Origin of the sequence: Mucilaginibacter sp. CSA2-8R, from assembly GCF_038806765.1 — a bacterium.
GTDB lineage: Bacteria > Bacteroidota > Bacteroidia > Sphingobacteriales > Sphingobacteriaceae > Mucilaginibacter.
Genome location: NZ_CP152389.1, coordinates 2,073,023 through 2,995,768 on the forward strand (window position 1 = coordinate 2,073,023; position 922,746 = coordinate 2,995,768).

761 protein-coding genes, 9 tRNA genes, 1 other RNA gene and 2 pseudogenes (1 of these 773 running past the window's edge) are annotated in these 922,746 nt (G+C 43.5%); 381 read left to right on the plus strand and 392 right to left on the minus strand.

The window, feature by feature from the left end; genetic code table 11:
- The 6 genes from AAGR14_RS08765 to AAGR14_RS08790 form a co-directional block, all read left to right on the plus strand.
- Positions 1 to 731, plus strand: the 3' portion of a protein-coding gene (locus tag AAGR14_RS08765; RefSeq protein WP_342648688.1) for a gluconate:H+ symporter. It extends 586 nt beyond the left edge of the window; the window shows 731 of its 1,317 coding nt (coding positions 587-1,317); the start codon falls outside the window, past its left edge; its stop codon occupies positions 729 to 731.
- 139 nt (positions 732 to 870) lie between these two features.
- Positions 871 to 4,056 (plus strand): SusC/RagA family TonB-linked outer membrane protein, encoded by a 3,186-nt coding sequence (locus AAGR14_RS08770; protein WP_342648211.1) that lies wholly within the window; start codon positions 871 to 873, stop codon positions 4,054 to 4,056.
- A 9-nt stretch (positions 4,057 to 4,065) separates the two neighbouring features.
- Complete coding sequence (locus tag AAGR14_RS08775; protein WP_342648212.1) at positions 4,066 to 5,583, plus strand: SusD/RagB family nutrient-binding outer membrane lipoprotein; 1,518 nt, start codon at positions 4,066 to 4,068, stop codon at positions 5,581 to 5,583.
- Positions 5,584 to 5,752: 169 nt separating this feature from the next.
- Entirely contained in the window at positions 5,753 to 6,676 is a 924-nt protein-coding gene (locus tag AAGR14_RS08780) for an alpha/beta hydrolase (RefSeq protein ID WP_342648213.1), read from the plus strand.
- An 89-nt stretch (positions 6,677 to 6,765) separates the two neighbouring features.
- Positions 6,766 to 7,884, plus strand: coding sequence for an alpha/beta hydrolase-fold protein (locus AAGR14_RS08785; protein WP_342648214.1), 1,119 nt, complete (start codon positions 6,766 to 6,768; stop codon positions 7,882 to 7,884).
- A 40-nt stretch (positions 7,885 to 7,924) separates the two neighbouring features.
- A complete protein-coding gene (locus AAGR14_RS08790; protein WP_342648215.1) occupies positions 7,925 to 9,106 on the plus strand; it encodes an alpha/beta hydrolase-fold protein in 1,182 nt (393 codons plus the stop codon).
- Between the two features lie 6 nt (positions 9,107 to 9,112).
- On the opposite strand, the gene AAGR14_RS08795 is transcribed toward AAGR14_RS08790, so the two are convergent.
- From AAGR14_RS08795 to AAGR14_RS08805, 3 genes are all read right to left on the minus strand, one after another.
- Positions 9,113 to 10,834, minus strand: a complete 1,722-nt coding sequence (locus AAGR14_RS08795) for a glycoside hydrolase family 15 protein (protein ID WP_342648216.1) — start codon at positions 10,832 to 10,834, stop codon at positions 9,113 to 9,115.
- Positions 10,835 to 10,907: 73 nt separating this feature from the next.
- A complete protein-coding gene (locus tag AAGR14_RS08800; protein WP_342648217.1) occupies positions 10,908 to 11,807 on the minus strand; it encodes an SDR family oxidoreductase in 900 nt (299 codons plus the stop codon).
- A 296-nt stretch (positions 11,808 to 12,103) separates the two neighbouring features.
- A complete protein-coding gene (locus tag AAGR14_RS08805) occupies positions 12,104 to 13,600 on the minus strand; it encodes a HAMP domain-containing protein (protein WP_342648218.1) in 1,497 nt (498 codons plus the stop codon).
- 610 nt (positions 13,601 to 14,210) lie between these two features.
- Between AAGR14_RS08805 and AAGR14_RS08810 the strand changes: the two genes are divergently transcribed.
- The gene (locus tag AAGR14_RS08810) at positions 14,211 to 14,750 is read left to right on the plus strand and encodes a GNAT family N-acetyltransferase (protein ID WP_342648219.1); all 540 of its coding nucleotides are present in this window, start codon (positions 14,211 to 14,213) and stop codon (positions 14,748 to 14,750) included.
- A 76-nt stretch (positions 14,751 to 14,826) separates the two neighbouring features.
- On the opposite strand, the gene AAGR14_RS08815 is transcribed toward AAGR14_RS08810, so the two are convergent.
- The 3 genes from AAGR14_RS08815 to AAGR14_RS08825 form a co-directional block, all read right to left on the minus strand.
- A complete protein-coding gene (locus AAGR14_RS08815; protein WP_342648220.1) occupies positions 14,827 to 15,195 on the minus strand; it encodes a response regulator in 369 nt (122 codons plus the stop codon).
- A complete protein-coding gene (locus tag AAGR14_RS08820) occupies positions 15,195 to 16,745 on the minus strand; it encodes an ATP-binding protein (RefSeq protein WP_342648221.1) in 1,551 nt (516 codons plus the stop codon). The genes AAGR14_RS08815 and AAGR14_RS08820 overlap by 1 nt, the downstream gene beginning before the upstream one ends.
- 139 nt (positions 16,746 to 16,884) lie before the next feature.
- Positions 16,885 to 17,568, minus strand: coding sequence for a YetF domain-containing protein (locus tag AAGR14_RS08825; RefSeq protein ID WP_342648222.1), 684 nt, complete (start codon positions 17,566 to 17,568; stop codon positions 16,885 to 16,887).
- A 450-nt stretch (positions 17,569 to 18,018) separates the two neighbouring features.
- Here AAGR14_RS08825 and AAGR14_RS08830 point away from each other — a divergent pair, with 450 nt between their 5' ends.
- Positions 18,019 to 18,441 (plus strand): hypothetical protein, encoded by a 423-nt coding sequence (locus tag AAGR14_RS08830; RefSeq protein WP_342648223.1) that lies wholly within the window; start codon positions 18,019 to 18,021, stop codon positions 18,439 to 18,441.
- A 226-nt stretch (positions 18,442 to 18,667) separates the two neighbouring features.
- Here AAGR14_RS08830 and AAGR14_RS08835 read toward each other — a convergent pair whose 3' ends face one another.
- Complete coding sequence (locus AAGR14_RS08835; RefSeq protein WP_342648224.1) at positions 18,668 to 19,393, minus strand: GDSL-type esterase/lipase family protein; 726 nt, start codon at positions 19,391 to 19,393, stop codon at positions 18,668 to 18,670.
- 282 nt (positions 19,394 to 19,675) lie between these two features.
- Here AAGR14_RS08835 and ssrA point away from each other — a divergent pair.
- The 3 genes from ssrA to AAGR14_RS08850 all read left to right on the plus strand — a co-directional run bounded on the left by ssrA (position 19,676) and on the right by AAGR14_RS08850 (position 22,153).
- Positions 19,676 to 20,043, plus strand: a transfer-messenger RNA (tmRNA) gene (ssrA, locus tag AAGR14_RS08840).
- A gap of 246 nt (positions 20,044 to 20,289) precedes the next feature.
- Positions 20,290 to 21,507: a site-specific integrase gene (locus AAGR14_RS08845; RefSeq protein ID WP_342648225.1), complete on the plus strand. Its 1,218-nt coding sequence runs from the start codon at positions 20,290 to 20,292 to the stop codon at positions 21,505 to 21,507.
- Between the two features lie 124 nt (positions 21,508 to 21,631).
- Entirely contained in the window at positions 21,632 to 22,153 is a 522-nt protein-coding gene (locus AAGR14_RS08850) for an ORF6N domain-containing protein (RefSeq protein WP_342648226.1), read from the plus strand.
- A gap of 367 nt (positions 22,154 to 22,520) precedes the next feature.
- Here the strand turns inward: AAGR14_RS08850 and AAGR14_RS08855 are convergent, their stop codons facing one another.
- The 3 genes from AAGR14_RS08855 to AAGR14_RS08865 form a co-directional block, all read right to left on the minus strand.
- Positions 22,521 to 23,459, minus strand: a complete 939-nt coding sequence (locus AAGR14_RS08855; RefSeq protein WP_342648227.1) for a hypothetical protein — start codon at positions 23,457 to 23,459, stop codon at positions 22,521 to 22,523.
- On the minus strand, positions 23,452 to 25,242 hold the full coding sequence (locus tag AAGR14_RS08860; RefSeq protein WP_342648228.1) for an AAA family ATPase: 1,791 nt from the start codon (positions 25,240 to 25,242) through the stop codon (positions 23,452 to 23,454). Before AAGR14_RS08860 ends, AAGR14_RS08855 begins: the two co-directional genes overlap by 8 nt.
- Positions 25,243 to 25,755: 513 nt before the next feature.
- Complete coding sequence (locus tag AAGR14_RS08865; RefSeq protein WP_342648229.1) at positions 25,756 to 27,237, minus strand: HEPN domain-containing protein; 1,482 nt, start codon at positions 27,235 to 27,237, stop codon at positions 25,756 to 25,758.
- A 179-nt stretch (positions 27,238 to 27,416) separates the two neighbouring features.
- On the opposite strand from AAGR14_RS08865, the gene AAGR14_RS08870 reads away from it, so the two are divergent.
- A complete protein-coding gene (locus AAGR14_RS08870; protein ID WP_342648230.1) occupies positions 27,417 to 27,839 on the plus strand; it encodes a helix-turn-helix transcriptional regulator in 423 nt (140 codons plus the stop codon).
- Between the two features lie 36 nt (positions 27,840 to 27,875).
- Here the strand turns inward: AAGR14_RS08870 and AAGR14_RS08875 are convergent, their stop codons facing one another.
- The 8 genes from AAGR14_RS08875 to AAGR14_RS08910 form a co-directional block, all read right to left on the minus strand.
- Positions 27,876 to 29,030 carry a TlpA disulfide reductase family protein gene (locus AAGR14_RS08875; RefSeq protein WP_342648231.1) on the minus strand — a complete coding sequence of 385 codons (1,155 nt, stop codon included), beginning with the start codon at positions 29,028 to 29,030 and terminating at the stop codon, positions 27,876 to 27,878.
- 403 nt (positions 29,031 to 29,433) lie between these two features.
- Positions 29,434 to 30,036, minus strand: coding sequence for a hypothetical protein (locus AAGR14_RS08880; protein ID WP_342648232.1), 603 nt, complete (start codon positions 30,034 to 30,036; stop codon positions 29,434 to 29,436).
- A gap of 37 nt (positions 30,037 to 30,073) precedes the next feature.
- Complete coding sequence (locus AAGR14_RS08885; protein WP_342648233.1) at positions 30,074 to 31,051, minus strand: relaxase/mobilization nuclease domain-containing protein; 978 nt, start codon at positions 31,049 to 31,051, stop codon at positions 30,074 to 30,076.
- Complete coding sequence (locus tag AAGR14_RS08890; protein WP_342648234.1) at positions 31,041 to 31,418, minus strand: hypothetical protein; 378 nt, start codon at positions 31,416 to 31,418, stop codon at positions 31,041 to 31,043. The genes AAGR14_RS08885 and AAGR14_RS08890 overlap by 11 nt, the downstream gene beginning before the upstream one ends.
- 189 nt (positions 31,419 to 31,607) lie before the next feature.
- Positions 31,608 to 31,916, minus strand: coding sequence for a hypothetical protein (locus tag AAGR14_RS08895; protein ID WP_342648235.1), 309 nt, complete (start codon positions 31,914 to 31,916; stop codon positions 31,608 to 31,610).
- Positions 31,913 to 32,176, minus strand: a complete 264-nt coding sequence (locus AAGR14_RS08900) for a helix-turn-helix domain-containing protein (RefSeq protein ID WP_342648689.1) — start codon at positions 32,174 to 32,176, stop codon at positions 31,913 to 31,915. The genes AAGR14_RS08895 and AAGR14_RS08900 overlap by 4 nt, the downstream gene beginning before the upstream one ends.
- Positions 32,176 to 32,463 (minus strand): helix-turn-helix domain-containing protein, encoded by a 288-nt coding sequence (locus AAGR14_RS08905; protein ID WP_342648236.1) that lies wholly within the window; start codon positions 32,461 to 32,463, stop codon positions 32,176 to 32,178. The genes AAGR14_RS08900 and AAGR14_RS08905 overlap by 1 nt, the downstream gene beginning before the upstream one ends.
- A 159-nt stretch (positions 32,464 to 32,622) precedes the next feature.
- Entirely contained in the window at positions 32,623 to 33,387 is a 765-nt protein-coding gene (locus tag AAGR14_RS08910; RefSeq protein ID WP_342648237.1) for a hypothetical protein, read from the minus strand.
- 268 nt (positions 33,388 to 33,655) lie between these two features.
- Between AAGR14_RS08910 and AAGR14_RS08915 the strand changes: the two genes are divergently transcribed.
- From AAGR14_RS08915 to AAGR14_RS08940, 6 genes are all read left to right on the plus strand, one after another.
- The gene (locus AAGR14_RS08915; protein WP_342648238.1) at positions 33,656 to 36,946 is read left to right on the plus strand and encodes a hypothetical protein; all 3,291 of its coding nucleotides are present in this window, start codon (positions 33,656 to 33,658) and stop codon (positions 36,944 to 36,946) included.
- Positions 36,947 to 37,353: 407 nt separating this feature from the next.
- On the plus strand, positions 37,354 to 39,243 hold the full coding sequence (locus tag AAGR14_RS08920; RefSeq protein WP_342648239.1) for a hypothetical protein: 1,890 nt from the start codon (positions 37,354 to 37,356) through the stop codon (positions 39,241 to 39,243).
- 79 nt (positions 39,244 to 39,322) lie between these two features.
- Complete coding sequence (locus AAGR14_RS08925) at positions 39,323 to 41,176, plus strand: Z1 domain-containing protein (RefSeq protein ID WP_342648240.1); 1,854 nt, start codon at positions 39,323 to 39,325, stop codon at positions 41,174 to 41,176.
- Positions 41,177 to 41,260: 84 nt separating this feature from the next.
- Positions 41,261 to 42,541, plus strand: a complete 1,281-nt coding sequence (locus AAGR14_RS08930; RefSeq protein WP_342648241.1) for a DNA methyltransferase — start codon at positions 41,261 to 41,263, stop codon at positions 42,539 to 42,541.
- Positions 42,532 to 44,985, plus strand: a complete 2,454-nt coding sequence (locus tag AAGR14_RS08935) for an ATP-binding protein (protein ID WP_342648242.1) — start codon at positions 42,532 to 42,534, stop codon at positions 44,983 to 44,985. Before AAGR14_RS08930 ends, AAGR14_RS08935 begins: the two co-directional genes overlap by 10 nt.
- Positions 44,986 to 44,996: 11 nt before the next feature.
- Positions 44,997 to 45,659: a hypothetical protein gene (locus AAGR14_RS08940; RefSeq protein WP_342648243.1), complete on the plus strand. Its 663-nt coding sequence runs from the start codon at positions 44,997 to 44,999 to the stop codon at positions 45,657 to 45,659.
- 14 nt (positions 45,660 to 45,673) lie between these two features.
- Here the strand turns inward: AAGR14_RS08940 and AAGR14_RS08945 are convergent, their stop codons facing one another.
- Positions 45,674 to 46,450, minus strand: a complete 777-nt coding sequence (locus AAGR14_RS08945; protein ID WP_342648244.1) for a HEPN domain-containing protein — start codon at positions 46,448 to 46,450, stop codon at positions 45,674 to 45,676.
- 671 nt (positions 46,451 to 47,121) lie between these two features.
- Positions 47,122 to 48,330 carry a multidrug effflux MFS transporter gene (locus AAGR14_RS08950; RefSeq protein WP_342648245.1) on the minus strand — a complete coding sequence of 403 codons (1,209 nt, stop codon included), beginning with the start codon at positions 48,328 to 48,330 and terminating at the stop codon, positions 47,122 to 47,124.
- A 265-nt stretch (positions 48,331 to 48,595) separates the two neighbouring features.
- Between AAGR14_RS08950 and AAGR14_RS08955 the strand changes: the two genes are divergently transcribed.
- On the plus strand, positions 48,596 to 49,054 hold the full coding sequence (locus AAGR14_RS08955) for a hypothetical protein (RefSeq protein WP_342648246.1): 459 nt from the start codon (positions 48,596 to 48,598) through the stop codon (positions 49,052 to 49,054).
- 29 nt (positions 49,055 to 49,083) lie between these two features.
- On the opposite strand, the gene AAGR14_RS08960 is transcribed toward AAGR14_RS08955, so the two are convergent.
- Positions 49,084 to 49,956 carry a polysaccharide deacetylase family protein gene (locus AAGR14_RS08960; RefSeq protein ID WP_342648247.1) on the minus strand — a complete coding sequence of 291 codons (873 nt, stop codon included), beginning with the start codon at positions 49,954 to 49,956 and terminating at the stop codon, positions 49,084 to 49,086.
- 114 nt (positions 49,957 to 50,070) lie between these two features.
- Positions 50,071 to 50,763: a Crp/Fnr family transcriptional regulator gene (locus tag AAGR14_RS08965; protein WP_342648248.1), complete on the minus strand. Its 693-nt coding sequence runs from the start codon at positions 50,761 to 50,763 to the stop codon at positions 50,071 to 50,073.
- Between the two features lie 435 nt (positions 50,764 to 51,198).
- Between AAGR14_RS08965 and AAGR14_RS08970 the strand changes: the two genes are divergently transcribed.
- Together AAGR14_RS08970 and AAGR14_RS08975 are read left to right on the plus strand one after the other, a co-directional pair.
- Positions 51,199 to 52,737, plus strand: a complete 1,539-nt coding sequence (locus tag AAGR14_RS08970; protein WP_342648249.1) for an alginate export family protein — start codon at positions 51,199 to 51,201, stop codon at positions 52,735 to 52,737.
- A gap of 122 nt (positions 52,738 to 52,859) precedes the next feature.
- Entirely contained in the window at positions 52,860 to 53,462 is a 603-nt protein-coding gene (locus AAGR14_RS08975) for a DUF4202 domain-containing protein (protein WP_342648250.1), read from the plus strand.
- A gap of 126 nt (positions 53,463 to 53,588) precedes the next feature.
- Here the strand turns inward: AAGR14_RS08975 and AAGR14_RS08980 are convergent, their stop codons facing one another.
- The 10 genes from AAGR14_RS08980 to AAGR14_RS09025 all read right to left on the minus strand — a co-directional run bounded on the left by AAGR14_RS08980 (position 53,589) and on the right by AAGR14_RS09025 (position 66,392).
- Positions 53,589 to 56,828, minus strand: coding sequence for a carboxypeptidase regulatory-like domain-containing protein (locus tag AAGR14_RS08980; protein ID WP_342648251.1), 3,240 nt, complete (start codon positions 56,826 to 56,828; stop codon positions 53,589 to 53,591).
- Positions 56,829 to 57,292: 464 nt separating this feature from the next.
- Positions 57,293 to 58,108 (minus strand): DUF475 domain-containing protein, encoded by an 816-nt coding sequence (locus tag AAGR14_RS08985; protein ID WP_342648252.1) that lies wholly within the window; start codon positions 58,106 to 58,108, stop codon positions 57,293 to 57,295.
- A 70-nt stretch (positions 58,109 to 58,178) separates the two neighbouring features.
- Positions 58,179 to 59,144: a hypothetical protein gene (locus AAGR14_RS08990; protein WP_342648253.1), complete on the minus strand. Its 966-nt coding sequence runs from the start codon at positions 59,142 to 59,144 to the stop codon at positions 58,179 to 58,181.
- Between the two features lie 9 nt (positions 59,145 to 59,153).
- Entirely contained in the window at positions 59,154 to 60,263 is a 1,110-nt protein-coding gene (locus AAGR14_RS08995) for a toxic anion resistance protein (RefSeq protein ID WP_342648254.1), read from the minus strand.
- A gap of 41 nt (positions 60,264 to 60,304) precedes the next feature.
- On the minus strand, positions 60,305 to 60,919 hold the full coding sequence (locus AAGR14_RS09000; RefSeq protein ID WP_342648255.1) for a TerD family protein: 615 nt from the start codon (positions 60,917 to 60,919) through the stop codon (positions 60,305 to 60,307).
- 13 nt (positions 60,920 to 60,932) lie between these two features.
- The gene (locus tag AAGR14_RS09005; protein WP_342648256.1) at positions 60,933 to 61,487 is read right to left on the minus strand and encodes a TerD family protein; all 555 of its coding nucleotides are present in this window, start codon (positions 61,485 to 61,487) and stop codon (positions 60,933 to 60,935) included.
- Positions 61,477 to 62,325: a phosphoribosyltransferase family protein gene (locus tag AAGR14_RS09010; RefSeq protein WP_342648257.1), complete on the minus strand. Its 849-nt coding sequence runs from the start codon at positions 62,323 to 62,325 to the stop codon at positions 61,477 to 61,479. Before AAGR14_RS09010 ends, AAGR14_RS09005 begins: the two co-directional genes overlap by 11 nt.
- Positions 62,297 to 63,010 carry an HAD family hydrolase gene (locus AAGR14_RS09015; RefSeq protein ID WP_342648258.1) on the minus strand — a complete coding sequence of 238 codons (714 nt, stop codon included), beginning with the start codon at positions 63,008 to 63,010 and terminating at the stop codon, positions 62,297 to 62,299. Before AAGR14_RS09015 ends, AAGR14_RS09010 begins: the two co-directional genes overlap by 29 nt.
- A 269-nt stretch (positions 63,011 to 63,279) precedes the next feature.
- Positions 63,280 to 64,716 carry a L,D-transpeptidase family protein gene (locus tag AAGR14_RS09020; protein ID WP_342648259.1) on the minus strand — a complete coding sequence of 479 codons (1,437 nt, stop codon included), beginning with the start codon at positions 64,714 to 64,716 and terminating at the stop codon, positions 63,280 to 63,282.
- Positions 64,717 to 64,916: 200 nt separating this feature from the next.
- Positions 64,917 to 66,392, minus strand: coding sequence for a PQQ-dependent sugar dehydrogenase (locus tag AAGR14_RS09025; protein ID WP_342648260.1), 1,476 nt, complete (start codon positions 66,390 to 66,392; stop codon positions 64,917 to 64,919).
- Between the two features lie 152 nt (positions 66,393 to 66,544).
- On the opposite strand from AAGR14_RS09025, the gene AAGR14_RS09030 reads away from it, so the two are divergent.
- Positions 66,545 to 67,063: a DinB family protein gene (locus AAGR14_RS09030; RefSeq protein ID WP_342648261.1), complete on the plus strand. Its 519-nt coding sequence runs from the start codon at positions 66,545 to 66,547 to the stop codon at positions 67,061 to 67,063.
- Here the strand turns inward: AAGR14_RS09030 and AAGR14_RS09035 are convergent.
- The 8 genes from AAGR14_RS09035 to AAGR14_RS09070 all read right to left on the minus strand — a co-directional run bounded on the left by AAGR14_RS09035 (position 67,060) and on the right by AAGR14_RS09070 (position 75,090).
- Positions 67,060 to 67,692 (minus strand): HAD family hydrolase, encoded by a 633-nt coding sequence (locus AAGR14_RS09035; protein WP_342648262.1) that lies wholly within the window; start codon positions 67,690 to 67,692, stop codon positions 67,060 to 67,062. The two genes, AAGR14_RS09030 and AAGR14_RS09035, sit on opposite strands and share 4 nt — an antisense overlap.
- A gap of 119 nt (positions 67,693 to 67,811) precedes the next feature.
- On the minus strand, positions 67,812 to 69,029 hold the full coding sequence (locus tag AAGR14_RS09040) for an MFS transporter (protein WP_342648263.1): 1,218 nt from the start codon (positions 69,027 to 69,029) through the stop codon (positions 67,812 to 67,814).
- Between the two features lie 112 nt (positions 69,030 to 69,141).
- Positions 69,142 to 70,449 (minus strand): UDP-N-acetylglucosamine 1-carboxyvinyltransferase, encoded by a 1,308-nt coding sequence (gene murA / locus AAGR14_RS09045; protein WP_342648264.1) that lies wholly within the window; start codon positions 70,447 to 70,449, stop codon positions 69,142 to 69,144.
- A 183-nt stretch (positions 70,450 to 70,632) separates the two neighbouring features.
- On the minus strand, positions 70,633 to 71,376 hold the full coding sequence (locus tag AAGR14_RS09050; protein WP_342648265.1) for a DUF4290 domain-containing protein: 744 nt from the start codon (positions 71,374 to 71,376) through the stop codon (positions 70,633 to 70,635).
- Between the two features lie 190 nt (positions 71,377 to 71,566).
- A complete protein-coding gene (locus AAGR14_RS09055) occupies positions 71,567 to 72,913 on the minus strand; it encodes a deoxyguanosinetriphosphate triphosphohydrolase (protein ID WP_342648690.1) in 1,347 nt (448 codons plus the stop codon).
- A 133-nt stretch (positions 72,914 to 73,046) separates the two neighbouring features.
- Positions 73,047 to 74,417 carry a dipeptidase gene (locus AAGR14_RS09060; protein ID WP_342648266.1) on the minus strand — a complete coding sequence of 457 codons (1,371 nt, stop codon included), beginning with the start codon at positions 74,415 to 74,417 and terminating at the stop codon, positions 73,047 to 73,049.
- Between the two features lie 274 nt (positions 74,418 to 74,691).
- Positions 74,692 to 74,898, minus strand: a complete 207-nt coding sequence (locus AAGR14_RS09065; protein WP_342648267.1) for a hypothetical protein — start codon at positions 74,896 to 74,898, stop codon at positions 74,692 to 74,694.
- Positions 74,899 to 74,919: 21 nt separating this feature from the next.
- Entirely contained in the window at positions 74,920 to 75,090 is a 171-nt protein-coding gene (locus tag AAGR14_RS09070; RefSeq protein ID WP_342648268.1) for a hypothetical protein, read from the minus strand.
- Between the two features lie 168 nt (positions 75,091 to 75,258).
- Between AAGR14_RS09070 and AAGR14_RS09075 the strand changes: the two genes are divergently transcribed.
- Positions 75,259 to 76,701: a tetratricopeptide repeat protein gene (locus AAGR14_RS09075; RefSeq protein ID WP_342648269.1), complete on the plus strand. Its 1,443-nt coding sequence runs from the start codon at positions 75,259 to 75,261 to the stop codon at positions 76,699 to 76,701.
- A 26-nt stretch (positions 76,702 to 76,727) separates the two neighbouring features.
- On the opposite strand, the gene AAGR14_RS09080 is transcribed toward AAGR14_RS09075, so the two are convergent.
- The 4 genes from AAGR14_RS09080 to AAGR14_RS09095 form a co-directional block, all read right to left on the minus strand.
- Positions 76,728 to 77,027 carry a hypothetical protein gene (locus tag AAGR14_RS09080; RefSeq protein WP_342648270.1) on the minus strand — a complete coding sequence of 100 codons (300 nt, stop codon included), beginning with the start codon at positions 77,025 to 77,027 and terminating at the stop codon, positions 76,728 to 76,730.
- 210 nt (positions 77,028 to 77,237) lie between these two features.
- Positions 77,238 to 77,612 carry a helix-turn-helix transcriptional regulator gene (locus AAGR14_RS09085; RefSeq protein ID WP_342648271.1) on the minus strand — a complete coding sequence of 125 codons (375 nt, stop codon included), beginning with the start codon at positions 77,610 to 77,612 and terminating at the stop codon, positions 77,238 to 77,240.
- A 288-nt stretch (positions 77,613 to 77,900) separates the two neighbouring features.
- Positions 77,901 to 80,174 (minus strand): UvrD-helicase domain-containing protein, encoded by a 2,274-nt coding sequence (locus AAGR14_RS09090; protein WP_342648691.1) that lies wholly within the window; start codon positions 80,172 to 80,174, stop codon positions 77,901 to 77,903.
- 129 nt (positions 80,175 to 80,303) lie between these two features.
- On the minus strand, positions 80,304 to 81,059 hold the full coding sequence (locus tag AAGR14_RS09095) for an AAA family ATPase (protein ID WP_342648272.1): 756 nt from the start codon (positions 81,057 to 81,059) through the stop codon (positions 80,304 to 80,306).
- Positions 81,060 to 81,195: 136 nt separating this feature from the next.
- On the opposite strand from AAGR14_RS09095, the gene AAGR14_RS09100 reads away from it, so the two are divergent.
- The 3 genes from AAGR14_RS09100 (at position 81,196) to AAGR14_RS09110 (ending at position 84,762) form a co-directional block, all read left to right on the plus strand.
- Positions 81,196 to 82,104 carry an SDR family oxidoreductase gene (locus AAGR14_RS09100; protein ID WP_342648273.1) on the plus strand — a complete coding sequence of 303 codons (909 nt, stop codon included), beginning with the start codon at positions 81,196 to 81,198 and terminating at the stop codon, positions 82,102 to 82,104.
- Positions 82,105 to 82,226: 122 nt separating this feature from the next.
- On the plus strand, positions 82,227 to 84,236 hold the full coding sequence (locus AAGR14_RS09105) for a thioredoxin domain-containing protein (protein ID WP_342648274.1): 2,010 nt from the start codon (positions 82,227 to 82,229) through the stop codon (positions 84,234 to 84,236).
- Between the two features lie 25 nt (positions 84,237 to 84,261).
- Complete coding sequence (locus AAGR14_RS09110) at positions 84,262 to 84,762, plus strand: peptidylprolyl isomerase (protein WP_342648275.1); 501 nt, start codon at positions 84,262 to 84,264, stop codon at positions 84,760 to 84,762.
- A 52-nt stretch (positions 84,763 to 84,814) separates the two neighbouring features.
- On the opposite strand, the gene AAGR14_RS09115 is transcribed toward AAGR14_RS09110, so the two are convergent.
- Positions 84,815 to 85,510 carry a hypothetical protein gene (locus tag AAGR14_RS09115; protein ID WP_342648276.1) on the minus strand — a complete coding sequence of 232 codons (696 nt, stop codon included), beginning with the start codon at positions 85,508 to 85,510 and terminating at the stop codon, positions 84,815 to 84,817.
- A gap of 324 nt (positions 85,511 to 85,834) precedes the next feature.
- Here AAGR14_RS09115 and AAGR14_RS09120 point away from each other — a divergent pair, with 324 nt between their 5' ends.
- The gene (locus tag AAGR14_RS09120; protein ID WP_342648277.1) at positions 85,835 to 86,668 is read left to right on the plus strand and encodes a hypothetical protein; all 834 of its coding nucleotides are present in this window, start codon (positions 85,835 to 85,837) and stop codon (positions 86,666 to 86,668) included.
- A 31-nt stretch (positions 86,669 to 86,699) separates the two neighbouring features.
- On the plus strand, positions 86,700 to 89,513 hold the full coding sequence (locus AAGR14_RS09125; protein ID WP_342648278.1) for a TonB-dependent receptor: 2,814 nt from the start codon (positions 86,700 to 86,702) through the stop codon (positions 89,511 to 89,513).
- A 78-nt stretch (positions 89,514 to 89,591) separates the two neighbouring features.
- On the opposite strand, the gene AAGR14_RS09130 is transcribed toward AAGR14_RS09125, so the two are convergent.
- Positions 89,592 to 89,810 (minus strand): hypothetical protein, encoded by a 219-nt coding sequence (locus tag AAGR14_RS09130; RefSeq protein ID WP_342648279.1) that lies wholly within the window; start codon positions 89,808 to 89,810, stop codon positions 89,592 to 89,594.
- A gap of 110 nt (positions 89,811 to 89,920) precedes the next feature.
- Here AAGR14_RS09130 and AAGR14_RS09135 point away from each other — a divergent pair, with 110 nt between their 5' ends.
- Positions 89,921 to 90,985, plus strand: coding sequence for a fatty acid desaturase (locus AAGR14_RS09135; protein WP_342648280.1), 1,065 nt, complete (start codon positions 89,921 to 89,923; stop codon positions 90,983 to 90,985).
- 80 nt (positions 90,986 to 91,065) lie between these two features.
- Here the strand turns inward: AAGR14_RS09135 and treY are convergent, their stop codons facing one another.
- From treY to glgX, 3 genes are read right to left on the minus strand one after another with little or no spacing between them, the layout of a single operon-like run.
- Positions 91,066 to 95,301, minus strand: coding sequence for a malto-oligosyltrehalose synthase (gene treY, locus AAGR14_RS09140; protein ID WP_342648281.1), 4,236 nt, complete (start codon positions 95,299 to 95,301; stop codon positions 91,066 to 91,068).
- A complete protein-coding gene (gene treZ / locus AAGR14_RS09145; protein ID WP_342648282.1) occupies positions 95,294 to 97,123 on the minus strand; it encodes a malto-oligosyltrehalose trehalohydrolase in 1,830 nt (609 codons plus the stop codon). Before treZ ends, treY begins: the two co-directional genes overlap by 8 nt.
- Positions 97,107 to 99,251, minus strand: a complete 2,145-nt coding sequence (gene glgX, locus AAGR14_RS09150; protein WP_342648283.1) for a glycogen debranching protein GlgX — start codon at positions 99,249 to 99,251, stop codon at positions 97,107 to 97,109. The genes treZ and glgX overlap by 17 nt, the downstream gene beginning before the upstream one ends.
- Positions 99,252 to 99,586: 335 nt before the next feature.
- Here glgX and AAGR14_RS09155 point away from each other — a divergent pair, with 335 nt between their 5' ends.
- The 3 genes from AAGR14_RS09155 (at position 99,587) to AAGR14_RS09165 (ending at position 104,259) form a co-directional block, all read left to right on the plus strand.
- The gene (locus AAGR14_RS09155) at positions 99,587 to 101,092 is read left to right on the plus strand and encodes an FGGY family carbohydrate kinase (protein ID WP_342648284.1); all 1,506 of its coding nucleotides are present in this window, start codon (positions 99,587 to 99,589) and stop codon (positions 101,090 to 101,092) included.
- Positions 101,093 to 101,206: 114 nt separating this feature from the next.
- Entirely contained in the window at positions 101,207 to 102,535 is a 1,329-nt protein-coding gene (gene xylA, locus AAGR14_RS09160) for a xylose isomerase (RefSeq protein WP_342648285.1), read from the plus strand.
- A 53-nt stretch (positions 102,536 to 102,588) separates the two neighbouring features.
- The gene (locus tag AAGR14_RS09165; RefSeq protein WP_342648286.1) at positions 102,589 to 104,259 is read left to right on the plus strand and encodes a sodium/solute symporter; all 1,671 of its coding nucleotides are present in this window, start codon (positions 102,589 to 102,591) and stop codon (positions 104,257 to 104,259) included.
- Positions 104,260 to 104,345: 86 nt separating this feature from the next.
- Here the strand turns inward: AAGR14_RS09165 and uxuA (AAGR14_RS09170) are convergent, their stop codons facing one another.
- The 5 genes from uxuA (AAGR14_RS09170) to AAGR14_RS09190 all read right to left on the minus strand — a co-directional run bounded on the left by uxuA (AAGR14_RS09170) (position 104,346) and on the right by AAGR14_RS09190 (position 116,988).
- Complete coding sequence (gene uxuA / locus AAGR14_RS09170; RefSeq protein WP_342648287.1) at positions 104,346 to 105,533, minus strand: mannonate dehydratase; 1,188 nt, start codon at positions 105,531 to 105,533, stop codon at positions 104,346 to 104,348.
- A gap of 164 nt (positions 105,534 to 105,697) precedes the next feature.
- The gene (locus AAGR14_RS09175; RefSeq protein WP_342648288.1) at positions 105,698 to 107,188 is read right to left on the minus strand and encodes a RagB/SusD family nutrient uptake outer membrane protein; all 1,491 of its coding nucleotides are present in this window, start codon (positions 107,186 to 107,188) and stop codon (positions 105,698 to 105,700) included.
- A 25-nt stretch (positions 107,189 to 107,213) separates the two neighbouring features.
- The gene (locus AAGR14_RS09180) at positions 107,214 to 110,177 is read right to left on the minus strand and encodes a TonB-dependent receptor (RefSeq protein ID WP_342648289.1); all 2,964 of its coding nucleotides are present in this window, start codon (positions 110,175 to 110,177) and stop codon (positions 107,214 to 107,216) included.
- Positions 110,178 to 110,407: 230 nt separating this feature from the next.
- On the minus strand, positions 110,408 to 113,140 hold the full coding sequence (locus tag AAGR14_RS09185) for an outer membrane beta-barrel protein (RefSeq protein ID WP_342648290.1): 2,733 nt from the start codon (positions 113,138 to 113,140) through the stop codon (positions 110,408 to 110,410).
- A gap of 128 nt (positions 113,141 to 113,268) precedes the next feature.
- Positions 113,269 to 116,988 carry an ATP-binding protein gene (locus AAGR14_RS09190; protein WP_342648291.1) on the minus strand — a complete coding sequence of 1,240 codons (3,720 nt, stop codon included), beginning with the start codon at positions 116,986 to 116,988 and terminating at the stop codon, positions 113,269 to 113,271.
- Positions 116,989 to 117,260: 272 nt separating this feature from the next.
- Between AAGR14_RS09190 and AAGR14_RS09195 the strand changes: the two genes are divergently transcribed.
- Positions 117,261 to 117,599 carry a YMGG-like glycine zipper-containing protein gene (locus AAGR14_RS09195; RefSeq protein ID WP_342648292.1) on the plus strand — a complete coding sequence of 113 codons (339 nt, stop codon included), beginning with the start codon at positions 117,261 to 117,263 and terminating at the stop codon, positions 117,597 to 117,599.
- A gap of 81 nt (positions 117,600 to 117,680) precedes the next feature.
- On the opposite strand, the gene AAGR14_RS09200 is transcribed toward AAGR14_RS09195, so the two are convergent.
- From AAGR14_RS09200 to AAGR14_RS09210, 3 genes are read right to left on the minus strand one after another with little or no spacing between them, the layout of a single operon-like run.
- Complete coding sequence (locus AAGR14_RS09200) at positions 117,681 to 120,782, minus strand: GH92 family glycosyl hydrolase (protein ID WP_342648293.1); 3,102 nt, start codon at positions 120,780 to 120,782, stop codon at positions 117,681 to 117,683.
- A 36-nt stretch (positions 120,783 to 120,818) separates the two neighbouring features.
- Entirely contained in the window at positions 120,819 to 121,598 is a 780-nt protein-coding gene (locus tag AAGR14_RS09205) for an amidohydrolase (protein ID WP_342648294.1), read from the minus strand.
- A gap of 54 nt (positions 121,599 to 121,652) precedes the next feature.
- On the minus strand, positions 121,653 to 122,795 hold the full coding sequence (locus tag AAGR14_RS09210; RefSeq protein ID WP_342648295.1) for a methionine aminotransferase: 1,143 nt from the start codon (positions 122,793 to 122,795) through the stop codon (positions 121,653 to 121,655).
- 58 nt (positions 122,796 to 122,853) lie between these two features.
- Here AAGR14_RS09210 and AAGR14_RS09215 point away from each other — a divergent pair, with 58 nt between their 5' ends.
- The 4 genes from AAGR14_RS09215 to AAGR14_RS09230 are packed head-to-tail and all read left to right on the plus strand — an operon-like array spanning position 122,854 to position 125,801.
- On the plus strand, positions 122,854 to 123,858 hold the full coding sequence (locus AAGR14_RS09215) for an ABC transporter substrate-binding protein (RefSeq protein WP_342648296.1): 1,005 nt from the start codon (positions 122,854 to 122,856) through the stop codon (positions 123,856 to 123,858).
- Complete coding sequence (locus AAGR14_RS09220; protein WP_342648297.1) at positions 123,858 to 124,730, plus strand: ABC transporter permease; 873 nt, start codon at positions 123,858 to 123,860, stop codon at positions 124,728 to 124,730. Before AAGR14_RS09215 ends, AAGR14_RS09220 begins: the two co-directional genes overlap by 1 nt.
- The gene (locus AAGR14_RS09225; RefSeq protein ID WP_342648298.1) at positions 124,723 to 125,472 is read left to right on the plus strand and encodes an ATP-binding cassette domain-containing protein; all 750 of its coding nucleotides are present in this window, start codon (positions 124,723 to 124,725) and stop codon (positions 125,470 to 125,472) included. The genes AAGR14_RS09220 and AAGR14_RS09225 overlap by 8 nt, the downstream gene beginning before the upstream one ends.
- Positions 125,473 to 125,507: 35 nt before the next feature.
- The gene (locus AAGR14_RS09230) at positions 125,508 to 125,801 is read left to right on the plus strand and encodes a hypothetical protein (RefSeq protein ID WP_342648299.1); all 294 of its coding nucleotides are present in this window, start codon (positions 125,508 to 125,510) and stop codon (positions 125,799 to 125,801) included.
- Between the two features lie 47 nt (positions 125,802 to 125,848).
- On the opposite strand, the gene AAGR14_RS09235 is transcribed toward AAGR14_RS09230, so the two are convergent.
- Complete coding sequence (locus tag AAGR14_RS09235; protein ID WP_342648300.1) at positions 125,849 to 125,992, minus strand: hypothetical protein; 144 nt, start codon at positions 125,990 to 125,992, stop codon at positions 125,849 to 125,851.
- Positions 125,993 to 126,055: 63 nt separating this feature from the next.
- Here AAGR14_RS09235 and AAGR14_RS09240 point away from each other — a divergent pair, with 63 nt between their 5' ends.
- The 4 genes from AAGR14_RS09240 to AAGR14_RS09255 all read left to right on the plus strand — a co-directional run bounded on the left by AAGR14_RS09240 (position 126,056) and on the right by AAGR14_RS09255 (position 129,913).
- The gene (locus tag AAGR14_RS09240) at positions 126,056 to 126,574 is read left to right on the plus strand and encodes a hypothetical protein (RefSeq protein WP_342648301.1); all 519 of its coding nucleotides are present in this window, start codon (positions 126,056 to 126,058) and stop codon (positions 126,572 to 126,574) included.
- A gap of 112 nt (positions 126,575 to 126,686) precedes the next feature.
- The gene (locus AAGR14_RS09245; RefSeq protein WP_342648302.1) at positions 126,687 to 128,201 is read left to right on the plus strand and encodes a choice-of-anchor I family protein; all 1,515 of its coding nucleotides are present in this window, start codon (positions 126,687 to 126,689) and stop codon (positions 128,199 to 128,201) included.
- A 248-nt stretch (positions 128,202 to 128,449) separates the two neighbouring features.
- Positions 128,450 to 128,680: a hypothetical protein gene (locus tag AAGR14_RS09250; protein WP_342648303.1), complete on the plus strand. Its 231-nt coding sequence runs from the start codon at positions 128,450 to 128,452 to the stop codon at positions 128,678 to 128,680.
- Between the two features lie 90 nt (positions 128,681 to 128,770).
- Positions 128,771 to 129,913, plus strand: coding sequence for a hypothetical protein (locus AAGR14_RS09255; RefSeq protein ID WP_342648304.1), 1,143 nt, complete (start codon positions 128,771 to 128,773; stop codon positions 129,911 to 129,913).
- A 44-nt stretch (positions 129,914 to 129,957) separates the two neighbouring features.
- Here AAGR14_RS09255 and AAGR14_RS09260 read toward each other — a convergent pair whose 3' ends face one another.
- From AAGR14_RS09260 to AAGR14_RS09330, 15 genes are all read right to left on the minus strand, one after another.
- Positions 129,958 to 130,947, minus strand: coding sequence for a DUF4407 domain-containing protein (locus AAGR14_RS09260; RefSeq protein WP_342648305.1), 990 nt, complete (start codon positions 130,945 to 130,947; stop codon positions 129,958 to 129,960).
- A 2-nt stretch (positions 130,948 to 130,949) separates the two neighbouring features.
- Positions 130,950 to 131,519 carry a hypothetical protein gene (locus AAGR14_RS09265; RefSeq protein ID WP_342648306.1) on the minus strand — a complete coding sequence of 190 codons (570 nt, stop codon included), beginning with the start codon at positions 131,517 to 131,519 and terminating at the stop codon, positions 130,950 to 130,952.
- Positions 131,520 to 131,804 (minus strand): hypothetical protein, encoded by a 285-nt coding sequence (locus AAGR14_RS09270; RefSeq protein ID WP_342648307.1) that lies wholly within the window; start codon positions 131,802 to 131,804, stop codon positions 131,520 to 131,522.
- Between the two features lie 247 nt (positions 131,805 to 132,051).
- Positions 132,052 to 133,776, minus strand: coding sequence for a lysine--tRNA ligase (gene lysS, locus AAGR14_RS09275; RefSeq protein WP_342648308.1), 1,725 nt, complete (start codon positions 133,774 to 133,776; stop codon positions 132,052 to 132,054).
- A gap of 165 nt (positions 133,777 to 133,941) precedes the next feature.
- Positions 133,942 to 134,769 carry a sterol desaturase family protein gene (locus tag AAGR14_RS09280; protein WP_342648309.1) on the minus strand — a complete coding sequence of 276 codons (828 nt, stop codon included), beginning with the start codon at positions 134,767 to 134,769 and terminating at the stop codon, positions 133,942 to 133,944.
- 71 nt (positions 134,770 to 134,840) lie between these two features.
- Entirely contained in the window at positions 134,841 to 135,434 is a 594-nt protein-coding gene (locus AAGR14_RS09285; protein WP_342648310.1) for a Crp/Fnr family transcriptional regulator, read from the minus strand.
- Between the two features lie 3 nt (positions 135,435 to 135,437).
- Entirely contained in the window at positions 135,438 to 135,800 is a 363-nt protein-coding gene (locus AAGR14_RS09290; RefSeq protein ID WP_342648311.1) for a hypothetical protein, read from the minus strand.
- A 9-nt stretch (positions 135,801 to 135,809) separates the two neighbouring features.
- A complete protein-coding gene (locus AAGR14_RS09295; RefSeq protein WP_342648312.1) occupies positions 135,810 to 137,723 on the minus strand; it encodes a long-chain fatty acid--CoA ligase in 1,914 nt (637 codons plus the stop codon).
- 185 nt (positions 137,724 to 137,908) lie between these two features.
- Positions 137,909 to 138,157 carry a hypothetical protein gene (locus AAGR14_RS09300; RefSeq protein WP_342648313.1) on the minus strand — a complete coding sequence of 83 codons (249 nt, stop codon included), beginning with the start codon at positions 138,155 to 138,157 and terminating at the stop codon, positions 137,909 to 137,911.
- 950 nt (positions 138,158 to 139,107) lie between these two features.
- Positions 139,108 to 139,434: an iron-sulfur cluster assembly accessory protein gene (locus tag AAGR14_RS09305; RefSeq protein ID WP_342648314.1), complete on the minus strand. Its 327-nt coding sequence runs from the start codon at positions 139,432 to 139,434 to the stop codon at positions 139,108 to 139,110.
- Between the two features lie 125 nt (positions 139,435 to 139,559).
- Positions 139,560 to 139,973 (minus strand): Fe-S cluster assembly scaffold IscU, encoded by a 414-nt coding sequence (gene iscU, locus AAGR14_RS09310; RefSeq protein ID WP_342648315.1) that lies wholly within the window; start codon positions 139,971 to 139,973, stop codon positions 139,560 to 139,562.
- Positions 139,974 to 140,152: 179 nt separating this feature from the next.
- Positions 140,153 to 141,364: an IscS subfamily cysteine desulfurase gene (locus tag AAGR14_RS09315; protein ID WP_342648316.1), complete on the minus strand. Its 1,212-nt coding sequence runs from the start codon at positions 141,362 to 141,364 to the stop codon at positions 140,153 to 140,155.
- Positions 141,365 to 141,614: 250 nt separating this feature from the next.
- The gene (locus AAGR14_RS09320; RefSeq protein WP_342648317.1) at positions 141,615 to 141,989 is read right to left on the minus strand and encodes a hypothetical protein; all 375 of its coding nucleotides are present in this window, start codon (positions 141,987 to 141,989) and stop codon (positions 141,615 to 141,617) included.
- Between the two features lie 249 nt (positions 141,990 to 142,238).
- Entirely contained in the window at positions 142,239 to 144,566 is a 2,328-nt protein-coding gene (locus AAGR14_RS09325) for an ATP-binding protein (protein WP_342648318.1), read from the minus strand.
- Positions 144,567 to 144,677: 111 nt separating this feature from the next.
- Complete coding sequence (locus tag AAGR14_RS09330; RefSeq protein WP_342648319.1) at positions 144,678 to 145,328, minus strand: hypothetical protein; 651 nt, start codon at positions 145,326 to 145,328, stop codon at positions 144,678 to 144,680.
- Between the two features lie 280 nt (positions 145,329 to 145,608).
- On the opposite strand from AAGR14_RS09330, the gene AAGR14_RS09335 reads away from it, so the two are divergent.
- The 6 genes from AAGR14_RS09335 to AAGR14_RS09360 all read left to right on the plus strand — a co-directional run bounded on the left by AAGR14_RS09335 (position 145,609) and on the right by AAGR14_RS09360 (position 152,645).
- On the plus strand, positions 145,609 to 145,857 hold the full coding sequence (locus AAGR14_RS09335; protein ID WP_342648320.1) for a type B 50S ribosomal protein L31: 249 nt from the start codon (positions 145,609 to 145,611) through the stop codon (positions 145,855 to 145,857).
- 65 nt (positions 145,858 to 145,922) lie between these two features.
- A complete protein-coding gene (locus AAGR14_RS09340) occupies positions 145,923 to 147,104 on the plus strand; it encodes a putative sugar nucleotidyl transferase (protein WP_342648321.1) in 1,182 nt (393 codons plus the stop codon).
- 11 nt (positions 147,105 to 147,115) lie between these two features.
- Complete coding sequence (tpiA, locus tag AAGR14_RS09345; protein WP_342648322.1) at positions 147,116 to 147,880, plus strand: triose-phosphate isomerase; 765 nt, start codon at positions 147,116 to 147,118, stop codon at positions 147,878 to 147,880.
- A gap of 78 nt (positions 147,881 to 147,958) precedes the next feature.
- Positions 147,959 to 148,798 carry a 50S ribosomal protein L11 methyltransferase gene (gene prmA, locus AAGR14_RS09350; protein ID WP_342648323.1) on the plus strand — a complete coding sequence of 280 codons (840 nt, stop codon included), beginning with the start codon at positions 147,959 to 147,961 and terminating at the stop codon, positions 148,796 to 148,798.
- Between the two features lie 199 nt (positions 148,799 to 148,997).
- Positions 148,998 to 151,475 (plus strand): TonB-dependent receptor, encoded by a 2,478-nt coding sequence (locus AAGR14_RS09355; protein ID WP_342648324.1) that lies wholly within the window; start codon positions 148,998 to 149,000, stop codon positions 151,473 to 151,475.
- Between the two features lie 12 nt (positions 151,476 to 151,487).
- Complete coding sequence (locus AAGR14_RS09360) at positions 151,488 to 152,645, plus strand: PepSY-associated TM helix domain-containing protein (RefSeq protein WP_342648325.1); 1,158 nt, start codon at positions 151,488 to 151,490, stop codon at positions 152,643 to 152,645.
- Between the two features lie 138 nt (positions 152,646 to 152,783).
- On the opposite strand, the gene AAGR14_RS09365 is transcribed toward AAGR14_RS09360, so the two are convergent.
- Entirely contained in the window at positions 152,784 to 154,043 is a 1,260-nt protein-coding gene (locus tag AAGR14_RS09365) for a nucleoside permease (RefSeq protein WP_342648326.1), read from the minus strand.
- A gap of 193 nt (positions 154,044 to 154,236) precedes the next feature.
- The gene (locus AAGR14_RS09370) at positions 154,237 to 154,836 is read right to left on the minus strand and encodes a bifunctional nuclease family protein (RefSeq protein ID WP_342648327.1); all 600 of its coding nucleotides are present in this window, start codon (positions 154,834 to 154,836) and stop codon (positions 154,237 to 154,239) included.
- A gap of 283 nt (positions 154,837 to 155,119) precedes the next feature.
- Here AAGR14_RS09370 and AAGR14_RS09375 point away from each other — a divergent pair, with 283 nt between their 5' ends.
- Together AAGR14_RS09375 and chrA are read left to right on the plus strand one after the other, a co-directional pair.
- Positions 155,120 to 155,461: a tetratricopeptide repeat protein gene (locus tag AAGR14_RS09375; RefSeq protein ID WP_342648328.1), complete on the plus strand. Its 342-nt coding sequence runs from the start codon at positions 155,120 to 155,122 to the stop codon at positions 155,459 to 155,461.
- 67 nt (positions 155,462 to 155,528) lie between these two features.
- Positions 155,529 to 156,728, plus strand: a complete 1,200-nt coding sequence (chrA, locus tag AAGR14_RS09380) for a chromate efflux transporter (protein ID WP_342648329.1) — start codon at positions 155,529 to 155,531, stop codon at positions 156,726 to 156,728.
- A gap of 4 nt (positions 156,729 to 156,732) precedes the next feature.
- Here the strand turns inward: chrA and dnaB are convergent, their stop codons facing one another.
- Entirely contained in the window at positions 156,733 to 158,286 is a 1,554-nt protein-coding gene (gene dnaB, locus AAGR14_RS09385; RefSeq protein WP_342648330.1) for a replicative DNA helicase, read from the minus strand.
- 227 nt (positions 158,287 to 158,513) lie between these two features.
- Between dnaB and rlmB the strand changes: the two genes are divergently transcribed.
- Positions 158,514 to 159,275: a 23S rRNA (guanosine(2251)-2'-O)-methyltransferase RlmB gene (gene rlmB, locus AAGR14_RS09390; protein ID WP_342648331.1), complete on the plus strand. Its 762-nt coding sequence runs from the start codon at positions 158,514 to 158,516 to the stop codon at positions 159,273 to 159,275.
- A 73-nt stretch (positions 159,276 to 159,348) separates the two neighbouring features.
- Here the strand turns inward: rlmB and AAGR14_RS09395 are convergent, their stop codons facing one another.
- Positions 159,349 to 160,434: a mannose-1-phosphate guanylyltransferase gene (locus AAGR14_RS09395; RefSeq protein ID WP_342648332.1), complete on the minus strand. Its 1,086-nt coding sequence runs from the start codon at positions 160,432 to 160,434 to the stop codon at positions 159,349 to 159,351.
- Between the two features lie 247 nt (positions 160,435 to 160,681).
- Between AAGR14_RS09395 and recQ the strand changes: the two genes are divergently transcribed.
- Together recQ and AAGR14_RS09405 are read left to right on the plus strand one after the other, a co-directional pair.
- Positions 160,682 to 162,874, plus strand: a complete 2,193-nt coding sequence (gene recQ / locus AAGR14_RS09400; protein WP_342648692.1) for a DNA helicase RecQ — start codon at positions 160,682 to 160,684, stop codon at positions 162,872 to 162,874.
- Positions 162,875 to 162,973: 99 nt separating this feature from the next.
- Positions 162,974 to 165,412, plus strand: a complete 2,439-nt coding sequence (locus tag AAGR14_RS09405; RefSeq protein WP_342648333.1) for a hypothetical protein — start codon at positions 162,974 to 162,976, stop codon at positions 165,410 to 165,412.
- A 6-nt stretch (positions 165,413 to 165,418) separates the two neighbouring features.
- Here the strand turns inward: AAGR14_RS09405 and AAGR14_RS09410 are convergent, their stop codons facing one another.
- The gene (locus AAGR14_RS09410; RefSeq protein ID WP_342648334.1) at positions 165,419 to 167,317 is read right to left on the minus strand and encodes an OmpA family protein; all 1,899 of its coding nucleotides are present in this window, start codon (positions 167,315 to 167,317) and stop codon (positions 165,419 to 165,421) included.
- Between the two features lie 32 nt (positions 167,318 to 167,349).
- Positions 167,350 to 167,973 (minus strand): 7-carboxy-7-deazaguanine synthase QueE, encoded by a 624-nt coding sequence (locus AAGR14_RS09415; RefSeq protein WP_342648335.1) that lies wholly within the window; start codon positions 167,971 to 167,973, stop codon positions 167,350 to 167,352.
- Positions 167,974 to 168,071: 98 nt separating this feature from the next.
- On the opposite strand from AAGR14_RS09415, the gene AAGR14_RS09420 reads away from it, so the two are divergent.
- Both AAGR14_RS09420 and AAGR14_RS09425 read left to right on the plus strand, forming a co-directional pair.
- Positions 168,072 to 168,827, plus strand: a complete 756-nt coding sequence (locus tag AAGR14_RS09420) for a hypothetical protein (protein ID WP_342648336.1) — start codon at positions 168,072 to 168,074, stop codon at positions 168,825 to 168,827.
- Positions 168,828 to 168,829: 2 nt separating this feature from the next.
- Positions 168,830 to 169,168 (plus strand): Rieske (2Fe-2S) protein, encoded by a 339-nt coding sequence (locus tag AAGR14_RS09425; protein WP_342648337.1) that lies wholly within the window; start codon positions 168,830 to 168,832, stop codon positions 169,166 to 169,168.
- Positions 169,169 to 169,218: 50 nt separating this feature from the next.
- On the opposite strand, the gene AAGR14_RS09430 is transcribed toward AAGR14_RS09425, so the two are convergent.
- Both AAGR14_RS09430 and lepA read right to left on the minus strand, forming a co-directional pair.
- Positions 169,219 to 170,115 carry a tetrahydrofolate dehydrogenase/cyclohydrolase catalytic domain-containing protein gene (locus AAGR14_RS09430; protein ID WP_342648338.1) on the minus strand — a complete coding sequence of 299 codons (897 nt, stop codon included), beginning with the start codon at positions 170,113 to 170,115 and terminating at the stop codon, positions 169,219 to 169,221.
- A gap of 107 nt (positions 170,116 to 170,222) precedes the next feature.
- Positions 170,223 to 172,010 carry a translation elongation factor 4 gene (lepA, locus tag AAGR14_RS09435; RefSeq protein ID WP_342648339.1) on the minus strand — a complete coding sequence of 596 codons (1,788 nt, stop codon included), beginning with the start codon at positions 172,008 to 172,010 and terminating at the stop codon, positions 170,223 to 170,225.
- A 92-nt stretch (positions 172,011 to 172,102) separates the two neighbouring features.
- On the opposite strand from lepA, the gene AAGR14_RS09440 reads away from it, so the two are divergent.
- On the plus strand, positions 172,103 to 173,251 hold the full coding sequence (locus AAGR14_RS09440; RefSeq protein ID WP_342648340.1) for a hypothetical protein: 1,149 nt from the start codon (positions 172,103 to 172,105) through the stop codon (positions 173,249 to 173,251).
- Entirely contained in the window at positions 173,245 to 174,138 is an 894-nt protein-coding gene (locus AAGR14_RS09445; RefSeq protein ID WP_342648341.1) for a fructosamine kinase family protein, read from the plus strand. Before AAGR14_RS09440 ends, AAGR14_RS09445 begins: the two co-directional genes overlap by 7 nt.
- Positions 174,139 to 174,193: 55 nt before the next feature.
- On the opposite strand, the gene AAGR14_RS09450 is transcribed toward AAGR14_RS09445, so the two are convergent.
- A complete protein-coding gene (locus AAGR14_RS09450) occupies positions 174,194 to 174,640 on the minus strand; it encodes a cytochrome c (protein ID WP_342648342.1) in 447 nt (148 codons plus the stop codon).
- Positions 174,640 to 175,929: a PQQ-dependent sugar dehydrogenase gene (locus AAGR14_RS09455; RefSeq protein ID WP_342648343.1), complete on the minus strand. Its 1,290-nt coding sequence runs from the start codon at positions 175,927 to 175,929 to the stop codon at positions 174,640 to 174,642. Before AAGR14_RS09455 ends, AAGR14_RS09450 begins: the two co-directional genes overlap by 1 nt.
- A 196-nt stretch (positions 175,930 to 176,125) precedes the next feature.
- On the opposite strand from AAGR14_RS09455, the gene AAGR14_RS09460 reads away from it, so the two are divergent.
- Positions 176,126 to 177,094 (plus strand): hypothetical protein, encoded by a 969-nt coding sequence (locus tag AAGR14_RS09460; RefSeq protein WP_342648344.1) that lies wholly within the window; start codon positions 176,126 to 176,128, stop codon positions 177,092 to 177,094.
- A 122-nt stretch (positions 177,095 to 177,216) separates the two neighbouring features.
- Here AAGR14_RS09460 and AAGR14_RS09465 read toward each other — a convergent pair whose 3' ends face one another.
- Both AAGR14_RS09465 and AAGR14_RS09470 read right to left on the minus strand, forming a co-directional pair.
- Positions 177,217 to 177,462: a hypothetical protein gene (locus AAGR14_RS09465; protein WP_342648345.1), complete on the minus strand. Its 246-nt coding sequence runs from the start codon at positions 177,460 to 177,462 to the stop codon at positions 177,217 to 177,219.
- Between the two features lie 6 nt (positions 177,463 to 177,468).
- Entirely contained in the window at positions 177,469 to 178,170 is a 702-nt protein-coding gene (locus tag AAGR14_RS09470; protein WP_342648346.1) for a DUF3291 domain-containing protein, read from the minus strand.
- A gap of 80 nt (positions 178,171 to 178,250) precedes the next feature.
- On the opposite strand from AAGR14_RS09470, the gene AAGR14_RS09475 reads away from it, so the two are divergent.
- From AAGR14_RS09475 to AAGR14_RS09500, 6 genes are all read left to right on the plus strand, one after another.
- Positions 178,251 to 178,727 carry a GAF domain-containing protein gene (locus AAGR14_RS09475; protein WP_342648347.1) on the plus strand — a complete coding sequence of 159 codons (477 nt, stop codon included), beginning with the start codon at positions 178,251 to 178,253 and terminating at the stop codon, positions 178,725 to 178,727.
- Positions 178,728 to 179,387, plus strand: coding sequence for an alpha/beta hydrolase (locus AAGR14_RS09480; protein WP_342648348.1), 660 nt, complete (start codon positions 178,728 to 178,730; stop codon positions 179,385 to 179,387).
- Positions 179,374 to 179,976, plus strand: coding sequence for a DNA-3-methyladenine glycosylase (locus AAGR14_RS09485; protein ID WP_342648349.1), 603 nt, complete (start codon positions 179,374 to 179,376; stop codon positions 179,974 to 179,976). The genes AAGR14_RS09480 and AAGR14_RS09485 overlap by 14 nt, the downstream gene beginning before the upstream one ends.
- A 60-nt stretch (positions 179,977 to 180,036) precedes the next feature.
- Positions 180,037 to 180,543 carry a pyridoxamine 5'-phosphate oxidase family protein gene (locus AAGR14_RS09490; protein WP_342648350.1) on the plus strand — a complete coding sequence of 169 codons (507 nt, stop codon included), beginning with the start codon at positions 180,037 to 180,039 and terminating at the stop codon, positions 180,541 to 180,543.
- A 62-nt stretch (positions 180,544 to 180,605) separates the two neighbouring features.
- Entirely contained in the window at positions 180,606 to 181,895 is a 1,290-nt protein-coding gene (kynU, locus tag AAGR14_RS09495; protein WP_342648351.1) for a kynureninase, read from the plus strand.
- 129 nt (positions 181,896 to 182,024) lie between these two features.
- Positions 182,025 to 182,927, plus strand: coding sequence for a histone deacetylase (locus tag AAGR14_RS09500; RefSeq protein WP_342648352.1), 903 nt, complete (start codon positions 182,025 to 182,027; stop codon positions 182,925 to 182,927).
- Here AAGR14_RS09500 and AAGR14_RS09505 read toward each other — a convergent pair.
- Together AAGR14_RS09505 and AAGR14_RS09510 are read right to left on the minus strand one after the other, a co-directional pair.
- Positions 182,916 to 184,298, minus strand: a complete 1,383-nt coding sequence (locus tag AAGR14_RS09505; RefSeq protein WP_342648353.1) for an MATE family efflux transporter — start codon at positions 184,296 to 184,298, stop codon at positions 182,916 to 182,918. The genes AAGR14_RS09500 and AAGR14_RS09505 overlap by 12 nt on opposite strands.
- 49 nt (positions 184,299 to 184,347) lie before the next feature.
- The gene (locus AAGR14_RS09510) at positions 184,348 to 184,971 is read right to left on the minus strand and encodes an ATP-binding protein (RefSeq protein WP_342648354.1); all 624 of its coding nucleotides are present in this window, start codon (positions 184,969 to 184,971) and stop codon (positions 184,348 to 184,350) included.
- Positions 184,972 to 185,602: 631 nt separating this feature from the next.
- On the opposite strand from AAGR14_RS09510, the gene AAGR14_RS09515 reads away from it, so the two are divergent.
- Positions 185,603 to 185,809: a hypothetical protein gene (locus tag AAGR14_RS09515; protein WP_342648355.1), complete on the plus strand. Its 207-nt coding sequence runs from the start codon at positions 185,603 to 185,605 to the stop codon at positions 185,807 to 185,809.
- 39 nt (positions 185,810 to 185,848) lie between these two features.
- Here AAGR14_RS09515 and AAGR14_RS09520 read toward each other — a convergent pair whose 3' ends face one another.
- Genes AAGR14_RS09520 through AAGR14_RS09530 form a run of 3 tightly spaced genes read right to left on the minus strand, consistent with a single transcriptional unit; the run spans position 185,849 to position 187,712 of the window.
- Positions 185,849 to 186,796 (minus strand): glycosyltransferase family 2 protein, encoded by a 948-nt coding sequence (locus tag AAGR14_RS09520; protein WP_342648356.1) that lies wholly within the window; start codon positions 186,794 to 186,796, stop codon positions 185,849 to 185,851.
- A 59-nt stretch (positions 186,797 to 186,855) separates the two neighbouring features.
- Entirely contained in the window at positions 186,856 to 187,212 is a 357-nt protein-coding gene (locus tag AAGR14_RS09525) for a DUF4174 domain-containing protein (RefSeq protein ID WP_342648357.1), read from the minus strand.
- 38 nt (positions 187,213 to 187,250) lie between these two features.
- Positions 187,251 to 187,712 (minus strand): DUF4268 domain-containing protein, encoded by a 462-nt coding sequence (locus AAGR14_RS09530; RefSeq protein WP_342648358.1) that lies wholly within the window; start codon positions 187,710 to 187,712, stop codon positions 187,251 to 187,253.
- Between the two features lie 69 nt (positions 187,713 to 187,781).
- Here AAGR14_RS09530 and AAGR14_RS09535 point away from each other — a divergent pair, with 69 nt between their 5' ends.
- The gene (locus AAGR14_RS09535) at positions 187,782 to 188,771 is read left to right on the plus strand and encodes an SMP-30/gluconolactonase/LRE family protein (RefSeq protein ID WP_342648359.1); all 990 of its coding nucleotides are present in this window, start codon (positions 187,782 to 187,784) and stop codon (positions 188,769 to 188,771) included.
- Positions 188,772 to 188,806: 35 nt separating this feature from the next.
- Here the strand turns inward: AAGR14_RS09535 and AAGR14_RS09540 are convergent, their stop codons facing one another.
- Together AAGR14_RS09540 and AAGR14_RS09545 are read right to left on the minus strand one after the other, a co-directional pair.
- On the minus strand, positions 188,807 to 191,242 hold the full coding sequence (locus tag AAGR14_RS09540; protein WP_342648360.1) for a prolyl oligopeptidase family serine peptidase: 2,436 nt from the start codon (positions 191,240 to 191,242) through the stop codon (positions 188,807 to 188,809).
- Between the two features lie 125 nt (positions 191,243 to 191,367).
- Positions 191,368 to 192,054, minus strand: a complete 687-nt coding sequence (locus AAGR14_RS09545; RefSeq protein ID WP_342648361.1) for a class I SAM-dependent methyltransferase — start codon at positions 192,052 to 192,054, stop codon at positions 191,368 to 191,370.
- 93 nt (positions 192,055 to 192,147) lie between these two features.
- On the opposite strand from AAGR14_RS09545, the gene AAGR14_RS09550 reads away from it, so the two are divergent.
- Positions 192,148 to 192,870 (plus strand): DUF92 domain-containing protein, encoded by a 723-nt coding sequence (locus AAGR14_RS09550; RefSeq protein WP_342648362.1) that lies wholly within the window; start codon positions 192,148 to 192,150, stop codon positions 192,868 to 192,870.
- A 68-nt stretch (positions 192,871 to 192,938) separates the two neighbouring features.
- On the opposite strand, the gene AAGR14_RS09555 is transcribed toward AAGR14_RS09550, so the two are convergent.
- Together AAGR14_RS09555 and AAGR14_RS09560 are read right to left on the minus strand one after the other, a co-directional pair.
- Entirely contained in the window at positions 192,939 to 193,949 is a 1,011-nt protein-coding gene (locus AAGR14_RS09555; RefSeq protein WP_342648363.1) for an SDR family oxidoreductase, read from the minus strand.
- A 184-nt stretch (positions 193,950 to 194,133) separates the two neighbouring features.
- On the minus strand, positions 194,134 to 195,783 hold the full coding sequence (locus AAGR14_RS09560) for a polysaccharide lyase (RefSeq protein WP_342648693.1): 1,650 nt from the start codon (positions 195,781 to 195,783) through the stop codon (positions 194,134 to 194,136).
- Between the two features lie 643 nt (positions 195,784 to 196,426).
- Here AAGR14_RS09560 and AAGR14_RS09565 point away from each other — a divergent pair.
- The 33 genes from AAGR14_RS09565 to AAGR14_RS09725 all read left to right on the plus strand — a co-directional run bounded on the left by AAGR14_RS09565 (position 196,427) and on the right by AAGR14_RS09725 (position 262,591).
- On the plus strand, positions 196,427 to 197,269 hold the full coding sequence (locus tag AAGR14_RS09565) for an amidohydrolase family protein (protein ID WP_342648364.1): 843 nt from the start codon (positions 196,427 to 196,429) through the stop codon (positions 197,267 to 197,269).
- Positions 197,270 to 197,335: 66 nt separating this feature from the next.
- Complete coding sequence (locus AAGR14_RS09570; protein WP_342648365.1) at positions 197,336 to 198,892, plus strand: glycosyl hydrolase family 65 protein; 1,557 nt, start codon at positions 197,336 to 197,338, stop codon at positions 198,890 to 198,892.
- Between the two features lie 197 nt (positions 198,893 to 199,089).
- Positions 199,090 to 201,855 (plus strand): hypothetical protein, encoded by a 2,766-nt coding sequence (locus AAGR14_RS09575; RefSeq protein ID WP_342648366.1) that lies wholly within the window; start codon positions 199,090 to 199,092, stop codon positions 201,853 to 201,855.
- A 6-nt stretch (positions 201,856 to 201,861) separates the two neighbouring features.
- Complete coding sequence (locus AAGR14_RS09580) at positions 201,862 to 204,717, plus strand: glycoside hydrolase N-terminal domain-containing protein (RefSeq protein ID WP_342648367.1); 2,856 nt, start codon at positions 201,862 to 201,864, stop codon at positions 204,715 to 204,717.
- A 9-nt stretch (positions 204,718 to 204,726) separates the two neighbouring features.
- Positions 204,727 to 208,281: a malectin domain-containing carbohydrate-binding protein gene (locus AAGR14_RS09585; protein WP_342648368.1), complete on the plus strand. Its 3,555-nt coding sequence runs from the start codon at positions 204,727 to 204,729 to the stop codon at positions 208,279 to 208,281.
- A gap of 19 nt (positions 208,282 to 208,300) precedes the next feature.
- Positions 208,301 to 211,045 (plus strand): family 78 glycoside hydrolase catalytic domain, encoded by a 2,745-nt coding sequence (locus AAGR14_RS09590; protein WP_342648369.1) that lies wholly within the window; start codon positions 208,301 to 208,303, stop codon positions 211,043 to 211,045.
- A 62-nt stretch (positions 211,046 to 211,107) separates the two neighbouring features.
- Positions 211,108 to 212,244: a glycosylase gene (locus AAGR14_RS09595; RefSeq protein WP_342648370.1), complete on the plus strand. Its 1,137-nt coding sequence runs from the start codon at positions 211,108 to 211,110 to the stop codon at positions 212,242 to 212,244.
- A gap of 63 nt (positions 212,245 to 212,307) precedes the next feature.
- A complete protein-coding gene (gene galB / locus AAGR14_RS09600; RefSeq protein WP_342648371.1) occupies positions 212,308 to 214,716 on the plus strand; it encodes a beta-galactosidase GalB in 2,409 nt (802 codons plus the stop codon).
- 141 nt (positions 214,717 to 214,857) lie between these two features.
- Complete coding sequence (locus AAGR14_RS09605) at positions 214,858 to 216,441, plus strand: sodium:solute symporter (RefSeq protein ID WP_342648372.1); 1,584 nt, start codon at positions 214,858 to 214,860, stop codon at positions 216,439 to 216,441.
- Between the two features lie 23 nt (positions 216,442 to 216,464).
- The gene (locus AAGR14_RS09610; protein WP_342648373.1) at positions 216,465 to 217,409 is read left to right on the plus strand and encodes a dihydrodipicolinate synthase family protein; all 945 of its coding nucleotides are present in this window, start codon (positions 216,465 to 216,467) and stop codon (positions 217,407 to 217,409) included.
- A gap of 474 nt (positions 217,410 to 217,883) precedes the next feature.
- The gene (locus AAGR14_RS09615) at positions 217,884 to 219,503 is read left to right on the plus strand and encodes a fucose isomerase (RefSeq protein WP_342648374.1); all 1,620 of its coding nucleotides are present in this window, start codon (positions 217,884 to 217,886) and stop codon (positions 219,501 to 219,503) included.
- 28 nt (positions 219,504 to 219,531) lie between these two features.
- Complete coding sequence (locus AAGR14_RS09620) at positions 219,532 to 220,221, plus strand: DUF3826 domain-containing protein (protein ID WP_342648375.1); 690 nt, start codon at positions 219,532 to 219,534, stop codon at positions 220,219 to 220,221.
- 139 nt (positions 220,222 to 220,360) lie between these two features.
- Positions 220,361 to 223,681 (plus strand): SusC/RagA family TonB-linked outer membrane protein, encoded by a 3,321-nt coding sequence (locus tag AAGR14_RS09625; RefSeq protein WP_342648376.1) that lies wholly within the window; start codon positions 220,361 to 220,363, stop codon positions 223,679 to 223,681.
- A 13-nt stretch (positions 223,682 to 223,694) separates the two neighbouring features.
- Entirely contained in the window at positions 223,695 to 225,527 is a 1,833-nt protein-coding gene (locus AAGR14_RS09630; RefSeq protein ID WP_342648377.1) for a RagB/SusD family nutrient uptake outer membrane protein, read from the plus strand.
- Positions 225,528 to 225,902: 375 nt separating this feature from the next.
- Positions 225,903 to 227,567, plus strand: coding sequence for a polysaccharide lyase (locus AAGR14_RS09635; RefSeq protein ID WP_342648378.1), 1,665 nt, complete (start codon positions 225,903 to 225,905; stop codon positions 227,565 to 227,567).
- Between the two features lie 53 nt (positions 227,568 to 227,620).
- Entirely contained in the window at positions 227,621 to 230,731 is a 3,111-nt protein-coding gene (locus AAGR14_RS09640; RefSeq protein WP_342648379.1) for a DUF6298 domain-containing protein, read from the plus strand.
- Positions 230,732 to 230,738: 7 nt separating this feature from the next.
- Complete coding sequence (locus AAGR14_RS09645) at positions 230,739 to 232,139, plus strand: glycoside hydrolase family 140 protein (protein ID WP_342648380.1); 1,401 nt, start codon at positions 230,739 to 230,741, stop codon at positions 232,137 to 232,139.
- Positions 232,140 to 232,141: 2 nt separating this feature from the next.
- Positions 232,142 to 233,080 (plus strand): glycoside hydrolase family 43 protein, encoded by a 939-nt coding sequence (locus AAGR14_RS09650; protein ID WP_342648381.1) that lies wholly within the window; start codon positions 232,142 to 232,144, stop codon positions 233,078 to 233,080.
- Between the two features lie 21 nt (positions 233,081 to 233,101).
- Positions 233,102 to 234,955, plus strand: coding sequence for a six-hairpin glycosidase (locus AAGR14_RS09655; RefSeq protein WP_342648382.1), 1,854 nt, complete (start codon positions 233,102 to 233,104; stop codon positions 234,953 to 234,955).
- Positions 234,955 to 236,394, plus strand: a complete 1,440-nt coding sequence (locus AAGR14_RS09660; protein ID WP_342648383.1) for a sialate O-acetylesterase — start codon at positions 234,955 to 234,957, stop codon at positions 236,392 to 236,394. The genes AAGR14_RS09655 and AAGR14_RS09660 overlap by 1 nt, the downstream gene beginning before the upstream one ends.
- 4 nt (positions 236,395 to 236,398) lie before the next feature.
- Positions 236,399 to 239,194 carry a glycoside hydrolase family 2 TIM barrel-domain containing protein gene (locus AAGR14_RS09665; RefSeq protein WP_342648384.1) on the plus strand — a complete coding sequence of 932 codons (2,796 nt, stop codon included), beginning with the start codon at positions 236,399 to 236,401 and terminating at the stop codon, positions 239,192 to 239,194.
- Complete coding sequence (locus AAGR14_RS09670) at positions 239,194 to 241,950, plus strand: family 78 glycoside hydrolase catalytic domain (RefSeq protein ID WP_342648385.1); 2,757 nt, start codon at positions 239,194 to 239,196, stop codon at positions 241,948 to 241,950. The genes AAGR14_RS09665 and AAGR14_RS09670 overlap by 1 nt, the downstream gene beginning before the upstream one ends.
- A gap of 32 nt (positions 241,951 to 241,982) precedes the next feature.
- Positions 241,983 to 242,714 (plus strand): DUF3826 domain-containing protein, encoded by a 732-nt coding sequence (locus AAGR14_RS09675; RefSeq protein ID WP_342648386.1) that lies wholly within the window; start codon positions 241,983 to 241,985, stop codon positions 242,712 to 242,714.
- A gap of 16 nt (positions 242,715 to 242,730) precedes the next feature.
- Positions 242,731 to 243,870: a sialidase family protein gene (locus AAGR14_RS09680; RefSeq protein ID WP_342648387.1), complete on the plus strand. Its 1,140-nt coding sequence runs from the start codon at positions 242,731 to 242,733 to the stop codon at positions 243,868 to 243,870.
- Between the two features lies 1 nt (position 243,871).
- Positions 243,872 to 245,302 (plus strand): acetylxylan esterase, encoded by a 1,431-nt coding sequence (locus tag AAGR14_RS09685; protein ID WP_342648388.1) that lies wholly within the window; start codon positions 243,872 to 243,874, stop codon positions 245,300 to 245,302.
- 39 nt (positions 245,303 to 245,341) lie between these two features.
- Entirely contained in the window at positions 245,342 to 246,256 is a 915-nt protein-coding gene (locus AAGR14_RS09690) for a sugar phosphate isomerase/epimerase family protein (protein ID WP_342648389.1), read from the plus strand.
- A 48-nt stretch (positions 246,257 to 246,304) separates the two neighbouring features.
- The gene (locus AAGR14_RS09695) at positions 246,305 to 248,866 is read left to right on the plus strand and encodes an L-rhamnose mutarotase (protein WP_342648390.1); all 2,562 of its coding nucleotides are present in this window, start codon (positions 246,305 to 246,307) and stop codon (positions 248,864 to 248,866) included.
- Positions 248,867 to 248,902: 36 nt separating this feature from the next.
- Positions 248,903 to 250,006, plus strand: a complete 1,104-nt coding sequence (locus AAGR14_RS09700) for a Gfo/Idh/MocA family oxidoreductase (RefSeq protein ID WP_342648391.1) — start codon at positions 248,903 to 248,905, stop codon at positions 250,004 to 250,006.
- A complete protein-coding gene (locus tag AAGR14_RS09705; protein WP_342648392.1) occupies positions 249,999 to 251,591 on the plus strand; it encodes a sodium/solute symporter in 1,593 nt (530 codons plus the stop codon). Before AAGR14_RS09700 ends, AAGR14_RS09705 begins: the two co-directional genes overlap by 8 nt.
- A gap of 4 nt (positions 251,592 to 251,595) precedes the next feature.
- Positions 251,596 to 253,803 (plus strand): alpha-L-rhamnosidase C-terminal domain-containing protein, encoded by a 2,208-nt coding sequence (locus AAGR14_RS09710; RefSeq protein WP_342648393.1) that lies wholly within the window; start codon positions 251,596 to 251,598, stop codon positions 253,801 to 253,803.
- Between the two features lie 6 nt (positions 253,804 to 253,809).
- Complete coding sequence (locus AAGR14_RS09715) at positions 253,810 to 257,157, plus strand: glycoside hydrolase family 2 TIM barrel-domain containing protein (RefSeq protein ID WP_342648394.1); 3,348 nt, start codon at positions 253,810 to 253,812, stop codon at positions 257,155 to 257,157.
- Positions 257,144 to 260,536: a glycosyl hydrolase gene (locus AAGR14_RS09720; RefSeq protein ID WP_342648395.1), complete on the plus strand. Its 3,393-nt coding sequence runs from the start codon at positions 257,144 to 257,146 to the stop codon at positions 260,534 to 260,536. Before AAGR14_RS09715 ends, AAGR14_RS09720 begins: the two co-directional genes overlap by 14 nt.
- A 15-nt stretch (positions 260,537 to 260,551) precedes the next feature.
- Positions 260,552 to 262,591 (plus strand): glycoside hydrolase family 127 protein, encoded by a 2,040-nt coding sequence (locus AAGR14_RS09725; protein ID WP_342648396.1) that lies wholly within the window; start codon positions 260,552 to 260,554, stop codon positions 262,589 to 262,591.
- 78 nt (positions 262,592 to 262,669) lie between these two features.
- Here AAGR14_RS09725 and AAGR14_RS09730 read toward each other — a convergent pair whose 3' ends face one another.
- The 3 genes from AAGR14_RS09730 to AAGR14_RS09740 are packed head-to-tail and all read right to left on the minus strand — an operon-like array spanning position 262,670 to position 267,336.
- Positions 262,670 to 264,991: a DUF5703 domain-containing protein gene (locus AAGR14_RS09730; protein ID WP_342648397.1), complete on the minus strand. Its 2,322-nt coding sequence runs from the start codon at positions 264,989 to 264,991 to the stop codon at positions 262,670 to 262,672.
- Positions 264,991 to 266,415 carry a sialate O-acetylesterase gene (locus AAGR14_RS09735; RefSeq protein WP_342648398.1) on the minus strand — a complete coding sequence of 475 codons (1,425 nt, stop codon included), beginning with the start codon at positions 266,413 to 266,415 and terminating at the stop codon, positions 264,991 to 264,993. The genes AAGR14_RS09730 and AAGR14_RS09735 overlap by 1 nt, the downstream gene beginning before the upstream one ends.
- Before the next feature lie 48 nt (positions 266,416 to 266,463).
- On the minus strand, positions 266,464 to 267,336 hold the full coding sequence (locus AAGR14_RS09740; RefSeq protein WP_342648399.1) for an AraC family transcriptional regulator: 873 nt from the start codon (positions 267,334 to 267,336) through the stop codon (positions 266,464 to 266,466).
- A 286-nt stretch (positions 267,337 to 267,622) separates the two neighbouring features.
- Here AAGR14_RS09740 and AAGR14_RS09745 point away from each other — a divergent pair, with 286 nt between their 5' ends.
- From AAGR14_RS09745 to AAGR14_RS09765, 5 genes are read left to right on the plus strand one after another with little or no spacing between them, the layout of a single operon-like run.
- Positions 267,623 to 268,768 carry an iron-containing alcohol dehydrogenase gene (locus AAGR14_RS09745; protein WP_342648400.1) on the plus strand — a complete coding sequence of 382 codons (1,146 nt, stop codon included), beginning with the start codon at positions 267,623 to 267,625 and terminating at the stop codon, positions 268,766 to 268,768.
- 42 nt (positions 268,769 to 268,810) lie between these two features.
- Positions 268,811 to 269,749 (plus strand): dihydrodipicolinate synthase family protein, encoded by a 939-nt coding sequence (locus AAGR14_RS09750; RefSeq protein WP_342648401.1) that lies wholly within the window; start codon positions 268,811 to 268,813, stop codon positions 269,747 to 269,749.
- The gene (gene pdxA / locus AAGR14_RS09755) at positions 269,742 to 270,779 is read left to right on the plus strand and encodes a 4-hydroxythreonine-4-phosphate dehydrogenase PdxA (RefSeq protein ID WP_342648402.1); all 1,038 of its coding nucleotides are present in this window, start codon (positions 269,742 to 269,744) and stop codon (positions 270,777 to 270,779) included. Before AAGR14_RS09750 ends, pdxA begins: the two co-directional genes overlap by 8 nt.
- 5 nt (positions 270,780 to 270,784) lie before the next feature.
- Positions 270,785 to 271,936, plus strand: coding sequence for a four-carbon acid sugar kinase family protein (locus tag AAGR14_RS09760; protein ID WP_342648403.1), 1,152 nt, complete (start codon positions 270,785 to 270,787; stop codon positions 271,934 to 271,936).
- 28 nt (positions 271,937 to 271,964) lie between these two features.
- A complete protein-coding gene (locus tag AAGR14_RS09765) occupies positions 271,965 to 273,548 on the plus strand; it encodes a sodium:solute symporter (RefSeq protein ID WP_342648404.1) in 1,584 nt (527 codons plus the stop codon).
- Between the two features lie 67 nt (positions 273,549 to 273,615).
- On the opposite strand, the gene AAGR14_RS09770 is transcribed toward AAGR14_RS09765, so the two are convergent.
- The 8 genes from AAGR14_RS09770 to AAGR14_RS09805 form a co-directional block, all read right to left on the minus strand.
- Entirely contained in the window at positions 273,616 to 274,680 is a 1,065-nt protein-coding gene (locus AAGR14_RS09770; protein ID WP_342648405.1) for an endonuclease/exonuclease/phosphatase family protein, read from the minus strand.
- A gap of 111 nt (positions 274,681 to 274,791) precedes the next feature.
- Complete coding sequence (locus AAGR14_RS09775; protein ID WP_342648406.1) at positions 274,792 to 275,787, minus strand: polysaccharide deacetylase family protein; 996 nt, start codon at positions 275,785 to 275,787, stop codon at positions 274,792 to 274,794.
- 13 nt (positions 275,788 to 275,800) lie between these two features.
- Positions 275,801 to 277,405, minus strand: coding sequence for a glycosyltransferase (locus AAGR14_RS09780; protein WP_342648407.1), 1,605 nt, complete (start codon positions 277,403 to 277,405; stop codon positions 275,801 to 275,803).
- A gap of 85 nt (positions 277,406 to 277,490) precedes the next feature.
- On the minus strand, positions 277,491 to 278,522 hold the full coding sequence (locus tag AAGR14_RS09785; protein WP_342648408.1) for a glycosyltransferase: 1,032 nt from the start codon (positions 278,520 to 278,522) through the stop codon (positions 277,491 to 277,493).
- Between the two features lie 10 nt (positions 278,523 to 278,532).
- Positions 278,533 to 279,795 (minus strand): ABC transporter ATP-binding protein, encoded by a 1,263-nt coding sequence (locus AAGR14_RS09790; protein WP_342648409.1) that lies wholly within the window; start codon positions 279,793 to 279,795, stop codon positions 278,533 to 278,535.
- Positions 279,796 to 279,801: 6 nt separating this feature from the next.
- Positions 279,802 to 280,647 carry an ABC transporter permease gene (locus tag AAGR14_RS09795; RefSeq protein ID WP_342648410.1) on the minus strand — a complete coding sequence of 282 codons (846 nt, stop codon included), beginning with the start codon at positions 280,645 to 280,647 and terminating at the stop codon, positions 279,802 to 279,804.
- A gap of 769 nt (positions 280,648 to 281,416) precedes the next feature.
- Positions 281,417 to 281,503: transfer RNA gene (locus AAGR14_RS09800), tRNA-Ser, on the minus strand.
- 305 nt (positions 281,504 to 281,808) lie between these two features.
- Entirely contained in the window at positions 281,809 to 282,147 is a 339-nt protein-coding gene (locus AAGR14_RS09805; protein WP_342648411.1) for a single-stranded DNA-binding protein, read from the minus strand.
- Positions 282,148 to 282,541: 394 nt separating this feature from the next.
- On the opposite strand from AAGR14_RS09805, the gene xseA reads away from it, so the two are divergent.
- The 9 genes from xseA (at position 282,542) to AAGR14_RS09850 (ending at position 301,275) form a co-directional block, all read left to right on the plus strand.
- A complete protein-coding gene (xseA, locus tag AAGR14_RS09810) occupies positions 282,542 to 283,969 on the plus strand; it encodes an exodeoxyribonuclease VII large subunit (protein WP_342648412.1) in 1,428 nt (475 codons plus the stop codon).
- Complete coding sequence (xseB, locus tag AAGR14_RS09815; RefSeq protein ID WP_342648413.1) at positions 283,956 to 284,165, plus strand: exodeoxyribonuclease VII small subunit; 210 nt, start codon at positions 283,956 to 283,958, stop codon at positions 284,163 to 284,165. Before xseA ends, xseB begins: the two co-directional genes overlap by 14 nt.
- 215 nt (positions 284,166 to 284,380) lie before the next feature.
- Entirely contained in the window at positions 284,381 to 290,926 is a 6,546-nt protein-coding gene (locus AAGR14_RS09820) for an amino acid adenylation domain-containing protein (RefSeq protein ID WP_342648414.1), read from the plus strand.
- A gap of 7 nt (positions 290,927 to 290,933) precedes the next feature.
- Entirely contained in the window at positions 290,934 to 294,896 is a 3,963-nt protein-coding gene (locus AAGR14_RS09825) for an amino acid adenylation domain-containing protein (protein ID WP_342648415.1), read from the plus strand.
- A 3-nt stretch (positions 294,897 to 294,899) separates the two neighbouring features.
- The gene (locus AAGR14_RS09830; protein ID WP_342648416.1) at positions 294,900 to 295,640 is read left to right on the plus strand and encodes a 4'-phosphopantetheinyl transferase superfamily protein; all 741 of its coding nucleotides are present in this window, start codon (positions 294,900 to 294,902) and stop codon (positions 295,638 to 295,640) included.
- A 361-nt stretch (positions 295,641 to 296,001) separates the two neighbouring features.
- Positions 296,002 to 297,009 carry a DUF4184 family protein gene (locus AAGR14_RS09835; protein ID WP_342648417.1) on the plus strand — a complete coding sequence of 336 codons (1,008 nt, stop codon included), beginning with the start codon at positions 296,002 to 296,004 and terminating at the stop codon, positions 297,007 to 297,009.
- A gap of 73 nt (positions 297,010 to 297,082) precedes the next feature.
- Positions 297,083 to 298,204 (plus strand): tetraacyldisaccharide 4'-kinase, encoded by a 1,122-nt coding sequence (lpxK, locus tag AAGR14_RS09840; protein ID WP_342648418.1) that lies wholly within the window; start codon positions 297,083 to 297,085, stop codon positions 298,202 to 298,204.
- Positions 298,167 to 298,985 (plus strand): purine-nucleoside phosphorylase, encoded by an 819-nt coding sequence (locus AAGR14_RS09845; RefSeq protein ID WP_342648419.1) that lies wholly within the window; start codon positions 298,167 to 298,169, stop codon positions 298,983 to 298,985. Before lpxK ends, AAGR14_RS09845 begins: the two co-directional genes overlap by 38 nt.
- A gap of 220 nt (positions 298,986 to 299,205) precedes the next feature.
- Positions 299,206 to 301,275 carry a putative porin gene (locus tag AAGR14_RS09850; RefSeq protein WP_342648420.1) on the plus strand — a complete coding sequence of 690 codons (2,070 nt, stop codon included), beginning with the start codon at positions 299,206 to 299,208 and terminating at the stop codon, positions 301,273 to 301,275.
- Between the two features lie 165 nt (positions 301,276 to 301,440).
- Here the strand turns inward: AAGR14_RS09850 and AAGR14_RS09855 are convergent, their stop codons facing one another.
- Both AAGR14_RS09855 and AAGR14_RS09860 read right to left on the minus strand, forming a co-directional pair.
- Entirely contained in the window at positions 301,441 to 302,868 is a 1,428-nt protein-coding gene (locus tag AAGR14_RS09855) for an alpha/beta fold hydrolase (RefSeq protein ID WP_342648421.1), read from the minus strand.
- 15 nt (positions 302,869 to 302,883) lie between these two features.
- Complete coding sequence (locus AAGR14_RS09860) at positions 302,884 to 304,065, minus strand: asparagine synthetase B (protein WP_342648694.1); 1,182 nt, start codon at positions 304,063 to 304,065, stop codon at positions 302,884 to 302,886.
- Between the two features lie 239 nt (positions 304,066 to 304,304).
- Between AAGR14_RS09860 and AAGR14_RS09865 the strand changes: the two genes are divergently transcribed.
- A complete protein-coding gene (locus tag AAGR14_RS09865) occupies positions 304,305 to 304,742 on the plus strand; it encodes a peptidylprolyl isomerase (protein ID WP_342648422.1) in 438 nt (145 codons plus the stop codon).
- 83 nt (positions 304,743 to 304,825) lie between these two features.
- Positions 304,826 to 305,239: a DUF5606 domain-containing protein gene (locus tag AAGR14_RS09870; RefSeq protein ID WP_342648423.1), complete on the plus strand. Its 414-nt coding sequence runs from the start codon at positions 304,826 to 304,828 to the stop codon at positions 305,237 to 305,239.
- A gap of 157 nt (positions 305,240 to 305,396) precedes the next feature.
- Here the strand turns inward: AAGR14_RS09870 and AAGR14_RS09875 are convergent, their stop codons facing one another.
- Positions 305,397 to 306,350 carry a cation diffusion facilitator family transporter gene (locus AAGR14_RS09875; protein ID WP_342648424.1) on the minus strand — a complete coding sequence of 318 codons (954 nt, stop codon included), beginning with the start codon at positions 306,348 to 306,350 and terminating at the stop codon, positions 305,397 to 305,399.
- Between the two features lie 98 nt (positions 306,351 to 306,448).
- Complete coding sequence (gene rlmH, locus AAGR14_RS09880) at positions 306,449 to 306,922, minus strand: 23S rRNA (pseudouridine(1915)-N(3))-methyltransferase RlmH (protein WP_342648425.1); 474 nt, start codon at positions 306,920 to 306,922, stop codon at positions 306,449 to 306,451.
- 63 nt (positions 306,923 to 306,985) lie between these two features.
- Here rlmH and AAGR14_RS09885 point away from each other — a divergent pair, with 63 nt between their 5' ends.
- Positions 306,986 to 308,806, plus strand: coding sequence for a DNA mismatch repair protein MutS (locus AAGR14_RS09885; protein ID WP_342648426.1), 1,821 nt, complete (start codon positions 306,986 to 306,988; stop codon positions 308,804 to 308,806).
- A 126-nt stretch (positions 308,807 to 308,932) separates the two neighbouring features.
- On the opposite strand, the gene AAGR14_RS09890 is transcribed toward AAGR14_RS09885, so the two are convergent.
- A complete protein-coding gene (locus AAGR14_RS09890; RefSeq protein WP_342648427.1) occupies positions 308,933 to 311,482 on the minus strand; it encodes a TonB-dependent receptor in 2,550 nt (849 codons plus the stop codon).
- Between the two features lie 340 nt (positions 311,483 to 311,822).
- Positions 311,823 to 314,747, minus strand: a complete 2,925-nt coding sequence (locus tag AAGR14_RS09895) for a class I tRNA ligase family protein (protein ID WP_342648428.1) — start codon at positions 314,745 to 314,747, stop codon at positions 311,823 to 311,825.
- 557 nt (positions 314,748 to 315,304) lie between these two features.
- Here AAGR14_RS09895 and dctA point away from each other — a divergent pair.
- The gene (gene dctA, locus AAGR14_RS09900; protein ID WP_342648429.1) at positions 315,305 to 316,573 is read left to right on the plus strand and encodes a C4-dicarboxylate transporter DctA; all 1,269 of its coding nucleotides are present in this window, start codon (positions 315,305 to 315,307) and stop codon (positions 316,571 to 316,573) included.
- A gap of 103 nt (positions 316,574 to 316,676) precedes the next feature.
- Here the strand turns inward: dctA and AAGR14_RS09905 are convergent, their stop codons facing one another.
- Entirely contained in the window at positions 316,677 to 319,814 is a 3,138-nt protein-coding gene (locus tag AAGR14_RS09905) for a PAS domain-containing protein (RefSeq protein WP_342648430.1), read from the minus strand.
- Between the two features lie 141 nt (positions 319,815 to 319,955).
- On the opposite strand from AAGR14_RS09905, the gene AAGR14_RS09910 reads away from it, so the two are divergent.
- Positions 319,956 to 320,312: a response regulator gene (locus tag AAGR14_RS09910; RefSeq protein WP_342648431.1), complete on the plus strand. Its 357-nt coding sequence runs from the start codon at positions 319,956 to 319,958 to the stop codon at positions 320,310 to 320,312.
- Between the two features lie 59 nt (positions 320,313 to 320,371).
- Here AAGR14_RS09910 and AAGR14_RS09915 read toward each other — a convergent pair whose 3' ends face one another.
- Positions 320,372 to 322,720, minus strand: a complete 2,349-nt coding sequence (locus AAGR14_RS09915) for a PAS domain-containing sensor histidine kinase (RefSeq protein WP_342648432.1) — start codon at positions 322,718 to 322,720, stop codon at positions 320,372 to 320,374.
- A gap of 212 nt (positions 322,721 to 322,932) precedes the next feature.
- Between AAGR14_RS09915 and AAGR14_RS09920 the strand changes: the two genes are divergently transcribed.
- Entirely contained in the window at positions 322,933 to 324,024 is a 1,092-nt protein-coding gene (locus AAGR14_RS09920) for an acyltransferase (protein WP_342648433.1), read from the plus strand.
- Between the two features lie 262 nt (positions 324,025 to 324,286).
- Here the strand turns inward: AAGR14_RS09920 and AAGR14_RS09925 are convergent, their stop codons facing one another.
- Both AAGR14_RS09925 and AAGR14_RS09930 read right to left on the minus strand, forming a co-directional pair.
- Complete coding sequence (locus AAGR14_RS09925) at positions 324,287 to 325,144, minus strand: alpha/beta hydrolase-fold protein (protein WP_342648434.1); 858 nt, start codon at positions 325,142 to 325,144, stop codon at positions 324,287 to 324,289.
- Positions 325,145 to 325,228: 84 nt separating this feature from the next.
- Entirely contained in the window at positions 325,229 to 327,259 is a 2,031-nt protein-coding gene (locus AAGR14_RS09930; protein ID WP_342648435.1) for an ATP-binding protein, read from the minus strand.
- Positions 327,260 to 327,509: 250 nt separating this feature from the next.
- On the opposite strand from AAGR14_RS09930, the gene AAGR14_RS09935 reads away from it, so the two are divergent.
- The 3 genes from AAGR14_RS09935 (at position 327,510) to AAGR14_RS09945 (ending at position 329,246) form a co-directional block, all read left to right on the plus strand.
- On the plus strand, positions 327,510 to 327,911 hold the full coding sequence (locus tag AAGR14_RS09935; protein WP_342648436.1) for a VOC family protein: 402 nt from the start codon (positions 327,510 to 327,512) through the stop codon (positions 327,909 to 327,911).
- Positions 327,912 to 327,981: 70 nt separating this feature from the next.
- Entirely contained in the window at positions 327,982 to 328,530 is a 549-nt protein-coding gene (locus AAGR14_RS09940) for an AAA family ATPase (RefSeq protein ID WP_342648437.1), read from the plus strand.
- A 65-nt stretch (positions 328,531 to 328,595) separates the two neighbouring features.
- On the plus strand, positions 328,596 to 329,246 hold the full coding sequence (locus tag AAGR14_RS09945) for a DUF429 domain-containing protein (RefSeq protein ID WP_342648438.1): 651 nt from the start codon (positions 328,596 to 328,598) through the stop codon (positions 329,244 to 329,246).
- 7 nt (positions 329,247 to 329,253) lie between these two features.
- Here AAGR14_RS09945 and AAGR14_RS09950 read toward each other — a convergent pair whose 3' ends face one another.
- Positions 329,254 to 330,195 (minus strand): hypothetical protein, encoded by a 942-nt coding sequence (locus tag AAGR14_RS09950; protein ID WP_342648439.1) that lies wholly within the window; start codon positions 330,193 to 330,195, stop codon positions 329,254 to 329,256.
- Positions 330,196 to 330,452: 257 nt separating this feature from the next.
- Between AAGR14_RS09950 and AAGR14_RS09955 the strand changes: the two genes are divergently transcribed.
- Both AAGR14_RS09955 and AAGR14_RS09960 read left to right on the plus strand, forming a co-directional pair.
- Entirely contained in the window at positions 330,453 to 331,010 is a 558-nt protein-coding gene (locus AAGR14_RS09955; protein WP_342648440.1) for a histidine phosphatase family protein, read from the plus strand.
- Positions 331,011 to 331,911: 901 nt separating this feature from the next.
- On the plus strand, positions 331,912 to 333,168 hold the full coding sequence (locus tag AAGR14_RS09960) for an NAD(P)/FAD-dependent oxidoreductase (protein WP_342648441.1): 1,257 nt from the start codon (positions 331,912 to 331,914) through the stop codon (positions 333,166 to 333,168).
- Between the two features lie 163 nt (positions 333,169 to 333,331).
- Here the strand turns inward: AAGR14_RS09960 and arsB are convergent, their stop codons facing one another.
- From arsB to AAGR14_RS09980, 4 genes are read right to left on the minus strand one after another with little or no spacing between them, the layout of a single operon-like run.
- The gene (arsB, locus tag AAGR14_RS09965) at positions 333,332 to 334,414 is read right to left on the minus strand and encodes an ACR3 family arsenite efflux transporter (RefSeq protein WP_342648442.1); all 1,083 of its coding nucleotides are present in this window, start codon (positions 334,412 to 334,414) and stop codon (positions 333,332 to 333,334) included.
- Positions 334,415 to 334,417: 3 nt separating this feature from the next.
- On the minus strand, positions 334,418 to 334,837 hold the full coding sequence (locus AAGR14_RS09970) for an arsenate reductase ArsC (protein WP_342648443.1): 420 nt from the start codon (positions 334,835 to 334,837) through the stop codon (positions 334,418 to 334,420).
- A 12-nt stretch (positions 334,838 to 334,849) separates the two neighbouring features.
- On the minus strand, positions 334,850 to 335,401 hold the full coding sequence (locus AAGR14_RS09975) for a DUF6428 family protein (protein ID WP_342648444.1): 552 nt from the start codon (positions 335,399 to 335,401) through the stop codon (positions 334,850 to 334,852).
- 55 nt (positions 335,402 to 335,456) lie between these two features.
- A complete protein-coding gene (locus tag AAGR14_RS09980) occupies positions 335,457 to 335,786 on the minus strand; it encodes a metalloregulator ArsR/SmtB family transcription factor (RefSeq protein WP_342648445.1) in 330 nt (109 codons plus the stop codon).
- A 188-nt stretch (positions 335,787 to 335,974) separates the two neighbouring features.
- Between AAGR14_RS09980 and AAGR14_RS09985 the strand changes: the two genes are divergently transcribed.
- Positions 335,975 to 336,577, plus strand: coding sequence for an HD domain-containing protein (locus tag AAGR14_RS09985; protein WP_342648446.1), 603 nt, complete (start codon positions 335,975 to 335,977; stop codon positions 336,575 to 336,577).
- A gap of 25 nt (positions 336,578 to 336,602) precedes the next feature.
- Here the strand turns inward: AAGR14_RS09985 and AAGR14_RS09990 are convergent, their stop codons facing one another.
- The 4 genes and pseudogenes from AAGR14_RS09990 to AAGR14_RS10005 form a co-directional block, all read right to left on the minus strand.
- Complete coding sequence (locus AAGR14_RS09990; protein WP_342648447.1) at positions 336,603 to 337,016, minus strand: hypothetical protein; 414 nt, start codon at positions 337,014 to 337,016, stop codon at positions 336,603 to 336,605.
- A gap of 450 nt (positions 337,017 to 337,466) precedes the next feature.
- Positions 337,467 to 337,676, minus strand: coding sequence for a prolyl oligopeptidase family serine peptidase (locus AAGR14_RS09995; protein WP_342648448.1), 210 nt, complete (start codon positions 337,674 to 337,676; stop codon positions 337,467 to 337,469).
- Positions 337,673 to 338,323, minus strand: coding sequence for a prolyl oligopeptidase family serine peptidase (locus tag AAGR14_RS10000; RefSeq protein WP_342648449.1), 651 nt, complete (start codon positions 338,321 to 338,323; stop codon positions 337,673 to 337,675). The genes AAGR14_RS09995 and AAGR14_RS10000 overlap by 4 nt, the downstream gene beginning before the upstream one ends.
- Positions 338,310 to 339,725: pseudogene (locus AAGR14_RS10005) on the minus strand (hypothetical protein). The gene AAGR14_RS10000 and the pseudogene AAGR14_RS10005 overlap by 14 nt, the downstream one beginning before the upstream one ends.
- Before the next feature lie 114 nt (positions 339,726 to 339,839).
- Between AAGR14_RS10005 and AAGR14_RS10010 the strand changes: the two are divergent.
- Positions 339,840 to 342,263: an ABC transporter permease gene (locus AAGR14_RS10010; protein WP_342648450.1), complete on the plus strand. Its 2,424-nt coding sequence runs from the start codon at positions 339,840 to 339,842 to the stop codon at positions 342,261 to 342,263.
- A 95-nt stretch (positions 342,264 to 342,358) separates the two neighbouring features.
- Positions 342,359 to 342,796 (plus strand): HIT family protein, encoded by a 438-nt coding sequence (locus AAGR14_RS10015; RefSeq protein WP_342648451.1) that lies wholly within the window; start codon positions 342,359 to 342,361, stop codon positions 342,794 to 342,796.
- A 505-nt stretch (positions 342,797 to 343,301) separates the two neighbouring features.
- Here the strand turns inward: AAGR14_RS10015 and AAGR14_RS10020 are convergent.
- Together AAGR14_RS10020 and AAGR14_RS10025 are read right to left on the minus strand one after the other, a co-directional pair.
- Positions 343,302 to 344,645 carry a HAMP domain-containing sensor histidine kinase gene (locus AAGR14_RS10020; protein WP_342648452.1) on the minus strand — a complete coding sequence of 448 codons (1,344 nt, stop codon included), beginning with the start codon at positions 344,643 to 344,645 and terminating at the stop codon, positions 343,302 to 343,304.
- Positions 344,635 to 345,993 (minus strand): sigma-54 dependent transcriptional regulator, encoded by a 1,359-nt coding sequence (locus tag AAGR14_RS10025; RefSeq protein WP_342648453.1) that lies wholly within the window; start codon positions 345,991 to 345,993, stop codon positions 344,635 to 344,637. Before AAGR14_RS10025 ends, AAGR14_RS10020 begins: the two co-directional genes overlap by 11 nt.
- 306 nt (positions 345,994 to 346,299) lie before the next feature.
- On the opposite strand from AAGR14_RS10025, the gene AAGR14_RS10030 reads away from it, so the two are divergent.
- The 11 genes from AAGR14_RS10030 to AAGR14_RS10080 all read left to right on the plus strand — a co-directional run bounded on the left by AAGR14_RS10030 (position 346,300) and on the right by AAGR14_RS10080 (position 363,257).
- Positions 346,300 to 347,550: an efflux RND transporter periplasmic adaptor subunit gene (locus AAGR14_RS10030; RefSeq protein WP_342648454.1), complete on the plus strand. Its 1,251-nt coding sequence runs from the start codon at positions 346,300 to 346,302 to the stop codon at positions 347,548 to 347,550.
- 160 nt (positions 347,551 to 347,710) lie between these two features.
- Complete coding sequence (locus AAGR14_RS10035) at positions 347,711 to 348,388, plus strand: ABC transporter ATP-binding protein (protein WP_342648455.1); 678 nt, start codon at positions 347,711 to 347,713, stop codon at positions 348,386 to 348,388.
- 53 nt (positions 348,389 to 348,441) lie between these two features.
- Entirely contained in the window at positions 348,442 to 348,996 is a 555-nt protein-coding gene (locus tag AAGR14_RS10040) for a hypothetical protein (protein ID WP_342648456.1), read from the plus strand.
- A 12-nt stretch (positions 348,997 to 349,008) separates the two neighbouring features.
- Positions 349,009 to 351,381 (plus strand): ABC transporter permease, encoded by a 2,373-nt coding sequence (locus AAGR14_RS10045; RefSeq protein ID WP_342648457.1) that lies wholly within the window; start codon positions 349,009 to 349,011, stop codon positions 351,379 to 351,381.
- A gap of 19 nt (positions 351,382 to 351,400) precedes the next feature.
- Complete coding sequence (locus AAGR14_RS10050) at positions 351,401 to 353,824, plus strand: ABC transporter permease (RefSeq protein WP_342648458.1); 2,424 nt, start codon at positions 351,401 to 351,403, stop codon at positions 353,822 to 353,824.
- 84 nt (positions 353,825 to 353,908) lie between these two features.
- Positions 353,909 to 356,275: an ABC transporter permease gene (locus tag AAGR14_RS10055; protein WP_342648459.1), complete on the plus strand. Its 2,367-nt coding sequence runs from the start codon at positions 353,909 to 353,911 to the stop codon at positions 356,273 to 356,275.
- Between the two features lie 71 nt (positions 356,276 to 356,346).
- Entirely contained in the window at positions 356,347 to 358,770 is a 2,424-nt protein-coding gene (locus AAGR14_RS10060; RefSeq protein ID WP_342648460.1) for an ABC transporter permease, read from the plus strand.
- A 378-nt stretch (positions 358,771 to 359,148) separates the two neighbouring features.
- Entirely contained in the window at positions 359,149 to 359,826 is a 678-nt protein-coding gene (locus AAGR14_RS10065; RefSeq protein WP_342648461.1) for an ABC transporter ATP-binding protein, read from the plus strand.
- 4 nt (positions 359,827 to 359,830) lie between these two features.
- On the plus strand, positions 359,831 to 361,258 hold the full coding sequence (locus AAGR14_RS10070; RefSeq protein ID WP_342648462.1) for a TolC family protein: 1,428 nt from the start codon (positions 359,831 to 359,833) through the stop codon (positions 361,256 to 361,258).
- Positions 361,259 to 361,332: 74 nt separating this feature from the next.
- The gene (locus AAGR14_RS10075) at positions 361,333 to 361,938 is read left to right on the plus strand and encodes a porin family protein (RefSeq protein WP_342648463.1); all 606 of its coding nucleotides are present in this window, start codon (positions 361,333 to 361,335) and stop codon (positions 361,936 to 361,938) included.
- Between the two features lie 155 nt (positions 361,939 to 362,093).
- Positions 362,094 to 363,257: a zinc-dependent alcohol dehydrogenase gene (locus AAGR14_RS10080; RefSeq protein WP_342648464.1), complete on the plus strand. Its 1,164-nt coding sequence runs from the start codon at positions 362,094 to 362,096 to the stop codon at positions 363,255 to 363,257.
- 174 nt (positions 363,258 to 363,431) lie between these two features.
- Here AAGR14_RS10080 and AAGR14_RS10085 read toward each other — a convergent pair whose 3' ends face one another.
- On the minus strand, positions 363,432 to 364,991 hold the full coding sequence (locus tag AAGR14_RS10085) for a M20/M25/M40 family metallo-hydrolase (RefSeq protein WP_342648465.1): 1,560 nt from the start codon (positions 364,989 to 364,991) through the stop codon (positions 363,432 to 363,434).
- Between the two features lie 115 nt (positions 364,992 to 365,106).
- Between AAGR14_RS10085 and pelA the strand changes: the two genes are divergently transcribed.
- A complete protein-coding gene (gene pelA, locus AAGR14_RS10090; RefSeq protein WP_342648466.1) occupies positions 365,107 to 366,264 on the plus strand; it encodes a pectate lyase in 1,158 nt (385 codons plus the stop codon).
- On the opposite strand, the gene AAGR14_RS10095 is transcribed toward pelA, so the two are convergent.
- Positions 366,261 to 367,598, minus strand: coding sequence for a DEAD/DEAH box helicase (locus AAGR14_RS10095; RefSeq protein WP_342648467.1), 1,338 nt, complete (start codon positions 367,596 to 367,598; stop codon positions 366,261 to 366,263). The two genes, pelA and AAGR14_RS10095, sit on opposite strands and share 4 nt — an antisense overlap.
- A 125-nt stretch (positions 367,599 to 367,723) precedes the next feature.
- Complete coding sequence (locus AAGR14_RS10100; RefSeq protein ID WP_342648468.1) at positions 367,724 to 368,092, minus strand: response regulator; 369 nt, start codon at positions 368,090 to 368,092, stop codon at positions 367,724 to 367,726.
- A 109-nt stretch (positions 368,093 to 368,201) separates the two neighbouring features.
- On the opposite strand from AAGR14_RS10100, the gene AAGR14_RS10105 reads away from it, so the two are divergent.
- Complete coding sequence (locus tag AAGR14_RS10105) at positions 368,202 to 369,068, plus strand: YitT family protein (RefSeq protein ID WP_342648469.1); 867 nt, start codon at positions 368,202 to 368,204, stop codon at positions 369,066 to 369,068.
- A gap of 650 nt (positions 369,069 to 369,718) precedes the next feature.
- Here AAGR14_RS10105 and AAGR14_RS10110 read toward each other — a convergent pair.
- From AAGR14_RS10110 to AAGR14_RS10145, 8 genes are all read right to left on the minus strand, one after another.
- Positions 369,719 to 369,973: a hypothetical protein gene (locus AAGR14_RS10110; protein ID WP_342648470.1), complete on the minus strand. Its 255-nt coding sequence runs from the start codon at positions 369,971 to 369,973 to the stop codon at positions 369,719 to 369,721.
- 509 nt (positions 369,974 to 370,482) lie between these two features.
- Positions 370,483 to 370,812 (minus strand): single-stranded DNA-binding protein, encoded by a 330-nt coding sequence (locus AAGR14_RS10115; RefSeq protein WP_342648471.1) that lies wholly within the window; start codon positions 370,810 to 370,812, stop codon positions 370,483 to 370,485.
- A gap of 81 nt (positions 370,813 to 370,893) precedes the next feature.
- Positions 370,894 to 371,274 carry a response regulator gene (locus AAGR14_RS10120; protein ID WP_342648472.1) on the minus strand — a complete coding sequence of 127 codons (381 nt, stop codon included), beginning with the start codon at positions 371,272 to 371,274 and terminating at the stop codon, positions 370,894 to 370,896.
- A 229-nt stretch (positions 371,275 to 371,503) separates the two neighbouring features.
- Entirely contained in the window at positions 371,504 to 372,166 is a 663-nt protein-coding gene (locus AAGR14_RS10125; protein ID WP_342648473.1) for a response regulator transcription factor, read from the minus strand.
- 44 nt (positions 372,167 to 372,210) lie between these two features.
- Positions 372,211 to 373,122 carry a DUF72 domain-containing protein gene (locus tag AAGR14_RS10130; protein WP_342648474.1) on the minus strand — a complete coding sequence of 304 codons (912 nt, stop codon included), beginning with the start codon at positions 373,120 to 373,122 and terminating at the stop codon, positions 372,211 to 372,213.
- Between the two features lie 7 nt (positions 373,123 to 373,129).
- On the minus strand, positions 373,130 to 374,194 hold the full coding sequence (locus AAGR14_RS10135; RefSeq protein WP_342648475.1) for a M20 family metallo-hydrolase: 1,065 nt from the start codon (positions 374,192 to 374,194) through the stop codon (positions 373,130 to 373,132).
- A 155-nt stretch (positions 374,195 to 374,349) separates the two neighbouring features.
- A complete protein-coding gene (locus tag AAGR14_RS10140) occupies positions 374,350 to 374,868 on the minus strand; it encodes a GNAT family N-acetyltransferase (protein WP_342648476.1) in 519 nt (172 codons plus the stop codon).
- Between the two features lie 127 nt (positions 374,869 to 374,995).
- A complete protein-coding gene (locus tag AAGR14_RS10145) occupies positions 374,996 to 375,370 on the minus strand; it encodes a helix-turn-helix domain-containing protein (RefSeq protein WP_342648477.1) in 375 nt (124 codons plus the stop codon).
- Positions 375,371 to 375,574: 204 nt separating this feature from the next.
- On the opposite strand from AAGR14_RS10145, the gene AAGR14_RS10150 reads away from it, so the two are divergent.
- The 5 genes from AAGR14_RS10150 to AAGR14_RS10170 all read left to right on the plus strand — a co-directional run bounded on the left by AAGR14_RS10150 (position 375,575) and on the right by AAGR14_RS10170 (position 380,478).
- Positions 375,575 to 376,177: an NAD(P)H-dependent oxidoreductase gene (locus AAGR14_RS10150; RefSeq protein WP_342648478.1), complete on the plus strand. Its 603-nt coding sequence runs from the start codon at positions 375,575 to 375,577 to the stop codon at positions 376,175 to 376,177.
- Between the two features lie 307 nt (positions 376,178 to 376,484).
- Positions 376,485 to 377,351, plus strand: a complete 867-nt coding sequence (locus AAGR14_RS10155) for an SDR family oxidoreductase (protein WP_342648479.1) — start codon at positions 376,485 to 376,487, stop codon at positions 377,349 to 377,351.
- A gap of 19 nt (positions 377,352 to 377,370) precedes the next feature.
- Positions 377,371 to 378,291 carry a helix-turn-helix transcriptional regulator gene (locus tag AAGR14_RS10160; protein WP_342648480.1) on the plus strand — a complete coding sequence of 307 codons (921 nt, stop codon included), beginning with the start codon at positions 377,371 to 377,373 and terminating at the stop codon, positions 378,289 to 378,291.
- 288 nt (positions 378,292 to 378,579) lie between these two features.
- Complete coding sequence (locus tag AAGR14_RS10165) at positions 378,580 to 379,554, plus strand: NADP-dependent oxidoreductase (RefSeq protein WP_342648481.1); 975 nt, start codon at positions 378,580 to 378,582, stop codon at positions 379,552 to 379,554.
- Between the two features lie 6 nt (positions 379,555 to 379,560).
- The gene (locus AAGR14_RS10170; RefSeq protein ID WP_342648482.1) at positions 379,561 to 380,478 is read left to right on the plus strand and encodes a helix-turn-helix transcriptional regulator; all 918 of its coding nucleotides are present in this window, start codon (positions 379,561 to 379,563) and stop codon (positions 380,476 to 380,478) included.
- 61 nt (positions 380,479 to 380,539) lie between these two features.
- Here the strand turns inward: AAGR14_RS10170 and AAGR14_RS10175 are convergent, their stop codons facing one another.
- From AAGR14_RS10175 to AAGR14_RS10185, 3 genes are all read right to left on the minus strand, one after another.
- Positions 380,540 to 380,860: a lysozyme inhibitor LprI family protein gene (locus AAGR14_RS10175; protein ID WP_342648483.1), complete on the minus strand. Its 321-nt coding sequence runs from the start codon at positions 380,858 to 380,860 to the stop codon at positions 380,540 to 380,542.
- Positions 380,861 to 381,131: 271 nt separating this feature from the next.
- Positions 381,132 to 381,770, minus strand: a complete 639-nt coding sequence (locus tag AAGR14_RS10180; RefSeq protein WP_342648484.1) for a DUF2185 domain-containing protein — start codon at positions 381,768 to 381,770, stop codon at positions 381,132 to 381,134.
- A 109-nt stretch (positions 381,771 to 381,879) separates the two neighbouring features.
- Positions 381,880 to 385,848 (minus strand): Pls/PosA family non-ribosomal peptide synthetase, encoded by a 3,969-nt coding sequence (locus AAGR14_RS10185; protein ID WP_342648485.1) that lies wholly within the window; start codon positions 385,846 to 385,848, stop codon positions 381,880 to 381,882.
- Positions 385,849 to 386,218: 370 nt separating this feature from the next.
- On the opposite strand from AAGR14_RS10185, the gene AAGR14_RS10190 reads away from it, so the two are divergent.
- From AAGR14_RS10190 to AAGR14_RS10210, 5 genes are all read left to right on the plus strand, one after another.
- Positions 386,219 to 388,639, plus strand: a complete 2,421-nt coding sequence (locus AAGR14_RS10190; RefSeq protein WP_342648486.1) for a TonB-dependent receptor — start codon at positions 386,219 to 386,221, stop codon at positions 388,637 to 388,639.
- Positions 388,640 to 388,667: 28 nt separating this feature from the next.
- Entirely contained in the window at positions 388,668 to 389,345 is a 678-nt protein-coding gene (locus AAGR14_RS10195) for a response regulator transcription factor (RefSeq protein WP_342648487.1), read from the plus strand.
- Positions 389,346 to 389,351: 6 nt separating this feature from the next.
- Positions 389,352 to 390,716 carry a HAMP domain-containing sensor histidine kinase gene (locus AAGR14_RS10200; RefSeq protein WP_342648488.1) on the plus strand — a complete coding sequence of 455 codons (1,365 nt, stop codon included), beginning with the start codon at positions 389,352 to 389,354 and terminating at the stop codon, positions 390,714 to 390,716.
- A 120-nt stretch (positions 390,717 to 390,836) separates the two neighbouring features.
- A complete protein-coding gene (locus AAGR14_RS10205) occupies positions 390,837 to 391,160 on the plus strand; it encodes a multidrug efflux SMR transporter (RefSeq protein ID WP_342648489.1) in 324 nt (107 codons plus the stop codon).
- A gap of 23 nt (positions 391,161 to 391,183) precedes the next feature.
- Positions 391,184 to 392,344: an SDR family oxidoreductase gene (locus AAGR14_RS10210; protein WP_342648490.1), complete on the plus strand. Its 1,161-nt coding sequence runs from the start codon at positions 391,184 to 391,186 to the stop codon at positions 392,342 to 392,344.
- Positions 392,345 to 392,742: 398 nt separating this feature from the next.
- On the opposite strand, the gene AAGR14_RS10215 is transcribed toward AAGR14_RS10210, so the two are convergent.
- From AAGR14_RS10215 to AAGR14_RS10235, 5 genes are all read right to left on the minus strand, one after another.
- On the minus strand, positions 392,743 to 393,663 hold the full coding sequence (locus AAGR14_RS10215; protein WP_342648491.1) for a helix-turn-helix transcriptional regulator: 921 nt from the start codon (positions 393,661 to 393,663) through the stop codon (positions 392,743 to 392,745).
- 34 nt (positions 393,664 to 393,697) lie between these two features.
- Positions 393,698 to 394,438: an SDR family oxidoreductase gene (locus AAGR14_RS10220; protein WP_342648492.1), complete on the minus strand. Its 741-nt coding sequence runs from the start codon at positions 394,436 to 394,438 to the stop codon at positions 393,698 to 393,700.
- A 179-nt stretch (positions 394,439 to 394,617) separates the two neighbouring features.
- Positions 394,618 to 396,288 (minus strand): PNGase F N-terminal domain-containing protein, encoded by a 1,671-nt coding sequence (locus tag AAGR14_RS10225; RefSeq protein WP_342648493.1) that lies wholly within the window; start codon positions 396,286 to 396,288, stop codon positions 394,618 to 394,620.
- Positions 396,289 to 396,342: 54 nt separating this feature from the next.
- Positions 396,343 to 397,047: a hypothetical protein gene (locus AAGR14_RS10230; protein ID WP_342648494.1), complete on the minus strand. Its 705-nt coding sequence runs from the start codon at positions 397,045 to 397,047 to the stop codon at positions 396,343 to 396,345.
- Positions 397,048 to 397,095: 48 nt separating this feature from the next.
- The gene (locus tag AAGR14_RS10235; protein WP_342648495.1) at positions 397,096 to 397,455 is read right to left on the minus strand and encodes a DUF2200 domain-containing protein; all 360 of its coding nucleotides are present in this window, start codon (positions 397,453 to 397,455) and stop codon (positions 397,096 to 397,098) included.
- Positions 397,456 to 397,626: 171 nt separating this feature from the next.
- On the opposite strand from AAGR14_RS10235, the gene AAGR14_RS10240 reads away from it, so the two are divergent.
- Positions 397,627 to 398,163, plus strand: coding sequence for a GNAT family N-acetyltransferase (locus AAGR14_RS10240; protein ID WP_342648496.1), 537 nt, complete (start codon positions 397,627 to 397,629; stop codon positions 398,161 to 398,163).
- A 109-nt stretch (positions 398,164 to 398,272) separates the two neighbouring features.
- Here AAGR14_RS10240 and AAGR14_RS10245 read toward each other — a convergent pair whose 3' ends face one another.
- Positions 398,273 to 398,971, minus strand: a complete 699-nt coding sequence (locus AAGR14_RS10245) for an NAD(P)H-dependent oxidoreductase (RefSeq protein ID WP_342648497.1) — start codon at positions 398,969 to 398,971, stop codon at positions 398,273 to 398,275.
- Positions 398,972 to 399,086: 115 nt separating this feature from the next.
- Between AAGR14_RS10245 and AAGR14_RS10250 the strand changes: the two genes are divergently transcribed.
- Together AAGR14_RS10250 and AAGR14_RS10255 are read left to right on the plus strand one after the other, a co-directional pair.
- The gene (locus AAGR14_RS10250) at positions 399,087 to 399,455 is read left to right on the plus strand and encodes a helix-turn-helix domain-containing protein (protein ID WP_342648498.1); all 369 of its coding nucleotides are present in this window, start codon (positions 399,087 to 399,089) and stop codon (positions 399,453 to 399,455) included.
- Between the two features lie 79 nt (positions 399,456 to 399,534).
- Positions 399,535 to 400,719, plus strand: a complete 1,185-nt coding sequence (locus AAGR14_RS10255) for a serine hydrolase (RefSeq protein ID WP_342648499.1) — start codon at positions 399,535 to 399,537, stop codon at positions 400,717 to 400,719.
- 243 nt (positions 400,720 to 400,962) lie between these two features.
- Here the strand turns inward: AAGR14_RS10255 and AAGR14_RS10260 are convergent, their stop codons facing one another.
- The 7 genes from AAGR14_RS10260 to AAGR14_RS10290 form a co-directional block, all read right to left on the minus strand.
- Entirely contained in the window at positions 400,963 to 402,651 is a 1,689-nt protein-coding gene (locus tag AAGR14_RS10260) for a pseudouridine synthase (RefSeq protein WP_342648500.1), read from the minus strand.
- Between the two features lie 53 nt (positions 402,652 to 402,704).
- Positions 402,705 to 403,127, minus strand: a complete 423-nt coding sequence (locus AAGR14_RS10265) for a hypothetical protein (RefSeq protein ID WP_342648501.1) — start codon at positions 403,125 to 403,127, stop codon at positions 402,705 to 402,707.
- Positions 403,128 to 403,388: 261 nt separating this feature from the next.
- On the minus strand, positions 403,389 to 405,350 hold the full coding sequence (locus AAGR14_RS10270) for an ATP-binding protein (protein ID WP_342648502.1): 1,962 nt from the start codon (positions 405,348 to 405,350) through the stop codon (positions 403,389 to 403,391).
- A gap of 843 nt (positions 405,351 to 406,193) precedes the next feature.
- Entirely contained in the window at positions 406,194 to 409,346 is a 3,153-nt protein-coding gene (locus AAGR14_RS10275) for a CusA/CzcA family heavy metal efflux RND transporter (protein ID WP_342648503.1), read from the minus strand.
- A 25-nt stretch (positions 409,347 to 409,371) separates the two neighbouring features.
- Positions 409,372 to 410,472, minus strand: coding sequence for an efflux RND transporter periplasmic adaptor subunit (locus AAGR14_RS10280; protein WP_342648504.1), 1,101 nt, complete (start codon positions 410,470 to 410,472; stop codon positions 409,372 to 409,374).
- A 25-nt stretch (positions 410,473 to 410,497) separates the two neighbouring features.
- Positions 410,498 to 411,775 carry a TolC family protein gene (locus AAGR14_RS10285; RefSeq protein WP_342648505.1) on the minus strand — a complete coding sequence of 426 codons (1,278 nt, stop codon included), beginning with the start codon at positions 411,773 to 411,775 and terminating at the stop codon, positions 410,498 to 410,500.
- Positions 411,776 to 411,879: 104 nt separating this feature from the next.
- Positions 411,880 to 412,593: a response regulator transcription factor gene (locus tag AAGR14_RS10290; protein WP_342648506.1), complete on the minus strand. Its 714-nt coding sequence runs from the start codon at positions 412,591 to 412,593 to the stop codon at positions 411,880 to 411,882.
- Between the two features lie 373 nt (positions 412,594 to 412,966).
- Between AAGR14_RS10290 and AAGR14_RS10295 the strand changes: the two genes are divergently transcribed.
- Positions 412,967 to 414,220 carry a sodium:proton antiporter gene (locus AAGR14_RS10295; RefSeq protein WP_342648507.1) on the plus strand — a complete coding sequence of 418 codons (1,254 nt, stop codon included), beginning with the start codon at positions 412,967 to 412,969 and terminating at the stop codon, positions 414,218 to 414,220.
- Between the two features lie 127 nt (positions 414,221 to 414,347).
- On the opposite strand, the gene AAGR14_RS10300 is transcribed toward AAGR14_RS10295, so the two are convergent.
- Together AAGR14_RS10300 and AAGR14_RS10305 are read right to left on the minus strand one after the other, a co-directional pair.
- Positions 414,348 to 415,211 carry a hypothetical protein gene (locus AAGR14_RS10300; RefSeq protein WP_342648508.1) on the minus strand — a complete coding sequence of 288 codons (864 nt, stop codon included), beginning with the start codon at positions 415,209 to 415,211 and terminating at the stop codon, positions 414,348 to 414,350.
- A 194-nt stretch (positions 415,212 to 415,405) separates the two neighbouring features.
- The gene (locus tag AAGR14_RS10305; RefSeq protein ID WP_342648509.1) at positions 415,406 to 417,814 is read right to left on the minus strand and encodes an ABC transporter permease; all 2,409 of its coding nucleotides are present in this window, start codon (positions 417,812 to 417,814) and stop codon (positions 415,406 to 415,408) included.
- Between the two features lie 209 nt (positions 417,815 to 418,023).
- Here AAGR14_RS10305 and AAGR14_RS10310 point away from each other — a divergent pair, with 209 nt between their 5' ends.
- Positions 418,024 to 418,767 carry a DUF434 domain-containing protein gene (locus tag AAGR14_RS10310; protein WP_342648510.1) on the plus strand — a complete coding sequence of 248 codons (744 nt, stop codon included), beginning with the start codon at positions 418,024 to 418,026 and terminating at the stop codon, positions 418,765 to 418,767.
- Positions 418,768 to 418,843: 76 nt separating this feature from the next.
- Complete coding sequence (locus tag AAGR14_RS10315; RefSeq protein WP_342648511.1) at positions 418,844 to 419,746, plus strand: alpha/beta hydrolase; 903 nt, start codon at positions 418,844 to 418,846, stop codon at positions 419,744 to 419,746.
- A gap of 3 nt (positions 419,747 to 419,749) precedes the next feature.
- Here AAGR14_RS10315 and AAGR14_RS10320 read toward each other — a convergent pair whose 3' ends face one another.
- The 3 genes from AAGR14_RS10320 to AAGR14_RS10330 all read right to left on the minus strand — a co-directional run bounded on the left by AAGR14_RS10320 (position 419,750) and on the right by AAGR14_RS10330 (position 425,638).
- A complete protein-coding gene (locus tag AAGR14_RS10320; protein ID WP_342648512.1) occupies positions 419,750 to 421,195 on the minus strand; it encodes an SDR family oxidoreductase in 1,446 nt (481 codons plus the stop codon).
- A 498-nt stretch (positions 421,196 to 421,693) separates the two neighbouring features.
- Positions 421,694 to 424,060, minus strand: coding sequence for an ABC transporter permease (locus AAGR14_RS10325; protein ID WP_342648513.1), 2,367 nt, complete (start codon positions 424,058 to 424,060; stop codon positions 421,694 to 421,696).
- 219 nt (positions 424,061 to 424,279) lie between these two features.
- Positions 424,280 to 425,638, minus strand: coding sequence for a rhomboid family intramembrane serine protease (locus AAGR14_RS10330; RefSeq protein ID WP_342648514.1), 1,359 nt, complete (start codon positions 425,636 to 425,638; stop codon positions 424,280 to 424,282).
- 633 nt (positions 425,639 to 426,271) lie between these two features.
- On the opposite strand from AAGR14_RS10330, the gene AAGR14_RS10335 reads away from it, so the two are divergent.
- On the plus strand, positions 426,272 to 427,219 hold the full coding sequence (locus AAGR14_RS10335; protein WP_342648515.1) for an NADP-dependent oxidoreductase: 948 nt from the start codon (positions 426,272 to 426,274) through the stop codon (positions 427,217 to 427,219).
- A 106-nt stretch (positions 427,220 to 427,325) separates the two neighbouring features.
- Here the strand turns inward: AAGR14_RS10335 and AAGR14_RS10340 are convergent, their stop codons facing one another.
- The 3 genes from AAGR14_RS10340 to AAGR14_RS10350 form a co-directional block, all read right to left on the minus strand.
- On the minus strand, positions 427,326 to 428,570 hold the full coding sequence (locus AAGR14_RS10340) for a hypothetical protein (RefSeq protein ID WP_342648516.1): 1,245 nt from the start codon (positions 428,568 to 428,570) through the stop codon (positions 427,326 to 427,328).
- Positions 428,571 to 428,647: 77 nt separating this feature from the next.
- A complete protein-coding gene (locus tag AAGR14_RS10345) occupies positions 428,648 to 428,914 on the minus strand; it encodes a hypothetical protein (RefSeq protein WP_342648517.1) in 267 nt (88 codons plus the stop codon).
- A 338-nt stretch (positions 428,915 to 429,252) separates the two neighbouring features.
- Positions 429,253 to 429,579 carry a hypothetical protein gene (locus AAGR14_RS10350; RefSeq protein ID WP_342648518.1) on the minus strand — a complete coding sequence of 109 codons (327 nt, stop codon included), beginning with the start codon at positions 429,577 to 429,579 and terminating at the stop codon, positions 429,253 to 429,255.
- 188 nt (positions 429,580 to 429,767) lie between these two features.
- On the opposite strand from AAGR14_RS10350, the gene AAGR14_RS10355 reads away from it, so the two are divergent.
- A complete protein-coding gene (locus AAGR14_RS10355) occupies positions 429,768 to 430,127 on the plus strand; it encodes a DUF2809 domain-containing protein (protein WP_342648519.1) in 360 nt (119 codons plus the stop codon).
- 42 nt (positions 430,128 to 430,169) lie between these two features.
- Here AAGR14_RS10355 and AAGR14_RS10360 read toward each other — a convergent pair whose 3' ends face one another.
- Both AAGR14_RS10360 and AAGR14_RS10365 read right to left on the minus strand, forming a co-directional pair.
- Positions 430,170 to 431,576 carry a TlpA disulfide reductase family protein gene (locus AAGR14_RS10360; RefSeq protein WP_342648520.1) on the minus strand — a complete coding sequence of 469 codons (1,407 nt, stop codon included), beginning with the start codon at positions 431,574 to 431,576 and terminating at the stop codon, positions 430,170 to 430,172.
- 103 nt (positions 431,577 to 431,679) lie between these two features.
- The gene (locus AAGR14_RS10365) at positions 431,680 to 432,360 is read right to left on the minus strand and encodes a peptidylprolyl isomerase (protein ID WP_342648521.1); all 681 of its coding nucleotides are present in this window, start codon (positions 432,358 to 432,360) and stop codon (positions 431,680 to 431,682) included.
- A 209-nt stretch (positions 432,361 to 432,569) separates the two neighbouring features.
- Here AAGR14_RS10365 and AAGR14_RS10370 point away from each other — a divergent pair, with 209 nt between their 5' ends.
- Positions 432,570 to 434,153: a Na+/H+ antiporter gene (locus AAGR14_RS10370; protein WP_342648522.1), complete on the plus strand. Its 1,584-nt coding sequence runs from the start codon at positions 432,570 to 432,572 to the stop codon at positions 434,151 to 434,153.
- Positions 434,154 to 434,238: 85 nt separating this feature from the next.
- On the plus strand, positions 434,239 to 435,165 hold the full coding sequence (locus AAGR14_RS10375; protein WP_342648523.1) for a glycosyltransferase: 927 nt from the start codon (positions 434,239 to 434,241) through the stop codon (positions 435,163 to 435,165).
- Positions 435,166 to 435,174: 9 nt separating this feature from the next.
- On the opposite strand, the gene AAGR14_RS10380 is transcribed toward AAGR14_RS10375, so the two are convergent.
- Positions 435,175 to 436,401: a hypothetical protein gene (locus AAGR14_RS10380; protein ID WP_342648524.1), complete on the minus strand. Its 1,227-nt coding sequence runs from the start codon at positions 436,399 to 436,401 to the stop codon at positions 435,175 to 435,177.
- A 708-nt stretch (positions 436,402 to 437,109) separates the two neighbouring features.
- On the opposite strand from AAGR14_RS10380, the gene AAGR14_RS10385 reads away from it, so the two are divergent.
- Both AAGR14_RS10385 and AAGR14_RS10390 read left to right on the plus strand, forming a co-directional pair.
- Positions 437,110 to 437,586 carry a hypothetical protein gene (locus AAGR14_RS10385; RefSeq protein ID WP_342648525.1) on the plus strand — a complete coding sequence of 159 codons (477 nt, stop codon included), beginning with the start codon at positions 437,110 to 437,112 and terminating at the stop codon, positions 437,584 to 437,586.
- A 102-nt stretch (positions 437,587 to 437,688) separates the two neighbouring features.
- On the plus strand, positions 437,689 to 438,378 hold the full coding sequence (locus tag AAGR14_RS10390) for a GNAT family N-acetyltransferase (RefSeq protein WP_342648526.1): 690 nt from the start codon (positions 437,689 to 437,691) through the stop codon (positions 438,376 to 438,378).
- A gap of 38 nt (positions 438,379 to 438,416) precedes the next feature.
- On the opposite strand, the gene AAGR14_RS10395 is transcribed toward AAGR14_RS10390, so the two are convergent.
- A complete protein-coding gene (locus AAGR14_RS10395; RefSeq protein ID WP_342648527.1) occupies positions 438,417 to 438,998 on the minus strand; it encodes a TetR/AcrR family transcriptional regulator in 582 nt (193 codons plus the stop codon).
- An 85-nt stretch (positions 438,999 to 439,083) separates the two neighbouring features.
- Positions 439,084 to 439,833: a glucose 1-dehydrogenase gene (locus tag AAGR14_RS10400; RefSeq protein WP_342648528.1), complete on the minus strand. Its 750-nt coding sequence runs from the start codon at positions 439,831 to 439,833 to the stop codon at positions 439,084 to 439,086.
- 286 nt (positions 439,834 to 440,119) lie between these two features.
- Here AAGR14_RS10400 and msrA (AAGR14_RS10405) point away from each other — a divergent pair, with 286 nt between their 5' ends.
- A complete protein-coding gene (gene msrA, locus AAGR14_RS10405) occupies positions 440,120 to 440,611 on the plus strand; it encodes a peptide-methionine (S)-S-oxide reductase MsrA (RefSeq protein ID WP_342648529.1) in 492 nt (163 codons plus the stop codon).
- A gap of 93 nt (positions 440,612 to 440,704) precedes the next feature.
- Here the strand turns inward: msrA (AAGR14_RS10405) and AAGR14_RS10410 are convergent, their stop codons facing one another.
- The 4 genes from AAGR14_RS10410 to AAGR14_RS10425 all read right to left on the minus strand — a co-directional run bounded on the left by AAGR14_RS10410 (position 440,705) and on the right by AAGR14_RS10425 (position 443,668).
- Positions 440,705 to 441,121, minus strand: a complete 417-nt coding sequence (locus AAGR14_RS10410) for a DUF2147 domain-containing protein (RefSeq protein WP_342648530.1) — start codon at positions 441,119 to 441,121, stop codon at positions 440,705 to 440,707.
- Positions 441,122 to 441,360: 239 nt separating this feature from the next.
- Entirely contained in the window at positions 441,361 to 441,600 is a 240-nt protein-coding gene (locus AAGR14_RS10415; protein ID WP_342648531.1) for a hypothetical protein, read from the minus strand.
- A 138-nt stretch (positions 441,601 to 441,738) separates the two neighbouring features.
- Positions 441,739 to 442,332, minus strand: coding sequence for a TlpA disulfide reductase family protein (locus AAGR14_RS10420; protein ID WP_342648532.1), 594 nt, complete (start codon positions 442,330 to 442,332; stop codon positions 441,739 to 441,741).
- A gap of 73 nt (positions 442,333 to 442,405) precedes the next feature.
- Entirely contained in the window at positions 442,406 to 443,668 is a 1,263-nt protein-coding gene (locus tag AAGR14_RS10425) for a glycosyl hydrolase family 28 protein (RefSeq protein WP_342648533.1), read from the minus strand.
- A 516-nt stretch (positions 443,669 to 444,184) separates the two neighbouring features.
- On the opposite strand from AAGR14_RS10425, the gene AAGR14_RS10430 reads away from it, so the two are divergent.
- Positions 444,185 to 445,435 carry an MFS transporter gene (locus tag AAGR14_RS10430; RefSeq protein WP_342648534.1) on the plus strand — a complete coding sequence of 417 codons (1,251 nt, stop codon included), beginning with the start codon at positions 444,185 to 444,187 and terminating at the stop codon, positions 445,433 to 445,435.
- A 51-nt stretch (positions 445,436 to 445,486) separates the two neighbouring features.
- Here AAGR14_RS10430 and AAGR14_RS10435 read toward each other — a convergent pair whose 3' ends face one another.
- Complete coding sequence (locus AAGR14_RS10435; RefSeq protein ID WP_342648535.1) at positions 445,487 to 446,587, minus strand: MBL fold metallo-hydrolase; 1,101 nt, start codon at positions 446,585 to 446,587, stop codon at positions 445,487 to 445,489.
- A gap of 182 nt (positions 446,588 to 446,769) precedes the next feature.
- On the opposite strand from AAGR14_RS10435, the gene AAGR14_RS10440 reads away from it, so the two are divergent.
- The 12 genes from AAGR14_RS10440 (at position 446,770) to AAGR14_RS10495 (ending at position 460,489) form a co-directional block, all read left to right on the plus strand.
- A complete protein-coding gene (locus AAGR14_RS10440; protein ID WP_342648536.1) occupies positions 446,770 to 447,381 on the plus strand; it encodes a flavin reductase in 612 nt (203 codons plus the stop codon).
- Positions 447,382 to 447,451: 70 nt separating this feature from the next.
- A complete protein-coding gene (locus tag AAGR14_RS10445; protein WP_342648537.1) occupies positions 447,452 to 448,366 on the plus strand; it encodes a hypothetical protein in 915 nt (304 codons plus the stop codon).
- Between the two features lie 253 nt (positions 448,367 to 448,619).
- Complete coding sequence (locus AAGR14_RS10450) at positions 448,620 to 449,003, plus strand: hypothetical protein (RefSeq protein ID WP_342648538.1); 384 nt, start codon at positions 448,620 to 448,622, stop codon at positions 449,001 to 449,003.
- Between the two features lie 107 nt (positions 449,004 to 449,110).
- The gene (locus AAGR14_RS10455) at positions 449,111 to 449,506 is read left to right on the plus strand and encodes a hypothetical protein (protein ID WP_342648539.1); all 396 of its coding nucleotides are present in this window, start codon (positions 449,111 to 449,113) and stop codon (positions 449,504 to 449,506) included.
- A gap of 78 nt (positions 449,507 to 449,584) precedes the next feature.
- Positions 449,585 to 450,286 (plus strand): hypothetical protein, encoded by a 702-nt coding sequence (locus AAGR14_RS10460; RefSeq protein ID WP_342648540.1) that lies wholly within the window; start codon positions 449,585 to 449,587, stop codon positions 450,284 to 450,286.
- 686 nt (positions 450,287 to 450,972) lie between these two features.
- Positions 450,973 to 453,441 carry an MG2 domain-containing protein gene (locus tag AAGR14_RS10465; RefSeq protein ID WP_342648541.1) on the plus strand — a complete coding sequence of 823 codons (2,469 nt, stop codon included), beginning with the start codon at positions 450,973 to 450,975 and terminating at the stop codon, positions 453,439 to 453,441.
- Between the two features lie 154 nt (positions 453,442 to 453,595).
- A complete protein-coding gene (locus AAGR14_RS10470) occupies positions 453,596 to 453,988 on the plus strand; it encodes a hypothetical protein (protein WP_342648542.1) in 393 nt (130 codons plus the stop codon).
- A gap of 161 nt (positions 453,989 to 454,149) precedes the next feature.
- Entirely contained in the window at positions 454,150 to 454,482 is a 333-nt protein-coding gene (locus tag AAGR14_RS10475) for a hypothetical protein (protein ID WP_342648543.1), read from the plus strand.
- Between the two features lie 112 nt (positions 454,483 to 454,594).
- Entirely contained in the window at positions 454,595 to 455,143 is a 549-nt protein-coding gene (locus AAGR14_RS10480; RefSeq protein ID WP_342648544.1) for a hypothetical protein, read from the plus strand.
- 26 nt (positions 455,144 to 455,169) lie between these two features.
- Positions 455,170 to 455,634, plus strand: a complete 465-nt coding sequence (locus tag AAGR14_RS10485; RefSeq protein WP_342648545.1) for a hypothetical protein — start codon at positions 455,170 to 455,172, stop codon at positions 455,632 to 455,634.
- Positions 455,635 to 456,195: 561 nt separating this feature from the next.
- A complete protein-coding gene (uxuA, locus tag AAGR14_RS10490; RefSeq protein ID WP_342648546.1) occupies positions 456,196 to 457,389 on the plus strand; it encodes a mannonate dehydratase in 1,194 nt (397 codons plus the stop codon).
- A 475-nt stretch (positions 457,390 to 457,864) separates the two neighbouring features.
- Positions 457,865 to 460,489 (plus strand): PAS domain-containing protein, encoded by a 2,625-nt coding sequence (locus AAGR14_RS10495; RefSeq protein WP_342648547.1) that lies wholly within the window; start codon positions 457,865 to 457,867, stop codon positions 460,487 to 460,489.
- A gap of 187 nt (positions 460,490 to 460,676) precedes the next feature.
- Here AAGR14_RS10495 and AAGR14_RS10500 read toward each other — a convergent pair whose 3' ends face one another.
- Positions 460,677 to 461,234: a hypothetical protein gene (locus AAGR14_RS10500; RefSeq protein WP_342648548.1), complete on the minus strand. Its 558-nt coding sequence runs from the start codon at positions 461,232 to 461,234 to the stop codon at positions 460,677 to 460,679.
- Positions 461,235 to 461,373: 139 nt separating this feature from the next.
- Here AAGR14_RS10500 and AAGR14_RS10505 point away from each other — a divergent pair, with 139 nt between their 5' ends.
- Together AAGR14_RS10505 and AAGR14_RS10510 are read left to right on the plus strand one after the other, a co-directional pair.
- The gene (locus AAGR14_RS10505) at positions 461,374 to 462,669 is read left to right on the plus strand and encodes an MFS transporter (RefSeq protein ID WP_342648549.1); all 1,296 of its coding nucleotides are present in this window, start codon (positions 461,374 to 461,376) and stop codon (positions 462,667 to 462,669) included.
- 60 nt (positions 462,670 to 462,729) lie between these two features.
- A complete protein-coding gene (locus AAGR14_RS10510; RefSeq protein WP_342648550.1) occupies positions 462,730 to 462,984 on the plus strand; it encodes a hypothetical protein in 255 nt (84 codons plus the stop codon).
- Between the two features lie 175 nt (positions 462,985 to 463,159).
- Here AAGR14_RS10510 and pruA read toward each other — a convergent pair whose 3' ends face one another.
- The 18 genes from pruA to AAGR14_RS10600 form a co-directional block, all read right to left on the minus strand.
- Positions 463,160 to 464,794, minus strand: a complete 1,635-nt coding sequence (gene pruA, locus AAGR14_RS10515) for an L-glutamate gamma-semialdehyde dehydrogenase (RefSeq protein ID WP_342648551.1) — start codon at positions 464,792 to 464,794, stop codon at positions 463,160 to 463,162.
- Between the two features lie 615 nt (positions 464,795 to 465,409).
- On the minus strand, positions 465,410 to 466,672 hold the full coding sequence (locus AAGR14_RS10520; RefSeq protein WP_342648552.1) for a HAMP domain-containing sensor histidine kinase: 1,263 nt from the start codon (positions 466,670 to 466,672) through the stop codon (positions 465,410 to 465,412).
- On the minus strand, positions 466,672 to 467,346 hold the full coding sequence (locus tag AAGR14_RS10525; protein ID WP_342648553.1) for a response regulator transcription factor: 675 nt from the start codon (positions 467,344 to 467,346) through the stop codon (positions 466,672 to 466,674). The genes AAGR14_RS10520 and AAGR14_RS10525 overlap by 1 nt, the downstream gene beginning before the upstream one ends.
- A 285-nt stretch (positions 467,347 to 467,631) precedes the next feature.
- Positions 467,632 to 468,060, minus strand: a complete 429-nt coding sequence (locus AAGR14_RS10530) for a trehalase family glycosidase (RefSeq protein WP_342648554.1) — start codon at positions 468,058 to 468,060, stop codon at positions 467,632 to 467,634.
- A gap of 114 nt (positions 468,061 to 468,174) precedes the next feature.
- Positions 468,175 to 468,714, minus strand: a complete 540-nt coding sequence (locus AAGR14_RS10535; RefSeq protein ID WP_342648555.1) for a hypothetical protein — start codon at positions 468,712 to 468,714, stop codon at positions 468,175 to 468,177.
- Positions 468,715 to 469,469: 755 nt separating this feature from the next.
- The gene (locus AAGR14_RS10540; protein WP_342648556.1) at positions 469,470 to 470,408 is read right to left on the minus strand and encodes a hypothetical protein; all 939 of its coding nucleotides are present in this window, start codon (positions 470,406 to 470,408) and stop codon (positions 469,470 to 469,472) included.
- Positions 470,395 to 472,206, minus strand: a complete 1,812-nt coding sequence (locus AAGR14_RS10545; protein WP_342648557.1) for a hypothetical protein — start codon at positions 472,204 to 472,206, stop codon at positions 470,395 to 470,397. The genes AAGR14_RS10540 and AAGR14_RS10545 overlap by 14 nt, the downstream gene beginning before the upstream one ends.
- Entirely contained in the window at positions 472,187 to 473,260 is a 1,074-nt protein-coding gene (locus tag AAGR14_RS10550) for a hypothetical protein (RefSeq protein WP_342648558.1), read from the minus strand. Before AAGR14_RS10550 ends, AAGR14_RS10545 begins: the two co-directional genes overlap by 20 nt.
- The gene (locus AAGR14_RS10555) at positions 473,257 to 474,306 is read right to left on the minus strand and encodes a DNA cytosine methyltransferase (protein ID WP_342648559.1); all 1,050 of its coding nucleotides are present in this window, start codon (positions 474,304 to 474,306) and stop codon (positions 473,257 to 473,259) included. Before AAGR14_RS10555 ends, AAGR14_RS10550 begins: the two co-directional genes overlap by 4 nt.
- Positions 474,303 to 475,121, minus strand: a complete 819-nt coding sequence (locus tag AAGR14_RS10560; protein ID WP_342648560.1) for a thymidylate synthase — start codon at positions 475,119 to 475,121, stop codon at positions 474,303 to 474,305. The genes AAGR14_RS10555 and AAGR14_RS10560 overlap by 4 nt, the downstream gene beginning before the upstream one ends.
- A 656-nt stretch (positions 475,122 to 475,777) precedes the next feature.
- A complete protein-coding gene (locus AAGR14_RS10565; protein ID WP_342648561.1) occupies positions 475,778 to 476,176 on the minus strand; it encodes a helix-turn-helix transcriptional regulator in 399 nt (132 codons plus the stop codon).
- A gap of 93 nt (positions 476,177 to 476,269) precedes the next feature.
- Positions 476,270 to 477,484: a site-specific integrase gene (locus tag AAGR14_RS10570; RefSeq protein ID WP_342648562.1), complete on the minus strand. Its 1,215-nt coding sequence runs from the start codon at positions 477,482 to 477,484 to the stop codon at positions 476,270 to 476,272.
- Positions 477,485 to 477,734: 250 nt separating this feature from the next.
- Positions 477,735 to 477,819 (minus strand) — tRNA-Ser (locus tag AAGR14_RS10575).
- A 115-nt stretch (positions 477,820 to 477,934) separates the two neighbouring features.
- Positions 477,935 to 478,912 carry a YihY/virulence factor BrkB family protein gene (locus AAGR14_RS10580; protein WP_342648563.1) on the minus strand — a complete coding sequence of 326 codons (978 nt, stop codon included), beginning with the start codon at positions 478,910 to 478,912 and terminating at the stop codon, positions 477,935 to 477,937.
- Positions 478,913 to 478,921: 9 nt separating this feature from the next.
- Positions 478,922 to 479,329: a thioesterase family protein gene (locus AAGR14_RS10585; RefSeq protein WP_342648564.1), complete on the minus strand. Its 408-nt coding sequence runs from the start codon at positions 479,327 to 479,329 to the stop codon at positions 478,922 to 478,924.
- 1 nt (position 479,330) lies between these two features.
- Positions 479,331 to 480,386 carry an endolytic transglycosylase MltG gene (mltG, locus tag AAGR14_RS10590; protein WP_342648565.1) on the minus strand — a complete coding sequence of 352 codons (1,056 nt, stop codon included), beginning with the start codon at positions 480,384 to 480,386 and terminating at the stop codon, positions 479,331 to 479,333.
- A gap of 34 nt (positions 480,387 to 480,420) precedes the next feature.
- Complete coding sequence (locus AAGR14_RS10595; RefSeq protein ID WP_342648566.1) at positions 480,421 to 480,759, minus strand: rhodanese-like domain-containing protein; 339 nt, start codon at positions 480,757 to 480,759, stop codon at positions 480,421 to 480,423.
- A complete protein-coding gene (locus AAGR14_RS10600) occupies positions 480,716 to 481,531 on the minus strand; it encodes a PASTA domain-containing protein (protein WP_342648567.1) in 816 nt (271 codons plus the stop codon). The genes AAGR14_RS10595 and AAGR14_RS10600 overlap by 44 nt, the downstream gene beginning before the upstream one ends.
- Positions 481,532 to 481,898: 367 nt before the next feature.
- Between AAGR14_RS10600 and alaS the strand changes: the two genes are divergently transcribed.
- Together alaS and AAGR14_RS10610 are read left to right on the plus strand one after the other, a co-directional pair.
- Positions 481,899 to 484,538: an alanine--tRNA ligase gene (gene alaS / locus AAGR14_RS10605; RefSeq protein WP_342648568.1), complete on the plus strand. Its 2,640-nt coding sequence runs from the start codon at positions 481,899 to 481,901 to the stop codon at positions 484,536 to 484,538.
- A 114-nt stretch (positions 484,539 to 484,652) separates the two neighbouring features.
- Complete coding sequence (locus AAGR14_RS10610; protein ID WP_342648569.1) at positions 484,653 to 484,904, plus strand: hypothetical protein; 252 nt, start codon at positions 484,653 to 484,655, stop codon at positions 484,902 to 484,904.
- Positions 484,905 to 484,973: 69 nt separating this feature from the next.
- Here the strand turns inward: AAGR14_RS10610 and AAGR14_RS10615 are convergent, their stop codons facing one another.
- Positions 484,974 to 487,358, minus strand: a complete 2,385-nt coding sequence (locus AAGR14_RS10615; RefSeq protein WP_342648570.1) for a glycoside hydrolase family 95 protein — start codon at positions 487,356 to 487,358, stop codon at positions 484,974 to 484,976.
- Between the two features lie 321 nt (positions 487,359 to 487,679).
- Between AAGR14_RS10615 and AAGR14_RS10620 the strand changes: the two genes are divergently transcribed.
- From AAGR14_RS10620 to AAGR14_RS10635, 4 genes and pseudogenes are all read left to right on the plus strand, one after another.
- Positions 487,680 to 487,868 carry a hypothetical protein gene (locus AAGR14_RS10620; protein ID WP_342648571.1) on the plus strand — a complete coding sequence of 63 codons (189 nt, stop codon included), beginning with the start codon at positions 487,680 to 487,682 and terminating at the stop codon, positions 487,866 to 487,868.
- 388 nt (positions 487,869 to 488,256) lie between these two features.
- Positions 488,257 to 488,679, plus strand: a pseudogene (locus AAGR14_RS10625) (DUF4256 domain-containing protein); the annotation flags it as partial.
- Positions 488,680 to 488,914: 235 nt separating this feature from the next.
- On the plus strand, positions 488,915 to 489,058 hold the full coding sequence (locus tag AAGR14_RS10630; protein WP_342648572.1) for a hypothetical protein: 144 nt from the start codon (positions 488,915 to 488,917) through the stop codon (positions 489,056 to 489,058).
- 167 nt (positions 489,059 to 489,225) lie between these two features.
- On the plus strand, positions 489,226 to 489,696 hold the full coding sequence (locus AAGR14_RS10635; protein WP_342648573.1) for an ankyrin repeat domain-containing protein: 471 nt from the start codon (positions 489,226 to 489,228) through the stop codon (positions 489,694 to 489,696).
- A 72-nt stretch (positions 489,697 to 489,768) separates the two neighbouring features.
- On the opposite strand, the gene AAGR14_RS10640 is transcribed toward AAGR14_RS10635, so the two are convergent.
- The gene (locus AAGR14_RS10640; protein WP_342648574.1) at positions 489,769 to 491,946 is read right to left on the minus strand and encodes a catalase; all 2,178 of its coding nucleotides are present in this window, start codon (positions 491,944 to 491,946) and stop codon (positions 489,769 to 489,771) included.
- Between the two features lie 202 nt (positions 491,947 to 492,148).
- Between AAGR14_RS10640 and AAGR14_RS10645 the strand changes: the two genes are divergently transcribed.
- A complete protein-coding gene (locus tag AAGR14_RS10645) occupies positions 492,149 to 493,039 on the plus strand; it encodes a hypothetical protein (protein WP_342648575.1) in 891 nt (296 codons plus the stop codon).
- Positions 493,040 to 493,065: 26 nt separating this feature from the next.
- Here AAGR14_RS10645 and AAGR14_RS10650 read toward each other — a convergent pair whose 3' ends face one another.
- Complete coding sequence (locus tag AAGR14_RS10650) at positions 493,066 to 493,545, minus strand: hypothetical protein (RefSeq protein WP_342648576.1); 480 nt, start codon at positions 493,543 to 493,545, stop codon at positions 493,066 to 493,068.
- A 12-nt stretch (positions 493,546 to 493,557) separates the two neighbouring features.
- Positions 493,558 to 494,535 (minus strand): helix-turn-helix domain-containing protein, encoded by a 978-nt coding sequence (locus tag AAGR14_RS10655; RefSeq protein ID WP_342648577.1) that lies wholly within the window; start codon positions 494,533 to 494,535, stop codon positions 493,558 to 493,560.
- Between the two features lie 209 nt (positions 494,536 to 494,744).
- Between AAGR14_RS10655 and AAGR14_RS10660 the strand changes: the two genes are divergently transcribed.
- The 3 genes from AAGR14_RS10660 to AAGR14_RS10670 all read left to right on the plus strand — a co-directional run bounded on the left by AAGR14_RS10660 (position 494,745) and on the right by AAGR14_RS10670 (position 496,198).
- A complete protein-coding gene (locus AAGR14_RS10660) occupies positions 494,745 to 495,140 on the plus strand; it encodes a DoxX family protein (protein WP_342648578.1) in 396 nt (131 codons plus the stop codon).
- Positions 495,141 to 495,289: 149 nt separating this feature from the next.
- Positions 495,290 to 495,658 carry a glyoxalase gene (locus tag AAGR14_RS10665; protein WP_342648579.1) on the plus strand — a complete coding sequence of 123 codons (369 nt, stop codon included), beginning with the start codon at positions 495,290 to 495,292 and terminating at the stop codon, positions 495,656 to 495,658.
- Positions 495,659 to 495,769: 111 nt separating this feature from the next.
- Positions 495,770 to 496,198 (plus strand): VOC family protein, encoded by a 429-nt coding sequence (locus AAGR14_RS10670; RefSeq protein ID WP_342648580.1) that lies wholly within the window; start codon positions 495,770 to 495,772, stop codon positions 496,196 to 496,198.
- 76 nt (positions 496,199 to 496,274) lie between these two features.
- On the opposite strand, the gene AAGR14_RS10675 is transcribed toward AAGR14_RS10670, so the two are convergent.
- The 4 genes from AAGR14_RS10675 to AAGR14_RS10690 form a co-directional block, all read right to left on the minus strand.
- Positions 496,275 to 497,198, minus strand: a complete 924-nt coding sequence (locus tag AAGR14_RS10675) for a beta-1,6-N-acetylglucosaminyltransferase (RefSeq protein WP_342648581.1) — start codon at positions 497,196 to 497,198, stop codon at positions 496,275 to 496,277.
- Positions 497,199 to 497,637: 439 nt separating this feature from the next.
- The gene (locus AAGR14_RS10680) at positions 497,638 to 498,141 is read right to left on the minus strand and encodes an endonuclease V (protein ID WP_342648582.1); all 504 of its coding nucleotides are present in this window, start codon (positions 498,139 to 498,141) and stop codon (positions 497,638 to 497,640) included.
- Positions 498,125 to 498,913 (minus strand): hypothetical protein, encoded by a 789-nt coding sequence (locus AAGR14_RS10685; protein WP_342648583.1) that lies wholly within the window; start codon positions 498,911 to 498,913, stop codon positions 498,125 to 498,127. The genes AAGR14_RS10680 and AAGR14_RS10685 overlap by 17 nt, the downstream gene beginning before the upstream one ends.
- Positions 498,914 to 499,051: 138 nt before the next feature.
- Complete coding sequence (locus tag AAGR14_RS10690) at positions 499,052 to 499,555, minus strand: hypothetical protein (RefSeq protein WP_342648584.1); 504 nt, start codon at positions 499,553 to 499,555, stop codon at positions 499,052 to 499,054.
- Between the two features lie 382 nt (positions 499,556 to 499,937).
- Here AAGR14_RS10690 and AAGR14_RS10695 point away from each other — a divergent pair, with 382 nt between their 5' ends.
- Positions 499,938 to 501,053 (plus strand): GAF domain-containing protein, encoded by a 1,116-nt coding sequence (locus tag AAGR14_RS10695; protein ID WP_342648585.1) that lies wholly within the window; start codon positions 499,938 to 499,940, stop codon positions 501,051 to 501,053.
- Between the two features lie 50 nt (positions 501,054 to 501,103).
- Here the strand turns inward: AAGR14_RS10695 and AAGR14_RS10700 are convergent, their stop codons facing one another.
- From AAGR14_RS10700 to AAGR14_RS10735, 8 genes are all read right to left on the minus strand, one after another.
- Positions 501,104 to 501,886 (minus strand): hypothetical protein, encoded by a 783-nt coding sequence (locus AAGR14_RS10700; protein WP_342648586.1) that lies wholly within the window; start codon positions 501,884 to 501,886, stop codon positions 501,104 to 501,106.
- A gap of 36 nt (positions 501,887 to 501,922) precedes the next feature.
- A complete protein-coding gene (locus AAGR14_RS10705) occupies positions 501,923 to 502,621 on the minus strand; it encodes a hypothetical protein (protein ID WP_342648587.1) in 699 nt (232 codons plus the stop codon).
- A gap of 4 nt (positions 502,622 to 502,625) precedes the next feature.
- The gene (locus tag AAGR14_RS10710) at positions 502,626 to 509,006 is read right to left on the minus strand and encodes a putative Ig domain-containing protein (RefSeq protein ID WP_342648588.1); all 6,381 of its coding nucleotides are present in this window, start codon (positions 509,004 to 509,006) and stop codon (positions 502,626 to 502,628) included.
- 135 nt (positions 509,007 to 509,141) lie between these two features.
- Complete coding sequence (locus AAGR14_RS10715) at positions 509,142 to 510,560, minus strand: glycoside hydrolase family 28 protein (RefSeq protein WP_342648589.1); 1,419 nt, start codon at positions 510,558 to 510,560, stop codon at positions 509,142 to 509,144.
- Positions 510,561 to 510,720: 160 nt separating this feature from the next.
- On the minus strand, positions 510,721 to 513,027 hold the full coding sequence (locus tag AAGR14_RS10720) for a response regulator (RefSeq protein ID WP_342648590.1): 2,307 nt from the start codon (positions 513,025 to 513,027) through the stop codon (positions 510,721 to 510,723).
- A gap of 22 nt (positions 513,028 to 513,049) precedes the next feature.
- Positions 513,050 to 513,604: a redoxin domain-containing protein gene (locus tag AAGR14_RS10725; protein ID WP_342648591.1), complete on the minus strand. Its 555-nt coding sequence runs from the start codon at positions 513,602 to 513,604 to the stop codon at positions 513,050 to 513,052.
- Positions 513,605 to 513,977: 373 nt separating this feature from the next.
- Positions 513,978 to 516,065, minus strand: a complete 2,088-nt coding sequence (locus tag AAGR14_RS10730) for an FUSC family membrane protein (RefSeq protein WP_342648592.1) — start codon at positions 516,063 to 516,065, stop codon at positions 513,978 to 513,980.
- A 336-nt stretch (positions 516,066 to 516,401) separates the two neighbouring features.
- A complete protein-coding gene (locus tag AAGR14_RS10735; RefSeq protein ID WP_342648593.1) occupies positions 516,402 to 517,574 on the minus strand; it encodes a hypothetical protein in 1,173 nt (390 codons plus the stop codon).
- 315 nt (positions 517,575 to 517,889) lie between these two features.
- On the opposite strand from AAGR14_RS10735, the gene AAGR14_RS10740 reads away from it, so the two are divergent.
- Genes AAGR14_RS10740 through AAGR14_RS10750 form a run of 3 tightly spaced genes read left to right on the plus strand, consistent with a single transcriptional unit; the run spans position 517,890 to position 519,787 of the window.
- A complete protein-coding gene (locus AAGR14_RS10740; RefSeq protein WP_342648594.1) occupies positions 517,890 to 518,543 on the plus strand; it encodes a FadR/GntR family transcriptional regulator in 654 nt (217 codons plus the stop codon).
- A gap of 4 nt (positions 518,544 to 518,547) precedes the next feature.
- Positions 518,548 to 519,381, plus strand: a complete 834-nt coding sequence (locus tag AAGR14_RS10745) for a sulfite exporter TauE/SafE family protein (protein ID WP_342648595.1) — start codon at positions 518,548 to 518,550, stop codon at positions 519,379 to 519,381.
- Between the two features lie 7 nt (positions 519,382 to 519,388).
- Positions 519,389 to 519,787 carry a DUF1634 domain-containing protein gene (locus AAGR14_RS10750; protein WP_342648596.1) on the plus strand — a complete coding sequence of 133 codons (399 nt, stop codon included), beginning with the start codon at positions 519,389 to 519,391 and terminating at the stop codon, positions 519,785 to 519,787.
- Positions 519,788 to 519,938: 151 nt separating this feature from the next.
- Here AAGR14_RS10750 and AAGR14_RS10755 read toward each other — a convergent pair whose 3' ends face one another.
- Positions 519,939 to 520,259: a DUF805 domain-containing protein gene (locus AAGR14_RS10755; RefSeq protein WP_342648597.1), complete on the minus strand. Its 321-nt coding sequence runs from the start codon at positions 520,257 to 520,259 to the stop codon at positions 519,939 to 519,941.
- Between the two features lie 309 nt (positions 520,260 to 520,568).
- On the opposite strand from AAGR14_RS10755, the gene AAGR14_RS10760 reads away from it, so the two are divergent.
- Entirely contained in the window at positions 520,569 to 520,712 is a 144-nt protein-coding gene (locus AAGR14_RS10760) for a hypothetical protein (protein ID WP_342648598.1), read from the plus strand.
- 116 nt (positions 520,713 to 520,828) lie between these two features.
- On the opposite strand, the gene AAGR14_RS10765 is transcribed toward AAGR14_RS10760, so the two are convergent.
- Both AAGR14_RS10765 and AAGR14_RS10770 read right to left on the minus strand, forming a co-directional pair.
- Entirely contained in the window at positions 520,829 to 522,247 is a 1,419-nt protein-coding gene (locus AAGR14_RS10765; RefSeq protein ID WP_342648599.1) for a nicotinate phosphoribosyltransferase, read from the minus strand.
- 5 nt (positions 522,248 to 522,252) lie between these two features.
- A complete protein-coding gene (locus AAGR14_RS10770; protein WP_342648600.1) occupies positions 522,253 to 522,492 on the minus strand; it encodes a hypothetical protein in 240 nt (79 codons plus the stop codon).
- 166 nt (positions 522,493 to 522,658) lie between these two features.
- Between AAGR14_RS10770 and AAGR14_RS10775 the strand changes: the two genes are divergently transcribed.
- Entirely contained in the window at positions 522,659 to 522,955 is a 297-nt protein-coding gene (locus AAGR14_RS10775) for a hypothetical protein (RefSeq protein WP_342648601.1), read from the plus strand.
- 13 nt (positions 522,956 to 522,968) lie between these two features.
- Here AAGR14_RS10775 and AAGR14_RS10780 read toward each other — a convergent pair whose 3' ends face one another.
- A complete protein-coding gene (locus AAGR14_RS10780; protein ID WP_342648602.1) occupies positions 522,969 to 523,301 on the minus strand; it encodes a hypothetical protein in 333 nt (110 codons plus the stop codon).
- Between the two features lie 108 nt (positions 523,302 to 523,409).
- Between AAGR14_RS10780 and AAGR14_RS10785 the strand changes: the two genes are divergently transcribed.
- Together AAGR14_RS10785 and AAGR14_RS10790 are read left to right on the plus strand one after the other, a co-directional pair.
- Positions 523,410 to 524,117 carry a hypothetical protein gene (locus tag AAGR14_RS10785; protein ID WP_342648603.1) on the plus strand — a complete coding sequence of 236 codons (708 nt, stop codon included), beginning with the start codon at positions 523,410 to 523,412 and terminating at the stop codon, positions 524,115 to 524,117.
- A gap of 5 nt (positions 524,118 to 524,122) precedes the next feature.
- Positions 524,123 to 524,458 (plus strand): hypothetical protein, encoded by a 336-nt coding sequence (locus tag AAGR14_RS10790; protein ID WP_342648604.1) that lies wholly within the window; start codon positions 524,123 to 524,125, stop codon positions 524,456 to 524,458.
- 64 nt (positions 524,459 to 524,522) lie between these two features.
- Here AAGR14_RS10790 and AAGR14_RS10795 read toward each other — a convergent pair whose 3' ends face one another.
- Complete coding sequence (locus AAGR14_RS10795) at positions 524,523 to 525,182, minus strand: DUF6624 domain-containing protein (protein ID WP_342648605.1); 660 nt, start codon at positions 525,180 to 525,182, stop codon at positions 524,523 to 524,525.
- A gap of 158 nt (positions 525,183 to 525,340) precedes the next feature.
- Between AAGR14_RS10795 and AAGR14_RS10800 the strand changes: the two genes are divergently transcribed.
- A complete protein-coding gene (locus tag AAGR14_RS10800) occupies positions 525,341 to 527,620 on the plus strand; it encodes a GH92 family glycosyl hydrolase (protein ID WP_342648606.1) in 2,280 nt (759 codons plus the stop codon).
- 60 nt (positions 527,621 to 527,680) lie between these two features.
- Here AAGR14_RS10800 and AAGR14_RS10805 read toward each other — a convergent pair whose 3' ends face one another.
- Positions 527,681 to 528,499 (minus strand): metallophosphoesterase, encoded by an 819-nt coding sequence (locus tag AAGR14_RS10805; RefSeq protein ID WP_342648607.1) that lies wholly within the window; start codon positions 528,497 to 528,499, stop codon positions 527,681 to 527,683.
- A gap of 254 nt (positions 528,500 to 528,753) precedes the next feature.
- Positions 528,754 to 529,884 (minus strand): clostripain-related cysteine peptidase, encoded by a 1,131-nt coding sequence (locus AAGR14_RS10810; RefSeq protein WP_342648608.1) that lies wholly within the window; start codon positions 529,882 to 529,884, stop codon positions 528,754 to 528,756.
- Positions 529,885 to 530,358: 474 nt separating this feature from the next.
- Here AAGR14_RS10810 and AAGR14_RS10815 point away from each other — a divergent pair, with 474 nt between their 5' ends.
- The 4 genes from AAGR14_RS10815 to AAGR14_RS10830 all read left to right on the plus strand — a co-directional run bounded on the left by AAGR14_RS10815 (position 530,359) and on the right by AAGR14_RS10830 (position 536,799).
- Positions 530,359 to 532,005 (plus strand): fimbrillin family protein, encoded by a 1,647-nt coding sequence (locus tag AAGR14_RS10815; RefSeq protein WP_342648609.1) that lies wholly within the window; start codon positions 530,359 to 530,361, stop codon positions 532,003 to 532,005.
- A 33-nt stretch (positions 532,006 to 532,038) separates the two neighbouring features.
- A complete protein-coding gene (locus AAGR14_RS10820) occupies positions 532,039 to 533,466 on the plus strand; it encodes a fimbrillin family protein (RefSeq protein ID WP_342648610.1) in 1,428 nt (475 codons plus the stop codon).
- 221 nt (positions 533,467 to 533,687) lie between these two features.
- Positions 533,688 to 534,197, plus strand: coding sequence for a nuclease A inhibitor family protein (locus AAGR14_RS10825; RefSeq protein ID WP_342648611.1), 510 nt, complete (start codon positions 533,688 to 533,690; stop codon positions 534,195 to 534,197).
- Positions 534,198 to 534,795: 598 nt separating this feature from the next.
- Positions 534,796 to 536,799 carry an ATP-binding protein gene (locus tag AAGR14_RS10830; RefSeq protein WP_342648612.1) on the plus strand — a complete coding sequence of 668 codons (2,004 nt, stop codon included), beginning with the start codon at positions 534,796 to 534,798 and terminating at the stop codon, positions 536,797 to 536,799.
- A gap of 116 nt (positions 536,800 to 536,915) precedes the next feature.
- Here the strand turns inward: AAGR14_RS10830 and AAGR14_RS10835 are convergent, their stop codons facing one another.
- A complete protein-coding gene (locus tag AAGR14_RS10835) occupies positions 536,916 to 537,371 on the minus strand; it encodes a cold shock domain-containing protein (RefSeq protein WP_342648613.1) in 456 nt (151 codons plus the stop codon).
- Positions 537,372 to 537,974: 603 nt separating this feature from the next.
- Between AAGR14_RS10835 and AAGR14_RS10840 the strand changes: the two genes are divergently transcribed.
- From AAGR14_RS10840 to AAGR14_RS10855, 4 genes are all read left to right on the plus strand, one after another.
- Entirely contained in the window at positions 537,975 to 538,832 is an 858-nt protein-coding gene (locus AAGR14_RS10840) for an SPFH domain-containing protein (protein ID WP_342648614.1), read from the plus strand.
- Between the two features lie 3 nt (positions 538,833 to 538,835).
- Positions 538,836 to 539,348, plus strand: a complete 513-nt coding sequence (locus AAGR14_RS10845; RefSeq protein ID WP_342648615.1) for a hypothetical protein — start codon at positions 538,836 to 538,838, stop codon at positions 539,346 to 539,348.
- Positions 539,349 to 539,351: 3 nt separating this feature from the next.
- Entirely contained in the window at positions 539,352 to 539,522 is a 171-nt protein-coding gene (locus AAGR14_RS10850) for an Arc family DNA-binding protein (RefSeq protein ID WP_342648616.1), read from the plus strand.
- Between the two features lie 117 nt (positions 539,523 to 539,639).
- On the plus strand, positions 539,640 to 541,217 hold the full coding sequence (locus tag AAGR14_RS10855) for a M1 family metallopeptidase (RefSeq protein WP_342648617.1): 1,578 nt from the start codon (positions 539,640 to 539,642) through the stop codon (positions 541,215 to 541,217).
- Between the two features lie 105 nt (positions 541,218 to 541,322).
- Here AAGR14_RS10855 and AAGR14_RS10860 read toward each other — a convergent pair whose 3' ends face one another.
- Both AAGR14_RS10860 and AAGR14_RS10865 read right to left on the minus strand, forming a co-directional pair.
- Positions 541,323 to 542,009, minus strand: a complete 687-nt coding sequence (locus AAGR14_RS10860) for a response regulator transcription factor (protein WP_342648618.1) — start codon at positions 542,007 to 542,009, stop codon at positions 541,323 to 541,325.
- The gene (locus AAGR14_RS10865) at positions 542,006 to 543,472 is read right to left on the minus strand and encodes a HAMP domain-containing sensor histidine kinase (RefSeq protein ID WP_342648619.1); all 1,467 of its coding nucleotides are present in this window, start codon (positions 543,470 to 543,472) and stop codon (positions 542,006 to 542,008) included. Before AAGR14_RS10865 ends, AAGR14_RS10860 begins: the two co-directional genes overlap by 4 nt.
- A gap of 121 nt (positions 543,473 to 543,593) precedes the next feature.
- Between AAGR14_RS10865 and AAGR14_RS10870 the strand changes: the two genes are divergently transcribed.
- Entirely contained in the window at positions 543,594 to 544,700 is a 1,107-nt protein-coding gene (locus tag AAGR14_RS10870; protein ID WP_342648620.1) for a redoxin domain-containing protein, read from the plus strand.
- Positions 544,701 to 544,851: 151 nt separating this feature from the next.
- Here the strand turns inward: AAGR14_RS10870 and AAGR14_RS10875 are convergent, their stop codons facing one another.
- A complete protein-coding gene (locus AAGR14_RS10875) occupies positions 544,852 to 545,553 on the minus strand; it encodes a hypothetical protein (protein ID WP_342648621.1) in 702 nt (233 codons plus the stop codon).
- A gap of 273 nt (positions 545,554 to 545,826) precedes the next feature.
- Positions 545,827 to 546,642 carry a hypothetical protein gene (locus tag AAGR14_RS10880; RefSeq protein ID WP_342648622.1) on the minus strand — a complete coding sequence of 272 codons (816 nt, stop codon included), beginning with the start codon at positions 546,640 to 546,642 and terminating at the stop codon, positions 545,827 to 545,829.
- Positions 546,643 to 546,942: 300 nt separating this feature from the next.
- Here AAGR14_RS10880 and AAGR14_RS10885 point away from each other — a divergent pair, with 300 nt between their 5' ends.
- Complete coding sequence (locus AAGR14_RS10885) at positions 546,943 to 549,939, plus strand: glycoside hydrolase family 3 N-terminal domain-containing protein (protein WP_342648623.1); 2,997 nt, start codon at positions 546,943 to 546,945, stop codon at positions 549,937 to 549,939.
- Between the two features lie 161 nt (positions 549,940 to 550,100).
- On the opposite strand, the gene AAGR14_RS10890 is transcribed toward AAGR14_RS10885, so the two are convergent.
- Positions 550,101 to 552,650, minus strand: coding sequence for a zinc-dependent metalloprotease (locus AAGR14_RS10890; RefSeq protein ID WP_342648624.1), 2,550 nt, complete (start codon positions 552,648 to 552,650; stop codon positions 550,101 to 550,103).
- A 146-nt stretch (positions 552,651 to 552,796) separates the two neighbouring features.
- Between AAGR14_RS10890 and AAGR14_RS10895 the strand changes: the two genes are divergently transcribed.
- Positions 552,797 to 554,086 (plus strand): DUF2851 family protein, encoded by a 1,290-nt coding sequence (locus AAGR14_RS10895; protein ID WP_342648625.1) that lies wholly within the window; start codon positions 552,797 to 552,799, stop codon positions 554,084 to 554,086.
- A gap of 1 nt (position 554,087) precedes the next feature.
- On the plus strand, positions 554,088 to 554,309 hold the full coding sequence (locus AAGR14_RS10900) for a PspC family transcriptional regulator (RefSeq protein WP_342648626.1): 222 nt from the start codon (positions 554,088 to 554,090) through the stop codon (positions 554,307 to 554,309).
- 2 nt (positions 554,310 to 554,311) lie between these two features.
- Here the strand turns inward: AAGR14_RS10900 and AAGR14_RS10905 are convergent, their stop codons facing one another.
- The 7 genes from AAGR14_RS10905 to AAGR14_RS10935 form a co-directional block, all read right to left on the minus strand.
- Positions 554,312 to 554,683 (minus strand): response regulator, encoded by a 372-nt coding sequence (locus AAGR14_RS10905; RefSeq protein WP_342648627.1) that lies wholly within the window; start codon positions 554,681 to 554,683, stop codon positions 554,312 to 554,314.
- A gap of 165 nt (positions 554,684 to 554,848) precedes the next feature.
- Positions 554,849 to 555,214: a response regulator gene (locus AAGR14_RS10910; RefSeq protein WP_342648628.1), complete on the minus strand. Its 366-nt coding sequence runs from the start codon at positions 555,212 to 555,214 to the stop codon at positions 554,849 to 554,851.
- A 157-nt stretch (positions 555,215 to 555,371) separates the two neighbouring features.
- Positions 555,372 to 556,073, minus strand: coding sequence for a DUF1345 domain-containing protein (locus tag AAGR14_RS10915; protein WP_342648629.1), 702 nt, complete (start codon positions 556,071 to 556,073; stop codon positions 555,372 to 555,374).
- Positions 556,074 to 556,100: 27 nt separating this feature from the next.
- Positions 556,101 to 556,304 carry a YwbE family protein gene (locus tag AAGR14_RS10920; protein WP_342648630.1) on the minus strand — a complete coding sequence of 68 codons (204 nt, stop codon included), beginning with the start codon at positions 556,302 to 556,304 and terminating at the stop codon, positions 556,101 to 556,103.
- A 15-nt stretch (positions 556,305 to 556,319) separates the two neighbouring features.
- Positions 556,320 to 557,654, minus strand: coding sequence for an argininosuccinate lyase (gene argH, locus AAGR14_RS10925; RefSeq protein ID WP_342648631.1), 1,335 nt, complete (start codon positions 557,652 to 557,654; stop codon positions 556,320 to 556,322).
- A gap of 61 nt (positions 557,655 to 557,715) precedes the next feature.
- Positions 557,716 to 559,014: an MFS transporter gene (locus AAGR14_RS10930; RefSeq protein ID WP_342648632.1), complete on the minus strand. Its 1,299-nt coding sequence runs from the start codon at positions 559,012 to 559,014 to the stop codon at positions 557,716 to 557,718.
- A gap of 77 nt (positions 559,015 to 559,091) precedes the next feature.
- Positions 559,092 to 559,793, minus strand: a complete 702-nt coding sequence (locus tag AAGR14_RS10935) for a DUF2490 domain-containing protein (RefSeq protein WP_342648633.1) — start codon at positions 559,791 to 559,793, stop codon at positions 559,092 to 559,094.
- A 69-nt stretch (positions 559,794 to 559,862) separates the two neighbouring features.
- On the opposite strand from AAGR14_RS10935, the gene AAGR14_RS10940 reads away from it, so the two are divergent.
- The 6 genes from AAGR14_RS10940 to AAGR14_RS10965 all read left to right on the plus strand — a co-directional run bounded on the left by AAGR14_RS10940 (position 559,863) and on the right by AAGR14_RS10965 (position 566,506).
- Positions 559,863 to 560,720 carry an NAD(P)-dependent oxidoreductase gene (locus tag AAGR14_RS10940; protein WP_342648634.1) on the plus strand — a complete coding sequence of 286 codons (858 nt, stop codon included), beginning with the start codon at positions 559,863 to 559,865 and terminating at the stop codon, positions 560,718 to 560,720.
- An 81-nt stretch (positions 560,721 to 560,801) separates the two neighbouring features.
- On the plus strand, positions 560,802 to 561,065 hold the full coding sequence (locus tag AAGR14_RS10945; protein ID WP_342648635.1) for an autorepressor SdpR family transcription factor: 264 nt from the start codon (positions 560,802 to 560,804) through the stop codon (positions 561,063 to 561,065).
- A 4-nt stretch (positions 561,066 to 561,069) separates the two neighbouring features.
- Positions 561,070 to 561,738, plus strand: a complete 669-nt coding sequence (locus AAGR14_RS10950; protein WP_342648636.1) for an SdpI family protein — start codon at positions 561,070 to 561,072, stop codon at positions 561,736 to 561,738.
- A gap of 124 nt (positions 561,739 to 561,862) precedes the next feature.
- Positions 561,863 to 564,364 (plus strand): DPP IV N-terminal domain-containing protein, encoded by a 2,502-nt coding sequence (locus tag AAGR14_RS10955; RefSeq protein WP_342648637.1) that lies wholly within the window; start codon positions 561,863 to 561,865, stop codon positions 564,362 to 564,364.
- Positions 564,365 to 564,647: 283 nt separating this feature from the next.
- Complete coding sequence (locus AAGR14_RS10960; protein ID WP_342648638.1) at positions 564,648 to 565,724, plus strand: SGNH/GDSL hydrolase family protein; 1,077 nt, start codon at positions 564,648 to 564,650, stop codon at positions 565,722 to 565,724.
- Positions 565,725 to 565,774: 50 nt separating this feature from the next.
- Positions 565,775 to 566,506 (plus strand): hypothetical protein, encoded by a 732-nt coding sequence (locus AAGR14_RS10965; protein ID WP_342648639.1) that lies wholly within the window; start codon positions 565,775 to 565,777, stop codon positions 566,504 to 566,506.
- 89 nt (positions 566,507 to 566,595) lie between these two features.
- On the opposite strand, the gene AAGR14_RS10970 is transcribed toward AAGR14_RS10965, so the two are convergent.
- On the minus strand, positions 566,596 to 567,150 hold the full coding sequence (locus AAGR14_RS10970) for a hypothetical protein (protein WP_342648640.1): 555 nt from the start codon (positions 567,148 to 567,150) through the stop codon (positions 566,596 to 566,598).
- Positions 567,137 to 568,657: a 2,3-bisphosphoglycerate-independent phosphoglycerate mutase gene (gpmI, locus tag AAGR14_RS10975; RefSeq protein WP_342648641.1), complete on the minus strand. Its 1,521-nt coding sequence runs from the start codon at positions 568,655 to 568,657 to the stop codon at positions 567,137 to 567,139. Before gpmI ends, AAGR14_RS10970 begins: the two co-directional genes overlap by 14 nt.
- A 156-nt stretch (positions 568,658 to 568,813) precedes the next feature.
- Between gpmI and nadC the strand changes: the two genes are divergently transcribed.
- The 4 genes from nadC (at position 568,814) to AAGR14_RS10995 (ending at position 571,986) form a co-directional block, all read left to right on the plus strand.
- Positions 568,814 to 569,662: a carboxylating nicotinate-nucleotide diphosphorylase gene (gene nadC / locus AAGR14_RS10980; protein ID WP_342648642.1), complete on the plus strand. Its 849-nt coding sequence runs from the start codon at positions 568,814 to 568,816 to the stop codon at positions 569,660 to 569,662.
- A gap of 42 nt (positions 569,663 to 569,704) precedes the next feature.
- On the plus strand, positions 569,705 to 570,352 hold the full coding sequence (gene plsY / locus AAGR14_RS10985) for a glycerol-3-phosphate 1-O-acyltransferase PlsY (protein WP_342648643.1): 648 nt from the start codon (positions 569,705 to 569,707) through the stop codon (positions 570,350 to 570,352).
- A gap of 10 nt (positions 570,353 to 570,362) precedes the next feature.
- Positions 570,363 to 571,163, plus strand: a complete 801-nt coding sequence (locus AAGR14_RS10990; protein ID WP_342648644.1) for a M48 family metallopeptidase — start codon at positions 570,363 to 570,365, stop codon at positions 571,161 to 571,163.
- Positions 571,164 to 571,233: 70 nt separating this feature from the next.
- The gene (locus AAGR14_RS10995; RefSeq protein ID WP_342648645.1) at positions 571,234 to 571,986 is read left to right on the plus strand and encodes a DUF2071 domain-containing protein; all 753 of its coding nucleotides are present in this window, start codon (positions 571,234 to 571,236) and stop codon (positions 571,984 to 571,986) included.
- 75 nt (positions 571,987 to 572,061) lie between these two features.
- Here the strand turns inward: AAGR14_RS10995 and AAGR14_RS11000 are convergent, their stop codons facing one another.
- Positions 572,062 to 572,847, minus strand: a complete 786-nt coding sequence (locus AAGR14_RS11000; RefSeq protein ID WP_342648646.1) for a DUF3050 domain-containing protein — start codon at positions 572,845 to 572,847, stop codon at positions 572,062 to 572,064.
- A 172-nt stretch (positions 572,848 to 573,019) separates the two neighbouring features.
- The gene (locus AAGR14_RS11005) at positions 573,020 to 574,900 is read right to left on the minus strand and encodes an SPFH domain-containing protein (protein WP_342648647.1); all 1,881 of its coding nucleotides are present in this window, start codon (positions 574,898 to 574,900) and stop codon (positions 573,020 to 573,022) included.
- A 236-nt stretch (positions 574,901 to 575,136) separates the two neighbouring features.
- Between AAGR14_RS11005 and AAGR14_RS11010 the strand changes: the two genes are divergently transcribed.
- Both AAGR14_RS11010 and AAGR14_RS11015 read left to right on the plus strand, forming a co-directional pair.
- Positions 575,137 to 575,601: a hypothetical protein gene (locus AAGR14_RS11010; RefSeq protein ID WP_342648648.1), complete on the plus strand. Its 465-nt coding sequence runs from the start codon at positions 575,137 to 575,139 to the stop codon at positions 575,599 to 575,601.
- Positions 575,591 to 576,100, plus strand: a complete 510-nt coding sequence (locus tag AAGR14_RS11015; protein WP_342648649.1) for a hypothetical protein — start codon at positions 575,591 to 575,593, stop codon at positions 576,098 to 576,100. The genes AAGR14_RS11010 and AAGR14_RS11015 overlap by 11 nt, the downstream gene beginning before the upstream one ends.
- 59 nt (positions 576,101 to 576,159) lie before the next feature.
- Here the strand turns inward: AAGR14_RS11015 and AAGR14_RS11020 are convergent, their stop codons facing one another.
- Positions 576,160 to 576,954 carry a TIGR00266 family protein gene (locus tag AAGR14_RS11020; RefSeq protein WP_342648650.1) on the minus strand — a complete coding sequence of 265 codons (795 nt, stop codon included), beginning with the start codon at positions 576,952 to 576,954 and terminating at the stop codon, positions 576,160 to 576,162.
- A 304-nt stretch (positions 576,955 to 577,258) separates the two neighbouring features.
- On the opposite strand from AAGR14_RS11020, the gene AAGR14_RS11025 reads away from it, so the two are divergent.
- A complete protein-coding gene (locus AAGR14_RS11025) occupies positions 577,259 to 578,509 on the plus strand; it encodes a DUF2130 domain-containing protein (protein ID WP_342648651.1) in 1,251 nt (416 codons plus the stop codon).
- A gap of 78 nt (positions 578,510 to 578,587) precedes the next feature.
- On the plus strand, positions 578,588 to 579,319 hold the full coding sequence (locus AAGR14_RS11030) for a DUF481 domain-containing protein (protein WP_342648652.1): 732 nt from the start codon (positions 578,588 to 578,590) through the stop codon (positions 579,317 to 579,319).
- Positions 579,320 to 579,421: 102 nt separating this feature from the next.
- Here the strand turns inward: AAGR14_RS11030 and AAGR14_RS11035 are convergent, their stop codons facing one another.
- Positions 579,422 to 579,913, minus strand: a complete 492-nt coding sequence (locus tag AAGR14_RS11035) for a VOC family protein (RefSeq protein ID WP_342648653.1) — start codon at positions 579,911 to 579,913, stop codon at positions 579,422 to 579,424.
- Positions 579,914 to 579,969: 56 nt separating this feature from the next.
- Between AAGR14_RS11035 and yihA the strand changes: the two genes are divergently transcribed.
- From yihA to AAGR14_RS11060, 5 genes are all read left to right on the plus strand, one after another.
- Positions 579,970 to 580,575, plus strand: a complete 606-nt coding sequence (gene yihA / locus AAGR14_RS11040; protein WP_342648654.1) for a ribosome biogenesis GTP-binding protein YihA/YsxC — start codon at positions 579,970 to 579,972, stop codon at positions 580,573 to 580,575.
- 16 nt (positions 580,576 to 580,591) lie between these two features.
- Positions 580,592 to 581,446 carry a UbiA-like polyprenyltransferase gene (locus AAGR14_RS11045; RefSeq protein WP_342648655.1) on the plus strand — a complete coding sequence of 285 codons (855 nt, stop codon included), beginning with the start codon at positions 580,592 to 580,594 and terminating at the stop codon, positions 581,444 to 581,446.
- Positions 581,447 to 581,515: 69 nt separating this feature from the next.
- A complete protein-coding gene (locus tag AAGR14_RS11050) occupies positions 581,516 to 583,216 on the plus strand; it encodes a M3 family oligoendopeptidase (RefSeq protein ID WP_342648656.1) in 1,701 nt (566 codons plus the stop codon).
- 96 nt (positions 583,217 to 583,312) lie between these two features.
- On the plus strand, positions 583,313 to 584,707 hold the full coding sequence (locus AAGR14_RS11055; RefSeq protein WP_342648657.1) for a DNA/RNA non-specific endonuclease: 1,395 nt from the start codon (positions 583,313 to 583,315) through the stop codon (positions 584,705 to 584,707).
- 85 nt (positions 584,708 to 584,792) lie between these two features.
- The gene (locus AAGR14_RS11060) at positions 584,793 to 585,257 is read left to right on the plus strand and encodes a DUF2147 domain-containing protein (RefSeq protein ID WP_342648658.1); all 465 of its coding nucleotides are present in this window, start codon (positions 584,793 to 584,795) and stop codon (positions 585,255 to 585,257) included.
- Between the two features lie 8 nt (positions 585,258 to 585,265).
- Here the strand turns inward: AAGR14_RS11060 and trxA are convergent, their stop codons facing one another.
- The gene (trxA, locus tag AAGR14_RS11065) at positions 585,266 to 585,562 is read right to left on the minus strand and encodes a thioredoxin (RefSeq protein ID WP_342648659.1); all 297 of its coding nucleotides are present in this window, start codon (positions 585,560 to 585,562) and stop codon (positions 585,266 to 585,268) included.
- Between the two features lie 197 nt (positions 585,563 to 585,759).
- Between trxA and AAGR14_RS11070 the strand changes: the two genes are divergently transcribed.
- The 4 genes from AAGR14_RS11070 (at position 585,760) to AAGR14_RS11085 (ending at position 587,972) form a co-directional block, all read left to right on the plus strand.
- Positions 585,760 to 586,110 (plus strand): cupin domain-containing protein, encoded by a 351-nt coding sequence (locus AAGR14_RS11070; RefSeq protein WP_342648660.1) that lies wholly within the window; start codon positions 585,760 to 585,762, stop codon positions 586,108 to 586,110.
- A 114-nt stretch (positions 586,111 to 586,224) separates the two neighbouring features.
- A complete protein-coding gene (locus AAGR14_RS11075; RefSeq protein ID WP_342648661.1) occupies positions 586,225 to 586,464 on the plus strand; it encodes a hypothetical protein in 240 nt (79 codons plus the stop codon).
- A gap of 75 nt (positions 586,465 to 586,539) precedes the next feature.
- Positions 586,540 to 587,340 (plus strand): SDR family oxidoreductase, encoded by an 801-nt coding sequence (locus tag AAGR14_RS11080; protein WP_342648662.1) that lies wholly within the window; start codon positions 586,540 to 586,542, stop codon positions 587,338 to 587,340.
- A gap of 125 nt (positions 587,341 to 587,465) precedes the next feature.
- A complete protein-coding gene (locus AAGR14_RS11085) occupies positions 587,466 to 587,972 on the plus strand; it encodes a GNAT family N-acetyltransferase (protein WP_342648663.1) in 507 nt (168 codons plus the stop codon).
- Between the two features lie 84 nt (positions 587,973 to 588,056).
- Here AAGR14_RS11085 and AAGR14_RS11090 read toward each other — a convergent pair whose 3' ends face one another.
- From AAGR14_RS11090 to argB, 5 genes are all read right to left on the minus strand, one after another.
- Complete coding sequence (locus tag AAGR14_RS11090; protein ID WP_342648664.1) at positions 588,057 to 588,368, minus strand: hypothetical protein; 312 nt, start codon at positions 588,366 to 588,368, stop codon at positions 588,057 to 588,059.
- A gap of 9 nt (positions 588,369 to 588,377) precedes the next feature.
- A complete protein-coding gene (locus AAGR14_RS11095) occupies positions 588,378 to 589,097 on the minus strand; it encodes a pirin family protein (RefSeq protein ID WP_342648665.1) in 720 nt (239 codons plus the stop codon).
- Between the two features lie 135 nt (positions 589,098 to 589,232).
- Positions 589,233 to 590,606: an aspartate kinase gene (locus tag AAGR14_RS11100; RefSeq protein WP_342648666.1), complete on the minus strand. Its 1,374-nt coding sequence runs from the start codon at positions 590,604 to 590,606 to the stop codon at positions 589,233 to 589,235.
- A gap of 70 nt (positions 590,607 to 590,676) precedes the next feature.
- Positions 590,677 to 591,489 (minus strand): pyrroline-5-carboxylate reductase, encoded by an 813-nt coding sequence (gene proC, locus AAGR14_RS11105; RefSeq protein WP_342648667.1) that lies wholly within the window; start codon positions 591,487 to 591,489, stop codon positions 590,677 to 590,679.
- Positions 591,490 to 591,492: 3 nt separating this feature from the next.
- Positions 591,493 to 592,284 carry an acetylglutamate kinase gene (gene argB / locus AAGR14_RS11110; protein ID WP_342648668.1) on the minus strand — a complete coding sequence of 264 codons (792 nt, stop codon included), beginning with the start codon at positions 592,282 to 592,284 and terminating at the stop codon, positions 591,493 to 591,495.
- Positions 592,285 to 592,489: 205 nt separating this feature from the next.
- Between argB and AAGR14_RS11115 the strand changes: the two genes are divergently transcribed.
- Together AAGR14_RS11115 and AAGR14_RS11120 are read left to right on the plus strand one after the other, a co-directional pair.
- Positions 592,490 to 593,800: an NAD(P)/FAD-dependent oxidoreductase gene (locus tag AAGR14_RS11115; RefSeq protein ID WP_342648669.1), complete on the plus strand. Its 1,311-nt coding sequence runs from the start codon at positions 592,490 to 592,492 to the stop codon at positions 593,798 to 593,800.
- A 104-nt stretch (positions 593,801 to 593,904) separates the two neighbouring features.
- Positions 593,905 to 594,144: a hypothetical protein gene (locus AAGR14_RS11120; protein WP_342648670.1), complete on the plus strand. Its 240-nt coding sequence runs from the start codon at positions 593,905 to 593,907 to the stop codon at positions 594,142 to 594,144.
- A gap of 217 nt (positions 594,145 to 594,361) precedes the next feature.
- On the opposite strand, the gene AAGR14_RS11125 is transcribed toward AAGR14_RS11120, so the two are convergent.
- From AAGR14_RS11125 to AAGR14_RS11155, 7 genes are read right to left on the minus strand one after another with little or no spacing between them, the layout of a single operon-like run.
- Positions 594,362 to 594,982, minus strand: a complete 621-nt coding sequence (locus AAGR14_RS11125) for an FMN-binding negative transcriptional regulator (protein ID WP_342648671.1) — start codon at positions 594,980 to 594,982, stop codon at positions 594,362 to 594,364.
- 12 nt (positions 594,983 to 594,994) lie between these two features.
- Positions 594,995 to 595,948 (minus strand): N-acetylornithine carbamoyltransferase, encoded by a 954-nt coding sequence (locus tag AAGR14_RS11130; RefSeq protein ID WP_342648672.1) that lies wholly within the window; start codon positions 595,946 to 595,948, stop codon positions 594,995 to 594,997.
- Positions 595,949 to 595,988: 40 nt separating this feature from the next.
- A complete protein-coding gene (locus tag AAGR14_RS11135) occupies positions 595,989 to 597,131 on the minus strand; it encodes an aminotransferase class III-fold pyridoxal phosphate-dependent enzyme (protein ID WP_342648673.1) in 1,143 nt (380 codons plus the stop codon).
- 33 nt (positions 597,132 to 597,164) lie between these two features.
- Entirely contained in the window at positions 597,165 to 598,166 is a 1,002-nt protein-coding gene (gene argC / locus AAGR14_RS11140) for an N-acetyl-gamma-glutamyl-phosphate reductase (protein ID WP_342648695.1), read from the minus strand.
- Between the two features lie 4 nt (positions 598,167 to 598,170).
- Positions 598,171 to 598,659: a GNAT family N-acetyltransferase gene (locus AAGR14_RS11145; RefSeq protein WP_342648674.1), complete on the minus strand. Its 489-nt coding sequence runs from the start codon at positions 598,657 to 598,659 to the stop codon at positions 598,171 to 598,173.
- 42 nt (positions 598,660 to 598,701) lie between these two features.
- A complete protein-coding gene (gene argG, locus AAGR14_RS11150) occupies positions 598,702 to 599,892 on the minus strand; it encodes an argininosuccinate synthase (RefSeq protein ID WP_342648675.1) in 1,191 nt (396 codons plus the stop codon).
- Positions 599,893 to 599,929: 37 nt separating this feature from the next.
- The gene (locus AAGR14_RS11155) at positions 599,930 to 600,577 is read right to left on the minus strand and encodes a GNAT family N-acetyltransferase (RefSeq protein ID WP_342644290.1); all 648 of its coding nucleotides are present in this window, start codon (positions 600,575 to 600,577) and stop codon (positions 599,930 to 599,932) included.
- Positions 600,578 to 601,101: 524 nt separating this feature from the next.
- Here AAGR14_RS11155 and AAGR14_RS11160 point away from each other — a divergent pair.
- Positions 601,102 to 601,605 carry a 2'-5' RNA ligase family protein gene (locus tag AAGR14_RS11160; RefSeq protein ID WP_342644291.1) on the plus strand — a complete coding sequence of 168 codons (504 nt, stop codon included), beginning with the start codon at positions 601,102 to 601,104 and terminating at the stop codon, positions 601,603 to 601,605.
- 79 nt (positions 601,606 to 601,684) lie between these two features.
- On the opposite strand, the gene AAGR14_RS11165 is transcribed toward AAGR14_RS11160, so the two are convergent.
- Positions 601,685 to 602,641, minus strand: coding sequence for an aldo/keto reductase (locus tag AAGR14_RS11165; RefSeq protein WP_342644292.1), 957 nt, complete (start codon positions 602,639 to 602,641; stop codon positions 601,685 to 601,687).
- Between the two features lie 13 nt (positions 602,642 to 602,654).
- On the minus strand, positions 602,655 to 602,906 hold the full coding sequence (locus AAGR14_RS11170; RefSeq protein WP_342644293.1) for a hypothetical protein: 252 nt from the start codon (positions 602,904 to 602,906) through the stop codon (positions 602,655 to 602,657).
- 142 nt (positions 602,907 to 603,048) lie between these two features.
- Here AAGR14_RS11170 and AAGR14_RS11175 point away from each other — a divergent pair, with 142 nt between their 5' ends.
- Genes AAGR14_RS11175 through msrA (AAGR14_RS11185) form a run of 3 tightly spaced genes read left to right on the plus strand, consistent with a single transcriptional unit; the run spans position 603,049 to position 604,929 of the window.
- Positions 603,049 to 603,984, plus strand: coding sequence for an MBL fold metallo-hydrolase (locus AAGR14_RS11175; RefSeq protein WP_342644294.1), 936 nt, complete (start codon positions 603,049 to 603,051; stop codon positions 603,982 to 603,984).
- A 26-nt stretch (positions 603,985 to 604,010) separates the two neighbouring features.
- On the plus strand, positions 604,011 to 604,250 hold the full coding sequence (locus AAGR14_RS11180) for a DUF3820 family protein (protein ID WP_342644295.1): 240 nt from the start codon (positions 604,011 to 604,013) through the stop codon (positions 604,248 to 604,250).
- A 22-nt stretch (positions 604,251 to 604,272) separates the two neighbouring features.
- Positions 604,273 to 604,929: a peptide-methionine (S)-S-oxide reductase MsrA gene (msrA, locus tag AAGR14_RS11185; RefSeq protein WP_342644296.1), complete on the plus strand. Its 657-nt coding sequence runs from the start codon at positions 604,273 to 604,275 to the stop codon at positions 604,927 to 604,929.
- On the opposite strand, the gene corA is transcribed toward msrA (AAGR14_RS11185), so the two are convergent.
- The gene (gene corA / locus AAGR14_RS11190; RefSeq protein WP_342644297.1) at positions 604,930 to 606,060 is read right to left on the minus strand and encodes a magnesium/cobalt transporter CorA; all 1,131 of its coding nucleotides are present in this window, start codon (positions 606,058 to 606,060) and stop codon (positions 604,930 to 604,932) included.
- Positions 606,061 to 606,669 (minus strand): WbqC family protein, encoded by a 609-nt coding sequence (locus tag AAGR14_RS11195; protein ID WP_342644298.1) that lies wholly within the window; start codon positions 606,667 to 606,669, stop codon positions 606,061 to 606,063.
- Between the two features lie 42 nt (positions 606,670 to 606,711).
- Between AAGR14_RS11195 and AAGR14_RS11200 the strand changes: the two genes are divergently transcribed.
- On the plus strand, positions 606,712 to 607,596 hold the full coding sequence (locus AAGR14_RS11200) for a lysophospholipid acyltransferase family protein (protein WP_342644299.1): 885 nt from the start codon (positions 606,712 to 606,714) through the stop codon (positions 607,594 to 607,596).
- A complete protein-coding gene (locus AAGR14_RS11205; protein WP_342644300.1) occupies positions 607,593 to 608,657 on the plus strand; it encodes a glycosyltransferase family 2 protein in 1,065 nt (354 codons plus the stop codon). Before AAGR14_RS11200 ends, AAGR14_RS11205 begins: the two co-directional genes overlap by 4 nt.
- Here AAGR14_RS11205 and AAGR14_RS11210 read toward each other — a convergent pair.
- Positions 608,626 to 611,103 carry a mechanosensitive ion channel domain-containing protein gene (locus AAGR14_RS11210; RefSeq protein WP_342644301.1) on the minus strand — a complete coding sequence of 826 codons (2,478 nt, stop codon included), beginning with the start codon at positions 611,101 to 611,103 and terminating at the stop codon, positions 608,626 to 608,628. The genes AAGR14_RS11205 and AAGR14_RS11210 overlap by 32 nt on opposite strands.
- A 73-nt stretch (positions 611,104 to 611,176) precedes the next feature.
- Positions 611,177 to 611,596 (minus strand): type II 3-dehydroquinate dehydratase, encoded by a 420-nt coding sequence (gene aroQ / locus AAGR14_RS11215; protein ID WP_342644302.1) that lies wholly within the window; start codon positions 611,594 to 611,596, stop codon positions 611,177 to 611,179.
- A 42-nt stretch (positions 611,597 to 611,638) separates the two neighbouring features.
- Between aroQ and xerD the strand changes: the two genes are divergently transcribed.
- Positions 611,639 to 612,538 carry a site-specific tyrosine recombinase XerD gene (gene xerD, locus AAGR14_RS11220; RefSeq protein WP_342644303.1) on the plus strand — a complete coding sequence of 300 codons (900 nt, stop codon included), beginning with the start codon at positions 611,639 to 611,641 and terminating at the stop codon, positions 612,536 to 612,538.
- A gap of 4 nt (positions 612,539 to 612,542) precedes the next feature.
- On the opposite strand, the gene prmC is transcribed toward xerD, so the two are convergent.
- On the minus strand, positions 612,543 to 613,409 hold the full coding sequence (gene prmC / locus AAGR14_RS11225) for a peptide chain release factor N(5)-glutamine methyltransferase (protein WP_342644304.1): 867 nt from the start codon (positions 613,407 to 613,409) through the stop codon (positions 612,543 to 612,545).
- 33 nt (positions 613,410 to 613,442) lie between these two features.
- Between prmC and ribD the strand changes: the two genes are divergently transcribed.
- The 6 genes from ribD (at position 613,443) to bioB (ending at position 618,831) form a co-directional block, all read left to right on the plus strand.
- Positions 613,443 to 614,492, plus strand: coding sequence for a bifunctional diaminohydroxyphosphoribosylaminopyrimidine deaminase/5-amino-6-(5-phosphoribosylamino)uracil reductase RibD (gene ribD, locus AAGR14_RS11230; RefSeq protein WP_342644305.1), 1,050 nt, complete (start codon positions 613,443 to 613,445; stop codon positions 614,490 to 614,492).
- A 63-nt stretch (positions 614,493 to 614,555) separates the two neighbouring features.
- Complete coding sequence (locus tag AAGR14_RS11235) at positions 614,556 to 615,359, plus strand: EamA/RhaT family transporter (protein ID WP_342644306.1); 804 nt, start codon at positions 614,556 to 614,558, stop codon at positions 615,357 to 615,359.
- 6 nt (positions 615,360 to 615,365) lie between these two features.
- Complete coding sequence (locus tag AAGR14_RS11240) at positions 615,366 to 615,980, plus strand: YigZ family protein (protein ID WP_342644307.1); 615 nt, start codon at positions 615,366 to 615,368, stop codon at positions 615,978 to 615,980.
- Between the two features lie 90 nt (positions 615,981 to 616,070).
- Positions 616,071 to 616,349, plus strand: a complete 279-nt coding sequence (locus tag AAGR14_RS11245; RefSeq protein ID WP_342644308.1) for a hypothetical protein — start codon at positions 616,071 to 616,073, stop codon at positions 616,347 to 616,349.
- Positions 616,350 to 616,445: 96 nt separating this feature from the next.
- Complete coding sequence (gene mgtE, locus AAGR14_RS11250) at positions 616,446 to 617,795, plus strand: magnesium transporter (RefSeq protein WP_342644309.1); 1,350 nt, start codon at positions 616,446 to 616,448, stop codon at positions 617,793 to 617,795.
- A 28-nt stretch (positions 617,796 to 617,823) separates the two neighbouring features.
- Entirely contained in the window at positions 617,824 to 618,831 is a 1,008-nt protein-coding gene (bioB, locus tag AAGR14_RS11255) for a biotin synthase BioB (RefSeq protein ID WP_342644310.1), read from the plus strand.
- A gap of 77 nt (positions 618,832 to 618,908) precedes the next feature.
- Here the strand turns inward: bioB and AAGR14_RS11260 are convergent, their stop codons facing one another.
- Entirely contained in the window at positions 618,909 to 619,322 is a 414-nt protein-coding gene (locus AAGR14_RS11260) for an organic hydroperoxide resistance protein (protein WP_342644311.1), read from the minus strand.
- Positions 619,323 to 619,418: 96 nt separating this feature from the next.
- Here AAGR14_RS11260 and AAGR14_RS11265 point away from each other — a divergent pair, with 96 nt between their 5' ends.
- The 3 genes from AAGR14_RS11265 to AAGR14_RS11275 all read left to right on the plus strand — a co-directional run bounded on the left by AAGR14_RS11265 (position 619,419) and on the right by AAGR14_RS11275 (position 623,350).
- Positions 619,419 to 620,675, plus strand: a complete 1,257-nt coding sequence (locus AAGR14_RS11265) for a putative DNA modification/repair radical SAM protein (protein WP_342644312.1) — start codon at positions 619,419 to 619,421, stop codon at positions 620,673 to 620,675.
- A 2-nt stretch (positions 620,676 to 620,677) separates the two neighbouring features.
- Positions 620,678 to 621,433, plus strand: coding sequence for a TIGR03915 family putative DNA repair protein (locus tag AAGR14_RS11270; protein ID WP_342644313.1), 756 nt, complete (start codon positions 620,678 to 620,680; stop codon positions 621,431 to 621,433).
- A 564-nt stretch (positions 621,434 to 621,997) separates the two neighbouring features.
- The gene (locus AAGR14_RS11275; RefSeq protein ID WP_342644314.1) at positions 621,998 to 623,350 is read left to right on the plus strand and encodes a PhoH family protein; all 1,353 of its coding nucleotides are present in this window, start codon (positions 621,998 to 622,000) and stop codon (positions 623,348 to 623,350) included.
- Here AAGR14_RS11275 and AAGR14_RS11280 read toward each other — a convergent pair.
- Complete coding sequence (locus AAGR14_RS11280) at positions 623,345 to 625,534, minus strand: FUSC family membrane protein (protein ID WP_342644315.1); 2,190 nt, start codon at positions 625,532 to 625,534, stop codon at positions 623,345 to 623,347. The two genes, AAGR14_RS11275 and AAGR14_RS11280, sit on opposite strands and share 6 nt — an antisense overlap.
- A gap of 160 nt (positions 625,535 to 625,694) precedes the next feature.
- On the opposite strand from AAGR14_RS11280, the gene AAGR14_RS11285 reads away from it, so the two are divergent.
- Together AAGR14_RS11285 and AAGR14_RS11290 are read left to right on the plus strand one after the other, a co-directional pair.
- A complete protein-coding gene (locus tag AAGR14_RS11285) occupies positions 625,695 to 628,295 on the plus strand; it encodes a phosphoenolpyruvate carboxylase (RefSeq protein ID WP_342644316.1) in 2,601 nt (866 codons plus the stop codon).
- Between the two features lie 108 nt (positions 628,296 to 628,403).
- On the plus strand, positions 628,404 to 628,937 hold the full coding sequence (locus AAGR14_RS11290; RefSeq protein ID WP_342644317.1) for a DUF4142 domain-containing protein: 534 nt from the start codon (positions 628,404 to 628,406) through the stop codon (positions 628,935 to 628,937).
- A 189-nt stretch (positions 628,938 to 629,126) separates the two neighbouring features.
- On the opposite strand, the gene AAGR14_RS11295 is transcribed toward AAGR14_RS11290, so the two are convergent.
- The 15 genes from AAGR14_RS11295 to AAGR14_RS11365 all read right to left on the minus strand — a co-directional run bounded on the left by AAGR14_RS11295 (position 629,127) and on the right by AAGR14_RS11365 (position 645,793).
- Complete coding sequence (locus AAGR14_RS11295; protein WP_342644318.1) at positions 629,127 to 629,693, minus strand: hypothetical protein; 567 nt, start codon at positions 629,691 to 629,693, stop codon at positions 629,127 to 629,129.
- A 258-nt stretch (positions 629,694 to 629,951) separates the two neighbouring features.
- Complete coding sequence (locus AAGR14_RS11300) at positions 629,952 to 631,205, minus strand: hypothetical protein (RefSeq protein ID WP_342644319.1); 1,254 nt, start codon at positions 631,203 to 631,205, stop codon at positions 629,952 to 629,954.
- A gap of 8 nt (positions 631,206 to 631,213) precedes the next feature.
- The gene (locus tag AAGR14_RS11305; protein ID WP_342644320.1) at positions 631,214 to 632,338 is read right to left on the minus strand and encodes a tetratricopeptide repeat protein; all 1,125 of its coding nucleotides are present in this window, start codon (positions 632,336 to 632,338) and stop codon (positions 631,214 to 631,216) included.
- A gap of 2 nt (positions 632,339 to 632,340) precedes the next feature.
- Complete coding sequence (gene gyrA / locus AAGR14_RS11310; protein ID WP_342644321.1) at positions 632,341 to 634,914, minus strand: DNA gyrase subunit A; 2,574 nt, start codon at positions 634,912 to 634,914, stop codon at positions 632,341 to 632,343.
- Between the two features lie 169 nt (positions 634,915 to 635,083).
- Positions 635,084 to 635,485 (minus strand): hypothetical protein, encoded by a 402-nt coding sequence (locus tag AAGR14_RS11315; protein WP_342644322.1) that lies wholly within the window; start codon positions 635,483 to 635,485, stop codon positions 635,084 to 635,086.
- 34 nt (positions 635,486 to 635,519) lie between these two features.
- Complete coding sequence (hemF, locus tag AAGR14_RS11320) at positions 635,520 to 636,431, minus strand: oxygen-dependent coproporphyrinogen oxidase (protein WP_342644323.1); 912 nt, start codon at positions 636,429 to 636,431, stop codon at positions 635,520 to 635,522.
- 25 nt (positions 636,432 to 636,456) lie between these two features.
- The gene (locus AAGR14_RS11325) at positions 636,457 to 637,758 is read right to left on the minus strand and encodes an MFS transporter (protein ID WP_342644324.1); all 1,302 of its coding nucleotides are present in this window, start codon (positions 637,756 to 637,758) and stop codon (positions 636,457 to 636,459) included.
- Positions 637,759 to 637,858: 100 nt separating this feature from the next.
- Positions 637,859 to 638,056 carry a cold-shock protein gene (locus AAGR14_RS11330; RefSeq protein ID WP_342644325.1) on the minus strand — a complete coding sequence of 66 codons (198 nt, stop codon included), beginning with the start codon at positions 638,054 to 638,056 and terminating at the stop codon, positions 637,859 to 637,861.
- A gap of 218 nt (positions 638,057 to 638,274) precedes the next feature.
- Positions 638,275 to 640,461: a bifunctional alpha,alpha-trehalose-phosphate synthase (UDP-forming)/trehalose-phosphatase gene (locus tag AAGR14_RS11335; protein ID WP_342644326.1), complete on the minus strand. Its 2,187-nt coding sequence runs from the start codon at positions 640,459 to 640,461 to the stop codon at positions 638,275 to 638,277.
- 133 nt (positions 640,462 to 640,594) lie between these two features.
- The gene (locus AAGR14_RS11340; RefSeq protein WP_342644327.1) at positions 640,595 to 641,098 is read right to left on the minus strand and encodes a hypothetical protein; all 504 of its coding nucleotides are present in this window, start codon (positions 641,096 to 641,098) and stop codon (positions 640,595 to 640,597) included.
- A gap of 233 nt (positions 641,099 to 641,331) precedes the next feature.
- A complete protein-coding gene (locus AAGR14_RS11345) occupies positions 641,332 to 642,078 on the minus strand; it encodes a menaquinone biosynthesis protein (protein ID WP_342644328.1) in 747 nt (248 codons plus the stop codon).
- A 9-nt stretch (positions 642,079 to 642,087) separates the two neighbouring features.
- Positions 642,088 to 642,708, minus strand: coding sequence for a histidine phosphatase family protein (locus tag AAGR14_RS11350; RefSeq protein WP_342644329.1), 621 nt, complete (start codon positions 642,706 to 642,708; stop codon positions 642,088 to 642,090).
- A gap of 3 nt (positions 642,709 to 642,711) precedes the next feature.
- Positions 642,712 to 643,905: an aminofutalosine synthase MqnE gene (gene mqnE, locus AAGR14_RS11355; RefSeq protein WP_342644330.1), complete on the minus strand. Its 1,194-nt coding sequence runs from the start codon at positions 643,903 to 643,905 to the stop codon at positions 642,712 to 642,714.
- 202 nt (positions 643,906 to 644,107) lie between these two features.
- Positions 644,108 to 645,211 carry a S1C family serine protease gene (locus AAGR14_RS11360; RefSeq protein WP_342644331.1) on the minus strand — a complete coding sequence of 368 codons (1,104 nt, stop codon included), beginning with the start codon at positions 645,209 to 645,211 and terminating at the stop codon, positions 644,108 to 644,110.
- Positions 645,212 to 645,223: 12 nt separating this feature from the next.
- A complete protein-coding gene (locus AAGR14_RS11365) occupies positions 645,224 to 645,793 on the minus strand; it encodes a sigma-70 family RNA polymerase sigma factor (protein ID WP_342644332.1) in 570 nt (189 codons plus the stop codon).
- A gap of 121 nt (positions 645,794 to 645,914) precedes the next feature.
- Between AAGR14_RS11365 and AAGR14_RS11370 the strand changes: the two genes are divergently transcribed.
- From AAGR14_RS11370 to AAGR14_RS11380, 3 genes are all read left to right on the plus strand, one after another.
- Positions 645,915 to 646,103, plus strand: coding sequence for a hypothetical protein (locus AAGR14_RS11370; RefSeq protein ID WP_342644333.1), 189 nt, complete (start codon positions 645,915 to 645,917; stop codon positions 646,101 to 646,103).
- Between the two features lie 21 nt (positions 646,104 to 646,124).
- Complete coding sequence (locus tag AAGR14_RS11375) at positions 646,125 to 646,409, plus strand: hypothetical protein (protein WP_342644334.1); 285 nt, start codon at positions 646,125 to 646,127, stop codon at positions 646,407 to 646,409.
- A 119-nt stretch (positions 646,410 to 646,528) separates the two neighbouring features.
- Positions 646,529 to 646,741: a hypothetical protein gene (locus AAGR14_RS11380; RefSeq protein ID WP_342644335.1), complete on the plus strand. Its 213-nt coding sequence runs from the start codon at positions 646,529 to 646,531 to the stop codon at positions 646,739 to 646,741.
- Positions 646,742 to 646,801: 60 nt separating this feature from the next.
- Here AAGR14_RS11380 and AAGR14_RS11385 read toward each other — a convergent pair whose 3' ends face one another.
- The 5 genes from AAGR14_RS11385 to AAGR14_RS11405 all read right to left on the minus strand — a co-directional run bounded on the left by AAGR14_RS11385 (position 646,802) and on the right by AAGR14_RS11405 (position 649,805).
- A complete protein-coding gene (locus tag AAGR14_RS11385; protein ID WP_342644336.1) occupies positions 646,802 to 647,116 on the minus strand; it encodes a hypothetical protein in 315 nt (104 codons plus the stop codon).
- 136 nt (positions 647,117 to 647,252) lie between these two features.
- The gene (locus tag AAGR14_RS11390; RefSeq protein ID WP_342644337.1) at positions 647,253 to 647,717 is read right to left on the minus strand and encodes a PA2169 family four-helix-bundle protein; all 465 of its coding nucleotides are present in this window, start codon (positions 647,715 to 647,717) and stop codon (positions 647,253 to 647,255) included.
- A 41-nt stretch (positions 647,718 to 647,758) separates the two neighbouring features.
- Positions 647,759 to 647,938 (minus strand): hypothetical protein, encoded by a 180-nt coding sequence (locus tag AAGR14_RS11395; protein ID WP_342644338.1) that lies wholly within the window; start codon positions 647,936 to 647,938, stop codon positions 647,759 to 647,761.
- A gap of 83 nt (positions 647,939 to 648,021) precedes the next feature.
- Entirely contained in the window at positions 648,022 to 649,212 is a 1,191-nt protein-coding gene (locus AAGR14_RS11400) for an alpha/beta hydrolase (protein WP_342644339.1), read from the minus strand.
- 95 nt (positions 649,213 to 649,307) lie between these two features.
- Positions 649,308 to 649,805: a hypothetical protein gene (locus tag AAGR14_RS11405; protein ID WP_342644340.1), complete on the minus strand. Its 498-nt coding sequence runs from the start codon at positions 649,803 to 649,805 to the stop codon at positions 649,308 to 649,310.
- Between the two features lie 90 nt (positions 649,806 to 649,895).
- Between AAGR14_RS11405 and AAGR14_RS11410 the strand changes: the two genes are divergently transcribed.
- Positions 649,896 to 651,356: an ATP-binding cassette domain-containing protein gene (locus AAGR14_RS11410; RefSeq protein WP_342644341.1), complete on the plus strand. Its 1,461-nt coding sequence runs from the start codon at positions 649,896 to 649,898 to the stop codon at positions 651,354 to 651,356.
- An 80-nt stretch (positions 651,357 to 651,436) separates the two neighbouring features.
- Positions 651,437 to 652,561 carry a cyclic dehypoxanthinyl futalosine synthase gene (gene mqnC / locus AAGR14_RS11415; RefSeq protein WP_342644342.1) on the plus strand — a complete coding sequence of 375 codons (1,125 nt, stop codon included), beginning with the start codon at positions 651,437 to 651,439 and terminating at the stop codon, positions 652,559 to 652,561.
- A gap of 163 nt (positions 652,562 to 652,724) precedes the next feature.
- On the opposite strand, the gene AAGR14_RS11420 is transcribed toward mqnC, so the two are convergent.
- The 3 genes from AAGR14_RS11420 to AAGR14_RS11430 form a co-directional block, all read right to left on the minus strand.
- Entirely contained in the window at positions 652,725 to 653,066 is a 342-nt protein-coding gene (locus tag AAGR14_RS11420; protein ID WP_342644343.1) for a DUF3276 family protein, read from the minus strand.
- Between the two features lie 205 nt (positions 653,067 to 653,271).
- Positions 653,272 to 655,635 carry an endonuclease MutS2 gene (locus AAGR14_RS11425; protein WP_342644344.1) on the minus strand — a complete coding sequence of 788 codons (2,364 nt, stop codon included), beginning with the start codon at positions 655,633 to 655,635 and terminating at the stop codon, positions 653,272 to 653,274.
- Positions 655,616 to 656,170, minus strand: coding sequence for a DUF4296 domain-containing protein (locus AAGR14_RS11430; protein WP_342644345.1), 555 nt, complete (start codon positions 656,168 to 656,170; stop codon positions 655,616 to 655,618). Before AAGR14_RS11430 ends, AAGR14_RS11425 begins: the two co-directional genes overlap by 20 nt.
- 22 nt (positions 656,171 to 656,192) lie before the next feature.
- Between AAGR14_RS11430 and AAGR14_RS11435 the strand changes: the two genes are divergently transcribed.
- From AAGR14_RS11435 to AAGR14_RS11450, 4 genes are read left to right on the plus strand one after another with little or no spacing between them, the layout of a single operon-like run.
- On the plus strand, positions 656,193 to 656,882 hold the full coding sequence (locus AAGR14_RS11435; RefSeq protein WP_342644346.1) for a YggS family pyridoxal phosphate-dependent enzyme: 690 nt from the start codon (positions 656,193 to 656,195) through the stop codon (positions 656,880 to 656,882).
- A gap of 3 nt (positions 656,883 to 656,885) precedes the next feature.
- Positions 656,886 to 657,359, plus strand: a complete 474-nt coding sequence (locus AAGR14_RS11440; RefSeq protein ID WP_342644347.1) for a GNAT family N-acetyltransferase — start codon at positions 656,886 to 656,888, stop codon at positions 657,357 to 657,359.
- Positions 657,356 to 658,156 carry a DUF3298 domain-containing protein gene (locus tag AAGR14_RS11445; protein ID WP_342644348.1) on the plus strand — a complete coding sequence of 267 codons (801 nt, stop codon included), beginning with the start codon at positions 657,356 to 657,358 and terminating at the stop codon, positions 658,154 to 658,156. The genes AAGR14_RS11440 and AAGR14_RS11445 overlap by 4 nt, the downstream gene beginning before the upstream one ends.
- A gap of 4 nt (positions 658,157 to 658,160) precedes the next feature.
- A complete protein-coding gene (locus AAGR14_RS11450; RefSeq protein ID WP_342644349.1) occupies positions 658,161 to 659,420 on the plus strand; it encodes an aspartate kinase in 1,260 nt (419 codons plus the stop codon).
- Between the two features lie 6 nt (positions 659,421 to 659,426).
- Here the strand turns inward: AAGR14_RS11450 and AAGR14_RS11455 are convergent, their stop codons facing one another.
- Entirely contained in the window at positions 659,427 to 661,481 is a 2,055-nt protein-coding gene (locus AAGR14_RS11455; RefSeq protein WP_342644350.1) for a tetratricopeptide repeat-containing sensor histidine kinase, read from the minus strand.
- A 312-nt stretch (positions 661,482 to 661,793) separates the two neighbouring features.
- Between AAGR14_RS11455 and AAGR14_RS11460 the strand changes: the two genes are divergently transcribed.
- From AAGR14_RS11460 to glgB, 6 genes are all read left to right on the plus strand, one after another.
- Positions 661,794 to 663,149 carry a glutamine synthetase family protein gene (locus tag AAGR14_RS11460; protein ID WP_342644351.1) on the plus strand — a complete coding sequence of 452 codons (1,356 nt, stop codon included), beginning with the start codon at positions 661,794 to 661,796 and terminating at the stop codon, positions 663,147 to 663,149.
- Positions 663,150 to 663,171: 22 nt separating this feature from the next.
- On the plus strand, positions 663,172 to 664,221 hold the full coding sequence (locus AAGR14_RS11465; protein ID WP_342644352.1) for a hypothetical protein: 1,050 nt from the start codon (positions 663,172 to 663,174) through the stop codon (positions 664,219 to 664,221).
- 22 nt (positions 664,222 to 664,243) lie between these two features.
- Complete coding sequence (locus tag AAGR14_RS11470; RefSeq protein ID WP_342644353.1) at positions 664,244 to 665,098, plus strand: TIGR01459 family HAD-type hydrolase; 855 nt, start codon at positions 664,244 to 664,246, stop codon at positions 665,096 to 665,098.
- A 174-nt stretch (positions 665,099 to 665,272) separates the two neighbouring features.
- Complete coding sequence (locus tag AAGR14_RS11475; RefSeq protein ID WP_342644354.1) at positions 665,273 to 667,228, plus strand: alpha-1,4-glucan--maltose-1-phosphate maltosyltransferase; 1,956 nt, start codon at positions 665,273 to 665,275, stop codon at positions 667,226 to 667,228.
- Positions 667,229 to 667,230: 2 nt separating this feature from the next.
- On the plus strand, positions 667,231 to 670,572 hold the full coding sequence (gene treS / locus AAGR14_RS11480; protein WP_342644355.1) for a maltose alpha-D-glucosyltransferase: 3,342 nt from the start codon (positions 667,231 to 667,233) through the stop codon (positions 670,570 to 670,572).
- 7 nt (positions 670,573 to 670,579) lie between these two features.
- The gene (gene glgB / locus AAGR14_RS11485; protein WP_342644356.1) at positions 670,580 to 672,529 is read left to right on the plus strand and encodes a 1,4-alpha-glucan branching protein GlgB; all 1,950 of its coding nucleotides are present in this window, start codon (positions 670,580 to 670,582) and stop codon (positions 672,527 to 672,529) included.
- Positions 672,530 to 672,602: 73 nt separating this feature from the next.
- On the opposite strand, the gene AAGR14_RS11490 is transcribed toward glgB, so the two are convergent.
- The gene (locus AAGR14_RS11490) at positions 672,603 to 673,238 is read right to left on the minus strand and encodes a C40 family peptidase (RefSeq protein WP_342644357.1); all 636 of its coding nucleotides are present in this window, start codon (positions 673,236 to 673,238) and stop codon (positions 672,603 to 672,605) included.
- Positions 673,239 to 673,390: 152 nt separating this feature from the next.
- On the opposite strand from AAGR14_RS11490, the gene AAGR14_RS11495 reads away from it, so the two are divergent.
- The 14 genes from AAGR14_RS11495 to AAGR14_RS11560 all read left to right on the plus strand — a co-directional run bounded on the left by AAGR14_RS11495 (position 673,391) and on the right by AAGR14_RS11560 (position 692,586).
- A complete protein-coding gene (locus AAGR14_RS11495; protein ID WP_342644358.1) occupies positions 673,391 to 674,380 on the plus strand; it encodes an SDR family oxidoreductase in 990 nt (329 codons plus the stop codon).
- Between the two features lie 268 nt (positions 674,381 to 674,648).
- Positions 674,649 to 675,275, plus strand: coding sequence for a sigma-70 family RNA polymerase sigma factor (locus AAGR14_RS11500; protein WP_342644359.1), 627 nt, complete (start codon positions 674,649 to 674,651; stop codon positions 675,273 to 675,275).
- Position 675,276: 1 nt separating this feature from the next.
- Positions 675,277 to 676,506, plus strand: a complete 1,230-nt coding sequence (locus AAGR14_RS11505) for a hypothetical protein (RefSeq protein ID WP_342644360.1) — start codon at positions 675,277 to 675,279, stop codon at positions 676,504 to 676,506.
- 4 nt (positions 676,507 to 676,510) lie between these two features.
- Entirely contained in the window at positions 676,511 to 677,065 is a 555-nt protein-coding gene (locus AAGR14_RS11510) for a YceI family protein (RefSeq protein ID WP_342644361.1), read from the plus strand.
- Between the two features lie 2 nt (positions 677,066 to 677,067).
- Complete coding sequence (locus AAGR14_RS11515; protein WP_342644362.1) at positions 677,068 to 678,021, plus strand: DUF5777 family beta-barrel protein; 954 nt, start codon at positions 677,068 to 677,070, stop codon at positions 678,019 to 678,021.
- A 17-nt stretch (positions 678,022 to 678,038) separates the two neighbouring features.
- Positions 678,039 to 678,485 carry a Rieske 2Fe-2S domain-containing protein gene (locus AAGR14_RS11520; protein WP_342644363.1) on the plus strand — a complete coding sequence of 149 codons (447 nt, stop codon included), beginning with the start codon at positions 678,039 to 678,041 and terminating at the stop codon, positions 678,483 to 678,485.
- A 180-nt stretch (positions 678,486 to 678,665) separates the two neighbouring features.
- On the plus strand, positions 678,666 to 679,478 hold the full coding sequence (locus tag AAGR14_RS11525) for a serine acetyltransferase (RefSeq protein WP_342644364.1): 813 nt from the start codon (positions 678,666 to 678,668) through the stop codon (positions 679,476 to 679,478).
- Positions 679,479 to 679,491: 13 nt separating this feature from the next.
- Positions 679,492 to 680,364, plus strand: a complete 873-nt coding sequence (gene cysM, locus AAGR14_RS11530; protein WP_342644365.1) for a cysteine synthase CysM — start codon at positions 679,492 to 679,494, stop codon at positions 680,362 to 680,364.
- 492 nt (positions 680,365 to 680,856) lie between these two features.
- On the plus strand, positions 680,857 to 682,710 hold the full coding sequence (locus tag AAGR14_RS11535) for a glycoside hydrolase family 13 protein (protein ID WP_342644366.1): 1,854 nt from the start codon (positions 680,857 to 680,859) through the stop codon (positions 682,708 to 682,710).
- A gap of 152 nt (positions 682,711 to 682,862) precedes the next feature.
- Positions 682,863 to 685,865, plus strand: coding sequence for a SusC/RagA family TonB-linked outer membrane protein (locus tag AAGR14_RS11540; protein WP_342644367.1), 3,003 nt, complete (start codon positions 682,863 to 682,865; stop codon positions 685,863 to 685,865).
- A gap of 25 nt (positions 685,866 to 685,890) precedes the next feature.
- Positions 685,891 to 687,483 (plus strand): RagB/SusD family nutrient uptake outer membrane protein, encoded by a 1,593-nt coding sequence (locus AAGR14_RS11545; RefSeq protein ID WP_342644368.1) that lies wholly within the window; start codon positions 685,891 to 685,893, stop codon positions 687,481 to 687,483.
- 53 nt (positions 687,484 to 687,536) lie between these two features.
- A complete protein-coding gene (locus tag AAGR14_RS11550) occupies positions 687,537 to 688,283 on the plus strand; it encodes a SusE domain-containing protein (protein WP_342644369.1) in 747 nt (248 codons plus the stop codon).
- 107 nt (positions 688,284 to 688,390) lie between these two features.
- Positions 688,391 to 690,856: a TIM-barrel domain-containing protein gene (locus tag AAGR14_RS11555; RefSeq protein ID WP_342644370.1), complete on the plus strand. Its 2,466-nt coding sequence runs from the start codon at positions 688,391 to 688,393 to the stop codon at positions 690,854 to 690,856.
- Between the two features lie 116 nt (positions 690,857 to 690,972).
- Positions 690,973 to 692,586 carry a DUF6377 domain-containing protein gene (locus tag AAGR14_RS11560; RefSeq protein ID WP_342644371.1) on the plus strand — a complete coding sequence of 538 codons (1,614 nt, stop codon included), beginning with the start codon at positions 690,973 to 690,975 and terminating at the stop codon, positions 692,584 to 692,586.
- 18 nt (positions 692,587 to 692,604) lie between these two features.
- On the opposite strand, the gene AAGR14_RS11565 is transcribed toward AAGR14_RS11560, so the two are convergent.
- Genes AAGR14_RS11565 through AAGR14_RS11575 form a run of 3 tightly spaced genes read right to left on the minus strand, consistent with a single transcriptional unit; the run spans position 692,605 to position 696,833 of the window.
- A complete protein-coding gene (locus AAGR14_RS11565) occupies positions 692,605 to 694,464 on the minus strand; it encodes an NPCBM/NEW2 domain-containing protein (protein WP_342644372.1) in 1,860 nt (619 codons plus the stop codon).
- Between the two features lie 19 nt (positions 694,465 to 694,483).
- Positions 694,484 to 695,473, minus strand: a complete 990-nt coding sequence (locus AAGR14_RS11570) for a glycoside hydrolase family 43 protein (RefSeq protein ID WP_342644373.1) — start codon at positions 695,471 to 695,473, stop codon at positions 694,484 to 694,486.
- A gap of 7 nt (positions 695,474 to 695,480) precedes the next feature.
- On the minus strand, positions 695,481 to 696,833 hold the full coding sequence (locus AAGR14_RS11575) for a glycoside hydrolase family 43 protein (RefSeq protein ID WP_342644374.1): 1,353 nt from the start codon (positions 696,831 to 696,833) through the stop codon (positions 695,481 to 695,483).
- A gap of 513 nt (positions 696,834 to 697,346) precedes the next feature.
- Here AAGR14_RS11575 and AAGR14_RS11580 point away from each other — a divergent pair.
- From AAGR14_RS11580 to AAGR14_RS11595, 4 genes are all read left to right on the plus strand, one after another.
- Entirely contained in the window at positions 697,347 to 699,731 is a 2,385-nt protein-coding gene (locus AAGR14_RS11580) for an ABC transporter permease (RefSeq protein WP_342644375.1), read from the plus strand.
- Between the two features lie 303 nt (positions 699,732 to 700,034).
- Entirely contained in the window at positions 700,035 to 700,625 is a 591-nt protein-coding gene (locus AAGR14_RS11585; protein ID WP_342644376.1) for a hypothetical protein, read from the plus strand.
- A 42-nt stretch (positions 700,626 to 700,667) separates the two neighbouring features.
- Positions 700,668 to 701,921 carry a hypothetical protein gene (locus tag AAGR14_RS11590; RefSeq protein ID WP_342644377.1) on the plus strand — a complete coding sequence of 418 codons (1,254 nt, stop codon included), beginning with the start codon at positions 700,668 to 700,670 and terminating at the stop codon, positions 701,919 to 701,921.
- Between the two features lie 5 nt (positions 701,922 to 701,926).
- Complete coding sequence (locus AAGR14_RS11595; protein WP_342644378.1) at positions 701,927 to 703,363, plus strand: hypothetical protein; 1,437 nt, start codon at positions 701,927 to 701,929, stop codon at positions 703,361 to 703,363.
- A 218-nt stretch (positions 703,364 to 703,581) separates the two neighbouring features.
- Here the strand turns inward: AAGR14_RS11595 and AAGR14_RS11600 are convergent, their stop codons facing one another.
- Positions 703,582 to 704,448 (minus strand): DUF808 domain-containing protein, encoded by an 867-nt coding sequence (locus tag AAGR14_RS11600; protein WP_342644379.1) that lies wholly within the window; start codon positions 704,446 to 704,448, stop codon positions 703,582 to 703,584.
- Between the two features lie 263 nt (positions 704,449 to 704,711).
- Positions 704,712 to 707,078 carry an ABC transporter permease gene (locus AAGR14_RS11605; protein ID WP_342644380.1) on the minus strand — a complete coding sequence of 789 codons (2,367 nt, stop codon included), beginning with the start codon at positions 707,076 to 707,078 and terminating at the stop codon, positions 704,712 to 704,714.
- 531 nt (positions 707,079 to 707,609) lie between these two features.
- On the opposite strand from AAGR14_RS11605, the gene ssb reads away from it, so the two are divergent.
- Positions 707,610 to 707,999 carry a single-stranded DNA-binding protein gene (gene ssb / locus AAGR14_RS11610; protein ID WP_342644381.1) on the plus strand — a complete coding sequence of 130 codons (390 nt, stop codon included), beginning with the start codon at positions 707,610 to 707,612 and terminating at the stop codon, positions 707,997 to 707,999.
- A gap of 88 nt (positions 708,000 to 708,087) precedes the next feature.
- Here ssb and AAGR14_RS11615 read toward each other — a convergent pair whose 3' ends face one another.
- From AAGR14_RS11615 to AAGR14_RS11625, 3 genes are all read right to left on the minus strand, one after another.
- On the minus strand, positions 708,088 to 708,414 hold the full coding sequence (locus tag AAGR14_RS11615) for a hypothetical protein (protein WP_342644382.1): 327 nt from the start codon (positions 708,412 to 708,414) through the stop codon (positions 708,088 to 708,090).
- 128 nt (positions 708,415 to 708,542) lie between these two features.
- A complete protein-coding gene (locus AAGR14_RS11620) occupies positions 708,543 to 709,451 on the minus strand; it encodes an SDR family oxidoreductase (protein ID WP_342644383.1) in 909 nt (302 codons plus the stop codon).
- A gap of 127 nt (positions 709,452 to 709,578) precedes the next feature.
- Positions 709,579 to 710,136, minus strand: a complete 558-nt coding sequence (locus AAGR14_RS11625; RefSeq protein ID WP_342644384.1) for a Crp/Fnr family transcriptional regulator — start codon at positions 710,134 to 710,136, stop codon at positions 709,579 to 709,581.
- A gap of 197 nt (positions 710,137 to 710,333) precedes the next feature.
- On the opposite strand from AAGR14_RS11625, the gene AAGR14_RS11630 reads away from it, so the two are divergent.
- From AAGR14_RS11630 to AAGR14_RS11640, 3 genes are all read left to right on the plus strand, one after another.
- Complete coding sequence (locus AAGR14_RS11630; RefSeq protein WP_342644385.1) at positions 710,334 to 710,528, plus strand: cold shock domain-containing protein; 195 nt, start codon at positions 710,334 to 710,336, stop codon at positions 710,526 to 710,528.
- An 81-nt stretch (positions 710,529 to 710,609) separates the two neighbouring features.
- Complete coding sequence (locus tag AAGR14_RS11635; protein WP_342644386.1) at positions 710,610 to 710,744, plus strand: hypothetical protein; 135 nt, start codon at positions 710,610 to 710,612, stop codon at positions 710,742 to 710,744.
- Positions 710,744 to 711,061, plus strand: a complete 318-nt coding sequence (locus AAGR14_RS11640; protein ID WP_342644387.1) for a hypothetical protein — start codon at positions 710,744 to 710,746, stop codon at positions 711,059 to 711,061. Before AAGR14_RS11635 ends, AAGR14_RS11640 begins: the two co-directional genes overlap by 1 nt.
- 27 nt (positions 711,062 to 711,088) lie before the next feature.
- Here the strand turns inward: AAGR14_RS11640 and AAGR14_RS11645 are convergent, their stop codons facing one another.
- Positions 711,089 to 712,642 (minus strand): glycosyltransferase family 39 protein, encoded by a 1,554-nt coding sequence (locus tag AAGR14_RS11645; RefSeq protein WP_342644388.1) that lies wholly within the window; start codon positions 712,640 to 712,642, stop codon positions 711,089 to 711,091.
- Positions 712,643 to 712,815: 173 nt separating this feature from the next.
- Positions 712,816 to 713,670: an N-acyl homoserine lactonase family protein gene (locus AAGR14_RS11650; RefSeq protein WP_342644389.1), complete on the minus strand. Its 855-nt coding sequence runs from the start codon at positions 713,668 to 713,670 to the stop codon at positions 712,816 to 712,818.
- Positions 713,671 to 713,843: 173 nt separating this feature from the next.
- Here AAGR14_RS11650 and AAGR14_RS11655 point away from each other — a divergent pair, with 173 nt between their 5' ends.
- Positions 713,844 to 714,047 carry a hypothetical protein gene (locus AAGR14_RS11655; protein ID WP_342644390.1) on the plus strand — a complete coding sequence of 68 codons (204 nt, stop codon included), beginning with the start codon at positions 713,844 to 713,846 and terminating at the stop codon, positions 714,045 to 714,047.
- Between the two features lie 78 nt (positions 714,048 to 714,125).
- Here the strand turns inward: AAGR14_RS11655 and AAGR14_RS11660 are convergent, their stop codons facing one another.
- A complete protein-coding gene (locus AAGR14_RS11660; protein WP_342644391.1) occupies positions 714,126 to 716,516 on the minus strand; it encodes an ABC transporter permease in 2,391 nt (796 codons plus the stop codon).
- Between the two features lie 647 nt (positions 716,517 to 717,163).
- Here AAGR14_RS11660 and AAGR14_RS11665 point away from each other — a divergent pair.
- Positions 717,164 to 718,120 carry a hypothetical protein gene (locus AAGR14_RS11665; RefSeq protein ID WP_342644392.1) on the plus strand — a complete coding sequence of 319 codons (957 nt, stop codon included), beginning with the start codon at positions 717,164 to 717,166 and terminating at the stop codon, positions 718,118 to 718,120.
- Between the two features lie 79 nt (positions 718,121 to 718,199).
- Here the strand turns inward: AAGR14_RS11665 and AAGR14_RS11670 are convergent.
- Positions 718,200 to 718,271 (minus strand) — tRNA-Arg (locus AAGR14_RS11670).
- A 116-nt stretch (positions 718,272 to 718,387) separates the two neighbouring features.
- Positions 718,388 to 719,485 (minus strand): redox-regulated ATPase YchF, encoded by a 1,098-nt coding sequence (gene ychF / locus AAGR14_RS11675; protein WP_342644393.1) that lies wholly within the window; start codon positions 719,483 to 719,485, stop codon positions 718,388 to 718,390.
- A 224-nt stretch (positions 719,486 to 719,709) separates the two neighbouring features.
- On the opposite strand from ychF, the gene mgtE (AAGR14_RS11680) reads away from it, so the two are divergent.
- Positions 719,710 to 721,071, plus strand: coding sequence for a magnesium transporter (gene mgtE / locus AAGR14_RS11680; RefSeq protein ID WP_342644394.1), 1,362 nt, complete (start codon positions 719,710 to 719,712; stop codon positions 721,069 to 721,071).
- A gap of 175 nt (positions 721,072 to 721,246) precedes the next feature.
- Here mgtE (AAGR14_RS11680) and AAGR14_RS11685 read toward each other — a convergent pair whose 3' ends face one another.
- The gene (locus tag AAGR14_RS11685) at positions 721,247 to 723,226 is read right to left on the minus strand and encodes an ATP-binding protein (RefSeq protein WP_342644395.1); all 1,980 of its coding nucleotides are present in this window, start codon (positions 723,224 to 723,226) and stop codon (positions 721,247 to 721,249) included.
- Between the two features lie 164 nt (positions 723,227 to 723,390).
- Here AAGR14_RS11685 and AAGR14_RS11690 point away from each other — a divergent pair, with 164 nt between their 5' ends.
- The 4 genes from AAGR14_RS11690 to rimM all read left to right on the plus strand — a co-directional run bounded on the left by AAGR14_RS11690 (position 723,391) and on the right by rimM (position 726,909).
- Positions 723,391 to 724,350, plus strand: a complete 960-nt coding sequence (locus AAGR14_RS11690) for a DUF5694 domain-containing protein (RefSeq protein WP_342644396.1) — start codon at positions 723,391 to 723,393, stop codon at positions 724,348 to 724,350.
- A gap of 34 nt (positions 724,351 to 724,384) precedes the next feature.
- Complete coding sequence (locus AAGR14_RS11695) at positions 724,385 to 725,683, plus strand: DUF1016 N-terminal domain-containing protein (protein ID WP_342644397.1); 1,299 nt, start codon at positions 724,385 to 724,387, stop codon at positions 725,681 to 725,683.
- 106 nt (positions 725,684 to 725,789) lie between these two features.
- Positions 725,790 to 726,311 carry a 30S ribosomal protein S16 gene (locus AAGR14_RS11700; RefSeq protein ID WP_342644398.1) on the plus strand — a complete coding sequence of 174 codons (522 nt, stop codon included), beginning with the start codon at positions 725,790 to 725,792 and terminating at the stop codon, positions 726,309 to 726,311.
- Between the two features lie 70 nt (positions 726,312 to 726,381).
- Positions 726,382 to 726,909 carry a ribosome maturation factor RimM gene (rimM, locus tag AAGR14_RS11705; protein WP_342644399.1) on the plus strand — a complete coding sequence of 176 codons (528 nt, stop codon included), beginning with the start codon at positions 726,382 to 726,384 and terminating at the stop codon, positions 726,907 to 726,909.
- 117 nt (positions 726,910 to 727,026) lie between these two features.
- On the opposite strand, the gene AAGR14_RS11710 is transcribed toward rimM, so the two are convergent.
- Positions 727,027 to 727,440, minus strand: coding sequence for a VOC family protein (locus tag AAGR14_RS11710; RefSeq protein WP_342644400.1), 414 nt, complete (start codon positions 727,438 to 727,440; stop codon positions 727,027 to 727,029).
- A 290-nt stretch (positions 727,441 to 727,730) separates the two neighbouring features.
- Complete coding sequence (locus tag AAGR14_RS11715) at positions 727,731 to 728,081, minus strand: helix-turn-helix domain-containing protein (protein ID WP_342644401.1); 351 nt, start codon at positions 728,079 to 728,081, stop codon at positions 727,731 to 727,733.
- A gap of 103 nt (positions 728,082 to 728,184) precedes the next feature.
- Between AAGR14_RS11715 and AAGR14_RS11720 the strand changes: the two genes are divergently transcribed.
- Complete coding sequence (locus tag AAGR14_RS11720) at positions 728,185 to 728,928, plus strand: SDR family oxidoreductase (protein ID WP_342644402.1); 744 nt, start codon at positions 728,185 to 728,187, stop codon at positions 728,926 to 728,928.
- Positions 728,929 to 729,007: 79 nt separating this feature from the next.
- Here AAGR14_RS11720 and AAGR14_RS11725 read toward each other — a convergent pair whose 3' ends face one another.
- Positions 729,008 to 730,210: a HAMP domain-containing sensor histidine kinase gene (locus AAGR14_RS11725; protein WP_342644403.1), complete on the minus strand. Its 1,203-nt coding sequence runs from the start codon at positions 730,208 to 730,210 to the stop codon at positions 729,008 to 729,010.
- A gap of 362 nt (positions 730,211 to 730,572) precedes the next feature.
- On the opposite strand from AAGR14_RS11725, the gene AAGR14_RS11730 reads away from it, so the two are divergent.
- Together AAGR14_RS11730 and AAGR14_RS11735 are read left to right on the plus strand one after the other, a co-directional pair.
- Entirely contained in the window at positions 730,573 to 731,001 is a 429-nt protein-coding gene (locus AAGR14_RS11730) for a VOC family protein (protein ID WP_342644404.1), read from the plus strand.
- A gap of 189 nt (positions 731,002 to 731,190) precedes the next feature.
- Positions 731,191 to 733,713 carry an adenylate/guanylate cyclase domain-containing protein gene (locus tag AAGR14_RS11735; protein ID WP_342644405.1) on the plus strand — a complete coding sequence of 841 codons (2,523 nt, stop codon included), beginning with the start codon at positions 731,191 to 731,193 and terminating at the stop codon, positions 733,711 to 733,713.
- A gap of 69 nt (positions 733,714 to 733,782) precedes the next feature.
- Here the strand turns inward: AAGR14_RS11735 and AAGR14_RS11740 are convergent.
- Positions 733,783 to 733,855 (minus strand) — tRNA-Met (locus AAGR14_RS11740).
- A 293-nt stretch (positions 733,856 to 734,148) separates the two neighbouring features.
- On the opposite strand from AAGR14_RS11740, the gene AAGR14_RS11745 reads away from it, so the two are divergent.
- Positions 734,149 to 735,264 carry an acyltransferase gene (locus AAGR14_RS11745; RefSeq protein WP_342644406.1) on the plus strand — a complete coding sequence of 372 codons (1,116 nt, stop codon included), beginning with the start codon at positions 734,149 to 734,151 and terminating at the stop codon, positions 735,262 to 735,264.
- A 57-nt stretch (positions 735,265 to 735,321) separates the two neighbouring features.
- Here the strand turns inward: AAGR14_RS11745 and AAGR14_RS11750 are convergent, their stop codons facing one another.
- Both AAGR14_RS11750 and AAGR14_RS11755 read right to left on the minus strand, forming a co-directional pair.
- A complete protein-coding gene (locus AAGR14_RS11750; protein ID WP_342644407.1) occupies positions 735,322 to 738,366 on the minus strand; it encodes a VIT domain-containing protein in 3,045 nt (1,014 codons plus the stop codon).
- Between the two features lie 148 nt (positions 738,367 to 738,514).
- On the minus strand, positions 738,515 to 739,546 hold the full coding sequence (locus tag AAGR14_RS11755) for a hypothetical protein (RefSeq protein WP_342644408.1): 1,032 nt from the start codon (positions 739,544 to 739,546) through the stop codon (positions 738,515 to 738,517).
- Between the two features lie 255 nt (positions 739,547 to 739,801).
- Between AAGR14_RS11755 and AAGR14_RS11760 the strand changes: the two genes are divergently transcribed.
- The 3 genes from AAGR14_RS11760 to AAGR14_RS11770 are packed head-to-tail and all read left to right on the plus strand — an operon-like array spanning position 739,802 to position 741,503.
- A complete protein-coding gene (locus AAGR14_RS11760; RefSeq protein WP_342644409.1) occupies positions 739,802 to 740,602 on the plus strand; it encodes a HipA family kinase in 801 nt (266 codons plus the stop codon).
- Positions 740,580 to 740,963, plus strand: coding sequence for a DUF3037 domain-containing protein (locus tag AAGR14_RS11765; protein ID WP_342644410.1), 384 nt, complete (start codon positions 740,580 to 740,582; stop codon positions 740,961 to 740,963). Before AAGR14_RS11760 ends, AAGR14_RS11765 begins: the two co-directional genes overlap by 23 nt.
- 12 nt (positions 740,964 to 740,975) lie before the next feature.
- Complete coding sequence (locus tag AAGR14_RS11770; RefSeq protein ID WP_342644411.1) at positions 740,976 to 741,503, plus strand: MOSC domain-containing protein; 528 nt, start codon at positions 740,976 to 740,978, stop codon at positions 741,501 to 741,503.
- Positions 741,504 to 741,636: 133 nt separating this feature from the next.
- On the opposite strand, the gene AAGR14_RS11775 is transcribed toward AAGR14_RS11770, so the two are convergent.
- The 4 genes from AAGR14_RS11775 to AAGR14_RS11790 all read right to left on the minus strand — a co-directional run bounded on the left by AAGR14_RS11775 (position 741,637) and on the right by AAGR14_RS11790 (position 748,932).
- Entirely contained in the window at positions 741,637 to 743,610 is a 1,974-nt protein-coding gene (locus tag AAGR14_RS11775; RefSeq protein WP_342644412.1) for a RagB/SusD family nutrient uptake outer membrane protein, read from the minus strand.
- Between the two features lie 18 nt (positions 743,611 to 743,628).
- Positions 743,629 to 747,069: a TonB-dependent receptor gene (locus AAGR14_RS11780; protein ID WP_342644413.1), complete on the minus strand. Its 3,441-nt coding sequence runs from the start codon at positions 747,067 to 747,069 to the stop codon at positions 743,629 to 743,631.
- Positions 747,070 to 747,214: 145 nt separating this feature from the next.
- Positions 747,215 to 748,207 (minus strand): FecR domain-containing protein, encoded by a 993-nt coding sequence (locus AAGR14_RS11785; protein ID WP_342644414.1) that lies wholly within the window; start codon positions 748,205 to 748,207, stop codon positions 747,215 to 747,217.
- Positions 748,208 to 748,350: 143 nt separating this feature from the next.
- Positions 748,351 to 748,932: an RNA polymerase sigma-70 factor gene (locus tag AAGR14_RS11790; protein ID WP_342644415.1), complete on the minus strand. Its 582-nt coding sequence runs from the start codon at positions 748,930 to 748,932 to the stop codon at positions 748,351 to 748,353.
- Between the two features lie 428 nt (positions 748,933 to 749,360).
- Between AAGR14_RS11790 and AAGR14_RS11795 the strand changes: the two genes are divergently transcribed.
- Together AAGR14_RS11795 and AAGR14_RS11800 are read left to right on the plus strand one after the other, a co-directional pair.
- Entirely contained in the window at positions 749,361 to 749,639 is a 279-nt protein-coding gene (locus tag AAGR14_RS11795; protein ID WP_342644416.1) for a DUF3072 domain-containing protein, read from the plus strand.
- A 67-nt stretch (positions 749,640 to 749,706) separates the two neighbouring features.
- Complete coding sequence (locus tag AAGR14_RS11800; protein WP_342644417.1) at positions 749,707 to 750,690, plus strand: glycosyltransferase family 9 protein; 984 nt, start codon at positions 749,707 to 749,709, stop codon at positions 750,688 to 750,690.
- 45 nt (positions 750,691 to 750,735) lie between these two features.
- Here the strand turns inward: AAGR14_RS11800 and AAGR14_RS11805 are convergent, their stop codons facing one another.
- On the minus strand, positions 750,736 to 751,107 hold the full coding sequence (locus AAGR14_RS11805; RefSeq protein ID WP_342644418.1) for a response regulator: 372 nt from the start codon (positions 751,105 to 751,107) through the stop codon (positions 750,736 to 750,738).
- A 154-nt stretch (positions 751,108 to 751,261) separates the two neighbouring features.
- Between AAGR14_RS11805 and AAGR14_RS11810 the strand changes: the two genes are divergently transcribed.
- From AAGR14_RS11810 to AAGR14_RS11845, 8 genes are all read left to right on the plus strand, one after another.
- Positions 751,262 to 751,843 (plus strand): Crp/Fnr family transcriptional regulator, encoded by a 582-nt coding sequence (locus tag AAGR14_RS11810; protein ID WP_342644419.1) that lies wholly within the window; start codon positions 751,262 to 751,264, stop codon positions 751,841 to 751,843.
- Between the two features lie 221 nt (positions 751,844 to 752,064).
- Positions 752,065 to 753,459 (plus strand): arginine decarboxylase, encoded by a 1,395-nt coding sequence (locus AAGR14_RS11815; RefSeq protein WP_342644420.1) that lies wholly within the window; start codon positions 752,065 to 752,067, stop codon positions 753,457 to 753,459.
- Between the two features lie 189 nt (positions 753,460 to 753,648).
- A complete protein-coding gene (locus AAGR14_RS11820) occupies positions 753,649 to 753,957 on the plus strand; it encodes a chromate resistance protein ChrB domain-containing protein (protein WP_342648696.1) in 309 nt (102 codons plus the stop codon).
- Entirely contained in the window at positions 753,957 to 754,136 is a 180-nt protein-coding gene (locus AAGR14_RS11825) for a hypothetical protein (protein WP_342644421.1), read from the plus strand. Before AAGR14_RS11820 ends, AAGR14_RS11825 begins: the two co-directional genes overlap by 1 nt.
- Positions 754,137 to 754,225: 89 nt before the next feature.
- Positions 754,226 to 754,780, plus strand: a complete 555-nt coding sequence (locus tag AAGR14_RS11830; protein ID WP_342644422.1) for a YeeE/YedE thiosulfate transporter family protein — start codon at positions 754,226 to 754,228, stop codon at positions 754,778 to 754,780.
- A gap of 4 nt (positions 754,781 to 754,784) precedes the next feature.
- On the plus strand, positions 754,785 to 755,198 hold the full coding sequence (locus AAGR14_RS11835) for a DUF6691 family protein (protein ID WP_342644423.1): 414 nt from the start codon (positions 754,785 to 754,787) through the stop codon (positions 755,196 to 755,198).
- Between the two features lie 235 nt (positions 755,199 to 755,433).
- Positions 755,434 to 756,270, plus strand: a complete 837-nt coding sequence (locus AAGR14_RS11840) for a phosphatase PAP2 family protein (protein WP_342644424.1) — start codon at positions 755,434 to 755,436, stop codon at positions 756,268 to 756,270.
- Positions 756,271 to 756,369: 99 nt separating this feature from the next.
- Positions 756,370 to 756,822, plus strand: a complete 453-nt coding sequence (locus tag AAGR14_RS11845; protein WP_342644425.1) for a DUF305 domain-containing protein — start codon at positions 756,370 to 756,372, stop codon at positions 756,820 to 756,822.
- Between the two features lie 45 nt (positions 756,823 to 756,867).
- Here AAGR14_RS11845 and AAGR14_RS11850 read toward each other — a convergent pair whose 3' ends face one another.
- Positions 756,868 to 757,266 carry a DUF983 domain-containing protein gene (locus tag AAGR14_RS11850; RefSeq protein WP_342644426.1) on the minus strand — a complete coding sequence of 133 codons (399 nt, stop codon included), beginning with the start codon at positions 757,264 to 757,266 and terminating at the stop codon, positions 756,868 to 756,870.
- A gap of 155 nt (positions 757,267 to 757,421) precedes the next feature.
- Here AAGR14_RS11850 and AAGR14_RS11855 point away from each other — a divergent pair, with 155 nt between their 5' ends.
- Entirely contained in the window at positions 757,422 to 757,715 is a 294-nt protein-coding gene (locus tag AAGR14_RS11855; protein WP_342644427.1) for a hypothetical protein, read from the plus strand.
- Between the two features lie 19 nt (positions 757,716 to 757,734).
- On the opposite strand, the gene AAGR14_RS11860 is transcribed toward AAGR14_RS11855, so the two are convergent.
- The gene (locus tag AAGR14_RS11860; protein ID WP_342644428.1) at positions 757,735 to 758,751 is read right to left on the minus strand and encodes a two-component regulator propeller domain-containing protein; all 1,017 of its coding nucleotides are present in this window, start codon (positions 758,749 to 758,751) and stop codon (positions 757,735 to 757,737) included.
- 137 nt (positions 758,752 to 758,888) lie between these two features.
- On the opposite strand from AAGR14_RS11860, the gene AAGR14_RS11865 reads away from it, so the two are divergent.
- Positions 758,889 to 759,776: a winged helix-turn-helix domain-containing protein gene (locus tag AAGR14_RS11865; protein ID WP_342644429.1), complete on the plus strand. Its 888-nt coding sequence runs from the start codon at positions 758,889 to 758,891 to the stop codon at positions 759,774 to 759,776.
- Positions 759,777 to 759,935: 159 nt separating this feature from the next.
- Here the strand turns inward: AAGR14_RS11865 and AAGR14_RS11870 are convergent, their stop codons facing one another.
- The 4 genes from AAGR14_RS11870 to AAGR14_RS11885 all read right to left on the minus strand — a co-directional run bounded on the left by AAGR14_RS11870 (position 759,936) and on the right by AAGR14_RS11885 (position 764,422).
- Positions 759,936 to 762,563, minus strand: a complete 2,628-nt coding sequence (locus AAGR14_RS11870; RefSeq protein WP_342644430.1) for a PAS domain-containing protein — start codon at positions 762,561 to 762,563, stop codon at positions 759,936 to 759,938.
- Between the two features lie 231 nt (positions 762,564 to 762,794).
- Positions 762,795 to 763,367: a sugar O-acetyltransferase gene (locus tag AAGR14_RS11875; protein ID WP_342644431.1), complete on the minus strand. Its 573-nt coding sequence runs from the start codon at positions 763,365 to 763,367 to the stop codon at positions 762,795 to 762,797.
- Positions 763,368 to 763,401: 34 nt separating this feature from the next.
- Positions 763,402 to 763,695, minus strand: a complete 294-nt coding sequence (gatC, locus tag AAGR14_RS11880; protein ID WP_342644432.1) for an Asp-tRNA(Asn)/Glu-tRNA(Gln) amidotransferase subunit GatC — start codon at positions 763,693 to 763,695, stop codon at positions 763,402 to 763,404.
- On the minus strand, positions 763,685 to 764,422 hold the full coding sequence (locus AAGR14_RS11885) for a lysophospholipid acyltransferase family protein (RefSeq protein WP_342644433.1): 738 nt from the start codon (positions 764,420 to 764,422) through the stop codon (positions 763,685 to 763,687). The genes gatC and AAGR14_RS11885 overlap by 11 nt, the downstream gene beginning before the upstream one ends.
- Before the next feature lie 40 nt (positions 764,423 to 764,462).
- Here AAGR14_RS11885 and trpS point away from each other — a divergent pair, with 40 nt between their 5' ends.
- Complete coding sequence (trpS, locus tag AAGR14_RS11890) at positions 764,463 to 765,458, plus strand: tryptophan--tRNA ligase (RefSeq protein WP_342644434.1); 996 nt, start codon at positions 764,463 to 764,465, stop codon at positions 765,456 to 765,458.
- A gap of 107 nt (positions 765,459 to 765,565) precedes the next feature.
- Positions 765,566 to 766,180 (plus strand): deoxynucleoside kinase, encoded by a 615-nt coding sequence (locus AAGR14_RS11895; protein WP_342644435.1) that lies wholly within the window; start codon positions 765,566 to 765,568, stop codon positions 766,178 to 766,180.
- Between the two features lie 45 nt (positions 766,181 to 766,225).
- Here the strand turns inward: AAGR14_RS11895 and AAGR14_RS11900 are convergent, their stop codons facing one another.
- Positions 766,226 to 766,789, minus strand: a complete 564-nt coding sequence (locus tag AAGR14_RS11900; RefSeq protein ID WP_342644436.1) for a YqgE/AlgH family protein — start codon at positions 766,787 to 766,789, stop codon at positions 766,226 to 766,228.
- Positions 766,790 to 766,887: 98 nt separating this feature from the next.
- On the opposite strand from AAGR14_RS11900, the gene pdxH reads away from it, so the two are divergent.
- From pdxH to AAGR14_RS11915, 3 genes are read left to right on the plus strand one after another with little or no spacing between them, the layout of a single operon-like run.
- The gene (pdxH, locus tag AAGR14_RS11905) at positions 766,888 to 767,535 is read left to right on the plus strand and encodes a pyridoxamine 5'-phosphate oxidase (protein WP_342644437.1); all 648 of its coding nucleotides are present in this window, start codon (positions 766,888 to 766,890) and stop codon (positions 767,533 to 767,535) included.
- A complete protein-coding gene (locus tag AAGR14_RS11910) occupies positions 767,532 to 768,029 on the plus strand; it encodes an NADH-quinone oxidoreductase subunit C (RefSeq protein ID WP_342644438.1) in 498 nt (165 codons plus the stop codon). Before pdxH ends, AAGR14_RS11910 begins: the two co-directional genes overlap by 4 nt.
- Positions 768,030 to 768,085: 56 nt before the next feature.
- On the plus strand, positions 768,086 to 769,270 hold the full coding sequence (locus tag AAGR14_RS11915) for an NADH-quinone oxidoreductase subunit D (RefSeq protein ID WP_342644439.1): 1,185 nt from the start codon (positions 768,086 to 768,088) through the stop codon (positions 769,268 to 769,270).
- Between the two features lie 211 nt (positions 769,271 to 769,481).
- Here the strand turns inward: AAGR14_RS11915 and AAGR14_RS11920 are convergent, their stop codons facing one another.
- Positions 769,482 to 770,096, minus strand: a complete 615-nt coding sequence (locus AAGR14_RS11920) for a tetratricopeptide repeat protein (protein ID WP_342644440.1) — start codon at positions 770,094 to 770,096, stop codon at positions 769,482 to 769,484.
- Between the two features lie 378 nt (positions 770,097 to 770,474).
- Between AAGR14_RS11920 and lon the strand changes: the two genes are divergently transcribed.
- The 3 genes from lon to AAGR14_RS11935 all read left to right on the plus strand — a co-directional run bounded on the left by lon (position 770,475) and on the right by AAGR14_RS11935 (position 774,548).
- A complete protein-coding gene (gene lon / locus AAGR14_RS11925) occupies positions 770,475 to 772,958 on the plus strand; it encodes an endopeptidase La (protein ID WP_342644441.1) in 2,484 nt (827 codons plus the stop codon).
- Between the two features lie 47 nt (positions 772,959 to 773,005).
- The gene (locus AAGR14_RS11930) at positions 773,006 to 773,515 is read left to right on the plus strand and encodes a hypothetical protein (RefSeq protein WP_342644442.1); all 510 of its coding nucleotides are present in this window, start codon (positions 773,006 to 773,008) and stop codon (positions 773,513 to 773,515) included.
- Positions 773,516 to 773,588: 73 nt separating this feature from the next.
- Positions 773,589 to 774,548, plus strand: a complete 960-nt coding sequence (locus AAGR14_RS11935) for a lipid A deacylase LpxR family protein (RefSeq protein WP_342644443.1) — start codon at positions 773,589 to 773,591, stop codon at positions 774,546 to 774,548.
- A gap of 16 nt (positions 774,549 to 774,564) precedes the next feature.
- On the opposite strand, the gene arfB is transcribed toward AAGR14_RS11935, so the two are convergent.
- Positions 774,565 to 774,969 (minus strand): alternative ribosome rescue aminoacyl-tRNA hydrolase ArfB, encoded by a 405-nt coding sequence (gene arfB / locus AAGR14_RS11940; RefSeq protein WP_342644444.1) that lies wholly within the window; start codon positions 774,967 to 774,969, stop codon positions 774,565 to 774,567.
- A 66-nt stretch (positions 774,970 to 775,035) separates the two neighbouring features.
- Here arfB and cmk point away from each other — a divergent pair, with 66 nt between their 5' ends.
- The gene (cmk, locus tag AAGR14_RS11945) at positions 775,036 to 775,713 is read left to right on the plus strand and encodes a (d)CMP kinase (RefSeq protein ID WP_342644445.1); all 678 of its coding nucleotides are present in this window, start codon (positions 775,036 to 775,038) and stop codon (positions 775,711 to 775,713) included.
- Here the strand turns inward: cmk and AAGR14_RS11950 are convergent.
- Both AAGR14_RS11950 and AAGR14_RS11955 read right to left on the minus strand, forming a co-directional pair.
- Entirely contained in the window at positions 775,703 to 776,179 is a 477-nt protein-coding gene (locus AAGR14_RS11950) for a dCMP deaminase family protein (protein ID WP_342644446.1), read from the minus strand. The genes cmk and AAGR14_RS11950 overlap by 11 nt on opposite strands.
- Positions 776,180 to 776,187: 8 nt before the next feature.
- Positions 776,188 to 777,795: an MFS transporter gene (locus AAGR14_RS11955; protein ID WP_342644447.1), complete on the minus strand. Its 1,608-nt coding sequence runs from the start codon at positions 777,793 to 777,795 to the stop codon at positions 776,188 to 776,190.
- Between the two features lie 152 nt (positions 777,796 to 777,947).
- Here AAGR14_RS11955 and AAGR14_RS11960 point away from each other — a divergent pair, with 152 nt between their 5' ends.
- Both AAGR14_RS11960 and AAGR14_RS11965 read left to right on the plus strand, forming a co-directional pair.
- Positions 777,948 to 778,604, plus strand: a complete 657-nt coding sequence (locus AAGR14_RS11960; protein WP_342644448.1) for a LysE family transporter — start codon at positions 777,948 to 777,950, stop codon at positions 778,602 to 778,604.
- 69 nt (positions 778,605 to 778,673) lie between these two features.
- A complete protein-coding gene (locus AAGR14_RS11965; RefSeq protein WP_342644449.1) occupies positions 778,674 to 779,198 on the plus strand; it encodes a hypothetical protein in 525 nt (174 codons plus the stop codon).
- A 75-nt stretch (positions 779,199 to 779,273) separates the two neighbouring features.
- On the opposite strand, the gene AAGR14_RS11970 is transcribed toward AAGR14_RS11965, so the two are convergent.
- The 9 genes from AAGR14_RS11970 to AAGR14_RS12010 form a co-directional block, all read right to left on the minus strand.
- Positions 779,274 to 781,181, minus strand: coding sequence for an amidophosphoribosyltransferase (locus tag AAGR14_RS11970; RefSeq protein WP_342644450.1), 1,908 nt, complete (start codon positions 781,179 to 781,181; stop codon positions 779,274 to 779,276).
- 283 nt (positions 781,182 to 781,464) lie between these two features.
- Positions 781,465 to 782,961: an NADH-quinone oxidoreductase subunit N gene (locus tag AAGR14_RS11975; RefSeq protein ID WP_342644451.1), complete on the minus strand. Its 1,497-nt coding sequence runs from the start codon at positions 782,959 to 782,961 to the stop codon at positions 781,465 to 781,467.
- A gap of 3 nt (positions 782,962 to 782,964) precedes the next feature.
- On the minus strand, positions 782,965 to 784,563 hold the full coding sequence (locus AAGR14_RS11980) for an NADH-quinone oxidoreductase subunit M (RefSeq protein ID WP_342644452.1): 1,599 nt from the start codon (positions 784,561 to 784,563) through the stop codon (positions 782,965 to 782,967).
- 5 nt (positions 784,564 to 784,568) lie between these two features.
- Positions 784,569 to 786,629: an NADH-quinone oxidoreductase subunit L gene (locus tag AAGR14_RS11985; RefSeq protein WP_342644453.1), complete on the minus strand. Its 2,061-nt coding sequence runs from the start codon at positions 786,627 to 786,629 to the stop codon at positions 784,569 to 784,571.
- Position 786,630: 1 nt separating this feature from the next.
- Positions 786,631 to 786,936 (minus strand): NADH-quinone oxidoreductase subunit NuoK, encoded by a 306-nt coding sequence (gene nuoK / locus AAGR14_RS11990; protein WP_342644454.1) that lies wholly within the window; start codon positions 786,934 to 786,936, stop codon positions 786,631 to 786,633.
- A complete protein-coding gene (locus tag AAGR14_RS11995) occupies positions 786,933 to 787,481 on the minus strand; it encodes an NADH-quinone oxidoreductase subunit J (RefSeq protein ID WP_342644455.1) in 549 nt (182 codons plus the stop codon). The genes nuoK and AAGR14_RS11995 overlap by 4 nt, the downstream gene beginning before the upstream one ends.
- The gene (locus AAGR14_RS12000) at positions 787,478 to 788,023 is read right to left on the minus strand and encodes a 4Fe-4S binding protein (protein ID WP_342644456.1); all 546 of its coding nucleotides are present in this window, start codon (positions 788,021 to 788,023) and stop codon (positions 787,478 to 787,480) included. Before AAGR14_RS12000 ends, AAGR14_RS11995 begins: the two co-directional genes overlap by 4 nt.
- Positions 788,024 to 788,153: 130 nt before the next feature.
- Positions 788,154 to 789,224, minus strand: coding sequence for an NADH-quinone oxidoreductase subunit NuoH (nuoH, locus tag AAGR14_RS12005; protein WP_342648697.1), 1,071 nt, complete (start codon positions 789,222 to 789,224; stop codon positions 788,154 to 788,156).
- 231 nt (positions 789,225 to 789,455) lie between these two features.
- Entirely contained in the window at positions 789,456 to 790,496 is a 1,041-nt protein-coding gene (locus AAGR14_RS12010) for an exonuclease domain-containing protein (protein ID WP_342644457.1), read from the minus strand.
- Between the two features lie 110 nt (positions 790,497 to 790,606).
- Here AAGR14_RS12010 and AAGR14_RS12015 point away from each other — a divergent pair, with 110 nt between their 5' ends.
- Positions 790,607 to 792,586, plus strand: a complete 1,980-nt coding sequence (locus tag AAGR14_RS12015) for a DUF3857 domain-containing protein (RefSeq protein ID WP_342644458.1) — start codon at positions 790,607 to 790,609, stop codon at positions 792,584 to 792,586.
- Positions 792,583 to 794,490, plus strand: coding sequence for a DUF3857 domain-containing protein (locus tag AAGR14_RS12020; protein ID WP_342644459.1), 1,908 nt, complete (start codon positions 792,583 to 792,585; stop codon positions 794,488 to 794,490). Before AAGR14_RS12015 ends, AAGR14_RS12020 begins: the two co-directional genes overlap by 4 nt.
- Here AAGR14_RS12020 and AAGR14_RS12025 read toward each other — a convergent pair.
- The 3 genes from AAGR14_RS12025 to AAGR14_RS12035 all read right to left on the minus strand — a co-directional run bounded on the left by AAGR14_RS12025 (position 794,487) and on the right by AAGR14_RS12035 (position 796,021).
- A complete protein-coding gene (locus AAGR14_RS12025) occupies positions 794,487 to 794,609 on the minus strand; it encodes a hypothetical protein (RefSeq protein WP_342644460.1) in 123 nt (40 codons plus the stop codon). The genes AAGR14_RS12020 and AAGR14_RS12025 overlap by 4 nt on opposite strands.
- 115 nt (positions 794,610 to 794,724) lie before the next feature.
- On the minus strand, positions 794,725 to 795,108 hold the full coding sequence (locus tag AAGR14_RS12030; RefSeq protein ID WP_342644461.1) for a methionine-R-sulfoxide reductase: 384 nt from the start codon (positions 795,106 to 795,108) through the stop codon (positions 794,725 to 794,727).
- Between the two features lie 151 nt (positions 795,109 to 795,259).
- Entirely contained in the window at positions 795,260 to 796,021 is a 762-nt protein-coding gene (locus tag AAGR14_RS12035) for an SDR family oxidoreductase (protein WP_342644462.1), read from the minus strand.
- Positions 796,022 to 796,177: 156 nt separating this feature from the next.
- Here AAGR14_RS12035 and AAGR14_RS12040 point away from each other — a divergent pair, with 156 nt between their 5' ends.
- Positions 796,178 to 797,101, plus strand: a complete 924-nt coding sequence (locus AAGR14_RS12040; protein WP_342644463.1) for a helix-turn-helix domain-containing protein — start codon at positions 796,178 to 796,180, stop codon at positions 797,099 to 797,101.
- Positions 797,102 to 797,107: 6 nt separating this feature from the next.
- On the opposite strand, the gene AAGR14_RS12045 is transcribed toward AAGR14_RS12040, so the two are convergent.
- The 5 genes from AAGR14_RS12045 to AAGR14_RS12065 all read right to left on the minus strand — a co-directional run bounded on the left by AAGR14_RS12045 (position 797,108) and on the right by AAGR14_RS12065 (position 801,164).
- On the minus strand, positions 797,108 to 797,878 hold the full coding sequence (locus AAGR14_RS12045; RefSeq protein ID WP_342644464.1) for a metallophosphoesterase: 771 nt from the start codon (positions 797,876 to 797,878) through the stop codon (positions 797,108 to 797,110).
- A gap of 120 nt (positions 797,879 to 797,998) precedes the next feature.
- On the minus strand, positions 797,999 to 798,970 hold the full coding sequence (locus tag AAGR14_RS12050) for a putative sulfate exporter family transporter (RefSeq protein ID WP_342644465.1): 972 nt from the start codon (positions 798,968 to 798,970) through the stop codon (positions 797,999 to 798,001).
- A gap of 111 nt (positions 798,971 to 799,081) precedes the next feature.
- Positions 799,082 to 799,741, minus strand: coding sequence for an MBL fold metallo-hydrolase (locus AAGR14_RS12055; RefSeq protein ID WP_342644466.1), 660 nt, complete (start codon positions 799,739 to 799,741; stop codon positions 799,082 to 799,084).
- Between the two features lie 90 nt (positions 799,742 to 799,831).
- Positions 799,832 to 800,725 (minus strand): LysR family transcriptional regulator, encoded by an 894-nt coding sequence (locus AAGR14_RS12060; RefSeq protein WP_342644467.1) that lies wholly within the window; start codon positions 800,723 to 800,725, stop codon positions 799,832 to 799,834.
- A 43-nt stretch (positions 800,726 to 800,768) separates the two neighbouring features.
- Positions 800,769 to 801,164, minus strand: coding sequence for a DUF202 domain-containing protein (locus AAGR14_RS12065; protein WP_342644468.1), 396 nt, complete (start codon positions 801,162 to 801,164; stop codon positions 800,769 to 800,771).
- A 137-nt stretch (positions 801,165 to 801,301) separates the two neighbouring features.
- On the opposite strand from AAGR14_RS12065, the gene AAGR14_RS12070 reads away from it, so the two are divergent.
- Entirely contained in the window at positions 801,302 to 801,520 is a 219-nt protein-coding gene (locus AAGR14_RS12070; RefSeq protein ID WP_342644469.1) for a hypothetical protein, read from the plus strand.
- Here the strand turns inward: AAGR14_RS12070 and AAGR14_RS12075 are convergent.
- From AAGR14_RS12075 to AAGR14_RS12085, 3 genes are all read right to left on the minus strand, one after another.
- Positions 801,517 to 803,952 carry an ABC transporter permease gene (locus tag AAGR14_RS12075; protein WP_342644470.1) on the minus strand — a complete coding sequence of 812 codons (2,436 nt, stop codon included), beginning with the start codon at positions 803,950 to 803,952 and terminating at the stop codon, positions 801,517 to 801,519. The two genes, AAGR14_RS12070 and AAGR14_RS12075, sit on opposite strands and share 4 nt — an antisense overlap.
- A 197-nt stretch (positions 803,953 to 804,149) precedes the next feature.
- A complete protein-coding gene (locus AAGR14_RS12080) occupies positions 804,150 to 806,030 on the minus strand; it encodes a mechanosensitive ion channel family protein (protein ID WP_342644471.1) in 1,881 nt (626 codons plus the stop codon).
- Between the two features lie 73 nt (positions 806,031 to 806,103).
- Positions 806,104 to 807,540: an alpha-L-fucosidase gene (locus AAGR14_RS12085; protein WP_342644472.1), complete on the minus strand. Its 1,437-nt coding sequence runs from the start codon at positions 807,538 to 807,540 to the stop codon at positions 806,104 to 806,106.
- A 215-nt stretch (positions 807,541 to 807,755) separates the two neighbouring features.
- On the opposite strand from AAGR14_RS12085, the gene AAGR14_RS12090 reads away from it, so the two are divergent.
- The gene (locus AAGR14_RS12090; protein ID WP_342644473.1) at positions 807,756 to 808,178 is read left to right on the plus strand and encodes a hypothetical protein; all 423 of its coding nucleotides are present in this window, start codon (positions 807,756 to 807,758) and stop codon (positions 808,176 to 808,178) included.
- A gap of 150 nt (positions 808,179 to 808,328) precedes the next feature.
- Positions 808,329 to 809,510: a metallophosphoesterase gene (locus AAGR14_RS12095; RefSeq protein WP_342644474.1), complete on the plus strand. Its 1,182-nt coding sequence runs from the start codon at positions 808,329 to 808,331 to the stop codon at positions 809,508 to 809,510.
- Between the two features lie 220 nt (positions 809,511 to 809,730).
- On the opposite strand, the gene AAGR14_RS12100 is transcribed toward AAGR14_RS12095, so the two are convergent.
- From AAGR14_RS12100 to AAGR14_RS12120, 5 genes are all read right to left on the minus strand, one after another.
- Positions 809,731 to 810,003, minus strand: a complete 273-nt coding sequence (locus AAGR14_RS12100) for a hypothetical protein (protein WP_342644475.1) — start codon at positions 810,001 to 810,003, stop codon at positions 809,731 to 809,733.
- A gap of 251 nt (positions 810,004 to 810,254) precedes the next feature.
- Positions 810,255 to 810,329 (minus strand) — tRNA-Val (locus AAGR14_RS12105).
- Between the two features lie 286 nt (positions 810,330 to 810,615).
- On the minus strand, positions 810,616 to 811,812 hold the full coding sequence (locus AAGR14_RS12110; protein ID WP_342644476.1) for a prolyl oligopeptidase family serine peptidase: 1,197 nt from the start codon (positions 811,810 to 811,812) through the stop codon (positions 810,616 to 810,618).
- A gap of 300 nt (positions 811,813 to 812,112) precedes the next feature.
- The gene (locus AAGR14_RS12115; RefSeq protein ID WP_342644477.1) at positions 812,113 to 812,904 is read right to left on the minus strand and encodes an SDR family oxidoreductase; all 792 of its coding nucleotides are present in this window, start codon (positions 812,902 to 812,904) and stop codon (positions 812,113 to 812,115) included.
- A 122-nt stretch (positions 812,905 to 813,026) separates the two neighbouring features.
- A complete protein-coding gene (locus AAGR14_RS12120; RefSeq protein WP_342644478.1) occupies positions 813,027 to 813,860 on the minus strand; it encodes a helix-turn-helix domain-containing protein in 834 nt (277 codons plus the stop codon).
- A 170-nt stretch (positions 813,861 to 814,030) separates the two neighbouring features.
- Between AAGR14_RS12120 and AAGR14_RS12125 the strand changes: the two genes are divergently transcribed.
- From AAGR14_RS12125 to AAGR14_RS12150, 6 genes are all read left to right on the plus strand, one after another.
- Complete coding sequence (locus tag AAGR14_RS12125; RefSeq protein ID WP_342644479.1) at positions 814,031 to 814,387, plus strand: isomerase; 357 nt, start codon at positions 814,031 to 814,033, stop codon at positions 814,385 to 814,387.
- Positions 814,388 to 814,405: 18 nt separating this feature from the next.
- A complete protein-coding gene (locus tag AAGR14_RS12130) occupies positions 814,406 to 814,753 on the plus strand; it encodes a hypothetical protein (protein WP_342644480.1) in 348 nt (115 codons plus the stop codon).
- 15 nt (positions 814,754 to 814,768) lie between these two features.
- Positions 814,769 to 815,344 (plus strand): Crp/Fnr family transcriptional regulator, encoded by a 576-nt coding sequence (locus AAGR14_RS12135; protein ID WP_342644481.1) that lies wholly within the window; start codon positions 814,769 to 814,771, stop codon positions 815,342 to 815,344.
- Positions 815,345 to 815,424: 80 nt separating this feature from the next.
- Complete coding sequence (locus tag AAGR14_RS12140; RefSeq protein ID WP_342644482.1) at positions 815,425 to 816,561, plus strand: acyl-CoA dehydrogenase family protein; 1,137 nt, start codon at positions 815,425 to 815,427, stop codon at positions 816,559 to 816,561.
- The gene (locus AAGR14_RS12145; protein WP_342644483.1) at positions 816,548 to 817,294 is read left to right on the plus strand and encodes a PIG-L deacetylase family protein; all 747 of its coding nucleotides are present in this window, start codon (positions 816,548 to 816,550) and stop codon (positions 817,292 to 817,294) included. Before AAGR14_RS12140 ends, AAGR14_RS12145 begins: the two co-directional genes overlap by 14 nt.
- Positions 817,291 to 817,905, plus strand: a complete 615-nt coding sequence (locus tag AAGR14_RS12150) for an SAM-dependent methyltransferase (RefSeq protein WP_342644484.1) — start codon at positions 817,291 to 817,293, stop codon at positions 817,903 to 817,905. Before AAGR14_RS12145 ends, AAGR14_RS12150 begins: the two co-directional genes overlap by 4 nt.
- Here AAGR14_RS12150 and AAGR14_RS12155 read toward each other — a convergent pair.
- A complete protein-coding gene (locus AAGR14_RS12155; protein WP_342644485.1) occupies positions 817,823 to 819,034 on the minus strand; it encodes a glycosyltransferase family A protein in 1,212 nt (403 codons plus the stop codon). The two genes, AAGR14_RS12150 and AAGR14_RS12155, sit on opposite strands and share 83 nt — an antisense overlap.
- A 194-nt stretch (positions 819,035 to 819,228) precedes the next feature.
- Positions 819,229 to 819,798 (minus strand): hypothetical protein, encoded by a 570-nt coding sequence (locus AAGR14_RS12160; RefSeq protein ID WP_342644486.1) that lies wholly within the window; start codon positions 819,796 to 819,798, stop codon positions 819,229 to 819,231.
- A gap of 178 nt (positions 819,799 to 819,976) precedes the next feature.
- On the opposite strand from AAGR14_RS12160, the gene mnmH reads away from it, so the two are divergent.
- The 3 genes from mnmH to AAGR14_RS12175 are packed head-to-tail and all read left to right on the plus strand — an operon-like array spanning position 819,977 to position 822,578.
- Positions 819,977 to 821,020 (plus strand): tRNA 2-selenouridine(34) synthase MnmH, encoded by a 1,044-nt coding sequence (gene mnmH / locus AAGR14_RS12165; RefSeq protein WP_342644487.1) that lies wholly within the window; start codon positions 819,977 to 819,979, stop codon positions 821,018 to 821,020.
- A gap of 5 nt (positions 821,021 to 821,025) precedes the next feature.
- On the plus strand, positions 821,026 to 822,066 hold the full coding sequence (gene selD / locus AAGR14_RS12170; protein WP_342644488.1) for a selenide, water dikinase SelD: 1,041 nt from the start codon (positions 821,026 to 821,028) through the stop codon (positions 822,064 to 822,066).
- Positions 822,067 to 822,098: 32 nt separating this feature from the next.
- Positions 822,099 to 822,578, plus strand: a complete 480-nt coding sequence (locus AAGR14_RS12175) for a rhodanese-like domain-containing protein (protein ID WP_342644489.1) — start codon at positions 822,099 to 822,101, stop codon at positions 822,576 to 822,578.
- Positions 822,579 to 822,594: 16 nt separating this feature from the next.
- Here AAGR14_RS12175 and AAGR14_RS12180 read toward each other — a convergent pair whose 3' ends face one another.
- From AAGR14_RS12180 to AAGR14_RS12195, 4 genes are all read right to left on the minus strand, one after another.
- Entirely contained in the window at positions 822,595 to 823,482 is an 888-nt protein-coding gene (locus tag AAGR14_RS12180) for a bestrophin family ion channel (protein ID WP_342644490.1), read from the minus strand.
- Between the two features lie 159 nt (positions 823,483 to 823,641).
- A complete protein-coding gene (locus AAGR14_RS12185; RefSeq protein WP_342644491.1) occupies positions 823,642 to 823,785 on the minus strand; it encodes a hypothetical protein in 144 nt (47 codons plus the stop codon).
- 284 nt (positions 823,786 to 824,069) lie between these two features.
- Complete coding sequence (locus AAGR14_RS12190; protein ID WP_342644492.1) at positions 824,070 to 824,738, minus strand: porin family protein; 669 nt, start codon at positions 824,736 to 824,738, stop codon at positions 824,070 to 824,072.
- 136 nt (positions 824,739 to 824,874) lie between these two features.
- Positions 824,875 to 825,450: a chemotaxis protein CheB gene (locus AAGR14_RS12195; RefSeq protein ID WP_342644493.1), complete on the minus strand. Its 576-nt coding sequence runs from the start codon at positions 825,448 to 825,450 to the stop codon at positions 824,875 to 824,877.
- Between the two features lie 373 nt (positions 825,451 to 825,823).
- Between AAGR14_RS12195 and AAGR14_RS12200 the strand changes: the two genes are divergently transcribed.
- The 5 genes from AAGR14_RS12200 (at position 825,824) to AAGR14_RS12220 (ending at position 832,379) form a co-directional block, all read left to right on the plus strand.
- Positions 825,824 to 828,058: a PAS domain S-box protein gene (locus AAGR14_RS12200; RefSeq protein ID WP_342644494.1), complete on the plus strand. Its 2,235-nt coding sequence runs from the start codon at positions 825,824 to 825,826 to the stop codon at positions 828,056 to 828,058.
- 218 nt (positions 828,059 to 828,276) lie between these two features.
- Complete coding sequence (locus tag AAGR14_RS12205; protein ID WP_342644495.1) at positions 828,277 to 829,128, plus strand: polysaccharide deacetylase; 852 nt, start codon at positions 828,277 to 828,279, stop codon at positions 829,126 to 829,128.
- A 123-nt stretch (positions 829,129 to 829,251) separates the two neighbouring features.
- Positions 829,252 to 829,593: an MgtC/SapB family protein gene (locus AAGR14_RS12210; protein ID WP_342644496.1), complete on the plus strand. Its 342-nt coding sequence runs from the start codon at positions 829,252 to 829,254 to the stop codon at positions 829,591 to 829,593.
- A 499-nt stretch (positions 829,594 to 830,092) separates the two neighbouring features.
- The gene (locus AAGR14_RS12215; RefSeq protein ID WP_342644497.1) at positions 830,093 to 830,539 is read left to right on the plus strand and encodes a DoxX family protein; all 447 of its coding nucleotides are present in this window, start codon (positions 830,093 to 830,095) and stop codon (positions 830,537 to 830,539) included.
- Positions 830,540 to 830,738: 199 nt separating this feature from the next.
- The gene (locus AAGR14_RS12220; protein ID WP_342644498.1) at positions 830,739 to 832,379 is read left to right on the plus strand and encodes an ATP-binding protein; all 1,641 of its coding nucleotides are present in this window, start codon (positions 830,739 to 830,741) and stop codon (positions 832,377 to 832,379) included.
- Between the two features lie 40 nt (positions 832,380 to 832,419).
- Here the strand turns inward: AAGR14_RS12220 and AAGR14_RS12225 are convergent, their stop codons facing one another.
- Positions 832,420 to 833,904, minus strand: coding sequence for a PAS domain-containing sensor histidine kinase (locus AAGR14_RS12225; protein WP_342644499.1), 1,485 nt, complete (start codon positions 833,902 to 833,904; stop codon positions 832,420 to 832,422).
- 513 nt (positions 833,905 to 834,417) lie between these two features.
- Between AAGR14_RS12225 and AAGR14_RS12230 the strand changes: the two genes are divergently transcribed.
- The 4 genes from AAGR14_RS12230 (at position 834,418) to AAGR14_RS12245 (ending at position 837,196) form a co-directional block, all read left to right on the plus strand.
- Positions 834,418 to 835,068 carry a response regulator transcription factor gene (locus AAGR14_RS12230; protein WP_342644500.1) on the plus strand — a complete coding sequence of 217 codons (651 nt, stop codon included), beginning with the start codon at positions 834,418 to 834,420 and terminating at the stop codon, positions 835,066 to 835,068.
- Positions 835,069 to 835,269: 201 nt separating this feature from the next.
- Positions 835,270 to 835,980 carry a hypothetical protein gene (locus tag AAGR14_RS12235; protein ID WP_342644501.1) on the plus strand — a complete coding sequence of 237 codons (711 nt, stop codon included), beginning with the start codon at positions 835,270 to 835,272 and terminating at the stop codon, positions 835,978 to 835,980.
- Between the two features lie 100 nt (positions 835,981 to 836,080).
- Positions 836,081 to 836,575, plus strand: a complete 495-nt coding sequence (locus AAGR14_RS12240) for a hypothetical protein (protein WP_342644502.1) — start codon at positions 836,081 to 836,083, stop codon at positions 836,573 to 836,575.
- A gap of 207 nt (positions 836,576 to 836,782) precedes the next feature.
- Positions 836,783 to 837,196, plus strand: coding sequence for a helix-turn-helix transcriptional regulator (locus tag AAGR14_RS12245; RefSeq protein ID WP_342644503.1), 414 nt, complete (start codon positions 836,783 to 836,785; stop codon positions 837,194 to 837,196).
- A gap of 41 nt (positions 837,197 to 837,237) precedes the next feature.
- Here AAGR14_RS12245 and AAGR14_RS12250 read toward each other — a convergent pair whose 3' ends face one another.
- The 3 genes from AAGR14_RS12250 to AAGR14_RS12260 all read right to left on the minus strand — a co-directional run bounded on the left by AAGR14_RS12250 (position 837,238) and on the right by AAGR14_RS12260 (position 840,164).
- The gene (locus tag AAGR14_RS12250) at positions 837,238 to 837,438 is read right to left on the minus strand and encodes a hypothetical protein (RefSeq protein WP_342644504.1); all 201 of its coding nucleotides are present in this window, start codon (positions 837,436 to 837,438) and stop codon (positions 837,238 to 837,240) included.
- 15 nt (positions 837,439 to 837,453) lie between these two features.
- A complete protein-coding gene (locus tag AAGR14_RS12255) occupies positions 837,454 to 838,011 on the minus strand; it encodes a hypothetical protein (RefSeq protein WP_342644505.1) in 558 nt (185 codons plus the stop codon).
- A gap of 86 nt (positions 838,012 to 838,097) precedes the next feature.
- The gene (locus AAGR14_RS12260; protein WP_342644506.1) at positions 838,098 to 840,164 is read right to left on the minus strand and encodes an ATP-binding protein; all 2,067 of its coding nucleotides are present in this window, start codon (positions 840,162 to 840,164) and stop codon (positions 838,098 to 838,100) included.
- A gap of 385 nt (positions 840,165 to 840,549) precedes the next feature.
- Here AAGR14_RS12260 and AAGR14_RS12265 point away from each other — a divergent pair, with 385 nt between their 5' ends.
- The gene (locus AAGR14_RS12265) at positions 840,550 to 842,091 is read left to right on the plus strand and encodes a PAS domain-containing protein (RefSeq protein ID WP_342644507.1); all 1,542 of its coding nucleotides are present in this window, start codon (positions 840,550 to 840,552) and stop codon (positions 842,089 to 842,091) included.
- Between the two features lie 147 nt (positions 842,092 to 842,238).
- A complete protein-coding gene (locus AAGR14_RS12270; RefSeq protein WP_342644508.1) occupies positions 842,239 to 843,807 on the plus strand; it encodes a hypothetical protein in 1,569 nt (522 codons plus the stop codon).
- 30 nt (positions 843,808 to 843,837) lie between these two features.
- Here the strand turns inward: AAGR14_RS12270 and AAGR14_RS12275 are convergent, their stop codons facing one another.
- A complete protein-coding gene (locus tag AAGR14_RS12275; RefSeq protein WP_342644509.1) occupies positions 843,838 to 844,365 on the minus strand; it encodes a DUF892 family protein in 528 nt (175 codons plus the stop codon).
- Between the two features lie 11 nt (positions 844,366 to 844,376).
- Positions 844,377 to 844,742: a response regulator gene (locus tag AAGR14_RS12280; protein ID WP_342644510.1), complete on the minus strand. Its 366-nt coding sequence runs from the start codon at positions 844,740 to 844,742 to the stop codon at positions 844,377 to 844,379.
- Positions 844,743 to 845,139: 397 nt separating this feature from the next.
- Here AAGR14_RS12280 and AAGR14_RS12285 point away from each other — a divergent pair, with 397 nt between their 5' ends.
- The gene (locus AAGR14_RS12285; RefSeq protein WP_342644511.1) at positions 845,140 to 845,904 is read left to right on the plus strand and encodes an SDR family oxidoreductase; all 765 of its coding nucleotides are present in this window, start codon (positions 845,140 to 845,142) and stop codon (positions 845,902 to 845,904) included.
- A 171-nt stretch (positions 845,905 to 846,075) separates the two neighbouring features.
- On the opposite strand, the gene AAGR14_RS12290 is transcribed toward AAGR14_RS12285, so the two are convergent.
- The 5 genes from AAGR14_RS12290 to AAGR14_RS12310 form a co-directional block, all read right to left on the minus strand.
- Positions 846,076 to 846,777 (minus strand): GDSL-type esterase/lipase family protein, encoded by a 702-nt coding sequence (locus AAGR14_RS12290; RefSeq protein WP_342644512.1) that lies wholly within the window; start codon positions 846,775 to 846,777, stop codon positions 846,076 to 846,078.
- A gap of 201 nt (positions 846,778 to 846,978) precedes the next feature.
- Positions 846,979 to 847,179: a hypothetical protein gene (locus tag AAGR14_RS12295; protein WP_342644513.1), complete on the minus strand. Its 201-nt coding sequence runs from the start codon at positions 847,177 to 847,179 to the stop codon at positions 846,979 to 846,981.
- Entirely contained in the window at positions 847,122 to 847,826 is a 705-nt protein-coding gene (locus AAGR14_RS12300; RefSeq protein WP_342644514.1) for a hypothetical protein, read from the minus strand. Before AAGR14_RS12300 ends, AAGR14_RS12295 begins: the two co-directional genes overlap by 58 nt.
- 89 nt (positions 847,827 to 847,915) lie before the next feature.
- Positions 847,916 to 849,139, minus strand: a complete 1,224-nt coding sequence (locus AAGR14_RS12305; protein WP_342644515.1) for a terminase large subunit — start codon at positions 849,137 to 849,139, stop codon at positions 847,916 to 847,918.
- A complete protein-coding gene (locus tag AAGR14_RS12310) occupies positions 849,132 to 849,650 on the minus strand; it encodes a terminase small subunit (protein ID WP_342644516.1) in 519 nt (172 codons plus the stop codon). Before AAGR14_RS12310 ends, AAGR14_RS12305 begins: the two co-directional genes overlap by 8 nt.
- A 258-nt stretch (positions 849,651 to 849,908) precedes the next feature.
- Here AAGR14_RS12310 and AAGR14_RS12315 point away from each other — a divergent pair, with 258 nt between their 5' ends.
- Complete coding sequence (locus AAGR14_RS12315) at positions 849,909 to 850,427, plus strand: hypothetical protein (protein WP_342644517.1); 519 nt, start codon at positions 849,909 to 849,911, stop codon at positions 850,425 to 850,427.
- Positions 850,428 to 850,668: 241 nt separating this feature from the next.
- Here the strand turns inward: AAGR14_RS12315 and AAGR14_RS12320 are convergent, their stop codons facing one another.
- Positions 850,669 to 850,878, minus strand: a complete 210-nt coding sequence (locus tag AAGR14_RS12320; protein ID WP_342644518.1) for a hypothetical protein — start codon at positions 850,876 to 850,878, stop codon at positions 850,669 to 850,671.
- Between the two features lie 432 nt (positions 850,879 to 851,310).
- Here AAGR14_RS12320 and AAGR14_RS12325 point away from each other — a divergent pair, with 432 nt between their 5' ends.
- Complete coding sequence (locus AAGR14_RS12325; RefSeq protein WP_342644519.1) at positions 851,311 to 851,466, plus strand: hypothetical protein; 156 nt, start codon at positions 851,311 to 851,313, stop codon at positions 851,464 to 851,466.
- Between the two features lie 143 nt (positions 851,467 to 851,609).
- On the opposite strand, the gene AAGR14_RS12330 is transcribed toward AAGR14_RS12325, so the two are convergent.
- From AAGR14_RS12330 to AAGR14_RS12340, 3 genes are all read right to left on the minus strand, one after another.
- On the minus strand, positions 851,610 to 853,205 hold the full coding sequence (locus tag AAGR14_RS12330) for an ABC-F family ATP-binding cassette domain-containing protein (RefSeq protein ID WP_342644520.1): 1,596 nt from the start codon (positions 853,203 to 853,205) through the stop codon (positions 851,610 to 851,612).
- A 536-nt stretch (positions 853,206 to 853,741) separates the two neighbouring features.
- Positions 853,742 to 854,764 (minus strand): WYL domain-containing protein, encoded by a 1,023-nt coding sequence (locus AAGR14_RS12335; RefSeq protein WP_342644521.1) that lies wholly within the window; start codon positions 854,762 to 854,764, stop codon positions 853,742 to 853,744.
- 86 nt (positions 854,765 to 854,850) lie between these two features.
- Positions 854,851 to 855,204, minus strand: a complete 354-nt coding sequence (locus tag AAGR14_RS12340) for a hypothetical protein (RefSeq protein ID WP_342644522.1) — start codon at positions 855,202 to 855,204, stop codon at positions 854,851 to 854,853.
- A 140-nt stretch (positions 855,205 to 855,344) separates the two neighbouring features.
- Here AAGR14_RS12340 and AAGR14_RS12345 point away from each other — a divergent pair, with 140 nt between their 5' ends.
- Together AAGR14_RS12345 and AAGR14_RS12350 are read left to right on the plus strand one after the other, a co-directional pair.
- Positions 855,345 to 856,799: an RtcB family protein gene (locus AAGR14_RS12345; RefSeq protein WP_342644523.1), complete on the plus strand. Its 1,455-nt coding sequence runs from the start codon at positions 855,345 to 855,347 to the stop codon at positions 856,797 to 856,799.
- Positions 856,800 to 856,910: 111 nt separating this feature from the next.
- Positions 856,911 to 857,486 (plus strand): sce7726 family protein, encoded by a 576-nt coding sequence (locus AAGR14_RS12350; protein ID WP_342644524.1) that lies wholly within the window; start codon positions 856,911 to 856,913, stop codon positions 857,484 to 857,486.
- On the opposite strand, the gene AAGR14_RS12355 is transcribed toward AAGR14_RS12350, so the two are convergent.
- Positions 857,466 to 858,533, minus strand: a complete 1,068-nt coding sequence (locus AAGR14_RS12355; protein WP_342644525.1) for a beta family protein — start codon at positions 858,531 to 858,533, stop codon at positions 857,466 to 857,468. The genes AAGR14_RS12350 and AAGR14_RS12355 overlap by 21 nt on opposite strands.
- Before the next feature lie 574 nt (positions 858,534 to 859,107).
- Between AAGR14_RS12355 and AAGR14_RS12360 the strand changes: the two genes are divergently transcribed.
- Positions 859,108 to 860,700: a protein kinase gene (locus AAGR14_RS12360; RefSeq protein WP_342644526.1), complete on the plus strand. Its 1,593-nt coding sequence runs from the start codon at positions 859,108 to 859,110 to the stop codon at positions 860,698 to 860,700.
- Between the two features lie 670 nt (positions 860,701 to 861,370).
- On the opposite strand, the gene AAGR14_RS12365 is transcribed toward AAGR14_RS12360, so the two are convergent.
- Positions 861,371 to 862,993 (minus strand): hypothetical protein, encoded by a 1,623-nt coding sequence (locus AAGR14_RS12365; protein ID WP_342644527.1) that lies wholly within the window; start codon positions 862,991 to 862,993, stop codon positions 861,371 to 861,373.
- A 141-nt stretch (positions 862,994 to 863,134) separates the two neighbouring features.
- Positions 863,135 to 863,806 carry an epimerase gene (locus tag AAGR14_RS12370; RefSeq protein WP_342644528.1) on the minus strand — a complete coding sequence of 224 codons (672 nt, stop codon included), beginning with the start codon at positions 863,804 to 863,806 and terminating at the stop codon, positions 863,135 to 863,137.
- A 138-nt stretch (positions 863,807 to 863,944) separates the two neighbouring features.
- Here AAGR14_RS12370 and AAGR14_RS12375 point away from each other — a divergent pair, with 138 nt between their 5' ends.
- The 3 genes from AAGR14_RS12375 (at position 863,945) to AAGR14_RS12385 (ending at position 868,363) form a co-directional block, all read left to right on the plus strand.
- Positions 863,945 to 864,502 carry a nuclear transport factor 2 family protein gene (locus AAGR14_RS12375; protein WP_342644529.1) on the plus strand — a complete coding sequence of 186 codons (558 nt, stop codon included), beginning with the start codon at positions 863,945 to 863,947 and terminating at the stop codon, positions 864,500 to 864,502.
- 243 nt (positions 864,503 to 864,745) lie between these two features.
- A complete protein-coding gene (gene rlmF, locus AAGR14_RS12380) occupies positions 864,746 to 865,651 on the plus strand; it encodes a 23S rRNA (adenine(1618)-N(6))-methyltransferase RlmF (protein WP_342644530.1) in 906 nt (301 codons plus the stop codon).
- 738 nt (positions 865,652 to 866,389) lie between these two features.
- A complete protein-coding gene (locus AAGR14_RS12385; RefSeq protein ID WP_342644531.1) occupies positions 866,390 to 868,363 on the plus strand; it encodes a KUP/HAK/KT family potassium transporter in 1,974 nt (657 codons plus the stop codon).
- A 193-nt stretch (positions 868,364 to 868,556) separates the two neighbouring features.
- On the opposite strand, the gene AAGR14_RS12390 is transcribed toward AAGR14_RS12385, so the two are convergent.
- The 4 genes from AAGR14_RS12390 to AAGR14_RS12405 form a co-directional block, all read right to left on the minus strand.
- A complete protein-coding gene (locus AAGR14_RS12390) occupies positions 868,557 to 870,509 on the minus strand; it encodes a glycoside hydrolase family 97 protein (protein ID WP_342644532.1) in 1,953 nt (650 codons plus the stop codon).
- A gap of 263 nt (positions 870,510 to 870,772) precedes the next feature.
- Positions 870,773 to 872,854, minus strand: coding sequence for a glycoside hydrolase 43 family protein (locus AAGR14_RS12395; RefSeq protein ID WP_342644533.1), 2,082 nt, complete (start codon positions 872,852 to 872,854; stop codon positions 870,773 to 870,775).
- Positions 872,855 to 872,916: 62 nt separating this feature from the next.
- Positions 872,917 to 874,515, minus strand: coding sequence for a glycoside hydrolase 43 family protein (locus AAGR14_RS12400; protein ID WP_342644534.1), 1,599 nt, complete (start codon positions 874,513 to 874,515; stop codon positions 872,917 to 872,919).
- 1,086 nt (positions 874,516 to 875,601) lie between these two features.
- Positions 875,602 to 877,239, minus strand: a complete 1,638-nt coding sequence (locus AAGR14_RS12405) for an alpha-L-fucosidase (RefSeq protein ID WP_342644535.1) — start codon at positions 877,237 to 877,239, stop codon at positions 875,602 to 875,604.
- 400 nt (positions 877,240 to 877,639) lie between these two features.
- Between AAGR14_RS12405 and AAGR14_RS12410 the strand changes: the two genes are divergently transcribed.
- Complete coding sequence (locus AAGR14_RS12410) at positions 877,640 to 877,891, plus strand: YtxH domain-containing protein (RefSeq protein ID WP_342644536.1); 252 nt, start codon at positions 877,640 to 877,642, stop codon at positions 877,889 to 877,891.
- 92 nt (positions 877,892 to 877,983) lie between these two features.
- On the opposite strand, the gene AAGR14_RS12415 is transcribed toward AAGR14_RS12410, so the two are convergent.
- The 6 genes from AAGR14_RS12415 to AAGR14_RS12440 all read right to left on the minus strand — a co-directional run bounded on the left by AAGR14_RS12415 (position 877,984) and on the right by AAGR14_RS12440 (position 880,972).
- Positions 877,984 to 878,430, minus strand: coding sequence for a KTSC domain-containing protein (locus AAGR14_RS12415; protein WP_342644537.1), 447 nt, complete (start codon positions 878,428 to 878,430; stop codon positions 877,984 to 877,986).
- Positions 878,431 to 878,673: 243 nt separating this feature from the next.
- Positions 878,674 to 878,744 (minus strand) — tRNA-Gln (locus AAGR14_RS12420).
- Between the two features lie 8 nt (positions 878,745 to 878,752).
- Positions 878,753 to 878,829 (minus strand) — tRNA-OTHER (locus AAGR14_RS12425).
- 7 nt (positions 878,830 to 878,836) lie between these two features.
- Positions 878,837 to 878,910: transfer RNA gene (locus tag AAGR14_RS12430), tRNA-Ile, on the minus strand.
- Positions 878,911 to 878,923: 13 nt separating this feature from the next.
- A tRNA-Pro gene (locus AAGR14_RS12435) sits at positions 878,924 to 878,997 on the minus strand.
- Between the two features lie 214 nt (positions 878,998 to 879,211).
- Positions 879,212 to 880,972, minus strand: a complete 1,761-nt coding sequence (locus AAGR14_RS12440) for an alpha-L-fucosidase (protein WP_342644538.1) — start codon at positions 880,970 to 880,972, stop codon at positions 879,212 to 879,214.
- 299 nt (positions 880,973 to 881,271) lie between these two features.
- On the opposite strand from AAGR14_RS12440, the gene AAGR14_RS12445 reads away from it, so the two are divergent.
- From AAGR14_RS12445 to AAGR14_RS12460, 4 genes are all read left to right on the plus strand, one after another.
- Positions 881,272 to 882,864: a TROVE domain-containing protein gene (locus AAGR14_RS12445; protein ID WP_342648698.1), complete on the plus strand. Its 1,593-nt coding sequence runs from the start codon at positions 881,272 to 881,274 to the stop codon at positions 882,862 to 882,864.
- A 696-nt stretch (positions 882,865 to 883,560) separates the two neighbouring features.
- Positions 883,561 to 883,683, plus strand: a complete 123-nt coding sequence (locus tag AAGR14_RS12450) for a hypothetical protein (RefSeq protein WP_342644539.1) — start codon at positions 883,561 to 883,563, stop codon at positions 883,681 to 883,683.
- Between the two features lie 180 nt (positions 883,684 to 883,863).
- On the plus strand, positions 883,864 to 884,106 hold the full coding sequence (locus AAGR14_RS12455) for a hypothetical protein (protein WP_342644540.1): 243 nt from the start codon (positions 883,864 to 883,866) through the stop codon (positions 884,104 to 884,106).
- A gap of 300 nt (positions 884,107 to 884,406) precedes the next feature.
- Positions 884,407 to 884,955: a DUF5025 domain-containing protein gene (locus AAGR14_RS12460; RefSeq protein ID WP_342644541.1), complete on the plus strand. Its 549-nt coding sequence runs from the start codon at positions 884,407 to 884,409 to the stop codon at positions 884,953 to 884,955.
- 105 nt (positions 884,956 to 885,060) lie between these two features.
- Here AAGR14_RS12460 and AAGR14_RS12465 read toward each other — a convergent pair whose 3' ends face one another.
- From AAGR14_RS12465 to AAGR14_RS12475, 3 genes are all read right to left on the minus strand, one after another.
- Complete coding sequence (locus AAGR14_RS12465) at positions 885,061 to 885,219, minus strand: lmo0937 family membrane protein (RefSeq protein WP_342644542.1); 159 nt, start codon at positions 885,217 to 885,219, stop codon at positions 885,061 to 885,063.
- A 146-nt stretch (positions 885,220 to 885,365) separates the two neighbouring features.
- A complete protein-coding gene (locus AAGR14_RS12470) occupies positions 885,366 to 886,076 on the minus strand; it encodes an SDR family oxidoreductase (protein WP_342644543.1) in 711 nt (236 codons plus the stop codon).
- Positions 886,077 to 886,239: 163 nt separating this feature from the next.
- On the minus strand, positions 886,240 to 886,818 hold the full coding sequence (locus AAGR14_RS12475; protein WP_342644544.1) for an HPP family protein: 579 nt from the start codon (positions 886,816 to 886,818) through the stop codon (positions 886,240 to 886,242).
- 275 nt (positions 886,819 to 887,093) lie between these two features.
- On the opposite strand from AAGR14_RS12475, the gene AAGR14_RS12480 reads away from it, so the two are divergent.
- On the plus strand, positions 887,094 to 888,314 hold the full coding sequence (locus AAGR14_RS12480; protein ID WP_342644545.1) for a sialidase family protein: 1,221 nt from the start codon (positions 887,094 to 887,096) through the stop codon (positions 888,312 to 888,314).
- 110 nt (positions 888,315 to 888,424) lie between these two features.
- Here the strand turns inward: AAGR14_RS12480 and AAGR14_RS12485 are convergent, their stop codons facing one another.
- Together AAGR14_RS12485 and AAGR14_RS12490 are read right to left on the minus strand one after the other, a co-directional pair.
- The gene (locus tag AAGR14_RS12485; protein ID WP_342644546.1) at positions 888,425 to 889,099 is read right to left on the minus strand and encodes a hypothetical protein; all 675 of its coding nucleotides are present in this window, start codon (positions 889,097 to 889,099) and stop codon (positions 888,425 to 888,427) included.
- A 1-nt stretch (position 889,100) separates the two neighbouring features.
- Positions 889,101 to 889,583 (minus strand): sigma-70 family RNA polymerase sigma factor, encoded by a 483-nt coding sequence (locus AAGR14_RS12490; protein WP_342644547.1) that lies wholly within the window; start codon positions 889,581 to 889,583, stop codon positions 889,101 to 889,103.
- A gap of 256 nt (positions 889,584 to 889,839) precedes the next feature.
- Here AAGR14_RS12490 and AAGR14_RS12495 point away from each other — a divergent pair, with 256 nt between their 5' ends.
- From AAGR14_RS12495 to AAGR14_RS12510, 4 genes are all read left to right on the plus strand, one after another.
- A complete protein-coding gene (locus tag AAGR14_RS12495; RefSeq protein WP_342644548.1) occupies positions 889,840 to 891,378 on the plus strand; it encodes an aldolase catalytic domain-containing protein in 1,539 nt (512 codons plus the stop codon).
- Positions 891,375 to 892,112, plus strand: coding sequence for a 3-deoxy-manno-octulosonate cytidylyltransferase (locus AAGR14_RS12500; protein ID WP_342644549.1), 738 nt, complete (start codon positions 891,375 to 891,377; stop codon positions 892,110 to 892,112). Before AAGR14_RS12495 ends, AAGR14_RS12500 begins: the two co-directional genes overlap by 4 nt.
- A 532-nt stretch (positions 892,113 to 892,644) precedes the next feature.
- Positions 892,645 to 893,226: a Crp/Fnr family transcriptional regulator gene (locus AAGR14_RS12505; RefSeq protein ID WP_342644550.1), complete on the plus strand. Its 582-nt coding sequence runs from the start codon at positions 892,645 to 892,647 to the stop codon at positions 893,224 to 893,226.
- 100 nt (positions 893,227 to 893,326) lie between these two features.
- On the plus strand, positions 893,327 to 894,088 hold the full coding sequence (locus AAGR14_RS12510; RefSeq protein WP_342644551.1) for a hypothetical protein: 762 nt from the start codon (positions 893,327 to 893,329) through the stop codon (positions 894,086 to 894,088).
- A 42-nt stretch (positions 894,089 to 894,130) separates the two neighbouring features.
- Here the strand turns inward: AAGR14_RS12510 and AAGR14_RS12515 are convergent, their stop codons facing one another.
- Positions 894,131 to 894,625, minus strand: coding sequence for a hypothetical protein (locus tag AAGR14_RS12515; RefSeq protein WP_342644552.1), 495 nt, complete (start codon positions 894,623 to 894,625; stop codon positions 894,131 to 894,133).
- 241 nt (positions 894,626 to 894,866) lie between these two features.
- On the minus strand, positions 894,867 to 895,277 hold the full coding sequence (locus AAGR14_RS12520; protein ID WP_342644553.1) for a hypothetical protein: 411 nt from the start codon (positions 895,275 to 895,277) through the stop codon (positions 894,867 to 894,869).
- 500 nt (positions 895,278 to 895,777) lie between these two features.
- Between AAGR14_RS12520 and AAGR14_RS12525 the strand changes: the two genes are divergently transcribed.
- The 3 genes from AAGR14_RS12525 (at position 895,778) to AAGR14_RS12535 (ending at position 900,045) form a co-directional block, all read left to right on the plus strand.
- Positions 895,778 to 896,548: a Ku protein gene (locus tag AAGR14_RS12525; protein ID WP_342644554.1), complete on the plus strand. Its 771-nt coding sequence runs from the start codon at positions 895,778 to 895,780 to the stop codon at positions 896,546 to 896,548.
- Between the two features lie 3 nt (positions 896,549 to 896,551).
- A complete protein-coding gene (gene ligD / locus AAGR14_RS12530; RefSeq protein ID WP_342644555.1) occupies positions 896,552 to 899,074 on the plus strand; it encodes a DNA ligase D in 2,523 nt (840 codons plus the stop codon).
- A gap of 158 nt (positions 899,075 to 899,232) precedes the next feature.
- Entirely contained in the window at positions 899,233 to 900,045 is an 813-nt protein-coding gene (locus tag AAGR14_RS12535) for a hypothetical protein (RefSeq protein ID WP_342644556.1), read from the plus strand.
- Between the two features lie 200 nt (positions 900,046 to 900,245).
- Here the strand turns inward: AAGR14_RS12535 and AAGR14_RS12540 are convergent, their stop codons facing one another.
- The 5 genes from AAGR14_RS12540 to AAGR14_RS12560 form a co-directional block, all read right to left on the minus strand.
- Positions 900,246 to 902,414 (minus strand): TonB-dependent receptor, encoded by a 2,169-nt coding sequence (locus AAGR14_RS12540; RefSeq protein ID WP_342644557.1) that lies wholly within the window; start codon positions 902,412 to 902,414, stop codon positions 900,246 to 900,248.
- A 131-nt stretch (positions 902,415 to 902,545) separates the two neighbouring features.
- Positions 902,546 to 903,205 carry a GDSL-type esterase/lipase family protein gene (locus tag AAGR14_RS12545; RefSeq protein ID WP_342644558.1) on the minus strand — a complete coding sequence of 220 codons (660 nt, stop codon included), beginning with the start codon at positions 903,203 to 903,205 and terminating at the stop codon, positions 902,546 to 902,548.
- Positions 903,206 to 903,312: 107 nt separating this feature from the next.
- Complete coding sequence (locus AAGR14_RS12550) at positions 903,313 to 906,171, minus strand: glycosyl hydrolase (protein WP_342644559.1); 2,859 nt, start codon at positions 906,169 to 906,171, stop codon at positions 903,313 to 903,315.
- Positions 906,172 to 906,239: 68 nt separating this feature from the next.
- Positions 906,240 to 907,496: a glycoside hydrolase family 28 protein gene (locus AAGR14_RS12555; RefSeq protein ID WP_342644560.1), complete on the minus strand. Its 1,257-nt coding sequence runs from the start codon at positions 907,494 to 907,496 to the stop codon at positions 906,240 to 906,242.
- A gap of 160 nt (positions 907,497 to 907,656) precedes the next feature.
- Positions 907,657 to 908,802: an amine oxidase gene (locus AAGR14_RS12560; RefSeq protein WP_342644561.1), complete on the minus strand. Its 1,146-nt coding sequence runs from the start codon at positions 908,800 to 908,802 to the stop codon at positions 907,657 to 907,659.
- Positions 908,803 to 909,160: 358 nt separating this feature from the next.
- Here AAGR14_RS12560 and AAGR14_RS12565 point away from each other — a divergent pair, with 358 nt between their 5' ends.
- The 6 genes from AAGR14_RS12565 (at position 909,161) to AAGR14_RS12590 (ending at position 917,057) form a co-directional block, all read left to right on the plus strand.
- Positions 909,161 to 910,189: a histidine kinase gene (locus AAGR14_RS12565; RefSeq protein WP_342644562.1), complete on the plus strand. Its 1,029-nt coding sequence runs from the start codon at positions 909,161 to 909,163 to the stop codon at positions 910,187 to 910,189.
- On the plus strand, positions 910,170 to 910,928 hold the full coding sequence (locus tag AAGR14_RS12570; RefSeq protein WP_342644563.1) for a LytTR family DNA-binding domain-containing protein: 759 nt from the start codon (positions 910,170 to 910,172) through the stop codon (positions 910,926 to 910,928). The genes AAGR14_RS12565 and AAGR14_RS12570 overlap by 20 nt, the downstream gene beginning before the upstream one ends.
- A gap of 162 nt (positions 910,929 to 911,090) precedes the next feature.
- The gene (locus tag AAGR14_RS12575) at positions 911,091 to 912,422 is read left to right on the plus strand and encodes a TolC family protein (RefSeq protein WP_342644564.1); all 1,332 of its coding nucleotides are present in this window, start codon (positions 911,091 to 911,093) and stop codon (positions 912,420 to 912,422) included.
- Between the two features lie 8 nt (positions 912,423 to 912,430).
- Positions 912,431 to 913,489: an efflux RND transporter periplasmic adaptor subunit gene (locus AAGR14_RS12580; RefSeq protein WP_342644565.1), complete on the plus strand. Its 1,059-nt coding sequence runs from the start codon at positions 912,431 to 912,433 to the stop codon at positions 913,487 to 913,489.
- Positions 913,490 to 913,498: 9 nt separating this feature from the next.
- Positions 913,499 to 916,615, plus strand: coding sequence for an efflux RND transporter permease subunit (locus AAGR14_RS12585; RefSeq protein WP_342644566.1), 3,117 nt, complete (start codon positions 913,499 to 913,501; stop codon positions 916,613 to 916,615).
- A gap of 34 nt (positions 916,616 to 916,649) precedes the next feature.
- Positions 916,650 to 917,057, plus strand: a complete 408-nt coding sequence (locus AAGR14_RS12590; RefSeq protein WP_342644567.1) for a GNAT family N-acetyltransferase — start codon at positions 916,650 to 916,652, stop codon at positions 917,055 to 917,057.
- A 224-nt stretch (positions 917,058 to 917,281) separates the two neighbouring features.
- On the opposite strand, the gene AAGR14_RS12595 is transcribed toward AAGR14_RS12590, so the two are convergent.
- From AAGR14_RS12595 to AAGR14_RS12620, 6 genes are all read right to left on the minus strand, one after another.
- Positions 917,282 to 917,452, minus strand: a complete 171-nt coding sequence (locus AAGR14_RS12595) for a hypothetical protein (protein ID WP_342644568.1) — start codon at positions 917,450 to 917,452, stop codon at positions 917,282 to 917,284.
- Positions 917,452 to 917,646: a hypothetical protein gene (locus AAGR14_RS12600; RefSeq protein WP_342644569.1), complete on the minus strand. Its 195-nt coding sequence runs from the start codon at positions 917,644 to 917,646 to the stop codon at positions 917,452 to 917,454. Before AAGR14_RS12600 ends, AAGR14_RS12595 begins: the two co-directional genes overlap by 1 nt.
- 219 nt (positions 917,647 to 917,865) lie before the next feature.
- Positions 917,866 to 918,771, minus strand: a complete 906-nt coding sequence (locus AAGR14_RS12605) for a helix-turn-helix domain-containing protein (RefSeq protein WP_342644570.1) — start codon at positions 918,769 to 918,771, stop codon at positions 917,866 to 917,868.
- A gap of 118 nt (positions 918,772 to 918,889) precedes the next feature.
- Positions 918,890 to 919,654, minus strand: a complete 765-nt coding sequence (locus tag AAGR14_RS12610; RefSeq protein WP_342644571.1) for an SDR family oxidoreductase — start codon at positions 919,652 to 919,654, stop codon at positions 918,890 to 918,892.
- 768 nt (positions 919,655 to 920,422) lie between these two features.
- Positions 920,423 to 920,680, minus strand: coding sequence for a hypothetical protein (locus tag AAGR14_RS12615; protein ID WP_342644572.1), 258 nt, complete (start codon positions 920,678 to 920,680; stop codon positions 920,423 to 920,425).
- Positions 920,681 to 920,877: 197 nt separating this feature from the next.
- Complete coding sequence (locus tag AAGR14_RS12620) at positions 920,878 to 921,966, minus strand: SGNH/GDSL hydrolase family protein (RefSeq protein ID WP_342644573.1); 1,089 nt, start codon at positions 921,964 to 921,966, stop codon at positions 920,878 to 920,880.
- A gap of 205 nt (positions 921,967 to 922,171) precedes the next feature.
- On the opposite strand from AAGR14_RS12620, the gene AAGR14_RS12625 reads away from it, so the two are divergent.
- Complete coding sequence (locus AAGR14_RS12625; protein WP_342644574.1) at positions 922,172 to 922,732, plus strand: lipocalin family protein; 561 nt, start codon at positions 922,172 to 922,174, stop codon at positions 922,730 to 922,732.
- Positions 922,733 to 922,746: the final 14 nt, after the last annotated feature.

Sequence of the window (922,746 nt, forward strand, 5' to 3'; positions counted from 1 at the left end):
GTTTCCGCAATTTTGTAAGGCACTCAGGTTTAGTATCAGCCCCTGCCGAAAAGGTGGGCCAGCACCAATTACCTGGTATGCTTAACAGCGTCGTTTCATCAATTTTACCTGTAATGTTAATTGCCGTTGCCAGCGTAATTGCGCTATTTGCAGCCCCTAAAAGCGCATTGGTCAATACCTTTCATTTTATAGGCGACCCAACGGTGGCCATGCTTATTACCTTGATGGTTACTACAGTAACATTAGGCACGGCTCATGGCAAACCGGTTAGGGAGGTAATGGCCTGCTATACCGGCGCTATTAAAGATGTAGCTATGATTTTGCTCATCATCGGTAGTGCAGGGGCCCTTAAACAAATATTTGTCGACAGCAAATTCAGCGACCAGCTCAGCACTATGTTAGGGAGCTACGCTATCAATCCGCTATTACTGGCCTGGGCAGTTACAGCTTTATTGCGGGTGTGTCTGGGCTCTGCCACGGTAGCCGGCCTTACTGCTGCTGGTATACTGTACCCACTGGCTGTGCATTCGGGTGCAAATCCTAACCTGCTAGTGTTGTCTATCGGAGCCGGCAGCCTTTTTGGTTCGCATGTAAACGACTCAGCTTTCTGGCTTTACAAAGAATACTTTCAGTTGAGCCTAAAAGAAACCTTTAAATCATGGACAGCCATGGAAACTATGGTTTCGGTACTCGGTTTGGCCGGCGTGCTCATCCTTAATATGATTATGTAAACGATAAAATTAATAATATGAATTTATACCCCAAAACTTAACGTAACCCCCGTTTTCTATCACAACAAATCTCCACTCGTTAACCGGTAGCGCCAATCTAACCGGTAAGCAATGATTTAACTTAACTGAAGCTTTTATTATGAAGAAGAATTACTTAAACTGCGTTTTAATGCGGAGTTACATGCCGTACCTGGTGCTAAGCTTTTGCTCGCTATCAGTGTCGGCCACGGCTTACGCTAATGTAAAAAAAACCGATGCTCCGGTCAGTTCCTTGTCGTTAAAAATGGTTGATGCCGACTTTGCCGTGTCAGGCCGGGTAACCGACGAAAAAGGAGAACCGTTGGCGGGCGTTTCTATTAAAGAGCAAGGTACCACTAAAGGTACCGTAACCGATGTGGGTGGTAACTACACCATACGGGTTACCGACAGAAGTGCTGTTTTAACATTTGATTATATTGGATTTAACTCCAAAACGGTTGCTGTATCTGGCAATAACGTTGTTAATGTAACACTGGCAGCTAAAAACAATGCCCTAACCGACGTAGTCGTTACTGCGCTGGGTATTAAGCGCGAAGCCAAAAAGGTGGGCTACGCAGCCGAAACTGTTAAGGTGGCCGAAATTACTACCAACCGCACTACCAATTTTGCGAATGCCCTAGAAGGTAAGGTGGCCGGTTTGGATATATCGCCACCAGCCAGCGGCCCTGGCGGTAGCACAAAAGTCCGTTTGCGCGGGCAATCGTCATTTCAGGGTGATAACTCACCGCTGATTGTGCTTAACGGCTTGCCTTTATCGCAAGAAGCCAGTGGTGCCAACAGCTACACCCAGATTGTAGATTTGGGCGACAATCTGCAACAGATTAACCCGGACGATATTGAGTCGATGACTGTGCTTAAAGGTGCTACCGCAGCTGCCTTGTATGGTGCCCGCGCCAGCAACGGTGCTATAATCATCACTACCAAAACCGGCAGTAAAAACGCTGGTATCGGTATTGAATTTACCTCAAACTTTACGCAAAACCAAGCTCTCGATTTTACTGATTTCCAGTATGAGTATGGTCAGGGCGAAAACAACGTAAGGCCAAAAACACAAGGCGAGGCACAAAGCTCGGGCGGCTGGAGTTTTGGTGAGAAGTTTGACAATGCGCCCACCTTTCAGTTTGATGGTGTTCAGCGTCCGTATGCTCCGGAAAAAAACCGGGTGCGTAAATTTTTCAGGCTGGCTAATTCTTGGACCAATACACTGGCTATGTCAGGCGGTAATGAAAAGGGAAGCTTCAGGTTTGCTTACTCTAATCAGGATGCGCAGGGCATAGTACCTAATAATGATTATCACAAAAAGATATTTAACCTGGGTTTAAACTACAGCTTTACACCTAAGCTAACTGCGCAAGTTTACATCAATTACGACCACGAACAAAATAATAATGCGCCGGTGGTGGGCATTCAGGGCGGTTCTATACCTACTTACATCTATCGCTTTTCCAATTCAATCAATTTAGATGTTTTGCGAGATGGTGCAGTGGATGCCAGCGGCAATGAAACGCCTACCTCGCGTTTCAACACATTAACCAACCCTTACTGGTTAATGGGCCGACAGTTTAACAAGCAAACCAAGGATCATTTATTGGGTACAGCGACAATCCGTTACCAGTTTTTTGATTGGCTTTACGCGCAGGGCCGTGTAAATATGGACTATCTGGTAACACCTTTTGAGCGTAATGATCCAACCGGTTCGCGGTTCTTATCGCCTGCACCTGCCGGGCAGTATGCCGGTTTGTATACCGTTAACAACACTACCAGCCGCCAGCTAAACATGGACTTTTTGGTAGGCGGTGCGCATAAATGGGGCGATTTTAGTTTAGATGCCAGCTTTGGCGGTAATACATTCCCGTCATATTATCAAAACTTTACCGAAACGGCCACCAACTTTTACGTACGTGATTTATATACCATTGGTAACGGCGTTACCACTACCTCATCGTATAATGTAGCCCGTTCTAAGATCAACTCTTTGTACGGCTCGGCAGAGTTGGGTTACAAATCTTACCTGTTTTTAAACTTAACCGGCAGAAACGATTGGTTTTCGGTGTTAAGCCCCGAAAGTAACCATTACTTTTACCCATCGGTAAGCGGTAGCTTTGTATTCTCAGAGTTTTTAAAATCAAAGCCAACCTGGCTTAATTTTGGTAAAATCAGGGCATCTTATGCCTATGTAGGCAGCGCAAATGGTATTGGAGCCTACAGCAATTCACTTACGTTCGGCATTCAGCAAAATTTATTCAATGGTTTACCTTTAGGATTAATCAACAATGCCGGTACGCCCAACCTCAACTTAAAACCTTACTCGGTACAAGAGAAAGAGGTAGGCTTGGAGTTGCATTTGCTCGATAACCGCGTTAACCTTGACGTGGCCGCCTATAACAAAAAAACCACTAACCAGATATTAAACATCGCTATCTCAAACGCCTCAGGTTATACCAGTACAACAGTAAATCTTGGAAGCCTGCAAAATCAGGGCTTAGAGTTTAACCTGGAGGTGGTACCTGTTAAGGAAAGAAACTTTGTATGGCGCTCATCTTTTAACACGGCGCTTAACCGTTCTAAGGTATTAGCATTGGCTAACGGTCAGCAACAATTACAGGTAGGTGCCGGCGAATTCTTTGGCGCCATAATACATCAGGTGGGGCTCCCGCTTAATCAAATTCAGGGGGCTACTTTTCGCCGCGATGCTAATGGCAACATTATTTTGTCGGGCGGTAAACCGCTGGCCAGCACGCTGCCGGTTTTATTTGGAAGCGCACTGCCCAAAGCAACCGGTGGCTGGATAAACAACTTTAACTATAAAAAACTAACCCTGATGGTGCATATTGATTACAAGGCAGGTGGCAAAATGTTATCGAGCTCCAACCTCAACTTTTTACGCCAGGGTTTGTCTAAAGCATCATTACCAGGCCGTGAAGGCGGCGTAATTTTTCCGGGTGTAAACCAGGACGGTACACCGAATACCACTGCTGTAAATGCTGAGGATTTTTACGCCAACTACCGTTCGCAAAACATTCTTGATCCTTTTATTTACAACAGTAGCTTTGTTAAGCTCAGAAACCTCTCATTAGGTTATGATTTTTCGAGCTTTATTAATAAAAAATATATCAAGGCACTGGTGCTGTCGGCCGTATGCCACAACGTGCTGATCATTAAAAAGTACGTAGATAACATTGATCCAGAAGCCATGTCTTACAGCGGTGACGCCCTGACCGGTTACGAGCAGGCCTCGTTGCCTACCGTGCGCACCTATGGATTTAACCTTAACGTGAAATTTTAACAGCCAGTTATGAAGAAGTTTACCATACTTTCGATAACCTCTATGTGTATCGCGCTTATGATGAGTTGCGATAAGGGGTTTCGCGAACTCAACATCAACCCCAACAATCCAACATCGCTCGACGCTTCGTTTCTGTTTACCAATGCGGAGTATTCTAACTATAACTCTTTGTTTGAGTTTGAACCTACCGTTGTACAACAGTTTGTGAATCCGTTTGGCGGTATAACCTCAGCATTCAACTTTAACGTGCTGAATCAAACATTTACTTCAGCCCGCTGGAACAATACTTATAACGGATCTGTAAAACTGATAGCACAGGTAATAAGCCAGACCAAAGATGAGCCTGCAAGGTCTAACTTATACAACGAAGCGCGGATATGGCGTGCTTACCAGTTTATGACTTTAGTGGATACCTATGGCGATGTGCCTTACAGCGAAGCCGGACAGGCTTACCTGACAGGAGTTACTACGCCTAAGTACGATAAACAGCAGGATATTTATAGCGATATTGTAAAAGAACTTACCCAAGCTTCAGCAGCACTCGATCCGTCTAAAGACATCGTTACGGCTGATCTTTTTTATGCCGGTAACGTTGCGCAATGGAAAAAGTTAGGTTACTCGCTATTGCTTCGTGCCGGTATGCGTTATTCTAAAGCTGACCCGGCCAAAGCGCAAACCATTGTGACTGCCGCAGTAGCAGGAGGGGTGATGCAGTCAAACAGCGACAACTGCGTAATTAAGTACTCGCAGCAATATCCCAATGTGGTAAGTACAGGCGTTTCCGTGTTGACCAATACCTATTACCTGGCCGAGCCTTTTGTTACACAGTTAAAATCGACCAAAGACCCGCGCCTCAAATATTTTTCTGCTAAATATGCCGATCCTGGAAAGGCGCCAAGTTTAGTTGGCGACACAACAACAGCAAATCAATTTGGTCTGCCCGTAGGTTACGATTCGGGCACTTTGCCTACAGCGCCTGGTTATCGGGGTTCAGTTGGTGCCGGATTTAATTACTCGCAGGTAAATTATGCAGTAATAGCTAAAGTAACCACACCGCAGTTTATAGTAACGTACGCCCAAACGCAGCTTTTACTGGCCGAGGCTGCCTACCGCGGGTGGATTAGTGGTACCCCGGCCTCAACTTATTACAATGCCGGTGTAAGAGCGGCCTTAGATCAGGTGGTAGCCTATGATGCCAGCGCAGTGATTCCGGCAAACACGCAAACTGTTTATTTAAATACGCCGGGCGTAGCTTATAACGATGCCAACGCGTTGCAACTCATCAACACGCAATATTGGATAAACTCGTTTATGAACGGACCTGAAGCGTGGGCCAATTTCAGGAGGTCGGGCTTCCCGGCGCTTGCGCCCAATCGCTATTCTGGCAGGCAAATTAAAGGAGACTTTGTGCGCAGGTTTAGTTATCCGCAATCAGAAGCGTCGGTTAATGCTGATAATTACCGCGCAGCAGTAGCCAGCATTGGCGGCAGCGATGATTTGGATACTCGCGTTTTTTGGGATAAATAAGCCCGGTTGAACAAAAGTGTAAGCTTATTGCATGTCAGTATCATCATTCCAAAACGCTGCTATGTAGCTTTGAGCAATCAGGCAATATTTAATAAATAATGCCTGCCTGTAAAATCGCCTTTATTTAAAGGCGATTTTACATTGATTTAAATTAAAAACTTAAAAACCTATGATTGGCATAACAATAAAAAAAGGGTTGTTGGTGGGTATCGCTGCTTCGTTAGGCTTTATGCTTAGCATCGGTTATGCACAAACCAATAGCCCTACAGCTAAGGCTACCTCGCGCGTAATTGAAGATGGAGGATCGGGAAAATATAAAGCAGTTATGCTGCAAGAGGCCTCGTTACCTACGCATACGGTTTTCCGGCCGGCAGATTTAAAATCATTTGGCGGCACTAATAAGCTGCCTATTATAGCCTGGGGTAATGGTGCTTGCGCCAACTCTCCGTGGGAGCACGTTAATTTTTTATCGGAGGTGGCTTCGCACGGCTTTTTGGTGGTGGCCATTGGCCCTATGCCGCAAGAGGGTGAGCATGGTGGTGGCAGGTCCACATCATCACAGATGAAAGACGCTATTGACTGGGCTATTGCGCAAAACAACGATAAGAGCAGCCCTTTGTATAAAAAGGTTGATGTTAGTAAAGTGGCAGTAAGCGGTATGTCTTGCGGTGGCTTACAAACCCTTGAAAACGCAACCGATCCACGGGTAACCACCACCGTGGTTTGCAACAGCGGTATATTTATCAATCCCGGTACAGGTATGCCTGGTATGCCTGCATTAACTAAGGACCAACTGGCTAAGCTGCATACACCTACCCTTTATTTGTTGGGTGGCGAAAAGGATATTGCTTATAAAAACGGGATGGATGATTACCGGAATATTAATCATGTCCCGGTTTTTGTGGCCAATATGGATGTGGGCCACGGCGGAACGTACGGCAAGCCGCACGGTGGCGAATTTGCCAGGGTAGCATCGGCCTGGTACGAGTGGCAGCTCAGGGGCGACAAACAAGCCGGGCAGTTATTTACCGGTAACCCACCGGGCCTGGCAAAAGATACGCAATGGACGGTGGAAAAAAAGAATATGAAATAAGACTGTGATAATAATTTTAATCCGTTAGCCGGAACGTTCGGCTCTGTATTTTTACCAATAACCTATTATAAACTTAAATACCTGATAAGATGTATAGTAAATTATTTTCTGTAACCCTGGCTGCTGCATTATGTGGCAGTTTAGGCCAGCTAAAGGCGCAAACCAATGTTGCCGACGACTTTAAACCTTCGATGCTTAACCAGCCAGGACAGGAGTATCCGCAGGTCAATTCTCAGGGTTATGCCCGTTTTCGCATCAAGGCACCCCAGGCTGATAGTGTTAAAGTGAGTTTGGGTTTGGGTGGTCGCGGTGGCACCAAACTGAGTAAAGGGAGCGACGGTTATTTTACCGGCACTACGGAAGGGCCAATGGATGAAGGTTTTCACTATTATCATTTAACCGTTGACGGCGGTACGTTTAATGATCCAGGAACACTAAACTACTATGGCTCTACCCGTTGGGAAAGCGGCATCGAGATACCAGCCCGTGATCAGGATTTTTACTCGCTTAAAAATGTTCCTCACGGCAACGTTCAGCAAATCTTATATCCGTCGGCCAGCACCGGTACATCGCGGCGTGCTTATGTATATACCCCGCCAGGTTACGAAAAAGAAAAATCTAAAAAGTACCCCGTACTTTATTTACAGCATGGCTGGGGCGAGGACGAAACGGCCTGGAGTAACCAGGGCCGTGCTAACCTGATTATGGATAATTTGATTGCCGAAGGTAAAACAAAACCATTCATCATTGTAATGACCTACGGTATGACCAACGAAGTTAAATTCGGCGGTCTGCGAAACTTCAAGGTAGATAACTTTCAGACCGTGTTAACTGATGAACTGATTCCTTATGTAGATGTAAATTTCCGTACCATGGCCGACAGGGCTCACCGTGCTATGGGAGGCTTATCTATGGGAGGAATGGAAACACATGCTATTACGCTGGCCAAACCCGATACGTTTGGGTACTATGCTTTGTTGAGTGGTGGCCTGTACACACCCGAAGAAACAGCCGGCAAAGCCAAACCTATGTTGATATTTATGAGCTGCGGTAGCCGCGAACGGCCGGACGGTGTTAAAACTGCTGCTGCTAACCTAAAAAGCGCAGGTTACAACGCCGTATCATATGTGTCTGAAAACACAGGACACGAGTTTCAAACCTGGCGCCGTAGCCTGCACGAACTTGCACCTATGCTATTTACGAAGTAATTATTCCACGTAATTAAGCCAATCTTTAAACCTATCATCCATGAAAGTTAACCATAATGCCGTTTTACTATTTGCTGCAGCCCTGTGCCTAAACGGAATATGCCATGCACAAACCAATACCGAAAGTTCCGCGTCGAATTTTAAGCCTGCTAGTACTAATCAGCAGGGGAAAATGTACCCGCAGGTAAATAGTGACCGAAAAGTGAAAGCAGGCGTCATGGCGCCGCAGGCCAGTAAAGTTCAGTTGGATTTAGGCGGTAAACGGTATGATTTGGTTAAAGATGACAAAGGTATGTGGACTGGCGAGTCGGAGCCGCAGGACGAAGGATTTCATTACTATCAAATACAGATTGACGGTGCTGCTGTACCTGATTCAAACAGTAAATATTTCTATGGTGCCGGCCGATGGGGCAGTGGCATTGAGATACCCGCGCACGATCAGGATTTTTATGGCTTAAAAAATGTACCACACGGGTTGGTAAGCGAAAATATTTATTTTTCGAAATTAACCCAGGCATGGCGGCGTTGTTTTGTTTACACGCCGCCATCTTATACGGCTAATGCCGGTACTCGCTACCCGGTACTTTACCTGCAGCACGGCAGTGGCGAAGATGAAACCGGCTGGATAGCACAAGGCCATGCAAACCTGATTCTGGATAATTTAATCAGCGATAAAAAAGCCGCCGAAATGATTATAGTGATGGATAACGGTTACGCCTTTAAGCCAAACGCCAGCACAGCCATTGTAAACAACCAACCACCGGCACCTGTTTTTGAAGAGGTGATGATACAGGAAATCATCCCCATGATTGATGCCAAGTTCAGGACGCGGGCCAATCGCGACAACCGGGCTATTGCAGGCCTGTCTATGGGGGCTAACCAAACCATGCGCATCATCATGAATCATCTCGACACCTTTTCGGCCATCGGCGGCTTTAGCGGTACGCCTAATTATCCCAATGGTGATAAGCTTGACCCTGCGGTATTTTTGGATGGAAAGTTTAAAAACGGAGCCGACGTTAACCGTAAGCTCAAAGTTTTGTGGTTGAGCCTGGGTACTAAAGAACCAAAACCGTTTCCGGCATCAGTAGGTGCATTTAAGCAGATGCTTGATAAGCAGAAGATAAAATATGTATATGCCGAGTCTGCCGAAACAGGGCACGAGTGGCAAAGCTGGCGCCGGGCTCTGCATGGTTATCTGCCGCTGTTGTTTAAAAACTAAACGCTTTTAAGAAGCCTTATTATGCATAGCTTGTTGTAATCCGTTTACGGCACAAATAAATGAAGAGTGTACAAAAGTTTGAGGGAAATTACCCAGCATCTTATAACTTCTAAGATCCATTTCTTCACTAAAATAGCCAAGATCATTGGCGCAGCCCTGCATGGCGTGCAGTATGGCTTCTGATTTAGACAGATTACCCGCCAAGGCATAATAATGTGCCATCCAGCAACTGGCTGCTAAAAATACACCTTCTTGGCTCGAGTCAAATTCTAATAAATGCCTGCGGTATAAATGCCCTTCGGCATACCGTTGCTCAATAGCTGCAATGGTTTTAACCATGGTAGGGTTGCTGGCCTCCACAAAGCCAAAAGGTACAAACAATGCGCAGGCAATATCCACATCTTCTGAGCCTGCGTAAACAGCATAAGCACCATCAGTGGTAAGGCAATTTTGTGCAATAAAATTACGAATAAGGCCAGCGTTGTACAGCCAGCGTTCTGCCCTTTCGGCATTGGGCTGGTAAGGCGCCATTACCTCCAACGCACGTGCAGCTAATGCTTTACTCGAGGTGTAATGTTGCACCTGTTCTTCTTCCCAAATACCGTTGTCTTTTCTTTCCCAGTTTTTACAGATATAATCGGCAAGGGTTTCTACAATGTCCCATTCTTCCTTATTGTTTAGTTTACTATAAATAGCACCGCAAGCTAACAATATGCTCGACTCCGCATCTAACTGAAACTGACTTGCGGCATTATTCCCAACCAATAACGGTTGGCTATTGCAGTATCCCTTGAGTGGAAGATCTTGTGCCTCGGTCCTGACGGATTGATTAATGCCGTAGAAACAGGATGCATGAGTTTGCTTGTTTTTTTGCATGGCACCAGCAATAAAAGATAGAAAGTTTTGCTCAACCTTGCCATCGGTTTTCAGGCCTACCAATGATGATGTTACCAGGGCGGCATCGCGCATCCAAACATACCGGTAGTCGTAGTTGCGCTTGCCGCCAATAACTTCGGGCAAACCTAGGGTAGGGGCGGCTATTATGCCGCCGGTAGGTTCGTATACTAATTGCTGTAAGGCCCGCAGCGAGTTGCAAACTTCTTTTTCAAACAAACCTTTATAGTCTATATGCTTTTCAATTTCTTGCCACGCCATTAAAGTAGTTTGTAGTGCATCATCCATCCCGCCTTCGTTAAACTGCTCACTGTCAATAAGTGCAGCCCAGCCTTTTTCGCCATCCGGAACTGTATATGAAATTATATCATTATCAACCTGCAAAGCGTGTGAGCAATGCAGCCATTGATTTGTGCCGATAAGTTCTATACAGTAGCCATCGCGTTGCAAAAGCTGAATAGCATTTAAGCCATAATTAGCCCGAACGCGAACTTTAGCTGTAATTACTGCTGGAGCGGTATCAGTTTTTCGGCAGATGCCATTTAATTGTGTACCAATCGGCATAAAGTCGGTTACCGTAAACGGTGTGCCGTTTACGTCAAAATGAGTATGCAGTACGCTGCTGCGCCCTGAAAATCCTCTACTTACGAAACGCTTACAATCAAACTGTAAGTCCCAAAAACCGCCTTGGTCTTCATCAATTAATGACGAAAATATAGCCGGGTGATCAAATGCTTCGGGGCAATACCATGATAAGGTAGCATCTTTATCGAGCAGGGCACAGGTTTGGCGATCGCTGATTACACCCAGCGACGAAATATCAGGTTGTTTCATAGCAGCAGAATAATATATATCCTAACAGGCATAACCTGTTAGGATGAGTATTGGCAATTACGGTAAGATGTGTTTATGGATGGCCGTTTCCGCCTGCCGCACCATACACCTGTCCGGTTGCGTAACTGGCATCAGAGTCTGCCAATTGTACATAGATCGAAGCCAGTTCTGCAGGTTGTCCGGGTCGACCTAACGGCGTTACCGAACCAAATTTTTCAATGGCATCCTGTGGTTGCCCACCGCTTACCTGTAACGGTGTCCATACCGGACCTGGAGCAACACCGTTTACTCTTATACCTTTAGAGCCTAACTGCTTAGCCAACGATTTTACGTAAGCCACGTTGGCGGCTTTGGTTTGCGCATAATCAAAAAGGTTTTCAGATGGGTCGTAAGCTTGTACAGAGCTGGTAGCAATAATCGCCGCCCCTTCTGGCAAGTGTGGCAACGCGGCTTTAGTAATCCAGAACGGTGCGTAAATGTTAGTTTTAATGGTGGCGTCAAAGCCCTCTTCGGTAATATCCAAAATGGAATCAACAGCTTGCTGACGACCGGCATTGCTTACCAAAATATCCAGACCGCCCAGCTTTTCTACCGCTTCTTTAACCAGCGTTTGGCAAAACGATGAGTTGGTAATGTCGCCTGGTATGGCGTAGCCTTTTTGCCCGGCAGCCTCAATCAAGGTAATTACCTCATCGGCATCGGCCTGCTCCTCTGGTAGGTAATTGATGGCCACATCGGCACCCTCACGTGCATAAGCGATTGCCACCGCACGGCCAATGCCCGAATCGCCGCCGGTAATCAGTGCCTTACGGCCCTGCAAACGACCTGACCCTTTGTAGCTTTGCTCACCATGATCGGGCAGAGGTTTCATCTTTGATACCAAGCCTGGTGCTTGCTGAGGCTGTCTTTCGAATGGTGGGGCGGGATACTTACCTGCCGGATTTTCCAGTTTTTTTTTCGTTGTCTCTGACATGTTTTTTCTAATAGATGTAATAATAAAAGCAAGTGCATGTACTTGTCAGGCTTCGCCTAATACTAAGCAAATACAATAGTTGGTGCAACATCTAAAGTTTAATATTTGTTCCCAGAAAAGTTTTATTGTTGCCTTTTATTACAGAGAATTTAAGGAGAATTATCGGGTAGGAGGTAGTTATTCTATATTGATTGCTATTGTAACACTCTAGTGTTTGAGGTCTGACTGAGCTTTGCAGTTCTAATTGTTAAAGAGGTGTTTGATTATAGAGTGGTCGCACCCCAATTAAGATATATTTAAATTTTTATAGCGGATTTTCCTGATTTTACACCTTCAGATAACTCATCTTCATGGATCATGTCTGTAATATTCCGGATGTTGTTATCTAACTCTAATGTAGCTGCTTTTAACATGGTTAAGCCTTCCTGGTCTACAATCCATTCATCGGCTTCAAAAACATTCATCAAACCTAAAATTGAGGCCACCGGGCGGCGGATGCTATGCGATTGAATAAAAGCAATTTCTTTGAGTAAGGCGTTATGACTGCGTATTTCAGATTCTTGCTGCACCCGTTCGGTAATGTCTACAGCATGATAAGAAACACCAATCACTTCTCCATCGGTATTGTAAGCCCCGGCAAACGTAAGCGACCACCAATAAGATTCGCCACTAACATAAGTGATAGGTATTTCTACCTGCACTATCTGGCCATCCATAGCTGTATGGCAGTTTTGGACGAAATGTTCCCGCCGGTTAGCCTGCACCCATTCTTCTACAGGCATACCCTGCCTTACCTCATGATGGTAATGCTTACGGGCAAACTCTACCGATGCTTTATTGTAATAAAGCATGCGTAAATCTTTATCTAGAAGTACATGGCAAGCCAGCGTGCTGTCAAAAAACGAGCGAAGTTTAGTTTCGGAGGTTTTAAATTGCTCAATGGTGTTTTGCAGGTGGTCGGCCATGGTGTTAAAGGTAGCGGCCAGTTGTCCTATCTCGTCAGCGCTTTTCATGACAACTCTTTCGTCCAACTTACCGCCGGCAAGCCGTTGCGCCACCGTTATGATAGAGCCCAGGCCTTTTCGGATATTTTTGCTGATGGAAAGGGCGATGATGATACCCGTGATTTCGACCGTTAAAGCAACAGCCATCAAGGTACGTAGAACCATTTGCTCTAACCAGCGCGAGCCTTCGCCTAAAGTAACCGAAAATCCGTCTTCAGCTGGTGCTATCTCGGCACTGATGTTTTTAATTTGCTTTATGTAGTCCTTCGTTTCATTATCGTTGAAGGCTCCGCTTTTAAAAGCCAGGTGCAACTGCCGACTTACAGGAATCAGTTTTTGCAAAGAGGTTTCTGCTTTTCGCCAATAGTTAATAGTTCGGCTTATGTAGGGGTTGTGACCAAAACGAAGCAGCAACTTAATCATGCCGTCAATATCATCCGGGTGGTTATGCCCTTGCAGCAGGCCGGCCTTAGCAGCTTCAATATCCGGCACGGGCTTTTCTAGTGCAATCCGCGCCTGCCTGTCTCCCATAGGTACACTGAGATTTCTTAAGAAACTTTTGTAGTATTCATCATCACCCGAATAAGCATACAATCGCAATTGCATACTGGCATCGCGTTGAGCCTTAGACCATAAAGCCTCTCCATTTACATAAGCCCTTATGGAAGATAGCGTGCTTAAAGCAAACCCGAGTACACAAATCTCTATCAAAATCAACACTGCCATGATGCCTATAGTAAAATACAGCTTCTTGGATATAGATGTATTTTTGAGTAAAGGGATTGGCATTAATATTCTTTGTTTATGTTAATAAAATCCGTTAATGCAAAAAATTTGTTTAACACTTTTAATGTCGCTATAGTACAAATACTTACTGCATTTAATCAATTCGTAATTTGCGCAACAATAAGGGAACAAAAATAAAATTTAAAAAAAATTGATAACGCGCTACTTAAAAAATGCATTCAATTGTGAAAAGGGGTAATACTTGTAAGTGCCGGTATTAAGGAGTGTCGGCTAATTTAGAGCATTTATGTTAGCTTACGAAGAGTAGATTTGTTTATTTGACAACGTGAAGTTTTGGTTGTGTAAGATTTTTATGACGGCAAAAAAAAGCTGAATTTAATTCAGTCTGTATAATCGTAGCATTCTTTTTTATCAACTCAAATGACCTGTAAGTGAAGTGGAAGTTATTGAGTTTATAAAAAAGATCTTATTAATTAAAGTCGTTTCAAAAATTAAGATAGCAGCCTCGCAGCAAGTATTTCTACTACAAATTTGTGCTTTAATTAATAAGATGAATTTTCCGTTGTGTAGTAAACAAATGTAGGCAAAGTAGTGTTTCTTTTTTGCGACGGCGAGGTAACCGTTTACTGGAAAACTTCCTGCACTATAGTTAATGCTGCCTATTTACTTAGAAAATGATTTAATAACGCTGCAGCCCGTTAACGCGGCTGATTTAAGTGCGTCATCAGCGTTGGCAGATGATGTACATGCTTTGCTATCAGATCCGCTTACTGTTAAATACTTACCCGAAAAAAGGCTGACAACTAAAAGTCACGCAGAAGGGTGGTTGTTTGGTTCCTTAATTAATTTGCATTGCGGCCGTACTATTACTCACCTTATTCGTTTAAAGCGCAGCAATAAATTAATAGGTGTATTAGATATCATCCCATCACAAGTAGCAGCCGAACATTACCGTTTAAACCATTACCCTGTGTTTGTTGAATTTTACCTGTCGCCAAAAGCCCAGGGAAGGTTAATGATGTCATCTATATTACCACAGGTTATTGCTGCTTTGCAGGCTAACGGTACCAAAGAGCTGGCCGCGGTTGTGAACCGTAAAAATATAGCTGCATCCAAGGTGCTTATCAAATCGGGTTTTGTACGGATGCAGCAGTTCGATATTGAAAAAGATTTATATGCTCTGTCGGCATAAATGTATTCGGTGTTAACAGCTGTGTAATGAATAGGAAACCAAACATATTAGTATATCAAAAATAAGTATATTTAAACTAGTAATTGAGTAAACGCTCAGCAGCACTAGTTAACTCGTCAATATCAAAGGGTTTGGGCAGGTAGCTGGTGGCTCCTGCAGCTTCTGCAATCTCTCTGCCATCGCGACTGGCCGATATAATAATAATCGGCATATTTCTAATTGAACTTTCGGTCGCTCTCACTCGTTTAACAATCAGGTCTCCGGTTAAAATAGGCATCCAGATATCAATGATAAGTAAGTCGGGCCTTTCTGCCTGCAGGCGGTCAAAGAGTTTAACGCTGTCCGTTTCAGTTGATATTTTTGCACCGGTGAAACCCAGTATCAGTTCAAGCATTTCAACGATGCTAACATCATCGTCGCATACCATAATTTTCTTCCCCTCCATTAATAATCCCCTTCGCTTTTTAACGGCAGGGTAAAGCTAAATGTTGAGCCCTTTCCTTCTTCGGTATCTACCCATAAGTCGCCACCATGGTGCTTAACAATCTGCTCGCAAACATACAGACCTATGCCCATACCCGGAAAATGCTTCTGGATGTTGCTGGCGCGGTAAAAACGCTCAAAAATCTTTTTCTTATCATTCAGGCTTATCCCCAGTCCGTGATCGGTAACTGATACCTTTATAAACGTACTAACTTGCGATAAAAATATCTCTACCGACTCAGCATCCGGAGAATATTTTATAGCATTAGAAATAAGGTTGCTGACCACCTGCCGCAACTGTAATTCGTCGCCGTTATAAGGCTGTTTTATATTACCTGATATAATGATTTTATGGCTTAAAGTAGCTGTTTGGAGATTTTCGGCTACATCTTTAACCATGGCATTTAAATTAAATAATTCACGGTGTATGTCAGCCCGGCCGGCCTGCAACCTTGATACGTCCAGCAACTCTGAAATAAGCTTGTTTAAACGCAGTAATTCGCTACCTGCTTTGGTAACCACACTTTTAAATTGCGGTGTAGATTCGGGGTGCATCATACGCTCCATTACCTGCACGTAGGCTTTTACAGTAGTAAGCGGTGTTTTTAATTCATGGCTTGCTACTGATAAAAAATCATCTTTACGCTGTTCGATAGCTCGCCGCTCAGTAATATCTTCAATAGCCAGTAAAATACGGTCTTTGTATTGGCCTTCCAACTCTACCCTAAAAGCGTTAACCAGCATCAGCTTTTTACCAATATGCGGAAAATTATGCTCTACCTCAAAATCCAGAACAGGGTTATTGGTAGGTAAAATGTCTTCCAGCATTTCTTTTAAACGCGGGATATTCCATTGCCCGTTACCCAACTTGTACAATTCCTGATCGATGGTTTCAACCCGGCTCACTTTAAATGTGCGTAAAAAATGCTCATTTACCGTTTGCACTTTAAGGTCCGGTTCTATAACAATTAAGCTTTCGCGCACGGTTTGCACAATACTATCTAAGTATTCTTGAGACAACTTTAGCTCTTTGGTGCGTTCGTTTACCTTGCGCTCAATCATGTCGCGCTCGTGGCGCAATTCTTCTTCCGCTTTTTTACGGCGGCTTACATTATGCTGTACACCAATGAAGTGGGTAACTTCACCACTTGCATTTTTTATAGGTGACACAAAAAGCTCGTTCCAAAACAACTCACCCGACTTCGTATAATTGCGGATCTCAATGTTTACGTGTTCACCTTTAGCAATAGCTTCCTTAAGTTGAAAACGTTCTGGTTGTTCGCGGTCGTCGCCCTGCAAAAAGCGGCAGTTATGGCCAATTATTTCTTCAAAACGGTATCCGGTAATGTCCTGAAAAGACTTATTACAGTAGATGATAGGGTTATCTGGGAGGGCATTGTCAGTAACAATAATACCTGATACACTCGAGTCTAGCGCCGCTTTCAGTAGAACAAGCGTGTTATTACTGGTACCACCGTCGGGCAGTCCGTTAAAGTTATTGGGTATGTTCATAAGTAGCTGAAAAAACACCGTACACACTGATGGTACAAAAGCATACCAACAAGCGCTTGGAAATGACAAATTATACTTTATTTGTTTTCCGATGACAGTTTTATTTTCAAATTCTATGTTGAATTGATGACTAAACCGATTATGTGATTCTGAGTGTATTTATTGCTTGAACCCACTCATTATGGCCGCAACGGTCACATTTGGCTGGGCCGTTTAGATGTTGAATTTTTCCGCAATAGGTGCAGGCATAGTTGCTTTTTTTTGTTACCAGATCAGATTTTTCCTTATACGGTTTCGGCAAAACCGGCAAGCCAGGTTTTACTTGGTCATCTTCATAATAAAAAAAGCTTACCTGACCGTTAGTTTCGAGTAGTGCAGTTTTTACCTGCCCTAAATGTTCAATACTTTGAGCCCTCATTTCGGCAAAAAACTCATCCTTGGCAAAAGTATTGTCACTTTCTTCGTTCAGGGTAAATTCGCCATCCTCAATTATATACATAGGTTCGCCTTCCAGTAAACTTTCAATTTTTTCGTTTCTGGCAGCAAAGTAAGTTATGGCCCTATAAACAATTAATATTACTACAAACACTAATAGAGATGGAAGGATGGCGGTGTCTTTGTTAAACATAGGATCGCCAGCGGCCGAACCTAGGGCAATGATTATAGCTACCTCAAACAAACTAAGTTGCCTGACCCCTTTTTTACCCGACAGGCGCAAAAAAACGAGTACAAATATGAACATGATGAGTGTTCGGAGAACAATTTCGATGAAATAACCCCAATCGAGATCGTTCATCAGTATAGTATGCCAGTCAAAATTCATGGAGTGTGTTTGTCGCGGAAAAGACTGTTATATAACCCGCTGAGCATCATTAGGTTTGCATCCTATGCACATTGAATTACGATCCTTGGCAATAGTTTAAAAATTTTCATAGTTGTTCAAAACATTGATAGACACTTGTGGTTGATAAGCAATGCACCGCCAATTCGCTAAATCACAGAAGGTTATGCTCAGCTTTCAAGAGACTTCTACCTTTTATTATTTTGAATTAACAAAGGGTAAAGCTATCATTTTTAAATACTTGAGAAAATTATATATAAATAGTCTTGTTTGCATTAAAGCGCCGCATTTCACAGTAAGTTTCATAGTATGCGGGTCCATAGGTGAGCCAGTTTAGTAAATATTTCGCTATTTATAAACGTCTGAGATCTTGAACATAATTGTACCATTTAACATAATTATCTATTAAAAGCGACAGTATTTTGCACATTTATGAAGCCTTATTTTTTTTTAGCCTTATCACTATTTGTTAAGTTAACCACGTTTGCTCAATGCGAACAGCTACGACCCGGACAGCATGCCTTCACGTTACAATGGATTGATTTGGATAAGCACGGTCCTGGCTCGGTAACTATACAGGCGCTCGGCAACAATAAATACAGTATAGAAGGCGAGCAGCGTGATAAAGAGAAAAAAGACTACGTTACTATTAAAGGTACTATCATGGCCGATAAAGAAACACTTTACTTTGACGGTAAGATAGTTTCGAAAGTGGGGTTTGTTAACAACGGCAAGCCTTGCGAAGTAACTGGCCCTGCCGTGTTTAAAGCCATTGGCAAGCGACGCTACTGGCGCTTGCAACGCATGTCTAACTGTGACGGAATATCATCTGACTATATTGATATCTATTTTTAGAAAATACTTGGCTTTTTTATTTTAGAGAAACTATAATTAACAAGGGATAGGATAACGGGCAATGGAACATAAACCATTGAGATTAAACAAGTGAATTAGTTTATAGCCTTTTGTTTACGTTAGTTTGTATCGCTGGGGCGGGGGGGGGTATGAGTAAATAGCCTGTTACTTAAAAGTCTAAAATTGGTGATCATGTATCTTAAAATATTAATGATAATAACTCAAATTACCTGATTGCTTTTGAAATAGCCTTGGCCCAAAACTGACCCAAGGCGGCATCTCCTTTTTGATTGGGATGGAGATAAAACGTTCCGCTGGGGCCGTTTTCTGCTCTAAAATCAGTCGGGTAGTTTTTCTCAAAATAATCATAAGCTTTGTTGTCGCCTTTGTAAATACGTCGAACGCCGGCTTTATGAAGAATTTTTACCAGTTTGTCAACTTCCATCCAGTAAAGGCGTATACGCTGTTGTCCTTCTTGCAGGTATGTTGCCCCCCGGTTATGCGTATTGCTGCTGTACCAAATGGGGTAGTGGTAAACAATTTTGCATTGCGGGTAACGTGTAAGCAAGGTATCGGTTATGGTTTTTAAATTTGAATAGTATGCTTCGGGTGACACCGGCGAACCATTAGGCCCCTTGATGGCACTGTCATTGGTGCCCAGCATAATGGATATTACTAAGTCCGAAGTTTGGTCGAGCGCTAAACTATCACCAAGGCTACGTACTTTATTGAAACCCTTATGCGTATCAGGCAAAAAATCAACTGTAGTGTAGCCACTTACACCGGCATTATAAACGTTGACGCCAGTCCACTTATTTTGCTGACGCAGGTAGTTGCCCGTGTAAATTGGGGGCGACAGGTCTTTGCTTGTAGTGCCATGTGTAATGCTGTCGCCGATGAAAATTATGTTCAGCTTTTTAGCAGGTTGTTTAAACGCCAATATTGTAGCCATTAACGACAATAGAGCTATACAAATGATGAATTTGGTATTCTTGAAAAAATAATACTGCAAGCGGAAAAGATTTGGCTTCATAATAAGTGGGACAAAACCGTGAAGTTAAGGACGGTAAAGTATCACTATTTTAAATGATTATCAACTAAGTAACAAAACGGATGAAGGTGCGCTGTGCTAAACTTATCTGCCGAAAGCTGATTGCTTGTGCCTTTGGCGCAGATTTTGTACCTTTGGCATTACGTTTCTGCACGGCTGTGGCTGGCAGATACCCAATAAGATGGGGTCGACCGGAATTGACAGGATGGAGATAAGTAAGTAAGCACGCAGCGCGTTGGGTGAATTAGCGCTTTAATCTGAACGCTCAAAACTACAAATGGCGAAAATAACTACGCCTTAGCTGCCTAATTTAGAATTAGCATAGCTTTTGTCCCGCCGGTTTTCCGTTTCATCGGATCGGCATCAGGGGCATCGACAGATGAAACTGGCCTGCTTAGGGTGTGATAAGCGGGTGAGATAAAGCACCTACGGAAGATGGTACAGGTGAGCTACTGACCTTCCTCTTCCAGACAATTTAACAGAGCTAAGCATGTAGAAAGCTTACCTTATACCATGTTTGGACGAGGGTTCGAATCCCTCCGGCTCCACTAAGTAGGTATCAAAAACCACTAAAACCCTTCAAACGCTATGTTTGAGGGGTTTTTTGTTTCATTTTGGGTTGATTTGCTCACCGTTGAATGGTCATTTTGGTGACTTTTCTGGTGAGCAGGTCACTTTACACTAAGCTGCTCACCAGAAAGCTAAAAACTAATTGATTATCAACATGTTCAGCGATTGAACATCTTGTTTAAACTATGCTGCGAAGTTATTTTTGTTTAACTTTTAACAGCTTTTTTATGACGAAAAATGTCGCTATTCTCTTTTATCTGAAAAAGAGAGCAAATGCCAAAGAGCAGAAAGTTCCGGTTTACATGAGGATAACTGTGGACGGAAAACGGGTAGAAATTGCAACCGGTGCAAGAATCGAGCCCAAGCTATGGGATCCAACTGAAGGACGAGCGAAAGGAAGAACGTCCGACATTGAAGAAATTAACTCAAATCTCAGCAGACTCGAGATGAAGATTAACGACACGGCTCGTTATCTTAAGGACTACGACGAGGAGATTACGGCTGAGAAAATCAAAAACCGATATCAAGGTAAAGTTGAAAAACCAATGATGTTAGTGGAGGTTTTTCAAGAGCATAACCGAAAAGTGATGGCCTTGGTTAACCGAGAGTTTGCCCCCGCAACTGCAACTCGGTATGAAACTACCTTAAAACATACCATTGACTTTATGCAATGGAAGTACAATAAGAAAGATATCCGGGTTAAACAGATAGATCACCATTTTATTACCGAATTTGAGTTTTACCTCCGGTCTGTAAGGAAGTGCAATAATAACTCGGCGTTTAAGTATATTAAGAACTTCGGAAAGATTGTGCGTATCTGCCTTGCCAACGGGTGGATAACAATCAACCCATTCTTAAATTACAAGATCCGGATCAAAAAAGTTGACCGACCTTTTCTTTCCAAAGAAGAGCTTGACTTGATGGCCTCTAAAAAATTTGTGGGTACCAGGCTGGATCAGGTGAGAGACATTTTTTTGTTCAGTTGCTATACCGGCTTGGCATATGTGGACGTACAAAAGTTAAAACGCTCTGAAATTGTTCGCGGCTTTGATGGAGAGCAATGGATCTTTACAAGCCGTCAAAAAACTGACACCCCGTCGCGCATTCCTTTATTACCTTACGCACTATCCGTCATCGAGAAATATCGGGATCATCCCCAATGCGAAATTGAGGACCGGCTTTTGCCGATACTGAGCAATCAGAAAATGAATGCCTACTTAAAGGAAATAGCGGACCTGTGCGGTATAGACAAAGACCTGACTTTCCATATAGCACGGCACACATTTGCTACCACCGTCACCCTATTAAACGGTGTGCCTATTGAAAGCGTATCTAAAATGCTTGGACATACCAACATTAAAACCACTCAGCACTACGCACGGATTTTAGATCTCAAAGTTGGTGAAGATATGGGAGCACTACGAAAGAAGCTGCAAACCAGCTAGCTCGATAAAACAACACGACATTTGATGTTTCATTTTGTAACATCAAGTTACTTTCAGCTTGGCAGCACAGATAAATATCAAAAATGCTGGAGCTAAAAATTAAAATCATTTTAAAACATTAAAAATGGAAGAACTTAGCACGCGCGATCAGGAGATTGCTGAAAAAATATTTCTTATCAGAGGAATTAAAGTGATGTTGGACAAAGATTTGGCCCAAATGTATGGAACTATGCCAAAACGTTTAAGACAACAGGTTAAACGAAATCTTGATCGTTTTCCACAGCATTTCATGTTTCAACTTTCTGATAAAGAAGTAGACTCTATGGTATCGCAAAATGCGATACCTTCACGCCAGTCATTAGGCGGATCTTTGCCTTACGCTTTTAGTGAACACGGCATTCTAATGCTTGCAAACGTCATTAAGAGTCAGCAGGCAATAGCGATGAGTATTAAAATAATTGAGGTGTTTGTCAAATTCCGAGAAATGCTTATCTCTCAAAAAGATTTGCTGCTTAAATTCGAACAACTCGAAAAATTAGTCGTTCAACACGATGAAGATATTACGGCAATATTTCAGGCCTTGAAACAATTGATACAGCAAAAGAATGAGCCTCGAGAGCCGATAGGCTTTAAATTCAAAAAATAAGGTATCACAAAATTTGATACCCAAGGGGTCACAATTTGTGACCCCTTTACATTTATGACCAAGTTAGCGTTACCTATTCTGAAAGCAATACTTCAACTAATCAAGCACATCCTTCTTATTTTATTTTCCAACTAAATATTTAATCATTTATCGCCGACTACCGAAAGGCTAAACAGGACGGCGACGTGGGAAGCAACAGATGATGACGCTAGTAAATAATTTTAGCTGATCATAACTTTGTTGCAGTTTAGCTTACAACTGTAAAATTCAGATAAACTTAAATCATGTAGGTAGGTCTTATTCTTAGAGCCGGTTTTTCTCACAACGCCGGCTTACAGTTAGTTGCGTCCATTGAGGAGCTTTATTTTTAAATACTCAACAACGTTTTTATTTCCTGGCTTGCATACTGCCGGACAAGATCACGGGTAAGCTTTGAATACGGAGACCGCTTATGTGCCTCTATCTCATAATCGACACCAAATACATCCCAATAGTTTACATCTGTTACACCTGGCACAAGTTTTAGCGCACTGTCGACTGCAGCTTTGGAACGTTGATCCATAGTACGCATCACCCAATGCGCCTTACCGCGATAGGTCTGGTAGGTGGGTGCCAGCGCAAATAAGCTGATATTCCCCTCATATCTCTTGTCAATGGTCGGATTGTCGAAGACAATCTTGAATGGCTTTATTTTCTTTCCCGTCAAGTCGTCCAGGTTGCGAAAATTGCTTAGCGTAAGCATACAGTCGTCACCGAAACCTAGTAAATAGGGATGCGTATGCGTCACCGTACTGGTCGGCTTATTTGACTTGATGGTATTGCAAGCCGTACAAGCGGGTATCAGGTTATAAAAAGACAAGCTTAATCCGGGATATAGGTCTGATGCAAAGAAATGGTCAATCGGTGGCCGTGAGATCTTCTTTTCCAAGTACACCGGTGCGATCTGGTGAATATTGCAGTACAGACATGTCGGTTGCTTCAATGAACGAACAAGCGTATAAGCATTATACCTGACCCTTTCCTTTCGAAAAAATTCTGTCTCGTTAAAAGCCTTTTCCAGCGCGGTCCAAACCTTCACGGGTAGATGAAGTTTTTCAAGATCGCTCACTATTTTTTCATGAAGCGGCACAAGGTCGTTCGGCTTAGCAGCTAAGATCTCTAGTATTTCACCATCGGTCTTGAAATGGTCCTTTAGACATAGGTTTTCCGGCTGATCCAATCTGGTCCTGATCAATGGAAGTAGCTTGTCACAATGCCGTTTCAAATAAACCTTCATCAGATGAGGTGGAGCGATCAGTTTAATCATTTCGCTTACCTGTTAAAGATTTATAAAGTAGATTTCTTACAAGAGGGTCATCAATACGGTCGATCGCCTCTTCAATTCTTTTGCCTTGGTCATTGGCTCCGACCAGATCATCCCGGTTATTTATCATCTGAATAACGCGTTCCACATATGCCCGGGCAAGTTCTCCGACTAAAGCCGATTCGATGAAAAAGTCATCTGCCAACAGCGCGCTTACGTTTTGAACGAACGTACCAATTGATGGCATTTTTACCCGTCTGTCATTTTCTAATTTAAAGAGATGCACATGCTCTCTGGGGAAGTCCGACAAGACAAGCGGAGAATGGGTTGTTAAGATCAATTGCATTCGGTGCCCGCCACTTAACTCATTGAAGAAATCACACAAGTACCGGACATATTTGATTTGCCAACTGGGATGGAAACCCATCTCACCCTCATCTATCAGAATGACCAATGAGCGTTCATCCGTTTTGACTTTGCCGATTACATCATAGAACCGCGAAAACAGATCAAGAAACATCTTCTCCCCACTACTGAAATTCTGCCACTCAAAATTTACCAATTTATAAAGGGGCTCCGTTAAAAGGCGAGCATTTGTCGAATTCTGCACACGATCGATCAGTGTTGTTAAACGACCAACAAAGGGTGCATCCGTGGAGACGCCAAGAAACAACGCATTGTTAGTGTCCCTAAAATGGATCCTCGTGCCTTTATCAAAGATCATTTCGTCTACGAGATCGATCAATTCCCGAAATAGACTTTCTACGAACACATCCTCTTGCTCAAAGAATTCCACTAAAAGATCGCGCAGCAGAGCAGGCTCATTACCGTTATATGCCAATAGCTTTGTTTCTAGCTCTTTTGGAAAGCGGTGGTTTAGGATGTTTTGAGATTTGTTCGCATTTATCGCTAAAAAATAGGCGGTCAACAGATTTCGCAGGAACATCAATTGCGCCATCAATTCACGAGGCATTTTATTTTCGGGATATTCACGAAAATGTGTGGCGCAAAAAGCTTGTAGTTGATCAAACAAGCTGTTATCGCCAACCGAAATGTCATTTTTATCCGGAGATAGACGTTTAAAGGCGATATATACATGCTGAGGCAATTTGAACGGTAGTTGGAACCTATCCCGGGCAGCGTTCACAAAAGTCAACTGCCGACGGCTGTTCTTTAATTTGTGGTAGACCAGTGAGGTCTGGATCTCCATGATCTGGTCATTATTTTCCAGATCATCCATGATAACCGCAGTTTGTGAAATATCAAAAACTGTTGGATCGTCCTTGTCTGTTGGGAGTTCTAGGAGATTGAAGTCAAGGAATGGAGAATAATAAATGATGCGGCGCGCCAGGTTTGGAGGATTGTATTGATAATATATTTTATAATCTCGCATCTCCTCGCTGAGAATGGGCTCAATCGGTTCATCGTTGTCCATGTATGAAAAGATGTTGATTTCCTTCTCAGCTGTTTGGTAAACCAGCAAAGCATAGAATGAAAGTTCATCATCCTCATCTTCCGACTCGGCTAATAGATAGGCTAAACGTCGCAATAAGGTGGACTTGCCTACACCGTTACTACCTGCGATCACATTGATGTCATCTACAAAATCTCCCAGCAGAGATTGATAAAGGTCATCTTTGACCGCCATCGCAATTTTTTCGCCATCAAAACGCATTTCGAACTTATGACTTAGGTTTAGGTCGAACGGCTCATAGCCATCTAATCCTTCTATATAAATATATAGCAGTCGGTTCATGTATGGACGTGACTTCGGTTTAATTTTCATAATAATTCCCGCTAAAGATAAATAATCAACAGGTATTAAATCGCTTTATTGAGCCCGGCACTTTTCTGATATCTTCCGGGTTGAACCGGAAGATATCTATTAAAATACTATTTCTCAGAAAGAGGAAAAAAAAGGACTTGGAGTTCGTAACGGCCTGACCGTGCCAACGCATACTGTTCTGCGCTACGTTGCGTCCACCCTACGGGACTTATAGTTCTTCAGTTCTTCCCCTCGGTGCCCTAGGTCTTTTTGTTGGCAAATAGCACTGCTAAGGTCAAAGTACAACGGTGAGGCTTAGGGCGTTTAATTTAATATGGGCATGGGAAAGGTATCCAAAGATCATAACCATTAAATTCTGAATAGTGAAAAGCGCAACGAGTTTGCAAAAAGCAATAGTCAGTTTCAAAAGCTAGATAACATTGCCGCTTTTTTATTGGAGCATGCTTAATCATCGATGTGAATGAATATTGGCAGTAAGCAGGGCGGCTTGAGAAACTAAGTCGTCCGCCGCTATTATTTGCCGGTGCTTAATGGAGCGGATTTTTCCTTTAAAAATTCTTGATACACTTGCTCGATCTTATCCAATAGCAAGCCCACCTTTTCCTTCAACAGCTTTACAGATTCTTCATCCGCTTTAAACTCACTCTTATATCTTGCTTCGGCATAACCAGATTGCAATAGTGTAAATATCCTTACTCCTTTCGGCGTATTAAGTTTAAGCACATCTTTAATTTCATTAGTAAACAGTAAGGTCATTTTGATTTTTCTTGCAAGGCTATGCCCATTCGTACGGTAGCCAAGAACCGCCGTTATAATGCCAATAAGACTGCTCTCGGCTGCCTGATGTAAACAAAAGAGGGCTAGATTGTAATTTGCATCCTCGATGTATCTTATGGCGCCTTTAATAAAGTTTTTACCCTGTATGCCCCATCTGTTCCAATCACGCTGTGCTCGTTCTAACCATACGCTGTTGTCTATCGCATGTACGCCTGTTAGTTCCACATCGGGTGCTCTGTAAATATTAACGCTTTTGTAAAGAGTATTATGCCAGAAACGTCTGTCCTTCATTAATGCCCCTTTGGCGCTGGATAGCTTGTGAACGATGGCAAAAACCGATGCTAAGTATCGGCAATTATCTTCTATTTTATTGGCAATCTCGTGTTCTGGTGTTTTCTCATTGTCATCAATTAATACCAGCAGATAATAAGTAAAGGGATCTGAATGTGTACCGACCAGGTATATCATGAATACTGAAGGCACACGCTCAACAATTAAGTTTTTTACTGCTTCAATACCAAGCTTTTCAGCTTTGGTCAATTGAGGGTTCAGGTCTTTTAAGGGTGATAGCTCACCTGCAATGGCTGTCGGTGCTGGCTCTTTCTCAACTTTGCTGTTACACCATGATTTGTGTGTGATCGTATCATCCGTTTCACGCTGATGAATAAGCCAGGCTGCCGAATAAAGCTTACGGATATTATCATACACCTCGATGATCTCACCTGCCATTAGGGTTTCGTCAGCAGCACTGTTACATAATGAGGCGTGCAGCCATTCTTTCAAATAATCACGATACTCCTGTGGGCTGAGCTTCTTAAAGCACTTTTTTATTGCTTTGTAGGGGTTGGCAAGCTCCTTTGCAGTAAGGTTATTCGGGAAATAGATCCATTCCTTCTTTTCCTCATCTATCTGCTTTTCGGTAACATCCTCCAGTTTTCGCCACCTGTCACTATTTTTAAGCAATAACAAGTGCATGGCTTCAATCAACTGCACGGTTTGATCATAGATGAATAACACATGGCCGGGGCCGTGCCGGTCTTTGTAGAACTTGTCATTTAATACATAATACCGCCATTCCTTTAAATCCTGACGATGGTCGTTCGGCCAGCCGGAACTGAAGAAATCGGTGATGACTTTTAAGGGATTTACGATCTCGCTGAATCGCAAATGTTTGGGATACTGCTCCCATGGTGCAATGGTGCCTAGATATATACTCATGGTCTTTTTGCCGCATTGTTGCTAACAAGACAAATGACCGCATGCGCACATTTCTAACCTATTCTGTAGCTTTCTAACGAAGTGTGGCAGCAGGATAATTTATGCTTGTGCAGGCTCTATGAAACAGCTTACTTGAAACTTTAAATTTTCATACATTTGCCTAACCAACCGTTTTTGTCATGAGTACAGCTACCGATACACCAAAAAATATTCACCAGGGCCGCAATGTGAAACGTTTTCGCGAGATGCTGGGATTGAAACAGGAAGCGCTTGCTTTAGCGATGGGCGATGACTGGAGCCAAAAACGAGTTTCGTTGTTAGAAGCAAAAGAAATTATCGAGGAAGATATTCTCGCTCAGGTAGCCGCTATACTTAAAGTACCTGTTGAAGCTATCAAAAATTTTGACGAGGAGACAGCTATTCATAACATACAAAACAACTATGATAATGCAGTTATCCACGGTGGTCCTACTGTTAATTATAACTGCACATTCAACCCTATAGATAAACTCATCGAATTATTTGAAGAAAATAAAAGGCTGTATGAGCAATTGTTAGCCAGCGAACGCGAAAAGGTTGAACTTTTAAAAAGCAAAAGTTAGTTTTTATATCCGTGTAATTTGGATTGAGAAATCAAATCAGTTGCCTTTCAGTTCGTTAATGGCCAATGTCAGTTCATTTTCCAGTGTATCGCTGTAACCGTGAAATGCCCTTACAACAAGTCCGTTTTTATCAATCAAATAAAAATTAGGCGTACCGACGGTTTTAAAGCTTTTTTTGAGCTTAATGTTTCCTTTATAAATTGGAACGTTAATGTTGTTGGCATCTACGTAATCCCTGATCTGCTTTGTCGTTTCGTCGGAATAAATACTAAGAATTGTAACTTCAGATGCTTTGTGCTTTTCAGCCAGTCTGTTTAACATGGGTATAGCAAGAGGATTAGCGCCGCAAGTTGTGGAGCCGAATTCTATCAGTAATGTTTTGTTTTTGAATTCTTCAGGTGAAACCTTTTTACCGGTCAGATTGGCTACCTGGATCAAAGGAGCGACGCTTCCATTTTCAAGCATTTGCTTATTCTCCACGTCAAAACCAACCTTATCAAATTTAAATGTAGTAGCGTTAGGGACTTGGCCGATTTTGAAATTTGCGAAACGCCGTTCATTGAAGACATTGACCCTGCCAAGGCTGTAACCACCCTTGCTGGCACTACCTGCACCCAGCTCTTTGGTATAAACAGGCAACAGTGTTTTTTCATCAAGGTAGAAGTAAAGATGAGTAAAATCGTGGTTGTTGTTCACAACTGTATCGTACCTTTTAACGAAGAAACTATAGCAAATTCTACGATCAATGACAGTATCAGGTCGTTGCTGAACCAAGGATGGTATTCTGTCAATCACATACTTAAGTTCTTCCAGATAATCGGTTAGGGAGCCTATGACTGTTTTGGGATGTACTTGGAACGAGTAAACACTATCTCTAAAATCGAGAGTGTAAAGTGTGTCGTGAATGAATACATCGCGAAAAACTGGATGGCCAAAACGATCAGAATTGGTCGTGTTTTGAGCTACGATCTTTCGCTGAGCACTTCTGGTTAAGGTTTCACTGATTCGGGTAACAGAGGTATCGTTATCACTAAATATGTTTTTCTTTACAGTAGTAGCAGTATAGCTGATGAAGCGAGGCTTTTCTCCAACTTCGACAGCTCGTTTCAAAGTTGATGCAGGATTTTGCTGAGCCTTCGCAAATGGGTAGAATATGAATAGCCCGATAATCATTAACATAAAGCTTCTCATACCGCAATTTATGGAAATTTGTATTCTCAATTAAAGGATAGCGAAAATGTTACCTAAGAAATTAGTTCATCTCTATTTGTTAATGAATTCCCTTAGGATAGGATACAAACATTGGTGGTCATTGCATCGCTTAAACAGCCGGAGCTAAAAGCAGGGAAACTGTCAAGGGCAACGGCGATTAGCCGTTGTTTATACACCCTTGACTGTTTTCCTGCGTAGCTATCTTTGTGATGGCGGTGCTGTGACTTTTTTTCCTTATACGTGCGCAGGGCTGGCAGGCGTGTATGAGGTACGAATACTTGCCTGCGTGGGTGGGCAAGGCTAATTGCGGAATGAAACCGGCGCAAAGCGCGTGGTGCAATGCAGCAACCTGCCGCAGCCACATCGGGACAATCATACTCCTCTACTTACCTGATTTAACCTTCTCCAACCTCTGTTTAGCCGCTTTTTGCTGCTGCTCCACCTGCTTTGCCTCGGCTTCTGCTGCGATAATAGCCTGCTGTTTCACCATAGCCTTTTCTGCATGATGTATAAAGGCGTTTGGATCTTCAGCCAACTTTCCATCAATAGTTTTCGATACTTCGGGATACAATGCCCTAACTAACCAAAAGTTATAAGCTTCACTGTTTAGCCGGTTATTCTGATGATTAAAGTAAAGCGCTGTTCCTACAGAACCGGCACTAAAAACGAAGGCAATCACGACACAGATAATCAAGCTCTTTGACCAAGCACCGAAATGGTGCGTATTCCTGACGGTAATCACCTTAGGCATATTGGCAACTACCTTTGTCAACTCATCTATGTTGGCCTGTATCTTACTTTCGTCGTAACGCTTGTTAGCAGTCTCAACACGAGCAGCAATGCTTTCCAACACATTACGATACTGCTCCATGAACGCTTTCAGAAAGTCCGCCATACCGATTTCAAGTACGTCAATCCGCCCTATTAAGCCTTGAAACAGCTCCTCCATCATTGTTACTTTTTCTTCTATTTCTTCCTTTTGCATGTCAATCAATTTTAAGTTAATTGTCTATACCCTTCGTTTACAGCCGTGGTCCTTGTGCCTGCTGCTGCCCCTTACGTTTCCTTCGCCTTCTGCGTGCTTCCTCTGCTTCGCCTGTAGGATCAGGCCCAGCTGGTATAAACTCAGGTGTCAATAGGATATCTAAAAGGCTTTTACCACCACCATAATAGTGCTGATGTTCATGTTGTCCTTCGTGCCGTATAGCGTCTCTTAACTGACTGGCCAGTGATGGTTCGTCACTCTGTTTTGTCGCCTGGTACATCTGTACTTTCCTATTCTGGTTTAAAGCAGCATTGATCCTGGCATAACTCAGGCTGCGGTCAATAGCCGAGCCTTTCATTTTCAGTTCCCCTTTTTCAAAAGAGATACCCTGTACTTCACCAGTGCCGCTCCGATATTTGTAAGTGATGGCAACACCTTGCTTTGCTAGCTTTGCTTCTAAATCTTTCCAGTTAGTGGCTATCTTCATGGCAGTCTTAATCGCATCATACAACTCGTATCTGACCTTCTCTTTGCCACGTAGCGCCTGCCGGTTCACCTGTTCCTTACCTTGGCCCAAATGGTAGCCGTATTTCAAGGTGATCTCCTTGCAGGCTTTCACGTTCTTGGCAAAGTTGTTCTTATCGCTGATCGTCCTGCCGTTATTATCCACCCGGTTATAGATGAGGTGCAGGTGTGGGTGTGCTTTATCCGTGTGACGGACTACAACAAACTGTGTGTTGCGGATGCCTACCTTTTCCATGTACTCCTTTGACCGTTCCACCATGATAGCATCGCTGAGCTTAGCTAGGTCTTCCTTGCTCCAACTCAAAATGAGGTGCCCGACTGCTTTACCTAACTCCGGACGCATCTTGCGTTGCAGGTTAAAGTCCTGAATAAGCTGGATGGCATTCTGCATTCGTACGCCTTCAGCATGTAATATCTTCGCTTCCTGCCGCTCGACCACATAACGGACACAGCCGCCAAAGCTCCTGCCGGTGATTGGCTTACCCATCATGTTTATTGAGTTTGGTTAACAGCTCTTCTATCTGCCTGATTACTGCTTGTCCCTTTATGGCCATCGATAGCAACCCATTGGTATGTGCCAGGTGCACATACTGATTAAAATTGTTGGCCAGTCCCGACAGCATCCGGAACCAGGCGGTTTCTTCGGTAGTAAAGCGCGGAAAAACCTTCGCGCTTTTGGCTGCCCTGCGAAACCATTCGCTCGGCTTAATGCCTGCTTTCTTAGCCCGTTCTTCGATGAGCAGCCGTTCGGTTGACGTCAATCGGACCATCAATATACTGCTCCGGCTGATCGCTTTTTTAGGTCTGCCCGGCGTTCGTTTTTTTTGCAAATTGCTCTTTTCTGTTAGTGGTGTCATCAGCTAATTCCTTTCTGAATCTTCTTTAAATACCGACCAACGGGAGCGAGTTCCGGATCATCCCTTCAGGGTGTATCCGGGTTTTTGTATAGCAACAACATTAACTCGCTCCTTACAGGCCGTATAGTTTTCCTCCGCTATATCCATATAGCTGCATGTAATAAATCTCCTTTTACTTATTTCAATTCATCAACCGTTTTTCGGTAGCCAGACGAGGCTGCCAAGCCTCGGATGATAAGAGGGTTGATAACGGATGTAACCAAGTTCATCCAGCTCTTTGATGCACTTGTGGTAAGTAGCAATGGAAGCAATCCGGCTGTAAGCCATCAGCGTTTTACGGGTGATGGTAAATGGGATTTGAAAGCCGCTCCGTTGCCAGCAAACAAACAAACCGGTAAACAAGCTGACGTGGGTTGCCAGCATCCGGCTGTCCGTACCCATGCGTTTGATCCAGCTACTGTAGCGACTAAAGTTGCTTTTAACATCTGCAGTTATCATAATGCGCCTCCTTCCAATAGCTTGTTGATATCGGCTAGTTTGTAATAGAGCATACCGCCAATCTTGGTAAAATGCAGTGTGCCGTTTAACCGTAGGTTTTGCAAAGTGCCCGCCGAGATGTTGAGCAGCTTACGCACTTCTACACTTTTCAGCCATTGCTTGCTTTGACCTTGTGGCGCGCCGATCAGTCTGTTGATCTCTGTGAGCATCTCGTTCTTAAATTGCTTCAAGTCTTCACTTGTGATTAATTCCACATTCATCATTTTTCCTCCTTGATCTGATTCGTAATGTTTTGGTGCATGATATTTAGCACCTGGCTCTTTTTAAAATAGACGCGTTTGTGCAGACGAAGAAAAGGCAAGCCTTTTTTCATCCAGTCGGTGAGTGTGACTAGTGACACTCCTAACTCGGTGGCCAATTCCTGCTTGGAAAGGAGCCTTTCGTTGTCGGGCGGCGGATTACGTCCTTTGTTAAAATGTTCCTGTAGTTCTGCCCTGACTGCATCCCGGATGCAGCGGCTCAGAGCTTCGTCGTTAATGATAGTCATGCCACAAATGAAAAAAATAACGGCACGCGGCGATGACCACGCAGGTTCGCGTGGTTAAATTGAGTGGGTTTACGAAAGGAAAAAATGCCTTAACGGCATATGAAATGACAACTATAGCTGTTTAGCATAAGTTATGCAAAGCATAGGAACAAAAGCCTATCAAATACTCCGCTTCTTCGCAGGTACGATATTAAATAGCTGCATATCTGCTGGGATGGGAGAATATTTTTTTCCCGGTTTTTTCCGGTTTGCAGGAAAATACCGGCGGATGGTGTCGTGATTAATTTCCTCGCCACCTTCCCGGAAGTGCTTAGCAATCATTTTGGTCCACACGATCTCGGTTTGAGAAAAGACCAACTCTTTGCCTTCTTCCGGTAAAATCAAATCACGCATCTTCTGACACAGGTCCAGGAAGGTTAAAACGTAACCATCAGCAATATCAATGAATTCCTTTGTCTCCAGTTTTCGCGCTTCCTTAAGTTCTTCTTTTAAGGCCGCAATTTCCTGTGACTGCCGCTGAATCTGCTCATATTGCTCAGCGATTATCTCTGGCAAGGTCTTCTCCGTATGCCATCGATCAATAGAGCGGAGATATTTCTTAAAGCTAGTAAGTATAGCGATTAATTCTACGTCCCGCGCATGGCTGGTGTGGAACGGGTCTTTCTGTTCTATGAACGCTATGCGCCTTTGAACAATCTGCCAAACCAAGGTGAAAAACTCTTGCTCACCGTCCGGCTCCTTAGAAAGGAAGTATTCTAAATGATGCCTGTAATACAAAGGGTATTCCGTTTCGGATAAATCCAGAAGCTTGCGAATAAAGAGATTGTCCTCATAACCTCGTTTTAATCCGGTCAAAATACCGATATCATATTTGTGCGGATGGAAATCGAAGGGTTGGCGGGCTTTAAAATATCTGTTAGGCATAGGCAAAGAGATTTATAACATGTTTACGCAATACGGCAAATTTTAGTTAAAGGGTATCCTTTAATTAAGTTTAAACATAATTAAAGCTTAAGTCAATTTACACAAGAGTAAATTATTCCCTACGGTAAGATTAACTTTTTCCCTAAAATCCTATGTATCTGAGTACGGTTAATAAACGACCAATTCGGATTGACAACAACATGACTACTAAATATTATTATAGTATGAGTACATTATTTATTATAATCGCACTACAAACCTTATCAGTATGGCATATTCGGAAAAAGCAAAAAGTAGTATTGGGAAAAACAATCTCAAACTAACCGCTGACAAAGTGATCCAAATATTGGATCAAGTTCGCGACGAAGGTAAAAAGTCCAGGCGGCGATGGATTTGGGAATTAATGCAAAATGCGAAGGATATTCCTAATCATTATAAGCGTGTCTCTATCGAGATTGAATTAACAGCATCTGAATTAAAATTTAAGCATAACGGCGATCCGTTTAGGATTGACAACCTTACTGGTCTCATTCAGCAGGTTAGCTCCAAGCCATCGGACAGCAGCGACGAAGAAACGACCGGAAAATTTGGTACTGGCTTTATTTCAACCCATTTGCTATCAGATGTCATTACCGTTCAAGGTGTTGTACAGGAACCAGGGGAAATACCGAAAAAGATAGAACTGATACTTGATAGATCCGGTGAAACATCTGAAGCTCTAATGCCAGCTATAGACGAGGCTTTAGCGCTTGTGGATAAGATCGATGATAACGAACTCTTTACTGCAATACCTGATTACCATCAGAACCGTTCAGAACAGGACATGGACAATGTGTTCATTTATACCCTAGAAAATGAAAGTGCCAAACAGGCTGCTATCACTGGCGTAGATGATTTGAACGTTACACTACCGCTAACCCTTGCATTTATTCCCAAGATAAAAAATGTTAAGGTTGTTGACCGGATAAAAAATAAGGTAGTTAAATATACTTGCGAAGCAGTACCTTTTTCCGATTCTACTGATCACATTACGATCACTATTGAGCAGGAAGGAGAACCAATATCCGCTAATTATTTCGTAATTTACAATGCGGGCGATTTATCGCTGGCAGCTGAGGTAAACAATTTCTCTTTAAACCAACTTGTAGAGCGCCAACCGTCCTTGCCGTTCCTGTATCGTGATTTTCCATTGATTGGCACAGAGAATTTCTCTTTCCCGTTCACATTAAATGGAAAGACCATGAACCCGACCGAAAGGCGTGATGGGATCTTGCTAAACCAAGAAAATGAAAAAAGTAAAAAGCCTGCTCATAACAGGAAAATTATTGAGACCGCGCTTAATACTGCAAAAAATTTTGTGAATGACCTTATAGCTCGAAATGCAGCAAATCTGTACACCGTTGCATTAAGCAGGATTCCTGGCTATGAATTCGATGAACAAGCAAGAGTATGGTACCAAGAAATTCAAAAAGATTACCGCAGTTTTTTGCTCGATGCTAAGATCATAGATACGCCGAAAGGACCTGCCCATTTAAAAGCTGTCCGTTTTCCAAGACTTGGTCAAATAAATGATGACAATCTTAAGTTCTGGGACGTCTGCGTCGCCTATCTAGGTTATGATCATCTTCCAATTAAAGCTTCTCTGCTAACCAGCCTTGTACACATTGGCACTATCGAAGAAAAGGCTTCATGGGGAACCGAGCTTTATTTTGACCTGCGGGATTTACTAACTGGTATCGCTGAAGCGGGTGACATTAAATCGCTCATATTACATTCTTTGGAGGATCAGCCCCCCGTCAATATTTTTGAATGGCTTAGTAACTTATATGCGTTCATCATTGAACAGAAACAAACAGACCTTTTCAAAGATTTTGCTGTTATTCCCAATGAGAATGGAGCGTTCAAGTTGCTGGACGAATTGTTCGAGGAAGATACGACCAAGCCGATACCAGACGAATTTATTGATATCCTAAAAGACCTTGACCCTCATAAGGACTGGCGGAGTGACCTGATCAACCGGAAGATCAATTTAAAGGTGCTAAATCACAAAAAGCTCGATATTGCTAATATTACAGAAGCAATCAATGAGATCCTAAATGAGAGTGGAAGAAAAGGCAACATTGTCTATAACAAGTTCCTTGACAGGTCTGATGCCCTGCAACAACTCATTTCCATATTAAAGGTAGATGGAACTGATTCATCCCAGTTGTCTTTTAGACATAATATCTTCAACGCAGCAAAATCGCTTTACCGCTTACCGGATGAATTCAAGCCTGTCGCTAATTCAGCAAAGTTTGATTACAGGCCAGCCTTTAAACTGTTAATCGAACTGATGAACAGAACAATCACCGATGCTGTTTCCATACAAGGCTTGGCCCACTTGATGGAAACCAATCACACAGGGGCGCTGAACTGGCTGGGTAGCTATTTGATATTACTTGATAACAGTACAGAGTATAGCTATTTTCTAAAAGAAGGTAATATCGTCCCGAATAGAAAATATGTGCTGTGTGCATATGAAGACATCTGTAATTTTGGGACAGAGGAACAGCGTCTTGACGATGACCTCGTCGGTATACTTGAAAAGTTTAATTCCAAAAAAGCTTGGGCGTCCCAATTGTTAGCCGACGAGATTAAAATAAAGTTACCTAATTCCAGAAAGTTTGATGAATTGGCAACTGAACTATTAATTGAAGTGGACCAAATTCGTATCAGTGATTCCTACGAGAATTATCGAGAACAACTGCTCTTGCTGATTGACTGGTGTTCTACTCAAAAAGAGCTCGCTTTGCGCTACTTGTCGGGCTTTAAGGAACTATCTACCCGCATATTCTTTATTCTAACAATAGAGAACAGCAGTATTGGTGGTGACATCATTAAAATGCTCAGGAATAAGGAACATCTTGAGGTACTGGCACAAATTTCAGAATCTTCTATAAATATCAACAGTTTAAAAGAGCTAATTCAAATTGGAAATGAATTGGGCAGTATTGAAGCGATCCTAAGGCATGCAAGGGAACTTCAATATGAGCAGCAGGATTATGAATATAAGAAACAAATTGGTTCAGAGATCGAACAGGTGTTCAAAGATGCGCTCGCAACTGAAAGCATCAACGCAGAAGTCATATTTAAGGGCAAGGGAGCTTACGATTTTGAGATCAGGAATAGAATTAACGCAAAATCTTTCTTCATAGAACTTAAATCCCAGGCTAACGGCTCTTCTGACCCTGTAAAACTAGCGTTGAGTCAAGCCCGACTAGCAATATATAACCCCGAGTCATTTGCCTTATGCCTCTTGGAGCGACCCATTAAAAGTGTTGAAACTAATGTTACTTACATCAAGGAAAATCTTGTCTATAGACATGCCATTCAAACTTTATTACAACCTGCCTTAGACGATAATGTTAAATTCGAAGAGATTATCTCACGAAAAACGCCCGTGAGACTTCATATCGCCCTTCGTGATCAGGTTTCGGTTTCCATAGAGAATTCAACCATAAATGAAAGTTCGGAATCTTTTTTAGACCTAATCAATCGAATTAAGACCCAGTTACTATAGTCACAATGGATTTCCCTACGAGATAAGCGGCGCAAAAGCTATGCATATGAAATTGGAAGAAATTGCGCTAGTTTAAGAGCAATTCCACTCTAGACAACTTATAAAATAGAGTAGTGATAGAAATTTAAAAGACACTATTATACTAAGCGACTTACAGGATATATGAAGTCGTTTGAGGCAGTAATGCTGTCACTAAAATATCGTTGAATACAGAATACTTTATAATGATCGTGATAATTTGGAATTAAAAAGCAATTAGAACTCTTTTTTCTAGATTCAAATCTTGTCTCACCCCATCGCTGAATCTATCCAAGTTTTTAATATGCTTCTCTACGTTATCCCGCTACTTTTACCTTAAAAACAGCTATATGAGTAGAGACCGTGTTGTATTTTTCAGCAAACGTGATATGATGAAAGTTCCTATGCTGGAGAAGGCTGAAAGATACCTGGAAGGTATTTCGGATTTTGGCTCGATGAATCTTAATTCGCTGCTAGAATATCACCATATACACCAATATTTTGAGAACGGCTTATTTCTTGAAAGATGGACAGAGGTTCAAAAAAGCTCTTACAGGAAAATCATAAAAACAGCGTTTATCACATTACGCAAATATCTATATGATTTACGCGATAAGGATTTCATAGGTGTTATAGACGAATTGGAATTTGATAATCGTAGTAACTTTTGGGAAGTATTTCGATATTTTGAGGTTTATAAAAAAATTGAGCGTAAGACATTTGAGAAAATTTTAGATGCTCACCCACATCACGTAAGGTACATCCTTCCGCTAAAGCAGATTGTGGCACATTTCAACACGGAGCTCCGTGCGTTTTTGCTAACCTATGAGGAAAGTGCAGAATTACTGCTTACCCATTACGAACAGAAACATGATGAACCAAGTGAATATTATTTCCCGACAGATCTTAATGACACGGATAAACAGGATATCATAGCTGCTTATCTCGATTCTCCGTCACCAAACTTGAACTATGTTGACTTGGCGCTTCACTCGAAACATCTGAAACTGCCGCCACGATTATTATTAAAAGCAAAGCAAACGTCAGAACGCGTCAAGGATGAACTCCTAACCGAAGAGAACTCTATTAAGATATCAGGCCGCGCGGCATTAAATATGGATCAGTCGGAAGCTGTCATCTTCGAAGGTGAAGGGGAAGAATTGACAACGGTATATGGCGGCGCTTTTTTCGATTCTATTGAGAATGACCTCAAACTTTTCAGTGTCTTTAGCCCTGTTTTTTTATATACTAACCAGGAAGGGCTTATTAATTTAGTAAGTAAACATACGGAACTTAACATCCTTGAAAAGATCGGCATGCAGTCGAAAAATGAGTATCTGTATGGCATGTACTTCGCCAAAAAGGACATGGATGCTTTGAATCAGTTGATGATTTTTGATCTATACCTGCATAAAAAAGGCCGTTCCATTGAAAATCTCCTTCACCTGGTTATTCATGGTCTTTTCAATAGTTATTTCAAAATCCCAGGACTAACATTCTCCATGCCCGATGCGGGTCTCAAACCAGTTGACAAGATTAGGTTGTTAGCGCCCGAGATGGAATATTTGCTTAAACAGTATAAAAACTTTGTGTCAAACGGGGAGATCAGTCATGAACTGCTTCAGATGGACTCTTCGCAGGTATATTTCAGCGATATCCCCAGCCTGCTAGAAAGAAAATATATTTATTCCGATCATGGGTCGATCAGGACGATCCAATATCACTTTTTTGACCAGGACAGTGTTCTGGCAGACCGTAAAGACTCGAATGGCCGCAGGACCCTAATGAAAGCTTTTGAGGCTGGAAAGGTCTACAGGTCGGATTTTGAGGACTATCAGCAACAATTCATCGATCAGGCAGTGGAAGCTGGCGATCTCCTGATCAATGACGACGGGGAGGTCCTAATGGCCGATCCCATCCGTGTCATTGTTGCCGGAAAACTAAGAGAGAACGGTTTCATCAGTTACTGGCACTATCATAAACCTTTCCGGGACGAAATAGACAGGTTGATCGCGGAAGGCCTGTTGAGAACATCTGACAAATTATTGACCAGCGAAGAGGTGAACTACTTTAATTTTTACCTGAACAAAAGGGAGTATACGAACGGCAAAGATCTCAGGAACAAATACCTGCACGGGTCGAACATTCGCGATGAACATCAACAACGGGCAGATTATCATTATTTCCTTAGAACGTTCATCTTGATCTTACTAAAGTTAAGAGATGATGTCACGCTTTATAAGCATCATTACGGGTCTTCATTAAATAGAAAATCATAAATTGTTACAAATTATATTATATCACAATATCTATTTTATATTTAGCTAAATTTATTTTAATAACCTATTGACTTTATCCATGCAAACTGATTTATTCGATCTTTCCAAGATTAAGGAAACATCAATTAGCCTTAACCGTACCAGGTATGAACGGCGACTCGAAATATTAAAACATCTCGGACAGGATACAGGCAGAATTTCTTCGGTCGTTGATGGTGCCATTAATAATGTCAAAAATAACCGTCGATCATTTGTGATTTACGGCGAACCGCAAAGCGGTAAGACGGAACTAATGATCGCATTAACCGCGAGACTACTTGATGAGGGCTATAAGATTATTATTGCCCTAATGAACGATAGTGTGCAGCTTCTCGGTCAAAATTTAGAACGTTTTCAGCGTTCTGGTTTATCTCCTGCGCCAAAAAAATTCAGCGAGATACTGGCACCCGAGATAAACCTGGGGAATCGTGAATGGGTCATTTTTTGTAAAAAAAATGCGAAGGATCTGCAAAAGTTAATTACCAAATTGAAAGGACAAAAAAATATTGTCGTATTAGATGACGAAGCGGATTTTGCAACGCCGAATTCCAAGATCAATCGTCAACAAAGGAGTACGATTAACGACTTAACGGGTGAGCTTCTTAGCAATCATGGTATCTACATTGGGGTAACGGCTACGCCGGCCAGATTGGATCTCAACAATACGCACAATAATGAAAACGATGATTGGTTGGACTTCCCCATACACGCCAAATACACGGGTCAGGACGTTTTCTTTCCGGTTAATATTTCCAGTTTGCCATACCGCCTTACATTTACGCCTGCGAATCAGGAGATGAGCGAATCTATCCAAAAAGCGTTATTCAGCTTTATGGTAAATGTAGGCTACCTTAATATCAATAATTCCGAAGAGAATTATTCGCTTCTCATCCATACTAGTGGCAAAACGTCCGATCACTCCATTGGGTACCGGCAATTGGTCGGAATTTTTGAGGCAATTAAAGAAGATACAAATTCCAATCATGCCAAATATTTAAAGGCCATATGGGAACTCGCGAAAACAAGATATCCTGGACATGAAGACCAGGTGACAGCGTATATCGTCGGGAATAGTGAGCGGCATAACCTGGTCGTAATGAATAGCGATAAAGACGTGAACGCAGCCGACAATAGAACTGGCACCTCACCGACTTCCCCTTTTACCGTTATCATAGGTGGAAATATAGTATCCAGGGGTGTGACCTTTGATAATCTGCTGTCTATGTTATTTGCTCGCGACGTTGTAAGCAAACTGCAGCAGGATACTTATATCCAACGTGCACGAATGTTCGGCGCTCGTGGTAGATATTTAGAGTATTTTGAATTAATGATACCTGAAGCTTTATTTCTCGATTGGCAGAAGTGTTTTATCTTTCACAGGTTGTCATTAGAATCACGAAAATTAGTTAATGAGTCACCTGTTTGGCTGGATGATAACCGTGTAACCGCAGTAGCGGCCAATAGCATAGACAAAGCTAGGGTAATCGTGGATAAAGGTGAAATGAGTTTTGCGCTTTTTGATTACCCCAACACGGAGCTCGAAAGCATAATTTCCGGCGGTGGTACTGCAATTCATAAGATAAAGCAAATTTCAGATCTCCTTGGCACAGAGTGTTTGCCCACTTATTTGATTAATTATATTGAAAGTTTCAGACCGGAGGGTGACGATTCTATTGTAGTCCATAAAACATCTACGATTTCCGGCTACAGAGACAGTGCCGAAGTAGATAGAGCCACTATCACTCGTACACGCGGATTCATGGGTAACGACCAATTAGAGGTCGAAAAGTATCCTGATGCAATCCATCATATTAAGGTATTTGAGAATGGCATGGGACAAGGAAGGGTATTCTATAAATATCAAGGTCGAATCCGATTTTTAAAAACCAATTAAATTTACTTCATTTACTAATTAATTTAGCATCGGCATGGTCTGTTCAAATTAACTATATTTGTATGCGATTCCTATTTACTTATAATGCAAAGCGATATTCTCTCTATAATAAACGATAAATTCAATGTACCTGTCAATAATGATTGGTCATTTGCGGGATCGCGATCTATTGATAACCTTACTCATGGTTATCACCGTTACCCGGCGAAGTTCATACCCCAGATTGTAAAAAAACTCATAGAAACTTATACAGTCCCCACCGATAAAATCGCGGATGTGTTCGCCGGTTGCGGTACCACTCTGGTGGAATCTAAAGTTCATGGCCGTAATTCTGTAGGCGTTGATATAAATCCGGTCGCTCAACTGATAACCCAAGCCAAAATACATGCGCTCGAACCTCACTTATTAGCCGAAAGAATTGCGAATTTTAAAGCGGAGATGGCAGGCTATGATTCGGAAACCGTATATGCTGCTGCACATCACGCAAGAATAGATTATTGGTTCAGAGAAAAAGAAAAAAATGAGATCGCCTTTCTTTATAGTGTGATAAACAATATCGAAGAAGCAGACTTTAAAAACTTTTTCTTATGCGCACTTTCTAACATTTTAAAAAATTGTTCTCGTTGGTTACAGCGTGGAACAAAGCCGCAAATAGATCCAAATAAGGTTATTGCTGATCCGTTTAAAGCGATGGAATTGCAATTGCGGAAGATGTTTAAAAAGAACAATGATTTTTATACACAACTGCAAAAGGATAATAATCTAACAGTTCAGTGCGATATCAAACTTGCGGACGCTCGAAAAACGAAAATCAGGGCCAATTCGATTGGGGCTATAATAACATCGCCGCCGTACGTCACTTCGTATGAATATGCTGATATTCACCAGCTGACTGCTTACTGGTATGAATATATTACTGATATAAGCACGTTTAGAAAGAATTTTATTGGGACTTTTTATTCTAACAACAGGGATCTGGTTACCAAAAGTACAATTGCACAGAATATCGTTACCGAGTTAAATAAGATCGATACCAGGTTGGCAGGCGAAGTCGCTAACTATTTCAATAACATGTATGAGGTAGCGGCGGAAATGAAGCGTATTCTAAAACCATCAGGGGTTACCTGCCTGGTCGTTGGTAATACCACGATGAAAGATGTCAGAATCAAATCTGCAGAAGCTTTCGCGGAAATGCTGATATTATTGAATTTCGAGATCGTAGAGATTATCAAACGTGAAATACCTCATAAAATCAATCCAACGATTCGAGATAAAAATTCAGGTAAATTTACTAAGCTAACCAGCGATAATAAAAAACTGATTTATCCCGAAGAATTAATCATTATAGCACGTAAATGTCAATAGAAACTTCAGGCACTAAAATCGACGAGATACCTGTAGAGATAAGCTATAGGATTATCGAGTTGTTTTCTGCCGGACTATATTCAAGCCCTAATAAGGCATTTGAAGAACTCGTAAGTAATTCATACGATGCTGGTGCCTCAAAAGTGTCGGTACAAGTCCCGATTGACAAAACCCTGCCAGAATCCGTGCTGTGGGTGTGCGATAATGGCGAATCCATGGGAAAGGATGGTCTTAAGCAGTTTTGGAAAATCGGCTCATCAACCAAAAGGGCAATAGAGAAAACGGACCGGCTTGTCATTGGCAAATTCGGTATTGGTAAACTAGCTACTTATATTTTAACAAATAAGCTTACCCTGATATGTAAAGCAAAAGATGGTAATTACTATGCAGTTACCATGAATTATACCAATATCAACGATAGCTCCGAACGAACTGGAATAAAATTGGACGAAAGGCAGTTAACACTTGATCAGGTCAAGGTTGCTTTAAATCCATACGTTGGGGGCGCGAACGAGAAGTTGCTTTCGTTTAAACTTTGGGGGACTGATGCCGAACCAACCTGGACGATGGCAATCATGTCAGAGTTGAAACCTAAAGCCCACCAAATTCAGGAGGGACGTTTAAAATGGATATTAAGTACCGCGTTACCTTTAAACCCTGCGTTTAAACTATCTTACAACGGAGTTGAAATTACCCCGAGCAAAGAAAAAATCGCTATTAAAAAAACTTTCATTTTTGGCGTGGATGATGAGGTCGCTAAAAGAAATAAATATACGGTAGGCACATACAGGGGGCAACCGTCGGTAAATATGAATACTATTCATAATGTTACCGGACAAATAGATCTTTACCAGGAATCATTGCTTGCCAGCAAATCGGACAATATATCGAGAAGCCACGGTGTGTTTCTTATGGTTAGAGGCAGGTTAATTAATATTGACGATGCTTTGTTGCCAGGCATGTCACCACTTTTTCATGGTCTGTTTAATCGGATTCGTATAACGGTACATGCGGATGAGTTAGATAGTTATATCACTTCTACCAGAGAGGCTGTTAAAGAGTCGGAACAGCTTAGTGAAATTAAAGCCTATATCAACAGCAAATTCAATGAAGTTAGGGCGTTTTATACGAGCGTAATAGAAGAAGAAGAGCGAAAGAATAGGGCATCTTACAAAATCGCCGCTGCATCTTCTGGACTATCCAGAAGGCCTATCCTAGTGGCGGCGAAACGTTTTTTTGACGGGGAAATATCGGATCTGCTTTTAACGGAATTTCCTAAAGGCTTATCAAGCGAGGAAACCATGTCATTCATTTCACGTTTAGAAGACGATCTTGTCAGCGAAAAGGGCATGATCCATAGTGTGGAATGGGTTGCCCTAAATCCTGATGACCCTATTGCTAAATTAGAACTTGAAACGGGCATCGCTAAAATCAATTTACTTCATCCGTTTTTTGCAAATTTCATGGATGAAGTAAAATCTACCTTACCTTTCCAGTTGATTGCCCTTACAGAGATACTTACTGAATGCTTTTTAATTGAAAACGGTATTAAGCAGGACGAAGTGTATTCTATTATGCGTCGCCGTGATGATATACTCAGAGAATTGACGTTTAGCGACAAGCCGAACGCACCGTTTGTGGCGGCTCTGCTGCAAAACTCATTGGGAGACTCTACCGGTTTAGAAGACTCTGTAAAACAAGCATTTGTTTCGCTTGGATTCGAAACTTCTAAAATTGGCGGCCCAGGCAAGCCTGATGGTAAGGCGAATGCGTACCTTGGCCCGGTTGGTTCAGCAGAGAATTATTCCGTCACATATGATGCAAAAAGCACGGCTAAGGATAAAATTAAAGCAACAACAGCACATATCTCAGGTGTCGATAGACATAGAGACGACTATAATGCAGACTATGCTGCGGTAGTAGCAATAGATTTTGAAGGAGCCGACGATCCAAATTCAGCAGTTAATAAAGAGGCAAAAAAACATAAGATAAACTTGATCAGGGCTAAAGATTTAAGTGCGTTGATCATATTATCCAGTCCTAAGTTGGTAGGTCTAAAAGAACTTAGGGATTTCTTTAATAATTGCCATACCGTAGTTGAAACAACAGCTTGGATTAAACAAATTAGAGATAGAGAAGTCAATCGTGGCCCTATCAAAGAACTTTTGCAAACTGCCTACGATATCATTAGGAATGACAAAGAACCTGCAAACTTAAATGCGCTGAGATATGCTAATACGGAATTGAAAAAACATTCTGTTGAAGATTTGAGGACTTTGTCGCAAAGCTTGGAGCGGCTTGTGCCCGGCTTCCTGAATATCAACAATGATGTTTTAAGTTTGCAAGCGCCGCCCGATAAAATTCTTCAAGCAATTAATCAAACTTTTGCAACTAATATGCCGCCGGAGTTTTTGGATGTTTATCTGAAAGCATTTTCTATTTAGGAGTTACGCATATGGGCGGCATAGCAAAGGGCAGAGAACTGTTTACTGAATCGCTGACATCGGCAGATTCATTTTTCGATGAAATCATGACGATCTTGATTACATCGTTCGGTTTTGTGGTTTCGGCTCAGCTTATGAAGTCTAAATACTCACCCGTCCTTGAATATCCCGAAGAAGAATATGCAAAAGTAGATTTTCCATTCGCAGCAATTGGCGAACAAAAAATATACAGTTTTAAAATGTTTGAGATTTTGGGGAAAGTTGCGAACGCGGTCCCATTAGATTCAATTAGCTACACTGCTTACGAGAAGACATTAGATAATATTTCAAACGTTCCGAACGCGACAATTTTAGAAAATCGCGATACCTTTTATTTTATTCGGAAAGTAATGGCTGGATGTTATTTAAGCTATTACGAAAAAATAAAGGACATGGTAGTTGGCCGATACGGTTCAGATCCACTTCATTGGCCGCCACCACTTCAATTCGCTAGAGTTGTAAGAAATGCTTTTGCTCATCATAGCATAATAACGATTAAAAATCCAAACGTGCCGCCGGTAACTTGGAGGCACTTGACCTATGGCCCGCAAGACAATGGTAAAAATATATTCACAGATTTATTTGTAGTTGAATTAATAGACCTGTTCAAAGATGTAGAACCAATGCTGAGATAGGCTGCTTAAAGAAGCTAAATTCCGTCGGGCAAACCTTGATTAAACCGGATATTTTGAAAAGCATTCGCTAATAATTGCATCAACGATTTAAGGTGGTTAAAATTTATAAACATTTCTTCCATCGACGAATTACCACCATACCTTAATGTCGTGCCATAAGGATCAAAATCATGAAAAGTCATGATTATGTTAGCTAACCAATCTGGCAATTCTGCGTTAAATTCCTCTTTTAAATATATTTTAAGCTTTTCCAGCAGCGTCAATAAATTATGTGTCTGTTTATGTTTACCGATAATAGCCTTTATGTATAATTCGACAGAGTGACGATAGTTAAATATTGCAGGAGCATATAGCTCTCGGGATTCGTCATTTTTCAATGAAAGCTCAATTAGTCTGTCTCCGGCCAATTTATACGATTTAGCTAATAGAAACGTCTCACCAAATTCGGATATACCAACGAACAGAACTCCATGCCGCCAGCTTTCATCAATATCTTCTGGCAAGTTTATAATAAATGGTGTATTCAGAAGAATGAATTCGTCAATAAAAGTATCATCGTGATGGCAATTTGAATTTAATCCATGCTTGATGTTTTCAAAATCTGGTTGTTCTTCCCAATACTGAATAATATGTCCAAAAACACGGATGTCTTCTAAACTGAATTGACGGTAGATGCCTTTAGCGGGATTTGCACCTTTGCTCAAATATTCAGAAAAATGATAACACCATTTTTTTACTGTATTAATCTCAATCTGAAAGAGCCTAGCTACTTCAGCAATAGTATATTTCAAATCATATTTAAGCATATAAATCTTCAATAAGTCATACTTCGATTAACCTCTGATTTATTCACTACGAGTATTGAATAATTATTAATTAGTTAAACGTCCAGTTGACATGAAAATACAAATATGTCTTTATCATAAATTGAAACGAAGTCTGAAAACTATTAGTGTATTATTTGAGTAATGATAAGCCTAGACCCAATCGCAGCGCTTGGTCCTAGTCTACTTATTTCAGCACTTTAGATATCATCATCTGTTATTATTATGGCTCTTTACCCCCTTTACTTAGCTTGAATTTTAGCATCTGTTCCACTTTGATTAACATTTATGAGCATCCTTCTACATAGTAAATAAATTCAAGTTGCACTTCATGATAATAATGCTTAACTTTATTTCAATACACTAAGTAGCATAATTTAAGGGTCAATTAGTGGCCATTTGGTGAGCGCCCGGTGAGCAGGGTGATTAACCGACAAATAGATATCGAAAGAGAGCCTGTAACGCAATTTTCAACGTTCCCTCCGGCTCCACAAAAAAGCAAATTAAAAAGGACGACTAATGATAAATTAGTCGTCTTTTTAAATCTTAATGGTTATGAATTGACTTGCTTTAAATTAACTGTATACCATTTTGCACACCCTGCTTACACTGGCAAAAAATGGATACGATTAGATATTTTATCTAACAGTAGTAATCTGCTCTTTATTCTTCCCTTTCACAATTATCACTATCGCCGCCAACACTGAGGCTACTGTCATACTCAACGGCATAGGCAGCACCGACCCGGCCGGAAATGAACTGGCCACACCTGAAACTAATGCTCCTAAACCCATTTGAACGGCGCCCATCAGGGCTGATGCGCTGCCCGCATTTTTACTGAACGGTTCGAGCGACAGGGCAGAGGCATTGGGGTTGATGAAGCCCAGCCCAATCAGAAACAGCGCCAGAAAAATGAGTGTGTTTATCAAATTAAGCATTCCTAACAGCGCAAATATTAAAAATGCTATACTACTAAACATGCATAATAACATGGCATAGTTGATGATTTTATAACTCGAATACCACCGCAGAATGTAAGAGTTTACTTGGCTCGACCCGATAAAGGCAACCGACAATCCGGCAAAGATCCAGCCGTACCCGGTTTCGCTCACGCCGTATAGCTCCATAAAAATTATAGGCGAGGAGGCTACGTATACAAACAGTCCCGAAAAGATGAGCGCAGATACCAGTGCGTAAGTCACAAACTGCGGCTCTCTGATTACAGCGAGGTAGCCTTTTAGTATTGGAGCCGGTTTAAGCGAATAACCCGGCTCGGGTACGAATACTTCCGGAATCAGGAAGTATGATAACAGCAGTATGCAGAGGGCCATTATGGCCAAAAATATAAATACAGTTTGCCAGCCTGCTACGGCAATCAAGTAACCGCCAATGGTGGGTGCCAGCATGGGCGACAAGGCAATGACCAGCATAATGGAAGCAAATGCTTTAGCGCGTTTGTTAGGCTCAAATAAATCCCGCACCAAGGCAACTGAGGCAACCGCTGCAGCACAACTGCCTACGGCCTGTAAAAAGCGGAAGGCGATCAGGTGGTTAATGTCGGCCGACAAGTAACAGCCTGCACAAGCGGCCAGGTACAGCAATACCCCAAAGTATAACGGCTTTTTGCGGCCGTATTTATCCAGCAAGGGGCCATACAATAACTGCCCGGCAGATATGCCAATAAAGTAGCTCGATAAAGTAAGCGATACCGCTGAGGCCGAAGTTTTTAAGTCTGCCGCAATAACTTTGAAACCAGGCAGATACATATCGATTGAAAAAGGCCCCAAAGCCGCTAACAAACCAAGTACGTAGATAATATATTTTGAGTTTTTGTTTTTTGTGAGCATAAGCAGTGTGTTGTACCAAAGCGCGCAAAGGTACGGCTTGTTACATCACCTGAAAATCATTAAAAAGTATAAAAGTGGTGACGCATGGCATCAGGCGATAAAATTAGGCTGCGCTTTCGGCACTGTCTGGTGTTTTAGCTAAACGCTGTGCCTTTTATAAAAGCTAACTCTTTTATATCTTTATTAAGATTATCAATGTGCACACAATAATCTTAAAATGAATTTTCTAACTTCTATACAGTTTACAAAACCGTTAAGCGTGATAATGACGCCTGACAATGAACAGCAGATTTTAGAGTTTATCTATCAAAAAATATTGGAGAGGGATGCCGATAATATCGTTATTAAAGGTCATCAAGTAAAGTATAAAGGTTCTACATCAAGTTGGAGACAGGCTATCTTTAACGGAGTTGATAATGGCGAATTTAAATTGGTTTGCAGGAATAAAGGATGGCTTCTAAGCTATAAAGTTTATACAAAAACTATTTTTTATGTGGCTCTTACTCTTTCGGTTGGTGCAGGTGTAGTTCTTGGATTAGGAGAGGGAGAATGGTGGGTCGGACTTTTAGTTTTTTCGTTTGCTTACGGATTTAATCGAGCTATTAATTGGGTGCGTCATGATATCTTAGTCGAAGACGTAGCTTGGGGAATCGATACGGTATTTTGTGTTGGCCAGCGTAAAATCAAAAAAGAAGATTCCGAGAAACTCAAAAGCTGGTTTTAACCAATAAATCTTAGAGTATGAAATGCCCTCTACTTAAAACTCTTCTTGATTGCATGGTTTAAATTACCGGCCGACCAGTAGCCACTGCCAATGATGCGGCGGATAGTGTACAAAGGATTTTGCGGGTCTCGCTTTTCAGCGAGCTGAAAGGCGGCTTTAAAATGATGTTTTTGGAATTCCGGCAAAATTGCGGTGCTCCATAAGCCATAGGGGTAAGCAAAGTATTCCACTTTTTTGCCAGTCAGATTTTCGAGAGTTTTAGTCGGGTTATCTACTTGTACTGTCCAGTCTAATTTGGGGTCAGGATTGTGCTGGTACTTCACTACCATTTTATGATCATAGGTATGGCTGCCGATGATGTTACCCTCGTCTGCCAGCGTTTTAACCTGCCTCTTGCTCATGTAGCGACGGAGACCGAACGATACCGTCATGATAAAATACAGCGCCTTAAAATTATACTTTTTAAGTTCCGGGTAAGCTACCGTATACTGGTGTAGGTCGGTATCATCAAAGGTAATCAAGATGGGTTTCGGTGGTAGGGCCGTACCTTGGGTTAGGTAGGCATATAACTGGTCGGGCAAAATGCTGTGATAGCCGCTATCGGCCAGCATTTTAACGTGCGATTTGAAACGGCCAACAGAGCATATGTTGTCTTTCGCGCGTTTGGAGTCGCGGGCAGTCCACTCACGTATTTGGTGATAGCAAAGTATAGGTATTTCTTTGCGGGCCATCATAGTGGCCACATCATTTGTCTTTTTAGTGCCGCCATTCGCGGTTGTTGTCTCTACCGTCGAGGTTTCTGTACCTGCCGCTTTTTGCTGGTTTTGAGTAGCCTGTTGGCAGGCTATACTACTTATTATTAGCAATAAGCTTAACAAAAAGTGACCCTGTACTTTTTTCACGGCTGGCGGGCATCAAAGGATGATCAAAAACAGCACAAAGGTAAACTGCCCGGGCGGTACCAAAAAGCGAAGAAACAATTTTAATAAAATTTTAAGTCATGTTAAAAACTATAATTATAGCTCTGCCTGCGACAAAACAGTCAGTATTTCATGATTTGTAATGGCGATGCTTTTACCATTCAGACTTATGGCATGCTCGGCTACCAGCTCGTTAATTACTCTAAAAACAGTTTCGTAAGTGGCGCCGGCATACGAGGCTAAATCTTGCCGGCTTAGGTTAATGTTAATTAAGCCACTCTCGGTAATACCAAATTGCTGATATAATTTAAGCAGGGCATCGGCAACGCGGCCCTTAACAGGCATGTGAGTTAAATCGCGCATGCGGCGCTCAGATACGCGCAATTCGTTAGCAAAAAAGTTAACCAATTGGTAAGTAAGTTCGGTATTTACCCGGAGCGTACTTTCAAAAAACTTTAGATCAACGTAGCAAACCACCGAGTCTTCGAGTGCAGCGGCCGAAATTGGGTAACGCAGATCATCACCCATACCGCGGTGACCTAATAGCGCGCCGTCCCTGGCAAACCGGATAATTAATTCTTTATCCGCGTCCCATTGTTTATATACTTTAACATTACCGGTGTAAACAAAATAAATTCCAGTTACAGCATCGCCCTCATTAAATATTATCTCACCCTTTTTTACCTTGATATTTACCTTATTAGCACTTATAGCCGGACGCCAGTCGTTAAGGCAGTGCTGGCACATGAAACAAGTGTTAACATCGCACAAGGGTTTGTTTTTCTTCATTTTTCTTACTTAAGAACTAACTTTTTGAGATTTTAGCAGAGCCATTGGCCTCAATCCGTCATTAAATTTTAAATAAACAAGAATTTAGGTTGATTTTTGGGCGAAACTATGATGAATTTGTGAATTAAATGTATTGGTAATTCAAATATTACATCTAATAGTTTACTTTCTATCGATTTATAAGTGTAAACATAAGGTATGTGATAGTTTTTTCTGTTTTTGTATGATAGTCGGATTAGATGACCACGATGTGAAATGATTAGAAAAGTTGGTTTATTATATGATGAATAATATATTTACTCTTGAGTTGCTGCTAAGGCTCTATTCAGGATGCAAGATTTAGTTAACGCTATAACCGAGCTTAACACTTTGTCCAGATCAATAGTCTGAGTATGTAGTTTACTATCCATCCCCTAATAATTTAAACTTGTTTCTGTGCATAAAACTGTAGCTAAAAAATGGGGCTTTATTTTTATAAGCCTGGGCGTAACTGCCATTTGTAATTGCGCCAACGCGCAAATCACCTTTAGTGGTCAATTACGGCCCCGAATGGAGTTTCGAAATGGCTTTGGTACCTTAAAGCCGCTTAATACTAAACCATCGGCCTTTGTTTCGCAGCGCACGCGGTTAATGTTTAATTACCGATCGAGCCGACTGGTTTTTCAAACCACCCTACAGGATGTAAGAGTTTGGGGACAAGATGCTTCCACCATCACCGTAAATGATGGTAACCGCCTGGGCGTGCACGAAGCCTGGGGTGAATTGATCTTATCCAACCGTAAAGACACATCATTTAAAAACAATGTGCTTGATTACCTCTCACTTAAAGTAGGCCGCCAGGAAATTTCTTATGACGATGAACGCCTGCTGGGTAACCTCGATTGGCTGCAACAGGGGCGCCGGCACGATGCATTAGTGCTAAAAAGCATGCAAAAAGGCTGGCAGGTTGATATTGGTGCCGCCTTTAATCAAAACACCGACGCTGTAAATTATAACGGAACTTTTTATACGCCGGCCAACACCCCGGCTACCGTAAAAGACAGTAAGGGTAATTTGGTAAATACACCTTCGGGCATGATACCGCTGGTTAACGGCAGTGGCGTAAGCGCCAAAAATGGTAGCCTGGCTTTACTCAACCCGGCCGGGTCAAACCTGCTTAATCAAAACTATAAGGCATTGCAGTATTTATATGCAGGCAAAAAGATTAATAAAACTAAGATTTCAGCTTTATTCTTAACCGATCAGTTCAGCAAATACGCCTTAGATTCGGTTCGTAATACGGCAGGTACCGATGTGGGGTATGTTTACGGCTACCGTTATAATCAGCCAGGTGTAAATATCCGTTATACTACCGGCTTAAATATTAATCCGGTGCTGGGCAGCAAAAACCAATGGGCTTTTACCGGAGCTTATTACTACCAGGGCGGGCATGACAAAGATGGCTTAAAGCTCGATGCTTATATGGTTAATCTGGCGGCAAGTTATATTCCGGGCAAAATGAGCTATACAGCCGGGTGGGATTATCTATCGGGCAATAATGCATTTTCTGCTTCGGCCACCAGTCACCGGTTTGATCCGCTGTATGGTTCGCCGCATAAGTTTTGGGGTTACATGGATTACTTTTACGCCGTTAGCGGGTCGCCAACGGGCGGTTTAAACAACCCTTACGTAAAGCTTAAATACACGTCGGTTAACAAGCGCTTTAGTACCGAGTTAGCGGGACATTATTTTGGATTGGCCGGTACCCAAAAAGATGTTAACGGCAATGCCATTGATAAATACTTGGGTACTGAGGTCGATCTCACCACCGGATACAAAGTAAATAAGTTTACACAAGCTGTCTTAGGTTTATCGTACATGGCTGCTTCATCCAGTATGGAATACGCTAAAAACATTGCGCCGGGCACATCCAAGCTGCATCCCACCTGGGCATATCTGCAGTTAAATATTACGCCCGAATTTTTAAATAAATAGAATTTGGATTAAATAGTAGTAGTTTTTTAAACTAACATTTATACAGTGGTTGAGCCGCTTGTAGATATATGCTATAAGTACAAACATTTGGGCTGACAAGTAAAAGATGCTACTTTGCAATCATGAGTAAGTTAGAACAAGCTTTTCAGCTTTTTGACGATTACAACCGGCAGGATCCGCGCAACATTGCCTGGGATGGTGAAACGCATCCGCAGGAATACTTTTATGCACTTAAACTGTATGAATGGGTGTTGAAGCTCGACCGTACTGCCAGCGAAGAATTACTGCTGGCGTCCCGGAGCCAGCACATTGGCCGATGGGAAATACCGCGCGAAAGCTACCCGGATGGTCGTGAACCGTACTTAAAATGGCGAAAAGATTTAGCGCTACATCATGCCGAGGTTACTGCCCGTTTATTGAAACAGGCCGGTTATGATGATGAAATGGTTGAGCGGGTAAGCCAAATCATTTTAAAAAAACGCATTAAGGTAGATGCTGATGTGCAGACCATGGAAAATGCCTTGTGCCTGGTGTTTCTGGAATTTCAGTTTGAGGATTTTAGAAAAAAGTATACCGACGAGCCCGAAAAGATGGTGAATATATTACGCAAATCCTTAATAAAAATGGATGCGCACGGGCATAACTTTGCATTGCGGCTGTCGTACTCAGATGATGGCTTAAGCCTGATATCCCAGGCGCTGCAGGCTCTTAAACAGGACGGTTAGCAACTGAGTGTAAGTTCATTATCCATAAAAATTATACTTCATAAAAAAAGCCGGGACGATTACCGCAAAGGTTCTCGTGTCCCGGCTTTTTGTTGTGTAACGTTTGGTTACCGTTGCGGCTCCTGATTAGAAACTGTAACGTAAACCAAACTGCATTTGCCAGCGTGAAGCAAAGAAGTCTTTAGAGTAGCTGGTTACGTCGCCCTGGTTAAAGGTATAAATAGGGTTGGTGGTAGCAGTACCTGCAGTAGCCAGTTTTAAACCTACGCTCGAAGTTGAGTTGAAGGTGTTTGGCGAGAAGTATTGGATACCCCAGTTTTTATTTAATAAGTTAGTCAGGTTAATGATGTCGTAAGTAAAGGTGATGGTATGCGCTTTTTTTCCTTCACGAATGATGTTGAAGTCCTGAGAGAAACGGAAGTCGGCCTGGTAGTTCCAAGGGGTTCGGGCGCCGTTACGCTCGGTGAAGTTACCACGGCGGCTGCTCAAATATTTGTCGCTGCTGATGTAGGCATCAAACGCAGCAGCTTGTGATGCGCCTGCAGCAGTGTTAGCAAAGAAGTCTTTGGTTTCGCCAACTTTAGGGATGTAAACCAAACTTACGGTTTGTGCAGTACCATCTATGGTAGAGTTAACAAAGCCTAATGAGTAAGGCGTACCCGATTGTGCGTTAAAGAATAACGAGAAGTTAGTCAGGTAACGGTGAGCACCATTCCAGTCGATACGGTAGTTAGCAGTACCTACAAAACGGCTGCGTATATCAAAGTTTGAGTAAGCTAAACCCGGGTTGTTAGGGTTAAGCGCTTGGTTTAATTGCCAGTTAGACTCCATTGAGTTACGGATACCGTTGGTGATGTCTTTAGACTGACCGTAAGTATACGCTGCCGATAAATCTAAACCGATAGGGAAGGTTTTTCCAACCTGGCCGGTGATGCTGTAACGGTAACCCTGGCTGGTGTTGGTTAACAGGTATGCGTTAGAGTACAGCGGGTTGATAGCCTGTGTGCCGTTAACCGGACGGTAGATAGGCTGTTGTTTATTAACGTCGTAAGGATAGTAGATGGCGTTATCAACTAAGTTTATGTGCTTAAACTGTAAGTCATGAATAACTTTGGTGTAGATACCTTCTACAGTAAAGCGCCATTGGTTATCGGTTTTAAAATCAAACGCTAAGCTGCTTCTCCAGGCTTGCGGCATTTTAAAGTTGTTGTCAATTAAGTCAACCTGGGTTCTGCCGCTGGCGTCGTTAACATTTACACCTTGTTTTTGTACAAACCCGGCTTCGCCGTTGCCAGATAAGGCATCGCGGATAGGATCGCTTCCCGTAACAAAAGCGCGTGCCGAACTGCGGTTATCGTAAGCACCATAAGTTACACCGTTGTTATAATAAGCGTAACCCAGCCATGCAAAAGGTATACGTCCGGTAAATACACCCGTACCACCACGTACTACAAAAGTCTGGTCGCCGTTAACATCGTAATTGAAACCTAAACGAGGTGAAATCTGAACGTTACCTAAAAACTTGTTGGTGATGTTTCTTGGCTGCGTATAGGTATAAGTGCTGCCGTATAACGGGTCAACAGGTGCACCGGTAGTTTTAACGCTCAAAGGCTGTTTGTTTGGCATATCGGCCAGGTCAAAACGTAAGCCCGGAGTTAATTTAAAGTTGTCGCCAATGTGAATCTCATCCTGGCCATACAAGCTAAACATATTCACTTTAAACTGAGCCGGTGGATTATCCATAATGTAATCGCGGCTGTTATTAGTGTAGTTGTAGTTGGTACGTACGCGATTAGGGTTGTTAGCTAAAAAGTCGGCTACACTGCTGTAAGCCACACGGCCGTTCCATGAGTTAACAAAGCCGTAAGTAATGTTGTAAAACTCGTTGTGTGTACCAAAGGTGAACGTGTGGTCGCCTTTTACCATGGTAAAGTTGTCGGTAAACTCAAAGGTTTTTTGCTTCATATTAAAGATGCTGGCCTCGCGGTCAGTACCGGCAAAGATAGTACCTCCGTTTGATGCAATCTCAATTTGCGGAACTGCAGGGTTAGAAAGCGGCTGACGATAATCATGTACGCTTGAGTAACCAACAATTAAGCTGTTAGATAAGCCACCGCCTATACGGCTTTTTAACTCAGCAACGGTAGAGTTTTGGTTGTTGATTTGTTTAAAGTCGATACCACCGAAACGGAAGTTCTGCTGGTCGCGCTCAAGGTTGGTAGCTTGCGAAGTAATGGTGTTGTTACGGATAGACAACTGGTTTTTATCGTTGATGTTCCAGTCTAAACGGTTGAAGAATTTGTTGGAACGTGAGTAGATATTATAGTTGTCAAAACTGCCGGCATCCAAACCATAAGCAGTACGCATGTAATCGCTGATTTGCTGCGCCTGGGTACGGTTGATGATAGGCATGTCGGCTGAACCTGCGGCCAAAATAACCGGATCCTGGCGACGGGTAATCTCTTCGTTAGTAAAGAAGAATAATTTGTCTTTGATGATAGGGAAACCTAAACGGAAACCTGTTTGATACTCGTGGAAAGATGATGGCAGTTTTGAATTATCACCTGCTTTGTTACGGCCGGTGATGCTGGCGTTACGGCCAAAACCATAAACCGAGCCTGTTACGGTGTTTGTACCGCTGCGAGTTACCGCGTTAATGCTACCACCTAAAAAGTTACCAATTTTAACGTCATATGGAGCCAGGTAAACCTGAATATCCTGGATAGCGTCGATAGATACGGGGTTGGTACGGGTACTGCTGCCCGGCTGACCTGAGGTACCGCCCTGGCCTCCTAGTGATGGGCTAAAGCCAATGGCATCGTTATTAATAGCACCGTCGAGCGTTACGTTGTTGTAACGGAAGTTGGTACCCAAAAATGAGTTGTTGCTGCTTTGAGGGGTAGTACGGGTAAAATCCTGTAAACTGCGGCTGATAGACGGTAAGGTCTTTAATTGTGCTGCGCTTACGCGGGTGCTCGAGCCGGTTTTAGTAGTGCCCTGGCTGCCTTTAACAACTACGGCCTTTAGCTCGGTCGACTCATCGGCCAACCTGAAGTTGAAATTAGAACTGCCTAAGCTTAAGTTGATGCCTGTTTGTTCTTGTTTTTTTGAACCTACGTAAGTAGCGGTGATAGTATAAGGACCACCTGGATTTACGTTAGGGATGGTATAGCGCCCTTCGGCGTTGGTTTGTGCGGCATAGCGGGTGCCGGTACTGGTGTTTACTGCTGTAACGGTTACTCCGGGCAAATTGACGTTTTTGCCGTCGGTAACCCTACCCGTTATAACGGAACTTGTTACCTGTGCAAAGCTGGCATCGATACTTGCCAGCAGTGCAACGAATAAGAAAAGTAAAAGCTTCTTCATGTGAATAAAATTTTATACAAAATTGGATTCGACATGTTAAACCTGTGTTAAGCGAAAATTATCATATTAACACTTCATTAACGGTGAGTTGAAGTTGGGTTGTTTTCTGGTTAATATGGCTTAAAAGTTAATGTTATTTAATGCATAAGAAAAAATACCAATTCTAAATAGATATTAATGCGCTTTAAGCAGTTGTTTTATTAGGCTAATTTTAACGGGGAGAAGTTAATACTACTAAATTGACACTCACTTTGTATCTATTTTGCAAATAGTGATGCTTTGGGTTTAACATGCTATAATATATTAAAACAGAAAGTGCAGCTCTTGTTATAAAGGCTGCACTTTGCATTTAGGTGGCGTTAAATTTAAATATGCTTAATGTTAATTTAACATTGTTGCTATAAAAAGTGATGTTGAGTTAAACGGATTAATCTGTAAAACACAAAAGTTAAAAAGTATTAAGATTATTGGTCTTTCAAAACGTTTTCTGCTGTTTCGGCAACATCCGCGTCTCCGTCATGGCGTTTCGGGAAGTTAAAAAGGAGGGATGTTAGCACCGGAATAACAAAAATACCTACGGTAAACAAAGACACAAAAAGGTCGGTTTTTTCGCCATCAATAATTTCGGCTAATGGTGTGTGCGGGAAAAAATGGGTATATACCGAAGCTGCCAGTTTTATACCCAATACGCCAATCACAATAAAGGCAATCGTCTCCAAAAAAGTAAACTTCTCCATTAGCTTCACAAAACCCTGCGCTACAAAACGCATGGCCAGGATGCCGATGAATACGCCCGTGTAAATCAGAAATACATGGTCGGTAAAGGCAACAGCTGCAAACACATTATCTATGGAAAATGCTAAGTCCATTATTTCGACTAATGCTACAGTAGCCCAAAAATTGCCTATAAGGCCAACAGTCGACTTGTAGATCCAGCTTTCATCTTTATTAACTGATTCTTCTTCGGAGTCTCCGCCTGCAGTTTTGCCTTTAAAATAGTTAAAAGCAAGGTAAAGCAGGTATAAACCTCCGAGTGGTTTTAACCACCAAACCTTTACCAGCCATGAGGCCAAAAACAAACAGATACCCCGAAAAACGTACGCGCCGATGATACCGTAACGTAGCGCTTTATTGCGTTGTTCTTTAGGCAGGTCGATTACCATGGTGGCCAGCACGGCTGCGTTATCAACCGAAAGCAAGCTTTCGATAACAATAAGGTTTAAAATAATCAGCAGGCCTGCCTGTATGTCGTCGCCCAGTAATTTGTGAATAAAGTCCATTGTAGAGTTTTGTAAATGATTTAAAGTTTAAGTGTGTGTACGTGTATGAGACCTGCCGACGCTTTTCTTGTTACATCATATCGGTATTCAGCATCGTTTTTAAAATGTTGGCCTGTGCATCAAAGTTACTGATGTTTTGCAGGAAACCGATATCTGTTATCTTTTTATAATGCTCTGCCAGCAACTGTTTTACCTCGGGTGGGATAAGCGTTTTTACCAGCGCCGCGCGGCTTTGCAACTGGTCGTTTTTGTTTTTGAGTTCGTACACCAATGAGTTATCTGCGGCAGGAGCATGGCTCGCTGCATTAATCATTTTCATTTCTTCCGCATCACACAGCAAAAACAAATTGCGCGATGGGTAATATAGAAAGTAAGTAGCAGCTTCAGTAAACTTATACACTTCAATAATCAGGCTGCCTGCCTTTAGCCCGCAAAAAAACTCAGTTTTAAAGTCGTACTTGCAAAGCTGGCCCATCAATTTGCGCTGTATAACGGCGTGGGCCGTATCATAAACTTCGGCAGGGGTGTAGCTGGTAAGCCGGGCTAAAACATCCTCGGTAATGTCATGATAAAACGAGGGCGAAAACCTGGCGCTGAACGCGTTGATGTTTTTTGAGTACGGGTACTCGTTACTGTAACCGCTCAATAACTCATACAATCGCCTTAACGAGGTGTTTATCTTGAGCGCCTGCCGCTGTTTTTGCAAATCAAAATCTGCCTGGGTGAGCTTGTCGGCCTCCAGCCGGGCAATTACATCGCGGTTAAGGTCAATTTCGTTGAATAAAAGGGTTACGTTTTTCTCGTTGGTCTTTTTAATCTTTTTGAGCAAATCAATGAGTGTATCGGTAAACTGAACGTGAAACAGTTCCAGCTTGTTAATATCAAGCTCCATGTTTTGCTCAAAAAGCTGGTGTATCACCTGGCTGCGCAGGTAAATATTGTAAATAATATCGTCCGAAAAAAAAGCCGCCATAATTTGCAGCTTGCTTAATATCCGTACCGATTCGCTTAAAACGCTTGCCCTTCTCTCATCCATCAATATTTATCAGCCCCGGTTAGTTACGTTCTTTTTTAACTCTGTTTCCAGGTTTTCCAGTTCAGTATTTAAGGTTTTGCGGTTTTGTGCACCTTGCTCGTGTATTTGTTTTACCTCGTTCAGGGTTTCAATCAGCGATTGTGTAGTGCGTTTCAGCGTATCAATAGATACTACAGTTTTCTCGTTTTCGCGGGCAACATCAATGCTGTTTTGCTTTAATAACTCAGCATTCTTTTGCAAAATGGTGTTGGTGGTGTCCGAGATCTTTTTCTGCATCTCCACATTTTGCTTTTGCCTGTGCAGTGCCACCGCAATAGTTAGCTGGTTTTTCCAAACCGGAATGGTGGTTGACACAATCGACTGGGCCTTTTCGGCAATCGAAGTATTGTTATTTTGCACCACCCTTATTTGCGCCAGCGATTGCAGCATAATAAACCTAACTACTTTTAAATCGGCCAGGCGCTTGTCCAGGCGGTTTACAAAATCGCGCATATCGGCAATCTCATAATCCTGGTAGGCGTTAGGATTGGCATCCATGGCAGCCAGCTGTTCGCTCAATTGCTGATGTTTAACCTGACCGGCAATAATCAGCTCTTCCATTTGTTTGATGTAGGTAACATTACTATCAAACATGGTTTGCAGCGAGGCATTATCTTTAATGGAATTGATACGGCCGGCTTTTACCTTGTTTACAATTTTATCTATGTTATTAACAACCGTATCATACTTCTGGAAAAGCTTCTGCACGTCAAATACCATTTTCTTTAAAAACGGAATCCCCGATAAAAACTTGCTGAAACCGCTTTGGTTCAACTCATCAATGTCGATGTAATTTAACTCTGTAAGCAGTTCATTCACCAGTGTACCTACCTCGCCCGAATTATAGGTACGCACCGAAGCCAGAAACTGGTTGCTGTACTTCTCCATCGAGTTTTGTACATTAGCACCATAGTTCAGTATCGAGTTTACATCGGCAGGGTTAAGCGATTGGTTAACGGCTTCATATTTTTTGACATCCTCGGTAGTAACTTGGCTCAGGTTTACGTTGCCGTCTTTGTCTATCTTGGCGCCGTTAGTATTCAGTTCGGGTACTGCCGGCAGCGAAGTATTATTATCCATGATATAAATTTAGTAAATACCCCTGTGCAGGGGTATTTATATTACAAATATTTTTGCATTACGGTGTTAACGGTTTCCTGCAGTTTTTTGTCCTGCGTTGGCTCACCAATGGCATTAAACTTCCACTCGCCGTTGCGTTTGTAAAATACCCCCATCACCATAGATACGTGGCCGGCAAAATGTGCGCCGTTCGCAATATCATACTTGGCAAAAACCTCGTTCACACGGTTAGGTGTGCCTTCATATATTCTGATTGACGCAAAGGGTATTTTAGCAAAATCCTGCCCCCGGAAACTGTTTAAAACAAAGGCAGCGTATTGTGTGCTGTCGCTTAGTTGCGAGAAATCAAGCGTGATCACTTCATTGTCGATGCCGTCGTTGCCGTTCATGTCGCCTACCAAATCATCTCCGCTGTGCTTTACAGCACCATTTTTTGATTTCAGGTTACCAAAGTAAACTACCTCTTCGGGTTGTTTAGCTGCGTTAAAAAGGGCACAGCTGGCATCAAGGTCAACCGCTTCTTTGGTGGTGCTTAAACCGAACAATCCCTTTTTTTCGATGGCGCCCCAGTTAATGCCTACACAAATATTTTGAAGCTTGCTGCCGTTAGTTTTTTCTAGGCTGATGCGTTGCCCTTTTTCCAGATTAATTGCCATTTTTAATTTAGGTTTAGTTGTATTTGTTTAAATAATCTTGCAGGCCGCCTTTCATGCCCGCGCCGATAGCTTCAAATTTCCACTCGCTATTACGTTTGTAAATACGGCCAAATTCAACGGCTGTCTCAATCGAAAAATCTTCTTCTAGTTCATATTTTAACAAGTCAGCACCGCTGCCGGCATCAAATATGCGCATAAACGAATTACGTACCTGGCCAAAATTTTGACGGCGGTTTTCAGCATCATGAATGGTTACTACCACACAAATTTCAGTAGCCCGTGGGTCTATCTTCGATAAATCAATATGAATTTGCTCGTCGTCGCCATCGCCGGCACCGGTAAGGTTATCACCGGCATGCTCTACGGCCTGGTCGGGCGATTTCAGGTTGTTGTAAAATATAAAGTGCTCATCAGATAAAATCTTTTTGTTTTCGCCCAGGATAAATACGGAAGCATCCAGGTCAAAGCTGCCGCCGGTTGATGTGCTGTTGGTATCCCAGCCTAAGCCAATTACAAATTTGGGTGCGTTGATAGCTTCGCGCTGGCCTTTTTGCAAATTAATTGCCATGTTGTACAAGTTTTGGTTGGTTGATAAATATGTAACTTTTAAGATGATTCAGGTTTTGGCTATACGCTTCTATAATGTGGTAGCCGTTTCCCAAAGCCATATCGTAAAGATGGTTATTAAATTCGTTTGTTTGATAGCAAATAAACAGGCTGAAATCGTGATGGTCGCTGTTTAAAATATATTTTACAATGCGGGTATTGATGCAAAAATTTCCGCTGTTGATAATCTGCTCCAGGTCGAAAATAGACTTTACTTCGTGATAGTTCAGATCGTTTTCGATGTTGGGGTGGATGGTGTTGTTCACTAATTCGGCAAAATATAGCATGTGAACGTCGTTGGTCAAATTAAAAGTATTGATCATGTTGGTAATCATGCGCTCGTGGCTGCCGGTTATTTTAATGTCGTCCAAAAACAGCAATACTTTACCCTGCAAAAATGCGGCATCAATATGAAACGAGTCATTGCTGATGAGTTTTAAACGCTGCTCGGCATCCAGCGCACCATAATCTTCTTTATAAGTTACGGTTCGGTGCACCTTGGCTTCTTGTAATACCGGCCATTCATTGTCGGCCAGCCACCGGTTAAGTTGCGCCACAAAATAATTTTTCATGGCAAAGGTAGCCGTAGGTATGTAGGAGTAAGGGCTGCTGATTACTACTAATTGTGCCGCCTTGGGCATAGCAGCAATCACTTCGTTGATGAAGCCTTTAGCCAGTGCCCTGCCAAATTTTGCGGATACAGCGTTATCGCCAAATTTGAAACGACTGTAATCTGTCGCGCTAAAACCAAAGCTGTTACTGCTATTAATTTTATGAAGGGAATATGTGTGATGGTTCATGATTGTTTAAGGTTAGGATAGATACTTGGTTACTGTTAATAAGTGTGGCGTTTATGCCGGCATAAAGGGCTCCTTCGATGTCCGCCCTAGGATTGTCGCCCACGTGCGTGATGTTCTGCAATTGTACATGAGCAAGTTGTCTTGCCTGGATTATCATCAATTCAAAAAAAGCTGGGTTAGGTTTCGACATACCGGCTTCGTCCGAGTAAAGCTGGAAATCAAAGTAGGGGGCAAGGGCTAATTGCTGTAATACTTTGCGCAAGGTAACGCCTTTAATAAAACCGGTATTGCTTAAAATGTTGGTGGTTGCCCCCCTGCTTTTTAATATGGCCAGCAGATTAATAGTATCCGGGTCGTAAACCTGAGGCATATAATCAAACACTAACGCTTCCATGTGAGTGTAAAGATGTTCGATGTCTATATCGTGAAGGTTAATCTGGTTATTGTTTATAAGGCTGATCACCATCAGGTACATCTCGTCGGCATCAATATTTTTGCCGGTACGCTCGTTAATGGCATTACACATTAAGTCTACCATTCTGAACTTTTGTTCCACATCTTCGAGCGATATATGCTGAAAGTTAAAATGCTGATGAAAGTATTTACTCCGATGCTTTTTAAACAACGGGTTAGATTTAATCAATGTTAACCAAAGGTCGAACGAGTAATGCTGGTGGCCGGTCATTGGGTTTAGGGGCGGATAATGGCTTTATGACGGAGTTAAAGTATAAACTATAATTGTGATAGGCAATAAAAATTAACGTCAAAATTGTAAATTCTGTGCTACCAGCAAGTTTATCAAAAACGGCTTCGTTTTAAAAAGACTGGCTATCAGCATATTCATCAATAGGTTTGTCTTGTTTAGACGGCAGGGGGAGCGATATGTTACAGTCGAAAAAACAAAAGCCCTTAGCTTTTGGCTAAAGGCTTTTGCGGCTATCAAAATGACGCTGTTTAGGCAGTCAGGTATTTATTAAGGTGTGCAAACAACACAATATCCAAACCGTAAACGTCCGGGCGAAATTGCAGGGTACCTGTATTGTCCATCCAGCAGGTAGCATAGGTTAGATACACAGGCATCTTTTTAGGCAAACTCAAATCTGTAGCTTTAGGATCTTCGCTGCTTTCCATTTCAGACTTAATAGTCTGAAATTTGTTGCCATCGCCAAAAAGGGCATGGGCTAAATCTAACGGACGTTCGACCCGTACACAACCATGGCTAACAGCACGCATTGATTGGTTAAACGCTTGTTTAGCCGGCGTATCGTGCAGGTAAACCGAGCTGCTGTTTTTAAACAAAAACTTAATTTTGCCCAAAGCATTGCCTTCTCCAGAGCGCTGTTTAAATGCGTAGTCATCTTTGTTGGCCGATGCCCAATCTATGGTTTCAGGATCATCCACAACTTTACCGCCTTTATATACATCAATATTATTGTTAGCTAAGTAATATGGGTCACTTGCTGCTTTCACCATGATTTCTTTACTTGCTATACTTTGCGGAATGTTCCAGATAGGGTTAACTTGTACTGAATAAATCATGCTATTAAGCTGCGGTGTTTCGCGCGAAAAAGGGCGATCTACTTTATCCCTTTCGTCGTACTCTATCAGGTTATCTGTACGGTCAATGTTACGGCCTTCGCCAACGCAAACTTTCATGTTCATCACCGATTTGCCATTCTCCATAACATCTAAACGGTAATCTGGAATATTAACAATTACATATTTAGCATCTGCAGGTTTATTTTTCCAGCGCAGGCGCTCCAAGTTTACCTTCAAAATACGGTCAGTCTCTTCGGGTGTTTTACCTGCTACCTGCGCATGGCTCATTAAAGCTTTTTGCATTGCAATATATTCTGGGCTTTTTGGCTGAACGCTATCTAAGAATTTTTTCATATCAGCGATAGCGAAAACCTTATTCATAGAGTTGCTATCTGGGCGTAACGTATTGGTGTAATAGCGGGCGTAAATTTTACGCGGACTAATTACGCCGTACTGTAAGGCATTGGTGTAGTCAATAAGCGAGTTGGCCAGCATTACTTCCAGCTCGGCCATGTTTTGGTAAGCTTCTTCAGTAGTTTTGATGGCATCTTTGCTATAAAACTTGTTTACCAGATTATTTACCTCGTCAGCTCTGAACATCTTGGGGTCAAGACCATGTTCGCCTGACTTTTTTAAATAGCTGGCTAGTGTTTTTAAGTCTTCGCCTTTCATGTGGTCTAAAACTAAAACCGGGTCATACTCGTTTTTTTCATAAAAGCTTGTAATTAGTGCCGGGTTACGCAGTTTGCTTTTTCTCTCGGCCAAAACTTTTTGAAACACCGGTGTAAAGCCTTCGGGAGTTACCTTATTAAATGCTTTATTTTTGTTTACACTGTAAATGGTTTGAGCCATGTCAGAACGCTTTTTGTGACAGCTCTGGAGCATCAGTATAAAAAAGGCGCTAAACGCTAACACAAGCGCAGGCCATTTCACTATTCGGTTAAGTGGAGTAGATGTTATCATAGGTATATTCAAAGTAGTGTGTAAAACATAAGCAATCACTGTACCATAACCACAAGTACTATAGCAGTTGGTACTTTACATTCGACTAATTATTCTTGCTTACGTTTAATGGCTTTATCTGTAATGGTAGATGGCGCCGGTTGTTTGGAATGTTGCTTGTCCTGACCAATGTAACGAAACTCAATGATACAACCTCTGTAGCTCACTTTATGCGGGTCTTGCGCTGATGGGCCTGATGATATGGCATTGCTATCTACTGCAAGGTAAATAGATTTTCCGTCTGGCGAAATTGCAGCATCCCTATACCTTACATCCCCTTTAAAATAGTTTATGGTATCGCCGGTTACCTGTGTACCTGTATTGTTCAGCTTTAAGCGGACGAGCTTACTGCCCTTTAAAGTGGGCAGCAAGAGTGAGTTTTTCCAACCTGGTATTGCATCAGCGGTGTAAACTGCAATACTACTTGGTGCCTCCGATGGCCACTCGGCGCCCTTTCGGCTGTTCTGTTTAATGTTGTTGAACAGGCCGGTTAAAAATGTATGGCTGTTGGGATATAGTGTTTTAATAGGGTTGCGGTAAAGTGCCAGGCCTATCATGGCTGCATTTTCTTTTTCATTAACTATTAATGGATAGGTGGTATGCCATTGGCCTGGTAATAATTGGTTTTCAGATACACTCGCGGCCAAACCATCGTAGTTGCCATCCGCATAACCTATTACCAGCGGATGACCATAGTTTTTACCTTTTTCAATAATATTTATTTCATCATCAGAGTAAGGGCCATGCTCGGACGAATAGATATAGCCCTTGCCGTTTACAACGGCATAAGCCAAACCTTGGGCATTGCGGTGGCCGTAGCTCCATACCGCGTTTTGGCGGCTTGAATTAAATGGGTTATCGTTCGGTATCCAGCGGTCATACTGCCCGGTGTCTGCATCGGCCTCTAAATTGAAGCGTAACAATTTTCCTTCATAGTAACGTGTGTCTTGCGCGTGATTTGGGCGACCGCCATTGTTGAACTGTCCGGCGCCTAAATCACCAACCGAATAGTATAAATAGTTTTGGCTTCCGGTTTGCGCAATAAGTAAACGACCGCCGTTGTGATCGTTACTGCCAGGTATACTATCACACAAAATCTCGGGGTTGGTAAGTTTTTGCTTTGAAGTGTTATAGCGGTACTTAACTAAACGGGTTATGAAATAACAACCGCCGCTGTTAACGGCGCAGCCGTCGCCGTCGGCATCTGCACCTTTAAACCGATAGATATAAGCTAAGTACACAAAAGGTTTGCCGGTTAAAAATTGCGGATGAAGGGTCATACCCATCAGGCCACCTTGTGGCCAGGGCTTGCCACCACTTGCTTTGTTTATCCGGTCGTACCGCGGAAAGTTGCGTTCGTTGTTTAAATCGAGCAGAATTTGCTTCTTACCATTGGCCGGGTTGATGCGACTCACCCGGTAGCCACGAGCCTCAGTTATCCATAAGTTATTATCTGGCCCGAAAATAACTGTCCACGGATCGCTCAATTTGTCGGCTACGATGCGGGCCGAAAATTTTTCGTGCATGGGGCCGCTGACGCTTTGCGCGTGAACGGTGGAAAACCCACTTATTAAAAATATTAAGAGCAAAAAGGAGTATCGCATAAATACACTACAAGCCAAATGCGTGGATGTTGTGACGCATTCTATAAGTTAGCTTATTTGTTACCTTTGCTCATATGGCAAACCTTTTACCCGAAGTATGGCTACGCGGCCCATTGCCTGAGGTGCCTGCCTTACTGCAACCCGTGGCACATGCATTGCTACAGGCTCGCGAAGAAATTAATGCTTTAATGGCTGATTTTGACGAAGAAATGCTTTGGACAAAGCCGGCTGAATTGGCTTCTGCAGGTTTTCATTTACAGCACTTAACCGGCGTATTAGATCGCCTGTTTACTTATGCCAGAGGGAAAATGCTTACGCCCGAACAGTTAAACGCACTGCATCAAGAGGGTAAGCCTCTGTCTGAAAGTGGTCAGGTACAAATACTGCTCAACAACTTTAACCGTCAGGTAGACTTGGCACTCGAACAATTGACAGCGGAAAATTCGGAAATTCTTACCGAAGTTAGAGGTGTGGGCCGTGCGCAAACACCTTCTACAGTGATAGGCTTGTATACCCATGCTGCCGAACATACCATGAGGCATGTAGGGCAACTATTGGTTACTGTAAAAATTTTACAGTCCGGGTTATATTAATATCGCCCGATAATTTTAGTGAGTTCCGAAAAATCATGAATGTGGTGGTCGGCTTGATTGTCGTTAAATTCGTTCTTTTTATCGTACAGTACAGTTGGTATACCTAAGGCTTTACCGGCTTCAATCTCGGATTCCGGGTCGTCGCCAATTACCAGTACCTCTTTGGGCTGGTAATGATACTTTTTCAAAATTTCTTCAAAAATTTCTTTCTTGGTATCCTCCGTTTTTTCCGGGTCGTTGATGCTGATATCTTTGAAATCACTTTCTAAATTTAACATGCGTACTTTGCTCTGCTGCATTTTGGTAAAACCCATGGTAACTAAAAATTTATCATGCGACAGGCTTCTCACTTCATCGTAGTCACCAAACGGCTCAATAGGCTTATCATAAGTGCTTTCGCGCAGTATATCAGCACCTTTTTTTGTTAACTCTTCGCTAAAGCCAAACTGGTCAGCAATTTTTTGCCATGCTTTTTTTGCCATCAGCTTTTTAATTTCGGGCAGTTTGTCTACGCCAAACTCATCTTTATGTTCGTCCAGCAGTTTATGCAAAGGCTCAAACAGCTCTGGGGTAATAGACGCTGTCGGGAAAATCGTATTGTCTAAATCAAGTATCAATGCTTTAATCATGTTAAACTAACAATAGCACTCCAATACAGTTTAAACTAACTTTATAAAACGGTAACTAAGGTGAGTAATAATTAAACAAGCTTATCACCTTTTATGGTACTAAGCAGAGAGCGGTGCACTTACCCTAATTCGATTTTAAAGTTTAAACTATACAAAACGAAATAGCCTGTTGCCGAAAACAAACAAATGCCTCCCAGTACCCACCACAGCAAGGCATATCCGTTATAAGCAATTAACTGGCTACCCAAAGTAGGAGCTAATATCTGCGCAGCAGACCAGGCCATGCTGTAAATACCAGCGTATTGTCCTGTATTCTCGCTATTACTGCGTGACAGCCAGAAGGTATTCATGAAAGGCATGCTAAGTATCTCACCCATTGTCACAAAAAATACAATGAGGTATGCTGTAGCTATACCCGCTGGCAGGAGGTTGGTTAGCGTAAAGCCGATACCTGTAACTAATACACCTGCAGCAATAAACATCAGCGGGTGCCTGCGCCCGTCCATTTTATGTACAAGCACCATTTCAATAACAATGATCAATAAGCCGTTTAATGACATCAGCCAGCCTATAAACGTCTCGCTGAAATGCCATTGCGTTTTGTAGAACACCGGCTGCATGGTAAAAAGCTGGAAAAAGCAAACAGCAAACAGTACGTTAAGCAGCGAAAACCAAAGGTAAATGCCATCTTTAAAGGCTGATGCTGCAGGCACTTTACTTTTTACTTTTTGCGCCAGCGATTTCACGGCCTCGGCCCTGGGCATCAACCTAAGTAATAATAAAGCCGAGAATAGGTTGGTAAAGCCATCAACCCAAAACAACAAATGGTAGTTGATAGAAGCCAGAAAGCCGCCTGCAGCACCGCCGCAAGCCCAGCCTAGGTTTACAGCCAAGCGGTTGAGCGAGTAGGAGCGGGTGCGATTGTCGGCGTTGCTATAATGCGCTACAGCGGTTGAGTTTGCTGGTCTAAAGGCGTCGTTACAGGCGCTTAAAGCAAATGAGACAGCGCATATCCACCAAAAATTTTCCTGAAAGCCTAATATTAGAAATAGTACACCACCGCTTAACAAAGCGCCGAGTTGTACATCATAAAACCCATATTTGTCGGTAATACGCCCACCCATGAAAGCGCCCACCAACGAACCTACACCAAACATCGACATAATAACACCTGCCTGCGCAATGCTGAAGTGCAGCTTTTGTGTGCAATAAATAGTCATGAATGGGATAACCATGGTGCCGCTTCTGTTAACCAATAGCACCAATGAAAGATACCAGCTATGCCTGGATAAGCCGCTGTAAGCATTTTTATATAGATGAATAATAGAAGCTAACATGAAAATTACCGTTTTAAATTTGAACCAATAATTGACCCGGCATTGCATAAACAAAAAACCACTGCCTTGGTGTAAAAGCAGTGGTTTTATTATCGACAATCTACCTGTGTAATCAGATACGGGTAATGTCGGCCCCTAATGCTTTCAATCTTTCGTCGATATGCTGATAGCCACGCTCAATCTGCTCAATATTGTAAATAGTAGACTCGCCTTGAGCTGATAGTGCGGCAATTAATAAAGAGACGCCTGCACGAATATCAGGCGATGTCATGGAGATACCACGCAATTGCATCTGTTTATCTAAACCAATCACCGTAGCGCGGTGCGGGTCGCACAAGATGATTTGGGCACCCATATCTAACAACTTATCTACAAAGAACAAGCGGCTTTCAAACATTTTTTGATGAATAAGCACCGAGCCCTTAGCTTGTGTGGCAACCACCAGCACAATGCTTAGCAGGTCAGGGGTAAAGCCCGGCCACGGCGCATCAGCAATGGTCATAATCGAACCGTCAATAAAAGTTTCTATTTCGTAATGGTCTTGTGCCGGTATAAAAATATCATCGCCACGTAGTTCTAATTTAATACCCAAACGTCTAAAAGTGTCTGGAATAATGCCCAGCTCTTTGTACTGTACATTTTTGATGGTAATTTCAGAACCCGTCATGGCAGCTAAACCAATGAAAGAACCGATCTCAATCATATCCGGCAGCATCCGGTGTTCGGTGCCGTGCAGCTCGGTTACCCCCTCAATGGTAAGCAAGTTAGAGCCGATGCCAGAAATTTTGGCACCCATACGGTTCAGCATTTTACAAAGCTGCTGCAAATAAGGTTCGCAGGCGGCGTTATATATGGTGGTTGTACCTTTAGCCAAAACAGCCGCCATTACAATATTTGCAGTACCAGTTACTGAGGCTTCGTCCAGCAATATGTACGTGCCTTTCAGATCAGAGGCATCTACGTTAAAAAATCCGTTCTCCGGGTTGTAGTTAAAGCGGGCACCTAACTTTTCGAAACCTAGGAAATGGGTATCTAAACGACGACGGCCAATTTTATCGCCGCCCGGTTTAGGGATCGAAGCTTTACCAAAACGGGCCAGCAGTGGGCCTACAATCATGATAGAGCCGCGTAAACTGCCACCTTTGGCTTTAAAAGCATCCGAGTTAAAGAAATCAAGGTCAATGTTAGCCGCCTCAAAAGTATAGGTATCGGCCGATAGCCGCTCCACCTGAACGCCCATATCGCCCAGTAGCTCAATCAGCTTATTTACATCTTTAATATCGGGTATATTACTGATGGTTATTTTTTCTTTGGTGAGTAATACCGCCGATAATATTTGCAGAGCCTCGTTTTTGGCACCCTGAGGTATAATTTCGCCTTTTAAACGTTTACCGCCCTTTATAACAAAAGCATTCTTCATAATGATTTACAATAGTGTTTAACAGACACTATGGCCTGTTAAGTTTCTGCAAAGATGTAAAGTTAATTGCAAAAAACTAAAATTGGTTTTAATGTAAAATACAATAAAGCAGCAAACGCCCAAATCCGGTACGGCCGGCGGGCGTATGTTGCTTTATTTTTATAAATGTTAAAGCTCTGAAGCCTAATATTTTCTTGAGCCGCCGTTGTTGCGGTTTTGATTATTGTTGCGGTTTTGCTGACCGCCACCATTGTTGCGATTTTGGTTATTATTATTACGGTTTTGCTGACCACCGCGATTATTGTTCTGGTTATTATTGCGCGGATTGTTGTTACGTGTGTTTTGTACAGGTGTACGTACATCTACCTTGTTGAGGTTGATGTTATCTTCCAGTTTTAATTCGCCGTTAGATAGTTCGCGCAAATCAGCCAGAATGCTTTCGTCTGTTACCGAGTCTTTGTTCCATTGCACATAAGCCATTTTCATAAAATTAGCAATGGCTTGCACCATGTGCTGTTTGCGGGCCGGCTCGTCAATGCTTTTAGCTTTGGCAATCATCATTTCGATAGTTTTACCGTAATGACGGTATTTTATGCGCTGATGAGGATAGCCTAAAGGCTCCGGCTTAATATGTATAGCCTCGGGCGTTGGTAAAGGGTAGGGCGCGTCAACATCAATCTTATAATCAGAAATGATGTGCAAATGGTCCCAAAGTTTATGTTTAAAGTCGGCAACGTCGCGCAGGTGTGGATTTAAAAAGCCCATCAGCTCAATCACAACGTTGGCATAACGGTTACGCTCTTCTTTAGTTGGGAGTGCCACAATATACTTAACCATGTTTTGAACATTGCGGCCGTATTCGGTAAGTAGTAATTTACTGCGGGTTGAGTTATAATCAAAAGTTCCAGGCGTATATTTTGTAGCCATGTAATAATCAGAATAAAAGTTTTTTTAAGCTAACTGCGCAATGTTATATTAAAATAAGAAAGTGCAGGTGCTGTAAAAGATAAGTTGTACTTGCTTGTACCTATGGGTAACGCAAATATATATTTATTTGTGTTATGTTACAGGAAAAAAATATGAAAACAGGAAATTTTTCCTGGAATATATTCCTGTATCAGTGAATTGCCGGGAACGAAATACCCTTAATATTACGGTATATCTCAACAGCATATAGGTCTGTCATGCCCGATACAAAATCGAGTACGCTTTGTATTCTGGAATATAAATCCTGCTTATCAGTGATAAACTGTTTGGGTATTAACTGTATTAGTTTTTTGTGGTAAGCCGAATTATTAATTAACACCGCCGGTATAAACTCTTCGAGCAAGCCTGCCATTACCTTGTAACCGGCCACTTCTATCTGCACTACCGATTGGTAGTTGTAAATTTTAGCCACAGATATTTTACTAATTTCTTTCCAAGGTGTTAAATATGGCTCTTCTAATGCATCAGTTAAACCCATATTAAAATTGCCGCTCAGGATAGCTTTTTGGTTGGCCATAAACAGTTGTGAACAAGCATTAATAAGGTTGTTGATGGCTTTTGCCCTCATGATGCTTACTTTGGCATCTTCGTCTTCAAACTCGTTTTCCAGCCAGCTACTCATGCGCGTGCTGTTGCAAATTGGCATCAGCAGCTCTTTTATTTTATCGTATGATAATATTTTTAAGCGATGTGCATCTTCCAAATCGATTATGTTGTAACAGATGTCATCAGCCGCTTCAACTAAATACACTAACGGATGGCGCTTGTAGATGAGCGGATTTTCGGATGACTTAATCAGCCCTAACTCTTCGGCAATGTATTGGAAGCTGTTTTGTTCCGACTGGAAAAAGCCATACTTTTTTTGATGTATATTGCCTTTTACGTGCCCGGCTACAGCAGCACATGGATACTTGACAATGGAGGCGAGCGTGGTATAAGTTAATGCAAAAGCACCGTTACCCTTACCAGTAAAGCCATGAGTAAGCAAACGAAAGGCATTGGCGTTACCTTCAAAATGGATTAAATCATGCCATTGCTGATCGGTCAGCTGGTTGCGGTATTGGGCACCGTCGCCATCGGTAAAGTAACGCGACAAGGCCGACTCGCCAGAGTGACCGAAGGCCGGGTTACCCATATCATGCGCCAGGCAGGCGGCGGCTACCATGTTACCTACCTCGCTAATGAGCGGCAGACGTTTATCTACCTCCGGGTCCTGCTTTTTGAGGTTGTTGTAAAATATAGTGCCTAACGAGCGGCCAACGCTGGCTACCTCCAGGCTATGGGTAAGGCGGTTGTGCACAAACACACTACCCGGCAGCGGGAAAACCTGCGTTTTATTTTGCAGCCTACGGAAAGGCGAAGAGAAAATAAGTCGGTCGTAATCTTTTTGAAACTGTGACCGTGCTTTGTCTTGATCCTGCGTTTCTGCGTTTTCAACACCCCAGCGTTTTGCCGATATCAGTTTTTCCCAATACATCATACGGTCGGCAAGTTACAATGAAAATAACGGATATAAAAAACGCCGTTAAAACGACCTCAGCTAAACATGTGTAAAGATTAACCAAGATCATTGTAACGGCGCTTTTATAGGCACTTATTAGGCACAGCAGTTATTTGCTCATTTCTGCATAGTGCTTGTAAAATAATGGAATAGTTTCGATGCCTTTATAGTAATTATAAACATCGTATTTTTCGTTAGGGGAGTGCAGTGCATCGCTGTCCAGCCCAAAACCCATTAACACTGTTTTGATGCCCAGTTCGGCTTCAAACAACGCTACAATAGGAATGCTGCCGCCACCACGGGTTGGTATAGGAGCTACGCCAAACGCTTCAGTAATTGCTTTTTGAGCAGCCTGGTAAGCCACGCTGTTGGTTGGCGTTACTACAGGCTCGCCGCCATGATGTGGCGTTACCTGTACTTTAACATATGGCGGTGCAATACGGGTAAAGTGCTCAGTAAATAACTGTGTAATTTTGTCCGATGTTTGGTTAGGTACCAAACGCATGGATATTTTGGCGTTGGCTTTTGATGGCAATACGGTTTTGGCGCCTTCACCAATGTAGCCGCTCCAAATACCGTTTACCTCAAGCGTTGGGCGGGTGCCGGTGCGTTCGAGGGTAGAGTAACCCTTTTCGCCCCAAACATCGGCAATGTCTAAGTCTTTCTTGTAGGCATCTTCATCATAAGGTGCCGCGTTTAATGCCTGACGCTCTTCGGCCGAAAGTTCGGCTACGTCATCATAAAAGCCAGGTATGGTAATATGATTGTTTTCATCGTGCAGCGAGGCAATCATTTTAGCCAGTATAGTGGCCGGGTTAGCTACGGCACCGCCATAAACACCTGAGTGTAAATCGCGATTAGGGCCAACCACCTCTACTTCAAGATATGATAAGCCACGAAGGCCTGTTTCGAGCGAGGGGGTTTCCATGCTCAGCATTGATGTGTCAGAAATCAATACAACGTCGGCTTTTAACCGCTCTTTGTTTTCTTTAACAAAAATGCCCAGATTGTTAGAGCCTACTTCTTCCTCACCTTCAATCATAAATTTGATGTTGCAGGGCAGGGTACTAGTACGCATCATTAACTCAAAAGCTTTTACGTGCATGTAAAACTGGCCTTTGTCGTCGCATGCACCGCGTGCATAAATTTTACCATCCCGAACGGTTGGTTCGAAAGGCGGCGTTTTCCATAATTCTAACGGATCGGCAGGTTGCACATCATAATGTCCATAAACCAATACTGTAGGTTTTGAGCTGTCAATAATTTTCTCGCCGTACACAATAGGATAGCCGGCTGTTGGGCAAACTTCTACATTATCTGCACCAGCCTCTCGTAGTTTATTAGCGGTGTATTCAGCTGTCTTCAACACATCCGCCTTATATTTAGGGTCGGCGCTTACCGATGGAAAGCGCAGCAGCTCAAAAAGCTCGTTTAGTAAACGTTCTTTATGATTTTCAATATACTGTTTAATCTCTTGCATATGCTTTACTGAAAAAGCAAATATAAAATATATAAGCAGGGTAGTAGTATTTATAAATCATCATGCGATATAAATAATCTATAAATGAAGCGCTTTAAAGTGCAAGAGCTGTTGTAGCAATAGCTGTTTCAACAAACACTTAGAGATATAAAAAAAATCCCCCGCAACCTAATGATTGCAGGGGAAAATATTTAATATTAAGGCAATTAAATTGCCGAAAATATCTATATATAACTTGTACTCTTAACCTATCGCTATGACTGATATCATTTTACTATATGCCGCCATCTGCGGATATCGGGTAAATCTTGTCTTGCCTAACGTTTGCTCTACTCAAAAAAGCTTTTGCTTCGGCAAGTTTAAGTGCTGAAAATTTACTTGTCCTATTGCTGTCCGCCTTTGTACGAAGATTATGAACAGGTTTTGTAAACGGTGTTCCGGATATAATCAATACAGCTACCGATGTTAAGAGTGTTTTCATGCAGGTATATATTAAATTTAATTACGGTTTTTTTGGACGATCAATGCCGCCGTCTGCAGGAATTGGAGGATTGTCAATAGTAGGTTCACCAGCAACTTTGGAAACTGTTGGTTTTACACCATTTTCTTTGGTGCAAGATGAGATAATTCCTGTTGAAATAAACAACGCTGCAATGTAAATAAATTTTTTCATAATATTTTGTTTTATAGTATCTTGTATGTGTTATATGAAGTAACACTACAAATATAATTAAGTTTTTTATACACCAAAAAAAAAATAAAAAAAAGTTTTGCCCAGTTTCGGTAGCTAATCTTTTTTATATTTATAATATTTGATGCAGAATACTTCTAAAAGCCTTTAATGAAGAAACTTATAACCTGTCTTATTTTAGTAATCTCAGCGATTAGTTCGTACGCAATAGGTGCGAATTATTATGGTAAGCAGGATACTACCGAGGTTATAGATTTAACAATACGAGGTTTCGATATGCGAATGACTGATCCCTCGCAGGCTTTAAAGTATGCTGATCGGGCACTCAACCTCGCAAAGAAATTAGGATATGAAAAAGGTGAAGCTGACGCACTTCGGCTTCGCGGCTTAGCTGAAAGTTATTTAGGAAACTCTCAAAAGGCGATAGAAAGTTTTTCGTTTGCGTTAGATGTATACAAAAATCTCTTTAATGTACTTGGAGAAGTGAGGATATATCTAAACATCAGTTCTTTATATCAAAATGTGGATTATGATCAATGTATAAGTTATTTAGACTCTGCTATGAACTTATATCATAGCCGTCGGCTTGATAACAAAACTATATTGGCTTCCATTTATTTAAATTACGGAAACGTTTACCAGCTACAAAAAAGCTATACAAAATCTTTTGTGAACTATCACAAGAGTTATGATATCATCAAAGAGTTGAACGAGTCGGATCTCTTAGGTGTTGTTTTAACCAATTTAGGTATCATCGAGTCAATCACAGGGCACCCCGATAGAGCAAAAAGCTACCTTTATGACGCGCTCAAAACAGCGAAAGAGCATGAATATAATCAGCTTATTGCACAAATCAATCTAACGCTTGCTTCCATATTTACAGAGCAGAATGATTTTGATAAGGCTGAAAAAAGCCTGGAGGAAGGTAAAGCATACGCTGAGCTTATTGACAACGCGAGCATATTGCAGATTTACCGGATGAACTCGTACCGGCTCGAGTTAAAGCGCAAGAATTTTGAAAAGGCACTTCGTCATTTGCAGGACATTTACCGGATAGACAGTATACAATATAGCACCCGAAATTCTGCCGAATTAAGTCTATTTCAGGCAAACTACCGGAAAGATAAGTTAAGTCAGGAAAAAAACGCAATGCTGATGCGGCAGAAATATGATCGTAATAAGTTTATTAGCACTATTGTACTGGCCGCCTGTTTAATTGTGGTGATTTTATTATTGGTGAACAATGTAAAGCGGAAGGCAGAAACCAACAAAATGCTTACGGATCTGAATGCCGAAATATCTACACAAAAAGATAATCTCGACAAAATCAATCATTACCTGGAAGAGATTATTGATGATCGTACCAAAGACTTACAGTTGAAAAATAAAAAGCTCTCTGATTACTCATCGCACTTATCGCATCAAGTACGTGGCCCGATAGCTACCTTAAAAGGCTTAATGAATCTGGAACAAGAGGGGCTGGTAAGCCAAGAAGAATGTATTCAGCTTATGATAAAATGTGTATCAGAAATCGATGACAAGATTTTAGATATGAGCGATATGTTACACAATCCAGAACGCAGCAACCTATAATAAGGTACTGCGAACGGAATATAAATTTACGCTATTTTAAGCATTGGTAGGTTTGAGTGTATCTTTGCTTCTAATAAGCCCAAATACATGCAATACCAGGCAACCATCTGTAGAATTAGTAATTTGCGGTGCTTTTGATAGCCTTGAGTTTCAAACGCAAGTTTCTTATTACCATCGGTCACAAAAAACGTGATCTCCCCTTTTTTTGGCCTGAACTTAGATTTAAGTAAATCAATCACTTTAACTTTAAGTTTCGTATCAGGATCGTGGATAGTGCCCAGCTTTTGGTTCGTATCCGTCGAAGTTGATAACAGGTAATTTGTCATAGTAGGTAGCGTATTGTTGCAACCATTTCTTGCAATTATTACTCCAAATGTGGGTAAATCATGCCAAAGGGAGCAAAAAAGTGATAATGTTGTTTAGTGATAAATTAAATTAACCTATCGTTTAAAGGTGTGCCATAACTTACAAAATATTCGGTTTAAGTATACCAATTTTAAAACAGAAGTGTAAGTTATAGCAAACAACAATGCCGTTTACATTGATGCGGCAACCATCTTGCGGTTGTGCAACTCTTCGTAAAGCTCAATCACTTTGCGTTGTAAATCGGCTATCTCTGCCTCACGCGCGTTCAGCTTTTTCTGTGCTGCGCTCATGCTTGAGTATTGTTTTTCGCTTTCGGTAAGCCCTAAGCCCAACAACTGAACTACAGTAATTTCGTAAATGTTGGCAATCTGCTCCAGGCGTGAAAGATTTACATCAGTAATACCGGTTTCAATTTTAGAAAAGGCAGGGATAGAAATGCCCAAACGGTTTGCTACATCTTCTTGGCTCCAGCCACGCTGATGACGTAATGTGCGAATATTATTTCCTACTGAGTTAACGGCTTTGTTGTTGATTAACGGGCTCATTTTAATTAGTGAATATATGTAAGAGTGTAACTTACCTATTGCAATTCAAAGTATATGCCACCAACACAAAAGGTCGTTTTTAACGTTAAAATAAGGTTTTTTTGTACCTTATAGTTAAAAATAGGGGATAAGATTCCTCATAAAGAGCAAAAAAACATGGCTGTTAATTGCTCAAACTGGGAAATTATTTACTCGTAATTTAATCTTTAATACAAGTGTCTATTAACCGCAACGCCATTCTGAACAGAATGGCGTTGCTTATAGGTTAATGAATTTTAATGATATGACTTACAATTCCACAATTCGAAGTTTGGCAAATTTTAGGAGTAATTGCTTTTGGCCAATTTCTTTAAAAAATATGGTGGCTTTAACGTCTGGTTTATTTCCTTCCAAATTCACCACTTTGCCGAAACCGAAGCGCTCATGTTCTACTTCCATCCCAACTTGCAGTTTGGAGGTGTCAGAAGGTGAAAAGCCGGCAGTTGGCACATGTGCCTTAGCGAGTAATGAAGTAGTTTTAACCGTTGTTGGCGGTTTTGGCTTCGAGAACGTATCTGTGTTGCGGCTCCAGGCTTTACGGTCATCGTCAAAAAACGGATTACCGGTTTGTGATTTGGCTTTAAAATCAAGTTCCAGATATTGCGCGTCAATCTCGTCGAGAAAACGGCTCGGCTCGCAGTTAATTAGCGTACCAAATTTAAACCTTGAGGTGGCGTAACTGATGGTGAGCTTGTTTTCGGCGCGGGTTACAGCCACGTAAAATAAACGACGTTCTTCTTCTAGATCGGTGCGCGAGTTGAGCGACATCTGCGACGGGAACAGGTTTTCTTCTAGGCCTACCACAAACACATGCGGAAACTCCAATCCTTTAGAGGAGTGTATGGTCATCAGTGATACTGTCTCGGCGTTTGGGTTTTTGTCGTTATCATCATTAGTGAGCAGCGCCACGTCCTGCATAAACACGTCCAAGCCACGATCTTCAATATCTTCACGTTCAGAAAATTCTTTAATACCGTTCAGTAACTCTTGAATATTTTCATAACGGTTAAGACCTTCTACCGATTTGTCTTCATACAAGTCTTTCAACAAGCCAGAATGCTGCGCAATGTGCAGCGCCGCATCATAAGCCGACTGGTTTTTCGCCAGCACCTGGAAGCTTTGGATCATGGTAGAAAACGTGGCCACACTGCCGGCGCTGCGGCCGTCCAAATATTTGCTGGGCTCAATAATTACTTCCCAAAGAGATATGTTATTCTGCCCGGCACTTAATATAATGCGGTCAACCGTGGTATCGCCTATGCCCCGGCGCGGGTAATTGATAACGCGTTTTAAAGCCTCCTCGTCATTAGGGTTAAAGGTGAGCCTGAAATAGGCAATTAAATCCTTAATCTCTTTACGCTGATAGAAGGACAAGCCACCGTATATTTTATACGGAATATTCAGCTTGCGCAAAGCCTCCTCCATTGAGCGCGACTGGGCGTTGGTGCGGTATAAGATGGCAAAGTCGCTCCATTTAAGGCCTCTGGTGGTGCGCTCCTGCATAATGGTTTCGGCAACAGTTTTGCCTTCTTCATTATCGCTAAAAGCACGGATTACTTTAATTTTATCGCCGTGGTCTTTTTCTGAAAATACATTCTTTTTAAGCTGTTCCTTGTTATTGGAGATGATGCTGTTAGCAACATTTACAATATTTTGGGTAGAGCGATAGTTTTGTTCAAGCTTATATACTTTCAGGTCAGGGTAATCTTTCTCAAAGTTTAAGATGTTCTGGATGTTGGCTCCACGAAACGCATAGATACTTTGTGCATCATCACCCACTACGCATAGGTTTTCGTTAATGGCGGCCAGTTTTTTTACAATCAGGTACTGCGAAAAGTTAGTGTCCTGATACTCATCCACCATCAGGTATTTAAACTTGTTCTGATATTTGTAAAGTACATCTGGAAAGTTTTTTAATAATTCGTTGGTTTTAAACAGCAAATCGTCAAAATCCATCGCACCGGCACGGTAACAACGGGTGGCATACATTTCGTAAACTTTACCTAAATGGCCGCGGCCGTTCGAAAAATCGTCGGCTTGTATCTGGTCATTTTTCTGATATTCCTGCCATGATACTAAATTGTTTTTAGCGGCCGATATGCGGTTATACACATAGTTGGGGTTATATAACTTATCATCCAGGTTCATTTCTTTTAACACGGCACGCAGCACACTTTTGCTGTCGTCGGTATCATAAATGGTAAAGTTGCTGGTATAACCTAATTTGCTGGCTTCTACACGTAGTATTTTGGCAAACACCGAGTGAAAGGTACCCATCCATATATTTTTAGCCTCAGCACCTACTACCTTACTAATACGTTCGCGCATCTCTTTGGCTGCCTTATTAGTAAATGTGAGTACCAGTATATTAAAAGGGTCAACGCCTTTATGTATAAGGTGCGCTACCCGGTAAGTAATTACCCTGGTTTTGCCCGACCCGGCACCGGCTATAATCATCACAGGGCCTTCTGTTTGCTCTGCGGCAGCTCGTTGCTGCGGATTTAATCCCTGTAAGTAATCCAAAATATTCTCCTCTTTTCTTAAACGCGAAATTAAAGTTTTAGGGCGAAAGCGGGAAAATAATAATGCCAATATCGTTAGCAAATTAACCTATTAAACACAAAAGCGGAAATCTATCTGATGAATCATCATCTACAAATCGAGCAGTCTTTTAATCATTTGCTGAGGGTTGTGCAAAAAGTTATGGTACGATTGATAAAGCTCCGTTTGTTCATAATTTCGCTTGGCTATACCTTGCTCAGTAAACTCGTAGATGGTAGCAAAAGGGTAAGCCAGTATGATAGGTGAGTGTGTAGCAATAAGAAATTGCGATCGTAAACCAGCCAGCTCATGCATGCGTAACAGCATAGCCATTTGTTTGGCCGGCGAAAGGGCCGCCTCGGGCTCATCTAGGATGTATAAACCATTACCTCCAAAACGGTGACTAAACAGTGCCCAAAAAGATTCGCCATGCGATTGCTGATGCAACGATACGCCTCCGTAAGAATTGATGATGGAACTTGTTTGTACATCAGTTTCTTCATCATAATCCAGCCTTTCAATCTCGGTGGCTACGTTAAAAAAGCTTTCGCTTCGCAAAAAGTAACCGTCGGTATGCCTGTGCGTGCCTCTCGATATTGTAATGTGCCGGTGTAGCGGCGAATGCGACTCGCGTGTGCCGAAATTGAAATTCATGGAACCGCCCTCGGGGTTAAAGCCACAGGCTACGGCAATGGCTTCGAGCATAGTGGATTTACCTGAGCCGTTCTCGCCTACAAAATACGTTACCTGCGGATTAATGCTGATTTGATTGGTATTGATAAAGAAAGGGAGGTTGAACGGATAGGCATTCAAGTCGACATCTTTTTTATTAAAGTAGATATCCTTCAGTTCTCCTTTGGCTGCCATAGTAGATAAGCTATTATGGTAAAATTATGAAAGTTAAGGTAAAATAAGTGTGGGTTATAAAACTATGATTGGTTAAATTTAAAAACCAATAGTTAATAACACGGTTGTTTCTACAGACACTAATAAAAGAAAAGTTATGAGCACGCAACAGAAATATGCATTAATTACAGGCGGTACCAGCGGTATTGGATATGAGTTATCTAAGTTATTTGCACGCGACGGTTACAACCTGGTGTTAGTGAGCCGGAGCGACGAGCGCCTGGAAGAAGTGGCCCGCGAGTTTGAGCAGCAGTACAATGTAGAAGTAAAAACCATTGCCAAAGACTTGTTTAAACCTGGTGTGGCCAAAGAAATATATGAGCAAACCTCTCAATGGGGACTAACTATTAACGCCCTAATTAATAATGCCGGACAGGCTGGATATGGAGCTTTTGTAGAAACGGATCTGGACAGGGATATTGACCTTATCCATCTGGATATTATTGCGTTGGTGAGCCTCACTAAACATTATCTAAAAGAGATGGTGGCCCGCAACGAAGGTAAGATTCTTAATGTTGCCTCATCGTTGGCTGTAACGCCTACGCCTTTGATGGCGGTGTATGGTGCGGCGAAGGCTTTCGTATTATCATTTACTGAAGCGGTTATCCAGGAAGTTAAAGACACTAACGTTTCGCTTACGGTTTTGCTGCCCAACGCTACCGATACCGACTTTTTTCATAAAGCCAAAGCTATAGATACGGTAGCTTATAAAAAGATGACCTTTTATAAGCCCGAAGAAGTAGCCGCTGCTGCTTATGAAAGTTTGCAGGCCGGCGATGCCAAAGTGGAGCCGGGCATTATTAATAAAGTAAATAATTTTTTTAACCGCGTAGTGCCCGATGGTTTGGCTGCAAAAGTAACCAGCGGTATTACAGCACCAAGCACCAGTGGCAAGCAGCATACCGACCATGCGGCATCAGCCGAGGAGCGGGCTACAATAAACAACCAAACCGGAAATAAAGAGGGTGATTTTACCTCACACCAGGGCCATCAGCACGAAGACTAGTTTTTATTTTTTAAAATTGCAGTGCCGTATTGCATTAATTGCAATACGGCATTGTTATGCTTGCAAAGGTATGCCAAAAGCCACATTTAACCCTGTAGCCATCACCCGCTAAACAACCTGACATGAATCGTCTTGCCCAATCCACATCGCCCTATTTACTACAACACGCCAATAACCCGGTTGACTGGTACCCTTGGGGTGCCGAGGCGCTTCAAAAAGCTCGTGACGAAAATAAGCTGATCATTGTAAGCATTGGATATTCGGCCTGCCATTGGTGCCACGTAATGGAGCACGAGAGTTTCGAGGATGAGCAGGTAGCCGCCCTGATGAATGAGCATTTCATCTGTATTAAGGTAGACCGCGAAGAACGCCCCGATGTTGACCAAATTTACATGAGTGCCGTACAACTCATGACCAACCGTGGCGGCTGGCCGCTTAACTGCATATGCCTGCCCGACCAGCGCCCCATTTATGGAGGTACTTATTACCCCAAACACGATTGGTTAAATATATTGATGAGCCTGGCCGATTTTTATACTAACCGGCCCGACGAAGCAGTTGATTATGCCGTGCGCCTGACCGAAGGCGTGCAGCAATTTGAGTCGGTTGATTTGGTAACAGAACAGCCCAATTACTCAGCTGATGATTTACATACCATTGTAAAAAACTGGCGCAAGTATTTAGATGCTAACGAAGGAGGTACAGGCCATGCGCCTAAATTTCCGATGCCTAATAACTGGCTGTTTTTAATGCGTTACGCGCACTTATTTAACGACGAAGGTATCGCATCCCTTACTAAACTGACGCTGCATAAAATGGCCTTCGGCGGTATATACGATCACATTGGCGGGGGCTTTGCACGTTACTCGGTTGATGGACGCTGGCATGTGCCGCACTTCGAGAAAATGCTGTATGACAATGCACAGTTGGTTGGCTTATATGCCGAGGCTTATATATGGAATGCCGATCCTATATATCAACATACCGTTGCCGAAACCATTGCCTTTGTACAGCGCGAATTGACAGCGCCCATTGGTGGCTTTTATGCTGCACTGGATGCCGACAGCGAAGGCGTAGAGGGTAAGTTTTATACCTTCACCAAAACGGAGGTTGTAGCTATTTTAGGAAACGATGCCGACTTGTTTTGTATTTATTACAACATCACACCAGATGGCAATTGGGAAGAAGAGCAGACTAATGTTTTGTTCAGAAAAGAGCACGATGTAACATTGGCCGCCCAGTTAGGCATGCCGGTTGAAGCCTTGCGAACCGCCGTCCAGGCCGCTAAAAACAAACTTTTTGACGTGCGAAGTAAGCGTGTAAGGCCGGGACTCGATAATAAAATACTTGCCTCATGGAACGGGCTGATGTTAAAAGGCCTGGCCGAAGCATACCGTACCTTTAATGAGCCATCGTACCTTAGTTTGGCTTTAAACAATGCAATGTTCATCACTCAAAATTTGATTGGTGCTAACCATCGGCTTACAAGGATTTATAAAACCGGAGGAACAGCACAACCTATTTCCTTTTTAGATGACTATGCTAACGTAATTGACGGGTTCAGTGCCTTGTATGAGGTTACCTTTGACATACAATGGCTGCATTTGGCGGCAAAGCTTACCGATAACGCCATCGCTTATTACTACAATGAGGCGGAGGGTATGTTTTTTTACACTGCGGCCGACGACGAACAGCTCATTGCCCGTAAAACTGAAATCATGGATGGGGTTATTTCATCTTCCAATTCAGTAATGGCGCGTAACCTTAAAAAGCTGTCGTTATTATTAGGTAATACGCAGTATGAAGCCATATCAGCGCAGCTGCTGCGTAATGTGATGCCTTACATGGCCAAATATGGTTCTTCTTATGCTAACTGGGCGCTATTACTGCTCGAAGAAGTTAAAGGTGTTTATGAAGTGGCTGTTACCGGAAGCAGCGCAGAGGCTTTGCGACGCGAGGTAGAGCAAAACTATATTCCAAACAAAATTATGTTGGGCGGTAATCAAGAAAACTTACCTTTACTGCAAAACCGGATATCAGAGCAAAACCGCATTTTTATATGTAAAAATAAAACCTGCGGTTTGCCGGCGTACACCGTACAGGATGCTTTAAAACAAATAGAGCCATCCTGAGCTTATTACTTAAATTAAAACGCTAATGAAAATCGAATCACAACACGTCGTATCATTAACCTACGATTTGTATGTTAAACAGGAAGACGGTAACGAAGCTTTGGTTGAGAGTGCAACCCAGGAGCAGCCATTAACCTTTTTATATGGCGCAGGCCAAATGCTGCCTAAGTTTGAAGAGCACTTAAGCACACTATCAACTGGGGATAATTTTGACTTTAAACTGAGCCCTGAAGATGCTTACGGAGAGTTAAATGAAGAGGCTGTGGCCAACCTGCCTAAAGAAATGTTTGATGGTACAGATATGCCCGAAGTAGGTGCTATTTTACCACTGCAAGATAACCAGGGCAACCGTTTCCAGGGCCAGGTAGTATCTGTAGTTGAAGATGCTATAATTGTAGATCTAAACCACCCTATGGCTGGTCAAGAACTGCATTTTAAAGGACAGATTATCAACGTGCGCCCGGCAAACCCTGAGGAGTTATCTCATGGTCATGCCCATGGTCCGGATGGACACCACGATCATTAAGCAAATGATTATATCATCAAAATGGCTACCCGGTTTGGGTAGCCATTTTGGTTTAAAGCCTTACCATATCAGATTTGTAAAACTGGCAGGGTATAATGATGCGGATGCTCACCGGATTGCCGTTAAGCTTGGCCGGAATGAAAATTTTATCTTCGTCTTTAATGAGTTTCAGGTTAAGGCTAAGCACAACGTCATTAACATCTAACGCCGAATAGGCAGAATGTACTCTAAATTTAAATTCGGCCAAACGCCCGCCGGGGCTTACTAATAATTCGATAGTCGTTTTATAGCTTTCATTGCTTAGATTCCTCAATTCTTCGGGCAGCCTAATCAGATTTACATAATTTAAGTAGCCGTAATAACGCCCACCTATGCGTGCTGGCCTGCTAAAAGTGTAATCCGTTTTTAACGAGTCATCAACAATATATCTTACTCCATCGGCACTATTTTCGGGCGCCTCAAACAGCAGCGTTTTAGTAGTGTAATTGTAGCGCTGGCTGGGCTGGTTGTGCTTATCAAAAAAAGTCCAAGTGCCAATTTTCTTGTTCTGGTCATAGTTACCCACCGCCAGCAATTTTTTGTTTAAATAAGCCGTGTACTGGCCTTGCATAATCGTATCGTTACTTTTCAGCACATGGTATTTTTCGGTTACCTCAGGTGTAAGGCGCCGGGTACGTTCCGCAATGTCTTGTGCAAAGCTGTTTAGTGAGGCCGATAAGGTAAGTAAAAGTATAATAATATATTTCACGCTGATATAAAAAATAGGTTGTTGGTTTCTAACAAAGTAATGTAACAAAAATATGTATTAATTAAACTATCAAAACAATAAACAGTTTAAAGACCGGTCAAAGTTATTTTAATCTTAAACCGGTCTTTAATTGTAACAAGTTTGATTTGCTAAGCTTTGTATTATATTTATTACCGGAACACACCTAAATAAGCTGCGCCAAATATTTAGTTTTGGTAGGTCGCCTAACCAGTACAGATCACAAACATTCCGTCTGGCAACTTGCAGACGTAAACCAGAGTAACTTTGCGGTTATACCGCTATTAACCTAAAAACTTTATTAAGATGCTGCCTCATATCAAATCAAAAATATATTGTCTGTTAGTGGTTTCGGGCTTGTTACTGCCTATGATGGTGATGGCTCAAAAAAGCACTGATATTTCAACAGGTGTTAAGGTGCCTGCGACTGTAAAGGTAGACGGTAAACTTACCGAATGGGGTACACTGCCTGCATACAACAAAAGCACCAGTTTGCATTATACACTGGCTAATGATGCTAATAATTTGTACCTAGCTATCAACGCAACCGACCAAACTACCATCAATAAGATTTTAGGCGGTGGCATTATTCTTTTAATAAATAAGGATGGTAAAAAGAGAGAGAAAGATGCCGTAGAAATAATTTATCCTATGGGTGGCCGAGGTGGCATGCGCGGCATGCGCATGGGAGGGCGAGGCGGCAGGCAAGGTGATAACACCGTAGATACAGCCGCCTTAGTAGCTACCCGTAAACAAGCGGTAGCCGGTATGAAAGAGCTAAGCGTAACTGGCATTAAAGACATCACCGACACACTCGTGTCTATTTATAATACCTATGGTATTAAAACAGGGATTAATATTGATGCTCACGGCAATTTTAACTATGAATTAGCTATACCGTTAAAGCTGCTTGAGTTAGACCCAGCTAAGAATACAGAGCTGGCTTATAACATTAAAGTAAACGGCATTACCATGGGTGGTGGTAACCGCGAAGGCGGCCGGGGGCAAGGCGGTGGCCGGGCTAATGGCGGCGGTCAGGTTGTTGGTATGGTGATGATAAGCGAACCTACAGGGGGTGGTATGATGGATATGATGACGCCTACCGATTTTTGGGGTAAATACAAGTTGGCCAAACCCTGATTTAATCTGATTTTTTTCTTTCAACCTTATCATGAAAAAACTTTTACTGCTATTTTTATTTTCGCTGCTTGCTTGCAAGATATTTGCACAGGTACCCGGCCGCGGCAATTCCCGTCCGCCGTTGGCCTTACGCGAGGTGAGCGGTATTGTTAAAGACAGCACCGACAACGCGATAATTGGTGCTACCGTAAAGCTTAAAACTACTACCGACAGCGCCGTCACAACCACCAATGGTGACGGTATCTTTGTATTTAAAAATATAAAGTCGGCCACGTTTGTGCTCAGCATCACCAGCATCGGCTTTAGGCCTGTTGTAAGGCGGATGTTAAATAATGATGCCATACCAAGGCTGGTATTAGACCCGATTATACTGGGTACACAAGCCAATCAGCTTGCGGCTGTAACTGTAAAGGCGCCCAGCATTACTTATAAAACAGATACAGTAGAATACCGTGCGAGCGATTACAAAGTGCGACCAAATGCAACTGTTGATGAGATGCTGAAAAAGATGGAAGGCATGGAAGTAGGATCTGACGGATCATTAACCCACCAGGGGCAGCAGGTAATGAAAGCCAGATTAAACGGTAAAGATTACGCGGGAGGGGATGTAGCACAAGCTATAAAAAATTTACCTGCCGAAATTGTTGAAAAGATTCAGGTAGTTGATGATTACGGCGATCAGGCAGCCCGTACCGGTATTAAAGACGGCGACCCGCAAAAGGTGATCAATATTACCACCCGCGTTGACCGTTCGGTGGGTAACATTGCACGTATATCGGCAGGGGGCGGTAATAATGACAGGTATGAAGGGCGTGTTTTTTTACAGCGCTTAAATGGTAACGAACAGATTGGCGTTATAGGTAATTTTCGAAACACGGTGAACGGCGTTGCATCATCTGGTATTTCCGGTGGTTCGTCGGGTGGAGCAGCTGCAGCAAATACGGGCGGACCGGGCGGCGGTAGCGGCAGCAGTAATGGCAGCGGCGGTACAACCACTACCGGCAACCCCAGCTTTAGTTATCGCAACCAGTTAAGTAAAAAGGTGCAAGTTAACGGCAACTATAATTATCATTTTACCGATACACATGTATTTACTGACAGCTACGGCGAGCAGTTTAATAAATTTGGGACTACCCAATTCAAAAATACCAGCGACTCGCGCAGTAACAGTAAAGGGCACCAGGGAAGTTTTGAGTTTGAATATACGCCTGATAGTGCCAACTTTTTACGGATAACGCCTAACGTTAACACCAATACAACCAACTCGGTGAGCAACTCCATGAGTATGCAAAGCGGATTTGCCAATCAAAATACCCAAGGTATAAACAACAATTACTCTAACAGCCCAAATTTTGGCGGTATTGTATTTTATCAGCACATTTTTAAAAAACCACGGCGTAATATCTCTATCCAGCTTAATTATAACGATGCCGAGCAAAACCAAGAAAACGAGCCAAATACGCTGATCTCGCGCAGGGCGCCCAACGGCGCCACCAGCGACTCGCTGATACACCGTTTTGTTACCCGCGATAACTCGACCATCAATTTCAGAACCAGTTTAACCTATGTTGAGCCTATTTCCCCAAGTTCTCAGTTCGAGTTTAACGCGCAGGTTAATAATCGCTCTTACCATAACAAGGCCTTTACGGATAGTATTGATGTTTTTGGCAACAGCTTCCCGTTGGCCTATATCAACAACGTTTACAACTACACTTTTACTGAATCGCGTATTGCGCTAAATTACCGCTTAAACCGCGAAAAGTACAACCTTTCGCTGGGTGCTACTGCCGTGCCAACTGCATTGAAAGGCGATAACGTAAGCCGTGGCACCAGCACCGACCGCAGTTATTTTAATATTATACCTATTTTTCGCTTCCAGTATATGTGGTCGCGGCAGCAAAGGGCATCTATCAATTACTCAGGTAGTCCTAATGAGCCATCATTCACACAGATACAACCCGTGCCCGATCAGTCTAACGCATTAAATACCATATATGGTAACCCTGATCTCAGGCCGGCTTTCAGGCACTCGGTTAACGCCATCTACAATAATTACCTTGCAAATTCAAAAATCAACATATCGGCCAACGTTAACGCCAGTATAATTACTAATCAGATTGTGAGCAACCGGGTAACCATCGTTAGTGCAGGTCCTAATAACGTTCAGAATATTCGTTACGAAACCTATTTTCTTAACATGAACGGTAATTATACGATTAACGGTAATTACAATTTTTCGAAGCAGTTGGCCGACCGTAAATATAATCTATCGCTTTTAGGGAATGTTACCTATACAAACGGTGTATCAATGTTGGATAATGTTCGTAACTTAACCACTACATGGCGGTATAATCAGCGTTTTGGCCCACGGATTAATCCTAATGAATCTATAGAGGTTAACCCTTTCGTGGCTTACGATGTTACTAAGTCAACGTTTAGGTTGCCTAAGGACACCACTACCAGTATTAAACGGATATCGATGAATATTGATGGCCGGTTCTTTTTGTTGAAAGACAAAACCCTGACTATCGGTTATAGTGCCAGCAAAAATGTTGTTTACGGCATAACGTCCAGAAACCCTTTAGTGATTAATGCGTCGATTGAAAAGGAGTTTTTTGCAAGAAGGATGCTGACTGTAAATTTTCAAGTTTTTGATATCTTAAAGCAAAACAATTTTATTGACCAGGTAACTACTAATAGTTCGGTTACAAATACAGTTACCAACGCTTTAAGCAGATATTTTATGCTGAGTGCCCGCCTTAATTTACAAAAGTGGACAGGTTCGCCAAGTCGTAACGGCAGGCAGTTGCGCAGGAGGGGAGATGGTAGTTTTATAATGCCATAATTTTTGTAGACCGGCACGCAGCAATAACTTCGTGCTAAAAGGCCTGCCGCGTACCGGTTTTCGACATCGCAGAGTCAATCAATAATCCAGTAGTTGCTGGCCGATGGTTTGTATTTCTTCGTTGCTAAAGCCGGCATTTACATCAGCAGCCCAGGTATACATGGTATCTTTATAAATACTAATAGTAAAATCATCAGTTACAATATCGTAGTAAGTTGATTCGCCCTCAACATGCGGGTGTACCGAGGCGGCTATTTGTTGCCCGTTTACGGCAATCGTCATTTCAAAATCTTCCATATGCAATATAAACACGGCTCTTGCCGTTAGGTTGTAAGTTATTTTATAAAACCACCAATTATATTACCTACCTTACCATCCTGATTATTTAAAACTATTAGCCCCCAAGCATGGCCTTTATTGATTATGTACTTAAAGAGCCATCGTATGGCTGGAAAATGGACTGTGGCAATCTGTCAAAGCCCTCCAATCTTAAAATTTTTCAGGAGTTCTTCTCTCGATTAAACGTTTTCAAGGATCGTCGTAACTGGTTATCATTCACCAGCTGGATGATGATTGTGTGCCTGGCCGTACCTTTATGCTTTTTTATTTTTAAGTTTTTCAGTTTTAAATTGTTGCTGGTTGCATTTGTGTACAGCATGATAGTGATGGGCTCGCATGGTACGGTTTGGTACCATCGCTACTGCACACACCGGGCATTTAAGTTTCGTAACCCGGTTTGGCGCTTTGTTACTCAAAACATCACACTTAAAATTATACCAGAAGAAATTTACGTAATCTCGCATCATGTGCATCATGCTAAGTCTGACCAGCCTGGCGACCCGTACAATGCGCAAGGCGGCTTTTTATATTGTTTTTTGGCCGATGTAAATCACCAACCAATTTCAAACACATTAGACGAGAACAGCTACAAGCGTTGTGTGAAGCTGATGGAGCACACCGGCCAGGTTTCTAACACTTATGCCCAATATAAAAAGTGGGGTACGCTCGCTAACCCGGTACGCCTAATAGGCGGTATCATACTCAACTGGGCATTTTGGTACGTCGTATTTTACCTGATTGGCGGTCATGCTTTAGCTTGCACCCTGTTTGGTGCCGCCGGATTTTGGGCCGTAGGTGTCCGTACTTTTAATTATGAAGGCCATGGTAAAGGCGAAGATAAACGCCGCGAGGGCACCGATTACAACAGGGCCGATATGTCAATTAACCAGATTTGGCCGGGTATTGTAGCAGGCGAATGGCACAACAATCACCACTTATATCCTAAAAGCGCGCGTTCGGGATTTTTAAACCACCAGGTTGATTTGGCCTGGGTTTACATTAAGGCGTTGCATTTGATAGGTGGAGTTACCGAATATCACGATTCGAAGAAGAAATTTATGAAGGAATATTACCACGCTCAAAAGCAGGCTAAAATACAGGTTAAGCAACTTAATGTTGAACTGGCAGAGTAGATATTAAACGTATTGATAAACGAAAAGCGCACTGTTGATTTAACAGTGCGCTTTTTTTAATTTATAACGGCGGTTGTTTTTTACAAGCGGTTATACAACTTAGTCCATTCCAGTAACCGTTCTTCCACATCCTGATCCAGGTGCTCGGGTATTAGCCGCCACTGCCAATTATTTTCGGCAGATGACGGGTTGTTCATGCGAGCATTTTCATCCAAACCAATAATATCCTGCATGGGTAAAATGGCAATTTTAGCGGTAGAAGCGTAGGCCACCCGGCCTAAAACCTTGTGTATGTTTTTTGCTTTTACACTTTGCCCGGTGTATTGTTCAATTTGCTTGCGTACGGTTTTGTTGGTATCGGTGTTATACCAGCCTACGGTGGTGTTATTATCGTGTGTGCCGGTGTACACTAGGTAATTTTCTTGGTAGTTGTGCGGTATGTATAACGATTCGGCAACCTCGCTACCAAAGGCAAATTGCAAAATTTTCATACCTGGCAGTTCATACTGGTCGCGCAGCTCAAAAACGGGTGCATCAATTTCTCCCAAATCTTCGGCAACGTAAGGCAACTCGCCAAGGGCATCTTTTATAGCTTCAAAAAACTCGCTTCCGGGGCCCTGTTTCCATTGGCCGTTTTTGGCGGTTTGCTCGCCGGCCGGAACCTCCCAGTAAGAAGAAAATGCCCTGAAGTGATCCAGCCTCAATAAGTCGAACAACTGCCTGTTTTTTTGTAACCTGCCAATCCACCAATCGTAATTGCTATTTTTCATGACATCCCAACGGTAAACAGGCATTCCCCAAAGCTGTCCGTCGGCATTAAAATAATCGGGCGGCACACCGGCTATGCCAGCAATTCGTCCGTTGCTGTCCAGTTTAAAGTTATCAGGGTTGGCCCAAACGTCAACCGAATCATGACTTACATAAAAAGGCAAATCACCAAATAATTTAATATTTAAGCCGTTACAGTATTTTTTTAAATCCAGCCATTGACTTTCAAAAATAAATTGGTACCATTTTACCTGATCCATTTCTGCCTGATTTTGTACAGCAAAGCGTTTTATGGCAGGGCTTTTACGTTGCCGGTGCTCGGCTGGCCAATCATACCATGGGCGGTTATTGTATTGATGTTTAAGCGTTAAGTACAGTGCAAAATCATCCAGCCAGTAAGCTTCCTGTTCGCAGAATGCTTTGAATTGTTGTTTTAATACCGCAAAATGCCCTTCTTGATAATGGTGATAAGCTTTAGCCAGCAGGTCGTCTTTGATGTGTTGCGCTTCGGCATAGTCTACCTTTTCTTTTACCGCTAACTGATACGGTTTCAGTTCGTCGGGCGTGAGTAAGCCCGCCTTGGCCAACAGAGCAGGGCTTACCAGTAATGTATTACCCGCCATACTGCTCACAGAACTGTACGGCGAATAATTTTGCTCGGCCACGGTTGGGTTGAGCGGCAGTAACTGCCAGTATTTTTGGCCCGAACGCGAGAGGAAATCCGCAAAATGATACGCTTCTGGTCCTAAATCGCCAATGCCATACGGCGAGGGCAAAGAGGTGATATGCATCAAAACACCTGCTCCGCGATTATTATCGGTAAGCTGCATTTTAAGCAGTGCCATGGGTAGCTGGGTAAATAAATCCCTTACCCGTATACCGTCCTCAGTTATTTTACCTTCGGCACCTGATAGCAGGTTTTTAAATGATACCGGTGCTTGCGGCGGTAAAATAACACGTGTATTTTTCCACTTGAGGTTCTCAATGGTCCGGCCTTGATCTTGGCATAGTTCGGCCAGGTGTAACGGCACAATAGTAACATACCACTGTTGCTGGTGCTGGCGTGCAAAGGCCATAACGTATTCTTTATATGCACCTTTTACTTTTAGAGGCACATAGCTGCCTTTTGCAAAAAGTTCCGCAGCCTCCTTACGCTCCTGGAAAAGTGTATAGGTAAGCCACTGTTTAATCTGCGCATTATAACGATTTTGCCAAAGTTGTTGTGTTAAAGTGTCAGGGCTGTTTTTATTGGCTATAATATCATCTAAATAACCGGAGCGTAATTCATAGTCTACAGGGCGGCGGTTGTCGGGGTCAACTAGGCTAAAATCCCACAATTCGCAGCCTTGGTAAACATCAGGTATACCCGGGCAGGTAAATTTTAGCAATACCTGTGCAAGCGAGTTAACGATGCCATAATCGGCAATGCGCTGGTGCAAAGCTTGAAATGATTGCCAAAATTCGGTGTCTTTATTCAGCAATGCTTTGGCGAAGCCAAGAGTTGCCTTCTCATAATCTTCGTTAGGCTGAGCCCAATTGGAGTTCACCTTAGCCTCACGCAAAGCCTTAGTTAAATATTCCTGCAAACGGTTTTCAATGTCATCATCCGGCTGACCGGGCATCGGATATGCGCCAATCAGCGTTTGGTAAATAAAATATTCGTCGTTAGCGTCAGGCGAGGTGTTAATTTTTAGATCGGTATTAAGCTCCTGCCATTTCTTAACCGTTTTTATCCATGTTTTGGAGAGGTCTGTCAATACATTTAGCCTGGCGCGAACATCCTCGCCACGTTTGGTATCATGAGTCGAAGTTCCGTTAAGCGCAAGCGGCCACTGTTGCTGGCGCTCCAGCATTAGGTCATGAAAGTCCTCAACGCTCATACCAAATGCATCAGGTGCGTCGCCAACTTCATTGTGGCCAACAAAGCGGTTGTAAGTATACATTAGTGTATCTTCTACACCCTTAGCCATTAAGGGGCCGCTAAATTGCATCAGACGCTGGTAAAACTGTAGTGCCCGTTGGTTATAGTCTGGATTGCCAAGCTTAGGTTTTTCGAGCAGCACCAGTTCGAGCAGGTTTAAGGCCGATTTGTATTCAGGCTTTTCTTTTTTCGCCTGCTTAAACATAGCCTTAACGGCATCATACTCGTGCTGAGGCAGTGGTAGTTGATTGCCGTAGTACCGGTAAACAGGGCATTGTATTAAAAGCTGCCCGATTGCGCCTTTCAATACCTCGGCAGACATGCCCGCAACAATTTTTTTGTCGGATAGGCGCAGTTTTTTGAAAAGTTGATATAAATTATCCAACTCCCCGCCCATATGCTCAAATAAGATATAGGCTTTCTTTTTTGCTATTTGCTGATGCACCGGCTGCTCATCGCCAACCAGATCTTGGTAAAAACTGGTAAAACGCTTTTTAGCCGAGGTGTTAGTAAGCAAATTGTTAAGCTGTGCTAAAAAGTCATAGCCCGAGGTGCCTTGTAATGGCCAGTCGGTGGGCAGTTCTTCGCCCTGTTCTAAAATCTTTTCGGCTACTATGTAAGTGTCTTTGCCCGCCAGTTCGCGCAGGCGTTCTAAATACTGCGCCGGATCGTACAGGCCATCAATATGATCAATCCGCAAGCCCTGGAAAATGCCCGATTCTACCAAGTGTTTGATCATCTGGTGAAAATGATCGAACACGGCTTTGTCCTGAATATTGAGGCAAATCAAACTGTTTACTGTAAAAAAACGGCGAAAGTCGATTGACTGGTCGGTCTCTTCATAACTGCACAATCGGTAAGCCTGTGCATTGGCAAGCTGCTTCAGTAATTCTTTATCTGCGTTAACAGCGGCCAAACGTTGTTCCAAGTAGAGCTGCGTCTCATTGCCGATGACTGATTTGATAAATTTTTGCTTCAAAGCTGTCCATTTCAAGGCATAAGTACCAGCCTCAGTAATTCCTTGTAAGGCTTTAATGGGTTTAAAAATGGTTAGAAACGGATTTATATCATTGGCTTCGCCCTGTTCAAATACCGTAAGGTAAGCAGCTGGGTTTAACGGATAATAGTTATCAAAATATTGTAACACTAGTCCTTGTTGTGCCTGATAAGCTACCTGCAACTCGCCCTTGTCGATAACCTCATCCAGCGGGTTACCCAAAAATGGCACCATCAGCGGCTCGTCCCTAAACAACGCACTGGTCCATACCGCATCAAAGAAATTAGCATATAACGAAAGTTTACCCTTTTCCATCAGGTCCATTAACCAAGGGTTGTTTTGATGGAAACCCATGTGGTTAGGTACAATATCCTGCAGCCAGCCAACATTACTCTGTTTAAGCTTCTGACTGATGGATTTGAGCTGTTTTTCGGTGCCTATTTCGGGGTTAATGCGGTGCGGATTTACGCCATCATAGCCGTGCGTGCTGCCCGGCGTAGCCTCAAATACCGGCGACGCATAGATTGTACTTACCCCCAATTTTTGCAGATAGGGGATGATGCGCTCAAAAGCATCAAACGTAAACTCTGAATGAAATTGGAGACGGTAGGTAGCAACAGGGTTATTCATTGATGTAGATTATAAATGATTCGGGTTGTAGGTTAACAATGGTGCCGCCGCTTTGTGCAGGTGTGTTTGATGGCTTATTTTGCCAGGCAGTACCTGCTGAGTTAAATTGCAGATGCCATTGTGTAGCACCAGCCGGTAAGGTGACGCTTTGTGTATTACTAGAAAAGTTCATCATAATGATGGCTTCCTGCATATGATAGTTGCGGTGCAAAAGCAACGTTTGTTGTTCTTCGTTGGCTTCGGCATGGAGGCCCTTGCGACTAGTCTGATGTAAGACGGGCAGGCTTTTGCGCAAAGCAATCAGTGATTGATAATAGGCCAGCATCGTTTGGTGAGGCTGTTGTGCGATTAAATTCCACTGCAGTTTGGAGTTATCAAAAGTGTCTTCGGCCATTGGGTCGGGCGCTTCGCCCTGAGCGTGGAAGGCGGCAAACTCCTCTTTACGTCCTTTACGCACAGCTTCGGCCAGTTCGGGATCTGTATGACTCACAAAGTACATAAAGCGGTTGGGCTCACTATACTCTTCGCCCATAAATAGCATAGGCAGATAAGGAGCTGTCAGTACAGCGCCGGCCATTAACTTTTGCATTTCGGTGCTAAAAAGTTCGCTGCTGCGTTCGCCTAACATGCGGTTGCCTACCTGGTCATGGTTTTGCGAAAATACAATGAACTGCTCACCTGTATTGTCAGTGGCTTTTATACCAAAACGCTTATCGCGGTGTGGTGAGTATTGCCCATCATACACATAGGCATCGTTGTAAGATTTTGCCAGATCGGCAATACCATTAAAATCAGAATAATAACCTGTTTGCTCGCCACCGGCGGTAATGCGCAAGGCATGATGAAACTCATCTATCCACTGGCTATCTATACCGAAACCTGCCTTGTCAAGTGGATTGATAAAGCGAACGTCGTTCAGGTCGCACTCCACAATCAGGTAATGGCGTTTGCCGGTTGCGGTCATCAGTTCATCAACCTTTGCTTTAATTTCGGCCAGTATATGATTGGGACTAAAGTCTTTAATGGCATGTACCGCATCCATCCGCAAGGCATCGATATGAAAGTCGCGAAACCACATCAGCACACTCTCAATAAAGTAATGCCTTACGGCGTCGCTTCCTGCGTCATCAAAATTGACTGCGTTGCCCCAGGGCGTATTGTATTTATCGGTAAAGTAAGGACCGTATTCATTAAAATAATTTCCTTCCGGACCAAGGTGATTGTACACTACGTCAAGTACTACTGCCAGTCCTTTTTGATGACAGGCATTTACCAGATGCTGCAATGCCTTTGGCCCACCGTAAGAGTTTTGCACTGCGTAAGGAAACACGCCATCATAACCCCAGTTACGCTTGCCCGGAAATTGCGCTACGGGCATAATCTCGATTGCAGTAATGCCAAGGCTTACCAGGTAATCCAGTTTGCTTTCGATGCCTGCAAAATCGCCGTTGGGGCTAAAAGTACCAGTGTGCAGTTCGTACAACAAGTAGCTGGGTAAATCAACATTGTTCCAGGTATTATCTGTCCATTCAAAAGCGTTAAGGTCAACCGCAGCTGAGGGGCCATGAACGCCTTCGGGTTGATATACAGAAGCCGGGTCGGGCAGCGGATCTTTATCGTCTAAAATAATTTTATACAAAGCGCCATCCTTTAACTCAGTGGTTTTGATATGCCAATAACCGTACTGTGCTTTAGTAAGCGGCAGTTCGTGATTTGAAGGCAGCAATTGAATTGCTGCCTTTTTAGCCTTCGGCGCCCATACCCATACGTCAGCCTCGCCACTATTTAGTGTAACGCCCGGACGGTTAACTATCACCTTCATATGTTTGGTCGTAAATTACTGGGTGATGTAGTACAATAATTGATCGGCCCTGTACCTCAATGGTTGAACCGGCATCGTAAGTTTCTTCATCGCCTACTTCGCTCTCGGCAGTGTCTACAATCTTAGTCCATGTTTTACCGTAAAGGGTATCAGGTAATATATAATTTACAGGTTCCCAATGGGCGTTAAATATTACGTAAAAACCATCGTCTATAACGGCTTCACCTGCGTCGTTACGGGTGCGCAAAGCACGACCGTTGATGAACACTGCAAGAGACTTGGCAAAATCATGGTTCCAGTGCTCGTCGCTAAACTGAACACCTTCAGGCAAAAACCAGGCTATATCCTCAACACCTCTAATCTGTGTTCCTTTAAACCAACGCTTACGGGTAAACGCCGGATGCTTTAAACGAAACTTGATCATTTTACTGGTAAACTCCAGTAAATCTTTGTCCATATTATCCCAGTCCAGCCATGATATTTCATTGTCCTGGCAGTAAGCGTTGTTATTGCCACCTTGTGTACGGCTTATTTCGTCGCCGGCTACAAGCATAGGTACGCCCTGCGATAAGAATAAAGTGGTGATGAAATTACGTTTTTGCTGCGCACGGATCTGATTGATTTGTTCGTCGTCCGTAGGGCCTTCAACGCCATAATTGTTGGAGCGATTGTGGCTTTCGCCGTCGTTATTATCCTCGCCGTTGGCATCATTATGCTTTTCGTTATAAGTTACCAGGTCATTAAGGGTAAATCCGTCGTGCGCAGTAATAAAGTTTATACTGGCCGTTGGGTTACGCTGCTCATCCTGGTACAAATCGGCACTGCCGGTAAAACGCATGGCAAACTCGGCCAGGGTACTGTTTTCGCCGCGCCAGTAATCGCGTACACAATCGCGGTATTTACCATTCCACTCGCCCCATCCTTGCGGAAATTTGCCAACTTGGTAGCCACCTTCGCCCACATCCCAAGGCTCAGCAATCAATTTTACCTGCGAAATAACCGGATCCTGGTGAATGATATCAAAAAAGGCACTCAAACGGTTTACCTCGTGCAGTTCGCGCGCCAGGGTAGAGGCCAAGTCAAATCTAAAGCCATCCACGTGCATTTCGGTGATCCAGTAGCGCAGGCTGTCCATAATCAAACGCAATACGTTAGGCAGATAAGCATTCAATGTATTACCGGTACCGGTGTAATCCATATAATGGCGTTTATCTTCGGTAAGGCGGTAGTAGCCCTCGTTGTCAATGCCTTTAAAAGAAAGCATTGGGCCCAGCTCATTACCTTCGGCGGTGTGGTTATAAACCACATCCAATATTACCTCAATACCAGCTTTGTGCAGTTCTTTTACCATCTGCTTAAACTCTGTAACCTGCTCGCCCAAACGGCCGCTGCTGGCGTAGCGCACATCGGGTGCAAAAAAACCTATAGTATTGTAGCCCCAATAATTAGTCAGGCCGTTTTCTACCAGGTGCCTATCGGCTACAAATTGGTGTATAGGCATCAGCTCAACGGCTGTTATACCCAGCTTTTTGAGGTGTTTTATAGTAGCCGGATGTCCCATGGCCGCATAGCTACCTCTAATTTCTTCCGGAATGTCAGGATGCAACTTGGTGAATCCCTTTACATGCGTCTCATAAATAACGGTATTGTGATAAGGTGTTTGCGGCGGACAGTCATCCTCCCAGTCAAACTTATTACTTATCACAACGCTTTTAGGGATAAAAGGTGCACTGTCTGTTTCGCTAAAGCTCAAATCTTTGTCTTCACTATGCACGTCGTAACTAAATAACGAATCGTGCCAGTCAATGACGCCTGATATAGCTTTAGCGTAAGGGTCGATCAGTAATTTGTTTGGATTAAACCTTAAACCATTCTCGGGTTCGTACGGACCATGTATCCTATAGCCATACAGCTGTCCCGGTTTTAAATGAGGGATGAAACAGTGCCATATGTTGTGTGAGCGTTCAACAACATCAATTTTTACATACTCGATCTCATCGTCGGCGGTTTTAAATAAGCACAGCTCAACTTTGGTAGCATTACTTGCATAAATCGCGAAGTTTACGCCTTTACTATTTGGAGAGGCGCCTAAGGGGAAGGCCTTGCCTGGAAAACTATTAATTCTCATATAAAGCAATGAATGTTTACGCCTAAAAAATGTTTGCGGTGTTTAAAACTATTGCCTCAGAATGTTATAGTGCTGATTTAATTATTAACATTTTAATTAATAAAAGCTGGCGGTTTAGCAAGGTGTGTAGTTTACACACTAACATGGTTGAATATTAATATAAAAATATCCAGAAATTAATTACTTAAAACACACGTTGCTATTGCTTATATCTAAAATCAAATTATATTTGCAATCGATTGCAAAAAAAATTTCTGCCGATTTGTAAAGTGCAATGTTTGCGAACACATCTAGGACAGCTTTCCAATTATAAGCCATCATATTAAAGACGAACCATGTTGTTATTAGGAATAGATATAGGTACATCCTCCGTTAAAGTATCTGTGGTAGCTGCTGGTAGCGGCGAAGTTGTAGCGTCAGCGCAATTTCCGGATGTAGAGTCGCCCATCATCTCACTCCAGCCGGGTTGGGCAGAGCAGTCGCCCGATATGTGGTGGGAGCAAACCCAGCAAGCTATGCAGCGTTGCCATGCCAAGGGAGGATACGATGCTGCCGATATTAAGGCCATTGGTATCGCTTATCAAATGCATGGTTTAGTGCTGGTAGATGCGCAACAGCAGGTATTGCGTAACAGCATCATATGGTGTGACAGTCGGGCTGTACCTTATGGTGATGCTGCTTTTGACGCTATAGGGACGGACAGAAGTCTTTCACACTTGCTTAACTCGCCCGGAAACTTTACAGCTGCTAAACTGGCTTGGGTAAAAGAAAATGAACCGGAGCTTTATCAAAAAATTGATAAAGTGATGCTGCCAGGCGATTACATTGCTATGAAACTGACGGGTGAAATCACTACTTCAGTATCTGCCCTTTCGGAAGGGGTATTTTATGATTTTCTGGAAGACGATCTTTCGCAGGATGTTTTAAACTTTTTTGGTTTTGATGCCGAACTGATACCGCAGGTTAAGCCGGTGTTCTCAGACCATGGCCGAGTGCAAACTGATGTGGCTGCGCAGTTAGGTTTAACCGCAGGCATCCCGGTAGCATACAAGGCTGGCGACCAGCCTAACAATGCTTTATCATTAGGCGTGATGGAACCCGGAGAGGTAGCCGCGACTGCCGGCACGTCGGGTGTAATTTACGGGGTAAGCGACCAGTTGAGCTTCGATACGCAATCGCGCGTAAATACTTTTGCACACGTTAACTACAAACAACAAGGCGACAAACGTTTAGGCGTACTGCTTTGCATCAATGGCACCGGCAGTTTAAACCGTTGGGCTAAAAATTTGCTGGGTACCCAATTGAGCTACCAACAAATGAACGAGCTTGCTGAGCAGGCGCCCGAAGGCAGTGCAGGTTTGCGCGTATTACCATTTGGTAACGGCGCCGAACGAATGCTTGGTAATAAACTGGTTGGCGTACACATGCACCACATTGATTTAAATCTGCATCAAAGCTCGCACGTGTTCCGCGCTGTTCAGGAGGGCATCGCTTGTGCCTTTAGATATGGGTTAGATATTATGCGCAGCAACGGCATGACACCAACGGTGATACGCGCAGGCAAAGCCAACCTGTTTTTAAGCCGCCTGTTTGCCCAAACTTTTGTAAATGCTACCGGCGTACCCGTTGAGCTTTACAACAACGATGGCAGCGTTGGTGCTGCTTTAGGCGCCGGGTTAGGTGCCGGCTTATTTGCTTCGCCTCAAGAAGCTTTTAGAGGCATTAGGCGCTTAGAGGTCATTGAGCCGCAGCCGGGCCATAACTTTGAAAAAGTTTATCAGGAATGGAAAATACTGCTCGAAAAACAATTGGAAGCAGAAGCAGCAATCGAAGCTGTATAGATACCGAAGAGTTTATTTGTACTAAATTTAAGCTGCATTGGGTGTTTATTAGAAACTGATTTACAAGACGATATATTAAATAACATAAATAAAAAATTTAACAACCAAACTTATATGAAAGTAGTTACAGGAGAAAGAGAATACTTTAAAGGTATTGACCAGATAAAATATGAAGGACCTGAAAGTGATAACCCCTTAGCTTACCGCTGGTATGACGAAAACCGCGTGGTAGCAGGTAAAACATTAAAAGACCATTTAAAATTTGCCGTGTCTTACTGGCACTCTTTTAACGGTAACGGTTCTGATCCATTTGGAGGCCCGACCCATCGTTTTGCATGGGACGAAAAATCGGACGCGGTTGAACGCGCTAAAGACAAAATGGATGCAGCGTTTGAGTTTATGACCAAACTGGGTTTACCTTATTATTGCTTTCATGACGTTGACGTAGTTGACTATGGCAACGATATTAATGAGAACGACCGTCGTTTACAAACGCTTACCGACTACGCAAAACAGAAACAAGCCGATAGCGGCATCAAATTGTTATGGGGTACAGCTAACCTGTTTTCGCACGAACGATATATGAACGGCGCTTCTACCAATCCTGATTTTCATGTTTTGGCACATGGTGCAGCGCAGGTAAAAGCAGCTCTAGATGCCACCATTGCTTTAGGCGGCGAAAATTACGTGTTTTGGGGTGGTCGTGAGGGTTACATGAGCTTGATTAACACCAATATGAAACGTGAACAAGAACACCTTGCCCGTTTCCTGCATACAGCTAAGGATTATGCCCGCGCGCAGGGCTTTAAAGGCACTTTCTTTATCGAGCCTAAGCCATGTGAGCCAACTAAACATCAGTATGATTACGATGCTGCAACTGTTACCGGCTTTCTGCAAAAGTATGACCTGCTAAACGATTTTAAACTGAACCTGGAAGTAAACCATGCTACGTTGGCCGGCCACACTTTTGCACACGAAATGCAGGTAGCTGCTGACTGGGGTTTATTAGGATCATTGGACGCCAACCGCGGCGATGAGCAGAACGGTTGGGATACTGACCAATTCCCGAATAACATAACCGAGGTAACTGAATATATGATGGTATTGCTTAAAGCTGGTGGCTTGCAAGGTGGCGGTATCAACTTTGACGCAAAAATTCGCCGTAACTCAACCGACCAGGCTGACTTGTTCTACGCTCATATTGGCGGTGCTGATATTTTTGCGAGAGCATTGATAATTGCAGATAACATTTTGCAAAAATCAGATTACAACAAAATTGTTACTGATCGTTATGCTTCATTTGATAGCGGCGAGGGTAAAGCCTTTGAAGAGGGCAAATTGAGCCTGGAAGCTTTGCGTGATTATGCCGTTAAAAACGGAGAACCTGCGGTAACCAGTGGAAAACAGGAATACCTGGAAAATTTGATTAACAGGTTTATTTAAGTATACTTGTTGCTAGTTTAAACCGAAATAACACAAGTACAATTTAAAAACAAATGAAAGCACTAACCACGGGGGACTACGCAGTCTTCTTCGTTTACTTTTTTATCGTAGCCGTTTATGGTTTGTGGGTGTACCGTAGAAAGCGAAATGCCGATGCTACCTCCAAAGATTACTTTTTGGCCGAAGGGTCGTTGACCTGGTGGGCGATAGGCGCCTCGCTGATTGCCTCTAACATTTCGGCTGAGCAGTTTGTAGCCATGAGCGGAAACGGGTTTACGATGGGCCTTGCCGTATCGGCCTACGAATGGATGGCAGCCATCACCCTGGTTATTGTGGCGGTTTTTTTTATCCCGGTTTACCTGCGCAATAAGATTTTTACCATGCCGCAGTTTTTGCACCAGCGCTATAATAGTACGGTAGCAATGATAATGGCCGTATTCTGGCTGTTATTGTACGTAATTGTAAACCTGACTTCTATCTTATACCTGGGCGCCGTAGCCGTTAATGGTATTTCAGGCATCAATCTGTACGTATGTTTAGTAGCGCTGGCTTTTGTTGCAGTCATCATCACCTTGGGCGGTATGAAGGTAATTGGCTTTACCGACGTCATTCAGGTGTTTTTCCTCATCCTGGGTGGTTTGGTAACTACCTATATGGCGGTGACTAAAGTCGCAGAGCACAACGGTGCACATGGCGTATTTGAAGGTCTGAGTATCATGAGCCAAAAGGCAAATGATCACTTCCACATGATTCTTAAAAAAGACAACCCGAGCTTTATAAATTTACCGGGCTTAACTGTGCTGCTGGGTGGTATGTGGATTGTGAACCTGAATTACTGGGGCTGTAATCAGTACATCACCCAAAGAGCGCTGGGAGCTAACTTGAAAACGGCCCGCGGCGGTATCCTGTTTGCTGCCTTTTTAAAGTTGATGATGCCACTTATTGTGGTATTACCAGGTATCGCCGCTTACGTGCTTTACAAAGACAACGTATTTCCTGCCCATGATCAAAGTTCATTGAAAGAGAATGCTGACAACGCTTACCCAATTCTGCTTAACTTGTTGCCATCTGGCTTCAAAGGCTTATCTTTTGCAGCACTTACTGCAGCAGTAGTGGCTTCCTTGGCTGGTAAAGCCAACAGTATCGCCACTATTTTTACGCTTGATATCTTTAAGAAATTGAGCCCGGACACCCCAGACCATAAGTTGGTTAACGTAGGCAAGATCACAGTGGTTGTAGCGATGTTTTTAGGCGTGGTAATTTCTCCATTTTTGGGAATTGATAAAAAGGGCGGCTTTACGTTCATTCAGGAATATACTGGCTTTGTGTCGCCAGGTATTTTTGCCATGTTCATCCTGGGCTTTTTCTGGAAAAAAGCGACCTCGAACGCAGCACTGTTTGCAACCATCGGTGGGTTTATCTTATCGGTAATCTTTAAGTTCTTACCTAATTATGTCGACCTATCATTTTTGTATCCATCGGGTTTCGCAGTAAAAAGTGCAGACAGCGGCCTTTATGAAATTCCATTCCTTGATCGTATGGGCTTTGTGTTCATCATCTGTATCATAGGTATGTGGATCATCAGCACCATTGAGAGCAACCGTGGCGTTAAAACCAACGGCCTGGATGTGGATACCTCTATGTTCAAAACTTCTAACTCGTTTGCCATCGGTGCTCTGCTTATTTGCGGCATCCTGGTAGCCTTGTATACTCTGCTTTGGTAAACAAAAGCAGTTAAACAAAACATAAAAAGCGCCGGCATCATTAAGTTGCCGGCGCTTTTTGCATTTATGAAGGTTCGATTAGAACTTTAAGAAGATATAAATCTCCTGATGCCTAATTCAAGCCCACGTAATTCTGCCAGTCCGCGTAAACGGCCGATAGCCGAATAACCAGGGTTTGTCTTTTTGTGCAGGTCATCCAGCATTTTATGGCCATGATCGGGGCGGAAAGGCATACGCAGATGTTTTTCGCCCGCAGTGCGACGTTTTTCCTGCTCGGTAACCAAGGCTTTCATTACGGCAAACATATCTACATCGCCATCTAAGTGATCGGCTTCATGAAAATTGCCCAAGGCATCGCGCAGGGTAGCGCGCAAGTGTATAAAGTGAATGCGGTGACCTAAGCGTTCAACCATACCGGCCAAATCATTATCAGCCCGCACACCGAACGATCCGGTACAATAGGTTAAACCATTATGGTAGCTATCAACGGCGCTGTACAGCTGGTGTATATCAGCCTCAGTACTTACCACGCGCGGCAATCCTAAGATGGGATAAGGTGGATCATCAGGGTGGATGCACATCAGCACGCCCGCCTGTTCGGCAGTAGGTATCACCTGCTGCAAAAAGTGGTACAGGTTAGCTTTGAGCGCATCATCATCAATATGATTGTATGAAGCCAGTACTTCTAAAAACTGCTCCAGCGTGTAACCTTCTTCAGAGCCAGGCAAACCGGCAATAATATTTTTAATTAATAGCTTTTGATCCTCTTCGCTAAGTGCGTTCAGGTATTTTTGCGCTGCTTCCTGCTGTTCGGGTGTATAGCTTTCGGTGGCGCCTGGGCGTTTAAGCAAATACAGTTCAAAAGCCGCAAAGGCAGTTACGTCAAACCTCAACGCGGTAGAACCGTCCGGCAGGCGGTAATCCAGGTCGGTACGAGTCCAATCGAGCACGGGCATAAAGTTATAGCACACAATGTCGATGCCACAACTGCCCAGGTTAAGCAGGGTTTGCTTGTAGTTTTCAATATACTGCTCATAATTGCCGGTACGCTTTTTAATGTCGTCATGCACCGGTACGCTTTCAACCACCGACCATGTTAAGCCAGCATCCTCAATAATCTGCTTGCGCTTTTGTATTTCTTCAACAGGCCAAACCTGGCCATTGGGTATGTGGTGCAAGGCTGATACCACGCCTGTGGCTCCGGCCTGGCGTACGTCGGCCAGTGATACCGGATCGTTAGGGCCGTACCAGCGCCAGGTTTGTTCTAAGCTCATATTGTTTTTAATTTATTTGTAATTGTAAAATAAGCGCTAATTTAACAATACCTCTTATAAAATATAGCTTAAGCAGATAAATGTAATAATGTGTTGGTTAAAACGCTAGGAAACAAAAAAGGCATTCCCGAAGAAATGCCTTGAAATTTTAACTGAATTTTAGCTTACCAACCTGCCGATTGCTGATTGCGGATGTTAGGGTTAGCATCAATTTCGCCTTGCGGAACAGGGAACATCCAAACCTTTGAGGTTGATGCTAAGGCCGACTGCAATCCAGCGAATGCACCAGTGTTATCAGTTCGGGTGATGGTTCGGGTAGTTCGCTTTAAATCAAACCAACGATGACCTTCAGCAAAAAGTTCTTTGCGTCTTTCCGTAAGTATGGCATCCATTAAAGCTTGTCCGCTTAGGTTAACGGCCGTATAGTTGCTAATGCGGGCAGCCCGTAGGCTGTTTAAATCGGCTAGAGCCATAACCTCTTTACCTTGCTGCATAGCGCGTGCTTCTGCACGGATCAGGTACATCTCTCCCGTGCGTAGTACTTTCCAGTTCACTACGTTATCAGCGCTGGTGCCTTTGCCAATATACTTATTTACAATTTTCCGGGTAATAGTACTTGCCGGATCGGTTATGATGGCAGCTCCCGAACCGGTGCTGCGGCTGGCCACAAAGGCCGAATACCGAACATCTGCGGTTTTATCTGCAAACAAGTTGGTGAAGTTAACCGTAGGGCGGTAGCCGTTGCGGTTTAAGCTGGCGGTGTGTACGTTAGTATTTGGATTGCCTTCGGATACATTGCTGTAAACCAAAGCAAAAATCACTTCCGCCTGCGACCCATCTTTCCAGATATTGGCAAAGTTTGCAGCAGTAGCTAAGGGTATTGCCGTAATAACCTGTGTAGCATAAGCCTCGGCCTGGCCGTAATTTTTGCTGTAAAGATAAACCCGTGCTAAAAGTGCCCGTACAGCGTTCAAATCAATGTTGGCCTTACTGCTTGCTGAGTTGATAGATATATCCACATTAGCCAGTAAAGTTTCGGCTGTGGTAAGGTCGGCAAATACACGGTCGTAAGTTTCTTTAACGGATAGACGGGCAGGTTTGGCAAAGGCGTTTACCTCCGTTACATATGGGACACCTAAACCTGTAGAATTACGTTCAAAATCGCTTCCCCAGTAGCGAAGCAAATCAAAGTGAACCATGGCCCGTAAGGCTAATGCCTGGCCTTTGATACGATTTACTTTTTGCGCATTAGCCGACTGGTACTGATCAATGCCTCTTAAAGTAATATTGGCTTGCGTAATAACGCTGTAAGCGGCTGTCCAGGCTGTTGACAGGCTATTGTCGGTAGGTGTAAACGTATAGTTGGTTAAACGGCCAAAGTTGCCAAAATCTTCGTTGGTTTGTACCAGGTCATCGGCCATCATATCCGGTAGGGCAGACCATGCCCCGGTAACCGTAGCGCCATTGCCATAATAGCCAATCTGGCGCAGCAGGGAGTATGTGCCGGTCAGCGAATACTCATAGTCGGTTAAACTGGTAAATATTTGTGAGCCGTCTAAAGCATATTCGGGTGTAACATCAAGCACTTTTTTACATGAGGTGGCAGCTAAAGCTAAACCAAGGCCTGCACTCACTATATAATTTCTAAATTTCATTGGTTTTAAATTTTAAGAGGATGATTTACAAGGCAATATTTAAACCTGCGGTAATGGTACGCATAGCCGGGTACTGTGCGCCAATCAAATTACCGGTAGCATATTCCGGATCAAAACCTCTGAATTTAGTCCAGGTAATTAAATTTTGCCCCTGCACAAAAAACCTTAACGAGTTTATTTTTACGCTTGATAACCATGTTTTCGGCAGTGAATAACTGATAGTAGCATTACGCAGGCGCAAAAAGTCGCCGTTTTCTACAAAGCGGGTAGTTTCGGCAATAAAGTTTCCGTTAGGGCTCGGTATGTCGGTAACCTGGCCGGGTGTGCGCCATTCGCGTAATAAGTCAGCACTTAGGTTGTCTGCCGCGTATGGATATTCAACGTTGCTCCGGTCATAATTAAATATTTTGTTCCCTTTTACAAAGCTAAAGAATGCACTGGCTTCAAAGCCTTTGTAACTGATCGAACTGCCAAAACCTCCAAAATATGGGGTTTCTGCCGAACCTACCAGTACACGGTCGTTGCTGCTGTACGTTTCGGTAGTGTTGCCGTTCTTGTTTAGGTAAATAGACTTACCATTAGCCGGATTTACGCCCACATATCTTACCAGGTATAATTGATTTAGCTTTTCGCCAACGCGGTTAACGTAAATACCATCAACAATTTCGTTCTGACCTGGCAACAGCTCAACAATTTTGCTTTTGTTGTAGGTAAAGTTAGCAAACACATTCCAATCAAAATCTTTAGCTTTCAGTACGTCTATATTCAAAGATGCTTCAATGCCAGAATTACGCAGCTTACCGCTGTTGGAGATTACAGAGGTGCGGCCTGTAGTTCTGGACAGTTGCTGGTTGAGCAGCAGATTGGAAGTAAGCGCGTTATAATAATCAAAGCTACCACCGATGCGTCCGTTCCAGGCGGTAAACTCAAGGCCGGTGTTAAACGTGGTGCGTCGTTCCCATTGTAACTCAGGGTTGTCCAGCTGGCTCTGCACCAAGCCGCTTACGCCGTTGTAAACGGCACGTCCGTATAATTCTCTTGGTAAAAAGTCGGCCGTAACAGGCTGATTGCCTGCCGAACCGTAACTAGCCTTAAGCTTAAAATCACTAAATATATTTTTTACTGGCGCAAAAAAACCTTCGTTTGATGCCACCCAACTTACGCCTACTGAGCCAAAGTTGGCATAGCGACGGTCGGAACCGAACCTTGATGATCCGTCTCTTCTCAGGTAACTCTCTATAAAGTAGCGCTCTTTGTAGTTATATTTTAAGTTGGCAAAGTATGATAACAGTGCGTTAGGACCCAACAACGCAGATGAATTCATCGGGTCGGCACCGCCACCACCAGACACTACTGGTATAAAATTGTTGGTTGCCGTACCCGGGGTAATGCCCGACTCATTTTCGAATGCGCCGCCCAGGCCATAGCCGGTAAACTGGAAGCTGTTGCTGTTAGCGCTAACAATCTCATTAAATATGGTTGCTGATATGTGGTGGTCTTCACTTACATCTTTGCTGTAACCAACAGACGACGTTAGCGTGTAACGGGTTAGTTTACCGTACCCGCGGGTTAATGATCCCCTGCCACCCGGCAAGGCGCTGCCTACCGTACTTAGCGGCGAATTAAAAACAGTAATTTCATTAGACGTGTAATCTACGCCGCCGTTAACCTTGGCGTAGAGGCCCTTTACTACGGGTACATGATAAATAGCATATACATTGCCCACCAATTTTAACTGACCGCGAAGGTTGCTATTTTCGATGAGGTTAGGCAGCGGGTTAGGCTGACCGGTAATACTTTTAGTATAGCTACCGTCAGGGTTGTAAGGCGTTAGGTAAGGGTTAATCCAACGGATAGCATTTAATGGGGAGGCATTTACCGTGTTGGCTTCACTGGTATTGGTAAAGTTGGAGTAACCATAAGTTGAATTTAAGCCAAAGTCAAAATCCTGGGTGCCGCTTGATAGGTTTATGCGGCCGTTGTAGCGTTTTAGCCGGGTAGTTAATACCGTACCCGACTGGTCATACAAACTGCCTGACACAAAGTATTTGGTTTTGTCAACCCCGCCCGACACCGAAAGGTTATGGCTTTTGGTGATGCCGGTTTTAAAGATGACATCTTTCCAGTCTGTATTCACCTGTTTAAGGGTTGCAACGTCGGAAGCAGTCCAGCCGTTGGGGTTGCCATTGGCCAACTCGTAATCCAGCTTTTGGGTTGAGTTCATCAAAGTAACCTTGCTGTCTGGAGCGGTAGAGCGGCCAAACTGTGCATCATACCGTACAATTGGCCGGCCGGCGTGGCCTTGCTTTGTGGTAATTACAATAACACCATTTGCACCCCTGGAGCCATATTGCGCGGTAGCGAGTGCATCTTTCAAGATATTAACGGCAGCAATATCCTGTGTATTAATCGTAGCAAAATCGGCAGCGGTAATTTCAATGCCATCCATGATGTACAACGGATTGGTAGAACCCAGTATAGAACCGCGGCCCCGTACTACTACACTGGCGGCAGCGCCTGGCTGGCCCGAACTGGCCTGCACCAGCAGACCCGCTGCCCGGCCTTGCAAAGCCTGATCAAATGAGGCAATGGGCACATAGTTAATTTGTTCGGCCTTAATGGTAGCTACCGAGCCGGCAACTTCGCGCTCATTTTGAGTGCCGTAGCCAGTCACTATAACTTCATTGAGTGATTGACTATTATCTTGGAGCACAATTGCTATCATGCCCGACGTAATGACCACCTCTTGCGTTTGATAACCCAAATAGCTGACATTGAGTATTTTGGCTGATGCCGGTATCTCGAGTTCAAAGTTTCCTTTAGCATCGGTTTGGGTCCCAGCAGCTATGCCTTTAACCATAACACTAACGCCCGGCAATGGTGCACCGTCGGATTTGGCAGTTACTTTGCCATTAATTGTTCGGCCCTGTGCAAAACAGAACGAACTGATAAGTAATCCTAATAATAAGTGGAGTAGGGGTTTAACCATAAATTATAGTTTAATTAAAAGAGTCGCGAAAATAATATATTATTATTAACATCGACATCTATTAAGCTTACATTATGGTAATTTTTGCAAAAATTTTAATCGTTAAGAAAAATTAATTGCTTTATCGCCTAAGTCAGATTTTTTAGTAATTAAAGGTATCTCTGAAATCAAATTTTTATTAAAAGATGCATAACATCGCTTTAAAGGGTTGGCATAATATGGTCTTACAGCTAATTTTTGCTGATAACCTTATTGAAATGATAAGCGTAGCTTAATAAAAAGTAGCGCTTTAAAATTTGAGTTTGAATATCGGCAACGGTATTGCCGCTAACAAACCGATATGAATTGACATTTTGATTAAGCAAGTCATAGCACGACACTCTGATCTCGCCATGATCATTTTTCTGTATTAAACGGGCTAAGGCGATATTCACTAAATTTACACTACGCTGCAAGCCGGGTGATACCAGCGGATTATAACTGTAATTATAATTAGCTTCGAAAGTTATATGCTTTATGGCGCGTATAGTAACGGGAATATCTAAATGGTGGCTAATGTACTTAATAGCAGCATAATCAACATCTTGATATTTTGTACTGCTTGAACTTAAATAATAGTTTGGATTAAGTTCAAATTTATTGTTCCAATTGATGTAAAACTGCTGTGAAAAATTGATGGATGTGGTATTTTGAAAACCACTTTTATCATTCACTTGAAAGTATTGGTGATTAAAGTTATAATACACGCCGTTGTTGATCCGCAACTGCCAGTTACCCATCTTTTTAAAACCGCGGCCTCCGTAAGCTGAAAAATAATACCTGTAAACACCGCTTCTGTTAATAGGCCTGGATGCTGTAACACCCTGGCCATTTACAGTGCGTTCATTAAAAATGCTATTTTGCTCCAGGTTTAAATCGCTCGAAAAACTAAAATTCAGTTGTTTTTCGGTGATATATTTATAATAGTTAAAATTTAGATTATGAGTGCGGGTTGGTTTTAAATCAGGATTGCCTATTGAACTGTAGAGTTGGCTGTACACTGTACGGTAAGGTAGTAAGTTACTGATGTCTGGTTGTTGTACTGAATTGTTGTAGTTGAACGAAAGATGATTATAATCTATGCGAACAGAGGGGAGCGCATAAATGTAAGTTTTGTTGATATCGCTTACTTTTTTATTAAACTGATCGTAACGTTGCAGCCATTGCAGCCCCAATTTGGCCGACATCGTTAAATCTTTGTGTTGATAGGAAATTTCGGGCCCTAATGTTTCTGTGTATTGCTGCCGGTGTAAATCTCTGCTCAAAGAGTCTATGTAAACCGAATATAGTCCGGTTTTTAAATCGCGGTCATAAGTAAATAATTTACCTACTGATCTCCGGTAATTAAAGCTGCCTTGTAAACTGCCATAAATTCTTTTGCTAAACGGATATCGGTAAGTAACATTTATGCTTGCCGAGTTTGATTTGTTATCAGCATCTTCAAAGCGCTGTAAATTACTTGAACTTAATTGTGCGGTAAACGACTGCAGATAACTGTTGCGATAATAGTTACTTTGATCGGGGCTGATATTGAGATCGTGGGTGATGTTGAGGGATGCTCCCTTTTTTATGCGCAGTCGTCTGTAAATGCTCAGATTTTGCTGGAATTCCATCCCATTAGATTTGCTAAAGTTATTGAGGGAGTTATTATTTAGCAAAGCAACAAAGTTACTATAACTGTTGCTGATGCTATTGTCTTGGCGGTTATTGTTGTTAAAACTGATTTTAGGCGTATATCTTATTTTTGTTAAACTGTCAGTTTCCCACTCCAATAAACCTGTCACGGTGTGCTTATTTGCTTTGTTGGTTTGCCCAGACTGGTTGTTTGAACTTAGTGTCGTGTCTTTTAAAAACTGCTGTGAGAATACGGAGTTATTATAAAGGTCTGAGGTGTAGCTGTAAAAGTACAGCAAATTTAATTTCAGCTTTTTGCCGTAATCATTGTTGACGTTGACACCGCCTGAGCCTACTGTTTGAATACCTCCGTAAGACCGGCCACCTGTAGTTACAGTGCCGTTATACAGGTTGTCATAACCGCTTCGGTTAAAACCGCCAAGCCCCATTAAGTCTTGTGTTGAAAAACCGGTTCGGTTTAAGTTGTTGCCAACACCAATCAAGCTTATTTGTAGTGTGTCTCTAAACATGTTATAAAGTACACCTCCATCAAACCTGTCGCGGGTGCCGCCGCCGGCCCGCACTTTGCCGAATGTGCTGCGCTTAATGGCTCTTTTTAGTTTGAGGTTAATGATTTTACCCACCTTAGAATCAGGGATGAGATGGTCGGGATCGTCTTCGCGGTCATCGTATACCTGAATCTTGTCTACCAAAACAGCATCCAGATTCTTAGATGCTATTTTTGGATCGTTGGCGAAAAACCTCTTACCTCCAATGTAGAGCTTGCTAACCGTTTTGCCATTGACTGTGATAGTGCCATCCATATCTACCTGCATGCCGGGCAAGCGTTTTAGTAGCTCTTCAACTACAGCGTTAGGCGGCGTTTTAAATGCCTCGGCGCTGAACTCAATTGTGTCTTTTTTTATTATCACGGGTGTAATTTCTGCCCGTACCTTAATTTCGCCAAGTATGTGGCCTTTACCAGATAATTTTATAGCCCCTAAATCAAGCGTACTACCTTTCTCCAATCTTAAAGTTTTACGGTAGCTATTATGGCTTATAAAGGTAACCAGCAGCTTAAGGTCTTTACCTGATGGTAAATTATGTAAGGCAAAGTCGCCTGTTTTTAAAGTTAACGTATAAGATATAAGTGAAGTATCTTTGGCGTCGAGTACGGCTACGGTTGCCAGTTCAAGGGCTGCATTATTTGTTGAGTCGACGATGCGGCCTCTTAAATGCGCTCGGTTTTGAGACAGGGCGCCAGTAGCAAGCAACAAAAACAGGCTGATAATTGTGACAGATTTAATCATGTAGGTTAGTTATCGCAATATATAAATTACGCCGACACTACAATAACTTAATTATTAACAAATACTTCTCAAAAAACAGCCTGTTTACTTTTCAGGAAAACAGGCTATACTGTATTTTTTAACTAGCGTTAAACCGCTGCTATCATCGCAGACGTTTCCAAAGGTAATTTGAAATAAAAAGTAGAACCGACGCCATGCTCGCTTTCTACCCACATTTCGCCACCGTGGCGTTTAATAATTTCCTTACTCAGGTAAAGCCCGATACCGAAGCCTGAAATATTTTGGGTTTTGGTATCATTAACCCGGTAATAGCGGTCAAACAGTTTGGCTTGGTCTTGCGGTTTAATGCCCATGCCCTGGTCTTGCACGCTTAATATCGCAGCACCATTGGCTTCTGTAACAATAGCCGTCACTGTCGTATTTGCGGCCGAATATTTTATTGCATTACTCAGCAGGTTAGTAACAACAACGCCTATTTTGTCGCGGTCGGCATGCAGCGTTAGGTTTGCTTGCTGATGCAATTCCAATTGGTGCTGGCTGCTATACAGTCTGGCATCGTCTACCATCTCGCGTACCATGTCATTAAAACTGAACGTCGTTTTTTGTAGGTGAATCTTGCCTGATTCCAGCCTCGATACGTTTAAAAACCCATTGATGAGGCTGGTCATCTTGCGGATCTGCTGCTGTGTTTTAATCAGGTTTTTCTGAGCAAAGGTGTCGTTGGTTTTGTCGGCATTGCGGCTCAGCAATTGTGCATAGGCCATAAGCGAAGTGAGCGGCGTTTTTAATTCGTGGCTCACCATACTGATAAAGTCGTTTTTGCGTAGTTCGTCTTCCTTTGTTTCGGTAATATCAATTATAGTACCTACAATAGCTTTTACGTCGCCGTCATTATCCACCTCCACCTGCCCAACTGAGTTTATCCAGCGTATATTTTGGGTACCCACAGGTTGTATCTGGTAATCCTCATTAAAGCTGCTTTTATTTTCAATTGCACTTCTGATTGAACTCATTAGCGGGTCATAATATTCGGGCAAAATTAATTGCTGTGTAGAGCTGAAGCTTAAGGCAGTACCGTGCGGTAATCCGTGTATATCACGGGCTTTTTCTGATACCTCCAAAACATCAGAACCAGTTTCGTTGCGCCATATACCCATGCCTGCAGCGTTCATTGCTAACTTTAGAGTAGCGTTCGCTTTCTCTGCATCCTTGCGGGCAATTACCTGTTCGGTAACCTCAGCAGCAACGGCTACAATACCGCTTATAATGCCGTGTTGGTCCCGAAGGGCCTCCATGGTCAGGTTTATGTATACGGTTTCAGTTTGTGCGTTGCGATTTAAATGCAATGGCACTTGGCTGGCTATGTGACGCTCACCGGTTTTGTAAATATGTTGCATCACATCATCAAAACCGGCAGCTTTTAACTGTGGCAATATCTCTAGCAACGGCTGATAAAGAATAGCACTTTCGTCAAGTCCCCAATATTCCAACATCTTTTCGTTTGCCAGTTCAACTATAAACTGGGGGCCGTAATAAATGGCAATGGCTACCGGAGCCTGTATAAATAGGTTGCGCAGTTGCTCTTCTGCATGTTGCCTTGCTTTTGAAATATTTATTTGAGCCCTGATTTTAGTCAATAGTTCGGCAGCGGAAAACGGTTTAACCAGATAATCATCGGCACCGGCTTCGAGGCCGTCAATCCGGGCCTCCTCGCCAGCCCTTGCAGACAGGAAGATAACCGGTAAACGTGCCGTGCGCTGGGTGCTGCGTATTTGCCGCAACATGGCTTTCCCATCCATAACCGGCATCATTATATCACTGATGACCAGGGCCGGTAAATTATTGTTTAACTTAGAAAGTGCATCCTGTCCATCCGTTGCTGTGATGACGCTGAAGTAAGGCTCCAGCAGCCTCGCCAGGTATGCACGCATATCGGCGTTATCATCTACTACCAGCACCTCAACATCTTTTTCTGCATCAGCCGGCACCGAAACGTTTGAATTAAAGTTTTGGGACGCCAGGCTGTCGTGAGCATCGGTATTAGTATCAGTTTGCAGCAGGCTAATGGCTTCCTGCAAAAAGGCGCCTTTCAGGGCTGATGTGTCAGTCTTTTTCTCACCATCTACCAGGCGTTCCGCCGGCAGATGAGCGTAGCCAACCGGTATAGTAACTGTAAATACAGAGCCTTCGCCTTCCACGCTATCTACCGTAATATGCCCGCTATGCAGGTTCACCAATTCGTGTACCAGCGAAAGGCCGATTCCAGTACCCTCATGTGTGCGCCCGGCCGAGTTTTCTATCCGGTGAAAACGCTCAAACATATGCGGCAGCTCTTTGGCTGGTATGCCCACCCCCGTATCTTTCACCTGCAAAACCACCTGATTGTTTTCTTGGTGCTGCATGATAGAAATGGTTCCTTCGAGCGTGTATTTGAATGCATTCGACAGCAGATTCAATACAATTTTTTCCCACATCTGCCGGTCAACAAAAATGTTGCCTTTGTCTTCACTGCAATTTACCTCCAGCTTCATGCCGGCCTTTTCGATGATAGAACGGAAACTGCTGGCCAGATCGGTGGTAAGCTCGCATAAATTGGTAAGCTGATAAGCGGCCTGTGCGCGGCCTGCTTCTACACGGCTATAATCTAATAGGTTATTAACAAGTTTTAACAAGCGCAGGGCATTGCGTTGCACCGCTTCCAGCGGCTCGGCAAACTCAGCGTTGTTTTTGCTCAGCATATCTTCCAGGGGGCCCAGCATCAGCGTTAGGGGCGTGCGGAACTCATGGCTTACATTGCTGAAAAATGCTGTTTTCGAGCGATCGATAGCGGCCAGTGCTTCTGCCCGTTTTTGTTCCTGCTCGTAAGCATATACGTTGGTTACCGCCGTATTATAAGTGGTAGCCAAAAGGTTATAAAAGTTTAAGTATTCATTATCTAAGGCGCGGCAGGCACTTACGCCGGCTATCATAAAGCCCATCGGCTCAGCCTGCCCTGATATATGAAGAGGCAATATAACTGCCGTGTGTGGTGGCAGCTCATAAGGTTCGCAGCTAAAAGGGCCAAAGCGTTGCTGCAAATTATCCACCTCCAGTATTTCGCGGGTTTGCATTACCTTGTACAGCGGCCAGGCGGCATCACCATCCAACGGGATGCTTGCGGGGGTAAGTGTACTATTGATGGGGATGCCGGCCGAACTGATAAGTTCAGCACTGCCATCTTTCATTTCATAAAAAAGCAAAAACGGTAGGTCAAGCACGTAATCATTGTAGTGGCCCTGGGTAATTTCCCCAATTTCATGTACCGACTTGGCTTTACCTATAGCGGCACCCAAATCTCGCAGTACTTGTGTGCGGCGCGCGCTCAGCATTTTGTCGGTGGTTTCGGTAATTGGGTGGAAGATGCCACCTACGCCACCCGACTCATCGCGTATTGGTGCAAAAGAAAACGTCATGAATGACTCCTCCAGATAACCGTAACGGTCCAGAAACATTCGTTGGTCTTTAATGTAAGTACCTTCGCCGTGCTGACCGCGGTCAAACTTGTCGCCAACTACAGGTAAGGCTGTTTCCCAGCAAATACGAAAATTTTGCCCCATTGATTCGGGGTGTTTCGCCCCGCATATCGGTCGGTAACTGTCATTGTAAATTTGGATGGTTTCTGGCCCCCAGGCAATTAGTATTGGAAAGGTAGAAGATAAGCAAAGGCTGACTGAGGTGCGTAAGCTCTGCGGCCAGCTTTCTATAGGACCCAGTGCGGTGTTAGACCAATCCATTGTGCGGATCAGTTTGCCCATTTCGCCGCCACCCGATAAAAACTGTTCGGTGCTTTCTTGTTGTCGAAATTCCATAAGTATGGAGGTAAATATAAAAATTTTAGCTGCAAATATGTTTTTATGTCGGGCAGATAAGTAGCATAAGTTTTACTATACCGTTGCAGTTTTCACGGAGATTTTATTCAAAAATGCTGTTTTAACACTGCTTAAATAAACGTTTTTATAAGTTGAGGCCCTATGCGTACCAATTTGCAGCAAGTAACGCCTCCGTTACAAATTTGTTTTAATTAAACCTTTGTTTGGCTTGTGTATCTGATACTATATAAACACACTAAAAACGCACAATTATGAAAAAGATAGTTTTTGTTTTAGCCCTGATTATACCCGTATTATTAAGCACAATAAATGTGCAAGCACAAAACCGCATGAGCTCACAAGCTAAAGGCGCTATTATTGGCGGTGCCGGTGGTGCCTTATTGGGCGGGCTGATAGGCCATAACTTAAAAGGTGCGCTTATTGGAGCAGCCGTAGGTGCCGGTGGTGGTTACATTGTTGGTAATGAGCACCGCAGAACAGTAGAGAAGAGACAAGCGGCTTACCGCACCGGATACAAAAATGGTTACTACACCCGGTACGAAGGCCGTCCGCGTACTACCCGGGTGTACCGCACTGTATACCACAGGTAAGAAATAACATAGATTGATTTTTTGATTACACAAAACGCCGGGCATTTGTCCCGGCGTTTTGTGTTTGATGAATTTTTACCGCTATTCTACCGTAATCTCATCAGCGAAGATGTATGACGCGCTGCCCTTATTAACATGCCAGGCAGGCAAAGGGCCGTACTGCTGTGCAATAATTTTGATGTACCGGGCTCGGCCATTTATTGGTGCAGTAAAAGTTTGCGTTTGTACTTTAGTATCCTCAATACCAACGCGGGTAGGTACAGTAATAGCGGCTCGGTAGCTTTTACCATCGTCGGACAGGGCAAATTGCACTTGCTTTGGAAAGATAATCCACGCACCGGTGTCTTGCAGCGTACCCAGGCTTACTTGTTTTATTGGTTTCACCTGTCCCAGATCTACGACCGCCTCCAGGTTGTTGCCTTGATAGCCCTGCCAGTAACCCATCTGCCAATTGTTTTTACCGGTAATACCGTCAATCAGTGCCTCGTTGCCGCCGGCTGCGTAGTTAGGCAAATATTTGGTGAGCAACGTAATTTTAGTAGTGCCCTGTAACTGTGTAAAATTGCCGGTATTTACAAAGCTTGTCTTGCCATTTTTAAAGGCTATGGCTTTAATGGTTGTAGTAGCCGAAATCTTGATTGGATTTATATAAACATTAGATTGAAGATTCGGTGTAGTGCCATTTGTAGTGTAATAGATCTTAGCATCCTGGTCGGCACAATTCATGGCGATGGTAGTGGTTTGCCTGAAGTTGCGCGATGTGGTGATAAAACAAGGATTAGGAACGATTAACGAATCATTGATGCGGGAAACAGGTTTTTCCAGCTCCTGCAAAAAAAGTTGGTTAGGCAACCGACCCATAAAGACCTCAAACTCTCCGCCATCGTTTAGATCTTTATAATCGATAAATAACTTGCTGTAAGGCTTTTTGTTAAGATTCATGCCCTGCAGGTAGGTATTGCTCAGGCTTACAGCTGTACCGGCATTAAGGATGGTAAATTTTTTACCATTTTCGAGCGTGATGGTAGCTTTCTCAAACTGCGGCAAACCCATGGTAAATTGTTGTTGTCCAGGTGTAATGTTATATAAGCCCAGTGCGCTCATGACATACCAGGCCGACATCTGCCCGCAATCTTCATTGCCGGCCAGGCCGTCAGGCTTGTCGGTGTACTGAGAATTGAAAATTTTGTTAAGCTGCACCTGAGCCTTCTGTGGGTTAGAGGTAAAGTTATACAGGTAAGCTATATGATGACTTGGCTCATTACCGTGCGCATACTGGCCAATCAGCCCGGTGATGTCCGATACTTGTTTGCCGCTCATGGTACTATTAGTACTAAATAACTCATCAAGCCCGCCTTCCAGTTTATCTGGTCCTCCAAGCGTGGCGGTTAAGGTTTCTACATCCTGAGGTACAAAAAAGCTATACTGCCACGCGTTGGCTTCGGTGTAATTGTTATTTACCTCTGTTGGGTCAAAAGGGAAAAACCAGCTGCCGTTGGTGCGGGCCTGCATAAAGCCATTTTGGTTATTAAACGAATTTTTCCAGTATTGCGCACGTTTAATGTAGGTGGCATAGTCATCGGGGCGGTTCATCATTTGTGCCATCTGGGCAATGCACCAGTCATCATATGCATACTCTAAGGTGCGCGATACCGATTCGGTTTCATCGTCAGCCAGTACTACACCATTTTTACGGTACGATTCTAATCCAAACTGGTTACGATTTACCGACGCTTTCATGGCTTCCAAAGCTTTACCGGCGTCAAAATCGCGCACGCCTTTGCTGTAAGCATCTACAATAACCGGGATAGCGTGATTGCCAATCATGCAAAACGTTTCGTTAGAGGCCAGCGGCCATACCGGCAATACGCCGCCCTGCTCGTACATCGCCAAAAAAGATTTAATAAAATCAAGCGTACGCTTTTTGTCGATCAGGGTAAGTAAAGGATGTTCGGCCCTAAAGGTATCCCATAACGAAAATGCAGTGTAATAATTAAAGCCCTGCGCCGTGTGTACCTGCCCGTCCATGCCACGGTACTGCCCATCTACGTCACTGTAAACATTAGGGGCTATCATGCAATGGTACAGAGCTGTATAAAATATAGTTTGCTTGTATTTTGTGTAATTTATTGCAGGAGCTGTTTTACGCTGCTGCTTAGGGTAGTTGGCATACCCGCCGTACATGCTTTGCGTATTTTGCTGAGCCTGCTGTACAGGGGGACCGCCGCCTTCTACATCAATTTTAGATAATTCTTTGTTCCAATCGGCTTTGGTTTGCTTTTGTACCTGTTTAAAATTAAAATCTTTAATCTCCGCATCCAGATTTTTCATCGCGCCCTCGGCACTTACCGATGAGATACCTACTTTAACCAGCACCTCTTTAGGGTCATCAAACTGCACAAACATTTTAATGTTGTTGCCTTCCAGTTTGCTTTTACCCTGTTGAATTATATCGTTAGCAGCGATGCCGTAAGTTTTAAATGGTTTAGAAAACTTAGCGTAAAAATACAAATGCTGGTTAGACGCCCAGGATTGCGACTGCCGGTAACCACGAATTTCGTGGTCGTTCACTACCTCAATCCACGAGTTTAACACTTTGTCGCGATGATGCAGATCAATAATAATATTGGCCTGACTGGTAGATGGATAGTTGTATTGATGAAGGCCGGCACGTTGAGTAGCAGTTAACTCTACGTCAATATTGTACTTGCTGAGTTTGGTTTTATAATAGCCCAATGATGCTGACTCATCGGCTTTTTTAAAACCCGAGCGATAAGCAGTATTTTGCAGCTGAGGCGTGCCCGTAGTAGGCATAAACAGCACATCGCAGTAATCGGCAATACCTGTTCCGCTTAAATGAGTGTGCGAAAAGCCGTAAACCGTAGTGTCAGTGTAGTGATAACCCGAACTACCGTCCCAGCCTTCCAGCCGCGTGTCTGGGCTAAGTTGTACCATGCCGAACGGGGCTGTAGCACCCGGAAAGGTGTGCCCGTGGCCACCAGTACCAATAAAGGGGTTAACATAGGGTGAGTAGTCGCGTTTCTTTTTTTGTGCCGATGCCTGCTGGACCGGCACAGCGAACCATAAACAAGTGAGCGAAAATGATAATACTTGTTTAAAAGAAATCATGTAATTGCGGATATTTAAACTGGATATAAAGCGCAAGATAAGCACTTGGCTCATAAAGCACAATTTAAGTAAGGCGTTGTGTATCGCCTGTTAATCGTCAAGATGAAAGGCGTCGGCATCCCGTAAAAAGGGTAGTGCACGGCGTGTTTTTATCAATTCGTCAGCACTGATGGTAAAGGTGTAAACGTCTTCTTCGTCGCGTTTGTAGTATATTACCTTGCCGTTGGGGTCAATGCAAGTCGAGTCGCCCGAATGGTACACTTCGTTACCATCATGCCCTACGCGGTTTACGCCAATTACATAAGCCTGATTTTCGACTGCACGGGCGGGTATTAATGTACGCCAGTGCAGTGAGCGGCGCTCGGGCCAGTTAGCCACCACCAACAGCAAGTCATAGGTATCGTTTACATTGCGCGCCCAAACCGGGAAACGCAGGTCGTAACAAATCATGGGGCATATAGTCCAGCCTTTAAGCTTAACCAGCAGCTTCTTTTTGCCAGCAGTATAAGTGTTATGTTCTTTACCCAGTGCAAATAAGTGGCGCTTGTCGTAATATTCAAAGTTCCCATCAGGCTGCATCCAAATCAGGCGGTTATAGTATTTACCGTCTTCGGTGATAATGAGGCTGCCGGTAACCACACACTCGTATTTTTTAGCAGTGCTTTCCATCCACTGCATGGTTTTGCCTTGCATAGGTTCGGCCAGTTCTGCGGCATTCATGGTAAAGCCGGTATTAAACATTTCGGGCAGTACAATAAGATCGGTATTGGTACGTAAGCCTGATAAGCGCAGGCCTATGTTTTGCAGGTTTTTATCCGGGTTTTCCCAAAATAAATAGCCCTGATATGTTGTGATTTTTAAATTCTCCATAAGCAACAGCAAATAGGTTAGTTAAAAATAATAGTTAAATAAAGATGATAGTCGTTAGAGCTTCATCAGTCTTTCAACGGCTTTATCAAGCGTTTCTTGCTTTTTAGCAAAACAAAAGCGCAACACATGGTGGTCGGTACCTTTGCTGTAAAAGGCCGAAACCGGTATCGAAGCTACCCCATAGTCTTTGGTGATCTTGATAGCCAAATCAGTGTCTTTCATGTTGTCAAACCCTTGGTATCTTACGGATTGAAAGTAAGAGCCTGCACATGGCAATAAAGTAAATTTTGTTTGTGCTAAACCCGCCCTGAAAGCATCACGCTTTTGCTGAAAAAATGAGGCCAGACTTAAATAATGATCTTCCTCTTTAAGGTACTCCGTTACAGCCACCTGCATGGGTGTGTTTACACTAAACACATTATACTGATGTATTTTTCTAAACTCGTTCATCATAGCTGCCGGCGCAAGGCAGTATCCAAGTTTCCAGCCGGTAGCGTGTAACAATTTGCCAAAAGACGCTACAATAAAGCTTCGTTGCTGCAACTCGGGGTAACGGGCCATACTGTGGTGAGTGGCACCATCGTAAATTAAATGTTCGTATACCTCATCGCTCAAAATCAAAATATCGCGGTTTTTTACAATAGCCGACAATTCGTCGATATCCTCTGTGGTTAAAACCGTAGCCGTAGGGTTGTGCGGCGAATTTAAAATAATCATCCGCGTGCGGTTACTGATGAGGCGCTTTACCATATCCCAGGCAATGCGGTAGTTGGGCGGTTCCAGCTCCAATGACTTTACGGTGCCTCCCATCAATTTAATGGCAGGAGCGTAGCAATCATAGGCAGGTTCAAAAACAATCACCTCATCATTAGGGTGTATGGAGGCACAGATGGCTGTAAAGATAGCTTGAGTGCCGCCCGCCGTAATGGTGATTTCGGTATCAGGATGGTATTTAGCACCGTAAAGCTTTTCGGTTTTTTGAGCGATGGCTTCGCGCAGCGGTAGCCAGCCGGCCATGGGAGCATATTGATTAAAGCCACCTTGCATGGCACGGGTAACCATGTTAATTAGTTCAGGGTCGCAGTTATAATCCGGAAAGCCTTGAGACAGGTTGATGGCACCTACCTCGCTGGACAGGGCCGACATTACGGTAAAGATAGTAGTTCCGGTTTGCGGAAGTTTAGACACAGGTATCATGAATGGCTAAATTACTTAATCGGCAAGTAAAAATGCGCTGCTATTTTAAAACTGTAGAATGGGTATACCTGCATTTGTTTACTTTAGTGTAATGAAACGCAACCCTTACCTTTTACTTTGTGCTGTATTGCTATGCTTTGCAGCCTGTAAGCCCGCTAAAAATAAAAATGTTACGGTAGTTGGTTTTGTAGATGCTTTTGAGGATGCTACCATAGCCCAGGCTAAAAATGGTTTTGTAGATGCACTGGCAAAAAACGGTTATAGTGAAAGCAAGGGTAATCTTAAATTAGAGTATAAAAACGCACAGGGCAGCATTCCTACCCTTACCCAAATTGTTAACTACTTTGTTTCTGAGCCGGTTGATGTGCTGGCCACCAGCACTACGCTATCATCGGTTACAGCATCGCAGAAAACAAAGACTATCCCCATTTTTATGATGGTTTCGCCAACGCCCGAACGTGCCCATCTGCTTGATGCTCAAGGTAAGGCGCCCGCTAACCTTTTTGGCACCGTCGAGGATTTAAATTATATCGATACCTCGTTTAACTTGATACCTAAGCTATTAAAACCAAAAACGGGCAAACTGGTAGTGGGGATGATTTACAATCAGTCAGAACCACAATCGGCCGATGCCATGGAGCGTATTAAGCAACTGGCCGGTAAATTAAATATAACGCTGCTGGCTATGCCGCTTAATTCGTCGGCTGATGCTCAACTGGTAACACAATCATTGCTTAGCAAAAACATTGACGCCTTTTTTGCTAACCCGGATAACACCGTGTTTGCTGCCTTCGAAACCATACTAAAAAGCTGCGAACAAAAGCAGGTACCTATTTTTACCAGCGAAGCCGGTTTGGTGCAGCGCGGTGCTGTAGCTGCCTTTGGTGCCGATATTTACCAATGGGGATATCAATCAGGCGAGCAGGCCGCACAATATTTAAAAACACATAAAACCGACGGACTTAAGCCCGAAATGGTAAAAATAAGGAAACGGGTATACAACTTGGCGGCTGCTCAAAAATACCACATCACGGTTCCGCCAAATTTTGAGGCTGTAAAATAATGGACTTTTACATTACAGCCCTGTTACAGGGCTTATGCTTTGCAGGCATTGCACTGGGTATTTATATATCCATGAAGATATTTAACATACCCGACATCACTACCGATGGCAGCTATGCCTTGGGCGGCATTGTAACCGGTGTAATGCTTACGCATGGTTATCCGCTAAGCGTAAGTTTGGTTGCCGTGCTGGTTGCCGGTGCAGTGGCCGGCGCACTGACGGGCATTATTCATACCTGGCTTAAAATAAACGCCCTGCTGGCCGGTATACTGGTGATGACTGCTTTGTATTCAATTAATTTAACTATAGCAGGCCGCTCAAACCTACCGTTAATTAATACTGCTTCAGTATTTTCGGTATTTGGTTTCTCTACCGATCCTAATTTAAACAATCTGCTGTTGTTGCTTTTAATAGTGGCCGTAATCACCGGCTTTATCGGCTACTTACTCAAAACCGATTTCGGTATTGCTATGTGTGCTACCGGTAACAGCGAGACCATGATTAGGGCACTGGGTGTAAATACCAGTCGCATGAAAATTATTGGACTGGCTCTGGCCAATGCCCTTACTGCTTTGAGCGGATTTTTAATTACCCAGTTGCAAGGCTTTGCTGATATTAACATGGGCATCGGTATCGTAATCATTGGTTTGGGTTCGGTAATTATTGGCGAAACACTGATCAACTGGTTTAAGCTTACTTCGGTTTGGGGTAGTTTACTGCTGGTACTGGCAGGGGCGGTGGTGTTTCAGATGGTGCTGGCGGTAACGCTGGCTTTGGGCGTAAATGCCAACCTGCTTAAGCTTGTCACGGCAATAATAGTATTATTAATTGTAAGCCTACCCAGGCTGGCCTTATTAAAAAGCAATGATTAAGCTGGATAACGTTACCAAAATATTTAATAAAGGTCAGGCTAACGAGGTGAGGGCTATTGAGGAACTTTCGTTAACCATTAACCCGCAAGAGTATGTGGTGATTGTGGGTGCTAACGGCTCGGGAAAAAGTACCCTGCTTAATTTAGTGGCAGGTAGCATACGGCCTACCAGCGGCGAAATTATACTGGACGGGCAAACCGTAACCCGGCTGGCCGACTATGAGCGTAGCCGCTGGATTGCCCGCGTATTTCAAAACCCGCTGAGCGGCACCGCGCCCGATTTAAGCATACTCGACAATTTCAGGTTGGCAGCCCTGCGCACCCGAAGTAAAGGCTTTGGCATCGGCACCACAGCAGTTTTTAAAAAGCAGGTGCAAGAAAAGGTAGCTACCCTGGGTATGGAACTCGAGAACAAGCTTGAACAGCCCATGGGTACATTGTCGGGCGGGCAAAGGCAGGCACTTACACTGCTGATGAGCGTAATGGATGAGTGCCGCATTTTACTGCTGGATGAACCCACGGCAGCGCTTGATCCACGATCGGCCAACCTGGTAATGGAGGCGGCTAACCAGTTGATAGACACCTTTAAACTGACCGCTATTTTAATCACACATAACCTAAAAGATGCGCATAATTATGGAAATCGGCTTATTCAGATGGGTGAAGGTTGTATTTTGCAGGATTTCGCTACAGTTAATAAATTAAATCTTACGCAAAATAAAATTTTTGAGTGGTTTAGCTGAGTTTTGGCAGCGTAATTGTAATGGTAGGTGCATCTATGAAAAACAACCATTTTGCACCCATTAAAGATGCGTACCAATTAGTGCAAGGCGCTAAAATTAAAGGTATTAGACACGAAGAGATATTTGAGTTAGGCCATTATGATCCTAACAAGCGTGGTTATACAGTTTACCCATATGAGGATGGTGTAAAATTTGATGATTTTAGTGTTATAGTAAGCGAGAAAGAACTTAAAAATCATTACGTTATCGAGGCAGTAAATGTTAACATGCCTATTGTTGAACAAGCTGCAGTTACCTCATCATTTACCCGCTTAGGCTTAGCCAGTTAAATAAATTCTATCTACCTATATACAAATAGCATCTTTTTAAATTTTTATTATCTTTGATCAAAATTTAAAAAGATGCTATCCCTGTTTAATACCCACACATTACGCTCTGTTCGGCCCATGTGGCTGATGCGGGATGAGTTCGCGGTAAAATAGCCTTCCTCTTCCTGCCCGCCGGTAATGCCGGTCACCATCAGTTTATTTATTATTTATAATTTAAGCGGCTACGTCGTTTAAAGCTTCAATGTTTTTTTGACATGGACATTTTTTATACCATCGACGAAAAGTATTTGCAGGCGGTGGAAGAGTTTCGATATGGTGAATCTCCGAAGTGTTTGCAATTACTTAACGAAATTTTGGCCACCGACCCAAGCTATGCACGCGCGTGGTATTTGGCCGGCCAAATACATTATCAATACCTTAACGATTACCAACAGGCAGGTTACTGCTTTAAAACCTGCAACGAACTGGAACCAACGTTTCCGGATGTTTACGAGCCTTACATCAAATTGCTTGCATTTTTAAACATGGATAAGCACTTAACGGCAGTTAAACAGCAGGCTTTACAGATGCCGGGCGTTGACCATGCTGTAATCTGGAATCTGCTTGGCCAGTATGCCGAACGGCATCTTAACCTGGCAGAAGCCCGCCACTGTTACGAGAAGGCCTATGTGAAGGTAATTGTTACCGAGCAGATGGAAGAAATTGAAAGTAGCCTGGAACGTGTTGCTACCAAGCAGGCACGTAAAGCTGCTTATCAATACAGCTTATCCTGATGTTTAAGGGCTGCCGAAATTAAGGCAGCCCTTACTGTTAACAAACACTTAACTCGCGAAGTGATTTGGCTTAACAGTGTGTTTATACTTTTGACGGTTAAACACACTTGTTATGAAAAAAATATTACTCCTTTCACTGCTATCAATGAGCCTCCTCGCCTGCAAGAAAGGCACAGACACTACCGAACCCGAATTTTTTGTAAACGAAGATGCCGCCACCTTTGCCGAGTTGGGCTCGATAGACATTGGTGATGTGGGCGCTGCCGAAATTTCGGCCTATGACCCGGCTACTAAACGATTATTTGTGGTTAATAACAGCGCCGTCAACAAAGTTGATGTGATCGATTTTTCGAACCCGGCAAGCATGAAGGTAATTACTTCTATCAGTATGGCTCCTTACGGTGGTGCGGTAAACAGCCTTTCTGTGTCTGATGGTAAGTTGGCCGCGGCTATCGAGTCGACCGATAAGCAGGCTAACGGTAAAGTTGCCGTTTTTAAAACAAGTGATTACAGCGAAATCAAAGCAATCACCGTAGGTGCCCTGCCCGATATGATTACCTTTTCGCCAGATGGCAAGTATATTTTAACTGCTAACGAGGGTGAGCCTAACGCTACTTATACCAATGATCCCGCCGGTTCGGTATCTATTATTACGGTTGATAATAACTATACTGTTACCACCGTTGACTTCTCTGCCTTTGCCGGTCAGCGCACAGCACTGGTAGCTAAAGGCTTTCGCATTTTTGGGCCTAACAACGATTTTGTGAAAGACATTGAGCCAGAATATATCACGGTATCTGAAGACTCAAAAACTGCCTGGATAACCTTGCAGGAAAATAATGGCATTGCCAAATTGGATTTAGCCTCTAAAATATTTTCAAACATTTTTCCGCTGGGCTTTAAAGATTACAACGTAAGTGGTAACGAGATTGATCCAAGCGATTTGGACAACAAGGTTGGGGTAGGGGCTTTGTGGCCTGTAAAGGGCATTTACATGCCTGATGCCATCGGTGTTTATACAGCTAACAACATCCCATACTTGTTTACCGCCAACGAAGGCGATGCCCGTGAGTATGGTAGTTTTGTTGAGGCTAAACGTGTTAAAAGTATTACTTTGGATGCTACTGCATTTCCAAACCGCAACACCCTGCGTGCCGATGACCAGTTAGGCCGTTTAAACATAACCTCGACTTTGGGCGATACCGACGGTGATGGCGATTACGATGCATTATATTCGTTCGGTGCACGCTCTTTCAGCGTATGGAACGGTAATGATGGTACGCAGGTGTTCGACAGTAAAAATGAACTGGATAAAGTAACGGTAGCCGCCGGCCTGTATGATGACAATCGTAGCGACGACAAATCGGTAGAACCCGAAGGAATTGCCGTTGGTAAGGTGGGGACAAAAACCATCGCCTTCGTGGGTATGGAACGTGCCGATGCAGTAGCCGTTTATGATGTGACTGACCCAACTAAACCCAAGTTTTTACAGTTGTTTAAGAGCGGTGATGCACCTGAAGGCGTGATGTTCATCCCGGCCAAAAACAGCCCGACCAAAAGGAGCTTGCTGGTAGTAAGCAGTGAAGAGGACGGCGTGGTGAAAGTTTTTACACCTAAAACTATATAACAAAAAAATTTCAACCTGTGCTTTACCAAGCGGATGCTCCACGAGAGGTCCGCTTTTTTTGTTAACTGACAATTGGGACGGCGCTCCAAATAGGATTCTTGCAAAAAGTTCAATCTTATTGTAACATCGGTGTCCTGAGCGCTATCTTATTATTGCTTTAAAAATTTACCTTAAACAACATGACTATTGATCAAAATTCTCCGCAACCTTCGGTTTATTAATTTTGTATTGTAAAAACTATTAGTAAAGTGTTTAGCAGCAAATTAGCTTTTGAGGTTGACCTTGGGCAGGATGCCGATGCTAACACCACTTATAGTGCCATTAACAATAAAACCAGGAAAGTGAGCGAGTTTAATAACCAAGTAGATGCGCTCAATTATCTGTCTGCTTTAGGATGGGAACTTGTAAATGTTAATTACCGTGAGTTTAGCGGCACCACACATAACAGTCCCGAATATTTGTTAAGGCGTCGTGTTTGATTTTAATGAAGAACAGGTTCACATCGTGATTTATTTGTTATATATTGAGCAGATAAATAAATAATTAGCCGGTTACCGGTTGCTTTACTCATGAAAAAGCTATCGATCCTGTTTTTATTGCTCCTTCCTATCTTAAACAGCTGCCGTAAAAACGAAACTGCCGTGGTGCAGGAAGAATCGGGTACGATAACTCTCAACCAGGCATCTTATAAATTAACAGCCGGTGACACGGTAGTGGTTAAACCGCAGTTCAGCACAACCGCCTTTGCCAAACGGAAATTTGTATGGAGTGTTACGCCGGCAAATGTGGCATCAGTAAAGGTTGGAGCCGATAACGCCTGCACCATCACCGGCCTTACGCCAGGTACAGCGAACGTGAAAATTGAAGCAGAAGATAAATCCGTTTCTGCCAGTTTAAATGTGTCTGTTAGTTATCTGCCCGTTAAAACCGTCTTGTGGGTAGGCACTTCGATCCCTCAATGGTGTACATACCCGCTTAATGCCTGTGCCGGTTTAGGACTCAAATGCATTAATACCAGTATCAGTTCGAGCGGTATTTGCTTAAATTTCGGCGTGCTGAATAATGTGCGGGACGGGCTCGACCTTTGCGAAACTATGGAAGAAAAGAAGGCGCGTTACCAGGGTAAAGTATCTGCAGTCGTTCTGGATGCTTATTACAACAGTTCTTACGAACGGGCCATTCTACCTTATTTAACCCAGGCAGATGCTATTGTCTTCGATCATGGTTTTAATGATGCATATCAAATTAATAAAGACATTACCTCCGGTATTGACTGGAACTCCACCGACCGGTCTACTTACATAGGCGCATTTAATTATTTGATGAAGGAGATTTTGAAACGCAAGCCGTCGGTGAGGATAATTATTGGCGGGTATTTAGAAAACCAGTCTGATTACCAGGTAAGGGCCGGCAAAGTGATTTGCCAGATGCAGCAGACCATAAGCAGCCACTACAATTATGCTTTGCTGGATGTTTGGAATTATACGGGTATCAAATACAATTTTGTTCCAAACACCAGTAATTACATCAAAGATTTTAATACCCGTTACGGCACCGCTTACACCAACTATATAACGGATGCCAGCGGTAATATTACTGACTTTCAAGTGTTTTGCCCTGACGGAATCCATCCGTTTTCGGACCTAAGCGGCAACGCTGACCGTAAATTGGATGCAATTTATACCGACTTGTTAAAGAAAGCGATCAACTAAATCATACTTCGCTTAGTTGGGCACGAAATAGAAAAAATATCCGCCTAAATGTTTTTAGACGTTAGCAGTGACGACCTGACTATTGAACCCTCACGGCCAATCTTTTTGGCATTTTCTACCTCCATCATCTGCAACTGCCCAAAACGAACTTCTAACTGGAAGTCGATAATATTTTCATAATCGTTTTTGCGCTTGTTGCCGTATTTTGTAATTACAATCATCAGCTCTACAATCAAAAAGAACGAAAAGAATACCACGTAAATGATACCGGTGCTCAAGTTGCCAGTGATTAAAGATATCATGACAGAAAACTCTTCGAGCAAGCCGCTCGGCTTGTCCATAATTTCTTTGTGTGCATTGATACGTGTTTGCAGTTTTTCGTTATAAACCTTCGAGATTTCGTTGCGTATATTTTGACGCTGAGTGGCAAATGTTTTTAAGTAAGATTCCTGCCCTTTGGCAATGCTGCCGTAACCTACACTACCGGATGATTTGCCTTTACCGTAAACCTCATTGTTAAAACGGTTTTGCTGTTGCTGTATCTCCTGGTCAATTTTCGACAAGTCGGTGTTTAGCCGGTTCAGTTTATGGTCAAGCTCGGCGTTTAATGATTCTACACGGGCTTCCACAATGCTTTTGCGCGATTCTTCCAATTTCATGGCAATATCTTGCTTAAACATATACTGGTCAATCATTACAGCGCCAATACCTGCCATAATCAGCGCCAGCGCAATCCTTGAGGCAAATAGCAGCGGCGTTTTATCGGATGTAATAATTTGCCTTTCAATTTGTACTACAGCCACAATGGCAATTAATCCGCTTAAAATGCTCAGCCACCCGTTAAGCCCTAAATAGTGATTGCCGAACGAAAAGCCTACAAAAAACCAGATCAAACTAATGAGAATAATGGCAGATATGTATCGCTTGGCATCGCGCTTGGTGAGTTCGCTGCAATCTTTTACAATGCGGTAATCCCAACCTATTAAAAAGCACGAGAGCTTAAGCCACCAGGTGTTTTTTGACGCTGCTGCCATGTTTAAATATTGCTTGAGGTAATAAAGCTGTTAGACAGGGCAGATGCTCCGCGCTTAAAACCTTTGGTATACGATAACTTGATGCGCTCAATTTTGCCGCGATTGTTGGCAATATCTACACGCTCCTGCTCCACAAAGTTAAGATGCTCAGTTACAATGGTCTTTTTAGCTTTCAGACCCTCAACCACCTCGGTAAGCCCCATTGCCTCGCGGGTGATAATATGAAAGTTAAGTTCAGTTAAAAACTCCTGAAACTTGTGCCTTGCCTGGTCTATCTTTAAATGGTAATCTCTCATCAGCAACTCCAGGTTTTCGTTCAGGTAGTGCGTATCTGGCTGCACAATGGCATCAGCATAACCCTTTGACTCAAAATCCATGTTGAGATAAGCAAATATTTCATCAATCAGGGTTGATTTGCTGGTCACTACAGTTTCAGGACGGCTGTCGGCCGCGAGGGCGTCATCATCTTCGGCCACAAACAGGCTTTTGTCGATGCTGTTATCAACAATTTCGAGCTCGGCTGATTCCTGGTTGCTGCCAAACTTCCGTTTCAAGTAACTTAAAACTCCCATTTATATGTATTTAATTGGTATTTTATAGAGTTGATGCCCTTTAATATGGCAATGCCTGCAGATGGTAATCAGTAAATTGTCGCTGTAATCCCATGGGTCTTTAAACACCTGTATCTTTTTTAAGTACAGGTACTGGCGGTGGTGCACCTGCAAGTGCCAGGTAGAACTGCAATTGCGGCACTTATACTCGTCGCGTTTCAGGATGCTCTCTCTTTTCAGCTTCCATCGCGGGTCGAGCATTTTTATGCGGTAGGTTTCATCAATAACAGACTGATCGAGTGGCACTTTGAAACAGATATAGTATTAAAAATATCATTAAATATAAGGGTATTTTATAATATGCCGAAAACTTTTTTACTGCTTAAGTGTGTTCGTGCTTTGCTGCCGTATTAAAAAGGGTAGCTCGCTGGTGTGCCTCCGTCATGCCTCGTATTGGTGATTAGCAAAAAAAGACTACGCGTCGTTAGTCATAAAAAAACCGCCCTGTTTTAACAAGGCGGTTTTAGTAAAAAAGATTATCTAAGAAAATGGCTTATTCAAACCAAGCCATTACACTTTCCTTAGTAGGTACGGTGATGTCTAACTTTAATTTTTTACGCATACCACCTAAGTCATTAAATACTTTGTTAGGGTTAGCTGCCTTCAACTCTTCAACAGTTTTAAAGCCCATCTGGTTTATAACGATAACCCATTCGGCCGGCACTCCGATTTTTTCAAAATCGTCTGGCGTACTCATTTTTGCTTTCTTTTCGGGGCGCATCTGGGGGAAAAATAAAACTTCCTGGATGGTGCTTTGGTTGGTCATCAGCATCACCAAACGGTCGATACCTATACCCAGGCCCGAGGTTGGCGGCATGCCGTATTCCAAGGCACGCAAAAAGTCGTCGTCCATCGCCATGGCTTCATCGTCGCCGCGGCCGGCCAACACCAATTGCTCTTCAAAACGCTCGCGCTGGTCAATCGGGTCGTTCAGCTCGCTGTAAGCGTTGGCTATTTCCTTGCCATTTACAAACAGTTCAAAACGCTCAACCAAACCGTCTTTGCTGCGGTGTTTTTTGGCGAGTGGCGTCATCTCGATAGGGTAGTCGGTGATGTAGGTAGGTTGTATCAGGTGAGCTTCTACCTTAGCGCTAAAAATCTCATCAATCAGTTTGCCTTTACCCATAGAGGCATCTACGTCAATGGCTAAATCGCTACAGGTTTGGCGCAGTTGGGCCTCGTCCATCATTGACACATCAATGCCTGTGTATTTCTGTATAGAGTCATACATCGATAGTTTTAAGTACGGGCCGGCAAAGTTAATTTCGTGCTCGCCAACTTTAACTACCGGGTTGCCGTGTACGGCCTGGGCTACCTTTTCAAGACATTCCTCAACCATGGCCATCATCCAAACGTAGTCTTTATAGGCTACATAAATTTCCATGGCGGTAAACTCCGGGTTGTGGGTGCGGTCCATGCCCTCATTCCGGAACATTTTACCAAACTCGTAAACGCCATCAAAACCGGCTACAATTAAGCGCTTTAAATACAGCTCGTTGGCAATGCGCAGGTAAAGCGGCATATCCAACGTGTTGTGGTGGGTATTAAACGGACGAGCAGCCGCACCGCCATGTATGGCTTGCAAAATAGGCGTTTCTACTTCCATCCAGCTTTGCTCATTAAAGTAATTACGCATGGTGCCAATAACTTTAGAGCGGTTGATGAAAATTTGTTTGTATTCGGGGTTAACCGTTAAATCTACATAACGCTGACGGTAGCGTAGTTCCGGGTCGGTAAAGCCATCGTAAACGTTGCCATCATCGTCGCGTTTAACAATGGGCAGTGGTTTTAATGATTTGGCCAGCACCTGTAGTTCCTGCACGTGTACCGAAACTTCGCCGGTTTGCGTTAAAAACACGTAGCCTTTAACGCCTACATAATCGCCAATGTCCAGCAATTTTTTAAAAACGGTGTTATATAAAGTCTTATCCTCACCGGGGCAAATATCGTCGCGTTTAATGTAGATCTGCACGCGGCCGGTAGTATCTTGCAATTCGGCAAACGAAGCGCTGCCCATGATACGGCGCGTCATGATACGGCCGGCCAGGGTAACCTCCTTATATTGCTCGGGGTTGTTATTAAAGTTAGTGTTAATGTCATGGGCCCAGGCATTAACCGGGTAGGCCTCGGCAGGATAGGGATTGATACCCAATGCACGCAATTGCTGTAGCGACTCGCGACGTAAAATTTCCTGCTCAGATAAAGCTGCAATACTCATAATGATAACGGTATTATTGAAACGGGCAAAGATAGGGGTTTGTGTGTAAGTTGCGGCGTTATTGTAATTTATTAGGTCAACGCTGCAACTGTCAGTTTTCAACCGTTAAATGGCTGATAAGTTTGGGCGTGGGGTGTAATTACAACTAATTCCTATTAAAATTAATTAAGCGGCCTTTTTATTTACACTAACCGTTTCATTCCTGTTATTAACTACCTGTACGCTCGGTTTCCCAAATCGCTGTTGCTGTATGCGGTCATACTCTTTAACATAGTCGGGATGCTCGGTACCCATCAGCCGGTCCCAAACCCTGAAGTACAGGCCGTAGTTTCCCTTAAATTTGCTATGGTGAACGTTGTGATGTACCGAGGTGTTCAAAACCTCAAATAGAACGCTATTTCGCAGCTGCTTAGGCGCTATCTCATAACCTAAATGTCCGTAAACATTGATTATGAAGCCTATAATAGTAAACAGGATGACGGTAAGCGGATGGACTGGGATGAGGAATATAATTACAAACAGCACGGCACCCTCTGTCCAGGCTTCTAAAAAATGAAAAGAATAGGAAGCCCAGGGCGATGGGTTGGTAGACTGATGATGCACTAGATGTGCCAGCTTAAACAGTTTTTTGTGGTGCAGCAGGCGGTGCATCCAGTAAAAGTAAGTATCATGGATGATGAGGCTGATGATTAAGCTCACCCAAATCCACCAACCGGGGAATTCGTTAATATTAGTGTATAACCGGGTATAGTTTTTAATCGGGCTGTGCAGGGCTAGATAACCTATAATGGCAAATACTAGGGTGGTTTGCAGCGAATGCCCAATCTCGCGGACGAAGTCTTTTACGTTGGCCCGGCGGTTCTGAATTTTATTTTTGTTAAACCAGGTATTAAACAGTTTATAAAATAATAGGAATGGTATACCCGCCAATACAAAGTAACGGATGGCCGATAAACTAAAATGTTTAAACAGGATAGTTGATGTCTCTTGCATAACGCTTCTTGGTAAATCTGTTGATACAAATTTAAAGCAAGCTGCGCCCTGCAGCAGTTAACAAAAGATAATTAACGTTTAGGCGTTTGGCTGATTCGCTTACGGATGCGGCTTAACGATACGGGAGTAATGCCCAACAGGGTGGCCAGGTATTTATTGGGCACCCGGTTAAAGATGTTAGGCTTTTCGGTTAGCAGATGCAGGTATCTCTCTTCGGGGGTGAGCAGCACGAATGATTCCATACGCTCCAGTGCTTCCGACAGCATACGCAGCAAGATGACGTTGCGGTAAGATGATAACTTTGGGTTATTATCTAATATGTTTTCCATCCGGCCGTAGTCCAGTTCCATAAGGGTAATATCTTCAAGCGCCTGATAGGTAAAACGCGATGGCTGGTTTAAAATTACCGTATCGTGCGAAGCGATAAACTGATTTTCCCAGCGCAGCATCAGCGTTACATCGTCGCCGTTGTCTTTAATGCGGTATGCCCTAATGAGCCCTTTGCGTATAAAGCCCAGCTTTTTGGACGTTGCGCCCTGTTCAATATAAACACCTCCGGCGGGTATGCGTTTTACCTGGGCCATTTTAAACAGCTCATACAAATCGGCAAGGCTTAAGCCTTTAAATATGCCGAGGTAAAATTGAATATCGTCGGGACTGAGCATTGTCTATTTTAAAGACGTTGGGGTTCCGGGTTGAAAGCCAAATATAGTATTAGATCCCCTGTTCCATAGCTGCAGAAGAACTATATTTAAAGGAAGTTGATTACAAGCGTATTCTTCAATAACGCCGTATTTAAAGTAAAGCGATACGTTAAAACCATCCTCTATATCATTATACCAAATAACCTGTTTTCCCATAATTGCTACTACCCAAAAACCATTACCCTCTTCTCCATATCCTTCCTCATTCCATTTTTCAGGTTCAATACGTATAAAATTCCAAAAGGTTGATAAATTACTCGAAAGCTCTTTTTCAGCTTCTCGAATTTCATTTTGTAAATTTAAATAGGTTATTGGTGACCAAGGCATAAATAAAAACTAATCTGCGTCCACTTCCTGCATGTACATGTCGTCAATGGCTTGAGCATATTTCTTTTCAATCACTTTACGCTTGGCTTTCAGGGTAACGGTCATTTCGCCTTCTTCCATGCTGAACGGGTTGCGTTTAATTTTGAAGTTTTTGATACGCTCAAACTTAGCCAGCTCATTGCTGAGCTTGCGGATATCTTGTGCCAACCAGTCGGTCACCTGCTTTTCATCTACAAAAGGTTCGGGTTGTTCAAACCAGGTTTCTTTAAAGCCGAAGGTTTCCTGCAGCAGCTCTTTAGGCGGTACAATAATGGCAGTAACATACTCGCGGCGGTCGCCGACTAAAAATATCTGCTCTATTTTAGGGCTCTTGAGGTAAGTGTTTTCTACCGGGGTTGGATATATATTTTTACCGTAAGCATTCACCAGCATGTTTTTTAAGCGGTCAGTAATTTGCACGTAGCCTTTATAAAACCGGCCAATATCGCCGCTATGAAACCAGCCGTTGGTATCAATGGCTGCCTTAGTTTCTTCGGGTTTGTTCCAGTAACCCTTCATCACGGCTACGCCCTTAATCAGGATTTCGCCCTCAGGAGAGGTAAACTGCGGATCCATAGACTGGTGGGTTTGCACAGTATAAATTTTACCGGTTTCCACATCCTGAATACCAAATTCAGAACCCGGCAGAATGCGCCCGGCTGTACCGTATACCTGGCGGTCAAATTCGGTTACGCAAACCGGACCGGTAGTTTCGGTTAGGCCATAGCCCTCCAGCACCGGGATGCCCACATTGCCGAAAAATTCACCTACGTTTTTAGGCAACGCTCCCCCGCCCGAAATCAGGAATTTTAAACGGCCGCCGGTTTTTTCTTTAATTTTGCTGAACACCAGCTTGTCGGCCAGTTTTTGTTGGTTGCGCAAAATCAAACCCGGCTTTTTGCCGCTTTCACGAGCTGTGCGGTATTTGGCACCTACTTCAAATGCCCAATAAAAAATCTTGGTTTTCATGCCTCCGGCGGTGGCACCGTTTTTCATGGCCTTGTCGTGAATGCGCTCTAACAAGCGGGGTACGCAATTCATAATGGTAGGCCGCACCTCGGTCATGTTTTTAGCCAATAGTTCCAGGCTTTGCGAAAAAGCAATACGAGCACCGGCACCCATACAGATATAATAGGTAGCCGCCCGCTCAAATACGTGCGACAACGGCAAAAACGACAGAAACACGTCATCTTTGTCTACAATCGATATCTGGTTAAGGCCGCCCCAAACCGTTTGTACAAAGTTGCTGTGCATCAGCATAACGCCTTTAGGTGTACCGGTGGTACCCGAGGTGTAAATAAGGCACGACAAATCTGAAGGTAAGATAGCCTCGCGGGCAATGTTAATAGTTTGGTTATATTGCTTAACCAACGGCTGGCCTTGCTGTATCACATCGGCCAGGCTAATCACACCAGCGTTAAGATTGGCTTTTTCAGTATACTTTTCAAATTCATCGAAAGCCGGGATAATGCGCATGAGCACGGGGCAACTGTTAGCCACTTTAACTACTTTGCGCAACAAAAATGGATTACCCACCAGCAAAACTCTTACGCCAGAATCATTCAAGATGTATTCGGTTTCGGCCTCGGTAAGGGTAGGGTAGATGGATGTATTAATGGCGCCGATTTGCTGCAACGCCTGGTCAAAATAAATATACTCCGGGCCATTTTCAATCACCAAACCAATGCGGTCGCCTTTTTTAATACCCAGGTGCAGAAACCAGGCCGATATGGCATCTATGTTTTCGATAGCCTCGCGGTAGGAGATGTCAACCCAGGTATCCTTAACCTTGTGCGTTAAAAACGGATGCGTATCCGGGTGAATATGAGCAACAATATGGCGAATTAAGGCAGGAACGGTAGTAGGCTTTTGAACGGAGTTCATCAAGGTTAAATGTTTGGCTTATAATAAAAACAAACTTAGGGCAAGTATTTAACATATACAATACCAGGTTCTACGCCCTTGTAAAATAGCTACAATGGTGATTTGCTTTTGTTTGGTGATGAGTGTTTAACTAGCTTATGTCATCTGAAATACGAAGCCTAGTATCGATTGTATGCAAGAAAGAATTATTTTATCTTGACTTGCAACGGTTCTACACGGTTAAATACTTGGTAACTAATGTCTCTAATGTTCACTTCCAAAGGGTAATTTGTTTTCATGATGTTGACATTGAGGCTGCCATCTGTATTAAGCGGTACAGATAAATAACGTTTGGTATCGGCCATGGCGGGAGTGATGCTGCCTTTAATTAAATTAGCGGTTAAGACAATGGCAACGATGGTAAGGATGATTTTGGTGTAAAGATCGGTATTCATGATGTTTAAGGATTAAGCTCGAATATTGAAGTTAGCGATTATGATGATTGTTGCTTACTAATTCTGAAAACAAAAGTTTAATGTCAAGAAGTATTTTGGTCGGATTTTTTTTTGGGAGTGAGAGCAGATTATCATATTAATGATTGATGATTTTTTGAAGTCCTTATTTAACGTATACATTCCCTCTATAGGAACAGGCCTTTTTAAAACCTTATTAATGTCTTTTCCTTCTTTTGTTTGCAGAAAGTGTATGAATGAAAAGGCTTGATCGCCTGTCGTATTAAAGATCATCTTCTTCATACCCTTTACAATGGAGGTTTTTGTAAAACCCTTTGACATCACCGTTGAAAGAAAAATCAAGAAAGTCGGAGTAGATTAAATCGAACGCTTCCCATGCTAACGATTAAGAGACAAAGAAATATATCTTGCCTATATCTGTTCCCAATCCACCTGAGTTAATGGCATATAATCCTTTCACAACATCATCGACTACTAATAAATATTGGGAGTATTCTCCAATTCGTAGAAGTATCTTTCTTTGATTCATAATACAATGGATCTTTTCGATCTTTCACTGCCCGAACCTAATATCCTGATCCAACCATTTTCGATCAAAATTCCTCCAGTAAAATATGTAATTGCTCCCATAGGTGAGCGTGTTGTTAGCTGAAGATTGTACAGAGTTTCATGAGCTCTCACTTTATTCTTCAAGGAAAAAGCAATTTTATTTTAAGCGTTAGTTGCCGCTCTTTGACTAAAGCAATGCCTAACGAATTGGCAGTTAAATGTCTTATCGGTTTCATCGAATTTTGAGCTATAGTTACATTAGCTGTAAATACTATGAACATAACAAGTAAGAATTTCGGCATTTCAAATAGTAGGCTGGTCAAGATACAAACAAAAAAGGCACCCCAATCAGAGTGCCTTTCCAAAATTCTATCAAATCCCCTTTACACCGAGAAGCTTTCGCCACAACCGCAAGTGCGGCTGGCATTAGGGTTAGCAAAATTGAAACCTTTGCCGTTCAGTCCGTCCGAAAAGTCGAGCTCGGTACCGGCCAGGTATAAAAAAGATTTCATATCCAGGGCCATACGTACGCCTTTGTCTTCAAAAAACTGATCGCCTTTTTTTTCCTCGTTATCGAAGTCGAGGTTGTATGATAAACCCGAACAGCCACCGCCCTGCACCGAAACCCGTAAAAAATACGAGGCATCCAGCCCGGCATCCTGCATCAGGTGATCAATTTTGCTTTTAGCTTTATCTGTTACGGTTACCATGTTATTTTTAGAATATAGAGTTAAGAATCAAGAATACAGATGTATATCAAGAGAAATGGTTTAAGAGACTTTAAAAAAAGCGCATACGTCTTACCTCATGATCCTATATTCTTGACTCTCCCAAATTAATGGTGTGATTTTTCTGATTCGATGGGAGCCAGGCCGTTTTTAACGCGGTAATCGTTAATGGCAGCTTTGATCGCATCTTCGGCTAATACTGAACAGTGAATTTTTACCGGTGGCAGAGCCAGCTCCTCAACAATATCCATATTGTCAATCGCCATAGCATCATCGATAGATTTACCTTTTAACCACTCAGTAGCTAAAGATGAAGAAGCGATAGCAGAACCGCAACCGAAGGTTTTAAATTTAGCATCGGTGATAACGTTGTTGTCGTCAACCTCAATTTGCAGACGCATTACGTCACCACACTCGGGTGCACCAACTAAACCGGTACCTACTTTGTGGCTGCTCTTGTCGAGCGTACCCACGTTACGTGGGTTAGTGTAATGGTCAATTACTTTATCTGAATAAGCCATAGCTTTAAATATTTATGTTTTTGATCAGAATTTGATGAATTTAAGAATTTACAGAATTCAGTTTCTGATGTATGTTATTTATATTTCTAAATCTGTGCCAAATTATATCTAAATCGGCACATTCATAATTGTTAATTAACTCATTTGCACATTTGCATATCTGCAAATCCGTAAATCAATTAATGTTCTGCCCACTCAATAGAGTTGAGGTCAATACCTTCTTTAAACATTTCCCACAGTGGCGAAAGTTCGCGCAGGTGAGTAACGGCCTTACGGGTAACCTCGATGGCATAATCCACTTCTTCTTCGGTAGTGAAACGGCCTAAGCCAAAACGGATAGAAGAATGTGCAAGGTCATCAGACAAGCCTAAGCTTTTCAGCACGTACGATGGCTCTAAAGAAGCCGAAGTACAAGCCGAGCCTGACGATACAGCTAAATCTTTCATAGCCATCATCAAACCTTCGCCTTCAACATACTTGAAAGAAATGTTAGCGGTATGTGGTAAGCGGTGTTCCTGATTACCGTTTACATAGCTCTCTTCAAGTTTAGTCAGTTCATTCTGCAACTTATCGCGCAGGGCAGATAAACGGGCAGCTTCGCTATCCATTTCGTTATAAGCAATTTCGCAGGCTTTACCTAAACCTACAATGCCCGGTACGTTTAAGGTTCCTGAGCGCATACCGCGTTCGTGGCCGCCACCGTCCATCTGGGCAGTAACTTTAACACGTGGTCCTTTACGGCGTACATACAAAGCACCTACACCTTTGGGGCCATACATTTTGTGAGCCGATAAAGCCAGCAGATCAATACCATCACGGTTAACATCAACCGAAATTTTACCTACCGCTTGGGTTGCATCAGTCATAAACAATGCGCCGTGTTTGTGTGCAATATCTGCAATTTGCCTAACCGGTTGTACAACACCAATTTCGTTGTTGCCATACATAATAGAGATCAGTATAGTTTCAGGTGTCATAGCTGCTTCCAGCTCGGCTAGATCGACCAAACCGTCTTCTTTAACTGCCAGGTAAGTAACCTTACCACCTAATTTCTCTACGTGTTTACAGGCATCTAAAACAGCTTTATGTTCGGTAACTGCAGTGATAATGTGGTTACCCTTATCTTTATACATCTCGAACACACCCTTAATAGCAAGGTTGTCTGACTCAGTAGCACCCGAAGTGAAGATAATCTCTTTTTCGCTTGCACCAATCAGCTTAGCCACCTGCTCGCGAGCGTAATCAACACCCTCTTCGGCTACCCATCCAAAGTGGTGGTTGCGGCTGGCTGCATTACCAAACTTTTGCGTAAAGTACGGCAGCATAGCTTCCAGCACCCGAGGATCCATTGGGGTGGTGGCATTGTTGTCTAAATATATAGGAAGGTTCATATCCGTTGTATTAATAATACAAAGATAAGTATTCTTTTATAGTTAAGTTATACTAAAGAGATAGAGTACGTCATGTTTTTGCCATTTTAGGATGAGCAAAAAGGACGAAAGGACTGCTGCAATATTGTATTGGCAAAGTACCGTTGCAACAGTGAGGCTTTATAATTTAAAGAAACTCAAAAAGAGCAATAACCGGAGCCGTCGGTAACTCCAAAATTTAACGGTGACAATTTTAGATGAAATAAAGCGACTAAGCCTGGTAGTATTGGTAGTAAACGCCCATCAAATTTTCGGCGTTTGAGTTAAAACCGTCTTTGATAGAGTATTCAGCAATTTTTTGAGGCAATAATCCCACAATAGCCAATACAACTAATTTCTGATTTTCCGAATAAGGCTGTCCGTTTTTACGAAACCAGTTAGTTAATAACTCTTTACACCATTCCGTGCGCTTATCGTTATTTTGCTTTTCCCAAAGGTTTTTTGGCACAGTAACTGTGCAGGCCGCATCGTTAATGTCACATCTCGTCATATCAATCAGCTCTTTCTTTGACGATAACGAACCGTTAAATAAGCTTGTAAGATGCTGATCGTCTCTAAAAAAGCGCCATTTAAGCAAAAAATCCATGTGGTCTGCGAATAAGTTATAAACAGCTTATACGATTGGTTATCGTATATGTTACGCAAAAATAAATTAATTGTTTAAATAATCTTAAATTAATTGGGGAAATATTTCTGCAACTTGGGAATGCAAATGCATGTAAATGTTATAAGCGATTTTGGCATGATCTTTATTCTAAAAAGGTACTACAAAAAAACGACTACATCACTGCCTTTAATATTTAACGATAAATATCACACAAATCAGGTTGCCTGATTATTCGCTCACTGCGATGGTAAACCAAAATGTGCTTCCTTCGCCCACTTCGCTGCTTACGCCCACTTCACCTTTGTGGTGTTCAATAATTTCGCGGCAAAGATAGAGACCAATTCCAAAACCGGCGATGTCTTTGGTTTGCTGGCCCTTTACGCGGTAATAGCGTTCAAACAATTGGCCTTGCTCTTCGGACGGTATACCTATCCCCTCATCTTTTACGCTCAGGCGCAGTTTGTTGCTTTCCAGTATATAATCTATTTTAATTGTAGTGCCTGCAGGTGAGTACTTAGCTGCATTGCTGATATAATTATTAATCACCTGACCGATCTTGTCTCTATCAGCCGAGAGCCATACAGAACTGGCGGGGGTAAAAATAATTCGATGGCTATTAATGGTGGTTAATGTTTCTTCTTCAACTTCTTGCAATAGAGCAGCCATGTCAAACTTTTGCTTGTTGATGTGAATCTTGCCCGACTCAAGCCTCGAAACGTTCAGAAAGCCGTTAATCATAGTAGTCATTTTGGCTAACTGCTTGGCAGCTTTATTCATGAGTCCTGCCATCAACTCGTCTCCATTTTTAGCCGCGCGGCTGCGCGAAACCTGTATATAGCCAATAGTGGAAGTGAGCGGCGTTTTTAACTCATGGCTCACCATGCTGATAAAGTCATTTTTACGCTGGTCGTCGCGCCGCTGCTCGGTTACATCGGTACAGGTGCCAAACCATTTTTCAATAAAGCCGGCAGCGTTGCGGTAGGGTACCGAACGCGACAAAAACCAGCGGTATTGTCCATTGGCCCCTAACAGCGGGAAGGTGTCTTCCCATGTATCGCCATGGCTGATGTATTGGTTATATTTTTTGATTATTTGTGGCGCATAATCAGGGTGCAGCAAATTTTGCCAACTATTACTTTTAGTGTCGACTTGGATATCACCGGTGTATTGATACCAGCGTTCGTTAAACCAGTAAGCAGTACCGCTGGCATCGGCCATCCAGGCCAGCTGCGCCATATTATCGGTTATAAGGCGCAGCTGTGCCTCGTTTTCTTGCAGTTGTTGCTGCACCTGCATTAATTGCTCATTGGTGCTTTGCAGTTCCTCGTTGGTCGATATAAGTTCTTCGTTAGAGGTGGCCAGTTCTTCATTAATTTGCTGCAGGTCAGCTTCCTTGTTTAACAGTTCTTCGCGCGCTGCCACGGTATCGGTAATATCCATTACACTCCCTATAAAGCGTTGCGGTACACGTAAATCATTAAAAAACACCTGTCCAATTGCCCGCACGTGCCTGATGCGGCCATCATCAACTCCGACAGTACGGTACTCCACATCATAACGGCCGCCGGTAAGGGTTTGGTTATAAGCGTTGCTAACGGCTTGCAGCGTATGCTCACGGTCGTCGGGGTGCAGGCCTTGCACAAAATCGGTAGTGTAGGTTACGTGCTGGTTGGCGCTTACGCCAAAGAGCTCTTTGCAGCGCTCATCCCAAACCAATTTATCATTAACTACGTCTAAATCAAATAAACCTAACTGGGCCGCCTGTTTAGCCAGCTTTGCCTGCTCAAATGCTGCTTTTAAAGTAAATTCGCTTGCTTTTAATTGATTATTGAGGTATTCCTGTTCGTCGTATGAATTGCGGAGCTCTTCATTCATCGACAACATTTCTTCGTTCAGCGTGGTAAGTTCATTGTTTATAGCTAACAACTCTTCATTGCTGGTGCGTAGTTCCTCATTTACTACGGCAGTTTCTTCATTGGCGGTTTGAAGGTCTTCCTTCCGGCTTTCGAGATCCTGGTTAAGCTGCACAATGCGTTGGTTGGCGGTTTCAAGTTCAATTACTTTTTTGCGTAACTCGAGTTTGTCTATCACCTGTCTGCCCAACAACTGCAAAGCCATCTGCTGGCTATCGCTAAGCTTACGGGATTCCACATCAAATACACAGAGTGTGCCCAACGAAAATCCTTGATTATTAACAAGCGGCACTCCGGCATAGAAAGCTATTCCCATACCGGTTACAATGGGGTTTTGTTTAAAGCGCTGGTCTTGCCGTGTATCTTCAACCAACATAATAGGTTGTGTTGAGGCTATTGCGTGGGCACAAAATGAAATATCTTTGCCCGACTCCGATAGCTCAGTGCCCTTTTTTGCTTTAAACCAATGTCGTTTATCATCTAAAAAACCCACTAAAGCAATAGGCGTTTGGCAAATTGCGGAAGCCAACTCGGCAATGTCATCGAAATCTTTTTCGGATGCTGTATCTAAAATTTGGTAGGAAAGTAATGCATCCTGGCGGGCAATTTCGTTATCGGGCAGCGGAACAGATAAATTTGACACGGCTTTTAAGATAATATCTGGTAAAGGTATGTAAAAATGCAGGTATACCTTTGATTGAAATATTCGTAAAGACGCTTAAGGTCGAAAAATAGTTTTATGTTTTTTAAGGTGTTAATAACAAAGGCAGTAAGGCTCGAGCATGGCGGGTGTATAGTGTAGCAGGTAGTGGTCATAACTGGTAAGCCCCAGGGTACCGAGGCGGTTGTTCAACTCGTCGGGGTTGATGATGGGCAAAGGCTCATATTGTTTTACTAAGCCCCGGGTTAGCCTCATTTGGGTTCCATAAATTTGGTACCCGGTTTCTTGTAAGGCTATGCGGTCGGCAATAATAGCAAACCCATAGGGTGGCAGTAGTCCTTGCTTAGCGGCACGTTCTAAAAAAGCAAAATATTTTTTCTGAACGGTAATATCCGCATGCATAAACGTAATAATGAGTACCCAAGGCGCTGCCTCACCATAATGCGCGGCACCTTTCCATCCCCAGGTATTTACAATAGAGAGTATTTTGATGAGCGTAACCGAATCATCGGCAGCAAATTGTTTTTGCAGCGCGGTCACCACCGCCGAACGCTTCCCGTAACGACTCACCAGCAAATCATAAATATTTTTGTTGATGCGGTAGGTTTGCAGCATTTCAGACATTTCGGCCGCAACAGGTACGTTGAGCGAGTCGGCAAGTGTAGGTAAGCTAACAGCATAACTGCGTCCGCTACCAAGCAGCAGGTACAGCGTAAGCAGGATGAAACGGAGTGCTTTAATCATGATGTTTATATAGTTTTAGGTCAGGCTAATAAAATGTACTTTACTTTTATATCACCTCAACTAAGATACCTCAACAAGGCCTACCGGGTTTATTATTTAACATCCCTTAACATAATGGCGCACCATTAGCTGTTTTTCGACACGGAAGGTTATATATTTGTATCGCCTTTACCGCGCCTGTTCTGAACATAAATTCAGATAAAAAATTAACCGAAAAAAGTTTTTATTTTTAGAACCAAATTAGTATATTTGCGCCTCTTTTGAAAGGAAAGTACACAACATGAAAAAAGACCTGCATCCCTCAAACTATAGATTAGTTGTTTTTAAAGACATGTCTAACGACTACTCTTTTATCACTAAATCATGCATCGATACTCGCGAAACCGTACAGTGGGAAGACGGTAACGAATATCCGTTGGTTAAATTAGAGATTTCGCACACCTCGCATCCATTCTACACCGGTAAAATGAAACTGGTAGATACTGCAGGACGTATTGATAAATTCCGCAGCCGTTACGCTAAAAAGTAATTGCTGTTACAAAATAATTATAAGTCTGGGCCATTAAACAGCCCGGACTTTTTTATTTTTGGCCCATGGCTGTTATATTGTTTGACGATACCGCACATTACACTTTACGCCCGTTAACTTTTACCCGCCCGGTAGCCAACCTGCGCTTAGGCATACTTACCATTGCCGAAAAATGGGCCAAGCACCTGCAAACCGGCTATTCGTATCTCACCCAGCCATACCTGCAAGCTAAGTTTCCGGTACAGTTGCAGGAGCAAAACCTGTTTATCAATGGCTGTGTTTGTCCTGATGCGGATTTGCTCGAAGCCATTGATCGCTTGCGTTCCGGCCAGGCGCTTTACAGTGCCGACTGTTTAATAGCAGTAAAGTTGAACCAAACGGAGGCCGCTGCATTTACGCCCGAGCAAAAGTTTGATGATCAGACACTCTACAATCTGCCATACATCAGCATCCGGTATCCCGACCATATTTTTAAAAAGAACGATACAGAACTTCGGCGCGATTTTGCCTTGCTTACCAAAGGGCGCAGCAGTGCTAACATCAGCAGCACCAATACCATTATCGGCTCTGATTTTTTTGCCGAAGAAGATGCTGTAGCCGAGTGTTCTACTTTTAATACCACTAACGGACCAATATACCTCGGACCGCGTACGGAGGTATGGGAGGGCACGCACATTAGAGGCGGACTGGCACTTTGCCACGACTCTCAGATTAAGATGGGCGCCAAAATATATGGTGCTACCACCATTGGCCCCAAGAGCAGGGTAGGCGGTGAAATCAATAATGCCGTTATCTGGGGGCATTCTGCCAAAGGGCACGAAGGTTACTTGGGCAACTCGGTGTTAGGAGAGTGGTGTAACATTGGTGCCGACTCCAACAATTCTAACCTTAAAAACAATTATGCCGAGGTAAAACTTTGGGATTACACTACCCGGCACTTCCGCAAAACCGGCTTGCAATTTTGCGGTCTTATCATGGCCGATCACTCTAAGTGTGGCATCAATACCATGTTTAACACCGGTACCGTTGTGGGCGTAAGTGCTAACGTGTTTGGCGGTGGTTTCCCGCGAAACTTTATACCCGATTTTGCTTGGGGAGGTGCGCAAGGCTTTGAGATTTACAGCCTCGAAAAAATGTTTGAAACCGTAAAGCTGGTGTACGAACGGCGTAATTTAGAACTGGACGACATAGAACGCCGGTTACTTACCGATATATTTAATTTAACCCAACCATACAGAGTATTTTAAAAAAGCAGATCATGAGAAAAAAAATAGTTGCCGGCAACTGGAAAATGAACCTGGATTATAACGAAGGCTTGTCCCTGTTTTCTGAAATTGTAAACATGGTGAAAGACGAGGTAACCGGGCAGCAGCAAGCCGTTGTTTGTTCGCCGTTTATTCATTTATACAGTCTGGCTCAACTGGCCAAAGGACATGATAAGGTAGCAGTTGGCGCCCAAAACATTAACGATCATGAGGCAGGCGCTTATACCGGCGAAACTTCTGCTAAAATGGTAAAGTCAACCGGTGCAGCTTACGTAATATTAGGCCACTCTGAGCGCCGCCAGTACTTTGGCGAAGATAATAAGCTGTTAGCAGTTAAAACCGATGTAGCACTGAAGAACGGTCTAAAACCAATTTTTTGTATTGGAGAAACGTTAGACGAGCGCGAAGCTGAGCAGCATTTTGACGTGATTAAAACGCAGTTGCAAGAAGGCGTTTTTCACCTTTCGACCGAAGAGTTTAGCCAGACAGTGTTAGCTTATGAGCCGGTTTGGGCTATTGGTACAGGCAAAACTGCAACTGCTGAGCAGGCGCAGGAAATCCATGCTTTCATCCGTGAGCAGGTTGCCAATAACTATACGCAAGAAGTGGCCGACAATACCACCATTTTATACGGGGGTAGTGCCAATCCTAAAAATGCGCCTGAGTTGTTTGCTCAACCGGATATTGACGGTGGTCTGATTGGCGGTGCGTCCCTCAAATCACGCGACTTTTTGGATATTGTTAAAGTGTTTAATTAATTTTATTGTGGCTGGTGGTCTGTTGCGTGTTGCCAGTGTTTACAGGTAACCGGCCACACTAAACTCGTAACAAAAATTATGAACTATTACGAATTGCTTTTTACCGTGATGAGTGCGGAAGATTATCATCAAGATTTGCTGATTGATGAATTGGCCGGTTTGGGCTTTGATACGTTTGAAGAAGCCGACTTTGGCTTTAAAGCATACATACCGTCCGAAAAATTTAACAAAGCCTTGGTAGATGAGCGATTAAGCGATTATAATGATATGTTCAGCTTCTCGTATGAGGTCAATCTGATTCCGCAAAAAAACTGGAACGAGGTATGGGAAAGTAATTTTAACCCCATACAAGTGGGCGATCAAATTTACGTGCGGGCCACCTTTCATGAGCCGAAGGCCGGTTTTCCGTACGAAATTGTAATTGATCCTAAAATGGCGTTTGGCACCGGGCACCATGATACTACCTGCCTGATGATGGCCAGTATGCTGGAAACTGATTTGCGAGGTAAAAATGTGCTCGACATGGGTTGTGGTACAGGCATATTGGCTATACTAGCATCCAAATTAGGCGCCGGTAAACTTACCGCTATTGATTACGATATTTTGTGCTATAAAAGTACTTTTGAAAATACGGAGCTTAACAAGGTTAATGGTGTTCAAATAATCTGTGGCTCTAAAGAAGCAATTCCTGATGAAGATTTTGATGTGATACTCGCTAATATCAATCGTAACATTTTGATAGACCAGATGCCGAAGTATGCCGAAGTGTTAAAATTTGAAGGAGAGATATTTTTTAGTGGTTTTTATGAAACGCCTGATCTGGCCATCATTAAAGAAGAAGCTGCCAAGCACAGCCTTAATTACATCAGTCACAAAGTGAGCAATCACTGGGTTGCTGCAAAATTTGTGAAGGCTTAACCAGTTTACTTTAACAGCCTAGTCTGTTACACCTATAGAAGCACTAATGGTTTAAACACCATTGGTGCTTTTTTTATAAATGCCGATTTGCTTATCAACTTATTAAGATTTTATAAGTTTATTTAGAATAATTAAAAATAAATTTCGGTTTTTAAGATTGATTTTTACTTTTGCCAAAGTTTATAATCAGTCTAAATAAATGAAATCACTTTTCCGCTCACTTTTAATTCCGTTCTTTATCCTTGCTGTATTTGCACAAACTTATGCACAAAGCAGGGGGACTATACAAGGCAAGGTTATTACGTCCGACCGTAAACCTGCCGAGAACGTTTCGGTGCGTTTGCAAGGTACCCGTTACGGCACCATCACCAACAATAATGGCGAGTACACTTTACGTGCGCCAGCAGGTTCGTATAATTTAGTAGTTTCTCAAGTGGGGGTACAAAGTACCGAATCGGCTGTTACCGTAACGTCCTCTAAAACTTTACGCTTACCTGCGCTCACTATCAATACGGGCAATGCCCAGCTTAAAGAAGTAAATGTAAACGGAGGAAGCACTCGTTTTACACCTAAAGTTAGTAATGATGCTGCCAAAATTCCGTTATCTCCGCTCGAGAACGCTCAGTCTTATACCACAATTACCAACGAGCTACTTAAAGAGCAGCAGGTATTTTCGGTAGATGATGCGTTAAGAAATTCGTCGGGTATACAAAAGCTATGGGATGCCACTGGCCGTGGAGGTGATGGCGGCTCATATTTTACCTTGCGCGGTTTTGTAGTACAAAGCAGCCTACGCAATGGTGTAGCAGGTTTGGTTACCAATACGGTTGAAGTAGTTAACACCGACAAGGTAGAAGTTATAAAAGGCCCGTCTGGTACTTTATATGGTAGTGCATTACCATCATTTGGTGGTTTGGTTAACCGGGTTACTAAAAAGCCTTATGAAGCTTTTGGCGGGGAGGTATCGCAAAGTGTTGGCGGTTATAACTATGGATTCGGTAAATTTAGTTTGAGCCGTACTGCAATTGACGTGAATACACCGGTTACCGCAAATGAAAATGTGCTATTCCGCTTAAACGCTGCTTATAATTTTAACAACAGTTTTCAAAACTATGGGCAGGCAAGTAATATTGCCCTGGCGCCAAGTTTATCTATCAAAGCAAGCGAAAAACTATCATTCTTGTTAGAGTCAGAGATGTTCTTTGGCCGTAGCTCATCTATGCGCCCCTTCTTTTTCTTTTATGACTCTCCAAAGGCATTGGGCATAAGCAAAGTAAGTGACCTAAATATCGACTATAATCAAGCTTACATAAACGAAGATATTACACAACGGTCACGTAGCGTTAACTATTTTGCGCAGGCAAACTATAAAATCTCTGATAAGATTACGTCACAAACCATTTTCAGCTCGTCAAATAGTTTTTCTAACGGTGCCAGTCCGTATTTTTATTTAGTAACTGATGCTACAGCTTTAGGTGCGTCTGCAGCAACGCCAGCAGGCCGTAATTATATATTACGTTATGACCAATCAACCCTGAATAGCAAAAACAACGTAATGCAGGTTCAGGAAAACATCAACGGTGATTTTAATATCGGTCAGTTACGTAACCGTTTTGTAGTAGGGTTAGATTATCAGCATGTTAACTCTAATCAAGTATTTTATGGTAATTTTTATGGGGTAGCGCCTATTAGTAGTTCGACTTTTGATTATGGCAGTGCCAACCGGGCAGTCCAGTATCAGCTGACACCAAAGCAGTTTAGCAATGCTGATGTCTATCCTTATATTTACAAAAGGAACACTTATAGTGCTTACATTTCTGATGTAATTAATATCACTGAGCAATTGCTCGCTTCGGCCGGTATTCGGGTCGATCATTTCCGCAACGGTAATAATTACCAATATGATGGTACACTATCAACCGGCTCAAAAGAGTATAGCCAAACTGCATTTTCGCCTAAGTTTGGCTTAGTTTACCAGCCAATTAAAGAGCAGTTTTCGCTGTTTGCCAATTACCAGAACGGTTTTACCAATCCAGGCTATTATACTAACGCTGCAGGGCAATCGGTAAGAGCCGAGATACAAAATGCTAACCAGTTAGAGGGTGGCGTTAAAATGGCGTTGTTTAACGGTAAGCTGAATGGTACGGTGAGTTACTATCGTATTAAATTAACTAATGTATTGCGTAACGCTATCGGCACTACCGCCCCTAATGCCAGTGTACAGGACGGAACCCAATTAAGTAAAGGATTTGAAGCTGATGTAGTAGCCAACCCCTTTGCGGGTTTAAATATAGTAGCCGGATTTTCATACAACGACTCAAAGTTTTCCAAAGCCAATGCCGATGTGCAGGGTCTGCGTCCTAACACCGCCGGCTCACCTTACCTGGCCAACTTTTACATCAGCTATCGCTTACCTAAAACGGCTATAAAAGGCTTGGGTGCGGGTTTGGGCGGAAATTATGCCAGCGAAAATAAAGTTATCAACAGCGTAAGCCAGGGTACTTTTTCGCTGCCATCATACACTGTACTAAACGCTAACTTATTTTACGATGTAGCTAAATATCGTATAAGCTTAAATGCCAATAACGTGGGCAATAAACATTATTATACTGGCTACACTACTATTAACCCGCAAAACCTGCGTCAGTTTGTGTTAAGTGCTGCCTATAAGTTTTAAAAATTACTGCGTATGAGTGCTTTTAAAAAAGCTTTACTCTTTACCCACCGCTGGCTCGGATTTGTATCCGGGCTGGTGGTAATTATAGTAAGTATAACCGGATGTTTATTTTGCTTTCAGGATGAGATACAGGATGCTCTACATGATTACCGGCATGTGGCTGTACAAAATGTTGCTATGCTTAAGCCGTCAGCATTACAGGTGCAGGCTTTAAGGCACCTGCCCAAAGGTACAGTGTCAGCCGTAGCCTACCTTGGAGCTAATCGTCCGGCGCAGATTGGTGTAACTGATAAAGAGGGTTACCATAGTGTTTTCTTAAATCCGTATACCGGTGCTTTTTTACATGAGGAGTTGATGCAAAGCAACTTTTTTATTATTGTAGAATACATACATTTATACCTGCTGATGCCACCTAATATTGGCCGTGTAGTGGTGGGTGTATCCGTTCTCATATTTGTGATGCTAATGGTTACAGGCATTATATTGTGGTGGCCTAAGCGCAAAACAGACCGCAAGCGTAGTTTCACTATTAAGTGGAACGGCCGATGGCGCCGAGTAAACTATGATTTGCATAATGTGCTGGGTTTTTACGCTACTGGCATTGCGCTGGTTTTGGCAATCACCGGTTTATCCATGAGTTTTAAATGGGTGGAGCAAGGTATATATAAGGCAGGCAATCTCGGCAAGCACTATGCCCGCGAAGCGCAAATGGAAAGCTTAAAATCAGATTCGCTGCACAGAGGAACTAAACTTGCCCAGCCCTTTTACGACTACATTTATAATGTGACAGCAAAAAGCTCGCCTGGCGCCAATATGTACCTTATTTATGAAGAGGCGGGAGCTGCAGGTACGGTTCGTGGTATTGCTTACGCTAAATCATTGCATTATACCACTAACGATTTTTACGTGTTTGATAAACATACCGGTAAGTTGATCTATCATTTATTAGATAACGAGAAAAGTGTAGGCTTAAAGCTGAATAATGCTAATTATGATATACATGTTGGGCAGATTGCCGGCTTGCCAGGTAAGATTATTGCTTTTTTAGCAAGCCTTATTTGTGCAAGTTTACCTATCACGGGTTTCATTATCTGGTATGGCAAGCGTAACAAGAAAAAGCCTGTTAAGCGCCGTAAGCGTGCATTTGTTACCCAATATTCAAACGGGTGAAGTTTATGTACTTGTAGACGCGACGTTGGTCTACCATTTAAAAAGCTGTAGCCGGGCGGCTCTACAAAAACAAAAGCGGTTGTTGAAACTAATTTAACAACCGCTTTTGTTTTTGTAATATATTGTTCGGAGTTATAATCAGGCATGTTCTATAGCGTGCTTCAGCGCTGCGTTATGCTTGTATTTAAATACAAATGGGAATATAATGGCAATAACTAAGGTGTATGCGGCAAAAGTTAACCAGATGCCATGCCAGTCTTTAGTTTGGTTAGGCAGCGTAAAATACTTATCAATTAAAAGGCCGCTTGCAAAGCTGCCGAATAAAGCCCCGAACCCATTAACCATCATCATAAATAAACCTTGCGCGCTGCCACGTATTTCAGGTGTGGTTTGTGTTTCTACAAACAGCGACCCCGAGATATTAAAAAAGTCGAACGCCATGCCATAAACAATACAAGACAGGACAATCATCCACAAGCCGCCTGCCGGGTCGCCAAAGGCAAACAAGCCAAAGCGCAGCACCCAGGCAAGCATACTAAATAACATAACGTATTTAATACCAAATTTTCTTAAAAAAAACGGAATGGCCAGGATAAAAAGCGTTTCCGAAATCTGAGATATAGACATGATGATAGCCGGGTATTTCACGGCGATGGTGTCCTGGTAAGCAGCTACGCTTTTAAAATCATGGATGTAAGTATCACCATAAGCATTGGTTAGCTGCAAGGCGGCGCCAAGCAGCATCGAAAACATAAAAAAGATGGCAAACTTGGGCGATTTAAACAATGCAAAAGCGTTTAATCCTAACGAGTTAACAAAAGATTTGCTGGCTACTTTGCTCAACAACGGCGGACATTTAGGTAAGGTAAATGAATATATTCCTAACCCTAAAGCAACGGCCGAAGCAATGTAAAACTGGTTTGCCGATGTTTCGTTATGTGTTAAGCTAACAGTCCATAAAGCAGCAATAAAACCGATGGTTCCCCAAATGCGGATAGGAGGGTAGTCTTTTACTACGTCATAACCTTTGCCTCTTAATGCAGAATATGCTACCGTGATAGATAGCGAAAGGGTTGGCATATAGCAAATCATGTTTAACAGCATCACCCAGAAAAAGGTGGTTGGGTTAGTAATTTGAGGTAGCGTAAACAGCACAGCCGCACCTAAAATATGCATAACGCCGTACAGCTTTTCGGCATTAATGAATCGGTCTGACATTATACCGGTTAGCGCTGGCATAAAAATGGCCGATATACCCATGGTTGAAAATATAGCGCCAAACTGCGCCCCCGACCATTGCTTGTTTTGAAACCAGTATACCCCAATAGTGATGAGCCATGAACCCCAAATAAAAAACTGCAGGAAATTCATCAGTATTAAGCGAAACTTAATATTCATATAATGCCAGGTTTAAACGATAGTGATTTAGTAAAATAAAAACGGAAAGTAGCGAAATATTACGAAAGCTGAAAGCGTAGACATAGCCGTCAGTACCACATCGCCATAATTTTACACGGCGCATTAAATACTCAACGTAAAGTATCTTGAAATTAAGCAGGAAGAAAAATGTAAATAAGCCATTCAGCATCCATCAGGAAGCTTTGCGTTTATTCAGCTCGTCGCGTATTTTGGCTGCTTTTTCATAAGCTTCTTCGGCCAGGGCGCTCTGCAGTTTAGTTTTCAATTCGTCAATGCTCAAAGATGTATAACTTACTGTGCTCGACTGGTTTGGTTTTTCTTCGGCTGCTTCGCTTAAGTTTTCGAGGTATACAAAGTCATTACCTTCTATTACAATACCCGCGGTAGACAGGATAAATTCGTGAGTAAAGATCGGACAATCAAAACGTACGGCCATAGCAATGGCGTCTGACGTACGAGCATCAATTTCAGCAGTTTTTTTTCCGTCGCTGCAAATGAGTTTGGCATAAAAAATACCGTCAACCAGGTTATATATAATAACTTCTTGTACGTTAATGTGGTAAGCTTGCGCAAAGCTTTTAAATAAGTCGTGAGTAAGCGGGCGGCTTGGGGTCATCTTTTCAATTTCGATGGCAATTGCCTGCGCCTCAAAACTACCAATGATGATAGGCAACCGGCGACGTCCGTTTACCTCGCCCAATACTAATGCGTACGCTCCTGATTGTGTTTGACTATAAGACAAACCAACAATGTCGAGCTTAATTTTTTTCATATTATTACCCATCACAACTAAAGCCTTTATAATTGCCTTACAGCATTATTTGTGCCGCAACTGGCTTGTTTAAATTTAAAAAGTAAATCAATAACGCCATTGTTTTGGGTTTGTTGACAATTACCGGTTATTTAACGGTGTATTGGCAAATGTATAAGGCCCAAATACGAGGTTGAAGTAATAGCCGCCAAAATCTTACCTTTGTGCTGTGGGCAAGCTATTATTGCTTTACAACCATAGCTTTGCTTCGGCGCAAAAATAACCAAAATATACACAGTTTACAATGCAGGCAGACCGCTTACAAAAATTACTCGATTTTTTAAAAGACGAGCCCAACGATGAGTTTTTACAATACGCACTGGCCACAGAATATTTACGGTTAAACGATACTGAAAAGGCGTTGCAGTATTATGAAAAGCTGGTTGCCGAGCATCCCAATTATTCCGGTACCTATTATCATTTGGGCAAGTTATACGAAACTTTAGGCCGTAAAGAAGAGGCTTTAGCTACTTACCAGCAAGGCATTCAGATAACTAGGCAAAAACGCGATAATCATGCGCTGTCTGAGCTGCAGTCGGCCTATAACCAGGCTGTTGGTTTATATGACGACGACGATGATTATTAATTTTCTGTGGTATTGAAGGCAGAGAAAGGCGTCAGTTTTGTTATTTATTTAATAACCTACAAAAGCATTGAATAAGCGCGGCCCGTTATTTTTACGTGATGTATTGGTTTATACCTTTACCACTTTTGGTGGGCCACAGGCACACGTAGCTATTTTGCTGCGCGATTTTGTAGAAAAGCGTAATTACATAACTGAGGGTGAATTGATGGAGCTTAATGCTCTGTCGCAAGTGCTGCCAGGGCCTTCATCCACACAAACGCTGGTGGGTATAGCCTGGAAAGTAGGTGGCCTGCAACTGGCTATACTCACCTTTTTAGTCTGGATTTTTCCATCAGCGGCTATTATGTGTATGGCAGCTATTGGCTATAAGAGCCTGGCATCCACCGGCAGGGTAGAGGAGGTGCTACGTTTTATCCGGCCGGCTGCTGTAGGTATTGTAGCTTACGCTGCAGTAGTATTTGCGCAACGTATTTTAAAAACTAAAACCAGTGTTTACCTGGCCACAGGATCATTGGTTGCTACCCTGATTCTGCAAAATCCCTACGCTTTTCCTATACTTATCCTATTAGGAGGAATTATTTCGTCTGCGCTCGAAACCCAACCCAGTGAGGATGTTTTACGGGCTAAGTTATACGCCAATGTAAACCCCAGAAAAGTAAGTTATTTTATTGGTATACTTTTATTTTTTGCAGCTTTAGGTGCTATCATTAACCGTACGTCACCTTTTAGTTTACCTATACGCCTGTTTGAGAACTTTTACCGAAACGGCATCCTTATTTTTGGCGGTGGCCAGGTATTGGTACCTTTAATGTACACCGAGTTTGTTAAATTAAAGCATTACCTCAGTAATGCCGAATTTTTGTCGGGCTATGCGCTGCAACAGGCGCTACCCGGACCCACCTTTTCGTTTACCTCATTTTTAGGGGCAATTACTTTGGGCAATAAAGGGTTTGGGCTATCGGGGCAAATAGCCGGTGGGATAGTGGCTGTGTTAGGCATCAACCTACCCGGACTAATTTTGATTTTGTTTATTGTTCCTTTTTGGGAAGACTTAAAGAAAATTACCCGCATTAAAAATTCACTGAGTGGCATTAACGCAGTGGCGGTAGGATTTATGGCTACCGCCCTCATTTTGCTTACGGCTCCCTTTGGCACCAACTGGATGGCTTACCTTATTATGGCCGGGGCTTTTTGCCTGCTATACTTTACTAAAGTAAAAACGCCCATCGTTATTTTGCTGGGCGTTGTATTAGGTCTGATATTTTGATGCTTTAGAATGGTGGCTCGTCATCGATGTCGTCCATACGCGACGGGCGGATGATGATATTGCCTGGGTTACTGTCGAAACCCTGGGATGGGTTGAGGCCGGCAAAAGCACTGCCTGATGCTGGTGGCATGTAGCTATCCATACTGGTTTCCAAGTCGGTAAACTTAACGTATTTGCCCACAAACTTCAATCGTACGGTACCGGTTTCGCCGTTACGGTGCTTGGCTATAATAATCTCGCCTACACCTTTGGTTGGGTTGTTATCTTCGTCAAATTCTAATCCGTAATACTCAGGGCGATATAGGAACAATACCATGTCGGCATCTTGCTCAATAGAGCCTGACTCACGTAAGTCGGACAGCATTGGGCGTTTAGAACCACCCGGGCGACTCTCTACCGCACGGCTTAACTGCGATAACGCAATCACAGGTACCTGAAGCTCTTTAGCCACCATTTTGAGGGCGCGGGATATACTACCAATTTCTTGCTCGCGGTTACCGCCGCCTTTGCCATCCGTTTTACCGCTCATCAACTGTAGGTAGTCGATGATAATCAACTGGATATCGTGCTGTGATTTTAAACGGCGGCATTTAGCCCTGAATTCAAAAATATTAAGACCGGGAGTATCATCTATGATCAACGGGGCTGCTTCTAGGCGGCCGATTTTGGAGTGGATTTGCTGCCATTCCCATTCTTCCATTTTTCCCTTACGAATCTTTTCCTGCTCAATTTCGGCTTCGCCGGATATTAAACGGTTAACTAACTGTACCGAAGACATCTCTAACGAAAACACAACCACGGGTTTGTTAAAATCAACAGCGGCGTTACGGGCACAACTCAAAACGAAAGCAGTTTTACCCATTGCAGGGCGTGCTGCAATAATCACCAAATCTGAACGCTGCCAGCCTGATGTAATGCGGTCCAGATCGGTAAAACCGGTACCAACACCTGTTAGTCCGTCAGTCTTGTTTTTAAGTTCCTCAATTTCCTTCAGGGTTTCCTGCATCAGGTCATCCATCTTTCGCGAGTCGCGCCGAAGGTTATTTTGGGCGATATCAAACAGGTTTTTTTCGGCGCGGTCTAACAGTTCCAGGATGTCGGTAGTGTCCTCATACGCTATATTGATAATATCTGTCGAGATACGGATTAATTCGCGCTGAATGTATTTTTGGATGATAATACGCGCGTGGTACTCAATGTTAGCTGCGGAGGCTACCCGGTTGGTTAATTCAGTGATGTAAAAAGCACCGCCTATCATTTCCAGTTCGCCCTGCATACGCAGTTGTGCCGTTACTGTTAAAATATCAACCGGTGATGTTTTTTCGAACAGTGTACGGATGGCGTTAAAAATCTTCTGGTGACTTTCAACATAAAAAACTTCTGGTTTAAGTACGTCAATTACTGATGACAATGCATCCTTTTCGAGCATCAATGCACCTAATACAGCCTCCTCCAAATCACGCGCCTGCGGAGGTAACTTGCCGGATATAAGGTTTGGCGAAGTATAACTTTTGGCACGCTTGTCGGTATTGGTACGGTTGCTGTTCTCGAAAATCATGGTCTATCACTAAATCGTAGGCAACAAAAATATACAAAACGGAGTGGCTTTTGCCAAACCAAAATGATAAAATTCTCAACCGCAGGTGTTGAAAAGTATTTGATGTCTTAGTGTAAGGTAATTTCAAAACAAATGCGTATGTAAAAGTAGCGGCGTAGTTTACCAGGTTAATCCATTAAAAATGCCTGCCAATAATTGTTTACTTTTGCAGCCTTAATTGTATTTACATGACGGGTAACCATTCGGCTAAGCGAAGCAGCAATCAGATTATTTTTGGCATTAGGGCTATTATTGAAGCTATTACATCAGGCAAAGACATCGAGTCGTTATATATTCAGCGTGGCCTGGCCGGTGGTTTAATGCAGGAATTGAAAAGTGTTACTAATGAGTACCAGATTGTTCCGCAGTATGTGCCTATAGAAAAGCTGCATCGCATGACGCCCAAAAATCACCAGGGTGCTGTAGCAGTGGTATCGCCCATTACCTATCAAAAAATAGAAAATATTATCCCCGAAATTTATGAGAAGGGGGAAACGCCTTTGGTGCTGGTATTAGACAGTATTACCGATGTGCGTAATATGGGTGCCCTGGCCCGCACCGCGGAGTGTGCCGGTGTGCATGCCATTGTAATACCTGCTAAAGGCTCGGCACAAATTAATGCAGACGCAGTGAAAACTTCGGCTGGGGCACTTTATAAGATTCCGGTATGTCGCCACGACAACTTTGTGCAAACAGTAAAGTTTTTACAGGAGTCGGGTTTGCAGGTGGTTTGCTGTACCGAAAAAACCAACGATTACATTTATAAGCCTGACTACAAACTGCCCACAGCTATTGTGATGGGCTCTGAAGAAGATGGCATCCGTAATGAACTGATCCGTTCGGCGGATTACCTGGCCAAAATACCTATGTATGGTGAAATCGAATCGCTCAACGTCTCAGTATCAGCAGGTATTATCTTATACGAGGCGGTAAGGCAGAGAAGCCAGTGAGTGAATTAGAGAATGAGTGATTGAGTGAATTGATCAAAATGATGATAGTTAATTCACTCAATCACTACTTGGCTTAAATATATTTCGTGCCGAATTTTTGTTTAACGTCGGCCACGACTTGTTTAACGTTCTGCTCTTGGTCGCGCGGGCAAATAAGCAGCGTGTTGTTAGATTCAACTACAATATAATCATGCAGGCCTTGTAGTACTACCAGTTTATCGGCGGGTACATTTACCATACAGTTTGAAGAATCGTACATAATCACTTTCTCTGCAGGGATCACAGCATTACCTACGTAATCTTTGTCTGCCAGCTGGTAAATTGAAGCCCAGGTACCCAGGTCAGACCAGCCAAACTCCGACGGTAATACGTAAACATTATCCGCTTTTTCCATAATACCATAATCAATAGAAATATTGGTACAACGCTGGTAAGCAGTATGTACGTGGCCTTTTTCGTGCTCGCTGTTGTATACACTGCGGGCATCGGCAAAAATCTCGTGCATATCAGGCAGGTGCTTATCAAACGCGCCTACAATGGCTTTTGCTGACCATACAAAGATGCCTGCGTTCCATAAAAAGTCACCGCTTTGGATGAACGTTTTGGCAATATCCAGTGTTGGCTTTTCGGTAAAGGTTTTTACTTTATGAAATTTACTGTCAATTACCTCGTCATTGTATTGTATGTAGCCGTAACCGGTATCAGGACGAGATGGCATGATACCCAATGTAACCAAACATTCATGTGATGCCGCAGTCTGCATAGAATCTTCAATAGCAGTAACAAAGGCGGCTTCGTTTAAAATCAAGTGATCTGAAGGGGCAACAACAATAACGGCGTCAGGGTTCATGCTTTCAATTTTGTAGCAGCCGTAAGCTACACAAGGGGCAGTATTGCGCATTACCGGTTCGGTAAGTATCTGTCCGTCGGTAAGCGCAGGTATTTGTGTTTTTACCAGATCAGTGTAAATTTCGTTGGTAACAACATATATATTTTCCTGAGGGCAAATTTTTAAAAAACGCTCGTATGTATTTTGAATAAGAGTTTTTCCGGTGCCTAAAATATCGATAAACTGTTTTGGGTGTGAGGTTCGGCTGATAGGCCAGAAACGGCTGCCTATACCGCCGGCCATAATAATGGCGTAATAGTTTTTGTTCATGTTATTACAGTAAGGAGTGCAGGTGTAACACTGCGGTCAAATTTGTAAAAAAAATATCGGGTTTTATAATATTAAAAGACGATATTTAGTTATATAAAGCAGTGTTAATATATAACTGAAAAATTTCGAACGTAACAACTAAAAATCATATTAGTTTAATATTTTGTTTACAAAACCTGCGCTACGTAATTTTTTTTGTTATTTTGAGCTATAAAAGCAACATTTCATAATTTCTAAAACAACGATGATTGAAATAAAAAAATCGCTTTTTGACAACCTTCAGAATTTCTTTGGTTTTGACAATTTTAAGGGTGAGCAAGAAGCGATTATCACCAATATAATGGCCGGTAATGACACTTTTGTTATTATGCCCACCGGCGGCGGTAAATCCATGTGTTATCAGCTTCCGGCCTTAATGACGGAAGGTACGGCAATCGTAATATCTCCATTGATTGCCTTAATGAAAAATCAGGTTGATCAGCTCCGGGCTTTCTGTAATTCAGACAGTGTAGCCCACTTTTTAAACTCATCTTTAACTAAGTCCGAAACTGCTAAAGTAAAAGAAGACGTGCTGGCAGGCCGCACCAAGTTGCTTTATGTGGCACCCGAGTCGTTAACCAAGCAGGATAACATTGACTTTTTACGTTTAAATAAACTATCGTTTGTTGCCGTTGATGAGGCACACTGTATTTCCGAATGGGGACATGATTTTCGTCCGGAATACCGCAAAATACGCCAGGTTATTTCAAATCTGGGCGATAATATTCCAATCATTGCCCTTACAGCTACAGCTACTCCTAAGGTACAGCACGATATACAGAAGAACCTGCAAATGAACAACGCAACGGTGTACAAATCATCGTTCAACCGTTCTAATTTGTATTATGAGGTTAGGGCTAAGCGCAACGTCCTTAAAGAGATTATCAAATTTATTAAGCAGCATCAAGGTAAATCAGGCATTGTCTATTGTTTGAGCCGTAAAAAGGTCGAAGAGGTGGCCGAAGCGTTAACACTTAACGGCATTAAGGCTTTGCCTTATCATGCTGGTTTAGATGCAAAAGTGCGCGCCGAAACGCAGGATAAATTCTTAATGGAAGATGCCGACGTAATTGTGGCAACTATTGCTTTTGGTATGGGTATTGATAAACCCGACGTGCGTTTTGTTATACACCATGATGTGCCTAAAAGCATGGAGGGCTATTACCAGGAAACCGGCCGTGCAGGTCGTGACGGCGGTGAGGGCATTTGCGTGGCGTTTTATTCGGAAAAAGACGTTGATAAGCTGCAAAAGTTTATGAAAGATAAACCTGTTTCTGAACGAGAAATAGGTACCCAGATTTTAAAAGAAGTTATTGATTATGCTGAGTCGGCTGTTTGTCGCCGCAAGCAGATATTGCATTACTTTGGCGAAGACTTTGAAGCTTCGAACTGTAATTGCATGTGCGATAACTGTAGTTCAGATCGTCAATTTTTTGACGGTGAGGCACAGTTGCATCAGGTATTAAGCCTGATTAAACAATTAGGTGATAAATTTGACGATCATCACATCACCAGTGTGTTGATGGGGCAGGACAATCCGCATGTGCACCACTATGAGCACCATTTGCTGGATGTGTTTGGCGCCGGTAAAGATGAAGGTGCAAATTTGTGGCATTCACTGCTGCGCCAGGCCATGTTAGATAACTTTTTATCGAAGGATATCGATAACTACGGGTTACTGAAGCTTACTGAGAAAGGTCAGGACTTTATTGATAACCCTTACAGTATCCGTTTTGCGTTGAATAAGCCGATGGAAGCGGGCGAAGACGATGATTCGGATGAAGGCCCTAAACAGGGTGGTACTGCTTTAGATGCGCAATTGCTGCAAATGTTGAAAGACCTGCGAAAAAAGATTGCCAAACAAAAAAGTCTGCCTCCGTTTGTCATCTTTCAGGATCCGTCTTTAGAAGAAATGTGTACGCATTATCCGGTATCAACCGATGAGCTGAAACAAATTTCGGGGGTGGGTGCAGGTAAAGCAGCTAAGTTTGGAGCACCTTTTATTGAGCTCATTAAAAAGTATGTAGAGGATAACGATATCGACCGTCCGGTAGATATGGTGATTAAAAGTGCCGCTAACAAATCAGCGTTAAAGGTATACATCATCCAAAATATCGATCGCCATTTAGATCTTGAAGATATTGCTGCCTCAAAAGGATTAAGTTACGAAGAGATATTGCGTGAAGTGGAGTCAATTGTAAACTCGGGTACCAAGCTTAACCTTAATTACTATATTGACGAGGTGATTGATGAGGACAAGCAAGATGAAGTATACGATTATTTCCGTTCGGCCGAGATTGACTCCATAGATGATGCTCTGGTTGATTTGGGCATAAACGATTATACCCGCGAAGAGATTCAGCTGATGCGGATTAAGTTTATGTCGGAGTTAGGAAACTAAAAATTTTCAGGATAAATTTATCCATATAAAGGAGCCTCGAAAAGGCTCCTTTTTTTGTAAATTATCGGCGGTTTGGATGTTCAACCCAAACCAAAACCTATGAACGCTTACCGCCTCGTCACCTTTTTATTGGGTTTTATTTATTACGGTTTGTTGATTAATTTAACAACGCCTGCTTTTGCACAAACTGCTAACGATAGCGTTGATATCAAAATGCGTCAATATCAGCAAGCGCACCCCGCATCATTACTTTTTGCACATTTTGATAAAACGGTCTATACCAACAACGATAATGTATGGTTGACGGCCTATCTTTTAAATTGTGCTAAGCCGGAGCTGCACAATACGCTAACCGTAGCGCTGGTGAACGATTTGGATAAAGTGGTTGTGCTTCAAAAAAAGTTTGTAATGGAATCGGGTATCGCATTTGGAAACATGCTTTTGCCCGACACAATAGCCCCGGGTAACTACAGCTTGTTAGTTTACACCAATCGTTTAGTCAACAATAAACCCGAAGCAGTATTCCAGCAGCCTGTTACCATTAAAACCACTGCGGTCCCCGATTTTAAGGCCGTGCTCTACCTGCCCGACACCAACGTGCTTAAATCGGGCTCGAAGTCGGTTAATGTGACGCTGAGCGTCACCGGAAATGATTATATGCCTGTACCTTCGGCAACGGTAAAATATAAGTTTGCCGGTAATGATACGAGCATCATTACCGGGCTAACCAAAACAGATAAAGCCGGGCAGTTAACCATCGCTGTTCCCCGCGGTAAAAATGTAATCAGCGCGCAGATAAAGAAGGAAAAGAATACACAATTTCTTTACTTAGCCTTACCGCGCGTTAATCAAACCGCGCGTGTAAAATTTTATCCAGAAGGAGGGAGCCTTGTTGCCAATTTGCCAACCAGAGTAGGTTGGGAGGTTACCACACCGGATAATGAACCGTTGAAAGTAATCGGCTTTCTATATGAAAACAACAAAGTAATTGATACCCTGCAAACCAGTTTTTACGGAATGGGCTCGTTTTCCATCATTCCTAAACCCAACCAAACTTACACGGTAAAGCTGAAGAATATTACTCAGAAAGATACTGTTTACCAGTTACCCAGGGTTGAATCATCTGGAGTGAATGTGGTTTTGTATAAAGCATTGGCTAATGATACGCTAAATTTTCAAATAAGAGCAACCGTGGCCACGCCGGTTTATTTACATATTCACAATTACCGGCAAGAGTTTGTGAACATGGCAGTCGACGTTGAAGCGTATATGCCACGCAGAATAAAGGTTGCATTAGATAGTTTGCCAAAGGGAGTAACGTGTATAACACTAACGGATGCCGCAGGCCATCCAATGGCAGAGCGTTTGTTTTTTGCTCATTTTGAAAGTAAAGAAAAATTGATTTTACAGACCGATAAAAGTGCTTACAACACTCGCGAAAAAGTACAATTATCTTTGAAGTTGGCCACCCCCAATCCAAACGGAATGGTTGGACTGGTTTCCATAGCTTGCGTGCAGGCTAACCGGATTGAAGCTAAAAAGGTGAACGATATTACAAGCTACACTTATCTGAAACGTAATCTGCAAACTTTACCCGTCAAGGAAAATTACATGGGTGTTGCAGCGGAAGATAAAAGCTTTTTAGAACAGGTTCTATTAGTTAAGGGCTGGCGCGATTATAAATGGACAGACATTGTCGGCAGTAAGCAAAAGCAAGATGTCACTGACGAGAAGTCGGTAATATGCTCTGGAACAATAACTGCATCTAACAAGCCCGTTAAAAAGCCCGTTAACTTTATTTTGAAGCGCGATTCAAGCATGATGCTCATTACAACCGATGCAGGCGGAAATTTTATACTCACTCCCGAGCAGTTAATTACCGAACAGGATGCTAAAATTCGTTTGATACTGGCTACAAATAATGACTACACTGCGCGTTTTGTAGACCCGTACAAGGCTTTGAGCGACCAACTCGCCAAGTCGTATTTGCCTATTATTTACGAAAAAGGTATTTCCACCTTAAATACAAGCTCATTTACTTTGTCGGGTTTTCAAAAGGCAATACAATTAAAAGAGGTGAAAGTTACGGCGGGTAGAGGTGCTGTCTACGCCAAATTCAATTTAGGAGGTACAAATCGTTGTGGAGATTATGTTTGCCAATTTAATATTTTAAATTGTCCCAATCACGTAACGGGTTACCATTCATTGCCTATTGTTGGCCGGCAATATATGTTTAATGGTCATTTAACAATTTATCAGGGTTGTGTTGAAGAAAGTCAGAGTAGTATGAAATTAATCGATGGTATTTTTATAGCCAAGCAATTTTCGGGTTCTGATTATGCCATTTCTAATCCGACAGAACCAGAATATGTGTCTACCATCTTCTGGAAACATCTTGCTCAGGTAAATGCTGAAAAACCAACCCAACTGTCATTTTACACCAGCGATATCACCGGTAGGTATAAAATTGTTGTGCAGGGAATTACTGATAGCGGAGTTATTTATAGCCAAAGTTACATTACTGTCAACAAAAAATAAGTTGACTTACTTATTTGTTACTTTAAACTCCGTCCGCCGGTTTAGAGCACGGTTATCTTCGGTGGTATTGGGTGCTACCGTCTTAAGTTTGCCGTAACCCTTGTACTGTAATTTAGTGGCGTTGACACCATGGCTAACCAGGTACTGGTATACTGTCTTCGCCCGATTTTCTGAAAGTGTTTGGTTTAATTTATCGTTGCCGGCATTGTCTGTATGACCGGAAATTTCTATACTCACTGTGGGGTTTTGCGCCATGAAATTAATGAGATATTGCAGCGCCGATCGCGACTCTGGCTTAAGGTTATAACTATTGGTATCAAAAAAGATGTTTTTAAGTATAGCCGTTTTGCCTACCTCTATAGCACTCAGCGGAATTTCGATCTGGAAAAGCCGGGTAGCATTTTTACCGGTGAGCGAAAAATTTTCCGACGAAAACAGATAGCCGTTTTTGGTAACCGTTAAACCATAGTTTTTGCCGGTCACTAATGTTGCCAAAAAATCGCCTTGTGTAGCCGAACTGTAGTTTTGGTAAATCGGCGTATTAGTAACTAAGTCTACAATTTCTACAGCGGCTTCAATGGGTTGTTTGGTGGTGGCATCTGTTACCGTTCCTTTAACATAAGTAACCAAATGCGGTCTTGCTTTTTCGGGTAGTTCAAAACTGTAAATGTCAAAGCCTCCAAAACCACTAAGCGTGTTTGATGCAAAAAAGGCATACTTGCCGCTGGCGCTGATGCTTAAGCCGTTTTCGTCACCGTTTGAGTTGATAGGGTAGCCCATGTTATCCGGTTTTTGCCATTTACCGCTTTTATCCAACCGGCTTACAAATAAATCTTTGTTACCCAGTCCGGGCCATCCGTTTGAGCAAAAATACAGTGTACTATCATCCGGGTGAATATAAGGCGACTGTTCGTCGTATGGTGTGTTAACATTAGGGCCAAGGTTTTCTGGTTGCGACCAGCCCTTATCGGTCACCTTGCATTTCCAAATGTCATAGCCTCCATAACCGCCCTTGCGGTTGCTTACAAAATAAAGTGTACGGCCATCGGCGCTAATAGAGGGCTGCGATTCCCAGCCCGGGCTGTTAACCGGGGTATTTAAGTTATAAGGCTTACTCCAGTCAGCGCCTTTTCTTTGAGTAACGTAAATGTCGCATCTGCCTAATCCGTCAGGCCGGTTACAACCCGTAAAAAAAAGATATTTGCCATCCTGCGAGATCGATTGTGCCCCTTCGTTATACTCTGCCGTGTTTATCAGTTTGCTGAGGTAAATAGCGTTGAGCCACTTTCCGTCCTGCTTGGTGCTGCGGTAAAAGTCTTCATTGTTACCAATTTTTCGGGTAAAAATCAGCGTGCTTTCGTCGGCGGTCGATACAGGCAGATACTCATCGTAAGCTGAATTAATCTCAGCACCTAGATTAACGGGTTTAAAAGGAACCGGATGTTCTAAAGCCGCAATGCTAAACGTGCAATCATCTATCAGCTTACGGGCATAAAACCGGCTTTCGGGACTAATGGTAGGGTAGGTTATATATTTCTCGAGGTGCAGCTGCGCTTGCTGATACTGGCTTAAGTTAATTTCAGACTCGGCCAACTTGAGGTAAACAGCACGGTTAAATTCCGGGTTAATATTTAGCACGCGCTGATAATGTTCGGCAGCAGCTTTGTATTGTAATTGTTGCTTTAACAAGTCGCCCAGTTGCAGGTGTGCTTCAAGAAACTGGCCATCGGTAGTGAGGGCGCTTTCCAGGTTTTGTATTGCTCCGGCATAATCTTGCTGATCTAAACGGCCGCCGGCTTTTTGATAATAAGTAATGGCGGTTTCGTTGGTAGTAGTGTACCGTTTTGGCTGCGCTGCAGCCTGTATGGCAAACAACAACAAAATGATGATGAGGCGTAGATGCATGCTTAACTTCCCGTTAAACTAAAATACGGTTTTTAAGGGATATTCATGTATTTATGTGTTTGCAGCGAAACTTCCCACTGCGGGTTATTCATCACATAATCTACAATAAGCGGCAGCATTTCTTTGTGTTTAGACCATTCGGGTTGTAAAAAAAGTTTGCAATCCGGTGATACCCGTTTGGCATGTTCTTCGGCCCAGGCAAAGTCTGATTTATTAAACACAATTACCTTCAATTCGTGGGCAAATGCAGCTACGTCAGGCATAGGGGCTTTAAACTTTTTAGGCGATAAGCATATCCAGTCCCAATCGCCCGATAGCGGGTACGCGCCCGAGGTTTCGATAAAAGTGTTTATTTGATGCTGATGCAGTTGTTGAGTCAGGTAATCCAAATTGTAAATTAAAGGTTCGCCGCCCGTAACTACAACGTTTTTAGACGGAAAGCGCAGCGCGTTATTTACAATAGTGTCGGCAGCGGTAAGCGGGTGTAGTTCAGCGTTCCAGCTCTCTTTAACATCGCACCAATGGCAACCAACATCACAACCGCCAAGCCTGATAAAATAAGCAGCTTTGCCCGAGTTATAACCCTCTCCCTGTATTGTATAAAAATCTTCCATCAGCGGAAGCAGTGTGCCATCTTCTGGTATAAGGTGTGCCATAATTAATCTGCAAATATACACAAACCCAGGTAGCGCAAACATTTTTAAAACTTCTTGCAGTCAAAAAATATTTGTATAATTACTTAAATATCAGGCGCATGAAAAAACTTTACTTTTTAATTATAATTCTCATTAGCAGTGTGTGCACATCATGTGTAGACATCGTGGAGCGCTATAACTTCAAAGCCAGTGGTGCTTGCGATGTTATTTATGATTTTGACATGAGCCGGGCCGTAGCCGTATTGCATAATTTATTATCTGACTCGGTAGCGGCAACCCCGCAGTTTGCTATGGTAAAAGACACAGTAATGAATTTGTACAGTGCCCTGCCCGACAGCACCCAGGGTAAGTTAAACATTGAACAAACTAAACTGGCTAAAAGCAGTAACCTGGCTATTGATATGAATCTTAAAAAGGATATCATGAAGGTGAGTATCAGGCATCAGGCTGATAGCCCGGCCGGATTAGAATATTATTTGCAGCAACTTTCTAAATTGGCTAATTATAATCAGCTTTCTAAAAAAGGCAGTGCCGTGAACATATTTAACGCGCAGCAACTTATTGCAGGGCAAGATTGTTATTCTTACCAGGTTACGTCACATAAATTTTGCCGCATTATAGATAAAACCAAGTTTAATAACTTTCTTAAAAAAACGCAGTCTACTTTTGCTATGGCTAAGGCTATGCTTATAGATATGCCCTATAAAGTAGTGCTCAACTTTGCCAAGCCGGTTAAAAAAATTGATAATAAGAAAGCCATAATATCGGCCGACAGGAAGCAGGTAATTTTACAAACCAATATGGATGAATTGATTAAAAATCCGACGGTGATGAACCTGCAGATAGATTTTTAAAAGTGGCCTGGTACAAAGTTTTAGAGCGGGTAGAGTTGAGCCAGCCATTTATTAAAAAAGTTAATGCGGGCGGAAAAAACGTCTGCTTGATTAACTATAACAAGCAAGTGTTCGCACTATCAGCTTCATGCCCGCATGCTGGTGCCGATTTAAGCCAAGGTTGGTGTAGCGAAGAACGTTTGGTATGTCCGCGCCATCGGTATGAGTACGATTTGCAAACCGGTAAAGGCGCACCTGGCCAAAACGACTATGTAAAAACTTATAACGTAAAAGTAGAAGGAACCGACGTTTACGTTGAAATAACAAGATGGACTGACCGTTTGAAAAACTGGATCACATAGAAGCAAAAAGGGCTGCACATTGCTGAACAGCCCTCTTTAACATCACTTATTTAGAACTTACTTAAATTTGGATAGACCTCGCGATTGGCTGAGGCTAGCGTGTTTTTGAGTAAGCCGATAATCGTCATCAAGCCAACGCCGCCCGGAACCGGTGTAATCCACGAAGTTTTAGGGGCAACATTTTCAAAATCAACATCACCGTATAATTTGTAGCCCGATTTGGTAGTGGTGGAAGTTTCGCGGTTCATACCTACGTCAATCACCACGGCACCTTCTTTTACCATATCAGCCGTAATAAAATTCTTTTTACCTATGGCCACAATCAGGATGTCTGCATCCAGCGTAAACTTTTTAATGTCTGGCGTGCGGCTATGGCAAATAGTAACAGTGCAGTTGCCTGGCTGAGTATTGCGAGCCATCAATATACTCATGGGCGAACCTACAATGTTACTCCGGCCTACTACCACGCAGTGTTTACCTGCGGTTTCAACGCCATATTCTTTTAACATTAACGTAATGCCGTAAGGCGTTGCCGGGATAAATGAGGGTAAGTTGCGCTGCATGCGGCCCAGGTTGATAGGATGGAAGCCGTCTACATCTTTACGATGATCTATCTGTTCGGTTACTTTTTCAGGATCAATGTGCTTAGGCAAAGGCAGTTGCACAATGATGCCGTCAATGTCCGGGTTGTGGTTAAGTTCCGAAACTTTAAGCAGTAATTCATCTTCAGTTACATCATCTTCGTAACGTACCAACGTTGATTTAAAACCTACCTTTTCGCAGTTGCGCATTTTGCTGGCTACGTAAGTTTCGCTACCGCCATCGTGGCCTACCAGTACGGCTACCAAATGCGGCTTACGACCCGATTGCTTTAAATATTCGGCTGCCTGTTCGGCAATTTCAACTTTCAGTTTCTCCGAAACGTATTTTCCGTCAAGTATCTCCATGCCCCTAACCCCTAAAGAGGAAATTTTTTAATATTTTATTCTATAAAATCTGCCCCAAAATAAAACGCCCCAAGTCTTTTACTCCCCCTTCAGGGGGCCGGGGACTTCTAATCCAATTTCAACACCGCCATAAACGCCGATTGCGGTATTTCGACGTTGCCTACCTGGCGCATCCGTTTTTTACCTTTTTTCTGTTTCTCTAACAGTTTACGCTTCCGCGAAATATCACCACCATAACACTTGGCGGTTACGTCTTTACGTAATGCTTTAACCGTTTCGCGTGCTATAATTTTTGCACCGATAGAGGCCTGTACAATGATTTCGAATTGCTGGCGCGGAATTAATTCTTTCAGCTTTTCACAAATCTTTTTACCAAAATCGTATGAGTTGCTACGGTGAATTAACGAGGACAATGCATCAACAGGTTCGCCGTTTAAGCGGATGTCAAGCCTTACCAAATCCGACTGGCGATAGCCAATCTGGTTGTAGTCAAACGAGGCATATCCTTTAGATATCGTTTTTAGTTTGTCGTAAAAGTCAAATACAATCTCACCCATCGGCATCTCAAAAATCAGTTCCACCCGGTCAGACGTTAAGTAAGACTGGTTTACAATGGCTCCGCGTTTCTGGATACATAACGACATTACCGGACCAACAAATTCGGCCTTAGTGATAATGTTAGCTTTGATGTAGGGCTCCTCAACAAAGTCGAGTTTGCTTGGGTCGGGTAAGTCCGACGGGTTGTTTACCGTTAACGGGTCGCCTTTGGTGGTATAGGCAATGTACGACACGTTGGGCACGGTGGTAATTACCGTCATGTCGAACTCGCGCTCCAAACGTTCCTGAATAATCTCCATGTGGAGCATACCCAAAAATCCGCATCGGAAACCAAAGCCTAACGCAGCCGACGACTCTGGCTCAAACACCAGTGAAGCGTCGTTTAACTGCAGCTTACCCATCGAGTCGCGCAGCTCTTCGTAATCTTCGGTATCAACCGGGTAAATGCCGGCAAATACCATAGGTTTTACCTCTTCAAATCCTTGTATACCGCTTGCTGCAGGGCGTTCAATCAGCGTAATGGTATCGCCAACTTTAACCTCCTTAGCTTCCTTAATGCCGGAAATGATGTAACCTACATCGCCGGTTTTAATGACGTCTTTAGGTAGTTGTGTTAATTTAAGGGTACCCACTTCGTCGGCAATGTATTCTTTGCCAGTGGCCATAAATTTAACCTTGGTATTTTTCCTGATCTCACCGTTCACTACTTTATAGTAAGCAATAATACCGCGGAAAGAGTTGAATACCGAGTCGAAAATCAACGCTTGCAACGGCGCATCCGGGTCGCCAACAGGGGCTGGCACACGCTCGATTATTGCACGCAACACTTCCTCAATACCCATACCGGTTTTGCCCGATGCCGCTAAAATTTCTTCGCGTTTGCAGCCAATCAGGTCAACAATCTGGTCTTTCACCTCCTCGGGCATAGCGCCCGGCAGGTCCATTTTGTTAAGTACCGGGATAATTTCCAGATCGTTCTCTAAAGCCAAATAAAGGTTAGAGATGGTTTGTGCCTGGATACCTTGTGAGGCATCCACAATTAGCAACGCACCTTCGCATGCTGCGATAGAACGCGATACCTCATAAGAGAAATCGACGTGACCAGGGGTATCAATCAGGTTTAAAACATAGGGCTGGCCGTCCAGGGTGTAATCCATCTGGATGGCGTGGCTTTTTATGGTAATACCGCGCTCGCGCTCTAAGTCCATGTCATCAAGTAATTGGGCTTGTGCTTCGCGCTGGGTAATAGTCTTGGTATATTCGAGCAAACGATCGGCCAGGGTGCTTTTACCGTGGTCGATGTGAGCGATGATACAAAAGTTACGGATGTGCTTCATTTGAAAACGCAAAAGTAGCTTTTTAAGCCGATAAATTTGCTATCATTATCAATTCAAGTAACTTGAGAATTTCTTACCGTTTTTGTGAATTTATGAAAAACCTACTCACAATTGTACTTACACTCATCAACCTTAGTGCTATAGCCTGCCATTGTTCTGTAATACCCGAATTTAAAGACAAGAATGATTTGAAGCCTTATGAGTTTATAGCGCTTGCCAAGGTGGCAGCTTTAAGTCCTACCGATACTGCAAAACCGTGGTTTAGGCGACGGGATGGCGACATAAAAATCGAAATTATCGAGTTGTTCAAAGGCGCGAAAGAAACGGTGATTAACGAACCTAACGTAAATAGCAGTTGCGACCTGGGGATTAATATGGGAGAACAGTGGTTGTTCTTCGGCTCGAAAGGCAAAGACAAAATAGAGATCCAACCTTGTAACTATAATATTAAATATCGGGATGTGAGCGGACTCAGAGATTGGCAGTATTTTCGGGGAATTGATAGGTTGAACGTTTTAATTAGGCTTTTTTATCCAGATAAATTTAACCCGCTGACAGATACCATAAAGTATGATAATGATCTACCCGAAATTGTTCAGCACTTTAAAAACGGAAAGTTGCAGGGCGAACGACAAATATTTTATCCTTCGGGGAAGCTTTACATCAGCGAAAAATTTAACAAAGGCGAACGCGTCAAGTATCGGAAAGTATACAGTGCCATAGGTCAGCTAATTTATAATGTCAGATATGGCGGTGGCGGACTTGTCAAAGTAAGAACGTCATATTACGACATACTCGAGTTAAAGCGGTGGATTCCAATTGAAGCACGCATCAATAAGGCCACCGGAGAGATTTACAATGTCGATGACCCGCAGGTTAAACGAGCGCTTGACTCAATAGGCTATACTTTGGCAGTAACAAAACCAAGTTTGCGGTATAAAACGACGTTTAGCCATCATGGGCGTAATTATATATCTTATGGCTATAATCAGCAAGGGAAAGTCACAAATTACAGAAATGTTAACAGCAGAAAAAAAGTAGCAGAGCTTTACCGCTATCACGACGACGGCAGCATTGAAACCTACCGAAAACTTGATGCTGTTAACAACCAAGAGATTGAACATGACTATCACCTCAATGAAGCCCGGCGCGATTTTTTATTACCTTGCGAGTCGTGTAAGTATTATTTTAATCCCGAATACGACAACGGCTCTAAACCCGAAGCTGTTTATTTATGGTGAGCACACAATTAAGTCCGTCTTTTTTGGGCTATCTGTCTGCAGAATTGTCTGAGAAGACTAAATTAGCAGTAGAAATTAAAGATGCCAAACCTGTATCCGGCGGTGATATCAGCGCAGCGTTTATGCTAACAACCAACGGCAGGCGGTATTTTATGAAACTGAACAGCCAGAGCGCCTACCCGCTGTTGTTTGAGCGTGAAAGCGAGGGCCTGGATGCCATCAGGCAAACCCGAACCGTAGCGGTACCGCAAGCAGTATTGCACGGAGCGTTTGAGGATAACGCTTTCCTGGTATTGGCTTGGATAGAAACCGGTGCTAAATCGTCGCAGGCCTTAACAGCATTAGGGCAGCAACTGGCAGCCATGCATCGGTGTACCGCATCGCATTACGGGTTTGAGCACGATAATTATATGGGCAGTTTGCCGCAGTCAAACACGAAGCATACCAAGTGGGCAGACTTTTTCATTAACGAGCGGCTACAGCCGATGGTGCAAACTGCCGCTGACCGTAATCTGCTAAGTACACGGCAAGTCGATTTGTTTGAGCAGTTGTACGCCCGGTTACCGGAGCTTTTTGCTGAAGAGCAGCCTGCTTTGATACACGGCGATTTATGGGGAGGAAATTACTTGGTGGACACTGCGGGGAAGCCCTACCTGATTGACCCGGCCGTTAGTTACGGTCATCGCGAGTTTGATTTGGCCATGACCACACTGTTCGGCGGATTTAGCTCAGATTTTTACGCGGCTTACCATGAAGCATATCCGCTGGCACCCGGCTGGCAGCAACGTGCCGCGTTATGGAATTTGTATCCTTTGCTATTGCATCTCAATTTATTTGGCGCCAGCTATTTACCTCAGGTCATTGACTCCGTAAATATGTACTTATAAACGCAAAGCGCCCGGTTTACAGCCGGGCGCTTTATAACATTAAGAATAAAAATTTTTACTTGCCTCTTAACTTTTTTACCTCCGTGGCAGATACCGCACTGGCTTTATTACCAAAATTGCTGCGTACATAAGTCAGCACATCAGCAATCTGCTTGTCGGTTAAATGATTAAGCGAGGGCATAACGTTGTTGTACATCTCACCTTCAATCTCAACGCGGTCGTTAAAGCCGTTTAACACAATTTTAATCAACCTCGTCTTGTCGCCTAAAACATAGTCGGTTTTGATGAGCGGCGGGTTCATGTTGGGCACGCCGCCACCGTCGGCCTGGTGGCAGGTTAGGCAGTTTTGTAAGTACACGGTTTTGCCATCCGTGGCCCCAGTTGTTACCATGGGAGTTTTAGGTTTGGCAACACCTGCTTTTTTTACCGGGCTTTTTTGGGCAAATGCACCGGTTGTTAATATCAGCAAAGCCGTTATTGATAGTGTGAATAGTCTGTTCATTATTTATTATATACAATACGATAGATAGTTCCTTTTACATCGTCGCTTACGTAGAGTGAGCCATCCGGGCCTTGGGCTAAGCCACAAGGTTTGTGGTCGGCGCGGCCGCTCGCTGTTTTTTCTGGCGAGCCCGAAAAGCCGTCGGCAAACACCTCGTACTTACCAAAAGGCTTGCCATCTTTAAACGGTTGAAAAACTACAAAGAAGCCTGCTTGTGGTTCGGGCGCACGGTTCCATGAACCATGAAAGGCAATAAATGCACCATTCTTATATTTCTCTGGAAACATGTTGCCAGTGTAAAACAACAGCCCGTTAGGTGCCATATGGCCCGGGTAAGCTGCAGCCGGCTCAATGTAGTCTTTGCTGCCTTCTTTTTTACTGTCGCCGCCGTATTCTGGAGCTACGATTTTTTTGTGCTCATCTTGATTGTAATATATGTACGGCCAGCCGGCGTTATCTCCTTTTTTTAGAGCGTACATACACTCGGCAGGGTAAATGGCCGATTGCTGTACGGTATACAACGCGGGGAATAAATCATGTAACTGATCGCGGCCGTGTTGCATAACAAAAAGCTGGTTATCTTGCTGGTTCCAGTCCAGCCCTACAACATTACGTAAGCCGGTGGCATAGCGCACACCGTCTTTATAAGTTTGGTTAGCTTTGCTGGCTTTAAACTGCCATATGCCGCCTGCCGAATCTAATATGGGGCAACCTTTGCGTCCCATTGATCCTGGCGTACGATCTTTTTCCTGGCACGAGTTGGAGTAAGCGCCAATGTTCACATAAAGGTTATCGTTATTATCTACAACAATAGATTTTGATTCGTGCTGGCGGCGTTCAATCAGGCCCGTCACAATCTTTTCGGGTGCATCAGGACTGGTTACCTGACCGTTTTCATTTAGTTTATACCTAAAAACTTCGGTATCTGACGAGGCATACAAGTAGCCGTTTTTGATGTACATACCCGTGCCACCGTAGTTACCAAACATTTTGGTGTCATCCATTTTACCGTCATCATTGGCGTCCTGTAAATACACAATGCCTTTTCCGTCCTTAGGTCGGTTAAGTTTAACGTAGATGTCGCCGCCGTTGGTGACTGCTATATGGCGCGCTTTGCCAACGTTTTCGGCAGCACGCAGTGCCCCAAAACCTGCAGGCAGCTTTAGCCCGGCATTGTCAGCATCCGGGTTAACCGTGCTTACAATCATAGGTTTATTAGCATTATACCACAGCAGCCCTGCTGCTGCAAAAAGGGGTATAAAAGAGGAGAAAGCAACTTTTAATTTCATAGGTTTGTTAGTTATGCATCAAAAATAATATAATATAACATACAAATAACAGTGTTGGTATTTAACAATATTGCTACATCATTATAAACCTGCCCGGTGAGGTATTTACAATACTTTTAATTATAAAAACACTTATTATTTAAGACGTTAAACCTTGCTGTTGCATAACCTGTCATACCTGCAAATTTTGCAACGTATGAAAAAGATTTTCTTATCTATATTTTTAGCAGCCGGTGGTTTATTAACTCAAACTGCTAAAGCACAGGTGGGGGTTAGCGTTGGTATGCGAATTGGCCCATTGGTTATTAACGTGCACAAGCCGGTGATGGCGCCCCCCGTTGTTTACGACGATTTTTATTACCTGCCCGACGTAGAGGCGTATTATTCGGTACCCGAACATTGTTACTATTATATGGACGATGACCAGCGTTGGATAAGCGGACAATATTTACCCGGCCGTTACCATGATTACGATTGGCGCAGTGCCCGCCGCTACGAGGTAAGGGCACAGCGCCCTTACGCAAACCACGATTTTTACCGCAATAGATTTGGCGGAAACCGCGGCGGTAACTGGGGCAACGGCGACCAATATGCTAACCGCGGTGGGTATGATCGCAGGGGAGGGAATGAAGTTTACCGTCAGCCTCAGCGCAATGACGACCGGTTTGAAAACCGTGGTAGTTACGAGCGCCGCTTACCAAGCTCACCTTATGACTCTAACAACGCCGGCGGTGGCCGCGGAGGTTATAATGACCGTCAGATGCCGCAGAACCGTAACAATGGTGGCTGGAACAACGACCGCCAGAACGATAACAACGGTTGGAATGGCAATCGCCGCAATGACAACAATAATGGTTGGAACGGTAACCGCCAGAATGAGAACGAAGGCAATGGTGGCCGTAACCGTAACTACGGTCCCGACCGTAACCAAGGTGGCATCATAAATCAAGGCGGCGAAAACCGCGGTAACGATGGTGGTGGCCAATACAACCAGGGCAATCGTCCGCAAGGCGAATACAGCCGTCCGTCTAATAACAACGGACAAGGCCAAAACGGTAACCCGAACGGTGGCGGCGACCGTGGTAACCGGGGCGGTGTTGATGGTCAGCAACGCGGTGGTGGTATGCGTCAGCAAATGGCATCAGTTCCACGTATGGGTTTTTAACAAGAAAATCTCTCCAGTATATATCATCAAAACGGCTGCTGTTTAGCGGCCGTTTTGTATTTAGGCCCGTCAAGGCATGCAATACTCGCACACCGGGCGAGTTGCTTAAGTATCTCGGCTTGTTAATTATACCGATTATACGACTCGCGCCAGTCTTTGCGCATTTCGGTAAAGCGTGTTGCTACGGTTTGATAAAAGGCTTCATCTAACAATTCAAATACGCTGTTTACGCCATCCATCAAATCAGCTTCAGCTACTTTGTAGGTTTGTTCTAATGCACCCTGTTCCATTTTGATAATGAATTTGCGGTTCATGCTAAAAATGGAGACTTTAAAATCAGGATGCGGTAGTTCTGCAATAACTCTCATGCGGTTTTAAAATTTAATTTTGCCCTGTAAAGGGTCAGTGCCATTCAATGTACCCCAGGCGGCGAGGGGTTTAAAGCGGGCAAAAAGCTCTTCGCTGTACCAGTTTTCGCTGCGGGTTTTTTTAATGATGTCGGCATGTTCGCCACCTTTGTAAGCAAACGCCTTTACATTGTCCAAACTTTCCCAAACCGAAAAAGTAGCCTGCCTGAAAACCGGCGCCTCGCCGATACCGACTGAAGTAATATATCCATCGGACGATGCCATTACCCGCGCCGCTGCATCTACATGCGACCAAAAGTTTTTCAGCCGGTTTAGATTTATGGTAGCACGTGTAAGTACGGCTACTGGTCCGGTATAGCTCTTTATTTCCGGTTTGCCAAACGGTGCAGCGCCATCCCAGGCGCCATGGCTTTGCAAGGGTTCAGCCAATAAAGTCCAGCTTTCGGTTGCGAGTTTTTTCCACCAGCCGGCAATAAACGAGCGTTGGTAAAACGTATCAAAATCGGCGCGGCTGTTCCAGCTGGCCAGTAGGCCCCATTGCTGCCAGTCGGGCGTAAGGTCAAAAGAACCGTTGCGGCCGCAACCCATCAGTTTCCAAAAGGTACAACCCTTTTGCAGCATCAGTGGCAGGCGGTGCAAGGCCATAGCCAGCAGGGCCAGCGGGATAAACGCTTTACGGTAACGTACAATGGTGAGGCTAACAATCATAAGGCAGCAACGCGAAATAAATCATTAAATATGATATTTAACTTAAATTGTTTCACAACCCTGGTGCATACCTTTGCAATATGGCCGAAGATTTACAAATACTGCAATCTGCCGACAAGGCAGCACAATATCAATCGCTCTTACCTCAAATTGAGGCTTTGCTGCAAGGCGAAACCGATTTAACGGCTAACCTGGCCAATATGGCTGCGGCGTTAAAAGAGCAGTTTAAATGGTTCTGGGTAGGCTTTTACCTAGTAAAGGATAACGAACTGGTATTAGCTCCGTTTCAGGGGCCGGTGGCTTGTACACGTATTGGCTTGGGTAAAGGCGTATGCGGCGCTGCGTGGCAACAGCAAAAAACGTTAATTGTACCCGACGTCGAGGCTTTTCCAGGTCATATTGCCTGCAGCTCGCTGTCGCAATCTGAAATTGTGGTACCCATCTTTAATAACGGGCAAGTAGCCGGTGTGTTGGATGTTGACAGCGAATTGCTGGATCAGTTTGATGAAACTGACGCTTTGTATTTAGAGGAACTGGTAAAATTGCTGAAATTTTAAATGCAGAAAATTTTCCTGATTTCGGGCTTGGGGGCCGACCGTCGTTTGTTTAACAAATTGGACTTGCCTGGTTACGAGTTGGTTTACATGGACTGGCTTGAACCCGAAGAACACGACACGCTGACTTCCTATGCTCAAAAGCTCATCAACTATTATGGAGTTACGCCCGGCGCAGTGGTAATGGGCGTGTCGATGGGAGGGATGCTTACAGTCGAGATCAGTAGTATGGTAAAACTAAGCAAGGCTGTCATCGTGTCAAGCGTGAAGGAAATCAGTGAGTTTCCTTTCTATTTCAAATGGTTCAGGCGGGTGCCGGTTTACAAAGTTATTCCGCACGGCTTTTACACGTCGATGGGCTTTTTAATTAAACCTTTATTCGGTGAGCTTAAAGGGAAGTCGGGCTTTTTGTTTGTTGATATGATTCGCAAAACATCGCCTAAATTTATGCGCTGGGCAATGCATTCTATTTTACAGTGGCAGCCAACAGCTATTAAAGGCAAGCTCTATCACATCATCGGTAATAAAGATATCATCTTTCCGTACAAAAAAATAACAACGGCTACGCATATTGTAGAGGGCGGCAGCCATGATATGATCTATACCCGCGGCCGCGAAATCAGCAAGTTAATATTAAGTATTTTAAACGATGAAACTGCCTGAAGCATTTTACCTTGGCACAGACGTTAGCCTTATTGCGCAGCAACTATTGGGTAAATACCTGTTTACTTGTATAGATGGCGTAACCACTGGCGGCTACATTGTAGAAACTGAGGCTTACAACGGTGTAATTGATAAGGCATCACATGCTTACGGTAACCGGCTTACGCCGCGCACCCAAACTATGTTTGAGCACGGCGGCATTGCGTATATATATTTATGCTATGGCATCCACGAAATGCTCAACGTGGTTACTTCGGTGGAGGGACAACCCCACGCTGTACTAATCAGAGCGATCAATCCAACTGTGGGCGTAGATGCCATGTTAAGCCGGCGAAATATGGCATTGGTTAAACCGAATATTACAGCCGGGCCGGGCTCAGTAGGTAAAGCTTTGGGTATTAACCGCAAACTTAACGGTGTCAGTTTGCAAAGCGCTCAGTTATGGATTGAAGACCAAGGGTTAAGTTTTGAACCAGAACAAATTGCCGCCGTTCCGCGCATTGGCGTGGCTTACGCTGCCGAAGATGCTTTGCTGCCTTACCGGTATTATATAAAGGGTAATGTTTATGTAAGCAAACCTAATCGGTAAAATTTCCAATCAAAATACCGCTTTAATGGTTTATAGTCTATCTAACTAAAAACATTAGCTATGGACTATCAACGCGATTTAAAAAAACTGGAAGATATCGAGTACTTGCGTGGCTTAATTGATAAATCAAAAACAGCAATGCTCACTACATTTACGGTAGATAAGGGCTTTCATAGCCGGCCGATGGCTACTGCACAACTGGATGTAGAAGGTAGCTTATGGTTTTTTACCAATGAGTTTTCATCAAAAGTAGCCGAAATTTCGCTGGATAACAAAGTAAGTGTTACTTACGCTAACAGCAGTTCAAACACTTACATTAGTCTTAACGGGGTTGCACAAGTGGTTGATAACCGTGCGAAGATGGAAGAATTGTGGGACCCATTTGTAGAGACCTTTTTTAAAGACGGACTGCAGGACCCGAACCTGACTTTGCTGCGCGTAGACCTGAGCGATGCCGAGTATTGGGACAATAGCGCCGGCGCTGTAGGCTTAGCCTTTAAATGGATTAAATCGGTAATTACCGGTGGGAAGTTTGAACCCGGCGAGCACAACAAAGTAGAGTTATAATAAAGTACAATAAGAGAATAGCAAGGCAGCCTTAGCGCTGCCTTTTTTTGTATCATTGACTGATGGAATTTGTAAACAGCGCCGATTTTGCCACTCACTTAGATGAGCAGGATGAACTGAAAGCATTTCGTAATGAATTTTTAATACCTCAGCACCAGGGTAAAGATATGATTTACCTGTGTGGCAACTCCTTAGGCTTGCAACCTAAAGCAGCCCAGTTAGAAATAAGCAGGCAACTGGCTAACTGGCAAAACCTGGCAGTTGAAGGTTGGTTTCAGGGCAGCGAGCCCTGGCTGTCCTACCATCAACAACTTTTACCTACGTTGGCTGGCATTATGGGTGCTCAACCAGCCGAAGTAACGGTGATGAATTCGCTTACCGTAAACCTGCACTTGCTGATGGTAAGCTTTTATAAGCCTGAAGGCAAGCGGTTTAAAATTTTGATGGAAGGCGGGGCTTTCCCGTCCGACCAATACGCCGTAAAAAGCCAGGTAAAATTTCATGGTTACGATCCTAAGGATGCGGTAATTGAAGTGATACCGTGCGAAGGGGAGAATACCCTGCGCACCGAAGACATAGTGGCAAAAATTGCGCAGCATGCCGACGAGTTGGCCCTGGTACTGTTTAGCGGGATCAATTATTATACCGGCCAGTTTTTTGATGTGCAGGCTATTACTGCCGGTGCACATCGGGCGGGCGCCTACGCAGGTTTTGATCTGGCACATGCCGCCGGTAATGTGCCTTTGCAACTTAACAATTGGGGCGCCGACTTTGCTGCCTGGTGTTCGTACAAATACATGAATTCGGGTCCAGGAGGCATTAGCGGTATATTTGTACACCAAAAGCACCATGCTAACAAAACGTTTGACCGGTTTGCTGGCTGGTGGGGCTACCGTAACGATAGCCGCTTTAAAATGGCACCGGGCTTTGAGCCTGAAACCGGGGCCGAAGGCTGGCAGGTGAGTACCAGTCCGATATTGTTGATGGCGACCCACAAAGCCGCGTTGGATATTGTTGAACGGGCCGGTGGTGTTACTGTTCTCCGCGAAAAAGCCATCCGCTTAACTGCTTATCTGGAATTTTTGATTGACGATATTAACCGCGAAGCTGGCGAGGAACTGTTTAAAATCATTACTCCTAGAAATGCCGGTGAGCGTGGCAGTCAGCTTTCTATTATTTGCAAACAAAATGGCAAGCTGTTTTTTGATCAACTGGTTAAAAACGGAGTGTTAGGCGACTGGCGCGAACCTGATGTAATCAGGTTGAGCCCGGTGCCGCTTTACAATACATTTACCGATGTTTACCGTGCTGCGCGTTTTTTGTCTGATGCTGTTCATCACGTCAGCAGTTAATTCAACAGTATAAATTCGCAAAATAATTCCTGGTCGTATCTTATAAAACACGATGGCAAGGTGTGATGTTTGGTTAATGCGCGGCTGTCAAATCTAACGTGGGGATGCCGGTACGTGCTTATTGATGCTATGCTAAAAATTGCTTTTGATCCTATTTATGCTCACCCGCTGCCGGAGGGCCACCGCTTTCCGATGTTGAAGTACGAGCTGATCCCGGAGCAGTTGCTGCATGAGGGTGTAATTACGGCCGATAACCTTTTTTCGCCGCAGCCATTGGACGAGCAAACCATTTTGTGGACGCACGACGAAACCTACTGGCAGCAATTGCACACGCTAACCTTATCGCCTAAAGAGCAGCGCCGCATTGGTTTTCCGCTTAGTGCCCAACTGGTTGAGCGGGAGATTCGTATAGCTAAAGGCACCATTGATGGTTGCCACTATGCGTTTGAAAACGGTGTTGCCTTTAATATAGCCGGTGGTACGCATCATGCCGGCAGCAATTGGGGCGAAGGTTTTTGCATGTTAAACGACCAGGCCATTGCGGCTAATTACTTGTTGCACCACGGCCTTGCCAAGTGTGTACTGATTATTGATTTGGACGTGCACCAAGGTAACGGCACCGCGCAGATTTTTGAGCACGAACCACGGGTTTTTACATTTTCGATGCACGGGGCCAACAATTTTCCATATCGTAAAGAAAAATCGGATTTAGACGTACCACTGCCCGACGGCATGGAAGATGATGCATTTTTAGATTTGGTACGGCAGCACGTGCCGCGTTTAATTCAGCAGCAAAAGCCGGATTTTATCTTCTACCTTTCCGGGGTAGATGTGTTAGCTTCGGATAAATTGGGTAAACTGGCTTTGAGCAAAGCGGGTTGTAAAGAGCGCGACCAGCTGGTATTGCAGCAATGTAAACAAGCCGGTATACCTGTACAGGTAAGTATGGGTGGAGGTTACTCGCCTCAAATTAAAGATATTGTTGAGGCACACTGTAATACTTACAAAGTAGCGGTTGAATTATATTTTTAAGGCGTCGTCGAAAATATAATCTTCGATATGCTTTTTGTTGGTGGCTATAAAGCGCAAATATAATAAGACAGAAGCAACGCCCAAACCTGCCACCAGGCCGTACCAAACGCCGGTTGGGCCAAGTCCGATTTTCAGACCCAACCAATACCCTAAAGGCAAGCCCACAATCCAATAAGCTAAAAAAGTGATAAGCGTTGGCACATTAACATCGCCCATACCCCTTAATATGCCTAACCCGATCACTTGGGCGCCATCAAATACCTGGAAAATTGCTGCCAGTATCAATAGACGTGCAGCTACCTCAACTACGGCCGGATCAGATGTAATAATCCAGGGGAGTGTGCGATTAAATACGACAAAGATAAGCGCAGTAAAAGTCATAAAGAGTAAAACAATATGATAGCTGGCCATAGCCGATGCCCGCAGTTCGCCAAAACTTTTAGCACCAAAATAATTACCTGACTTGATAGCCGCCGCCGCCGATATACCGCTGGCCATCATATAAGTAAGCGAAGCGAGGTTGAGTGCTACTTGGTGGGCGGCTTGTTGCACAGCACCTAGTTGACCCATCAATATAGCCGCTGCACTGAAAGCACTTACCTCAAAAGTATACTGCATAGCTATAGGAGCACCGAGCTTAAAAATCTCTTTACACCTTTGCAATTTGACATATCCCATACTAAAGTCGCGCAGATATGGCTTGAAACGGGCAGATTTGAATACATAAAAGCCCATTACGGTGGCCATTAGCGTACGGTCGATCAGCGTGCTGTAACCTACACCGCTGATGCCCATTGGTTTAATGCCAAATAAGCCTTTCACGAAAATGATGCCCAGGCAAATGTTTAGTGCGTTTCCCCAGATAGTAATATTCATGGCTTGCCTGGTAAATCCGAGCCCTTCAGCAAACTGCTTAAAGGTGCTAAACAGCATCAGTGGCACTATAGAAGCCGAAATGAGTAGCAAAAATGGTTTGGCCTGACTCAATACCGCAGGCGACTGGCCCAGATGATCGAGCAACTTGCCAGCGCCGAAGTAAATGATTGCGAACAGCAACAAGCCCGAAACGGCATTGATGAACAAGCTGTTTGATAATAATTTACCGCACTCGGTAAAGTTTTTTTGCCCGTTGTATTGTGCAATGAGTGGTGTAAGCCCATAAGCCAATCCCAAACCGCTTACCATAGCTACCACAAAAACGCTGTTTACTAATGATACGGCCGCTAATGATACAGTGCCTGCAAAATGCCCCACAATTACACTGTCGGCCAGATGTACCAGCGTGTGCCCCAATTGCGAAATAACTACCGGGATGGCCAGTTTCAAGTTTTCGCGGTAATAAGACTTGTACTTTTTAAAAGTAAACGGCATGGCGTTAAGTGTGCGGAAAACGATTGAGTTTAAATTGAATTTTATACGCTTAGGCAGCAGTATAAAATTCCTCTTTTTCGGTAGTATGTACTCTTATTACTCCCGATAAAACCAGGTTTACCAGGATGCGCTGTGCACGGCGGCGACCCATGTTGAGCAGCTCGCAATACTGTTTAACGGTGATGCGTTCATGCTGGTCGAGGTATTCTAACAATGCTTTTTCTTTAGATGAATATTCAATTAACACGCCTTCATCGTTATTGGCCCGTTTTAATACATCAACTACTATTTTACTGGCCAGCACACTTTTATCCTGTACCCGGATGTACACCCACCATTTGCCATCATCACCCAGGGCGTAATGAGGCTTGGTATCGCTTGAGTCAATTTCTACCACCAACACCAGTTTATCATCTACGTAAATCTCCTCAAAAGCGGGCTCGAGTGCAGGCCGGGCAAAAAAATGTGCTGCTTTGGTAATCATATAGCGCTCTTCATCTTCAGACTTTACGCCTTTAATACTGCCGTCATCGGCCACGCCAATCAGCAGTTTGCCGCCCTTATTGTTGGCAAAAGATACCATAGTTTTAGCTATTTTTTCGCAGCTGGTGATGGTTTTCTTAAAATCGAGCGAAACACCTTCCCCCTCTAAAATCAGCCTCTTAATGTTCATTTTTTATTCTCCTGCTGCGGGTATATATAGTTTAAAAATTACCGTCCATTTGTCGGGTTGCTCAACGGCTCAGTTCCATATTGCTGGCACAAGCCTTATGCATAGGCAGTAGCCAAACACCAACGCTCTAAATTAATCAACTCCGGATGCCGGGTAATGTTTTGGATCAGCCGTTTGAAAGGCCTCGGTTACGAAGTAGCAACAACGCAAACATTTAGCAAATATAAGCGAAGGTAATGACTTGAACAGGTGCCATAAACTGCATTGCGCTATCTGCCGAAACAAATCGAGCTGGTAATAGCTTTTTTCGAAGTATCCAGCGCAATGCCTTATGCCCAGTGCTGCTCGTGCTCCGGAGATTATTTATAACGGTAATAGCTAAGACCTTATTATGGTTTGGTATAGTAAATCCTTAATGCAATAAACTGTTATCGTCAACAGTGGAAGTATTTACAACAGTATTGGTTTGTATTACTAATGTATAGTATTTTGAATGTCCAGGACGGAGGTGTAAAACATTTTACATTGGCAGTATCAAACCGTTACAAGTAAATTTAATTAGATTTTTAGCCTAACTTAAACAATATCAGATAAATGATGTTAAAAGGGAAACAACAAATAACAAGATCCTATGAAAAAGCAACTTTTGAGTTTTGCCTTTATAACGGCAATAGTAGCTTCGGTAGCTGCAGGATGCAGCTCGGAGCGTGCAGCCAGTGGTAGTGGCGACAGCACTAAAATGGACTCGGCCGGTACCATGTCTACACCAATGGCTGACAGTACAGCACGTGACACCTCACGTCGTACAGACACTACTAAAACAAACCCACCGCAATAACGGAAAAAGGCCCTCCAACGTGAGGGCCTTTATATTCTATCAGGCAATAGCCCTTTTACCAGTCACTACTTTTCTAACCTGGTAGGTTTTTTTGTTCTGCGACTCAAAATAAGTGCGCACGTTTACCTCAGCCAGTATGCCCAGTGTAATTAACTGCACACCACCCAGCAAAAATATTAGGCCCAATATTAATAATGGTTTCCCGCCTATATCGTGGCCCAATAATTTATACACAAGCAGGTAGGCGTTAATTAGCACTCCTAAAAAAAATGCAATAAAACCAATGCTGCCAAACAGGTGCATCGGCTTCTGGATATACTTACGGAAAAATACCATAAGTATCAAATCGCTGATTACCTTAAAGGTACGGTTAATGCCATATTTTGATGTGCCATGTATGCGTGCATGATGCTTTACATCAACCTGCGTAATGCGGGCGCCCTGCAGCTTAGCCAGTACCGGTATAAAGCGGTGCAGCTCTCCATATAGTCCTAAGTCTTCCGCAATTTCCCTGCGGAATATTTTAAGCGTACAGCCGTAATCTTTAATGTAAACGCCTGTCATGCGCCTAATAAGGGCATTAGCAATCTTGCTTGGTATTTTGCGTAGTACCACACCATCCTGGCGGTTGGCCCGGTTACCTGCCACTACATCCCAGTCCTCATCTCTCAGCTTTTGCAGCATAAACGGAATGTCGCTGGGGTCGTTTTGTAAATCGCCGTCTAACAGAGCAATATATTCGCCGGTAGTGTGGTCAATGCCAGCGGTCATGGCCGTGCTCTGGCCGTAATTTTTACGCAGTTCAACCAGTTTAATGCGTTCATCAGCGTGGGCAACAATCTCTCGGCGGGTGCCGTCTTCCGATCCGTCGTCAACAAAAATTACCTCGTAGTCAATAGCCGGTAGTGCTTTTCTTATTTCTTCTATCAGAGGTTTGATGTTTTCCTCTTCGTTCATCACAGTTATAACAACTGATAATTCCGGCATGGCTGTGTATTTTATTAAAGCCAACAAAGATAGCTATTTTAAGCATTTACAAAACACTCCTATAGATGCCGTTTCATTTCGCTACGGCGCATAGGCATGGCATCAATTGTACTGTACAGTTTTTGCAGGGTAATTGGCTCGGCCGAGATGAGTTTATCGCCACCGTCTTTGCCAACAAGCACAGTCGTGAAAGATGCTTTGATTTTTCGATTAGCAAACGCCTCCGGATCTTTAGATTTAATATACACCTTTACCTCAACGTCACGCTCCTGCAACCCGTCGGCATCCTGGTGCAGGTATTTTAATTGCTGCTGTAATTGCGCATTATTTTGGGTGTCGGCAAATAACAGGAACTGCCTTTTTTGCTGAAATGGATTCGGCATAGCCATCAGTATACTCATCAATAAAACTATCATACCTATAACAACCGCAGGGTAATCAGATTGTTGCCGGTTTACTTGAGCGCATCAAAGCTATACTTGGCAGTGCTCCAAAAATCATCTAAAGCAATAATACGTGGTTTGAAAAAAGAGATCAGTGCTGGCCAGTCGTTGCGGTTAAATACGCTGGCATTTTCTAACGTTTTATAAATGCGGCTTACAGTTTTGCCATATTCATCGGGCATGTGCAGCTGCCATTCCCATTCTTCGTCAAGTGTGCTGGTCAAAACAATTTTGAGTTCTTTAAATTGTTCAAAAAATAACTCTTGTACGCCCAAGTCAGGATGTGACAGCTCAATAGCAATATAGGCCGACCTGCTATCAGTCTGCATTTTAAAGTGCAGGTGTTTAACTCCGGTTTTGTAATTGATCCAGTTAATTTTTAATCCGTCGGCAGATAGCTGCGGCGATAGGTACTGACCAAACGTTGTCCAGAATGCTTGTCGTAATTGTGATGCCTGATCTTTAGAATACATGTATTTTATAATAACATAACCGCGATGCGTAAAAAAGTTTGATATTGGTCTGCTAAAGCCAATTGTCTAATGAAACTATTTGTCTCCCTTTACCTATTAGGTTGCCTGCCACTAACGGCGTTGGCGGCACCCGACTGTGTTACGCCAAACGCCGTAACTGCAAAAGTAAGTATTAGCCATTATGTTGCCGATAGTACTTACAGTACTACGGGTTTGTTTGCGCCCGGCACACAAGCCAAACTTGTTAGTAAGCAATTTGAGTTTACCGAGGGGCCGGCTGCAGATAACCAGGGCAATATATTTTTTACCGACCAGCCCAATAACACCATTTGGGAGTACGATACGAAAGGTAAGTTAAGCAAGTTTGCTGACAGTGCAGGCCGCTCAAACGGCATGTATTTTGACCGTCGGGGAAACCTGGTGACCTGCGCCGATGCCAACAACGAGCTTTGGCAGTTTAAGCGCAATGGCAAACGTGAGACGGTTTTAATGACCAGTTTTAATGGCAAAAAGTTTAACGGTCCCAACGATTTATGGATAGATGCTAAAGGCGGCATTTACTTTACCGACCCATACTACCAGCGCCCATACTGGACGCGCACCGCTACCGAATTGGACGGTCAAAAAGTATATTACCTGCCTGCCGGGAGCCAGCAAGCCAGGGTAGCCAGTGCCCAACTGCAAAAGCCAAACGGCATTGCCGGCACCCGCGATGGCAAATACCTTTACGTGGCCGACATACAAGGTAATAAGACTTACCGGTTTAGTATCGCAGCTAATGGCGAATTGATAAACCCGCAAATATTTACCGATAAGGGCTCGGACGGCATGACACTGGATGAGCAAGGCAACGTTTACTTAACCGGAAGCAAGGGAGTTTACATCTTTAGTCCGGATGGTAAACAAATAGGACTTATTGCCATTGCCGAACCATGGACAGCCAATGTTTGTTTTGGCGGCCGTAATGGCAATACGCTATTTATCACCGCCTCTAAAGCTATATATACTTTTGAGATGAAGGTAAAAGGCAACAAAAAAAATGCCTCAGGACAGTTGTAGTTGTCTGAGGCATTCGAGCTTAAAAATACTATAAATTATTTTACCTGAGCAGTTTGAGTTGGCTTAGCGCTTTTAACATATTTGTTAAGCCACTCGTTTTGTTCCCAAAGTTTGTGAAGCAGGTTTTCGCGACCGCGGTAGCCATGGGCCTCGTAAGGTAAAAATACAAAACGTACGGTGCCGCCAAAACCTTTAACGGCAGCAAACAAACGTTCGCTGTTGATAGGGTAGGTGCCGGTATTGTCGTCGGCATCACCATGGATTAAAAGCAATGGCGTTTTAATCTGGTTAGCAAAACTAAACGGACTCATATCATAATACAGTTTTGGGTCATCCCAGTAAGTGCGCTCCTCATTTTGGAAGCCAAATGGTGTTAGCGTACGGTTATAAGCACCGCTTTCGGCCAGTCCGGCCTTAAAAAGTTTGGTGTGTGCCAATAAGTTGGCCGTCATAAACGCTCCGTAGCTATGGCCGCCAACTGCTACGCGGTTGCGGTCGCCCACACCTAAATCAGCCAGTTTATTGATGGCAGCGGTAGCGTTCATGGTTAGTTGCTCCACGAAGGTATCATTTGGCTTTTTACCATCGCGGGCAACAATCGGCATCGAGGCATTATCCAGTACGGCATATCCCTGCGTTACAAAGAATATCGGGCCACCCGGATTGATGGTAATAAAGCGGTCTTTAGAACCTCTAATTTGCGCAGCATCATCGGCCGAATTGAACTCGGCGGGGTAAGCCCAGATGAGCACTGGCAGCGGACCGTCTTTTTCTTTGTTATAACCTTTCGGCAAATACAAATCGCCGGTCATGTCTACGCCGTCCGAACGTTTGTATTGTATTTTTTGCTTGGTCACGCCCTGTATTTGCGGGTATGGGTTGGTAAACGATGTGATTTTCTGGTCTGCCATGCGCAGCATCAGGTTTTTGATGTAGTAGTTAGGCACATCAGTCTGCGTTTCGCGGCGGGTAACTAAAACCAGTTTGGCCGGATCAATCACATCTGTCACATACTCGTACTGGCCTTCGTTACAGCGCCAGATAATGTCGTTCTTTTTAGTGCTTAAATCAAATTTGGCCAAAAAAGGTAAATCGCCTTTTGCCGATGAGCCGGTGATATTATTCATCAGCAGTTTTGAGCCATTGTCAACTGTGATGATTACGTCTCGGCCATATTTGTTTTTGTCGGTAACAGGTTCGCCGGGGTTGCCGTATACGTCGGTTTGATTACGGTCCCACAGTTTTTCGAGTTTGCCGGTGCCTGGGTCAAAGCGGCTTACCCGTGTGCTTTGTTTGGAGCGTAAGCCCTCGTAAACTAACGCCAGATTAGCATTGCCCCACTGCACGTTGCGAAACCGTTGCTCGGTTTTAAATAACTCTTTAGGTTCGGCGGTAAACGGCGCACTTAATGCGTAAACAGCATCGTGAAAGTCTACCTTTTTACGAATCAATCCGCTATCTAAAGGCATGGCCCAGGTAAGGGTGGCCGGTTCGTCGTCGCGCCAATCAAAGCTGCGCGGTACATTTTGCATGTTGTCGTAACCCGACGGTCTTACTTCGCCCGAAGGCAGGTTGGCTACCGTTTTAAGCACTTTACCGCTCAAATCGGTTACTGTAACTGTTGATGGAAAGCCGGCCGCTGTAACCAGGTAGGAGAAAGGCTTGTGGAGGGTGCGCGCCAACATATATTTTTTGTCGGGCGATAGAGCGGTTGAGGCATAGATAGCCGGTTTACCTACCGGAGTTTCTACTCCGTTTTTGTTAAGTACTAATTGCGAAGTGCCGTAAAATTCAAATAGCTTTTCATCATACGGTGTTTTAATTAAATCTTGGTAGGTAACGCTCGGGGCCGATTTGCCCAGGTTTTGCTGCACCACCGGACCAGTAGGCGAAAGCGGTTTTGCAGGCGCCATGGCAGCCGGTTTAACAATCACTTTGTATAACAGTGTGCTATTATCAACCCAGGTAGCGCCGCCACCCATTACGTTGTTGAGTGGCAGTTTGTTTATTTTAGTGGCTTTTTGTGTAGCGACATTGATAACGTACAAATCAACTCCTTTTGCATTAGTTTGTAGCACTGCTAGTTTAGATTGGTCGGGGCTCCATGATGCACCACCAACGTTTAACCCCGACGGTAAACCTGTAATGGTATAGGTTTTTCCGGTTTTGACGTTTTTAAGGCTCAACCCGCTAAATGAGATAACCTGCCGGCTGGGCGCAAAATTATTAGGGTTAATACGCATCCCTGCAATACGCATCTCGGGACGGGCCAACTCTTCTACCGATGGCAAAGCGTTGCGTTCGCTTAGTAACATCCATTCGCCCTTTCCGTCAATATTTACGGAGGGGGTAGGTTTAGCCAGGAGCAGGTCGGTCATAGCCTGGGGTGGCTTTTGGTACACCACTGCGTCTTGGGCATTTGCCCATAAGCCAGTGGTGATGAACAAAGCGCACAAAAACGTTTTTTTCATACAGATTTTGGTTAAATGAAAGTTTGCTGGTCTGAATTTAACTAAATCAGAAACAAAGCCATTTATTAAGGCCTTATGCATCGTGTTTTTTACACAAATTGAAGTTTGCGCGGCAAATAAATTGCTTAGAGTTGCGTTAAGCGGGCCAGGTATTGAGCAAATTCGTCTTCGTATAAAATCTCTACCTCAAAGCCTGCCAGTGTAGCCACGTCATTCAGGGTATTCATATCTACGTATAACCAGTTAAACCAGTCGGTTTTTTGTTCTTTATACTCGTACTGGTAGGCAATTTGGCCATAGTAACCGCTTTCTGGCAGTTTGCCTTCGTAAAGGTAGGCTACATCCGACGAGTCAAACAGTATTTGTCCGCCTACGGCAAGCAGGGTTTTAAAGTGCTGCAAAAGTTTGGTCAGTCCGGCCAAATCGCCGGCCAGGCCAATGCCGTTCATCAGTAAAAGCAAAGTGTCAAAACGTTGGCCGGTAAACGTAAATACGTCGGCTGTTAAAGCCTCCTTTACGCCGCGTTGCCGCATCACCTCCACGGCAAGCGGAGAAATATCCAGCGCTGTTACCTCGTATCCACGCTCTTGTAGCTCGATTGCATGACTACCGGCGCCAGCGCCAATATCCAGTACTTTACCGCGGCACTCGTTCAGGGCCGACCATTCCAGGTCGGGCATGTCTTCTTCGGCCCTAAAATAAGCTTCGACAGGCATAGGCTCTTTAGGGCCATAGCGGTTATGTATCCATAATTTGCCGGGCATTTGTTGTTTATGGTAATCGCTAATGGCTTGGCCAAGGACGTCTTTCATACAGCAAAGGTAAGGTTAACCGGCATTTTTTAATGGTTGCAACATTTAAGCCTGCCGGCAAAAACCGATTAACTATATTTACGCCTCTTATATATGCCAGCCACCACCAATTTATTGTTGCCGATAACTATCATCTTAACAGGGGTGGTGTTAAGCATCGTTTTTAAAAAGTTAACCATCTCGGCAGCAATAACGGGCGGCCTTTGTGCTATACTACTTACCCTAAGCGCCGGCTATACCGGACTTATACTTTTAACTGTCTTTTTTTTATTAGGTACACTGGCAACGGCATGGGAAAAGGAAAAGAAACAACGATTAAAAGCAGCCGAAGCCGACGGCGGGCAACGCAAGGCCGGACAGGTGCTGGCCAACGCCGGAGTTGCCGCCATTGCGGGGGCAATGGCTTTAATTTTTCCGCCACTTATAGATAGTTGCAGGCTGATGATCGGTGCCGGCTTTGCAGCGGCCACAGCTGATACGTTGTCATCTGAACTGGGGATGGTTTATGGCCGCCGGTTTTTTAATATCAGCACGTTTAAAGCGGATCAGGCCGGGTTGGATGGGGTTGTAAGTGTAGAAGGGACGCTGATCGGCTTTGTCGGAAGCATAGTAATTGCGAGTATTTATGCAGCAGGCTTTGGGTTTAACAGTCAATTTTTTATCCTGTTGGCTGCCGGTACATTGGGTAATTTGACCGACTCGGTATTGGGTGCAGTTTTAGAACGAAAAGGAGTGTTGCAAAACAATGCGGTTAATTTTTTAAATACCCTGGCTGCAGCGGGATTTGCATTATTACTTAAGATATTGCTCAGATAAAAATATGTTTAAACAAAATAAGCGACGCTTTAGACGCCGCTTATCTGATACCGAAAATTCTGATTTATTTATGGCTGACCGCCACCACCGGCTGCACCATAAACTTGTCCGGTTGCATAGCTGGCATCGCTGGCAGCTAACTGAACATAAATAGAGGCCAGCTCAACAGGTTGCCCCGGACGACCCAGCGGTGTCTGGCCACCAAAGCTTTTTAGTTTTTCCTGGGTAGCACCACCGCTTACCTGCAATGGTGTCCAGATTGGACCAGGTGCTACACCATTTACCCTGATGCCTTTGGGACCCAATTGCTTAGCCAATGATTTTACAAAGTTCATGGTTGCAGCTTTGGTTTGCGCATAGTCATACAAATCTGGTGATGGATCATAGGCCTGCTCGGATGTAGTACCAATAATGGCCGAACCTGGTTTTAAATGTGGTAATGCTGCTTTAATAATCCAGAATGGGGCGTAAATATTGGTTTTCATGGTAGCATCAAAATCCTCGCTGCTCACATCTAAAATAGATTGACGTGATTGCTGACGCGCAGCATTGCTTACCACAATGTCTAATCCGCCTAATCCGTTAACAGTTTCAGATACCAAACGCTGACAGAACGCCTCCGTACGTAAATCGCCCGGAATGGCTACCGCTTTGCGTCCGGCAGCCTTAATCAGGGCCACCACTTCTTTAGCATCTGCCTCTTCGGCAGGTAAGTAATTAATAGCTACGTCGGCGCCTTCGCGAGCGTAAGCAATAGCCGCAGCACGGCCCATGCCTGAGTCGCCACCGGTAATCAAGGCTTTGCGTCCGGCCAAACGGCCTGAGCCCTTATAACTGGTTTCTCCATGATCAGGTTTTGGATCCATCTGCCCTGCCAGGCCCGGCCACGGTTGCGATTGACCTCTAAAGGGCGGCTTAGGATATTTGCTGGTCGGGTCCTGCAGAGCCGGACCGGCAATGCCACCTGCATTAGTTTCGCCAACTTCGGCTGCAAAAACGGGCGCAATGGCTGTAGCTGCTAATCCGGCGCCTAAACCGCCAATTAGTATGCGCCTGTTTTGTTTATCTTTTTCGTTCATTTTAGTTAAGTTCTTTAATAATTATTAAAATAACTTTATGAATCCTAATTGGTTTTTAATGATTTATGTTTTTCACAACCGCTGTGTTTAGTTTATTTGATTGTAAAGAAAACAGTTCTAACTCAAATAAAAAGGCCGCTCAAGAGTTTCTCGAGCGGTCTTACAAATTAAAATATAAGATATGTTATTTACCTGCTGCCGGCACCACTTTGCTTAAGTCTACAACGCTGTTTAAGTAAACTTCAATGTTAGTGTAACCATTGCCGTTTTTGGCAGGTTTTGTGGCATCAGCAGCGCTGCGTGGGTTTAAGCCATGCTGTGTTTCGTAAGCATCGGGCATACCATCGTTATCGCTGTCTTTGTACGGTGTGCCTTTATAATCAGGGTAACCACCTACCTGTGCCGGATCGGTAATGATGCCCTGTTTATACGAATCGTCCGGTAAGCGGTGTTTGATGTACTCCTTACCTTTGCTATTGGTGGTGCCTTCCAAAAAGATAATCTTTCCGGTCTTAACCACTTTTACAATTCGGCTGTCCACAGCGTCACGCTTAGGCAAATTTGCGCCTACATTTTCTAATACGTAAGCGTAGGCATCATTAGCCGATAAGGTTTTAACTTTAGCCATAGGGAAGGGTTTGTTAGAACGGATGCTGTCGGTATAGCGACCGGCATCGGCCATCTCGCCAATTTGTATACCGCCGTCCCAGTTGTTCTTGGTAACGCGTTCGTTGCCTTCCATAATGTTACCATTGGCATACACCCTGCCAAATAACGCAGATTTATCTTTGGCACGACCAGATTCGGGTTTTAAAATACGGTGACCGATGGGTTTATCTAACGGCGTAATTGGCCCTGGTTTGTAATAGTTATTAATAAAGTTAAATAACGAATTGTTGTCGCCGCCATCAGCGCTGCGGTTCCACCAGTTAAACACTACGTTGTTCACAAAGCCAAAATCGCCATACATGCCAATAGAAGGGTTGCGGGCAATATTATTGGCCCACAGGTTGCGCATAAACGTACTGTTTAAGCCACCGATAGTACTGCCGAATGCATGATTATAAGTATCTAAAGCCTCTGAAAAAATTGAGTTCTGAATGGTTACATTCACGGTTGGCATCTTTTCTTGTTTAGCGCCGTTACGATCGTAGACATGGCGGTAAATTGACATGTTTTCGTCTAAACCCCAGCTGGCCGACACGTGATCTATGATAATATTACCTACAGGGTTGCCGCCCAAAGCGTCATCCCGGCGGGCCACATCCGTAGCACCACGTCTAAAACGTACGTAACGAATCACAACATCGTGGGTATTAATCCAAACAGATTCGCCAGCTATACAAATACCATCGCCCGGCGCTGTTTGGCCCGCAATGGTGATGTAGGGTGCACGAATAATAACCGGACTTTTTAAACGGATGATACCGGCCACATTAAACACAATAACACGGGCGCCCCCTTGCTCGCAGGCGTCGCGAAAGGAGCCAGGCCCACGGTCGGCCAAACTGGTAACCACAAATACTTTACCACCGCGGCCGCCCGGTGTAAAAGCTCCGCCACCTTCGGCACCCGGAAACGCTACTATTTTAGCCTGTGGCAGATCTGAGGGTTTGGCAGCCCAGGGCACATAGGGTTTGCCTGCTTTTTCATCACGCTGAATGATGGGCAGCGCCTTTTGCCAGGCAGCGTCGGATGAGCGTTGCTCTTGGGCCAGGGCCGAATCGGCAACGGCTTGTACGGCCGGCGGTATCACAGGATACTGCGCATGAGCATATTGATTAGCGCACAAGGCAGCGGCTACTACAAAAAAGCCTGCTAAATTTTTTTTCATCATAAATTAGTTGGAGCATTCAAAATTCAGGTTCCGGCGGTTACGTTGCTGGTAAAGCACACAGGTGCTGGAAATTAAAACATTGGTTTGCATCAAATATCCAAAGCAAATGCATTTTTCTGTTGCAGTATGTTTTCTATTGTTTATATCATATTATCATTAGTATTAAAAATTGGTAAAATTGCAGTGACATTGCAAAGGTGTAAAAAGTTATCTCGTTTTCATTTTACTTCCCGGTCTTAGATGTCGTTACCTGGTTCTATGAAGTGAGCACTATATGCTCAGTTAGCCTGATCAGCCGGCCTGTTTATTAAAAAAACGAAGTGGGATAATTTAATATAATATCAAGCTAATAATGTATAGGTTTGTTAAAGGCAAATTTTATCTCTTTGGTTAACCAACTTAATAAACATTATACAAATTTCTCGTTATTGCACATTAGGGCACCGTTCGGCAAAATGGCCGAACTGAAAATTGCTTAGACGAGTAATCGATACTGTAAGTTCTTTATTGCGTTTTAACGGCACGTTTTACTTGCCGAATAAAACTTAACCTGTTTGTGGCCAAGCGTAATCTGCCTTTTGTTGATGCAAATCCTCAACTCATTTTTATGCTAATTGAAATACATAATTAACCTGTTCCCATGAATAAAAAAATTGACGCACATCAGCATTTCTGGCACTATAATCCGGTTCGAGATAGTTGGATTACTGAAGATATGCAGTCTATCCGGCAGGACTTTCTTCCGGCAGATTTGCTGCCCTCATTAGTGTATAACGGCATTCACGGTTGTGTTGCAGTGCAGGCTGTCCAGTCCGAAGAAGAGAATGATTTTTTGCTGCAGTTGGCCGCCGAGAATAACTTTATAAGAGGAATTGTGGGGTGGGTTGATTTACGGGCAGACGATGTAGAAGACAGGTTGATCTACTACCGGCAGTACAAGAAGATGAAGGGTTTCAGGCACGTATTGCAGGGCGAAGCTCAGCGCGATTTAATGCTTACAGATGCTTTTAAGCACGGGATTGGATTGCTGAGCAAGTATAACTTCACTTATGACATATTGATTTTTCCGGATCAGTTAAAGTATGCGGCGCAACTGGCTGCCGAATATCCAAACCAGTGCTTTGTGTTGGATCATATTGCCAAACCGGATATCAAAAACCAAACGATGGAAGATTGGAAAACTGACATCCGGGAACTGGCAAAATACCAGAACGTAAACTGCAAAGTGTCGGGTATGGTCACTGAGGCCGACTGGCATGCCTGGCAGGAGGAAGATTTTACGCCTTACCTGGATGTAGTGTTTGAAGTCTTTGGTCTTAAACGCGTACTGTTCGGGTCCGACTGGCCGGTTTGTATTGTGGCTGGTGGCTACAATAAGATGCTCGACATCGTCAAAAATTATGTATCAAAATATACTACCCAAGAGCAGGCCATGTTTTGGGGCAATAATGCCATCCGGATTTATCAGTTAGACGATAAATAATTTTATTAGCACGGGCATTTTAGCCTTTAATGATTTAAAAGGTTGGTGAACAGAACAGTTATCAGAATGAAAAATTTAAAGAAGTCAGCTTTGCTGGCAGTAGCATGTTTTAGTTTTTTTAGCTCAAAGGCGCAAAATAAGCCTCTGCTGAGTTTTAATAAATTGCAGAACTACGTTACTGAGTTTAACCGCATTGATACTGAAAAGGTGGTAAATTTTGTACCAAACCAGCAGACGTTCGAGTTTTTATCTAAAAATATACCGCTGTTTGAGTGCCCCGACCCTGTGATAGAGAAAATGTATTATTATCGCTGGTGGACGTTTCGTAAACATCTGAAGCAGACGCCGGACGGCTTTGTTTTTACGGAGTTTATAACACCCATGAACCATGCGGGTAAGTACAACACCATCAGCAGTGCACTGGGCCATCATATTTACGAGGGCCGTTGGCTGCGTAATAAAGATTTTATTGATCAGTATGTCAATTTTTGGTTATTTATAGATCCCAAAACACCCAAGCCGCATTTGCATGCCTTTAGCAGTTGGCTAGACGATGCGGTTTATCATTATTACCTGGTTAACCAGGATAAGGCACTATTACAAAAATGGATGCCGGCGCTGGATGCCGACTATCGCCTTTGGGAAACAGAAAAGCAGCTGCCCACTCAAATTTACTGGCAGTTTGATGTACGCGACGCCATGGAAGAGTCTATCAGCGGTTCGCGCAAACTAAAAAACCGGCGCCCAACTATCAATAGCTACATGTATGGTAATGCCAAAGCCCTCTCTAACATGGCAGCTTTATTAGGCAATGATACGCTGAAAAAAATGTACAGTGCAAAGGCTGTGCAGTTAAAAAAAATTGTTCAGGATAGCTTATGGGATGACCAGGCGGCATTTTTTAAAGTGAAATATCCCGACGGGAAGTTTTGCGATGCCCGCGAAGAGTTAGGCTTCATTCCGTGGTATTTTAACCTGCCCGATGACAAAGCCAAGTATGCCGAACAATGGGAGCAACTTAAAGATGATAAAGGCTTTAACGCCCCCTGGGGGATTACCACTGCCGAAAGGCGTCATCCGTTGTTCCGCACGCATGGCAGCGGGCACGGTTGTGAGTGGGATGGGGCGGTGTGGCCTTTTGCCACCTCGCAAACGCTCACGGGTTTAGCTAACCTGCTTACCAATTACAAAAATAAGGACGGCATGTCGGCTAAAATATTCTATGATGAACTGCACAAATACGCCAACTCGATGCAAAAGCGCGGTCAGCCCTACCTGGGCGAGTACCAGGATGAAAAAACCGGCGAATGGCTGAAAGGCGATAACCCGCGCAGTAGCTATTACAACCACTCTACCTTTTGCGATTTGGTGATTAGTGATTTAATAGGACTAAAGCCGCGTGCCGATAACGTGCTTGAAGTTTACCCGCTGATACCGCAAGGCCAATGGAAATGGTTTTGCCTGGACAATGTATTATACAACGGCCAAAACATATCCATTTTATGGGATGCCGACGGCAGTCGCTACCATAAAGGCAAAGGCTTGCACATTTATGCCAACGGAAAAGAGATTGCAAAATCAGTAGACTTAAAACATATTACGGCAAAGCTGGCAGCTAAGTAGCATAAGCGGGGCAATATATTATAACTTTTAGAAAAAATGTTATAGTGTTAACGGCCTTGCTAACGGTAGTTTTGGCTTTATAAAAACCGGTTAATCATTTTAAACCTCATACCGTATTTGATTTCATAATCACTGCTGCAAGCCTGTTGTGTTTTGCCGTGGTTGCTTTTATTATCAAAACGGTTTAACAATAAAGTATGCCAAAGCAAAATTTAGGTCGGCTCGTGGCGGGCCTTTTAGTTTTATGTTTGCCGGTAACGGCCAATGCAAAAGGTAATCCTCCGGCTAAAAGTGTAAGCGTAGTCATTGCTTCCAACAGTCATAGCCGCATTAAATATGGTGCTTCTCAACTGGTTGCATCGCTTAAAGCTCATGGCTACAATACCACGTTAACCAACCAGTGGCCCGCTACGGCAAAGGGGGCAGTTGTTGCAGTTGGTAAAATCACCGATAAGCTTATTAAATCCGGCTTTCAAAAAGTAAAGTACAGCAGTGCAAAATCGCCGGGTAAAGAGGGCTTTACTATTCAGTCCAGCAAGAACACTTACGTTGTTGCCGGTGCAGATAATTCGGGCGCCTTATATGGTTGCCTGGAATTAAGCGATATCGTCAATCAAAAAAATGTCCTGCCAGCAGACATTCATCAAACCGATAAACCCGAAATGGTGATGCGCGGTGCCTGCGTAGGGGTACAGAAGCCGGAATTGTTACCCGGCCGCGGCACTTATGAGTATCCTTACACGCCCGAAAACTTCCCATGGTTTTATGACAAAGCCTTATGGTTGCGTTACCTCGACTCGCTGGCTGCTAACCGCATGAATTCCCTGTACTTGTGGAATGGTCATCCGTTTTCATCGTTGGTAAAGGTTAAGGAGTATCCCTACGCTTTGGAGGTTGACGAGGCCACATTCAAAAAGAATGAGGAGATTTACCGCTTTTTAGCGCAGGAAGCCGACCGCCGAGGCATTTGGCTGGTGCAGGGTTTCTACAATATCATCATCCCTAAACCATTTGCCGAAAAGCATCACTTGGCTACGCAAGACCGTAACAGGCCCATCGTGCCGTTGATTGCCGACTATACCCGTAAATCCATCGCTGCCTTTGTGGAGAAATACCCCAATGTGGGTTTACTGATTACTCTGGGTGAAGCCATGGAAGGTGTAGGGCAGGACGATGTGGATTGGTTTACCAAAACCATTATTCCGGGCGTAAAAGATGGTTTAAAAGCACTCAATCGTACGGATGAACCGCCAATCGTTTTAAGAGCACACGACAGTGATGCACCGCGCGTGATGAAGGATGCGCAGCCTATCTACCATAACCTATATACCATGGCTAAGTACAATGGTGAGGCTTTAACTACCTACGAGCCGCACGGCCAATGGGCAGACCTGCACCGCACCTTGAGCCGCATTGGTACCGTACAAATCGAAAACGTGCATATCCTTGCTAACCTGGAGCCTTTCAGATACGGTTCGGCAGATTTTATACAAAAATGCGTGCTGGCTATGCACAATGTGTACGAGGCTAACGGCTTGCACTTGTACCCGCAGGCATCTTACTGGGACTGGCCTTATTCGGCAGACAAAGCCGACCAGCGCCTATTGCAGTTAGACCGCGACTGGATCTGGTACAAAGAATGGGCGCGTTACTCCTGGAACTGCCACCGCGACCGCAAAGACGAGATTAATTATTGGGGCAAGCAACTGGCTGCCCGGTATGGCTGTACACTACAGCAGGGCAAGGAGATTTTGGAAGCTTACGAGCAGTCGGGCGAAATATCGCCGCAGATATTACGCCGGGTAGGCATCACCGATGGTAACCGCCAAACCATGACGCTGGGTATGTTGATGAGCCAATTCGTTAATCCCGAAAAATTTGGCCTTTTCAGCTTATTGTATAATTCTGAAGCACCGGTAGGGGAAATTTTAAGCGAGTATACAGCTAAAGAATGGAACAAAGAGCCGCATGTAGGCGAAACGCCGCTGATGGTGGCCGACCGCATTCCGATTTACGGTAAAAAAGCGGTGGAGGCAATTGATAAGGCTACGCGGGGGATCAACCGTAACAAAGCGGAGTTTGACCGCCTGAAAAATGATATGTACTGTTACGATGCCATGGCCAATAGTTATTCGGCCAAAATAAAGGCAGCTATACATATTCTGCGTTACAAGTATTCTAACAACGTTGCTGATTTAGAGAAAGCCGTTCCTGACATGGAGCGCAGCTTGACGTACTATAAAAAGTTAGTTGATTTAACTAAAGACAGTTACCTGTACGCTAACAGCATGCAAACCCGTCAGCGTAAAATACCGGTTAACGGTTTAAACGGCGCCATGAAAACCTGGGTAGAGTTGTACCCGCTTTACGAAAAAGAACTTGCCAACTTTAATAAGAATATCGACTCGCTTAAATCGCCGGCAAATGCATCTAAAAAAGTTGAGAAAAAGGCATTGGCCAATGCGCAGGTAAACATCATTAGTGGGGGCAATGGTGAGTATGCTTTACAAGCCGGTGCGCAACCGTTCAATGATACTGCCGCCGTGGTAAAAAGCGTTGCTGTAGAATTGGTAGGTTTAAAAGGCATAAAGCAGAATAAAGCGCAACAGCTGACCAACGGAACGTCGATAAAATTTAGTAACACACAGCCGGTGAAAGTGCTGGTAGGGTTTTTTAACGAGCGAACTAAACGCTACTCGCCAACGCCGCAGTTAGAAACTGATGCCAGCGCCAACGATTTTGGCCAGGCAGATGTGAAGATATCAAACGCGGTTTTAATACCTGGTATGCCTGCCGTTAACATTCACACCTACAGTTTTAAACCAGGCACCAACACGCTTAACCTGAGCAAAGGCGCCGGACTGATTTTAGGATTTGTAACCGATAACCAGCAAGTTGCGGTTTACGATGCCGGTTTGCTGGCCGACGGAAACATTAAAGATTTACGCTGGCTGTTTAACTAATTAACTATGCCTCCATACAGATATCAATCATTGCGCCTCTCTGCTGGAAAAGTTTTGTTTGCCGCTTTGTTGTTAGGTTCGTTGCTTAAGCCCCAAGCGGTAAACGCCCAGTCGGCCGACCTTAAGCTTTGGTATAACCAGCCGTCGCGTAAATGGACGGATGCATTGCCTATTGGTAACGGGCGTCTGGGTGCCATGATTTATGGTGGTATTGATACCGAACGCATACAATTTAACGAGCAGACTTTGTGGACTGGTCGCCCGCGGGCTTACCAGCGGGAAGGCGCCGTGAAATATCTGCAGCCGATACGCCAGTTGTTATTTGAGGGCAAGCGCAAAGAAGCCGAAGAACTGGCCGAAGCCCATTTTATGGGTTTAAAAAACAACGAAGATACTTACGAAGCCCAAAAAGAAACTTGGTTTAAAAAGATACGCAGCCAGACCGCTGCGAAAGACGTTGCCTATGCCGATAACAACTGGAAAACTGTCGCGTTGCCCACTCAAAAAGGCTGGGAGGTTGTACCGGGTTTCGAGGGCGTAGACGGTGCCGTCTGGTTGCGCACTGTGTTCAATGTACCGGCCGACTGGGCGGGCAAGAATTTGGTGCTAAGCCTGGGCCGCATCCGCGATATGGATTTTACCTACGTTAATGGCGAGCAGGTGGGTAGTACCACTGGTACTGATTATCGTAAATATACCATCCCTGCGCGGCTGCTTCATGCCGGAAGTAATGCTATTGCCATACAGGTTATTAATTACTGGGATAAAGGCGGTTTAACCAGCGAGGGTAAAGAGCTATCGGTGTACCCAGAAGGCGCAACACCGGAAAGCGGCATCAAACTGGCTAAAAGCTGGAAATACTGGATACAGGATTTTAACCCGCCGGCTTTTCCGCGCTACAATGCCGACTACCAGCCTTTTGCCGACGTGTTTTTGCAGTTTGCCAAACAGGGCGCTATAAGCAATTACAAACGCGACTTGGACATCAGCAATGCTACAGCCCACGTAAGCTATACCAGCAACGGTGTCAACTTTGTGCGCGAATATTTTTCGAGCAATCCCGACCAGGTTATTGCCATGCACCTCACGGCAGATAAACCCGGTAACATTACATTCAAGGCTTTGCTAAGCACACTGCACAACAAATATAACATCCGAAAGGTCGATAACCAAACCCTGGCCTTGTCGTTACAAGTGAGCAATGGAGTGCTCACAGGGGTAAGCTATCTTAAAGTGCAAGCTGAAGGCGGTAAGGTAAATGTCTCTACCGATGGCATCTCGGTTACTGGTGCCAACGAGGCTACGCTTTATCTGACAGCAGCTACCAGCTTTAAAAATTATCACGACGTCTCCGGTAATCCTGATGCGCTTTGCAAAACGGCTATTCAAAACTTAGGCAACAAAACTTATCAGGGAATCAGAGCAGTTCATGTGGCCGATTACCAAAAGCTATTTAATACTTTTTCCGTAAACTTTGGAGCCGGCAAAAACGCCGCGCTGCCTACCGACCAACGTATACTGAAATATAACAGCACGGATGATGCAGCCTTGGTGGCGTTGTTTATGCAATACGGGCGATATCTGCTAATCTCATCTTCACGGCCTGGTACTAGTCCGGCTAACTTACAGGGTATTTGGAATGATTTGCTGACGCCGCCCTGGGGTAGTAAATTTACCACCAACGTTAACCTCGAAATGAATTACTGGCCATCTGAGGTGCTTAATCTTTCGGCTTGCAGCGAACCGCTGTACAATATGATAGACGACCTGGTGAAGAACGGTGAGCTTACCGCTAAAGCCCACTATGGCGCTCCGGGTTGGGTGCTGCATCATAATACTGACTTATGGCGGGGCACGGCACCAGTCAATGCATCTAACCATGGTATTTGGGTAACTGGCGCCGCCTGGCTTTCTCAACAATTATGGGAGCATTACGAGTTTTCGCAGGATAAGACTTTTTTGAAAAGCAGGGCATACCCAATAATGAAAGGTGCAGCCGAGTTTTTCAACAGTTTTTTAATTAAAGACCCTAAAACAGGTTACCTAATTAGCACGCCGTCCAACTCGCCAGAGCACGGCGGACTCGTAGCTGGTCCAACCATGGATCACCAGATTATTCGCGAGCTATTTAAAAATTGCATTGCTGCTTCAAAAATACTGGGCGAAGATGCCGCCTTCCGGCAAGTGCTTCAAACTAAATATGCGCAGATTGCGCCCAATAAGATTGGCCGTGCCGGCCAATTACAGGAATGGATGCAGGATGTAGATGACACCACCGATACCCACAGGCATGTATCGCATATGTGGGGCATTTATCCGGGTACTGACATTACACCCAAGGATACGGCATTGATGCAGGCTGCCAAAAAATCGATGTATTACCGTGGCGATGACGGTACCGGTTGGAGCATTGCCTGGAAAATTAATATTTGGGCGCGCATGCTGGATGGCAATCATGCTTACCTAATGCTAACCAAACTTTTGTCGCCGGCAGATGCGGTACCTAACCACGAAAAAGGTGGCGTATATCATAACCTTTTCGATGCACATCCGCCGTTTCAGATTGATGGTAATTTTGGCGGAGCGGCCGGCGTTGCCGAAATGCTGATACAAAGTCAGGGCAAAGACATTGATTTATTACCAGCGTTGCCATCGGCATTACCCAACGGCGACGTTAGAGGTATCTGTGCCCGTGGCGGTTTCACTTTGGACATTAAATGGCAAAACGGACAATTGCAGCAAGTAAAAGTGACCTCAACCGCAGGTGACCAATGTGTTTTGAAATATAAAGACAAGGTTGTGAATTTCCCGACGCAAAAAGGCAAAGCGTATACTTTTAATGCTCAACTAAGGCAGCTATAACAAATCAGCATGAACGTTACTTACCGGTTTAAACCTGTTTCAGGCTTTTTTATTTTGACGCTTTTGCAGACTATGCTGATGCTTTCAGCAACTATCGGCTTTGCACAAATCCGTCAGGATGTTTTACTCAATAACGGTTGGCACTCCATAGCGCATGACCAGCCAAATCAGTACACCGGTTTTGAGCAGCCTGCCTACAACGATAACAGCTGGAAGAATGTTACTGTCCCGCATAATTGGGATATTTACGAAGGGTACCGCCGTTTGAAACATGGCAACCGCCATGGGTATGCCTGGTACCGCAAAATGTTTACTGCCAAACCATTGCCAGCCGGGCAGCGCTATTTTTTATGGTTCGAAGGGGTGAGCTCATATGCTACGGTTTGGTTAAACGGTAAAAAAGTAGGCTATCATGCCGGTGGTCGCACTTCTTTTACTTTGGATGTTACTGATGCCGTTCGTACTAACAAAGCAAATGTGCTGGCCGTTCGGGCCGACCATCCGGCCAACATTCAGGATTTACCCTGGGTTTGCGGAGGTTGTTCTGACGAGGTGGGTTTCTCGGAAGGTTCGCAGCCGATGGGGATTTTCAGGCCCGTCCATTTAATGGCTGTCAGCCAAGTAAGGGTAGAGCCATTCGGTGTTCATCTATGGAATGACACGACGGTCTCTGAGAAATCAGCTAACATTAACCTGGAAACAGAAATTAAAAATTACAGCAGTAAGGCCGCGAATATCGTTGTAGAAAGTAAACTGTTGGATGCGCAGGGTAAAACAATAGTCAGTGCTACCGCCAGCAGACAGCTCGGCCAAGCAACAACGGCGACCATACCTCAAAAATTTAATTTACTTGGTTCGGTACATTTATGGTCATTACAAAACCCTTATCTGTACCGCTTGCAAACGCGTATTTTTCAAAACGGTAAAGCTATTGATGAAATAAATACGCCGTACGGCATTCGTTGGATAAAATGGCCGCTTACTTCCAAAAACGGTGATGGTCGTTTTTATTTGAACGGTAAGCCGGTTTTCATCAATGGCATCGGCGAATATGAACACTTAATGGGCCGCAGTCATGCCTTTACCAGTCAGGAAATTAAGGCACGGGTAATGCAGGTACGTGCTGCTGGCTTTAATGCTTTCCGGGATGCTCACCAGCCTCATAATTTAGAATATCAGCAATACTGGGATAAGTTGGGGTTATTGTGGTGGCCTCAGTTTTCGGCACATATCTGGTATAACACACCGCAGTTCAGAGAAAATTATAAAAAGCTTATTGTCGAATGGATTAAGGAACGGCGCAACAGTCCGTCGGTAACGATGTGGGGTTTAGAAAACGAAAGTAAACTGCCGGAAGATTTTGCCCGCGAATGCACGGAGTTAATCAGAAAGCTCGACCCAACGGCTTCTATCCAGCGGCCGGTAACTACCTGTAATGGTGGTAAAGGTACCGACTGGGACGTACCACAAAACTGGACCGGCACGTATGGTGGCAACCCTTTGACCTACGCCGATGATTTAAAAAAACAAATACTGGTAGGCGAATATGGTGCCTGGCGTAGCCTCGAGCTGCATACGGAAGGCCCCTTTGTAGCCAACGGCCCCGTGAGCGAAGACCGCATGACGCAACTGATGGAAACCAAAGTGCGGTTAGCCGAAGCTGCTAAAAACAAAGTGGCCGGACAATATCACTGGTTGCTGTACTCGCACGAAAACCCGGGCCGTATACAAGGCGGCGAGGGTTACCGCGAGTTAGACCGCGTAGGCCCCATCAACTACAAAGGTTTATTTACACCCTGGGGGCAACCGCTGGATGTGTTTTATATGTTTAGGGCCAACTATGCCGACAAGCACCGGGAGCCGATGGCATACATCGTATCGCATACTTGGCCAAACCGCTGGGTATCGCCGGGGGTAAAGGATAGCATTACCGTTTATTCCAATTGCGATGAGGTGGAGTTATTCAACGATGTAAAGTCGGCTTCATTAGGTCGCCAGAAAAGTAGAGGGATAGGCACGCATTTTCAGTGGGATAAGGTCGATATTAAATATAACGTACTGTATGCCGTAGGTTATGTAAATGGTAAGCCGGTGGCGCAGGATTATATTGTTTTAAATAACCTGCCTCAATCGCCAAATTATCAGCAATTATTTAGCAACCAGCGCGACCTGTTCAAACCGGCTACCGGTCAAAAATACCTTTATCGGGTTAATTGCGGCGGACCGGAATACACCGATTCGCATGGCAACGTATGGCGGGCAGATGTGCATCGAACTAAATCCAATAGCTGGGGTTCAACATCATGGACCGACGATTACAAGGGCATTCCGGCGTTTTTCGCGAGTCAGCAACGTACGTTTGATGCAGTGTGTAATACCTCCGATGGCAAGCTGTTGCAAACCTACCGATACGGGATAGAAAAGCTGCAGTACCATTTCCCGGTTGCTGATGGTACTTACCAAATTGAGCTGTATTTTAATGAGCCATGGTATGGCACCGGGGGCGGCATGGATTGCAGCGGCTGGCGGCAATTTGACGTAGCGATTAATGGCAAAACTTTCATTTCGAGACTTGACATTTGGAAAGAAGCGGGTTACAACATCGGGCTTAAAAAAGTAATTACCGCAACTGTAAAGGGCGGTAGTTTAAATATTTCCTTCCCGGAGGTTTATTCGGGCCAGGCCATCGTTTCGGCTATTGCCATTAGTTCATCTAAAGGCAATTCAATCGTAGCGCCATCATCGTCAGGTATTATCAATAATATCACCGCTTCTAAGACAGTCAAAGCTAAGACTTGGTTGGATATTGGCGATCAGGCTTACGCTGATGATAGTAAAACCACTTTTAATAAGTTGCCATCATCTTTATACGGAGCGGAATGGATTCAAACAGCTAATGATCCCAAAAGCACAGGTGCAAGTCAGTTTAACATGGCACAAGATGGTGACGTGTATATTGCCATGGATGCGTCCGCCGCGGAAAGACCCAACTGGCTAAAAGATTTTGAAGTGACCGGTTTGAGCTTACAGCTAAGTGCACAAGCCGGGCACGATATGCCGCTTTACCGTAAGCGTTATAGGCAAGGGGAGCAGGTAAGTTTGAAAGAAAACAAAGGTTCCCTGATGTATCTTGCAATCGTATTACCAGCTAACACGCTTGAACCTGCCACCGATTTAAGAAAGACGGTTACTTACAAGGCCGATGATGCTTTGGCACAAGGTGGCGCTAAAACAGATACCCTAAGCGGGCGTAAAGTTATCCATTTCGGTAGCAGTCAGAGTACGGCCGTATTTAGCATTAGCCCAGGCGTGGCCGACTTATATGCCTTGCGCATTAAGTATTACAATTTTACCAGCCAACCTTTTACCGCAAATATGCAACTGCTGGCGGCCGACGGTACGGTGATGAAAACCGAGCAACTGTCGTTCAAACCCGTGCAAAAGGGTAAGTCGGGTACGGTAGCGACAACCACCGGTACCAGTGTTAATGCCGGTAATTACCGTGTTGTAATTACAGCGCCTGCTGCCGAGGGCTTAAGTATAGCCAGTATTGAAATGCAGTAACCAAGACTTTTGTAAACCCATGATGAAGAAGTTTTACCTGTTTCTTATTTTATTGCCCTTACACAGCTTAGCGCAAAGTTTGCAGGTGGGCGCTTTAAAGTGTGAGTATAAACTTAATCCGCAAGGTATAGAAACGCAGTCACCCAAACTGAGCTGGCAGCTGCAGAGCAACAGATTAAACATCAAGCAAACAGCTTATCATATATTGGTAGCCGATAACCTAACTGTGTTACAAAAAAACTCAGGTAACGTTTGGGATTCTAAAAAGGTAAACTCATTCGCATCTATTCAAATTCCTTACCGGGGTAAGCCCTTGCAAAGTGCAAAAACTTATTATTGGAAGGTGATGGTTTGGGACAACCAGCACCATGTAACCGGTTGGAGCCAGCCGCAAACGTGGCAAATGGGTCTTTCAACTGCTCAGGATTGGAAAGGTGCCCAATGGATTGCTTACGAAAAGCTGCCGGACTCTTCGCGAATTGTGCCGCTATTGCACGGACGAGGACCTAAAAAGTTAGGTACCTTAAACGATGTATTGCCACTGATGCGTAAAACCTTTGCCGTCAAAAAGCCGGTTAAAAAGTCAACATTATACATCTGTGGTCTTGGCCATTTTGAATTGAGCATCAATGGCAAAAAAATTAGCGACCACTTTTTAGACCCTGGATGGACAGCTTATGATAAGCAGGCCTTGTATGTTCCTTTTAACGTTACGCAAAATATTCAGCAGGGTAATAACGCTATCGGCGTTATGCTGGGTAACGGCTTTTACTTCATCCCGCGCGACAAGCGTTATCGCAAACTTACCGGTGCTTATGGTTTCCCTAAAATGATATGCCGGTTGGTTACCGAATACGCAGACGGAACGGTTGAAAACGTAGTAAGCGACGAAAGCTGGAAAACATCGCCATCGCCCACCACTTTCACAAGTATTTACGGAGGCGAAGATTACAACGCCAACCTGGAACAAAATGGATGGAACACGACAGGCTTTGATGATAAAGCCTGGAAGAAGGTAGTAACAGTAGACGGTTCGCCGATTTTGAATGCACAACTGGCCGAGCCGCTAAAAATATTCGACCAGTTTGCGACGCAAAAGGTAAGCGATTTGGGCAATAACAAATGGATGTTTGATTTAGGTCAAAATGCCTCGGGCATCCCACAAATTACCTTTAAAGGTAAAAAAGGCGATACGGTTAAAATTATGCCTTCTGAATTGGTAAAAGCTGCTGACGGTTCGGTTAATCAGGGTGGTTCAGGTGGGCCTCATTATTATAGCTACGTATTAAAAGGCGACGGCGAAGAAACGTGGCAGCCACGTTTTACTTATTACGGATTCCGGTATTTACAGGTAGAGGGCGCTGTACCGCTGGGTAAAGATAATAAACAAAGTCTGCCGGTTTTGATAGCTGTTAAAAGGTTGCATACGCGTAACGCAGCCGGAGCAACAGGCAGTTTTTCGTGTGATAACGAGCTTTTCAATAAAACGTACAGCTTAATTGATTGGGCCATTAAAAGCAATATGGCCAGCGTGTTTACTGACTGCCCTCATCGCGAAAAACTGGGCTGGTTGGAAGAGGCACACTTGGTGGGTGGTTCCATGCAGTACATCTACGATATTGCCAATCTAAGCCGTAAGTGCATTAACGATATGCAGGTAGCGCAAACACCGGAAGGTTTGATTCCCGAAATTGCACCAGAGTTTACCCAATTTACAGAGCCATTCCGCGACTCACCCGAGTGGGGGAGTAATGCGGTTATTTTGCCCTGGTATGTATATCAATGGTATGGTGATAAGCAGGTTTTGGCAGATAATTACGCAACGATGCAACGCTACTTAAGCTACCTTGCAGTCAAAGCGGACAAGGGTATTCTTACACAAGGCTTGGGCGATTGGTATGATATCGGCCCGAAAGCGCCGGGCCTTTCTCAAAATACACCCAAAGGCATCACGGCTACGGCTGTTTATTATTATGATTTGCAGATTGCCGAAAAGGTTGCCCGGTTGTTAGGCAAACCCACCGACGCGGCCCGATATCAAAAATTGGCGTCAGAGGTAAAGCAATCATTCAATAACAGCTTTTTCAATCCGCAAACCAAACAGTACGGCACTGGCAGCCAAACGGCTAATGCAATGGCCGTTTTTTGTGGTTTGGTTGAGCCGCAATTTAAAGCTGCAGTTGTGGAAAATATTGTGCAGGATTTACGTAACCGCAACAACAGCTTAACCGCCGGTGATATTGGTTATCGCTATCTGCTGCGCGTGCTGGACGACGAAGGCCGTTCGGACGTAATTTATGCGATGAACAACCGTTCGGACGTACCCGGTTACGGCTACCAGTTGGCTAAAGGCGCCACGGCCCTCACCGAGTCGTGGCAGGCGCTGCCCGGCGTATCAAATAACCACCTGATGCTGGGACATTTAGTGGAGTGGTTTTATACTGGTTTGGCCGGCATCCGTCAAATGCCCAATAGCGTAGCTTTCCGCCATATCGAAATTCGTCCCGAACCGGTGGGCGATATCAATCTTGCCGAAGCCAAAACTGAAACACCTTACGGCACCATCCGCAGTAAGTGGCAGCGCGAAGGGGCAAGGTTTACGTTGGATGTTGAAATACCAGCCAATACCGATGCGGTGGTTTATTTACCCGCAAGCAAAGCAGCAAAATTGTCTGTCAATGGCAAAGCGGTACTTGCTGCAATTAACAACGGTAAAGCGATGCTTAAGGTAGGATCAGGCAAATACCACTTCACGGTAAACTAAATGAATACCTTCAAAATCGATTCCAAAAAATTAGAACTCAACAACGATATTCAGATATAAGCATGAAATATTTCAGGGCAATAAAAAGCCAGTTGCTGGCCGCAGCTTTCATTATTACTGCTACCACTGCATGGGCACAAAACGCTAAAAAAGAGGTTGCGGATGACGTGATGCAGAAAGTTTATGAGGAAGTTAAAACTCCTTACAAATACGGCATGGTGTTAACGCCCGAAGACAACAGCAAGAAAATGGATTGCCCTACGGTGTTCCGTAAAAATAATCAATGGTACATGACCTACCTCATTTTTAATGGCCAGGGTTACGAAACCTGGCTGGCCAACAGTAAAGATTTACTGAACTGGAAACAGTTAGGCCGCATCATGTCTTTTAGCGATTCTACCAATTGGGACAGCAGCCAAAAAGCTGGCTACCCGGCCCTTCAGGATACCAAATGGGGAGGCAGTTACGAGTTGCAAAAGTATCAGAACAAATACTGGATGTCGTACTTTGGCGGGCACGACCGCGGGTATGAAAAAGGTTTGCTTTCCATCAGCATGGCCTTTACCGACAAAGACCCTTCGGTTGCTCACGAATGGCAGCGTTTGGGCAAGCCTGTTTTAATGGCTACCGACCCTAACGTGCAGTGGTGGGATAATCATACCCTGTACAAAGAAACCGTTATTTGGGATAAAGCCAAAAGCCTGGGGCACCCTTTCATCATGTACTATAATGCGAACGGCGACAGCCTGAATAAAAAGCGTGGTGCCGAGCGTATCGGTATGGCTTTTTCTGATGATATGGTAAACTGGAAACGTGCCGAAAAAAATCCCATACTCAACCACAACATTGGCATTACCGGCGACCCTTACCTGCAAAAAATGGGTGATGTATGGGTGATGTTCTACTTTGGTGCTTTCTGGAAAGATAAGGGCGGCGCCTTTAACCGCTTTGCCTGCTCATACGATTTGGCCAACTGGACCGAATGGAAAGGGGAGGACCTGATTCAGTCGTCAGAACCGTATGATAATATGTTTGCCCATAAATCGTGCGTTATTAAATACAAGGGCGTTGTCTATCATTTTTATTGCGCCGTAAACAAAGCCGACCAGCGCGGCATTGCGGTGGCTACTTCAAAAGATATGGGCAAAAGCAAAGTGAGCTTTGTAGCGCCGCCACCACCCAAAGCAAAAAAGAACTAAGTTTGCGGCGCTAAAATGCCGGTTTGCTTATGTGGCAGAGGGTATGGGTTTAAGTTAATTGTTATGCGTTTTAAAGGATATATTATACTTGTTGTTTTTTGTTTATTAGCCGGGGCTGTAAGTGCGCAAAGCATAGGGCGTAAAGTAGAAAGCTTTAACGGCGGCTGGAAGTTTTATTTAGGAGACGAAGCAGCTGCAAAAGAGGAAGTTTACAATGATAACCAGTGGCGACCCTTAAGCTTACCGCACGACTGGAGTATTGAAGGCGCTTTCAGCGAAAAAAATAACACCGGCCAAAACGAGGGTGGTTTGCCTGCCGGTATTGGCTGGTACCGTAAAACCTTCATCGTTCCGGCATCATCGCAAAGCAAAAACGTTTTTATTGATTTTGACGGTGTTTACTGCAATAGCGAGGTGTGGATAAACGGGCATTATTTAGGTAAGCGGCCTAACGGTTATATATCTTTTCAATACGATTTAACGCCTTATCTGCACTTTGGTAGCCAGGCCAATACTATTGCGGTTAAGGTCGACAACTCGGCTCAGCCTAATTCGCGCTGGTATACTGGTTCGGGTATTTACCGTAATGTTTGGTTAACAACAACGGCAAAGTCATACATTCCGCAGTGGGGTACCTTTGTTACCACTCAAGTCAACAACTCTAACGCTATCATACGTATGCAAACGCAGGTAGCGGTACACCAGCCAAACCTGCGGCTCAGGGCCGCGGTTTACGGCCCCAATAAGCAACTTATCAATTCTTTTTCAACAACTATTGAAGGTGCCGACACCTTGCAAAATATAGCGCAAAACATTATCGTCGGTCAGCCGAGGCTGTGGTCTGTAGATCAGCCCAATTTGTATAAAGTGGTATTACAGGTAATGTCGGGTAACACCGTGTTAGATAAATATCAAACCTACATTGGCATCCGCAGCTTTAATTTTGATGCCGCTAAAGGCTTCTCACTTAATGGTGAGGCCATGAAAATAAAAGGCGTTTGTATGCACCACGATTTTGGGGCTTTGGGTGCTGCAGTAAATGTACGTGCCATGGAGCGCCAATTGGAGATATTGCGTGATATGGGCTGCAATGCCATCCGTACATCGCATAACCCGCCCGCACCGGAGTTTTTAGACTTATGCGACCGCATGGGGTTTTTAGTGCTGGATGAAGCCTTTGATATGTGGCGCAAGAAAAAGAATAAGCAAGATTATTATCAATACTTCCTGGAGTGGCATAAACGCGATCTGGAGGATCAGGTAAAGCGCGACCGAAACCACCCATCAGTGATTATGTGGAGCATTGGTAACGAGATACGTGAGCAGTTTGACAGTACCGGCATAACCATTACCCACGAGTTGGTAAACATTGTAAAAAGCCTGGACAAAACCCGCCCGGTTACCTCGGCCCTGAGCGAGTCCGACCCCAAAAAGAATTTTATTTATCAGTCGGGCGCTCTGGATTTGGTAGGGCTTAATTATCATCATGAAAGTTACGCTGACTTTCCGAAAAATTATCCCAACCAAAAGTTTGTAGCTACCGAAACTATGTCGGCTTACGCTACCCGGGGATTTTACGATACGCCGACCGACAGTACCCGACACTGGCCAACCAGCTCAAAAGCTAAATTTACCCAGGGCAACAGCGAATTTGCTATCACGGCTTATGATAATGTTGCCGCTTACTGGGGCTCCACTCACGAAGAAACCTGGAAAGTCATCAAAAAGTATGATTATTTGTCGGGCTTGTTTGTATGGACTGGGTTCGATTATTTAGGAGAGCCTTCCCCGTACCCATGGCCGGCGCGCAGCTCGTATTTCGGCATTGTGGATTTGGCTGGCTTTCCTAAAGACAGTTACTACATGTATCAGAGCGAGTGGACCAGCAAGCCGGTACTGCATCTGTTGCCGCACTGGAACTGGCAGCCGGGTAAAACCATAGATGTTTGGGCATACTACAACAATGCCGACGAGGTTGAACTTTACCTGAACGGCCGCTCATTAGGCATCCAAAAAAAGCAGGGCGATGATTTGCATGTAGTTTGGAAAGTGCCCTTTGAGGCAGGTACGTTAAAAGCTGTTTCGCGGTTGAACGGCAAAATTGTATTAACCAAAGAAGTATCAACCGCAGCAGAGCCCGACCGTATTGAGTTAATTGCCGACCGCAAGCTTTTAAAAAGAGACGGATCTGATTTGTCTTTTATAACCGTTCGCGTGCTCGACAAAAGCGGTAATGTTGTACCCAATGCCGATAACCTGATCAATTTTAACATCAAAGGCAAAGGCACTTTAGCCGGTGTTGATAACGGTTCGCAAAGCAGTATGGAGTCGTTTAAAGAACCACAACGAAAAGCATTTCATGGTTTGTGCCTGGCTATTGTGCAGGCCGGTAAAACGCCGGGAACAATTACTGTAAATGCAACAGCCGATGGCTTAAAGCCAGCAACAATAATTATCAGGGTTAAATACTAATATTATCCCAATTAGGATAAAATAATATAAGACAAGGAAAAAATATCATAAAAGAATTGCCGGCTAAGCTGATAGATTTGTGAAATGCCTTTGACCGTTGAGTTAAAGGTGCCAATTATAACTCTTACAAAAATCTGTTAAATGAGAAGCTTGCCAACGCTCGACCTTGCCGTTATTGCTGTGTATTTACTGGCAATGCTGCTGGTTGGTTTCTATTTTTCGCGCCGCAATAAAAGCACCGAGCAGTTCACCAAGGCTTCCGGCAGTATACCAGGTTGGGCATTGGGCATATCCATTTATGCCACGTTTTTAAGCAGTAACACTTTTTTGGGTGTTCCGGGTAAGTCATTTGGCACTAACTGGAATGCGTTTGTGTTTAGCATTTCTATGCCTTTGGCTGCCTGGGCGGCAGCTAAATATTTCGTTCCGTTTTATCGGCACACCGGCGAGGTATCTGCCTATACGCATTTAGAGCACCGTTTTGGTGCCTGGGCGCGTACCTACGCAGTAATTTGTTTTTTACTTACGCAGTTAGCCCGCATGGGTTCTATCTTTTTCGGTATTGCGCTTAGTTTGCAGGCGCTTACCGGTTACAGCATGAAATTCATCATCCTTGCCATGGGCATTTGTATCATTATCTACACTGTACTGGGTGGTATTGAGGCGGTAATATGGACTGAAGTTGTGCAGGGCATTATCAAAACCTTCGGTGCCTTACTGATTTTATATATTATCATCACCAATATGCCGGGAGGCGTGAGTAAGATAGTAGATATCGGTCATCAGGATAATAAGTTCAGCCTGGGCAGCTATCTGCCCGATCTTAAGCATTCTACATTTTGGGTCGTCTTACTGTACGGTTTCTTTATTAATCTCAATAATTTTGGTATGGACCAAAACTATGTGCAGCGTTACCATACAGCGTCATCATCACAACAAGCCGTTAAATCCATCTGGCTTTGCGTAGTGTTATACGTGCCGGTATCATTGCTGTTTTGTGTAATTGGTTCAAGCCTTTATGCTTACTACCAAGTTCATCCCGAGCTAACCGAGATTTTGCGCCACCAGGTAGCCGTTGAACGCTTATCGCCGGGCGCTTCGGCAACTGAAATCGCTCGTGTTGCAGCGGCATTGAAGCCCGAAGATTACGGCGACAAGGTGATGCCAAATTTTATGGTTACTAAAATTCCGGCAGGCTTGGTAGGTCTCATTGTATCAGCCATTTTATCAGCCGCCATGAGCACCATCAGCTCGGGGATGAATGCATCGGCAACAGTGTTCTCTGAAGATATTTACAAGCGTTATTTTAAACCTGACATTACCGATAAACAAACCATGAACCTGCTGCACATGGCCACCATTGTTGCCGGCGTGGCGGGTATTATTGCCGGCATAGCCATGATTGGTGTTAAAAGCGTGCTTGACATTTGGTGGCAGCTTTCAGGCATATTTGCAGGCGGAATGCTGGGCTTATTCTTGTTAGGCATCATCAGCAAGCAAACGCGCAACCACGAAGCCATCATTGCCATCACCGTGGGTATCCTCGTAATTATCTGGATGACACTTTCGCCGCTATTGCCCGAAAATTATGGCTGGATACGCAATACCTTACATCAAAACATGGTGATTGTTATCGGAACGCTTACCATTTTCTTAACCGGCATAATCGTCACCAGGTTGCGTCAAAAATCCATAGCAGCTTCGGCTATCCCATTAAATAAATAATCATATCTGCTTATATACCACTCATGAATACGCAAACCCAGACTGATAAAAAAGGCTTTATTCCGGTAATGTTAACACCATTTAAAGATAATGGCGCTATTGATTTTGATGCCCTGACATCCCTTACCGAGTTCTACCTGCAAGCCGGTGCCGCTGGCCTTTTTGCCAACTGCCTGTCGAGCGAGATGTTTGAACTGACAGAAGCCGAGCGCATCCAGATTATCGAGCATGTGGTAAAAGTAACCAACGGGGTAGTGCCTGTAGTGGCTACCGGTACCTTTGGCGGCCCTATTGGCTACCAGGCACAATTTGTAAATAGAGTGTATGATTGCGGCGTTCAGGCTGTAATTGCAATCACTGGCTTGCTGGCAGAGAGCAACGACAGTGATGCCGTGTTTAATGACCGTGTTTTTGACTTGATTAATCAAACCGAGCAAGTGCCATTAGGCTTTTACGAGTGCCCGGTGCCTTATAAACGAGTGCTGTCTGCAGAGCAGTTGTATCAGTTTGTAGCAACCGGTCGTGTAATCTATCACAAGGATACTTGCCTGGATATTGAGCAAATCAAAGCTAAACTTAAAGCTACCGAAGGATATTCATTCGGTTTGTACGATGCTTACATGGTTCATGCGGTAGAGTCATTAAAGGTCGGTTCAGCGGGATTGTCATGCATCCAGGGCAATTACTTTCCGGAGTTAGTGGTTTGGCTGTGCGATAATTACAACAACTCCTCGTTAACTGCCGAAGTTAACCAAGTGCAGCAATTTTTTGTAGATAACATGGATGTAATGCACGATGTGTATCCGATTGTTGCTAAATTCTACCTTCAAAAACGCGGATTAAATCTCTCTACATTCACCCGTCGGGCTGTTGGAAATTTTTCTGCTGAGGTAAAAAGCAAAGTAAATAAGTTGTATGATGACTACTCAAATCTGCAACTGCAATTATCTATAGGCAGCTTGGTGTAAGATTTTACACCAGCTTTCATCACCATCAATACTTAAATAACTGACAAATTTTTGTACTGATTTGTCTTGTCAAATTCTTATTTGCAAACCCATTCTATTAAAAATATCTATTCTAGTGCCGATTGCCTTCATGTGAAATTCGTAAAATTCATGCTTTCAGTAAGGTTATTAAGTGTTTTTATGACACTTAGAACTTAGCAGCGTTTTTCAAAGTCATTTAGGTTGTCAATTCTTCTAATGATAACATTGTACAGTAAATTGATAAAAAACTGCAAAAATAATTTATATTCATAATTCATATTTGTGTAGCTAACCAGTTTACCAAGGCAAACCATACATTGTTATTCCATTTTTAGTTGCTTACTATATACGTACCGTTTAAACTTTGTTTTTGGGTATTGTTTTGCTGCTAATTTCGGTCAAAATTTTATCGGTCTGTGTTAAGTAACTGTTGCTGCATTTCGCTTATTTACTATGTCAGAAACAGACTACAGCAATCAAGTATTATTAGTGGCCAGCGGCGATTTAAGATTGTCGGCCAATCAAAACTGCTGGGCAGCACAGCAGGCTATGGAAGAGCAGTTAACGACCGCTTTATCCAAACAAGGGTGGACCGTTAAACGTGCCCATCCTTATGACGAAACCAAACAGCATGGCTTTATTGATTCTCAAAAAATGGGTATCGAGGTGTTCCGAAATCTTAACCCTGAGCAGCCCATCATCGTTGCGGAAAGCGTTTGGCAGTATACTCATCACGTATTGGCTGGTTTAACTACCCATAAAGGGCCAATTTTAACCGTTGCCAACTGGGACGGTACCTGGCCAGGTTTGGTAGGTATGCTAAACTTAAATGGATCGTTAACCAAAGCTGGTGTTAAATACAGCACTTTATGGAGCGAAAACTTCACCGACGAGTTTTTTACACAAAAACTGCAAGAATGGCTGCAAGGTGGCTCGGTAAATCATGACCAGTCGCACGTGCAAAGCTTTGATCAGGTAAGCTTGCCTGCCGACGATGAGAAATTAGGCCGCGAGTTTGGCCGCAAGCTAAAACACGATAAAGCCATTATGGGCGTGTTTGATGAAGGATGTATGGGCATGTTTAACGCCATCATCCCTGATGATTTATTACACGCCACCGGTATATTCAAAGAGCGTTTAAGCCAGTCATCGCTTTATGCAGCCATGCAGCTGGTAACTGATGAAGAAGCACGGAAAGTGTTAGACTGGTTACTGCAGAAAGGGATGAAGTTTGATTGGGGCAGCCAGCCCGAAACCGAACTAACCGAAGCACAAACACTGGAGCAATGCAAAATGTACATTGCGGCAACCCGCATAGCTGATGATTTTGGTTGTGACACCATCGGTATCCAATACCAGCAAGGATTAAAAGATTTAACCCCGGCCAGTGATTTGGTTGAAGGTTTACTAAATAACCAGGACCGGCCGCCGGTTTACGCTGCCAACGGTAAAGAACTTTATGCTGGTGATGCCTTACCGCATTTTAATGAGGTAGACGAATGTGCCGGTATTGATGCTTTGGTAACTTACCATTTGTGGAAACAGTTAGGCATGCCGGGCGAAACCACGCTACACGATATCCGCTGGGGCGAGCATTTTGAAGGCAACGGTATCAATGATTTTGTTTGGGTATTCCTGATTTCGGGTGCCGCGCCTCCGGCTCACTTTATTGGCGGGTACGAGGGTGCCTCGAGCGAGCGCCAGCCCGCCATGTATTTCCGTTTGGGCGGCGGCAGCCTAAAAGGCATCAGCAAACCAGGCCATTTGGTGTGGAGCCGTGTTTACGTGATGAATAACGAATTGCACTGCGACTTAGGCGTAGGGGAGTCTGTGCTGCTACCTAATGAAGAAACACAACGCCGCTGGGATTTAACCACCCCGCAGTGGCCCATTATGAATGCCACTTTAAAGGGCGTAACCCAAAACCAGATGATGGGCCGTCACCAGGCCAATCACATACAGGTGGTGTACGCTACAAACGAAGACTTGGCGCATAAAGCTTGTCGTGTTAAGGCGGCTGCTTTGCAAGAATTAGGCTTGAAAGTGCATTTCTGCGGCGACGTTAAATTATAGTATTAAACCGTTTTAATTATAATTATTGATGAAAAGATTAGTGTATTGCCTTTTTGCAGCGTTGCTGTTTCAATCGGTATCTGTTTGGGCGCAGGATAATGCCTCGGCAGTAGAAAAAGAAATGGCCTATCGCAAAACGGTATATGCCCGTGCGGCCAAAATTGTAAAAGGTCTTAACCTGCCCGATTCCACACAGGCTAATAAAGTAACTGATGTTGTTACCAAACAGTATCAGGACTTAAACGACATCTATGTACTACGCGACAATAAAAAGTCGGTGATTAAAAGCGAAGTAAACGCCGACAAAGAAGCGGCTAATGCCAAAATTAAAGCAGTTGATGAAGAGGTAACTGCCAAAGTTGATAAGCTGCACCCGCAATATTTAAAAAGACTGGCTAAAGCAGGTTTGACCCCGGCTCAAATTGACCAGGTAAAAGACGGCATGACTTATAATGTACTCAACGTTACTTACACCGCTTACCAGGCCATGCTGCCTAATTTAACCGAAGCGCAGAAAACGCAGATTATGGCTTGGTTAGTTGAAGCTCGTGAGCATTCGATGGATGCAGAATCGTCGGAGAAAAAGCATGCCTGGTTTGGTAAATACAAAGGGCGCATCAATAATTACCTGTCACAAGCCGGCATCGACATGAAAAAAGAAGAAGCCGCCTGGATGGCACGCATCAAAGACGAAAAAAACGCAAAACAACAAAACTAATAATATAAGTGCCGGCATTTGAAGGCTGCCAGCATTTTGAAACCAACTACCCACCTAAAACCGAAAAGTATGAAACTGTAACAAACTCTATCCAATTAAAGAAGCTCTCATCCAATTATTGAACAACACAAACTAAAAAATGAAGAAAATTTTACTGAGTTTTTTGCTGCTCGTTTTAACCGGTGCCGTGTTTGCGCAAACGCGAACCATTACCGGTACCATAACCAGTAGCGATAAAAATGAACCGCTTGTAGGCGTAACCATTCAGGTTAAAGGTAGCAATGTCGCTACACAAACCGACGTAAATGGTAAGTACTCAATAAGGGTTACCAATGCCCAAAATGTAGTTCTGAGCGTAAGGTATGTAGGTTATACCTATCAAGAACGTACTTTGCGTATCGGCGAAAATAATTTTGATGCTAAACTTGAGCCTGCTAAGGCTACTGCTTTAGATGAAGTAGTATTTACCGGTTACGGAGGTTCGCAAAGAAAAGCAACTGCAACTGGTGCCGTGTCAGTTATCGATTTAAAGAAAGTAGAAGATGTGCCTGCTTTAAATGCCAGCGCATTGCTGAGAGGTACGGCTCCAGGTGTAAGCGTATCTGGCGGAGTGCAACGGCCTGGTCAGCCCGCCACAATCACTATCCGTAACCCAACGGCTTTTGCTAAAGACGGCGGTCAGGGTACTAACCCACTGTTCGTTATCGACGACGTCATTCGTACTCAAGCTGACTTTGATTTACTGGATCCGGTGCAAATTGAGAGTATCAATATTTTAAAAGATGCAGAAGCAGCTATTTATGGTGTTTCTGGTGCTAACGGCGTTGTGTTAATACGTACTAAAAGAGGCCGTATCGGTGCTCCAAGAGTAAGCTTCAGTAGCTCCTTAGGTATCTCAAATGCCACTATGCTGCCAAAAATGATGAACTCTACTCAACTGGCTACTTTCAACAATGATTACAATCAGGGTAGGGCAGCAATTACCTCAGTTACCGGTAGTGGTTCTTATATCGCTGATCCGGCAACTTTTCAGCCCAACTATTATAATGCGGACGGCTTTTTGGTAAGACCAGGTGTAAACCTTGTTAACGGTGTTTATGTTGGCACTGGCACCAGTACAGTTGATAATACCCGAAACTCGGCCTGGTATACACCTGATGAGTTTGCTTATTTTGCTAACAACAGCCACAATTGGTTAGATGAAGCTTTCCAATCTTCGCAAGTTTGGCGTGAGGCAGTAAGCATAAGCGGTGGTACTGATAAACTAACCTATTTTGTTGGTGCTGATTATTTAAATCAAAATTCAAACTTTAAAGGAGTTAACTCCAACAAATACGGCGTACGTGCAAGTATCGAGGCAAAACCGGCAAAAGGTTTGACTACTTTCTTGTCGTTAAGTACCGACGTAGGTTACTCAAAAAGTTACTGGTATAAACTAAACAGTACTACCGAGTCTTTGGATAACGACGTTGCTACATTACAAAACGTTCAGCCGTGGCAAGAGTATTTTATCAATGGATTGCCTGTGTTGTTAGGTTCTTCATCTACCGGTGGCATTGATAACATCAACTTTTTCCAGGTACAAAACTCAAACAACTTTACAAGTTCACAAAATTACGTTACAAACATTTTAGGCCGGTTAAATTACGAGATTCCTGGTGTTAAAGGTTTATCAGCAACGGTTACATTTAACAAAAACCTTAACAACTCGCTTGGTAAACAATTCGGAACTTCTTTTATGTACGGTAAGTTTAGTGGATTAGGCACCAACTTACACATCCCGGGTGGTACTTTGCTAAGTACGCCGACTATTTTGAATGGAGACCGGGTGCGTTTAAATCCGATCTTCGCCAACAATTACCAACTGGATGCTGGTTTAAATTACAGCCGTACTTTCGGTAAACACAACATTTCAGCTATTGCTTTATTTGAGCAGCGTGAAGCAAACTCAGAAGGTGTTGCAGCCTTGGCCAGTGGGGTGGTTGCAGGGGCATTGCCGTACCAAACTTTTACAACAGGTGCTCAAACCTCAGACCAAGTTAGCCAGGTTAGTACAACCGGCTTCCAATCAATAATTAGCCGGTTAAACTATTCGTATGCCGACAAGTATTTATTACAGTTAGTTTATCGTGCTGACGGTAGCTCGCGATTTGCTCCGGGCAGAAACTGGGGTGGATTTCCGGCGGCATCGCTGGGATGGGTAATCTCTCAAGAAAACTTCTTTAAAAATAATTTCTCTTGGGTTGACCTGTTTAAGTTACGTGCGTCAGCAGGCATCGTGGGGACAGACAATACCAGGCCATATCAATATCAAGCCAACTATACCGTAGGTACTCAAAACAACGGTGGCCCTGTATTTAACGAAGGCGTAAAAGGTGTTGCCATACGTCCAAACCTGGCCATTCCAAACGCAGACGTTACATGGGATAAGTTTACAAAACTGAACTATGGTGTTGATATGTCATTCCTGAGAAACAGATTATCGCTTTCGGCAGAATACTTTTGGACTCACGGACGTGATTTGTTAACAAATATATCTTCATCTGCACCTGCAACCATAGGCGCAAGTGTACCTACCGAAAACTATAGCATCGTAAACACTTTTGGTTATGAGCTTCAGCTTTCATGGCGTGATAATGTTGGCAAATTTACTTATAGCTTTAGTCCATTCTTTGCCTGGAACGACAACAAATATATAAAGTATGATATCGCGTCGAACCTGCGTGGCACTATCCAGGATTTGACCGGAAAGTCAAGTGATCCGGGTATATTAGGTTACAAGTCGTTAGGCATTATCAGAACGCAGGATGAAGCGAATGCCATTATCGCATCGCGGGCTGCAGCTGCAGGCGGTGCGGCTAATGTGAAGATATTTGGCGACCGCATTATGCCTGGTATGGTTAATTACGCAGATGTTAACGGCGATGGTGTCATTACCAATGATAATTCTGATTTGCAGTACATCAAAAAAAGACAGGGTAACCACAACAGCTTGGGCTTGAACTTTAGCGCAGGATATGGTCCGGTAAGTCTAAACGTAATTATGGGCGCTTCTTGGGGTGGCTGGACTTCTATTGATGGCAGAAAACCTTTTAATCAGTCAAGCAGCGGTGCCTCTATTTATGATAACCGTCCGGTTTACTGGGTTGACCACTGGACACCAACTAACACTGACGCCAGGTTCCCGGCTCCGGGTTATTTGAATAACTATGACGCAAATAGTGATTTGTGGTTGGTTCGTGCTACTACGTTTAACGTAACTAACGCCACCTTAAATTTTGCTGTTCCTAATAAATGGGCCAATAAAATAGGCTTAGCCAATGCACGTTTGTACGTTACAGCGACAAACCCTATCCAGTTTATCAATCCATTCCCTAATCAGTATCGTGATATTGCAACATCATTGTACAGTTATCCAACTTTAAGAACAGTATCATTAGGTTTAAACGTGGGATTATAAAAAGTTGAGTAAAATGAAAAAGACATCTCTATATATATTAGCAGCTGCAAGCGCTGCCATTTCGATGAGTAGCTGTAAAAAAGTTCTGGAAAAACAAGACTTAGGTAACTTCACTGTCGACCAGGTTTATAATGATTCTACCACGGCAAAACTAAGCGTTGATTTTCTTTACACCCAAAATCAACCTGGTTGGTTTGGTAACTCTAATCTCTCCGGTGCGTTAAGTGGCCAAGTAAATCCGTTAACTGAAGAGCAATATTCTGATAATGTTTTTACCAGAGGCTCGGTAACTATAGCTACCGTAGCAGATATCGGTACTTCGAATGCCACGTCTACTAATTATGGCAGAATCAGGTACATTAACATGTTTTTGCGCGATATCAATAAAGGAACGTTACCTGTAGCTGTAAAGAGAAGATTTGCTGCACAGGCTTACTTTTGGCGCGCCTATCGTTATTTTGATTTGGCACGCATCTATGGTGGAGTGCCACTGGTTACCACACCGCTTGACGCAGTGGGTGATGATGCCAGGCTTGCAGCGCAGCTGCCTCGTAGTAACGCAGCAGCAACGTTTGCCCTAATCAAAAGCGACTTAGATTCATGTGTTAAATACCTGCCCGGAAAATGGCCCAATGCTAATGATTACGGTCGTATAACCTCAGGAGCTGCGGCAGCTTTTTTAGGCAGGGTGTTAGTTGAGTACGCCAGTCCTCTGTTTAACCCTAATAATGATGTTACACGCTGGCAGGCAGCTTACGATGCTAACGTAAAAGCGGTAGCATTATTAAAAGCTAACGGTTTTGGTTTGTATAATAAGTTTGATTATACCATGTGGACCAACGAGCGTAACAGCGAACAAGTGTTGATTACTCAATACAATACCGACCAAACTGATAACGGCAAAAATCCTAACACTTATACTAACAACACTATCCCGCGTTCGTTAAGTACAGGCAGCGGCTCAAACCAGCCTACCTGGGATATGGCGAAAGCTTTCCCGATGAAAGATGGTAAAGATACTTTAACATCCAAATACAAATACTCACAACAAACCTTTTACAAAGACCGCGACCCACGTTTTGATGCTACCATTGCATACAATGGTGCTAACTGGCCGCTTTTGGGTAATAATAATTATCGTGTTTGGACTTATTTTTATCCTAACAACAAGAGCAACGTTAACCAGTTACAAACTACAGAAAGTGTAGCGGCAAGCTCAACAGGATTGTACCTTCGTAAAGCGATTGATCCTACAATTTCTGGCTCTTTACTGCAGTTTAGTGGTACTGATTGGATTGAGATTCGTTATGCAGAAGTATTACTTAACCTGGCTGAGTCAGCGGCTGAGTTAAATAAGTTGGGAACAACTGACGAAACTTATGCCGGGTTGGTTGCGCTAAGACAACGTGCAGGTATTGAAGCAGGTACTAACGCTTTATATGGGTTAACTGCCGGTATGAGCAAACAACAAATGATCAATGCCATCATGAAAGAAAGGCAAATTGAACTGGCTTTTGAAGGCAAACGTTTTTGGGATTTACGCAGAAGAAAATTGCTGATATCTACGTTAAACGGTTTAAGAAGAATGGCGGTTGTTGTTGTGCTAAACAATAATAATTCATTTACAGATTACATTCTAAACTCAAGAGATGTATCTGCTAATACTTCACTTGACGCATTGTATACAGGTAGCTTTAAGGTGACCACCAAGTTCTTAGATAATTCGCCTATTGCTTATCAACCAGAAGCAACCGGCTTTTACGGTATACCAACTGGTGCCCTCACCAATAATGCTAACCTACAGCAAACTGTTGGCTGGGGAGGTAATTTTGACCCGCTGCAATAAAGCTGAACAAGGATAATCTTTAGTTTTAAATTAGTTAGTCTATTAGTTTGGAGGCTGTTTTACGAAAGTAAAGCAGCCTTTTTTATTATTGAAGTATAATGTTTTATCTGTGTTTCTGGTTTATAGCCAGACAGGCATGTAACAACTTCGCTATATACTATCTTATATAGCTTATAGTCAGCATGATGACAATATTTTACAGCACTAAGTTAAGATTGTATAATATTTTTGCGGCAAGCCTATGCATATTTGAAATAGAGAATCAAGGCAAACCTAACAATTCTGATTTTTCTGTAAGCCGTTATAATGAACATTGTAGTGTTATCAAATCTTTGATGAATGCTGTGATGCTAACCGTATTGAGTTTGAACAAATATGAAGAAGAATAAACTTTTTTTGCTGCTGCTATGCTCCGCTACAATGGCGGCTAAGTCGGCCTGGGCACAGTATCCACAAATTCCGGCCGATATCAAGGCGCAAAGTGATGCTATGATGAAAGAGTCTGAACGCAAATCCGACTCGGCTTGGAAAGTAGCTTACACTGCGGTCGATTATGATATGCGTCATGGCAAACCATACATCCCATGGGCCTCGCGCCCTACCGATTTGCCGCAATCAGATATGCTGGCATTTCCGGGTGCCGAGGGTGGCGGTGCACACTCATTTGGTGGTCGCGGTGGCAAAGTTTATGTAGTAACCAGTTTGGCCGATAGCGGTCCGGGTACCTTACGCTGGGCTTGTGAGCAGGGTGGCGCACGTATTATCGTTTTCAACGTAGCCGGCATTATCCGCATCAAAACTCCGCTTACTATTCGTGCTCCATATATCACTATCGAAGGTCAGTCGGCCCCCGGCAATGGTGTTTGTATAGCAGGCGAATCTGTTTGGATTAATACGCACGACGTAGTAATCCGTTATATGCGTTTCCGCCGCGGCGAAACCAACGTGGGCCGTCGCGATGACTCATTGGGTGGCAACCCGGTAGGTAATATTATTATCGACCATTGCTCTACCAGCTGGGGCTTAGACGAAAATATGTCCATCTACCGCCATATGTTCGATCCGGGTGATGGCAGCAAAGACGAAAAGAAAGGTACCGTCAACGTGACCATCTCCAATTGTATTTACTCTGAATCTTTAGATACCTGGAACCATGCATTTGGCAGTACCACCGGCGGCGAAAACTGTATGCTGGTGCGTAACTTATGGGCCGACAATACCGGTCGTAATCCATCAATCGGCTGGAATGGTATTTATAACTTTGTAAACAACGTTATCTTTAACTGGGTACACCGCTCAATGGATGGCGGCGATTACACGGCTAAGTTCAACATCATCAATAACTATTTCCAGCCAGGACCGGCCACCCCTAAAAACGAGGCTGTAGGTCACCGTATTCTTAAACCTGAAACCGGTCGCAGCAAACTTAAAGAGCGTGTATTCGGTATGGCCTATGTTAATGGCAATATTATGCAGGGCTACCCTAAAGTAACGGCTGATAACTGGGATGGTGGCGTACAAGTAGAAGGACCGGGCGGCAAAGAAATGGACGATGCTGGCCAATATAAAGATTACATGAAATGGAACAAGCCGTTCCCGATGCCATCAGTAAAAATAATGCCTGCTCAAACTGCACGTCAGTTTGTATTAACCAATGTAGGTGCTACGTTGCCGGTTCGCGATGAGGTAGATACCCGGATTGTAAAACAGGTAGCTACGGGCAAAATTGATTATAAAGAAGGTGTAAAAGTTCCCGAAAAACAATTCGAGCACCGTCGTATGGCATTAGATTCTTATAAACTGGGTATTATCACTGATATAAACCAGGTAGGTGGTTACCCCGATTATAAAGGCGCGCCGTATAAAGACAGTGATAATGATGGTATACCTGACACCTGGGAGATTGCTCATGGCTTAAATCCTAAAAACGCTGCCGACTCGCCGGCAATAGCTAAAAATGGTGGTGGTTACAGCAACATCGAAGTGTATTTAAATTCATTGGCAGTTAAAGGCGAAAAAACAATCACTGCATCGAAATAAATTCCATGTCAGGCAAGTACAGACATACCGCAAAAGTTTTGGTTGGTTGCATAATGGGATGCATGTTAATGCATCTGCCCGCATGGAGCCAAACCAAACCTAAACAAGTTAAACCACAGCCACCAGTTGCCGCCGACAAAAGCGGCAAACTGGTTTATAGCGTTAATGCTAACGGGGATCGTATACCCGATTACTCATATTGTGGCTATAAGGCTTCCGAGCAGCCCATTCCACTGGTTGCGGTCAAAGTAACTGTGCCCGCAAAAGCAGGCGACGCTACTTTACGTATTCAGGCCGCTTTAGATTATGTTTCTGGTTTGCCTTTAGATAAAAGCGGTTTTCGTGGTGCTGTTTTGCTTGATAAGGGCACTTACCAGGTTGAGGGCGCCTTGCATATTAAAGCATCTGGCGTGGTTTTGAGAGGCAGTGGCATGGGTGCTAACGGCACCACAGTTTTTGGTGCGGGTACCGATCGCGAAACTCTGATCCGGGTTTTCGGTCAGGATGACAGAAAGTTTACAGAACCTGTAAAAATAAGTGATGCCTATGTACCGGTAAATGCTACAACGTTCCATATCTCAGGCGGCAAGTTTAAGGTTGGCGACAATGTGCAGATTCGCAGGCCAAGCACCAATGAGTGGATCAAATTTTTAAAGACGGATCATTTTGGTGGTGGAATTACTACACTCGGCTGGAAGGCCGGAGAGCATGATATAACCTGGGACCGTAAAGTTGTTGCTGTGTCTGGTAATGCGGTAACGATTGATGCACCGATTACTACGGCACTTGATACCGCATTCGGCGGCGGGGTAATCAGCTCTTACAGCTGGACTGGCCGCATTGAAAATGTTGGTATTGAAAATTTAAAATTATCATCTGCTTACAATAACACAAATCCAAAAGATGAAGCTCATAGCTGGATGGCTATCACCTTAGATGATGTGCGCGACGCATGGATAAGACAGGTAACCTTTGAGCATTTTGCAGGGTCGGCTGTTTTTGTAACCGAAACAAGCAACCGTGTTACTGTTCAGGATTGTAAATCCTTAGCTCCGGTTTCCGAAATTGGCGGTTATCGTCGTAATACTTTTCTTACTATGGGTGGCCAAACATTGTTTCAACGTTTATATGCTGAGCATGGCTACCATGATTTTGCAGTAGGTTATAGTGCACCGGGCCCTAATGCCTTTGTACAATGCCAAAACTGGCAGTCATATAGTTTTAGCGGCCCGATTGATAGTTGGGCATCAGGCGTGCTGTACGATGTAATGAATATTGACGGACAAGCATTAAGCTTTATGAACCGCGGACAAGACGGCCAGGGGGCCGGCTGGAATGCGGCCAACAGCCTGTTTTGGAACTGTAGTGCAGCGCGTGTAGACTGCTACCAGCCACCCGGCGCGCAAAACTGGGCTTTTGGTACCTGGGCCCAATTTGCCGGTGATGGTTATTGGGGAGATTCTAATAATACTATTGAGCCCCGGAGCTTTTATTATGCACAGCTTAAACAGCGCTTAGATCGTGATGTGGATGCACAGGCTGATTTGTTGAAAGTAGTTACAGAGGCATCCAGCAGCCCAAGCGTCAAAGTGGCTGCCGAGCTTACGGCCAATTCGGTAAAGCCTGCAGTGACCATTAACGACTGGATTACGCAGGTTCCGCAACGCAATCCTATTGCTGTAATTATAAACGGCGTAAAAACCATTGACCAGATAGGTTACAAACAACCCGTGGCGCCAGTGATGGCCGGAGCGATGAAAGTACAGAACGGCTGGTTAGTAAGAGGAAATTCGGTACTAAGCGGCATGCGCCAGGAATCTCCTTGGTGGAACGGTTCAATAGATCCCGTATTCCTTAAAAAAGGTGCTAAACCTGCCGTAACCCGTTGGGTACCGGGCCGTATCGGTACCGGCCTTACCGACGATTTAAACGAGGTGGTTAACTGGATGCAGAAAGACCACATCGTTGGCTATGAGCAAAATTATGCCTTATGGTATGAGCGCCGTCGTGACGACCACGAGCGCATCCGCCGGTTGGATGGCGATGTTTGGGCGCCTTTTTATGAGTTGCCTTTTGCCCGCAGCGGGCAGGATGTAGCCTGGGATGGCTTGAGCAGGTATGACTTAACCAAATACAATGCCTGGTACTGGCGCCGCCTAAAGCAATTTGCCGATCTGGCCGACCAAAAAGGTTTAGTACTGATCAATCAAAATTATTTTCAGCATAATATTATTGAGGCCGGTGCTCATTACGCAGACTTTCCGTGGCGTCCGGTTAATAATATCAATAATACAGGCTTTCCAGAACCGGTGCCTTTTGCCGGCGACAAGCGGGTATTTATGGCCGAGCAGTTTTATGATGTAAACCATCCGGTACGCCGCAAATTGCATAAGGCGTTCATTCGCCAAAACCTCGAGAATTATGCTGGTAACAATGGAGTAATCCAATTTATTGGGGCCGAGTTTACTGGTCCGCTGCACTTTGTTCAATTTTGGGTAGAGACTATCCAGCAGTGGGAAAAAGAAAAAGGCAAGAAAGAAATTATTGGCCTTAGCACAACTAAAGATGTTCAGGACGCTATCCTGACCGACCCGGCACGTGCAGCGGCGATTGATGTAATAGATATCCGTTACTGGCACTACCAAGCCGACGGCAAGGCATATGCTCCGCAAGGCGGCCAAAACCTGGCACCACGTCAGCATGCCCGTTTGCTTAAACCCAAGGCTACTTCACTCGAGCAGGTGTATCGCGCCGTGCACGAGTACCGTCAAAAATATCCTGAAAAGGCAGTGATCTATTCGGGTGATAGCTTTGATAAATTTGGCTGGGCTGCGTTTATGGCGGGTGGCTCTTTACCTAATCTACCGGCAGGAGTGAGCAGTCAGTTATTAGCAGATGCCTCCGCCATGAAAACTATCGACTTAAGTGGCACACCTCAAGGCCAATGGGCAATAGGTGACGCGGGTAAAGGATACGTAGTATATAGCGAAAGTGGTAAAATTCCGGCTTTTGATGCTTTGGCTAACAGCAGTTTTCAGGCAACGTGGATTGATCCTAAAACAGGTAACGCATTAGGTAGCTCAAAAAAAATAAAAGGAAATCAAATTAATGGTTTACAAAGCCCTGCAAATGGCGCAGTGGTACTTTGGTTAAAACGTATTTAAGTTTTTAATGACGACAAAAAATATCATCGGCATCGTTTTACTGGCAATCGTCGGCTTGGCTTTTATAAAGCCGGAGCCGGCTGCTTTGCCCGAAATTAAAGTGTCGCCTAATAAGCGGTATTTTACTGTAAACAATAACCAGCCGTTTTTTTGGCTGGGCGATACCGGCTGGTTACTGTTTGCTAAATTGAAACGTGATGAAGCCGAAATGTATCTCGAAACCCGTCGTCAGCAAGGGTTTAATGTAATCCAGGTGATGGTGATTCACGATATCAAAGAAGTGAACGCTTACGGCGATTCTGCTTTGGTAGGCAGTAATTTAGCTAAACCACATGTTACTAACGGCAATAATCCTGAAAACGCTGCCGAATACGATTACTGGGACCACATTGATTGGATTGTTAACCGTGCAGCGGCTAAAGGGATTTACATGGCTTTGGTGCCTGTATGGGGTTCAGTAGTCAAAGATAAAAAGAGCCACATCAACGCTGAAAACGCTAAGATATATGCCAACTTTTTAGCCGAGCGCTATAAAAACCGCAGCAACATCATTTGGATGAATGGCGGCGACATTGCCGGCAGTGATTGTACGGACGTATGGAATACCATAGGGGCAACCTTACGCCAGCAAAATCCGGATAAATTAATTACGTATCATCCCCGCGGTCGTACGCAGTCATCTACGTGGTTTCATAACGAGAACTGGCTGGATTTTAACTGTTTTCAGTCGGGCCACCGTACATATGCGCAAGACACGTCTAAAAAAGATTTGAAATACGGCGAGGATAACTGGAAGTATGTCAATGTAGACTACAGCAAAACGCCAGTAAAACCAACCTTGGATGCCGAGCCGTCTTACGAAAAAATACCGTACGGTTTACACGACGTTAAACTGCCACGCTGGAAAGCCGCAGATGTAAGACGTTATGGTTACTGGTCGGTTTTTGCAGGTGCCTGCGGTTACACCTATGGCAACAACGACGTGATGCAGATGCACAAGCCAACTGATAAGAAAAGTGCTTACGGCTCTAAAGAATATTGGTACCAATCCATCAACGACCCGGGCGCAAAGCAGATGGTGTATTTGAAGAAACTGATGTTATCGCGCCCGTACTTTGAACGTGTACCCGACCAGTCTTTAATAGCCGGCAAGCAGGGAACCCGTTACAATTATTTACTGGCGACCAGAGGCGACAAATATGCTTTTGTATATACCTATACTGGTAAAAACTTCGCGGTGAATACCGCCAAACTGCCCGGTAGCAAGGTGAAGGCCTCCTGGTTTAACCCGCGCAATGGGCAAATTACCGGCGACATCGTGATGGCCAAGGCTAAAACATTGGATTTTAATCCTCCAGGTAATCCTGCTAATGGTAACGATTGGGTGCTGATACTCGATGCGATATAACGATGATGAAGCAAGGGAAATCAATATTGATTAGTTTGCTTGGGCTGTTGATGCTCATCACCTCCTGTGCATCCAGGAAGAGCATCTACATGTTTACGTCGTTTAACGAACCGGCATCGGCAGGACTACGGTTGTTGTACAGCAAAGACGCCTACCACTGGACCGACCTGAACCACATTTTTCTGAAACCCGAAGCCGGCAAAGACAAAATTATGCGAGACCCGTCGATGGTGCAAGGCCCTGACGGTACCTATCACTTGGTTTGGACCACCGGCTGGAAAGGCGACCAGGGATTTGGCTACGCCAGTTCTAAGGATTTAATACACTGGTCGGCGCAGCAGCATATCGATATTATGGCCGGTGAGCCTACTACAGTTAATGTGTGGGCACCCGAGATATTTTATGATGATGAGGCTAAACAATTTATTATTGTATGGGCATCAACCATTCCATACCGTTTCCCGAAAGGGCAGGAGGCTGAGGATAATAACCATCGCTTGTACTACACCACCACAACTGATTTCAAAACTTTTTCGCCAGCGAAATTATTTCTCGATCCGCAGTTTAGCGTAATCGACGCGCAGATTTTAAAAAGAGGTAACCAGGATTATGTGCTGGTAATGAAAGACAACACCCGGCCCAACCGTAATATTTTGGTAGCCTTTGCCAATAACCCACTGGGTCCTTATAAAGATTTTAGTAAGCATTTTACTGAAATGTATTCCGAAGGACCCAATGCTACCAAAGCAGGTAACGACTGGCTGATATATTACGATTCGTACCATTTGAAGCGCTATGGCGCCATGCGCACAACAGATTTTAAAACTTTTACGGATGTATCTGACCAAGTAAGTGTTCCTGAAGGCCACAAGCACGGAACTATATTTAAAGTAACGCCCAAGGCGTTAAAGTATATCCAAAAAGAAATTGGGCAACAGTAAGCTGGGCCTGCACTTTGATTTATGAAGCTAACCGATAAAAAACATATTTTACCTTTTGTTGCTGCGCTGGCCTTATCGGCATCTGCATGGGCGCAGGATACCGTGCGCTATACCGGCAATACCGTCTCCAATGTTGATTATCACCATGGGCAGTTAACATCCGTAGTGGGTGTGCATAGCAAGCAGATTTTCCGCGCCAACCGCGAGCACCCGGAGCAAGCTGAAGGTTTTGGTTTCACTTACAACCATGCGCCCATGCTGGCATACTGGAACAATACATTTTACGTAGAATACCTGAGCGATAAAGTGGGAGAGAGTGTCCCGCCAGGGCAGACCCTGGTCGTTACTTCGAAAGATAACGGCAATACATGGTCTAAACCTACAGTGGTTTTCCCACAATACAAAATTCCTGATGGTACCACCAAGCCCGGTCATGAAGGCGTAGCTAAAGATTTGTTCTCAGTGATGCACCAGCGTATGGGCTTTTACACCTCTAAGTCTAAACGGTTGTTTGTACTAGGCTTTTATGGTATTTGCCTAGAGGAGCATGATGACCCGAACGATGGTTTGGGCATAGGCCGTGTCATCAGGGAGATACTGCCCAACGGTAAATACGGACCAATTTATTTTATTCATTACAACCCCAAATGGAACGAAAGCAATACCTCGTACCCATTTTATAAAAAGAGCAAAGACAAAGGCTTTGTACAAGCCTGCGACGAGTTGATGGCCAACCCATTGATGATGATGCAGTGGGTTGAGGAAACCGACCGCAAAGATCCATTAATCCCATTACATAAAGATTATAAGGCATTTAATTATTACCATCTTCCTGATGGCCGCGTGGTAGGACTCTGGAAAAATGCACTTACGGCTATCAGCACTGATAATGGCAAAACCTGGCCAGCCAATGCCTCGCGAGCACCGCGTGTTGTAAATAGTAATGCTAAAATTTGGGGGCAACGTACATCCGACGGTAAATATGCGCTGGTGTACAATCCGTCAGAGTTCCGTTGGCCGCTGGCACTCTCGATAAGTGATAACGGTTTGGATTATAAAAACTTATTGCTGGTGAACGGCGAGATATCCACCATGCGTTACGGCGGTAACTATAAATCATACGGACCGCAATATGTGCGTGGCATTATTGAGGGTAATGGTACGCCGCCGGATGGCAAGCTATGGGTTACTTACAGCATGAACAAGGAGGATATCTGGGTTTCATCCATCCCGGTACCGGTAACCAGTGTGGTTAACGAGCAGGCGAACGAAGATTTTAGTCGACTGCCTGCCGGTCACGAGCTTGATAAATGGAATATTTACAGTCCGCAATGGGCACCAGTGGGTATCGATAAAGCACCCGACGGTACCAGGGCATTGGCTTTAAAAGATTGGGATCGCTTTGACTATGCCAAAGCGGAACGCGTTGTGCCGGTATCTAAAAAACTCGAAACAGCGTTTACAGTAATCCCGGCGCAGAACAATATTGGTTTGTTAAGCATCGAATTTCAAGACGAAAAAGGCTTGGCCGCCATCCGGCTAAATTTTGATTCGACCGGTACGTTTACTGCAAAGGCAGGGTATCGTTATAAAGGGTTTATGAAGTACGAGGCTAACAAAGCGTATGATATAAAACTGAAATTTAATGTCGATACTCGTTTTTATTACCTGAATGTAAACGGTAAAGATTTATCGCCGTCCTTGTTTTTTCAACCAGTAAATAGTATCAGCCGGGTGGTTTTCCGTACTGGCGAGGTTCGCCGTTTTCCGGATGCCGATTCGCCAACCGACCAAAAGTACGATTTACCGAAAGCCGGCGAACCTGTTAAACAAGCCGCATTTTACATTAAATCATTCACTACCAAACCCTACTAATGTTAAAGCGCCGGTTACCATATTTCCTGATTGCCGTTGCGGTTAGCTTAGGCTTATCTGCTAAAAGTGATGCTGCGGTTGTTTTGCCTAAAATATTGGGCAACGGCATGGTTTTGCAACGCAACCAGCCCGTACCCGTTTGGGGAACGGCCAGCGTTGGCGAAAAGGTAACCGTTAAGTTTGGCAAGCAGGTAAAAACTGCCGTTGCCGATACTGGTGGTAAGTGGAAGGTGTTTCTCAATCCCATGCCTGCCTCCGCCAAAGGCGGAAAATTGGTTATCAGCGGCACCAATAAAATTGTGCTGAGCGATGTGCTGGTAGGAGAGGTGTGGTTATGCTCGGGGCAGAGCAATATGCAGTACGAGATGCGCAAGAACAGCAAGGTGGCCCGCCCGGATACCAGTACGGCTAACTCGCCTATTGATGAACTGGATAGAGCGCATAACCCTAACATCCGTATATTTTTAGTAGACAGGAAACGTCAGGTTAAACCCGACTCCACCCACGGCGGCTGGAGCATTGCGCAGGATTCTGCTTTACGTGCATTTTCGGCAGCAGGCTACTTTTTTGCTAAAAAAATTCAGGCCGAATTAAAAGTGCCTGTCGGCATCATTTCGTCGGCCGTTAGTGGTAGCCGTATTGAGCCATGGATAGATGAAGCAGCCTTTCAACGTGAGCCGTACTTTAAAAACGTTAAGGTAGATGGCGACCCGGGCAAGTTTTATCACCCCATGATTGAAACGGTAGCACCCTATGCCCTCAAGGGTTTTTTGTGGTACCAGGGCGAAAGTAATGTTGGCGAAACCACCAGCTACATTTATAAAATGAAAGTGCTGATGGATTGCTGGAGAAAAGCCTGGGGCAACGGCAATCTGCCATTTTACTATGTACAATTAGCGCCATACCTTAACTCTCAGGACAAAAAATTCACCAACGAAACCCTGCCTGAGTTTAGAGAAGCGCAGGAACAGTTACTGAAAATGCCTCACACCGGCATGATTGTGACTACCGACCTGAATGATAACGTAAAAAATATTCACCCGCCCTTTAAATGGGAGATTGGCCGCCGATTGGCATTAGTAGCCTTGGCAAAAACTTATGGTTTCAAACAGGAGTACTCGGGCCCGTCATTCAAAGATATGAAAATTGAGCGCGATCAGGCCGTGCTTTCATTCGACCATATGGGCGGCGGTTTGGTAAGCCATGATGGTAAACCTTTAAACTATTTTACCATTGCAGGGTCGGATAAAAAGTTTGTGCCGGCTAATGTAATGATTAAAGACAATCAACTGGTGCTGTCGGCACCGTCGGTAACAAAACCGGTCGCCGTCCGCTTTGCGTGGGATGAGGCAGCTCAGCCTAATTTTTATAACAAGGCTGGTTTGCCTGCAGTACCTTTCCGTACAGATAATCCGCTAAAATTTAACCCGGTTAATTAAAGGTATGGGGATAGTCAAAGGCACCGGTTTAAAATTAATGGCTTGTTGCTTTTTGTTAGCAGGGTGGTTTAATACCTATGCGCAACAAACGCAAAAGCTATACCTGTCGGGCACAGGCAGCGACCATACCGTTAACTGGCAGTTTTACTGTTCGGCAGGCCGCAACTCCGGTAAGTGGACAACCATTCCGGTACCGTCAAATTGGGAACTGCAGGGCTTTGGTAAATACAATTATGGCTGGGCTAAAGATACTGCCCGTGGTAAAGAAGTTGGGCAGTACAAATACAAATTCAAAGTACCGGCATCATTTAAAGGTAAAACGGTAAAAATTGTGTTTGAAGGTGCCATGACCGATACCGAAGTTAAAATTAACGGTAAACCGGCAGGCGCAATACATCAGGGTGCTTATTATGCCTTTAGTTATGACATCACCTCTCTGCTGAATTTTGACGGAACAAATTTACTCGAAGCTACGGTTGCTAAACACTCCGCTAACCAATCCGTAAACGAAGCCGAACGTAAAGGCGATTTCTGGATATTCGGTGGCATTTTCCGCCCGGTGTATTTAGAGGCGCTGCCGGTGCAGCATATTAGTCGGGTAACTTTAAACGCCCAAGCCAATGGCTCGTTTAAAGCCAATACTTACTTAAAAAACGCACCTGTAAATAGCACGGTTACCGTCCAAATTTACAATTCGGCCGGGCAGGCTATTAATACACCGGTAACAGCTTCGGTTACTGATACAAGCGCATTGCTGCAAACGCAGGTTGCTGCTCCCAAAGTTTGGTCTCCCGAAGAGCCGAATTTATATAAAGCTGTATTTAACCTGGTTAGCAACGGCAAAGTGCTACACACGGTTACCAAGCGTTTTGGCTTCCGCACCATTGAGGTTAAACAACGCGATGGCGTGTATGTAAACGGCGTAAAAATTAAGTTTAAAGGTATCAACCGGCACTCATTTTGGCCAACTACCGGACGGGCTTTAAGTAAAGCACGCAGTATTGAGGATGTAAACCTCATCAAAGATTTAAATATGAATGCCGTGCGGATGTCGCATTACCCGCCCGACGACCACTTTTTGGATGCCTGCGATTCGTTAGGCCTTTTTGTGCTGGATGAATTAGCCGGCTGGCACGGTCATTATGATACCCCAACCGGTACTAAATTACTGGCGGCTATGATGGAGCATGATGAAAATCATCCGTCGGTTGTGTTTTGGGTGAATGGCAACGAGGGCGGTCACAATTACGAACTTGACCCACTGTTCCGCAAATGGGATGTGCAGCAACGCCCTGTAATACATGCCTGGGAAGATTTTGGCGGCTTTGATACTCAACATTACCGTGACTACAATTATGGTATCGGTAACTACGATAACGGCCATAGCATTGTAATGCCTACCGAGTTTTTGCACGGTATGTACGATGGCGGTCATGGTGCCGGCTTGCAGGATTACTGGGAAGCGATGTGGAACAATCCGCTGTCGGCAGGTGGCTTTTTATGGGATTTTGCTGACCAGGGCGTTGTCCGTACCGATAAAAATGGGTTCATTGATACCGACAAAGACCACGGACCGGACGGCATAGTGGGCCCGTTTCACGAGAAGGAGGGCGGCTTTTTTACAGTAAAAGAAATATGGTCGCCCGTACGTTTCGAACGCCGGGAAATAGCCTCTGGCTTTGATGGTGTTTTTCATCTCGAAAACCGGTATTCGTATACCAATATCAACCAATGTACATTCAGCGGTAAATTGGTTCGCGTGGCAGATACCTATGGTAAGGCTAAAGAAGCTGAGGTAAAGTTCAACATGGCATCGCCCAATATCAAACCTTTCGAAAAAGGCGATTTAAAGGTAAATCTGCCGTCTGATTATAAAAGCTACGACTTTTTATACATCACCGTAACCGACCGTTATAACAGAGAGTTATTCACCTGGAGCTGGCCCATAACTAAGCCAGAAAGAACTGCCCGCAAACTGGTAGTGAAAGATGCCAAGAATGAGGTGAATGTAACCGAAGCTGATTCTTTGTATCGGGTGGTGGTCAATGGCATCAAAGTGTCTTTCAATAAATCTACCGGTCTGTTAAGCCGGGTAGAGAATGCCAAAGGTGTCATCCCGTTTAATAACGGACCTATTGTGCAGGAAGGAGCCACTAATTTCAAAGGTTTCAGCCAAAAGATGGAAGGCAAAAATGTGGTGATTGAGTCAACTTACGACCGTAAGAGCAGCTACAATACCTTGCAGTGGACCATTTACCCATCAGGTTGGATTAAAATGAAGGTGCGCTATTTTCCGGGCGATTACTTTACCAACTTTGTTGGCGTTAATTTCTCGTTCCCCGAAAAGCAAATTAAATCGGTAGAGTATATGGGCAGCGGTCCGTACCGGGTTTGGAAAAACCGGATGAAAGGTACCCGCCTTGGCGTTTGGAAAAAAGATTACAACAACACCGAAACCGGCGAAAGCTGGGTTTACCCCGAATTTAAGGGTTACCATAGTAACCTGTACTGGTGTAAGTTTTATACCACCGGTCAGCCGTTTACGGTAGTAGCTGAGGATGAAGATACGTTTTTACGTTTGTTTTCGCCGGCCCCGCACGATGACCAGTGGCATAATTATGTTATCAAATTTCCTTCAGGCGATATCTCGTTCATGCAGGGCATCAGCGCTATTGGCAACAAAACATTAGGTGCGGAAGATACCGGCCCGATGGGCATGAAAAACATCTATTACGATTACGAAAAAGAACCTATGCGCGCTAAGGAACTGAATTTATACTTTGATTTTTCGGGAAGATAATGAGGCAGCAGATTAAACACTTTTTTTTATTACTAACAGCGTTACTGCTGGGCAAACAAACATTTGCGACAGATGTTGCGCTGCAAAAACTGCGTTGCGAAATGCTGGTTAATCCGCAAGGAATTGATGTTACCCAGCCACGGCTCAGCTGGCAAATCAATAGCAGTGCCCGTAACATTAAGCAAACGGCTTATGAGGTGCTGGTAGCATCATCGTTAACCAAACTTGCAGCAAATCAGGGAGATTTATGGACTTCGGGCAAGGTGAATTCCGGCGAGTCTATCATGGTCAACTACCAGGGCAAAGCCTTAAAAAGCGGATCACCTTGTTTTTGGAAAGTAAAGGTTTACACCACTAACGGCGAGAGCAGCTGGAGCCAGCCGGCCCGTTGGAGCATGGGACTTTTACAGCCGGCCGAATGGAAAGCCAAGTGGATTGGATGGGAAAAAGGCTTTGCCTGGGACAGTATTGCCAAGTTTTCGAGGTTGTCTGCCAGATATTACCGCAAGGAGTTTGCGGTTGCCAGTCAGGTAAAGCGTGCTACGGTATACATTTCAGGCTTAGGTCATTATGAGCTTTATGTAAACGGCAAGGCAATTGGCGACCAGGTGTTGGCCGAGATGCCTACCGATTACAATAAATCGGTACAGTACAGTACGTACGATGTAACTGCTAATGTAAAGGCAGGCAAAAATGCCGTTGCAGCGGTGTTGGGTAACGGCCGGTATTTTACCATGCGGCCTATCTATAAACCCAAAAAAGTAAAAGAATTTGGTTTTCCAAAAATGCTTTTACAGTTAGATATTGAGTACCAGGATGGTCATCATCAATTAGTGGTAAGCGACCAAACCTGGCGGATGACGGCTGATGGCCCCATCCGCAGCAATAATGAGTATGATGGTGAGGAGTACGATGCCCGTAAAGAATTAGTAGGCTGGAATAAGGTGGGCTATCAAAGTGCCCAGTGGTTTAAGCCCGAGTTGGTGCCGGTACCCACCGGCAAATTAGTTGCGCAAATGAGCGAGCCCATTAAAGTAATGCAAACGCTCAAGCCTCAAAAAATAACAGAGCTTAAGCCCGGCATCTGGATAATGGACATGGGGCAGAACATGACCGGCTGGATTAAATTTAAAGTAAAAGGCAAGCGCGGCGACAAAGTCACCCTGCGCTTTGCCGAAACCCTGCAAAAAGATGGCAGCTTGTATGTGGCTAACCTGCGGGATGCCAAGGTAACCGACATTTATACACTCAAAGGCGGTGCCGAAGAAATCTGGCACCCGGTTTTCGTTTTCCACGGTTTCAGGTACGTAGAAGTAACCGGTTATCCGGGTAAGCCGACAGCAAGCAATTTTACCGGCGAGGTCGTATACGATGCATTGGCTACCATCGGTAGTTTCGAGACATCAAACGATGTCATCAATCAGGTTTACAAAAATACCTGGTGGGGCGTAGCCGGTAATTATAAAGGTATGCCGATTGACTGCCCGCAGCGTAACGAGCGCATGCCTTGGCTGGGTGACCGCGCCACAGGTTCGTTAGGAGAGAGCTTTATCTTTGACAATGAAAAATTGTACGCCAAATGGCTGATTGATATTGAAGAGTCGCAAACACCCGAAGGTGCAATACCAGATGTGGCCCCGGCGTACTGGAATTATTATAGCGACAACATGACCTGGCCCGGCACCTACATTCTGATTGCCGACATGCTGTACAAGCAATACGGCGATGTGCGCCCGATTGAGCTGCATTATACTTCCATGAAAAAGTGGCTCACCTATATGCGCACTAAGTACATGAAGGATTATATCGTTACCAAAGACAAATACGGCGACTGGTGCGTACCGCCCGAATCTCTGGAACTCATTCATGCTAAAGATAGCAGTCGTACGACCGATGGGCATCTAATTGCCACAGCATATTATCATCGCATGCTGTTTTTGATGAAGCGCTTTGCCAAGCTGCTCAATAAAGAACAGGATGCGCAGGAGTTTTCGGCACTGTCGGTTAAAATTGCAGACGCGTTTAATGCTAAGTTTTATAATGCACAAACGCAGCAATACGACAACGGTACGGTAACCGCTAATCTGCTGCCTTTATATTTTGACATTACCCCGGTGGCTAACCGTAAGGCCGTGTTTAACAATATTGTGCAGCGGGTATTAACTACTGATAAAGGGCACATTGGTACCGGTGTTATCGGTACTCAATGGCTAATGCGCTGCTTAACCGAATATGGCCGGCCCGACTTGTCCTATCGTTTAGCCACCAATAAAGACTATCCGAGCTGGGGCTACATGGCCGAGCGTGGTGCAACTACTATTTGGGAATTATGGAACGGCGATACGGCCAATCCGAGCATGAACTCCGGTAACCACGTGATGTTGTTAGGTGATTTAATTGTGTGGTATTATCAAAACCTCGCCGCTATCAAAGCCGGCATCAATCAGCCTGGCTTTAAGCAAATCATCATGAAGCCGACTATGGTTGACGGGTTGAAATATGTCACCGCATCATACCAAACGCCTTACGGCTTGGTAAAAAGCGCCTGGAAAAAAGGGGGTGACTTTACCTGGAATATCAGCATCCCGGCCAACTCAACCGCTTTAATTTCTATTCCTGCAAAATCAATAGACGAGGTTACCGAGGGCGGTAGGAAGGCAGCAACAGCCGAAGGTTTGAAGTTTGTAAAAATGGACGGCAGTATGGCCGTTTTCGAAGCAGGTTCGGGTAACTATAGTTTTAAGTCGGCTTTATAGGCGTTAAAACCAGACCAATAAAAATACCAGATATGAGAAAGTCTTTTAAGTCATTATTTACTTCTATTGCAGCCTTGCTTTTAGTGGCGGTTGCAGCACATGCACAAACTGCTGCGACTACTGATGCCAAAACAGCGCTGAGCTTAGAGGCCCGCGTTAAGTCGGACCAGGAAGCAGATAAAAAAGCAGGAGAGTGGGTCGCATCGTTGGCTCTTAACGACGCCAAAAAGGAAGCAGCCGTAAAGGAATTGATTGCCACGCATCTTAAGGCCGTCCGCGATTGGAATAACGATCACCCTTATACCACCGTTCCTGCAGGCATCAACCCTTATACAGGTAACCCACTAACCAATACAGACCGGCAGGTTATTGCTATTTCGGCTATGCCTAAAACTATTCATGAAACGTTAATGACGGGTATACGGCAAAATTTGACTGAGCAGCAGGTAGAAGCAGTTTTAGACAAGTACACGATTGGCAAAGTTGCTTTTACGCTGAACGGTTATAAATCTATCGTGCCCAACCTGACAGAGCAGGAAGAAAAAGTGTTAGTCGACAATTTAAAGAAAGCCCGCGAACAGGCTATCGACTATAAAAACATGACGCAAATTTCGGCCATCTTCGAGATTTATAAAACTAAAAACGAGCAGTATTTAAACACCCACGGCCGTAACTGGCATGATATGTTTAAGGCCTACACCGATGGCGTTAAGGCAAAAAAGGCAGCTGCTAAAGCAGCGGAGGCACAAAAAACTGCCCAATAAAAATTACCTGTTGAGTATGATTTTTAAAAAATATTTTACCGTATTGTTTTTATTGATTGCCGCAGGTAAGGCGATGGCGCAAACCCAAACCAATCCTTGGCGTTCCGGCATTGTAACCGACGAGTTTATATACGAGCAGGCGCCATATAAAGAGTGCCATGCCGCCACTATTGCGCAAACGCCCAAGGGTTTGGTGGCAGCCTGGTTTGGCGGTACCAAAGAGCGTAACCCGGATGTGTGTATTTGGGTGAGCCGCAAGGTAAACGGCAAATGGACCGAAGGCCAGAACGTAGCCAATGGCATTCAAAACGATACCTTGCGTTACCCCACCTGGAACCCTGTTTTATACCAGATACCTAATGGTGAGCTGATGCTGTTTTACAAAATCGGCCCGAGTCCGTCTGCCTGGAAAGGCTATTTAAAAACGTCCAAAGACGGCGGCATCACTTGGTCTGCGCAAAAGGCATTGCCCGATGGTTATTTGGGTCCTATCAAAAACAAACCCGAGCTGATTGGCAAAAACCTGATTTGCCCAACCAGCACCGAAGGTAAAGGTGGCTGGAATATTCATTTCGAAATAACGCCCGATTTTGGTAAAACTTGGAAACAGGTAAGCGTTGCCAAAGGGCCGGACACGCTCGAAGGCATTCAACCAAGCATCCTCAAATATAAAGATGGCCGTCTGCAGCTTTTAGCCCGCAGCCGTAACCGTGCTGTTTTAGAATCGTGGTCGACCGATAAAGGCATGACCTGGACGCCGTTGGCAAAGACTACATTGCCCAACAACAACTCGGGGACCGATGCGGTAACTTTAAAGGACGGTCGCCAACTATTGGTTTACAACCACGTATTGCCTCCCGGAAAATTAGCTAAAGGTGCACGCACCCCCTTAAACGTGGCGGTTTCAAAAGATGGCAAAACATGGTATGCCGTCCTGATTTTAGAAGATTCGCCTATTAGCCAATACTCATACCCATCAGTGATACAAACCAGCGATGGCATGGTACACTTTGTATATACCTGGCGCCGTCAGCGTATCAAGCACGTTGTAGCAGACCCGGCTAAGTTTAAACTGGTGGAAATTAAAAACGGTGAATGGCCAAAGGTGGCAGGTTACACGCTGCCCAAAATAAAAGGTGACGCTAAAGATTTGTAGGATGAATTTAAGGGTAAGTAAATATTCTAATACTAACGTATTTATCCGATGGGTGGTGGCAACCTGTTGCCTGTTTGGTAGTGTAGCTGCTCAGGCTCAAAACAATACCTCCGATTTTGACTATAAAAAGCCACTGAAACAGGTGCTCACTGAGGTGCAGGACCGCTTCCACGTAAAAGTTAAGTATTCAGAAGATATGGTAAAGGACCAGTGGGTGCCTTATGCCGACTGGCGCTATAAAACTACCGCCGCCAAAACGCTGGCCGCCGTGCTGGCTCCGCTGGATATGAAGGTGAACGAAGAGGGGCCAAACACCTTTAAACTAAAATATTTTGAGTACTCGCGCATTACGCCCGAAGAGGGCCGCGAAAAGCTGGCTTACTTGTCGTCATTATATCATGATAAAGCCAGTTGGGAAAACCGCAAGGCTGATTTAAAGCCCTGCATGTTGCAGGCTTTGCAGTTGTCGCCCATGCCCGCTAAAGTAAAATCAAAACCTATCATCACCAAAAAGCGGGTAATGGATGGTTACACAGTCGAAAATATCGCCATCGAAACCTTGCCTGGTGTTTATGTATGCGGGTCTTTATACAAGCCACTCAAATATAAAGGTAAAATTCCGGTAGTGCTTTGTCCGGACGGACATTTTGGCGATGGCCGTTACCGTGCCGACGGGCAATACCGCTATGCTATGCTGGCACGTATGGGTGCAATGGCCATCAGTTACGATTTATTTGCCTGGGGCGAGTCGCTACTCCAGTTTGACGGCAAAGACCACCGCCGCAGCCTGGCTATGACCATACAGGCGCTAAACAGTTTCCGCATTTTAGATTACATATTGTCTTTAAAAGACGCCGACCCGACACGTGTAGCCATCACCGGAGCATCGGGCGGTGGTAGCCAAACGATGCTAGTTACCGCATTGGATGACCGTATAAAACTCAGTGTCCCCGTAGTAATGTTATCAAGTTATTTTTCGGGTGGTTGCCCTTGCGAGAGTGGTTTGCCCGTACACTTATGCGGCGGCGGTACTAACAACGATGAGGTAGCTGCGATGGCAGCGCCAAGACCGCAACTGGTCATATCAGACGGCGGCGACTGGTCGGCCAACGTGCCTGATACCGACTTGCCTTACCTTCAAAAAATCTATGGCTATTATGGTAAAATCGAGTTAGTGCAAAATGCACACTTTCCTAAAGAAGGCCACGATTACGGTAAATCAAAACGTTTGGCGATGTACGATTTTGTAGCAAAGCAATTTCATCTAAATATTGATGCTGTTAAGGGTGTCGATGGCAAGGTAGACGAGTCGAAAGTGACCATTGAAAAATACCCAGCCATGTACGTATTTGGCCCCAAAGGTGAAAACCTGCCGGCTAATGCCATTCATGGCTTTGAACAGTTAGAGAAAGTTTTTGTAGCAGCCAAGTAAATTATCTTCAAAAAAGGACCATTCAAAAAACACTGAGATATGAACAACAGCCAATCATCCCGACGCCGGTTCCTTGCCCAAACTGCCATGGCAACTGCCGGTGTGGCTTTTTCGCAAAACAGTTGGGCCGCTTTTTTTGCCGGTGCTGCCAAATCTCAGCGTTACAGAGTAGCGGTGGTTGACCTGATGATTTTAAAACGTCAGAAATTGGGCGCCTTCCAGCTAACTAAAGATATTGGCGCCGATGGCGTAGAGGTTGATATGGGCGGTTTGGGTAATCGTGAAACGTTCGATAACCAACTGGCTAATCCCGAAATCAGGCAACAGTTTCTAGACAAAGCCAAAGAGCTAAATTTAGAAATCTGTTCGTTAGGCATGACAGGCTTTTTCGCACAATCATTCGCCAAACGCGATGGCGTTGACCGAATGGTGCAGGACTGCATCGATACCATGAAAGCCATGAACGTTAAAGTGGCTTTTTTGCCGCTGGGCGTTAACAGCGATTTATCAAAAAATCCGGAATTGCAGCCGGCAGTAATCGAACGTTTAAAAATGATTGCTCCTAAAGCAGAGCAGGCTGGTGTAATTATTGGTATCGAAACGTCCTTAAATGCTACCGAAGAAGCTAAATTGCTGGATGAGGTGGGCTCTAAAGCTATCAAAAGCTATTTCAATTTTGCCAATGCGTTGGATAATGGCCGGGATGTAAGCGAGGAATTAAAAATACTGGGCAAAAAGCGTATTTGCCAGATACATTGCAGTAACACTGATGGTGTTTGGCTGCAAAACGACCCGGAAATTGATTTAAAGAAAGTCAAAAAAACACTGGATAAAATGAAGTGGGAGGGCTGGCTGGTTATCGAGCGTTCGCGCGATGCCAAAGATCCGCGCAACGTAAAATGGAATTTTAGCGCCAATACGGCTTACGTTAAATCGATATTCCAAAACGGATAAAAATCATCTCAACGCAAATAACTAATAAACAACAGCTACTAAAGTCACATGAAGTCCGCTTGTAAATATATATTATGTGCCCTATGGATAACCTTGGTTTCCATAAGTGTACAAGCAGCGGATATCTATGTCTCGCCCCAGGGCAATGACAGTAATCCTGGTACGCAGCAACAACCTAAAGTCACCCTCAGTGCAGCCTTGCGCCAGGCGCGTGAGTTACGCAGATTGAATGATGTAACAATTAAGGACGGCATACACATCATCGTATCTGGCGGCAATTATCAACTAAACGAACCGGTATTCATACGGCCCGAAGATTCGGGAACCGCACAATCGCCAACGTGGATAGAAGCGGCACCAAATCAAACGCCGGTTTTAAGCGGCGGCGTTAAGGTAAGCGGATGGAAAAAATTAAATGTTCCGGTTGCAGGTCTGCCTACTAATGCTAGGGGCAAGGTTTGGGTAGCGGATTTACCCGATTATCAAGGCTCAAAGTTTCAATTCAGGCAATTGTGGATTAACGGCCGCAAAGCAATCCGTGCCCGCGAGAGTGACGATAACGACCGGCTGAGCCGGATTTTGTCGGTTGATAAAGTAAAGCAGGAAATGTGGATTCCGACACCTTCGGTAAAGCTGCCTGCCAAAGCCGGACGCATGGAAATGGTGATTCATCAGATGTGGGCTATTGCTAATTTGCGGGTTAAAAGCATCACTACAGAGGGTAACAAAACTAAACTAACGTTTCAGCAGCCTGAGAGCCGCATTCAGTTTGAACACCCCTGGCCGGCAGCTGTCATCGATAAAAATAATCAGCAAAACGGTAACTCAGCCTTTTACCTCAGCAATGCCATTGAGTTTTTAAACCAGCCGGGCGAATGGTTTGCGGATGAGCATGCCGGTAAATTATACTATTGGCCTCGCACCGGCGAAAACATGACCCAAGCCGAGGCGGTAGTACCGGGGCTCGAAACCTTATTACAAATTACCGGTACGCCCGACCGGCAGGTGAGTTACATTTACGTTAAAGGTATCGGTTTTAAATATGCTACGTGGTTGCGGCCATCGCAGCAGGGCCACGTGCCGCACCAGGCCGGTATGTATATGCTGGACGCTTACAAACTGAAAGTTGCCGGCACGCCCGAAAAAGCAGGACTGGAAAACCAGGCATGGGTAGGCCGCCCCGCAGCCGCTGTTGAGGTGTTCTACGCAAATCACACCGGCTTTGAGCAATGCCGCTTTGAGCACGTTGCCTCAACCGGGCTGGATTATCAGCGTGGCACGCATAATGATGAAATAAAAGGTAATCTTTTTAAGGACATTGGCGGAACGGCTATACAGGTTGGTGCATTTTCGGATGAAGCTACGGAGGTTCATCTGCCTTACAACCCGTCCGACTTGCGCGAAGTATGCACCAACGAAAAGATAAGCAATAACATGATTTCTGATGCTACGAACGAGGACTGGGGTTGTGTGGGCATCGGCGCTGGCTACGTCAAAAATATTAACATAGAGCATAACGATATTAGCGAGGTTTCTTATTCCGGCATTAGTATGGGCTGGGGGTGGACTAAGCTTAAAAATGCGATGAGCAATAACCGTATCTACGGTAATAAAATTCATCGTTACGGAAAGCATTTGTATGACGTGTCGGGCATCTACACCTTATCGGCGCAGCAAGGCTCTGCTATCGAAAACAATTACATCGATAGTATTTACCAAGTGCCTTACGCGCACGATTTACATCACTGGTTTTACTTGTATTGCGACGAGGGTTCATCTGGTTTTACCGTACGAAATAACTGGTGCCCGGCAGATAAATTTCTGCAAAATGCTAACGGCCCCGACAACCAATGGACCAGCAACGGGCCAACGGTAAGCCATGATGTTAAACAAAATGCAGGACTACAGAAAGACTACCTATCCTTATTAAAATATATTGCCCCAATCGATAAACGAGAAGCCATCAACTATTTAGGCTACGATATTAAAGCCGATAAGCCGCAGGTGATTGAATTGGTGGTTGAGCAAGGCCATACGCCTGATGTAGCCAAAGTAAAAGATTTATGCGTGCGCAACGGTATTCCGGTTTCGTCGGTTTACCAGTGGCAAAACCGGCTGGCTATATTCGGTAACATTCCGAACGCCGAACGTATTGCTCAACAGCTCAAAAGCATGTTTAACGGAGCAGAGGTAAAAAGTTACAATACACCGTTTTATACTTTTAACGCCCGGCAGCACTGCGGCTTGGGTGCCGCTGTGGCAAAGGAGTGGGATAATATCGTTTTGACAGCCAATTTGGTAAGCGATGTTAAAAAGCAGCAGGAGTACCTGGATTATCATGCCACCCAGTTTCAAAAATGGCCCGAGGTAGCCAAAGGGTTTTGCAATGCCAATTTTCAGCAGTTGCTGGTTTATAAAAACGGCAGGCAACTGATGCTCATTATAAGCATACCCAAAGGCGAAAGCCTGGACAAACTAAATCCGAAAACTACGGAAAATAACCCGCGTGTGGACGACTGGAACGCCATTATGAAACAATATCAGGAGGGCGTAAGCGGTACCAAACCGGGCGAGGTTTGGGTGTTTATGCAACCGGTAAAACAATCTTAATTATTATATAAACTTATATCACCTATTATACAACCCATGTTAAAATTAGGCATTTTAGGATTAGGCGAAGGCCGCAGTACCATGTCGGCAGCACTGCAAAGCTCCAAAATAGAACTGGCTATGGTGTGCGACCGTAACCTGGACATGTGCAAGCGCCGCGCCAAAGAGTTTGGCTTTGATAACTACACCACCGAATACCAGGATATGCTTAACCATCCTGACATAGATATTATTGCCATCTATACGCCCGACCATCTGCATGCCGACCACATTAAACAAGCGCTGCTGGCAGGCAAGCATGTAGTATGCACCAAACCCTTGGTTGATGACTTGAGCCGTGCTAACGAGTTGATAGAAATTTCGGCCCAAACTGGTAAAAAGGTTTTTGTGGGTCAGAGTTCACGTTTTTTTGAGCCCGCCAAACGCCAGCAAAAAGATTTTAAGGAAGGTGTGATAGGTGATTTAATTACCGTTGAGTCGCATTACCATGCCGACCACCGTTGGTTTTTAGAAAAGCCTTGGGCTTTGGAAGACGCCTTTAAATGGTTGTATGGCGGCTTAAGTCATCCAGTCGATTTTATCCGTTGGTACCTGCCCAATATTGAAGAAGTGATGGGCTACGGCATGATTAGCAGTAACGGCAAAACCGCCGGACTGAAAAATCATGACACCATGCATTTCATCTTTAAAGCCACCGACGGCCGCATTGCCCGGGTAAGCGGCGCGTACACTGGTCCAACGCAACCCACCAAACGCGATAGCGGCATGACGGTTATTTTACGCGGTACCGAAGGCGCATCACAAGCGGATTACCACGAGCTTCGTTACTCGGTCACCGACAAAACAGGCGAGGAGCGGATTGTGCATTGGGGCGACAGCACCATCAAATACTATTTCCGTTTTGAGGGCCAAAGCCACCATGCCGGTGAGTATCAAAATTACCTGGAGTATTTCGCTGATTGCCTGCAAAGCGGAGAAACCGCTTACCCCGACCTAAAAGAGGGCATAGGCACCATCGCTTTATTACAGGCCATGGACCGCTCACTGCAAACCGGCTTGCCCGTAAAATTAGCAGACATTTTAACCGAGTTTAATATACCGGCCCGTGCTTTAAATTCCGATATCAACGCCCATGGGTAATATTTTACAACATTTAACCACTTTAGATTATGCTATCGTAGTTGCCTACATAGTCATACTCCTGTTTTTGGGTATACAGGCTTCCCTCAAAAACCGCAAGCGCGGCGACGGAGAGACTTTGTTTTTGGGCGATAGGTCGCTCAAGTGGCCCAGCATTGGCTTTAATATGTGGGGCACCAACGTTGGGCCATCCATGTTGGTGGCGTTTGCCGGGGTAGGCTTTAGTACCGGCATTGTAGCCGTTAATTTCGACTGGTATGCTTTTTTGTTTTTGATGTTGCTGGCGCTGGTATTTGCGCCGCGCTACCTGGCAGCCAAAGTAAGTACCATGCCCGAGTTTATGGGGCAACGCTATGGGGAGTCAACCCGTACTATATTAGCCTGGTATGCTTTAATCAAAATACAGATCTCCTGGTTATCGTTAGGCTTGTATGCCGGTGGTACGCTGGTAAGGCAAATACTGGGCATCCCGATGTGGGAATCGGTGATTGTACTGGTGGCTTTTGCCGGTTTGTTTACCTACATGGGCGGGCTAACCGCCATTGCCAAAGTAAATGTATTCCAGATGCTGTTGCTCATTGGCGTTTCTATCATGCTTACGGTCTTGGGCGTTAAACGTGCAGGCGGACTATCGTATGTGTACAACCACGTGCCTGGCCATTTCTGGAATCTGTTCCACCCTGCATCCGACCCTAACTACCCTTTGTATGCCATTATGTTGGGTTATCCCGTTGCGGCAGTAGCCTTCTTTTGCACCGACCAATCGATGGTGCAGTCCGTATTAGGTGCTAAAAACCTGGAGCAGGGTCAGTTAGGCGTTAACTTTATCGGCTGGCTAAAAATACTGTCGTTACCGCTGTTCATCTTCACCGGTATACTCTGTCGTATCATCTTTCCTGATTTGAAGGACGAGAACCTTGCGTACATGACTATGGTAACCAACCTATTCCCTGCCGGTTTAAATGGTTTGGTAATTGTGGTGCTGATTGCTGTTTTGGTAGGCACTATCGGCTCATCACTTAACTCGTTAAGCACTGTATTTACCATGGATATTTATGCCGAGCGGATTAACAAACAGGCAACTAACAAGCAATTAATCAGCGTAGGGCGTTTATCTATCATCGTCGGCTGTATTTTATCAGTAGGTGTAGCTATCGCGCTTGATAGCATTAAAGGACTTAAGTTTTTTGATGTTTTTCAGTCTATTTTAGGGTTTATAGCGCCGCCGTTGTCGGTGGTGTTTTTGCTCACTGTATTCTGGAAACGCACCACGCGTTCGGCTGTAAATACGATACTGTCGGCAGGTTCGGCGTTCAGCCTTATAGTGGGTATACTTTATCTATGGGTGTTTCCTAAAGATGTTTACCATTTCTGGCCGCATTACCTCATGCTGTCGTTTTACGTCTTTGCCTTCCTGCTCATCGTGGGTATACTGTTTTCACTGTTAGACCGTAACCCCAAAGTGTACGTAGCCAGTGTGCAGGACGAGAAAGACATGCCGCAGACATCATCTAAAGTAAAAATAGCTTGGGTGCTATTAACTATAGTAATGATAGGCTTATATATCATTTTTAACGGGCATTAAGCAGATGAAGAAACTAATACCTCAATTTCTATATTCGAAAAAAGCAGCGCAAAAATTGGTCTTATGTTTTGCGATGCTCATAGGCGGCGCAGCCGAAATTAATGCGCAAACCAAAGCAACCTGGATATGGTATCCCGGTGATTACGAGATTTGGCTGAGCAACAAAATGCAAAACCGCCGTACCGAACGCAATTCGTTCTTCCCGCCATTCTGGAAGCTGGATAGTCACTATGTATTGATTGATTTTCATAAAGATTATAACCTGAGCGCGGCCGAAGAGGCAGAGATTGCCGTTGAGGGACAATATAACCTGAAAATAGACGGTAAAGCTGCCACCGGCTACCCTAAAACCATCACGTTGCCCGCCGGCAAGCATCGCATTAGTCTGAAAGTTTACAACCAGGGCGGTGTACCGGCTGTATTTGTAAAAAGCCCGCATGTAGTATCGGATACCTCCTGGCAGGTAACCTATGAAGATAAAGAGTGGATTGATGCCTCAGGTAAAACTTCGGATGTTTCTGCAACGCAATATGTACCTGCCGGTGCCTGGAATTTTAACGCAGCCACAACCATGCCGTCGCAGTTCCGCTTGCCAACAACACCTCAAAAAGCGGTAAGTCAGGATAAAAAGAATAAATCGATTCTGGTTGATTTTGGCAAAGAAACTTTTGGCTATGTAAAGTTGCATGGCGTCAAAGGCAAGGGAAAAGTCACCTTATATTATGGCGAATCTAAAGAAGAAGCGTTAGATACCAAAGGCGGCGAACTGCTGGATATTGTCGAAGCTGACCAGCTGCAATCCGGCGATATCACTTTGGATGGCTCTCGTGCCTTCAGGTACGTTAATGTGCAGTGTGACGGTGACGTCAGCATCAATGATGTATCGATGCTGTACGAATACTCGCCTGTAGAGCAGCGCGGCAGTTTCCGTTGTTCTGATGAGCAGATTAACAAAATATGGGATGTAGCTGCTTACACCATGCAGTTAAACACCCGCGAATTTTTCATCGATGGTATCAAGCGCGACCGATGGGTATGGTCGGGCGATGCGGCGCAAAGCTACCTGATGAACTATTACCTGTATTTTGATTCGCCCACAGTAAAACGCACCATCAGCGCCCTGCGTGGTAAAGATCCTGTAACCAGCCATATCAACACCATTATGGACTATACGTTTTACTGGTTTATCAGCATTTATGATTACTACCAGCATAGCGGCGACCAGGCTTTCATCAAACAATCTTACCCCGGCATGCAAAGCATGATGAACTACTGCTTATCGCGCCGCAACGCTGACGGACTGATGCAGGGCCTTTCGGGCGACTGGGTATTTATTGACTGGGCTGATGGCCTGAGTAAACAAGGTGAAGTAAGTTTTGAGCAGATGCTGCTTTGCCGAAGTTTAGAATCCATGGCTTTGTGCGCCAACATTATGCATGATAGCGAAGGCGCCGCCCAATACAGCGCCTTAGCTAAAGATTTAAAAGCCAAACTGTTTGCTTACTACTGGAACGCGCAAAAGCATGCCCTGGTGCACAGCCGCGTTGATGGAAAACCCACAGATAACGTAACCCGGTACGCTAATATGTTCGGCATCTTCTTCAACTATTTTACCGAAGCCCAAAAGCAGGATGTAAAAAAGTATGTGCTGATGAACGATAAGGTTCAAAAAATTACCACACCCTATATGCGTTTTTACGAGCTGGAGGCTTTATGCGCCATGGGCGAGCAGCCATACGTGTTGAAGCAGATGAAAGATTACTGGGGAGGTATGCTTAACCTGGGTGCTACCTCTTTTTGGGAAGAATACAATCCCGATAAAAAAGGGGCAGAGCATTACGCCATGTATGGCCGTCCGTTTGGTAAAAGCTTGTGCCACGCTTGGGGCGCCAGTCCGATATATCTGTTAGGCAAGTATTATCTAGGCGTTAAACCCACCGCACCCGGCTACCAGACTTATGTTGTTGAGCCGCAATTAGGTGGCTTAAAATGGATGGAAGGCGCTATCCCTACACCCAATGGCGATATTAAAGTACACTGCACTGCCGACAAAATTAATATAAGCAGTGCCACCGGTACAGGTGTGCTTCGCATAAAAAGCAAAACCAAACCGGTTTGCCAGGGCAAGACACTGAAAGTGTTGGGGAATAATACTTACGAACTATCTGTTCAAAAAGATAAAGCTTACGCAGTGCAATACACTGCTTTATAAATATTCATGTATACATCTGTTTTTCATAGGCCTGTAGTTACCAAAAAATTTACGCAAAAGTTTTGGGCTGGCTTGCTATTAGCTTCTTTGCTGCCGGCTGCAACTTTTGCACAATTGGTTGATAAAACGCCGGCTGCGGTACCCAATGCACCAACAGTTTTTAATACCGAGCCTTGGGAAGACCCGCTGGTAAGTGGCATTAATCGCGACGCGTCACGCGCTACCGCATATTCGTTTAGCAATGTGGCTGATGCCTTGCAGGGCGACCGCGAAAAATCGGGCCGGATGATGTCGCTTAACGGACAATGGGATTTTAGCTTTGCCGAAAAACCTGCCGACGCGCCCCTCGGTTTTTATAAAGGCCGTGTATCAGGCTGGAAAAAAATTACCGTACCCTCGAGCGTAGAGATGCTGGGTTATGGCAAGCCTATTTATAAAAGTGCCGTTTACCCGTTTCGTCCGGTTAACCCGCCACATGTGCCTCAGGATTATAATGGCGTAGGCAGTTACCAACGCACATTTACGTTACCCGCTAACTGGATAGACATGAACGTAACATTACACTTTGGTGGTGTAAGTTCGGGGTTTAAAGTCTGGCTTAATGGTAAATTTTTAGGTTACGGCGAGGATAGTTTCTTATCGTCGGAGTTTAATATTACCCCTTACCTGCAAGCCGGAGAAAACGTGTTATCGGTACAAAACATCCGTTGGAGCGACGGCTCGTTATTGGAAGACCAGGACCAATGGCGTTTAAGCGGTATACACCGCGAGGTGATGTTACTGGCCGAACCCAAACTGCGCATTGCCGACTTTTTTTATCAAACTAAACTGGATAAACAATACAAAGATGCGTTATTGAGTATCCGCCCGCGCATAGAGAACCTAACGGGTAAGGCCATTGCCGGCTACCAGCTCAAAGCGCAGCTATTTGATAAAAACAGCAAGGCGGTTTTTCAGAAACCCTTGCAGCGGAGTGTGGAGAGCATCATCAATGAGATATATCCGCGGCTGGACAACGTAAAATTTGGTTTGCTCGAAAGTAAAGTAAGCAACCCAGCTAAGTGGAGCGACGAACAACCTAATCTTTATACCTTAACACTCTCCTTAGAGGATAGCACCGGTCGTGTTTTAGAGGTGAAAAGCTGTAAACTGGGTTTCAGGAGCATTGAGTTTTCTAAAACCGACAGCAAGCTCCTTATTAACGGCAAGGTAACCTACCTGTATGGCATTAACCGGCCAGACCATCACCCGGTTAAAGGCAAGGCGCTGTCGCGCGAGGATATTTTGGAGGATGTGCGTACTATCAAACGTTTCAACTTTAACTGCATCCGTACCAGTCATTACCCGATGGACCCGTACCTCTATGATTTGTGCGATCAGTACGGCATCTTGGTGATTGATGAGGCCAACCTGGAAACCCACGGTTTGGGATCCAAGCTAAGTAACGACCCCAGCTGGACAAGTGCTTACCTGGACCGGGCCACCCGCATGGTGATGCGCGATAAAAACCATCCTAGCATTATTATGTGGAGTTTGGGTAACGAGGCCGGTCGTGGTCCCAACCATGCCGCTATGGCTGCCTGGATTCATGATTTTGATATTACACGGCCGGTTCATTACGAACCTGCACAGGGTACGCCGCAGGCCGAAGGCTATATTGATGTAACCGATGCCCGGTATTTAAAGCCTAACGACCACTCGCACCGCTTACAAAACCCGATTGATGAGCCTTATGTGGATGTGGTGAGCCGTATGTACCCGGCGTTATATACTGCGCCGCTACTGGTTAATCAAAAAAACGGCGATAACCGTCCTGTATTTTTTGTCGAGTATTCGCATGCGATGGGTAACTCCAACGGTAATCTTAAGGAGTTGTGGGACCAATGGCGCGCATCTAAACGGGTTATAGGTGGTGCCATCTGGGAGTTTAAAGACCAGGGCTTGCTCAAAACTGATTCGGCAGGCACGCCTTTCTATGCTTACGGCGGCGACTACGGCGAAAAGTATTTCGATAATTTTACCATCAAAGGTACCGTAGCGTCCGATGGCCGTCCTAAAGCAGCTATGTACGAGTGTAAGCATGTTTTTCAGCCCATCACTTGCAAATTAGTAGATGCCTCGAAAGGTTTGTTAAAAATTACCAACCGCCATGCTGTGCAAAACTTGTTAGGTTATAGTGTGATGCTGCAATTACGGCGAGACGGCCGCGTGGTAATGCAAAAGCAACTGTCTGCGCTCAACTTAGCAGCAGGAGCAGACACCACCATCAGCATTAAATCTTATTTACCATCTTTAAAAGCAGGAACCGAGTACCTGGCTGATATTCATTTCTATCTGGCGACGAGCGAACCTTGGGCCGAAAAGGGCTATGAAATTGCGTCTGATCAGTTTGCACTGACCGGCGTTGTTGAGCATAGCAAATTACTGTCATCAACAGCATCAGTGTCTTTAAACGATAATGGCAACACTTATGTGGTCAATGGGAAAAACTTCATTATTAATATTAGCAAGCAAAACGGAGCGCTGACATCCTACAAACTCAACAGCCAGGAGCAAATTTTTACGCCGTTGCTGCCGCACTTTAGTCGCCCGGTAACCGATAACGACCATCGCGGCTGGAAGGCCGACCGCAAGTTGAAGCCTTGGTTCACGGCAGTGCCAAAATTAACTAACGTTCAGGCTGATAAAGCATCTGATGGAAGTATCAAAGTAGTCAGCAATTACAGTTTGGTAAACGATAGCGCTTCAACAGTGGTTACTTACACTATTTCGGGCAGCGGCATGGTCAAAGTTGATTATGCATTTCAACCCAAAGTAAGCGGATTGCCTAACTTGCCTAAATTAGGCATGCAGGGCGGTATCAAACGCAGTTACGACCAAATTAGCTGGTACGGGCGCGGACCGATGGAAAATTATATCGACCGTCGTTCGGGATTTGAAGCCGGCATTTACAGTCTGCCTATAAACCAGTTTATGGAACCTTATGCGGTTCCGCAAGAAAATGGTAACCGTACCGATGTACGCTGGATGTTTTTGGCTGATAAAAAGCAAAGCGGTCTTTTAGTAGTGGCCGATAGCCTATTAAGCATGAGTGCCTGGCCTTACACCGAAGCCAACATCGTGGCGGCTAAACACACTAATAAATTAAAAGATGCCGGTTATCTAACCCTGAACATTGATTTAATACAAATGGGTTTAGGCGGTAACGACAGTTGGTCTGATGTGGCGGCACCGCTTGATATTTACCAGATACCAGCCAGGCCATATCGCTACAGTTTTTATTTGTACCCTTACCAGGGCAGTACCGACGGCATTACCAATGTCATCAAAAAGATGAATAATGCTAAAAAGTAACAGACGAAAATCAGGCTTGCCGGGGGCACCGTTTAAGGCTATTTGTATAGCCTTGTACCTGAGTATTTTGATGCCCCTAAACAGCATAGGGCAAGTACGCGGTAAACAGATAGCTAAAGTAGATTTAGAAAAGCTGTTTAAGAATCCGCCGGCATCGGCCAAGCCCTGGGTATTTTGGTACTGGATGCAAGCGGCCGTAACTAAAGCCGGCATCACTGCCGATTTGGAAGCTATGAAGCAAATTGGCATAGGTGGCGCTTACCTGATGCCTATTAAAGGTATTGCTAATCCGCCTTATTTAACGCCACCTGCCGAGCAGCTAACGCCCGAATGGTGGGCGCTTGTAAAGTTTGCCATGCAGGAGGCCGACCGCCTCGGTCTGCAAATGGCCATGCATGACAGTGATGGTTTTGCCCTGGCCGGTGGTCCGTGGATTACGCCCGAGTTGTCCATGCAAAAAGTAGTTTATACCCAGACGAATATTACAGGCGGAGCGATATTTTACGATACGCTTGCCCGTCCCGAAAGCTACAAAGGCTATTATAAAGATATTGCCATATTGGCTTACCCATCGCTGGTTGGAGCCGGGATAAACAGTAACCAGATAAAACCGAAAGTAACGAGCAGCGTTGCTGGCACCGATTTGCAATACCTGGCCGACCGCAATAACAAAATATCTTTTACCAGTGCCGATTCCTGCTGGATACAATACGAGTTTCCATCGGTCTTTACCTGCCGTTCGCTGGTGGTGCGCAGCAATGCCCCTAACTATCAGGCTGAGCGTTTGCAGATTTTGGTAAGTAACGACGGTAAACAATTTCGTTCAATTGGCCGCTTGCAGCCGCCCCGTCATGGCTGGCAGGATAACGATGCGCTTATTACGCAATCTATCATTCCTACAACAGCCAAGTATTTTCGATTTGTTTACAACAAAGAAGGTTCGGAGCCGGGCGCTGAAGATTTGGACTTTGCCAAATGGAAGCAATCCTTGAAAATTTCGGGTATCGAGTTATCTGCTGAGCCCCGCATCAATCAGTTTGAAGGAAAAACGGGGGAGGTGTGGCGCGTAAGTAAATCAACCACCCGGCAGCAATTGCCTGATGATTTATGCATTGCCAAAGATAAGATTGTCAACCTGACGGCGATGGTTGACGCCCAGGGAAAACTCCACTGGACAGTACCTGCCGGTAATTGGACCATCTTGCGCATCGGGCACACCTCCACAGGGCATACCAACGCTACTGGCGGTAAAGGCGCGGGCCTGGAATGCGATAAATTTAACACAACTGCCATTAAGCTGCAATTTGATAACTGGTTTGGTGAAGCTATTAAGCAAATAGGGCCTGATTTGGCTAAACGCGTGCTCAAAGTTTTTCATGTGGATAGCTGGGAGTGCGGCAGTCAAAATTGGTCGACCTCGTTTGCACAGGAGTTTCAATTGCGCAGAGGATACAGCCTGATGCCTTACCTGCCGGTAATGGCGGGTGTACCTGTACAAAGTGCATCGCAAAGCGAAAGGGTACTGGCCGATGTAAGGCAAACCATAGCCGAACTGGTTAACGATAAGTTTTACGGCACCACGGCGCAATTGGCGCACCAAAACGGATGCACTTTTACCGCCGAAAGCGTGGCACCGACCATGACCAGCGATGGCTTACTGCATTACAGCAAAGCCGACATTGCCATGGGCGAGTTTTGGCTGCGTAGCCCCACGCACGATAAGCCCAATGATATGCTCGATGCCATTTCGGGCGGTCACATATACGGTAGAAATATCATCCAGGCCGAGTCATTCACCGAGTTGCGCACCATGTGGGACGAGCATCCGGGTATGCTAAAAAGCCTTGGCGACCGTAATTTGGCCTTGGGCGTAAACCGATTGGTTTTTCATGTGAACACTCATAATCCCTGGTTAGACCGCAAGCCGGGTATGACGTTAGACGGTATCGGCTTATTTATGCAGCGTGACCAAACTTGGTACCAGCCCGCAAGGGCCTGGGTGGAGTACCTGGAACGCTGCCAGGCTCTGCTGCAACAAGGCAAACCGGTAACCGATATAGCAGTCTTTACCGGCGAAGAAACACCAAGGCGAGCATTACTGCCCGATAGACTGATTAACACCCTGCCCGGCTTATTTACTCCAGCCAGGTTAGCACAAGAAAAGGAACGGTTGGCGAATAAAGGCTTGCCGTTAAAAGTTGTACCCATTGGTGTAACCAGTAGTGCCAATTCGGTTGGTGCCGAAGATTTGATTAACCCCTTGCAAGGTTACCATTACGACTCGTTTAACCTAGATGCATTGATGCGCTTGGCCAAAGTAAACAATGGACGCATTGAATTGCCAGGTGGGGCCAGCTATAAGGTACTGGTGCTGCCGGGTAATACACCGATGCTGCCTAACGGCACTTACTGGTCGGCTAAAGTGGTTAAGCGCCTCAATGAATTGATTGCTCAGGGAGCAACCATTATTTGTCACCCGGATGCGGGGCCTAAACTAAAGCAATCTGGCAAGGGTAAGCTGATTTATGGGCCGTATCAGGAGCATAATTTAAACGGCTTAGGGCTGACTAAAGATTTGATGGTTTCGGAAGCGAATGGACAGGCTGCCCAAGGCATAGCCTGGACACATCGCAGCAGTGCCGATTTTGACTTGTATTTTATCTCCAACCAGGACAGCGTAGCCCGTAACTTACAATTTTCATTGCGCACTGCAGGCCGATTGCCTGAGATAGCAGATGCCTTAACCGGAGAGGTGAGGGAAGCAAGTGTATGGACGACAGACAATGGACGCACTTTGGTACCACTAAAACTGGAAGGCAGCGGGTCGGTGTTTTTCATATTCAGAAAGCCAGCTAATCAATCAGTAAAAACAAACCGTAAGCCTCAGATTTTTGAAGTTAGCCAGAAACTGCAACCTGCCTGGGCCGTAACGTTTGATGCCGCGATGAATGGTCCTCAAAAACCAATGCGATGGACATCGTTACAAGACTGGAGTCAATCGCAGGACTCAACTGTACGGTATTACTCGGGTACCGCAGTATATAACCAAACGTTTAACTGGAAGGGCAACGGACAGGCTATAGCTTGGCTGAATGTAAGAAAGGTATACAACATGGCCGAGGTTTTTGTAAACGGCGTTAATTGCGGCGTGGCCTGGACAGCACCGTATCGCGTGAACATCAGTAAAGCCCTAAAGCCAGGAGCTAATCAGATAAAAATTGCAGTAACCAATACCTGGGCTAACCGGTTGATGGGCGACCATCGGTTACCTAAAGAAAAACAAACCACCTGGACTAACGCACCCTACCGCTTAGAAGGCAGGCCATTGCTACCTGCAGGATTGATTGGCCCCGTGGTGATTGAAACGACAAATGAATAAAACGTATATTTAGATATGAGAAGAGTGAAAGAATGGCTGGGCGGTGCGGTGTTGTGCCTGGCATTATACAGCCAGGCTAATGCGCAGAGCAAAGCCCTGGTAAATACCTCGGCCAGTCCGTATGCAAGGCTAAGCAGCGTTAACATGGGGGATGTAACCTGGACTAAAGGTTTTTGGGCCGACCGCTTTCAGGTTTGCCGTGATACCATGATTCCGAACCTGTGGAAGGTATACACCGACCCCAACATAAGCCACGCCTTTAAAAACTTTGAGATTGCCGCCGGGCTGGACACTGGTTCGCACTCTGGTCCGCCGTTTCACGATGGCGATTTTTATAAATTGTTTGAGGCGGTAGCCAGTATGTATGCCGTAACGCACGACCCTAAACTGGACGCGTTAATGGATAAAACCATTGCCGTGATTGCCAAAGCGCAGCGCAAAGATGGTTACATCCACACCCCGACACTCATCGCTCAAAAAAACGACCCCAAAAATGCTAAGGCTTTTGCCGACCGCTTAAATTTCGAAACTTACAATTTAGGCCATTTAATGACCGCCGGTTGCGTGCATTACCGGGCAACGGGCAAAAAAACACTGCTTAACCTGGCTATTAAAGCCACCGATTACCTTTACAATTTCTATAAAACAGCATCGCCCGAATTGGCACGCAATGCCATTTGCCCATCGCATTACATGGGTGTGGTAGAAATGTACCGTACCACGCGCGACCCAAAATATTTGGAGCTATCCAAAAACCTGATTAATATTCGCGGTTTGATGAAGGACGGAACGGACGATAATCAGGACCGTATTCCTTTCCGTCAGCAAACCTCAGTAATGGGCCATGCAGTGAGAGCCAACTACCTGTTTGCCGGTGCCGCCGATGTGTATACAGAAACTGGTGACACAACTTTAATGCACACCCTTAACTTGATGTGGAATGATGTAGTAAATCGCAAAATGTACGTAACCGGCGGTTGCGGCGCGCTTTACGATGGCGTATCTCCGGACGGGACGTCTTACAATCCAACCGATGTGCAGAAAGTACACCAGGCTTATGGCCGCGATTATCAGTTACCCAACTTTACTTCGCACAACGAAACCTGCGCCAATATTGGCAACGTGCTGTGGAATTGGCGCATGCTGCAGGCTACTGGCAAAGCGCAATACGCTGATGTAATGGAACTGGCCTTATACAATAGTGTACTCTCGGGCATTGACCTGAGTGGGCGTAACTTTTTGTATACCAACCCTATGAGTTACTCGGACGCTTTGCCGTTTAGTCAGCGTTGGTCAAAAGACCGCGTGCCTTACATTAAGTTGTCTAACTGTTGCCCTCCGAACGTTGTGCGCACCATTGCTGAGGTAGCCGATTATGCTTACAGTATGTCTGACAAAGGCCTGTACCTAAACTTGTATGGCGGCAATGCATTGAGCACTACACTGAAAGATGGTACTAAAATAAGCTTGGACCAACAAACGGAATACCCTTGGAACGGCAAAATCAGTATTACGCTGAAACAGGCACCCACCAAGTCTTATGCGATGTTTTTCAGAATACCTGGCTGGAGCAGCGGTGCATCGCTAATAGTTAATGGTCAAGCATTGAAAACTCAATTAACACCTGGCGAGTATGCCGAGGTTAGCCGTAAATGGAGAGCAGGTGATAAAATTGAACTGAACCTGCCTATGCCGGTGAGATTGTTAGAATCAAACCCATTGGTAGAAGAAACACGCAATCAGGTTGCTGTAAAACGCGGCCCAGTAGTATATTGTATTGAGTCGGCTGATTTACCGAAAAGCCAAAAAGTATTTAATATTGCCATGCCTGCGCAAAACAACCTGAAACCCGAAATGATAAAGATTGACAACAGTCCAATCATGAGTTTAACCGGCCAGGTTGATGTAAGAAATGAAAGCAACTGGCAAAATAAACTGTATCGCGAGATTAGCAGTAAAGAGCCAAACAAAGTAAACGTTAGACTGATTCCTTATTACGCCTGGGGTAACCGCGGCCATGTAGATATGGAAACTTGGATTCCGCTGGATAGATAGAGCCTATTTATATAACGAACAAGGCCGGTTGCATGAGGTGTAACCGGCCTTGTTGTTTAGTGACCTAGGTAAGGCTTATCAATTCAGCATATTAATAACATCGGCTTTCCGCGCTTCGGGCCATACTTTTAAGTTAGTAAGTTCACCATTTTTTACAGTGGCCTCTACCGTAGTTTGATAAGGTGCGTGCAGTTTGAAATGTACATCCCAGGTTTTAGGCCAAGCGGGGAGCAGGTATATTTTTTTGCCATCGGTTTGCAGCAGCATTTCCTGCAAGCCAATCATGCCGGAACCGCCCCAGTTATGGTCGGGCGTCCAGTCAAAGCCCGGTCCCCAAAAGGCTGGAAATTTACGGCCGGAATCTTTCAGCTTGATGAGTGTCAGTTTAGCTGCCTCATCAGTTAAACCTAAACGGGCTGCAAAAATATTATCCTGTTTCCAGCCAATGCCACTTCTAAATTTTATAGCCAGTGTATCGTATTTCCAGGTGTTTTTAGCAATGTCTAAATCCGGTTTGCCAATACCGTAAATACCCCAAGGAAAAACGGGGTAAAGCTGCATGTTCTCGGTGTTGTTTACGCGTTCCCATACCTGGGCGGGCGCAATGGTTTTATGACCATCAAATTCTCTGTAGCTGATGGGAGGGATGCGTTTCAACATCAGTTCCCAATCTCTTCTTTTTTCAACTGTAAGATAGTCCGATGGCAATTGCAGTAAATGAGTTAATACCATTTGCAAGGCCGCAATGGTTGAGTTGGCATTATAAGCCATCTTAAACGTTTCGCCTGCCGAGCCGGGATAAAGTACCAAGTGTCCCGTACCGTCAAACGCTTTGCTGCCGCGGCTACGGGCCATGTACTGGTAATGCTCATTAAAAAAAGTAAGGCAGCTTTCAATAAATGGGATGTATGGTTTTATGTCATGGCCGGCATAATCGCGGGTTTGCAGCATCATGTCGCAAAACTCCAGTACAGTATCCCACTCGTACTCCAGCCATGCATTGTACTCCATGCCTTTGTCAAAACCTACAGGGCGTTTCCAGCCGTATTCAGTGGCATTGGGTAAACCAAAGTTTTCTAACTGTTCGGTAAAACTCGCACCAGGATGGTTCCAGTAGGTTTGGGTACGCAGCTCGGCGTTACGCAGGATGTTCAAATAAAAGTCGAACGCCGGTTTCATCAATTCCCAGTCGCCGCTTTTCAGCATTGGCCAGTAAACTAGGCGCTGGTTTTGGGCCGTCATCAATCCGCCGCCCCAGTTTCTAAAATCGGGTGTGAACTTAGCGGTACTGTCGGTGTATTGGGGGTCGTAAGTAAACAAGCCGCCATTAAATTTGGTAGGAGAGTTTCCAAACGCGTTGCAGCCCAACATATACCTGAACAGTTGATAACTACGTCCTACCTGCCAGGGTTCTGTATGAGCTTTATCTGCGTTGATGAATATGTAGCTGCGGTTCCAGTAGCTTTTCCACCAGTTTTGGGTAGCTTTTTCGGCTGTATTGGCGTTTTGTTTAGCTTCAGCAATAAGCTGTTCAAGGTTTTTTTGCCACTGATTGATATCTGGTGTCTGCTCCGTGTGTAGGTAAACCTCAATGCGCTGCTTCCGGGTGGCCGTTTTGCTTTGCAGCCTCCAGCCTTTAAACGGTGTGGATGCATACGTACCATCGGTTGTACCTGCTGCCACCATATGGGTGCCTGTCATCACGCCGCCGAAGGCTAATCGTTTCAACGGATTAAAAAGCTGACCTTTAATAGCGTTTAAGCCTTCGTGTGTAACGGTAGCATCAAATATTGTACTGTCCTGGTTATGATGGCAAAATACTACGCCGTTGTTTTTTAAAGCAACCAGATCTTTCTTGGTTTTGATGTCCGGCCGGTTAGCCCATTTCCAAGAACCCTGGTTATTCTCACGGCTTTTAGTCGGGCGGTCGGCAAAGCGCCAGTTTTCGTAAATAGCTTCGGTTTTAATCGACCGGCTGCTGTTTACTTCAACATGTACCACTGGCTTAAACACATCTACCCAAATCCTCACATTTGCTTTAACGCCCTGGTGATTAGCCTGAATAATTACTGCGCCTGTTTTTAATGAAAGCTGCTGTTTAAATTCACGGCCTTCAAAGAGATTTGGGAATAACTTAAGTCGCACCCGGCCAAGTTTCAGCAAACTGTTATTTTCATCAAACGTGCCGCTTCTGGCTATGTAAAATAGTATGTCGCCTTTTTCCACCCAAACGTTAAGCCCTACATTGCCGCCACCGCAAGGCATGGACTCTCCCGAGTTTTGGCTTTGGGTAGTCCACGTAATCTTGTTTTGCTCAAGTTCGGCAGGTTGCGCTCGTAATTGCAACACGGACAAGAGCAGCAGGGTGGCTAAGGTGATGAAGGTGATTTTTTTGTCCATTACCAGTTATCGGTTCTGAAGGAGGATACCGGCAGCCCGTCCGTTCCATACAATTCACCTACAACAAAGTCGCGGAAGGCGTATCGCACCGCTGCCGGCTTTTTTACTTGCGGAGCAGAAACGGTTACAGAACTGCCGTTAATTACCGCCTTGGCCGGGTAAAATTTCTGGTCGTCGCCGGCAATCTCAAACTGCGTTAAGGGTTTATTGTAGGCAGTTATACCATTAGCGGCATTGACAAATTTTAGTACGGCAGCGGTATCTTTAACCGTTATCGACTCATATTCCGGGCTGGCAAAGCCAAAACCTTTCATGTCATAGGTTTTTCCTAAAGCCAAATAGGCTAGCCGTGTTCCGCCCGGTTCTTTATGGGCAGGGTGTATGCTGGCTTGCTCGCCAATATCCATCAGCACTGCCATGGCACTGTTAGGTATTGTTTTTTGAGATTTGCGTTGTGCATCGCGCAAATAAGCCGAATTATATTTGCCGCCTTTGTAATATGGTGGCAGTTGTGCATATTCGTAAGGTGCTATCTGCGCATAATAAAACGGAAAGTCCCCCTGCTGCCATAAATTGCGCCAACGGCCCACCAAGGCCGGGAATAGCTTTTCATAACGGTCGGGATTGTCGTAGTTAGATTCGCCTTGATAAAAAATAGCCCCTTTAATGCCATAACCAGCAATAGGGTGCAACATACCATTGTAAAGCGTGGTAGGGGTACGGCTCACCTGTTTAATGGTGTCATTTTTAGCCGGAATTTTAATCTCCGGAAATTCTTTCAATGTTTCCGGGTCGAGCCATGCCTCAGCAAACGAGCCACTGTAGCTTACATTAATAAGGCCTATGGGCACGTCCAGCATTTCGTTCAGCAAGCGACCAAAGTAATATCCCGTCGCACTAAAATTGCTCACAAACTCTGGGCTTGCCGCATGCCAGTCCGACGGCTTGCTAGTTTCCTGCAACTCTGTTGTTGATGAGCGGGGTACGGTGTACAACCTAATTCGGTTGTTTTTTGATTTTAAAATAGCTTCGTTCGAGCCCATCAGTGGTTGCCCTTTAAAACCTTTCATAGGCATTTCCATGTTTGATTGCCCGCCGCAAATCCAGACTTCACCAATCAGGATGTTGTCAAGCTTTACAAGTTTGCCATCATTAATAGTAACTACATACGGGCCACCGGCTACCGGCGTGGCTAATTTAGCTTTCCATTTACCCGCCTGGTCAGCCGTGGTCTTGTAAATCTTGCCATTCCAGGAGGTGGTAATTGTGATGTTGGTGCCCGGTTTATCCCAACCCCAGATGGGGGCTTGTGATTGCTGCTGTAAAACAGCGTTGCTGGTAAATATGGAGGCCAGCTTTACCTGGGCCGAAGCTGTCATAGCAGCCAACGAAAGCAGCGCTAAAAGACCTGTTTTTAATTTCATGAAAAAGCTGTGATTGTTGTAGATGATTATCGGCTTTATGCGGCACATTTAATTTTTCAAATATCTGCGTTTGTACTCGGCCGGGGTTACACCCTTTACTTTCTTAAAGTGACGGTAAAAGTTGGATACGTTATGAAAGCCACACTCAAAGCAAATAACCTCGGTGATCAGTTTGTTTTCTACCAAAAAGCGGCAGGCGTGACTAATGCGTATCTCGATCAAAAAATCGTAATACGTTTTATTAGTCATCAGTTTAAAATAGCGGCAAAACGAGGTCACGCTTAAATTGCTCAAAGCGGATATCTCTTTTAAGGTAATATCGCGTTTGTAGTTCGACAGCGTGTAAGTGTAAATATGGCTCAACCGGGCGTCGTCCATTTCGCTCGGTTGCTGGAAAGCGTTGAGGTTGTTGACGATGGGCTTATATTCATTGCTTTCGGCCATGGTTTTGAGTATCGACAGCATAACAATCAAGCGGTCTAAGCTTCCGGCATTGACGCCTCCCTTCATCAGTTCGATTACTTTATCTTTTGTCTGGCCATAAAATATCATTCCGCTTTTGGCACGCTCGTAAAGCTTGTTAATCAAAAACGCCTCCGGTAGTTGCAAAATATCTTTACCCAGGCAGGTAGGCAAAAATTGGAAAACTATAGCTTCAATATTTAAACCGCTATTTTGCTGATAGTACTCCTCGCGGCATCGCCAGGCGTGCGGCAGGTTTTGGCCAAGTAATATCAACTCGCCAGATGAAAAGTTACCTATATTATCGCCGATAAAACGTACGCCTTCGCCTTTAATGTTATAATGCAGCTCAAGTTCAGGATGATAATGCCAGATATTGCCAAAATTGGGCTTAACATCATGCCTGATGCTAAAAGAGGACTCAGACTCTCCAGATAATTTACGATAAATGGGCTTCATAGACCTGAAAGCTTATAATTAGTATTTGAAGATAGCAAATGAACGTAAAAGTGTAAAATATATTCCTCTTTTACAGTAACATTTTAGATAACATGGTAACATGTTATAATTTATGGAAAAAATGCTATAAGCAATTAGATGGCAATTGCTATAGTTTTGTGAGTATATACCTGCTGTTAAACCACCAGTAATAAATACATTAAGATTTTTTGCGGTTGCACAAGGCAACTGGCTTTCGCTAATAGGCAAAGCCGGCCAAATAAACAGGTAATGCCTTATTAATTAAATGCAGAATTTAAAAATACATTTTCCGGGTAAGCTTATTTTCGGCAGCGGTGTACTTTCCGGTTTAAGCCAAGAAATATCTCAGCTTAATTGTAAAGAGGTGCTGCTGGTTACTATTGAACCATTACTGCCTCAACTGGAAACACTCATCTATCAGCTTAAAGAAAAAGGTTTGGGTGTTACTGTTGATACCAGCATTGTACAAGAACCAAGCTTTTCTGATTTTGAAAAGCTTATCAACAAATACAAAATAACTGAACCCGATGTAGTAGTGGGTATTGGCGGCGGCAGTGTGCTGGATATTGCCAAACTGATAGCTGCGCAGGTGGATAATACACAAACCTTACAGGAAATTGTAGGCAATGGTTTATTGAAGCAACGTAACAAAAAATTAATTTGTTTGCCAGCCACCGCAGGTACCGGCAGTGAGGTATCGCCCAACGCTATTTTAGTTGATGATACCGATAATCAAAAGAAAGGTATTATTAGTCCGTACCTGGTACCCGATATTGTTTATGTCGATCCGTTATTGACTGCAAGTGTACCTGCCAGTATTACAGCCGCTACCGGGCTCGATGCTTTAACACATTGCCTGGAAGCTTACACTAATAAATTTGCTCAACCTTTTATTGATATATATGCTTACGAGGGTATGCGGCTTATTGCCGCTAACCTGGTACAGGCGGTACAACAGGGCAATGATACCCAGGCACGGACGCACGTAGCTATGGGTAGCCTGTTAGGCGGCTTTTGCTTGGGGCCGGTTAACACGGCCGCTGTGCATGCGCTGTCTTATCCCTTAGGCAGCATGTTTCATTTAGCGCATGGCTTGTCGAACGCCTTGCTTTTACCTTACGTGATGGCATTTAACATTCCGGCTGCAACTAAACGCTACGCTGATGTGGCCGTAGCTTTGGGCTGTGCCCGCGAAGGCGATGATTCGGCCACGGCGTTCGCTGGCGTAGAAAAAATTAAATCGCTGATTAAAGATTGCGGGGTGCCCGATAAGCTGAGTAAGTTAGGTATACCGCCAGAAGCTATCCCGCAAATGGCCGAAGATGCTTTGAAAATTACTCGCTTATTGAATAACAACCCACGGGAAGTAACTTTAAGCGACGCTATAGCTATTTACGAAGAAGCTTATTAAAGTACAGTCGGCAGACAAAAGATATAAATGTGAAATTTTTACATGAAAAACCCTAATAAATTTAAAGGAAATGTTATACCGGTGGTTACTCCGCTAACCGACCGTTATACTTTAGATGCAGAGGCGCTTGATAGGATATTTACCAACGTGTATGAAAATAAAGCATCGCCTTTTATTTTAGGTACAACGGGTGAGTCCGCGTCGTTTCCGGCAGAATTAAAAAACGAGTACATCGAAACTGCAGGCAGGCTTAAGCCTAATGGTGGAGTGCTGTACATGGGCATCTCAAGCAATAGTATTGATGAGTCGGTAGAGATGGCCAAGCGTAGTTTTGATGCCGGCGCAGATGCTGTAGCGGCTACGCTGCCAACCTACTACTGCTTAACCACGGATGAAATGAGGCGGTATTTTATAGAGTTGGCCGATCGGGTACAAAACCCATTGATTGTTTACAACATACCCGCAACTACGCATATGTCTATCCCGCTTGATTTGATCGACGAATTGAGCCATCATGATTATATTATGGGTACTAAAGATTCTGAACGCAGTACAGAACGCTTAGCACAATCGTTAAAGTTGTGGGCATCACGGCCCGATTTCAGTCATTTTATTGGCTGGGCGGCACAATCGGCCTATGGCTTGTTAAACGGCAGCGATGGTTTAATACCAAGCACTGGTAATGTGGCTCCCGAAATATACTGTAAGTTATCCGAAGCCGTAGCCAACAACGACTCTGAAGCAGCTTATTACTATCAGCATCAGTCGGATGTTTTGGGTAACTTATATCAGTCGGGCCGCTCATTAGGGCAGTCTTTAGCTGCGTTAAAAGCATTGATGCAGGAAGTAGGCTTGTGTCAGCCGTACATGATGTCGCCGCTGCAAAAGCTATCAGACTATGAAACGTCTCAACTGATTACGGCATTTTACGAATTGTTAGACAAAGAAGGTATTAAACTTAGCAAACTAAACCATGTTTGATAAACCCATTATAGGCATCACTATGGGCGATCCGGCAAGTATCGGCCCTGAAATTGCCATCAAAGCACTGTTAGACAGAGAGATTTATGACATCTGCAAGCCATTTATTGTAGGCGATGTTAGTGTATTCAATCATATCATCAGTAAGCTGGGCTTAGTGGCTACTGTCAATAAAATCCAGGATGTGAAAGAAGCCCGGTTTGAGTACGGTAATGTGGATGTTTTTGACCTTCATAACGTTGAGCTGGACAAACTGGAATTCGGTGTAGTATCGGCTATGGCAGGTAATGCAGCATTCGAGTCGGTAGTTAAGGTGATTGAACTGGCCATGGTAGGGCAAATCGAGGCTACCGTAACTGGTCCGCTCAATAAAAAATCGATGAACGAGGCCGGGCACCATTTTGCGGGGCATACCGAAATTTATGCGCAATACACCGGTACAAAAAAATATGCTATGCTGCTGGTTGAAGATAGCATGAAAGTCATACACGTTTCTACACACGTATCCTTACGCCAGGCCTGTGATCTGGTGAAGACAGACCGGATCATTGAGGTGGTGGAACTGTTGCACAACGGCTTAATCAGCCTGGGCGAAACAAATCTTAAAATCGGAATTGCAGGTTTAAATCCTCATGCTGGCGACTCGGGATTGTTCGGCACCGAGGATGATGAGGAAATTTTACCTGCAGTGCAAGCGGCTTTAGCCTTAGGATATGATGTGGAAGGGCCAGTACCTGCAGATACCATGTTCTCTAAGGCAGCCACCGGTTATTACGGTGGCGTGGTAGCCATGTACCACGACCAGGGTCATATTCCGTTTAAATTATCTGGCTTTAAATGGAACCCCGAGAAAAAGCAGATGGACAGTGTTAAAGGTGTTAACATCACCATGGGACTGCCTATCATTCGCACATCGGTTGACCACGGAACCGCGTTTGAGATTGCCGGTAAAGGTATAGCGAGCGAGGATGCAATGGTGCTGGCTATTAAATCGGCCGTGCAACTCGCCAAAAATAAGGTAACTGCCTAACTTTTATGATTGCCGTTATTGCCGACGATTTAACGGGCGCTGCCGAAATTGGCGGCATAGGATTACAGTACGGTCTGAATGTGGAAATAAGCCGGCAGGTAAAGCACAATACGACGGCTGACCTGTTAATCATCAACACGGACTCGAGGTCGAAATGTCTGCAAGAGGCTGTTAGAGCAGTAACCGAAGCATGTCAAGATATCAAGCGGTTAAATCCAAAGTTTATTTTTAAAAAGATAGACTCGGTAATGCGTGGCCATGTTTTGGCGGAGATTGAAGCAGAACTGCAAGTATTGGGCTGGGACAGTGCGCTCGTAGCATCTGCAAACCCGCATTTAGGCAGAATGCTAATTGATGATGTGTATTTGGTGAACGGCGTACCAGTACATCAGACATCATTTGCCATCGACCCGGAATTTCCGGTACTTTGTGCTGATGCAGCCGGAATGTTAAAAGATGAAACAGGAGTGGTTACGGTTTGTAAACCTGATTGTAATTTTCCGGTTTCGGGGATTACCGTTGGTGAAGTAAGTGGCGCTGATGATTTAGATTTATGGGCTCAGCACTGTGGCCGGGAAATTTTACCGGCTGGCAGCGGTGGTTTTTTTTCAGCGCTGTTAAAGTCAAAGCTTAAAAAGGCAACATATTCGTCGGCAGAAAACGGCCTCTTCCATGAGCCAGTTTTGTACGTCAGCGGTACCACATTTGCGCAGAACGCCAGGCTGGTCAGTAATCTAAAAGATGGTGCCGGTCCGGTTGCTTATATGCCTGCTAGCCTGCAACAAAACAAAGAAAATATTAAAGTTCTGGCCGACTGGTGTAGTGAGGTAGTAGCTTTGCTTAACAATCAAGGTAAGGCGGTAATGGCCATTGAGCAAAGAGACAATTCCGGTTTTAAACCCGATGCTGCCGTATTGCGTCAAACCATCGCTGCGGCGGTTAAAAGAGTAATGGAAGCGGTTGAAGTAAAAGAACTTATTATTGAGGGAGGTTCTACCGCTGCCGCTATTCTAAATGATTTGAATATAGATACGCTTTACCCGGTACACGAGTTTGGTCCCGGATTAATTAGATGCAGTACTATGATTGCTGCAAATTTACACGTTACTTTAAAGCCCGGCAGTTATCCATGGAGTGAGAAGACCTGGATATTTTAACTGCCTTTAAAACGATAACCAATTTACCATGATTAAACCTGAGTTAGGTATTATAGACTACCTCATTATCATCGCTGTATTGCTTACAACGCTGTTTTTGGGTTTACGATATGCCAAAAACCAAAGTACTACCCAATCGTACTTTGCGGCCAGGGGGCGTGTGCCGGCATGGGCTATCGGTATGTCATTACTGGCTACACTCATCAGCAGTGTTACCTTTTTGGGTTATCCCGGCGAAGGATTTTCATCTAACTGGATTTTATTAGTGCAGGGATTGATGGTGCCCGTAGTTCTGATGGGAACTATCTGGTTTATCGTGCCACTATTCAGGAAGGTAATTGGTTTAAGTACTTACGAATATTTTGAAAAGCGTTTTGGGCTCTTTGCCAGATATTACAGCTCCATTGCATTCGTGTTGCGGCAGTTCTCGGGCATGGGCACTGTTTTCTTTCTGTTGGCGGTGGCACTCAATAGCATGACAGGCGGTAATATGTATTTTATCATTGTACTGGTAGGTGCCATCATTATTGCGGTGAATTTATTGGGTGGCATGGAAGCCGTTATATGGCTCGATGTTTTTCAGGGCTTTATGCTTTTTGCCAGCGGTATATTGTGTTTGGTGGTCTTAATATTTTCTATAAAAGGTGGTGTACCCGAGATTTTAAAAGTAGCTTCAGCAAATGGCCGTGCCGGTTTTGGCCCATACGATATCGATTTTAAACGGCTCACCTTTATTGTGATGGCTATTAACGGTATGTTTTATGCCATCCAAAAATACGGTACCGACCAAACCGTAGTACAGCGTTATTTAACGGCTAAAACAGACAAGGCAGCTATCAGGGCTTCGTTGTTGGGTATATCACTTACCGTGCCGGTTTGGATGTTGTTTATGTTTATTGGTACCTGTCTGTTTGTTTATTATCAACAAAACGCTTTGCCGGCCGGATTAAACCCAAATGCAATTTTCCCGCATTTTATCATGACCGAACTTCCCACCGGCGTAATCGGCTTTATTTTATCGGCCATGGTTTCGGCGGCGATTTGCAGTTTAAGCGCAGATTTAAACTCGCTTGCAGCAGTTGGTATCGAAGATTATTATAAAAAACTTTTCCCCGGTAAGTCAGACAAAAGCTATCTGGATGCCAGTAAGTGGATGATCTTTGTTTCAGGTGCCATTGCCATCACTATTGGTGGCATTTATATTAATATCGGTAACGAAGGTATTTTGGGCATCATATTTACGCTATACGCGATATTTTCCGGCGGCATTGTAGGTATATTCCTGTTAGGATTGTTCAGCGCGAGGGCTAACCGCCAGGGCATCAATATTGCTATCGTAGTTTGTATCTGCTTTACGGCTTATGCATTTTTGACATCAACACCGATTGGTACGGGCACCAACAAAACCGTTTTGCTCGACTTGGGAAAGTTCAATTTTACACACAACAAACTTATGTTAGGTGTTTACAGCCACCTGGTGGTTATCTTTGTAGGTTACATAGCGAGTCTGTTTTTCCCGAAACCGGTGTTAGATCGTAACTTACTTTACAGCGGCTGGCGAGAAGGCAGACGCGAGGAGCGAGAGCAGGATAAGCAACTGGCCAATTCGTAAGCGCTATTCAAGTTCGCCTTTTTACCTTAAATTCTTCCATCCACACAGTTACTAATAATAGGCTAAATCAAGCTTCTTTTTGTATTTTTTCCTCTGCTAACTCCATATCTTCCTGTGTAGCTTCGGGTTCTTCATTAATTAATTCGGCTCTCGGATCAAACTGCAGTTCTACGCAAATCGGAAAGTGATCAGAGCCACAATTATTTAAAGTACAAATGCTTTTCAGACTAAAATCGGATGAGCAGAATATATGATCTAACGGAAAACGCAGAAAGAAGTATTTTGCATTAAAGCTATTAAAAAAGCCGCGGCCTTTTCGTGGATCGAGCAAACCGCTGGTTTTTGAAAATAATTCTGTAGTGTAACTCCAAGCTACGTCGTTCAGGTCGCCGGCAACTATAACCGGGATAGGGCTGTTTTTGGCTTTCTGGCCTACCAGTAATATTTCGCGGTCGCGCTCGGTTGATGTCGGACTTTCCTGAGGTACTGGCGGCTTTGGATGAAGGCAGTACAGTTTTACCTGTTGCCCTGATAGCAAGCTTACATTAACTTCAATGGACGGAATATCATTTTCTACCAGATACTGAACAGCGCCATCGGCTAGCTGGAGGCGGGAGTAAAGCATCATTCCGTAAGTATTCTCCAACGGCTCTTTAATCTGATAGGGGTAGGCAGCTTCAATGTTTCTCATCTGTGCTTCCCACCATCGGTTGGTTTCAACCATCAGCACCAGATCCGGACTGCAGTCTTTAATTAATTGATGGTAAGCGGCTGAGTTTTGATTATCCTGAAAAACGTTGGCCACCAGAAGTTTAATATTATTCCGGGTACTGTTTGTATTTATACTTTTTACCAGTTGCTTAGGTGCTAATGGCGTAAAAGGGTATATTTTTACGCACAAGTAAATTAAGTTTAATGTGAGTGCGGCTGCGAGTGCGGTATCTTTGAAATTAGCAGGAAAATAAAAAATAAGCATCACTGCTAACAGTAATGCGTTCAAAATAAGCTTTTGCAGGCGCGGATATTCAAATACCCTGAAAACCCAATAATCATTACGAATGAGAGGGATGGCGGTAGATAAGATAATAAATAAGCTTAGGTAGAAGGTAATATGATAGACTAACAACGGCAAAACTTTGTAAAATTTTTAAGCCGCAATATGTTCAATTAACTTTAATTAAATCCTAATTTATTTCTAATAATATATTAGTTTGCCTTACATGCAACGAGCACTTAATGTATATTACTTAAACCACTGCCTTAATTGACGCTCGAAATCTGACTGGTTTTGATTGGTTACCTGAAAACGGCCTAATTCGAAAACTTTACTGGTACGATTAACTTTTTGGGCGTGGGTAGTAAAGCCGGCAGATAGATGATTTTCTTTCATTACCTGCAAAGTGTCATCGTTAAAGTTGCCGTACGGATAGGCTGCAATATTGACGATTTGTTTCAACTGCTGTTCTAATGCAGTTTTGCAATTTAGCAGCTCTTTCTGCTGATTTGCTCTACCATGATAGGCCAGAGCAGGATGCGACATGGTGTGAATGCCTGCTTTAAATAGCGGATTGTCAGTTAGATGTTTTAATTGCGCAGCACTCATGGCTTTATCACTTGACGACATCGTTGCGGGGTGATCTATAGATGCGGTTAATTGGTCAAGGCAGCTGGTAATTTCATTAATCAGTAAAGGTTGTAAAAAGGCCCAAAGCGCCATATATATTTCGCAACGTTCAGTAGGATAAGGTTGGTTCCAGATCCAAAGTCTAAGATTCTCTGCGTCAGTGTTAATTGTTCTTGCTTTAACCCGTCGATTAAATATCTTTTTACCGGTATCCACTTTAATGTATTCTGGTAGTTCGACAGAGAAAAGAATCAGCGTCAACAGTTCATCCCACCAAAATGCTCGTTGTGTATCGAGGTAATAGGGCGGGATAAAAAAAGTTGCCGGGCAGTTATAGTTTTCCAGCAGTGGTTTAGCATATACATAATTGTCAAGGTATCCATCATCAAAGGTGAGCGCAACCGTTTTGTTTTTGATTTTACCGTGCTTTCGCTGATAAAGTAATTCGTCTAAAGCAATTACCCGGTATTTTTTGCTCAGGACTTTTAGCTGCCCCTCAAACCTTTCAGGACTAACGGCTAATTGCCATGGATCGACAACTAAATTAGTAACGCGGTGGTACATCAGTACTACCGCATTACATCCAGTTTTAAAGTTTGCGAATAATTTAAACATTATACGGCATTGGTTAAGCTTTAAGTTTTCTGCATGCAGCGGTTATAATAACCTGATAGTGTGGATCATGACTATTTAAGGTTTCATCACTCAGCTCATATCTACCCATGCCGTATAAAAATGCTGTGGCAGCTAACACGTTGCCATGGGTATCTATCACAGCGGTACCGTCAAAATTTTCAGTTAACAGACGTGTTATTGATGCATCCGTGAAAGACCAGAACCAGTACTTTCCCCATTGGTCGTGGGCGATGTGGCTTATGCCTGGTACCGTTAAAAGTAGACTGCCACCGGGCTTCAATACCCGGTAACAGGTTTTTATAGCGTCAATGTAGTTATAAATGAGATGCAGAGTTTGCGTTAACACGATGCAATCAAAACTGTTATCAGGTAACATGGGTGCATTGCTCAAATCTCCAACAAATGTTGCCTTGGTATTGCTGTCGTCAATGTGCAAAATGTCGCTTTGTACCACATTGGTTAAACCGAATTTTAAAGTGTATTCGTTATCACCAATTTCTAAAACTCTCCCTTTGATTGCATGACTGTTTTGCGCCAGAAACTTTTCAATGTAAAAGCGGTCAACAGGGCCGCCCCGGTCATAGCCGAACTCAAGGCTAAATGGTGTGATCCGGTTTAGATCGCCAAGGTTTACGCGATTAATTGGCGGCCATATCACTTGATTAGAACCGCGTAGAAAGGCAGATTTGCATTTGCTTTTGAGAGCTTGCCACCCTTTTTTTGATAATAGTTTGATTAAAAGGAGCCTGTTATGCTCCGCAAGAATGCGCAATGACTCTTTTTGCTGCAACAGTTTTCTTAACGGTAGCTTTTCTAACATCAGGGCGCTTTCTATGGTATAATAGTTTTTCCAAAATCTTGTACCTATTGCTTTATGATCTTGTTCTGCATTTGGATCATTATCAAATCTGTCTAATACATGCAATGCACTATTAAGCATCAAAGAATGATTAAATGACATGTTGTCGCCGTGATGCATATAAGCTGCGATAAGCTGCTGGTGATGAATAACCGGATGTTTCTTTGCAATACGCAAGTACAGGTCGTAGTCCTCACAAGCTTTTAGGGTAACATCAAACTTAAACTGCTGCAGTACCCATTTGCGATACATTACAGTGGCATGCATGCCGATGTAATTGCCCTGTAGTAATTGTTGATACGGCGTTCGCTTCAACTCGATAGAAACAGTTACCGACGTCCCTTTGCCGGTATTGATTATCTGGTGTGCACCGTAAGCAAATGCCGCGTCATCATTGCCTGATAGGTAGCCGGCGTTTATGGAAAGTGCATTGTTGTAAAGCCAATCGTCTGCATCTAAAAATACCAGGTATTCGCCGGCTGCAATATCGATACCCTTGTTGCGGGCGGCAGATAGTCCTTGATTTGTCTGAAAAATATACTTGACGGATTGGTATCGCTCTATCACCGAGCGACTATCGTCTGTTGACCCATCGTCGATAACAATGACCTCAAAATTTAAATAAGATTGAGAAAGTACACTGTTAATAGCCGTTGAAAGATATTTGCCGTGATTATAATTTGTGATAATAACAGAAATTAATGGCAGAGAGGCATGGTGAAAATTGTGCTGTGTCATAAGGTTGGCGGCTATGGTGAACAATTGATAGAGCTGATACTTAATATATATAAGCTCTACATAAAATTTTGCTGAGTAAAGTTGTTTAAGAATTATCTGGTTCTTCTTTTTTAAATAAAATCAGTTTTCTCAGTTCGTCTTTAGCTAACCACGATAACAAATGTCCAATACCTTTTAAGATATGGGCATCAACATAAAAATTTAAAAGCCCGGTAATTTGCCTAAGTACAGGTTTGGTTTTTTTGATAGAATGCCAAAGGTCACTCGTTAATTGTAATGAATAGTAAGCATAATCTTTCCGAGCGTATAGTATCACCTCTTTTTGCCTATCAGGCGGCAGCAATGGTTTTGTGAGGCTGAATATTTTTTTGATATCGACAAAGTGTTCTCCGCTCAATAAGCTGTCGCTGGATATCGATGTTTTGTGTAGTCGGTACTCAGCAAACGTTTTAGGAAGAAAAACAATCGGAAAATGTTTAGATATAGTAACCCACATAAGCCAATCCTCGCCATAACGGGCGGCATAAAAGCTGCCAACTTTTTCGTAAACTTCACGTTTTACGGTTATAGATACGTATTGAATCAGGTTTAAGCGGGCTAACTTTAGCAGTGATTGCTCTAAAATTGCTGCGTCTTTTACAGGTTCAGCTCTTTCCGCAACAATATTTCCGTGTTCGTCTATGGTGCGCCACGCAGAATAAACAGCACCTGCTTCGGGAAGAAGATCAAACTCATTTTGTATACCAGCGTAATAGCCAGGCAAAACGCGGTCATCGCCATGCAGTAAATGAATGTACTTGCCGCGGGCGCGATTGATGCAGGTTTCAAAATTACGCAGGCTACCTACGTTTTCTTTCTGTCGGTAATAACTAACCCGGCCCTTGCCCACGGTTTCTACTAACCTTTGTACGTCATCATCTGTACTGCAGTCATCAATCACTTCTATCTGCATAATATCCGCGCCCAAGTCTTGCAGTAATACGCTATTTATGGTTTCTGTTAAGTATTTCGAACAATTATAAGCAGGAATCATTACCGACCACAGCACACGAGGTACGTCAATCCCGAGTGGAGCAATGATTGGTGGCGTTTGAGGTATTCTTTCTTGTGTTTCCATAATGAAAGCGTTATTCAGCCGCCGTAGGCAACGAGGTTGCTGGTGTTAAGGTTATAGGAAAGTTGGGGCGCACGCTTCCCCACCATTTGCCATACCAGTTAGTATCTTCCCGGTAATCGGCTACTTCAAAACTGAGGCACTCTTTGTAAGCAAACAGTTCTGTTGAGGTGTCTTCGACAAAGTATAATGAAAAGTAGTAGGCGCCGTCGTTTAAAAAGTTACCGGGAATCTGGCATTCGCCTTTTATGATGTCTTCATTGATGGTTAGATGGTTGGATGGAATATCAAAAATACATTCGCCGGAAACATTGAACAGTATAAGATCTGTAGTTAACCTTGTTACAGGTGTCATCGTTTTAAAGGAGAATTTAATCACAATCGGCGTCCTAATATCAAAAACCGCATCGTTGTGGGCCAACTGGGGTATGAGGTCAACACTTAATACCTTTATTCTGTCGGTACCGGGGGCTTGGTTTAAATTGTCAAATCTTTTGCTCCAACTGTTGGTTTGCAGCGTTTGCAGGTAACTCGTGGTCACGTCTTTTACGTTACCATTGGCTGCGACTTGGCCATTTTTTAACCACATTGCTTTGGTGCATAAATTGCCTATTGCCTGCAGATTATGGCTTACAAATATGATGGTACGTCCACTTTGATGAGTAGCATCATTCATCTTGCCGAGGCACTTTTTCTGAAATTCAGCATCTCCTACGGCTAAAACTTCATCAACTACTAAAATATCAGGTTCTAAATGCGCCGCAACAGAAAACGCCAGTCGTACGTACATGCCAGAAGAATAGCGCTTTACCGGGGTGTCTAAGAAATTTTCGACGCCCGAGAAGTCAACTATCTCATCAAACTTTTTTATAATTTCTCTTTTTGTCATGCCCAGCATGTGGCCACTGATGAAAATATTTTCGCGGCCGGTAAGCTCAGGATGAAATCCTGTACCTACCTCTAATAAACTGCTGATTTTTCCCTTACCTGATATACGTCCTTCAGTAGGTTTAATAATACGGGATAATATTTTTAAAAAGGTTGATTTTCCGGCACCGTTGTGTCCAATTATGCCAAAGGCTTCGCCTTGCCGTAATTCAAAATTTACATTGCGTAATGCCCATATCTCTTCTTTTGACTTGTCATTATTAGTACTGCGTTTAGTGATGTGTGTTTGCCACCACTGCTGCATATCACGCCGGAGTGATCCTGACCCAATGCTTCCCAACTGGTACAACTTTGAAATGTTCTCGGCCTTAATAACAATTTCAGACATAGTTATTTATAATACGTCCAGTAATTTATCGCCCATCTTATTGAACAGCAAAACGCCAGCAGTTACAATGATGGTCATAAACAGCACACTAAATGTAATGGCGTTGAGCGTACCATGATAGGTGCCAGTAAAGGCTGCTCTGAACAATTCGAACATAGATGATAACGGATTGAGCATTACTACCCAATTAACTTTTTGGGGAACAACAGATAATGTGAAAAAAACGGGCGTAACAAACATAAGTAGTCTGATAACTAATTGAGTTAAAGAAGTCAGATCACGGTACTTAGCTGTTAACACCGAAAAAATTAACCCTGCTCCAAAAGCAATACCCGACGTTATTACTACAGCAACCAACGCCAATGGCAGGGTGGAGGCATGAAAAGTTACCTGATTAGTAAGCGCGTAATAAGTAAATACTGAACCCAAAAGCAGTAATTGTACGCCGAATAAAAGTAACTGAAGTAATAAGGCTGAGAGGGCTACAATGACGCGTGGAAAGTATACCTTATTAAAAACGGCAGCATTTTGAGTAAATGTGCGTGATGTATTGGTAAAAATATCTGAAAACAGCGTCCACAAAGTAACACCAATCATATTAAACAGCATAGGCGGATAGCCATCAGTTTTTACACCAAGTATATTGTTGAATACAATAACAAATATACCCACCGTTAACAGAGGCTGAATCAGAACCCATAATGGTCCAAGTAAAGTTTGCTGATAGGCCCCCAAAAAGTCTTTTCGGGTTTGGCTCAACAATAAATCTTTGTAAAAATAAAGTTCTTTAAAATTTACAAACCATGAAGTTTTGCTGGTAATTTCCCATTCCCATTTTACTGATTTGGTCATGCTTAATTGATTTTATGCGTTAAACAATAAAATTGCCAGTGGTATTGTGACGCGAAATAATAAGGTCTTAAATAAATATATAAAAAAATAAGTGTAACTACAAGGTTGAAATTGTAGTTAAAGCTGGCGTAAGAGCATTGTTTTATAATAATAAACTATAGTTTAATAATATTTTTAATTATAATTAATATCTAAAAAAAATAGATTATATTTCCCAAAAGCATGAAAAGCATCAATCCTTAATCATCCTTGCTCCGAAAGCCGAAGGCATATACGCAAAAAAGGTTTAAAAGGATTTGCAAGCATTAAAAAAAATCAGTTTGATATGTTAGACGTTGGAATTTTATTAAAATGACGTTAACCTGGTTACAAAGTATGTTGAAATCTACGGAAAGACTGTATTGTAAAAGAATTAACGCACTATTGCCCATGCTACAGTTACTTTGCATTTAGCTGTAAGTTATGCGCCCGGCAAAGTGAAGTTTAAACGGATGAAAAGATTTAAGAAAAACTTACTTTCTTCGCTGCTTTTAGCATAGTCAAAATACTAACATAATTGAAATCTGATAAAAGCTTGAGCCGTGTTTCATAAGTTAATTAATGGACATCTTCATATATGGAGATGTGCCGGAGAAAAGTTTATTGATAAAATTATAGAAAGTTAATTTACAGCTTTGATTACTGCAAACTGAAATTATTAATGTGTTGTCAATAATTTTGTCTAAATGTCAGCTATAATATTTATAAAAAGCTCTGTTGCTTATAAAAGCGGAGAGGGAGGGATTCAAACCCCCGGTACCTTTAACAGTACACCTGATTTCGAATCAGGCACATTCGATCACTCTGACACCTCTCCGTTTGATAACACAATGCCTAAATCATCGTTGGTAATGATTATCTACAGCTAGATCGCGGCGCTAAAAGTAAGTCGATAACACAAGAAAAGCAAGATTGCCGGCTTCTTTATTGCAGTACCCAGCGTAAAGCCTTCGTTTATTGCGTCTTAATTTTAATGATTCAGGTTCTCGTGGTTTTCAATAAGCCTTAATGTGTATACCAAAAGTTTGTGTGCTTTAAGAAGCCGACCGATATACTATGAAAAAGCAAAAGCAGCCAACTCTGGCTGCTTTTGACTATATTAAACCAAGGTTCGGTTACTCGCTAATTGGCGGCTGATAGTATTTCAAAATTGCTGGCCACAATTTCTGTTTTATAACGTTTAATGTTTTCCGCATCTACAAACGCCTTGGTATGCAGCTTTCCCTGAACGAAAACTAAGTCGTCCATTTTTAAATCAAAGCGCTTTAGGGACGGATTAGTTTCCTCTACCCTGATCTGGTGCGTCTCTTCGTGGTCAGTATCTCCTTTGGCCGAATGAATGACTTCTTTGGTTACTACACTAAAATACAACCAGCGTTCTTGATTATAATTGTGTAACCGTGGTTCTTTAGAAATTTTCCCTGCCAGCATTACCTTATTAATTCCTGCGTTGGTATACATAATGTATCTGAATTTAGCTTTCCGTTTAGTAAACGTTTGTTTTGTTGCCTGAGTTAAGTACCTGCTTGCTTATTTTAATAATTGCATAGTTTATATCAAAACTATTCCGTATAACCGCCAATACTAATGTTTCAAAACTAAGCCGAATTGGTTTTCTTTCCAGCGTATTAATCCCAAATTGTGGTTGTGGTTTTTACGCAATATTTGATTGTTAAGACGCTTGTAAACCGTAACGGCAATAGGTGTATAGAATTGCAATTTTAGATATGTGTCGGGTTATATAGTAGTTTGAAGTATATAAGTGAGTTCAATAAGCGTGCATTTACATTCTAACTATTCAAATTAAAGCAAAAGGCCTACTTTTATATTTTAAAAACAGAACTATCAGTAAGCATTGAGCAGCAATCACTTTTTACGTTTATCAGAGTTATCCGGGCTCGTGTCTGAGGTTATGGAGCAGGTGTTTCAGGGCCGGGGCTTCTGGGTGATTGCCGACGTGACCAGCCATAGTTATAAACCTGGCAAAAATCATCATTATTTTGATCTGGTAGAGAAAGAGCCAGGTAGCAGCACTTTGCTGGCGAGGTTTTCGGCCAGGGCATGGAACGAGGGGTCTGATCAAATTGCAGTGTTTGAAGAAACTACTGGCCAGCGCTTCACCAACGATATTAACGTATTGTTACTGGTAAGTGTAAATTACCATGCAGCATTCGGACTGCAACTGGTTGTGCATAACATTGATGTCAACTTTACCTTAGGCACACTCGAAAAGCAAAAGCAAGCTAACCTGGCCCGTTTAGTCGATGAAAATCCTGACCATGTGCGCCTGGCAGACGGCGAGTACGTAACTTTTAACCAAGAATTGCATTTGCACAGCGTTTTACAGCGTTTAGCAGTAATTTCTTCCAGTACATCTGCCGGGTACGAAGACTTTCAGCATACGTTGCAAAACAACAAACAGGGTTATGCATTCACTGTCGATGCATATTTTACAGTAGTGCAAGGGGAAAACAATGCCCGTTACATTGTTGAGCAACTTATAGCTATTTACCGATCCGGTATAAATTATGATGCAGTAATCATTATCCGTGGCGGAGGTGCACAAACTGATTTGCTCTTGTTTGAACAGTATGCCATCGGCAAAGCCATTGCCCGCTTTCCGATTCCGGTTATTACTGGCATTGGTCACCAAAAAAATCAAACCGTTGCCGATTTAATGGCGCATACAGCCTTAAAAACACCAACGCAGGCAGCAGAGTTTATTATCGCACGTAACCGCGACTTTGCCGACTACATCAGCCTATTGCAAAATAGTATTGCCGTTAGGGCACAGCAACACGTATCTGCTTGCCAGCAAGAGGTCTATGTAATGCATCAAACGTTGCGGCAGGCAGCATACGCAAGCTTAAATACCGCTAACAATAAATTGCAGCGAAGGGGTAACGAACTTGCGCACATCGGCCAGATTAAATGTTTAGAAGAAAAGCTGCACTTAACTCACTTGTCTGACAGGTTTGCCAAACTACCAGATCAATTGTTATTTGAACGACAATGTGAGCTTGATACGCTGAATGCAAAATTGGGAAGTAACGTTTTTTCAAACCTCATTAACCATCGTCAGAGGTTAGAAATGCACGCGCTGGTGCTGCGACTACTATCGCCCGATAGTATCTTACGTAAAGGCTTTGCTATATTGAAGCTTAAAGATGATGTCATTGATCGTAGTAAAGCCATTAAAATTGGCGATGAAGTGCAAATCACCACCGCCGATGAACGTTTGACAGCAAATATAACCAACATAACAAAACATGACAGAGGATAAATTAACCTATGAGGCAGCCGCGGCCGAGCTCGCCGAAATAACAAAAGAGATGGAAGAGGACACGATAACGGTTGATGCGCTGTCGGCAAAAGTTAGACGGGGAGCCTACTTGGTTAACTGGTGTAAAGCTCGCTTAAAAAGTACTGAGGATGATATAAAAAGTATTTTGGGTGATTTAGAAAATCCTGTCGAATAGTTTCAAAACCTCAATTTGGCATCATAACAAGCATTAATGCGTCGATTAAAAAGATGTCTCAAAAGGGTAAGCAGCGGCTTAAATAAATTAGATAGTTGATGAAATTAAATAATTATGGAAAAAAGTAAGCGCTTTAGGTATGTAGCACTATTATAGCCGTAACAAATCGTGTTTTGAGCACGTAAAGGCGGTTTTATATCTATTGCTCAAAATTTATGTCTTTTCAGGATACGCCGCTTAACGAATCTTTGCTTGTTTCTAACATCGTTCAATTGGTTGAAGAGCAGGCTCGCTTAACGCCTGATGCAATTGCGTTAAAACATCATGATTCTTTTGTTTCGTATCAAAACTTAATTGAAAAGACAAATGCCTTGGCGGCTAACCTTATCCAACATAATGCGCAAGAACTTGTAATTGGTTTAAGCACCACCCGAAACATTCAGAGCATTATAGCCTTACTTGCCATATTAAAAGCAGGCAAAGCTTATCTGCCCTTAAATCCAAGCCAACCCACCTTAAGAAATACTGATATTATTAACGAAGCAGCTATTTTAAGCGTTATCGCTTCCGGTAGTGATTGTGATGTCTTTCGAGCATTAGGTTTAAAGGTAATTGATGGTGGTGCGCAAAGGCAAGCACCAACAGCGTTAAAATATCCAACGCCGTCATTAGCTTATGTGATGTATACTTCCGGATCAACCGGTAGGCCTAAGGGGGTGGCCGTAGCGCATCAGGCAGCTATCAATCTGCAGTTATGGATGCAAAGTAATCTTCAGATCATTGTGGGTGCAAAAACCCTGCAGTATACACCGCTTACCTTTGATGTATCTTTTCAGGAAATATTTTCGACTTTAACAACCGGCGGCACGTTGGTGCTTGTAGATGATGATATAAGGCTTGATCCTCGTCAATTGCTGGCTTTCCTGAACCAGGAAGCCATAAACCGGCTTTTCCTTCCTTTTGTAGCTCTGCACTATTTGACGGATGCTGCCGGCAAAGTCAATCTGTTTCCAGAAAGTCTGCAAGTAGTGGTTACTGCAGGCGAACAGTTAAAGGTAACACCACAGTTGAAACGGTTTTTTAAGGCGCTGCCTAACTGTATATTGCGTAATCAGTACGGGCCCACCGAGGCGCATATCATTGTAACCGACCTCATTTTAAGCGGCACCCCAGACCACTGGCCCGATTTACCCAATATTGGTAAGTCTATTAAAAATGTGACGATGGCCGTTTTAGACGATCATCAAAATTTTTTACCTGATGGGCAATCAGGCGAACTTTATATAGGCGGCGTATGCCTGGCGGAGGGTTACTGGAAACAGGAGGCGCTTACACAGGAAAAATTTATTACACTTCAACATCCTCAAATGGGCGCCATGCGCATGTACCGCACCGGAGACTTAGGCTTATATATGCCGGATGGTAATATTCAGTTTTTAGGACGCGTTGATCATCAGGTTAAAATTCGCGGCAATCGTGTTGAATTGGGCGAAATTGAGTCAGTGCTAAATGGCCTTCCCGAAGTAGAACAGGCAGTGGTGGTGGTCAAAAATAACATAGCAAACCAGCCTTATCTGGCTGCATATGTAGTTGCCGGCCAACAGGGTTTTAACATGAGTGGTTTACGTGAGGCTTTAACGCAGCGCCTGCCTGATTACATGATTCCGGCAACGTTTACAAAACTTGCCGACATGCCGTACAATGCCGCTGGCAAAGTAGATCGTAATGCCTTGCCGGACCCCTTACACACCAGGCCTGATCTTAATGTCGATTACCAGCAGCCTGAAACAGTTACAGAAGGAAACCTCGCCAAAATATGGTGTGATCTATTGCAGTTAGACAAGGTTGGGACTAACGATAATTTTTTTGATTTAGGCGGTAACTCTCTTTTAGCACTCAAATTGGTGGTGGAGATGCAGGACCGGTTCCACTATCAGACACCTGTAACCAAAATTTTCCAATTACTAACAATTAAAAAAATAGCGGCTTCTATAGATGGCAGTTATACACAGACAATTCCTGCTGTTGCAAAAGCGAAAAAACAAGTAGGTGGTGATATAGCTGTAATTGGCATAGCCGGAAGATTTCCGGGGGCCGATGATACCGACCAGCTTTGGGATTTACTTAAAGAAGGAAGAGAAGGCATCCGCTTTTTTGCAGAAAACGAATTGGACGCCAATGTCCCTCAACAAAAACGTAAAAGTCCAGATTACGTCAAAGCACGCGGTGTCATCAATCACGCCGATCAATTTGATGCGGAGTTTTTTAATATTAACCCTAAGCTTGCCGAGTTAATGGATCCGCAACAGCGGGTGTTTTTAGAAATAGCGTGGGAGGTGTTAGAAAGTACCGGGCACTTGCCAGGTATTTACCATGGCAAAACCGGGGTATTTGCCGGAACTGGAAACAATAGCTATTACCGTCGCAACGTATTATCAAATCCACATTTGGTTAGTAACGTTGGTAGTTTTCAGGTAATGGCTGCTAACGAAAAAGATTACATCAGCACACGTACAGCATATGAGTTAAATTTAAATGGCCCGGCGGTAACCGTGTTGGCGGCCTGTTCTACCTCGCTGGTGGCCGTGGCGCAGGCAGTAGAGAGCCTTCGCGCCGGTAAATGCGATGTAGCTATTGCCGGTGGTGTGGCAATTACTTCGCCCATTAATAGCGGTTATTTGTATAAAGATGGTGCTATGCTGAGCAACGATGGGCATTGCCGCCCTTTTGACGCCCATGCCGGCGGCACTACCTTTAGCGATGGCGCAGGGGTGGTGTTGTTGAAACCGAAGGAGGCTGCCGAACGCGATGGCGATTACATTTATGGCATCATTAAGGGCATTGGTTTAAATAACGATGGAGGTAGCAAGGGTAATTTTGCTGCGCCAAGCGCCGAAGGCCAGGCGGGCGCCATTGCCGCCGCTATTACCGATGCTGGCGTTGATCCTGGTGACATTAGTTACGTAGAAGCACATGGTACGGCTACCTACATTGGCGACCCTATGGAGATTGAAGGGCTCAAAATAGCTTTCGGTAAAAGCGAGGCAACAGGCTATTGCGGCTTAGGCTCAATAAAAAGCAATGTGGGCCATTTAACTGCTGCTGCCGGTGTAGCTGGTTTAATAAAAGTAGTGCTGGCTTTTAAGCATCAAAAGTTGCCGCCAACTATCAATTACCACCAGCTGAACCCCAATATATTGTTGGATAACTCGCCATTCTATATTAATAATACGCTTAGTGATTGGTACTCAACTAAGAAGCGCACGGCTGGAGTTAGTTCCTTCGGAGTGGGAGGCACCAATGCGCACGTCATTGTGGAGGAAGCAACTCAACCCAATGCTTCATCAGTAAGTAAAAGGCCTTTGCAACTGATAACTTGGTCTGCAAAAAACGAGGTCAGTTTAGGTGCTTATGCCGAACATTTGAGCATTTGGGCTGGTGAAAATGTAAACGAATCGCTTGCAGATGTAGCCTATACTTTGCAAACCAAGCGTAAGCATTTTAACCAAAGAAGCTTTGCCGTATTGGGTGACACCAGTGCACTGAGCAATCAACTAATTGAAGAGTATAGTCGTAATAAGCAAGGTGTTGACATTAAAAATAAGCAGCTTGCATTTGTTTTTCCGGGGCAGGATGCTAAATACCTACACATGTGCCGCGAGTTGTATGAATATGAGCCGGTATTTAAAAATGCAGTTGATGATTGCGCTAAATTATTTTTAACAGCGCTTGGTGAAGACATACGCAATATCATTTACCCCGCTGGCGGAGATGACAGGCTCAACCAAACCCAGTTTGCGCAGCCAGCGTTATTTACCATGAGTTATGCGATGGCTCAGCTATGGTTGAGCTGGGGCATCATGCCGACTGTAGTAATTGGGCATAGTATTGGCGAATTGGCAGCCGCTTATTTTGCCGGCGTACTTAGCCTTACCGACGCAGTTACGCTGGTGAGCGCCCGCGGCCGGCTAATTGCACAGATGCAAAGCGGTGCAATGCTGGCCGTTCGTGCACATGTTGATCAGCTAAAGCCACTGTTAGTTGATGGGGTAAGTTTGGCTGCGGTTAATGGGCCTAAAAATTGTGTATTGTCTGGCAGCAATGGGGATGTACAGGCTTTCGCTGCTCGACTGGACGCTTTAAGCATACCAGCGGTAATTATGCAGGCGCAGCATGCGTTTCATTCGCAAGCCTTAGCCGAGGCTGCCCAAAAGTTTGAGGAAGTGGTAACACAGGTTACTTTAAACGAGCCGGTGTTGCCGTTAATATCAACAGCCACAGGTAAGCGTTTAACAGCAAAAGAGGCTAAGGATCCTGCATATTGGTCGAGCCAGATAGTGAAGCCTGTTTTATTTGCCGATGCTATTGATACACTAATGGCGGAAGGTATACAGGTGGTGATAGAAACCGGTCCTAATCAAGTATGTTCTTCGTTGATAGCACAACAAGTTAATAACGTGGATGTACTAATTCTGCCATCTTCGCTCCAGCCTCAAAGGCAAGCATCGGCTTATATGCCTTTATTCAATTCATTAGGTAAACTGTGGCAGCATGGTATAGAGCCGGATTGGATCGCATTTTATAAGCACGAAAATCGTCGCAAAATAATTTTACCTACCTACGCTTTTAACCGGCAAAATTGCTGGGTAAATCCGCCAATAGATAGCAACGCGGAACAAAAAATTGATCAGCAACTAACAGGAGTATCGGTAAACGAAACTAAATTAAACAAGGTTATCCCACTGCAACAGCCGGCTGTTGCAGTAAATGATGCAGTTACGGCAGATGTGAAGCAACTGCTGCAAAACGGTGCCGGAGTAAGTATAAGCGATAGCCAGTGCGATACTAACTTTATTGATTTGGGCATCGACTCGTTGATGATGACTCAAATCAGGTTAACATTTCAGAAACATTTTGGTATCAATATTACGTTCAGGCAGTTTAATGCAGAGCTGTATACGTTAAATTTACTGACGGATTATTTGGTGAAAAACTTACCGGCTGACCGTTTGCAGCAATACCAGCCGCAAGTAAATCAGTCTATATCGCCGATCATTCAGGGTGATGATGCACTGTCGCAGATTAGTCGGCAATTGCAAGTACTCACCGAACAGGTGGCGGCGTTACAAAAAGGTGAAGCATATTTAGCACCTGTATTAAACAATACCAGCAAACAGGAAACACCGGCATCTCATAAATTATTGAGTTTAGATGAGCAAGCCGAGATTAAAAAGCCATTTGGTGCTACGGCGCGTATCGAGCGAACTAAAACCGAATTGAACAAAGTTCAGGCAGCCTTTCTACACAACTTTACCAAGGCGTACAACCAAAAAACAGCCGGTAGCAAAGCATATACGCAGCAGCATCGCAAGCATATGGCCGATCCGCGTGTTGTATCAGGTTTTAAACCGCAAACTAAGGAACTGACGTATTCGATCGTTGTCGAAAAATCAGAAGGCAGCCGTTTGTGGGACATTGACGGCAATGAATACATTGACGCACTAAATGGTTTTGGTTCAAATATGTTGGGCTACCAGCCCGAAATAATTAAAAACGCCATTACAGCACAGATACAGCTTGGCTATGAGATTGGTCCGCAACACAAACTGGCCGGCGAAGTAAGCGAATTACTTTGTGAATTTACCGGTTTTGACCGCTCGGCACTTTGCAATACCGGATCGGAGGCAGTACTTGGTGCTATGCGTATTGCGCGTACTGTAACTAACAGGTCTATCATCGTAGCCTTCACAGGCTCTTACCACGGCATTATTGACGAGGTTATTGTACGCGGAGCAAAAAATTTGCGTTCGTATCCGGCGGCGCCTGGCATCATGCCCGAGGCAGTGCAAAACATGTTGATACTCGATTATGGCACCGAACAAAGTTTGGATATCATCCGCTCGCGCGGCCACGAGATAGCGGCGGTGTTGGTAGAGCCAGTACAAAGCAGGCGCCCGGAATTTCAGCCGGTTGAATTTTTAAAGCAATTGCGGAACATTACGAGCCAAGCAGGTACCATATTGGTTTTTGACGAGGTGATAACCGGCTTTCGGATGCATTCCGGCGGTGCACAGGCATTGTTCGGCATTAAAGCTGATTTAGCCACTTACGGTAAGGTGATTGGCGGAGGGCTCTCTATAGGCGCCATTGCCGGTCACGCCCCCTTAATGGATGCGCTTGATGGGGGGTACTGGCAATATGGTGATGACTCCATGCCCGAAGCCGGCGTCACTTACTTTGCCGGGACATTTGTGAGGCACCCGCTGGCACTGGCGGCCGCCAAAGCCTCGTTGCTCTACTTCAAAGCAAAAGGCCCATCGCTGCAGAAAGGTTTAACAAATAGTACTACCTATCTGGCCAACGCCTTAAATGCCGTATGTAAACAGTATAAGTTGCCATTAACGGTAGCATATTTCGGATCTTTATGGAAAATTAAGTTTATTGAGGATGTACCTTATAGCGAGTTATTGTTTCATCTGATGCGTTTTAACGGTATACATATTTATGATGGCTTTCCGTGCTTTTTAACCGAAGCACATAGCCGCAAAGATATAGACCGAATTATTTCTGTTTTTAAAGAGTGTGTTCAAGTATTAATTAATGCTCAAGTATTTAAAACACTATTCCATAGCGAGTTGATGGAAACAGCAGAGCATCCGCCGGTTGAGGGTGCTGTGCTAGGTCGCGACCTGGAAGGAAGACCAGGCTGGTATACAAGCAATAAAGAGCAACCCGGCAAATATCTTCAGGTTATTATTTAGTTGATTGATGGATTTTCAAACCATAGATTATAATCCTTTTTCAGCACATCAACTCCAAAAGGTGGTGCCCTCAACAGAGCAGCAACTGGAGATATGGTCGTCTATATTATTTGGCGGAACTAAGGCCAGCTTAGCTTTTAACGAATCAATGACGTTGCGCTTAATTGGTCTTCTTAATGCAGAAGCATTGCAGCAAGCGTTTGCACAAGTATTGCACCGGCACGAATCGTTGCGCTTGGTATTCGCGCCTGATGGAAAGCAGCTTTGCATTTTTGAAAGCATTGAGTTCGATTTTCTGCATCAAGATATCAGCCATCATGATGCCAGTGCACAAGATGATTTTATCAAGATACATATTCAAAAAGATGTTAGTACACCATTTGATTTAGTGAACGGTCCGCTTTTTCGAATCGCTTTATTCAGTCGCTCAGCTACCCATCACGAAGTTGTGTTTACTATCCACCACATTGTTTGCGACGGTTGGTCGCTGGGGTTAATTAGTAAAGAGCTGAGCGACTTATACCGTGCTATTATTAACAGACAAATTTCCGTTTCACCTGAGCCGGCAGCTTTTAGTGATTATGCCATCCAGCAGATATTGGCGATTAACAACCGGGAACATGCAGGGGCAGAAGAGTTTTGGTTAAATCTGTACAAAGATGGCGTGCCGGTACTCAATTTACCTATCGATTACTCTCGTCCGCAAATCCGCACTTTTAGCAGTCGCCGTGCTGATTTTATGGTTGATGCTGAGGTAATCAATGGTTTGCGATCATTAAGCAAAGCATATAAATGCAGTTTCATTACCGTATTTATAGCCGCTTTTGAAAGTTTTTTATACCGCCTCACCGGACAGGCAGAAATTACATTAGGCTTGCCGGCTGCCGGACAACCGGCTACCGGCCAGCTAAATCTGGTAGGACATTGCGTAAACCTTTTGCCGCTCAGGGCAGTTATTGATGAAAAGCTGCATTTTGCCGAATACCTACAGCAACGGACAGTTGCAATATTAGATGCATTTGATCATCAGCAGGTTACTTTAGGTAGCCTTATTAAAAAGTTGAACATTAAACGTGATCCGTCTCGTGTACCGTTAGTGCCTGTTGCATTAAACGTTGATATGGGTTTCGATGATGGTGTTGAATTTGGTGATCTGAAGCATAGCTTTAGTACGAACGCGCGGGTTGCTGAAAATTTTGAAATTTTTATAAATCTTGCTGATACCCCAGACGGTCTGCAGTTGGAATGGTCTTACAATGCCCAATTGTTTAAGCCTCAAACCATCCGCCAAATGATGATGGGTTTTCAGACTTTGGTAAAACAGGTGTCTGAAAATCCACAATTGTTGTTAAAGCAAATAACTATTTCTGACCCTACAGTAAACAGAAGCAAGCCTGACCCCGATTATATAGTTACACCATACCCTGCGCAACCTCTTCACGATTTAATTGAGCAAACCGCTAACAAATTTCGTGATAAAATAGCCGTTATAGATAATAAAACATCAATTACGTATCAAACGCTAATACAGCGGGCAAATCGTCTGGTGCACGAGCTAGGCAGCCTTGGAATTGGCCTTGGTGACAGGGTAGCCATTTTGCTCGATCGATCTGTTGAGACTGTGGTTGCTTTACTGGCGGTCCTAAAAGCCGGTGCCGCCTATGTTCCACTGGATAGTATTTTTCCGGCCGAGCGGTTGAACTATATGTTGGAAGATTCGGGTGCAAGGTTGTTAATTACACAAACCGGTCTTTTTGAAGCGCTGTCGTTTAGTGGTCAGTATCTTGATATCGAGAAAGTTGACTGGACGAAGAACGTGCTGCCGCCGTCTGTAAAAATTTCTAATTATAGTTTGGCCTACATTATTTATACCTCAGGATCAACGGGTAAACCTAAAGGTGTTGAAGTAGAACATCGCAGCTTAGTTAACTTTTTGTATAGCATGCAACAAGAGCCGGGTATAAGCGTTGCTGATAAATTGCTGGCTGTAACAACTATCTCATTTGATATTGCTGCCCTCGAATTATTTCTGCCGCTTTTAGCGGGGGCACAAGTTGTATTAGCCAGTGTGAGCGCGGCAAAAGACAGTAAAGCTTTGCTGAGCTTGATTACGCAGCACAAGATTACTATCATGCAAGCTACTCCTGCTACCTGGAAAATGATGTTGATTGCAGGATGGGATACAGCACAACCAATTAAGGCCTTGTGCGGCGGAGAAGCTTTAAGCAAATTACTGGCTATGGAACTGCTTGATAAATGCAGCGAACTCTGGAATATGTATGGCCCTACTGAAACAACTGTTTGGTCGGCTGTAAAGCAGGTCCAAAAGCAAGACAGCATTATCACTATTGGCAAAGCCATCAACAATACACAGATCTTTATTCTGGGTGAAAATGGAAACCGAGTTGCAACAGGGCAGGCGGGTGAAATTTGTATCAGTGGTGAGGGGGTAGCTCGCGGTTATCATCAGAGATCCGAGTTAACGTCCAAAAAGTTTGTAACTAATAGAACGCTGAGCCAAACACGCATTTACAGAACCGGTGATTTAGGTAAGGTTGACAATAGCGGAGATTTGATTTGCCTGGGGCGGGTCGACTTTCAGGTTAAAGTGCGTGGATATCGTATTGAGGTTGAAGAAATAGAGTCGCACTTGCTGCAGTTGCCTTTCATTGAGGGTGCTGTTGTTATGGCTGTTGATGACCGCTTGGTTGGATACGCGACGGTAAAAAATCGTTTGGGCGATGATGACCGGTTAGTGGCTTTATGTAAGGAGCATCTTAAAAAATGGTTGCCAGCCTATATGGTGCCGTCTGATATCATCATTATCACCTCATTTCCGCTTACGCCTAATGGTAAAACCGATCGTAATGCGTTGATAAGCAAGAATCCACTGTATAGCGAAGCACATAATGTAACGGCTGAACCTCAAAATTCTACAGAGGATATGCTGGTAACGCTGTGGAATAAATTGCTGCATATAAATACCATAGGCCTTCACGATGATTTTTTTGAAAAGGGTGGTCACTCTCTTTTAGCCGCACAGATGGTTGCAGAGGTTGAAAAAACAACCGGTACACATGTTCCGCTAGCCATGCTCTTTAAATATCCAACTATTAAAGGCTTAGCTTTATACTTAACAAAAAATAAAGCAGAAGAGGTACAGGGCTCGTTAGTAACCATTAAATCAACAGGTAGTAAACCTCCTGTTTTTATTGTACATGGCTACGGGTTAAACGTTCACATGTTTAATTTTTTAGCCCAGGCCATGGATGATGAGCAACCAGTTTACGCACTACAGGCTAAAGGGCTTAACGGCTTAGATGAGCCGGCAGATGACCTAGCTAAACTAGCTGAATATTACGTGAGCGAAATTATAAAGGTGTGGCCGGCCGGCCCTTTAGCTTTAGGCGGCTATTCGTTAGGCGGCAGTATCGCATTAGAGTTGGCTAAACAATTACAGGCAGCCGGCAGAACAATTACGCTGCTGGCGATGATAGATGCTTATGCCGAAGTAACCTTTTTACAAGAAGATAGATACAAGGCGGTTGTCAGTAAACTACTGAGGCAATTGGGAAAGTTAAAATTTGTAGCGCAGTCATTATTACAAGATCCGTTGAAAACCATCCGGTACCAAACAACCATCATTAAAAGTCATTTCCACCGGTGGTTAGGCTTTGGTGAGCATGAACATACCGTGCATTCACCGCTGATTGATGAGATTTACATTAAATTAGATAAAGCACTCCAAAATTATAAACTGACGCCTTACAACGGACGGGTGGCGGTTTTTAAAGCTAAAACGCGCGCTTACTACGTACCCGACAGCAAATACCTGGGCTGGAAATCATTTGCCAAACAAGGCATCAAAGTATATGAGATTCCGGGTGATCACCAAACAATGTTAACCGGGAACAATGCCCTGTTACTGGCCCAGGGGCTGCAAGCGGCACTGGACAACGAAATCAATTAAACCATGCCGCTGATTACTTTAACCCAAACTGATAATGTAAAATGGGAAAAAGCCGACCTCGTCCCTCATCTAAAACAGGATGAGGTTCAGGTTTGGCGCGTTTTGGTACCTCCCGCGGGTGCCCAAATTGAAAATTATCGCAGTGTAATGAGTGTAGCCGAAATTGACCGGGCTTCGCGCTTTGTGCATCCCGAAGATACCAACCGTTATGTAACAGCCCACGGAGTTTTACGGCAGTTACTTTCTGCACATACGGCAGTAGCCAGGCATCAGCTCCTATTTACTAAAAATGAGTTCGGCAAACCTGCCCTGATCATGAGCGATAGCAAAGCAGCTCTCCATTTTAACTTATCGCACTCCGGCCAGTATGTAATCATTGCTTTAAGTAAACACCCAATAGGAGCAGATGTTGAATATCTGAAACCTGACTTTAATTTTCATAGTTTATTGCCGCATTATTTTACAGCAGCTGAAACGCATTTTATCACCACCACATCAGCATCGCCACTCACTGCATTTTTTAGCGCCTGGACCCGCAAAGAGGCGCTCGGCAAGGGGTTAGGGTCGGGGATTACCGAAAACATGCAAGTGCTGCCCAGCCTTAATGGCATTCACAGTTCAACCGGTTTGCTTGTGGTAAATGATTGGAATGTGCAGACTTTCAGAGTGGATGATGTGCATATGGCGAGCGTAGCGTGCAGTGGAAATGTGAGGGAGGTTAGGTTTTTTAATTTTATTCATTAATCAAGGTATACACCAATCGCGTTTTTCAACACAATAAGCTATTATGCAGGCTGATGAATTGATTTGGTAGTAAATGTTTAGCTTTAAACAATGTTTGCATTAATCTTATCGCTGTAACTATAATCATGCCTTGCTTTACCTAAATTATGGGATGGTGATTTGGTGTTTCGCGACTTTTTTGTCGGCAGTCATCCATCGATACTCATAGCGGGCAGGTTTGAGTTTAGTCAGGTGAATAATGGAACTTGCTTAACAAGCTTAACCCTGTCGCCAACTCCATCTTTAAAATTATCTTTTTAAGCCAGTAATCTTTTTCCGCAAGTATTTATACTGTACCTTGTAATCGTAAGACATAATACTGATGCCTTTTACTTTTGCCCACCCTGCCATTGTACTACCCCTTATCAAAATTAGTAGGCGATGGTTGTCTCTTACTGCTTTAGTGGTTGGAAGTATGACACCGGATTTTGATTACTTCCTTAGGTTAAGAGTTAAAAGCGTGTATAGCTACACATTAGCAGGACTATTATGGTTTGATTTACCTTTAGGAGTTTTACTCACGGTTTTATACCTGGTTTGCGTTAAGGGAAAGTTATTAAGTGCTTTGCCCCAGTATTTATATCGAGATTATGATGGTCGAAGCCGCGACACGCCTCTTACAGTTCTTTCTGTTGAATACGTGGCTGTTATTTGTTATTCCGTACTATTGGGGGCGGCATCACATCTGTTTTGGGATGCATTTACGCATCCACACGGCTATTTCGTAGATCATATACTTTGGCTTAACAAAACTATTGCGATAGGCAATTTTAAGATTCAGTATTATAAGCTGCTCCAACATGCAAGTACTGCAGTTGGGTTGTCGATTATCGCTGCGATAATAGCGAACTGTCCGAAGTTGACTGCGAGAATTGATAAATCATTTCGCATTAATTTTTGGAAAACAGTTGCTTTAGTTGTGTTCTTCTTTGTCGTAATTAGGTTTTTACTTAGTTTTAATCATCTAAGTTTTGGAGATTTCGTGTTAACCATTATGTCTGCTTCTTTTGTCGGAATTTTTCTTTCTGCGGTCACAAATAGAGTAAAGTATAGGGGAGCACGATCTTTATTAAGTCCTCTACTAACGGATGGTCAATTTATATTATCAAGAGCAGATTATGCTACCGGAATTGTACTTGACGAAAATCTAAATTGGGCTGTTGATGATAAGCAAAACGTTTACACTGTTTATAATGACGTTGACCAAGCTATTGAAGCAGCAAGAAACATTGCTAACTATAGAGGTGATATAGAATGTTATGTTCATGACAGCCAAATGCGGCCTGTATATTTTATCCGGAAAGATGAAATTAAAGACCTAAGGCAATAGCGTGGTAGTATTTTAAATCATTGTTCAATGTTAAATTCTGCCATCCGCATAGACAATACTTATCTTTGCCACCATGCTCAAATATCTGCGCTGGCTGTTATTCCCATTTTCGCTGCTTTACGGCCTGGTAGTGGTAGTACGCAACTGGTTTTACGATGCAGGCCTGTTTAAAAGCCGAAAGTTTGAGCTGCCGGTCATCTGCGTGGGCAACCTGGATGTTGGTGGTGCGGGTAAAAGCCCTATGACCGAGTATTTGGTGCGTTTGCTAAAGTCAGATTTTAAACTGGCCACGCTAAGCCGGGGGTATGGCCGCCAAAGTAAAGGTTTTTGGGTTGCAAATAATGAAGTCGATCCTGTAAGAGAAATTACTGCTACTGCCGCTAAATCTACTGCAACCGCAAATATGGCTGCTCAACTCGGTGATGAACCTTCCCAGTTTGCGCAAAAGTTTCCGGACGTTACCGTAGCAGTTTGTGAAAAGCGGGTAGAGGGCATCGAACGGCTGCAAGCCAATCACGACCTCATTATTTTAGATGATGCTTACCAGCACCGGGCTGTCGAGCCGGGTTTTAGCGTATTATTGTTTGATTATAGCCGCATCAATGAGCCGCATCTGTTGCTGCCTGCCGGTAACCTGCGCGAGCCGTTTGTGGGCCGGTATCGGGCTGATGTTTTCGTGGTAAGTAAATGTCCGCCCGATTTAAGTGTAGCTGATCAACACAAAATAATAACTCAATTAAAACCTTTAAATTACCAGCAGGTATATTTTACGGCTATCACTTACCTGCCTTTGCAATGGTTAAACGGAGGTGACGAACCGGCTTCGCTTAATCAGAATACTACACTATTCCTGATCACGGGTATTGCCAATGCACGGCCGCTGTTACAGCATTTAGGTAAACTTACAACACACATTGTACATCATAATTATGCCGATCATCATCAATTTAGCTTAAAAAATATTGCTAAACTTGCACAAGATTTTAACAGCTGCACTGACGCTCAAAAAGTTATTATAACCACCGAAAAAGATGCGCAGCGCCTGCGCAACCCTCAGTTATTGCCCTTGGTAAACACACTGCCAATTATGGTGTTGCCAATTGGCATCAGCTTTTTAAACGGAGGCGAAGCGCAGTTTAATAAAACGATATTTAATTATGTTAGACAATATACAACGCACCGTAGCGTACATTAAAAAAAGCATCGGCGATTTTGAACCCGAAGCCGGCATTATTTTAGGCACTGGCCTGGGTGGTTTAGTTAAAGAGATAGAGGTAGAAAAACAGATGCTCTATGCTAACATTCCCGATTTTCCGGTAGCCACACTCGAATTTCATTCCGGCAAATTGATTTTTGGTACTCTGGCCGGTAAAAAGGTAGTGGCTATGCAGGGTCGTTTGCATTACTACGAAGGCTACAGCATGCAGCAAATTACCTTTCCGGTGAGGGTGATGAAAATGTTGGGTATCAAAACACTGTTTGTTTCTAATGCCAGCGGATCGCTTAATGCTGATTTTAAAACCGGCGATTTAATGGTGATTGAAGACCATATTAACCTGCAGCCATCAAATCCATTAATTGGAAGCAATTATGAAGAGTTAGGCCCGCGTTTTCCGGACATGAGTCAGCCTTACTCTAAAGAATTGACTCAAAAGGCACTGCAAATTGCAAAGCAAAATAATATCACCTGCCATAAAGGAGTGTATGTAGCTGTAACAGGTCCTAACTTGGAAACCCGTGCCGAATATCGCTACCTGCGTATTATAGGTGGTGATGCGGTAGGAATGAGCACTGTGCCCGAGGTAATTGTGGCAAACCACATGAGCCTGCCGGTATTTGCAATTTCGGTATTAACCGATGAAGGTTTCCCTGAAGTACTGAAGCCGGTATCATTAGAAGAAATTATAGAAACTGCTCAAAAAGCTGAACCGCATTTGACACATATATTGAAAGAGCTAATTGCAGGTTTGGATTAAGGAATTGGGTCGCCAGCTACTGGCTGCGGGTAGAGAAGAGGTGCAACAATGCATCAACTAAAAGCATTTAAAGAATTACAATCGTAAGTGCATACATTTAACACGAGCCCCAATAATATAATAAATAATAGCTTTAAGCAATAAGTATAGCCTTTGTGCTGTTAACATAAAACCAAACACATATGGGCGGCCAGTTGGCTGCCCTGATTGATTTTTATAAATGCCGGATCAATTCAAAAATTTTCTGCTTACGATGCTTTGCCTGGTAATCGGTCAGACGGCTTTTGCCCAAATACCTGACCGGCCTTACGGTGCCGACACCATTCGCAGTGGCCGTAAGCTTAACACCAGTGATTTGTTGGATAGTGCACGTAAGCGTGAGGAAAATAAGAAAGACACGGTAATTTATACATCAAAATATATTAAGGTTACTAACGAAGCACTGCTTAAAGACAGTACGCAGGTTTTTCCGTTAGATACCGGGTTAACTAACTTTGAGAATTTCAGTCCGCTGTTGCAACCTTACAGTCCACGCATGCATTTGGGCAGCACAGGCTTACCACAGCGCCCCATGTTGTTTGAGCCGCAAAAATCTGTTGGGTTTGATGTAGGCAACCATGCGTTAGATGTGTATATGCTACGGCCGAGTGATGTTCAATACTACCGTGCCCGGGTAGCATACACTAACCTGCAATTTTATAGTGGTGCTTTTGGCAACCCTAACGCAGACCAGGTGTTTAGGCTGGTGCATACCCAAAACGTTAAGCCTAACTGGAATTTTACTTTCAACTTCAATTCAACCGGTTCGCGCGGTTATTATACCCGCCAAAACGTAAGCGATTTAAATGCCGTAGTGGCTACCTGGTACGAGTCGAAAAGCAAGCGCTATAATTTATTGGGTAACCTGGTTTTTAACAACGTGCGTGCGCCCGAGAGCGGGTCAATACGTAACGGCGATATTTTCAACAAGGCCTCTTTCGACCCTTTGCAGGAAACGGTTCGCCTTACTAACGCTTACATCAATTATCGCAATAACGGCGTTTACCTGAAGCAATTCTATTACCTCGGCCGTATTGATACCATCAACGCCGCCGGCAAAGAGGGGCAAAAGATATTACCTACCCAGCGCGTTTCGCATACTATTTACTACAACGTACAAAAGTATCGTTTTGTCCAAAATGAGCCTGACACTTATAACGTATTCTCCGACTATTATTTTAATAACACTATCTCGCGCGACTCGCTGGCCGTAACCAATATCCGTAATGATTTTTCGTACAGTTTTTACCTGCGCGGCAAATCAGTAAGCTTTGTAAAAAATGAGGTGAAACTGGATGTCGGTCTGACACATGATTTTTTCCGTTATTCGCAGTACATCGTCGACTCCCTGCAAGCCACTACCAACCTACGTAACCAGGAACGCCGTGTGCAAAATGCCACTTATCAAAACGTAAGGCTAAACGCAAAGTTCAGTTATCGTTTTAGCGACCGGGTAAATTTGCAAGGTGATTTTCAGCAAGTAGTGGTGGGTTACAACTTTGGCGATTATTTGTATGATGCCAAGCTGAGCCTTGCAGGTGGTGAAAAGGCGGGCCGTATTATTTTAGGTGCTTATGCCCAAAATAACGAAGCGCCGTTGGTATTTAAAAATTACATCAGCAACCATTACGTGTTTAACAACACTAATATTGGCAAGCAGCAAATTAACAACGTATCATTCAATTACATTAACGATAAACTGCAGATTGACCTCAAAGCCGAGTACTTTTTGGTTAACGGCTACCAGTATTTTGCAGCTCAAACACCCAATGGTAACGATGTAGCTCCTAAACAATTAGATGCCCCGTTAAACTTGCTCAAGATTAGTGCAGGCAAAAAGTTCGCTTTTGGTAAGTTTCATGCCGAAGATTACTTTGTTTACCAGCAGTCCGATTATCAAACCACATTGCGTATTCCTCAGATTTATAACTACGCCAATATTTATTATACAAAGTTGTTTTTTAACAACTTGCTTACCAGTATTGGTGTAAGCGCCCGTTACAATACGCGTTATACTGCACCAAATTATGCTGTTGGTATAGGTCAGTTTTACAACAGCAGCGACATCTCATTTATTACCACGCCTATAATTACCCCATACATTAAGGCTACGCTGTTTCGTACCAACTTGTTTATTATGTATGATTATGTGAATCAAGGCCTGCAAAGCAATGGGTATTACACTGTTAACCGTTACCCGATGCCGTATCGGTTGTTGAAGTTTGGTGTGAGCTGGTCTTTTTATAATTAAGCCGGTTCAATTATGCAATTTATCTGCCGACAGTCGATCTAAGCCGTTACATCATCAAGTTGTATAAAGGTCTTTGGGCTATGACTCGCTTTTAGTACAAAAGCCCAGTTAAAGAACTGAGCTTTCTATTAATGTGCGGTATAACAACAAGGAAGATCATCAATACTACTTCAACATCTTAATCCAGCTGGATACCTTTACCAATGCTGCCTGATTTACAGTTTCAGTAATTGTGCCGTATTCAGCTATACCGCCGGTTTTAGCTTTTTGCATTAGGTGGTTAAGGCCGGGCAAAGCCGTGATGGTATAATTTGTATTACCCGCTTTTTGCAGAGATTCTTTGATGCCTGCCAGGTTAGCCTCGTTGTTTACCTGCATATCCAGCGTCCCGTTCAATGCCAGTACCGGGCAGGTTACTTTAGTTAAATATTTAGTTGGCTCGGCGGTAATAAAGTAGCGGTACCAGGGCGTTACCAACGGGTCAACAATAGTCCGTACTGATTCATTGATCTCTGACTGCTTGGCCGAAGTATCAGCTGTTCCTCTGGCGGCACCGGTGAGTTGCTTGTATACCACATCAGTCAGTTTCCGCTTAAACGACGAGTCTGATAACAAAGGGTATCGCTCAAACACCGCATATATCGTTCTGTTAATTGCGCTGGAGGTTTGAATATTAAGGTCGGACGCACCAGCCAGGCGCATTTGATCTGCCGACTGTTTAACCAGTAACTCTCGTATGGGCACTCCAGGCGCGGCCAGCAACACCAAAAACTTTACGGCTTTATTGCGTGCTGCAATCATGGGGGCTATTAGCCCGCCTTCGCTATGGCCAAGTAAGCCTATCTGCATACTCTTTAATTCTGGGCATGACTGGATATACCTGATTGCTGCTTCGGCATCGTCGGCAAAATCAGCGGTGGTTGCGGTTTGAAAATCTCCGGTTGACTGGTCTACGCCGCGATCGTCGTAACGCAGTACGGCAATACCCTGGCGGGTTAGCCAATCGCTCCAGATCAAAAACGGACGTTGATTAAACTCGGCTAATTCCTCATTGCGGTTTTGCGGACCCGAGCCGCTAATGAGCACCACTATTTTACTGGCTTTACCATTGGCGGGTAAAGTAAGTGTCCCGGCCAGTTTGGCGCCGGCTTTGGCATTGGTAAATACGACATCTTCTTGCCTGTACGGAATGTCGGCAGGCTCTTGCGGCCGTGTCGCTAATGCACGTAACGGGGCTGTAACCGGGGTGCGCTGTAAACGTAGCGGCAGGTTGGCCAGTCCCTGCGAAAACTCGGCCCGTATAATGTTACTATCTGGCATGAAAGTACCACTTATTTTAACGCCGTAATTTGACCCATCAATGGATAACTGATTGCCGTAAAAGTTGGTTTTTAATGTGGCCAGCCCTTTGGCCCCCTGACTGGGGCTGTCCCAGGTAGAGGTGTAACGGTCGGTAGTTTTATCAATGTGAATGATGATAGGCAACTGTGTACTTTGCCAGTTAAGTATGCCATACCAGGTACCGGTGATAGGTTGAGCAGAGGCCGCTTTACAGATGATGAGAAGTAGGAGCGTCCTGTAAAAGTGTTTCATGAAGGTTATTAGGTTTTACGTTTTTTGCTTTTTCTTTTTTGCTGCCGGGAACAACACATTATTCAAAATTAACCGGTAGCCTGGCGAATTAGGATGAAGTTTTAAATCGGTAGGAGGGTCGCCTACGGCATGCTGATAATCTTCCGGATCGTGGCCGCCATAAAACGTCCACTGGCCTTTACCATATTCGCCGTGTATGTAGCGGGCTTCGTTCTGCGTTTTCATCTCACCCATAATAGTAACACCGGGTTTAATACGGTTTTTGTTAAAGGCCGTAGTGAGGCCCATAAACCCTTTGATTACCTTGTCGTGGTTTTGGGTAAGCATGCTGGGCACCACATCCCACTTAGCAGAAAAGTCGAACAGTGTAAAAAAATCGCGCGTACGCTCTACCTGGCGGTAAGGGCCTACATCAATATCACTAAACTGGTGCGATACGGGGTTCATATCCAGCTTGAAGTTTTGAAAAGCAAACGTTTGGCTGTAGTCCAGCTTGGATTGTGCCCGGTAATCGGCAGGGTCGCCGTCAAACATACTTTCGCAAATGTCGGTACCGGCGGCGGCAAGGGCAATATCAAAAGTATCAGTACCCGAGCACATGGCAAATAAAAAGCCGCCACCGCCGCAAAACTCATGGATGTGCTGTGCCACGGCCAATTTCATCTGCGATACTTTTTTAAAGCCCAGCTTGTGCGACAGAGCTTCCTGTCCGCGTACGTCTTCTTGGTACCAGGGCTGGAAGCGCATACTGCCGTAAAATTTACTGTATTGGCCCGTAAAGTCCTCATGGTGCAGGTGCAACCAGTCATATTTAAGCAGGTCGCCTTTAATTACTTCTTCATCGTACAGTACGTCGTAAGGTATTTCTGCGTATTTCAGTACCAAGGTAACGGCATCGTCCCAGGGCAGTTTATTTTTAGGTGAGTACACCGCCATTTTGGGCGCTTTTTCAAGCTTTACAATGTCCATGTTAACAGAAGGATCACTTACCTCTGCTAAAATGCTGTTGGTTTTGGCATCGGGTAATACCTCATAACTAACGCCCCGTATTTTACACTCATCCTCGAGCGGTTTACTGTATTTGGTTAAAAAGCTGCCACCGCGGTAATTCAAAAGCCAGTCTACCGATTCGCCATTGCGCAAGATCCAATAAGCAATACCGTACGACTTTAGATGGTCTTTCTGCACCTCGTCCATAGGCAACAATAACGACGCTGCATTACTGTGAAACGCGGTACACATCAGGGCCAGAAGAATAAATATGTTTACGAATTTCATAAACGGTTAAACCACCGGTAAATCATTTATTACCTGGGCGGTGCATCAAGATTTATTACATCAAATGTACAGAATAAATAAGTTACAACATTATAAATTTAAGGTAACGAGTAAAATGTTTACCTTTGCCAACTTGTTTTAAGTAAACTGAAAACGTTATGAGCAAAGCAATAATGAGAACCGAAAAGGGCGACATGACTATCGAATTTTACGATAAGGATGCGCCTAATACAGTAGCTAATTTTTTAGACCTGGCCAAATCAGGTTTTTACAATGGTGTTACCTTTCATAGAGTAATTCCAAACTTCGTAATCCAGGGCGGCGACCCAACCGGTACAGGTGCTGGCGGTTCGGGCAAACGTATTGATTGCGAACTAACCGGCGATAACCAGTACCATGATCGTGGCGTACTTTCAATGGCGCATGCCGGCCGCAATACGGGCAGCTCTCAGTTCTTTGTTTGCCACAGCCGCGATAATACTGCACACTTAGACCGTCACCACACTTGTTTTGGTAAAGTGGTTGAGAATGTAGAAGTGGTAGATGCAATCCGTCAGGGCGACAAAATTTTGAGTGTAGACGTAATTGAAGATTAATAACTGAGGACCGATGGGTGGGGGCAAAGGTCTGTATAAAACTGACTTCCGGCCTCAGTCATCGTTCCCCAATAAGTGTATATATGAATTTACAAGGAATTGTATCGGTAGCCGGCAAACCGGGTTTGTGGAGAGCGCTGGCTCAAAATAAAACCGGCTTCGTGCTCGAGAGCCTTGATGGCAAAAAAACCAAGTTGGTTGTTAATCTGTCTACCGCTAAATTAGCGGCGTTGGATGAAATCACCATCTTTGGCGAAGACGATGATATAAAACTGACCGGCGTGTTAGACAATATGAAATCTGCCGGCGAGGTACCTGATGCCAAAGCAGATGGCAAAACGATGCGCGAATTTTTCCGCGAGGTTGCGCCAAGTCATGATGAAGAAAAGGTATATGCCTCGGACATGAAAAAAATTCTAAGCTGGTATCATTTGCTTAAAGAGCTGCCTTTATTTGATGAAGAAGCAGCATCCCAGCCTGCTGAAGGCGGAGCATAAGTTGCCGCTGAGGAAGAAACAAAATAACATATCGCTCCTAAAAAGGAAGTAAAATAGCAAGTGAGAGATAGCTTCAGCTAATCACATAAAATATAAGAGGCCGGTAGATTTTTTACCGGCCTTTTGTATTTATATGCTGTTGTGAATTAGATACTTTTTAATGATCGTGAGTGTGCTCCTGCAACGGTGTGTCGAGAGTGCACTCGGTTTGGGTGCAATGGTCGTCGGCCAATTCGGGTTCAAAGGTGCTGTGCTGTATTTCTAAATGCTCCAGCCGGTGACGTAAATCTTTTTTAACACTGTCGAAGTTACTCATGCTCACAGCATCAACAACCAGGTGCGCTGTTAGCGCATTTTCGGTTGTACTTAGTGCCCAAATATGCAGGTGATGTATATCCTTAACTCCGTGCGCTTTTAATAACTCTGCCTTTACTTTGTCAACATCCATTTGCTTGGGTACTCCGTCAAACTCCAGCCTGATGCTGTCCATCAGTAACCGCCATGTGCCGGCTATGATAACAACCACAATAATCAAACTTACAGCGCTGTCAATCCAATACCATTTGGTAAAATAAATAACAATGCCCGATACCACTACACCTAACGATACCAGGGCATCAATCGCCATGTGCATGTAAGCGCCTTTCACATTCAGGTCTTTTTCCTTATCTTTCATAAACAGCCAAGCGGTTATACCGTTTACTGCAATTCCTGCAAAGGCAACCCAAGCCACCGTAATACCCGAAATAGGCTCGGGATGACCGATACGCAGTATGGCTTCATAAGCAATAATACCCACTGCGGCAACTAATATAACCGCATTGAGTAATGACACCACGATTGTAGAACGCCTGTAGCCATAGGTATAGGTGTTACTGGCCCGCATTTTTGACAATTTAAACGCCAGCAGTGCCAAGGCTAAACTGGCCACGTCGCTCAGGTTGTGGCCGGCATCAGTAAGCAACGACAACGAATGCTGTGCGAAACCCACGATAGCCTCAATAACTACAAATGCAGAGTTGAGTATAATACCAACAATAAAGGCTGTATTAAGATGGTCGAGCTTGGGGGCGTGGTCGTGATGATTGCCGTGGTCGTGCGTGTGTCCCATATTTGTTTCTGATCGTCTAAGTATATAACGGCATTGGTGCCCTGTTGGTTGTGAAAATGTAAGTCAATAAGCTAAGAATTGTTGTAAAATGGCTTTGTTTACTGATGATGATACGGCTCACCTTTAATGATGGTGTAAGCACGATACAACTGCTCAACAAAAAACAGGCGCACCATCTGGTGTGAAAACGTCATGCGCGAAAGGGCCAGTTTGGCGTTAGCGCGTTGATATACGCTGGTATCAAAGCCGTAAGGGCCTCCAATGACGAAGATAAGCGACTGCACCGAACTGATGGCTTTCTTATCCAGGTAGTCGGCAAACTGTACGGAGTTAAACTCGAGACCTTTTTCGTCCAGTAAAACCAAGTGATCATTAGGTGTTACTTTTTTTAAAATTAGTTCGGCTTCTTTGCTCTTTTGTTGCTCTTGGGTAAGGGCTTTAGTGTTTTTAAGTTCAGGCAGATCAATAATGTCCAGCCTAGTGTAGTGCTTGAGCCGCTTTACAAACTTGTCTATCCCTTCGCGAATGTAGGCATCTTCGGTTTTACCCACGGTAAGCAAAACAATCTTCATGCTGCAAATAAACACTAAAACTGCCATCTGCTAAAAAAATGATTTAATTTGCCGCATTAGACCATGATGAATCCAAACCTTATTGATGATTACCAGCAACGCATAGACTTTGCCCAGAAAAAGATCAACCATTTATCTGCCCAGATTAATACGTACTCTGTTTTTCGGCTTGTTATCTTTTGCGCTTTCCTGGTTGGCATATACATAGCTGTAGATGCCAGTAGCGTTGGGCTATTTTTAGCGTTTACTCTGGTGCTGGCGGTAGCTTTCAATTGGCTGGTGTCGCGGCAGAGTGTATTTGAAGAGGCCAAGCAATATTACCAAAATTATGAGGCGGTTGCTCAGAACGAGATCGGCAGCATGCAAAACCGAACTAATATTTACGACAACGGTGCGGCCTTTTCTGATGATAAGCATTTTTACACGGCCGACCTTGATATTTTTGGACCGGCTTCGCTTTACCAGTTCATCAACCGCGCGGCCACGCCTGCAGGCAGTCAGTTATTGGCAGGTTGGCTAAATGCACCTGCTCAAAATAACCAGATACTATTAAGGCAAGCTGCCATTGAGGAACTTGCTGAAAAAAATGATTGGCGACTGGACTTACAAACGCGGTTACTATTTGCTTTAGATGAAGAGGTGCAGCAATTGCCGCGCCTGATGGCCTATCTTAAATTACCGGTAAATATTAACAATGCATTGTATCTGCATTGGTACAGCCGCTTGTTACCGTTACTGGTGGTCTTGGGAGGCGTGTTATCTTTATATTTTACGGAGGCAAGGTATGCTACTGCTTTGTTGCTGGTGTTTAATAATCGGTTAACGTCGTCCAAGTCTGAAGAAATTGAGAGAACCGACTTGATAGCAGGGCGTATAGGCGACGGGTTAAAAAATTATGCCGGCGTTTTTAAGGAAATTGAGCAGGCTGAATGGCAGTCGGACTTAACCAAACAATTGGCGCTGAAAGTGAAGCAAGGGCAGGGTAAACCCATATCTTTTAAAATCAATGAGCTATCGGTATCAATTAACCGGCTTAATCAGCGGCTTAACTTTGTGGTAAACCTTGTATTGAATGCCTTGCTGCTTTGGAATATTAAACAGGTGCTGGCTATTGAAACCTGGAAGCGCGACAACCACCAGGATCTGGAAGCTGCCTTTGAGGCCGTCGCCGGTTTTGAAGCTTTAATTAGTTTAGCAGGCTTGCACATTAATAATCCGGACTGGTGCGTGCCCGAAATAGTTAACGGAAATGGCTACACATTTACCGCTGTTAACATTGCACATCCTTTAATCAAACCTTCAGTACGGGTAGCCAACAGTTACGAGCTGAACGACACCCGGCAGGTTGACATCATTACCGGCTCTAATATGGCTGGTAAAAGCACCTTTTTGCGTACTTTAGGCATTAACACTGTGCTGGCGCTGGCCGGTGCGCCGGTGTGTGCGCAAAGTATGCAGGTATCGGTCATGCAATTGTTTAGCTATATGCGCATCAAAGACTCGCTCAACGAAAGCACATCCACCTTTAAGGCCGAGCTCGACCGCTTACAAATGCTACTCGAAGCGGTAAAGACCCGTTCAGATATCTTCTTTTTAATTGATGAGATGTTGCGCGGCACCAATTCGGTCGATAAATACCTCGGTTCTAAAGCGGTGATTGAACAACTTATTGCGTGCCGTGGTGTAGGCCTGGTTGCCACACACGATTTACAGTTGGCCCAGCTGGAGCAGCAATACCCCGGTTATGTACGCAACTTTTACTTCGACATACAAGTGCAAGATGGCGAAATGCTTTTTGATTATAAACTTAAGCCCGGGGAATGTAAAACGTTCAACGCCTCGTTGTTGTTAGAGCGTATTGGTATATTTACTAAAGAGGAGTAGTAACTGCTTTCCTTAAATCAGAGCCATTTACTTAATTGGTTCGAGAAGTTTGCATAAACAACAAAACGCCATACCGAATATTCGATATGGCGTTTTGTTGTTTATGTAGCTGATAAAGTTGGGGTGTTATTGACGCTGACCAGCCCCGCCGCCGCCACCAGCTCCACCTGGAGCACCGCTTTGGTCGCCGCCTTGCAGTAAGTCGTCATTGTTAACGCCTTTTTTCTTGGTTTGCTGCCCGTAGTTCACTTTACCAAAGTTGTAAGTAAACGTTAAGCCAAATGATTGCAGTGGGTAACGAATTTTGGTAGCTTGATTTAAGCTCAAGGTATTCACCTGCGAATCAAACTTCAGGTATTTTTGAAAAGGTGACAATGCGTTTAAGCCCAGAGTGAACTTCTTGGCGATTATCTCTTTTTTCACACCTAAGCCAAATAGGTTGAATGCCGGGTTGGTACCCTGAATGGTACGACGGCGAGAGTTAAATACACCAAACATTTCGGCGGTCCAACCACCTTTTACCGTGAACGATGCACTTGCGAAGGCATTGTACTGGAAGAAAGTTCCGATACTTGATTGCTGGAAGGTTTGTGGATCGCGGGTAGTAGGGTGGTAAGTATAACCGTTGATTTGACCTCTTAAAGTCAGTGGTTTCCAAGGGGTAACCGAGCCAAAGAAGCTGGCACCTACTGATTGGTTGGTACCTATATTTTGATAGGTGGTACGAGTTACGTTTCTTCCTAAATCGCTATCCAGGATGGTTGCTGCATAACCTTCAATCAGATTGTTGGTGTATTTATAATAAGCAGATACGTTGATTACTGAAGCGCCGATAAAGGTGTTATAGCTCAATTCTACAGTTTGCGAAATTTCTGGCTGCAAGTCTGGTTTACCCGCAGTCTGATTATCCGGGTTGGCTTTGTTGATGAACGGATTCAGGTAAGTTAAGCTTGGACGTTGTATACGTTTGTTATAGCTCAGCTTGTAAGTCTGGGTGTTTTTTATAGTTTTCGACAAAACAAAGCTTGGTACAAAATTGGTATAGTTTTGCGGAAACTCCTGCAAACCTGTTTGCGTAGCGTTGCTTGGTCTGCCGGTAATGTCAGTGTTTTCTACCCGTAAACCTGTTTGTAACGAGTAGTTTTTAGGTAAGCTAAACGTTAATACAGTGTAGCCAGCGTACACATTTTGGCTGTAATCATACTGGTTTGACAACGCGTTATTGTATAAGAATGGGTTACCGGCCGTAACAGTACTTTGGTTAAATACGCTATAGTCACTGTTAATACGACGGAAGATACTTTTGCCGCCGGCTTCTAATTTAATTGCTTTGCTTACAGGCAAAGTATAATCTGCCTGTGCAGTGTATTCATCGTTTACACCATCATTGTTACCTTGCTGGTTAGGGAAACGGCCACGGTCGGCTGCATTGACAATGTTAAAAAACATCGTAGAAAAATCGGCTGCTACTTTGCTGTGGCTCCACTGACCTGCAATAGTTAATTCTTCGCCTTCTTTTTTGAACTTACGCGTATAATCAGCGTTCCAGTCAAAGCCGCTAAAGCTTGCTTTGTTAAAGTTGTTGCTGTTATAAGCGGGGTTAATTAACGTGCTGTTAAAGTTATTAGAGTTTCCATCAGTTTGGAAACCACCGCCGTTAACGCGGATGTTTGATGAAATACTATTGTATTCGTTAAAGTCGTAACCAACATTTACCGATCCGATGGTGCCGTAACGTTTGGTTTTGCTGGCCGAATTTTGGTTGATAGTGGTAGTAGTATTATTAAAATTGCTTACGCTGTTTAACTCAAACAGCGATGTTTGAGGCCACGCAAAGTTCGAACCTAAATTACCGGTAAGGCTAAAACGGTTCTTCTTATAATTGATGTTGGCATTACCATTATTTTGACGGGTGCCGACGCCACCGCTGATAGAGCCGCTTAAGCCTGAAACGTTTTTAGTTTTAGTGATGATGTTAATGATACCACCAGAACCTTCAGCATCGTATTTAGCTGATGGCGAGGTAATTACTTCTATGCTTTTAATTTGATCGGCAGGGATAGTGCGCAATACGTCAGCTAAACTGGTTGATAATGCACCAGATGGCTTACCGTTAATTAAAACGCGTACGTTCTGGTCTCCGCGCAATGACGGATTTCCGTCTAAATCCACAGATACCAACGGCACTTTACGCAAAACGTCGGTAGCATTGCCACCGGTAGAGGTGATATCTTTTTCGGCGTTGTAAACTATCTTGTCAATCCTGTTTTCAATTACCGGCGTTTGGCCAACTACGGTGATGGCGTTCAGCGTTTTAGTGCTTGGTGCAACTACAACGTTGCCCATATTATTGTCGGGTTTGCCAGGAGTAGTTTCGACCGGATCAAAAACCTTGGTAGGATAACCAATAAAGGTTACTGATATTTTGTATTTGCCTGGTGCAATATTGTTCAGGGTAAATTTTCCTTTATCATCGGTTAAAGTACCGTTCAAGATGGCTTTACCGCCGCTGCGGGAAATGCTCACTGTAGCGTAATCTAACGGCTTTTTGGTGATAGAATCGATAACGGTACCCGAAACTTTGCCTGTGATAGATGATCCCGAACCCGGAACCATCTGTGCATTAGCACAGTAAAAGGCGGTAATAAGTGCAATAAGCGTAAAAAAACGTTTCATTTATAATGATTTTGGTAGTAAGATAGTTTTGCGGTTGAATTGTTACAGCAAGTGGTATTTATTTTTAATAATTTTTAATGAATAACTTTTGCAGCAACTGCATTGTAGTAAGAAGAGTAATTTTTTATTTGTTGCCATTAAAGATGCACCATTAAAGTTCGATGGCTGAGCTTATTCCGTCCAATGGTTGTTTTTTAAGGGCGAATGGTTTTCAAATTGCCAAAGCGCAACGACAAAAAACAATAAATGTATAAAAGCCGGTAATATCAGGGGCGGAACTGATGTCCGTCTCTAATATTACCGGCTGCAAAAGTGAATTATTATTTAGTTGCTTAGTGCTCTATATCACAATATTTACAATACGGCCTTTAACTACAATTACTTTTTTAGGTGTTTTCCCGTCAAGGTATTTTTGAACATCTGCTTGAGCTAATACATGTGCCTCTACTTCTTTAGGCTCCATGGTTAAAGCCATATTGATGTTTAAGCGTGTTTTGCCATTAATCGAAATGGGATAGGCAAATTCATCCTCAATCAAATATGATGGATTGAATACCGGGTAATCTGCGTAAGACAGCGTTCCGGCCTGGTTCCCTAACAGCGTCCATAACTCTTCGCAAATGTGCGGTGCGTAGGGCGACAGGATGATTACCATATCCTGCAAAATGGCACGCTTGTTACACTTTAGGTCGGTCAGTTCGTTAACAGCAATCATAAAGCTTGATACCGAGGTATTGAACGAGAAACGGTCAATATCTTCCTGCGCCTTACGGATAATTTTGTGCAACGATTTCTGCTCAGCTTTCGTCGGCGTTTCGTCGGCAACGGTGAATTCCCATTGTTCATTATGAAACAGGCGCCAAAACTTACGCAAAAATTTGAATACACCTTCAATACCGTTAGTATTCCAAGGTTTGCTTTGCTCCAAAGGGCCAAGAAACATTTCGTACATTCGCAGGGTGTCTGCTCCGTAGCGCTCAATCAAATCATCAGGATTAACCACGTTGAATTTTGACTTAGACATTTTTTCAATCTCCACGTCGCACATATACCGGCCATCAGCAGGCACTTCATCAGCCGGATAAATTACTGATCCGTCCTCCAAAATGAAAATAGCCTTGTCGTTGCCTGGGCGCCAGGTTCTGAAAGATTTTACGTCTAATGCGTCGTTGTGTACAATGTTTACATCGACGTGAAGTTTGCTAAACTCCATTTCGCCCAATTCGGCTTCTGTGGGCAGCAGATCTTTATAAAACAAGGCAATCTGCTCAATAGTATCAAAATCGCCCTCTTTATACAACTCGTAAATGCCTTTAGAAACGTATACTTCAGGTTTGGCGAAATTCTCGTCGGTATTTAACAGCAAAGGTGCCAGACGGTAGGTAAAGCTTGACCTGCCCTGAATCATACCTTGGTTAATGAGCTTTTTAAAAGGTTCTTCTTCAACTGCCAGTCCCAAGTCTTTTAAAAACTTATTCCAAAAACGGCTGTACAACAAGTGCCCCGTAGCGTGTTCTGATCCGCCAATATATAGATCTACATCTTTCCAATATTTCACGGCTTCGGCAGAAGCAAAAGTGCTGCTGTTTTGTGCATCCATGTAGCGATACCAGTACCAACTGCTGCCGGCCCAACCAGGCATAGTGCTTAATTCATATTCATATTGGTCATGATACTTCCAACCTTCGGCACGGCCAAGAGGTGGTTCGCCTGTTTCTGTAGGTAAGTATTTATCAATCTCGGGTAAAATCAGCGGTAAGTCACTTTCATCAATGAGGTAAGGTAAGCCGTTTTTAAAGTATACCGGTACCGGCTCGCCCCAATAACGCTGACGGCCAAATATGGCATCGCGCATTCGGAAATTTACTTTAGCCTTGCCGGCACCAATTGATTCGAGCTTGGCTACTACAGCAGCGGTTGCTTCTTTATACGCTAATCCGTTAATAAAATCGGAGTTGATGTATTTGCCTTCCTTTGTAGGATCGGCTTGTGTTTCGATTTGCTGGAGGTCGATAATAGGTACAATAGGCAAATCAAAATGCTTTGCAAACAAATAGTCGCGTTGGTCGCCTGATGGTACGGCCATAACCGCACCTGTTCCGTAGCCTGCCAATACGTAGTCGGCAATCCACAACTGTATTTTTTCGCCGTTTAAAGGGTTAAGTACATAGCTGCCAGTAAAAGCACCTGATACCGTTTTAGTATCAGCCATGCGGTCAAGCTCTGATTTCTTTTTAGTTTGTGCAATGTAAGTATCAACCGTTGCTTTTTGCCCGGATGTAGTCAGCTCAGCAACCAGTTCGTGTTCAGGGGCTAATACCACAAAGGTTACACCAAATATGGTATCAACGCGGGTAGTAAATACTTCAATAAAATCGGGGCGGTTCTCGATGGGGAATTTTACGCTTGCGCCCACACTTTTGCCAATCCAATTGCGCTGCATTTCTTTAAGCGGTTCGGGCCAGTCAATATGGTCGAGGCCATGTAACAGGCGTTCGGCATAAGCGGTGATACGCATGCTCCACTGCATCATTTTCTTTTGCTCTACCGGGAAACCGCCGCGCTCAGAAAATCCGTCTTTTACCTCGTCGTTGGCTAGTACGGTGCCTAAAGCAGGGCACCAGTTAACGGTGCTTTCGCGCAGGTAGGTAAGGCGGTATTTCAACAATTCGGTTTGTTGCGCCTCCTCGGTCATAGCAGTCCATTCGGCAGCGGTAAAGGTTAATGCCTCTTCGTCGCAAACAGCGTTTACACCGGCGGACCCTTGCGTTGCAAAGTTATTAGTCAGTTGCTGTATTGGCTCGGCTTGGTCTTTATCTTTGTTATACCACGATTTGAATAGCTGCATAAAAATCCATTGCGTCCACTTATAGTATTCCGGCGAACTGGTGCGCACCTCGCGGCTCCAATCAAACGAAAAGCCTAACTGGTCTAACTGACGGCGGTAAGTAGCAATATTTTGCTCGGTGGTAACCGCCGGATGCTGACCGGTTTGTATGGCATACTGCTCGGCAGGCAAGCCAAACGAGTCGTAACCCATAGGATGCAGTACGTTAAACCCTTTGAGGCGTTTGTAACGCGAAAATATATCAGAGGCAATATAACCTAGTGGATGGCCTACATGCAAACCAGCTCCCGATGGGTACGGAAACATATCCAATACATAGTACTTCGGCTTATCGGACTGGTTGTTAGCTTTAAACGTTTGATGGCTTGCCCAAAATTGCTGCCATTTATTTTCTATTTCTTTAAACTGATAATCCATTGCGCGGGTGGTCTCAAAGAGTTTTGCGCGAAACTACCAAAAAAACATCATGCTTTTAAACTATTGCGAGCTATAGCTTAACGTCGGTGCATTTTTAACAATCATTTAATATTTTTCTAATCAGCAAACCATTCACCCATTTTCAGCGTAGGTTATGTAAATACTAAAACTATTTCCGTTTCCGTTATATATTACTTGCTATTAGTATATTTACGTCAGGTTGATACCTGAATTGGCAGCAGCCACTTAACCAATTGATGAACCAAGATTACAATCCTAAAAAGTCTAAGAACAAAGGGGTGATGCCTATTTGTCCTGTTTGTAGAAAGCAATTTCAGGGTCGAGCCAGGCGACATCCTTTAATTAAACAACTGTTATCGTGGACATCTCTGCGACGTTATTACTGCGCCAACTGTTTCCGTTGTTATTATATATGGAAGCCGAAATACCTATCGTAGCTTTAACACTTAGCGTTTAAAACCGACCTGTTCAGCTGTAAAAGGAGCACGGCAATCAAAAATTATCTATATTATTGCCCAATTAAGCCCTTTTTGTTCATGAAGCGTTTATTCTCAAATTTAACCTTTCAGGTTATTGCGGCTATATTATTGGGTGTGCTGGTTGGGTTGCGTTATCCAGCCTTTGCGTCTTTTGCGCAAAGCATTAGCAAAATGTTCATCAGCCTCATTAGCATGTTAATAGCGCCCATCATCTTCCTGACTATTGTGTTAGGTATAGCCGGCATGAACGACATGAAGAAGGTAGGCCGGGTAGGAGGCAAAGCCTTGCTTTACTTTGAGCTGGTAACAACCTTTGCATTAATTATTGGTGTAGCCGTAGCCAATCTAATTAAACCCGGCGAAGGGCTCAATATACCGCTGCCCACTGATACCGCTAAATTAGCGCAATATCAACAACAAGCAGGGGAAATGAAATGGGGCGACTTTTTTACACACATCATCCCCGGCAACTTCATAGGCGCTTTTGCCCAGGGCGACATTTTACAAGTGTTGTTTATAGCTGTGCTTTTTGGTTTTGGCTTAAGCCGGATGGGGAACACCGGGCAAACACTTTTGCAAAGTTTTGATAAGCTAGCTAAAGTGTTTTTTAACATGATGCACATTGTTATGAAGGCTGCACCTTTGGGCGCCTTTGGCGGTATGGCTTATACCATCAGCACTCATGGCTTAAAAACACTTAAACCGCTGGCTATGCTGATGGGCTCGGTTTATTTAACTATGGCCTTGTTTATTTTTGTAATACTGAATGCAATTTGTTACATCTATAAGGTTAGTCTGTTAAAATACCTAAGATATATCAGGCAGGAAATACTGATTGTACTGGGCACTTCGTCATCCGAACCGGCACTGCCGCTGATGATGGAAAAGCTCGAGCGCCTGGGCTGCGCCCGTTCGGTGGTTGGATTGGTGATACCAACTGGTTACTCATTTAATCTGGATGGTACTACCATTTACCTTTCAATGGCCACCATATTTCTGGCTCAGGTATTTCGGGTATCGCTTACGCTAACGCAGGAACTGACCATAATCGGTATTTTGATGGTTACTTCAAAAGGTGCTGCTGGCGTAACTGGCAGTGGTTTTATTGTACTTACCTCAACGTTAACCGCTATTAAAGTGATTCCGGTTGAGGGTGTGGCCTTACTGTTAGGGGTAGATCGCTTTATGTCTGAAGCACGGGCAATCACCAATGTTATTGGCAATGGTGTGGCAACTATCGTCATTGCCATCAGCGAAAAGGCATTTGACAGGAATAAATATAACGATGCAGTAACTGCTAAAGATTTGACAGCTGGTAGCGACTAAGAAAACTATTTAAAACAATAAAGGGCATGCTGGTTAATCTTGTACTTGGCCAGCATGACCTTTATTGTTTTAAATTTCAACTACTTAAGTAGCATTAATGTAATTATGCAAGTAACTCATCGTACAGCGGTAACTCGAAATAAAAGGTAGATCCCTCACCTAACACGCTATCTACACCAATGTTGCCGCTATGCCGCTGTATTATTTCGGCACTTAAGTAAAGCCCGATGCCGAAGCCCGATATGTGTTTAGCCTGGCTTGATTCTACCCTGAAGTAGCGGTCAAAAATCTTTTTGCGGTCTTCGGCGCTGATACCCATGCCTTCATCTTTCACGCTTACTTGTACCGTGGTTGGGCTAACCTGGCAGCTTACCGTTATACGGGTATCACGGGCAGAGTATTTAGCGGCGTTACTGATGAGGTTAGATAATACCGATTCTATCTTATTATAGTCGGCATTAATAAAAACCGGGTCGCAGGACTCAAATTTAATTTGATGGCTGGTTATGGTTAGCTCGGCTTCTTTAATAAGCGTAGTAATCATGTCCTGCATATTGAATCGGGTTTTCTCAATGGCCATTTTGCCTAACTCCAGACGGGATACGTTTAGGAAGCCGTTGATCATACTTTCCATCTTTCTGATCTGAACGATTGACTTCTCAACTGCACTTTGTAAAAACACATCGTCGGATTTTTTGAGTTTGTGACCGCTTACCTGTATCAGTGCCTTAAGCGATGTTAAAGGTGTTTTAAGCTCGTGGCTTACAATACCAATAAAGTCGTTTTTACGCTGCTCATCTTTTTTCTGTTCGGTAACATCGATCAGTACACCGCTTAGTCGAGTAGGTTGCTGATGCTCGTTAAACAAAGCTTTACCTTTAGCCCTAACCACCCGGGGCTTTTGCGTTAACGGATTATTGATGGTGTAAATGATATCATATCCGCCACCGGAGCTATAATCAAGTGCATATTGTATAGCTTGCGTAACTCGCTCACTGTCTTCATCAGCAATAGCAGCAATGGCTTTTGACAGTTCAATTTCGTCAGCGGGTTGTAAACCGAACCAGGCTTTGGTCAGATCGTTACCTGCAAAGCGCCCTGTGCTTGGGTTTAAATCAAAGGTAGCCAGTCCGGCAGCATCAATAGCTAATTGCACCTCGTCCTGACTGATTTTTAATGCATCGTTTAGAATGGCTAATTCTTCGTTGATAGCTGCTTGTATGTCGTTGGCCGATTTCAGTTCTTCGTTAGTTGTAGCCAGTTCTTCATTCAGCTGTTGTATTTCTTCACGGGTAACTACCTGGCTGGTTACGTCAATAGCGGTCACGATAACGCCCGTAATGTTCTCGTGTGCATCACGGAATGGCTGGTATACGAAGTCGAGGTAAAATATTTCGGGCTCGCGGTTGCGTATTAGTTTAACCGGGCGTTCTTTAGCCTCGTAAGTGTTACCGGTGGTATAGACGTCTTGTAGCAACTCTTCTAGGCCTTGCCCACGGCTTTCGGGTATCGCATCAAACATAGGTAGTTGATTAACAGCGTCGCGATTTTTACCCCAAAGAGCAAGCATACGGTCGTTAACAACATCAATAGTATAATCTTCGCCCAGCAATATACATTTTGATACCGGCGACCGCATAATTATGTTGTACAGGCTTTTACGGCTCTGCTCTACCTGTAATTTTGCATTTACCAGGTCGGTTACATTGGCAGCGGTATTCATTACGCCATATACCTTGCTTTGCTTGTCAAACAGCGGCGTAAAATCGTAGTTAAAATAAAATGGCTGCAGTTGGCCGTCTGCCATTAAATCTACACGTTGGTTTTCGGCATGGTAAGGGACGCCTGTATCATAAACCCGTTCCAGAATGTCGTAAATGCCCGTCCCGGCCAGCTCAGGTAATACTTCCGCATAGGTTTTGCCAATCAGGTCGCTGCCTCGGCCCCAGGCATCGATAATGGCTTGGTTAAGCATTTGAATGCGCATTTCGCGACCGATGTAAACACCAATCGGAAACGGGGCACTTTGCACTAAGCTGCGTATCTGCTCTTCACTTTTTGCTAATTGCTCAACCAGTTCTTTTAAATTATTACGGCTATCTGTAAGATCATCGTTAGTAGCCGACAGTTCTTCGTTGATGGCAGTAAGCTCCTCGTTAAGAACTTGCTGCTCATGTTCACTGTCCTGAAGTTTGGCTGTACGTTCTTTAATGCGCTCTTCCAAGTTATCATTTAGCGTAGCTAAATTGTCTTGCGTCTTTTTAAGTTCGTCGTTGGTAGCCTCCAATTCTTCGTTACCCGACTGTAGTTCCTCGTTACTGGCCTGCAGTTCTTCGTATGATTGTTGCAGTTCTTCATTAAGTCGTTGCAAGTCCCACTCTTTTTGTTCAAGCAACATACGCGCGGCAACCTGTTGGGTAATTTCGTATTTAAAGCTCAGTATCGCATTAATTTCGCCCTGTGCATTGCGCAACGGTTGATATACAACATTGAAATAGTGATCCTCTGTTTTGCCGCCAGTGAGCCCAGCCAACGGGACTTTTATTTCGGTATCTATGTATGGCACACCAGTGGTATAAACCTGATGTAAGGTTTTCCATATAGGCTGATTGGTGATTTCGGGCAGAGCCTTTAGCAACGGCAAGCCTAATACATCGCGATCAGGAAATAGCTCCTTTTTATACTGTGGATTTATGTAGGTGTACACCAGCTCCGGACCTGAAACAATGGCAATTTGTGCTGGCACGGCGTGAAATAACACTTCCATTTGCCGGCTTAAGGTATCTACGTAAGAAGGTGTGTTGGAAGAGCCGCCATCATTACCGCCTACAGGGAGATCATTTTTAGTTTCCTCTATCGCTAAAATGAGGTAGTTGAGTTCGCTGTTTTCGTGTTTTACCGGCTCAATAGTAATTTGGTATTGCGCAGGTTGTAAGGTTAAAGCCAATCCATTTCCTGGCAAGCTAAAAGCAATACCAGATAGCTGTTGTGCCTGGCCGGTATTGATGGCCTGCTGTAGTACAGTGTTTAAGCGCCCGTTTGACGAATTTTGCCATTCTGGAAAAATGTCAAAGAGTGACTGCCCTGAAATTTCTTCACGATTAGTACTCGTCAATGTCGCAAAATTGTTACTCAATGTGAGTATATTTAACTGCGGCGAAAGCACCAGGCAAGAGATGGGTAGTGTATTAAATACGCGTAAAGCAACAGGCGGCAAAGCCGGGATGCTTGTATCTTTCATAGTATTGGTAGACTGTAGCTGTTAACAAAGACAAGAATACGGATAAAAAGAAAAAAAGTGACGTCGATGTTTTTATTACTAATTAATTTTTCGCGATTTAGTAAATTCGCAGGCTTTTTAAGAAAAGCTTTTGATTAGAAGATGACAAAGAAGAAGGTGCTGCTGATAGAAGATAACCAAGACATTTGTGAGATTGTAAAGTGGGTGTTGGAACAAGACGGCTACACCGTTAATGTTACCAGCCATTTACCGGCAACTAATTTAGCCGGCTTTAAAGCAGATTTAATTGTGCTGGATGAGTGGGTGAACAATAATGAGGGGCATATGTTATGCAAAGAAATTAAAGCTATACACGATTTAAGACACATCCCTGTAGTTATATTTTCGACTGCTATAGATATCGAAGAATTGATGCAAACCTGCGGCGCCGACGGCTTTGTGCGCAAACCTTTCGACATTGGAGATTTGGTTATCGAAGTAAATCGTTTGCTTGCCTAGCTAAATTTTACATATTTCAAGAATAATAAATTCGCTGCAAGCTGCAATTATCATTAGCTCTAAGCCAGCGGCAATTCAAAGCAAAAAGTGCTGCCTTGGCCTGGTTCGCTTTCTGCCCAAATTTTACCGCCATGCCGCTGTAATATTTCGTAGCACAAATACAAGCCTATGCCAAAACCTGCTACACTTTGGTAACCCTGATTATTCACCCGGTAAAAGCGCTCAAACAATCGTGGCAGGTTTTCTGCGCTGATACCTATGCCTTCATCTTGGACACTCACGCTGACTTTGCCATTTTGAGCCATACATGATATATGAATAGCCGTGCCCAATGGTGAGTACTTAATTGCATTGCTGATAAGGTTGCTGACTACCTGGCCTATTTTATCGCGGTCGGCATTCACCATGGTTTTAACAACGGGCGCAAAAATCAGTTGATGAGTATTGACCTGAGTAAAAAATTCATCTTCAGTATCTTTTATTAATTGTGCCATATCAAAAAGGGTACGCTCAATATAAATTTGCCCCGATTCAAGCCTCGAAACATTTAAAAAACCATTGATTAGTTTGGTCATCTTTACAATTTGGCGGTTAGCCTTATCAGCAATATTATGCAAAACCGCATCCTCGGCCTTCCGCGATTTGGCTTCGATAATTTGCAGGTACCCGTTAAGTGATGTTAATGGCGTTTTTAATTCGTGACTTACCATACTGATGAAATCATTTTTTCGCTGCTCATTAAGCTTTTGCTCAGTGATGTCTAAGCAAGCTGTAATATAGCCTGCAAATGTGCCATCCGGCCGAAAACGTGGCGGCGAATTTGCCAGCAACCACCGGTAATCGCCCTCTTTAGTGAGTACTCTAAATTCGCATGCGAATGGAGCATGTTGTTTAAATGCCGATAAATAGGAGTTCTCGTAACGGCTCCGGTCTTCAGGATGTAACAAATCGAGCCAGTCGTACTTTAGCATTTCCTCGCGGGGTCTGCCGGTTAAGTCTACCCAGGCCTTGCTAAAATAAGTGGCATTGCTGCTTTCGTCGGCTACTGCAATCAGTATTCCAGAGCTTTCAGCCATAGTACGGAAACGTTCCTCGCTCTCAGCTATAGCGGCTTCGGCACGACGAATGTCGGTAATGTCGCGCGTTGTTCCGGCAACAGCTGTTACTTCGCCAGCATCATTAAACACCGGATTTAAAATATAATCATATACACGGCGACCCAGCGTAGCATGAGGGAACGATACTTCACCGCGTACCGACTCGTGCGTCGCCACAATGCGGTCTATTTCACGCTCGTGCATTTGCGCATGCCATTCTTCATAGCCATTTTCGCGCAAGCCTTTGCTTATAGCCGCATCCCACGTTTTTCCCCACATCTCCAGCAGTGCCTTGTTAGCATAGGTAAACCTGTATTCGGTATCAAACACGTATACTAAATCGGGTGTGGCTGCAGTTATGGTTTCGTACAGCCGTTTTTGCTTTTCCGATCGGTCGCGTTCATCGCGCAGGCGTTGCTCCATCAGTTTACGTTCGGTAATATCACTAAACATACCAACCGCGCCGGTTATATGGCCTTCCGTGTCAGTTATAGGCGCTGCGTTCATTGTTAGATAAACACGGTCTGCTCCCGGGCTGTGAATGGCAAACTCATAGCTAAAAACAGGTTTTCCTGTCGCCATAGCCACCATCGTTGGGTGATCTTTGTCGGCCATAGCTGTGCCGTCTAAGTGTATATTAAACCATTCGGGCGAGTTACTCCTCCTTTCGGTAAAGCGTTCACTATCAGTTTTTAAAATGCGATGGGCCATGGGGTTAGCGTACACTATATGACCGGTATGATCGGTAATCCCAACGCCTTCGGCCATGTGGTCCATCACCCGCTTTAGCTGCTGTTCGTTTTCTTGCAAAGCCTGCGTGGTTTTAGTAGTCTCGGTACATACTACCAGGATGCCCTCGGGTTTGCCGTACTGCCCCCTTATGGGTGTGTACGAAAACGTCCAGTAAACATTATCTAACCGTCCGTTACGGTATATGGGTATGAGTTGGTTTTCGAGGTAAACAGCATCGCCGGTTTGCAAAACGCCCGCAATGAGCGGACTAATTACCGGCCAAGCCTCAAGCCAACAATCCTCGCCTTTTTTGCCAAGTGCCCCAGGGTGCTTGCTGTTAGCAGCAGTACCTAATATTGCCATGTAGGCATCATTGTAAAATTGTATTTTTTGCTCGCCCCACCATATAAACATCGGGAAACTCGAGTCGAGCACAAGGTTTACAGTAGTGAGCAAAGGTAACGGCCAGGTGTCTATTGGACCCAACGGTGTGACAGACCAATCAAACTTTCGGGTTCGGTCGGCCATTTCGCCTTTAGCGTAAATATACTGTTGAGGTTTTTCGGTTACGGATTGCATGGCAAGTGTAATACAAAATTAATTATTAATACAAATGTTTGACGTGTAAAAGAAAAATGATAATTAAAGCAGGTTTGTGTTTTTAGGAAGTACGGTACTTTGTTTATGTCTTTACGTATAAATTGAGTTATCAGTTGCCCAAATTGTGTTGCGCGTACTTGCACGCCAACAGCATTATTGTTATAATTACCGATATACCATAAATTAATACCATGCCTGCAACCCAGTCCGATAATAACTCTTTGCAAACCCGACCGCATTTTGAGGCACTCGATGGGTTGAGAGGGGTTGCGGCATTAGCGGTTGTGATTTTCCATTTTATGGAAATTGCCATCACCGAGCTCAGCAAAAATTTTATAACCCACGCTTACCTGGCGGTCGATTTCTTTTTTTGTTTATCAGGTTTTGTAATTGCCTACGCTTATGATAGCCGCATGCCAGGCATGGGTTTGGGCACCTTTATAAAATTGCGGCTCATCCGGTTGCATCCGTTGGTTGTAACAGGTGCGGTATTGGGGTTGTTGAGTTATTTCTTTGATCCGTTTAGTAACCTGTTAAACCAATACGGTACAGGCCAGGGCATACTTATGTTTTTGGGTTCGTGTTTTATGATACCATATCCAATTATTAAAGAGCGGTACTATAACCTGTTTCACCTTAATCCGCCTACGTGGTCTTTGTTTTATGAGTACATTGCTAACCTGTTTTATGCGTTAGTGCTTTGCCGAGCGGGCAAAAAGCTGCTGTGGACGCTGTTTGTTTTAGCCACTGTTGCCGTTTTTTTTGAAACCCAGCACTCTAATGGCTTAGGCGGGGGGTGGGGTAAAGAAGTTTTTTGGGGAGGCCCTGTGCGAGTGTCTTACTCCTTTTTGGCTGGCATGTTAGTATATCGTATGGGGTGGATCATTAAATCTAAACTGGGTTTTGTATCGCTATCATTTATGCTGTTGGCCGCATTATTGTTGCCCTACAAAACCAGTATTAACCAATATACTGACGCGTTTACGGTGTTGTTATATTTTCCGTTTCTGGTATCTTTAGGTGCTGGCATACAGGTGTCGCAAACACTGGTTGGCTTATGTAAATTTTCGGGTAATTTATCATACCCATTATACATGACCCATTATCCTTTCGTCTGGATATTTTATAGCTACCTGGCCGCCAGAAAGCCGCCCATGAGTTGGCTTGAAATATTGATACCCATATGTGTAATTTTCTTAGTTGGCTGGGCTTATTTCATCATGAAATTTGTTGACATTCCCATACGGCGTTACCTAAAACGCAAGTTTGTTGACGGAGTATAAGCTGGCGAACTATGTGCAGACAACTTTAGGAATGTATTGAACAAAACGGATCAATCCCGCAAGCGGCGCAGCAAATGCAAATGTCATATGCGCAAGCCTGGCAAATGATTGACCATCCGAACATCCGCTTTGGCGAACCGGTAATTGTTTCGCAGCGCGGAAGGAAAGGGGGCGATCACGCCGAAGTGACAGTCAGGAGTAAATATTTAGCGCAGGCGTTTAAAGCATTTAAGCAGAGGCTTTATGAGTTTTTGCAGAATATTCACTCCGATTTCCTGTCCGGGTACAATAATCTAATAGCGTTATAAACCGCTTGGTGCATAACGGTAGCGTGGTTATCAAACGGTAGGTAATCAAAAAATACCTGGTCATGCGTTTTGTTTTCAGTTTTTAATTTATCGGCCAGCAAGTTTGCGTCTACTTCCATAACCCGCGGCATTTTGGTAGAGGTAAGGCCTTCTTTACCTACGCCAATGTAAACGGCAGTAGGCCCAAGTTTAGGCGTTTTAAAGTCGAGCAGCGATGCTTTATCCCACCATAAACTCGGGCTTACGATGATATACTTATTAAATAGCCTTGTCTTTTTAAACAGTATCTCGGTAGCAAGCAGTCCTCCCAAGGATTCGCCTATGAGTGTTTTGGTGTCTGTGGTTTTATATCTGGATTGGATGAACGGTTGTAATTCGTTCTCTATAAAAGCAATAAACTTATCAGAATGTCCGGTAGTGGGATAGGCCACTTTATCCGACTGGATGGTTGTTGGGTAGGTAAAATCCCGGCGGCGATCCACCGTTGCAATGCCAACTACGATTGATTTTGGCAAACGGTTAATCCACTCAAAACTATTAAACTGAACTAAGCCAACTATATGAATAAAATCTTCGTTTACTGCGCCATCCAGTAAGTAAATCACCGGGTACCTTACGGTATCCCTGGCGTTATAGCCCTCGGGCAGATAAACATTCAAAATCCGCTTTTCGGCTAAAATTTTAGATGGTAATTCTTCTACTACGCCAATGGTTAACGGTTTAGCCTTGCTGTAAGATGCGGAAGTATTGTTTTGTGCAAAAAGATGATGACTAAGCATCAGCAAGGCAAAAACGGTAAGCAGTTTTCTCATCAAGTTTCAAATATGAATAGTTGCTGCCATAAAACAAGAATATAGTAATAAATTTTAAGCTTATTATCTATCCAACACAGCAGACTACGAAGCTAACGGAATGCTGAAATAAAAGGTGCTGCCCTGACCCTGCTCACTGTCCACCCATATTTTGCCATCGTGCCGATGTATAATTTCGGCACAAAGATAAAGTCCAATTCCAAATCCGGCAATCGTTTGGGTTTGTTGCGATTCTACCCTATAATATCGTTCAAATAACTTGGCCTGATCTTCGGCCGAGATGCCAAAACCCGCATCGCGCACGCTTACACAGGCCATACCATTTTCGGCAGTGCAGGCCACGTGTACGGTGCTGCTTAAAGGAGAGTATTTGACAGCATTGCTGATAAAGTTATTAATGACCTGCCCAATTTTATCACGGTCGGCCACCACGATGGTTTCTTCAACAGGCGCAAAAATAATCCGGTGCGTGTTGACCATAACACGAGCTTCGTCTTCTACTTCTTTTACCAATGCAGCCATGTCAAAACGCTGATGGTTAATATAGATCTTGCCTGATTCTAACCGCGAAACATTCAAAAAGCCGTTAATCAGGGTTGTCATTTTTTTAACCTGATTAGTCGCCTTATCCAGGGCGTTAGCGGTAAAGGCATCTTCTGCTTTAATAGCTTTAGCTTGCAGCATTTGCAGATAGGCGTTAAGCGAGGTAAGCGGCGTTTTCAGTTCATGGCTTGCCATACCGATAAAGTCATTTTTGCGTTGGTCGTTTAGCTTTCGCTCTGTCACATCGCTCATCATACCCGAATATTCAACGGCCTTACCCGTAGAATCGAAAAATAATTTTCCTGTAGCCCTTATCCACCTGCGCTCGCCGGTTTGCAGCTGAGTAATTGGATATTCTACGTCGCTCGACTCATGCTTTTCTATCGCGTTATTCAGATTGTTAATTAGTGGCTGCCTGTAATCAGGCTCCATGGCGGCAATATTATCATCTAACGTTAACTCCCCGTTTGGGTCAAAACCGAATATTTTACGGCCGATATCTGATACGGTAAGCTTCATTGTTTCGATATTGATGCTCCACGCGCCCATGTCGCCAGACTCAAGCGCCTGCCTGAAGCGTAACTCACTTTGCTGCAGTGCTAAACGGCTTTTTACCTGTTCGGTTACATCAATAGCCGTGCATAACACACCAAAAATTTTACTACCTTCATAAATGGCCCGGCAGCTAATATTCAGGTAGCAATCCTGAATGTAGCCGTCACGACTTAAGTTTAAGTAAACTTCGTTACTATTAAACGGTTTACCGGTACGGTATACGTGCTTGCAGGCTTCAACAATAGGTTGACCGGCAAATTCCGGAAATATCTCTAAAATGGGTTTGCCAACGATGTCACTGTTTTGGCCGAGCAATTTCAACATCGCTTCATTTACGGTTTCTAAAACCAAGTTTTTGCCGGTTAGTACCTTTTTAGGTACCGGACTAAAGGCAATCAACGATTTATATCTTTCTTTGCTTTCGGCAAGTTCGTGGGTGCGCTCGTCAACCCGATGCTCCAAGTCCAGATACAGACCCAGTAATGCCTCGCGCGATTCCTTTAATTCGGCATTACTGCCGGCCAACTCATAATTCAGTGCTTCAACGTGAGCTAATGTTTGTAACTCCTGTGCCTTGCTTTGGGCTAAAGCGGCTTCAATAAGTACTTTTTCAGTAACATTGACGGCCTTTTGTATGATGTATAGCAATTCGCCGTCGTCGTCTAAAACAGGCGTATGGCTGGGGTTCCAGTAACGCATCAAAAATTTGCCCGGATGCGCAGCATCTGGTACGTCGTATCGCTGTACCGACATGTAGTGAGGTTTACGTGTATGAATAACCTCTTGTAATGAGGCAGCGATATTTCGTACACCGTCGGCATTTGATGCCGCCGGATTTGCCGGGAATGCGTCAAATATATATTTACCCGTAATTGCTTCGCGCGTGGTGCCGGCCGAATGTAAAAACTGCTCACTGGCGGTTATAATATGCAAATCGGGCGATAAGATAAGGTACTGGCCCGGAATTGTTTCGAGCGCCCTTATCGTATCGGCAGATAAACCTCTGGTTGATGGCATGTTGATGGCTATATGGAGCAGATTTAATCTTTAATGTTGCAAAACTTAACGCACTTTATCAAGTGAATTTTAACTTGGACAGATATTTATCACTTTGATTAGTAAAACCTCGTCAAAAAAGTTATAAGTTGTAGTTGCCGGCTTCTACTTAAATCAGGACTTGCAATTTTGAAATAAACCGACGAAATTACTCTGATAATTTTACCTATTGGTAAGACTATATACTTGATAAAAAACTAAACCCTAAAACATGAAAAAAGTTACAGGCATTGGCGGCATATTTTTTAAAAGCCAAAATCCTCAAACGATGAACGAATGGTATGCCAAAAACCTGGGCCTGCCTACAAGCGATTACGGTACCACCTTTAAATGGCGCGATGCGGACAATCCCTCGCAAAAAGGTTCGACGTCCTGGCGTGCATTCCCGCAGGATACAAAATATTTTGATCCGTCGCACAAGTCTTTCATGATTAATTACCGGGTAGAAAACATTGCTGCACTGCTCGAAGAATTGAAAAAGGAAGGAGTAACCATTGTTGATGAGATAGCTGAATATGATTACGGAAAATTTGTACACATCCTTGACCCCGAAGGTAATGTCATTGAGCTTTGGGAACCCGCAGGCGAAACGAGCGAAGAAAGCACTGTTTGATAGGTATAGAGTTTTATTTACTGATGGTCATCATTATTGTAATGTAAATTTGCGGCATAATTTTGTTGCGATGAAAATCCATATCATGGGAGCATCCGGTGCGGGGTCTACTACGCTGGGTAAGGCATTATCCGAACGCTGGAAACATCCTTATTTTGACACCGACGACTACTTTTGGCTGTCTTCTGCAATGCCCTTTACTCAACGGCGCGCAGCAGAAGAGCGTAACCGGTTCTTGAAAGATGATTTGCAAAAGCACAAAGATGTGATAGTCGGTGGCTCGCTGGTAAACTGGGGTGACGAATGGAAAACATATTTTAATTTAGTGGTATTTCTTTACCTTCCGCCTGCTATCCGGCTGCAACGTTTGATGGAGCGCGAGGTGGAGCGTTACGGCACCGCTATTTTCGACAACCCGGAACGGGCAGCATTATATCAGCAGTTTTTAACCTGGGCTACAGGTTATGATGACAATACTACCCACGGTAGAACACTAAATACCCATCGCAATTGGTTAAGTGCGTTGGATTGCCCAGTGCTGGAGATTGAAGGCGATACTACAATAGACGAACGCGTAAATCTGGTTGAGCAAACATTGTCTGGGTTTTTAAAATTTTAAAGCTACCGTAAATAACCTGGTATTACTTAATCTACACGCATGCTCAACAAATACATCTACCATAAATGCCTCCTTATATTTCTTCGTTAAGTCACATTTCTAATATACCAGCATCCGTGATCGGTATAGACCTTACCGGGTCCGAGAAAAAAGCCTCGGGCTGGGCTGTATTACAGGACGGACAGGTGCAAACCCGACGGATTAAAAGTAACGCTGAACTCATGGCCTGCACAGTTGCAGCCCAGCCTGCCGTCATTGCTCTTGATTCGCCATTGTCCTTACCCAAGGGGCGGATTTCTGTTTATGATGATGACCCCGGCAGGTATATTTATGGCATTTCCCGCCTGTGCGAACGGCAGATGCTTAAACGTGGCATACGCTCGTACCCTACACTAATCCGCAGTATGCAACAGCTAACACTGCGTGGTATGCTGCTGGCTCAGGAATTTAGAGCGCTGGGCTTTGACGTAATTGAATGCTTCCCGGGCGGTACACAAGATATTCTGGGTTTACCGCGGAAACAGAAGGGCCTGAGCGATTTAGTACAAGGACTCGTCCGGTTAGGCATAGAAGGTGACTATATTTATGCCAGCCATGATGAAGTGGATGCGATTACCGCTGCCCTGGCTGGTTGCTTTTATCTGAGCGGGCATTACGAAGCTTTGGGAGATGAGGACGAGGGCCTGTTGATTTTACCTGTAGCCTTACATCAGTGAGTGGATTTTATATCCGGTTGATAGCAGCGATAAGGCTGCGCATATCTTGCTGGATGGTGCGTATGCTGGCTTGTAGTTGGTTATGCATATCGGCCAGGTGTTGTAGATCTTCTTCATTAAAGTATCCCTTTATGCCAAAAAAGCGTTGCTCGTCTTCTTTGTTTAACTTGTCGTCGAATACAAAAGTCAGCCATCGCTTTTTGAGCGTTTGTATCAGCGATTGTTTCCCTTCATTACTAAAAGCTTTTTCATTGAGCACACGCCATAGTGCTGGTGGTAAAGCATTATCTGCGTTAGATTCGTGCCACACATTGTTAAGCAAACTGTGTTGCGTCTGTAACTGTATCTTCTTACCTTTAGGATTGAGCAGCATAAAACCTAAACCTGCGCCTGCAACGCCTCCGCTAATGTTAACAGCATTAGTCACCTTATTATTTTTAATAATGGCAGTAGATATGGCCAGGGCCGCACCTGTCACAATAGATGCTACCGTTAAACGGGTATTTACTTTATGATTTCTGGCGTCTAAAAACCGCGCCAATTGATCATAACGTTCACCGTTGCAGTCCAGCTCTGCCACTACCGCTTCCATTTCCGTATTCAATAGCAGAACTCTTTCTGTAATCTTTTGCTTGCTGTTAAGTTTTTCTTCGGCGGTTTCACTAATCGAATATTGGTTCAGCAACTCAAGCAAACCGATATGAGTTGCCAGCGTATAATCATGAGCATCAAGCTTAGCAGCTACCAAAGCATTTTTAGAAACAAACACTTGCTTAGTGGTATCATCTCGATAATGGAGCCTTGGCGCGCAGTAATCGGTACTCAAAGCGCTGGTTTTAGAATTATTTAGAACCGTTGAGCAAGAACTTGTAGCCATCAACACTATGGCCGCAGCAAACATGGCCAGCCAGTCTCTTTTTTCAATATTTTTAATCAAAGCTGGTATCATGTAAAAGGCGATTATTAGTTGTTGCAGCCATCAAAGTTGAAAATTATAATTCAAATTATAGAAAGCAACAAGCAGGACAATACATTTATTTAACCTGAGAAGATGATCTGTCATACGCTATCACTGCAAACCAGATTTAATGGTTAATGAACATACTTATCAGGTTAAAATTTAAAAAACTACTTTGGCCCAAAACCAAATAATATGAAACGGCTTTAAAGCTTATATTAATTAGATTAAAATATTGCCTAACTACCATGAAAATATGTTTTCTGCTCTTCGCATTCATCGCATTATTTAGTCAAGTAACCGTAGCGCAAAAATCTGGTGCGCAGTCGCCACTCAAGGTAATTATCATCAGACATGCTGAAAAGCCGGAAAAAGGCGATAATTTGTCTTGTCAGGGTTTAAACCGGGCTATGCAATTGCCGGCAGTTTTGGTAAAGCAGTTTGGCATACCCAATTACGCATACGTACCTGCACCGTCGGTAGGCAAAGCCACCAAAAGTGGGCGCATGATGCAAACCATTTGGCCATTGGCAGTTAAATACAATTTAACAGTAAACAGCAAATATGATGTTGATCAAACTTCTGCCTTAGCAAAAAACATACTCAAACGCTCGGGCACTGTGTTGGTAGTGTGGGAACATAATAACATTGCAGATATTGCTGCCGCGTTGGGTGCAGACGCAAAAGCGCTCAACTGGAAAGGCAATGATTATGATACGATCTGGAAAATTACCATCAACGGCTCGAAGGCAACACTAACAACAGCAAAAGAAAACCTTTCTCCCGCAGCCAACTGTAATTTTTAAATTGGTTAAGAGTAATCAGGTAATCGAGTGCTGTCTCCAAGATACTTTCATCAAATTATATCGTGTAACTTTAAAATTAACTGTTGAAGGTGTAACAGTATAGATTGATGCTGCCGCGGTTCTGTGCCATGCTTTGAGAAACTTCAATCAGATGCTCACCAATCTGACGCTACAGGTAGCTATCTCATAAGTGCGGACACTTGTATTCTGATTTGTGGGCTTCGTAACACAGGCATTCGCTGTGGGCAAAAGCAACAAGATCAGTGTATCTTGCTTTAGCAGGCCCGCAGTACTAATGCTGCTAATTAACTGCATTAGGTTTGTTACCAAGCTCATGGGGCGCGCCGGATACTTTAACTTGATTACTATTTGTGGCGTAAATTCCATTAGTGGCAACAGCCAACCATTGTTTACGGTAGTCAATTTAGTTATCGATTAAAAAACGCTCAACGCCTTTACCGTATCTGCCACAGGTATCGCTGCTACTCGTCCTCAGATTGATTTTACGTCTAACCGATAGGTAGAGTAAGCAGTTCATCGACATTTTAGGCTGCCCTGAAAGAGGCAGCCTGTTTTTGTGCTGATATTTTGAGATGCAGTCAATTGCTGTCGTACTGACAAAGTTGCTATCGTAGCTAAAACTTCCATCCAGCACGTTTTACATCTCCGGCAAATGCCTATAGTTACATTGATTGGGTTAATTACAGGAATAATGTCAAGATCGCATTACTATTTTTTGATTAGGCATTAGAAATAAATTAGGGTTTGGAAAGAAACTGATAAGAAATAGGTTTCTTATGTCAATTTATTCCAGTTTGGTATAAAATCGTGCTGGTTTACTATAAAAAAAATCTTTTGGAATGCTTTTAGTTAGGTGAGGGCAACACATAATTGGATTAGCATGAAAGTAGTGATTGTAGGCGGCGGCTTTGCCGGAATGAATTTAGCCAAAGGTTTGGCCGGAAAAAAAGATGTCGATGTATTGTTGGTTGATAAACATAACTACCATTTATTTGCCCCGCTTTTATACCAGGTAGCTACCTCCTTCATCGAGGCTTCCAACATCAGTTATCCTTTTCGTAAAATGCTGCAAGGCAAAAAAAATGTTCGCTTTTATCATGGTGCGCTTAAAGAAGTAAAGGCAGATCAAAATCTGATTGTAACCGAATACGGCACCATTAATTACGATGTGTTGGTACTTGCTTTGGGAACGGTAACCAATTACTTCGGAATGGAAAATTTGGAGAAGCACTCCATGCCCATGAAGACTATTGATGATGCCTTGCGCATTCGTAACCATATGCTGGTGAATATGGAAAAAGTAACCCGCGAGGCAGACGAAAAAGAGCGCGAAAAACTGATGAATATCGTTATTACAGGCGGAGGACCAACTGGTGTGGAATTGGCCGGTATGATTGCCGAAATGGGTAAGCATATTGTAAAAAAAGACTATCCTGAATTAAGCAACGTAAGAGGTAATGTTTACCTGGTTAGTTCTGGCGATGAGCTTTTGGGCAGTATGAGCGAAACTGCCAGTACCGAAGCTTTGCGTCGGTTAACAAAGTTAGGGGTGCATGTAAAAAGCGGTGTTGCGGTAAAAGATTGCGTTGATGGTAAAGTAGTGTTAGCAAACGGCGAAGAATTACCAACACAAACACTTATATGGGCTGCCGGTGTTACGGCCTGCCGGGTACCCGGCTTACCAGAAGAAAGCCTGGCACGTGGCAAACGCATTAAAGTAGACGAGTTTAACAAAGTAAGTGGCACCCAAAATATCTACGCTATTGGCGATATCAGTTTAATGAATGCCGATGAGGAATATCCTGACGGTCATCCACAACTGGCCCAGGTAGCCATCCAACAAGGTACGTTATTGGCAAAAAACCTGGTGTGTATCACCAAAAAAGAAGAAATAAAACCCTTCGTCTACAACAACAAAGGCAGCATGGCCATCATCTCAAAATACCGCGCAGTAGTTGATTTGCCAAAGTTTTCGTTCACTGGTTATTTTGCCTGGGTAACCTGGTTAATTATCCATATTTTCCCACTTGCAGGATTCACAAATAAACTTAAAACAGTATTTAACTGGATGATGAGTTTTTTTACCAACGACCCAAGTTTGCGCTTGATACTGCGCTACAAAGCCGAGTCGAGATAAGCAAAGCAAAGCGGGTTTGTTTCGTATGAAAAATCAAATCTATAATTACGGCGTTTAATGGTTGAGTCTGACAAACCTAAACGAAATACAATGGCTTGTTGAACATTGATTGATATACTTACGCAGTCCAGAAACTGTTGTAAGTTAATGAGACTGTATTTTATTAAATAACGTTTTCGTATCTGTACCAACGCTTTCTGAACCAGAAAGCCACATTAACCAGCGCAATTAAAGCAGGCACCTCAACCAATGGCCCAATTACCCCGGCAAAGGCCTGGCCAGAGTTGATACCGAATACGCCAATCGCCACGGCTATAGCCAGTTCAAAATTGTTTCCGGCTGCTGTAAAAGCTACAGAAGCATTTTGTGCATAATTGGCGCCCATGTATTTGCCTATCCCAAAACTTATAACAAACATCACCGCAAAATAAATGACCAGCGGAATAGCAATTCGCACTACATCTAAGGGCATTTGAATAATTAACTTTCCCTTCAAACTAAACATTACCACTATGGTAAACAATAATGCCGTTAGCGTGAGCGGAGAAATAAATGGGATAAAACGCTGAGTATACCATAACTCGCCCTTAAGTTTAACCAAAATAACCCTGCTTAACACACCAGCTGTAAAAGGTATACCCAGATAAATACCTACGGATTGTGCTATGGCACCCATCCCAATATTAACAGCGGTACCCCTAAAACCAAACATCGGCAGTAGTACTGAAATAAAAACATATGCATAAATACTGTATAACAGCACCTGGAAAATGCTGTTTAAAGCTACCAGTCCAGCTGCATATTCGCGGCTGCCGTCTGCCAGTTCGTTCCATACTAAAACCATGGCAATGCAACGGGCCAGTCCGATGAGGATAAGGCCTGTCATATAATCGGGTTTATCGTTTAAAAACGTGATGGCCAAAACAAACATCAGCGCCGGGCCTATCACCCAGTTAAGCAGGAGCGAAACGCTCAATACCCTAGTGTTCTTAAATACCTGACCTAAGTTTTTGTATTTGACTTTGGCCAGCGGCGGGTACATCATTAAAATGAGCCCGACAGCCAGCGGCAGGTTTGTAGTGCCGCGGTTATACCCGCTTAGATTTTCGGCAAACGAAGGTGCGAAATAACCCAGTGCTATGCCTAAAGCCATAGCCATAAATATCCATAATGTAAGATAGCGGTCTAAAAAGCCGAGATTTTTGCGATTAGCAGCAGGGGCACAGTGGTTAGGTATGGCGGTCATGTTTTACTGATTTATATAGAGGTCTACAAACTCGCCAGCATAAACTTTAATCATGTCGCGTACGCGTCTAAATTCCTGCATCACTTGTTCAGGCGTGCCGGTGGCTTTAGCTGGGTCCGGAAAATTGTAGTGAAAACGTTGTACATCGCCCGGAAAATAAGGACAGGCCTCCTTGGCATTATCACATACGGTAATTACATAATCAAACGGAATATTTTGGTATTCATCAACATGGTTTGACGTGTGCCCTGATATATCAATATGGTCTTCGGCCACCACAGCAACAGCTTTCGGGTTTACGCCATGGGTTTCGATGCCTGCGCTATAAACGGTTACTTTGGCGCCCGCAAAATGCCTTAAATAACCTTCGGCAATCTGGCTGCGGCAACTGTTGCCGGTACACAGCAATAATATATTTTTCATAATGATGTTGGTTTAACAGCAGCCCGAGCCGGGTGTACATACAGCTGAATTATTTGCCAGGTTGATTAAAGGTAATTGCGGTTTTGCTGCCGGTGTACAGCGCTCATCGCCATTGGCATCAGTACCGCAACTGCCGCCGCGTTCTATTGCTTTGCATTGCACGGTGTCTGCATGTAAGTCAACAATCAGGTTGTCGCCATCTGCCATTACTGTTGTCGGGACCATTTGGCGGGTATCAAAGCCGGCGTTGCCAAATTCAATCTTAACAATGCCGTTTGGGTTAAGCGGTAACTTGCTTTCAACCAGGTTAATGATAGACAGAGCCTTGCTCACTTTCATGGCTTCGGTTGATGGTTCGTCTGTAGGCTCCCAAAGTTGCACAATAATTTCTGTCCAGGCATTCATCACACCTCCGCAATCTACAGAGGTAACATTAGCTTGTTTAATTTCGGTAATGTGGTAAGATGCATTTACCAAACGGTCGGAAGCGTATTTAAATTGTAATTCGCGGTTCTCATGTGCCGATAGTTGATCTTTAAATGATTGCCAGGTAAGCGTTTTCATATAAAATCCTTTAATTGTATTATTGCAATATTGCGATTTGAAAGTTCAAAAAATTTTAACAGCAGGTCTTGGGTTGCATGTACGAATTAAAAAAGCCATTAAGCTGTTTTTGCAATAATGCCCAAGCTTTAGGTTCGATACAATAGCAAACGCTTACACCCTCAATGGTTCCCTGTATTAGTCCGGCATTTTTTAATTCGCGCAGGTGTTGCGATATAGTTGCCTGTGCCAGACCCAGTTCGTCTACCAAATCGCCGCAGATACAGGCATTTGCTTTAATAATGTGCTGCAAAATAGCAATGCGGGCCGGATGAGCAATAGCTTTTAATGATACAGCCAGTTGGTTTTGCTCGTCCGTAAAAATTTCTGTTTTAGTAATGCCCATGTCTATCTATTGCAATATTACGATTGAGGAAGTGTATTTACAAATCGGTAAATTACTGACCTGCATAATTGAAAATTAAACGCCGTTAATTTGCTTAAATTGTTGGTTTTTTATGATTAATTGTCGACCGTTGGATTGACAATAACGACGACCTTAAAACAATTTATTTCAGCTTTATAAATGAACTTATGACAACACCCGATTTGCTAAAGCAGGTTGCCTTTATTAAGGAAATAGACAAGCTAAAATATATACAACGTCGAACCAAACTGTTTAACAGCGACCGGCACGAAAACGATGCCGAGCACAGCTGGCACCTGGCCATGATGACGCTGGTGTTAGCTGGTCATGCCAACGAAGCTATAGATATGTTGAAAGTGCTCAAAATGGTGCTTATCCATGATTTGGTGGAGATTGATGCGGGGGATACGTTTATTTATGATACTGTAAAAAACCACACTAATACCGATGAGGAACGGCTGGCTGCGCAACGCATTTTCGGACTATTGCCCGAAGCTCAGGTTCAGGATTTTATTGCCGTGTGGGAAGAATTTGAAGAAGGCCAAACAGCCGAGGCCAGATTTGCCCGAACCATGGACCGCTTTGAACCCCTGCTGCAGAATGCATCCAATCAGGGCGGCACCTGGGCCGAATTTAACGTACCTTACGATAAAGTATATGCCAAAAAGAAAGCAATTGCCGATGGTTCGGCTACTATTTGGGCTTATGCCGATGGGTTGTTGAAGGAGAGTATGGAGAAAGGAATTTTAAAAAAGAGCGAAGATTTTTAATAGAGCATACTTAATACATGGCCACTTATATATTCTTGAATAAGCTATCAAGAAACTCTACCGAAACTTCATTCTGCGGCCCAATTGGGTCGATTACAACTAAATAAATAAAACCAGGTCTTTTTACAAATGCTAAATAGATTTTTGACTGGTCAGACAATGAATTCATTTGTCCGTAAGCCTCTACATTTTCACTTCTATTATAGCTCAATGAAAAGCCACCTGATTGGATGCCCAGATACGTTATGTTTTTACTTTTAAATGCCTGGAATGCATCGGTATCAACGGATACCTGCAAACTATTTGCTTTTGTGGTAGATTCTAACGCATAATTCGTTTCAAGCCGACCATCATTTATCGGAACGAAAATATTATTGTCCGTCCGGTAAATCTTATATTTGCCTATTTGTATATCTGGGTCTTTAATGTCAATAGGCACGTCGATTTTTGTTATCTGAAAATTAAAATCTCGATATCGGGCCAGTGTAATCGGATTCCGGTTGCTGTAAATGAACGTTTGATTGACTTGAATCTCTTCAGAAACTTCAGTCTTGAATAAGTTAACGTAATCGTCTGGTACCGACTTAACCGATTCGTACTTGTTGTTTCTATTTGCAACACTTAATTTTTGAAAATTTTAATGCGCAATACCAAACGAAACCAACGCATAACATTGCGATAATGGCATAGCTTACTTTTTTAAAGATTTCCATTTAAGATGATAAGATGAAGATTGCGTTCAATTGCCAGGTGCTTAACACCAGAACAATATATTAAAAAAAGTAATCATTAATGGTATCGCATCCAAATAACAACTTTCGCGGTTTAATGCAGCTTGATATAAGTTTAAGGAATAGCGTTTGCAAAACATATCATAATCAAGAGGAGCTCATTTCAATTTAAAGTCCGGATGGCCTGCCTGCCACAAGGCAAAAGTATACATATTGGCAAAATTTCGGAATGTTACGGCTTTATCTTCGGTATAGTGCCCATTGTCGTAGTTTACCTGCATCAGCACGGGCTTGTTAGATGCGGAAGCGTTTTGTAGTGCTGCAGCAAATTTGCCTGGTTGCCAAACAATCACTCTGGGATCGTTCATGCCGCGTACGTTGATGACTGCCGGATATTTAGTGGCCGTTTTTCATGCAGATAGGCATCCATTTCCAGCAGTGCTTTACACTCCAGCGGATCGTTGAAAGTGCCAAACTCGGCAATATTATCAGCGTTCGGCGTTAGTTCAAATCTTAAGGCGTTGCTAATACCTACGTTATTAATCGCGGCAGCAAATAAATCAGGCCTTTCGGTAATGGCCCGGCCAATCAAAATGCCTCCGGCGCTGGTTCCTTCGCCAATTAAGTGGCTGGCACTTGTGTAGCCATTTTTAATTAGGTATTCGCCAGACGAAATAAAGTCTTTCCAGGTATTAGGCTTGGTGGTTTTAAAACCAGCTTTGTACCAGCTCAATCCTTTTTCGCTTCCGCCGCGCGGATGGGTTACTGCCACTACAACGCCTTTGTTAAGCATTGCAAGATATTTATTATCAAAATGCGGCACATTCGAAAATCCATAAGCACCATATCCGGTCATGAAACAAACGGCAGCACCGTTTCTTTTTAATCCTTTTTTGTAAATGATAGAAAGTGGTATCTGCACACCATCATGTCCCGGAATTTCAATCTCCTCAACCATCAGGTCTTGCAGCCCCGGATATTTAACTTGTGTGTTAAACGGGCTATCGTATGACATTTTTTTTGTCGGCCTGATAAGTATAAGCTACCACTGGCTGCAACCACGATATCAAGAGTACGTAACAGTCGTTAGCTTTTGCATCATAGGCTCCAAAAGCGTTGGTGCCTGCCAGGGGTTGTTTAACATTAATAAGTGTTTTGGTAGGCACATGGTAGGTTTGCAGGTAGGAGCGGACCACATCATCCTTAGTAATCAGCAGGTAGTCTTTACTTGCGCTTATTTCAAATATCTTTCTTTCTTCGGGCACCACTACATTAGCTGTTTTTACATCAGGTTGTGCCAAACTGGTTGCCAAAATACTTCCGTTAGGAGCACCTTTTATGCTATGCAGCAATAACTGGTTTCCAATAGCAACGGCCTGTACTATACTATCCTCGCGGTTTATCAGCGTGCGCCAGTTTATACGAGGTTTTAGCAAATCACTGGCAGGGGCAATAACGCAGTGTGTGCGCAGGTCAACCGTAATTAAATGGCCAATTAGGTATTGCCCGTTATTGGTAAAGCTCACGCCCGGCACCTCTGTCCGGGATATTTTTAATTTAGGATATTGAGCAGCAGATAATAAAATTCGGTCTTTATCCTGATTCGTACCCAAAGCATGATAGCGCGAAGCTGTATTCATCTGGAAGTTTGTATCGAACGGGTTATTAGAATTAAGGCGGGTATAAATCAAGCCTTTACTATCAGGTGTCCAGGCAATTTCTTCTCTAACCGGGCCAATGCTGTCCGGTAGAAAAGAATGGCTTACCAAATTAAATATGCGGATAAAAGAATTTTCGCCGCCGCCGCTGGCTATAGCAATGGCTACCTATTTTCCGTCATCACTCGGAACAAAGTCGGCCATGGCATATTTATTATTTTTGCTGTAGAGCAACGGATCAAAAATTAATACCTCCGGGCCGGCATCACCATCTTTACAGTATAGCTTACTTACGTTTTCATTGGGCAGCGTTTTGCGCAAAAAATAACGACCGGCCCTGCGTTTAATAAATCCATACCGGGCTGGCTGTAATTTATCATAACTGATAAAAGTATTTATTAGGCTGTCCCGGCCTGGTATCTGAGCCAGCACCTCATTAGTATAGTCATTCTGGGCCTTAAACCAATCTTTAACTGTGGGGTCGGCAAGGTTTTCGAGCCAATGGTAATTGTCCGTTATTTTTACACCGCAATAGGTTTCTGTAACCTGGCTTTTACGGGTGGCTGGTAATTTAAACTGCGCAAATATTTTTGTGCCAGCTAATTGTAATAATAGAATGATGATAAGTGCTGAGGTGCGACGCAAATCTTTTAATTCGATATTGATAGCGAGTGATTTACAGGCAATATAATATAAATTAAGTAAGTGTCTATAAAGTATTCTTATTATGAAATATAATATTTCATTGGCGGCCATCATCTATTATTACCGGCATTGCAGTAACACAAAAATATCAAGCATCCGCTGTTATCAATAAGGTTGCAGATTAAAAATACTACCAATTAATCAGTACATTAGTGAAAATCTCACCTTATGCTACGCAATCTTTGGTTGGTTACTTACCGCAATCTGCTTAAAAACAAGTCTTACACTATCATTAATGTTATTGGTTTAAGCCTTGGGCTGGCTTCTTTTATTGTGATTAGTGCCTATGTGCATTATGAAAAAAGCTTTGACGGCATGTATCCGGGAAGCGATCATATTTATAGGGCCGAGAGCCGTTTTTACAGATCGGGCGAGTTAACTGATAGCTGGGCAACAGCCAGTAATGGCTATGCGAAAGCTATGTATGATAATATACCCGGTATCGAAAGCTATGCCCGTATCAGTTGGAACGATAACGAGCGGGTAGTGCGCTATCAAAACATAAAATACCGGGAGCAACGGGTTTGCTTTGCCGATAGTAATTTCTTTTCATTTTTTTCGCTACCCTTAATTAAGGGTAATCCGTTAACTGCATTGCGCGAGGTAAATACAGTGGCTATATCCGAAACGGAAGCTAAAAAATATTTCGGCAGTGCTAATGCGGCTATGGGTAAAATACTGCAGCTGGCTTCGCGCTTTAAAAGTTATGATTGCCTGGTTACCGCTGTATTTGCAGATCTGCCTGCTAACTCCAGCCTGCAGTTTAACATGCTGGTATCTTGGAATACATCACCCGGGTGGATCAGGGAGTTTTGGTATCAGCACGAAAATTATACGTTTTTGAAATTAAAACCTGGCGTTACCCCGCAAAGTATTGAAGGGCAGTTTCCGGCACTGGCCGAACGTTTTAAAACTGCGGCACCGCTCAAAGAACTTAAATGGAGTATTAATTTAGTTCCGCTTAAAGAAATACACCTAAACACTGCTAAACCTTACGAGCTGGAGGTGAAAGGTAACCGTCAGGCCGTGAGTTTTTTAGGGGTAATGGCTTTTGTAATTTTGCTGATTGCCTGTATTAACTACATTAATTTAGCTACTACCAAATCGGTAGATCGAGCTAAAGAGATCGGTATCCGCAAAGTAACAGGTGCCCATACCTCACAACTGGTATTGCAGCTTTTGATTGAATCGTTTGTTATTAATTTAATTTCGCTATTAATTGCAGTATTGTGGGTTTTGCTCATTAGCTATATGTTGCAGCGACTATCAGGTAGTACACAAACTTATCATTTACTCATTGACGGTGGTATATTGTATAAGGCGCTTTTGGGCTTTGCAGCCAGCATCATTTTATCGGCTATTTATCCGGCTGTCGTACTGTCCAGATTGCAGCCTATAAAAGTGCTTAAAGGACGGTTTGCGTTTTCTAAAAGCGGCGTTTGGTTGCGTAAAAGCATGGTGTCTTTTCAATTTGCGGCCTCATTGCTGTTGTTGGCCGGCACGTTTGCTGTTTACCGGCAATTAAATTATATGAGTAACGAAGACACCGGCGTTAATTTAAAGCAGACAGTTGTAATAAAAGCGCCTTCGAATACGGACAATTACCTTCAAAAAGTAAGCAGTTTTAAAAGCAGAGCAGAGCAGATTACTGGTGTGCAGTCGGTAAGTGTGTCGGGTGCGGTGCCGGGCAAAAGAGTTGGTATGGCAGCCGCCTGCCGCCGGTATGGTACCTCAAAGGCAACAGAACGAGCTTACGAAATGCTGCGGGTAGACTTTGACTTTACAAAGATGTACCGGTTGCAATTAATTGCCGGGCGTACTTACAACGCAGCCAACACGGCCGACTCAACCAAAATTTTATTGAACGAAGAGGCGGTTAAACAATTCGGTTTTTCGTCTGCACAGGATGCTGTGGGTAAAAAGATCTGGATCGAGTCGTTGGACAAAGAGCCTAATGAAATTATCGGTGTGGTTAAAGATTTTCATCAGCAATCGTTAAAAGAAGCATACGCAGCTACGGTGCTTTTTATGGATCCAAAACTTACCTGGGTGCCGCTTAAATATCTATCTGTTCAAGCCAGCCAATCGCATATTACACCGGTTAATGCTCAACTGGCCAACTTATGGGCCGAAACTTTTCCTGATTCGTCTTTTGATTATTTTTTCCTGGATGATTTTTATGCAAGGCAGTATGAACAGGATATTCATTTCGGACAGGTGTTTATCTTGTTTTCATCCATTACGATAATCATCGCCTGTTTAGGTTTGTTTGGCTTAACAACTTACTCAACCGTAAGGCGGCAAAAAGAAATCGGTGTGCGTAAGGTATTAGGTGCATCAGCGCAAAGCATTATCGGTTTGCTGAGCAACGAAATGTTTAAGCTTATTTTGATAGCAGGTTTAATTGCTTTACCATTGGCAGCTATCATCATCTATCAATGGCTGCAGGGTTACGCCTTTAGGGTACAAATAACGTGGTGGCAATTTGTACTGCCTATAGCAGTGTTAATGTTCATCTCGTTTTCTACAACTATATTTTTAACTTACAAAGCAGCTTTAAGTAATCCGGTAAAAACCTTGAGGGATGACTGAAATTGATTACAGTAAAGCAGCTACTTTTTGATAACGGTGTTGCCGCTCAATAAATACTATATTTAGGCACTTAAGTTATTCAATATTTAAATATCATGACTACTACTGTTAGCCCCAACCCTTGCATTTATTGTGCTAAAGATGAACGCCTTACCAATTTAACCATCGAAATTACCGAACTGCAAGCCAGTATACTTTATTTGTTTAAAGAACAAACTTATCGTGGCCGTTGCGTGCTGGCTTATAAAAAGGAGCACAAAAACGAAATATTTGAACTGTCAAAAGAGGAGCGCGAATTATTTATGGATGATTTAAGCCGGGCTGCTAAAGCCATTAATGCTGCATTTGGACCCGATAAAATCAACTATGGCGCTTATGGCGACAAGATGCCGCACATCCATTTCCATTTGGTTCCCAAATATGAAAATGCACCGCAATGGGGCAGCACATTTGTAATGTTCCCGGAACCAACCGTACACTTGCAAGAAAGTGAATACGCTGAGATGATTGAAAAAATCAAAAGTCATTTGTAAAGCAAATTGATTCTTATCAAAATCCTCCGCAAACAGGAGGATTTTGATAAGAATCATATAAAGCTTGTTGAAGAATCTGCCCTTATCTTAATCAACTTTGCCCGAATGGCGAGCGGCACAAATTAATCGCTTTTGGTGGCACATGCTTTTAGTTTTTGCTTAAGCTTATTCCAAAGCGTGGAACGTAGCAAAAGTTGAATAGCCTGTGGTGTAGTCCGACTTTAAGAATAAAAGTTTTTTGTAATAAAGTACTATATGCATGGTACCTGGCATCGTGCACCTACTGCTTGCCTTTGGAAGTAAACATGATATAGCTACGCTAAATTTATGCTTTGTTTATTGCAAAGCAAAAGAAATGACCGCAATGCCAATGAGTCGACTGCAAAAGTCAATCATCACACGCTTTGGTCTAAATAGCGGAAATATTAATTAGCATTGTGGGACGCTAATGTGTATTAGCATGACGGCTGTGTAAGGTTTACTCACGCACCTTAATTAGAAATACTCAATTAAATTGCAACGTAAACACTGTACCCACACCTTCGGTAGATTGCACCTGGATATTTCCTTTATGCATCAGCATAATCTGTTTGCACAAGCTTAAACCAATGCCGCTGCCGGTTTTGCGGGTGCTGAAAAAGGGGATGAAGATTTTCTCCATCAGCTCGGCAGACATGCCCAGGCCGTTATCGGTTACTTTGAGCAGGGTTTTGTTTTGCTGCACCTCGGCTGACAGGGTAATGATCGGTTCGGGCCGGTCTTTAACGGCTTCAATGGCGTTCACTAACAGGTTAATCAATACTTGTTCCAGCAGGTTGATGTCTACATCAATGCTCAGGCTCAGGTCGCGTAGGATGATGTCAAGTTCGATATTTTTCTTTTCGAGGGTGGGCAGCATAAGGGTATTAAGGTTTTCGAACAAATCGTATACTGATACCTTTTGCAGCTCCAGCTTGGTAATTTTGTTTAAGCTGCGGTAACTTTCGGTGAACTTAAGCAAACCTTCGCTGCGGCGTTTTATGGTGTCAATGCCCAGCTCCAGGTCTTCCAAATCGGGCCCTACAGCACTGTTGGCAATGTCAGGGCGTTTCAGCCGGTTTTTCAGTGTATCAGCCAGGGAGGAGATGGGCGCTACCGAGTTCATAATCTCGTGGGTCATCACGTTGAGCAGTTTTGACCATGCGTTTGATTCCGACTCGTCCATGGCATCGCTCACGTTTTGGAACGCCACCAGTTTGTATACTTTGTCTTCGCTCTTTAGTAAGCTGGCCATGAGCAGCAATTTAACCTGCTGCTGCTCTTTGACTAACGTAACCACCCGGCTACCGCCTGATTTAACCTGGATAATTTCGTTGTATATATCTGCGTTTCGTTTTTCAAGCGCCTGGATGTTTTTGAGATAGGGGATGTTCAGCAGATTTTTAAACGATTCGTTTACCCAGCCAATATCGCCGGTGGCCGGCTCATACGACAGGATACCCGTGCCTACCAGTTCGAGTATTTTTTGCAGGTAGTGGTACTGCGTTTCGCGTTCGCGGTTGATGGTCTTAAAAGTAGTATTAATCTCGTTGAAACCCTTGCGCAACACCTGCACATTAGTAGGCGCGCTCTGCACAGCATAATGGCGCGAAAAATCGCGGTACTGGGCGGCCTCAGCAAACTCCTGCACCTCCTGCTGTATTTTACCGTACTGCTGCATAATACTCACTACCACGTATATAACAAACGGCGCCAGTGCGGCAGCGTAAATATAATGCTGTGTGGTTATGGCAAAGGCAGCTCCACACAGCAGCGCAAATAGTATAAAAATTCGCAGCAGCAATTGCCACTCGTAACGCTTAAATATCATACTTGTTCAGTCGGCGGTAAAGTGCGGTACGGGTTAGGCCAAGTTCTTTGGCGGCGCGTGTAATGTTGCCGCTGTGTTTATCAATCACCCTTAAAATGGCATTTTTTTCCATTTCGCTCAAAGGTACGTTGTCGGCATCTTCGGCGTTTTGCGGCTTGGCGGTTTCGAGTGATGAAAAAATCAGGTCGTCGGGTTGCAGGGTAGCATCCTCGGCCATAATTACGGCGCGCTCAATGGTGTACTGCAACTCGCGTATGTTGCCGGGGTAGCCGTATTGCTGCAACTTTTGCAGTGCTGCCGCGCTAAACTCAACATTAGGTTTTAAATATTTAGTAGCATACACCTTGGCAAAATGGCGGGCCAGTAAGGGCACGTCGGTATGGCGGCGGCGCAGGGGCGGCATGGTAATTTCTACCGTGTTAATGCGGTAAATTAAATCTTTCCTAAACTTGTTTTCGTTAGCCAATTCCTGCAGGGGCACGTTGGTAGCACAAATGAGTCTGATGTTGATGTCGACCGCCTTATTGGTGCCCAGGCGGGTAACCTGGCGGTTTTGCAGTACGGTTAATAACTTGGCCTGTTGCAACAAACTGATGTTGCCAATCTCGTCTAAAAATAAGGTGCCGCCTTCGGCTTCTTCAAAGCGGCCCATGCGGTCTTCGCGGGCATCGGTAAATGCGCCTTTTTTATGGCCAAACAGTTCGCTCTCAAACAAAGTATCGGTAAGTGCGCCCACGTCAACCTTTACAAAAGGCTTGTTGGCCCGCAAAGAGCGTTCGTGAATGGCTTTGGCCATTAAGTCTTTACCGGTACCGTTTTCGCCTAAAATTAAAATATTGGCATCGGTAGGGGCAATCTTGTTTACCTTATAAAATATATCCTGCATCACGTCCGATTCGCCCAAAATAGACGTGCTCCCCGCAGACCCCTTAACCGCCACTTTGGGGCGTTTGGGGCCTTCCTGCTTATCGAGCAAATCGCGGATGGTTTCAATCAGTTTTTCGTTGTGCCAGGGTTTCACCACAAAATCATTGGCACCTTCTTTTAACGAGCGTACGGCCAGGTCAATATCGCCGTAGGCTGTAATCATTATTACACAAACGTTGGGCCTCCAATCTTTAACCTTGCGCAGCCAGTAAATACCCTCGTTGCCGGTGTTCATGGCGCTGTTAAAGTTCATATCCAGCAATACCAGGTCAACCTGGTTGCGGGTAAGCAGCGAGTTGATGTTTTCCGGATTTTTTTCGGTAATAATTTCGTGCACTTCCGTTTTAAGCAAAAGCTTTACGGCGGTAAGCACATCGGTATCATCATCAACAACCAGTATGGTAGCTTTTTTTAATATCATGGAGTATTTTGTGTAAGAAATTAAGTTAACCTCAAGCTATAGTATAATATAGCCGCTTATAAAGGTAAGCATATAAATTTGCTGCCCTAACATGCCTTAAAGGGCAATTGCGCATCCAAAAATATAACTATTTGTATATCAACGGCCTGTTTGCAAAGTACATTTTTTACATTGTATCGTTACCGCACACTGTTTGTAACACAAGCGTACGCGCAAGTTACCCGGCGTTGTAAATTGCGTTGATTTACAGTATTTTACACAATGGCACAAGGTTTATATAAGCTAATGCAAACAATCTTATTTTAAGTGGACAGAGTAATTGAGAAAAAAAAGTGGAATAGTAAGCGTTTGCTTACCATTGGCGGTATTGCTGCTGTGGTATTGCTGGTAGCCGGTAGTATTGTGTTTACCTCGGGCAAAAGCAAATTAAACGTTGATACCGAGCGTATTACTATCAGCAATGTAACCAAAGGTTCATTTCAGGAAATTATTCCGCTGAACGGGATTGTGCTGCCTATTACCACCATATACCTTGACGCTGTAGAAGGCGGACGAGTTGAAAAGCTGTTTGTGGAGGATGGCGCCACCATGAAAAAAGGGCAACCTATTTTAAAGCTGGCCAATACCGACCTGGAGCTGAACTTGGCTAACGAAGAAACGGCCGTATTTAACGTGCTTACGCAGATGCAGATTTCGCACGATAATGCCCGCCAGAATACTATCAGCAAGTTAAACCAGATGGCCGAGGTAGAAAGCAGCCTGAAAGAAGCTGAGCGCGTTTATAAGCTCAACAAAAAATTGTACGACCAAAAAGCGATCGGTTTACAGGAGTTTCAAAAATCTGAAAACGACTATAATTATGCCTTGCGCCGCAAACGCTTAACTACCCAAATTTTAAACCAGGACTCGACTGCCATGAACCAGCAGACTTCACAGTCTAAAGAATCATACGCGCACATGAAATCGACCTTGGAGCTGATGCGAAAAAAAGTGGGTGACCTGATTGTACGCGCCCCGGTGGACGGGCAGTTAACCTCGCTTGATGCCGAGATTGGCCAAAGCAAGCAAAAAGGCGGTCGTTTAGGGCAGATTGACGTGCTATCTGGCTACAAGGTACGGGTTGATGTGGACGAGCATTATATTACCAGGGTATTTAACGGTCAGATGGGCGAGTTTACCTTGGGCGACAAAACCTATAAGTTGAAAATAAAAAAGGTGTTTACGCAGGTGTCTAACGGTCGTTTCCAGGTAGATATGCAGTTTGTGGGCGACATTCCGAAAGATATCCGCCGCGGGCAAAGCCTGCAGATACGTTTGGCTTTGAGCGACGAAACACAAGCCGTGCTTGTGCCTAAAGGCGGTTTTTACCAGCAAACCGGCGGCAATTGGATATTTAGACTAAGTGAAGACGGCAAAACAGCTTATAAAGTTGATGTGCAATTGGGGCGTCAGAACCCCGACTATTACGAGGTAATGCAAGGCTTAAAACCCGGCGACCGTGTGGTAACTTCGAGCTATGAGAACTATGGAGATATGCAGGAGCTGGTGCTGAAATAGAGCTTAAAGCGCAAAGCCAAGAAGCAAGAGCCAGGAGCCAAGAAGATTGCGTTTAGTCTTTAAGTTTTGTGACTATCGCTAAGAAAACTGACCGAGTCAAATAAGAACAATAACATTCACAATTAAAGATATCACCCGGTGAAACGGGGAAGGAGGATAAATGATAAAAATTACCAATCTCGAAAAATTTTACCGCACCGAAGAGGTAGAAACCGTTGCGTTAAATAAACTAAACCTCGAAATTAATACCGGCGAGTTTGTGGCCATTATGGGTCCGTCGGGTTGCGGCAAATCTACGCTGCTGAATATATTGGGTTTGCTTGACGACCCGGACGGCGGCAGCTACCTGTTTAACGGCACCGAGGTAGCACACTTTAACGAGCGTAAACGTGCAGAGCTGCGCAAGCACAACATCGGTTTCGTTTTCCAGAGCTTTAACCTGATTGACGAGCTGACCGTGTTTGAAAACGTTGAACTGCCCCTTATTTACACCGGCGTAAACTCGGCCGAACGCAAACAACGCGTAGAGGAGGTGCTGACCAAAATGCAGATTATGCATCGTCGTAACCACTATCCGCAGCAGTTATCGGGCGGTCAGCAGCAGCGTGTAGCTATTGCCCGTGCCGTGGTTAACAAACCCAAATTGATACTGGCGGATGAGCCCACCGGTAACCTCGACAGCAGTAACGGTAACGAGGTAATGGAACTCCTAACCGACCTGAACGAGCAAGGCACCACCATCATCATGGTAACCCACTCCGAGCACGACGCCCGCTACAGCCACCGCATTGTACGCCTGCTGGACGGCCATACTGTGGTTGAGAACATCATGATGTAAGTCTGGGTAATTGCCTTAAAATCAATTCATCATCTATTGAAAAAATAATTTACATGAAGATACTTTATACCCTTATACTTTCGGCTTGCAGCGTGGCTGTAATGGCGCAAACCAAAACCAACCGGAGCCGTACTAGCCAAAAAATATCCGACAATGGCAAAACCTTACAAATCACTGTTAACGGTGATGTAAATGGCCGCACCGTCAATTACGACAAAACGTTTGATGTTGCCAACCTAAACCAGGCCGAAAAAGAGGCATTGAAACAGCGCATTGCCGATTCGTTGGGCATTGCCATTAGTAACAGCAGCTTTAACGCAGCCTCGGTTAAAACACCGGTTAATGTGCCGCCGCTTCCGGCTATTCCCGGCACGCCTGCTGTTGCTGCAACCGGCGAAAGCCGCACAACGCAGAATTTATCTACCAGTGTGCATGATGATAACGGCACCATGCAGGTGCAAATCAAAGGCTACCAGGGGCAAAAGCAAATCAATTACAATCGCCAATTTAACGTTAAGGGTATGTCGAAGGCGCGAAAGGATGCCATCGTTAAACACATTACCGATTCGTTGGGAGTAAGCACACCGCCGGCTACACCTAAAAATTAAATAACCAACTTTATGTTACAAACATACCTCAAAGTGGCATGGCGAAGCCTCCAGGCCCGGCTATTTTACACCTTACTTAATGTATTGGGTTTGGCGCTGGCTATGGGCTGCTGCATTTTGCTGTATGTATATGTAAGTTACCAGTTAAGTTTTGATACCTACCACCGCCACGCAGCAACCACTTACCGTATTGTAAACGAGTTGCACCTGGATAAAACCGAGTATGACAAGGGCTCTTCGATGGCCATGTACCTGGCTGCCCGGCGCGAGATACCGCAGGTAATAAACGGTGCCTATTCGTGCAGCCGGCAGAGTTATATTGTGACGGTGGGGTCCACTGATAAAAAGCTTTTTCGCGAAGAAAAGAACATTGCTTTTACCAATGCCAAATGGTTTGACGTTTTTAAATACCAGGTGCTGGCCGGCAACGTGCAGGGTTTAAACCAGCTTAACACCGCCGTGCTTACCCAAAAGCAGGCGCAAAAATATTTTGGCAGCACCCCGGCGGTAGGGCAGTACCTGCAAATTAAAAGCATACCTATGCGGGTGGTAGCCGTAGTGGCCAACCGCCCTTACAACACCGACCAAAATTCGGATGTATATTTTTCGTTCTCGACGTTAAAACAGTTAGACACCGATTTTAAAAATTACGCAAGCCAGCTGGGCTATATAGCTTCAGTAAATAACAGCTATCTCACATTGCGCAGCGCCAGTGACAAACCAGTGGTCGAAAAGATGCTTAACCAAATAGCCAAGCCATATTTTGGCGACGCTATTAAGTATTATAAATTTCAGTTGCTGCCGCTAACTGAGCAGCATTTTGATTTACGCTACGGCGGTACTACCCAAAAGTCGCTGTTAACGGTGCTCATTGTTATTGGTTGTTTGATACTGACTATGGCTATCATCAATTACATTAACCTGGTGATTGCCCAGCAGGCCCGCCGCAGTACCGAAATTGGTACCCGCAAAGTACTGGGCGCTACTGCCGGCCGGTTATTGATGCAATTTGTTACCGAATCGGTGATGACCGCCATGGTGGCTGCCGTGCTGGCTATGGGTTTGGTAGCCGTGGTACTGCCGTTTATAAACCGTTACTGGTTTTCGGCGCAGCCCATTTACGTAGGCTCGTGGTGGGCTTTGGGCTTGTTTACTTTTTCGCTGGTTATCGTGATAAACCTGGTGATGGGTATTTACCCGGCCTGGTGGCTCAACCGCTTTAACATTATACACGCGCTTAAAAAGCAGGCTACCCTGGTACAAACCGGACTGGGGCGCAAGGCCTTGGTAATACTGCAAAACCTCATCGCCCAGTTACTGATTGCCGGTACCGTCATCATTGTAATGCAGGTGCAGTTTTTAAAAAATACCGACAAGGGTTTTGACCGCAATATGGTGGTAAACATCCCCGTTGGTGCAGCTACCGATTTGCAAAAGCAGCGCCTGCGCGAGAGCGTAGCCCAAATGCCCGATGTAAGTTCGGTAAGTTTTTGCCTCAACTCGCCGGCTACCGATAGTCAGCGCGGGGCAACACTGCAGTTTGATAATCGGGCCAAGTGGGAAAGCTGGCCCGCCCGTTATGCTATTGGCGATGCCGGGTATGCCGGTACGTTCGGCTTGCAAATTATTGCTGGCCGTAACCGCAACAGCCGTGCCACTACGCCCGAATTTTTGATAAATGAAAAAATGGCCCGCATGCTGATGGGCAGTAATTGGACGGATGTAGTAGGCAAAAGCCTTCAGCCCGGCGACACAAAGGGCACGATTGTAGGCATAGTTAAAGATTTTAACGTGCACTCCCTGCTCGAACCCATTGAGCCTACGGTGGTTTTAGAAGATAGAAACCTGCAAACCAATATGGCCGTAAAGCTGAATGGCCAGCACACCGATGCTACTCTGAAAGCCTTGCAGCAACTCTATACCGAAAACCTGCCCACCGAGGTGTTTAGCTATCGTTTTATAGATGAGCAGATAGCCAGCTTGTACCGCGCCGAAACCCTGCAGCAAAACCTCATCTGGGGCGCAGCGGCTATGGCCATCGTCATCAGCTCATTGGGGCTGTTAGGTCTGGTATCCCTCATGACTTTGCAGCGTACCAAAGAAATTGGGGTACGCAAAGTATTAGGTGCTGGGGTAAGTCAAATCGGGCTGATGCTATCGGCTGATTTTCTGAAGTTGGTGGGTATTGCCCTTGTGGTGGCCATCCCGGGTTCGTGGTGGCTCATGAACCAGTGGCTGCAGAACTATGCTTATCACATCCAAATTCACTGGTGGGTGTATGTCCTAACGGGAATGCTGGCTATGCTGATTGCCTTTTTTACCGTCGGTTTTCAATCGTTTAAGGCGGCCATGGCCAACCCGGTAAACAGTTTACGAAGCGAATAAATCTTATAGAAATATTATCATGATAAAAAATTACCTCAAAATAGCCTGGCGCAACCTTTGGAAAGGCCGGGTGTTTAACCTGATGAACATTACCGGGCTGGCCGTTGCTGTAGCCTGTTGCACACTCATTTTTTTAACCGTTTATTACGAGTTTTCTTACGACAGCTTTCACCAAAAGCTCGACCGCATTTACCAAGTTTACAACGTAGCCAACCGGCCGAAAGGCGTCGAAAAAAATTCGGCTATGCCTATCCCTATGGCATCTGCCCTTAAAGCCGAATACCCGGCTGTTAAATATCTGACCCGCAGCGGCAACATGGGTGGGGTGGTAAACTATGGCAATAAAAAAGTAGATGAGGACATCCATTTTGTAGACCGCGACTTTCTGAAGATGTTCACTTTCCCACTCATCCAGGGTAACAGCAATGCGGCTTTGTCGGGGTTAAACAGCGCCATAATTACCGAAAAGGCTGCCAAAAAGATATTTGGCAATAAGCCGGCGCTTAACCAAATTATGGTTATCAACATCAATAACCAGGAGCAGCCCTTTCAGGTGACCGGTGTGGTAAAAGATTACCCATCCAACTCCAGTATTACCTTTGATGTACTGGTAAGGTTTGAACACTTTCCGCAGTATCAAACCGAAAAAAATAATTGGGATAGCCGCAGCCACATCGTACTGGCCGAATTTAATGAGGGTTTTAACCCGCGGACCTTTAATAAACAGATTAAGCCTTTTGTAAAAAAATACTACGCCGGAGACTTAAATAACTTAAAGCGCGATGGCGCCAAACCCGATGCCAACGGCGACATATTCACTTTAGCGTTGGCTCCATTCGCCAGCAATCATTTTAACAATGATATTGGTGCGGTTGAGGGCGATGCCATCAGTAAAACCTACCCATTAAGTTTGGTTGTGATTGGCTGCTTTATTTTATTAATTGCCTGTATCAATTTTATTAACCTGTCGGTGGCCCGTGGCTTTACCCGTGCCCGCGAAGTTGGAGTACGCAAAACCTTGGGTGCCGGTAAATGGCAACTGCTCACCCAATTTTGGGTAGAAACCATTATGGTTTGCTTTGCGTCAACGGCGGTTGGGTTACTGCTTTGTACCCTGCTTATTAACCAGTTTAAGGCCATGTTTAAAAGCAAAATAAGCCTGGCTATGTTGCTTGAGCCGGCGCATTTGGCAGGTATTGTAATTATGTTTTTGGCGGTTACTGCTATTGCCGGTTTCTACCCGGCCTTAATGATGGTGCGCTACAAAACGGTAGCCGTGCTTAAGGGTAAAATAAGCGGCGGCAAGCCGGGCAAGCTGCGCAATACCTTGCTAATCGTGCAGTTTACGCTGTCTACCTTACTTATCATCTGTACCATCATCACCTGGCAGCAAATTAATTACTTAAGCAACAAACCCTTGGGGTATAATAAAACCGAAGTGCTGAGCATACCCGTAGCGCAAAATGCTAAGGGGACTGATGCATTGCAGCTGATGCGTAATGAGTTGCGGAACAATAGCAACGTAGTATCGGTGAGCGGGGCCTACATGAACATGGGTAAAGGTAACGATGGCTCGTCGATGCGATCGGTGCTGGGCTTTATTTACCATGACCGTGAGGTGCGTACCCACCTGCAACGCATTGATTATGACTATATAAAAACGCTTGACATTAAACTGCTGGACGGCCGCGAGTTTGACCCTAAATTTGGTAACGACAGCACCGGTTTGATTATTAACGAGAGCATGGCGCGCGAGCTGGGTGGCAAAAATCTGGTGGGCAGCACGCTACCCATTATGGAGGGTACATCACCCGCGCACATTATTGGCATCGTTAAAAATTTCAATTTCCAGTCGTTACATGATGATATTGCACCGCTTACTATGACGATGTTAAAAGATTTTCAAATCAACTACATCTTTGTAAAGGTAAAACCGGGCAACCTGGTGGGGGCGTATGATGGTATTAAAAACAGCTGGCACCGCCTTTACCCAAACGCCACCTTTTTGGCCTCTTGGCTTAACGAAAACACCGAACGCCAGTACCTGAGCGAGCGCCGCCTGTCGGGCATCTTTGTGAGCGGCGCCGTGCTGGCTATCATCATTTCGTGCATCGGCTTGCTGGCTATCTCTATCATGATGGTGATACAGCGCAACAAAGAAATCGGCATACGCAAAGTGCTGGGCGCGAATGTGTTCGGCATCGTCATGATGCTGTCGCAGGATTTTATGAAACTGGTGCTGGTGGCCGCTATCTTATCGTTCCCGGTAGCATGGTGGGTAATGAGCCACTGGCTGCAAAGCTTTGCTTACCGGGTTGATATCCATTGGTGGGTATTTGCCTTGTCAACCGCGCTGGCTCTAATTCTGGCCTTTGTTACCATCAGCTTCCAGTCTATTCGGGCGGCTATTGCCAATCCGGTAAAAAGCCTTCGCAGCGAGTAATTATGAGGAGCCGGACGTTCGCCCGCCCGTTTGGGTCGGCGCGTTCGTCCGGTTTTTATTTTTAAATCACATTTACCTGTTACTATGTTTAAAAACTATCTAACCATTGCTTTCAGGAGTCTTAAAAGCAATCTGGGTTTCTCGTTGATCAATATTTTCGGACTGGCTATCGGTATGGCAGCTACCATACTCATTGCTTTGTGGGTAAACAACGAGGTTGGGTATGACCGTTTTCATCAAAACGTTAACCAGATTTACGTAGCGTTTAACAAAAGCTTGTTTGAGGGCGAAATGCGGATATGGAGGTCAACCCCAAGTCCGCTGGCGCCGGCGCTTAAGCAGGAGTTTCCGGAGGTTAAATACGCCGTCCGCGTTGATTATAATCAAAAGCACCTGGCCGAGTACCAGGGCAAAAAACTACAGGCCGATGGCTACAATGCCGACCCTGATTTTTTGAAGATATTTAGCTTCCCTTTGCTGAGCGGAAACGTTAACGACTGCCTGGCGGGTAACGACCATTTAATTGTTACCGAAACTTTTGCCCGTAAACTGTTTGGTACAGCTGATGTGGTAGGCAAGCTGATTAAACTGGACAACAAGTATGACTTTACGATTGGCGGCGTACTGAAAGACATGCCTGCCAACACCCGCTTTACGGCAGATTTTATTGCACCCTGGGCTTTTTTACAACGGCAGTACGGGCCCGACCGGCAACTGTGGGGTAATAACAGTATCCGCACGTATGTGCAGCTGCTGCCCAATACTAACCTGGAAAGCTTTAACCGCAAAGTAAGCGATATCACCATCCGTCATAGTAATCAAGAAGAAGATAACCGGGTATTTATGTACCCCATGAAAGATTACTATCTGCAGGGCACATTTAAAAATGGCAAGCTGGAAGGCGGCCACATTGAGATTGTGCGCCTGTTTACTGTGGTGGCTTGTTTTATTTTACTGATTGCCTGCATCAATTTCATGAACCTAAGCACCGCCCGCGGCGATAAACGTGCCAAAGAAGTAGGCGTGCGTAAAGCCATTGGTGCATTAAAGCAAGCTTTGATAGGGCAGTTTTTGCTGGAGTCGGTACTGATTGCGGCTATGGCCGGTGCGCTCGGTTTATTGGCAGCACAACTGGCTTTGCCTTACTTTAACCAGTTAATACAAACCCAGCTTGCCATGCCTTATGCCAACGGCTGGTTTATAGCCGGCGTAATTGGTTTTATTTTAATAACGGGCTTGCTGGCTGGTTGTTACCCGGCATTGTACCTGTCATCGTTCAAAGCAGTTGCTGTATTAAAAGGTGCTCATCGCAAGGTAAGCGCTTTAATTACACCGCGCAAGGTTTTGGTGGTTACCCAGTTTACTTTTGCCGTAGTGATGATTGTAAGCACCATTATCATCCGCAGGCAAATACAGTACGCGCAAGATAGGGATAATGGTTACGAACAGGCAAGCCTGGTCTACGTATCCTTTAGCGGCGATATTGAAAAAAACAAGCAACTCATTAAATCGGAACTGATTAATTCGGGTGCGGCCTCGGCTGTATCTGTCACCAGTTCTAACATGGTATCAGGAGATTCAAATACTTGGGGCGTGGAGTGGCAAGGTAAACCTACCGGTTCAAAAATTACATTCGACCGTATGGCCACCCTGGGCGATTTTGGTAAAACCATGAAACTCAAATTTATCAGTGGCCGCGACATCGACCCGGCAAAATTTCCGACCGATTCCACCGCTTGTTTAATTAACGAATCGGCCATGCGTATTATGAATTTTAAAAACCCAATAGGGCAGTTGGTAGAAAACGAAGGTTTAAAATGGCATATTGTGGGCGTATTTAAAGATTTTGTATGGCAATCGCCGTTTGAAGCCATGAGCCCTATGCTGGTAACTGGGCCCACAATGGACTGGAGTAACTGCATCCAAATTCGTCTTAACCCTAATCAGTCTGTCAGTGCTTCGTTACAAAAGGCCGAAGCCGTTTTCAAAAAATATAATCCGGCATTTCCGGTTACTCTGTCGTTTGTAGACCAGGAATACCAGCACAAATTTGCCGAGCAGCAGCGCACAGGTAAGCTGGCAGGCATTTTTGCTTTGCTGACGATTTTAATATCGTGCCTGGGCTTGTTTGGGTTGGCTGCTTACATGGCTGCAAGCCGCACCAAAGAAATAGGGGTGCGCAAGGTGCTTGGCGCATCGGTAGCCAATGTAACGGCACTGATTTCGGTAGAATTTTTAAAGCCGATTTTATTATCGGTAGCGCTGGCTACACCCATTGCCTGGATAATGATGTACCGCTGGCTGCAAAATTACAGCTACCGCATGCAGATAGAGTGGTGGGTGTTTGCGGTAGGAGGTTTTATGGCGGTAGTGATTGCCCTGCTAACGGTAAGTTACCAGTCGGTGAAAGCAGCCGTTGCCAACCCGGTTAAAAGTTTACGGAGCGAATAAAAAGTTTATATTTACTGTAACACATTGTTTTGATGTAGCGACCTGATTATAAACCTTTAAACATCCTACCCATGTTATTTAATCACATCAAAATCGCTTTCCGTAACCTGTGGCGAAACCGCGCCTTTACCGGCATCAATATGCTGGGCCTGGGATTGGGTTTTGCTGTGTTTTTGCTGCTGGCCCAATACGTGGCTTTTGAGTGGAGCGCTAACCGCTTTCATCAAAATGCCAGCCGGCTGTACCGCTTGTCGTACCTGTATAAGGATGGCAAGAGCAACTACTACATGCCACCAGGAATTGGTCCGGCGCTAAAAAGCAACGTAGCCGGTATTGAGCAATGCATTCGCATAGGCGAGGGGGTAGGCAATGGTGTGATTACTGTTGATGGCCCATCGGGCGTAAAGGCTTTCCGCGAGGACGGTATTTCTTTTACCGATGATGGCTTTTTTAAAACATTCAGTTTCCCGGTGTTGCAGGGCAGCGGGGCATTAAGCCAGCCGCAAACTATGGCGATATCGGCCGGGGCCGCAAAAAGGTATTTTGGCGATGCGCCCGCGGTAGGCAAGCAAGTAAAGGTAACCAACCAGTTTGGCAGCACCACTTATACAGTAACAACGGTGTTTCAGGACATGCCGGCTAATTCGGATATCCGGTCCGACGTATTATTATCCTACTCCACCTTAAAAAGCGCCGCTGCCCGCAACGGCAACGACTGGGCCGACCCCGACGCGCTGGGCTCTGAATATGCTTTTATCTACGTGTTGCGCCAGCAAAATGCCAGCGCCGATAATATCAGCTCGCAGGCTACCCGCCTGTTGCACCGTTTAAAGCCTGATAATAAAAATGACCAGATGGGATTTCAGCCCATGGCCAATCTGCACATTGCGCCGGGGTTTGATTACCCGTACCAAACCTATGGCAGCCTGGTGCTAATAACGGCTTTCGTCAGCGTGGCCGTGCTCATTATTTTAATTGCCTGGATAAACTACATTAACCTATCGACCGCGCAGGCCTTAAACCGCATTAAAGAGGTGGGGGTACGCAAGGTGCTGGGTGCAACCCGCTGGCAATTAACCAGCCAATACATTACCGAAACCGTTTTGCTTACCGCAGTTAGTTTTATTGTGGCGCTAATGGCCGTTGTGCTGTTGCAACCTTTATATAATAGCATTACGGGTAAGCAACTATCATTAGCGGTGTTGAATGCTGGCCTGTTCTGGCCGGCCATTGCTGCGCTAATGGTTGCCGGCACCTTGCTGGCCGGCGGTTATGTGGCTTGGGTCATCAGTTCGTACAACCCGGCACGTGCCATTGCCCGCAAAGAAGTATTAACCATGGGCGGTCTTACGTTGCGCAAAAGCCTGGTGGTTTTTCAGTTCATCATCTCCATGGTGTTTATAACGGCTACGCTGGTGCTGTACCGCCAGTTGCAGTTTATGCAGCACCATGACTTGGGCATGGCCGTAGCCGGTAGGGTGGTGATTACCGGCCCGTCGGTTATCAACAGTTCGCAGATGGATAATTCGGTGGCGTTTGAGAACGAAGCCAAACAATTGCCTTTTGTGAAACAGGTTGCCGCGTCTAACAACATACCGGGGCAGGGCTATAATTTTTCGACCGCAGGTATTACCGGCGAGCAAGTGAACCCAGGCGACGAAAAAAAATCGTATGCCATGCTAATTGTTGACAATCAGTATTTTTCGACTTACGACATTAATTTTAAATACGGCAAAGCCTTTACCCCGGCCATGCTGGAGCACGGCTGGCCCAAAACCAAACGAGTAATATTAAACGAGGCGGCCATGAAACAGTTAGGCTATAAAGATGAGTCGTCCATCATCGGTAAAAAAGTAAAATGGGGTAACGATTTTGAAGTGGTAGGAGTAGTAAAAGACTATCACCACCTGAGTTTGCATGAGCAAATCAAACCCATGATATTTTTACCGGCCGTGGCCGATGGCTATTTTACCTTTAAGGTAGATGCCGGAAACATGCCTGCCAAAATTGCGCGCCTGCAAAGCCTGTATCAAAAATATTTTCCGGCCGAGCCGTTTACGTATTTGTTTTTGGATGATGTGTACGACAACCAGTATAAATCTGAACGGCAACTGGGCCACATTTTTATCGGCGCAGCGGGCACGGCTGTGCTGATTGCCTGCCTTGGTCTGCTGGGCTTGGCCATGTTTGCCGCACGACAGCGTGTTAAAGAAATCGGCATCCGTAAATTGCTGGGTGCCAGTGTGATTGACCTGGTGAACCTGATATCGTTCGATTTTCTAAAACTGGTATTACTGGCGCTGCTGATTGCCACACCCATTGCCATGTTGATGATGAGCCGCTGGCTGCAAAGCTTTGCTTACCGCACTGCCATGCCCTGGTGGCTGGTAGGGCTGGGCGGCGTGCTGGCCTTTGGCATCGCCTATGCAACGGTGGCATTGCAGGCTTATAAAGCAGCAGGTGCTAATCCGATTAAAAGTTTGCGGAATGATTAGGTGATGAGCCTTTTCCTTAAAGATTATTTAGCCCCGGCATCCGACAATGCCGGGGCTGCTTTTTTTGGGGATATATCGCCTTTATTCAACTATTGTCTTAAAAAAAGACCTGTATAAGTTCCTGTCAGAATAATCAGAGTGCTCTGTATGGGTATTACAGGGTTCACTCACAAACCTGTACCGCTATGTCTAAAAGGGGCAACATTGTATCGCATCCGTACATTTCTTGTTACGGTAACGAACAACGTTTTTATACGGTTTGATAGTAACTAACTGATAATAAATGTTTTGTTGTTTTGGTACAGAATTGACAAATAATTATCTGTAAAACTTAGCTTAATTAGTGTCTGCATTTATCATTATCATCAAACTTCAATCATGTTATCACTAAAACAAATATCAAAATACTACAATACCGGCAACAACAAAACCTACGTACTCAACAAGGTGGATTTGGATGTTGACCAGGGCGAGTTTGTGTCTATCATGGGTCCGTCGGGCTCGGGTAAATCAACGTTGCTAAATATTATTGGTATGCTCGATCAGCCATCGGAAGGCTATATGTATTTTTTAAACGAACCCGTGCATCAGCTTAAAGAAAAACAACGCTCGGCCCTGTACAAGCAAAACATCGGCTTCGTGTTTCAGGCTTACCACCTGATTGATGAGCTGACCGTTTACGAAAACATCGAGACTCCTTTGCTGTACCAGGATGTTAAAAGTGCCGAACGCAAAGCGTTAGTAGCCGATGCGCTAGACCGGTTTAATATTGTGGGTAAAAAAGACTTGTTCCCGGCGCAATTGTCTGGCGGCCAACAGCAGCTGGTAGGCATAGCCCGTGCTTTAATAAGCAAACCTAAATTGTTACTGGCCGATGAACCTACCGGTAACCTGAACTCTAAACAGGGCGAAGAAATTATGGAGCTGTTTAAAAAGTTGAACCAGGAAGATGGCGTGACTATCATCCAGGTAACACATTCTGAAAAGAACGCGCAGTTTGGTTCGCGCATTATCAACCTGCTGGATGGTAAAATAGACTCATCCGTAATTTTATAAGGTTATGCGATACCTTTTTATACTGGTCACTTTCTTTTTTTGCCGAGAGGTAATGGCTCAGCAGCCCGCCGATTCGTTATATAACCTGCAGCAGTGTATTGATATTGCCATTAAAAATAACCTTACAGTAAAACGCAGCGAACTTGATATGGAGCGCAGCCGCATTTACTGGCAGCAGCAAAGGGCAACTTTACTGCCCTCGCTAAATGGCAACGTAAACCATGGTATAAGCACCGGCCGAAGCCTTGACCCTTTTACCAATACTTACTTAAACCAGCAGATATCCTATGGCGACTACGGCCTGAACGCCAACCTGGTTTTGTTTAACGGCTTAACTATACAAAACAGCATCCGCCAAACCTCACTGGCTTACCAGGCCGGCCGGATGGATTTTGAGCAGGCCAAAAACGACATTACCCTCAACGTAATAACAGCCTATTTACAGGTTATTAATAATGTGGATTTGCTGACGCAGGGCAACAACCAGTTAACGGTATCCAGGCAACAATTGCAGCGTTTGCAAGTACTCAATGCCAATGGCGCCGTAAAACCGTCGGACTATTACGACGTGAAAGGCCAGCTGGCTACCGATCAGCTTACCGTAATTAACGCTAAAAACGGACTGGTTGCCTCTAAGCTTAACCTGCTGCAAACCATGAACGTTCCTTACAGCCGCGACATTAGTTTGCAGCGCCTAAACGCCACCGAGCTGCCCGCTTTAAAATTTACCCAAACTGCAGACCAGGTGTACGACTTAGCTATACAAAATCTGCCCTTGGTTAAGGCCGCTGCATTAAGGCGCCAAAGCGCCGAAAAAGCAGTGAAGGTGCGTCAAGGGGCATTATTTCCGATACTGTCATTAAATGGTGGGCTGGCTACTCGCTACTCGAGTGCAGCCCGCCGCTCAGTATTGGTTGATACGATGGAGGTAAACACCGGGTCGTATATTAAAACAGCCACTGGTAATCAGCCGGTGTATGCAGCCAATCAGATTTATAACAATGAAAAAATCAGTTACGGCAGCCAGTTCCAAAACAATTACAATACGCAGGTAAATTTGGGTTTGCAGGTACCTATACTTAACGGCTTTTTGAACCGTAACCGGGTTGCTTTGGCTAAAATTGATTTGCAGGAACAGCGTTACACAGAAGAAACCACCCGCATACAGCTTAAACAAAACGTTGAACAGGCGTTTAACAACATGTCGGCCGCGTATGAGCGTTACCAAGTACTGCTGGAGCAAAGCGAAGCATTCAGAGAATCTTTCCGCACGGCCGAAATTAGGTTTAACGCCGGAGCCTTAACATCGGTGGATTATATTGTAGCCAAAAACAACTTAGATAGGGCAAATAACAATCTGATAAACGCGCGTTATGATTACTACATCCGCACCAAGATATTAAATTATTACACTGGTAATCTTGTGCTTTAAAAATATTTGGTCATTACTTACATAGTTAGCATGGTTATTGTTGCTTAAAAAGCAAATCTTACCTCATTTTAACTATGAAAAAATTTATTTATATTTTAACTTTCAGTTTAACTGTTGCGGCGTCAGCATTTGCTCAAAACCAATTGTTGCCACGTGTTAGTTTTGGGATCAAAGGCGGAGTAAATGCCTCTAACTTTTCAACAACTAATAATATCACTGACGAGTCGAAGGTTGGTTTCCAGGCTGGTGCTTACAGCCGGATATCATTGGGTGCTTTACATTTACAACCAGAGTTATATTACACGCAAAAAGATGCTAAATTAATGCAAAGCTTAAACTCGTCTACTAACATGGTGAGTTTTAAAAGTATTGATTTACCTATATTATTGGGTTATTCGTGGGGAGGCGATGAGGCTGCCGGACATATACAAACCGGCCCGTTAGTTGCATTTGGTATTAGCAACAAGCAATCAGCTAATGCCGGCCAAAATTCGTCGAGCGTTATGATCGGCGACCAGAATTTTGCCTGGCTGTTTGGCGCAGGTGTTGATGTTGGCAGGTTGTCGATTGATGCCAGATATGAGTATGGACTAAAAAAAAATCCGGTGACTGATTTTACTTCTACTGTACGAGTTAATGTGTTTAGCTTGGCTGTAGCTTACCGTTTATTCGCCTTGTAAGCATTGACTAAAATTTAATAGAGCCGCTGAAATTATTTTCAGCGGCTTTTTTGTTGCCACACTAATTTAACGATTTCTATTAAATTAATAATAAAACCTTACAGATAAAGTGGTGTTAATTTTTAAGACATAATTTATAATTAAAATAAACACCGATGAAAGCAGCAGTTTTTCATAAGCCGGGCGACATAAGCGTTGATACGGTAGAAGATCCGAAGATTGAACAAGCCGGGGATGTTATATTAAAAGTTACCTCAACGGCCATATGCGGGTCTGATCTTCATATTTTAGATGGTGGTATCCCGCAGATGAAAGACCTGGTGATGGGCCATGAGTTTATGGGTATTGTGGAGGAGGTTGGTCCTTCGGTAAAAAACCTTAAACGCGGCGACCGTGTGGTGGTACCTTTTCCGATTGCATGTGGCCATTGCTTTTTTTGTACACATGGTGCATCTCCACATTGTGAAAACTCAAACCCTGAGCATTACGGCCCCCAGGGAGATATGTTAGACCATAAAGGTGGTGCGCTGTTTGGTTATACAGATTTGTATGGTGGCTACTCGGGCGGGCAGGCCGAGTATGTACGTGTACCTTATGCTGATGTTAGTCCGCGTATTGTGCCCGATAACCTGACTGATGACCAGGTATTGTTTTTGACCGATATATTTCCGACTGGCTGGTCGGCTATTGATTGGGCTCAAATGAAGGGGGGAGAGGTAGTAGCTATTTTTGGTTCGGGACCGGTAGGCTTAATGGCCCAAAAAGCTGCCTGGATCAACGGTGCCAGTCGTGTTATCGCCATCGACCCGGTAAATTACCGCTTGGCCAAAGCACGTGAGGCCAACAAGGTTGAAACGCTCAACCCTAACGAAGTAGATGTGGTAGAAGCCATACGTCAGATGACCGGCGGCCGTGGCGCCGACGTATGTGTAGACGCTGTTGGTTTCGAAGCTCAGCGTTCTTTTTTAGACAAAGTAAAAGCTACCCTGAACTTTGAAAAAGGAACAATGAAAGTTCTCGAATTGTGTTTTGAAGCCGTACGTCGAGGTGGCACGGTTACGGTGGTTGGTGTATACGGAACCCCGTTTGATAACTTCCCGGTACACCGTATGTTTGATAAGGGTATCACCATTAAACAAGGCCAGGCACCCGTACTCAATTACATTGACCATTTGATCGACTTAATAAAACAAGAAAAAGTAGTACTCAATGACATTATTTCGCATACTCTGCCCCTCAGCGAAGCCTCACATGCTTATGACATCTTTAAAAATAAACAGGATGATTGCGTGAAGGTGGTGTTGAAACCGCATGCGTAGTTGATTATTACAAGGTAAAGCTTTTAAATAGCTAACTATTTTGCCGCAGTGATGTCTTTTGAGGACTAACATAACAGCGGCCAGATGTTAGATAAAATCAGTTTAATAATGAAATAAGCCCGAGGTTGGAGTTATGCGACCTCGGGCTTATTTTATTATTTTAAGAAATGAAATTTAATTCAGACCGCCACGGCGGGTAGCCTTTACCGGCTCAGGCCATTTCATGGGTTCGCCGGTGCGTGGGTTATTTCCCAGCGGCGCACGCTCTGTGGATGTTTTTTGTGAATCTTCACTAGCCATATAGATTAGAATGGCGGTTAAAATGGCGTTTTTGCGCACATCGTCAAATACAATCTTATCGTAAGTGTCGCGGTTAGTATGCCAGGTATAATTACCATATGACCAGCCAAGCGAGCTTAACGAAAAGCCGGGAGCACCGGCTGCTACAAACGAGGCAAAATCAGAGCCGCCACCGCCCGGTGCACCCGGAAAACTGGTTTTAATAGAGTCGCGAATGTTTGACGGAACTGCAGCCAGCCAGCGGCCAATATACTCACCGGCGTGAGCGTAGCCCTGGCCCGAAATGTTAACTACACGGCCGGTACCATTATCCTGGTTAAATAATGCCTGCAGGTTTTTTACAATTTCGGGGTGGTCTTCAACAAAAGCACGTGAGCCATTCAATCCTTCCTCCTCGCTTCCCCAATGGCCCACTAAAATGGTGCGTTTAGGTTTTGGATATACCTTTTTCAGAATACGCATGGCTTCCATCATAGTTAAGGTGCCCGTGCCGTTATCTGTAGCGCCCGAGGCGCCGTCCCAAGAGTCGAAGTGGGCCGACAGCATTACATATTCGTTAGCCTTGCTGCTGCCCTTTACCTCGGCAATGGTATTGTAGGTAGGCACAACGCCCAACTCTTTCGATTCGGTGTGCATGGCTATGCGTGGTTTGTTACCCGATTCGGTTAAACGGTACAGCAGGCCGTAATCTTCTAAAGCAACATCAACAGTGGGTACTTTTTTTGTATAGGCACTAAATATTTTATCAACGCCAAACCCGGCCGACCAGTAACTGGTGATGATGCCGGCGGCACCAGCATTTTCGAGTGCTACGGGCAGTGTGCGGGCGGTGTAGCCGGTTTTAGCAATACGCTTGCGCCAGGCTTCAGTAGCCGCTGTGCGCTCAGATTTCATCTTATCAAATGATTCTTTGGTGGCAAATTCCTGCCAGTTGTAGTCGGGCCGGCCAGTGGGCTGGCACATGGATATCATTACAAATTTGCCTTTTACAGTAGGTAGCCACTGTTTAAAGGCGGCCGAATCGGCAAGGTCGGGCAGGATAACAGTCTCGGCCGTTACGGTCTGGTTGCCCATCCCGGGGCTCCAGGCCAGTTGCGTACCCTCTAACGATCGTACACGAGGGTAAACCATATCAATGTGCGACACGCCACGTTCCCAGCCGCGCCATTCGCCCCACTTTTCGTTACGGGCATTTATGCCCCAGCCTTTGTACTTGGCAATAGCCCAGTTGTTAGCCTGCTGCATCTGCGGCGTGCCCACCAGGCGCGGACCAATACCATCGATAAGCTCTTTAGCCAGTTTTTCGAGCTGTGAGTTTTCGGTACCTTCTTTTACAATCTGATCAATTACGGTGTTTTGTGCTGTGGCTGTGCCTGCCGATAAAAGCAGCGCAACCGCCGATAAAAAGGATAGGGAGTTTAGAGTGCGTTTCATAAGGCCAATTTAACAAATAATCAATACGAATACCCGTCACGCTGTTGTTACAGATTGGTAATTACTTACCCTGTTGCTGTTTATAAAAATATTGTATATTTATGATTACCATTTTATGAATAGAATTGCTGCTACGCTAATATTGACCTTGGCTGTAAACGCTGTTTGGGCGCAAACCGCTGTTAAAAAATACAATCTTGATACCCGGATTTTTGCCAGCAATGCAGGCCACTGGTACGGTATTAAAGATAAACACAACATTATTAACCCTAAGAGCAAGCAGCCGCGCTATGCCAGTAACAATGTGGTGGCTATTGGCGATAACATCCTTTTGTTTCAGAAAGCCAATGGGGGCTGGGCTAAAAATTATGATGTAACAGCCATTTTAACTTCCGATCAGCAAGATAGTATCCGTAACGATAAAAGTAACCTGAATACTACCTTTGATAATGGCACAACGTATACCCACGTAGCTTGCCTTGCTGATGTGTATCGGGCAACGGGGCAGCAAAAATATGCGGATGCTGCGGTAAAAGGCATACAGTTTATCCTATCGGCACAATATGCCAACGGAGGCTGGCCGCAGTATTACCCTTTAGAGAACAACTATAGCCGTCATATTACTTATAATGATGATGCTTATGTAGGCATTATAGAATTGCTGAAAGAAATCAAAGATAACCGCGATAAATTTCCGTTTATAAACGATGAGTTATACAACAAAATCGAACAGTCGTTTAATAAAGGGGTTGACTGTATACTCAAAACGCAGATCAACGACTTTGGCGAAGTGACGGCCTGGTGCCAGCAGCACGATGAAGTTACGCTGCAACCGGCCTGGGCTCGTGCATTTGAGCCGCCAAGTATATGTAATGCCGAAAGCGCAAATATTGTGTTACTGCTAATGAGCATCGATCATCCATCGGCGGACGTAAAAGGCGCAGTTAAACATGCCGTAAATTGGTTTAAAGAATCAGCTATTGAGGGCATCCGGGTACAAACTGTTGCTGCGCCTCCCGATACCAGCCAATATACCATTTCAAAAACCGACCGGGTTGTGGTGCAAGATCCATCAGCCCCGCCCATCTGGACACGCTATTACGAACTGCAAACCCATCGCCCAATGTTTTGCAACCGCGACAGCAAAGTAGTGTACTCACTGGCCGAGGTTGCCCGCGAACGCCGCTCGGGTTATGGTTGGTATACTTACAACCCGCAAAAAGTGTTGGATAAGTATCCTGCCTGGGCTCAGAAATGGCTTGCTAATGATTAATTAGTAGTGCCAGGGTTAGGCTTATCAGTATTATTATTAGGCTTGTTATTATTGTTGGGCCTGTTACCGCGTGGCCTGTTGTTATTAGATTTACGCTGACCACCGCTGTTAGCGCCGCCACTATTGCCACCACCACCCGGCCTCTTGTTATTGCCGCCACGATTGCGACGTTTCTGACCGTCGGCATCAGGCTTAAATTGCGGTGCTTCGCCTACCTCTGGCGGTAAGGGCACTTCGTCAATTTCTCGCTCAATTAGTTGCTGTATATTTTTGAACTTGCGTTGGTCGCGTTCGTTAACAAAGGTAATGGCAGTGCCGGTGGTTGCAGCGCGTGCCGTACGGCCAATACGATGTATATAATCTTCCGGGTCGCCGGGCACATCATAGTTTACCACCAGGTCAATGCCTTCAACATCAATACCTCTTGATAATGCGTCGGTACCAATAATAATAGGTAATTGCTTGTTTTTAAACTCCAGCAAAATCTCTTCGCGCTCGTGCTGGGTAATATCAGAATGAAAGGCGTTCACTTTAAGCTTGGCCGCCTTCAGTTCTTTATACAGGCCTTTCACCTTTTCTTTAGTGGATGCAAAAACGATGATGCTGGTGTACGTGCCGCTGTTGAGCAACATGGTTAGCAGCTTTGTTTTCTGCGAATCGTGGGTTTTATAAATCTGTTGATTAATGCCACTGGCCGGCTGCGAAATGGCAATATTAACCTGCTCTGGATTATGCAAAATGGATTTGGCCAAGGTACGTATGCGTGGTGGCATAGTGGCCGAAAACATAAGCGTTTGCCGTTTGGCAGGCAGATAGCTGATGATGCGCATAATATCCTCATAAAAGCCCATATCCAGCATGCGGTCGGCTTCGTCCAGAATCAAATATTGTAAATGGTTGAGCTTTAGCGAGCCGGACGATAAAAAGGATATTAAACGACCGGGGGTGGCAATTAAAATATCAACTTTATTAGTAATACCGCGTTTTTGCTGTTCATACGCACTGCCATCTCCGCCGCCAAATACCGCCTGCGAGCTTATTTCGGTAAAGTAAGCTAAACCTTCTACCTGCTGGTCAATCTGCTGGGCCAACTCGCGGGTTGGAGCCAATACCAGCGCGCTGATCTGGTGTTTGGGGTGAGGCCCTAACAAGTTAAGTACAGGTAATAAATACGATGCAGTTTTGCCAGTACCGGTTTGTGCACAGGCAATGATGTCTTTGCCTTCCATCACCACAGGTATGGCTATTTGCTGTATAGCAGTAGGCGTTTTATAGCCCATGCTGAGCAGGCCTTCGGTAAGCTGCTCGTTGAAGTTAAAGTCTAAAAAAGTCACTTGGTTTACAATAAAAACTGCAAGATATAAATTATATCAGCGCTTAGGCTATCAAAGGTGATAAAACCTTTAACGCTTAAGTAAGTTGACGTCGAGAATATAACGTCGGTGTATAGTCCTTTAATCTATCTGTTTAACAAATTGAACACCTTTTGCTGTAAAGTTTCCATTTCAAACGGTTTTTCAAGGTAGTCGTCCGCGCCTACCTGCTCGGCTTTGCTGCGTACATCCATACTGGCTGATACGATAATTACGGGTATATCTTTGGTGGAAGCTTGGCGCTTTAGCTGCCTACAAACAGCTTGTCCGTCGTGACCGGGCATCTGTATATCAAGCAAAATGAGGTCGGGCTGGGCTTTAACAGCCTGCATCACCGAAGTGCCATCGTTAACAAAGAGCACTTCGTATCCCGACAGATCCAAGATGGCCGATATGGAATCTACAATTGCTTCATCATCATCTGCTACTAATATCGTTTTCTGCCTTGTCTCCATAAGCGTGTTGTAACAAAAATTAAGCCTGATTTTGTATATTATCCGCCAAAGCACGCCTTTGTAAGCGTTGCTTGCTGCATACTTAATACAAGTTACACAATTTTACATTATGAAAGCTACCAACGAAAAAGCATTACTGGACTGGGTATTAATACTTTTAGGCATTTTGTCGGCAGCGTTCGGGCTTAAAGGTTTTTTACTGTCCAGCCATTTCATCGATGGCGGCGTTACGGGAATTTCGATGTTGGCTGCCGATATTACAGGCATTCCGATAGCTATTTTAATTTTTGTGCTTAATATTCCTTTTCTGTTCTTGGGTTATAAGCGTTTAGGAATGCTATTTGCCATTAAAAGCTTTGCCGGCATACTCGGCCTGTCTTTAGCCATTGCATTTCTGCACTTCCCGGATATGACCTCAGACCGATTACTTACTGCAGTGTTTGGCGGATTTTTTATTGGTGTGGGTATAGGTTTTGCTATGCGCGGAGGTGCCGTTTTAGACGGTACCGAAATTGCCGCCTTACTGCTAAGTAAAAAGGCGCAGTTATTGAAAATAAGCGACATTGTACTGGTGCTTAATATACTCATTTTTTTGGCCGCAGCTTTTTTTTTAGGAGTTGAAAGGGCCATGTACTCAGTACTCACTTATATTTCCGCTTCTAAAATGATCGACCTCATTTTGAACGGTATCGAACAATATACCGGCATTACGGTGGTGTCAGTTAAAAGCGAGGTGATTCGTAAAGTTATTACCATGCAAATGGGACGCGGGGTAACTATTTACCAAGGCAAAAGCGGCTATGGTAAAGACGGTCACATCAACGACCCGCGCGATATTATTTTTACCGTAGTTACCCGCCTTGAAATACCGGCCCTCAAAGCGAAAGTGTTAAAGATTGACCCGGCAGCATTCATCATTCAGCAAAGTATTGATGATACCACAGGCGGATTGCTGAAACGTAAGAAGCTGCATTGATATGCCAGTGAGTGAGTGAGTGAGTGAGTGAGTGAGTGAGTGAGTGAGTGAGTGAGTGAGTGGAAATCCAGGTAGGCCTTAATCGATAACTAGACGGCCATGCCAAATTTATTTCGGCATCGCGCCGGATAAGTGCGTTAGTTTACTGAGTTATGAGAGATAAAATGATGAACTGTTGATGTAGCTTGCTCCCTTAATTTATACGTCTGTACTTGGGTGTGTATAGTATCCTCGCTTTTATAAAACGGAAAATATAAAATCTACGGCGATGGAAGTGAAACTTTACAGGTAGGTATATTAGCTACAATAACAATTTGATGTGGTCGAATTGACCGCGTGCACAACAGAAATTGATCCTTCAGTTTGTCGTTACTAAAAACGCATAATTTTAAACTCAAACCTCAACTAAAAGCAGTTGGCTGACCAATACCTAGTTAAATTGATCTTTTTCTGTTTATTATGTGGGTAGGCCTATCGTAAGCAAAACAAACACCTCATGTTTTTTTGAAGTTCAATAGCGCAAGTCAGGCCATTACACTTGCAATTACACGTAGACTTGCGCTAAAAAAGAACTTTATCGTTTCAAGTATCACCGATTAATCGAAGGTGATACAGGAGCAGTAGGCTAACAATTAGCTTAGTAGTATCTATTAACTGTTAACAAGCTGTTTTGCAAAAGGCTGAGGTAATTCTGCCGGATGACTAGCAACTATAGCATTGGTAATATTGGGTTTGACAGTTACAGGGCCGGCAAAGGTTGACAGGCAAGACAAACACTGGTAGCGACGTAAAGGTATGAAATTGAAAAACTGTTTCACAAATAACGGACGACGCACGCGGCGGATATGTCCGGATTCGCATTTAGGACAACAAACGGTGGAAGAGTTGTTGATATTAATGTTCATGTTCGGGTTGTAGCTTTTAATTAAGATGTGCTCTTTTACGGTAAAATGACGCCGGAGTTACCATAAAACAGCGTAAAATATGATTATTCTTATAAGCTATTAAATTTAACGCGGTTAATTGGCGTTTAGGCTATATGCTTCAATCCCCAAGTCTAATTTGAGTCGAAGTTTAGAACTATAAACAGTTAAATGTAAATCGCGTTGTGATGCGATGAACGGTAATCAGGCCGTTTCAATAAGCAACCCAATATATGTATTTGCACCGACCCGAAAATATTTTCTAATTAGCATGAGGGAGACCAATAATTGCAAGTACCACGGTGGGACATTATGATTAGGTAACTGTGGCTATTGTGGATGTTGTTATTTATCGATACTGGACGATATCCGTATTCTTCGGGTAAGCCTACCAATAAAAGCACACTGCAATAGGTGATAGCCAATCACTAGAAATATTCGAAAGCCAATTACAATTTGTCAAAACAAGCTTAAGTAACCTAAGTTAAGCGCTACAATACTTTCAAACTGCTACACCAAATTTCGGTGTAATATCGCTTGGTGCCGTTTTCATCTACAGAGGCGTTTGTCTTGATTCTGCCTTCGAGGTAAATGAGCTGGCCTGGAATTAAATGGCATGCAGCTTTGTTAAGTTGTTGCTGACCTATTTTGATTTGATGTTGCTCGGTGTGCTGTATGGGGAGTTGATTTTTCTGTATGCTTTCGCGCGTTGCCAGCGGAAAGTGATAGTATCCTTGCCCATCGGTTTGATGTTTTAAGGTAGGCTGTAGCACTACTTCGCCGAGTAAAAACACCTTATTGATGCCTGCATTATTTAACATAACAATAACCTGATATTGAATTCAGAGAACCTATTTAGTATTTTAGCTGCAATACTAAATAGTGCAGCTGTTGCTCAAACGTTAATTTATAGCACTTTCGCCTTGGTGGGAGCTCAGCGTAGTAATACGACTTATAAAGTTATCCAGCTCAAAGGGTTTGGATATAAAGTCGTCGCAGCCATAGTTACCTAAAGATAGCAGTACTCTAGAGTAAGCAGAGATGATGACCACCGGCAGGTGGCTCGTTTGGGGCGTTTTTTTGATTTGTGCGCACAACTCGCCGCCGTTGATGCCATTTAGGATGTAGTCTATTAAAACGATATCTGGGTTAAAGCTGTCAATGCAACTGAAGATATTATCGGTATCGCTGTAAGTTTTTACTGTAAATCCTTCATAACCTAAAACTTCTTCCATAACATCCAGAATAGCCGGGTCGTTGTCTACAATTAAAACGCGTTTCATAATTGGTAAATCGGTTAAACCATTGATTAATCTGTAGTTAAATATCACTATAGTTGCCCTAAAGAATATTTTAACAGATTGCTCAATATTTAGTTTCTAATTAATTTAAGCTAAACAAATATACTGCAGCACCGCCAGATAAATACGAGTATAAACCCGTGTTTTTGTCTGTTATAAACACCTGTTTTACAAATACGCTTACTTAACTTTAGTAGCTTGGTAGTGGCTATCACGCTACATATTTGTGCTGTATGGCAAACCTGATGAGTGATGCCGTGTTGCGGGTGCCGGTTTTATCAATCAGATTTTGGCGGTGCCCTTCTACCGTTCGCTTACTGGTAAACAGTTTTTCGGCAATCTCGAGGTTGGTGTAGCCATCAGCAATGAGGGTAAGTACTTCCAGCTCACGTTTAGATAATTCGATAGGTTGTTTGTGATCGTTTGGAGTGGCAGCTTCCGGAGCGAAAAGCATTTCGTCGAGCATTTTAAGCGATATCTCGGCACTCAGGTAACGCTCGTTATATTTGCAGATGTGCCTAATGGCAAATAAGAGCTCTTCGGCACTTACAGTTTTAAGGATGTAAGCTTTGCAGCCTGCTCTAAAAGACTGGGTAATGTAACGCTCATGGTCAAGCATCGATAACACTAATGTTCGTAAACTGGGGTAGCGCTCATTGATGGCCTCAATCAGTTCCATGCCGTTCATAACAGGCATATTCACATCCGTAATCACAACATCGGGTAAATTAGTACCGCATTGTTCAAGCAATTGCAGTACCTGTTGTCCGTCGGTAGCTTCGGCTATAATGGTCATGTCGCGTTCCTGGTCCAGTAAGGTTTTAATGCCATTACGCACCACATTGTGGTCATCTGCAAGTATAATCTTTATCATACGTCGCCCCCGCGTACTTAAGTAAATTGGTTAACCGTTTTTTACTAAAACAGTGTATTGGAGGTTAACAAGCGCGGTGGCACAATGTTTAAATTCAAACTGTCGTTTAACTGGTTAATTAGATACTGGCACAAAATGGGCGAAGCCAACTCGTCTGACTGGTGCATACCAAAATAGAGATTTTGCAGTCCCTGCTTGTGCCAGCTTTTAATGCGTTGCACCCAATGGTCAATACGGATATAGTCGGTAGGGTGGAGTGCGTTACCTACAAAGCGGATAAATACGTATGGGCTGGGTACTTCCATATGTATCACATCGCGCCGGCCGGCGGTGTCGGTAATAACGGCGCCCATGCCAAGGCGGTGCATCAGGCCAAAAGCTTCATCACGGTAGGCGTGCTGTGCAAACCAGTCTTTATGGCGTAACTCAACGCACACCTGCACATCTCGTGGCAGGCTTTCCAGGTAAGCTTTTAGTTCGGGGAAATTTTTGGGTGCAAAGTTTTCGTTAAGCTGCAAAAACATCGGCCCCAGTTTATCTTCAAATGCAAGCATTGCTTCGTAAAAGGCCGTGGTAATTTCGTCAGCGCCCTTAAGGCGTTTTACGTGACTGATAAGCTGGTTAAATTTAGGGCAAAATTTAAAATCGGGATTAACAGCCGCTTTTTCCTTCCACTTAGTGATGGTGGCAGCATCATACATGCGGTAATGCGTTGTGTTCAGTTCAATCATGTTAAACTGCTTGGCATACTCGTTCAAAAAGTCAGTATCCTTGGTTTTAGGCGGGTATAAATTGCCTTTCCAAACTTTTTGTGCCCAGCTGGCGCAGCCCACATGCACTTTTAAATGCTGCTTGGGGGCTGCTGCCTTAAGCGTTTTGTGCGTCAGGGCGCTATCAGCAGGTAGGGTAAAGTCTACCTGTGCTAATTGCGGTGTGGTTACTTTGCCAAACTCCATCCGCCGCTTAGTTAATGCTTTCTAAAAGCTTAATGTATAATTCGATACCTTCTTTTATTTCAGAGACATGAACAAATTCGTCGGCCGTATGCGACCGCGCCGAATCGCCAGGTCCCAGTTTTAAGGATGGGATATCCAACAAAGCTTGATCTGACGTGGTGGGGGAGCCATAAGTGGTACGCCCCATGGCCAGGCCAGCTTGTACAATCGGGTGGTCTTTGCTTATCGACGATGGCTTTAACCGCACCGAGCGTGGCTTAACCTCACAGCTTACATGCCGCCTGATGATGTCGAGCACTTCCTCGTTGCGATAGGCATCGGTTACCCGAACATCTACCGTAAACTTACAGGTAGCAGGCACCACATTATGCTGCGAACCGGCATTGATAACGGTAACCGACATTTTGATAGGACCAAATTGTTCCGATTCTTTTTCGAACCGATAACTGCGGAACCACTCAATATCGGCCAGCGCTTTGTAAATGGCATTGTCGCCTTCCTCGCGAGCGGCATGGCCCGATTTGCCGTGGGCCGTACAGTCAAGCACCATCAAGCCGCGTTCGGCCGTGGCCAGCTGCATCAGGGTAGGTTCGCCTACAATGGCAAAATCGAGCAGGCCCAAGTCAGGGATAACTAACTCAAGGCCGTTAAAGCCAGAAATTTCTTCTTCGGCCGTGGCGGCCAGGCAAAAGTTATATTTCAAACCTTCACGACTATAAAAGTGCAAAAAAGTGGCAATAAGCGATACCAGGCATCCACCTGCATCATTACTGCCCAGTCCAAACAACTTATCTTCTTGTACGATAGGCTCAAAAGGGTTATTGGTGTAGCCCGAATTGGGTTTAACTGTATCGTGGTGCGAGTTGAGCAATATGGTGGGCTTGGCCGCGTCAAAGTGCCAGTTGTAAGCCCATAAGTTATTTAACTTACGCTGAACGGGGACATGGCGCTCTTGTAAAAAGTTTTGAATAATGTCGGCGGTTTGGTTTTCTTCCCGGCTGAACGATGGAGTAGCAATTAGTTTTTTGAGCAGTTCTACGGCATCAAAATATAAAGTATCAGTATTTGCCATGATAGTAGCTGAGCCTGTTGGCCTGTGCTGTAACTGCAAATGTATACGAATTTGGCAATCAACGGTAAAAAAGAGGTTACGCTATGGGTTTATTTTTAACGAATCATAAATTGCATCACTTCACGGTATATGCAGCGTATGGTTAGTAGCAGCAGCTATGTATGCAATATGAATACAATCATGTTCTCTTCATCTGCGTGATGCCTCACAAAGTTTAGCTTTTCTAGTAGCTTAATAGAAGCCTTGTTATTGGCATGTGTGCATGCTTCCAAGAGGTTTACCCGCAAGTGCTTAAAAGCAAAGTCTATCACTGCAGAAAGAGCCTCTCGCATGATACCTTTTTGCTGATAAGTAGGGAGTAGCTCGTATCCAATTTCGCCTTGTTGATGGTCGTCCGAAAGGTTATATAAGCAGATGGTTCCGATGAGTGTATTGAGGCCAGTGAGGGTGATGGCCCAATACGAGGAGTGGCTTTCTATGATGGCTTGAATAAATTTTCTCGCATCATCAACTGACAGGCTTGGTGTTCGGCCGAGATACTGGTTTACATCTTCGTCAGATCGTAAGGCATATATCTCTTCATCATCGCTTGTCTGTAGTTGCCTCAATGTTAGCCGTTCTGTTTTCAGTATTGGAAACGTGTTTTCGGTTAATTCAGTCATTGGTGAATACATCAGAAGTTGTAACTCGTGATTGCTTTGCACTAACACCCGTCAAAGCTTTACCACGTAAGCATTTAATTATTTAGGTAAACTTACAGAAACGTACGGTACTGTGATAGTAAACTGTAAGCATAACCGGTTATTTTTTACGCATACTTTGCTTTATACGTTCGCGGTGCTGTTCGCCCCAGTTGCTCAGCTCGTGTAATACGCCGCGCAGGGTGCGGCTGTAATCGGTGGCTTCGTAAATGATGGTAACTGGTGTAGTAGGGTACACCCGACGAACGATGAAGTCATTTAGTTCCAGGTCTTTCAATTCTTTAGCTAGTATTTTGGGCGAAATGCCATCAACCTCTTTCATAATTTCGCCAAAACGCCTGGGTGCTTGCACAAGGCTTAGTATGAGCGGTAGTTTCCATTTGCCGCCCAAAACGTACAGCGTATCCATCACATTATTGAGCGAAGAAACACATGCTGCTTTGGTTGGTGGGGCTTCTAATATAATTTGGGTCATATCCAAAGGTAACTACTTTCCTAAAGGATAGTGCTTTCCTATAGGTAAGTACGGGTGCAATCATGACGATGCCGGGTAGCTTTGCCAACGTTGATTGATGAGCAAAACTGGTGCAATATACATCAGGCTTCCAAGCAGTTATTTAACAACAATTTTATCTCTGCGAGCATCATAGTCAACCCATCAACAAAACAATAAAAATTTATGAAACGCATTCTTCATTTAACATCCAGCATTTTAGGTTCTGAATCAAAAAGTATTAAATTGGGCCGGGCCGTAGTCGATAAAGTTATCGAAAAGTATCCGGGCAGTTCTATCGAAGAGGTCAATCTGGTAGAGTTGGAAGTACCGCATCTCACACCGGCTACATTCCAGTCTTTCTTGGTACCCGGCGATCAGCTTACTGATGATGACCGGCAGTCTATTCGCTATTCAGAACAATTTATTGCGCAGTTGCAGGCAGCAGATGTTTTAGTGGTTGGGGCTCCGCTTTACAACTTTACTATTCACACGGCGCTTAAATCATGGATTGATCATATTACGCGGCCCGGCGTCACCTTCAAATATAGTGAGCAGGGGCCGGTAGGGCTAATCACTGGTAAAAAAGTGTACATCGCTTTTAGTTCGGGCGGTGTTTATTCGCATGGCCCCGGTGCAGCTAACGATTTTGTGATACCATATTTGGTAACTTTTTTCAGGCTTTTAGGACTGACCGACGTCACCGTTTTTCGTGCCGAAGGGCTAAAAGTGCCCGGCATCATGGAACATGCCATGGACAAAGCTATACAAAGCATTGTGATTGACTAAGACGCCTTTTCACTAATTTATTAGCAGCAACGCTTCTGTACCTAAGTGCAGAAGCGTTGCTGTTACAAGGCCCATTAAAATCAGCGCTGCTTAATTGTACTAATAATGGTTTATTATCATGCCAACAGGCTCGCCTAAAAAGTTAATTAAATACCTTATAATTAAATTGCGAGCTTAAAAATTCTCCGCACCCAAGCTCACATTCATTCTTTTTATACCAAGGTCAGATTTGGCAACACAAAGCCTGTTTTGGCCAAGTGCGGTTGGGTCGTAACGCTCAACTTTGTACTAACTAAAAATTAAAGTTATGATATTAATTACCGGAGCTACTGGCCAGTTAGGTGGCCGGGTTATCGAAACCCTGCTAAATTACAATATACCTGCCGGGCAGATTGCCGCGCTGGTGCGCGATGAAGCCAAAGCAGAAAGCCTTAAAGTTAAAGGCATTAATTTGCGCATAGGCAACTATGACGACGTAGATGCACTTAATATCGCTATGCAAGGAATCGAAAAGGTTTTATTGGTGTCGGCGCTTGAGGAGGGTAAGATTGTGCAGCAACACAAAAACGTCATTGATGCTGCTAAGCGTGCCGGAGTACAATGCCTGGCTTACACCAGCCATTGCCTGCAAAACCGCGAAACGCTGCACAACCCAATCATGCTTACGCATTATGAAACGGAAGATTACCTGATGGCCAGCGGACTTAAATATATCATTTTTCGTAATATACTGTATATGGACTCGATGGCTTTGTATATGCTGGGCCGGGATTACTTAGACAACGGAATCAATTTGCCTGCCGGCGATGGGAGGGTGGCTTATGCGTTGCGCTGCGATCAGGCCGAGGCCATAGGCCATGTGCTGGCCGCCGGTGATTGCAGCAACCGTATTTACCGTTTTACCGGTAGTAGAGCTTATTCGTTTACTGATGTAGCACAGTCGCTCAGTGAGCTGACTGGCAAAACGGTAAGTTATAGGCCTGTGAGTGCCGAAACTTATAGAACCAACGCATTAAATGGCGGTATGCCCCAAAAAGTGGTTGATTTGATTTTGCCTTTTATGGCCGACATTGCCGGCGGGCAAGGCAGTACCGTTACCAACGATATGGAAGAAGCGCTGGGCCGGCCACCTATTGATTTAAAGGCAGGATTGAAGCAGTTGCTTAATTTGTAAAATTATATGATTTTTGAAAATGGCAAACCCAACGCCCATTCATGTTAAAACCATAGCCGAGTACCACCGCCTGCTCGAATTGCCCGCACCCGAGCACCCTTTGGTGAGCGTAGTTAAGTTTGAAGATATGGCGTATCCACCCAAATATGCCTCAAAGGCGTTGATGCACAACTTTTATAGCATTGCGCTTAAACGCACGTTTCAGGCCAAACTAAAATACGGCCAACAAGAGGTTGATTTTGATAAAGGTGTGATGCTTTTTATGGCGCCTATGCAGGTACTGTCAATTAGTGGTCCGCCCGAAACGGCGGCCGGGCACCAGGGTTGGCTTTTACTTGTGCACCCCGATTTGCTTTGGAATACGTCGCTGGCCAACAAAATAAGGCGTTACGAATATTTTGATTACAAGGCCAGCGAGGCCTTGCACCTGTCGGATGCTGAGGAACAAATGATTGTAGATATTATGCAAAAAATAGTTCAGGAGTACCGCAGCCGTTTAGATGATTTTAGCCAGAACGTAATAGTTGCCCAACTCGAATTACTGCTTACTTACGCCGAGCGCTTTTACCAGCGGCAGTTCATCACCCGTAAAGCAGGCAATCACCAGATGATTACCCGGATGGAAGAGTTGCTGAATAAATATTTTGAGGCTGACCAGCAAGCGCTTAAAGGCATCCCATCGGTTAATTACTTTGCTGATGAACTGCACCTTTCACCTAACTATTTGAGTCGTTTGCTTAAAACACTTACGGGCCAAAGCACCAAGCAATTTATTACCAACAAAGTAATCGACCTGGCTAAAGAAAAACTGTCAACCACTAACCTGGGGATGAAAGAGATTGCCTATCTGCTGGGCTTCGAGCACCCCCAATCTTTCAGTAAGCAATTTAAGCGCCGCACCAGTATGTCGCCCTTAGAATTTAGAGCCTCATTTAATTAAAGCTTATCGGGCTCAAACCACCTGTAGATCCTTTTTCTGAAAAAACTTATAATGAGTACGAACATAATTGATATTATAAATTATCACGCTTCTCAATCACCTCAGTATTTTAGAGGATTATATAGAAGCGTGATGGCATTCGAATAGGCGCTTGAAGATTTACATTCCGGGCCAGGCTTTATAGTCACAATCTTTAACTTACCCGTCCTTTCGGCTAAGCTTAAGTGCCTTTTGGCTAAACCGCAGCCTCTGCGATAACCCATCTTTGTATAACAAAACAGATAGGTTATGAAAGCAATAAGAGTATATGAGTTTGGCGGCCCGGAAGTGCTGCAGATGGCCGAAGTTGAACGCCCGACTCCGGCAGCAGATGAGATTTCAATAAAAATGTATGCCACCAGTGTTAATCCTGCCGATTATATTTTTAGGCAGGGCGGCAACAATGTAATACGAGCTTACTTGAAATTACCTTTAGGCCTCGGCCTGGATGCAGCCGGCGTGGTTGAAGAAACGGGCAGCGAGGTTACACAATTCAAAGCCGGCGACAGAGTTTACGGTGTTCCTAACTTTCCGGGTGATGGCAGTTACGCAGAATATATAGCGGCTAAAGCCAACCAGTTTTCGTTAATGCCAGATCATATATCGTTTAATGAAGCTGGTGCGCTGCCATCATGTGCTTTAATAGCCTGGAACGGCATTGTTGATTTGGGCCACATTCAGCGCGGTCAGCGTGTCCTCATTCATGCGGCAGCGGGTGGCGTTGGTAATTTAGCCGTGCAATTTGCTCATGCCATGGGTGCTTATGTTATTGGTACAGCATCGGCCTATAATTTTAATTTTTTGAAGAATTTAGGAGCCGATGAGGTGATTGACTACAACAGTCAGCATTTTGAAGACGTTTTGCAAAACGTTGACCTGGTGTTTAATGCCTCGCCTGTACGCGACAAAAGTTTGCGGCTTAAATCTGTAAAAGTAATGCGCGAGGGCAGTATTTTTGTGTGTACCCATCTGGATCAACCTTTGGAGCAGGACTTTTTAGATGCTCTTGCAAAAATAGGTGCTACTGCAACGCTGGTAGGCGGCGGCAGCGTAACTACGTATACATCATCGCTTCAGGGTACTACTCAAATGATTAATGAGGGTAAGGTGAAAGCAGTTATTAGCAAAATATACCCGTTGGTAGAGGTAGCGGAGGCACACCGCCAGAGCGAAACTAAACACGTAAGCGGTAAAATTGTATTAGAAATACGCAAAGAAGAATAAACCGGCATGAAGCGCTTCAAAACCATCAGCGAGTTTTTACAGTTCAGGCAAATGCCCGGGCCAGATCATCCGCTGCTCCATGTGTTCAAATTGGAGGACGTATCGAGCCCGGTGTTGTTAGAATTGGATGCCTGGGTTTACGATTTTTACTGTATTGGACTTAAGCGGGTAGTAAATGACCGTGAAATTAAGCTTAAATATGGGCAGCAAACTTATGATTATAATAACGGCATCCTGTCATTTGTAGCGCCCAACCAGGTTATGAGGCTCACGATCGACCAAAAGGCTGCCAAGCTGATACAATCGGGGTGGATGTTGATGGTACACCCCGATTTTTTGCACCATACCTTGCTGGCTCAAGCCATTCGGGAGTACGATTTTTGGGATTATACCGTGCACGAAGCCCTGTTTTTATCCGACCGGGAAGAGGCCACGCTGGTTGGTATTTTGCAAAATATTCAGCAAGAATGCCGGGGCAATATCGATCAGTTCAGCAAAAGCATTACCATATCGCATTTGGAAACGTTGCTCAATTATGCAGACCGTTTTTATCACCGTCAATTTCTTACCCGCGATAAAACAAGTCATGAAGTTTTAGGGCGTTTGGAGCAGTGGCTTAATCAATATTTTTCGCAAGAAGATCTTATTAACAAAGGGCTACCCGGCGTAAACGATGTAGCATCTGCACTTAATTTATCGCCCAAATATTTAAGTAGCTTACTCAAGGTGCTCACCGGACAAAATACGCAGCAACATATCCATCAAAAACTTATCGAAAAAGCCAAAGAGCAGCTTTCGGTTACAAATCTTACTGTAAGCGAGATCGCCTACAATCTTGGTTTTGAGCATTTACAATCATTCAGTAAATTATTTAAGGCAAAAACAAACCTGTCACCGCTCGAATTCAAAGCGTCGTTTAATTGAATATTGATTGCAGTTCCTTGTCTATAAAATTTAGCTTGAGCACACTTGCACATGCATCTGGTTAACGTTTAATTTTTACTGAACCGTTGCATACGTCGCCCTCGGGTATGCCGGTTAACCATGTTTTTAAAAACTGAATACGTTGGCGAGTTAAATCTGCTAAATAAATAGCCCGACAAGCGGGAAGGGCACTACCATATTGGGCAGGTTCCGGAAAGCGTGCTTCCAATTCGGCGTTTCGCAGTTGCACCCAAAGGCGTTGTGCGGTTTTAAGTTTTACAACAAACGTGGGCTGTTTACTATATTCTTTCAATATTTTTTGGTAAACGCTATTCAACTCTTTATCTGCCTTTTGGTACTGCAATCCTGCTTGCTGGTTCATTGCGTTTTGGCTTTGGCTATAAGCGGCTGCGTGGAGCGTAATTATTAATATTGTAGTAGATACTATCTGGCTAACTTTCATTACTCACTTGTTGTTGATATTTATTATTTAAAATGACGATGGTAAATTGAAAGATCAAACTCAGTCCGACCGATCAGCCTTGGTATGGCTGAGTTAATTCGTTCTCTAACAATACTTTGATGGTCCAACTGTCAATTATGGCACTTTGAGGCTTTTGATACATAACGATAGCTATTGCCTTTGTCAAATTCTACTCATCCTCAACAGCAAAAAATTGCCCGGTTATTTCGTCCCTGATAAATTCTGAATCAACCGGGGCATCCAGCAAATGCAGGAAGCTGTCGTCTGTGTTTAATATTTTGCCAATAGCTACGTATTGTAAATTATGGTGATCATCCACGTATTCTTCAGTTTCATGATCACTCATTAGCGTCCAGCCGGTATCTTCTTCGTCAGAGGGTTCTTCACGATACAGCCTTCCTACCCGATAGCCATCTTTAAGAATATGATTAGAAACTAAAGATTTTGCCCGGAATTTTTCTATGTTTTCACCGTTTACATCAGTGACATTTAAATCATCAAGCGTATCGTATTGGATGATATTTTCTTTTCGAAATATAATCCGGTCGCCTGCAACGAGGTCTTTAATATAAAACGGATCATTGTCTAAAATGCCGATGTAAGAGCCGTCTTCATTTACAGCATCCAACATAACCCACATACGTTCGGCAGCCGGTTCCTCCGGTTTGTTATTGTCAAAGCGGAAAATCAACTTCACTGTGGCTTTACCTGGTTCAAGCCTGCCGATAATTTCGTCCGACGGTCTGTAAAATGTATAAGGAAATTCTTGTTGCAGCAAAACGGCGTTATCTAAGGTCCAGGTTGGCATGTTTTATCAGTTTTATTTTTGAATTAAATATAGACGGTTCTTGAAATAAAGAAGGCCGTATTCAACAAGATTAATTGAAATGCGGCCGATACCCTTTATAAAATAACATCTACAATGCCTTTATCGGGCTGCCTGTCCATGAGGTAGAAGATGCCAGGCGTTCGCCTTTCATTACCAGCGAAAGGGGTTCGAGCGAAACGTCGTCGCCCAGCTCGCTGTCGTATAATATGATAGTGCGTACGCCAATGGTGCATCGTTCACCAATCCGGATGCGGCCTACCTTCATCACACGGTCTTCAAACAGGTGAGTTTGTGGCCCGCAATCTTCATTCAGCGCGCTGTCTGTACCAATAGATACCATATCGTACTCGGTAATATCGGTAGTGTTAAGCCATACGCGTTTGCCTATTTTTACGCCTAATAAACGCAATGCCATAGGTAGGTAAGGGGTACCACGCAAAAAATCGAGCAGAAACGGAACGGACAAGGCCTCGTAAGTGGTGGTGATAGCTTCACTGCGCCATACTTTGTGCGTCCACATAGCACTTTGCTCTTCACGATATTTGCCCACCACACACCATTTGAGCAATACTGTAATAAAGAATGCCGGCAAACCCATATAGTATAAATAGTAAAATGGCAATTTAGGTAATTGAGCCAATACGCCAAGCGCGGTACGGTCAACCACTAAATCGTGGCAGTACGCAATAAACAATGCACTACAGCAAATTACTACAGCTTCCGGTAAAACTATACGAATTAACTCTATAAACGCCCTAGCAAAACGGCGCGAAAAGGTAGGATTAGTTGTCAACGATTTATCATACACACCGCTGTCCTGCCGGCGAGGCAAAGCAATAGCTGGCGATCCAAACCAATCACCTAACGGGTTTTGCTCTTTTTGAGCAGCTGTTGGTGGTACAGATAACACACCGATCAGCATGTTGTTACCTAACTGATAGCCTTGCGGTATCAACGCGCTGTTGCCCACAAAGCTACTATTGCCTATGGTGGTTTTATCCAGTATTAGGCGCTGCCCGCGAATGTCTTCTTCACCTAAAGATACCGCATCGGCAATAAACGACTCACTGCCAATTTCGAGCATGGTATGGGTTACGTTACTCGCGGTAGATATTTCTGTGTTTTCACCAATCTTTGCGCCCAGTAATCTAAAAAATATCGATACAAACACAGTTGCATAAATAGGATGTAATACGATGAGCGCTACCGAAATTAACTGATCGGACAGCCACTTGAGCACATAAGTACGGCTATAAACTGGGTAAACACCGGGCTTTATGTTGTGCAACAGCAGGCGCGACAGCAAAATAGTTTCACCGGCGTATAGTATAATGTAAAGCAACGTAAGCACCGGTACATGAATAAAGTAACTGAAATTATCGTCGGGTGCATTTAAATCCCAATAGTTCAGTATTTCGATAACTGGCCACAACGGCAGTAGTACCACAATAGGAAAGATGAGCAATAACAATAAGTAAATGGCGCTGAACCCATTAATTTGAAGACCTGGCGTTTTTAAAGGTTGCGGTAATTGTGCGGGATCAGCATCGCGCAGTTTTTCGGCAGGGCTGCCGGTCCACACCTCGTAAGGCTTGATAACTTTACCGGCAGGAAGATGGCTTAGGTCTTGCAATTCGCCCCAATTATGCACTTCGCTGCCACCAGATATTACTGCGTTGCTGCCAATATAGGCATGGTCGCCAATCTTAATTTTTGTAAAAGTGATTAATCCGTCATGCACACTTACATTGTCCAGCACCACGCCTGAGCTTAAACTGGCATCGGCTCCAATCTCTACCAAATCCCAGGCGCCTACGCTTATGGAGCTAAGCTGAGCATTATTGGCTACCTTCATCCCCAGCGAGCGTAAAAAGTAGGGGTATAGCGGCGTACCATTCATAAATTGGGTAGGTACCAGCCGCAGCAATGTATCTACAAACCAATACCTGAAATAATAAGTGCCCCAGAGCGGGAAAGTGCCTTCTTTAGCCTTGCCCAATACCAGCCACTTAACGGCAACGCAAAAAAGCGACAGCAGCGGGGGCACTAAGCAGTACATCAGCAGCGCAGTTGCCAAGGCAATACCACGATCATCACGGCCTGACTCAGTGCGGGCAACGATGTAGTAATAACCTAGGTAGGGCAAAAATATTTGTATGGCAAACAGCCCGTAGATAAGCAGTAATGCCAAACCCTGTGCTAAGCCGCAAAAAAAGTAGCGTAGTGGCGGTATGGCCGCAAACGGACGTTTGGGTTGCTGCGGTTCGGTTTTTTTATCGGCCTGTTCCCAGGCATCAATCAATTTATTGATGGGGCGGTTCGTATAAATATCTTTAAGTGCCGCGTGTGGTACCTTAGCTTCGCGCCGCAACCACGACGTAAAGGTAGCCGCTAACAAAGAGTGACCACCCAGGTCGTTAAAAAAGTCTAAGTCTGGTGTAACTTCTCTACCCGGAAACAGTTGCTTCAGACCAATAATTACCCGGTCGGCAATTGGTGCATTAGGATCGAGTTCTACTTGTTCAGCTGCCTGTAAGTGAAGCAGCATCTCGGGCACCGGTAATGATTTACGGTCAATTTTGCCACTGGGTAAACGCGGCATCTTATCCATCACTACAATGGTAAGCGGCACCATATAGCTTGGCAGCAATTTGGCCAGGTCAGCTCGCGCATCATTTTCGTTAAACAGCTCAGGTTGCGCAAGTGTGACATAGCCCACCAGTTGGTCCTGGTCCTGATTGTCTTTTTTTAGCGCAACCGCAGCCGACTTAACGTTGCTGAGGGCATTAAGCTGCACCTCAATTTCTCCGAGTTCAATCCGGTAACCGCGCAGTTTTATCTGGTCGTCCAGGCGGCCTTTAAAATCAATTCGCCCGTCGGCCTGCATAATCACGGCGTCGCCGCTCAGGTAAATACGGTCTCCGGGCAGGTCGGCCAGGCTGGCTGGTTTAGCCAAAAATTTTTCTGCGGTGAGCTCAGGGCGGTTTACATAACCCTCGCACACGCCAGGGCCAGAAATAATTAATTGCCCCTGTGTACCAATAGGTAATAAGTTAAACTGTTCGTCAATTACAGCCAAGTTATAATTAGGCAATGGCCCGCTGATGCTTATGGGGTCATTGGGCCCCAGCGGCACCATGGTTGATGTTACCGTAGTTTCGGTAGGGCCATAGCTGTTGTAAAATATATTTTTGCCGGGCTTGCTCCATCGGCTCAATACCCCAACAGTACAGGCTTCACCGCCGGCATTAATCATCCTTAGCGTAGGCACGTCGTCATCAATAACGGCCAGCAAACTGGGTACAGCATGTAAAATGGTGATTTGCTCACGGCGCAGCACATCGCTTAACTCATCTACCGATTTTGCGGTAACGGCATCAGCTACCCAAATAGTGGCACCGGCAAACAAGCTGATCCAGGTTTCTTCGCACCACATATCAAACGACACCGAAAAACCCTGATATACATTATCTTCAGGTTTAATACTGATCACATGCTGCTCTGATCGGATCAAATGGCAAATATTGCGGTGTAAAATGGGTATGCCTTTCGGTCTTCCGGTGCTGCCCGACGTATATAGTACATAAGCACGGTCGTCGGCTGTTGGGCCGGAAGGCGGAGTTATGACGTCGCCTGTATCCGGTTGTACAGGCATGCGTAGCAATGGGCAGTTTAACGCCGGGTTATCCTGCGTAAAACAAGCGGCGGCGCCAACCTCGGCCATTACAGTTTGCAGCCGTTCTTCGGGCATTTCCTTGTCCAACGGCACATAAGCAGCGCCCGATTTGGCAATGCCTAATATAAGTACGGGCAGTTCCAAACTGCGCGGGTACCAAACACCAATGGATTGCCCCCGGCCTATACCTTGCGAGACTATATAGGCAGCTACAGCATCGCTCCACCGGTCAAGTTCGGTATAAGTAAGCTTTTGCGGTCCGAAGGTAAGCGCAGTTTTATTGCCGAATTGGGCCGCCGAAGCTCTAAAAAGGTCCGCCAGTGTTTCGTTACGTATGAATTCGGGCTTTAACTCGCCTTTAAGTAAACTATTGGTTAGCATATGTAGATCGGAACAATGAATGTAGTCTTGGTTATAATTGGACTGAAAGTTCTGAAAATGTGTGTAAATATTATAATAAGTATTCGTTTTTTCTGTAGAAGAAGTGGCATCGAATCAGTATATCAGCAATGCCTTTTAACGCCGATGTTGAAGTGATAGTTTAACGAGACACATGTATAATCGCAACAGCAAATGAGCATTACGGAGTAAGGTTTTTTTATTGTTCAGTATGATAACGCAATATTACGCCAGTTGCGCTTTTGTAACATTATAATATCCTTAGAAATAATTGCGCGAGTAAAAATAAATGTTGAGCCTCTATACCTTTACTCACCTAATTAATTTTCCGGCAGGCCGGTAGACCTGATTGATGAAGCTGTTTTTGTTTTTTTTAATAGCCATAGGCTGGTATAATGTAGCGATAGGGCAAACCATTGCGGGGCGTGTAGTTGATGAAAAGCAACAACCCATAGTGGCTGCTACGGTGAGTTTACTTAACGGACAGGATTCTGTTTTACAATCTTTGCAAACCGATGGCGAAGGCAGGTACCAATTTTGGTACAAGTCGGCCGGTAGGTGCCGGCTAATGGCCTCGGCTATTGGTTTTAAGATGATCAAATCTGCAATCATTCAGCATGATGCGAAGCCCTTAGTATTGCCGGATTTTAGCCTCATGCCAGATTTACAGCAATTAGGCGATGTTGTTGTTCTGGGCCGCAAGCCCTTTTTAGAACAGCGGGCTGACAAGCTGATTATAAATGTGCAGAGTAGCGTGCTGGCCGCAGGTCAAACTGCAGCAGATGTGTTACGGCGCGTGCCTGGTATGCGTGTGCTAAGCGACCGCGTAACACTAACGGGCAAAAATAAGTTGGTAATTATGGTAGAGGGTCGACTTTCGCAATACCAGGACATGAATGCGTTGCTAAGGGCAACTCCGGCTAACACTATAGACCGCATAGAAGTAATTACTAACCCGTCGGCCGCTTACGATGCCGAGGGCGATGCCGTTATTAACATTATTTTAAAACACCGGCAAGGAGCCGGCACCAATGCAACTGTAGGTTTTGCAAGCGGTGCCGACCCCTATGTGCTTAACGAGGTAAAACAAGGCCGTAAATTGTATCAGCGTTATAACCCATCCTTTTCCATCAATCACCGGGACGGAAAACTTAATATGTTTGGCAGTTACAACTATTTATACCGCACGCAGTTTGAAGTAAATCTTATTCAGCGAAAGCACGATAATAGCTATTACGACCAACGCAATTATAACCCGTCAGATTATGATCTGCACACTTATCAGGCCGGAGCCGACTACCAGGCCGATAGCCTGAACACGTTTGGTGTATTAATTAACGGATTTAACCGCAAAGGTGGCGGGCATTACCAAAATACCTCTACCCAAACCAGCCTTGCTAACGGCAACTTGTTAGACGCCTTTACCAGCCAAAACAGACAAAGTAATATAAACAGCAATTTGGCTGTAAACATAAGCTGGCGGCATAAATTTGCTAACGATGGGCAGAGCCTGGTGGTAGATGCCGATGCTGCACATTACCTGCTAAAAAATGTGAGCCACATATTGGTTTACCCGCAAACTGGAAATGTATTACATACCTGCCAAAGCATTAATAACCCCGTTAGTTTTGCAACCCTTAAAGCCGACTACACACAACCGCTAAGTAAAACAGTAAAATTTGAAACCGGTTTAAAAACCAGCTTGGCCAAAATTGACAACAACTTGCTGTTTGAGCAAAATGAAATAAGAGATGCAGGCCGAACTAACCGATTTATTTACCGGGAAAACATTAATGCCGCCTACGGTAACTTTTACAGCACCATAGGCAAATGGGACGTACAGGCTGGTTTAAGAGCAGAACAAACCGTTTCTGATGGCACCTCGCATGGGCAAAAGTTATTGCAGCGCAATTTTGTCAAGCTATTTCCGGACGTGTTGCTTACGCGGCGGCTGGACAGCGCTTTAGCCATTACTGGTCAGTTTTCCAAACGTATTGGAAGGCCAAGTTACCAGCAACAAAACCCATTTGAGATGTATCTCGACCCGCTAACCTACACTAAAGGAAACCCTTTACTGCGGCCGCAAATTACCCAATCTGCCAAACTAAGCTTTACCTATACAGGCTTGCCTGTTTTTTCTGTAGCATATGATCGCACTCATCATGTGATTGTGGAATATGCACCACAGCAAAAAATGGTGGTTGATGCCAACGGAGTGGCTCGTTTAGTGAGCTTTAGCGTGGCCGATAATCTTGCCGAGGCTCATAACATATCGTTTCAACTCAATTTTCCTATCAAAGCCGGTAAAGTGATTGATGGTTATGGTGGTATAATTACTGCTTTACAGCAATACAGTGCGTATTATAATCAAGGTTACTTTGAAGCTCAAAAGTGGGGACATGTATTTTTTGCTCAAACCGATGTTCGGATGAGCAATAGCTGGACGGGGCAAGTGAGTGCTTATTATGCTACCCCCAGCCAATACGAATTTATTAAAGCCGGTCGTAACAGCAGTGTTGATTTAGGCGTTGCCAAAAAGCTGATGAATAACCGGGCTAAAGTTACCCTTAGTGTAACCGACCTGTTTTTTGGAGACCGAACTCTCGGGAATATCAATTACCAGGATATTGATTTACGACTTAAACAATATAGTAATACCAGAAATATTATCTTAGCCTTTACCTATAATATCGGTAACCAGCAAATTAAAGCGGCATCCAGCCGCACCAGCGGAGCCGAAGAAGAAGCCAAAAGGGTAAAAACCAATAATTAATCAATACATAAATACTAACGAACTGTATATGCCGAAGATACTCATATTGGAAGACGATTATAAAATGGGGGCCGAGCTGCGTCAGTTTTTTACAAACCGCAATTTTACCTGTGACCAGGTTTACGATGGGCTTTTATTTTTTAAGCAAATTGAGCTGGAAGAATATGACCTGTACATCCTCGATGTAAATGTACCTGGCCTTAATGGCTTAGAAGTTTGCAAACGTGTTAGGCAAAGTAACCGCGCTATACCTATTTTGATGTTGACAGCCTACAGTGCGGTAGATGATAAAGTTACCGCACTCGAATTTGGTGCTGATGATTACCTGGTGAAACCTTTTCATTTGGAAGAACTAATGGCGCGTGTAAATGCTTTGCTTCGCCGCAGTGCGCATTCTGTAATTGAGGAAACACATATATTCCAAATTGAAGATCTTAACATCAACACGGCCGACCAAAAGGTGACGCGCAGCGGTAAAGAAATTATTTTAACGCCAAAAGAGTATAAGCTGCTTGAGTTATTAGCTTCTGCGCAGGGCCGCACGGTATCTAAACAAACCATTGCTAGTAAGGTATGGGATATAAATTTTGAAACCGGGACCAACACCATTGAGGTGTATATTAATTACCTGCGCAACAAAGTGGATAAAGGTTTCGACCGGCCGCTCATCCAGACACGTGCTGGTTTTGGTTATTATCTAAAATAAGGCGCCATGAATTTAAAACAGCGATTTTCGGTCGTATTCAGCTGTCTTTTCTCAGCAGTACTGGCAGTGGTGTTACTAACGGTTTACTATCTTTTTTCTGATTTTAGGCAGGAGGAGTTTGTAGACAGGCTGGCCGAAAAAGCTGAAACTACAGCCCGGTTGCTGCTGGATGTGAGGGAGGTAACACCCGACCAGCAGAAAAAAGTAGACCAAAATAGCATCACCCGGTTATACCGCGAAAAAACCCAGGTTTTTGATGCGCAAATGAAGTTGATTTATAGCAGCAGCGATAAAGCCGATGTACGCTGGAGCGCTGCCGAGCTAAGCGAGATAAAAAAAGAGGGACATGTATTAAGGAACGTGCGCGAGTTTGACGTATTGGGCCTTTATTACCCGTCTGACGGAAAAGATTATTATGTATTGATTTCTGCAACAGATACCTACGGTAACCGCAAGCTGGTTTATTTGAAGTACTTGTTGTTGGGCGCTTTTGCAAGCGGTATTTTACTGGTGGGTTTGTTATCTTTCAGTGTCAGTAAAAAAAGCCTGGAACCGCTGGATAACTTTCGTCAGCAGATACAGGAGATAGCCGAAAATGAACTGACGATAAGGCTGCCCAAAGCCCGGCGCGAAGACGAAATCAATGCGTTGGCTAACTCATTCAACCAAATGATGGACCGTATTGACCAAGCCTATGCCCGCCAGCGCGACTTTACATCTAACGCCTCGCATGAGTTGCGTACGCCTGTGGCGCGCATTGCTGCTCAAACAGAAAATATGCTGCACAGTGGTAAACTGGATGATGTAACCCGAGCTTATATGGTTAGTGTAGCTGAGGATGCTTTTAAATTGTCTGAAATTATTTCGTCACTTATTGCATTTGCTGAGGTGAACAACCGGCGTAATTCTTTGATGTTTTCTTTAGTAAGATTGGATGAAGTTTTGTTCGGTGCGGCAACGGAGCTTTCTGCTACTTATCCCGATCTCAAGTTAAAGTTTGAAATTGAAAACAACACAGAAAAAGAAACCGACATCGAAATTAAGGCCGACGAAGTACTGTTGAAAATTGTGATGGTTAATCTCATCAAAAATGCCTTTTTGTACTCAGACAATGGGGTGGTAGATTGTTGCATCAGGCAAAAAGCTAAAAGCATCCAGGTTATTGTTACCAATACGGGTCCGGTTCCTAACGTTATCGATACCGAGATGCTGTTCAGCGCGTTTTATCGTGGTAACAACAGTCAGAACCGGTCGGGCAGCGGTATTGGTTTAAGCATTGTAAAACGGGTGATAGAATACCACCAAGCCAATATTGCCTTTCATATTGTTGATGCCAACACCAACCAGGTTATTGTAACATTTCCGTTGTAATTTCTAAGTTTATTTTAATCCTATTTTAAGGTGGCGTTAACCGGCCCACTACATCTTTGTATAAGCGGTCAAAATTTAAGGTTTTACCCGTTAAGACAACCGATCTATACATACAAATAAATGATGGGAATGAAGTGGGCCTACCTGGCAGCGGGTATTGTTTTTGAGGTGCTGGGCACCATTTGCATGAAATATGCCGAGGGTTTCACAAAGCTCTTTCCATCTATTTTAGTGTTTGTTTTTTATGGGTTAAGCCTGGCAGCGCTGGTGTTTGTGCTCGAAAAAATGGAAGTAAGCATTGCTTACGGCATTTGGGCATCAGCCGGTACGGCGCTTATAGCCATTATAGGCATGTTGTTTTTTAAAGAAAATGTTTCGGTGGCCAAAATTGTGTCGGTATCATTTATCATACTCGGCATTATGGGCCTCGAATTATTGGATTAGCCTCATAATAAAACTTAAACTATATGGAAGTATTTTTAACAGGAGCAACCGGATTGGTAGGCGGAGAGGTGCTCGTTAACCTTTCCAAACGGACAGAGATCAGTAAAATTTACTGTCTTATCCGCGCGGTCTCAATCGGCAGCGCTCAAGCCAGGCTAAGTAAAATATTCAGCCTGCACAACGACGAATTTGACCAGCAAAAAGTAGTGCCCGTATTGGGAGACCTTTTTGATGACGAGCTTACCAGTCAGTTAATTGCTAACGAAGAGCTGGCAGGCATAACCAACATCATTCATTCTGCCGCTAATACCTCTTTTGCAAAAGTAAAAGATGAATTGGTAGAAAAAGCCAACATAGGTGGCTTAACCAAAATTTTACTGTGGGCCAAGCAGCTACCTAAGCTTAATACTTTTATGTATGTAGGTACTGCCACTATTTGCGGCCGGGATGTAAAGCACCGTTTGGTAACCGAAGATGAAACGCCCAATTTAAAGGCAAATCATCTGGTTAAGTACACTTACACTAAAATGCAGGGAGAGCTGTTACTTAAAAAGCATTTGCCCGAAGATAAAATTTTAGTGGTTCGTCCGTCTATCATTATGGGCGACAGCCGTGGCGTTGAGCCGCGTTCGCCGGTCATTTTATGGGCGTTGGCTACCATGAATAAGCTGCGCCTGGTGCCTGCCGAACAGTATGCCTCGCTGGATATGGTGCCGGTTGACTTTGTTGCCGATGTGATGACTAAACTGCTGTTTGCAAAACGTAACTATAACGTTTACCATATTTCGGCAGGTAACGATGCCTGCACATCGCCGTTACAGATTGCCCGTGTATTTGATAATTACTTTGATGATATGCTGCCGCACCGCTTTATAGGTAAACATATGCTTAACCCACTAAAATTGTGGGCCAAAGGAAAATTACCGGTTGGGCACGAGCTTTTTGAGCACTTTGAATACCTGGAACACCTGAAATATGAATTTGAAGATTTAAGTAACCTGCGTATCCTTTTCGCTGGATTAGATCCGTACCTGGAGTTTGCCGAATTAGGGCAACGTTTTGACAACTCGCGCATTATCGAAGATTTAGGTATGGAGCCCTCAAAACCCGGACATGTGTATATACACAATTGCCTGCGCTATATCGAAAAAATTAACCTGCTCGAAGGCGCTATCGATCCGTGATTACAAACTAAAGATCTTTTAAAAACGTCCGTGCTGTTTCCATAGCATGCGCGGCTGTTTTTATACTTGAGGGAAAGCTGTGCTGCAAGGCGCAGCTTTATTTATTTAAAGCCTTTGGATTATGATGACTCACCATAATAAGTTATTATGAGTTTAGCAACCATTAACTTGTTAAGTATAATAATACGATCATAGATTTCTAAAATACTCATAATGAAAAATTGGTTAAATTTTTCAAATTTACTGCATTAGCACAACTACTATAAATGCTTGTTCTATATAATATTATGAGTTTTTTGATAAAGCTGTTATTTATTTGTGTTTAAGGATTGAATTACATTTTTGTTAACCAACTAGTATTATCAATAGTCTCTCTCATTCATAGTTAACAGAATCGACTAAGTTGATCTTCTTTGTTTAAACATTGCTGGAGAGAGTCCGGTTTTTTGTTTAAAAAGCTTGTTGAAGGACTGCGGATGTTCAAACCCCAATTGATAGGCTATTTCGGCTGTAGTCAGCGCCTTTTGATTAAGCATTTGTTTTGCTTGGTCGATAATTAACAGATGAATATATTGCTGTGTGGTTTTGCCGGTGAGCGTGCGAAGCATATCGCTTAAGTAGCGTTGGGAGACATTTAGATAAACAGCAAGGTCATGCGCCGACGGTAAACCGCTGTGCAATGCTTTTCCGGTGCTGAAATGTTGGAGCAAATAATTATTCATTCTATCTATCAAATCATGGTGCAATACTTTACGGGTGATAAATTGACGATTGTAAAAGCGGTTGCTATGGTTGAGCAGTAATTCTATCTGTGACAGCAAAATGTCTTGACTATAAGTGTCGGTTGGATTGTGCAACTCAGTCCCGATAGCTTCAAATAAAGTTGTTATGATACGTTTTTCATTGTCAGACAAGAAAAGCGCTTCTGTTACACAATAATCAAAAAATCCAAACCGAAAAATATGTTGTGCTAAAGGGTGGCCGCGCAGTATATCAGGATGGAAATATAAAACAAATCCCTGGTAGTCTGCTGTTTGGGAAGGAATTTCCACTGATTGACCAGGTGCGAGAAAAGCAAGGCCACCTTCTTTAAAATCGTAGCGGTTAGGCCCGTATTTTACACTTCCTTTAAAATCGTTTTTGAATGATATTTTGTAAAAGTCAAGTGTAACCCAGTTGCCGGCATCCTTTAAGTTTGGTTTTATAGTATCGTAATTTATGAGGGTGACGAGCGGGTGAAGCGGAACTGGCAGGTACATCCGCTCAGTTAAGTCGGCAATTGTTTTAAACGTTAGCGTATTATTATTGCCTGATTCCATTTTTTACAAATAATTTTAAAAGTGCTTTAATATTTTAACCTTGCACTGTAGGGCGTATCACAATATCTCCTACATCAACATTAGCAGGTTGGGCTATAGCAAATGCAATGGCATCGGCAACGGCTTCCGGGGGCATAGCTATTTGGTCGGCTTTGCTCTGTAAAGTATTCCTTATCTCGTCATTTTTTATATTGCTCACAAATTCTGTAGCCACAAAGCCAGGCAATATACCTGTTACGCGCCAGCGCCCTTCCGATTCTTGCCTTAAACATTCGCCAATAGTGCGTATGGCATTTTTTGTACCTGCATACACTCCCATTGTTGGCACAATGCTTATACCTGCTGTTGATATTACGTTAATAAAGTGTCCCGAACCTTGTTTCTTAAAGATAGGCATGGCAGCCGCTATTCCGTAAAGTGTACCTTTTAAGTTTACGTCTATCATTTGCTCCCAGCCATCAACGTCGAGTTGCTCCATCCGTTGCAACTGACTGATACCTGCATTATTGATGATCACATCTAAACCACCATATGTCTGCACCGCAAACTCTACCAAGGCAGTTACGTCTAACCTGCTTGTCACATCTGTTTGCTGATAAACAGCTATACCACCTGTTTTGTTAATTTCATCAGACAACTCTTGCAACCGGTTATTACGGCGAGCACCTAAAACCAATTTTGCACCCTGATTAGCCAATAGTTTTGCAGTAGCCCTACCAATACCACTACTGGCCCCTGTTATTACTATTGTTTTCCCATTAACATTGTTTTTCATCTTTGTAGCTTTAACAATGCAAAGCTGAGATTTACAATGCTCTACTGAGTAGCCAAATTGGTTAAACTTGTAGCCAATTAGGCAAACGCTACTCCGAACAATTCGAGATTGTCTGCTGGCGTTTTTATTTGCTATCTCTAAGCGTATCTTCTAAAAAAATGAAAAACTCCCTTTAGTCATTAATCCTTCACACCCATCACGCATCCCGATACATTCCAGGCACTAAAAGCCGTGCCCTCGCGTTGACCCAAAGGGATGGCTACTTTAAAAGTGTGCAGGCCGGGTTTCAGATCGGGCAGGGGGATGTATATGGGTGGTGTGAGGCTGCCGGGGCACCAGTTTGAACGGCTTAAATCACTTGATGATAAACCGTTGCCGAAATTACCAGATGATGGATTAAGCAGGCGGTAGGTGCCGCAGTCGGTACGCCAAGGGATGAAGTGATAGATACGCTGGCCGTCTACAAAAATCTCGTTCAGCTTTTGGTTAAATTCATCGCCGCCGCCCCAGCCGCCATGGCCGGTGGTAATGTAACGCAGCTGCAAGTTTTTAATGCCCGCTGGTATGTTAGCAGTAACCGTCAGCGAGTCGTGGTCGAACATGGTTCCATATTCCTGGCCTGCCATTTCCATAAGGTTGGTGGTATTAAACAGAGGTAGCACAAAGGGTTGAGTTATGGATGATTTCTCGCTGCCATCACCAGGGTAATATTTAAGACGCAGACTTACTTTATGGCCGCCTTTATCATAATTGCCAATAAATACGCCTATCCATACATCGCCCTGTAAACGGGGTTGCAGCTCGGTAATTTCCTGTCTAAAAACGGCCGAATCGGCCCAATTATAACCTTTGATGTTAGAGGCCTTATTGAACTGCCCCACACCAAACGGCGTAAAAAAGCGCAACAACTCCAGCGTGGGTAGGTAGCTGTCGGTAGCAACCACGCCCTGATATTTATTGTGGTACACAGGCAGCGCTTTAACGCCTTGCTGCAAACCGTTTAAAAACGATTGTTGCCTGTCGACAGGAATCATAAACACCGAGCCGGTGCGATCGTAAGCGTCGCCGTTAGAATATTGCGAGAGTTCGGCAAATAATTGCGTACCGGGGGAGTACGCTGGTAGCGTGATTTTTTTAAGGATGACTGTGCCTCCGGCATAATGGTAGGTTGCATTTTTCTGGTCGGCAGCAGGGTTAGGCTTATCGTAGTTAAAAGAAATTTGTTCCTGGTTAAACACTGTAATGGTTTTGTACCTGCTTTCAATAAGTTGCTGCGTGTAAGTAGCAGCATCAACAATAGGGCCCATGTTGGCAGCGGTTGGCCAGGCCAGGTCGGCCGGCTTTACTTTATTTAAGCTGATTTGTGTTGCCACAACTTCCTGTTCTCCGTTACGAATAGTTTTAAGTACCAAGCCCAAACCCGGCGTTACGCCTATGCTTGGAGTTCCTTTGAGCTTTAGCGCGTTCGTGTACCAAACTTCAACGGTATTACTACGGATGATGACCTTGGCTTTTTTACAGGTGTAACCTAAAATAGTAGTCGTGTCGGGTAATAACTCCGGTTGTTCGTAATCATTAAAAGCCTTTTGCTGGGTAACATGAGCATTGTTTTGCAGCATGAGTATTTGCAAGGTACGACCAGCGGCATAATCCAAATAATATTGCTCTTTGGCATTAGGGTCGGCCACGCGCTGCAGGTGAGCTTTTTGCCCATCAATAAATAATCTTAAGCTGCTACCGGGCACTTTTTTTCCGTGGTATTTAACCTCGTAAGTGATGGTGGCACTTTGTTGGGCAAAGCCGATGCGTACGGTAAAAAGGAGTAGTGCTAATAGGAAAAAAGATTTCATTGTAGCATAAAATATACGGGCAAGATAAGTATAAAAGGCAAAGTAAGGCCCCGTTTAAATTTGAGCCATAGTATAAAAGGTGCCTTTATATCTCGTGTACCAATTACCGTTAATAAAATAGTACCTATCTTTCAAAACGTTTACAACAGGTACTGCCTGGTTGATAAAGTGGCTTTCGTTCTTTTTGCTGTTGATGGCATTAAAAATGTATTCGCCTCTAAACTGAATTAATTCATCATAAAAGCTTCTTCTTTTAATTGAGAATATCAACTGTTGAACTTTGTTTATTTCAAACGGCGCTTTACCGGGATGTCTTTCTTTATTTTTCATGTTCAATATCAACCGGTAATTTGTGGCATTATCACCGGTAAGTGAAGTGTTAGCCTTAAAACGGCTATAATCTGTATGTCCGTAATCTGATTTGCGAAAGGAATTGATATGCAACGCCTGCTTTAACCTGCCGTTATCAACAAATAGCCATAACTGGTAGCCACTACTGTTATTTGAACCTACACGCACAGCATAGTCGATTTTTAGAAATATCTTACCTTGCGCCAGTACAGTATCTAAACTCCAAAAGTTATTTAGCGTTATGGTGTCTTTTGATGAAGTAATTGATAAAGTTTCGGTTGCGGATGGATGATTTAACTTAATAAACGCCGGCTTACCCTGCACAGAGAGGATTTTTATGGTTTGAGCGTTTGTCTGGCTGATAACAATGGGCAGCAATAACGCCAACAACAAAAGCACTCTAATCATGCGTGATAAACAAGGCATATTTGATGTTTGCAATACAACTGGCAATACTCAGTTTTGCCTCAAAATCTTTTCCATCTTCCGGCCTTTAGCCAGTTCATCCACCAGCTTATCCAGGTAACGCACTTGTTGGGTTAACGGGTTTTCGATAGTCTCAATACGGTAGCCACAGATAGTGCCGGTAATGAGGTGTGCATTAGGATGGAGGATAGCACCCTCAAAAAAGTTTTCAAAGGTTGCTTTATTGTCGATTAGCCGTTGAAGTTGCGTTTCGTCGTAGCCGGTAAGCCAGGTAATTACCTGTTGCAGTTCCTGGATGGTGCGGCCTTTCTTTTCCACTTTAGCAATGTAGTGCGGATAAACTGAGCCAAAGGTCATACGGGCAATGCGTTGGTCGTGGCTGGCGTTCATAACTGTACTATGCGGTTTTTTGTGTGTTTGTTTGGTTTAAATATCCGAAGGCACTTAAGTGGCCGCCGTATCTGAAGTTACGTTTAAAGATAGTATATTTTAAATTTTTACTGCCTATGTACTTTAAATCTCCCTGATTATTTATCCTTGTTTAGAGAAGCCGGATTAAACATGAATTTTAATATACAACCCACGCTTACCAACGGTAGCGTTACTTTGCAACCCTTACAGGCAACAGATTTCAAAGCATTGTATAACGTTGCCAGTGATGCTAAAATATGGGAACAGCATCCTAACCGCGACCGTTACCAACGCGATGTTTTCTTAACATTTTTTGAAGGGGCTATGCAAAGCAGTGGTGCTTTTAAAGTGATAGATAATGCCACCGGGCAGTTAATAGGCAGCACGCGCTTTTATGACCATAGCGATATGGACGGAAGTATTTTTATTGGCTACACGTTTTATGCAATAAACTGTTGGGGTAAGAGCATTAACCAGGCGGTCAAAGCCATGATGCTCGATTATATTTTTCAGTACGTTAACGTGGTCAGGTTTCACATTGGCGCGGGCAACGTACGTTCGCAAATTGCTATTGGCAGGTTGGGAGCAATAAAGACAGACGAGCAACAGGTAACGTATTTTGGCGAGGCATCTAAACTCAATTTTGTGTATGAGATAAGTAAAGAGGCTTGGCTTGATAAGATGTAAGTTACAGCATTGATAGTTTGATTTTAACGTATTGCTGAACACCAATGTAAATAATTAAACCTGCCGCCTTTCAACAGGCAGCAGGTTTATAATCTCATACAACGCCCGGTTACTTTTGAGTAAAAGCATCCAGGTTCATCTCCATGGGGGCTTCCTGGTTATCGGCTGCGTCGGCAAGCGTCATCTCGGTAACAAACAACTCTTTAGGCATACGCACTTTTTTCATGTTTACCAGCCAGTCTTGCCCGGCTTCGCGGTAGCCTAAAGGAAGAAGTACGGTACTATGGTAGCCACTGTCCCGGAGATTTAAAAGTTCATCTAATTTTTCGGGCAAGAAGCCTTCAATAGGAGTAGCATCTACCTTTTGCTCGGCTGCCGCGGCAATCGCCATGGCAAAGGCAATATAACTTTGTTTGGCCGCATGATGTGCCTGCCATTCGGTACCTTTAGTTTCGTACAAACCTAAAATTGTTTGTTTGTAAGCGTCCATGTTGCTGTGTGGCAAGCCGCGTTCATCCATCATGTAGTTAAAAACTTGGGTTACACGCTCACCGCTATAACTATCCCACGCTGCAAAAACCAACAGGTGCGAACAATCAGTGATTTGGGTTTGATTATAGGCAATGCCTTTTATTTTTTCGAGCAGGGCGGGGTCTGATATAACAATTACTTTATATGGCTGCAAGCCTGATGACGAAGGAGCCATGCGGGTTGCTTCTAATATGTAATCCAGTTTTTCTGGCGGTATCTTAGCGCCATTCATTTTTTTAGTTGCGTAGCGCCATTGTAGATCTTCGAGTAAACTCATGGTATTTGTTTTTTGCCAAAGGTAAGGGCATTAACTTTAAAAATGTAACTTAGTGACAAAAAGTAACAGTAACCTAACAATCACCCAAGTGACAAAAAAGTAACCGACATACGTTATGAAACCGATATTAGTTGATTTGCCACCGTTTACCGAATGCCAGAAAAAGATACGCGCTATTGATGATACCATGGACATTTTAAGCGGTAAATGGAAAGTATCTATATTGGCGCGGCTCTGCTACCAGCCTATGCGCTATTCGGCTCTGCTCAAAGATGTTAACGGCATATCAGGTAAGGTATTAAGCCGCGAATTGAAAGAGCTGGAGATTAATGAACTGATTGTGCGCGAAGTATCACAGAGCAGCCCGCCGGCGGTTACTTATCATATTTCAGAATATGGGCATACCCTCGGTGCCTTAACAGAAAGCATTGCAGCCTGGGGACTTCAACACCGTGAAAGAATTAAACGGCCGGTGAAAAAGTAACACTTATTTTTACTTTATTATGAGACATTTATTGTTGCTTATATTGAGCATATTATGTTTAAACTCGTCAGCTCAAACGATGGATACTTTGTTTTTACACAATCTGCTGCAATTTCACCCCGATCTATTTAAGGGCATTTTACAGCATCCGCAACATAACGAGGTGCAGCTACTGTATACGCAAATTAACCGCGACAAAAACAATGTGCCGCATTTTACTTCGTGCAGTTACCGGCTTAATTCTAAGCGCTATTTTTACCCGGCCAGCACGGTTAAATTACCTACAGCCATCTTTGCACTCGAAAAACTGAACGAGTTGCGCATAAAAGGATTGAACAAAGAAGCTGCAATGCTTACCGACAGCGCCTTTGCCGGGCAAACCAAGGTAATGCAGGATACTACATCCACTGATGGGAAGCCGAGCATAGTGCACTACATCAAAAAGATTTTGCTGGTGAGCGATAACGATGCTTATAATCGGTTGTACGAGTTTGTGGGCCGCGAAGAAATTAATCAGAAGCTTAAAAAATATCAGCTTAACAATACCCGCATTATAGGCCGTTTGGCTGTTGGTGATGGTGGTGAAAACGCCAGGCACACTAACCCGGTTAATTTTTATAATAACAATCGCTTGGTTTATACCAAGCCGGCGCTGTACGATGCGCTTGATTATCCCATGCAACTGGATAACATGCTGCAGGGCAAAGGCTACCTCGACAGTAAAGACCAATTGGTGATGAAGCCTTTCGACTTCAGTGATAAAAATGTATTCCCAATCGTCGATCAGCAGGCCGTTTTGAAGCGGCTGCTTTTTCCTGAGGCTTATGACAAAAGCCAGCGTTTTAACCTGAAAGCAGATGATTACCGGTTGCTTTACCGATACATGAGCACGTATCCAACCGAAAGCAAATCTCCGGTTTACAGCAGGCCAAGTTATTATCCTGCATTTTGTAAGTTTCTGTTTTACGGGGCAGACAGTAACGCAGTTATTAACCCTAACATCAGGATATTTAATAAAATAGGCGACTCATACGGTTACGATATTGATAACGCCTACATTGTCGATTTTAAAAACCAGGTTGAATTTATGATTACCGCTGTTATTCAATCAAATGAAGACGGTATTTATAATGATAATAAATACGAGTACGAGACGGTTTGCCTGCCATTTTTGAAAAATATTGGTCAGTTACTGTACGAATACGAGCTTAAAAGACCTAAAGAACATCTGCCGGATTTGAAAAGATTTAAGTTTGATTACTAATAAAGTTGATGCTGCAGCAATAAGTGTAGTATCGTATCAGGCCGCTGCTAATAAAAAATTAAACAAATAGCGGCTGCTACATAAACTAAAAAATGCGGGATCAAATCTTCTTTAAATTTTCTGCTATCATTAACAAAACAACTTCTACAGTTCCAAAAATTGACTCCAAAATAAGATTAAGAAAATTACTCATTTTTTGCGGCTGTTAAGCAAAGCTAAATCTTCCAGTAGAATTTAAATATCTTAAAAATCCTCTTTAACCTCAAAGCATACACGTGCGTGAGTTACCGGATGTTCAAAAGCCAGATAGGCCGCGTGCAGGCAAAGGCGCTCGTCGGCAGTGCCATAAAGGTCGTCGCCAACAATAGGAGCGTGCAGGCCCAAATGGTGGGCGGCATGCATACGCAACTGATGGGTGCGGCCGGTGAGTGGCCAAAAATGAATGCAGGTTTTATTGGGTCGCCGCTCAACCACCTGCCAGCGGGTCACGCTTTTTTTGCCGTGCTCAAAACAAACCAGTTGCAACGGCCGGTTGTAAAAGTCGCCACGCAGCGGTAAATCAATTTCGCCTTTATCGCCTTCAATGCTTTTTGATAGCAATGCAGTGTAACGCTTGCTTACCGTACGCTTTAAAAATTGCCGCTGGATGTGCTTATGAGCTTCGGGCGTTTTTGCAACCACCAATAATCCGGAAGTAGCCATATCTAACCGGTGAATGATGAGTGGCTCTGTGCCAACCCATAAACGTTTTAACCGGCTGTAAACCGAATCGTTAATGTTAACGCCAGGCACTGATAACAACCCCGAGGGTTTGTTGACAACAATTAAATGCTCGTCTTCATAAACGACATCAAGCTTACTGTCTTCCCCGGGATTTATCAGCAGTGGGTCATCATCCAGGGCAATACCATCCAGCATATGCCCTAAAATAGGTTTACACTTGCCGGTACAGGCCGGGTAAAACTGACCATGCTGCCTGATTTCGGATTTTGGTGATGCCCCCCACCAAAACTCTGCCATGGCCAAAGGTTGATAGCCGTGTAAAGAAGCGTATTGCAACAATTTGGGCGTTGCGCACTCGCCGGCACCTGCCGGTGGCTTTTCGTAAATGGTGCTGCTAAAAATATCGTGCAGGCTCTTGGTTTGTCCCTGCTTATTTAAAAATACATATCGCTCAAAAAGCTGTTGCTGTAAGCTTGCGGACCGTTCGCGCCGCTCTTGCTTCAACGTCTCAATTTCGTTTTCAAACTGCGAGATAGCTATGCTGATCTCGTTAATTTGTAGATTCCATTGTTGAATCAGTAAATTAAGTTGATGTTTGTCGTGCAGGCTATGCCTGATCAAATGAGCCTCGAGTGTGGCATACTCGTCTGTTGGTAACAAAGCTTTATGAGTTTCGCGTTGTTTTTTGCGATCTTGTTTATTGGCTTTCAGTTGAGCCTTAAATGCTGCAATCTGCTGCGCTGCTTCTACGGTTACCCGCTCTAAATCCTCCCTTAAATTCGTATATTCAGGATGTTGCCATAGCTGCTGTACGCGGGCGTTTACGTTGTTAATGACTTCCTGTTCCTGCAAAAAAAAGCTATTTTCGACCAGCATGTCAAACACCGGCGGCACAAAACGGTCGTGATCGTTGCTTCCGGCCAGTTTTCCCGAAAACGCAGATAAATACCCTAACCGGCCATTTTGGTCTTTCACTATCAATACTCCAAACATTTTGCCGATAGGCGAACCCACCTGATCTGCTTCTAAGCCAAAATTATGGTCGAGATTATTTTGGGTATCCAGATATTTTTGCAATTCGGCAGCCGCCAACCGGGTGAGTGGGTGAGGCTCGTAGCAAAACGGGAAAGTAAAGCGTGCAGGCAAAGTGATACCCCGAATGGCATCATCGTTAAAGTATATAATACGGCTGGTGTTGTCTGTGGCCAAGTAATTTTTTTTAACCGCAAATATACCAATTAAGCAGGTTCAAAAAACGCTTGTCATTTTAGCTTTACATATTCAAACGTCATTACATCCGGATAGCCAGCCGCGGGTGTTATGAATAAGGTGTCCTGCGAACCGCGCTTTAGGCTAACTTCACCAGCAATCTTATTGCCCAACTGCAAAGCATCCCGGGTGTAATAACTGGTAAAAGCATAGTTTTTAATAATGCTGAATTTATCTTGCGTGGTTGTTGCACCGTTATCAAATTGGCGATAACTTCCGCCGTCACCGAATGCTAATTGCATGTTTGTGCCGGCGTCTACAGCTTTGTGCTTAAAACCAGCTATACCACCCGAGTAACTGCTATACTTCCACATTCCGACAATGGTTAGCGGATCGGACTGTTTATTTTCTTTTTTACACGCTATAGCGGCCAGTGTCGTAACAAAGAGTAATAAGAAAGCAAAGCGAATATTCATAACTGGTTAATTGGGGCCATGTAACAACAATCAGTGTCCTAAAGCACATAATATATACATACGTGATGTACATATTATGTGCTACACCAGCAATAGCATATTTATAAATTTTTATCTTACCGCCGATTCACATATCACATTTATGTTGAAATAGATAAACGCGAATGCCGAGCGATTTTTGGATCTATCTTTTGTGCGTATTCGTGGGGGTATCAATCCATTAGCTTCGATTGTTGATCACACAGATCAAAAAAACGAATGTTATAGCTTAGATTGATACAGCGGTAAGCTAAAATAAAAGACAGAGCCTTGGTCAATCTTGCTCTCTACCCAAATACGGCCCTTGTGGCGTTCAATAATTTCTTTACAGATATACAAACCGATACCAAACCCTTTGATAGTTTGTGTATGCTCACTCTGTGCACGATAGAATCGGTCAAAAAGATGGGGCATATCAGTCGGCGATACGCCTAAACCTTCGTCAGTTACACTTACTTGTAGTTCGGTATCCAAGCGCTCAGCTACCACAGTGATAGTTGTCCCTTGCGGCGAGTACTTGACTGCGTTATTGATCAGGTTGGTTAACACTTGTTCAATCTTATCATAGTCGGCTTTTACTAAAGCCCCGGTTACCGGTTCATACACCATGTGATGGGTTTGTACAACGGTGGTGGTTTCTTCTTCGGATGCGTTTAGAAGTTCGCCTACGTCGAAAACAGACAAATCAAGCTGTATTTGGCTTTCGCCCATTTTTACGACATCTAAAAACCCACTGATGAGTGCGGTCATTCTATCTAATTGCCGGCGTGACTTTAATATAATGTCTATCATTTTGTCATCGCCCACTTTGGCTGCCTTTAGTTGAAGTACTTGTATAAACCCGCTGAGCGATGTAAGTGGCGAACGAAGTTCGTGGCTTACAAACCCTATAAAATCTGTTTTACGCTTCTCCTCATCTTTTTCGGCGCTTAGGTCAATCATCGTTCCAATGAGGTGACCACCGCTTTCATTAGTAGGAGGCACATATTGTGCAGACCCGCGTACCCAACTGTGTTTGCCGGTTTTACGGTTTATTGCGTAATACTCTACCATGCCCGGTTTGCCTGCATAAGCGTTTTGTACCAGCTGTGTAACCAGTTGCACGTAATTATCTTCAATTATAGTGTTTACATCGGCGTTAGTTATAACCGCTGTTGCATCCAACCCGAATATATTGCGGCAACGCTCGTCCAGACCAAATTCGTTGGTTTCGGGGTCGTACGTCCAGATACCCAGTTTAGCCGTGTCTGCCGCCAAGCGCAGGCCAGCTTCATTCAGCTGTAAATCCTGATTGCTGGTTTGCAATTCGGCGTTTATACTTTCTAATTGCTGCTTGGAAATTGTTTGTAAAGTTACATCGTGGCAAATAGCCAGCACACCTTTTACCGCTGTGTCTGGCTGCGTAAATGGTTGGTAAATGATGTTTACATAACCGCGCGACACTTTATCTTTATCGTACACCATAAATGGTGTGTCATAAAGATAAACAGGTCGGCCGGTATTGCGCACTTCATCAATAATAGGTTTAAAATAAGCCTTAGCTTCGGGTAAAATGTCGAATAAATTGCTGCCAAACAACGTTTCAAGGTTCCGGCTAATCATTCGGCTGTAAGCCAAGTTGGCATATAATATTTGGTTTTCATCTCCGGCAATAACAACTACGCCAATTGAGGCATCGTCGATTAAAGTTTCAAGCGCCGGCGCATCAAAAACATTATCCATATCTGCCTTTTCAGCGGCCACATGCACCATGTTGTTTTCCACGCTTTGCAAGGCGTCGGTACGATCAGCAATGCTTGTTTGATTTAACTGAACAGCGGTATGTATCACGGCCTCAACACGTCCTTCTATATTGCGGGTAGCCTTTAACTCGATATTGTAATACTGGGTGTAAATATAACCGTTGGCTTTAGTTGTATAGGGGGCGGCCGTTTCAATATAAGTTAAGCCGGTTTGCCACACCCTTGGTAGTTGCCCTGCCAATTTGGGACTACTGCCTGCACGCATTTCGGCATAAGTTTTACCAATTATTTCTTCTTCGCTAACATCCCAGAGCTTGCGCATAGCAGCGTTGGCAAAGGCAATTTGCAGCACTTCGCCGGTGTAAATGGCAGTTGCTATAGGCGACTGGTCAAAAATATTGAGCAATGTTTTATCACTCAATACGGAGGATGGGCTAAGCATGGGCAACGGTATTATATAAAAAAAAGTAAAGTATTTTCTCGTAAACTAAATTTACTATGCCGAAAAGGGGTGTTTTGTTTTTGATTTGCGTTATATAAATAGATGTACAAGTAATTTATAGCTCGGTTTTTAGTTGCATGGGCAATGTTTTTTTACGGAATAACACAAACACAACAGCATTTATCAACTTTAGTCGTTTGTTCCATCGGCCAACATAACCGCTAAAAGGGGACAGATAAATTAGTATGGCAATAAAACGTTTACCCAAATGACTATATAAAGGTGATAGTGGTATCTCTAAAGTTTTTACTTTACAGCTGGTAACGTTATCTGAGGTATGCCATAGAAGTATTAAGATACAGTAGCGATAGGCTTTTCTATGGTTTAATTAGTTGAGATGAATATAATAATTAGTTAACGTTGAATGCTTTATGATTATTTAATAAATGTCCTCAAAATTCACTGATCGATTTTGTAGACGGTTGCCGGCTTACTGTAACCGTCGTAAAAAATGTGCAACCGGCCACAATCAGGGCATTTAATGACAAGTGTCATCTCTTCATATAACTTAACCCATTTTATTTGGTCCGGGTGCTTCTCATAATCCACATCTGCAATCATCAAAAATTGATGTGGACTTGGAACGTGATGTAATGGAACTGTATTATTACAACTACACAGAATTTTTGGCATATTAGCGAGTTACACTGGGTTCACCAATATAAATCATTATTAAGAACTTCCAAAACAGCATAAAAAGCGGCTGCGAATCATCAATGCACAGCCGCTGCTATTGTATAGGGTGGATTTGCAAACCGCTTTACAAATCTCGTAAGGGCGATTTTACCGTGTGGTTGGGTCCGCTTTGCGGTAGGCCCAGCCAAAAATGAGCGGGAACACCCACAAGCTGAATAGCATTGCGCACAAAATACCTCCAATAACTACCCTTGCCAGTGGTCGTGAGCTTTCGGAACCAATGCCATGCGAAATAGCTGCAGGAAGCAAACCGATAGCTGCCATCAACGCCGTCATCATTACCGGGCGTATCCGTGAATTGACACCTAATTTGATAGAGCTGTACAACAGCAAGGTATCGCCATGCAGATCTTCAAGATTATGCTTAAATATGGTGATGAGCAGTACTCCATCCTGTATACAGATGCCAAATAAGGCGATAAAGCCAATACCAGCCGATATACTGAAGTTTGTGCCTGTAATGAGCAGGGCCAGAATGCCACCCACAATAGCAAAAGGTACATTCATAAACACCAGCGCAGCATCTTTAACGGTGCCAAACATAATATACAACAGTATAAAAATGAGCGCTAAACTTATAGGCACTACTTGTTCTAAACGTTCAGTGGCACGTTGCTGATTCTCAAAATCGCCTTGCCACGCCAGGCGGTAGCCGCGTTTAATCTCTACGTTCTTGGCTACTTTCTTTTGGGCTTCGGCAATGGTGCTGCCCATATCACGGCCACGTACGGAAAATTTAACGGTGGCATAGCGCTCGTTACCATCCCTGAATATTAAACACGGACCAGTTTTTTGGCTGATGTCTGCAATTTCATTCAATGCTACTTTGCTGCCATTTTGGGTAGGCACCAGCAAATTGCCAATATCAGCCGGCGTTTTACGGTAACCTTCGGGGAAGCGGATGCGGATATCAAAGGTGCGCACGCCTTCATATAAGGTAGAAGCCGCTTGGCCGCCTATGGCCATAGATATTACGGAGTTAGCATCAGCGGTAGCAACACCATATTGAGCCATTTTTTGCTGATTGAGCTGAATGTCCAGTTCGGGTAAACCAACGCTTTTAAGTACGCCCAAATCCTCAACGCCGCGTACCGTTTTTAGCTGCTTGTAAACCTCGTAAACCCGATTTTCCATGTAATTGAGTGAGTCGCCATATACTTTCACTACAATCGAACCTTTTACGCCTGATACCGCCTCTTCTACGTTATCCGAAATTGGTTGCGAGAAGTTAAGATCGGCACCGGGTAAAACCTTAAGTTTTTTGTGCATTTGTGCAATGAGTTCTTCTTTAGATACTTTAGGTTTCCAATCCTCTTCAGGGTACATAATTACGTCAAACTCATTGTTGTAAAAGCCTGCTACGTCGGTACCATTATCCGGCCGGCCGGTTTGAGATACAGCATACTTTACCTGAGGAAAGGTCATGAGTATTTGACGCACCTGTTTAGACGTGGCTACTGACTGGTCGAGCGAAACGCTGTACGGTAGTTGCACACGTAACCAGATCGACCCTTCATTAAGTTCGGGCAAAAATTCAGAACCTAAAAACTTGAAAGAGAACAAACCGACCACCATGGCAATAAGCGATATGGTTACCACTACCTCTTTATGTTTAAACGCTTTAACAAATCCACCGAGCATAAAAGCGGTAAGGCCGTGTACTACAGGGTTGTGTTTTTCGTGCACGTTCTTTTTAAGCAAAATGCTTATCAATACCGGTACTACGGTAAGGGTAGTTATTAGAGCGCCCAACAAAGCGAAACCCAAGGTATAAGCCAGCGGCGAAAACAGCTTGCCCTCAACCTTTTGAAAAGCGAAAATGGGCAGCAAGCCGGTGATTATAATTAATTTGGCGAAAAAGATAGCCTTACCCAGCACTGCACCGTTATTCCTGATCATGCCCAGCTTAGCGCGTTTATTAAATCGCTCCATGCCCATTTCAATAGCCTTATGATCCAAAAACACAAACATGCCCTCAACCATTACCACTGCACCATCGATGATGATACCAAAATCTACTGCGCCCAGCGAAAGCAGGTTGGCCGACATGCCCATCATGTGCAGGCAGATAAAAGCAAACAGCAGCGCCAGCGGAATGATGAGAGATACAATGAGCGTAGTACGCCAGTTAAACATGAATACAGACACCAGGAAGGTCACCAGCAATATACCTTCAATTAGGTTATGCAAAACGGTATGCGTTGCGTAATTAATAAGGTTGGTGCGATCATAATAGGGCACGATCTTGGTGTCGGGCGGCAACACATCGTTGTTGAGTTTGTTAATCTCCGCTTTCAGCGCTGCAACTACTTCGGTTGGGTTTTCGCCTTTGCGCATCACTACGATGGCCTCTACGGCGTCTGGATCGTCTTTTACCAACCTGTGCCCGTCCTGGCGATCAATGGCGTCACTGCGGCCTACCCATCCCAGTCGTGGCAGGTTAGATATTTGCACATCGGCTACATCTTTTACCAGCACGGGCACACCGTTATTGTTGGTAACGATTATATTTTTGATCTCGTTAATGTCTTTAATCAACCCCAATCCCCTCACAGCGAAAGCCTGGTTGTTTTGCACAATCATATCGCCGCCAACATTGATATTGGTTTTTTGCACAGCGGTATAAACATCAAGAGGCGTAATGCCAAGGCTGGTCAGTTTGTCGGGATTAACGGTAATTTCGTAAGTTTTGGTTTTACCGCCAAAACTGTTCACATCGCCAATACCGGGTACAGCCCGCAAACGGCGGTCAACCACCCAGTCCTGTATAGTTTTAAGTTCGCGAACGTCGCGTACCGAACTTTGCAGGGTATAGCGATAAATTTCGCCGGTAGGGCCGATGGGTGGCTGCACAGATGGTTGCACACCGTTAGGCAATGCTGCATTTTGCAGTAAGTTCATTACCTGCTGGCGCGCGTCCGGGTCTTTAACACCATCGTCAAACAGTACCTTTACATAGCTTAAGCCAAATATGGTTGATGAGCGCAGGCTCACCCTTTTTTGCACCGGGTTGAGGGCAATCTCGATAGGTATAGTAACCAGCTTTTCAACCTCTTCGGCACTTTGACCTGGCCATTGTGTAATAATGTCAATTTCGGTATTAGTGACATCCGGAAAAGCCTCAATAGGCATCTGGCTAAAAGTATACAGCCCAACAACTACCAGTGCAAACGCCAATATGAGTATGAGGTACCGGTTTTTTAAAGAGAATCCGATAACTCCCCTAAGAATCTTGTTCATTTCAAAAAAATAAAAGGGTAGTAGATTAACTGTTTAAAGAACCGTAGATCAGCAAGGCGTCTGAACTGATTAAACGCTCGCCCGGTGCAACGCCGCTGCTCAGGTAAGCCGTTTTGCCATTAATACTGATTACATTCACCGGACGTATCTGTACGTTTTTCTTGTCTTGCATAATCAGCACGTAGTACTGGCTATGATCAAATATTAAATCGGTACTTGCTATGGCGATAGCTTTTTTATCTTCTTTATCGTTAAGCGACACGGTGGCAAACATCTGTGGTTTTAACAAGTAACCTGGGTTATTAAGTATCACCCGCATTTTCATTACTTTGGTAGTTGGGTCAAGAATATTCATGAGCTTGTTTACCTTGCCGGTAAAAACTTTGCCCGGATACGAAATTGTCGTTACTTCCGCCGTGTCGCCTTCGTGTACCTTGCCGATGTTTTCTTCGTACACATTAGCTTCAACCCATACGTTTTTCAGGTCAGAAATAACGAAAAGCGGCGAGCTGTTATCACTACGGATGTTGGTACCACTGTTGACATTTTTTTGAACTACAAAACCGTCAATAGGCGATTTAAGCAGATACTGCCCTGATGTGGAGTTGCCATTCATGCTCATCACCCGTTGGGCCGCGGTGTAGGCGGCTACTGCCTGCTCGTAGTTTGATTGTGCGCTCACAACATCAACCTGCGATGCAAGTCCGCTTTTGGCCAGGTCTTGTTGCTGCTGCAGTTGTTTTTTGGTAATCTGTACCTGCGCACGTGTCGACTCCATGGATGACGTATAGTTGGCTATTTCGGGGCTGCGTACTACGCCTAACGTTTGGCCGGCATGTACATAATCTCCAAGCATAACGGTAACATCCTGCAGGTTACCGCTCACAAGTGGGTAAATATTTTCTACCTTATCGGTGTTAAAATCAATAACGCCGCTTAATTTTAGCGCACTCGTGATGTTGGAGGTCTTAACTGTATCAATTTTTAAAGTGCGCATCAGTGAGTCGGGGATAACGTAAGGCTGACGGGTATCTTCATCAACGTGGTGCTGATTGCAGGAAAACATCCCGAGCGCTAAAACACCGGCTGTAAAAAATATTCCACTTTTATATAGCAACGCATTCATGATTATATGTTCAATTAATTAGTAATTACTGGTTAAAGAAGTGGGTGCCGGTTACAAAGTTAATCTGCTCAAGCGAGTTCAGATAATTGTATTCCAAAGTGTTACTTTGAACTATATTGTCTTTGTACGACTCATAGAAGTCAAGGAACTCCAGCAGGCTGATGTTGCGGAGCTGATAATTTTTAAAGACCTCGCCAATAAGGTGAGTGAAGTTTTGCCTGAACGCCGGGTCAATGTTGCTTCTAAGTTGTTGCTGGCGCAGGGCTATTTTGTAATTGGTAATCACGTCGTTTTCAACCACAGCTTCTACCGATTGCAGTTGCAGCTTGCTTTGTTCAATGCTCAGTCGTGCGGCTTTGATGTTACCCTGGTTACGATTAAAAAAAGGCAGATCCATGCTAAAGCCTGCGCCTAAAAAGTTGTTACCATAAGCACCCAGGCGGTCGTAGTTTACATTTAAGCTCACATCGGGCACCGCATTGGCACGCTGCAACGACAAATTGGTAGTTTGATAATTGACCTGGTTACGTGCAGCTTTTAAGTCGTAACGGTTTACTAAAGCCGAATCCAGCAACAGCTGGTAAGGTATGTTGGTAGGGGCAGGGGTGTTAATGGGCTGCCCGGTGTATTGAGGTAACACATAGGCGGCAGCGGGCACGCGCACTAAAAGCTTAAACTCGCGCTGCAGGGTGTCGATACCGGTTTGCAGGTTGTTATATTCGTTTTGCAAACTGTACAATTCGCTTTGTATACGCAGTAGTTCTTTTTCGGCAATGTTGCCTTTGGCATATTGCTGGCGGAAAGCGCCTAAGGTGCTATTAAGCGATTGAATAGCCTGGGTATATACTTTAGAAGACTGCTGCTGATAATAGATGTCAAAAAAGTCGCTGCGCAAGCTGTAGCGCAAAGTGCGTAAAAGATCAAAAAACTGATACTGGCTTTGCTGTACGCTTAATTTTGCGAGTTGTATATTTTTGTTTCTTTTACCAGCTGTTGTTATTAACTGGCTAACGCCCACGGCTTGCTCACTTACAGCATTGTTTACGCCGGTTGCATACAAACCATTAGAAAATTGAAAATTAGGATTATTGAACAGCCGTGCCGTTATTACCTGGGCCTGGGCAATGTCAATATTGTACCGCTGGGCAAGTACCTGCAAGTTGCCTGCAACAAATTGTTGTTCGGCCTGTGGCAAGGTTAGCTTTAGAGTGTCGGCCTGGAAGCTGGTTTGCGCACTGGCCGGTTTAAAAAATGCTGCCAGCAATACGATAAATGCTGCCAGCCAGAGTTGTTTAAAGCTCATTTTGTTTGAATAATAAGAACAATAGCCAGCCAGGCTGCGCTTGAGTGGCGCAGTTACAGGCATTAGCATTAAAAATTTAGCGGGTAGAGAGGTGTATGTAAGCCTTACTTATGAGCTGAGTTGAGCTTGTACCGGGTTTCTTTTTTAAATATGTATCCCATTCCCGTGACGGTATGTATCAAATGCTTGGAATGGCCTTTATCAATCTTGGTGCGCAGGTAATTGATATATACATCAACCACGTTGCTCTTGGGTTTTACAGAGGTGCCCCATACCGTTTCGGCAATAAAAGCGCGCGATAAAACACGGTCCTGATTTTTCATTAGCAATTCGAGCAATAAAAATTCACGCGTTGATAAATGTATGTATCTGCCATGGCGCGTTACCACTTTGCGGTCGGTATCTAATTCCAGGTCATCCAGGCGATATACCCTTTGTTCGGGTATTTCTTGTTCTTTATGCTCGCGGTGCATCATCATGTTTACACGATCGAGCAATTCAGTAAATTTTACCGGTTTGGTCAAAAACTCGTCAGCACCGCATTTTAAGGCATCTTCTTTGCCATAGTCGCCGCCAGGAGACGACAACATCACTATAGGCAAATGCTGGTCAAGCTCCCGTATTTTTTTACAAGCTTCTAATATACCGGTAGAAAGCACGTTTATGTCCAGTATAATCAGGTCGTAATGGTCGCCGCGTACCATGCGGTATCCCTTACTGCCATCGTTGGCTACAGCTACCGAATGCAGTTGTTCCCGCAGATCCCGGCTAATGGCAGCAGCTACTTTTGGCTCATCATCAATCAGTAAGATTTTCATAGTGCGGGCAAAACTATATTGCCTACAGTCATCCTAAAAATGTATTAAAGGTTTCTAACGGTCTTTTAATGGCTTTCTAATGTGTATTAAAGCGCCATTAAATTTATACTCGTTTGGGGAATAAAAATACTATTAATTTTAACCTAGACTGAAGCAAAGGGGAAGAGCCATTGGTTAAACTACAGATTATAAAACATGAAATTTATGATTACAACATTAATGGTTAAATAATACTGGTTAACAAACTATAAAATAGTTGCACTGATATCACGTTGCGTTGCCTGTGTGTTTAAACAAAATAGCACTATTGTTACTTGTATAAATATCATAAGTATTTAAGCTATCCAGTACCGGCAACGCAGCCGATTTTTGTATGAGTACCATCCTGATCATTACCATATTATTTTTAATCAGCACTATTTTTAGTTTCATCAATGCACGGTTTATTAAGTTACCGGGTGTGATAGGCGTGATGGTGCTGGCTATTGCTGCAGCGCTTATTACCGTTGCGGCAGGCTCTTTTTTGCCCGGATTTAGCCGGCTTATTTTTGAACTTACCCATTCTATAGATTTTTCCAAGACATTGCTCGACGTCATGTTGGGCTTTTTGTTATTTGCCAGTGCCCTTCACTTTGACGTAAATAAACTGCGGGAAAACTTGAAAGGCGTGCTGATGATTAGTACGGTAGGCGTAGTGCTGTCTACCTTAATATTTGCGGGATTGCTGTTTGAGCTTTTACTATTATTTAAGATAGACGTACCTTTTATTTATTGCCTGGTTTTTGGCGCTTTAATTTCGCCTACCGATGCCGTGGCTGTGGCGGCTTTAATGACCAAATCGCGTATGCCCGACAGGCTTAAAACAATCATTTCGGGCGAGTCTTTGTTTAACGACGGCATTGGCATTGTATTATTTGTCAGTTTTTCTGAAGTGGCCACCATTCCCGAAAAAAACTTTTCGTTACCCGAGGTAGCCCGGCTTTTTGCACAAGAGGTATTTGGCGGCTTGTTTTTAGGGGCCTTGCTGGGATTAATTGTTTACCGCATGATGCGGTCGATCAACGATTTTCAAACGAAGGTTATGCTCACTATTACGCTGGTACTTGGCATTGCTGCTATTGCCGGTTTAACCCATATTTCGGCACCGTTGGCCGTTGTAGCGGCAGGCTTAATAATTGGCAGCCATTCTTTTAAAAGAAACGAGACTATTGCCGGGGGCGAGGACTTGGAGAGGGTATGGTCATTGGCTGATGAACTTTTAAATACTATTTTGTTTGTGCTGATTGGCTTGCAATTGGTATCTATTGCAGTGCGTACAGATTACCTGTTGATAGGCATAGCCGCTATCGTGATCTTGTTAGCAGCACGAATGCTGAGTATTATTTTGCCTATCGTTTTTTTACGCAGAACGCTATCGCTTAAATACAGCAGCGTGGCCATTTTAACATGGGGTGGTTTGCGCGGCGGTATTTCAGTAGCCCTGGCGTTATCACTGCCCGACTCATCCTACAAATCGCTGATCTTAACCGCTGGGTTCGTTATTGTGGTGTTTTCTATTGTAGTACAAGGCCTTACCTTAAATAGTTTTATAAATATCTTGTTGGTCGAAAGTAAAACAGATCAGTAGTTTGTGTTCCTTAACCGAATAGGCCGTACCTATCAAATATAGTTTCGGAAACTACGCTTCTTAAAAATAAAAAGGGCACGATGTAATTACTCATCGCGCCCTAAAGGGAAAATCAATAGTATTTAATTTATTGTACCGGAGCAACACCTGTAGAGGAGTTGGCAATTGGCCAAACACCAGGCTGAGGCACACTTACTCCTTTAGTGCTACCCCTAACCATTTGATCATTACCGAAGTAATACATAGGCCAGCCTTTGTAAGTAAGTTGTTTTTTACCAAAAACGTCAATTACACCGAACTGGGTTTTATCTAAAATTGAGGGGATGCTTTGCACAGTTGCCATTTCATAAACCGGCCATACGGCATTGTTGCTGAAATCCGACTTAGTGAAGGTATTTTTATTAAACTTATCCGGCGAAAATGCATACAATGTACGGCCGTTAGCATCAGTAATAAATTGGGTAATGCCTTGCCCTGCCTGCATCTGGCTGTTATACTGCGTGCCGTTTTGCCCAACCAGTTGAGTGTTGGCCAGCATAACTGTGTAATCGGCTTTAGCAACAAACCAGGTGTTGTTTACTTTGTCGCCGTTTACATCGCCGGATTTAGCATCGTTTTGGTAATAGTATAAAGGCCAGCCTTTGTAGGTGGTTTGCTTGCTGCCATCGGCCCGGGTGGTTACGCCAAAATCTGTGGCGGTTAAACCTGTGCCAATAGAGGGGTTTTCTTTGTAAAATGCCTGCCATACTACGGCGCAACCGTCCGTACAGCCAGAGGTGCCGTTGGCATCAATGGCAAAAAAATACAGTGACCGGCCATTATTGTCGGTAATAATGTTGCCGAAGTTAGTGCTGCTGCTGAGCTTCACACCAGTAACTGGTGCTGGCGTGTTAGTGTCGGTTGCCGAGTTGTCTTTTTTACATGAGGAAAAGCAGGCGATCAGGACGACAGCGAACACCATCATCCGGCAGGTTTGTTTTAGTAGGTTCATAGCAAAAGAGTTTTGTAAGACTTAGTTTGTTTATATAGTCATTACGCCACCTTTTTAATAACAGTTGCCTGTCCCTAAAAATAAGTAGTTATATCATTGTTTAGCAGCAAAAAAACAGCACACATTCGATGATTCAAACGTACGGTGTTGAAAGTTTCAATTTTATTTTTAACAAAAAGACATCTGCAGTACCATCATTCAGAACGTAAACTACGTACCGGGTTAACCATTGCCGCCTTGCCTGCCCTGATGCTTACAATAAATAGCGCAATCACGATCATTACCATGCCGCCCAACAAAAATATCCACCAGCTTAACGCCGTATGATAGGCGAAGTTTTGCAGCCACTGGTGGGTTTGCCACCAGGCAATTGGCAACGCAATTATAAAGGCTATAACCAACAGTTTGGCAAACTCGGCAGCCAGCAAGGTAATTATTTGTGTGACCGAGGCACCCAGCACCTTGCGTACACCAATTTCTTTAACCCGTTTATTAGTCATGAAAATAACCAGACCCAGCATACCCAGGCAGCTTATTAAAATAGCCACCCCTGCCGACCAACTGAGCAGTACTGAAAGTTGGCGGTCTTGCTTGTAAAAGTTTTCTACCGTTTTATCTAAAAAGCTGTAATCAAAATCGGTATCCGGGTATATTTTTTTCCAGGCAGCTTCCATTTTTTTGATGGCCTTATTCCAGGTTTCGGGGTTTTGCTGCAGCGCCACATGCATAATGTAGCCAAATTTAGGCGCCGAGAAATAGATCAGCGGTGATACTGCCGTGTGCAGCGAAGCCTGATGAAAATCATGCATAACGCCAACCACTGGGATTTGACCGTTATTGAAATGCAATGTATGACCAACTGCATCAGCCGGTCGGGTAAATCCGATTTGCTTAGCCAGCGTTTCATTAATCAGTAATTCGTTAGCAGTATCTGATGCTGTTATGTTGCGCCCCGCCACCAGTCCAATTTTATAAACATTCAGGTAAGAGGTGTCGCCGTTGCGGGAGGCCACCTGCAGCTGAATGTCTTTGCCTTTTTCCTGATAAGTAAGCTCGTTAGTCATGCTGCCACTAAAAGCCGGAGACTGGTTGCCCAGGCTAACAGCCTGAATTTCGGGGATACTTGCCAGTTGTTGCCTAAGCAGGAATTTTTTGTTGTTTGGAGCACTTAAATCAAAAGGTACATAAAAGTTAATAACAGCATCTTTACGGAAACCCATATTTTGTGCCTGCGCAAAACGAAGCTGCTTATTAACCACCAGCACGCCGATGACAAACACCTGTGCAATAATAAACTGTGATATAATAAGGCTTTTACGAAGCCAGACACTGCCAGATGTTGCCGTATTCTTACTTTTTAACACGGCGACAGGCCTGAAGGCGGACAATACAAATGCCGGATAAAGACCAGCCAGTAAACTTACGGCAATGACCAATAATAATAGAAACAGCCATACTGCAGGGTTGGTCAGCAAGTAATTTGCTTTCATTTCTTGCGGTATAAAACCGCTGAAAACTTTAAGCAATACGGGAATCAAAGCTGTTGATAATAGGGCAGTTACTGAGGTTAGCAGGAATACCTCGAGCAAAAACTGTGTGACCAACTGACTTTTGCCGCTACCCAGTGTTTTGCGGATGCCGATTTCTTTAGCTCTTTCGGAAGCATGCGCGGTAGACAAGTTAATAAAGTTGATAGCACCTAACGCTAATAAAAATGCCGCAAGTAAAATTAAATTAGGAATAATATGCGGATTTACCGAGCCGTCATAATCGGGATTGAAGTGAACGTCTGACAAAGGTTGCAGCCGGTGAATGGTTTTAGAATATTTGTTATAAGAACGCACAACCTTATACATTTGCCGGTTAACAGCGCTGGCTGATACATGTGGCTTTAATTTAACCAAAACCTGGTTAGCCGAATTGATATTTTGCCATTGGTCAATGTGGTAGTTGTTTTTGATGCTCGTTTGAAAAACAGTAACAGCCGATATGATACATTGGCGCTTAAAATCGCTGTTACCTTCCAGGTCGGCAACTATGCCGCTAACCGTTGTCCGGACTGTATCACTGAGGATGATTGTTTTACCTACAATTTTATTGATGGGCAACCCGGGAAAATAGACTTCTGCCCGGCTTTTTGTGATCACCATTTGGTAAGGTAAATTCAAAGCTTGCCTTGCGCTGCCGGCCAGCCATCGGTGGGGGATAATATTAAAGTATCCACTGTCGGCAAACACAATATCATTTTGGCTCTTGAAAACCTTGTCCGGCCTGGTGCTTCCTTCAGGAATAATTACTTTAGTATTCCAATCAAAATATTCAAACAATGGGGTAACGGTTTCAATACCTGTTATTTGATTTTTAATTACATTGGCCAGGGGCACAGGTCCTCCGGCACCTTTCCAGCGGTCTCCATCACTTACAATTCTGTGTATCCGGTCACCATCCGGCTCAAAGCGGTCGAAACTACGCTGGTGGTGAACCATCATAAAAATAACAAGTGCGGCGCTGATGCCGATGGACAGGCCAACCATGTTAATCAGCGTAGTAACTTTGTTGCGCGAGAAATACCGTAAGGCGGTTAGAATGTAATTTTTTATCATTGTTGCAGCGGGTCAGGTGTACGTTTACGAGGTCAACCACAATGCCATATTATAAGTAGTTATAAATGAATGAATTGCAAAATGTATTCATTTATAACTGTTCGGAACCGGACACTACCCGTACGAAATTAAGTTGATTTGAATTAAAAAACGTCCGCGCAATTTGGGCTTAAAAATATAAATAAGAGAGTCAAAGATTATCTTGCATAATGACTGAAGTACAACCCGAAACCCGCAGAAACCGAGGTAAAGACCCCGAGGACGATGTGCTTTTTGGCCCGGTAAGCGAGCAGCAGAAACTCTTAACGGCATTAGACGATATGCATTACCTGCTCAGCAAAGATTACCCGCCGAGGGCCACGCTGGCATTAGTAGGTAACCGTTACCGGTTGCGGCAAAGGCAAATTCTGGCTTTGCAGGGTATGGCTTGTTCGGCTCAGGATATCAATGGCCGCCGCGAAAAAGAAGTATCTGCCAATTTTATTAAAGGCAACACCATTTTTCTTGATGGTTTTAATGTGCTGATTGTGATGGAAACTTTGCTTTCGGGCGGCTTTGTTTTCAGGGGGCTGGATGGATGTTACCGTGATATCTCGTCGGTGCATGGGTCTTATAAACGGGTACGCCAAACACTCAACGTTTTGGTGATCATTGGCCAGGCGCTGCAGCAACTTGGCGCCGAAAAAGTTGTATGGATATTTGATGCACCTATATCCAACAGTGGTCGCCTAAAAACATTATGTTATGAAATAGCCGCCCATCACCAATTTGCATGGGATGTTTACTTGGACAATTCTCCTGATAAATATTTAGTTTCCGAACCCCGGCTGATAGCCAGCTCAGATGCCTGGGTGCTTAACCATTGCCACCAGTGGTTTAATTTACTGTGGTATATGGTTGGTGAAGTTTTGAATAAAGGAGAAGGGCTAAATATTATACCGGCTGAAATTTGAAATGACATATTCTAAAATGCTGTAGAATAGAATCTTAGAATGTATTATTTTAGATGACTTGTGATATAAGCCATCAATGATGCATAAAATCCTAACCACCTTATTAATTGCGCTTGCCATTTCGAATGCCTTTGGCCAGCAAGGTTCACCAACGGCGCAGGATATTCGTGCCGGTATTGCCGGCGAAATAACATCATTTAAAATTCTGCCCCAAAAGGTGGTCAGGGTAAAAAACCAGACCTTATGGACAGGGACCGACTCGGTGCGTATCCGGATGTATTATGGCAGCGCCAAACAAAACCTGCCTATTATTTATAACATTCACGGAGGCGCGCTGGTAGCCGGCGATTTGGAAACGCACGATAATATTTCGCGGGTGCTGGCTAACCGCACACAAAGTCTGGTTATTGCAGTCGACTATGCTAAACCACCTGAACATCCTTTTCCGGCAGGTATTAATGATTGCTTTTATGTATGGCATTGGATAAGGCTGCACGCTGCCAATATTGGTGGCAATAGGTTGAACGTTTTTGTTTTGGGCGATAGCGGTGGCGGACTATTTACCGCAGCCTTGCAAGTAAAATTAGCCCGGCAAAACAATAGAGCTTTACAGCCAAAGGCTTTAATACTCATCAACCCGGCAACAGACTTGCGTAATCCCGGGCATGGTATGTACGGATTGGTGACGCAATGGTACCTTAACGGCTCCGACTCCAGTAATCCGTTAGTTTCGCCGATATTAGCTAAAAACCTTTCCTCGTTCCCACCCACGTTAGTGGTAGTATGCGGCAAAGATGAACTGAAACCCCATGGAGTGAAGCTTGCCGAAAAGTTAAGAACAGCCAAAGTAAAAGTCACATTGCTTGATATTCCAAACCAGGATCATTTAGGAGGCTTGTGGGCAGCAGCGCATCCGCAAGCTAAACCTGCCATTGATGCTGCTGTTGCCTTTATCAATAAATCTACGAAACTGCAGTAAGGATTATTGATTGCTTTTAAAGTTGATAATCCTGTTAGCCATCCCTTTAAATATAAAAATATGAAATGGATACATGGCGGCCCAATACAAACGGCCAAGCAAACCATTGGGCCTGAAAGTGGCTATCTGGCTTAAAAACTTTTGCTTGCCGCGCTCCACAATTTTAAACTCCAGCCAGGCTTCGCCAGGTAATTTCATTTCGGCATAAAGCAGCAAACGCTTGTTTACCTTGTCGGCTAATAGTACTCGCCAAAAGTCGATGGCATCACCTGCCGAGATACGGTCGGAGCTGGTACGTCCGCGACGTAAGCCTACGCCGCCGAATAGTTTGTCTATAAAACCACGCAGGCGCCAAATCCAGTCCCAGTAATACCAGCCGCGCTTGCCACCAATAGACCATATGTTATTAAACACCCGTTCGGCATCGGCACTGATAGGCATTTTTACCTTATATTCGCTGGTGCCGTTTTGGGGTACCTTAACTTGGTCCATAAATTTGGACTGCAGGTAGCCGTAATTTAGCGCATCTTTCCAGCTGGAAATAATTAAGTTTTGGTCAATCTTTTCAAATGCCAGCTTTAATGATTCTTCGTAGCTCAGGCATTCATGCGGAATAATTTCCTGTATCCTATGCTCGCGGCAAATGGTTTCATTCTTCATACTGTCGACTAAGCTCTGCGCGAGCGAGTAATTGGTAGATGTGACGAAGTACAACCAGTACGAAGATATTTTGGGCGACAAAAACGGAATTGTGATGATGTACCGTTTCAACTTGCGCACTTTGGCGTAACCGAGCATCATTTGCTTAAACGAAAGAATATCCGGCCCGCCTATGTCAAATGCCTGGTTATAAGTTTCTTGGTTGAGCAAAACAGCTTCGAGATAAAAAAGCACATCTCTAATACCAATGGGCTGGCTGCGGGTATGCACCCAACGTGGCACTGTCATTACAGGCAGTTTCTCGGTCAAATCACGGATAATCTCGAAAGAGGCACTGCCCGAACCAATAATGATTGCCGCTCTTAATACGGTAAGCGCTGCTTTGCCTTCTTGCAACACATCTTCCACCCGCCGGCGCGAAGTAAGGTGTTCTGACAAATGGCCGTCGTTGCTAATGCCGCTCAGGTATATAATTTGCTTACACTCCGTGCTTTGCAGCGCCTTTACAAAATTACGTGCTGAGGTTTCTTCCAGGTTAGCAAAGTCTTTCGATTGCGCCATGGAATGCACCAGGTAATAAGCCGCATCAATATCTATAGGTATTGTCTGCATCTGTTCGGGTTGTAGTAAGTCGCCTGTCACAACTGTTACTCGCTCGCTAAAATCGCTGTTTTCATGAAAACGGCGTTTGTCGCGCACCAAACAAACTACGGTGTGCCCTTTTTCGAGCAGTTCCGGTATTAATCTCGTTCCTATATATCCGTTGGCTCCGGCTAATAATACTTTCATAGTGCTATTACAACAGCTGGGCCTTAAAAGGTGTTGATATTTAAGTAGATAAATAAAAAAGACTTTAGAGATCATTGGAGTAAAACACTGTCTTTGAAATAGCTTTGGTCATCAAGCTTACACTCAGCCGGTTGGTTGTTCAAAATCCTTTTTTAATTTTCATCTACTTGACAGGCTACCATTAGGGCCAATCTTGGTACATTCTAAGCCGTGCATAGACGTAAATTTAAAACAACGTACGCTTAAATTGTTGTAGGCATTATTTAATTGCAATTATGCTGTTTAAAACAAAAAAGATAACTGCATGACATCACGATATAGGCTGCCAACCATAACATTATAACAAAAGCTGCTCAAAATGGAGCAGCTTCACTAAGTAGAACTATTGCATGCCTATGAGCCGGGTAGCAGGTGATGTTTAGTATCTAAAAGTCTGCACCCGGTACACGCCGGGTGCTTGGTAAAACAAATTTCACAACATAGGATTTTTTGCCTGCACTATTCGCTACGTAAACTCTTCACCGGGTTTGCCAAAGATGCCTTAAGCGCCTGATAACTTACTGTTGCAATGGCAATGATGACGGTGGCCATGCCAGCCATTAGCAGCATCCACCAGCTAATTGTAATGCGGTACTCAAATTTTTGGAGCCATTGGGTTAAACTGTAAACGGATATAGGTATTGTCAAAACAATGGCTACCAATACCAGTTTCAAGAAGTCTTTAGATAGCAACATGGTTAAGCCTATTACGCTTGCCCCCAATACCTTGCGTACACCTATTTCTTTAATGCGTTGCTCGGCCGCATAAGCCGCTAAGCCAAAAAGGCCCAGGCAGGAAATAAATATGGCAAGACCGCCAAATAAGTTAGCGAGTGTGCCCAGCAATTTCTCGTTTTGAAACTTCGCTTCAAAATCGCTGTCGGCAAAATTGATGTGTGGCGGAAAAGCAGGATTAATACGTTTCAGCGTTTTATTAATAATTTCGATGTTGCTAGTAATACTTTTGGCGGGGTTAAGGCGCAGGTCAATAACATCGCCCGGACTGATGTACATCGAAATCATTGGAGATATTTTTGAATAAGGCGACCCCCATACAAAATCTTTATAAACGCCGATAACCGTAGCTGGCTGATCTCCCCATTTTATAGTTGCACCTACAACGTTTTTAAGGTGCATTACTTTGGCAGCCGTTTCGTTAATCATCACCGTTTTGCGGGCAGTATCGGCAGCATTAGATGACGAGAATTCGCGCCCCTCCAAAAGCTGTAATCCGGCTGTTTTGGTAAAATCGTTGCCGCCATGTAAAATATCAAATAAAATCTCCTGGTTATCGGCCTTACCAGGCCAGGTAACACCCCAGCTGTTGCTGCCCGATTGGGTAATACTTTGCGATAGCGTAGTACCGTTAGTAATGGCTCCGGCTTGCTTCAATTCATTAATCAAGGCGGCGCTTTGGGTTTGCAATGTGCCCTCCACCGGAATTTCGACGAGGTTGTTTTTGTTAAATCCTACAGGTTTTTCCTGGATGTATTTTAGCTGATAGTAGATACAAATGGTAGCAGTAATTAAAAATACAGCAAACGAAAACTGTATCACCACCAAAATCTTGCGTAACGACAAAGCTGAACCTCCACCTTTAAAAAAGCCTTTTAACACCTTAATAGGTTCAAAAGAAGATAAATAAAATGCTGGATAGCTGCCGGCTACAACACCGGTTAACACACCGATGCCTAATAATACTACCCACGCCACCAGGTTATTAAGCGGCAGGATAATTTGTACACCTAACAGTGTGTTAAAATAAGGTAGGGTAATGGCTACTAAGGCCACGGCAATTACAGTTGAAAGCATTGACAAAATAAGCGACTCCGTCATGAATTGCCCGATCAGCAGCGACCTGCCTGAACCTATGGCCTTGCGGATTCCAACTTCTTTCGCGCGTTCTTCAGACCGGGCAGTTGAAAGATTCATGAAATTGACACAGGCAATCAACAACAAACACACAGCCAGGGTTATAAACAGTTTAATCTGATTAATAAGCCCACCGATAACTTTACCGTCTTCAAACTGGCCGTACAAGTGCATTTCTTTAAAAGGGTACAGAAATAGTTTGTTTGTATTGCCGGGATTCTGCCGGGCAATCAGGCTTCCTAAAATACGATTGGCTTTACTGAGTGCTGATGGGTTTTTAAGTTTAACTAAAGTGCGGTTAAAATTGCTTCCCCAACCCGATGTTTTTGCCCAAGTATTAGCAGCTTCAAATTGAACCCAGGGCATAATACAATCAAAGTGATAAGTGGAGTTGGCAGGCGGATTGGCAATAACGCCGGTTACCGTTAATTGTGTTTGGTTATTACGGGTGATGATTTTGTTAATCGGGTCTTCGTTTTTAAAAAGCGCTTTGGCCAGGCTTTCGGTTATAACAATAGCATTGGGCGAATTTAAAGCTGTTTGAGAATTCCCTTTAATAAATGTGTATGAAAGGACATTGAAGAAACCGTTGTCGGCAAACATACCAGCCTTTTTCAAATGCTGATTATTGTAAGTCAGCAAACCCATGCCGCCATAGTCAACCACTCTTACGGCCTCGGCAACTTCGGGTATTTCATTTTTAATAAAGGTTGATGCCAGCCTTGGGGTAGACGAAAACGTGTATATTTTGCCGTCGCCCGACTGGTTGTTTTCAACAATGTATACTTTTTCAATCTCCTTAAACTGTTTATCAAAGGTAAGGTGATAGTTTACATATAGCATGAGTAACAGGCAACTTGCCATACCCAAAGCCAGGCCGCCAATGTTGATGAGTGAAAATCCTTTATATTTTACAATATTACGCCAGGCTATCTTTAAGTAGTTCTTAATCATACTGATGGATTGATGAAGTAAAATTTATAAAATCCATGCCATTGCTTTAAGTGTTTGCCTGTCAATTATTTATGCATATATCTTGTATAATATATGTACGAATACGTACAGTGTAAGCACTGTAGTGATACAGCGCCGGCCACCTTCTTTCAAATAAAAATGCTGCAGAACAAGAATAGGACCGCTGATATTGACGCAACTTCGCCTAAGTCAAAATATTTAACCTTGTTCGCTGTGTTTTTGCAGTGCCTCGGCCGGTTCATCGGTAATGATGGTGCTTTTAGTGTTTGCACTGTCGTCAATGAAAAAGTAAAGGATGTAACCCATAATAACTCCAGCAACAAGTCCGCCAATGTGTGCAGCATTGTCAATACCTCCGGAGATGCCTACTAAAAGGTTGATACCGATAAACAAGGCATTATTCAGCAACATAGGCTTTTTTAAACCAGCGTCAAATTTATTGGTTGTTGCCAGAGCGGTTAATACTCCGTACAAACCAAAAATAGCACCGGATGCACCTACACTTAAGGTTGCAGCGTGCCACCAAATACTGGCCAGACTTGCAGCCAGGCCACATACTAAGTAAGAAATCACGTATTGAGTTTGATTTAATATTGACTGAAGGAACGCAGATACTAACAGCAACCCGTACATGTTAAACAACAGATGCATTATTCCGCCATGCATAAACACGTTAGTAAATAACCTCCACCATTGTCCATCCAGTACAGCCGGCCTATAGTTTGCGCCCCAGTTATAAAGATCTGGCCCATTAACTGAAATAAACCCGAAACCGGCAAACACCATGGCCAGAAAAACAACGATGTTTAGCGTAACGATGACAATGGGTGCAGATGAGGTCCGGCGTAAATTAGCTAACGATAATAGGCTATAAAAGTAGCGGAGTTGATGATTTAAACTATATTTCGGCAACTTTTTGATTTGTAAGTAGTCGATTTTTGGAAACATCAGCATGAAAAAGAAAATTGCTGATCCGATAGTTATTGAGTAAAATATCCAGGCTAACTTGTTACCGTTTCGGGCTGCAAAGGGTTCATTTTTTGCCTCTAAAATTACAGGATCAATGATCTTAAGCTGGGGTACTGATTTGATAGCAGATATAAATCCTTTTCTGCGGTCATTATTACCTATTTTGTCCAGGTATACAAAACTGTCAAGATTTGCTTCGTCAAACTCTTTTTGCACCTCAGCGCCAAAGTCCTTAAATGCCTGTTCCTTCTCCTCGTCACTACTGCGATTACTGAGACCCTTGCTATACTCTGTTCCGAGCCAGGCTTTAATTTTTATAGAGCTTGACTGTGAACTATCAATATCATTTGGTGCTTTGGGTAAAATAGGGCAAACAACGTCAATGTAAAAATTTAAGTGCTCGTCGTTTTTTCCACTTACTTCTGCACGTCTGTGCACCAATACATGCTGCTTATCTATGTAATGCGTTTTAACCACATAATATTTAGTTGGATGCTGACTGTCCATCTCGCCGACATTGCCGATTTTAGTGAGTTTGCCAGCAGCGGTGCTCAAATACAGCTGGGCAATAATGGTTGGAGCAAGCATTAACAGGTAAGCAACTGAGTTGTATAAAAAAGGAAGATTATCTTTCTTGTCTCGTAGAATTAACAGCTTTATTCGTGGCCTTATCCAGAGGTAAGCCGCGATGAGAGCCAAACCGCCAGGCAACCAAAAGAAAACAAGATCTTCGTTAAGCGCCAAAACCTCATACCGGAATACCAAAAGCCAAGTAAACAGGGAGTAACTGACGATAAAACTTAGGGCAACGATTAAAACGGGAAGATAAATTAATTTTATCTTGACAAGAAGATTCTGAAACATTGTGGATGTCAATTGTAAAGCTTAGGCGATAAATGGTTGTTATTTAATGGTAAATCTAAACATTTAGCTGATAAAGAAACCCCGATAGCCAATAAGTTTCGCAAATAGTTTTCACAGCTTATCGAAAGCAGTTTCTGTAAACGGTATAACCATCATCAAGCCCCAGTCAAGTAAATTGTCTCATCAACATTGTTTGAGGCCACCTGATGTTTATTTATTTAAATTACTGAAAACTATAGTTATCAATAAATTTCGTTTCAAGCGGTAAGATAACAGTGCGTTCCGGAGGTTAGTTGTTTTTTGCTGTTCAGAACAATAAAGTGCTTTTGCAGGTTATCAAGTTCATAAAACGCTAATATGAAAAACGCAGAAGAAAACGAGTTGTATTCCGCCGTACGCTATGATAATTTTGGTGGCCGCGAAGTATTATATATTGCGCAATTGCCTAAACCAGCCCCCGGCCCCGGAGAGGTGCTGATAAAAGTAAAAGCCGCAGGCATAAATCCCGGCGAAGCTTCGATTAGGCAAGGGTATTTAGAAAAAATGTTTCCGTCAACGTTTCCATCCGGACAAGGAAGCGATGTTGCCGGTGTGGTAGAAGCTGTAGGTGAGGGTGTAACTATGGTAGAGACTGGTCGTGATGTAATTGGTTACAGTAACAACCGGAATGCTCATGCCGCTTATGTAGTACTGCCCGAAGAGCAGGTAGTGCTTAAACCCGACAACGTAAGCTTTGAACAGGCCGGTGGATTATTTGTAGCAGGCACTACCGCTTATGCGGCCGTTAACGCTGTGCGGCTAACTACGGGCGATGTTGTTGTGATTTCGGGTGCGGCCGGTGGTGTAGGCTCGGTAGCCGTTCAACTGGCGCACAACCAGGGAGCCAAAGTAATTGGTATTGCCGGCGAGGCTAACCACGACTGGCTAAAAACCCATGGCGCTGTTCCGGTAACTCATGGCGATGGTATGGAGCAACGCCTGCAGGAGGCGTTAGGCGGCGAAAAACCTGATGCTTTTATAGATTTGTTTGGTAAAGGTTATGTTGATTTGGCTATTAAGTTAGGTATACCTGCCGACCGTATTAACACAGTAATTGATTTTGGAGCCGCCGGAAAACATGGCGTAAAAACAGAAGGCAGTCATAATGCAGCACATCCGTGGGTGCTGTCAGAACTTGCCGACATGATTCATAACGGGGCGCTGGAGTTTCCGGTGGCTAAAACCTACCCGCTCACCGAAGTGCAACAGGCATTTGAAGACCTTGAGCAGCGACATACCCACGGTAAAATTGTGTTGATTCCGTAGAGTTTCTTCGATTTTTTTTTTAAGGATTATGAAGTGCAGCCGGCAAAAGCTGCACTTCATACCATATTCAATTTCTTTGCTAACTGAAGTTTCCGAAAAGTTTATCCTACTTAAATCCAAACCAAAACGGAAACACAAAAGTTACTATTATGCTCCAGGCAAAGTAAACCGGCAAATACAGGGCAATAGATTTGCTTACAATGTCTGTTTCTGTTTTGCGAAGTAGGGTGCGGGTTAACTGTACACTAACTAAAATGAGGTTGATCAGGATTAGGATGTTACCGCCCATTACAGCGGCACGGTTAGGCGTTAGTCCCCATTCAGAAATCCTGAATACGATAGCCGACAACGCCATGCTGTTTACAATAACGGTAACTATAGATAACAACAGCAATACCCATAGCTGAATTCTGCTTGTTAAATTGCTTTGATGCTCAGCTATCGAAAAAAAGATTAAGGCCATCACGCCAATCAATAACACATTGAAAATAATTAAAAAATCACGGTCATGGTAAAGGCTGTTTTTGCTTGTAGCGGTAGCCGCTAAATAAATGATCAGCACTATCAATACCAACGGCGCAAACAAACGGGCAATTACTGGCGATATCTTACCCACAAGCTGTGGGTTATTTTGTGTAAGATAAGTGCCTATCATTATAGCAGTAGGCAAACCAAACATGGGTATGTTTTTTAAATACTGATCTTTAATTTGGAAACCGGCCAGCGAGAATAAATTAATGGAAATAGCAGTGGTTATAGCACCTACAATAACGAAAAGGGTGGTAATAATAATGAGTTCTCCGTTATATTTGAGATAATCCAATCGTTTAACTTCACTGTTATTTTTTCCGCCAGCGAAAGCAAAACCTAAAACAGACCACAAAGCCAGCAACAAGTGGATGCAAGACAGGGTAAAGGTAGCGCTTTTGCGGTTGTTGGGCAGCCAATTAATAAACACCAACTCAACCAGCATAACGGTGGTAACAATACTTATTTTAGCAAGACTCAACCCGTTTTTCCAGCTAAAATAGGCTGCTAAAAGAGGGAAGATGACAAAGCCGATATTGCGGGGATAAAACTGTTCGGGGTCTAAATTAAAGAAGTCGGGTATTTTAGCAATGCATCCGGCTACAACAGCCAGAACAATAACAAAGATTAATTCGCGACGGTTGCTCCAGGTAATATCTTCAGCTGTATGGTACAAGCGTTCGTGCCAGCAATGGGCCACATCGTTGTGCGGGAGTTCTGGGTACAACGCGCCAAACTCCTGTTTAAATAAGCCTTCGTTGGAGCGGTAGAGTTTTTCCAGGTAACCCGGATTGTTGAGGTGAGTGATGATTTCTTGTTTCATGATAAAGGTGATTACTTGTAATTGATGGAAATGAACCTAATTAATTCTGTCGACTTGCTTGGCCTGTAAGTAGATGGTTATTGTGCTTTGATGTCTACCTTTTCCCAGGTTTTTCCCTCAAACAATAACATACTGAACTTTGAGTTTTCAGGGTAACCATCTGTATAGCTATGACGTTGAATAAAGCGTATTTTTTTAGTTATGAACGAGGCTATTACAAATCGATAGCTGATGTTGGTAGTCGCCCATCCGTCATTGCATTCCAAAATAAGATATTGATTGTTATGCTTATAATAGCTCACATCGTGCCATTCGGGAGTGGGGAGGGTCGACAAAAGCGTCATAAAGGCGACTATGATGATGGTAATGGGAAACAGCAGAATGGCTAAGGTTGAATACAAATTATTCTTATTCAGCACAACAATGAACGCGAGGATAAGAAACGTAAGTAAACTAATAGTGCCAAGCAATCTACTCAACCATGAGTTTATAATCGGATCTCTAATTTCAACAGAAAACCACTCCAACCACGGTATAAAAGCAAAAACAGAAAGCGCGGCTGATAATTTAATGAACAGTATCAAGGTTGGCTTCTGTTTGCAGTATTTTGATAAGGTATAGGCCATCTAAAGCTGAGGTTATTTAAATTTAAAATTCAGTATATAGCTGATAAGCTTTGCCATCAATGCCACATTGTACCTTTCAGCCCTAATACTATGCCCATCCACAAGGCAATCAGGAAGCCGGCAAGACCAATAATTAAGGTTAGTGCTTTGTTCCAGCCCAATCTTGAAATGCGATAGGCAAATGCGCCTCCGCATACCCCGGCTAATGGGGTTATTAGCAGGGGTTTTACCATCCAATATGCTCCCCACTCGGCGCGTCCGCTGCCGGCTCCGATTACAAAAAATAAAATGGTAGCCAGTGCAATGCCGCCGCCAAGCAGCATCCACTTTCCTAAAGCCGGTACAGACTGAGGTTTTTGATTAAAGCTTTTAGAGTATGTCATAATTAAATTAGTATAAAAAGTACTTTGATATACAAAGTAAAATAAAGTACTTTGAATTGCAAAGTGAAATCTGATATTTTTTTTTCGCTTTTTAGAGAATTTATTGGGCAGCAGAGGCTATGCTTGTGCAGTGTGATAGTTAACGGTTGAGCTTTGCATAATAGCAGAATTTATAATGCACATCAATAATGACCTTACAAATTGATCGCCCGTACTGTTACCTTACCGTATTGCTGCTTGCCATAGAAATATTTATTGGCCTTTTTGTTCACGATGCTTGGATCAGGCCCTACGGCGGCGACTTTTTGGTCGTCATCCTGTTGTACTGTTTGGTAAAAAGCTTCTTACGATCAAGCTACCGCCCTGTTGCAATAGGAGTGCTGCTGTTTGCTTACCTTACAGAAACAATGCAGTATCTGCATGTAGCAGCGCTGTTAGGTTTGCAGCATAATCAATTTGCTTGTATCATTATAGGCACTCAGTTTTCGTGGACGGATACGCTGATGTATACGTTAGGTATTGCCTTGGTTTGGTGGGTTGAGTTTTAAAAGTAGGAAGTTTGACCTGAGGTAAAAATTACTTTTTTAAGGTTATAGGGTATTGACGTGACTCAATAATACCTGTTTCAAATTTTTGTCGCTCGGCCGGGGGGCATCTCGGTCAATTATTTTACCGTTTTTTATAATAACGTAACGCGGAATCGATTGTATTTTCAAATCAAAAGCAAATGCTGACTTTTCAATATCAGGAAGCCAATAGCTATTGGCTGTTAAATCTATGTCTTTGCTTTTATTTTTCCAACTGTCTCCCTTTTTATCTATGGATATATAACAGAACGTTACAGCCTTGCTCTTAAGTGCCTGCCTTAATTTAAAAGAGGCCGGCATTTCCTGTAGACAGGGCATGCACCAAGACGCCCAAAAATCTACATATAACACCGTGTCTTTAATAGCCAATAGCTTTGATAACGTCACAGGCTGATTGGTAAGTGTGTAGAATGAATCTTTGGAGCCATTTACTGCCAAAGCTTGTTTAAGATTATCGAAAATAATTTGGTTCAGTACATCATTGTTGCTGTATTTGGTTAATGAGTCGGTGTATTGTTTGTATATATTGGTGGTTACATCCACTTGTAGCTGCATAATCTGGTAGAGTAAAACATTTTTTACCTCGCCTGCCGGCAACTGTTTGGCTAAAGTGAATGTTTTAGATAAAGAAGCGTCGTGGTACTTCTCAGTAGCCTGCAGTCTGTTCGTAAAAATGCAAACTCCCTGTACCGGATAAAGTGCTATGTATTTGGCATCAATATCTCTTAAGTCAATTTTTAGTAAACTATCAGCATACCAAACTGGTAATGGCTTATGTTTAAATCGTTTTAAATACATTGGCTTAAGCCGATTGTGCAAATACTCATATTTAACGTAAGCTTTTAAAGCGTTATACCCCTCGGGCGAAAGGCTACCAATGCCATTAAATTGAGCGAGTACCTCCAGCCTTTTTTTATAAAGATGTGTCAATGCATTGTCTATATCTAAATTATAGCCGTCTGAGCTTCTGATCAGTTTGGCTACACCATTGGGGGCACTTAAATCAAAGCGCTCGGTGAGCTTCTGCAATTCGTTTAGCGCATTGCTCTCCGAAGCCTTTTGCCGATCAGTGCTCTCAAAATGCCATTGCGTTTCTTGAGGATTGCTCAAAATACAAGTGTAGGTAAAGCCTGGCATCATCAAATAAGGTGTTTGTCCCTTATTGGTATTAAAAAGATTGAATGGTTTGGTTAGCAATACCTCTACCTCAACTGTAGTGTCCTTAACTGCATGCTCAATAAAAAGCTCTTTAGTTTTTATTAGGTTGCGCGGATAAGTAAGGTACAAGCTGCAGCCTTTGGTTACCCGAAAAATTATTTTTGTTGAAGAACTTGGTTTTGCAATTGATGCTGTGCGTAGGCCAAAAATGATGCCGATAAAAAAAATAATATGAATAGTATGAGGTTTCATTTTAATAAGGATTAAATAGATAATTTATATCATTCGCGATTAAAGGGCTCAATGTTTTCCCAGCTAAAACGTAGGTGATTAACTCCCTGAATGAGTTGGCCAATTATTGATGTGTTTTCAATTTTTCCAACTTAGCCGCTTCTTTCGAACTCAAAACCTTCAGTTTCATCCACACTGGTTTTTCGGGGGTACCGTTTTTATCAACCTTAAGCGCCGTAATTTTGTCAATCAGGTCTATGCCTCGCACAATCTCGCCAAACACCGTGTAGTGCTGGTCGAGCGAAGGAGTGCCGCCTAAGGTGGTGTAAGCCTCGCGCTGTGCGGCGCTAAAATGGATGTTTGATTTCTTTTCTAAGGTATCGAGCCGGCCGTTGCTCACCTTTTTGCCGTCAACCAGATAAATTTGCGTACTAAATGATGATTGAGCAGCATTGTCATCGCGACCCATAGCCAATGCGCCTCTTTTGTGGTAAAGAGTTTGCCTTAGCTCAGGTGCTATCCATTTTTGTTCGGGCTTCAATACATGCGGTTTTTCATACAACGAATCGGGGTCGCCGCCTTGTATCACAAAATTTTTTAAAATGCGGTTAAAGGTGGTTTTGTTAAAGTAGCCGCTCTTTACCAGTTTTATAAAATTATCTCGATGAATAGGTGTTTCGTTGTAAAGTTTAACAATGCATGAGCCTTGCGGCGTTACAACTTCTACATACTGATGCCTGGCTTGCGCAATGGTTTGAAGGGATAACGAAAGTATCGCTAAAAGGAAAAGTATAGGTTTTGTCATAGCGGCTAAAGTTAAAGGCAATATAACGCTTACCCGCCAATACGCTTGCAATCAGATGTGAAAAATGATAAGGTTTAGGTTGTCTTATTGGTTGTAAAACTAATTATTTAGTTTTTATAAGGCAAATTATTAATAACTTTTTCTGCTGGTTTTGCCGCGTACAGTTTCTGAAGTTTAAAATGTGCTTAACTAATCCTTATTTTAGCTTCATGACCGATCACTTTCCATTTTACATCAGCCTCGTTATTGTTATCGTACTATTGGTCATGCTGGCCGAAAAAATAAAAGTAGCTTATCCGGTGATATTGGTAGCTGCAGGTTTGCTTATTAGCTTTATGCCTTTCATCCCATCGGTACATATCACGCCCGAGCTTATCTTCATTATTTTTTTACCGCCGCTACTTTATGAGGCATCTTGGTCTATCTCGTGGAAAGAGCTCTGGCGCTGGCGGCGTATTGTAGGTAGTTTTGCATTCGTAGTGGTGTTCTTTACAGCCTTGGCTGTAGCCTTTGCAGCCAATTATTTTATACCGGGCTTTTCGTTAGCTCTCGGCTTTTTATTAGGCGGCATTGTATCACCACCCGACGCTGTTAGTGCAGGTGCCATTATGCAGATTGTGAAAGTACCGAAGCGAATGTCGGTTATTTTAGAGGGTGAGAGTTTGCTAAACGATGCGTCTTCGCTCATTATCTTTAGGTTCGCTTTAATAGCCGTAGCCACCGGCCAGTTTGTTTGGTACAGTGCGGCTTTAAGTTTTGGCTGGATGCTGTTAGGTGGTATAGGTATTGGCTTACTTGTAGGATGGCTATTTATGAAAGCGCACCGGCATTTACCAACCAACGCTAATATTGATACCGTATTGAGCCTGGTAACCCCTTATGTGATGTACATCGCCGCCGAGGAGGTGCACAGTTCGGGTGTGTTAGCGGTTGTAAGTGGCGGCCTATTATTGTCCAGCAAACGCCATTGGTTTTTAAGCAGCAGCTCGAGACTTCGGGGCATTAATGTTTGGTCGAGTTTAGCCTTTGTGCTTAACGGGCTTGTATTTGTACTCATAGGCCTTGATCTGCCCGAAATAACAGCCGGTTTAAAACAGGAGGGAAGCAGTTTTATCGGAGCTATTGGGTATGGTTTGATTATTACCGCTACGCTTATTGTTGTCAGAATTTTTGCCGCCTACGGCGCTGTCTTTATCACGTTGATTGCACGCAATTTTATAAACGTGGCCGACTCCCGGCATCCGGGTTACCAAACGCCGTTGTTGTTAGGTTGGACAGGTATGCGTGGTGTGGTATCACTGGCGGCGGCCCTGTCTATACCTGTGCATTTAAACAGCGGTGCTGCATTTCCGCAGCGCAGCCTTATCTTGTTTATAACTTTTATTGTAATATTAGGTACCCTATTGTTGCAAGGCCTTACCTTACCCGCTTTGATAGCGCGTATCAAACTGCCTGATTATTCTTATGGAGACGAGTCGACAGAAGAAGCCGAAAATATAATCCATCGAGAGATGTCGGCTTACGCGCTGTCAGCGCTTAAATCGACCTATGCCGGGCGCTGGGAGCAATCTGCTTTACTACAGCAAATGGCCGCTAAGTGGGAAGGCAAAAGTAAAAACAACCCGGAAGCTATATTTACGGAGGATAGTTTAGATATTTACTTTGACTTGCTTGACAAGCAGCGCAAATGGCTACTAAAGAAAAATGAGGCGGACAAAAATTTTGATGAAGATGTGATACGGAAGCATTTAAAACTAATTGATATTGAAGAAGAAAAAATGCGTTCGCTGTAGCTTTAAATCAAACTGCTTTACCTGCTGCACCCTTAAATACAAATAAACCTGCCGATATTAACAGGTAGCCTTTATTTTTGCCACAATGATAACTGTTATAGTTTGCTCTATAAATCCGCAGCTGCTTGCAGCAGTAAAACAAAACATAGCCGAAACTATTGGGTGCCCTTTTGATGTCATTGCCGTTGATAATCGCGGCAGTACGGCCGGTATAAGCGAGGTTTATAATAGTGCCGCTGCCCAGGCTCGTTTTGACCTGTTGTGCTTTATGCACGAGGATATCATTTTACAAACTCGCAATTGGGGATACGTAGTAGCCGAATTGTTAAAAGCAGAAACGGGCATCGGACTGATTGGTGTTGCCGGCAGCTATTACAAAACGCTATCGCCTTCGGGTTGGGGCGATGTTACAGGCTACACCGATTGCATGAACATTGTACAAGGCTTTAAAAATAAGGGACCTGAAGAATACGTGCGTCAGTGCAAAAATCTTTTTGATAAAAAATATACCGAGGTGGCCGTGTTAGATGGGGTTTGGCTGTGCACCACTAAAATTATTGCTCAGCATATCCGGTTTGACCAGCAAACTTTTGCCGGTTTCCATTGCTATGATTTGGATTTTTCTCTAAGGGTGGGGCAACAGTACAAGGTGGTTGTGACGTATGATGTGTTGCTTACACACCTGTCTGAAGGTAGCTATACCCGCACATGGATGATGGAAACCATTAAACTGCATGAAAAATGGAAGAATTATTTACCGGTATTGCGCAGCAATTTGATAGATGCTAAGCGGCTGTATCTGGAAAAACAAACCTTTCGCGATTTTTTAAGGCTGCTTATTCATCTTAATCTGCCTTTATCATTAGCCAAAAACCTGCTTTGGCAAAGAGTTTATGTACAAAAAATGGGTTTACCATTATGGCTTAATATGAACTTTCATCTTTATAAAACTGGTAAAAAAGCTACTCGAAATACAAATTACCTTCCTAAAGCTTATCAAATCGGTGAGTAAATTCATCATTCAATAAAACAGTCTTTTTATCTTATTAAAAAAAGGCTCTTCTTCTAACATGCGTTCAATGACTGCTGTGTTGTCTTGCGATTTACTGTATACATACAAATAATCGTCTTGCAGAAAGCCTAAAAACAATTTAAAAGCTTGCAGTTGATTTGTTGTTAACCCTTGTTGTTTTGCCTGCAAAATTTGTTCGCGAAGTTGCTGGATGCTATCAACCTGGTAACTGCAACCTTTTTTATATAAAATACCGGCACCAATGTTTACTAAGGGCTTGCCGGCCAAAAGAGCTGAGAATTCCATTTTCGAACCACTGCAAACCACAACATCAGCCCATTTAATTAAATCGTCCGGATTACTGTTTACTATCCAGCAGTTAGCCGAAATTTTTCCGCTCTGTGGGTTGTGATTATGACTGGGATGGGGTTTAAGTATAACCCTAAAATCGGCATCTGAATTAGCAATATCTAAGGCCTGATTTTGGCACGAACTGTGAAAAGGCAGCAAGCCCTGGCGGTCAGCGCTGGTTTCGGGAAGCGAGCCGGAATCTACCATATCAATGCCAATAAGCAATACCTTAGTCTGATTGCCGTCTGTACTCAGAAGCTCTTCGGGCAGGGCTTCTGTTCTCTGCTGATACAAGCTGATGCTTTTCTGGCTTAAGTCGCTAAAAAGTTGCTCACCCGTTATACTGAATTTGTCGGGGTCAGAGTAAATGACTTCATGATTAAAAATCTGGCTATCTGCAAGGGTACCGGTTTTGTCCAGGACGTAGGTGCCGGGCAGTAGTCCCCACTCAATGGCGCCGGTTCGTATACCCAGTAGTTTCGCAGCATCTGCCATCGGACCGAAGGTGGGCGAATAAGGATTCCAGCAAATAAACAGATCTGGCTTCACAGCGCAGAAGTACTTAACCGCAGCCCTAATAATAGACTTAAGCAATTTATAGTTGGATACGCGATTATCTGAAGGTAGCAGATGATGTGCGATTCGGGTTATCCATTTATGGCGGTCAATACGTTGCAGCACCCAGTAAAAGGGAAATTTATGAAGTAGTTTATTATAAGATAACTTGCCCGGCGTATATTGTTCAAACTTTGTGTTAAGGGTATTACCATAGTATAAAACACGGTATCCTTTGTTTTCAAAATCCTTGAATAGCTGTTCAAATCCAGAAGACTGTGCTTCGTTGAGCGGTGGAGCACAAGAGATTACGACGGTTTTTTGTTTCATGTGGCCGATAGGAGCATTATAACTCTGATGTACACTTGTGCAGTCATTTCTTACTGTTGTCTTTGTAAAACGCTACGCAAGCATAACATTTTTGCAATTTATAAAAAACGCAAAATACGGGTATCAGGCTGTAGTAAACGAAGATCTGAGGCATTTTTGATAAAAGCCTCCAGACCACACAACATTATCTGTAAGTATGGGTTTAATTTGAGATAGGTTGCTGACCAAAATTTCACCATAATATTTTCTCAAACGTATCTTTCCGTGTTCGCTAAATGCTATCCCCGAACAGAATGCTTTAGCTTGTTCTTATTCCAGATTGGCAATGATTATCCGTAAAGGCTGTTTGCACTGATTAGTGCTCTAATGTAATTCGGTTTTACTGTTAATAGTGAGTATTTCAACACGTTTAAACATCGCAATATTTTTTGCGGCGTTGCTTTTTCCTTTTGTAGCTGTGAGTAAGTCTTCGGAAACTTGTGCCTGAGTAAATAAGCTGATTAAGCTTAACATTGCTGTTGTGACAGGGACACATTTCATAAAACATTTTTTATAAAAGTAAACCGTTTAGGTAACTGACGGGTGTTAAAATTTGTTAATTCATTTGACTAACTTGGGTAACGATGTGTAAATTGCCTGTTCCGGAACAAATTGTTTTTCAAAACCTTAAGAGGACGATATTACCTAAAAATAGATAAGCGAGTACTTATGAAAAATTTTGTTAAATCTTTATGTGTGGCTGCGTTGCTGTTTGGAGCAAACAATCAAGTCAGCGCCGATGATGTTAAAATTCCCTTAGTAGGTGAGTGGACCAACATGATCAAAAACGCTAACATTGAACAAATTAAATTTTTCCCTTCTGGTCTGCTTAGATTATACACTAGAGATCATGGCTGGTCGGCTCAGTATAAGGTGGTGTCAACTTCCATCCCTCGTTCAGACATTTTTGTAGCACAGGGCCAAATAAACTTTACCGGCAAACCCAGCTTTGCGGATACGAACCAACCTGAACAGCAAGGGAATAGGAAGCGCGTTGTTACGGATGATGAAAAGATTACGTTCACAGCCAAACTCACCAACCACTTAAAGATGATGACTTTGCAAATTGACAATAAAGGCATAAAAAAGGAATATACACTCAACAAAACCGGCGACATCAAAACAGGTAACATACCAGCATATTAAATTTTAAGGGCCATGTACCTCAGAGATAGAACATCCAATGCGATGCGCCTGTTATTAACTTATAGGGCAATCCTTAAATAAAATTTGATAGGTTTGCCTACCATGAAACATCCGTTGGATAACCCGGCTTGGCACGCCTTGCAAAGTGGCAATAAGAGCTTGGCGCGTGGCAATGAACTTTACGGATATTTTGACGCGGAGGTATCACCTTTTGTTGGATTACGAGAGGCAAACGAAAATAATTTACTAGCATTATATTATGCATTACCAACAGGGAGTGTCAAACTGCTGGCATTACCAATGCAAATCAGCATCTCCAAACCATGGACGTTATTAAGCGGAATGGATGGATTTCAAATGATATATCAGTCTACAGAAATTTTGCCGTTAAACGCTGATAAGGCGGAGATTTTGCCTCTAACCGATGCCCATATACCGCAAATGCTGGCGCTTACCAAACTTACCAACCCGGGGCCGTTTGGCAGTAAAACTATTGCGTTTGGCCACTACACTGGTATTTTTGAAGGCGAACAATTAGTAGCCATGGCTGGGCAACGGCTGCACGCTGTACCTTATGCCGAAATCAGTGCTGTTTGTACGCATCCCGACCATTTAGGCAAAGGTTATGCAAAGCAGCTGCTGAGTTATCAGGTTAATCGTGTTTTGGCAGCCTCTGGCATTCCGTATCTGCATGTTCGTCATGATAACTACCGGGCCATTCAGGTTTATGAAAGCTTGAGCTTTGAAAAACGTATTCCAGTTTACTTTCACGTGTTACAAAAAGCTGAGTAATTAAAATCTGGATAGTATTATTCAGCCTGAAGAAAAAATTAATTAAGCACTTGCAATGAGGTGTTAATAATATCATCAAAAAAGGCCTGGTTTTTAACGGAGCGAACAGATACACGTATACCTTTAACGGTATTCATCAGGAAACGGGCAAGGGCGCGGGCATCGGTTTTTGAGGTGATATCTCCGTTTTGCTGCCCCTGAGCCACTACTTTATAAAAGGCATCTTCCATGGTTTGCTCGTTTTTTGTGATGAGCTCGTTAACATCCGTATTGTGAGGGGCAGTTTCAATTTCTGCATTTACCATAAAGCAGCCTTTTTGCTGTTCATCGCTCAAAATCTCACTGGTAAACAGTTCAATGAGTTCAATGATGGCTTGCTTAGCAGTAGGGGCACCGTTTATAACACTTTCAATCCGTTGGATGCCAGTCTGTTGGTAGGCATCCAGCGCTTTCAAATACAAAGAATGTTTATCGCCATAAGTGTCATATAAGCTCGAACGGCTGATGCCCAAATGGTCTACCAGGTCTTGCATAGATGTGGCATTATAACCCTTATGCCAAAACAGGCGCACTGCCTTCGATAGTACATCTTTCTCGTCAAAATCTTTTGTTCGTGCCATAGTTAAATAGCTTTACCCTATTTAGGGGCAAAGCTATTTATTATTAACAGGGTTTTTATGCTATTGTTATATACGCACTTATAACTTAACGTACGCCACCGCTGGCCAGTAATTTTTCGCCGGTTAACCATTTAGAATCATCGGATGCCAGGAACACGGCAATTTGCGCTATATCATCAGGCTGACCAATACGGCCCAAAGGGGTAGCAGCAACCGTTTGGTGATGAAAATCGCTGCCGATGAAACCTGCTGTATGCGAGCCTTCAGTTTCTACCATGCCGGGATTAATGGAATTAACCCTGATGTTTTTGGGGCCTAACTCTTTAGCCAAAACTTCGGTAATTACATCAACCGAACCTTTGGTCGCGGTATAAATGGCGCTTCCCGGAGGCGTGATGCGGGTTACTACAGATCCGATGTTTACGATGCTGCCACCTTTGCCTTCAAAATGCTTAACTGCTGCCTGGCTGGTGAGCAATAAACCCAGTACATTGATGTTGAACTGGCGATGAAACTCGTCTTCTGTAACGGTTTCGATAGTACCCATCTGATAAACACCTGCGTTGTTTACAACAATGTCGGCTTTGCCAAATGCTTTTTCAGTTTCGGTAAACAGGTTTTCAATGTCAGCAGTTTTGGAAACATCGCCTTTTACTGCCAGTGCACGGCCGCCGGCATTTACAATTTCGGCTACCACGCTTTCTGCATCCTGGCTCGATGAGGCATAATTAACAACTACAGAGGCACCCTCGGCTGCTAAGCTTTTGGCAATACCTGCGCCAATGCCTTTTGATGCGCCTGTTACTATAGCTACTTTGTTTTCTAACTTTTTCATGATTTTATCTGTAATAAATTTCTATTTTGGAACGATTGTTCTGCAAATGTATATCAATATGGAATATTCGTTCCGGATAAAAAATAAGATTATTCCCATATGACATATGCCGGTGTGTTCGATAACCCCAATCACGTCAGGTGCTAAGTGCATTGACGAAGCAAGTGCAACTTCAAATAGGCCTTGTAGTATCACGTCAAGGTAACGTAAATTCCAGTCAGTTATCAAACCAACTAAGGCTATTCTCCGTTAGTGGATGTATATTTAAGTTACAAATAACTATCTTATGAATACTGAAAAAGCCATTTTGGCGGGCGGATGTTTTTGGGGAGTTGAAGAGTTGTTCAGGCATTTGCCGGGAGTAAAACATACTGTTGTAGGCTATACCGGCGGCGATGTGCCTAACGCTACTTACCGAAACCATGGCACCCATGCCGAAGGTATAGAAATTGATTTTGATCCCGAGCAGTTGTCTTATCGTAAACTGCTTGAATATTTTTTCCAGATCCACGACCCGAGTACAGTTAACCGCCAGGGAAACGATAGGGGTACTTCTTACCGGTCTGCTATCTTTTACTTAAATGATGAACAGCGCGACATTGCTAAAGCTTTGATTGCTGAAGTAGATGCATCTGGCAAATGGCCAAATAAAGTAGTTACTGAAGTAGTGCCTGCCGGAGATTTTTGGGTAGCCGAAGAAGATCATCAGGATTACCTGCAGAAATACCCATACGGCTATACATGCCACTACGAGCGACCGGAATGGACACTGAGCTAAAGCATGTTTTGAAAATAGCTTAACTAAAAAAGGTGCCTGAAATATAAACAGGCACCTTTTTATTTAATAAAATAAATAAACAAACCTACAAGGCTATTTCACCCGCGTCCAAACCTGCGACTTACCAAAGATAGATATCCCTTTATATCCTCTAACTTTGAGGGTGCCATCGTCATTCATTTTAAGGTAGCATTGGTAGGTGTTTTTACTTTTAGGATCGTAGATGGTACCGTCCCATCGGTTATCACCCGAAAATTTAAAATTCCGCAATATATTAATCCCTAAAAACCCGGTAGGGAGGTTCAGTTTGGCCTTTTGCCATATACTTACTTCAGCATTACTTAAACGACCATAGTAAACGCTGTCTTGCCGGTTAATGTTAATGCGTGCCTTATGGTCGTCGGTTTGCCAAACACCAATAATGGCATCGCCTGACTGGCTTGTCATAGTCTGTGCTTTTCCAAGCAGGGCAGTTAAGGTAAATAGTAGTATCAATACATAATTTTTCATTAGTGGCTGTTTTTTTTAAACAAGGTTTACATGCCATTATAGTTTCAATAAAAGCAACACCTGGTCGTTGTATTTTCAATGAAAACTTATTGTTGGCGTAATGATATATAATTGTAAATCAAATGAATAATTAAATTTATGTCAACAAAAAATACCCTTTGTGCAAAAGAATCGAATTGCTTTGCATAAAGGGTATTTTTGTAAATGAAACTTACCTGGCTAAGCAGGCAGGTAATTAATTACTTTACAATTTTATCAGCTAAATTTTTGAAAAAGCTTTTAGAGACACCGGTTTTATTGCTTAAATAATTTGATGATAATTCTTTGGCTTTATCTTTAAACTGATGCTTTACTGATTCCTGAGTTTCCTGACCTTGGTCAGTTAAAAACAAGTACGCTAATGCGCCGAGCGCAACAGCCGATATTGCAACAGTAAAAATGACAGCGGAATTGTCTTTTTTCTCGAATGGATTTTTCATAGTATTTAGATATTTGCATTGTAACAGGAGTGATATGTTTATGTTTGTAATTCTGTAACAGAAACAATGCATCCTCTACTTTTACTTAAACAAAAAAGTGATGAAACTTATAATTGCTTAAATTACCGTTTATGTAATTTACCGACTGAGCGTTTGAATGAATTCTATCATACCTTTGCTGGTATAATCTGCAACTCCCTCATGTCGGTACACCAGCTTGCCTTGGCGATCAAAGATAATGGTAAGCGGAATGCTACCACCCGACAATGCTTTTGGCAGGATACTATTAACCTGATATAAAGGCAATAACCACTTATGCTGCTTTAAAAATATGCTTGATTTTGTGAGTTGCCGGTCAACATCTACGGTAATAAATACAACGTTTTGGTTGTTCTGGAATTGATTATACAATTGGCTTATACCCGGCATTTCTGCTATGCACGGCGGGCACCAGGTAGCCCGAAAATTAATAAAGATCACTTTACCCCGCAGGTCCGGTAATCGGCAAGTTTTTCCTGTTGCATCTGTAAAGGTAGCATCAGGCAAACGTTCGTTAGAAAATAACTTTGCCGACACCGTGACGTCCGGCTGGAAGAATCCAATCTTCATGAGTGCCCTGATCAAGATAGCCTTGCTTGTTGGGTTAAACAGCAGCAGTAGTATAACGCCTACGTAAACAACGTTCAGGACATTTTTAAGCGTAACTATATGGCTGCGGTATTTCGGGGTCATAAAACCAAAGCAGATTTTGTTAAGACAAGAAATGACGGCTAATTAATTACTAACCGCCATCTTGATGCTTGATTTACTTTCCGCTGTTTAATATAACTGCCTGACCATTTACAGTAACGTTTTCCGTTTTAAGCGCTTTCAATTTCTCGGTGCTGGCATCTGTTACTTTAACGTCGGCATTTTTTAGGATGATGGTACCAAGCTCGGTATCAGGTGTGCCGGTAATTTGGCCCAGGGTTTTGCCTGTGCCTTTTACATTAGTAAGCGTTACATTGCGTATTACCGAGTGGGGAGGTTGCTGCCCTTTCAAATCAAAATACTGAGTCCATGGAGATACATTAAACAAAGTTGCCGTCCCTTCCATCGTAATATCAGTTAGACTGATGTTTTCATATTGCTGAGGGGTATCAGGGCGAAGTTTGAGTCTTAATACATTTACGTTACGGGCGGTACAGCGTTCAACTTTAACATTGCGTACAATGGTGGCTTCGCTGCCGCAGGTCATAATGCCGCCGCCCGATTCAAATACACAGTCGTGAATATAAATGCGCTCTACGGGTGGGCTGTCTTGGTCTTGCATGGCAAACGGCCCTTTACTGCCCTTCAGGGCGATGTCATCATCACCGGTAGAGAAGTAACAGTGCCCAATCTCTACATCCTGCGAACTATCTACATCAATACCATCCGAACTCGGCGCATGATCATCAGGTACTTTGCCGCCGGGCGCAACAAAGCGGCAGCCATTCACCTTTACCTGCTGATCGCGATACAAGTGCAGATTCCAAAAACCCGAATTTAAAAAAGTGATACCACTTATTTCTACATCTTTAGAGTTTTGAATAAAAGCCAAACGAGGGCGTTCTACATTGAGGTTAGTGGTGCTTTTGTTTGCAGTACGCCGGCTGTAAAATTCTATCCAGAATGGTTTGCCATTGCCATCAAGCGTTCCTTTACCGGTAATGCGCAGATGGTCGGCCTTGTCGGCATTAAGCAGGGCAGCCCGCCAGGGTTCAAAATGACCTTCAATACGGGTAGTGGCCTTAGGGTAATCTTCTATATTGGTCGATCCTTTAAGCACAGAGCCATCCTGCATCTCAATGTTTACTTTCGGTTTGATGTAAAGTGCGCCGCTTAAAAAGATACCCTTCGGGATGATTATTGTGCCGCCACCTTTTTTTGCGCATTCGTCAATAGTAGCTTGAATAGCTTTTGTGTTCAGCGTAGTGCCATCAGGTACAGCACCATGTTCGGCGATGTTGTACTGCTTATCTTTTGGCGCGGCCTGTAGTTGTACTGCAAGCGAAAGCAGTAAAGCTGCTGAGATATATTTTTTCATTTTAAAGTTTACAAGTAGGTTGTTGGCTAACCTACAAAACATTTATAGGAATGGTGTCCTGAAGTGTCCTGTAAATTTAAATCAGCAGTTAAAATTACAACTCGAAATAAACTTATCGTTGGTGTTTAACTACTCAAAAAAAATGATTATTAATCCGGTAGCCGTAACCATAAAAAGCAGAATGAAAAAAAACAGAATGCCGTACTGATAGGTGTCGTGATTGGTTTTAGGTAAGTTCATAAGATATGTTCTAATGTATTGCACTAATCTAAAACTTATACGCGTAAAAATCGGGATTGTTAAAAACTTGTTTTATACCATTACTATTTTTAAAGTTCACGTACGGCCTGTGTTTTTAATTTGCTCAACTTAAACCTGGATCTACAGTTATTACTACACTATGTGTGGCTAATGGTTGCACCTGCACATCACTGATTAAAATATATTAGATGTTGTAACTTATTTTAAGTATACTGTCGGCCTTGTCGATTCTTTTTTTAAATTTAATAAGCATTTATGACATTGCAAACCTCCGGTTATTCTGATAAAAACTCAAAGCACAAAGTGTACATTATTGCGTGGGTAATAAGTTTGTTGTTTTATTTTGTGGAGTATGCTGTGCGTTCGTCGCCATCAGTAATGATGCCCGAAATGGCCAGTTTTTTCGGCATAACTACGGTAGGCATGAGTGCTATGGTGGGCACCTATTATTATACCTACTCTGTTACCAGCTTAATAGCAGGTATAGCTTTAGATAAAGCTGGTGCTAAGTACGCCGTATCGGTTGGTATTTTTATTTTGGCTTTAGGATGCTTGTTATTCGCCATATCAAACTTATTTACAGGTAATGTTGCGCGCATGCTGCAGGGCGCGGGCTCTGCATTTGCCTTTCCCGGATGTGTTTATCTGGCATCCAAGGGGTTTTCGCCGCGTTCGCTGGCAACAGCAATTGGTTTTACGCAGTGCTTAGGCATGCTGGGCGGTACGGCAGGACAGTGGGCTGTGGGTCCGATGATACATGGCGGTTTAATCCTGCAGGCCTACTGGCTTGGTGCAGGGGTAATTAGCTTGCTGTTATGTGTTTGGCTTTTTTTAATTACGCCGCAAGAGCAGGTGTTGAGCGCTGATACAGCTGCGGCAAAAGGCAACTGGTTACAACCTTATAAAATTGTGTTCAGCAATATTCAATCTTATCTATGCGGCTTGGTATCAGGTTTATTATTTGCTCCAACCACAGTGTTCATCATGATTTGGGGCGTATTATTTTTTCAGCACGACCGTGGTTTCAATTTTTCTCAAGCTGCAATGATCAGTGCTATGGTGCCTATGGGGTGGGTGATAGGATGCCCTTTGTTAGGCTGGTTGTCAGACTTGTTGGGCAGCCGCAAAATGGTCATTTTAGGCGGCTGTACCTTGATGATTGTCAGCTTGCTGCAATTGCTTTATCTGCCGGCTTTATTACCGGCGCATTTAAGTATGCTGTTTATGGGTGTTGGCTCGGGCGCGGCTATGATTCCGTACAGTATCATCAAAGAAGTTAATCCTGATGAAGTTAAGGGAAGCGCTACAGGTGCTATCAACTTTATCACTTTCGGTGTTACGTCAATATTAGGGCCTGTATTTGCGTCGCGCTTTGGTAAAACGCTTACTACCTCGGCTAATCATGCAGCCCATTTTAATGCAACCGGACTGTTTTTGATAGCGCTGATAGCCGCAGCGATGGTCATCACTTTATTCTTAAAAGAAAAGCGTATACAAGTTGCTTAACAGATTGCTTAGGCAAGCGGTAGTAAAAATCATTGTTCAACATAGATTTATTTAATCAAACCATCGTGCCTGCAACGGCGCATGATCTAAAGTGTAAGGCTGGCCTAATTGCGGGATAGTCACGGGTATGTAAAGCGCCTGAGCGGCTGGTAGTAAGCGCTTAACCGACTCATTCCAGGGATGGTTGGATTCGGCAAACTTACCCCAATGTACAGGGAGTATCATCCGGGCGCTTAAATCTGCCGCTGCCTGCGCCGTCTGCTCCGGAAACATGTGGTTACGTGGCCAAAGCTTGTTGTATTGGCCGCATTCCATTATCGCCAAATCAAATGGTCCGTATTGTTGTCCAATTTGCTTATAATGCCGGCCATAAGCACTATCGCCGCTGTAAAATATTTTATAATTATCCGTTTTAATAACAAACGAGCCCCAGAGCGTTTTTTGCTTTGCAAACAAACGACCCGACTCATGCCGGCTTGGTGTTACCGTAATATTTAATCCTGATGGTAGTTGGTAGGATTGATGCCAGTTAAGCTCATGTATTTGCTCAGTTTTATATCCCCAATATCTGAAATGCGACCCGATGCCCATAGGCACTACCACGTGCTTTACCTTAGCTTGCAATTGCTTAACGGTTTTATAATCCAGATGGTCGTAGTGGTCGTGCGAAATAAGAAGTATATCTAGAGGAGGCAAGTCATCAACCTTGTATACTTCGCTGCCATCAAAGGCTTTTACAAACCATGATGTCGGACCTGCATAACCGCTAAAATCCGGGTCGACTAATATATTTGCCTCTGGGGTTTTTATAAGAAAGGTAGAATGGCCAAACCAGATAACGGTAGGTTTACTGTATACGGTATTCAAATCCGTTTTCACTACCGGCAGGGGGTGGGGAGGCTTGACATTAGCGGGCCTGTCCCTCATGGTTTTGAGTAATTTAGTCCAGCTGGCTTTCCTAAAGTCGACGCCTGAACTATCAATATTTTGAAATTTCCCTTCCGAATAATTAGCCAGTTTCTTAATCGCTTTTAAGTCAGCGCCCGACGGATTGTGGCCGGTTGTTTTGTAAACAGCGCAGCCAGGCAGCACCGGGAAAATTAAAAGCAGGAATATATACTTAGTAAGGTTATAAAGATGTTTAGATACCATAAAAGTTTATGCAAGAACCATTTAGCTTAAAAGTTACAAACGCAGATAAACTACCGTTTTCGCTGTCCTTGAATCTGCCAAGTAAGATGGTGACAATTACTGTGTAATTAAATGCTTAAAGCATAACAATGTCTTCACTTCATTGTTCAGCAGAGCATAAAGCAACAAATTATAGCAACCCTATGAATACGTTTACCCACCAGGAGATTACCCAGATGGAACGGCGGTACCGCGCCAACTTTATCAACAGCGTAACGGGCTGCAAGCAGGTGCATTTGCTGGGCACGGTAAACGAGGGTGGGCAGACTAATCTGGCAGTGGTTAACTCGGTATTTCATGTGGGGGCTAACCCGGCAATGCTGGGCGTAGTGTTTCGTCCGGCCCGAGCTGAAAACACCTCGCTGGCTAACATTCGCCGTACCGGCGAGTACACGCTCAATAACATCCTGCCTGCTTTTTACCGGCAAGCTCACCAAGCCAGTTCTGCTTATCCGCCCGAAGTGTCGGAATTTGAGGCTTGCAAGCTTACCCCATTTTACCAGGAGGGTATCAGCGCGCCTTTCGTGTCCGAATCATCTATACAGATAGGACTGAAGCTGTATGAGGAGCTGCCGCTCAAAGTGAACGGGACAACTATTATTATCGGCGAGGTGACAAGCGTCCGCCTGAACGCTGATTTAATTGCCGAAGATGGTTATGTAGATCAGCACGTTGCGGGCAGCATCTCTGTTGCTGGACTCGACAGCTATTTTAACAACGAGCCTTTGGGGCGCTTGCCGTATGCTAAAAGTTAGGCCATAAATTGCTCTTTTGTCCGAGTTGCTTATATTGCATAGGCCAAATAACATTGTGGCCACCAACCTTATGCAAAACCTCCTTCAAATCCTCAAACAACGAATCTTATACTTAGGTATTTGCCGTTACATATTAGGTATCATCATGATTCCGTACGGCCTCACCAAAATAATGCGTACTCAGTTTGTAACCGACCCTGATGTATGGAAGCGTCCGCTCGAAGAGTTATCAGGTATCAATTTAACCTGGGCATTTTTAGGCCACTCGCCTTGGTTTACGGTGCTGTTAGGCTGCTTAGAGTTTATGCCGGCTTTGTTGTTACTCTTCAGGCGCACTACCTTGTTAGGCGCCATCCTGATGCTGCCGATGACGCTTAACGTGCTGTTCATCAATTACGCTTACAACCTGTGGGACGGTACAAAGCAAATGGCCATTTTTTTGTTTGTGCTTAATTGCCTGGTGCTGTTATACGAGCGTGAGCGTATTGTCCAATTGCTTAGGGTAATTATTAACCGTACCGGAAGCATCAAACGTATACCGCTCGCGTTAGCCCTTAACGCCGTAGTAATCGGTGTGGTTTGTTACTTTGCCATAAAACCATTGATAGAATATCGCCGCGATACCAATTTATTAACAGGAAACTGGTTCAATGGTCAGCCCATTGAGTGGGTATTGCAGCGCCAGATGCTGAACGACAGTGTACTACCTAGTCATCAACAAAAAATTTATTTTGGCCCCCTAAATCAGTATACTGAGTTAGGCATGAATCATTTTTACTCTTCGCCTAACCAGTATGTACTGAATGCGAAAGAAAGTAGTCTGGTGTTAAAAGATGCCGATGGTAAAATACAATTTAAGTTCAAATACACGTTGCTGGGCGATACCGGTATGAAAATGGTAACCACTGTGGGCAGCGGCAAGCCGTCGCAGCTTACGCAGTACTACAGCCGCCGGGTGATGCATAGCCATGCAGAGGATTTGTAGTTGCTGTTCACCTTTAATTTGAAGTAATCCCTTGAACATCGTTTATACCACGCGGACTTTCAAATGGTCTCTCTGTATTTCGCTGTTATTAATCATAACTATAACTTATGGTCACTGGCTGTGGAGTAATTACTGGCTATTGTATGGGTTTGCGGAGATAGCTTTGATTTTATGCTTTACCTGCTTATTTGTCAACAATGTGTCCTTTTGGGTTTAAAGACATAAAAAGTACTCACAAGCCTATGCGCCTTTATTGGTAACGGCTGCAACAACCGCTTTTATCATCATTTTACCACTTAACTACATTCGTAACCGTATCGATTTATTTGTAAACCGAACAGCCTATAATGATGCGGTGGCATTGGCAGTAAACGGACGATTGAAGAAAATAAATAATTTGTACGAACTGCCGCATAAATATGCTAAACTTTCAGTGTCGGACGGTAAGATATATTTGCTGAACAAGCCTGGACTTAGGGCAGCGATGTTTTACACTTTTACGGGTATACCCGACGGTCAGATGGGTTTTGTTTATGTGCAACAGGGAAAACCGAACGATGCCATTAGTGAATTGTTTAGTTTGGTTGATAAGAAGGTAGATTTAGGCGACGGCTGGTTTTATGTGGCGGGGGAGTAACTTGCATTGTACATCTTAAACTTTTTAATTGTCATCAGCTTTAATGTCCGGTAAATGGTCAGTTACTGCAAATATGCTTACCAGATAAATTATTTTAATCTTATGCAATGACTACCACCTCGAACATTCGCGCCAACTTTAGCAGCATCATTTTATATGCTCGTGATGTTGAAAAGCTAAAACTGTTTTATATGTGTGCCTTCGGTTTTAGGGTGATCGAAGAGCAGGCGGACGCATGGGTATTGCTGGATGCCGGACATGCGCAACTTGGCCTGCACCGGATGGGCCAGGATTATCAGATCAGGCTTCAACCTGTAGATCAGACTCATAACAACGTTAAATTAGTGTTTGAAACAGAACAAGACATTAACGAAATGAGGGCTGTTTTAATCAGCTACGATGCAGTCATGCGTAAAATCATAACGTTTGACGGTTACGACTACTGGTTTTGCGATGGTGAAGATCCCGAGGGTAACTTGTTCCAATTAAAACAGCTGAAGTAAGCATGGATATCTGTTGGGACTGGTAGTGGCTGCTAACATTTACTTATATTAGAAGCCAGAAAAGCAACAAACCTTATCATGAAAAAGTACATACTCCTGCTTTTACTGGCCTGTTCGGGGCAGTGTTTTTCGCAAACTATGGCTGATGTTAACCAAACGGCAACCCCAATCAGGGAGAAAAATTATGGCCCGCTGCATTTCAAAACCTTAACTCAATGTATAGGTCAAAAATTTATTTGTCTGCCAAAGCCCATTATGCTGCAGCGGTTTGGCTACTCAAGTCTGCGAACCAAAAAGGGGCCGCTTAATAGCGTTAATTACCAAGACTATGTATTTAAACTGCTTACCTTAACCGGCTTTGAGGATGACTACGCTGTATTTTTAAACGATCGTAATAAAAAAATGTACATCAACTTTTTGGGCGATGTCAATTACACGATGCTTCCCGGGGTTGCACCGGTTGCCGAAATTGATAGTGCACGCAGCATGTATCTAGGTAAAACATTATGGCTTAAAACAGATTTTTTAAATCTATACAATCCTGATACCGACGAGTTTTCGAAGATACATGCAACCAAGTTAAGCCCGGTAAAGGTAGTTGAAGTATTGGCCGGTTATTTGGAGTATCAGCCTGTAATGTTTACTCTTGAAACTGAAGATCATCGCCGTGGCTTCATTGCCTGCAGCTTAAGCGGTACAAATTTAACGCAGAGTTTAGCCGAGTCATGCTCTTTTAATAGTTATTTTTTTGAAACTGACCCACGTTTGCAGCACAAATGAGCGAGGCGATATGGACAGCCATCATCAACTCTGAAGTAAAAAAAGGTATGACGACAGATCAGGTATGTATGTCTTGGGGCGAACCTGCATCACGGTCTTCAAGAAAAGTTGGATCAAGCTTCTTTATTACCTACAAGTTCATCAATCCCAAAGATCGCTACGCCATGTTTGATTCTATTTTTTGTTGGTTGACTCATGGTAACATTAAAGTGGTGACTATAATAAAGTTCGTACGTCATTTAGTTTAGGTCTAATAGTATAGGTGATATTTTTAATTACATGGCTACATACAAACTTTTGATAGACAACCAACTTTATATTTACATGAACGGGGCTCTCATCTACAAGCGTTGGGTCAATACAGGGCAATCATAGGTGTTCGATGTAATGGCCTATGATAAATACACGATTTTAAGTATTACAGACGAGGCTCTGATTGAAGATGTTAAGGATCCCGACTTTGATGAATAACTATGCATGGTTATAGGTTGTGCCGCAAATAGTAATATATTTGCTCAGCACTTACCAATTATTTCCTGCATCCGGTGTTTTATTCTCTTATAGCTTGCTGGCATTTTTATAAAATTCATAGCCTGTTTTGAGCATACGACAACTTGCTTATGTGCCGGTAAATTTGTGGATTGCTTGTCATCAAATTAACCTAATAACACCGCCTATTCTGCATCATGAAAAGTTTTGGCCACTTATTGCTTGTGTTGGGCTTGCTGCTGCTGCATACTACCACTCGTGCGCAAGGCGCTTACACCCTGTTTTTCGAGAAGACCTACCTGCACACCGACCGCTCTTTTTACCTCGCGGGCGAAAATATTTGGTTCAAGGCTTATTTAATAAACCCGCAAACCGGCCAGTTAACTTCTACCAGCAAAACACTATACGTAGAGTTACTTAAACCCAATGACAGCTTATTGACCAGGCGTATCATCCGCCTGACTAACGGTGCTGGCAACGGCGACTTCGAATTGCCTGCTACCCTTGCGGCTGGTACTTACCAACTGAGGGCCTATACCCGTTGGATGCAAAATTTTACCGACGAGTTTATATATCGTACCAACATTTACGTGGTTGATGGCAAGCCAGGGTCGCTTAAAAGCCCATTGCAAACCAAAGCTGCCGGAGCCGCCGGGTTATCCTCAAATATAGCCGCTACAGATACTAATGCTATCAAGGTTGGCTTATATCCAGAGGGTGGTTCGCTGGTAGAAGGTGTGGTGGGTATTGTAGCGGTAAAAACAGAAAGCCGACAGGGCTGGGGTTTGCCTGTCACTGGTGTTGTTACTAATGGTACCGGCGACGAGGTTGGGCGCTTTACCTGTGATAGTACCGGCATGGGTTTGTTTACGTTACTGCCCCTGGCCGGGCAAACTTATCGCGTAAAAGTTTTGGGCAGCCGGCTTAGCCCAACCACGGTTCAAATGCCGCCAGCGCTTAAAAGCGGTGCTGTCTTAAGGGTGGCCAAAAATGACTCCGTGTTGCAGGTAGAGGCAACGCTTGCCGGTTTACAGCCCGATACCAGTTCGTTCATCGTTGGCCGGTTTGCCGGTAAGGTAATGTTCAGGCAGTCGCTCAATGCCGCAGGGCCGGTATCGGCCCTGCGTATACCAACCGCACAATTGCCTGCCGGCATTAATCAGCTTACCATTTACCATCAAAAAAAGCCATACGCCGAGCGTTTGATTTATATACAGCCCGTGGGAGATAGCATTAGTATGGTAAACATCAATGGCGGAAAAAGCCGTTATGCTGCAAATGAAAATGTTACTCTGCAATTGCAAGCCGACGAGGATGCTAACGTATCAATGGCCGCCACAGATGCCAATGCTGTAGATGCCGATAATAACCTGCAGACATACCTCATGTTGCAGTCGGATATTAAGGGTAAAATTGAACGTGCTGCGCGATATTTTGACCGCAACAATAATCAGCGTTACAAGCAGCTGGATTTGTTATTACTTACCCAGGGCTGGCGCGAATATTTATGGCAACGCCTCGCCAGCGAACGTATAGCCCTCTCGTACCTGCCCGAGCAAGGCTTGCAGGTGCGGGGCAGCATTACCGATAAAGGCGGCAAAAAACCGGATGGCGGTTATACCGTGGGCTTGTATGCACCTAAGGCCTCCGCCGGTAAAAAGCTATTTGCTGCAACTGCCGATCAAAATGGCCGTTTTGTAATAGACAGTGTAATACAATATGGCAATTATAAAGTGGGCTTAACCCCTCGCAACGTTACAGGTAAAGTGGCAGGTAATATCAATATCGATTCTGCGCGTTACTTGCCTGAAATATCTGCCAACGGCACAATGTATAATAACGCGCCTACCATGAACAGCAATAACCAGAAATTTGCCGAAACGGTGGTAAAGAGAGCAAAACTCTCTGATACTATTAAACTAAATGAAGTAAAGGTAAAAGCAAATAATACGATCAGACTGAGGGATGTAACGGTTACCTCGTTTGGTTACAAAGATGAGGTACTCACGCCCACAGCGGCTGACAAAAACCAGAATTTGGTGCAGTGGCTGTTGTATCACTCTAAACAAGCTAAGGCAGCCGACGATGGCGTGGCGTTTTGGGCCGAGGGTAAGCCCTGGCGTCCGCGCATTATTGCGAACGGTTATGAGGAGCCTTTAAACGACGACACTGAAGAAGAGGTTAAAAGCGCTATCTACAGCAAATACAATTCTCTGCGCATGTCTGAGGTTAACAAGGTGGTAATTAAACGCATGCTTGCGTCGCCGTCGCTTAAACAGGTAGGCGGCGCCTCGGGTACGTTTGTAAACATGAGCGGCAACGTTGGAGGAATTACTAAAATAGGCAGTGAGCCTGTATTTATCATTTACCTTACGCTTAATGCTAGCGCTTTTCATCACGAAGGCGATGCCTACGAATTTATTTTACCGGGCTATTATCAGGCTAAAAAGTTTTATATGCCAACTACCGGCAACGTTAGTGATGAAGCAAGCCCGCGCACCGAGGCCACCTTGCAGTGGCAACCCAATATTATGCTCAAAAAAGGCGTACCTGTAAACGTCAGCTTTAAAAATGCTGGTTTTGCCGGAGCCATTAACATAAGCGTGCAGGGGGTAAGCAAAACTGGTCGTGCGGTCAGTGTGAGTAAACGTTATACAGTGCAGTAACTTAACCAGAGAACATAATGTCATTAAGATTACTATTGTGATCGTAATGACATCATGTACTTATTCCGTGTTTGTTTTTACTACTAACAGTTGTAGAGATTGTTTAACAATATCAAGTAGGAAGATGTTATGATCAAATAGCATTCAACTTACAATGGTTGTTAAATCGGTAGAGAGGGGAGTTGCCACGCTGGTTGGCATCATGCTATTTACCGGCGGCCTGGCTTATGGCATCGGTTGCTGGAATACGGAAAGGGTGCACACGCTTAGCTCCGGGCCGTGTCGTATTCAATTTAATTACCGGATAGACGTTGATAGTTTAGACGAAGGTTACGAGCTGGCTAACCGTAAACTGGCGCAATGTCTTTGCCGGGCTTACGACGCAGGTGTCAATCAAGTAGATACTGCACGCATCAGGCATCTTTATAAAAAGTTTGGTACGCCATTAAGCTATCTTAACATTAGCGCCGACACCCGGCACCTACTGGATAGTTTGGTTAAACACCACTTAGAAGTTTTTGATACTTTAGAAACGACTATTCGTTAATATTTTCTTTATTGTAACTTGGTGAACATTCCATTCGTATAAGGCGGATGTAGTTGTTGCTGGTGTAATGGCCACTTCAGCAATATTTAATTGGCACGCAGTTAAACCATCAGTATAAGCCGTACTCTAACCAATTCGGCTTCACCTTAAACCCATGACTTATGAAGATTTTACTGTTTTTATTTTGCCTTTTCGTAAATGCATCGTCTAAAGCACAGTCCCTATTTAACGTGGGCCGGCAAACGGCGCTTAACGATATTCAGCAAAAGCAGGTAAAGTTGTTACTCATTGGTGGTGTAGCGCCCGTAATACAACAAGGGCAAGAAAAGTTTGAACAGCAGTACGGGCTACAATATCATGATTATGGCTGCATACCCCCGGAAGCCGACTCGGTAAAAGCCTATAACAAAACCATTTTCCGTTACCTTGACGCTACTTACGGCAAGCAGTGGCGCAATCAGGTGCGCGAAGATGTGCTGGGTTTGAAAGGGTAATGCCAGTGTTGCTCAGCATACCAATAATCATTACATCTTCAACTTCTCCTGGCTAATCTATTGGTCATTTCCGTAATTTCATGTCATCTTTAGGTTCGTTCAACCTAACGCCATGCACACGCCAAAGAATATTGAGATTCCGGTATCCAGATTATCATACAATACCATTTACACACAGCGTGGAAGGTTTGATGGTGAAATTAAAATACTTTACTGTAATAAAAAGTGTGTTTTAGCAGCACGTAACAGCGTTCCTTGGATGTTGTTTGTTGTTGCCGACTTTAACCAGAATGATCTGATAAGTGCTATTGGCGATGACCTATACAAGATAAAGCGACTCGTAGTGCAGTCAACCTTTGAGGCAGGTACTGAAAGCGATGAGGTCGTTTTCCACATTCCGGATTGGTTGCTTGCTTTGAAACAACTGGAGAGCTTAAGGTTTGAGCAAATCATATTTGATGATCTTTGGCTTTTCAGAGCATTTCCTGTTCGCGAGCTGGCTTTCAATAAAGTTAAATGCAACAATGAAGATATCCTTGGAAATCCTATCTTGCAATTCAAAGAGCTTTCAGCAATCACCTACGATGATTCTTTGCCTCAATCGTTAATTGATAAGATAAGTTTGTCAAAGCCTGATCTAAAGTTGACTTTTGAAGCTTAACTGTTGAAGAGACTCGACTCCGGCAAATGAAAAACTTAATTTTAAGCGGAATATTAGTTGTGGCGATATACGCCATGATGAGCTGTCATCACAGAAATCATAATCATCAATCAAACAACATTACACCTGCTCAACTCTCGGTGAGCCGCGATTCTGTATATCGACCAGTGTCCATGGTATCACTGATAGCCGAACCCCAACAGTTTGATCATCGGCGAGTATATGTTGATGGTTATTTGCATATGGAGTTTGAAAGTAATGTACTGTATTTTAGCAAAGACGATTTTAACTACGGTATGGAAAAAAACGGCTTGTCGTTAACCATCAACAAGGAAGTGACAAGAAATTTGATTGGCAAAGGTTTTCAAAACCGGTATGTTACCATCAAAGGCATATTTAAAAAGAGTTATCTAGGGCATTATGATGTAAACAGCGGCGGGTTAGATAGCATAATGATGGTTGACTCTCTTATTAAAAATAACCGTCGTTAAAGTTTGAAAATGTCCGAAGACCCTTCAATTATCTTAAAAATTAGGCGCTAACTGCTTTTGCTCGTCCATACTGATATTGCTGCTAAATGAATCGTTCGCTTAGCTGTCCATAAGTGACTTTCTGTTTTTACTGCTTGTCATGGCAGTCGCAATCAGTGCCGTATTCCCCAGCAATACTTATCAATATTTTCACTGTTGTATTCAAATTGATGCCCACATTGTTAAAAGAGTCAGTAATACATTATGGATTGTTGGCTTTTAATTTTATTTATATTACAGTCAGTTTCCATGTCGTACAATTGACATTTAACTGGTATGCTTAATATATACGGTAATGGGCAATTAGTAGCGAAATAACAATGCTGGCAGGATTTTATCTTTACAGAAATCTTAGATAATTACATTACAAGTGACACCGCGCAGATACATTTATAACTTTTTGAGCCACTATAATATCTCTTCCTAAAAATTCCAATCTCATTTGGCGAAGCGCTATCAAGTTGTCTATATTCACCGACGCTAAGGGTGCAAACCATCGCTGCGTGCAAGCAATACATTTTTATGATCAACAATTTAGAACAAACATTCCGGTGGTTTGGTCCGCAAGACCCAGTCACCCTGCAATCGATTACACAAACCGGTGCAACAGGTATTGTAACTGCCCTTCACCACATCCCGGCAGGCGAGGTGTGGAGCCCCGAAGAAATAGAGAAGCGCAAAACCATGATTGAAGAAGCCGGTTTGCAATGGTCTGTAGTAGAAAGTGTTAACATTCACGAGAGCATCCGCATTGCCGGGCCAGAGCGCGACGGATACATTGCAAAATATATTGAGACGCTCAAAAACCTATCGGCAGCCGGACTAAGCGTGGTATGTTACAACTTTATGCCGGTGCTCGACTGGACCCGTACCAACCTCGATTACCGCCTGTCAAACAATGCGTCGGCCTTGCGTTATGAGGCTGCTGCACTCGCCGCATTCGACTTATATATATTACAACGCCCTGAAGCGGTTCATGAGTTTACCGCATCGCAACAGGAAGCTGCCAAAACCTACTTTGACAGCCAGAGTGATGATGAGAAAACCCAGCTCACCAACATTATCATGGCTGGGTTGCCAGGCACAGACGATGTGTTCACCATCGAAGAGTTTAAAGTTCACCTTAAAAAATACGAGCACATTGATGCTGCGGTGCTTAAGCAAAATATGGCTTATTTTCTGCAGGCTATCATCCCCGATGCCGAAAAACAGGGCATCAAAATGTGCGTTCACCCGGATGATCCACCGTTTTCTATATTAGGCCTTCCACGTATAGTATCTACCGAGCAAGATTTGGTTGATGTGGTTAATGCCTGTCCCTCGCCGGCTAATGGTTTAACTTTTTGTACTGGTTCGTTAGGTGCCAATCCTGCCAATGATTTGCCGGGTATTGTTGAGCGTTTGGGTCAGCATATTCATTTTTTGCACCTTCGTAATGTGCAGCGTGAGCCCGATGGGAGTTTTTACGAGGCCGACCATTTAAATGGCAGTACTGATATGTATGCCGTGATGAAAGCCGTAATTTTAGAACAGCAAAAACGCGCTGGAGCCGGCCGCGCCGATGTTGCCATCCCTATGCGGCCAGATCATGGTCATAAATTGCTTGACGATTTTAATTACAATACCTATCCTGGCTATTCGGTGATAGGCCGCCTTAAAGGGTTGGCCGAGCTGCGCGGACTGGAAATGGGCATTAAGCGGACACTGTTCTCTTAACTTTAAATATTTTGTATCGTTATTTTTAAAAAGTGTAAGGCAGTTTCTTAATTGAGTAGACGGGCAGGCTTTAGAATTTATTGTCTTCTCTACATTTACTTATTCTTAAGAGACTGCTTCTTACTTTAACTAAAACAGTGTTAATAGTCTCTTAAAATTTGTAGCACCTGCATTTGAGGCGCTTTTGTTCAATAGATATTTTTATGTAAATATTCATGATATTTACATCATAACAGTGTCAGTAGCCTATTTTAATGTATATAATATTTATATAGGTTATTGTTTATCTAATTATATTAAACAATAAAACTTATACACGCGGCACTTGTAGTAAAACTGATATTTTCCTGATTAAAGAACAAATTAATTTATTTCATCTGATGCTGATGCAGGTATTTTGAATAAAGAAATAACTGCCTAATATGTTGATAATGCGTTGTGTTAGAGGTTGCGTAAATAAATAATGGATGAATAAATGGAAACTAACAATTTGTCGGGACAGGTGGGCGACCGGTGGTCCGGCGAGCCATCGGGTACATGGCTCGCAGTTGATGCCTGCCGCCGCGAGGCCGGTATGTGTTTTGGGGTAATACCTAACCTTTTTAATCCTGCCTGGTCGGCTCCGGGTGCTATGGCGGCTTTATGGGCGTATGCGCGTACGGCCTACATCAACAACCCGTTACCGGCCGTTACCAAAGAACGTATTTTCGTATACCTCTCGCGCATGGCGCCAGCGTCGTACAGTTTGGCAAGGCATGTCGGTTTTTTAACAGGCCGTGGTAAACCGGCAGGTAATGCAACTGTGCAGCCGCAAAGCGTAAGCGATGTTATCGCCTTATTGCAGCTTCCGCTGCCTAATCAGCAATCAGCAGAGGAGGCGTTGCAACGTTTTCAACAGTATGCACCCTTATCCAAACTGCCCGAGCCCGGCTCTCCGCTCGAAACTGACATGCTGCTCTTGTTGGGAAATATATATCTATTACCACAACACGCCCACAGGGTAAGAGAGTCTTTAAAACAATCGCTTACTGATACAGATATACAATGGATTACGGCTTTGCTAAGCTACATCCACGCCGAACATTGCCACGCAGCAGCACAAAACGAACTGTATTTTGAACCTGATTTACAAGAGCTGTTTGAACAGGAACCTGCACTGGGCCAATTAATACCTGGAACCCAACGTCGCTCTCATCATTCAATTTCGACAGATACAATGATCCCAGTGCCGGCTGAATTGGCAAATACAGATGACGTTGCTTCGCAACCTGTAAGCAGCCCACCCGCATTGCTGCAGCATGTACTAGACATTACACCGGTAGGCATTTCAATATTAAAACCGATACGGAACGATGACGGCAGTATAGTTGATTTTAGGCTGCAGATGGTAAATAAGGAACTTGAAACCGAGGCGGGCCGAGGCGATTTAGCTGGTAAGCTTTCCATGCAAGAATATCCTGAAATAAGACATACTGGTCTTTATGACATGCTGGTACGGGTGATGCAAACCGGTGAGCCCGAAACATCCGAATACCGGTACGTAAAAGACGGCATGGAGCGGTGGTATGCAACAGCTGTTACTCGGGTAGATGATACCCTTATTGCCAGTAACCTCGATATAACACATCGAAAGCTGGCGGCCGAAGAGCGATCAAGAAGTTTAAACCTGATGGAACAATCGGAAGCATTGGCGCAAATGGGCAGTTGGGAATATGACCTGCGTACTAAAGTGATGACTTGGTCGGTGGGTATGTACCGCTTGTTTAGGGTAAAATCTGGCACACCAGTATTGCCAGATACCTTATTACAGTATGTACACCCAAAAAGCAGTGATGCTGTTGCAGCTATGATTCAGAGTGTTAGAAATGGTGAGGAATTGACGGAACAGGTAGTGGAGATGCTCGTTGCCGGCGAAAATCGAATCATGAGAGTTAAAGTGAGGAGCACACCTGATGTAGAAGGACGGATGACGAAATTAATGGGCGTTTATCGAGACATCACGCAAAGTCGCCGGTCGCGAGAGCAGATCATTAAAGACACCGCCATGATTAAAGGTTTTGCCGATGCCGCACCCGATATGTTGTATGTAATTGACCTGCTCACGCTGCAGATGGTTTACGTAAACAACCGAATTGAAGAGTTATTTGACAAGACTGCATTAGAGATCAAAGAACTTGGACAAACTTTTTTTGAAACGGTGGTTTATAACGATGACAAACAAATTTTTAGAGATAATATACAGGCATTAAAGGTTTCCGACCGTGGAGAAGTAATTGGTCTGACTTATCGCTTATATGATCATCATCAACAACTGCACTGGATAAAAACGCGCCGTACCGTTTACTTACGCGATGAGCAGGGGCAACCTACCCATATCATCGGTATATCGCAAGATATAACCGAGCAGATGGAACTACAGGAGCGTAACCGGCAGTTAAATAATGAACGCCTGGCGCTTGAAGAGTCGCAGCAGCAGGAGATTTTTAAGGTCACGCTGCAGTCGCAAGAAAAAGAACGGAAGCGCATAGCCGAGAGTTTGCATAATGGCTTAGGACAGTTGCTTTATGGTGTAAAGCTAAGCTTAAACCAAATAAGTACTAAAAACCCGATGCCGGCCAACGAGGAAGCGTTGCGCCATACCGAACAGCTCATTACCGACTGTATCCGCGAAACACGTCGGATTTCGCATGAGTTGATGCCAGCCGTGCTCGAAGATTTCGGATTGAAGGAAGCCATGCTGGATATTTGCCGGCAACTCAGCGGCGACACTAAATTTCAATGCCATTTTACCGGTCTTGAAGTTAAGCTGGACAAAGACTTGGAGGTGGCCATTTACCGCATTATACAGGAATTGATGATTAATGTGCTGAAACATGCCGGGGCCAGCATCGGCAAAGTAAATGTTGAAATTGCTCTTTACAGCATCAATATTGTTATTGAAGACAACGGCAAAGGGATGCAACCGGATATTAAATCTAATGGCATCGGCTTGTCTTCGGTTAATAGTAAAGTTAAACTATTAAAAGGCAGGATAGAGATCAACTCGTTACCGGGAGGTGGGACAAAGGTAAACATCCAGTTGCCCCATCGTTTAGGTTAATTTTAATAGTTGCGTTCAATTATTTGCATTAGTTTTCCCAATTGCCTCGCCATCTCCCCGTGTTTAACGGCGTTTATCTTAAAAACTGACTCGGGCAATGTCAGCTTCGTTACGGGTAAACACACAAATAAAAAAAGGCCCTTCCACATCAGCAAAAGAAGCCCTTGTCATTTATTTTTTCTGTTGGTTATGCTTCTAAGCCCTTCAGTATTTCTAAAAATGCATGGTAGATGCGGTGTAGTGTTGCAATGTCAGTGATGCCCTGATCAATGTTAAGTTCTAAAAACGTGCGCTCTTCGTCAGCGTCTTCGGGCGTGTGAGAATGTATTCCGAAATCAAAATCTTCCAGCTCAGTAAATACTGCCCGTAGTTCCGGATCGGCAAATAAGGCGGTTACTTTTTCGCGCGTATTGGTTTTAATCACCAGGCGATCGTCAAGTTCAGGATAACCCAACTTAACATCCTCCAAGCCAAAAAATTTACCAATGCTGTCTAAAAAGTCTTCATCATGCATGGCAAACCTAAAATTGTGGTTAACGTTAAGCAAGGCACTAAACTGTGTTAGTTCAGATCCACCTTCAAAACCTCCGCCCAAATCAATGTCAATGTATAATTCAATATTACGCCCGCCATAATTGATAATCGTATCGTACGTTAAAATATCTTCTTCTGTGGCTAATTCGGCGGAAATTTTATCCCAGACCTCCTGTTCGGTAGCACCCGTGATAATTTGTTGTTCGTCCATGATGTAAATAATAGATGAGTGTTAGACGTTAAACATTGCATCAGCATTTATGTTTACCGGCAGCTTTATATTTAGAAGTATTTCGCAAAAGCCGTTGCACAGCTTTCCGCAAATTGTATTTTAGTGCCAAACCCGTTTCATGTCTGCTATGCCTACGGTGGCTTCTAAAATAAATCAGCTTAAACCCGTTTTAGGTGGTTCAATCGGTAACTTAATTGAGTGGTACGATTGGTATGCCTATTCGGTGTTCTCATTATATTTTGCTAGTGTGTTTTTTCCAAAGCAAAGCGCAACGGCACAACTGCTTAATACTGCCGGTATATTTGCTATTGGCTTTTTAATGCGGCCCATTGGCGGTTGGCTAATGGGTAGTTATGCAGATCGCCGTGGTCGTAAAGCTGCCCTTACATTGTCGGTACTTTTAATGAGTGCCGGCTCGCTGATGATTACACTGGTGCCAGGTTATGCACAAATTGGTATTGCAGCGCCAGTCATCTTAGTGTTGGCCCGCATGCTGCAAGGTTTAAGCATAGGCGGCGAGTATGGTACGGCGGCTACTTATTTAAGCGAAATTGCGCCACCACACCGTCGTGGATTTTACTCCAGTTTTCAATACGTAAGTACGACCATGGGCCAATTAATTGCGTTGAGCTTGCTGATGATGATGGAACGCTGGCTGCTCACATCCGAGCAGCTGACTGCCTGGGGCTGGCGTATTCCGTTTGCTATAGGCGGCCTGCTGGCCCTATCGGCCATTTACCTGCGTCGCAATTTGCCGGAAACCGAATTCTATACCAAAGAATCTGTAAGCACTGATAGACGCGGGACGATGGCAGAGTTGCGGAAGTACCGCCGGGAGGTAGTAACGATTGTAGGATATACTGTAGGGCTAACTGTATCATACTACACCTTTTCGACCTACATTCAAAAATTTTTAGTGAACACTGCAGGTTTTAGCAAGCAGGATGCCACTCTGGTAACTACCATAGCCCTGTTTGCCTTTATGTTATTGCAGCCACTGGCCGGTTTGCTGGCTGATTATGCCGGGCGTAAACGCATAATTTTTATATATGGCACAATGGCATTGCTTACTACCTGGCCTATTATAAGTTTGTTGGGTAACACCCGCGAAGTTTGGCAGGCTGCCTTACTTGTTATACTGGCATTAGGCATTTTAAGTTTAAATACCTCCATTTCGGCCATTATTAAGGCCGAACTTTTTCCGGTTCATGTGCGCTCATTAGGTGTAAGTTTCCCGTATGCTTTAACTGTAGCTTTGTTTGGTGGTACGGCCGAGTACATTGCGCTGTTGTTTAAAAGTTACGGCCACGCCGAATGGTTTTACTGGTACTTAACGGCATGCGTTGCCTTATCGTTGATCGTAAGCATCCGCATGCGCGACCCTGAGCAATACTCGCAGATGGAGGATAAATAGTTTTTGGCCAAACAAAGCCACCGTTTGTTGTTTTTAATATCACAACATAACAACACTATTATGGCTACTGAAGATAATAACAACGTACCTATTAACGACGAAGAAGATCAAAAAGCGAGCAGCCGTGACCCTCAGGATACCAGCCTCGGCGACGCCGCGCTTAACGACACTGAAAAAAATGAACAAGATGGTGAGGTAGAAGCCTGGAACCGTGCTTACGATGCCTCTACGCCATCTTATGAACTTAATGTGGATGCAGGCATCGAAGGAAAAAAAGTGTCAGAAAAAGACGGTGAAGGAAATTTGGAAAAATAAGAGGTCGGTGTCAAGAGTACAGAACAGGGGTGTACGATAAGAATATTAAACTCCTCCAACAAAAAGCCGAAAGCCAGGAAATCTTCCTAACTTTCGGCTTTTTCTATTTTTACCAACCGGATTCTCGGTCTTATTGACTTGCCGACTCATCCTGGCTCTTGGCTCAATCCAATGCCTATACCTCTTTATCCAAAAATGGGTAGCGGTAGTCCTTCGGCGGATCGAAGGTTTCTTTAATGGTGCGCGGCGATACCCAGCGTAGCAAGTTAAGTGCAGAGCCAGCTTTATCGTTAGTACCCGAGCCGCGGGCGCCGCCAAATGGCTGCTGACCAACCACGGCACCAGTAGGTTTGTCGTTAATGTAAAAGTTACCAGCCGCATTGCGCAAACGCTGTGAAGCCTGGGCAACGGCATAACGGTCTTGCGAGATGATAGAACCGGTTAATGCGTAACCCGATGTTTTGTCGACGATGTTCATCACTTCCTCAAAATCAGCATCCTCATAAACGTAAATTGTTAATACAGGGCCAAACAACTCCTCGCACATCGTTACGTAGTAAGGGTCTTGCACCTGGATAACAGTAGGCTCAACAAAATAACCAACTGATTTATCATAAATGCCACCGGCAACAATTTCAACCTCTGGGTTACTTTTAGCTTCGTCGATGTATTTGGCCAGCTTATCAAATGAGGCTTCGGTAATCACGGCGTTTACAAAGTTTTCAAAATCTTCAACCGGGCCTACTTTAAGCGAGGCAATGTCTCGCTGCAGTTTTTCTTTAACGGCAGGCCACAAAGACTGCGGAATATAAGCACGCGAAGCGGCCGAACATTTTTGTCCTTGATATTCAAACGCTCCACGTATCAGCGCGGTGTTCACCACGTCGGCATCGGCGCTTGGATGGGCCAGCACAAAGTCCTTACCACCGGTTTCGCCCACAATGCGCGGGTAGCTGCGGTACAAGTTAATATTGTTACCAATAGTTTTCCATAAATGTTGGAATACATGAGTAGAACCTGTAAAGTGCAGACCTGCAAAATCAGGGTGACTAAAAATAATATCGCCCGCCACCGGACCATCCACACTTATCATGTTGATGACACCCGGAGGCACGCCAGCCTCGTTAAATACCTGCATAATCACGTTGGCAGCATACACCTGGGTAGGTGCAGGCTTCCAAACAACAACGTTACCCATCATGGCTGGTGCTGCGCACAGGTTACCGGCAATAGCAGTAAAGTTAAATGGCGTAATGGCAAACACAAAACCTTCTAACGGGCGCTGCTCCAGGCGGTTCCAAACACCTTTACCCGAAAGGGGCTGCTGGGCGTAAATCTCCGTCATGTATTGCACGTTAAAGCGCAGAAAATCAATAAACTCGCAAGCTGCATCAATTTCGGCCTGGTAGGCATTTTTAGATTGGCCCAGCATGGTTGCTGCGTTAATTTTAGCACGGTATGGGCCGGCCAGCAAATCGGCCGCTTTTAAAAAGATAGACGCGCGGTGTTCCCAGGGCATATCTTCCCAATTAGCCTTGGCCGCCAGTGCAGCATTAATAGCAGCATGTACATGGCTGGCATCGCCCTCATGGTAAGTGGCCAGTAAATGCTTATGATCGTGCGGCGGACGTACTTCCAGCGTTTTGCCGGTGCGTACTTCCTCGCCGCCAATATACATTGGGATGTCCACCTGCTGAGCGCGGGCCTGCTCTAAGGCTGCCTTTAAAGCGGCACGCTCTAAACTGCGCGGACCATAGTTTAATACCGGCTCGTTTACAGGTACCGGCACATTAAAAAATCCTTTTAACATAGGGTTGCTTTTATGGCCGCAAAGATACGGGATTTAAAGCGGATTTGGTAGGGGGGGCACATCAAGACGGAGGGCTGTAAAAAAGCTTACACAGCTATGAATTACAACCGAGATTATAGGTACGATACGGACTTAAGCAGTTTTTCGTCCAACGATACCTGGCCAAGGGGGAACCGTTAACACGGTGAACGACAAGCACAGCTTGATAGAAATACCATCATCAAAACAACAAACATTTAATATCCCTTATCGCACAATATTTTTACGTAAAAGTCATACAATAAATAAAGTCATTCTTGCTTACTAATGAAGTTTAATAGGTGTCGGTTGAGTTAGAAGCGATGCTAAGACCGGTAAGTATTGAATATAGCGAGACTTCTTACTGTAGAGAGCTTAACTCATAGAATCGCATTGTAAGCGTCAGGCAACTAATTGGAACCGATCGTTGAAGTACTCTTTTGCAACAAAACGTTACTAAAAAGATATACTTAGCACTTGTTTCGGCGCATACAACTGCAATTGCATTTGAGCACTGTTATATAAGCAGTTTTTACAATTGTTTAAGTTAAGCATGGCTATATAATGTTAGACAATGCTGTAAGGTAAGCGCAAGATTTAGTTGGTGGATGTAAACGTTACCGTAAACTCGTGGCAGCGGTTAGCGTAACGGTAAGAAAGTGTAAACCGGTAATGGTCGCATATTTCTTTACTGATGGTAAGTCCTAAACCTGTACCGTCTGATGATGCTGATTTTTTAAACCGGTCAAACAAGGTGCGTACGTCTAATGCTCCGATATCTTTTCCGCTGTTGGTAAACCGTATATGGTGTTCATTTAGTTCAATGCTAATTATGCCGCCATGCACGTTATGTTTGATGGCGTTACCCATCAAGTTACTGATTAATACTTCTATTAAAAGCAAACTCGCATCAAGTGTTTTAGGCTTCAGATCTACATTCACTCTAATGTCAAGACCAGTGATAACGTCCTCATACTGATTAAGTGTATCTCTAACTACTTTGTCCAGTTTTACTGGCTGCTTGTCGGTAATCAGCCCGTTTTCAATTTTTGCCAATAGCAACATCGACCGGTTTAGGCGAGTGAGTTTGGCTACCGAGTTATAAATATCACTCAATAGCAGGCTTTGTTCATCCGAAAAAGCTCCGGTTTGCACAAAGGTGTCAAGTTTGGAGTTAACCACAGAGATGGGAGTCATCAATTCGTGGGATGCATTTTCTGTAAAAGCTTTGAGGGCTTGGTAATCATCCCTGGCACGTGCCGCCATAACGATTACCGCTTTGTTCAATTCTTTAAATTCATCGATTGATGAGTTTACGGGTGGGATAGGGCCTCCGCTAGATAATGTAAAAGATCTTAACTGATCGAGTATAGTGTAAAAAGGTTTCCAGATATTAGAAAGAATGATCCGATTGAAGATAAACAATGCTGTGAGCAATACAATGATTAAACCCAGCGTAATTAAAAAGATAACCTTAATTAAGTCTTGCGTTTCAACCATAGATTGAACAACGGTAACCTGGTAAAGCTGCAGCCCAACCTTTACGGATGTGTAAATGGCCCGGGCAGGCTCCAGTTCATCATCTTTCAAGTCCATGTAAACGGTATCAATGAACCGGCGGGGCACCAGCGACTTTACCAATGCAAAGGAGGTGGTTTGGTGGTTTGTATAAAAAATCTGCGGCAGTTTGGCGTTGATCCGCACATAGTCTAATACCTCGCGCTCTTCAACCCTGAGCGATTTATCAATTTGCCTGGATAACACCAGCTTTATCGCAAAATAATAGACTACCGCCGCAAACAGCATAATAGTAACGGTGAGCAGTATAGTTGAGCGGTTATAACGGTGAAGCAGTTTCATCAATCAGTAAATTTATAACCCATACCATAGGCAGCCTGAATATAATCCTTTCCGCCCGCCTCAACCATCTTTTTACGCAGATTTTTGATGTGCGAATACAGGAAATCAAAATTGTCGGCCAGGTCAATACTATCTCCCCAAAGATGCTCGGCAATTGCATTTTTAGATACTACCTTGCCCTTGTTAGCCAAAAAGTAAAGTAAAAGCGAATACTCTTTCGGGGTTAGCTTAATATTTACATTTTCTACCTTTACTTCTTTACCAGCCAAGTCAATGTCAATTTCGCGATGTTTTAAGCGGCGGCTGCCGTCAAAAGATTTGCGGCGCACAATAGCAGCTACCCGAGCTTTTAGCTCTGACAGGTGAAATGGTTTGGTAAGATAGTCATCAGCACCCAGGTCAAGGCCAGTCAGGCGGTCATCTAACGAGTTTTTGGCCGATACAATTAAAATTCCTTCATTATGCTCTTGCTCTTTTAAATGCCGGAGGATGTCCAAACCACTTCCATCAGGCAGCGTGATGTCCAGAATGATGCAATCATACCTGTATAAGTTAACCTTATGCATCGCCGAATTAAAGTCGATGGCCGACTCGCAAACATTGCCGTCTTCGGCAAAATAACTCTCAATGCTTTCGCGCAAGCCGCCCTCATCCTCAATAACTAACAGTTTCACAACTTTTTTATTTAAAGGTATATTCAAATTCTGGAGGAAGTCTGAAAATATTGAATTATGCAGACGCTTGCTGGCCAACCTCCAGATTAAAGTTTACTGAAAGAAAAAATTCAGGAAATCTTCTGCCACCTAAATTAAAATTCGCCTGGCATTTTTGAGCGGTATAAACACATTTACGGCTTGTGTTTATAAGCAATATTTGACCTCCGCTAATTAAGCATACTTAGGTTTTCTGTTTTTTTTGAATTACCAATAAATTACAATTACTAAATCTAAGCACAAGATTCAACCTGCGCCAATAAACCGCCGATAAACTGACTGTACTCGTCGCGCATGGGCAGTTCCAATCAGATCATATTTCCCTGCAGTTTGCAAACGCAACATGGTAAAGTAGCTATCCCAATAATATAAGCCTCTAAACCTGCCTCCCGGAACAATATAAGCGTGTGGAACAGGCAGCAAGGAAGAATTGGGCTCCGTAGTGCGTGTTAACAGTGGCCAAAGCCGGTTGACATGCTCGACGGTAGGTAGCGACTGGTTACTGGTGTAATCAGTTTTTATAGGCTCCGGAATATGAAAATAGGTTGTTACAAACTCCGCTAGATCAAAATCCTCGTGATGCTTTTCAATTTCATATAAATTCAAGATTTCTTCGGGAGCACGTTTGGGGTAACAGTCGGCGAAAGTGATTGAATCAGAAAAAATACGCTGCATCTGCACGTCGTGGAACAAAGGGGCCTTATCTCAAATGAGTTAAATATTAAGCAGTTAATGAGTTACTTTTCTTAGATCATATTACAAAATAACATGGGTAATGTTAATTACTGATCATTTCTTTACATCCATCTCACTAAAATCAATAACAGTGAATCCCGTGTCTAGTTTAAATGACCGTTTGAAAACGCCTTTTGATCCAAATCCAAAGTCTGCTCTGAATGTATGCACCATATTGTAATGAATCGTTTTGCCTTTATATTTAGCTCCTTTACTTTGAAGTATAGAATCTGCTAACATTGCTTTTTTATTATATCGTTCCGCAATTGATTTATAATGTTCGGCTTGACGAAGTTGAAAACGGTTGGGCGCTTTATTGAGCAGCGAATCGACTTTTCTGTTAAATATACCGACAGTGTCATAAAGGCTTGTAACTACACTATCCAATTTTATGCCTTCTCTATTTTCTTGCCAGTAAAGGCCGGTAGTATCATAAGTTAGCGTATCGAAAGAAATAGGCTGATAGGAGCCACCATCATACTCTATACCCCGCATATAAAGCTTAATGGCAGACTGTGCCCTATGCTCTTTGCTTCCACTACTATTACATGCGATCGTTAAGAGTATTAGTCCTGCAATTATAATGTATTTCATAAACTATAACTAAACAAGGGACAACTTGCGTATATCAAGAAGTATTAATTCGAATTTTAAGGCAGTGGCTTGAACCATAGAAAACATTGGATGTAGCAAGAATAACACCTTAACACAGAGTGAATCCATAATTAGCGTGTTTTAGTAAAAATCATTAATTTCTATGAGAAGGAAGAAAATATTTAAAAAAGCAAAAGTGATAGCTGATGAATTTAAGCAAAAAAGGGCCTCTACGTATAGTAGAAGCCCTTTTAAACTTTTGCGGAGAGTTAGGGATTTGTAATTAACCTTAAAAACCGCTATAGTTCAATATTTTCAAGGATTTTGATTTCGAACTCACCGAATCACTCACCTTACTGTATATAACTTTTTTAGCTGCAAATGCTACACTCAAATATACCAAATTTTATTATTTGGTTAATCAATGAACTTTGTAAATGTTTACGCACCCTGTATTCCTCATAATAGATAAGCATACAAGAAAAGTGTAAATTAACTTATGATTTGAGTCCAATTGTGTGCCCAGTTACGCGTTCCACAATATGGATGTTTCTCCGACTAAGTTGTAAATGGTATAAAGACTTTGTTCAGAATTTGAGTCTATAGATTTAATCGATGATGACGAAACTTGGAAATACCCCCCCTTCAGATGTTTCAACGCTAAGTAACCCTTTACTAACAGCAAAGAGAGATTTTAGGTTTAAACAACCGGAATAGTTGCTTTATCTCATCAGTGCATGCAAGAACTTCCTGCATTAAAAGATTTTGATAATATAACAGTAATCCGATGGTTCAGAATAGCCCTTATAATTATACTCATGTGCTCTTACATAACACAACTGAACACGGGGATCCTCAATTGCAACCAAAGCCGCACCTATAGAAGATAGTTTATTATTTAACGGTGTAATTACTGTGTTATGATCTTTATATCTGGTTATTTGAGCCGAAACTTGTTCTTTCGTATCAAAGGGGTTTGTAAGAGAAAATTCAAATGTTTCGGCAAACGGATAGATTTCCAGCAGATCTATATGTCGTTGTCTATTAATTTGATAATGATTAGAATCAATGGAATCGTCGATTGGACCGATTCCAATACTTACTTTATCAAACTCAAAATTTTCGATAAGCTTAGAGGTGCGTTCAGATTCAAAACCAAAAAGAATAATTAAGTGATTTTTTTGAGATGGATTCAAAATGCCTGGATATCCCAATATTGAACGTATGGATTTTGTGCCTTTAGAAAGCCATTTCTCATTATCGTTTTTTTCATTTATCGAGTATGCTTTAGCACCTACATAGGCCATATGTACGTTATCAAATTTGTGTTTAAACAAGGTGATAAATCGGAATAAGATCAATAATCCCTCATGTGTAAATGTAGAAACATCTACGACAAGATTTCTTACATGTGCGATGGACTCAAACTTTGCTAATAGGCTTTTACCGGTAATGAGAGGATCATCAGTACTAAATTCGACAAAACTCGCTGAATGATATTGTTGAGCTGTAACGATGTTGTCATTAAAAAATTCGCTTTCATTTACATTATACGTAAACCAAATATTACTTAAACGCTGCACATCAATATTTTTCAAAAGGGAAAAACATCTCTGTTCAAACGAAATAGCACATATAAACAAATCGATATCAAATATGCTTTCGTTTATGTCTGACAATCTAATTGGTTTCATTGCTAAATTGATCAAAAAGTTCTAACTGACTATCATAAGGAGTATCAGCGCTATATTCTTTGTCTTGTATTTTCTTTAAAAAAGATTTAGGATTAACAACTGCAAGATTAAGCATTGTACTCGTTAAATATAAATATCCTGAAAAACTCATTGGATCAAGTTTGAAATACGGAGCCAACATTCTATTTAATATATATAGCTTTGAGCGTCCTAAACCACTTTTGGAAGCTAATGTGTTTGTGTGAAAATATCCATAAATCACACCTAATTTTAATATTTCTCGAAGTTCGTCACTCAATTCGTGGTCAAAGTAAAAAGCGAATTTCCTCCTTTCAGAACTGTTTGATTCTAAAATTATTCGAAAAGCTTTGCCGAGTGAATCAATCAAATTACGAAGTTTCTTATGTTTGTTTAACTTATCATTATCCATGTTTTTATCGTCTAATAGTTTTTCAAACTCATTGGATAACATTGCATAAGAATACTGAGTTATTTCTGTATTTTGAATATTGACAGGAATCAAATCAATTTTTATTTCTTCTTTCTGAGCGTTTATTGTTGCCGTGAACATTTTCGCTGCTAAGTCTAGAAAACTCCTAATTATTCCAGAAGATAAGTGAACTAATTGATCAAACCCTGCATAACTATAAGTATACTGATTATTTAAACCAATCATGTAATCCGGCCGTGCGTTTCGGTAAGCAAAGTCATAGGCCTGTTGTTCCGACTTCCCCTCAAGCATTTTCTTGTTTTTCAGCTCTACAAAGATTTTATCAATTGCAATAGCTTGTTGCTTATCAGAAGGAAAAAAATCTTCCGCAGTTACACCGATGTTCGATATAGTGCTAAGCCTTTTTTCTACAATCTCCTTAACGTTGCTATTATAACGATTCCTTTGTTCTGAAGTATATACCTGATTTAAAGTGATTTCAAAATAGTCATGCGGTGAGTCAATTTTGGAATTTTTGGTTGTGAAGAACGTTTGATATTTAAGCTGAGTAGAAATTTTGAAACACACAAACGAGGTGCTTCTAAAAGATACCCAAGAATTCAAAATCTTCGTTTGGGTTAAATTCAGCTCATCTGCATCATCTACTAAAAGGTATAGAGGCGCGTCTGGAAGAAACGAAAAATCTTTAATTCTTTTGAGAATAGGTAATAAGAAGTTTTGGTAAAGACATAGAGGCCCTAAGTAAGGAAGCTTTGTGTTCCCACAAAGCAACTTCCCCAAATAATCTACAACAAATTCAGTCTGAATTTCTGAACAAAGCAAATGAATGGCAGCAAAAACTTCAGATATGTTTTCGCAATTTTCAAAATTGAAATCGCCGGTATACCCAGTCTTTTTCAAAATAGCGGAAAAAAAGGATGCAAAATCTTCCACTATTTGGGCGTCGACTTCAAATTCAGAATAATCTTCTTTTGCAAGAGAATCAAATATTACAATCGAGAAGTATATTACTAAATAGTGTTCATTAAGGAAGTTTCCACCATGGCTTTGTTCTAGAATTTGTAACTCTGTTAAATTGAGGGATGTCTCTTTAATGGGAACATGAATAGAATAGAAATCTATATCATTCAGTCTTTTTTGAGATTTCAGCCGTTGGCAATCGGGCTTCATGATGCGGAACATCATGCTTTTTCCAGATCCTCGTGGACCATTTATAAATGTATTTCCCGGATTCAGAACTTGATAATAATCTCTAAAAACATCGACGAACAAATTTAAAGCCTCACTTGCTCCAATCTGATCAGGCGTTAAATACTGAAATGGATTTTTAGTATGTTGCTGTAACATTAGTTAAACATTGATCAATTGACATCCTACATATTTTTTCGCCTGTAAACTCACTTAACGTAGGGCATATAGAGAATATGCCCTCTGAAGCCGTTGATGGATACCCCACTTCTCCAATATCATAACTTATCTGCTTTTTAATTGGCTTATTCCTATGATCCATTTTGTCTGTTGTGATTGTTATATCTACTCGGATCTTATTAATCTGCAATTCAGGCCGAGTGAAACGCATACAGTACATACGTTCCAAGTGAGTCTTGTAAGTGCGCTCGTAAATTTCGTTTATAAGGTAAACTTCTATCACGCGTTCGCCTTCTGCATCTTTCACTTTCTTTTTAAATAATTTGCATAAATCCTTCTCTTCAACATCGAACGAAAGCTTAATCTGCCGGCCAGCAATGTCCACTACTGTCGAATGTAAGCAATGTGAATATCGATGATAGATTTCTGCAAGTTCTGGTAGAAGCCCGTTTTGAAGTTCAAATCGGCTTGCTCTTGACCTATCTTCTGCAAGTTCGTCAGCAAGTTTAAGAATTGCAGCTAATAATGGTTTTCTTACTTCAAAATCCAAGATTGTGTCAGGAGCCAAGTCGGAAATTTTATCCTTTGGATGACCACCATGTGCCTCAGCAATCTCGAATATGCATTCCCATTCAATTCGATCATGACCAGCATGAATACCGAATTTTTGAATGATTGAAAGAGAATTTATTTCATGGTCAACTCTCCCAAGTATATTTCCAACATCATGAATGTGTATCGACATCAACAATATATACGTTTCGTACTCTGATAATATAATATCAGAATTCTTAACTAGTTGGCTAGCACGCAAAATTACTTTTGAGATATGTTCAGGTCCATGGTCGTTTAAGTAACCTCCGTCTACTGTCATACCCCCTTTAACCACGTACGGATGAATCCACGTATTTAACTGATGAGACAAATAATTATAACGGGTTACGTACTTGTCATCATGCGGAAATATGAGCTTTATATTTTCGTCGATAGACTTGAAATATTCTTCAAGTGTTCTAAAGCTTCCTAAATTCATTGATATGTTGATATTTTTTCAAAAATTGCCTTTGCTAAAAATGGAGGAACGGCGTTGCCGACTTGTTGTTGCTGTTCATTCAACGTTCCTTTAAAGCAAAACCAATCAGGAAAGGATTGTAGACGTGCAGCTTCTCTTACCGACAATCCCCTGTCTTGCGTTGGATGAATGAGCATGTTCTTTCTAAAATTACCGATGACGACCGACGGTTTGTTAAAATCTAAGCGATGATAGATTCCAGTGTGACACCGTGTTACGTCTTTATAGGTTCCCATGTGTTGTTGTGGTATATTGCGCCAATTACCACCTTGTGGGATGAATTGATACCGCTCTATAACAGTTGGGGTGTTTGTACTCACACCATGGTTGCTACATGAACCTAAAGCTCCTCTGAGTGTCTTACAGTATTGACTTCTTGCTGGAGCTTTATAATCCAAGTCGTCGAGTTTATTACCATTACATAAATCAGGCAAATCTTCAAGCGCGTCTTTTACACTTAAGTGAGGTGTAGAATAAGGCTCAGGAAACTCAAATTTCACACCGTGTTTAGATCCAACAATGAATAATCTTGTTCGCTTTTGAGGCACGCCGTACTGAAATGCATTTAGAACCTTGTGAGTAATTGTGTAGCCGAGGTCAGTGAATCGCTCAACGATAGTTTTGAAGAAAAAACCATTATTTGTGCCAATTAGGCCTTCTACATTTTCAAGTACAATCCAATCAGGCGACCATAGAACAGTCACTCTCGCAAATTCTTCAAATAACCAATTTTTGTCATTATCTGCGTTTCTGGTTCGGTGGTTTGATCTTGAAAATCCTTGGCAGGGAGGCCCTCCAAAAAGAATTTTGGTCTCATCTATCTGCTTCAAAGGAATCTGGTCTAATTCACGAATATCCTTAGCGAATACCAAAGCTTCGGGATGGTTGGCTTTAAAAGTCTCGGCCGCTGATCGATCAATTTCGACAGCCATCTTAACATTCACTCCAGCCATTGTTGCACCAAGCGACATACCGCCTGCTCCTGAAAAAAGCTCTATGCCAATCATACAGCAATTGGTGCCTTTATGGATGGGTAAGGATCGTAATTTTCTAATTTAAAATCTTCAAATTTAAATTTAAAAATGTCATTAACTTCAGGATTTATAATCATTTGCGGATATGGCTTTGGTATTCTGCTCAACTGCAAATCTACTTGTTCCAAATGATTTAAATAGATATGTGTATCTCCTAAAGTATGAATGAACTCTCCTGGTTGTAAACCGCAGACTTGAGCAAACATCATTGTAAGAAGTGCATAGGATGCTATATTGAATGGTACTCCTAAAAACATATCTGCACTTCGCTGATACATTTGACAGGATAACTTCCCATCTGACACGTAAAATTGAAACATTAAGTGGCAGGGTGGAAGAGCCATTTTGTCGACATCGGCAGGATTCCATGCACTCACAATTATTCTCCTACTATCAGGTTTTTGTTTAATCATTGTAATTGCATTTTTGATTTGATCGATCTGACCACCGCCAGGTGTTGGCCAATTGCGCCATTGATAACCATACACTGGACCTAATTCGCCATCGTCATCGGCCCACTCATCCCAAATGGAGACATTATTATCCTTAAGGTATTTTATGTTGCTAGAGCCCTGTAAAAACCAAAGCAATTCATGTATAATTGACTTAAGATGGAGTTTTTTTGTAGTTACGAGGGGGAAGCCTTTCTGTAAATCAAACCGCATTTGGTAACCGAAAATGCTGATTGTTCCAGTCCCGGTACGGTCAGTTTTTTTTATTCCTGTGTCCCTGACAAAACGTAGCAAGGTTTCGTACTGATTGTTATCGCTGGAAGTTGTAGTAGGCATAATCACAATTTTGAAAATAACTGTAAATATAAGACTTTATTTGCTTTTTAAAATACTAAAAAAATTAGCATTTTAACTTAATTCGATGTATCATCACAGTATCAGCAAGCCATGTTTCGGTATACCGAAACGGCTTGCTGATACAATCGCACTTCGTTTAATTGTATCAGTATATTAATGTAAAGGCTTCGGTCGCAGTAGTAATTGCGGGTTATTACTAAAGCCTCCAAACCCCCGTTGGAGCACAAAAATTCAATTATACTGCATGGACTTACCATGAAATAATTGTTTTGTTTTTTGCTGCTCTTCCAGCGACCAACGGGAGCGGGAAGCAAGTTGGCCACGGCCTGCCGTGGAGTTTTTGTGGAACAAAAACACAAACTTGCTTCTTGCTTCTTGTGAACACAAGCTATACCAGCCAGCGACTATTGAGATAATAATGTTTCCGTTCAGGGGTTGAATAACCGAAATTTGACAGGCGGCGGCTGTCAAGGGAACGTGGAATAAATGGGCAGAGTAGGGGGCGTTGCGTTCATGCCGCGAAAGCCCTTTACAGTTGCTGACTGGCGACCTAAATTTGTGTTGCACCTGAGCAAAATGGGAAATCGAATTGCTGGCAATAGAAAAAAGCTTGGTGTTTAGCCAAGCTTTATATACTATTTAGATTTTAACATTTCGTTCTTTTCGCGCTCAGCTTGTAAAAGCCGTTCATAAAGCTTTTTATTTTCCTCAACCACTTCCATCAATTTGTCTAGTGGATTGAACGTACAATTGTTTGCATGAAAGGTGCCGTTGCTATTACTGAAACTGTTATCGTTAAATGTATTAAAGTAATTGACCATAGCTTCGTCACTGAAATTTTTGATTGCTTCGGTAGTGACACCTAAGTATTTGGCAACTTTATCTAAAACTTCGTCCTCGATTTTTTCGCTCTTTTCAAGGTTTGACACCGTTTGCTGGCTAACGCCTAATTCATAGGCAAGTGCTTCCTGTTTGATGCCCTTGATTTCTCTTATACGAGCAATCTTGCGTCCGATATTTAATGTCTCTGCCATAGGTCAAATGTATGCTAAAAATTAAAAGTAACCAAAATGCCGCTTATTGTAAAATACCACCAGCCAAATTGGCTGATGGTATAGGTGTTTATGTTAGCCTGTGAACTTCGCCCTCAATAGCGCCATATCCTTTCCAACTTTTAGGTCAAGTATTTTGGCATAGTGCTGCGTGGTCTTGATGTTAGTATGCCCTAGCATCTTGCTTACGCTTTCTATCGGGACGCCATTAGCAAGTGTTACAGTGGTCGCAAACGTGTGCCGCGCTATGTGGAAGGTTAAATGCTTTTCGATGCCGCACAGGTCACCTATTTCCTTTAAAAAGGCATTGGTCTTTTGATTGGTACTAATAGGTAGCACTCTATCTTGCGTCACACATATCGGGCTATCTTTATAACGATGTAATATACTAACAGCAGACGGCAAAAGAGGCACCCGTGTAGGCACATCGGTTTTTTGCCGTTTAGTGTACAACCATTGCTCTCCATCAGGGCCGGTTACAATTTCTGATGGTTTAAGCTTGTGAACATCTGCATAAGCGAGGCCGGTGAAACAGCTAAAAAGAAAAATATCCCTGATTTGGTTTAACCTTTCAGTATGAAAATGCTTGTCCATAATCCGCTGTATTTCTTCTTCTGTCAGGAACTCCCGGTCAACTACTTTAATTTTGGCTTTATAGTTTACGAAAGGGTCGACGGTAAGCCAGCCGCTTGCAAGGCAAATAAGGATGATTTTCTTAAAGTTCTTTAGATACTTGATAGCGGTGTTATTGGAGCATTTCCTTACAGAACGCAAATAAAAATCATAACTGGTCACAAAGTCGTGGTCAACGTCTCTGATGTCAACATCACTAACATTGTATTTCCACTTAATAAAGTCCTCCGTATGCTTAAAGGAGGTCTTGTAACGTTCCAGCGTACCCGCTGCAAAGTCAGCACCCACCAAGGCCTCCACGCGGCGGTTATGCTCGGCAAATTGTGTTAACAGTGTGCGGGTAACTTCGGCCTTGCCGGTTAGCTTGTCCCGAAGTCGGTCGGCAGTAATCGTTATTCTTTGTTCAGTGAGTTGCTGATGTGCAGCCAGTACCATGGCGCGTAACTGGTCAAGGTAATTGTTTAGCGAGCGAGATGCCTCCTTGGTTCCGCTTACACGCCCTGCTTTGGCGTTCCATTGGGTAGGCTCAACACTGCGTGCAGCCGTTAATTCTGAACGCTTACCCTCTACGGTAATGCGAAGGTAAACAGGCACAGGGCCGGTAACATAATTCTTGGGTTTCTTCAAATAGAAGAGCAAACTGAAATTAGTTCTCATGTTTTACAACATTTTAAGTGAAACAAAATTACGTTTGCAGCTAGTCAGTTACAAGGTGTTCATGTGCTGAACATGTTGTAAATCAATGAGATAAATACATTTTGGTGAGTTCTGATATCGTTTGGTATTACTCACCGAATTACTCCCGAATACTTTGGGAATAAATGAATAAACCAGTTACCTGTGTAAACAAAAAAGCCTGCAATCGTTTGATTTGCAGGCTTTTATATGTTTTTGATATTAAACTAAGCGGAGAGTTAGGGATTCGAACCCCAGGACCTGTTACAGTCAACAGTTTTCAAGACTGCCGCAATCGACCACTCTGCCAACTCTCCGGGGACAAAAGTACAAATCCGGGCTGAATTGCCAAATTCAAAATGCAATAATTTCACTTTTTTGAACGTTTATTGCGTAAGCCTCTTGTTATCAGTTCGATAATTTGCAATTTATTTATTGTAACTGCCTGTTTCGAGCCTGTTTGAAGGTGTTTGACTTTGGTTTTACGATTTTAACGCTCCGTTTAGAGAGGTCGACACTGGCATTTAATTCAAATCCGATCAAAATAATTAACGAATTTAAGTACAACCAAATCATCAACACGATTAAGGTACCTATAGAACCATAGATTTTATTGTAGGACGAGAAGTGATTGATATAGTACGAAAAACCCAGTGACGTTAAAACGGCCAGCGTAGTGGCTAATATAGAGCCGGGACTAAAAAACTTCCAGCGGCGTTTGTGGGCCGGACCGTAGCGGTATAATAACGATACCACCACAAAAAAAATGAGCACTACAATCATCCAGCGCGTTAGGGCAATTAATACCGACCACAGCCGCCAGGTTTCAAACACGTGCGCTTTTAAAAAGCTGATGAGGGCCTGACTGGCAATTAGTATAGAGATGGCCAGCAGCAGCGAAAAGCTAATGACGATAGTGAGCGTAATAGAGACCACCCTGCGCTTTACCCAGGTCCGGGTTTCGAGTTGTAACGACGACTTATTAAAAGCCTGCATTAGGTTGTATACGCCGTTTGAAGCAAAGTACAGGGCCGAGGCAAAACCGAACGATAGTAATTTACCATTCTGGTTTTTAATAATGTCGGTCATGGTGTTGTGAAAGGCCGAATAAGCATCGCGCGGCAAAATAACAGACATCAGCCTGAGCAGCGATTCCTGGAAATTATCAATCGGCACAAACGGAATGAGCGTAAACAAAAAGATGGTAGCCGGAAAAAAGGCCAGCATAAAGTTGTACGACAGCGACGATGCCCGGTTAATGAGCGAACTTTTACGCAGTTCGCCAAAAAAGAAAACGCCCACTGTATAAAGCGGTAACGGCCTGAACCCCGGTATAATAACAGACTTGGTCCACTCGATAAAAGCCCGGTAAACACTAAAACTCAACAACAATCGGTGTACCCAATTCATTAACCAAATTTACTGAAAATATGGTTTTACTGCATCTAAAAAAAGCTGGGGTGGCAGGCTGGGGCGTCTGGTAGTCATGTTTACAAAGGCCAGCAGGGTTTCGCCCACGTGTATCAGTTCCTGTTTTTCGTTAAACAGCTCGTACTTAAAATGAATTTTTATGCCGGGCATTTTTTCCATCGTCACCTTAATGCTAATCTCTTCGTCGTACAGGGCGGGCTTTAAATAGCGGCACTTCAGCTCGAGCACGGGCATCATAATGCCCACTTCTTCCATCCAGCGGTAGGTGAGGCCCAAGCTGCGCAGCATCTCTACGCGGCCCACCTCAAAAAACTCGGCGTAGTTGCCGTAGTACATATAGCCCATCTGGTCGGTTTCGCCGTAGCGTACCCTTAATTTTGTAGTGTAGGTAAACATATTATCGTTTAATGCCCCGCTGGTTTAATGCCTGCTGAAAACGCCTGGCGTTAGCCAAATGCTCGCTTACGCTGGTAGCAAAGTTATGGTAGCCCGAAAAATCCTCTTTAGCGCACATGTAAATGTAATTGTTTGGCTTGTAATTCAACACCGCTTTAACCGCCGCTACTGATGGCATCATAATTGGGCCGGGCGGTAAACCTTTAACACGGTAAGTATTATAAGGCGATGGCGTGTTAAGGTACCTGTTAAGTACCCGCTTAATCGTAAAATCGCCGGTGGCAAATATAACGGTCGGGTCGGCCTCAAGCTTAATGCCATGTTTAAGGCGGTTTAAGTACAGGCCGGCAATGGTGGGCATCTCGTCGTCGTGCAGCGCTTCGGCATCCACTATTGAGGCTAAAATTGACACCTGAATGGGAGTGAGGTTCATTCCATCGGCCCTTTGCTTACGCTCGGGTGTCCAAAATTTAAGGTACTCTTTATTCATCCGCTCAAAAAAGCTTTTGGCGGTGGTATTCCAATACAGCTGGTAGGTATTGGGTAAAAACATCGTATACACGTTTTCGGGTGTAAAGCCGTAACGGCTTACAAACTTGTCCGAGTCGAGCAGACTGATAATGGCTATCGAATCCGGCTCCAGTTGTTTGGAGATTGAGCCAGCAAAATTTGTTTTGAGGCGATAGGTTTTAAACTTAAGTGTTACGGGTTCTTGGTTGCCCGAGGCCAACATATTGATGAGGTGGCGGTTGCTCATGCCGGGCGTTAGGTGATATTTACCTGGCTTTACCCGGTCTACATAATGCATGTTGTGGGCAGCCCACAAAAAGGTAGTGGTATCTTTAACTATGCCTTCCTCGCGGATGGCTTGATAGACATCATTAAAATTTGCTTCGGTGTGGATATACAGGTATTCCTGTTTATCGGTAACGTTAGGCCCAAAGTAGTGCAGGTAATAAACCAGGCCGGTAATGCCTAGCCCCAGTATAATGATGACCACCAGCGCAATGATGGACTTTTTGAAGGTACCGCCGGATGATGATGCTTCGGTTGCCATAGCGTTAAATGGTTATTGGGTAGAGGTGATGATGTTATGATTGTAGTTTGCGCAGGGCCAGCAAGCCTCCCGTTAAATTACGGACGTTTTGATAGCCGTGCTGTCGTAAAACCGCCTGTGCCGTTTTACTGCGTATGCCAGCCTGACATAGCACAATAATCTCGTCGTCTTTATCCAGTTCCAGGTCTTTGGCTTCGTGAATTAATTTCCCAACCGGAATATTGGTGCCACCGATGTTAAACGTGTGATACTCCATAGGCTCACGCACGTCCAGCAAAACCACCGCCTCGCCGGCATCCAGCCTGGCTAAAAGTTCGGATGCCTTAATTTCAGGGTTGCTGTTGCTGTGGTGGTTGCTGCTGTGGCTGCTCATTGGTGGGTTTTCCTTGGGTAACGGTTAAGTTAATGCGGGTACCTATACTGGTTTTAGAGGTCGAGTCGGTTTTCATCGGGAACTGCGATACCACAACCAAATTAGTTGAGTCGGTAATGCTACCCTCGTAGGTGATGGTACCCATACTTAAGCCTGCACCGCGTATGGCAAAGCGGGCACCGTCCAGATCCTGGTTAACCAGGTCTGGTATGTCTACCTCGTTGGCACCAGCGCCGTCGCCCAGCACCAGGTCGAGCTTAGAACCTTTAGGTAATTTTTGGCCGGTTTTGATAACCTGCCCATTCAGGCGAACTTCTAAAATACGATCGCGCGCGATGTCAGATGCATAAGTCGTGTCGCCTACTTTTAAACCGTTGTTAGATAAAATGGCCACCGCTTCTCGGTAAGTGCTTTGCTCCAGGTCGGGCAGGCTTACGGGCGGGGCCTGGGTGGTTACCATGGTTAAATAAATGGTACGGTTTTCTTTTACGTTGGTGCCGGCATCCGGGTCTTGCTCAATCACGGTGCCGGGGGCTTTGTCTTGCACGTAAACCGAATCAATCTGGTATTTAAAGCCTTGTTCGTCCAGCAGGGCGGTAGCCCGGTCGATAGCCAGCCCTTTAAGTTGAGGCACCGGTATGCCTGAGCCGTGGCGGGTGTAGTAGCCCAAACTTAAGTAAGCAAAAAGCACCACAGCCATCACGGTGCCAATGGCACCCAAAAAGTGGTTTACAAAATGTTTAGTTTTTAAGTAAGTCCAGAATTTGCTCATGCCGGGTGTAAATAGTGCCTGTAATTTAACTGGCAAACATAATGAAAAAGAAAGAATAGTGATGGATTATTAGTGCCAAGAGCTTAGAACCAAGAGCCAAGATGCGAATGGACCTAATGAAGTAAAAGGCTACGTTTTTGATACAAGAACTTCGTTTTAGAAACGAGAGCTAAGAACCAAGTGATTGAAATGGTAATTTTAAAGATGGATGGCATGCTTGAGGTTGCTCACTTTTCAAATCTTATTTTGAGATCTCACGAACAATTTTTACCATCTTAAAACTCGACTCTTGATTCTTAGCTCTTGGCTCTATTACACCGGCTCTTTATTCTTGATTCCAAAACCCAAAACAATATCTTTGCACCCTATGACTGCTCAAGAAATACGCCAGGCATTTCTGGATTTTTTTGCCTCTAAAGGGCATACCATTGTACCCTCAGCACCGATTGTGGTAAAAAACGATCCTACGCTGATGTTCACCAACGCTGGTATGAACCAGTTTAAAGATATATTTTTAGGCGAGGCCCCGGCCAAGGCATCGCGTGTGGCCGATACGCAGCGCTGTTTGCGGGTGTCGGGCAAACACAACGATTTGGAAGAAGTAGGGGTAGATACCTACCACCATACCATGTTCGAGATGTTAGGCAACTGGAGCTTTGGCGATTACTTTAAAAAAGAAGCCATCGACTGGAGCTGGGAACTGCTTACCCAGGTTTATAAATTACCAGCCGACCGCCTGTACGTGACTTACTTTGAGGGCGACGACAAGGAAGGTTTGGCTAAAGATACCGAGGCTTACGATTTTTGGAAACAATACGTAGCCGAAGACCATATTTTACCCGGCAACAAAAAAGATAACTTTTGGGAAATGGGCGAAACCGGCCCTTGTGGACCATGTTCGGAAATTCATTTTGATGGCCGTACCGACGAGGAGCGTGCCCGCGTAAACGGCGCTACGCTGGTGAATGCCGACGACCCGAACGTGATTGAAATATGGAATAACGTATTTATGCAGTTTAACCGTTTAAAAGACGGATCGCTGCAGCCACTGCCTGCCCGCCACGTAGATACCGGGATGGGTTTTGAGCGTTTAGTGCGCGTACTGCAAGGCAAGACTTCTAATTACGATACCGACGTTTTCCAGCCGTTGATTCAGTTTTTGTCCGAAAAAAGCGGCAAGCCTTACAAGGCTGATGCTACCCCTGGCACTGAAGGCTGGAACGAGGCCGTTGCCATGCGTGTAATGGCCGACCATATCCGCGCCATCAGCTTCGCCATTGCCGACGGGCAGTTACCATCCAACAATAAAGCGGGCTACGTTATACGTCGTATTTTACGCCGTGCCGTACGGTACGCTTATCAGTACTTAGGGTTTAAAGAACCGTTTTTAAATCAGCTGGTGCCTTTGCTGGCCCAGCAGTTTGAAGGTGTTTTTGATGAGTTATATAGTCAGCGCGATTTTGTACAGAAGGTAGTGCTGGAAGAAGAGATTGCTTTTTTACGGACGCTCCAAAATGGTATCCATCAGTTCGAACAGGTGGTGGCTTCATCATCAGATAAAGTGATTGCCGGTGAGTTTGCTTTTGAGCTCTCGGATACCTTCGGTTTTCCGCTGGATTTAACTGAACTTATGGCTCGTGAACGTGGCTTTACAGTAGATGTAGACGGCTTTAACAAGTCGCTCGAACAACAAAAAACACGTTCCCGTGCAGCTACCGCCATTGACACCGGCGATTGGGTGGTTTTAAAAGAGGATGATACGGTAGACTTTACTGGCTACGACGAAACCGAAACCATCGCACATATTGTAAAATACCGCAAGGTAAAAGCCAAAGGCAAAGAGCAGTATCAACTGGTATTGGACCGTACACCTTTTTACGCCGAAAGCGGAGGCCAGGTGGGCGATACCGGCGATCTGATTTTTCCGGATGGAGAAATTGTGAAAGTGACCGACACCAAAAAAGAAAACGGACTGATTGTGCATTTCACAGATACGCTGCCTACCAACATTGATGATGCATTAACGGCTTATGTAGAGCCCGAGCGTCGCTTAGATATCGAGAGCAACCACTCGGCTACACACTTGCTGCATGCCGCCATGAAACAGGTATTGGGTAGCCACGTTAATCAAAAAGGTTCTTTAGTGAACGGCGATTACCTGCGTTTTGATTTTTCGCATTTTAGCAAAGTAACCGAGGATGAGTTGGCACAAATTGAAGCTATTGTTAACCACAAAATCCGCCAGAATATTCTATTAAAGGAAGAGCGCAACGTGCCTTATCAGGAAGCTTTAGACAGTGGCGTTACTGCCCTGTTTGGCGAAAAATACGGCGACTATGTACGGGTGATTACCTTCGATGATAAGTTTTCGAAAGAGCTTTGCGGTGGTACACACGTCAAAGCTACCGGTCAGATTGGTTTGTTTAAAATCATCGGCGAAAGTGCCGTAGCCGCAGGTGTGCGCCGTATCGAGGCCATTAGCGGTGCTGCTGTAGAACGTTACCTTACCCAGCAAACCCAACTGGTACAGCAACTGAAAGAGCTGCTCAAAAATCCGAAGGATATTGCGAAAAGCATCGAAACCCTGCTGGACGAAAACAGCCGCCTGAAAAAAGAAATAGAGAAATCGGTACTTGAAAAAGCTGCGGGCTTAAAAACCGAACTGGCCCAAAAAGCCGAGCAGGTTAACGGCATTAACTTTATTGCTCAGCGCGTGGCTCTACCCAACGCCGAAGCCATTAAAACGCTGGCCTATCAGCTTAAAGACATCGTTGCCGATTTGTTCCTGGTACTGGTAGCCGACATTGACGGCAAACCCAACATCACCGTGATGATTGCCGAAAACCTGGTGAAAGACAAAGGCCTGCATGCCGGCAACATCATCCGCGAACTGGCCAAAGAGGTCCAAGGCGGCGGCGGCGGCCAACCCTTCTTCGCCACTGCCGGTGGTAAAGATGTGAGTGGCTTGGATAGGGTGTTAGCTAAGGCTAAGAACTACATCAGTTAAGCTGAAGTAAATAATATCACACTTAAAACGTCATTGCTTGGCTTGCTTGCAATGACGTTTTTTATTTTATACTCAATTTAAAAATACTGGCGCTGAATTTGCCGAACTGATTTTATGGACGAAAGTTTTCTATTAGAGATAATTTATAAGGGCGAGCAACTTAAGTACGACGCGCAATTGCGTAGCCGTGGCTATGTACATTACTATGCAGTTGACCTCGATGGTATAACGGTGCAGTTTGAACCCGACGAAGAAGGCAGCTATCGTGCTTTGGTTACGCCAGAGCAGTTAAATGATAAAACCAACAAGATTGATGTGGGCCTTTTGCAGGCATTAGTAAAAAAATTGGAAAGTTTAGAGGGATAAGTATAAACCACTTCTAAATAACAAAGGCGTCAATTTCTAAGTTGACGCCTTTGTTATGATTAGCAATTATTACTTACTATTCAGTACATAAACACCGCCGGCTTTAGTGGCAAATGTGGTTAAATAGCCGCCTTGTGCAGATTTAACCGACTTTACGCTCATGCCTTTAACCGTAACGGGTTCAGCAGTACGTACAACGCATTTGCTGCCTTTAGCTGAGGTGATGGTAGCAGATGCTAATCGGCGATCTTTCCAATCCATATTAACTGTAAATGCGCCGCGTGCTTTTAACCCAGTTATAGTGCCGGTTGCCCAAGCATCAGGAAGGGCGGGCAGCAGGTGAAGTTCGTCAAGATGGCTTTGCAGCAGCATCTCCGTCATGCCCGATGTGGCGCCAAAGTTGCCATCAATCTGGAACGGCGGGTGGGCATCAAATAGGTTTGGATATAAGCCGCCACCTTTAGAAACGCTCAGGTCACGCATTAAGTCGCGTGTCAGTTTGTAGGCATGATTGCCGTCTAACAGTCGTGCCCAAAAATTAATCTTCCAGGCCAAGCTCCATCCGGTACCAGCATCACCGCGCAGTTCAAGTGTTTTGCGGGCTGCATTGGCAAACTCGGGTGTAACCAATGGTGATATTTCGCGACCCGGATGTAAACCGAACAAATGACTCACATGGCGGTGGTGCGGATCAACATCTTCCCAGTCTTTATACCATTCTTGCAAGTTGCCTTTTTTGCCGATATGTAACGGGTACAACTTTGCCATTTTATCTTCCAACATTTTTACAAACTGCGCGTCGGTATTCAGTGCTTTCGCTGCCTCGATACAGTTGCGGAAATGATCGCGGATGATCGACATATCCATCGTGGTAGCTATACTGGTATTAGCTCTTTTGCCGTTATCGTCCAAATAATCATTTTCGGGCGAAAATGATGGTGCCGTAACCAGGTAGCCATTTTTATCAGCCACTAAAAAGTCTGACAAAAATTCGGCAGCACCTTTCATAATAGGATACGCGTTTTTTAAAAATTGCTTGTCTTGCGTAAAGCGATAGTGCTCAAACAAATGACGAGATAACCACGGTGCAGCCATGTACCAGTTGGCCCATAGTGGGTCGCCTTTTCCCATGTCGCCCACGGCATTGGATGCAGCCCAAATATCTGAATTATGGTGGGCAACCCATCCGCGCATATTGTAGTATTGTTTTGCAGTTACCTTGCCTGTTACCGATAACTCACGGATAAAATCAAACAGCGGATATTCCATCTCCTCCAGGTTACTGATGGCAGCGGGCCAGTAGTTCATTTGGGTATTGATGTTGATGGTATAGTTTGAACTCCATGGGGCACGCAATTCTTTGTTCCAGATGCCTTGCAAGTTTGCTGCCGGGCCTCCCGGTCTTGATGCGCTGATAAGCAGATAGCGCCCATACTGATAAAACAACGTTTCAAACCCCGGATCTACGCTTCCAGTGCTAAAAGCCAATAAGCGCTCGTTGGTAGGCATTTTACTGCCAGATGCATCCGAGCCGCTTAAGTTAAATTTAACCCGATTAAAGAAATGCGCATAGTCGGCTGTATGAGCTGCAAGCAGGGCAGACCAAGCACCACGACTTGCAGTTTGCATCAGCGTGTTGCACAGAGTCAGTTCTTCTTTGCCGTTACTCACAGGGCATTGGTCAAAACCGTTAAAGCTGGTGGCTGCACAAATAAACAGTGTAACTTCGTCGGCATTAGTAACACTCAGACCAGTGTCATCAGTACTTGTTTTGCCACCTTTGGTTATTGCTTTAATTTGTACTGCGGCCCGCATTCCGCGGCAACCGGTACTATCATCGTATTTAATAGGTTCTTTATTGTAACCAATATAATTGGGGTCTACTTGTGAAGGCGCCTTGGCTTTAAGCAACAACCCATCGCTACCGTTGGCGGCCACGGTATACCTTACCTGGCTGCTTAGAGCGGCTTTGAAGCTAATTTTACCTGCTTTGCTTGCCGTTAAATGTACCACGATGGCTTTCGCCGGAAAAGAGGCAATCATCTCGCGCTTATAGGTTACACCGTCAACAGTAAAACTAACAGTTGCTATACTTCTATCAATAGATAGGTCGCGGGTATAGTTTTCATAACTGGTGTTACCAAGTTCTTGCTTCAGGCGAAGATCGGCCAGTGGCATGTATGACTGTGTGTACAACCCCTGCAAGCCTTTAACCTGTTTGTTCGCTTCGGCATAATCTTCGTTAGGCAACAGTGCCCTACGGGTAGCTGCCAATGCTGCGGGTCCGTTAAGGTTGACGTTTGTTCGGGCAGGTCCGCCACTCCAAAAAGATGATTCGTTTAACTGTAATAGTTCGTCGGCCGGGTTACCGAATATCATAGATCCAATACGGCCGTTGCCAATAGGTAAGGCCTCCGTCCATTTGGCTGCCGGTTGCTTGTACCACAGCCTCATGTTATTGTTTGTTTGCGCCAACAATGGGTTACTTACCACAGTTAACACAAAACAAAGCGTCAGCAATGATTTTAATCTGTCCCTGTAACTGATAAAAAATTTGTTATACATATAGCGGTTTTGGTAAATGCTGCCTTTTATCCGTTAGTGCATAACTCTATCAACCTGTTAACAAGCCAGGGAAATAATTAACATAAAGATAAAAGGCTGAACATTTGGTTGTGGTAAAAATAAAGCTTTCGTTCAAAAAATGAAGCACCTATTCACTTTTCTTTGTAGAGGTATTTTGCAGGATGCGTTGAGTAGTAGCATTTATCAATCATGATATCAAGTAAAAGTAAAAAGCCCGGCATTGCGCCAGGCTTTAAAAATCAAAAAAAATGTATCGGCATGTACTTTAATATGACTATAAAAACAGTCCAAAGTTTAAATCCTGAATTAAACGGAACATTGATAGCTAAAATCAACGTAAAAAACTCAAAGGCTTTAACAATTATTTATCAATCCTAATTAATTGAAATCGACGCCGAAACGATTATGCGCAACAACATCAAGTTGTTAATGCAGTCTATCTACTATGCTGTATCAAAAAATTGTTTTGGACTTTAATCAATAGTTTAACGTCATCAGGGACCCAAATATAATGGCTTCATTTTATTATAACAAGTTTGTTACAAAAAAAAGTTTCCTGGCTGGTAAACGGCGTTTTGTTGGATTATGACGTAATCTATATTTACAACATTATATAAATTTAAGCCTACTTGATATGATACTTACTGAATTGCAACGGCAAGAGATTATTGGTACTATAAAATTGCGCTTTGAAAAGTATCCTTAACGACACAAAGGTTTAGCATGGGCTACTGTACTAGCACGACTAGATGCTGCACCTGAAAATACTTTGTGGTCGCTTGTTGAGATGGAGCGCACGGGAGGAGAGCCGGACGTAATAGGCATTGATGAACACAACAATGAAGTCGTGTTTTTTGATTGTTCTGCAGAAAGCCCTGCTGGCAGGAGGAGCTTATGTTATGATCAGGCGGCTTGGGAGTCGCGTAAAGAAAACCGACCTCAAGGCAGCGCGGAGCAAATGGCTGTCGAAATGGGTATTAAAATGCTGACCGAAGCGCAATACCGCCATTTACAGGTGTTGGGTTGTTTTGATACTAAAACATCAAGTTGGATACAAACGCCGGATGTTGTACGCAAATTGGGCGGATCTATATTCGGCGATCGGCGTTACAACCAAGTATTCGTTTACCACAATGGGGCAGCGTCTTATTATGCAGCCCGTGGCTTTCGTGGCTGCTTATCTGTATAAATTTGCATTCGGTTGTGGTGTTTAGTTTAATATTAAAGCCACTGATGGATAAATAGGGCGCATTTAAATTACTGCAATACTCTACTTATACGCTTAAACGGATATATGTAATGATTATTTAAAATTTAAAGCATTGAATATCATTATCTTAAAAAGTAGATTTAATAAAGTTAAACTTTCGACGCTTTTTCGGCATGACCTTGGCTACAAGTATGATATCCAAACGAAAAACATTATGAAAGCATCAACCAACACCACCGTTATTTTAAAAGCTCTGGACCTTGAATTGAAATCGCTTTTGCAAAAAGACTTGGCTCAATTTAAAGCCGAGCGCAATCAAGCAACAACACAGGCGGTTGCAACCAAACGCGCTGCCTAATCTACATATATTTTCTATCTACCCTATGAAACAGAAAGAGCTCCTGCAAACGGAGCTCTTTTTTTTGCATGCAAATATTGCTTTACTTAGTAATCTTTTAATGTAAGTATCGACATATAAAATTCTGTCGTTAACTTTATCCGCATACTATCTATTAATAATATTATATGATACCTATAAATGATCTGGTGATACCTGCTGCACGTAAAGGCGAGGTAGCCGTGTTGCAAGAATTGATCAGGCAGCAAGCCGACCTTAATATACAGGATGAAAAGGGATTTACCCCGCTTATCATAGCGTGCTATAACAACCAACCAGAAGCTGCAAAGGTACTGTTAGAAGCTGGTGCAGATGTAAACAAGGCCGACATGGGTGGCAACACTGCGCTAATGGGCGCGGCCTTTAAAGGTTACCCGGAAGTTGCCGAACTGCTTATAAGCCACGGTGCAGATTTAAACCGCCAGCATGGTAACGGCGGTACAGCTTTGATGTTTGCTGCTATGTTTGGCCGCAACAACATGGTTAAGCTGTTGCTCGATGCCGGCGCAAACAAGACAATACCCGACGCGCGTGGGTTAACAGCCTATGATTTGGCAATACAACAAAACAACCAGGAGGCTATCCAGCTTCTGCAATAGCAAACAAATTATAAAATTAAACGGCCCTGCGGTTTTGCAGGGCCGTTTAATTTTATTACCTATATTTCGAGCTTATGCCGGAATTTTTCGTGATTTTTCGCGCTGCCAGAAACGGTGTTGTTTGATGGCTTCAACAAATTGTGTGGCCAACTGCTGGGCATCACTACCTGTAATTACACCTTCATCGTTTTCTACCTTTTTACTAAAGTAAGTAGCCTCTAAAACCTGCTGCGCCTGTTCATCAGCGGCAATAGGCTTGCAATGTTTAAATGCCTCGTTTAAAAAGTGCACGGCATCGCCCTCTGCTTCTAAGGTAGCCACGCTGTTGGTACCTCCTGGTACATATACAGCATCAAACAAAACTGACGCTGCAGTTAGCAGACTTTCATCTACATGAATTTTTTCGTCATTGGCTGATGTGATATAGCCCAGTCTTGGTGCAATCACTTCGGTTACTCCGCCTGCATCTTCAATAGCTTTTTTAATAACACTCAGCGATTTTTCGTCTACACCGTCAGCAGCTATAATCGCTACTTTACGGGTTTTAATGCTGTCTTTAATTGTGTTAGCCATACTCAATGCGTCCGATTTATCAACAGAGCTTTCGCCTTTGGTTGAGGCATAGTCAGCAGGGTTTGCATCGGCAGGTATGTTTTGATTAAGCTGGTTTTCAAGTTTCTTTGGAATGTGTAGCCCCAGTGCATAAGCTACCTGGGTGGCCAGGCTTTTATCAATCTCTGATAAAAATACCAGCATACGCTCACGGATAGCAACTGTTTTAACCTTGCCTAACTCAAAACTCAATGCATCTACAATGTGATTCTTTTCCGGGTCAGATTGGCTATTGAAAAATAAAGTGGCTTGACTAAAGTGATCGAAAAAGCTTTTGCTGCGCGCCCTCACTTTACTGGCTGCAATTCTTTCCGGATAGCTGGCAAAGCCGCCTTCGGATGTTTTTGCCTGGCGTGGGTCGTTATTGCCAATAGCGTTGGGGCTGTAACTGGTTTTACCTTTGTTAATGGTTTGCCGCATAAAACCGTCGCGTTGATTGTTGTGCACGGGTACTACAGGTCTGTTAATAGGAATTTCCTGAAAGTTTGGACCGCCTAAACGGGTTAGCTGTGTATCAGTGTAAGAGAATAAGCGGCCTTGCAAAAGCGGATCATTCGAAAAATCTATACCTGGTACAATATGACCTAAGTGAAAAGCCACCTGCTCTGTTTCGGCGAAAAAGTTGTCTGGATTACGGTTCAGCGTCATCTTACCGATACGTTGTACAGGCACTAATTCTTCGGGAATGATTTTAGTTGAATCGAGTAAATCAAACTCGTACTTAAATTCATCTTCCTCCGGCACAATTTGCACTCCTAATTCCCACTCCGGAAAAGCGCCGCTGTCAATCGCGTCCCACAAGTCACGACGGTGAAAGTCGGGGTCTTTGCCCGATATATTTTGAGCTTCGTCCCAGGCAACAGAATGCACGCCTAATAGAGGTTTCCAATGAAATTTTACAAAGCAGGCCTTACCTTCGTCGTTTACAAAACGGAAAGTGTGCACGCCAAACCCTTCCATCATACGTAAGCTGCGCGGCAGGGCACGGTCACTCATGGCCCACATAATCATGTGTGCCGACTCAGGCGTCAATGAAATAAAATCCCAAAAAGTATCATGAGCTGAAGCAGCCTGAGGTATTTCGTTATCCGGCTCCGGTTTCACAGCGTGAATTAAATCCGGAAACTTGATGGCATCCTGAATAAAAAATACCGGTATGTTATTGCCCACCAAGTCAAAGTTGCCCTCTTGGGTATAAAAGCGTACCGCAAAACCCCGCACATCGCGCGCCATATCGGTCGACCCTTTTGAACCTGCTACAGTAGAGAAACGAACGAATACAGGTGTTTCAACCTCGGTATCGTTTAGAAAATTAGCCTTAGTAAGCGACGATTGAGATTCGTACAATTTAAAAACACCATGTGCGCCCGAACCACGTGCATGTACTACACGTTCAGGTATACGTTCGTGATCAAAGTGAGTGATTTTTTCGCGCAGAATAAAATCCTCCAACAAGGTTGGACCACGGTCTCCGGCTTTTAATGAATTATTATCGTCATTGATTTTTAGGCCGGTATTAGTGGTCATAAACTCGCCGGTGGCATCAGCAGTATGTGGCGCCAGATTTTCGGTTTTTAGATTTGCCGGCTGTGCACCTTTATCTAAATTTTTAGTATCAGCTGTAGGATCGTTTTTCATTAATAAATTTTTGTTTGAGTTGAGAGGACTTACTAATAGTTAACCTTAATGGGGGGCCTATGTTTCGATTGTTAAAACTATTTGTGCCAGGCGTACAAGGTTGGCCTTTAAAATAAATGGATGCAATTACAGAAGGTTTGGTTTGATTTAAGCCAGCCAATGCTCTGTCTTTAATCTATATTTACGGCGTACTGATTAAATTATGATGAAGATCGCATTACTAATTTTTGCTGTTTTTTTAGGTTTCAACGCTTGGGCACAGGAAGGGCCGCCACCTAAAGTTTTTAATACGGCTTTTAAAAAGGGGACATATTACATCATTAAAAAGCCAATAACACCACATGCAAGGGGAGTTATGGTTATGTTGCCTGGCTTAACGGATGCAGTGTACTCGCCGCTTTTTCAGTCACCTTTGGCCGATTCGATGTACAGAAACGGCTATACAATAATGATTCCGGTATTGTCTGATGATAATATGCATTTAGCCATAAAAGACGACGACATGCAAAATTTAAGACTAATGTTATCTAATTTGCTGCTAACTCAATTTCCGCATGATCATGCGATGCCTATAATTTTAGGAGGCATGTCGGTAGGAGGTACCATCGCTATCCGGTTTCACCAGCAGTATAAAGCAAAATTGCTGAAAGGAAATTTTAATATTACCCGGGTCTATGCCGTTGATCCGCCGTTAGAATTGGCGCGCCTGCATCATTCGCTTAAGCAGATGGGAGATAAAGTTATTGCAGATTTATTGGAAGACCCTTTTGCCAGCTCTGGTAGTCTAACTGAGCAACTAAATTCCTTTTCGCCAATAAACGACACATCTGTAGCCGGTCGGGCCTTTAACGTTACCAAGCTCAGAATTTATTGTGAGCCGGATATAAACTGGTACTTAGCTCACGATATGCAGGTAAGTGACATGAATGTGGTGGATTGCTCAGCCTTTTACCGGCAACTGAAACATATACCCGATAACCAGGCAGAGTTGATACTGACAAACAATAGGGGATACCGCCAGCCGGGTCACGTTCGTCATCCTCATGCCTGGAGTATTATAGATGTGCAGGATTTTATGGAATGGGTGCTTTGAAAGTTTAAAATAAGCGCGACTTGCAATTAAAATGGTAGACAAACCGCGCTTTTGAAAATCAAACAAAACGGTTCGGCTGCGATTCCATACAGTTTATTATATCCTTCGAGATTTTGAATATAGGCGTTAAGTGGCTCGTTTGTCAGCGTAGACTGTTCAGATAAATCTGACACTTTAAAGGGAAATGGATCGCAATTATAGATGGCTCGATTGAAAAATAGGGCATCGCTGCGGCTATTGGTATTTAGTAAAACAGCATAGAGTTGAGCATCAGCGCTTGCCAATGCAGTCTCCTGTACAGCATATTCAAAATGCCTTATCAGTTTATCAAGATGCGGTTTCCTTTTTTTAAAACTGTTATTGCCATAACCATAATTATCAAAATGAATATGAAAGTTGAGTTGCCTGTAGGTGGGATTGCTTATATCGGCCAATTCTTTCTTAGTAAACTCATTTTGTACTGTCAAATTCTTAAAATATCTTTTTAAACCCCGCGGCTTTTTCATGGATGCTTCAAATTACGCAGCCGCCGTGCGGTTATATTTCATTTTATAATCTACCGGCGACAAGCCAGTAAGCTTTTTAAAAATATTTCGAAATGCCTTCTGGTCAGTATAGCCCACTTCGTACATCACCTCGTTCACATTTTTTGACGAATTTTCTAACTGCTTTTTTGCTGCCTCTACCTTTACCCTTTGTATATAAGCAGCAGGGGTATTACTGGTTGCTTTTTTAAAGCGCCGCTCGAAATGGCGACGGCCGATGGCAAAACGATCGGCCAGGTCATCAATATTTAGTTTGTCGCGGTAATGTTGCTCAATATATTCTTGTGCAAGTTTGATAGGATGATCTTCGTGCCGTTTTTGACCATTAAACATTACAAAGGCTGACTGGCTTTGGCGATCAATTTCAATGGCAAAAAATTTAGCTGCCATGATAGAAAGCTCGCGACCGGCATATTTTTCGATTAAGTGCAACAGTAAGTTCCAATACGAACTGGCGCCGCCGCTGGAATATAGCCCGTCAATTTCGGTGATAATGCTTCCCTCGGTCATGCTTACGGCCTGGAACATGGACCTAAACTCATTGGCCGATAACCAATGTGTAGAACATGCTTTACCATCCAGTAATCCGGTAGAAGCCAGCAAAAAAGCGCCTAAACAAAGGGATGCCACCTCGGCACCTTGATGATATTGTTTAATTATCCAAGGCTTAAACGCTTCGTTCAGCGCAATCATGCTTTGCATATCGCCAGATAAGGCAGGAATGATTACCAAATCAGTTTCCGGCAGGTCGTCAATCAGGATGTCGGTGTTTACTATAAAACTGCCGCCATTTAATGGTACTTGTGCCGATAAGCCAGCTAACTGTACCTCAAAAGCAGGCGGCTGCCCTGTTTTACTTAAAAACATGTTAACGGCAGTAAACATGTAGCGTGGGTCGACGATGGCCGACGGAACCGCTTCGTAAGGTACTAAAATGGTGACGCGTTTCATGGTTTACAACTGGTAATGGTGAGGTGTTATAATTTTGATTATCTTCAAATCTAATAAATGTGTATTAATCAGCGCGATGTCTGATCTCAAAAATCATGGGTAAATGTCGCATTTGCCCCCTGCCTTAGTCCGTATCAGGTAGTACAGCAGGGTGGAGGTAGTCGTAACTTTGATATGCAAAAACTAAACACCAATTACTGCATAAAATTATGGAAGCAGCATTATCAGCAATTAACAAACCCGCCACCTCTAAAACAGCACTTTGGGCGGGCCGTATCATTAGCGGTTTGTGTGTACTGTTCTTATTGTTTGATGCTGTGTGCAAAATCATCAAAGAGCAGCATGCTATCAGCGGGTCTGCGGCATTAGGGATACCGGTAAATGCCATTCCGGGCATTGGCTTCACCTTATTAATTTGCACGCTGCTTTACGCTCTACCACGCACCGCTGTTTGGGGCGCCATATTGCTCACTGGTTATTTAGGCGGCGCTATGGCTATCATGATGCGTGCCGGGCAGCCGGTTTATTTTGCTTTAGTTTTTGGGTTGCTGGTTTGGTTGGGTCTTTATCTGGTCAACAACCAAGTGCGTGGTTTTTTAAAATAGTTTATAACCAAGAGCGTTTGCTTAAAAGGCCTGCAACAAACCGGTAGCTATTGCATTTTGGGTAGGCAATTTTTGATTTTAATGAAGCGCAGTAATGCTCACTTATGATTACTTTTATAGCTACCCATCCAAAAGATACAAAGCCAGTCATGAAACATCAAACACAATCAATACGGCCATTCATCGGTTCAAGAAACTTTGAGCAGTCCAGATATTTTTACCGCGATTTAGGTTGCGAGGAAGTGGTGTTGTCGCCTAACATGTCTTTATTAAGAATGGACAGCGTGGCCTTTTACCTACAGGATGCTTATATGAAAGACTGGATAGACAACACAATGGTATTTATAGAAGTGGACGATGTAAGCCGCTATTTCAACGAGTTATCAGCACTGGATTTACCCGGCAAATATCCTGGTACCAAGCTAATGCCTATCCGCACCGAACCTTGGGGACGCGAATGTTTCCTGATCGACCCATCCGGTATCTTATGGCACTTCGGCGAGTTTTTCAATCATTAACATTAATACTTACACTTTCAGTTATTGAAGTTTTTAATCAGTTACAATCATAACAGCATCAGTGCTATTAATAAACAAGTTAAATCGGTATAAACCTTAACAAATAATAATATGGCCAAAATAGTAGCTTACTTGCATTTTAAAGACAACTGCCGTGAGGCAATGACTTTTTATCAGCACTGCCTGGGCGGCGAGGTAGAAATCATGATTGTTAAAGAATCGCCCATGGCCGGACAAATGCCGCCTCATATGCAAGACCTGGTGCTGCACTCCAGCCTCAATAACGGCGAATTAAGTTTATTGGGATCGGAAATGCCGGACTCATCAGCTACTACAGTCGCTCAACCAGTTGCGCTAATGTTAGTATGTAATACTCGCCAAGAGGCAGTTGAAAAGTTTGAAAAGCTGGCCGAAGGCGGAAATGTCACGCATCCGATACACGACTTTTTTGCAGGTACTATGGGTAATCTGGTGGACAAATTCGGCTTTTGCTGGGGCGTGTATAGCGAGGAAACTTCTGCTGCAGTGGACGCTAAATAAAATTGCCGGATAGTAGGCTATCCGGCAATTTTATAACCAAGCTATCCTGTAAATTTACAGGATAGCTTGGTTATAATTAATGACTGAAAATAAAATTTCGATTTATGCGCTCCTTTAATCTTTCTATTAAACCTTCCGATTTTTCAGGGTGTAATTTTCTGCAAAATACAGCTCCGCTTTTTGTTATATCATCATATTCCCGTTCATCTAATACTAACGGAAATGTTGGGCTTTCCCTCTTGGGATGCCATTCAATATATCTTAATGAATTGTATTTTTCGATACCTAATTCCTCAGCAACATCGTTTAATAAGGTATGGAATATGATTTCATCCCCACAACAGGTCAGCTTAAACCTTTTCAGGTAGCTTGGATTATCCGACAGATAATTTAATACGTATTCTGTTACTTTTCTGTGCCAACTAAACCAACTCCACCCACCTATCAAATTCGGTATTTCACTTCTTTTTAACTTTAATTTGTCGTTTACTTTCAAAGCCAATCGCGTTAAAATTGAGGGATAGCTAACATTTAAATAGGGTATATATAATTCGTCTATCAGATGGTAATTGTTAATTCGCCATGGATACTTGTCTTTCTGCCATTCAGTTATTTCTCCAGGCGAATCAAAGTGCATATAGCTGTTATTGTTATTCTCAAATAGACCATCAAAATTACTGTTGTTCATGCAAGGGTAGTCTTGGCCAGATAATGAGTGAAAATAATCAATATTGACAGGATGATTAAATGCCTGCTTTAATAATGAAATTGTACATTCTATCTGACTGAAGCCTCCGTGATTGACGATAATATTTTTGTCTGACAGGTGCACATTCTTGATGCGTTTTAGTTGCTGCAAATCTTGTTTGGTAAAAGCCCGGCTGTTTTTAGCGTCGATGTTGATGAAGAAGAAATGATTATCAGCCTTTAATAAATTAACAATATCAAAAAGCTGATTAGGATATGCATGAGCCTGGATCAAAAATGCATGGTTTTTCATAAGTAGTAAACAAGTATGACTGCCGAACGATATAAAATCTACTAAGCGCCACCTTTACAAAAGTAAATTATTTATTAAATACTAAAAAAAATCGAATTTATTGTGCAATTTTCACAATAAAAAAACATCGCCATTAACAAGTTTTGTGCTACAGCTTTTCAGTCGCATTTCTGTATGCCATACTTGATTTTGTGTTACCTTTTGAAGATGGAGCTTGCTGTTTTTAACAAATTTTATGTTTACAACGACGGGTTGGCAGTATTTGTTTGAGCTATACCATTCTTCGATTTGTACATCCCATCTTACTGTATGAAGCGGCTACTTATCATTATTTAAGAAACGAAATGTTTATCAGATAATTATTGGGCGCGTAAGCCCTGGTCGTTACAACGGTATATGCTAAGGTTACAGAAAAGAAAAACCCGAAATTTCAACAAAGTTATACGGTTTTCGTTTCCCTATCCAAAGCTTTCAACAATGTTGGAATGCGGTAAAGGCCAGTCATCGCCGCAATATATTGTCCTGCAGTTTGCAGATCGATGCCCACAGAAGTGATGTACAGCGGGTTTATGCTGCTACCTCTTAGTAGCAGGAGTTTAGATTTGTTTAAGGTAGCAAAGTTAGATTTTGCTACACCAATTATTGGTATTTTACGCTGCACTGCATCATACAGATGGCGGCCCAAACCAGGTGCATGTTCGTCGTTCAAGTATACATATCCGTCAACCACAATGGCCTTAACATTGGTAATATCAATTTGTTGAAGCAAGCTTAGAATGCAGGGAAGCTCACGTTTATAAAACTGACCGGGCACATAGTTGGCTATACCAACCAGTGTTTCGCTATAAACCATTGCAGCTTCGGTGGCAGCCCATGTTTCGAATGCGAGGCATACAGTTTTTGCCTGGTCACCAAAATAGTAAGTGTCAAAAGCGAGTATCAAAATCTAACTTTACTACTATATGGTTAGGAACAGGCGGAAGCAGATGATCTGCTTTGGCGTTTAAGTTTTCCTTGTTTATTGCATTCGTCTTTAACTCAACAGCTAATTCGCGCGTTTGCCGTGTTGAATGATTGATTAAACTATCCATTAATTTATAACCCAGATTGCTGTTTTCTTGATAAACGGCATTCAGCCAGCCGGGCAATAGTTGGCAGCGCGAGAAATGTGTGTCCAATTCCGGATAATAGTTGGTGAATAGCGCCTCAAAGCACTGTCTTAATACATGGTCATAATAATAAGATACATTACAATACCTGCCGTTGCCCAATTCGGTATAAACCTGCTTTACTGCGAGGTCTCCCGACGGTGAGAAATATGAAGTGTGGTGATGGCTTTGCTCCTCAATTGGCTGGCCATTTTTATATAGCCATTGCGCATTATCTTTTGCTAACATGCCATCGCAATCCCACAAATGCTCTGTGTTGACGTCCCATTCTTTTCTGGGTTTTCCGTCATCATACCACTCTTTTTGCGAAACACAACGGCCTTGATGATAAACGTTATCTGCCAATGAGTTGCCATTTGGGTAAAAAACCAAATCATGCCCATGTATCATACCATCGGCATAATCAACCACCTCATTGCCAATGTCACTGCCACCGTTTATAAAAAGCTTGCCGGTAAAGGGTTTGCCTTTGTAACTTAAAGCGTTGCTGTTATCGGCATCACTAAAACAAAAATCAGCGCTGTTAAAAATAATTGGCTCGCTCATAACGCCTCCTGCTTAATTGGTTAGCTATACAGGTAATGCGGTTCGGGAAAACTGCACTTAGCGTAAAGTTAAATAAAAAAGTTTCTGAAAGCCAAATTCATTTAACGTTATGATTACAAAGTTTAATTAACAGATAACCTATAGAGAGATACCATTAACATCAGTGATTTTATTTTTGTCGGCATCCAATTTAAAATAGCAGGTGTCAGTTTGGGGCTGCTTATTCTTGTCGAGGCCGCCAAACACTACTTCAACTTCCCATCCCAAAGTTTTATCACTTTTGAAAGCCTTGGCTTTAGTTTTTATGGCGTTAAACGTTTGTGTTAATTCGTTACTCGTTTTTTGATCCAGCTGGTTGTAATGGTTGCGTTCTTCTAAAGTGGTGCTTGCATCCATCTCGGCACCGTAAAAATTTCTCTGCTTCTTTAGGCTGTCGGCTTTAGTCTCCATGGCTTTGCTCTCGGGCGTATTATAAAAAGTTTCCTTTACCGGTCGAGGATCGCCTATTACTACATTATTTAAATCGTCGGGGTTAGCTACTCGCTTATGTAACTCAGCTTCGATGTTTTTACGGTAGTCGTTGCCGATAAGGCCCTGGCAGGCGCTTAAGCCTAAAACAGCAATCAATAGCGATTTTTTCATGGATGGATATAGGGGTAGAGTATTGAAAACATAAACGGCAGGCTACCATGATGGCATTGTTAGCAAAAGTATTAATGCAATTGCATGCTATAATAATGCCCCAGCTCAACTACATTATAATACACCGTTTTGTTTTTTATGCAGGGCGAAAATAATTAAATTTTCGCAACGTAACGTTAATTGTTTGTTACCAATTATAATAAAAGTTACAAATTGCTGCAAGAGTATTAATTTTAGAGAGGCATATTATTATGTAAGTAATTATATTTTGTTATGGTTAAATTTTGATAAATAAAGCCAATTAATAGGGGCTGTATGCGATATAAACGTATAAGATTGTGCAACTTAGCACCAGGAACACATAATACCAGGTATCAACCTTATGCCTTTTAAAGAACAAGAGCGACTGCGAGCGGTTAACCGTTTTTTACAGCTGGAGCTTAGCAAAGAAAAAGAATTGCAGGAGATAGTAACTCTTGCTGCCAACGTATGTGGCAAACCATCAGCACTTATTTCACTTATTGACCAGGATAAGCAACTCATTAAATTTAAGCACGCATTTGATTTTGATATACCGGTAAAACAGGATGGCCTTTGCCATCATTTAGTTGACAATGGTAAGGCTGTAGTGATAAGCGACGTTTTAGATAGCCAATGTTTGGCTGATGAAACATTTATGGGCAGACAAACCGGCATACGTTTCTTTGCCGCCTCGCCTTTAATAACCACCGATGGTCATCATTTGGGCAGCTTATGCGTGTTAGACCAGCAGCCAGGTATACTGACCGATCTGCAACAACAACTGTTGCACTCGTTGGCCCGGCAGATTATACAGTTACTGGAATTTGATGTGAGCCTGCAAATTATTAAAGAGCAGCATGACGAGGCCCGTCGGGTAGAAACAGAATTGCGTGCCTTTTTTGAAAGTTCTATCGATTATCATTTATTGCTTGGGCTTAATTTTGAAATATTAGCCTTTAACAAAGCCTGGAGCAGCTACATACAGGCCTCATTAAATTTAAGTTTAATTAAAGGCGCTTCAATGTCATTGTATTTGCATCCTGACAACATAGGTATGTTTTACAAAGATTATCAGAAAGCACTGAAAGGAACAGCCGTTTTTGTAAAGCGGAGAATTAAGCATACAGTTCCTTTTGTTTGGCACATGATTAAATTTGAACCTTCATTTAATACAGAAGGTGAAATTATTGGCGTTGCGATTAATTCTACCGACATAACGCGCAAGGTGCAGCAGGAAGAAATGGTAGCGGCTCAAGAACAATCTCTGCGCGAAATAGCCCTGATCCAATCACACGAACTGCGCAGGCCGGTAGCCTCTATACTTGGGCTGATGACTCTTTTAAAAATGGACGGCCACGCCGAAAATATCCTCGAACTGCAATTAATGGAACGAGCGGTGGCTGAACTTGACGAAAAAATTAAGCTGATAGTGAACCATGCAGCCGGGGATGCCATGGGGGAGCACCCAGTGGTTTGACGGAGATATAATCCTGAGGTAAGTTTATAAATGTTTATATAACCATTGAATTACAAAAGGATTACTGACATCCTGTTGTCTTTGTATTCTTCCCAAAGCGATTGAAATCTGTAAAATAAATATTCAAATTCGCCCAAATTGCAGTAATAACGCGCGTATATTTTTTCGCTGGGGTTTTCGCAAGTGTCGGTGCTTTCGCTTTCTTCGATTTTTGTAATGTTTGTCAGGGCATCGTCGACTATCGCTTCGAGCTTTTTATCTGTTATTGCCGACTTGCTGATACTAACTATTTCTTCATCACCTGAATAGGCATCGCAGTTTTCTTTCAATAAAATTTTAGCGAAAAGATGCCGCCCATAGCTAATAAACGTGTTGAATTCTTCGGCATTCAAACAAAATGTTTCACGCGCTTGGTTCTCAAATTCGTCGTCAAAGTCGTTATGGTAATAAAACAAAAAATCACCCCATGTAAAAGAAAAAGAATGGCTTCGGTCATTGATGCGTTCTACATAAATAAACCCGTACCGTGCCATATGCGCTTCAACCGCAGGTACCTCAAATGCAAAATCGTCTTTATGCTCTTCGCTCGCTACTTCCTTTAGCCAAAATAAAAGTTCCATCAATTCGTCTGCATTTAGCTGATAAATGTCAGTTCTGATTTTATGCAATATTTCTTCAGCATCCAACTTTGATTGCGAACTCCTGTCATTGCTATTATTGCGGTCTACAAACTGTTTGAAGGTAAATGGATATAAATTATTATCCATAACATCGTTAATCCGCTGACGAATTAACTGTGGGTCTACTTTAAATATATCAACAACGTGTCCCATAAATTAGTGCGAAAATTGATTTTTTTACAGACAACATCAATTTACTTTAAACCGGTATGTGCCCGAATCTGATGTGTTGCCCTTACTGTCTTTTGTAATTACTTTCCAGTAATAGTATGTATTATTAGTTACGGCAACGTCAGTTAAAGTAGCCAATGTTAAGCCAGCCTTTAAAAGCGAAGGGGTATTGGTTGTGCCGAGGTAAACATCATAAGTTGCAATGTCATTATCTACGTCTTGTCCGTTCCAGGTGAGGCTGATCTTACCGTTCGCTGCTGTAACCACACCTTCGATAGCCGGCGAGACTAATTCAGCCGGAAACGGCGCATAATTAGTGGTGGCAGGTCCGGAATTGTAAAAACGCCAGGTTTCGCTCTGAGATGTTGTGCTGCTTTTGGTTGATTTGCTGGTTACCGACCATGCGTAAGGCGTGTTACGCGATAGCTGAACGCTTAATGTGGTAGCATTTATAGTTTGAGTTGCGAGCGCACCAGTCTCCAGATTTTTTAAATCTACCTGGTAACTTTCGGTATTGGCTGCCTCGCTCCACTTAAGCGTAACGGTGCTCAGTGTGGCGGATGTTACGACACCCTGTGTACATAATTCGTTTTTAGTTGGCGTAATTAATATTGCTTTTGCTGGCGCCGCAGGTGTTGGTTCGGGTTCCGTACCGCCGCTGCCACCGCAACCATATAAGAAGCTTATTGCTAAAGCCCCGAAAAATATCTTTTTCATGATGTTACTTCTTGATGAGTTTATACACTTTTTCTTTGCCATCTACCATCAGATGCATCGAGTAAACGCCCATGCTTAACGCTGTCGCATCTAAGCGTACCACACCCGACTGTGCCGTAAATTGCTGATTAAGCTTCAATGCTCCGGTACTTACATCATACAATTTGATGGTCGCTTTGCTAACTATTTCCTCGCCCAGGTTAACATAAATAACGTCCTGGAAAGGGTTGGGGTAAGGCAACTGCTTATCAGTTTGCACATAATATTCTTCGAACGTGCCCTGGCAAGGTTGGTCGGTTGTTACCGTGACTTTGTTACTACCCGACTGTAAAGGTACTGTGATGCTGCTGGCCGAGGTTTTATAAACCGTGCCGTTGAGTGTGACGTTATAATTATTTCCACCAGCGAGTGCCAGAGTCAACATCCCGGATGCTTTATCGGTACTGGCATACACCGAAAGGTCTTTTGGTTCGCTGATAACGAGGTCAAAGCACTGACGGAAGTCGGGTTGCCCGGTTACTGTAATACAAACATTGTAGGTTCCTGGCGGAAAACCCGGCACACTTAAACTGTCTTTAAAAATTGATGGCCCGATTGAAACCGGCCCTCTGATAAACGCGCTGTAGTTTTGCAGCTCGGTTGCTTTGATGGCTATAACACCGTTGTCCTGACCTTTACAAGTGATGTTAGTGCCAACTACTTTGAAATTTGTAGCAGGTAAATTAAATACTGAAGTCAGTAGTACAGCTTCGCTACGATCTTTCCAACCATCAACTGCAATGTTAACACTGTAGTAATCGCCCTCGGTTGCCGTGTAAGTGGCACCGGTAGCACCTGGGATTTCAAAATTTCCTTTCACCCATTGGTAAGTATAACCTTGACCAGTACTGGCTTTTAATAATACACTTTTACCTTTGGCAAAGGTTGTTGGTCCGTCAACCGTAATTTGAGGCCTGGGTATAAATCTAAATCCGGTTGCAGTGGTAGTACCTAACGGCGTAGTTACCGTTATACGGCCATCGTTTTTAATTATCTCGGGCACTGTAGCCAAAATGCTATACCTGTTAGATACACTAAATGAAGCTGCCGGTGTGCCACCAATGGTTACTGCTGTTGCTCCATCTAAAAAGTCTCCTGAAATGTAGATATTATTCCATGCGCCTCCTGTAAGTCTTCTTTCAGAACCTGCTGTTGTAGGCGTAAAGTTATCAATAACAGGTCCAGCAATAAATCTAAAATCTCTTGGCTGTACGGTTCCAGTATTCCCAACTATCTGGAGTTGGCCAGCAGTTACCCTGCCCGGTATGAAAAACATTACTGAGTCTGACAGGACAGTAAATGATTTAACGTTGTAACCATTGATGTTAATTGATTTTACATCGTTAAGGTTACTGCCCTTTACTGTCACGGTGTCTGCCGCACGTGCATTAAGCGGTGTAATTGATTTGATGATAGGGCTTGTATATTTAAAGCCCGGATAAGTAACAGTTCCGGCTGCTGTGGTGATTATAATATCACCGCTTCCTCCGTCACCCAGTCCTACCATTAATTGGGTAAGCAATCTGTCGGCTCTAACGGTGACTGGTTTTACACCGCCTATGGTGATATCGGTAAAGTTAGTTATGCCTGTGCCAGTAATGGTTATTGTAGTCGCACGACCGCCAGTCATTGGACTCACAGATGTTATAACAGGTTTGCTAACAAAATTAAAACCGGATAAAATTGCTTTGCCATTAGGAGTTTGCACTGTAATGTCGCCGCTCTCGCCGTTTCCTAAAACTGCTTCGATTAAAGTTGGTGAAATCACTTTAAAAGATGCTGCAGGTTTACTGCCAAACATTACAGCGGACGTTAATTCGAAATTTTTACCTGCGATTGATATAACTTGTCCTTCGTACGGGTCGCCTTTAATTCCGGTAATTTGAGGCAGGGGAGGAGTTGCATTAACGGCAATAGTAACTTTGGTTGAGCTGCTGCCTCCAGCGTTTGTTGCTGTGACCGTGTATTCTTTTTGCGCTGATAAAACTGTTGGCGTACCGCTGATAATACCTGTAATTTTGTCAAATACCAAACCTGAAGGGAGAGCTGGCGACAAGCGATAACCATTGATGGATACTTTTTTGATTCTACCGTTTTCGGTAATGTACAGCGTGCCGTCTGCATAAGTAATGCCATTCGGAAAAATAGCAGTAACCGGAGATGCTGTTGGATTGAATGCGGGCAAAGTTTCGACACTACCATTGGTAGTAACTTTCCGGGCAACGTAGCTGCTCTGATCTGTTACAAAAAGATTACCTTCTTCGTCGATGGTAACATACGAAGGAGAAAAAAAGCTTTTAGACGCATCAGTATTAGTTGCGACGAAAACACTTGTTGTGCCGGTAGGCGTAATTTTGCGTATTTGATTGTTGCCACTTTCGGCAACGTAGATGTTACCCACAGCGTCAACCGCTAAACCTTTAGGTTGGTTTAAATTGCTTGCTAACGTAGTTACGTAAGCGGTGTTCGATATCTTACGTATTTTTCCTGCGGCGGTTTCAGAAACATAAAGATTTCCATTATCATCTGCTGCAATGTATCTCGGGTCGCTGAAACTTGCACTTGTAGGCGCTCCGTCTGTCGAAGCATTTGTTCCGCTGCCGGCGTAGGTGGTCACAACTCCACTTGGGATAACCCAACGTATCTTTTTATTGCCGGCGTCTACTACAAAAATACCTGATGCAGCAACTGCAACGTCTGTTGGGCCATTGAAACTTGCCGCTGCCCCCGAACCGTTTGCACTGCCCGAAAGCCCGCTACCTGCCAATGTAGTTACAGAACCATTAGCACTTATAAAACGGATGCGATTATTGTAGGTATCTGCCACGTAAAAATTGCCTTTTTGGTCAGCAGATATACCGCTGGCGTTTGCAAATCTTGCGGTATTTGCGTCGCCGTCGGCAAAGCCACTACCAGAGCCTCCGCCAGAAAACACTTGGGTAAATGTATTGGCATCATTAACCGGGCCACCAGTGTTGTTGGGCGACAAAGGGGCAATTGGGGTATTGATGACAAATGGCGTTGAACTGCCATAAGCAATTTTAGGTGCTTGCGGCAATTTGACTGATAAATTAAGAGTTGTTGCACCTGCACCGACGATATTAGCAGCTGTTATAAAATAATCGGTAGCAGCTAAAAGCGTTGCCGGCGTTCCGGATAATGTCCCGGTCTTATTGTCGAAGCTTAAACCTGGTGGCGGCTCGGGACTTATGGTATAACCTGTAACATCTATTGAACGGATAAGCTTGTTGCCCCAATCGGTTACATAGATTTTCCCTGCAGCATAAGTTACGCCAGTAGGCTGACTAAATAATGCATTGTTGCCTACGCCATTTGCATTACCACTATTACCTGTCCAGCTACCTGCGATAGTTTTTACAACACGTTGGGGCGAAATAGCGCGGATGGTACTTGTACTGCGGTCGGCAACATAAAGCGTCCCAGCTTTATCTATGGTAAGGCCATATGGCTGCGAAAAACTAGCTTGAGTGCCAACGCCGTCAGCATAGGAAGAACGGCCGCTGCCGGCAAATGTGGTTGCTATACCGGATGGTGTAATTTTACGAATTACGTTGCCGATAGCTTCGCTAACAAAAACGTTTCCGTCGGTGTCAACGGCTATACCTGCGGGACGGAAAAAGCTGACCGCGCTACCCGTGCCATTAGTTGATCCGGCAGTTCCGTTACCGGCAAATGTGGTCACTACGCCATCCAGTGTTACCTTGCGTATAAGATTGTTGCCGTAATCGGCAACATACAAATTGCCGTCAGGCCCTGAAGCTATGCCGACAGGCTGATTAAAACTGGCTGATGTTCCGGTTCCGTTAGTAGATCCGGCTGTTCTGCTACCTGCAAGCGTAGACACCGTGCCGTCACGTGTAATTTTGCGAATACGGCTCGTACCCTGGTCAACAACGTATATATTTCCGTCTTGACCTACGGTAATGCCAATTGGCGAGTAGAAACCGGCTGCAGCGCCAACTCCATCCTCAGAACCCGGAATGTTGCCAGCCAGCGTGGTTACATTACCGATCGGTGTAATAACCCTTATTTTACCCGGATTTTGATCGGTTACGTACAGATTGCCCTGTTCATCGGCGGTAATGCCGACAGGATTGTAAAAGCTCGCCGATGTGCTGTAACCATCAGAAGAGGTAGCCTGTCCATTACCAGCTACTGTAATAGTATTGCCGTAATTTGATGCGGCTACCACGCCACCTTTGTTGCTGGGTGTAAGTGATGTTATTGTTGTACCCGCCTCAAAATTTGATGGTGCCTGGTATGAGATTACCGGCGACTGCATGTATTCAAAACCATCCGAAGAACTCTTGCCGAAAGGTGTTGCGACAGTAACAGTACCTGATTTAACTCCATCAGGTACAGTTGCAACAATAAGCTTTGAGGAAACCACGACAAACTGCGTTACCGGGACACCACTAATGGATACCGCATTTGTTTCTAATAAATCGCTTCCGTTTATTCCAATTTTCAGCCCGGATGTAGCCGGTGCAGGCTTCACTGAGATAATTGTCGGCCCGGCTCTGTAAACAAAACCTTCTTTATCATAACTTCCAAAACTGTTAGTAACCGTTACATTTCCGTTTCTTGCATTTCCAACAGTAGCCACAACTCTTGTCGGTGAAACTATATTAAAATTGGTGGCGGATACTGCGCCAAAGCTTACTTTAGTAACATTGTCAAAATTGTATCCGTCAATCGTAACCTTAAAATCAAAGCCGGCTGTTTTTGGTGCGAAAGATTTAATTATCGGTGATGGCCATACCGCAATTGCATACCATGACTCAGAGCCATCCACTTGGTCGTCAACACCATCAGCGTTGGTGTTAAAGGCCGTTACCGCAACTGTTTCAGTATTTGAAACCTTGTTAATAGTATAGGTAGAGTCCGTCGCCTTTACTTCAGCAGAATGTTCATAGGTAAACGCGTCAATAAATCCCCAATAAATTTTGTAACCTTTTATATTTGTTGATGAATTTTTGACCCAGCTGATTTTCATGCCTCCATTAGCGTAGTTTTTAACCACATTATCCGGGGCCGATACGGGTGCGGTAGTTGATGGCGAGTTTAGTATTGGTAAATAGGTGATTTTGCCTTTTGGGTTGGTATTTTCATAAACTGCGTCGCTAACCTGCCGACCGCTTTCTAATTCGTAGAAATTATTGTCTGCAGCAATTTGGTTTAGATTGAAACCTCTGATAGCAAAGCCTTTTGGTTCCAGAAAATTGTTACGATTAATTTGATAGTCAACAGCGGCATTATTTGTTGTAATTGAGTTTAAAAGTCCGTTGAACAAACTGTTTTTTAGTGTGACTACACCTGCAACGGTTGGACTTTTGCCGATATTTATACCACTAATTTTAAGGTCTCTGACCGCTGATATTTCTGAGTTTTCGATTGATACAGGCCCCACATCGACTAAGAACAATGGATTGTATCCATTTTTGTCAAGTAGGGGCTTAGTTGCGATAAATTTCGAATTTTTTATAGCATAGGTATTCGTTGTAGTGGATATTGGTGTGTTAAGCAAGATTGTATTGATTATGCTTACTTTACCGGTTGCGTTCGAAGTTAAATTCGAACTGTTAATGATAAAGGAGTTTTCAATCTTGCAGTTATCTAAGCTTAGGCCTGCATCGCAACATCCAACAAAAAAAGTACAACCTCTCGAAAAACTCTTACTTAAGTTAATACCGCCTGTTTGGGAGTCACTGATAATTGAAGAATTATATATTTGAGAATTTGATATATTGATAGGCTCAGCATCGGTTGAGGAACTCCGGAAAGTGGATTCAATAGCCAAGCAGCCTGTTAACTCTAATCTTGCAGTTGCTTTGTAACCATTGGTTGTAATGTAACTTTTGCTAAGATTGGCGTTGGAAACCGTCAGTGAACCTGTATTTCTCGAAGTTGTGGGAGAGGCGGATGTTTCATTGCCAACACGCAAGTTGTTTATACCTACACCATCGCCTTTGAAGCTGATGAAACTTAAAGTTGACGTACTTAAATCAGCTTTTTGAAAATCGAGAAAAAAAGCGGACGGCGAACTTGTATTCTTGAAAATAATACTGTCAGACTTATTACCGATAGCGGTTAAGGCCCCGTTAATTAATATTTGCGATTGACTTTTTCTTTCAACGGTAACCCCCGGTTCTATAGTTAGGGTGAAGCCTGCTGGGACATTTACGTCACCCGTAATGATGTAAGGGCTTTTAGCTTTAGTCCAGGTTGTATTGGCAGTTAACGCTCCGGAAACGTTGGTTTGTGCGTAACTAAAATTTACGAAAACAAGAGAGAAAAAAAAAGTGAAGAGTAAACGTTTATCCATATAAATTGCTAAAGGCCAGGCCTAAAGATATATGGAATAAATTAATCGATAGATTTATTATTATAATTTAATTACAAAGATATTAGACATATCTTAAGAGATAAAAATATAGTGCAAAGTGTAAAATAAGTTCGTTTATTTAGCGCTAAGCGTTTTACCGTTAACCGTCACGTTCTTAAACTCCATATCTTTCACATAATCAACTTTCACCGGCGTTTTCACGTTGCGGATGTTGCAGTTAATCAATTTTAAATTTTGTACTGGCGACTCTTTGTAAGCATTTACAAACACGCCATAAGTTCCGCCTTGGTTCACGTCAAGGTTTTGAACCCATACATTACGTATAACAGGCATAAAATTGCCCGGCTTTTCGTAAAACATGTTGCAATGCACAGCAGCCGTTTTATAAATGCCTACATTAATGTTATCCATAAACACGTTCTGTATAATTCCACCACGTGATGAACTGGTTTTGATGCGCAAAATAATATCCATATCCGGGCTGCTCATCTGGCAGTTAATGGCGTATATATTACGGGCGCCACCGGCAATTTCGCTGCCTATTACCACGCCGCCATGTCCGTCTTCCATGCGGCAACCCTCAATCAGGTGGTTTTCGGCCGGGCGACCAAAAGCACGGCCATCTTCGTCCCGCCCGGACTTTATGGCAATACAGTCATCACCTGTGTTAAAGTAGCAATCTTTGATAAGCACGTTGCGGCAGGCATCAGGGTCGCAACCATCGGTGTTTGGCCCATGCGAATTAATTGAAACCCTCTCGACAATTACATTATCGCACATTACAGGCCCTATAAACCACATAGGCGAGTTAATAAGTTTAACGCCCGAAATGAGCAAATTCTGGCATTCGTAAGGCTGAATCATGTAAGGGCGCAAATAATAGCCATCACCAAAAATGCGCTTGCGGGCATCTACTTTATTGTGCATTAAAGTGTGCAGACTGTCGCGTCCGGTTTTCTGGTTTGGTAAGCCTGGTTTCCAGCCATGTTCGGCGCTTCCTTTCCATACCCACCAGTCCAAATCGCTCGCATTACCATCGATGGTGCCAGTGCCGGTAATGGCTATATTTTTTTCATGGTAAGCATAAATCTGCGAAGTGTAATTCATGCAATCCATACCTTCCCAGCGCACCAAAGCTAGGGGGTAATCTTTTTTATCTTTACTAAATATAATGGTGGCACCCTCGCTTAGGTAAAGGTTTACGTTGCTTTTGAGGTATACTGGCCCGGTAAAGAATTTACCGGCCGGTACTACAACCCGGCCGCCACCTGCGGCATTACAACTTTCTATCGCTTTTTTAAAAGCAGCTGTATTTTTAGTTACTCCATCACCTTTGGCACCAAAATCTAAAACATTATAATCTTTATTTTTAAATACGGGTGCCTTAATTTGCCGGCGTAAAGCTTCAATTTCATGCAGAGGTTGATTAGCTGATGTCCATACTTTTGGTTCATCTGCAAATTTTGACGACTGCAATAAAACAGCAACCAGAGCCAACGAGGGCAAGGCAAACAGAAGCTTTTTGTAACGCATAGGTATAAAATAGGTAGCGGCTAAGATACACGATTTAGTCGGCCCTCCGGGTTGCGTTTAACAAATGTTAGTCACTTATCTCACAGCGTCCTTAAATAAAAGCTTAAATTAGAGGTGTCAGACTTACGTGGAATGCATTGCTGAGTTTACCTTGTTTTCTTTATTGAGGTTCTGTCAATTCGCTTGGCTCTGCTAACAATTGGTTAATTCTTCCGGTGGCTAATGTTTGTGCCCATTGCGACAGCTTATGCATCAATTCTTCAGGTTTTACCGGTTTACCGATATAATCATCCATGCCGGCAGCAAGGCAGATCTCGCGATCACCAGTTAAGGCATTGGCTGTCAGCGCAATAATTACTGGCTGCGATATTGCCATTTTTCTAATCATGCGGGTTGCTTCAAGACCATCAGTGTTTGGCATCTGCACGTCCATCAACAGCAAGTTATAGTTGCCGGAGTCTATTTTATTTATGGCAATTTGCCCATCTTCGGCCAGATCTGGTTTATAACCCATGCGTTGCAGCATGTGCGAAATTACTTTTTGATTGATTTGGTTATCTTCAGCTATCAATATATCCAACGGGTAGCGCAAGCTAAAATCTTGAGGTATTTTACGATGGGCTGTTGGTGCAATAGTGGCGTTTTCGCTGGTTTGCAAACTATGTAAAACATATTTACTTAATGCATACTGCTTAATTGGTTTAGTAAGGATGTAGCTAAACAGATGCACGTTTTCGGCCTTGCGCTCATCCCCAATTGAGCTTAATAAAATAACCGGAATGGCAGGGTGACGTTCTTTAACCAGCCTTGTAAATTGTATGCCATCCATAAAAGGCATCTGTGCATCTGTGATGACGAGGTGATACACCGGATCCTGAGCCAGTATAAACAAAGCTTCGGCGCCTGATGATACGCTTGTAGGCAACAAGTTCCAGGTACGGAGCTGGCTATCCAGAATAGTTCGGTTGGTCAGATTATCATCAATCACCAGAACTTTTTTGCCTGCTTGTGATGACATATCGAAAACAGTGTACGGGATGTGTGCATCTTTACCTTCTTTAACATCAATGTGAAAAGAGAAAACTGATCCCATACCGGCTTCACTACTAACGCTGATTTCTCCGCCCATGAGTTTTACCAATTTGTCTGAAATAACCAAGCCCAAACCAGTACCTCCGTATTTCCGGGTGGTAGAAGAGTCAATTTGGCTAAAGGCTTTAAACAAACGCTCCTGCTTTTCTTCCGGGATGCCTATCCCGGTATCACACACCTCAAAAAAAAGTGAAAAGGAGCCGTTAATTTGCATCTCGTTTCTGCTGATCTTAACAACAACTTCACCCTCCGGTGTAAACTTAATGGCATTACCCACCAGGTTGGTCAATACCTGGTGCAGCCGTAATTTGTCTCCAGATATTTGTTGAGGCACATCTTCCTCTATATAATAGGCTATTTCGATACCCTTGTCGCCTACCTTGGTACTAAATATGTCCAGTACTTCTTCTATGCAAGCCCTCAAATTAAAATCTTCCTGCTCCAAATCCATGCTACCAGCTTCAATTTTCGAAAAATCAAGGATGTTGTTGATCACCGTGAGCAAGCTATCGCCGCAGTTGGTGATAGTATCGGTGTACATTTTTTGCTGATCGGTAAGCGGTGTTTCGGCTAAAAGGGCCGACATGCCAATCACTCCATTCATTGGTGTGCGTATTTCGTGGCTCATGGTAGCCAAGAACACGCTTTTTGCCTGGTTTGCCTTTTCTGCTTCCCGGCGCGACAAATCGAGCTGATCATTTGAAGTCAGGAGCTCTTCGTTTAGCATTTCCAGCCTCTCATGGCTTACTTTACGCTCATGGCTTAGGGCAGCTTCTTTTTCAAGCTCTTTCATGGTCACGGTTTGCATAATCTGCTTCTCGTTCGTCCGTTTTAGTTCGTAAGCCCATAGACCACAAACAAAGAATATAATGGCTGTGAGCAATATGTGCACTACAAAGGTTTGTACATCAAAGTAATTGAGTTGCGTAAAAAAAATGCCGTCTACTCCCGAGTTTTGCAGGTAGCTGAATAACGCATGGTGTACACCAACCACTACCAGTATGGGTAATTGCAATTTCCAGTTTTGATACGTGATCAGGATAGCGCTACCAATAAAGGCAAAAAAGTGCATCTCGAACATGCCATGCATCTGGTATATAAACTGAGCCATAAAGATGCCCAAAACAGCACTAAATACATATTGGCATAGCGTTGAGTTAGGCAGCGCTAATTTTACCGAATAATAGGCCAACAATGACAAGCCGCCGATTGAAATAGCCATAAGCCAGGTATCGTAAAAGCTGGCCAGTATCAGTCCGACCAAAAAATAGCCTATGAGAAAAAACTCCGCAAACCGGTCTGACCGTTTTTTTGAATCGGCGCGGTATTGGGCACTGTAAGAAGCATAATCAGAACTTAGATTTTTTAGGGGCATGTGATATATAACAGTTTGGATATTACTTAATACATTTTGGCAAACTGCAGCCGTAAGCCGTAGCAGCTAACCGGTTAAAACGGCCAGGGCCTTTATGGTTTAAAAGTGAGTCTAACGCTATGCGGGCAAACTCCGTTTTCGTATTTGTGCAGTATCGAGTTGTGTTATAATTGCCCCGGTAATAGAGCTTGCCTTGAACGTCTATAATAGCGGCTTGCGGGGTTGAGTAAACACCACAGCTTTTTGCCAGGGGTGCATCGTCTATAACCGGAACGCTGAGATTAAACTTTTCTTTAACCTGTGCTGCACTATACTTGCTGTTATTCATTAAAACCACTACAAAATTGGTTTGGTCACCATAGGTAGATATCAGCGTTTTGAAATGTTTGATGTTGAACCTCGAGCAAGGGCAATCTGGGTTGAAAAAGTGTAACAAAAGAGGCTTACCATTTTTAGGAGCAATGCTTTTACCTAATTTAATGTGCTGACCTGTGTTTACCTTGACATAACCAGCTGGTACGGGGGTAGGTAGATTATAAATATAGTCGTTGTACCAAAATAGGCTGGCGACCGCCATGAGAATAATTCCCAGCCAGACAAATACCAAAGCTTTTTTCAATTCCTTATTAAATATGTTGAAAATTTTTTAAGCAAAGACGGGAGACGACTTAGCGACACTTGAATATCTTAAGTCTTAGCGGTAACATTTGCGTAAATAATAACCTATTATACGAAACGAACTCTAAATAAGATGTTCTAACATGAAAAAATAAATCAAATATTGATGGATTTAACTAATGAACAATTGTTTGTTATCTAACGGTTTATGAGGTTAGTAAAATGTGCCCATTAAAGCATTTGCGATGCTGTCGTTAATAATACAAAAGCTGTTATCTCAATTGCTCTGTCAGCTCATACTGCGAATGCGAATTGATTGGGGGGTATCAAAATTAAGTGTTGATCACAATAGCCAACTGCCTGCTGATGCTATACAGCAACTGCGCGCCTGCTGCAGAAGTTATAGTCGATTCGTCTGAATTGCCATGGGAGGGAAGCTGCATCGAAGTACCGTTAGAATTGAGACCCTCACTGGCTTCTTGCATCAATTCGATAGATTGATTAATCAGTGAAATTTGCCCTGTATATTGCTGCTGTGCTATAGAGTGTTTTGCCGACGAAAAAAGGGAGGTAATTACCGAACTTAAATTGTAGCTTAATACCTGAAATCGGTAAACGTTATCTTCATTTATGGCTTTGCGTCCCGGCTCGGTTTGCATAGCGGTAAATGCAGCAGCTAGATTGGCCAGGTTGACGTAAACAGCTTTGCGTGATAATTTATAAGAATTTATATCAAGTGTATTTCCGTTTAGCCGATCCCTCAGTGCTTTGAGGTAGCTAATGTTGGCCTGCATTACCTCGCCCATGTAAAATTTAAGTTTACGACCTTCCCAAACAGGCAAGAGGTACGAGGCGCCGAAAGAAATCAGGCAGCCTATCAGCGTATCATAAATACGCTCAATTACAATATGGCTATTTTGCCCGGTGTATACGTTTAAGCAAAGCACCACCATGGCGGTAATACATATAACAGCTGTTAGGTAACGCGTGCGCCCGAATGAGAAGAACCCTAATAAAAATATTACGCCCAAAGCAAGCTGTAAAGACGTTACCGGAAACAGCCACATTAAGGAGAAGCCGATACCTATACCTGTTAAACTGCCGATAAGCCGCTGCTTGTTGCGTTGATAGGTTACATTAAATGAGGGTTTTATTATCACCAAAACCGTAAGCATAACCCAGTAGCTGTATTTACCCAGCGAAAACAATGCAGATAAGCAAAAGGCCATCAAACAAGCTATAGTTAGGCGCATAGCAAACCTGAATACCGGCGAACGCAAAGTGAAATTTTGCTTGAGTTGCGATAAACTAAAATTGAGCGCTGGTGCAAAATCTTCGTATTTAATTGAAACATCGGGCGTAAACATGCCGGTTTTAATGGCCTGCAAATGATCGTCGATCTGTTCAATATTTAACTTAAGTTGTTGCAGCATATCGGCATGTACAGGCGTTTCACGATCAATGATATATTTCAGACGGCTTGCAAGATGTTCAAGTTCTTCGCTGTAGTTTACGTTAAGGGCGGGGGCCTTACGGCGATGCAAGTCATCGGCAATACGGTGAAGTTCGTTTGCCTGTAACTTAATTACTTGGGTTATTAGTTCAAGCACACCGTTAAGCCTGAAATGCTCCCGCACCAGCTCATAATCAAAATGGATAGCGGTGATCTGATCGTAAAGGTCGATGGCTGTAGCGGTGATGGATATCCATATTTGATTGCGCTCATTTAGTGAGCCCAATACCTGCCGGTCGCGGATAACCAGGTGACGTACCAGTTCTTGTTTTTGATTAACACGCACGTGCAATTCCAAGAGCTTTCGGTAACTGTCATTAAGCGGTGTTTTAACGTTATAAAAAGGCGCTTTGGCTTCTAAAAAATCTGCAGTAGCCTCTAAGCATTCGGTAACCGCATTTCTGAGAGAGCGTAACGGCCATAACCGGATGCTTAACAAATTGACCAAGTAAAACCAGATATTGCCGGCCATTACATAAAGTGCGAAGGCTAAGGGGGCAGGAGGTTTTAACCCCCAGGTAAAGATGGCCAAACCGATAAATGAGGTGCCCAGCATGCTAAAGCGTAAACCATAAACAGTAAGCATCGAGCTGCTAAAAATAAGCGCAACGAAAATAAGGGCCATCCAGCCCGTGAAAGGCCAGCTGGCTGCCACTGTAAACGAAATTATAAAAGCTGCAGGTATACTTACAAGTATACTAAAGCGCTTATCGGTAGCTGTACCGGCGCTATTGGTAAGCGCCACATTAAGTGCACCTAAGCCCACCGTTACAGCTGCCTGCGGATAATTGAAGTAGTACAGTATTACAACCGGTAAAACTACCGCAAAAGTAATCAGGAGAGCATCAGTGAAATATTCGGATTTAAAGAAACGTCGTATTTTTCGGGCCAGGGCCTGTACACTCATGCAAATAATTGGTTTTGGCAAATTTATAAAAACGCCACGAATACTGAGACTGCAGAACTAATTTCAATGTCTTTAGGTGAAAGGTTTAGTTTATAAACAAAATTGTAAAAACGGTTTACATACTTTTAAATATGAAACTGTCCAAATTCAATATCGTACTCGGGATAATTACGTTAGTTTTTAAGCTTTACATTATTTATATATAAGCCAAATATTACGTAAGTTTTTTCGGCCCTTATTAGCTCTTTATTAACATTATCCAGGGCTGGCTATATGATTATCAGGCGTAAACAGAAATTACAAATTACCGAAACATTAATAAAAGCCAATTTTTGATCAGGCACTCAGTCGCTTTTGCGTATCAATCTCTTCTATTAATTCGTTAATCGTCACCATTCCGCTTTGCCACCGTTTAATGCGGTTTACCTGTTGTATCTCGGCACGGGTTTTTAGTTCCAGATCGGCGTAGTAGTAGTCAGGCATAAGTGATTTCATGGCGGTATGTATTTCGGTTACGCTACCATTAAGTAAAAACAGCGGGTTGGCCTTTACTAATTCAGTTAAAGCCTCGGCCATGCTGGCAGCGTAGTAGGGGCAGTCCCAGTCGTGACGGTAAGGGTTATCACCTTTAATATTTACCTTTTGTAAAGGGTGCGACAAATCCTCTATTACCTCTGCAATAGCACCACCAAAAACGTTCGTATATTCGGCCACAAAGTGGTGCCACCAGCGTGGATGCTGCGGCAGTTGTTTAAGTAAAGTATCACATACCAAAACTCTCAATGGAAAATCGGACTGAGCCGGGTCCATTACCACCAACGAAACACCAAAATGACCTTCTTGCGGCGAGTGGCGGCTATAAATAACAAAATATTGAAGTTGTGTTTCGCCGGTGCTGTACAGCGCAGCTGTGATGGCCTTAACATCATGCAACCGGTCTTCTAAATACCCATACTGAAATAGTGTAGTAAGCTGTGGTGCCGTATTGGCTTTGCATCGTTTACTCAACTCATCAAACACATTGTTGTTGGCCGACCTACTGGTAAAATGGTTACCACTGTTGTAACGCAGTTCTTCAGAATCGGCAGGGTATAAAGTTATGTCGGCGTCATCCCCGGTTTCACTTTGCTTGTTTGGCTGTATGAACCGGAACGGTACATGCATACCCTCACTTTCCATACGGCGGGCCAAATTGTAGATGCGCCGTTCAGTTGGAGCCAGCAATGGATCACCGCTTGTAATATCAAAATGTACGTCTTCAACTCCCCGGGTAAGATGCGCTGCAATTTCCGGAACTTTAAGTAACTGCTGTAGGGGATGAGGCGTGTTTAGAAAAAAATCACGCAATGCATCTTCTGCCAGATATTCCAGTAATGAGCGCTCAAAACGCAATACCGTTTTATCCTCTTCTTGCCGCACCCAGGTGTGCAAAAACTGATGCATTTCTTGCTCAAAACCGATATTAGCTGCCAGTGCATTAGCTTCGGCACAGTTGCTTAAATTATTCAATTGGTTATAGGGGAACACAATTAGATGTGTGCTACCAAAGATAGCATTTTTGGGAAGTTTTACCCTACAGAATATAATTTGTCACCGGTTTTTTACGCGCTGTAGATATAGCTGAACATATAAATCATAATACTGTGATTATAATATACTTATGTATTTCATATAACGCTTAAGATTTAAATAATCCCAATTTTTATTAGGCTTCAATTAGCATGTTATATAAAGGTAAAATTTAAGTAAACTAATAATGAAATTTTCTTAAACATCTGATGTTTAAATAAAACATCTTATATTTGCAACGTCCACGATAATCACATGGCTGTTAAAGAGAAATTAGGTGAAAAAGTAATTAAGCTGATCAGGCAAGATATTGCTACCGGGCTGTTTAAAATTGGCGAGAAAATTCCGGCCGAACCGGTACTAATGAAGCAATACCGCGTAGGCCGTTCTACCATACGCGAGGCTATTAAAACGTTGGCCGTAGCCGGAGTGCTTAAAGTTCAGCAAGGGGCCGGAACCTTTGTAAACACTCATGTAAATCCCGAAACCATTGACGAGCGTTTGCGCCGTGCCGACTTCGATGAAATTAATGAAGTGCGGGCATTGCTTGAAAACGAAATTGTGGCCCTGGCGGCTCAACATCGAACCGACGACCACATTGTAGAAATGAAGCATTGTTTGGCTGCGCGTAAGCAGGCAATACTGAGCGAACAGCAACAAGCTTGCATCGAAGCTGATATCGCGTTTCACCTGGCCATTGCCCGCGCTTCGGGCAATTCAGTTCTGGCCGACTTATATAAAAGCTTTACTATCATCATTCGCGATTTTTTTTCGCGCCGTGAAACGCAAGGTATTACCCAATTTGCCATGAGCCACTATCTGCACCAGTCTGTCTTTGAAGCCATTTACAACGGTGATGCAGACCAAGCCTGTCAAATCACTCAAAAGATATTAAATAACAACTATTAATTTTATGACTATATTAACATTCACCCTCATATTGCTGGCTGGGGCTTACCTTGCAGGCCTTGTTGGCTCACTTACCGGTTTAGGTGGTGGTGTAGTGGTTATACCACTGCTCACATTGGTTTTTCAGGTAGACATTCGCTATGCCATTGGTGCAGCGTTGCTGGCATCTATTGCAAACTCTTCGGGCGCTGCGAGTGCTTATGTAAAAGAAGGCATTACCAACATTCGTTTAGGCATGTTTTTAGAGATTGCCACTACCATTGGTGCTGTGATAGGTGCAGTGCTGGCTGTTTACACACCTACCAATACAATAGCTATACTTTTTGGTGTAATACTCTTGTTTTCGGCTGCCATGACTTTACGCCGAAAAAACCAGGAAGCGTTAACCGAAGGCAGCAAGCTGGCTGACGTGTTAAAACTGAACAATAGCTACCCTACAAAAGATGGTGAGGTACACTATAAACTTAAAAATGTAGGTGCCGGATTTTCAATCATGACGGTAGCCGGTGTTTTATCCGGCCTGTTGGGCATCGGTTCGGGCGCACTTAAAGTGTTAGCCATGGATTCGGCTATGCGCATCCCTTTTAAGGTAAGCACCACTACCAGTAACTTTATGATAGGGGTAACTGCTGCAGCAAGTGCAGTGGTATACTTACAGCGTGGATATATGGACCCAGCTATTGCCTTCCCGGTGGTATTAGGTGTTTTAGGTGGAGCATTCACAGGCTCAAAACTACTCACCCGGATGGACCCCAAAGTTCTTAAATACATTTTTTGTGTGGCTATCACATTTGTAGCTGCGGAGATGATGTACAACGGTTTCAATCACAAATTTTAATTACTTAATGATGAAGAAAGTAAAAGGCCTTTTAGGCGATCACGATATAGAAGTAATTGTAGGTACGCTTTTACGCTATGGCGTTATGACTGCCAGTGCAATTGTATTAGCAGGCGGTATTTATTTCTTAATTCAGCATGGGCAAGCACCGGTGCCTTCGTACCACCGTTTTGTGGGTGAAAGTGTTGGATTTACAACGTTTTCGGGTATTTTGAAGGGGGTGGCGGATTTGCAAGCTAAGGCTATAATACAATTAGGCGTAATGGTATTGATTGCCACGCCCATATTTCGTATTCTGTTTTCGTTGGTAGGTTTTACGCTCGAAAAAGACAAGCTTTATATTGCTATCACGTTGGTAGTGCTTTGTGTGATAATGCTGAGCACGTTTGGCGGACTAAAGATATAACATTAAAAAGCCCGGCGATTTTAGCCGGGCCATTTAAAATCAACATCATTGTATCAGCACATACACAAGTGAGACTAACCGCTTTGGGTTAGGTTTAATCTCTGGTTTGAGGTTAGGCAAATAGATAACGGGCCTGCATAATCTCTTTTAACTAATAACGACGCTTAGGATCATCGCCATATTTGTTTTGATAAGGCTGTCCGTCTTGTAAAAGCAACCACAATCCGTAAAACGGCACCAATTGCCACCATGCCGGTTTATTAATATCGTGGCACCGCTTTGCACCTTGCGCTAATAAAAACCAAAACAGTGGCAAATGTGCCATCATTATGTACTCAGTATGGCGGTAATGTGCCATGCCTCTCAGTGACATGATGTTTATTGCAACAAAACTAGCAGTGTACATCATAATGCTAATTGTGTATTCCGTACGAGTTATGCGTCCGCTAAAAGAGATTATGCGCTTTAACATTTTATGCCAGATAAGAATTTGAAGCAAGTTAAGTAAAATGCAATTTCAATAAAAGGAAATCGTGACGGCTATATTGCTGCCTATCTGAGTTATAAAATTGTACATTTTTTATAATTGCTGTTCGGTAAAATTCATTATCTACGTGGTAAAATACCTTTTTGACAAGGTGAATTCATCCTCTAAAATCTGCAATTAAATCACATTTGTCTGATTTACAATTACTTGTTTGTTGATCGCCACTGATTCGGTTAAAGAAACGTTGTTTTGGCACAAGGTTGGCTATAGTATCGTCACCAACACAAAAACATTATGAAAGCATCAATCAACACCACTGTTATTTTAAAAGCCCTGGACCTGGAATTGAAAGCGCTTTTACAAAAAGATTTGGCGCAGTTTAAAACAGAACGCAATCAAGTAACATCACAGGCAGCTGCAACAAAACGCGCTGCCTGATCTATATATATTTCTATCTACCCTATGAAACAAAAAGAGCTCCATGATAAGGAGCTCTTTTTTTGCTGCAACATTTCGTTGTTAATATCATAATGCCTGTTAAAGACTATTTGTATTTACCTATCATTTAAACAGCTACGTAGTTCTGCAAAGTCGTAATCCTTCAACAAAATTCCATTCTCAAAAACAGTTTGCATCTGATCAACGGCATCAGGTAAATCGTTGATATTTACCGTGCGATAAGCACTGTTGATCTTAACTAATTTGAGTTTGCCGGCTTTGCTCTTTTTAAAGCTCTCGGTAAGTCGGCCCTGGCTGTCCATTTCTATAGGGTGTTTTTCTACATTAATCTCGCGGCCGTTTACAATAGCTGCACTGCACTTAATGGCATAACGCTGGGTGTCGCGGTCTACTTTTTGTAAAAGTGCGCCGCCCATACCCAGCACCAGGTTTTCGGCGCTAATGCCGTTTTGTTTAAGGGCAGCATAAATGATTTGTATACCCTCGTAATTAACACCGTCTCCTTGTATAACACGCAATTGCGGTGGCAGCACTTTGCAACCTTTGGCGTTGATAGTGTAACCAAACTGTTTAAACAGAATTTCGAAAATACTAAGCAACGTTTTTACCGGATCGCCGCTGTCGGGTCGGATAACCAGTGTACCCTTGCGACTTAGAATCAGGTCTTTTAATGCGCCGCCCCAATAATCCTCGCAAGCACGGAAAATGTTATAACTGTCGGACACGCATGCTACAGTGCCAGTGGGAAACGTTTGAAGCACATGGCGGAAAACCTCCAGTTCGCCCTCTTGGCCCAATAGTGTGCATATGCTGTGTTCTGTAGCCGGTATACTTAGTCCGTAAACTTTACCGGCATTATAATAATCTATCGCGAGTATTGAACCTGCCAGGTTATCGCTGCCGCTAAAATTGAGTAAGTGTGCAGCACCTCCCAGTCCGGCGCTTTCAACGCTGCTTACACCACGAAAGCCAAAATCATTGAGCACGAAATCAATGCCTGCATTAGCTTCGTCGGTAGCTGTATCGGTAAAGTAGCGGGTAACTACTTTTTTAACTTCGTGGCTTAAGGTAGCCACCGTGCAGGGGTACCAAACCTGCATCAGTAGTGTTTCTAAAAAGTTAGGCAGCCAAAAGCATTCGGGATCAGTATTTTCAATGGTCATCAAAACATTACCTGTCGGCACAGCGGTACCTTCGGCCACTGCCTTAATTTTGACGGGTAAATGCCCGTTATATTTATCCAATATGTATTGAAAGCGGCTTTTATCAAACACATCGTTTCGCCCGAACACCTGCTGTAAAAACCCGTCAGCGTCGTCAATATCTTGCTGGGTAAAAGCTGCGCCTTGCAGGTATTCTTTTAAAAAGTATTGCAAACCAAAAAATATGGTCTGGTTAAACTGCCCGCCGCGGCTTTCCAGGTAACTATAAATATATGATGTGCCGGGATAGTATAATTTATGGTGAGCATATTTGTATGCATCAGCTAACAAGATTAAGTTTTGGCGTTTCATAATGCTTAATTTTTAAAGTATTTATTTAATAAATAGTCGAACAATGGCGTATGTTCGGCAGTGATAAGGCCATCGGCTATGGCTTGTGGCAGGTTGCTGATCTTAAACCATTTAAGCTCTTCGATATCATCATTTGCTGCAGGCTCTCCACCTTGGTGATCACAACTAAATAGCAAGGTAATTATTTTATCGGCTTCGTGCCGGTAGCGCCAATCATCTATCCGGGCAGACGTCTCGTATAACATAGCACTGGTTTGCAATAGTCCTGCTTCTTCCTGTAATTCGCGTTCGGCGGCTGCTTCATAATTCTATATAAAACGGAATGGTGATTTATTTATCGAGCAAGTCAAAGACGAGGCTCAGATAGCACGGGCGCAAAACCGTAAAGAAGAAAATAATCACAGCGAGTTTTTGATAAAAATTGCTGATCATTTATACCTGCCAAAACCCATCAGTGCCAACTTTTTTAAAGAAGTGTTATTGGATAAGTCGGGCAATATGCCTGCTGATTACCTCGGACAATACGCTTTTTATGAAGGCAAAAGTTACGGTCCCATCTTCAAATGGGGCATGCTACAGGGCACCTATAGTATGGATTTATATGAGCAGGATAAGCTGACCACTGCCAAAGAATACCAGATACGCAACAAAACGCTCAACGAGATACACGCTATCTTTACCGCTAATCAAAAGAAACACCAGCAATAGCTAACGGAATAGTCTACTTACCGGTTAGCAGCGTTACCAGCAAAATTAAGCCGAGAATAGCTAATGGAATAGCCCAATACTGCATTTTAATAAAGAAAAGCGAATGATTTTGGCTTATAATGAACTCTTGTCCGGTGGCTTTGTCAACCATAACGCGGTTTTTAGCAGGGTTGTTAAACTTTTGCCCGGCAAACCATATAGCCGCTGCTGCGGCCAGGGCGCCAATGCTCATTCCAACCAATGGGTTGGCTTTTAACACAGTGTTTATCAAAAAACTGCTTAGGGCTATAACTACAAAGGCAATAACCGGAACTAAAAAACCGTAACCTCTCCAGAGAATAAACATGTGATTTAAGTTTTAAGTGTGGTACTTATTAAGTTAATAACGTACACATCTTAAACAAATTTTGCGTTAAACTGTTTATTCAGAACACGTTTAATCAGCCTTACTGCAATGTTTTTCTACTACCAGCTGCGTACGCATCATTACAAAACCGAGCTTGTTCCGCACATAACCTGCCCGCTTTGCCACACGGCCGGGCAGCTGCATTTTAGCATCATGCAAAAATATATGTGGGTGTTAGGCCCCATTGCACCGTCAAGAAAATACGCCGTTGCTTTTTGCGAGCACTGTAACAACTACATCCCAAAAGTAAAGTGGACCGACCCTATGGACAGTAGCTACCGCGCGCTAAAACAGGGGCTTAAAACACCTGGTCGCCTATACCGTGGCCTACTTGTGTTTCCGTTGGCAGTGGTAGCAGTTATCGGTATCACTTTAATTTTTGTGAAGAGAACTGAGCATAAACAGCAAGATAACAAGGCGCTTATTAAAGAGGCTATTGCCCACCCAAAGCCTGGCGATATTTTTCAGATAACACACACTGATGGTACTATAGCAGATTATACTTATTTTAAAATAGTGCGTACCCAGGGAGACAGTGTGTATGTTAACCCATCAAACAAGCACTTTACCAGTCCGAAGGATATGAAAAAATGGGATGAGGTACCCACCGAAGCTGCTGCCTTTGAGCCCCAACAACTGGCTTTTTCGATCAGCGCAACGCAAAAAACCGACATGTTTACCTATGCTACTCAGCCTGTAGAGTATGGCATGGTTTGGAGTTTATATCGTGATGGCACCCTTTACAAGAAATACTAAGCGCTATGGCATTTGAAGAGCATAAGAACCGCAAGTTACAATTTGGCAACCCCTATGCCGACTACGAGTATTATGGTAAGCACTCGCGACGCACCTGGCCATCATTGGTATTTAGCGTATTAATTGGATTAGGCTTATGTTACCTGGCGTGGCAGCGCTGGCAAGCACTTAACCTGGCCGAGGTAATGGGTGGTAGTGTATCGATAACCAGTATAGAGTGGGGTGTTTATAAATTAAGCGGTAAATGGGGAGTGGCTGGTTTGCTGGTAGTTTTAGGCGTTGGCCTTGCTTGGCTTGGGATTTATAACTACCGCAGACTGGAAAACATGAAGGCAGATTGAGATAGGTATAGCACAAAGGCTAAGAAAATTTAATAGTCTAAATAAGGCATTTATTTTTTTGTTTTTACGGATGCTCGGGTAAAAGCTTAGGAGCATGAATTCCCATTTTTTCGTATGCTGCTTTGTTCATATCAAAATGTAACTGCGACATCCAATTGAGGTTTGCCTCGATAGGCTCCAGGCCGATAGCTTTTCGCCTTGTGTTTACAGACAGGCTGTCGCGCAGCGGCTTCGGAATGGCTTGGCAGCTATCGGTACGGTAGGTAAGCTGCGTGCCATATAACTGTTTTTGGCCGGTATTAAGTAATACCCTGTCGGTTAAATTAGCATAATCTTTAGGGTCTGCATTGTGCTTCGGCAATTCAGCTTTCATTGCCTTTAGTACCTGCCTTTGGAACGGCACATCTTTATCGCAGTGCTGTGCCATCAACCAAAAGTTGTGGCTTCCTTTTTTGCCTGCCAAATCATATCCCGGAAAGCCGTATCGTCTTATTACGCCTTTTAAACGTTGCCCGTTTAAGGCATACACACTGTCTCTGTATTGCTGCAGGCGTGTCGTGCCCAGCGCCCTTAAACGGGCATCAATAATGCCGGCGGCGGTTTGGTCTAACACCGCCCATTTCGCCAAGCTATCGGCCAGGGATTGATTGAATGACTTTGATTGTGCAATACAGCATAGCGGGCTGCTTAAAACCATAATTAACCACATGAGTGTTTTTTTCATACAACAACCAGCCATAGTGTATACAAGTAAAAAGGCCTATACACTAATTGGTAAGAATAACGAAACTCATCTTGTAAAACAAATTCATCTAACGTAAAACAGTATTTTTGCGCGTTTACAGATAATCTTTACTATCTATGAACTTTTATTTACGCAATATGAAAAGTTTAAGTGTTAGCCGTATTGCCGGTTTTTTGTCGCTGGCTTTGGCACTGAGTTTTACAACCCAAGGACAGACGGCTAAACAACCTATAGATTATGTTAACCCTTACATTGGCAACATCAGTCATTTGCTGGTGCCAACTTATCCTACCGTTCATCTGCCCAACAGCATGCTAAGGGTATACCCTGAACGCGAGAACTTTACAGGAAATACCATCAGGGGCTTACCTTTGATGATTACTAGTCACCGGGGTAGCTCGGCATTTAGTTTAAGCCCTTACCAAGGCCAAGTGTCGGGTATGAAAAGTGCTATTGATTACGGATACGATAACGAAATCATTAAGCCCTATTTTTATCAGGTAGACCTGGACGACTACAACATCAAGGTACAATATGCACCTTCGCACCAGTCTGGCATTTATCAGATCCGTTTTGATGCCAACAGTTCGGCGCCTTACCTGATATTTGATACGCAGGATGGCGGACTGACAGTTTCGGGCAACACCATAAGCGGATACCAATTGTTAGACAATAACACCAAGGTGTTTATTTATGCCGAAACAGATTTAAAGCCTGTATCGGCAGGTGAAGTAAAAGGGCAAACTATCAGTACGGCAAACCAAATCGTACAAGGAAAAAATGTCTATTTGGCACTTAAATATGCTGTTAAAACGCCATTAATAAAAGTGCGTTACGGCGTGTCGTTCATTAGTGCTGAGCAGGCCAAAGCCAACCTGGAACGTGAAATTAAAACCTATGACCTGAAAGCCGTTGCCGAGCAGGGCCGTCATGTCTGGAATAACACCTTAAGCAAAATTGCGGTTCAAGGATCGGACGAAAATGCTAAAACGATTTTTTATACGTCACTTTACCGCACTTATGAGCGGATGATCTGTATATCTGAAGACGGCCGTTACTTTAGCGCTTACGATGGCAAGGTGCATAAGGACGATGGTATACCATTTTATACTGACGACTGGGTGTGGGATACTTACCGCGCCGTGCATCCATTAAGAATCATTATTGAGCCCAAAAAGGAGTCGGACATGATTAATTCTTACCTGCGGATGGCCAGCCAGTTGCCTAACCATTGGATGCCTACCTTCCCGGAGGTGACAGGCGATAGCCGACGAATGAACAGCAACCACGGCGTTGCTACAGTGATTGATGCTTATAACAAAGGCTTGCGCACTTTTAACCTGGAGGAGGCTTACCAGTATTGTAAAGCCGGCATTACCGAAAAAACGCTGGCGCCATGGTCGGGCAAGAAAGCGGGCGTACTCGATCAGTTTTACAAGGACAAAGGCTACTTCCCGGCTTTAGCCACCGGCGAGAAAGAAACCGTACCCGAAGTGCACAGCTGGGAAAAACGCCAGCCGGTAGCAGTAACGCTGGGTACCGTGTATGATGAATGGTGTTTGGGCAACATTGCCAAGCAGTTAGGTAAAACCGACGATGCCAAATACTTTTTAAACCGGAGCTTGAATTACCGCGAGGTATTTAACCCGGCCACTAAATTTTTTCATCCTAAAGATGCACAGGGTAAATTTGTAGAACCGTTTGATTACCGCTATTCGAGCGGCATTGGCGCGCGTGAAGCCTACGACGAAAATAACGGTTACGTATACCGCTGGGACGTGCAGCACAACATTGGCGACCTAGTAAAGATGATAGGCGGCAAGCAGGCTTTTGTTGACGGGCTGGAAAATATGTTTAGTACGCCGCTGGGCAAAGGCCGACCTGACTTTTACCACCAGTTTGGCGACCATACCGGTAACGTGGGTCAGTTTTCGATGGGGAACGAGCCGGCTATGCACATCCCTTATTTGTATGTGTATGCAGGACAACCATGGCGCACTCAAAAGCGAGTGCGCAACCTGCTTAAAGAGTGGTTCCGCAACGATTTGATGGGCATCCCAGGCGACGAGGATGGCGGCGGACTAACATCTTTTGTGGTGTTTTCGCAAATCGGCTTTTACCCGGTTACTCCCGGTTTACCGATGTATGTGATTGGCAGCCCTACCTTCCAAAACGCTACTATCAAATTGGGCAACGGCAAAACGTTTTCAGTGGCTTGTCAAAACTATTCGCCCAATAACAAATACATTCAATCGGCCAAGCTAAATGGCAAATCCTGGAACAAATCGTGGTTTACCCACCAAGAGCTAATGGCAGGCGGAACCTTGGAGCTAACGATGGGGGAACACCCAAACAAAAGCTGGGCATCGTCAGACGACGCTTTGCCGCCGTCGTTCAAAATGCCGGAAGGGATTTAGCAGAAATCTTAAGCTAGCGGCTCGTTTGTTGTCGATATAATTTAAGTTAACGGTACAATATTAAAAGTTAAATACACTTATTTCTGCTCTTGCACCAAACCTGATGGGTAATATACTGGTACCAATACCTTTGGAAACATAGAGTTTTTTGTGTTGGTCTTTATACCAGCCGCTTACATACTTGCCGCTTCCCGGAGGCATAAACGGAATAAAGCTTAACAATTTAATCTGCCCGCCATGCGTGTGTCCCGATAAAATGAGATTAATGGGTATGTCTTTGTTAATTCGAAATGGAATAACCTCACTGTATTGAGGACAATGGTTGAGTACAACATGGTAATCGCATGTAATGGGTTTAGGAATGGTTAGTTCGATGTTTGCATTGCCACCTACAAAATCGTCGGTACCGCTTATGGCAATAGTTCTGTTCTTGATAGCATATAATTTATGCTCGTTGACAAGTAAAGTCCCGTTGTGCGATTCGTAGATGGCATGCAACCGGACTATATCTACTTTTCCCCAATATTCCCAATTACCTAAAATAGCAACTTTAGGTATAGACGGAGGAAGCAACTGTAAAAATAAATTAAAGGCATCCAAGCTTTGGTTATCATCAATCGCATCTCCGGTAAAGAATAAGATGTCGGGGTTGAGGTTAGTTATTTTTTTACAGAGATTGCGATGATAACCCTGCAAAGATTTCAAATGTAAATCAGAAATCTGTATAGCTTTTATTCTGTCTGCTGGTGGCAAATGGGTACTTAAGTCAAACTCGTTAACCTCTACAAAAAAACGTTCAAAAACAAAAGCATCGAGTAACGCTACACCAGTAAGGCCTAAAAAACTGCTGCGGATAAATGTTCTCCTGTTGATTTTCAATTCGTTGACAAATGCACCTTAAATGGATTTCAGCTAACTACAATTTGCAATTTATTAAATAATTTAGAGTTCATCTTTCCGCTCAATCCGTTCCTTTTGGTAGGTGCCTTGAGCGTCGGTTTGAATTAATTAAATTAACAATTCTTAATTTTTTGATCATGACTTTAACTGGCGAAGCTTTAGCCATTTATCGAGACGTCACACTGTAAACACAATGGCATTGATAAATTTTCACTCAGCAACTACGAAATTTCTTACATCCCAAACAATCTCGACAAACCACTGGCACTATACCATTGCAGCTTTTTATAATAAGCTAAATTTCCGTCACCAGTGTAGGGAATGTATGTAGTTAAACCCGAAAACTGGCTGATGGGCACGCCGATGAAATTTGGCGTCGCAGCTTTGTAGATGATAGTTTTACTAAGCTGTGCGTTAATGGTAGTTAAGCTGCCAGCCGCAAAGTTCTGATTTAAGAAATCGCCAAAATCGTAATTGGGCACCGGGAAATTTTTTGTATAATCCAGTCTTTGTACACTGCTGCGAGTAAACTGGTCACCGGGTTTTTTCTCACTAAGCAGGTTTTTCATTTCGGCGGCCAGAGCGGGCAGTTCGCTGGTTTTAATGAGGCTAACGGTGGCCGAGCATCGGTCGTCGGTATAAGCGTTATAATAATCGTAGTAACCTTTAGCCACTGCGGCCAGGCTCTCGTTACCGCCAAACAGCAGAGGTGTAATATTTTGGTAAGGGAAACTTTCAGACAATGTTTCGGCAGGGGAGGCGATGATGTATTTGGCCTTGTCTTTAAACTCGTAACAAATTTCTACGCCGCCCATTGAGCAGGCGTCAAAAATGATAAAGTCAAGGTTGTCGGGCAAGGCATTTTTCAAATCAATCACATCCATTTGCTTGCCCGAGTCTTCGCCAAACGACTGCACTTTAACCTTGCTTACCGGCGGCGCCCAAGAGGTTGCATGCGACCACAAAATCAGTCCATAACTCTGAGCAGGAAACTCAGTTTGCACATATTGTGTCACTTGTTTTATTGTCTGTGGGTCGGACGCGAGCGTACTGTCGTAAATTTTTACCGTATCACTAACCAAACGGTTCAGGTCTGCATCAGGTTTAATTTTCAGCAGGTATGATTTTGTGCTGCTGGTTTTAATATAAACCAGCAATGTGCCGTTAATGCCAGTCGCACCTTTTTCCATACGGTTCACGCTATTCAGGGCATCGTAACGTAAATCGTTATTGGCTTCCATGTATACTAGCACCGTTTTAGCCACCACAGCGTTTGGGTTATCACCCCCTTTTTTGCAGGATACCATTAAGCTGGCAATGATTAACAAAGCCAGCAGTGACGAAAAAAGTCTGTTCAAATTCATAAACCAGATGCGGGGATTGCTCCTTGTTGTTAATGAAATAAATTTTTTGCCGGTAGTTTGACTATCAAGCACTAACCAGTTTTAAATTTAACATAACGATCAAGCAATCAGCAAAAATAGGGTATAAATCAGTACGCTGCTGTAAAGAAATTGTTAAGCTTTTTCAGTTAAATTTTTTAACTCTGATAATGAGGATAATCCGATAAATATTTTTTGGCGTTTATCTAGTTGTTTGCTAAAATCCTAATTTTGGTTGGTAAGAAGCTATGTAACAGATGTGTTGCTTAATAAATTCTTAATATAATATTAATAATTTAGCTATAGTCAAACACTTACTTTGTACCAATATTTAATTAATAATTATCGAATTTAACTATACAAAACCCTTCCAACACGCAGATAACTTTCATTGCATACGCGTACAATCAAAAAAAGTTTCCTGCTTTCATCAGCATTTTTTACAACAATATAGATATGAGAATTAGAAATCTACAAGTCACGTTTGTAGCGGCATTGCTGCTTTTAGTGGCCGCCTGTCGGAAAGACCGGGGTAACGATGTGATTGACGTAGCTGCCAATGAAGTGCGGTTTTCGGCAAGCATTAACGGACAGATTAAAACCAAGGCTACTAACGATAAGTGGGATGCCAACGATGCTATTGGCGTATTTATGAAAACCGGTACCGGTTTAAGTAATGCTTTGGCCAGCAATAAAAAATACATCACCGTGGCCGGCGATGGTGAGTTTAAAGCATCTGCAACTGACCAGAGTATTTTTTACCCGGAAAGCGGCACGGTTGATTTTGTTGCTTACTATCCTTACCAGCAAACACTGTCTGGCACCAGCTATAGTGTTAATGTAGCTAATCAAACCAACCAGGCCGCTATCGACCTGATGTATGCTACTGCTAACAGCTTAACTAAAAACAGCACGGCGGCGCAACTGGCGTTTACTCACCAATTATCAAAAATAGAAATTACTGTTAAAAATGGGAATGGCGTACCCAGTTTAACCGGCCTGAGCACTACCCTCGTTGGTTTAAAAAACAACGCCACGTTTGATTTGGCTTACGGTACACTAAGCGGGCAATCGCAGATAGCCAACATCCAGGCTAAAAACAGCGTAAATAACGGCGCAACTTTAGCCGAAGCGATTGTAATACCGACCACTGACGAAACCGGTATAAAAGCGGTATTTACCATCGGCAGTAAGACCTATACCTTAACCCTGCCAGCTACCACCAAGTTTGAAGCCGGTAAAAAGTATGCCTATGAAGTAGAGTTAAGAGGTGATGCAGGCGACAGCGGCGTTGCGGTTGCTCTAAAAGCTTCTATCCTAAACTGGACAGACGTACCTTCGGGTTCATACTCTTTAGACCAAGGCACTGTGGTAGTTAACCCACCAACGCTGTCGGGTTACATGGAGACACCTCTAATTACCACTAACAGTAACAGCGTTTATGTGTTTCATGAATTTCCGGGCCGTACAGGTGTAAGAAACTACGCCATGCTGTACGATAAACAGCTAAAAATGGCTTACTGGGTAGCCTATCCATTACACAGCTCCTATATGGGCAGCTCGGGCCGTACCGATGCCTGGCAGTTTGATCCGCTGCTGGCACAAAATGTACAACCAGACCTGAGCACATCTTACGGCAATGGTTACGATCGCGGCCATCAAATTCCGAGCGCTGACCGTACCGCTACATCAGCCCTGAATCAAACTACGTTTTACTACTCTAACATGACGGCACAGGTTTCATCCATGAATCAGGGTATATGGGCTAACCTCGAAAATCAGGTACGCACTTGGAGCGCACAAGGCGACACCCTGTATGTAGTAACCGGCGCCGCTGCACAGTCATCTACCGACCAAACCGTTACTTACAGTAATAAAGGTTCGGCTATACCAAAATACTATTACAAAGTATTAGCGCTTAAAAAAGGAAGTGATTATTATACTATAGGCTTTAAAATTGCCAATGCCATTATTCCGACCACTACTACTTACAACAACTACCGCATGACGGTAAGCGACTTAGAGAAAGAAACCGGGTTTACCTTCTTTCCTAAATTGAGTACACAGGTTAAAAGCACTATTGATGCTAACGTTTTTAAATAATTCAAATCACGCTAAATAACAACAAACTAATAAATGAAAACCCAAAACATCCTGATCGCTACCGCGATGTCGGTGCTTGCCTTAAGCAGCTCCTGCAAAAAGGACAACAACCACGGCGGCGACCTGCCAACCTCAACCAAGGCAGTAACATTTACGTCGAGCATTAATGGCCAAATTGTAACCAAAGCGGTTAACAACAAATGGGATGCTAATGATGCCATTGGTGTATTTATGAAAACCGGTACCGGCCTAAGCAACGTGTTGGCGGCTAACAAAAGCTACACTACTACAGCTGGCGACGGCGAGTTTAAACCATCGGCCACCGATCAGAACATAAACTATCCTGAAACCGGTTCAGTTGATTTTGTTGCTTACTATCCATACAAATCAACGCTTGCCAACAATATTTACCCGGTTGATGTAACCAGCCAAAGCAATCAGCCAGCTATCGATCTGTTGTATTCAAACAATGCAACCGGCCTGAGCAAAACCAGCACCGTAGCTAATCTTTCGTTCTCTCACCAATTAGCAAAAATTGAGTTTACTGTTAAAAACGGTTACGGCGTTTCTGACTTGACTGGCCTGACTGCTGCCTTAAACAGCGTAAACACTAAAGCTGATTTTGATCTGGCTACCGGCACTTTAGCTAACCCGTCGCAACCTGCAGATTTAGCAGCTAAAGTTACGGCACAAACCGGTTCAGCATTAGCCGAAGCCATCGTATTACCAGTGGCTGATGCCAGCGGTAAACTGGTAACTTTCACTTTGCCATCTGGTAAATTTACTTTGACCTTACCTGCCAACACTAAATTTGAAGCCGGCAAACGTTATACTTTTGAGATTGAGTTGAGAAACGGCACAGCGCCAACACCAATCGCTGTTGCCCTAAAAGCAACCATCACTGATTGGACTACTGTACCTTCTGGCAGCTACACTGTTGGCCAGGATGCCGGTACAGTTACGCCTCCAACCGGTGTTGAAACTGTATTGTACACTGAGACTTTTGGCACCGGTACCATAATTAGTACTGCCAGACCTAAAGTTGCTGCCTACACTGGCTGGTCTAACCCATCTTTCACTTTCAGCGAAAGCTTTAACAATGCTGACCTGCGTACAATCGGTACATTCCCGGACAATATACACGTATGGTTACCAGCTACTAAAGATGTTGATTTGAAAATTGACAACATCCCAGTAAGCGGTTATACCTCTTTAAAGCTTAAATATGATGTGGCTGCCAACACCACTAACGGTGCTGATGCTAACGTAATTGCAGTTAAAGTTAACGGTATAACCATACCGGTTCAAAGCCGTACTTTTGCAAAATCAAATGAGTTTTCGACTATTGAGCTAAGTGGTATTACGCCGATGGCTGTTAACTCTATCGAATTTATTGGCTCGGCTGCTACCAATACAATAGGCTACCGTTTAGATAACGTAATTATTGTTGGTGTAAAATAATTAACTTATTTTTTGTAATGTAAAACGCCTGCCCTGGTAAAATGGGGCGGGCGTTTTTTATGTTGGCAAGCCTTATTAAGATCGACGAAAATTGGTGAGGTAATGGTTATACTATTTCAAAAATTAGCGTTTACTCGCTAGTATTTTAACCTGCAATAATTACTTTAGCTCAGTAATTCGATGGTTCAACTTTTACCGTCGGATACGATCAACTTAACCTTATGCAAGCTTTGTATGCGTTTCAACTAGTCTTAGGTATATCTGGTTATCACAAAACAGAAAGACCGGTATTTGCGCCTGAAGCAAACATTTTTGTTCAGGATACCTTAAAGAAAAAGAACTTAACACTGATGAGTACCCAAAGTAACCTGGAACAGGCCGCCAATGGCCTGCTAATGATGAGCGAATCGGATTATCCCTTCGAATATTTTGCAACAGACGACACTACCATTAATGAGTCTCTGCTGCTTAAGCTGGCCGATAAACCCCAGGGTACCCTGATTGAAAAAACAACCGTTGAGCATTTGTTTCGTAACATGGCCGACCCAAACTCTCCGTCGGTCAAAGCTGAAACTTCAGCACGTTTCCGTGAGTTTATAGAGTCTCTTAAAAATGAACTAACAGAAATAGCGGTTTATCGCGTGGGCGAAATCCAGATTCAGGTATTTATTATTGGTATTAATATTCATGGTACCGTAAGCGGTATGCGGACTTTGCTCATTGAAACTTGATTAGCCTAAAAATACAGAACCGTTTTCCTTTGCCGAGAGGCCTGCCTATAAGATTGTAATCGCTTTTTACAACTTGTCTGCGTCGGTTAAAATAGTGCCTTGTACGCCTTGGTGCAAAGGCGTTATAGCACAAATATACTGTGCTGTAAATACTGCACGCAGCACTTGATCGCGTTTAAAGTGGATACGGGTAGAATTACATGGTACAAATCGATATTGCCGTAAGCTTGTGTCTCAATCAATTTCCATTCTTAAAAAGATACCCATCACAGGCAATTTGTATTAATTGTCGGTACATAGCTGCTGCAGTCAGAGTTTAGGTTCAATGTTAGTCTACCGTAAATATCGGCGATTAATTATTTGAGTCAAGGTATAGTTTGTTAAACGGCTAAATGTGCTGTATTATAAAAAGCTTACGTTTACCTTTTATATTTGAATGGGAAAACAAGTTATGCATAATAAATCAACCTGAAGTGGGTAGATAAATTGTACCTTTTACTACAAGAATATTTTATCAAAAACTTGCTCAGGAGTAAGAAAGTTAATATTGTAAACAAGGAACTTTAGTTGTATATTTTTGCTCTTTAATTAAGCACAATTGGAAACTCAAAAATCAAGCCGACTGGACGACCGCGCCTTATTGGAAATCCTGTCGCTATCTCAGAATGCCACCGCAATATACACCGGCGATGACATCATCATTGAGATGGCTAACGATAAAATGATTAGCTTTTGGGGAAAAGATCGTAGTGTGATAGGCAAATCGCTATTGGAAGCTGTGCCTGAACTCCGTGGTCAGGAATTTTTCGGCATCCTGCAGCAAGTATGGCGTAGTGGTACAACTTACGAGGGTCGCAGCGCCGCTGCAAGTTTGAACACACGTGGTGTTTTAGAAACTTTTTACTTCGACTTTACTTACCAGGCAGTTAAACGGGCGGATGGTTCTATGCTTTGCATATTGCACACGGCTACCGACGTCACCGAACAAGTGTTTGGCCGTAAGCAATTACAAGAGAAAGAGGAAGAAGTAAGTACGCTGAACAGGCATCTCAACGACGCCAACAACGAGCTGAAAGCTGTAGCCGCTGAAGCGCAGGCCAGCAACAGTGAGCTTTTGCGTACGCAGGAGAACATGTTGCAACTGAATGCGCGGGTATCTTTAAGCGAATCTATTTTTAGAAGTTTTTTTGAGCAAGCTGCCCTGGGTATTGCTTGGTTCAATGGGCCGAACCAGGTGATCGAAGCTGTTAACGAACCTTTATTAAAAATATGGGACCGAAATTTAGATGAGGTTTTAGGTAAGCCACACCGCGAAGCCAGACCCGAATTGGAAGATCAACCTGTTTTTGATTTGCTGGATGCTGTTTATCAAACCGGTGTACCCAAAGTTAATAATGAGATGCGCCTGTTTTTGAAAAGCGGTGATACTTTACGCGAAGTATATGTAAACTCCGTTTACTCGCCTATCATTGATACTAACGGAACAGTGACCGGTGTTTTAGCCACTGTAGACGATGTAACAGATCGGGTTAAAGAACGCCGGCAAAAAGAATTTTTACAAGAGCAGTTAAGGGTTACTATAGAGTCTGCCGAGTTGGGTACTTGGTATTTTGATGGTAAAACCAATGAGTTGGTTGCATCGCCCCGGGTGAAAGAACTGTTTGGCTTTTATGCCGATGAACCAATGACTTTGGACCAGGCCGTCGCTCAGATACAGGAAGATTATCGCGACTTAGTGACAGCTGCTATGGATGCCACGGTTCAACGTAACAAAATTTATGATGTAGAGTATCCTATAGTGGGGTACCACGATGGTAATACTCGTTGGGTAAAAGCATTTGGGAAGTTGTATTATGCGGGAGATGGTAGTTCACCTCAATTTTCGGGTGTGTTGATTGATATCACTAATCGTAAAAATGAAGAGAACCGTAAAAATGACTTTATAGCTATTGTTAGCCATGAGCTGAAAACACCGCTTACCACAGCCAAAGGCTTTACACAATTACTGCGGGCTAAAGCTCATAAAGCCAATGACGCTTTTTTATCAGGCAGCCTTTTAAAAATCGAGCAACAAATTGAAAAAATGACCATGCTCATTAAAAGCTTTTTGGATGTTGCCAGGTTAGAAGCCGGTAAAATACAGCTGAACATGCAGCCGTTTGAAATAAGTGAGTTATTAGCCGAATGTGTTGCCGAGGCTAAGTCGCTGTCACAACATCATCAGCTAACTATAACACATGCAGATGTTGTTACCGTGAATGCCGATAAAGACAAGATTGCACAGGTGGTATCTAACTTGTTAAGCAATGCCATAAAGTATTCGCCGAAAGGAAAGCTGGTGGAGATCACGTGTACTCAAGCTGCAGGCTATTTGGAGGTACGTGTGCGCGACGAAGGTATGGGCGTTAAGCCGCAAGACCAAGCCCATTTATTTGACAGGTTTTATCGTGTCGAAAATAAACACACGTTAACCATCTCAGGCTTTGGTATCGGTTTGTATTTGTGCGCCGAAATTATTCATATGCACAAAGGACAGATAGGATTGGAAAGCAAAATAGGCGAGGGGTCTACGTTTTACTTCACGTTACCGTTGGATGCTTAACGTAGCGAATAGAATTTATTACTTGTTGCATCTAACAAACAACCTTCATACAATTAAAAAAAGCACCTGCCGGTTAAGACAAGTGCTCGTTTATTTTAATTGTCAAAAATAATTGACTATTTAGCTTTCTTTTTCACTTTAACAGCGGTTAAACCTTTAGGTCCGCGTTCAATTTCGAAAGTAACTTTATCACCTTCTTTAATTGGTTCGCTTAGTGCATTGATGTGCACAAAAACGCTTTCCTGTGATTGCAAATCGCGGATAAAACCGTAGCCTTTTGAGTCGTTGAAAAACGAAACTGAACCGTTTCTCTCAATTTCTTCTACAATGTCTTCTTGCTTAGGTACGCCTATCTGGATATCATCGACAGATATCTTACGTTTTTTTGATGGATCTGGTGGTGTAGACGTGATGTTACCATCTTCGTCAACATAAGCCATCATATCGTCCAGGCCTTTACCCTTAGCTGTGTTGCTCTTACGGTCTTCGGCCTTTTCTTTTTTGTCTAATTGTTTTTTGGCCTTTTTCTTTTCCCGCTCTTTTTTGCTAAATGTCTCTGTGGATCTACCCATATATTATTTAATTGTTATACCCGGCAGTTTATGCTTTTTAAGCCGGTAGTTATTTTCGACCATCAAGTTTAATTGACGGTCTGCTTTTGTGTAAAGTTACTAAATTTTTACTGGTAACGTACAAACATCTTTTGAAGTGTACGTAACCTTTGTAAATTGTTATTCTGCTTACGAAGGCTGCTTAACAGCAGGCTTTAATTAACTGAGATAGTTTAAAACCGACTCGTTTGTATACTAAACAGCGTTAAGAAAACTGATTTATTTTGTCTGAAAAAAGTACTCTCAGAACATTTCGCGTCAAGCCCAGATGCCTTCTCTTTTCGAATAAGTTTAAAGGTACAAAAAATAGACGATATATTTTTCTATTGATAAAAGTATTTGTCATTGTGTTGAAAGATTGCTTAACAATGATTAAAACTTATTTTAACGTTATTTCATTTTCAGGATTGGTAGAAAGGCATAACATGCCATCCATCAAAAGCCTGTAGCTTCGCTTAATTACCATTAAGCTTTAATAAATTTTTATTTGATTTTTGTTGCAGAGGTGATATATGATTTAAAGTGATATCTTTATGATATCACTTTAAATCATATATCACTTCTATGGAAACTGAAAAAACTACCAATCCGCCATCTGGTTACGGCGCATTCATTTTGTTTTTGGCACTGCTTGCCTTAGCCATTTATTTAGGTGTTGCGCAGCAATTTGCCATTTGTGCCATACTTTGCTTTGTTAATTTTTTTCTGGTGCTGCCAGGTCTTATCATCGTAAATCCTAACGAGTCGAAGGTGCTTACACTGTTTGGCAAATATGTAGGCACAGTAAAGAAGGATGGCTTTTTTTGGGTGAATCCTTTTACTATTAAGAAGAAGCTATCACTTAAAGCTTTTAATTTAAACGGGCAGCAACTGAAAGTGAACGATAAAATGGGTAGCCCCATAGAAATTGCGGCTGTGATTGTGTGGCAAGTAAAAGATACGGCTAAAGCAGTATTTGCTGTAGAGGATTACATTCAATATGTAAACATACAAAGTGAAGCGGCTGTACGCCACTTGGCCAATACGTTTGCATATGACCATTTGGAGGACGAAACGGCTCAGGTTACTTTACGTGACGGTGCCGAGCAAGTAAGTCTGATGCTAGAGCAGGAATTAAATGCCCGGCTTGACCGCGCCGGAATCGAAGTAGTCGAAGCCCGGATATCGCATTTGGCTTATGCGCCCGAAATTGCCAACGCTATGCTGCAAAGACAACAAGCCTCTGCTATTATTGCAGCGCGTAAGCAAATTGTAGAAGGTGCTGTGGGCATGGTTGAAATGGCTTTATCGCGCCTATCTGAAAAAAATATTGTGGAGCTGGATGAAGAACGCAAGGCGGCCATGGTAAGTAATTTGCTTGTGGTGTTGTGCGGCGAAAAGGCGGTGTCGCCGGTAGTCAATACAGGTACTTTATATCATTAAACTATGAGCTACTACAGACCTATAGAAGCGTTGTTGACTAACGAAATTATTTTAAAGCGCGAAGGTTTCTGGCGACCCGTGTATCAGTTTACCGACGGACAATACAGCTACGGTTTACTCAGGCATGAGGGTTTTTGGCGCACAAAAGTCATTATGGAAACCGCCAACCAAAATTGGATTACCGACGGTAATAAATGGAAAAAACGAGCAGTTAAAAATGAAAAGGGTGAAGAACTGGCGACCTTAAGCCATAATTTTTGGGGTACTAAGATTACTTTTACGGCTAACGATGGATTTACAGCCACTTTTGAGAAACCATCTGTTTGGAGGGGCTTAACCGTTTGGAAAGCCGCTGCCGGCATAACTTTGCTTAGCATCGAACCCCGGCTATTTAAAACGCCGTCAATCAAGGTCAATCCAGAGGCCAAATCGAATAAATGGATTTTGATGCTGGCATTTTTAGCTTTAGAATTAAGTTTAGAAGCGCAAAAACGTGCTGCTGCAGCATCTACCTAAGTTATGGCCGATAAGAAACCATTTGCACTCAGAGTGAGTGCCGAGATGTTGAAAGAAATAGAGGAGTGGGCCAACGATGAGTTTAGGAGCATCAATGGCCAGATTGAGTATATCCTCAACCAGGCGCTCAAAGACCGGAAAAAAGCTCAGAATAAAAAGAAGGCGGATAAGTGATGGTTCGACTTTAAAAGCTGCTCCATTCACAATCATAATTGCATGATCCAATCAAAGAGACTATTTCTCGGATTTCAATTATATATAAGCTTTTTGCTTATCATTTCAACAATTACCATGTTGCCATATTCGGCGAGTGGAAGTTCAGATTTTGAGCATCATTTTGTTGCTTTGGCAGATACAAACTTTGCAGTTTTTGGTTGGGACGTACAGCATTATAAAGTATCAGTAACTCCAAACTACTTATCAAAATGCATTAAAGGAACTAACGGTATAAGTTTTAAAGCCGTTACGGCTGGCAGCGTTATGAAGCTTGAATTGCAGCAGCCAATGTTGATTTCTAAAGTTGTCTTTCAAAGACGCGAGCTTAAATTCAAGCGGATTAGCGACGACGGTTACTCAATTACGTTTCCTGCAACGTTAACCAAAGGCAAACTGCACCTTGTTGAAGTATCTTTTGAAGGAAAACCTAAAGAGGCTTTAAATCCTCCGGTTGATAATGGTTGGATTTGGACAAAAGACACACAGGGAAGACCTTGGGTAAGCGTGGCTTGTGAAGGTTCGGGAGCCAGTATTTGGCTGCCTTGCAAGGACGAGTTAAGAGATAAGCCCGACCAGGGAGCGACTATTTCTATTACCGTACCTGATACTTTAATGGCTGTTTCTAACGGGCGATTACTCAAAAAAGTTAGCAACAATGGTTTAACAACGTTTACCTGGAACGTAACCAACCCAATTAATAGCTATAATATCATACCGTACATTGGTAAATATGTAACCTGGCGAAAAACCTTTTATGGGGAAGGAGGCCTGCTTCACAGAGATTATTGGGTACTTGATTATAACCTAAAAAAAGGCAAGGTGCACTTTATGCAAACCGATACTATGTTCAGGGCATTTGAGAATTGGCTTGGTAAATACCCATTTTACGCTGACAGTTACAAGCTGGTAGAAGCTCCGTTGCCGGGCATGGAGCATCAAAGTGCTGTAGCCTATGGTAATGGCTTTCAAAATGGTTATCAAGGCAAAGACTTTATTTCGCGGTCTGGTTGGGGACTTAAATGGGATTTTATGATGGTACACGAAAGCGGGCATGAATGGTTCGGCAATAGTGTTACCGCGGCGTCCTACGGTGAAACCTGGATACACGAGGGATTTACCAAGTACCTTGAAACCTTGTATACAGATTATGCTTTTGGTAGCCAGGCAGGAAATGAATATGCAATAGGTACATGGAGGCGAATAAAAAATGATGAGCCAATTTTAGGTACTAATACCTCCGACAAATACTATAAAGGAAGCGCTATGCTGCACATGGTGAGGCAAATAATAGGTGATGACGTTTTTAAAGGTTGGTTACGAGCGCTTAACCAGCAGTATATTCACAAAGTTGTCAACACGTCGCAGGTTTTGAGCCACTTGAACAAATATACGCACAGAGATTTCGCCAGGCTGTTTAAGCAATACTTACAAACAACAAAAATTCCTGTACTGCAGTATCGATACACAAAAGATGTATTAGAGTTTCGATGGTCGAACTGTGTTGATGGTTTTAACATGCCGCTTAAAACGCATATTGGCAAAAACAAATCATTATGGCTATACCCATCTACCCAATGGCAATCAATTAAGTCAAGTTCCGGAAGCTTAACACCCAGCGTTAATTTTTTAATTGGTGTTGAAGCTCTAAAGTAAATACTTAAACCGTAATTTGCAGTTTCAAAAACACGCTTTCAGGAATAGCCGTAATTCTGAAATAAAAACTTTCCTGTCACATGGATTTTTATTTGTGACAGGTCTTCAGCAAATCAGTTTGTATCCCAAACCCTGGAGGTTTAAAATTTCCACTTCAGGGTCATGGCTCAAGTGCTTGCGCAGTTTGGTTATAAAAACGTCCATTGTACGTGTATTAAAAAAGCTGTCATCCCCCCAAAGCGTATTGAGTGCCAGTTTACGGTCGAGCAGTTGGTTTTGGTGCTGAAGCAGCAATTGCAGTAGTTGCGTTTCCCGGTGCGATAGTTTAATGTCAGTGTAACCAGGCAGTTGCAGCAATTGCTTGTGTGGTGTAAACAGATAGCGGCCAACTTGCAGCGACTGGTTAAGCGTTGTTGTGTTACTATGCCTGCGCATTAGCTCCTTTACACGCAGAAACAACTCTTCCAGGCTAAAAGGCTTATTTAAGTAATCGTTTCCGCCGCTGGCATAGCCCTCCATCACATCAGTGGTACTGCTGCGTGCTGTTAAAAACAATACAGGTACTTGTTGATGCTGCATCCTGATTTGTTTTACTAATGTAAAGCCATCAGTGCCTGGCAACATCACATCTACTATACATAAGTCAAAAGCCGTATTTTGGAATGCTGTAAAAGCCTTTCGACCATCAGCTATGTGGGTAATGGTATAACCTTGTTGCTCCAGGCTGTCTTTAATTACACGGGCTAAATGTGGCTCATCTTCAACCAGCAAAATGTGGGACTTTAAAATCATACTGCAGGAAATAAAAGGGTAAATACACTCCCGCAAGGGCGATTATCGTTTACCTTAATATGGCCCCGATGTGCCTCCATTACTTGTTTTACATAACTTAATCCTAAGCCAAACCCTTTTACATCATGCTGATTACCTTGCGGTATCCTGAAAAACTGTTCAAATATTTGATTACGATATTCACTCGGTATCCCGGGACCATTGTCTGCAAACTGCACCACAGCGTAAGTGTTTTGCCGGGTTAATGTTATACTTAGGTCAGGACGAGATGTCGTGTTGTATTTTAAGGCATTATCAATTAAATTACAACAAACATTAAGCAGGCTATCACTGTCGGCATCAATAGCTATATCCATCTTATTATCAAAGGTGACATTTGCGTTACCGGCATTAATATGAGGCGCCATCATGATAAGTGATTCTTTTACTAACGCATTCAGGCTTATTGCTAAATAGAATGTATTTGTTGCCCGTATTAGTTTATTTATATTGAGTATTTGATGGGTAAGCGTTGTAAGCTTCTCGGTTTGATAACTGATGATGCCTAAATAATCGTTAAGCTGCGCGGGGGTATGACTAAACGTGTTCAAAGCTTCAACTGTAATTTTGATAGAGGCCAGCGGTGTATTTAACTCATGCGTCATGTTGTTGATAAAGTTATTTTTAAGTTCGGCCAGTTTATGTTGAGAGAGCAATGTACTGACGGTGTAAGCAAAGCAAGCGATAATCACAACAATTAGAAACAACGTGGCCAATACAATCCATTTCATCTGCCTAACAAAGTATAGGCTCGGACTGTCAAAACCGGCCTTTACCCATTCTTTTTCGTACGGACGGCGCAGCGACGCGTTTACCGGTTGCGTAAGGTACGGTTGCTTATCGGTTGCGCTGGTATAGAGTTCAAACGCCGAATTAATGCCGAATTGTTTTAACTCTTGGTCGTATCCTTTTTTGAGCATGGGTAAATTCACTTTACTCATAAGAAATGCATGCTCCAAGCTGTCGCCCAGTCGCTGCGTATAGTAATAAACAAACCCTTTTTTCAGGTCGCTCAGAATGATATTATTAGCAACGTGTTGGATAAAGTACAGCTTGGCTTCCGGCGTGATAGATTTTAAACGGGGCTTGAAGGCTTTGATAGACAATCTGATACCCTTTTCTTTTGCATCAAACGGATGCACATCGCGCATGGTAAAGACGGTTTGGTGCGTTGGTTCTTGAATTTTGCAAGTAATGGTGATGAAGGAGGTATCATTCATCCATTGGGTAGCCCGTTTTACAATTGTTTTTTGCCTTTGGTCCATTTCGCGGTCTACCGCCGTGCGTAACGCCTCGTTAATGTCATGGTCAAAGTTTTTTATAGTGTTGCGGTAATTCTGATAATTCCAAAACAGCTGTAATCCAATTACGCTAGTCACGCATACGGCCATTAGGCCGATAACCAGGGTAATGCGCTTTTTCATGGCCCTGAAAGTACAGGTACTTGAGCTAAAACCGAAACCGGTTAACACTAATTAACTTTGATTAACACCTGTTAGTACGCGCGTAAGCTGATAAAGCCGTGATTTGAAGAAAAACGCAATCATGAAAAAGCTTATACTCTTATTCCTTACCTGTTTTACATTACAGGGCTACGCTCAAATAAAACCCGGCGATTTGGTGCCGGATTTTATGCTGCCTGTTGTACTGAATGCTCCGGTAAAAACCACGTCGTTGAGCCAGCTAAAAGGTAAGGTGGTACTTGTTGATTTTTGGGCCACCTGGTGCGGTAGTTGCCTAACCGCAATGCCGCAACTTAGTAAATTACAAGAGCAATACAAAGGCAAATTACAGGTACTGGCCGTAACCGACGAATCCGTAAAACGTACAAAGCAGTTCATCGCTTCCCGGCCGTCCAACTTGTGGTTTGGAATAGATACCGGCCGGTCTTTAGCCACTTACTTTCCGCACCATATAATACCGCATACAGTGCTTATATCACCGGCTGGTAAACTCATCGCTAACACCTCGCCCGAAATGGTGACCAATGCTGTAATAGACAGTGTCCTCGAGGGGGAGGAGGTGCATCTCCCTGTAAAAAAAGACTTTATGTATACTTCGCTCGACGACGTACTGAAAAACAAATTTCCGGTTGCCGATACTGTTAAAAGTTATTTTACGATGGACGATGCATTACCTGGCGGGCCGAGCCTAAGCACCATTTATACATTTCATCCGGTATGGAAAGGACGCAGGTTATCAGTTATTAACTGTAGTTTGGCCACAATTTACAGCTTGGCTTACGGAAACATACCTTATTCGCGTACTATCGACAGCATAAAATTAAGACAAAGCAAACAACTTTATTGTCTGGACATTATTGTGGCACAACCTGGCGAGCTGTTGCCCACTCTGCAACGTGAACTAAATATCCGCTTTGACCTGCACGCTAAAATGGTGCGCCGGCAGCGTGAAGTTTATGTGCTTAGAGTTGATGACCCGCAAAAGTTTGCACAGTTAAAAACAAACGAACCCGGCAAGCGCACTTACTTTGCCAAACATGGCGCAATAGATCAGCAGGCCATCACCATGAGCGATTTTGCTGACTATTTAGAGAGCTACGGTATCAACAAACTTGTAATAGACCATACCGGTAGTACAAACAAGTATGATATAAAATCTCATTTCAACCCGAAAATCCTAAGAGTTTAAGCGACATACTTACTGCCATGGGTTTACGCTTAGAGAAACAGCAACGAGATATTGAATTGCTCATGCTATATCAACCTTGAACCAAATTAAGATATTAATACGCGTAAATAGTGCCTTTACATTAGTTTTATTGGTGAGCAATTTAAATTGGTTATTTTTTAGCGAAACCCTGATTTGTAAGTTTAATCTGTTTTAAATTGATACCATATTGCTGTTGAAACATGGAAGCAATGCTTTGCCGATAAGCTTCCTGAGTATTGGTTTTGGTCGCTTCTTGCAAGCCCAGCACTAATACAACCGACTGCAACTTCATTTGCTCAGCCATCTGGGCACGGACTAACTCGGATTTTAGTTTAGCATTTTTGGACAGCGTAGCAATCATCTGCGCCTGAGCACCGCTTTCCATAGCGCTGTTTACTTCAGATCCGGGTACGTTATTAACCACCTGATAACCCACCAGCATCAGTCCGGTGAGTGCATCAGCAGCATTGTTGATTTTTAACGAAGAGCTTTTAAGTATTTGCCCGTAAATAGCGTTATAATCAGCCTTGCCCGGACCGAACGTGCTGTTTACCGCGTTAGCGCCTTGTGAAGTACGGCTTTGCAAGCGTTTTACAAAATTAGACACGACGCGCTGGCGTAGAGCTGGAGTGGAGGTGTAATCAAAACTGCTTTTTGCCGTGGCAACAGTTTTACCAGCTACTTTGCTGTCGTAAGCCAAATTTCCGGACCATCCGGCCATAAGTGTAGGGTCAAGCGCCATAATAGGTGCATCCTGAGCTCGTGCAGTTACCGATACAAATGATAAGGCAGATAATATAACGCCGGCGGAGATATTTGCTATTCTTTTCATATCAATAGTTGTATTACTCAAAATTGGTACATACAATCAGCCGTTTTCGTTTTAAAAAGAGATGAATTCTTGATTTTAACATGTAATTTACAGTGACTTTGTGTAATTGCATGCTTGACAATTGCTTATTAGTTGACAAGAGTTTTTTGATAATTATTTAAATTACTAAGTTAAAGCGGTCAAATTTAAAACCGAAATAAGGGACTGGATATACATCTTGAATGTAACGCACTTGATGAGCAACTTGTCAAAAACGAAGTCAACATCTTCTCACTATGCAATAAAACGTCTGTCACCGGGCATAATGCGCAGCCCTAAACATTGGTAAACCTTCTCCAATACCCAATCGTCTAATTCCAGATTACCAGCCAGGAATTGAGTGATGGCATTGGGATCGGCAAATATATTCAGTTGATTAGGTTGCATTTTAAACAGTTCTAAACGTTGTGTAACAATCTCAGACGGCCTCAATGCCGGAAACTTGAGTTGCTCATACTCATATTGCCGTATGCGGGGCAACAACACCATTAATTCATCAGACTCGGGTGCGCCGGGCTGTGCGTTAAAAATAGCGGTTGCACGGTCAAGTGCCAGCTCATAGTCTTCGGCGCTATTAAAAGGCATAATTCCGGCAAAGTCAGCATCAATCTGATATTCCTCAATTGGTTGCGTTTCAATTGTTGTGGTTATTGTAGTTTTTATACGGGCTATATTTGGGTGTATTTCGTTGTCCGCAATAGGTTCGGGGACATGTACTATTGTAGTAAATGTCTTAGTAATACGCCTTACCTTTCCTGGGTTTTTCATTTCGGCTTCGGCAAACTCCCGGTCCAGTCGCTCTTGCTGTTCGTTTTTATTTTCCACGTGTGTAATCCGCGCAGCTTTAGCCAAATAATTAATTGAATAACTAATATAGTAATCCGGGTCAGCGGTGCTTTGTCCACCACCTATATTAAGCGATGTATCGCTTCCGTTAAATATGTTTCTAATACGATAAGGCTGTTGTTTAAGCCACGATAATAAAGACACACGGGCATCAGAGTGCTTTGCAATGTATGCGACTATTAGGTTGGTAGCAATAAGGTTCATAGACGCAATTTAACGATTGAAAGCAATGTTTTAAGAAGGTGAAAAATTATTCTTTTAGTTTTTAACCTTTCGGTCCCGTGATGATTAACGAAAATAAGTTGTTCTTAACATTTAATAAATGTTAAGCTGTCATTTTACCTTTTCCCATTTTGCCGATTAGAACAGGAAATAGATTTGATACAAGGACCTGTCACCATCTTTGAGAAAATAATGCTTCCTCTATTGATACGAAAGATTATACAGGGCTTGGCATCACTTTAACATGCAGTTTTTTGCATATTTGCTTTACACGTCGATTTTATGAAAAAAGCCGTCTGCTGTATAGCCTTCTTAGCGTCCGTTATTTCTATCAATACTGCGTTTGCCCAACGGCCACGGTCCGACTCGGTTGCGGCAAATAAATGGGTAAACCAAGCCTATAAAAAATTGTCTCGACGGCAAAAAATTGCTCAATTGATGGTGTTACGCCTGTCCGAACGGCGCGGTAAAGAGGTGGTGTTTTTTGACAAAGGGGTGCAGAGCGCCATGAAGAAATACAATATTGGCTCGGTATGCCTTTTTCAGGGTACGGCACTGCAACAGGCTAATGTGCTTAACCATTTACAAAGTGTAGCTAAAACGCCGCTATTAGTGTGCATTGATGGCGAAACCGGCGTGGGCATGCGCTTTAATGATGTAAAACCTTTTCCGGACCAACTTACCATCGGGGCCACCGGCGATGCTGCGATTGCCTACCATGTTGGGCAAGCCATTGCTGCGCAGTGCAAACGTGCCGGCATACAGGTTAACTACGCTCCGGTTGTAGACATCAATAACAATCCAAACAACCCGGTGATCAACTTCCGGTCGTTTGGCGAGGATAAATATAAAGTTTCCTTATTCGGTACCCAGATTATGCTGGGTATGCAAGACGGCGGCATCATGGCTTGCGCCAAACACTTTCCGGGTCATGGCGATGTGGCGGTAGACTCACACCTGGATCTCCCGGTTATCAATAAATCCGTTGCACAGCTCGACTCATTGGAGTTATACCCTTTTCGTACCCTTATCAAACAAAACGTGGGTAGTATGATGGTGGCCCACCTATACATCCCGGCCATTGATACTACCCGCAACCAGGCCACCTCGCTGTCTAAAAAAAATGTGACCGGTTTACTGCGAGACGACCTTAAATTTAAAGGTATTACTTTTACTGATGCACTCGAAATGAAGGGTGTTGCCAAATTTTATCCACAGGGCGAGGCAGCCGTTCAGTCGCTCATTGCCGGTAACGACATGCTTTGCCTGCCCGGCGACGTGAAAGGCAGCATCAAAAAAATCCGAAAAGCCATTAGGCATGATAAACTAAGCTGGGACGATATCAACGCTAAAGTAAAAAAGGTGCTTTTGGCCAAATATAACCTGGGGCTGGATACTATTAAGGCAATCGATACACTGAACATTGCAGCCGACTTAAGTAAAGACATCAATACCGAAAAGAAAGAAGTTTATACCAACGCCATCACTCTCGTTACCCGGCAAGATAGCAGCATGCTTCCGCTAAGAGGTAAAAATAAGGTGGCTTACGTAGGTTTGGGTTTAACCGGAGCTAATCATTTTGCCGACCGGGTAAAACAGGCTTTTAATGCCGACTGCTATTACCTGAGCTACCAGGACGACAGTCTGAAAGCCGACGGTTTACTGAAACAATTGAGCAATTATGATGCAGTAGTAATTGGTATGCATAAATATGCCAAGTACCCGGCAAAAAACTTCGGTATCAGCAACGCGGCTATACGGGTTTTGAATGAAGTAAAGCAAAAATCCAATGCCATTACCCTGGCTTTTGGTAACCCTTACGCAATTAAGAATATGATTGGTGCACGTAACCTGGTAGCCTGTTATGAAGATGATAGCCTGATGCACGATGTTGCTATCAACCTGCTCACAGGCAAAGTAACCGCCAAAGGTAAGCTGCCCGTTACCGTCGGTCCATATCATTATGGTTCAGGCATTATAACTAATGATTACTTGCCGTTGGTGCAGGCAACGCAAGTTGGGCTAGACAGCACTATGCTGCTACGCATTGACACCATTGCGGCTAACGCCATACAGAAAGGCGCTACGCCCGGGTGCGTAGTGTTGGTAGCTAAAAATGGTAAAGTTGGCTTCCTGAAAGCTTACGGCCATTTAAATTACGACGGCAAAGATGCCGTAACGCCGCAAACCGTTTACGACTTAGCTTCGGTAACCAAAATTAGTGCGACCAACGTTTCGGTGATGAAGTTGTACGAAGAAGGTAAGCTCGACATTGGTAAAACCCTTGGTGATTATTTGCCTTGGGTTAGAGGTACTGACAAAGCAGGTTTAAAACTATCGGACGTATTGTTGCACCAGGCCGGTTTAGTTTCATTTATCCCATTTAATCGCGAAACCATCGACATTAAAACGGGGCGGCCTAAACCCGGCTTCTACAAAAAACAGCCGGATGCTTTATACAGTGTACGGGTTGCCGACGAGATGTATATGCGGCACGATTGGCTGGATACCATTAAAAAACGCATCATCACCAGTAAGCTCGGCCCTGCTAATAAATATGTTTACAGCGACAACGACTTTATATTGTTGGGCAAGGTGGTAGAGCAGATTACCGGCATACCGCTGGATGAATATGTACGTCAAACTTTTTACCTGCCGCTGGGCATGACCAGCACTACGTTTAAGCCGTTGGAGCATGAACCCATCAATGTAATTGCACCCACCGAAAACGAAAAAGTTTTTCGCTTGCAACACCTGCATGGCGACGTGCACGATCCGGGAGCGGCCATGTTTGGTGGCGTAGCCGGTCATGCGGGTTTGTTTAGCAATGCTTATGATTTAGCGCAACTATACCAATTGCTGTTAAACGGCGGCGAACTGAATGGTGTAAGACTGTTTAAAAAGGAGACTATAGATTTCTTTACGGCTTACCACAGCACTATCAGCCGCCGCGGCATGGGCTTCGACAAGCCTGAAAAAGATAATAGAACTCGAAAAGATCCTTATCCAACGTTAAGTGCGTCACCTTTAACTTTTGGTCATACAGGCTTTACCGGCATCGGTGTTTGGGCCGATCCAAAGTATAACCTCCTATACATTTTTATGTCGAACCGGGTAAACCCTGACGGCGGCGACAATAATAAACTCAGCACGCTGAACGTACGCTCCGACATTCAGGAAACGGTTTATCAAGCGATGTTTAAATACGAAAAAGACCACCAGCCTAAACCAGTGGTGCCTGCTAAAAAAGTAGTTAAAACTTTAAAATTAATGAAATAAGCTTTGCGAACTTTTATTAAAACCGGCCGAAATCTTCGGCCGGTTTTTTTATATAGCATTATTTGGCACGACGGTATTTATGCTAAGTCTGATTGATAAGCAATAAAAAAACCGCCCCATGATTAAAGGGCGGTTTATAACATTATCGGTTCAACCAACCTTTAGCTTTTCGGATTTAAAGCTTCGGTAATCCGATCAGATAAATCCTGTAAATGATAGGTGCTCATTGAATCAGAAATATTAGTTGATTTAATTAAGCTGTTGATAGAACGCAGTTGTGCTTTAGCTACCGAAACAGCGTCAGTCTGCTCTAACTCGCGCGGAGCAACCCCACGACCGTTAAACACAATGGTTTGAGCAGCAGCTGGCTGTGGCTTCACAATATCTATCAATTTATCTACGTATAATTTTTGCAGGTTACGACGGTAAACATCAATGGTCTTGCCGCTTTTCACTTCGCGGAAGATCATGTTTTGCATATCGGTCATGAAGTCGGTCACTTTGTAGGCTTTGTTGCCATCAACAGCTTCAAACGCAACCAATTTATTAAACACCTTTGGCGTAACCAACCGTCCTAAAACGGCATCCTGGCGAGTGTAAACCACTTGCAGCGGGCTCATACCAATATCACTCAACACTTGCTGATTAAGCAACCAGGTTGGCGTAGTAAATAATTGCTTATCTAAAAACGCCATCGCTTCGCGTTGTGTAGCAGCCGGGGTATACTCATAAACCGCACCTGCCTGATCTGTAGTTTTAGGGTTTTCGTAAATACCGCCAATGTTTTTGGTTACATGGCCCATATAACGTCCAAATTGGGTGGTTAGCTGGTTATACATGTTTTCCAAATCATCGTAACCTTCGCCGGTTTCTTTTGTCCACTCCGGTAATTTTACTAAAATACGCTGCAGGTTTTTGATGCCGTAGGTACTGGCCACCATTGCATTGTCGCTCAAATCCTCGTTTTGTGAGTGCGGATCATCCGGGTTAGTTTCGGTACCAAACCATAACCTGCGATTTTTGGCACTTTCAACGGTCATCTTGTTCAATTCTTCTTTATCTGCATCCGGTCCTTTTTCGCCCAGGTATTTATAGCCCCACTCAATGGCCCATTTATCATAATCGCCAATGCGTGGATATAAGCCTTTAGCTGTAATGTTATCTTCGGGTTGAGCCACGTAATTAAAACGTGCATAGTCCATAATTGATGGGGTATGGCCGTTAGCCTCAACAAATGCCTTGTCGCGCAGTTTTTCAACCGGAACGCTTGAGCTTGAACCATAATTATGGCGTAAACCCAGAGTGTGCCCAACCTCATGAGAGGATACAAAACGAATTAGGTCGCCCATTAATTTATCATCAAAAGTCATTTTGCGCGCACGGGGGTCAACGGCTGCCGTTTGTATAAAATACCAATCGTGCACCAGCTTCATTACATTGTGGTACCAGTTGATGTGCGTTTCTAAAATTTCGCCACTGCGGGGATCGGATATGTGCGGGCCGCTGGCATTCTCAGTTTCCGACGGTTTATAAACAATTACCGAATGGCTGGCATCTTCCAAGCTCCAGGTAGAGTCTTGTTTGCTTGTAGGAGCAACCTTAGCCACGATGGCGTTTTTAAAGCCGGCTTTTTCAAAAGCTTTTTGCCAGTCGTTAACACCTGCAATTAAGTAAGGCACCCATTTTTTAGGTGTAGCCGGGTCAATGTAGTAAACAATTTGTTTTTTTGGTTCTACAAGCTCACCTCGCTTATATTTGGCCATATCTGCAGCCTTTGGCTCTAAACGCCAGCGCGCAATCAATTGCACGTCTTTAACGCCCTGCGGATTTAAATCAAAATCGGTGTAATTACTGGTAAAATAACCCACGCGAGGGTCGAAGTAACGGCCTTTCATCGGTACTTTAGGCAAAATAACCAGCGAGGTATTCAACTCAACAGTTACCGACCCATTAGGGGCACCACCGCCCATAGCTGTAACCGGCAAGCCTACACGACCAAAGGGCGACGGTGCCGCCGTTAAGCCGTATGTTTTTACGGTGTTAATTTCAATATTATTACTAAAACTGCGTACGTTCTCAATATAACTGCGGTCGCTAATCAGGTTACCTAAACGTATACGCTGCTTTCCTTGCGGCGAACCAAAAAAGAATACCTCATTATCGCCGTTGATATAATCAGTCATATCAATAACGCTGCCCTTAGCATCGGGCGAGAAAGCAGCGATATTAAACGCTGCTGCAATAGCCTGTATATTAGACCTTTGTACTGCCTGGTACATTGCTTTGGTACTGTCGGGGCTATAAGCTCTGAACGATACCTTACGCATAAAAATGCGGTTAGCAGGGCCCTTTTCAAAACGGATCACGCTGCTGCCAATCTGGTCGCCTGCGTAGCCGTCAGCCTCGCGCACTTCGGCACCGGCACGCGAGATGCGGCTTACCACCAATATATCGCGGTTTAAAACGCTGTCGCCAATCTCAAAATAATATTTGTCGTCAATTTTATGCGTTTTAAACAAACCTTTGCGGGTAACAGCTTTTTCGGTAATTACAGATTTGTAGGGACGGGGTTGCGCCCGTTGCTGGGTTGCTGCCAAACCTGCAAAACCGCCCGGAATTGCAGCCCGGCGAGCGGTGCTGTCTGTGCGGCCCTGACCAAAAGAAGTTGCGGCCACAGCGGCGAACACCACGCTGAGTAAAATTTTGTTCATTTTAGGGGTTAATTAATTTTCAACTAAATGTACATTAAAGAAAAACAGCTAAAAATATATCTCTTATTTGTTACAAAACGGTGGGTTGCTGGCCTACAACTCGTATTTTAATTGAAAATTGATAAAAAATTATTTAATTTTCGTTCATGGTGTTTAACGAAGACTTTCTGCATTATGTATGGAAATTTAAGCTCTTCGATTTCAAAGATTTAACTACCACCGATGGGCAAAAGCTCGATGTCATATCGGTTGGGATGCATAATTTAAACGCCGGTCCCGATTTTTCAAACAGCCGTATCAGGATAGGGGACACCACTTGGGCCGGAAATACCGAAATTCACTTAGCGGCGTCGGATTGGGAAAAACACAAGCATACCACTGATAACGCTTATGACAACGTTGTACTGCATGTAGTTTACCGTAACGATCAATCTATCGCGGCTCCAGATGGACGTACCTTGCCGACACTGGAACTTAGAGATCGCATACCAGCTGATTTATACCTGCGTTACCATCAACTCTTGCTGGTGAACGAACGACGCATCATTCCATGTCAGGCCACGTTAAAAACGGTGAACGCCATTAACCTCCATAGCTGGTTAACGCGAGTGCTCGTTGAACGGCTTGATAAAAGAACCTCGGCAGTAATTGATGCTTTGAAAAACAACCAAGGCGATTGGGAAACAACTTTTTACCAGTTTTTAGCAGCCAACTTTGGTTTTAGTGTAAATGCTTTGCCTTTTGAGCTTTTAGCTAAATCACTCCCGCAAAACATCTTGGCAAAGCATAAAAACAATGCGTTACAAATTGAAGCCTTAATATTTGGACAAGCCGGCTTTTTAAACGAGGAATATCTGGATGAATATCCGCAGCGATTGAAAAACGAGTACTCATTTTTGAGGAAAAAATATCAGCTCAGCCCTATCGAAAAGCATTTGTGGAAATTTATGCGTCTTCGTCCGCAAAACTTTCCAACCATCAGGCTGGCTCAGTTTGCTGCACTGGTTATTCAATCACAACACTTGTTTTCTAAAATTTTAGAATTTAAAGATGTAAGAGATGTTAAAGAACTTTTTAGTAATATAGATGTTAACACATACTGGGAAACGCATTACAGGTTTGACCAGGAGAGTAAACTACTATCAAAAACTTTTGGAAAGGCGTCGGTAAATTTATTGCTGATAAATACAGTAGCTTTGATGTTGTTTGCTTATGGCAGGCATTACAAGCAAGAACAGTATGTTGATAAAAGTTTGCTGTTACTTGAAAGTTTGCCCTTTGAGCGCAACCATGTAGTTGACGATTTCGAAGAGATGGGGGTCAAAATTAAAAATGCGTTTGAGTCGCAAGCATTACTTGAACTAAAAAATAATTACTGTAATCATAAGAAATGCCTGCAGTGCGGCATTGGAAACCATATATTAAATCTTAAATAAGATGATGCAGAAATTTTTAACCTTTTTAGAACGATACTCGTTCGGGGTATGCACCTATCTGGGTGAGCGCTTTAATATATCTATTGCCAAAATCAGATTATTTTTTATCTATTCGTCGTTTTTGGCGGTAGGCTTTCCTTTAATATTTTATTTCTGTGCGGGTATTGTGCTTGATGTACGGCACTATGTAAAACGTATGCGCGCTAAAGTGATGGATTGGTAAAATTAACCGGCCATCTTTAGCTCAATATCTTTTATTAAGGAGTAGATATCTGCCGTCTTTAATTCTTCCAGGTTTGCTTTTTCCGGAGTGTTGTAAGCATACGTATAGTTCTCGTAATCTTTACCTGCAATCAATACTAAAGGGATATTTCTAACAGTGTCGAGAGACCTTAATGTAAGGGCAACCAGTGTGCTGTCTATCTCCGTCAGTACCGAATCCAGCAGTATCAAATCAGGATTGCATTTAGCTACTTCTGTTAAAAAACGATAAGAGTGATTTAACGGGCAGACTTCAAAGCCTTTCAGATTAAGTAAAATAGATAATCGATTACGCTCGACCGCATCATCCTCAATAATCATAATCGGTTTTGCCATACTACAATTTACTCTTATTTACCTAACGAGATACTCTTAGAACTAACACAGACGAGTGATTGTTTGCTTTATGAGTTAAGTATTTATTAGATTAATTTTTAAGGCAATAATGGTATACTATGGCTTTCGCTGTTCAAAAAAAAATTGTATGGCTTATCGGCGCAGCTAATTTTGCGCAATAAGATTGTTGACTTGGTCTACCAATTCGTTTAAATCAAACGGTTTGGGTATAACAGCTTCGCAGCCGAACGATGGGTAGTCAACGTTTCGGTTAATGTACGCTGAAAAGATGATGACAGGGATGTGGCTAAGTGTTTTGTCGGCTTTTATCTGCTTGCATATCTCGCCACCATTGCCGTCAGAAAGCAGGTAATCGAGAATCATAAGGTCCGGACTATAGTCGCGAGCCATTTGCAATATATTAGTACTGGTTGAAGTGGTGCGTACTTCAAAGTTTTCGTAAGACAACACTTCGTTAACTATATCTAATATGTCACGGTTATCATCCAGCACAAGTATCTTTTTCGACATTAAAAGTGATTATAAGTAGGTAACAACTTACGGGCTTCGCTGTTTTGCCTCGGCAAAGATAATAATTGCATGATGCTTTGACTACGTTTAAAGCTAAGCATTGTGATTATTACTTATTCGTGTTTATTTACATCGCCGGTACAGTAAAAGTCTCATTTTAGTGATTTGACAGCAATCCCGAAACAATGTTGATGGTGAGTGCTACGATTGCGGTATTGAAAGCAAAAGATATTAGGCTATGCACCCAAACCAAGCGGCGCATTTTAGAAGAGGTGATTGCAACGTCTGATACCTGGAAAGCAACACCAAGGTTAAAACTAAAGTATACAAAATCCATGTAATCGGGCTTGTCTTCTCCCGGAAATTTTAAACCGCATCCCGGCTTTTCTTTGCCTTCATCATCAACCTTATCATAATAGCTGTGAGCGTAACGCAGCGTAAACACGGTATGCACCAGCCACCATGAAATTACAACAGAGCAAATGTTGAGCATCACATGAAACGTTACTTGCTTAGCTGTTGCATGTTCGGGTGATTTCATGAGGAAGGCTATTGACACCAAACTGATGATGGTACCCGCTACAATAAAAAGAAAAATGATGGTTCGGCTGGAATCCTGTAAGGTAGCCAGCCGGCGTACATCCTGTGGATGAGCGCTCAGGATTGTCCACCACTCAAAAACAATATTCACGAGCGCAAAGCACATCCAGGTTACCAGTACAGTTTCGGTATATGGCAAAAAGTCTTTAGCTACAAAGGCAGCTACAATGCCTAAAACGATCGCCGCAATTAACCTGTGATGAGCATCAATGTAGAAAGGTAGCTTTTTCCGGCTATTATTTTTTTCTTCAGCTGGCATCTTATGTAGCTAAGTATAATTTAAAAATTATTGTTCGTCGTCTACAATATAAGCTACGCGGCCAATCTGTCCGTCTTCTAAACGTACTTTTATACCACGGGAATGATAAGCGGCACTGGTGAGCAAATTTTTTACAATACCACGGGTAAGTGTGCCACTGCGCTGGTCCTTTTTTAAAATTATATCTACCTCCAGTCCAGGGTAAATATCATTGCGGTTTTGTCCATTCATGGTTTTAGCAGGTATCTATTTCAATAAGTTGCCTATGGCCACTGCTGTTTTTGCGAAGTCGAATTTTTTCAACACACCATCCATCGCATCGGCGATGTAGTCGTTACCCAGGTTACCAATACTACCTTCATGGGTATGGTTAACTTCTTTATTGGGCTTGAAGTTGCCTTGCTCAATAGCCATACCCACTTGTTTATAAGCATCGCGGAACGGAACACCGTTTAATACCTGCCGATTCACCTCTTCTACGCTAAACAAGTATGCATACCGCGGATCGTCCAGAATATTAGTTTTTACCTCGATGTGTTGCAGCATAAAATGCGCCATTCCCAGGCAGCTTTTTAGGTCGGCAAAAGCCGGAAACACCAGTTCTTTCAATAGCTGCATTTCGCGGTGGTAACCCGAAGGCAGATTGGTAGTCATCATTGCCACATCGGTGGGCAGGGCTTGCAGGCGGTTACATTTGCCACGCATAATTTCCCAAACGTCCGGATTTTTTTTATGCGGCATAATGCTGCTACCGGTAGTTAAATGGTCGGGGTAACTTACAAAGGCGAAGTTCTGACTTAGGTACAAGCATTGATCCATAGCCATTTTAGCCAGTGTAGCCGCTACGGCAGATAATGCCTGCGCAATGATGCGCTCTGTTTTACCACGCCCCATTTGCGCATAAACCACATTATTATTTAAGCCGGCAAAACCCAATAACTGTGTGGTAAGTGTACGGTTGAGCGGAAACGAAGAGCCATAACCGGCGGCCGAACCCAAAGGGTTTTTATTGGTGATATTATAAGCAGCAAGCACCAGTTCCAGGTCGTCAACTAAGCTTTCGGCGTATGCGCCAAACCATAAGCCAAAGCTTGATGGCATAGCCACCTGTAAATGGGTATAGCCAGGCAGCAATACCTCTTTGTGCTTCTCGCTAAGCTCCAAAAGTAAATTAAATAGTTGCTGTACGCTCTCTACTACCTGTTGCAGTTCGCTTCTGAAAAAAAGCTTAAGATCCACCAAAACCTGGTCGTTGCGCGAACGGCCGCTATGGATTTTTTTTCCGGCGTCACCAATGCGACGGGTAAGCAGCAATTCTACTTGTGAGTGTACATCCTCAACGCCTGCTTCAATTTCAAAATTACCGTTATCTATATCCTGATAAATTTTTTTGAGCTCAGTTTGCACCAGTTGCAAATCATCGGCGCTTAGTAAATTGATGGTTTGCAGCATTTGGGTATGTGCCAATGATCCAAGCACATCAAACGCTGCCATTTGCTGGTCAAACTCACGGTCGCGACCTACGGTAAAACTCTCTACTAACTGGTTAACATCTGTAGTTTTTTGCCACAATTTACTCATGCTGCAAAGATGTATAATTTTACTAAATTATATAGGTATTTTAGCGGTACGATGCACCTCCTTAATGCTCTATTTTTGAGTGCTTATGAGTGTCTTTCATAAAAATATAAATTACCAATGATACGGCAATGCAAACGGTAACGTACCAGTAAAACCATTGCGGATGGCCGGCATTTTTAAACTCTAAAGCCAGCCATTCGGCAGTCCCTCCAAATATGGAAACGGCAATAGCATACGGAAAGCCGACACCCAATGCCCTCACTTCGGCCGGAAACAATTCAGCCTTTACTACAGCATTGATTGAAGTATAGCCGCTTACAATAATCAGCGCAACTAAGATGAGTGCAAACGCCAGCCACTTATCGGTTGTGTGGCTTAATGCCGTTAATAACGGAACCGTACACAACGTACCCAACACACCAAAAGCAATTAGTAACGGCCGGCGGCCTATCCTGTCAGACAATGCACCAAACAATGGCTGAATAGCCATGAAAACAATCAAGGTGAGTGTTGAAACGAGTGTAGCATCAGCTTTGGTAAAACCGGCCGTATTTACCAGAAACTTTTGCATGTAGGTGGTAAACGTATAAAAGGCAATTGTACCTCCCAGGGTTAAACCAACAACGGTAGCCACTGCACGGGGATGCTGTGCCAAAGCTTTGATGGTTCCGCGTGCGGGCTGCTTTTCGTTTTGCTCAAATGCAGCCGACTCGTGCAGGTTGCGTCGCAAAAACATCACACTTATTGCCAAAACGGCACCAATAGCAAAGGGAATACGCCATCCCCAGGCATGCAACTGATTTTCGGTTAAAAACAAACGCTGCAACAAAACCAATACACCTAAAGCAATAAGCTGCCCCATAATTAAGGTAACATATTGAAAGCTGGAATAAAAGCCGCGGTTTTGCCGGGTTGCCATTTCGCTAAGGTAGGTAGCGCTGGTGCCGTACTCACCGCCCACGCTCAGGCCCTGTATAATGCGGGCCAACACAAGTAAGACAGGAGCAGCGACGCCAATTTGATTATAGCCAGGTACAAAAGTGATAATTAGCGAACCAAAGCTCATCAGCAGAATAGAGGCCGTCAACGCTTTTTTACGGCCGTGCTTATCAGCATAAGCGCCCATTAGCCAGCCGCCCACCGGGCGCATTAAAAAACCTATAGCAAATATACCTGCTGTGTTGAGGAGTTGGGCCGTAGCATTTTTAGCCGGAAAAAACGTAGCTGCAAAGTATAACGAGAATGCTGAATACACATACCAATCATACCATTCGACTAAATTACCTAATGAACCACCTATGATGGATTTTATCCGCTGTGATACGCTGATGTCATTACTGGTTATGGTAGGCTGGCTCATGCTTGGGTTAATATTACACAAACTTAATAATGTAAAGGAAATTCAAGCTAATTTATTAACAGGGTAAAATAATGGCTTTAAAAATGGGTAGTTAACATTAACTGGAACACATTGCGGCGGTAGCTGGCGTCCATTTCTTTCTGATACCAAAACAGGTATCCCAATTCGGCGTCTATTTTCTTGCTAAAACGGTATCCAAACGAGCCGAACGCCCGGTTTTGGTCAAAAGCAGCATTATTTACTCTATCCTTATGCTGTATGTTTAAAAACACTTCATTTTGCACCCCTAAGTATGGTCCTCTATTGAAAGCTGTGTCTGCAATTAGCGGTATTTGAGCGCTTAAAAACAACCGGCCCCGCTGCGAAAAATGAGTAAGCTCGTCCATCACCCAGCGCTGTTCTAAACGGGTGCGAAACATCATTTCAATACTGCGTATTTTAAATTTGTAAATGTATTGCTCATAAATGCGATTTTCGTGACCATAGATGGTGGCCATGAGGTCTTCTTTTTCCCAGTCGCCTTTATAAGCATAGCCAACGGCTACCGAATGTTTTGTGGTAATGTTGTAACTCAGCGCACCGCGTAGCAGTAGTGTAGTCAGGTAATTAAAATGGTTAGATGAGCGGGTTTGTACATCGGCCAGCAAATCAAATTTTTTATTAAGTGTTTGGGTATGCGATAAAAAGAACCATCCCTGCGTTTCGGTAAGTTGGGCTTTTACAGTCCGGTTTGTAAAAATGAGGAAGAAAAAGAGTAAAAAAAATTTGATGCGTTTCATTGACCGGGCGTTGCAAGCTAAACTTATAACCAATCAATTTGTTCATGAGCTAAATAATATAAACGTCACATGAGTACAGTAAAAATTGGTTGGGCAGGTTTAGGCAACATGGGCATACCCATGGCAGGCAACTTAATAAAAGCAGGCTACCCCGTGCAGGTTTTTAATCGCACCCGCGAAAAAGAAAAACCTTTATTAGATGCAGGTGCAGAGTCTGCCGGTGGTTTATCAGCATTAGCTGCTAACAATGATATAATTTTTGTAATGGTATCTGATGATGACGCCGCCAAAAAGACGTTCAGTGCCGGGGATGGGCTGTTAGCAGATGATGTAAGCGGCAAGCTTTTCATTAACGTAAGCACGGTAGCATCAGAAACTTCGAAATATTTATATGAGCAATGCCGGCAAAAAGGCGCTAAGTTTCTAGAAACGCCGGTATCGGGTAGTGTAAAGCCGGCACAGGATGCCACTTTGATAATTTTAGTCGGTGGCGAAACAGATGCTTTTGAGCAGGCCAAACCAGTATTGGACAAGTTGGGCAAGCTTACCTTGCATCTCGGACCGGTAGGGGTGGGTAGTGCCGCTAAACTGGCGATCAATTACCTGTTAGGACTAAATTTGCAGGGTTTGGCCGAAACCGTTTTGTTTGCCAAAGCCGGAGGCGTAAAAACAGAAGATATGCTGACCATTATTAATGAGGGAGCAATAGGTAATGGTATTACGAAATTAAAATCACCAGCTATACTTAAAGGCGAGTTTCCGGCGGCATTTGCCTTAAAGCATCTTGCTAAAGATTTACGTTTGGCACGCGCGCAAGGCCTTGATGCACCGCTAAGTGAGCCGCTCTATAGCAGCTTTAAACAGGCGCAGGATGATGGTTTGGGAGACCAGGATGTAATGGCAATTTATAAACATCTGGATCAATAAGTCAAAAAATTAGTGAAATACAAAAGCAAAAATTTATTTGCTTTTGTAACAAAGTATTTAGATATTTATCTAAATATTGAAATGAATTTACTTTTTAAGGCTTTAAACGATGCCACACGACGCGAAATACTGGAGATGTTAAAAGAGAAGGATATGACGGCCGGAGAGATAGCAGACCATTTTAACATTTCAAAGCCGAGCATTTCTCATCATTTAGACCTGCTGAGACAGGCAAACCTGGTGGTATCGGTAAAAGATGGGCAGTTTATATCTTATTCGCTTAACACTACCGTGATGGATGAGATGCTCAAATGGGTTATGCAATTCACTAATCAAAAAAAATAATGATATGAAAAAGTTTACCAACCTGGATGTTGTCGCAACGTTAATCTGGCTACTACCTTTTGCCTATTTGTATAAAGTGTATCCGAGTTTGCCGGCAAAAGTGCCTTTACACTTTAACATCAATGGCAAACCCGACCGTTACGGCTCTACTCATGAATTGTTGATGAGCCTGCTGTTATTAACCGTGGTTGGAGTGGCAACAGCCTTTTTAGTAAGATTTCTGCCAAAGATAGATCCTAAAAAAATGGCTAAGTATAGTGCCGGCACTTTCCAAAAAATGTTTGTTGGGATGTCATTCCTTTTTGTAGCCATCGAAATAATGATCATTACGAGTGCAAGTCACCGTTTTGATTTTGAGAAAATATTGCTGCCGTTGTTAGGAATCTTTTTTGCGTTTTTAGGTAATATGATGTACAGCCTTAAACCTAATTACTTTGCTGGTGTACGTACCCCCTGGACATTAGAAAGTGAAGATACCTGGCGTGCTACGCATCAGCTTGCCGGTAAAATCTGGTTTGTGGGCGGCATGCTAATTACCATCATTACACTTTTTTTACCGGCAACACTGGCTCATACCGTATTTATAAGCTTAACAATAATCATGGCATTATGGCCAACCGTTTACTCTTACCTGCATTTCAAAAAACATAAACCAAATGCTGTGAACGAATAATAAACATGCAGTTGTGTAAACTCTGTATTACAATGACATTAAGAGGCATCTTCGGGGGTGCCTCTTTTGGTTTAAAACACTATTTAGGGTAAATTAAGCCTCAATTTAGTAACTATTGGTTTACATGAAAAAACTCTACTCTCTCGCGGCAGCATCGCTGGTTTGTGCGCAGTTATATGCCCAAACGCCATCGGTTAAAGGCAACTATCAGTTGGCTGCCAGGTTCTCGCCACAAAAAATACGCAAAATGGTTTTCAGTACCTCGGTCGACCCGCATTGGCTCAAAGGGTCGGACCGTTTTTGGTATATGTATGAAACCAGCAATGGCAAAAAATGGTACCTGGTAGATCCGTCAGCCCGGAGCAAGAAAGTATTGTTTGACAATGCTAAACTGGCTGCTGCAATTACACTAACTGTAAAAGATCCGTTTGATGCACAGCATCTGCCTATCGAAAATCTAAAATTTACGAAAGACGAAAAAGCAATTCAATTTGAGTTGAAGAGCACGGTTGAGCAGTTAAAAAAAGAGCGGAAAGATAAAAAAGCAGCAGATTCGCTCGAAAAAAAGACTTTTTATTTTCAGTATAATCTGCAAACCGAGCAATTGGTTGAGCTTAAAAATTACGAAAAAGTAAAGCCTAAACCAATGTGGGCATCCATAGCGCCCGATAGTTCGGCCATCATATTTTCGCGCAAGTACAACTTGTACTGGATGGATAAGGCCAATTATAAAAAGGCTTTAAAAAATGAGGATGACAGCACTGTGGTTGAACATCAATTGACTAAAGATGGTGTTGAAAATTACGAGTACGGCAGCAGCTTTGGTAACGAAACCAACGTAGAACGCGAAAAAAATCGTAACAAGCGTAAAGGCGCACAGGTGTTGTGGTCGCCTGATGCTAAACATTTTGTGCTTACCCGCACCGATCAGCGTAAGGTAAAAGATATGTGGGTAATTAATAGTATTGCCCTGCCCCGGCCAACGCTCGAAACTTACAAGTACCAATTGCCTGGCGAAAAAGAAGCACCAGCTCGCGAGATGTTGCTGTTCGACTTTGCTGCAAAAACATCTAAAAAACTAAACGTATCGTTATTTAAAGATCAGGAATTATCTACCTGGCCTGCGCCCATGCTGCAAAAAAACCGCGATGATGAGTTCAGGCCGTCCATATGGTTGGGGAACAACAACAAGTTCTATTTCTACCGCACCGGTCGTGACCTTAAGCGTATCGATGTTTGTTACGTTGACATTAACACAGGGGCAGTTAAGGCCTTGATTGAAGAGCGGATGAACACCTACGTCGAAATTAACCGCCCGGCACTGGTTAATGATGGTAAGGAAATTATAGAATGGTCTGAACGCGACGGTTGGGCCCACTTTTATTTGTATGATGAGAATGGCAAGCTCAAAAATCAAATTACCTCAGGTTCATTTCACTGTGAGGAGATTGTAAATGTAGATGCCAAAAACCGCATACTATACTTTACCGCATCGGGCCGCGAAGAACAGGATCCTTATTACATGCATTTGTACCGCATAAATTTCGACGGTTCGCACCTGGAATTACTTAATCCAGGCAACTTGGATAACACCGTAAGCATGAGCGACGACAGCCATTACTTTGTTAATACCGCGTCGCGCGTAAATACTGCACCTAAATCGGTGATGTATGATAATGCCGGCCATAAACTGCTTGATCTTGAAACCACCGATTTGTCGGGACTGATGGCATCGGGCTATAAGTTTCCGGAACCATTTAAGGTAAAGGCGGACGATGGTGTAACTGATTTATATGGCGTAATGTATAAACCGTTTGATTTTGACGCAACCAAAAAGTATCCGGTTATTGAATATGTTTATCCTGGTCCGCAAACCGAAGCCGTAAACAAGGCCTTTACAGCAAGTATGAACAATGTTGACCGCCTGGCGCAGTTAGGTTTTATAGTAGTAACGGTAGGCAACCGTGGAGGTAACCCCGGCCGAAGCAAGTGGTACCACACCTTTGGTTATGGTAACCTTCGGGATTATGGCTTGGCCGACAAGAAAGCAACGGTTGAGCAGTTAGCCGACCGCTATCCGTTTATTGATGTTACCCGAGTGGGCATCACCGGGCACTCAGGTGGTGGCTTTATGTCAACAGCGGCCATATTGGTATACCCCGACTTTTATAAAGTGGCAGTATCCGAATCGGGCAATCACGATAATAGTATCTACAACCGCTGGTGGAGCGAAAAACATCATGGCGTAAAGGAAATTATCACACCTAAGGGTGATACAACTTTCCAATACTCAATAGATAAAAACCAGGATTTGGCCAAGAATTTAAAAGGCCGCCTCATGCTATCTACCGGAGATATAGATAATAACGTAAGTCCGTCTAATACCATCAGGGTAGTTAACGCCTTAATTAAGGCTAACAAGCGTTTTGATTATGTTTTATTACCCGGACAGCGACATGCCTATGGCGACATGACCGAATACTTTTTTTGGCAAAAAGGCGATTACTTTGTGAAGTACTTGTTGGGCGATTTTTCGCAGCCTGTAGACATTGTTGAGATTGAACGCGATCAGGAGCAAAACAACAAACGCCCGGCGACAGGCGCAGGCGAAATAGCAGGTCAGTAAGTCAAACTGACGGCAGACGATGCGAAAGCGTTGTGAAAAATATCTTTTTAGATATTAGACGGTTAATTATCTATCAGGGCATTTTTTACAACGCTTTCCTTTTTTGTATTTCTTACAACAGCTTTTATATACACAATCTAACCTGAAAATGAATTCTTTCATCAGCATTTGCTGATTTGCGTTATCTTCGGCTTGTAAGCTCAACCTCTCTTTGTCCATAGCTACTTTGTGGTGACAAATATAGTTTGTAATTATTCTAAATAAAAATAATTAACCTTTATTTATGAAGAAACTGTTTTTAGCAGCGCTGTTGATGATCACCGGTTATGGCATTTGCGATGCCCAGGTAGTACTTAAACATACGGACAATCACATATTTTATATGGGCAGGGTAGATGTGCAACCTGATAAGGCGATGTTATCCTGGTCGGGCAGCAGTGTTAAAATAAACTTTAAAGGCAGCAGCGTAAAGGCTTTACTGCAAGACCAGGCTGGATTCAATTTTTATAACGTGCTGGTTGACGGCAAACTGGTAAAGAAGATTGCGTTAGATAAAACCAAACATTACTACCCGCTGGTAAGCGATTTACCCGAAGGCAAACACACTCTTGAACTGTTTAAACTAACTGAATGGGTGATGGGTAAAACCTGGTTTTATGAGTTTGATATAGACGGCAATGCCGAAGTATTGCCGGCGCCCGTTGCAAAAAAAAGAAAGATTGAATTTTTTGGCAATTCCATAACCTGCGGCTACGCCGTGCTCGACACAACGGGGCAGGACAGAGGCTCGGCTTTGTTTGAAGATAATTACAAAGCTTACGGCGCTATCACGGCCCGGCATTTTGATGCTGATTACCATTGCATTGCACGTAGCGGCATTGGATTGATGATTAGTTGGTTCCCACTGATTATGCCTGAGCTGTATGACCGCCTGGACCCATTTGATGCACAAAAGAAATGGAACTTTAACAATTACACACCTGATGTAGTTGTCATCAACCTTTTCCAGAACGATGCGGCTTTGGTAACGCAACCGCAACTACCCGAGTTTAAAGTACGTTTTGGCGACAAGGCACCTACTGGGACCGAGATTGTAAAGGCATACCAAAAATTTGTGGGTTCTCTCCGTGCAGTTTACCCCAATGCCCATATCATCTGCGCCTTAGGCAGTATGGATGCCAGTCGCGAAAACTCGCCCTGGACAGGTTATATCCGGCAAGCGGTAGCCGGCCTGCACGATAAAAAGATAAACAGCCTGATCTTCCGCTACAAAAACACACCAGGCCACCCCAGCGCTAAAGAGCAGCAAGTTATGGCTAACCAGTTGATAACCTTTATTGAAAAGAATGTGAAGTGGTAAGGAATATAGAAATATAAGGGGTGATGAAAAGCAGCAATTGTAGATTTGTTATGATGGCAACCTTATATTTATTTTTTGCGAGCATATCTTTAACAACCAAGCCATGCAACAGCGGGTTCCCGCCAGCTGCAAATGCAAAGATTAGACAGAAAAAGTCCAATCATAAGGATATCTCTGTTTTTACCGTTATTCGTTCTGCCGAGGTAAAACCGTTAAGTTTCAATGTTGACAACACCTTGTTAATTGCATCGAAAGGAGTAAAATTAACTGCAAAAGAAGATTCTGAAGAAACTTATACTTTGTTAGTTAGTATAAAAGGCAAGCTTATACTAACTAAAAAAAATATCAGGGGTATCAGCAAAGTTTTTTATGATAATGACGCATTACTTTTTTCGATATTTACTTACGTAGATGAAGATGGAAACAATGAAGGAAATGGATATTTTATTAACCTGAAAAACCAATCTGTCAAAATCTTCAATAAGAAGTTGAAAAACACATGCAATCCTTTAGTACTAAATGAATCAATTTACCTTGTTGATGGACTGAATATCGTCAAGACTGATTTAAATTTCAAAGTTCGGAATAACTTAAAGGTTGAATATCGTACCCACTCTGGTGCTGAACGTTATGGGTATTTAGACACATATTTGATAAACAGGCTTTCAAAGCACAGTGATGGTAAGCTGATAATTGACTTTTCACCCAACAAAGCATCAGCAAAAATCAAGTCCTATGGTGGCACTGTAAATAAAGCGTCAACAGTTATTCTATTAAATTAGAAATTTTTTTCGAAATCGATTTAACTATACTGGGAATGAGCTATGGTTTAACTGTAAACATCGATACAAGTCAAATCAGTAAATAACTGCTATTTAATCTTTCCTGCAATACGATATCGATTAACGCCTATTAATTTAACTTTTTGCTCCTTATCTATCAAGTAAAGCGAGTCTGGATAATATACCAGGTGCTCCTTAGTTTGATAGAGCAGATTTTTGGTAAAATTATCAACAACAATTTTTTTGACCGCTTCCCCATTTTTGCTAATCACCATGCGACGAGTAACTAATTCGGGGTACAAAGCGGTATAAATAACCGAATCACCCTGCTGCAAAATTTGGTAGCTGTCGCGCCAGGCGGGCTTGTTAATATCGGATGCGCTGAATAACGCCAGTTCTTCTCCCCAGTTTTTTATAGTCACACGCAGTGTTTGGGACTTTTCGCTATTGTGCTGTACGGCTTTGAGTACCAACGGCGCCAGTTTATTTAAACGCGCAGAGTCAGCATTGATGAACTGCTTTAAATCAAAATAGCGTTTTCCGGCCTCGGTTACATGAACATCCGGTTTGCACGAAAGCAAACCGGATGCAAATACGGCAGAGATAAACAGTGTTTTAAAATGATACCGATTACACCAGTACATTACCTGTCATCGCTTCGGGCTTGGTAACGCCCAGTATATTTAAAATGGTAGGAGCGATGTCGCCCAGCTTACCGTCGCTAATGTGTTTAATATCTTTATCAATCAAAATACAAGGTACCAAGTTGGTGGTATGAGCGGTGTTCGGAGAGCCGTCATCATTTACCATGAAGTCAGCGTTGCCGTGGTCGGCAATGATGATAAACGAGTAGCCGTTTTGCGTGCCTGCTTCTACTAGAGTTTTTACGCAGCTGTCTACCGTTTCGGCAGCTTTAACTACAGCGCTAAACACGCCAGTGTGGCCCACCATATCGGTATTGGCAAAGTTTAGACAAATAAAATCTGCCCAGCCGCTTTGCAGTTCAGGTAAAATAGCATCGCGCAGTCCCTCAGCACTCATTTCTGGTTGTAAGTCGTAGGTGGCCACTTTTGGCGAAGGGATCATGATTCGCTTTTCATTCAAAAACTCACGCTCACGGCCACCCGAAAAGAAGAAGGTAACGTGCGGATATTTTTCAGTTTCGGCAATACGTATTTGATTTTTACCAGCGCCTTCCAACACTTCGCCCAAAGTTTGCACCAAATCTTCTTTATTAAAGATTACGTCGACATTCTTAAAAGTTTCGTCGTAAGGGGTCATCGTAATATAACGAAGGTTAAGCGGCGTCATTTGCTGGTCCGGAAACTCTCTTTGCGATAATGCTTGCGTAATCTCGCGGCCACGATCGGTACGGAAATTAAAACAAATTACAACATCACCATCTTTTATAGTAGCAATAGGTTGCCCGTCTGCATCTACCTTTACTACAGGCAGCAAAAACTCATCGGTCACACCTTCGGCATATGACTCTTTGATGGCGTCAATTATATTATTCACAGGTTTGCCTGTACCATGCACCATAAGGTCATAAGCTAACTTTACGCGCTCCCAGCGGTTATCGCGATCCATCGCATAGTAGCGGCCAATTGCCGAAGCAATCTTTACAGGCTGGCTGCTTATAGCATTTTCCAAATCGGTGATGTAGCCAACTCCTGAATTTGGATCGGTATCACGACCGTCTAAAAATGCATGGATGTATACCTGCTGCAAACCAGAGGCAGTTGCAGCGTCGCACAAACCTTTAACGTGTCTGGTATGGGAGTGCACACCACCATCAGAGATCAGTCCGATTAGGTGTACCGCTTTGCCTTGCTGTTTGGCATATTCAAAAGCGCCGGCAATCACCGGATTTTTTATGAGTTCGCCATCATCAACCGCTTTGTGTATGCGGCCAAGTTCCTGGTACACTACGCGGCCTGCGCCTAAGTTCATGTGGCCAACTTCCGAGTTGCCCATTTGTCCGTCGGGTAAACCAACATCCATCCCCGATGTTACCAGTTTCGCATTTGGATACTTTTGCAGCATCTCGTCAAAAAACGGCGTGTTAGCCATGTATATGGCGTTAGATTGGTCGTGGCGGCCATAGCCCCAGCCATCCAGTATCAGTAAGGCAACTTTTTTGTTTTCCACGGCACAAATATAGAATTTTTGGTATAAAGCACTTACTAACTTAACGCCACAGGCTGGCTATATTAAAGTATTTGATTAGTTACAATAAGCATTCAATTCAAAAAAACTAAATTCTAAGTATTTGTTATACTTTTGAAACTTCAAAAAAATCAAAACTTGGATAAGCAAATCGTAGATGACTTTATTCATCTTGCCCTGAGCGAAGATGTGGGCGATGGCGACCATACATCGTTAGCAACAATACCTGCCGGTACGCAAGGCAAAGCTAAACTGCTGGTAAAGGATACAGGGGTATTGGCCGGCGTTGAACTGGCCCAGGAAATATTTTTAATTGTTGATTCGCAGCTGAAAATCAATACCTATATTAACGACGGTGCTTCAATTAAACCCGGAGATGTAGTGTTTGAAGTGCAAGGCAGCGTGCACTCGATACTTAAAGCCGAACGGCTGGTACTTAATTGTATGCAACGTATGTCGGGCATTGCAACTAAAACCCGCGAGGTATGTGATTTGCTAAAAGGTACCAATGCCCGGGTGCTCGATACCCGTAAAACTACGCCGGGTTTACGTTACCTCGAAAAATGGGCGGTGCAAATTGGCGGCGGTGTTAATCACCGTTTTGGTTTGTACGATATGATTCTTATCAAAGATAATCACGTAGATTATTCGGGCGGTGTAAAGCAAGCCATTTATAATGCACAAGATTACCTCAGGGAGCAAAACAAAAGATTGCCCATCGAGATTGAAGTAAGGAATTTAGATGAGTTGAATGAAGCGCTGGAAGCAGGCGGCATCGATCGTATTATGCTTGATAACTTTAACCTGAGTAATTTGAAGCAGGCTGTAGACATCATTGCCGGGCGGTATGCAACAGAAGCGTCGGGCGGTATAACGGCCGACACCATTGCCGATTATGCAGCCTGCGGTGTTGATTATATTTCGGTGGGAGCGCTTACCCACTCTGTAAAGAGCCTTGATTTGAGTTTGAAGGCAGTTAAGGAATAAATAGCTTAACTGTAAGCTTTGATTTAGTATTATTGTGACAAAATGATATCTGTTTACTCGGTATTAGTTCTTATTCTGGCTTATTTATTCGGATCAATACCTACCGCGGTATGGGTTGGTCAGGCTTTTTATGGCATAGATGTAAGAGAATATGGCAGCGGTAACGCAGGTGCCACCAATACGTTTAGGGTGTTAGGCAAACAAGCCGGCATACCTGTAATGCTTATTGATATTTTAAAAGGATGGACAGCTACCAACTTAGCTTATCTGCTTAGTGTAACCGCTATTGGCAGCCATCATACAGCTGCATTTATAAATTACCAGTTAGCTTTAGGTATTGCTGCAGTGATGGGGCACCTGTTTCCGGTATTTGCAGGTTTTAGGGGAGGTAAGGGGGTAGCTACCTTGTTTGGAATGATTTTGGCTATACACTTACAAGCCTCTTTGCTTTGTGTTGGAGTATTTATTTTAGTATTGCTAACCACTAAATATGTATCGCTAAGTTCGATAATGGCAGGTTTTACATATTCTATCGGAGTTACGTTTGTATTTCCGGTGTACATAAAATCAGTCATCATATACAGTATGTGTATATGTGTTTTAATATTGGTTACACATCAAAAAAATATAGAGCGGTTGTTAAAAGGCAAGGAGTCGAAAGTAAACCTATTTAAAAGCAAATTAGCCTAACTAACTACCTATGAAAATTGCAAAACCAATAATGGCCTTTTTGGTGGGCGTTATCTTTTTGGGCTGTTCAACCGTGCCCTTAACCGGACGTAAACAATTTTTAGCCGTAAGCGACTCGCAAATTAACGAGTCTGCGGCTACCAGTTACCGTCAATTACTTACCGATCCGAAAACTAAGGTAATTACCGGCTCTTCAGACGCTCAGCGGGTAAAACGCGTGGGCAATCAACTGGCAGCTGCTATACAGCGTTATCTGTCGCAAAACGGATATGGCGACCAGTACAGCTTTCAGTGGGAATTTAACCTGATACAAAGCTCAGAAATCAATGCCTGGTGCATGCCTGGTGGTAAAGTTGCCGTTTACAGCGGTATTTTACCCATTACACAGGATGATGCCGGTTTAGCTACCGTAATGGGCCACGAAATTGGTCATGCCATTGCGAAGCACTCGGCAGAGCGCATCTCGCAACAATATGTAGCGCAGGGCTTAGGCGCTGCAGTAGGAGTGGCCGCAAACAGTTCTCAATCAGGCTTATTGAAAATCACCAACGCTTTATATGGTACTGGCAGCCAACTGGCTTTGCTGCATTACAGCCGTGCGCAGGAAAGTGAAGCCGACCGCTTAGGCTTGACATTTATGGCGATGGCAGGTTACAATCCCAATGCCGCAGTAGGTTTTTGGCAACGCATGGCAGCTAAAAGTGGTGGCGGCGCTCCACCAGAGTTTTTGAGCACTCACCCGTCTGACGAAACCCGTATCCGCGATATACAGGCCCGCATTCCTGAGGCGATGAAATACTACAAACAATAATATTTGAAAAAATCCAGCACTCAAAGCTGGATTTTTTGTTTAATTGCTTTGACGTCCTGAATATTACAACGTGCCGAAGATTAAATTTTTGCAAGCCGAATGGCGAGACCTGCTGATGGTGAATTATGAAGTTGACCCGGCACTGCTAAAACCATACATCCCTGCTTTTACCGAACTTGATTTATGGCAGGGTAAGGCGCTGGTCAGTATGGTTGGTTTTATGTTTATGGAAACACGAGTGCTGGGTGTTAAGTGGCCCTGGCATGTGAACTTCGAAGAGGTTAACCTGCGCTTTTACGTGCGGTATTTTGATGGCCAGGAATGGAAACGCGGTGCCGTTTTTATTAGCGAGATTGTGCCTTTACCATTGATTCCGCTGATAGCCAATAATCTTTATAACGAGCATTACAAGGCTATGCCGATGCGACATGCTGTACAGGCCGCAACTAATGATTGCACCGAGTATTCGTACGACTGGAAATTTAATAAACGTTGGAACCGTTTGGGCGCTACGGTAAGTAACACTTTTGCCCCCATAGAAAACGATAGTGCTGAAGCTTTTATTTTTGAACATTACTGGGGATATAATCTCGTAAACGAAAAAAGCACCATTGAGTATGCCGTCGAACACGAATCGTGGCAAATAGCCCAAGTAACCGATACCGTTTTCGATGCCGACGTTGCCGGCTTGTATGGCGATGGATTCAAGGAATACTTAAAACAACCTTATTCTGCATTTTTTGCAAAAGGTTCTGAGGTAGCTGTAAGGATAGCCCAACGTATAAAAAAAGCCAGTCAACAACCTTTGGTCAGTTCTAAATAACAAAATCCTGTTCAATACAAAAGCCGCGGACGCTCATCAAAATTGATGAATACACCGCGGCTTTTTTACAGTTAATTACTGCGCTACGGGAATAGTGAGGGCTTGCAAAATACCATCCCACAAAGCAATGCGTGCTGTTAATGCACTTTCGACAGCTTGGGTCGCTTTTAGCCACTTATCGTCATCGTCTCCGCAAAGTTCGGCTGTCATTTGATAAGCCAATTGTGAGTGGTGGTCGCCGTCTACCTCAATATGCCGCTCTAAATAGTAAATCAGCAAATCAACTTTACCAGGAAACTGCGTACTGATTTCTTTCACCATGCTGATAAACATATCTGGTATCAAATCTTCGCGACCGAAGGTAAAAACAGCAGCTTGCAGATAGGCTTCGTCGGTGGCAATTACGTCGAAAGTGTGCCGCACAAACTGGCGTGCCGCATCCGGTATATCGGCGATGAGTAAAGCTTCGTCAATGTTTTTACTATTCTGTAACTCCCGAAATAAAGACTGAATAGCATTGGCGCTGCCGCCGGCTTGCTGCATGGCCTTAAGGTAAAGTTCAAAGTGACTGGTACGGTTGCCATGCTGGTCAACATCACTTTCTTCGCCGGTTACGATTTCGTTTATTAAGTACCTGTTATTTGCATTACCTACTGGCATCCAGGGCGGTTGTGTACAGGTAAGCTTTTGTTGTAAAGCCTTCAATAACGACATAAAATCCCATACCGCAAACGCGTGATGCTCCATAAAAACATTCAAGTCGTTAAGTGAACGGATGTTTTGATACAAGGGGTGTTGAACCAGTTGCATCCTTAAAGGTTCTATTTGTAATTTAAGTTGTGCTATGCGTTGATTTGACATAAAAGTATCTGCTCTTAAAAGTTGAGTAAAAATAAAAAGGTATTAACGAAGTGAATTAGTCAGCAGTTTTTTATGACGGTTTTTTGATAGTCAAAAGATGAGTTACATAAAACCTAAAGCAGCATCACAATCGCTTAGTAACTGTGATGCTGCTGGAGAATTTTATATCGTATCAATTATTGTTAGAGGTTGTGGCGTTTTCTTTCTGAAGTTTTTTTAGCATCTCGTTGCCTATTAAAGCATCAATCATACCACCATTTCCACCGTCTTTGCCGCTTACCAAAATATCTGGAACCAGTTTTACGCCGTTGCTGGCCAAGGCTTCTGCTACGCGCACAATGGCATATTGCTCGGTACCCATGGCCTCAGTTTTTTGCTTAGTTACTTCAGCTTCTGCCAAACCAATAGCCTTTATACGGCCTGCGTCGGCAGTACCGTTTACTTCAGTGGCTTGTGCATCGGCTTTAGCTATGATAGTTTTGGCTTCGGCATCGGCACGGGCATTAACCGTACGATTTTCTGCATCTGCCTTGGCGTTTATTACCCGGGATTCAGCATCACCTTTTGCTGCAGCAACCTTAGCTGCCGACATCTGGGTGTTAATTTCTACCTGCCGGGTTGATTTTACTACTTCCGGCTGCATATCGGCTCCCGCTTTTGCGCTTTCAAACTCCTTACGTTCTAACTGGGCACTGCGCTGTATCTCGTAAGTGCGGCGCTCTTCTTCGGCCAGTTTACGATCAGTCATGGTTTTCATCAGCGCCTCGGGTGGCACAATGTCACCAATCAGGGTATCTACACCAACTACGTTATAATCCGCCAATACCTGGCTGATGTGTTGCTTGGCATCATCCTGACGTTGCGAACGATTGGTTAAAAATCCGATTACATCGCTCTTTTGCGCTGCGTTGCGAAAGTAGTTGGCAATAGTAGGCTCTAAAACCTGCGACACCAGATTTTTCATTTTACCGAAACGGGCAATCACCTTAGGCGCCTCGTTGCGCGGAACGTGTATAATTTGAGCAACGTCAAGATTAAACGTAAAACCGTCAGACGAGCGTACGCTAATCGTACTTAAATTTTTATCTAGCTCGTGGGCTTCACTACGGCTGTTTGCCCAGTTAAGCACTATATTGGTGGTAGGCACCACTTCAACACCGTGTGTATATATATTGATGGGATGCTTACCTGGATCAAGCGGTTCTGACCATACACCTTTCTGGGTTTTTTTAACAATGTTACCATGTTTAAAGGCGTCACCACTTGTATCGGTACCTTCTGGTCCAACAAACGAGTTTACTACACCTACGTAACCAATAGGGATGTGCATCATCTCTACCTGTTCAACAATAACAAACCATGGGTTGAGATAATAAGTACCGGCCAGAATTACATCTTCCTGTAAACCCTTTTTGCCACCTGCATGAATAAATGCCATCGGATCTTGGTAATTACGATGCCCAGCTACCGAATCACCGGCAATTTCTCCTTTATCTAAGGGTTCGCCGTCAAGCGTAGTCACAATACCAACTTTGTTTTCTTGTATCTGCGTAATAGGCACCATTACAATTTCGAATAAAAATGTATTGATACGGTAACTACCTGGTGTCAGGAAAGCGGCCTGCGGGCCTTTTTGTCCGCCGTTTTCTAAAAAGCGTTGAGAATCTTGAAATTTGTCAGACTCTACTGGTCGGCCCAAAACGCGGCCGGTATCCAGCGGAGCGCCATCTTTGGCCTTTACCAGGCCCAGTTTGTTTTGCTCAATAATGGTAAACGGTTCCATAGTTACGCTGTATTGCCAGGGCCACATGCGCCAGTAAAGACCCGGAGCCAGGGGCTTAGCCTGCATACCAGCTTCACCACGGGTAGCTATAATGCGACCATCGGGCAGGCGCTGATCATCACCATAGAGTGCGAATTTTTTTACGACTAAGCCAATGCGATCATCAGGCACGATAATCATCCCAAAAAAAACGCGTAGTACAGATTTGTACATTACGAGTGCGGCCATAACGGGCAGCACCCACCATAATTTAAAAATTAAATCAGCCATTTTATAAATGTGAATTTTAATTGAAACGGGCCCTTAAGGTGCGGGCTCTGAACGTTGCTTACAGCATTATTGTAGTACCTCAGCTAAATAAGCAACCATTAGATGATGTGTTGTAAACATTGTTACAATAATTTTTCACAAATATTTATACAGTATGGTGCCATTAAATGCAAAAATATAGCAACACTATACTATTTTTGTGTGCTCTAGCCGATAGTTGTTTAAACCTGTAGTTTGTGAAACCGACAAATAATCATAGTTCCTTAGCCAAGCGAGAAGATGCATTGCGTGCAATTTATAACCAATATGGAGGTGCTCTTTTAGGTTATATTACAGGTATAGTCAATGACCATACTGAGGCCGAAAATCATTTTGTTGAGATATTTAAGCGAATTTCTCGTTTTGCTGATGAGCTTATTGGCCCCGAAGTAAACACTTGGCTACGACTGCAGCAACTGGCCAAAAATTTTCTGTATAAAAACACACAGCCAGCATTAAATATTGGCGCTACTAAATTTGTTGCGCCCGGGCAACCAAATAATTCATTAAATTTGCTGACGGCCGAGCAACAGTATATATTTTGTAATATTTACTACGGAAACAGAAGCATCGAAGCACTGGCGCAGGAAATGAGTATTGCTACAGATGACATCAGGCGCAGTTTAAGGGAAGCTTTTAGTGTGATAAGAAATGGACAGTAAGGTAAAGCAATTTATTGAAAGCGGGATTTTAGAATCTTACTTCACCGGTTCGGCAACAGCCGAAGAGGAGCAGGAGGTGTTTTCGATGAAACAGCAATACCCTGAAGTGCAACAAGAATTTAAGTTATTAGAGCAGGACATGCTCAAATTAGCCGATTGGATGGCTGTTCCGCCGCCGCCCGGTTTATGGAACCGTATTGAGGCCGACATTAACGAAGTTACTTTGCGGACCCCGCAGCAACCGCAACCTTACCGCGACTATTCTCAAAATCGCCAGCATTCGGCACCACAACAACCCGGCTATATAGAGGTAGATGCGCAAAACACTCATATACGGGTACATAAAGTTTGGCGATGGGTGTTTGCAGCAGTATTTATTTTAGGTAAAATATTTTTAGCAACTGCCATCTACTTTTACCTGGAAAACCGCCAGGCACAAGAAGACATCCAAGAGCTTAAACAACAGCTGCATCAAATACAACAAGTGAAGCCCCGTTAAAAAAGCCGCAACCTCATGTTTATTTATAAGGTCACGGCTTATGGTACAATAGTTACTTGTTAATACCCGTCGCCATCAAGCAGATTCCCCAGGCCGCCTAAAATGCTTCCTTCTTCTTTGCGGCCACCCGGCGATGCGTAACTCAGTATGCGGCTGGCCAGGCGACTAACCGGTAAGGTTTGGATCCATACTTTACCCGGACCGCGCAAAGTGGCAAAAAATACACCTTCGCCGCCAAATATCTTGTTGCGTACACCGCCAATGTACTGAATGTCAAAATCAATCCCTGTAGTATATCCTACCAACGATCCGGTATCAATCTTAATTAATTCCCCGGCTTTAAGTTCGCGTTCAAACACGTGTCCACCGGCATGCATAAAGGCCATCCCATCACCCTGTAAACGTTCCATAATAAAGCCTTCGCCGCCAAATAAGCCAGTTCCTAATCTGCGCTGAAATTCAATATTTATAGCCACACCTTTAGCAGCGCACAAAAAAGCGTCTTTTTGACAAATTACCGCGCCACCCAGTTGCATCAAATTAAGCGGAATGATTTTGCCTGGGTATGGAGATGCAAAGCTCACTCTTTTTTTGCCGTTGCCGATGTTAGTAAACGCTGTCATGAACAGGCTTTCGCCTACTAGTAAACGCTTCCCGGCGCTAAACAATTTGCCCATAATTCCGCCTCCTTGCTGTTGACTGCCATCGCCAAAAATGGTTTGCATTTGTATGCCATCGTCCATCATCATAAAAGCACCCGACTCGGCAATAGCCGTTTCGTTAGGGTCGAGTTCAACCTCAACGTATTGCATTTCTTCGCCAAATATGCGGTAATCAATTTCGTGGTTTTGCATGATGTTATTTGTTTAAAGCTTTTTAATTTAGATACACGAGGGTACTTAAAAATTACAACCGGCGCAAAATATTTTATTTATCGCATGAATAATTAGCGCAAAGCAGCCAATCCCGGCTAAGTTGAATCAGATTTACAAAAAACTCTAAGTTTATATCTCGATGTTCTTAATCCATCAAAGGATTTAGCAACCATTGGTTAATTGTTAATAACGTTAGCTTGAGTGTGTAAATCTTTGCTTAAACTTTTAGCAAAATTACTTATACCTTTAAACCGGTTTAATACGCATAGCTAAAAGCATAGGTATGGCAACAGAAGTGAAGTGTCCGAGTTGTAATCATGGTTTCCCGATTGAGGAAGTGATGACTGAAGAGTATAAGAAACAACTTCGTATTAAAATGCAGCAGTATACGCAGCAAAAAGAAGATGAGTTTAAAAAGAAGGAGGAAGAATTTGCCGCTAAACAACGCCAGCAGCAGCAGCAGTTTGAGCTCCGCCTGAGCGAAGAAAAACGCCAGATGCAGGAGGCAATGGAGCAATCACTTAGAAAATCTATCCAGGCTGACGTTGAAAATCAAATGCGCATGCTCGAAAATTCGGTAAAAGACTCGGAAAATAAATTGCGTAGCGCCCGGCAAAAAGAGTTAGAGTTTTTGCAGAAAGAGCGTACGCTCAAAAGCCGCGAAGAGGAACTTGAACTAACGCTGGAGCGCCGCATACAAGAACAGCGGAACCAACTGTCTGAGCACATCCGTAAGCAGGAGGCCGAGCGCTTTGCCATGCGCGACACCGAATATCAGTTTAAAGTTAAAGAACTTGAAAAGCAATTGGACGACCAGAAGAAACTGGCCGACGAGATGAAGCGGAAAGCAGAACAGGGCTCGATGCAGTTACAGGGCGAAGTACAGGAGCTGATTCTGGAAGAATTGCTGCGCGGCTATTTCCCGTTTGATATGGTTAATGAGGTTGGTAAAGGCATACGCGGAGCAGACTGCGTGCAAACCGTGCGTAACCAATTTGGGCAGGAGTGCGGCAAAATTATCTATGAATGCAAACGAACCAAAGAATTTGGCGGCGACTGGATTGAAAAGCTAAAAAAAGACATGCGCCACATTGGTGCAGATATTGCCGTAATTGTTACCCAATGCTACCCCCGCGACATGGATTGTTTTGGCGAGCGCGACGGTGTCTGGATTTGCTCGTTTGCTGAGGTTAAAGCGGTATCATTCATCTTGCGTGATTGCGTAATTAAAACGTCGGCCATTATAAGAGCACAGGAGGGCAAAGGCGACAAAATGCACTTGTTGTATGATTACCTAACCAGCGGTGAATTTAACGAGCAGTGGAAAGCACTACGTGAGGGCTTTGCCAGCATGCGCATGTCTATACACAAAGAGCGTGAGGCGATGGAAAAACTTTGGAAAATACGCGAAAAGCAATTGGAAAAGGTTCTGTTGAGCGCAGTGCACATTCAGGGATCAATTGAGGGTATTGCAGGAAGCGAAAACATCCAGTTAAGCCTGGCTGACGATGACGACCTCATGATGTTAGGTTAAAGTAAGCCTACTATTTAAAATACCACAAACAATGCAAGCAGTTGGGTTGTCGATTTAAGGCAACCGAACTGCACACTGATGTTTAAGTATCTATCTTTTTTAAGTGTATTGCTCTCCGGCTTTTCCGCAAAGGCTCAGTTTAGCGATACCACCAACTACCACGTAATTTACAATTCGACAGGTTCTGTCAACCGGGCACGCGATGGTAATTCTTATTTGCTGAATAACAGTTTACGCTTTGAAATCAAAAAAAGAGCTATTGCTCTTAACGCCAGTAACAGCTGGGTTTACGGAAGATCAAATAATGCGCTAATTAACAACGACTACTCATCATCGGTCGACTTTAATTTATACAAAGCTATTCCGCATGCATACTATTGGGGGCTTGCTAATTACAACACAAGCTACTCGCTAAAAATTAATAGCCAGTTACTGGCCGGCGGGGGTATTGCTTACAGCTTTCTTGACAAGCCAAATACTTACCTTAATGTTAGTGATGGCATATTATATGATCTGAGCGACATCAATACCAGCGAAACTGCCCGCGAGCTTTACCATACGTACCGCAACTCTTTGAGGCTGCAGTTTCACTTTTTGATCAACAACCTGATTACTATTGACAGCGGAAATTTTTTGCAAAATTCGTTAACCCGAAAAAACGATTATATCATTCGCTCTACTTTTGGTTTAGGCTTCAAATTAAACAACTGGCTTAACTTAAACAGTAGCCTGTCTTACAACAAAATATCCCGCACTCAAAGTGAAAATCTTTTATTGACTTACGGCCTAAGGCTTGAAAAATATTTTTAAGAATTTAAACGAATCTGGCCATAACTTAAAGTAATAACATATACAGTAACTATCACAAAAATCTTATATACAGTAATTTACATGCTTCATATAATTAATTTGTTATGATAATTCTGTAAGCAGGTTTGTAATATCTAACTGGCGTGTAAACATAGTTAGATGGCCGTTTTCGTCTGTTGGCCAAATTTCTTTAGGACGGTCCCAATATAGTTCCACCCCATTTTTATCCGGATCATTGAGGTAAATAGCTTCTGAAACTCCATGGTCTGATGCGCCTGTAATATCTGGATATTGAGTGTCCAGTAATCTTTTCAGGATGGCTGCTAAGTCTTTCCGGTCAGGATATAAGATGGCCGTATGATATAAGCCTGGCGCGCTTTCGGGAGCAGGGCCGGAGCCTAAGCTATGCCACGTGTTTAACCCAATGTGATGATGATAACCGCCCGCTGATATAAAAGCAGCCTGCGACCCATATTTCATCATTAACTCAAAACCTAATAGGCCGCAATAAAAATCTAAAGACCGTTGCAGGTTGCTTACCTTCAGATGCACATGCCCTATGCGGGTTTGCGCGGGTATTTTATAGTCATTCATAATTCATTATATGTTTAAACATTAAAAGTATAATTTGCAAAGGTTACCTTTGTATCATGATTGTCAAATCTGCCGAATTTATTTGCAGTAATACGCAAGTTTCTAAACTTCCGCCACCCACGCGGCCAGAGTATGCCTTTATTGGCCGCTCAAATGTGGGTAAGTCCTCACTTATAAACATGCTTACCTCTAAAAAAGGTTTAGCTAAAACATCGCAAACACCTGGAAAGACACAACTTATTAATCATTTTTTAATTAACGACGATTGGTATTTGGTTGACTTACCCGGTTACGGCTATGCCCGAATTTCTAAAACCAAGAAAGAAGATTGGGACAAATTTATCCGCACTTATTTAGATAAGCGGGAAAGCTTGCAGTGTGTATTGGTTTTAATAGACAGCAGGCTTGAACCTCAAAAAATTGACCTTGCTTTTTGCAATTGGCTTGGCGAAAAGGGTTTGCCCTTTGTGCTGATATTTACCAAGGCAGATAAACAGTCAAGTATTAAAACAGATCAAAACGTAGCCAAGTTTCAAAAGGAGATGACAGCAACTTTTGAGGAAGTGCCGCAATGCTTCATCACGTCTGCAGAGAATAAACTGGGCAGGGATGAGGTACTGAACTTTATTGATAGTGTGAACAAAAACTTCGCAGAGATTTAAACGTCTTTTAACCGAAATGAAGAAATACTTTTCGTTAGTTACCTTTTCGCATACCATTTTTGCTATGCCATTTGCCTTTATTGGCTTTTTTTTGGCAGTAACTACTACCCAATACACCTTTCAGTGGCCTAAACTTGTGCTGATGCTGTTATGCATGATTTTTGCGCGCAACTCGGCTATGGCTTTTAACCGTTACCTCGATCGGGAAATTGATGCGAAAAACCCACGCACCAAAGTTCGCGATATACCGGCCGGGCGTATTACCCCAGCCGCCGCACTAACTTTCACTTTGCTTAATTGCTTATTGTTTGTAATTACTACCTGGTTCATCAACGTGCTGTGCTTTTACCTGTCGCCAATTGCTTTACTGGTGGTATTAGGTTACAGCGCCACTAAACGCTTTACTGCACTTTGCCATTTAGTTTTGGGTCTGGGTTTATCTTTAGCACCCATTGGAGCATACTTAGTGGTAACGGGACAGTTTGCATTGTTGCCTATCTTCTTTTCTTTAGCTGTAGTATGTTGGGTGAGTGGCTTTGATATCATTTACGCACTGCAGGATGAAGACTTTGACCGCAATGAAAACCTGCACTCCATACCGAGCAAGTTAGGAACGGTACGCGCACTTAACCTGTCAATTTTCCTGCATGTGCTGTCAGCCATATTTGTGATTTTGCCGGCCTTTTTTACTAATGTGGGCATACCTTATTATATGGGTGTAATAGTGTATTGCAGCATGTTGGTTTACCAGCACCGTTTAGTCAAGCCTAACGATTTGAGTCGGGTTAATTTTGCTTTTATGACTACCAATGGCATAGCCAGCGTAGTTTTTGCTCTTTTCTTTTTGATAGATCGTTTCATCCATCACTAAAATAACACCGAAATCGTTAACGTCGGTAACTAAATTTGTTTTTACATCTATTCTTAACAACTATATACTATGATTTCTGCCAAAGAAAGAAAATACATTCCTGCCCAGCTACAAACCAACTGGGAGAACCTCGAACCTCTGTTTAAAGAATTAAGCGAAAGGCCGATAAACTCGGTAACCGATTTAGAACAATGGTTGCAAGACCGAAGTGAATTGGAAGCTGCTCTTGAAGAAGATTTTGCATGGCGTTATATCCGTATGACCTGCGACACAACCAATGAAGAATTACTTCAGAAGTTTCAGTATTTCGCTACCGAAATCGAACCCAATATTGCGCCATACAATAACGAGTTAAATAAAAAACTGATTGATAACGAGTATCTTGACCAGCTGGATCAGGACAAATACTTTGTATACCTCAGGAGTATCCGTAAATCACTCGAGCTATTCCGCGAAGAGAACATTCCTATACAAACGCAAATACAGGTTGAACAGCAAAAGTACCAGTCAATCACTGGTGCGATGTCTGTACAAATAGGCGACAAGGAGTTTACTTTAGAGCAAGCTGCCGCCTTGTTAAAAGATACTGACCGGGCAAAACGCCAGGAGGCGTGGGAAAAAATTACCGCCCGTCGTTTGCAAGACAAACAGCCGTTAAACGAATTGTTTGATTTGCTATTAGTATTACGTCATAAAGTGGCGCTGAATGCCGGCTTTGAAAACTTCAGGGACTATATGTTTCAGGCACTGGGCCGGTTTGATTACACCCCGCAAGACTGTTATAATTTTCATGAAGCTATAGAAACTGAGGTAGTACCCGTATTGCGCGAGCAAGCTCAGAGACGACGCGAAGCTTTGCATCAGGAAACTTTAAAACCCTGGGACATGGACGTAGACATCACCGGAAAGCCCGCATTGAAACCTTTTCAAAACGGTGCCGATCTGGTTGATAAATCCATTGAGTGTTTTAATCGCATAAACCCCTACCTGGGCGAGCGCCTAGAAATTATGAAAGCTAATGGCTTGTTTGATGTGGAAAGCCGTAAAGGCAAAGCACCCGGTGGTTATAATTACCCATTAGCCGAAACCGGTGCACCATTCATTTTCATGAATTCGGCCAATACATTTCGGGATTTGACAACCATGGTACATGAAGGCGGCCACGCTGTCCATACTTTCCTGACTGCTGATTTAGAATTAAACGATTTTAAGCATTGTCCAAGCGAGGTAGCCGAGTTAGCTTCAATGTCGATGGAGCTGATCTCGATGGATAACTGGGATGTGTATTTTAACAATGAAGAAGAATTAAAACGCGCCAAACGCGACCAACTGATTGATGTTTTGAAAACACTTCCCTGGGTAGCTGTGGTTGACCAGTTTCAGCATTGGTTATATACCAACCCCGATCATACCGATGTGCAGCGTACCGAAGCCTGGGTTCAAATTTATGAGCGTTTTGGTGCTGGCTTTATAGACTGGAGCGAACACCAGGACGCGGAAGCCAACCTTTGGCAAAAACAGCTACATATTTTTGAGGTTCCGTTTTATTACATTGAGTATGGTATGGCTCAATTAGGAGCTATTGCCGTGTGGAAAAATTACAAAGAGAATCCCGAAAAAGGTTTGCAGCAGTATTTAGATGCCTTAAAATTAGGTTACACCAAAACCATCAAAGAAATTTACGAAACTGCGGGCATACAGTTTGATTTTAGTGCAGCCTATGTAAAAGAACTGGCAGCTTTTGTGAAAAGCGAACTTGAAAAAATATAATATACGCTATCTGAGTACTATCTATGCAATCATCTAAGATTGCTATGCTTAAAGCAAGAACACTTTTTTATATTTAAAGTGTTCTTGCTTTTGATCATGAAACCAATCCTTAAACTTTGTGCAGCTGTTGGCTTTTTATTGTTTTTAGCGGGCTGCGATCGCAACAAAAAGACTTACCAATCAGCCGGCGGCGGCAAATTAAACAGCGCCTTAACCGAGAATTTTGAATCGGCTGGTAAAAGTGGTTATAGCCCTGCGCAGATTAAATTAAGCACAGGTAACTGGTATTTAAGCGACGCTTTAATTGCCGGCACCACCAAAGATGCACGCAGCGGAAACCAGTCGGTACGGATCCGCAACCGCGGCGAACTTCGGATGGATTTTGATATAACGGGCGTTGCTCAGGTAACAATCAAGCACGCAGCCTACCAAAAAAACGAGACAGCCCGGTGGCAATTAAAAATGTCGACCGATGGAGGTAGTTCTTATCAACAGGTTGGCCCCGACATCACCTCTAAACAACACCAGTTACAAACTGTAAGCTTCAGCATCAATCAGCAAAAGCCGGTAAGGTTTGAGATTGTCAAAATTTCAGGAGGCAACAACCGCATTAATATTGATGACTTTACCATATTACCAACAGGTTCTGGTAGCACAATAAACACGCAAAACACAGCTACAAACGTTGATCATAGCGCACCCGTAACCGGCGATAACAGCAATTTATTACTGGGCAACCCAAGCAATGCCGTGGCAAATGTGAACGTGCCCGACAATTATTTAATGATAAAGCCGTATTACACACTTAGTTATAATAGGAGCAGGGGCGGACCAAATTGGGTTTGCTGGTACCTGGGTGATGAGTGGCTGGGGTCTGTTAAACGTGTAAACGATTTTAGACCTGATGATAGCTTACCCGATGGCTGGTACAAAGTACAAAGCACCAGTTATGTTGGCAGCGGCTTTGAACGTGGTCACAATTGCCCGTCGGCAGACCGTACGGTATCATTAAAGGCAAACTCAGCAACGTTTTTGATGACTAATATGATTCCGCAGGCACCCGCCAATAATGAAAATACCTGGGGGAATTTAGAGGGTTACGAGCGTATGCTTGTTAATAAAGGTAACGAAGTATATATTATAATGGGTAGCTATGGTCAAGGCGGATATGGCACGCAAGGCAAATTTACTACCATTGATAATGGTCACATCACCGTACCATCTAACGTTTGGAAGGTAATTGTAGTTATACCAAACGGTAATAATGATTTGCAGCGCATCAATGCATCTACCAGGGTAATTGCCGTGAACACGCCAAATAATAACAGCATCAGCGCCGACTGGACTAAATACATTTGTACAGTACGCGACATCGAAAAAACAACGGGTTACAATCTGTTGTCTAAATTACCTAAAGATGTTCAAGATGCTATTGAGACACGAAAGGATAGTGGCATTAGTGCAGACGATGGCTATATTATTAGGTACTAGTTAACAAAGTTTCGCATTCAGATGACTTTGTAAAACATTTGTAATTTTTTCGCCGTTATGTATTATATTAAAACGACGAAGAATTATGGTGAAGCGCATTGCGATGATTGGGTTGATGCTCACTGGTATGAGCTTGCCTCTGACAGCATCTAACTATCGTATTGAACCGTGCGAACGTATATGTGGCAAATGGCGGTCGGAGAAAAAAAACTGTATTGTTCAGGTTTACCGGGACAATGAGGACTATAAAGCCAAGTTGATTTGGTTTGATGATTCGGATGATCCGTCTCACCCAATGGAAACAAGATTAGACATTAAAAATCCCGATGTATCGTTGCGTAGTCGCAAAATTATAGGGACTAATGTTGTTGAAGAACTGGAATATAAACCCAAAACCGATAGTTGGGAAAACGGAGTGATCTACGATGCACAATCCGGTAAAAAGTGGAATTCGTCGGCGCAGATATTACCCGACGGTGCTATGAAAGTAACCGGCTACTGGCATTTTAAATTTATTGGCCGCAGTATGAATTTTTACCGAGTGCAGTAAGTACCCTGTTAAAGATGCTGCTGTATTACCTGTTTAATTTGCGAGGCCTGCATCACACCGCTTTGGCGCCACTTATTTTGCCCGCCTTTGAATAAAATAAGCGTTGGTACACCCTGAATGTTGTAGGCATTAGCTACCGACGGATTTTTATCAATATCTATCTTCACAATTTTTACCCGATCACCCATCTCGTCTTTTACCTGCTTTAATATAGGAGCCATCATTTTACACGGTCCGCACCACTCCGCCGAAAAATCTACCAGTACCGGCTGGTCAGCTTTAATTATATCTGCAAATGTTGCCATCTTCTTAAGTTTAATATATTCAACAAAAATATCGGGTTTCCGTTTTAGGTTGTATTGAACGAAGTCTTTATTTTTTGCCGACAGGATCGGTAAGTAAACACTGGTATATTGTTCAGTTATTATATTCGCACGTTAACAAACATATCTTTCGGATAGCCCTCTAAATTTTAATATCTTAATTTAAAAACGAAATTCTTATGGATACCAATATTTTTAAAAAATTCAGTGATATTAAACCGGTTGAAATGTCAGCGGGTTATATGGCTCAGTTAATACATACCGGCGTAAACACCTTAAATTTCCTGGAAGTAAAAGCCGGAGCAGTATCAGCTATACATACACATATTCATCATCAATGTGCCTTTGTGTTAGAAGGCCAATTTGAGCTTACTGTTAACGGAGAATCACAAATATTGGATACCAATACTTTTGCAATCATCCCACCTAACATACCTCATGGAGGCCGCGCCATAACCGATTGTAAATTGCTGGATATATTTAACCCAATACGCGAAGACTTGCAGGAGTTGCAAGAAAAGCAGGTTTAATGGATTGATACCTCAGTTGATGTGACGCGCACGGCTTTTAATAAATTTTTTCGGCAAAAATTTGGAGTTATGTTTCCATTAGATTAATTTAAGGTTACCTTAATTAATTTAACCATGGATCAGATAAATCGTCCCAACTCCACTTTGGGCTTTTACAGCCCCGACGGATATTTTCAGCCTATCGCCGCATTGAGTACTGCCAACCTCGAATTCGTAAGCAAAACACTTTATGATTTAGAGCAAATGCTCGATCATAATATACATCTTGAACACTATGAAAAGTGTGCATTAATTCGCGACGAAATTATTAGAAGGGCCGTTGCCAAAAAAAGTCGTCAGGCCGAAAGCAACTAATTACATAAATTTTAAAACATTTGCCATAGCTGAACTATTGTTAATTAGTAATTAAAATAATTAACAACTTCAACTATGGCAAATAACAACAAGTATGCACTGATTACCGGTGGTACCTCGGGCATAGGCCGCGAACTGGCCAAAATTTTTGCACGCGAACATTACAACTTAATATTGGTAGCGCGTAACGAGCAGGAATTAAATGCCTGCGCTACTGAGTTTAGGCAAAGCGGAGTAGATGTAATTACCTTAGCCAAAGATTTATTTAACCGTGAGGAGGTTTTCGCCGTTTATGACGAAGTAAAAGCCAAAGGCTTACAGGTTGACGTATTAGTTAACGATGCCGGACAAGGCTATTACGGTGAGTTTAAAGATACTGACATTAATCGCGAACTCGATATTATACAACTTAACATCAGCGCTACCGTTATCTTAACCAAGTGCTTTTTAAAAGACATGGTGGCCCGCAACGACGGCAAAATATTGCAACTGGCATCTATTGCCAGTGTTACGCCAGGCCCTTGGCAGTCAGTGTATCACGGTACTAAAGCGTTTATCCTGTCTTTTTCTGAAGCTATCCGTGAAGAGTTAAAGGACACCAATGTTACGGTAACTGCTCTTTTGCCAGGTGCTACAGATACGGATTTCTTTAATAAAGCCGATATGCAAAATAGCAAAATTGTGCAGGATAAAAGCTCATTGTCTGACCCCGCCGATGTGGCACAGGATGGTTTCAATGCTTTAATGGCCGGAGATGACAAAGTAACATCAGGCTTAAAAAATAAAATGATGGTAGGCATGAGCAATGTAATGCCAGAAACCACAGTTGCACATATGATGAATGAGCAGCAAAAACCAGTTGACGATAACAGCTAAAAGAAACCTTAGTTAGATGATGACACCCTGAAGCCGGTAATTACGCCGGGTTTGGGGTGTTTTTGTTGAAAAGGTTTTTTGTTGGTAGGGTTTAAGAATGTAAGTTTGCGGCCCAACATAGCAACATGCCCATTACTCAAGCTCAGTTATCAGATGTACCGGTGTTAAATAAATTGGTGAACAATGCATACCGTGGCGAAACTTCAAAATTAGGATGGACAAGCGAGAGCCATTTGCTTGAAGGTATTAGAATTGATGAAGATGAACTCAGCAGTTATTTTGCGCGTCCGGAAATTGCTATCTTAAAATACACCAACAGCGAGGATGAAATTGTTGGATGCGTATACCTGGAAAAGACTGCTAACCAGCGTTTGTATTTAGGCATGCTCTCGGTAAATCCGCTTATGCAAAACGCTAGTATTGGCCGGCAATTGCTTATGGCCGCCGACGAATATGCGCGCAGAGAAGATTGTAAATTTATTAAAATATCTGTGATAACCAGCCGACATGAGCTTATTGCCTGGTATCAACGCCGTGGTTTTATGCCTACTGGCGAAACAATTCCTTTAATCACCGAAACCAGCATAGCCAAAGTGCCTGTTGATTTAATGATAATGGAAAAGCCGGTTTAAAATCTTATAAAACGAGCCAAACACCATCGAATCTTTGATGCCGCTGATGTTCGGTTCGATGATTTAACTGACAAGATGCTATGTCTATAAATTATTTTGGTTGAGTGCCTCGTAAATCTCTGCTGTAAGCAAACCACTGCCACCGCCATAATGCTGAATAATTTTACACGATGGGCGATGTGCTGTGAAGTAAGCTCGTAAGTTTTCTTCAGATTCTGGCTCAATGCCGCTGCACAGCATAATCAAATCGAAAATTTCATGATCAAATGCCTGCACGGCTTCTTTATCTGTAAGTGCCGAGGAGCCGGTCCAGTCAGGATTGTTGTTAATCAGCCTAATAACGGTCTCCATAATTTCGGGGTGGCGGCCTATCGCCAGAATCTTAGTTTTTTCCATCACTCTATTTTAAAATTCCATCGGCACTTCCATCAACAAAAACTCTGCCTCTGTTTCGGCAGTAATATCTAACACATCAACATCCCAACTGCCTAAGCCATCTCGGGTGTTAAGTTTCTGTCCGTTAATGGTTACGTCGCCTTTTAAGATAAAAGCATAAACGCCATTATGTGCCTTGTCTTTCAGGCTGTAGGTAACCGATTTACCTTGTTCAAATTTCCCTATATGGAACCAGGCGTTCTGGTAAATCCAAATACCTGCGTCGTCGGGGTCGGGCGATAAAACTTGTTGTAAACGGTTATGACGGTCGGCTAGGTTTAAGGTAAGTTGATCATAACGTGGCGTTACATTTTTTTGATTGGGATAAATCCAGATCTGTAAAAATTTTACCTTTTCATTTTTGTGTGCGTTTTGCTCACTATGGTAAATTCCCGTTCCGGCACTCATCGCTTGTATATCACCCTCGCGGATGATGGCCGCATTACCCATACTATCCTTATGTTCCAGGTCACCTTCCAACGGGATAGAAATAATCTCCATATTATCGTGCGGGTGCCTTCCAAAACCCATACCGCCACTTACGGTATCATCATTAAGCACTCGCAGGGCACCAAAACTCATAGCTTGTGGGTTGTAGTAGCTGCCAAAACTAAAAGTGTGGTAACTATCTAACCAGCCATGATTAGCATGACCCCGGCCTTCTGCTTTATGTAATATTGTGTTTGCCATAATGATTGTTTTCTTATACCAACAAAAGTAAGCCGTATTGTTCGTGCTGTTCTTAATGTATGTTAAGAAATACCGTATAACAAAAAAAGGTTGCCGTTTTAATCCGGCAACCTTTTCCAAGCTTTTTTTAATAGTTTACATCGCTGCGTTCAACGCAATAACGGCGGTATCAAAGTCCTGGCGGTCTACCAAAAATTGTATATTAATTTGTCGTAAAGCAAAACCTGCACTTTTGATATTGATACCAGCTTTAGCTAAAGCACTTGCTGCGCGGGCCAGCAAACCAGGTTGATCCATGTTAGAACTGATTAAGCAAACAATGGCCACTTTTTCGGCGGTTGCCTTTTCAAATTTTAAATGCAGTTCATCATATAGGGCTTTAGTATAATCTTTCTCCCAGATAACGATGGAGATGCTGTTGGCACTGGTTGCTTTAAAATTGTAACTTACATTATGCTTCTTAAAAATTTGCATAATTTCTAAGTCTGTACCAACATTACCAACCATTAACGGATCGTAAATATCAAGCATCATTAATCGGTTGGTGCCGGTAATTACCTCTACTTTTTTCTCAGGAGATACATACTCACGGGTAATCAGTGTACCCGGATGCTCAGGCTCGAACGTATTTTTAACGCGCAGGTTAATGTTATTGATCTCTAAAGGCTTTGATGCTTTCGGGTGAATGGCTTCCATGCCCACGTCAGCCAGTTGGTCAGCCACATCATAATTGGTAAAGCCAATAGGTACACAGTTGTGGATGCCTACCAAAACCGGATCGGCTGAGCATAAGTGATACTCTTTATGGATAATAGCTTCTTGCGGATGCACAGCTACTGCAATTTTGCTAAAGGTAACTTCGGAATAGCCACGGTCAAACTCGCGCATAATACCCTCGGTGCCTTTGGTGTAGCCGGTAGCAATACAGATAGTGCTGGCTAAGTTTATATCTTTAAAGGCCTGCTTAATACGTTCATCAATGGTATATGGCTCATGGTCATGAAATCCGCTCAAATCAACCAAAGTAGCATTGATGCCCATTCCTTGTAAAATACTGGTGAGCACATAAGCAGAATGTGTTTCGCCAATAGAGGCTAAAATCTCACGCGCCGCCTGTAAAATCCCCTCGGTACTTACATAGCCCGACGCCAGTATACCCGACAAATTTTCGAGAAAACCCTGGGCATGGCGCACGTGTTTCTCAATAAATTCGTCAGCTGCAGGCAAATCCAAACCCAACGACTCATATTTTTTGTTAAGCTCTTTAAGCTTTACAATTAAATCTTCCAACGCAGTTCTGAAATTTTCCTGGCGGGCAATTAAATGGTAAACACCAGGTTCGCCGGTCTTTTTGTTTTCGAGCAGTAAATTGGTAACACCCGAAAATGCCGAAACCACAAATATGCGATTGTAAAGCTCGTTGCCGGTACGGTTATATAGGATGACATTTTTTATAACATCCTGCAGGGCACTCATGGAAGTGCCGCCTATTTTTTCAACAGTTAACATCAATCAGTAATTAAAAAGTGCGCTAATCTACTCCGATTAACGCGTCAAAACAATGCTTTTGTACAGAAGCTTAACTTTCTTTGGTGTATAAAGCCCCGGCTTTTTCGGCCGACAATTTAATACCTTTTATCAGTGCAGAACTAAAGCCATGGTGCTCCATCTCATTAAGCCCGGCAATGGTGCATCCTTTAGGCGACGTTACTTTGTCAATCTCCTGCTCAGGGTGCGAGGCTAATTGCAGAAGCAAATCGGCAGCACCTTTAGCAGTTTGGGCAGCCATTTTAAGCGCATCATGAGCATGGAAACCAATTTCGGTACCGCCTTGCGATGCAGCACGAATAGAGCGCAAAAAGAACGCTATACCGCAGGCGCATAATGCAGTAGCTGAGGTCATGAGTTCTTCATTAATCTGAACGGTGATGCCCACAGTATCAAAAATAGATTGTACCACGGCCATGCTTTCGGCACTGGCTTTATCGGTAGCAATACAAGTCATGGAGTGGCCTATGGCAATAGCGGTGTTAGGCATGGCACGCACTACTTGTACATCCATATTCAATTGTTTACGAATATCTTCGCAACTTACACCCGACACTACCGAAATCAGCAGGTGCTCGCCCGAGCGGATCGCCGGTTTTATTTCGTTCAGAAGCTTATTGAGTTGTTGCGGTAGTATAGCCAACACGACGATATCAGCATTTCGTACGGCCTGCGCGTTGTCAGACGTGGTGCCTAAACCGGCTTCGGCCAAACTGGCTAAAGCCATAACGTTACGGCGGGTAAGGGTTATTTGCTCAGGCTCGTATTTATTAGCCTTAATTAATCCTTTGGCCAATGATAAACCTATATTACCACTGCCTAAAATAGCGATGTTCCTATTCATAGTTTAATTACTTAATCGTGTTCCGAAGGGTTGATTTTGCTGCAAGTTTTTTAATTCATCAGACTTACCAATAACTACCGCTTTTACACCATTACCAATGGCTGCAAAAGCATTATCAAGCTTGGGTAACATCCCACTGTGAATTATTTGATCTTTTTTTAACTCATCGTAGCGTTGCGGATTAATTTCTCTGATCAACGATTCCTCATTGTTGATGTCTTGCAGCACCCCTTTTTTCTCAAAGCAATAGATCAATGTAGTTTCATAATGGGCTGATAAAGCGACGGCTAATGCCGAGGCAATAGTATCGGCATTGGTATTAAGCATTTGTCCGTCGCCATCATGTGTTAACGCACAAAAAGTCGGGGTAAAACCCGCTTCTATTAAAGCACTTAAATTAACCGCATTTACCGACTCATTATTAATATCGCCTACAAAACCGTAGTCGATAGTTTTGACGGGGCGCTTCGTGGCCTTAATGAAGTTACCGTCGGCTCCGGTAAGTCCAATAGCATTGGTGCCAAAGCGCTGCAACTGTGCTACAATATTTTTATTGATAAGCCCAGCATATACCATAGTTACTACGCGGAGGGTTTCAATGTCAGTAATGCGCCTGCCATCCACCAGCTTAGCTTCTATACCCATTTGCTCCGAAATCTGGGTAGCTATTTTACCGCCGCCATGAACCAGTATTTTATAACCGTCTAAAGCCGTGAAATCTTTCAAAAAGTGATAAAGATTTTCAGAATTATCAATTACGTTTCCGCCTATCTTAATAATATATAAAGGTTTCATAACACTGATTTTGAGCTAAATTCGCTAACCGAGGCTATAATAGTTATTTTCTATAACATAAATCATAAAAAAGGTGATTCCATATAAAGAAAACAGCAAAGTGCCTTGTTCATTGCGATTTTGATACCAATGATTATTTATAAAAATAATCTGCCAAACATAAATTACCTAACACAGGTTCTACAGTAAATTTTTACTATTGCAGATGGCTGATATGTTTTTAGGAAAATCGTCTGGTAAACCACGTGTGGTTATCATTGGCGGTGGCTTTGGCGGCGTAAACGTTGGGCGGCACCTGCGCAACGAAGACGTTGAGGTGGTAATGATAGATAAACATAACTATCACACTTTTCAGCCATTACTGTATCAGGTGGCAATAGGTGCTATTGAGGCTGATGCGGTAGGATTTCCCATCCGCCGTATTTTTACCGGCTATAAAAACTTTGCTTTTCACATGGCCGAAGTGCAAAAAATAAACGCTGATACCAGCAGTGTGAGCACATCCTTAGGCGATATACATTACGATTATTTGGTGATAGCTACCGGAGCTAATACCAACTACTTTGGCAATAAAGAAATTGAGCATTTTACCATGCCGATGAAAAATATACCGGAGGCACTAAATATTCGTAGCTCGGTGTTGCAAAACCTCGAAAAGGCAGCCGTTACCGCTGATAAAGCCGAGCGCGATGCGCTATTAACCTTTGTAGTAGTAGGTGGCGGACCAACGGGAGCAGAGTTGTCAGGAGCGCTTGCCGAAATGCGTACAAATATGCTTTGCAAAGATTTTCCGGATTTGAAGCCTGACGATATGAAAGTATACCTAGCTGAAGGGAAGCCCAAACTAATTGCTGCCATGTCTGAACAGGCCTCGGTAAAAGCTAAAGAGTTTTTATCCGACATGGGTGTAATTATTTATAATGACGTGCATGTAACCAGTTATAACGGTGATGAACTTAAAATTGATAATGGCGTTACTGTGCGGACAAAAAACGTTTTTTGGGCAGCAGGAGTGAAAGGAGAAGTGCCGGAAGGTATATCACAAGACATTGTTGTACGCGGTGCGCGAATACAAACCGACGAGATTAGCCGGGTTAAAGGCTATCAAAACGTATTTGCTATTGGCGATGTTGCGGCCATGATTACGCCCGACTCGCCCGAGGGGCATCCGGGTGTTGCACCCGTAGCCATACAGCAGGGGGCACATTTGGCCAAAAACATAATCAATATAATAAAGGGACAGAAGACCGAACCTTTTAAGTATCACGACAAAGGATCGTTGGCTACCATTGGTCGAAACAAAGCCGTTGCCGATTTAGGCAAACTGCATTTTCAGGGCTTTTTCGCTTGGCTCATCTGGATGTTTGTGCATGTGATGTCGTTGGCCGGGTTTAGTAACAAACTAGTGGTTTTTTGCAATTGGGTAATTAACTACTTCACTAAAAACACAGACAACAGATTAATCATCCGATATTTTAATAAAGAAACAATGATGACCGAACCGGTTGCAAAGTAAGCCCGCATTTGAGTGCTGAAATAAGTATTAAACTTTTAATTAATTGTGTTAACAAATTCTGTAATGTGTTGTTGTTAAATTAATAAACAACTAAAACTCAAATCATGGCAACAAATTTCAATCCTGAACATAGCGAAGGCCCAGTGGCTAAAGCTATTGAGCAGCAAACGGCCAAGCTACCATCCGACTTGTTTTTATGGGCGGCATTAGGTTCAATGGCTACATCGGCAACATTGAAAATTTTAAAGAAAGACAAAACCGCTTTGTTTGTTGGCCAATGGGCAGCACCGTTTTTGCTGTTAGGCTTGTACAACAAATTAGTGAAATTAGAAGGAAGTGATTGAGATGCACTATCTTTTAAATAAAGCCGGTTAAAATCAAATTTAACCGGCTTTGTTATTTTATTAATCGCGAAGGCTGCACGAGCATCCTGTTCGGCATATTAAACATTTATTGGTAATGCACCACAAAGCACGCTTATGTTTATAATGTTTTTTGATATTGTTATTGCAGAGGCTAAATAAAATGATAAGTGCTTGGGCAAACACCTTATAATAAGGTTTACTTATTCCGATTATAATCCTGTACCATATAGTCGGCAATAGTTTGCTCGTTTGCATCTGTGCTGTGACTGAAAGCACTGATGATGGATTGCCGATCGGTATCTGTTCTGTTTTGGCTCAGCTTCTTTTTGCCTTGCAAGTCGGTGACGGTAATTTTAAACAACACAATGCCTTTACATAGCTTCAGTTTATACTCGAGCGGGAAGCCGGACCATTGCTTGAGGTACCCGGCATCATAATATGTAATCATACGCTCAAGCTCACGCAATTGTTCCGTCTCATCTTCAACTAGTTGCACTTGCCCATAAGCATGCACTGCGAGGTAATTCCATGTTGGTACGTTCAACTCCTTTTCGTAAAGCTTCGGAGCGATGTAAGCATGTGGTTCGGTAAAGATAACCAACGAATTACCGCTGAGTAAATCCGCAGACTGGGTATTGGCTTTCGCCAAATGCGAATAAAGGACAACACGCTCATCATGTTGTTCTACCACGAAGGGCAGATGAGTAGCTACCGGCAAACCGCCGGAAACGTTGATAAGCGTAGCGAAGCTGTAACGCTGCATAAAATTTACAGCTTCGCCAATATCACTAATGTTAAAATGTTTGGGAATGTACACGTTTGGCTTAGGTTACAAACCTTGTAAAATTTGCTTCAACACTGCCTGCGCAGCCCAAACACGATTGCCAGCTTCGTGGATAACAGCCGAATGCGGACCATCCAGTATCTCGTCCGATAACTCGATATTGCGGCGTACTGGCAAACAATGCATTACTTTAGCATTATTACTCTGCTGCAGGCTTTCGTTAGTGAGCATCCAATTATCGTAGTTTCCTAAACCTGGCATTTCACCATAAGGTTCATAGGCCGACCAGTTTTTTACATAAATAAAGTCCGCATCTTTTAATGCTTCCTGCTGGTTATGTGTTATAGTTGCGCCTTCAGTAAACTCAGTGCTTAGCTCGTACCCTTCGGGATGAGTAATCACAAAATCAACGTTGGCACGGCACATCCATTCTGCGAATGAATTAGGTACGGCCTGAGGCAGTGGTTTTATATGCGGCGCCCAGGTCAGTACAACTTTTGGCCGCTCAACCGATTTAAGCTCTGTAATAGTAATCAAATCGGCCAGGCTCTGCAGCGGATGGCGTGTAGCCGATTCCAGGCTTACCACTGGTACACCACAGAATTCCACAAACTTGTTAAAAATAGTTTCGCTGTAATCCTCTTCGCGGTTCTTAAGTCCCGGAAAAGAACGAACTCCAATGATATCAACATACTGGCCTAAAACAGCGGCGGCTTCACGTATATGTTCAACTGTGGTGCCATTCATTATGGCGCCGTCCTGCAATTCCAGCGCCCAACCTTCTTTATCAATATTAAGCACCATGGCATTCATACCCAAATTAAGCGCTGCTTTCTGGGTACTCATACGCGTGCGCAAGCTTGGATTTAAGAATATTAATCCGATACTTTTATTTTTACCCAATTGCTGATTAACGTATGGGTTTTGCTTTAGCGCTAAAGCCTCGGCTACCAAGGCGTTTATATCAGTAACATCGTGTACAGATGTAAATTGTTTCATTCTTGCGTTGTATGCTGCCTACTAACGGCTGTATTAATAGTTAGGCTACTACCGGTACAGATTTTAAAGTGGTGGCGAAAGCCTCCAAAAACCGGTCGGCGTGAGCTTGAGTTAAATTAAGTGCCGGCAGTAAGCGTACCACGTTGGGTTTTGCTTCGCCGGTAAATATGTGGTGCTTATAAAGCAGATCTTTACGCACGTTGGCCAATTCTTCTGGTAATTCAATACCGATCATTAAGCCACGGCCCCTAACTTCTTTAACCTGGTCAAAATTTTTCAGCTCATCAATCAGGTACTGGCCAACAGTGGCTGCATTTTGCATCAGGTTGTCTTGCTCCATTACCTCAAGCACAGCTAAACCAGCCGCACATGCCAAATGGTTACCGCCAAAAGTGGTGCCCAACATGCCGTAAGCCGGCTTAATTTTAGGCGATATACTAATGCCGCCAATCGGGAAACCATTACCCATACCTTTGGCCATGCTGTAAATGTCGGCTTCAACACCGGCAAAATCATGCGAGTAAAACTTGCCGGTACGGCCATAGCCACATTGCACCGAATCCGCTATAAACACAGCGTTATGTTCATCACAAAGCGCACGGATTTTTTGCAGAAAGCTTTCAGTAGCTACCTGTATACCGCCTACACCCTGGATACCTTCAATAATGACCGATGATATTTCGTTATCCGCGAAAGCTTGCTCCAAAGCGGCTTCATCGCACCATGGCAAAAAGATAACGTTGTCTGTTTCATTTACCGGCGCAACAATGTTAGGGTTGTCGGTAGCAGCAACAGCAAGAGACGTGCGACCGTGGAAAGCTCTATGAAAGGCAATCACTTTCTTTTTACCATTGTAAAAAGATGCCAGCTTTAAGGCGTTTTCATTCGCTTCGGCACCCGAATTACATAAAAATAGTTGATAGTTAGTTTTGCCCGATACCTGACCTAATTTTTCGGCCAGTTGCTTTTGCAGCGGAATTTCAACAGAGTTTGAATAAAAACCTATTTGATGTAATTGGTTTTCCAATCGTTCAACGTATCGGGGATTGGTATGACCGATAGAAATAACGGCATGACCGCCATACATATCCAGATACTCGGTGCCCTGAGCATCATAAACCAAACTGCCAACACCCTTTACAATCTCGATTGGATTTATAGGGTAAACATCAAATAAATTCATTGTGCAATGAAGTTTGTAGTAAAAAATATATAATTAAAATGCTACAGCCTTCAGTTTAAGGCCTGTAGCTTCTTCTAAACCAAAAAGTAAATTCATGTTTTGTACCGCCTGGCCGGATGCACCTTTTAATAAATTATCCATTATACTAATGATGAATATTTTATCTCCTTTTTTCTGCACCTGGATGAAGCATTTGTTAGTATTTACGATCTGCTTTAAGTCAATGTTACGGGTGGTGACGTGCGTAAAAGGGTGTCCTGCGTAATAATCTGTATACAACTTTATAGATTCGTCTGCACTTAAGTCGCAATCCAGATACATAGAGGCAATAATGCCGCGGGTAAAATCGCCGCGGTAAGGTATAAAGTTGATTGCGCGGTCAAATCCCGGCTGTAATTGCCTTAATGATTGCCCGATCTCGTTTAAATGCTGATGGTCAAAAGCTTTATAAACCGAAAGATTATCATTACGCCAGGTAAAATGCGAAGTAGGGGATAAACCTTGTCCGGCACCGGTTGAACCGGTAGTAGCTGTAATATGCACTTCGTTTTTTAAATGCCCACCGGCTGCCAGCGGCAGTAAGCCCAATTGCAAACAAGTAGCAAAGCAACCCGGATTGGCAATGTTAGGCGCTTGTTTAATGGCATCGCGGTTTAACTCCGGCAAGCCGTAGACAAACTGCCGTGCAGAATTAGTATCCTGGTAAGTTATAGAAGCCTTGTCCTGCAACCTAAAATCCTGGCTCAAATCAATTATCTTTACCTTCTCCGGAAACGGATTAGCTTCTAAAAACTTGCGGGCATCTCCATGGCCAACACACAAAAACAACACATCGACTTCAGTAGACAACTCACCAGAAAATTTTAATTCGGTATCGCCAAACAGATCGGTATGTACCTCGTACACATTATTGCCTGCGTTACTATTGCTATGCACAAATGCAATGTCAACTTGCGGGTGATTAAGCAATATGCGTAACAACTCGCCGCCGGTGTAACCAGCGCCGCCAATAACGCCTGCCTTTATTTTTGCCATCATTTTAGTTGAGGTCAATTTTATAAGTTAAAAATCCGTCATGAGGGTTGTACTGTTTAAATCCAATACCCTCATAAACGCTTTGCGCTGTTCTATTATCGTGTGCTGTTTCCAGTTTAACAAACTTTGCTCCATCTTTCCGGGCAAATTGTTTAGCCGTTTCAATCAGTTGTTTTCCTATGCCCCGCGTACGATAACCGGCATCAACATACAGATCATTCAATATCCAGTTTTTGGACATCCGCCCCGATGAAAAGGTAGGATAAAGTTGTGTAAAACCTACAGGAATTGACGTATCTGCTTCGTTTAATAAAGCTGTGAAGATGACCGATTCGTTATTGGTTAAACGCTCAGTCAAAAATTCTTGAGCACCTTTAACGTCTGACTCTTTCTGATAAAACACCCGATACTTGTCGAACAAACTCAAAACGAGCGCTATGTCTTTAAGCTTGACGCGCTTAATGGTTATAGACTGATTCGGACTTTCTATCATTATATATCTCAGCTTTACTAACGGAGTAATATATTTTCATAATTATTGCTGGTTTACCTTGTGATAAATCATCACCTGGTTACCAAATATTTTCGAGAAACCTTTAACGTCATCACCGCTCCAGGCGTTGTTCATTTCACCATAGCTGCCAAATTTGCTCGACATCAGATCATGCTCAGACTCAATTCCTGTTACCTGGAAACGGTATGGGTTAAGCTCAACAAACACCTTACCGCTTACATTAGCCTGGGTATCGTTAAGGAAAGCTTCTATATTGCGCATAATAGGGTCGTGAAACTGCCCTTCGTGCAGCCAGTTACCATAAAAAGTTGATAACTGGTCTTTCCACGACAACTGCCATTTGGTGAGCACATGTTTTTCGAGGGTATGATGCGCCTTAATGATGATTAACGGTGCTGCAGCCTCAAAACCTACGCGGCCTTTGATGCCAATAATGGTATCGCCTACATGTATATCTCGGCCAATACCGTAAGGCTGGGCCATTGCCTGCAGTGCCTGGATGGCTTTAGCCGGATGGTAGTAAGTAGTGCCGTCAACGCCTACTAATTCACCTTTTTCAAAAGTAAGTTCGATATTTTTGGTTTCGGTAGATGACACTGGCGTTGGCCAGGCATCTTCGGGTAAGCCTAAGTTAGAGGTAAGTGTTTCTTTGCCGCCTACTGATGTTCCCCAGATACCTTTGTTGATAGAGTATTTAGCTTTCTCGAAGTTCATCTCTACACCGTGGTTTTTCAGATACTCAATCTCTTGCTCGCGACTCAACTTTAAATCGCGGATGGGAGTTAAGATTTGAACATTAGGTACCAGAATGTTAAAGATCATATCAAAACGCACCTGATCATTACCAGCTCCAGTACTGCCATGCGCCACATACTCAGCACCAATCTGTTTAGCGTAATTAGCTATTGCTGTTGCCTGGCTCACGCGCTCGGCACTTACCGATAGGGGATAAGTGTTGTTTTTTAGAACATTACCGTAAATCAGAAAGCGAACGCAGGTGTTATAAAAGTTTTCAGTCTCGTCAACCACGTGGTGAGAGGTTACTCCCATTTTGTAAGCACGTTCTTCAACCTGTTTTAACTCATCGTCGGTAAAGCCACCGGTGTTAACAATTACCGAATGCACTTCCAGGCCTAAATCCTGTGTTAGATAGATGCAGCAAAAAGAGGTATCCAATCCGCCGCTATAGGCTAAAACTACTTTTTTTTTCATGAGTTAGGGCTTATCCAAATATATTTGGCTCTGTATATTAAAATGTTATAGTTTTTACGCTGTTTTTAATTGCGTTTTCGATACGCTCAAGCAAGGTAGCCTTATGCGTAATTTTCTTCATTTTTTCGTCTATTTGATTTTGTTTGTCTACCGGGTCCCAAAGCATGGCGGTACACATACAGTTTTTTCGCTCTTTGCTGGTTAAAATATCGTAGTTAACACAACTGCGGCACCCTTTCCAAAAATCTTCATCCTGCGTTAACTCCGAATAGGTAACCGGCTCGTAACCCAATTCTGAATTAATTTTCATTACTGCCAATCCGGTAGTTAATCCAAATATTTTAGCGTCGGGATATTTAGTGCGCGACAACTCGAATACCGCTTTCTTGATAGCTTTAGCTAAACCAACTTTACGGAACTCCGGATTTACAATCAATCCCGAATTAGCCACAAAATCACCATGGCTCCAGGTTTCAATGTATACAAAACCGGCCCAGGTGCCATCTTTATGCAAAGCAATAATGGCTTTGCCTTCCAGCATTTTATTGGCTACATATTCGGGCGAACGCTGTGCAATACCAGTACCGCGTGCTTTAGCTGATGCTGCCATTTCATCGCAGATCTGGGTAGCGTAATCAGCATGTTTTTCAGAGGCAACAATAATATCAAAATCTTGTAAGGTCATGATCTGTTAACGATTACCTTAAAGGTTCGGCTTGTAAAGCCTTCTTTGTTTAATGGATTTATTGAAAAGAAGTTTGAAAAAACTTCAGTTGACTAACGATTGAATAGGATAAACCTATTCAGACCCGGGGAATAAACAATCGTCGTCGTGACGGGAAGTTAACGGAAACAACACTAATTAAAGCAGCGGCAAACCGTGCAATAACTGCTCCGGTAAATAGCCTTATGATGCTTTGTAATTTCATTGTTGTATAACCGTGTTTTGTTCTTAAATTTTGTGCAAAGTATTTAAATAATTTTTATTTATGCAAGTAAAAAATGCATATAAAAGTTATGCTTTTGTAAATTATTCATGTTGATAGCATTTGTATAATTAATCAACTTATTTACAGCATCTTACGCAGGGTATTTATGAAATAAAATATTGGCATTATTTAATATAAATGATACCACTATTACCACGAAGCATTTTGAGCAGATTTTGAAGGCACGGAAACACTTATAAAAAAGCGCTGTTGTGCTATCATGTCCGATGCTCCTTTAATATTAACCGTAAAACTTGACGACGATAGCCAGCAATATTTTGACCAGCTTCGCGAGGCGCACTTTCCACCCGAGCGTAATTACCTGGCTGCTCATTTAACACTGTTTCATCACTTGCCGCCCAATCAATTACAGTTAATTAATGATATTGACGCTATAGCCAAGCGTTACTCAACGTTATCGTTAGAGGCTACTGAAGTAAAAAGTATCGGTAACGGAGTAGCGTTTAGTATTGAATGCCCGGCTTTAGGGCATTTACATAGCTATTTACAAAAATTATGGTTCGATTGGCTTACTCCACAAGACCGCCAACGGCTGTGGGCGCACATCACCGTGCAAAACAAAGTATCGCCCGAGCTGGCTCGTTCTCTGAAGGCCGAGCTTACAGAACAATTTAAACCTTTTACCGCTAAAGGTGTCGGGTTAAGCCTTTATGAGTATAAAAACGGCCCATGGGATTTTGTAAGGACTTTTGATTTTAGTTAATCAAAAACAACCCCTGATAAGTGACTATTTATTAGTTATTTATCAGGGGAATTAAAAGCTTTAGGTTTAAGTCAAAATGTTAGTAAGCGCTGGCTTCTGTCAGCTGATGTATAACTTCGGCTGGCAGTTTCAACTCAACGGCCTTGGCCAATTCGAGTAATTGCGGTACACTGGTTGCGCTTGCAATAGGCGCAGTAACACTTGGTCGGGCTATAACCCAAGCCAGGGCAACTGTTGCAGGGGTTGTACTGTAATTCTTTGCTACCTCATCCAGCGCATCAAGGATACGCATTCCCCTGTCATTCAAATATTTTTTGATTCCCTGGCCGCGTTTGCTTTTGTTTAGGTCAGCTTCCGACCGGTATTTTCCGGACAAAAATCCGCTGGCCAAAGAGTAGTAGGTAATCACGCCTACGCTATTCTCCTGGCATACCGGCTCCAAATCCTTCTCGTAACCTTCTCGGTCATACAAATTATACTCTGGCTGTAAACTCACATATCCTGGCAAATTCAATTCTTTACTCACCTGCAAAGATTCTTTGAGTCTGTCGGCGCCAAAGTTAGAAGTGCCTATGGCTCTTACTTTACCCTCTTTAATTAATTGTGCATACGCTTCTAAAGTTTCCGGCACTGGTGTCTGCAAGTCGTCGTAGTGCGACTGGTATAAATCGATGTGGTCTGTCTGCAAACGGCGTAACGAATCTTCGGCCGCCTTGATAATATAATCTTTAGATAAATTTTTACGGCTGTCGTTTGGCGACATGGCGCTGCCTACTTTAGTAGCAATTACAACGTTGTTACGCTTACCGGTGTTTTTAAGCCACCGGCCAATGATAGTTTCCGATTCTCCGCCTTTATTACCAGGCACCCACCTTGAGTACACGTCGGCGGTATCAACACAGTCTAAGCCGTTATCAATAAATGCGTCAAGTAATTGAAAGGAGTTGCGTTCATCAATAGTCCATCCAAATACGTTACCACCAAAAACAAAAGGCACAATCGAAATTCCGGAATTTCCTAAACTTCTTTTTTCCATCACAAATAGCTGGTTAAATGGCAGTTGTATTGTCTACTTTACTTATTTGTTCAACTAACTCGTCTACCCAGCCGGCAAAGTAAGGTTCGCTGCCGCTAACACGGTGCCATTGGCCATTCGGATCCTGTACAATAAGCATCTGTATAGTTCCGTCAATGGCGCTAAACTCGTAAGCACGGTTGTAGCCTGGATAATTTATCATAGTTGCTATTCCTTCAACCGAAGAGTCAGATCCTGTAAGTACTGCATCAAATTGCTGTTCCATAATATATATGTTATTTCAGGGTATGTTATAGTATCCAATAATAACCTGTTACACTAATTTGTTTGGCGTTTACACTACTTAAAGTTTTCCCTTAAAAACTATTAATTATAAAATATTGTTATAATGGCAACAAGTCCAACTTATGAATTTTAATAAAGGAGTTAAATATTTCCAGGTTGCCCAAGGTGTTTGGGGAATGCGAATTTTATTTGTAAATGTATATATCGTTGCTAACAGACGTGGTTTCCCTAAAGGCTGGGTATTGGTAGATACCGGCGTGCAAGGCTCAGCTAAAAGGATTATTGCTATGGCCGAGTCAATATTTGGTGCCGGTACTAAACCGTCTGCTATTGTGCTTACCCACGCCCATTCAGATCATACCGGTGGCTTAGAAGAGTTGCTGGAACACTGGCATGTTCCGGTTTATGCACACGAGTTAGAAACGCCTTATTTAACAGGAAAATCGTCATATCCACCTGCAGATCCTACTGTAGGAGAAGGCGTCATGTCTTTGATGTCGGTATTTTTCCGTAAGAAACCGTTAGACATCGGAGATGCTCTGCGCGTTATTAACATGGAGGATGGCGTACCTGAATTACCCGAATGGAAAGTAATACACACCCCCGGACATACGCCCGGACATGTATCACTATTTTTGCCGTTGAACACCACGTTGATTGCTGGTGATGCCTTTGTTACTACCAAACCAGAATCGGCTATTTACGCTCTGGGGAATATTAAAAAAATGTCTGGCCCGCCAAAATACATGACTACAGATTGGGCTGCAGCAGAAGAATCGGTTAAAAAATTATCAGACTTGCAGCCACGCATCGCCGCTACCGGTCATGGGCCAGTTATGCGTGGTCGCGAATTGCAGGAAGAATTAAAGCGCCTGGCTAACGACTTCAAAAAACTCGCGGTGCCTAACGGAGGGCGCTACGCCGAGCATGCCGCTTATGCCAGTGATAAAGGTACACAATATGTGCCTCCGTTTAAATCAACCACCAAGTTTAAAGTGGGAGTAGGCTTACTGGGCGCAGTAGTTGGTTTTGCAATTACGCGCGTGTTGATAGATTAAACCTTTTAAAAGCCTACTTTTGCGGGGTGGAAAACATTACGCCAAACCCGCAAATATTGGTAGACATTGTGAGAGTGCCTATGCCTTTCGGTAAATATAAAGGTACCTTATTATGCGATTTGCCTGTAAGCTACCTGGAATGGATGAACCGCGGAGGATGGCCCGCAGGTAAATTGGGTATGATGCTGGCCACTGTTTATGAAATTAAACTAAACGGACTTACTGCATTATTACATTCTGTAAAGAATTCAGTAAGTCCACGTTAATGTCAATTACGTTTATTAGTATATGATGAAGAAGATAATTATATACTTATGCCTAGTCTTAGTTTTTAGCAGTTGCGCCGACGGACAGCCTGGTCAAAATAACCAGTTTGCCACTTTACCTAAGCCCGCAGCTGGCGAGGCCGTAGCCACTTTTGGCGGCGGCTGTTTTTGGGCCATGAGCGAAGCATTGCTTGAGTTGCGCGGTGTAAACCGGGTTATATCAGGATATGCAGGCGGTCATACTAAAAACCCTACTTATGAGGATGTATGCACACGTAATACTGGTCATGCTGAAACGGTACAGGTTTATTATGATCCTAAACTGATTAGTTATACTACATTGGTTGATGCTTTTTTTTACGCACATGATCCGACAACGTTAAACAGACAAGGGCCTGACGAAGGTACTGATTACCGTTCAATTGCCTTTTATCGAACGCCGCAGGAGAAACAGATCTTAGAGCAGGAGATAGCCAAAATAAACCTGTCAAAGCACTACCCGGCTAAAATTGTAACGCAAGTGGCGCCTTTTTCGGCTTTTTATCCGGCCGAAAAATATCATCAGGGTTACTACCGGCTTCACTTAGATGATAACGCTTACCTTACTTCGGTGTCGATGCCTAAGATCATGAAAATGCGGAAAGCCATGAAAGCACAGTTAAAGCCGGAGTTTAAATAACTATAAGCGGTTAAACCAACCTTTTTTCCAAAAGAAGAGCACTTGTAGCAATCCAATTACCAGCATAATACCTACACAATACAGGTATCCATGCGGCTCATAAAGCTCGGGCATATTGGCGGGCAAACGGTGGTTGGTATCAGGATCAGTGGGGGCGAAGTTCATTCCGTACACACCGGCCACAAAAGTAAGCGGAATGAAGATGACTGATATTATGGTAAGTACCTTCATGATCTCGTTCATGCGGTTACTTACCATTGACAGGTATAAGTCGATGTTACTTGCACTAATCTCTTTGTAGCTCTCAATCAGATCAATAATCTGGATACAATGGTCGTATGCATCCCGCAAATAGGTTTTGGTCTCTTTGGTAATCAGCGGACTTTCCGTACGGATCATATCGTTAATCTTGTCGCGCTCGGGCCAGCTTGCCCGGCGCAATACGATAAGTGTACGCTTCAAATGCTGTGTATCGTACATGATTGTTTTGTCTGCCTTGTCGTAGATGCGATCTTCAATAGCTTCTAATTCATCGCCAATCTGATTAAGAGCAACAAAATACCAGTCAATAACAGTATCAAACAAAGCATAACAAATAAAGCCTGGGCCTAATGTGCGGATAGGGCTTTTCTGCGCTGTAAGTCGTTTTTCAAGGCCCTCAAAGTTTTCCTCGTAGGTTTCCTCAAAACTTATAACCATGTTATCGCGCACAATAACCGAAAATTGTGAATTGGCTAACTCACAATTTTCGTCAGTAGTAATTAACCGGCTGGTACCAAAAACGTATTGGTCATACTCATCAAACTTAGGTCGCTGATGTGTATTCATAATATCCTCGAGCACTAAGTCGCTGATGTTTAAACGATGACCTATTTCTTCGATAAGCTTAACGTCACCCAAGCCGTTAATTTTAATCCAATGGGTATGGTCTGTGCACTCGTTTAGCTGGTCAAATATAGTCGATATATTTTCGCCGATAGAGGTTACCAGCTCCTGTGCTTTGTATGAATATATTTTGATATGCGGCTTAAGCGCCCCTTCGGGTACACGGATAAGACCCGGCCGATCGCCTACGTTGCCGGCTCTTTTATTGATCTTCGAAGATTTACGCTTGCGTTGCGCCAGATTCATTTACAGGTAGTTTAAAGATTGCGGGCCTTGGTTAAAAAGTAAGTCTACAATGCTTAAATTTTTAATAAAGCCTTTACGTTCTTCAAAAACCTGAAAGTATGGTTTTTGTTCAAAAACTGATTCCTTCTTTGGATTGATGGTGTTGCGGTAGTCAGCCATTAAATCATAATGACGATGATATTCGGTAGTATATTCAAATTTTAAAGGCAGCTTCAAGAATTTAAGGATCATGGTTAACATCTGCTCATTGTAGTCGAATAGGTAAGTAAATTCCTGCTCGTAAAATCGGGCAAAATCATCTTCATAAAATTCAAAATAGGCCGAACGGCGATAGCAAGCCTGCAAACTCATCCAATGCAAACGCTGCCAGTTAAAATCATTGCTAATCTTTACATCGCTTACCGGCGTGTGTACCTTTGCGCCTTTAACTACCGGTACAACTAAAGCCAATACCCCATCCGGAGAATATATATTGGCCCGGTTACGGTAAGTCTGCTTTGGGAAATGCTCGTGCTTTTCGATAATAACGCTTTGCCTGTGCCGGTTAAATACAGTAAAGTACTCAACTGGTGGTAGATAAAACATGGGGAGCAACGCGCCGTTTTCCATTAGAGATTATTTATGTTTGCAACTTCAATTTTTGCGAAAGTAATGATAAGAAAAGGTTTTTCAAGCTTAGGTACGGTTTTGCTTTACCTGATTTCATTGCTGCCTTTTTTTGTACTTTATCTGATTGCTGATTTTATTTACCTGGTTTTATTTTACGTAATTAAATACCGCCGGGCAGTAGTGCAGCAAAATCTGGCTAACGCTTTTCCCGAAAAGCCGTTACACGAACGGCAACAGATCGAAAAGAAATACTACCGTTACTTAGCCGACCTGATGGTAGAAACTGTAAAGCTCAGAACCATCTCTCGGCGGCAGGTTGACCGCCGCTTTACGGTAACTAATTACGAAGCTGTTGAAAAAGCATTTGCCGGCGGGCAAAGTGTGATTGGCGCTGTGGGCCATTACGGTAACTGGGAGTTGGGCGCGCTAAAGTTTAGTATACTTACCGATAAACCACGTTTGGTGGTTTACAAACCGTTGAATAATCTCATTTTCAACAGCTATTTTACCAGGATGCGTTCGCGCTTTGGCGCCTCTTTGGTGCCTATGAAAGGCGCTATGCGAAAAATGGTAGAGTTACGACGACAGCAAACCATGACACTTTTAGTGAGTGACCAAATACCTTCACGCGAAGAAGTAACTTACTTTACAAACTTTTTAAACCAGCCCACTGCCGTTTTTTTAGGAGTCGAAAAACTGGCTAAATCATTGAACAGCGCTGTTATATTTTGTGATATACGCCGGATAAAAAGAGGATATTATAATTGTAACTTCGTGCCTTTATTTTATGACGCCAAACACACCGCCGAGTACGAAATTACCAACGCACATGTGCGCTATCTGGAACAGGTTATCCGCGAAGAGCCTCAGTACTGGCTGTGGTCGCATAAACGGTGGAAATACAAGCCCGAGGATATAGCTAAATGAGTACTCAACCTACGGTTGCCGTTATAATTTTAAACTGGAACGGTATACACCATTTGAAGCAATTTTTACCGTCTGTACTCAACAGTACATGGCCTGACTTGCATATTGTGGTTGGAGACAACGGCTCATCTGACGGTTCCGTAGCGTTTGTTCAATCCGAATACGGCGACCGAATCAAGGTTATCGGGAATGATAAAAATTACGGTTACACCGGTGGCTACAATCGAGTGGTTGACCAAGTGGCCGCCGATTACTACATCCTGCTTAATTCTGATATTGAAGTTACACCCGGGTGGATTGAACCAGTGATTGCTATGATGGAGGCAGATGACCGCATTGCTGCCGCCGCGCCTAAAATTAAAGCATTCGACCGCAGAACGTATTTTGAGCATGCCGGTGCAGCGGGCGGTTTTATTGATAATCTGGGTTATCCGTTTTGCCGCGGCCGTTTGTTTTTTGATGTAGAAGAAGATCGAGGGCAGTACGATGAATCCGGAGAAGTGTTTTGGGCATCAGGTGCAGCGCTGTTTATACGGAGCCGTTGCTGGCGAGAAACAGGTGGCTTTGACGAACAGTTTTTCGCACACATGGAAGAGATTGATTTGTGCTGGCGTTTAAAAAACAAAGGCTACAAAGTAATGTACTGTGCTCAAAGCACTGTTTACCACCTTGGCGGCGGCACACTGAATACCGAAAACCCATTTAAAACCTACTTAAACTTTCGCAACAACCTGTTGCTGCTCAAAAAGAACATGCCGCCGGTGCGTTCGGCCTGGGTTATAGGATTTAGATTTTGGCTTGACTTTTTAGCGCTAATCAGATTTTTAGGCGAAGGTAAGCGTAAAGACGCATGGGCAGTAAGCAGAGCACATCAGAGCTTTGTGGCAAGCTTTTTTAAGCAAAGCAGAAAAAAAAGTAAAGTATACCTAGAAAAAATGCATCATGAACAGCCACAACATGTTGCTAATTTAAGGGGCCTGTACAAGCGCAGTATTGTAGTACAGTTTTTTGTTAAAAAGAAAACCCGCTTTACAGATTTGAATCCGAAGGATTTTCATTAATCCGGATATTGGAAGGCAGGTGTACAATAACTTCCTGTTTGCCTTGGGATATGTCAATACCCTCAGCCATCAAAGTACTGTAAATTGCAGATAATACTTTGCTTTTCAGTTGCGTCCACATCGATATATCAGCAGCCCAAAATTGCACTTTAAAATCAACTGATGATTGACTGAGGTGATCAAGATAAACCACCGGGGCAGGTTTAACCATAATGTCATCACGGTTGGCCAGGAGGTTACGCAGCAGGTTTTTTACTTGCTCAATATCGCACCCGTAGGCTACACTAATCATCAACTCTACCTGGCGGCTGCTATCACTTAGTGTCCAATTCACCACATGCTGCGATATAAGGTCGCCGTTAGGTATAATTATTTCCGCGCCGTTTCCGGCGGCAATTTTACTCGAGCGCATACCAATCTCTTTAATGGTCCCGCTTCGGCTGGCCACTTCAATTACATCACCCACCTGTACCGGCTTTTCAAATGCCAGAATTAAACCCGACACCAGGTTGTTTACAATGTTTTGCAAACCGAAACCCACGCCCACACCTAAAGCACTAATGATGATGGTAATTTTATCTAACGGAAAACCAGAAGCGCCTACTGCCAGTAAAAAACCTATACTTATAACGCCTATGCGGATAAGTAGTAGAGATGTACGGGCTTTTTTCTGAGTTCCGTCGGCTGTTTTGTGCTGGTGTACAAATTCATAAAAGTAGGTTATTATACGTGCCAGGGTAGTAGATAACCAAACCACACCTACAAAGATAATTATGCTGCCAAAGGTAAATAACGTGCCGCCCAGTTTTCGCGACTGATTTAAAAAGCTTCCAATAAGGGCAAAAACACCATCCTCTACGCTTAAATTTTGCAATAATGTAACCGCCCACATTAAAACGGAAATCACAAATAATATGCTTCGTAGCTTACCCTGCAATAGTTTAAAATCCAGGTAAGAACTAATGCTGTCTTTATCAGTTTTGTTAGCTTCTAACTGCAAAAACATACTTTGAATAATGATTTGCACAAAGTAATACAGGCATAAAGCCAGCCAAAAGTTGTAAACTGCAGTTACACCAATAATTTTAGCCAGGCTAAAGCGCCCGGCAATGTTAAGCAACACCGATGCCGCCTGTAAAATAATCAGTAACGTTAAAGCTAATTTGCTGTACGGAATATCTAATTGATAGGAAGCTGCGTTACGTTTTAGCACCAGCCAGCATTGCCAAATAATTGTCGAAGCAACAATCAATACTGCTACGCGGTCTACGTTAGATACTTCGACAAACAGGTTACTGATACTGTATATCAACGTTAAACCGAACAGTTTACCCAACAAATTAAAATGTTCTTTAGGGCAGGTTTTAAAGGTAATAAATACCACACAGCCCATCGACACTAAAGAAACGATCTCTAAAAATGCCATTGGCGGCTGATTGTAGAGATACGGGATGATGAGCGAAGTTAATAACAAGCTTACCGTAACGGGATAGATGGCCACGTACTTTGTTTGTGCAAAAACATTTTTAGGGTCTGATTTGGTTTTAATAATCTTACGCCGGTTATAAGTAAGCCATGATAAGTAACTGAAAAAGATTATGAAGCCTAATAAGTGCATTAACGTTTCGTCATTCAGTAGCCTGAATAACCGCAGATTCATGTTCACCGTCCTATCCCACGATGACAAAAACGTTGTGCCTACCGCAGGTTTCATATTCCAGATGTAACCGTACTCGCAGTTAAGCGCATTTAACCCAAAAGCTCTTATTTTTGAGTTAATCAGGTCTTTTTCTTCCAAAATATTAATATAAACCGAGGTTACCCGATTTTGCATTAAGCCAATACGCAACAGCGCTTTTTTGTTAACGCTATCCAGCTTGTGCGCCTTGGTTTCGATGCCCGAACGTTGCTTTAAAAAAGTAGACCTGAGCGTACTGTCAGCCGGGAACACCCGGAACATCGAGTCGCGGTTTACGTACGTTATTTGCTCGTTAATATCCGCCAGTTTTTCGTTAATGGCCTTTAGCTCTTCTTGCCAGATGTTTAGCTGGTCTTGCCGTTTATTTAAAATATCGCGGATAGCGTATAGATACCTTAACGTACCCGACCGGTCGCGCATAATTAGATTGCGAATGGTTACTGTTGATTTTTCGAGACGTGGCAATTTCTGACTTATATCGACTGTATCCAGCCGTTTAGACAGATGATTATTTATCTGATTGAAAGACAGCGTATAATACTCAATTCGTTGAAGTAAATTGTTTGTAGATGTATCTGAGGTTTTGTAATACCTCATCATCGAATCGCGTCTTAAAATATCTGATCGCAGCGAATCGCTGATGGAACGCGTAGCAGCCTTTTTGTTTTGCGCCAAGCCGGCAAACGGCAGCATTAAAGCAAAAACTGCAATGTATTTAATAAAACACGATTCGAACCAGCTAAGCATTTTTGAGTAACGGAAAATACCTTTCTAAATTACAATATCCAAACACTTAAACGTGGTAGTTTTAAAGAAGTTACTATTTTTCGGTGAGATGCTCAACCGCAAGCCGATAAGAATTTAAGCCAAAGCCCGCAATTACGCCAACGCAATTAGCCGCCAGCATTGATTTATGACGGAAAGTTTCGCGCTTGTAGACGTTTGAGATATGCACTTCAACTACAGGCGTATTGATACCTGCAATAGCATCTGCAATGGCAATAGATGTATGGGTATATGCACCGGCATTTATGATAATCCCATCATAATCAAAGCCAACTTCGTGCAGTTTATCAATCAATTCGCCTTCTTTATTGCTTTGAAAATAAGATAACTCATGTTCCGGGTAGCGTTGCTGCAGTGTAGCAAAATAGCTTTCGAAACTGCTATCGCCGTAAATTGACTTTTCTCTTATGCCAAGCAAATTTAGATTTGGTCCGTTGATAATCTGTATTTTCATTACCTTTCAAACTTAGTTATAAAAATATAAATACAGAAACAAGTGAACTGGCAGTTGGCGATAAAGGGGTTTCAGGATTATTTAAAGTTAGAAAGGTCTTTATCAGCTAACTCGATAGAGTCGTACAGCAGGGATATAGATAAGCTTAAGCAGTTTGCTGAAACACAGGCCACTGTTATTCGTCCGGAGTTGATTACCTTACAGCACCTGAGAGATTTTTTGCAATGGATAAATGAATTAGGGATGATACCGAGCAGCCAGGCCCGGATACTTTCGGGAATCAAAGCATTTTATAAATTTATGCTTATGGAAGACCTCATAACGGCAGATCCGACTGCTTTGTTAGAGTCGCCCAGAATTCAGCGTAAACTGCCCGACACGTTAAGTTACGACGAAATTAATAATCTGATTGCTGCCATTGATTTATCTAAGCCTGACGGACCGCGAAACAAAGCTATTTTAGAAATGCTGTACAGCTGCGGCTTGCGGGTAACTGAATTAACAGAACTTAAAATATCTAATTTATACCTCGATATTGAATTTATTAAGGTAACCGGTAAAGGTAACAAAGAGCGGCTGGTTCCAATTAGCCAAACTGCTATAACCGCGTTGCAGCAATGGCTGCAATACAGCAGGGTACATGTACCTGTAAAGAAAGGCGAGGAGGACATCGTATTTTTAAACCGCAGAGGCACACGCCTTACCCGCGTTTTTATTTTTATGCTGATTAAGCAACTCGCTGGAGCTATTGGGTTAAAAAAAACAATTAGCCCTCACACTTTCAGGCATTCATTTGCTACTCACCTCATCGAGGGTGGAGCCGACCTGCGCGCTGTGCAGGATATGTTGGGCCATGAGAGCATTACTACAACCGAAATTTACACCCACTTGGATAGGGATTATCTCAAAAGTACCATCATTCAATATCATCCCCGCAGTTAATACATCATGCCCCCGGCCATTCCGCGCGGATCATCCGGTCTTTACCCATTAAGTCCTGGCGCAGCTCGGCGTTAATAAAGCCTTTTTGTTTCATCACATCCATAGTGGCACTACCGTAACTTTCGTTAATTTCAAAAAACAGAAAGCCACCTTTTACAAGATGCGTTGCAGCAAAATCAGTTATCGCTGTGTAAAACAACAGCGGGTTAGTATCAGGTACGAAAAGCGCGGTATGTGGCTCAAAATCCGTCACATTTTTGTGCATCTGTAGTTTGTCGGTTTCAGTGATGTAAGGCGGATTACTAATCACAACCTGATAGCATTGTTTAGCTATTTCTTCAGCTTGCATATTTAAAACATCAGCCTCCACAAACGTCACGTCGACGCCATTGGTTTGAGCGTTGTCTTGAGCAACAGTTAATGCATCGCTTGATATATCAATTGCAAACACCTTACTATTTGGTAATTGGTATTTAACAGTGATAGGTATACAGCCGCTACCAGTGCCGACATCTAATACCGTCGGCTGGCCGACATCAGACAACGTATCCAGCACCCACTGTACCAATTCCTCTGTTTCGGGGCGGGGGATCAGCGTGGCCGGTGTTACCTTAAAATTCAGGCCATAAAAGTGGGCATGTCCCAGCACGTACTGTATCGGTTTGCCCGTCACTAATTCCTCCAGTATCTTATGTAGCTGTAACTGATGTTCCGGACTAATCGTATCATCAGTAAACGCTTTCAGTTTAGCTTTCGAATATCCGGTTAAATCCGATAATACCACGCTTGCCATCGCATCTGCTTCTTGTGAATGATAAAGTAGCGCGAGCTGGGCTTTAAATTGATCGTAGGCATCTTTAACGGTTTCCATGCAACAAAGAAACATAAAAGCTACTTTTGCGCGATGGCAGATCACCAAATTTATATGCAACGCTGTATTGAGCTGGCTCGTTTAGGTGCCGGCAAAGTAAGTCCGAACCCGATGGTGGGTGCTGTTATAATATTTCAGGACAAGCTTATCGGCGAGGGTTACCATCAGCAATATGGTAAAGCACATGCGGAGGTTAATGCAATCAATGATGTTCTGGAAAAATTTGGCACCAAGGCCGCGGACTTATTGAAACAATCTGCCATTTATGTTTCTTTAGAACCCTGCGCCCATTACGGCAAAACACCACCCTGTGCCGACTTAATCATCAAGCATCAAATCCCTGAGGTTTTTGTGGGATGTCGTGACCCTTTTAATCAGGTGAATGGCAAAGGCATTGAAAAATTGCAGCAAGCGGGCATCAAAGTGAGCGTTGGTATATTGGAGGAGGCATGTTTAAACTTAAACAAGCGCTTTTTTACGCGGGTACAAAAACAGCGGCCCTACATCATTTTAAAATGGGCTCAAACGGCTAACGCTTATTTTGCCCCGGCAGACGGTTCGCAATACTGGATTACCGGGCCGGAAGCTAAAACGTTGGTACACCAATGGCGTACCGAAGAGGACGCCATTCTGGTAGGCAAAAACACAGCCCTTGTAGATAACCCACAGTTAAATGCGCGTCTATGGCCGGGTAAATCGCCTAAACGCATTGTTATTGACCGTAACCTGGAGCTGCCCGTGCATCTTCATTTATTCGATAAATCTGTAGAGACATTAATTTTCAACGCGTTTAAAACCGATATACAGGACAACATCAAGTATATTGCCTTAGAAGATTTTGACCGCTTTGTTCCTCAGTATATTATGTTCCAGCTTTATCTGCAAGACATCCAGTCGGTAATCATTGAAGGTGGTGCACATACGTTGAACAGTTTTATTGAAGCCAATTTATGGGATGAAGCGCGTATATTTACCGGTCAGAGTTTAATGCCTGATGGCATCAAGGCCCCCACATGCTCCGGAACACCATCAAAGCCTGTAGCGATAGGGAATGACACTTTGCAGATTATTTACAACCAATAGCTATTCATGCTTTATATTTTTTTTAGTGTTTGCTGCAGCGTCCTGGTTTCTGTTTTGCTTAAGATGGCAAGGCGTTACCAGATTAACGTTGTACAAGCCATCACCTGGAATTATTCTATTGCTGCATTTTTAACCTGGATATTTTTAAAACCACAGCCATCCAGCATCACTAATGCACCATTCAACATCTATTTGCTATTAGGCGTACTGCTGCCAGCTATATTTTACGTAATGGCAGCGGCTGTCCGCAACGCGGGCATTGTACGTACAGATGTGGCGCAACGGCTTTCGTTACTAATTTCGCTAAGTGCCGCTTTTTTGCTTTTTGGCGACCATCTAAGTTTGTTGAAGGGAATAGGTATTGCCACAGGTTTTGCTGCTATTTTTTGCTTGATACCCTGGCAAAAAAAACACGTGGTTGCGCAAAGCAATAAAAGCACCTGGATTTATTTGTTAGGTGTATTTTTGGGTATAGGCGTAATCGATATTTTGTTTAAACAGATGGCTTTAAATAAAACTGCGCCTTATACAGCTTCACTTTTTGTGGTTTACGTTTTAGCCTTTGCAGTGTCGATTATCGGCACTATTTACCAGGTTAAATTTAAAAAGAGAAGGTTTTTATTTCGCAATATTTTTTTTGGGTGGATACTTGGCTTATTCAATTTTGGCAATATTCTGTTTTATTTAAAAGCGCATCGTGCGTTAGAGCACGACCCGTCAACGGTATTTACCGCCATGAACATTGGCGTTATCACTACCGGAACGTTAGTAGGTTTACTTGTTTTTAAAGAAAAACTCGGCATTTTACATAAATTGGGTATCGCACTTGCGGTGGCTGCCATCATCATCATTGGTTATTCTGCTTAATCGTTTATGCTATTCGACGATACTTTCCTTACCGTAAAACAACATGCTGAGGCTACTTGTACCGACAAAGGCAGCAAGTTCATTGCTTTTACATTCCCTATTGCTACCGATGCTGATGTTAAGCCGTTGCTGCTTCAACTTAAAGCTTTGCACCCCAAGGCAAATCACCACTGCTGGGCAATGCGCTTAAGTCCCGACAGGTCTGTTTTTAAGGTTAATGATGATGGTGAACCTTCGGGTACAGCCGGGCGACCCATTCTTAATGTTTTGCTATCTAAAAACATCACCAACACTTTAGTAGTAGTAGTTAGATATTTTGGCGGCAGATTATTGGGTGTGCCAGGCTTAATTAGCGCCTACAAAGCGGCTACAGAAGCAGCAATAACCGCCGCTGGTGTTACCGAACAGGTGATTAATGATATTTATGCCATCGAGTTTGATTATCTGATGATGAATGATGTGATGCGTATCATCAAAGAGGAGGGGTTACATATTTTATCGCAAACAGCAGACAACATTTGCAGCATCACCGTTGAGGTCAGAAAATCGAAGGTGAATAAAACAATAGACCGGCTGAATGGTTTAAATAATATTCACGCTAAATTTCTATATAGTAGTTAATTTTTTTTAGAAATAATTGATTCGATTTACTTGGAAATCAAGTAGCTACTATTTAATTTAGTATATACATTATCTAACCTATTAAACATCATGAACACATTGCCAATTGGGATTTATCTCGAAAACGAGAGAAGATTCGAGTTTGATTTTGTAAAACATTTGCTTAAAATCAAGTTTTTCAAAGAAACTCAACCTGCAGGTACTATTGTGTCGCCTTTCCGCCTCATCAAAAATGAAGATGGTTATTATCTATTAATCCACAATTACGACCGCCTTGGCGAACGTAAAATTATGATTGAATCGATTGACCAAAACGAACTGGTGATCAACCACGACAACACTTCTTACAAGCTACAAAAAGTAGCCTGAAAATCTTTGCCGTAAATGCTTTTAAACAAAAGGGTGATATGAGTTATATTGCCCTTTTTTGGCTTCATCTGGGTCATTATTTGTATTTTGTGCAATATGCAACCTTTTGATATTGACAAAACAGACCTGCAACGCCTTAAAGCCGCCCTTGATGGTGATGAGGCCGGTTTGCAACAGGTTCTGCAGCAATATCATAGCTCCGAAATAGCCATACTTTTTGATAATCTGTCACCTGCGGAGCGGGAACGAATTGTTAATAATCTTTCTGCAGAAACTGCTTCGGACGTAATATCATCAATGGATGAAGAACATCATCCGGCGGAATTACTTGTTAATTTAACACCTGAAAAACGTTCGGAGATTGTTGAAGAACTGGACTATGACGATGCGACCGACCTGATTTCTCAACTGGACGAAAGCGACCAGCAAGAGATATTGGATGATTTGGATCATGAAGACGCGTTGGCCATTCGTAACCTGCTCACCTACGACGAAGATACTGCCGGTGGCTTGATGAACACCGACCTCATTAAGGTAAACACCAGTAGTACAAAAAATGAGGCGCTTGAAGCTATCATCCATCAGTCGGAAGAGATGGAAGAGTTTTACACACTTTACGCTGTAAATGATGCCGAGGAGCTGCAAGGATTGCTTTCTATCAAAGATATTATTAAAGCTAAAAAACAAGTTACGGTAGGGGAGTTGGTTAACAGTGATTTTGTATATGTGAAAGCCGATCTTGACCAAGAAGAAGTAGCTAAACTATTTTCTCAATATAACCTAACCAGCATTCCGGTAGTTGACGACCGCATGAAGTTATTGGGCCGGATTACAGTGGATGACATTATTGATGTACTGGAAGAGGAAAACACCGAGGATATCCTGAAAATCTCCGGTGTTTCTGAAGATGAGGAACTGAGCGGTGGCTGGCAGGATGCTATTAAAAGTCGGTTGCCCTGGCTGGTGATTAACTTAGCTACAGCGTTTTTAGCTGCATCAGTTATTCGCAGTTATGAAGACACAGCAAAAAAACTCCCCATCATATCGGCATACATGATTATTATAGCCGGGATGGGCGGTAATGCGGCAACTCAGGCACTGGCAGTAACCGTAAGACGTATATCATTGAGTGATCTGTCAGATAAACAAGCTTACGTAACAGTAGTGAAAGAATTTTTGGTGGGGATGGTTAATGGAGCAGCTACCGGTTTAATTGTATTTGTGGTTGCGTTGTTATACGATTCTAACCCTATGCTGGGTTTAGTAATGTTTTTAGCCATGACCGGCAACCTGATCGTGGCCGGAGTAACGGGTGCCAGTATTCCGTTGTTGCTTAAACGTTTAGGTATCGACCCAGCCGTGGCATCATCTATTATTATTACCACTTTTACAGATTGTGTTGGTTTTTTAATGCCGCTATGGTTGGCAACAAAGCTTTTATTATAAATTTGCCCTCAGTTTAAATGTTCGTCAGATGAATGAAGTAAGACACGACTGGACCAAAGAAGAGATTTCTGAAATATACCATACTCCACTACTGGATTTAATTTATCGCGCAGCTACCGTGCATCGCGAAAATAAGGATTACGCTGAAGTGCAAATCAGTTCGCTGATTTCGGTTAAAACCGGCGGTTGCCCTGAGGATTGTGCCTATTGCCCGCAGGCTGCCCGTTATCAAACCGGTGTTAATGTGCATGCCATATTGCCGAAAGAAGAAGTGGTAATTGCAGCGCAAAAGGCGAAAGCCGGCGGTGCATCGCGTTTATGCATGGGTGCAGCCTGGCGCGAGGTTCGCGATAACCGCGACTTTGATAAAGTAATAGAAATGGTTAAAGCTGTTAATGAGCTCGACATGGAAGTTTGCTGTACTTTAGGTATGCTTACCGAAGCGCAAGCGCAGCGTTTAGCCGATGCTGGTTTGTATGCTTATAACCACAACTTAGATACCTCTGAAGAGGACTATAAACGCATCATCACTACCCGTACTTATGATGACCGTTTAAAAACGCTCGAACACGTTCGTAAAGCTAAAATATCCGTTTGCAGCGGTGGTATTATCGGTTTAGGCGAAACGGTAGAAGACAGAATTTCGATGTTGAAGACCTTATCTAACTTACCTAAACATCCGGAATCCGTTCCGGTAAATGCTTTGGTGCCAGTAGAAGGTACTCCACTGGCCGAACAGCCGCGGGTTTCGGTATGGGATATGGTACGTATGATTGCGACAGCGCGCATCATTATGCCGCGTACGGTAGTGCGTTTGTCGGCAGGCCGTACTGAGATGAGTACTGTTGAACAAGCTTTGTGCTTTATGGCCGGTGCAAGTTCTATTTTTGCCGGCGAAAAACTTTTAACCACACCAAATCCTTCGTTTGACGAAGATATGGCCATGTTTGAACTTTTGGGGCTTACTCCTCGCAAAGCATTTAAAAATGGCCGACCAAACCAGCAAGAGGTAAAAGAAGAGGCAGTACTTTTATAACTACCTATATTAAAATAAACAAAAGGGATTTGCCTTTCGGTAAATCCCTTTTGTTGTTTACAGAAACTGGATTATTATCAAACAGCAATTACTTTGACGTCAATATTTCCTCGTACAGCCTTCGAGTATGGGCAAGCCCGGTGAGCTTTATCGGCCAGGTGCTGCGCATCTTCTAGACTAACATCAGGTATATGTACATGTAGTTCTGCCGAAAGTGCATAAGCATTGTCGTCTTTGTTAAAACTTACATGTACTTCGGCAGTCGCTTCGCTTACATCAACATTATCTTTTTTGGCGACACTGCCTAATGCTCCCAGATAACAAGCGCCATAAGCACCTGCAAATAATTGTTCGGGATTAGTGAACGCACCACCTTCGCCACCCATCTCCGTTGGCTTTTTCAAGTCAACATCCAGCACGCCATCACTCGATTTGATATGACCATCGCGGCCGCCTTTTGCCGTTACCACAGCCGTATATACTTTTTCCATGATTTTTAAATTTAAAGGCTTAACCTTTAAAAGGTGTTTAAAGTTTTAGTGGCATAAATTTTGAAATACTAAAAATATTGGTATTTTTGAATAGATATGAATGAGGAAAGGATAACCGAAAAACTGAATATTTTAGCTGATGCTGCTAAATATGATGTGTCGTGTTCATCGAGCGGCAGTAAGCGAAAAAATGATAATAACGGGTTAGGTAATGCCAGTAACGGTATTTGCCATACCTATACAGAGGACGGACGATGTGTATCCTTACTTAAAATATTGCTAACTAACCATTGCATTTTTGATTGTGCCTATTGTGTTTCGCGCAGTAGTAATGATATTAAACGTGCAGCCTTCACCGTACAGGAAGTGGTTGATCTAACCATCAATTTTTACCGCCGTAATTATATTGAAGGTTTGTTTTTAAGCTCGGGCATTTTTAAAGATGCCGACTTTACCATGGAACGTTTAGTGCGGGTGGCTAAAAAGCTACGTACCGAGCATAAGTTCAACGGTTATATCCACTTAAAATCTATCCCCGGCGCCAGTGATGAGTTAATGCGCGAAGCCGGTTTATATGCCGACCGTTTAAGCATCAACCTGGAAATACCTACCGAAGCTGGTTTAAAACTGCTGGCACCAGAAAAAAACAGGCAGGATATGATTAAACCCATGGGCTTTTTAAATAAAGAAATTATACAGCGTACAGAGGAAAAACAACTATTTAAAAAGGCGCCCATATTTGCCCCAGCTGGCCAAAGCACACAAATGATTATCGGTGCCACCCCAGAAACGGATCATCAGGTTTTATATACCTCTAATTATTTTTATAAAAATTTTAATTTAAAACGCGTTTACTATTCAGGTTATGTGCCCGTAATGAACGATAATCGCTTGCCAGCATTGCATACCAGCGTGCCCATGGTTCGCGAAAACCGCCTCTACCAAGCCGATTGGCTAATGCGCTTTTATGGCTTTAAAGTCAACGAAATTGTAGATCAGCAAAACCCTCATTTAGATCTCGACATTGATCCCAAACTTAGTTGGAGCTTACGCAATTTACAAGTGTTCCCAATTGACATTAACACGGCCGACTTACAGCTTATTTTACGAGTTCCGGGAGTTGGTTTGCAATCTGCCCAAAAAATTGTAAGTGCCCGCAAATTTGGTAAGCTTAATTGGGAACATCTTAAAAAAATCGGTGTGGCTTTAAACCGCGCTAAATACTTTATTACTTGTAGCAGCGTAAAATTTGAACGACGCGATTTAACCGGTAGCGCCATCAAGCAATATATTTTAGCTCAATCAAAAAGTAAGTATTTAAAAAATTCGGTAACTCAACTTAATTTATTTTAGCCATGACAACTCTAATTTACGACGGAAGTTTTGAGGGATTGTTAACTGCTGTATTTGAGATTTACGAACACCGCTTGCAGCATATCAAAATTGAAAAAGGGGAGTGGCTGGCTACTGCACTTTTTGAGGACGTGATTAAAGTACATACTGATGAAAGACGGGCAGGACGTGTTTTGCAGGGTTTACAAAAGCGCCTGTCTGCCGGAGCGTTGCAAAGGCTATATGCTGTTCACATGGCTGGTATGGACGGCGAGGATATTAACATTGTGGGTTACATCCGTTACGTCATAGATTCGGTGCAAAACGTAGAAGAAGACTACGGCAACCGATACGTGCTTCGAGTGGCCGAGATGGTACGCATGATTAGGCGCGAAAAGCACCGCATGGAGGCTTTTATACGTTTTCAGAAACTACAAGACGAAACTTTTTATTCGGCTATTGAGCCTGATTTCAACATACTACCTCTATTAGGCAAACATTTCAAAAATCGCTACACGGATCAAAAGTGGATTATTTACGATATGCGACGCAATTATGGCTTGTTTTATAATTTGCATGCCGTTGAATTTATTGCACTCGACTTTTCGACTACGCGGCCCGATAATGTGATATCAACTTATACCGAAGACGAAGGTTTATATCAAAACCTTTGGAAAAATTATTTTAACAGCGTAAATATCCCTGCCCGAAAGAATACTAAGCTGCACATGAGGCATATTCCAAAACGATATTGGCGATTTCTAACTGAAAAAATTTAGTATAATAAATTTTATTTACTTGACAATCAATGTTTTAATTATAAAAGTAAAAAATGTTTCATTTTTTACTTGACACGTATGGTGTAGGCTGCTATCTTAGTATTATTAAGAACGACGTACATTGACAGCCTTGAGTAACGGAAAATGAATCGGGCGAATCTTCGGAAGAGCTAAAGATCATGGGAAGTCTCTAATGCCATTCAGAAAGCAGATGCAAATGCGAAAGTTTTTGTAGCTAATGGATGAGGTTAAAAAGGGTATTACTAAAAAACAGTTTACACCGTACTTTACGGAGAACAGTGAAAATTAAACAGTAATGACCATTGCAAGGGTGATAATTAAACCAACGCGAGTTGTGTGTAGTTATACTAAAAAAGCGGGTCGGTTAATGACATCAATCGTACTTAATGCTTTTAAAGTCGGCTATGGCTGGAGTTAAAAGTTAAGAAAACGGAAGTAGAAGCGTAAATGTGGACACTTCCGTTTTTGTTTTTTAAAGCTATTCGTAGTATTTCTGCCGGTTTAATTTCCCCCGAAGTTTAAAATCTTTAATTTTACTTCTGCATGGGCAAAGAGGTAAAAAGTAAGTCAGCAACAGTTCAACAAAAAATATTTGTATTAGATACATCCGTAATCTTGTATGATCATAATGCTTTCGAAAATTTTCAGGAGCATGATGTTACCATACCAATACAAGTACTCGAAGAGCTTGATAACATGAAAACCGGTAACGATACGCGCAACTTTGAGGCACGCGGATTTATCAGGCTTATGGACAATTACTCTCAAAACCATGTTTTAACGGAGTGGCTGCCGCTTAAACGAAAAAATATCGGGCGTTTTAAGGTCATTGTAGATAAACGGCTACCGGATAGCGATGCCGAAACTATTTTTGGTAACGACAAAATAGACCACCGTATACTCAACGCCGCCCTGGCTCTTCAGCAAGATAACCCGGAAAAGAAAGTTGTTTTGGTTTCGAAGGATATTTGCCTGCGTTTAAAAGCCAAGGCGCTTAATCTCCACGCCGAGGATTATGAAACCGGTAAAGTAAAAAACCTGGAGGAGTTGTATACAGGCTTTGGCGATGTAGCTAAAGTAACCGAAAAATTATTAAATCAGCTTAATAAGCAAGTGCTGCCTATTGAGGAATTTAAAATACCGCCGCCTACAGGTAATTTATTTATTAAATTACATAGTAAAAATGGCGTGGTACCTGCATTCTACAACCTGCAAACGACACAAGTTGAAAAGATAGCTGAGCAAACGGCATTTAATATTTATCCTAAAAGTATAGAGCAAACTTTTGCTTTGCATGCCTTGCTTAACCCGGCTGTTAAATTAATTACTATACAGGGCAATGCCGGTACCGGCAAAACGCTGTTGGCTTTAGCCAGCGCTTTAGAGCAGCGAAAAAACTACAGGCAAATATTTGTTACCCGGCCTACCATCCCTTTAGGTAATAAAGATATCGGCTTTTTGCCGGGTGATGCCAAATCAAAAATAGACCCTTATATGTCGCCTATATGGGATAACCTGAAATTTTTGAAAGACCAGTTTGCGGGCGACGAAAAAATGCAGCATAAAATTGACGAACTGCTGGCTACCGATAAAATATCGATTACACCACTGGCCTTTATACGCGGCCGTACACTAAGTAAAATATTCTTTATTGTTGATGAAGCGCAAAACCTCACACCACACGAGGTAAAGACGATCATATCAAGAGCTGGAGAACACAGCAAGGTAATTTTTGCTGGCGATATTTACCAGATAGATACCCCTTACCTGGATGCCGAAAGTAACGGCTTGTCGTACCTGATTGACAAAGCACGGCACCATCCGCTTTATGCTCATATCACCTTACAAAAAGGGGAGCGCAGTGAACTGGCCAACCTGGCTAACGAGTTATTATAAAAACCGGTCAACCAGTTTAGCAATGTCCATAGTTATTTTATGGATAAAGCCCAACTGTTCGTTCAGCAACCTTTGGTCAGCCGTTAGCTCCGTGCTGGCTGCGCCTTCCATAACTGGTTTGTCGGGCGTAAGTTCAGGCGGTGTTCCGCCAAGCTTTCGGGCAGCATCATTTAGTGCGTTGATACTCCTGCGCACCAACTTTAAGTTTTCATGGCGGGAACGATGCATATCTTTCCCTGATACGCTCGAGGCCAGCGTGGCAGTGTAAGACGATAAAATATGATTAAGTACCACAAAGCGGTGTACCTCTTTACTGCGGTGCTGCTTGTTTTTTGGTTCAGAAGCCATGCGCTCGAACATGGCCGATAAGTTGGCCGATTTGATATAAACTTCTTTCCTGGCCAGTTTATATTCGGTTACATCAACTGTAATGCCGCTAATATTATCTGCAATTTTTATTAAGTAACCCGCATTAGCTTCTAAAACCTCATATAAGCTTTGTTTAAGCTGTTCAGACTCCCAGGAAGGGAATATTAAGTAGTTGGCGCTAAACGCTATTATAGAGCCTATAAACGTATCTATAATACGCTCTTCGGCAATACCTACATGACCAACACCCAAAAACTTGAACATGATTATCACATAGGGCGTCATCAGTATAATAGCTACGATGTAATTGGTGCGGATAAAGCTGTAAGCACCAACCATAAAAACAGCCAGAATTATAAACTGAACGGTGTTGTTGTGTACAAACGTGAGCACGGCTATACCAATAATACCGCCGACAATAGTACCTACCAAACGCTGCACATTACGCTGTTTAGACAAGCTGAATGCCGGTTTTAAAATTACAATGATGGTTAGGATTACCCAGTAGCTATGTGATCCAAAAGCCACGTTCCGCCCGGTTATATGGCTAACTATGTGCAGTAGGCCTAAGCTTTTGGTAATTATAAAACCAAACAGACAAACTAATGCTACACGCAGTGCAAATCTAAACGTTGAAGATTTAAACGTTAGATTGTCTAACAAAACCCGGGGTGAATAATCCTGCCTTGCAACAAATCGATCATAAACCACTTGGTGTGGATTTTTAATTAACCGCTGATTTTTAGCTGAGCGCAGCTTATGGTATCTGTAAATGTTGCCTATCTTTTGGTTAAGGTCGCGTAAGTTAATAAGCACTTTTTTAAGTACCATATTGCTTCCGGTTTGCTCAGATGTACCCACGGCATCTATCTTTGCCTTAAGTTCTTCCAGGTCTTTTTCAAAATTAGCAGTGGAATGATAGGAGGTATTGGATAGCACTGCGTAGCCTATGCTGTCCAGTTCGTCGCCCATGCGGTGCAGTAAACGGCCAACATCTTCGAGTACGCCGGTTTTATCAAATTGCTCGCGCATGTGATTATAATCATAATGCGTAGCCATAATCTGCTCAAACAGATCCACCAGATCAATAAACGTAAGCACCAGCATCCGGCTATAATTAGTTGACTCGCGCACCACCACACGGCTTTTAAAAAGCATTTCGCGCAAAGCGTCCTGATGTTGGCTTACCAAAACTTGCTTTGATACCAGCTTGCGGTAGTTTTCTTCAATATCAGTTTGAGGTAGGTAAAAGTCTGCTTTAATACGCAAAAAGTCGACGATATCGTTTATGTTTTCGCCCAGGGCCTGTTGCGCCGCACGAAAAGGGCGAATGCCGAAGAACAGCATACTCATCAGCATGTACCAAACACCTCCGCTCAGCATAATCATACTGTTTTGTATAACCTCTGTTTGTGGAACGGGCTTGTCCATCGTAAATATAAGCGCCAGTAGTCCGGCCGAGCCGATGGAGCCAGCGCGGTTACCGTATACTACTAAAATCGAAAATAAAAACGCCAAAAAAGTAACTTCGGCGCCCAATGCCCAAAGGTTATATCTGGCAAAGCCGGTAACTATAGCCACTAATAGCATTACTGCGTTACCAATAAGCATAGCATTGCGCTTGTGCAATGGCGGACCAGGATTATCAATCGTTGTCATGCAGGCCGCACCTAAAGATAAAGTGAGGCCGGTTTGAAACATATTCAACTGCGCAAAAATGAGTGCAGGCGCTAATAAACCAGCGCTAATGCGCAACCCATCAGAAAAATACTGGCTAAAGAAGAAACTTTTTATTTCGCGGGTTTGGTCAGACATTAATTCGCAGCAACTATTAAGGCAAATATATAAACCTACTTTAAAGTAGTTAAAGGTTATGCAATAACTATAAATTGCAATGTAAGTTTGATAATTAAAAGTAATGCGGTAATTTATGCCCGTTTAATAAACAATGCTCTGCTCTAATTGCTCATAAACTATGTCTGCAACTTCAACCACCACACAGCGCGAAACTGTGTTTAGTCAGGAAGTGATTACCCGCTTCGAGCTGTACAACAGCCTTTTCTTAACACTGCCATTCTACCAGGTAAAAGATACCGGTATTTTGCTACCCTTTTTCAGTTCGCATTGCGAAAAGGGTGTTGCGCAGCTTAAATCGCCGGTAGAAATTATCGAGTCGTTTTTTGCCGAAAGAGTGCCCGGCGTTGATGAACACGAGCAGATTAATCGCTTGTTCCGCTTTATACAATATATCGAAAGGCAAGTCGTGTTGTTTGATGCTATCGAAGACTCATCATTCAGTAAATTATTTCGTCCGGATGATAGCGGCTCTTTGCAGGGGCTTTTACAACAGGCCGCCAGCAGTGATGAATCTTTCGAGAAGATTGCAGAAAAGCTTAAAAATTTTTCACTTCGTTTAGTATTAACTGCTCATCCAACGCAGTTTTACCCAAGTTCGGTGTTAGGAATTATGACCGATTTAATTGATGCGTTAAAAACCAACGACATCAATACAGTTAACGTTTTACTGCAGCAGTTAGGCAAAACTCCGTTTTTCAACAAAACGTCGCCTACACCGGTCGATGAAGCTATCAACCTGATCTGGTTTTTAGAAAATGTGTTTTACTACGCCCTGGCCAACATTCAAACCCGCTTAAACCACGAATTTGGTATTGATACACTAACACACCCTATTTTCGAGCTCGGCTTTTGGCCAGGCGGCGACCGCGATGGCAACCCTAACGTTAAAACAGAATCTACTAAAACAGTTGCTGCTACACTTAGGCAAATTATATTCAGGTGCTATTATCGTGATTACCGCCTCTTGAAACGCCGTGTTACTTTTAGAGGGGTTGAAGAGCCCATGAATAAGTTAGGGCAACTTTTTTATAACAATGCTTTTAACCCTCAACCTAATACAGGGAATTTACAAGGCGAAATGCTGCGCTTATTGGGAGACATTACGGCAACCTTGGAGAAAGATCATGATGGCATATTTACCGACTTGGTAGAAGACCTAACTCTAAAAGTAAACCTTTACGGATGTTATTTTGCATCGCTAGATATCAGGCAGGATAGCCGTGTATTGCGGTCGGTTTTTTTACATGGTTTACAACAACCCGAGTTAAACAACGGTTTACCCGGAGAAGGCTACGACCAATTAAGTGAGGACGAAAAACTAAAACTGATTAGTTTTAACGAAGTAGATTACCCTTGTGAAGATAACTCAGCTAGCGGCAACGGCGACCCTATGATCTTGGATACGCTTTGTACCATCAGGCTGATGAAAACTATCCAAGAGCATAACGGCGAAAAAGCATGTCACCGTTTCATTATTAGCAATTGTCAGCAAGCATCAGATATTCTTCAACTGATGAATTTGTTCTTGTGGTGTGGTTGGAATAAAGATTCGCTAACTATTGATTTTATGCCTCTTTTTGAGACAGTTAACGATTTAAAGCATGCCGCCGGAGTAATGGAAAAACTCTATACTCATCCGTTTTATAAAGAGCACCTGGCTAAACGGGGTAACAAACAAATGATTATGCTTGGCTTTTCGGATAGTACTAAAGATGGAGGCTACCTAATGGCCAACTGGTCTATCTACCAGGCTAAGGTTGAATTAACGGCAATCACCAATAAGTACGACATTGAATTGGCATTTTTTGATGGGAGAGGAGGTCCACCGGCAAGGGGTGGAGGTAAAACTCATCGTTTTTACGCCGCGATGGGTAAAGAGATTGCCAACAACCATATACAACTAACTATTCAGGGGCAAACGGTTAGTTCGCAATACGGATCCATTGAAACTGCCAAATACAATATTGAGCAATTGGTAAACGCCGGTATTGCCTCAGCGCTACATCCAAATCATCGGGATCTGCTCGACGAAAACCACAAAGGCCTAATTTCGAATATGGCTGATGAAAGTTTTGATAAATTTATGGCTTTGCGTAAGCATCCTTTATTTACTGAGTATTTGGAAAATATGAGCCCGTTGAAGCTGTTGTCAAACATCAACATTAGCAGCAGGCCAACCAAACGTAACGCAGGCGCACCGTTAAAACTAGAAGACTTGCGTGCCATTAGCTTTGTAACATCCTGGAGCCAGTTAAAACAAAATGTTCCTGGTTTTTACGGCGTGGGCTCAGCTTTGCAAAAAGCAAAAAACTCGGGTCAGTGGCAAGAAGTTGTAGACTTATATAAGTCATCAGGCTTTTTTAAAACCATGATTGATAATTGCATGATGTCGATGTCAAAATCAGACTTCCGTATCACCGCGCATTTAGAGCATGATGAACATTACAGTGCTTTTTGGCTAATGCTTAAAAACGAATACGATTTAACTAAAAGTTTGTTACTGCAACTAACCGGCAACGAAGAATTGATGCAGGAATATCCGGTTGAAAAGCGATCTATAGGGATGCGAGAGCGTATTGTATTGCCGCTGGTAGTGATACAGCATTATGCGTTGCAAAAGCTTAAAACGGCCGAAACTGATGAATTAAAAGCAGCCTATAGCAAGTTGGTTATTCGTACGGTTTATGGTATTGTTAATGCCGGCCGTAATCTGGCTTAGTGCCAGGGTATTTATTGATTAAAGCGCCTAAATAAAGAACAAGGTTGAAACCAGTTTTATAGTTTGTTGTTAAACTTATAAATCTGCAAACCTACATCTGTTTTAGACATGAAAAAACTACTTTATTTAGGCGCCATTACCTTATCTTTAATTTCGGCAACGGCTTGTAACGACAATCGGAAAGCTAAAAACTATAATGAGAAAACGCTTGTAGATGATATGGCTTTGTCGTTCATCAAAAAAGCCAACGAAGCTGGGCTGGCTGAAATTAAGGCAGCTACCTTAGCTAAAAGTAAGTCACAGAACCCTAAAGTTGTGGGTTTTGCCAACATGATGATTACAGATCATACTGCCGCCGGCAAAGAATTACAGCAGATAGCAGATAAAAAATACGTAGCTCACGAAGACGATGTAATTAGTCAGGACCATCAAATGATGATTGATAGCTTAAGTAAACTGAACGGCCCACAGTTTGACAAAGCCTATATGACGATGATGGTTACTGATCATGCTAAAGTAGTTGCATTATTTAGCGATATGACCCGCAATACCAGCAAAACAATTAACAACTATGTGGCTAAATATCTGCCTAAATTACAAGAGCATTTAAACTCGGCCAAGTCAATAAACGCCTCGTTATAATTAAACAGATTTTAATTATAACATCTTTGAAAACGAGTTAATTGGTAAGCCCATTAACTCGTTTTTTATATGACTACATCAGAGAATGGTATAAGCCATTAAATAAACAACGGCAATCTCTCTCGTCTTTCGGGCTGCAATTTAACTGGATGTGCTCAGGGCATGAATCCAGCTCAAAGACATAAAACTTTATCCCCGGGGTTTGAATATTGATGACCGGTTTCGAAAAGGTTTAAAGTAATAGGAAGCCGATAATCCAAAAAAGGTATTAGAAAAAGCTGTCGTGCGTCCGCTGTAATAAAACTGCCCAAAGTTGACATTGAGATGCAGGCGTTCCGTAGCGCTATATTCAATTCCAGAGGTAAGCTCAGTTAAAAAATTATTTTGTGCAGCAAATACATAACCGACACCGACAGTGATGGTGTTAGTGAAACGCCCTTGCTGAAAAACATTTAAATTTGGTCTGATCTCCAGGTAAATAGACGTATCACGACCATGTGCAGGCTCAAGAGTTGTTTTGCCAATATCTATCCCTAAGCTAAAAACGTCCCATTGTTTACCAGCTTCGAGGGACAGGTTTGATTTACCGGCCAAAGTGCCGGCTGTATTAGTTAAGCTGTAATATAGTTGTAGGTAAGTTTGCGGTTGTACTTTAACGCTATCTTTTTTGCTGTCGCCCTTTTGTGCATGAGCAACAACTGATGTGATTAAAAGGCAACAACTGGTAATACTCAACTTAAGTAAATATCGAAACATGCACAATTATAGTGCTTTAGAGATTAATACCGCGCTTGTATGCTTAAAAACATCGCATTAAATCAAACCGCTAAAATCATTTTTAGACAGATAAGTTTTGAAGCTGACGAAATATTAAAACTTTATCTTGTGATCATGAACATTGTACGCGTTAACCAACCCTGATAATACCGATAAACAATATTCTTATAATTAACATTATGTTAAGTAATATACTTAAAAGTAAAGCGGCTCACCTATTAATGAGCCGCTTGGTTATTATTGAAGTGTATCCATCTTCTTTTTGATCTCTGCAGTTTTAACAGTATCTTTTTTAATAATGTAATAGTTACGCAAGTTACCCAAAGCACTTGCAGATTTTGGATCAAGTTCTACGGCTTTGTCTAAGTAAGGTTTTGCTTTGTCAGCAGCGGCATTTACTTTAGCCATTAAAGCTTTAAACTCTGCTTGCTTACTCATTGGTAACTTGTTAGCGGTGTTATAGTCATCAACTGCCGAAGTCATTAAGGTGTAACCCATATTAAGGTTGGCATCAAAATAATTCGGATCGATTTCGACAGCTTTACCATAAGCAGCAGTAGCTTTTGCAGTGGCTTCGTCTCTTGCCTTCAAAGCAGCAGTTTTGGTGGCAGCATCTTTAGCGGCTTTCGCAGCTTTATCTTTAGCATCAGCAATTTTACCGTACGCTACACCCGAGTAAAAATATAATGTTTTATTTTTAGGGTCATTAGCAATGGCAGCCTCAATTTTGTCTACAAATTCTGCTTGTTTACCTTGCTGTAAAGCAATTTCCACTTCGCGGCCGCGTAGAGTGGCATTGTTTGGAAACTTGCCAACTCCTTCAGATACAACGTTTAAAGCACCGGTGGTATCCTTGCTCATCAAATATAAGTTTGACAAGTCAGCATAGATATCTGCACGACGGCTATAGTTGGTTGTCACGAGCTTCTTATAATTGTTGATGGCCACCGGAATATTTTTGGCGTTTACAGCCGCTAAACCTGTGTAATAGATCGCAGTAGTATCTTCAGGGTAAGCGCTTCTGTAAAAATCGAAAGCTTTGTAAGCTTGCTCATAATTTTTACCCTGAAACTCTTTCACGCCCCTATTTAATTGATGATAAGCCAAATACTGGTTGGCTGCGTCAGTCAACTTTTTGTATTCGCCTTTCGTGTCAAGCTCTTTCGCTTTTTTCATAGCCTCCAACGATGTGTTATAAAGCGGTGTCGAGGTAGTGGCCACGGTGTCGTTGTAAGCTAAAGCCCCGTAAATAGCGCTTTTTAAAGCAAAAGTTTGAGCCATGGCACCGGTTTTAGAATCGGCAGAGGCTTTGTCAATCGATGTTTTTGCAGTGTTAATGCTGGTACCAGCCATGCTTGCCATAGCTTTGTTTTGGCGAAATGTTTCATACTTGTCGTACTCTGTTTGCGCCGTGTTAAGCTCAGATTTTTGTGCAAAAACCGTAGCCGAAAACAGGCTTAAGGTACCTGCTATCAAAAATTTAATTTTCATAGATTTATCTAATTAGTGAACTGTTGCAAATTATAATTTATCTTGTTTAGTTGGTCGTCGTTTCCGTTTTTAGTATAAACCAATTGCAAAAGCTTTAAAAGCCTAACGTTTTTTGGAGACATTTCATATGCCTTTTGTAGCCATAAGCCAGCTCGCGATAAATTTTTATCTGCCTCTGCTTTATTTTTATTATTGGCGCTTTGCTTCATGTAAAGCAGTCCCAAGTTAAACACAGGCTCGTAAGCGGTGCTGTTTAATTCATTGGCGCGCAGGTATAAAGACTCTGCCCTATCGTATTTTTCCAAATGATCATAGCAGTTAGCCGCTATGTAAAACACGTTGGCGTCCGTGTTATAAGCATCTATCAAATCCTTTAATAACGGCTCTAATTCTTTATAATTGTTTTGATTATTATAAATGTTAGCCTCTTCGAGCAGCAAACCTTTGTCCGCCGGTAATAAGCGTCTTCCCTTTTTGAGCACGTCTAACGCTTCGGAGGTATCCCCCATCGTCTTATAGATGTTGGTAGCAGCCAGCACATATTCTGCCTTAACGCTATCTGCGGTTAACAATGTATTGTAATACTTTACAGCTTCCTGCAAACGTCCGGCACGGGCATTAGCATAAGCAATGTAAGTGTTAATTTGGCCAAATTTGGGTGCATACCGCTGGGCCTTTTCAAAATTGACAACAGCGTTGTTAAAATTAAGGTGACGCAGATCATCAAACCCATTCCGGATGAAAACGTTGGCCAGGCAACGTTTAGAGAAATTGAGTTCGGTTTGATAACGGTAGATTTTTTTGTTCTTAGACATGCGGTCTATCAAATCCACCGTCTTCGAAAAAAAGTCGGGCGGGTTGCCTAACTTGTTGGTAGAATCAATGTAGGCTATGCTTGAGTAAACGATGGATTTGTAAATATTTTTATCCAGATTGGATGAGTCTTTACGCGTTTTAATCAGGCTGTCTACCGATTTTTTGGCATTGCTTAAGTACTTGAGTTCGCCTTTTTGGCGATAGTAAGCTAGATTGTTTACCACAACCTTAAGGGCTTCGGTTTGCCCGAACGCCAAAGGAGCGGTAAACAATCCTAATAAAACCAGAATGATGATTTTACGGCTTAATAGCTTCATTTTTATTCATTTTCGGCATCGTCCGGTGCATTGTTGGCCGGGCTGTCTGTGTCTTCTTCGCCTACGTCACTTCCGTTGGTTTCCAAACTGCTTTCAATTGCTTGTTCCAGTTCTTCCTCCTCGCTATGCTCAATCTTGGCTACTGAAGCAATTTCATCATTCCCTTTAAATGATATCAGCCTCACTCCTTGCGTTGCACGTCCCATCACACGTAATTGGTTCATCGCAATACGAATGATGATACCCGAACGGTTGATAATCATTAAATCGTCCGTATCAGTAACGTCTTTTATCGCAACAAGTTTGCCGGTTTTTTCAGTTACGCTAATGGTTTTTACACCTTTACCGCCACGGTTAGTTACCCGGTAGTCTTCAATGTCCGTACGTTTTCCGTATCCTTTTTCAGATACCACCAAAACGGTAGTTTCTGCATCGTTAATTGCAATCATGCCCACTACGGCATCATTATCGTCTTCGAGTGTAATACCGCGAACACCAGTTGCGGTACGGCCCATCGGTCTAACTGTAGCTTCGTTAAAACGAATAGCCCGGCCAGATTTTAATGCCATTACAATCTCGCTGGTACCTGTGGTTAATGTAGCCTCTAACAAAGTATCACCGTCATTAATATTTATGGCGTTGATACCATTAGCGCGCGGACGAGAATAAGCCTCAAGCGAGGTTTTCTTGATCGTACCTTTACTGGTACACATGATGATGAAGTTATTTTCCAGATACTCCTGATCTTTCAGATTCTTCACCTTAATGTACGCCCTGATCTTTTCTTCTTTCGGAATATTAATGATGTTTTGTATCGCACGACCTTTCGATGTACGGGTACCCTCGGGTATTTCAAACACCCGAAGCCAAAAACAACGACCGGCCTCGGTAAAGAACAGCATATAATTGTGGTTAGAAGCCACCAACAAGTGTTCAATAAAGTCTTCGTCGCGGCTGTTACTTCCCAACGCACCTTTACCACCTCTGCCCTGTCTACGATATTCAGTCAAAGGTGTACGTTTGATGTAACCCTCGTGCGAGATAGTAATGACCACTTCTTCATCCTCGATAAAGTCCTCTGTCATCATTTCGGCACTCGAGTGAACCATTTCAGTTTTACGCTCGTCGCCGTATTTTTCTTTAATCTCGAGTAGCTCTTCTTTGATGATCTGCATCTGCAATGCCGGATCGGCCAATATCGATTTTAAATAATCGATAGTTTTCATCAACTCGGCGTATTCATCTTTAATTTTATCGCGCTCCAGTCCGGTTAAACGGCGCAATGTCATGTCTAAAATGGCACGTGCCTGTATTTCGCTCAAGCCAAACTGTGTCATTAAGCCATCACGTGCATCTTCAGGCGTACTCGATGCACGAATCAAACGAATCACTTCATCCAGGTGATCTAAAGCAATCAGCAAGCCTTCGAGGATGTGCGCACGCTTTTCGGCCTCGGCCAAATCATAACGGGTACGTCTCACAACCACCTCCTGCCTGTGCTCCACAAAATGGTGAATGAGGTCTTTTAGGTTAAGCAGCATCGGGCGGCCTTTTACCAGCGCAATGTTGTTTACACTAAAAGAAGTTTGCAGGGAGGTGTATTTGTATAAGTTATTAAGAACGATAGCTGCATTGGCATCGCGTTTAACCTCATACACTACGCGGATACCCTCGCGGTTAGATTCATCGCGAATAGTAGATATACCTTCGATTTTCTTTTCGTTCACCAATTCGGCGGTGCGCTCAATCATGTGCGCCTTGTTTACCTGGTAAGGTATTTCGGTAACTATGATGCGCTCGCGGTCGTGGTTAAACGTTTCTATTTCGGCACGGGCACGCAACACGATACGGCCACGGCCGGTTTCAAAAGCATCTTTGGCACCTTCGTAACCATAAATGATACCACCGGTCGGAAAATCAGGACCTTTAATGAAGTTCATTAATTCCGGTACCTCAATATCGCGGTTATCAATCAATGCCGTGGTGGCATCAATTACCTCGGTTAAATTGTGTGGCGCCATATTGGTGGCCATACCTACAGCAATACCCGAAGCACCGTTAACTAACAAGTTTGGTATTTTGGCCGGCATTACGCTCGGCTCTTCCAGCGAATCGTCAAAGTTAAGCTGATAATCAATAGTGTCTTTATTGATATCAGCCATCATTTCTTCGGCTATTTTTTGCAGACGGGCCTCGGTATAACGCATAGCCGCAGGGCTGTCGCCATCAATAGAACCATAGTTACCCTGACCATCTACCAGCGGATAGCGCAGGCTCCAATCCTGGGCCATACGTACCATGGTGTCGTAAACAGATGAGTCGCCGTGCGGGTGATATTTACCCAACACCTCTCCCACAATACGGGCTGACTTTTTAAACGGCTTGCCGCTGGCTAAACCCAAATCGAGCATACCAAAAAGCACGCGTCTGTGTACCGGTTTTAAACCGTCACGTACATCGGGTAAGGCCCGGCCAACAATAACCGACATTGAATAATCAATGTAGGCTGACCGCATTTCTTCATCAATGTTTATAGGAATGATTCTGTCTTCGTTCTGTGAATTATCTTCAGCCATTTGAAATTTTATGTAAGAAAAATTTGCTCAATGTTTTTAGGTTGATGTGCAAAAACTGACCTGCGAAGATACAAAATTTACCTTAAAATGTCAGACTATTTACCAACATTAAGGGTATAGTACATGTTATGTGACGCTTCGCCAACACAAAATAATTCAAAATTTTAAGTTATTTTACACGTACCCAGTACTCTTCTACCTGCATGCCGGTGGGTAGTTTGCCTTTTAAAATTAGGGTGTCTTTACGCCTGCTTAACTGGTATAGTACAGGCTTGTTAGTGAGTTTAGACGGTTGCATACTGTAGGTTTCAGTTTCGGTATACTTACTGCCCGAAAGTACATATTTTCCCGACTGATATTTTTCGGGCTTGCTTCCGGACGCCAGTAAGTATGCGTTAAAACCCTGGTCGGTATAAACCCGTTGTAGCAGGTAACCCTCAGTGCTTCCTTCGGGCTTGCCATTATATATACCGCCGGCAAACCGCCATTTACCTTTTAATTGCGGCGACGGATTAATGAAGGCCAACATCGCAAGCAAGCTGCATAAGGCAGGTACAATTATTTTTTTCATGAAGTAATTTATTGGATTGGTAATGAACGATATACTAAGCCCAGCTGATTCCTTTTTTCAGTAAATCTAATGTTTTTTGTTCGTCGCTGCCTGGCTCTGGCTGGTAGTTGTAAAGCCATTGGGCTGTAGGCGGCAAACTCATTAAGATAGACTCAATACGGCCATTGGTTTCCAGCCCAAATTTAGTGCCGGCATCGTAAACTAAATTAAACTCGGCATAACGGCTACGGCGCTGATATTGCCATTGTTGTTGCTGTTCGTTATACGGTTTGTGCCGGCTGCGGTTAACCAGTTCGGTGTAAACGGGTGCAAAAGTACGGCCAACAGATTTAGAAAACTCAAAAATATCCTCCCAACTGATGTCATCGCTGGCTGTTAAGCGATCATAAAAAATACCGCCTATGCCGCGTGTCTCGTTGCGATGCTTGATAAAAAAGTAATCATCAGCCCATGTTTTAAAACGATGATGAAAGTCGGGGTGATATTGATCACAAACAGATTTTAAACTGCCGTGAAAAAAGCGGGCATCATCTTCAAACACATAATGAGGTGTTAAATCAATCCCGCCGCCAAACCAACGCAGAGGCTTACCATCCTTGATAGCCGAAGGCATCTCGAAATAACGTATATTCATGTGGATGATGGGCACCATGGGATGGTTTGGGTGCATTACGATAGATACGCCTGCGGCAAAAAAGTCATCTTGCTCAACCTTAAGTCCGCGTTTAACAGAGTCGGGTAATTTACCATGCACAGCCGAAAAGTTTACACCGCCCTTTTCTAAAATATTGCCGTTTTGGATTACGCGCGTACGACCGCCACCACCTCCTTCGCGGTTCCAGATTTCTTCCACAAACGATGATTGCCCGTCCAGTTGCTCAAGCGCCGAGCAAATCTCGTCTTGTATTTGTTTATACTCTTCCGCTATTTGTTCTTTACTGATCATGGCGCAAAAATGCAAAAAATGAATTTTAACGGGACCTATTCATTTCAGATGTTATACCTGCAGGTGTAACATCTCTGTCATCTTCCATATAGTTTAAGTCTTTGCCAAAAGTTTCTTTCAATTGGCTAAGTGCGAACAACCCGATAAAGGTCACAATAGCCATCATTACGTAGGCACTGGTGATAATGCTATGCTGATCTCCGCGAGAATTAAAGAATTTGATAAAAAATTCGAAACTTAGGTGAATAGGAATAAGTGAGCCACGCACAAAGTTAGGGACCGTGGTAGTAACCGTAGCCCTAATATTGGTGCCAAACTGCTCAGATGCTATAGTTACAAATGTAGCCCAATAGCCTATGCAGAAACCAATAAACAAGGTAATAATTACAAAACGGCCACGCGTTATGCCGTAAGAGTTAAGGTAAACAACTACACTTACTACAGAAAGCAACTGAAAAATCAGCATAGTCAATCGTCTGGACTTAGTTACTTGTGCAAGCAAACCGGCAAACATATCGCCAACCGAAAGACCAATGTAAGTGTACATTACCCCGGTGCCGGCACTTAACACTTCGGGAGCACCTAACTGCTTACCGATCTCGGGTGCCTGGGTAATTAAGATACCAACTACAAACCATAGCGGGGTACCAATTAATATACAATATAGGTATTTAAGAAAACGCTGTTTATTGGTAAACAACATTAAAAAATTCCCTTTAGAAACTGAGCTTTCTTCGGCCTGTTTAAACATTCCCGATTCAAATGTACCAACGCGCAGTAACAGTAGCAGCAAGCCCAATCCGCCACCAATGAAGTAAGCACGCTGCCAGCCGTACTGTGCTACAGTGGCTGCTGCTGCCGCACCGAGCAAGCCTACAACTGCCACCAGCATAGTACCATAACCCCGGTTTTCTTTGCTCATGGTTTCGCTTACCAGGGTTATACCAGCGCCAAGTTCGCCGGCAAGACCAATGCCGGCAATTAAACGTACAATGGCGTAGGTGTTGTAATCTGTAGCAAAGCCGTTGGCAAAGTTGGCCAGAGAATATAATAATATGGAACCGAACAAAACCTTAATACGACCAAATTTATCACCAATTACGCCCCATATAATACCACCAACCAGTAAGCCAAACATCTGCATATTCAGGATGAATTCTCCTTTTGTACGCATATCGGCATCGCTTACACCAACATCATGAAGACTTTTAATTCTTACGATTGAAAAAATAAGGAGATCATAGATATCAACGAAGTAGCCCAGGGATGCTACCAAAACCAGAAATATGATGCTTTTGTTGTTTTTGACTACAGCGGTATCAGTCATGATGCAGAATCGGTAATTATATTAATTAGCCTGCAATATAAAATTTTGGGCATAAAAAAACCCCTGCAAGGCAGAGGTTTTAATTATTGATTTATAACGGTCATACTTTTTTTACTTTAACAGCTTGTAAGCCTTTACGACCCTCTTCTACATCATATTGTACAGTGTCGTTATCTTTAATGGCATTTACGCCGCCTTCAACATCTTTAAAGTGTACAAAAAGGTCTTTACCATCTTCGGTAATAATAAAACCAAATCCTTTTTGAGTGTTAAACCATTTTACTTTCCCGGTTTTCATAATTTTAATAATATAGTTTATAAGCGATTGATAATCTTGGCCAAATTGAGGAGGTTAGACATCAATTTGGAAAGTTAATACCAAATTAAATAATTTATTTTAATAACAAAACTATTGTGTATCACTATATTATTTCAAGAAATGCCATCAATGCCGATTTAATGCTACACCTCGTTTGCGGATTTATGAAAAACCATTCGTTTAATCACGCAATCGGATCAGGCCGGAACACTTTCGCCCAAAGACGTTAATAGCCCACGAACCTCGGTTGGGTTACGAACATAAAATTTAGCCAGTGATGCTCCGGTACCAACTTTAATAGTAATAGCGTTGTCCGGCAATGCTCTAAATAAATCCTCGTCGGTAAAATCATCACCCAGGGCCATAACAAAATCATAATCGCCTTGCTCAACCAAACTTAAGGCTGCCTTCCCTTTATTAATCTCCATATTTTTCACCTCAACCACTTTATCACCAGGCAGTAATTGTAAGCCTTTGTCTGTTGCCAAAAATTTTAGCGTATTCATCAGCTCATTGGCGCGCAATTCGCCCAAACCAGATTCGGCTTTGCGATAATGCCACACTAAAGAATAGGTCTTTTCTTCGATGAACGATCCCGGCGTACGATCGACATACTTTTCAAAAATACTGTACAGATCTTTTTTCCATGAGGTGGACAGGCCGTTAATCTTGTGCCATTCCATATATTGTTGTTTGAACCAAGCCCCATGTTCGGCTACCAGGTAAATATTTTTATCGCCAAACCAATCCCCTAAATTTTCATGTTTTCTTCCGCTGATGATGACCAACTGGTTATGTGGGTCTGCAGAGAGTTGCGTTAACAGGTGGTACAATTCTGCATCGGGCGACGCCTGATTAACGTTGGCTTTAAAGCCAACCAAGGTGCCATCGTAATCTAAAAAAATAATACGTTTACTGGTGCTTCTGTATCGGTTTATGATAGACTTGGCTGTGGCAGAGTGTACATGTCTTGTTTGCATTGAACGTTGCATTAATTTCACTTCATACAACCTCTCCATAAATAACTGTACCCAATGCCTTACGTTAAACTTAGCCACTAATTGCCGCATTTGAGTCATCCGTCTTTGCTGTTCGGCAAGCGGCATGTCCAATGCTTCAATTATTGCATCTTTAACCTGTGTAACATTGTTAGGGTTAACTACCAAAGCATCAATAAGTTCTTTTGATGCACCTGCCATTTCGCTTAATATCAGCACGCCATCATTATCGGTTCGGCTGGCTACATACTCTTTACTAACCAGGTTCATGCCATCGCGCATGGGGTTTACCAGGCATACTTCTGCTGTGCTGTACAGGGCTGAGAGCATTTCTATAGGCAAAGAACGATAATAATATGTAATTGGCGTCCAGTCGATGGTACGGTATCGGGCGTTGATATTACCCACTTTCTTATCGATTTGGTCGCGTAGATGAGCATAAGATGCTACTGTATCGCGCGATGGAACAACCACCATATAAAGCGTTACTTTACCTATATAATCGGGATGATCGTTTAATAATAACTCGAACGCCTGCAAGCGTTGCAAAATACCCTTACTGTAATCAAGGCGGTCGACCGACAGGATAATTTTATTGTTTTTAAAGATATCGCGGATTTGCAGTGCCTGTTCTTTAACATCATCAGTTTGCGGCAGCCCTGCATATTTTCGGTCATCAATACCCATCGGAAACGATTCCACCACAACGGTACGGTCTCCATTTAGAATGACATTGGAAGATATATGTACCGGCAGCAAGCGCGACACAGAGCTTAAAAAATGCCGTACATCATCAAAGGTATGAAAGCCAATTAAATCAGCCCCCAGCATACCTTCTAAAAGCTCATTTCGCCAAGGGATAAGTCTGAACATCTCGTGAGAGGGGAACGGAATGTGCAGAAAAAATCCTATCGAGACATCGGCCCTTACCTGCCTGATAAGCGCAGGCAATAACAACAATTGATAATCGTGTATCCAAACTGTATCGCCATCTTCCAAATTTTCTAAAATGACGTCTTTAAATTTTTCGTTTACGCTTTTATAATACTCCCAATGCGAGGGATTGTACGTAGTATAGGTAGATGCATAATAGTGAAATACAGGCCAAAGCACATCGTTAGAAAAACCCTCGTAAAACTCGCTGATGTCTTCCTGAGTCAGGTAAACAGGTAACAGGCTTAGTTCTTTAAGTTCTTTAGTTACTTGCTGGGTTTTTTCCGGCTCAATCACTTGGCCCGGCCACCCTATCCAAATATTACCATCTTGTTTATAGACCGTTCCCAGTCCGGTAGCCAAGCCACCTTCGCTTGGTACTAATTCATAATTGTTGTCTGTTTCTTTTATCTTAACCGGTAATCTGTTAGATACAATAATTGTTTTCGGCATATATAAACACGTTGGTTGGTAATTATAAAACCGAAAAAGCAGATGTTGTTTTAACAAATAAGTTGTACAGCTTGTATTAAACAAAAAAGCCGCACCCAAAGGTGCGGCCTAAAACCAAATTAACCAGTGTTTATTAGTTTTTTGAAAGTACTTCAACAGCAGATGTAGGGCTGATGCGTAATGTAGCCTCTTTATCGGCTTTATAGATAGTTAATAGGTAAACTTCGTCATCATTAACATTAGATGCTGCCAAACGGGTTAAAGGTGATGTTGGCGTTTCAGCATACTGAAAGCGGATTAATTCTTTAACATGGAAGCCTTCGTACTCGCGCGCAATTTGTTTTTTTGCGTGATTTGGTAAAACGTTGTAAGTTACAGTTTCTGTATGGCCGATGTATTTACCGTTAGTATCGTAATAAGCTGACATTTTAAGGTTATCAACAGTAAAATCAACTTTTTCAAAGTTTTCATTTACAGTCCAGTTTGTTTCTTTGGCATCAACAAACTCAGACTCAAACTGACGCAAAACAAAATAAGGAACTTTGTTTACATCATCAGATTTTTTACCGCCATCAGCAGCAAAAGTGTTTAAACTAAAAACTGCAAATAAGGCGCTCAGTAATGCTATCTTTTTCATAATGTTTGTTTTTTTTTATTTCTAATCTTAAATCTGCAACAAATTTACAGCACAAATATGAAAATGATAAACAATTTTGAATTTTTATAATAATTTCATAAAATAATGGTTTGAAATTTATGTTTTTAAAATTTAACCGATTACACCCACTTATAAATAACAAATTGCTAATGGATTTCGGAATAAGCAATAAACTTGTCATTAAAACATCAAACAAGTTGAATATTTAGCAATCAATTGAGCTTTTTTATATAATCCAAAAATAAAAAAAGTGCTTCTTTCTTTTTATCGGTAAGCGGATAATCTATTTTATGTGTTAAATAATCTTTTATATCAAAGTCTTCGCGCATAGGCATGTCTTTAAACAAGTCTTCACGATGATCAAGCCCATATTGTAGTGACTGATTTAGCTTATCAATAAAAGCCTGCGGAATCGGCTTATTTGCTATCCAGGCAGCAAAGGTGAAAGGTAAACCGGTAAACTTAGTCCACTCCGATGCCAGATCGTATATATAAGGATAACTATCAGCTTTTCCGAAGGTGCGGTCGCCTATTTGCACAAAAGCTGTTTTTACATCTGACGATTGACCATAATCAACGGCGTTGGTTATCAACTGCGGGTTGAGCTTCCAGTAATTTTGCAAAAGCACGCGTGCCAGGTTATTTGACGAGCGCGACTGCGGATCTAATTGTAACCTTTCAACCTCATTGATGGGGCAGTTACTAAAAATAAACACGGAATTTACAGCGCCTACAGCACCTATGCAATAATCAGAAACTAAGTGCCACTCAGGTAAACTTAAAGTAGCCGCTACAGGAATCAGGCCTATATCAGCTTCGTCGTCAATTAATTTTTGTGCACAGTCAGCAGGTATATCCAGACTTAAATCTATTTGATTAATGATATCTGTATGCTGTAAACCGTATAAAAAAGGTTTAGTGTTAGTGTAACTAACAGCTGATATACGTATTTTTTTCAAAGAAGTAGCTTAATGAATTTTTAAATGGATGGCGTTGTTAAATTCAGCTATCGTAAACTGCTCACCATCGAACGTAACTTTGTATAAAACGAGGTTTTGATGCGGAAAATCATCCATGTGTTTTAAAGATTTACCGGTAAGCAAACACAAAAACAGCCGCATGGCGCGGCCATGCATGCAAATAAGCACGTTTTTTTCTTCCGGATGACTCATGATCGTCTTGAGTGCCTGCTCCTGCCGTTGCTTTACCTCATTTGGACTTTCGCCGCCCTCAAACTTTGCATCCAGGTTGCCCGAGGTCCACTCACGCATAATTTTTAAAAATGCGGATTTTGTTTCGGGAGTACTGGGTTGCCCTTCATATTTACCCCAGGCTAACTCATCCAGGCCCGAAAGTTTTTCAAAGGGTAAACCTGCATCAATAAACTGCTGAACACTTTGCTGCGTACGCTTAAGCTCCGAAATGTAAATTTTATCAAATGGGATGTGCTTGTAGGCGTTATAAAATAACCCAGCCTGCTGGCAGCCTTCACTGTTAAGTTCAGTGTTCATCCCGCGGCCTTGTACAATCCCCTGTTTATTTAAATCGGTTTGCCCGTGGCGTACGATATATAGTGTTTTTTCTGTCATTGTTTAATTGATAACCGGCAGCTTGTAAAATTGAGGCTTGGTTTCTTCGGCAAACTGATATTCTGAGTAATCGGTAACAACGTTGTAGAGCGTATCACGCTCAATTGGATGACGGCCCACTTGTTTAATTAACTCCACCAATTGTTTAGTGCTCATACCCGGATGCTGTTCTTCGGCACCGGCCATGGAGTAGATCTTGGTCGTATCATCAAGGGTACCATCAATATCATCCACACCAAAGTTTAATGATAGTTGCGCGGTTGTACGGCTTATCATAGCCCAGTAAGCTTTGATATGGTCAAAATTGTCTAGGTAAATGCGGGCAACGGCATAATTGCGCAAATCCTCAATAACAGAAGACTCTGCAACGTTTGACATTTGATTGTCTTTGTTACGGAACTTTAATGGTATAAAGGTCTGGAATCCTCCTGTCCGGTCCTGTAACTGGCGCAGCTGCTCCATATGGTCTACCCGGTGGCGGTATTCTTCGATATGCCCGTATAGCATAGTCGCGTTAGAGCGCATACCTAATCTATGCCATTCTTCGTGTATCTGCAGCCACTGGTCGCCTGTACATTTATCCTTCGCAATCTGCTCGCGTATTTCCGGATGAAAAATTTCGGCACCACCGCCCGGCATTGATTCCAACCCGGCTTCTTTCATTAACCGCATACCGGTGGCATAGTCAACTTTTGCTTTTTTAAAGATGTAATGATATTCAACCGGTGTTAATGCTTTAACGTGCAAGTCAGGACGGTGAGCTTTGATAGCACTAAACAGCTGCTGATAAAAAGGCATATCATACTGGGGCAAAACACCACCTACAATATGCACTTCGGTTACCGGCTCATTATCGTATTTTTTGACGATGTCGAGCATTTCATCCATTGTGTACTCCCACCCTTCCGAACGCTGTTTAATTAAGCGCGAGTAAGAACAAAATTTGCAATCGTATACACAAAGGTTTGTAGGCTCGATATGAAAATTACGGTTAAAATAAGTTTTATCGCCATGGCGTTTCTCGCGCACGTAATTGGCTAATATACCTAAATACCCTAATTCGCCTTTTTGATATAGTGTTACTCCCTCATCGAAGGTAATACGCTCATGGTTAAGTACTTTTTGAGCTATATGTTTAAGATCGTCAGCTAAACGGTCATCCTGGAGCAGCACTGAGAGTTGTTGTTCAGCATCCATGTTTAAAGTAGAATTATTGGGCAAAGGTAACAATTAAGGCACTTATGCATATCACTTGTTTGTAACATTGTTTCTGTGGTGGTACGCAAGTTTCCTGATTGCGCATTGCATAATGTTTACCACTGTGGTGTTACGTAACGCCATAAAACAACAAAGGCCTTTTCTTTCGAAAAAGCCTTTGCAGGGTAAATTTTACAGCATATCAGTTGTATACTTTTACCATAAATATATAGTCGTGTATTTTATTAAACTGCTGAGCCTGAGTTAAACCGTTCAAACTGCTTTTATTGTTTAATATAATCTTATTATCGGTAGAATCTTTGGTAATCTCTTTAGCAACCCGGAAAAGGTATTTTGATTTAATGGCGTAAGCAGCACCTTCGGCCTGGCTTTGCTTACCGCTTATAACACCAATAATGTTGCCTTTGGCATCAAGCACCGGGCCACCGCTATTACCTGGATTAACAGGTAACGATACCTGATAAGCAACAGTATCGCCGTTTAATCCGTTAGCCGAGCTCAGGTAACCCCTGCCTAAAACCAACGAATCGGTAGGAAAGCCAGCGGTATATAGATCCTCGCCTACATCGCTTCTCGAACGACGGAAACTGTATGGTAAATTATTAAATTTAGAAAAAGACGCGTCGTCAATTTTAAGCACCGCAATGTCATATGCCGGCTCAGTGTAAATTACTTTTGTGCGATAGGCATCGCCGGCAGCATTTTGCACATAAACCGAATCAGCGTTTCTAACTACATGGTAGTTGGTTACGATGTAGCCATTTGCTGTTAAGGCAAAGCCGGAGCCTGCAAAAGAGCCATTATTGATAATACGCTTGCTTGATTTAATATCGTGAAGGATCGCTTTGTTGTTGCGCTCTGCGTTTTCGGCAGTGCGTTTAATACTCTGCATTTCGCGGCGCAGGGCAACATAGCTTGTTGTACTTTTATTTAAACTACCGGTAAGATATAATGTAGCTACCACAGCAAACAAGGCGATAGAAGCAGCCACCGAAATTTTAGAATGGTGGTTGCGCCATAATTTAACTACCCAGTTTGGATGGATGGTTAACTCTTCAGTTAGCGTATGTACATCTATTTCCTGGTGTATTGCATTCAGGCGGTTTTCAAGGTCCACGCGTTTGCCATACTGCTTTATTAAGCCTGTGAAATGAGCATGTTCTTTAATGCGGCTTTCAATAGCAGCGTTATCCTGGCGCATTGCCTCAAAACGTTCCCTTTCTTCGGCGCTCATTTCGCCGTTTAGGTAACGTTCTATCAATTCAATCAGTTGGTGGTCACTCATTCTTACTTCCTTTTAATTTTGCTGAAAAAATAGTTTTTTCAGCCTTTGCAGGCATTTGTATTTTTGAGTTTTAGCATTGTCAGCATTAGTATAACCAAAACGTTCACAGATATCCTGCATCGAATGGTTGTGAATGTAAAAGTCCTCTATAATGGTTTTGCAGGGTTCGCCCAACAACTGTAACGCAGCTCCCATTTTTTCAAATTGAATGTCGCGCTCAGTATGTAAGTCTCCGTCTTCTTCAACCGGCAGGTGTTCTTCAAAATCTCTAATATCTCCGCCATACCTACTTAGTTGCGTAAGCCGCTTAAGCCATAACTTACGGCAAACCGAATACAAAAAAGTTTTTAGCTTGCTGCTCAGCTCAAACTTTCCGCTTTTTACCTTATTGTAAAGAACGATAATGGCCTCCTGATATACATCTTTTGCATCATCAGCCGTACCATTATTATTGATGACCAGTTGTAACACCATCGGGAAATAGCCCACATACAAACGCTTCAAAATTACATCCGAGTCGTTAAGTATGCCGAATACCACTTCGCTATCTGTTGGTGCTGAACTGTTTACTGCTTTACTCACTACTTAATACTGTTTTTGCTAAATTGTAACCCATTGTTCATAAAAAAAAATTTAAAGCAAATAAGTTAGGGTTACTTTTTTAGTTGCGGCGGATTAACATAAAAACTTAATCACTGCAAAAATGAAAAACTTATTTAAACTTCTGATGCTTACATTGGTAGTAAGCGGCTTTACAGCTTGCTACAGCGGTACACCTAAAGGCAAACTCGACTCGGTAGCCGCTAACCCATCTGACACCGGAACATCTACTAGTGTTGACACCCTGCCTAAAACGGCTGATACTACAAAAACTGATACAATAAAAAAATAAATTTCAGATCACTTACACATTATGAAGCCTCTATTTAAAATGACCATGGTACTGGCTGTAGCAGCCAGCGCATTAATAGCTTGTGACGGTAACGGGAAAAAAAACGAGGGAGATTCGACTAAAGTTGATTCATCAGTTTCAGTAAATTCAAGTGTTGATACTACGATCAAAACCGATACTGCTTCAAAAGTTGATACCACAGGCTTGGGCGACAGCGCAACCGTTGCTCCGGCAAGCAGCGATACAGTAAGCCGTACTGTTACTAAAAAAACAGTTGTTAAAAAAACGGTAACTAAAAAGCAGTAATACTGAGGCTTTTGCAGCAGTGAAAACTTATTTTGAATTTTTTTTAAAATAAGTGGGTTACCTTTTAAGGTTACCGGTATTAAAGAGAAACTATTAATCACTTATTAAAAGAAATTAAAATGAAAAACGCTTTCAAATTCGGCTTCTTAGCTTTAGCTATCTCTGCATCTATGGTTGCTTGTAAAGGTTCTGGTTCTTCAACTACAACTGATTCAACTGCTGATTCAACTGCAACTGTTGATACTGCAGCTAAAATGGATACTGCATCTAAAATGGACTCTGCAGCTAAAATGGATACTGCATCTAAAATGGATACTACTAAAAAAATGTAATTCCTGCTATAAGCAAATAGAAAACCCCGTTCATTTCGAGCGGGGTTTTTTATTTGCTTATTATTTTTTAGTAGAATCTTTTTTAGCGGTATCTGCGGCTGCAGCTGGCGTTGGAGCTGCGGCAGCGGCAGGTGCAGTCATAGTTGTACGTGCGCTCGCTTTACCTTTCGGAATGGAGGTTCCTCCTGTAGCAGAATAATCTAACAGAGTTGCACCACCGGTTGAAGTCTCTGTTTTTGAGGTATCGTGATTTGACGGTACATCATAAGGATTTTTTACAGAGTCAACGGCGTCTTTGCTGGCGTTACCGGAGTTGCAAGCTCCTAACAGAGATGCGCTGCCCGCAAGTGCCATTATTAAAATAACTTTTTTCATTAATGTGTTTTTAGATGTTAAACTAACAGAGATAGGCTTTATCTTAATTTTTGCGCCAATATACAAATAACACCGCGTTTGGTTAAGCAAAAAAGCACACCACTATGGGTGTGCTTTTCATTAAAAACTATTTTAATTATGCTTTTTGACGCTCTTCGTCGCGCAAAGCCTTCACTTTGTCATGAGCAGCACGTAAAGTTACATTTTGCTCAGTAAGTATATCTTTAATGTAAGCCGGCAAGTGCTCTTCCTCCAATGCTGTTTTATAAGCTTTTTGAGTAGCGTCTTCGCCAAACTCACACTCTTCTAAAACACTTTTTTCACTGTTGCCGGTAAAAAACGCTTTTACGTTTAACCAGGTACGGTGTATGCCACCACTGTTTGAGGTAGTATTTTCGATATCTTTATGGTAGGTCTGTACTTCTGTAGCTAATGCCAGTTTAAACTTGTGGCTGTCGCCAATAAAGCTGGTAAACAGTTGCTTTAACTCAGCATCACCTTCCGGTGTATCTTTGATCGCTTTTTCATAACCTTGAATACGGTCATTATGTATTTTGATCAAATCGTTTAACGTTTCTACGGTTTGCTCTGTATTTTCCATGGTTTTGTTGTTATGATCGGATTGAAAATAATTTGTTACTCTTATACGTTATTGCTGCCACCGCCTCTAAACATCGAAAGGATCCACCAAATTAAGGCAACAACAATAACAATACCTATAATAGCAGTATAAGCGCCTGCTTTAAATATAGTGCCGATGGCCTCACAACTGCTTAAAGACATTACTAAGCCGATAAGCATTACATAATTTAATTTTTTCATAGTAGATGTATGTTTTTTGTAGATGCATATAAAATAAAGAACCTGCAATTTTTGTTTTGCAGGTTCTTTATTTTATAAAGGTTTTATTTATTAAAAGCGTCTTTTAATTGGCTTGCAGCATAGCTTAAAGCTTCTTTAGCTTCAGGAACCAAAGCTCCCATGCCAAAAAATTCATGTGTTACGCCGTCATATACTTTACGGTCAACCGTTACACCGGCCGCCTTCAGTTTGCTTTCCAGCATTTCGCCATCGCTTTGTAATGGGTCAAGTTCAGCGTTAATAATGGTAAATGATGGCAAGCCTTTTAAGTTGGCAGCTACCAAATTTAAGCGTGGATCTTTAGCTTCGGCCATGGTGTTGGTATAATTTTTAGTAAACCACATCATCATGGCTTTGTCCAAAGGTTTAGCCTCAATATATTTGTTATATGAAGCGCTAAACATATCCGCGCTTGCTATCGGATAAACGCTAACAACATGCAGTGGAGCCTGGATCTTTTTATCGCGGGCCATGATGGCTACGTTAGTGGCCAAATTACCACCAGCGCTCTCACCTACTACTGCAATCTTTTTCGGATCGCCTTTAATAGACGCAGCGTTGTTTAATACCCATTGGTATGCAGCAAACGAATCATTATGCGCAACCGGGAAACGATGTTCTGGCGCTAAACGGTAAGCGACAGATACTACAACGGCACCAACCTGATCTGATAATGCTTTAGCCGAAGAATCGTATACATCAATGTTAGCAATTACAAAACCGCCACCATGATAGTACACAATTACCGGGAGCGGGCCTGTTGCACCCTGCGGTGTATACACCCTGATGTGCACATTACCACCGTTTACGGGTATCTCTTTACCCATGGTATCTACTTTCATCACCGGCATCGGGATGTTGTATTCTTTCATCAAATCTTTGACCGCGTCAGTCGGTGTATGATTTTTACGGGCTTGCACTGCAGTAAGCTGCGGAATAGGTTTATCTCCGTAGCTGGCCAGTTTTTCTATAACGGCCTGCATTTGAGGTTTAATATCACTTCCCCAAGCTGGTTTTGGACCTTTGGGCTTTACATCATCCGGGTTGCCCCCTTTATTTGCTACGTCAGTGGTTTGGGTGGTGGTTACACTACTGTCAACAGATGTACTGTCTGAACTTGTTGTGTTTTTGTTTGATGAGTCACACGCGGTAACCCCAAATACGGCAGCAACAGCTAACGATGCTAAACACTGCCTTGCAGAGCTTGAGCTAATAAAATTAAAATGGTTTTTCATAAGTATTATATCTGTGAAACCAACACCATTTTGGTTATATTGTTGGTGTTACAGTTATAAAATATTGCTGTGATGATATTTTATAACTGTAAGTTTTAAAGAGTAGATTTTAAGGTATCATTTACTAGATGCTTAGCTGTATTAAGCGAAATCTTGTTATTGCCATTCAATAACTTCATCACCGCCGACGACACTAATCCACCAGTTAGATAATAAAGAACGGCTAAAACTTGTGTCTCGCGAGATTTATTGCTGTGTTTTTCGTTTAGGCCCATAGGCTTTGGTAAAAGAACCGCTCCCAACCCTGCAGCTAAACCCGATGCAGCCCCTTTTAGAACTGTTTTGTTATCGCCTATGCCCGCCATACTATAATAAATGCTGTTGCTGATGATGTCGCCACCCATAGTCATATAGTAAAGCTTTTTACCTACCGGTGGTTCAATACCCGCTTTATCCAACAACTTTGTTAAAGACTCCATACCTAACAAATCCATACGGGGTGCTTCTGTGTCGTTCTTTTTAATCAGTTGGTGCAATACGGTTACTGCACAAGCACCGGCTAAACCGCCTAATAATGCATTCAATACTTTCATAGTATGTTTTTTTGTTTAAGGTTTAGCCGGGCATTTTGTTCGTTAGCGTTATTTAATTTTTATACTTGCAGCCTTAGCTTTAAAGAAAATATGGCTTTATTAGAAGTAAAAGATGCTACACTCCGCATGCAGCAGCATACATTACTGCATAATCTCAATATTACTATTAACCAAGGCGAGCATTGGCTAATTACGGGCAGCAGCGGCTCGGGAAAAACCATTTTGCTCAATGTATTTGCCGGCTTACTTAAACCTGTAAGCGGCTTGGTAACTACCGGTATTGATCAAAAGCATCTTGGCAAGGGTATATTATTAGTAACGGCCAAACATCACTTTAAAGACACAACCAACACCAGCAACCTGTATTATCAGCAGCGTTACAACTCGCAGGATGCTGATCAAACCGTCACTGTGTTACAGTACCTGCAATCAAAAACAATAGAAACTACTGGGTTCTGGACGGTTGACCGGGTTATTAATTTATTGATGCTCAACAAACTCGCAGATAAATCACTCATTAAGTTATCCAATGGCGAAACTAAACGCTTAAGGTTAGCTTCGGCATTGCTGGCTCATCCTGCTATTTTATTGTTAGATGATCCGTTGGCTGGCCTGGATTACGATACTCAGCAACATTTCGGCAGCCTGTTGCGAAAGATTATTAGCAGCGGAATTACCATTATCATGGCGGGCAGCGGTTTCGAAATACCATCGGTTATTACTCATGTAGCCATAATGGAACAGGGCACCGTCACTCAAACACTACCAGCCAGCCAGTTTACACCACCGCAGCAACGCAACACTTCTGCAGCGTCACTAAACTTATTGTCTGAGTTATTAAAAAACAATAAAACAACTAGTTATAGTCAGATGGTTAACATGGAAAATGTTAACATAAGGTATGGTGACGTAAATGTATTAACCGATGTTAACTGGACGGTTAAGCCTGGCGACCGCTGGGCATTGTTTGGTCATAACGGCGCCGGTAAATCATCTTTGTTAAGTTTAATTAACGGCGACAACCCGCAGGCTTATGCTAACCACATTATATTATTTGATCGCAAACGAGGAAGCGGCGAGAGTATTTGGGAGATTAAACGTAAAATTGGATTTCTTTCTCCGGAGTTTTACCAGTACTTCCCGACAGACCAGTCGGCACTTCAGGTGGTTGAGTCTGGCTACTACGATACACAGGGATTGTTTAGACCAAGCCAGCCGGCAAAAGCAGAAAAAGCAATGGACTGGCTTAAAGCTTTGCAAATTGAGCAGTATGCCAGGCACAGATTAAAGAATATGCCTGCCAGTGCGCAAAGGCTTTGTTTGCTTGCCCGTGCACTTATTAAATTGCCCGACTTGTTGATTCTTGATGAACCATGCCAGGGCCTAGACAAACAACAGCGGGTACATTTTAACCAATTGATTGATGCTATTGTTGAACAAACCGGATTAACATTAATTTACGTAACGCACTACATCCACGAATTGCCGGACAGCATCAACAAAGTAATTACTTTGCAAGAGGGCCGCATTCACAGCATTCAGGAAAAGTAAATTACTATCACTATCATATCATATTGCCGGCCATCACTTAGATTTATTGCCATTATCGCTTAATGCCCTTATCTTTGTACATGAGTACTGCCGATCTACTGCAACGTGCACTTCAGTTTGATTTTTTGAGCATGGAAGAAGGCGTTTATTTATACCACAACGCTTCTACTCCCGAGCTGATGTATACCGCCAACGAACTTCGTAAAATACAGGTTCCGCATGGCAAGGTTACCTGGCAAATTGACCGCAACGTAAACACCACCAACGTTTGTATCGCTAATTGCAAGTTTTGTAACTTTTTCCGCCGGCCAGGGCATGCGGATAGTTATATCACCGACATTGAAACGTACAAGCAAAAGATAGAAGAAACTTTCCGTTACGGCGGAGATCAGCTTTTGCTGCAGGGTGGTCACCATCCCGATTTGGGTTTGGCTTTTTATGTCGACTTATTTAAGCAGTTAAAAGAACTTTATCCAACACTAAAACTGCACTCGCTTGGCCCGCCCGAAATTGCGCACGTGTCCAAATTAGAAGGTATGAGCCACCTTGATGTGCTAACTGCGTTGAAAGAAGCAGGCCTTGACTCGCTACCGGGTGCAGGCGCCGAGATACTGAACGACCGGGTACGCCGTTTAATATCCAAAGGCAAGTGCGGTGGCCAGGAGTGGTTGGATGTGATGCGAGCCGCGCATAAAATAGATCTGCCTACATCAGCAACGATGATGTTTGGTCACGTGGAAACCATTGAGGAACGATTTGAGCATTTAGTTTGGATTCGTGAGGTGCAATCAGAAAAACCGGAAGGACATTATGGTTTTACCGCATTTATCCCATGGCCATTTCAGGATGATGGAACGCTGCTAAGAAAAGTAAGAGGCATTACTAATAACGTTACCGGCGATGAATACCTGCGCATGATTGCCTTAAGCCGTATTATGCTGCCTAACGTGAAAAATATACAAGCCTCCTGGTTAACCGTTGGTAAACAGGTAGCACAGCTGTGTTTACATGCCGGTGCCAACGACTTTGGCTCCATTATGATTGAAGAAAACGTTGTATCAGCCGCGGGAGCACCTCACCGCTTTACTGCGCAAGGCATTCAAAATTCCATCCGGGAAGCCGGTTTTGAGCCCCAATTACGCAACCAGCGTTACCAGTGGCGCGAAATGCCAGAGCAACTGGAAGAGCAAGTAATTAACTATTAAAGGATATCGAAAGTAATGAGGAAAGCTGCCTTGAGAAGATCAAAGCGGCCTTCCTCATTTAAAAAGCTGCAACTATACTCTAATAGGTTAATTAAAGAACTGGGATTTAACAAAAAAGGGCACTACGATGAGTGCCCTTTAAATTTAAGTTTATATCAGTATTTTAGAACGTAAAATCCTCTTCAGTTGCACCGGCTACACCGGCGGCTTTGGTTATTTCGTTTAACTCGCTGTACTCGTAACGCTTCTCAACCACATCCTGATTAGCTTTGATGTAATCTACCGTGTCTTTCAAACCTTCGGCAAATTTCTCAAAATCTTCTTTGTAAAGAAAAATTTTGTGCTTCACAAAAACACCATCTTCCAAACGCTTTTTGCTCTCTGTAATTGTGATGTAATAATCGTTTGACCGTGTTGCTTTTACATCAAAAAAATAAGTTCTTTTACCAGCCCTTACTTTCTTCGAGAATACCTCATCCCGCTCTCTGTTTTCGAAATCTCCCATGTGTTTAAAAGTGTTGTATTAGTTTGATTGCATAAATATAAACAAATTTTAATATCGCAACACCTTTTGTAATATTTGTGGAAAAAATCTCAAACTGTTAATAACTTCACTTGTATCGCTTCAATCCTATTGAGAGATACGAAATTTAGCAACCATCAACGTGTTGCTTTTAATTTGTTGAAAATTGAACGGTTAAAACCTAAAGCTATTTTAAATACACGTAAGTAATACCGTCACCTCCCCTGTCGGCATGTTCGTCCTCCATATGGCTTACCTGATCATACTTTTTCAAGTACCCTCTAATGAGTTTGCGTAATATGCCGTCACCTTTACCATGAATAATTTTTAGCGAGCCGAAGCTCATCATGACGGCGCGATCCAGCAGCTTTTCAATGGCATGCAGGGCATCCTCACCACGCATACCTCGTACATCAATTTCGGGGCTAAAGCTGGCCATATCACCCGTTGAGGCTGAACTGGCACTGCGGCGTATCTCTTTGGGTACTTCTTTACGGGTTACCTTTTGCACGCGTTTACGCTTAGCCACGGTACGTAAATCGCCAATAGCAATAATAATATTGTCTTTGGCAATTTCCATTATTTGCCCGGTGGTATCAGAGTCGGTCAGCTTTACCCAGTCACCTACTTTTAACTCATCATCTGTATTGGGCTTAGCAACAGTAGCCTGTTTAACAGTATTTTTTTGCGCTTCGCGGCTTAGGTTTTCGCGCAGGGCACGGGTTTTCTCTTTGTCCGCTTGTACATTTTTAATTTCGGCAATCGTGTTTTCAACCAGCTTGTTGGCGTTTACAATAATGTCTTTAGCCTGCTGCTTGGCATCGCGTATCAGCGCTCTTTGGTTTTCTTCTAGGTAAGCCTTTAGCTTTTCGTTCTCTGCGAGTAAATCGTTAACACGTTTTTGCTGACGGTCCAGCTTAACTTTAGTGTCGTAAATCTCCTTTTTTTCACGCTCCAGGTCTACCAATAGCGTATCTACCTTTTTTTGACTGGTACCTATTTTGTTCTTGGCCAGATTAAGCACCTGCGGAGGCAAGCCTATTTTCTGGGCGATTTCAAAAGCATAAGAACTGCCCGGTTTACCAACTTCTAACTGGTACAAAGGCTTCATGTGCACATTATCAAACAACATGGATGCGTTCTCGATGCCTTCGGTATCGCTCGAAAATATTTTGAGATTGGAGTAGTGCGTTGTAACCATGCCCCTTACCTTTTTAAAATTAAGCGACTCCAGTACAGCTTCGGCAATGGGGCCACCAAACTGCGGATCGGTACCAGTACCAAATTCGTCAATCAAGATCATGGTTTTGCCACTGGCCATTTCCACAAAGTGCTTCATTTTTGAGAGGTGCGCACTATAAGTACTCAAATCACTTTCAATAGATTGGTCGTCACCAATGTCAACAAACAGCTGCTTAAAAATACCTACCGTACTGCTTGCATCAACAGGTATGAGCAAACCGGCTTGGGTCATCATTTGCAAAAGGCCCACCGTTTTCATACAAACCGATTTGCCGCCGGCATTAGGGCCCGATACAGTAATAATGCGCACACTATCGTCGATTTGTACATTGAGCGGCACTACCGTTTTATGCTCCTTTTTAAAACTTAAAAACAGCAACGGATGCCGGGCATTAATCAAGCGCAATCTGGCTTCGTTAACCACCGCAGGCATTTCGGCCTCAATATCAATGGCAAACAGCGATTTAGCACGTACAAAATCTAACTTGGTTAATAAGCCATGGTACGAAAGCAGCAGGGGCACGTACGGACGCAATTCGTCTGTTAGCTGCGTTAATATTTTAACTATCTCGCGGCGGCGTTCAAACTCCAGGTCGCGTATACGATTATTGAGCGTAAAAACTTCTTCAGGTTCCATATAAACGGTTTGCCCGGTAGCCGACTCGTCGTGTATAAACCCTTTCATTTTACGCTTATTTTCGGCCAGTAAAGGGATACACAAACGTCCGTCGCGTATGGTCAGCGTTCCATCGGCAGTCCAACCGTTAGATGAAGCACTTTTAAAGATCTGGTCAATCTTGCGGCGTGCTTCCTGTTCGGCCTTGGCAATGCCCGAAGTAATTTCTTGTAAATCGCGCGAGGCATTAGGGCGTATTTTGCCTTTTGCATCCAGCACCATGTCAATTTTTTTGATGATGCTTTTTTCAATAGGCAGGTGCTCAAATAAAGCTTCGAGATTTGGATATTGTCCCTCGCGTTCGTTAAAGTAGCCAATTACGGCAAAAACCGTGGCCAGCGATGCCTGTATCTGAAAAAACTCTTCTTCGGTTAAAAAAGTACCTTCAATGCGTACTTTATTAGCAAGTGACTTTATGTCAAAAAAGTGATTGATGGGCAGCACCGCATCATGTTGTAATATGTTCTTAAATTCGTGGGCCTGGCTCAGAAACTTATGTATCTGATCGTAATTATTCATCACCTGAATTTTGCTCACCATTTGCTGGCCCATGGTGCTCAGGCAGTGTGCTTTTATTAACTCTTTAACTTCGTTAAAGCCGAGTTTTTCAGCACTATTTTCGGGGTATAACATTCTTGTCTTTACGTAATTTATTTTTGCCTGCGCCTTTTTTCTCTTCCGTCTTTTTATGCAACGAATCGGCTTTGGCTTTGTTTAAACGGGCTATAGAATCGGCTGCCCGTTTGGCTATGCGTTCATTTTCTTTCATCTGCCGGGCAAGCTCGGCCTTCTGGCGTTTCTCTTTCACTTTGGTGGCCGAGTCTACCCGTACTTTAATATCGGCAATTACCTTGTCATAAATTTCAAATAATTCATCAGGTCTATTGGTGTAATACTTAAAACTCTTTTTAAACGCGCCGCTATCAATATTTTGTTGTTTAAATATTTGCATGTACTGCGCATTCCCGTATTTAAACATTGTATCCGGTACCATCATTTTATCAGTCAGGGTACCATCTACCACATGTATTTCGATTAACACATGTTCCATTTGCTCATGGCTCAATATCTCTTTGGGCTTATCGCTTTTGCAGGAACACAAAAAAAACATCACTAAAAAAAACAAGATGTAATAAATGCGCTTTCTGTAATTTAGCGGTTTCCTCATAAGAGGCAAATTTACGTAATAAATGAGCATTAGCGATAACATAAAAAGCCTGAAAAACGAGCTCGACACAGTGAACGTTACCCTGGTAGCCGTGTCTAAAACGAAGCCTGCAACTGATATTGAAGAAGCCTACCAAGCAGGCCAACGCATATTTGGCGAAAATCAAGTGCAGGAACTGGTAGAAAAATACGAGCAGTTGCCTAAAGATATTGAATGGCACTTAGTTGGTCATTTACAAACCAACAAAGTAAAATATATTGCTCCGTTTATCAGCCTTATTCATTCTGTAGATAGCTTAAAGCTGCTGGAAGAAATTAACAAACAGGCCGAAAAAAATAAACGCGTAATTGATTGCCTGCTGCAGGTATACATTGCCGACGAAGAAACCAAATATGGTTTAGGCTTTGATGAAGTAATTGAACTGCTACGGTCTGATGAGTTTGCTGCGCTTAAAAATGTGCGCATTCGTGGGTTAATGGGTATTGCTACTAACACCGACAGCGAAAAACAAATCAAAGAAGAATTTTACGAGCTTGATACGTTTTTTGACGGAATAACTCAAAGCTTTTTCCGTAAAGAAGACAGCTTTGATATATTGTCAATGGGTATGTCTGGCGATTACAAAATTGCCGTTGAACAAGGCAGTACCATGGTAAGATTAGGCAGCACTATATTTGGCGAAAGAGTGGTTAAACACTTTAAAAATAATTAGGATATGCAGGTACAACTCAGAACAGCCCGCCGTGACGACTGCCCACGCCTGTTAGAACTTATAAAGGAACTTGCCCTTTACGAACGTGCACCGCAGGAGGTGACCGTTGATTTGCATCATTTTGAAGAAGCAGGATTTAGCAAACAACCGGTTTGGAAAGCCTTTGTGGCCGAAACAGATGGTTTTATTGCTGGTTTTGCGCTGTATTATGTACGATACTCTACCTGGAAAGGCAGCCGCCTTTACCTCGAAGATCTGATTGTAACCGAAGCTTTGCGCGGCAAGGGCATTGGCAAACTTTTATTTAACCGCATAGTGCAGGAAGCACGTGAGCTGAGTTTTAACGGCATGTCCTGGCAGGTGCTGGACTGGAATGAGCCGGCCATTAATTTTTATAAAAAATACGAAGCCGGTTTAGAAGCCGGCTGGTTAAATGCATCACTTTCTACCGAACAAATCATAGATTTTAAGTCATGAAAATTTATCACTTAGCCGCTTTAGCAATATTAGCATGGAGTTCGCAAGCTTGCTGGAATACCAAACCTAAAATTGAAGACGCCAACATTTATAAAGATACGCTCTCTTACCAGTTTAAAAACATCAAAACTAACGCTGATGATTGTGCCGGTAAACCCGATAGCGCCTGCACAACCGTTAAGTTTAAATATCCGGCTTTTGATAACCAACCGGTATTGAATGATACCATAGTTACCGGACTGGCTACCTTATTGGACCGCCAAAAAGGCATTGCGGGCTTGCAGCGCCTAAGCTGGCAGTTTATGCTGGATTATAAAGACTTTAAAAAAAGCCGTCCGGATTGGAAGGGTAATTTCGACCTCAACTGCAAGGTAAACGTGATTCGCCAGGACTCCAGCCTTGTTGGGTTAGAATACAATGGTTATCAGTTTATAGGCGGTGCCCATGGCGATACAAAGATTCGTTACCTGAACTGGAATGTTAAACAGAACAAAAAGATTTTACTGAGCGACATCTTAAAACCCGGATCTGAAGCCAAACTGACAACAATTGGCGAAAAAATCTTCAGGAAACAGGAAAATCTGGATGCTGCTACCCCGCTATCGCGCGATTATTTTTTTAAAGATGGTAAGTTTACATTAAATCAGAATTTTTTAATTACACCACTGGGTCTTAAGTTTTTGTACAACCAGTCTGAGATTAAACCTTATGCTGCCGGTCAAACAACACTCGATATTCCTTACGCACAAATAAAAACTTTACTTCAACCCAATACGGTTGTTGTCCGATATTTATAAACAAATGCTCGTATTTAAATTTGGAGGTGCATCGGTAAAAGATGCCGCTGGCGTAATAAATTTAACGCAGATTGTTAAACGTTATGCTAACGAAGAACTGATTATTGTGGTATCGGCCATGGGCAAAACTACCAATGCCTTAGAAGAACTGGCCAAAGCCTATTTCAATAGCGCTGACGTTGTGGCCTCCCTTTATGAAAACATCAGACATTATCATTACACCATCATGCATGACCTGTTTGATGATCATGACTCGGTGTTTGATGAGGTGGCCAACACCTTTGTTGAGATTGACTGGATGCTTGAAGATGAACCTCACGACAGTTATGATTTTATATATGACCAGTTGGTATCAGTAGGTGAATTACTGTCAACCCGCATAGTAAACGCTTACCTAAACAAACAACAGATAAATAGCCGGTGGCTTGATGTGCGCGGCTATATACATACCGACAATACATACCGCGAAGGCGGAGTAGACTGGGAAAAGACATGTAATGCCATACAAAAGGATATACCCGGCATGCTTGGCAAAAGCATCGTTGTTACCCAGGGCTTTTTAGGCGGTACGTCGGAAAACTTCACTACCACTTTGGGACGTGAGGGATCAGACTACACTGCATCCATATTTGCATCTTGTTTGCAGGCACAGTCGGTAACCACCTGGAAAGATGTACCAGGTATTTTGAATGCTGACCCCAAATACTTTGCCGACACGGTTAAGTTTGATGAGCTATCATACACCGAAGCCATCGAGATGACATATTATGGTGCTACCGTTATTCATCCAAAAACCATCAAACCTTTGCAAAATGCCGGTATACCTTTACTTGTAAAATCGTTTAACGACCCAGATACTGACGGTACTATCATTAGCACAAATGGTAAACCGACATTTATCAAACCGGTGATAATTGTAAAGCCCAATCAAGTTCTTTTGTCACTTTCGGCAAAAGATTATTCGTTTATATCCGAAAAGCACCTGAGCGAAATTTACCAGCTATTTGCTTTTAATAAAGTTAAAATAAACGTGGTACAAACATCGGCGTTAAGTTTATCGCTATGTTTTGACCTTGATGATGAAAAGTTTGATAAGCTGACAGACCTATTAAAGCCAAACTTTAATCTCAAATATAACCAGCAATTGTATTTGCTTACGCTTAGGCATTACACCACAGACTTACTTAATAGGCTTACTGAAGGCAAACAAGTTTTACTGGAACAAATAAGCCGGAACACCGCCCAGGTGGTAATGGCTGATTAATTCTTGCTATGATTGATGTTTTCGTGATAGGCGGATTGCTTTTCGGGGGGCAGGTAACAAGACAGGCTTTTTGATGGCTGCTCCCTGAAACATCGGTAAGGAGAAAAAGAACGTCGTACCCTGACCGTTTTTACTCTCGGCCCATATTTTCCCCTGGTTTATTTCAATAAACTCTTTACAAATTACCAAACCTAAACTGGTACCTGTTTCATTATTGGTACCTTTAGTACTGGCGCTGCCAATATCAAACACGTAAGGCAACCGGTCTGGCCCGATGCCAATTCCGTTGTCTTGAACCGAGAAGGTTATTAGGTTGTTATTGATATCGGCTATGGCATCAATGTTTACCCAACCACCTGTAGGTGTAAATTTGACGGCGTTAGCTGTAACGTTGCGCATCACAAATTCGAAATGGTTGGGGTCAACCAGCATAGTTAGCTTATGGTTTACCCGGCTAATCAACTGAATCTTCTTTTTCTCTGCTGTTTCCGTCAATAAATTTATTATGCGCTCAATAATAGGCGCAGGCTGAACGATAAGGCTATTCAGACGTACGCCTTTAAGCTGCATTTCGCCCCATTTCAGTAACATATTTAACGTTTCGAGCGTAATGTTACTGGCTGAGGTAAGCCTTTTAATCAACATGGTTTTCTCTTCGCCTTCGATGTCATCATCGTCAAGCAAAAACAACAAGTCAATAACGGAGGCCAGTGGTGCTCTCAGGTCATGCGCCAGCACCGAAAATAACTTATCTTTTACCTGGTTCGATTCTTTTAAATTAGTGTTAGCAGTATTTAGCAGTTTGTTAAGCCTACGGGTACGGTAAAAGTAATAACCAATAACCAGCAAAACTGCCAGAGCGCCAAAAGCCAGCGTAATATAAACGTTGCGTTGCAGGCGCTGTTGTTTATATAAAATATCCAGTTCTCTAACGCGGGCTTTAGATTTGTACAACTGGTATTCGGTTTGTAATCCGGTTACCTGCTTAGCCATAGCTTTGTAATACAAGCTGTCAGCTAAAGTGTTTTGCTGCTCCCTTAGTTTTAAGGCGAGTTGGTAATTGTGCTGATACTTGTACAAATCGGCCAGGCGACTTAATATTTCTATCTCCTGTTTGCGCGCGCCTTTCTCCCTTACTAAGGTGAGGGCTTGGTTAAAATAATAAAGTGCTTTTGGGGCATCGCTTGCTCCATAAGTATCAGCCAGGCCGGTTAAAGTCTGTAATTCGCGCAGGTAATTATTAATAGCCCGAGCCTTTTGTAAAGCAGCTATTTGCAAGCTGATAGACTTTGCCTTATTACCTTGCTTGTTATAGACTTTAGCCAGGTTATTCGTTAAAGTAATATTCAGGCCTTGGTATTGCGGCTCGCCGCTTAACATAATTCCTTTTTCGAGATAGGTTTTCGCAAGAGTAGGTATTCCCATTTCACGATACACTACCCCAAAATTGTTATATATATTAAGCGAAAGGTTAGAGAAAGGAATGGTGTTATTAATTTTTTCTGCTGTATGCAGGTATTTTAAAGCGGTGTCAAACTTGCGCTGTCCCATGTAACCTTCGGCTAAGGTAAGATAAGCCTCCATGCAGCCGGCAGCATTTTTGGAGCGCTCTGCAACCTTAAGCGATTGTATGAAAAGGTCTATAGCCTTATCATAGTTGCCTTTACGCAGCTCAACTACACCTAAACGTACAATAATTGCTGCCTCACCAACCGGATTTTTACCTCTGCGGTAAAGCTCAAGTGCTTCTGTATATTTCAAATTAGAAGCATCAAAGTCGCCCAAATTATCATCGATCATGCCTAACTGGTTAAGCATCATAGCTTGCCCCTTGAGGTCCTTTTTTTTCCGTGCTTCTGCCAAGCCCATTTTGGCGAAAAAAACAGCTGAATCGGGTTTGGAATAACGGTATTGCTTGATTAGTTTTTCGTAATCGGCGATGGTAAGCGAAGACGATTGTGCCGAAGATGACTGCTTAATTACCGCAACAGCGGTATAACTATAAGTTAAACAAAGTAAAAGTGATAAAAATATTGTTGACCGTTTAATTAGTAGTGGCACAGCACAAAGATATAATTTATGCTCAGAGTATACTTAAACACAGGTGAAAATGTTACAAACAATTACACTCAAGTTGTGTATTCACTTTCGCCATGATTAAATTATTTGTTCAGTAATTTTACTTAGGCCATCACCTCAATTTTTTTTAGCAACTATCTATTTGAATAAACAACTCAATGAATTAATAGTCAATAAATTAACTTACATAGCGTCAAATATTTAATTAATTAATACCTGAACCGCCTATCCTTTCGAATAATTAGCCACCCTTTCTCTAACTTGCGAAACTTTTGTAACACCTAATTCGAGCCTATGGATGCACAGCAAATAACCGGCTACCTAAAGCAAAATAATAGTCATCACATCAAATTCGCATTTGCGGACATAGACGGAATTTTGAGAGGTAAGCTTATTCACAGGCAAAAATTTGAAAGTGGCTTGCAGAATGGTTATGGTTTTTGTGATGTGGTATTTGGTTGGGACAGCGCCGACCAAGCCTATGATAACGTTGCCGTGACTGGTTGGCACACAGGCTATCCCGACAAAAACTGCCGCATTGATTTAGCTACTTTTCGCAATATACCCTGGCAGAATAATATACCCTTTTTCCTGGCTGATTTTAGCGGTGCGGATAAGGAGGGGGTGCCGTGTCCGCGTACACTTTTAAAAAAGATAGTGTCAGCATGTGCCGATATGGGCTATCATCCCGAGTTTGCTCAGGAGTTTGAATGGTTTAATTTTAGTGAGACGGCAAAATCCCTGCAGCAAAAATCTTTTAGGGGCATTGAACCAGTCACTCCGGGAATGTTTGGGTACTCTATATTACGGCTATCGCAGCAAAGCAATTTCTATCTTGATTTAGTAAATTTGTTAGAAGAATTCCGTATCCCTTTAGAAGGCTTGCATACCGAAACCGGCCCAGGCGTGTGCGAAGCTGCCATAATACATGACCATGCACTGGCAGCAGCAGATAAAGCTGTACTCTTTAAAAATGCAGTTAAAGAAATTGCCTCCAGCCACGGTATCATGGCATCTTTTATGGCTAAATGGAACGCAGACTTACCCGGCTGCGGTGGACATATACATCAAAGTTTATGGAATACTGACAAGAGCCATAATTTATTTTATCAAGCCGATGCGGAGCATGGTATAAGTGAGTTAATGAAGCATTACATCGCAGGGCAGTTATATTGCTTGCCATTCATCATGCCGATGTATGCGCCTACCATAAATAGTTTTAAAAGACTGGTAGAAGGTGCCTGGGCACCCACTACAATTACCTGGGGTATAGATAACCGAACGGCGGCGTTAAGGGCTATCAGCCAATCCGCGAAATCTGCCCGGTTAGAAACACGTATTCCCGGCGCCGACAGCAACCCATACCTGGCCATTGCGGCCTCCTTAGCCTCAGGCTTGTACGGCATTAAACATAAGCTACCGCTTAACATTAAGCCGGTACAGGGCAACGGATATTTGGATACCTCTAATGGCACCTTACCAAAAAATTTGTTAGAAGCAGCCACAGCTATGCAGCAGTCTGATGTAGCACGCGAACTTTTTGGCAACACATTCGTAGACCATTTTACCGCAACCCGTGTTTGGGAATGGCGTCAGTTTAATAGCCAGGTTACGGACTGGGAACTGAAAAGATATTTTGAAATAATTTAGCAAATACAGGCAACTGCCTTTTATGAACCACGAATTAAGTAAGCTGATTGTGAGCAAGGCCTGGGAGGCATACGACGCTTCCAAGGTGATCATGAGTATTGATGACATCAGCGCTAACGTTTCTACCAATTTTGTTTTCAGGGTAACCTTCGAAGATGGCGACATCATTATAGCCAAGCTTTCGAGTTTTGGTAAATACGAGTATTTTAAAGAAGATCATCGCATTATCCACAGCCTGTCAAATAATCTTTTGTACCCTTACGAGAATGTACTGGCTAAATCATTGCTAAAAAACAACAGGGTATACATTTACCGTCATCGCCAGAGTGGCAACGAAGCCTGGGTAGTATTTTATAACCCTACCCGCATCCTGGAGCGGCTGCCACGACGACTTGAAGAAGATCATATCAGGCAATTTGCACAGCAGGCAGCAAAGTTTCATAAGGCCTGCTCGCGCGCGGCCAAGGTGCTGCCCAAGTCGTCAAAAACTATGCGTACCGATATTAACAGTTTGCTTGACCGGCTTACCGCCGACGAAAGCCGCTATGGTACCCGGAGCCACGCCGACCAATTGCGCTACCACTGCGATAAATACCTGAAAGGCCGCGCTAAATACGGGGCCGCTACTTTTGAAACTATCCCGGTATTTATTGACTGGAATATTGGCAACTTCTCGGTAACAAAGGATATGGAATTGTATTCGCGTTGGGATTATGACTGGTTTAGGATGAGTACGCGAATGATGGATTTTTATTTTTTTAGCCGTGTGGTATCTAACGCTGGTGACCGCACGGTGTTTAGCTACCTCATCACCACCATGATGGAAGACCGGTTTATCGTATTTTTACAAGAGTATCATAAGCATAACCCACTTACCGTCAATGAAATAGGTTTTCTTAAAGAAGCTTATCGTTTTTTCATACTTAATTATGTGATTAAAGACGGCAAACACTTTTTCCACGAGCAATATGCCAACAAATTGCAGCAGGAAGCCTACGACATCTATCTGCCGTCTGTAGACCGCGACTTTGATGCCAACGTATTGCTTGATGCTCTTAACTTAAAACCGTAATTTACAACAGAAACCTCTTTTGATGCTACCTACCCTTGATTTTAAAAGCGTTGTTGACCGATATAAAGTGATTTTTTTTGACTCGTTCGGGGTTATAAAAAACTACAAGGGCCTGGTACCAGGCATTAAAAACACTTTCGATTATCTGCGCGATCAAAATAAAGACTATTACATTGTTACCAACGATGCTTCGCGCAGTCCGCAGCAGCTGGCACAATCATTTCAAAAATTAGGGCTGGACGATCTTACTCCCGAAAAAATCATCTCGTCGGGCATGTTAGCTAAAGAGTACCTGGAGTTGAAAGTTACTGAGGGTATTGTGGCTTACCTGGGCACTAAAAACTCGGCGCATTACATTGAGTCGGCCGGCCATCAAACAATGTCAATCCGCGATATTACTGATGATTTAATTGAGCAGGTAAGCGGCGTAGTATTTATGGATGACGAGGGCTATCGCTGGTTTGACGACCTGAACAAAACGGTTAACCTGCTGCGCAAACGTAATATACCGGCTATAGTGGCCAACACCGATTTAGTTTACCCGCTCACCAAAACCGACGTTGCCATTGCCGTAGGCGCTCTGGCCGATATGATTGAAAAAATTGTGGGCAAAAGGTTTATTCGCTTTGGCAAGCCCGACTCACAGATGTTTATGTTTGCGTATGAGCTGGCCCGCCAAAAACAAAGCCTTACCAAACAAGATATACTGATGGTGGGCGACACTTTGCATACCGACATTTTAGGCGGAAATAAATTTGGATTAGATACCGTACTGGTTTACACCGGTAACACGCTGCCTGCCAATGCCGAAACTAATATCATGGCCACCGGTATTGCTCCCACCTACATTTGCAATAACGCGGTAGTCGAAAGTTGAGCCACGTCTACTTAAGTCATTTCTTCAATACATCACGGTGATACTGCATTGAGTAAAAATGCAGTTAAAACTTTTTGTTGTTTTTAACTTAAACATTTTGTAAGCGTTTGCGGTTAGTTTCAGTAATCAAAATGAGACCGGGCAACCTATGCCCCTCACTAAAATTATTGCTTAATGATTCAGACCAGCGGCCAAAAGCGAGTTATCATCACTAACATATCCCCCAAGGTTGAAGAAGGAAAGTTTCCGGCAAAATCAGCAATTTATGAAAGTTTCAAAATATCAGCCGACATTTTTAGCGACGGCCATGATGAAATTGCTGCCAGCGCTTTCGTTAAAAAAGTAAACGATGCAAACTGGACCGAGTATCCGCTGCATTTCGTTATAAACGACCATTGGGAAACTATCTTCAGAGCTACCGAAACAGGCAACTACGAGTTTAAAATTGAAGGTTGGGTAGATCACTACACTACCTGGAAAAAAGGACTCAAAAAAAAGTTTGACGCCGGTCAGGACATTACCGTCGAACTGCAGATTGGCGTGGAGCTGCTTGAAGAAGCTGCAACCCATAACATCGCTAACAAAGCGAAGCTGCGCGAATGGGTTACACAACTTACCCAGGCAGGCAGCACCGAGCAAGCTGTGGTGCTGGCATTTAGTCCTGAGATCAGTGCCGAAATGTATAAGCACCGGCACGCCAACCTGGTAACCCAATACCCTACTGTTTACCGTTTTGAAGTTGAGCGAAAACGCGCCGCCTTCAGCACCTGGTACGAGCTTTTTCCACGTTCGGCGTCGGAGCAGCCCGGCGAACACGGCACTTTCGACGATGTTGTTAAATTGTTGCCCCGGGTAGCCCGGATGGGGTTTGACGTTTTATACTTTCCACCTATTCACCCTATTGGCGAAAAAAACCGTAAAGGAAAAAACAACTCGTTGACGGCTGAGTCCAATGACCCCGGATCGCCCTGGGCTATTGGTAATCGCTTGGGCGGACATAAAGCAATCCATCCGCAATTGGGCACGCTCGACAGCTTCAAGGCGCTGATAAATGAAGCAAAAACGCTTAACATCGAAATTGCAATGGACATTGCCTACCAATGCGCACCCGATCACCCTTATGTAAAAGAGCACCCGCAATGGTTTAAATGGCGGCCTGATGGTACCGTGCAATATGCCGAGAACCCACCGAAAAAGTACGAAGATATCCTACCATTCAATTTTGAAACTGAAGATTGGGAAAATTTATGGCAGGAACTAAAAAGTGTAATTGACTATTGGGTAGACGCCGGCATACGGGTGTTCAGGATAGATAACCCGCATACCAAGGCTTTTGGGTTTTGGCAATGGATGATTGGCGAAGTACGGGCAAAAACTCCGGAGGTTATATTTTTAGCCGAAGCTTTTACCCGTCCGCGCATTATGGAACGATTAGGCAAGGGCGGCTTTAATCAATCATACTCTTACTTTACCTGGCGTAACACCAAACAGGAAATTGAAGAGTACATGACTGAGCTTACGCAAACCGAAATGCGCTACTATTACCGCGCTAATTTTTGGCCTAACACACCGGATATTTTGCCTCCGGCATTAATAAACGGTGGCGATAATGCGCACGTTATGCGGGTTATACTGGCAGGTACGCTATCCTCAAACTATGGCCTGTACGGCCCGGTGTACGAGTTTGGCATCAATGCACCGCACGGCGTTAAAGAAGAATATGTAGATAATGAAAAATACGAAATTAAACACTGGGACTGGAACCAGTACACCCGTATTGGCGAGATCATTACCCGCTTAAATCGTATCCGCCACCAAAATGCGGCCTTGCAAACCACCTGGAACATTCAATTTGCAGATACCAGTAATCAACAAATTATCTGTTATATTAAAACAGATAAAGCCACTGATAATAACCTGATTATTGCCGTTAACCTGGACGCCTTTGCAACACAGGGGGCCCATGTACGCATACCGCTGCCCGAATTTAATATTGGGTATGATGAGCCTTACCAGGTTACCGATTTATTGAGCGGCAGCAGTTACCGCTGGGTTGGCGATTATAACTACGTTGAACTTAACCCCTACCAAATGCCTGCACATATTTTCAAAGTACAAAAATTATACTAACCATGCCTCAAGATATAACACCACTCGACGATAAACTACACTGGTATAAAGACGCTATTATTTACGAATTGCACATCAAGGCTTTCCGGGATGGCAATTGCGACGGCATAGGCGATTTTAAGGGCCTGATGGAAAAGCTCGACTATCTGCAGGATTTAGGTATTACTGCAATCTGGCTCCTTCCGTTTTACCCATCGCCATTGCGTGATGACGGCTACGATATTGCCGATTACTATAGCATCAATCCATCTTACGGAACTATTGAAGAATTCAAGTTATTTTTAGACGAGGCGCATAAACGCGGACTTAAGGTAATTACCGAATTAGTCATCAATCACACGTCAGACCAGCACCCTTGGTTTCAAGCAGCGCGCAAGGCACCCAAGGGATCTGACGAACGTAACTTTTATGTTTGGACGGATGACCCTAAAGACTACAAAGACGCACGGATAATTTTTCAGGATTATGAAGCTTCAAACTGGACTTGGGACCCGGTTGCGCAGCAATATTACTGGCACAGGTTTTTTCACCACCAGCCCGATTTAAATTTTGATAATCCGGCGGTGCAGCAAGAAGTTTTTAATATTTTAGAATACTGGTGTCAAATGGGTGTAGATGGTTTCAGGCTTGATGCCGTACCTTATTTATTTGAGCGCAACGACACCAATTGCGAAAATCTGCCAGAAACTCACGTATTTTTAAAGAAGCTTCGCTCGTATATAGATGAACGCTACCCGGGCACTCTTTTATTAGCTGAGGCCAACATGTGGCCTGAAGACTCGGCCGCCTACTTTGGCGACGGTGACGAGTGCCAGATGAACTACCACTTCCCGGTAATGCCACGCATGTTTATGGCCTTGCAGATGGAGGACAAATATCCTATCACAGATATTTTTGACCAAACGCCCGAGATACCTAACACTTGCCAATGGGCGATCTTTTTGCGTAACCATGATGAGTTGACGTTGGAAATGGTAACCGACGAGGAACGCGACTTTATGTATAAAGTATACGTAAAAGACCCTAAAGCTCGTATTAATTTGGGCATCCGTCATCGGTTGGCGCCATTGCTGGAGAATAGCCGCCGAAAAATTGAATTGTTAAACACTTTGCTTTTTTCGTTACCTGGCACGCCGGTTTTATACTATGGCGACGAAATTGGCATGGGCGACAACTTTTATCTGGGCGACCGCGACGGCGTGCGCACACCAATGCAATGGGATTCGGAGCGTAATGCAGGATTTTCGGAAGCCAACCCGCAACGCTTGTACTTACCGCTCATCCTCGATCCGCAGTTTCATTATGAGTCTGTTAACGTCGAGCTCCAGTCTCGTAACACATCGTCACTGCTCTGGTGGACCAAACGTGTAATCGCTACCCGAAAAAAATATAAAGCTTTTAGCCGGGGCGACATGAAGTTCATTCAGAGCGAAAACTCCAAAATACTCGCCTTTACCCGCACTTACGAAGACCAGACCATGCTGGTGATTGTCAACTTGTCGAGATATAGCCAACCGGTCGAGTTAGAACTAAGTGCCTATAAAGGTTATATACCTGTCGAGATTTTAAGTCGCAACAATTTTCCTGAAATTAAGGCCGACTCACTATACTTTTTAAACTTGCCAGCTTACGGCAGCCAGGCATTTGTATTAGAACAAGCGCATCCGGAAATGGAAAACGAACAGCGCTTACAAACCATTGCTGTACAAAGTTGGAAAGAATTACTGGAAAGAAAGGTTTTAGAACAGCTCGAAAACAAAGTTTTACCCAATTACCTGATGCGTTTGCGTTGGTTTGGCGGAAAAGCAAGGGGCTTGGAAACCATTACCATTACCGACTATGCTACCGTTCCACTGGCCGACAACAGCGCTTTTATCTTGCTGATGGAAGTAAAATACCGTGAAGGTTTACCAGACTTATACCAGTTACCGGTAGCTTTTGCGAAGGATGGCATGGCCGAAACTTTAAAAACTAATACACCTCAGGCCGTCATAGCCAATTTAACGCTAAATGGTGAAGAAGGCATATTATATGATGCTATATATGGTTCGCCATTGCAACAGGCCATTTTTACTAATATGGCTCAGGGCAATAGTGTCGCGCAGTCCAAAGGTAAATTGGTATTTTCGGGCAACAGCGCGTTAACAACACATGTTGCAGAAAATCCGGTTACTAATCCGCGCATGCTTTCGGCCGAGCAGAGCAATACTTCATTATCTTTCGATAATCAATTTTACCTTAAAATTTACCGTAAAGTTGACCGTGCTGTTAACCCCGATAAAGAGCTGACTAAGTTTTTGAGCGAGGAAGCTGGTTTTAAAAACATACCGAGATACGTAGGATCGGTTGAGTGGAACTTCGGCACCGACTCGATGGTGTTAGGTATGATGCAGGAAATGGTAAAAAGCAACAGCGACGGTTGGGAATACATGCTCGACAGGTTAAACGACTTTAACGATAATTTGCTGATCACAACCGATAACGAGATCGTTCTGCAAGAGTCTTTAGGTACTATCATTACGCCGTTGGCTTATGAGGAGGTACCTGAAGCGACCAAAGAAAAATTAGAGGCCAGTGTTGCTGAGTTAGTAAAACTTTTGGGTGAGCGCACCGGCGAAATGCACCTGGCTTTGTCGTCAGAACAAAACAATCCTGCATTTAAGCCAGAAGATTATTCCTTACATTATCAACGCTCATTGTTTTCATCTTTGCAATCTTTGGTTAGGGTAGCTTTTCAGAGCCTAAGCAGAAATTTAAAAAAACTACCTGAAAACGTTAGGCAGGAAGCTGAAGAAGTGCTGAGTATGAAGGAGGAGATCTTAACGATTTTCAAAAAAATATACAGCCATAAGATAGATGTCACTAAAATCCGCATTCACGGCGATTATCATTTAGGCCAGGTATTATTTACAGGGGGCGACTTTTTGATACTTGATTTTGAAGGCGAACCGGCACGTAGCTACAGCGAAAGACGTTTAAAATACTCTCCGTTACGTGATGTAGCCGGCATGATTCGTTCATTCCATTATGCCGCTTACGGCAGCTTGTTTTTAGATAACCAGATCAGGCCTGAAGATATTGAAAAATTGTTGCCGCACGTAGAGCAGTGGTATCATTATATGTCGGGCTTTTTCATGAAATCGTATTTGGAAACTGTTGGAGACGCTTCCTTTGTGCCAAAAGCCAAAGAAGATTTGGAAATTATGCTGCAAACATTTCTAATGCAGAAAGCGGTATACGAATTGAATTATGAGCTCAATAATCGCCCTGATTGGGTGTTGGTTCCGCTACGGGGTATCAAATCTATTGTTTTAAAAAACAGAATGGCAACCACAGCTGAGTAATTTAAAGATGGAAAATAATGCAGCGCAAATAATTGAGAGTCAGCCTTGGTTTACCCTTTTTACCGACTTTGATATTGATTTATTTAAGGCTGGTAAACACTACCAGCTTTACAATAAACTGGGTGCACGGCAGGTAGATCATGCCGGTAGGTCAGGAACGTACTTTGCCGTTTGGGCGCCTAATGCTAAACATGTATCGGTAATTGGCAATTTTAATGGTTGGAACCGGTACCAAAACGCCATGCATGTAAGATGGGACGGCTCTGGTATTTGGGAGTTGTTTGTGCCTGATATAACTGACGGTGAGTGCTATAAATATTTTATCGAGTCGAACAGCGGATACACGGTAGAAAAAGGAGACCCATACGCTTACCGTTGGGAAACGGCACCCCATACGGCAACCATTACAGCCAACCTGCAATATACCTGGGGAGACCAACAATGGATAGCCAAAAGAGGGCAGACTGATGCCTTACAACAGCCTCTATCTATCTACGAATTACACATTGGCTCCTGGAGACGGGTAATTGACGGCGAGAGCCGGTTTATGACTTACCGCGAGTTGGCGGTTGAGCTAACCGAGTATTGCAAAAGTTTGAACTTTTCCCATGTAGAGTTTATGCCGGTGATGGAACATCCATTTTACGGTTCATGGGGATATCAGCTAACCGGCTACTTTGCCCCATCGGCCCGCTACGGTACTGCGCAAGACTTTATGTATTTGGTTGACCAATTGCATCAGGCCGGCATTGGGGTAATTTTAGATTGGGTTCCTTCCCACTTTCCCGAAGACCAGCATGGGTTAGGGTATTTTGATGGTACGCACTTATACGAGTACGCAGACCCGCGTAAAGGCTTTCACCCGGATTGGAAGAGCTTAATATTTAACTTTAGCCGCAACGAAGTTAGGGCCTTTTTAATTTCTAATGCATTATACTGGCTGGATAAATTCCATATTGATGGGCTGCGTGTTGACGCTGTAGCGTCCATGTTATATCTGGATTATTCGCGGAAGGCTGGCGAATGGATACCTAATGAGTTTGGCGGCCGCGAGAATTTAGAAGCGATAAGCTTTTTACAGGAGTTTAATGACGCGGTTCATCAGCATCATCCGGATGTTATTACTATCGCCGAAGAATCAACAGCCTGGCCAGGCGTTACCGCACCAACCCATGCAAACGGTTTAGGGTTTGATTTAAAATGGATGATGGGCTGGATGCACGATACGCTGAGCTATTTCGAAAATCCACCAATATATCGCAGCTACCACCACGGGCAAATCACCTTTAGTTTGATGTATGCCTTTACCGAAAAATTTGTACTTCCACTATCACACGATGAGGTAGTCTATGGCAAGCATTCGCTCATCAATAAAATGCCCGGCGACAGCTGGCAGCAATTCGCCAACCTGCGTTTGTTATACGGCTATATGTATGGCCATCCAGGCGCAAAACTTATTTTTATGGGCGGCGAATTTGGTCAGCGACACGAATGGCAGCACGATTACAGTTTGGATTGGCACGAAACTAACGACAGCAACCACTTAGGAATATTAAAATGGCTAAGCCAGCTTAATACTTTGTATAAACAACACGGTGCTTTATACGAAAACAGCTATTCGCCCGATGGCTTTGAGTGGCTTGAGATGAATGACAGTGCTAACAGCGTGCTATCCTGGCTGCGTAAGGGCAAAGACAATAACGAGAGTTTAATCTTTGTGGCTAACTTTGCCCCGGTGGTCCGAAACAATTACCGCATCGGTGTTTCGCAAGTTGGCAATTACACCGAAGTGTTAAATTCAGATAATTTAAATTACGGCGGTAGCGATGTGTTGAATAAAGGCCTGCTCGAGTCTTATCCTATCCCTATGCATGGTAAGGCTCATTCGTTGGTTTTAACGCTGCCTCCGTTGGGTATATCTGTTATTAAATTCGACAGTAAGTTTGACTGGCTGTAGTTTGTGCACCCATAAACTACAGGAATATACCAGCCGGTGCATCAGTAAAACTTTCTGATGCACCGGCTTTTTTTTAAAACACACGGACTATATCTAATAAGCGGGTTTTAAAATAGCTGTAACTTAACTTACCTGTGGTTACCGCACAGGTTTGCCCTGACGATGCATGAACAAATTCAATATCTTTACCGACTGAAGTAACGATTCCCATATGCCCGGGTTTCCTTAATGAAACGTCAGAACCCGTAAAAAGTACGATATCGCCTGGCTTTGCCTCTTCAATGGATATCTTCTTTTCTGCATTTTTAAAATCCACAGTACGCCGGGGTACAGCAATGTTAAAAAAATTAAACACCGCTGTCACTAAGCCAGAACAATCTAAACCTATAGCTGGGTCGGTAGAGCCGTACACATAGGGTGTACCTTTTAAACTTAAGGCATAGGCTACAAACGCATCTGGAGTTACTGTGGTAGTATTAAAATGGTATACGGTATCCACGCCATTAATTAAAGTGTCAGTTTTAACAAGCATTGTCCGCACAGAGGACGTTGCCATAAATGCGGAGGAATTACCCAACCTCTGATTAACACTATTACTGACTATAGACTGTGCTGTTTGTTGAAAAGTATTGTAAGCTGTTTGGGCATGGGTAGTGATTGACAACCCCGCGAACATTCCTACAACCATAAATAATAATTTTCCCTTCATTCCAACCGTTTGCAAATTGATTATAGCGTATTACTCTTTTATAAGACTTTATTACGGCGCCATCCACAAATAGTTACCTTTTTAAATTAACTCCTGCTAATCAATGCGCCGGGGCGCACAAAACACTTGTATTAAAAAACCGTTGTTAAAGCATGAGTATTAGTAATAGGTCAGTTACCGGAAAAACAATTGTGATTACCGGAGCTTCAAGTGGTGCCGGTCGTGCGGCAGCCCTGGAGTTTGCACCATATAAGCCTTACCTTGTAATAGCTGCACGTAACAAAAATTCGTTAAATGAACTGGCTGAAGAATGCACCGCTTTGGGTGCAAAAGTACTGGTGGTACAAACAGATGTTACCGATCCAAAAGCAGTCATCAACCTGGCTAATCAAGCACAGGATTGGCAGGGCCAGTTAGACGTTTGGATTAATAATGCCGGTGTGCTGGCTGCTGGAGATTTTGACAAGACTCCGATGGAGGTACATCAGCAAATCATAGAAACCAACTTGCTGGGTTACATGAACGGAGCTCACGCGGTATTGCCCATCTTTAAAAGTCAGCAACACGGTGTAATTATTAACAATATTTCTATAGGTGGTTATTTACCGGTACCTTATGGCGCTGGTTATACAGCAAGTAAGTTTGGGCTAAGAGGCTTTTCGGAAGCGTTAAAAGCAGAACTTACCGCTTGGCCTCAAATTTATGTTTGTGATTTATTTCCGGCATTTTTAGATACACCCGGTATTTATCATTCGGGTAATTACACGGGCAAAGTGCTTAAGCCGGCACCGCCTGTTTATGACCCTAAACGACTGGCGCAAGCCATGCTCAAGGTGGTTGAAAATCCGGGCAACCATGCTAACACTTATGTAGGCAGTGCATCCTTGCTGTTAAAATTTTCGCATGCATTATTCCCCGAGTTAACAACGAAGCTTACCGGTTTGGTAATGCGCAGATATTTTAATGTAGCCGACGACTTACCGGCTACCAATGGCAATTTATTTAATACCGTTAAATATGGCATGAGCACGCATGGCGGCTTCGGTACATCAGGTAAGCCCAAAGCCCATCGCAAGTATTTGGCGGCTGCTTTGTTGGCAGGTTTGGCCACCAGTGCTTTAGTAGTTGGACTGAAAAAATAATCTTACAGATTAATTATTTTGAAGAAGCCGGCTCTGTAGCCGGCTTTTTTGTTAAGTGGTTTTTATTATCTGTTTTATTCCTTTTTCCATACATCATCTTCAGGCGTCTTCTTGTGTTTTTATTAATGCTTGTTAAAAGCATTATCTTTAGCAAACTCAGTCATCAAAAAAATATTAAAAATATTTCGGCTACAAGGCAACCTTTTGCTTTTACGCTGCGTGATGACTACAGATAAGGATAATTATTAACTAAGCAGAAGCCCGGCCAATGGGAGAAGCAGAACTACATCAACTGATTACTGGCTGTTTAAACAATAACAGGAAAGATCAGAAAGTGCTATACAAGGCATTTTATGGATTTGCTATGGGCATCTGTTTGCGTTATGCAGGTAATCGTTATGAGGCGGCCGAGATTATGAATCAGGGCTTTTTAAAAGTTTATAACAATCTGCATCGTTATGACGAAGCAAGGCCTTTTATGGCCTGGCTGGGACGCATCATGATGAATACAGCCATCGACTATCACCGGCGTAACGTTAAGTGGGCGGAGTACAATGATATAGACGAAGCGCTGGATATCAGCAACAGTGATTATGCCGACAGTAAATTAAATTATGATGAGCTGCTGGGGATGATACAACGCCTGCCCAACTCCTATCGTACGGTGTTTAACCTATACGCTATTGAGGGATATACACACGACGAAATTGGTGATTTGCTGGGTATTAGCGTTGGTACATCCAAATCTAACCTGTTTAAAGCGAGAGAAAAACTAAAACAAATGATATTAAAAACCGACCAGTTGCCCAAACCCGACATGGGCAACGGTTATGGTCCGGTCTCTATTAGTGCGGTAAGTGTGGGTATATCCTTTCTTATCAACTTTATATTTTAAAATGAAACGGCTCAACGAAAATAAAATAGACAAACTTTTTAAGGACGGTGTATCCGACCCTAAAGACGATGGTTTGTTTAACGAAGCCGATTGGGAGAGCATGGAAAAAATGCTGGATAAAAAATCCGGCAAAAAAGCGGTGCTATTCAGGATAATGTATTACACATCGGGTATTGCAGCGCTGCTTTTATTAGTTTATGCATTATTCTGGCTGCCAAAAAAGGAATCCGAAACTAAAGTAAAACAAAACATAGCCAAACACAACGAAACACTAAAGCAGGATAACGGCCAATCTGTGCAGCCGGGCAAAGTTCCCGCTGTGGAGCTTGCTGCATCGAGCCACTACCGCGGCCGGGTTAATCAGGTTCCGGTTGCAGCAGGCAAATCGTTCTTTTCCTTATCTGCTGCGCAGAAAGGCCGTTATATTGTTAACAAAGTATCTCCGCAAAAAGAAATAAAATCGCTGCCCAACGATACTGCGACCAGCCTTTTGGCATCAGCTAACATACAATCGCAAATTGATAGTAGCGCCCTTACAGCAAATCAGGTATTGGTAGACAGCAGTCAATTAACCGAAAAACCGAAACAGCCACGGCCGGCCAAAATAACAAGGCTTAAAAGCCTTAGCGGCTTTAAACCGGTGCTTACTTTGGCATTGGTGGGCTCCCCCGACGTGAATGGTGTAAGTTCGGTAAGCGGTGGCAAGGTGGGCGCCAATGTGGGTGTGCAGCTATCACTGCAGCTTTTGCCAAAATTGAGCATAACCACCGGTATGGCTTATGCAGTTAAACGCTACAGTGCTACCGCCGGCCAGTACGAGTCTAATTTTAATTCGTCAAGGCCTATTACCTACATCGATGCCAATTGTAAGGTTCTTGATGTTCCGGTAAACGTGAATTACCAGTTGTATAAAAAAGGAAGTAACGCATTGCAATTAGGGACCGGACTATCTTCTTATTGGATGCTTCGGGAAAACTATGAGTTTGAATATGCTAATAATTCGCCGAGCTTTTACCTTAATGTAGCTAACGAAAACAAGCATATACTGAGCGTTTTAAATTTAAATGTTACCTATCAGCACCGCTTAACTAATGGCATCAGCGCTATTGTTCAGCCGTATTACAAAATACCGCTAACGGGTATTGGTAATGGTCGCGTCAACTTGCAGTCGGCGGGCGTAGCATTTGGTGTAGGTTGGAACATGAACCAGTTATTCAGAAAACCCAAGTAAAACTATGAAATACCTTGCCTTTATTTTGCTGGTGTGGTTCAAGACGAATCAGACCAGTCAGGAAACCTATGTCTGTAAAAATGCAAAAATCAGTATCTATTCAAAGGCTCCTTTAGAAGATATTGATGCCGTATCGACCAAGGGAACATCAGTATTAAACGCCGGTACCGGCGATGTAGCTTTTAGCATTCCGATCAAATCTTTAACATTTGAAAAATCGCTGATGCAGGAGCATTTTAACGAAAATTACATGGAAAGCGACAAGTATCCTAACGCAACTTTTAAAGGGAAAATTCAGGAAAAAGTCGACGTTAGTAAAAATGGCGTTTACCCGGTTACGGCTACTGGTGTGCTTGAGGTACATGGCGTTAAGCAAAACAGAACTATTCCGGGTAAAATCATCGTGAACAGTGGTGTGGTAAGTTTGGCTACAGACTTTAATGTGCAATGCAAAGACCACCAGATAGATATACCGCAACTGGTGTTTAAAAAGATTGCCGAAACCATCCAGGTCAAGGTATCGGCCACTTACACTTCTTACAAAAAGCCAAACTCCTAATCATGAAATTTTATCAAAAAGCAGTGTTCCTGGCAGCGTTTATTTTGCCGGGGGTCACGGGGTATGCCCAAAATAAATCGGCTCGCGACACATCAGCAACCGATTCTCTGCTAAACAGCCTTTCGGCTGATGAAAAAGCCGATCCGGTGTTAGCCACTTTTAAGTCGACCCGGTTAATTTTGACCGAAACTACCGAAACCATCAAAAAGAACAACCTGAACTTTTTGGTTGTCCATAGGTTTGGCGATATTGCTGGTGCCGACGGCGGCGGAAAGACCCTTTGGGGATTGGATAACTCCTCAGATATCTATATCGGCTTTGAGTATGGCCTCACCAACAATCTTGATATTGATTTTGGCCGAAGCAAATATGAACAATTGCTGGAGCTGGGGTTAAAATACGCCTTATTGCGGCAAACTTCGGATGATAAAATACCTTTTGCCTTAACCGTAGTTGGTAAAACAGGCCTGAAGCCGTACTCGGTTACTACCAATGTGTATGATGATTACACCAACCGGCTCAATTATTTTGTGCAGGCTATATTTGCGCGCAAATTTTCATCGCGCTTATCATTGCAGGTAGCGCCTTCTTTTTTGCGCAACAATCTGCCATACCCTTACATCGCCGGTAACGAAAAAAATATTTTTTCGCTAAGTGCTGCCGGAAGGCTTAAAATAACCAAACGCATGGGTATTGTGGTAGATTATGCCCATCCGTTCTCTTCGTTTCGCGACAAAAGCAACAGTCCGAAGTTTTATGATCCGTCGGCGGTCGGCATTGAAATGGAAACGGGCGGTCACGTATTTACACTTAACCTTAGTAATGCGCAGGCTATTTCGCCTATCAATTACCTAGCCGATACCGAATCAAAATGGACCAAAGGGCAATACCGCATCGGCTTTACCATCACCCGCGTATTTGATTTAAACCATAAACATAAAGGCACCTATAAATAAACTGTAAAACCAATATCATGGAACGTAAAGAATTTATTTCGAAGCTGGGTATTAGCCTGGCCGCTATTTGTGCTGGGTGCGGCATTGCATCCTGCGGTAGTAACCCTAAAGCCGAAGACCCGGCTCCAACACCCGGAGGTGGTACAGGCGGCAATAGCAATGCGTTGGTAAGCGCCAATTTAGATTCGGAATTAAAAAATGTAGGCGAATTTAAGATTAGCAATGGTGTGATACTCGTTAGGCTGGCCACAGGTAATACGGCTAATGCCTTTACCGCAGTTCAGGTAGCTTGCACACATCAGGGGACTTCTATTAATTACAATAGCTCACAGGGTAAGTTTATTTGCCCAAACCATGGCAGCCAGTTTAGCACTAATGGTGCGGTATTGCTTGGGCCGGCAACAACGGCTTTAAAAGGTTATACTGTAAATATTTCCGGTAGCTCACTTAATGTAACGGCTTAAGTTTATAGCGTAACTGTTAATGCATGAGCGAGCTTTTTGTATGCTCGCTCATGCATTATTTTGAGCCTATTTCATTCTCGGCCTTGCCTTAATAAAAGTAATTACTCCCGGCAGACTGTAAAATCCAATTAAATTCTTTAATTCTGCATTTTTATTTGGGTGCTGCCCAAACGGTGAGTTATGGATGAAGATTTTTACAGCCATTTATTTGAAAAACAAGGTAAGGCGTTAAACATACCGCCCAACAGTCAAATTGCCAAATGGGCAATGGCTGTTGTACATCTGCTATTTCCGGAACAATCTAAAAGGCATTTTAAATCCGTTGATGATTTGAAAACGGCCTTTACCGAGCTTGAACAAGAATTGGCCATTATCCTCCAATTTAACGACGCGAACCATCATAACAGTAGTGCCGACATCGCGGCTGCCTTTTTTGCGCAGGTGCCTGATTTGTACCGCATATTAAATACTGATATCAAAGCCATTTACGAAGGCGACCCGGCTGCTTTTAGCGAGTTTGAGGTTATTAGGAGTTATCCGGGATTATTTGCCATTTCGCTTTACCGCATAGCCCACCAGCTTTGCAGGCTTGGTGTGCCGCTTATTCCGCGTATACTAACGGAATATGCCCATTCAAAAACCGGTATTGATATTCACCCGTCGGCCAAAATTGGCGAGTATTTCCACATTGACCACGGCACCGGTGTAGTAATTGGCGAAAGCTGTACTATCGGCAACCATGTAAAAATATATCAGGGCGTTACCCTCGGCGCCTTAAGTGTGCGCAAAAGTATGGCCGGCACTAAACGGCATCCTACCGTGCAAGACCGGGTGGTTATATATTCAGGCGCCACTATATTAGGCGGCGAAACCATTATTGGGCACGACAGTGTTATTGGCGGAAACGTATGGTTAACCGACAGTGTAGCCCCGCATTCAACCGTTTATCATACCCCCATGATTTCGGTGCAAAACATTATCAGCAAATCTTAGCTTTATAATTACTATGGCTGGCATTATTGATTTAGTAGGCAACACGCCCCTGGTAGAGCTGCAAAAGCTTAACCCTAACCCCAACGTACGCATATTTGCGAAGCTGGAAGGCAACAACCCCGGCGGCAGCGTTAAAGACCGCGCTGCACTGAACATGATACGCAGTGGCATGGAACGGGGCGAAATTAAAAAAGGTATGCGCCTGATTGAGGCCACCAGTGGTAATACAGGTATTGCCTTAGCTATGATGGCCCGCTTGTTTGACCTGGATATTGAATTGGTTATGCCATCTACGTCTACCCGGGAACGAACGCTGACTATGGAAGCATTTGGAGCGAAGGTTACCCTGCTTGACAATATGGAAACTTGCCGCGATTATGCTGAAGAAAAAGGCGCATCAGGCGAATACTTTTTACTGAACCAGTTTGCTAATACCGATAATTACATGGCCCACTACAAAACCACCGGGCCCGAAATTTGGCGCGACACGCACGGGGGTATCACTCACTTTGTAAGTTCTATGGGTACCACGGGTACTATCATGGGTTGTTCGCGGTATTTAAAAGAAGTGAATAGCAATATACAGATCGTAGGCTGCCAACCAACAGAAGGCTCTTCTATACCAGGAATACGCCGCTGGCCGGAGGCTTACCTACCCAAAATTTTTGACCCCAAACGCGTAGACCGCGTAGTTGATACCTCTGAGGAAGAAGCCACTGCAATGACCCGTCAACTGGCACGTACCGAAGCTATATTTGCCGGCATGAGCAGCGGAGGCGCTTGCTCGGCCGCAATAAAAATTGCCCATGAAATTACCCAAGGTACTATTGTATTTATTGCCTGCGACCGTGGCGACCGTTACTTGAGCAGTCCGCTATTTGGCTAAGTAGGTTGATTAATTCAACTCTGTTTGATTGCCTGATCACAGTAGATAATGACTGCTGTATTCAGGCATTTTTTTTTGCATTAATTAAACTGCCCACTTCATTAACACTTTCAATACATAATCAGCAGGTCGCCAGGGTAAACGTTGCTTTGATAGCCATTTAAACGTGGTAAATAGCTTTAAATAAGCCTAATTCTGTGTTAAATTTTCTGTCGTTTATTTTTATATAAAGTACTGTATTCCAATAATTTGATGTTTAAAAAAGTTAAATAATTTTAAATTATCAGTAAAGAAACTGCAAATACCTCTGCTCTTCATTTACTTTGTACCATGCTAAAAATATAGGCTAAGCTTTTAGTTTATAGTATTTACAGCAACCAATTTAAACTTGATAAAATTTTTTGACTGATGCCAAACGGCTACCTACAGAGGGTTTGCCCGTTGCGCTGTTAAATACATTTTACCCAGTTTTATTTTACACCAGTAAACCGAATGAGAAAAATATTACTTACTGTTTTTGCTGTATTGGCCATCGCCGTTCAATTAATGGCAGCGGAGATTAGTCGCGTTGAGCCAGCCAACTGGTGGACCGGCATGAAAAATACTACGCTTCAAATTATGGTGTATGGCAAAAATATTGGTACCCTCGCCCCATCATTTACTTATCCTGGCGTATCACTTAAAGAGGTAGCCAAAACGGATAATCCAAACTATCTTTTTGTTTATCTCAACATTAATGCAAGTGCTAAACCTGGTATTTTACATCTGCAGTTTAAAAAAGGCAACGAGGTTTTAACGCACGCCTTCCCTTTGTTGGCTCGTAACAACCATAGCGGAGCAGCCGGTTTTAACCAGTCGGATGTGATGTATCTGATTACGCCCGACCGTTTTGCCAATGGCAATGCCGGCAACGATGCCTTAGATGGCGTACAGGTAAACCGCGAGGACCCTAACGCCAGGCACGGCGGTGACTTAGACGGCATTGCTCAACACCTGGAATATATTAAAAATTTAGGTGTTACTACCGTTTGGCTAAACCCGGTTCAGGAAAATAAAATGCCCGGTGGTTCTTATCATGGTTATGCCATTACCAATTTTTATAACATCGACCCACGGTTTGGCAGCAATGAGCAATTTAAAAACCTGACAGCAGAAATGCACGGCAAAGGCATGAAGGTGGTGATGGATATGATTTTTAACCATTGCGGCAGCTCACACCCCTGGATGAAAGATTTGCCGGCCAAAGACTGGGTTAATAACAATTCGGGCGAATATGTGCAAACCAATCATGCTAAATATACTTTGATGGACCCACACGCGGCCGCATCAGATCGTAATACATTAATCTACGGCTGGTTTGTACCCGAAATGCCGGACCTCAACCAACGTAACCGTCACCTGGCAACTTACTTAATTCAAAACAGTATCTGGTGGATCGAGTATTCGCGCATTGATGGTATTCGTCAGGATACCTACCCCTACCCGGATTATGATTTTATGGCCCGCTGGTGTAAAGAGGTACAAGCTGAGTATCCAAATTTCAATATTGTTGGCGAATCGTGGTATGGCCGGTCGTCGGCATCGGCTTGGTGGCAAACCGGATCGGTACTCAACAGAAAGGCCGACACCCATTTAAAAACGGTAATGGATTTTCCATTAACCTTTATAGCCAATACCGCTTTTGATTATACTGACCGCGACCGTTTTGGCGAGGATAGTCCGCTGTTTCGTTTATACGAAGAAATTTCCCAGGATTTTATGTTCGCCGACCAGAGCAACATCCTGACGTTTTTGGATAACCACGACCTGGACCGTTTTGCCCGTGCCGACGACCCAGATCTGCGCCGTTATAAACAAGCCCTAGCGTTTTTATTAACTACCCGAGGCATACCACAAATTTATTACGGCACCGAAATTTTGATGGACGGCAAAAAAGCCAAAAGCGATGGCTATGTACGCACCGATTTTCCGGGTGGCTGGGCCGGCGATAAAACTGATGCTTTTACCGTTAAAGGCCGTACCGAAAAACAAAATGAGGCTTGGCAGTACCTGCAAAAATTACTGCAATGGCGCAAAGGCAATGAGGCCGTTACACAAGGCAAACTGCTTCACTTTGTGCCCGATGGTACCGGCGTTTATGTGTACGCACGTATCAAAAACAATAAAACGGTGCTGGTAATGCTTAACGGCACCAACTCGGCCCGCGAGGTATCCATGACGCGCTTTTTAGAAGTGACCAATGGCTTTACGCAGGGCACTGATGTAATTACAGGCAAAAGGCTACCAGTAAACCAAGCCATCACTGTACCGGCAAAAGGCCAGTACATATTAGAGCTAACCAAATAATAAATTATGAAATAAAATTACCCACCAACAAAAACCAGCTTTTAAACCAAATTTCACGACCAAGACGCAACTGGCTGCAAAACCTCCGGTTGCTTGTATTTAACCAATTGTTCCACAAACTATCTAAGCTTTTACAGCAAAACTAAAGTTGTATGAGAAAAAACTATCTAAAAAAGTATGTGCTTGTTTGCATGCTGCTCATCATATCGGCAGTGGCTTTTGCCCAAACAGGCAGCATTACCGGTAAAGTGCTCGATGAAAAAGGCGAAGCTTTACCCGGTGTAAGTGTAAGCATTGTAGGTACCACACAAGGTACCACCGCCGATGCCAATGGTGTTTATCGTATTAATAATGTGTCGCCGGGCAGCTATACTGTATCTGCTGTTTTTATTGGCTACACCCCACTCAGAAAATCGGTGACCGTAACAGCAGGTACGCCAGCTACGGCCGATTTTCAATTAGCTCCCGAAAACAAGGCACTTACCGAGGTAGTTGTTATCGGTTACGGTACACAAAGCCGCAAAGATGTAACCGGTTCTATTAGCACCGTATCTTCTAAAGACTTTCAGAAAGGTACCACCACTACCCCAGCCGAGTTGATACAAGGTAAAATTGCAGGTGTGTCGGTTACGACTAATAGCGGTCAGCCGGGTGCCGGCGCTACTATCCGTATCCGTCAGGGTGCGTCGCTTAACTCAAGCAATGACCCATTGATTGTGATTGACGGTGTGCCGTTAAGCAACAATGCTATCTCGGGCGCAGCCAATCCGCTTACGATGATAAACCCAGATGACATCGAAACTTTTACCGTGTTAAAAGATGCTGCATCAACTGCTATCTATGGTTCGCGTGCGTCAAACGGTGTTATTTTAATTACTACTAAAAAAGGTGCCGCCGGTACGCCGCAGTTCAGCTTTTCAACTAAAAACGCTATCGGAACTTTACGCAATAAAGTTGATGTGTTAACGGCTGATGAAGTGCGCACGTATGTTAAAAACTACGATGCAGCTAACGGAACCAACCGCTCAAGCTACTTAGGTAACGCCAATACCGACTGGCAAAAAGAAATTTTCCAGAACGCATTGACTACCGATAATAACTTTAGCGTAGCAGGAACCACTCACAAAATGCCTTACCGCGTTTCTGTTGGCTACCTCGACCAAACCGGTTTGTTAAAAACCGACCGCTTGCAACGTACTACCGGTTCGTTACGTTTAAGCCCAAAATTTTTTAATGACGACCTGAAATTAGACCTTAACTTAAATGGCGCTTACACCCATAGCCGTTTTGCAAATCAGGATGCTATAGGCGCAGCTTTAAGCTTTGACCCTACACAGAACGTTTACAGTGCCAACAGTCCGTTTAATGGTTACACCGAATGGTACACAACCGCAGCTAACGGTACGGTAACACTTAATCCTAACGCAACACGCAACCCGGTTGCTGTACTTAAAGACAGGCTGAATGGTGGCGACACGTACCGCAGCTTCGGTAATTTAACTGCCGACTACCGCTTTCCGTTTTTAAGAGCGTTACGTGCCAACTTGAACCTGGGTTACGATTTATCTAAGGGTGGTGGCGATACCTTTATAGCAGCTAACGCAGCTCAGGCTTACGCTACGCAGGGATCAAGTTTCCAGTATCACCAAAAAAATTATAATACCACCGGCGAGTTTTATTTAAACTTTGCTCAGGACGTTAAATCGATCAAAAGCAACATTAACGCTACTGCAGGTTACGGTTATTACGATTTTCGTACCGTTACCCGCAACTACGCCCGCTACAATGCAGCAGGTGGTTTAATTGATGGCACAACACCAGTGTTTGCTTATGACGTACCACAGTACACGTTACAATCGTTCTACGGTCGTTTAATTTACACCTTCGATACCAAGTACATCTTAACCGGATCTATCCGTACAGACGGTTCTTCTAAATTTTCACCAGATAAGCGCTGGGGGGTGTTTCCTTCTGCCGCCTTTACCTGGCGCATAAAAGATGAAAGCTTTTTGAAGGATTCAAGAACACTGTCTGACTTAAAATTACGTGCAAGTTTTGGTGTAACCGGTCAGCAAGATGGTATACCCTACTACAGCTATTTGCCTACTTATTTCCTGAGTACTAATGACTCACGTTACCAGTTTGGCAACCAGTTTTACTCCCTGTATGCACCGTCGGCTTATGATGCAAACCTGAAATGGGAAACCACTCAGGCTACCAACATTGGTTTCGACTTTGGTTTCTTTAACCAGCGCTTAACGGGTACTATTGACGCCTACTACAAAAATACTAAGGACCTTCTATCATCTGTTTACGTAGCAGCGGGTACTAACTTTACCAACCTCATTACCACTAACGTTGGTAACATGGTAAACCGCGGTATTGAATTGAGTTTAAATGGCACGCCTGTTAAAACTAAAGACATTACCTGGACCTTGAACTACAACGTATCTTACAATTACAATAAAATCACCAACCTGTCGGCTACCGGTAACAATAACATCATTGGCAACACTACCGGCGGCATTTCGGGTGGTACAGGTACAACTATCCAGATTCAGACTCCAGGATATTCTGCAAACAGCTTTTATGTGTACCAACAGGTGTATGATACCAATACCGGCAAGCCTTTGCAAGGTGTGTTTGTTGACCGTAACAAGGACGGTGTGATTAATGCCAGCGATATGTATCGTTACAAATCACCTTTCCCTAAATATGTGATGGGTTTCAGCACACAGTTCAACTACAAAAAATGGACTTTGAGCTCGGTACTACGTGCTAATATTGGCAATTACATTTACAACAACGTAGCCTCAACCTTAGGTACTCAAAACACGCTGATTAGCACCGCAGGTAACTTTAACAACAACGCCAGCCGCGATCTGTTAAACACGGGCTTTACCAACAGCAGCTACTTAACCGATTACTATGTTAAGAATGCCTCATTCTTACGTATGGATAACGCCGGCATTGCTTACAGCTTTGGTAACATATTCCGTGGCAGCAGGGCAAGATTGAATGTTGGTGCCAACGTACAGAATGTATTTGTAGTGACCAAGTATGACGGTGTAGACCCTGAGATTTACGGTGGTATTGATAACCGCTTCTATCCGAGGCCAAGAACCTATACTTTAAGCTTGAACCTTGGCTTTTAACTAATTAACCTTAGCAAAAAGAATTATGAAAAAGAATATATGGAGAAATGCTTTTTTGGCGCTTGCTTTAGCCACCAGTTTAGCATCCTGCAAAAAAGAATTAGACCGCACTCCTACTAATGCAACTACAGCCGAGAATGTGTACAGTACACCGCTGGGTTACAAAGAAGCATTAGCTAAAGTATATGGCGCTTTTGCCTTAACCAGCAGCACTGGTGCGGGCAACTCCGATTTGGGTGGTATTGATGCCGGTACATCAGATTTTATGCGCTTGTACTGGAGCGTACAGGAATGGACCACCGAAGAGGCGCTTTGTGCCTGGAACGATACCGATGTGCCAGATTTCCATAACCTTAACTGGAGCGCTAACAACTCTTTGTTAAATGGTTTATACAATCGCTCTATTTACCAAATTACGGTAGCTAACGCATTTATCCGCGAATCAACTGATGATAAAATAAGCAGCAGGGGCTTGACCGGCGCCGATGCCGACAACATTAGAAAGTACCGGGCAGAAGCCCGCTTTATCAGAGCTTACCAGTACTGGGTATTGATGGACTTATTTGGTAACCCGCCTTATGTTGACGAAACTACGCCTATCGGTAAGTTTTTTCCAACTCAAATTACACGTGCTAAATTATTTGCCTATGTAGAGTCTGAGTTAAAAGCTATCGACGGTTCGTTGGCAGCGGTTGGTACTAATGAATACGGACGCGCCGACCAGGCAGCAGCCTGGGCACTGTTAGCTCGTATGTATCTGAACGCCGAAACTTATTTAGGCACCGGCAATGGTAAATATACAGATGCCATTACATACGCTAACCGTGTAATTAACAGCGGAAAGTATACCTTACTGTCTAATTACCGTAACCTCTTTTTGGCAGACAATAACCAGGGCAATACCGAAACTATTTTGTCTATCAACTATGATGCTACCAACACCCAGAATTACGGGGCAACTACCTATATCGTAAACGCATCTATCAATGCTGACATGGGCCCTGCTAATTATGGTGTGCCGAACGGTGGCTGGGGCGGTAACCGCAGTACTAAAAACCTGCCGTTATTGTTTACCGACCGCACCGGAAACACCGACAAGCGAGCTATATTTTATGGTAACAACCAGGAAATTACTAACGTAAACGATTTTACACAGGGCATAGCGGTAACCAAGTTTAAAAACATCACCTCAACAGGCGCCCCGGCTACGTCGCCTAACGGAACCTTCGTTTCTACCGACTTCCCGCTGTTCCGTTTAGCCGAAATGTATTTGATTTATGCAGAGGCAGCTTTACGCGGCGGCACCGGCGGTAACACAGCTACTGCACTTCAATATGTAAACCTGCTTCGTACCCGTGCGTACGGAAATGCTAATGGCAACTTAAGCAGCATTACACTAAGCAATATGCTCGACGAAAGAGGCCGTGAGTTGTACTGGGAAGGTTTCCGTCGTACCGACTTAATACGTTATGGTTTGTTTACCTCCGGCACCTATTTGTGGCCATGGAAAGGTGGTGTGCGTGACGGTCGCGGTGTAGATTCGTACCGCAACCTGTTCCCTATCCCCAACAGTGATATAACTAACAATCCAAACCTCACTCAAAACACAGGATATTAATTCAAAGCAGCCCTGCTTTATTTAAGAGCAGGGCTGATATTAAAAACTTTGATATGAAGAAGATATTTATTTCCGTTTTAGCATTGAGCAGTGTGTTATTGCTCATGTTAGCATCTTGCAAAAAAGATGAAACAAAGGCATATTCATCCATTGGCGGCACCGGCACGCTTAGCGCCAGTACTACATCGCCCGCCCTGTCAAAAGCTAACAGCGATAATAACGCTGTTACTTTCAACTGGCAAAGCACTACAGTAACCGGCAATCCGTCAACTATTAACTATACCCTGCAATTTGACAAAAAGGGCAACAACTTTGCTGCTGCCCGCGAAATTGCCGTAACTGGTACAACCACATCGGTAACTCAGGGCGCCATGAATACGGTGTTGTTAAACTTAGGTTTACCTGATGGTGTTGCCGCCAGTGTTGAGGTAAGATTAAAATCGGTGATTGCGCCAAACGCTGCTGCCGCCTACTCTAACGTACTTACGTTAACAGTAACACCATACTCATTAATCTCTTATGTATACGCACCCGGAGCATATCAAGGCTGGGACCCGGCTAAAGCGCCTGCGTTGGCATCGGCCACCAGTAACGGCATTTATACCGGTATCATTACCGTACCTGCAAATGCTCCCACTTTAGAATTTAAAATAACACCTGCTCCCAATTGGAATGCCAGTTACGGGGGTGCTGCCGGTGTATTAAGCACATCTGGCGGTAACCTGCTGTTTCCAAGCGCCGGAAATTTTAAAGTAGACGTAAATCTGAACACGCTTACTTACACTATTACCAAGCAGTAAAACAAGCATTATGATATAAAGCCACTTGCATAAGCCTTTTATGTTTATGCAATGTGGCTTTATTTTTTGCCGGTTAAGTTATCGGTTTAACCACTCATTGTATTTTTATGAAAACTTTGTTTAAAACATGGGCTGCTTCGCTTTTAGCTATGGGCGTGGCAACATCTGCGTTAGCCCAAAGCACCCCGGTGAAAGGAGCAGGCAATGTTACTAACACTAAAGTTAACGGGCAGCAGATAAACATAACCACTCAAAACGCATTTGCCGAGGTAGCCGTTTATTCGCCGTCGGTAATCAGGGTGCGTATGGACAAGCAACCACTGGCCGCCGATTTTTCCTTTGCGGTTATCACTAAACCGGGCAGCGCGAAAGCCAATATATCGCAAGATGATAATCAGGTCACCATCAGTACCGATTCACTGCGTACTGTCATCAACAAGAAACCTTTTGCGGTAACTTTTTATACCACCGATGGGCAGATAATCAACCAGGATGAAAAGGGTTTGGGTACTTCATGGGTTAACGAGTCGGTAACGGTGTACAAACACATGCAGGACGGTGAACATTTTGTGGGCCTGGGCGAAAAGACAGGTAATCTGGACCGTAAAGGCAGCGGCTACACCAACTGGAATTCTGATACATTCGGTTACCGTACCGATCAGGATCCAATTTATTCAACTATTCCGTTTTATATTGGCGTTCACCATAATCTTAATTATGGGATATTTTTTGACAATACCTATCAAAGCGATTTTAACTTTGGTGCCAGCAATAACCGCTTCTCGTCGTTCGGCGCACGCGGCGGCGAAATGAACTATTATTTTATCTACCATAAAAACGTGGCAGATATTATTACCTCGTACACAGCCCTTACCGGGCGCATGAAGATGCCCCCCCTCTGGAGCCTGGGTTACCAGCAAAACCGTTACAGCTACTATCCGGAAACTGAAGTTTTCAGGATTGCGCAAACCCTGCGCGAAAAGAAAATTCCGGCGGATGGTATCACTTTAGATATCCACTATATGGATAAATACAAGGTATTTACCTGGGATAAGACTCGTTTCCCTGATCCGGCTAAAATGACGGCTAAGCTGAAAGATATGGGTCTGAAACTTACCCTGATCGTAGATCCTGGTGTGAAGGCCGAAAAGGGTTACCCGGTATATGAGAGTGGATTAAAAAGTGATATTTTTATTAAATACCCCGACAGCACAAACTACACCGGAGAGGTTTGGCCAGGCTGGTGCCACTTCCCGGATTTTACCGCAGCGGCTGGCCGTAACTGGTGGCAAACTGAAATAAAAAAATACGCTGATGTAGGTGTAAGCGGCATCTGGAATGATATGAATGAGATATCTACCTGGGGTCAGAAAATGCCTGATAACGTCATTTTTGATTATGAAGGTAAAAAGGCCTCTCATATGCAGGCGCATAACGTTTACGGACTGGAAATGGCGCGTGCCAGCTTTGAGGGTTACCGAAGTGCTTTAGGCAACAAACGTCCTTTCATCCTTACACGTTCTGGTTATTCAGGCCTGCAGCGCTATACGGCCATATGGACCGGCGACAACCGTGCCGAAGACGACCACATGCTATTAGGTGTGCGTTTGCTAAGCAGCTTAGGTTTAAGCGGCGTGCCTTTTACCGGTATGGATATTGGCGGCTTTACCGGCAACCCTACGGTTGGCTTGTATACCCGTTGGATGCAGATAGGTGCGTTTAGTCCCTACTTCAGAAATCATACTGGTGTAAACACCAAATCGGCCGAGCCCTGGGCCTTTGGTGAGGAAGCTTTAGAGATTACCCGCAACTACATCAACTTACGTTACCGTTTGCTGCCATTTTTATACTCTTCGTTTTATGAGGCTACTCAAAACGGCAAGCCAATTGTGCGGTCGATGGCTATCAACTACACCCACGACCCGGAAGTTTACAATGCTAAATTCCAAAACCAATACGAGTTTGGTAACGGCTTCTTAATCGCTCCTTTTATCAGTACTGATACTTACGGCACGGTTTATCTGCCTGAAGGCAACTGGTATAACTTGTACAGCGATGAGATGATGGCCGGAAGGCAACAAAAAATTATGCCGGTAAGTGTGCAGAAGCTGCCAGTTTTTGTAAAAGAAAGCAGTATCATCCCGATGCAGTCGCTCATCCAGTCAACCGCCGAAAAACCGACAGATACATTGACAGTACATATCTATAAAGGCAACCGCAACAACACGTTTGTATATTATGAAGATGATGGCGAAAGCTACAATTACGAAACCGGTAGTTTTTACAAACGGACCATCACTTACAATGCCGCCAAAAAACAAATTGTGTTTGCAAAAGCCGAGGGTAGCCAAAGTTCTAAGTTTAAGCACATCACCCTGCAAATGCATGGTTTTGCCAATGGCACAAAACTGAGCATGGACGGAAAAGCAGCTAACGTTAAAACCCAATTCGTATCGTTTTTAACACCGGTATCCAGCTTTGACCCGCAGGGAACAACTAATAGCGCAGAAGGACATGATGTAAAAACCATGACCATCAACAATAACAGTAATACGTTTACGCTGAGTTACTAAAACGTTTTTACCCCATTCCATTTTATCAGCCCCCGGTACTATTTTGATACCGGGGGCTTTTGTATTATTATAATTACGTTGCAGCCCTTACTTTTGCAAAAATTATAGGCCAGTTTATGAAGTTTATTCACGTGTTGTTTTTATTGGTGGTTTTAAGCCCTGCAGCCTTTGCATTTCCAAAAAACGTGGATATGTTAGAAAAGCTCAAGGCCGAAATCAATAAAAAAAGCACTTACGATCAGCAAAAAGAGGTGACTATCCGCCAACTTAAAACAGCTTTAAAGTCGGTACCGGCCAACAACAAGGCAGCACAATTTGACTGGTGTAATCGTATATACAGCGAATACAAGTCATACCAATATGATTCGGCTTTTGTGTATGTAAACCGCATGCAGGCGCTAAGTGAGCAGTTGAAGGATAAGGGCAAAATGTACAGCAGTAAAATTAAAACTGCATTCATCCTGTTATCGTCGGGCATGTTTAAAGAAACCTTCGATAACTTAGCCGGCATCGATATCCGCTATTTATCAGACAGCGCCAAGCAGGAATACTACCTGATTATGATGCGTGGCAATTATGATTTAGCCAATTACGACAACGACAACCATTACTCCCCGGCTTACAATGCGTTAGGTAACAAATATATTGATCTGGCCATTACGGCCAGTCAGCCCAATTCGTTCGACCGCTTGTACCTCGAAGGTTATAAAAACCTCAAAAAAAACAATAACACTCAGGCCGAGGCTATATTTAACCGATTGCTTAAAGGCAAGCTTAACCGCCACCAGTACGCCATCGTTGCCTCTACCTTAAGTAAACTTTACATGGGTTCCCCGTCGCAAAAGCAGAAGGGTATCAATCTGCTCATTGACGCTGTTATAGCCGATATTCAATCATCTACTAAAGAAACAGTTGCGTTGTTATGGCTTGCCGAAAACCTTTATAAAGATGGCGATGCCAAAAACGCCTACGAGCTGATACAGCAAGCCATGGCCGATGCCGAATTTTATGGCGCCCGTCAACGCCAGTTCCAAATCAGTACCTTATTGCCCATTGTTGCGGCACAACAGCTAACATACTCTGAAAAAGAACGCACCCGTTTGCTCACTTACTTTGTATTTCTTACTGCCTTAGCGGTGGTAATTGTGGTGTTTACCGTATTGTTATTTAAACAATTAAAGAAAGTACAAGCCAAAGAAAAAATTATTGAGGACAAGAACATTGAACTGGAAGCTATTAACACAAAGTTGCAGGAGGATACCCGTATTAAAGAAGATTACATTGGTTACTTTTTCAATGTAATTTCGGGTTACATATCCAAGTTAGAAAAACTAAAGCATTCTATTGACACCAAGCTATCCATTAAAAAATACGAAGATATTCAAATCACGATTAACAATATCAACATCAAGAAAGAACGCGAAACTTTGTTCTACACATTCGACCACGTGTTCCTGAAAATATTCCCGAATTTTATTACGTCTTTTAACGCATTGTTTAACGAGAAAGACCAAATATGGCCGAAAGAGCACGAGGTATTAACCACCGACCTGCGCATTTTTGCACTGATGCGTTTAGGCATTACCGATGTACAGGCCATAGCCAACATATTGGAATATTCCGAAAAAACTATCTATGTATATAAAATGCGCCTCAAAGCCAAGGCCCTGATTCATGGCGATGACTTTGATGCGCGTATTATGGCTATTAAGGCTGTTGACGTGCCTTAGGTTTACATATTGATCGTTTTACTTAGCCTTTGTAATTTTATACAATCCCGCACCATGGCGATTAATCATTGGTGCGAACTCGCCTGTAAAATTACCCACTACCTTGCCGGTCCATAAATCGGTGATGGTACAAGGTGATGTCAGACTTAAGCTCTTTAAATCTACTTTAATTTTTGCTTTCGCAGCCGGTTCCGGACCTGATGGGTTTTGGGTAAACACCATAGCTTGAATAGAAGCGCCGGTATTTTGATCGACCGCGGCTTTGTCTAAGCCAACCAACGCTTTAAAGTGGGTATAGCCTTCGGGTAAATCAAACTCGACCATACCATTAGCGTGCATGCCTATGCCTTTGCTATAGGTTTTATTATTTACAATCAAGCTACCGCCAGATACGGACTGGTTTAATCTTACACTCCCCCATCCGGATTTGGCTTGCAGCCATTTCAACTGCGTTAGTTGCAACGTGTCCTTATCATTATAAACAACCGGGTTTATCCAATCAGTGTGGTCCCAGTCAATGCCATCGCTGCTGTTATCAGCTACGAGGTACAGTTTTTTAGCACCTTTTAAGTCAACGTCAATTATCTCACTTTGCGCAGGTGTTTGCCGGTTGATAACATGGCTTTTCCAAATCGCTTTAGCCGGATCGGCCAATTGTTTATCGGTCTTGTTAAAAACAGCCAGATATTTGGCGCCGGTTCCGGGTTCGTCGGCTGTCCAGGCGGCCTGATCTGGGTGGTTGAACAGCGGACGGTTGTTGGTGCTATTTTTAAGCACAGCCAGCATGCCTTTGTTGGTCAGCAATGAGTCGGTAAAGGCGTCGTTATCGGGCAAGTTACCGCCGAACATCATCGGCGATTTAAAAATACCCCATAACGTCATCATCGTGTATTGCTCGTCGCGGGTAAAGCGCGTCATGCGCGGTGCACCTCGCTCGGCTCTGATGCCGATATGGCCCATCGGCAACATATCGCCGTCAGGGTAGGCGCCATAGGCACGCCATTTATTCCAACGGTCAAACACCTCAAAATGCTCTTTCAGCTGTTCCCAGCTATCCCAAAAATCGCCTACGGTACGCCACATATTGGCATTGGCCCTCACATGCGAAGCGTGCGCTAAAGGCGTTTCGCCTGGCGATGTGCTCAATACAATTTTGCGGCCGGTGCGGTTTATTGCTTTGCGGATCATGTCTACCTCGCCTTCAAAATAAATGGGCGACGATAAATCGTCAATCTTTACAAAGTCCAGCCCCCAAGAGGCGTAAAGTTCAAATATGGAATTGTAATATTCCTGGGCGCCGGGTTTGCCGGGCACTATGGTGTACATGTCGCGCAGCCATTTACATTGGTCTTTTGTGCTGTAGATATCTTTAGCCGTTACATTAGTACCTTTAACTGGTAAACCGCGGTTAACCGCAATTACCGGAACGCCCCGCATAATGTGAATGCCAAACTTAAGACCTTTGGCGTGCAGATAATCAGCCAGTGGTTTAAAGCCCTTACCGCCAGCTGCCGACGGGAACCGGTTAACGGCCGGTGTAAAACGCCCGTACTCATCAATATTATACTGCGGATCGGTTTGGTTATAGCCGTTAGCCTTGTCATTACTTACAAACCAACGGATATCTACCACCACATAATTCCAACCCGACGATTTCAAATGCGCAGCCATATAATCGGCGTTGGCTTTTACCTCATCTTCGGTAACGGTTGGGCCAAAGCAGTCCCAGCTGTTCCAACCCATGGGTGGCGTAGGTGCCCAGGCATGAAAATTGGTTTTAGTTATTGAATTATCCTTTTTTTGCTGCTGTGCATTAGCTGTTAAACTTAAGGCAGCCGACAATAGCAACGGCGCAGCAAACTTTAAACTTCTCTTCATATAAATTGGCAACTCGTTTTTATCGATTGACACCTTCAGTAGTCATTACCACCCTTTTGATAGAACCATCCTTGTTATAATCCATTCTGTCGATGCAAACCGACCGGCTGTAACTGCCTCCGTCGCGCTGTATGGCACCCGTATGGTAAAAAAAGTACCATTTGCCTTTAAACTCTACCATACCCTCGTGGTTGGTATTGCTATTGCCTGCCACTTCGTTAAGCACACCTTTATATTTATAAGGGCCTTCAATTTTATCAGCCATAGCGTAGTCTATCGTTTCCGGAAAGCCCGAAGCATACGATAGATAGTATTTGCCCTTGCGTTTGTGTATCCACGGTGCTTCTTCAAAGCGCATCCCTGCAAAGTCAATCTTTTTTACAGGGCGTTCAATCTCGGTCATGTTAGGTTTTAGCTTGGCGTAATAGCAAACGCCGTTACCCCAAAATAACCAGGCCTGCCCGTCGTCATCAATCATCACCGTCGGATCGATGCAGGTCCAGCTATGGGTAGACGCAAAACAATCTTCGCGGGTAACCAAAGGTTTGCCGAGGGCATCTTTATAAGGGCCTTGTATCCTATCGGCCACAGCCACACCAATACCCGACCCATTGGTACTGACATACCAGTAATATTTGCCATTACGCTTAATAACTTGAGCCGCAAACGCGCCGCCACTTTTATCCCAGGCAAAATCGGCAATTTTTAAGGGTGTTGGGTACTCTGTCCAGTGCTTTAAATCGGTGGTTGAAAACAAGCACCAGTCCTTCATTTTGTAGTTGGTTTGCCCCCCGGCATAATCATGCCCGGTAAACATCCAAAGCGTATCGCCCTCTACCAGTGGCGCCGGATCGGCCGTAAATTTGTGGGTGATGACAGGATTGCCCGACGAGGTAAAGTGATAGAGGGAATCAGCTGTTTTTTGTGCGTAAGCCTTACCTGCAAAGGCTAAACAAACTATCCCAATGGCAGTAAATATATTTTTAACCATATAAATTCTCTTAACCATTTAATTATTAATCAGATGCTTTTTTGCCAAGCAACTCGGCCGGAACACCACCCCATTGCTTATTTAGCCGTTCGGCTTCTTGCCGGGTAAGGCTAATTACGGTACCATGCCTTGGGTTAAAGTTTTTAGTAAAAGATTCTGGTGTTTGGCTAAAGTTGAATAAATCGGCACTGCGCTGAAATTCATAGCGATGGTCGCGGTACAAGTCGTACATCAGAATGAACTCTTCGAGGTTATTTAACTTAAAAATACCAGACCCTTCTACCGACACTTTTTTGGCCGAATAAGCATCTACGTACTTAAAATCTTCTATCCACGGCCCGTGCAGCGTTTTGCCAATGGCCTGCTGTATGCCGTTGGCAACCTCTTTGCCCTCTCCATTTTTGGTGTTGCCTTTGTAGAAGAAGTGGTATAACCCGTTTTTATAAATAATATCTCCATCAATAGCGCCGTATTTTGCTTTAAACAGCAGCTTAGGTTCTGCTTCAAACCCTGTAAAGTCTTGATTAGCGTAGGCGCAGTAAAAGTCGAGTGCAGGGTTGTCTTTCTGTCTAACCGTAAAATACACCATGTACTTGCCTGCCGCCGGATCATAAATAGTTTGCGGCGCCCAGACCCATTTTACATTTGGAAATTTTTGAGGATACGCTTTTTCGAGATTGATGATACCATGCGTCCAATGGATCAGATCGGTTGATTTTAGCATAGTGATACCCGGATTGTAATCCCAGCCATCTTTAGTGGTATGCATATCGGTGGCAACAAGGTAAAACGTCTTTTCGTCTTCGCCACGTAAAATATGAGGGTCGCGGATACCTCCGGTAGCCGAGATTTCGCTCGACGCAACAACAGGCTGGTTATTGTTGAGGGCACTCCAGTGTACGGCATCTGCACTGGCGCCGAAGCGTAGCTGCTCTTGCTGCTCGCCCGGACCCGAGCCTTCAAAGTAAGTAAACAAGTAGCCATCATAGTGTTGCTCCTGGTGAGCAACAATAACTTTAAATGTTTTGCTCCGCTTTTCGGTACCTGATTGCACCGTAGCTGATAGCAACACATTGATTTTAGCGCCGCTACGCGGTGAAAGTTTAACTAACCGGCCCTTGTTATCTATATATTTTGGATTCGCCGATTTCCAGGTAATAAGGCTTCCACTTTTGCCAACCGAATCCAGCGGTAAATCCCAGTGTAAGTTTTGTGTATAGCCAGCCGGTATAGTTATACCCCTAACATCAGCCTCTACCTTTTGCCGATTAGTTTTGGAGAGCGATTGCGCTTGCACCATTACATTGCTTGAGGCTAACAGTATACTCGTAGCAATAAAAAGAAAACCTTTATTCACTTTTAAGCGCTTACCGTTCATAATTTATTCTTACTTGCTTTAATTTGTGGGCGTGTGTAAGGTATATCAAGACATCTTTAAAAGATCCGTAATACATCATTTACACTATAATTTTGACACGGGCACAGCCCTTTTAGGTTCACAAAATGTATTAAAACAACCGCTAAATTTGTAGCAATTATCCAAGCCATTATTTAATGTCAATTGTACACTTAATATTTTACAATTCCATGCAGATGAAGGATGTTGTCATAAGTTGAACACATCTCTTATACAAAAAGGCAATATTGTATCATACCGATTTTGTGAGGTTGGGCTTCTTTAATTTGGTAAGTGCTCAAAAACTATAGACGTCTTTTGATAAGCCTGACCATTTAAGTGTATCGAAAACGAACGCATTTGTTCAATACCGAACGTTAAAGCTAATGTACCTGACTGATTATATGGATATTATAAAATGGCTTGAAATGTGAAACCCTATTTGCAGGATTGCAAAAGTAATTTTTCGATCCTCCACCTAATTTCGCTCGCATCATGATAACTAAGCTGGACCTGAAAATTGCAGTTCGTACCTTTTTTAAAGATAAGTGGTACAACTTTTTAAACTTAACCGGTTTGGCGCTTGGTTTGGCGGCTTTTGTATTAGTAATGCTTTATGTTGACCACGAGCAAAGCTACGACCAATGGAACCCAAACATCAACCGGATATTTTTAGTAGAGCGTGAAATACCTACCGGCCCATCACCTTACACACCAGGCAAATTAGCAGCGCTAATTAAAAGTCAGTGCCCTGAGGTGCAAGAAACCGGGCGCACTAATACCGCCTTGTTCAAACTTCCTTTTTTTACTTCCAAAGGCCGTTTTCTTATCAAACAATGGGTAGGTGCCGATTATTCGGTTGCTACTATTTTGGGTATTAAACCCAGGGGCTTCCATTTAAATCTGCAAAGCACAACGCCCACCATACTCTTGTCACAAAAAACGGCGGATGTTCTGTTCCCGGGCGATAGCTTGTTGCAGAACAAATCGGTAAACATGATGGCGAGAAACGGTATGCCGATGCCCGTGGCCGGCATAGCCGAAACGGCACCAGGCAACACTAATTTAGTTTTTGATTGTATTGGCTTTGCGCCTGATATTACCTCTGGCAAAGACCAAAGCTATGCTAATCAAATTTATCAAACTTACGTTTTAGTAAAGCCTCATACTGATATAAAGCGGCTTGCCAAAAAAATAGACCGGCTTTACAAACAGGCCGCCCTGAGCGATACCAGCCAGGTGGCGCGCGCGACCGTTAGCAAGCCGGGCGAAATAGCTATTTATCTTGACCCGCTCAAAAACCTGCACCTCAAACCACATTATGGCTCTCTAAACAGCTATCATCTGGTAAACGGACTGTTGATACTGGCTTTAGTGGTATTGGTGGTAACCGGCATCAACTTCACCAACTTTTACCTGGCCAAAGCCAATCAGCGCGCTAAAGAAGTAGGTATAAAAAAGATGAACGGTATGGTTAAAAGACAAATTGCCACTCAATTTTTACTGGAGATTTTAGTGCAATGCATCTTTGCCATGGTAGTGGCGCTTGCACTTGTTGCGTTAGGTCTGCCTTACTTTAACCGACTGTTGCAAGTAAACTTACTTTTTTCCGGCATCAATGTTCCAATTATTACCCAAGTAGGTGCTACTATGGTATTACTTACACTGCTTGCCGGCCTTTATCCGGCAATGGTGATAGCGGGCTTTAACCCGGCTGATGTTTTACGACGGGATCAACTTTTAAAAAGCGGAAAGCTGTCGTGGGTTCGAAATGCCATTAATGTGCTGCAGTTTGCATGCGCTATTATTTTTGTAATTATTTTATTTATAGTAAACCGCCAGGTTACCTATATGAAAACCCAAGATGTTGGTTTTTCGGCCAGGCAGGTAATTTACATCGACAATTTAGGCCTGTATAACACGCCTGCAAAATTTAAGGCGGTTCGCGACCGTGTTAAATCTTTGCCGGGTGTACAGCATGTAACTGTAGCATCTAATTTGCCCGGCGGTTTCCTGCCTGCTACTTACGAGTTTTCGGCCCGGCAAAATACAGCAGCTTTAAATATTGTGGGCGTAGATTACGACTACTTTGAAACCCTCAGCATACCGCCTCAAAAAGGAAGAATTTTCTCTGGTGCTTTTGAGGCAGATAGTGCGGGCATCGTCATTAATCAAGCGGCCGTGAGCGCCATGAATTTGAAACAGCCTATTGGCGAAACCATTGAAGGCTGCGGTGGCAGGTACCGGGTTATTGGCGTTATTGGAAACGTGAAGTCTAACGGCTTTGAACAAAATGTACAACCTACTGTGTATGTGCTTAACGACCATTGTGGTTTATCAAAAACCCAAATCATGATTAATGCTGAGGCTAATGCAATCCCGCAACTGCTTAATACATTGAACCGCGACTGGAGCAACATTAATAAGCTTGATGGAGACAACTTTAATTATCACTTTTTGGATGAGCTGTACGGGCAGTTGTTTGTAAAACAGGAACAATTGCAGACGTTGTTGTTCTGGTTTTCTGCCTTGGCTATTGGTATAGCATCACTTGGCTTTTTTGCCTCTGCTGCGTATGCACTACGGTTGAGACTTAAAGAAACAGCCATCCGTAAAATATTTGGCGCCGGCCGGGAGCAATTGTTGCTTACTTTAAGCAAGCCTTTTTTTTATTTAATGGCACTGGCAAATCTGCTAGCCTGGCCATTAGCCATGCTGCTGGCTCATCATTGGTTAGCTACTTTTGCTTACCGTGTTCACATATCGTGGGTTCCGTTTGCTATGGCAACGGGACTTTCTGCGTTTATTGTAACCATCACCGTTTGCTTGCAGGTTTTGCAAATCATAAATTTCAATCCGGCAGTGAAATTAAAAGAGTGAAAATATTACTCGTTTACAGAAGACCAACTTTATAAATTATTTTAGTTCATTATCTTAATAAGAAATACGCGAATAGTATTATAAGCTGTAAAACGAGCAGTAACTTAACTATATTGCAATACATCCCCAATAAGATATTACTTAATAAAGTATCAATCAGACGATTAATAATGTTATAAAAACAAACTTACAATAAGCGATTAACGTAATAGCACTCAAAGTTGTCCTACACAAGCTTGCTCGAATAAGCATGAGTGTGAGAGTAACTTATAATTTAACAAACACACATTAACCCCTAATTTTATGCCTAAACTTTACTTTGTTCTATTAATTTTTTTTGTAACCGGCTGGCAGGCTCATGCACAGCAAGGCAACTATTCTCTGCTTAATCGTGGCATACATCCCGGCACAGTTACTTTAACTGATGGTCAGTTGTTAAAAGGCTTTGTGATGTTTAAAGACAGAGAAGCCAATCAGAAAGAGTGCATTTTTTATACGGATTACAATGATCCGAGCAGCCAAAAGGTCTTTCAACCCAAAGAACTTAACGGCTATACGATTGAAAACGACCAATACAAAAGCATACCATACAGCGGTAACATTGGTTTTGGTAAGCCAAGCCGCAGCTTTGTTTTTACCGTTAAACCCGGAACTATCGGAAGCTACGCTTATTGGTCGGGTATAGGTAACGAACAGCTATTGTGGCAAAAAGGAAATGATGAACCAATAAGCAACTCGTCTATGTTTTTTAGCTTCAAAAAAAACATGCTTAAGCTAATTGGCGATAACCCCGAAATGGCAGCAAAAGTAGACCGTAAAGAAAAAGGCTACACCATGATGAATACGGCGCAAATTATAGACGAATATAACACCTGGGCTGAATCTAAAAAATAAGCGTCGCTGCTCTTCAAAATTCTTTTTAACTTAATTACTATAGTGAAATCTTTACTGCTTAGCTGTTGCTGTGCACTAACGTCATTGTGCGCCGTGCATGTTCATGCTCAAAAAATAAAAACCGAGCAAATTACTTACCACTACACCCGCTTACCTGAAATACCTGCTAAAGGAATTTCTAACTACCAGGTGACTTTTGAAGCTGCTTATGAAGCCAGAAACAAACAAGCTTTAAAAGATTACGAGCAGCAAAAAATAGCTGCTTCAGAAAAATATCGAAACGATATGGTGATGTATGGCCGCCTGGTAAAAGCAGCCGACGAGCGTTACGCCCAGGAAATGGCAGCGTATAATAAAAAATCATTGGGCTCTAAAATTTTAGAGAAAGGACTGCTGGATACTCGTAAGCCTGTTCGTGAGCAAATTAACAAACCTTTTCTTGATGATATTGCCCGCCCGGTTTTGCAGTCTTCATACGACTACAGAATTATGGCTGATACCTACATTAAATTGCAAGGTTACAACAATGCCCCGGCAAACGCCATGAAAATTATTGTTGTTATGTACGGATTTGACCATACTGTACCACGCAATATGGACCAGGAAACTAGAGGGTTATCTTTTGGCAGTGGTAAACCCACCTCATCTAAAGAAGTAAGCTATTACACCGAGTTTTCGTACCGGCACCCGATGGCGGTAAAGGTATACATGCCCGATGGCCAGGAAGTGCTGAGCCTCACACCGCCCGAACTTAATAGCTACAAAATTTACAAGGGCGCGTCAACTGACCGGCCTACCCGCATTAACAGTGAGTTGCTGACCAAAAATGCAGAAGAAAAAGTACTGCAGGACAATTTGCGTTTTATTAACGACTTGTTAAATGACAAATTCGGTTTTTCGAGCGTTGACCGGGTGGCTAACCTGTACTACATTAAAAATGCCGACAGTAATTACGCCGATTTAACTACTGCCTTTAATGAGGCATCGTCTGGCTTGCTTATGCTACAGCAAGATGCCGGTATGGCAAAAAACAAATTGCAGAAGGCCTGCGATTTGTGGAGCACTGCGCTTAAAGAATCTGATATAAATAACAAAAAGGCTCGCATTAACAAAGACATTACCATGGGTGTTTACTTTGACCTGCTGGAGGGCTACTTTGCATTGGGAGATGTACAAAACGGACAAGCCACACTTGATAAATTAAACGGCATGAGCCTTTCTTTTGATGACCGCCGTGCTAAATTAAGGTACGACATGCTGTTTGCCGAATTGAAGACCAGACAATCACAAAACTAATTAACATGAAATATTTTTTATTCACTTTGTCTTTATCAGCCAGCCTAAGCGCTTTTAGCCAGGTAAAAGTAGTTCAAGGCAGTAACAGTCCCGATTTTCAAACGCCGAAGCCAATAAAGTTCAGCTCGTTCAGTAACGGTGACACTGATTATTTTGTATTTAAACGTCCTGAAAATGTAAACACCTACATCGTGGCCGACAAAACCGGCAATATCACGGTAGACAAGGACATACAAGTTATTCCGGGTGTAATGGGCAACAGCTATGAAGTTCAAAACCTACTGGTTGTAGGAAGCACACCTTATGTATTTGTAGAAAACCATGTAAAAGATGGCGGCACCAATACCATGGTAGCACGCACTATTGATAAAAGTGGCAACATCAGCGCCACCGGCGTAACCATAGGCACCATCAACTTCACTAAACTGTCTGCCGCAGGCGACTGGTACACCTGCCTTACGCCGGATAAAAAGCACGTGGCTATCATCAGCAAGGCGCCTTACGAAAAAGGTCAGCCCCAGCAATTTAATTATTACCTATTGGATGAGCAGATGAAGGAAGTAAACAAAGGTCAGTTCGCATATCAGGGTGTTGACAAGCGAATCAGTGTTTTTGGATTCACTGCATCAGACAAAGGTGATATTTATATCCTATCTGAAGAATTTGATAAAACCTATAAATTTCCAGTACTGTACAAGTATACAGCTGGTGGGCAAGCAAGCATCATCCCGGTGATGATGGCCGATCCGGGTTTGAAAAACCTGAGCTACACTTACAAAGTAAATCCAGAAGGCGAATTGGTGATAGCCGGTTACATGCAGCAGAAAAAAACTTTCACCATGGGTGATGTAGCAGCCATCGGCACATGGACCTTTAATTCATCTAAGCCTGATGAAGTAAAGACTTTTAATTTTGATAAGCCAATTACCAACCTCACTGCTCGTAACATTGTATACAACGGCGATACTTTTTATTTAATTGGTGAGCAGTACAAATCTGAAAGAGAATCCAGAATCGTTAACACATCGCTGAATGGATTGGTAGATAACTACAGCTACACACACGAAGATATAATGGTTACTGGCTTTAACACTGCAGGAAACAAGAAATTTGATATTCCGATCAGCCGTAAATGGGGTGTACAAAGCACCGACCCTGACCTGATGGTGGCGAGCGGCGTTATCAACAATAAACTGGCTTTAGTTTATAACGATCAGTACGGCAAATACGTAGAGGGCAGATATTACAAAAATTACAAACTACCAGTTTCGGTTCTGGTCACTAATGATGGGTTAATGGAAGCCCCTGTTACCTATGCAAAAGATTTTAATGTGATTAATAGCGGCCTTACACTAAATCCTCAGTTCTTTACAACCAGCAACGGAAAAATTTCAGTTCTTTCGGTTGGTTCTCAGTCTGTAAAGGCTGCATCATTTCAATAGTGTATGTAGTTTATTAATAACAAACGCGATAAGCTAATCATATTTACTTTTAAAAATAAAGCGCAGCTACCTATAATATGGGGCTGCGCTTTGCTTTTGGCAGATATCATGCCTTTGAGTAGCAGATTATTTAAAGCATAATTATTTGAAGTCCACTTATCTTAATCTTTAAGGCATATTCAAACTCACCTTGTGATTACTAAGCGGGGTCGAAACTTTTAATTTTTGACCATGCTGACAACTTTCTTACCTCCTGCAGCCAGTCCGACAGCGATTAAGCCGGCAGCTAAACCAAAAACAACTTCTTTAATAAATGAAGGTAGGTTTGGCAAAACGTGATGCAAATAATCAATGTTGTGCACAAAAATACCGCCCGATACGAGTATTAAGGCAATAGTACCAACAACGGCTAAGATGCGGATGATAATCGGTAAGGCTTTTACCAAAAAGGTGCCCAGTAAGGTTAAAAAACCTTTGTTATGCGAACCTTCAATCAGTTTATAACCGGCATCGTCCATCCGCACAATTAAAGCCACAATACCATATACACCAATAGTAGCTAATAAAGCTACTGCCGACACGGTTATAATTTGCACCATGAGGCTTTGGTCTAGTACAGTACCCAAGGCTATAATTACAATTTCGATAGATAGAATAAAATCTGTTGCAACGGCCGATTTTATTTTGGCTTTTTCGGCAGCAGCTGGGTCTTGCTCCTTATCTTCAGTTACCTCATGCTCTTGCTTGGGGTGATGGAAAAGATATTCAATAATTTTTTCAACGCCTTCGTAAGCCAGGTAAAAACCACCTAAAATCAAGATGATCTTGATAGCTGCAGGAAAAAATGCATTGAGTAACAACGCTATGGGTACAATGATTACTTTATTAAGCAATGACCCTTTCGTTATAGCCCACAACACAGGCAGCTCTCTCGATGATAAAAAGCCAGTTGCTTTTTCGGCGTTTACCGCTAAATCGTCGCCTAAAATGCCTGCTGTTTTGCGGGCCGCCACCTTGGCCGTTACAGCTACATCATCCATTAAAGCGGTAATATCATCTAATATTGCAAAAAAGCCTGATGCCATAAGTTATGTAAGTGTGGTTGAAAACGGCAATGATACAAAATGCCTGTCATGATAGTAAGTATAATTTATACATTTAAGTTTGAACGCATTTGTTTTTGCACAAGCAGATAGTATAACGTTTGACAGTGCCTTGCTACCGAATACAGGCGCTGAAAATTAGTGGCTCATTTTAATTTAAAATAAATGACCGGCCGGACTACCTATAAAATTAAACGGCTTGCCGGGCACACCAGGCAAGCCGTTTAATTATTGCACAAACCAGATTACTCGCTCCTCAAGTTTTTAATGGGGTTAGCCATAGCAGCCTTAACAGATTGAAAGCTTATAGTCAATAACGCAATACTCATAGCACCCAATCCGGCTATAGCAAATACCCAAACGCTAATGCTGATTTTGTAGTTATAATCCTGCAGCCAGCTATTCATCATCCACCAGGCAATAGGCGATGCAACCAGTATGGAGATAACTACCAGTTTCATAAAGTCGCGTGATAGCAGGGCGGTAATGTTAATAACCGAGGCACCAAGTACTTTACGCACACCTATCTCTTTAATGCGGTTTTCGGCCATGTAAGTTGACAGACCAAACAAGCCCAGACAGGATATAAAGATGGTTAATCCGGCAAACAACCCTGCCAGCGAACCGATCCTTTTTTCGTTTTTAAATTTACGAGCATACTCGTCATCAATAAACTTGTATTCAAACGGATAATTAGGGTTGCTCTCTTTGAATACTTGTTCGGCTTCGGCCAGATTTTGAGCCACAGGCTTTTGGTTATTGAGTTTGATGTGCATGCCGTTAAACCAGGCTTGCGGACCAAACACGATCAGTTGCTGCACTTTTTCGTAAGGCGACTCGTAAATAAAATCCTTTATTATCCCCACGACGCGCCAATTGTGGCCGTCGCTTTTTACAATCTGCCCCAGCGGATTAGTTAATCGCATAGCTTTTACCGCAGTTTCGTTAAGCAGTATTGCTGTAGAATCGGCCGGGTAAGCTTTGATATCAATATCTCGACCCTGAACCAGCTTTACGCCCATAGCCTTTACAAAGTCAGCATCCGAAGCCATTCTTACAAAATCTAATTTTTTATCGTTTTCTGTACTGCCTGGCCAGCTAAAACCCCAGCCATCACTGTTGCGGTTAGTTATGCCAGACATGGACTTTGTAACGGCTGTAGCAATTCCTTTTCGAAGCAACTCATTTTTAATTAAATCGTAGTGCTTGCTGATGTCGCCTTGGAGCGGCACATAAATCAAGTTATCTTTTACATAACCGGTATCACGTTCTTGCGCGTGCTTAATTTGCTTAACCACAATGACGGTACAAATCACCAAAGCTATGGCAAAGGTAAACTGAATAACTACTAATATTTTACGTGGTGTTACTTGTGCATTGGCCGCTTTAAAGGTACCCTTTAAAACCTTAACCGGTTTAAACGCCGATAAGTAAAGAGCTGGATAGCTGCCTGCAAGCAAACCCGTAAACACTATGAAACCAATAGCTACCAGCCAATAAACAGGGTTGGCAAAAGGAATATAAATGTCTTTGCTAACTAAATTGTTAAAAGCTGGCAAACAAAGCTCTACTGATATGATGGCAATAACGCCTGCAAAAAATGCCAGCATAACACTCTCGCCGATAAACTGCATTACCAGTAAGCGCCTGGGTGCCCCTACGGCCTTCCGAATGCCCACTTCTTTAGCCCGCTTTTCGCTGCGTGCGGTACTCAGGTTCATGAAATTTATACAGGCAATTAATAAAATAAACCCGGCAATAACGGTAAATAACCTCACCATAGTGATCCGGCCAGCTACATATTTTCCATTTTCAGATTTTGAATACAACCACGTGTCGCTAAACAATTGGGTAAATACATGGGTGGTGTTGCCGCCATCGCTCTTGTTACGATGTTTAATGGTGATATTATCTATCTTTTTATCAAAGTTGGCCTGTTTTACCCCAAGCTTCAATACCACATAACTTCTTATAGAGTTGTTGCCCCAATAGGCGTCATCCCATCCCAGCTTTTTCATGTAAGCCCAAGGCAGCAAGTAGTCAAAATCAAATACGGTATTGTTGGGTAGGTCTTCCAGTACGCCGGCCACGGTAAAATTATCAGTACTATCCAGACGCACAACCTTACCCATCGCATTTTCGTCGCCAAAAAGCTTTTTAGCCCCTTTTTGGGTAAGCACAATATTGTAATTGCCTTTAAGCGCATCAGTTTTTCCCTGCACCATCGGGAACGAAAACGTAGTCAGGAAACCAGGGTCGGTGAAAATGCCATCGAGATTAATGTGCTTATCGCCAATAGTAAACAAAAACTTGGCATCGTTTGTCCTCACAGCATCCTCTACGTCGGGGTATTCTTGTTTGAGCGCTGGCACCATGGCCTTAGGCGTGGTTGGCCAGGCCCATACCTCACCGTTAAAACTATCGCGGTTGTTTAGCCTATACAGGCGATCTTTGTTAGCGTGAAAACGATCATGGCTCATTTCGTTTTGCACCCAAAGTAAAATTAGTATAGCGCTGGCCATGCCAATAGACAACCCTAAAATGTTGATTATAGAGAAACTAAAATTGCGCATTAAACCACGCCAGGCAACTTTAAAGTAATTTTTAAGCATTGTAAATTGTATAAGCAGGTAATTGCAATATGCTGAATTGGATGAAATAGTTAAAACTTTTACCTAACGTCAGCAATAAGCCACTTTAATAGTACACTTACAAAGCCATTGTGGTAATTGCTTAATAACCAGTAATTTAAAAAACACAACAGGCTTATTAAATGTACGCTTTTGGTACACTATCCGTTCAGCATCGAACAATTAGATTTTATTGCATTACAATTTCTTATATAAAGCGGTGTAAACAAATTGTATTTAGCGATTCACTATGTGTTAACGGTTGACTCTGTGTTAATGGTTGAAAACACGACCCTATCATAGGTAACACTGTAATTCCGAACTGTACTTGCAACTATCTGCTAAAACATAAAAAACAACGATAGTACATCTGTCTCCCGTATTAAAACCTTAAAAAAATACGTATTAAGGCCGCTATAAACACGCATTTGTACGCATAAGCCGATACTATATCTCAGGTACTTTTGTTTAAATTAGTTAGGAGCTAGCACGATACCATTAATTACCATTGATATGCGCGGAATAAATAAAGTTGTATTAGTAGGCCACGTAGGTAAAAAGCCGGAGCTACGAAAATTAGAGAATGACATATCGGTAGCAAGTTTCCCGCTGGCCACCTCCGAGATGGGTAACCAAAACGGCATAAAAGGTGAGCAAACTGAGTGGCACAACGTGGTTATGTGGCGCGGCCTGGCCGATTGTGCTGCTAAGTACCTGGACAAAGGCCGTCTTATTTACCTGGAAGGAAAAATACGGACGCGGGTGTTTGAAGATAAAGCCGGAACAAAAAAACAAACCACAGAAATACTTGCAGAAAGTTTCACCATTTTAGGCCGTAAAAATGATTTTGATGTAGCTGAAGAGTTAACAACAATTAGTGTAAGCACACAACCTGAATCTTAACATAGTAATTACCGGCTCGCGGTTAGTGAAACGCAATCAAACAAATTGTAAAATGCGTGGAGCTAACCGTAAACCGGATAGTTTTCAATTAAGCGCTTTTTTGATTTGTAATCTCGTTTTGGCGCTGCTCCATGTGTTGAATAAACATGTTATGGAAGTTCGATTTTTCTTCTTGCAGACGATTCTCGTAACTGACAATGTCTTCCAGTACGTCGATGTATTTCTCTAAGGTTCTTAGATACGATTCCTGACCATCTGCCGAGATATTTTCTAATTCAGTCGAAACGGCATCGTAGAAGCCTTGTTCCAGCTTTTTAACAATAGGCTCGCCCCACTGGTCTGAAAGGCTACTGTTTATACGGGCCAGCTTAATGCTGCAAACCAGTGTTTGAATGTCAACGGGAGATAGTGTCATAGCTTTTATGGCTTACACTGGTTATACGTTAACACCAATAAAAAAGATACACCCGGGAGCCTTTTAAATAACTAAGCTCTTCCAACTATCAGAAGAGCTTAGTTATAAATTTTATAATGTTACAGGGGTTACTTATAATCTTCTTCAGGAAAATAAGCAGCCGAATCAACGTCTTGCAACAAACTTTGATGCATAGGCTGCCAACCAGTTAGGTTACGTGTCCATTCGCTTGATGATGGTGTATCTAAAGATGCAAAGTGCAAAAACCACCCAAAGTAGTCAGCAGCTTCTTGCCCGCTCTTGCCCTCTACCGGAATACCAAGACGCTTTCCAATAATGGCAGTAATTTCCCGGAAAGGTATTCCTTCTTCGGCTACGGCGTGGTAAGTTGCCGGTGGTGCATTTTTTTCTAAAATTAACCGGTATAACCGGGCGGCATCCAGCCGGTGTACGGCTGGCCAGCGATTACTGCCTTCCTCAACATAAGCCGCCATCCCTTTCTCGCGTGCCAAATTTATAAGCAACGGTACAAAGCCATGGTCGTTAGCATCATGTACTGAGGGCGGCAAGCGCACTACTGACGCATTTACCCCACGCGCTGCAACGGCTGCGGCAGCTTCTTCGGATGCCTTACGAGGTGTTTTTGTAGTTTGAGCATTGGCTACGTCGGTTTCTAATACCGGGCGTCCTAAACTGAGGAGTCCTGTGCCTGAGGTTACAATAAACGGTTTGGTAGTACCTTTCAGTGCATCGCCCATAGCTTCTATCACACCTCGGTCTGTTTCACAGTTCTCGGCAAACTTCGAAAAATCATGAATAAAAGCGGTATGGATTACCGCGTCGGCAGCTTCGGCTCCTCGCTTCAAACTGTCCAGATCGGTGAGTGCTCCCTGGTGCACCTCCGCCCCTGCGGCTTTTAACTGTGCAGCCGATGCTTCTGATCGGGCGAGTCCTAAAACCTGGTGACCGGCACTTATTAATTCCTGAACAATGGCAGAGCCTACAAATCCGGTGGCTCCAGTTACAAATACACGCATAATTCGATGTTTAGTTTATTTTTAAGATGATGGCAGGCATATGTTTAAGCGTTAACCTATCAGCATCTTTTGTTACACCAAAAATCGTGGGTTAGCGGCAGCAAAAAGAAGACATTTGTCCCTGTTTTTATCGTTGTAATTGCGCCTGCCGGATGCGGGTTAAAGTTTTAAGCGATACTCCCAGATAAGACGCTACCATGCGCAACGGCACACGCTGCAATATACCGGGAAAGGTTTGGGTAAATTCTTCATACTTCTCTTCCGGACTCGAACTAATTGCCTTATATAAACGGTTGCGGCTTGCATGCAAATTATCAAAAATAAACTGCTCTGAAAAAGCTTTTAGTGCAGGTATAACGGCAAGTAATTGATCAAAGTTGTCTTTGGTCCACATTAGTACTTCACTATCTTCTAAAGCCTCAATATAGTAGGCAGAGGGTAGGACATTAGCGTAACTTTCGCCCTCGGTAGTCCAGCTTAATTCGGGCGAAAATTGAAGAATGTGTTCATTACCATCTGCATCCATCCGATAGGTACGCAAAAAACCATGATTGATGAATAATTTAGACCGGCATATCTCGCCGGCTTTTAAAATAAATTCTTTTTTACGAACGTGCTTAGTAGTGGCCGCTGCATTAATAAGGGCAAAATCGCGATCGGAAAGTGCTATGCCCCTTTGCATCATAAAATATTTCAGCTCGCTATACATATGTATTACAACTTTGAGATAAATATAGAAAAGTTAGATCAAGACAACATCAACTTTATATACATCAAATAACGATCGCTTTAACATTTATAAATAAAAGTTAAATAAATTTACCAAAGAGAAAATACACCAACTTAAATGTGTACCTTGCACACTTAGTAAATTAAATTATAATGCAAAAAGAAGGAACGGTAAAATTTTTCGATACCGAAAAAGGTTTTGGATTTATTTCACAGCGTGACGACAGACATGACGTTTTTGTACACTCCACTGGCCTGATTGACCCAATACACGAAAATGACCAGGTTAAGTTTGATGTGGAACAAGGCAAAAAAGGCCTTAACGCCATAAATGTTAAAATAGCTTAATCTATTATATCCATTATTATGAAGCATTCCAGAATCAACGGGATTGCTTTTATTCATCTATAAAAAATTAAATTCGAAATCATGAGCAAAGATAAAGGCAGCAAAAACATAAAAAAGGCACCAAGTACAGACCTTTCAAAATCCAAGTCAGATTATCAGAGCGGAAAAGGTTCAGTTTCTCAAGACGTTGTGGCTCCTAAAAACAAAAAGAAATAATGAGTATCACCGAACGTATTGAAAGACAAGCAAGTCTGTATTTTTTTGATCTTCATAACTTCTCTCGTGAGAACGGCTGCCAGACAGACAATAACTGGCAATTGAAGCAGGCAACACTGGACGAAAAGAAAGAACTTGAAGGATACTATCAGCTAACCATAGCTTCAAAGTATTTACCCGAAGAAATGGATCAATTGTTAAAAATGGTAAATCATAAGCTTAGCAATTCGCCGTTAGCTAAAGAAATTGATACTGCCTCAAACAAAAAAGAAGGACAATACTTAGTTGCCTTTCATACGGGTAAGCTTAAACGTTGATGGTAAGGCGCAACGCATTGCTATCGATTAATCAACACTTTCGCCCAAAAACTTCTTACGTGCAGCCTGGTATCGTTTTTTAATAACGATGTTGGGCCTGTATAATAAATAAATATTCATGCCCTGCACGCTGGCATCTGGATTATTCACCGTACCTATCCATTTAACGTTTTCGGCCAAAGCAGAAACGCTTATGATGCTCTCTTTTGAAAGATATATAACTTTTTGATGGTCTAAATTCTTAGGCGACCATAACGCCAGACTGTTGTCGGCAGAAATTATCTCTGGATAATGTGCAGGCAGATAAAATGTCAAAGCTCCGGCAACAGCGTAAGCGTCTGTTAAAATCACTGATTGGTTAAGTTCGTTGTTGGTTAACTGCTTGCAGGCGCTTGCCGTTTTATCAGCCAGTTCCTGCCAGCCCAGCATATCGGCATAAAACTGCGGCAGGCTGTGCAATTTCCCATCGTCCCACTGAAAAGGTTGGGTAAGCGTAGTATAACGGCGCATCAACTGTATATATGCTTTAGTTTTACCAAACGGTAAAACAGGCAAAACCACTGGTAAAGCGATAAGTGAGGTGGCGGTTATTAAACCAATTAACAATGCCTGAGGGATATGTTTAAAACGCTGCATCATGTTTTCCCAACAAACCCCGCCCACAGCAAACAACGCCGGAAAAGCACCTAAGCTATAATATATTTTTCCGTGCAGCAGTATCAATACAGCTACGATAAGTAAGAATGCAAAAGCTAAAAACCTATATTTACTTATGTCTTGCCTGTCAAATATTAAGTAACTTAAACCAGCCAGCCAAACCGCCATTCCGGCGCCATGAAAAAACGTAAGCTGAAACAACAGTTCGGCTGCGCCCGGGTACATACTGTGTTTACCTACTAAACCTAAATAATTTAGTATAGGAAAGTGATGCATGAACTGCCAGATCAGGTTAGGCGTGCTCACTAAGAGTGCTATTGCAAATGCTTTAAGTAAGTTTATTGGTTTAATTAGCCTTCGTTGCGAAGTCAGCAGCAAGCCAACCAATAAGGCTATCACATATAACAGTATGGTGTACTTATTAAGTATGCCAAGCCCCACAGTAAAAGCTGCACCGTACAAGTACAATTGCTTTTCACTTTTTATAAATTTAACAATCAGATAGCTAAGCAATGTCCATAAAAAAACATCAAAAGCTACGGGTTGTAAAAAATAAGAGGTAGCCAACAATGCCGGCGAACAAATCGTCCCCAGGCATGCTACTGAAATAGCAAATCGCTTGCCGCCTAAATCCCGGGCGATTATACCGACTAGGCCGACAGTAAACGCTGAAAATAAAGTCGGAATTACGCGCCAGGCAAAAACCGATTCACCAAAACACCAGGAAGATATTTTTGCCACAAATGCAATCAACGGAGAGTTGTCCAGATAGCCCCATTGCAGATGACGACTTAAAGCAATGTAGTAAAGCTCATCGCCGTGAATACCATAGTTGTGATTGGCAACGAAATGAACAACCAGCTTGGCTAAGGCAAAAGCAAATATTAATCGTAGTGTTGATTGATGAGTACCGGTTTGCGTCAAATGGTTATCCTGCTAAGTTCACTGTTATCCTGCTTTGAATTTCAGGATGCGTTATTAAAACTTGCTTCCAACCGAAATGTTTTCTTACCAGCGTAAGGTACCCAGTTAATTAGTGATGCGGAAAGTTAAGATATATAATAGCGCAGATAACCGCATTGCAGATAAAACCTCTACTACTTTATTTGGACGATGCCATTGCCAACTGCTGGGAAGCGTTTATAAACAACCCCGTCGTGACCGGGAATGATGTATTTAGATTGCTTAACCATAGTTTTCATTCTTTTCATGGCTGCTATATAACCTGCCGGACTGAGAGTGCCGCCTTTTACCGGTGGTAGAAGTTGACGGATATTTGCTTCAATCCATACATTATCTGATGCAATAATGGTGGGCTGTTTGATTTTATCCACCAATACATACTGTGAGCCGTAAGTATGCTTTGAGCCGGTGAAAACCTTAATACCAGGCAAAATTTGCTGGTTGTCTCCGCTAATTAATTTTAGTCTGCCGGCAAGATTTAACTCAGTCAGCTTTCTAACATCGCGCTTGGCAAAACCACCTGTATCTTTGGGCTGCTGCCAGGCACGACCTACAAAGTAATCAAAATCTTCTTTTTGCATCCAAAATTGAGCTTTTGGAAAATGGTTTACGCCATCAATATGGTCCCAGTGCGGATGGCTAATAATTACATCGGTAACATCTTCAGGCTTGACACCCAACTGCCTCAAAGCAGAATCGGGCCGAATGTAAGAACTAAGCTGAAACTCTTTCGCATCCTCAATATCGCGCTCAAACCCTGCATCTACTAATATGCAACGGCCAGTGCTGCTTTTAATGAGCCAGATAGAAAATGTAATATCAAGCTGTTCGGTCTTTGACCCACCCTGGGCCCAGTCGGCCGCTGTAAACGGGTAACCGGAATGGGCAAAGGGCACAGCATAAATTTTATAGGCCGGTGTCTGTGCATCTACATCTGTATGGATAACAAAAAGAAATACAGTAATCAGGAGACTGATACGGTAAAGCATGCTGGTTAAAATTTATATAAAAGCTAATTTATCAAAATGCTATAAAACAGTAGGCTGAGCCTACTGTAAAAAGGTTTGTTATTTTAATTTTTTGCAATTCAGCTCTTTTGAACCGATATTATTAAAACTATAATGGCTGCAAAACGCTGTTATAAATTATAAACACTTGTATTATGACGAAGCACACTTTTCCGAACCAGCCGGAGGAAATGCCGAGTATTACGCCCCAACCCGAAATAGAGCGCCCGGGAGACCCAACTGAACCCACTATACCACAGGAAGCGCCAGATTACATTCCGCAGAAATGCCTGAGGAAAGTCCCGCACCAGAGATCAGGCCGGACGAACCGCCTTTGCAAAGCGGTATCAGATAGTTAACAAGTAATGCCTTTGCCTTTAGGTAAGGGCATTAAAACCATTTTGCAGGCAGCTGTACTCAAACTGAGATAAGGACCGTTAATTTTCTTTTAAGCTTTTAACCGGATTAACGGTTGCCGTTTTAAAAGTTAACAAACTGATTAACCCTCCGGTTAAAATCAGCAATGTTACCATCGTGACGATGAAGGGAAACGGTGAGAGATTAACCCGGTAAGCATATCCATCTAACCACTTACTCATTAATGCATAAGCAACCGGGCAAGCTATCAGTCCGGCGGTCACCACCGTTTTCAAAAAGTCTTTCATAAAAAGCATAATGATGCCATTTACGGACGAGCCCATTACTTTCCTGATTCCGATTTCTTTGATTCGCGTTTGGAGATTGATAGAGATTAAGCCTAATACGCCTAAAAGCACAATAACTACAGCAAATGAAGTTGCCACATAAGATGCCTTTTTCATCTGCATCTCGGTTTGGTACATTTTGGCAAGTGCACTATCTACAAAGTTATATTCGAAGGGCGCATCGGGTAAAAGTTCAGTCCACTTGTTTTGCAATTCACTTAGTGCCTGTTCCATATTACCCGGCTTCAGTTTAACCGACAAAAAGCGATAGGTGGTATTATCAAGCACGTGAACAAAAGTGACCGGTTTTACCTGCTCGTGCATAGTTCCGAACTGAAAATCTTGTGTCACGCCGCAAATAGTCATCACGGGCATGCCCTGGGCTTTAAATTGCTGCCCGATGGCCGCCTGAGGACTGGCAAAGTCTAACTGCTTTACCTGCGACTCGTTGATGACTACTTGCGCCGAATTACCGGAAGAATGCTGTGGTTTAAAAAATTCACCGGCTATCATTTTAATGCCGTAAGTATTTGCATAGTAATTATCAGTGGGTAGAACGATTGACGGAAATGCCCGGGTTGAATCGTCGGACATGCGATAAGCCTGCAAGGAGCCTCCAAAGTTACCGTCCGGAATTGAATACGATAGTGATACGCTGCTGATTTGCGGCATAGCGGCAAGTTGCGAGCGTACAAATTCCATTTTCTGTACCCCCTGCTCTGACCAGTCCCTTGGCACCTGGGCATACACTATATAATCCTTTTCATAGCCAAGCTTCTTACCGAAAAACAAGTTCACTTGTTTCGAAATGATGATGGCACTGCTCAGCACAATAGCCGCCATGCTGAATTGGAATGCGATGAGTATTTTTCTGAAAAGCACTTTATCCTTTATCTGCCGAACGTTTCCTTTTAGTGAGCTGATAGAGTTTATTTGCGATAAAACCAAAGCCGGATAAAAACCTGCCAACAGGCCAACCGTGAGCGCAATGAGCACTGGCAAAAAGTAAAAATAAATAGGAAGGGCGAAAATACCGGCGAGCTCGGCATTAAGCATAGCACCGAAAAGTGGCCTGGCAATTACATAAATAACAAGGGCTAATAAGGTTGACAGGGTAACGATCACCACAGATTCGGTTAGGAACTGAACCATCAAATGTTTTTTCAGTCCGCCTAATACTTTGCGTATGCCCATCTCCTTTAACCTTTGTGATGAGCTGCTGATGCTAATGTTAACAAAATTCACGATGGCCATCATCATGATGAAAACAGTGGTGATGCAAAGGATGTACAACATTTTCTGCTCTCCACGCAAATGATACTCGTGGAGCGGCACAGCATATGGCGTTAAGTTTTGGTTAGCCGGGTAGCCGGTATGCTTTTTTACCAACGTGCTCATGGCCAGATTAAGGCTTTTAAGGCTGGCTCCCTGTTTTAGCTCAATGAGCCCGATGGTATAAAAGTTTGACCATCCGTCAAGGCTCCGTCCAAAATAGTTAGACGCCCTTACCGGTAAAAAAAGACCAAAGCTGCTGTTGCCTGATTGAGTAACTGTATTTTGCGGCAAATTTTTGAGCACACCGCTAACTTCAAATAGTTTTTTTTCGCCCGAAAAGTTTTCCAGACTAATGGCCTCCCCTATAACATCGGTCTTACCAAAAAATTTTGAGGCTACACCTTCTGTTATTACCACCGAGTTAGGATTACTTAACGCAGTTTTAGCATTGCCGTATTTAAACCGGAAACCATACATGTTAAACAGCGTACTATCGCCGATGGATGTCAATTCTCTGAAATGCCGGTCGCGGACAGAGGCTACCACAGTGATGCCGTCCCAGTGGTAGTAGTTAGCGACAATATTGGGGTATTGCTCTTTGAGCGCACGCGGTAAGCCGGCTATTGTGGTGTTTTCTAACCTCATGTTAGGGTCTTTCCACCGGCTTTGTATAATGTACTGTTGATTAATATTAGTTAGGCCGGCATTCACCTGGTACTGCTGCCAAACAAAGATGCCAATGGTAAAACTAAGTGCCATAGCTACCGATAAGCCAAATATGTTTACAACCGAAATAAAAGTTTTTCGCCAGATATTTCGCCAGGCTATGATAAGGTAGTTGTACAGCATATTTAAAGAGTTTATCTAAGTTATCGTTTAAAATGCACGTGCACAAAACGTTAACATTATTTAACAAGCGGAAAGTGAGTATAAATTTTCAAGAGAAGATTTATCGAGCCACACACACATTAGGTCCGCTTAATGGAAACACTGTAGAAAGAAAAACCTTGTCAAAAATATACCAAAGGCTATGCAATAGTAACCCCGACAACATTGGACCTCTTATATCCAGAACAGGATTCTAAAACTACCAATTTATTGACATACTTATTTAGATGACGATGTAACGATGTAAATTATAGGATTTAAAACATTTATTGAACAACAATCAGTTTATTCTGGCTGAAAGGCATTCTTAGCTATCTGCAAGTATGAAATGCCAGGGCCGGTCATTATATCATTTGGCCAGCATTTACGGAGATAAAAAACCGTATCACTTGTTTTGTGATACAGCGTCTTCAATGTGCGCACGAATGGGTGCTTCTCGAACCATTTTACGGATGACTTAAAGTTATTGGCCAATTTGGAAAAGTGATAGCGCTTACTCTGACATCAAGTAAACTACACTTAAAATTATCAAAATTATTTCCTGATTATTAGAGCAAATGCCCTCACTTTTTTAATAGTGGTTGATATGTATATTTGAGCTACAACAGATGGAAGATTACTCAAATCGTTTATCCGGCTACGATGATCGTATGCTGATTTTGATGGCTACAGTCGACAGGGGCCGATATCATGATTTTGCTATCGAAGCTGCGAAACGTTTGTTAGCCGACCGACACATTGATCTTACACAATATAACGAAGATTTTTATATAAGCGAGATAGCATCCGGCTATGGCGCGGGATGGGAAAAGTTGATCCGGATAATGCTTGAAGAACTTAGAATTAATGGCTGGAATTGCGATATAACTGTCCATTATAAGGAAAAGTACGGTCAGTTCGAACTAAGCTTAGAAACGGACAATTATATTTTAAACGAAATAATTAAAAAACATCTAACCATAATAAATTGCTCTTGTATGATTTGTGGTGAATATGGCGAGACAATGGAAGTTGCAGGATGGAATTACACTTTATGTGAACATCATTTTATTGAAAAATACCCGATAATATATTATATTGATAATAAAGGCTTTACAATACGTAAAGAGCAATATTCATGGGAACAAATATCTGAAATTAGCTTGCTCACTGCAGACTATAACACTAAAAGCGAAAACTTCCAGGATATTGCCATTGCCGAAGTATTCTTTTTTGATCAACGAGAAACAATCCTTTTATCAGGTGAGTGGGTAAACTGGTTTCTGTTTCTAAAAACAATTCCCTCAAGGCTTGCGCCGGTATGGCTCACCGGAGAGTTAGAAAAGTTTTATAAAACTCTTAAATATTGCCCGGTCTGTCAATTTCAATCTGTTCAAGAAGAATCTTGTTTTTACTGCGGCTTTTGGATGCCTTCTATCTTGATGAAAAAAAATCGTGTTGAAAAAAAGGGTGAAGTATTTGATGAAAATGAAGTGTTTTTAAAAGAACAATCTTATCTAAAAATGCCCTCGTTTATCAATAAGCTTCGATCGTTGGAAAAATCATTTGTAAAGACAACATTATAAATCTTCTTCAAATGAACTACGTTTTATTCTGACTTATAAAAAACGAAAAAGGGACTCGCAACTTGCGAGTCCCCTTATGTGCACCCGAAGGGATTCGAACCCCTATCTCTAGAACCGGAATCTAAAATTCTATCCATTGAACTACGGGTGCCGGTTTGTGCTGCAAATATATCGTTTTACATTCAAGAACCAAGAGCTAAGAACCAAGAGCCAGGAAAATCATCAAATCTTAACTTGGCTCCTGGCTCTCGGTTCTTAGCTCTCTAATTATACGTTAAACCTGAAATGCATAATGTCGCCGTCTTCAACGATGTAGGTTTTACCTTCAACGCTGAGTTTGCCCGCTTCTTTACAGGCATTTTCTGAACCGTATTTTACATAGTCGTCATACTTAATCACCTCGGCACGGATAAAGCCTTTCTCAAAGTCGGTATGGATTACGCCAGCGGCTTGCGGCGCCGTAAAGCCTTTAGAGATGGTCCAGGCGCGTACTTCCTGCACACCGGCAGTAAAGTAGGTGCTCAGGTTCAATAAGCGATAAGCTGCCTTAATTAACTTGGTCACACCCGATTCAGTTAAACCCAAATCGTCCAGAAACATCTGGCGCTCCTCAAAAGTTTCCAGCTGGGCAATTTCAGATTCTATTTGTGCAGAGATAATCAGCACCTCAGCATTTTCTTCTTTTACAGCCTCGCGCACTTTTTCTACATAGGCATTACCGGTGTTTACTTCACTTTCGCCTACGTTACACACGTACATCACCGGCTTGGCTGTTAACAACCAAAGGTCGGCAATGTATTCCTGGTCTTCCTCGCTCACCTGGGCGGTACGGGCAGATTTTCCGCTTAGTAAATGCTCTTTGTAGGTAGATAGTACATCATAAGCTTTTTTGCCTTCTTTGTCGCCTATCTTAGCTGCTTTCTCAACTTTCTGTATCTTTTTTTCAACCGACTCCAGGTCCTTTAACTGTAGCTCGGTATCAATAATTTCTTTGTCGCGTATGGGGTCTACCGAACCATCAACGTGTATCACGTTATCATTATCAAAACAACGCAAAACGTGGATGATGGCATTAGTTGCACGGATGTTACCTAAAAACTGGTTACCCAAACCTTCGCCTTTGCTGGCCCCTTTTACCAAGCCGGCAATATCTACAATTTCGATAACGTTAGGCACTACCCTTTGCGGGTTAACCAGTTCGGTTAGCTTGGTAATACGCTCGTCGGGTACGGTAATTACGCCTACGTTAGGCTCAATTGTACAAAACGGAAAGTTGGCGGCTTGTGCCTTAGCGTTTGATAAACAGTTAAAAAGTGTTGATTTACCCACATTTGGCAAACCTACTATACCACATTGTAAACCCATGTATTTGTTGCGTAGTTAATTAATTTAAGCAATGGCAGCTGCTAAATATACCTCAAATAGCAGTGGTTAAAAGATTTACAACCTGTGTTTTTAACAACCTGAGGCGCCGCCGAAAATTCGTGCAAAGATAATATAAAAACAGCCTTATAATTTGAAAAAATAAACGACTTTTGCAGCCGTTAAATAATGCAATTTAAATACATGTAAAACGAGGGGGAACTTTTATGGAAGAAATGGTTGAACAAGTAGAACTGTTTATTAAAGCAGAAGATCAGCAACAGTTACAAGACTATTTGAACAGCCTTAACATTTCGGAAGTAGAAGAACTAATTAGCGAACTCTCTGAACATGCACCTACTATAATCGAGGTTTTATCGCTTAACCGCGCGGTAAATGTTTTTCGTATTCTCGATTTCCCGACACAAGAACGTTTACTCAAAAAACTATCAGGCCATAAAATAGCCGAATTGATTAATGGTTTGCCGCCCGACGACTTAACTTCGCTATTCAGCGAAATGCATGGCGACACTGTTAACAATTTAATTCTACACTTGCCGCTCGAAGACCGCCAGCAGGTGTTTGATCTTTTAAATTTTGAAGAAGACAGCGTGGGCCGGCTGATGACGCCTGATTACATTCGTGTAAAAAAAGACTGGGATGTAGTGCGTGTGTTAGAGCATATCAGGCGGTATGGTAAAGACTCCGAAACCATTGATGTAATTTACGTAGTTGACGATGATGGCGTTTTACTGGACGACATCCGTATTCGCGAAATATTATTAGTTAACCCGGCTACCAAAGTTCGCGACCTGACCGACGACCGTTTGATTGCCCTGAACGTGAACGACCCGCAGGAAGAAGCTATTAATATTTTCAGAATGAATAACCGGGTGGCACTACCCGTGGTAGACAATAATAACATACTGCTGGGCATTGTAACAGTTGACGATATTTTGTGGATTGCTAACGAAGAATACACCGAAGACATTCAAAAAATTGGTGGTACCGAAGCTCTGGACGAACCCTATCTGGACATCCCGTTGCTAAAACTGGTAAAAAAGCGTGTTGGCTGGCTAATTGTGTTGTTTTTGGGTGAGATGCTGACCGCCACAGCCATGGGCTATTTTGAAGGACAAATTGCCAAAGCGGTAGTACTGGCACTTTTTGTACCGCTCATTATTTCGAGCGGTGGCAACAGCGGCTCGCAAGCATCTACCCTTATTATACAAGCCATGGCCTTAGGCGAAGTGACTGTAGCGGACTGGTGGCGGGTTATGCGCCGCGAAATAGTGTCAGGCTTTTTGTTAGGCGCCACACTGGGCCTCATCGGTTTTTTCCGGATATTTGTTTGGACGCTCTTTAGTAATATTTATGGCCCGCACTGGGTGTTGGTGGGCTTAACTGTTGGCTTGGCTTTGGTAGGTATTGTTTTATGGGGATCATTAGCCGGCTCTATGCTTCCTCTTTTACTTAAACGTATTGGCTTAGACCCTGCAACCTCGTCTGCCCCCTTTGTAGCTACACTGGTTGACGTTACCGGACTAATTATTTACTTCACCATCGCCGTTTCTATAATGAGCATATAGGCCATAAACAAGCAATATAACAACAATAAAGCATTGAGAACATGATGTAAATTTACCTCATTATCAATATTTTACAATAAGTAACATTGATTATAACTTAGTCAGACGAATCGTCTGAATTGTATTTCAATGAAATCCTTCTTCACATTCACACATTGACCATTCACTAATTCTTTCATTGGCCTACCACCGGCAGGCTGAACCAAAAAGTGCTGCCCTGACCGGACTGGCTTTGTACACCAATGTGCCCGCCGTGGGCCTGAATAATTTCGGTGCAAAGGTATAAGCCTATACCGTGCCCGCTAATGTGGCGGGTTTGCATGCTTTGCACTCTAAAAAAGCGGTCGAACAATTTGCTTTGGTCTTCGGGGGTTATGCCCATGCCCTTATCGGTAATGCAAACTTTGGCCTGGCCGTCTTCAATCATGCAGCTTACTTCAACCTGGTTAGCATCCGGCGAGTATTTAACGGCGTTGCTAAGTAGATTGGATATTACGTTGCCAATCTTATCGCGGTCAGCCTCCACCTGTATCTCACTGCACAGCGGATAATGAAAAAAGTGCGTATCCTGCGACAGCAGCGCATCGTTAATAGATTCGCTGATTAAATCGTTCAGCAAAAACTTTTTCTTATGCAATTGTATTTTGCCCGAACCTAAACGCGCCGCATTAAGGAAACCGTTGATGGTAGAGGTCATTTTTTTAACCTGCGCTATCGATTTTGAGGCGGTGTTAAAAGTAAACTGGTCGTCTGCCTTGCCGGCTTTGAGCTGGAGCATTTGCAAGAAACCATTAAGCGAAGTAAGCGGCGATTTTAGTTCGTGGCTCACCATACCTATAAAATCGTTTTTGCGCTGTTCGTCTTTCTTCTGCTCGGTAATATCAAACATCGTTCCCGAAAAAAAAGGGGCTTGTCCTTCTTCGGTGGCCGGAAACAATTTACCGGTTGCACGTACCCAACGCACAGTTTGGTCAAGATGACTGATAATGGGGTACTCCATATCATAGGCATCTCCGCGGGTTAAAGCCTCCTCTACCCCCTGTATCACTTTACTGCGGTATTCATCAGTGATCTGGCTAATGGCCGCCTGGTACGACATCTCTTCGTGCGGCAGATAACCGAATAATTCTTTTAAGCGCACTGAGGGTGTAAATTCCCGAGTGACACCATCAATATACCAGGTACCTAAATCAGCCGATTGAACAGCCAACCTCAAAGACTCTTCAGCACGTTCCAGAGATAAGCGATTCTGTACCATCTTGGTCACGTTGTGCGAGGTGTTGAGAATACCCCAAACCTGCCCGCTGGGTAAAAAAAGCGGAATAAAACTGTAACTGTAATAAAATTCCTTCATCACCCCATGATGTTTAAACATCATGCGTTCCTCGGTTTGATGGTAAGGAATGCCCTTGCGGTACACCTGACGCATAGTACGCGGAAAATCGAGCGATGCAAGTTCGGGCAGTGCAAGGTTAAACGGCATACCGAAAACCGTTTCGCTTTTACCCCAAGCCATTAGCATCATTTTGTTGGCAAAACGTATTTGCATGTCTTCGCCAGTGTGCAGCGCCATTGCCATAGGCGTATGCTCTATGATCTGCATGGCTTCGCGCTCTTTATTGGTAAGCAGCGCGTTTAGCTTTTTGATACGCGTGCCGGCACTTTCAAGTTCTATAAGCTTACGCCGCAATTTAAACTGGGTAACCACCTGCGCCGCCAGTGTTTTAAGAGCCGATTGCTGCGCTTCAGTAAGTTTTTTTGCCTTTTGGTCTATAACGCATAATGAACCTAAAGCAAAACCCTCTTCGTCTACCAATGGCACACCGGCGTAAAAATTTACCTGCATTTCGCCGGTTACCAGCGGGTTGTCTTTAAAGCGCTCGTCGGTACGGGCATCCTGCACTTCCATCAATTGGGTTGGGTTATTAATGGCATGGGCACAAAAAGACATATCGCGGTGCGTTTCTGAAACGGTAGTACCCTTGTGCGACTTAAACCACTGCCGCCCTTCGTCAACCAGCGAGATAAGCGCTATAGGCGTACCGCAAATTGCTGATGCCAGTTCCGTAAGGTCATCGAAATCCTTTTCGGTAGCCGTATCCAGTATACGGTATGAACGCAGGGCAGCAAGGCGGTCCTGTTCATTAGGCGGCATGGGTGGTTTCGGCATATTATCTTTTAGCAACAACGCGCAAAGGTACGCTTAATTCTTAACATGAAATAAGAACTGCAACTTTATCGCCGGTATCATGACACTATAAATAACGTGTATGCTACACGTTAACACTGAGCGCTCACAACCCACAGGTGTTTTTTTAAATGAATATCGTAGCACAAACCCAGCCAGTAAAGTTTATTTTCGAGGCTTATTTTATAAAGCTGTCGTTTAATCAGCAATCAGCACACAAATCTCCTCCAGTACGTATGAAGCAACTTTACAAAATTTTGTCCCTTTCAATTATCCTTACCGGCGCAAGCTTTAACCTGCAAGCGCAAAAAAAGGTTTTACTGTTAGGCACCTTCCATTTTCATAACCCAGGTGCCGACGTGGTAAAGCAAAAAACGTTTGATATTTTAGCGCCCTCCGCGCAGCAGGATCTTGAAAAAATTACTGACCAGATACGCAAGTTTAAACCCACTAAAATATTTGTGGAGTGGAATTACAAAGATCAGAAAGGCCTCGATTCATTATATCAGTTATACCAAGCAGGCACTTACGACAAATTGGTAGAACAACATTATAAAGGTAAAAGCAACTACACCTTTTACAAAAACAACGAGATATTTCAACTGGCCTTTAGGGCGGCCAAAAAAACAGGTTTAAAAAATGTAAATGCTATAGACTATCACATGGGTATACCTTTTGATACCGTAATGAAGGTAATTCAGACGTCGGGTCAAAAAGTGCTGATGGATTCGGTTAACGCCAGCATTGCAAACATGTCTAAGTCGGCCAATCAAAAATTATCTAAATACAACCTGATCCAGTTACTGGAAGATGCTAACACCCCGGCATCCCGACGCGAAAACAATGGCTTTTACATTAAATTATTAACCCCGGCCGGCCCTCCCGACAATTTTGCCGGTGCAGATGCCGTAACGCTTTGGTACAAGCGTAACCTATATATGTACTCGCTGGTACAAAAAAGCGTTACCGCGCAGGATGAACGCATCATGATTTTTTTAGGATCGGGCCACGCCAGCATGATCAGTAAGTTTATTGATGATGAAAATGTTTATCAGATGGTGGAATTTAAGGAGGTGATGAAAGCCAAGTAAGTTTATTTGGCGATATTGTATGAAATTATAGCCTATGCCTACAATCCTGCAAACGTCCGAAACCAACGAAACTGCCTGGCGGTTAGATTTGCTGCTATGGCAAATTGAATTGCGGCACCACGATTTCAGAAGGCATTTTTTCACTAATCTGTATAAGTTGTATGCCGCTGTAGGGCGTATATGCAATAAAATGACCGATTTACACGCGCTTGGGCAGGATGAGGCACTGCAGGAGCTGTCGAATGAGTTATCGGCACAGTACGGGAAAGTATTTGAGATTGGGCAGCTTAAACAAATGATGCTATTTGCCCGGCAGTACCAGCCTTACCCCGCAGCCGGCGGCCACGATTTATTTTATTTTGATTGGGACTATCTGGCCGTATTGCTACCCATTGACAACCAACAGGAGCAGCATTTTTACATGCGCTCTGCCGCTACCAAGCAATGGAGCGTTGCCGAATTGCAGCAGCACATTGCTGCTGATGATTACCACAACCCTAAAAAATTTAAGTTTTTAAATAAGACTCAGGATATATCTGAAAGCATAGATGACAAAAACAACCTGCTTAAAAGCCAGCGCTCTAAACGGAAACTGTATAAAGATTTCAGGAGAATGCCATTTCCTAACCCTTTTATCGGGCCTGCTTTGGCGGACTATGAACGCTTGTTGCAACCGCAGCCCCATGAGCCGCACCTAAGTTACGCCCGGTTTAACAGAGGCTTAAAAGCCGACGATCTAAATAGCATTGCTTTAAATGTAATTAAATTTCGCGAAGAGGCAGATCGTGAGTTTAATAGTACTCTTAATCACTTTCTGTGGAATATGGGCGATTTGCTCACGCTGCCGGCTGGGGTTGAAGATTCGCTATCGGGCAAGCTTCAGAAACTATATGGTGATTTTTTTGATGCCGGACTCATTACCTTAATCAAAACGTACCGTAACTGCATTACCGACCGTGATATGGAGCAGCGCCTGAGCGCAATACTCACTTGGAGGCACCTCATTTTGCTGTTTCCGCTCAAAAACCGCGAGGCACAATTGTATTATGCGGAATTAGCCCACGAGCACGACCTGAGCCCTGCCGAATTGCAACATCGCATCGAGAGCAACTGGTATGAGCAGGCACTGGTAGGTTACAATCGCAAGCACCCAGTCGTTACCAACAGTGATACCTCCCAACTCAAAAAGCGTGAAAAGAAAGTAGAAGGTAACCAAACCTTGGTGATTAAGTATAGTACCATTAATGCAAGTGATTTACGCCCTTATCATCATAATTTAAACATCCTCCAAAATCCATGTTTTATGCAGTTTATGACTATGCCGCTACGTTGAAAATCAGCCCATTGACAACTATTGGTATTTCAGAAATAAAAAAGTATCTTTGCGTCCCCGCAGAAAAGGCTCCGGGGGAATGTTGAATACATAACTATATTACAAAATGGCAACTAAAATCAGATTGCAAAGACACGGTAAAAAAGGAAAACCTTTTTATTACATCGTAGTAGCCGACGCACGTGCACCACGTGACGGTCGTTTTATTGAGCGTATTGGTTCTTATAACCCAAACACCAATCCTGCTACTATCGATATTAACTTCGACAAAACTTTTGAGTGGGTACAAAACGGTGCTCAGCCAACTGATACTTGTCGTGCTATCCTTTCTTACAAAGGCGTGTTGTACAAAAAACACTTGGCTGGCGGCGTTAAAAAAGGCGCTTTAACCCAAGAACAAGCTGATGAGAAATTCACTAACTGGTTAGACCAGAAAGATGGAAAAATCACCGGTAAAAAATCAAATTTAAGCTCTGCTAAAGACGAAGCACGTAAAACTGCTTTGGCTGCTGAAGCTAAAAAGAATGAAGAAAGAGCTGCTGCCCTTGCAGCTAAAAATGCTCCGGTAGCTGAGGAAGCTCCTGCTGCCGAAGAAACTGAAACTGAAGCAACAGATTCAGCCGAGTAATTAAAACACTTTATTTAAAAAAGCGGGGCCTGTTTACAGCGCTTCGCTTTTTTTGTTAATTGCCATTACCATGCACGATAATCATTTTAGAATAGGAACAATTTTAAAAACACGCGGCCTCAAAGGCGAACTTCAGGTTTATACTGATTTTGACGGATTGGACGATATTGATTTTGATGCCGTTTTTATAGAAACTGCCGGCAAACTGGTACCCTACTTTGTTACCTCCGTTAAATATCCACAGGCTAACACTGCGTTTATGTACCTGGAAGGTGTTGATCATATTGATAAGGCTACCCCGCTGGCCAAAAGAGACGTTTACCTGCCTAATAAACTGATGCCCGAAAAAGACCCGGACGATTTTACTTTGATGGACTTAGAAGGCTTTATTGCTATTGACGAGAAACACGGCGAACTGGGCGAAATTACCGACGTAACTGAATATCCGCAACAGGTCATTGCTACGGTGCACTACCAGCATCACGAAGTGCTGTTTCCGCTTAACGCAGAATTTATTAAAGGCATCGATATTGAAGGTGGCGAAATTTACCTCGACTTGCCTGATGGCTTACTGGATGTTTATTTGGGCGGTGAGTAAGAACTCAAAAAAAACATTAATTTCCATTAACTGAGCAATCAGCCTATGAGCATAAATTGTTTAGGTAATGGAAACAGTTTTTATACTTTGTGTTTATAATTATCAAAACACTTCGTATCACGCCTGTTGCTGCGGCATGCCATTAGGATCCATCCAAAAGTACTCCCAGTGGTGTCCGTCCAGGTCATCGAAGCTGTGCTGGTACATAAAACCGTAATCCGTTGCCGGATTGGGTATTGTTGCACCCACGGCTACGGCCTTATCAACCATTTCGTTCACAGCCTCTTTGCTGTCGCAGGTTAAAGCTATTGAACACTCAATTGATTGATGCGCATTAACAATGGGTTTGGTGGTAAACGTTTTGAAAAATTCTTCGGTAAGCAGCATTACATAAATCGTATCGCTGATCACCATGCAGGTAGCCTTATCGTTGGTAAACTGCGCATTAAACGTATACCCTAACTTCGTAAAAAATTCGATTGACCGGTTGAGATCTTTAACGCCCAGATTTATAAATACTTGAGTTGCCATAAGTTTGTGTTTTTTGGTATGACCAAATGTAGTGCAATAGTGCCTATTGGGCAATGTGCATACACGACAACCTCAAGGGTAAATTGCGACTTATTTTAAAGTACCTTTTTACCAGTTGACTGACCAAGAAATTTAGATGATATTTAGCCCCATAACTCCATTTAATAAAACATCGGCTAAACATACTCATCCGGTTTGCACATTGGTAGTTTATTATTTAAATGAATGGTTGACAAACTGATGCTGGAGTTTGAAAATTTCATTTAAACGTTCATCAATCAAAGCAGACCTTATTTACCGGTGATAACTTTGCGATGCTCTGTACCCCAGGCAGCGAGGTTATTGATGATAGTACGCAAAGTAAGCCCGTACTCCGTAAGGTTATAGGTAACCGTGACTGGCTGTGTGTTTAGTACTGTACGTACCACCAGTTTATTTAATTCCAATTCCTTCAACTCTTTACTAAGCATTTTATTAGATATACCGTTTACATCGTTCAGGATATCAGAAAACCGCCTTTGGTTGTAAAAGCAGATGGATGAAATGATAGAGATCTTCCATTTTCCGCTTAATACATCCATGGCATCATGTACGGCCATTATTTCTTTTTTGTGCCCCGGCTGGCATTCGTAGTCATTCATAAGTTACCTGGTTACTCAAAAGTTACTGTTACTTTTGGTTACAAAGTAACTAAAATAAATCAATCTGTGTTACGTTTGCACTGCATTTATAACATAATTAATCATGAATTTTATCAACAAAAATGTAGTAATAACAGGCGGAACCACAGGCATCGGACTGGCTACCGCAAAAGCATTTATAAAAGCCGGCGCCAATGTTTGGATTACCGGCCGCAAAGCCGACAACCTGCAAAAAGCGGCAGACGAAATTGATAGCCCCAATTTGAAAACGATACTGTCGGACACCTCAAAGCTAACAGACATTGCTGTTTTAGAAAAGGCAGTTGCTGATAACGGTCAGCCACTGGATGTACTGTTTTTAAACGCAGGCATTGCAACCTTTACGCCTATCGAGCAGGCTACCGAAGCCGATTTTGATGCGCAGTTTAACACCAATGTGAAAGGCCATTACTTTACCTTGCAAAAGCTGATTCCGCATTTGGCGAACGGCGCTTCTGTCATATTCACCTCTTCAACCGTTGCTACAGCAGCCAACATAGGAACCAGCGTATATTCAGCTACCAAAGGTGCCCTGAACAAAATTGCTCAAATTGCTGCCAATGAGCTGGCCGACCGAAAAATCCGCGTAAATATCGTAAGCCCTGGCCCCGTGCGAACCCCTGCATTAGATTATGTATTGCCACCGGAAGCCTTACCGCTTTTAGCAGCCGCAACTTCCATGAAACGCCTGGGCGACCCTGACGAAATAGCTCAGACCGTACTTTTCCTGGCCTCTGACCATGCCAGCTTTATTACCGGAGCCGAACTGGTAGCCGACGGTGGATATTTGACTCACGGATTAAAATAATTGGTGACAATTTTTCTATTAAATAAAAACAGCCATTTGGTAATACCAAATGGCTGTTTTTATTTGTTAATTATTATTTTTACCAAGCTGGTAAGGTAATTGTAAAAGAGCTTCCATGGCCTAAAGTGGATGTTACCTCGAAAGACCCCTTCTTTTCGGCAACTATCTGGCGTACCAGCTGCAGACCTAAACCGTAGCCGGTTTCGCCGCCGGTACCTTGGGTTGAGATGGCTCCGTTCTCCAATATGGCATCTATAACGTCTTTCTTCATGCCACGCCCCGAATCTTTTACCTCTATTTTAAGCAGCCGGTTTTGCTCTTCGCCCACAAGGTTGAGCTCAACGGTAACAAAGCCTCTTTTGGGCGTAAATTTGATAGCGTTAGAGACCAGGTTACCTAATATTTGCTGCAAGCCGTGTTTATTAATTGGCTGCCGTGCGGTTAACTCCGATACATATACTTCAAAATCAATGTCTTTGTCTTTTATTTTGGGGGCAAAAAGTTGTTCAATCTTCTTTTTAAGCTGCAGCAAATTGGTTTGTCCGTCTGAAGGTGGCAATGCCCTCTTTTGTCGCTCGTTCAGCAATATCTCATCGGCAAGTTCCATTACAGATTGGCTGCTGTCTTTAATAAGTTCCAGGTAATGTAACAACTCATTTTTATTGGCGCTTAAGCCTTCTTCGGCAGCCACCTCGGCCAAACCCTTTATGCCGCCTAAGGGTCCCCGTATGTCATGAGCCAGCATGCGCCTTTCAACCTGCAACAGCTGGATTTTATTTTCGAGTACAGCAATACGCTTTAGTTCGTCTAACCGGCTAATTACCTCGCCGGCCAGCAGTTGCAGCATATTTTTTTGCTTACGCCCCAGCACCGGGTTTTCGTCGTCTAAAACGCACAGCGCACCAATGGCAAAACCTTCCTTAGTTTTTAAGGGCACGCCATAATAATAAGATAGCGAACTGTTTTTTATATAATTTTGCTCACTAAACCGATAGTCAGATCGCAGGTCGGTTACTTCAAAGTCAGTATCTGACTTAATGGTGTACTGGCATATAGAGTCCTCTTTATTGATACAGAACAAATCTATACCGTTCCTGCTAACGTTCCATTGCGTATCGGCATCCATTAAATTTATTAATGACATGCTTGTCCCTGTAATATGGGCAGCTAACAACGTCAGGTCAGAAAACTTATCCTGAAGAGTTTCATAGTCAATATTATAAGTAGCCAGGGCTTTTACCCTTTCCAGCTCACGTGAAACAACAGGAGTATCAATTTTCATCAAAACAGTTTAATTTAATAGGGAATCTAACAATAGTCGTGTTACACTTATACGAAAACCTGACAATGAAGTTGCAGTAAATCTGAATGCATGCTACTTCATTGTAGCATTAGCTATCCTTTGAGTGCGCGTTAAAATGTCTTCTTTTCAATAGATTTATGCTGATGACATGAAAGGTAGGCTGGGCACATTTGAGTGGGTGTTAAAAAAGTGGATGCATAAAAAAATATACAAACTCTTGTGAGTTTATTACACTTCTAATTACATTAGCTAACCTGTAGCTTTAGCGTTTTGCAAAGCGAGGCATCTACATCAAAACAACGCTAAAAGCTAAGCTTATCAACAAACTTTAAACCAACCATATGAGAGCAATTAACCCTTGGATCAATTTTAACGGCAATGCCGAAGAAGCATTTATTTTTTACCGGTCAGTGTTAGGCGGAGAGTTTACCAAAATTGTTCGTTTCAAAGACTTGCAAAGTGATGAGTTTACGATAAGTGAAGAGGATGCCAACAAGCTTATGTATATCAGTTTACCTGTAGGCAAAAACAATATGCTGATTGCTAATGATGTACCAGGCTTTATGGGCCGCGTAGCTGAAAATGAAAATCGATCGAAAATACACTTAGCTGCCCAAAGCCGTGAGGAAGCCGAAAAAATATTTGCCGGACTATCAGCCGGAGGCGCTGTTGAAGGCCCGATCGGCGATAGCCCCTGGGGTACTTATGCAGGCATGTTTAGAGACAAGTATGGCATTGAGTGGATTATAGAATTTGACCCGAACCATTGAGGGTAAACTAGGCAAGGCCGAGAACGCTTTGTCAGTCTATTATGCAGATATTAGAAATGAGGTAAAACAGCCTTTCAGTTAAAACTGAGAGGCTGTTTTGCCTTTATATTATATTGAATTTCAGATAATTTACTAATGAAAAACTGCTTAAGATTACTATATTAGGACAAGTTAAATTTCAGCAATATCTTGAAAAATAATTACCTTTTCCTTAGCTTGTTACTCTTGCTGCTTATAAGTGTCCCAACCCTGGTAAGTGCACAAAAAGCCGGGCAGGCACGTATCGACTCCTTGTTGGGAGTGCTTAAAACAACACGTGAAGACACATCCAAGGTGGTGCTTTTAATACGCATCGGGAACAATTATAAATTTCTGCAATCACCAAATGCTGTCACATATTACCTGCAAAGTGTAGCACTTGCCGAAAAATTGCGGGTACCAAGGTTTATTTTTCTTACCAATGAATTAATGCGGTCATATAGCTTCGCACAAAAGGACTATGCGGCCGCTGAAAGCTATGTTGCCCGATCACAAGCCCTGCCTGATGTCAACTTGCGTTGCCAATCTATTATTGCCGCAGGGTATGACTATTACTTGGCGGGCGATCATGATCGCGCATTTCAATACTATTTTAAAGCGCTGAAAATGCCCGGTATATCTGTAAAAAGCGCTTCGATGGTCAATTTTTATATTGGTTCCACCTATTTTGCAAAAAGCGATACAACCGCCATACGTTATTATAAAGCAGCTCTGGCAGGTTTTACTAGAATAAATGACCGCATCTTTATACGGCGGGTTTGCCAAAACATGGGGGGATTGTACCTATCTGTGAAGCGGGATGCCAAAACCGGTATGCGATATTTTCAGCAGGCTGTTGATCTGAGCCGCAATCTGCCTGACGATAATTCGTCGGCGGGTTTACTTCAAAGTCTGGCCATAGTATACCAGGCAACGGGCGATACAACACGCGCCCTTAGTTATTATAATGAAGCCCTGCGAACATCAAAAAGATTAGGCGATACTGAGGGTATACTTCAGGTAATTGACCGGCTCTCCATGCTGCACTTTGCACGTAAAGATTACAATCAGGCTTTACAAGAATGCCTGGATGCCCTGCAGCTATCTGCCAAAAGTATAACTAAAAAACAATTAGAAAACCGGTACAATACCATTGCCTGGATATACCACGCAAAAAAAGATTACCAAAACGCGCTTGTTTATCTGCAAAAAATGCTGCCTACAAAAAACTTTATGGTTTTAGGAACCATGGGCAGTATATACCGCGATGCGCCCGATGAAGTTTTAAGAAAAGCCGGCGTTGACCCAGGTCAGCGTTACCCCCTGGCACAATCTTACCTCGAAGAGTCATTGCACTTAATAGCTAATGTTAAAAACCGGGATTCAAGCGCCATTGTTTACAGGGATACCTATCAGGAACTGAGCCTGCTTTACGAAAAAACAAAAGATTACCCCAAAGCTTACGCCGCCTTTAACCGCTATGTTACTATTAAAGATAGCATGGTACAGGCATACAACAACCAAGAGCTGGTGAAAATTGTTACCGATTCCAAGCACTTCCATACCGAGGATTCGCTGAAGTTGCAACAGCAGAAATCAAAGGCCGAGCTTGACCGGCAAACCCTGATTGCCACACAGCAAAAACAAGCCCTGTTACTTAATCGGCAACAGCTTACCTTGGCCAATAAGGAGAAAGATCTGCAACGGCTCAATTTTTTAAAAACGCAGGCCTTTTTACAATTGGAGCAGGGCAAACGTAAAGCCAGGGAGCAGGAACTAAGTGCCGCCCGGCAGGCTCAAAAGCTAAGCGAAACCACCCTTTTGCTGCAAAAAAGTGAGATAAGCGCCCAGCAGACCCGCGGTCGTGTATTTATGGCCGGTATTGGAGGGCTTTTATTACTCTCTTTTTTTATCGGTAAAAACTATCTAAATCAGCGTAGGTCAAACCGGTTACTAACAACAGCTAATAAAGAAATAAGCGAAGCCAATACACAGATCTCGATAGAGAAACAACGCTCGGAAAATCTGCTGCTTAATATTTTGCCTGCCGACGTGGCTGAAGAGCTTAAAGAGAAAGGAAGCGCAAACGCGCGCCTGTTTGATGAAGTAACGGTACTGTTTACAGACTTTGTAAACTTTACAACGGTTAGCCAGCAGCTCACTCCGGAAGAGTTGGTAGCCGAACTTCACTTTTGCTTTATGGCTTTTGACAAAATTATCTCAACGTTTAATATCGAAAAGATAAAAACTATCGGCGATGCTTACCTGGCAGTAGGCGGCTTGCCAAACGCCGATCATCAGCATGCAGAGAATATAGTAAAAGCTGCATTGGAGATTGCTGCTTTTGTACGCGAGCGCAAAGCAAACTTAGGAGATAAAACATTTAATATTCGCATTGGCATCCATTCGGGCAGTGTAGTAGCCGGTATAGTGGGAGTCAAAAAATTTGCTTATGATATTTGGGGCGATACCGTAAACACGGCAGCCCGAATGGAGCAAAATTCAGTATCCGGGAAAATTAACGTTTCTGAAAGCACCTACAATTTAGTTAAAGATACCTTCGCCTTTACTTACCGCGGCGAAATTGAGGCCAAAAATAAAGGCGCCCTAAAAATGTATTTTGTAGATCATGTTGACGCGCAAATTGCTGAAACCAAGCTGATGCCGGCGTCAGCCTTTGAATATACTGCTTAAAGAATAAATTCAAAATTGCTATAAAAAAGAAAAGCCTCAATCTTTCGACTGAGGCTTTTCTTTTTCAGGTAGCGGGAACAGGACTCGAACCTATGACCTTCGGGTTATGAGCCCGACGAGCTACCAACTGCTCCATCCCGCACTATGCTTTGTTTTTCAACACTGCAAATATAGTAATAGTTTTGGCTTTTTTTTAATACATGAGCAGATATTTGCATGCCATAAGCATGATGTATGTGTAACCATCACATTATAAGGGTATAAAAATATAATTAAGCTACTATTATTTGTTTAACGCTGTCTCTGAACACCTTTTTTCAGATGTTATCTTGTCTTCCGATGCTCTCCTGATTGTTATTTACTGCAGCTTGAACCTATGGTTCTAAATTAGAAAATCTATCTTCACGACTTTGAATTTATAAACGGTAAAAATCAATGTCTCAATTAAACACTTTTGCTACCAAGCCGCATTATCCTGTGCTGGACGGGCTGCGAGGTGTGGCTGCACTGGTGGTAGTTGCTTTTCATATTTTAGAAGCGCATGCCAGCAGCCACGTTACTCAAATCATTAATCATGGTTACCTGGCTGTCGATTTCTTTTTTTTGCTTTCGGGCTTCGTTATAGGCTATGCTTATGATGACCGCTGGCAAAAATTAACCATAGGCGGCTTTTTTAAACGCAGGCTGTACCGGTTGCAGCCTATGGTTATTATGGGTATGATTATCGGTGCAGCCTGTTTTTACTACTCAGATTCTACCCTGTTCCCATTCATCCACACTGTACCCGTTTGGAGAGTGCTATTAGTGATGCTGATTGGTTTTACGCTGATACCTATACCGGTATCAATGGATATACGTGGCTGGCAGGAAATGCATCCCCTTGACGGACCGGGCTGGTCGTTATTTTTTGAATATCTGGCCAATATAGCTTATGCATTGGGCCTCCGTAAGGCATCAAAGCCGGTGCTAGCTTTATTAACAGGCCTGGCAGCAGGCGTACTGCTGCACTACCTGCTTACCTGCAAAACAGGCGATATCACAGGGGGCTGGTCGGTTACAGCTGAACAACTGCGCGTTGGCTTTACCCGTGTGGCATTCCCGTTCATGGGCGGCTTGCTGCTCTCACGCACTGTAAAACCAACGGATTTTAAAAATTCGTTTTTGTGGTGCAGCCTGTTGCTGGTATTGGTATTGGCGCTACCCCGCTTTGGAGGTACACAACATTTTTGGATAAACGGTTTGTATGAAGCATTGGTCATTATTTCCGTGTTTCCGCTTATTGTTTACTTAGGAGCCAGCGGCGATATTGATGGCCCTGTAACATCCAAAGTATCTAAATTTCTGGGTGATCTCTCCTACCCGTTATACATTACGCATTACGGTTTCATTTACATTTACACGGGCTGGGTAAGCAATCGTCCCGGCGTTAGTTTTAATATCGCGCTACCTTACGCCTTGCTCACCTTTTTTGGCTCGGTAATAGTGGCTTATTTGTGCCTAAAATATTATGACGAACCGATACGGGCCTGGTTAAACCGCAGACGTGCTTAGTGCAAAATAAGTAAATGAGCACAAGGCAATTATGTTACGCCCTTGTGCTCACTACCATTAATTAAAGTTAAGGTCGCCAATGTATACGGTACCTTTGGCCGTTTTAGCCATCTGCAGTACAATAACCTCTTTTTTCTCCTGCGGCGTGCCATAGCGTGTATACAGCTCGGCCATCACCGTAGTTGGACCGCTGATGGTAGCCTGCCGGTCGCCATAATAATTAATTTCGATTTTATAAGACCCCTTAACGGCCTTTTTCAGCATAAACTGTTCAGGTCCGTAACCGTTGGTCATGTCGCGAGAGATGCGGCCGCCGGCGGGTGTTCTGGGGTTAGAGTAATAGCATTTTTCGCCCGACGGATCGGTTACCCACAAATCGATGTCGGTGTTATTTTTGTTCCAGTTCATCGCCACTCTAATGTCTACCGGCATGGCGCTGATAAGTGTTTTATCCATATTAGGTATTTTAACACTGCCTTTGTGTTGTGCCAAAATACGGTTGATTTCAGGTAAAAATATTTCCTGGATACCCCGGTAAATATTATCGGCATCCGGCGAGTAGCTTTTAGTCATGGCGTTGTACAACACCTCGGCTGCCTGCTGATGCTGACCGGCATCTTCTAATGCCAAGCCGTAATCGCGATAGCTCTGCGGATCCATGGGGCGCAACTCTGTTACTTTTTTCAAAACCAGTACTTCGTTGTCGTAATCGCCCATTTGTTTTAATTTGTAACCCAGCATCCTATACAACTCCTCGTCGGCCAGGCCAAGTTCTGCCAGGTTGCTTAATACCCGCAAGGCTATTTCCCGTTTGCCTGTGTTGTTAAAATAGTCGGCTACATCAAAGTAAAAAACCGGGTTATTTGCCTGGGCTGTTTTCAACTCCAGGTACTTTTGGTACTGTAGCGCCTTCGCGGTACCTTTTATAATTTTAAGGTATTCTGTTTGACTGGTTTGCAACAGCAATTTTATTACCGCGCGAGCTGACGAACGGGTATTTGATAGCATGTCGGCCTTCACCCTTATGCCGTTGTTTCCAACAGGCTCATCTACCCTGACTTGTTGATTAATCGTACTCCTGCCACGTATAGCAACCACATCTTTGGTTTTATCCGGTGCAGAAAGACTTAAACCGGGCACACTGCCCTGAAGGGTAACTACAGAGCCGGTAACAGATGTTTTATGTTGCGTTTCATAACCTATTACAACTACTTCGTTTAACATAGCAGCAGATGATGATATTTCTGCGTTGGCAGTTGCATTTACCATTCGCCGGGACGAACGCGAAAGTCTCTTATTTGCGGACTTTTGAACAACTGGTAAAGGCTTTCTGCCAAAATCGGTCTGATACCACTGTTTAAGTTCCGTTTGAGTGTTTTTAGCTGTGGTCAGATTTTCGCGCGTTTGCCGCTCTTGTACCGAGGCTCGTTGCTTCATAATGGCATCAAAGCTTTCTCTGAGTTCTGCGGGGGGCTCAATATTGTATTGTATGTAATCACTCACGTTTTCGAGCACCATGAGCGAGGTGTTGCGGGTAATCAGCCCAAAACGTTTACCAAGCGACTCAATTTCGTCGTGGTTTACATCGTAGGTCATGTCTAAATCGTTAATTTTTTGCTGTGCCCACAGTTTAGGTACGTTTACTTCTTCTGCGGTTTCGTTTGCCGCGTCAAGCTTTATCACTTTTTCAATTGCTATCTTATCGCCATAGCCAAACTGCAGGGTAAGCGTTTGATTAGGATTACGCGTAATACCTGCCAGTCTGAATGCCGAACCAGCACCATTCGGCATCGCCGGGTAATTTTCTTCGGTGTTGGCGCTACTCTTTAAACTGATAAACCGCAGCGGCTGCGTCATCATTGTATTGAGTGCTTCGGATGTCTTAATCGTTGTCAAATCAATTACACTACCGGCTGTTTTGCGGGCAATGAGGCTGAGGTAACTATAATCTGCAATGGTTGATGACGTAATGCAATACACCGGCTTGGCTGGCCACCGCTGCGGTAGTTTTCCAAAGGTTTGTTGCCCGTCGCTCACAAGTATGCATATATCAGCATCGGTATGCTGCCAGTTTAAGCAGCTGTAATTTGTAGCACCGTCGTAGGTGATATGTTCCAGTTTGTTTTTCAGGCCCGGCCAGTGGCCGCCGCTTACGCTGTAACTTTCTTTGCTGATTAAAGCGTTGCTGAAAGTAATCAGCGTAACCTGTACAGTATTAATTTTTTGAAAATAAGCATCCAATAACGCTAACTCCTGAGTAGTATTACGGTTAGCTCCGCTTAATGAAGCATCCCAAAACAAGGTAATTTTTTTAGGCAGCTGCTTTGCCATTGTTTGGGCGGGCAACGCCGTGCTCACGTAATAATAATATTTATTGCCAAGGGCCTGCATCAGCACACTTGTGTTGCCATCGGGCTGCGGCACCGAAAAAGAAATATTGCGGCCTGGTACATAATTGCTTTTTTGTACTGTGGCCGTGTAGGTATCAGACTGTTTATGAAACCGCAGGTTGCCGTCGCCGCTATCAGGCACCGGCGCAGCAGCACTATGTACCACAGTTGCATTGAGCAAAAATTGCGGAATAGTATCTTTGAGTTGCAGTGGCAATTTAAAGTTAAGATAGCCCTTACTATCTGCCATAATTTCTTCTTCGTAACCAATAATAACCGTGCGGCTGCTGTGCGGGTTTAGCGGGTAAATACGGGTACGAAAAGCATTGCCCTCGGCTTTTTCTAACAAGCCGGGGTCTACCCCCCGGCGTTCAATCGATTCAAACACTATAGCGGCTTTACCACGGTCTACCGGTACACCTTCGCGCATATGCCCGTTAATATCCAATGCATACCGGCTCACGCTAACACCATTTTTTAGTGGGAAAAGCAGTGTTCCTTCCAGCACACGATTGGTGGAGTTATAAAATGTCATTTGCCAGGCAGTACGGCTGATATTGCCGTATACGGTAACATCAATTTTTAGTGCTTGCAGCTTAACGCCGCTGTTGGGCTGCCCGTTAACAGTAAGCTGAGGCGCCTGGCTATGCGCCCGGTTACCCAACGCAGCAAACAGCAAAAGCAGGGTAATTAGTAAATAAGGTCTGTTCATGATCGGTTATTTTACACCTATGATGCAGCAGGCAAACCGATTCCATAAATTATTTTTACTTTTTTTGATCACTTACAGCTTTCCATTCTACCAAAACCTTCATATGCTGTATAAAGACAACAAAACGTCTTTGCTAACCATGCATATCCTACCATTTTGCCAGCGCTTCGGCTATACCGTCCCGCATTTGCGGGTTATTAAAATCTGGCGCTGAGTGGCCTTTTTCATCATTAAGTTCAATTAACTGGGTGGGCAACAACTTCGAAAATGCAATTGCCGGAGCCGGGTTTACCACCATATCCCGCAACGATGTGATGATGAGCATTTTGGCTTTGATGTGATTTGCAGCCTCCTGTAGCGAAGAGTGAAAAGCCTTGGATATATCGTGCCCTATAATGGCGTTCATCTGGTAATATGTATCGTTCCAGTCGTGCCCTGCCGATTGGGACTGTGCATTGGCAATCCACTGCGGTACGGTAGCCCGGGGTACTGTTTTTACGCGATTGGCTGGCGTGGTTATAAATAGATCAAAAACCATGCTGGCAGCTGCAATATGCGGATTGGCAACATAGCGGCCATGCTTATAATCAGGATTGCTGTCGATAAGATGTGCTATGGTTTGATAAAGCATCAAATCATAGCTGGTAGGTTGCGGGCTACCCACAATCGGGATCAGCACATCCATAAATTCCGGGTAGCTTACCGCCCACTCAAACGTTTGTATCCCTCCCATCGATATGCCCATTACCGCCCGCGTGTGTTTAACATTCAGCCTTTGGGTGAGTAAGGTGTACTGGCTGTTTACCATATCGCGGATGGTGAACTTCGGAAAATCAGCCCCATGCTGCAGCTTGCTGTTAGATGGCGATGCAGACACGCCATCGCTTAAAGCATCAATTATAATTAAACAGTATTGCGTAGTATCAACCGCCAGCCAGGGGTTAGCACCTTCTACTCCTGCTGCATTACCGCCAAACCACGTGCAGAAAACCACGGCGTTGCTGCGGTTGCTATTGAGCTTGCCATGTATGCGGTAGCCTAAAGTGCAGTTTTTAATTACCGAACCCGATTCTAACTTAAAATCGCCGATGGAGCTTAAGCCCTTAGCTGTTACTGGCTGCGCATGGCTGCACGTCAAATTTATAAACAGTAGAAAGCATATATTGAAAGCAGTTTTCATGAGTATGAATTATAATCACAAGATATATAATTGTAAAATATTTTACAGAACTCAGCAGGTGGTTTTGGGTACTGTCGGTTATGAGGCTCACCCATGATGTGTTTAGCAATATTTATTGCGTCTGTTATCCTTATTCTGCATCGCGAGCCCTTGCATTTCCAATAACCTAAATACACAAAACCGGAACCAGCGTTGTATCTTTGAAAAGTGTTGCTGAGGTTGATTAACCTAACAGCAAACCGCAAATTACAAAACATGACGGACCACTATCCATCTCCTTTACGAACCGTAAACGTTACCCGCTATGTAACGCCGCTACGTGAGGGAGGCTCACTGCCGGCCATTGCCGAGGCAGACGACGATTTTTTATATGTGCTTAAATTTAGAGGAGCCGGCCAGGGCGTTAAGGCCCTCGTTGCCGAAATCATTGGCGGAGAACTGGCCCGTACACTCGGCTTGAGGGTTCCCGAACTGGTTTTTGCCAACTTGGATACTGCCTTTGGCCGCACCGAGCCCGACGAAGAGATACAGGATTTACTTAAAGCCAGCACCGGCTTAAACCTGGCCCTGCACTATTTGCAGGGCGCTATTACCTTTGATGCCGTGGTTACGCATCCCGACAGCAAACTGGCCTCACAGATTGTTTGGCTGGATTGCCTGATTACCAACGTTGACCGTACCCCACGCAACACCAACATGCTGATGTGGCACAAAGAGTTATGGCTTATTGACCATGGCGCTGCGCTTTACTTTCATCATACCTGGCACAACTGGCGCGAGCAGGCCCTGAGGCCTTTTGCGCCCATCAAAGATCATGTATTGCTGCCCTGGGCCAGCGAGCTGGATGCCGTTGATGCAGAGTATAAAAGCATATTAACCAACGAGCGCCTGAAAGCTGTAGTAGACCTAATTCCGGATGAATGGCTGCTGGATCCGTCGTCGGATGAGACGGCCGAACAACGGCGCCATGTTTATTATGAGTTTTTGAGGATGCGGATTGAAGCGTCGGACATATTTTTAACTGAAGCCAAAAATGCCAGAGCAACACTTATTTGAGTACGCCGTAATACGCGTTGTACCAAGGGTGGAACGCGAAGAATTTATGAACGTTGGTGTAATCATATTTAGTCAGCGGTTAAAATATTTAAAGTGCCTGTACACCATTAACGCCGAAAGACTAACGGCCTTATGTCAGGACCTATGTCTGGACGACGTTACGGCTAATCTGCAATCCTTTGAACGTATTTGCCATGGCGGTGCAAACAGCGGGCCAATTGGCAGGCTGGATAATGCATCACGGTTCCGGTGGTTAACGGCTACCCGCAGCACGGTGGTTCAGGCCTCAAAGGTGCATCCGGGCTTTTGTGTGGATGCCGATGCAACGCTGAAGCGCTTATTTGAGCAGCAGGTATTATAAAATTTTTAAACAATGAAATTATCTGCCAACTCGCCGTTACAAAAATTGATGGATACCATGCCTCAGCAGGGCAAGGTAAACTGGATTGGTATCCGGCCTAAACGCCGCGTGCCGCTGCAATCGCTTCCGCAGGTAGAAGCCCTGACATTGAAAGGCCTTGCGGGCGATCATTTTTCGGGTTCGGCCACCAGCAAGCGGCAGGTTACCTTGATACAGCAAGAACACCTCAATTTGATTGCATCGGTAATGCAGCTGCCTGATTTAACCCCGGCCATGCTGCGTCGCAATATTGTGGTTAGCGGCATCAATCTGCTGGCCCTTAAAGACCGCAAATTTTGGTTGGGCGATGTTTTGCTTGAGTACACCGGCGAATGCCACCCTTGCTCAAGAATGGAAGAGATATTAGGCCCCGGCGGCTACAACGCCGTGCGCGGGCATGGCGGCATTACAACCCGCATTGTGCAAGGCGGATGGATTAATGTAGGCGACAGCGTAAGTGTTGATATTAAAACAGTAAATGAGCAGCCAACTTTATTTTAATGCCTTCAAAAAATTTTAAAATTAGGTCATACAGCTTATCAAGCATTAAACTTTAAGCTGCATCAACAAAATCTAACATAAAAAAACGCCCCGCTCTGACAATCAAAGCGGGGCGTTTACTTATACAAGTAGTTTAATAACCTGGATTTTGCAATGCAGTTTTTTCTGCAGGGCTTAATGGGTTACCGTCTTTCCTGATTTGGTCCAGGAAGGTTTGCGGAATTGGGCGTACGTAGTGCTTAGACTCGCTTGGGCGGGCTTCGTCACTAAATATGGCTGTACGCTTCACTAATGTTTTGGTACGGGCTAAATCTTCCCAGCGCAACAACTCACCCATCAGCTCGCGCGAGCGCTCGTTAAGGATAAAGGTTAAAAACTTATCAGCATCCGATGCTACACCTAAACGGCTGTAAAACTCGCGGTTCGAGTTCAGGATGTCGCCTATGCTGTTAATGTGCATGCTGTTTAGCGTATTGACTGTAGTTGGAGCAGCAATGTTGTTCGACTCATAATAAGTGTTTTTTTCTGAGTACGAAACAAACTGGGCAGTGTTGGCAGCGGTATTATTTTTGTAAGCTATACCGCCATCTACATAAGCCTCGCGGTTTTCGCCGTCTTTATAAGCGGCACGGTCGCGCACACGGTTAATGTAAGGCAGGGCCGCACCGTAATTACCTAACCGGCCGTACGCTTCGGCAGCAATCAAATAGGTTTCGGCCAAACGGGCTAATATACCATCACGCTGACCGAATTGAGAAGCTACGGCATTACGCGATCCATCCATAAATTTTGACAAAGCTACGTACTGGCTAACGCCGTAATTACCATGCCCACCCTGTAAATTTTCGGGCTGCCCGGCAAAATAACGCACATACATGTTTGGCGCACGCAAGGCGATATTAGTTGTAGTGTAGCGGGTATCACCAGCATTGTTAATTACATAACGGATAGACTCTTCGCCACCGGCAAACTTTGGCTTACCTACCAAAGATGCATTTGGTGCAGTAGCGGCAGTCCAGGTTGGAGCCGACGAAGGGCGATTACATAAATAACTGGTTTTAAAACTCTTCCAAAAGCGCGAATCGTTTACACGGTCGTACACATCCAAGGCATAATCGGTTGAGCGCATACGCTGAAACTCGCGGTCGCCCGGAATGTCGCGTTGCATACCCGGTAAGTTTTGGTAAACCGACGGAAAATATAAGTGTACCTGATTACCGTAACGGCCTTGTGTAGCAGTATTGCTGGAGAACTGTGCCGCCAGGATAATCTCCTTATTTGTTTCGTTCGGACCATCAACTGCGCTAAAGTTCCACAAATCGCTGAAGTTGGTAGCCAAAGTAAGCCCGCTGGTGTTAATTACCAAATCAGCATATTTTACGGCATTGTTCAAATCTTCAGTTTTTGTATCGCTGTTCCAATCGTTATACAACTCGCTGGCGCGGAACAAATAAGCTTTTGCCAAAAAGTGAGCGGCAGCCCATTTAGTAATACGGCCGGTTTCGGGCGCAGTTGCAGGTAAAAGATCATAAGCTTTTAAAAAGTCGCTTATCACCTGTGCATATACTTCTTTAGCGCTGTTACGGGTAAATTCATATTGTACCGAGCTTGATTGGGTTAATTTTAACGGAACGCCGCCAAACTGCTTAACCAGTTTAAAATAATCAAAAGCACGCATAAAATACCCCTCGCCTAAACGCATGTTTTTTGAAGCGCCGTTATAGTACTGCGGCACATTCTCAATCACGATGTTGGCCGAGTTAATGTTGCCATACATATTATCAAAGACGCTGGCTGCATCGCCCGAAAACGAGTTTAAGTTAGCATCATACGAGTTCCACATTTGCTCGGTGCGGTCGCCGCCCACGGTAAACTCGTCAACACCGTAATTGGTAGTAGTATAAGCCCAAGTATAATTAAAATGAAACCTTAAGCTTTGGTACATACCAATCACCAGGCCGTCTAAACCGGTAGTGGTTTTAAAATCTTCGGTGTTTAAGCTTGTAATCTGATTCTCATCCAAAAAACTTTTTTTGCACGAGGTAGGTACCATTAAAACGCTGGAAGCCAGCATGGTGCCATATATTAATTTAGATAAATTTTTCATGTGTTTTGTTCCCTATCCTTAAAATCCAACATTTAAACCAAAAACAAAGCCTCTGTTAAAGGTAGAGCCGCCCAAATCCGGATCAATCCAGTCAATTTTTGAATATAGCAAGCCTGGGTTAAGCGCCTGTGCATACACCCGTACACGAGACAGCCCTGCTCTTTTAATCAGGCTGTTTGGCAATACGTATCCTAAAGTGATGTTACGTATTTTAATGAACGATCCATCCTGGTAGTTCATAGATGATACATAAGCATCGCCTGATGCACTACCGTAGTTAGGCGCCGGGTAAGCATTGGTTGGGTTAGTTGGTGTCCAGTAATCAACTACACGCTGTGCGTAACGGCCTTGTAAAGATTCAGCACCTGTTAACACGGTAAATTTCCAGCGCGCAAAAACAAAGGCCGACAAATCAAATGATTTGTAGGTAAATGTATTGGTGATACCACCATTCCATTTAGGTACAGCGTTACCTACAATTACACGGTCGTTGTTAGCATCAATACGGTAGTCGCCGTTAACGTCTCTTACCTTGATGGATCCTGGCCTGAACTGGCTGTTAGCGTTCGGGATGTTGGCGTTAAATTTGGCCATCTCGGCTAAATCCTCAGGCGTATTTTGCCAAATGCCTAATTTTTCAAAACCATAATAGCTACGAATACGCTGACCTACGATGTAAGAATAATCGCCGCCTCTAACCGCAGTGGTATAGCTGTTACCGGTTGGCAAATCGGTGATTTTATCTTTGTTTACAGCAAAGTTAATCGTAGTGCTCCATTTAAAGTTTTTGCTCTGGATGTTCTCGGTGGTTAGGTTAATCTCGATACCTTTGTTTGAGCTCGAAGCAAAGTTTAATAAGCTGGTTGGGTAACCATTAGGAGATGGTATCGGAGCGTTAAGAATCAAGCCAGTGGTTTTTGTTGAATACACATCCAACGAACCTGAGATGCGACCCTTGAAAAATCCGTAGTCAACACCTAAGTTGTACTGCGTGGTACGCTCCCATTTCAAATCTTTGTTTGGTAACGAAATTGGGTTAGCTAACGATGCATCCGAAGCTACGTAACCGGCTTGTACCGAGCTGCCGTAAGTGTAATACAAAGTTTGCAATAAACCGTTGGTGGTGTATGCCGGTATTGAAGCGTTACCTGTAGCACCGTAACCTACTCTTACTTTTAACTGATTAATCCAGTTTATATCCTTAATAAATTCTTCCTGATCCAAACGCCAAGCTAATGCTGCTGATGGGAAAAAGTCCCACTTGTTGCCCGGGGCTAACACAGATGCACCATCCCAGCGTGCCGAAGCTGTTAACAAGTATTTGCCGGCGTATGAGTAGTTAACACGACCCATGTAAGAAAGCAATGAGTTTTCGGTAAGGTTAGTACCAAATGCATCAAGTGCACTTACTGAATTAAGCTGGTACCAAAGCTGTTTGTTATAAGGCAGCTTGGTAGCTGTCATGGTTGATGATTCGGCGCGGTTGTACAAGCTGCTGTACAAAAAGGTAGCACCGAAATCGTGTTTGCCTATACTCTTATTGTAATACAACAAGTGATCGAGCGTGTACGAGAAACGGTTACTTTGGTTTAGCTGAGCGTAATTGGTTGAACCAGGCTCGCCACCACCCCTATTGATAGAGTTTTGGTCTTGCCAGCGGCCCTGGTAAACGTTGTTAAAATCAGGGCCAAAGTTTACACGGTATTTTAAGCCTTTAAATAAATTAACTTCGGCATATAACGAGCCTAAAACTCGTAGCGTTTTAAACAAGTTGATGTTGTATTGATCTTCGCCTATCGGGTTCAGGATAGTAATGTCGCCACCCGGCAGATTGATGCGGTTGCCATTATTATCATAAGGAACAGCATAAGGCAGCATATCACGGGCTGCAAAATACAGTGTACCGGGGCCAGTTACGTTACTGGTAGCAAAACCATAATTTTGGAAGCTGTAAGTAGCAGCTACCGAACCGCCCATGCTAAACCATTTGGTGGCTTTTACATCAACGCTCATTTTACTGCTGTAACGCTTATAGTCCTGGCCAAGCTGTGTGCCTTGCTGGTTTAAATAGCCAAATGAGCCATAGGCGGTAACTTTATCTGTACCACCGCTCACACTTACAATATTATCAGTAGTAACACCGGTTTTTTTCACCAAACCAGTCCAGTCGGTGGTAGGTACCAGGCTGCCGTCATAAACACCATTTTGCCATCCTTTTTCAATGTTAGCCAGTGCATATTGGTCGGTACCAAAAATACGGCGGTCATCAGCCAAAGTAGGTACGTCCGGATAGGAAGAGGTGGCGCTGGCTGCAGGATTAAGGTACCTTACACGGCGATAAGCATCACGACGAAAATCAATGTATTGAGCCGAGTTCATCATTTGCTGGCGGTCAACAATGTTTTCTATTGTGGTAGTGCTCACCAGATCTAAAGCCAAACGGCCGGCTTTACCTTTTTTAGTAGTAACGATAATTACACCGTTTGCACCGCGCGAACCATAGATGGCGGTAGCTGATGCATCTTTTAACACGTCGATGGTTTCGATATCGTTAGGGTTGATGGTTTCGATACCGCCTGAGATTAACGGAATACCGTCTACTACGTATAATGGGTCGGACGTGCCGGTGATGGAGCGCACGCCACGAATGAGTACACTACCCACTGTACCTGGACGCTCGTTTGAAGTTACGTCAACACCGGCGGCCTTACCCTGCAATGCCTGTATAGCATTTTGCACGGGCCTTGAACGGATTTCGGCAGCGTCTACACTTACGGTAGATCCGGTAACGTCGCTTTTCTTTACTACGTTATAACCTACCACTACTACCTCATTAAGGTTGCTGGCTTCGGTTACTAAGGTAATGCTTAGGTTGGTTTGATTGCCAACAGGCACTTCTTTAGTGGTAAAGCCAATATATTTAATCACCAGCACTGCATTGGCGTCGGGCACATTAAGGCTAAAATTACCGTTTACGTCGGTAATGGTACCGGTGGTGCTACCTTTAATAGTAACGCTAACGCCTATCAATTCCTCGCCTTTGTCGCTAATTACTTTACCTCTAACAGGGATAGCCTGCTGTGTACCGGCGTTAACACTGCTTTTTTTAGCACTCAGCACAATACGGTCGTTAATGAGCTGATAGCCGATGTCGGTTGGTAAAATGCTGTTCAATACAGCATCCAAACGCTGGTTGCTGCCTGAGTAACTAACTTCGCGGTTAGTTTGAATGATACTTTTGCTGTAAACAAATTTTACGCCTGCTGTTTTTTCAATAGCTTTCAGCGCTTCCTGTAAATTAGGTTCCTTTACAGACAGATTAACGATCTTGTCCAGTATCTGCGCACTAGCCTTGCGAGCGTAAGCCACGCCCGACAGGATAAGTGCAATGAGTACCTGGCTTACCGTAATCCGCATAAATTTAAGGCAGTTGCCCGGTTTGAGTAAATTGTATTGCATACATTAATTGGTTGTTGTTTAACTTAAAGGTGTTTAGCTTGGATACACTGCTGATGAGCGCATGCATAGGTCGGGATATTATAGTCTCAGCCCTTTGGGCGGTTTTTTTGGTTCATAATCGTCTCGTGTTTTATGGGTTTATAATTTATTTGTTGGGGTTAAATGCAAATGAGCGTCCGTGGACGATGGTGTAATTGGTGTTGGTAGACTGCCGGATCATATCCAGTATGGCAGGTAAACTTTGATTGCTGAAGTCGCCGGTAAAGGCGTATTGATTTAAGCGGGCATCTTTACTATAAATGTTGATGTCGAAATGCTTATTCAGCGCGGCAAAAACCTCATTAAGTTTAGCATCATCAAAAGAGAGCGACACTTTTTTCCAAATGCGCATTTCGGCGGCCACAGCGTTGCCGGTATTTTTAATTAACTGCTCATGATGGTACAGTGTGGCCTTTTGATTAGGCAACAACATCACCTCAGCATGTGCTTTGGCATTGAGTACCGAAACTTTACCGGTAACCACCGCAACTTCAGCCGGTTCATTTTTATAAGCACGTACTCTAAAGCTGGTTCCCCATACTTTAGTAAGCAATTCGCCGCTGCTAATTACAAACGGATGTGCGGCATCTTTGGTCACTTCAAAAAAGGCTTCGCCACTTAGGCTTACGTCGCGAAAATGGCCCGCAAATTTTTTTGGATAGATAATAGTACTATGCGGACTTAGCCACACCGTGCTCCGGTCGGGCAGTACGCGTTTGTGAATACTGTTGGTTGCGTTTCTAAAGGCAATTTGCGCACCATCCTGTACCGGCAATGGCTGTTTATGATAAGCCTGGAACATCATACTTACCTTGGTAAGCAAGAGTGCAGCTGCGGCCAAACCTGCAATGCCATACATTGCCCGGTACAACTTGTGCTGTGTGCCGCCCGAATGGTTATCTGATTTTGACGAAGACAATCCGGACTTAAATCGATTGTAAATTGACTCTCGCAAAACATCGGCAGCACCATTATCCATAACATCTAGCGGGTTGGGCTGCTCATCAAAACTTTTGTACCAGCCGTCAACCGCTTGCCGTTCCTCAGGCGTACAGGTGTTGTTTAAATATTTTTCAATAAGTTGTGGGGTAATTTTCATACCATAGAATAGCGTTTAGTAATTGGCATTTTTAAAATTGGTTATAGGTATGACAAACCAACGCGGCCTACCCCTTGCTCACCCCGAAAATATTTTTAAAAAAAATGACTCCTGGCAATTGAGTCATCAACGGCGGGAAAATATTAGTAAATAAAAATGGCAAAAACAGTTACAACTAGCGCATTCAGGTTTAAGCGCAGGCGTTTAAGGGCTTTGCTTAAATGGCCCTCTACCGTTTTTTCGGAGATACCCAGCGTTTGCGCAATCTCTTTGTTAGATTTATTTTCGATACGGCTAAGCTCAAAAACTGAGCGGCATTTTACCGGCAACTGGCTCACCTCGCGGGTTATTACCAAGCGCAGTTCGTGCAGCATAATTAACTCTTCGGTCGAGTTGTCTAATACTGAGCTACTAACGCTAATGTTTTCGAGCATCTGGCTTTTACGTGCCTCGCGGGCAAAGTAATTAAGTACTAGGTTTTTTATCGATGTATAGATATAGCCTTCAAACGAACTTTGTATGTTCAGCTTTGCCCGGTTTAACCAAAAGTTGGTCAAAAAATCCTGCACAATTTCTTCGGCAACTTCGCGGCTTCGCACCCGGTTATAAGCAAAGGCGTACAACTGCTTCCAGTAGCGACAATACAACTCCTTAAAAGCCGGTTCGTGGTCGGCCTTAATTAAGTTAAGTAATTGTAAATCTGTTAAAATCTTAACATCCAGCATTGCTTAAACGCGTCTTTCAGGTTTTAAATAATATCAGGCAGGTAAGCTGCACATCTATACAGCTACAGCCATCAAAGCTGCACCGTTACATACAGATTTTTAATCGCGGTTTTGTTTAATTGGAGACGCGAACGTAAAGAATAATTTTATTGTTCTCTGTCCTGCTGCGTCATGCCTAATTGGTGCAAATACTAAGCTTTGTCCTTTCAGGGATACAAAATTAGGATAATTTATGCAAACTATTAGTTAACATCCGCCATAAAAACACCCAGCAGTTTATTTATCAGGTGTATTACAGGTAAATAAAAATGTCGCCGGTGGCAGGCACAAAAACTTATTGTTACTTTCTTTTTAACGCTCCGATATTGGCCAACGCATCAAACAAATACACCACTGCAAAGGTTAACTTAACTATAACATCTTAACCCATGATAAACGAAGATAATTTAAGTGCAAGCGGTGATTTATTTGAAGATGATGATCAACACCGCAAAACCAACAGCAATGACGATTTGCAGGGCTCAAACACCGAAAAAGACCCTGATGAATGGACTACAGGCGACGAGCCCATGACTGGCGCTCAGAAGTCTTACCTCAAAACTTTGTCAGACGAGGCTAAAGTAGAGTTTGACGAAAATTTAACTAAAGCCGAAGCGTCTAAAAAGATTGACGAGTTGCAACATAAAACAGGTAGGGGATTATCATAACCCCTGCTTTTTAATTTAATCTTTACCTTAATTTTCCTTACAGCGCCCTTACCCGCGCACCGTACTGATGAAATTTCATGAAACAGACATTAAGAAGATTGCCATATTCAGGGCGTTGCAATTAGGCGATATGCTATGCATTATACCGGCTATGCGTGCCCTACGTTACGCTTACCCTACCGCCCATATTACCTTATTTGGCTTGCCCTGGGCCAAGAGCTTTACCGACAGATTTAGCAGTTACTTCGATGACTTTGTGCATTTCCCAGGTTTTCCCGGTTTGCCGGAGCAACCGTTTAATGCGGCCGAAACCGTTAAATTTTTAACCGGTGTACAAGGCCGTTACGACTTGCTTTTACAAATGCAGGGCAATGGTACCGTTATCAATCCGATGATGGAATTATTTGGCGCTGCCCACACCGGCGGGTTTTATACCCCTGATGATTTTGTTGCTAACACTGAAACATTTTTGCCCTATCCCGACTACGGACCCGAACCGCAGCGCCATGTGTTATTAATGGAGCATTTGGGTATACCCGAAAAAGGATTAGCATTGGAGTTCCCGGTTACGGCGCAAGATGAAGACGATTTAGCTGCGCTTCAGCTACCGCTTCAAAAAGGTAAGTACGTTTGCATCCATCCTGGGTCGCGAGGTGCGTGGCGCCAGTGGCCCACCGAAAATTTTGCAGCCCTGGCCGATTACTGTGCCGAGCAGGGCTACCAACCGGTTATTACGGGTACAGGTCCGGAAGTTCCGATTGTGGAAGAAGTAATAAGCAAAATGAAGAGCGAGGCCATCAACAGTGCCGGTAAAACAAATTTAGGTGCTATGGGCGTGCTGATAAAAAACTCAAGGCTACTGGTGTCAAACTGTACGGGCGTATCGCACATGGCATCTGCATTTCAAACACCAAGCGTAGTTATTAGTATGGATGGCGAACCAGAACGTTGGGGACCAGTGAACGCACAACTACACCGCACCATAAACTGGTTACAAACGCCTGATTTTAATTTGGTAAAAAAAGAATTAGTTGAGTTAATGCGCAAGTAAACAGCGCCATTACAGATCTAAATGTAAAAGATTACCACTGTGCCTTTAAGCAGCCAGTGGTAATTTTTCTTCAACCACGTGTATAAGCTGATACATATCAAATGGTTTATGTAGTATACCATCGGGGTGTGGCTGCTGCTGCAAAAAGTCGTTCACTTCATCAATACCGGTACACATCACTACAGGAATGTGCTGCATGTCTTTTGATTGTTTAATCATGCGGCATAAATCGCGGCCGTCCCCATCGGGTAATTCAACATCTAATAGTATCAAATTAGGATGAAAGTGCTGTATTCTATCTACTATCCCGTAAGCCCGGGTTAGCGTTTCAACATCGTAACCCTGGTTATTTAATATTTGGGAAATAAGGCTGAGAATGAACTCGTTATCATCTACTACCAAAACCCTGTTTTCCATAATTGTTTATAAATATAATTGCATAAGGCAAAACCTATGCCACATCCATCGAAGCATTAATTAATGTTTTCCACATGCAACTATAAGTGTGCGTAATAAGCCAGCTAATCGAGGCAAATACACATTATAATTATACCCATTATATTTGCAGGCTATGGATACGCCGCAGCTAAACCTGATATTTGGTAGTGTAAGTAAACACATTACGCTTACCCCCGCCGAAAAACAAACATTTGCAGATATGCTGCAAATTAAACAGCTAAAGCGCAAGCAGCACTGGGTGGCTAACGGCGATATCTGCCGCCACTCGGCTTTTGTAACTTCCGGTTGTTTACGCGGCTATACAGTAGACCAAAATGGCTTTGAGCATGTACTAAGTTTTGCCCCAGTAGATTGGTGGATGGCCGATATGTACAGCCTACTGAGCCACCAACCAGGGCAGTTAAATATAGAAGCATTAGAAGACACGGAAATGTTACTATTGTCTAAAATAAATCAGGAAGAGCTTTATCAAACCATACCTAAATTTGAACGCTTTTTTCGTATTCTGGCCGAAAAATCGTTGGTGGCTTACCAGCAGCGGCTTATCGATAACTTAAGTTTGCCCGCAGCCGAGCGTTATGCCCGCTTTTGCAAACGCTATCCTACGCTTATCCATCAATTGCCTCAAAAGCAAATTGCATCGTACATTGGGGTAACGCCAGAGTTTTTCAGCAAGATGAGAAAGAGCTTGTAGTAAAACTTTCTTAAATCCTGATAAACATTTCATTTATAATTATTTATGATCTTTGATAAATTAATGGATTTAGTTAGAGACTTAATGCAATAACGTGGTGCTTTAAGGCAGGTAACCTGTTGAGCATAAATTACATTCAGGCTATAAATTTGTGAACAACTTTACCCGTTAATTCTGTAAAAAAATTACACTTTTGCAGAAATTTATTGTAAACACAGAGAATGCAAAGCTACCAGGAATTTCTTGACCTAAGCGTAGGGTTTCCGCAGGAAGGTTTCGAGATCATAGATGATGAATTATATTTTCATGATCTTAATTTAATGGAAATGATTGAAACGTATGGTACGCCCCTGCGCTTTACTTATGTTCCGATTATCTCTAAAAAGATACAGCAGGCTAAATTGATGTTTCAGCAGGCTATTATCAAAAACAACTACCGCGGCAGCTACAAATATTGCTATTGTACTAAAAGTTCGCATTTTAAGCATGTGGTTGAGGAGGCGTTAAAAAATGATATCCACTTAGAAACATCATCAGCGTTTGATATGCCGATGATTGATGCGCTGGAGAAAAAAGGCGTGGTAAGCAAGGATATTACGGTAATATGTAACGGCTTTAAAACCTACCAGTACAAGCAGTATATTGTTGATATGCTGCATGACGGTTTCCACAACATCATCCCGGTATTAGATAATAAAGAAGAGTTTAACATATACGACGACGAGATTGAGATGGATACCCCGTGCAACCTGGGCATCCGCATCGCGTCTGAAGAGCAGCCGGATTCGCAGTTCTATACCTCGCGTTTAGGCATCCGGATGGAAGATGTGATTGATTTTTACTACAATAAGGTCGAAAAAAATCCAAACTTCCGTGTTAAGTTGCTGCACTTCTTTATCAACTCGGGTATTTCAGATACACCTTATTACTGGAACGAACTGGAGAAATACGTAACCCTGTACTGCAAATTCAAAAAGATCAATCCCGAACTGGATACGCTGGATATTGGCGGCGGTATGCCGTTCAAGGACTCGCTGGTTTTTGATTTTGATTACGAGTACATGATCACCGAGATTGTTAAGCGTATTAAAGAAATTTGCGCCGAAAATGATGTGGTAGAGCCGGATATTATTACCGAATTTGGTAAATATACCTGTGCCGAGGCATCAGGCATTCTATACAAGGTATTGGGCCGTAAGCAGCAAAATGATCGCGAAAAATGGCTGATGCTGGATGGTTCATTCATCACTAACCTACCCGACGTTTGGGCGCTTAACCAGAAGTACATCCTGTTGCCTATTAACAACTGGGATGCTGAATATGAGCGCGTAAACTTAGGCGGTATTACCTGCGATGGTCAGGATTATTACAACCAAGAGGCCCACATGAACAGTGTGTTTATGCCTAAAACCCGCAAGGTGCAATATCTCGGCTTTTTTAATACCGGCGCCTACCAGGAAGTATTAAGCGGCTACGGCGGTATACACCACTGCCTGCTGCCATCACCCAAACACGTGCTCATACGCCGCAACCGCGACGAGACATTTAACTTCGAGGTGTTTGGCGAAGAACAAAACAGTAAACAGGTACTCAAAATATTAGGCTACACCGCCTAAGCCAAAGCGCTCCCAACACGGAGCGCTTTTTTTGTTTTAAGCTCGCCTTTGAGGTGACGCTTTTAAAGCTGATTTTCACAATGACTTATCCTCAACATGTATGTGTGGGCAACCATTTTTTTATGATCGAGGTATGAAATAGATAACGCGTGAGCGCCCCTAAATGACCGCATTGCCTGGCCCTGGCTGATTAAACGTTTTGTTGAATCTGACGCCGAATCTTTAGACGTGCTTTACGACGAAGTATTCATCAAAGCCAAAGTATTGTCTGCAACACCATTTGCCATGCCCGGCGTAGAGTACAGCCATTACGAAGACCAATGTACATTTGACTATTTTATTAAAAAGCATCGGCTTAACTACCCGGCACTCAAACGTATGGTAGCTATAGTGAGGGGTGCCGATACCGACCATCATGATTTTGCGCTGCAATCTGCCGGGATGGAAGCTATATTTATGGAATTTTCCTATCAAATTAAGAACGACAAGAATTGTTAATGTTGGATACGGCGATTTATGACGGATTGTACGCCTGGGCAACGCACCTGTTTAAACAACGCCCTACACAGGAATGCCCGGCTGAACATTTATTACTACAAGTTTACCATCAGTTTTCAAAACAGCAAAAAGGTATTAAAACGCTTACCCGGGCCAAAGCGCTGAGCGCCGCATTTTAAACTGGTAAAACAAAACACATGCGCACTGATGTTTTTAGGCATTATATTTAGAGCATAAATCTAAGTGTTAACATATAGCTAAATATATTATGCTCGAATTATTTAAACAACCCTGGCCCTGGTACACCTCGGGTAGTGCCATTGCCCTGATTATGGTGGCGCTACTTTACTTTGGCAAATCGTTTGGATTTTCGTCAAACCTGCGTACCATGTGTACTATTGCCGGTGCGGGTAAGCGCGTGGCTTTTTTTGATTTCGACTGGCGTACCCAGCGGTGGAACCTGCTTTTCTTAATCGGATCTATCATCGGCGGCTTCATCTCGGCTACCCTGCTTAACAATGGCGCTCCCTTGCAATTGTCGGCCGCCACCATAAAAGATTTGAGCGCCTTAGACATCCGGTTCGACGGGCAGTTAAATCCTAGTCAGATATTCGGTATTGGTGAGCTGTCGGTGAAAAACGTGTTGCTGATGCTGATCGGCGGCATGCTGGTAGGCTTTGGCTCACGCTATGCAGGCGGTTGCACATCGGGCCATGCCATCAGCGGCCTGTCCAATCTGCAACTGCCATCGCTGGTAGCCGTTATTGGCTTTTTTGCGGGTGGCCTCATCATGACCCATTTGCTTTTACCCTTGATTTTCTAAGGCGATGAAAGGATTAAAATTTATACTTACCGGCATTGTATTCGGCATTGTTATGACTAAATCAGAAGCCATCTCATGGTACCGCATCCAGGAGATGTTCCGTTTCCAGTCGTTTCACATGTATGGTATTATCGGTACGGCAGTTGTTTTAGGCACACTTGCGGTATACGTTATCAAGCGCTTCAATATTAAAGACTCGCAGGGTAACGCCATCATTATACCCGACAAAGATAAAAGCTGGACCAAGTACATTTTAGGCGGACTCATCTTTGGCTTGGGCTGGGCTTTGACCGGCGCTTGCCCCGGCCCTATGTTCGTCAACATTGGTTATGGTTTTGTTACCATGATTATTGTGGTTATTGGCGCGCTTGGCGGCACTTACCTATACGGCTTGCTTAAAAGCAGGTTGCCTCATTAAAATCGGTACGCCATCAACGCCGAGACATGAGAAGTGCTCAAAATCCAACAATCGACCTTTTAAGGATATTGACTTGATTGGATAGACATGAACAAGCTTTTTACCCAATGACTTCGTCAAAACTTAAAGCCTTTATAATGTTTAATTCACAAACGCATAATAAGCAAAAAAACAGAATTCCTACAGATTATGCGCTTATATATGCACCACTGACATCTATGTAATTAAACATACCTTGAAAAATATACTTATTGCTATTGCCTTATCGCTTACATCAGTCTGTAGCTTTGCGCAAATAAAAACCGATACCGCTTCAAAAAGCATTGTTGATACGCTTAAAAAAGACCTGTTTACGGCACCCGATACCGTACAGCATTTACATAGCAAGGCGCTGTCCCTTATTCCACCTGCAGCATTGGTGGGTTATGGCGCAGCCTCTTTTTATTTGAAGCCGTTGCGGCGGGTAGACCGTTATGTGTACCACGAGGCCGCGCAACACAACTTTGTTTTTAAAAAACACTTTGAAGATTATTTTCAGTATGCACCGCCGGTGCTGGTTTACGGCTTAAACCTGGTAGGCGTGCACGGCAAAAATACTTTTGTAGACCGTACACTCATTTACGTAATGGCTCAGGGTATGCTCGGCGCAAGCTTATACACCTTTAAACATGCCACCCACCGTACACGACCCGACGGGAGCGACCGATACTCGTTCCCATCAGGTCACACGGCTAACGCCTTCGCGGGTGCTGAGTTTATGGCGCAGGAACTTGGCGGCAACTCGGTTTACTATTCGGTCGTAGGTTATGCCCTTGCAACTACCACCGGCGTATTCCGCATTTATCACCAGGACCATTGGCTGAGCGACGTGATTGCCGGTGCCGGTTTCGGTATCCTGGCTACCAAGGGCGCTTACCTGCTATACCCCTACATCCGCAACGCGTTGTTCAAAAGTAAAGAAGCCGAAAAAGCTGACGACATAAAAAAACACAGCAACTTAATGCATTCGGCCCTGCTGTTGCCTTCTTACCAAAACGGCGCTTTAGGCTTAAGCTTTTCGGCAAGTTTTTAAATAGTGTATTATAAACAATGATGTACGTCACGTAGACGTGACTACTATTTATTGAATTGATATTAAAGACATGCAACTTAAACGGGAGGTTAGGTAAAGATGGAAAATTCAAGTTATAAAAAATTTGCAGCGATGCTGCTGGTATCGTTTATGCTGATGTACGCCATCATGTTTTTAAACGTTGAGCAGCCCGACCATATTTACCTAAGCATGACCCGCTTATACATGGCCGTGCTGATGATTTGTGCCATGGCCATATTGATGTTAGTGATGATGCCGATGATGTATCCTAACAAAAAAATCAACCTGAGTATTATAGTTGGCAGCATTGCCTTATTTGTACTGGCCTTTGTGGGCGTGCATAAACAAGTAGGTGTTGGCGATGTGCAGTACATGAAAGGGATGATTCCGCACCATTCTATTGCCATTATGACCAGTAAAAACGCGCACATTAAAGATGCAAGAGTACGTAAACTGGCCGATGGCATTATCAAAACCCAAGTAAAAGAAATTGCGGAGATGAAAGCGCTGATTGACAGCCTGCAAAAATAACCATTGTAATTTGATAAATTAAGGGAGCGTTATTTGATGCCATCCTTAACTCATTTCGGGATGATAGCGCAAGCCCGGCGTTAAAAAGTACATGAGCAGCATACGCGAATAACGGTAATTAAACGGCGACATTACCAACACAAACAGCAGCATAACCGAAATATAAAGCCAGGGATTTTCGCTGCCGGACAATACTGATACGGCTACGGCCATGCTCACCAGTTCGGCTACGATGAAGGCATAGTCAACGTACATGGCGGCGTAAAAGTAGCCGGGTTCTTTCTCGTAAACTAAACCGCAGTGGCTGCAACTGGATAACATGGCGCGGGCAACTAAACTGTAAGGCCCATGCTCGTAAACCTTACCTACCCGGCAGCGTGGGCATTTACAAGCCATGAGCGATGGGATCAGGCTTAAACCGTTACTTTCCTCAGTACTTTGCATTATTTAATTTCTTCAGGTACAAAAATACCGTGTGGTTGAACGGATTTTAGTGACTACGGTCAGCCTATAAATGATTTGTATCACAAAACCTTTACTGTGTTGGTATCAAGTTAAACGTCTTTATCTGCTACGTCTGTCAATATTGCTTAACCTAGTTGCAAAAATATACCAATGCTTTAGCTAATAGTTTCATCCCGGTAAAAGACAAATTGGAGGCCGACCAGGTATTGAAGATAAGCATAATGAAAGAGATGATTACAACTACATGGCCCCGCCACCATGCCGGTTACAACGAGCTAATTGTTTTACGGCAGGACCGCGATTTTTACACCACCACAAACTATATTTACGAAACCAATGTACTGCTGCTCAATTTTAGCTTTAACCTCAACAAGCTCACCGGTAAAGCCAAATTACCCAACAGCGAGTTTGGCGACAAAGAGTTTTAAGGGACCGGCAGCACGTTGGTTAACAACCACCGCGCTTATTAAACTGCTGCACACCATTAAACGTACCGAACCAGATACTTCCGTCCGGCGCCTGTAAAATGCTGAAAACAATTTTATCGGTCGCCATGATTTTAGGTGTTGGTGCTCTACGGCGAGTCAACAATCTTTTGTCGTAACGCGAGAGCGCCCATTGCCGGGTAAAGTCGTTACCTGAACCTGTCCAGAGATTGCCGCTTTGGTCTTCGTAGATGGCACAGGTAAACGTGGTGGTAAAACTGGTCCAGGTACCGTCCTGGTAACGCCACAGCCCATCGTTGCCGCCCAGCCAGATGCGGCCACCGCTATCCTGAAGCAGTGAACGGACGTTTTTAAACGGTTTGCCTGACTGGCTTACTACAGTAAATGCCTTACCATCATAAACAAAGGTGTTGCCGCGGGTAGCCAGCCAAAACCGCCCGGCTCTATCCTCCATGATGGCATTCACTTCGTAGCGCTGCCTGTTTGCGAATGTTTTTCCGCTCCGGTCTTCGTTCATGGCGTCGCCGTTGATGATAAAATTACGGAACGATGTACCATCGTAGCGGCTCACCCCGCCCGAAACACCAAACCAGATGTTGCCGGCTTTATCTTCGTAAATAGAGGTCACCTCGTTATTGAGCAAACCGTCTTTAATGGTAAATTTTCGGAATGTTTTACCGTCGTAAAAATAAACACCTGAGCCTATAGAGCCGAACCAGAAATTGCCGTTCCGGTCTTGCAACACCGAAAAAAAGCGTGCCGAACTTACGCCCTCCGTCATGTTGGTAAATGACTTACCATCATACCGGAAAACACCTCTGAAGGTTGCTATCCATATATGGCCTTTCCGGTCGTTTATCATGCCACGCACAATGGTATTGGGGCCTTGTGTGTCGGGCTGTAATGCAGTAAAGGGAAAGATATAGCTGGACAGGTTACCGCTTTGATTTTGCCCATGGCCTTGATGGTAAGCAATTAGAGATAACAGCAGGGTGCAGAAAATTTTGATATTGAACATAATGTGGTTGCTTAGTAACTGCAAACCTATGATGCATACCGCCTGCGCAGTGAGTAAAATAGCGTAAAATGAATTGTAAAAAGTGTAAAATCTGCCATCTAGAAGGGCTTATCGGCAGATAATATATATTTTTATGCATGATGCTCAAACCCCGGCTGCTTTTCATCTCTGCCATCCTACTCATCGTTACTGCGGTGGTCGCTTGCCTTAAGCCGGAATCGGATACTTTTGCAACCGGCAAAGAAGCTGTGGTGATGCGGAGTATTGGTCATCAAATTTTGCTCAGCTCCGGCGACAGCACTTCGAGGGTGTTGCCTGTCAGTAAAATCAATGACCATGAATATCAGATACAGTTTGAGCGCGCTTTGATATTTAAGACCGACAGTGTCATGAAAATCATCAGGCAAGCCATTACAGCTAACCACTTACCGCCCGACTATGTAGTGAACTTTGTGGACAGCCTTAGCAACCAGGTAGTGTATGGCTTTGCGGTTTTAAAAACTGAGCAAAACCAGGTGATGCCCTGCAAAGGCCGCACGCAGCCCAGGGCAAATTACCTTGTTCATATAACATTTCGTAAAAACAGCACCGGAATGCTGAACAAGAATTATATCGTTGGCGCGGGTAGCGGTTTGGCGGCTTTAATCTTGATTTTTTCAGGACTTGGGCTGAACCGTGGTGAGCACAAACCTTCAGCAAATCTAGTATCGCCCGCCCTTCCTACTGTCACCCCGGTAATATATATCGGACGTTACTGGTTTAACCCAGCTCACCCATACCTGGAACTGAAAGAAGAGAAAATCAAATTATCTGATAAAGAATTTAAACTCTTGAGCATACTTGCCCGGCATTTGAACACCGTAGTAGACCGTAGCGACTTACAGAAAGTTTGGGAAGATGACGGCGTAATTGTGGGCCGCAGCCTGGATATGTTTATCTCTAAACTGCGTAAAAAACTGGATCAGGATCCGTCAGTACGTTTAATTAATGTTCATGGCAAAGGTTATAAGCTTGAAACGACTTGACAGGAGGCTTTTTACCTCCCACGCATAATCTTAATTGATGCCGCAATTTAGACTTGTAACAGTGACTACCTACTACCCATACACAAAGGCACTCAATCCTAAAGAAGAATTTAATACTTACCGCCTATTTAGACGACAGCACCGTTTTATAAAAATGCGTTAATTAGCTGCGCTCATGCTGGTGCCTAAATCTACGTTGATACTGTTGGTATCAGCCGGTTCCTGAACAATAGGTATGCTGAAATAAAAAGTAGAACCTTGTCCAAGTTCGCTCTCTATCCACACCTTGCCCTGGTGCCGTTTCAATATTTCAGACGAGATGAACAGCCCCAGGCCAAGCCCTTCAAAACGCATAGCAGTATTGTCTACCCGGTAATAACGGTCAAACAGCTTGTTAATATGCGATGGCTCAATGCCAATGCCAAAATCCTGTACAGACACAATTAACTGATCCTGTTCCAGTTTACTATCTACCACCACTTTTTCTCCTTTAGGCGAATATTTTACCGCGTTGGATAAAAAATTGTTCATTACCTGTTCCAGGCGGAAGTAGTCGCCGGTAAAATCAAACTCTACTGCATTCTTCAGCACAATGGCATGGTTAGGCGCCATGTGCTGAATGTTCTCAACACTTTCGGTAAGCAGCTGTTTAAAGCTGAAAGACTGCATGTTATACTCCAGTTTGCCGGCGCTAAGGCGGGTAACGTCCAATAGGTCAGCAATTAGTTTTTCGAGACGATAAATATGATCTGCTGATTTTTTTACAAAGCCCGACAGTTGAGCGCCGTCGCCTCCGCGGGCCATTAGCTGGTTGAAAGCCTTAATACTGGTAAGCGGCGTTTTTAGCTCATGACTCGCTATCGATAAAAATTCATCCTTCTTTTGCTCGTTAGTTTTTTGCAGATGAATGTTGGTATTGGTACCTAACCACAATTTAATTTTCCCCTGCTCAATAAGCGGTACGGCACGCCCCAAGTACCATTCATATCGCCCTCCGCTTAGCTTTAATCTAAACTCAACCTGGTATTCGTTACCATTCTCCAACGCATGCAGCCAACGCTCTAACGCTTTAGGTAAATCTTCCGGATGGATGAGCCTTTGCCAGCCCTCTCCAATTAAAAAAGATTTGTCCTTACCGAATTCTTTGGCAACCACATCGTTAACATAGTCAATAAAACCGTCTTCATTAGCTGTCCATACCTGTTGCGGGATGGAGTTAAGCAAAAAGCTAAAGCGCTCGCGGCTTTCCTCCAATTGCAAGATGGTATCTTGCAGATGGCGTTGCGTGCTTACCAACTGCTCGTTGATAGCCGCCAGCTCTTCGTTGGATGCCATCATCTCTTCGTTAATCGATGTCAACTCTTCGTTAGAAGAAGCCAGTTCCTCGGTCATCTCCTGTAACTGATGCTGACTGCATTCTAAGTCTTGCCGTGCTTCAACTGATTCGGTCACATCAATAACCGATGCTAGGATAGATTCTACACGACCAAACTGGTCGAAAATAGGATCATATGAGAAATTGACATAAATCTGCTTAACAGTTTCGTCGGTGCGATGAATAGTGACCGGCATAGCGGGGAAAGCAACGCGCTCGCCGGTATCAAATACCTGCGCTAACAGTTCGGGAAATGGCTGACCGATGAGTTCCGGAAAAACGTCAACTAAACGTTTATTGATGGTTTGCCCGGCAGTACGCTGCCAAATGCCATACATGGCATCATTAGCCAACTCGATAATTAAATCGCGCCCGTTTAAAATAGTCATGGCTACCGGAGTAGTTTTCACCATAGCTTCTACCCGGTGTTTGGCAGCTTCGGTAGCCTTGCGGGCGTTAACCTTATCGGTCACCTCGGTAGCCACAATCATAATACTGTGCGTTTTACCGTCTTCGCCTTTAAGCGGCTTAAATACGAAGTCTGTAAAAATTTGCTTTAACTGCCCATTGTACTCCATGTTGCCGGGCGTTTCGTTACCTAAAAACGCTTTGCCAGTGGCAAAAACATCTTTTAACAATTCAAAGAATCCCTGACCGTTAATTTCGGGCAAAGCCTGGTAGATGGTTTGGCCAATAACGGCCGGCGTTTTACCCCATATCTTTAGGATGTATTGATTGGCCTGCTCAACTACAAAATCTTCCCCACTCAGCACCGCAATAGCCACAGGAGCGTCGTCAATCAGATAACGCATGCGGGCTTCGCTTGATGCCAGCTGACTGGTACGTGCCGCAATGCGGTCTTCTAACGCTGCATTTAGTTCACTTAATTGCTTTTCAGTTTGCTGCAACTCTTCATTAACATCGCTTAGTTCTTCGTTGGCTGCTGCCAGTTCCTCATTTAATGCCTGCTCATTAGCTATATTAAGCAAATGCTCCTGCTCGTGCGAAATGGCCTGCTCACCAAGTACTTTATCGGTAACATCAGTAGCCGTGTGCAGCAAACAATAAACCTGGCCGCTTTCATTTTTAAGTGCCCGATATTCGTAATCGTAGTAGCTGGTTTGCAACTGCTTGTTGTTGCTAAGCTGTGCCGGTATGCTACTGCCGGCAAAATTTTGACCTGTAGAAATAACATTCCGCATTTGATTGATGAATGGCTGGCCCACCAGTTCTGGCACTGCCACTTCAAGCGGTAAACCCACTACCGATCGATCTTTGCCCCAAAAAGCAAGCATCGCATCAGTCACCGCCTCAATAACCAGATCTTCGGTAGTATAAATTGCAGTTGCAATATGCGACGCAGAAAATATATCAAGCAGCTGGTTACAATCAAGCAAACGGGTCTTATTCATGCACTTTAAATGAAATTTAAAATTAGATAAATTTTAGCCTAAGATACTTTAAAACAAATAGCTCTAAAATAATTTATACAGACAAGCAGCAACAATGCCGCATAACACCACTCCAAAAAGTTTTAGCGTGAATCTGTTTGCTAAAAATTCAGTTGTAATTAGCTAAAAAATATAAAGGGAATTTTGTTTTAGAAAACAGTTTTTTTAATTAAAACTTCTCGCCTAAGCGGCTCAAGACTCGGCTGCTTCCTCGTTCAGCTTCCGGATTACTTTAGCCGGATTGCCTACTGCCAGCGAGTTGGCCGGAATGTTTTTAGTGACTACCGCTCCGGCACCAATCACACAACCAGACCCTATGGTTACACCCGGGCAAATAATAGCGCCCCCGCCAATCCAGCAATCGTCGCCGATGGTAACAGGTTCGCCGCTTTCTTTGCTTCTTCTAAATTCTGCGTTCAGCGGGTGTGTGGCCGTATAAATTTGCACGCCTGGTGCGCAAAATACATTGTTGCCAATAGTTACGGGCACAACATCCAGCACTACGCAGTTTACGTTGAAATACACGTTATCGCCGCAGGTAATATTATAACCATAATCGCAATGAAAGGGCGGCTCGATGTACAAGTTAGCCGGGGCGTTGGGAATGAGTTGGGCCAGTATACTGCGGGTGCCCTCACCTACTACATACTCAGTTACGTTTAAACGGTGCAGCAGGCGCTTGGCATTAGTGCGCTCGGCCAGCAACTCAGGGTCGTTAGCCAGGTAATATTCGCCCGATAACATTTTTTGTTTCTCGGTTTTCATAAAACAGAGTGAGTTTACTATTTAAAGAGAAGGATTATTTTCGCTCAATCACCTTGGCTACCAAAAAGTGCTTGCCGTCCTGATTGGGCGCATTTAATAAGGCTTCTTGGTGGGTAATGTCTTGTCTCACCACATCATCGCGCAGGGCGTTTACTTCCTGTGTCATGTAAATCAGTGGTTCTATATTGTCGGTGTTTACCTCGTTAAGCTTCGCCATAAAGTCAAGTATCTTGTTCATGTCGCCTACCAGGGTTTCGGTTTCCTGTTCGTTTACTTCCAGGCGGGCTAGGTGCGCAATTTTAGCTACGGTATCTTTATCAATTTGCATAGTTTTCAAACTTAGTATTTATTATCCGGTAAACCTCGTCGCGCAAGTGATCAGCATCAGCCACGGTAAGGTTATCAGTATTGATGGGCCGGTGCACATAAATGTGGCAAATGCCCGGCTTGCTGCCTTTCTCCAGACCGGTATCCCATAACATTTGCCAGGTGTTAAGTGAGGTTACCGGGATGATAGGAATTTTATGCTCAATGGCCAGGCGGAAAGGGCCGTTCTTAAAATCGTGTAACTGCGGCGGGTAATCGTCGGGTATTTTCCCTTCCGGAAAGATGACCATACTCATGCCCTGCTGCAAACGCTCGGCAGCACTTTTAAAGGCCCGGAACGACGACATCTTACTGTCGCGGTTAACGGGTATATCAACCGTTTGAAAAAACAGCTTGGTTACCGGATTTTTCAGTAGCTCTTCCTTACCTATAAAACAAAAATTGTTTTTCACCAGCAAGCTCATAGACGATATATCTAGGTTGGAGGTATGATTGGAGCAGATTATGTAGGTCTGTTTCCAATCAATGGGCTGCTCGTAAATAAAATTATAAAAAATGCCCGATATAGCCGAACTGCAAAAGCCGCATACCTTTCTAAAAAAATTCATCTGAGGATAGCGTTCCGGCTTGCGCGAAAAAAAGTATAAAAAAGGCCAGAACGTAAAAAAGAAAACAGCCACGCTGTAACGGTAAAAATGAGCGTGCAGTTTCTTCAATAGTTTTTTCATCGCGCTCAAAAATATAAATTTTCTGTACTTTCGCGCCATTATGGAAACTGTTGTTAGTGGTATTCGGTCAACCGGTAAACTGCATTTGGGTAATTATTACGGGGCTATCCAAAACTTTATAAAAATGCAGCACGATTACAACTGCTACTTTTTTATAGCCGACCTGCACTCACTTACTACCCACCCTACGCCCGGCGATTTGCATGGCAATGTTAAACAAGTTTTAATTGAGTACCTGGCGGCTGGTATTGACCCGGAACAGGCTACCATCTACATCCAATCGGACGTACCCGAAGTAGCCGAGCTATACCTTTACTTAAACATGAACGCCTATCTGGGCGAGCTGGAACGCGCCACCTCATTTAAAGACAAGGTACGCGCCAACCCCGATAATGTAAATGCCGGCCTACTCACTTACCCAGTGCTAATGGCTGCCGACATACTAATACACAAAGCCACTAAAGTGCCTGTGGGCAAAGATCAAGAGCAACACCTCGAGATGGCCCGCACCTTTGGTAACCGCTTTAACCGTTTATATAACCACGAGTACTTCCCTGAGCCTTACGCGTTTAGTTATGGTAATAAACTGGTAAAAATACCAGGGTTGGATGGTAAGGGCAAAATGGGTAAATCTGAAGGTGAAGGTAATGCCGTGTATTTGTCAGACAGCCCTGAGGTGATCCGCAAAAAAGTGATGAAGGCCGTAACCGATGGCGGCCCGACTGCAGAAAACCAGGAGAAACCTGCAGAAATACAAAACCTGTTTGATTTGATGCAAGTAGTGTCTACACCCGACACCTTACAGCACTTTGATAACTTGTACAACCATTGCCAGATACGTTACGGCGATTTTAAAAAGCAACTGGCTGAGGATATGATTGTAGCAACAGCACCTATTCGCGAGCGCATCAGCGACATTGCAAACGACCAGCCTTACCTGCGCCAGGTGGCGCGTTTTGGTGCTGCCAAAGCCCGCGAAAGTGCTTCGAAAACTATTAGAGAAATACGCGAAATTATAGGGTTTAGGAATTTTTAATTAGCAATTGCTCAATACATCAGGGTTCATAGGTGTATCCTGACTTACACTTTGCACCTTTTTAAGCTTGCCTATAATCCATTAACTAATAACCATCAACTCACCATATGCATATTGCTATTGTAGGAAATATTGGTGCCGGTAAAACAACCTTAACCGGATTGCTGGCTAAAAATTACGGTTGGGAACCGCAGTATGAAGCGGTAGACAACAACCCGTACCTGGAAGATTTTTATAAAGATATGAAGCGCTGGAGCTTTAACCTGCAGATTTATTTTTTGAACAGCAGATTTAGGCAAATCACGGACATACAGCAAAGCCAGAAAAACATCATCCAGGACCGTACCATTTACGAAGACGCCTATATTTTTGCAGCCAACCTGCACGATATGGACCTGATGGACACCCGCGATTTTGAGAACTATCAATCCATTTTCGAAAACATTACTTCATTTATCAATCCGCCCGATCTACTGGTGTACCTGAAAGCATCTATCCCTAAATTGGTGAGTAATATTCATCGCCGCGGCCGCGAGTACGAAATTGGTATCCGATTAGATTACTTATCTAAACTGAACGAGAAGTACGAAAACTGGATAGCTAACTACAAATTAGGTAAGCTGCTGGTAGTAGACATGGATAACCTCGACTTTGCCAACAACACCGAGGATTTAGGATCGATCATTAACTTGATTGAACGCGAAATACACGGGCTGTTTTAAACAGGCCGTGTATTATTGCATAAACTCATTTGCTAACCCCAATAATTAATTCAAAGTAGGATTTTCCGGAAAGTTAGCGATGTGTGCGTAACGCTGGCCCAAACTAATTACTACCTCACGCCATAAATTCTGTTCATCTTGGGTAAACAAAATTTCGGGGTTAAATTTATTGGCTACAATCCAGGTGTCTTCTGCAATTTCGGCTTCTAACTGTCTGGGTGTCCAGCCCGAATAGCCGGCAAAAAATTTAATTTCGTCTTGGTTTAGCTGGTAGGCTGATGCCAGCTCTTTTACTTGGTTGTAATTACCGCCCCAATAAATACCGTCCCAAATTTCAACACCACCCTCAATTTTATCAGGGCAACGGTGTATAAAGTGCAGGGTATTGTTAGCTACTGGTCCGCCCACATAAACCGGCAGTTCAGAATACGAAACATCGGGCAGCACATCGCTTAAGTTAAAATCGCTGATGTGGTTAAGTACGTAACCCAAAGTACCCTCTTCGGAGTGTTCTGCCAGTATAATAACCGAGCGTTTAAAGTTAGGGTCCATCATAAATGGCTCAGATATAAGTAAACGGCCTGCAGCCGGAGATATAGAACTTAGCATAAATTGTATTTGTAACATTATAACGTAAGGGAGCAAAATATGTTCATTTACTGGTTTTGACGGGTAAATGATATTTGCAATTAGTAAGTTTGCAAACAATGGATTTACAAGACATACAAAACCTGCGGCAGGACTACCGTGCCAGCACACTGCTGGAAAATGATGCTGCTGCCAACCCTATAAAGCAGTTTGAAAAGTGGTTCGACGAAGCGCTGAAGGCCGAAATATGGGAACCCAACGCCATGACTTTAGCCACCGCAACTGTTAACGGTATGCCCTCGGCCCGTATTGTGTTACTGAAAGGATTTAGTGACCAAGGTTTTGCTTTTTATACTAATTACCTGAGCCGCAAAGGTAAGGAGCTGTCCAAAAATCCGCGCGCGGCCTTAATATTTAACTGGGGCCAGTTAGAGCGTCAGGTACGCATTGAGGGCACGGTTGAAAAATTGAGCAAAGAACAGTCTGAAAAATATTTTCATACCCGTCCTGTTGGCAGCCAGTTAGGCGCGCTGGTATCGCCGCAAAGCCAGGAAATTGCCGGCCGGGAAGTGTTGGAGAATAAATGGCAGCAACTGGAGGCTGAGTATCAGGATAAAGAAATACCTAAACCTAATTTTTGGGGCGGTTATATTGTTAAACCACAACTCATTGAGTTTTGGCAGGGCCGCTCGAGCCGCCTGCACGACCGTCTTTTATATAAAAATGCCGGCAAAAACGCCTGGAAGATTGTAAGATTAGCACCATGACGTTTGAGGGTATTAAGCAATTACTGACAGCGCACTTTGGCGAAGAAGTTGTGCTAGGCGAAGAAACCGGCGGTTTGCAACCGGCCTTATTAATAGCGCCCGACCGCATAGCCGACGTTTGCCTGGAGCTGCGCAACAACCCAGCTACCTATTTTGATTTTCTGGCGTGCCTCTCGGGTGTGGATTATGGGACAACCGCTAATAAGTTTGGCGTGGTGTATCACTTAACCTCCATACCCTATCAGCTGCAGCTTACCCTGAAAATAAGCAAAGAACACGGGCGTGATGTGAACGATCTGCCGTCGTTCCCTAGCGTTTCTGAAGTTTACCGTACGGCCGACTGGCACGAACGCGAAGCTTACGACTTAGTAGGTATCTTTTTCGAAAACCACCCCGACCTACGGCGCATCCTGCTGCCTGATGATTGGGAAGGTTACCCGTTGAGGAAAGACTACCAGGCCGCTGAATACTACAAAGGCATCAAAATAGATTAAAAAGCGAACTGTCCCCAAGCTGCAAAAGCAAGATTAATATTACTGAACTACCAACCATGTCAACAACTGCACTCGAAAGATATCATCAGAAAATAGCTGCCGCAGCTACGCAAGATATGGTGTTGAATATGGGGCCGCAGCATCCCTCAACCCACGGCGTTTTACGGCTGGAGCTCATCACCGATGGTGAGATTGTGAAAGAAGTGATTCCGCATGCGGGTTACCTGCATCGTTGCTTCGAGAAACATGCGGAGTCGCTTACGTATCAGCAAACCATTCCCTTTACCGACCGCCTAGATTATTTATCATCGATGAATAACAGCCATGTTTGGGTGATGGGTGTTGAACGGATGCTGGGTATTGACAAGGACATTCCCAAACGGGTAGAATACATTCGGGTGTTGGTTTGCGAGTTGAACCGTATTGCCTCCCACCTAATCTCTATAGGTACGTACGGTATTGATATTGGCGCGTTTACACCTTTTTTATGGTGCTTCCGCGACCGCGAACATATTATGGGTATGCTCGAGTGGGCATCGGGCTCGCGCATGCTATACAACTACATCTGGATTGGCGGACTATTTTTTGATCTGCCTGTTGGCTTCGAAGGACGCTGCCGGGAGTTTGTAGATTATTTTAAGCCCAAAATGGTAGAGCTTAACGAGTTGCTTACCAATAACCAGATCTTCATCAGTCGTACGGCTAACGTGGGCATATTACCCTTGGATGTAGCCATTAACTACGGTTGTACCGGCCCCATGTTGCGCGGTTCGGGTCTGAAGTGGGATTTGCGCCGCATTGACAACTACTCGGCTTACCCTGAGCTGGATTTTGACATCCCCTGCGGGCAGGGCCTGATGGGTACCGTAGGCGACTGCTGGGACCGCAACAAGGTAAGGGTTGACGAAATTGGTGAATCGCTCAAAATTATTGAGCAGTGCCTCGACCGATTGCAAAAAGAACTGAAACGCACACCCGACTTTGACCCGCGTGCTAAACTTCCGCGCAAAATTACGCCTAAAGCGCAAGACTACTACATGCGCGGCGAAGGCTCCAAAGGTGAACTGGGCTTTTATTTTATGACCGACGGCAAATCCGAAGTACCTTTCCGGGTAAAAGCCAGGGGGCCAAGTTTTAACAACCTCTCCGTTATTTCCGAAATGTCTAAAGGCATTATGATTGCGGATTTGATTGCCATTATTGGGTCGATTGATTTTGTATTGGGCGAGTTGGACAGGTAATGTTCAAATAGCGACGCACAAGTTTGATTTTTAATTAATTGTCTATTAAACAACGCCTCGCCTGTTTATGCTATACTAAGTATACCAACAGACTGATATTTATTACCTTGCTAACGCAGATAATTTTAGCAGCGTAGATTTAAGCTAATTAAAAGTCGTTCTTCGGTGCATATATCAATAAGCAATATCACGACTTCAGCAAATAAGAAAGTTAATGATGCCCGACTGCCGTAGCCAGCTTCTCTTTGGTAACGTCGAGCAGGGATGCAATGTCATTACGCGACGGATTATTGGCTAGTATCTTTTCAAAATCGCCTATAGCTGCTTTAAGAGCAGTTGCCACACGTTGCTTATCATAACCAGGATGCGCCATTTTTAAGGCAGCATAATCCTTATAATCTAAGGCGCGGTTTTGATAGTAAGTATTTTCTGGTTTAATTAAAATGGCTTTGGTTAAATCGGCGATGGCACCCAAAAGGTATTTTTCTTTCTCGTTGTCGGGCAACTGGGTATCTTTAGCCATATTGCTTTTGGCTTTCGAGCGGAAAGAATACGCCGAATGGTCTGTGCCGTTAATAGAAAGTACACGAGTGTACGCAGAAATCGACTTTTTGTAATTTTCGCTGTGGTAATACGAGTAACCAAGCATCCACAAAGCATTAGCATTGCTGGAGTCTACTACGCAAGCCTTCTCTAACTGCCTTACGGCGGTTTTAAAGTCTTTGTCCATCAAAGCCTGAAAGCCGAGCTTCATGTACGCGTTTTGAGCATAGCCCTCAATACTCGAAGCAATAATAAAGGACAGTATGACGGATATCCTCCTCATCAGATCAGATGTTAGCTGAATTAACATTACAATAACTAACCGGGTGGCAATTTATTGTACTTATAATTGGTTTGTGTAAAACTTTTTTACTCTCAATCATGCCTGGTTTCTTAAAAAGCACCTTTTTAGCGTAATTCATTCAGGCAAGTATACTCATTAAGGTACAAATAATTCATCAAATTGTTACTTTATTACATACATGCGGTTACTAATTATGGTAATTTGTCAGGGCATTGAGTCTTGGCATGTCAATTGAAACTATTGTTGGCTGGAGTATTCTAGAACATAAAAACGTACTTTTGTATGCTTCGGCCCCTTGAACCCCGGCGTTGGCTGACAACTTGACGCCATTTATCAAAACTATACAGAAAGGTAATAATGAATTTCGATCTATTTGATATAAAGAACACCTTACCCATCATAAACGAAGATTCGGAGTTCTTTCCGCTAATGTCTACCGAAGACGAAGAGGAAATGAACAACGAGCAGGTTCCTGACGTTTTATCCATCTTACCTTTACGTAATACTGTGTTGTTTCCGGGTGTGGTGATTCCGATTACTGTAGGCCGCGATAAATCCATTAAACTCATTCGCGACGCCAATAAAGGCGACCGCATGGTGGGCGTAGTTGCCCAGCAGGATGTAAATGTTGAAGATCCGGATTTTAGCCAGTTACACCAAATTGGCACCACCGCACTCATCATCAAAATGCTGCAAATGCCCGACGGTAACACCACCGTTATTTTACAGGGTAAAAAGCGTTTTGTATTAAAAGAGGAAGTACAGAGCTCACCTTACATTAAAGCCTCGATAGAGCCGTTTAAAGAGGTAGCCATCAAAGAAGATAAAGAATTTAAGGCCATGGTATCATCTGTTAAGGATATGGCCATGAGTATCATTCAGTTATCGCCCAACATACCGAGCGAGGCAGGCATCGCCATCCGCAATATTGAAAGCACTACGTTTTTAATCAACTTTATTGCTTCAAACATGAATGCCGACATGGATGCCAAGCAACGCATCCTGGAAACACCGAGCGTACGCGACCGTGCCCACCTGGTGCTGGAACACCTGACGACTGATTTGCAAATGCTGGAGCTTAAAAATCAGATACAAACCAAGGTACGTACCGATTTAGACAAGCAGCAGCGCGACTACTTTTTAAACCAGCAGCTTAAAACCATACAGGAAGAGTTAGGTGGCAGCACCCCCGATCTTGAAATTGAAAGTCTGCGTGCACGGGCACTTAAAAAGAAATGGAGCAAAGAGGTAAGCGACCACTTTGATAAAGAAATTGAAAAGCTGCAGCGCATTAACCCCGCTGCTGCAGATTATTCGGTACAAATTAACTACCTGGAGCTGCTGCTGGATTTGCCATGGAACGATTTTACCAAAGACAATTTTGACCTGAAGCGTGCCCAAAAGGTTTTGGATAAAGACCACTTTGGTATGGACAAGGTTAAAAGACGCATTATAGAATACCTGGCTGTGCTTAAGTTAAAGCATAACATGAAGGCACCCATTTTGTGCCTGGTTGGTCCTCCGGGGGTTGGTAAAACATCATTAGGTAAATCAATAGCCAAGGCCCTGGGCCGAAAATATGTGCGCATGGCTTTGGGTGGTGTACGTGATGAAGCCGAGATTAGAGGTCATCGCAAAACGTATATTGGTGCCATGCCGGGCCGTATCATTCAATCAGTAAAAAAGGCCGGTGCCGCTAACCCGGTATTCATCCTGGATGAAATTGATAAAGTAGGCAACGATTTTAGAGGCGACCCATCTTCTGCCCTTTTAGAAGTCTTGGATCCCGAACAAAACAGCAGCTTTTATGACCATTATGTAGAGTTGGACTTTGACCTCTCGAACGTCATGTTTATAGCTACAGCCAACTCTTTGAGCACCATACAACCTGCCTTGCTTGATCGTATGGAGATTATTGAGGTAAGCGGATATACTATTGAAGAAAAAATTGAAATAGCCAAACAACACCTCCTACCCAAACAACGCGAGGCCCACGGCATCAAAACCAAAGACGTGGTAATAAAAAACGACGTAATGGAAAAGGTGGTAGAAGATTACACCCGCGAGTCGGGCGTGCGCGGTTTAGAAAAACAAGTAGGCTCTATTGTTCGTGGCGTGGCCAAAAGCATAGCCCTCGAAGAAGAATACAACACTACCGTTACCAAAAAAGATGTTGAACGCTACCTGGGCCCGCCCCTGTTTGATAAAGATTTATACGAAGGTAATGATGTAGCCGGCGTGGTAACCGGTTTGGCCTGGACACAGGTTGGCGGCGATATTTTGTTTATTGAAGCCAGTTTAAGTCCTGGTCGTGGTCGTTTAACACTTACCGGAAGCCTGGGTGATGTAATGAAAGAGTCGGCTATCATTGCGCTGGCCTATATTCGTGCGCATGCAGGTTATTTTAACATTAATCCTAAGCTGTTCGACCAATGGGATATTCACATCCACGTACCGGCCGGTGCTACACCGAAAGATGGTCCCTCGGCTGGTGTAACCATGCTTACCGCAATAACGTCGGCGTTTACACAGCGTAAAGTGAAACCTAACCTGGCCATGACCGGCGAAATTACCTTGCGCGGACGTGTATTGCCAGTAGGTGGTATTAAAGAGAAAATACTTGCCGCCAAGCGTGCCGACATTAAAGAGATCATCCTGTGCCAGTCCAATCAGAAAGACATTTTGGAAATTAAGGAAGATTATATTAAAGACCTCAAGTTCTACTATGTTAAAGAAATGCGCGAGGTAATTAACCTTGCCCTGTTAGATGAATTAGTAGCAGAACCGCTTGATTTAACCGTTAACGAAGAACTAAAACCGGTGGTTAATTACGCCGACTAATTGCAATATTTGGTTAGTTTACTTATGTTTAGGCTTCAAACTAAACCATGAGTACACTAACCAAAACTTTTTTCCTTTTTGCATTTATTCTGTGCACGTTCTGTAAACATTCTTTTGCTCAAAATTCTGTAGTCACCACCCGTGCACAAAATATATTTGTTGAGCTGGGCGGCCCCGGCCTATTATTATCGGCTAATTACGACACACGTTTCGGTCTGCGCCGCGACGGTATTGGTGGCCGTGCAGGCTTAGGTTATATTTCTTTAGATGGTAACTCAATTTTGACTGTACCCTTGCAGGTAAATTATTTGCTTGGTAAAAAAGGTAAATACTTTGAAATAGGACTTGGTGCCACCATCATCAACACAAGCGGAAATAATCACGAAGATTTCTTTTCTATAGAAGATGCCACCGGCGCTATTGGTACCATGACTTTCGGCTACCGTTACCAGCCCGAAGACGGTGGTTTTAATTTTAGAGCTGCCGTTACTCCAATTTTTAATAGTACAGGCTTTATGCCGTTTTTTGGTGGCATTAGCTTTGGCTACACATTTTAATATATCACCTCATAGTGAAACAAAGCCGGACAAACCATCCGGCTTTTTATTATTTTAGCCCTTTCTCCCAAACATGAAATTTCGGTTCATCGCTGCACTGGCAGCACTATTATTTGCTAACGAAGTTACCTCGGCGCAAACCCATGCTCATGAGTTTGGCTTCCAGTCTGATAATGACTCGTTTTTGGCGCAGGGTTCTGATCGTTATTACACCAACGGATTGTTCATCTTTTACCGTCAGGCCTTAAAAACCAATAACAGCACTAAACTGGCCAATAAGGTATTAGGTATTGAGCTTGGGCAAAAACTGTTTAACCCTATATCGGGCTACGTGCCTAACGCCAGTTTTGTTGACAGGCCGTTCGCTGCTTATTTGTATGCCGGTGCCAATTTAAACCTGCTTTACAAAAACGAAAGCAATGTTAAGCTGAGTGCGCAAACCGGCACGATTGGCCCTGCTGCTTTAGGCAGGCAGGTACAAAACATTATTCATAACACCTTTGGCTTCTACACGCTTAACGGGTGGCAATATCAAATCCGAAACAATTTTCAGCTAAATTTAGCAGCAGAGTACAACCGCCTACTCGCACGCGCCTCTTGGATTGACGTAAGTGCATCTGCCTACGCAAACATCGGTACCGGTTTTAATGGCGCAGGGGTTGGTCCGTTGGTAAGGATTGGCAATTTTAATCAGCTTTTTAACTCGGTAAGCACGCAAAGCGTTTCTACCCGTAACTCTTCAACAACGCCACTGCATAGCCATGAGTTGTTTTTGTATTACAAGCCTCAGTTTAATTATATAGCTTATGATGCCACGGTTGAAGGCGGCTTATTTCAGGATAGCCAACCAGGCGGACCCGAGATACGGAGCACGCCTAACCGCACAATGCTTAGTCAGCAGGTAGGTTTGGCGTATGGCAGTAAACGCTGGGTCTTTGATCTGGCCGCTGTGTTTCATACCCGCGATGTAAAAACGCAAACCTTTAATACCCACCAGTGGGGCTCGGCAACTATTCTGTACCGCTTTAATTAAAGTATTTCAGATTAATTTAATAATCGCTTTTGCGCAGTTGTTTTTTAACGGATTGCAGCCTTTTTTGCTCCAGGCGTTTAGCCCTGGCTTGTTTACTTACTTTAGTGGGTTTGCGAGCCTTGGGCCTTTGCAGCGCTTGCTCTAACAGGGCGTAGAGTTTATCTACAGCCCGCTCCTTGTTATCCAGCTGGCTTCTGGACTCTTCGCTGGTAAGATGTATTAAACCGTCGCGGTTGAGCCTGCTTTGCAGCTTGGCAGTGAGCCAAACTTTATCTTCGCCGGTAAATAGTGCCGACTGCTGCAAATCAAACAACAGCTCCACCTTAGTAGCCACTTTGTTTACATTTTGTCCGCCTTTACCTCCGCTTCGTGATGCTCTGTAAGTCAGCTCTTTTCGCAAATCGGCTTTAGTAAAATTCATTTCTCAAAGCTAAGTTTAAAACCTAAGCTGCAAAAACTTTAAGCATTTTTGTACCTTAGTACCCCGATGAGCAAGAACATTGTGGTGGCTATTGATGGTTACTCGTCGTGCGGAAAAAGCACGTTAGCCAAAGCCTTAGCCAAAGAACTCCATTTTATATACGTTGACAGCGGTGCCATGTACCGTGCCGTAACCCTTTATTTTTTACGCAACCACATTGATCTGACCAATACTGAACAGGTGACCGAAGCGCTCAAAAATATCCATCTCAATTTTCATTCTCGCGATTACCAGACACATATCACGCTGAATGATGAAGAGGTGTCTGACGAGATTCGCCTGATGCCGGTGTCTGAAAACGTAAGTCCTGTATCGGCCATACGAGAGGTACGTAAAGAAATGGTTGCCCAGCAGCAACGCATGGGGCGCATAAAAGATATTGTAATGGATGGCCGTGATATAGGCACAACCGTATTCCCTAACGCGCAGCTTAAGCTATTTATGACGGCAGATCCGAAGGTGAGGGCCGAGCGCCGTTTTAAAGAGTTGCAGCCCAATAATCCTGATATTACGCTCGAAGATGTATTTGAGAATTTAGCGCACCGCGATTATTCTGATACCACGCGTAAAGAAAGCCCGTTAATGCGGGCCGAGGATGCCATTATATTAGATAATACCAATATTACCCCAGAGCAGCAATTACAATTTGCTTTAGAAAAAGTAAAGCCGTTACTTAAAAAGTAACGGCTCTGTCTTCTGGCTCAAATTTGAGTACCTCAACACCGAAGCGCTTCAAAAAATCGACGCCTTCATCACTCGGCAAACCCTTATATTCGGCATAAGAATGCTGATAATATACACGGGTAATTCCTGCCGAAAATATGAGCCTTGCGCAAGGCAAACAAGGCGACAGGGTGGTGTACATGGTAGCCCCCTCTAACTTAGCGCCATTTTTAACGGCGTACAATATTGTGTTTTCTTCGGCGTGCAGGGCCAGCGAGCAACTGCCCCGGGCATCACGCGGGCAACCGGTTTCGGGCCACTCCACGTCGCAATTATGCGTGCCCGCGGGCGGGCCATTATACCCTACTGATATGATGCGGGTATCTTTGGTAAGCACAGCCCCTACCTGTGCCTTCACACAATGCGAACGCCTGGCCAGGTCACTGGCCAGGTTCATGAATATCTGATCAAAAGAGAGTTTACTCATTTGGTTGCTTAGTGTCCGCCCGCAGCTTCTACATGGTCAAGGTCAATGCCTTGTTTTCTCAACTCACCGCTCACTTTCCAGGCAAAAAATGCCAAGTAAGCAAAACCAATTACTGGGATGATGTACGACAAATGGATACCGGCAGTATCAGCCAAAATACCTTGTACCGGCGGCACAATTGATCCACCTAAAATCATCATGATTAAAAACGCTGACCCCTGGCTGGTATATTTACCCAAACCGGTAACCGACAATGCAAAGATAGACGGCCACATAATAGAGCAGCATAAACCACCGCTAATGAAGGCGTAAACCGAAACAATACCGGTAGTTAATAAGCCTAACAACATAAAGGCCACACCCAGCAAACCGAATACGGTAAGTGTACGTGCCGGTTTTTGTTTACCTAAAAAGAAAGCAATAATCATCACCACGATACAAACAGCGTAAGGCAGCAAATGACTGATGGCCGCACCAGAGATATAATTAGCCAGAAGCACTATGGCAAAGGCCACAAAAGGCATTATGATGGTTAAAGCATACTTGGTGCTGGTTTGCAAATTAAACGCGCCTACAGCGCCAGCCCAACGGCCAATCATTAAGCTGCCCCAGTACAAAGAAATAAACGGTGCAATGTCGCTTTCGTTCCAGCCGCCAAATTCCGGCAGTTTGAGCAAAGCGCCCATATTACTTTGGATGGTAACCTCGGTACCTACGTACATGAAAATAGCCAGCATTCCGTAAATCAACTGCGGATATTGCATTGCTCCCCAACCTTGCCCATCTTTTTGAGCAGAAAGTAAAGACCCAATGAGCGAGCACAGAATAATTGCCAGTGATGCATATACAAAGTAAGCCTGAGATAAACCCGTAGCGTTACTTAAAGGATTTGCCGCCAGTATTAGTCCGAAGGCAATAAAGATGATAAACAACGGTAAGTTGGCTTTATTACTTGGCTCAATCTTTTCGTCGCTCGTAACATTAGGTAAATCACGAAACCAAAAAAACGCAGCTACAGCAACAAACAAACCGGCTAAAGCATAATATAAATTGTTAACCGATGATATTTCTACCTTGGCAGCACTTGCACCTTTAGCGGTACCAAATAAAAGCACGCCAACAATTACCGGCCCCATCAAACCACCAAAGTTATTTACGGCTCCTGCAAAGTTTAGACGGCTTGCGGCAGTTTCTGCCGACCCCAGGGCAATTACAAACGGATTTGCTGCTGTTTGTTGCAAAGAAAAACCAACGGCAATCACAAAGAAAGCCGCTAATATGAACCCGAAAGCACCTGAGCCTATGGCCGGAACCATACCTAAAGCACCAACAGCTGAAATTATTAAACCTAAAATGATACCGTTTTTATAGCCCAGCTTATTTAAAATATCTACCCGGCTGGCCTGCGATGCAAAATACAGGATAAGCGAACCAATGAAATATCCTCCGTAAAAGGTAAAATCGATCAGTTGCGACTCAAATTGGGTTAAGTTAAAGTGGGTTTTACAAAACGGAATGAAGATCCCGTTTGAGGCTGCTAAAAAGCCCCAGAAAAAGAATACGGTAATCAGGGTATACAACGCTGAACCATAGCTTTTAGAATTGTTTGGCTGCATGTTAAACTTATATATTTGGCTTTTAAGTGTGCTAACATACTGCAATTTTTATAATAATATAGTATACATTTACACATTGGTGCAACAATTTTGCCTTTTATTGTTTAACAGATAAGTTGCATATTCGCCGGGCGTAAAATTAGAACTGTATAATGTTTGAAGCTATTATTTCTGGAATTGGTATTGGCTTAGTACTCACGTTTATCACCGGTCCTGTTTTTTTCGCATTAATTAAAACCAGCGTAGAGCGCGGCTTTCAGGCCGGCGCTGCCTTAGCATTGGGTGTGGTTTGCAGCGATGTAGTATTTGTGGGTGCTATCATCTTTGGTTCGCAGTTCTTCGAAGTATCAGAAAAAGCCAAAATTTGGTTAGGTGTGGTGGGCAGCATCATTCTTTTAATTATTGGCACGCACTACCTCACTAAAAAAGCCGTAGTTGATTTTAACTCCCATACCCCTGCCCGTATAAACCGCGCCGGCTACTTTTTTAAGGGCTTTTTGATGTGCATCTTTAACCCCGCCCTGCTGCTGCACTGGATTACCGTAATTGGTACTGCCAGCACCGTTTATCACAAAGGCATCCCGCACCGGCAACTTAAAATTGCCGTAATGTTTTTTACCATACTCTGCGTGCAGTTTGGTATGGATGTTATCAAAGCATTTTATGCTAACAAGCTTAGGGCGCACATCTCAGTAACCTTTGTACACCGTTTAAATTACGTAGCAGGTGCAGCGCTCATCATTGCTGCGTTTGTTATTTTTGACAGGCTGGTTACCCATTACGTATTTTCTCCGCTGGCTACAAGCTAACTCAATTTACAGGTATAACAAACCGGATGACCGTTGAGGTGGTTATTAAGTCACAAACACATTCATCCTATGAAAAAGACTTTGTTGCTTTTTTTGGCATTATTGGGTGCTTTGAGCCGGCTTTTTGCACAAAACAATAACGAAACCTTAAGGCTCTTTTTACCCACCGAGTACAAGTGGAAGATTGCTTCAGACCAGGAGAGCGGTAATGCCCGGATGATGGAACTGGTGCCCGGTACCGAAACACTGCATAACTGGAGCATCATTGTTACCACGGTAAGCATGAAAGGCGCCAGGAATATGCCGCTAACTACAATCATGAACACCATTTATAATAAGACCAGGGTAAACGCACCGCAATCTAAACTGATGATGATTGAGCGTAAAGAAAATGTACCAAACCCATGGATTATTTTCCGGATCAGTCCTGGTATGGGTAAAATACGCAACCCTGAGTCGCAACTATATTTTGTAACGCAAGGCAGGCAAAACCTGTACAATAACTTTGTGGCGGTAAAAAAACAAATGCTTGGCCCATTATTTATCGACCAGTGGACACGCGTATTCAAAAACAGCAAGCTAATTTACAAATAACCGAAATTACTTAAACCAACAAGGCCCGGTTGCTTTCGCACCGGGCCTTGTTGGTTTAGTATAGTATGTTGGTGCTTACATATAGGCACGTTGGTTTTTACCTTCCATCCAGTTAGCAAAGGCGCGGTTAACAACCTTGTTGCCGCCGGGTGTAGGGTAATTACCCGAAAAGTACCAGTCGCCCAAATGGTCGGGACATGCTGTATGCAAGTTGTCCAGTGTTTGGTAAATAACCTGCACCTCTGCTTTGATATTTTTAGGCGTGATGATCTGCGCTATCCGATCTGAAATTTGCTGATCGGTAAACGGCTCGTAGATGGCTTTAACGTAGTTTTCTACTTCTTCTTTAGGCTGCGACAAGCTCGCTTTCGCCTTTTGATAAGCTTCTACCAAAATATTTTCCTGTCCGCTCTCTTTCAGCAAGCTCACTGCTGCTTCAAACGCCACAAACTCGCCCATACGCGACATATCAATGCCGTAGCAGTCGGGGTAACGAATTTGCGGTGCTGATGATACCACGATAATACGTTTTGGGCCTAAACGGTCAAGTATCTTCAGAATACTTTGCTTTAACGTAGTGCCACGTACTATAGAGTCATCCAAAACCACCAGTGTGTCAGCATCGCGGTTAATAAGGCCGTAGGTGGTATCGTACACGTGCGCCACCATCTCGCTGCGGTCGGCATCCTGGGTGATGAAGGTACGCAGCTTAACATCCTTAATGGCAATTTTCTCCACCCGCGGCGCCATGCTCAGCACTTCGCCCAGCTCCTCATCACTAATCTTGTCTTCGCGGTTTAACAGGCGGTCGCGTTGGTATTGTTTAATGTATTTATTAACCCCTTCAACCATGCCGTAAAAAGCAATTTCGGCGGTGTTAGGAATGTAGGAGAATACCGTGTTCTTTACATCATAATTTACAGCTTCCAGTATCTGTGCACATAACAAACGGCCTAACTGCTTACGCTCACGGTAGATAGATGCATCACTGCCGCGCGAGAAATAGATACGCTCAAACGAACATGATTTTTTTTCTTTAGGCTCGCTAAACTGCTGCTCGCTGAAACTGCCATCCTTTTTGATAATCAGTGCGTGACCGGGCTTAACTTCCTGTATTTTATCAAGCGGAATATTAAAGGCAGTTTGAATAGCCGGACGCTCCGAGGTAACTACTACAACTTCATCATCGTAATAATAAAATGCCGGACGAATACCGGATGGGTCGCGCATTACAAATGCATCGCCATGGCCCAAAATACCGGCTATGGTGTAACCGCCATCCCAGTTTTTGGCTGATTTTCTTAAAATCTTGGCTACGTTTAAGTTGTCGCCAATCATTTTAGTGATCTCAATATTATCGTCGTTACCCTCGCGTTTAAACTGGTCAAACAAACCCTGTACTTCCGAATCCAGGAAGTGGCCAATTTTTTCGAGTACCGTTACGGTGTCAGCTTTTTCTTTAGGATGCTGCCCCAGCGCATACAATTGCTGCAGTAATTCGTCAACATTGGTCATGTTAAAGTTACCGGCAATTACGAGGTTACGGGTCATCCAGTTGTTTTGGCGCAAAAACGGGTGACAGCTTTCAATACTGTTTTTACCGTGGGTGCCATAACGCAAGTGCCCCAGTAAAACCTCGCCGGTAAAGCTGATGTTTTCTTTGAGCCAATCGGCATCCTTCATCTTCTCGGGATGGAGTTTTTCTACCTCAGCAAACTTCTTCTGGATGTATTCGAAAATGTCGGCTACGGCGTTACTGGCCATTGAACGGTGGCGGCTGATGTATCGGTTGCCCGGCTCCACGTTCAACTTAATAGTAGCCACACCGGCGCCATCCTGGCCGCGGTTGTGCTGCTTTTCCATCAATAAGTATAGCTTATTTAAGCCATACATTGCCGTACCATATTTTTGCTGATAATATGAGAGGGGTTTGCGCAACCGTATAAAAGCTACGCCGCATTCATGCTTAATCTGATCGCTCATGATTTGAAATGAAGCCACGAAAGTACACTTTTTCGCGGGTTATACACGACTTAGTTTGTCATGAAAAAAGCATTAAAAACGCGGGATTTGATATAGTGTTTGTTATTAGTTAAGCAGCTGCTTGTTAGCTGATTATTAGTAAAGCGCTTATTTAACACATGAGGTGAGTAACCCTTAAAGTGATAAAAAACAGGTTAGTCTCTCACTTTTTCTGACCTTAAAATCGCGTATTTTCGTTATTTAAATTGCAGTGCACGTTGAGTAGATAAAGTATAAGAAAACTCTACATCAGGTTAGCAAGCAAATCGGGGAATATTCCTAACAGCACAACAATGGCCGATAACACAACTATGGTTACCAATATTTTTTTGTGCGAGGGATACTCCCGGCCTTCAGATTCCTGATTTTTAAGAAACAAGTATAAGGGGATTTTGATATAATAAAACAGTGATACAACAGTAGTGACAGCGCCTGTTACCAATAAGGCCAGAAGCATAACGTTATGCCCTTGCTGATAAACTTCATAAACGGCCGAAAACACAATGACCTTAGCATTAAAACCTGCCGAAACCGGTATACCGGTAAGTGATATGAGTAATATTACGAAACAAACTGATGCCACCGGGTACTTAAAACCTAAGCCTTTATACTCATCAAGGCTTTCGGCCTTCATGGTGTTAGCAAAATAACCGGCCAGCATCAATGCACCTAAATTAGCCACAGCATATGCAGCCAGGTAAAAGTTTAAAGCCTTAATGCCTTGCGCACTAAATGTAACTACCGCCATAAGCGCAAAGCCAGTGTGGCCTATACCCGAGTAAGCCAGCAGTCGCTTTACGTTTTGCTGCCATACTGCAGCGAAGTTGCCTGCTACCATGGTAACGATGCCTGCTACCGATAATAGCGTAATAAAGTCAACCTTGTTCCAGGCCAGATTGGCTATAAAAGGCGTTAAAAAGGTAACTAATAATCCAAAACCTGCAATTTTAGGTAAAGTAGACAGGTAAGCGGTAACCGGTGTGGCTGCGCCCTGATAAACATCGGGTACCCAGAAGTGTAATGGCACTACCGATAATTTAAAGCCAATGCCCGCCAAAATTAAAACGACAGCCAGCGTTACCATGGCCGTGTCGGCCTGTTGCAAATAGGTAATTAGATTACCGTCAAATAAATTAAGCGTGCCGCTCAGGCCGTAAAACAAGGAGATACCATATAACATCACGGCTGATGCCGCCATACCAAATAAGACATATTTTAAGCCGGCCTCTGCACTAAAGCCGCTTTCGGTACGGTAGGCTACCAGGAGATATGAGGCGATAGAAACCATTTCTACCGATATAAAGATGGTGAGCAAGGTGCCAGACATCACCATGAGGTGCAAACCTAAAACCGATGCGGTAATAATGGTATAAGCATCGCCCAAACCTTTGCCATGCTTGCGAAGCTGATCATCCCACGGGAAAAATAGTACAACGGCAAACGCGGCAGCATCAATAATCATTTTAAGCACAATGTTGCTGTGATGCAAAATCAGGTTGCTGTTAAATAAAAACAGCACATGGTCATCCGTTTCGATATACTCGCCCCAATTGGCTACCAGCACTAATAAAAAACCAGCGCAGGTGAGCATCCGGCTGGCGCGACCGCGATTGCTTGCATAAACTAAATCACAAGCCATTACCAGCAAAAACAGCACACTGAGGCATAGTTCCGGACGGAACATGCTTAAACTATCAATGACGTTATTAAGCTGGTCTGATATAGGCAATAATTGCGGCATAGCTTAACGAACCATGTGTTTAGTAAACTCAATTAATGCCAGCACTGAATCATTTATTTTACCAAATACCAATGAGGGCATCACACCTAAGGCCAGGGTCAAAGCAGCCAACGGGAACAAGGCCAGTCTTTCGCGCACCTTTAACCCGGTAAGTGCCTGTTTCCAGCTATCACCACCTTTGAGTAATTCTTTGCCAAAAAACATACGTTGCAGGGTCCACAAAAAGTAGGCAGCGCTTAGTAATATGCCGACCGAGCCACACACAGCCATCCAATGCGGTACAAGGTCAGATCTGAATGTGCCTGCCAGCGTAAAGGCCTCAGCCACAAAAGCTGAGAAGCCAGGCAATCCAAGGGATGCAAAAAAGGCAATCATCACAAAGGTGGTATACTGCGGCATAGTAGTGGCCAACCCGCGGAAATTATAAATATCGCGGTCGTGCACCCGGTCGTAAATGATACCGACCAAAAAGAACAACATTGATGATAAAAACCCGTGACTCACCATTTGCATCATGGCACCACTAACGCCTTCGGCAGTTAACGAGGCTAAGCCCAGCAGCACAAACCCCATGTGCGAAACCGACGAATAAGCGATCAATCGTTTCAAATCGGGCTGTGCCAGCGCATTAAGCGCTCCGTAAATAATGGAGATTACGCCAAGCAAGCCAATCCAAAACGCACTTAATACGGCCACCTCGGGGAATATGCCCATACAAATACGGATAATGCCATAGCCCCCCACTTTAAGCAATACACCAGCCAATATGATAGATACCGGTGTAGGCGCCTCTACGTGTGCATCGGGCAGCCAAGTATGCAACGGCACTACCGGTACTTTAATAGCAAAAGCAATAAATATAACCACAAAGCCCAGCACCCTTGCCGGTACGCCAAACAGCGTTTGATGACTTGCCAGCGAGAACACCGAACCATCGGTATAGTTGGCCGGGTTCATCATGCTGATAAGATTAAACGTATGGTTGCCGGTGGCAGGGTCGGTTACTGATAAATACAGACCTACCATAATCAGCAGCATAAACACCGAGCCAAACAGTGTATACAAAAAGAACTTAATAGCCGCATACTCGCGCCTCACCCCTCCCCACATACCAATCAAAAAGTACAGGGGCAAAAGCATCAGTTCATAAAACAGGTAAAACAAAAAGAAATCAAGCGCACAAAACACACCGGCTACGGCCATGTCCAGCATTAAAAAGAGTACAAAAAAGCCTTTCAGATTTTGCTTTATCTCCCACGAGGCCAGCACGGCAATCACCATAACCACGGCCGTCATCACCAGCATCAACACTGATATGCCATCAATGCCAACAAAATAATCTACCTGCATGCGCCCGGCGTTGCCCAAATTCAAACTTATCCAGGGCACCTTTTGTACAAACTGAAATTGTTGTTCCTGGTCGATCCCTGCAAACGTAGCCCCAGTTTTAAAATTCAGGTACAAATAGATGCTTAATGCCAGCTGTATTAACGTAGCCGTAAGCGTGATATACTTAAAGGTTTGCTTGAGGTTGTCGGGCAATACCAGTATGAGCAATCCAAAAAGAGCAGGTATAAATATGAAGAGCGTAAGTATGTTCATCAGGTTCAGATCAGTAATTTAATAATAAACAGGGTGAGCATCAAAACCAGCATGCTGTAAAGGTAGTACTGCACCTTACCGCCCTGAAAGCTGCGGAAGAAACTACCGATACCCTTAACTACCTGTGTAAGCAGTAATAAAAAGCCATCAATTAAATAGCGGTCGGCCCAGGCACTTAAGCCAGCCAGTAGTTTACCTGCTTTGGTTAGCTGGTGTATAAATCCGTCGATGATTTGGCGGTCAAACCAAAATAAGGCTTTACTTAGAGCCGTTACAGCTTTAACAATAACCTGCTGGTAAAAAGTGTCGATATACCAGTGGTGATATGACAACCTAAACAGAAAGCTTTTTTGAGAGAAAACCAGTTTACGTTGCTGAATATAAACGGCATAAGCCCAATACATAACAAAAACGCTCACTACAAGAATCAGAACCGGTATAATAGTGTGATATATGTTATCGCGGGCCAGGTAGTTGACAGGCAAAAAGCCTTTAAATAACCAGGCGTGTTCGTATAAAAACGGATGCCACGAAAATAATGGGAATAACGAACATAGTGCCAGCAGAACGAGCGGCAAGCGGAACGCCCAGCTGCCGTCGCTAATGTGCAGGTGAATATCCGGTAATATTTCTTTCAGTTTAAATTCACCAAAAAACACTTTAAATATTAAGCGGGCTACGTAAAAGGCAGTTAAACTGCTGGTAAGCATGATGCCTACCGGCAAAGTTTCGTAATACCAGGCCCGCGCTTCGGCCCATTCAAAGGCCTGGATCAATATACCGTCTTTTGATAAATAACCCGAAGTAAAAGGTAAACCTACCAGGGCCAGGCAGCCAATTACTGTAGCTATAAAAGTTACCGGCATTTTTTTGCGCAGGCCGCCCATGTATAAAATATTTTGCGGATCGATATCTAACTGGTGCTCATCCTTGATGTGCTGCACTTCGTGGATGATAACACCGGCGCACAAAAACAACAGGCATTTAAAAAAAGCATGAGTAACCAGGTGGAAAAGCGACGATGCATAAGCATCAATGCCCATAGCCATAATCATGTAGCCCAACTGCGAAATGGTAGAATAAGCCAGTATGCGCTTTAAGTCGTTCTGGGTGAGAGCGATGGTTGCCGCCATAAAGGCCGTAAAGCATCCCACAAAAGCCAGTACATCCAGCTCAGTAGCGTTGAATAACGGGTATACCCGGCCCAGTAAAAACACGCCGGCAGCTACCATGGTGGCTGCGTGAATTAAGGCTGATACTGAGGTCGGACCTTCCATGGCATCGGGCAGCCAGGTATGGAGCGGGAACTGGGCCGACTTAGCCGCCACTGCCAGAAACACACCAACAAAAGCAACATATTGCCACACCGCAGGCAATTGGTGAGCGGATGCCACCCAAATACCGTTGCGAATGGCAGAATTAAATACCAGACCGTTATGCCCAAAAAGCGCTGCGAGATCGAATGTGTTATATTGTACAAAGAGAATAATGATGGCACTGAGTAAGCCAATATCACCGATGCGGTTCATGATGAAGGCTTTTTTGTTGGCCATTACGGCGCCATCGCGGGTAAACCAAAAGCCGATAAGCAGGTATGACGAAAAGCCCACCAACTCCCAAAAGGCGTACAGCATAATGAGGTTATTAACCACCACCAAGGCCAGCATGCTGAAACAGAAAAAGCTTAGATAAGTAAAATATCGGTTTTGCTCGGCTGCCTCGATGTAAGCCGTCGAATAGATGTGCACCGGCAAAGCAATAGCCGACACCAGCAACAGCATGAGTACCGAAAGATTGTTAAACAGCAAACCACCATATACCGTAGTACGGCCAATAGTGAACCACTCTTTTTGCACCGACCACTCCCCTGCATTCCACACCTTGCTAAATACGAAACCCGCCAGAACAAGGCTACTTAAAATAGCCAGTACCGAAAGCAAGCCAGATGCCTTGCCTGTTTTACCCGGCAGTAAAAAGTTAACGGCAGATGCCGCCAAAGGCAGCCCGGCAGCCAGCAAGGTGCAGGTTACAACTACAGAGTCAATATGTGGCGTGGTAGAAGTCAACTCAATCTTTTAACTGGTTAATTTTTCCGGGATCAATAGTTTTATAGCGCCGATACACGTTGAGCACAATGGCCAGTGCTACCGCGGTTGAGGCTGCCGCCAGCACAATGGCAAACAGTGCAAAGCTTTGGCCGCCGTTTTTAATCTTATCAAACTTGCCAAAAGCCACCAGGTTTAAAATGGCGGCGTTAAGCATCAACTCGATACCAATCAGTATTTGTATAGCGTTTGGCTTTGATAAAATAACGTATAAGCCGATGCTGAATAGTGCTGCGCTAACTATCAGGTAATGGGTAAGCGTAATCATGCTTCGGCTTCCTTTCTGGACAAATGGGCTGCCCCTACCAGGGCCATTAACAGCAAAATAGAAATTACCTCAAACGGGAGCAGGTAGGTCGTCATCAGGTTTACACCTAAGTGATTGATGGTGACATCCTGCGGCGTAATAATATTTTGGTTGATGGCAGCTTCCTGCAGCCATGGCGCATCATCAATACGGGCGTGCAAAAACACGTAAGCTAACAGGCAAAAAAAAGCCAGTGCCACCAGCATGGCTGGTAACTTATTAACAGCAATGAGCCGGTTGGTTTGCTGCGCCAAAACTGCAAGCGACTCGCGGCCGGATAACATAAAAGCAAATAAGATGAGCACCAATATACCGCCCACATACACCACTACTTGTGTTACAGCAACAAAATCAGCCAGCGATAATACATATAACCCGGCTATGGCAAACAACGTAGCAAAAAACATAAATACAGAACGCACCAGGTTTTTACTGGCTGCTACATATAATGCTGACCCAATAGCAATTAAAGCCATTAAGTAAAACATCATGGTAGTTAAACTCATGCGCCGCCCTCCTTACTTCTCAGAGCTGCTTGTTTGGCCGCCAAGCGTTCGGCTTGCTGTTTGTCAAACTCTTCTTTTTTCTCGGCTACCAGCTCGGGGCTCATATCCGAAAAATGATAAGTCAGATCGCCTAATTGGTATACCGTGCGGTCGTACTGGTTAGTCATGGTAATGCACTCGGTTGGGCACACCACGGTGCACAAGCCACAATACAGGCACTTGGCCATGTCAATATCAAACTTAGCCGCATACAGCCTTTTTGTTGAGCCGTCAGATGTTTGTCCGATGGCCTGCGTGGCTTTAATTGATTCGATATCGATACAGTCTACCGGGCATATCTTGGCGCACAAATCGCACACAATACAATCGTCAATTTCTACCTCTAACTGGTAACGACCAACTTCGGGTACAGGCAGTTTCTGTTTTGGGTACTGTATGGTGTTGGTGCCGTTCTCTATACTTTCAAAGTAATTGTCGGCTTTTACAGGCAAAATTTCGCGTTTACGCTTACCGCCAAAAAAATGGCGCAGCGTAAGCAGCATGCCCTGGCAAGCTGTTACAAAACCTTTATATGTACTTTTTAATAACAATTTTATCTTATCTGAAAGCCGCAAAATAAACGGCAATACCTTTAATTATTTTCTGATCCTCACTCGCTTAACAAACGATGCACTACATCACCCATAAACGCCACACACCCGATATTATCATGCATAAAAATGCCAGTGGCGTAAGTACCTTCCAGCATAAATCCATCAGTTTATCTACCCGCAACCGTGGTAAGGTCCAGCGTATCCAAATCTGAACGCCGATTAACAGCAATGTTTTAACAAACGTCCACATAATGCCCCAAACAATGCCTGTCGTCCAGTCGGCCAGTTTTACAGCACCAATATTTGGCAGCGGCGTGTTCCATGCCCCTAAAAACAGGATAACGGCTACCATCGATACTAAAAACATCATCGAATACTCGGCCAAAAATACAAAACCAAAGTTCATCCCCCCCAGCTCCGTATGAAATCCGGCCACCAGTTCCGATTCCGCTTCCGGAATATCGAAGGGTGCACGGTTACTTTCGGCAAGTGACGATATAAAGTAAATTACAAACGCCACCATCAAATGCGGGGCCTGAAAAATATTCCAGCTTAGCAACCCGCCTATGTGCGTTACATCAATCAATCCAAAAAATTTAGCAGTTTCGGTGGTCAATACGCCTTGTTGCAAGGCAATTTGCTGCAAATCGAGCGTGCGGGATATCATCACCACCGCTATGAGGGCAAAGCCTGCCGGAATTTCGTAAGATATAATTTGTGCAGCCGACCGCATGGCACCCAAAATAGAGTACTTATTATTTGAGCCCCATCCGGCCATAAGTATACCCAACGTTTCGATAGATACAATGGCGAATACATAATATAAACCAATGCTAATTTTAGAAGGTACCACGCCCGGTGCCCAGGGCATGCAGGCAAAGCCCATATAAACCGATACAAAAATAATGACCGGCGCCAGGATGAACATCACCTTATCGGCTGCCTGCGGAATGATTGATTCTTTTTGCAGCAGTTTAAGCGCATCAGCCAAGGTTTGCAGCAGGCCAAACTTGCCCGTTTCGGTAGGCCCCAAACGGTCTTGTATAAAGGCCGACACCTTACGCTCGGCGTATACCCCAAACAGGGCAAACAGCGCGGCAAAGGCAAACAGCCCAATGGCTACAATGATATAGATGATGTAAGTGCTCAATGGCAACACAGATTTGCGTTTGTTGCAAACTTACTATTTCTGCCTTAAATTGAGGCCCTCTATTTAGAATAATTCCTATTTAATTGGTGGAGATTAGTTTGTTGGTTGAGTAGTTGAATGTTTCTTGTTTCTAAAGCAGTTACCTTTATTTTAGCATTTCACTAATCAATAATATACCAGTTAACTAATAAACAAGTTAACCAAACAGCCTATCAACTACTTTCCTAAACCCTAACTTTTCTTAAACTTATTCGCCAGCATTTGCAGCATGTCTTCGTTTACCGGCTGGGCGGGCTCTTCGGGCTTGCGGTAGGGCTTTTGCTGATCGCCTCCCTGTGGCTGCTGCGGCTTGTTACGCTGCTGCTGTTGGGGTTTATTAAATGGCTTTTGGAATGTTTGTTTTTTGGGTGCTCCCTGCTCACCGCCTGGTGCTGGTGCCGGCTTATTGGCCGCCGGGCGGGTAGCTTTATTTTGGTTCCAGCGCTGATAAATTTCTTTAGCTTTTTGCTTGGTGTAAAGTGAAAAGTCGCCATTCATGATCCAGGCATAGTAGCTTGGCTCAACATCAAACACATCCTCTACCCGCTTGCCTTTATGCTTGCCAAAGTTAAATACTTCTTCGCCAGCCTCGTTGTACACCATACGGCCTACAAAATCAACCGCGCGCTGCATATTGGTAAATTCATGCAGAGCCGCCACCTCATTTTGCACAGGTACGGTACGGTTTCCTTTTTTATCAATAAACTCGGTTTCCTTATATTTTTCTACCTGCGCAAACAGTACTTCCATGGTTGCACGGGTATCTGCCTCGGCCGAGTGGGCATTCTCAATGTCTTTTTGGCAATAAAATTGGTAGGCTGCTTTAAGGGTACGCTGCTCCATCTGGTGAAAAATGTTCTGCACATCCACAAAATGGCGTCCGCTTAAATCAAAGGCAATACCGGCGCGCAAAAATTCCTCCATCAGCATTGGGATGTCAAACTTGTTGGAGTTATAACCGGCCAGGTCACAATCAGTTAAAAATTCTGCAACCTCGGTACCAACAGCGCTAAACAATTGCAACTCTTTTACATCCTCGTCGTAAAAGCCATGAATCAGCGATGTCTCGAGTGGTATAGGCATTCCCGGGTTCACTACCCATCTTTGGGTTTGCTCAGTACCATCGGGTAACAGCTTAATAACGGCAATTTCTATGATGCGGTCGATAGCCAGATTAGTTCCGGTAGTTTCCAGGTCAAAGAAAGCGAGCGGACGTTTTAAGTTTAATTTCATTAGCGGGACGTTTTTACAAAGGTCGTAATTATCGTTTAAATCTTTTGTCAGAAAGTTTTTTATATTTATCCACGCGGTAGTGCTAACTGCCGTCCTAACCTTTTTCATACATGAAAAAAATTTTACTCTCTTTATGGTGCAGCCTGGCACTTCATGCTGCCCCTGCCCTCGCCGACAATTTTCCATACGGCCAGTTTAGCCACGAACAGCTTAAAATGAGCAATTATGCCAAGGATGTTACAGCAAACGCACTGGTGCTGAACGAGTATGGCAAAACATGGATCAGCAGTAACGATGGTTTACCTTTGATACATGAATACCACGTAAAAATCAAAATTTTTAACGCTAAGGGGTTTAAAGAAGGTAATGTCAGCATTCCTATCTATAAATCTGATAATAACAGTTTTGAAGAGGTAAGGGAGATTGAGGGCATCACATACTATACTGATGAGCAGGGTAATGCACAGCAAACTCCTCTCGACGCAAAAAAGGTAATTACCGAAAACACCAATAAGTACTGGAGCCACGTTAAATTTGCCATGCCTAATCTGCGCAATGGCTGCATAATTGAATATAAATACACCCTGCAGTCGCCTTACAGCCTGCAGTTTAAGGACTGGGATTTTCAGAGCGAAATTCCTAAGCTTTATTCGGAGTATGAAGCCCGTATACCAGCGTATTTTAATTTTAAAGCGTCATTGAGGGGGAATTTAAAACTGACTAAAAATGTTGGCGAGATTGATAGAGAATGCTTTAATGTTAGAGGTAACAAATGTGACTGCTCAAAACTGGTATATGCCATAAGTGATATACCGGCCTTTATTGAGGAAGACCACATGACGGCGCCAAAAAACTTTATATCGGCCATCAACTTCGAACTTAACGACTACGTTGACCCTTATGACGGCACCAAGCATGTAAAGACGCAGACTTGGGCAGATGTTGACCGCAGCCTGAAGCAAAGCGATGAGTTTGGCAGCCAATTAAAAAAAACCAGCCTGCTTAAAGAAAAAATTACGCCCGTTATTGCCGGATTAACTAACGATTTGGCTAAGGCGCAAGCAATCTACGCCTTTATACAACACTCGGTAAAGCACAACGAATTCATTGGCATTTATTCTGACAATGGCATTCGCAAAATGTTTGATACCCACAGTGGCAGTGTAGCCGATATTAACCTGGGTCTGGTAGTGGCGCTCAATGCTGCTGGTATTAACGCCGAGGCTGTGCTGTTGTCTACACGTGCCCACGGCCTTATTAATAAACTGTATCCGGTGGTAAGCGATTTTAATTATGTGATAGCCAAGGCCAACATAGGCGACCAAACCTACCTGCTGGATGCTACCGATGCCATGTTACCTTTTGGTTTACTGCCCGAGCATTGTTTAAATGACCAGGGACGAGTGATGAGCCTGAATAAACCGTCGTACTGGATTGATCTGACTACCGTGCAAAAGTGGAGTAAGACTATGCTGCTTGATCTTACACTGCAAACCTCGGGTAAGTTAACGGGTACGCTTACCGAAATTTCGTCGGGCTATGAGGCTTTGCGCAAACGCCGCGGCATCAAGAAATTTAACAGCATTGAAGAGTATGTAGAGGATCGGGATGAAAAGTTGCCAAAGGTGAAATTCTTAAAATCGGAAATTAAAAATCTGGATACGCTGGACAAGGCATTAATGGAAGTATACAACGTTGAGTTGGATTATTACGACGGTGTAAATGGAGGCCGCGTAGCATTTAACCCCTTCCTTTTTAATAACATCACCGAAAACCCGTTTAAACTGGCAGAACGCAGTTATCCAGTTGATTGGGGTGCCGCTACCGATACCCGGGTTATTCTAACATTGCACTTGCCCCAAGGATATACCGTCGAAACACCACCAACCTCTCTTGGTATGGCACTGCCTAACCAGGGCGGCGAGTTTATCACCGAGTTTGCACCGCGCGATGATGCTTTTACATTTTCGCACGTTATACGACTAAGCAAGCCCATTTATTACCCTGAAGAGTACCCTTACCTTAAAGAGTTATTTAACAAGGTAATACAAGCAGAAAAGTCAGACATTATCCTGAAGAAAAAATCATGATCCGCATTTTTTTGCTGGCTTGCCTTAACCTGGCTTGGTTAGGTGCAGCCGCCCAAAACTTTTACCCCGTTGCCGATATTCCTAAAAACCTGTTGCCGTATGCCAGCGCCGTGGTGCGCAACATGGAAACAGTGACCGAGGTTAAAGACGTCAATACAACGGTCAATCATTACAAAGTGGCGGTTACTATTCTTAATAAAAATGGTGAAGACAATACTGACATGGTAGTATGGCACGATAAAGGACGGCGGATTAAATACATTAAGGGCATAATTTATGACGAATACGGCAAACAGGTTGACAAATTTTCGGAGAAAAACTTTTTAGATTTTAGCGCGGCAGATGGTTTTTCGATGTTTGTAGATACCCGCCTTAAGCATTACAAACCATCGGTGATGACCTACCCGTACACGTTAGAGTATGAGTATGAGGTGCAGTCGCGCCAAACGTTAAACTTTGAAGACTGGAACCCTAATGGCAGTACCGGAACCGCCGTACAACATAGCGTTTACAAATTTATCTGCCCGGCAGATTTTGCCATCCGTTATAAAGAAATGAACTATGCGGGCAAGGCAGACATCAGCGCAGGGCCGGCCGGTCAGAAAGTGTATACGTGGGAAGCTAAGAATCTCACTGCTCAGCGAAACGAACCTTACAGCCCACGCCCTGATACTTACGAAACCGTAGTAAAAATTGTGCCCGAAAAATTTATGTACGAAGGCTACAGCGGTTCGTTTACCAACTGGAATGATTTAGGCAAATGGATTTACGATAAATTGCTTACCGGCCGCACCACCCTGCCACCGGCCACCATTGCCGATATGCACAGCCTTACCGACACTATTAAAGAGGCAAAGCTGAAAGCAAAAGCCATTTACGAGTACATGCAGCGCAAAAGCAGGTACGTAAGTATACAGGTGGGCATTGGCGGTTATCAGCCTTTTTCGGCAGCTGATGTAGATAGATTAAGCTATGGTGATTGTAAAGGTTTGGTGAATTACACTCAGGCATTATTAAAGGCGGTTAACATTGATTCGTATTATTGCGTAGTGAATGCAGGCAGCATGAAGAAAAGCTTACTGCCCGACTTTGCCAGCATGACCCAAGCTAATCATATCATTTTATGCCTGCCGCTTAAAGGCGACACCACCTGGATGGAGTGCACCAGCAAAGACATCCCCTTTGGCTACCTTGGCGATTTTACCGACGACCGCTGGGTGCTGGCCTGTACCGGCGACGGCGGCAAGTTGATGCACACCCCTAAATACGGAACGGCCGACAGTAAACAGATAAGGAAAGCGATGCTGACATTGAAAGACGATGGTGAACTGAGTGGCAGCATGGCCACCACCTTTGAGGGTTGGCAATACGAAAACCGCCCTAATGTACCCGGCGAAACCAGCGATGAGATTAAAAAGGCACAAGAACGTTACGCCATTAACAACCTGGAGATAGGCAAATTATTACTGAAACCCGTTAAAACGCAGCAACCGGTAAACCACGAAGAAATGCAGTTTACGGCACGAGATTATGCGGCTTCGTCATCAGGGCGATTGTTTTTTATGGCTAACCTGGCCAACCGTTACACTTCGGTTCCGCGCGAAGTACGTAACCGCACTACTGATGTTTATATTAACAGAGGTTACACCGATGTAGACGAAATCGTATACCAAATTCCGTCGGGTTACAAACTGGACAGTGCACCACTTTTGGTGAGCCTGCATAAACCGTTTGGCAATTTTACAGCCACGGCAACACTTAACGATAAAAACCAGGTAGTTTATAAGCGTACGCTCGAAATAAAAGACGGTACTTATGCAAAATCGGCTTATGAAGATTTAGTAAATTTTTACCAGCGTGTAGCTGATGCCGATAGTTACAAGATTGCGCTAATTAAAAATTAACTAAAAAACACGATACCGAGGATGATGCCGACAATCATGATTACGTACAGCAATATCTCGTTACCAGCAAACTGCTTGTACTTGGTCCAAAACGAGTAATCTTCTTTAGGCTTGCTCATGATTCCGGCAAAGATACAGCTTAGCGGCAGAAACAAAAACGGCGCGTAAATATCACTATTAAACTAAAAACCCTGCGCACATCGCTGTACGCAGGGTTAAAAACAACAACTCTTATTATTTTTCGTCGGCAATGGGTACAAACTTCATCGATACGGAGTTAACACAGTGCCGGGTATTTTTAGCAGTAAAGCGTTCGCCTAAAAATACGTGCCCTAAATGTGCACCGCAGTTAGCACACAATATTTCTATCCGGCGTCCGTCGTCATCAGTTTCGCGCCTAACGGCACCTGGTATCTCATCATCAAAGCTCGGCCAGCCGCAAAACGATTCAAACTTATCTTCGCTGCGGTATAAAGGTGCATCGCAACGCCGGCACACATAAAGTCCTTGTGCTTTATTGTTCAGCAATTCGCCTGTAAACGGCCGCTCCGTCCCTTTGTATAAAATTACCCTTTCTTCTTCGGGTGTTAAGATGTTATATTTTTCTTGATCTGCCATATATTTACCTCACCGATGGTATGGTGATTACGACAATATACGTATAATACTCAGCTTGGTTTTTACAAGCTGAGTATTGACTTTACTTTGACTAAACAACAGCAGGTCGTGCTTAATCGTCGTTAATTATCATCAAGCTATCTCTAAAAAGCTAAAAAGACTTTTGAGCAGTTGGGCGCACCACCAGTTCATTCACATCTACGTCTTCGGGCTGCTCAATGGCAAATGCAGCGGCACGAGCAATTGCTTCGGCAGGCAGCGTGTTCAATCGAAATTGTTCTACTGCAGCTTTTCTCAGTTCCGGATCAGAAATGCCATTAGCCAGTTCAGATTCAGTTGCGCCTGGCGCTACAACGGTCACGCGTATCTTGTCGCTTACCTCCTGGCGTAAACCATCGCTTAGGGCACGCACTGCAAATTTAGTAGCGCTATACACCGAAGAGGTTGGGCCTACCCACCGGTCGCCTACCGAGGTAATGTTAATAAACTGTCCGCTGTTGTTGGCTTCAAAGTGCGGTAATGCCGCGGCTATGCCATGCAATACCCCTTTAATGTTTACGTCTATCATTTGGTGCCACTCGTTTACTTTATACTGATTGAGCATTGATAGAGGCATCACACCGGCATTGTTCACCATTACATCAACGCTGCCAAACGTTTGCAGCGCAAATGCTGCAAAAGCTTTAAAGTTTTCGGCATCGGTAACATCGAGGCTAAATACGGCGGCGGCTCCGCCTTTGGCAATTATATCCTGTTTAATAATTTCGAGCCGGTCGGTGCGGCGCGCACCCAAAACCACCCTGGCACCCTTAGCAGCTAAATGCCGGGCTATAGCTTCGCCAATACCGCTGCTGGCACCGCTAATTAATACTACTTTGTTTTGCATGGAAAGATTTTGATTTGCTGTGTTCATGGTTATGTTTATTTGCTGATACAAAGGTACCGCAGCACTACAGCAGCTCAATTGCCCGCATCAAAGCAATCATTGCAAAAAACAAAGGTTATACAAAACACCACCTATTTCTACACGTTTAGCGTTGTATATTTGATAAATCAAACGCCAACAGCTATGAACGAGATAGAAACCCTGGAAGACTTTTACGAGATCAAGTTTTCTGACCGGCCGGTAGTACGCCAGCAAGGCATCGGAGATTTTAATGTTTTCGTGATGGAAGATGTAATTCATAGTGGCGGGCGTGTAGCCATTAAATATACACGCCGCGATTTTTACAAAATTTGCCTCTGCACCGGCGCAAACCTGTTTCATCATGCCGATAAAACCGTTCGGGTAGATGGCACTTCGCTCCTGTTTTTTAATCCGCAAACACCTTACAAATGGGAGCCCTTGTCTGATAATCAAGCCGGCTATTTCTGCATTTTTAAAGAAGCTTTCTTTTCCGAAAAGCTGCGTAGCAACTTAGGTACATTGCCGGTATTTAATGCCTCGGGTAAGCCCTCCTACCTTTTAAATAACGAGCAAGGCACATTTGTGGCCGATATATTTAAAAAGATGGTTGCCGAAATGAACAGCGATTTTAAGTATAAGCAGGATTTATTATTGAGCTACGTAACCGAGCTTGTATATTATGCATTAAAACTCGATCCGTCCGAAAATCTTTATCAAACGCCCGATGCCAAATCGCGCATTACTAACCTGTTCACCGACCTACTCGACCGGCAGTTTCCTATTATTTCGCCACAAGAACGGCTGCATTTACGATCGCCGAAGGACTATGCACAACACCTGTATCTGCATGTTAACTATTTAAACGATGCCGTTAAAACAACCACAGGCAAAACCACCAGTAAACTGGTTGCCGAACGGGTAATAACAGAGGCCAAAATTATGCTTAAGCATTCTGACTGGAATGTTGCCGAAGTAGGTTACGCTCTTGGGTTTGAAGATGCAGCGCACTTTAATAATTTTTTTAAAAAGAACACCAAAATTTCACCGGCAAAGTTTAGGGTAAAAGAAGCTGCCTTGGTTGGGTAGAAATCATTAACACCGGTTTTTAAGCCCATCCGGCACGTCGATCATTAATTTGGGGTCAAAGCCCAGATCACGGTCGTGTATGTAGCCATGCGGATTACACAAGATCACTGTTTTGCCAATCGTGTACCTGGACGGTTGATGAATATGGCCATGAACCCAGTAATCAGGTTGATGCTTTGTAATAAAATATTCGAGGTTGGAAGTGTATGCTGCTGAGACCAGATCATCCCGGTAAACATCAGGAATTGACCGAGCGCTTGGCGCATGATGAGTAACGACGATGTTATAAGGGGTTAATGATTCGGCCAGGCTTTGCTCCAGCCATTTCATCGAAGCTTGATGAATATTATAGGTATCAACCGAACGTAGTTTTGAGTACGAAGGCTCCTTTCTAATCATCCGGTAGTCGTTCATTTGACCTTGACAGAAACTGCCGCTAACTCTTGGATTACCAAAAAGTTCAAAATTGGTCCACAGCGTGGCGCCATGAAACGTGATATCATCAATCACCAGTGACTTATTCTCGAGCACATGGATATTAGAACCCTCGGCGGCGGCAACGATTTTGTTTAATGTTTTAGGATAAGCGCCCTTGTAATATTCGTGGTTACCTAATATGTAAATCACCGGAACATCTTTTATCCGCGCCTTTATCCACTCAATACCTTTTATGCCTAAGTTAGTGTCGCCTGCAAAAACAATTAGGTCGGCGCCGGAAAATGATAACTCTCTAAAACCAAACTCCTGATGCAGGTCACTGATTACTTGTATTTTCACGTATACGTATCGCTAACGCAGCAATATAGAAATTTACACCTATGCAATTAACCCGGAACGGAACGTTAATTATCGTTTTAATCGCATGTTATCAAACTTAACCGCCTCGAACCTGCGGCTTTATACCCAATGTAAAACGGCGTACAGAGCCGCTACCGAAATTGCAACCCACAAAGCCACGCCCTGCAACAATGGCTTAACGCCTACCGCTGCCAACACCCGGCGAGATAAACCGGCACCTATTAAAAATAAGGTAAGCGTTAAGCCGGCTTTGGCGCCGGCTACAAAAACAGGACTTACCATTTTTACGGCAGGCAGGTACGTATTGGCCACCATAGCCAGCACAAACCACCCAATAAAGTAGGGTATTTTAATTTTTGCAGACGGGCTTTTAAATAAAGCCGTAGATATTAACGCCACCGGAATGATCCACAAGGCACGGGCGAGTTTAACGGTGGTTGCTATCTCGAGTGCCTGGTTGCCGTATTTGCCAGCCGCACCAACCACCGAGCTGGTATCATGTATGGCAATGGCACACCATAAACCAAACTGCGTTTGCGATAAATTAAAATAATGACCAGCCACCGGAAATAAAAATAACGCAACTGCATTTAAAATAAAAACGCAACCTAAGGCCACCGAAATTTGCTTTTCTTCGGCCTGTATAACTGGTGATATAGCTGCTATGGCGCTGCCGCCGCAAATGGCAGTTCCGGCAGAGATAAGGTAGGATGATTTAGCATCTACCTTTAACCAGCGGCCTAAAAAGTACCCGAAGGTTAGTGTGCTGCAAATAGAAACTACTGTAAAAAGAAAGCCTTGTTTACCGGCCTGCAGGGCACTGTGCGCATTCATGCCAAAGCCCAAACCAATCACCGATAGCTGCAGCAGCCAATGCGTTGCTTTGTGATTAAGCGCTATGTAGGGGTGCCCGGTTAGTTGCGCCACCCCAATACCGGCCAGCAAGGTTAATGCAGGGCTTACCCAAGGTGTAAGGCAAAACGCAATACAGGTGATAAAAATAATTTTTTGTACGTTTTGACCTACGGGCAGTATAAAATCAGATGGTACTACAGTTTGTTGAGTATTCATATCCTGAAGAATTAATACTCAAAGTTGCGTTAAACACGCACTGGTTTTATATCACCAATAGGCATCATCAATAACCGGAAGTTATTGATAATGCCTTTAAAAAGTGTTGTCTTATATTTCGATGAAGCTGCCCGGCTCTGTTAACCGGTGAAATTTAATGCATTGTTTTTCGAAATGCGCGGCATAGTTGGCTTGTCGCGATTGAACAAAAAACGGTTTGGCAAAACCATCATGGACGGGTAATATCTGCTTGGGCTGCAAGCGATCGGCAAAGTCGGCCACCTTAATTTCGTTGGTAAAGGGAGCCATGATGGGTAACAGCAACAGTTCTATATTTTTGTAGGTCAGCAGCTTCTCTTCAAAAGAATCAACAGGATGCAATATGCAGTCATCAATAACTAAAGCCGTCATTTCTGGGGCCGGAGCATCCAGCAAGGGCTCATGCTTTACGCTAATGGCTTCTATTTTAAAAGGACCTATGTTAACTGTACCTTCATGCAATAAAACGGCATTAATACCAGCCTTCTCCATCTCCTGCTTAACCTGGGCATTGGCATACACTTCGGCATTACCGGCAGCCAGTATTTTCTTGAGATTTTCTACGTCGAGATGATCTGGATGATTATGAGTTATAATGATAGCCGATACGTCGCTGAAAATTTCCGGCTTAACCAAACCTTCGGCAAAACTGAACATGCCAGGGTCGACTAATAACTTAAAGTCGTCTTTTTCAAACGTGAGGCAAGAATGCAAATACTTCGATATTTTCATGGTGCAATAAACTTGTTTAGGCAACAGGCCGACTGTACATAAGTTTTTAAAGATGACAGACTCAGTTTGCACTGTACGCCGTATAAAAAACTAACTTTTACTGCGCTTGCAAAAACGCATAAATGACGTAGCCAGGGCCGGTAACTGGCCATGTGGCTGCACAAAATAAAAAGGGCGGGCAATGGTCAGGTCTTTAATATCAATAATCTTAAGCGTACCGGTCTTCAACTCGTTTAAAATAGCCTGCACCGACAAAAATGCGAAACAGTTACTATGCAGCAGGTAAGATTTAATGCTTTCGGTACTGCCTAACTGCATCACGGGCTTAAGGTCGGCCAGATAAATGTCGAGCGGTTTAAAGGCATGGGCTATCACATCTAAAGTACCCGATCCGGGTTCGCGCAGCAGTAACGGTAAAGTTTTGAGCTGTTCGGGTTTTATAGCATCAGTTTTAACCAGCTTGTTGCCAGCGCTGCAAACCAGTACCAATTCATCATTCAAAAAAGCCTCGTATTTCAATTGCGGGTTACGGTGTATACCTTCTACAATACCCAAATCAATTTCTTTTTTTAATACGGCCAGTTCAACCTGTTCGGTATTGGCGGTCAGTAAACTGACTTTTACATCATTAAACCGATCATGAAACTGTGCCAGTATGGGCGGAATAACGTACTGCGCTACGGTATTACTGCCTCCAATACGCAGGGTTCCGGTATGCTGGTTTTGTAACTGGTTCATGTCAAAGTCAAGCTCGTTATAGGTTGCTATAATTTGCTCGGCATACTTAAGCAACAGCTGACCGGCAGGTGTAAGCTTAATTTTTTTGTTACCGCTGCGCTCTAACAAAGTAGTCTTAAAATGCGTTTCTAACTCGCGTATGTGCTTGGTTACTGCCGGCTGGCTAATGAACAACTCGGCCGAAGCACGGGTAAAGTTAAGCCGCTTTGCCACTGTATAAAACACCTGTAAACGAAAATCGAACATAGCAGGGCTAAGATAACACAACCTGTTAGTTAACGAAACTTTGTTAATGCAAACCGGGCAGCAGGTACCAGATAAGCAGTCCGCTAATGAGCACCATACCCAAGGTAAGCGAAAACGACAGCAAATTACCTGGCTGATATGTTTTTTGAAGTAACTGCTGTTCTGTACGGCGGTACTGCAAATAAGCCAATACGGCCAGTATAGCCCCTATAGCTACCAGTACCACACCAATGGCCGACGAAAACCCTTTACTCGCCAGGACCGCCTTTTCGCCCAATGCCAAAGAGATCTGCTTCACAAACAAAGAAAACTTTACCACTACAAAGCCAAAGCCCATCAGCGCAATGCTGGTACGTATCCAGGCTAAAAAAGTACGCTCGTTAGCCAAATGGTCGCTGGCGTTGGCCGGTGGTCGAAGTTGCGGTGTATTATTATCCATTGATGCTTTATAAACTCAAGTTTAAAAATTAACACCAACTTAGTATCAGCAGTTTTGCTGTAATGCCGGAGGGCGCAAAAACTTAAATTGATATTGATGATTATTAATTATAAATTGCTCATCATAAACCTCATATCATGAAAATGATTACCCTGTTAAACATCACGCTCATCATTTATATTTTAGTATTGGCGGCTGATGTTGTGCTTATCACCTTTAACCCTGTAAAACATGATGTTGGCAGACTGGCATTGCCTTTACTAATGTTTGTACTCGTGTTTTACGCGAGAAATTTGCAGGCAAAGAAGCAGAGCTGGTGTAATAACCTAAAATCATCTGTTATAACAAAGTCTTAATCATTCCGCAGTGTTTTTACCGGGTTGCTCAGGGCTGCCTTAATGGCCTGATAGCTTAAGGTACTTAAAGCAATAAGCAACGATGTACCTGCAGCAGCTACCGGCACCCACCAATGTATAGCGGTGCGGTAAGCAAAACCCTGAAGCCAACTTTGCATACTTAACCATGCCACAGGTATGGCTATAATTACGGCTAAAACAATTAGCTTCATAAAATCGGTGCACAACATGGCGGTAACGCCTGCTACCGATGCACCGAGCACCTTACGGATACCGATCTCGCGCGAACGTTGCTCAGCTGCATAGGTTATTAAACCGAACAACCCCAGACAGGCTATTAATATGGCAAAGCCGGCAAAGGTCGTAAATATGCGACCGATTCGCTGGTCGGCTTCATAAAGCTTGTTAAAATCATCGTCCATAAACGAATAAACAAACGGCTGCCCAGCCATTGCGCTGTTAGCCGCATGGTAGCGGTTTTCAATTTTTTGCAGCAATTGGTTAAGGTGGTTTGACTTAACACGAAAGGCAAACCTGCCGCCGCCTCTGCTCAAACTAAAAACTACCGGCTGCACCGCATGGCGCATGGAGCCCGCATTAAAATCTTTGATTACCCCGATAACGGACAGACCACCGGACTGACTGTTGCCAAACGACTTATAGATTTTTTGCTGCAGCGGATGTTTAAGCCCCAGCATGCGCGCTGCTGTTTCGTTTATCAAAACGGCTCCGGAGTCGGTTGGCATCTGCGCAGAAAAACCTCGCCCCTGTAATACATTCATTCCTAAAGTATTCAAGTAATCAGCATCAATTTGCCAATCGCCAAATACAAAAGATTTACTGGCGCTCATAGTAGCATCTTTAGCGTAGGCATTGGTAGACCATTCAATTTCTTTTGAAGTAGGCAGCGTAGAGGCACGCGTGCCAGCTACCACCCCCGGCATTTGCAGCACATCGTTTTTAAAAGCTTTAGCACCGTCGCCCAAAGCGTAAGCATTGTTGATGACTACTACCTGCTCACGATTATAACCGGCATCTTTACTACGTATATAGTTTAACTGGTTATAAATAACCAATGTACAAATCATCAACACAATAGCCGTAGCAAACTGAAATACCACCAACCCGTTACGCAGCCAACTACTTTTAAAGCCAGATGAAACACGTCCTTTAAGCACTTTAACCGGCTCAAAAGCCGACAAATACAACGCTGGATAAAGACCAGCCAGTGCACCAATAATCACTGTAATCAATAACAGAGCGGCCGTTGGTAGCGGATTTACCAAACTCCATAAAGAAATCTCTTTGCCAGACAGTTGATTAAAATATGGCAAAAACAACCAAGCCAATACTAAAGCGCCCGCTAATGCCACTAAACTGGTTACTACAGATTCGGTTAAAAACTGTATAACTAAATTGCTTTTGGCCGAACCCAGCACCTTGCGCACGCCCACCTCTTTGGCACGCCCCGCCGAGCGGGCAGTTGATAAATTCACAAAATTTACGCAGGCCAACAGCAAAATAAACACGGCAATCATCACGAAAGTATATACATAAACGATGTTACCCGGTTGCTCATGTTCCTTTTCGAAATCGGAACGAAGGTGAATGGAGGTTAACGGAATAGCAGAGTATTTAAGGTAATCGCCTTTTTTAGCCATCTCGGCAAAATTGCTGTGAAAGGCAGTTTGTATTTGTGGTTCTGCATAAAGATGGGCTATCTTTTGCAAATAAGCATTCAGCTGAGCGGCATCAGCACCTGGCCGTAACATGATGTAGGTATCATAATCATTGCTGAGCCAAAAATTAGCGTCATCATCTTTTACGCTCGACATCGACCGCAAAAAACTGAAGTGCACATGCGATTGCCGAGGCATATCTCTAATTACTGCAGTAATCTTGTAGTCGTCGGAGTTATTAAGGCGCAGCGTTTGCCCCACCACATTGGTGGTCTTAAAATATTTTAAAGCAATAGCTTGTGATATAACCAAAGAGTACGGCTGAGTAAGCGCAGTCCCGGCGTCGCCGGCTAAAACTTTTAGATCGAACATGGTAAATGCGGTTGCATCGGCCAGATAGGCATTATGTTCGTTAAGTGTTTCGGTGCCTTTGCGAACCAGTAAGCCATTGTCGCCATAGGCACGCAAACGTGTTACCTGCTGTACCGCCGGGAAACTTTTCAAAGCGTCTGCCATAGCCCCCGGAGTGAGACTCATTTTGGTCTGGGTGCCGTTGAGTTGAATGTTGGTATTGATGCGATAAATACGATCAGCCTTTTCGTTATAATGGTCGTAACTCAACTCATCCATTACAAACATACAAATAAGCAGGCACGTAGCCAGCCCTACGGCCAGGCCAAATACGTTGATAGCAAAATAGCCTTTATTCTTCAGGATGTTCCGCAAGGCGGTTTTAAGTTGATTTTTAAGCATGGCAAATCCGGTTTAATGCACTCCTGCAAATAACACCTGCAAAATCATTCCGGTATTATAAACCTTTTATAAACAATTACTTACCATTATATAATTACAAGCAGCTGTAACGTAACCGTACATCGGGTGTTCTATGACGGACTATTGATTGATAATTTGGCTAAGGCAAAATATTGCTCATTCAACATGCGGTTTTACTACTTATCGTTTTTACGCTCGCCATTAAACTTAACCTGTATAGCTTTAGCGCCTTCATTGGCAGGGCGGTAGGCTTTGGGTATGTTAAGCTCGTGGCCGTCTCGCAGTGCGTAAAAATGCGGCGACATCAATTCAATGCCTGCTTCGTTAAACACATCCTGTACGTTTTCAAAAAGCCTGGAATAAATAGCGGCCTGCTTGTTTGGCTGTTTAGTGTAAGCATTAAGCTGGTAGGTAATATAATAATCATCTAAACTTAGCTGTAATACAAACGGCGGCGGATCGTTTTCTACCAGTTCGGTACGGCTGGCAGCAGTGGTAAGCAAGTCATATACTGTACGCCATTCTATATCATAACCAACGGTAACGTTGGTGTATAAGATAAGGCCTTTCTCGGGCGCATCACTACTGTAGTTAACAGTGTGGCTATTCATCACCGTAGAATTGGGGATGGAAATAATCTCATTTTTGGTAGTCCGGATGCGCGTTACCAATAACGAGCGCTCAATAATATCGCCGTGAACCTCTCCTATTTTCACCCGGTCGCCTTTATGAAATGCTCTCATATAAGTAAGTACCAACCCCGCTACCACATTACTTAAAGCACCGGCCGAACCAAATGTAAAAAGCACACCTACAAATACAGACACCCCCTTAAATATTGCCGAATCAGACCCCGGCATGTAAGGAAAAATGACGATGAGCATAAACGCCAGAATAAGCACTCTGATAATTTGATAAGTAGGATTAGCCCAATCAGAGTAAAAACCCGGCAAACTAAGCGCACCCCGTTCAATCTCGTTTTTAAAGAATCTTAAAATACGCAGTACATACCTGAAAACAAGCACCAGCACCACGATGGTGAAAAAGTTAGGCAGGTAATTCCATACAGAAGTTAGTATTCGCTTCACGGGCGTGGTAACGTAGCTCAGCAAAACCTGCGAAAAATTTTGCGTCCAGGGGAAGATGCCAAATAATACCGGCAGTGCCAGGTATACAGCTACCAATATTACTAGCCACTTAAAAAAGGTAAGCACCGAGATGATAAATGCAGCCTCCTGCTTGCCATCTAACAGCTCGTACGTACGAATATGCACCCCGTTGAGCCAGGTGCCGGTGAGCGAATCAATCCAGCGGTTTAGTTTACGAAAAAGCCTGTTAATAAAATAAATAACCAGCAATAATATGGAGATTACGAGCAAGGCTAAGCCAGCCTCCCGGAGCAGGGTACGCCAGCTGGTTTGCTGCTGGTAATTGATAACGGCTTTGCCTATAGCTGTTTTGTATTGCTGTGCCAGCATCTCGCGCGACTGGTTCATCCAAAGGGCATCCTGCTCAGAAACGGAAATGATAAGATCGCCTTTATACACGATGTCGGTAGTGCTTTCGGCAGGTATAATTTGCAGCGAATCTGGCGAGAAACGAAAATCGTCATGTAGTTTGCGGATACGGTTTACCACGGCATCTGCCCGCTCGCCGGCAGTAAAGCTGCCCTGCTTGCTGTAGAGTAAAAACAAGGTATCTAAAAACGGCTTTACCGGAAAACCCTTTACAATACTTCGGAGCGAGTCTACCTGCCTACGTTGCCGCGATAGCCGCAGGGAGTCTGCCGAACGCAAAGCGGCCAGCTCTTTAATCAAAGCTTCCTTTTTTAAGTAATTGGTAGATTGTACTGCGTTTAGCTGAAGTTGCAATTGCTGCTCACGCAGGGAGTCGGCCAGGTGGGCGTTTTTTAGCCGCTGCAGTTCTATTGATTGCTGATCTAAAGCGGCGTTACGAAATGAGTCCACTTGTTTAACAGAAGTATCGGGCACTTGGGCAAATAGTGCAAACGGCAGTATCAGCAGCAACGAAAAACATAGTACAAGTATCGGACGCATATAGGTAAATCAAAAAATGGCAAGTATTTGTTTCAGTACAACAACATTGCGTTGCATCTGTACTCTTCCGCTTTTAGTTTTGGGCACCCGTCACATTACTGATCTTGAGTGTATAAGCAACCGATGGTGTGATGTCTTTCAATCCGCTAAAATCTACAATGATGTTCCCTTTACTTTTTGTCCAGGTTAACGGCTTTGTATGCCCAAGCAGCGTTACGGTGCTACTTTGTTGCACCGGTACATTTTGCAAAACAAATTTGCCGCCGGTTAACTGCGGCAGTATAGCATAAAGTGTATTGTTTTTATGGGTAAAAAAAGCTTGTTTAACAGCGTAACCGGCATCAGGTGTTACCGTTTGCTTCAATATAAAATTGCCGGAAACACCACCCTCGGCCACGGGTTTGGTATCGCGTTTCCCGGCCGACCACTGGCTGGCCACCGTCCAGCGGTGGGTACCGTAAATGGCTTCGCCGTTTACCTTTAACCACTCGCCTATCTGCAGCAAACGCTCCTGCATTACCGGTGGTATTTTACCACCGGCGGTAGGGCCAATATCCAGCAGCAGGTTGCCACCGTTGCTCACAATATTGGCCAGCATTAGTATCAGGGACTGTGCCGAATTATAATCCTGCAGGTCTTCGTTTTGGTTATAGCCAAAAGACTGACCAATGCCCCGGCATTCTTCCCAGGGATGGTTAGAGGCAAAGTCGGCTCCATACTCGGTAGTATAAAAACCGCCATGATGCTTACGGATGTCTTTACCCCAGCGGTCGTTCACAATCAGGTTTGGGTTGGTGTTATGATTGTAAATCCAGGCGAGCAGTTCTTTTGATTTCCATTGCTCGTCGGTCAGTTCCCACTCGCCGTCAGCCCACAAGATATCCGGGTTGTAGCGGGTCACCAGGTCTTTGGCTTGTGGCAAAAAATGCTCGTTTACAAAGCGGTTTTTATCCTGGTTGTACATCGGATTAAACCACTCGAATAACGAATAATAAAAACCCATTTTCAGGCCGGTACTTTTTACCGCCTTAAACAAATCGCCGGCCAGGTCGCGTTTTGGACCAGCTACGGTGCTGTTCCAGGGGCGGTTAAAAGCCTTTGACGCTTCGGCACTTGGCCACAAAGCAAAACCATCATGGTGCTTGGAAGTTAACACCACATATTTTGCACCCGAGGCCGCAAATAGTTTAGCCCAGTCATTGGGTTCAAAATCTTCCGCCTTAAACATATCGCCAAAATGGCTGTAGGCAAAATCTTTACCGTAAACCTGCTCATGGTGTTTTTTAAAGGCTGCGTACAAATCCTTTTGCCCCTCGGTTGCTTTACCCTCTACCCAATACTGGTACCATTCGGAGTAATTACCTTTGGGTGCCCAGGCAGGCACAGCATATGGCCCCCAATGTACAAATATGCCAAACTTAGCATCCGAAAACCAGGGCGGTGCGGGCCGGCTATCTAACGAAGCCCAGGTAGCCTCGTACCGCTTTGGTTGTGCAAAAGCTGACAACATGATACAGAAGCCAATTAAGGTAAACAGGTAACGCATATATTAATCGGGAGCTTTTGATCAGCAAGTTATTAAATCCGGCTCATCTATTCAAATGGCCAGCTTCGTGAGGCATCATCACCCTCAACTTAACTGTAAACTTATTAAGTTGGTAGTGCATTAGCGTTAAATCTTACTATCGGCGATGAATGTATCACCTCAAATTGGTAAATTTGGCTATGCAACCTATGTTTATCATGCAGGGCAGGGTAATGTGGAGTTTTGATTATGAAATGGCCCAAATTGCACCGGGCTACAAAATGATGTCGGGCTTAACAGGCATTGGTGGTCCGCTGCACCATCACCGCGGGTTGATAGCCCTGAGCAGCACTGAGTTGATTATTGAAGGTGATAATGACGAAGAGGACGAATTTTTAAGCATCTCGTTATCTGCCATCAGCGAATTATATCATGGCTACGATGATGTTTATCAGGCTTATTCGGTAAAAAATGCCGGTTTGTTCTGGCAGCCCTTACGCATTACATTTTACAGCGCACCCAATCAGCTGCAAACCATTTATCTTATTGTAGACTATCTGGGCATGATTACCCAAAATAAAAAGTGGTATTACGCATTGACCGAAATGTTAGCTGAGGACTGATACAATGAGTTTACCTTCTTGTTTCTTAATCTATTTTTAGGTTACTTATACGGGTACGACTAAAAATATTCATTTTATTTAAAATCTTTTTTTACTTCAACCGTCTACCCTACTAGCTTACCTGTATTGTGGTAGCTCGTAATTTTATAAATGGCAAACCGACTTCCGCTAATCTTCCTGCTTTGGGTGATTACCGATTTTTATTTTTATCAGGCTGTTAAAACCCTAAGCGGCTCTGATGTATATTCATGGCTTTACTGGCTGATTAATGTACTGCTGATAGGTTTTATGATAGCCGCTGTGTTTGTACGCCGGGGCTCAAACGTGCAGCAACGGGTGATTAACTGGCTGATGGGATTGATGCTGTTAGCCTTTGTACCACGACTATTTTCGGTACCGGTATTACTGATTGAAGATCTTACCCGACTTTTTCGCGGCTTTCCGCCGCGGGCCTATTGGGTAAGCGAACTAACTATGGGCATTGCTGCTATTTTAAGTTTGGTGGTACTGTTCGGCATCACACGCGGCAAGCACTTTTACCGCGTAAGGCGCGAAACACTGTCGTTCCCCGATCTGCCTGAGGCTTTTGACGGTTTCACGATCACCCAAATTACCGATGTGCATTCGGGCAGCTTTAGCAATGTTGCCGGTGTGCAGAAAGGGCTTGATTTAGTAAACGCACAACAAAGCGACGTCATATTGTTTACCGGCGATTTGGTTAACAACCAGGCTACCGAAATGGACCCATGGATACCTGCCTTTGCCCAATTAAAAGCGCCAATGGGCAAATATTCCATTTTGGGTAACCATGATTATGGCGACTACATCCGCTGGGAATCTGCCGATGCCAAGCAAGCCAATTTAACCCGGCTTAAACAAGTACACCAGGAGATTGGCTTCAGGCTATTACTAGACGAGGCCATAACGCTACAAAAAAACGGCCAAGCCATCACCTTAATAGGCGTTGAAAACTGGGGAAAGGGAGGCTTTCATAAATATGGTAACCTCAGCAACGCTACCGAAAGCGTACCAGACAACGCGTTTAAAATTCTGCTATCGCATGACCCATCGCATTGGGAGGGCGTAACGCTCGATCATGATAAGCACATTCACCTCACGCTATCGGGCCACACTCATGGCATGCAGTTTGGCATCGAGCTGTTTGGCTTTAAATGGAGCCCTATTAAATATGTTTACAAGCAATGGGCAGGCCTTTACAAACAAAAGGGGCGCTACTTGTATGTAAACCGTGGTTTCGGATTTCTGGGATTGAAAGGCCGTATCGGTATCTGGCCCGAGATAGCGGTGATTACTATGAAAAAAAGTAATTAAAGTGTGGGTAGTTTAACTGCAAAACTGCCCTTTAATTAATGCCATTTCAACGGGCCGGCTTTACTGACTTGCTTTATCTAACAGATTGTTTACAGAATATCGCCAATCGACTTATTAATTCTGATTTAAAGCTATCATGAGAATAATTATTTGACTAAGCGATTTTGCTTTATGCTGATGATTTGTAAGACGCCGCATGCTTGTTATCAGTCAATCACATTCAATCCTGAAGATTAACACGCATCAAAAACGGCATTTCAACAAATACTCGCTTGCCGGCGCATTTGCCGGGCGTCCATCGGGGCATCAGTTTAAATACCCTGAAAAATTCGCGCTCTAAAAGTGAATCGTTAAGTGGTGCTTTTTGTATAATTTTTAAGTCCTTAAAACGTCCATCAGCATCTATCCAGAGTCTTAAATTGATGGAGCCACGAGCAACTACAGCCTCGGGATAGTGTATTTTTTTTGATAGAAACGCTAACAAAACTTGCATCCCTCCGCGGAACTAAGGGAATACGTCAAGGTTTTGGTAGATATCAGCTTTGAATTTTCGGCTGTAAATGGATTGGCATTTGGCAGGCCCAAGATTAGCCGTACGCACCTTTGGGCTACAGCCATACAGCACCGCAATAAAGCAGCAAAACATGCATAAAAACAACCATTTGTTGCTAAGCATAATGTCGGGGTTGAATTTAAAACCGGCATAAACCAAAAAAGCCCCGAAATTTCGAGGCTTTTGTGTTGTGGGAGCTACTGGGTTCGAACCAGTGACCCTCTGCTTGTAAGGCAGATGCTCTGAACCAGCTGAGCTAAGCTCCCTTTTAAACGACTTGATTTTGCAACCCGTTCGTTCCGTTTGGGGATGCAAACATAACAGGATGATTGAATTTTTCAAAATATTATTTCAAGTTATTTCTTCAATTATTTTCATAGCGCTGCTAAGTAACTAACGGTCAAATAAATAATTTTCAATGCGTGCTTAATAAGCTTGGCCAACATAAAAGCCGGCTTTAAACAATGATGGTGGTCATTGGTCAAAGTCGGCTTTCCGTAATGTCAGAATGTTAAGTAACAGCGTCTATAAGCTACCTACTGAGCAATTTTATCAAAATCCTTTAAACCATTGCAAGGCATCCACCATCATGGGCGTAACGCTGGTTTCGTGGGTACCGTTGGGTATGGGTATTAATGTAAGCTGCGATGAACCGGCCGCTTTAAATTTATTAAAAGTTGACTGACTGGTTTCAAAGTACACGTTTTGATCGGCCGTGCCATGGTACAGGCGGGTGGGGCTTACCGGATACCAGTTAGGGAAGCTGTTGGCCGCTACCTGCGCTTTAAAAGCGGTTTCGGCAGTCGGGTTACTCAAAGCCGCATAAAAGGTTGGGTTAAACAAGGCAGGAAGTGTGGCCGGTAAAGCCGCATTAATCTGGTCGCTGTTTTTGCTGCCGTCCAGCAACGAAGGGATATTGGTAGCCGCAGGTTGTGTAAAAAAGTCGGTTAACGGGCGGTTGTAATTGTAAGTGGTATTATAAGCCTGCATAAACAACGCAAAAAACGACGGATCGGGATAAGTGGTTACCGTAGCCACTTTAGCCAGCATGCCGGTTACATCATAACCACCCGCACCTTCGGCTGCAGCGGTGAGGGTCAGGTTATCCGTTGTGTTGGTTTCAATTTCCTTTTGGGCTGCCATAGTTACGTAACCACCTTCTGAGTATCCTACTAAAAACAACTTGTTGCTAAAGGCAATGTTCTTGTCTTTTAAATAATACTTTACAGCCTGCAGCATATCTGTTACCGCCAGCGCCGAAGTTTGCATGTCATAATAAGGGTGTACAATATCTTTTGATACGCCATAGCCCACAAAATCCGGAATAACCGTGATAAAGCCCGTAGAGGCGAACAACTCAAACCCGGTAAATGAATTTGGAAAGTTGGATGGTGCATCCGCATCGCTAAACATTGTGCCATGCTGGGCGCTCAGTAAAGCCGGGCTGCTGGTCATGCCTTTAGGTATACACAACAAGCCAGAGGCATTAATTTTGTTGCCTTTGTAAGTAGTTTTATAAGTGATCTGGTAAAAATCAACATCGTATTGTACCAAGGCAGCATAAGCACTGAAACCTTTGAGTGTTGCGGCAGCTTGCAACTGCAGTTTAGTTAAGTTGGCAAGCGATGTGGCCGAAACAAAGGCATCTTTGCCAATGTCGATAGTTTCGGTATCCCGGTTCTTTTTACAACCCGTAGCTACAATGAGCAGGGTTAAAATGCAAAATGCATAGTGTAGATGTTTTTTCATGATGCGTTGATATATAAAATTAAAATTGATGGCAACGGGGTAAAATATGGGCAGTTCAGGTTGACGTGATTAGGTTTGGTTTGCTTGCGTTAAAATTATAATTATTATCTTAAAATACGTTTATTTATCTGATATTTAATTACATATACATGTCGCAATATTTTTATAACTTAAAGTAGATATTGACATCTTTTGATACTTGGCTTGGTTCGAACTATGCTTCAACCGCTGCACCACTATAAACAAAAAAAGCCCCTCTCATTGAGGAGCTTATTAACAAAAGCAGTGGCTTTACAAATTTTATACGTTGCCGTAAGCGTTAGACTGGCCGCCATCAATGGCAATAACCTGTCCGCTCACATAACTGCAATCTTCGCTTAGCAAAAAAACCACTAATTTTCCAACCTCTTCGGGCAAGCCCAAACGTTTGGCGGGGTTAGCCTGGGCGTAGTCGGTTTCGGCATGTTTAGGGTCTGCCGGGTTAACCTGCTTAAAGGCTTCAGCAACCATCGGCGTTAAAATAGCGCCCGGTGCAATGGCGTTAGTTTGTATACCGTAACGGCCATACTCCAGTGCTGCATTTTTGGTAATGCCGGCTACGGCGTGTTTAGTTGCCACATAAGCGGTTTGGTTGGCCACGCCTCTGATGCCCCCTACTGATGCCACATTTACAATACGACCATACTCCTGCTTTTGCATTACCGGTATTACATACTTTAAGCCATAGTATACGCCCATCAGGTTAATGTCTACTACTTTTTTAAATACAGCTAAATCGTAATCTACAAGTGGTGCCTGGCGGCCTTCAATACCTGCATTGTTGTAAAAGCCATCAATACGGCCAAAGGCCTGCACAGTGTCATCCACATATTTCTTTACGGCGGCCTCGTCAGACACATCAGCCACGGAGGTCACTATTTTTGCCTGTGCATACTGAGTTTGTATTTCGGCTTTTGCCTTTTCGAGCAACTCTGCGTTGTAATCTATTAATGATAGCAAAGCTCCGTTTTTAGCGGCTTCGAGTGCGGCTGCAAAGCCCAAGCCCATCGCTGCTCCGGTAATAACAATTACCTTATTTTCTAACCTGTTCATATCTGTCGGTTTTGTTTATAATAAAACTTTATGTATCATACAAAGTTCTGTGGCCACGAGGCAGATTAGCCGCACAAAACACACCATCATTAGCACAATTTGAACATATAGTGTGTTGGATGTCAGGTTTTATATGCAGAATGCTGCGACTCTCTGAACTGCTCGGGTGTGAGGCCGGTATGTTTTTTAAAAAACCTGGCAAAATAAGACTGATCCGAAAAACCGAGCTGGTAAGCAATTTCTTTAATGGATAACCGGTTGTGATAGATTTCGCGTTTAGCTTCGATCACTAAAAACTGGTACAGCAGCTGACTGATGGTAAAACCTGTCCGTTGACGCAAAATCTCATTAATCCGTTTGGCCGTAAGGCCTATTTGTGCTGCGTAGTAGCTGGCCGACCTGCCTTCTTTATAATGAACCTCCATCAGCTGAAACAGTTTAACCATCCGGTGGTCCTCTCCTGCTTCCAAACTGAAACGCTGCGCTGAAAAGCGATACAGATGCCACAGAAAAGCCGTGGTGTATTTCAATAACAAGTTGATATCAGCCTGTCCTTGATTTTCGAGCAAGATCAGGTCAAATAATTTCTCCAGCGGCACTTGCATGTGGCCTGGAATAGTGATTCCAACATTATCAAAAGGCAAAAATAGTTGCCGGAGGAACGGCTCCTCTACCCGATGAAAAAAATCGGTAGAAAACACCATTACTTTAGCACGGGGCAGTTGCTGCGACGGAATGGCGTGCACCTGGTTTTTGCTCAACAGGTAAACAGTGTTTTTACAGATAGGATAAGCCTCGAAATCAATATAGTGTTCGCCATCATCCTGAGTAAACCAGATCACTGCAAAAAAATCAATGCGGTGATCGGCACTATGCTCACCAAAAGCCGTTTGCTCGTCCGAAGCCAGAAATGGCAGTTCGGGTAGTACATGCAGTGGGATATCAGTGTCAGGCATGGCAAATTTAACTAAGAGCAGTGCAATAAGCTGATTAACTTCTTTAGTTATAAAAGTGTTTGCAATTTGATCTGTGTACACCACTACCTCACTTCTTTCGGCCGCTTGTTTATTTTAAAACGTTTAACCAGTTAAACGTTTTTGCGCTTACCGGCACCGACCTTTGAGCTATGGAAAACACACAAAGTATTGAAGAAACCATCCTGACTTATACCAGCGCATGGAACGAAACTGAAAGGAAGAACATTGCCGGAAAAATCAGGCAGTGCTGGTCGCCCGATGCAAGTTATACCGACAAACTCACAGACACCATTACGGGACAAGAGGCCATTATTGACCTCATTGTGAATTCATATCTGCAAATGGGGCCGCGCACTTTTAGAGTATTAGGCAAGCCCGACGTTCATCACCAGAGCGGGCGTTTCCACTGGCTGGCCATCAGGCCCGATTGTTATCCAATAGAGGGCATAGATTATTTTGAATTTGACAATCAAAACCGCATTACACGCATTGTAGGCTTCTTTTAACATTTAAAATTGAAATTCATGAATATTCCCGAAGCAGAAATGGGCAAAGGCCCCATACTAATGTTAAACCTTTTAAAATTTAACAACAGGCAGCATTATTTTGAAAAATATATCCCAGCGTTTAATGAAGTAGTGAGCCTTTTAGGAATACAAGGTGTAAAAGTAGCCATGGTAAGCAAGGTGATTGCCAGCATTATAACTACCGAAGGTGAAAGCTGGGATGAAGTTGCGATGATTGAATATCCGGACGCCGCAGCCTTTAAAACCATTGCCGAAAGCCAGGAATACCACACCATTGCCGAAGCGCACCGCTTACATGCTTTAGCCGACCTGAAATTACTGATGACCCGGCGCTACGAGCTGTAAGCTGTATATTGCACGATGCATAACCTCATACTAAGCAATTTTTCCATGCATATTACGCTTAACCCGCACGAACAGCGGCAAGCGCTGGCACTGCTGCAGCAAAAAAGCGTTAACAAACGTACTTTTTTGCTGCAGCCCGGTGAGGTTAACCGGCAGATTTATTTTGTAACCAAAGGATGCCTACGCATGTTTTACACCGACCAGGCAGGGCAACAACACAATATTTGCTTTTACCCCGAAAATTGGTGGGCTTGTGATATTGTAAGCTTTTTTAAAGAAAAACCTGCCATTAACGCCATACAAGCGTTAGAAGATACTGAAGTGTCTTATTTTACACTGTCACGCCTGGAAGAACTGTTTGCAAACGTGCCAAAATTTGAGCGTTTTTTTCGCATCCTCACTCAAAATGGCTTTGAGCTTTATCAGCGTCGTATTACGGCTAACCTTTCAAAAAACGCCGAAGAACGATACCGTCAGTTTCGGAAGCAATATCCGGGGCTGGAACAACGCATTGCGCAAAAGCAAATTGCTGCCTACCTGGGTATCACCCCTACTTTTTTAAGCCTGTTACGTAAAGACTTTGTGGCGTAGCAAGTAGCAAAACATACAGTGCAAACAAAAAAGCCCTTAAACGCTTTTTATTCCTGCGGTCTACATCGGGCCGGATATCTATGTTTTTACCTGCAACGCAAACCTTAACTCCTGAACAGGCATTTCAGTTTATTGCTCAAAACGCTTCTTCTGTTGATTATGACGGCGCTTTTCCGAAAGAAGAATTTGATAAGCTACGGGAGGCCCGATTGATGAGTATCAGTTTACCTGATCAGCCGCTGGACTCCTCTAAAAAGCATACCGCTAAATTGCTGCAACTTTTAAAAGCAATTGGCAAAGCCAGCTTACCTGTAGGCCGTGTTTATGAAGGCCATATTAATGCGTTGCTACTAATTGAGTTATACGGCAACCAACAGCAGCAGCAGCAATGGTTTGCTGACGCCACCGAACAACATTTGTTTGGCGTGTGGAACACACAAGCACAAGACGGTGTAAAAATACACGATTTAGGCCAAGGCCGTTACCGGCTGGAAGGCTGCAAAACGTTTTGCTCGGGTGCTGGTCAGGTAACCAGGCCGGTTATTACCGCCGATTGGATTTCGCCGGAACGCAAGGGCTGGCAGATGTGCGTGTTGCCGATGGAGCGTTTAGCACAGCCCACCATTGACCGCGAATTTTGGAAACCACTGGGTATGCGCGCTTCGGCCAGTTTTAAGGTTGATTTTACAGGACTGGAGATTACAGATGATGAACTTTTAGGCCTACCGAACGCTTACTACCAGCAACCTTACTTTAGCGGCGGCGCTATCCGCTTTGCAGCCGTGCAGTTGGGCGGCGCCGAAGCCGTACTGATAGCTACGCACGCTTTACTGCGCCAAATGAACCGTACGGATGATGCCTTTCAGCGTGCACGGGTGGCCGAGATGACCTATTTAATAGAGAGTGGAAACCTTTGGCTAAAACAAGCGGGCAAAAAAACAGACCGGTGGCTGAAACAGCCCGAGGCCACCGAAAAGCTATTGGCTTACGCCAACATGACCCGCACCGTTATTGAAGATATTTGCCTGCGCTGCATGCAGCTGGCCGAACGCTCGGTGGGCTCACGCGGATTAATACGCCCGCAAGCGCTGGAGCGTATACACCGCGACTTAACCACTTACCTGCGCCAGCCCGCACCCGACGCAACTTTAGTAGCCATTGGCGAATACGTACTGAAGCAGGAAAACACTAACCAACTTTGGCATGCTGCAAAATAATTGGATACAGCAGGCACAACCTTTAACCCATGCCGAGTTAAAGGCTTTTGGCCCTACCCTGGTAATTGCACCGCATGCAGATGATGAATCTTTAGGTTGCGGCGGTACTATTGCTTTGTTGCGGCAAGTAGGCATACCGGTTTTTATTTTATTGGTGAGCGATGGCTCTATGTCGCATCCCAACTCAAAAAAATATCCGGCCCAAAAACTAACGCAGCTTCGGGATAATGAATTACTGGCCGCTGCAGCGATCTTGGATGTACCGGCAAGTTATGTGCACTTTATGCATTTAAAAGACAGCCAGGTGCCGCACCAAGCTGATACCGGCTTTGAAGAAGCCTCTGCAGCTATGTCTAACATCATCTCTGGCATCAGCCCGCAAACTGTTTTAGTGCCGTGGCGGCGAGATCCGCATCCCGATCATCGGGCTACCTGGCAACTGGTTAAAAAAGCCATGAGCGTTTCAGCTTTAAAATGCCGCGTACTCGAATATCTGGTATGGCTATGGGAACGGGCCGATGCACAAGACTTACCCCTTACCGGAGAGATGAAAACTTTTAAAGTTGATATTGCTTCGGTTTTAGAAAAAAAACACCAAGCCATCGCCGCACATTTATCGCAAACCACATTATTGATTGATGACGATCCGCAGGGCTTTACTTTATCCCAGTATATGCTGTCCCACTTTGATCATCCGGCCGAATATTTTTTAGAACAACTACCTGCATCATGAACAAACCAGCACAAACCCTAACCGAAAGTTACTTTGACGATGTCTATCGCCATAATGACGACCCCTGGCAGTTTGAAACCAGCGAATACGAACGCCGCAAGTACGAGGCAACTGTGCAAGCTTTACCGCGGTCATCGTACCGGCAAGGGTTTGAAATTGGCTGCTCTATTGGTGTGTTAACCGAACTATTGGCTGGGAAATGTCAGTCGTTGCTTTCTGTAGATACCTCCGAGAAGCCACTCATCCGTGCAAGGCAACGTTTAGCCAAGATGCCGCACGTTACGTTACAGAAAATGGAAGTACCCGATCAGTTTCCGGATTATAGCTTAGATCTGGTTGTGATGTCTGAAGTAGGCTATTACTTATCTATGCCCGATTTGCAGCGGCTTGCACAAAAAATCATCAATCAATTAAACGAGGGTGGTCAGTTGCTGCTGGTGCATTGGACACCCTTTGTGCATGACTACCCATTAACGGGCGACCAAGTGCACGAGACGTTTTTACAACTGAGCGGAGAAGAAAAACAATTTAAGCACTTAACCGGCCTGCGGGAAGATACCTACCGGCTTGATTTGTTTGAAAAACAGGCTCAGGCGGAAAATGCAGAATAAACTGCCTCAAAGCTGTTATTGCTTCTGCTACCGGCTGGTGTTCCTGGTGCTGCAACAGCGCCTGCCGGTGTATCAAGGGTTCGACCTGGGCCCACAGAGCACCAAAATAATTTGCTTTGCCAACCTGTTGGTAAAGCCAGCCCGCCGAACTGCCGATTAATTGCGATACGGCCAGTAATTCAGAACAAGGCCCGGCGGCAATTGCCTTGCGTTCCCAGCAAGTGCGCAACCGTTTACGAGCAAAATATTTGGCCAGCAACACAGCGGCCGAATCAACCATTTGCAGCTTACCCGATTGATGATCGGTTACCCATTTGTTAAGTTGCTCCGAAAAACCAACGGCCACCCGCCCTTGTAACCGCGCTGAGGTGTACACTTTTACATCAAAGCTTTTCCGTATGCGGGCATCGTGTTTGAGCAGTGCTTCGTAAAATGCCATATCTTCCAGGTGTGGTACGCGTGGTAACCGGCCAACATGCTTATACATCTGGCAGGTTACAGCCATGCTGGCTCCAAAAAACTGGAAATGCCTTGGCATCGGGTCGTGTTCCTGCGGATCAATCAGCGCTTCGGCTTTGGCCAAAAGGCACCGGTAAGTTACATCACGGAGGTGAAACTGCCTTGCATCACTGTACCCGGAAAGCGTTAGTATACGCCCGCCAACAGCATCATTACCAGCCTCAATAGCGGCAATATTAAAATGCAACCACTGCCCATCCACTACCGTATCCCCATCGGTTGAAGCAATGATGCCGGCATCATTACCACTGATGGTTAGGCGATGATAAGCCGCATCCATCAATAGCCGCCGGGCGGTACCCACGTTGGCACAAGGCTTGGGCAAGTTAACTTGTTCAATAAGTAGTTGAAATTCGGGATACTGTTGCTGATAGTTTTTAGCAACCCGGTATGACCCGTCGTTGGAATTATTAATGAGTAGCAACACCTCATATATGTTAGCCGGATAGGTATTTCCTGTCGCATCCCGCTGGCAACGCAGTGCATTTAAGGTATGCATCAATCCTGCAGCCTCATTTTTTACGGGCACCACTACACACACTTTAACTTTGGGCTTAAGCGGCACATCACGAAACAGCGAAACGTTAATTTGCGGCAGGTCTATATTCATCAACTATCGGCTATCGGCTTATTTTACAAACCGTATACACAACGCAAGGTGATAATTATAGTTTGATATCAGTGGTAATTTGAACAAAAAATAAAATATTAATACAATTTTGTTCTTATTAAATAAAGAAGTCGCTGTGCGGTTTGAGTACCGAAGCACGCAAAAAGGGTGAAGATTTACTTCACCGCCCATTGTTAAACAGTGCAATCTAATTTCTTACCGTCCCAACCGGTAACCAACGGTTGATGTAATTCGTGCCACCGGTTTACAGACCGGTCGATGTTTTTCATGTCTTTTTCTATCAACTTACTTAACCGGCTGATACTTCGCTGGTAGCCCCGTTTGGTGTAGTATGATTTCAATTTATGCTGTACAGTGTTAAAAAGCGGCATTCCTTTAAAATCATCGCTGCGCAATTGCATCCGAGTAAAAGAGTTTGGTAGGAGGTGAAATTGCAAACCGTCTTCAGATTTCAATTTGTCTAAGGATTCTAATCTGGGTTTTACATCAAAAATATTTAAAAAGACTTTTATCCAACGGTCGCCTCGTGAGACTTGTGTTCTGATCATTTCTAAATGTCCTTGGACGTTTAATCTGTACAAAGTGTAATCATAACTCCCTACATTATTTCGCCCAAACCAATCTACAGGAAATGGTGACTTCTGAAAGCCATTTCTTTCGAGCGCTGGAATGCCAATATTTACGAAAATATCTTTCCGGTCTTGTTGTAGTTGTTTAAGAGGTACTTTGTAAAACAGGCACATATGGGTTTAGATTGATGGCATAAATCTCTACAAAATAACGAATTCAAAAACTATGAGTCATTTAAAAGGCACTGATTGCTTAATATATAAAACCATAACCTCAATCCCGACTTCTATCAAACCATCATTACATTTGTACAAGCGCTACAGGTTTTGTTAATTGCAGCCATAGCCACTTATGAGTCGTTCTGTAACCATCACTGAGTATTTTGACCTGCCCGAAACGGTGCCATTGATAGACGTGCGCACGCCTGCCGAGTTTGAGCATGGACATGTGCCCGGCGCTTTTAACATTCCGTTGTTTACAAACGAAGAACGGGTAAAGGTAGGCACCACTTACAAACAGCAAAGCCGAGAGGATGCCATATTGCTGGGGTTTGACCTGACGGGCAATAAATGGTCGGGGTTTATACGCACCGTATTGCAAATAGCGCCGCAAAAAAAGGTGGCCGTGCATTGTTGGCGCGGCGGTATGCGGAGCGGTGCCATGGCCTGGGCGCTTGGTTTATATGGCTTTGAGGTATACCTTATTCAGGGTGGCTACAAAAATTACCGCCGCTGGGTGTTACAGCAGTTTAATACGCCTTATAAACTGCTCGTTTTAGGTGGTATGACCGGCTCTGGTAAAACACACATTTTGCATCAACTTGCCAGTCAGCATCAGCAGGTTATTAATTTGGAAGATCTAGCGCAGCACCAGGGATCATCATACGGCACTTTAAATAAAATGGTGCAGCCCACACAAGAGCAATTTGAAAACAACCTGGCCCAACAGCTTCACCGGCAAAACAAAGTACAACCCATCTGGCTGGAAGACGAAAGCCAAACCATCGGCAAACGCTTTATCCCTAAACCGTTATGGGTGCAAATGCGACAGTCGGTATTGATTAATTTGCAAGTTCCTCACGAAGAACGTATCACTGCATTAGCTACCGAATACGGCTCTCTTGACAAAGCATTTTTAATTACCTGCACCGAGCGCATACATAAGCGCCTGGGGCCCGAACAAACCAAACACGCTATTGCTGCCATACAAGAAAACCGCATGGAAGATTTTGTGCGGCTGGTGCTGGTATACTACGATAAAACTTACCGCGCCGGCCTGTCTAAACGCGAGCAAGGAATGGTATTTAATATACAAGCCGACAGTAACGATGCGGTACACAATGCCAAATTGAGTTTAAATTTTGTAAACCAAAATGCAAGCTTGCACAAAGCTTAACCGATATGGATCAACCCAAAATTAAACTTACCCAATACTCACATGGTGCCGGCTGCGGCTGCAAAATCAGTCCGGCCGTGTTAGATAAAATACTGCACAGCAATACAACCTACCCGCCCGATGCCCGGCTGCTGGTAGGCAATGATAAACGTGATGACGCAGCAGTGCTTGATTTGGGAAACGGCACAGCACTAATATCGACCACTGATTTTTTTATGCCCATAGTAGATGATGCTTTTGATTTTGGCCGCATTGCCTCGGCCAATGCCATAAGCGATGTTTATGCTATGGGCGGCAAACCAGTGCTGGCCATTGCTATCTTAGGGTGGCCCATTGATAAATTACCGCCCGAGGCAGCGCAACAGGTACTGGAGGGCTCGCGTGCTGTATGCGCGCAGGCAGGCATCACACTGGCAGGCGGGCATAGCATTGATTGCCCCGAACCGGTGTTTGGCCTGGCCGTTAATGGGATTGTGCAGTTAAATCAGCTTAAGCAAAACTCAACCGCTACCGCAGGCTGCCGCCTGTATATAACCAAGCCATTAGGCGTTGGTATACTGTCAACCGCACAAAAGCGAGGCTTACTACAGCCTGAGGACGCCGCCATTGCGTTAAAAAGCATGACCACGCTAAACAGCTTAGGAGAATTGTTGGGTACTATGGAAACTGTGAAGGCTATGACCGATGTAACCGGGTTTGGTTTGTTAGGCCACTTGAGCGAGATGTGCGAGGGTAGCGGCTTATCGGCAGTTATCGAGTACAAAAAGGTTCCGGTGATATCGTCCATTCCGCAATATTTGGCGCAAAATTGCTATCCGGGTGGCACCGGGCGAAACTGGAATAGCTATGGCCAAAAAATCAGTACCCTGACCCACGAGCAAAGGTACATTTTGGCAGACCCGCAAACCAGCGGTGGCTTACTGGTTGCCGTGGCTGAAGAAGGCGTGGCCGAATTTGAAGCTGTATTAAAGCAGCATGGCTTATCGGTGCAGTCTTTCGGGTATTTAACATCGCAAAGCCCTGGGCCTTTAATTCAAGTAAACTAACCTATACTAATCTAATACTACTTAAATAAGCTATGAAAACGACAGCACACGGTTTAATTTGGGCATTGGCGGTCTGCCTGTTTGCAACCCTAACCACTCAGGCACAAACATCACCCGGTAAATTAAGCGGGTTAGGAAAAAACGTGATTTGGACACCTGCCGATTTGGTTGAACCGGCAGAGCTGGCGGCAAGCATTAACAAGCCCGGCGTTACTCAGCCAGTCATTTTTAATATTGGTGCAGTCGAAGATATTGAGGGTGCCGTTCACGTTGGTGCAGCCAATAACGCCGAAAACCGAAAAAAACTGAATAAACTTGCAGAACGTTTGCCTAAAAACAGAACAGTAGTGATTTATTGTGGTTGCTGCCCTTTTGGTAAATGCCCTAACGTTGCCCCAGCTTTTACAGACTTAAAAACACTAGGCCTAACCCAGGTTAAAGTACTCGATTTGCCGGTAAATTTAAAAACCAATTGGATAGCCAAAGGATACCCATTGGCTACCGTTAAGTAAGCTTAAACAACACTGCTTACATGATATAGTAAGTAGTAGGCGGCTCAATTTTGTTTGCAGGTGGCTCCCCTACCATTTCCATTAAATTATTTTCGATGGTTTTGGCCAGGGTAGTCATGGGCGTATCTGTTGGGCGGTTCTCGAACGGATCTTGCATAAAAATGGCGGTTTGCTCAATAGCAATGAACAGTGCCGGAATAATTACCGTTAAAGCTACTTCAACAATCTTGCTTTGATCTTCTAAACCAAAAGGCAGCAAAGTCATCAACGCATAAATTAACACATGGATGAGCAGACTGTAAGCCCGCGGAAAAACGGTGTTTTTAATACGCTCGCACCTACCCATCGAGTCGCAAAGCTTTACAATGGTATTATCAATCTGTACCTGCTTGTTTGGGTCAATGTTAAAACGTTCACAAGCCTCGGCCAGCGCATCCGAGTGATGATTGAGCATTAAATTTGGCTTGTTTGTACTATCGTCGCCGGTATTTTTAAAGTAATCCAGCACTTTAGTGCTATGATCGCATTTACGTAATGATTCGCCCAAGGCAAAACACCACACACCCTGGCGCCGTGCAAAATCTTTAGCCACTTCCAAACCTTCGGCGTTGTTAGGCATATACTGCTTCACCTGGCGGATGAGCGAACGGCTGTCGTTTACAATGGCGCCCCATACAATACGCGCTTCCCACCAGCGCTCGTAAGACTGCGATGTACGAAATGCCAGCAACAAAGACAAAATAGTGCCGGTAAAAGAAGTGACGGCCAAAGGTATCTTAACTTCTCTTAACACGCCAAAATGATCGAACATGCCGGCCAACACCGCAAAGCAAAGGATGGCAATCAAGTCCCACATAATGTGGCGCATAAAATAAGCTACAGAAATACGTTTTTTAATGAGCATAACAGATGCCTGAAAAGAATGATGGTTAGTGTTTGTTGCCGTAAATATATATTTTCAATAGGAATTACGGCAACAAAGTAAAAGAACGCCACAAATAAAAAAAGCTCCGTTTAGGGAGCTCTTTTGTTTCATAGGGTAGATGATAGAAATATATGTAGATCAGGCAGCTTGTTTTACCACAGCAGCCTGTGTAGTTGCGCTTTGTTTTTTGGCTTTGAATGCAGCCAAATCTTGTTGAATCATTTTTTTTAATTCTAAATCAATTGATTTAAGGATAACGGTTGTAGATGTTGATGCTTTCATAATTAGATGTTTGATGTTATGATATAAACCAACATTGTGCCAAAGCCAATCAGCGCGTAGAAAAAATTGTTAGATAACATTATCAACGACTGATTTACAGCACTTTGATTTTAAAAAACTATTAACCTAATAACTTATTTCCGACAGTTTGCGGGTGGAATTGTCTAAACTTTGAAATTTTAGTCGAACCGGAAATGGTACACCGGATATGCGATTGAAGATTTTATACTTAAAAACAGACACCAGTGAACTGAATAACTATGCCACCTTAAGTCTGATACTGGTTAAAAGAAATAGCCGAGCGAAACAGTTGCTGTTTGCAAACGACGGGCAACATTATCATAGCTGATGTTAGCTAGCCCCATATCATAACCTGCGTTTACAAAAAACCCATTATTCAATATAAACCCTGCATGGCCGGTCAGTCCGTAATCCATGCGTTTGGTGCTGTAATTAGCGACATCTTCATATTGCTCATTTTTCCCAATAGTAAGTTTAGACATGTACTCACTCCTCCCGTCCTTAAGATTAAGTGGCGCAGAAGGAGCGTAATGTAGCCCAACATTAAATTGTTGGCTAGATTTAACCCATCCGCTTAAAGCCACTGCCATATACGGCCCTGCGCCAATATACAGATGGCCCGCTTTAACTTTTATTAAGTAATTTATGTAAAGTGGTACCTGCAGATAGTTAATGCGGATTTCTGAGCTATGAGTTATCCCTTTGTTTGCCCAGCCTTTACCGTTGTAAAATAATCCTGTTTGAAAATTTAGTTTTTTACTAAACGGAAAAACTGCCGATAAACCGCCGGAAAACTGGGTAACGCCTTGATTAGATTGAGTAGCTATAGCCCTGCTTACACCAGCCTGCACTGCAAAAGAAGCTTTTTGCTGGGCGCGTAGTGTTGCACAAAAAATGGCCATAAATAGGCATAAAACGATCAAACGTAGCATGTGATAAAGTTTACAACATATTACGCAAGCGAAATTGATATTGAAACAACGCTGCTTAAATAAATTAGAAAAAGCCGCGAAGCTGCCGTTTTACTAAATCTATTAAACGGCCAATATCTACCCTTTTTGTTTGATACTATGCCAGTTGCTTAGTTAGCTTTTCTGCAATATCTTTTGGCGTTAATACATAGTCAGGATGATCGTAAGCGATCAGGTTTTTAGGCATCAGCGGAAACTGTGCCGTTTCCGGATCTTGTACAATTACAATACCTTTAGCATCCTCAATCTCCTTAGCCCCTTCGAGGCCATCAAAACCCGCACCCGACAATATGATACCGATGCTTTGGCTACCGGCATCACCAGCCAACGATTTGAAAAATTTATCGATGGTTTTATTAATCTTTTCTTCGGGATTGCGCTCGTGCATTTCTAAAAAGCCGTTTTGTATTCTCAGTTCTTTACCGGCATCCATCACATAAATGTTACCCGGTTCTACCTGTTCAATTGTGCTTACCGGAACTACATTTATCGCCACTTTCTGACTTAATATTTGGTGCAGTTTACTCGACGCATTGATGGGTAAATGCATTACAACCACTATTGCCGCATTGAGTTGAGCCGGTAAATCTTCTAAAATCTCAAGCAGCGGAGTCATTCCACCCGCCGATAAACCAAAACCAACAATTTTAAAATCGTATGCCATCGTAGTCATTGTGATAAGCAAAGGTTCGAAAGCTTAAATAGTTTAAATTAAGCCGCATAATTAATGCAAATGCCGTTAAAACGCTGTTAATGATGTTGCATTTTGTACACCAGCATAAAATATAGGGCTATGTATTTAATGTAAACTCACCGTTTTGAAAGGCAAGCATAACTAAATTTAACCGAATCTAATTATATTTTAATTATTGAGTAAACCATCCAGTCAACTTATAGTTATAGTTTATTGAATCTCAGAAAATTAAATAGTTTTGTACGGTCTAAACTAAGTTTAAGCAACAGTAAAATCTATTCAAAACAAACCTGTTAGGCTTAAGTTTATTAATTTAATTATAAGCACCACGATCTTACTTTTTTTCCGGCCTATGTTAATAAACAGTGTAAACTCAACATCTTATGGAGACTATAATCCGTCGTTCCATGCTTTTTTTGAGAACAGCACTGAAGCCATGCTCATTGTTGCACCCAATGGAAGTATCGTAGATGCCAATGCACCGGCCTGTCTTCTCTTTAAAACGACCAATGAGCAGCTTTGCAAAGCTGATTACAGGGCAATTACTGAAATTCAAAGCACAACTTTAACACAGCTTTACGAACAGGCGGCGAACAGCGGCAAAGTAAGCGCAAAACTGCATTTTAAACGCAGCGAACTGAGTTTTTCTTACGGATGGGTAAACGTTTTTTTATTAGATAGTAAACTCAGCTCAGAGTCGCTAATGGGTTTTATTATTCACGATACGACCGAAATTGCGACCGACGATGCCGTAACCGAAGAATCGTACCAGCAAATAGTACAGTTGGCTAAAGAGGGCATATGGGTTTATAACGAAGAATACATTACCACTTTTGCCAGCCAGGCCCTTTGCGACATGCTGGGTTACGAACACCAGGAGATGGTTGGCCGGGACATATTTTACTTTATTGATGAAAGCAGGCGAAAACAAGCGGTTGAAAATGCAAAACGCCGTAAAGACGGCATAGCCGAAAAATATGACTTTGCGCTACAAACCAAAAGCGGCAGCCTGATTTGGACCATTATTAATACGACCCCTGTTTTTAAAGACGGCGTTTACACCGGAGCCATTGCCGTTATTACTGATGTAACTGCCCGTAAAAAGCTGGAAGATGAAATGTATAGCCGTGCAGACCGGTTCCGGGTTATGGTTGAAAATAGCTACGATGTGATATTGTTGCTCGACAAAAACATGCATACCTTTTACCGTAGTCCGTCTACCACCAATATTATGGGCTTTAGCGATGACGAGCGTTTAGGTCATAGTTTTTTAGAGCTCACTCACCCTGATGATATAGAAAAACTAAAAGGCCTCCAGCAATGGGTAGCTAATCATCCGGGGCAGTCTGTACCCATCACCGTAAGGGCCAGGCACACTCAGGGGCATTATTTGTGGTTTATGGGCGTGGCAACCAACTTGCTGAATAACAAAAATGTGCAGGCCGTAGTGGTTAACCTGCGCGACATTACCGAGCGCAAAAAAGTTGAAGATGATTTAAAACAATTATCCAATCGTTTACAGTTAGCTACGCAGGCAGCCAATGTCTGTATTTCAGACTGGGACATTATCAACAATCACGTAACGTATGATGACTGTATGTTTGATCTGTACAAGGTAAAACCTGAGGAATTTAAGAAAACATACGAATCATGGACAGAACGTTTACACCCCGACGATCTTGACCGGATTAATCAAGAAGTAGCCGATGCTCTAAGAGACAAGAGCGAGGTTAAGATGAAGTTTAAAATTTTGCTCCCAGGCAATGAAATAAGGCACCTGGTATCTATGTCAATTATTGAACGTGATGCCAGTGGCCGGGCCGTTAGAATGGTAGCAACTAACCGCGATGTAACTAAACAGATTGTAGCTGCCAAAGAACGCGAGAAGCTGATTGCTGAACTAATTGAACGCAACAAGGCGTTGGAACAATTTGCCTACATCGTATCGCACAATTTGCGTGCACCTGTAGCCAATTTGGTAAGCCTTACCGAAATGATTACGGATACCGACCTTGACGAAGCTGACCATAATGAAGTAGCCAGGGGTATAAATAAATCAGTTGCTAAAATTGATCAAATCATTTCCGACCTCAACGAAATTTTCCAGTCGGGGCAACACCTGTACGACCATAAAGAAGTTGTGGAGCTACAGGCCCTCATCAACGACATCAGGTTTAGCATAAACGACCTCATGATGCGCGAAAAAGTGACGTTAAATTGCAACTTTAGTAAAACGTGTACCATTTATACTACGCGGCTTTATTTGTACAGCATTTTATATAATCTTGTTTTAAACGCTATCAAATATCGCAAACAAGATGTTTTGCCCGTTATTAACGTAACAGGCACTCACCAGAATGGCCGACTGAACATTACTATTGCCGATAATGGCCGCGGTATTGATTTAGATCGTCATGGCGATAAATTATTTGGCCTATACCAACGTTTCGACAATACCGTTGTGGGCCGCGGTATTGGCTTATATATGGTTAAAACCCAGGTTGAGGCCTTGGGTGGCCATATTACAGTTAAGAGCGAGCCAGGCATAGGCTCACAGTTTAGTTTCTATTTACCGCTAAACGAGTAATGTTTTCGGACATCATTTGAAAACAAGCCAGACAGTTTTTAATTTAGTAGGCTGCAACAGAGCTCATATGCTCGCAACCTTTACAATACATGCTGCTCAATTTAAAAAAACGTTCTCTGCTCTTCGTTATAATTCTACTAAATAATTTTCACCTGCTTGCGCAGCCCATTAGTAAATATCGTGTCTATTTCGGCACAGCTGCCAACAATCTGCTGGTCATGCGCTCCTTTGAGCGTGGTGGCCAGGCTTTTTATTTAGCTGCAGATGCGACCACACTAACAACCCGCCTGTATCCAGCTTCACAACTCAAGGTAACGCCCGGCACATTAACGCAATCACTCGCTAAGTTAAGCAACAGTGCATACAGCCGCGCCATTGCTGCGGCGCAACAGCAATCTAACAGTTTACAGGATGCTGGTATTGCACACGGCTTTCCGAAAGAAAAAGGCATTAGTCTTACCATCGATCTTTGTCCATCGCACAAACCGCTTGATCGTGTAATCTTCACTTCACTTATTAACGCCTTTAAAAAAGTAAAAACGCCTGTTCCGGTGGCGTTGTCCATCACCGGCCGGTTTATGCTTACCCACGGTGATGACATCGAATGGTTGAAAGGTCTGCAAAATACTGGAGACCTGGATATCACCTGGATAAACCATACTTATAACCATCATTTTAACCCCCGGATACCACTAAAGGAAAACTTTTTACTCGAACCGGGCACCGATGTAAATTTCGAAGTATTAGGTACCGAAACAGCCATGCTACAACATGGCCTTACTCCCTCTGTTTTTTTTCGCTTTCCAGGTTTAGTATCAGATCATTCGCTGGTAGAAAAGATAACCGACTATGGTTTGATTCCGGTAGGTAGCGATGCGTGGTTGGCTAAAGGGCAAAATGCGGCCTCAGGTAGTATCGTGCTTATTCATGGCAACGGCAACGAGCCTGTTGGCGTTAAAGATTTCATCAAACTGCTGTCTACTCAAACGCCCGAAATCATGAACAAACAATGGCTTTTATACGACTTAAGCGAAACCGTTGAAGATGAGTTTAGCCTTAACCATCGTTAACATAACGCTCCACGAAGATCAAATTAAACCGCCTTACACCTGCATATAAAATCAATCCACAACCATTAACTTCAACATCGAGATATAATTCGCTTTTTTTTGGCTTTACTTTAGGGCGGCCTGGTGGGCGCCGAAAGGGAGTACCGGGATAAGGCGGCCGGTTTTCGCACCACCATCATGATCTCGTTTGGGGCATGTTTTTTTACGCTGATGCCTATTGCCATTGGCGGCTCTAACCCCGATCGTATTGCTGCTAACATCGTAACCGGCATTGGCTTTTTGGGTGCAGGCATTATTTTTAGAGGTGATAGCAGGGTTAATGGTATAAACACAGCCGCCACCATTTGGGCCGTAGCAGCGGTTGGTATAGGTTTAGGTGCCGGCTTCTATTTAGCTTCCGGGTGTGCCAGTGCGCTAATTTTGTTTGTGCTTTCGGTGTTACCGGCAGCCCAAAAAACAAATTAATAAGCTTAATCAGTATCGCATCATTACGTAAAAGCTGGCCTCGATAGAAACCTAAAGCCGCATATTCAAGATAACTTAGATACCTCAAACATAAAAAGCAAGGTGCTAAAGCAAATCATCGAAAAACAAACCTTGTCGGTAACCTGGCAGCTGCACGGCAGAGCCATAAGAATGGAAGCATTTCTCGATTTGTTAGCTTCCGCAGGCTACATAGACAGGGTGGAAATATGGGGAAATATAATACACTAAGTGTGAGTTAGAATTGAGTTTTACAGACCGTTATACTAAATTTATTAAATTAGTAAAAATGCGGGTATTTACATTCAGAACGGTAATGATATTAGCACTTTAATTTATTATAATACAACGCTTTAACGGTTTATATTAAAAGTTGTTATTTTAGCCGTTTACGGTTAGAAAAGACGTAAATCATTTTCGTTAAAACTTGGTTTATTGGTTAATATTCTTCGTAACTTTATTACACCAATTTAACCGTATTATGAAAATGATCAATAAAATCCAGAACTGGGGCGATCATCATCATCCCAAATGGCTCGACTTTTTCCGTATTGCACTAGGTGCTGTTTTAATATGGAAAGGTATAGCTTTTACTTTAAACTTTCATGCCATTACCCGTTTAATGATGGAAGTGGGTTTCGGAACAGCAATCTCTATCAGCCTTATTGCACACGTGGTGATTGGCCTGCACTTAATAGGCGGCCTGTTTATTGCTGTGGGCTCATTAACCCGCTTGTTTTGTTTACTTAACTTACCTGTACTATTAGGCGCCGTATTTTTAGTAAACCTGCAGCCAAGCATATTTGCACCTTATGCCGAACTATGGTTATCGGTAGCGGTACTATTAGGTTTAATCTGCTTTTTGATAGAAGGCGATGGCGTAATATCAGTTGAGTATGATGGTGAACCAACTCCGTTACAAAATTGAACTAAATCTGTTTTCATTAAGTAAGTGTTATATAGTTGAACCTGCCTGGTGTTATGCCGGGCAGGTTTTTTAATTAGGTGAGACGTGACACTAAAATACGCGTTGGGAAAGCGCCTGCGCATAATTTCACCATATCATGGCAAACATAAACAGTGTTTATTTATTCTAATTATAAGAAAGAGACTTATACGTTTTTAACATGCCGAACAATAGGATATTAAGTAAAGATACATTACTTGATATATTAACATTATCTGCCGATGCTACTGCGATATACACAGGCGACGACATCATCATTGAAATGGCTAACGATGCCATGCTTGCTTTTTGGGGTAAACAAAGAGAAATTATAGGTTTGCCGCTTTATGATGGTGTGCCCGAACTGCATGGGCAGCCCTTTAAGCAGATGCTACAAGCTGTTTTACGCACCGGAACTACCGACTCCGGCGTTACCACTGCAGAAACTCGCATCAATAACCAGTTGCAAACCCATTATTACGAATATGAGTACAGGCCCATTTTTGATAATAAGGGTGAACCATACGCCATTTTGCACCGTGCAGCTAACGTAACCGAACGCGAAACCAGCAAACGGCAACTCACCATACGCGAAACGGAGATAAAAGCATTAAACAAAGAACTGGCCGCCAGCAACGAAGAGTTGATGGCTATGAACGAAGAGCTGTGTGTAACTAACGAAGATTTACTGGCTACCAACCAGCATGTAACACGGCTAAATACGGAGTTGCGCAAAAATGAACAACATTTAAAGCAGATGGTGCAAAACGTAACCGAGAGCGAACAGCGCTTTAGGATAATGGCGGAAGGCACAGATGTAATGATTGCCGTAGGAGACGAAACCGGGGACGCCACTTACTTTAACGAGGCATGGGTTAAAGCTACCGGCCGTACCAGAGAGGAACTATTAAACCACGGATGGATTGATTTAATGCACACTGATGATAAAGACCGTGTAGTAAAAATATTTACTGATGCTTTTAGTAAAAGAGCACCATGGGAATGGGAGTTTAGGATGCCCGATATAAAAGGAGGCTACCGCTGGCTGCTGGCCCGCGGCCAGCCGAGACTTAGCACCGACAATACGTTTGCAGGTTACATCAGTTCAACCATTGATATAACCGTTATAAAAGAGAATGAGCAGCGCAAAAACGATTTTATAAGCATGGTAAGCCATGAACTTAAAACACCGCTTACCTCGCTAAGTGGATATATGCAATTGCTCAAGTCAAGAGCCGTTAAAAGTCAGGATATGCAAACCACCGGCATGGTTGAAAAAGCCATACGCCAGGTTAGCCGGATGACCACACTCATCAATGGATTCTTGAACGTATCAAGGCTGGAATCGGCCCATATCCATATTGATCGCATCAGGTTTGACATGGCTAAGCTGATAAACGAGGTAGAAGATGAAGTACTATCAACTATTGGTAGTCATCAAATTGTTTTTGCTCCAGTTGAGGCAACATGGATTCACGCAGATCGGGATAAGATAGGCCAGGTCATCAATAACTTTATCAGCAACGCTGTTAAATACTCACCTCCAGGCAGTAACATCAACATAACGTGCGAAGCAACAAGTAATAAATTAGTGTTAAATGTGCGGGACGAAGGCATTGGTATAAACCAGGAAGATCAGCCCCGATTATTTAAACGGTATTTTAGGGTAAACAATTCCGGCTATCAAAATGTAGCCGGCTTTGGCATAGGCCTGTACTTATGTGCCGAAATTATTAAACAGCACGGTGGCAAAATTGGTGTAGAAAGTAAAATGCGCAAAGGCTCAACGTTTTACTTTGAATTGCCACTGGCTGAATTGTAAGAAATATAATATTTGACTGGTGCGAAGTACTTACCCGTGTTTAACTAGAAGCTTCAACGCTTACATCAGCCGGAAACGCAATTTTAAAGGTGCTGCCATGGCCCGGTACACTTTCTAAACTGATAGTTCCATGCAAAACCTCAATATGGCTTTTTACTAAAAATAAGCCAAGCCCCTTACCGCTTTTGGTTGCCGTAAAACGCCTGTAAGGCTTAAACAAGTCGCCTTCATGTCGCCCTGTATCAATGCCGATACCGTTATCTGCTACCGTTATCCGTAAGGTGTTATCAGTAACCAGAAAGTCAATCTTTATTATCGGCGCCTGTTCAGACCGGTATTTGATTGCGTTGCTAATCAGGTTTAAAAATATACTATACATGTAGGCTCGGTGCGTTAACCAAACCAACGGCCCCTTCGGCACAATAATATTAGCCTGTGTTTGAGCAATCTGGTCGCTTAGCACAGTTACAACCTTTTCAATAATTTCTACGACGTCAACGTTCTCTTTGTGTATTTCGGTGGAGCCATCGGTAATTGACAGTATCTCGCTCAAATCCGTAATTACTTCATCCAGGCTATTCATAGATACCTTGAGGTGTTCAATACAAAAATCTATGGCAGTCGGGTCGCTTTTATCTTCCTCAAGCATATCAACCAGGCCAATAATGTTAGCTACCGGCGACCGCAAATTGTGCGACACAATATAGCCGAATTGCTGTAACTCGCGGTTGCGCTTGTAAAGGTCACTGGCCAATTGTTTAAGTTCGGCCAAGGTTTTGTTTCGTTGCGAAATGTCATGTTGTGCACCCACCATGCGTATCGCCTTACCAAGATCGTTACGAATTACAAAACCACGGTCAACTACATCGGCATAGCTGCCATCGCCACGCCTAAAACGGTACTCCTTTTTCCAAACGGTTTGTTTGCTTTCTATCACCTCCCAAATACTGCTTACCACATCAGAGGCATCATCGGGGTGTATAAAATCTGTCCAGGTACCCACATCAGTACGCGCATGGGCCAGCGAGTGCCCAAATATAGATTTAAACCCATCGCCCCAAAATAAGGTGTTCTTATTTAAATCCCAGTCCCATATCGCATCCGAAGTTGCCTTCGTTACATATTCATACCGTAAATTGCTGGCTTCTAATGATTCGCGCAGTTTAGCGGATTGCTGCCTGTCTTTACCATCGCGGGCAGTTACGTAAATTAACTGATCTTCTTTATCAAAGTTAAAACTCCAAAGCATAGGAGCTTCGGTGCCGTCTTTACGGCGGCAGTTGTTGGCATATTTTACTACAGTTTTGCCCTGCAACACCCGCTTTAAAACATCTTGCGAACCTTCTGCATCCCCAACACAAACAAAATCAATAAATGGCTCACCTGTAAGTTCGTCCGGATGGTAGCCTAACAAGGGTTGTACTGCATCACTTACCCTCACAAATCGTCCGTTGGCGTCAATTACGCAGATTAAATCAAGTGAGAAAGTAAATATTTTGTTGAGTTCGTTAGTAGTAGTATTCAAAACGTAATAAGGTTAAAGTATTATCTGAATGCGTTGCTATCAAGCAGCCTCAACACAGATAATAATTAGGGCAATACACTTGGAGGCCTATCAAAGCATCCATAAATCAGGCAACAATATACCACAAATGCGTGTAATTAGTCAACATAATTTATTTATTGATAAATATCCTTTGTCTGTTGAAATTAAAGTGATTATCATATAACTTAATCTTTGTTAAAAGAGTGTTATGTTCCACTTTGTAAAAAATTATAAAGCAAAAACGCAGATTTTAGCGTTTTAAGTATCAATTAAAACATAAATGACAAGCAGTCACCTTAAAAAAGTAATATTAGATGATCAATGCCATAGTTGCTTTGCACCTCTTTTACTTATAAGTTTATATATAACAAACGTTTCAATTGTAATTAACTGATTTTGTATTGATATTGTGACAGCAGGCGTTTAAGGCTGCATTGCCCGTTTTTGAACAATATCTGTACATTTACCTGAAATCAAATTTGGCCGGCTTGTATGATCAGAATTATTTTGGTTGAGGACCATACTATTGTTCGAGACGGACTAAAAATTATATTGCAGAGTAATCCTGAATTTGTGATTGCGGCTGAAGCGGCGAACGGGCAAGAGGCGTTAAAACTGCTGAAGAATGGTGTTACCGCCGATGTTATACTAACCGACCTGAATATGCCCGTAATGGGAGGATTAGATTTGGCAGCCAGCATTGCTGAACGCTACCCGACTATCCGGCTCATTGTACTTAGCGGTTTTGATAACGAGAAGTTTTTACTGCAAGCATTTAAAGCCGGAGCCAAAGGTTACCTGCTTAAAAACGTGCAGCCACGCGAATTAAAGTTTGCCATCAGCCATGTGCACGAAGGTGCAGAATATATTTGCAGCGAGTTAACCAGCCGCTTTATGCACCGAATGCTTAGCCTGCCCGATTTGCGTAACGAGGCCCCGATTGACGATGTTAAATTTTCTGACCGTGATATAGATGTACTCAACTATCTGGCCGAGGGTTTGACCAACCAGGAAATTGCTGACAAGCTTTTTACCAGTAAAAGAACGGTTGAAGGGTACCGCGAAAACATGATAAACCGCACCGGCGTACGCAACACAGTTGCGCTGATTAGATACGCTATAATTCACGGTATTATCAGTTAGCCCTTACATAGAAAAACACCATCTACTTACTGCGAGTTGTTAAATGCCAGCTTAAAGAGTTGGATGACACTTTGCCTAACATTCGTCAGTATTTGTTAGCTAAATAGCATGTAAACAAAGTTGCTTAGCGGAATGCATGAAAATTTTGCCCTGACAAAAAATTTATTTTACATTTACTTTTATTTTAAAAGTACTTTTATAATGATAATATCAGACAAATTAGATGACCTGCATGCCCGAATAAAACACAACCGGTGGATGTATTATTTTTGGATATTTTGCCGTTTTGCATTGGCCGCTGGTTTTTTGCCGTCGGGCTATGTAAAAATAATCGGCGAACGCTTTACAAGTCTTTCCAACAATCATCCAATGGGGCATTACTTGGAGGCTTTGCATCACACCGGCTTTTATTACACGTTTATTGGCGTGGTACAAATGATGGCTGCACTCTTATTGCTCTTTCGTCGCACGGCCTTGCTTGGTGCGATTTTGTATTTTCCCATCATCCTCAATATCTGTTTACTGTCCATTGCCGTGCGTTTTGACGGATCGTTGATATCGTCGCCATTGATGGTTTTAGCCAATGCCTATTTGCTTTGTTGGGATTATGATCGCATTAAGCCATTATTGCCATTCAGGCAACCAAAATTGTTAACACCTCAGCCTATGAGCAACCGCTTCCCTACCCTGTTTTTTGCAGGTGTGTTTACCACTATGGTTGCAGTTATCATCGTACTTACGCAATTGGTGTTCGACATCAGGCCACGAAACACGGACGCAGACTGCAGGCTGCAGTGCCGACGAAGTAAAAACCAGAGCGCTTGCGAGATATTTTGCGATGACATTCATCGGGAGGGCAAGCCTTTAGAGCAAGCTTTAGAGAGCTATCATCAAATAGTGGGTAAAAAATAAAAGCGTCCATTAGTCGCTTCAGCTGTTATTGACAATTAAACCATAACCGAAACGTTAACTCCTACGTATATAAAAAAATTATAGGCAAAATATTGTACCCTTGGTTAAAAACGTATTGCTTTTTGTTTTAGTTGTGTTAAGTGCCTGCAGCAGTGATGCTGATTACCGCGAGCAAGTACGGGCTGTAATTGAAAAGCAGGCATCTAAAGGCAACACCCTGCAAGAGGTAGCCATTGAGGTTGCAGAACCAGTGGCGCCCTCCTACTTCGATACACGGCAGTACCGCGATATTAACGCGCGCGTTAAAACACTTCAGCAAAAAAACCGCGGGTACCAGCAACAGCTTAGGGTAACGTCCTCGCCCTTGCAACGCAACATGTATCTTACGTTAATTGAGCGCAATGCTGCCAATATTGTGCAGCTTTGCAATATTATTGAGGGGGGCGATAAGCGCTTTAAAGGTTCTAAAATGATAAAGTGGAAGGTTAACGCCTTTTACACCCTCAAAGACAAAAACGAGCGCGAACATAAATATGCCGGCACTTTTGCCGTAGATGAAAATGGCGTTACCGTGCTTGAGAACAAAAAGATTTAGTCTTGCTCACTACTCTAAACTATCTTTAACCAATAAGGCTCCACATCAATCTTTCTACATATCTGCTAGACAGTTATATACATCTTTTTATTTATAATTATAAATTGCAATTTAACTTTTTCAGTTTTGCACAACTGTAAAAATTTAATATAAATTTGTTATTCATAAAACAAATCGCTAACTGTGTAAGTTAGCTTAAAGTAAGTTATGGGTAAAGAAAAGTTTTCGGCAGCAGATATTGCCGCCAATCAAAAAATTGGCTCTAAGTTGCGCTATTTTAGAGAGAGTCTTGGATGGACTTTAGATGAAACGGCGGCTAAACTTAGCCGTTCTAAAGGGCATATTTTTAACCTCGAAAAAGGCGTCACCTCCCTATCGGCCAAAGATCAGGAAGTATATTTTAGCCTTGGCTTTAATTTAGCCTGCCTTTACAGCGACGACGAACCCATCGAAAGAGTTGAACCTACCAAACGCGATTTATTACTTGATACCAAAACAATCATCAATCGCCTAAGCCAGGTGATTGAACAAAATAACGGCCTGCGCACCGCCGTGCATAATCTTACTAACCGCGTTGAACAGCTGGAAAAGCAATTTAAAAAAGCCGAAATCAGCCATTAAGATCAAAAAGCACAAGTGATCATTTAAACTTTGAAACTACATTACATACGCATTAATCGATTGCCAATTTGCAGAATAGCTTCTGATAACGAATTGATTTGACCCTGCATTTCGTTACGTTGATGTGCTTGCTCGGTAATCATCTGCATTTGATTTACCAAAGCCTGGTAAATCTCTTTGAGTAATTGTTGTTGCTCTAACACCGTATTTTCCAAGTCACTGATGCGCTGTTCGTCTGTCATGCGGATAAATGTAGATTAAATTTTACGTATTTTTTCAGTTGATGCGCTATCTGTAAATTTTTGAAGCTTGCGCAAATCTGGCTTGATGTTTAAATCAGCTAAAAATTCAACTAAGTAGCTTTTGAGCTGATACAATGTATACTTTACATTCAGTAATAAAACGCCTGCCATAAGCAAACCTGTCGTAATTATCAGCCAAAGATGGCTATGAAAAATGAATGGGGAGATAATTATTGCGTAAGCAAAAAATATGGACAGCAGCAGGCTAAAAATAAATAAACCATTTAACCGGGGTTTTATTACACAATGAAGTAATGTATGTTGAGCATCCTGGCTGACTAAAGAAACAATTATAATTCCATACAGATTGTTAGGAAACCTCAAGGCGATGACATTTTCCTCAATGTTTACTTTGGAGTAGTCAATTGCTGTATCGCTCGCCAAAAGTAAAAATCTGTATAAGGGAGCTTCGTTTTGCTTAAAATGCTTGATGCGATCATTCAGCAATTTAAAAATATCTTCTACGGATTGAGATACCTTAACATCATAACTTTTACTACCGAACAAAATCATGGTCAAAATTAGTTAATTCTGCTTAACCGGTGTTTTAGCTATTCCTGTTAATACTTATGTTATGAAACAACATTGAACATGTAACGTTATTGCGCTGCTGCCTGCAGCGAAAAACTAAACGTACTCCCCTTTCCCAATTCACTTTCTACCCAGATACGACCCTTGTGGCGCTGAATTATTTCCAGGCACAGGTACAAGCCTATACCAAAGCCTAATATGGTTTTAGAGTGTGTATCTTCTACCCTGTAATACCGGTCAAACACTTTTTGCTGATGCTGTGGTGATATACCAGGGCCGTAGTCGGTCACACTAATGGTCGGTTGGCTTTCTAATAAATTACAATGCAAATCAATCTCATGGCTTTCGGGCGCATATTTGACCGCGTTAGAGACGAAATTGGTTATTACTTGGCCTATTTTATCCCGGTCGGCATAAACTTGAAAGGAGCCGGAACAATTTAAATTAATTTGATGATTAGGATAGATCTCTTTACTTTCTTCCACAATTTCGGCCGCCAGTTCGCTTAAGTCAAAAGTTTCGGGATCCAAGTGTATTTTGCCGTCTTTAATCCTTGATACACTTAAAAAGCTTTGCACCATCCGCGACATCTTGGCTACCTGTTTATTAGCTTTTTTCAAGGCGTTGGCCTGGTAGTCGTCGCCCGCTTTTTCAGCTTTCATCTGTAATAGCTGTAAATAAGCACCCATTGAGGTAAGCGGCGTTTTAAGCTCGTGACTTACAATGCCTATAAAATCGCTTTTACGTTCTTCAACCTTTTTCCGGTCGGTTACATCCAGTACCGTACCCGACAGGTAGGCCTTCGTTTCAGCATCACCGTTAAAAAACCGACCGGTAGTGCGAATCCATCTAACATCCTGCGTGCCACGCGGTGTCATGGTATATTCCAGGTCGTAACTTTTACCCTCGTTTAACGCTGCATCTAATGCATCAGCTATTATTTGTCTGTAATCGGGTGTAACATGGCCTAATGCAACAGGTAAATTCAAATCTTCATCTGGCAAGTAGCCAAATATTTCTTTAAACCTTTGTGAGGCAATAAACTCATGGGTATCGGGCTCCATATACCAAGTACCTATCTGTGCTGAGGCCAGTGCCTGGTTAAGCAAAAGTTTGGCACGTGCCGCTTCTTGCCTGGCCACCAGCTGCTGGCGGTTGGCTTTTGTTATTTCCTGATTAATAAGCAAAAGCTTTTCGCTGGCTGCTTCTGCGTCCATACGCGCTTTAACCAGCTCCGTCACATCAGCAGCCATATTTATTACGCCGCTTACTTTACCGTCTTCCAGCAAAGGCGCGCAGGTAAAATTATAATAACCTATCTCTTCGCGGCCATTTTTGTTAAGTAGTATCGGCGTATTAACGCCTTGCCGGCGCGTTCCGGTTTCATAGACTTCTTTAATTTGCTGGTAGGGTTGCTGCCATTCTAATTCGGGCAGGGCTTGCAGCAAAGGTTGGTTAATAATATCGGCCGTTTTACCCAGCAAGGCGAGCATAGGCTGGTTAACAGCATCAATACGATAATCGGCACCGCGCAAAATAATTATCGCTACCGGAGCTTGCTCAATGAGTGCCAGGTTGCGGTTTTGTTCGATGCTTTGGTAAAGCCGGCGGTTTAGCTGACCGGCCTCCTGCAGTTGTATAACTTTGCGGCGCAGCTCAAGCTTATCCATTACCTGCCGGGCCAGTATTTTTAGCGATTGCTTTTGCTGGCCAGTTAATTCTCTTGGATGGTCGTCAGCAACACAAAGCGTTCCCAAAGCAAAACCTTCGTTGTTAATAAGCGGCACACCGGCATAAAAGATGAAAGGTGTTTCGGTATCGGTTATGGCGATATGGCTAAAGCGCTGATTAGACCGGGTATCGTCTATGATAAATATATCATCGGTGCTTTGTATAGCCTGCGCGCAAAGCGATTGCCCGAGGGGTGTTTCGGTAACAGCTATACCATGCTTTGACTTAAACCACTGCCTGTCGCGGTCAACCAGCGAGATGAGTGCAATTGGCACCTGGCATATACTTGCTGCAAGACTGGCAATATCGTCAAAATCCTTTTCTTCAATGGTATCCAGCACCTGGTAAGACTGCAAAGCTTGCAGCCGGTGAGGATTATTGATTATAGAAGAGCTTTCACTCATGGTTAAAGGATTAGGTAATTCAAATATATTAAAACAGATGCAAAACTGTTTTAATGATGGCTGATAAAATAAGCATTATATCAATAATATGACACAGAATGGCATGTATAATGCAACACATGCAAAATATTCTAAGTTTTACTTTTTATTAATGGGTAGCGATTATCTGCAAGGCGTTAAACCGCTGCATCAACAGCGAATGTACTTTGAATGATTAATTTGATTCAGCATTACATGTATCAGATAAATTAATCACTACATGTATGGCTATTATCCATTATAATATCAATATTTAAAACAAGTAGCTCATTTTTAACTTTAAGCAAAGGCGGTATCAAATTAGCTGCAATGTTTTAGAATCTGATACCTGCTTTTTTTAGCTGCTATGGACATGTCTCAACCCGAAATACCTGGCTCATTGGGCCAAACAACGTTAAAACTATTTGAAGCGGCGGTTAACGCTACCAGCAACGGCGTTGTGATTACCGACCACCAGCAGCCCGACGAACCTATTATTTACTGCAACCAGGCGTTTATGAGCCTTACCGGCTATGCTTATGAAGACATTATAGGCCATAACTGCCGTTTTTTACAAGCCGACGATCGTGACCAGGCCGCGCGCGATATACTGCGTGATGCCATCGCTAAAGGCGAGCACTGCAAAATTGAGTTGCGCAACTATAAAAAGAACGGAACTCTGTTTTGGAATGAATTGATTATGTCGCCCGTGAAAGACGAGCAGGGTAACATCACTCATTTTATTGGGGTACAAAATGATATAACCGGCCGTAAAGAAGCTGAACGTGCCTTAAAAAGCGAACAGGAACAACTGGAACAACGTGTACGTGACCGCACCTATGAACTTGAAGTAAACGAAGCCTACCTGGCAAGCATTGTTGAAACCGTGCGTGAAAGTTTGGTAGTACTCAATCAAGAGTTGATGATATTAAGTGTGAATGATCATTTTTGCCAGTTCTTTAAGCTAGCAGAAGATGAGGTACGCGGAAAACGATTGTTTGATATAGGCCGGGGTGAGTGGAATGGCCCTGAACTGGAAGACCTTTTGCGCAATGTATTGCCAAGTAACAACCCATTTGAAGGTTTTGAATTTGACAACACCTTTGCGCATATAGGCCGTAAGGTATTAGTGCTTAATGCCAGGCAGGTTACACTACGTGGTAAATATCAGGATCGTATTTTGCTGGCCATTGAAGATAAAACCGATGAGCGTGATGCCGAACAACGCAAAGGCGATTTCGTAAGCATTGCCAGCCACGAAATGAAAACGCCGCTTACCAGCATCAAAGGCAATATACAGATGATGCAACGGCGTACCGAAAAAAATAACGACGGAGACTATGCCGGCTTTTTAGAGAAAGCAGACCGGTCTATTCACCGCCTTGAAAAACTGGTATCCGACTTGTTGGATGTGGCTGGCTTACAAGAAGGAAATGTAGTGTATGACTACCGCCGTTTTGACTTTGATAAGTTTATGCGAGATGTTATCGACAGCATCCAGGTAGCACAGCCCAGTCATCAAATCATTATAAGCGGAGAAACAAACAAACAGCTAGAAGGAGATGCCTCCAGGTTGGAACAAGTGGTAATTAACTTGTTAAATAATGCTATTAAATACTCGCCAGAGGCAAGCCAGGTTCATATTTATCTGAGTGTGGTGAGCAATTACGTAAAAGTATCTATAACCGATTATGGTGTGGGCATTAAGCCCGAAGATCAGAAAAAGATATTTGGCCGGTTTTACCGTGCAGGCCAATCGCCGGGCAATTTTCAGGGTGTGGGCATAGGGCTGTATATTTCCAACAAAATTATACAAGAGCATCGCGGTTCATTATGGGTGGAAAGCAATGAAGGCGAAGGTTCGGTATTTAATTTCACCGTGCCAGTTGACCGGCCTAACATATCGTAATTGATTTTACAATAGCTTTTGATGGTTAGTAATACAAGACGCAACGCATCGAGATAGCGATACTTAAAAAAGTCGGAAGAGAATAAGCAAACATTTCTGCAATTTTTGAAGTGTTTATGTACCTTCGGATACTACATGTGCTAACCGATGAACCTTATCAACGACCTTATGCAAGCCGGCGTTATTACTGCCGACGATGCTCAGCAACTGGTTAAACATTTGCAGCGTGAGGCAAGTAACAGCAAGATATTAGCGACACTGTACACCTTTATGCTGGACAAGGCTTTTCCGGAGCAATCTAAAGGTGGCTTTAGGGTAACCCTCTACAAAGAAGATCCTAACCTTAAAAAGAAAGATATTAATGTAGATAAGCCTAACATTCTGCTCTTGATCCTGCTTTCACACCAAATTATAACTGACGAGGTTTATAAAAAGCTGCACAAGCATGCCATACCCGATACAGCAGACGGAAATGTAATTATACTGCATCTTGCCGGAGAACTCACGGCATATGCCGAAAATTTTACTATTGAGCAACAGCTTGCTTTTGCCAACACTTTATTAGGCGAACGCAAGCCTATACTTTACAATGGCATCTTAAACGAAGAACAGTTTGAACAGCTTAAAGCTGACATATACTCAGCAGAATTAGATACATACCTTGATTTTTTTAATTACAGCTACTGTTGCACAGGGCTGAGAATGCAGGAATCGGATACCGAACGCCAGGTAATTGACGTTGTTACGCCGGCATTAAACAAATTGATTTATGACAGTTTTAGTATAAGAAGCATCGAAATTGAGCAGGGAGATTTTAACGGCCATCCAACTTACGATAATCACCTGATAAAGATACTGCTGGACACGGGTGTGCGAAAATATAAGCGCTCCTACACCTGTACATTAAATACCAATATTAATAAGATAAGCAATAACCAGTTAGTAGAAAACATATTGCTGCTCGTCAATGACGTATTGGCCGATTTTGCAGCACCTTACCGTTTTACGGTGGTCACTAATAAGCATCATCCCCTATTGTTTCCTACACACGACGACCGTTACATGCTTTGCCGGCTCGACAGGCAGCAACAGTACGTTTTAGATTTTTACAACCTGCAGCGGCTCTCATTGTTTAGTCAGCCTCGCCCAAACTTTAATGAGGTTCTATCGTACAGACATATTGAGTACTTAATTTACCACTTTAATGCCTGCGGCTTACTCAATCATCTAAGCAAAAAGGTTGTTGATGACGTAACGGATGGTTTACACAAAAAAACCTACCAAAATGCTGATCAATTGCTGGCTGCGTTTCCGGGTACTTCCGTTACGGTGACCAGATATCCTATACCCAATCATCCACCCTACGCGCAAATTTTACAAGCATTCAGCGCGATGGCTGGCGGGGCAATTACTTTTACTGATATTGAAGATAATACACCAACAACAGCATCCTTAGAAGATGAAATAACGTACGAGGTAAATTTTCAGTGCAATGGCGTTCGCCATTCGGTTGAATGTCAATATTATTACGGTGAATTCAATGAAACCGTGTTACATTACATCAGTCGTAAAATTTTGAATGCAGACTTCCCTGATTTAATTTTACAAGGCTTGATTTTTGACGGTATTGATAATGATGCGTACACACTCGTTGCCCGTAAACAGCAGGTGTACCTTCTGCAAGCCAATATATCACTGGGCATAAGCCGTTTTTAGCGGCAAAACGGCTTCTTTAATCTATTTACCTTACTTAGACGACACGTATTTAGCCGTAATCAACAACATTAAGGTGCGGTCGGCTTTTGCCTCGTCGTAATTTTCGCGCAGCAGTTGCACTACCTGCTTATTTTTAAGTTTAACAGCTGCAATCTGTAAAATTTGGAATGATGCCATCTCGATGCTTTCGATATTTTGCATGTAGTACAATAAAGACAGATCGCGCAGGGCGGCATCATCTTTATACTCCATCACCGAGTCAAACGCGTCATCAACCAAGCCCAGCATGCCTTTGCAGCTATCGTCAGCAATTTCTTCATCCAGCAGCGTAAAAATTACTTCCATCCGGGCAATCTGCTTTTCGATGTCTTCGATGCTTTCGTTGATAGCGTGGCGCAACCCTTTAAAATTTGCTTCATTAACCAGCAAGGGTAACTTGCGCGAGAGGTGTACTTTGGCAGCGTACACTTTATTGAGATGATCAATAAAAAAGACTAGAATCTTTTCTTTAGTTACGGCTGGGCGGCCGGGCGACGGGCTTTTTTCTTGATTATCCATGATCGACGAATTTATAAAGGTATCAGCTCTTCTACTTTTTTGATCAGCTTAAAGATGTCAAACGGTTTGCTTACAAATGCGTCTGCGCCACAATAACTGGCAATCAGACTAATGTTAGCTTCTGCTGAAACCAATACAATTGGAAAATGTTCGTTCGGATAAGCATTTTTAATTTCGCGGCATATTTCGGCACCGGTTTTTTCCGAACCGGCCAGACGGATATCAAGTAACATCAAATCGGGATTTATTTGGTGGACGTACTCGGCTGCATGTCCGGTGTTTGATATTATAACCTCGTACCCCTCATCCTGAAATATAATATTGAGTATGTCTAAAATGTCTTCGTCGTCATCTATGATGAGTATACGTTTGGCCATGGGCAAGTTCTTTCAGCACACTAAGCAATTATATGTCCATAATTGTGGCAAAACCGTATAAGGTAGCCATTTACACACAAAATAAACTTTTCAACATTTATGTAACGGTTTTAACTTATTAAGTATATAATGAAAACTGCTTAGTTTAAACTACACATTCACCAATTTTAAACGATGTCAAAACACTTACAAATTTAAACCAGTTGCACGCCACACCGTTGGCATAATACAACAAAGCTTGCTGCACAAACTGCAACTCTATTAATACATCTATCACAGTATGAAAATATACACCCAATTTGTTTTTAAATTATGTTTGCACCTGGGCTAATAAACCCCGCGCTGCACGGTTGTGCAGCGATTAATATAATTAGTTTAATTACCAAACCATCTTATTATGTTCAGCCTTAAAAATAAAGTCGCCGTAATAACCGGAGGCGGAAGCGGTATAGGCAAAGCCATATCCAAACTGTTTGCAAAACAAGGTGCCGCCGTGCACATCATCGAAATGAACGCAGATGCCGCCCGCGAAACCGTTGGCGAGATACAAGCAGAAGGCGCCGAAGCTTATGCCTACAGTGCCGACGTTACCCAGCAACAACAAGTGGCCGACACGTTTAAACAAATTGGACGGACTGATATTCTGGTAAATAACGCCGGCATAGCTCACGTTGGCAATGTCGAAAAAACGGCGGAGAGTGATTTTGACCGGGTATATAACGTGAACGTTAAAGGCGCTTATAACTGCTTTTATGCAGCCATACCAGCCATGAAAGCTCAAGGCAGTGGTGTGGTACTCAGCATGGCCTCGATTGCCTCATGGGTGGGCATTACCGATAGGTTTGCCTACTCCATGAGTAAGGGCGCAATTCATGCCATGAGCATGTCTATCGCCCGCGATTACTTGCAGCACAACATCCGCAGCAACAGCATATCGCCGGCCAGGGTGCATACCCCGTTTGTGGATGGCTTTATCAATAAAAACTACCCCGGCCAGGAAGCACAGATGTTCGAAAAATTGTCGGCCAGCCAACCTATAGGTCGCATGGCTAAGCCCGAAGAAGTGGCGGCACTCGCACTGTTTTTATGCTCGGACGAAGCTGCATTCATCACCGGTTGCGACTACCCTATTGACGGTGGTTTTATAAAGCTAAATAACTAACGCCAGCTTTCGGTTAACAGACAACCATTTATGGTGCTTTGCAGTATTAAAAAGGAAACGCCTTCAGCAATAAAGCTAAAGGCGTTTTCTTTTTATAGATTTCTTTAATTCCTGACTCAAAAATATCTAAACCAAAAATCTATATTTTGTATTTAACACATTTACTAACAACTAATTAACGTACGGTTCGATTACCTTTTTCATAACCATATAACCTTCGCCATTCATGTGCAAGCCATCATAAGAAAAACTGCGGTTTAAACGCCCATCGTTACTGGCCAGGTTATCATAAACATTAATAAACGCCGTATTTTCTTCTTTTGACAGTTGAACTAACTTTTTATTGAGCGGCACAACCAATCTTGATGCCGGAGCAAAGTCTGATCGGGGCAGCTCACTGATGATGTGTATCTTACATTGCGGGTCGCCAGATTTAATGCGAGCCACAAGTCGTTTATACTTGTTGTAAATAGTATCAAGATTGGTATAATTTCCGGGTAAATCGTTCGCACAAGCTAGAAGAAAGATTTTAGTTGGTTTAAATTTAATTACCTGGTCTACACGCCTCAACATGCCATCCATCGTATCGCCGGCCAGTCCGCGGTTAATAATGGGCTTGTCAAATAGCTCACTCCAATCACAATTGTCAACCAAGCTGTTACCCATAAAAACAATTGAATTTTGTTTTCCGGGCATCACGTCGTAAATTTCTTCGCGGGCTTTCCAGTAACTATTAGGGTTCTTTTTTTGATAGGCGTGCTGCTCAGCATCTTTTTTCATATCAGTATAAAACTGCAGCTTTTTAACCACATAGATTACTGCAACAGGTATGAGCAGCAAGTTAAGTATTAAGGAGAATTTTAACCATTTCATAGCATTACGTTTAGATCTACATTACCGTTTATTTCCATTTAGAACTCTAAAAAGTTAATTTTGTTGCCTTCTAGTATATTTTACAAACAACTTCAAGTTAAAATTTAAATAACTTTTTGTAAGTCTTGATGACGTAACACTTTAGTATATCTTGTTTTTCAGCTACTTAAACAGTAGGTAATCTCTTACATAAAATATCGTTTAATTACCTGCTTTAATTAACTCTTCATACTTCTTTGTATAGGTTGCTTCTGCTTTATTGAGTAATAATTTGGTGTATACTTTGGCGTAAGGCATCAGCAAGATAGCGTCCCAGTGCATCAATTTGCCGCCAGCCAGTGAGTTTACGGTGTTAAGGTATCCAAACGGCGTAAACGCATCAATGCCGGCGCGTTTTTCCAAAGGTGTTGCAGGCGCTGCCAGTGTGTCGGCTTCCTGAGCGGCAAGTTTGGATAGCTCAAAAAAAAATGACGGGCCAGAGGCGCAGCATCCGTAATAGGCAGCCATTTTACGACATCAAAAAACTGTTGTATGTCAACTGCTGATGGCACGTGATTAGGGTAAGCCCGATGGTATAAAAAGTGGGTAAGGATCAATCCGCAGGTGCGCAGGTCGGGGTTGAGGTGTTCGCGCCAGGTATCGCCATAAGTTTGCTGATGCCTTACTATTTCGGTGGTCATGAGTTCACGTGCTTCCATTACGGCACCGTAGGCGTAGAAGCCTAAGTCATCTCCGATATTAATTACCTGCACTTTGCCTCCCGGATAACGCAATGTTACCTGCTTGGGTAAAACGCCAGCCTCGTAGGTATAGGCTAGTTGGTGCTGTAAACTTTGCGCAAACGGCAGTATAGCTCCGTTCAACGCGGCAACATCGCTAATACCATACAACTGCTCGACAGGTACCTGAGTAAGCGCACTAATGGCTTCGAGATCGCTTAAGGCAGGTTGCTGAAATTGGATCATCATCTGTAAAGTGACGTCCTGCAGGCTATCCGGAATTGATAATTTGATTTTTCCGTTGATGTGTTTAAATGTTCTTTCGGTCATAATTATTTAGTTGATAGTTAATAGGTAAAATTGCCGCTAAGAGTTGTTTTTTATATTATGCAAACTTTATATAGCTATCTGTCAAAAGCTTAAATTATCTCACTTAAACATAAATCTGAATTAGGTAGCGGCTGCCATGGGAGGCGGGTTTTGGGAGTTGCGTTGGATGCTGATTTAAGTTTGTTGAGGGCGATGTAGCGCAGCGGGTCAATAAGGTGGTTAAAGGCATCTATGGGCTCATTAAGGGTTTTGCCCTGGCGGTCTTTTTTCCAGCTGTACTTATCCAGCTCGGCACGCAGGTGGGTGCTGCGGCGGGTAACGTTGATGCGATAACGCTGCAAAATATCCAGCCCGTGCAAAATACTGTCCGGGCCTTTGCGGGCCGGGGTAATGTACCAGCCCATGCGACGCAACTCTTCTATACTTTTGGGTTCGGCACTATCGGCAATAATTTCCTGATTGGTTTTTACGCCTAAGAGTTTTAACCGGCATGATATATCGGGGTTGGTTAAGCCAGTTTCGTAAATCAATTCATTTACCCACAGCTCGCCGTTTTGCTGGTACACTTCCAGACAGCCGGTGGCATCGTTGGTAAAACCAAAGTCGATGCCGCAAGCCAAAAATTTGGCATCCGCGGGTATAGCATCACATACAAAAACGTTTTTTAAAACCAGGCCGTCTACCTTCCCTGTTAGTCCGCGGGCGTATACCCGCCAGGTTTCCTCGTTTTCGTGCTTTAAGCGCTCAATCTGGGCGTGCATATCACTGCTGATGAAGGGGTTGTGCCGGTGGTCGGAAATCAGCAATTCTACCGATGGGTATAGCGCTGTGTTAGTGAGCACCAGCTCGTGTACCCAAAAGGCGGCCGAGGGGTTATAGTCAACCAGCACCTGCTTATCGGTACGCAGGGCCAGTTGTTTAAACACCGGGTATGGGATGCCGTTAGCTTCGTTTACAAACAGGTAGTCGCGCTTGCCCGACTTAGCATCCTGCTCATCATCATAACTGTTGAACTCCATGATGGTACCGCTGGCAAACTCGTAAACCCGCTCGGTGCGGTTGTAAGAGCTTACCTGGCTGCGCAACCAAGCCGACGACCGCAAAATGCGCTCCATGTCGCGCAGCGGACCGGCCTTGAGGTTAGGTATATCCTGCCCGGCCACAGTAATCACTAAATTGGATTGCTGCACGGCGTGGGTGCACAGCACCTGCAAAATAGAATAGGTTTTACCGCTCCAGGTACCGCCCTGGTTAATGACCACTTTGGCCAGCGACTGCAGCGTATCCAGGTACACCTGCGAACACTCAAACATCGACTTCCTTTTCTGACCGGGCCAATGGCTGGGCGGAGGTAATTACGGTAACTACAGGGTTAGTAGGTGTTGCATCCTTTGCCGAAAGATCGGCCAGATGCTTATCATTCCACCCCATGTTTTTAAGGGCGAAGACGGCGCTGGTAGCTTTGCTGCCAAACAAGGCCAGCTCATAGGCATTCTCTACCCGGGTAATGGCCCTACGGATGACCGCCTGCTGCTCGGGCGGGTATTGCGCGGCATACAGCGCGGCGCGACTCTCGAACCCCAAAAACAAAGCCAAACCGGTAATGGTAGGCGGCTCGGGTTCGCGGTCGTATACGGTAGTTGGGTTGGTTTCGGTAGTGCCGTTTTTAAGGGTTTCGGTCACCTCTTCGGTATGCCACTCGCCGGCTATGTGGATAAAATATTGTTCGCAACGTTTGGCTAATTTGGCGGCGCTGGTAAAGTTGGGGTTGGCCTGCCGCCCCCCTGCCGCCGTGGTGGGCTGATTAGGGATATCTTCACTCATCTGTTTCCTCTTTGCTAATCTTACCCCAATTTACGTAAAGATTTCGACTTGTTCAATAAATAATAAATTTATATTATAAATAGCGACACGATGGACGTTATCCGTTAAATTAAATTTTCTCTAAGCGCCTAAATATTAACATGTGCGACATTGGTTTTCCGGGCAGTTTAATTCTCAAATTTTGTTGTATCCATAACTAAATCAACTAAAGTTATTAGCATATTAGCTCCATCAATAAGCAACTTTAAAACCTTAAACGTGAAAAAAAATTTACTTTTCCTTCCGCTTTTCCTGTGTTCATGCAGCCACTTTCAAAGCAACCAGCAAAAGGCCGAATCTCTTGTTAAAAGCTATTTAGACTCCACCCTAAACGACCCGAAAAGCTACGAGAGCATGAAATTTGATACCTTACGGACACAGTATGCGCAATACGGTGTTGGCGACCCGGAAGGCCGCAGACTGGATAGCGTTACCGTTACTTTTCTGGACTCGGCCAGTAAGTATAAAGAAAAAGCAGACAAGGAGTTGGTGACTGGCGAGAGTCTGACGAATTACAATAAATACAGTGAACTAAAAAAACTTTATGATGCCAAAGCCGACAGCGTATCAAAATTATCTGATGAAAAAGGCAAAGGCTACAAGGGGCCGGTTTTTGCATATTCGATAGTGCACAGCTTTCGTGCAAAAAACGGTATGGGTGCGTTAACCATTCAAAAAATGAGGTTCCGGACGGACAGTGCATTAAACAAAATTACCAGTGCCGGTGAGGTAGATTAAGCTGGTCTGCGAAAAAACACGGGCATTACAGGCAGGTCACTAACCAACCAATCAAGATTAATCTAAACAAGGCTGCACTGGTCTGTTTAGATTATTCTGGCATATATTGCCCTGCAAATTATATGGTAAAAATAAGCTTTTGAAAAAAAGAGGCTGTACACTTTACAAGAAACAAACGAATGGTACTACGATGCCCGATGTGACTACCATCTGCAGACTACGGATAGCAATAACCTGTTTGTTACCATTTTATAAAACCGTGCCCGCCCGACATCAGCAATAACAAAACACCCACAAAGGCAATGTACAAACACATACGTATAGCGGCCCAGCTTTTTTCGTCGGCCTTTTGGTCGAGCACCTGGCTGGTGCGGGCCATGTGGCGGCGCTCGCGGGCTTTACGGATGAGGTATTTATTTTTGGGATCGTCTAACATTCTCCTGCTCATCATCTCTCCTTTTTACGTGGTTATACAATTGTTGTTTATAATTGGTGGCGCATCAAGCACCATTTATATAAGTCACTTATACTAAAGATACAGAAAATTTGTTTGCATTGTTTTACACCCCATAGCTATAACCGGCACCCTTTGAACATTACAATCATGCACCCGGGTTTACGCTTTGGTTTGTAATAGATGCTTTATCCGGCTATTAACGTTTGTGCTAATAAGGCAGCCGTTCAATGATAGATATTTTAACCGACGAAAGGCAAATAGATTAGTAATGATAATGTTTTGTTGATATAAGGTTTACCTGGGTAGACTGAACCGGGCTTGATCTCACATTGGCTTTAATAAAATCAATTGCATTACATTTATTCGCAAGACAAACTCAAACCAAACTATTTATTGATAGCTTTAATTTAGCAAATCCGCATCCCGATGAATGCATTAATAGCCCCTATTATGGCCATTATATTTTTGGGTTGGGTTATCTACCTGGCCTTTACCCGGACGCTGAAACGACACCGCGACGAAGTGTTCGCCGGCTTCTTTTTTATGGCGGTTTGGGTGGTGATTTTGGTGGTGGTGAGTTGAGGAATACGGCTCACTACCACCAAATCTCATCAACTAACCAGACAACCATTATTGCTATACCGGCGTGACCTCACTCATTCACTAATTAATTTCCCTTCCGTCAATAAGTAATCAACTCAATAACATAATAATTCAATAACCACTCACTCACTCATTCGAAATTCACTCATTAGCTCCACGTCCTCCACAAAATATTCATCATGCGAAATCACGACCACGGTGCCTTCAAAGCTGCGGATGGCGGTGGTGAGGATTTGCTGGCTTTGCAGGTCGAGGTTGTTGGTGGGCTCGTCGAGGATGAGCACGTCGGGCAGGTGGTTGGTAACGGCCATGCAGCAGAGCAGCAGTTTCATTTTTTCGCCGCCGCTCAAGGCTGCGCATGGTCGGTTCCAGTACGTTGCGTCAAACTGGTGGTAGTGCAGCAGCATTTTCAGGTCGTGCTCGGGCAGGTGGCGCGGGTTATGTTGTTGTAGTTGCGTTAAAACGCTGAGATGGTTATTGATGGCGCTGTATTCCTGGTCGAGGTAAAGGCAGGTAAACGGCGCTTTAATAATTTGCCCCTCACCTGGCTCCTGCACACCCATCAGCAGGCGCAGCAGCGTGGTTTTGCCCGACCCATTGCGCCCCGCCACCCGCACCCGCTGGCCCGACCGCAGCTGGAAGTTGGCCGGCTCCGGCCACAACGGCTGCCCGTTGAAGGCCACGTTGACCGCCTGCATGTCCACCAGTAATTTCCCCCGGTGCAGGTCAGACCGTCGCAAATCAATTTTTAACACCTGCTGCTCCTGTACCTGCGCACGCAGCTGCTGCAAATCGGCCGACAGGCTATCCAGCTTTTCGCTTTGTACGGCTTTCATTTTGGCGGTGCTTTGTTCGGCCTGGCGTTGCAGGTTGCCGGCTACTATACGGGGTAACGACTGGCTTTTGCCGGCCGCCTTGCCCCTGGCCTCCTGCCGCTGGCGCTGTTCGGCCTGGTCGCGGGCTTTTTGTTTGGCCTGTTTCAAGGCCTTTTGCTTGTCGTCGGCCTGGGCTTGCAGGGCAGTTAGCTGGCCGTCGCGCTGGGCACGGTAAAAATCGTAATTGCCGCCGTAAACGGTAATGCCTTGGCGGGTAAGCTCGAGCGTTTCGTCGAGCTGGTTAAGCAGGGTTTGGTCGTGGCTTACCACCAGCACGGTGCATTTGGTTTGGGCAATCCAGTGGTACAATAGCTGCCTGGCGGGACCGTCTAAATGGTTAGAGGGTTCATCCAACAAAACAATTTGCGGCTGATGGATGAGGATACCAGCCAGAAACACTTTGTTTTTTTCGCCACCGCTAAGGTCGGCCATTAGTTGGTTGGGGCTAAGATGCTGCAACTGCCAGTAGGCCATGGCGGCCTGCAGGCGCTCTTCAATATCCCATTCATCATTCAGGGCAGTAAAATGCAATTCGGAAGCATCCCCGGAAAGAATAGCCTGCAAAGCCTGCAACTTACCCGCCACGCCCAGTGCTCCAGCAATGGTTTGCCCGTTGTACTGCCCCAAATGCTGCGGCACATAATAATGTCTGCCCGACAGCTGCACACTACCGCCCGACGCCGGCAGCAAGCCCGCCACCACCTGCAACAGGGTGGATTTACCCGTGCCATTGTTGCCCACCAAAGCGGCCTTTTGCCCCGTAGCAATACTAAAACTGATATGTTGAAATAATACCTCCCTATCCGGGTGGGTATAACTGATTAATTGTGCGATGATACTCATAACCACACTTATTTTTAAACGTGAAAACCGTAGTGAATTAAAACCAAAGGCCGCGAACAAAAACGCAACCTAACGAGCGGTAAACCGCTGCCTGAGCATTAAAAAATCACATGTAGAAACTAAGTTTGCGCAGCTGCCTGGGTACGGCCTACCGCCATTAACAAATGATGACCAAAACTTGCTGCTTCAGCGGCAGCGGGTGTGATGGCACGTAACCATCCGTATTACTTAGTAATTTTCACTGGTGTGTTATGAGGTGAATACTGATGCAAAGATAGTGATAAGTTTCGGGTTTTCGGTTGCGGGGGGGGGGCTTGCGTTGCGAGTTTTCTGTTGCGGGTTGCGGCAATTTAATTGTGGTAATTACGCTGTTTGTTTTGGATTGCAGGAACGACCTGAAGTGTGGTGGTATTGTTGATTTTTTAGACGATGATTTAGAACATACGTAACCGGATACGCGTAACACGAACCCATAGCTGCCCGCAACACGCAACCGAAAACTCGAAGTCCTCCGAAAACACGCAACACGAAACCCGTCACCCGCCGCTCACCTCATAATTGCCCAATGCTCTTTGTAACTGCTCCTGCATTTGTTTAACCAGAACGCGCGGGCCTAACACTCTCATCTTGGCACCGAAGCCCAGCAGTTCACGTTCCAGTTCAAAATTGAGGATGACGCGGATACTGAAGATGCTGCCGGTATCATCCTGGCTCAGTAATTTTTGGCTATGATGCAGGGGTTTAGTAACTACATACGGCGCGTGGACTTTGTCCATCCAAAATACTACTTCGCAATCGCGCTGGTTGGAGCTTTTGGTTACGCCCAGGCAGTTGTTATAATAGGTGGCCAGGTCAAGCTCGGTATTTTCGCGGTAGGCGTCGGCGTGCTCTTCCACGGTTTGAATACGATCGAGCGCCAGGGTGAGCAGCAGGCCCCGGTTGCGGTGGGTAAGCCCAAGCACAAACCAGCGGTTGCGGTATTCTTTGAGCAGGTACGGGCTAAAGCAAAACGTGTTAGCCTCGCGCGCCTTAAACGACTGATAGGTAACGCATAACGTACGCTTAGCTACAATAGCCTTGCGGATAATCTCAATCCACTCCAACCCTTTCAGGTTGTCGTTTTTCTCAAAATCAATCACCGGGGCGCTATGCGTTTTTTGGGTGTAAATTTTGTCTTCCAGCTTGCTCACCATCTCGTTCAGGTCGGCAAAATGGCTAAAGCCTTTAAACTGCTTGAGCAGGTCCGACACCTCGCCCAGCACCTGCATGTCCTGGTGGTTGAGGGGTATGTTGGTGATGCTGTAGTTTTTGTCGCTGTAGGTATAAAACCGTTTATCTACCACTATAATAGGCGCCTCGTAGCCCAGCTTATTGCTGCGCATCATTTCCAGGTCGGCCTGCACGGTGCGGCGGCTCACACCCTTATCAATCCCCTGGTACTCGTACAACGCGTCCGAACAGGCGTCAATCAAATCCTCCAGCGTCCACTTTTTGTAGCGGTTGCGCAGGCAGTTGTCAATGGTGCGGTAACGGATGAGGGCATTACGGTTAACGGGCATAAGATAATGAGTGAGTTTTGAATGAGTGAGTGATGGAATGTGCGGATGATAAATTATGAATAAATTTTACTAACTCGTATATAATATCAATGCCAATCAAAAAAGCAATGCCTGCATTGTTTGGCCAATGGTGTTCGCGCTAATCGTCCGCATTGAGGACAGATATTTATTACGATGTCAGCCCCGTGCTTGCTTAACAGTTCTTTCGAACAGTTGATGATAAAATTACTATAGCCGCCGTCTAATTGAGCAAATGTTTCAGGTTCTCCGCTTAGCCATTTGCTTCGCGTATAAATTGAAATCAAACGTTCACGGTCTGCACGATCGGCCAGCTTTAATGAATGCCGATACTGCTTCAATATCATTTTCTGCGACAGCGAAAGTAATTCAGAATAGTGTTTTACAATATAATCAGCCAGTTCAATTTCTGAGTAACTCATTCTGCAAATTCTAAAATTCAGTAAATTCTGATTCAGACGAATAAAAATTCCAATCAATAATATCAATTTATTTTTCACTGCGCAAATACACTGCGCAGCACCATTTTTATTTTGTGGTGTTGAAATTAAAACACACACCGATGGAAAAAGAAAAAATAAGCAATAACGAGTTAAAAGCCCTGGGCATTAACGATAACCAGATACTCGAAAGCTTCAGCCGGGTGGCTAATGGTTTGCTTAAACACCATGTAATGGGCCGGGCCGAAATACTGGCTAACCTCGAAGCCCTTATTGCCGACCCTATGCCCTACGCGCTTAAAAAAGGCGGCAAGTTTAAAAACCTGGCCGAAATCGTGATTGAGCTGCGTAAAGAAGGCAAATTTGTAAAGCAGGAACGCGGTAACTTTAAACTGAAGGAAGAGATTGCCGATTTCCCGGTGTATGGTTTGGAGCATATTGAGGTGGGCGCGCTGGCGCAAATGCGTACTGCCGTGCAGCTGCCCATTGCGGTGGCTGGTGCCCTGATGCCCGATGCCCACCAAGGTTACGGCCTGCCTATTGGCGGCGTGCTGGCTACCAAGGCCAATACCATTATTCCGTTTGCGGTTGGGGTGGATATTGCCTGCCGGATGTGCCTGAGTATATTTGAAATGCCTGCTACTACCATCGACGATAAAACCGACCACCTGAAAAGCCTGCTGCTCAAAAACACCAACTTCGGCATCGGCGGCACCACCAAATCTTACTTTGATACTTCGCTGTTTGACAGCAAGATATGGAACGAAACTAAAGTGATCCGCACACTTAAAGATAAGGCTTACGCCCAGTTGGGCACCAGCGGAACGGGCAACCACTTTGTGGAGTGGGGCGAACTGACCGTAGCCGATGATGCGCTCGACGGTGTACCGGCAGGTACTTATCTGGCGCTGTTGTCGCACTCGGGTTCGCGCGGGTTTGGCGGCAGCGTGGCCGACCATTACAGCAAGCTGGCCATGGTAAAAACCAAGCTTCCGGCCGAGGCTAAACACCTGGCCTGGCTTGACCTGGATACCGAAGACGGGCAGGAATACTGGATTGCCATGAACCTGGCCGGCGACTATGCCAGCGCCAACCATCACGAAATACACAACAAAATTGCCCGCGACCTCAACCTGCAGCCCCTGTTGCGGATTGAGAACCACCACAACTTTGCATGGAAAGAGCAATTGGCCGACGGCACCGAGGTGATGGTACACCGCAAGGGCGCTACACCGGCCGGCGCAGGTGTGCTGGGCATTATTCCGGGCAGCATGAGCACGCCGGGCTTTGTGGTACGGGGCAAGGGCAATGCTGAAAGCATTAACTCGGCCAGCCACGGTGCGGGCAGGTTGATGAGCCGGAGCGCGGCCTTTAAAACCATTCAGCGCGATTTGGTAACGGCCGAACTGCACGACAAAAAAATCACGCTCATCGGTTCTGACCTGGACGAAGCGCCCATGGTGTACAAAGACATCCACGCAGTAATGGCCGCCCAACACGACCTGGTAGACGTACTGGCGAAGTTTCAGCCGAGGATTGTGCGGATGGCGGATGCGAGGGAAAGGCCGGAGGATTAAACACGGAGGTAATAGTACTCAGCGTAAAATTTTGCGCGCAAAGCACTACTGTCAAACCATTGACACCACATTTTAATTTTAAACAATGTAATATTGTAGAAAAAAACTTAAATGCGGGATTTTGATATCAGAAGCACGTTAAAACAAACGAAGTTAATTCATTTTTTTAATGACGGAAGTTCTAAAATTGTAGATGAATTTACATTTCCTTCTACTAATTCAAGAATAGACATTGCTGTAATTAATTGCGAATTACATGGATACGAAATTAAGAGTTCGAGAGATACCCTACAACGACTTCCAAATCAATTAATTGGTTACGAAAAGGTTCTTGATTATTTGCATGTTGTTGCTGAACCAAAACATATAGTACACATTGAAAAAATCTTACCTGATTGGGTTGGGCTTACTGTATGTCAAGAGGTCAATAGTAATGTAGAATTGTTAGACATAAAACTTAGTAATAAAAACCCTCACAAAGAAGCATTTCATATCGCAAAATTGTTATGGAGAGATGAAATTATTGATATTTTAAACGCAAATAATATAAAATTTCGAAAAAAAGATAGAAATTGGCTACTGTGTGAAGTATTAGCAGCCAACTTAGAACTTGATTTTATCTCTAAAGAAGTTAGAAATAAAATCAAGTTAAGAGATAGTTGGAAGTTAGGCAAGCAAGTTTACTAATTTTTCAATATGACGTGCAGTACTTATAGTAACCCAAGTTTCTGGATTTCCTGAACGTTCATCTCTGCTCGCACAATCATAAATTTCAGCATCTGCCCAACTAAAGTTATGTCCGTCGTAATGTGCATTACTTAGAAGCAGATTACACTTCTTATGATACTGCCCCATACCGTCAGGATGGTTGCCTGGCTTATGACCACGCAGTATCACGAAGCCTTTTTCTCCAGTGTACCTTATACTTGACGACCCAGAGAAACCTTGAGGACTGCTATCGTAAATAGGATGGCGTGTTGCATAATCCGCGTAACTTAATATCGTTGAATGTTCACTGCCATTTATCAACTCATGCCACATATCCCATTCGTGCCTATTATGAACTACAACAGTATCTGGTGAAATATCACTTAAATCTTTGACAAATGACCCAGCTGCAATTATTACGTTTAAAAAGTTAGCAGAATCAATATATTGAAGTAAGGTTTCTGCAGATACTATTGCCGTATCAACACTACTCCTATCTATAAAGCTAAAATCTATTATTAAACTAATATCACTCAAATCACACTTTAATATTGAGGTAAGTCGCTCAATAGTTGAATCAAAAATGCGTGGCTTAATTTGATTTTTAGTAACTCTCACGGCGATTTCTCGTTTACGTCCGATAAGCCTTTTAATCGATTTTAACCTTTCCTCTGGATAATCAAGTCGTAAGACCGGTATAACATTAACGCCATTTGATGTCAAGAAATCGTAGATGTTTTTAAAATCGAAAAAGCTATTACCTTCGCTGAATGCAATGTAGGGATCGAGAAATACTTTATTGTTTTTAAAGCACCAGTAGCTACTCAAGTATCGTTTTATATTTTCCGAACTATCTGTCAATAACTCTAAAATCGGAGTTGTCGAACTTTTAGTTTCATCAGTTAACTCTTTCAATGCTTTAAGTTCGCCTCTCTTAGCTTTAAGTATTGGATAATAATGGCTTGTTGCCTGAACATGGTCCACTAGCACATTTTCAAATTCTTTTTTTAGTAAATTTTGTTTCATAATTAATTTTTATTCTGACCTTATTAAAGGGAATGACCCCTAACTAATTAATTTTTAAGGTGTAAGCAACTAAAAATAAAAATTTTTTATTTATGAAATATTTATACTTTTGCACTGTCGATCCAAGACATGTTACTTACAAATAGGGTCACTAGCCCCAGAGGTGTTTTAAAATAAGCTAAAACATTTTTACGTGACTTTCGTATGATGCTACGAATAGTCTGCCACAATGGCTATGCCAAATTGCTAATTTTTTTGGCTATTTTATAATTTTATTCTAAAAATTCGCTCATCTTTCTCGAGACGAAATATCCCATTAAAGAATACTTAAATAACTGCCATACTTGTCTTTTTGTCACATTCTTTTTAATGAAAATGGGCCAACAAATTGACATATCACTATAAGTGACAGATCAGCTGGTTTTGATAGGACGTATGCTTCGGTATAGAGTTATATGTGTTTATCAGATCTTGAGCCTCGAGTAAAGACAAAGCAAGTCTAAACAAGAGTAAATTTTATTAAAACTAATCTATTATCTCTTAAGTTTACACCACAAAACACAACAACTACTACATGGGTAAAGTATTTACCATAGCTCAGGGGCTCGAAAACTTGGGGGCATTGCGCAACGGGGGGCAGGGTTCGGTATATAAGGCCAAGCGCACCGGCGAAATTGTGGTGGCGGTTAAGCTGCTGCCTACGCCTATTTACTCGGAAAGTGCCGACGACAAAAACTTCCGCAACTTCCAGAACGAGGTCGAAAAACTGAAAAAGGTTAACGAGCGCCCTACACCCCATGTAGTTAAAATTTATAGTTCGGGCATTACCGAGAGCGGCTCGTTGCCCTACATCGAGATGGAGTACATTGAGGGCCCCGACCTTGCCGAACTGCTGCAGCCCCCGCACGAACCGGTGTTTACCATCCCCGAGGTTATTAAGGTAGCTAACCAACTGGCGCTGGCCCTAAGCCATTGCCACCAGGTAAACGTTAACCACGGCGACATCAAGAGCAATAACATCAAATATAACGTTAATACCGGCAACTACATGCTGCTCGATTTTGGCCTGGCCATCATGACCGACGAGCAGCGCCGTAGCAGTTTGCGCAATGCCGGTGCCGTGGAGTTTATGGCACCCGAGCAAAACGAGGGCGAACTGCTGCCGCAAAGCGATATTTACAGCTACGGCGTTATTTTGTACGAGTTGCTGGCCGGCGTGGTGCCTTTCCCGCTCACCAGCAGTGCCGCCACCGCCCGCAACCTGGTAATGCTGGCCCACATGGAAACCCCGCCGCCCGACCTGCTCGAACTGCGCCGCCAGCACCTGCCCGAGTTTTGGGATGCTGATAAGCAAAGCCGCGAAATGCAGGTACCCGAGTGGCTGCTCAGCATCATCACCCGCTGTTTGCAAAAGCAGCCCAACCAGCGTTTTGCCAACGGCTCCGAACTGCACCAGGCCATACAGGCCCAGCACAGCGCCCTCACCATTAAAAGCGACACCGAAAAATCGCTGGTGCTACAAAGCCAAAACGACAGCCTAACCAACCTGCTGCTGCAACAACGCGAAAAAACCATGCGTTTTGAGCGCGAACTTACCGAGGCTAAACAAGCCCTGGCCCAAAAAGAAAGCGAACTGGCCGCGCTTCAGCAAGGCCGCCCGGCGGCTGCATCAAACGCTACCGGCAGTGCCGCCAACACCACAGGTTTGCCCCCGCTCATCCAACCTAAACAACCCGGTATATCAACCACTACGGCCATCATTTTAGGCTTCGTGCTGATTGCCTTGGGTGTTTACGCCGGTTACAAATGGATACCGGGTAAACCGGCCGACAGTGCCCAAACCACAGCCACCACGCCAAAACGTAAGTTAGATACCACCCGCGACGGTAAGCCCATCATTACCCGTGCCGTTGTGCAAGCACCCAACCTCGAAAACCCTGGTCCGGACGCAGGTAAGGCCTTTACCGTATTTGCCGATTACGCCTACTTCCACAACGAACCCAACGAAGAAAGCAAACGCAAAGCCAACCTCAACAAATGGAACAAAGCCCGCCTGGTAGCCCAAGACGACCAGAACGGTTATATCTATGTGGAGTTTACCAATCGTAAAGGTCAGGTAAGTAAGGGGTGGTTAGATAAGAAGGATTTATTAAGGTTGAGCGAGTGAAGCTAATGAGTGAATGAGTGAATAACATTCCCTGTCATTTCGAACGATAGGGAGAAATTTTGCTACTTGCGATTCAGTGCGTTTTTAATTTGAGTTGGTGGTTGTTAACTTACTTAGTCTGCTCTATGCCGCAGAGGCATCTTACTTTTGTCTTGATACAAAAGTAAGCAAAAAATCAAGTCACCTCCCGCTTGCTTCTTTGCGCACAAGGCCGTTGCGCTGCAAAGCCGGGCTGCACCACAGGCTTCTTATATTTTGCCCTGGCTTCGCCGCGCTATGCCAACGCTTCTGCAAAATCTAAAATGCCTTTGTCACCGCACGGGGCCCGCTTGTGCTGCCCGCCTTTCGGCCGAAGCTGGGGAGGAGACCAGGAAGCTCACCCCCCTGCTCCCTAAAGGGCGAGTAGAATTCCTGCCCAAATCGTCCTTAGATAAAAATACTTTAGCAACTCTGACAGCTTATTGCTTAAATTCTAAGTTTGTTCAACTCACAGTCTCTTTCTGCTAATCAAAAACTCCCCTTTTAGGGGGCTGGGGGGCAAAAGTATCAAAAAGGCCTGCTAACAAGATGCCGCTATTGGTTTAAATAAAATTATTTCAATACCCCCTTTAATGCAAAGAAGGCGCAACTGACAGGTTGCCCTGCAGTAGCGCCTTTTAATGGCATTGTTTTATTGGTAGCTTAGCACCGTTTTGGTCTTTGTTGGAACGGATGAACCATTTTCAAAGTATTTTACAGCAATTACGCGTTTAAAATTAAAATAATAATTAGCCGGGCTCAAACCAACAATTGCGGTTTGCAAACCAGTGCCATTGCTTTCCAGTATCAATGTTTTTCTGTCAGCACTATTGGTAATGGTCCATCCCACCGTCGATCCGGTTCCCGCAGACATATCATAGGTTGTATTCGGGTCATTTTCCTTATAACAGGTTAATTCAATTCGCAGCCTGATGTTACCATTTTTTACGCTTGCGTTTATAAAGTAACTTCCGGAATTATCAGTTACATCAGACAACAGGTTTTTATAACCTGATGCGGTGGCCGGATAACTAATTAAATCGTAAGATTTTTTATAAAGGTTAGCGTCTAAAAACGTTTTAATACCGCTTAAATCAACTTTGCTGATAACTGAGTCGGCATAAATTGAAGCGTATTTTGCCCTTACATTTTTAACTACTGCAGCAGTATCCATGTAATACAGATGGGTAGCTAAATCGTTCCCTAAAAATTTTTCGCTCAAAATACCGTCAGTTTCCAAATCCTGAGAAATGTCAGTCAATATCTCCATTAATTCGCTATCGGTCCTGAAGCCTAATAATATTGATGATATAGACAGCAAAATTTTATTACGCTTTGCCGAACCTATCAGATTTAAATCTTCGGCCTTTTTAATACCCGAATTTTCGATACCAAAAACTTTTAATACTTCGGTTACTGCTTGTGTTTTGGCTTCGTCAAACGTCTTGCCCTGTTTAATTAAATATTCTACCCGTGGTCTTTCTAAGTGGGTAAGTACATTTATGTTCATCGTAGCAGACGAGTTAACTTTAATTAACCCGGTAAGCGATATTTTTGATAACGAATTTTGTCCGGCCACTTCATTAAAATAAAAGCCATCCGCTACAGCCCGGCAAAATTTACCTTTCAAATTCTGCACCTTTAAACTAAACGAGCCGAAATTGTCGCTAATGGTAGTGTTAAAACTTCGACCGGTTTGAGTTAGGGTTGAATCCATTTCATATAAAGACACCAACGACCCTTTAGTAAATGCACCCTTTTCAATACGACCACTAATTTCCTGTATGCTTGCTACTCCCTCCAGGCCGCTTAAATTGGAAGATAGTTGAGCAACCAGTGTTTGCAAAGCCGTATTGCTTTTATCAGTTACTTTTTGTTCACTGTAATTTTTATCAACTAAAGCGCTCAACTGATTAACAGTTTTTTTAACATCTTCAACTTGTACAGTCGTACTCACCAACTGCAACGATGATTTAAGATTGGCAATATCGGTGGCACTGGCTGTACCAGACGCTTTAAGTTCGTTTGTTAAGACAGAAAGACTATTGCTTAGTGTTTTTAATGAGCTTACTTCGTCGGTATTAAGTTTACCTTGCTGCTGTAAAACAAGTACACTGTTGTTAATTTGAGTTATTTGACTTTCTAAGGCGGACACCCGGCTGCTTAATTCAGCAACTTCTTGTTTCAAGCCATTATCTTTTTTACACGATGAGAAAATACAGGCACCCACCAATACGGCAGACCATACCTGCCTTTTATTTAATAAAAATTGCATAAGCGTTTAGAGTTGTACAAATATATTAAATGAATTATGCCACACAATTTTTTGCGGACTTAACATTTTACCCTTGTACGAAAACACTCATTTAAAGTTTATAAAGCTCACTGCAGAAATTTGCTCATAGCAATGTATTACTTATCCCCACTTATTACTCAACCTGTTAATATCATTTACCTCAAGCACCTTACGGCCGGCAACGGTGGTGGCACAGATGATCATAGCACGGGCTACCTGCTGTAGTGTACTGGCCGAATCAGGAAATAAACGTTTAACAGCCGGGAACAGCCAGCCCACATATTTATACCACTTTAGCACATGTAACTGTCCGGGTACGGGCTGCATTACGCCGGGTCTGAAATTACACACCTTTTTAAACGGAAGCTTTTGCAGGTCGTTTTCGGTGCGGCCCTTAACGCGGGCCCACATAATGCGGCCTTTTTCAGAACTATCGGTACCCGCTCCACTTACGTAAATAAACGTAGAGTCGGGATTAAGCCCTGCCACCACACCGGCAAAGTGCAGGGTGGTATCGTAGGTCGCCAGGGTATAGTCGGCCTCATTTTTACCAATGCTGCTTATGCCGGCACAAAAAAAACAGGCGTCATAACCTTTTAATTTTTCGTCGTCAGCATTCAGCGACATAAAATCGGGCACCAAGTATTCGGTTAATTTAGGGTGCTGATGGCCGGTTGGTTTACGGCTAACACTAAGCACACGTGCCACTTTAGGATGATTGAGGCACTCGAGCATAACGCCCTCGCCTACCATGCCTGTGGTACCGGTGATGATTACATTGATCGGTTGCATAGGATAGTTAAGAGTAAAAGCGAAATATTTTGTTACAACAGCCGGTCAGAAAATGCGTTTGCACTTTGCAGAGACTGTGTTTGTAAAAACTTTGCTACGTTTTGTAACAAGCAGTTAAATGCAAGCGACTAATTACAAATGAAGACGTTAATTACTTTACTTACCTGCTTACTCATAAGCTTTTCGGCATCGGCTCAACAGCAAAAAATATTGCAGCCGAAAACGAGCGTTCAGTTACCCCATCCCATAGTTTCTCATTCGCCAACGGATGCATCTCGTCCAAAGCTAACTGCGGTTGCCATGCCGCCTTACCATCCGGCTGAGCACCCCTTGTACAAAACCATAGTACAGATGGACAGCCTTTACTTTGACACCTACAACCATAGCAAGGCCGCTCTCATGGATTCGCTCACGGCTGATGACATTGAGTTTTACCATGACCGTGGCGGGCTTATCACTTCTAAACAGGAATTGCTGCAGTCGATCCAAAAAAACATATTTGGCAAAGTAAACCGGGTGCTGAGCCCGGGCAGTATTGAGGTTTACGAAATACCCAATTACGGTGCTATTGAGTTTGGCTACCATAGCTTCCGCAACCTGGTTGAGCACAGCGAAAGCCGTCCGGCTAAGTTTGTCGTCACGTGGAGGTTTAAAGACAACCGTTGGCAGGTTACGAGGGTAGTAAGCTTACATTAGCAGATAGTAAGTGGTTAAATAAAGCTGCAAATGGGTTAGACAACTTATTGTCTTACAGATACCTATCTAGGTGAGCAGGTTAAATTACTGGTTGTCATCCGGCTACAGGCGGTCCTTAATACCACTTACAAGCTCATTAAGCTTAGAGCGGTTGCAAGCCTTTGTCAATGCACTCATTCATAAATCACTCATTCACTCATTGGCTAAAACCGTACCTTTGCATCAAAGCAAGTAACCCGATACATGACCAACCCTCCTGCTCCGGCCGATAAAACCAACCTGCACCCGCGCAACCTGCACCGCGGACGCTACCCGTTTAACGAGCTTACCAAAGCTCTGCCCGCCCTGCGCCAATATCTTACCCGCAACGAGCAAAACGAGCCGACCATCAATTTTACCGACCCCGAAGCCGTAAAAGTGCTAAACCAGGCTTTGCTGAAGCACTATTACAAAATTACCTCGTGGGACATCCCCGAGGGATTTTTATGTCCGCCTATACCTGGCCGCGCCGATTACCTGCATTACCTGGCCGATGTACTGGCCGAGGGAAACAACGACACCATCCCTACCGGCGCCGGCGTAAAGGTGCTCGACGTAGGCGTGGGCGCTAACTGCATTTACCCTTTACTGGGCCACCAGGCTTACGGCTGGAACTTTGTGGGTACCGAGGCCGACTACATTGCCGCCGCCTGGGCACAAAAAACGGTGGATACCAATGGCCTTAACAAGGCTATCCAAATCCGCAAGCAAACGTCGTACAACCATATTTTTGAGGGCATCATTAAGCCCGGCGAAAAATTCGACATCACCATGTGTAATCCGCCCTTCCATTCGTCATCGCGCGAGGTGAAAGAAAAATCGCAGCGCAAGTGGGAAAAGCTGGGTCAGGACACGGCTGCAGGCCTCAACTTTGGCGGCCGCAACAACGAGTTATGGTGCGAAGGCGGCGAACCGCGTTTTTTAAATAAAATGATGAGCGAAAGCAAGCAGTTTGCCGGTCAGTGCAAATGGTTTTCGTCGCTTATTTCCCAAAAAACCACCCTGCCGGGCTGCTACAAATCGCTCGACTACCTGGGCGCTGCCGAAGTCAAAACCATTCCCATGTCGCAAGGCCAAAAGGTAAGCCGCATTTTGGTGTGGAGATTCTAGACAATTAATGAGTTTTGAATGAGTGATTGAGTGAATTTGGGTGTGCTGATGTGCAGATGGGAGTTGATAAGTATGTTAATTGGGATACTTTCTCCCTTAGCTCTTGTTTTGTGGCTCTATTCTCTTCATACTTAGCTCGTGATTTCTGATTCTCTCCGCCACACTTGTCATCTCGAATGCTTATGAGAAATCTTGATACTGATGATAAGTAACCGCTGTTATTTAGTCATCTACATTCATTACTCTTTACTCTAAAAATACCGGCTGCGTCATTGCGAGGAACGAAGCAATCTCTTTAGGACAAGCTCGCCGCCGGATTAATAAAGCGGTGCACGAACGCTGGCTCAGCTTAAAGAAATTGCTTCGTTCCTCGTAGTGACGGCTTTTTTTTGCGTGAAAGAAAAGCGTAGTCCAACCGTCGCAATTATCAAGATTCTCGTTATCACTCGAAATGACAGTTTGAGTGAGAGAGCCAATAACCAAGATTACAGATACTAATACATTCATTAGTCAATTTCACTGATTCACCGACCAACGGACTCTCTCATTCTGTCATTCACTCATTGCTTTCCCGCCTCTCCAAAATGGAAAACCACCCTACCAAAATGAAAGGGTGATATCAACAGCCAAAAACCCAAAAGTGCCCTTTTTCCATAATGGAAGGCCTTTTTTTCAAAATGGCATACCCCTTGTTCGCGGCTTTGTAACTATTGAAATATTGGTTTTGTTAAAATTTCCATGAACAGTCCTCATCTCAGAAAACTTTCGGGTGCCGGCATACTCGTAACCTTGGGTATCATCTTCGGCGACATCGGCACCTCGCCCCTCTACACCTTTCAAACATTGTTAAAAGAAGGCGGCCGCGCCGACCAGTTTCTGGTGCTGGGTGCCATTTCGTGCGTATTTTGGACGCTTACCCTACAAACTACCTTTAAATACATCATCATTACCTTACAGGCCGACAACCGCGGCGAGGGCGGCATCTTTTCGCTTTTTGCCCTGGTGCGCCGTTATGGTAAAAAACTCATGATTCCGGCCATTATTGGTGCCGGCACCTTGCTGGCCGACGGTATTATCACCCCGCCCATCTCGGTAACCTCGGCCATTGAGGGTTTAAGTTTGGTACCCTCGCTCAGCAAGCACTTTGTACCCGGCAACGATCTGATTTTAGGCATTGTGATAGGCATTATTTTTCTGCTGTTCATCTTTCAGCAGTTTGGCACCAACGTGGTGGGCAAGGCTTTTGGGCCGGTAATGCTCATCTGGTTTATTATGCTGGGGTTTGTAGGCACTATGCAAGTGGCACATTACCCACAGATATTTAAAGCACTAAATCCCATCTATGCCTGGGATTTACTGACCCAGCACCCTAATGGTTTCTGGTTGTTGGGCGCAGTGTTTTTGTGTACCACCGGCGCCGAAGCGCTATACTCCGACCTGGGCCATTGCGGGCGTAAAAATATACAGGTGAGCTGGATATTTGTAAAGATATGCCTGGTGCTTAACTACCTTGGCCAGGGCGCATGGGTATTAACCCAAAACAAATATCATACGTTTGAGGGCGTTAACCCATTTTTTGAAATTGTACCCCACGCCTTTTTACTGCCTGCCATTGGCATAGCTACATTGGCTACCATTATTGCCAGCCAGGCGCTCATCAGCGGGTCGTTTACATTAATCAGCGAGGCCATGAGCATGAATTTCTGGCCACGTGTTACGGTGAAGTATCCAAGCAATATCCGCGGACAAATCTATATCCCGAGCATCAACTGGATTTTATGCTTTGGATGTATCGCGGTAGCGCTTTACTTTAAAACGTCCGAGTCTATGACGGCAGCTTACGGTTTTTCCATCACCATTGCCATGCTGATGACTACCGTGTTAATGTATTACTTTATGCGCTACGTAAAGCACTGGCCGGCCTGGTTGGTTATCATCATCCTGTGTGTGTTTTTGAGCGTGGAGTTCTCGTTCTTTGTGGCCAATGCGGTTAAAATCGTTAAACGGTTATTCTTCCTGGTGTTTGAGGTGGGATTAATTTTTACCATGTACATCTGGTACAAGGCCCGCAAAATTAACAACCGGTTCCTCAACTTTGTAGATCTTAAAGATTATATCCCGATGCTGCAGGCCATAAGCATCGACCAGGGCATCCCTAAGTTTGCTACGCATTTAATTTATTTAACCAAGGCCAACAGCAGCAAGCAGATTGAGCAAAAAATAATGCACTCCATCCTGAGCCGCAAGCCTAAACGGGCTGACGTTTACTGGTTTGTACACATTGAACGTACCGACGAACCCTACACGCTCGAATACATGGTAGAAGAACTGGAAGAAGATAAAGTGATTCGCCTGGAATTCAGGATTGGTTTTAGGATCCAGCCAAGGGTTAATGTGCTGTTCCGCAAGGCGGTTGAAGAAATGATTGCCCGCGGCGAACTGGACATTACCAGCCGTTATGAATCACTGAGAGGCTACAATCTGCCGGCAGATTTCCAGTTTGTTATTTTCGAGAAATTCCTGTCGTACAATAATAACTTTAGCCTGAGCGAAGGTTTTATCCTGAACAGCTATTTTGCCATCAAACAGCTGGCTCAGGGCGACGCCAAAGCCTTCGGCCTCGACACCAGCGAAACCCGCGTAGAAAAAATCCCGATGATTGTAAACCCGCTAAGCAGTCTTAAACTGAAACGGATTGAGGTTGGGAAGTGAGCGGATAAATAATGATTGAATGCGTAAGTATCGGAAACAAAAACTATCGAGGTAATTAAACTCCTTTATGTCAATTCGAGGATAACAAGAAATCTTGTTTGTAGCGGTAAGCAACTTGTCCAATTACTTGCCGTGAGTATCAAGATTTCTCGTTATCACTCGAATTGACAGGTGGTTATATTGACTCATTCTCTCATTGCTTTACCACCGCTACAAATCCGCCGCGGGGCAGGCAGTCTATCTTAACGGGTTGGCCAGGAGTAACCGACAGCGTTTGTGTGTTAAACGATTTATCATTATCACCATCTTTAATGATGGTCAATTTACCTTGTTTAGTTTTCAAAAAGCTGAGGCTAAACTGTAAGGTTTGCGCATTGTCCAACCCATTAAGTCCGCCAATATACCAGTTACTTCCGCTGCGGCGGGCGATAACCACATGGTTGCCGGGGTAACCGCTCAGCAGGCGGGTTTCGTCCCAGGCGGTGGGTACGGTTTTCAGAAAGTTTTTGGGGTCGTCGGGCAGGTCGTAAAAAGCCGAAGGACGGTCGGCAAAGTTTTGCAGAGCCGATTCAAACACTACCGATAAGGCCAGTTCGTGCCCGTATGAGGTAGTGTGCGGATGCTGGCTATTAGTAAACGTTACCGGGGTATAATCCATCGGGCCAACAACATTACGGGTAAAGGGCAGCGTGGTGTTATGAACCGCAGCTTTACTGGTTAATTCATCGTTATTATTATACCATTCGGCACCGCGCACCGCCTCAACGGTCATGAGGTTGGGGTACGTGCGCGACCATCCCCGCGGAATGGTAGCACCATGAAAATCAACCATCAGGTGATGATCCGCCGCATCTTTCAATATCTCCAGGTATAGCTTCATCATGTCTTGCTGGTCGCCGGCAAAAAAATCGATCTTCACGCCATACACGCCAATTTTATTGAGCCACGCAAACTCCTTCAGCCGTTTCTCGCGGGTACGCATCCGGTCGATCGGCGTAGCGGTTGCCCACTCGGTAGTGCCAGAGTTATACCATAGCATAGGTTTTATACCTTTGGATTGGGCGTACTTTACGGCGTCTTCCATAGTGCCGCCGTTGGTCATCACGTCCCATTCCCAATCAATCAGTACATAAGGCCAAGTCATTTTCTCAGCCAGATCAACGTATTCCACTACCCGCTTATAATCTCTAGAACCATGGTTATAAGCCCAGTATACCCACGCTACCGAACCGGGCTTTATCCAACTCGTGTCTTTTAACTGGTTGGGGTTGCTTACATCATTTATCAGAGTTGATTGCACCACTGTAGCCAGCGACCCTAAAATGATAGTATGCCATTGCGATGCCCAGGGTAACGGAGCCATACCTCCCTGCTGGTTAAAGTCTTTACGTGGTTCGGGATAAGTAACTTTGTAAGTATTTAAGTCGGCGGCATTGATAAGCCGGGCTGCCGCATTCACTTCGCTATTACCAGCTTCGGATAGTAGGTAGTATACCTCCTTACCATTGGCTTTAAACAATGCAGGATAGGCCCATTGCTGCGATTTGATACCTTTACCATCGGTACTGTACGGAAAAAACTCCTCATAAGCCGGGTCGTATTTTTGTATCCAGCGGGCCGTTTGCTGCGGAATATGGTAGGTAGTATACTCATCCTTTACATTAACCTGCGACATACCCGACGCCTGCAACTGGTACCTGAAAGCCACCCCATCATTATATAACCTAAAAACAACCTGTAGTTGCTTACCCGCACCGTTGGCAAAGGTAAACGCCTGTTCGGTAGCTTCGTTGGTGCATAAGCTGCGTTTGCCGGTAAGCATACGGTAGTTCTCGCTCAGCCTTTTTACCCAACCAGCGTTTTTAAGGTCGATGTTTTTAAACTGCTGGTCGGCGGTTGAAAGGCCCAACTGGTTGTTCTGCATCACCGGCGCAAAACTACCGCCGTTTTTGTAATATACATCAAATGCTGCTGAGGCCGCAGAGTCATTGCCGGCCCGGTAATCATTGTGCAGTACCACCTTTATTTTGCCATTCGGCGAGGTGAGCGTGAATGAGTTTTTTTTCTGTCCATGCGCCGTGTTGTAGCCCATCAGGCATAACAGGGCAGCAGCGGCTATGAAGGTTTTTTTAGGGGATATATTCATGAGATGTATTTTGATGGATTTTTTTTGATGTCACTGATTTTGTTTGATGTCACTGATTTTGTTTGAGTAATTCTACTGCTCTTTCCCTCCCGTCATGCCGAATTTATTTCGGCATCCCACGCGCCAAGTAACGAACTTTTCCGGCAAGGCGGCATCCCACGTGCTAAGTAACGAACTTTCATAAAAAAGCGGTTAGCCTGTCCTGTGGGATGCTGAAATAAATTCGGCATGACGGGGTGGAGACAACCCAATGCATCTCATAATCATGGCGTTACTTCCTTCCAGCTAAACACGGTGCCATCTTTCTTCCCAGGGAGGGTGCCGGGCCAGTCGGCGCCATATAGTTCGCCGGTGTTGGGGTTGAGGCCTACAAAGCGGTTGGTGTGCAGCGATAGCAGCATACACTCGCCGCGCAGCATATCCTGCCACATAAATAGGCTGGCCGCGCTTTCTTGTTTAATGAGGCGCACATCGGCCGCCATGCCCTGGCCGGTAATGGTGACAAAGCCGGTACCATTCATAGCCTGCAGCACTACCCTGCCATTACCTCGGTCGAGCACTTTAAAGGTATAGGCGCTGTCTTTTTCGTCGGGGCGGTAAATGTGGCCGGGTACGAGCATGCCGTGCGTGTCGGCCCGCACCATGCGGCGGTCGGCCAGGTTGGTTAGGGTAATCGTTTTGCCGATGGGCAGGTTTTTAGAGCGGTCGGCCAGGGGTTCGTCCATCATAAATTTACTGAAGGCTGCATAGCCGCCCTCTTTACCCTGCGTGTTGTACGCAAAAAGGGCAAAGCGTGTGCCCTGAAACGTTTTAAGCTGGTAAGGCAGGCGTACGCTATCGCCCAGGCTTTCAAACTGGGTGCCGTTGGCGCTGTAGCTCAACTGGCTAATATCGTTATCAAAGTCGCCGTAGGCCCGTAGGCTTACTTTGGGCGATTTTAGCGGCTTATCAATAGTTTGATGCTTATACTGGTCAAAAAAACGCAGGATGTACTGGTTGCCCTGGCGCAGCACTGCTACCCAGGCGTATGGGATGTTCATCAGTCCTAACCCGGCTATGTCGCCGTTTTTTAAGTGCGAAGCGTTGAGTACTACCGTAGCCTGGCTAACGGGACCAACGCCGCGCTGGGTAAGGGTGTTGTGCGCCCATAAAAAGTCTTTAGCCGGCAGGGTATGTAGCTGCAGTTCGCCGGGTTTAAGTTGCCAGTGGGTGTTAACGGGATTATGGTTCCATTGCCAGGCATCAGCCAAGTGTACCTGCCTAAAGTCATCACTGCGCACGTAGGGGGCGTGCGGCGTGGCCGTATTGTTGGGTTTGTACCAGGTTTTGGGTGAACGGCCCAGGTTGCCCTCGATGCCAAAATACGGCCAACCGTCTTTCCAGGTAACCGGCGACAAGAATGTGGTGCGCCCTACCGAGCGAAAATCCATCATCGAAAATCCCCACCAGCGGCCATCAGGCATATCCACAATGCCGCCCTGGTGCATGGGTATCGATTCCAGCAGTTGCCCGTTGCGTTTTACCGTGTTAATTTTATCATCAGGCGCGGGTACGGGCGTGCTCTGGCCTATATCGTTAGTAAACCAGCCGAGCGAGGTGCCCATGGTTTCTTTGGCGCTGATGACGGTAGTTTCGTACGGGCCATAAATATTGGCCGACCGTGCGCACTGCAAACGGCCGCCATCGGCATTGGTGATGTAGTATTTGCCGTTTATCTTATAAATGTGGTTACCCTCGCCCATTGCCTGCGTGCGGTCAATGAGCAGCCTGTCGGTATTGGGCTCAAAGCCGCTCAGGTCGGGTTTCAGCTCAATCATCCTGATTTCGGTTTGCCCGTAAACAATGTAAATTTTGTTACTGTCGAATAGTACCGAAAGGTCATAAATGGGCCGTTTAAGGTCGTGCTGTTTCCATGGGCCAGCTGGACTTTTAGAGGTAAATACCTGCAGACCGTGGCGGTTTATATTGGAAAAAATGTAAAACGTACCCTCGTGGTAGCGGATGCAGGGCGCCCAGATGCCTTGCCCGTAAGCCTCTTTGCCATTGCGCAGGTTAAAATCATCACTGTCATCAAAACGGGGCATGGCGTAGCTCACCAGTTTCCAGTTCACCAAATCGGTTGAGTGCAGCACAGGCAGGCCGGGCACGCTGTGCATGGTAGTGCCGGTAATGTAATATTCAGTACCTACCCGTATCAGGTCGGGGTCCGAAAATTCGTCGTAAAATAAAGGGTTGGTGTAGGTACCGTTACCATTGTCGGCCGTCCAGGATTGTGCATGGGCTTTTTGTGTGGTAAAGACGCTGTGAATCAATAAGTATAACAGTAAGTATTTAAAGCGCATCATCAAATAAATTATAGTTAAAAAAGCATCAATAACAGCTTACTTTCCTTGCCAGGTAAATTTCATTAGTGGTTGTACTGGTAACGAAAATAATCAACATCAATATAGCCGGCATCCTGCACGTTATTAAAATTATAAATGGCCAATCGGTCGCCACGGTAGGATGCCCATTGTAACTGATAGGTTTCACCAATAGATTTAAACGTCTTACCATCAGTACTATAAGTGAAGTTACTTTTACCATCAAGCCCCCAAACGCTGCGCAGCCAAAGGGTATTGCCTTTGATGAAAGCGCCGCTGGTAACAGCATCCTTGGTAAAAAACTCTAACTGTTTACCCTGGCTGGTGCATATTATGCCCAACGCAGCATAATAAGGCGAACCAAAGTGCGACAGCCCTGCCCGTTGCCCGTTGGCCATGCCGCTCAGGTCGAGTTTTACCGTAGCCTCGTTGGCGGTGGCGCGGTAACTGCGTTGGGTAATGGTATTGCCGGCGTGCAGCAAATCGTTTTTGAGCGGCTTAAACGCATGCAGCCTGAGCCAGCCCTTGCGTTGCGATAACGACCATTTACCAGCCCGGGGCTGGTAGTTCCATTCCCACTGGGAGCTCACAGTGGCAGCGCTAAACTCGTCTGACGACTGCGGAACCACTTTTTGCGTGCCTTTTACCGGCATGGGTGCCTGCCAAACCATTTCGCCTATGCCGGCAGCGTTAGGTTTGCCGATGATAGGCCAGCCGTTAAGCCAGGTAACGGGCAGCAGGCTCGCTACGCGGCCCGACCAGTCGCCCGAACCGTGGTGGATTAAAAAGTACCATCGGCCAGCCTGGGATTGCACGAGGCCGCCCTGGTTGGGCTCGTTAAACTGCGGCTGCCCCTCGCTCAGCTGCTGCGGGCCCTCATACGGCCCCCAGATGTTTTTGGCGCGTTCCATCATCAGCACCCGCACATTGTTGCGCACTTCGCTAAAAAGATGGTAATAGTAGCCGTTAATTTTATACAACTTGTTGGCCTCACTGCCGTGCGACTGATAAATCACTTTGTCGGATGCCCTGTCAATCGTGGCTCCATCGACCGACATTTTAAAAAGGTGGATTTTGTAGCTGTCGGCAAAATTGGTGCCCACCAGGTAGGCTTGCCCGTCATCGTCCCAAAAAGGGCAGCAATCGTCCCAGCCCTTCTCAGCCAGCACAGGTTTAAGCGGCGCCCAAGGGCCCTCGGGCCGCGTGGCTGACGTCATGAAATAGCCCTCGTCGGGGTCGCCAAAGTAAATCCAGAAACGGTTTTTATGGTAGCGGATGGCCCCGGCCCAAACACCCCGGCCATAGCGGTCCATCTGGGTATAATTCATGGCCGGCGATATGGTTGAAATATCATTAACCGCGTGGCTCAATATGCGCCAGTTCACCATATCCTTAGAGTGCAGAATGACGAAGCCCGGGGAGTATTGAAACGTAGATGACACGGCGTAATAATCATTACCTACGCGGATGCAGTCAATGTCGCTATAATCGCCGGGCAAAACCGGATTATGGTAAGTGCCGTCGCGCTGGTCGCCCCACTGCGTCCAGCTTCCCCATTGCGGTGCTGTAGGTTGGGTTTGGCTGAAGGTAGAGGTTTGCGACAAACAAAGTAGAGCAGCGGAAAAGGCGATGTTACGGAGCATATAAGTAATTGATGATTTTGATATTAAGCGTTATTTTTGATTTTTAGCTATCCTTTTTTATTTCTGAATCAGAATTTACAGAATTTTTGAATTTACAGAATGGCATTTTAGAACATAACCGGCAATTTTTTCAATTCACAATTCCACTCCGCTGCCAGAAGCCTCTTGGCTTGTGGATAAGCCAGATTATAACGCCGGATATGCCTATCCGCGGACCACAAGCCAGGAGGCTTGCGGCGGCGAAAAAAAACAGCCCCCTAAATGGTATCCATTCGAAAGTATTGTTATCGGCATAATATCATTCAATTCTGTTAATCATAAAATTCAACAAATTCTGGTTCTTATAATGTTAGTCGGCGAGTGCAAGTGCATTAAACCCCTCCCTGCCCTCCCGAGGGAGGGAAGAATTGCGCAAGCCGTTATACTTTTTTTTTAAAGAAGCGCAGAGGCCCGCTGTTGCGCCCGGGCCAACGCAGGCCATGTGCGGCAGTGAGGTGATCGCAACAGCTAGGCCTTTTTGTTTCTTTTGTGGCTATGACAAAAGAAATAGCCCCTGCGGCGATGAGCAGACTGCAGAAGGTTTATCCTTGCAAGCTTTAGTTTAAACCGCAGAATCAATAAATGTAACAAGCGGCGAATACGTCTTCAAGAGATTGCTTCGTACCTCGCAATGACACGGCGGTTTTATTCACTCATTTTATCACTCACTCATTGGCTTACTCAACAAACTTGCACTAAAAAGGGGATAACGAAGCCCCACAACCTCGCAAGTTTTCCTCCTACTGCCCCCAATTTAGCGCAAGTTTGATTTTATGTTTTGTAATTGCCTATCTAAACGCCTTGCAAAGAACTATTGCATGTTGCCTACTGCTGTACACCAATAATCACCAGCAACCTCAGCTAAAAATGCCTGATGAACACCGGATGTAGTTAAAACGTTTATCATCATCATGGTATGTTAAGCTGCAATTTATTAAAGGAACGGGTATGTTTACATTCAAATCTGGCATATTTTGTTAAACGCCGGACTATTTTACCTGGACATTGATTCACAATATTTTAACTGCCTTTGCCTGCCGTTTTGATTTAGGCTATCGCACCATTTATTTTAAATACGTAAGCGATTGAACCCTGAGGCATTTCGGGCAGTTGGATGTTCAAGCCTTCAGTGGTTTGGGTAAACTCCAGCGGTGCATCGCTGCCCAGCAGGCTTACCCTTTGTACTTTGGGCACACTGTTTAAAGCCAGCTTTTTGATGAGTGCCTGTTTATTAACGGGCCAGTCCAGCATGGCGGCGTACAATACGTTGCCCTTTTTGGTAAACCTGAAATCGGCTGCGGTAAAGGGTTTGTTTTTACCCTCGTTAAAGCCCTGGGCACTCAGGGGGGCAGCGCCTTCAATAGTCGGGCCCTCACCAAAGACTGTCCAGGGACGGGTACCGTAAATGCTTTCGCTGTTGCGCTGCATCCAGGCAGCAATACCTTCAACTACAGCGCGTTCTTTATCGTCAATACTACCGTTGCCCCGCACCGGAATGTTGAGCATCAGGTTACCGTTCTTACTCACCACATCAAGCAGGGTGTGCACTACCGTTTTGGCGCTTTTATACTGGTTATTGTCATACAACGAGCGTTCGTAGTGCCAGTTGCCGATGCAGGTATCGGTTTGCCAAGGCTCGGGCTCAATGGCGTTACTTTGGCCGCGCTCGATATCCCAGATCATGCACTTGCGCTGCTGTTCATTCAGTATTTTGCCAAATAACACGGCTTCGAGTTTGCCGTGGCGTTTAATGCTGGTATTATACATGTGGGCGGCAATGCGCAAACCGGCGTCGCTGATGGGCCACAACGGCAACACGGTATCATCAAAGTAAATACCATCGGGTTCATATTTATCTAACAGCTCAATGGTACGTTTATAAAACTTTTCGCAATAAGCTTTAGTGGGTACCGACACACCGTTGCCCCAGGCCCACTGGCTATGTATCATACCGTTATCCTGGCTGTTTTTGCTCAAAGCATGGTCTTGTGCATATAGTTCCTGCGGATCTTCGCCTTCCCACCATTTGCCGCTGCCATCTGCTGTGGCCAGTTTACCATCATAAGGCACGCCGGCCAGCGGACCACTTTTGTCGGCACGCTGGGCGGTTTCCATCCAGCTCCAGGCGTGGGCGGCATGTACGCTTACGGCAAAGCGCAGGTCGTTATTTTTGGCGGCCTTAGCCCACCCGGCAATCAAATCTTTTTTTGGTCCCATGCGCACCGAGTTCCATTTCTGGTACTTACTGTCCCACAGGTCCATGTTATCGTGGTGGTTGGCCAAGGCCATAAAGTATTTGGCACCGGCCTTTTTGTAAAGGCTCACCAGCTCTTCAGGGTCCCATAGTTCGGCTTTCCACTCGTTTATTACATCTTTAAAACCAAATTTTGAGGGATGCCCATATTTTTCGACGTGATGCTTATACTTACGGCCGCCCTCCATATACATTTCGCGGGCATACCAGTCGCCGTATTCGGGCTGGCATTGCGGCCCCCAGTGCGCCCACATCCCAAATTTTGCATCCCTGAACCACTCGGGTACCTCGTATTGAGCCAGCGAATCCCAGGTGGGTTTAAACCGACCTGCAGCGTAGGGGGCATTAAGCAATTGGCCGGCATAGCCTTTTGGCAGGTACATGGATGATAAACCGATGGCCATGCCTTTTAATAAACGTCTTCTGTCCATATAAATTAAGATGTAACCGCAACCAGGCGTATGTTTTACAGCCGCTGCAACAATTTGGATATTTATAATTGGTTTATAAGCGTAGCAATCTGCAGTTGTGTAAAGCGAAAGTACTACGTGTTAAGTTGATAAACTATTATAAAATAGACTATAAGTTGTACAAATCCGACCTATTGGCAATGAGAGAACTGAAGCCAAAGATTGAATGATAGTATGAGTAAGTTTTAAATGTGCCAATGAGCAAATTTGCAGCTGTGCATATAAGAAACAATAAGTAAGTCGCGAATTAGCAAACAAAACTAAGCATGCTATTATGTTGACGCCTATGCTAATTAAAAGAATCCAAACTATTTAAGAACCATCACCCCTATTTCGTGTTGATTAAGAAAAACTACAGCTTATGAAAATTCCGTTTAAAAGTAATAACAACCAAGCACTGATCATCACGGCAGTAACCTTGGTAACCGCAGCTGCTGTTGCACTGGCTTATTTATTCGCGACCGAATCGGGCAAAGAAACGCGCAAGCAATTAGAGGACGCAGTAGAAGAAGGCAGCGAACATGCTCAAGACTACCTGGAAGCCAAAACCCATCAACTAAAAAAGAAAAAGACCGATCTGCACGAGTTGGAAGACTTAGTGAAAGATCATTAATAAAAAATTTTTAAGCAAAAAAAAGCGCTCAATAAACTTGATAATAGTTTATTGGGCGCTTTTTAAGTTATAAGCGTACGCTTTTTGACTATTTATGCCGTAGCAACCAACCTGCTGGTGCTTCTGTATAAATAGTCACTAAAAATATGTCTGCGGGCAAATCTGCCCGGCGAGTCGGCATTAATAAATTTAACATATACCGCTTTAGGCACATCAAAATACTCGTAGGTATTGCCGTCGGTAAAGTTTACGGTAAGCACCTGGCGCTGATAGTCAAAATCTTCGATGGCAGCAGTGGTAGTTGTTAAAGTATAATCAGAAAAGGTTTGAGCCCGCGTTTCGGGTGCAATGCTTACTAAAAAATGATAAGCCTCAATCACCGTCTTACTTTTTTCTTCGGCTTCTAATTTGGCGGCATCATCCTGAAAGCGGTCGGGGTGCCAGGTTTTCATCAGGCCGCGGTAAACAGATTTTAATTCCTGCAAGTCCGCATCTTTGGTTACATTTAACAGTTTGCGGTAATCAACAATCTTTTTCATTACTTAAGTTCTTTCTTTTATAAGGCAGAAAGCAGTAACATTAACCCCCTCCGCAAAACGAGGGCAAAGGTACAGATTATCAGCGAGTTTTCATAAGGCGGTCTGAATGATATTGGACGGGGCTATTATGCAACTTCACAAAATATATTATTTAATATTATTTTAATAATAATACAGCATCCCCTACCCGCCTTAAAGCGACCAACAACGCTGCACCTGTAGATGCATCAAACTACTAAAAAGTTTTCCTGCATGGATTCGAACCACGATTTTCTGAACCAAAATCAGACGTGCTACCGTTGCACCACAGGAAATTATAAAGCGGTCGATGCAAGACTCGAACTTGCGACCAGTTCCCATTAGACAGGGAATCCCTATTACCAACTCAGGCAATCGGCCTAACTTGTAGAACGTAAAGGACTTGAACCTTTAACCATCACCGTATAAGGGTGCCGCTCTCACCAATTGAGCTAACGTTCCGGCTATAAAAAAGTTGGGTAACCCGGACTTGAACCGGGAGCCTACACATCCCAAATGTGGTAATCTGACCAATTGATATACTACCCTGAAAATGCCCTGAAAACAAAAAATCCCCTTAGACTGACCTAAGAGGATTTTGAATATCTTGCTATGTTACGTCAATACATATCCATTCACCTCTGATAGATCAGTTGCGGCAATTGTATCTGTATTGTTGTTGTTTTCATGATGCAATAATAGGTATTATTTTAATACCAACAAATATTTTTTATAATTTATTTAAAATAATTAGCTCGCGCATTTAATCTACTTTAAAAACAACCGATGTTGCATACGGCATTGATGCAGGGCAGGTAACAATCAATGCATCGCCCGATTGCTGCCAATCAAGTTTACCCTCGTAACCAAGCAGGCTAACACTTTTAACCGGCTGGCTTAAGCGCTTTGCATCAGCACCTAACGATTGGATGGTAACTTTAGCTCCGGCTTTGGGTACTACCATACTTAACACGTAAAGCGATTTATTTTTGCCAACCGTAAACCTAAAATCCTGCTCGTTAAATTTAAAGTTTGCCTGGCTTTTACCCAGTTTACCGCCCGGTAACATTTTTAGCTTACCGTTTACCTGCTCGCCCTCGCCGGGTATTACCCAGGCGTGGCTGCCGTACACCGCCTCGCCGTTGCGGCGCATCCAGACGCCAACTTCTTTCAGCATTTTCTGGCTTTCGGAGTTTAGCGAACCATCCGGCAGTAACGATATGCATATACAGGCATTGCCGTCGCGGGCAATGGCTTCGGTAATGTATTTAATCATCATGCCCGAGTCGTAGGTAAAGCCCGGCTCGTAAAACCAATCGCCCACCGGTACCTCGGCAATCCAGGGCTGATCGGTTTTTATTTTTTCGGGGATGCCAAACTCCTCGGTAGTTACCGTGCCATTAGTTTTATCCCTGAATTTTACTACGCTAAAGGTATTTACCTTACCCCGGCGCGTTAGGGTACGATTGTAAAAGTCGGCAATAACCCGCTGCATCGCATCAGCCTTGTAGCCCGTACCGGTACCATTACCTGTAAATGGCCCTTGCACTGTACCATCGGTATAAATAAAATCGGGGTCGTAATGCTGCACCACGTCTTCCATACGCATGGCCCAGTTGGTGGCGTACCACTTGGCATATTGCAGGTGGTTAGAGAAAATGCCAGGTGCCGGAGGCGACCACGCCGACCGGGCGGCAGACTCAACGCCTTTATATTCGCGCAAATCGACGCCATATAATAATCTTGGATCCAGCCCCTGCCACCATTTGCCTTTGCCGTCTTGCAGGGTCAGATTACCATCATAAGGTTTGCCCTTGTATGCACCGGATGTGTCGCTGCCGAAAGCGGTTTGCCACCACCACCAGGTATACTCGTGGTGAAATGTAACTCCAAACCTAATACCCTCAGCACGTGAGGCCTTTGCCCATTCACCAATAATATCACGTTTAGGCCCTACGTTCATGGAGTTCCATGGCTGGTATTTGGAGTTCCACATATCATAATTATCATGATGAACACCTTGTATCATCAAGAAACGGGCACCTGCATCTTTATAGATTTTTGCCAGTTTTTTAGGGTCAAGCAAGTTTGGTTTCCAATTATGCAGTACCTCCATGTAACCGGCTTTGGAGGGATGTCCGTATTTTTTGACGTGATTGGCATATGCCTTAGTGCCTTGAACATACATGCGCCGTGCGTACCAGTCGCCGCTCTCGCCCGAAGCCTGCGGACCAAAATGCACCCAGATACCAAACTTGGCATCGCGCAGCCATTGTGGTTCACCAGGGTAATTCTTTTCGATAGATGCCCAGGTGGGTTCAAAAGGCCCCTTAGCCACCGGAACATCCAGCTTAACCTCATTAAAAGTGTCGGCATCGCCCAAGGGCACACTATTTAACGGTAACTTTTTAGCGCCGGCCGGCAAGGGTGCATGCTGCGAACTAATAGTTTTTTTTGCATGCTGGGCATAACTGCTTGTAGCCAACAACCCCGTTAATAGAAAAACCGGAAGCGATTTTCTCATGGTTTTATTTGAAATAAGAAATAGTGAATGGTTGCCGGCAAAAATATAGGACATAACCTTACTAAATTTGTAAAAATCCGACTATTATTTGTAATAACTTAAAATTGCATACACGAGTTCTTAACGTCTGCGTGTGCATATCAAGCTCACAAAGCATTGATTTTTAGTTGTATCTGCCAGTGTCATTTTGTTTCGGCATAAACTCCTCAAAAAAATTTGAAAATATTTTTTACTGCGCAAATAGGCTGCGCACTGGCCTCCAACCTTTGTATCAACAAAACGAAAAAGGGAGGTTTGTGATGAAATTCAACCTGTTTACCAAAACAACAAATACAGCACCGCAGATAACTAACCATGAAGGCGCGCCGGCTTATGCCCTATCGCCCGAAATAGAATTGTATACTACCGTGGTTATTTGGTCGCTCAACGATTCGTTTTACGAAAAAGACGAGACCCGGTTGCTGCGACTGCGCGAGCTGATTGTTAAATGTAACCCGGTATTTGTAGGTAAGCTTGCCGTTTATGCCCGTACCAAAATGTACATGCGCTCGGTACCGCTGGTGCTGGTAACCGAACTGGCCCGCATACACCGCGGCGATGATTTGGTAGCCCGTGTAACCGACCAGGTGATAAACCGTGCTGACGAGATTACCGAGCTGCTGGCCTGCTATACGCTGCTTAATGAGCGGAAGGGCACAAAAAAACTGAATCGACTGAGCAAGCAGTTGCAAAAAGGCTTGTCGGTTGCGTTTAACAAGTTTGATGAGTACCAGTTTGCTAAATACAACCGCCCGGCCGATATTAAACTACGTGATGCCTTGTTTTTGGTGCATCCGAAAGCTAAAGACGAATTGCAGCAGTTGCTGTTTAATAAAATAGCTGCCGATACACTACAAACACCTTATACCTGGGAAACCGAACTATCGGCCCTGGGCAGGTTAAACTTTGACAGCGACGAGGCCAAAGCAGCTGCTTTTAAAGCCAAGTGGGAAGAACTGATTGACAGCAACAAACTGGGCTACATGGCTATGTTACGCAACCTGCGTAATATGCAGCAGGCAGGTATATCGTACCAGCACATCGAAAAGGTTTGCAACTTTTTATCGTCGCCGGCGCAGGTAGCCAAAGCAAAGCAGTTTCCGTTAAGGTTTTTGTCGGCCTACCGCGAAATGCTGAATATGCAAACACCTTCAGCAGCACGCGGAATTTTGCAAAAGGTAGCCGGAGCGCTGTTAAGTGGTAACCAAGGCTACACCGGCCGGATTTTGCAGGCGCTTGAACAGGCGGTACAAGCCAGCGCGGCCAACATCAAAGGTTTTGATTACAATACCCGTGTGTTGCTGGCCTGCGACGTGTCGGGTTCTATGCAGAAGCCGGTATCTGCAAAATCAAAAGTGCTGTTGTATGATGTGGGCTTGATGCTGGCCATGCTGCTGCAATCGCGCTGTAAAAATGTGCAGGTGGGTATGTTTGGCGATACCTGGGAAACCATTGCTGTACCTAACCAAAACATCCTGGCCAACGTGCAGGAGTTTTATCGCCGCGAGGGCGAAGTGGGTTATGCCACCAACGGTTACCTGGTTGTAAAAGACCTGCTTTACCGCCGCGTTGTGATGGATAAAGTGATGCTGTTTACCGACGGCCAGTTATGGAACAATACCGGCCACGAAAGCGAAAACATCCAGACACTTTGGCTGCAATACAAAAACCAGGTTGCAACCGGTGCAAAACTGTACCTGTTTGATTTACAATGCTACGGCCAGACACCACTGCGGATAGCACAAAACGGCGTTTACCTGCTGTCGGGCTGGAGCGACAAAATATTTGAGGTACTGGATGCGCTCGACCGCGGCAGTACCGCCGTTAGCGAAATAGATAATGTAGAACTTTAGTAGATGTGCGAATGGAAGCCAATGAGCGATTGAGTGAGTTGTGAATGAGTGAGTTATGAGACAGCATATATGTGAATAATTCGCTCATTCACTCATTGACCTTAAAGATGCCGTAGAAGCGGGTTACTTCGCGCTGGAGGGGGTGGGCAGTGCAGTGCAAGCTGTGCTGTGGGTTCGAGTCCCAATTGCGTTCCCCCAACCCGGGTCGATTGTTGCTCTTTTTGAAGCCAATGAGTGAATTTTGAATGAGTAAATGGAATTCAATAAGATACTTATTGAAGGAAAGTATTTATGAGTGATTCACTCATGGTTTTCATTTACTCATTCACAACTCGCTCATTCACTCATTGGCTAAAGTTCACTCATTCACATAAAAGGGTGCCGTATTTAAGCGATACTTCGATTCAAGACCTGAGATGCTGGTTTGAACCGGCCCGGTTAGCGCCGGTAGTTTATAACAGAACGCAGGATAAAAGCCGCTTAAAGTTAGTTGCCCCTTTTATTACAAATCAGACTGAATGAGAAACCGCTTTTTAAGTGATGGAACCAGTGATAGTTTGAAGCGGATAAGGTGTGGTAAATAAGCCTTACTTCAAGGATCTGCTGCCGGAGTTTTACTTACGGACAGATATAAGTGGTTTCTTGTTATTAACTCCGCTTTTAAAATATCAAAATAATTAAAGGTGTTGTAAACCAGTGTTACTTCGCACCGATAACGCCCAGGTCGCCGGTTCGAGCCCGGCCCGCACGCCCGCAAAGCGTGTGGTAGCTCAGTTGGTAGAGCAGGAAAACGTACACTGGTTGCCTGTTACCCTTTAATAAAGAAGATGCCGTTTGGCTTAGCGTTACTTCGATTTCAACAAAGCACAACGCAGCCGGTTTATTGCTCTTCTTTTTATGGTTAAATGAGATTAAGAATTTCTAAGTGATTTCTAATCCTGTTCTAATTACACCTAATAGGTTTATGCATAGATTGCAGCCATAATACAAACAAATAATATGAAGAAGATCCTTTTTTTATCAACTGCCTTAGTATTAGGTTTAGGCAGCACAATGGTTAACGCACAAACCGTTCAGAAAAAAACAACTACTGCTAAGCATGTAGAAGTTAAAAAAGACGGCGCTGCTGCTAAAACCAAAGTAACTAAAACAGAAACTACTGCAAAACCGGAAGCTACTACTACAGGCGCTGCCAAACAAACAGTAAAAACCACTAAAGTGGTTAAACACAAAAAAGCGTAAGTGTTAAGTGTATAATGATGACGCCCGGCCCAAAAGCCGGGCGTTTTTTGTTTTGTTAAACCTGATGACCAGCTGATTAGCAACACAAGGTTCATTCTTTTGTAAGATAGTTACCGCAAAATCATCAGGTTTGCATTATTTATTTTTAAGTAACATTTTTGAGCGTTACCTCAAACGTATGCTTTTTTATTTAACTTAAACCACGTATTATTAGTGTATAATTAATTAACGCAGGTGTATAGTTCAAAGGTCAACAAAAGCTGCTTCATTGCTTTCCTGTTTTTTGTCTCTGTGGTGCAAGTGGCTTGTAAAAAACAGGACAGTGTATCCTCAGGTAAACAGCCAGCAGAATTTTCACAGCAGTTAGCCGCCAATATAGCCGGTAAAGCCGTTGTACTCAACAATACGATGAGCCAAAATCGTGAAATTTTAAAGGGTATGTTTACGATGTTTGGCGACAACGGCGGCCAGAGGCGACAGATGTATAACATCGATGCGGCAATATCGGCGTTGGATGGGGACATCAATACAAAATCAACGTTTAGAATACAGTTGAACAATGTTAAAACAGGTATTTTTGATATTACCGGAGAAGATTCTGTTTTCCAACCTTTAACCGGCTCGTACGCGGTACTGAGCATTCGCAGCGCGGCTAACAGCTACTCACTTGTGCTATATACGGCCTCAGTTAAAAAACAGCCCTTTAAAGTACAGGTTACCGGTTTTGAATATCCGCCCTACAGCAGTATACCAACAGTTACAGGAACCTTTAACGGCGTACTTTACAATACGCAAAACATTGCCGATTCGGTTATTGTAAAGAACGGGGCATTTAAAGTTAGGTTTTAGGGCACAATAAGCGTCTTTACGCTACCGGTACTACATTAAACTGCATAAAAAAAGCATGTTAAACTTAATTAACATGCTTTTTATTTTGTTTGTAAATTACGGTGCTTAAATTGCTGCCGAACCACGGTTAATGATTCCCAACAAGAATGCAATAATTGCAATTACTAATAATGCGTGGATTAAACCAGTTGCTGAATAAGCAAACACTCCGATTGCCCATCCTATGATTAGGATTACGGCAACAATGTACAATAATGATCTCATAGCAGATATTTTTTAAGTTGTTTTATACCAGTACAGTATACAAAACCGTGCCAAAGTAAGTAAGGACTTACCGTGCCAAAAAATAGCTATAAGTTGTGTAATCTTTTTAGTACACACACATTCCAGGCACAAAACACCGTATAAATTTATCGCAACTTACCCATGCCACCATCTACTCCAAGCACCTGCCCGGTAACCCACGAGCTATCTGCCGATAACAAGTAGCCAATCGCTGCAGCAATATCTTCGGGCTTACCATATCGGCTTAGCGGGTGGCGTTTGGCGCTGGCTTCCTGCTTTTCGGGCGTGGCCAGTAAGCTTTTTGCTAACGGCGTATCGGTTAATGATGGTGCCACCACATTTACCCTGACGTGTACGCTGGCCAGCTCGGCAGCCAGGGCCAATGCTAACCCCTCTACGGCGCCCTTGGCCGATGCTATACTGGCATGGAAACTCATGCCCGCACCGGCAGCTACACTGCTCATGAGTACAACCGAAGCGCCCTGGGCGGCTTTGAGCGCTTTGAGCGACTGCTGCAACACCTGCACAGCGCCTAATACATTAAGGCGGTAATCCTGTAAAAATTCATCGGCGGTTAACCGGCCAAATGGTTTTAAATTAATACTACCCACTGAGTAAACAACTCCGTGCAACTGCTCGGGTAAAAATGAAGCGATGCCGCTTACATCAGCGGTGACGTCGGCCTGCAAATGTTTTAAGCCATTGGGCCAGCTCTCAGCGCTGCTGCGCGATATGTTGTATACCTGTGCCCCATTAGCCGAAAGCAGTTTTACCAGCGCCAGCCCTATACCCGAGCTGCCGCCTACCACCAGTATGTTTTTGCCTTGTACATCCATGTATCTGAAAACACCACGCTATTAAAAAGCACAACGTTGTACTTTATTACCGCATGTTGGTACAAAAACAACACTTTTAAACAGATGTTTTAGCAGGTTTTATTTCTAAGCATTAATTGGCTTTTTATCAAGACAAGATTTTGTGCTGCTGCAGGCTTGCATTTTAATATTGGCGAAGCCAAAACTTATACCAGTGCCGGTTACGTGGATAACTCCGGTGTGATGTAGCATTATTACATATCATGGCTACAGCAAATAAAACAAGCACACCGGTAAGCACCGGGCTAAACACATACATATAACCTAAAGCTTTAATTTTAGCCGAACCAATATTAGCAATCAGCGCAGTAGCGCCGCCTGGCGGGTGTAGGGTCTTTGTCATTTGCATAGCAACAATGGCTAACGAAACCGACAAGGCCGCGGTGAGCCAAAGCTCTCCGGGAAAAAATTTGTAAACCGTTACACCAATTATTGCGCAAATGACATGTCCGCCGATAAGGTTGCGCGGCTGCGCCAGCGGACTATTAATGGCACCATAAACAAGCACCGATGATGCCCCGAACGAGCCAATTAAAAACAAATTATCGTAAACACTTACATATTTACTGCTTAACAACCCGATGATACCGATACCCACAAAAGATCCAATAAATGTCCACAGGTGTTCTTTCCAGTCTACCAGCGTTTCTCGGTAAATAATATAGCCTGCCTTTTTGCTATAACGCTTTAAGTTATTAATCATGTTTGATCTAAAAAAATGCAAATTAATTAGTTCTGACCAGTACATTTTCAAAACTTGTTAATAAGGAAAATATTTTAAATTCATCCGATAATCTTCTTTACAAAATTTGCAAAAAACCTTATCTTTAACGGTCTTTAGCCTACACACAAACAACTGGATTGCAATAGCTTACTCATGATGATTAGCTCCATCATCTCCAGTTAAAAAACTTACACAATTCTGTTTAATTATCGTATCATTCTTGTTACCTTTAGTGACTAATTATTTAATAGCCATTGAAAAATTATCTACTCGTTCTACTGTGTTGCGTGTTCTTATTTTCGTGTAAAAAAGACGTTTCTGTTGCGCCGGCCGATATTACTGCCGAAAGCATGCTGGATGCTGCTGATGACAGCCTGAGTGTTTTAAATTTGATGGCCAAGGCCGATGCCTCTAAGTTTGAGGGTGCCATGCTGGTTAATCAGGATACTACCTTTACTTTCGTGTCTCGTGTATGGCAAGGTATCCCAGCGGTAACGGTAGCCCGCAACGGCTATATTTATGCTGCCTGGTACTCGGGCACGGCCAAAGAAGGTCAGGGAAATTATGTAGTGGTACAGGTAAGCACCGATAATGGCCAAACCTGGAAAGAGAATGCACTCATCATCAATCCAACCAATCCTAAAGTCCGCTTTTTTGACCCGTCTCTCTGGACGGATAAAAACGGTAACGTTTTACTATGCTGGACTAAGTGTAAAAATAAACTTTGGGACGGTATAGGCGGCGTATGGTATAGCCAAATTAAATACAACGGCTCTAAAATGATGTACTCTACCCCAAGGCGTATTGCTGATGGTGTGATGCTTAACAAGCCGGCCGAAAGTAACGACAAAGAAGAAACCCTATACCCTATTTCGGTTTGGCGCATTAACATGGCCGGACAGGTTAACGACAGTGGTATCAATATTTTCAAATCTTTTTACGATGATGTGGCCAGGAAACCTGGGCCACTCACAGAGGTTGGAACGATACCTGCCAGCAACAGTCTGCTTACTTATAATGAGCATCAAATTGTGCAGTTAAAAGACAATTCTTATTACGTGATGATAAGGGGTATTGATGGTATATACCAAACCACCAGCAAAGATTTATCTACCTGGGCACCCGTAACTAAATTTACCGGCATACCGGCAACTACCAGCAGCCGTTTCTTTATTGGCCGGCTGGCATCAGGCAAACTGGCTTTAGTAATTAACAACTCCAGTTCGCGCACTAACCTTACGATTTACTTGTCTGATGATGAAGGTAAAACCTGGGGCAACCCGCTGCTGATTGACAGCGGCAACCCCGTTACTTACCCCGATTTGGCCCAAGACCGTAACGGTAAAATTTATGTAGTTTATGACTTTGACCGTTTTGGTAAAAAGAACATCAAAATGGTATCATTTACCGAGGCCGATATATTAAACAATGCTACGCAAAATATTAAACGTACGCTTATCAGCGGTTTACAATAGCCTTTATGCTTTTATAAAACGCAAAAGCGCAGCAACCCATCAGGTGCTGCGTTTTTGCATTTAAGGGGTTACAGCGGCGCGAATTGCAGCTTCGCACCCTCCAGCAAATGTTATTGTTGTGTTGCCGAAAGTTCGTCAAGACTTTGCTGCATTTGTGCAATCCGCTTAAAATATGTCCGGTAGTAGTACCAGTGATTTAACGCCATTAGGGCAAACGTAATGGCTATACAGCACAGTACTTTGGCAGTTACACCGGGCAATGCATTATCAATATATTTTGCCACTCGTGCAAAGCCACCATGCGGACGGCCACTCCCCACCGGAAAGGCCATAAGCAGGTAAAGATATGCAGGCAACAATGCAAGAATACGCAGGTTCATCATCAGGTAAAAACGGTTAAATTGAGTAGTGATCCGGTGCAGGTTATCGATCAGATGATTATCATTGGCCACATCAAATATTTCTTTTTGCCGCTTTACAGACCACATAGCGGTTGCTGTTGATAAAATAACGAAAGACAGATGAGCCAGCAGCTGCAGGTTGAAGTGACCTTTACGATCGGGCAATAGGAGGTAAATAACCACCAAAAGAAGCCACACCATCGCAACCATTTTGCTTAGGGTAATGTTCAGTTTATACCAATACTCGTTTTTCTGCTGTATTTGCTGCAGGTTGGTTTCCATGTTATTCATAATTGTGTTTAATTGGGGTTGGGTTAATTGGTGTTGGGTAAGCTGGTTTTCCTGTTCGGCCTGCCAGTAATCTTTGAGTTGGTCTAAGTCCATACTATTTGGGGTTTACCAGGTTTTTTAATTTCAGTTTGATTTGATTGATTTTGTATCCGACGTTTGATTCGGTGATGCCCGTTATCTCAGCAATTTCGCGATAGCTGTAATTGTCCATGTATAACATGGTGATAGCTCGCTCAATATCGGTGAGCTGCTTAATGGCCGCATACATCAGCGTTGAACGGGCAACGCTTTCTTCATCGTTTACCATTTCAATTTTAAAGGCCTCATCGTTCAGTCTTTCGGTAGGCTGATTGGTTTTATGTTTTCGCAGCCGCGAGATGGCCGTGTTTAAGGCTACACGATACATCCAGGTGGTAATTTTTGCGCCGTTGTTAAAGCTGGGATAGGCCCGCCACAACTGCAGCAGTATATCCTGAAACAAATCCTCCTTATCTTCGCCCTGGCGGCAATACATATTGCACACCTTAAAAATGAGGCCTTGGTGTTGAGTGATTAGGTTGACGAACGCTTCTTTCAAATCTTTTTTAATTAATTAGTCGCGTAAGCAGCTAAAAACTTAGGGATAGTAGTCATATTTTTTTAAATAATTTATTGGCAGCGGCAACAGACTGTTTATTTATAATAACTGATTTATAAGCATATGGAAGCGTTGGTGGTAACATATGCATGATGGGTAGCAGAGGCACTGCACAAAAGTTTAATTTCGTCGCCTTGCTGCCATATTTTTTGCATTTATTTGTTACTGCTTTGCTATTGATAAACAACCTGTAGCCATGGAAATTTTAGACTGTACCCTGCGCGACGGCGGCTACTACACCCAATGGGATTTTAGCCAAACGCTTTTGTTGCCATACTTTGCTGCTATGGAGGCCCTGCCGGTTACCATGGTCGAAATCGGTTACCGCAACCATCCAGGTTCGGGCTATTATGGGCGTCATTATTATACGCCGGTATCACTTATGCAGCAAGCCCGTGAGCTGATGCCATCTAAGCAACTGGCGCTGATGCTGGACGAAAAAAGCTGTCCGCCAGATACCTTGCACCTTTTGCTGGAAAGCTGCAAAGGTCTGGTAGATATGTTTAGAATTGCTGTTGCGCCCAACCGGCTCGAAAATGCACTCTTGATGGCCGAGGTGATTAAAAGTTTTAATTTTAAGGTAGGCATTAACCTGATGTATGCCTCTACCCTAACGCCAGATGCCCCGGCTTTGAACTTAATTAGCCGTATGGATGGATTGGTAGATGCCCTAAGCCTGGTGGACTCGTACGGGGCTATATATCCCGACCAGCTCACAGCCTTGGTTAAAGCGTGCCTCAGTAAAACACAAATACCATTAGGCTTTCATGGCCATAACAATATCGAGCTGGCTTTTGCCAACTGCTTGGCGGCCATACAAGCCGGTTGTACCATTATTGATGCTACCGTTACCGGGATGGGCCGCGGTGCCGGTAACCTGAAAACCGAATTACTGCTCACCCATGTAAATAAATACAACCACATACCGGTTAATTTTGATGTACTGAGTAATGTAGTTAATGAGTTTGAAAAGCTGCGCGAAACCTACGGATGGGGCACTAACCTGCCTTACATGGTATCGGGTATTAACTCGCTGCCGCAAAAAGATGTGATGGACTGGGTAAGCAAGCGCTACTACTCGGTGCAAAGCATTGTGCGGGCACTGCACAGCCAAAAAGACGGGCACCTGGAACGCGGCAAGTACCCAGAATTTAAACCAGATACACACTGTAACCGGGCGCTTATAGTAGGTGGTGGCCCATCGGTAAAAGAGCATATAGATGCCGTACTTACCCTGGTGCATCGCAATCCGGATGTTTGCATCATTCACGCCAGCGCTAAAAATGCGCAATGGTTTTCGGGTGTGAGCAACCGGCAGTACTACTGCCTGGTGGGCAACGAAGGGCATCGGCTGGAACAGGCTTTTCAAACCCTGGGCAACTGGCAGGGCGATTGCATTTTACCGCCTTACCCCCGTAAAATGGGAACTTTTATACCTGCGGCAGCTCAAAATCGCACCTTTGAGCTGCCGCCGCCCGACAATCACTTAATTAATCGCGACTCGCATACCTCATTGGCTATACAAACTGCGATGGCTTTGCATGTTAATGAGGTTTATATTATTGGTTACGATGGCTACAGCGGCAACGTTATGGGCAACTTAGAGCAGGATCTGGTGGCGGAAAATAACACCTTATTTAGATATGCTGCCGAACATTTTAATACTTTTAAAGCCTTAACCGCCACCCGGTATAATATCGAAGATCAAGCATCTGTTTATCAATTTACGCTATGAAGATTTTAGGAATAATTCCTGCCCGTTATAAGTCATCCCGCTTTCCGGGCAAACCATTGGTGATGCTTAACGGTAAACCCATGATTTTACATGTTGCCGAAAAGGCTGCTGAAGCGCTTGGAGCTGATAATGTAGTGGTAGCTACCGATGACGACCGTATTGCCCATGTAGTAAATGAAGCCGGTTACCAAACCATCATGACTTTGGATACGCATCCTACCGGTACCGACCGGCTTTGGGAAGTGGCACAGAAAATACCGGCGCAGGTTTATGTAAACCTACAGGGCGACGAGCCGCTGGTTAATCCGCAAGATATCATCAAGGTAGCCAACTTAAAAAACGAATATCCATCTTATGTGATCAACGGCATGAGCGAACTGGCACCGCACGAAGATCCCGCCAATATCAATATTCCTAAGGTATTGGTAAACTCGCGTAACGACTTAGTTTATATGTCGCGGCTACCCATACCGGGTATTAAATCACCTGGTATTGGCAAGCCAGTTTACCTAAAGCAGGTTTGCATTTATGCCTTTAGCTACGCCGATTTAAAGGCTTACGGCGAAATGGGAAAAAAGGCCGAGTTTGAGGCATTTGAAGATATTGAAATTTTACGTTTTCTGGAACTGGGCATCCCGGTAAAGATGGTGCATACCCAGGCCAACACCCTAGCAGTAGACGTGCCCGAAGATGTGGCCAGAGTTGAACAAGCCATCAAACAAACTTTGAGTTAAATATTGGGCTAATTGCATGTTGTTACTGCTATCAATAACAATTGACAGTGTAGTTAAAACAACCGTAATCAGGATTAATTAATACTGCGTTAACTTCAACGCTATAAAAAAGTTACTTTAACAACCATCAGGCATTATTGTAAGCAACAGATTTACAAACGTTTAACTAAGCATAAAATTTAGTAATTAAAACCAAACTTTTAATCGCCAACTCCGTAAAAGGGACTATTCTAAAAAATTTACTTTCTACATGAATCAGCCACACTCATGCCCACGTTGCAAACATGACCATGCAGGCCGCATACCCAGAACACCTATTGTTAAGTACTTTCTATCGTTTTTGCCGCTCAAACGCTTTGTATGCTACCATTGTACCAGGACGTTTCATACCTGGAATTAAATCAAAAACAAACACACGAAGCCGGCACACACCGGCTTTTTTTATGGTTGTAAAAGCGGGTTGGACACTACGGAGAGCGCATTTATGTTAACTTTGTTCCGGTTAACCAGTTAACGCTCGCCTCAAACGCTCATGTACGAAGTAATTACCTATTCTTTACGCTCGCTGGTTAATTTTACCGACGAGGAGCTATTTGGCTTTATGCAAAAGCTGAAGCCAATGCGCTTAAAAAAGTATGCTTTTTATTTAAAGCCGGGCCAGGTTTGCCACAGCATGGTAATTGTGCATCAGGGAGCGCTGCGTTATTTTGTCCGCAACGAAAAAGGCGACCAAACATTGGGCTTTGCCTTTGAGGGTGAATGGTTGGGCGATTACGAAAGCTTTTTGCTAAAAACTCCTACCCAGTGCTATATTGAGGCTTTGGAAGACACAGAATTGTTTATGCTGAGCTATGCCGACATGCAGGAACTCTACAACAAAAGCCAGCGGTTTGAGCGGTTTGGCCGCCTGATAGCCGAACGTCTGTTTATAGAAACCGCTAAAAGTAAAAGCAAACTCCTTACCCAAACCGCCGAAGACCGCTACCTGGAGCTGCTCACTAATCAGCCGCAAATATTTGAGCGGTTGCCACTTACACTCATCGCCTCTTACCTGGGCATACAACCTCAAAGTTTAAGTCGCATCCGTGCCCGGTTACTTAGCGTAAAAAATTAACCTGGGTTAACCAATTAGTAACTTTTGTTAACCTGGTGATGTTTCTTGCGGCCACTTTTTACTGCAGATTTGCATAGCATCTATTAAAAATTTAATTGCTATGTCTTACTTACGCTTTACCCACCCGCTTAATTCTGTTTTATTAAACGCAGGCCTGCTGCATATTGCCCTGCTTATTATTTTTGCGGCCGTTGCCATGTTTGATCACCGGCAGGTGCTCAGCATCAACCTGTGGGTAAAGCCCATTAAGTTTGCACTCTCTATTGCCATATATTGTTTTACCTGGGCGTGGATCATCACCTACCTACCGTCGCTTACTATTCAGCAAAACTTTGCCTGGTTTACTGCAGGGGCACTCTTGTTTGAGATGGTGGCCATTGCTTCGCAGGCGGCATTGGGCAAGCAGTCGCATTTTAATGTAAGCACGCCTTACAGCTCTGTTTTATTTGCGTTAATGGGAGTTGCCATTGTAATGCAAACCTTATTTGCCTTATACGTGGGCATTTTGTTTTTCAAGGTGATGCCCGGCGCCTTAAGCCCGGCAATGCTTTGGGCAATACGACTGGGTATCATTACGGCGTGCATCTTTGCGTTTCAGGGTGGCTACATGGGCTCAAAACTATCGCATACGGTAGGTGCTACAGACGGTGGAACCGGCCTGCCCGTACTTAACTGGAGCCGCACTGCCGGCGATTTGAGGGTAGCGCATTTTGTAGGATTACACGCGTTGCAGATAATCCCGTTGTTTGTAGCCCTGCTGGGCATTAGCAGCGCAGCACCGGTAATATGGTTTAGCATAGGATACTTTTTGCTAACCTCGGCATTATTTTACCAAGCCTTGCTGGGCCGACCCTTGTTATAAAGCTGGCGGATCATCACAAGGCCTGATGCGGAGCTTAAACTATTACCTCGGCCCGGCAGTGGTACCGGCGCTGGTAATGGTTGTGCTTTGCTGATTAAGCTCGTCTAACTTTTGCTGTTTCTTTTCAATCTTCTTACCCAGCTTTTCAATTCGGTTATTGGTGTTCTTCACCTTTTTTTGTGCGTCGTCGGCATCGCTGGCTTCGTTGTGCGCGCGGCGGGCCATTTTAGCTTCCTTTTTCACTTTACTTAGGTCTCCATCTGAAGCTTTAGCAGCCATGTCTTTACTCTTTTGGGCCGCCTCCTGGGCAGCTTCGGCTTGATTTTTACTGGCAGTTTCGTAATCCGGCAGTTTGGTTTTCAAATCAGTGAGCTCGGTGTTTAGTTTGGCAATGTCGCGGGTAAGCTTGTTACGCTCGGCATTTAGCTTGGCAGTGTCGGCCAGGGTTTTGTACTTCTGCCCAAATGCTACCGGCAAAGTACAGCAAAACAGAACGGCTACTAAAATTGCGGATCTTAAAATAATAGTTGGTTTCATAGGGTTATTTAATGGTATATCAGCTAAAAGTTTAAAATGGTGTTCTTACGATTTGTACTGCCCTCAATATACGTAATATAAGCAATTCCGGATGTTAACGGCCTTTGATGATGATGTAAAACAGAGCCGATGCATTAACGTGCTAAGCCGACTTGGCTAAAGATTGTACCCGTCATTTTCATTCAACTTGATAACTCTGTTAAACGCTACCTCAAGCAATCATCAATACTTGCGGCCCGGTTTACTGCGAGTGCTTTGCGGCATAACCAGTCATGATCTGGTAGTAAGTGTCCATCTCCCCTTCCAAATCAACGAGGCTGTTAAGGGCCAACTGGGTTTTGGTATAAGGCAGCCTTTCGATGAGGCATTGTTCCCAAATGGAACCGAAGTTGGTGATGCTGGCTATGACCTGGATTACGTAGGCCACCGAAGCCTGGGGCTGTTCAAACTCAATTTTTTCGAGCACGTGCAATTGCTGCATCAGGTCGTAAACCAAATAAGGCAAGCGCTTTTCGGCAATTACCCTAACGTGTGTTTCGGCACCGTTAACCCTGGCATTGTAGGATGGCTCAATATCTATTTTTTGTGTTTCGAGGTAATAAAGCACTATGTTTTTGAGCGCGTTTTGTATTTGTTGTAATCGTGCAGTCATGGTTAAAAGCTTATTGTTAAAGGTTGTCAACTACAGCCTTATTTTTCGACAGGCAATCGGTTGTGTATGGCAGCTCAGGCTTACAGGCAACTTTGTATTTAATTACCGGTATTCTTGGTTGCACCACGGTGAATATCCTTTTAACGTACCTTTTGCTTGCGCCTACTGTTACTTAATAATACCCGAAAACATACAGGCGAAGATGGAAAGCATGGGTCCTGGTTAAAAAATTTTAGTATCGACATAGTTGGTTGAGAGCAATTTTTAAGCCTGCGTGCCAAACTTCAGTTACGACTTACTGACACTAACTTTAAACTTTTCCACATAGCTGTTTATAAGTTAATTATCTCGTTCAATTAAAACCATATAACCAGCAAATAATCAACACAATAAATATTATAACCTCATTTTTCACTTATAGAGCTTTAAGTGATCACCAACCTAAGCAATGCAAACCCAAAAGTGGATCGACGGTTAAACTAAATATAAAACTAACGGTTATGAGATCAATTTGGAATGGTTCGATAGGTTTTGGATTAGTCAATATTCCCATTAAACTGTACTCCGCGGTAGAAAGCAGTTCGCTCGATTTGGACATGCTTGATAGTCGCGACCACTCGCGTATACGCTTTTTAAGGGTAAATGAGCATACCCACAAAGAAGTGCCTTACGAAAAAATTGTACGCGCCTACAAGCTTGACGACGAATATATCGTATTGGAAGAACAGGACTACGAAGACGCCAGTCCTGAAAAAAGCAAACTCATCGAAATTGAAAGCTTTGTAGAGATAGAGGAAATTAACCCTATGTATTACGAAACCTCTTACTACGCCGAGCCCGACGCCAAAAACGCTAAAGCATATGCCCTGTTGTTAGAAGCCCTGCGTAAAACAGGCAAAGCCGGACTGGGCCGCTTTGTGTTGCGTAATACCGAAAGCCTGTGCATCATTCACCCTGTAGAGCATGCGCTGGTGATTACCCGGATTCGTTTCTCGCAGGAGCTGCGGTCGGAAGATGGCCTAAAACTGCCTACCGAAACCCACGTTAGCAAAAAAGAACTCGACATGGGCCTGGCGCTCATTAAACAATACACCGAAGATTTTGATGTATCGAAATTTAAGGATGAGTATGCCGGCGAACTGATGAAAATCATCAAAATGAAAGCTAAAGGCAAACGCCCGACCATCAAAAAAATGAAAGTGGCCAAAACGCCAAGCACCGATTTGTACGAACAACTGATGCAAAGCCTGCAAACCAAAAAGGGAGCGTAAACCATGGCACTACAGGAGTACAAACAAAAGCGCGACTTTAACAAAACGTCCGAACCGGAGGCTAAAGCCGCCAAGCATAAAACGAAAGAACTGAGCTTTGTAGTGCAGCGCCACCATGCCTCGCGACTGCATTACGACTTTAGATTGGAACTCGACGGTGTGCTGAAAAGCTGGGCCGTACCTAAAGGCCCCTCTATGAACCCCGGCGACAAACGCTTGGCTATGATGGTAGAAGACCACCCTTACGATTACCAGTACTTTGAGGGCATTATCCCTAACGGCGGTTATGGCGCAGGCGTAGTCATCACCTGGGACCACGGCACTTACACCTCGCTGGCCGATAACCGCAAAGACGACGTTAAAAACCTGCACGCGGGCCTTAAAGCCGGCAACCTGAAGTTTAAATTAAACGGCGAGATTTTAAAAGGAGAATTTGCACTGGTTAAACTTAAAACCGGGAAAGAGGATAACGCCTGGCTGCTTATTAAGCATAAAGACGAATTTGCCGTAACAACAAATTTTGACAGCGAGGCCTCAGTTCCGGATAATATTAAAACTCTTAAAAATAATAAAGACGGCAAACTCAAAAAGCTGCCCAAGCACGAGGTAGAAAAGCCCAAAGCAACGACGCCAACTAAAGTCAGTCCGAAAAAGGAGGCAGACAACAACAAAGATACGGTTTACCCCTACAAACCCATGCTGGCCAAGCTGGAGGAAAAGCTTTTTGACGATAAGCACTGGTTATACGAACCCAAAATAGATGGCTACCGGGCTCTGGGATATACAGGCAACAAAACGGCTTTGATATCGCGCAACGGCATTGAGTTTAACGAGAAATATGAAAAGGTATTTACCGATTTAAAAGCTATTACCGAAGAAGCAGTGCTGGACGGCGAGATTGTACTGGAAGACGATCGTGGTAAAAGTGCGTTTCAGGACTTGCAAAATTACAGCAGCCAAAAAAACCAACGCACCTTAAAGTATTATGTATTTGACTTATTGCTGTTAAAAGGCCACGACCTGCGCGAACTGCCACTGATAAAACGCAAAGAACTATTAAAAACACTGGTGGCCCACCTGCCTGCAGACACCTCCATTGTTTACCTGGACCACACCGTGGGCAAGGGTTCGGATATGCTGGTAAAGTCGCAGAAGCAAGGTTGGGAAGGCGTTATTGGTAAAGACAGCCAGAGCATGTACGAGAGCGGACGGCGGTCTGACCGGTGGCTGAAGTTTAAGCACCAGGCCTCGCAGGAAGCTGTTATTTGCGGCTACACGCAGCCTAAGGGAGCCCGCAAGCACATTGGTTCGCTTGTACTGGGCATTAACCAGGGCGAACAAATTAAATACGTGGGCAACTGCGGTACCGGCTTTACGGCCGAAACGCTGAAAGACCTGTACGAAAAGCTGCAACCGCTCGAAACCGACCAGAAGCCATTTACTGATAAGGTAAACTACCACGGCAAAGTGACCTGGGTAAAGCCCGAACTGGTTTGCGAGGTTTACTATGCCGAATGGACAGCCGACGGCAGCATGCGCCATCCGGTTTACAAAGGTTTACGGGCCGATAAAGAGCCGGAACAGGTAGTGCCCGAACTACCAGGCAAGCAACTGGCCGATGAACAAACCGTTAAGCTTGGCAGGCACCAGGTTAAACTTACCAACCAAAACAAGCTTTACTGGAAACAGGAAGGCATTACTAAAGGCGAACTGCTGGCCTATTACCGCGAGATGGCCAACCTGATGCTGCCTTACTTAGATAATAAAGCCATCTCCATGCGCCGTCAGCCCAATGGTGTCGAGGATCAGGGTTTTTTTCAGAAAGATGTTGACCCCACTCACCTGCCGGCCTGGGTTAAAACACATGAGCTATACTCAGAGAGTAACGATAAAAACATTAATTACATCATCGGCAACAATGAGGCTACGTTGTTGTACATGGTAAATTTAGGCTGCATCGAAATTAACCCCTGGCTGAGTAATTACACTACGCCCGATAACCCCGATTACCTGGTGATGGATATTGACCCGCACGATGTACCTTTTACCGAAGCGGTTGAAGTTGCCCTGAAAACCAAGGAAGTTTTTGACCGCATGAAGTTGTCGGTTTTCATCAAAACGTCCGGCTCAAAGGGCCTGCATATATATTGTTATGTAGGCGCCGCTTATGATTATGATTTTGTAAAAACCTTTGCCGAGTACGTGGCTAACCTGGTGCATGACGAACTGCCCGGCATCACCAGTGTAGAACGCAACCCGGCCAAGCGTAAAAATAAAACCTACATCGATTTTTTGCAGAACCGCCGCGGCCAAACCATTGCCGCCCCCTACTCCGTTCGGCCCAAGCCCGGCGCCACTGTATCAACCCCATTGCACTGGAATGAGGTAGACAACTGCCTGTCGCTGGCCGATTATACCATTTATACCCTTAAAGACCGGCTGGCAAATATTGATGACCCATGGAAAGACATCCATCAGAAAAAAGCAAACTTAAAAAAGGGGTTGGAGCTGTTGAAGAAGGGATAACAATTATTTGCCTTGCAAATAAATCAAGATTTAACTTGATGCCGTTGCAGGCTAAATTCGCATTAAATTCCTCTAAAAAAACTGCGCTAAGTATTGAGTATTAAACATCATTTTGGTTTATTTAAAAATTATAACTGTTGCAACCCTATTCTATCGTGATGAATTTAAGATGGTCTTATTTTTTAATTGCTGGCTTAACCGTGCTTTTCAGCTGCAATCAACAGCCATCAAATCATAATGCTCAAAAAGACCGTCCAAAAAGTAAACAAGCACTCCGAAAGAATATTATATCTTCTAAAAGCGCAACGGCGAATGACACAAGTGTCATCAATGATTTATATAATAGATTATTGACTATTACATTGCCGTTTTTTCCTTCTAATCAAAATTCTTATGGGAATATAACTTGTAAAATACCAGCCTTACCCTACACATCTATAAATGATAAGAATTTAGCATATATCAAAAAACAAACTATCTTAAAAACCTTAGATAGTGCTTTCGTATTACGTGAATTAAAAACCTTGCGTCATAGGATAGTAAATCCCGATGGAGGAACATCTTTTGGGGACTTTGATTGTCTATCGGACTCAGCTAATTGTCTCAACACAGATGAATACGGTAAGATAGGAATTGTTTGTGCTTTAAAAGTAGATACCAACTATATGTGTCATATCATGCTGACTCGTAAAGACTGGTATTATACTGACCGAGGTATTTTAGCATTAATCACTCCTCATGGTAAAATACTTGACTGCGTGTTTTCCGATGGAGAGCTTACTCAAGGAAACCCGCATGGCAATATCATAAGAACGCTTACAATCAATTCTGACCACTCGATAAAAATTGAAGAATATGCAGTTGGAGATAATTCAGAACATTACGAATTCACTGCAATTTATCGTGTCAGCAATAGTAATTTTATTTTGAAAAAAAGAAAATTACTATTGCTGACACGATTAAGAAAATAAATTTCCTCTCCGTTCTCGTGGAGCAAGCATGGATGTTATCTGATATTTTGGCAGCTTAGGTTACAGACGACTCTTGATCTACGCTTGTAGAATCGCTGCATGCGCTCGCTGCTTTCATATCCCTAAAATTATATCGTCATTAAAACATCACTTACCGAATATACAAATAAGCATATGTTATTGCTAAACAACGTCATCCGTTATATCTTAATCCGCATTGCCAGATTCACGGCCCGGCCATCTATTGGTGCCCATAATTGTTTAAATACGGGGCGGGTGATGGTACCAGTGTACAGGCTTTCGTAGCGCGACTGGCGGAAATCGTTGATGTTTTCGCAGTTGAGCACAAAGCTTACGTGGCTACCCCATTTGCGCTCTACCATGGCCGCCAGAAATGGAAAGTTGCGCACCCGCTGATTTTCGTTGATGTACTGATTAGTTTCCAGACTGCCTTCTACGCCAAAGCGCCACTGCCCTTCTACCTCATAAGCTATGGTAGTGGATATTTTGTTTTGCGGACTAAACGGCAGGTAAATGGTGCGGTTGCTCAAGGCCTGTTTGGCCACCGTGTGGTTAAAGCCGAAGTAAAGCTCCAATTCGTCAATCTTTAACCTCACGTAAGTATCGGTACCCAGGGTATTGATGCGAAAACCGGCGTTGTTTAACGAGGTGGTATTATCGGCATTCATCACCGGGATGAGCGGATTGTTGATATTAGTGTAATAAAGCGCTTGGTCAACATCCAGCGTGGCTTCATCACTCAACCGCACATGGTAATTGGCATCAAAATTTACCCCGAACGAGCGCTCGGCCGTCAAGTTTGAACTTAGCGGATTTAACGTGGCAAAGCTGCCCGCCAGCGTTTCGGGAATAAAAACGTTAGGCGCTTTGTAACCCAAACCACTGCTCAGGCGTACCGACAAGGCCGAAACCGGTTTGTACAACAAGGCTATGCGGGGCAGCACAAACCAGCCAAAACGGCTGTGGTGGTCGGCACGCAAACCGGCCTCTACCAAAAACTTAGGATTGATGTGCCAGCCATCCTGCACAAAGGCGCCCAGGGTGTGGTAGTCGTAATTGGCCAACGGTGATACTACGGCACTGTTTTTTCTAAAATACTCGCCGGTGTAGTTACCGCCAATAATCAGCTCTTGTTTGGGCAGTTTTATCAGATCGTTTACTTCCAGGTAGTCAGAAAGCTGGTTGCCTTTAAAAGCGAAGCCTTCATCAACGTTGTTTAGGTTATAATTGCTTACACTGCCTTTAACGGTAAGGCGGTTAACGCTGTCCAGGTCGTTGCGGTAATGAAAATCAAAAGTATTACGGTATGACTGGTTAAGCTCGCTGTACTGATGAATGGCATCAGGGCGGTTGTCAATTACCTGCATATCGCCGCCCAGGCGGTTCTCATGGGTAAAAGCATAGCCGGCATCCAGCTGCGAGCGGTTGTTAATGTAGTAAAACAAGCGGGGATGTAAGATGGTGCTGTTAATCTTCGGCACATCCGAAAACCCATCCTTGTTTACATCAACCGCGGTTTGCCAGGTTTGCTGGGCGGTAAAGGTCAATCCAAACTTACCAAAACGCTGACTAAAATACCCGTTGGCATTGCTCTCTTTTAACGTAGAGCGGTTAAGCGTGAACGACAAATCGCGGTCCGTGGTAGGGGCTTTAGATATGAAGTTAATTAACCCGGCTATGGCACCGCCACCGTACAAAGTAGATGATGACCCTTTGATGATTTCAATCTGCTTTAAATCGAGCGGCGGGATAGACAGCACGCCGAAGTTGCCCGAAAAGCCGTCGTACAGCGGCAAACCATCGCGTAGTAATTGCGTGTAGCGGCCATTCAAGCCCTGCATCCGGATGGTGGTATTGCCCGTAGTGGCCGATGTTTGCTGCACATGGATCACCGATAAATCGCCCAGGATGCTGGCCACATTGCCGGGCTTAATCATATTTTCTTCGTCCATCTCCTCTTGCCCCAGCACCTCTACTTTCATGGGCAAATCCTCAATGCGCGAATTAGTACGGGTGGATGATACAATGACCACCTCCATTTCCTGCAACTGCGGCATTAGGCTTACGGTATAAACCTGGGTTGTATCTGCCAGCGGGAAAATCAATGTAAAACTTTGTTTAAGATAACCTACCCGGCTTACCGAAAACGTTTGGCTGCCGGGTGTGATATTCGAGAAGCGTACCACTCCTGCCGTGTCTGTATTGTGCGCAATGGCTTTGCCCTGCCATGCAACGGTGGCATCGGTTACAGGTTTACGGGTAAGGCTGTCAGTTACCGCAATTTTAATCTGGTGTTGAGCTAAGGCGATGTTGCTGCACAGGATAAGCAACCATAAAAAACGTTTCATAAGATTTGGCTATCAGAACAAACTCTGTCACAAACCTATCTCGCAAAATTGGAGGAATGTTGGATGCTGATCTTTGTGCCGATAATATCTTATAAATTCTCCCGAAAGTAAATTACCTATTACCAACGTTTCTATTTAGTGATGACGGCCACTACCGGCTCAATCAGCTTGCGCGAGCCTGTAGCATCCAGGTGTAAACCATCGGCCGTCATGGTTTCTACGTCTAACCCCGGCGTGGCATAACCGTTTACAAACAGGCAATGGTTTTGCCGCGCAACTTTGGCAAAAGCGGTACTCATGGCTTGTACCCGCTGCCCGCCGCCTTTATATTTTTCGGTAGCCTCAGCCTTGCTGCCATAAGGCGGCGGCGAAATCACCAGAATTTTTGCTTTGCTGATGGCTGGGTAATTACTACGCTTTATAGCAATAATTAACTTTTCCAAGTTGGCAGGCACTTCCTGCTGGCGGCCGGCAAAAATGGCTTTCGCATCGTTGGTACCCAATTCTAAGATCACGTAATCATAAGGGCGGGTACCGGTGGCCTCGGCGGCTTTTTTCAGATTGGCATCAATTACCATTAACGAGTTGAGCGTGCTGTCGCCCAGGTTTAAAAACCCAATCGTGCGACCCGACTTGCTGATGTTGTACACCGTAGCATTGGGCAACGCCGTTTGCAGTTGGACAGGCCAGCTATGCGGAAAGGTACCATTGCTATCGCCCAAGGTTAAGATATTTAACCGCTTATTTGACAATGCTGCATTTTGAGCAAATAACATTACAGGTGCAAGCATGATGATTGCAAGGGCCCGAAGATAAAAGCGTATTTTAATCTGATGCATAACGCTGTTATTAATTGATTAGAGGCTTCACAGTGCGTGTATATTTTTTAGATGATATTTTATTTACCAACTGGCACTAACGGAGTGAGTGTTACCACACCTACTATACCTGACGGCTTGGGGCTCCAGTTAGCTGCTGTAAACAGCCCGTCGGCACCCAGGTTGGCTTTGTCGTGCGCCTGGAAGTTGGTGTTATAAAATATTTTATAGGGTATTTTCTTTTGATCCATATCAATGATGCGGTTGGCCATCAGGTTGGCTACCCTTACTTCGAGCTGATTGACAGGCTTAAGGGCCGTTGCCGGTATGCTGATGCTGTAATCGGGCCCCAGCAGCGTGCCCAGTTTGGCCCCATTAAGGTACACCTCGGCGCTCTCGTACACCCTGCCCAAATTAAGCTGCCACATAGCGGCCTTGCCCTGTGGTTTGGCTAAGGTGGTAGTGTAAACCGCAATACCCGAAAAAGTTTTGGTATCAGCATTGCCTAATTCTGTCCACGATGTTAGTTTGTTGGTGGTGATTACCGGCGGCAAGGCAGGGCCGCCGTCCGTAAATCTAATCGTCCAGTTGCCGTTAAGTTCGGTGACCTTGCCCGCAGGCTGGTAATAAGCATACGGCTTACCCTGCGTGGCCTTAGCCGCGGTTTGTACAATACAGCTTTCGCCGGGCTGCAGTTGCAGGTAAACGCTGGCATTACCATTGGTTAGTTTGCGCATACGCGCCAGGCCCCGTTGCGCCAGCATCGGGTTAAATATTGTTGCCGAGGCTGCCTTAACCGCAAGCGGCACCCAGGCCTGCACCGCTTTGCTGCCGGAATTACTGATAAAGTAATTATAGCCCGAGGCATGGGTGCGGCGCACAAACTGCAAACCCTCGTCTGTCATGGTTTCGCGTTTAACGCCGGCAGCAGTAAGCAGCGCGGTCACATCATCAGCTATCACTAACTTACCCTTGCCAACATTGGCAGTTTGGGTACCGTTACTTTGAGGTTTAAATTGGAGTGAGGCTATCAATGCTTTAAACTCTTTTTGCCGCTGCGTCAGTGTGCCGTAGCCCGGTACATCAACAGGCAGGCTTTTATAAATAATTACCGTTGCACCACCGCGGGCTAAGCTGACCACTTTTTGCAGCGTACTGAGCGGTATGTACCGGCAATCGGGCAGTAGTATGGTTTGATAGCTGATGCCGCCGGTAAGCAGTTGGCCGCCATTTTGTTGCAGTGCGATGATCTGCTTGTCGGATATAAAATCAAAAGCATAACCCTTGCTTAACATATGCTGTGCTGCTGTGGCAAAGCCGGTGCCGTTAAAGTCGGGTTTTAAAGCATCATAATGTTTCAGTAATGCCGTACCCCCTGTTTGCGAAAAGCTATCGGCCAGAGGGTAATAAATCAGCACATCACTGCTGGCCTTACCTTGCTGTAAAAACGACTGGCAACGGGCAATATATTGGTTGAGCGCCGGAAAGTGCTGCCAAAAAGGGTTGGTTTGCTGAAAGTGTACAGCTGCATAAAACAGCCAGCCGGGCCACGAAGCATCTTTGGGCGAATAATTGACCCCGTGGTAAAACACATGGTTAACGCCGCCTACAAAATATTTATCGATGGATTGCTTGACATCGCCCAGTGATGACAAAAAGTGATCGTGCAGCCAGGTAGCCGACTCGGAAGAAGCCAGCGGCTTGCCGCTTACATGCGCTGCCGAGGTGGCAAATTTAAAGCGTAAAATATCGTTGCCTTCCGTTTCCGGAATATCGATAGCGGCATACAAGTCTAATATATTAGATGGCGACCCGTGCGACTGGTTACGGATGAGTGCGCCTTTTGATTTGCCCCACTCGTGCCACGGCTTGGTAAAGTTATCAAGCAGTAACTCAGAAACGGTTTCACGATAGTCGTACAGCACGCGGCTGTTTAACTCAGGGGTTGATTTGCCAAATAAAGCTGGCAGTTGAGTACGTAAATCATAACCGCGCCGACGCGCAAACTCATCAAACAAGTGCGGTGTAAAATTACCCTGCCCCTGCGCATCATCTACCTCGTACGAATCATTGAAAAAGCTGCGTATGCCGCTTACCTTGTCGCCTTTAAACGCTTCATCAAACCGGGCCAGATAATGCGTTAATGCCGGTTTCGAAAAATGATCAATCACCAGGCCTTCGCCACCCGGTGCGGCACGTTCAACCATTTTGCCATGGTCGCCCTGAAATAATGCATACAGGCGCCAATTGCCGCCGCCTGGGGCCGTCCAGTCCAGCTGCCCGTTGCTGTTGAGCTTTCCGGTTAAGTTTACCGCCTCTCCAGCATCATTATAAGCCATCAGCGCGGTTAGAGGCAGCTGCTTTTCAAACCTCACCTGGTCAATAGCCAGCTCCTGTAAATTGGTGTTGCTGCTAATGGGCTGCTTTATTTCGTCAATATTTCTCCTGCCAGCCTCCGACCGTACAAAGGGCTGTTGCACAAAAACTATCTTTTCGGCCAGTTTCCCGCCGCCTTTTACTTCATAGGTTTTCCAAAACAGCTCTTTACTGGCATCGGCATCGGTTACCCAGGGGCCGCCAAAGGGCCAACCCGTCGCATTGGCTAAATCAATGCCCATATCCAGGCGTTTGGCCTCCTGCAAGGTATACCGCAGCATGTCCATCCATTTGGGCGACAAAAACGGGTAAAATTCCTTTTCGTGCCCCCGTACGCCGTAAATAGGTGTAATTTCCAGACCGCCCAGCCCGGCTTTCTGGTAGCTCTGTAAACTCCAGGCCAGGTCTTTGGGGTTAACGGCACTACCTTCCCACCACCAGCGTGCCCAGGGCTTAGCCTGTTGCGTAACTGCCGGCCAGTTAGCCTGTGCTGTTGCCGTAAAATTAGATAAACTAAAGGCCGCAATGGCCAATGCCGTTAATTGCCGTGACCTGGAATTCATTTGCTTCTATTATTTTGAATCTTGATAGCAGGTTGACTTAAAAAAGGCAACCTGCAAATTAAAATACTTTACTTTTTAATCACCAGAGGTGCACCGTTGGCTACCACGTTTTCTACCTTAACATCGGGGTAACGGCAAGCCAGCGCGGGGTTGTCGGCCGTAACTTTGATGTTTTTAAAAGTGATGTTGCCAATCTTATCGGTTGCATTACCGTCGATAGTGCCGAACTTGGTACAGTCTACATTGATGTCAGAAAAGGTAATGTTATGTACCTGTCCGTAAGGCTTTTCGGCGCTACCACCTAAATCAAAAAACTGTTTCCAGGGGTTCAAATCAATCAGCGTACCGCAACGACCAGTGATGTTACTTACGGTGATATTCTCGAAGGTTTGATAAGTATCAGGCCGCATTTTAATGCGCAGCAGCGGACACAGGTTGTTTACCTTACAGTTACGCAGGGTAATGCGCTGTGCATAGATGCTTTCGCTGCCAATAGTAAGTGTACCGTGCGATTCGCCGAAGGTACAGTTCTCCACCAGGATGTCTTCCACCGGGCCGTTCTCGGGCATTTTGTGCGCTGTTGGGCCTTTGCCGCCTTTGATGCACACAGCATCGTCATTAACCGAAATATAGCAGTTGCGTACAGTAACTTTACTACATACGTCAATATCAATTCCATCAGTGCTGGGGGCTGGTACGGGCTGGTAGGGTGAGCGGATGTCGCAGCCATCAATCAGCACGTTGCTGCACTGGTACAGGTGGGTAGTCCAGAAACCCGAATTTTGCAGCTTCACGTTTTTGATGTTAACGTTATTGCATCCCCACAAAAATACCAGCCGCGGCCTGTGCACCTCCAGGTTGGTTGATGATTTACCGGCGCGTTTCATCGAGTCGCGGTGTGCCCAAAAGGTTTTCCAGTAATTAAGGCCATTGCCGTCAATAGTGCCCGGCCCGGTAATAGCAAAACCGTTAACGTTAGTGGCATTAATCACCGCTGCATAATAATCCAGCCGCCGCCCTTCCATACGCGACGGGATGAGCGGGTAGTCGGCAATATTATCAGAACCTTTTAATCTGGCACCCGCTAACAAACGGAGCTTAGTTTTGGGTTTAAAAAACAGCGCCCCGGTAAGGTAGGTTCCTTTCGGGATGACAACAGTACCGCCGCCTTTAGCCGCCGCCATATCAATTACTTTTTGAATAGCTTTGGTGTTAATTTGAGTACTATCGTTACCTACCTTGTATTTGGTTATGACGTAATCTTGCGAGCGGACACTTAACGCAGCCATAAACAGGGCAGCTGTTAGCAGTAAACTTTTCTTCATGTAAATAGCAGTACATTGCAACGGGGCACAACCCGCCGCTTAGGTTTATAAAAATTATTTCCGAAGATAAAGCTTTGCGTTAGCTAATCATAAAATGAGGCTGGGTTAACTGTCCTGTACAGTCGGCTTCTGATAGTTCACCTTTGCCCCGTCATCTGTTTTACCTGGCAATTTGTCCATCACTCAACAACAACCCATCCGTTAACGCAACCGCATTTTTAAGCGCAGCGGCATAGGGCTGATGCAATATTCGCTCGTGTGTGCCAGGCACTGTGGTAAGCTGGTCCCACAGGCCCGAGTGGTGCCAGTAATTAAGATTATCCCAATCGGGCCGGTCAATAATGGGGTACAAACATACGCCCCAAAGCGGCAAACCTGCCGTTAGCAATAGCTGCACCTCTTGCGATATAAAATTAATCCAATGGGGCCGGTCAATACCCGAGTGGCTGGTTTCGGTAATCACCATTGGCCTGCCATAACGTTCATAAGCCTCTTGCAGTAAATCACTTAATGGCCTCCATCGTGGGTCTGGCTCCAGGTTAGCCCAGGGCAAAAAATCTTGCTGACCTATAACCCATTGGTTGTTATAGTAAAAATTAAACCCTAAAATATCCAGGAACTCAGGCTTGCCGCCCAGCTCGGGGCAAATGTTTCCGCAAAGCATATCTACCGATTGGTATTGCAGTTCGTGCTCAATCAGGGCTTCGTTTATTTCTTCGGGCGTTGGGTTAAGCGGCGGCACCATGTTTACCAGAGGCTCGGTAGTCAGGATACGGATGGTAGGGTCTATAGCGCGCATCGCTGCCACCCCTGCAACATAAGCTTTCATTAAGTAATATTTCACGTCCCAGCCCCGGCCATTACAATACGGTGCGGTACCACAATTTTCGCCGCCCAACCATGATAAATAGCTTACCTCGTTTATAGGCGTCACTATTAAGGTTTCATGCGGCAACTGCGATCGGTAAAAAATAACAAACGCACGGCATAGCGCCACAAAACGATCGGTAAAATCGGGGCTGAACGGATCTAAGCCGTCCGGAAAACCGAAATGGCAGATATCCCAGATTTGCTGAATTCCATTTTTTTGGCCTCTTTGCAGCATCACCTCTACGGCCGACCAATCATACTGGTAAGGCACTTTTTCTACCACGCTCCAGCGGATGCCCTCGCGTACAGTTTTAATACCAAAGGGCTGCAGTAGCTGGTAATCGGCATCCATTAACTGCAGGTGGCCGGTGGCTTGTAATAAATCAACCCGCTGGCGGTATAGGTTTAGTTTGTCCGAACATTCGTATCCGGCCATCCAAAAAGACCGGAAAGGTGACTGATTTGAGGAAAAAGTTTGCAATAGAATAGATAAGTTTAATTAATAATTGGGTTAGCGCCGTCAAAAAAAATTAGCCGGTAATGGTGCTTACAACTTAAGATGTGCAATTTGTGTTTGCAGTAAATTAAATATTTAAATTTTTATCTATAAGATAAGATTGATTAAAAAGTGTATATAAAGCACCTATCGCATACCATCTTTTACTTGGCAATACATTTCCTTTACCCGGTAAGCAAAACAACTCAACCGCTGTAATGTACATTTAGGCGACTAAATTGTACAGTTACCGTTTGGTAAAATGCAAGCGCAGCGCTTTTGTATTTACCTTTGGTAAATGTTCCGTACCTATCAATTAAAGTGGTGCTTTACCATGATCGGCATTCTGGCTATTGGAACGCTGCTTATGCGGCCAGGCTCGTTTGCGCTGGTAAATTTGTGGCAATACGTACTGCATATTGCCAGCATTACCCTATCTATCTTAATTTGTTGGATGATACAGGGTTATGTAAAGCAGCTTAGCTTGCCTGGCTACACGGCCTATGCTAAAGCTTTACTGAGCATCGGTATCAGCATGGTGGCTGCATTGGTATTTAATTACGTTATTTCGTTGTTGGTTCCGGCCCGGTTCTTCTTTCCCGAAAACCACCTGGGCTTGGGTTATGTAGATATGGTGAGGCGGCTGGTAGGCTCCTTTTTTGTGGCGATGATTACCTACGTCGTTTACAGCAACATTGATACTAACGATAAATTACAACTTACCCGGCTGGAGAATGAGCAATTTAAACAAGCCCACCTGCGGGCTCAGCTGCTTTCGCTGCAACAACAAATCAGTCCGCATTTTTTGTTTAACTCGCTCAGTACGCTCAAAACCATAACCCGCGAAAGCGATACGAAAAACTTCATCGTGCAGCTATCGCACGTGTACCGCTACCTGCTCAACTTTAACGAGCACCAGGTAACCCGCCTGGCAGACGAACTTGCTTTTATCCGCTCTTACCTGTATATTTTGCACCAACGGTTTGAGAGTGCCCTGCATGTGCATATTGAGGTGCCCGAGGCTTATAACAACCACTTAATACCACCGCTATCAATACAGCTGCTCATCGAAAATGCCATTAAGCACAACGCCTTTTCTGAAGACAAGCCCTTGCAGGTAACCATTTTTACAAACCAAAACCAGGAGCTTGTGGTTGCTAATAACCGCGAGCCTTTAAAAGTGCCGGTAGACAGCACGCGGTTAGGGCTTACCAATATAGCCGACCGTTTCCGTTTGCTTTTTGACCGCGAGGTAAGCATTCAGCAAACCGACAAAAGCTTTACTGTTACGCTACCACTCATTAGCTATGAACGTTATCATCATTGAAGACGAACCCCGAACCGCCAAAGACCTGAAAGCTACGCTGGAGGCTTTAGACGGTGACCTGAATGTACTGGCTATCTTGTCGTCGGTGGCATCGTCGGTTAAATGGTTTAAGGAGCACCCGTCACCCGATCTGATATTTTCGGATATCCAGTTGGGCGATGGTTTGAGCTTTGAGATTTTTAAGGAGATACCAACGGTTGCGCCCATCATCTTTTGCACCGCGTATGACCAGTATGCCATTAACGCTTTTGATGCTAATAGTATTGATTACCTGCTTAAACCTATTGAAGAAGATATGGTTGAGCGCAGTTTGCAAAAGTATCATCGTATAAAAGAGCACTATGCGGGCGGCAGCTACAGCAGCAATTTAAACAAGGCGCTTGTACAGATAGAGCATGCGCACAGGCAATCCATCCTGGTGCATTACCGCGAAAAAATCATCCCTGTTAAGGTGGCCGACATTTGTTTTGTGCACGCCGCTGCCGGTGCCGTATCGCTTCACATGGCCGACAACCAGCAGTACCTGGTGCAGTATACCATTGACCAGCTGGAAACCATGCTAAACCCCGATACGTTTTTTAGAGCCAACCGGCAGTTTATCATCAACCGCCATATGGTGCAAAACATTGAGCATTATTTTAACCGCAGGCTCATTGTTAAAACCCAATGCCCCGTGCCCGAAAAAATTGTGGTAAGCCGTCTTAAGGCACAGGATTTTTTGCGCTGGCTGGAGCATTAACAGGCTTAGGCAGCGATACATTTAAATCCGGCAAAACTTGCTTTACATTTCAGGGCGCGATATGTGCATTTCAGGTTGCATTTTGTGCTCTTCGTGTACATTTAACCCTTGGGCTCGGGTAGGCAGCCTACTTTTGTATCATCGGCAATGTGCCGTTGTGCCATGAGTAAAAGAATCATCATTATATTATTTGCCTTACTGCCCCTTACGCTTGCGGCCCAAACTACCTGGACGCTGAAAAGTTGTATCGAGTATGGGCTTAAAAACAACCGCAGCAACACCATTTATGCTAACGAAAAACGGGCAGCCGATGCCCGCGCTAAAGAAGCGCTGGCTGCTTATCTGCCCAGCATAAGCTTAAACGGAACTGTGGATGACAACCTGAAAGTGCAGGAAACCGTGATTCCGGCAGGGATATTTAGTCCGACAGATATCCGGGTGGCCTTTACCAAAAAATACAACACTAACGGCGTGGCCCAGCTGGATCAGACGTTGTATGACAAATCGCTGCTTACCGGCTTAAAAGCTAATAAGTTTAACGCGCAGCAAGCCGACCTTAACCAGCAGAAAAACGACGAAACTATCATCTACAACATCAGCACCGCTTATTACCAGATATTGGTGTACCGCGAGCAACTCGATTTACTGAAAGCCAATTTGGACACCTACCGCAAGCAAATGGAGGTGTCAGCCTTGCAGGTAAAAAAAGGCGTAACCCTGCAAAAAGACTTGGACAAAATTACGGTGGATTATAACAACGCCACCTCGCAGATCCGCGTGGCCGAAAGCAACCAAACCCTGGCCGAAAACCAGTTAAAGTACGAAATGGGCTACCCCATTGCCGACCCCTTGCAGGTAGAAAGCACACCGGCTGCCACTGCGGCTGATATACCCATACTGGCCGATAAAAATAACTTTTCGGTAAATAACCGTACCGATTTCCGCCTGTCGGAGGTAAATACCAAGCTGCTGGAGATTGACGAGAGCCGGATAAAGGCAGGCATATTTCCAAAATTAACAGCCTATGCCCGGTATGGCGCTATTGGTTTCGGCGATGCCCTGGGCCCGGCATTTTCGAGCATGACCAGCTACTCCGCCGTGGGCGTTAAATTCAATTTTCCGCTGTTTGATTTTTTTAGGCGCAATGCCCAATATAACCAGGCAAAGTATAAGCGCCTGAACGCACAGGAAACCCTTAAACTTGACGAAGGCAAATACCAGTTAGAGTATGAAAACGCCCGTACCAAAATGTTAAAAGAGCAAACCAACACCGAGAATAACCGCCGCAACATTGAGCTGGCCCGCTCGGTTTTTGCCACCACCGATTTGCAATACCAAAAAGGCGTTACCAATTTGATTGACTGGCTTAATGCGCAAAACTCGCTCAAAGAAGCGCAGAACAACTACCTGAACTCGCTTTACAGCTTTTACCTGGCCAAAGTTGACCTCGAAAAAGCTGCCGGCACCCTTAAAACCTTTTACTCGGCCCTATAATTTCGCAAATGAAAACTAAGTATATCGTAAGTATTGTTATCGTTGTTTTGCTCGGACTGATTGTTTACCGGCTGGCATCGAACAAAAAGAAACTCGACGAAAAAAATAAGCCGGTAAAGGTAGCTAACGTACGCATTCCGGTTAAAGCTGCCGCTGCTGCATCGCAACTGCTTGAAGTCAGCATCATGAAAACCGGTAACCTTGCGCCGTTTAAAGAAGCCAAGGCTTTGGCCGTAACCGGCGGCACGCTGCAGCAGGTGCGCTTTAACCTGGGCGACCGCGTAACCCAGGGGCAGGTGCTGGCCGTAACCGATAACCGCAGCACCCAGTTAGAACTGCAAAAGGCCCAGAGCAACGCCACCAAACTGCGCGCCGACTTAAATACCTACACCGAGCTATTGCAAGGCAAAGCCGCCACGCAAGAAAAAGTGAACGAGATACGCCAAAACTACTTGGATGCTCAAAACCAGGTAAGCCAGGCCCGCAAAAGCGTTTCGGATGCAGCCATTAAAGCGCCTACCAGCGGTATCATTTCGGTTAAGCCGGTTGAGCAGGGCGTGTTTGTAAATGCCGGTGCAGAGGTAGCCACTATTGTAAACCTATCCAGAGCCAAGGTGCAGGTAAACCTGACCGAAGCGGAGGTTTACCAGGTAGCGCAGGGCCAGCAGGTAAAAATAACAACCGATGTGTACCCCGGCAAGGTGTTTAACGGCACGGTAAGCTTTATTAGTCCGCAGGCCGACCAGACTTACAACTACATGGTGGAGATACTGATTGATAACACACAAAAGTCTATCCTGCGGTCGGGCACGTTTGTTTACGCCGATTTTTCGAAAAAAACCAGGCAACGGGTGCTTGTTATACCACGCGAAGCTTTAACCGAGAGTATTAAAAGCGCCGCAGTTTACGTGGTTGAAAACGGCGTTGCCCGGCTCAGAAACATACAAACCGGCGCCGAAATGGGCAGCCAGATCCAGGTAACCGGAGGACTGAAAGAGGGCGAGCAAGTAGTAACCTCGGGCCAGATCAATCTAAAAGACGGCACCGAGGTAAGTATCTCTAAATAAAAAACATTTATGTCAATTGCAGAAGTTGCCGTTAAACGGCCCTTACTCATCATCGTTATATTTACGGTACTTATTATGTTTGGTGCGTTAAGCTACTCTAAGCTTAACTATAAACTGCTGCCTAACATTGAGGTAGCCACCGTAGTAGTAAGCACCGTATACCCCGGTGCATCAGCCGCCGAGGTAGAAACCTCGGTTACCAAAAAGCTGGAAGATGCCTTTGCCTCCGTAGAGGGTTTGGATAAAATGAATTCTACCTCTCAGGAAGGGGTATCGCAAATTGTAGTACAGCTTAAAAGCGGTACCAACGTTGACCAGGCCGAGCGCGACATACAGCGCAAAGCCGACCAGGCGCAAAATAATTTGCCCGATAACATTGACCGCCCTATAGTCAACAAAATTAATCTTGAGGAAGCGCCCGTAATACGAGCCGGCGTTACCTCTGCCCTGGCCCCGCGCGCGCTGTACGACCTGGTAGATAAGCAACTGCGCCCGGTGCTGCAAAACGTAGGCGGCGTAGGCCAGGTAAATATTATTGGCGGCGACGAGCGCGAAATACAGGTAAATATTGATCAGGGCAAGCTTAAGGCCTACAGCCTCAGCATTACACAAGTGAGCGATGCCATCCGCAACGCCAACCAGTCGTTCCCGGCGGGCAGTATTGAAACTAAAGATCAGCAGGTATCTATTCAGTATGATGCCAACGTCACCTCGATTGAGCAGATTCGCAACCTGATTGTGCAGCAGCGTTTGGGTGGCGGCAGTATATATGTAAAAGACATTGCCGAGGTGGTAGATGCTACCGCTAAAGAAACCGCCATTAACCACATCAACGGCCTGCCCTCTATTGGTGTGCAAATCATCAAGCAAACCGATGCCAACGCGGTTGACGTGAGCGAGCAGGTAAAGGCCGCCTTTAGCCGCATGGAGCAGCAATACAAAGGTCGCGGACTAAAATTTACCGTCTCGAGCGACCAGTCTACCTACACCCTGCGCTCGGCTGATGCGGTGATGGATGACTTAGTGCTGGCCATAGTGATTGTAGGCATTGTAATGCTGGCCTTTTTACACAGTTTCCGCAGCTCGATGTTTGTGATGGTGGCCCTGCCCTCCTCTATCATCCCCACGTTTATAGCCATGTATATGCTGGGCTTTTCGCTCAACCTCATGACGCTGATGGCCATGTCGCTGGTGGTAGGTATTTTGGTGGATGACTCCATCGTAGTACTCGAAAACATTTACCGGCACCTGGAAATGGGCGCCGATCGCATGAAAGCCGCGGTTGATGGCCGCGCCGAAATTGGCTTTACCGCCATTGCCATTACTTTGGTTGACGTGGTGGTGTTTTTGCCGCTGGCCTTTTCGGGCGGTATCATCGGTTCTATTTTGCGCGAGTTCTCGTTAGTCGTAGTGTTTTCTACACTCATGAGTTTGTTTGTATCGTTTACCGTTACGCCCATGCTGGCCAGCCGTTTTGGCCGGCTGGAGCATTTAACCAAAGCTACCTTGTGGGGCAGATTAAACTTAGGCTTTGAGCATATCATCGATGTTACTAAAGAAAATTACGGCAGCTTGCTTTCCAAAGCTTTGCACAAAAAACGTTATGTATTATCGGCCGTATTGCTGCTCATAGTAGGTTCGGTAATGCTGATTGGCAAGGGCTTTATTGGGGCAGCCTTCATCCCCTCGAGCGACCAAGGCGAGCTGCTGATTAACCTGGAACTGGCCCCGGCTGCCTCAATTTACCAAACCAATATGGTTACCCAGGAAGTAGAAAAGATGATTATGGCCCAGCCCGAGGTAGAAAAAGTATTTTCGAGCATTGGCTTTGTAACCGGCGGTGTAGTGGGTGCCGGCAATAACAGCAACCGCGCCGAGCTTACCGTAAGTTTGGTGGACGCTAAAAAGCGCGCCATCACCGCCGAGCAGTTCGGCGTAATGATGCAGCAAAAACTGAGCGCCGCCATATCGGGTGTAAAAATTACGGCTTCGCCTACCTCAATTACCGGCGGTGCCAACCAGGCCCCTATCCAGATTGCTGTTAAGGGCGTTGATTTAAAGGCGGTGCGCAGCGTGGCCGAGCAGTACCAAAAACTGATGGCTACCGTGCCAGGTACGCAGTTTGTGCAGCTATCGGTAAAAGATCAAAAACCGCAGGTAGAGGTTAAACTTAACCGCGAAAAAATGACCTTGCTGGGCCTTAATGCCGGGCAAGTGGGCGCTGCCCTGCAAAATGCCTTTAGCGGTAACGACCAAAGTAAGTTTAAGCAACAAGGCAACGAGTATGATATTTTAATTGGGCTGGACCGTTACGACCGATCAAACGTTAACGACGTGCGTAACCTGCCCTTTACCAACGCTAACGGACAAACCTTTGTGCTGAGCCAGTTTGCCGAAGTGCAAGAGGGCCTGGGTGAGAGCGTACTGCAGCGTACCGACCGCTTAAACTCTATTACCGTAAACTCTAACGTAGCCGGCCGGCCCACTGGTACCGTAGCTAATGATATTAAGGCTAAACTGGCACCCGTTAAAATACCCGAAGGGGTATCTATTGAGTATTTGGGTGATGTAAAAAACCAGGGCGATGCGTTTGCCAGCTTAGGTTTAGCGCTCATTATCGCTATCTTGCTGGTGTACCTCATTATGGTGGCTCTTTACGAAAGCGCCATCTACCCATTTGTGGTACTGTTTTCTATACCGGTGGCGCTTGTGGGTGCCTTGCTGGCGCTGGCGCTGGCCATGGAAACGCTTAATATCTTCTCCATCATCGGGGTAATTATGCTGTTGGGTCTGGTATCTAAAAACGCCATCCTGATTGTGGATTTTACCAACCAGCTGAAAGAAGAAGGCCGCCCGGTAGAAGAAGCGCTGATTGAAGCCGGCAAAGAACGCTTACGCCCCATTTTGATGACCACCCTGGCCATGATTTTAGGTATGCTGCCTATAGCCGTAGCTACCGGTGCCGGATCAGAAATAAAAAACGGCATGGCCTGGGTTATTATTGGCGGCTTAACCAGTTCTATGATTTTAACGCTGTTTGTGGTGCCATCTATGTACTTAATTATTGAACGATTGAAAAACCGGTTTAGTAAAAAGCAGGTGCCGGCGGGGTTGAGCACGCAATAAAAATTATTTTAGACTTTGAATTGATCCCGAAAAGATGGCTATAGAAATTAAAGAAACCAAAGACGTTAAACTAAAAGATGTATTGCCGATTTATGAGGCTAACCACTGGTCATCTGCCGAAAAACCGGATTTGTTGTACCAGGCTTTAATCAATTCGCACACATTGGTTACTGCCTGGCACGAGGACCGGCTGATGGGCTTAGGCAATGCCTTGTCTGATGGTTATCTGGTAGTTTACTATTCACATCTGATTGTTCATCCCGATTATCAGGGTAAAGGTATTGGTAAAATGATTATAGCTAAACTGCAGGAAAAGTATGGCCACTTGCATCAGCAGATATTAGTAGCCGACGGTAAAGCGGTGGATTTTTACAAAAGATGCGGTTGTGAACAAGCCGGTCAAACCAAAGCCATGTGGATTTACCAGGGAAACGACCATTAAAGAAATACAAGTATTTAAAGCCGAGCAGGGTAATGCATAGCCACCGGGCAACGCCTTTTTTGTGTTGCCGCTTGAGAGTCACAAGGGTTGGCAATGGGTTACCTGCCTACGGCTTTTTGCCTTACTAAAGTTTGTTTACTTTTAAAAACTCTCCTTTTAAGATATCGGGCAAATACAGATTATGATAAGAGGTAGCTGGCGAAAAGTGGCTACTGTAATAGCTTCTATTTAAGCCAATAACCTACAATGATACCTAAAGTACCAATAGCCCATTTTTGAAGTGATGAATTATCCGGCTGTGTAAGAAGAATGTATATAGAAACCAGGCCCAAAACAGTAGTTATGCCTATCTGAGCTTTAAGCCGGAGTTTTTTGAGATCGTCTGCCGTTGACATTATTTTGAGAAGAATGCTTTAATTACACGCCTGACGTTTTCACCAAAAAAAACACCATGTGTAACCTCATCATCCTCATCTGTTTCTGTCCCAAGATTATCATTGGTATCTATGATTTTACCACCTGACTTTTTGATGTACAGCGAAACTTCCCTCATTTTAGTATCTGGTATTTCTGCAGTTATTGTTGTCATGGTTTAACCAATTATGATGCTGTAATTAAATATAGCATCAACTTAAGCATATACAAGTTTGCGTTTACAAAAATAATCTCTTGATGGCGTATTGCTAATGCTTGTATTTAAATATACAAAATAACCTTTAAGTTAGTATGCTAATCAGCATAAGACGCTTGCTGATGGGTTATTTAAAGTGGCTTAAACAAAACGCTTATTCGACTTTAGTTACTCCTCTCACCCCCTGAATGCGAGCGGCGTTAACCCCGTTTGCTTCTTAAAATAGTTCGAAAAATGTGCCATGTCGTCGAAACCCAACACGTAGGCAACGTCGGCTACAGTCCAGCGGGACTGCTTGAGCAGGATTTTGGCTTCCTGGGTAATACGGTTGCCAATGAGCTGGGTAGTGGTGCTCCCCATTATATCTTTAAGTACTTTGTTCAGGTGGTTCACGTGTACAGCCAGGCGGTCGGCGTAGTGGGCCGCGGTGCGCAGCTGCAGCCGCTGGCCTTCGGTTTCGAGCGGGAACTGGCGCTCCAATAGTTCTACAAATAGCGAAGCCATGCGTTCTGACGCGTTTAGGGTAGTGCTCATTGCCGAAAGCGGCTGCAGCTTTTGCCCGTAGTGAATCAGCTCCATGACCAGGTTGCGCAGCAAATCATATTTGTATTTGTAATCGGCATTAAGTTCGCGCTGCATTTTGCGAAAAATGTATTCCACCTCGGTAACGGCAGCCTCATCTAACTGAAAAACAGGCACCTGGCCCGGCAGAAACAGCGGCAATTCATCCAGCGCTACGCCTGTTTTGGCCTGCGATAAAAAATCGGGCGTAAAAATGCAGAACATACCGGTTTGGTTACCGTCGACCGGCACCCAATGGTAGGGTATTTTAGGCGTGGCAAACAACAGAGCTTCGGCCTGTACATCAATCACCTTGTCGGCATACTCGGCCCGGCTTTTACCCCGCAGCCAACTTATTTTGTAGTAAGCCCGGCGACTGTAAGGCATAGCACGGCTACCCGTTTTAGGGTCAAACAGTTTTTCGGCCTCAAACACATTGAAGTGTCCAATCTCGCGGGCCAAGCTATTGGGTAAGTGAGCACCATGGCTCTCGTAAAAATCGCTGACTGAGGTTACCGGCATAGCGTACAAATTTGCAAATATCAAAGTTAAGCCGCAAGGTCTGTAAACCCTTGCCGGTCCATAAAAAAGTAAGGGCAGGGCAATATCCCCGGCCCTCACCTATCTGTTTACGACAAACTTAAACCATCATACCGCCCGAGGCCTCGATGCGTTGTGCATTTACCCAGCGGGCATCCTCGGTACACAAAAACGCAACTACGCCGCCAATATCTTCGGCTACGCCAGGACGGCCGAGTGCAGTAAGGTTACTAATGTTCTTTTGCATCTCCTCGCTGCTGCGCAGGCGGGCGTTGCCAAAATCGGTCATGATGGCGCCGGGCGCTACCGTGTTGGCGCGGATGCCCCTTGCCCCTAACTCCTTGGCCAAGTAACGGGTAAAAGTTTCGACTGCGGTTTTCAACGAAGCATAAACCGACGAACCCGGCATCGACACCCGTGTTAAACCACTCGAAATATTGACGATACCACCACCGTCGTTCATCAATGGCAGTATTTTCTGAGTCAGAAAATATACCCCTTTAAAATGCACATTCATCAGGTCATCAAAAAACGCTTCGGTTACCTCTGTAACCGGCAGATAACCACCATGCCCGGCATTGTTTACCAGAAAGTCTATTTTATCAGTGTTAAAATGATCGCGCAGCGTTTGGGTAAGCTGACCGGCAAAGACATCAAAACTCGAAACCACGCCGGTATCCAACGCTAAAGCAGCAGCTTTGCCCCCGCCCTGTTCAATTTGCGTTACTACGCTTTGTGCTTCCTGCTCTTTGGTGCGGTAAGTAATAATTACGTCTATCCCTTTTTGAGCCAGTTTTAAAGCCATGTCTTTACCCAGGCCACGGCTGCCGCCGGTTACCAGGGCTATTTTTTTGTTGTCGTTCATCTCTGTTGAAATATTTTTTACAAAGATGACGTGTAAAGCTGCCCGTGTGTTTGCATGCATCAATCGGTTATTTGCAAAATTCAATCAATTGTAATAATCATCCAACTTGTTAAAACAAAAAAGGCCGTCCCTCCCTTGCGGAAAGATGGCTTGACCTATATATATAAACATTACTAATATTTTAGCTTATTGATTTACAGTTACTTATGTGACCAAAAATTTTAACGTCTAAAACATCCCTGCAACGCCACTCATTTTTATCCGGCATGAGCTTGTTTTTAGCAACTAACAAGTCCTTGATGCGCGGGCTAACAACTAGCTCCCTACCCCAGCTGCTACGGATGATGTTAATGCGGGTTTCTAATGAGCTTTTTAAATTATCTGTTGTTACGCCCTGGCCGAATTGAAATTTATCCGGCAGGTCGAGCGCGTTAAGCTGGGCGTAACGTTCTTCTACTTCTTCTTAAGTCTTCGAGGCAAAGATAAAAGAAAAGCCCGGCGTTGGCCGGGCTGTATTCATCTTAGTGTGGATGTAATGTATTACGCAAATTTATCCATCAAATCATCCATGGTTTCAGGATATTTAACTTTAAAAAATCCAATAAACACTACAGATATTGTATTTATACCAATAATTAAAAATGGTAGAATTTTATTGCTCATAAGTTGGTTAATATTTGGTTTCGTGGTTTCTATTCACTCCGAACGGGGATGCTTAGGTGAATATCACAACAGCTAATTCAAAATTTAAGCCAGTCAAATTATATGTTAACTGAAGCAGTTTTTTAATAGCAATTGAAAAAACTGCTGAGCTTTTACCTCTAAACCGGCAATATTTTCCACATCATAGTTATACATCCCACCGCTTGACACTATAAGGTAAGGCAATAATGACTTCGCAATATGCTCTGCAACATGAGTAGCACTAGCGGTCGGATGATGCAATCCTTCTGCTGCTCCGTGTTCCTGATTAGCCGTGAAGAAATCAAACGGTTCAAACGTGCCTATTGCTGCATTGTGCCACAAATAAGGTAAGGCTGCATTGAACTGTATAATGCTGCCTCACCATAATGCAATGATATCCGCACGACAAGCGAATGAAGTACAATTTTCGTGCGCCTGAAAACAATGTAACCAAATCCGGCGATGTGTCCACCAATAGCTGTAAGTATGTTAAAGGCAAAGTAAGCCTTACATCCAGGCAACAACCAAACTACACGATACTACCACTTCACCGTCTTATCAATAAAGTTAATAAGTTGATCTGCCATGCGCTGCTGCTCGGTTTTGTTAGGGTGTCCGCCAGTATTTTTGTAAGGAAAAAAACAGGTATGTATATTATTGTCTTTTAAGCGGGCCACGGCCTGCTCAATATATCCCGGAAACTTAGAACCCGGCTCGGTGGCGTTCATATTGCCCAGCGCACAAATAATTTGTGCTTTTGGATACTTTGCCCTAATGCTGCTTACCAAGTTTTGATAGGCATTGATGATAAACTCTTCGGTAGGTTTGGCTGTACCAAACCGGCGTTTAAACTGCTCGTGGTTTGGGTTATTGATGAGCCAGTAATCGTTTTGGAAAAGGTTAATTACTACTACATCGGGTGTGTATTTGTTAAAATCCCATAAGCTGTTAGCGTCCATAGGGTCCAGGCGGTTGTAGATTTCGGGCATAATTTCCGGAAACCAGCTTACCATTACACCGATGCCGCTGCGGGCAATGCACGAGTATTGCGCCTGGTAGTGCCGGGCCGTTAGAGCGGCGTAGGTATAATAGTTATTAAAATATTCCGGCGCGCCGCTTTCTTTCTGGCCGGTGGGCACATCTACGCCGTGCCCGGCGGTAATGGAGTTACCATAAAACTCAATTTTTCGTTTTGGCAGTTTGGCTGGTGCAAGCAGTTTAGCATCGCCATCAATACTAAAACCGTAAAAGACATCTTCGGACGTATTGTTAGATAGTTTAAACAACTGCAAGGTATGTTTACCTGCAGGCAGGTGTGAAGCCAGTACAAACTCCTTGCGGCTGCTATCGGCGCCAAATTTTAAGGCTTTGGCGGCATCACCATCTACAATAGCATAATAGTAACCCTGCTCACGCAATGACCTCATGGAGGCCTTAACGCCCGTACCCATAAAATTAACGGTAGCCGACGAGCCTGGCCAGTAAAACGACGATGAGTCGGCACCCTTTTTAACCCGGCCCATGTAAGCTATTTTTGCATCACCCGGCTTTACCGCAAGCTGTGCCGAACAACTCATGCCCAGCAATAAACCGGCGAAGGCAGCCGCCGCACTTAGTAATTTATTCATAATGTATTGATGACAGTCAGATTTTGAAAGGCGGAATATAGGTATATAAATACGCCATTTCAAGACCGGGAGATGTCTGTGAGATAGCTGTTACATTCATCCACCCAAAAACATTATCCCATGTTAACCAGTTGTTGCTGATGAAAAGAAGTAAGATACCATACAGTGCGGAAGATGTGATGTAGAAAGCACTCCGCTTAAATCTATGCAGATCATGAACAAAAATAAATGGCCGGTTATTCTAGCAGCCGGGGTAGCAGCAACCGCTGTAGTAATCAGTTTAAACTCGTGCGTTTCGATACCTAAAGGCGCCCGCGCAGTGCAACCCTTTGATAAAAACCGTTACTTAGGCAAATGGTACGAAATTGCCCGGTTCGATTTTAAGTTTGAAAAAAACCTGAGTAATGTGTCTGCCACTTATTCGCTTAACAGTGATGGCAGCATCCGGGTGGATAATAAAGGTTTCCAGTACAAAAAACGGGAATGGAAAGAGAGCATCGGCAAAGCTAAGTTTGTAAACAGCGAAAACGAAGCCCGGCTTAAAGTATCATTTTTTGGTCCGTTTTATGCCGGCTACAACGTAATTGCCATTGATGACAATTACCAGCACGCGCTGATAGCGGGTAACAATCTTAATTACTTGTGGATATTATCGCGTACCACCACCATCCCCGAATCTGTTAAGAACGATTACCTGGCCAAAGCCAAACAGTTAGGTTACGATACCAGCGAACTGATTTGGACAAAGCACGAAGAGGTGCATTAAACTTTTAAGTACAA

Coding starts and splice junctions, on each gene's coding strand:
- AAGR14_RS10765 (WP_342648599.1), bottom strand. CDS start 522,247: ATGAAACGCCAAAACTTAATCTTGTTAGCTGATGCATACAAATATGCT.
- AAGR14_RS10545 (WP_342648557.1), bottom strand. CDS start 472,206: ATGTTACAGCAACATACTAAAAATCCATTTCAGTATTTAACGCCTGAT.
- AAGR14_RS11550 (WP_342644369.1), top strand. CDS start 687,537: ATGAAGAAGATATTTATTTCCGTTTTAGCATTGAGCAGTGTGTTATTG.
- AAGR14_RS12590 (WP_342644567.1), top strand. CDS start 916,650: ATGGCTATAGAAATTAAAGAAACCAAAGACGTTAAACTAAAAGATGTA.
- AAGR14_RS10560 (WP_342648560.1), bottom strand. CDS start 475,121: ATGCCTACTACAACTTCCAGCGATAACAATCAGTACGAAACCTTGCTA.
- AAGR14_RS11665 (WP_342644392.1), top strand. CDS start 717,164: ATGGAAGATTACTCAAATCGTTTATCCGGCTACGATGATCGTATGCTG.
- AAGR14_RS11770 (WP_342644411.1), top strand. CDS start 740,976: ATGAAATTATCTGCCAACTCGCCGTTACAAAAATTGATGGATACCATG.
- AAGR14_RS08905 (WP_342648236.1), bottom strand. CDS start 32,463: ATGACTATCATTAACGACGAAGCTCTGAGCCGCTGCATCCGGGATGCA.
- AAGR14_RS11435 (WP_342644346.1), top strand. CDS start 656,193: ATGAGCATTAGCGATAACATAAAAAGCCTGAAAAACGAGCTCGACACA.
- AAGR14_RS11785 (WP_342644414.1), bottom strand. CDS start 748,207: ATGAAAATTACCCCACAACTTATTGAAAAATATTTAAACAACACCTGT.
- AAGR14_RS12070 (WP_342644469.1), top strand. CDS start 801,302: ATGAAAATGATTACCCTGTTAAACATCACGCTCATCATTTATATTTTA.
- AAGR14_RS10550 (WP_342648558.1), bottom strand. CDS start 473,260: ATGAATTTAGGAAGCTTTAGAACACTTGAAGAATATTTCAAGTCTATC.
- AAGR14_RS10040 (WP_342648456.1), top strand. CDS start 348,442: ATGAAGATACTTTATACCCTTATACTTTCGGCTTGCAGCGTGGCTGTA.
- AAGR14_RS12305 (WP_342644515.1), bottom strand. CDS start 849,139: ATGTTTGAGTGTTCGCAGGTGTACCTGGATACGCTGCAGTCGCTGGCC.
- AAGR14_RS11175 (WP_342644294.1), top strand. CDS start 603,049: ATGAATTTTAATAAAGGAGTTAAATATTTCCAGGTTGCCCAAGGTGTT.
- AAGR14_RS12370 (WP_342644528.1), bottom strand. CDS start 863,806: ATGCAACCGATCAATGTAATCATCACCGGTACCACAGGCATGGTAGGC.
- AAGR14_RS09040 (WP_342648263.1), bottom strand. CDS start 69,029: ATGTTAGCTTCTATTATTCATCTATATAAAAATGCTTACAGCGGCTTA.
- AAGR14_RS09575 (WP_342648366.1), top strand. CDS start 199,090: ATGCCAAAGCAAAATTTAGGTCGGCTCGTGGCGGGCCTTTTAGTTTTA.
- AAGR14_RS11620 (WP_342644383.1), bottom strand. CDS start 709,451: ATGCGTGTATTTGTAACTGGAGCCACCGGATTTGTAGGCTCTGCCATT.
- AAGR14_RS11565 (WP_342644372.1), bottom strand. CDS start 694,464: ATGAAGAGAAGTTTAAAGTTTGCTGCGCCGTTGCTATTGTCGGCTGCC.
- AAGR14_RS11520 (WP_342644363.1), top strand. CDS start 678,039: ATGGAACGTAAAGAATTTATTTCGAAGCTGGGTATTAGCCTGGCCGCT.
- arfB (WP_342644444.1), bottom strand. CDS start 774,969: ATGAATTTTACTAAAGCCGATTTGCGAAAAGAGCTGACTTACAGAGCA.
- AAGR14_RS10200 (WP_342648488.1), top strand. CDS start 389,352: ATGAATTTAAAACAGCGATTTTCGGTCGTATTCAGCTGTCTTTTCTCA.
- AAGR14_RS11605 (WP_342644380.1), bottom strand. CDS start 707,078: ATGCTTAAAAATTACTTTAAAGTTGCCTGGCGTGGTTTAATGCGCAAT.
- AAGR14_RS09305 (WP_342648314.1), bottom strand. CDS start 139,434: ATGGTAACCGTAACAGATAAAGCTAAAAGCAAAATTGATCACCTGATG.
- murA (WP_342648264.1), bottom strand. CDS start 70,449: ATGAAGAATGCTTTTGTTATAAAGGGCGGTAAACGTTTAAAAGGCGAA.
- AAGR14_RS10070 (WP_342648462.1), top strand. CDS start 359,831: ATGCGATACCTTTTTATACTGGTCACTTTCTTTTTTTGCCGAGAGGTA.
- AAGR14_RS11750 (WP_342644407.1), bottom strand. CDS start 738,366: ATGAACAGACCTTATTTACTAATTACCCTGCTTTTGCTGTTTGCTGCG.
- AAGR14_RS12030 (WP_342644461.1), bottom strand. CDS start 795,108: ATGGCAGATCAAGAAAAATATAACATCTTAACACCCGAAGAAGAAAGG.
- AAGR14_RS10580 (WP_342648563.1), bottom strand. CDS start 478,912: ATGAATTGGGTACACCGATTGTTGTTGAGTTTTAGTGTTTACCGGGCT.
- AAGR14_RS12335 (WP_342644521.1), bottom strand. CDS start 854,764: ATGCCCGTTAACCGTAATGCCCTCATCCGTTACCGCACCATTGACAAC.
- AAGR14_RS09835 (WP_342648417.1), top strand. CDS start 296,002: ATGCCTTTTACTTTTGCCCACCCTGCCATTGTACTACCCCTTATCAAA.
- AAGR14_RS10395 (WP_342648527.1), bottom strand. CDS start 438,998: ATGGCACGAACAAAAGATTTTGACGAGAAAGATGTACTATCGAAGGCA.
- AAGR14_RS09215 (WP_342648296.1), top strand. CDS start 122,854: ATGGGTATACCTGCATTTGTTTACTTTAGTGTAATGAAACGCAACCCT.
- AAGR14_RS09635 (WP_342648378.1), top strand. CDS start 225,903: ATGAAGAAGAATAAACTTTTTTTGCTGCTGCTATGCTCCGCTACAATG.
- AAGR14_RS11830 (WP_342644422.1), top strand. CDS start 754,226: ATGCTCGAATTATTTAAACAACCCTGGCCCTGGTACACCTCGGGTAGT.
- AAGR14_RS11470 (WP_342644353.1), top strand. CDS start 664,244: ATGCTACCTACCCTTGATTTTAAAAGCGTTGTTGACCGATATAAAGTG.
- AAGR14_RS12535 (WP_342644556.1), top strand. CDS start 899,233: ATGAATTTAAGATGGTCTTATTTTTTAATTGCTGGCTTAACCGTGCTT.
- ligD (WP_342644555.1), top strand. CDS start 896,552: ATGGCACTACAGGAGTACAAACAAAAGCGCGACTTTAACAAAACGTCC.
- AAGR14_RS11545 (WP_342644368.1), top strand. CDS start 685,891: ATGAAAAAGAATATATGGAGAAATGCTTTTTTGGCGCTTGCTTTAGCC.
- AAGR14_RS08880 (WP_342648232.1), bottom strand. CDS start 30,036: ATGCAAAAGGAAGAAATAGAAGAAAAAGTAACAATGATGGAGGAGCTG.
- AAGR14_RS12510 (WP_342644551.1), top strand. CDS start 893,327: ATGTCTTACTTACGCTTTACCCACCCGCTTAATTCTGTTTTATTAAAC.
- AAGR14_RS09530 (WP_342648358.1), bottom strand. CDS start 187,712: ATGTATTCTAAAGATCAGGCATCACAATTACGACAAGCATTCTGGACA.
- AAGR14_RS08950 (WP_342648245.1), bottom strand. CDS start 48,330: ATGCTCACAAAAAACAAAAACTCAAAATATATTATCTACGTACTTGGT.
- argB (WP_342648668.1), bottom strand. CDS start 592,284: ATGAAACCTTTATATATTATTAAGATAGGCGGAAACGTAATTGATAAT.
- iscU (WP_342648315.1), bottom strand. CDS start 139,973: ATGGCTTATTCAGATAAAGTAATTGACCATTACACTAACCCACGTAAC.
- AAGR14_RS09290 (WP_342648311.1), bottom strand. CDS start 135,800: ATGCCTTGGTCACCAATAACCTATTTAAATTTACAAAATGAAATTCGA.
- AAGR14_RS08805 (WP_342648218.1), bottom strand. CDS start 13,600: ATGCCAATCCCTTTACTCAAAAATACATCTATATCCAAGAAGCTGTAT.
- AAGR14_RS09175 (WP_342648288.1), bottom strand. CDS start 107,188: ATGAAATTTAGAAATTATATAGTGAGTGCAGGCCTTGGTTTAGCTTTA.
- AAGR14_RS09795 (WP_342648410.1), bottom strand. CDS start 280,647: ATGACCAAATCAGTAAAATGGGAATGGGAAATTACCAGCAAAACTTCA.
- AAGR14_RS11980 (WP_342644452.1), bottom strand. CDS start 784,563: ATGAACATACTTACGCTCTTCATATTTATACCTGCTCTTTTTGGATTG.
- AAGR14_RS09655 (WP_342648382.1), top strand. CDS start 233,102: ATGAAGCTAACCGATAAAAAACATATTTTACCTTTTGTTGCTGCGCTG.
- AAGR14_RS11795 (WP_342644416.1), top strand. CDS start 749,361: ATGATAAACGAAGATAATTTAAGTGCAAGCGGTGATTTATTTGAAGAT.
- AAGR14_RS09300 (WP_342648313.1), bottom strand. CDS start 138,157: ATGAATACCGATCTTTACACCAAAATCATCCTTACCATCGTTGCCATT.
- AAGR14_RS12205 (WP_342644495.1), top strand. CDS start 828,277: ATGCGCTCCTTTGAGCGTGGTGGCCAGGCTTTTTATTTAGCTGCAGAT.
- alaS (WP_342648568.1), top strand. CDS start 481,899: ATGACTGCTCAAGAAATACGCCAGGCATTTCTGGATTTTTTTGCCTCT.
- AAGR14_RS10155 (WP_342648479.1), top strand. CDS start 376,485: ATGATATTAATTACCGGAGCTACTGGCCAGTTAGGTGGCCGGGTTATC.
- AAGR14_RS09155 (WP_342648284.1), top strand. CDS start 99,587: ATGTTGTTATTAGGAATAGATATAGGTACATCCTCCGTTAAAGTATCT.
- AAGR14_RS09540 (WP_342648360.1), bottom strand. CDS start 191,242: ATGAAAAAAACGTTTTTGTGCGCTTTGTTCATCACCACTGGCTTATGG.
- AAGR14_RS12130 (WP_342644480.1), top strand. CDS start 814,406: ATGAATATTCCCGAAGCAGAAATGGGCAAAGGCCCCATACTAATGTTA.
- AAGR14_RS09930 (WP_342648435.1), bottom strand. CDS start 327,259: ATGCCATCAACCAGAGGTTTATCTGCCGATACGATAAGGGCGCTCGAA.
- AAGR14_RS11635 (WP_342644386.1), top strand. CDS start 710,610: ATGAGCAAAGATAAAGGCAGCAAAAACATAAAAAAGGCACCAAGTACA.
- AAGR14_RS10855 (WP_342648617.1), top strand. CDS start 539,640: ATGTTGCCATATTCGGCGAGTGGAAGTTCAGATTTTGAGCATCATTTT.
- AAGR14_RS09560 (WP_342648693.1), bottom strand. CDS start 195,783: ATGAAAAAAAATTTAGCAGGCTTTTTTGTAGTAGCCGCTGCCTTGTGC.
- AAGR14_RS09845 (WP_342648419.1), top strand. CDS start 298,167: ATGTTAGACAATATACAACGCACCGTAGCGTACATTAAAAAAAGCATC.
- AAGR14_RS09750 (WP_342648401.1), top strand. CDS start 268,811: ATGAAAAACCCTAATAAATTTAAAGGAAATGTTATACCGGTGGTTACT.
- AAGR14_RS10730 (WP_342648592.1), bottom strand. CDS start 516,065: ATGAGTGTACAGGCCCTGGCCCGAAAAATACGACGTTTCTTTAAATCC.
- AAGR14_RS10675 (WP_342648581.1), bottom strand. CDS start 497,198: ATGAAAAACCATGCATTTTTGATCCAGGCTCATGCATATCCTAATCAG.
- AAGR14_RS10180 (WP_342648484.1), bottom strand. CDS start 381,770: ATGCCAACCTGGACCTTAGATAACGCCGTTTTGCTGCAACAAGAATTT.
- AAGR14_RS09645 (WP_342648380.1), top strand. CDS start 230,739: ATGACGACAAAAAATATCATCGGCATCGTTTTACTGGCAATCGTCGGC.
- mgtE (WP_342644309.1), top strand. CDS start 616,446: ATGCAACCTTTTGATATTGACAAAACAGACCTGCAACGCCTTAAAGCC.
- AAGR14_RS11115 (WP_342648669.1), top strand. CDS start 592,490: ATGGCTGATATGTTTTTAGGAAAATCGTCTGGTAAACCACGTGTGGTT.
- AAGR14_RS11650 (WP_342644389.1), bottom strand. CDS start 713,670: ATGCTTTACCGTATCAGTCTCCTGATTACTGTATTTCTTTTTGTTATC.
- AAGR14_RS11100 (WP_342648666.1), bottom strand. CDS start 590,606: ATGTTAACTGTTGAAAAAATAGGCGGCACTTCCATGAGTGCCCTGCAG.
- AAGR14_RS11200 (WP_342644299.1), top strand. CDS start 606,712: ATGATAAGAAAAGGTTTTTCAAGCTTAGGTACGGTTTTGCTTTACCTG.
- AAGR14_RS08940 (WP_342648243.1), top strand. CDS start 44,997: ATGGGCGGCATAGCAAAGGGCAGAGAACTGTTTACTGAATCGCTGACA.
- AAGR14_RS10665 (WP_342648579.1), top strand. CDS start 495,290: ATGAAACATCAAACACAATCAATACGGCCATTCATCGGTTCAAGAAAC.
- AAGR14_RS10270 (WP_342648502.1), bottom strand. CDS start 405,350: ATGCTTAGCCCATCCTCCGTATTGAGTGATAAAACATTGCTCAATATT.
- AAGR14_RS12275 (WP_342644509.1), bottom strand. CDS start 844,365: ATGGATAATCAAGAAAAAAGCCCGTCGCCCGGCCGCCCAGCCGTAACT.
- AAGR14_RS10840 (WP_342648614.1), top strand. CDS start 537,975: ATGGAAACTGAAAAAACTACCAATCCGCCATCTGGTTACGGCGCATTC.
- AAGR14_RS10105 (WP_342648469.1), top strand. CDS start 368,202: ATGAAAGCTACCAACGAAAAAGCATTACTGGACTGGGTATTAATACTT.
- AAGR14_RS09360 (WP_342648325.1), top strand. CDS start 151,488: ATGAGTGCTTTTAAAAAAGCTTTACTCTTTACCCACCGCTGGCTCGGA.
- AAGR14_RS11170 (WP_342644293.1), bottom strand. CDS start 602,906: ATGGAACAGCAATTTGATGCAGTACTTACAGGATCTGACTCTTCGGTT.
- AAGR14_RS10430 (WP_342648534.1), top strand. CDS start 444,185: ATGACATTGCAAACCTCCGGTTATTCTGATAAAAACTCAAAGCACAAA.
- AAGR14_RS10535 (WP_342648555.1), bottom strand. CDS start 468,714: ATGAAATACATTATAATTGCAGGACTAATACTCTTAACGATCGCATGT.
- AAGR14_RS10320 (WP_342648512.1), bottom strand. CDS start 421,195: ATGAAAGTATTATTAGCCGGAGCCAACGGATATATAGGAACGAGATTA.
- AAGR14_RS09590 (WP_342648369.1), top strand. CDS start 208,301: ATGATGAAGAAGTTTTACCTGTTTCTTATTTTATTGCCCTTACACAGC.
- AAGR14_RS10990 (WP_342648644.1), top strand. CDS start 570,363: ATGAAAATTGCAAAACCAATAATGGCCTTTTTGGTGGGCGTTATCTTT.
- plsY (WP_342648643.1), top strand. CDS start 569,705: ATGATATCTGTTTACTCGGTATTAGTTCTTATTCTGGCTTATTTATTC.
- AAGR14_RS09480 (WP_342648348.1), top strand. CDS start 178,728: ATGCAGAAAATTTTCCTGATTTCGGGCTTGGGGGCCGACCGTCGTTTG.
- AAGR14_RS11655 (WP_342644390.1), top strand. CDS start 713,844: ATGACGAAGCACACTTTTCCGAACCAGCCGGAGGAAATGCCGAGTATT.
- AAGR14_RS11625 (WP_342644384.1), bottom strand. CDS start 710,136: ATGATGCAAAGGGGCATAGCACTTTCCGATCGCGATTTTGCCCTTATT.
- AAGR14_RS09945 (WP_342648438.1), top strand. CDS start 328,596: ATGCCTCCTTATATTTCTTCGTTAAGTCACATTTCTAATATACCAGCA.
- AAGR14_RS09975 (WP_342648444.1), bottom strand. CDS start 335,401: ATGAAAACGCTTACCTGGCAATCATTTAAAGATCAACTATCGGCACAT.
- AAGR14_RS10285 (WP_342648505.1), bottom strand. CDS start 411,775: ATGAGCTTTAAACAACTCTGGCTGGCAGCATTTATCGTATTGCTGGCA.
- AAGR14_RS10870 (WP_342648620.1), top strand. CDS start 543,594: ATGAAAAAGCTTATACTCTTATTCCTTACCTGTTTTACATTACAGGGC.
- AAGR14_RS10945 (WP_342648635.1), top strand. CDS start 560,802: ATGAATTTACTTTTTAAGGCTTTAAACGATGCCACACGACGCGAAATA.
- AAGR14_RS09235 (WP_342648300.1), bottom strand. CDS start 125,992: ATGGTGACCGGCATTACCGGCGGGCAGGAAGAGGAAGGCTATTTTACC.
- tpiA (WP_342648322.1), top strand. CDS start 147,116: ATGAGAAAAAAAATAGTTGCCGGCAACTGGAAAATGAACCTGGATTAT.
- AAGR14_RS12600 (WP_342644569.1), bottom strand. CDS start 917,646: ATGACAACAATAACTGCAGAAATACCAGATACTAAAATGAGGGAAGTT.
- AAGR14_RS11760 (WP_342644409.1), top strand. CDS start 739,802: ATGACGGACCACTATCCATCTCCTTTACGAACCGTAAACGTTACCCGC.
- AAGR14_RS11080 (WP_342648662.1), top strand. CDS start 586,540: ATGGCAAATAACAACAAGTATGCACTGATTACCGGTGGTACCTCGGGC.
- AAGR14_RS11825 (WP_342644421.1), top strand. CDS start 753,957: ATGTTGGATACGGCGATTTATGACGGATTGTACGCCTGGGCAACGCAC.
- AAGR14_RS11575 (WP_342644374.1), bottom strand. CDS start 696,833: ATGAACGGTAAGCGCTTAAAAGTGAATAAAGGTTTTCTTTTTATTGCT.
- AAGR14_RS09245 (WP_342648302.1), top strand. CDS start 126,687: ATGAAAAAAATATTACTCCTTTCACTGCTATCAATGAGCCTCCTCGCC.
- AAGR14_RS10650 (WP_342648576.1), bottom strand. CDS start 493,545: ATGAAAAAGCCGCGGGGTTTAAAAAGATATTTTAAGAATTTGACAGTA.
- AAGR14_RS11130 (WP_342648672.1), bottom strand. CDS start 595,948: ATGAAACAATTTACATCTGTACACGATGTTACTGATATAAACGCCTTG.
- AAGR14_RS11440 (WP_342644347.1), top strand. CDS start 656,886: ATGCAGGTACAACTCAGAACAGCCCGCCGTGACGACTGCCCACGCCTG.
- AAGR14_RS11580 (WP_342644375.1), top strand. CDS start 697,347: ATGATAACTAAGCTGGACCTGAAAATTGCAGTTCGTACCTTTTTTAAA.
- argC (WP_342648695.1), bottom strand. CDS start 598,166: ATGGCAAAAATAAAGGCAGGCGTTATTGGCGGCGCTGGTTACACCGGC.
- AAGR14_RS11615 (WP_342644382.1), bottom strand. CDS start 708,414: ATGACACTATCTCCCGTTGACATTCAAACACTGGTTTGCAGCATTAAG.
- AAGR14_RS10820 (WP_342648610.1), top strand. CDS start 532,039: ATGAAAACCCAAAACATCCTGATCGCTACCGCGATGTCGGTGCTTGCC.
- AAGR14_RS11860 (WP_342644428.1), bottom strand. CDS start 758,751: ATGTTCAATATCAAAATTTTCTGCACCCTGCTGTTATCTCTAATTGCT.
- AAGR14_RS10745 (WP_342648595.1), top strand. CDS start 518,548: ATGACTATATTAACATTCACCCTCATATTGCTGGCTGGGGCTTACCTT.
- AAGR14_RS10690 (WP_342648584.1), bottom strand. CDS start 499,555: ATGAAAAAATCGCTATTGATTGCTGTTTTAGGCTTAAGCGCCTGCCAG.
- AAGR14_RS11290 (WP_342644317.1), top strand. CDS start 628,404: ATGAAAAAACTACTTTATTTAGGCGCCATTACCTTATCTTTAATTTCG.
- AAGR14_RS11315 (WP_342644322.1), bottom strand. CDS start 635,485: ATGAAAAAAATAATTGTACCTGCCTTATGCAGCTTGCTTGCGATGTTG.
- AAGR14_RS11405 (WP_342644340.1), bottom strand. CDS start 649,805: ATGAAAGTATTGAATGCATTATTAGGCGGTTTAGCCGGTGCTTGTGCA.
- AAGR14_RS12365 (WP_342644527.1), bottom strand. CDS start 862,993: ATGCAATTTTTATTAAATAAAAGGCAGGTATGGTCTGCCGTATTGGTG.
- arsB (WP_342648442.1), bottom strand. CDS start 334,414: ATGACCGCCATACCTAACCACTGTGCCCCTGCTGCTAATCGCAAAAAT.
- trpS (WP_342644434.1), top strand. CDS start 764,463: ATGGAAACTGTTGTTAGTGGTATTCGGTCAACCGGTAAACTGCATTTG.
- AAGR14_RS11060 (WP_342648658.1), top strand. CDS start 584,793: ATGGTGAAGCGCATTGCGATGATTGGGTTGATGCTCACTGGTATGAGC.
- AAGR14_RS08820 (WP_342648221.1), bottom strand. CDS start 16,745: ATGAACATACCCAATAACTTTAACGGACTGCCCGACGGTGGTACCAGT.
- AAGR14_RS11325 (WP_342644324.1), bottom strand. CDS start 637,758: ATGACTGATACCGCTGTAGTCAAAAACAACAAAAGCATCATATTTCTG.
- treZ (WP_342648282.1), bottom strand. CDS start 97,123: ATGAAGGTGATAGTTAACCGTCCGGGCGTTACACTAAATAGTGGCGAG.
- AAGR14_RS09490 (WP_342648350.1), top strand. CDS start 180,037: ATGGACTATCAACGCGATTTAAAAAAACTGGAAGATATCGAGTACTTG.
- AAGR14_RS09730 (WP_342648397.1), bottom strand. CDS start 264,991: ATGGACAAAAAAATCACCTTCATCACCTTAGCCACCCTGCTGCTCTTG.
- AAGR14_RS09130 (WP_342648279.1), bottom strand. CDS start 89,810: ATGGAAGATTTTGAAATGACGATTGCCGTAAACGGGCAACAAATAGCC.
- ssb (WP_342644381.1), top strand. CDS start 707,610: ATGCGCGGAATAAATAAAGTTGTATTAGTAGGCCACGTAGGTAAAAAG.
- AAGR14_RS10850 (WP_342648616.1), top strand. CDS start 539,352: ATGGCCGATAAGAAACCATTTGCACTCAGAGTGAGTGCCGAGATGTTG.
- AAGR14_RS08770 (WP_342648211.1), top strand. CDS start 871: ATGAAGAAGAATTACTTAAACTGCGTTTTAATGCGGAGTTACATGCCG.
- AAGR14_RS12320 (WP_342644518.1), bottom strand. CDS start 850,878: ATGATGAGCAGGAGAATGTTAGACGATCCCAAAAATAAATACCTCATC.
- AAGR14_RS09485 (WP_342648349.1), top strand. CDS start 179,374: ATGAAACTGCCTGAAGCATTTTACCTTGGCACAGACGTTAGCCTTATT.
- AAGR14_RS09865 (WP_342648422.1), top strand. CDS start 304,305: ATGAGCAAAGCAATAATGAGAACCGAAAAGGGCGACATGACTATCGAA.
- AAGR14_RS10620 (WP_342648571.1), top strand. CDS start 487,680: ATGATATCAAGTAAAAGTAAAAAGCCCGGCATTGCGCCAGGCTTTAAA.
- AAGR14_RS12620 (WP_342644573.1), bottom strand. CDS start 921,966: ATGAATAAATTACTAAGTGCGGCGGCTGCCTTCGCCGGTTTATTGCTG.
- AAGR14_RS12160 (WP_342644486.1), bottom strand. CDS start 819,798: ATGTGCCTGTTTTACAAAGTACCTCTTAAACAACTACAACAAGACCGG.
- AAGR14_RS10615 (WP_342648570.1), bottom strand. CDS start 487,358: ATGAGGCTGTGGTACAAGCAACCGGCAGCCAAATGGACGGAGGCCTTA.
- cysM (WP_342644365.1), top strand. CDS start 679,492: ATGGCTGGCATTATTGATTTAGTAGGCAACACGCCCCTGGTAGAGCTG.
- AAGR14_RS10250 (WP_342648498.1), top strand. CDS start 399,087: ATGAAACCGATATTAGTTGATTTGCCACCGTTTACCGAATGCCAGAAA.
- AAGR14_RS12095 (WP_342644474.1), top strand. CDS start 808,329: ATGGCAAACCGACTTCCGCTAATCTTCCTGCTTTGGGTGATTACCGAT.
- AAGR14_RS12235 (WP_342644501.1), top strand. CDS start 835,270: ATGATAATATCAGACAAATTAGATGACCTGCATGCCCGAATAAAACAC.
- AAGR14_RS11685 (WP_342644395.1), bottom strand. CDS start 723,226: ATGCCGCCTAATGAACAGGACCGCCTTGCTGCCCTGCGTTCATACCGT.
- AAGR14_RS10595 (WP_342648566.1), bottom strand. CDS start 480,759: ATGAGCAGCCACAGCAGCAACCACCACAGCAACAGCAACCCTGAAATT.
- AAGR14_RS11920 (WP_342644440.1), bottom strand. CDS start 770,096: ATGAGGAGGATATCCGTCATACTGTCCTTTATTATTGCTTCGAGTATT.
- yihA (WP_342648654.1), top strand. CDS start 579,970: ATGATTGTCAAATCTGCCGAATTTATTTGCAGTAATACGCAAGTTTCT.
- AAGR14_RS12415 (WP_342644537.1), bottom strand. CDS start 878,430: ATGAAAAAGATTGTTGATTACCGCAAACTGTTAAATGTAACCAAAGAT.
- AAGR14_RS12290 (WP_342644512.1), bottom strand. CDS start 846,777: ATGAAATGGTTAAAATTCTCCTTAATACTTAACTTGCTGCTCATACCT.
- AAGR14_RS08875 (WP_342648231.1), bottom strand. CDS start 29,030: ATGAGAAGCTTTATGTTAATGATTATCGGGCTATTCATATTCTACCCA.
- AAGR14_RS11700 (WP_342644398.1), top strand. CDS start 725,790: ATGGCAACTAAAATCAGATTGCAAAGACACGGTAAAAAAGGAAAACCT.
- AAGR14_RS12605 (WP_342644570.1), bottom strand. CDS start 918,771: ATGCCGGTAACCTCAGTCAGCGATTTTTACGAGAGCCATGGTGCTCAC.
- AAGR14_RS11245 (WP_342644308.1), top strand. CDS start 616,071: ATGAACACATTGCCAATTGGGATTTATCTCGAAAACGAGAGAAGATTC.
- AAGR14_RS08975 (WP_342648250.1), top strand. CDS start 52,860: ATGAGTAAGTTAGAACAAGCTTTTCAGCTTTTTGACGATTACAACCGG.
- AAGR14_RS12610 (WP_342644571.1), bottom strand. CDS start 919,654: ATGAACGACAACAAAAAAATAGCCCTGGTAACCGGCGGCAGCCGTGGC.
- AAGR14_RS12265 (WP_342644507.1), top strand. CDS start 840,550: ATGGACATGTCTCAACCCGAAATACCTGGCTCATTGGGCCAAACAACG.
- mltG (WP_342648565.1), bottom strand. CDS start 480,386: ATGGCAACCGAAGCATCATCATCCGGCGGTACCTTCAAAAAGTCCATC.
- msrA (WP_342648529.1), top strand. CDS start 440,120: ATGAATACTGAAAAAGCCATTTTGGCGGGCGGATGTTTTTGGGGAGTT.
- AAGR14_RS12325 (WP_342644519.1), top strand. CDS start 851,311: ATGAATGCATTAATAGCCCCTATTATGGCCATTATATTTTTGGGTTGG.
- AAGR14_RS10485 (WP_342648545.1), top strand. CDS start 455,170: ATGAAAAACTTAATTTTAAGCGGAATATTAGTTGTGGCGATATACGCC.
- AAGR14_RS09890 (WP_342648427.1), bottom strand. CDS start 311,482: ATGAAACGTTTTTTTACGCTTATTGCACTTATTACCGCCTTTTACTGT.
- AAGR14_RS09005 (WP_342648256.1), bottom strand. CDS start 61,487: ATGGCAATTAATTTGCAAAAAGGCCAGCGCGAAGCTATCAACGCACCC.
- glgB (WP_342644356.1), top strand. CDS start 670,580: ATGGAAAATAATGCAGCGCAAATAATTGAGAGTCAGCCTTGGTTTACC.
- AAGR14_RS09200 (WP_342648293.1), bottom strand. CDS start 120,782: ATGAGCCAAGTGCTTATCTTGCGCTTTATATCCAGTTTAAATATCCGC.
- AAGR14_RS12465 (WP_342644542.1), bottom strand. CDS start 885,219: ATGAGATCATTATTGTACATTGTTGCCGTAATCCTAATCATAGGATGG.
- prmC (WP_342644304.1), bottom strand. CDS start 613,409: ATGGAAACCGTTAAAGATGCCTACGATCAATTTAAAGCCCAGCTCGCG.
- AAGR14_RS12125 (WP_342644479.1), top strand. CDS start 814,031: ATGGAAAACACACAAAGTATTGAAGAAACCATCCTGACTTATACCAGC.
- AAGR14_RS10700 (WP_342648586.1), bottom strand. CDS start 501,886: ATGGGACACGTTGTTGATATATTTAAAGTAGACCCACAGTTAATTCGT.
- AAGR14_RS10500 (WP_342648548.1), bottom strand. CDS start 461,234: ATGGACGAACAACAAATTATCACGGGTGCTACCGAACAGGAGGTCTGG.
- AAGR14_RS08895 (WP_342648235.1), bottom strand. CDS start 31,916: ATGATAACTGCAGATGTTAAAAGCAACTTTAGTCGCTACAGTAGCTGG.
- AAGR14_RS08855 (WP_342648227.1), bottom strand. CDS start 23,459: ATGATTAAACTGATCGCTCCACCTCATCTGATGAAGGTTTATTTGAAA.
- AAGR14_RS12565 (WP_342644562.1), top strand. CDS start 909,161: ATGTTCCGTACCTATCAATTAAAGTGGTGCTTTACCATGATCGGCATT.
- AAGR14_RS10440 (WP_342648536.1), top strand. CDS start 446,770: ATGAATACGTTTACCCACCAGGAGATTACCCAGATGGAACGGCGGTAC.
- pdxH (WP_342644437.1), top strand. CDS start 766,888: ATGGATTTACAAGACATACAAAACCTGCGGCAGGACTACCGTGCCAGC.
- AAGR14_RS09710 (WP_342648393.1), top strand. CDS start 251,596: ATGAAGAAACTAATACCTCAATTTCTATATTCGAAAAAAGCAGCGCAA.
- AAGR14_RS10455 (WP_342648539.1), top strand. CDS start 449,111: ATGACTACCACCTCGAACATTCGCGCCAACTTTAGCAGCATCATTTTA.
- AAGR14_RS12560 (WP_342644561.1), bottom strand. CDS start 908,802: ATGGCCGGATACGAATGTTCGGACAAACTAAACCTATACCGCCAGCGG.
- AAGR14_RS12085 (WP_342644472.1), bottom strand. CDS start 807,540: ATGTTGTCAGCTTTTGCACAACCAAAGCGGTACGAGGCTACCTGGGCT.
- trxA (WP_342648659.1), bottom strand. CDS start 585,562: ATGGCAACATTTGCAGATATAATTAAAGCTGACCAGCCGGTACTGGTA.
- AAGR14_RS09785 (WP_342648408.1), bottom strand. CDS start 278,522: ATGGAAACACAAGAAAGAATACCTCAAACGCCACCAATCATTGCTCCA.
- uxuA (WP_342648287.1), bottom strand. CDS start 105,533: ATGAGCTTAGAACAAACCTGGCGCTGGTACGGCCCTAACGATCCGGTA.
- AAGR14_RS12010 (WP_342644457.1), bottom strand. CDS start 790,496: ATGAAATTAAACTTAAAACGTCCGCTCGCTTTCTTTGACCTGGAAACT.
- AAGR14_RS10390 (WP_342648526.1), top strand. CDS start 437,689: ATGAAACATCCGTTGGATAACCCGGCTTGGCACGCCTTGCAAAGTGGC.
- AAGR14_RS09440 (WP_342648340.1), top strand. CDS start 172,103: ATGAAAAACCTACTCACAATTGTACTTACACTCATCAACCTTAGTGCT.
- AAGR14_RS09805 (WP_342648411.1), bottom strand. CDS start 282,147: ATGTATACCAACGCAGGAATTAATAAGGTAATGCTGGCAGGGAAAATT.
- AAGR14_RS11360 (WP_342644331.1), bottom strand. CDS start 645,211: ATGAGTGACCACCAACTGATTGAATTGATAGAACGTTACCTAAACGGC.
- AAGR14_RS11970 (WP_342644450.1), bottom strand. CDS start 781,181: ATGAGCGATCAGATTAAGCATGAATGCGGCGTAGCTTTTATACGGTTG.
- AAGR14_RS11280 (WP_342644315.1), bottom strand. CDS start 625,534: ATGTCTGACCAAACCCGCGAAATAAAAAGTTTCTTCTTTAGCCAGTAT.
- AAGR14_RS12385 (WP_342644531.1), top strand. CDS start 866,390: ATGAACAGTCCTCATCTCAGAAAACTTTCGGGTGCCGGCATACTCGTA.
- AAGR14_RS11330 (WP_342644325.1), bottom strand. CDS start 638,056: ATGAAAACCGGGAAAGTAAAATGGTTTAACACTCAAAAAGGATTTGGT.
- AAGR14_RS12050 (WP_342644465.1), bottom strand. CDS start 798,970: ATGAATACTCAACAAACTGTAGTACCATCTGATTTTATACTGCCCGTA.
- AAGR14_RS11780 (WP_342644413.1), bottom strand. CDS start 747,069: ATGCAATACAATTTACTCAAACCGGGCAACTGCCTTAAATTTATGCGG.
- AAGR14_RS09035 (WP_342648262.1), bottom strand. CDS start 67,692: ATGATTAAAGCATTGATACTTGATTTAGACAATACGATTTTCCCGACA.
- AAGR14_RS12115 (WP_342644477.1), bottom strand. CDS start 812,904: ATGAACAGGTTAGAAAATAAGGTAATTGTTATTACCGGAGCAGCGATG.
- AAGR14_RS09720 (WP_342648395.1), top strand. CDS start 257,144: ATGCTAAAAAGTAACAGACGAAAATCAGGCTTGCCGGGGGCACCGTTT.
- AAGR14_RS10400 (WP_342648528.1), bottom strand. CDS start 439,833: ATGAAAAAGTTAGAAAACAAAGTAGCTATAGTAACAGGCGCATCAAAA.
- AAGR14_RS12110 (WP_342644476.1), bottom strand. CDS start 811,812: ATGAAAAAACATCTACACTATGCATTTTGCATTTTAACCCTGCTCATT.
- AAGR14_RS10670 (WP_342648580.1), top strand. CDS start 495,770: ATGGCCAAAATAGTAGCTTACTTGCATTTTAAAGACAACTGCCGTGAG.
- AAGR14_RS10290 (WP_342648506.1), bottom strand. CDS start 412,593: ATGAAAATCTTACTGATTGATGATGAGCCAAAAGTAGCTGCTGCCATT.
- AAGR14_RS08985 (WP_342648252.1), bottom strand. CDS start 58,108: ATGGACTTTATTCACAAATTACTGGGCGACGACATACAGGCAGGCCTG.
- AAGR14_RS11295 (WP_342644318.1), bottom strand. CDS start 629,693: ATGTTTCGATATTTACTTAAGTTGAGTATTACCAGTTGTTGCCTTTTA.
- AAGR14_RS10470 (WP_342648542.1), top strand. CDS start 453,596: ATGGTTGTTAAATCGGTAGAGAGGGGAGTTGCCACGCTGGTTGGCATC.
- AAGR14_RS10370 (WP_342648522.1), top strand. CDS start 432,570: ATGACCGATCACTTTCCATTTTACATCAGCCTCGTTATTGTTATCGTA.
- pdxA (WP_342648402.1), top strand. CDS start 269,742: ATGTTTGATAAACCCATTATAGGCATCACTATGGGCGATCCGGCAAGT.
- AAGR14_RS11955 (WP_342644447.1), bottom strand. CDS start 777,795: ATGCAGCCAAACAATTCTAAAAGCTATGGTTCAGCGTTGTATACCCTG.
- AAGR14_RS10760 (WP_342648598.1), top strand. CDS start 520,569: ATGAAAGCATCAATCAACACCACTGTTATTTTAAAAGCCCTGGACCTG.
- AAGR14_RS09095 (WP_342648272.1), bottom strand. CDS start 81,059: ATGGCAGCCAAAGGAGAACTGAAGGATATCTACTTTAATAAAAAAGAT.
- AAGR14_RS11800 (WP_342644417.1), top strand. CDS start 749,707: ATGAAATTTCATGAAACAGACATTAAGAAGATTGCCATATTCAGGGCG.
- AAGR14_RS10475 (WP_342648543.1), top strand. CDS start 454,150: ATGAAGATTTTACTGTTTTTATTTTGCCTTTTCGTAAATGCATCGTCT.
- AAGR14_RS11265 (WP_342644312.1), top strand. CDS start 619,419: ATGAATGAGGAAAGGATAACCGAAAAACTGAATATTTTAGCTGATGCT.
- AAGR14_RS10460 (WP_342648540.1), top strand. CDS start 449,585: ATGAAAAAGTACATACTCCTGCTTTTACTGGCCTGTTCGGGGCAGTGT.
- AAGR14_RS12470 (WP_342644543.1), bottom strand. CDS start 886,076: ATGGATGTACAAGGCAAAAACATACTGGTGGTAGGCGGCAGCTCGGGT.
- AAGR14_RS08865 (WP_342648229.1), bottom strand. CDS start 27,237: ATGAGTATATATCTAGGCACCATTGCACCATGGGAGCAGTATCCCAAA.
- AAGR14_RS11660 (WP_342644391.1), bottom strand. CDS start 716,516: ATGCTGTACAACTACCTTATCATAGCCTGGCGAAATATCTGGCGAAAA.
- AAGR14_RS10340 (WP_342648516.1), bottom strand. CDS start 428,570: ATGAAACAAGAAATCATCACTCACCTCAACAATCCGGGTTACCTGGAA.
- AAGR14_RS11410 (WP_342644341.1), top strand. CDS start 649,896: ATGGCTTTATTAGAAGTAAAAGATGCTACACTCCGCATGCAGCAGCAT.
- AAGR14_RS10755 (WP_342648597.1), bottom strand. CDS start 520,259: ATGTTAAAGCGCATAATCTCTTTTAGCGGACGCATAACTCGTACGGAA.
- AAGR14_RS11375 (WP_342644334.1), top strand. CDS start 646,125: ATGAAGCCTCTATTTAAAATGACCATGGTACTGGCTGTAGCAGCCAGC.
- AAGR14_RS11810 (WP_342644419.1), top strand. CDS start 751,262: ATGGATACGCCGCAGCTAAACCTGATATTTGGTAGTGTAAGTAAACAC.
- AAGR14_RS11305 (WP_342644320.1), bottom strand. CDS start 632,338: ATGAAGCTATTAAGCCGTAAAATCATCATTCTGGTTTTATTAGGATTG.
- AAGR14_RS08785 (WP_342648214.1), top strand. CDS start 6,766: ATGTATAGTAAATTATTTTCTGTAACCCTGGCTGCTGCATTATGTGGC.
- AAGR14_RS10375 (WP_342648523.1), top strand. CDS start 434,239: ATGATAACTGTTATAGTTTGCTCTATAAATCCGCAGCTGCTTGCAGCA.
- AAGR14_RS09205 (WP_342648294.1), bottom strand. CDS start 121,598: ATGGAGAATTTAAAAATCACAACATATCAGGGCTATTTATTTTGGGAA.
- AAGR14_RS11595 (WP_342644378.1), top strand. CDS start 701,927: ATGAAATATTTTTTATTCACTTTGTCTTTATCAGCCAGCCTAAGCGCT.
- AAGR14_RS09935 (WP_342648436.1), top strand. CDS start 327,510: ATGAAAAAAGTTACAGGCATTGGCGGCATATTTTTTAAAAGCCAAAAT.
- AAGR14_RS09960 (WP_342648441.1), top strand. CDS start 331,912: ATGAAAGTAGTGATTGTAGGCGGCGGCTTTGCCGGAATGAATTTAGCC.
- AAGR14_RS09705 (WP_342648392.1), top strand. CDS start 249,999: ATGGGTAATATTTTACAACATTTAACCACTTTAGATTATGCTATCGTA.
- xseB (WP_342648413.1), top strand. CDS start 283,956: ATGACAGAGGATAAATTAACCTATGAGGCAGCCGCGGCCGAGCTCGCC.
- lepA (WP_342648339.1), bottom strand. CDS start 172,010: ATGAAGCACATCCGTAACTTTTGTATCATCGCTCACATCGACCACGGT.
- AAGR14_RS12155 (WP_342644485.1), bottom strand. CDS start 819,034: ATGAATATAGACCTGCCGCAAATTAACGTTTCGCTGTTTCGTGATGTG.
- AAGR14_RS11725 (WP_342644403.1), bottom strand. CDS start 730,210: ATGAAAATTGATACTCCTGTTGTTTCACGTGAGCTGGAAAGGGTAAAA.
- AAGR14_RS09695 (WP_342648390.1), top strand. CDS start 246,305: ATGAAGTCCGCTTGTAAATATATATTATGTGCCCTATGGATAACCTTG.
- AAGR14_RS09915 (WP_342648432.1), bottom strand. CDS start 322,720: ATGCAATCCGTAACCGAAAAACCTCAACAGTATATTTACGCTAAAGGC.
- AAGR14_RS09535 (WP_342648359.1), top strand. CDS start 187,782: ATGAAACTATTTGTCTCCCTTTACCTATTAGGTTGCCTGCCACTAACG.
- AAGR14_RS10600 (WP_342648567.1), bottom strand. CDS start 481,531: ATGAGCAAATTCTGGACTTACTTAAAAACTAAACATTTTGTAAACCAC.
- AAGR14_RS12505 (WP_342644550.1), top strand. CDS start 892,645: ATGTACGAAGTAATTACCTATTCTTTACGCTCGCTGGTTAATTTTACC.
- AAGR14_RS08825 (WP_342648222.1), bottom strand. CDS start 17,568: ATGAATTTTGACTGGCATACTATACTGATGAACGATCTCGATTGGGGT.
- AAGR14_RS10635 (WP_342648573.1), top strand. CDS start 489,226: ATGATACCTATAAATGATCTGGTGATACCTGCTGCACGTAAAGGCGAG.
- AAGR14_RS11030 (WP_342648652.1), top strand. CDS start 578,588: ATGTTTAAGTATCTATCTTTTTTAAGTGTATTGCTCTCCGGCTTTTCC.
- AAGR14_RS09225 (WP_342648298.1), top strand. CDS start 124,723: ATGATTAAGCTGGATAACGTTACCAAAATATTTAATAAAGGTCAGGCT.
- AAGR14_RS11755 (WP_342644408.1), bottom strand. CDS start 739,546: ATGAAAACTGCTTTCAATATATGCTTTCTACTGTTTATAAATTTGACG.
- AAGR14_RS11035 (WP_342648653.1), bottom strand. CDS start 579,913: ATGAATGACTATAAAATACCCGCGCAAACCCGCATAGGGCATGTGCAT.
- AAGR14_RS10860 (WP_342648618.1), bottom strand. CDS start 542,009: ATGATTTTAAAGTCCCACATTTTGCTGGTTGAAGATGAGCCACATTTA.
- AAGR14_RS10065 (WP_342648461.1), top strand. CDS start 359,149: ATGTTATCACTAAAACAAATATCAAAATACTACAATACCGGCAACAAC.
- AAGR14_RS10075 (WP_342648463.1), top strand. CDS start 361,333: ATGAAAAAATTTATTTATATTTTAACTTTCAGTTTAACTGTTGCGGCG.
- AAGR14_RS09595 (WP_342648370.1), top strand. CDS start 211,108: ATGAAATATTTCAGGGCAATAAAAAGCCAGTTGCTGGCCGCAGCTTTC.
- AAGR14_RS10785 (WP_342648603.1), top strand. CDS start 523,410: ATGTTTTTCTACTACCAGCTGCGTACGCATCATTACAAAACCGAGCTT.
- nuoK (WP_342644454.1), bottom strand. CDS start 786,936: ATGATTACGCTTACCCATTACCTGATAGTTAGCGCAGCACTATTCAGC.
- AAGR14_RS12555 (WP_342644560.1), bottom strand. CDS start 907,496: ATGAAGAAAAGTTTACTGCTAACAGCTGCCCTGTTTATGGCTGCGTTA.
- AAGR14_RS09180 (WP_342648289.1), bottom strand. CDS start 110,177: ATGGTTAAACCCCTACTCCACTTATTATTAGGATTACTTATCAGTTCG.
- treY (WP_342648281.1), bottom strand. CDS start 95,301: ATGAATAACCCTGTTGCTACCTACCGTCTCCAATTTCATTCAGAGTTT.
- AAGR14_RS12525 (WP_342644554.1), top strand. CDS start 895,778: ATGAGATCAATTTGGAATGGTTCGATAGGTTTTGGATTAGTCAATATT.
- rlmB (WP_342648331.1), top strand. CDS start 158,514: ATGACGGGTAACCATTCGGCTAAGCGAAGCAGCAATCAGATTATTTTT.
- mgtE (WP_342644394.1), top strand. CDS start 719,710: ATGGAAGAAATGGTTGAACAAGTAGAACTGTTTATTAAAGCAGAAGAT.
- AAGR14_RS10480 (WP_342648544.1), top strand. CDS start 454,595: ATGCACACGCCAAAGAATATTGAGATTCCGGTATCCAGATTATCATAC.
- AAGR14_RS12120 (WP_342644478.1), bottom strand. CDS start 813,860: ATGCCTGACACTGATATCCCACTGCATGTACTACCCGAACTGCCATTT.
- AAGR14_RS10055 (WP_342648459.1), top strand. CDS start 353,909: ATGTTTAAAAACTATCTAACCATTGCTTTCAGGAGTCTTAAAAGCAAT.
- AAGR14_RS10725 (WP_342648591.1), bottom strand. CDS start 513,604: ATGGCGGTCGCCAGCCTATTTTGGTACAACGACTATATTTATAATCTA.
- AAGR14_RS09905 (WP_342648430.1), bottom strand. CDS start 319,814: ATGAAAGATACAAGCATCCCGGCTTTGCCGCCTGTTGCTTTACGCGTA.
- AAGR14_RS10865 (WP_342648619.1), bottom strand. CDS start 543,472: ATGAAAAAGCGCATTACCCTGGTTATCGGCCTAATGGCCGTATGCGTG.
- AAGR14_RS11460 (WP_342644351.1), top strand. CDS start 661,794: ATGGATGCACAGCAAATAACCGGCTACCTAAAGCAAAATAATAGTCAT.
- AAGR14_RS10825 (WP_342648611.1), top strand. CDS start 533,688: ATGCAAGCTTTGTATGCGTTTCAACTAGTCTTAGGTATATCTGGTTAT.
- AAGR14_RS09230 (WP_342648299.1), top strand. CDS start 125,508: ATGAAAAACAACCATTTTGCACCCATTAAAGATGCGTACCAATTAGTG.
- AAGR14_RS11050 (WP_342648656.1), top strand. CDS start 581,516: ATGATTTCTGCCAAAGAAAGAAAATACATTCCTGCCCAGCTACAAACC.
- gatC (WP_342644432.1), bottom strand. CDS start 763,695: ATGCAAATTGATAAAGATACCGTAGCTAAAATTGCGCACCTAGCCCGC.
- AAGR14_RS10310 (WP_342648510.1), top strand. CDS start 418,024: ATGACTGAAGTACAACCCGAAACCCGCAGAAACCGAGGTAAAGACCCC.
- dnaB (WP_342648330.1), bottom strand. CDS start 158,286: ATGATTTTCGAGAACAGCAACCGTACCAATACCGACAAGCGTGCCAAA.
- AAGR14_RS10115 (WP_342648471.1), bottom strand. CDS start 370,812: ATGTTAAATAATGCAGGCATCAATAAGGTGTTTTTACTCGGCGAAGTA.
- AAGR14_RS12090 (WP_342644473.1), top strand. CDS start 807,756: ATGCAACCTATGTTTATCATGCAGGGCAGGGTAATGTGGAGTTTTGAT.
- AAGR14_RS08835 (WP_342648224.1), bottom strand. CDS start 19,393: ATGGCTACAATATTGGCGTTTAAACAACCTGCTAAAAAGCTGAACATA.
- AAGR14_RS10810 (WP_342648608.1), bottom strand. CDS start 529,884: ATGAATTTGAACAGACTTTTTTCGTCACTGCTGGCTTTGTTAATCATT.
- AAGR14_RS11835 (WP_342644423.1), top strand. CDS start 754,785: ATGAAAGGATTAAAATTTATACTTACCGGCATTGTATTCGGCATTGTT.
- AAGR14_RS12625 (WP_342644574.1), top strand. CDS start 922,172: ATGCAGATCATGAACAAAAATAAATGGCCGGTTATTCTAGCAGCCGGG.
- AAGR14_RS12200 (WP_342644494.1), top strand. CDS start 825,824: ATGTTAATAAACAGTGTAAACTCAACATCTTATGGAGACTATAATCCG.
- AAGR14_RS11570 (WP_342644373.1), bottom strand. CDS start 695,473: ATGGTTAAGAGAATTTATATGGTTAAAAATATATTTACTGCCATTGGG.
- AAGR14_RS08780 (WP_342648213.1), top strand. CDS start 5,753: ATGATTGGCATAACAATAAAAAAAGGGTTGTTGGTGGGTATCGCTGCT.
- AAGR14_RS09460 (WP_342648344.1), top strand. CDS start 176,126: ATGAAAAAGATTTTCTTATCTATATTTTTAGCAGCCGGTGGTTTATTA.
- AAGR14_RS10540 (WP_342648556.1), bottom strand. CDS start 470,408: ATGAAACCAATTAGATTGTCAGACATAAACGAAAGCATATTTGATATC.
- AAGR14_RS12040 (WP_342644463.1), top strand. CDS start 796,178: ATGAACGAGATAGAAACCCTGGAAGACTTTTACGAGATCAAGTTTTCT.
- AAGR14_RS11745 (WP_342644406.1), top strand. CDS start 734,149: ATGTCTCAATTAAACACTTTTGCTACCAAGCCGCATTATCCTGTGCTG.
- AAGR14_RS11000 (WP_342648646.1), bottom strand. CDS start 572,847: ATGTCAAATCAACGCATAGCACAACTTAAATTACAAATAGAACCTTTA.
- AAGR14_RS10610 (WP_342648569.1), top strand. CDS start 484,653: ATGGACGAAAGTTTTCTATTAGAGATAATTTATAAGGGCGAGCAACTT.
- AAGR14_RS08990 (WP_342648253.1), bottom strand. CDS start 59,144: ATGGATGAGAGAAGGGCAAGCGTTTTAAGCGAATCGGTACGGATATTA.
- AAGR14_RS09165 (WP_342648286.1), top strand. CDS start 102,589: ATGAAAGCACTAACCACGGGGGACTACGCAGTCTTCTTCGTTTACTTT.
- AAGR14_RS11340 (WP_342644327.1), bottom strand. CDS start 641,098: ATGAAAAAGATAGCATTACTGAGCGCCTTATTTGCAGTTTTTAGTTTA.
- AAGR14_RS10660 (WP_342648578.1), top strand. CDS start 494,745: ATGGAAGCAGCATTATCAGCAATTAACAAACCCGCCACCTCTAAAACA.
- AAGR14_RS10695 (WP_342648585.1), top strand. CDS start 499,938: ATGCCTTTTAAAGAACAAGAGCGACTGCGAGCGGTTAACCGTTTTTTA.
- AAGR14_RS09725 (WP_342648396.1), top strand. CDS start 260,552: ATGAGAAGAGTGAAAGAATGGCTGGGCGGTGCGGTGTTGTGCCTGGCA.
- AAGR14_RS09470 (WP_342648346.1), bottom strand. CDS start 178,170: ATGATTGTTAGCCTCACCATTGTACGTTACCGTAAAGCGTTTATCCCG.
- AAGR14_RS11805 (WP_342644418.1), bottom strand. CDS start 751,107: ATGGAAAACAGGGTTTTGGTAGTAGATGATAACGAGTTCATTCTCAGC.
- AAGR14_RS11510 (WP_342644361.1), top strand. CDS start 676,511: ATGAAATACCTTGCCTTTATTTTGCTGGTGTGGTTCAAGACGAATCAG.
- AAGR14_RS09395 (WP_342648332.1), bottom strand. CDS start 160,434: ATGAACAAAAACTATTACGCCATTATTATGGCCGGCGGTATAGGCAGC.
- AAGR14_RS12485 (WP_342644546.1), bottom strand. CDS start 889,099: ATGGACTTAGACCAACTCAAAGATTACTGGCAGGCCGAACAGGAAAAC.
- AAGR14_RS11285 (WP_342644316.1), top strand. CDS start 625,695: ATGTCTGCAACTTCAACCACCACACAGCGCGAAACTGTGTTTAGTCAG.
- AAGR14_RS09670 (WP_342648385.1), top strand. CDS start 239,194: ATGAGGCAGCAGATTAAACACTTTTTTTTATTACTAACAGCGTTACTG.
- AAGR14_RS12330 (WP_342644520.1), bottom strand. CDS start 853,205: ATGAGTATCATCGCACAATTAATCAGTTATACCCACCCGGATAGGGAG.
- AAGR14_RS09745 (WP_342648400.1), top strand. CDS start 267,623: ATGCAGAATTTAAAAATACATTTTCCGGGTAAGCTTATTTTCGGCAGC.
- AAGR14_RS12520 (WP_342644553.1), bottom strand. CDS start 895,277: ATGACTGCACGATTACAACAAATACAAAACGCGCTCAAAAACATAGTG.
- AAGR14_RS12300 (WP_342644514.1), bottom strand. CDS start 847,826: ATGACCGAAAGAACATTTAAACACATCAACGGAAAAATCAAATTATCA.
- AAGR14_RS12545 (WP_342644558.1), bottom strand. CDS start 903,205: ATGCTTGCACCTGTAATGTTATTTGCTCAAAATGCAGCATTGTCAAAT.
- AAGR14_RS11975 (WP_342644451.1), bottom strand. CDS start 782,961: ATGCCGCAATTATTGCCTATATCAGACCAGCTTAATAACGTCATTGAT.
- AAGR14_RS10420 (WP_342648532.1), bottom strand. CDS start 442,332: ATGACCCCGAAATACCGCAGCCATATAGTTACGCTTAAAAATGTCCTG.
- AAGR14_RS10570 (WP_342648562.1), bottom strand. CDS start 477,484: ATGAGAACTAATTTCAGTTTGCTCTTCTATTTGAAGAAACCCAAGAAT.
- AAGR14_RS09970 (WP_342648443.1), bottom strand. CDS start 334,837: ATGAAAAATATATTATTGCTGTGTACCGGCAACAGTTGCCGCAGCCAG.
- AAGR14_RS10890 (WP_342648624.1), bottom strand. CDS start 552,650: ATGAACAAAATTTTACTCAGCGTGGTGTTCGCCGCTGTGGCCGCAACT.
- AAGR14_RS11930 (WP_342644442.1), top strand. CDS start 773,006: ATGAGTACACTAACCAAAACTTTTTTCCTTTTTGCATTTATTCTGTGC.
- AAGR14_RS11335 (WP_342644326.1), bottom strand. CDS start 640,461: ATGCCGAAAACAATTATTGTATCTAACAGATTACCGGTTAAGATAAAA.
- AAGR14_RS09525 (WP_342648357.1), bottom strand. CDS start 187,212: ATGATAGTTTTATTGATGAGTATACTGATGGCTATGCCGAATCCATTT.
- AAGR14_RS09515 (WP_342648355.1), top strand. CDS start 185,603: ATGAAAAAGCAACTTTTGAGTTTTGCCTTTATAACGGCAATAGTAGCT.
- kynU (WP_342648351.1), top strand. CDS start 180,606: ATGGAATTTGTAAACAGCGCCGATTTTGCCACTCACTTAGATGAGCAG.
- AAGR14_RS09100 (WP_342648273.1), top strand. CDS start 81,196: ATGAGCACGCAACAGAAATATGCATTAATTACAGGCGGTACCAGCGGT.
- AAGR14_RS09030 (WP_342648261.1), top strand. CDS start 66,545: ATGGCAAACCTTTTACCCGAAGTATGGCTACGCGGCCCATTGCCTGAG.
- AAGR14_RS08830 (WP_342648223.1), top strand. CDS start 18,019: ATGAAGCCTTATTTTTTTTTAGCCTTATCACTATTTGTTAAGTTAACC.
- mqnE (WP_342644330.1), bottom strand. CDS start 643,905: ATGGATGCTGAACAACAACTCTCAGTGCTGCTCCAGGATGACCGTTTA.
- AAGR14_RS12145 (WP_342644483.1), top strand. CDS start 816,548: ATGCTGCAAAATAATTGGATACAGCAGGCACAACCTTTAACCCATGCC.
- AAGR14_RS09405 (WP_342648333.1), top strand. CDS start 162,974: ATGAACGCTTACCGCCTCGTCACCTTTTTATTGGGTTTTATTTATTAC.
- AAGR14_RS08850 (WP_342648226.1), top strand. CDS start 21,632: ATGGAAGAACTTAGCACGCGCGATCAGGAGATTGCTGAAAAAATATTT.
- AAGR14_RS12390 (WP_342644532.1), bottom strand. CDS start 870,509: ATGAATATATCCCCTAAAAAAACCTTCATAGCCGCTGCTGCCCTGTTA.
- AAGR14_RS11900 (WP_342644436.1), bottom strand. CDS start 766,789: ATGCTAAGTTCTATATCTCCGGCTGCAGGCCGTTTACTTATATCTGAG.
- AAGR14_RS10465 (WP_342648541.1), top strand. CDS start 450,973: ATGAAAAGTTTTGGCCACTTATTGCTTGTGTTGGGCTTGCTGCTGCTG.
- AAGR14_RS12220 (WP_342644498.1), top strand. CDS start 830,739: ATGCCGAACAATAGGATATTAAGTAAAGATACATTACTTGATATATTA.
- AAGR14_RS09920 (WP_342648433.1), top strand. CDS start 322,933: ATGCCTGCAACCCAGTCCGATAATAACTCTTTGCAAACCCGACCGCAT.
- AAGR14_RS11525 (WP_342644364.1), top strand. CDS start 678,666: ATGGATGAAGATTTTTACAGCCATTTATTTGAAAAACAAGGTAAGGCG.
- galB (WP_342648371.1), top strand. CDS start 212,308: ATGCGTTTTAAAGGATATATTATACTTGTTGTTTTTTGTTTATTAGCC.
- AAGR14_RS09850 (WP_342648420.1), top strand. CDS start 299,206: ATGCCGGATCAATTCAAAAATTTTCTGCTTACGATGCTTTGCCTGGTA.
- AAGR14_RS12280 (WP_342644510.1), bottom strand. CDS start 844,742: ATGGCCAAACGTATACTCATCATAGATGACGACGAAGACATTTTAGAC.
- AAGR14_RS12260 (WP_342644506.1), bottom strand. CDS start 840,164: ATGAGTGAAAGCTCTTCTATAATCAATAATCCTCACCGGCTGCAAGCT.
- AAGR14_RS10780 (WP_342648602.1), bottom strand. CDS start 523,301: ATGTTTATTCTCTGGAGAGGTTACGGTTTTTTAGTTCCGGTTATTGCC.
- mqnC (WP_342644342.1), top strand. CDS start 651,437: ATGAGTACTGCCGATCTACTGCAACGTGCACTTCAGTTTGATTTTTTG.
- AAGR14_RS09080 (WP_342648270.1), bottom strand. CDS start 77,027: ATGACAAATTACCTGTTATCAACTTCGACGGATACGAACCAAAAGCTG.
- AAGR14_RS09025 (WP_342648260.1), bottom strand. CDS start 66,392: ATGCACGAAAAATTTTCGGCCCGCATCGTAGCCGACAAATTGAGCGAT.
- hemF (WP_342644323.1), bottom strand. CDS start 636,431: ATGATCAGTAAAGAACAAATAGCGGAAGAGTATAAACAAATACAAGAC.
- AAGR14_RS09825 (WP_342648415.1), top strand. CDS start 290,934: ATGGATTTTCAAACCATAGATTATAATCCTTTTTCAGCACATCAACTC.
- AAGR14_RS11020 (WP_342648650.1), bottom strand. CDS start 576,954: ATGCAAAACCACGAAATTGATTACCGCATATTTGGCGAAGAAATGCAA.
- AAGR14_RS09885 (WP_342648426.1), top strand. CDS start 306,986: ATGATGAATCCAAACCTTATTGATGATTACCAGCAACGCATAGACTTT.
- AAGR14_RS08815 (WP_342648220.1), bottom strand. CDS start 15,195: ATGGAGGGGAAGAAAATTATGGTATGCGACGATGATGTTAGCATCGTT.
- AAGR14_RS10940 (WP_342648634.1), top strand. CDS start 559,863: ATGAGTACAGTAAAAATTGGTTGGGCAGGTTTAGGCAACATGGGCATA.
- AAGR14_RS12405 (WP_342644535.1), bottom strand. CDS start 877,239: ATGGACAGAAGACGTTTATTAAAAGGCATGGCCATCGGTTTATCATCC.
- AAGR14_RS11535 (WP_342644366.1), top strand. CDS start 680,857: ATGAGAAAAATATTACTTACTGTTTTTGCTGTATTGGCCATCGCCGTT.
- uxuA (WP_342648546.1), top strand. CDS start 456,196: ATGATCAACAATTTAGAACAAACATTCCGGTGGTTTGGTCCGCAAGAC.
- AAGR14_RS11350 (WP_342644329.1), bottom strand. CDS start 642,708: ATGACAGAAAAAACACTATATATCGTACGCCACGGGCAAACCGATTTA.
- AAGR14_RS09505 (WP_342648353.1), bottom strand. CDS start 184,298: ATGCCGTTTACTTTTAAAAAGTACAAGTCTTATTACCGCGAAAACTTG.
- AAGR14_RS10000 (WP_342648449.1), bottom strand. CDS start 338,323: ATGTCATACGATAGCCCGTTTAACACACAAGTTAAATATCCGGGGCTG.
- AAGR14_RS09185 (WP_342648290.1), bottom strand. CDS start 113,140: ATGATTAAATCTGTCACAATTATCAGCCTGTTTTTGTTGCTTGCTACT.
- AAGR14_RS09615 (WP_342648374.1), top strand. CDS start 217,884: ATGTCAGAAACAGACTACAGCAATCAAGTATTATTAGTGGCCAGCGGC.
- AAGR14_RS11600 (WP_342644379.1), bottom strand. CDS start 704,448: ATGGCATCAGGCTTTTTTGCAATATTAGATGATATTACCGCTTTAATG.
- AAGR14_RS11450 (WP_342644349.1), top strand. CDS start 658,161: ATGCTCGTATTTAAATTTGGAGGTGCATCGGTAAAAGATGCCGCTGGC.
- AAGR14_RS11260 (WP_342644311.1), bottom strand. CDS start 619,322: ATGGAAAAAGTATATACGGCTGTGGTAACGGCAAAAGGCGGCCGCGAT.
- AAGR14_RS12180 (WP_342644490.1), bottom strand. CDS start 823,482: ATGCTCATTAAAAAACGTATTTCTGTAGCTTATTTTATGCGCCACATT.
- AAGR14_RS10795 (WP_342648605.1), bottom strand. CDS start 525,182: ATGAAAAAAACACTCATGTGGTTAATTATGGTTTTAAGCAGCCCGCTA.
- AAGR14_RS10365 (WP_342648521.1), bottom strand. CDS start 432,360: ATGACAAAACCTATACTTTTCCTTTTAGCGATACTTTCGTTATCCCTT.
- AAGR14_RS09500 (WP_342648352.1), top strand. CDS start 182,025: ATGCTAAAAATTGCTTTTGATCCTATTTATGCTCACCCGCTGCCGGAG.
- AAGR14_RS10935 (WP_342648633.1), bottom strand. CDS start 559,793: ATGAAACGCATCAAATTTTTTTTACTCTTTTTCTTCCTCATTTTTACA.
- AAGR14_RS10355 (WP_342648519.1), top strand. CDS start 429,768: ATGACCTTACAAATTGATCGCCCGTACTGTTACCTTACCGTATTGCTG.
- AAGR14_RS11210 (WP_342644301.1), bottom strand. CDS start 611,103: ATGCTTAGCTGGTTCGAATCGTGTTTTATTAAATACATTGCAGTTTTT.
- AAGR14_RS11965 (WP_342644449.1), top strand. CDS start 778,674: ATGAAAAAGACTTTGTTGCTTTTTTTGGCATTATTGGGTGCTTTGAGC.
- AAGR14_RS11690 (WP_342644396.1), top strand. CDS start 723,391: ATGAATATCGTAGCACAAACCCAGCCAGTAAAGTTTATTTTCGAGGCT.
- AAGR14_RS10410 (WP_342648530.1), bottom strand. CDS start 441,121: ATGAAAAATTATGTATTGATACTACTATTTACCTTAACTGCCCTGCTT.
- AAGR14_RS09580 (WP_342648367.1), top strand. CDS start 201,862: ATGCCTCCATACAGATATCAATCATTGCGCCTCTCTGCTGGAAAAGTT.
- AAGR14_RS11915 (WP_342644439.1), top strand. CDS start 768,086: ATGTCAACAACTGCACTCGAAAGATATCATCAGAAAATAGCTGCCGCA.
- AAGR14_RS10950 (WP_342648636.1), top strand. CDS start 561,070: ATGAAAAAGTTTACCAACCTGGATGTTGTCGCAACGTTAATCTGGCTA.
- AAGR14_RS12080 (WP_342644471.1), bottom strand. CDS start 806,030: ATGCGTCCGATACTTGTACTATGTTTTTCGTTGCTGCTGATACTGCCG.
- AAGR14_RS10930 (WP_342648632.1), bottom strand. CDS start 559,014: ATGAGCCAGCCTACCATAACCAGTAATGACATCAGCGTATCACAGCGG.
- AAGR14_RS09445 (WP_342648341.1), top strand. CDS start 173,245: ATGGTGAGCACACAATTAAGTCCGTCTTTTTTGGGCTATCTGTCTGCA.
- AAGR14_RS09420 (WP_342648336.1), top strand. CDS start 168,072: ATGAAAAAACTTTACTTTTTAATTATAATTCTCATTAGCAGTGTGTGC.
- AAGR14_RS09545 (WP_342648361.1), bottom strand. CDS start 192,054: ATGAAAGACGTCCTTGGCCAAGCCATTAGCGATTACCATAAACAACAA.
- AAGR14_RS12195 (WP_342644493.1), bottom strand. CDS start 825,450: ATGACTACGATGGCATACGATTTTAAAATTGTTGGTTTTGGTTTATCG.
- AAGR14_RS10245 (WP_342648497.1), bottom strand. CDS start 398,971: ATGAGTTTACTCGAAGATCTACAATGGCGCTACGCAACTAAAAAAATG.
- AAGR14_RS10585 (WP_342648564.1), bottom strand. CDS start 479,329: ATGTTTACCTACACTACAAAATTAAGGGTACGCTACGGCGAAACCGAC.
- AAGR14_RS12350 (WP_342644524.1), top strand. CDS start 856,911: ATGCGGGATTTTGATATCAGAAGCACGTTAAAACAAACGAAGTTAATT.
- AAGR14_RS09370 (WP_342648327.1), bottom strand. CDS start 154,836: ATGAAAAAAATTAAGCTCGACATTGTTGGTTTGTCTTATAGTCAAACA.
- prmA (WP_342648323.1), top strand. CDS start 147,959: ATGAACTATTACGAATTGCTTTTTACCGTGATGAGTGCGGAAGATTAT.
- AAGR14_RS10150 (WP_342648478.1), top strand. CDS start 375,575: ATGAAACGCATTCTTCATTTAACATCCAGCATTTTAGGTTCTGAATCA.
- AAGR14_RS09585 (WP_342648368.1), top strand. CDS start 204,727: ATGAACGTTACTTACCGGTTTAAACCTGTTTCAGGCTTTTTTATTTTG.
- AAGR14_RS10025 (WP_342648453.1), bottom strand. CDS start 345,993: ATGATATTAAAAAAAGCTACCATACTGGTTGTTGATGATGATACCGAT.
- AAGR14_RS12495 (WP_342644548.1), top strand. CDS start 889,840: ATGGAAATTTTAGACTGTACCCTGCGCGACGGCGGCTACTACACCCAA.
- AAGR14_RS10790 (WP_342648604.1), top strand. CDS start 524,123: ATGGCATTTGAAGAGCATAAGAACCGCAAGTTACAATTTGGCAACCCC.
- AAGR14_RS10520 (WP_342648552.1), bottom strand. CDS start 466,672: ATGAAACTGCTTCACCGTTATAACCGCTCAACTATACTGCTCACCGTT.
- AAGR14_RS11465 (WP_342644352.1), top strand. CDS start 663,172: ATGAACCACGAATTAAGTAAGCTGATTGTGAGCAAGGCCTGGGAGGCA.
- AAGR14_RS09010 (WP_342648257.1), bottom strand. CDS start 62,325: ATGAACCATCACACATATTCCCTTCATAAAATTAATAGCAGTAACAGC.
- AAGR14_RS11865 (WP_342644429.1), top strand. CDS start 758,889: ATGATGCTCAAACCCCGGCTGCTTTTCATCTCTGCCATCCTACTCATC.
- AAGR14_RS09995 (WP_342648448.1), bottom strand. CDS start 337,676: ATGAACGATCCCAGAGTGATTGTTTGGCAACCAGGCAAATTTGCTGCA.
- AAGR14_RS09740 (WP_342648399.1), bottom strand. CDS start 267,336: ATGAAGCCCATTTATCGTAAATTATCTGGAGAGTCTGAGTCCTCTTTT.
- AAGR14_RS10845 (WP_342648615.1), top strand. CDS start 538,836: ATGAGCTACTACAGACCTATAGAAGCGTTGTTGACTAACGAAATTATT.
- AAGR14_RS09875 (WP_342648424.1), bottom strand. CDS start 306,350: ATGGGACACACGCACGACCACGGCAATCATCACGACCACGCCCCCAAG.
- AAGR14_RS10380 (WP_342648524.1), bottom strand. CDS start 436,401: ATGAAACAAAAAACCGTCGTAATCTCTTGTGCTCCACCGCTCAACGAA.
- AAGR14_RS10835 (WP_342648613.1), bottom strand. CDS start 537,371: ATGGGTAGATCCACAGAGACATTTAGCAAAAAAGAGCGGGAAAAGAAA.
- AAGR14_RS08885 (WP_342648233.1), bottom strand. CDS start 31,051: ATGATGGGTAAGCCAATCACCGGCAGGAGCTTTGGCGGCTGTGTCCGT.
- AAGR14_RS11070 (WP_342648660.1), top strand. CDS start 585,760: ATGGATACCAATATTTTTAAAAAATTCAGTGATATTAAACCGGTTGAA.
- AAGR14_RS10530 (WP_342648554.1), bottom strand. CDS start 468,060: ATGCAGCGTATTTTTTCTGATTCAATCACTTTCGCCGACTGTTACCCC.
- AAGR14_RS09070 (WP_342648268.1), bottom strand. CDS start 75,090: ATGAAAAAATTTATTTACATTGCAGCGTTGTTTATTTCAACAGGAATT.
- AAGR14_RS11270 (WP_342644313.1), top strand. CDS start 620,678: ATGACAACTCTAATTTACGACGGAAGTTTTGAGGGATTGTTAACTGCT.
- AAGR14_RS09550 (WP_342648362.1), top strand. CDS start 192,148: ATGCCAGCCACCACCAATTTATTGTTGCCGATAACTATCATCTTAACA.
- AAGR14_RS10905 (WP_342648627.1), bottom strand. CDS start 554,683: ATGGCAAAACCGATTATGATTATTGAGGATGATGCGGTCGAGCGTAAT.
- AAGR14_RS08800 (WP_342648217.1), bottom strand. CDS start 11,807: ATGTCAGAGACAACGAAAAAAAAACTGGAAAATCCGGCAGGTAAGTAT.
- AAGR14_RS09315 (WP_342648316.1), bottom strand. CDS start 141,364: ATGAACCTTCCTATATATTTAGACAACAATGCCACCACCCCAATGGAT.
- AAGR14_RS11445 (WP_342644348.1), top strand. CDS start 657,356: ATGAAAATTTATCACTTAGCCGCTTTAGCAATATTAGCATGGAGTTCG.
- AAGR14_RS09330 (WP_342648319.1), bottom strand. CDS start 145,328: ATGATTAAAGCACTCCGTTTCATCCTGCTTACGCTGTACCTGCTGCTT.
- AAGR14_RS11390 (WP_342644337.1), bottom strand. CDS start 647,717: ATGGAAAATACAGAGCAAACCGTAGAAACGTTAAACGATTTGATCAAA.
- AAGR14_RS10885 (WP_342648623.1), top strand. CDS start 546,943: ATGAAAAAAGCCGTCTGCTGTATAGCCTTCTTAGCGTCCGTTATTTCT.
- AAGR14_RS09610 (WP_342648373.1), top strand. CDS start 216,465: ATGAATACGCAAACCCAGACTGATAAAAAAGGCTTTATTCCGGTAATG.
- AAGR14_RS11075 (WP_342648661.1), top strand. CDS start 586,225: ATGGATCAGATAAATCGTCCCAACTCCACTTTGGGCTTTTACAGCCCC.
- AAGR14_RS08860 (WP_342648228.1), bottom strand. CDS start 25,242: ATGAAAATTAAACCGAAGTCACGTCCATACATGAACCGACTGCTATAT.
- AAGR14_RS10235 (WP_342648495.1), bottom strand. CDS start 397,455: ATGAACGCCAGCCACGACCAACGCATTGCCCGTATGACCTTTGGCTCA.
- AAGR14_RS08870 (WP_342648230.1), top strand. CDS start 27,417: ATGAGTACAGCTACCGATACACCAAAAAATATTCACCAGGGCCGCAAT.
- AAGR14_RS10335 (WP_342648515.1), top strand. CDS start 426,272: ATGAAAAACGCAGAAGAAAACGAGTTGTATTCCGCCGTACGCTATGAT.
- AAGR14_RS11500 (WP_342644359.1), top strand. CDS start 674,649: ATGGGAGAAGCAGAACTACATCAACTGATTACTGGCTGTTTAAACAAT.
- AAGR14_RS12175 (WP_342644489.1), top strand. CDS start 822,099: ATGAAAACGACAGCACACGGTTTAATTTGGGCATTGGCGGTCTGCCTG.
- AAGR14_RS10360 (WP_342648520.1), bottom strand. CDS start 431,576: ATGAAACCTCATACTATTCATATTATTTTTTTTATCGGCATCATTTTT.
- AAGR14_RS11005 (WP_342648647.1), bottom strand. CDS start 574,900: ATGGCTGATTTAATTTTTAAATTATGGTGGGTGCTGCCCGTTATGGCC.
- AAGR14_RS10135 (WP_342648475.1), bottom strand. CDS start 374,194: ATGGCAAATACTGATACTTTATATTTTGATGCCGTAGAACTGCTCAAA.
- AAGR14_RS11205 (WP_342644300.1), top strand. CDS start 607,593: ATGAGTACTCAACCTACGGTTGCCGTTATAATTTTAAACTGGAACGGT.
- AAGR14_RS11585 (WP_342644376.1), top strand. CDS start 700,035: ATGCCTAAACTTTACTTTGTTCTATTAATTTTTTTTGTAACCGGCTGG.
- AAGR14_RS10685 (WP_342648583.1), bottom strand. CDS start 498,913: ATGAGCGAGCCAATTATTTTTAACAGCGCTGATTTTTGTTTTAGTGAT.
- AAGR14_RS10140 (WP_342648476.1), bottom strand. CDS start 374,868: ATGTATTCACCAATGACTGAATTAACCGAAAACACGTTTCCAATACTG.
- AAGR14_RS10720 (WP_342648590.1), bottom strand. CDS start 513,027: ATGCCCCTAAAAAATCTAAGTTCTGATTATGCTTCTTACAGTGCCCAA.
- AAGR14_RS12310 (WP_342644516.1), bottom strand. CDS start 849,650: ATGAGTGAAGATATCCCTAATCAGCCCACCACGGCGGCAGGGGGGCGG.
- AAGR14_RS09120 (WP_342648277.1), top strand. CDS start 85,835: ATGCTGCCTCATATCAAATCAAAAATATATTGTCTGTTAGTGGTTTCG.
- AAGR14_RS10165 (WP_342648481.1), top strand. CDS start 378,580: ATGAAAGCAATAAGAGTATATGAGTTTGGCGGCCCGGAAGTGCTGCAG.
- AAGR14_RS11420 (WP_342644343.1), bottom strand. CDS start 653,066: ATGGGAGATTTCGAAAACAGAGAGCGGGATGAGGTATTCTCGAAGAAA.
- AAGR14_RS10385 (WP_342648525.1), top strand. CDS start 437,110: ATGAAAAATTTTGTTAAATCTTTATGTGTGGCTGCGTTGCTGTTTGGA.
- AAGR14_RS09285 (WP_342648310.1), bottom strand. CDS start 135,434: ATGCTCAGTCCCGACGATATTCAATTTTACCTCGGCATATTTAAAGGC.
- AAGR14_RS11135 (WP_342648673.1), bottom strand. CDS start 597,131: ATGAATTTATTTGATGTTTACCCTATAAATCCAATCGAGATTGTAAAG.
- AAGR14_RS11430 (WP_342644345.1), bottom strand. CDS start 656,170: ATGAGGAAACCGCTAAATTACAGAAAGCGCATTTATTACATCTTGTTT.
- AAGR14_RS08845 (WP_342648225.1), top strand. CDS start 20,290: ATGACGAAAAATGTCGCTATTCTCTTTTATCTGAAAAAGAGAGCAAAT.
- AAGR14_RS10215 (WP_342648491.1), bottom strand. CDS start 393,663: ATGGAATCAGGCAATAATAATACGCTAACGTTTAAAACAATTGCCGAC.
- AAGR14_RS09430 (WP_342648338.1), bottom strand. CDS start 170,115: ATGGAGATACTTGACGGAAAATACGTTTCGGAGAAACTGAAAGTTGAA.
- AAGR14_RS12580 (WP_342644565.1), top strand. CDS start 912,431: ATGAAAACTAAGTATATCGTAAGTATTGTTATCGTTGTTTTGCTCGGA.
- AAGR14_RS10240 (WP_342648496.1), top strand. CDS start 397,627: ATGAATTTTAATATACAACCCACGCTTACCAACGGTAGCGTTACTTTG.
- AAGR14_RS12075 (WP_342644470.1), bottom strand. CDS start 803,952: ATGCTTAAAAATCAACTTAAAACCGCCTTGCGGAACATCCTGAAGAAT.
- AAGR14_RS09855 (WP_342648421.1), bottom strand. CDS start 302,868: ATGAAACACTTTTACAGGACGCTCCTACTTCTCATCATCTGTAAAGCG.
- AAGR14_RS10085 (WP_342648465.1), bottom strand. CDS start 364,991: ATGAAACGCACTCTAAACTCCCTATCCTTTTTATCGGCGGTTGCGCTG.
- AAGR14_RS10895 (WP_342648625.1), top strand. CDS start 552,797: ATGGTGTTTAACGAAGACTTTCTGCATTATGTATGGAAATTTAAGCTC.
- AAGR14_RS09780 (WP_342648407.1), bottom strand. CDS start 277,405: ATGACACAGCACAATTTTCACCATGCCTCTCTGCCATTAATTTCTGTT.
- AAGR14_RS11995 (WP_342644455.1), bottom strand. CDS start 787,481: ATGAGTTTAACTACCATGATGTTTTACTTAATGGCTTTAATTGCTATT.
- AAGR14_RS11710 (WP_342644400.1), bottom strand. CDS start 727,440: ATGGCAACTCAAGTATTTATAAATCTGGGCGTTAAAGATCTCAACCGG.
- AAGR14_RS09940 (WP_342648437.1), top strand. CDS start 327,982: ATGAAAATCCATATCATGGGAGCATCCGGTGCGGGGTCTACTACGCTG.
- AAGR14_RS09640 (WP_342648379.1), top strand. CDS start 227,621: ATGGGATGCATGTTAATGCATCTGCCCGCATGGAGCCAAACCAAACCT.
- AAGR14_RS11790 (WP_342644415.1), bottom strand. CDS start 748,932: ATGCTGGATGTTAAGATTTTAACAGATTTACAATTACTTAACTTAATT.
- AAGR14_RS09075 (WP_342648269.1), top strand. CDS start 75,259: ATGAAGAAACTTATAACCTGTCTTATTTTAGTAATCTCAGCGATTAGT.
- AAGR14_RS12410 (WP_342644536.1), top strand. CDS start 877,640: ATGAAAATTCCGTTTAAAAGTAATAACAACCAAGCACTGATCATCACG.
- AAGR14_RS12190 (WP_342644492.1), bottom strand. CDS start 824,738: ATGCTACGTTTGATCGTTTTATGCCTATTTATGGCCATTTTTTGTGCA.
- AAGR14_RS09110 (WP_342648275.1), top strand. CDS start 84,262: ATGAAAATCGAATCACAACACGTCGTATCATTAACCTACGATTTGTAT.
- AAGR14_RS11015 (WP_342648649.1), top strand. CDS start 575,591: ATGGACAGTAAGGTAAAGCAATTTATTGAAAGCGGGATTTTAGAATCT.
- AAGR14_RS09630 (WP_342648377.1), top strand. CDS start 223,695: ATGAAAAAGACATCTCTATATATATTAGCAGCTGCAAGCGCTGCCATT.
- AAGR14_RS11870 (WP_342644430.1), bottom strand. CDS start 762,563: ATGAATAAGACCCGTTTGCTTGATTGTAACCAGCTGCTTGATATATTT.
- AAGR14_RS09260 (WP_342648305.1), bottom strand. CDS start 130,947: ATGGCAGCAGCGTCAAAAAACACCTGGTGGCTTAAGCTCTCGTGCTTT.
- AAGR14_RS12150 (WP_342644484.1), top strand. CDS start 817,291: ATGAACAAACCAGCACAAACCCTAACCGAAAGTTACTTTGACGATGTC.
- AAGR14_RS10770 (WP_342648600.1), bottom strand. CDS start 522,492: ATGTTATACGAGACGTCTGCCCGGATAGATGATTGGCGCTACCGGCAC.
- AAGR14_RS12570 (WP_342644563.1), top strand. CDS start 910,170: ATGAACGTTATCATCATTGAAGACGAACCCCGAACCGCCAAAGACCTG.
- AAGR14_RS09055 (WP_342648690.1), bottom strand. CDS start 72,913: ATGTATTGGGAAAAACTGATATCGGCAAAACGCTGGGGTGTTGAAAAC.
- AAGR14_RS08790 (WP_342648215.1), top strand. CDS start 7,925: ATGAAAGTTAACCATAATGCCGTTTTACTATTTGCTGCAGCCCTGTGC.
- AAGR14_RS10175 (WP_342648483.1), bottom strand. CDS start 380,860: ATGAACCAGCAAGCAGGATTGCAGTACCAAAAGGCAGATAAAGAGTTG.
- bioB (WP_342644310.1), top strand. CDS start 617,824: ATGAATGAAGTAAGACACGACTGGACCAAAGAAGAGATTTCTGAAATA.
- AAGR14_RS09775 (WP_342648406.1), bottom strand. CDS start 275,787: ATGTTTAAATTATTCGCAAACTTTAAAACTGGATGTAATGCGGTAGTA.
- AAGR14_RS10275 (WP_342648503.1), bottom strand. CDS start 409,346: ATGAACAAGATTCTTAGGGGAGTTATCGGATTCTCTTTAAAAAACCGG.
- AAGR14_RS10435 (WP_342648535.1), bottom strand. CDS start 446,587: ATGGTATCTAAACATCTTTATAACCTTACTAAGTATATATTCCTGCTT.
- AAGR14_RS10445 (WP_342648537.1), top strand. CDS start 447,452: ATGCAAAACCTCCTTCAAATCCTCAAACAACGAATCTTATACTTAGGT.
- AAGR14_RS11275 (WP_342644314.1), top strand. CDS start 621,998: ATGGGCAAAGAGGTAAAAAGTAAGTCAGCAACAGTTCAACAAAAAATA.
- AAGR14_RS12065 (WP_342644468.1), bottom strand. CDS start 801,164: ATGGATAATAATACACCGCAACTTCGACCACCGGCCAACGCCAGCGAC.
- mnmH (WP_342644487.1), top strand. CDS start 819,977: ATGAGTCGTTCTGTAACCATCACTGAGTATTTTGACCTGCCCGAAACG.
- AAGR14_RS09060 (WP_342648266.1), bottom strand. CDS start 74,417: ATGCAAGAGATTAAACAGTATATTGAAAATCATAAAGAACGTTTACTA.
- AAGR14_RS09870 (WP_342648423.1), top strand. CDS start 304,826: ATGAATTTACAAGGAATTGTATCGGTAGCCGGCAAACCGGGTTTGTGG.
- AAGR14_RS08995 (WP_342648254.1), bottom strand. CDS start 60,263: ATGGATAATAATACTTCGCTGCCGGCAGTACCCGAACTGAATACTAAC.
- AAGR14_RS11085 (WP_342648663.1), top strand. CDS start 587,466: ATGCCCATTACTCAAGCTCAGTTATCAGATGTACCGGTGTTAAATAAA.
- AAGR14_RS10100 (WP_342648468.1), bottom strand. CDS start 368,092: ATGGAGACAAGGCAGAAAACGATATTAGTAGCAGATGATGATGAAGCA.
- AAGR14_RS11045 (WP_342648655.1), top strand. CDS start 580,592: ATGAAGAAATACTTTTCGTTAGTTACCTTTTCGCATACCATTTTTGCT.
- AAGR14_RS10875 (WP_342648621.1), bottom strand. CDS start 545,553: ATGAAAAGAATAGCAAATATCTCCGCCGGCGTTATATTATCTGCCTTA.
- AAGR14_RS09125 (WP_342648278.1), top strand. CDS start 86,700: ATGAAAAAACTTTTACTGCTATTTTTATTTTCGCTGCTTGCTTGCAAG.
- AAGR14_RS11300 (WP_342644319.1), bottom strand. CDS start 631,205: ATGAAAATTAAATTTTTGATAGCAGGTACCTTAAGCCTGTTTTCGGCT.
- AAGR14_RS12215 (WP_342644497.1), top strand. CDS start 830,093: ATGAAAATGATCAATAAAATCCAGAACTGGGGCGATCATCATCATCCC.
- AAGR14_RS12185 (WP_342644491.1), bottom strand. CDS start 823,785: ATGAAAGCATCAACATCTACAACCGTTATCCTTAAATCAATTGATTTA.
- AAGR14_RS10210 (WP_342648490.1), top strand. CDS start 391,184: ATGGAAGTATTTTTAACAGGAGCAACCGGATTGGTAGGCGGAGAGGTG.
- AAGR14_RS11240 (WP_342644307.1), top strand. CDS start 615,366: ATGCTATTCGACGATACTTTCCTTACCGTAAAACAACATGCTGAGGCT.
- AAGR14_RS10230 (WP_342648494.1), bottom strand. CDS start 397,047: ATGATTAGAGTGCTTTTGTTGTTGGCGTTATTGCTGCCCATTGTTATC.
- xylA (WP_342648285.1), top strand. CDS start 101,207: ATGAAAGTAGTTACAGGAGAAAGAGAATACTTTAAAGGTATTGACCAG.
- AAGR14_RS10305 (WP_342648509.1), bottom strand. CDS start 417,814: ATGATAAAAAATTACATTCTAACCGCCTTACGGTATTTCTCGCGCAAC.
- AAGR14_RS09240 (WP_342648301.1), top strand. CDS start 126,056: ATGGACATTTTTTATACCATCGACGAAAAGTATTTGCAGGCGGTGGAA.
- AAGR14_RS09690 (WP_342648389.1), top strand. CDS start 245,342: ATGAACAACAGCCAATCATCCCGACGCCGGTTCCTTGCCCAAACTGCC.
- AAGR14_RS11875 (WP_342644431.1), bottom strand. CDS start 763,367: ATGAAAACCGAGAAACAAAAAATGTTATCGGGCGAATATTACCTGGCT.
- AAGR14_RS10080 (WP_342648464.1), top strand. CDS start 362,094: ATGAAAGCAGCAGTTTTTCATAAGCCGGGCGACATAAGCGTTGATACG.
- AAGR14_RS12140 (WP_342644482.1), top strand. CDS start 815,425: ATGTTTTTACCTGCAACGCAAACCTTAACTCCTGAACAGGCATTTCAG.
- AAGR14_RS12135 (WP_342644481.1), top strand. CDS start 814,769: ATGCATAACCTCATACTAAGCAATTTTTCCATGCATATTACGCTTAAC.
- AAGR14_RS09790 (WP_342648409.1), bottom strand. CDS start 279,795: ATGTCTGAAATTGTTATTAAGGCCGAGAACATTTCAAAGTTGTACCAG.
- dctA (WP_342648429.1), top strand. CDS start 315,305: ATGAAGCGTTTATTCTCAAATTTAACCTTTCAGGTTATTGCGGCTATA.
- aroQ (WP_342644302.1), bottom strand. CDS start 611,596: ATGAAAATACAGATTATCAACGGACCAAATCTAAATTTGCTTGGCATA.
- AAGR14_RS08965 (WP_342648248.1), bottom strand. CDS start 50,763: ATGAAGAAAAACAAACCCTTGTGCGATGTTAACACTTGTTTCATGTGC.
- AAGR14_RS12455 (WP_342644540.1), top strand. CDS start 883,864: ATGAAGAAGATCCTTTTTTTATCAACTGCCTTAGTATTAGGTTTAGGC.
- AAGR14_RS10815 (WP_342648609.1), top strand. CDS start 530,359: ATGAGAATTAGAAATCTACAAGTCACGTTTGTAGCGGCATTGCTGCTT.
- AAGR14_RS09320 (WP_342648317.1), bottom strand. CDS start 141,989: ATGGATTTTTTGCTTAAATGGCGCTTTTTTAGAGACGATCAGCATCTT.
- AAGR14_RS09985 (WP_342648446.1), top strand. CDS start 335,975: ATGACAACACCCGATTTGCTAAAGCAGGTTGCCTTTATTAAGGAAATA.
- ychF (WP_342644393.1), bottom strand. CDS start 719,485: ATGGGTTTACAATGTGGTATAGTAGGTTTGCCAAATGTGGGTAAATCA.
- AAGR14_RS11720 (WP_342644402.1), top strand. CDS start 728,185: ATGAATTTTATCAACAAAAATGTAGTAATAACAGGCGGAACCACAGGC.
- AAGR14_RS09700 (WP_342648391.1), top strand. CDS start 248,903: ATGTTAAAATTAGGCATTTTAGGATTAGGCGAAGGCCGCAGTACCATG.
- AAGR14_RS11155 (WP_342644290.1), bottom strand. CDS start 600,577: ATGACCTTACAAGATTTTGATATTATTGTTGCCTCTGAAAAACATGCT.
- AAGR14_RS10495 (WP_342648547.1), top strand. CDS start 457,865: ATGGAAACTAACAATTTGTCGGGACAGGTGGGCGACCGGTGGTCCGGC.
- AAGR14_RS12595 (WP_342644568.1), bottom strand. CDS start 917,452: ATGTCAACGGCAGACGATCTCAAAAAACTCCGGCTTAAAGCTCAGATA.
- AAGR14_RS10965 (WP_342648639.1), top strand. CDS start 565,775: ATGATGGCAACCTTATATTTATTTTTTGCGAGCATATCTTTAACAACC.
- treS (WP_342644355.1), top strand. CDS start 667,231: ATGCCTCAAGATATAACACCACTCGACGATAAACTACACTGGTATAAA.
- AAGR14_RS10565 (WP_342648561.1), bottom strand. CDS start 476,176: ATGGCAGAGACATTAAATATCGGACGCAAGATTGCTCGTATAAGAGAA.
- AAGR14_RS12250 (WP_342644504.1), bottom strand. CDS start 837,438: ATGACAGACGAACAGCGCATCAGTGACTTGGAAAATACGGTGTTAGAG.
- AAGR14_RS10915 (WP_342648629.1), bottom strand. CDS start 556,073: ATGCCAGCTGAAGAAAAAAATAATAGCCGGAAAAAGCTACCTTTCTAC.
- AAGR14_RS09625 (WP_342648376.1), top strand. CDS start 220,361: ATGAAGAAAATTTTACTGAGTTTTTTGCTGCTCGTTTTAACCGGTGCC.
- AAGR14_RS11395 (WP_342644338.1), bottom strand. CDS start 647,938: ATGAAAAAATTAAATTATGTAATGCTTATCGGCTTAGTAATGTCTTTA.
- AAGR14_RS10295 (WP_342648507.1), top strand. CDS start 412,967: ATGAGTACCATCCTGATCATTACCATATTATTTTTAATCAGCACTATT.
- AAGR14_RS10035 (WP_342648455.1), top strand. CDS start 347,711: ATGATAAAAATTACCAATCTCGAAAAATTTTACCGCACCGAAGAGGTA.
- AAGR14_RS08920 (WP_342648239.1), top strand. CDS start 37,354: ATGATGAAAGTTCCTATGCTGGAGAAGGCTGAAAGATACCTGGAAGGT.
- AAGR14_RS12360 (WP_342644526.1), top strand. CDS start 859,108: ATGGGTAAAGTATTTACCATAGCTCAGGGGCTCGAAAACTTGGGGGCA.
- AAGR14_RS09680 (WP_342648387.1), top strand. CDS start 242,731: ATGATTTTTAAAAAATATTTTACCGTATTGTTTTTATTGATTGCCGCA.
- AAGR14_RS12230 (WP_342644500.1), top strand. CDS start 834,418: ATGATCAGAATTATTTTGGTTGAGGACCATACTATTGTTCGAGACGGA.
- AAGR14_RS09195 (WP_342648292.1), top strand. CDS start 117,261: ATGAAAAAGATAGTTTTTGTTTTAGCCCTGATTATACCCGTATTATTA.
- AAGR14_RS11370 (WP_342644333.1), top strand. CDS start 645,915: ATGAAAAACTTATTTAAACTTCTGATGCTTACATTGGTAGTAAGCGGC.
- AAGR14_RS09520 (WP_342648356.1), bottom strand. CDS start 186,796: ATGCCGGAATTATCAGTTGTTATAACTGTGATGAACGAAGAGGAAAAC.
- argH (WP_342648631.1), bottom strand. CDS start 557,654: ATGAGTAAATTGTGGCAAAAAACTACAGATGTTAACCAGTTAGTAGAG.
- AAGR14_RS10015 (WP_342648451.1), top strand. CDS start 342,359: ATGACTACTACTGTTAGCCCCAACCCTTGCATTTATTGTGCTAAAGAT.
- AAGR14_RS09015 (WP_342648258.1), bottom strand. CDS start 63,010: ATGACCGGCCACCAGCATTACTCGTTCGACCTTTGGTTAACATTGATT.
- AAGR14_RS10425 (WP_342648533.1), bottom strand. CDS start 443,668: ATGAAAAAATATATCTCAGCAGCTTTACTGCTTTCGCTTGCAGTACAA.
- AAGR14_RS12255 (WP_342644505.1), bottom strand. CDS start 838,011: ATGATTTTGTTCGGTAGTAAAAGTTATGATGTTAAGGTATCTCAATCC.
- AAGR14_RS11095 (WP_342648665.1), bottom strand. CDS start 589,097: ATGGCAAACACAATATTACATAAAGCAGAAGGCCGGGGTCATGCTAAT.
- AAGR14_RS09675 (WP_342648386.1), top strand. CDS start 241,983: ATGAGAAAGTCTTTTAAGTCATTATTTACTTCTATTGCAGCCTTGCTT.
- AAGR14_RS12550 (WP_342644559.1), bottom strand. CDS start 906,171: ATGAATTCCAGGTCACGGCAATTAACGGCATTGGCCATTGCGGCCTTT.
- AAGR14_RS10045 (WP_342648457.1), top strand. CDS start 349,009: ATGTTACAAACATACCTCAAAGTGGCATGGCGAAGCCTCCAGGCCCGG.
- AAGR14_RS09980 (WP_342648445.1), bottom strand. CDS start 335,786: ATGGGCATTACTAAAACAGAAATTTTTACGGACGAGCAAAACCAACTG.
- AAGR14_RS10630 (WP_342648572.1), top strand. CDS start 488,915: ATGAAAGCATCAACCAACACCACCGTTATTTTAAAAGCTCTGGACCTT.
- ribD (WP_342644305.1), top strand. CDS start 613,443: ATGGCAGATCACCAAATTTATATGCAACGCTGTATTGAGCTGGCTCGT.
- AAGR14_RS09265 (WP_342648306.1), bottom strand. CDS start 131,519: ATGGGAGTTTTAAGTTACTTGAAACGGAAGTTTGGCAGCAACCAGGAA.
- AAGR14_RS10900 (WP_342648626.1), top strand. CDS start 554,088: ATGATGCAGAAATTTTTAACCTTTTTAGAACGATACTCGTTCGGGGTA.
- AAGR14_RS08930 (WP_342648241.1), top strand. CDS start 41,261: ATGCAAAGCGATATTCTCTCTATAATAAACGATAAATTCAATGTACCT.
- AAGR14_RS11055 (WP_342648657.1), top strand. CDS start 583,313: ATGAAACCAATCCTTAAACTTTGTGCAGCTGTTGGCTTTTTATTGTTT.
- AAGR14_RS12345 (WP_342644523.1), top strand. CDS start 855,345: ATGGAAAAAGAAAAAATAAGCAATAACGAGTTAAAAGCCCTGGGCATT.
- AAGR14_RS12015 (WP_342644458.1), top strand. CDS start 790,607: ATGAAAAAAATTTTACTCTCTTTATGGTGCAGCCTGGCACTTCATGCT.
- AAGR14_RS10920 (WP_342648630.1), bottom strand. CDS start 556,304: ATGAATGGACAAAACCGCAATGATATTTACCCTGGACTGGAGGTAGAT.
- AAGR14_RS11490 (WP_342644357.1), bottom strand. CDS start 673,238: ATGAAGGGAAAATTATTATTTATGGTTGTAGGAATGTTCGCGGGGTTG.
- AAGR14_RS09910 (WP_342648431.1), top strand. CDS start 319,956: ATGACAAAGAAGAAGGTGCTGCTGATAGAAGATAACCAAGACATTTGT.
- AAGR14_RS10800 (WP_342648606.1), top strand. CDS start 525,341: ATGAAAAGTTTAAGTGTTAGCCGTATTGCCGGTTTTTTGTCGCTGGCT.
- AAGR14_RS09340 (WP_342648321.1), top strand. CDS start 145,923: ATGGCTGTTATATTGTTTGACGATACCGCACATTACACTTTACGCCCG.
- lysS (WP_342648308.1), bottom strand. CDS start 133,776: ATGAGTATTGCAGCTTTATCTGAGCAGGAAATTTTACGTCGCGAGTCG.
- corA (WP_342644297.1), bottom strand. CDS start 606,060: ATGAATCTGGCGCAACGCAAGCGTAAATCTTCGAAGATCAATAAAAGA.
- AAGR14_RS11845 (WP_342644425.1), top strand. CDS start 756,370: ATGGAAAATTCAAGTTATAAAAAATTTGCAGCGATGCTGCTGGTATCG.
- AAGR14_RS10110 (WP_342648470.1), bottom strand. CDS start 369,973: ATGAACATTAATATCAACAACTCTTCCACCGTTTGTTGTCCTAAATGC.
- AAGR14_RS11380 (WP_342644335.1), top strand. CDS start 646,529: ATGAAAAACGCTTTCAAATTCGGCTTCTTAGCTTTAGCTATCTCTGCA.
- AAGR14_RS09510 (WP_342648354.1), bottom strand. CDS start 184,971: ATGAACATTAAGAGGCTGATTTTAGAGGGGGAAGGTGTTTCGCTCGAT.
- AAGR14_RS11935 (WP_342644443.1), top strand. CDS start 773,589: ATGAAATTTCGGTTCATCGCTGCACTGGCAGCACTATTATTTGCTAAC.
- glgX (WP_342648283.1), bottom strand. CDS start 99,251: ATGAGAATTAATAGTTTTCCAGGCAAGGCCTTCCCCTTAGGCGCCTCT.
- AAGR14_RS09760 (WP_342648403.1), top strand. CDS start 270,785: ATGATTGCCGTTATTGCCGACGATTTAACGGGCGCTGCCGAAATTGGC.
- AAGR14_RS12515 (WP_342644552.1), bottom strand. CDS start 894,625: ATGAAACCAACTATTATTTTAAGATCCGCAATTTTAGTAGCCGTTCTG.
- AAGR14_RS10280 (WP_342648504.1), bottom strand. CDS start 410,472: ATGAATGCGTTGCTATATAAAAGTGGAATATTTTTTACAGCCGGTGTT.
- AAGR14_RS10350 (WP_342648518.1), bottom strand. CDS start 429,579: ATGACATACTCTAAAAGCTTTAATCAAAAACCTCAGTCTGTACCGGCT.
- AAGR14_RS11815 (WP_342644420.1), top strand. CDS start 752,065: ATGCAAAGCTACCAGGAATTTCTTGACCTAAGCGTAGGGTTTCCGCAG.
- AAGR14_RS11385 (WP_342644336.1), bottom strand. CDS start 647,116: ATGAAAAAAGTTATTTTAATAATGGCACTTGCGGGCAGCGCATCTCTG.
- AAGR14_RS12440 (WP_342644538.1), bottom strand. CDS start 880,972: ATGAGAAAATCGCTTCCGGTTTTTCTATTAACGGGGTTGTTGGCTACA.
- AAGR14_RS09715 (WP_342648394.1), top strand. CDS start 253,810: ATGTATACATCTGTTTTTCATAGGCCTGTAGTTACCAAAAAATTTACG.
- AAGR14_RS11090 (WP_342648664.1), bottom strand. CDS start 588,368: ATGGAAAAAACTAAGATTCTGGCGATAGGCCGCCACCCCGAAATTATG.
- AAGR14_RS09335 (WP_342648320.1), top strand. CDS start 145,609: ATGAAAAAAGACCTGCATCCCTCAAACTATAGATTAGTTGTTTTTAAA.
- AAGR14_RS12270 (WP_342644508.1), top strand. CDS start 842,239: ATGAACCTTATCAACGACCTTATGCAAGCCGGCGTTATTACTGCCGAC.
- AAGR14_RS09375 (WP_342648328.1), top strand. CDS start 155,120: ATGCAGGCAGACCGCTTACAAAAATTACTCGATTTTTTAAAAGACGAG.
- AAGR14_RS09295 (WP_342648312.1), bottom strand. CDS start 137,723: ATGAACTCCGTTCAAAAGCCTACTACCGTTCCTGCCTTAATTCGCCAT.
- AAGR14_RS10130 (WP_342648474.1), bottom strand. CDS start 373,122: ATGGAGTTTGGCAAAGTAACCACACCGCAATTAGCACAGGTAGACTTT.
- AAGR14_RS10960 (WP_342648638.1), top strand. CDS start 564,648: ATGAAGAAACTGTTTTTAGCAGCGCTGTTGATGATCACCGGTTATGGC.
- AAGR14_RS11960 (WP_342644448.1), top strand. CDS start 777,948: ATGTTTGAAGCTATTATTTCTGGAATTGGTATTGGCTTAGTACTCACG.
- AAGR14_RS09365 (WP_342648326.1), bottom strand. CDS start 154,043: ATGAATATTAAGTTTCGCTTAATACTGATGAATTTCCTGCAGTTTTTT.
- AAGR14_RS10220 (WP_342648492.1), bottom strand. CDS start 394,438: ATGAAAAACAATGTTAATGGGAAAACAATAGTAATAACAGGGGCCAGT.
- AAGR14_RS10225 (WP_342648493.1), bottom strand. CDS start 396,288: ATGAAATCTTTTTTCCTATTAGCACTACTCCTTTTTACCGTACGCATC.
- AAGR14_RS09065 (WP_342648267.1), bottom strand. CDS start 74,898: ATGAAAACACTCTTAACATCGGTAGCTGTATTGATTATATCCGGAACA.
- AAGR14_RS11505 (WP_342644360.1), top strand. CDS start 675,277: ATGAAACGGCTCAACGAAAATAAAATAGACAAACTTTTTAAGGACGGT.
- AAGR14_RS10640 (WP_342648574.1), bottom strand. CDS start 491,946: ATGAAAAACGATCCTACAGCTGATACTAAAAATTTAGATAAAGGTGCA.
- AAGR14_RS09450 (WP_342648342.1), bottom strand. CDS start 174,640: ATGAACAGACTATTCACACTATCAATAACGGCTTTGCTGATATTAACA.
- AAGR14_RS08910 (WP_342648237.1), bottom strand. CDS start 33,387: ATGCCTAACAGATATTTTAAAGCCCGCCAACCCTTCGATTTCCATCCG.
- AAGR14_RS11850 (WP_342644426.1), bottom strand. CDS start 757,266: ATGCAAAGTACTGAGGAAAGTAACGGTTTAAGCCTGATCCCATCGCTC.
- AAGR14_RS09830 (WP_342648416.1), top strand. CDS start 294,900: ATGCCGCTGATTACTTTAACCCAAACTGATAATGTAAAATGGGAAAAA.
- AAGR14_RS11715 (WP_342644401.1), bottom strand. CDS start 728,081: ATGAATGACTACGAATGCCAGCCGGGGCACAAAAAAGAAATAATGGCC.
- AAGR14_RS09860 (WP_342648694.1), bottom strand. CDS start 304,065: ATGGACGAGGTGCAGAAAGACCATCTAAAGTCGTACGGTATTGCTTAT.
- AAGR14_RS11540 (WP_342644367.1), top strand. CDS start 682,863: ATGAGAAAAAACTATCTAAAAAAGTATGTGCTTGTTTGCATGCTGCTC.
- AAGR14_RS09000 (WP_342648255.1), bottom strand. CDS start 60,919: ATGGCAATTAATCTGGAAAAAGGGCAACGCATCAGCCTAGAAAAAACT.
- AAGR14_RS08935 (WP_342648242.1), top strand. CDS start 42,532: ATGTCAATAGAAACTTCAGGCACTAAAATCGACGAGATACCTGTAGAG.
- AAGR14_RS10955 (WP_342648637.1), top strand. CDS start 561,863: ATGAAAAAACTCTACTCTCTCGCGGCAGCATCGCTGGTTTGTGCGCAG.
- AAGR14_RS11560 (WP_342644371.1), top strand. CDS start 690,973: ATGAAGTTTATTCACGTGTTGTTTTTATTGGTGGTTTTAAGCCCTGCA.
- AAGR14_RS10185 (WP_342648485.1), bottom strand. CDS start 385,848: ATGCTAACCAATAGTTTACTTAAAGGCGAGTTAAAGCCCGAATTCATA.
- AAGR14_RS09410 (WP_342648334.1), bottom strand. CDS start 167,317: ATGCATCTACGCCTCATCATCATTTTGTTGTTGTTTGCCATACAGGCT.
- AAGR14_RS12445 (WP_342648698.1), top strand. CDS start 881,272: ATGAAATTCAACCTGTTTACCAAAACAACAAATACAGCACCGCAGATA.
- lpxK (WP_342648418.1), top strand. CDS start 297,083: ATGCTCAAATATCTGCGCTGGCTGTTATTCCCATTTTCGCTGCTTTAC.
- AAGR14_RS11425 (WP_342644344.1), bottom strand. CDS start 655,635: ATGTTATACCCCGAAAATAGTGCTGAAAAACTCGGCTTTAACGAAGTT.
- AAGR14_RS12585 (WP_342644566.1), top strand. CDS start 913,499: ATGTCAATTGCAGAAGTTGCCGTTAAACGGCCCTTACTCATCATCGTT.
- AAGR14_RS08890 (WP_342648234.1), bottom strand. CDS start 31,418: ATGACACCACTAACAGAAAAGAGCAATTTGCAAAAAAAACGAACGCCG.
- AAGR14_RS09415 (WP_342648335.1), bottom strand. CDS start 167,973: ATGGCACACCTTATACCAGAAGATGGCACACTGCTTCCGCTGATGGAA.
- AAGR14_RS11950 (WP_342644446.1), bottom strand. CDS start 776,179: ATGAGTAAACTCTCTTTTGATCAGATATTCATGAACCTGGCCAGTGAC.
- AAGR14_RS10910 (WP_342648628.1), bottom strand. CDS start 555,214: ATGTCGAAAAAGATACTTGTGCTGGATGATAACCGTGACATATTAGAT.
- AAGR14_RS10510 (WP_342648550.1), top strand. CDS start 462,730: ATGGCTACTGAAGATAATAACAACGTACCTATTAACGACGAAGAAGAT.
- AAGR14_RS11775 (WP_342644412.1), bottom strand. CDS start 743,610: ATGAAAAATTTATCTAAATTAATATATGGCACCATGCTGGCTTCCAGC.
- AAGR14_RS11165 (WP_342644292.1), bottom strand. CDS start 602,641: ATGGAAAAAAGAAGTTTAGGAAATTCCGGAATTTCGATTGTGCCTTTT.
- AAGR14_RS10145 (WP_342648477.1), bottom strand. CDS start 375,370: ATGACCCAAATTATATTAGAAGCCCCACCAACCAAAGCAGCATGTGTT.
- AAGR14_RS09620 (WP_342648375.1), top strand. CDS start 219,532: ATGAAAAGATTAGTGTATTGCCTTTTTGCAGCGTTGCTGTTTCAATCG.
- AAGR14_RS09605 (WP_342648372.1), top strand. CDS start 214,858: ATGAGAAGCTTGCCAACGCTCGACCTTGCCGTTATTGCTGTGTATTTA.
- rlmH (WP_342648425.1), bottom strand. CDS start 306,922: ATGAAGATTGTTTTGCTTACCGTGGGTAAAACCGAAGATGCCTACATT.
- AAGR14_RS09050 (WP_342648265.1), bottom strand. CDS start 71,376: ATGGCTACAAAATATACGCCTGGAACTTTTGATTATAACTCAACCCGC.
- AAGR14_RS12400 (WP_342644534.1), bottom strand. CDS start 874,515: ATGCTCCGTAACATCGCCTTTTCCGCTGCTCTACTTTGTTTGTCGCAA.
- AAGR14_RS09475 (WP_342648347.1), top strand. CDS start 178,251: ATGGCCGAAGATTTACAAATACTGCAATCTGCCGACAAGGCAGCACAA.
- AAGR14_RS09955 (WP_342648440.1), top strand. CDS start 330,453: ATGAAAATATGTTTTCTGCTCTTCGCATTCATCGCATTATTTAGTCAA.
- AAGR14_RS11235 (WP_342644306.1), top strand. CDS start 614,556: ATGGCAAGGCGTTACCAGATTAACGTTGTACAAGCCATCACCTGGAAT.
- AAGR14_RS10190 (WP_342648486.1), top strand. CDS start 386,219: ATGAAGCTGTTTTTGTTTTTTTTAATAGCCATAGGCTGGTATAATGTA.
- AAGR14_RS12035 (WP_342644462.1), bottom strand. CDS start 796,021: ATGAACACAGCAAATCAAAATCTTTCCATGCAAAACAAAGTAGTATTA.
- AAGR14_RS12020 (WP_342644459.1), top strand. CDS start 792,583: ATGATCCGCATTTTTTTGCTGGCTTGCCTTAACCTGGCTTGGTTAGGT.
- AAGR14_RS09925 (WP_342648434.1), bottom strand. CDS start 325,144: ATGAGAAAACTGCTTACCGTTTTTGCCTTGCTGATGCTTAGTCATCAT.
- AAGR14_RS08915 (WP_342648238.1), top strand. CDS start 33,656: ATGGCATATTCGGAAAAAGCAAAAAGTAGTATTGGGAAAAACAATCTC.
- AAGR14_RS10880 (WP_342648622.1), bottom strand. CDS start 546,642: ATGAACCTTATTGCTACCAACCTAATAGTCGCATACATTGCAAAGCAC.
- AAGR14_RS10555 (WP_342648559.1), bottom strand. CDS start 474,306: ATGATTGGCATAGAGCTTTTTTCAGGAGCAGGCGGTATGTCGCTTGGT.
- AAGR14_RS09565 (WP_342648364.1), top strand. CDS start 196,427: ATGAATAAAAAAATTGACGCACATCAGCATTTCTGGCACTATAATCCG.
- AAGR14_RS10715 (WP_342648589.1), bottom strand. CDS start 510,560: ATGCGTTACAAAAAGCTTCTGTTTGCCTTGCCCTCGTTGGCTCTGGTT.
- AAGR14_RS09650 (WP_342648381.1), top strand. CDS start 232,142: ATGATGAAGCAAGGGAAATCAATATTGATTAGTTTGCTTGGGCTGTTG.
- AAGR14_RS09255 (WP_342648304.1), top strand. CDS start 128,771: ATGAAAAAGCTATCGATCCTGTTTTTATTGCTCCTTCCTATCTTAAAC.
- AAGR14_RS12500 (WP_342644549.1), top strand. CDS start 891,375: ATGAAGATTTTAGGAATAATTCCTGCCCGTTATAAGTCATCCCGCTTT.
- AAGR14_RS09555 (WP_342648363.1), bottom strand. CDS start 193,949: ATGAACGAAAAAGATAAACAAAACAGGCGCATACTAATTGGCGGTTTA.
- AAGR14_RS09280 (WP_342648309.1), bottom strand. CDS start 134,769: ATGCAAGAGACATCAACTATCCTGTTTAAACATTTTAGTTTATCGGCC.
- AAGR14_RS10655 (WP_342648577.1), bottom strand. CDS start 494,535: ATGAAACGCGTCACCATTTTAGTACCTTACGAAGCGGTTCCGTCGGCC.
- AAGR14_RS10645 (WP_342648575.1), top strand. CDS start 492,149: ATGATGAAGATCGCATTACTAATTTTTGCTGTTTTTTTAGGTTTCAAC.
- pelA (WP_342648466.1), top strand. CDS start 365,107: ATGAATAGAATTGCTGCTACGCTAATATTGACCTTGGCTGTAAACGCT.
- AAGR14_RS08795 (WP_342648216.1), bottom strand. CDS start 10,834: ATGAAACAACCTGATATTTCGTCGCTGGGTGTAATCAGCGATCGCCAA.
- AAGR14_RS11895 (WP_342644435.1), top strand. CDS start 765,566: ATGCATATTGCTATTGTAGGAAATATTGGTGCCGGTAAAACAACCTTA.
- AAGR14_RS11475 (WP_342644354.1), top strand. CDS start 665,273: ATGATTCAGACCAGCGGCCAAAAGCGAGTTATCATCACTAACATATCC.
- AAGR14_RS11765 (WP_342644410.1), top strand. CDS start 740,580: ATGCCAGAGCAACACTTATTTGAGTACGCCGTAATACGCGTTGTACCA.
- AAGR14_RS12475 (WP_342644544.1), bottom strand. CDS start 886,818: ATGATTAATAACTTAAAGCGTTATAGCAAAAAGGCAGGCTATATTATT.
- AAGR14_RS10300 (WP_342648508.1), bottom strand. CDS start 415,211: ATGAACCTACTAAAACAAACCTGCCGGATGATGGTGTTCGCTGTCGTC.
- AAGR14_RS12025 (WP_342644460.1), bottom strand. CDS start 794,609: ATGAGCAAGCCTAAAGAAGATTACTCGTTTTGGACCAAGTACAAGCAG.
- AAGR14_RS10020 (WP_342648452.1), bottom strand. CDS start 344,645: ATGATATTTAAGCGTTACGAGTGGCAATTGCTGCTGCGAATTTTTATA.
- AAGR14_RS09465 (WP_342648345.1), bottom strand. CDS start 177,462: ATGAGAGTTATTGCAGAACTACCGCATCCTGATTTTAAAGTCTCCATT.
- AAGR14_RS11160 (WP_342644291.1), top strand. CDS start 601,102: ATGTCCGATGCTCCTTTAATATTAACCGTAAAACTTGACGACGATAGC.
- AAGR14_RS08775 (WP_342648212.1), top strand. CDS start 4,066: ATGAAGAAGTTTACCATACTTTCGATAACCTCTATGTGTATCGCGCTT.
- AAGR14_RS08980 (WP_342648251.1), bottom strand. CDS start 56,828: ATGAAGAAGCTTTTACTTTTCTTATTCGTTGCACTGCTGGCAAGTATC.
- AAGR14_RS09665 (WP_342648384.1), top strand. CDS start 236,399: ATGGGGATAGTCAAAGGCACCGGTTTAAAATTAATGGCTTGTTGCTTT.
- rlmF (WP_342644530.1), top strand. CDS start 864,746: ATGACCAACCCTCCTGCTCCGGCCGATAAAACCAACCTGCACCCGCGC.
- AAGR14_RS09895 (WP_342648428.1), bottom strand. CDS start 314,747: ATGGATTATCAGTTTAAAGAAATAGAAAATAAATGGCAGCAATTTTGG.
- AAGR14_RS09735 (WP_342648398.1), bottom strand. CDS start 266,415: ATGAAATTAAAAACAGGTCTTTTAGCGCTGCTTTCGTTGGCTGCTATG.
- AAGR14_RS09355 (WP_342648324.1), top strand. CDS start 148,998: ATGAAATCACTTTTCCGCTCACTTTTAATTCCGTTCTTTATCCTTGCT.
- AAGR14_RS10125 (WP_342648473.1), bottom strand. CDS start 372,166: ATGATAAAGATTATACTTGCAGATGACCACAATGTGGTGCGTAATGGC.
- AAGR14_RS09660 (WP_342648383.1), top strand. CDS start 234,955: ATGTTAAAGCGCCGGTTACCATATTTCCTGATTGCCGTTGCGGTTAGC.
- pruA (WP_342648551.1), bottom strand. CDS start 464,794: ATGTTAAAAGGATTTTTTAATGTGCCGGTACCTGTAAACGAGCCGGTA.
- AAGR14_RS11910 (WP_342644438.1), top strand. CDS start 767,532: ATGACGTTTGAGGGTATTAAGCAATTACTGACAGCGCACTTTGGCGAA.
- AAGR14_RS12395 (WP_342644533.1), bottom strand. CDS start 872,854: ATGATGCGCTTTAAATACTTACTGTTATACTTATTGATTCACAGCGTC.
- AAGR14_RS11885 (WP_342644433.1), bottom strand. CDS start 764,422: ATGAAAAAACTATTGAAGAAACTGCACGCTCATTTTTACCGTTACAGC.
- AAGR14_RS09135 (WP_342648280.1), top strand. CDS start 89,921: ATGGCCTTTATTGATTATGTACTTAAAGAGCCATCGTATGGCTGGAAA.
- AAGR14_RS11120 (WP_342648670.1), top strand. CDS start 593,905: ATGGCAACAAATTTCAATCCTGAACATAGCGAAGGCCCAGTGGCTAAA.
- AAGR14_RS09020 (WP_342648259.1), bottom strand. CDS start 64,716: ATGGCTCAAACCATTTACAGTGTAAACAAAAATAAAGCATTTAATAAG.
- lon (WP_342644441.1), top strand. CDS start 770,475: ATGAATTTCGATCTATTTGATATAAAGAACACCTTACCCATCATAAAC.
- AAGR14_RS09820 (WP_342648414.1), top strand. CDS start 284,381: ATGTCTTTTCAGGATACGCCGCTTAACGAATCTTTGCTTGTTTCTAAC.
- AAGR14_RS10170 (WP_342648482.1), top strand. CDS start 379,561: ATGAAGCGCTTCAAAACCATCAGCGAGTTTTTACAGTTCAGGCAAATG.
- AAGR14_RS09685 (WP_342648388.1), top strand. CDS start 243,872: ATGAATTTAAGGGTAAGTAAATATTCTAATACTAACGTATTTATCCGA.
- AAGR14_RS10705 (WP_342648587.1), bottom strand. CDS start 502,621: ATGAAAAAGATATTTTTCGGGGCTTTAGCAATAAGCTTCTTATATGGT.
- AAGR14_RS08925 (WP_342648240.1), top strand. CDS start 39,323: ATGCAAACTGATTTATTCGATCTTTCCAAGATTAAGGAAACATCAATT.
- AAGR14_RS12540 (WP_342644557.1), bottom strand. CDS start 902,414: ATGAAACGTTTTTTATGGTTGCTTATCCTGTGCAGCAACATCGCCTTA.
- rimM (WP_342644399.1), top strand. CDS start 726,382: ATGCACGATAATCATTTTAGAATAGGAACAATTTTAAAAACACGCGGC.
- AAGR14_RS11145 (WP_342648674.1), bottom strand. CDS start 598,659: ATGATAGAAAGTCCGAATCAGTCTATAACCATTAAGCGCGTCAAGCTT.
- AAGR14_RS12100 (WP_342644475.1), bottom strand. CDS start 810,003: ATGCAAGTTTTGTTAGCGTTTCTATCAAAAAAAATACACTATCCCGAG.
- AAGR14_RS12060 (WP_342644467.1), bottom strand. CDS start 800,725: ATGTTCGATTTTCGTTTACAGGTGTTTTATACAGTGGCAAAGCGGCTT.
- AAGR14_RS09455 (WP_342648343.1), bottom strand. CDS start 175,929: ATGAAATTAAAAGTTGCTTTCTCCTCTTTTATACCCCTTTTTGCAGCA.
- AAGR14_RS10160 (WP_342648480.1), top strand. CDS start 377,371: ATGGCAAACCCAACGCCCATTCATGTTAAAACCATAGCCGAGTACCAC.
- AAGR14_RS10060 (WP_342648460.1), top strand. CDS start 356,347: ATGTTATTTAATCACATCAAAATCGCTTTCCGTAACCTGTGGCGAAAC.
- AAGR14_RS10970 (WP_342648640.1), bottom strand. CDS start 567,150: ATGTACTGGTGTAATCGGTATCATTTTAAAACACTGTTTATCTCTGCC.
- AAGR14_RS09765 (WP_342648404.1), top strand. CDS start 271,965: ATGATTAAACCTGAGTTAGGTATTATAGACTACCTCATTATCATCGCT.
- selD (WP_342644488.1), top strand. CDS start 821,026: ATGGATCAACCCAAAATTAAACTTACCCAATACTCACATGGTGCCGGC.
- AAGR14_RS09950 (WP_342648439.1), bottom strand. CDS start 330,195: ATGATACCAGCTTTGATTAAAAATATTGAAAAAAGAGACTGGCTGGCC.
- AAGR14_RS10195 (WP_342648487.1), top strand. CDS start 388,668: ATGCCGAAGATACTCATATTGGAAGACGATTATAAAATGGGGGCCGAG.
- AAGR14_RS11640 (WP_342644387.1), top strand. CDS start 710,744: ATGAGTATCACCGAACGTATTGAAAGACAAGCAAGTCTGTATTTTTTT.
- AAGR14_RS10315 (WP_342648511.1), top strand. CDS start 418,844: ATGATGCATAAAATCCTAACCACCTTATTAATTGCGCTTGCCATTTCG.
- AAGR14_RS10345 (WP_342648517.1), bottom strand. CDS start 428,914: ATGACGCTTTTGTCGACCCTCCCCACTCCCGAATGGCACGATGTGAGC.
- AAGR14_RS10505 (WP_342648549.1), top strand. CDS start 461,374: ATGTCTGCTATGCCTACGGTGGCTTCTAAAATAAATCAGCTTAAACCC.
- AAGR14_RS11555 (WP_342644370.1), top strand. CDS start 688,391: ATGAAAACTTTGTTTAAAACATGGGCTGCTTCGCTTTTAGCTATGGGC.
- AAGR14_RS11400 (WP_342644339.1), bottom strand. CDS start 649,212: ATGAAAAACCATTTTAATTTTATTAGCTCAAGCTCTGCAAGGCAGTGT.
- AAGR14_RS10710 (WP_342648588.1), bottom strand. CDS start 509,006: ATGGATAAACGTTTACTCTTCACTTTTTTTTTCTCTCTTGTTTTCGTA.
- argG (WP_342648675.1), bottom strand. CDS start 599,892: ATGAAAAAAAAAGTAGTTTTAGCCTATAGCGGCGGATTGGATACCTCT.
- AAGR14_RS10325 (WP_342648513.1), bottom strand. CDS start 424,060: ATGATTAAGAACTACTTAAAGATAGCCTGGCGTAATATTGTAAAATAT.
- AAGR14_RS10050 (WP_342648458.1), top strand. CDS start 351,401: ATGATAAAAAATTACCTCAAAATAGCCTGGCGCAACCTTTGGAAAGGC.
- cmk (WP_342644445.1), top strand. CDS start 775,036: ATGAGCAAGAACATTGTGGTGGCTATTGATGGTTACTCGTCGTGCGGA.
- AAGR14_RS10010 (WP_342648450.1), top strand. CDS start 339,840: ATGCTACGCAATCTTTGGTTGGTTACTTACCGCAATCTGCTTAAAAAC.
- proC (WP_342648667.1), bottom strand. CDS start 591,489: ATGAATAGGAACATCGCTATTTTAGGCAGTGGTAATATAGGTTTATCA.
- AAGR14_RS09220 (WP_342648297.1), top strand. CDS start 123,858: ATGGACTTTTACATTACAGCCCTGTTACAGGGCTTATGCTTTGCAGGC.
- AAGR14_RS11730 (WP_342644404.1), top strand. CDS start 730,573: ATGAGAGCAATTAACCCTTGGATCAATTTTAACGGCAATGCCGAAGAA.
- AAGR14_RS10255 (WP_342648499.1), top strand. CDS start 399,535: ATGGATACTTTGTTTTTACACAATCTGCTGCAATTTCACCCCGATCTA.
- AAGR14_RS12055 (WP_342644466.1), bottom strand. CDS start 799,741: ATGAAAATATCGAAGTATTTGCATTCTTGCCTCACGTTTGAAAAAGAC.
- AAGR14_RS08900 (WP_342648689.1), bottom strand. CDS start 32,176: ATGAATGTGGAATTAATCACAAGTGAAGACTTGAAGCAATTTAAGAAC.
- AAGR14_RS10740 (WP_342648594.1), top strand. CDS start 517,890: ATGGCTGTTAAAGAGAAATTAGGTGAAAAAGTAATTAAGCTGATCAGG.
- gyrA (WP_342644321.1), bottom strand. CDS start 634,914: ATGGCTGAAGATAATTCACAGAACGAAGACAGAATCATTCCTATAAAC.
- AAGR14_RS08955 (WP_342648246.1), top strand. CDS start 48,596: ATGACGCCTGACAATGAACAGCAGATTTTAGAGTTTATCTATCAAAAA.
- AAGR14_RS11495 (WP_342644358.1), top strand. CDS start 673,391: ATGAGTATTAGTAATAGGTCAGTTACCGGAAAAACAATTGTGATTACC.
- AAGR14_RS10330 (WP_342648514.1), bottom strand. CDS start 425,638: ATGCTTGCTCCAACCATTATTGCCCAGCTGTATTTGAGCACCGCTGCT.
- AAGR14_RS12245 (WP_342644503.1), top strand. CDS start 836,783: ATGGGTAAAGAAAAGTTTTCGGCAGCAGATATTGCCGCCAATCAAAAA.
- AAGR14_RS11025 (WP_342648651.1), top strand. CDS start 577,259: ATGGCAACAGAAGTGAAGTGTCCGAGTTGTAATCATGGTTTCCCGATT.
- AAGR14_RS09105 (WP_342648274.1), top strand. CDS start 82,227: ATGAATCGTCTTGCCCAATCCACATCGCCCTATTTACTACAACACGCC.
- AAGR14_RS12355 (WP_342644525.1), bottom strand. CDS start 858,533: ATGAAACAAAATTTACTAAAAAAAGAATTTGAAAATGTGCTAGTGGAC.
- AAGR14_RS09210 (WP_342648295.1), bottom strand. CDS start 122,795: ATGATACCTGTGTCTAAACTTCCGCAAACCGGAACTACTATCTTTACC.
- AAGR14_RS10205 (WP_342648489.1), top strand. CDS start 390,837: ATGATGGGAATGAAGTGGGCCTACCTGGCAGCGGGTATTGTTTTTGAG.
- AAGR14_RS12285 (WP_342644511.1), top strand. CDS start 845,140: ATGTTCAGCCTTAAAAATAAAGTCGCCGTAATAACCGGAGGCGGAAGC.
- AAGR14_RS12575 (WP_342644564.1), top strand. CDS start 911,091: ATGAGTAAAAGAATCATCATTATATTATTTGCCTTACTGCCCCTTACG.
- AAGR14_RS11630 (WP_342644385.1), top strand. CDS start 710,334: ATGCAAAAAGAAGGAACGGTAAAATTTTTCGATACCGAAAAAGGTTTT.
- AAGR14_RS10750 (WP_342648596.1), top strand. CDS start 519,389: ATGATGAAGAAAGTAAAAGGCCTTTTAGGCGATCACGATATAGAAGTA.
- AAGR14_RS12375 (WP_342644529.1), top strand. CDS start 863,945: ATGAAGACGTTAATTACTTTACTTACCTGCTTACTCATAAGCTTTTCG.
- msrA (WP_342644296.1), top strand. CDS start 604,273: ATGATGAAGAAGATAATTATATACTTATGCCTAGTCTTAGTTTTTAGC.
- AAGR14_RS09570 (WP_342648365.1), top strand. CDS start 197,336: ATGAAAAATTTAAAGAAGTCAGCTTTGCTGGCAGTAGCATGTTTTAGT.
- AAGR14_RS11195 (WP_342644298.1), bottom strand. CDS start 606,669: ATGGAAAACGGCGCGTTGCTCCCCATGTTTTATCTACCACCAGTTGAG.
- AAGR14_RS12340 (WP_342644522.1), bottom strand. CDS start 855,204: ATGAGTTACTCAGAAATTGAACTGGCTGATTATATTGTAAAACACTAT.
- AAGR14_RS10120 (WP_342648472.1), bottom strand. CDS start 371,274: ATGAAACGCGTTTTAATTGTAGACAACGACCCGGCTATTCTGGATGTT.
- AAGR14_RS12000 (WP_342644456.1), bottom strand. CDS start 788,023: ATGCTGCTTACGCTGCGCCATTTTTTTGGCGGTAAGCGTAAACGCGAA.
- AAGR14_RS09085 (WP_342648271.1), bottom strand. CDS start 77,612: ATGAGCCCGTTAATCAACAACAAAGCCGTTAACTCAGTAGGAAATAAT.
- AAGR14_RS11515 (WP_342644362.1), top strand. CDS start 677,068: ATGAAATTTTATCAAAAAGCAGTGTTCCTGGCAGCGTTTATTTTGCCG.
- AAGR14_RS10265 (WP_342648501.1), bottom strand. CDS start 403,127: ATGAATATTCGCTTTGCTTTCTTATTACTCTTTGTTACGACACTGGCC.
- AAGR14_RS09190 (WP_342648291.1), bottom strand. CDS start 116,988: ATGGAATTTCGACAACAAGAAAGCACCGAACAGTTTTTATCGGGTGGC.
- AAGR14_RS11695 (WP_342644397.1), top strand. CDS start 724,385: ATGCCTACAATCCTGCAAACGTCCGAAACCAACGAAACTGCCTGGCGG.
- AAGR14_RS08810 (WP_342648219.1), top strand. CDS start 14,211: ATGCTGCCTATTTACTTAGAAAATGATTTAATAACGCTGCAGCCCGTT.
- AAGR14_RS10415 (WP_342648531.1), bottom strand. CDS start 441,600: ATGAAAAATCCATTCGAGAAAAAAGACAATTCCGCTGTCATTTTTACT.